Origin of the sequence: Vibrio harveyi (assembly GCF_030060435.1) — a bacterium.
Lineage (GTDB): Bacteria > Pseudomonadota > Gammaproteobacteria > Enterobacterales > Vibrionaceae > Vibrio > Vibrio harveyi.
This window is the reverse complement of sequence record NZ_CP125876.1, coordinates 1382193-2244175: the sequence shown is the minus strand read 5'-3', so window position 1 is coordinate 2244175 and position 861983 is coordinate 1382193. Positions and strand designations below refer to the sequence as shown.

Annotated in this window: 707 protein-coding genes, 10 tRNA genes, 6 pseudogenes and 1 riboswitch (1 of these 724 only partly in view); of the genes and pseudogenes, 338 read left to right on the top strand and 385 right to left on the bottom strand. The window is 44.4% G+C overall.

Translation table 11 applies throughout. The features are described 5' to 3' along the window. Positions 1 to 149: 149 nt before the first annotated feature. Both QMY49_RS26350 and QMY49_RS26345 read right to left on the bottom strand, forming a co-directional pair. Positions 150 to 1274, bottom strand: a complete 1125-nt coding sequence (locus QMY49_RS26350; protein ID WP_239210776.1) for a mandelate racemase/muconate lactonizing enzyme family protein — start codon at positions 1272 to 1274, stop codon at positions 150 to 152. Positions 1275 to 1284: 10 nt separating this feature from the next. Next, complete coding sequence (locus QMY49_RS26345) at positions 1285 to 2640, bottom strand: FAD-dependent oxidoreductase (RefSeq protein ID WP_009696263.1); 1356 nt, start codon at positions 2638 to 2640, stop codon at positions 1285 to 1287. A gap of 148 nt (positions 2641 to 2788) precedes the next feature. On the opposite strand from QMY49_RS26345, the gene QMY49_RS26340 reads away from it, so the two are divergent. Then, positions 2789 to 3442: a GntR family transcriptional regulator gene (locus QMY49_RS26340; RefSeq protein ID WP_005453503.1), complete on the top strand. Its 654-nt coding sequence runs from the start codon at positions 2789 to 2791 to the stop codon at positions 3440 to 3442. A gap of 170 nt (positions 3443 to 3612) precedes the next feature. Next, positions 3613 to 4068, top strand: a complete 456-nt coding sequence (locus QMY49_RS26335; RefSeq protein WP_283315476.1) for a prepilin-type N-terminal cleavage/methylation domain-containing protein — start codon at positions 3613 to 3615, stop codon at positions 4066 to 4068. Between the two features lie 84 nt (positions 4069 to 4152). On the opposite strand, the gene QMY49_RS26330 is transcribed toward QMY49_RS26335, so the two are convergent. Beyond that, positions 4153 to 4872 carry an SDR family oxidoreductase gene (locus QMY49_RS26330; protein ID WP_005453507.1) on the bottom strand — a complete coding sequence of 240 codons (720 nt, stop codon included), beginning with the start codon at positions 4870 to 4872 and terminating at the stop codon, positions 4153 to 4155. A 229-nt stretch (positions 4873 to 5101) separates the two neighbouring features. Continuing rightward, positions 5102 to 5407, bottom strand: coding sequence for an isoamylase early set domain-containing protein (locus QMY49_RS26325; protein WP_009696260.1), 306 nt, complete (start codon positions 5405 to 5407; stop codon positions 5102 to 5104). 193 nt (positions 5408 to 5600) lie between these two features. On the opposite strand from QMY49_RS26325, the gene QMY49_RS26320 reads away from it, so the two are divergent. Both QMY49_RS26320 and QMY49_RS26315 read left to right on the top strand, forming a co-directional pair. After that, the gene (locus QMY49_RS26320; protein ID WP_005453511.1) at positions 5601 to 5978 is read left to right on the top strand and encodes a hypothetical protein; all 378 of its coding nucleotides are present in this window, start codon (positions 5601 to 5603) and stop codon (positions 5976 to 5978) included. Between the two features lie 87 nt (positions 5979 to 6065). Beyond that, on the top strand, positions 6066 to 6665 hold the full coding sequence (locus QMY49_RS26315; protein WP_005453513.1) for a thiol:disulfide interchange protein DsbA/DsbL: 600 nt from the start codon (positions 6066 to 6068) through the stop codon (positions 6663 to 6665). Positions 6666 to 6720: 55 nt separating this feature from the next. On the opposite strand, the gene QMY49_RS26310 is transcribed toward QMY49_RS26315, so the two are convergent. The 10 genes from QMY49_RS26310 to QMY49_RS26265 all read right to left on the bottom strand — a co-directional run bounded on the left by QMY49_RS26310 (position 6721) and on the right by QMY49_RS26265 (position 14682). Then, on the bottom strand, positions 6721 to 6966 hold the full coding sequence (locus QMY49_RS26310) for a hypothetical protein (protein WP_005453516.1): 246 nt from the start codon (positions 6964 to 6966) through the stop codon (positions 6721 to 6723). Positions 6967 to 7119: 153 nt separating this feature from the next. After that, entirely contained in the window at positions 7120 to 7566 is a 447-nt protein-coding gene (locus QMY49_RS26305) for a DUF3429 domain-containing protein (protein WP_005453517.1), read from the bottom strand. 11 nt (positions 7567 to 7577) lie between these two features. Beyond that, a complete protein-coding gene (locus QMY49_RS26300) occupies positions 7578 to 8123 on the bottom strand; it encodes a glutathione peroxidase (protein ID WP_074051718.1) in 546 nt (181 codons plus the stop codon). A 109-nt stretch (positions 8124 to 8232) separates the two neighbouring features. Next, complete coding sequence (gene ribB, locus QMY49_RS26295) at positions 8233 to 8889, bottom strand: 3,4-dihydroxy-2-butanone-4-phosphate synthase (RefSeq protein WP_005453519.1); 657 nt, start codon at positions 8887 to 8889, stop codon at positions 8233 to 8235. 173 nt (positions 8890 to 9062) lie between these two features. Next, positions 9063 to 9203: riboswitch (FMN riboswitch) on the bottom strand. 122 nt (positions 9204 to 9325) lie between these two features. Continuing rightward, positions 9326 to 9943, bottom strand: coding sequence for a lipase family protein (locus QMY49_RS26290; protein ID WP_005453520.1), 618 nt, complete (start codon positions 9941 to 9943; stop codon positions 9326 to 9328). A 59-nt stretch (positions 9944 to 10002) separates the two neighbouring features. Beyond that, positions 10003 to 11859 carry an MFS transporter gene (locus tag QMY49_RS26285; protein ID WP_017188704.1) on the bottom strand — a complete coding sequence of 619 codons (1857 nt, stop codon included), beginning with the start codon at positions 11857 to 11859 and terminating at the stop codon, positions 10003 to 10005. Positions 11860 to 12042: 183 nt separating this feature from the next. Then, on the bottom strand, positions 12043 to 12402 hold the full coding sequence (locus QMY49_RS26280; RefSeq protein WP_009701806.1) for a hypothetical protein: 360 nt from the start codon (positions 12400 to 12402) through the stop codon (positions 12043 to 12045). Positions 12403 to 12412: 10 nt separating this feature from the next. Continuing rightward, positions 12413 to 13150 (bottom strand): helix-turn-helix domain-containing protein, encoded by a 738-nt coding sequence (locus QMY49_RS26275; RefSeq protein WP_029790062.1) that lies wholly within the window; start codon positions 13148 to 13150, stop codon positions 12413 to 12415. A gap of 1 nt (position 13151) precedes the next feature. After that, the gene (locus QMY49_RS26270) at positions 13152 to 13805 is read right to left on the bottom strand and encodes an HD domain-containing protein (RefSeq protein ID WP_074051716.1); all 654 of its coding nucleotides are present in this window, start codon (positions 13803 to 13805) and stop codon (positions 13152 to 13154) included. Between the two features lie 106 nt (positions 13806 to 13911). Next, complete coding sequence (locus tag QMY49_RS26265) at positions 13912 to 14682, bottom strand: YMGG-like glycine zipper-containing protein (RefSeq protein ID WP_283315463.1); 771 nt, start codon at positions 14680 to 14682, stop codon at positions 13912 to 13914. A gap of 542 nt (positions 14683 to 15224) precedes the next feature. On the opposite strand from QMY49_RS26265, the gene QMY49_RS26260 reads away from it, so the two are divergent. Beyond that, positions 15225 to 15407, top strand: coding sequence for a hypothetical protein (locus QMY49_RS26260; RefSeq protein WP_005453531.1), 183 nt, complete (start codon positions 15225 to 15227; stop codon positions 15405 to 15407). 50 nt (positions 15408 to 15457) lie between these two features. On the opposite strand, the gene QMY49_RS26255 is transcribed toward QMY49_RS26260, so the two are convergent. The 6 genes from QMY49_RS26255 to QMY49_RS26230 all read right to left on the bottom strand — a co-directional run bounded on the left by QMY49_RS26255 (position 15458) and on the right by QMY49_RS26230 (position 23191). After that, complete coding sequence (locus QMY49_RS26255; RefSeq protein WP_009696249.1) at positions 15458 to 16735, bottom strand: cytosine deaminase; 1278 nt, start codon at positions 16733 to 16735, stop codon at positions 15458 to 15460. Positions 16736 to 16744: 9 nt separating this feature from the next. Beyond that, a complete protein-coding gene (gene codB / locus QMY49_RS26250) occupies positions 16745 to 17983 on the bottom strand; it encodes a cytosine permease (RefSeq protein ID WP_038899256.1) in 1239 nt (412 codons plus the stop codon). Positions 17984 to 18796: 813 nt separating this feature from the next. Next, positions 18797 to 20143 (bottom strand): magnesium transporter, encoded by a 1347-nt coding sequence (locus QMY49_RS26245; RefSeq protein ID WP_009696247.1) that lies wholly within the window; start codon positions 20141 to 20143, stop codon positions 18797 to 18799. Between the two features lie 74 nt (positions 20144 to 20217). Beyond that, positions 20218 to 21540 (bottom strand): ABC1 kinase family protein, encoded by a 1323-nt coding sequence (locus tag QMY49_RS26240; protein WP_047515303.1) that lies wholly within the window; start codon positions 21538 to 21540, stop codon positions 20218 to 20220. A gap of 101 nt (positions 21541 to 21641) precedes the next feature. Then, a complete protein-coding gene (locus QMY49_RS26235; protein ID WP_283315455.1) occupies positions 21642 to 22865 on the bottom strand; it encodes an HlyD family secretion protein in 1224 nt (407 codons plus the stop codon). After that, positions 22865 to 23191, bottom strand: a complete 327-nt coding sequence (locus tag QMY49_RS26230) for an MFS transporter (RefSeq protein WP_005433326.1) — start codon at positions 23189 to 23191, stop codon at positions 22865 to 22867. Before QMY49_RS26230 ends, QMY49_RS26235 begins: the two co-directional genes overlap by 1 nt. Positions 23192 to 23298: 107 nt before the next feature. Between QMY49_RS26230 and QMY49_RS26225 the strand changes: the two genes are divergently transcribed. Further along, a complete protein-coding gene (locus QMY49_RS26225) occupies positions 23299 to 24300 on the top strand; it encodes an AraC family transcriptional regulator (RefSeq protein WP_017188710.1) in 1002 nt (333 codons plus the stop codon). Positions 24301 to 24376: 76 nt separating this feature from the next. On the opposite strand, the gene QMY49_RS26220 is transcribed toward QMY49_RS26225, so the two are convergent. Then, positions 24377 to 25066 (bottom strand): VV20781 family protein, encoded by a 690-nt coding sequence (locus tag QMY49_RS26220; RefSeq protein ID WP_049536526.1) that lies wholly within the window; start codon positions 25064 to 25066, stop codon positions 24377 to 24379. 12 nt (positions 25067 to 25078) lie between these two features. Next, a complete protein-coding gene (locus QMY49_RS26215; RefSeq protein ID WP_283315451.1) occupies positions 25079 to 26608 on the bottom strand; it encodes a hypothetical protein in 1530 nt (509 codons plus the stop codon). Between the two features lie 369 nt (positions 26609 to 26977). Here QMY49_RS26215 and QMY49_RS26210 point away from each other — a divergent pair, with 369 nt between their 5' ends. Next, positions 26978 to 27670, top strand: coding sequence for a response regulator transcription factor (locus QMY49_RS26210; protein WP_005453547.1), 693 nt, complete (start codon positions 26978 to 26980; stop codon positions 27668 to 27670). 3 nt (positions 27671 to 27673) lie between these two features. Next, positions 27674 to 28996: an ATP-binding protein gene (locus QMY49_RS26205; RefSeq protein ID WP_009696242.1), complete on the top strand. Its 1323-nt coding sequence runs from the start codon at positions 27674 to 27676 to the stop codon at positions 28994 to 28996. On the opposite strand, the gene QMY49_RS26200 is transcribed toward QMY49_RS26205, so the two are convergent. Further along, positions 28977 to 29633 carry a pyridoxamine 5'-phosphate oxidase family protein gene (locus QMY49_RS26200; RefSeq protein WP_050939318.1) on the bottom strand — a complete coding sequence of 219 codons (657 nt, stop codon included), beginning with the start codon at positions 29631 to 29633 and terminating at the stop codon, positions 28977 to 28979. The genes QMY49_RS26205 and QMY49_RS26200 overlap by 20 nt on opposite strands. Positions 29634 to 29733: 100 nt before the next feature. Between QMY49_RS26200 and pdxR the strand changes: the two genes are divergently transcribed. Next, the gene (gene pdxR / locus QMY49_RS26195; protein ID WP_283315448.1) at positions 29734 to 31167 is read left to right on the top strand and encodes a MocR-like pyridoxine biosynthesis transcription factor PdxR; all 1434 of its coding nucleotides are present in this window, start codon (positions 29734 to 29736) and stop codon (positions 31165 to 31167) included. Positions 31168 to 31172: 5 nt separating this feature from the next. On the opposite strand, the gene yjeH is transcribed toward pdxR, so the two are convergent. Further along, positions 31173 to 32441, bottom strand: coding sequence for an L-methionine/branched-chain amino acid transporter (yjeH, locus tag QMY49_RS26190; protein WP_069219177.1), 1269 nt, complete (start codon positions 32439 to 32441; stop codon positions 31173 to 31175). 175 nt (positions 32442 to 32616) lie between these two features. On the opposite strand from yjeH, the gene QMY49_RS26185 reads away from it, so the two are divergent. The 4 genes from QMY49_RS26185 to QMY49_RS26170 all read left to right on the top strand — a co-directional run bounded on the left by QMY49_RS26185 (position 32617) and on the right by QMY49_RS26170 (position 35073). Next, positions 32617 to 33072 (top strand): Lrp/AsnC family transcriptional regulator, encoded by a 456-nt coding sequence (locus QMY49_RS26185; protein WP_005453556.1) that lies wholly within the window; start codon positions 32617 to 32619, stop codon positions 33070 to 33072. Beyond that, positions 33069 to 33446: a nuclear transport factor 2 family protein gene (locus tag QMY49_RS26180; protein ID WP_038899265.1), complete on the top strand. Its 378-nt coding sequence runs from the start codon at positions 33069 to 33071 to the stop codon at positions 33444 to 33446. Before QMY49_RS26185 ends, QMY49_RS26180 begins: the two co-directional genes overlap by 4 nt. Continuing rightward, entirely contained in the window at positions 33436 to 34350 is a 915-nt protein-coding gene (locus tag QMY49_RS26175) for a LysR family transcriptional regulator (protein WP_199480123.1), read from the top strand. Before QMY49_RS26180 ends, QMY49_RS26175 begins: the two co-directional genes overlap by 11 nt. Positions 34351 to 34458: 108 nt before the next feature. Continuing rightward, the gene (locus QMY49_RS26170; RefSeq protein ID WP_005433441.1) at positions 34459 to 35073 is read left to right on the top strand and encodes a LysE family translocator; all 615 of its coding nucleotides are present in this window, start codon (positions 34459 to 34461) and stop codon (positions 35071 to 35073) included. 158 nt (positions 35074 to 35231) lie between these two features. On the opposite strand, the gene QMY49_RS26165 is transcribed toward QMY49_RS26170, so the two are convergent. Together QMY49_RS26165 and QMY49_RS26160 are read right to left on the bottom strand one after the other, a co-directional pair. Next, entirely contained in the window at positions 35232 to 35453 is a 222-nt protein-coding gene (locus QMY49_RS26165; RefSeq protein ID WP_005442428.1) for a hypothetical protein, read from the bottom strand. A gap of 435 nt (positions 35454 to 35888) precedes the next feature. Further along, complete coding sequence (locus tag QMY49_RS26160; RefSeq protein WP_005433296.1) at positions 35889 to 37322, bottom strand: glyceraldehyde-3-phosphate dehydrogenase; 1434 nt, start codon at positions 37320 to 37322, stop codon at positions 35889 to 35891. A gap of 631 nt (positions 37323 to 37953) precedes the next feature. Between QMY49_RS26160 and QMY49_RS26155 the strand changes: the two genes are divergently transcribed. Further along, positions 37954 to 40590 carry a hybrid sensor histidine kinase/response regulator gene (locus tag QMY49_RS26155; RefSeq protein ID WP_152164145.1) on the top strand — a complete coding sequence of 879 codons (2637 nt, stop codon included), beginning with the start codon at positions 37954 to 37956 and terminating at the stop codon, positions 40588 to 40590. A gap of 59 nt (positions 40591 to 40649) precedes the next feature. Continuing rightward, positions 40650 to 41639, top strand: coding sequence for a Gfo/Idh/MocA family protein (locus QMY49_RS26150; protein ID WP_199450538.1), 990 nt, complete (start codon positions 40650 to 40652; stop codon positions 41637 to 41639). A 141-nt stretch (positions 41640 to 41780) separates the two neighbouring features. On the opposite strand, the gene QMY49_RS26145 is transcribed toward QMY49_RS26150, so the two are convergent. After that, positions 41781 to 43118 carry an MATE family efflux transporter gene (locus QMY49_RS26145; protein WP_005453572.1) on the bottom strand — a complete coding sequence of 446 codons (1338 nt, stop codon included), beginning with the start codon at positions 43116 to 43118 and terminating at the stop codon, positions 41781 to 41783. Positions 43119 to 43241: 123 nt separating this feature from the next. Beyond that, on the bottom strand, positions 43242 to 43556 hold the full coding sequence (locus tag QMY49_RS26140) for a DUF496 family protein (protein WP_005453573.1): 315 nt from the start codon (positions 43554 to 43556) through the stop codon (positions 43242 to 43244). A 238-nt stretch (positions 43557 to 43794) separates the two neighbouring features. Here QMY49_RS26140 and QMY49_RS26135 point away from each other — a divergent pair, with 238 nt between their 5' ends. From QMY49_RS26135 to luxQ, 5 genes are all read left to right on the top strand, one after another. After that, positions 43795 to 43998, top strand: a complete 204-nt coding sequence (locus tag QMY49_RS26135; protein WP_009696233.1) for a hypothetical protein — start codon at positions 43795 to 43797, stop codon at positions 43996 to 43998. A 93-nt stretch (positions 43999 to 44091) separates the two neighbouring features. Next, positions 44092 to 44745, top strand: coding sequence for a YceH family protein (locus QMY49_RS26130; protein WP_283315437.1), 654 nt, complete (start codon positions 44092 to 44094; stop codon positions 44743 to 44745). Next, positions 44742 to 45068 carry a GIY-YIG nuclease family protein gene (locus QMY49_RS26125; RefSeq protein WP_050940986.1) on the top strand — a complete coding sequence of 109 codons (327 nt, stop codon included), beginning with the start codon at positions 44742 to 44744 and terminating at the stop codon, positions 45066 to 45068. Before QMY49_RS26130 ends, QMY49_RS26125 begins: the two co-directional genes overlap by 4 nt. 348 nt (positions 45069 to 45416) lie before the next feature. Beyond that, positions 45417 to 46514, top strand: coding sequence for an autoinducer 2-binding periplasmic protein LuxP (locus QMY49_RS26120; RefSeq protein WP_005453580.1), 1098 nt, complete (start codon positions 45417 to 45419; stop codon positions 46512 to 46514). After that, positions 46514 to 49093, top strand: a complete 2580-nt coding sequence (luxQ, locus tag QMY49_RS26115; RefSeq protein ID WP_283315430.1) for a quorum-sensing autoinducer 2 sensor kinase/phosphatase LuxQ — start codon at positions 46514 to 46516, stop codon at positions 49091 to 49093. Before QMY49_RS26120 ends, luxQ begins: the two co-directional genes overlap by 1 nt. 67 nt (positions 49094 to 49160) lie before the next feature. On the opposite strand, the gene QMY49_RS26110 is transcribed toward luxQ, so the two are convergent. Together QMY49_RS26110 and QMY49_RS26105 are read right to left on the bottom strand one after the other, a co-directional pair. Next, complete coding sequence (locus tag QMY49_RS26110; protein WP_283315428.1) at positions 49161 to 49823, bottom strand: PilZ domain-containing protein; 663 nt, start codon at positions 49821 to 49823, stop codon at positions 49161 to 49163. Between the two features lie 93 nt (positions 49824 to 49916). Next, on the bottom strand, positions 49917 to 50843 hold the full coding sequence (locus tag QMY49_RS26105) for a DMT family transporter (RefSeq protein WP_009696230.1): 927 nt from the start codon (positions 50841 to 50843) through the stop codon (positions 49917 to 49919). Positions 50844 to 50992: 149 nt separating this feature from the next. On the opposite strand from QMY49_RS26105, the gene QMY49_RS26100 reads away from it, so the two are divergent. Beyond that, complete coding sequence (locus QMY49_RS26100; protein ID WP_005453588.1) at positions 50993 to 51448, top strand: Lrp/AsnC family transcriptional regulator; 456 nt, start codon at positions 50993 to 50995, stop codon at positions 51446 to 51448. Between the two features lie 162 nt (positions 51449 to 51610). Continuing rightward, a complete protein-coding gene (locus QMY49_RS26095) occupies positions 51611 to 52216 on the top strand; it encodes a class I SAM-dependent methyltransferase (RefSeq protein WP_283315424.1) in 606 nt (201 codons plus the stop codon). A 56-nt stretch (positions 52217 to 52272) separates the two neighbouring features. On the opposite strand, the gene QMY49_RS27295 is transcribed toward QMY49_RS26095, so the two are convergent. Together QMY49_RS27295 and QMY49_RS26090 are read right to left on the bottom strand one after the other, a co-directional pair. Beyond that, a complete protein-coding gene (locus QMY49_RS27295; RefSeq protein WP_074051703.1) occupies positions 52273 to 52503 on the bottom strand; it encodes a hypothetical protein in 231 nt (76 codons plus the stop codon). Between the two features lie 176 nt (positions 52504 to 52679). Next, complete coding sequence (locus QMY49_RS26090) at positions 52680 to 53222, bottom strand: hypothetical protein (protein ID WP_017188730.1); 543 nt, start codon at positions 53220 to 53222, stop codon at positions 52680 to 52682. Between the two features lie 116 nt (positions 53223 to 53338). Here QMY49_RS26090 and QMY49_RS26085 point away from each other — a divergent pair, with 116 nt between their 5' ends. The 4 genes from QMY49_RS26085 to secF all read left to right on the top strand — a co-directional run bounded on the left by QMY49_RS26085 (position 53339) and on the right by secF (position 57541). Then, positions 53339 to 54007: an SH3 domain-containing protein gene (locus tag QMY49_RS26085; protein WP_283315419.1), complete on the top strand. Its 669-nt coding sequence runs from the start codon at positions 53339 to 53341 to the stop codon at positions 54005 to 54007. A gap of 144 nt (positions 54008 to 54151) precedes the next feature. Further along, positions 54152 to 54631: a hypothetical protein gene (locus QMY49_RS26080; RefSeq protein ID WP_005453597.1), complete on the top strand. Its 480-nt coding sequence runs from the start codon at positions 54152 to 54154 to the stop codon at positions 54629 to 54631. Positions 54632 to 54797: 166 nt separating this feature from the next. After that, a complete protein-coding gene (gene secD / locus QMY49_RS26075; RefSeq protein ID WP_283315414.1) occupies positions 54798 to 56636 on the top strand; it encodes a protein translocase subunit SecD in 1839 nt (612 codons plus the stop codon). 2 nt (positions 56637 to 56638) lie between these two features. Further along, on the top strand, positions 56639 to 57541 hold the full coding sequence (gene secF, locus QMY49_RS26070; protein WP_005453603.1) for a protein translocase subunit SecF: 903 nt from the start codon (positions 56639 to 56641) through the stop codon (positions 57539 to 57541). A 152-nt stretch (positions 57542 to 57693) separates the two neighbouring features. Here the strand turns inward: secF and QMY49_RS26065 are convergent, their stop codons facing one another. Both QMY49_RS26065 and QMY49_RS26060 read right to left on the bottom strand, forming a co-directional pair. Beyond that, on the bottom strand, positions 57694 to 57960 hold the full coding sequence (locus QMY49_RS26065; RefSeq protein WP_283315412.1) for a hypothetical protein: 267 nt from the start codon (positions 57958 to 57960) through the stop codon (positions 57694 to 57696). A 45-nt stretch (positions 57961 to 58005) separates the two neighbouring features. Further along, positions 58006 to 58626: a LysE family translocator gene (locus QMY49_RS26060; RefSeq protein WP_026138377.1), complete on the bottom strand. Its 621-nt coding sequence runs from the start codon at positions 58624 to 58626 to the stop codon at positions 58006 to 58008. A 754-nt stretch (positions 58627 to 59380) separates the two neighbouring features. Here QMY49_RS26060 and QMY49_RS26055 point away from each other — a divergent pair. The 4 genes from QMY49_RS26055 to phaC all read left to right on the top strand — a co-directional run bounded on the left by QMY49_RS26055 (position 59381) and on the right by phaC (position 63573). Beyond that, positions 59381 to 60121 (top strand): SDR family oxidoreductase, encoded by a 741-nt coding sequence (locus QMY49_RS26055; protein ID WP_283315408.1) that lies wholly within the window; start codon positions 59381 to 59383, stop codon positions 60119 to 60121. An 11-nt stretch (positions 60122 to 60132) separates the two neighbouring features. Continuing rightward, positions 60133 to 61341, top strand: a complete 1209-nt coding sequence (locus QMY49_RS26050) for an acetyl-CoA C-acetyltransferase (RefSeq protein WP_283315406.1) — start codon at positions 60133 to 60135, stop codon at positions 61339 to 61341. Positions 61342 to 61385: 44 nt separating this feature from the next. After that, positions 61386 to 61733, top strand: a complete 348-nt coding sequence (locus QMY49_RS26045; protein WP_005453608.1) for a phasin family protein — start codon at positions 61386 to 61388, stop codon at positions 61731 to 61733. Positions 61734 to 61797: 64 nt separating this feature from the next. Beyond that, positions 61798 to 63573, top strand: coding sequence for a class I poly(R)-hydroxyalkanoic acid synthase (gene phaC / locus QMY49_RS26040; RefSeq protein ID WP_283315405.1), 1776 nt, complete (start codon positions 61798 to 61800; stop codon positions 63571 to 63573). Positions 63574 to 63813: 240 nt separating this feature from the next. Here the strand turns inward: phaC and QMY49_RS26035 are convergent, their stop codons facing one another. From QMY49_RS26035 to napF, 6 genes are all read right to left on the bottom strand, one after another. Then, positions 63814 to 63948, bottom strand: coding sequence for a TIGR02808 family protein (locus QMY49_RS26035; RefSeq protein WP_005433365.1), 135 nt, complete (start codon positions 63946 to 63948; stop codon positions 63814 to 63816). Positions 63949 to 63963: 15 nt separating this feature from the next. Next, a complete protein-coding gene (locus tag QMY49_RS26030) occupies positions 63964 to 64542 on the bottom strand; it encodes a NapC/NirT family cytochrome c (protein WP_005453621.1) in 579 nt (192 codons plus the stop codon). A gap of 28 nt (positions 64543 to 64570) precedes the next feature. Next, complete coding sequence (locus tag QMY49_RS26025) at positions 64571 to 65026, bottom strand: nitrate reductase cytochrome c-type subunit (RefSeq protein ID WP_005453623.1); 456 nt, start codon at positions 65024 to 65026, stop codon at positions 64571 to 64573. Between the two features lie 76 nt (positions 65027 to 65102). Further along, a complete protein-coding gene (gene napA, locus QMY49_RS26020) occupies positions 65103 to 67592 on the bottom strand; it encodes a periplasmic nitrate reductase subunit alpha (RefSeq protein ID WP_005453626.1) in 2490 nt (829 codons plus the stop codon). Continuing rightward, positions 67589 to 67897 carry a chaperone NapD gene (locus QMY49_RS26015; protein WP_005453631.1) on the bottom strand — a complete coding sequence of 103 codons (309 nt, stop codon included), beginning with the start codon at positions 67895 to 67897 and terminating at the stop codon, positions 67589 to 67591. Before QMY49_RS26015 ends, napA begins: the two co-directional genes overlap by 4 nt. Positions 67898 to 67940: 43 nt before the next feature. Then, positions 67941 to 68426: a ferredoxin-type protein NapF gene (napF, locus tag QMY49_RS26010; RefSeq protein ID WP_009701993.1), complete on the bottom strand. Its 486-nt coding sequence runs from the start codon at positions 68424 to 68426 to the stop codon at positions 67941 to 67943. Positions 68427 to 68672: 246 nt separating this feature from the next. On the opposite strand from napF, the gene narQ reads away from it, so the two are divergent. After that, positions 68673 to 70409, top strand: a complete 1737-nt coding sequence (gene narQ / locus QMY49_RS26005) for a nitrate/nitrite two-component system sensor histidine kinase NarQ (protein ID WP_269992742.1) — start codon at positions 68673 to 68675, stop codon at positions 70407 to 70409. Next, positions 70396 to 71028, top strand: a complete 633-nt coding sequence (locus QMY49_RS26000; RefSeq protein ID WP_005453637.1) for a response regulator — start codon at positions 70396 to 70398, stop codon at positions 71026 to 71028. The genes narQ and QMY49_RS26000 overlap by 14 nt, the downstream gene beginning before the upstream one ends. Positions 71029 to 71090: 62 nt before the next feature. Here QMY49_RS26000 and QMY49_RS25995 read toward each other — a convergent pair whose 3' ends face one another. Further along, positions 71091 to 71264 carry a hypothetical protein gene (locus QMY49_RS25995; protein WP_005453640.1) on the bottom strand — a complete coding sequence of 58 codons (174 nt, stop codon included), beginning with the start codon at positions 71262 to 71264 and terminating at the stop codon, positions 71091 to 71093. Positions 71265 to 71528: 264 nt separating this feature from the next. On the opposite strand from QMY49_RS25995, the gene QMY49_RS25990 reads away from it, so the two are divergent. Next, complete coding sequence (locus QMY49_RS25990) at positions 71529 to 72389, top strand: DUF6279 family lipoprotein (protein WP_005453642.1); 861 nt, start codon at positions 71529 to 71531, stop codon at positions 72387 to 72389. Between the two features lie 192 nt (positions 72390 to 72581). Next, a complete protein-coding gene (gene pepT / locus QMY49_RS25985) occupies positions 72582 to 73811 on the top strand; it encodes a peptidase T (RefSeq protein ID WP_005453643.1) in 1230 nt (409 codons plus the stop codon). A 120-nt stretch (positions 73812 to 73931) separates the two neighbouring features. On the opposite strand, the gene QMY49_RS25980 is transcribed toward pepT, so the two are convergent. Then, entirely contained in the window at positions 73932 to 74390 is a 459-nt protein-coding gene (locus tag QMY49_RS25980; protein WP_005453645.1) for a dCMP deaminase family protein, read from the bottom strand. Positions 74391 to 74740: 350 nt separating this feature from the next. Here QMY49_RS25980 and vmeY point away from each other — a divergent pair, with 350 nt between their 5' ends. Together vmeY and vmeZ are read left to right on the top strand one after the other, a co-directional pair. Beyond that, positions 74741 to 75868 carry a multidrug efflux RND transporter periplasmic adaptor subunit VmeY gene (gene vmeY, locus QMY49_RS25975; protein ID WP_017188742.1) on the top strand — a complete coding sequence of 376 codons (1128 nt, stop codon included), beginning with the start codon at positions 74741 to 74743 and terminating at the stop codon, positions 75866 to 75868. Positions 75869 to 75876: 8 nt separating this feature from the next. Next, positions 75877 to 79029: a multidrug efflux RND transporter permease subunit VmeZ gene (gene vmeZ, locus QMY49_RS25970; RefSeq protein WP_283315398.1), complete on the top strand. Its 3153-nt coding sequence runs from the start codon at positions 75877 to 75879 to the stop codon at positions 79027 to 79029. Positions 79030 to 79121: 92 nt separating this feature from the next. Here vmeZ and QMY49_RS25965 read toward each other — a convergent pair whose 3' ends face one another. Beyond that, the gene (locus QMY49_RS25965) at positions 79122 to 80891 is read right to left on the bottom strand and encodes a methyl-accepting chemotaxis protein (RefSeq protein WP_005453653.1); all 1770 of its coding nucleotides are present in this window, start codon (positions 80889 to 80891) and stop codon (positions 79122 to 79124) included. 71 nt (positions 80892 to 80962) lie between these two features. Beyond that, on the bottom strand, positions 80963 to 81376 hold the full coding sequence (gene arfB, locus QMY49_RS25960; protein ID WP_017819300.1) for an alternative ribosome rescue aminoacyl-tRNA hydrolase ArfB: 414 nt from the start codon (positions 81374 to 81376) through the stop codon (positions 80963 to 80965). Between the two features lie 76 nt (positions 81377 to 81452). On the opposite strand from arfB, the gene QMY49_RS25955 reads away from it, so the two are divergent. From QMY49_RS25955 to QMY49_RS25930, 6 genes are all read left to right on the top strand, one after another. Continuing rightward, on the top strand, positions 81453 to 82055 hold the full coding sequence (locus QMY49_RS25955; RefSeq protein WP_033008004.1) for a beta-phosphoglucomutase family hydrolase: 603 nt from the start codon (positions 81453 to 81455) through the stop codon (positions 82053 to 82055). Between the two features lie 208 nt (positions 82056 to 82263). Beyond that, positions 82264 to 82899, top strand: coding sequence for a helix-turn-helix transcriptional regulator (locus tag QMY49_RS25950; protein WP_283315397.1), 636 nt, complete (start codon positions 82264 to 82266; stop codon positions 82897 to 82899). 170 nt (positions 82900 to 83069) lie between these two features. Then, on the top strand, positions 83070 to 83582 hold the full coding sequence (locus QMY49_RS25945; protein WP_005453662.1) for a hypothetical protein: 513 nt from the start codon (positions 83070 to 83072) through the stop codon (positions 83580 to 83582). Positions 83583 to 83632: 50 nt separating this feature from the next. Next, complete coding sequence (locus QMY49_RS25940) at positions 83633 to 84295, top strand: fimbrial biogenesis chaperone (RefSeq protein WP_020480898.1); 663 nt, start codon at positions 83633 to 83635, stop codon at positions 84293 to 84295. 46 nt (positions 84296 to 84341) lie between these two features. After that, positions 84342 to 86741 carry a fimbria/pilus outer membrane usher protein gene (locus QMY49_RS25935; protein WP_283315396.1) on the top strand — a complete coding sequence of 800 codons (2400 nt, stop codon included), beginning with the start codon at positions 84342 to 84344 and terminating at the stop codon, positions 86739 to 86741. A gap of 38 nt (positions 86742 to 86779) precedes the next feature. Then, a complete protein-coding gene (locus QMY49_RS25930; protein WP_009696211.1) occupies positions 86780 to 87670 on the top strand; it encodes a hypothetical protein in 891 nt (296 codons plus the stop codon). A 66-nt stretch (positions 87671 to 87736) separates the two neighbouring features. On the opposite strand, the gene bamJ is transcribed toward QMY49_RS25930, so the two are convergent. Next, positions 87737 to 88210 (bottom strand): BamJ family beta-barrel-assembly machinery protein, encoded by a 474-nt coding sequence (bamJ, locus tag QMY49_RS25925; protein WP_005453668.1) that lies wholly within the window; start codon positions 88208 to 88210, stop codon positions 87737 to 87739. A 14-nt stretch (positions 88211 to 88224) separates the two neighbouring features. Further along, a complete protein-coding gene (locus tag QMY49_RS25920) occupies positions 88225 to 88857 on the bottom strand; it encodes a thiol:disulfide interchange protein DsbA/DsbL (protein WP_283315394.1) in 633 nt (210 codons plus the stop codon). Between the two features lie 373 nt (positions 88858 to 89230). On the opposite strand from QMY49_RS25920, the gene QMY49_RS25915 reads away from it, so the two are divergent. Next, positions 89231 to 89854: an OmpA family protein gene (locus QMY49_RS25915; protein WP_017188748.1), complete on the top strand. Its 624-nt coding sequence runs from the start codon at positions 89231 to 89233 to the stop codon at positions 89852 to 89854. Between the two features lie 83 nt (positions 89855 to 89937). Here QMY49_RS25915 and QMY49_RS25910 read toward each other — a convergent pair whose 3' ends face one another. From QMY49_RS25910 to QMY49_RS25895, 4 genes are all read right to left on the bottom strand, one after another. Beyond that, the gene (locus QMY49_RS25910) at positions 89938 to 90297 is read right to left on the bottom strand and encodes a glutaredoxin family protein (RefSeq protein WP_017819296.1); all 360 of its coding nucleotides are present in this window, start codon (positions 90295 to 90297) and stop codon (positions 89938 to 89940) included. Positions 90298 to 90437: 140 nt separating this feature from the next. Beyond that, complete coding sequence (locus QMY49_RS25905; protein ID WP_283315390.1) at positions 90438 to 90980, bottom strand: hypothetical protein; 543 nt, start codon at positions 90978 to 90980, stop codon at positions 90438 to 90440. Beyond that, positions 90967 to 91512: a YaeQ family protein gene (locus QMY49_RS25900; RefSeq protein ID WP_258456428.1), complete on the bottom strand. Its 546-nt coding sequence runs from the start codon at positions 91510 to 91512 to the stop codon at positions 90967 to 90969. The genes QMY49_RS25905 and QMY49_RS25900 overlap by 14 nt, the downstream gene beginning before the upstream one ends. A 73-nt stretch (positions 91513 to 91585) precedes the next feature. Next, on the bottom strand, positions 91586 to 91795 hold the full coding sequence (locus tag QMY49_RS25895; protein ID WP_005433440.1) for a cold-shock protein: 210 nt from the start codon (positions 91793 to 91795) through the stop codon (positions 91586 to 91588). Positions 91796 to 92163: 368 nt separating this feature from the next. On the opposite strand from QMY49_RS25895, the gene QMY49_RS25890 reads away from it, so the two are divergent. Then, on the top strand, positions 92164 to 92430 hold the full coding sequence (locus tag QMY49_RS25890; RefSeq protein WP_005453679.1) for an alternative ribosome-rescue factor A: 267 nt from the start codon (positions 92164 to 92166) through the stop codon (positions 92428 to 92430). Here the strand turns inward: QMY49_RS25890 and QMY49_RS25885 are convergent. Further along, a complete protein-coding gene (locus QMY49_RS25885) occupies positions 92427 to 93590 on the bottom strand; it encodes a threonine/serine exporter family protein (RefSeq protein ID WP_050925397.1) in 1164 nt (387 codons plus the stop codon). The genes QMY49_RS25890 and QMY49_RS25885 overlap by 4 nt on opposite strands. 363 nt (positions 93591 to 93953) lie before the next feature. On the opposite strand from QMY49_RS25885, the gene QMY49_RS25880 reads away from it, so the two are divergent. The 7 genes from QMY49_RS25880 to QMY49_RS25850 all read left to right on the top strand — a co-directional run bounded on the left by QMY49_RS25880 (position 93954) and on the right by QMY49_RS25850 (position 101927). Continuing rightward, on the top strand, positions 93954 to 95396 hold the full coding sequence (locus QMY49_RS25880; protein WP_050936284.1) for a transporter substrate-binding domain-containing diguanylate cyclase: 1443 nt from the start codon (positions 93954 to 93956) through the stop codon (positions 95394 to 95396). Between the two features lie 117 nt (positions 95397 to 95513). Further along, positions 95514 to 96260: an outer membrane lipoprotein-sorting protein gene (locus QMY49_RS25875; RefSeq protein ID WP_069219191.1), complete on the top strand. Its 747-nt coding sequence runs from the start codon at positions 95514 to 95516 to the stop codon at positions 96258 to 96260. A 66-nt stretch (positions 96261 to 96326) separates the two neighbouring features. Next, positions 96327 to 97556 (top strand): ABC transporter permease, encoded by a 1230-nt coding sequence (locus tag QMY49_RS25870; RefSeq protein ID WP_283315382.1) that lies wholly within the window; start codon positions 96327 to 96329, stop codon positions 97554 to 97556. Beyond that, on the top strand, positions 97546 to 98781 hold the full coding sequence (locus QMY49_RS25865) for an ABC transporter permease (RefSeq protein ID WP_283315380.1): 1236 nt from the start codon (positions 97546 to 97548) through the stop codon (positions 98779 to 98781). Before QMY49_RS25870 ends, QMY49_RS25865 begins: the two co-directional genes overlap by 11 nt. Further along, positions 98781 to 99494 (top strand): ABC transporter ATP-binding protein, encoded by a 714-nt coding sequence (locus QMY49_RS25860; RefSeq protein WP_009704729.1) that lies wholly within the window; start codon positions 98781 to 98783, stop codon positions 99492 to 99494. The genes QMY49_RS25865 and QMY49_RS25860 overlap by 1 nt, the downstream gene beginning before the upstream one ends. Then, positions 99487 to 100746: a hypothetical protein gene (locus QMY49_RS25855; RefSeq protein WP_283315376.1), complete on the top strand. Its 1260-nt coding sequence runs from the start codon at positions 99487 to 99489 to the stop codon at positions 100744 to 100746. Before QMY49_RS25860 ends, QMY49_RS25855 begins: the two co-directional genes overlap by 8 nt. A gap of 290 nt (positions 100747 to 101036) precedes the next feature. Next, positions 101037 to 101927, top strand: a complete 891-nt coding sequence (locus tag QMY49_RS25850) for a sigma-70 family RNA polymerase sigma factor (RefSeq protein ID WP_283315375.1) — start codon at positions 101037 to 101039, stop codon at positions 101925 to 101927. Positions 101928 to 102153: 226 nt separating this feature from the next. Here the strand turns inward: QMY49_RS25850 and QMY49_RS25845 are convergent, their stop codons facing one another. The 7 genes from QMY49_RS25845 to QMY49_RS25815 all read right to left on the bottom strand — a co-directional run bounded on the left by QMY49_RS25845 (position 102154) and on the right by QMY49_RS25815 (position 111691). Further along, entirely contained in the window at positions 102154 to 102522 is a 369-nt protein-coding gene (locus QMY49_RS25845) for a hypothetical protein (protein WP_039839724.1), read from the bottom strand. Positions 102523 to 102630: 108 nt separating this feature from the next. Next, the gene (locus tag QMY49_RS25840; RefSeq protein WP_283315371.1) at positions 102631 to 104769 is read right to left on the bottom strand and encodes an ATP-binding cassette domain-containing protein; all 2139 of its coding nucleotides are present in this window, start codon (positions 104767 to 104769) and stop codon (positions 102631 to 102633) included. Further along, positions 104766 to 106352 carry an ATP-binding cassette domain-containing protein gene (locus QMY49_RS25835; protein WP_005453704.1) on the bottom strand — a complete coding sequence of 529 codons (1587 nt, stop codon included), beginning with the start codon at positions 106350 to 106352 and terminating at the stop codon, positions 104766 to 104768. Before QMY49_RS25835 ends, QMY49_RS25840 begins: the two co-directional genes overlap by 4 nt. Continuing rightward, positions 106342 to 107766, bottom strand: a complete 1425-nt coding sequence (locus QMY49_RS25830) for a TolC family protein (protein ID WP_017821589.1) — start codon at positions 107764 to 107766, stop codon at positions 106342 to 106344. Before QMY49_RS25830 ends, QMY49_RS25835 begins: the two co-directional genes overlap by 11 nt. Next, complete coding sequence (locus tag QMY49_RS25825; protein ID WP_283315367.1) at positions 107741 to 109972, bottom strand: ATP-binding response regulator; 2232 nt, start codon at positions 109970 to 109972, stop codon at positions 107741 to 107743. The genes QMY49_RS25830 and QMY49_RS25825 overlap by 26 nt, the downstream gene beginning before the upstream one ends. A 3-nt stretch (positions 109973 to 109975) precedes the next feature. Next, positions 109976 to 111325 carry an HlyD family type I secretion periplasmic adaptor subunit gene (locus QMY49_RS25820; RefSeq protein WP_038867460.1) on the bottom strand — a complete coding sequence of 450 codons (1350 nt, stop codon included), beginning with the start codon at positions 111323 to 111325 and terminating at the stop codon, positions 109976 to 109978. A 12-nt stretch (positions 111326 to 111337) separates the two neighbouring features. Next, the gene (locus QMY49_RS25815; RefSeq protein ID WP_017188869.1) at positions 111338 to 111691 is read right to left on the bottom strand and encodes a hypothetical protein; all 354 of its coding nucleotides are present in this window, start codon (positions 111689 to 111691) and stop codon (positions 111338 to 111340) included. Positions 111692 to 111891: 200 nt separating this feature from the next. Here QMY49_RS25815 and QMY49_RS25810 point away from each other — a divergent pair, with 200 nt between their 5' ends. The 4 genes from QMY49_RS25810 to QMY49_RS25795 all read left to right on the top strand — a co-directional run bounded on the left by QMY49_RS25810 (position 111892) and on the right by QMY49_RS25795 (position 132565). Continuing rightward, a complete protein-coding gene (locus QMY49_RS25810) occupies positions 111892 to 128862 on the top strand; it encodes a tandem-95 repeat protein (protein WP_283315362.1) in 16971 nt (5656 codons plus the stop codon). 447 nt (positions 128863 to 129309) lie between these two features. Further along, complete coding sequence (locus QMY49_RS25805; protein WP_047515489.1) at positions 129310 to 129663, top strand: hypothetical protein; 354 nt, start codon at positions 129310 to 129312, stop codon at positions 129661 to 129663. Between the two features lie 121 nt (positions 129664 to 129784). Next, positions 129785 to 131785 (top strand): HAMP domain-containing methyl-accepting chemotaxis protein, encoded by a 2001-nt coding sequence (locus QMY49_RS25800; RefSeq protein ID WP_283315359.1) that lies wholly within the window; start codon positions 129785 to 129787, stop codon positions 131783 to 131785. A gap of 300 nt (positions 131786 to 132085) precedes the next feature. Further along, on the top strand, positions 132086 to 132565 hold the full coding sequence (locus tag QMY49_RS25795; RefSeq protein ID WP_005388254.1) for a Dps family protein: 480 nt from the start codon (positions 132086 to 132088) through the stop codon (positions 132563 to 132565). A 106-nt stretch (positions 132566 to 132671) separates the two neighbouring features. On the opposite strand, the gene QMY49_RS25790 is transcribed toward QMY49_RS25795, so the two are convergent. Next, the gene (locus QMY49_RS25790) at positions 132672 to 133286 is read right to left on the bottom strand and encodes an HAD family hydrolase (protein ID WP_005388252.1); all 615 of its coding nucleotides are present in this window, start codon (positions 133284 to 133286) and stop codon (positions 132672 to 132674) included. A gap of 124 nt (positions 133287 to 133410) precedes the next feature. On the opposite strand from QMY49_RS25790, the gene QMY49_RS25785 reads away from it, so the two are divergent. Further along, positions 133411 to 134406, top strand: a complete 996-nt coding sequence (locus tag QMY49_RS25785) for a S66 family peptidase (RefSeq protein WP_283315355.1) — start codon at positions 133411 to 133413, stop codon at positions 134404 to 134406. Between the two features lie 28 nt (positions 134407 to 134434). Here QMY49_RS25785 and QMY49_RS25780 read toward each other — a convergent pair whose 3' ends face one another. From QMY49_RS25780 to QMY49_RS25765, 4 genes are all read right to left on the bottom strand, one after another. Then, entirely contained in the window at positions 134435 to 135511 is a 1077-nt protein-coding gene (locus QMY49_RS25780; protein ID WP_283315353.1) for a PQQ-dependent sugar dehydrogenase, read from the bottom strand. Positions 135512 to 135660: 149 nt separating this feature from the next. Continuing rightward, positions 135661 to 136809, bottom strand: coding sequence for an L-threonine dehydrogenase (yiaY, locus tag QMY49_RS25775; RefSeq protein WP_005442614.1), 1149 nt, complete (start codon positions 136807 to 136809; stop codon positions 135661 to 135663). A gap of 334 nt (positions 136810 to 137143) precedes the next feature. After that, positions 137144 to 137794 carry an isoprenoid biosynthesis glyoxalase ElbB gene (gene elbB, locus QMY49_RS25770; RefSeq protein ID WP_038897273.1) on the bottom strand — a complete coding sequence of 217 codons (651 nt, stop codon included), beginning with the start codon at positions 137792 to 137794 and terminating at the stop codon, positions 137144 to 137146. A 12-nt stretch (positions 137795 to 137806) separates the two neighbouring features. Continuing rightward, on the bottom strand, positions 137807 to 137953 hold the full coding sequence (locus tag QMY49_RS25765) for a hypothetical protein (RefSeq protein WP_005453721.1): 147 nt from the start codon (positions 137951 to 137953) through the stop codon (positions 137807 to 137809). 129 nt (positions 137954 to 138082) lie between these two features. Between QMY49_RS25765 and yddG the strand changes: the two genes are divergently transcribed. Next, positions 138083 to 138985: an aromatic amino acid DMT transporter YddG gene (gene yddG, locus QMY49_RS25760; protein ID WP_017819219.1), complete on the top strand. Its 903-nt coding sequence runs from the start codon at positions 138083 to 138085 to the stop codon at positions 138983 to 138985. A 121-nt stretch (positions 138986 to 139106) separates the two neighbouring features. Here yddG and QMY49_RS25755 read toward each other — a convergent pair whose 3' ends face one another. Beyond that, positions 139107 to 140000 (bottom strand): cation diffusion facilitator family transporter, encoded by an 894-nt coding sequence (locus tag QMY49_RS25755; RefSeq protein WP_005453725.1) that lies wholly within the window; start codon positions 139998 to 140000, stop codon positions 139107 to 139109. 175 nt (positions 140001 to 140175) lie between these two features. Beyond that, the gene (locus QMY49_RS25750) at positions 140176 to 141054 is read right to left on the bottom strand and encodes a LysR family transcriptional regulator (RefSeq protein ID WP_283315348.1); all 879 of its coding nucleotides are present in this window, start codon (positions 141052 to 141054) and stop codon (positions 140176 to 140178) included. Between the two features lie 49 nt (positions 141055 to 141103). Here QMY49_RS25750 and QMY49_RS25745 point away from each other — a divergent pair, with 49 nt between their 5' ends. After that, a complete protein-coding gene (locus QMY49_RS25745) occupies positions 141104 to 141802 on the top strand; it encodes a class I SAM-dependent DNA methyltransferase (RefSeq protein ID WP_005453728.1) in 699 nt (232 codons plus the stop codon). A 63-nt stretch (positions 141803 to 141865) separates the two neighbouring features. On the opposite strand, the gene QMY49_RS25740 is transcribed toward QMY49_RS25745, so the two are convergent. Then, the gene (locus QMY49_RS25740; RefSeq protein ID WP_283315347.1) at positions 141866 to 143836 is read right to left on the bottom strand and encodes an acetoacetate--CoA ligase; all 1971 of its coding nucleotides are present in this window, start codon (positions 143834 to 143836) and stop codon (positions 141866 to 141868) included. Between the two features lie 221 nt (positions 143837 to 144057). Here QMY49_RS25740 and phhA point away from each other — a divergent pair, with 221 nt between their 5' ends. Both phhA and QMY49_RS25730 read left to right on the top strand, forming a co-directional pair. Then, a complete protein-coding gene (gene phhA, locus QMY49_RS25735) occupies positions 144058 to 144852 on the top strand; it encodes a phenylalanine 4-monooxygenase (protein ID WP_283315345.1) in 795 nt (264 codons plus the stop codon). Further along, positions 144842 to 145180 (top strand): 4a-hydroxytetrahydrobiopterin dehydratase, encoded by a 339-nt coding sequence (locus QMY49_RS25730; protein WP_005433587.1) that lies wholly within the window; start codon positions 144842 to 144844, stop codon positions 145178 to 145180. The genes phhA and QMY49_RS25730 overlap by 11 nt, the downstream gene beginning before the upstream one ends. Positions 145181 to 145275: 95 nt before the next feature. Here QMY49_RS25730 and QMY49_RS25725 read toward each other — a convergent pair whose 3' ends face one another. Then, the gene (locus tag QMY49_RS25725) at positions 145276 to 147045 is read right to left on the bottom strand and encodes a choice-of-anchor I family protein (RefSeq protein WP_283315339.1); all 1770 of its coding nucleotides are present in this window, start codon (positions 147043 to 147045) and stop codon (positions 145276 to 145278) included. Between the two features lie 524 nt (positions 147046 to 147569). Between QMY49_RS25725 and QMY49_RS25720 the strand changes: the two genes are divergently transcribed. Beyond that, positions 147570 to 147914 carry a HopJ type III effector protein gene (locus QMY49_RS25720; RefSeq protein ID WP_009704711.1) on the top strand — a complete coding sequence of 115 codons (345 nt, stop codon included), beginning with the start codon at positions 147570 to 147572 and terminating at the stop codon, positions 147912 to 147914. 60 nt (positions 147915 to 147974) lie between these two features. Here the strand turns inward: QMY49_RS25720 and QMY49_RS25715 are convergent, their stop codons facing one another. Further along, positions 147975 to 148283, bottom strand: a complete 309-nt coding sequence (locus tag QMY49_RS25715) for a cysteine-rich CWC family protein (RefSeq protein ID WP_050903367.1) — start codon at positions 148281 to 148283, stop codon at positions 147975 to 147977. Between the two features lie 161 nt (positions 148284 to 148444). Here QMY49_RS25715 and QMY49_RS25710 point away from each other — a divergent pair, with 161 nt between their 5' ends. From QMY49_RS25710 to QMY49_RS25700, 3 genes are read left to right on the top strand one after another with little or no spacing between them, the layout of a single operon-like run. Then, positions 148445 to 149143, top strand: a complete 699-nt coding sequence (locus tag QMY49_RS25710) for a DUF3313 domain-containing protein (protein ID WP_009696086.1) — start codon at positions 148445 to 148447, stop codon at positions 149141 to 149143. A 3-nt stretch (positions 149144 to 149146) separates the two neighbouring features. Beyond that, positions 149147 to 149362 (top strand): DUF3820 family protein, encoded by a 216-nt coding sequence (locus QMY49_RS25705; RefSeq protein ID WP_283315332.1) that lies wholly within the window; start codon positions 149147 to 149149, stop codon positions 149360 to 149362. Between the two features lie 41 nt (positions 149363 to 149403). Beyond that, complete coding sequence (locus QMY49_RS25700; RefSeq protein WP_005453747.1) at positions 149404 to 149646, top strand: hypothetical protein; 243 nt, start codon at positions 149404 to 149406, stop codon at positions 149644 to 149646. Between the two features lie 122 nt (positions 149647 to 149768). Here the strand turns inward: QMY49_RS25700 and QMY49_RS25695 are convergent, their stop codons facing one another. After that, positions 149769 to 150017 (bottom strand): YgjV family protein, encoded by a 249-nt coding sequence (locus tag QMY49_RS25695; RefSeq protein ID WP_009696088.1) that lies wholly within the window; start codon positions 150015 to 150017, stop codon positions 149769 to 149771. 322 nt (positions 150018 to 150339) lie between these two features. Between QMY49_RS25695 and QMY49_RS25690 the strand changes: the two genes are divergently transcribed. Both QMY49_RS25690 and QMY49_RS25685 read left to right on the top strand, forming a co-directional pair. Continuing rightward, positions 150340 to 150603 carry a hypothetical protein gene (locus tag QMY49_RS25690; RefSeq protein ID WP_005453751.1) on the top strand — a complete coding sequence of 88 codons (264 nt, stop codon included), beginning with the start codon at positions 150340 to 150342 and terminating at the stop codon, positions 150601 to 150603. A 281-nt stretch (positions 150604 to 150884) separates the two neighbouring features. Continuing rightward, positions 150885 to 171662: a retention module-containing protein gene (locus tag QMY49_RS25685; RefSeq protein WP_283315326.1), complete on the top strand. Its 20778-nt coding sequence runs from the start codon at positions 150885 to 150887 to the stop codon at positions 171660 to 171662. A 126-nt stretch (positions 171663 to 171788) separates the two neighbouring features. On the opposite strand, the gene QMY49_RS25680 is transcribed toward QMY49_RS25685, so the two are convergent. The 3 genes from QMY49_RS25680 to yccS form a co-directional block, all read right to left on the bottom strand. Beyond that, positions 171789 to 172052 (bottom strand): hypothetical protein, encoded by a 264-nt coding sequence (locus QMY49_RS25680; protein WP_005447226.1) that lies wholly within the window; start codon positions 172050 to 172052, stop codon positions 171789 to 171791. A gap of 114 nt (positions 172053 to 172166) precedes the next feature. Next, on the bottom strand, positions 172167 to 172328 hold the full coding sequence (locus QMY49_RS25675) for a hypothetical protein (RefSeq protein WP_009697258.1): 162 nt from the start codon (positions 172326 to 172328) through the stop codon (positions 172167 to 172169). Between the two features lie 230 nt (positions 172329 to 172558). Next, a complete protein-coding gene (gene yccS, locus QMY49_RS25670; RefSeq protein ID WP_283315324.1) occupies positions 172559 to 174712 on the bottom strand; it encodes a YccS family putative transporter in 2154 nt (717 codons plus the stop codon). A gap of 292 nt (positions 174713 to 175004) precedes the next feature. Between yccS and helD the strand changes: the two genes are divergently transcribed. Continuing rightward, positions 175005 to 177074 carry a DNA helicase IV gene (gene helD / locus QMY49_RS25665; RefSeq protein ID WP_283315321.1) on the top strand — a complete coding sequence of 690 codons (2070 nt, stop codon included), beginning with the start codon at positions 175005 to 175007 and terminating at the stop codon, positions 177072 to 177074. Positions 177075 to 177175: 101 nt separating this feature from the next. Here the strand turns inward: helD and QMY49_RS25660 are convergent, their stop codons facing one another. After that, positions 177176 to 177631: a methylglyoxal synthase gene (locus QMY49_RS25660; protein WP_005447220.1), complete on the bottom strand. Its 456-nt coding sequence runs from the start codon at positions 177629 to 177631 to the stop codon at positions 177176 to 177178. 64 nt (positions 177632 to 177695) lie between these two features. Next, on the bottom strand, positions 177696 to 178745 hold the full coding sequence (gene torT / locus QMY49_RS25655; RefSeq protein WP_080654193.1) for a TMAO reductase system periplasmic protein TorT: 1050 nt from the start codon (positions 178743 to 178745) through the stop codon (positions 177696 to 177698). A 43-nt stretch (positions 178746 to 178788) separates the two neighbouring features. On the opposite strand from torT, the gene torS reads away from it, so the two are divergent. Then, positions 178789 to 181752 carry a TMAO reductase system sensor histidine kinase/response regulator TorS gene (gene torS, locus QMY49_RS25650; RefSeq protein ID WP_009697255.1) on the top strand — a complete coding sequence of 988 codons (2964 nt, stop codon included), beginning with the start codon at positions 178789 to 178791 and terminating at the stop codon, positions 181750 to 181752. 98 nt (positions 181753 to 181850) lie between these two features. On the opposite strand, the gene QMY49_RS25645 is transcribed toward torS, so the two are convergent. From QMY49_RS25645 to QMY49_RS25620, 6 genes are all read right to left on the bottom strand, one after another. Beyond that, positions 181851 to 182042 (bottom strand): hypothetical protein, encoded by a 192-nt coding sequence (locus QMY49_RS25645; protein WP_005447215.1) that lies wholly within the window; start codon positions 182040 to 182042, stop codon positions 181851 to 181853. A gap of 18 nt (positions 182043 to 182060) precedes the next feature. Beyond that, positions 182061 to 184418 (bottom strand): fatty acid cis/trans isomerase, encoded by a 2358-nt coding sequence (locus QMY49_RS25640; protein WP_074051612.1) that lies wholly within the window; start codon positions 184416 to 184418, stop codon positions 182061 to 182063. 131 nt (positions 184419 to 184549) lie between these two features. Beyond that, a complete protein-coding gene (locus QMY49_RS25635; RefSeq protein WP_017819209.1) occupies positions 184550 to 186475 on the bottom strand; it encodes a TonB-dependent receptor domain-containing protein in 1926 nt (641 codons plus the stop codon). Between the two features lie 108 nt (positions 186476 to 186583). Beyond that, positions 186584 to 187924 carry a sensor histidine kinase gene (locus QMY49_RS25630; RefSeq protein ID WP_009697252.1) on the bottom strand — a complete coding sequence of 447 codons (1341 nt, stop codon included), beginning with the start codon at positions 187922 to 187924 and terminating at the stop codon, positions 186584 to 186586. Continuing rightward, positions 187921 to 188679: a response regulator transcription factor gene (locus QMY49_RS25625; RefSeq protein WP_009697251.1), complete on the bottom strand. Its 759-nt coding sequence runs from the start codon at positions 188677 to 188679 to the stop codon at positions 187921 to 187923. The genes QMY49_RS25630 and QMY49_RS25625 overlap by 4 nt, the downstream gene beginning before the upstream one ends. A gap of 266 nt (positions 188680 to 188945) precedes the next feature. Next, positions 188946 to 190511 (bottom strand): arylsulfatase, encoded by a 1566-nt coding sequence (locus QMY49_RS25620; protein ID WP_005447193.1) that lies wholly within the window; start codon positions 190509 to 190511, stop codon positions 188946 to 188948. 346 nt (positions 190512 to 190857) lie between these two features. On the opposite strand from QMY49_RS25620, the gene QMY49_RS25615 reads away from it, so the two are divergent. Together QMY49_RS25615 and QMY49_RS25610 are read left to right on the top strand one after the other, a co-directional pair. Next, entirely contained in the window at positions 190858 to 192405 is a 1548-nt protein-coding gene (locus QMY49_RS25615) for an arylsulfatase (protein WP_005447192.1), read from the top strand. Between the two features lie 149 nt (positions 192406 to 192554). After that, positions 192555 to 194861, top strand: a complete 2307-nt coding sequence (locus QMY49_RS25610; RefSeq protein ID WP_283315314.1) for a multiheme c-type cytochrome — start codon at positions 192555 to 192557, stop codon at positions 194859 to 194861. Here QMY49_RS25610 and QMY49_RS25605 read toward each other — a convergent pair. Beyond that, positions 194848 to 195717 (bottom strand): LysR family transcriptional regulator, encoded by an 870-nt coding sequence (locus tag QMY49_RS25605; protein WP_283315312.1) that lies wholly within the window; start codon positions 195715 to 195717, stop codon positions 194848 to 194850. The genes QMY49_RS25610 and QMY49_RS25605 overlap by 14 nt on opposite strands. Before the next feature lie 127 nt (positions 195718 to 195844). On the opposite strand from QMY49_RS25605, the gene QMY49_RS25600 reads away from it, so the two are divergent. From QMY49_RS25600 to yegS, 20 genes are all read left to right on the top strand, one after another. After that, a complete protein-coding gene (locus tag QMY49_RS25600; RefSeq protein WP_283315310.1) occupies positions 195845 to 197362 on the top strand; it encodes an arylsulfatase in 1518 nt (505 codons plus the stop codon). A gap of 95 nt (positions 197363 to 197457) precedes the next feature. Next, complete coding sequence (locus tag QMY49_RS25595; RefSeq protein WP_005447188.1) at positions 197458 to 198774, top strand: anaerobic sulfatase maturase; 1317 nt, start codon at positions 197458 to 197460, stop codon at positions 198772 to 198774. Positions 198775 to 198839: 65 nt separating this feature from the next. Next, entirely contained in the window at positions 198840 to 199823 is a 984-nt protein-coding gene (locus QMY49_RS25590; protein WP_009697249.1) for an AAA family ATPase, read from the top strand. A 12-nt stretch (positions 199824 to 199835) separates the two neighbouring features. Then, on the top strand, positions 199836 to 200798 hold the full coding sequence (locus QMY49_RS25585) for a DUF58 domain-containing protein (RefSeq protein ID WP_283315306.1): 963 nt from the start codon (positions 199836 to 199838) through the stop codon (positions 200796 to 200798). After that, on the top strand, positions 200799 to 201350 hold the full coding sequence (locus tag QMY49_RS25580) for a DUF4381 domain-containing protein (protein WP_053049375.1): 552 nt from the start codon (positions 200799 to 200801) through the stop codon (positions 201348 to 201350). Then, positions 201343 to 202434: a vWA domain-containing protein gene (locus QMY49_RS25575; protein WP_283315302.1), complete on the top strand. Its 1092-nt coding sequence runs from the start codon at positions 201343 to 201345 to the stop codon at positions 202432 to 202434. Before QMY49_RS25580 ends, QMY49_RS25575 begins: the two co-directional genes overlap by 8 nt. After that, positions 202427 to 204175 carry a vWA domain-containing protein gene (locus tag QMY49_RS25570; RefSeq protein ID WP_283315301.1) on the top strand — a complete coding sequence of 583 codons (1749 nt, stop codon included), beginning with the start codon at positions 202427 to 202429 and terminating at the stop codon, positions 204173 to 204175. The genes QMY49_RS25575 and QMY49_RS25570 overlap by 8 nt, the downstream gene beginning before the upstream one ends. Beyond that, positions 204172 to 205479, top strand: coding sequence for a BatD family protein (locus QMY49_RS25565; protein ID WP_239911311.1), 1308 nt, complete (start codon positions 204172 to 204174; stop codon positions 205477 to 205479). The genes QMY49_RS25570 and QMY49_RS25565 overlap by 4 nt, the downstream gene beginning before the upstream one ends. A gap of 599 nt (positions 205480 to 206078) precedes the next feature. Further along, positions 206079 to 206477 (top strand): ATP synthase subunit I, encoded by a 399-nt coding sequence (locus QMY49_RS25560; RefSeq protein WP_005447171.1) that lies wholly within the window; start codon positions 206079 to 206081, stop codon positions 206475 to 206477. Further along, complete coding sequence (atpB, locus tag QMY49_RS25555) at positions 206478 to 207245, top strand: F0F1 ATP synthase subunit A (protein WP_005533315.1); 768 nt, start codon at positions 206478 to 206480, stop codon at positions 207243 to 207245. Between the two features lie 49 nt (positions 207246 to 207294). Further along, a complete protein-coding gene (atpE, locus tag QMY49_RS25550; protein ID WP_004727739.1) occupies positions 207295 to 207531 on the top strand; it encodes a F0F1 ATP synthase subunit C in 237 nt (78 codons plus the stop codon). A gap of 43 nt (positions 207532 to 207574) precedes the next feature. Beyond that, the gene (locus tag QMY49_RS25545) at positions 207575 to 208045 is read left to right on the top strand and encodes a F0F1 ATP synthase subunit B (protein WP_005431830.1); all 471 of its coding nucleotides are present in this window, start codon (positions 207575 to 207577) and stop codon (positions 208043 to 208045) included. A gap of 8 nt (positions 208046 to 208053) precedes the next feature. Then, the gene (locus QMY49_RS25540; RefSeq protein WP_005431763.1) at positions 208054 to 208596 is read left to right on the top strand and encodes a F0F1 ATP synthase subunit delta; all 543 of its coding nucleotides are present in this window, start codon (positions 208054 to 208056) and stop codon (positions 208594 to 208596) included. Positions 208597 to 208608: 12 nt separating this feature from the next. Beyond that, positions 208609 to 210147, top strand: a complete 1539-nt coding sequence (gene atpA / locus QMY49_RS25535) for a F0F1 ATP synthase subunit alpha (protein WP_009699258.1) — start codon at positions 208609 to 208611, stop codon at positions 210145 to 210147. A gap of 21 nt (positions 210148 to 210168) precedes the next feature. Next, complete coding sequence (atpG, locus tag QMY49_RS25530; RefSeq protein ID WP_005431811.1) at positions 210169 to 211029, top strand: F0F1 ATP synthase subunit gamma; 861 nt, start codon at positions 210169 to 210171, stop codon at positions 211027 to 211029. A 23-nt stretch (positions 211030 to 211052) separates the two neighbouring features. After that, positions 211053 to 212438, top strand: a complete 1386-nt coding sequence (gene atpD, locus QMY49_RS25525) for a F0F1 ATP synthase subunit beta (RefSeq protein ID WP_017188899.1) — start codon at positions 211053 to 211055, stop codon at positions 212436 to 212438. Positions 212439 to 212453: 15 nt separating this feature from the next. Beyond that, a complete protein-coding gene (locus QMY49_RS25520; RefSeq protein WP_005431788.1) occupies positions 212454 to 212891 on the top strand; it encodes a F0F1 ATP synthase subunit epsilon in 438 nt (145 codons plus the stop codon). 209 nt (positions 212892 to 213100) lie between these two features. Then, positions 213101 to 213526, top strand: a complete 426-nt coding sequence (locus tag QMY49_RS25515; RefSeq protein ID WP_009697242.1) for a bifunctional diaminohydroxyphosphoribosylaminopyrimidine deaminase/5-amino-6-(5-phosphoribosylamino)uracil reductase RibD — start codon at positions 213101 to 213103, stop codon at positions 213524 to 213526. A 139-nt stretch (positions 213527 to 213665) separates the two neighbouring features. After that, positions 213666 to 214571 (top strand): LysR family transcriptional regulator, encoded by a 906-nt coding sequence (locus tag QMY49_RS25510; RefSeq protein WP_017188901.1) that lies wholly within the window; start codon positions 213666 to 213668, stop codon positions 214569 to 214571. A 9-nt stretch (positions 214572 to 214580) separates the two neighbouring features. Further along, positions 214581 to 215483 carry a lipid kinase YegS gene (yegS, locus tag QMY49_RS25505; protein ID WP_017819197.1) on the top strand — a complete coding sequence of 301 codons (903 nt, stop codon included), beginning with the start codon at positions 214581 to 214583 and terminating at the stop codon, positions 215481 to 215483. Between the two features lie 73 nt (positions 215484 to 215556). Here yegS and QMY49_RS25500 read toward each other — a convergent pair whose 3' ends face one another. The 4 genes from QMY49_RS25500 to QMY49_RS25485 all read right to left on the bottom strand — a co-directional run bounded on the left by QMY49_RS25500 (position 215557) and on the right by QMY49_RS25485 (position 218632). Beyond that, on the bottom strand, positions 215557 to 215892 hold the full coding sequence (locus tag QMY49_RS25500; protein WP_005447161.1) for a YgiW/YdeI family stress tolerance OB fold protein: 336 nt from the start codon (positions 215890 to 215892) through the stop codon (positions 215557 to 215559). Positions 215893 to 215909: 17 nt separating this feature from the next. Beyond that, a complete protein-coding gene (locus QMY49_RS25495) occupies positions 215910 to 216557 on the bottom strand; it encodes an AcfA family outer membrane beta-barrel protein (protein ID WP_005447160.1) in 648 nt (215 codons plus the stop codon). 138 nt (positions 216558 to 216695) lie between these two features. Beyond that, the gene (locus QMY49_RS25490) at positions 216696 to 217676 is read right to left on the bottom strand and encodes an HAD family hydrolase (RefSeq protein ID WP_005447159.1); all 981 of its coding nucleotides are present in this window, start codon (positions 217674 to 217676) and stop codon (positions 216696 to 216698) included. Positions 217677 to 217843: 167 nt separating this feature from the next. Then, entirely contained in the window at positions 217844 to 218632 is a 789-nt protein-coding gene (locus tag QMY49_RS25485; protein ID WP_172581451.1) for a formylglycine-generating enzyme family protein, read from the bottom strand. A gap of 176 nt (positions 218633 to 218808) precedes the next feature. On the opposite strand from QMY49_RS25485, the gene QMY49_RS25480 reads away from it, so the two are divergent. After that, a complete protein-coding gene (locus tag QMY49_RS25480) occupies positions 218809 to 220131 on the top strand; it encodes an anaerobic sulfatase maturase (RefSeq protein WP_017819195.1) in 1323 nt (440 codons plus the stop codon). A gap of 10 nt (positions 220132 to 220141) precedes the next feature. Continuing rightward, on the top strand, positions 220142 to 221215 hold the full coding sequence (locus tag QMY49_RS25475; protein ID WP_038899135.1) for a tetratricopeptide repeat protein: 1074 nt from the start codon (positions 220142 to 220144) through the stop codon (positions 221213 to 221215). Between the two features lie 253 nt (positions 221216 to 221468). Here QMY49_RS25475 and QMY49_RS25470 read toward each other — a convergent pair whose 3' ends face one another. Continuing rightward, complete coding sequence (locus tag QMY49_RS25470) at positions 221469 to 223115, bottom strand: VRR-NUC domain-containing protein (protein WP_283315262.1); 1647 nt, start codon at positions 223113 to 223115, stop codon at positions 221469 to 221471. 95 nt (positions 223116 to 223210) lie between these two features. Then, complete coding sequence (locus QMY49_RS25465; RefSeq protein ID WP_005447152.1) at positions 223211 to 224443, bottom strand: L-lactate MFS transporter; 1233 nt, start codon at positions 224441 to 224443, stop codon at positions 223211 to 223213. A 576-nt stretch (positions 224444 to 225019) separates the two neighbouring features. On the opposite strand from QMY49_RS25465, the gene QMY49_RS25460 reads away from it, so the two are divergent. Next, a complete protein-coding gene (locus QMY49_RS25460; RefSeq protein WP_005447150.1) occupies positions 225020 to 225376 on the top strand; it encodes a hypothetical protein in 357 nt (118 codons plus the stop codon). Between the two features lie 65 nt (positions 225377 to 225441). On the opposite strand, the gene QMY49_RS25455 is transcribed toward QMY49_RS25460, so the two are convergent. The 4 genes from QMY49_RS25455 to QMY49_RS25440 form a co-directional block, all read right to left on the bottom strand. After that, positions 225442 to 227310 (bottom strand): M48 family metallopeptidase, encoded by a 1869-nt coding sequence (locus QMY49_RS25455; RefSeq protein WP_283315257.1) that lies wholly within the window; start codon positions 227308 to 227310, stop codon positions 225442 to 225444. After that, entirely contained in the window at positions 227310 to 227900 is a 591-nt protein-coding gene (locus QMY49_RS25450; RefSeq protein WP_005447146.1) for a LemA family protein, read from the bottom strand. Before QMY49_RS25450 ends, QMY49_RS25455 begins: the two co-directional genes overlap by 1 nt. Positions 227901 to 228125: 225 nt before the next feature. Continuing rightward, positions 228126 to 229493: an anaerobic C4-dicarboxylate transporter DcuC gene (gene dcuC, locus QMY49_RS25445; protein WP_005447145.1), complete on the bottom strand. Its 1368-nt coding sequence runs from the start codon at positions 229491 to 229493 to the stop codon at positions 228126 to 228128. 375 nt (positions 229494 to 229868) lie between these two features. Next, positions 229869 to 230993 carry an acyl-CoA desaturase gene (locus QMY49_RS25440; RefSeq protein ID WP_017188909.1) on the bottom strand — a complete coding sequence of 375 codons (1125 nt, stop codon included), beginning with the start codon at positions 230991 to 230993 and terminating at the stop codon, positions 229869 to 229871. A gap of 293 nt (positions 230994 to 231286) precedes the next feature. Between QMY49_RS25440 and QMY49_RS25435 the strand changes: the two genes are divergently transcribed. Beyond that, positions 231287 to 231835, top strand: a complete 549-nt coding sequence (locus tag QMY49_RS25435; protein ID WP_005447141.1) for a GNAT family N-acetyltransferase — start codon at positions 231287 to 231289, stop codon at positions 231833 to 231835. A gap of 74 nt (positions 231836 to 231909) precedes the next feature. Here the strand turns inward: QMY49_RS25435 and QMY49_RS25430 are convergent, their stop codons facing one another. Then, on the bottom strand, positions 231910 to 232527 hold the full coding sequence (locus tag QMY49_RS25430) for an HAD family hydrolase (protein ID WP_252045694.1): 618 nt from the start codon (positions 232525 to 232527) through the stop codon (positions 231910 to 231912). Between the two features lie 286 nt (positions 232528 to 232813). On the opposite strand from QMY49_RS25430, the gene QMY49_RS25425 reads away from it, so the two are divergent. Continuing rightward, on the top strand, positions 232814 to 234859 hold the full coding sequence (locus tag QMY49_RS25425) for a hybrid sensor histidine kinase/response regulator (RefSeq protein ID WP_017188911.1): 2046 nt from the start codon (positions 232814 to 232816) through the stop codon (positions 234857 to 234859). A gap of 133 nt (positions 234860 to 234992) precedes the next feature. Here QMY49_RS25425 and cqsA read toward each other — a convergent pair whose 3' ends face one another. The 3 genes from cqsA to QMY49_RS25410 all read right to left on the bottom strand — a co-directional run bounded on the left by cqsA (position 234993) and on the right by QMY49_RS25410 (position 238960). Continuing rightward, entirely contained in the window at positions 234993 to 236174 is a 1182-nt protein-coding gene (cqsA, locus tag QMY49_RS25420; RefSeq protein WP_026000191.1) for an alpha-hydroxyketone-type quorum-sensing autoinducer synthase, read from the bottom strand. 533 nt (positions 236175 to 236707) lie between these two features. Further along, a complete protein-coding gene (gene ylqF, locus QMY49_RS25415; protein ID WP_074051594.1) occupies positions 236708 to 237652 on the bottom strand; it encodes a ribosome biogenesis GTPase YlqF in 945 nt (314 codons plus the stop codon). A 321-nt stretch (positions 237653 to 237973) separates the two neighbouring features. Beyond that, positions 237974 to 238960: a peptidoglycan DD-metalloendopeptidase family protein gene (locus QMY49_RS25410; RefSeq protein ID WP_283315246.1), complete on the bottom strand. Its 987-nt coding sequence runs from the start codon at positions 238958 to 238960 to the stop codon at positions 237974 to 237976. Between the two features lie 291 nt (positions 238961 to 239251). On the opposite strand from QMY49_RS25410, the gene QMY49_RS25405 reads away from it, so the two are divergent. The 4 genes from QMY49_RS25405 to QMY49_RS25390 all read left to right on the top strand — a co-directional run bounded on the left by QMY49_RS25405 (position 239252) and on the right by QMY49_RS25390 (position 257616). Next, positions 239252 to 249217 (top strand): tandem large repeat, encoded by a 9966-nt coding sequence (locus QMY49_RS25405; RefSeq protein WP_283315243.1) that lies wholly within the window; start codon positions 239252 to 239254, stop codon positions 249215 to 249217. Between the two features lie 759 nt (positions 249218 to 249976). Then, the gene (locus QMY49_RS25400) at positions 249977 to 251695 is read left to right on the top strand and encodes a hypothetical protein (protein WP_283315242.1); all 1719 of its coding nucleotides are present in this window, start codon (positions 249977 to 249979) and stop codon (positions 251693 to 251695) included. A 1-nt stretch (position 251696) separates the two neighbouring features. Next, positions 251697 to 252932 (top strand): TolB family protein, encoded by a 1236-nt coding sequence (locus QMY49_RS25395; protein ID WP_069688171.1) that lies wholly within the window; start codon positions 251697 to 251699, stop codon positions 252930 to 252932. After that, positions 252925 to 257616 carry an OmpA family protein gene (locus QMY49_RS25390; protein WP_283315236.1) on the top strand — a complete coding sequence of 1564 codons (4692 nt, stop codon included), beginning with the start codon at positions 252925 to 252927 and terminating at the stop codon, positions 257614 to 257616. Before QMY49_RS25395 ends, QMY49_RS25390 begins: the two co-directional genes overlap by 8 nt. A 70-nt stretch (positions 257617 to 257686) precedes the next feature. On the opposite strand, the gene QMY49_RS25385 is transcribed toward QMY49_RS25390, so the two are convergent. Together QMY49_RS25385 and tssH (QMY49_RS25380) are read right to left on the bottom strand one after the other, a co-directional pair. Next, entirely contained in the window at positions 257687 to 259324 is a 1638-nt protein-coding gene (locus tag QMY49_RS25385; RefSeq protein ID WP_253649604.1) for a sigma-54-dependent Fis family transcriptional regulator, read from the bottom strand. Continuing rightward, complete coding sequence (tssH, locus tag QMY49_RS25380) at positions 259311 to 261989, bottom strand: type VI secretion system ATPase TssH (RefSeq protein WP_283315235.1); 2679 nt, start codon at positions 261987 to 261989, stop codon at positions 259311 to 259313. The genes QMY49_RS25385 and tssH (QMY49_RS25380) overlap by 14 nt, the downstream gene beginning before the upstream one ends. 454 nt (positions 261990 to 262443) lie before the next feature. On the opposite strand from tssH (QMY49_RS25380), the gene QMY49_RS25375 reads away from it, so the two are divergent. The 13 genes from QMY49_RS25375 (at position 262444) to tssG (QMY49_RS25315) (ending at position 277967) form a co-directional block, all read left to right on the top strand. Then, on the top strand, positions 262444 to 262962 hold the full coding sequence (locus QMY49_RS25375; protein WP_005449492.1) for an Hcp family type VI secretion system effector: 519 nt from the start codon (positions 262444 to 262446) through the stop codon (positions 262960 to 262962). A gap of 72 nt (positions 262963 to 263034) precedes the next feature. Next, positions 263035 to 265113: a type VI secretion system Vgr family protein gene (locus QMY49_RS25370; protein ID WP_283315233.1), complete on the top strand. Its 2079-nt coding sequence runs from the start codon at positions 263035 to 263037 to the stop codon at positions 265111 to 265113. Continuing rightward, positions 265113 to 265598, top strand: a complete 486-nt coding sequence (locus QMY49_RS25365) for a hypothetical protein (protein WP_009696466.1) — start codon at positions 265113 to 265115, stop codon at positions 265596 to 265598. Before QMY49_RS25370 ends, QMY49_RS25365 begins: the two co-directional genes overlap by 1 nt. A gap of 95 nt (positions 265599 to 265693) precedes the next feature. Further along, complete coding sequence (locus QMY49_RS25360; protein ID WP_283315231.1) at positions 265694 to 267013, top strand: hypothetical protein; 1320 nt, start codon at positions 265694 to 265696, stop codon at positions 267011 to 267013. Then, a complete protein-coding gene (locus tag QMY49_RS25355) occupies positions 266994 to 267986 on the top strand; it encodes a DUF2169 family type VI secretion system accessory protein (protein ID WP_047515599.1) in 993 nt (330 codons plus the stop codon). The genes QMY49_RS25360 and QMY49_RS25355 overlap by 20 nt, the downstream gene beginning before the upstream one ends. Further along, positions 267979 to 268923: a hypothetical protein gene (locus QMY49_RS25350; protein WP_050907840.1), complete on the top strand. Its 945-nt coding sequence runs from the start codon at positions 267979 to 267981 to the stop codon at positions 268921 to 268923. Before QMY49_RS25355 ends, QMY49_RS25350 begins: the two co-directional genes overlap by 8 nt. Before the next feature lie 223 nt (positions 268924 to 269146). Continuing rightward, positions 269147 to 271147, top strand: a complete 2001-nt coding sequence (locus tag QMY49_RS25345; protein WP_069218588.1) for a serine/threonine protein kinase — start codon at positions 269147 to 269149, stop codon at positions 271145 to 271147. After that, on the top strand, positions 271147 to 272724 hold the full coding sequence (tssA, locus tag QMY49_RS25340) for a type VI secretion system protein TssA (RefSeq protein ID WP_069218589.1): 1578 nt from the start codon (positions 271147 to 271149) through the stop codon (positions 272722 to 272724). Before QMY49_RS25345 ends, tssA (QMY49_RS25340) begins: the two co-directional genes overlap by 1 nt. Before the next feature lie 26 nt (positions 272725 to 272750). Further along, positions 272751 to 273257 carry a type VI secretion system contractile sheath small subunit gene (gene tssB, locus QMY49_RS25335; RefSeq protein ID WP_005449476.1) on the top strand — a complete coding sequence of 169 codons (507 nt, stop codon included), beginning with the start codon at positions 272751 to 272753 and terminating at the stop codon, positions 273255 to 273257. 8 nt (positions 273258 to 273265) lie between these two features. Next, the gene (gene tssC / locus QMY49_RS25330) at positions 273266 to 274741 is read left to right on the top strand and encodes a type VI secretion system contractile sheath large subunit (RefSeq protein WP_005449474.1); all 1476 of its coding nucleotides are present in this window, start codon (positions 273266 to 273268) and stop codon (positions 274739 to 274741) included. A gap of 61 nt (positions 274742 to 274802) precedes the next feature. Then, the gene (gene tssE / locus QMY49_RS25325) at positions 274803 to 275213 is read left to right on the top strand and encodes a type VI secretion system baseplate subunit TssE (protein ID WP_005449472.1); all 411 of its coding nucleotides are present in this window, start codon (positions 274803 to 274805) and stop codon (positions 275211 to 275213) included. A gap of 10 nt (positions 275214 to 275223) precedes the next feature. After that, on the top strand, positions 275224 to 276972 hold the full coding sequence (gene tssF / locus QMY49_RS25320) for a type VI secretion system baseplate subunit TssF (protein WP_283315218.1): 1749 nt from the start codon (positions 275224 to 275226) through the stop codon (positions 276970 to 276972). Beyond that, positions 276969 to 277967: a type VI secretion system baseplate subunit TssG gene (gene tssG / locus QMY49_RS25315; protein ID WP_050933118.1), complete on the top strand. Its 999-nt coding sequence runs from the start codon at positions 276969 to 276971 to the stop codon at positions 277965 to 277967. The genes tssF (QMY49_RS25320) and tssG (QMY49_RS25315) overlap by 4 nt, the downstream gene beginning before the upstream one ends. A 97-nt stretch (positions 277968 to 278064) precedes the next feature. On the opposite strand, the gene QMY49_RS25310 is transcribed toward tssG (QMY49_RS25315), so the two are convergent. From QMY49_RS25310 to QMY49_RS25300, 3 genes are read right to left on the bottom strand one after another with little or no spacing between them, the layout of a single operon-like run. Beyond that, positions 278065 to 278517 (bottom strand): Lrp/AsnC family transcriptional regulator, encoded by a 453-nt coding sequence (locus QMY49_RS25310; protein ID WP_005449466.1) that lies wholly within the window; start codon positions 278515 to 278517, stop codon positions 278065 to 278067. Positions 278518 to 278549: 32 nt separating this feature from the next. Then, positions 278550 to 281939, bottom strand: coding sequence for a type VI secretion system membrane subunit TssM (gene tssM, locus QMY49_RS25305; protein ID WP_283315213.1), 3390 nt, complete (start codon positions 281937 to 281939; stop codon positions 278550 to 278552). A 27-nt stretch (positions 281940 to 281966) separates the two neighbouring features. Next, positions 281967 to 283271 (bottom strand): type VI secretion system ImpA family N-terminal domain-containing protein, encoded by a 1305-nt coding sequence (locus tag QMY49_RS25300; protein WP_283315211.1) that lies wholly within the window; start codon positions 283269 to 283271, stop codon positions 281967 to 281969. 623 nt (positions 283272 to 283894) lie between these two features. Here QMY49_RS25300 and QMY49_RS25295 point away from each other — a divergent pair. The 13 genes from QMY49_RS25295 (at position 283895) to QMY49_RS25235 (ending at position 298395) form a co-directional block, all read left to right on the top strand. Further along, positions 283895 to 284494: a hypothetical protein gene (locus QMY49_RS25295; RefSeq protein ID WP_005449462.1), complete on the top strand. Its 600-nt coding sequence runs from the start codon at positions 283895 to 283897 to the stop codon at positions 284492 to 284494. A gap of 9 nt (positions 284495 to 284503) precedes the next feature. Then, a complete protein-coding gene (locus tag QMY49_RS25290) occupies positions 284504 to 286018 on the top strand; it encodes a type VI secretion system-associated FHA domain protein (protein WP_009696476.1) in 1515 nt (504 codons plus the stop codon). Further along, positions 286011 to 286511, top strand: a complete 501-nt coding sequence (gene tssJ, locus QMY49_RS25285; protein ID WP_005449460.1) for a type VI secretion system lipoprotein TssJ — start codon at positions 286011 to 286013, stop codon at positions 286509 to 286511. The genes QMY49_RS25290 and tssJ (QMY49_RS25285) overlap by 8 nt, the downstream gene beginning before the upstream one ends. An 11-nt stretch (positions 286512 to 286522) precedes the next feature. After that, positions 286523 to 287848, top strand: a complete 1326-nt coding sequence (gene tssK, locus QMY49_RS25280) for a type VI secretion system baseplate subunit TssK (RefSeq protein WP_283315207.1) — start codon at positions 286523 to 286525, stop codon at positions 287846 to 287848. Continuing rightward, positions 287845 to 288636 carry a type IVB secretion system protein IcmH/DotU gene (gene icmH / locus QMY49_RS25275; protein WP_025505396.1) on the top strand — a complete coding sequence of 264 codons (792 nt, stop codon included), beginning with the start codon at positions 287845 to 287847 and terminating at the stop codon, positions 288634 to 288636. Before tssK (QMY49_RS25280) ends, icmH begins: the two co-directional genes overlap by 4 nt. A gap of 149 nt (positions 288637 to 288785) precedes the next feature. After that, positions 288786 to 290303 (top strand): PAAR-like domain-containing protein, encoded by a 1518-nt coding sequence (locus tag QMY49_RS25270; RefSeq protein ID WP_283315205.1) that lies wholly within the window; start codon positions 288786 to 288788, stop codon positions 290301 to 290303. Positions 290304 to 290305: 2 nt separating this feature from the next. Further along, the gene (locus tag QMY49_RS25265; protein WP_100224515.1) at positions 290306 to 291052 is read left to right on the top strand and encodes an AHH domain-containing protein; all 747 of its coding nucleotides are present in this window, start codon (positions 290306 to 290308) and stop codon (positions 291050 to 291052) included. 7 nt (positions 291053 to 291059) lie between these two features. Further along, positions 291060 to 291626 (top strand): imm11 family protein, encoded by a 567-nt coding sequence (locus QMY49_RS25260; protein WP_005449454.1) that lies wholly within the window; start codon positions 291060 to 291062, stop codon positions 291624 to 291626. Between the two features lie 21 nt (positions 291627 to 291647). Beyond that, positions 291648 to 292136: a hypothetical protein gene (locus QMY49_RS25255; RefSeq protein ID WP_005449451.1), complete on the top strand. Its 489-nt coding sequence runs from the start codon at positions 291648 to 291650 to the stop codon at positions 292134 to 292136. A gap of 229 nt (positions 292137 to 292365) precedes the next feature. Then, complete coding sequence (locus QMY49_RS25250) at positions 292366 to 292866, top strand: imm11 family protein (protein WP_009696128.1); 501 nt, start codon at positions 292366 to 292368, stop codon at positions 292864 to 292866. Positions 292867 to 292875: 9 nt separating this feature from the next. After that, positions 292876 to 293367, top strand: a complete 492-nt coding sequence (locus QMY49_RS25245) for a hypothetical protein (RefSeq protein WP_283315196.1) — start codon at positions 292876 to 292878, stop codon at positions 293365 to 293367. A 199-nt stretch (positions 293368 to 293566) separates the two neighbouring features. Next, positions 293567 to 296881, top strand: coding sequence for a DUF5107 domain-containing protein (locus QMY49_RS25240; protein WP_283315195.1), 3315 nt, complete (start codon positions 293567 to 293569; stop codon positions 296879 to 296881). 86 nt (positions 296882 to 296967) lie between these two features. After that, positions 296968 to 298395: a sugar porter family MFS transporter gene (locus tag QMY49_RS25235; RefSeq protein ID WP_283315192.1), complete on the top strand. Its 1428-nt coding sequence runs from the start codon at positions 296968 to 296970 to the stop codon at positions 298393 to 298395. Between the two features lie 91 nt (positions 298396 to 298486). Here the strand turns inward: QMY49_RS25235 and QMY49_RS25230 are convergent, their stop codons facing one another. Next, complete coding sequence (locus tag QMY49_RS25230; RefSeq protein WP_045487629.1) at positions 298487 to 299707, bottom strand: ROK family transcriptional regulator; 1221 nt, start codon at positions 299705 to 299707, stop codon at positions 298487 to 298489. A 150-nt stretch (positions 299708 to 299857) separates the two neighbouring features. Between QMY49_RS25230 and QMY49_RS25225 the strand changes: the two genes are divergently transcribed. Continuing rightward, on the top strand, positions 299858 to 300730 hold the full coding sequence (locus QMY49_RS25225) for an aldose 1-epimerase (RefSeq protein ID WP_017819187.1): 873 nt from the start codon (positions 299858 to 299860) through the stop codon (positions 300728 to 300730). Between the two features lie 103 nt (positions 300731 to 300833). On the opposite strand, the gene QMY49_RS25220 is transcribed toward QMY49_RS25225, so the two are convergent. From QMY49_RS25220 to QMY49_RS25200, 5 genes are read right to left on the bottom strand one after another with little or no spacing between them, the layout of a single operon-like run. Next, positions 300834 to 302036 carry a type III PLP-dependent enzyme gene (locus QMY49_RS25220; protein WP_017819186.1) on the bottom strand — a complete coding sequence of 401 codons (1203 nt, stop codon included), beginning with the start codon at positions 302034 to 302036 and terminating at the stop codon, positions 300834 to 300836. Further along, positions 302029 to 303855, bottom strand: a complete 1827-nt coding sequence (locus QMY49_RS25215; protein ID WP_283315188.1) for an IucA/IucC family protein — start codon at positions 303853 to 303855, stop codon at positions 302029 to 302031. Before QMY49_RS25215 ends, QMY49_RS25220 begins: the two co-directional genes overlap by 8 nt. Further along, entirely contained in the window at positions 303827 to 305026 is a 1200-nt protein-coding gene (locus QMY49_RS25210; protein ID WP_283315185.1) for an MFS transporter, read from the bottom strand. The genes QMY49_RS25215 and QMY49_RS25210 overlap by 29 nt, the downstream gene beginning before the upstream one ends. 6 nt (positions 305027 to 305032) lie before the next feature. Then, entirely contained in the window at positions 305033 to 306844 is a 1812-nt protein-coding gene (locus tag QMY49_RS25205; protein ID WP_283315183.1) for an IucA/IucC family protein, read from the bottom strand. Then, positions 306841 to 308055, bottom strand: coding sequence for an ATP-grasp domain-containing protein (locus QMY49_RS25200; RefSeq protein ID WP_283315181.1), 1215 nt, complete (start codon positions 308053 to 308055; stop codon positions 306841 to 306843). The genes QMY49_RS25205 and QMY49_RS25200 overlap by 4 nt, the downstream gene beginning before the upstream one ends. 241 nt (positions 308056 to 308296) lie before the next feature. Here QMY49_RS25200 and QMY49_RS25195 point away from each other — a divergent pair, with 241 nt between their 5' ends. The 14 genes from QMY49_RS25195 (at position 308297) to QMY49_RS25130 (ending at position 329376) form a co-directional block, all read left to right on the top strand. After that, positions 308297 to 310333: a TonB-dependent receptor gene (locus QMY49_RS25195; protein ID WP_283315179.1), complete on the top strand. Its 2037-nt coding sequence runs from the start codon at positions 308297 to 308299 to the stop codon at positions 310331 to 310333. Between the two features lie 121 nt (positions 310334 to 310454). Next, on the top strand, positions 310455 to 312575 hold the full coding sequence (locus QMY49_RS25190; RefSeq protein ID WP_239212275.1) for a TonB-dependent receptor family protein: 2121 nt from the start codon (positions 310455 to 310457) through the stop codon (positions 312573 to 312575). 86 nt (positions 312576 to 312661) lie between these two features. Further along, positions 312662 to 313585, top strand: coding sequence for a Fe(3+) dicitrate ABC transporter substrate-binding protein (locus QMY49_RS25185; protein ID WP_283315175.1), 924 nt, complete (start codon positions 312662 to 312664; stop codon positions 313583 to 313585). 56 nt (positions 313586 to 313641) lie between these two features. Continuing rightward, a complete protein-coding gene (locus QMY49_RS25180; RefSeq protein ID WP_283316801.1) occupies positions 313642 to 314616 on the top strand; it encodes a FecCD family ABC transporter permease in 975 nt (324 codons plus the stop codon). After that, complete coding sequence (locus tag QMY49_RS25175; RefSeq protein WP_283315172.1) at positions 314616 to 315587, top strand: FecCD family ABC transporter permease; 972 nt, start codon at positions 314616 to 314618, stop codon at positions 315585 to 315587. The genes QMY49_RS25180 and QMY49_RS25175 overlap by 1 nt, the downstream gene beginning before the upstream one ends. Positions 315588 to 315589: 2 nt before the next feature. Continuing rightward, the gene (gene fecE, locus QMY49_RS25170; RefSeq protein WP_038898740.1) at positions 315590 to 316354 is read left to right on the top strand and encodes a Fe(3+) dicitrate ABC transporter ATP-binding protein FecE; all 765 of its coding nucleotides are present in this window, start codon (positions 315590 to 315592) and stop codon (positions 316352 to 316354) included. A 237-nt stretch (positions 316355 to 316591) separates the two neighbouring features. Continuing rightward, positions 316592 to 318748, top strand: a complete 2157-nt coding sequence (locus tag QMY49_RS25165) for a TonB-dependent receptor plug domain-containing protein (RefSeq protein WP_009696145.1) — start codon at positions 316592 to 316594, stop codon at positions 318746 to 318748. Further along, the gene (locus QMY49_RS25160; protein ID WP_017819176.1) at positions 318742 to 319281 is read left to right on the top strand and encodes a YfiR family protein; all 540 of its coding nucleotides are present in this window, start codon (positions 318742 to 318744) and stop codon (positions 319279 to 319281) included. Before QMY49_RS25165 ends, QMY49_RS25160 begins: the two co-directional genes overlap by 7 nt. Continuing rightward, positions 319278 to 321203, top strand: a complete 1926-nt coding sequence (locus tag QMY49_RS25155) for a diguanylate cyclase domain-containing protein (protein WP_283315168.1) — start codon at positions 319278 to 319280, stop codon at positions 321201 to 321203. The genes QMY49_RS25160 and QMY49_RS25155 overlap by 4 nt, the downstream gene beginning before the upstream one ends. Before the next feature lie 280 nt (positions 321204 to 321483). After that, entirely contained in the window at positions 321484 to 325140 is a 3657-nt protein-coding gene (locus QMY49_RS25150) for an ATP-binding protein (RefSeq protein ID WP_283315164.1), read from the top strand. Further along, positions 325133 to 326287: an EAL domain-containing response regulator gene (locus QMY49_RS25145; RefSeq protein WP_283315161.1), complete on the top strand. Its 1155-nt coding sequence runs from the start codon at positions 325133 to 325135 to the stop codon at positions 326285 to 326287. The genes QMY49_RS25150 and QMY49_RS25145 overlap by 8 nt, the downstream gene beginning before the upstream one ends. Before the next feature lie 4 nt (positions 326288 to 326291). Next, entirely contained in the window at positions 326292 to 326891 is a 600-nt protein-coding gene (locus QMY49_RS25140) for a response regulator transcription factor (RefSeq protein ID WP_005449405.1), read from the top strand. A gap of 11 nt (positions 326892 to 326902) precedes the next feature. Continuing rightward, positions 326903 to 328264 (top strand): GGDEF domain-containing protein, encoded by a 1362-nt coding sequence (locus QMY49_RS25135; protein ID WP_029789546.1) that lies wholly within the window; start codon positions 326903 to 326905, stop codon positions 328262 to 328264. Between the two features lie 224 nt (positions 328265 to 328488). Further along, positions 328489 to 329376: a LysR family transcriptional regulator gene (locus QMY49_RS25130; protein ID WP_005449401.1), complete on the top strand. Its 888-nt coding sequence runs from the start codon at positions 328489 to 328491 to the stop codon at positions 329374 to 329376. Here the strand turns inward: QMY49_RS25130 and QMY49_RS25125 are convergent. Further along, positions 329373 to 329981 carry a response regulator transcription factor gene (locus QMY49_RS25125; protein ID WP_281187428.1) on the bottom strand — a complete coding sequence of 203 codons (609 nt, stop codon included), beginning with the start codon at positions 329979 to 329981 and terminating at the stop codon, positions 329373 to 329375. The genes QMY49_RS25130 and QMY49_RS25125 overlap by 4 nt on opposite strands. A gap of 365 nt (positions 329982 to 330346) precedes the next feature. Between QMY49_RS25125 and QMY49_RS25120 the strand changes: the two genes are divergently transcribed. The 3 genes from QMY49_RS25120 (at position 330347) to QMY49_RS25110 (ending at position 334343) form a co-directional block, all read left to right on the top strand. Then, positions 330347 to 332266, top strand: a complete 1920-nt coding sequence (locus tag QMY49_RS25120) for a HAMP domain-containing methyl-accepting chemotaxis protein (protein ID WP_283315156.1) — start codon at positions 330347 to 330349, stop codon at positions 332264 to 332266. Between the two features lie 101 nt (positions 332267 to 332367). After that, on the top strand, positions 332368 to 333090 hold the full coding sequence (locus QMY49_RS25115) for a nitroreductase family protein (RefSeq protein ID WP_283315154.1): 723 nt from the start codon (positions 332368 to 332370) through the stop codon (positions 333088 to 333090). Positions 333091 to 333362: 272 nt separating this feature from the next. Then, entirely contained in the window at positions 333363 to 334343 is a 981-nt protein-coding gene (locus QMY49_RS25110) for a chemotaxis protein (RefSeq protein ID WP_005449396.1), read from the top strand. Between the two features lie 46 nt (positions 334344 to 334389). On the opposite strand, the gene QMY49_RS25105 is transcribed toward QMY49_RS25110, so the two are convergent. After that, complete coding sequence (locus QMY49_RS25105) at positions 334390 to 334923, bottom strand: prepilin-type N-terminal cleavage/methylation domain-containing protein (RefSeq protein ID WP_017819534.1); 534 nt, start codon at positions 334921 to 334923, stop codon at positions 334390 to 334392. Between the two features lie 355 nt (positions 334924 to 335278). On the opposite strand from QMY49_RS25105, the gene QMY49_RS25100 reads away from it, so the two are divergent. The 4 genes from QMY49_RS25100 (at position 335279) to QMY49_RS25085 (ending at position 338101) form a co-directional block, all read left to right on the top strand. Further along, the gene (locus QMY49_RS25100) at positions 335279 to 336001 is read left to right on the top strand and encodes a sulfite exporter TauE/SafE family protein (RefSeq protein WP_005449394.1); all 723 of its coding nucleotides are present in this window, start codon (positions 335279 to 335281) and stop codon (positions 335999 to 336001) included. Between the two features lie 82 nt (positions 336002 to 336083). After that, the gene (gene rarD / locus QMY49_RS25095) at positions 336084 to 336989 is read left to right on the top strand and encodes an EamA family transporter RarD (protein WP_005449393.1); all 906 of its coding nucleotides are present in this window, start codon (positions 336084 to 336086) and stop codon (positions 336987 to 336989) included. Positions 336990 to 337187: 198 nt separating this feature from the next. Continuing rightward, positions 337188 to 337574 carry an MAPEG family protein gene (locus QMY49_RS25090; protein ID WP_005449392.1) on the top strand — a complete coding sequence of 129 codons (387 nt, stop codon included), beginning with the start codon at positions 337188 to 337190 and terminating at the stop codon, positions 337572 to 337574. Further along, positions 337568 to 338101, top strand: coding sequence for a hypothetical protein (locus QMY49_RS25085; RefSeq protein WP_038898728.1), 534 nt, complete (start codon positions 337568 to 337570; stop codon positions 338099 to 338101). The genes QMY49_RS25090 and QMY49_RS25085 overlap by 7 nt, the downstream gene beginning before the upstream one ends. Positions 338102 to 338410: 309 nt before the next feature. On the opposite strand, the gene QMY49_RS25080 is transcribed toward QMY49_RS25085, so the two are convergent. From QMY49_RS25080 to QMY49_RS25060, 5 genes are all read right to left on the bottom strand, one after another. Further along, the gene (locus QMY49_RS25080; protein WP_283315150.1) at positions 338411 to 340567 is read right to left on the bottom strand and encodes a cytochrome c; all 2157 of its coding nucleotides are present in this window, start codon (positions 340565 to 340567) and stop codon (positions 338411 to 338413) included. Further along, complete coding sequence (locus QMY49_RS25075) at positions 340564 to 341175, bottom strand: cbb3-type cytochrome c oxidase subunit II (protein WP_274793045.1); 612 nt, start codon at positions 341173 to 341175, stop codon at positions 340564 to 340566. Before QMY49_RS25075 ends, QMY49_RS25080 begins: the two co-directional genes overlap by 4 nt. A 1-nt stretch (position 341176) precedes the next feature. Beyond that, positions 341177 to 342586: a cytochrome-c oxidase, cbb3-type subunit I gene (gene ccoN / locus QMY49_RS25070; protein WP_283315147.1), complete on the bottom strand. Its 1410-nt coding sequence runs from the start codon at positions 342584 to 342586 to the stop codon at positions 341177 to 341179. A gap of 15 nt (positions 342587 to 342601) precedes the next feature. Continuing rightward, positions 342602 to 342970: a c-type cytochrome gene (locus QMY49_RS25065; RefSeq protein WP_050936004.1), complete on the bottom strand. Its 369-nt coding sequence runs from the start codon at positions 342968 to 342970 to the stop codon at positions 342602 to 342604. A 468-nt stretch (positions 342971 to 343438) separates the two neighbouring features. Beyond that, positions 343439 to 343609 carry a hypothetical protein gene (locus tag QMY49_RS25060; protein ID WP_009696160.1) on the bottom strand — a complete coding sequence of 57 codons (171 nt, stop codon included), beginning with the start codon at positions 343607 to 343609 and terminating at the stop codon, positions 343439 to 343441. A gap of 343 nt (positions 343610 to 343952) precedes the next feature. Here QMY49_RS25060 and QMY49_RS25055 point away from each other — a divergent pair, with 343 nt between their 5' ends. The 3 genes and pseudogenes from QMY49_RS25055 to QMY49_RS27340 all read left to right on the top strand — a co-directional run. Next, complete coding sequence (locus QMY49_RS25055; RefSeq protein ID WP_017188965.1) at positions 343953 to 344843, top strand: DMT family transporter; 891 nt, start codon at positions 343953 to 343955, stop codon at positions 344841 to 344843. 141 nt (positions 344844 to 344984) lie between these two features. Continuing rightward, positions 344985 to 345443 (top strand): acyltransferase, encoded by a 459-nt coding sequence (locus QMY49_RS25050; protein ID WP_026000198.1) that lies wholly within the window; start codon positions 344985 to 344987, stop codon positions 345441 to 345443. Positions 345444 to 345984: 541 nt separating this feature from the next. Continuing rightward, positions 345985 to 346074, top strand: a pseudogene (locus QMY49_RS27340) (DUF2301 domain-containing membrane protein); the annotation flags it as partial. A 10-nt stretch (positions 346075 to 346084) separates the two neighbouring features. Here the strand turns inward: QMY49_RS27340 and QMY49_RS25045 are convergent. Both QMY49_RS25045 and QMY49_RS25040 read right to left on the bottom strand, forming a co-directional pair. Next, positions 346085 to 346564 carry a hypothetical protein gene (locus QMY49_RS25045; protein ID WP_005451582.1) on the bottom strand — a complete coding sequence of 160 codons (480 nt, stop codon included), beginning with the start codon at positions 346562 to 346564 and terminating at the stop codon, positions 346085 to 346087. After that, a complete protein-coding gene (locus QMY49_RS25040) occupies positions 346552 to 347379 on the bottom strand; it encodes a winged helix-turn-helix domain-containing protein (protein ID WP_101960310.1) in 828 nt (275 codons plus the stop codon). Before QMY49_RS25040 ends, QMY49_RS25045 begins: the two co-directional genes overlap by 13 nt. Positions 347380 to 347684: 305 nt before the next feature. Here QMY49_RS25040 and QMY49_RS25035 point away from each other — a divergent pair, with 305 nt between their 5' ends. Further along, positions 347685 to 348302, top strand: a complete 618-nt coding sequence (locus QMY49_RS25035) for a porin family protein (RefSeq protein ID WP_050939893.1) — start codon at positions 347685 to 347687, stop codon at positions 348300 to 348302. Between the two features lie 79 nt (positions 348303 to 348381). Here QMY49_RS25035 and QMY49_RS25030 read toward each other — a convergent pair whose 3' ends face one another. The 5 genes from QMY49_RS25030 to QMY49_RS25010 form a co-directional block, all read right to left on the bottom strand. Further along, entirely contained in the window at positions 348382 to 349278 is an 897-nt protein-coding gene (locus tag QMY49_RS25030; RefSeq protein WP_283315119.1) for a hydroxymethylglutaryl-CoA lyase, read from the bottom strand. Then, positions 349275 to 350120 (bottom strand): enoyl-CoA hydratase-related protein, encoded by an 846-nt coding sequence (locus QMY49_RS25025; protein WP_047515658.1) that lies wholly within the window; start codon positions 350118 to 350120, stop codon positions 349275 to 349277. The genes QMY49_RS25030 and QMY49_RS25025 overlap by 4 nt, the downstream gene beginning before the upstream one ends. Before the next feature lie 25 nt (positions 350121 to 350145). Beyond that, positions 350146 to 351750, bottom strand: a complete 1605-nt coding sequence (locus tag QMY49_RS25020) for a carboxyl transferase domain-containing protein (protein ID WP_283315115.1) — start codon at positions 351748 to 351750, stop codon at positions 350146 to 350148. Positions 351751 to 351771: 21 nt separating this feature from the next. Then, positions 351772 to 352941, bottom strand: a complete 1170-nt coding sequence (locus QMY49_RS25015) for an isovaleryl-CoA dehydrogenase (RefSeq protein WP_050939900.1) — start codon at positions 352939 to 352941, stop codon at positions 351772 to 351774. 115 nt (positions 352942 to 353056) lie between these two features. Then, positions 353057 to 353440, bottom strand: a complete 384-nt coding sequence (locus QMY49_RS25010; RefSeq protein WP_009704658.1) for a MerR family transcriptional regulator — start codon at positions 353438 to 353440, stop codon at positions 353057 to 353059. Positions 353441 to 353730: 290 nt separating this feature from the next. On the opposite strand from QMY49_RS25010, the gene QMY49_RS25005 reads away from it, so the two are divergent. The 14 genes from QMY49_RS25005 to QMY49_RS24940 all read left to right on the top strand — a co-directional run bounded on the left by QMY49_RS25005 (position 353731) and on the right by QMY49_RS24940 (position 368786). Continuing rightward, positions 353731 to 354942 (top strand): thiolase family protein, encoded by a 1212-nt coding sequence (locus QMY49_RS25005; RefSeq protein WP_283315109.1) that lies wholly within the window; start codon positions 353731 to 353733, stop codon positions 354940 to 354942. 36 nt (positions 354943 to 354978) lie between these two features. Next, positions 354979 to 356472 (top strand): CoA-acylating methylmalonate-semialdehyde dehydrogenase, encoded by a 1494-nt coding sequence (locus QMY49_RS25000; RefSeq protein WP_283315107.1) that lies wholly within the window; start codon positions 354979 to 354981, stop codon positions 356470 to 356472. Positions 356473 to 356489: 17 nt separating this feature from the next. Continuing rightward, positions 356490 to 357644: an acyl-CoA dehydrogenase family protein gene (locus QMY49_RS24995; RefSeq protein WP_283315105.1), complete on the top strand. Its 1155-nt coding sequence runs from the start codon at positions 356490 to 356492 to the stop codon at positions 357642 to 357644. A gap of 68 nt (positions 357645 to 357712) precedes the next feature. Next, positions 357713 to 358501, top strand: a complete 789-nt coding sequence (locus QMY49_RS24990) for an enoyl-CoA hydratase (protein ID WP_283315101.1) — start codon at positions 357713 to 357715, stop codon at positions 358499 to 358501. Positions 358502 to 358509: 8 nt separating this feature from the next. Continuing rightward, positions 358510 to 359634: an enoyl-CoA hydratase/isomerase family protein gene (locus QMY49_RS24985; protein WP_283315099.1), complete on the top strand. Its 1125-nt coding sequence runs from the start codon at positions 358510 to 358512 to the stop codon at positions 359632 to 359634. Between the two features lie 11 nt (positions 359635 to 359645). Next, on the top strand, positions 359646 to 360551 hold the full coding sequence (gene mmsB / locus QMY49_RS24980; RefSeq protein ID WP_283315097.1) for a 3-hydroxyisobutyrate dehydrogenase: 906 nt from the start codon (positions 359646 to 359648) through the stop codon (positions 360549 to 360551). Between the two features lie 59 nt (positions 360552 to 360610). Beyond that, positions 360611 to 361369, top strand: a complete 759-nt coding sequence (locus QMY49_RS24975) for an SDR family oxidoreductase (protein ID WP_283315095.1) — start codon at positions 360611 to 360613, stop codon at positions 361367 to 361369. Positions 361370 to 361998: 629 nt separating this feature from the next. Further along, complete coding sequence (cyoA, locus tag QMY49_RS24970) at positions 361999 to 362880, top strand: ubiquinol oxidase subunit II (protein ID WP_283315092.1); 882 nt, start codon at positions 361999 to 362001, stop codon at positions 362878 to 362880. 5 nt (positions 362881 to 362885) lie between these two features. Continuing rightward, on the top strand, positions 362886 to 364922 hold the full coding sequence (gene cyoB / locus QMY49_RS24965; protein ID WP_283315090.1) for a cytochrome o ubiquinol oxidase subunit I: 2037 nt from the start codon (positions 362886 to 362888) through the stop codon (positions 364920 to 364922). Continuing rightward, a complete protein-coding gene (gene cyoC / locus QMY49_RS24960) occupies positions 364912 to 365511 on the top strand; it encodes a cytochrome o ubiquinol oxidase subunit III (protein WP_283315088.1) in 600 nt (199 codons plus the stop codon). Before cyoB ends, cyoC begins: the two co-directional genes overlap by 11 nt. Continuing rightward, entirely contained in the window at positions 365511 to 365822 is a 312-nt protein-coding gene (cyoD, locus tag QMY49_RS24955; protein WP_283315086.1) for a cytochrome o ubiquinol oxidase subunit IV, read from the top strand. Before cyoC ends, cyoD begins: the two co-directional genes overlap by 1 nt. Positions 365823 to 365830: 8 nt before the next feature. Then, the gene (cyoE, locus tag QMY49_RS24950) at positions 365831 to 366703 is read left to right on the top strand and encodes a heme o synthase (protein WP_017819554.1); all 873 of its coding nucleotides are present in this window, start codon (positions 365831 to 365833) and stop codon (positions 366701 to 366703) included. Between the two features lie 264 nt (positions 366704 to 366967). Beyond that, positions 366968 to 368062: an NADH:flavin oxidoreductase gene (locus tag QMY49_RS24945; protein WP_283315083.1), complete on the top strand. Its 1095-nt coding sequence runs from the start codon at positions 366968 to 366970 to the stop codon at positions 368060 to 368062. A 184-nt stretch (positions 368063 to 368246) separates the two neighbouring features. Beyond that, complete coding sequence (locus QMY49_RS24940) at positions 368247 to 368786, top strand: phosphatase PAP2 family protein (protein WP_009701640.1); 540 nt, start codon at positions 368247 to 368249, stop codon at positions 368784 to 368786. A gap of 70 nt (positions 368787 to 368856) precedes the next feature. Here the strand turns inward: QMY49_RS24940 and QMY49_RS24935 are convergent, their stop codons facing one another. Further along, positions 368857 to 370221: an endonuclease/exonuclease/phosphatase family protein gene (locus tag QMY49_RS24935; protein ID WP_017188985.1), complete on the bottom strand. Its 1365-nt coding sequence runs from the start codon at positions 370219 to 370221 to the stop codon at positions 368857 to 368859. 350 nt (positions 370222 to 370571) lie between these two features. On the opposite strand from QMY49_RS24935, the gene QMY49_RS24930 reads away from it, so the two are divergent. After that, positions 370572 to 372680, top strand: a complete 2109-nt coding sequence (locus QMY49_RS24930) for a M4 family metallopeptidase (RefSeq protein ID WP_017188987.1) — start codon at positions 370572 to 370574, stop codon at positions 372678 to 372680. Between the two features lie 164 nt (positions 372681 to 372844). Next, positions 372845 to 373159 (top strand): DMT family transporter, encoded by a 315-nt coding sequence (locus tag QMY49_RS24925; RefSeq protein WP_283315080.1) that lies wholly within the window; start codon positions 372845 to 372847, stop codon positions 373157 to 373159. A gap of 85 nt (positions 373160 to 373244) precedes the next feature. Here QMY49_RS24925 and QMY49_RS24920 read toward each other — a convergent pair whose 3' ends face one another. Further along, a complete protein-coding gene (locus QMY49_RS24920; protein WP_005451620.1) occupies positions 373245 to 374144 on the bottom strand; it encodes a DMT family transporter in 900 nt (299 codons plus the stop codon). Between the two features lie 150 nt (positions 374145 to 374294). Here QMY49_RS24920 and QMY49_RS24915 point away from each other — a divergent pair, with 150 nt between their 5' ends. The 4 genes from QMY49_RS24915 (at position 374295) to QMY49_RS24900 (ending at position 377270) form a co-directional block, all read left to right on the top strand. Further along, positions 374295 to 374747, top strand: coding sequence for an NUDIX hydrolase (locus QMY49_RS24915; RefSeq protein WP_005451621.1), 453 nt, complete (start codon positions 374295 to 374297; stop codon positions 374745 to 374747). Positions 374748 to 374760: 13 nt separating this feature from the next. Continuing rightward, positions 374761 to 375315, top strand: a complete 555-nt coding sequence (locus QMY49_RS24910) for a GNAT family N-acetyltransferase (protein ID WP_239924711.1) — start codon at positions 374761 to 374763, stop codon at positions 375313 to 375315. A 3-nt stretch (positions 375316 to 375318) separates the two neighbouring features. Continuing rightward, positions 375319 to 375729: a GNAT family N-acetyltransferase gene (locus QMY49_RS24905; RefSeq protein ID WP_005451623.1), complete on the top strand. Its 411-nt coding sequence runs from the start codon at positions 375319 to 375321 to the stop codon at positions 375727 to 375729. Positions 375730 to 375857: 128 nt separating this feature from the next. Continuing rightward, positions 375858 to 377270, top strand: a complete 1413-nt coding sequence (locus QMY49_RS24900; RefSeq protein WP_283315074.1) for a coniferyl aldehyde dehydrogenase — start codon at positions 375858 to 375860, stop codon at positions 377268 to 377270. Between the two features lie 439 nt (positions 377271 to 377709). On the opposite strand, the gene QMY49_RS24895 is transcribed toward QMY49_RS24900, so the two are convergent. Next, entirely contained in the window at positions 377710 to 379470 is a 1761-nt protein-coding gene (locus QMY49_RS24895) for an ABC transporter ATP-binding protein/permease (protein WP_283315073.1), read from the bottom strand. 294 nt (positions 379471 to 379764) lie between these two features. On the opposite strand from QMY49_RS24895, the gene QMY49_RS24890 reads away from it, so the two are divergent. Next, on the top strand, positions 379765 to 380184 hold the full coding sequence (locus tag QMY49_RS24890) for a PaaI family thioesterase (protein ID WP_029789393.1): 420 nt from the start codon (positions 379765 to 379767) through the stop codon (positions 380182 to 380184). Between the two features lie 2 nt (positions 380185 to 380186). Here QMY49_RS24890 and QMY49_RS24885 read toward each other — a convergent pair whose 3' ends face one another. After that, positions 380187 to 380627, bottom strand: a complete 441-nt coding sequence (locus tag QMY49_RS24885; protein WP_009696756.1) for a YybH family protein — start codon at positions 380625 to 380627, stop codon at positions 380187 to 380189. A 187-nt stretch (positions 380628 to 380814) separates the two neighbouring features. Between QMY49_RS24885 and QMY49_RS24880 the strand changes: the two genes are divergently transcribed. After that, positions 380815 to 381153, top strand: a complete 339-nt coding sequence (locus QMY49_RS24880) for a winged helix-turn-helix transcriptional regulator (protein ID WP_005451632.1) — start codon at positions 380815 to 380817, stop codon at positions 381151 to 381153. Positions 381154 to 381304: 151 nt separating this feature from the next. Further along, entirely contained in the window at positions 381305 to 381535 is a 231-nt protein-coding gene (locus QMY49_RS24875) for a hypothetical protein (RefSeq protein ID WP_038898888.1), read from the top strand. Between the two features lie 84 nt (positions 381536 to 381619). On the opposite strand, the gene QMY49_RS24870 is transcribed toward QMY49_RS24875, so the two are convergent. Further along, on the bottom strand, positions 381620 to 382234 hold the full coding sequence (locus QMY49_RS24870) for a 3'-5' exonuclease (RefSeq protein ID WP_009696754.1): 615 nt from the start codon (positions 382232 to 382234) through the stop codon (positions 381620 to 381622). 175 nt (positions 382235 to 382409) lie between these two features. On the opposite strand from QMY49_RS24870, the gene QMY49_RS24865 reads away from it, so the two are divergent. From QMY49_RS24865 to QMY49_RS24850, 4 genes and pseudogenes are all read left to right on the top strand, one after another. Beyond that, positions 382410 to 382892: a tetratricopeptide repeat protein gene (locus tag QMY49_RS24865; protein ID WP_274879647.1), complete on the top strand. Its 483-nt coding sequence runs from the start codon at positions 382410 to 382412 to the stop codon at positions 382890 to 382892. A 149-nt stretch (positions 382893 to 383041) separates the two neighbouring features. Further along, a complete protein-coding gene (locus tag QMY49_RS24860; protein ID WP_005451639.1) occupies positions 383042 to 383296 on the top strand; it encodes a nicotinamide mononucleotide transporter in 255 nt (84 codons plus the stop codon). A gap of 59 nt (positions 383297 to 383355) precedes the next feature. Continuing rightward, positions 383356 to 383448 (top strand): annotated as a pseudogene (locus QMY49_RS24855) (ADP-ribose pyrophosphatase); the annotation flags it as partial. Between the two features lie 33 nt (positions 383449 to 383481). Next, the gene (locus QMY49_RS24850) at positions 383482 to 383961 is read left to right on the top strand and encodes a DUF6795 domain-containing protein (protein ID WP_283315062.1); all 480 of its coding nucleotides are present in this window, start codon (positions 383482 to 383484) and stop codon (positions 383959 to 383961) included. 118 nt (positions 383962 to 384079) lie between these two features. On the opposite strand, the gene QMY49_RS24845 is transcribed toward QMY49_RS24850, so the two are convergent. After that, positions 384080 to 385027: a hypothetical protein gene (locus QMY49_RS24845; RefSeq protein ID WP_283315060.1), complete on the bottom strand. Its 948-nt coding sequence runs from the start codon at positions 385025 to 385027 to the stop codon at positions 384080 to 384082. A 424-nt stretch (positions 385028 to 385451) separates the two neighbouring features. Between QMY49_RS24845 and QMY49_RS24840 the strand changes: the two genes are divergently transcribed. Continuing rightward, positions 385452 to 385712, top strand: coding sequence for a DUF5062 family protein (locus QMY49_RS24840; protein WP_025557554.1), 261 nt, complete (start codon positions 385452 to 385454; stop codon positions 385710 to 385712). A gap of 240 nt (positions 385713 to 385952) precedes the next feature. Beyond that, complete coding sequence (locus QMY49_RS24835) at positions 385953 to 386447, top strand: YcxB family protein (RefSeq protein WP_283315058.1); 495 nt, start codon at positions 385953 to 385955, stop codon at positions 386445 to 386447. A 255-nt stretch (positions 386448 to 386702) separates the two neighbouring features. Here QMY49_RS24835 and QMY49_RS24830 read toward each other — a convergent pair whose 3' ends face one another. Both QMY49_RS24830 and QMY49_RS27335 read right to left on the bottom strand, forming a co-directional pair. Continuing rightward, positions 386703 to 387272: a DUF6795 domain-containing protein gene (locus tag QMY49_RS24830; RefSeq protein WP_283315056.1), complete on the bottom strand. Its 570-nt coding sequence runs from the start codon at positions 387270 to 387272 to the stop codon at positions 386703 to 386705. A 198-nt stretch (positions 387273 to 387470) separates the two neighbouring features. Then, positions 387471 to 387590: pseudogene (locus QMY49_RS27335) on the bottom strand (IS5/IS1182 family transposase); the annotation flags it as partial. 37 nt (positions 387591 to 387627) lie between these two features. Here QMY49_RS27335 and QMY49_RS24825 point away from each other — a divergent pair. The 6 genes from QMY49_RS24825 to QMY49_RS24800 all read left to right on the top strand — a co-directional run bounded on the left by QMY49_RS24825 (position 387628) and on the right by QMY49_RS24800 (position 392581). Continuing rightward, complete coding sequence (locus tag QMY49_RS24825; RefSeq protein ID WP_283315054.1) at positions 387628 to 387888, top strand: hypothetical protein; 261 nt, start codon at positions 387628 to 387630, stop codon at positions 387886 to 387888. 1113 nt (positions 387889 to 389001) lie between these two features. After that, positions 389002 to 389412: a His-Xaa-Ser system protein HxsD gene (gene hxsD, locus QMY49_RS24820; RefSeq protein ID WP_053053169.1), complete on the top strand. Its 411-nt coding sequence runs from the start codon at positions 389002 to 389004 to the stop codon at positions 389410 to 389412. A gap of 2 nt (positions 389413 to 389414) precedes the next feature. After that, the gene (locus tag QMY49_RS24815; protein WP_025523441.1) at positions 389415 to 389648 is read left to right on the top strand and encodes a hypothetical protein; all 234 of its coding nucleotides are present in this window, start codon (positions 389415 to 389417) and stop codon (positions 389646 to 389648) included. Beyond that, complete coding sequence (gene hxsB, locus QMY49_RS24810) at positions 389641 to 391104, top strand: His-Xaa-Ser system radical SAM maturase HxsB (RefSeq protein WP_101960291.1); 1464 nt, start codon at positions 389641 to 389643, stop codon at positions 391102 to 391104. The genes QMY49_RS24815 and hxsB overlap by 8 nt, the downstream gene beginning before the upstream one ends. Before the next feature lie 2 nt (positions 391105 to 391106). Beyond that, entirely contained in the window at positions 391107 to 392264 is a 1158-nt protein-coding gene (hxsC, locus tag QMY49_RS24805) for a His-Xaa-Ser system radical SAM maturase HxsC (RefSeq protein ID WP_053053174.1), read from the top strand. Continuing rightward, positions 392264 to 392581 carry a hypothetical protein gene (locus QMY49_RS24800; RefSeq protein WP_192875312.1) on the top strand — a complete coding sequence of 106 codons (318 nt, stop codon included), beginning with the start codon at positions 392264 to 392266 and terminating at the stop codon, positions 392579 to 392581. Before hxsC ends, QMY49_RS24800 begins: the two co-directional genes overlap by 1 nt. 343 nt (positions 392582 to 392924) lie before the next feature. Here the strand turns inward: QMY49_RS24800 and QMY49_RS24795 are convergent, their stop codons facing one another. The 3 genes from QMY49_RS24795 to QMY49_RS24785 form a co-directional block, all read right to left on the bottom strand. Then, positions 392925 to 395408, bottom strand: a complete 2484-nt coding sequence (locus tag QMY49_RS24795; protein WP_283315048.1) for a phospholipase D-like domain-containing protein — start codon at positions 395406 to 395408, stop codon at positions 392925 to 392927. Then, on the bottom strand, positions 395405 to 397060 hold the full coding sequence (locus tag QMY49_RS24790) for a hypothetical protein (protein ID WP_042766511.1): 1656 nt from the start codon (positions 397058 to 397060) through the stop codon (positions 395405 to 395407). Before QMY49_RS24790 ends, QMY49_RS24795 begins: the two co-directional genes overlap by 4 nt. Before the next feature lie 73 nt (positions 397061 to 397133). After that, on the bottom strand, positions 397134 to 398000 hold the full coding sequence (locus QMY49_RS24785) for a BrxR family helix-turn-helix transcriptional regulator (protein ID WP_101960877.1): 867 nt from the start codon (positions 397998 to 398000) through the stop codon (positions 397134 to 397136). Positions 398001 to 398142: 142 nt separating this feature from the next. Between QMY49_RS24785 and QMY49_RS24780 the strand changes: the two genes are divergently transcribed. From QMY49_RS24780 to QMY49_RS24760, 5 genes are all read left to right on the top strand, one after another. After that, the gene (locus QMY49_RS24780; RefSeq protein ID WP_283315043.1) at positions 398143 to 398907 is read left to right on the top strand and encodes a Wadjet anti-phage system protein JetD domain-containing protein; all 765 of its coding nucleotides are present in this window, start codon (positions 398143 to 398145) and stop codon (positions 398905 to 398907) included. Positions 398908 to 398914: 7 nt separating this feature from the next. Then, the gene (locus QMY49_RS24775; protein ID WP_145994116.1) at positions 398915 to 401833 is read left to right on the top strand and encodes a sbcc family protein; all 2919 of its coding nucleotides are present in this window, start codon (positions 398915 to 398917) and stop codon (positions 401831 to 401833) included. Continuing rightward, positions 401826 to 403256, top strand: coding sequence for a hypothetical protein (locus QMY49_RS24770; RefSeq protein ID WP_101960874.1), 1431 nt, complete (start codon positions 401826 to 401828; stop codon positions 403254 to 403256). The genes QMY49_RS24775 and QMY49_RS24770 overlap by 8 nt, the downstream gene beginning before the upstream one ends. Next, entirely contained in the window at positions 403243 to 403839 is a 597-nt protein-coding gene (locus tag QMY49_RS24765; RefSeq protein WP_283315040.1) for a condensin complex protein MksE, read from the top strand. The genes QMY49_RS24770 and QMY49_RS24765 overlap by 14 nt, the downstream gene beginning before the upstream one ends. Before the next feature lie 90 nt (positions 403840 to 403929). Next, positions 403930 to 404337 (top strand): hypothetical protein, encoded by a 408-nt coding sequence (locus QMY49_RS24760; protein WP_283315039.1) that lies wholly within the window; start codon positions 403930 to 403932, stop codon positions 404335 to 404337. A 691-nt stretch (positions 404338 to 405028) separates the two neighbouring features. On the opposite strand, the gene QMY49_RS24755 is transcribed toward QMY49_RS24760, so the two are convergent. From QMY49_RS24755 to QMY49_RS24735, 5 genes are all read right to left on the bottom strand, one after another. Beyond that, a complete protein-coding gene (locus tag QMY49_RS24755) occupies positions 405029 to 406759 on the bottom strand; it encodes a hypothetical protein (protein ID WP_283315037.1) in 1731 nt (576 codons plus the stop codon). Positions 406760 to 406761: 2 nt separating this feature from the next. Beyond that, positions 406762 to 407883, bottom strand: a complete 1122-nt coding sequence (locus QMY49_RS24750; protein ID WP_283315035.1) for a dsDNA nuclease domain-containing protein — start codon at positions 407881 to 407883, stop codon at positions 406762 to 406764. A 482-nt stretch (positions 407884 to 408365) separates the two neighbouring features. Continuing rightward, positions 408366 to 411230 (bottom strand): aminomethyl-transferring glycine dehydrogenase, encoded by a 2865-nt coding sequence (gcvP, locus tag QMY49_RS24745; protein WP_283315033.1) that lies wholly within the window; start codon positions 411228 to 411230, stop codon positions 408366 to 408368. A gap of 129 nt (positions 411231 to 411359) precedes the next feature. Further along, positions 411360 to 411740 carry a glycine cleavage system protein GcvH gene (gene gcvH / locus QMY49_RS24740; protein WP_005451648.1) on the bottom strand — a complete coding sequence of 127 codons (381 nt, stop codon included), beginning with the start codon at positions 411738 to 411740 and terminating at the stop codon, positions 411360 to 411362. A gap of 51 nt (positions 411741 to 411791) precedes the next feature. After that, on the bottom strand, positions 411792 to 413087 hold the full coding sequence (locus tag QMY49_RS24735; RefSeq protein WP_283315031.1) for a serine hydroxymethyltransferase: 1296 nt from the start codon (positions 413085 to 413087) through the stop codon (positions 411792 to 411794). Positions 413088 to 413466: 379 nt separating this feature from the next. Here QMY49_RS24735 and QMY49_RS24730 point away from each other — a divergent pair, with 379 nt between their 5' ends. Continuing rightward, the gene (locus QMY49_RS24730; RefSeq protein ID WP_005431308.1) at positions 413467 to 414090 is read left to right on the top strand and encodes a helix-turn-helix domain-containing protein; all 624 of its coding nucleotides are present in this window, start codon (positions 413467 to 413469) and stop codon (positions 414088 to 414090) included. A gap of 260 nt (positions 414091 to 414350) precedes the next feature. Next, positions 414351 to 415469, top strand: a complete 1119-nt coding sequence (gene gcvT / locus QMY49_RS24725) for a glycine cleavage system aminomethyltransferase GcvT (RefSeq protein ID WP_009696728.1) — start codon at positions 414351 to 414353, stop codon at positions 415467 to 415469. A gap of 194 nt (positions 415470 to 415663) precedes the next feature. Here the strand turns inward: gcvT and QMY49_RS24720 are convergent, their stop codons facing one another. Continuing rightward, complete coding sequence (locus QMY49_RS24720; RefSeq protein ID WP_005451652.1) at positions 415664 to 416389, bottom strand: TetR/AcrR family transcriptional regulator; 726 nt, start codon at positions 416387 to 416389, stop codon at positions 415664 to 415666. Between the two features lie 163 nt (positions 416390 to 416552). Here QMY49_RS24720 and QMY49_RS24715 point away from each other — a divergent pair, with 163 nt between their 5' ends. From QMY49_RS24715 to QMY49_RS24700, 4 genes are all read left to right on the top strand, one after another. After that, entirely contained in the window at positions 416553 to 417626 is a 1074-nt protein-coding gene (locus tag QMY49_RS24715) for an efflux RND transporter periplasmic adaptor subunit (RefSeq protein WP_283315025.1), read from the top strand. After that, on the top strand, positions 417626 to 418687 hold the full coding sequence (locus QMY49_RS24710) for an efflux RND transporter periplasmic adaptor subunit (RefSeq protein ID WP_009702013.1): 1062 nt from the start codon (positions 417626 to 417628) through the stop codon (positions 418685 to 418687). The genes QMY49_RS24715 and QMY49_RS24710 overlap by 1 nt, the downstream gene beginning before the upstream one ends. Further along, positions 418687 to 421746: an efflux RND transporter permease subunit gene (locus QMY49_RS24705; RefSeq protein WP_283315023.1), complete on the top strand. Its 3060-nt coding sequence runs from the start codon at positions 418687 to 418689 to the stop codon at positions 421744 to 421746. The genes QMY49_RS24710 and QMY49_RS24705 overlap by 1 nt, the downstream gene beginning before the upstream one ends. 239 nt (positions 421747 to 421985) lie before the next feature. After that, positions 421986 to 422702, top strand: a complete 717-nt coding sequence (locus tag QMY49_RS24700) for a hypothetical protein (RefSeq protein ID WP_283315021.1) — start codon at positions 421986 to 421988, stop codon at positions 422700 to 422702. Positions 422703 to 422828: 126 nt separating this feature from the next. Here QMY49_RS24700 and QMY49_RS24695 read toward each other — a convergent pair whose 3' ends face one another. Next, complete coding sequence (locus QMY49_RS24695; RefSeq protein ID WP_283315018.1) at positions 422829 to 423392, bottom strand: porin family protein; 564 nt, start codon at positions 423390 to 423392, stop codon at positions 422829 to 422831. A gap of 307 nt (positions 423393 to 423699) precedes the next feature. Here QMY49_RS24695 and QMY49_RS24690 point away from each other — a divergent pair, with 307 nt between their 5' ends. Continuing rightward, positions 423700 to 424527, top strand: coding sequence for a winged helix-turn-helix domain-containing protein (locus QMY49_RS24690; RefSeq protein ID WP_283315016.1), 828 nt, complete (start codon positions 423700 to 423702; stop codon positions 424525 to 424527). After that, positions 424518 to 425012: a hypothetical protein gene (locus tag QMY49_RS24685; RefSeq protein WP_017189017.1), complete on the top strand. Its 495-nt coding sequence runs from the start codon at positions 424518 to 424520 to the stop codon at positions 425010 to 425012. Before QMY49_RS24690 ends, QMY49_RS24685 begins: the two co-directional genes overlap by 10 nt. 175 nt (positions 425013 to 425187) lie before the next feature. On the opposite strand, the gene fruA is transcribed toward QMY49_RS24685, so the two are convergent. From fruA to fruB, 3 genes are read right to left on the bottom strand one after another with little or no spacing between them, the layout of a single operon-like run. Further along, the gene (fruA, locus tag QMY49_RS24680; protein ID WP_017819581.1) at positions 425188 to 426921 is read right to left on the bottom strand and encodes a PTS fructose transporter subunit IIBC; all 1734 of its coding nucleotides are present in this window, start codon (positions 426919 to 426921) and stop codon (positions 425188 to 425190) included. A 19-nt stretch (positions 426922 to 426940) separates the two neighbouring features. Further along, positions 426941 to 427930 (bottom strand): 1-phosphofructokinase, encoded by a 990-nt coding sequence (pfkB, locus tag QMY49_RS24675; RefSeq protein WP_038898904.1) that lies wholly within the window; start codon positions 427928 to 427930, stop codon positions 426941 to 426943. Between the two features lie 11 nt (positions 427931 to 427941). Beyond that, positions 427942 to 429075: a fused PTS fructose transporter subunit IIA/HPr protein gene (gene fruB, locus QMY49_RS24670; RefSeq protein ID WP_283315014.1), complete on the bottom strand. Its 1134-nt coding sequence runs from the start codon at positions 429073 to 429075 to the stop codon at positions 427942 to 427944. Positions 429076 to 429493: 418 nt separating this feature from the next. Here fruB and cra point away from each other — a divergent pair, with 418 nt between their 5' ends. After that, a complete protein-coding gene (cra, locus tag QMY49_RS24665) occupies positions 429494 to 430489 on the top strand; it encodes a catabolite repressor/activator (RefSeq protein WP_005451680.1) in 996 nt (331 codons plus the stop codon). On the opposite strand, the gene QMY49_RS24660 is transcribed toward cra, so the two are convergent. Beyond that, positions 430479 to 431432: an endonuclease/exonuclease/phosphatase family protein gene (locus tag QMY49_RS24660; protein WP_283315012.1), complete on the bottom strand. Its 954-nt coding sequence runs from the start codon at positions 431430 to 431432 to the stop codon at positions 430479 to 430481. The genes cra and QMY49_RS24660 overlap by 11 nt on opposite strands. Before the next feature lie 126 nt (positions 431433 to 431558). On the opposite strand from QMY49_RS24660, the gene QMY49_RS24655 reads away from it, so the two are divergent. Continuing rightward, positions 431559 to 432095 carry an RNA-binding S4 domain-containing protein gene (locus QMY49_RS24655; protein WP_009696717.1) on the top strand — a complete coding sequence of 179 codons (537 nt, stop codon included), beginning with the start codon at positions 431559 to 431561 and terminating at the stop codon, positions 432093 to 432095. A gap of 115 nt (positions 432096 to 432210) precedes the next feature. Here QMY49_RS24655 and QMY49_RS24650 read toward each other — a convergent pair whose 3' ends face one another. The 7 genes from QMY49_RS24650 to QMY49_RS24620 all read right to left on the bottom strand — a co-directional run bounded on the left by QMY49_RS24650 (position 432211) and on the right by QMY49_RS24620 (position 438674). After that, entirely contained in the window at positions 432211 to 433029 is an 819-nt protein-coding gene (locus QMY49_RS24650) for an EAL domain-containing protein (protein ID WP_269986979.1), read from the bottom strand. Positions 433030 to 433122: 93 nt separating this feature from the next. Continuing rightward, complete coding sequence (locus QMY49_RS24645) at positions 433123 to 434043, bottom strand: amino acid ABC transporter permease (protein WP_017189021.1); 921 nt, start codon at positions 434041 to 434043, stop codon at positions 433123 to 433125. A gap of 78 nt (positions 434044 to 434121) precedes the next feature. After that, positions 434122 to 434940, bottom strand: coding sequence for a transporter substrate-binding domain-containing protein (locus QMY49_RS24640; protein ID WP_005451692.1), 819 nt, complete (start codon positions 434938 to 434940; stop codon positions 434122 to 434124). 9 nt (positions 434941 to 434949) lie between these two features. Further along, positions 434950 to 435747 (bottom strand): amino acid ABC transporter permease, encoded by a 798-nt coding sequence (locus QMY49_RS24635; protein ID WP_283315004.1) that lies wholly within the window; start codon positions 435745 to 435747, stop codon positions 434950 to 434952. Positions 435748 to 435750: 3 nt separating this feature from the next. Beyond that, positions 435751 to 436485, bottom strand: coding sequence for an amino acid ABC transporter ATP-binding protein (locus tag QMY49_RS24630; RefSeq protein WP_283315002.1), 735 nt, complete (start codon positions 436483 to 436485; stop codon positions 435751 to 435753). 135 nt (positions 436486 to 436620) lie between these two features. Then, a complete protein-coding gene (locus QMY49_RS24625; protein ID WP_005451697.1) occupies positions 436621 to 437259 on the bottom strand; it encodes a lysoplasmalogenase in 639 nt (212 codons plus the stop codon). A 266-nt stretch (positions 437260 to 437525) separates the two neighbouring features. Continuing rightward, complete coding sequence (locus QMY49_RS24620; RefSeq protein WP_005451698.1) at positions 437526 to 438674, bottom strand: iron-containing alcohol dehydrogenase; 1149 nt, start codon at positions 438672 to 438674, stop codon at positions 437526 to 437528. A 181-nt stretch (positions 438675 to 438855) separates the two neighbouring features. Between QMY49_RS24620 and QMY49_RS24615 the strand changes: the two genes are divergently transcribed. Then, positions 438856 to 439737, top strand: a complete 882-nt coding sequence (locus tag QMY49_RS24615; protein WP_005451701.1) for an AraC family transcriptional regulator — start codon at positions 438856 to 438858, stop codon at positions 439735 to 439737. A 277-nt stretch (positions 439738 to 440014) separates the two neighbouring features. Then, the gene (locus QMY49_RS24610) at positions 440015 to 443179 is read left to right on the top strand and encodes a chitinase C-terminal domain-containing protein (RefSeq protein ID WP_239212079.1); all 3165 of its coding nucleotides are present in this window, start codon (positions 440015 to 440017) and stop codon (positions 443177 to 443179) included. Positions 443180 to 443280: 101 nt separating this feature from the next. On the opposite strand, the gene glgC is transcribed toward QMY49_RS24610, so the two are convergent. The 4 genes from glgC to QMY49_RS24590 all read right to left on the bottom strand — a co-directional run bounded on the left by glgC (position 443281) and on the right by QMY49_RS24590 (position 448778). After that, complete coding sequence (glgC, locus tag QMY49_RS24605; protein ID WP_283314994.1) at positions 443281 to 444495, bottom strand: glucose-1-phosphate adenylyltransferase; 1215 nt, start codon at positions 444493 to 444495, stop codon at positions 443281 to 443283. Between the two features lie 388 nt (positions 444496 to 444883). Next, positions 444884 to 446632 carry a formate--tetrahydrofolate ligase gene (locus QMY49_RS24600; protein ID WP_283314992.1) on the bottom strand — a complete coding sequence of 583 codons (1749 nt, stop codon included), beginning with the start codon at positions 446630 to 446632 and terminating at the stop codon, positions 444884 to 444886. A gap of 237 nt (positions 446633 to 446869) precedes the next feature. Further along, positions 446870 to 448174: an inosine/guanosine kinase gene (locus QMY49_RS24595; protein WP_009700365.1), complete on the bottom strand. Its 1305-nt coding sequence runs from the start codon at positions 448172 to 448174 to the stop codon at positions 446870 to 446872. A gap of 130 nt (positions 448175 to 448304) precedes the next feature. Further along, entirely contained in the window at positions 448305 to 448778 is a 474-nt protein-coding gene (locus QMY49_RS24590) for a CreA family protein (RefSeq protein ID WP_005451711.1), read from the bottom strand. A 213-nt stretch (positions 448779 to 448991) separates the two neighbouring features. Here QMY49_RS24590 and QMY49_RS24585 point away from each other — a divergent pair, with 213 nt between their 5' ends. The 3 genes from QMY49_RS24585 (at position 448992) to QMY49_RS24575 (ending at position 452237) form a co-directional block, all read left to right on the top strand. Then, the gene (locus tag QMY49_RS24585) at positions 448992 to 449501 is read left to right on the top strand and encodes a hypothetical protein (protein WP_005451712.1); all 510 of its coding nucleotides are present in this window, start codon (positions 448992 to 448994) and stop codon (positions 449499 to 449501) included. A gap of 72 nt (positions 449502 to 449573) precedes the next feature. After that, positions 449574 to 451328, top strand: coding sequence for an HD domain-containing phosphohydrolase (locus QMY49_RS24580; RefSeq protein ID WP_283314987.1), 1755 nt, complete (start codon positions 449574 to 449576; stop codon positions 451326 to 451328). 240 nt (positions 451329 to 451568) lie between these two features. Beyond that, the gene (locus tag QMY49_RS24575) at positions 451569 to 452237 is read left to right on the top strand and encodes an HAD-IA family hydrolase (protein ID WP_026000203.1); all 669 of its coding nucleotides are present in this window, start codon (positions 451569 to 451571) and stop codon (positions 452235 to 452237) included. A 550-nt stretch (positions 452238 to 452787) separates the two neighbouring features. Here the strand turns inward: QMY49_RS24575 and QMY49_RS24565 are convergent. Then, positions 452788 to 454218 carry a methyl-accepting chemotaxis protein gene (locus QMY49_RS24565; RefSeq protein ID WP_009696704.1) on the bottom strand — a complete coding sequence of 477 codons (1431 nt, stop codon included), beginning with the start codon at positions 454216 to 454218 and terminating at the stop codon, positions 452788 to 452790. A 609-nt stretch (positions 454219 to 454827) separates the two neighbouring features. Here QMY49_RS24565 and QMY49_RS24560 point away from each other — a divergent pair. Together QMY49_RS24560 and QMY49_RS24555 are read left to right on the top strand one after the other, a co-directional pair. Further along, positions 454828 to 455424: an acyl carrier protein phosphodiesterase gene (locus tag QMY49_RS24560; RefSeq protein WP_009696702.1), complete on the top strand. Its 597-nt coding sequence runs from the start codon at positions 454828 to 454830 to the stop codon at positions 455422 to 455424. A 75-nt stretch (positions 455425 to 455499) separates the two neighbouring features. Continuing rightward, positions 455500 to 456753, top strand: a complete 1254-nt coding sequence (locus tag QMY49_RS24555; RefSeq protein ID WP_283314981.1) for a DEAD/DEAH box helicase — start codon at positions 455500 to 455502, stop codon at positions 456751 to 456753. Between the two features lie 30 nt (positions 456754 to 456783). On the opposite strand, the gene QMY49_RS24550 is transcribed toward QMY49_RS24555, so the two are convergent. Together QMY49_RS24550 and QMY49_RS24545 are read right to left on the bottom strand one after the other, a co-directional pair. Next, on the bottom strand, positions 456784 to 457572 hold the full coding sequence (locus tag QMY49_RS24550; protein WP_283314980.1) for an EAL domain-containing protein: 789 nt from the start codon (positions 457570 to 457572) through the stop codon (positions 456784 to 456786). Positions 457573 to 457769: 197 nt separating this feature from the next. Beyond that, positions 457770 to 458402, bottom strand: coding sequence for a hypothetical protein (locus tag QMY49_RS24545; protein ID WP_005451726.1), 633 nt, complete (start codon positions 458400 to 458402; stop codon positions 457770 to 457772). Positions 458403 to 458532: 130 nt separating this feature from the next. Between QMY49_RS24545 and QMY49_RS24540 the strand changes: the two genes are divergently transcribed. The 3 genes from QMY49_RS24540 to QMY49_RS24530 all read left to right on the top strand — a co-directional run bounded on the left by QMY49_RS24540 (position 458533) and on the right by QMY49_RS24530 (position 460055). Next, entirely contained in the window at positions 458533 to 458775 is a 243-nt protein-coding gene (locus tag QMY49_RS24540) for a DUF2164 domain-containing protein (protein WP_009696700.1), read from the top strand. Between the two features lie 174 nt (positions 458776 to 458949). Continuing rightward, complete coding sequence (locus tag QMY49_RS24535; RefSeq protein WP_017819592.1) at positions 458950 to 459489, top strand: cytochrome b; 540 nt, start codon at positions 458950 to 458952, stop codon at positions 459487 to 459489. Beyond that, on the top strand, positions 459486 to 460055 hold the full coding sequence (locus QMY49_RS24530) for a YceI family protein (protein WP_050922781.1): 570 nt from the start codon (positions 459486 to 459488) through the stop codon (positions 460053 to 460055). The genes QMY49_RS24535 and QMY49_RS24530 overlap by 4 nt, the downstream gene beginning before the upstream one ends. Before the next feature lie 104 nt (positions 460056 to 460159). Here QMY49_RS24530 and focA read toward each other — a convergent pair whose 3' ends face one another. Further along, positions 460160 to 461611 carry a formate transporter FocA gene (gene focA / locus QMY49_RS24525; RefSeq protein WP_005451736.1) on the bottom strand — a complete coding sequence of 484 codons (1452 nt, stop codon included), beginning with the start codon at positions 461609 to 461611 and terminating at the stop codon, positions 460160 to 460162. Positions 461612 to 461897: 286 nt separating this feature from the next. Between focA and QMY49_RS24520 the strand changes: the two genes are divergently transcribed. After that, positions 461898 to 462803: a LysR substrate-binding domain-containing protein gene (locus QMY49_RS24520; protein ID WP_005441888.1), complete on the top strand. Its 906-nt coding sequence runs from the start codon at positions 461898 to 461900 to the stop codon at positions 462801 to 462803. A 297-nt stretch (positions 462804 to 463100) separates the two neighbouring features. After that, positions 463101 to 463580 carry a DUF1097 domain-containing protein gene (locus QMY49_RS24515; protein ID WP_005451739.1) on the top strand — a complete coding sequence of 160 codons (480 nt, stop codon included), beginning with the start codon at positions 463101 to 463103 and terminating at the stop codon, positions 463578 to 463580. Positions 463581 to 463707: 127 nt separating this feature from the next. Here the strand turns inward: QMY49_RS24515 and QMY49_RS24510 are convergent, their stop codons facing one another. After that, complete coding sequence (locus QMY49_RS24510) at positions 463708 to 465342, bottom strand: DUF2813 domain-containing protein (protein ID WP_005451741.1); 1635 nt, start codon at positions 465340 to 465342, stop codon at positions 463708 to 463710. Between the two features lie 537 nt (positions 465343 to 465879). Between QMY49_RS24510 and QMY49_RS24505 the strand changes: the two genes are divergently transcribed. From QMY49_RS24505 to QMY49_RS24490, 4 genes are all read left to right on the top strand, one after another. Further along, a complete protein-coding gene (locus QMY49_RS24505) occupies positions 465880 to 467622 on the top strand; it encodes a bifunctional metallophosphatase/5'-nucleotidase (RefSeq protein WP_005451743.1) in 1743 nt (580 codons plus the stop codon). Between the two features lie 529 nt (positions 467623 to 468151). Continuing rightward, complete coding sequence (locus QMY49_RS24500) at positions 468152 to 469171, top strand: TerC family protein (RefSeq protein ID WP_017819595.1); 1020 nt, start codon at positions 468152 to 468154, stop codon at positions 469169 to 469171. Positions 469172 to 469450: 279 nt separating this feature from the next. After that, entirely contained in the window at positions 469451 to 469642 is a 192-nt protein-coding gene (locus tag QMY49_RS24495) for a hypothetical protein (protein WP_005451745.1), read from the top strand. Between the two features lie 137 nt (positions 469643 to 469779). After that, positions 469780 to 470478 carry a DUF1223 domain-containing protein gene (locus QMY49_RS24490; protein WP_283314965.1) on the top strand — a complete coding sequence of 233 codons (699 nt, stop codon included), beginning with the start codon at positions 469780 to 469782 and terminating at the stop codon, positions 470476 to 470478. A 5-nt stretch (positions 470479 to 470483) separates the two neighbouring features. On the opposite strand, the gene QMY49_RS24485 is transcribed toward QMY49_RS24490, so the two are convergent. From QMY49_RS24485 to QMY49_RS24465, 5 genes are all read right to left on the bottom strand, one after another. Further along, positions 470484 to 471401: a homocysteine S-methyltransferase family protein gene (locus tag QMY49_RS24485; protein ID WP_283314963.1), complete on the bottom strand. Its 918-nt coding sequence runs from the start codon at positions 471399 to 471401 to the stop codon at positions 470484 to 470486. Positions 471402 to 471583: 182 nt separating this feature from the next. Next, a complete protein-coding gene (locus QMY49_RS24480) occupies positions 471584 to 472141 on the bottom strand; it encodes a PhnA domain-containing protein (protein WP_005451748.1) in 558 nt (185 codons plus the stop codon). A 268-nt stretch (positions 472142 to 472409) separates the two neighbouring features. Beyond that, entirely contained in the window at positions 472410 to 472619 is a 210-nt protein-coding gene (locus QMY49_RS24475; protein ID WP_005451749.1) for a YgdI/YgdR family lipoprotein, read from the bottom strand. Positions 472620 to 472754: 135 nt separating this feature from the next. After that, the gene (locus QMY49_RS24470; RefSeq protein WP_009701341.1) at positions 472755 to 475199 is read right to left on the bottom strand and encodes a VolA/Pla-1 family phospholipase; all 2445 of its coding nucleotides are present in this window, start codon (positions 475197 to 475199) and stop codon (positions 472755 to 472757) included. 22 nt (positions 475200 to 475221) lie between these two features. Next, entirely contained in the window at positions 475222 to 476472 is a 1251-nt protein-coding gene (locus tag QMY49_RS24465; RefSeq protein WP_005451753.1) for an outer membrane protein transport protein, read from the bottom strand. A gap of 412 nt (positions 476473 to 476884) precedes the next feature. On the opposite strand from QMY49_RS24465, the gene QMY49_RS24460 reads away from it, so the two are divergent. Continuing rightward, complete coding sequence (locus tag QMY49_RS24460; RefSeq protein ID WP_050567825.1) at positions 476885 to 477913, top strand: site-2 protease family protein; 1029 nt, start codon at positions 476885 to 476887, stop codon at positions 477911 to 477913. A gap of 133 nt (positions 477914 to 478046) precedes the next feature. Here QMY49_RS24460 and QMY49_RS24455 read toward each other — a convergent pair whose 3' ends face one another. After that, positions 478047 to 478832, bottom strand: coding sequence for a M48 family metallopeptidase (locus QMY49_RS24455; protein WP_283314956.1), 786 nt, complete (start codon positions 478830 to 478832; stop codon positions 478047 to 478049). A 227-nt stretch (positions 478833 to 479059) separates the two neighbouring features. Here QMY49_RS24455 and QMY49_RS24450 point away from each other — a divergent pair, with 227 nt between their 5' ends. The 5 genes from QMY49_RS24450 (at position 479060) to cutA (ending at position 482107) form a co-directional block, all read left to right on the top strand. Continuing rightward, positions 479060 to 479494, top strand: coding sequence for a hotdog fold thioesterase (locus QMY49_RS24450; protein ID WP_009696691.1), 435 nt, complete (start codon positions 479060 to 479062; stop codon positions 479492 to 479494). Positions 479495 to 479510: 16 nt separating this feature from the next. Then, complete coding sequence (locus QMY49_RS24445) at positions 479511 to 479744, top strand: DUF3389 domain-containing protein (RefSeq protein ID WP_005451760.1); 234 nt, start codon at positions 479511 to 479513, stop codon at positions 479742 to 479744. A gap of 79 nt (positions 479745 to 479823) precedes the next feature. Continuing rightward, a complete protein-coding gene (locus QMY49_RS24440; RefSeq protein WP_045487832.1) occupies positions 479824 to 481530 on the top strand; it encodes an SgrR family transcriptional regulator in 1707 nt (568 codons plus the stop codon). Continuing rightward, entirely contained in the window at positions 481514 to 481765 is a 252-nt protein-coding gene (locus QMY49_RS24435) for a hypothetical protein (RefSeq protein WP_017189038.1), read from the top strand. Before QMY49_RS24440 ends, QMY49_RS24435 begins: the two co-directional genes overlap by 17 nt. A 9-nt stretch (positions 481766 to 481774) precedes the next feature. After that, positions 481775 to 482107: a divalent-cation tolerance protein CutA gene (gene cutA, locus QMY49_RS24430; RefSeq protein ID WP_017189039.1), complete on the top strand. Its 333-nt coding sequence runs from the start codon at positions 481775 to 481777 to the stop codon at positions 482105 to 482107. Here the strand turns inward: cutA and QMY49_RS24425 are convergent. Further along, a complete protein-coding gene (locus tag QMY49_RS24425; protein ID WP_283314951.1) occupies positions 482069 to 482665 on the bottom strand; it encodes a DUF2238 domain-containing protein in 597 nt (198 codons plus the stop codon). The genes cutA and QMY49_RS24425 overlap by 39 nt on opposite strands. Positions 482666 to 482887: 222 nt before the next feature. Here QMY49_RS24425 and QMY49_RS24420 point away from each other — a divergent pair, with 222 nt between their 5' ends. Together QMY49_RS24420 and QMY49_RS24415 are read left to right on the top strand one after the other, a co-directional pair. Next, positions 482888 to 483727 (top strand): isopenicillin N synthase family dioxygenase, encoded by an 840-nt coding sequence (locus QMY49_RS24420; protein ID WP_005451765.1) that lies wholly within the window; start codon positions 482888 to 482890, stop codon positions 483725 to 483727. 113 nt (positions 483728 to 483840) lie between these two features. Continuing rightward, positions 483841 to 484461: a DNA-J related domain-containing protein gene (locus QMY49_RS24415; RefSeq protein ID WP_283314949.1), complete on the top strand. Its 621-nt coding sequence runs from the start codon at positions 483841 to 483843 to the stop codon at positions 484459 to 484461. Positions 484462 to 484564: 103 nt separating this feature from the next. Here the strand turns inward: QMY49_RS24415 and QMY49_RS24410 are convergent, their stop codons facing one another. The 4 genes and pseudogenes from QMY49_RS24410 to tesA form a co-directional block, all read right to left on the bottom strand. Then, the gene (locus QMY49_RS24410; RefSeq protein WP_283314946.1) at positions 484565 to 486220 is read right to left on the bottom strand and encodes an ABC-ATPase domain-containing protein; all 1656 of its coding nucleotides are present in this window, start codon (positions 486218 to 486220) and stop codon (positions 484565 to 484567) included. Positions 486221 to 486292: 72 nt separating this feature from the next. Beyond that, positions 486293 to 488203 carry a bifunctional diguanylate cyclase/phosphodiesterase gene (locus QMY49_RS24405; protein WP_283314943.1) on the bottom strand — a complete coding sequence of 637 codons (1911 nt, stop codon included), beginning with the start codon at positions 488201 to 488203 and terminating at the stop codon, positions 486293 to 486295. A 218-nt stretch (positions 488204 to 488421) separates the two neighbouring features. Next, positions 488422 to 489610, bottom strand: a pseudogene (fabV, locus tag QMY49_RS24400) (enoyl-ACP reductase FabV). 83 nt (positions 489611 to 489693) lie between these two features. Further along, the gene (tesA, locus tag QMY49_RS24395) at positions 489694 to 490296 is read right to left on the bottom strand and encodes a multifunctional acyl-CoA thioesterase I/protease I/lysophospholipase L1 (RefSeq protein WP_005451772.1); all 603 of its coding nucleotides are present in this window, start codon (positions 490294 to 490296) and stop codon (positions 489694 to 489696) included. On the opposite strand from tesA, the gene QMY49_RS24390 reads away from it, so the two are divergent. From QMY49_RS24390 to QMY49_RS24380, 3 genes are all read left to right on the top strand, one after another. Further along, the gene (locus QMY49_RS24390) at positions 490295 to 490996 is read left to right on the top strand and encodes an ABC transporter ATP-binding protein (RefSeq protein ID WP_005451774.1); all 702 of its coding nucleotides are present in this window, start codon (positions 490295 to 490297) and stop codon (positions 490994 to 490996) included. The two genes, tesA and QMY49_RS24390, sit on opposite strands and share 2 nt — an antisense overlap. After that, a complete protein-coding gene (locus QMY49_RS24385) occupies positions 490987 to 493443 on the top strand; it encodes an ABC transporter permease (protein ID WP_283314940.1) in 2457 nt (818 codons plus the stop codon). The genes QMY49_RS24390 and QMY49_RS24385 overlap by 10 nt, the downstream gene beginning before the upstream one ends. Positions 493444 to 493797: 354 nt before the next feature. Continuing rightward, positions 493798 to 495231, top strand: coding sequence for an FAD-dependent oxidoreductase (locus QMY49_RS24380; RefSeq protein WP_283314939.1), 1434 nt, complete (start codon positions 493798 to 493800; stop codon positions 495229 to 495231). Positions 495232 to 495264: 33 nt separating this feature from the next. Here QMY49_RS24380 and QMY49_RS24375 read toward each other — a convergent pair whose 3' ends face one another. From QMY49_RS24375 to QMY49_RS24365, 3 genes are read right to left on the bottom strand one after another with little or no spacing between them, the layout of a single operon-like run. After that, positions 495265 to 496200, bottom strand: a complete 936-nt coding sequence (locus tag QMY49_RS24375; protein WP_283314937.1) for a 5-oxoprolinase subunit C family protein — start codon at positions 496198 to 496200, stop codon at positions 495265 to 495267. After that, a complete protein-coding gene (locus QMY49_RS24370) occupies positions 496197 to 496880 on the bottom strand; it encodes a 5-oxoprolinase subunit B family protein (protein ID WP_017819609.1) in 684 nt (227 codons plus the stop codon). The genes QMY49_RS24375 and QMY49_RS24370 overlap by 4 nt, the downstream gene beginning before the upstream one ends. Continuing rightward, positions 496880 to 497635 carry a 5-oxoprolinase subunit PxpA gene (locus tag QMY49_RS24365; protein WP_009696681.1) on the bottom strand — a complete coding sequence of 252 codons (756 nt, stop codon included), beginning with the start codon at positions 497633 to 497635 and terminating at the stop codon, positions 496880 to 496882. The genes QMY49_RS24370 and QMY49_RS24365 overlap by 1 nt, the downstream gene beginning before the upstream one ends. A 290-nt stretch (positions 497636 to 497925) precedes the next feature. Here QMY49_RS24365 and QMY49_RS24360 point away from each other — a divergent pair, with 290 nt between their 5' ends. Next, the gene (locus tag QMY49_RS24360) at positions 497926 to 499884 is read left to right on the top strand and encodes a diguanylate cyclase domain-containing protein (protein ID WP_017819611.1); all 1959 of its coding nucleotides are present in this window, start codon (positions 497926 to 497928) and stop codon (positions 499882 to 499884) included. A gap of 54 nt (positions 499885 to 499938) precedes the next feature. After that, positions 499939 to 500955 carry a UDP-glucose 4-epimerase GalE gene (gene galE / locus QMY49_RS24355; RefSeq protein WP_005451787.1) on the top strand — a complete coding sequence of 339 codons (1017 nt, stop codon included), beginning with the start codon at positions 499939 to 499941 and terminating at the stop codon, positions 500953 to 500955. Positions 500956 to 501433: 478 nt separating this feature from the next. Here the strand turns inward: galE and QMY49_RS24350 are convergent, their stop codons facing one another. Beyond that, the gene (locus tag QMY49_RS24350; protein WP_283314933.1) at positions 501434 to 503605 is read right to left on the bottom strand and encodes a TonB-dependent hemoglobin/transferrin/lactoferrin family receptor; all 2172 of its coding nucleotides are present in this window, start codon (positions 503603 to 503605) and stop codon (positions 501434 to 501436) included. A 236-nt stretch (positions 503606 to 503841) separates the two neighbouring features. Between QMY49_RS24350 and QMY49_RS24345 the strand changes: the two genes are divergently transcribed. Continuing rightward, positions 503842 to 504729: a LysR family transcriptional regulator gene (locus QMY49_RS24345; RefSeq protein ID WP_029789342.1), complete on the top strand. Its 888-nt coding sequence runs from the start codon at positions 503842 to 503844 to the stop codon at positions 504727 to 504729. A 52-nt stretch (positions 504730 to 504781) separates the two neighbouring features. Here QMY49_RS24345 and QMY49_RS24340 read toward each other — a convergent pair whose 3' ends face one another. Both QMY49_RS24340 and QMY49_RS24335 read right to left on the bottom strand, forming a co-directional pair. After that, positions 504782 to 506863 (bottom strand): TonB-dependent hemoglobin/transferrin/lactoferrin family receptor, encoded by a 2082-nt coding sequence (locus tag QMY49_RS24340; protein ID WP_283314929.1) that lies wholly within the window; start codon positions 506861 to 506863, stop codon positions 504782 to 504784. A 437-nt stretch (positions 506864 to 507300) separates the two neighbouring features. Then, positions 507301 to 509940, bottom strand: coding sequence for a bifunctional acetate--CoA ligase family protein/GNAT family N-acetyltransferase (locus QMY49_RS24335; protein ID WP_283314926.1), 2640 nt, complete (start codon positions 509938 to 509940; stop codon positions 507301 to 507303). A gap of 236 nt (positions 509941 to 510176) precedes the next feature. On the opposite strand from QMY49_RS24335, the gene QMY49_RS24330 reads away from it, so the two are divergent. From QMY49_RS24330 to QMY49_RS24305, 6 genes and pseudogenes are all read left to right on the top strand, one after another. Beyond that, complete coding sequence (locus tag QMY49_RS24330) at positions 510177 to 510746, top strand: SPOR domain-containing protein (protein ID WP_005451792.1); 570 nt, start codon at positions 510177 to 510179, stop codon at positions 510744 to 510746. Between the two features lie 149 nt (positions 510747 to 510895). Then, positions 510896 to 511885, top strand: a complete 990-nt coding sequence (locus QMY49_RS24325) for a D-alanine--D-alanine ligase (protein WP_283314923.1) — start codon at positions 510896 to 510898, stop codon at positions 511883 to 511885. Between the two features lie 128 nt (positions 511886 to 512013). Further along, positions 512014 to 512397 carry a DUF3319 domain-containing protein gene (locus QMY49_RS24320; RefSeq protein ID WP_005451794.1) on the top strand — a complete coding sequence of 128 codons (384 nt, stop codon included), beginning with the start codon at positions 512014 to 512016 and terminating at the stop codon, positions 512395 to 512397. A 4-nt stretch (positions 512398 to 512401) separates the two neighbouring features. Then, the gene (gene yciH / locus QMY49_RS24315) at positions 512402 to 512713 is read left to right on the top strand and encodes a stress response translation initiation inhibitor YciH (RefSeq protein WP_009696673.1); all 312 of its coding nucleotides are present in this window, start codon (positions 512402 to 512404) and stop codon (positions 512711 to 512713) included. A gap of 386 nt (positions 512714 to 513099) precedes the next feature. After that, positions 513100 to 513303 (top strand): annotated as a pseudogene (locus QMY49_RS24310) (helix-turn-helix domain-containing protein); the annotation flags it as partial. A gap of 18 nt (positions 513304 to 513321) precedes the next feature. Further along, positions 513322 to 513675, top strand: a pseudogene (locus QMY49_RS24305) (phage protein); the annotation flags it as partial. Here the strand turns inward: QMY49_RS24305 and QMY49_RS24300 are convergent. The 4 genes from QMY49_RS24300 to QMY49_RS24285 form a co-directional block, all read right to left on the bottom strand. After that, complete coding sequence (locus QMY49_RS24300; protein ID WP_256901556.1) at positions 513672 to 514094, bottom strand: hypothetical protein; 423 nt, start codon at positions 514092 to 514094, stop codon at positions 513672 to 513674. The pseudogene QMY49_RS24305 and the gene QMY49_RS24300 overlap by 4 nt on opposite strands. Positions 514095 to 514104: 10 nt before the next feature. After that, positions 514105 to 515016, bottom strand: coding sequence for an endonuclease/exonuclease/phosphatase family protein (locus tag QMY49_RS24295; protein ID WP_256901555.1), 912 nt, complete (start codon positions 515014 to 515016; stop codon positions 514105 to 514107). Positions 515017 to 515117: 101 nt separating this feature from the next. Continuing rightward, positions 515118 to 515258, bottom strand: a complete 141-nt coding sequence (locus tag QMY49_RS24290) for a hypothetical protein (RefSeq protein WP_256901554.1) — start codon at positions 515256 to 515258, stop codon at positions 515118 to 515120. A gap of 17 nt (positions 515259 to 515275) precedes the next feature. Beyond that, a complete protein-coding gene (locus QMY49_RS24285) occupies positions 515276 to 515767 on the bottom strand; it encodes a hypothetical protein (RefSeq protein WP_283314914.1) in 492 nt (163 codons plus the stop codon). Positions 515768 to 516202: 435 nt separating this feature from the next. Between QMY49_RS24285 and QMY49_RS24280 the strand changes: the two genes are divergently transcribed. Further along, a complete protein-coding gene (locus QMY49_RS24280; protein WP_005451803.1) occupies positions 516203 to 516517 on the top strand; it encodes a hypothetical protein in 315 nt (104 codons plus the stop codon). A 1031-nt stretch (positions 516518 to 517548) separates the two neighbouring features. Here the strand turns inward: QMY49_RS24280 and QMY49_RS24275 are convergent. From QMY49_RS24275 to QMY49_RS24235, 9 genes are all read right to left on the bottom strand, one after another. Continuing rightward, the gene (locus QMY49_RS24275) at positions 517549 to 517704 is read right to left on the bottom strand and encodes a YoaH family protein (RefSeq protein ID WP_005446846.1); all 156 of its coding nucleotides are present in this window, start codon (positions 517702 to 517704) and stop codon (positions 517549 to 517551) included. 42 nt (positions 517705 to 517746) lie between these two features. Continuing rightward, positions 517747 to 518874: a conjugal transfer protein TraF gene (locus tag QMY49_RS24270; RefSeq protein WP_005446848.1), complete on the bottom strand. Its 1128-nt coding sequence runs from the start codon at positions 518872 to 518874 to the stop codon at positions 517747 to 517749. 59 nt (positions 518875 to 518933) lie between these two features. Then, complete coding sequence (locus tag QMY49_RS24265) at positions 518934 to 519815, bottom strand: DUF2861 family protein (protein WP_005446850.1); 882 nt, start codon at positions 519813 to 519815, stop codon at positions 518934 to 518936. A gap of 8 nt (positions 519816 to 519823) precedes the next feature. Then, positions 519824 to 520486 carry a response regulator transcription factor VxrB gene (gene vxrB, locus QMY49_RS24260; RefSeq protein ID WP_005446851.1) on the bottom strand — a complete coding sequence of 221 codons (663 nt, stop codon included), beginning with the start codon at positions 520484 to 520486 and terminating at the stop codon, positions 519824 to 519826. Then, entirely contained in the window at positions 520461 to 521882 is a 1422-nt protein-coding gene (gene vxrA, locus QMY49_RS24255) for a sensor histidine kinase VxrA (protein WP_301182665.1), read from the bottom strand. Before vxrA ends, vxrB begins: the two co-directional genes overlap by 26 nt. Positions 521883 to 522070: 188 nt before the next feature. Continuing rightward, a complete protein-coding gene (pntB, locus tag QMY49_RS24250; RefSeq protein WP_005446861.1) occupies positions 522071 to 523465 on the bottom strand; it encodes a Re/Si-specific NAD(P)(+) transhydrogenase subunit beta in 1395 nt (464 codons plus the stop codon). A gap of 12 nt (positions 523466 to 523477) precedes the next feature. Further along, positions 523478 to 525034: a Re/Si-specific NAD(P)(+) transhydrogenase subunit alpha gene (locus QMY49_RS24245; RefSeq protein ID WP_009696668.1), complete on the bottom strand. Its 1557-nt coding sequence runs from the start codon at positions 525032 to 525034 to the stop codon at positions 523478 to 523480. 435 nt (positions 525035 to 525469) lie between these two features. Beyond that, on the bottom strand, positions 525470 to 525751 hold the full coding sequence (locus QMY49_RS24240) for an HlyU family transcriptional regulator (RefSeq protein ID WP_005446863.1): 282 nt from the start codon (positions 525749 to 525751) through the stop codon (positions 525470 to 525472). A gap of 59 nt (positions 525752 to 525810) precedes the next feature. Further along, complete coding sequence (locus QMY49_RS24235; RefSeq protein ID WP_005446871.1) at positions 525811 to 526179, bottom strand: late competence development ComFB family protein; 369 nt, start codon at positions 526177 to 526179, stop codon at positions 525811 to 525813. A 254-nt stretch (positions 526180 to 526433) separates the two neighbouring features. Here QMY49_RS24235 and QMY49_RS24230 point away from each other — a divergent pair, with 254 nt between their 5' ends. Beyond that, positions 526434 to 527678, top strand: coding sequence for a GGDEF domain-containing protein (locus QMY49_RS24230; protein WP_009696667.1), 1245 nt, complete (start codon positions 526434 to 526436; stop codon positions 527676 to 527678). A gap of 25 nt (positions 527679 to 527703) precedes the next feature. Here QMY49_RS24230 and QMY49_RS24225 read toward each other — a convergent pair whose 3' ends face one another. From QMY49_RS24225 to QMY49_RS24215, 3 genes are all read right to left on the bottom strand, one after another. Beyond that, on the bottom strand, positions 527704 to 528678 hold the full coding sequence (locus QMY49_RS24225) for a Solitary outer membrane autotransporter beta-barrel domain (protein WP_283314908.1): 975 nt from the start codon (positions 528676 to 528678) through the stop codon (positions 527704 to 527706). Between the two features lie 275 nt (positions 528679 to 528953). Then, on the bottom strand, positions 528954 to 529931 hold the full coding sequence (locus QMY49_RS24220; protein WP_283314906.1) for a Solitary outer membrane autotransporter beta-barrel domain: 978 nt from the start codon (positions 529929 to 529931) through the stop codon (positions 528954 to 528956). 14 nt (positions 529932 to 529945) lie between these two features. Further along, a complete protein-coding gene (locus QMY49_RS24215; RefSeq protein WP_283316799.1) occupies positions 529946 to 530905 on the bottom strand; it encodes a diguanylate cyclase in 960 nt (319 codons plus the stop codon). Positions 530906 to 531149: 244 nt separating this feature from the next. On the opposite strand from QMY49_RS24215, the gene QMY49_RS24210 reads away from it, so the two are divergent. After that, entirely contained in the window at positions 531150 to 531587 is a 438-nt protein-coding gene (locus tag QMY49_RS24210) for a DUF3069 domain-containing protein (RefSeq protein ID WP_005446880.1), read from the top strand. Between the two features lie 63 nt (positions 531588 to 531650). Here the strand turns inward: QMY49_RS24210 and modC are convergent, their stop codons facing one another. From modC to QMY49_RS24190, 4 genes are all read right to left on the bottom strand, one after another. Beyond that, positions 531651 to 532757 carry a molybdenum ABC transporter ATP-binding protein ModC gene (gene modC, locus QMY49_RS24205; protein WP_283314904.1) on the bottom strand — a complete coding sequence of 369 codons (1107 nt, stop codon included), beginning with the start codon at positions 532755 to 532757 and terminating at the stop codon, positions 531651 to 531653. Beyond that, a complete protein-coding gene (gene modB / locus QMY49_RS24200) occupies positions 532754 to 533443 on the bottom strand; it encodes a molybdate ABC transporter permease subunit (RefSeq protein WP_005446883.1) in 690 nt (229 codons plus the stop codon). The genes modC and modB overlap by 4 nt, the downstream gene beginning before the upstream one ends. Positions 533444 to 533455: 12 nt before the next feature. Then, the gene (gene modA / locus QMY49_RS24195) at positions 533456 to 534208 is read right to left on the bottom strand and encodes a molybdate ABC transporter substrate-binding protein (protein WP_283314900.1); all 753 of its coding nucleotides are present in this window, start codon (positions 534206 to 534208) and stop codon (positions 533456 to 533458) included. Between the two features lie 90 nt (positions 534209 to 534298). Then, entirely contained in the window at positions 534299 to 535750 is a 1452-nt protein-coding gene (locus tag QMY49_RS24190; protein ID WP_283314898.1) for a cobyric acid synthase, read from the bottom strand. Between the two features lie 164 nt (positions 535751 to 535914). Here QMY49_RS24190 and QMY49_RS24185 point away from each other — a divergent pair, with 164 nt between their 5' ends. Beyond that, positions 535915 to 536286: a YgiW/YdeI family stress tolerance OB fold protein gene (locus QMY49_RS24185; protein ID WP_005427087.1), complete on the top strand. Its 372-nt coding sequence runs from the start codon at positions 535915 to 535917 to the stop codon at positions 536284 to 536286. Positions 536287 to 536448: 162 nt separating this feature from the next. Continuing rightward, positions 536449 to 536985, top strand: coding sequence for a hypothetical protein (locus QMY49_RS24180; RefSeq protein WP_005446887.1), 537 nt, complete (start codon positions 536449 to 536451; stop codon positions 536983 to 536985). 107 nt (positions 536986 to 537092) lie between these two features. Here the strand turns inward: QMY49_RS24180 and QMY49_RS24175 are convergent, their stop codons facing one another. The 3 genes from QMY49_RS24175 to QMY49_RS24165 all read right to left on the bottom strand — a co-directional run bounded on the left by QMY49_RS24175 (position 537093) and on the right by QMY49_RS24165 (position 539983). Next, entirely contained in the window at positions 537093 to 537770 is a 678-nt protein-coding gene (locus QMY49_RS24175; protein ID WP_283314894.1) for a putative ATP-dependent zinc protease, read from the bottom strand. A gap of 12 nt (positions 537771 to 537782) precedes the next feature. Next, positions 537783 to 538970 carry an amino acid aminotransferase gene (locus QMY49_RS24170; protein ID WP_283314892.1) on the bottom strand — a complete coding sequence of 396 codons (1188 nt, stop codon included), beginning with the start codon at positions 538968 to 538970 and terminating at the stop codon, positions 537783 to 537785. Positions 538971 to 539125: 155 nt separating this feature from the next. Continuing rightward, positions 539126 to 539983: an AraC family transcriptional regulator gene (locus tag QMY49_RS24165; protein WP_009696622.1), complete on the bottom strand. Its 858-nt coding sequence runs from the start codon at positions 539981 to 539983 to the stop codon at positions 539126 to 539128. A 155-nt stretch (positions 539984 to 540138) separates the two neighbouring features. Here QMY49_RS24165 and QMY49_RS24160 point away from each other — a divergent pair, with 155 nt between their 5' ends. Then, on the top strand, positions 540139 to 541524 hold the full coding sequence (locus QMY49_RS24160; RefSeq protein ID WP_283314890.1) for an MATE family efflux transporter: 1386 nt from the start codon (positions 540139 to 540141) through the stop codon (positions 541522 to 541524). A 147-nt stretch (positions 541525 to 541671) separates the two neighbouring features. Here QMY49_RS24160 and nrdG read toward each other — a convergent pair whose 3' ends face one another. Together nrdG and nrdD are read right to left on the bottom strand one after the other, a co-directional pair. Continuing rightward, on the bottom strand, positions 541672 to 542142 hold the full coding sequence (gene nrdG, locus QMY49_RS24155; protein WP_283314888.1) for an anaerobic ribonucleoside-triphosphate reductase-activating protein: 471 nt from the start codon (positions 542140 to 542142) through the stop codon (positions 541672 to 541674). Between the two features lie 85 nt (positions 542143 to 542227). After that, the gene (gene nrdD / locus QMY49_RS24150) at positions 542228 to 544348 is read right to left on the bottom strand and encodes an anaerobic ribonucleoside-triphosphate reductase (protein ID WP_005427114.1); all 2121 of its coding nucleotides are present in this window, start codon (positions 544346 to 544348) and stop codon (positions 542228 to 542230) included. A 308-nt stretch (positions 544349 to 544656) separates the two neighbouring features. On the opposite strand from nrdD, the gene QMY49_RS24145 reads away from it, so the two are divergent. Further along, the gene (locus QMY49_RS24145) at positions 544657 to 545520 is read left to right on the top strand and encodes an endonuclease/exonuclease/phosphatase family protein (RefSeq protein ID WP_005446894.1); all 864 of its coding nucleotides are present in this window, start codon (positions 544657 to 544659) and stop codon (positions 545518 to 545520) included. On the opposite strand, the gene QMY49_RS24140 is transcribed toward QMY49_RS24145, so the two are convergent. From QMY49_RS24140 to QMY49_RS24130, 3 genes are read right to left on the bottom strand one after another with little or no spacing between them, the layout of a single operon-like run. Continuing rightward, positions 545517 to 545957 carry a YeeE/YedE family protein gene (locus QMY49_RS24140; RefSeq protein WP_187993042.1) on the bottom strand — a complete coding sequence of 147 codons (441 nt, stop codon included), beginning with the start codon at positions 545955 to 545957 and terminating at the stop codon, positions 545517 to 545519. The genes QMY49_RS24145 and QMY49_RS24140 overlap by 4 nt on opposite strands. Positions 545958 to 545971: 14 nt before the next feature. Next, positions 545972 to 546373 carry a YeeE/YedE family protein gene (locus QMY49_RS24135; RefSeq protein WP_045465622.1) on the bottom strand — a complete coding sequence of 134 codons (402 nt, stop codon included), beginning with the start codon at positions 546371 to 546373 and terminating at the stop codon, positions 545972 to 545974. 24 nt (positions 546374 to 546397) lie between these two features. Beyond that, the gene (locus tag QMY49_RS24130) at positions 546398 to 546691 is read right to left on the bottom strand and encodes an ArsR/SmtB family transcription factor (RefSeq protein WP_283314879.1); all 294 of its coding nucleotides are present in this window, start codon (positions 546689 to 546691) and stop codon (positions 546398 to 546400) included. 151 nt (positions 546692 to 546842) lie between these two features. Between QMY49_RS24130 and QMY49_RS24125 the strand changes: the two genes are divergently transcribed. Beyond that, positions 546843 to 548546 (top strand): FAD-dependent oxidoreductase, encoded by a 1704-nt coding sequence (locus QMY49_RS24125; RefSeq protein ID WP_283314878.1) that lies wholly within the window; start codon positions 546843 to 546845, stop codon positions 548544 to 548546. A 61-nt stretch (positions 548547 to 548607) separates the two neighbouring features. Here QMY49_RS24125 and QMY49_RS24120 read toward each other — a convergent pair whose 3' ends face one another. The 5 genes from QMY49_RS24120 to QMY49_RS24100 all read right to left on the bottom strand — a co-directional run bounded on the left by QMY49_RS24120 (position 548608) and on the right by QMY49_RS24100 (position 553598). Beyond that, positions 548608 to 548826 carry a DUF6500 family protein gene (locus QMY49_RS24120; RefSeq protein WP_017189071.1) on the bottom strand — a complete coding sequence of 73 codons (219 nt, stop codon included), beginning with the start codon at positions 548824 to 548826 and terminating at the stop codon, positions 548608 to 548610. Between the two features lie 100 nt (positions 548827 to 548926). After that, positions 548927 to 550153, bottom strand: coding sequence for a carbohydrate porin (locus QMY49_RS24115; protein WP_283314874.1), 1227 nt, complete (start codon positions 550151 to 550153; stop codon positions 548927 to 548929). A 111-nt stretch (positions 550154 to 550264) separates the two neighbouring features. After that, complete coding sequence (locus QMY49_RS24110) at positions 550265 to 550897, bottom strand: DUF3299 domain-containing protein (RefSeq protein ID WP_005446901.1); 633 nt, start codon at positions 550895 to 550897, stop codon at positions 550265 to 550267. A gap of 78 nt (positions 550898 to 550975) precedes the next feature. Next, positions 550976 to 552307 (bottom strand): metal-dependent hydrolase family protein, encoded by a 1332-nt coding sequence (locus QMY49_RS24105; RefSeq protein WP_005427103.1) that lies wholly within the window; start codon positions 552305 to 552307, stop codon positions 550976 to 550978. A gap of 277 nt (positions 552308 to 552584) precedes the next feature. Continuing rightward, positions 552585 to 553598 (bottom strand): helix-turn-helix transcriptional regulator, encoded by a 1014-nt coding sequence (locus tag QMY49_RS24100; RefSeq protein WP_283314870.1) that lies wholly within the window; start codon positions 553596 to 553598, stop codon positions 552585 to 552587. Positions 553599 to 554006: 408 nt separating this feature from the next. On the opposite strand from QMY49_RS24100, the gene uhpT reads away from it, so the two are divergent. The 5 genes from uhpT to manA all read left to right on the top strand — a co-directional run bounded on the left by uhpT (position 554007) and on the right by manA (position 560383). Further along, positions 554007 to 555404, top strand: a complete 1398-nt coding sequence (gene uhpT / locus QMY49_RS24095; protein ID WP_005446907.1) for a hexose-6-phosphate:phosphate antiporter UhpT — start codon at positions 554007 to 554009, stop codon at positions 555402 to 555404. Between the two features lie 183 nt (positions 555405 to 555587). Continuing rightward, the gene (uhpA, locus tag QMY49_RS24090; protein ID WP_050925518.1) at positions 555588 to 556196 is read left to right on the top strand and encodes a response regulator transcription factor UhpA; all 609 of its coding nucleotides are present in this window, start codon (positions 555588 to 555590) and stop codon (positions 556194 to 556196) included. After that, positions 556196 to 557695 (top strand): signal transduction histidine-protein kinase/phosphatase UhpB, encoded by a 1500-nt coding sequence (uhpB, locus tag QMY49_RS24085; RefSeq protein WP_283314865.1) that lies wholly within the window; start codon positions 556196 to 556198, stop codon positions 557693 to 557695. The genes uhpA and uhpB overlap by 1 nt, the downstream gene beginning before the upstream one ends. A gap of 5 nt (positions 557696 to 557700) precedes the next feature. Next, a complete protein-coding gene (gene uhpC, locus QMY49_RS24080; RefSeq protein ID WP_005435249.1) occupies positions 557701 to 559041 on the top strand; it encodes an MFS transporter in 1341 nt (446 codons plus the stop codon). A gap of 118 nt (positions 559042 to 559159) precedes the next feature. Next, positions 559160 to 560383, top strand: a complete 1224-nt coding sequence (manA, locus tag QMY49_RS24075) for a mannose-6-phosphate isomerase, class I (RefSeq protein ID WP_283314861.1) — start codon at positions 559160 to 559162, stop codon at positions 560381 to 560383. Positions 560384 to 560453: 70 nt separating this feature from the next. On the opposite strand, the gene QMY49_RS24070 is transcribed toward manA, so the two are convergent. From QMY49_RS24070 to QMY49_RS24055, 4 genes are read right to left on the bottom strand one after another with little or no spacing between them, the layout of a single operon-like run. Continuing rightward, the gene (locus QMY49_RS24070) at positions 560454 to 561110 is read right to left on the bottom strand and encodes a potassium channel family protein (protein WP_005446913.1); all 657 of its coding nucleotides are present in this window, start codon (positions 561108 to 561110) and stop codon (positions 560454 to 560456) included. Beyond that, positions 561107 to 562228 carry an AI-2E family transporter gene (locus QMY49_RS24065; RefSeq protein WP_050938032.1) on the bottom strand — a complete coding sequence of 374 codons (1122 nt, stop codon included), beginning with the start codon at positions 562226 to 562228 and terminating at the stop codon, positions 561107 to 561109. The genes QMY49_RS24070 and QMY49_RS24065 overlap by 4 nt, the downstream gene beginning before the upstream one ends. Before the next feature lie 29 nt (positions 562229 to 562257). After that, on the bottom strand, positions 562258 to 563271 hold the full coding sequence (locus QMY49_RS24060) for a DUF2955 domain-containing protein (protein WP_283314857.1): 1014 nt from the start codon (positions 563269 to 563271) through the stop codon (positions 562258 to 562260). Continuing rightward, on the bottom strand, positions 563261 to 564382 hold the full coding sequence (locus QMY49_RS24055) for an HlyD family secretion protein (RefSeq protein WP_017819644.1): 1122 nt from the start codon (positions 564380 to 564382) through the stop codon (positions 563261 to 563263). The genes QMY49_RS24060 and QMY49_RS24055 overlap by 11 nt, the downstream gene beginning before the upstream one ends. A gap of 160 nt (positions 564383 to 564542) precedes the next feature. Between QMY49_RS24055 and QMY49_RS24050 the strand changes: the two genes are divergently transcribed. The 4 genes from QMY49_RS24050 to QMY49_RS24035 all read left to right on the top strand — a co-directional run bounded on the left by QMY49_RS24050 (position 564543) and on the right by QMY49_RS24035 (position 571043). Beyond that, complete coding sequence (locus QMY49_RS24050) at positions 564543 to 565556, top strand: helix-turn-helix domain-containing protein (RefSeq protein WP_017189079.1); 1014 nt, start codon at positions 564543 to 564545, stop codon at positions 565554 to 565556. 540 nt (positions 565557 to 566096) lie between these two features. Beyond that, entirely contained in the window at positions 566097 to 567359 is a 1263-nt protein-coding gene (locus QMY49_RS24045) for a hydroxymethylglutaryl-CoA reductase (protein ID WP_005446918.1), read from the top strand. Between the two features lie 786 nt (positions 567360 to 568145). Beyond that, the gene (locus QMY49_RS24040) at positions 568146 to 569708 is read left to right on the top strand and encodes a DUF1800 domain-containing protein (protein ID WP_283314855.1); all 1563 of its coding nucleotides are present in this window, start codon (positions 568146 to 568148) and stop codon (positions 569706 to 569708) included. A gap of 9 nt (positions 569709 to 569717) precedes the next feature. Continuing rightward, positions 569718 to 571043 (top strand): DUF1501 domain-containing protein, encoded by a 1326-nt coding sequence (locus QMY49_RS24035; RefSeq protein ID WP_283314854.1) that lies wholly within the window; start codon positions 569718 to 569720, stop codon positions 571041 to 571043. 70 nt (positions 571044 to 571113) lie between these two features. Here QMY49_RS24035 and QMY49_RS24030 read toward each other — a convergent pair whose 3' ends face one another. Further along, entirely contained in the window at positions 571114 to 572211 is a 1098-nt protein-coding gene (locus tag QMY49_RS24030; RefSeq protein ID WP_017189083.1) for a ketoacyl-ACP synthase III, read from the bottom strand. Between the two features lie 165 nt (positions 572212 to 572376). Here QMY49_RS24030 and trxC point away from each other — a divergent pair, with 165 nt between their 5' ends. Together trxC and QMY49_RS24020 are read left to right on the top strand one after the other, a co-directional pair. Next, on the top strand, positions 572377 to 572811 hold the full coding sequence (gene trxC / locus QMY49_RS24025) for a thioredoxin TrxC (RefSeq protein ID WP_005446926.1): 435 nt from the start codon (positions 572377 to 572379) through the stop codon (positions 572809 to 572811). Positions 572812 to 572987: 176 nt separating this feature from the next. Then, on the top strand, positions 572988 to 574148 hold the full coding sequence (locus QMY49_RS24020) for an MFS transporter (RefSeq protein ID WP_005446927.1): 1161 nt from the start codon (positions 572988 to 572990) through the stop codon (positions 574146 to 574148). Positions 574149 to 574253: 105 nt separating this feature from the next. On the opposite strand, the gene QMY49_RS24015 is transcribed toward QMY49_RS24020, so the two are convergent. After that, the gene (locus QMY49_RS24015; RefSeq protein ID WP_283314852.1) at positions 574254 to 575150 is read right to left on the bottom strand and encodes a helix-turn-helix domain-containing protein; all 897 of its coding nucleotides are present in this window, start codon (positions 575148 to 575150) and stop codon (positions 574254 to 574256) included. A 52-nt stretch (positions 575151 to 575202) separates the two neighbouring features. Between QMY49_RS24015 and QMY49_RS24010 the strand changes: the two genes are divergently transcribed. Further along, positions 575203 to 576588, top strand: a complete 1386-nt coding sequence (locus QMY49_RS24010; RefSeq protein ID WP_283314849.1) for an MATE family efflux transporter — start codon at positions 575203 to 575205, stop codon at positions 576586 to 576588. Between the two features lie 7 nt (positions 576589 to 576595). Here the strand turns inward: QMY49_RS24010 and QMY49_RS24005 are convergent, their stop codons facing one another. Next, positions 576596 to 576994 (bottom strand): nitrous oxide-stimulated promoter family protein, encoded by a 399-nt coding sequence (locus tag QMY49_RS24005; RefSeq protein WP_005446930.1) that lies wholly within the window; start codon positions 576992 to 576994, stop codon positions 576596 to 576598. Positions 576995 to 577248: 254 nt separating this feature from the next. After that, a complete protein-coding gene (locus QMY49_RS24000) occupies positions 577249 to 577758 on the bottom strand; it encodes a GNAT family N-acetyltransferase (RefSeq protein WP_017819651.1) in 510 nt (169 codons plus the stop codon). Positions 577759 to 577830: 72 nt separating this feature from the next. Here QMY49_RS24000 and QMY49_RS23995 point away from each other — a divergent pair, with 72 nt between their 5' ends. Further along, positions 577831 to 578019 carry a DUF2986 domain-containing protein gene (locus QMY49_RS23995; RefSeq protein ID WP_005446933.1) on the top strand — a complete coding sequence of 63 codons (189 nt, stop codon included), beginning with the start codon at positions 577831 to 577833 and terminating at the stop codon, positions 578017 to 578019. A gap of 71 nt (positions 578020 to 578090) precedes the next feature. Here QMY49_RS23995 and QMY49_RS23990 read toward each other — a convergent pair whose 3' ends face one another. Further along, on the bottom strand, positions 578091 to 580262 hold the full coding sequence (locus QMY49_RS23990; RefSeq protein WP_283314844.1) for a TonB-dependent receptor: 2172 nt from the start codon (positions 580260 to 580262) through the stop codon (positions 578091 to 578093). Positions 580263 to 580350: 88 nt separating this feature from the next. After that, complete coding sequence (locus QMY49_RS23985; RefSeq protein ID WP_199450747.1) at positions 580351 to 581091, bottom strand: siderophore ferric iron reductase; 741 nt, start codon at positions 581089 to 581091, stop codon at positions 580351 to 580353. Positions 581092 to 581481: 390 nt separating this feature from the next. Here QMY49_RS23985 and QMY49_RS23980 point away from each other — a divergent pair, with 390 nt between their 5' ends. Continuing rightward, positions 581482 to 582813 carry an anaerobic C4-dicarboxylate transporter gene (locus tag QMY49_RS23980; RefSeq protein ID WP_005446939.1) on the top strand — a complete coding sequence of 444 codons (1332 nt, stop codon included), beginning with the start codon at positions 581482 to 581484 and terminating at the stop codon, positions 582811 to 582813. A 99-nt stretch (positions 582814 to 582912) separates the two neighbouring features. Here QMY49_RS23980 and QMY49_RS23975 read toward each other — a convergent pair whose 3' ends face one another. Next, positions 582913 to 583401: a LabA-like NYN domain-containing protein gene (locus QMY49_RS23975; RefSeq protein WP_199479509.1), complete on the bottom strand. Its 489-nt coding sequence runs from the start codon at positions 583399 to 583401 to the stop codon at positions 582913 to 582915. Between the two features lie 127 nt (positions 583402 to 583528). Here QMY49_RS23975 and QMY49_RS23970 point away from each other — a divergent pair, with 127 nt between their 5' ends. Further along, positions 583529 to 583969: a DUF4174 domain-containing protein gene (locus QMY49_RS23970; protein WP_009696657.1), complete on the top strand. Its 441-nt coding sequence runs from the start codon at positions 583529 to 583531 to the stop codon at positions 583967 to 583969. A gap of 21 nt (positions 583970 to 583990) precedes the next feature. Here the strand turns inward: QMY49_RS23970 and cobA (QMY49_RS23965) are convergent, their stop codons facing one another. The 10 genes from cobA (QMY49_RS23965) to QMY49_RS23920 all read right to left on the bottom strand — a co-directional run bounded on the left by cobA (QMY49_RS23965) (position 583991) and on the right by QMY49_RS23920 (position 592229). Then, positions 583991 to 584749, bottom strand: coding sequence for a uroporphyrinogen-III C-methyltransferase (cobA, locus tag QMY49_RS23965; RefSeq protein ID WP_029789298.1), 759 nt, complete (start codon positions 584747 to 584749; stop codon positions 583991 to 583993). A 297-nt stretch (positions 584750 to 585046) separates the two neighbouring features. After that, the gene (locus QMY49_RS23960) at positions 585047 to 585895 is read right to left on the bottom strand and encodes a formate/nitrite transporter family protein (RefSeq protein ID WP_005446948.1); all 849 of its coding nucleotides are present in this window, start codon (positions 585893 to 585895) and stop codon (positions 585047 to 585049) included. Between the two features lie 183 nt (positions 585896 to 586078). Then, on the bottom strand, positions 586079 to 586402 hold the full coding sequence (gene nirD / locus QMY49_RS23955) for a nitrite reductase small subunit NirD (RefSeq protein WP_005387969.1): 324 nt from the start codon (positions 586400 to 586402) through the stop codon (positions 586079 to 586081). A gap of 13 nt (positions 586403 to 586415) precedes the next feature. After that, entirely contained in the window at positions 586416 to 588980 is a 2565-nt protein-coding gene (gene nirB / locus QMY49_RS23950; protein ID WP_045487527.1) for a nitrite reductase large subunit NirB, read from the bottom strand. 352 nt (positions 588981 to 589332) lie between these two features. Beyond that, the gene (locus QMY49_RS23945) at positions 589333 to 590685 is read right to left on the bottom strand and encodes a sensor domain-containing diguanylate cyclase (RefSeq protein WP_283316796.1); all 1353 of its coding nucleotides are present in this window, start codon (positions 590683 to 590685) and stop codon (positions 589333 to 589335) included. A 126-nt stretch (positions 590686 to 590811) separates the two neighbouring features. Continuing rightward, on the bottom strand, positions 590812 to 591297 hold the full coding sequence (locus QMY49_RS23940) for a hypothetical protein (protein ID WP_009696661.1): 486 nt from the start codon (positions 591295 to 591297) through the stop codon (positions 590812 to 590814). 352 nt (positions 591298 to 591649) lie between these two features. After that, positions 591650 to 591723, bottom strand: a tRNA-Cys gene (locus tag QMY49_RS23935). A 167-nt stretch (positions 591724 to 591890) separates the two neighbouring features. After that, a tRNA-Cys gene (locus QMY49_RS23930) sits at positions 591891 to 591964 on the bottom strand. A gap of 5 nt (positions 591965 to 591969) precedes the next feature. Then, positions 591970 to 592045 (bottom strand) — tRNA-Gly (locus QMY49_RS23925). Between the two features lie 97 nt (positions 592046 to 592142). Continuing rightward, a tRNA-Leu gene (locus QMY49_RS23920) sits at positions 592143 to 592229 on the bottom strand. A gap of 495 nt (positions 592230 to 592724) precedes the next feature. Here QMY49_RS23920 and QMY49_RS23915 point away from each other — a divergent pair. The 3 genes from QMY49_RS23915 (at position 592725) to QMY49_RS23905 (ending at position 595879) form a co-directional block, all read left to right on the top strand. After that, complete coding sequence (locus QMY49_RS23915) at positions 592725 to 593771, top strand: hypothetical protein (protein ID WP_026138207.1); 1047 nt, start codon at positions 592725 to 592727, stop codon at positions 593769 to 593771. Positions 593772 to 593857: 86 nt separating this feature from the next. Then, positions 593858 to 594919 carry a hypothetical protein gene (locus tag QMY49_RS23910; protein ID WP_283314838.1) on the top strand — a complete coding sequence of 354 codons (1062 nt, stop codon included), beginning with the start codon at positions 593858 to 593860 and terminating at the stop codon, positions 594917 to 594919. A 171-nt stretch (positions 594920 to 595090) separates the two neighbouring features. Then, entirely contained in the window at positions 595091 to 595879 is a 789-nt protein-coding gene (locus tag QMY49_RS23905) for a lipase family protein (RefSeq protein ID WP_038899627.1), read from the top strand. Between the two features lie 82 nt (positions 595880 to 595961). Here QMY49_RS23905 and QMY49_RS23900 read toward each other — a convergent pair whose 3' ends face one another. From QMY49_RS23900 to QMY49_RS23880, 5 genes are all read right to left on the bottom strand, one after another. Then, positions 595962 to 596207, bottom strand: coding sequence for a hypothetical protein (locus tag QMY49_RS23900; RefSeq protein WP_005446964.1), 246 nt, complete (start codon positions 596205 to 596207; stop codon positions 595962 to 595964). A gap of 137 nt (positions 596208 to 596344) precedes the next feature. Further along, entirely contained in the window at positions 596345 to 597868 is a 1524-nt protein-coding gene (gene amyS, locus QMY49_RS23895) for an alpha-amylase (protein ID WP_005446966.1), read from the bottom strand. Between the two features lie 320 nt (positions 597869 to 598188). Further along, positions 598189 to 598262 (bottom strand) — tRNA-Cys (locus QMY49_RS23890). 5 nt (positions 598263 to 598267) lie between these two features. Next, a tRNA-Gly gene (locus QMY49_RS23885) sits at positions 598268 to 598343 on the bottom strand. 97 nt (positions 598344 to 598440) lie between these two features. Then, a tRNA-Leu gene (locus QMY49_RS23880) sits at positions 598441 to 598527 on the bottom strand. A 604-nt stretch (positions 598528 to 599131) separates the two neighbouring features. Here QMY49_RS23880 and QMY49_RS23875 point away from each other — a divergent pair. Further along, entirely contained in the window at positions 599132 to 601495 is a 2364-nt protein-coding gene (locus QMY49_RS23875; protein ID WP_283314834.1) for a DUF7507 domain-containing protein, read from the top strand. A gap of 83 nt (positions 601496 to 601578) precedes the next feature. Continuing rightward, entirely contained in the window at positions 601579 to 602361 is a 783-nt protein-coding gene (locus QMY49_RS23870; RefSeq protein WP_188014716.1) for a DsbA family protein, read from the top strand. Between the two features lie 81 nt (positions 602362 to 602442). On the opposite strand, the gene QMY49_RS23865 is transcribed toward QMY49_RS23870, so the two are convergent. From QMY49_RS23865 to QMY49_RS23840, 6 genes are all read right to left on the bottom strand, one after another. Beyond that, positions 602443 to 605199, bottom strand: coding sequence for an Ig-like domain-containing protein (locus QMY49_RS23865; protein WP_283314831.1), 2757 nt, complete (start codon positions 605197 to 605199; stop codon positions 602443 to 602445). Between the two features lie 981 nt (positions 605200 to 606180). After that, positions 606181 to 607887 carry a D-lactate dehydrogenase gene (gene dld / locus QMY49_RS23860; protein ID WP_283314830.1) on the bottom strand — a complete coding sequence of 569 codons (1707 nt, stop codon included), beginning with the start codon at positions 607885 to 607887 and terminating at the stop codon, positions 606181 to 606183. A 447-nt stretch (positions 607888 to 608334) separates the two neighbouring features. Then, on the bottom strand, positions 608335 to 609237 hold the full coding sequence (locus tag QMY49_RS23855) for a LysR family transcriptional regulator (protein ID WP_283314828.1): 903 nt from the start codon (positions 609235 to 609237) through the stop codon (positions 608335 to 608337). A 218-nt stretch (positions 609238 to 609455) separates the two neighbouring features. Next, positions 609456 to 609529: transfer RNA gene (locus QMY49_RS23850), tRNA-Cys, on the bottom strand. Positions 609530 to 609763: 234 nt separating this feature from the next. After that, entirely contained in the window at positions 609764 to 611218 is a 1455-nt protein-coding gene (gene viaA, locus QMY49_RS23845) for an ATPase RavA stimulator ViaA (RefSeq protein WP_005443815.1), read from the bottom strand. Positions 611219 to 611227: 9 nt separating this feature from the next. Then, on the bottom strand, positions 611228 to 612889 hold the full coding sequence (locus tag QMY49_RS23840) for an ATPase RavA domain-containing protein (protein ID WP_009696114.1): 1662 nt from the start codon (positions 612887 to 612889) through the stop codon (positions 611228 to 611230). A gap of 271 nt (positions 612890 to 613160) precedes the next feature. On the opposite strand from QMY49_RS23840, the gene QMY49_RS23835 reads away from it, so the two are divergent. The 5 genes from QMY49_RS23835 to QMY49_RS23815 all read left to right on the top strand — a co-directional run bounded on the left by QMY49_RS23835 (position 613161) and on the right by QMY49_RS23815 (position 618002). Beyond that, a complete protein-coding gene (locus QMY49_RS23835; protein ID WP_017818795.1) occupies positions 613161 to 613676 on the top strand; it encodes an NUDIX hydrolase in 516 nt (171 codons plus the stop codon). Between the two features lie 24 nt (positions 613677 to 613700). Beyond that, complete coding sequence (gene ltaE, locus QMY49_RS23830; protein WP_009696116.1) at positions 613701 to 614705, top strand: low-specificity L-threonine aldolase; 1005 nt, start codon at positions 613701 to 613703, stop codon at positions 614703 to 614705. A 78-nt stretch (positions 614706 to 614783) separates the two neighbouring features. Further along, the gene (locus QMY49_RS23825; protein WP_017190809.1) at positions 614784 to 615110 is read left to right on the top strand and encodes a c-type cytochrome; all 327 of its coding nucleotides are present in this window, start codon (positions 614784 to 614786) and stop codon (positions 615108 to 615110) included. A 218-nt stretch (positions 615111 to 615328) separates the two neighbouring features. Further along, positions 615329 to 616861, top strand: coding sequence for a putative basic amino acid antiporter YfcC (yfcC, locus tag QMY49_RS23820; RefSeq protein ID WP_171371512.1), 1533 nt, complete (start codon positions 615329 to 615331; stop codon positions 616859 to 616861). Positions 616862 to 617006: 145 nt separating this feature from the next. Beyond that, positions 617007 to 618002, top strand: a complete 996-nt coding sequence (locus tag QMY49_RS23815) for a succinylglutamate desuccinylase/aspartoacylase family protein (protein WP_283314822.1) — start codon at positions 617007 to 617009, stop codon at positions 618000 to 618002. Positions 618003 to 618113: 111 nt separating this feature from the next. On the opposite strand, the gene QMY49_RS23810 is transcribed toward QMY49_RS23815, so the two are convergent. Further along, positions 618114 to 619235 carry a multidrug effflux MFS transporter gene (locus QMY49_RS23810; RefSeq protein WP_283314820.1) on the bottom strand — a complete coding sequence of 374 codons (1122 nt, stop codon included), beginning with the start codon at positions 619233 to 619235 and terminating at the stop codon, positions 618114 to 618116. 128 nt (positions 619236 to 619363) lie between these two features. Here QMY49_RS23810 and QMY49_RS23805 point away from each other — a divergent pair, with 128 nt between their 5' ends. Then, complete coding sequence (locus tag QMY49_RS23805) at positions 619364 to 620143, top strand: AraC family transcriptional regulator (RefSeq protein ID WP_283314817.1); 780 nt, start codon at positions 619364 to 619366, stop codon at positions 620141 to 620143. A 17-nt stretch (positions 620144 to 620160) separates the two neighbouring features. On the opposite strand, the gene QMY49_RS23800 is transcribed toward QMY49_RS23805, so the two are convergent. The 7 genes from QMY49_RS23800 to QMY49_RS23770 all read right to left on the bottom strand — a co-directional run bounded on the left by QMY49_RS23800 (position 620161) and on the right by QMY49_RS23770 (position 625527). After that, entirely contained in the window at positions 620161 to 620682 is a 522-nt protein-coding gene (locus QMY49_RS23800) for a lipocalin family protein (protein WP_283314815.1), read from the bottom strand. Positions 620683 to 621004: 322 nt separating this feature from the next. Continuing rightward, positions 621005 to 621532: a histidine phosphatase family protein gene (locus tag QMY49_RS23795; protein ID WP_283314814.1), complete on the bottom strand. Its 528-nt coding sequence runs from the start codon at positions 621530 to 621532 to the stop codon at positions 621005 to 621007. Between the two features lie 27 nt (positions 621533 to 621559). After that, positions 621560 to 621988 (bottom strand): hypothetical protein, encoded by a 429-nt coding sequence (locus QMY49_RS23790; RefSeq protein ID WP_038899515.1) that lies wholly within the window; start codon positions 621986 to 621988, stop codon positions 621560 to 621562. Continuing rightward, positions 621975 to 622628 carry an amino-acid racemase gene (locus QMY49_RS23785; protein ID WP_038899514.1) on the bottom strand — a complete coding sequence of 218 codons (654 nt, stop codon included), beginning with the start codon at positions 622626 to 622628 and terminating at the stop codon, positions 621975 to 621977. The genes QMY49_RS23790 and QMY49_RS23785 overlap by 14 nt, the downstream gene beginning before the upstream one ends. A gap of 64 nt (positions 622629 to 622692) precedes the next feature. After that, on the bottom strand, positions 622693 to 622944 hold the full coding sequence (locus QMY49_RS23780; protein ID WP_050921127.1) for a hypothetical protein: 252 nt from the start codon (positions 622942 to 622944) through the stop codon (positions 622693 to 622695). A 170-nt stretch (positions 622945 to 623114) separates the two neighbouring features. Beyond that, positions 623115 to 623657 carry a P-loop NTPase family protein gene (locus QMY49_RS23775; RefSeq protein ID WP_005446996.1) on the bottom strand — a complete coding sequence of 181 codons (543 nt, stop codon included), beginning with the start codon at positions 623655 to 623657 and terminating at the stop codon, positions 623115 to 623117. Between the two features lie 184 nt (positions 623658 to 623841). Next, complete coding sequence (locus QMY49_RS23770; protein ID WP_283314807.1) at positions 623842 to 625527, bottom strand: immunoglobulin-like domain-containing protein; 1686 nt, start codon at positions 625525 to 625527, stop codon at positions 623842 to 623844. Positions 625528 to 625902: 375 nt separating this feature from the next. Here QMY49_RS23770 and QMY49_RS23765 point away from each other — a divergent pair, with 375 nt between their 5' ends. Next, on the top strand, positions 625903 to 626283 hold the full coding sequence (locus tag QMY49_RS23765; RefSeq protein WP_009699049.1) for a cystatin domain-containing protein: 381 nt from the start codon (positions 625903 to 625905) through the stop codon (positions 626281 to 626283). Between the two features lie 88 nt (positions 626284 to 626371). On the opposite strand, the gene QMY49_RS23760 is transcribed toward QMY49_RS23765, so the two are convergent. The 27 genes from QMY49_RS23760 to tagH all read right to left on the bottom strand — a co-directional run bounded on the left by QMY49_RS23760 (position 626372) and on the right by tagH (position 661423). Further along, the gene (locus QMY49_RS23760; protein WP_283314800.1) at positions 626372 to 629428 is read right to left on the bottom strand and encodes an AAA family ATPase; all 3057 of its coding nucleotides are present in this window, start codon (positions 629426 to 629428) and stop codon (positions 626372 to 626374) included. A gap of 9 nt (positions 629429 to 629437) precedes the next feature. Further along, the gene (locus QMY49_RS23755; RefSeq protein ID WP_283314797.1) at positions 629438 to 630577 is read right to left on the bottom strand and encodes an exonuclease SbcCD subunit D; all 1140 of its coding nucleotides are present in this window, start codon (positions 630575 to 630577) and stop codon (positions 629438 to 629440) included. 137 nt (positions 630578 to 630714) lie between these two features. After that, complete coding sequence (locus QMY49_RS23750) at positions 630715 to 630963, bottom strand: hypothetical protein (protein WP_005447016.1); 249 nt, start codon at positions 630961 to 630963, stop codon at positions 630715 to 630717. Between the two features lie 82 nt (positions 630964 to 631045). Beyond that, positions 631046 to 631420, bottom strand: a complete 375-nt coding sequence (locus QMY49_RS23745; RefSeq protein ID WP_283314795.1) for a hypothetical protein — start codon at positions 631418 to 631420, stop codon at positions 631046 to 631048. 103 nt (positions 631421 to 631523) lie between these two features. Next, positions 631524 to 632237: a GAD-like domain-containing protein gene (locus QMY49_RS23740; RefSeq protein WP_005447020.1), complete on the bottom strand. Its 714-nt coding sequence runs from the start codon at positions 632235 to 632237 to the stop codon at positions 631524 to 631526. Between the two features lie 224 nt (positions 632238 to 632461). After that, positions 632462 to 632818, bottom strand: coding sequence for a hypothetical protein (locus tag QMY49_RS23735; protein ID WP_005447021.1), 357 nt, complete (start codon positions 632816 to 632818; stop codon positions 632462 to 632464). 1 nt (position 632819) lies between these two features. Next, positions 632820 to 637058, bottom strand: a complete 4239-nt coding sequence (locus tag QMY49_RS23730; RefSeq protein WP_283314789.1) for an RHS repeat-associated core domain-containing protein — start codon at positions 637056 to 637058, stop codon at positions 632820 to 632822. Positions 637059 to 637067: 9 nt separating this feature from the next. Then, positions 637068 to 637883: an NAD/NADP transhydrogenase beta subunit gene (locus QMY49_RS23725; protein ID WP_223295750.1), complete on the bottom strand. Its 816-nt coding sequence runs from the start codon at positions 637881 to 637883 to the stop codon at positions 637068 to 637070. Between the two features lie 9 nt (positions 637884 to 637892). Then, positions 637893 to 638183, bottom strand: coding sequence for a PAAR domain-containing protein (locus tag QMY49_RS23720; RefSeq protein ID WP_005447025.1), 291 nt, complete (start codon positions 638181 to 638183; stop codon positions 637893 to 637895). Positions 638184 to 638194: 11 nt separating this feature from the next. Beyond that, positions 638195 to 640030: a type VI secretion system tip protein TssI/VgrG gene (tssI, locus tag QMY49_RS23715; RefSeq protein ID WP_005447027.1), complete on the bottom strand. Its 1836-nt coding sequence runs from the start codon at positions 640028 to 640030 to the stop codon at positions 638195 to 638197. Between the two features lie 50 nt (positions 640031 to 640080). Further along, positions 640081 to 640560 (bottom strand): Hcp family type VI secretion system effector, encoded by a 480-nt coding sequence (locus QMY49_RS23710; protein ID WP_005447029.1) that lies wholly within the window; start codon positions 640558 to 640560, stop codon positions 640081 to 640083. Positions 640561 to 640767: 207 nt separating this feature from the next. Continuing rightward, positions 640768 to 643323: a type VI secretion system ATPase TssH gene (tssH, locus tag QMY49_RS23705; RefSeq protein ID WP_172580947.1), complete on the bottom strand. Its 2556-nt coding sequence runs from the start codon at positions 643321 to 643323 to the stop codon at positions 640768 to 640770. A gap of 10 nt (positions 643324 to 643333) precedes the next feature. Continuing rightward, positions 643334 to 644299, bottom strand: a complete 966-nt coding sequence (gene tssG, locus QMY49_RS23700; protein ID WP_283314766.1) for a type VI secretion system baseplate subunit TssG — start codon at positions 644297 to 644299, stop codon at positions 643334 to 643336. After that, the gene (tssF, locus tag QMY49_RS23695) at positions 644296 to 646119 is read right to left on the bottom strand and encodes a type VI secretion system baseplate subunit TssF (RefSeq protein ID WP_005447034.1); all 1824 of its coding nucleotides are present in this window, start codon (positions 646117 to 646119) and stop codon (positions 644296 to 644298) included. Before tssF (QMY49_RS23695) ends, tssG (QMY49_RS23700) begins: the two co-directional genes overlap by 4 nt. Continuing rightward, positions 646116 to 646580 (bottom strand): type VI secretion system baseplate subunit TssE, encoded by a 465-nt coding sequence (gene tssE / locus QMY49_RS23690; protein WP_017818777.1) that lies wholly within the window; start codon positions 646578 to 646580, stop codon positions 646116 to 646118. The genes tssF (QMY49_RS23695) and tssE (QMY49_RS23690) overlap by 4 nt, the downstream gene beginning before the upstream one ends. Before the next feature lie 8 nt (positions 646581 to 646588). Beyond that, complete coding sequence (locus QMY49_RS23685) at positions 646589 to 647386, bottom strand: type VI secretion system accessory protein TagJ (protein ID WP_283314763.1); 798 nt, start codon at positions 647384 to 647386, stop codon at positions 646589 to 646591. Positions 647387 to 647395: 9 nt separating this feature from the next. Further along, on the bottom strand, positions 647396 to 648907 hold the full coding sequence (gene tssC / locus QMY49_RS23680; RefSeq protein ID WP_005447039.1) for a type VI secretion system contractile sheath large subunit: 1512 nt from the start codon (positions 648905 to 648907) through the stop codon (positions 647396 to 647398). A gap of 57 nt (positions 648908 to 648964) precedes the next feature. Then, positions 648965 to 650458 (bottom strand): type VI secretion system contractile sheath large subunit, encoded by a 1494-nt coding sequence (gene tssC / locus QMY49_RS23675; protein ID WP_005447040.1) that lies wholly within the window; start codon positions 650456 to 650458, stop codon positions 648965 to 648967. Between the two features lie 2 nt (positions 650459 to 650460). Continuing rightward, positions 650461 to 650988 carry a type VI secretion system contractile sheath small subunit gene (gene tssB, locus QMY49_RS23670; protein ID WP_009699036.1) on the bottom strand — a complete coding sequence of 176 codons (528 nt, stop codon included), beginning with the start codon at positions 650986 to 650988 and terminating at the stop codon, positions 650461 to 650463. A gap of 15 nt (positions 650989 to 651003) precedes the next feature. Continuing rightward, complete coding sequence (gene tssA, locus QMY49_RS23665; RefSeq protein WP_283314760.1) at positions 651004 to 652125, bottom strand: type VI secretion system protein TssA; 1122 nt, start codon at positions 652123 to 652125, stop codon at positions 651004 to 651006. Next, positions 652118 to 652912: a PP2C family protein-serine/threonine phosphatase gene (locus QMY49_RS23660; protein WP_017818775.1), complete on the bottom strand. Its 795-nt coding sequence runs from the start codon at positions 652910 to 652912 to the stop codon at positions 652118 to 652120. The genes tssA (QMY49_RS23665) and QMY49_RS23660 overlap by 8 nt, the downstream gene beginning before the upstream one ends. 10 nt (positions 652913 to 652922) lie before the next feature. Further along, on the bottom strand, positions 652923 to 653618 hold the full coding sequence (tagF, locus tag QMY49_RS23655) for a type VI secretion system-associated protein TagF (protein ID WP_017190833.1): 696 nt from the start codon (positions 653616 to 653618) through the stop codon (positions 652923 to 652925). Further along, positions 653600 to 657118: a type VI secretion system membrane subunit TssM gene (tssM, locus tag QMY49_RS23650; protein WP_283314756.1), complete on the bottom strand. Its 3519-nt coding sequence runs from the start codon at positions 657116 to 657118 to the stop codon at positions 653600 to 653602. Before tssM (QMY49_RS23650) ends, tagF begins: the two co-directional genes overlap by 19 nt. Before the next feature lie 14 nt (positions 657119 to 657132). Further along, positions 657133 to 658425, bottom strand: a complete 1293-nt coding sequence (tssL, locus tag QMY49_RS23645) for a type VI secretion system protein TssL, long form (RefSeq protein WP_017190835.1) — start codon at positions 658423 to 658425, stop codon at positions 657133 to 657135. A gap of 14 nt (positions 658426 to 658439) precedes the next feature. Next, complete coding sequence (gene tssK, locus QMY49_RS23640; protein WP_080628688.1) at positions 658440 to 659765, bottom strand: type VI secretion system baseplate subunit TssK; 1326 nt, start codon at positions 659763 to 659765, stop codon at positions 658440 to 658442. Positions 659766 to 659785: 20 nt separating this feature from the next. Then, a complete protein-coding gene (tssJ, locus tag QMY49_RS23635; RefSeq protein WP_047515905.1) occupies positions 659786 to 660241 on the bottom strand; it encodes a type VI secretion system lipoprotein TssJ in 456 nt (151 codons plus the stop codon). A 9-nt stretch (positions 660242 to 660250) separates the two neighbouring features. After that, positions 660251 to 661423, bottom strand: a complete 1173-nt coding sequence (tagH, locus tag QMY49_RS23630; protein ID WP_283314751.1) for a type VI secretion system-associated FHA domain protein TagH — start codon at positions 661421 to 661423, stop codon at positions 660251 to 660253. 318 nt (positions 661424 to 661741) lie between these two features. On the opposite strand from tagH, the gene QMY49_RS23625 reads away from it, so the two are divergent. From QMY49_RS23625 to QMY49_RS23610, 4 genes are all read left to right on the top strand, one after another. Next, the gene (locus QMY49_RS23625; protein WP_283316792.1) at positions 661742 to 663886 is read left to right on the top strand and encodes a serine/threonine-protein kinase; all 2145 of its coding nucleotides are present in this window, start codon (positions 661742 to 661744) and stop codon (positions 663884 to 663886) included. Between the two features lie 122 nt (positions 663887 to 664008). Next, positions 664009 to 665553: a response regulator gene (locus QMY49_RS23620; protein ID WP_283314748.1), complete on the top strand. Its 1545-nt coding sequence runs from the start codon at positions 664009 to 664011 to the stop codon at positions 665551 to 665553. Positions 665554 to 665556: 3 nt separating this feature from the next. After that, a complete protein-coding gene (locus QMY49_RS23615; protein ID WP_005447056.1) occupies positions 665557 to 665895 on the top strand; it encodes an Hpt domain-containing protein in 339 nt (112 codons plus the stop codon). Positions 665896 to 665935: 40 nt separating this feature from the next. Further along, on the top strand, positions 665936 to 666115 hold the full coding sequence (locus tag QMY49_RS23610; protein WP_005447058.1) for a hypothetical protein: 180 nt from the start codon (positions 665936 to 665938) through the stop codon (positions 666113 to 666115). Positions 666116 to 666255: 140 nt separating this feature from the next. Here QMY49_RS23610 and QMY49_RS23605 read toward each other — a convergent pair whose 3' ends face one another. Then, positions 666256 to 666633 (bottom strand): MazG nucleotide pyrophosphohydrolase domain-containing protein, encoded by a 378-nt coding sequence (locus tag QMY49_RS23605; protein WP_283314747.1) that lies wholly within the window; start codon positions 666631 to 666633, stop codon positions 666256 to 666258. Between the two features lie 290 nt (positions 666634 to 666923). Between QMY49_RS23605 and gloA the strand changes: the two genes are divergently transcribed. Together gloA and QMY49_RS23595 are read left to right on the top strand one after the other, a co-directional pair. After that, on the top strand, positions 666924 to 667310 hold the full coding sequence (gene gloA / locus QMY49_RS23600) for a lactoylglutathione lyase (protein WP_009699026.1): 387 nt from the start codon (positions 666924 to 666926) through the stop codon (positions 667308 to 667310). An 11-nt stretch (positions 667311 to 667321) separates the two neighbouring features. Continuing rightward, entirely contained in the window at positions 667322 to 668422 is a 1101-nt protein-coding gene (locus QMY49_RS23595; protein ID WP_283314746.1) for an alkene reductase, read from the top strand. Between the two features lie 148 nt (positions 668423 to 668570). On the opposite strand, the gene nifW is transcribed toward QMY49_RS23595, so the two are convergent. Further along, positions 668571 to 668846 (bottom strand): nitrogenase-stabilizing/protective NifW family protein, encoded by a 276-nt coding sequence (gene nifW, locus QMY49_RS23590; protein ID WP_005441361.1) that lies wholly within the window; start codon positions 668844 to 668846, stop codon positions 668571 to 668573. 255 nt (positions 668847 to 669101) lie between these two features. Here nifW and QMY49_RS23585 point away from each other — a divergent pair, with 255 nt between their 5' ends. After that, positions 669102 to 670949 carry an acyltransferase family protein gene (locus QMY49_RS23585; RefSeq protein WP_283316790.1) on the top strand — a complete coding sequence of 616 codons (1848 nt, stop codon included), beginning with the start codon at positions 669102 to 669104 and terminating at the stop codon, positions 670947 to 670949. Positions 670950 to 671000: 51 nt separating this feature from the next. Here QMY49_RS23585 and QMY49_RS23580 read toward each other — a convergent pair whose 3' ends face one another. From QMY49_RS23580 to QMY49_RS23570, 3 genes are all read right to left on the bottom strand, one after another. Then, entirely contained in the window at positions 671001 to 671471 is a 471-nt protein-coding gene (locus QMY49_RS23580) for an RES family NAD+ phosphorylase (RefSeq protein ID WP_005447071.1), read from the bottom strand. Between the two features lies 1 nt (position 671472). After that, complete coding sequence (gene parS / locus QMY49_RS23575; RefSeq protein WP_005426938.1) at positions 671473 to 671925, bottom strand: type II RES/Xre toxin-antitoxin system antitoxin; 453 nt, start codon at positions 671923 to 671925, stop codon at positions 671473 to 671475. A gap of 113 nt (positions 671926 to 672038) precedes the next feature. Then, positions 672039 to 673580, bottom strand: coding sequence for a glutamate synthase-related protein (locus QMY49_RS23570; RefSeq protein WP_283314737.1), 1542 nt, complete (start codon positions 673578 to 673580; stop codon positions 672039 to 672041). 129 nt (positions 673581 to 673709) lie between these two features. Between QMY49_RS23570 and QMY49_RS23565 the strand changes: the two genes are divergently transcribed. After that, positions 673710 to 674189 carry an aminoacyl-tRNA deacylase gene (locus QMY49_RS23565; protein WP_283314734.1) on the top strand — a complete coding sequence of 160 codons (480 nt, stop codon included), beginning with the start codon at positions 673710 to 673712 and terminating at the stop codon, positions 674187 to 674189. A gap of 87 nt (positions 674190 to 674276) precedes the next feature. On the opposite strand, the gene QMY49_RS23560 is transcribed toward QMY49_RS23565, so the two are convergent. Next, positions 674277 to 675254: a ribonuclease Z gene (locus QMY49_RS23560; protein ID WP_283314731.1), complete on the bottom strand. Its 978-nt coding sequence runs from the start codon at positions 675252 to 675254 to the stop codon at positions 674277 to 674279. A 469-nt stretch (positions 675255 to 675723) separates the two neighbouring features. Here QMY49_RS23560 and QMY49_RS23555 point away from each other — a divergent pair, with 469 nt between their 5' ends. Further along, positions 675724 to 677010 (top strand): outer membrane protein transport protein, encoded by a 1287-nt coding sequence (locus QMY49_RS23555; RefSeq protein WP_045458919.1) that lies wholly within the window; start codon positions 675724 to 675726, stop codon positions 677008 to 677010. Positions 677011 to 677055: 45 nt separating this feature from the next. Beyond that, positions 677056 to 679773 carry an SO2930 family diheme c-type cytochrome gene (locus tag QMY49_RS23550; RefSeq protein WP_283314728.1) on the top strand — a complete coding sequence of 906 codons (2718 nt, stop codon included), beginning with the start codon at positions 677056 to 677058 and terminating at the stop codon, positions 679771 to 679773. A 144-nt stretch (positions 679774 to 679917) separates the two neighbouring features. Here the strand turns inward: QMY49_RS23550 and QMY49_RS23545 are convergent, their stop codons facing one another. Beyond that, complete coding sequence (locus tag QMY49_RS23545) at positions 679918 to 680376, bottom strand: hypothetical protein (protein ID WP_009699017.1); 459 nt, start codon at positions 680374 to 680376, stop codon at positions 679918 to 679920. A gap of 110 nt (positions 680377 to 680486) precedes the next feature. Beyond that, positions 680487 to 680678 (bottom strand): hypothetical protein, encoded by a 192-nt coding sequence (locus QMY49_RS23540; RefSeq protein WP_005447081.1) that lies wholly within the window; start codon positions 680676 to 680678, stop codon positions 680487 to 680489. A 486-nt stretch (positions 680679 to 681164) separates the two neighbouring features. On the opposite strand from QMY49_RS23540, the gene QMY49_RS23535 reads away from it, so the two are divergent. Then, positions 681165 to 681557, top strand: coding sequence for a hypothetical protein (locus QMY49_RS23535; protein WP_009699015.1), 393 nt, complete (start codon positions 681165 to 681167; stop codon positions 681555 to 681557). On the opposite strand, the gene QMY49_RS23530 is transcribed toward QMY49_RS23535, so the two are convergent. Continuing rightward, complete coding sequence (locus QMY49_RS23530; RefSeq protein WP_283314721.1) at positions 681554 to 682558, bottom strand: metal-dependent hydrolase; 1005 nt, start codon at positions 682556 to 682558, stop codon at positions 681554 to 681556. The genes QMY49_RS23535 and QMY49_RS23530 overlap by 4 nt on opposite strands. A gap of 514 nt (positions 682559 to 683072) precedes the next feature. On the opposite strand from QMY49_RS23530, the gene QMY49_RS23525 reads away from it, so the two are divergent. Beyond that, positions 683073 to 683864: a CLCA_X family protein gene (locus tag QMY49_RS23525; RefSeq protein ID WP_009699013.1), complete on the top strand. Its 792-nt coding sequence runs from the start codon at positions 683073 to 683075 to the stop codon at positions 683862 to 683864. Positions 683865 to 683978: 114 nt separating this feature from the next. Beyond that, on the top strand, positions 683979 to 685310 hold the full coding sequence (locus QMY49_RS23520; protein ID WP_050934615.1) for an MFS transporter: 1332 nt from the start codon (positions 683979 to 683981) through the stop codon (positions 685308 to 685310). A 91-nt stretch (positions 685311 to 685401) separates the two neighbouring features. On the opposite strand, the gene QMY49_RS23515 is transcribed toward QMY49_RS23520, so the two are convergent. Further along, positions 685402 to 686706: a ferredoxin reductase family protein gene (locus tag QMY49_RS23515; RefSeq protein WP_230850129.1), complete on the bottom strand. Its 1305-nt coding sequence runs from the start codon at positions 686704 to 686706 to the stop codon at positions 685402 to 685404. 266 nt (positions 686707 to 686972) lie between these two features. Between QMY49_RS23515 and QMY49_RS23510 the strand changes: the two genes are divergently transcribed. Next, positions 686973 to 687305 carry a PepSY domain-containing protein gene (locus QMY49_RS23510; RefSeq protein ID WP_017818757.1) on the top strand — a complete coding sequence of 111 codons (333 nt, stop codon included), beginning with the start codon at positions 686973 to 686975 and terminating at the stop codon, positions 687303 to 687305. 138 nt (positions 687306 to 687443) lie between these two features. Here QMY49_RS23510 and QMY49_RS23505 read toward each other — a convergent pair whose 3' ends face one another. Then, complete coding sequence (locus tag QMY49_RS23505) at positions 687444 to 687920, bottom strand: YHS domain-containing (seleno)protein (RefSeq protein WP_009699010.1); 477 nt, start codon at positions 687918 to 687920, stop codon at positions 687444 to 687446. Positions 687921 to 688028: 108 nt separating this feature from the next. On the opposite strand from QMY49_RS23505, the gene QMY49_RS23500 reads away from it, so the two are divergent. Then, entirely contained in the window at positions 688029 to 688868 is an 840-nt protein-coding gene (locus tag QMY49_RS23500; RefSeq protein WP_283316788.1) for an AraC family transcriptional regulator, read from the top strand. Here QMY49_RS23500 and QMY49_RS23495 read toward each other — a convergent pair. The 4 genes from QMY49_RS23495 to QMY49_RS23480 form a co-directional block, all read right to left on the bottom strand. Next, on the bottom strand, positions 688855 to 689205 hold the full coding sequence (locus QMY49_RS23495; RefSeq protein ID WP_283314716.1) for a DUF3147 family protein: 351 nt from the start codon (positions 689203 to 689205) through the stop codon (positions 688855 to 688857). The two genes, QMY49_RS23500 and QMY49_RS23495, sit on opposite strands and share 14 nt — an antisense overlap. A gap of 141 nt (positions 689206 to 689346) precedes the next feature. After that, positions 689347 to 690672, bottom strand: coding sequence for a sensor domain-containing diguanylate cyclase (locus tag QMY49_RS23490; RefSeq protein WP_045487225.1), 1326 nt, complete (start codon positions 690670 to 690672; stop codon positions 689347 to 689349). Positions 690673 to 691114: 442 nt separating this feature from the next. Beyond that, positions 691115 to 691960: an enoyl-CoA hydratase/isomerase family protein gene (locus QMY49_RS23485; protein WP_005447102.1), complete on the bottom strand. Its 846-nt coding sequence runs from the start codon at positions 691958 to 691960 to the stop codon at positions 691115 to 691117. 290 nt (positions 691961 to 692250) lie between these two features. Then, positions 692251 to 693396, bottom strand: a complete 1146-nt coding sequence (locus tag QMY49_RS23480; protein WP_283314712.1) for an AI-2E family transporter — start codon at positions 693394 to 693396, stop codon at positions 692251 to 692253. 320 nt (positions 693397 to 693716) lie between these two features. Between QMY49_RS23480 and QMY49_RS23475 the strand changes: the two genes are divergently transcribed. Together QMY49_RS23475 and QMY49_RS23470 are read left to right on the top strand one after the other, a co-directional pair. Then, positions 693717 to 694262: a sugar O-acetyltransferase gene (locus tag QMY49_RS23475; protein WP_283314711.1), complete on the top strand. Its 546-nt coding sequence runs from the start codon at positions 693717 to 693719 to the stop codon at positions 694260 to 694262. A gap of 99 nt (positions 694263 to 694361) precedes the next feature. Continuing rightward, positions 694362 to 695885: an AGE family epimerase/isomerase gene (locus tag QMY49_RS23470; protein ID WP_283314710.1), complete on the top strand. Its 1524-nt coding sequence runs from the start codon at positions 694362 to 694364 to the stop codon at positions 695883 to 695885. Between the two features lie 70 nt (positions 695886 to 695955). Here the strand turns inward: QMY49_RS23470 and QMY49_RS23465 are convergent, their stop codons facing one another. Then, on the bottom strand, positions 695956 to 697515 hold the full coding sequence (locus tag QMY49_RS23465) for a methyl-accepting chemotaxis protein (protein ID WP_283314708.1): 1560 nt from the start codon (positions 697513 to 697515) through the stop codon (positions 695956 to 695958). Positions 697516 to 697943: 428 nt separating this feature from the next. Here QMY49_RS23465 and QMY49_RS23460 point away from each other — a divergent pair, with 428 nt between their 5' ends. Beyond that, on the top strand, positions 697944 to 698516 hold the full coding sequence (locus tag QMY49_RS23460; protein ID WP_005447112.1) for a YceI family protein: 573 nt from the start codon (positions 697944 to 697946) through the stop codon (positions 698514 to 698516). Between the two features lie 83 nt (positions 698517 to 698599). On the opposite strand, the gene QMY49_RS23455 is transcribed toward QMY49_RS23460, so the two are convergent. The 4 genes from QMY49_RS23455 to QMY49_RS23440 form a co-directional block, all read right to left on the bottom strand. Then, the gene (locus QMY49_RS23455) at positions 698600 to 699199 is read right to left on the bottom strand and encodes a cytochrome b (protein WP_283314704.1); all 600 of its coding nucleotides are present in this window, start codon (positions 699197 to 699199) and stop codon (positions 698600 to 698602) included. A 135-nt stretch (positions 699200 to 699334) separates the two neighbouring features. Beyond that, positions 699335 to 702223 (bottom strand): Ig-like domain-containing protein, encoded by a 2889-nt coding sequence (locus tag QMY49_RS23450; RefSeq protein WP_283314700.1) that lies wholly within the window; start codon positions 702221 to 702223, stop codon positions 699335 to 699337. A 766-nt stretch (positions 702224 to 702989) separates the two neighbouring features. Beyond that, on the bottom strand, positions 702990 to 704309 hold the full coding sequence (locus QMY49_RS23445) for a peptidoglycan DD-metalloendopeptidase family protein (protein ID WP_050902727.1): 1320 nt from the start codon (positions 704307 to 704309) through the stop codon (positions 702990 to 702992). A gap of 298 nt (positions 704310 to 704607) precedes the next feature. Further along, positions 704608 to 705498, bottom strand: coding sequence for a LysR family transcriptional regulator (locus tag QMY49_RS23440; protein WP_009696291.1), 891 nt, complete (start codon positions 705496 to 705498; stop codon positions 704608 to 704610). A 116-nt stretch (positions 705499 to 705614) separates the two neighbouring features. On the opposite strand from QMY49_RS23440, the gene QMY49_RS23435 reads away from it, so the two are divergent. After that, positions 705615 to 706040, top strand: a complete 426-nt coding sequence (locus QMY49_RS23435) for an ester cyclase (protein ID WP_047515949.1) — start codon at positions 705615 to 705617, stop codon at positions 706038 to 706040. Positions 706041 to 706115: 75 nt separating this feature from the next. Here QMY49_RS23435 and QMY49_RS23430 read toward each other — a convergent pair whose 3' ends face one another. The 4 genes from QMY49_RS23430 to QMY49_RS23415 all read right to left on the bottom strand — a co-directional run bounded on the left by QMY49_RS23430 (position 706116) and on the right by QMY49_RS23415 (position 709535). Further along, positions 706116 to 706676: a phosphohydrolase gene (locus tag QMY49_RS23430; protein ID WP_283314697.1), complete on the bottom strand. Its 561-nt coding sequence runs from the start codon at positions 706674 to 706676 to the stop codon at positions 706116 to 706118. A gap of 24 nt (positions 706677 to 706700) precedes the next feature. Further along, on the bottom strand, positions 706701 to 708383 hold the full coding sequence (locus QMY49_RS23425) for a SpoIIE family protein phosphatase (protein WP_283314695.1): 1683 nt from the start codon (positions 708381 to 708383) through the stop codon (positions 706701 to 706703). 21 nt (positions 708384 to 708404) lie between these two features. Continuing rightward, entirely contained in the window at positions 708405 to 708665 is a 261-nt protein-coding gene (locus QMY49_RS23420) for a hypothetical protein (protein WP_283314693.1), read from the bottom strand. A 255-nt stretch (positions 708666 to 708920) separates the two neighbouring features. After that, a complete protein-coding gene (locus QMY49_RS23415) occupies positions 708921 to 709535 on the bottom strand; it encodes a glutathione S-transferase (protein ID WP_283314691.1) in 615 nt (204 codons plus the stop codon). 284 nt (positions 709536 to 709819) lie between these two features. Between QMY49_RS23415 and QMY49_RS23410 the strand changes: the two genes are divergently transcribed. After that, positions 709820 to 710395 carry a TetR/AcrR family transcriptional regulator gene (locus QMY49_RS23410; protein ID WP_005375904.1) on the top strand — a complete coding sequence of 192 codons (576 nt, stop codon included), beginning with the start codon at positions 709820 to 709822 and terminating at the stop codon, positions 710393 to 710395. Position 710396: 1 nt separating this feature from the next. Next, on the top strand, positions 710397 to 710801 hold the full coding sequence (locus tag QMY49_RS23405; protein ID WP_122020673.1) for a PPC domain-containing DNA-binding protein: 405 nt from the start codon (positions 710397 to 710399) through the stop codon (positions 710799 to 710801). A gap of 98 nt (positions 710802 to 710899) precedes the next feature. Here the strand turns inward: QMY49_RS23405 and nirD (QMY49_RS23400) are convergent, their stop codons facing one another. The 11 genes from nirD (QMY49_RS23400) to QMY49_RS23350 all read right to left on the bottom strand — a co-directional run bounded on the left by nirD (QMY49_RS23400) (position 710900) and on the right by QMY49_RS23350 (position 724376). Further along, positions 710900 to 711235 carry a nitrite reductase small subunit NirD gene (nirD, locus tag QMY49_RS23400; protein ID WP_045487247.1) on the bottom strand — a complete coding sequence of 112 codons (336 nt, stop codon included), beginning with the start codon at positions 711233 to 711235 and terminating at the stop codon, positions 710900 to 710902. Then, positions 711236 to 713755, bottom strand: a complete 2520-nt coding sequence (gene nirB / locus QMY49_RS23395; protein WP_122020674.1) for a nitrite reductase large subunit NirB — start codon at positions 713753 to 713755, stop codon at positions 711236 to 711238. A gap of 10 nt (positions 713756 to 713765) precedes the next feature. After that, positions 713766 to 714602 carry an ABC transporter ATP-binding protein gene (locus QMY49_RS23390; protein ID WP_122020675.1) on the bottom strand — a complete coding sequence of 279 codons (837 nt, stop codon included), beginning with the start codon at positions 714600 to 714602 and terminating at the stop codon, positions 713766 to 713768. Positions 714603 to 714613: 11 nt separating this feature from the next. Then, a complete protein-coding gene (locus tag QMY49_RS23385; protein WP_283314683.1) occupies positions 714614 to 715579 on the bottom strand; it encodes an ABC transporter permease in 966 nt (321 codons plus the stop codon). A 72-nt stretch (positions 715580 to 715651) separates the two neighbouring features. After that, positions 715652 to 717016, bottom strand: a complete 1365-nt coding sequence (locus QMY49_RS23380) for a CmpA/NrtA family ABC transporter substrate-binding protein (protein WP_005387573.1) — start codon at positions 717014 to 717016, stop codon at positions 715652 to 715654. 265 nt (positions 717017 to 717281) lie between these two features. Next, positions 717282 to 717863, bottom strand: coding sequence for an ANTAR domain-containing response regulator (locus QMY49_RS23375; protein ID WP_283314681.1), 582 nt, complete (start codon positions 717861 to 717863; stop codon positions 717282 to 717284). A 73-nt stretch (positions 717864 to 717936) separates the two neighbouring features. Beyond that, complete coding sequence (locus QMY49_RS23370; protein WP_045487256.1) at positions 717937 to 718854, bottom strand: dienelactone hydrolase family protein; 918 nt, start codon at positions 718852 to 718854, stop codon at positions 717937 to 717939. A gap of 258 nt (positions 718855 to 719112) precedes the next feature. Beyond that, positions 719113 to 720066, bottom strand: a complete 954-nt coding sequence (locus QMY49_RS23365; protein WP_029790737.1) for a glycosyl transferase family protein — start codon at positions 720064 to 720066, stop codon at positions 719113 to 719115. After that, the gene (gene cobA, locus QMY49_RS23360; RefSeq protein WP_029790736.1) at positions 720063 to 720968 is read right to left on the bottom strand and encodes a uroporphyrinogen-III C-methyltransferase; all 906 of its coding nucleotides are present in this window, start codon (positions 720966 to 720968) and stop codon (positions 720063 to 720065) included. The genes QMY49_RS23365 and cobA (QMY49_RS23360) overlap by 4 nt, the downstream gene beginning before the upstream one ends. A gap of 20 nt (positions 720969 to 720988) precedes the next feature. Beyond that, on the bottom strand, positions 720989 to 723652 hold the full coding sequence (locus tag QMY49_RS23355) for a nitrate reductase (protein WP_283314675.1): 2664 nt from the start codon (positions 723650 to 723652) through the stop codon (positions 720989 to 720991). Positions 723653 to 723941: 289 nt separating this feature from the next. Continuing rightward, positions 723942 to 724376 carry a GNAT family N-acetyltransferase gene (locus QMY49_RS23350; RefSeq protein ID WP_050908390.1) on the bottom strand — a complete coding sequence of 145 codons (435 nt, stop codon included), beginning with the start codon at positions 724374 to 724376 and terminating at the stop codon, positions 723942 to 723944. Between the two features lie 454 nt (positions 724377 to 724830). Here QMY49_RS23350 and QMY49_RS23345 point away from each other — a divergent pair, with 454 nt between their 5' ends. The 6 genes from QMY49_RS23345 to QMY49_RS23320 all read left to right on the top strand — a co-directional run bounded on the left by QMY49_RS23345 (position 724831) and on the right by QMY49_RS23320 (position 733905). Beyond that, positions 724831 to 727047 (top strand): EAL domain-containing protein, encoded by a 2217-nt coding sequence (locus tag QMY49_RS23345; protein ID WP_283314672.1) that lies wholly within the window; start codon positions 724831 to 724833, stop codon positions 727045 to 727047. 220 nt (positions 727048 to 727267) lie between these two features. Continuing rightward, a complete protein-coding gene (locus tag QMY49_RS23340) occupies positions 727268 to 728524 on the top strand; it encodes an aromatic amino acid transport family protein (RefSeq protein WP_283314670.1) in 1257 nt (418 codons plus the stop codon). Between the two features lie 629 nt (positions 728525 to 729153). Then, on the top strand, positions 729154 to 731067 hold the full coding sequence (locus QMY49_RS23335) for a tetratricopeptide repeat-containing diguanylate cyclase (RefSeq protein ID WP_430381703.1): 1914 nt from the start codon (positions 729154 to 729156) through the stop codon (positions 731065 to 731067). A 9-nt stretch (positions 731068 to 731076) separates the two neighbouring features. Beyond that, positions 731077 to 731412 (top strand): hypothetical protein, encoded by a 336-nt coding sequence (locus QMY49_RS23330; protein ID WP_005450107.1) that lies wholly within the window; start codon positions 731077 to 731079, stop codon positions 731410 to 731412. A gap of 255 nt (positions 731413 to 731667) precedes the next feature. Next, complete coding sequence (locus QMY49_RS23325) at positions 731668 to 733446, top strand: S8 family peptidase (protein WP_283314667.1); 1779 nt, start codon at positions 731668 to 731670, stop codon at positions 733444 to 733446. 12 nt (positions 733447 to 733458) lie between these two features. Beyond that, positions 733459 to 733905, top strand: coding sequence for a hypothetical protein (locus tag QMY49_RS23320; protein WP_005450111.1), 447 nt, complete (start codon positions 733459 to 733461; stop codon positions 733903 to 733905). Between the two features lie 142 nt (positions 733906 to 734047). Here QMY49_RS23320 and QMY49_RS23315 read toward each other — a convergent pair whose 3' ends face one another. The 4 genes from QMY49_RS23315 to QMY49_RS23300 all read right to left on the bottom strand — a co-directional run bounded on the left by QMY49_RS23315 (position 734048) and on the right by QMY49_RS23300 (position 738470). Continuing rightward, entirely contained in the window at positions 734048 to 735337 is a 1290-nt protein-coding gene (locus QMY49_RS23315; RefSeq protein ID WP_283314665.1) for an alkaline phosphatase, read from the bottom strand. Between the two features lie 160 nt (positions 735338 to 735497). Next, positions 735498 to 736427, bottom strand: coding sequence for an SRPBCC family protein (locus QMY49_RS23310; protein ID WP_283314663.1), 930 nt, complete (start codon positions 736425 to 736427; stop codon positions 735498 to 735500). A 161-nt stretch (positions 736428 to 736588) separates the two neighbouring features. Next, positions 736589 to 737830, bottom strand: coding sequence for a sensor histidine kinase (locus QMY49_RS23305; protein WP_049537604.1), 1242 nt, complete (start codon positions 737828 to 737830; stop codon positions 736589 to 736591). Continuing rightward, positions 737802 to 738470 (bottom strand): response regulator transcription factor, encoded by a 669-nt coding sequence (locus QMY49_RS23300; protein WP_005450120.1) that lies wholly within the window; start codon positions 738468 to 738470, stop codon positions 737802 to 737804. Before QMY49_RS23300 ends, QMY49_RS23305 begins: the two co-directional genes overlap by 29 nt. 88 nt (positions 738471 to 738558) lie before the next feature. On the opposite strand from QMY49_RS23300, the gene QMY49_RS23295 reads away from it, so the two are divergent. From QMY49_RS23295 to QMY49_RS23285, 3 genes are all read left to right on the top strand, one after another. Next, positions 738559 to 739782, top strand: a complete 1224-nt coding sequence (locus QMY49_RS23295) for a DUF5666 domain-containing protein (protein ID WP_101960714.1) — start codon at positions 738559 to 738561, stop codon at positions 739780 to 739782. 124 nt (positions 739783 to 739906) lie between these two features. Next, a complete protein-coding gene (locus QMY49_RS23290; protein WP_017190880.1) occupies positions 739907 to 740242 on the top strand; it encodes a hypothetical protein in 336 nt (111 codons plus the stop codon). A 117-nt stretch (positions 740243 to 740359) separates the two neighbouring features. Further along, positions 740360 to 740656: a hypothetical protein gene (locus QMY49_RS23285; RefSeq protein ID WP_017190881.1), complete on the top strand. Its 297-nt coding sequence runs from the start codon at positions 740360 to 740362 to the stop codon at positions 740654 to 740656. A gap of 97 nt (positions 740657 to 740753) precedes the next feature. Here QMY49_RS23285 and QMY49_RS23280 read toward each other — a convergent pair whose 3' ends face one another. Continuing rightward, positions 740754 to 741794, bottom strand: a complete 1041-nt coding sequence (locus QMY49_RS23280) for a hypothetical protein (RefSeq protein WP_009696321.1) — start codon at positions 741792 to 741794, stop codon at positions 740754 to 740756. A gap of 375 nt (positions 741795 to 742169) precedes the next feature. Here QMY49_RS23280 and QMY49_RS23275 point away from each other — a divergent pair, with 375 nt between their 5' ends. Next, complete coding sequence (locus QMY49_RS23275; RefSeq protein ID WP_005450125.1) at positions 742170 to 742631, top strand: hypothetical protein; 462 nt, start codon at positions 742170 to 742172, stop codon at positions 742629 to 742631. Between the two features lie 85 nt (positions 742632 to 742716). Further along, complete coding sequence (locus QMY49_RS23270) at positions 742717 to 743193, top strand: copper chaperone PCu(A)C (protein WP_029790722.1); 477 nt, start codon at positions 742717 to 742719, stop codon at positions 743191 to 743193. Positions 743194 to 743327: 134 nt separating this feature from the next. On the opposite strand, the gene yegD is transcribed toward QMY49_RS23270, so the two are convergent. From yegD to QMY49_RS23255, 3 genes are all read right to left on the bottom strand, one after another. Beyond that, positions 743328 to 744680 carry a molecular chaperone gene (gene yegD, locus QMY49_RS23265; protein ID WP_283314655.1) on the bottom strand — a complete coding sequence of 451 codons (1353 nt, stop codon included), beginning with the start codon at positions 744678 to 744680 and terminating at the stop codon, positions 743328 to 743330. 87 nt (positions 744681 to 744767) lie between these two features. After that, a complete protein-coding gene (locus QMY49_RS23260) occupies positions 744768 to 745394 on the bottom strand; it encodes a hypothetical protein (protein WP_009696323.1) in 627 nt (208 codons plus the stop codon). Between the two features lie 236 nt (positions 745395 to 745630). Beyond that, the gene (locus QMY49_RS23255; RefSeq protein ID WP_005450131.1) at positions 745631 to 745951 is read right to left on the bottom strand and encodes a DOPA 4,5-dioxygenase family protein; all 321 of its coding nucleotides are present in this window, start codon (positions 745949 to 745951) and stop codon (positions 745631 to 745633) included. Between the two features lie 593 nt (positions 745952 to 746544). Here QMY49_RS23255 and pdhA point away from each other — a divergent pair. Genes pdhA through QMY49_RS23240 form a run of 3 tightly spaced genes read left to right on the top strand, consistent with a single transcriptional unit; the run spans position 746545 to position 749754 of the window. Further along, complete coding sequence (gene pdhA, locus QMY49_RS23250) at positions 746545 to 747639, top strand: pyruvate dehydrogenase (acetyl-transferring) E1 component subunit alpha (RefSeq protein ID WP_009696325.1); 1095 nt, start codon at positions 746545 to 746547, stop codon at positions 747637 to 747639. After that, complete coding sequence (locus QMY49_RS23245) at positions 747632 to 748615, top strand: alpha-ketoacid dehydrogenase subunit beta (RefSeq protein WP_009696326.1); 984 nt, start codon at positions 747632 to 747634, stop codon at positions 748613 to 748615. Before pdhA ends, QMY49_RS23245 begins: the two co-directional genes overlap by 8 nt. After that, positions 748612 to 749754, top strand: a complete 1143-nt coding sequence (locus tag QMY49_RS23240; protein ID WP_283314648.1) for a dihydrolipoamide acetyltransferase family protein — start codon at positions 748612 to 748614, stop codon at positions 749752 to 749754. The genes QMY49_RS23245 and QMY49_RS23240 overlap by 4 nt, the downstream gene beginning before the upstream one ends. Positions 749755 to 751715: 1961 nt before the next feature. Here the strand turns inward: QMY49_RS23240 and QMY49_RS23235 are convergent. Continuing rightward, complete coding sequence (locus QMY49_RS23235; RefSeq protein WP_283314646.1) at positions 751716 to 752681, bottom strand: electron transfer flavoprotein subunit alpha/FixB family protein; 966 nt, start codon at positions 752679 to 752681, stop codon at positions 751716 to 751718. 11 nt (positions 752682 to 752692) lie between these two features. Continuing rightward, entirely contained in the window at positions 752693 to 753442 is a 750-nt protein-coding gene (locus tag QMY49_RS23230) for an electron transfer flavoprotein subunit beta/FixA family protein (protein ID WP_283314645.1), read from the bottom strand. 278 nt (positions 753443 to 753720) lie between these two features. Between QMY49_RS23230 and QMY49_RS23225 the strand changes: the two genes are divergently transcribed. Together QMY49_RS23225 and QMY49_RS23220 are read left to right on the top strand one after the other, a co-directional pair. Continuing rightward, positions 753721 to 755382 carry an electron transfer flavoprotein-ubiquinone oxidoreductase gene (locus tag QMY49_RS23225; RefSeq protein WP_283314643.1) on the top strand — a complete coding sequence of 554 codons (1662 nt, stop codon included), beginning with the start codon at positions 753721 to 753723 and terminating at the stop codon, positions 755380 to 755382. Positions 755383 to 755527: 145 nt separating this feature from the next. Further along, entirely contained in the window at positions 755528 to 755695 is a 168-nt protein-coding gene (locus QMY49_RS23220; protein WP_283316819.1) for a hypothetical protein, read from the top strand. 52 nt (positions 755696 to 755747) lie between these two features. Here QMY49_RS23220 and QMY49_RS23215 read toward each other — a convergent pair whose 3' ends face one another. Further along, on the bottom strand, positions 755748 to 756719 hold the full coding sequence (locus QMY49_RS23215; RefSeq protein ID WP_283314642.1) for an FAD:protein FMN transferase: 972 nt from the start codon (positions 756717 to 756719) through the stop codon (positions 755748 to 755750). Positions 756720 to 756814: 95 nt separating this feature from the next. Beyond that, positions 756815 to 759829 carry a flavocytochrome c gene (locus QMY49_RS23210; RefSeq protein ID WP_283314640.1) on the bottom strand — a complete coding sequence of 1005 codons (3015 nt, stop codon included), beginning with the start codon at positions 759827 to 759829 and terminating at the stop codon, positions 756815 to 756817. 766 nt (positions 759830 to 760595) lie between these two features. Here QMY49_RS23210 and QMY49_RS23205 point away from each other — a divergent pair. After that, positions 760596 to 762359 (top strand): leucine-rich repeat domain-containing protein, encoded by a 1764-nt coding sequence (locus tag QMY49_RS23205; RefSeq protein WP_283314638.1) that lies wholly within the window; start codon positions 760596 to 760598, stop codon positions 762357 to 762359. A gap of 44 nt (positions 762360 to 762403) precedes the next feature. On the opposite strand, the gene QMY49_RS23200 is transcribed toward QMY49_RS23205, so the two are convergent. After that, on the bottom strand, positions 762404 to 763051 hold the full coding sequence (locus QMY49_RS23200) for a glutathione S-transferase family protein (RefSeq protein WP_047516023.1): 648 nt from the start codon (positions 763049 to 763051) through the stop codon (positions 762404 to 762406). A 118-nt stretch (positions 763052 to 763169) separates the two neighbouring features. On the opposite strand from QMY49_RS23200, the gene QMY49_RS23195 reads away from it, so the two are divergent. Next, on the top strand, positions 763170 to 764000 hold the full coding sequence (locus QMY49_RS23195) for a LysR family transcriptional regulator (protein WP_005450154.1): 831 nt from the start codon (positions 763170 to 763172) through the stop codon (positions 763998 to 764000). A 9-nt stretch (positions 764001 to 764009) separates the two neighbouring features. Here QMY49_RS23195 and QMY49_RS23190 read toward each other — a convergent pair whose 3' ends face one another. The 6 genes from QMY49_RS23190 to QMY49_RS23165 all read right to left on the bottom strand — a co-directional run bounded on the left by QMY49_RS23190 (position 764010) and on the right by QMY49_RS23165 (position 769783). Continuing rightward, the gene (locus QMY49_RS23190; RefSeq protein ID WP_074051398.1) at positions 764010 to 764582 is read right to left on the bottom strand and encodes a dioxygenase family protein; all 573 of its coding nucleotides are present in this window, start codon (positions 764580 to 764582) and stop codon (positions 764010 to 764012) included. A gap of 138 nt (positions 764583 to 764720) precedes the next feature. Next, on the bottom strand, positions 764721 to 765389 hold the full coding sequence (artM, locus tag QMY49_RS23185) for an arginine ABC transporter permease ArtM (RefSeq protein ID WP_009696340.1): 669 nt from the start codon (positions 765387 to 765389) through the stop codon (positions 764721 to 764723). Continuing rightward, positions 765386 to 766075, bottom strand: a complete 690-nt coding sequence (gene artQ / locus QMY49_RS23180; RefSeq protein WP_005388570.1) for an arginine ABC transporter permease ArtQ — start codon at positions 766073 to 766075, stop codon at positions 765386 to 765388. The genes artM and artQ overlap by 4 nt, the downstream gene beginning before the upstream one ends. Position 766076: 1 nt before the next feature. Further along, positions 766077 to 766808 carry an arginine ABC transporter substrate-binding protein gene (locus tag QMY49_RS23175; RefSeq protein WP_029790703.1) on the bottom strand — a complete coding sequence of 244 codons (732 nt, stop codon included), beginning with the start codon at positions 766806 to 766808 and terminating at the stop codon, positions 766077 to 766079. A gap of 88 nt (positions 766809 to 766896) precedes the next feature. Beyond that, positions 766897 to 767625, bottom strand: a complete 729-nt coding sequence (gene artP / locus QMY49_RS23170; protein ID WP_005450159.1) for an arginine ABC transporter ATP-binding protein ArtP — start codon at positions 767623 to 767625, stop codon at positions 766897 to 766899. 265 nt (positions 767626 to 767890) lie between these two features. Then, on the bottom strand, positions 767891 to 769783 hold the full coding sequence (locus QMY49_RS23165; protein WP_005450160.1) for a methyl-accepting chemotaxis protein: 1893 nt from the start codon (positions 769781 to 769783) through the stop codon (positions 767891 to 767893). A 628-nt stretch (positions 769784 to 770411) separates the two neighbouring features. On the opposite strand from QMY49_RS23165, the gene QMY49_RS23160 reads away from it, so the two are divergent. Then, positions 770412 to 772646 carry a hypothetical protein gene (locus QMY49_RS23160; RefSeq protein ID WP_283314624.1) on the top strand — a complete coding sequence of 745 codons (2235 nt, stop codon included), beginning with the start codon at positions 770412 to 770414 and terminating at the stop codon, positions 772644 to 772646. Positions 772647 to 772838: 192 nt separating this feature from the next. Beyond that, positions 772839 to 773636 (top strand): glycine betaine ABC transporter substrate-binding protein, encoded by a 798-nt coding sequence (locus QMY49_RS23155; protein WP_047516035.1) that lies wholly within the window; start codon positions 772839 to 772841, stop codon positions 773634 to 773636. 58 nt (positions 773637 to 773694) lie between these two features. On the opposite strand, the gene QMY49_RS23150 is transcribed toward QMY49_RS23155, so the two are convergent. The 7 genes from QMY49_RS23150 to QMY49_RS23120 all read right to left on the bottom strand — a co-directional run bounded on the left by QMY49_RS23150 (position 773695) and on the right by QMY49_RS23120 (position 781528). Next, positions 773695 to 774087 carry a nuclear transport factor 2 family protein gene (locus QMY49_RS23150; protein WP_283314622.1) on the bottom strand — a complete coding sequence of 131 codons (393 nt, stop codon included), beginning with the start codon at positions 774085 to 774087 and terminating at the stop codon, positions 773695 to 773697. A gap of 134 nt (positions 774088 to 774221) precedes the next feature. After that, a complete protein-coding gene (locus QMY49_RS23145; RefSeq protein WP_029790699.1) occupies positions 774222 to 774953 on the bottom strand; it encodes a DUF3726 domain-containing protein in 732 nt (243 codons plus the stop codon). Then, on the bottom strand, positions 774950 to 776689 hold the full coding sequence (locus tag QMY49_RS23140; protein WP_283314619.1) for a hypothetical protein: 1740 nt from the start codon (positions 776687 to 776689) through the stop codon (positions 774950 to 774952). The genes QMY49_RS23145 and QMY49_RS23140 overlap by 4 nt, the downstream gene beginning before the upstream one ends. Positions 776690 to 776801: 112 nt before the next feature. Continuing rightward, positions 776802 to 778370 carry a BCCT family transporter gene (locus QMY49_RS23135; RefSeq protein ID WP_430381706.1) on the bottom strand — a complete coding sequence of 523 codons (1569 nt, stop codon included), beginning with the start codon at positions 778368 to 778370 and terminating at the stop codon, positions 776802 to 776804. A gap of 150 nt (positions 778371 to 778520) precedes the next feature. After that, a complete protein-coding gene (locus QMY49_RS23130) occupies positions 778521 to 779507 on the bottom strand; it encodes a membrane dipeptidase (protein WP_283314615.1) in 987 nt (328 codons plus the stop codon). A gap of 67 nt (positions 779508 to 779574) precedes the next feature. Then, positions 779575 to 781035: an aldehyde dehydrogenase family protein gene (locus QMY49_RS23125; protein ID WP_283314613.1), complete on the bottom strand. Its 1461-nt coding sequence runs from the start codon at positions 781033 to 781035 to the stop codon at positions 779575 to 779577. A gap of 94 nt (positions 781036 to 781129) precedes the next feature. Next, positions 781130 to 781528 carry a RidA family protein gene (locus tag QMY49_RS23120; protein ID WP_029790694.1) on the bottom strand — a complete coding sequence of 133 codons (399 nt, stop codon included), beginning with the start codon at positions 781526 to 781528 and terminating at the stop codon, positions 781130 to 781132. Positions 781529 to 781683: 155 nt separating this feature from the next. Between QMY49_RS23120 and QMY49_RS23115 the strand changes: the two genes are divergently transcribed. After that, entirely contained in the window at positions 781684 to 782574 is an 891-nt protein-coding gene (locus QMY49_RS23115) for a LysR family transcriptional regulator (protein ID WP_005450182.1), read from the top strand. Positions 782575 to 782671: 97 nt separating this feature from the next. On the opposite strand, the gene QMY49_RS23110 is transcribed toward QMY49_RS23115, so the two are convergent. Continuing rightward, entirely contained in the window at positions 782672 to 783865 is a 1194-nt protein-coding gene (locus QMY49_RS23110; RefSeq protein ID WP_009696351.1) for an acetate/propionate family kinase, read from the bottom strand. A 363-nt stretch (positions 783866 to 784228) separates the two neighbouring features. On the opposite strand from QMY49_RS23110, the gene QMY49_RS23105 reads away from it, so the two are divergent. Next, positions 784229 to 785767, top strand: coding sequence for a putative bifunctional diguanylate cyclase/phosphodiesterase (locus tag QMY49_RS23105; RefSeq protein WP_017190904.1), 1539 nt, complete (start codon positions 784229 to 784231; stop codon positions 785765 to 785767). 50 nt (positions 785768 to 785817) lie between these two features. Here QMY49_RS23105 and QMY49_RS23100 read toward each other — a convergent pair whose 3' ends face one another. Continuing rightward, on the bottom strand, positions 785818 to 787749 hold the full coding sequence (locus QMY49_RS23100) for a DEAD/DEAH box helicase (RefSeq protein WP_009696353.1): 1932 nt from the start codon (positions 787747 to 787749) through the stop codon (positions 785818 to 785820). A 379-nt stretch (positions 787750 to 788128) separates the two neighbouring features. Here QMY49_RS23100 and rnb point away from each other — a divergent pair, with 379 nt between their 5' ends. Both rnb and QMY49_RS23090 read left to right on the top strand, forming a co-directional pair. Further along, positions 788129 to 790132, top strand: a complete 2004-nt coding sequence (rnb, locus tag QMY49_RS23095; protein ID WP_283314604.1) for an exoribonuclease II — start codon at positions 788129 to 788131, stop codon at positions 790130 to 790132. Between the two features lie 71 nt (positions 790133 to 790203). Then, the gene (locus QMY49_RS23090) at positions 790204 to 790998 is read left to right on the top strand and encodes an AraC family transcriptional regulator (RefSeq protein ID WP_005452179.1); all 795 of its coding nucleotides are present in this window, start codon (positions 790204 to 790206) and stop codon (positions 790996 to 790998) included. A gap of 38 nt (positions 790999 to 791036) precedes the next feature. Here QMY49_RS23090 and QMY49_RS23085 read toward each other — a convergent pair whose 3' ends face one another. Beyond that, positions 791037 to 791393 carry a DUF3024 domain-containing protein gene (locus tag QMY49_RS23085; protein WP_005452180.1) on the bottom strand — a complete coding sequence of 119 codons (357 nt, stop codon included), beginning with the start codon at positions 791391 to 791393 and terminating at the stop codon, positions 791037 to 791039. Between the two features lie 299 nt (positions 791394 to 791692). Here QMY49_RS23085 and QMY49_RS23080 point away from each other — a divergent pair, with 299 nt between their 5' ends. Continuing rightward, positions 791693 to 792520, top strand: a complete 828-nt coding sequence (locus QMY49_RS23080; protein ID WP_009696354.1) for a phosphate ABC transporter substrate-binding protein — start codon at positions 791693 to 791695, stop codon at positions 792518 to 792520. A gap of 64 nt (positions 792521 to 792584) precedes the next feature. On the opposite strand, the gene QMY49_RS23075 is transcribed toward QMY49_RS23080, so the two are convergent. Continuing rightward, a complete protein-coding gene (locus QMY49_RS23075; protein WP_005452183.1) occupies positions 792585 to 793265 on the bottom strand; it encodes a MaoC family dehydratase in 681 nt (226 codons plus the stop codon). A gap of 329 nt (positions 793266 to 793594) precedes the next feature. Between QMY49_RS23075 and QMY49_RS23070 the strand changes: the two genes are divergently transcribed. Further along, a tRNA-Ser gene (locus QMY49_RS23070) sits at positions 793595 to 793685 on the top strand. 290 nt (positions 793686 to 793975) lie between these two features. Here QMY49_RS23070 and QMY49_RS23065 read toward each other — a convergent pair. From QMY49_RS23065 to QMY49_RS23045, 5 genes are all read right to left on the bottom strand, one after another. Then, a complete protein-coding gene (locus tag QMY49_RS23065; RefSeq protein WP_283314601.1) occupies positions 793976 to 795160 on the bottom strand; it encodes a sensor histidine kinase in 1185 nt (394 codons plus the stop codon). Continuing rightward, positions 795157 to 795852, bottom strand: coding sequence for a response regulator transcription factor (locus tag QMY49_RS23060; RefSeq protein WP_009696026.1), 696 nt, complete (start codon positions 795850 to 795852; stop codon positions 795157 to 795159). The genes QMY49_RS23065 and QMY49_RS23060 overlap by 4 nt, the downstream gene beginning before the upstream one ends. 419 nt (positions 795853 to 796271) lie before the next feature. After that, positions 796272 to 796880 (bottom strand): thiol peroxidase, encoded by a 609-nt coding sequence (locus QMY49_RS23055; protein WP_283314599.1) that lies wholly within the window; start codon positions 796878 to 796880, stop codon positions 796272 to 796274. Between the two features lies 1 nt (position 796881). Next, a complete protein-coding gene (tpx, locus tag QMY49_RS23050; protein ID WP_005452211.1) occupies positions 796882 to 797379 on the bottom strand; it encodes a thiol peroxidase in 498 nt (165 codons plus the stop codon). A 111-nt stretch (positions 797380 to 797490) separates the two neighbouring features. Continuing rightward, complete coding sequence (locus tag QMY49_RS23045; protein ID WP_050937416.1) at positions 797491 to 798402, bottom strand: DMT family transporter; 912 nt, start codon at positions 798400 to 798402, stop codon at positions 797491 to 797493. 366 nt (positions 798403 to 798768) lie between these two features. Here QMY49_RS23045 and modF point away from each other — a divergent pair, with 366 nt between their 5' ends. Beyond that, positions 798769 to 800217 carry a molybdate ABC transporter ATP-binding protein ModF gene (gene modF / locus QMY49_RS23040; RefSeq protein ID WP_283314595.1) on the top strand — a complete coding sequence of 483 codons (1449 nt, stop codon included), beginning with the start codon at positions 798769 to 798771 and terminating at the stop codon, positions 800215 to 800217. 5 nt (positions 800218 to 800222) lie between these two features. On the opposite strand, the gene QMY49_RS23035 is transcribed toward modF, so the two are convergent. After that, on the bottom strand, positions 800223 to 801692 hold the full coding sequence (locus QMY49_RS23035; RefSeq protein ID WP_283316786.1) for an EAL domain-containing protein: 1470 nt from the start codon (positions 801690 to 801692) through the stop codon (positions 800223 to 800225). A gap of 449 nt (positions 801693 to 802141) precedes the next feature. Here QMY49_RS23035 and QMY49_RS23030 point away from each other — a divergent pair, with 449 nt between their 5' ends. The 3 genes from QMY49_RS23030 to QMY49_RS23020 all read left to right on the top strand — a co-directional run bounded on the left by QMY49_RS23030 (position 802142) and on the right by QMY49_RS23020 (position 807163). Next, positions 802142 to 802876, top strand: a complete 735-nt coding sequence (locus tag QMY49_RS23030) for an IclR family transcriptional regulator (protein WP_005452217.1) — start codon at positions 802142 to 802144, stop codon at positions 802874 to 802876. Positions 802877 to 802882: 6 nt separating this feature from the next. Further along, positions 802883 to 803722 (top strand): arginase, encoded by an 840-nt coding sequence (locus QMY49_RS23025; RefSeq protein ID WP_009696019.1) that lies wholly within the window; start codon positions 802883 to 802885, stop codon positions 803720 to 803722. Positions 803723 to 804046: 324 nt separating this feature from the next. Next, positions 804047 to 807163: a polymer-forming cytoskeletal protein gene (locus tag QMY49_RS23020; RefSeq protein WP_283314592.1), complete on the top strand. Its 3117-nt coding sequence runs from the start codon at positions 804047 to 804049 to the stop codon at positions 807161 to 807163. A gap of 99 nt (positions 807164 to 807262) precedes the next feature. Here QMY49_RS23020 and QMY49_RS23015 read toward each other — a convergent pair whose 3' ends face one another. The 5 genes from QMY49_RS23015 to pcp form a co-directional block, all read right to left on the bottom strand. After that, positions 807263 to 808555: a DEAD/DEAH box helicase gene (locus QMY49_RS23015; RefSeq protein ID WP_009696017.1), complete on the bottom strand. Its 1293-nt coding sequence runs from the start codon at positions 808553 to 808555 to the stop codon at positions 807263 to 807265. Between the two features lie 165 nt (positions 808556 to 808720). Next, positions 808721 to 810340: a sensor domain-containing diguanylate cyclase gene (locus QMY49_RS23010; protein WP_009696016.1), complete on the bottom strand. Its 1620-nt coding sequence runs from the start codon at positions 810338 to 810340 to the stop codon at positions 808721 to 808723. A gap of 164 nt (positions 810341 to 810504) precedes the next feature. Further along, positions 810505 to 811491 (bottom strand): CobW family GTP-binding protein, encoded by a 987-nt coding sequence (locus QMY49_RS23005; protein WP_009696015.1) that lies wholly within the window; start codon positions 811489 to 811491, stop codon positions 810505 to 810507. Between the two features lie 63 nt (positions 811492 to 811554). Further along, positions 811555 to 811818: a hypothetical protein gene (locus tag QMY49_RS23000; protein WP_005452225.1), complete on the bottom strand. Its 264-nt coding sequence runs from the start codon at positions 811816 to 811818 to the stop codon at positions 811555 to 811557. A gap of 166 nt (positions 811819 to 811984) precedes the next feature. Then, complete coding sequence (gene pcp / locus QMY49_RS22995; RefSeq protein WP_283314585.1) at positions 811985 to 812623, bottom strand: pyroglutamyl-peptidase I; 639 nt, start codon at positions 812621 to 812623, stop codon at positions 811985 to 811987. A gap of 307 nt (positions 812624 to 812930) precedes the next feature. On the opposite strand from pcp, the gene QMY49_RS22990 reads away from it, so the two are divergent. Further along, the gene (locus QMY49_RS22990; RefSeq protein WP_005452227.1) at positions 812931 to 813179 is read left to right on the top strand and encodes a hypothetical protein; all 249 of its coding nucleotides are present in this window, start codon (positions 812931 to 812933) and stop codon (positions 813177 to 813179) included. Between the two features lie 360 nt (positions 813180 to 813539). Here the strand turns inward: QMY49_RS22990 and QMY49_RS22985 are convergent, their stop codons facing one another. Then, a complete protein-coding gene (locus QMY49_RS22985; protein ID WP_017190701.1) occupies positions 813540 to 813821 on the bottom strand; it encodes a DUF2218 domain-containing protein in 282 nt (93 codons plus the stop codon). A gap of 372 nt (positions 813822 to 814193) precedes the next feature. Continuing rightward, a complete protein-coding gene (locus QMY49_RS22980) occupies positions 814194 to 816200 on the bottom strand; it encodes a TonB-dependent siderophore receptor (protein WP_283314582.1) in 2007 nt (668 codons plus the stop codon). Positions 816201 to 816316: 116 nt separating this feature from the next. On the opposite strand from QMY49_RS22980, the gene QMY49_RS22975 reads away from it, so the two are divergent. Both QMY49_RS22975 and cueR read left to right on the top strand, forming a co-directional pair. After that, positions 816317 to 817288, top strand: a complete 972-nt coding sequence (locus QMY49_RS22975) for a helix-turn-helix domain-containing protein (RefSeq protein WP_283314579.1) — start codon at positions 816317 to 816319, stop codon at positions 817286 to 817288. 95 nt (positions 817289 to 817383) lie between these two features. Further along, positions 817384 to 817770, top strand: a complete 387-nt coding sequence (gene cueR / locus QMY49_RS22970; protein WP_005437780.1) for a Cu(I)-responsive transcriptional regulator — start codon at positions 817384 to 817386, stop codon at positions 817768 to 817770. 87 nt (positions 817771 to 817857) lie between these two features. Here the strand turns inward: cueR and vctC are convergent, their stop codons facing one another. From vctC to QMY49_RS22950, 4 genes are read right to left on the bottom strand one after another with little or no spacing between them, the layout of a single operon-like run. Beyond that, positions 817858 to 818613, bottom strand: coding sequence for an iron chelate ABC transporter ATP-binding protein VctC (gene vctC, locus QMY49_RS22965; RefSeq protein ID WP_009696072.1), 756 nt, complete (start codon positions 818611 to 818613; stop codon positions 817858 to 817860). A gap of 2 nt (positions 818614 to 818615) precedes the next feature. Next, positions 818616 to 819566: an iron chelate uptake ABC transporter permease subunit VctG gene (gene vctG, locus QMY49_RS22960; RefSeq protein WP_283314575.1), complete on the bottom strand. Its 951-nt coding sequence runs from the start codon at positions 819564 to 819566 to the stop codon at positions 818616 to 818618. Further along, entirely contained in the window at positions 819559 to 820494 is a 936-nt protein-coding gene (gene vctD / locus QMY49_RS22955; protein WP_283314572.1) for an iron chelate uptake ABC transporter permease subunit VctD, read from the bottom strand. The genes vctG and vctD overlap by 8 nt, the downstream gene beginning before the upstream one ends. A gap of 21 nt (positions 820495 to 820515) precedes the next feature. After that, positions 820516 to 821424 (bottom strand): siderophore ABC transporter substrate-binding protein, encoded by a 909-nt coding sequence (locus QMY49_RS22950; protein ID WP_283314570.1) that lies wholly within the window; start codon positions 821422 to 821424, stop codon positions 820516 to 820518. A 300-nt stretch (positions 821425 to 821724) separates the two neighbouring features. Between QMY49_RS22950 and QMY49_RS22945 the strand changes: the two genes are divergently transcribed. Further along, a complete protein-coding gene (locus QMY49_RS22945; RefSeq protein WP_005452237.1) occupies positions 821725 to 821880 on the top strand; it encodes a DUF3012 domain-containing protein in 156 nt (51 codons plus the stop codon). Between the two features lie 84 nt (positions 821881 to 821964). Here QMY49_RS22945 and QMY49_RS22940 read toward each other — a convergent pair whose 3' ends face one another. From QMY49_RS22940 to rbsD, 10 genes are all read right to left on the bottom strand, one after another. After that, a complete protein-coding gene (locus QMY49_RS22940) occupies positions 821965 to 822645 on the bottom strand; it encodes a Crp/Fnr family transcriptional regulator (RefSeq protein WP_017190704.1) in 681 nt (226 codons plus the stop codon). 122 nt (positions 822646 to 822767) lie between these two features. Further along, on the bottom strand, positions 822768 to 823499 hold the full coding sequence (locus tag QMY49_RS22935) for a nucleoside phosphorylase (RefSeq protein ID WP_283314567.1): 732 nt from the start codon (positions 823497 to 823499) through the stop codon (positions 822768 to 822770). 4 nt (positions 823500 to 823503) lie between these two features. Further along, positions 823504 to 824241, bottom strand: coding sequence for a nicotinamide riboside transporter PnuC (pnuC, locus tag QMY49_RS22930; RefSeq protein WP_005452241.1), 738 nt, complete (start codon positions 824239 to 824241; stop codon positions 823504 to 823506). Between the two features lie 158 nt (positions 824242 to 824399). Then, a complete protein-coding gene (locus tag QMY49_RS22925) occupies positions 824400 to 824618 on the bottom strand; it encodes a hypothetical protein (protein ID WP_005452242.1) in 219 nt (72 codons plus the stop codon). Between the two features lie 226 nt (positions 824619 to 824844). Further along, positions 824845 to 825852 carry a substrate-binding domain-containing protein gene (locus QMY49_RS22920; RefSeq protein ID WP_005452243.1) on the bottom strand — a complete coding sequence of 336 codons (1008 nt, stop codon included), beginning with the start codon at positions 825850 to 825852 and terminating at the stop codon, positions 824845 to 824847. Positions 825853 to 825867: 15 nt separating this feature from the next. Further along, positions 825868 to 826785, bottom strand: a complete 918-nt coding sequence (gene rbsK / locus QMY49_RS22915) for a ribokinase (protein WP_005452244.1) — start codon at positions 826783 to 826785, stop codon at positions 825868 to 825870. Between the two features lie 204 nt (positions 826786 to 826989). Then, entirely contained in the window at positions 826990 to 827868 is an 879-nt protein-coding gene (gene rbsB, locus QMY49_RS22910; protein WP_283314563.1) for a ribose ABC transporter substrate-binding protein RbsB, read from the bottom strand. Between the two features lie 92 nt (positions 827869 to 827960). After that, complete coding sequence (gene rbsC / locus QMY49_RS22905; protein ID WP_005452248.1) at positions 827961 to 828944, bottom strand: ribose ABC transporter permease; 984 nt, start codon at positions 828942 to 828944, stop codon at positions 827961 to 827963. After that, positions 828941 to 830446, bottom strand: coding sequence for a ribose ABC transporter ATP-binding protein RbsA (gene rbsA / locus QMY49_RS22900; RefSeq protein ID WP_283314562.1), 1506 nt, complete (start codon positions 830444 to 830446; stop codon positions 828941 to 828943). The genes rbsC and rbsA overlap by 4 nt, the downstream gene beginning before the upstream one ends. A 24-nt stretch (positions 830447 to 830470) precedes the next feature. Next, the gene (gene rbsD, locus QMY49_RS22895) at positions 830471 to 830890 is read right to left on the bottom strand and encodes a D-ribose pyranase (protein WP_009696124.1); all 420 of its coding nucleotides are present in this window, start codon (positions 830888 to 830890) and stop codon (positions 830471 to 830473) included. A gap of 541 nt (positions 830891 to 831431) precedes the next feature. On the opposite strand from rbsD, the gene QMY49_RS22890 reads away from it, so the two are divergent. Beyond that, positions 831432 to 833768 (top strand): putative bifunctional diguanylate cyclase/phosphodiesterase, encoded by a 2337-nt coding sequence (locus QMY49_RS22890; RefSeq protein WP_005452254.1) that lies wholly within the window; start codon positions 831432 to 831434, stop codon positions 833766 to 833768. A 94-nt stretch (positions 833769 to 833862) separates the two neighbouring features. Here the strand turns inward: QMY49_RS22890 and QMY49_RS22885 are convergent, their stop codons facing one another. The 4 genes from QMY49_RS22885 to QMY49_RS22870 form a co-directional block, all read right to left on the bottom strand. After that, entirely contained in the window at positions 833863 to 834618 is a 756-nt protein-coding gene (locus QMY49_RS22885; RefSeq protein ID WP_005452257.1) for a 5'-methylthioadenosine/adenosylhomocysteine nucleosidase, read from the bottom strand. Between the two features lie 136 nt (positions 834619 to 834754). Next, positions 834755 to 834928 (bottom strand): hypothetical protein, encoded by a 174-nt coding sequence (locus tag QMY49_RS22880; RefSeq protein WP_283314560.1) that lies wholly within the window; start codon positions 834926 to 834928, stop codon positions 834755 to 834757. A 48-nt stretch (positions 834929 to 834976) separates the two neighbouring features. Next, positions 834977 to 835675: an aspartate/glutamate racemase family protein gene (locus QMY49_RS22875; protein ID WP_283314559.1), complete on the bottom strand. Its 699-nt coding sequence runs from the start codon at positions 835673 to 835675 to the stop codon at positions 834977 to 834979. Between the two features lie 466 nt (positions 835676 to 836141). Then, entirely contained in the window at positions 836142 to 836579 is a 438-nt protein-coding gene (locus QMY49_RS22870; protein WP_050935679.1) for an NUDIX hydrolase, read from the bottom strand. 574 nt (positions 836580 to 837153) lie between these two features. Between QMY49_RS22870 and QMY49_RS22865 the strand changes: the two genes are divergently transcribed. The 3 genes from QMY49_RS22865 to QMY49_RS22855 all read left to right on the top strand — a co-directional run bounded on the left by QMY49_RS22865 (position 837154) and on the right by QMY49_RS22855 (position 838825). Further along, positions 837154 to 837795 (top strand): murein L,D-transpeptidase catalytic domain family protein, encoded by a 642-nt coding sequence (locus QMY49_RS22865; protein WP_005452264.1) that lies wholly within the window; start codon positions 837154 to 837156, stop codon positions 837793 to 837795. A 210-nt stretch (positions 837796 to 838005) separates the two neighbouring features. Next, positions 838006 to 838413 (top strand): hypothetical protein, encoded by a 408-nt coding sequence (locus QMY49_RS22860; protein ID WP_346742802.1) that lies wholly within the window; start codon positions 838006 to 838008, stop codon positions 838411 to 838413. A 94-nt stretch (positions 838414 to 838507) separates the two neighbouring features. Further along, the gene (locus QMY49_RS22855) at positions 838508 to 838825 is read left to right on the top strand and encodes a hypothetical protein (protein WP_050910282.1); all 318 of its coding nucleotides are present in this window, start codon (positions 838508 to 838510) and stop codon (positions 838823 to 838825) included. An 85-nt stretch (positions 838826 to 838910) separates the two neighbouring features. On the opposite strand, the gene QMY49_RS22850 is transcribed toward QMY49_RS22855, so the two are convergent. From QMY49_RS22850 to QMY49_RS22840, 3 genes are all read right to left on the bottom strand, one after another. Beyond that, positions 838911 to 839588, bottom strand: coding sequence for a DedA family protein (locus QMY49_RS22850; RefSeq protein WP_005431873.1), 678 nt, complete (start codon positions 839586 to 839588; stop codon positions 838911 to 838913). Positions 839589 to 839638: 50 nt separating this feature from the next. Then, positions 839639 to 840046: a hypothetical protein gene (locus QMY49_RS22845; protein ID WP_047476029.1), complete on the bottom strand. Its 408-nt coding sequence runs from the start codon at positions 840044 to 840046 to the stop codon at positions 839639 to 839641. A 137-nt stretch (positions 840047 to 840183) separates the two neighbouring features. Then, the gene (locus tag QMY49_RS22840; protein ID WP_050939553.1) at positions 840184 to 840702 is read right to left on the bottom strand and encodes a DUF4136 domain-containing protein; all 519 of its coding nucleotides are present in this window, start codon (positions 840700 to 840702) and stop codon (positions 840184 to 840186) included. Positions 840703 to 841027: 325 nt separating this feature from the next. Here QMY49_RS22840 and QMY49_RS22835 point away from each other — a divergent pair. After that, a tRNA-Gly gene (locus tag QMY49_RS22835) sits at positions 841028 to 841102 on the top strand. 181 nt (positions 841103 to 841283) lie between these two features. Here the strand turns inward: QMY49_RS22835 and QMY49_RS22830 are convergent. The 6 genes from QMY49_RS22830 to QMY49_RS22805 form a co-directional block, all read right to left on the bottom strand. Next, entirely contained in the window at positions 841284 to 841691 is a 408-nt protein-coding gene (locus QMY49_RS22830) for a hypothetical protein (RefSeq protein ID WP_283314546.1), read from the bottom strand. 103 nt (positions 841692 to 841794) lie between these two features. Next, the gene (locus QMY49_RS22825) at positions 841795 to 842652 is read right to left on the bottom strand and encodes a sterol desaturase family protein (protein WP_005452272.1); all 858 of its coding nucleotides are present in this window, start codon (positions 842650 to 842652) and stop codon (positions 841795 to 841797) included. 9 nt (positions 842653 to 842661) lie between these two features. Continuing rightward, positions 842662 to 843672 (bottom strand): DUF2804 domain-containing protein, encoded by a 1011-nt coding sequence (locus tag QMY49_RS22820; protein ID WP_283314543.1) that lies wholly within the window; start codon positions 843670 to 843672, stop codon positions 842662 to 842664. A 495-nt stretch (positions 843673 to 844167) separates the two neighbouring features. Continuing rightward, positions 844168 to 844635: an OsmC family protein gene (locus QMY49_RS22815; RefSeq protein WP_005452274.1), complete on the bottom strand. Its 468-nt coding sequence runs from the start codon at positions 844633 to 844635 to the stop codon at positions 844168 to 844170. Between the two features lie 120 nt (positions 844636 to 844755). Further along, complete coding sequence (locus tag QMY49_RS22810; RefSeq protein WP_283314540.1) at positions 844756 to 847116, bottom strand: ATP-binding protein; 2361 nt, start codon at positions 847114 to 847116, stop codon at positions 844756 to 844758. Further along, on the bottom strand, positions 847109 to 848086 hold the full coding sequence (locus QMY49_RS22805) for a cytochrome-c peroxidase (RefSeq protein WP_049537732.1): 978 nt from the start codon (positions 848084 to 848086) through the stop codon (positions 847109 to 847111). Before QMY49_RS22805 ends, QMY49_RS22810 begins: the two co-directional genes overlap by 8 nt. A 259-nt stretch (positions 848087 to 848345) precedes the next feature. Between QMY49_RS22805 and QMY49_RS22800 the strand changes: the two genes are divergently transcribed. Genes QMY49_RS22800 through QMY49_RS22790 form a run of 3 tightly spaced genes read left to right on the top strand, consistent with a single transcriptional unit; the run spans position 848346 to position 854817 of the window. Next, positions 848346 to 851948 carry an ATP-binding protein gene (locus QMY49_RS22800; RefSeq protein WP_283314534.1) on the top strand — a complete coding sequence of 1201 codons (3603 nt, stop codon included), beginning with the start codon at positions 848346 to 848348 and terminating at the stop codon, positions 851946 to 851948. Continuing rightward, positions 851949 to 853091: an EAL domain-containing response regulator gene (locus QMY49_RS22795; protein ID WP_283314531.1), complete on the top strand. Its 1143-nt coding sequence runs from the start codon at positions 851949 to 851951 to the stop codon at positions 853089 to 853091. 58 nt (positions 853092 to 853149) lie between these two features. Continuing rightward, on the top strand, positions 853150 to 854817 hold the full coding sequence (locus QMY49_RS22790; protein ID WP_192811931.1) for a response regulator: 1668 nt from the start codon (positions 853150 to 853152) through the stop codon (positions 854815 to 854817). Between the two features lie 37 nt (positions 854818 to 854854). Here QMY49_RS22790 and QMY49_RS22785 read toward each other — a convergent pair whose 3' ends face one another. Then, positions 854855 to 855085: a hypothetical protein gene (locus tag QMY49_RS22785; RefSeq protein ID WP_005452285.1), complete on the bottom strand. Its 231-nt coding sequence runs from the start codon at positions 855083 to 855085 to the stop codon at positions 854855 to 854857. A gap of 399 nt (positions 855086 to 855484) precedes the next feature. On the opposite strand from QMY49_RS22785, the gene QMY49_RS22780 reads away from it, so the two are divergent. Next, positions 855485 to 856852, top strand: a complete 1368-nt coding sequence (locus tag QMY49_RS22780) for an NfeD family protein (protein ID WP_005452286.1) — start codon at positions 855485 to 855487, stop codon at positions 856850 to 856852. A gap of 9 nt (positions 856853 to 856861) precedes the next feature. Continuing rightward, a complete protein-coding gene (locus QMY49_RS22775) occupies positions 856862 to 857653 on the top strand; it encodes a slipin family protein (protein WP_017818670.1) in 792 nt (263 codons plus the stop codon). 88 nt (positions 857654 to 857741) lie between these two features. Here QMY49_RS22775 and QMY49_RS22770 read toward each other — a convergent pair whose 3' ends face one another. Next, entirely contained in the window at positions 857742 to 858146 is a 405-nt protein-coding gene (locus QMY49_RS22770; RefSeq protein WP_283314525.1) for a globin family protein, read from the bottom strand. A gap of 288 nt (positions 858147 to 858434) precedes the next feature. Between QMY49_RS22770 and QMY49_RS22765 the strand changes: the two genes are divergently transcribed. Next, positions 858435 to 859091 carry an NAD(P)H-dependent oxidoreductase gene (locus QMY49_RS22765; protein ID WP_005435698.1) on the top strand — a complete coding sequence of 219 codons (657 nt, stop codon included), beginning with the start codon at positions 858435 to 858437 and terminating at the stop codon, positions 859089 to 859091. Between the two features lie 164 nt (positions 859092 to 859255). Here QMY49_RS22765 and choV read toward each other — a convergent pair whose 3' ends face one another. The 3 genes from choV to QMY49_RS22750 form a co-directional block, all read right to left on the bottom strand. Further along, positions 859256 to 860440, bottom strand: a complete 1185-nt coding sequence (gene choV, locus QMY49_RS22760; protein ID WP_047513752.1) for a choline ABC transporter ATP-binding protein — start codon at positions 860438 to 860440, stop codon at positions 859256 to 859258. 1 nt (position 860441) lies between these two features. Then, positions 860442 to 861284, bottom strand: a complete 843-nt coding sequence (gene choW / locus QMY49_RS22755; protein ID WP_005425967.1) for a choline ABC transporter permease subunit — start codon at positions 861282 to 861284, stop codon at positions 860442 to 860444. 62 nt (positions 861285 to 861346) lie between these two features. Next, on the bottom strand, positions 861347 to 861983 hold the 3' portion of the coding sequence (locus tag QMY49_RS22750; protein ID WP_047513754.1) for a choline ABC transporter substrate-binding protein. 302 nt of this gene lie beyond the right edge of the window; only the last 637 of its 939 coding nucleotides appear in the window; the start codon falls outside the window, past its right edge; its stop codon occupies positions 861347 to 861349.

Sequence of the window (861983 nt, the reverse complement as noted above, 5' to 3'; positions counted from 1 at the left end):
ACGGCCTTGTTTATTGTCACTGACACTCAGGGTGTCTGCCTTTCTCCCGTTCCCATACGAGTAATTAGAAAGGCAGACAGTGTAGGGGTAGAGGGATGTCAGTCTTTTGCTGTCTCTGTATTAATTGTTTATGTCGTGAAGCATGCGGTTTATTCGAAAACGTACGATGCCACAGACATTTCTTTCACTTTGTCCCAATCCATTTCAACACCTAAGCCATTGCCTTTAGGAGCACGGACATAACCTTCTTTGTCGGTGCGGATAACGGTTTTCGACGCTAGCTCAAAGTCTTCGTAAGGGTAGAATTGTTCAAAGAATTTACAGTTGTTATGCGCAAGAGCGACGTGCAGGTTTGCGGCTTGCGTTAGCGTGTAACCCATTGATTGGATCTCTAGGTTCTTAGAGAAGCCCTCTGCAATGTGGAAGCATTTGTTTAGAGGTGTAATACCACCGCAAACCGTCGCGTCTTGGCGAATGTCAGACCACATCTCTTGTGATAATGCATAGGTCACTTCTTGCAGTGTTAACAAGCAGTTACCATGACTAGAAATCTCAAGGTCAGTGTTTTTAACTAGGCGTTTATAAGTGTTGTAGTCGTAATCAGAAACCGGTGCTTCTAACCATTCCCAGTGGTAGCGCTCTAGGCGTTTGGCCATTGCCATTGCTTGTTCTGGCGTGTAGAAGGTTGCCGTATCAAGCATGAATCGAATGCCTGTTTTGCCGTAACGAGCCTGAACTGCGTCAACAAGGGCAACGTCCTTTTCGTACACGCAGTAGCAGTGAAGCTTGATTGCTTTAAAGCCGTGTGCAATACAGTCGTCTAGGTACGGGAAGTACTCTTCTACGGTGTCGAACATTGGCGTCGATGCGTAAGACAACATTTTGTTTCGAGCGCCACCTAAAAGCATGTAAAGAGGCATGCCCGCTTTTTTGCCTTTGATGTCCCATGCTGCAATATCAATTGGCGCTTTAGCCGGCAGACCACCCCAAGTACAACGCGCCATTAACCAGTTGTAGAGCTCTTGAGTTGCCAATGGATTTTTACCCAGTAAACCTGGAACTATGGTGCGTTGAGATTCGATAATGCAGCGGTCAAAATCGTTCTCTGTGTAGCTGATTGTTGCGCCTAACCCCTCTGTACCATCGTTACAAATTAGACGGACGATGTTATTGGTGTATAACAAAGGTTCTTGGTTATCTGCCCATGGTACAGGTGCTGCATCGCGGTCTGCTACAGCGTAAAGTTCTACACGTTCAATTTTTAGATCGGTCATTTTTCAGTCCTTACAGGCGTGAGCCATTTTTAATCATGGTGGCGCGAATCTCCGCGACATTTAAGTCACGAATCGCCGTATTTGTATCAATCGCTTGTGCAGCAGCAACGCCAGCTGCATGACCAAGCTCAAAGCATTGCGCGGTGACGCGAGCAGAAGCAAGCGCTTCGTGTTCAGCGCTCAAGCATCGACCAGCAACAATGATGTTTTCACCAACCACTGGCACTAGCGTATGGAATGGGATGTCGTAGTAATCGTTAATTAGCCAGTGCAGTTTTGGTTTATCGCCGGAGTGCAATTCAATAGGCCAAGGGGTACGGCAAATACCGTCTTCACGCTTGCGACAGTTAACAACGTCTTCATTAGTTAGCGTTTCGATACCAACAATAGAGCGCGTTTGACGAATGCCGACTTCTACACCGGTGTCGACAACGAATGCCTGTTCACAACCTGGAACAAAGTTATTCAAGAAACGGGCGTACTCACGAACTTGGCGACGACCGAACACTTCGGCTTCTGTGAAATCTTCAGGATCAATGACGTTCAGCATGCGTCCATCTTGACCTGCAAGGCGTGTCGCATTAACCATCAGCTCATTCGCGCGTGTGGTCGGGAAAATCCAAATCTTATGACGTGGCAACTGGTATTCGCCGCTTTCGTTGGCTGCAAGAATATTTTCGGTGACTTTTGGAGGGCAGATCGTGTCGTTGCCGTAGTAGTCAAGATAAGTGTCCATATCGACACCGCCAAAACGGAAGAACATGGTTGGGTTTTGGATACGACCATTGTCGCCAAAGTAATAATCCATGCCCGCACGAGCTACCACAGCAGCATCACCAGAAGCATCGATGATCTGTTTACTTAAGATGATACTTTGCCCTGCGTTTGATTCGATGATCACGCCTTTAAATGTGTCACCTTCCATGATCACGCCAGTGACTGACGTATGGAATAGAGTTTTGACATTTGCTTGCTCTAGGAAATCATCAGCAACTTCACGCCACATCAAAGGATCGTGCGTCACTGTGTACGTTTTACCGTAACGCTGTGGAGCAGTGACACCACCTTTGTTTTCTAATGCTTGACGAAAACGTTCTGTAAAACCGAATACTACTTGTTCTGGCTGTGCATTTTCATCGTCCGATGCCATGTACATACCACAAATAGTGCCAGATAAGCCCGCGACGGCAGCACCACCACAAAAACCGTATTTCTCAATTAGCCAAGTGTTCTTACCTAGACGACCAGCCGTTTCAGCTGCGGCAACACCAGCAGGACCTCCGCCAATGACTAGCACTTCTACTTCAGCCAAAACAGGTAGGTCAGGAGTGTGTTCATAACGACGGATAATGTTCCAAGATTTCATTCTTACCTCACTAATAGATGACTGATGTTCATCTGATATATCAGTTGTATGTTTTTAATATATTCGTATTTCTTTTTTTGGTACAATGGCAAAACTTCTTATCGTGAGATTGCTCACTAAAAGATTGATCAATGGAATAGGAACGAGAATGACCGTAAATTCAGTCAATAAGACAGAAGTTGCATACAGCAAACTTGAAAAAATGATCATCTTCCGCGAATTAGAACCAGGGAGTATGGTCAGTGAAAAGCAGTTGGCAGAAGAGTTAGAGCTTGGGCGAACGCCAGTTCGAGAAGCGTTACAAAGATTGGCTTATGAATGTATGGTTGAGATCCACCCGCGACGTGGAATTCAAATCCCAGCAATCTCTGTCGAGAGCCAACTAAAGATCCTAGAAGTCCGTCGCGACATTGAAGCCTTATGTGTCAACTACGCTGCCTCGCGAGCAAGTGTTGAAGAGAAGCAGCAGATGTTAATGTTGGCTGAGCAGTTAGAAGCTTGTGCAGAAAACAAAGATGACCTGCTTTACGCGTCTTTACTTAAAGAAATCCATACCTTGCTCGTCAAAGCTGCATGTAATGAATATCTACAGTTAGCGATGGCACCACTACAAGGTTTATCCCGTCGCTTTTGGTTTGCATTTAAAAACCAAGACTCAGATTTGGTTGAAGCATCTTCTCTTCATGCTGCCGTTTTACGCGCTGTCAGCCATACTGATGCCGAGGAAGCGGTCACGGCATCACATCGCCTAAATGACTACCTAACTGATGTGGCTTATCGAACGATTAAGCCGAGGAAGTAAAGAAGGTTTCTTCTTCAGCGTTAGCCGATTGAGCCGAGCAAGCAACTGCTCGGCTTTTTTGTCTACGAAGTGCACGACCTCTTACAAACGCTTACGTGGCGACTGTGTGGTTATGAAATAATTTTCTTCATTACTTTGGTGGCTTGCTTGGATTTGTAGAGAGATAGATTATGAGGAGAAGCAAAGGGTTTACTTTGTTAGAGCTGGTTATTGTTGTCGTTGTATTGGCCCTCGTGTCTGTCACTTCTGCACCTCGAATTTTAGGTTTTTTTAGTGATGGACGCGTGGCAAAATTAAAAGAAATCGAAGCGGTGATGAAAACAGGCTCGGATATTGTGTTCTCTAAGGCCCTGACTCAAGGCCTTGAAAACCAGTGTTATACCTATATCGATGACATTTATACCTGTAATGGGTATCCCACTGCACACCGAGATAATGTTTTGCGGAGCTTTAATATCGATGCTGAGCAAGTTTACGTTACATACAAAGGCAGTGATGCCGCGGGTAGGGAAGCGTTTATTGGCTTTACGAAAGATAACGTGTGGCACAAGAAATGCTACGTTTATTACAAAGATGCTGTCTCCGGCGGTAGCGTTACGGTCGCCTCATTTACCGAAGATTGCTGATTACATGAAGAGCGTTGATTACATAAAGAGAAAAAGCGGCTTTGAAGCCGCTTTTTGAATTTTGTCGTCTTAAAATCGTATAGATTAAGGCTGTTGCTTAGTTGGTGCTAATGCAATTTCACGGATGCAAACGTTTTGTGGCTGCTGGTAAGCAAATACAACTGCACGTGCGATGTCATCAGCAGCAAGAACGCCGCCCATGTCCTCTTTCCATGCGCCGTAACCATCTTTGATTTCTTGCGATGTTGTGTGAGAAAGCAGTTCGGTTTCTACCGCACCAGGGGCAATTGTTGTTACACGAACATTCGATGCTGCGACTTCTTCACGAACGTTTTCAGAAATCGCGTGAACCGCAAATTTAGTACCACAGTAAGCTGCGTGATCAGGGAACGTTTTCTTGCCTGCGATTGAGCTGATGTTGATGATAGTACCGCTGTTACGTGATTTCATTGGTGCAAGCACAGACTGCATGCCGTTTAGCAGACCAAGTACGTTCACGTCGAACATGCGTTTCCATTCTGATGCATCTTGTGTGTCAATTTGACCAAGTAGCATCACACCTGCGTTGTTTACTAGTGCATCAGCTGGACCAAATTTCTCTTCCGCTTTCGCAATCGCAGCTTCAAATGAAGACTTGTCTGTTACGTCTACTTTCTCACATAGCGTGTTTGGCAGGTTTAGGGCTTCCAAACGTTCTACACGACGAGCAAGAAGAAGAAGTGGGTGACCTTCATCGCTTAGACGACGGGCAATTGCTTCACCGATACCAGAACTTGCACCTGTAATTACAATCAGTTTTTTCATCTTTTGTTTCCTTCATCTCTTTGTTTGAGAGTTGCTTTTGTATGAGAGCAGCTTTTAGTTAAGAACATCTATCTCGCTGCGATGTGGGTATATTAAGGAAATGGCTTTTGTTGATATATATCGCTTTAGGTAAAACACTGTTGTTGTATGGTAACAATTAATGGTAACTCGATGAAAAATTGGCGATAAAAAGGCGCACTGAGTACGCCTATCTTTTCTGTCTGTGTGATTAAGCTGGTTGCTCTTGAGTGCACACGACGCTGTTATCACTGCCAAAACCATTTGGTACGTAGGCATCCGCTTGTGGGTCGTTTTCCCACTCAGCTTCGTTAAATAGGTAACGGAACTGAATATTCTGTTCTTTCGGCAAGCGTGTTTTAAATTTAAACTGTCCACTTTTCTTCACGAGCTTCATTGGTTCTGGTTGCCAGTTGTTAAAGTCGCCTGCAATTTGAATCGACTCCCACTGGTTTTTGTCTAGCTCGAACGTGACTTCGACTTCGTCTTTTGTTTTAAAGAATCTCTTTTTAAGCATTAATCTTTCCTTGTTTGTACAAAAACTGATCTAACTATTACTCAGGTTTCATAAGGATTTCAAGTGTTATCGGCATTGCAGTCCGTATCGAGTGTCAGAATCCTCTGGTTTGTGAACGTGCTACTAAGTGATTGGCTTGTATGAAAAGAAGGATTCTGTATGATGAAGATTCACCATATTTTGAAGAAGTTGTATGCCGAGTTTTAACCGTACATTCCTGACGACAATGCTTTGTCTATTAGCCATGTTGCTAACGGGTGTCGTGTCGAGTGTGCGTGCAGCAACGGCACCAATTGAAGTGAGTTCAAACAAAGACCCTGTCGCTGAACTTCATCAAAAAATGGGTGTAGATAATAAGGATTGCATCGAGTCGCACCATAGTGATCACTTGATGGAAAAAGGGCAGCAAGCACATACCAGTTGCAGTTCTTCCTGTATCGTGAAAATTCCAACTAACCTTTTGCAAGATGATGTCATCTTGCTCCCGCATAGCCTCGCACTGATCGATAAATCACCCACACCGAAAGCAGTGACTGTGGTTTATAAACCTTACCGTCCTCCTATTGTTTGATCCTTTTATTGATCACAAACCAGCCCAGCTGGGCTTTTTAAAAACTCACTAATGAATACGGCACACGTGTGCCTGAAGGAATCAAACATGAAAAAGCTATTTGCTCTTTGTAGCACTCTATTACTGGCATTCACTGCTCACGCTGCGCAATTTGAAGCGGGTAAACATTACAAAGTGTTGGACGTAGAGAAGTCGAAGAAACCGACAGTAACCGAATTTTTCTCTTTCTATTGCCCACACTGTTACAAATTTGAATCAGTCATCGATAACCTAAAACCATCGCTACCAAAAGACGCGAGTTTTGAGAAAGTACATGTCGCATTTATGGGCGGCAATATGGCGGTGCCGATGGCGAAGTCATACGCGACAATGGTGTCTTTGGGCGTAGAGAAGACGATGGTACCGGCGATGTTTGCTCAAATTCACCAGAAACGTCAAGCACCTCAAAATGAAGCTGAATTGAAGCAAATCTTTGTGGACAATGGGGTAGATGGTAAGAAATTTGATGCGGCATACAACAGCTTTGCCGTAAACTCGATGCAAAAGGGTTTCGATAAGCAGTTTAAGCAAAGTACGTTGACTGGTGTTCCGGGGGTGGTTGTTAACAACAAGTACATCGTATTACCGAACGAAATCCGAAGCTACGATGAGTACAACAAGTTGGTAAACTACTTACTAACGCTTTAATTATAAAATGAAAAATGGCGACCAATGAGGTCGCCATTTTTTTGTTTTGTTCGCTTTAGCGTAGGACGGCTGTGCAAGCTGCTGTTGGCATATCGGTCATAAAGATCGCGTTTGGGTAAAACAAGCTCGCCATGGTGACGGCAACGTTACAAGGTTGGGCTATAGTGGTTTTCACCACGGTATTTAAAACCACGCCAGTGTTATTCACCGTATTGACCGCAGCTTGATGAGCTTGGTAAGACACGCAACCTGCTGTTGCGTTGATAACTGCAGTACTAAAAAGAAGTTTACGAAAAAACATATTCATATCCTTTGTGAATGCTTTTGAGTACTTATATGCTTGCCTGTTCATAATTGGAACAAAACAGTGTTCAAAATTGCTATAGGTTCACGAAATGAACATTGTTTTATATAACAACAGTAATTTTGTGATCTGGTAGGTGGACAGACCAGATTATGCAATTAAAACCAACCCATGCATGAGCACTACGCCTGTCGTGAGCTTGCCTCGCATCATCTGGTAACCTTTTGGCTCCGCCTCTTTTTCTATTTTCCGAATCAGCTTTTCCGCGTACCAAACGGCAATGTAACCAGCAGCCAATAACAGAGTTGCAATCAAATAGTGTTTGTTACCTTGTAGTAGCGCTCCCCAAGCGAGTAGTACAAATAAATTACTGAGCACCAATGCATTGCGACTCAAGCGGTGATAAAAATGATCAATAGCATTGCCCCAAAGTACCCCTGAGAGAAAACTCAAAATCACTGCACTGTAAGCGATAAAAAATTGTTCCCCAGACAAGTTAAACAAAGTTCTTTCCGTAACGATGAGAACCAAGCTGAACAGAAATGGCAACAGCCCCAAATAACCCAATTGCAACATCGTCGTACGTGTGGTTGTCATAGCTGCCTTCCTTACAGTTGCTGTTCAATCATGTTAGTAAGCGTAGTACTTGTTGGAGAGGTTGAGCTTGAGAAGGTCGCGACGACTTTGCCTTCTTTATTGATCAAGAATTTGTAGAAGTTCCATTTCGGTGTAACGCCCGCTTGGGTACTGATCTGGGTAAATACTGGATTTGCATCCTCACCTAGGACTGACGTTTTAGCCATCATAGGGAAGGTGACACCATAGTCGAGGTAACAGATTTTTGCGGTCTTCTCTTCGCTACCACGGTCTTGACGAAAGTCGTTACTAGGAAAGCCGACAACTGAAAAGTTTTGATCTTTGTACGTTTGGTGTAGCTGTTCCAGTTGCTCGAATTGGGGAGTGAAGCCGCATTGGCTCGCGGTGTTCACAACCAATAGTGTTTTGCCTTTAAAGGCATCACACAGGGCTATTTCTTCTGTTGAATTGAGAAGTCGTTGCTTACCTTGCAAGATATCTGGGCAACTCGATGCAAAAGTCAAAGAGCTGGTGGAGAGTAGTGTCGCGATAAGTGCGCTGCGAGTAATTCCTTTCATGATGTTGATTCCTTTTATTTTTACTAAGTATAACTACTAGAAAAGGAACCAAATCGATCAAAAAAGCCGCTGAGTTCAGCGGCTTTTTACTAGAGCAAATACGTGTTGATTACGCTAGCTTCAAATCAAATTGATTACGGTAAGCAACCATATCTTCGATGGTCAGTACTGGCATGTTGTGTAAACGACCAAACGCGACGATCTCTGGTGTTTTTGCCATAGTGCCATCTGGATTTGTCACCTCACATAACACGCCAGCAGGCTGCAAACCTGCCATTTGCATTAGATCGATAGTGCCTTCTGTGTGACCACGGCGAGTCATTACGCCACCAGGACGAGCGCGCAGCGGGAACACGTGACCAGGACGAGCCAAGTCGTCTGGTTTTGCATTTGGATTAGCAGCTGTTTTGATGGTCGTCACGCGGTCAGCGGCAGAAACGCCAGTTGTTACACCATGTTTTGCTTCAATAGAAACCGTGAAAGCCGTTTGGTTTGCGCTGTTGTTGTTTACAACCATTGGTGGCAGTTCCAACTTGTCTGCTTGAGCATCGGTCAGACACAGACAAACAATACCGCTGCATTCGCGGATCATAAGAGCCATTTGCTCATTGGTTAAGTGCTCTACGGAATAAATGATGTCGCCTTCGTTTTCACGATCTTCATCGTCGAGAAGAAGTACGCCACGACCTTCTTTAAGTGCGATAAGTGCGTTTTCAACGCGAGTAATTGGGTCGCCAAATTCGGCAAGTAGTGATGACTGATTCATGGTTAACTCCTAAATATCACCAGAATCAGGGCGGTATGAGGGATCGTCACACTTTATGCATGCGCTGAGCCGCCAACGGTAAGTTGGCACAAACCCACGCAATAAAAATGCGATCCAAAAAGAAGTGCACCAGTGTTCATCAACAAAGAACGTTGAGGAAAACGCTGATGTTTTCTTATTCTCTTTCATCCGGACTATAACCGTCGGCTCTGGCATCTCACCAGATCTGCTGACCTCGACGAATCGAGCGCTCGCGGGCTCACTCAAAAGAGTATACCGCCGGTGGGGAATTTCGCCCCGCCCTGAGAACATTGAATCCAACCAATATGGTCAGAAGTAAAAAACTCCGACACTCAAATGAGTGGTCGGAGTAGGGATAGTACTGCGAACGCCTTGGCTTGAAAAGTAGATTGCAACTACTTGATGGAAAAGTGCGCTATCGGCTGAAGTGATCAGTTTTGATAAAGTGATCAATCTGTGCAGGTACGTAGGTGTTGTATATAAGGCTGGTATGAGTTTGTTTGGTCTCAATATGGTCTTGCATGCCCTCTAAGCGTGTCTCATCGACAGTAACCGTACCGTCAGACATGGTGTTGTCTCTGTGCATTAGAATGGGTCTTGCACCAATTGCCATCGTGCCAGCGATGCTGCCAAGCTTTTGTGGGAAAGTCCAACTGTCCTCGTGCTTATTTAGACCATGGTATGGTGAGTTACCAAGAATCGCACCTAAACCTAAATCCTGAATGCGAGTCACGATGGAAGCGCCTTTCAGCGGTGAGCCAATTGCAACAACGTGAGAAACGAGGCTTGTCGATGGTTTTCTGCTCGCGAGGTATCGTTTAATCATCAAGCCACCTAGGCTATGACCCACTAACACATTAGCAGTCAACGGGTTAAGCGCTTTGTCGATGGAGTTAAATAGCGATTCTTCATTAATTGAAACCGTGTTGTAACTCAATACTTGGGTCTCGTAGCCCAGCTTTCTCAGCTTTTGGCTAAGAGGCTGCATGACCAGCCCATGCATATAAAGACCATGTAAGATGATGATTTTCATAATACCTCCTAGATTTATGATGTTGATTTTATCCTACTAAATTCTCCACAGGGCTACTGTCAGCGAATTAGCAAATCTTGCACTTCTTTTTGTAACAAATGGCGATCTAGTGTGGCTGGTTGCAATAACTCACCGATATTGACTTCGATACGAGACCAAAAGCGAGTAGGGCGTTTAGTTAACGCATGTCCATTTTTGTGACTGAAGAAAGATCCCCATAAGCCTTTTAACGCCATTGGAATCACGGGTACAGGTGTACGCTTTAAAATCTTCTCAACACCGGGTCTGAACTCGCCTAGTTCGCCATTTGAGGTCAAGCGACCTTCAGGGAAGATACAAACAACTTCATCGTTACTAAGAGCCTGCTCAATCTGTTCGAAAGCTTTTTTGTAAGTCTCTGCGCATTTGCGTGGAGAGCAAATTGGGATGACGCCAGCATGGCGGAAGACGTATTTAAGAACAGGCAGCTCGCTGATTGATTTGTCCATCACAAATCGCACTGGGCGGGTTGATGTGCCCATTAGAATCAAAGCATCTACATAGCTCACATGGTTTGCCACAATCAGGGCTGCACCTTGCTCTGGGATGTGCTGACGACCAGTTACGGATACTCGGTACAAACAGTGGCTTAGTAAGTAGCTAACAAAGCGCTGAGTAAACTCAGGTACTTGGCGGTAAACGTAGACAGCTACGATGAAGTTACCGACGGCCAAAATGGCAAACAGTTCAACGATAGAGAACTCTAAAACACTTAAGATCAAGATTGAAACAGCAGCAGAAGCGACCATAAATAGTGCATTCATTATGTTATTGGCTGCAATAGATTGAGCACATTCGCCTTCTTCAGAGCGTGATTGGATAAACGCATAAAGGGGAACAATAAACACACCGCCGCTCACACCAACCAAGAACAAATCGATCATCACTCGAATATGCGAAGACTGAGTAACAAAGTTATGTATATCGTAATACTGACTTGGAAAAGATTCGATTGCAGGCACCGCCCATAAAAGGTCTGCACTGAAAATTGTTAAGCCCAAAATACCAAATGGCAGAATGCCCAGTTCTACTTGATTGAAAGACAACTTCTCACATAGCCATGAACCCGTAGCGATACCAATTGAAAATAGAGCCAATAATAGAGAAACCACAGTGCTGTCTGCGAATAAGTGTTCGCGAGCAAAATTCGGAAATTGGGTCAGGTAAGTTGCGCCCATAAACCAGAACCAACTGATGGCTAGAATCGACATCCAAATACCGCGTTGTTTTTGTGCCAGTTTGAGCGTTTTCTTCAAACCAGTAATAGGCTCGAGCTTTACTTTGTCACTTTTCTTACTTGGCAGAGAAGGGATGTTAGCGCTGCTTAACAGACCAAGCAGAGATAGCGTAATCACAATGCAAGAGGCGATAATCATGCCGTTTGGAACTGCGAGCAATAGACCAGCGCTTAATGTACCAATCAGAATCGAAAGGAAAGTCCCCATCTCAACCCAAGCGTTACCTTTCACTAGTTCATTCGACTTTAGCGCTTGAGGAAGTAGAGCGTATTTCACTGGACCGAAATAAGCCGATTGAGTACCAGTCATGAAGAGGAGGACGAGCATCAGGATAGCACTCTGCGTCATAATGGCAGTCGCAGCGCAACTCATGATCACTAATTCAATAAGTTTTAAGCGGCGGATCAATTTTGCTTTGTCCATGTTGTCTGCAATCGCTCCTGCGTGGGCAGAAAACAGAAAAAAGGGAAGGATAAACAAGCCAGCTGCAAGGTTAACAAAAAGGTCAACCGACATTGGCAGTGAGTCAATTTGGCTGTACGTCACCATCAGTAAAAGAACATTTTTGTAGATATTGTCGTTCAGTGCACCAAGGCACTGAGTGACGAAATAAGGGAAGAATCGTTTAGTGAGAAACATGCTGGCTCCGTAAAGGCGAAATAGCGTTGAGATGGGAGCACTTTAAAGGCTTGGTTTTAGGAAGCCAGTGTGAAGAAAAGAGTTACGTTATGAGAAACCAAAAGTAACACTTAATGCTACTTTTGATTGCATAAATTCGTGATTTGATACGAACTGGTGCTTTTATGTATTACGCGTATGAATTTAGTGTCGGAACCAGACACTGAGCATTCTCAATGTGACAAATAGGATGAAGCCAGACAATCCTATAAAGCCCAAAGCAATGAGATAAAAAAACAGACGTACCATGCGAGCTTTCATTCGTTTGAAAAAGCCAAGGCTTGGCGTAAGCTCTGGAACATGCTGAAAGCTTGAGATCATCACCCAAGCGGCAAGAGCCCATAAAGCCGCTACACCACTCGGAATCAGGTAAGACTCTTTAACCATATTGGAAAGTTGCAGAAGCGTGGCAACGAACACAGCAAAACCACCAAATGCAATTAACACGAATAAAGGGAGAATAGGTCTTGTCTTGATAGATAGGCTTTTGAGTTTATCGAGCATCAGGTAGTCCCTATTTACGTTCCCAAGGCTTAAACAGCGGAAATGTCCAGCGACGCATGGCAATCACTAGAGAAGTACCGTGTTTCTCGTTCATGTCTAATGAGTCGTCGCTTTGGCAGATTTGGTAAAACTCATCAATGACCTTCTGTAGCTTCTGTTGCATCTTTTTGTTTGTTGGCAAGCTCATCAGCCCCGTCGCCATCACCAGTTTTTCATCTTCGGCGGAGAAATAGCTTTGGAAGAAGGCATCTTGAACTTGTTGTTGGAAGAAACGCTGAATAGGACCGCCAGTGTGCCAACGAAAAGTCGGGGAGATACGTAGACGAATCTTATTGCCTGGTAGCAAGTCAATGATATTGAGGCGGTCGAGTTGTGCGAGCTTTTGTATGAGCTCCAATTCATCAAAGGTGTATTGCTCGATGATTTGCTCGAAGCGATAACCATTAACCACACATACCGCAACAAGCAACAAGCCTTTATCGTCGACCAGCTGCTTTTCTTGTTCTAACGTGAGCGATTCCAGCCCTTTGTTACGTGCCGCTGATAGCTTAAACAATTCTGCCATTTCCAAACCAATTAGTTGACAGATTCGCTCCAACCGATCGAGGCTAATTTGACTGCCTTCTGCCAATAAGCGCTTTACGGAACCTTCGCTTAAGCCCAAGTGTTTTGCTACATCGACATAGTGTATACCGGACAACTTGAGCTGGCGTTTAAGCTCTTTAATTAGGTTGTGACTTTCCGACATATTAACCTTCTACTTCTTGGCGCAACTGTTCTAAGTAAGATTGCATAAACGCTTTACGCTTCACAGCTTCTTCATACGCCGCTTTGGTGTTCATCGTATCTACAATTTTAAACAGTTTGGTTTGGAAGTGATCGATGGTGAATCGTTTATCTTCCAGTTCTCGATGCTCTGCAAACATATCCTGTTCGTTATACAAGGTGGCATCAAATAGCGTGCTGACTTGAATACAGCGTGTAACGCCAATAGCGCCAAGCGCATCTAAGCGGTCTGCGTCTTGGACGACCTGAGCTTCCAAAGTATTCGGCGTAATATTGGCGCTAAAACTGTGCGATTCGATCGCGTGGGCAATGGCGTCATGGTATTGAGCAGGATAATCGATACTTTCAAGAAACGAAATGGCTTTGGTTGCCGCAATAGCGGAGCTTTGTTTACGGTTTGGGTGATCTTTGGGATAGGTGAAACAATCATGCAAATAGGCTGCGGGTAACACAACTGCTAACTCAGCGCCTTCTTTAAGTGCAAGTTGGCGAGCTGTCTTGACTACGCGGCGGACATGGCTGAGGTCGTGAGCCGCATCGGTTTGCATCTCTTGTTGCATAAATTGAAGGAACTGAAACTCAAATCGGTTGAGCTCTGATGTATTGAGTTGAGACATGGATTTCTTCTAAAAAATAAAGGCTTAGACAGAGTATGCCTAAGCCTTTATTAAATTGCCAAATGAGACGTTGTTATTGCGATGTTACGATGAATACGTTGTCGTTTTATTGTGTACGAGTGAAGCGGAACGTCTGCACTTTTTGCTCTGCTCCGTCGATGTATGCATAGCTATCGATGGTCCAAACGTTTGGACCTGCGAAACCTAGTTCCACACGTACATCACCGGTTGGAATTCCTTGATAGATAACGTCGTTAATGTTCATCGGATAAAAGTTGTAGCGATTGCTTTGCGCTTGTTGCTCGCCTGCAAATGCGACCGATACATCTTTTGCTTGATTAGTTAATGTCAATTGATAGCCAGCTTGTTGGTCGAACGTGAATGCGGCATTAAGGTCAACACCTTGCGAGTTGGTCACCTTAATATTTGCTTCTGTTGTTTTCGCCAGAGAACCGTGCGCTTGTAAGCCGTCTAAGTCTTTAAAATCGCGATTGTGGTTTTGGACGTTTACGTTCCAATCCCCAACAAAGTTATCGATTTCTTGCCATTGCTGAGGTGCGTTGGTGGTTGCTGTATTCTGACCGCCATTGATGCCACCAATCGCTTCGTTACGGCTATCATGGCGAATGTTTTCTCGATTGTTGTGAATATCTGCGCCAGCTCCTGCTACTCCGCCAGCAACACCACCTGCGACAGCGCCTTTCATTGCAAGCTCTGCGTCGCCAGTTAATGCGCCCATAGTAAGACCGAGAAGTGCGCCGCCAGCGGCTCCTTGTTTTGTTAATGCATTTGGATCGTCTTCTCCCGGAGTCACGCATCCTGCAAGTAGGGGAAGAGATAGCGCCGCGACCAATGTTGTTTTGTTGAAAATGTTCATGTGTTCACTCCGAGATGTTTGGTTCGGAGCTATTATTGAACGCTGTTTGATTGTGAATCCACTTATCTCGCTGATAACCGTCAGTTATCACATGTAAATAATTTTTATTAAAAAGCTCAAATCTTAACTGAGTAGCTCGATAAAAAAGAGATAAAGAAAAGGGTCAACATCGCTGTTGACCCTATATGGTTTTATTCTTTTATTTTATAAGCACTAATTTTGACGTTGTTAGTGGTAAATCTACTTTGGGCGATTTTTGGCTTTTTAATATAAAGCTCAAATAACTTGCTAACTTTAGTGCTTGTTCAACACGAGTGCAAATATTTATTACGTAAACTATCTATATTCTGAAATATAATTTGAAGTAATATCACAACAGATAACAATCTAAAATGGTGGAAATAGCGCAAGATCGCTTGTGCTGTCTCATGTTTGAGCCAAGCATAAACTGGATCGCCATTTTGTGATCTGGATCAATATTAATCCTCCTTCAGAGGGATAGCATTCACGCGAAATTGAGAATTATAAATTGAGCCTAAGCTATGCAGGATTTATATGAGCTAGAGCGTAAGTTGGTGGAATACGGCGCAGACATGAAAGGCTTAAAGGTTGTTCCTGCAATCATTGATCAAGATGGCAAGGTTGTTTATTTAGGGAATACACCCTCGTTGCTAAGAAATGTCATTAGTTGCCGTAGACAGCTAACGCAACGCGTAAAGAAATAAAAAAGGGTCTGATGCAAGTCAGACCCTTTTTTGTATGTGCAGATTAGAGATTAACGCTTGTACGTTACTTGCTCTTGTTGACCAAGGTGAATGTGCGTTGTTGCCGGTTGAGTTTCAGCAATGACTTTACCGTGGCGAACAGAGTAGCGAACAGGTACTTGGCGGCGCACTGCATCAAAACCATTTTCTGCAGGAAGGATAAGCAAGCTACCTGGCTTACCTGCTTCAATGCCGTGTTTGTCTTGAATGTTCAGTGTGCGTGCTGAATTGGTGCTGATCAGATCAAGTGAGTTGTTGATTTGGTCGTAACCCATTACCTGACATACGTGCAGACCCATGTGCAGAACTTGCAGCATGTTTGCAGTGCCTAGTGGGTACCAAGGATCAAAGACGTCATCGTGACCAAAACATACGTTGATGTTGGCGTTCAACATTTCTTTTACACGAGTCACACCACGGCGTTTCGGGTAATCATCGAAGCGACCTTGAAGGTGGATGTTCACCAATGGGTTTGCAACAAAGTTGATGCCAGACATGCGTAGCAGACGGAACAGGCGAGATGCGTAAGCACCGTTGTAAGAGCCCATCGCCGTTGTATGGCTTGCGGTTACCTTGTGACCCATGTTGAACTTGTGCGCTAGCGCTGCAAGTGTTTCAACAAAGCGTGATTGCTCGTCATCGATCTCATCACAGTGTACGTCGATCAAACGGTCGTATTTCTGTGCCAGTTCGAAAACGTAGTGCAGAGACTCGATGCCGTACTCACGAGTGAATTCAAAGTGAGGAATAGCACCAATAACGTCAGCACCCAACTGAACTGCCTCTTCTAGCAATTCTTTGCCGTTCGGATAAGACAGAATGCCTTCTTGTGGAAACGCAACGATTTGGATGTCTACCCATTCTTTCATTTCTTCGCGTACTTCTACCATTGCTTTTAGAGCAATTAGAGTAGGGTCAGAAACGTCAACGTGAGTACGAACGTGCTGTACACCGTTTGCAATTTGCCACTTAAGTGTTTGTTTCGCGCGTGATTTTACGTCTTCAATCGACAGCATTTCTTTGCGCTCAGCCCAACGCTCGATACCTTCGAAAAGTGTACCAGAGATGTTCCAGCTCGGCTCACCAGCGGTTTGCGTGGTGTCTAGGTGAATGTGCGGCTCACAGAATGGCGCGACAGCCATGCCGCCCTCCGCATCAAGAGTGTCACCTGTGTAATCTAGTTCTACATTATTGTCTTCAATACGCTTGAATTGACCATCCTCAATCAAAATTTGCTGGAGACCTTCCTGTCCCTTAAGCGTTGCGTTCTTGATCAATAGTGTTGTCATGATGGTTCCTTACGCTGGCTGCTGTGCCAGTGTCTTTTTATTAAGAATAGGATTTAGAATCAGGTAGCTGATTGTGCCGCCTAGTACCGCGTTCACAGGTACTACGCCCGGAAGGAAGTGACCTGCTGCAACGCCAATCGCTACCGCGATAATGCCAGCCCAGTTGACCGTTTGGAACTCTGCTGCTGCGAAATTTGTGTAACGTTTACGGTTCATGAAGAAGTCCGCAATAATGACGCCACCAATTGGTGGAATTGCAAGCGATAGGAAGGTTAACCAGCCTACAAAGTTATTGTACAGCCATAGTGCGCACAATGTACCTATTAAACCGTTTGCCATAGAGATGTATTTACTTGGCAAGCCTGTGATGTTGGAGAATCCTAGACCTGATGCGTAAAGCGCATTGTCATTGGTTGTCCAGATGTTTAAGCCAAGCACGATGATAGCTGGGATAAGAAGACCTTGCGCAATCATCACTTCTGAAATGTCTGATTGGCCGGTTACTGCGGCACCTGCGGCACCGAAGATGAACATCAATGAGTTACCGATGAAGAATGCCACCATTGTGACCATCACGGCACCTTTTGGCTTTTTGCCGAAACGTACGAAGTCTGCAGTTAGTGTCCCTGCACTGACAAATGAGCCAACGACCATTGCTAGCGCTACAGAGAAGTCGATAGGTTGCGCTGGTTGTACTTTTTGTAGCTCAGCTACACCACCAACGCTGTTTACCGCTTCGACTACTGAGTAACCACCAAGCAGAGCAATCGCTGGTACTGCAATCGCTGAAAGTACCATTAGTGCAGAGATACCGAAGTAAACCGTTGCAGTCATGAGTAGACCAGAAATGATAATGAGTGTGTTTGTGTCAATGCCTGTTGCTTTGTTTACTGGAATTGCAAACATAGCCACGCCAACACCAAACCAACCAACTTGTGTGCCGCCAAGAAGAGCGGAAGGGAGCCAAGAGCCTTTAGAGCCAAATGAGAAACGAGCAAGGAGGTGAGTAGAGAGACCAGTAGAAGCGCCGATGTAACCGAGGAAAGAAGTGTAGATGCCGAGGATTAGGTTACCAATAAGAACAGCGAGGAAGAAATCATCAAAAGAAAGTCCGGTACCGAGCGAACCGCCTGTCCACATACTTGCGGAGAAGAAAGTGAGTCCCAACATTACCATGGTTAATGATGCAACACCCTTTCTGGCAGTGTTAGGAACCGGTCCAAGACTGTAGTTATTGTCTGCAGCCATTTTTACCTCCGCAAAGAAAATTAAAACGAATTATAGATCCCAATTTCTGGGCAAACGGCGCGTATTATCGTGATGTAAATCTCATAGTCAATGAGTTTTTTGTCACTTAAGCGTTTGCTTTAAGGTTTTTATTTATTAATGCTTTTTAAAACATGGTGTTATGGTTTTTTGAAAAATCAAAAAAGTTTAGCTACAAGTGGGTTTTGTTTTCTGTAATGTGTAATGAAATCGGTGTCATTGGTGGTTCGTGGTTATGATGTCATATTTATGTGGTTTGTTTATAAAATTGCGATTTGATTGATTTTAGTGATGGTTGGCAAACGTTTTTATGAGCTTGCTGGTAACCGTTGTTTGTTATTTAATCGAAAGGCGATTTGTAAGCTTATTCTTTTGTAAGTTTGACTTGATGATTTGGGTTAAGTGGGTGTTTATAACAGATAACGTCGTAACTTTTACGTGTGTAATCGATTGTAAAGTTATTCAATAAGGTTGATTGCTGAGCGCGGGAGGGTAAATCGAAGAAGTTGGAGAAGGAATAGACAAAAAAATAGCCAACCGCAAAGAGTGCGATTGGCTTATATACTTGTGAACAAATTCAAGTTCACTAACAACGTCAGTTGGCTAGGTGACCCTCGGCTTAAGAAGGGTCACTTTAAATAATGCAGTTAGTGTGCCAACTTTAAAACCACCGAAAAAACACGGTTTCTGTGATATGAGTTGCCTAAATTTAGCTGTTTGTTGCAAATTGCAAATGCGGATTGCAATTTGTAATTATTATGCTAATGATGAATTAATTAACTAGAGTAATTCTTTTTATAACATTACTAGGCTTGCGGTACCTAAGAAGGCAAAGAAGCCAACGACATCCGTTACCGTGGTCAGAATCACTGAGCCCGCCAATGCTGGATCGAGTTTGAGCTTGTCTAAAACTATTGGGATAAGCACACCAAATAAGGCTGCAGTAACAATATTGACGATGATCGCCAGAGCAATGGTGCCGCCCAATACGGGAGATTGGAACCAAAGCCCTGCTAAACCACCGATGATCAGCGCCCACAGCAATGCATTAAGAGAGCCGATTCCCAATTCGTTTTTGAGTAATGCAAAACGGTTACCTGGAGTGATCTGGTTTAATGCCATAGCACGAACCATCAGGGTCAGTGTTTGGCTACCAGCGATACCACCCATTGAGGCTACTATTGGCATCAGCACAGCAAGGGCGACCACCTGTGCAATCACGTCTTCAAATAGACCAATGGTGACGGAGGCTAGAATTGCAGTGAGTAAATTTATACCCAACCAAACTCCACGCTTTTGCGAACTCTTTAAAACAGGGGCGAATAAGTCATCGCCTTCGTCCATACCGGTACCCGCCATCAAACGTGCTTCGTAGATTTCACGTTGAGTACTCAATGCAAATTGCCAATCCACTTCACCGATCAGGGTTTGATCCGCATCGGTAACCGGAAGTGCCGGAAGCGCACTGTGCTCAAGTGCTTCCACTGCTTCCGGAAGTTCCATTTTACTATCGAGTACGGTGACGGTCTCAATCGCTAAAGTTTTAAGGCGGACGTCAGCTTCACTACGCAAGATTTCATAGTAGTTTACCGCACCACGAAACTGTTTCTTACGGTTGATGAGATACACTTGCTGTGGTGTATCGTAGCTATAGCGCTCCATCAAGCGTCTTGCTTTACCAACGGTGATATTAAAAGGGAGGGTGATTATCTTACGCTCTGCCCAACGACCGAGTTGTTCGTCTTCGTATTCGTTCGCTTGATCATAAAGCTCAAGTTCATCTTTCTCGATAAGCTCTAGTGCTTCATTGATGAACTCTTCTGGCAGAGAGTCTGCCCATTCGATTAAAGATAAGTTATCTAGCTTGGCTAGCGTGAGCTTTAGCTCTATTTCCGATAATGCTTCGATGATAGAAAGACGCACTTCAGCACGCATTTCCGTTAGTACATCAATATGTAGCTCTAGTGGTAATGCACGCCACAAGCGCACACGATCATCGATAGGAAAGGCTTCGAGGATAAGCGCAACAGCACCGGGCTCGAGACCGCATTCGATAGAATCATTCAAAGCGGTGACTTGATCCGCTTCGTCTGCTTGGACAATTTGTTCGATTAGAGTGGAGAGGTCTTGAAACTTACTCACCGAGCACCCCGACAGTCAGATTATTCTTATAGGCAGCTGATCAAGGTACTCGAAAATAGCAGAAAAACAATAGCCTATTGGTTACTTATCTGTAGGTAAGGTGAGACCAATTGGCGAATGTTCACTTTTGCGCCAATACGGGCTGCCAGCAAGTACATTCCGCCGATCTTTCTATGTAGGAATAGGGCATCTGCTGGTGGCGTGTGCCAGTAGTCTTGCTCCATGCTTAGAATGGTGCCAGCTTCTCTAAGTTTCTGAGCTAAACCACTGGCTCTGAAGTCATAAGGCTCATCCACTAACATTGGCTCACATGCCATTTTTACCAAATCAAGAATCGCTTGGCGCTGCGTAGGCATGATGGTTGTGCTGAAGAAACCAATCTGTTCCAGTGCATCGTTCAAGCCTTGTTCGTCGTCGTTAACAACCGATGCAAAAGCTTGGCGATAACCAGTGCTGAATCGTTCGCTGTACTCGCGAGTCGCACCGAAATCTAACAAGCCGATTTGACGGGTGTTCTCTATGTACAAATAGTTGGCAAAGTTGGGATCGGTTTGCACCATCTTGAATTCGAACAGCTCTCGGAATAGCAATTCGAGCAGGCTGTGCATAACGAAGTCACGTGTATTTTGGTCATAGTGTTCAATTTGCTCAATCGGGCTGCCATCAATGAATTCCATAGCGAGAACGGATTCTGAACAACTTTCAGTGTGAATCTTTGGCACGACAAAATGAGGGTGATCCTTCAAAGCGTCATGATAACGAATGGCAAATTGCGCTTCTCGTGCGTAATCGGCTTCATCATGCAGTTGCTTTTTGGCTTCTTCCAGCAACCCTTTGTAATCAACAGACTCGGGAATCAACCCAACGACTTTGAGCAAAGTACCCACGTTGTCTACGTCGCTGTCGATGCTCTTTCTTATGCCAGGATATTGCACTTTGACTGCTAGGTTATCACCTCCGTCGCTGTAGGCTTGGTGTACTTGTCCGATTGAGGCACTGGCAATTGGCTTGAAGTTAAAGGACAGGAACTCGGCTTTCCAATTCGTCCCTAATGAACTTTCCATTACTCCATTTAGCTGTTTGGCTGGCATCGGGTCTGCGTTGGAGCGAAGGCGAGAGAGAATATCGGCGAGTTCAGGTTCTAAAACATCACCAGCATCCATTGAGAGCATTTGACCAAGCTTCATTGCAGCGCCACGCAAGTGAGCAAGTTGGTCTGTTAAACGCGCGATGTTTTGTGGCGTCAGCAACAGGTCTTTCGCTTTAGGTTTATTACCTTTGGCGATTTGTTTAGTGCCTTCTGCAATTACGTTGCCTGCGACACGGGTTGCAAGGGAAGCAAACTTGCTGAATCTTGAGATACGATGGGTAGGTAGGCTTCTTTCCTTTGCCGACATGAATCTTCTCCGCTTATGACTAACTATTTGTTATACGGGAAAAGTACGTGCTTGGATACAAATGAAAAGAAAACCGCCAGCAGAACTGGCGGTTTATGAGTTTAGATAGAGTAGAAGAAGTACAGTTGAGACTTCATTCGGATGATGATGCCACGAATCACATCCAAGAACGCTAGGAAACCGATCGGCTTCTCGCCGCTGACCCATGCTAAGCCAACCGAACCGACAGGGATATCGTAGCCTTCTGGCTCGTCAATCTTAAGGCGGACAAAGTGATGCTTATTCTGTAAGTTCTTGCCAGTTGTAGCGCGAACGGAATCATCCAAACCAAGTAGGTTGCCTTGTGACTCACCAGTCGCTTCAACAATGCCCTCTACGGTTGCAGAGAAGATCTTGCCAGGATAAACCGAAGAAGAGAATTCCGCAGGTTGACCTGGTTTGATGTTACGAATCGCTTGGTGATTGACGCGCATCAAAACGTACTTCTCGTTGGTGTACATATTGATACGCGGCATCATCGAAACACGTTGACCTTCACGCAAGATAAAGTTGGTCACAAAGCCATCTGCTGGTGCGTGAACTTTCGTACTGCTCAAATCCCATTGCGCTTTTGCAATTTGCTCCTCAGCTTGGCGCAATTCAGCCTGTTTGGTTTCAACTGCTAATTCTGCTTTATGAATTGCCAGTTTTGCTCGTGAGATATCAACTTGTTTCTTCTTAATTTGAGATTCAAGAGTTAACACGTTGTGGCGTGCCATATCAACGGCACTCGATTGTTTGTCGATGTCGCTTTCCGTGATGGTGTTTTGGACCACACGGTTTTGTTCAACGTAACGATCGAGCATCTTTTTCTGCAATTTGTAGTCAACTTTTGCCGCTTCTAATTGGCTCTTGGAGGTTTCTAGATCTTGTACCAGAGCTTGATGGTTTGCTTCTTCAATCTCGATATCACCTTGTGCTGTTGCCAGTGCTACTCGAGCCGAATCAACTGACACGTTTGCTTGGTTCAATGCGATCTCATACTGCGTTGGATCGAGTTCGTAAATGAGCTGACCTTTCTCAATCTGTTGATTTGGTTTGATGTAAATATGGTCAACTTTGCCTTTCACGTTGGTCGAATCTGGACGCAATTGGATGTGCGGTGATTGCACAACAGAGCCGCCAGATAAGTCCATAGGCGTGAAGTTAATGAGACCTACCCATACGAACATTAACCAACCTAAACCGCCAAGATAAGCGAACGATTTGGTTGCTTTGTTCCAAGGCATACCGACTAAACGGAGCAGGTAGATGAAGAGTGCCCATACCGCTAAACCTTCTAACATTATGCCTCCTCTTGTGGCTGTGTTTCTGTTTGCGGTTTACTTTTCCATGTATCACGCAGATTGATGATGGCTTTTTCCATATCAACGAATGCAAAGATTACGGCTAACACCCATACCCAGTGCCAGACAAATCCTATCCAGGTGAGGGCGGTGATAAGCCCTATCTGGTGATGGTCTTTGCTGTGTGCCTTATTGATTGGCAACTCATGGATTTTCCAAAAGCCGTAACATGCGCCAGCGACACTCGCGATTAAAACGACGGCAGCGACAACATGTAACGCTGTATCTGCGCCTGTTCCGACAAATGGGACACTCAGTAAACTCATTAAACACTCCTCTATCAAACTGTTGGCGTATTGTGATCTGGAATTGAAATAGGTGAGGGTTTGTGACAAATTCAATCACTAGGAGATTAAATTTGATGTGATTGGTTATGAAAACGGTTCGATTTATTCGCGCGATGGGTATTTTAAATATGCATAACCTCGCGTTATCTAAGTATAATTTGAGCTCTGAAGAGCTTGGGATCCCGTCGTCGGTGTTTCATAACCCAATGACATTGGTGCCTTTAAAGGCGGTCGCGGAATGGTATCGACGTGTTGAGCAACTCAGTAATGATCCTGATGTGGTGCTTAATTTGAGTCGTGGCATCGAATTGCAGAAACTCGGTCCTGTCGGTCGATGGTTATTTTCTGGTAACGATTTAGCCAGTACGATTCGACGTGTGAATTACGGAGTGAGTAACCTGCAATCGGGGGCTTTTTTTGCTGGCGAGCAGTCAGGGAAGATCATCAAGTGGACTTACCATAACCCCTTCGTTGAAACCTCAGTGAAAGTACATGACAGCATTCGCTGTGCGATTTTCATGATTAAGATTTTACGTGAATTTCTGGGACAAGATTACAAACCATTGCGCGTGATGATTTCTGGCTCTAGGAAAAACGGTGAGCTCTATAAAGAGTACTTTGGCTGTGAAGTAGAATGGAGCCAACCCAAGACCGAAATATGGATTAACGGCGATGACCGTCTCGCTTCTCGACAGATAATTCATCGCGAAGACAACCGTTTAGCAATGAGTTTTTCCGATTTGGATGATTTACTCAATATGCCCGATCCAGAAGATGAACTGAAAGTGATATATGAAGTGGTGCACTACAGCAGTCATTACGGATTACCAACGCTAGAGCGTGTCTCTGCGTTGTTAGGATTATCTGACCAGCAGTTTCAGCGCCGGCTTCATAAACTAGGTCTCAATTTCTCCACGGTATCGGGTTACGTATTGAGCAATGTTGCTGCGGGTTTGTTGAGTAAGCACGTCAGCATTGAAGATATAGCGGCGCGCCTCGGTTACACCAATGTGGCCAGCTTTAATCGTATGTTCAAAAAACATCGTGGTTTAACGCCTAAGCAATATGCGGCTCGATTGGAAAAATAGCCTTTGTAAGAACAAGTGTTGTTAGTAAACAAAAGCCGCTCGTTTTAGCGGCTTTGGTTTTTAGGGTATGAGACGTTTACTGCTCGGGACGCCAGCTCAGTGCACTTGCAACCGCACCTATAGCAACAACATCTTTTTGTTGCTCGCTAAGTTCTGGCAGCATCTGTACTGCGATTGTGCCGTTTGTTTGCACTGCCGCAATTTCTTGTGTGCCTTGTTTAAAGCTGTAACCCAATGGAATGTCTACCGCCATCATGGAATCAGGGCTAGTGTGTACGGTTTCCACATTGAAATGAGTGTCGCCAACGCGAACGGTGCCTGTTTCTTTCTTTTCTAAGCTGATATCAATCAGTGCCGATTTAGGCTCCATCGCAAACTCACCGACTTTTACACCGTCTTGGGTGATTTGGCATGTGTAAGGATCGTTTCCACCGAAATCGACGCCCATATAGTTAACTGACATGCCGCCGCCCGTGCAACTCAATAGCCAAGTTTTACCATTGTCGATGCGCGTGACTTCTGCACCCATCGCCCCGTCTTTAAACGATACGCGATTAAACCAGCTCGACTTTGAGGCGCTGCGTGAGTATTTTCCTTTGTACTTACCAGCAAAGTCGAAATAGCCATCAGCGCCAAATCCCCAGAAATCGCCATCGGTTTTGACCAACATTTCTGGTTGTGCTTTCACCGCATCGGATCGATCCATTACGGCGAGACCACCACAACCAACAAGGAACAAAGGGGCGAGCAAAGTAAGTTTCTTCATGTTTTTCATCATTTATCGCTTGGTTACATCTAGGATTTGATCGGTAAATTGAATGTTGTGTATATCGAATAATTCATCGGTACCAGTGCTAGGGCAGGTCACTGATACGTTCTTCGCAGTTAAAAGGGTACAGTCTGCGAATGCGTGCGGAACGATATAAGTGTTAACGCCACCTTCGCCGTAAATACGGTTGTTTTGCCCGTTGCCTTCAAATGTATTATTTTGATCATTCCCGATGACATCCATCGCTTGGTCGCCAATGATCTTCACGTTTATTAACCATTGGGATTTATAGGTGTATGCTTCAACTACACCGTTTTCATTTGGTGACATACGGAAGGTAGGAACCGTACCTGGTCGCGTGTTATCTGTGTAGACTTTGACGCCTTCAGAATCGATGTGTGCAGTGTATTGTAAGTGGCTGTGGAAGAGTTCACTAATCCACTCAACGGCTGGTGGATCTTGCGTGTGCATCGCTGAACGAGTTAGTGCTTGATAGCCATCTAAGCCATGCCCATTTGCTTTCGCTACGCCCATGTAGGCTTCAAAAGCGGCAGCAAAGTATTCGTGAGAATAAGATGTTCCCGTTTGTTTTACACGTTCAGGATCAAAGTCGTCAGACTCCCAATCTTGCCAATCACGCTGAGTCGGTTGCCAGACAGTTTGCTTACCTGCTTGAGCATCGTTGTAGATGTTTAGCGCGTGTGTTTGGATTTCATTTTGCAATGACGAAGTCGACGGGTTAGGTGCAATACCTTGCGCTTGGACCAAGTGTAAAATTTCTTCAAAAGCGGCATCTCGATCGGCGTGTTCTCCGAGATAGGCGCAGTAATCCGAAAAGTTGCTCATGTAATGACAGTCACCTTCGACTGTCAGCTCTCGATACATCAAAGATTGACTGTTTATCAGCCAATTTGGCGTGTCTTGGCTGCTAATTAATGTGGACGTGATGGAATCGATGAGAACATCCATATCGTCCTCACTCAATACCGTCATGCTAGCAACAAACTTTTCTAAAGAATCGGTATCAAAACTGTGTGTTAAACCAGAATCTAAAACCGCATTACTCAATTTGTTTTGGCGAATCAGTTCCCCAACAAAAACTTTAGTTAATAGCTCATTGCTTTGATCATCGTCTCTCGTCAGCATTAAAGTGGCATCGTGCTCAGCTAGTGTCTTAGCGATCTCAGATTTGTCGGCACCGAATTTAGACCCCGGTTGGTTTGTGAGTAAGTGCTGGATGATTTTGGCTGCGCGAAAAATTTTCTCATTATTTGCTCCATCATCGACCGCAATGATATGAAATGATTGGTCATCGTGGGCTGCTGGAACAGAAACTTTCAAGTAGTGGGTAAACCCCGCATCAGAAGCGACTTTTAACTTCGGTGGAAACTGTGAAGAGACGGCTGCTGGGATAGATACGGTGCTTGTGATTGGATTTGGTTGAGGTGTTGACGTATCCGAACTGAATTCATTGCTACCGAACGAAGATAGGCTGACCACACACAGCATTGCTAAAGGTGTTAATTGAGCGAATTTCATCTTTTTGTACTCACAAACTGAAGGTTCGCCGAGGAATGTAGGGGGATAGGAAATTTCTGTCTATATGCGCAAATATAGTCATAACCACTAAAAATGGTTAGTTGTAAGGTTATTAATTCGATAAAACTAAAATAATAACGGGTTTATATGTGATTATTGGTTTTATTTCCGAATTAAAGTTTTGATATTCATTTATAAAATAGAGGGTTGTTCTGTTTCCTGACTCCTACAATGATACGGCCGATTGTAAATGTATGGTTTGTAAGGCTTTGTAAGCCGTTCTGTGTAGGAAAAGTGTCGGCAGTGTGGGTTGCACCCTACAAAACGAACGATATACTTCTCCTGTTTTATAGATGGAGTGAATAGATCATGGTTGGCAATAAAATCTTGCTCGTAGAGGATGACTCTGAGATTGCTCGATTAACCAAAATGTACCTAGAGGCTGAGGGCTACCTAGTGACTGTGGTCGACAATGGTCTAAATGCACTAGATGCAATCAAAGATTTGAAGCCTGATTTGGTGTTGCTGGATCTGATGCTCCCGGGTAAAAATGGCGCAGAGATATGTCAGGAAGCACGCGAGTTTTTTCACGGGATCATTATTGTTCTGACTGCAACAGACGATGAAATGAGTGAAGTAAGCTTGTTTAAGTTTGGTGCTGATGATTACCTAACCAAGCCCATCAAAGGTAATATTCTCTTAGCACGGATTGAAGCCGCCTTGCGTCGCTATTGCCGTCAGGTCGATACGGTTGAAGAGACAGAATTGAGCCGATACGGTATTGAACTGTGTACGCGTCGCTCTAAAGCGTACTATCTAGAACAAGATATTGACCTGACGGATTCTGAGTTCGAAATCTTGGAACTTTTGATGCTCAATGTCGACAAACCTGTCTCCCGAGAGTCATGCTGCCGCTTAGCGAGAGGTATTGAGTACTGCATTACCGATCGATCAATTGATATGCGAATTTCATCGTTACGTAAAAAATTCGCCAAAGCGCACATCCACACCGCAACGATTAAAACAGTGCGTAATCGCGGTTACATGCTGACGGGCAAATAATCGATGTTCTCTGTGTTTTCCCGTCTCTATGTAGGGCTGGTGACAGGTCTTGCGTTAACGATTGGCTTGTTCCTTTTTATGGGGGGCGAGTATATGCGCAAAACAGAAGTCAGTGTTTTTCTCAACGATGGTGCTTACTTTGTTGATCAATACATTGAACAACGAGGTACGCCGGACTCTCTCTACAAAAAGTTAACGGCAAACGGAAAGCAAGATTTCTTCATCTTTGATTTAACGCTTGTCGACAATTGGGATGGCACACCACCTTGCTTGGACTGCGAGTTACTTTATCGAATGCAAGGTATTCCGGTTTATTTGATTGATGGAAGCATATACGCCGCAGTGTTTCCTTTGCCCAATACTACTCAGAGCTTAGTGTTTAAAGAAAAGAGTGATTTTTTCAGCCCGGATATTGATTGGGATGAGGACTCCGAAATCATCTTTATTTTGACGCTACTGCTCACGGTGATTTGTAGCCTCGGAGTTATGGTATACATCCCTGTACGAAGGTTGGATCGTCAGATTCGACAACTGACCAAGGCACAAGGATTATTTGGCTCAGGTGAGCTGAATACTCGTGTTAAGTTGGAACAATACTCTTCACCGGTTAAAGAGCTGGCGAGCGGCTTTAATGGTATGTCTGAAGAAATCGAAAGAAGAGTGCGTCAAACACACATTTTTACTCAAGCCATCCCTCATGAAGTTCGAACGCCACTTAGTCGAATCCAATTAGCCACTGATTTAGCAAGGCGTACTGAGGGTGAGATGCAAGCTGAACTGCATGATGACATTGAGCGTTACGTAGACGTCGTTACGGATCTGACATCCGACATCGTGATGCTTTCTCGACTTAGCCTTAAGAACCATTCGTTACAAGACTCTATCGAAACGATTGAGTTGCCTTTGTGGTGCAAGAGTCGCATGAATTATCGTGGGTTAGAACAAGCAAAGCTGACCGTTGAAAATGATCTCGATTACCAGTCTATCCATCTACAGCCAACGTTAGGGAACTTGGTTCTGGATAACTTACTGCAAAACGCAAAACGTTATGGGGAATTCAGCGTAGAGGTCACGATTCGTTCTGTAGAGCACTTTTGGATTGTTGATATTGAAGACGATGGTCCTGGCATTCCGGAAGAGAAACGTGAAGAAGTGTTTATCCCGTTCTCACGTTTAGATGGGAGCCGTAACGCCGACGTGAAAGGGTTTGGCTTGGGGTTAGCCATTGCAACCAGTGCAGCAAGGCAACTGGGTTGGGAGCTTTCTGTCGGCGAAAGCCATTTAGGTGGGGCGCGCTTTACGGTGCTTATTCCTGCCAACGATTAGGGTAAGCACTACGATAATCTGGTTCTAATATACCTTCATATAAATCGTCACAAGCTTGAAGCGGACCTACCACAGTTCGGTACGGCAAGACTCCCGCCCAAACGGGAAGAGCCATGTCTTCTGCATCGTCGTTGACGCCAAAGTTACTGACTTTGACCGATGCTTCCGCCAAGGAGATGCGCAGTAACATGGTCGCTTTGAGCTCTTTTTCGTTACTCAAACGCACTTCTTCGGTTCGACCTGGCGCAATTTGCTCAATAAAATGATTCAGAAGTCTGTCTTTCTCATTATTATCTTCTACGACTTCAAACTGCCCAAAGACGACGGCACTGCGATAATGTGCGCTATGATGAAAAGCACTTCGAGCTAACACCCAACCATCAAATAAAGTAAAGGTTAGGCACGTTTGTACTCCTTGTTTGAGCGAGCGTAATAGCCGGCTGTTGTTCGCGCCATGGATATAGACATAATTGTCGACACGCCAAGCCAACATAGGGATAACCACCGGACCCGTATCATTGGTTATTGCAATATGAGCGATCAAGCTTTCGTCTATTATGGCGTGTAGCTTATCGACATCCGTCACCGCCTTATGTGCGCCTTTCTTTATCTCGGTTCTATTGGTGCTGGATAACATTTTTTCTCCTTATTTACTCATATGGGTAAGCACTTGCTCCTCAATCTTTGATTGCAATGTAGCGCTTAACTGGTAGCTTAAAGAGAGCCAGTTTTAACTTATGGGTGGATCCAGTTTGTCTTTGATTGATATTGGTGACTTGTACTTAAAGCACAGTGATAGGACGCGTCAACAGGCGCTATTTTTCGCAATTCGCGAGAAAATTGTTCAAGGATTGTGGGCAAAAAACGGAAAGTTACCTTCAACACGAAAACTCTCACAAGGGCTTAATATCAGCCGGAATACGGTGATCGCAGCTTATGAGCAGTTGGTGGCGGAAGGTTATTTAATCAGCCAAAAAGGCTCGGGATTTTATGTCGCAGTGGAATTACCAGAGCAGTATCTGCCTGAGCCTAATTCAGAAAAGAAGGGCTTATCACCGAAAAGTAACTTTGATATCAACCGTGCATTTGCACCGGGTGTGCCTGATTTGGACGCATTTCCGATGGCTCAATGGCAAAAGTTACTCGCACGCCATATGTCTCGCACGTGCTTGTTGGGCAATCAAGATATTCAAGGAAGCTGGGCATTGCGTTGCGCTTTGGCTAACTACCTTGCATCAAGCCGCTCTGTGAGCTGTTCCCCTGAGCGGATAATTATTACCTCCGGGGCTCAGCAAGCGTTGTCGATTGCCACTATGGTTACTCTTAAGCCGGGTAGCAAAGTCTTGATGGAACAACCGGGCTACGCGCAAATGCGTAAGTTGATTCAATTCCAGCAATATCAATTTGAGCCACTCTATATTCGAGAGCAATTGGGTTTCGATGTGGAAGCGGTAACGGCCAGCAATGCAGACGCTTTATATGTCACGCCAAGTAACCAATATCCGATGGGCACAACGCTTAATACCGAACAAAGAGGGAAGATCATTAACTGGGCGGTGCAACAGTCACGTTGGATTATCGAAGATGATTACGACAGTGAGTTTCAGTTTGCCCATCGCCCATATACCAGCTTGCAAGGGCTTGCAGCCCAAATGGGACGTGATGATCGCGTTCTTTATGTAGGCTCTTTTAGTAAAGTCATGTTTAACGGGTTGCGGCTTGGGTATCTTGTTGTACCGGATGCTTTAGTTGAAGAATGCTTAGTGATTAAAGATGCGCTAAGCGGGGATTCTCCCTCTCATACTCAAGAGGCTTTGGCTGATTTCATCACTGAAGGAGGGTTACTCCGCCATATTCGTAAAATGCGTCGACTGTACAAAACCAAACATGAGCAATTGTGTATGGCGATAGAAAAACACTTTGGTGATAAAATTAAGGTGATCAGTCAAGCTGCCGGTCTTCATATCACGTTGAAGTGGCTACAAGGTATTGATGAGAACGAATGGACACAGCGAGCGAAGATTCGAGGTATCGTGCTGCGCCCGATGAGTTTTTATGAGCACCCAGAGTATAAAGTGCGAGATTGGCAAGGAGTGGTTCTTGGTTATGGCAATGTTGCGCTTGGTGAGATTGATGCTCTGGTTGAACAGATTTCTGAGCTGTTTGAATAAGAGTATCAGTCTTGCTCAATCACCCGTTTAGGGTTCTTTTTTCGCCCTTGCTTCCACGGTAAAGACAGCACGGCAAAAATAGTGATGGCGTAAAGCATAGACCAACCCAAACAAATGAACACTGCGGTGCACAATACCAAAGAAATTCCCGCGAGCGTCTTTCCCCAGCCTTGCAACAACTTATAAGCGGCAAGCATAGCGAGCAGGTAGACCAGAACAAAAATGCCATTCGCGAGCTTAAGGAAGAACTCCAAATCCAGTCCCGATAGCGAACCAATAACACAAGAAGCAAGCAAAATTGCACCAACGACTAGCGTTGCATTGGCAGGAACGCCCCGAACGGACACTCTCGCGATAGCACTGGTTGGCTTGTGTTCTCTTGCTTGCGCCCACACCATTCGAGCCAGACTTTGAGTGTAGAGGTTTACACTAGCGAAACATGCTGAGAAACCAATAATACTGATAAGCCATTTCGCATGATCACCAAATAGATGTGCGCTCAACCAAGGAATTGATGCGCTGTCGAACTCAGCACTGCCGTAAGCACCAAACTTCAATATCACGACAGAACATGCCCAATAGGTTGCACCCGCGACAAAGCAGCCAACGATGATCGCGATCGGGAAGTCTCGTTGCGGGTTCTTAAACTCTTCTCCCATGTGTGCAAAGGCTTCTATTCCGACAAAACACCAGAACATGACACCAAGCGCTGCAGCAACTGACCATGTCGAATCCGTCGTTATCTTAGGCATGCTTAAATCAACAGGTCCCACATCGCCTTTCCATAAAAATGCACCGACTAAAGCAAAAATGCTCAATGCGATGACCGTCTGGAGCCGCCCCGATGATTTAGTGCCAAGTAGATTAACGACCACTAACAGAGCCACTGTGAGAATTTGAGCGAAAAGGTGGTTACTAATGGACTCTGGTAACAGTTGTTGTAAAAAGCCGGCGGCAAGTGCGACAGCAGCAGGGACACCAACAGGAATAACACTAACAAATAACCACGCGACGCTGCTCTCTAGTTTGCTATTAAATGCTTTACGAACAAAATACGCCGTACCGCCAGCACTTGGATAGCGCTTGCCCAACTGAGCGAAAGTCAAAGCGATGGGACAAATAGCAATGAATAAAATAATCCAAGCCCAAAGTGAGAAGTGCCCTGCAATGCCAGCGGCAATCGCTGGAATCATAAATAGACCCGTGCCCATTAAGGTTGTCGATAGCTGACCAATTCCTGATATCAGCGTAATGTCTTTTTTGAGTTGTTCCATAACGACCTCGAACATCTAGGTAATGCAAGCCACAAGCATATCTAAATTCTGCATATCAAAATGATGTTGTCGACCGTCAAAATGACGGTTGTTTTACCGATAAACAGCAAATTGTCGGTTTTCAATAAGTTGTAATTGAGTAGAATGAAAAAATTAAGGAAAGCTTGGTGATGTTATGGACAAATTTGATCATCAGATCATAGAACTATTACGGCAGAATGCCCGTCTCTCTATTACTGAAATCTCAGAGCAAGTTAGCTTGTCACGTTCTGCTGTGACAGCTCGAATCAAAAAGCTTGAAAATGACCAAGTGATCCTTGGCTATCATGCCGATATTGCGACATCCAAAGAGTCGACGATTTGTGCGTATATGGCGCTGAAGTTTGATACATCAGCCTCTAGTCATCACTGTGATAACTACGCGAATGATCTGTACAAAATTGATGGTGTGAAATGGTGCCATGCAATCAGTGGTGAAACCGATATGATGCTGTTTGTCGAAGTTCCGAATATCGCTCGCCTCAACGAGATTCGAGACTATATCCAAAGCTATCCAGAGCTTCGTAACGTGATGACACATACCGTGTTAACGGAGTTTTTCAATACGACAGGGAGCAAGTTCGTTAAATGACCGAGAAAGACATCGTCCTCAACTTCTGGAAAGTAATGGCAAGCAATGACTTCTATGCAGCAGCGGAACTCCTTGCGCCTGATTGTGAAGTAGTTTGGCCACTGACGAAAGAAGTGATTCGTGGCAGAAAGAATTTTGCCCAATTGAACTCTGCTTATCCAGCAGAAGGTGAGTGGACCTTTACTATAGAGCGTATCGTAAGTGACGGTGAGCAAGTGGTCACTGACGTTATAGTAAGCGATGGCGTCCGCTCCGATCGAGCGATTACTTTTCACACCGTGCGAGATGGGTTGATTCGCAAACAAGTTGAATACTGGCCAGAAGAGTATGCCGCCGCAGATTGGCGCGCGAAATGGGTAGAACGTGCTGAATAACATCAATCTGAATCTGCTGCGTTCTTTGCATGTATTGCTTGAAGAGTGCCATGTGAGCAAAACTGCCGAGCGTTTGCATATCACCCAATCGGCGGTAAGCCGTCAGTTAGCGCAGTTACGTGAGTTGTGCGGCGATCCCTTATTGGTTCGGCAGGGGAACCAACTGATTCCAACGCCAAGAGCACTACTTCTAAAAGAGAAGTTGGACGACTTATTGGCTGAGTTCGATCATCTTCTCGATGACAAGCCTTTTGAACCCGCAGATTGGAAAGGGGAGCTAGTATTGGCATCGAGTGACTACGTCGCACAATACGTACTCCCTGACATTGCCTCGCACTTGAGTGGCTTTGCTCCTCGGTTGGATATGGCGTATCGATTGTGGCAACCAGACTTTCTAGATAAGCTTCATGAGACTGGTATTCATATCGCGTCTTCCATGTATCCAGAGAAGCCTCAAGGTGTGTCTAGTGTGAAGATTGGCGAAGACTCATCAGTCTGTTTGATGAAAGCCTCTCACCCTTTAGCAAAGCAAGATAGCATCAGCGTTGAAGATTTAATTTCTTACTCTCATATCAAAGTAACAGGCGGTGGAGATAAAGATTCTTACACCGATTTAGCGTTAAGAGAGCTAGGGCGTACACGTCATGTCACGTTCAAAGTGCCTTTCTTCTCTGCTGCTATCAATCGCCTAGTTTCTAGTGAACATCTGATGGTGGTTCCAGAGCATATTGCGGTCAATCTCGCAAAGCATTGGGACTTAGCCCATAAAGCACTACCTCTCGAAACGCCTATTCATCAGTATTGGTTAATGTGGCATCCAAAATACGATACGGATCCTGCACATAAATGGGTGCGCGAAGAGATTCGTTCGGTCATGCAGATTTCAGAGTATTCCATTCGATAATAAATGCATTGTTATCTTATGATTTAAAATCATGGCTAGTATGAAAAACTTTGATTTCTAATTATACCTATTCCATTGATAGATTAGCGTCAAAGAGGGGAGATTCTTATGACACTAACAGTTTGGCTATCACTTTTTACCGTGTGTTTACTAGGGGCGATGTCGCCAGGACCGAGTTTAGCGATTGTTGCTAAGCACTCGTTGGCTGGTGGTCGTGTGAATGGTTTGGCTACCGCATGGGCACACGCGTTTGGTATCGGTATTTATGCTTTCATTACCTTGATCGGTTTGGCCGTGGTACTTCAACAAAGCCCATTGTTATTTAAGACTATTAGTTTAGCTGGTGCAGCTTACTTGGCGTATCTTGGTTTCAATGCATTGCGTTCAAAGGGGGGCGTAGCGGCGAAGTTAGAATCCGGTGAAGAGACGACGGTTTTGCAATCGGCGCGAGAGGGTTTTCTGATTTCGATTCTAAGTCCGAAAATTGCACTGTTCTTTATTGCACTGTTCAGTCAATTTGTTGCGTTAGGTAATGACCTAAGTAACCAAATGATTATCGTCGCGACCCCATTTGTTGTTGATGGTTTGTGGTATACGTTCATCACATTGGTATTGTCTAACTCACGAGTTGTGGACCGTATTCGCTCAAAGGCAGTATTGATTGACCGACTGTCTGGCATCGTTTTAATGTTGCTGGCAGTGCGTGTGGTTGTGACGATTTAACCAAGTAGAATGCACTGCTCATGAAGTTAAAAGGCTACCGTAATGGTAGCCTTTTTCGTCGATGACCAATAAAAAAACATCCTAACTCTTAACGAGATAGGATGTCAGCAAAGAAGGTTGCTCAGGAACATAGGGGGAGTGTGGAACCTTCAGAAGCGTTAGCGACGAACTTCTTCAAACTCGCCTTCAATTGCGTCGGACTTACCCGTATTGAATTCATACTCTTCATGCATTTCTTGTTGCATTTGCTTCACGCGCTTTTCAATACGTTTACCAGTAATCAGGGCTGCGATGGTCAATGGAATCGCCATGATTAGGCTAAATACCAAAGTAAAAAAGCCAGTAATCAGTGCCAATGCAGTAACGATAATTCGATTCATAATCATGACCTCTCTTTCAATCTATGGGTTCATACTACGATTTTGAATATGAACGAAACATGAACATACCCAAATAACCTCAAAATTCTAGTTTCAGCAAGACAACTTGCCCTAGGGAGCGTGTTACTAACGCCATTTCTCTGATAAATCCCTCGGCAATAGTGAACTATTACGCAAGCGATTTATCTTTGAACTAGCGCTAGTAACAACGCTCTGAATTCTGAATATTGAGGTCATTTGGGTATCTAACGTTCAATTTCGCATCGATTTGTCTGAGGAATGTCAAAGTGTCTTAAAACGAAAAAACGCCTGAGGGTCATCAGGCGTATAAGCGGGGAAGTATATTAGTAATGCGCAAGGCGCTTATTATTTAAAACAAATGCTGGGGTGTTGCTCGTTACACATTGTGGTTAACGTTGTGGAGCAAGGTTCACCTTATCGAGGGAATGTTTGGTAACGAACACCCATCATTTGTTCCATACAGTGTACAACTTGACAGCTGTAACCAAATTCGTTGTCGTACCAGATGTACAGTACACAGCGCTTGTCTTGAGCGATGGTTGCTTGACCGTCGACCACACCTGCGTGGCGAGAGCCAACTAGATCGCTTGATACGATTTCTGTCGAATCTGTGTAATCGATTTGCGCAGAAAGCTCAGAGTTTAATGCCATTTCACGTAGGTATTCGTTCAGCGAATCACGGTCTACATCTTCACCCAAGTTAAGGTTTGCAACAGCCATTGATACGTTCGGAGTCGGTACACGAATTGCGTTGCCTGTAAGCTTACCTGCAAGTTCTGGAAGTGCTTTTGCTACCGCTTTCGCTGCGCCTGTTGACGTAAGAACCATGTTCAATGAAGCACTACGACCACGGCGATCGCCTGAGTGGAAGTTGTCGATTAGGTTTTGATCGTTGGTGTAAGAGTGAACGGTCTCAATGTGTCCGGAAAGCACACCGTACTTGTCGTTCAGGGCTTTAAGAACCGGAGTGATAGCGTTAGTCGTACAGCTCGCTGCGGAGATGATAGTGTCATCTTCTTGAATCACAGATTCATTCACACCAAATACGACGTTCTTGATGTCGCCTTTACCTGGTGCAGTAAGCAGTACTTTCTCTGCACCGTTACACGCTACGTGTTGGCTTAGACCTTCGGCATCACGCCAAACACCCGTGTTATCAACAACAAGTGCGTTGTTGATACCATAAACCGAGTAGTCCACATCACTTGGGCTGTTAGCGTAAATGATTTGAATGTAGTTACCGTTCACGATCAGCGCTTTACGCTCTTCGTCAATCACGATACTACCGTTGAATTGTCCATGAACAGAGTCACGACGTAGCAAGCTAGCACGTTTTTCTAGATCGCCTTTCTTTCCGCCACGCACAACAATTGCACGCAGACGAAGTGGGTAACCCGGACCACTCTTTTCAATCAACAGGCGAGTCAATAGGCGGCCGATACGACCGAAGCCATAGAGAACCACGTCACGAGCTGCTAGAGAAGAGTCGGCATCACGAGCACCTTGAAGTGCTGTGTGTAAAAAGTCGCTAAGTGCGGCAGTATCTTCGTGATCTTTCCAGTACATACCAGCAAGCTGACCAACATCAACACGACAAGACGAGATGCTCATTTCGCACAGCGCTTGGATGATTGGCATGGTTTGTTCAAGAGAAAGAGGGCTTCCGGTGTAACGTCTTGCAATACGGTGAGTTTTGAGAATGTCGATGGTTGTTGCGTTGATAAGTGTTTTACCAAACAGAACCACTTCGATTCCTTTTTGACGATATAACTTACCAATAAGAGGGGAAATAGATTCAGCAATCGTTTGGCTAGTTTGCCAGTCTTGGAGATATTTCTCTGGACTCATTGTTGTTTTGGACCTTTCACGTTTTGGGGGCTGACCTTACTTTCTGCTGTTACCTCAACGGTAGAGCGTGAAGTGAGGGTGTTTTGTAATTGGGTTGTAATAATTATGTGTGCGGATTGTACGGGTGGAGGTCTTATTCTGCTAGGAAAAATAAATCCAGTTAAAAGTGTGGGGTATGATTCATTTTTTGGCTTATTAATGTGACTAAAGCGGCGTTTTATAGGGATTGACTTTTCCTATCTATAAAACTTATTTCGCGACAATAAAGGTTCATCTCAAAGTGACTATATGTAACAAGGTGAACTTTCTTTTAAATAATGTGATATGGATAATCTTTAACACTTAAATGGTAAACGTTTTTCGCCATTTTAGGCGGTATCTTTAAGTTCGCCCATGGTATGAGTTGGTTTAACTAAATCTGTTTAAAAATGATGCAGCAAAATTTTGCAAGCAATCACATTTTTCCTTCTTATGACCTCAATGTATAGAAGGGTAATGAGTGTTGTTTTTAGCCGTTTGGGCAGTTCAGACCGATTAAGTTGCCGATAAAACACTTCATACAAGTTCATATTCAATCTATGAAAGTGGTCTAGTATTAATTCGAGAGCCTTTTCCTAACACGGGCAAACGGATGATAAAACTTTCTATAAAATTACGTTTAGCTCTACTCGCACTGTTACCCGCGGTGGTTATTTCTGTGTTTGCCGTTCACCAATTTGTCGTTAACTCTCAAAGAGTCGACCAACTCAATCAAACGGTCAGTAATATTCAAGGCTTGAAACTGATTTCCGAAGCGTCTCATTTTGTCTATGACATGGAGAAGGAGCGTCATCGATATGGAGAAGAGCAGCCTTTACCAATTGAAGTGAAAGTACAACGTGATAGAGCGCTTTCTATCTACGAGAAGTTTATACAGAACAGTTATACTGCCGAGTATTCTGATGACCTTAAGCGAGCGATGTTAGATTTGATCTCTGGTGACTTGAGAGACAGTGTGGATGCCGGAGATTGGTCGTTTCGCCTGTTGCAAGAAATGTCTCAATCACTGGTTCAACATAATCACTTGTTTGATAGTGATGAAGCGCATTGGATGCAAGATTTCATCGCTTATCTTGCTCAACTTTCTTACTGGACGCAAAAAGAAGCTTGGTTGACGTATCGGTTGGTGCTACAGCCTGATAGCCAACCGAATCAAAACATGTTCTTTCAAGCCATTGAGCGCCAACAGCAAAGTCTGGAAGGATTCTTAAAGTTAGGTGCATCAAATGAGCAGGTAGAAAAGCTCCTTAGTTTGTATACGTCTCCTCGTTATTTGTCGAGTATCGAAGCCCGAGGACGTTTATTGGCAGGAGAGATGTCCCAATCTGACTATGTGACTTATTTACGAGATCTTGACCACCGTGTTCAACGTTTGCAAGTCATGACCGCAGGTTTCACGCAACAGGTTGAAAGCGCATTATTGGTCCAAGTCAGTTCGCAAAAGCAGAGCATTACGCTCATGACCTCGGGCGTGATGGTCATCATCATCCTGTTATGTTGGTTAGGCTTTGGTACTTGGTATCGTGTGCATAGTAAATTGGACTCGATTATTCATTCGCTTAACACCTTAATCCATGAACATGTAAAAGGGGAGAAGGTGGTGGTTGATGGCAATGATGAGTTCACGATCTTTGCACAACAAGTTAATCGAATGATGGAGGAGCAAAACCGACAAACAGAAGAGATTTTGCAAACCAAAGAATCTGCTATTTCGGCAAACCGCGCAAAGTCGGTCTTTCTTGCAAGCATGTCTCATGAAATTCGAACCCCTTTGAACGGGATTATCGGGATGACAGAGATCCTGTCACAAAGCGAACTTTCAGATCATCAAAAAGAAGTTTTAACCGATATTGATACCTCGTCGCATACCTTGCTCACGTTACTTAATGACATCCTTGATCTATCTAAGATTGAATCAGGTCATTTACAGCTTTCTCTTATCGAAACAGATATTCGTGAAGTCGTGTACCAATCGATGATTTTGTTCCAGTCCAAAGCCACGTCCAAGCAATTAGAACTGAATATCAATTTAGATGAGCGTATTCCCGCGCGCATCAAGGTTGATGATCATCGAATCAAGCAAATCGTCATGAACTTGGTATCGAACGCGGTGAAGTTCACAGAGAAGGGCTGCATCAATGTGGATGTTGACTACCAAGAATCCACCACACAAAAGAGCGTATTTTTGACTTTTCGAGTATCCGACACCGGTGTAGGTATAGAAAAGGACAAGCTTGATTCCATCTTCGAGCCTTTTACTCAAGAAGACGAAGGTATATCACGCCAGTTTGGAGGGACAGGACTAGGCTTGGCCATTTGTCGTCAACTGGTGGCTATGATGGGCGGCAAGTTAGCCGCGACGTCTTCAAAAGGAGTGGGGACCAGTTTTGAGTTCTCAATTGAAGTGGAAGTGTTGCCGACCGTAGGTTGGCGCTCAGAAACCATTCGTAACGGTATTCTCATTGGAGATAACTACGCGTATGCCGATCAAATTATGAAAGAGTGTCGTTTAGCTGGTATTCAGCTTTCAGAGGTAAACAGCATTAAGGATTTACCGACTTCTACAAAGGGGCTGGAAGTGATCTTTTATTGTCATGATGGCAGAGTGGCGTTGGATTCTGTAATAGACGAGTTAGCGCGTACGGTTGATATTAGCCGAATCATTGTTTGCCAACATCATTTGATCTCTACCTACACCAATTCTGAGCGTATTCATTCTGTGCTGACTTTACCTTTTTTAGGTAACCGCTTTAGGCATGCCATTGATGAACTCGCACACATTGAACAAAATACTCAAAGTTACCATGTCACACATTCGGCAGTGGTTCATAATATCAACCAGTCACGTACACATCGTCGCATTTTGATTGCTGAAGATAACTTGATGAACCAAAAGATAGCCAGCTTTTTCTTAGATAAGGCGGGATACGATTATCTGATTGCCAGCAATGGGCAAGAGGCATTAGAAGCCATCACTAAGGGGGAGAAGTTTGATGCAATTCTTATGGATTGCATGATGCCAGTTATGGATGGTTTGACCGCAACAAAAGAAATTCGCCGCTGGGAGAAAGAAGTAGGAAGTGGGAAGATCACCATTATTGCTTTGACAGCGAGTGTGCTCGAAGAAGATATTCAAAACTGCTTTGCTGCGGGAATGGATGCTTACTTACCGAAACCTTACAAGTCGAATCAACTGTTTGAGTTGTTTAATGAACTAAAGCTTGCTTAAATCGTGTCTGCGAGCCGAACTCCTTACGGCTTCTAGAACGATAAAGAAAAGGAAGTAACATGTTCAAACTTGCTGTGATCGGGACGAACTGGATCTCTCAACAATTTGTTGAAGCTGCGCTCCAGACCAAAGAATTTTGTCTTCAAGCTGTGTATTCACGTGATGTTGAGAAAGCGTGCGAATTTGGCAAGTCTTACAATGCGCAATCTTATTACGATAGCTTAGAAGCATTAGGGGCTGATAACGATATCGATGCCGTTTACATAGCGAGTCCAAATTCACTGCATGCTCCTCAGGCAATGCAAATGCTTAAAGCGGGTAAGCACGTGATTTGCGAAAAGCCGATGGCTTCAAACTATCCTCTTGCTCAGGCGATGTTTAAGACCGCTGAAGAAAATAACGTCGTGTTGTTCGAAGCTTTCATGTCACCATACACGCCGAATTTTCAAGTGCTAAAAGACAGCCTACCAGCGATCGCCCCTCTTCGTCATGCCATGATCAGTTATTGTCAGTACTCTTCTCGATATCAGAAATATTTAAATGGCGAGAATCCAAATACATTTAATCCAGAATTTTCTAACGGTTCGATTATGGACATCGGTTACTACTGTGTTGGCTCCGCGATTGAGTTGTTTGGTGAGCCTAACAGCATAGAAGCAAGTGCTCACATTTTGCCTTCTGGCGTCGATGGTTGTGGCAGTGTGACGTTGGCGTATGACGGCTTTAACGTAAACCTATTACATTCCAAGGTAAGCGATTCGCTAATCCCAAGTGAATTCCAAGGTGAACGGGGCAGTGTGCTGGTAGATATGATTGCCACAGGACGTGGCGTTGAGCGCATTTTGCGAGGTGAGAGTAAACAAGTACTAACATTACCTCAAGAAGAGAACCACATGTTCTACGAAGCGCAAGCATTTGCTAAGCAACTCAAAGTTGGCTCGATTGATCCTCAAATGAAGCAGCGCTCACTTATCGTTGCTAAAGTGCTCACTGAGGTGAGAAGACAGACTGGTGTTGTGTTTCCCGCGGATAAAGTGGCGCTAGGCTAACGTCTTTCTTTACAAACGCTGCCTAAAGGGTTCGGCTAGGTGTTCCCATCTGAGTGAAACTTAACCGCAAAAGATCAACAGACCCTAGTGTATAAAAACCATAAAGCCCTCAATGCGAGGGCTTTCGTTTTTCTTGCTTATTTAAGCGGCAGCATGCGCTTCTGTGAGCTTACGAATCGTTTTTCTATAGGTTAAGTAAGCCGCGATACCAGCTAAGATATTACCCAAACACGCGCCAATAAGTAGCCCTTGAATCCCACCCAATTGCGCACCGACCCACAAACACGGAAGGAAGAACAAAAATAGGCGCAGTGCCGAAATGGTCAGAGCCGTGTAGGACTTACCAAGGGCGTTACAGATCGAAACCATCAACATACACACACCAAGCGAGCCCAAACTGATAGGTACAATCATCAAGTGCATTTCAAGTACATGGGTGACTTGCGCGTCGCTGGTCATCAATAATGCCAGTGGGTCTGCAGCGATAAACGTAATCACAGCAATCAGCAATTGGAAACCAAGTATGAACTTAACCGCAATCGAGATGAGAGACTGAATGTCGGTGTAGTTTTTCGCTCCTAGTAGACGACCAACCATCGGCGGCATTGACATCGTCAGTGCAAGTACAGAAACAATAGCAAAAAACTCATAACGAGAGCCTAACGCCCATGATGCTACCGCTGCGGTACCAAAGCCCGCCAATAGCTTCGTCGCCAGCATAGAAGAGAGTGGTGGTAATAATTGGCTGATCATAGCTGGTCCCATAATGTGACCGATGGAGCGAACGCTTTTCACAACATCCAACTCTTGCCATTGGAACGTCGCCCAGTGATTTTTTTGTACGCGAGGCGCCACAACCAAAATGCCAAACCCGAACGCGATTATGGTAGCGATAGCGGCACCGTTGATGCCTAAATCAAAGGTGAAAATGAATAGTGGATCGAGCACTAAGTTCACCACACTGGTGACCATCATCATGGTGCCTGGCAGCATAGTATTACCGTTAGAGCGACAAATACTGTAATAGAAGTACAGCACAGCACCCGTCCATGAGCTTAGCAACCACCATGGCCAATAGCTGTCGATAATTGGCATGACGGTTTCTGGTGCGCTTAATAAAGAGAGAATAGGATAACGCAATAACCAAATGATCAAACCAAGTACAGCTACGCCGACAGAGCCAATCATGAGGACTAACCCACCTAATTGTTTTGCGTAGTGGGTGTCGTTTGCTCCTAGTGCTTTCGATATCACTGCGGTAGTGGCAATACCCAAACCAACTTGAATGCCAATAACCACCATTTGTAATGGTAAAGTGAAGCCTTGTGCCGCAAGTGGTAAAACGCCCAGTTGCCCAATGAAGGCACTGTCGACAAGTTGGAAGCTCATCAATGACAATACGCCAAACAGCATTGGCCAGGTCATAGTGAAAAGTTGTTTTGCTAACGTTGGTTGCACGCTAGAAGAAGTAGAAGACATAGAGAAATTGGGTGTTTTGGGAACAAGAATTGGTGTTATTGTACACACTGGTTTTGTAAGTTACAAAAAGAAACCCCGAGCAAGTTATCCCTGCTCGGGGTTAAATTCTACAACTATTTGGGCTTATTTTTTGCCGCTAGTTTGTTTGTCTTCTTCAGTCAGTTCGCGAATACGACGGCTGATGTCACGACGTGCTTTAGAAATTTCTGCACTCTTGATGATGTGATCGTCAACGCGGTCTTCGTAGTCTGCTTTCATGTTCTTGATGATTGCAACGATTTCGTCGTGAGACATTTCTGGTTTGATGTAGTCTAGAAGGTTTTCTAGTAGGTCTACACGTTTACGGTTGTCACGAACTTTTTTCTCGTTATCAAGCAGCTCACGTTTTAGTTTGTTTTTACGACGAGCTTGGTTCACGATTTCAAATACGCTACTCATGGTTCCCTTTCCTAATTTGTGAATATCTGATTCGATTAAAGCACAACATCTCGTGGCATAACAGTCTTTAGATCAAACGTCATGCTGGGTTGGACATTTATCCATCAATTCTGATGTGGCATTAACAATCGAGTGCTAAAAGCGTGAATGTTGCTCACTTGAGTGAAGGGACTCGTTGTCATGGTGGAGCCTTCGCTATATCATCAACTTCATTCAATACAAAAATATGAAGCTCGAAATGAACTCTGGGACTATTGCGGAGCAAGTCGAAAGCCAAGAGGTCGATAACCAAGACGATTCTTTGGCTACCAAACTCAAAGCAGCGTATGTGGCTGCTAGAACGCAACTCGAAATCACTGAAGTCGAACTCAATCGTTCGAAGATAATGATGATTGACGAGAATGGAAAAATGACCAAAGTGTCGATTCTATCAGAGCATTAAGACCTAACCCGATTCGCAAAGGGTGTCAGGTCCATGCGCTATGCTTTAGCCTGATACCCAAATTCAAATGCAACAATAATAAGGAAATGCATTATGAAAGTTGAGCTAACGGCAATTGAAGCACGAGTAATTGGCTGCTTAATCGAAAAAGAAGTCACCACCCCCGACCAATACCCCCTAAGCCTTAACGCGCTGACGAACGCATGTAATCAAAAAAGCAACCGCGAACCTGTCATGTCATTGTCTGAAGCAGACGTACTAGACGCGGTTGATGCACTCATCGAGCGTCGTCTTGTCAGTGATGAAAGTGGTTTCAATAGCCGTGTCAGCAAATACCAACACCGATTCTGTAATACCGAGTTTGGCGACCTACAACTTACCGAGCAAGAGAAAGGCATCGTATGTTGCATGCTGCTTCGTGGTGCTCAAACCCCTGGCGAAATTCGCACGCGCACTAATCGCCTAGCAACATTTAATGATGTAAAGGAAGTTGAAAACGTTCTTGAGCACCTTGCAAGCGAAGAGAAAGGACCTCTTGTGGTTAAACTGCCTCGCGAGGCGGGCAAGCGTGAATCACGTTACATGCATCTATTTTGTGGTGAGGTAGACATCAGTGAGTTGTCTGTGGCAAGTGCGGCGCCATCATCAGCCGGTTCTGAGCGCATTAGCCAGTTAGAACAAGAAGTGGCAGAACTTCGTGCAGAGCTGACCGCATTAAAAGAACAGGTTGAATCTCTGCTTTCATGAGTGAGACTGCCGAGCAAAATTGGAGCGTCTATCTAATCCGTAATAACCGCAATGCGCTGTATTGTGGTGTAACGAATGATGTGGATCGACGCTTCAAACAGCATCAGAGCGGGAAAGGTGCAAAAGCACTGAAAGGGAAGGGCCCATTAACCTTGGAATGGTTCTCTTCTTTTGAAAGCAAAAGCGTCGCGATGAAAGCGGAATACTTTATCAAGCAACTGACTAAAGCTAAGAAAGAGCTCTTAGTCAGCGAAGATGCTGAAATTTGCGTCGATGAAAAACATGTTCTTGCATTTCAAACTCGAGTGAAGTGTTCCAATTAATCATTGATTTTCGCAAGTGACATTTTCGACCAATATTGAGCTGTACAACTTCTAATCAATTAAAATGTACAAATATGTGTTGCTAGTTCAATGTTGGGCAATTTGAATTAACACTATGCGTATTAGAGAGCAAACCGCCTTCAAATGGCGGTTTATTTTTGTCTATTATGGGTATCATTTCAGGCGACAGTAACACATAATACATTGATGCCCTGCTAGGCTTAATATCAAAAAATTTATATAGAAGCGGGCAATTTATGGATATCAGAATTATAGGGTAAAGGATGACTCGGCTAGGTAATAAAATAGAGCAGTTCCATGCTCCATAAAAAACTAAAAGAGCAACAGATGAAAAAAGCGTTACTATTTTCCCTGATTTCTATGGTCGGTTTCTCTCCTGTTTCACATGCAACGCAAGTGCTCAATGGCTACTGGGGTTATCAAGAGTTCTTGGATGAATTCCCGCAGCAGCGAAAACTCACTAATGCTTTAGCAGAAGCCGTTCGTGAACGTCCTGTACCATTCTCTAAAAACAAAAAGCGTCCGCTTAAAATATCCGTGGTTTATCCGGGGCAGCAAGTATCTGATTACTGGGTAAGAAACATTGCGGCATTTGAAAAGCGCTTGGACAAGCTAAATATCAACTATCAGATCAACCAAGTTTTCACACGCCCTAATGCGGATATTAAGCAGCAAAGCTTGTCGTTAATGGAAGCGCTGAAGAGCAAATCCGATTATTTGATTTTTACGTTAGATACAACCAGACACCGCAAATTTGTTGAACACGTTCTTGATTCAACAAACACCAAATTGATCTTACAAAATATCACGACACCAGTGCGTGAATGGGATAAACATCAACCGTTTTTATATGTCGGATTTGATCACGCGGAAGGCAGCCGTGAATTAGCGACAGAATTCGGAAAGTACTTTCCAAAGCACACCTATTACAGTGTGCTCTATTTCTCGGAAGGGTACATTAGTGATGTGAGAGGTGACACGTTTATTCATCAGGTTAACCGTGATAATAACTTTGAACTACAATCAGCGTACTACACTAAAGCAACAAAGCAGTCGGGATATGATGCTGCAAAAGCAAGTTTAGAAAAGCACCCAGATGTTGATTTTATTTATGCGTGCTCGACTGATGTTGCGTTAGGCGCTGTTGAGGCGTTAGCAGATTTAGGGCGAAGTGATGTTATGATCAACGGTTGGGGCGGTGGTTCAGCAGAGCTTGACGCTATTCAGAAAGGCGACTTAGATATCACTGTCATGCGTATGAATGATGATACTGGTATTGCCATGGCAGAAGCCATTAAGTGGGATTTGGAAGGAAAACCTGTCCCAACCGTATATTCCGGTGATTTTGAAATTGTTACCAAAGCTGATTCACCGGAAAGAATCGAAACGCTGAAGAAGCGTGCATTTAGATATTCAGATAATTGATGACAATAACTCGATCAAACATAAAGAAGCGTCGCTCACTGGCGACGCTCATAACAAAGATCATCATTCTTGTTCTTGCTCCGATCATTCTAGGGATTTTTATTCAGAGCTATTACTTCTCTAAACAGATCATTTGGCAAGAAGTCGACAGAACGAAGCAACAAACCTCTGCATTGATCCACAATATATTTGATAGTCACTTTGCGGCGATTCAAATACATCATGACAGCAACTCAAAAAGTGAAGTGATTCGTGACTTTTACACCAATCGCGACACTGATGCACTTAACTTTTTCTTTCTCAGTATCGATCAAAGTGACCCATCGCACACGCCAGAGTTTCGCTTTCTGACCGATCATAAGGGCATCATTTGGGATGATGGTAATGCACATTTCTATGGTGTGAATGATCTTATCCTCGACAGTTTGGCGAACCGCGTCACCTTTAGTAATAACTGGTATTACATTAATGTGATGACCTCTATTGGTTCTAGACATATGCTGACGCGTCGCGTGCCAGTGTTGGATCCTGCGACAGGTGAAGTGCTTGGCTTCTCTTTTAATGTTGTAGTGCTTGATAACAACTTCGCTTTGATGGAGAAGCTAAAAAGCGAAAGTAATGTCGACAATGTGGTCCTTGTGGCGAATAACGTCCCTTTAGCTAACTCCTTAATTGGTGACGAGCCATACAATGTTGCGGATATTTTGCAGCGCAAAGGTTCAGAAAGAAGGCTCGACAAACTTCTAGTGATTCAAACTCCAATAGAAGTGAATGCCGTGACGACAGAGTTATGCTTGCTTACTGTGCAGGATAACCAAAGCGTTGTTACGTTACAGATCCAACATATCCTAGCAATGTTGGCTTCTATCATCGGTATGATCATGATTGCGTTGCTCACTAAAGAATGGATCGAGAGTAAGGTAGCGGCGCAGTTGGAGTCTCTGATGTCCTACACTCGTTCCGCGCGTGAGGAAAAGGGCTTTGAGCGCTTTGATGGTTCGGATATCGAAGAGTTCGATCATATCGGCTCTACTCTTGAAAGTACTTTTGAGGAACTAGAGGCGCAGAAGAAGTCATTCCGAGACCTGTTTAACTTCGCGTTATCACCGATTATGGTGTGGTCTGAGGAAAGTGTTCTTATCCAAATGAACCCTGCAGCACGCAAAGAGCTCGTTATCGAAGATGACAATGAAACCATGCATCCTGTCTTCCAAGGCTTCAAAGATAAATTGACACCTCACCTAAAGATGGCAGCGCAAGGTGCGACGTTAACAGGCGTCAACGTTCCAATTGGGAATAAGATTTACCGTTGGAACCTATCACCAATTCGTGTCGACGGTGATATCAGTGGCATCATTGTGCAAGGGCAAGACATTACAACTCTGATTGAAGCGGAAAAGCAAAGTAATATCGCACGTAGAGAAGCAGAGAAGTCTGCACAAGCTAGAGCTGATTTCCTTGCGAAGATGAGTCATGAGATCCGTACTCCAATTAACGGCATCTTAGGTGTTGCGCAATTGCTTAAAGACACGGTAGAAACTCAAGAGCAGAAGAACCAAATTGATGTTCTGTGCCACAGTGGTGAGCACTTACTTGCCGTACTGAATGATATTTTGGATTTCTCCAAGATAGAGCAAGGTAAGTTTAATATTCAGAAGCACCCGTTCTCATTCTCCGATACGATTCGCACATTGGAAAATATCTATCGTCCAATCTGTACAAATAAAGGGGTTGAGCTGGTTATCGAAAACAAACTGGATCCGAATGTCGAAATCTTTACGGATCAAGTTCGGCTCAACCAAATTCTGTTTAACCTTGTTAGTAACTCCGCCAAGTTTACTCCGTCGGGCTCTATCCGGCTCCATGCCGAGCTTGAGCAATTTTATGGTGCAGAGAACAGTGTATTGGTTGTTGAAATTACTGATACGGGGATCGGGATTGAGTCGGACAAGTTAGACCAAATGTTCGAACCGTTTGTACAAGAAGAAGCAACAACAACACGAGAATACGGTGGCAGTGGTTTAGGCTTAACCATCGTTAAGAATCTTGTCGATATGTTGGAAGGCGATGTTCAGGTTCGTAGTAGTAAAGGGATGGGCACAACTTTCGTTGTGACATTGCCGGTAAAAGACCGTGAGCGTGTATTCCGACCGTTAGAAGTCAGTCAACGCGTTAAGCCTGAAGCTTTGTTTGATGAGAGTTTGAAAGTGTTGCTGGTGGAGGACAATCACACCAATGCCTTTATTCTTCAGGCGTTCTGCAAGAAGTACAAAATGCAGGTTGATTGGGCAAAAGATGGATTAGAAGCGATGGAGTTTCTCGCGGACAATACTTATGACCTTATCTTGATGGACAATCAATTACCGCATCTTGGTGGTATTGAAACAACTCATGAGATCCGTCAGAACTTGCGACTTGGTACGCCTATTTATGCCTGTACGGCTGATACAGCTAAAGAAACTAGTGATGCATTTATTGCGGCAGGGGCGAATTATGTCTTGCTCAAGCCAATCAAAGAAAACGCATTACATGAAGCGTTTGTCGATTTTAAGCAAAGATTTTTGCTAGAACGGACGTAATGCAGAAATAGCAAAGGGAGCATGATGCTCCCTTTTTAGTTCTTTACGGTTGAGAACCTTATGCAGCCTAAATCGTGCTGGCTGAAAAAGAATGCTCTAGTAACTCATTCTTCAATTCTTCGGACATATCAAGCGGTACCTCAAATTTCACGCCTATAATCCAACCTTTTGGTAGCTTCTTAATATTGGCAACTGAGCAGTGGTTTTCTTCGTCGATATAGCCACTTAAAGGGGATTCAATCGTAATTCGTTCACCGATTTCAAACTCGGGTTCAACCAACGTCGAAATTCCACAGCCAGAAAGAGAGAAGTCGACCAAACTGCCATCATATTTATTGCCAGTGTGGTCTATTGCACAGTCTAATTGCAATTTATAACGCTCATGCTCACGCACAGGCTTCGTCGCGAAGGTGGCAGGAATCCGTACAAACAATAACGGAGACGGTCGGACCAAGTTCATCAGCACACTGGTCTTAAAAGCAATCACATGCCCCAGATCCGTATCTGACACACCACGGATAACAACGTCCAGATTGGTGAGTTTTCTTAGCGCTTGCTCTTCTAATAACCGAGCGGGTATGTCGAGAATGATATAAGCGTTTTCTTTAAGCCCTAAATAAGTAGCAGCGTAAATGTACTTTTCTTCCTGACCGAACTCGAAATTTACCGAGATTCGCATCCCTGTTTTTAGGAATTTATGCAGTTCATCTTTTGTATGAGTTGAAGGCATAACATCTGACGTTTAATTTATTATCGCAACAGGTTATCAAAACGCTATTTTGGCTTTCAATAGGTGCCTGTAAAAAGTTATGCAATTTTATTGTTATCTGTGAACAGGTGGCTGATATTTCTGACTAGGGTCTTGTTTCATCAGGATATTACTCGCCACGATACTACCGCAAGTCACCAATATTAAAGCACACCATGTAAGGGTATCAGGCTGCTCATTAAACACTGGCATTGCGAGTAAGGTTGCCAATACTGGTGTGAGAGATCCGAATGCGGCGCTGGCTTCCGCTCCAATGGTTCTGATTGCGTAAAGAAAAGTGAAAGATGCTAATAGACCTGCTCCGATACCTTGTAATACGAGATGACCAACAAGCTCTTTCCATGGCCAATCAGTGATAGGTGTGATGGCTAAATAACTATCCAACCAACCGAAACCTACAGCGACAATCAGCAATGCAAACGAAATGACTGAAACAAACCCAGCGCAAACATAAGCACTTAAATTTGCAACGCGAGCACTGATGGTAAATACCGCCCACATTAAGCTGCCGACTAGAAACAGTAAGTGCCCTTTTAATTGTGCCCAGTTGTATTCTTCACCGAGATTGGACAGCAGGAACACCATAATCCCAAGTAAGACAGCAGACAAACCGACCATACGATGCTGGCTAAGAGGTTGCTGGTAACAAATGACCGCAATCGCAGAGACAAACAGAGGCAAAGTGCCAGGTATCAGAGCACTGCCATGGGCGACTGGGGCAAAGTGCATAGCGGTACCAGCAACGAGCAAGTAAGGGAGTCCGCTTCCTATGACGATACCGATAAGATATTTGTTCGGTACTGCGCGTACTTTATCCATGGATTTGAGGACGAAAGGAAGTAACACCAACGCCGGAATGAAAAAGCGAGTTAAGGCAATATCGGCAGGTTGAAGGGCTGAAATTGCGCCTCCACGTAGCGATAGAAAGAAACCAGACCAAAGAAAGAGCGTTGTGATGATTGCGGCGTATCCTAATGCCATAGGAGGTTCCGTTTATTTGTAAATAATGTGTTAATTATCGAATGAAAGTGACGCTCAATGGTGGCAAAATATGACTTAATACAGTTAGAACTTAGTGAATTTCGGCATGGAATTAAAAAATCATGGCGAAATCTGGCAAGGAAGGCAAGATGGATAAAATTGACCGACAGTTATTGGATTTGATCCAGCAAGACGCCACAATGACAACAAGCGAACTGGCAGATAGAGTGGGGCTTTCCGCTTCCCCTTGTGCGCGAAGAATTAAACGCTTGGAACAAGAAGGCGTGATCAGTGGTTACCGCGCAATGGTTTCTCGCGAACAAGCGGGAATTGCAATGACGGTATTCGTTGAAGTAAGCCTTAATAATCACCAAGCCAGTTCAATAGATGAATTTGAGCAAGCGGTAAGCGAAATGGAAGAAGTGATCTCCTGCCATGTTGTTTCTGGGGCGTACGATTATCTATTAGAAGTGGTGAGTAGAGATCTCACTGGCTATGAAGCTTTTACGCGAAAACTCCAGATCCTTGAAAACGTCAAAGATATTCATACGCACTTAGCGATTCGCCAAGTGAAAGGAAATGGTAACTTACCGATTTATACCTAAGTAACCTCGAGATGCTAGGTTCTTCGAGAACGATTTGTCTTGTAGACGCGGCGTTGTTTTCCTTGACCTCGAATCAATGACAATGCTCAGAATTCTGCATCTTGAAGTTACTGGGTATACTCATAAATACGGTTATTCACAAACCCAACAAACAAAGCAATCATGAAGTGGCTCGACAGATTACGCATCGCACATTATCACCGAAAAAGACACAAACAATTTGGCGAAGACAGAGCCAGGACGCTGGGGTGGCAAGACACTTTCAGCCAAGTCACACGCTTTGAAGCCTTATGTCGGGATTTAGACCTTAATGGCAAAAGTATTCTTGATATTGGTTGTGGATATGGAGATTTGTTGGCGTATATAGAACAAAAAGGCAATAGCCCCAGTCATTATATCGGCATTGATCAACAAAAGCGGTTTATCGTGGAATCTCGCAAGCGTCATTTCATTACTGATACGCAGTTTATCCGGGGCGATTTCTCTAACTTGATTTTGCCGAAAGCGCACTATGTATTTGCATCTGGCTCGCTCAATTACCAATCTGCCAACCCAAATCATACAATCGAGATGATTGAGAAAATGTATCAGACTGCGAGTATTGCTTGTGTGTTTAATCTGTTGGATGAGGCTAAGTTACCCAGCATGCGGATGTTAGAGTCTCACAACAAATATGGTGTACTGCGTTATTGCAAGCTGTTGAGTGAGAGAAGTTACTTAATTGAAGGTTATTCCGATCATGATTTTACTATCGTGATGCCAAAATAACCGACAATAAAAAACGGAGACAGTTTCCTGTCTCCGTTCGAATAGTCTTTTAAGCCTTATTGGTATTTGTATTTTGAGATCTCACAGTTACCTGTGTGTCTATCAACCCTAAAAGAGAAAGCAGCTGAATGGTATTCCCTCCCATCACTCCAAATTGTTTCTCCGAAGATTTTACATAGGTCCAAATCACTGATTGAACCGAACTCTTTAACATGCCTAACTACTGACAAAAACTTGGCTTTGGTAGCATTAGGACAATCCCTGTTACTTAATCGATTGATAACCATTGGTTTAGCATCATCTCCAGCCAAATGTGACTTTATATTAAATTTTGTTAATGGGTAAATTACCCAAAATCTGCTCGTAAGTAAAGCGTTATTGTGACGTACCTCTCTATAAATTGACCTGTTTGCCTATTAATTGCTCAATTTCAATAAGGGGAACAATCCCAATATGAACAGACTTAGTCAGATTCATTTTGCACGTATTTTAATGCGTTGGCTTCTTTATCGTACAGCTGCGCTAAACCAAGATATTGTGTTGCCAGTTGCGTATAATCTTTAGCGAGTTGAGAAGCGTTTGTTTGATACCATTCGGCGCTAATTTGGTTGGCTGTGGCATCAGAAATTTCACATTTACTTGCGAGTTTTTGCCATCCGTTTGCCATCCAATTTGACTCAATGCTGAGTTTCTCTAACTCTCGCGCTTTACTGGTGAGTTCTTCGCGATATTGAATCGACGCCTTAAGCTGACTTTGAAAAGCTCGTTGGTTAGTTTGTGCCTGCCACAACAAGGTAAGTTCACGTAGGGAGAAGGTCTGAGAGAGCAGTTGTCTTTGTTTGTGTTCAGTGAGAAGCGTATTGAATGTCTCAACGTATCTATTGTAATTGGACTCTAAACGGTTGAATTGGGTAAGATTGTCATTCCATGATGCGTGGTCACACTGAATGCTTGCGTAAGCAGGAAGTGGAAGCAGTAGCAATATCCATTTGAACTTATTCATCATTGTTTTCACACTAATTAGCTTTCTCGTTGATTAGTTTTTGCGTCCGTTATGCACTCTCTATCAGTATAGTTAGTGTAACGGTGCTTACTGCGTAAGGAATGAAAAAGGAACGGAATATGAAGAAAGCCTTGATCTTAATCGTTGTCTTGCTCTTGTTAGGGGGAGCTGGCGCAGGGTATTACTTCTTCTTTATGCAGCAAGACGCCCCTGTCGCTGAACAGGAAAAAGAGCCAGAGAAACCAGCCGAACCTGCAGAAAAACCCAAACCGATTATGGATCTTGAGGCGCCCGCACCTGAGGTCACCGAGTACTATGTGATTGAGCGCCGGATCGATGTCTACAATAAGCCAGATCATCAGGCGTTGATTATTGATGCGCTGTATAAAGGTGAGAAGGTATCGGTTTTGGAGAAATCTAATGGCTGGTTCCGCTTGACGGATTACATTGTGTATGAAGAGGGTGGGGAAGAGACCGCTGAGTGGGTAGACTCAAAAGGATTATCAGACTCAGAACCTGTCATCAAAGAGCAAGAGCGCTTGGAGATCCTTGATGGGTATTTGCAAAAATCAGACGATTTAAAAACGCATCTCGATATGTTTCGTAACAAAACGCAGCAACTGCTCGATGATGAGACTTGCGACCCAAGTGATTTTGAAGAATTAGGTGGGTGGGTGCGTTCTGTCACTTACAAAACCCGCAATGTTTACTTCATCTACTGCGGTGGCTTGGAACAAGAAAACAAAATCTATTTGGATGTCGATAAAGGTGAAATATTTTATCGATGAATACCGCTTAAGGCTTGCTGGCAACTGCGTTCCACGGTTGGAAACAGAGATTTATAACTTTTTAGTTGTTAAGTATAAGCAATAGGAATACTATCACCGAGCTGAGTTGAAGAACTCGGCTCGTTTTGTTTTAAGTGAGCTACCATGCCTTGGATTTATGTTAGAAAACTGTTTTTGCTGCTTCTTGCAATGGCTTTGTCGCCAATGCAGGCGTCGGCTGCACAAGCAGAACAGAAATCCTACTTACCTCACTTTTCTAAGTTGCAGCCATTTACGGCGAGCAACTCTGTATCGAACTCGCCAGTTGATTTCTCAGAACTCTCTGAGGAAAGCACCCAATCTCCAGTATCTGAAGGTCATGCTTTCCAAGATTCGTTTGCCATCTTTAATTCTCAACGTTGGACAACGCACCTTCGTGAGAACATTGACGATGAACACATTGATTTCATCGGCGATTTAAATGCCCCGTTTTATGCTGATGCTGGCTATGCCTATAGCCTTATGGATATCAGCTGGCGTCAAAGCCAATCGACATTTAATCACTTTGTTAGCGACCACCGCCTTTCTGGTTGGAAAGAAACCAATGCGATGTACGTCGCCCTCAATAGTCAGTTTTCTGCTTAAACACCATCACTCTGCACATTTTGTGCATTCTTAACACGGCAATTCTTCAACAGAGTAACTGAAGCTCTGGGCATTCCATACCTGTATGTTGTTCAGGTGAGCGTTTTGTCGTGTCTTGAATCTAACTAAATAAAACTTCACTGAGCAGTGAAGGGATGATGTTTACATGAAGAAAACACCAAAACCACAAAAGAACAGAAAAGTGCTGAATCACTATTCAGCATGGAAATATGTCGTTTTAATTACGACGGTTATTATCTTAACCCTTAGCGCCATCCCAACTTGGTTTGGTGAGCAGCCTTCTATTCAGGTGACGTTTGCTGACCAAAACAACAGTGCGATGTCACTGGTTCAGCTCGACCAGCTGTTAAAAACGCACCATATTCCAGCCTCTAAAATCATTGAAAAAGACGGTAAGACCACCATTGTTTTTGATGGTGAAGATGCGCAAAGTAAGGCTCGTGTATTGCTTAACGATCAGTTAGGCAAAGATGACAGCATCACGTTCTCATACGTGTCTGTTGCCCCAGAATGGTTAAACGAGATGGGGTTCAGCCCAATCAAGCTTGGTCTTGACCTTCGTGGCGGCGTTCAATTCCTATTGAATGTAGATGTAAATAAAGCGTTTGAAGAACAGCGCGACGCATTGGTTGATGAGATCAAAGCGAGCCTGCGTGAGCAACGTGTACGTGGCGTTCAAGTTCGTGCTGAAGCGCATAACCACATCGCAGTAAATAGTGAAAACGAAGCGGGCTTAAAAGCGGCGAGCCAATTCATTCGTCAAAACTACCCTGGTTGGACAATGACAAGCGCAGATCGTGGCTTTGAACTTCAACCAAGCGAACAAAACATCCAAGAATTCCAAACAACGACACTGCAACAAAACTTGAAGATCATGCGTGGTCGTATCGAAGAGCTTGGTATTACTGAAGCGTTGGTACAACGCCAAGGTAAAGAGAGCATTCGTATCGAGCTACCAGGTGTTCAAGACCCTGCACAAGCGAAAAACGTCATTGGCGCAACAGCAAGTCTTGCGTTCTACGAAGTGAAAGACGCAGGTCAAGCACGTAGCAGCCAAGACCTTGTCCTGAAAGACAACGATGGTCGTACAGTGATTCTTGCTAAGCGTCCAGTACTAACGGGTGAACATATTGTAAATGCGCGCGCGGGCGTTGATAAAATGGGCATGTCAGAAGTAAACATCTCTCTAGACCACGCTGGTGGTAAGAAGATGAGTGACTTCTCTGCAACGCATATCGGCAAGCCAATGGCGACAGTCTACCGTGAGTACAAAACTAACGAACGTGGTATGACAGAGCGTAGCGAGCGCGTTATTAGTGTTGCAACTATCCAGTCTCAATTGGGTAGCCAATTCCGTATTACTGGTGCGGGTAGCATGGATGAAGCACAGCAACTTGCCTTGCTTCTACGTGCGGGTTCATTGACCGCTCCGGTAACGATTGTTGAAGAACGCACAATCGGTGCTTCTCTAGGTGCAGAAAACATCCAAAACGGTTTCGCTGCTCTTGCTCTTGGTATGGGTCTAACACTGACATTTATGGCACTTTGGTACCGTCGTCTTGGTTGGGTTGCGAACGTGGCTTTGTGTGCAAACATGCTTTGCTTACTTGGTCTAATCGCACTACTTCCTGGTGCCGTGCTAACACTTCCTGGTATCGCAGGCTTGGTATTGACTGTCGGTATGGCGGTGGATACCAACGTAATTATTTTCGAACGTATTAAGGACAAGATGCGTGAAGGTCGTAGTTTTGCACAAGCTATCGACTTAGGCTTCGACAGCGCGTTCGCTACTATCCTTGATGCCAACATCACAACCATGATCACTGCCGTGATTCTATACGCGATTGGTAACGGTCCAATCCAAGGCTTTGCGCTGACGCTAGGTCTGGGTCTGATGACCAGTATGTTTACTGGCGTATTCGCTTCTCGTGCAATGATCAATTTAATTTGGGGCCGCGATGCCCGTCGTGATGTGAGGGTTTAATCATGGTCGAAATGCTAAAACAAAATATCCGTAAGATTCGTTACTTCACGACAGCTGTATCGGTTGTGTTGACGATTATTGCTCTGGTTGCTCTGGGTATGAAAGGGTTAAACCTAGGTCTCGATTTCACTGGTGGTATGGTTACTGAAGTGAAAGTCGATAAACAATTGACTAACCATGATTTGCTTAATGCGCTGCAACCAAAGCTTGGTGAATCAACATCTGTAACCCGTTCAGGCGAAGATGGTCGTTGGGTTATTCGTTACTCAGCACCGGCAGAAGGTCATACATTACCTAATGTTGCAGATGTACTTAAGCCTATTTCACATCAAGTAGATGTAGTAAGTAACAGCATCGTGGGTGCTCAAGTGGGTCAGGACCTGTTCGACCAAGGTGGCTTAGCATTATTAGTATCGGTACTGACGATTCTTGGTTACTTGTGTTTCCGCTTTGAATGGCGTCTGGCAAGTGGCTCTCTATTCGCGTTGGCGCACGATGTTATCTTAGTATTGGGCTTCTTTGCGATTACACAAATGGAGTTCAACCTGACGGTGTTTGCGGCGATTTTGGCGATTCTTGGCTACTCGCTCAATGACTCGATCATCATCGCTGACCGTATTCGTGAACTGCTTGTTGCGAAGCAAAATTGGAAAACAGAACAGATCAACGATGAAGCGGTATTGGCGACATTCTCACGTACTATGGTGACATCAGGTACTACTTTAATCACTGTTGGTGCGTTGTGGATTATGGGCGGTTCTGCATTGGCAGGTTTCTCTACCGCAATGTTCATTGGCGTACTGTCTGGTACGTGGTCATCAATCTCGATTGGTACGGTGCTTCCTGAATGGTTGAAGCTAGAACCAAAACACTACCTACCAGTAGAGATCGACACTGCACCATAATACTTGGTGTTTAAGGTAAAAGTGCTTGCGCCACTCTTCTGAGTGGCGCTTTTTTATCTGGGAAAAGGGAAAAGGGAAAAGGGAAAAGGGAAAAGGGAAAAGGGAAAAGGGAAAAGGGAAAAGGGAAAAGGGAAAAGAAATAGAATCGGACGCTACTTCACGCGCATTAGTCGATGCTTGACTGAACCTAAATCAAATTCGATGATCTGAGATCGCTTCATTGACTGGACTTTGGTGAGCATTGGTCCTTTATAGCCCTTCTTTTTCATCCATTGTAACGGTTCAGAAAAGCTGTCCTCATTGACCACGTAAGACTCACCTTTATGTTCGCCAGCATAGACGTTCACTACCCATACTCGGGCTTGAAAATCCAACACCTCACCAAAGGATTGTTTGAGCCTGCTTAAAATGTTCTTCATAACTTGTTTTTCGTCACTAGACCTGTTTCATCAATACTGCTTTTTCTAACTCATTAAGAGCCAAATACCCACTCCCATCATCAAAGTGCCAGCGATTCGGTTCATTAAGCGTACATTTTTGGATTGGCCTAGCAATCGCTTCAATCCTTTACCACCCGTTGCGTAAAGAGACATACAAATGAACTCGAACATCAAAATAATAGAAACAAGCACGATGAGCTGAGGAGCAAGAGCCGCAGTTTGATCAATAAAAGGCGGCAAAAGTGAAATCATGAACGCCCAGCCTTTCGGGTTTGCAATTGCGGTGACAAAGCCTTGCAAAACCAAATCCCAGTTACCGCTAGTAGGAACATCAATGCTATCAACATTAATGGCAAGTTTGCCTCGTGAGCGCCACATCTCAACCCCTAAATAAAGCAGATAACCGCCGCCAATCAATTTTAGTACGGTAAAGAGCCAAGGGTAAGTGAGCATGATGGCTGCGATACCGAGCACCGCAGAGATTGAAACTAAAGCAACACCAAACAGTTCGCCAATCATCATCCAAAGGGTGCGACGATATCCGATACTCATACCTAACGTTAAGGCAAGCGTCATACACATCCCAGGTGTAATGGATACAAAGAAAAAGGTAGGGATGAACATAGTTAACAAGGCGGTATTCATGAATATTGATGAGTGTGTAAGTAAATAAAGAAGTATCAAAGATAGTGCAAACTGGCATTCAATGCCATATCTAAAAACAGTGGAGGTTGGAGGTATAGGGTTAACATTCAACTGTTTAATAAAATTTAAATAACAATTAAATGTGTGCGACATATTAGTGCGCTGTTGCACCAAATAAAATCATTTATAAATTAATATGAGATAACTTAGTTGTAGAAATTAGTTGGTTTAATTACCAGTTATATTATTTTTTAATTGGTATTTATGTCATTTTGACCATGTTTTACTTAGATTAAATACATCAAAGTAGGATGTAAGCTAATGATATATTTAATAATTATTGGTTGAGCTTTGTTAACTATTGACTCGATAATTTAATTGCGATCTATTAGTTTCTAAATGAAAGATGATCTTAAACCATTTGCAAATGCAACATAGATAGAAATTCGTATAACTTACTGAATGCAAAGTGATTTACAAAATTAATAATCAAATTGTCTTTAGTATTTCTTCTTTTAAAACAGTGATTTATGCGCGCTTAACTTTTTTATAACATTTCATTCCGAATGAGATCTAAATCAATCTTATGCAAATGAATGAGTTTTTTATTTGAAATGTCATATTTCTAGGTTAACTTAAAATAAAAGGCAGCAGAGGAATTGTTGCCAAAAGAATAAATTAACACGTCAGTTGGCGAAACATTTCGTCAGTGTCTTAATTCGCTTTTTTAATGCCGTTAAGAATGGAGTCTTCAATGAAGAAAGTCGCTTTGATCACTGGATCAAAAGGCGGAATTGGTTCTGCTATTTCCTCTCAATTAGTAAATGATGGTTATCGAGTAATTGCTACTTATTTTACAGGTAATTATGAGTGTGCTTTGGAATGGTTTAATGAAAAAGGGTTTACCAAAGATCAGGTACGCTTATTTGAATTAGATGTGACAAACACCACGCAGTGTGCTGAAAAACTGGCACTTTTGCTTGAGGAAGAAGGGACTATAGATGTTGTCATCAACAATGCAGGTATCACACGTGATGGCGTGTTTAAAAAGATGACTGCACAAGCTTGGAATGACGTCATTAACACCAATCTAAATAGCTTGTTCAATGTGACTCAACCTTTGTTCGCGACTATGTGTGAAAAAGGTGGTTGTCGCATCATTAACATCTCTTCCGTTAATGGTTTGAAAGGACAGTTTGGACAAGCAAACTACTCAGCGGCTAAGGCTGGCATGATTGGTTTTTCAAAAGCTCTGGCATATGAAGGTGCTCGTTCTGGTGTGACTGTGAATGTTATCGCTCCGGGATACACCGGCACCCCAATGGTAGAGCAGATGAAACCTGAAGTGCTTGAATCTATCACCAACCAAATCCCAATGAAGCGTTTAGCAACGCCAGAAGAAATTGCAGCATCAGTAAGTTTCCTAGTGAGTGATGCCGGCGCATACATCACCGGTGAAACATTGTCGGTGAACGGCGGCCTATACATGAGCTAAGGAGTAGAGTGATGGAAAAAGTATTTATCGTTGCAGCAAAGCGTACGCCAATTGGTGCGTTTGGTGGAAGCTTAAAAAACACCTCAGCAGGAAATCTAGCTGCAGTAGCAATAAAAGGTGCGCTTGAGGCAGCTTCTTTGGCAGCAGATAAGGTCGATGAAGTTATTGTTGGTAACGTTGTTGCAGCCGGTCAAGGTATGGGTGTTGGACGCCAAGCTGCACTGTTTGCAGGTATCCCGGAGTCAGTCCCTGCATACGGCGTAAACATGGTATGCGGCAGTGGTATGAAAACCGTCATGGATGGCGTTTCGCATATTCGCAGCGGTGATGCAGAAGTCGTGGTGGCTGCCGGCGTTGAGGTCATGTCACAAATCCCATTCATCGTGCCTAGCAGTGTGCGAGATGGCAACAAAATGGGTCACATGGAGCTGAAAGATCTCCTTATCTCAGATGGCTTAACGGATGTTTACAACCAGTACCACATGGGAGTGACGGCTGAAAACGTTGCAAAAGAGGTAGGGTTGTCTCGCCAACAGCAAGACGAATACGCACTTTGGAGTCAGCAAAAAGCTGTCGCGGCTATCGAGGCAGGTAAATTCAAAGATGAAATTGTTCCTGTTGAAGTTAAGCAGCGTCGAGAAACGGTCGTGTTTGACACCGATGAATACCCGAAAGCCAATGCCACACTTGAAGGTTTGAGCAAGCTGCGCCCTGCGTTCGACCGAGAAGGTACAGTGACAGCAGGTAATGCATCGGGCATTAATGACGGTGCAAGTGCCATCATTTTGGCTTCAGAAACTGCAGTTCAAGCGCATGGTTTAACACCAATTGCCGAGGTAGTGAGCTACGCACAATCTGGTTTAGACCCTCAAATTATGGGGCTTGGTCCTGTTGAGTCAGTGAACAAGGCACTACAAAAAGCCGAGCTGAAAACCAGCGATATCGATGTTTATGAATTAAACGAAGCCTTTGCTGCTCAGGCATTAGGCGTGATTCATAAACTGGCTGAAACCAACCAAGTACCAGTAAGCTCGATTCAAGATAAAGCCAATTTTAATGGTGGTGCTATCGCATTGGGTCACCCACTTGGTGCATCAGGTAACCGAATTTTGGTTACGTTGGTTCATGAACTTCACAAACAAGACGGTCAGTACGGGGTTGCTTCACTTTGTGTGGGCGGCGGTATGGGCACGGCTGTGATTGTAAAAGCAGTTAAGTAGTTATTTAAACGGACATTTTTAATTCTTTCTCTAGGAGATAAACCATGTACACTGATTTCTTCAAAACTTTTAGCGATCAAACTGAAAAGAATCTAGAACCATACTTGAAGTTCAACAAGCTAGTAACAAAGAACGTAGAAGTGCTTACTGAGCTTCAACTGAACGCGATCCGTACTTACAGCGAAGTGGGTCTAAACCAAATGAAAGCAGCGTCAGAAATCAAAGACGTGACTTCTCTAACGGCTTTCAACAGCCAACAACTTACCGTTCTTACTAAACTTTCTCAGCAAATGATGGACGACAGCAACAAGCTGCAATCTATCGCAAAAGAGTTCAAAGAAGACGTTGAGAAAATGACTTCGGAAAACCTAAAGACTGTTACTCCAGCGTAATACGTCCGCTTGCGCCGCCCGCTTTTTGGGCGGCGTTGTTTTTTCCGAATATAGGAGTAAGACTATGTTTCAACACTTCTTTTCGGACTATCTTGTAAAGCTTCAGGAAACCAATCAACAGTGGTGGCATGATTTCGAAGTGAACAAGGCAGTCGTGAATTCTCCTTTGAACAAGGCCATGCAAGAAGTGAACTTTGAAGATACTGCTAAACTGTTCGAACAAGCGGCAAACCAACCCGCTGCAATTTTGAAGTTGCAAGCAGAGTGGTGGGAGCAGCAGCTTCAAATTTGGCAGAATGTGGCTCTAGCAGGTAATCAAACGCAACTTATCGAAGCAGAGAAGGGCGACAAGCGTTTCTCAAATGATGCTTGGCAGCAAGAGGCCATGTACAGCTTCATCAAGCAATCATATTTGTTGTTTAGTAAAACCTATCTAGACACGCTCGATTCCATCGAAGGTCTTGATGAGAAGACGAAAGAGCGTATTACCTTCTTCTCTCGTCAGGCTATCAACGCACTTTCTCCATCTAATTTCATCGCGACCAACCCAGAACTGCTTAAACTCACTCTTGAGCAAAATGGTGAAAACCTACTGACGGGTTTAGAGAAGTTAAAAGAAGATGTTGAGTCGAGTGCCGACATTCTCAAAGTACGCATGACCAACAACAATGCGTTTCGCGTTGGGGATGATGTAGCGATGACTGCGGGCGATGTTGTGTTCCAAAACGAATTGTTTGAGCTGATTCAGTACCGTCCCTTGACGGAAAAAGTGAATGCGACACCGCTATTAATCGTTCCACCGTTCATCAATAAGTACTACATCCTTGACCTAACGGCGAAAAACTCAATGGTTCGTTGGTTGTTAGAGCAAGGTCATAGCGTATTTATGATGTCTTGGCGCAATCCGGGTAAAGAACAAGCGCAGGTTGAGTTTGGGGACTACGTAACCGAAGGCGTAGCGAAAGCGGTTACTGCGATTGAGGATATTACTGGTCAAGAGCAAATTAACGCAGCTGGCTACTGTATCGGTGGTACGGTTCTCGCCAGCACCGTAGCTTACTATGCAGCGAAACGTATGAAGAAGCGTATTAAGTCTGCGACCTTCTTTACGACCTTATTGGACTTCTCTCAGCCGGGGGAGGTTGGGGCATACATCAATGACACAATCATCAGTGCTATAGAAACGCAAAACAACGCCAAGGGTTACATGGATGGTCGCTCGTTAAGCGTGACATTCAGTCTGCTGCGTGAAAACAGTTTGTACTGGAACTATTACGTCGATAATTACCTCAAAGGTAATAGCCCTGTTGATTTTGACCTACTGTATTGGAACAGTGACAGCACTAATGTGAGCGCCGCTTGCCATAATTTCTTACTGCGAGAACTCTATTTGGAGAATAAGCTGGTACAAGACAAGGGTGTAAAAATTGGCGGTGTTTGGATTGATCTCAACAAGATTAAGATCCCAAGTTATTTTGTATCGACCAAAGAAGACCATATTGCACTGTGGCAAGGAACGTATCGTGGTGCTCTGAATACAGGTGGTAATAAGACCTTTGTTTTAGGTGAGTCAGGGCATATTGCTGGTATCGTGAATCACCCAGCGAAAAACAAATATGGATATTGGTTGAACGACAATCTTGATGACTCGGCGGACGAATGGTTCAACAACGCGAATCATCAAGAAGGTTCTTGGTGGACGCATTGGCACCAATGGTTGATGCAGTTTAACCCGAAAGAGCAAGTTGAGCCTTTCCCAGTTGGTTCTGAGCAAAATCCGGTTATTGAAGATGCTCCTGGTCAGTATGTTCGACAAGTTCTGCCTATCAACGAGTCCTAGACTGCTCCTCGCAAGCAGTATTATTTGGCGATCTGAATGGTCGCCTTTTTTCTGTCTGAAGCTTTGCTTCGCAAGGAGCAAAGAATCATCACAACAAGCAAGTGTGAGAACCACCATAAGCCGTCAGAGAGTATTGGGTTTGGTGCTTTGGTTGGAAACGTAGAAAGAAAAAACGCCAAGCAAATGCTCGGCGTTTTCCGTCAACAAAATAGGCAAAAAAGTTGACTGGTTCGAGGTGAATTACACCTCTTTATCCTTACCTAGTGAGAGTAGCCATAGAGAGATTGCTGCTACTCCGACAAAGCCGGAAAGAATAATGACTGGCATTGCGCTGTATCCAAGGAAGTGCCAGATAAAGGATTCAAGATTACTCATTGTCTATGTTTCTCCTTATTGCCAGCCTTCAACACCGTGCATGTCAGGCAGTTTGTGTGCGATACCTTTATGACAGTCTACACAAGTTTTATCGCCTGAAGCCAGAGCGGTAGAGTGTTGAGCTGCCGCTCGTTTACCCTGCTGCGAGTAGTCCATGTAATCAAACTGGTGACAGTTACGACATTCAAGAGAATCATTCTTCTTCATACGCGCCCACTCACGTTCCGCTAAGTGTTCACGACGAGCTTGGAATTTCTCCGGCGTATCGATCGTCTTCGTTACGAAGTGAGCAAACAACTCTTTAGACGCTTGAACTTTACGAACGATCTTATCGGTCCATTCGTGTGGTACGTGACAATCAGAACAGATTGCACGAACACCAGAACGGTTCGAGTAGTGAATCGTTTCTTGAATTTCAGCGACGATAGGAGCGTGACAGCCAGAACAGAATTCTTCTGTATTGGTCGCTTCCATACCTGTGTTGAATGCGCCCCAAAACAGAAGACCACCAGCGAAGCCAAGGAATAAAACCACACCAGCGGCAGCTTTACTCGGGCTCGACAGTCTCTTCCAAAACGCTTTAAGTATTTTCATAAGTAACCTCTTAGTACTCGCGTTTCAATTACTGAAGCGAATCGACTGCCTTAAACTCGTTTTCCACTAATGGTTTAGCATCCGTTTGTGGAACGTGACATTGCAAACAGAAGTAACGACGTGGTGACATGTCTGCTAGTACCGCGTCTTCACGGTTAACGTAGTGCGTTACACTGATCTTGGTAGCGCCTGCGTCTTTAGCATTTTTCCAGCTGTGACATGCTAGACATTTGTTTGCGTTCAAAGACACTTCGTAGTTACGGATGCTATGAGGGATCAGTGGCGGCTGATATACAAAGCTGTCTGCAACGATCTGGTCTTTGGGAAAGTCTTTAAAATCATCTGCAGGGCGAGTGTCTTCAAGTTGCGCAGTGCCGCGTAGCGAGTCTAGACCGCCTGTGCCACCTGGATTGTCCAGTTCCGCTTGTGCAACGCCTGTCAATAAAGCACCTACAGATAAAAGTGCGATAAGGTATTTTTTCATCATTTCATCTCCGCCTTATGGCTTAAATTCTTTTTAGGCCGCCGAGTCGACGGCCTTTGCATTCGTTATTTGACGGTTAAGCAATTTTCGTGATTTTGACTGGACACTTCTTAAAGTCTGTCTGTTTTGACAGAGGGTCAGTCGCATCAAGAATCAGCTTGTTAATCAAAATACGGGCATCAAAGAACGGTACGAATACCAAGCCTTCAGGTGGACGGTTACGACCACGGGTTTCAACACGAACGCGTACTTCGCCACGTTTGTTTGCAATCAGAACTTCTTCACCGCGACGTACATTACGTTTTTTCGCATCCGCAGGGTGCATGTAAACCACAGCGTCTGGTACAGCTTTGTAAAGCTCTGGTACACGACGAGTCATAGTACCTGTGTGCCAGTGCTCAAGAACACGACCTGTACATAGCCATAGGTCGAACTCTTCATTTGGTACTTCTGGTGGCGCTTCGTAAGGCGCAGAAATGATCTTCGCTTTACCATCAGCATTACCGTAGAAGTCCCAACCTGAACCTGCTTTAGCGTATGGGTCAGAACCTTCTTTAAAGCGCCATTGTGTTTCTTTGCCATCAACAACCGGCCAACGTAGACCACGTACAGTGTGATAGACATCGTAAGGTGCTAAGTCGTGACCGTGACCGCGACCAAATGTTGCGTACTCTTCGAACAGACCTTTCTGAACGTAGTAGCCGAAGTGGTGCGAATCATCGTTTAGTTCACGAGCTTCTTCGATAGGGAACTGGTCAACTTGACCGTTCTTGAACAGCATGTCGTACATGGTTTTACCACGGTACTCTGGTGCTTTTGCAAGAAGCTCTTCTGGCCACACTTCTTCCATCTTGAAGCGTTTAGAGAATTCCATTACCTGCCAAAGGTCAGATTTTGCATCACCGATGGTCTCTACTTGTTGGTACCAAGCTTGTGTACGACGCTCTGCGTTACCGTAAGCGCCTTCTTTCTCGATCCACATTGCAGTAGGAAGGATAAGGTCAGCGGCTTGCGCTGTTGCTGTTGGGTATGGGTCAGACACAACAATGAAGTTTTCTGGATTACGGTAACCTGGAAGACGCTCTGTGTTGATGTTTGGACCAGCTTGCATGTTGTTGTTACATTGAACCCAATAACAGTTCAGAACGCCATCATGCAACATGCGGTCTTGCAGTACCGCGTGGAAACCTGGTTTCGGTGGGATGGTGCCTTCTGGCAGTTTCCAGATCTCTTCCGCGATTTTACGGTGTTTAGGGTTAGCAACCACCATGTCTGCAGGTAGACGGTGAGCAAACGTACCAACTTCACGAGCGGTACCACATGCTGATGGTTGACCCGTTAGTGAGAATGGACTGTTGCCCGGAGTAGCAATCTTACCGGTTAGTAGGTGGATGTTGTAAACCAAGTTGTTCATCCATACGCCACGAGTATGTTGGTTCATACCCATTGTCCATAGCGACATCACTTTCGTGTTTGGATCCGCGTACTGCTTAGCAAGCTCGATTAGTTTCTCTTTTTCTACGCCTGAGATTTCAGATGCTTTCTCTACGGTGTAAGGCGCGACAGTCTTCTTGTACTCTTCGAAAGAGATAGACGTCAGCTTGCCAGAGTTCGGGTTCTTAGCGGCTTTTTGTAGCGGGTCATCGTCACGGAGGCCGTAACCGATGTCAGTGTCAGTTTTGGTGAAGTTCGTGTGCTTGTTCACGAAGTCCCAGTTCACTGCATCGTTTTGAATGATGTAGTTTGCGATAAAGTTAGCAATCGCAAGGTCAGACTGAGGATTAAAAATGTAGCCGTGGTCTGCCAACTCAAATGAACGGTGGTAGTAAGTAGAAAGCACGTTCACTTTTACATGAGGGTGGCTTAGGCGACGGTCAGTAATACGTGTCCACAGAACTGGGTGCATTTCTGCCATGTTTGAACCCCAAAGAACGAATGAGTCAGCGTTCTCGAAGTCGTCGTAACAACCCATTGGTTCATCGATACCAAATGCACGCATGAAGCCTACTACTGCAGATGCCATACAGTGACGCGCGTTCGGATCGATATTGTTTGAACGGAAGCCTGCTTTCATCATTTTGGCTGCGGCATAACCTTCCATTACTGTCCACTGACCAGAACCGAACATACCGATGCTGGTTGGACCTTTCTTCTCTAGAGAAGCTTTCCATTTCTCAGCCATGATATCGAAAGCGGTGTCCCAAGATACAGGAGCGAAGTCACCGTCTTTGCTGTATTTGCCATCTTTCATACGTAGAAGAGGCTGAGTCAGACGGTCTTGACCGTACATGATCTTAGAAAGGAAGTAGCCTTTGATACAGTTCAGACCTTTGTTTACCGGCGCTTCAGGGTCACCTTGAGTCGCCACGACTTTGCCGTTTTGAGTACCAACAAGAACAGAACAGCCTGTACCACAGAAACGACAAGGTGCTTTGTCCCATGTGATTTTAGTTTGGTCAGAGCTTGCAATCAGATTGGTTGCAGAAGCTGGTAGTGTAATACCTGCGACAGCAGCAGCTGATGCAGCCGCGTTTGCTTTCACAAACGCACGTCTTGTCATTTTCATACTTCACCCTCGATTTGGGAATGTTGTGTTCCAGTGTCTTCTTCTTCCGTTTCTTCAAGCCCAGTTTCGATTTGGTGATAAACCAATACTGTGCTCAAGACATTCGGTAAATTATTAATCGCATCGATAGTGTCGGTGATGAAACCTTGATTCTCAGTTTCTAGCACCACCACGATTTTGCCTTCTGGGCTGTCACCGTAGATTTCTGCGTTTTCGTACGCTTCAATCTGGGTTTTAACTTCAGCCAAATGTTCAGGCAGAACATGGACTACCAGACTCGAAATGTGCACTTCGTTTAGTGACATACATCTCTCTCGTTTTATCGCCTATCGCGCCGACCACTAACGGCTAGGCTGTTATATTGCTCACATTGATGGATGAAGTAGGGCACACTGAAACACAGGCGCCGCAGCCGTTACACTCATCAAGGTCTAAATTTGGTTGTGCTACTTTGCCAAGTTCTAACTTGAACTTAATCGCCATCGGGTCGCACATGTCCCCACAGCTTCGGCATTCGACATTTTGTTTTGCTAAACAGCTATCGGTGATGCTCGCTTTTGCCTGCCAAGGTTGCTCCGCTTCTGCTAAAAATAGTGGCTCTGGGCAAGCCTCGGCGCATTGGTAACAAAATGTGCATTCATCAATAGAAAAATCGACTGCAGGAAAACCGCCGTCGCTTTTGGTTATAATTTTGGTTTCACATGCCTCGATGCATTTGCCACAGCGAGTGCAGTCATCCGTGAATTGAGTTGGCTTTGCTAACCAAGGAAGACGTACCGAATTATCCGGTTGCGCTTTGCGTGCAAAAAGTCTTCGTCTAGAAAGGTCTACCACTTAGTCACCTCAAAAATTGAAACCCAAACTAAGCATAGTCCACAATTTCATTAATAAACTGTCATTTAAGTACACGAAATTGTAGTTTTTGACATATATGTATAAATACCTCTTAGGAGGTAATTAGGATGCAATATTGTTTTGGATCAATAAATTCCGGCGCAGGTGATCACATATTGATAAAGTTGAAAGATAATGCGCGTTGTATAAAGACAAACGTGGTTATCAAACGAGCGGAGTTCAGAGTTGTTTAAAAATGTGAAAAAGTCAGTAACACGCACTATTGCGTCTGCCATGATGTTGATTTTACTCCTATCGGTGGCGACGACTGGCTTTGCTATATTCACTCTTGCATCAAGCCTTAATGATGCGGAGGCGGTCAACGTAGCGGGTTCGATGCGAATGCAGAGTTATCGTTTAGCCCATGATATTCAAAGTGAATCTGTTGACTATTCTTCACATATTGACTTATTTGAGCAGTCAATTTACTCCCATTCAATGCTGGCACTACAGCATTGGTCAGTACCAGAAGATATTACAAAAGACTACTATCGGTTGATTCTGCGCTGGCACGAGCTGAAATCGGTACTAAAGAGCCAAGATAGAGACAAATATCTGATCTTAGTGGCTGGTTTTGTTCAACAAATTGATGCTTTTGTATTTAAACTGCAGAACTACTCAGAACAAAAACTGATCAACTTAGCGTGGATTGGTGGCTTAGGGCTTGGCGGCATACTGTGTGTCAGCATGTTTGTCGTGCACTTTGTGAGACTAGAAGTTGTCAGACCTTTACGCGCTCTTGTGTTTGCAAGTGAACAAATTCAGAATCGTTCGTTTAATGTGTCACTCAATGTATCGAGTGACAACGAAATGGGCATTTTGACCCGAACTTTCAATAGGATGGCGAACGATCTTGGTAAGCTATATCGAGGGTTGGAGCAAGCTGTCGACGAGAAAACACGTAAGCTACAACATGCTAACCAATCGCTGAGAGTGTTGTATGATTCGTCGAAAGAGCTGACGGCGTCACGTATCCATCAGGAGAATTTCCAAGCGATTTTACAACATATTGCAAGTTTGGAAGGAATTCGTGCAGTTAAGCTCGAAATTGATCAAATTGGGGAACCAAATTGGATACTCTCTGAGGGGGAAGAGTGCCGTCACGAATGTGATAGGGAATGCCACACGAAGATATTAACGCTGGACGGTGTTCACCTTGGGTATTTGCATTGGAAAGCGGGTTTGCCGTGTCCTAATGAGTCTCTTATTGATAACTTTGTTCAAATTTTATCTCGTGCGGTATATTACAACCGAGCGCAGAGACAAGCCGAGCAGCTGCTTTTGATGGAAGAACGTGCCACCATCGCTCGTGAGTTACACGATTCACTAGCCCAAGCATTGTCTTATTTGAAGATCCAAGTATCGCTACTCAAACGAAGTGTGAAGAATATTCCTAATGACAAAGCGATAGAGCAGACAAATCAAGTCATTGCTGAACTCGATACTGGGCTGTCAGCAGCATATACCCAACTTCGTGAGCTTTTGACTACATTTCGCCTAACAATAAAAGAGGGCAGCTTTGGTCAAGCGCTTCAAGAAATGGTTTCGACGCTTGATGATCAAACTGCGGCGAAAATCTCGCTTGACAATGAGCTTTCTTCAACTGAATTAGATGCACACCAGCAGGTCCATCTACTACAGTTGATCAGAGAAGCGACAATAAATGCGATTAAACATGCGCAAGCGAACAATATTAAGATTCAATGTCTTGATTCTGATGGGAAAGTCACAGTGACTGTTACCGATGATGGTATAGGCTTTGAGCAGCAAGACGAAAAATTAAATCATTACGGTATGAGTATCATGCAAGAGCGAGCAGCCAGATTGCACGCTGAGTTGCAAATTGAAGCCGCAGCTAATAGCGGCTGTATCGTAAGACTAGAATTCCAACATAGTAAGGAAGTAAACATTGACAGTGTGTAAAGTAATGCTGGTGGATGATCACCCACTCATGAGACGTGGTATTCATCAGTTACTCAGTTTTGAGCCAGAATTTGAAGTCGTCGCAGAGGCAAGTAGCGGTGCGGATGCGGTTGCGAAAGCTCATGAACTTGAGCTGGATTTGGTACTTCTTGATCTGAATATGAAAGGCATGTCTGGTCTAGATACGCTAAAAGCTTTGCGTGCTGACGGTTGTGAAGCTCGCATTGTTATTCTCACCGTATCGGACAGTCCGGCAGACATCGAAGCTATCGTGCGTAGCGGCGCAGATGGTTACTTGTTAAAAGACACAGAGCCAGATGAATTGGTTGAACTGCTAAAACAAGCACACGAAGGGGACAAAGCCTACAGCCAAGCGGTAGCGAAATACCTAAATGAGCGTGAAGGTCAAGAAGACGTATTTGACTCATTGACTGACCGTGAAACGCAAATCCTCCAAGAGGTGGCGCGCGGTTTTCGCAACAAGCAGATTGCCGATCGCCTGTTTATCTCTGAATCGACCGTTAAAGTGCACATGAAGAGTTTGCTGAAAAAGTTGAAAGTACCTTCACGTACTGCAGCAACAGTGCTTTATCTAGAGCGGTTCGGCGAAATTAAGTAACACTTTAGACGCCCATTCTAGAAACGCCAAATAGAAAAAACCGCCCAAACAAGGGCGGTTTTTTATTGGTCTGGGCGAATGGAGTACAAATCACTATTGTGTTTGCCACACTCCAAATAGTAACGATGCGCCGCTTTCTTATCTTCCGCGACGACTCTCATACTGTGCATTTTCCCCTGTTCAAAGTAGCGAATTTCGTATTCTACACTCGTATCAAGTTGCTCAGCAGCAGCCATGCTACGCCTCCATAAACTATCCTGATGTTATTGAAGCAATTTATATGCCACTTTAAGGAACGCTATATCGTTCGAGTTTTGGCTAATAATTGCGCACTAACTCACTTTTTTGCGGATAGTTGTGATAAAAAAGTTAATTTCAAACTCTATATACTACTAGGGTGGCAATGTCACTTTGCCAGACTGACGTAAGTTTGCCGCAATAATAAGTGATTTAGATTGAGTATAGAACTTAATCAATGGAAAAGGGAATATGGATCGGTGATGAAATTAAAAAGTTTATCTAATAAAGCGGTTCGATATGGATGTATCTTGTTATCTATTTTGGCGCTTGCTGGTTGTGCAAAGAAGTTTTTATACAGCAATATTGATTGGGTAGTGATCGAATATTTAGATGACTATGTGTCTTTAGATGGTGAACAAGAAGCTCTGGTAGAGGAGCGAATCTTATTATTAGCCGATTGGCACAAGAAAGAAGAATTACCTTTATATATCGATCACTTAAAACAATTGGAGGCACTGAATAAAGACAGCATTACATTGGAAGCATTGCAAGCGAATCGAGACCAAATGCGTGAACACTATCAACGTCTTGTTTCGAAAGCCGCTCCAGATCTCTTCTCGTTAAGTATGCAGCTCGATAATCAACAAGAAGCAGAGTTTATTGATAGTGTAAGAGAACGTTATAAGGAGAGAGATGAAAAATATGTAGGAAAAACGGAACAAGAACTGAGAGAAGTTGTCTTAGAGAATACAGAGGAGTGGATGGAAGAATGGTTGGGGAAATTATCTAGCCAACAAAAAGCGCGAGCCAAACAGCTTTCTCAGCAAGTGATTATAAATAGTCCCTTATGGCGTGATTATCGATCTTCCATTATTCAAGAATTAGAATATCTTTTCGAAAATAAAACCAACAGCGTGGTTTACCAGCAGGTATTCATGCAGCTCTTATTTGAACCAGAAAGTTATTATAGTGATCAATTGACTAAGAATATTGATCAAAATATCGCACTAACGGATCAATTCACTCTAGATATAGCTCAATCCATGAGTGATAAACAATGGAAACACTTCCATGGCAAAATCCGAGAGTGGCGAGAACTTGCCGAAGACCTATTGAATTAAAACTCGATAAATCAAATTCTTAATGTGAGTGCTATAGGAGTGCGCCAGCACTTTTTAATGAAAAACTGATTCAAAGCAAATTCTTATCGCCTCATGAGCGTAACATGGTTTGTCGAACCATGTTGGATAGGATCCTCGCATACCAAGCATCCCTGTGCGTGGCATCCTTCGCCCAAAACAATGAGAATAATTATGAAACATTTAGTTGAAAGATTTCTTCGCTACGTCACGTTCGATACTCAATCTAATCCCCACGAATCAGCTTGCCCAAGCAGCAGCGGGCAACTGGTGTTTGCTCAGCAACTTAAAAAAGAGATGATTGAGCTTGGCTTAAGCAATGTGACGTTAAGTGACAACGGCTACTTGATGGCAAAACTGCCATCTAACGTTGATTACGATGTACCTGCTATTGGCTTTATCGCGCATATGGACACTGCACCAGATGCCTCTGGTAAAAATGTAAATCCTCAGTTTATTGAGGACTATCAGGGTGGCGATATTGCACTTGGTTTGGGCGATGAAGTGTTATCACCAGTCCAATACCCAGATTTGCACGATCTTCATGGCCACAACCTGATCACGACTGATGGTACGACACTACTTGGTGCTGACAACAAAGCCGGTATTGCAGAAATTCTTTCCGCGGTTGCGATGCTGATTGAAAACCCTCAAATCCCACACGGTGATATTTGCATTGGTTTTACACCAGATGAAGAAATTGGTCGTGGTGCGGACTTGTTTGATGTTGAAAAGTTTGGTGCGAAATGGGCGTACACTATCGATGGTGGTCCTCAAGGCGAGCTAGAATACGAAAACTTTAATGCAACCAGTGCGGATGTCATTTTCCATGGCGTGAGTGTTCACCCTGGTACAGCAAAAGGCAAATTGGTTAATGCGATGAACTTGGCGGCAAAATTCCAAGTGCAAATGCCAGAAGATCAGACGCCAGAAACCACAGAAGGCTACGAAGGATTCTTCCACCTTAAATCAGGTGAACTTGGTGTGGCTCGCAGTGAGCTAGGTTACATCATCCGTGACTTCGATCGTGAAGGTCTAGAAAGCCGTAAAGCCTTCATGCAGAAACTTGTCGATGATATGAACGCTGGGTTGAAGCATGGCTCTGTTGAGTTGAAGCTCACTGACAGCTACTACAACATGCGTGAAATGGTTGAACCATATCCGCACATTATCGATTTGGCGAAACAAGCGATGGAAGACTGTGATGTGGAACCTCTGATCAAACCAATTCGTGGCGGAACAGATGGCGCTCGTTTGTCATTCATGGGTTTACCGTGTCCAAACATCTTCACTGGCGGTTATAACTTCCACGGTATCCACGAGTTTATTTCAGTTGAGATGATGGAGAAATCGGTTCAAGTGATCGTTAAAATTGCTGAGCTAACGGCGAAGAAGCACGGTTAATATCATTTGCTGAGTAATCTCACCATTCAAGTAAACAAAAGCCCAGACACGTGTCTGGGCTTTTTAATTTTGCTCGAGTGAAATGAATTCTGTACGTTTATTAGCCATCCAAGAGGTGGTTTAACGAACGCTTTTTTCTTCGATTTCACTAATTGGTAGCCAGTTCACTTCGACTCCGGCTTGGTCGAACATATCTTGGCTTACCTGAATCTTATCACCCCAACGAGACAAGAAATCTTCAGACTGTTCCGGGCAACTCACGCGAGCGATACCTGTCTGAATGATCTTTGCCGCACAGTTTGGGCAAGGGAAGTGCGTTACCCAGATATCACATCCATCTAAGTCGCGCTTTGAAAACAAAATCGCATTCTCTTCTGCGTGCAGTGTTTTTAAGTATTTCAGTTCACGTTCATCCGTATCCACACTGTCAGAAACACCATGTGGGTAGCCGTTGAAGCCAACAGAAACAATGCGGTTTTGTTTTGTGATAACCGCACCTACCTGTGTCGATGGATCTTTACTCCAAGATGCCACCAGCTCAGCCATTTGGTAAAAACGTTTCTCCCATTTAGAAATCATACTCATCCTCTCGGTCGAAAGCTTTGAATTATCTGCATGATAACGCATTCTGTTTAAAAAAATAGTCAAAACATGTCTAGCGATCATGAAGATTCTATTTTCCTATGTAGACTTTGATTTCCAAGTGATGATGACGCCATATTCTCATTGCTTACTTCACATCAATTTTCAGCGTGATTCGTGTACATGATCGCAACAAATTTAGCCTGTTGATTACGATGTTTGCGAGTCGTTTCATCGGCTTACACTTTGATACACTTTCCCCGGTTTCTCTTGAAGTTTTCGGACAAAGCACCCTGTAAGGTTAGGGTATTGTCAAACGAATCCTGTTCTATAAAGACGGTATATACATGCAAAAGAAACCACTCGTCGCACTAATGGCGGCAACAGCTATCCTCGCGGGATGCGGAGAAGCAAACAATGCCCAGAAGGGGGCGCAAGCTCCTCTTGTTGTGACTCAAGATGTCACAATTATCGACTACCAACCGAGTAAGTCTTACATCGGTCGCATTGAAGCAGTAGAAGATACGAATATTACGGCACAAGTCTCCGGCTACCTTGAAGCTCGCCATTTTGACGAAGGTCAGATGGTAGAGAAAGGGCAGTTGTTGTACTCCATCGAGCCTTCTTCTTTTGAAGCGCAAGTGGCGAGTGCAAAAGCAGCGCTAGCTCAGGCAAAAGCGGCGCTTAAGAAAGCAGAGCTCGACCACCAACGTGGTAAAAACTTGTTGCCACGTGGCAGTATTTCCCAATCAGAGTTCGATGCGTTGACAGCGACGTTACTTGGCGCGCGAGCAGAGCTTGAAGCAGCAAACGCTCAGCTTAAGCTTGCGGAAGTAAACCTTTCTTACACTCAAATTCGTGCTCCATTTAGCGGTCGCATCAGTGACAGTAAAGTAAGTACTGGTGATCTGCTTTCCCCATCTTCTGGCATTTTGACGACATTAGTTAGCCTAGACCCAGTGCATACCTCATTCAGCGTGAGTGAACGTGAACGTTTAAACCTTGGTATGGACGGTATTAAAGGCGACGGTAGTGCAGAGTCGAGTGGCGTTGAGGTTCAGCTTGAACTGGAAAACGGAGAGTACTTCGAACATCTAGGTCAATTGGACTTTTTAGGTAATCGGATTAATACGCAAACCGGTACGATCGCGATGCGCGCAGTGGTACCAAACCCGGAGCAAAAACTACTTCCTGGCCAGCACATTAAAGTAAACCTTCGCGATAAGAATGCAAAAGGTGTCATCGTGATTCCTCGTCGTGCAGTGCAAACGGACCTAGAAGGTGACTTTGCCATGGTGATGGCAGAAGGCAATGTTGCGGAGCGCCGTAACGTTGAACTTGGTGCGCAAGTAGAGCAGGGTATCATCATCAAAGAAGGTTTGAACAAGGACGACACTGTGATTACACAAGGTCTACAACGTGTACGCAACGGTGTAGAAGTGCGTATTCAATCACCTGCTGAACAGAAACAGTAGGAGGCGTCATGTTAAGTCGTTTCTTTATTCAAAGACCGAAATTCGCACTGGTTATTTCGATCATCTTGACGTTGGCAGGTGCCATCTCATTAGCGATCTTGCCTGTTGCTGAATATCCTAAAATCAGTCCACCATCGGTGAGCGTGACAGCATTTTATACGGGTGCAAGTGCTGAGGTTGTGGAGCAGGCGATAGCCGACCCAATAGAAACCTCCGTGAACGGCGTTGAAAACATGATTTACATGTCTTCAAAGAGTGCTAACGATGGTTCTTACAGCCTAAACGTCACCTTCGATGTGGGTACTGATCCAGACATGGCGCAGGTTAACGTGCAAAACCGTGTATCGCAGATTGAGTCAAAACTGCCTCAAGAAGTACGCATGGTAGGCGTAACGGTGAAAAAGCGTTCTCCTGACTTGTTGATGGTTTTGAACTTCTACTCACCTGACGGTAAGTACGATGACAAGTTCCTTATCAACTACATCAACCTGAACGTAAAAGACCAACTTGCGCGTGTTAAGGGCATCAGTGAAGTTAACGTTATCGGTGGTGGTGAATACGCGATGCGTGTTTGGTTAGATCCAGAAAAAATGGCTAACCTGAACCTCACAACAACCGATGTGTACTCGGCGTTGGCGGAGCAGAACGTACAGGTAGCAGCAGGTCGTATTGGTGCTGCGCCATACAACAACCCTCAAGAAGTTCAGTTCAACTTGGTGACCAAAGGTCGTCTTGAGAGCGTGAGCGAGTTTGAGGATGTAGTACTTCGTGCAAACCCAGATGGTTCTACTGTATACCTAAAAGACGTTGCTCGCGTTGAGCTTGGTAAGAAGTTCTATGACGGTAACGGTAAGTTCCGTGGTCAAGATGCCTCTATCGTCGCGTTGTCACTGCAATCAGACGCAAACGCATTGGAAAGTGGGCAAGCGGTCATGGACTTGCTTGAGCGCTTAAGCACTAACTTCCCTGAAGGCATGGCTTACGAAACCAGTTATGACACAACCGTGTTCGTAGCTGAGTCGATCAAGGGTGTAGTGAAAACGCTGATTGAAGCGATCTTGTTGGTAATTGCAGTTACTTACCTGTTCCTTGGTAGTGCGCGCGCAACCTTAATTCCTGTTGTTGCGATTCCAGTATCCCTTATCGGCACATTCGCTATCATGCAGGCGACGGGTTTTACCATCAACACAGTAACCCTGTTCGGTTTGATCCTCGCCATCGGTATCGTGGTAGATGACGCGATTCTAGTTATCGAAAACGTCGATACCACTATGGCGAAAGACCCAACCATTTCACCACGCAAAGCCACTTTGCTGGCGATGAAAGAAGTAACGGGTCCAATCATTACCTCGACCTTGGTTCTATTGGCGGTATTCCTACCAGTAGCCATGCTTCCGGGGATTACCGGCATCATGTACCGTCAGTTCGCATTGACGATCTGTATCTCGGTAGTTATCTCGTCTATTAACGCATTAACGCTGTCTCCAGCACTATGTTCGTTGGTGTTGAAGCAGGGTGGTGGTAACACGGCAAACTGGTTCCAAGCGTTCAACCGCGGTCTAGAGCGCGTAACAGCGCGCTACGGTCAGATCGCTGGCTTCTTGGTCAAGAAGTCTATGTTGCTGATTGCTTTCTTCTTCGTCGCGGTTGCCGCAGTAACTTTCTTCGCGAAAACAACGTCTACGGCGTTTGTACCTCAAGAAGATAAAGGCATTTTGTTGGTGAACGTGCAACTTCCGGACTCTGCGTCTCTTTCCCGTACTGAGGAAGTGACTAATGAACTGATGAAGATGGTTGAGCAAGAACCGGGTGTTGATGGTGTGACGGTTGCGAATGGTTACTCATTCATGACGGGTGCCGCAGCATCAAACGGTGCGTCTCTGTTTATCAAACTGCATGATTGGGATACGCGTAACTCCCTTGACGGTGAACATGCTGCTAACGCAATTGCAAACCGCATCAACGTTCGTGCTGCGATGGAACTGCCGCAAGCGATAGTATTTGCGATGGGACCTCCTGCCGTTCCGGGTATGGGCGCAGCCTCAGGCTTTGAATTTGTACTTGAGGACACGTTAGGTCGTAGCCGTACTGATTTGTCGATGGTAATGGGTGAAATGATTCAGGCGGCCAACCAAGCTCCAGAAATCGCATATACCTTCAGTACCTTCCGTGCAAATGTACCGCATTACTATGTCGATATTGACCGTGAGAAAGCACAACAGTTAGGTATTCCACTGTCGTCAATCTTCCAAACATTGCAAGGTAACCTTGGTTCGCTATACGTGAACGACTTCACCATGTTCGGTAAGAACTTCCGTGTGACCATGCAAGCAGACAGCGAACACCGCAGCAGTATGGAAGATCTTGAGCGTTTCCACGTGCGTTCTTCAAGTGGCGATATGGTACCACTGAGTACATTAGTGAGCTACGAACAGGTGTTTGAGCCGGATGTTGCATGGCGTTATAACATGTACCGCAGTGCCATCATTCAAGGTCAACCCGCTCCGGGTTATTCAAGTGGTGACGCGATTGCAGCAATGGAACGTGTCGCGGCTGAAGTTCTGCCACAAGGTTACACTTACGAGTGGACGGGTATGGCGTATCAAGAAGTCTTGGCAGGTAACCAAGCGATTTACGCGTTCGCATTGGCATTGATCTTTATCTACTTGTTCATGGTGGCGCAGTACGAGAGTTGGAGTATTCCTTTAGCGATCATCCTAGTGGTGCCAGTGGCAACGTTGGGTTCCTTCCTCGCATTGAACTTAACCGGAACGCCACTTAACTTGTACGCTCAGATAGGTCTCGTCCTGCTCATAGCGCTCGCGGCAAAGAACGCAATCCTAATTGTGGAATTCGCCAAGCAAGAGCGTGAAGAAAAAGATGTGGATATCGACAGTGCTGCAGTACAAGGGGGTAAGCTTCGTTTCCGTGCTGTTAACATGACGTCTTGGTCGTTCATCTTGGGTATTTTCCCATTGATCTTCGCCGCTGGTGCGGGTCATGTGAGTCAGAACTCATTGGGTATTTCCCTAATTGGTGGTCTGCTGTGTGTGCTCCTAGCAGGTACTTTCCTGATTCCGGGCTTCTACGCTCTGGTACAGAGAAAACGTGAGAAGATCCACGGTGGTAATACCAAACTGGTTCCTTTAGATGATGAATAAGCACTAAGTAACTTTAAATAGAAAAGCCCGAAGCATGAGAGTGCTTCGGGCTTTTTGTTGGTACTCATTTAAACCGAGTAAGTGAACTTGGGCTACGCGCTGCGAGTTTTAAATTCCGCAACCGCTTCGTCCATGTCATGGGCTTGAGCAGAGACAGAGTCGACTTCATGCAGACACTCTTGTGCGGATTGCATGTTGTTTTCTGAAATCACGTTCAATTCAGTAATCGAGTCGCTCACCTGATTCATCACGATGCCTTGCTCTTCAATTGCTGATGCGATGCGTTCAGAGTTGCCTTGAATTGCATGCATGTCTGCAATGATTTGCTGAAGGCTTGAATCCAGCTTCTCCGATGCTTGTAGGGTTTGCTGCCCCTGATCGTTACATTGGTCGATATCAGATACGACCATCGACATTTGTGACTGAATGTCTGATACCACGCGAGTGATCTCTTCTGTCGATTGATGAGTTCGACTTGCGAGTGCGCGTACTTCATCCGCCACGACGGCAAAGCCACGACCTTGCTCGCCGGCACGTGCTGCTTCAATTGCTGCGTTTAGCGCGAGTAGGTTAGTTTGCTCTGCAATATCTTGGATGATGTTTACTGCACCGCCAATTTTCGCTACATGTTCGTTTAAAGAGCCAATTGATTGCTGACTGTTCGAGAGAATACCAGTTAATTGACCGACATTTGTTACTGTGGTTTCAACAACGGTACGACCTTGCTCCGCATTGTTTGCAGCTTGGTGAACGCCTTCTACTGCCACAGAAGTACTTTCAGAGATTTCACCAATCGTGGCGACCATTTGCTGAACTGCTGTTGCCATTGATGAGGTATGGTCTGCCTGAGTGTGGAACTGTTCCATCACACCTTCTAGTTCGCGATGCATGTTGTCAGTACTTGCTGATAGCTGTGCTGACTTCTCTTGTGTGCCGTGAATCAGGTGCTCAAGCTTATCCAACAGATCGTTTAAGTGGTGGCTGATGTCCGCCAGTTCATCTTTACCTGCCAACTCTGAACGTAAACCCATGTTATTACTTTCACTGATGTTCTTTATGGTCGCAAGCAGGCTACTAACGCGAGCATTGATTGAGCGTGAGATTTGCGAAATCAGAGCTAAGATAATAATAAATACTACCGCAGTGATAACTTGTTTCACCATGGTGTTTTGACTATCACGTTCGGTCGCTGCATTACTCAACGCAGATGAGAAGGTCTTAAATTGTTCTTCAACTGTGTGTGATAGGGCACGAGTGTCACCCAGTAGACCTTTGTTGTACGCGACTCCAATCGTCTGTTTCTGCGTCGCAAGTTGGCGCGCATTTTCGATTAATGAAGGAACATACAAACCTTGCAACAGGCCTTCGTCCATTTGTCCGGCTTTAACTCGTTGTGCGAACTTAGTCAGTGCCATTACTTGTTGGTGGTTTGCATTTTGCTCGGCTTCAGATAAAGCCTGTTCAAAGCTCGCTAATAGACCACTGTTTGCATCGAGACCATAGCGTTCGTAAGCAGCAACTAATTTTTGAAATCCTTTTTGGTAAGCCAGTAAATCTTGCTTGAATTGATGACTAGAAGGAAGTTCATAAAGGTTGAGAATGCCAGCCAATTCTTGTTCGATACCCAAAAATTTGTCGACGTTAGCATTGAATTTATCGAGGTATTTGATGTTGCTGCGTAACAAGAAGTCTTTTTCATTACGGCGCAGGTTAAGGAGACGAATTTCGAGATCGCCAACCAATTTGATTGCATGGTTGAGCTCTTGGCTTTGGTTAGCGAAGTGTGACGAGGTACCCAATAGGGTGACAATGCCAAGAATGGCAATTACTCCTAGGGAGTAGAGCTTGTGCCTAATAGTCATATAGTTTGTCCTGAAGAATTGACTAAGTTAAGAAACCCAAAGAGGCTTCCAATGGCTAGCTCTGACGTTTGTTAGTACAGCACTTTCTGGCGTTGCTGTTTTTTTGTCGCTTGCTTGGTTTTGCTATCAAGTCTGCGACGTTGTGAAGCGCGAGTTGGTTTCGTTTTAATACGCTTCTTTTCCTGTCGGCTGGCAGATTGTATCAACGCTTGTAATCGATTTAGTGCGTCTTCTTTGTTCTGCTCTTGCGTCCGAAACTGCTGAGCTTTAATGATGATCACCCCTTCTTTTGAAATCCTACTATCCGAAAGGGCGAGGAGTCGCTCTTTATAGAATTCCGGCAGTGTGGAATGACGTACATCAAAGCGCAGATGTATTGCGGACGATACCTTATTAACGTTCTGCCCACCATTTCCTTGAGCCCGGATAGGCAATAATTGGATTTCCCAATCTTGAATTGTGACGGAGTTCGAAATTTTGAGCATGATTACTAAATGCCAATAAGGAATGTGACGATGGCTGATAAATTACCATCAGAGATGTACAAATAGAAGAATTGACATGAACACAATAGATTTAAGCCCCTATAAAGGGTTAATTTTCGATATGGACGGCACCTTGATTGATACGATGCCAGCGCACTTAGCTGCATGGCAAGCGACAGCAGACCGTTTCGAGTTCCCTTTTAACCAAGAGTGGTTGCATAGTTTAGGGGGCATGCCAAGCTTCAAAATTGTTGGCGAAGTGAATCGTCAACACGGTTTATCTCTCGACCCAAAAGTTGTTTCTCGTTTCAAAATGGACACGTTTGCAGAAATGGAACAACACGGTGAAATTATTTCATGCACGAATACGGTTTTGGACCAACATCTTGGTAATAAGAAGATTGCTGTTGGAACAGGCAGTCAACGTGATAGCGCACTGCGTCTGTTAGCAAAAGCGGGCATTCTGAAGAAGTTAAATGCTGTCGTTACGGCAACGGATGTAGAAAATCACAAACCTTTCCCAGATACGTTTGTTATGGCAGCCGAACAGCTTGGTTTGTCTGCACAAGAGTGTGTGGTGTTTGAAGATACCGAGTTAGGAAAAAAAGCCGCTCATGCCGCAGGAATGGATTGTGTGATGGTCGAGGGTAATGAGCTAGTATTTTATCCAAAATCTTAACTTAATAAGTTAATTGTCATTTAAAAGACCACGATATTATCGTGGTCTTTTTGTATAACCTCAGTGAATTTATATAATTCTCATAATGAGAATATGAATGTTTATTGTGAAATTAATCAAATTATCAATCTAATTATAAAGTATTAATAATCTACACTCGCTATAGTTATTTATTCCTTTTACTAAATTATTTTTACAGGAAAGGATCATGATACGCTCTCAAAATGTTTATGTAATTTCTTCTGACTCAGATTGGTCAGGGTTAGTTATTGCTGGTTTATCTCATTCTTTTAAAAACTACACTTTTTACACTGAGAAAACTGTCAATAATATATGGAATTTAAAAAATACTGATATTGTTATTTATGATCGCCTTACTTTAGGTAATCCATCATTGCACTTAATCTCACCACTTTCGCGTGGCGGCGCTTGGTTGCTTGCCAATGCGAGTAAGCAAGACTTAGAGGGAGTTCAAGGGCTTATATCTCTGGGTTGGGGTGGGTTACTAGAGAATGACTTTACCTTAGAACTACTTCACAAATCCGTCCGAATGGTGGCTTCTGGTCAGTTATGGTTTAGTCGAGAAGCCATGTCTTCTTCATTAAAGAATATTGTGAGGGGACAAGTTCATAGTTCTTCATCTGCGGAAGTTCTAGGTGCTAAATACGAACTTTCTACTAAAGAACAGAAAGTATTTATGTATTTAGTTCAAGGTTATTCAAATAAAGAAATAGCAGGTCAACTGAGTGTAAGTTTAAGCACGGTAAAAACACATGTCTCCCATATATTATCTAAAACAGGAAAGCAAAGCCGTTCTCAGTTAGGATCTTTAATGGTTGAGTGATTTTTGATCTAGTTCAAATTAATTATTTGGTTGTCCTTTACTCATCCTTTAATGTGGTTCTTTTGGTCAGATGACCGATAGGAAAAAAGTTAATAAGGCGTACATTTAACTCGTCTACTTAATTCAACTTTTGGTCTATACCGCAGGAAAAAATGTAAAGGAGAACAATCATGAAACGTTTAGCAGGTTTTGCAGCAATGGCGTTGCTTGTATCGGCTGGTGCAGTTGCGAATCCATGGGTCGTTGGGTCTGACGAAGGTCGCGCAGACTTTTACGTTAAATTCAAAGGTGAAGTGCCTAAGCGTTGTGAAATGATGACTTACGGCAACTTGGATGTCATCAATTTCGACTTAACTAAGTCATCTGATACAAAAGAATTTGGCTTTAAGACGTGGTGCAACTCATACGGTACGAAAGGTATCGTCCAAGTTGACCCATTTGGTTTTACCAACAGCAATGAAGATGAAATTCCAATGGAGTACAGCTTCAATGGTGAAACTAAGCTAAAAGACAAAGGGATTGACACTACCGTTGCTCGTATCCATCAAGTGGTTGAAATTAGTAACAACCTAGACAAAACGATGACTGATGAGCACAAACTTTCAATTACCTCTAAACCTCAAGCTGGTGCGCGTTGGGGTGAATACAGCGGCGCGATGTATGTGACTCTATTCCACATGTAGGAAGGAATGTGCTGAGGGAGGTCCCGTCCATCCCTCAGCCATTATGTTGTATGAAAACACTTCGAATATTATTTCTCATCTTGATTTACATGCCAGCACAAGTGTTGGCTTTTGAGCTTTTCCCAATGGTGCAATTTCTTTCCGATTCAGGGAAAGAGACAACGGTATTTTTCAAGGTAACCAATACCTCTCTTGCACCTTTGCCTATTGAGGTGACTGGCGTTAAGCGATTAGTTGAATTCAACAACGAAGAGTCGCTTCTTGAAACCGATGACTTGATGATCTTTCCACCGCAAGTACTTATTCAGCCGGGGAAATCTCAGACCATTAAGGTGCAATACATTGGCGCACCCAAGGGTGTAGCAGAATCCTATCGTTTGATCGTGAGCCAATTGCCACTCAAAGCGGATGAAGTTGAGAAAGATGCCATACAAATGTTGTTCCGAATCGGAGCGCTTGTGTTTGTCTCTCCACAAGATGCGCAAGACCAATATTCCAGCGAAATCACTGTATCCAATGACAACAAGCCAAATCTGAAAATTAGCAATACAGGTTCAAGTGTTATTGAGTTAAACAAACACACTTACTCGGTTGATTGGCAAGGTCAAACGAAACGTTGGGATTGGGAGCAACTAGAGCCGGTTCTACCGATGCAATATCTCGTGCCAAACCAGAAAGTTCAGGTGAACGTCGAGTCACTTCTTGTGAACTAACGACACCCAGTTTTCATAACGTCGCTGACATACACGGAAGGTTACAATGTGGCGCGCATTCGTCGTATCGATCGCTGTCCTTATTTCTGGGGCTGTATGGGGAAGCTCTTACAGCCTCTCCTTACCCCTTGTGTATGAACAAAATCAGCTTGGCGAACTCCCTGTTGAAATAAACGGCATGGCTCTTGAGCGAGTGTCTGTCGATGCCCTCCAAGATTTGCTCGGAACGCGCGTGAGTCCGGAATGGTGGTCGCAGTTTTTTGGTTCAGAGCCGTCAACATTCGTTGATATCGAAACACTCGCTGAGCGAGGTATCGAGGTGACACTTAATACTGAATCCTTGTTTATTGACGTTCGGCTCTCGGCACAAATTCTTAGCGAACAAGACATTACTTTGTCGTCTGGCTATCCCGATTTTATTCCCTCTGAAAGTGGCTCGATAAACTGGTTAAACAGTTTTAGCTTCGCCTATAACAATTATTGGCAAGAGGATGTTGAGACTTGGGATTCGTCGCTGGATTGGTTGTCACAAGGCAATATCGGTGGTGCCAGTGGTGTGAATTTTCTTTTAGCCAATTATCTTGAAGCGGATAACGAAACCACAAAGTTTTCCCGAGGTGAGTGGATTGCTTTCTATGATGATCCAAACTTACCGATGCGTGCTTCCACAGGGGATGTTATCAGCGGTGAATCCGGACATATTTATGGCATGTCCTTGGGTGGTTTTTCTATTGAGAGTCGATACGCTGACTTACAACCGGATCGTGAGACAAGCCCAGAGAGTAGCCAACAACTTGTTCTGCTCGAATCCGCTGAAGTGGAAGTTTATGTCAACGGTGAACGAATTTCTGGTGGGCGATTGGAGCCGGGACGTTACAACCTCAAGAATCTGATTTTAGATAACGGTGCTAACGATATTACGGTTGTCGTCAACTATGTTTCTGGTAAGCAAGAAGTATTGCGCTTTACTCAATTTTACAACGCTAAGCTGTTGAAAAAAGGTCTGATTGATTACTCGTTTTCCGTTGGGCAGCCAATCATCTATGACAACCGTCAAGTAGAATACGAAGAGGAATGGGTAGCGACAGGTTACTTAGAATATGGTGTCACTGACTGGTTAACCGCAGGTGCAAACGGCTTATATGCTCAAGATGGTTCGATATTTGGGGCTCTGACTACTTTCAAAAGCGGTGTAGGGAATGTGACTGCTCGTTATTCGCTAAGCTCTGCAAGTTTGGGAGAAGACGGTTGGATAGCTTCCCTTGATTATGAAAACAGCATTTTTGGAAGTGGGGAAAGCCAATCTCCCAACCTACGTTTTGCGATTGAAAAATCGGATGATTTTCAAAACAAACCTTGGAAAAAATCCCAAGAAGGCAACTCATATACACAATATCTCGCAAATTACTTTTGGCAGATAAACAGTAAATTTGATCTGACATTAACAGGACGCCTGACTCAACTCCCTCCTGATGACGATGAGTTACGTGGTTCGGTCTTGCTAAATTGGCGACATGGTGGTTTTACGGTAGGGGTTGGCAGCGAATACGAAGAATCCGAGCGTTATAACGAACCGGATACACGTTTCTTGTTTACCTTTGAATACAATTGGTATTCGGATGAGCATGGAAATCGTATAGGCCTCTCTTACAACAGTGAGAATGAACGGAGCCGAGCGTATTTTAGTAATGAAGGTTTGAACTACGTTGGTGACTATGGTGTAAGAATCGAAGCTGAGCAGGACGAATTTCGTGATACCCAACGAGCTCAATTGAGTTACACCGCAAATCGTTTTAGAGCAGAATCTGAAGTAAGTCGTGATGTAGTGAGAAAAGAAGATACCGAGCAATACCAAGCTTCACTGCGCCTAGCGACTGCAGTTGGAATGGTTGACGGTGATTGGGGGTGGGGACGTGCGACTAGTGGCCCTTTTGTTGTGGCAGAAATGCACCCGACGTTGGGTGAAGCGACTGCGAACCTAGATGTAGACTCCCAAGGAAGACCAACCGCAATGGCGACAAAGCATCTTAATGGTCTTGTCTCGATCTCCCAACCTTATGCTCGCTATGCGATGGATTATAACGTGATGGATTCTCCTGTTGGTTATGACTGGGGAGATGGCAAACTTGAGCTAATGCCGGCGGCGGCAACCGGATATTTGTTGACGATAGGTTCCGATGCGTCATACACGGCGAGTGGTTATTTGAAGCGTTTTAACGGTGAACCTATCGAGTACCGACAAGGGCGTGTGTTGGTTGATGATGAACAAATTGAGTTTTTTACCAACAAGCAAGGACGATTCTTCATTCAAGGTCTACGTCCTGGCATATATACAGTTGAGCTTTATGGACTACAGATTAGCCCTGTCGTTATCTCGATTCCTGAGTCTGATACGAGCTTAATCGATTTAGGTGAAATCACAGTAATGCCGAACAATGACAAATAATTTAGCGCATTGTACTGGTAAAGGAAAAGGAGAATAGGATGAAAACAGTTAATCGCAGTGATGTCTTAACATTCGCAACCGTGCTATTTCTTACTGCTTTTGCTTCACCGTTGTTGGCGAATGATGCCAGCGAAGCGCAGTGTGGGGGGACATTTAGGGTAAGCATCAATGATACACCTTATAAACCTCACGTGACGCAACCTGATACCTTGTGGTTTCAAGGCAAAATAGAGTTAGATAGCCAACTAGTTAACTGTATGAGCGGCATTGTCATCAAGCCTTCAAATGGTTGGCAGCAGGTTGTTTCTGGCCCTCAAGGTAAGATCAATTCGACCGTCCTTAACACGCAAAGAAAAAGCCTAAATAGAACCCCTCAAGGAGACTTTTTACTACCAAGCCGTGGTAGTAAGCAGGTCGATTTTTGGGTGCAAGTGCCCGAAGGAAAAACCATGCAACCGGGCAATTATCGGGCAGATTTTGAATTTTCGTTACTTGGCAAGCAAGTTGAAGTTGGTGTGAGAAATGCAGGGCTCGACTACACGATAAAGCCATTCGTACGAGCACGCATAGAGGCAAATTCAAGTTCCAATGTGTCTGTTTCTGGGGCAAGAGTGACGGTGGATATGGGGAATTTAACAAAGCAAAACCGAAGGGATTTGGACATTGTCGTGGTGAGCAACGCTTCCGTAAAACTTGAGCTCGACTCGTTGAATCATGGGCACCTTGTCAATACTAGGAAACCGAGTCATAAAGTTCCGTACACCACATTTTTGCAAGGTCAGACTCTTGGGTTGGATAGTCCGGTGCTTTTAAATACTCACCGTGGGAACCAAACTCGCTTCAATATGGCTTTTGAAAATAAGGCCGTGCCAGGTGCTGCTGCAGGGTTATATGAAGATGAGATGACCATTAGTTTGATTGCCTACTGACTAACGTAAGTTGAGACGAATAAAAACGCCGCAATTGATGCGGCGTTTTTTTGTTCTTGCTGAGGATTATTGGATGTCCAATAGCTCCACATCAAAGATCAGTACACTTGCTGGTGGGATAGGGCCAGTACCGTTTTTACCGTAACCAAGTGTGCTTGGCACGAACAGGCGGATTTTCTCGCCCACAACCATGTATTGCAGACCTTCTTGCCAGCCTTTAATCACCTGATTTAGACCGAATGTGATCGGCTCACCACGTTCTACTGAACTATCGAAAACCGTACCATCGATAAGCGTGCCATGGTAGTGAACTTTCACTTTGCTAGTTGCAGTTGGATGAACGTCGCCCGTTCCTTTCTCAAGAACAAGGTATTGCAGACCACTCTCTGTGGTAATCACACCTTCTTTCTTGCTGTTTTCTAGCAGGAACTCTTGCCCTTTTGCAAAGTTTTCGTCTGCCGCTTTGTGGTTTGTCCAAGTACGGTAGATAAAGAATGCCGCTAGGACGAAAATAATAAGAGGAAACAGAAATTTAGACACAGTAGCTCCTTGTCTTATTTTGGTTGTTTTAGCAGGTAGTTGATAGTGTCAGCCATTGCTTCAACGGTCTCGTGGCCACCAGTGACTACTTGGTATTTACCATTTACGATGAAGGCAGGAACTGAGTTGAGTTGACCACGAGTCGTGATCTCTTCTGCTTTAGTAATATATTCAAACAGTTTCGTTTGTTGTGCGTCGTCTAGCTGGTAAGGGCTTACTAGGTTACGAGACTCAAAAGCTTTCTCTACCGCAGCTTGGCGCTCATCGGCAGTTGCATCTGCACCCATTTGAACGGCAGCAAACAGTTCTTCCATAAACGCTTTGTCCGGAGTGCCGTTAACTTGCATTGCCGCTGTATAGAAAATGATCGCGCTGATTTGCGCACTTTCGTTAAAGGTAACGTGCATCTTCTCAACTTTCTGTTCTGTCAACGATTCAATTTGAGGAACGAACTGCTCCATCGTACGACAATGACCACAGGTGAGAGAAAACGCTTCAGTTACTGGTGCTAAGTTGTATTCAGCAAGAGAAACTGGCAGAACTTCGTATTGCTTGCCTTGTTGTGGCTGACTGTTGCCGTTGTCACAAGCTGTTAGGGCAAAAACTGCGGCAAAAAGTGCAGCGCCTTTAGAAATGGTTTTGAACATGGGTAAGGCTCTAAATAGTAAAATTGGTGCTAGTTTATCGGTTAACGGTATCGACGAAAACCATTAATACGGCTTGTTACACTAAAGTGAGACAATCGAAGAAAGTTTAGACAAAACATGGCAATGACGTTGTGTTTAGTGCGCTCAGCTATTGAAAATTCGTGAAGTGAAACGCCATTAAGCGACAGTTTAGTTAACGAGATTTTCTTTGCTCTCTTATCTACCAAATAATGTTTGATAAAAATGAATGCCCAACTTAAATCGTTGGCATGAACTGTGCTTGTGTATTGAAGAAAATATGGTAATAGGCACTAAAGTTTGGGCGATTTAAGCCGACACAGTGAACAGGAATTCATTCTACGTTGGTAACGGTATGAAGCATTGGTTTTTAGTGGCATGCGGTCTATTAGCCGGGTGCACGAGTATTAATTCAGATATGGTTCCGGGCGGTAATATTCTCGATACTGCCCCGAGAACTAACTCAGAGCTAAGACATCCAGAGTGGGGTTACGCGAAATCTTACGTGTCAACTCCACGTTATGTTGCTCAGACTCCGAGTACAGCTGGAAAAAAGTCACAGGGCGTGACGTCACTGGAGATGTTTTTAAATAGACATCATATCGCCCATGAAACCATCAGTGGCGACCACCTTATGGTGCGTTTGAAAGAACAAGTGCATTTCCAAACGGGCTCTGCGAGATTATCATCGCAATCTCAAGACTGGATCCGCAATCTTGGACATTATCTTGCCGGGCGTACTGATGTTGATGTGGTGATAGACGGTCATACAGACAGTACAGGCGCAGAGAGTTTTAATGATTCGTTATCGGAAAAGCGTGCTCGTGAGGTAGAAAAGCAGCTACTTGCAACCAGCTTGCCTCGTCAAAGAGTGTTCTCTCGTGGCTTTGGCGAATATGTGCCGCAGTGCAGTAATACCACAGCAAGCGGTAAGGCATGTAATCGTCGAGTGGAACTGATGCTGATTGTCGATCAGTAAGCGCCCATATCATTGAATTGAGATAAAAGAAAAGAGGCACCGTATGGTGCCTCTTTTGCATCCGCCAATGTTCTTAGGGGGAACTAGGCAAATTCTTTTTCAATGTAAGCGACGATGTCTGAAGACTCGTAAAGCCATTGCGTCTCGCCATCTTTTTCAATACGCAGACAAGGTACTTTTACACGACCGCCACCTTGTTCAAGTGCTTCGCGATGTACTGGGTCGTTTTTCGCATCACGTAATTCAATGTTCACGGATTGACGTTTCATAGCACGTCGAACTTTTACGCAGAAAGGACAAGCTTCAAATTGGTACAGTGCGTAGTTTTTGGCTTTATCATCAACGCTTTTCTGTGCTTCTGCCGAACGTTTAACGCCACGGGGAGAGAATACTGCATTGAGAAGTAGAATGATTTTTCCCAAAATCCAACGGATAAACTTCATAATGATCCCTTGATGTTCAGTGGATGAGTGTCCTTGTATGTCATGCAACGAACTTACGTAACGAAGTCGTTGAGCGTAGAAAGCCGTTGCATGAAAGGGCGTAGTCTATCAGGTGTTTGGTTTTGACAAAACCATGTATTTTATGAGGAAAACAGACGTTTTACCCAACCAAATAGCCCGCTTGCTTTTACTGGGTTAGCTTCTTTACCAAGATAGAAACTCTGCATTAAATCGGTACGAAAAGCATCCAAATCCATGCGCTTAATCACTAACTCATGTTGCAGGATATTTTGCGTTTGTTCTGCATGGTCATGAGCAAGGCTAAAATCCATATTTAGATAGCCTTGGGTGTATAGCCATAAATGCGTCACCAGTACTAAGTCTTCGACCGACTGATTGGTGAACTTTTCCGCGTGCTCTTCACCAAGCGTGTCGTTCAACACTTGCTGCATGTGGTGAGTGGAGGTGGCATGTTGTTCATACAGGGCGCTGGCTTCGATGTGAGATTTAGTCAAAAGCCCAAGCATATGCAGCGCAGGGGCTGTGTCAGGCTTGTTTTCACATACTCTAATGAACAATGGGGCTTGTTCTTTTGTCCAACGTCGCCTTGCAGCCTTATGCTCATTAACGAAGGGAATGTTTTTGAACCCCATTTCTTGGATCAGTTCATTAAGAGGCGTCATTACTTTGCAATTCCTTCACCGTCACTTCGACGTGTTGTTCGTTAATATCAACGAAAATAGAGGTGCCGGTAATCATAACAGATAGGCTAGTGCCACGGTCAAGGTGTTGTGAAATCAAGTCGATAGCATCGTAGTCAAGGCTTGCCACATCCACTGGAAGCATGCCAAATTTGCCCGCCATCTTATCCCACCAAACGGAGGCTTTGGTGTTGTAGGTATAGACTTTTACTTTCTTAGCCAAACGGGTCGCTTTCTTGATGCGATCTGGTTCTGGTTCGCCAATCTCAACCCAGTGAGTGATAGATTGGTCGTCCTCTACACGCCACAAATCTGGTTCTTCTGTTGTAGATAGACCCTTAGTGAACTCAAGATCATCTTGTGCATTCAAGCAGTAGGCGAAAATACGAGCCAACATGCGCTGTGGCTTTTCTGAAGGGTGAAGGGCGATAGTAAGATTTTTTGAATCGTAGTAATCGTTGTTCATATCAGAGATTGCGATACGAAACTTGTAAATTGTTGGTTTTAGAGCCATAGGAAGTATCGATAAATGAAGGGCAAAAAAATAGCCAGCTAAAAGCTGGCTACCATATCAAAATCTTAAAGGATTAAACTAGAGTGATTTTCTCAGCTTGTGGACCTTTTTGACCTTGAGTGATTTCGAATTCTACTTTCTGACCTTCAACAAGCGTACGGAAGCCGTCACCTTGGATTGCAGAGAAGTGAGCGAAAACGTCAGGACCGTTTTCTTGTTGGATGAAACCGAAGCCTTTAGTTTCGTTGAACCACTTAACTGTACCAGTAGCTTTGTTAGACATGTCTATTTCCTAAATATCTAATTTTATGTAAATCTTCGCCTAATCGGCGCTTATAGCGTGGAAAAATAAATTGCTATTGCGTACCACAGGACGGGGGAGTTACGAGTAATCCAACGAAATGTGAAAACAAAGAACTTTCTTTCTAGCCGTGTTCGAGTCTAGGTTAATTACGGGTATAGTCAACATATATCGACCCATCAAGGGCAAATATTTGTATCTAGTCACTTTTTATACGGTGTATTTTTGATGAATTTTCAAATAAATGACGTTGTTGTGAAGTTTTTGGAGAATAAAATGAATTTTATTATACAAATTTGACTATTTTCCCTAATTATTGTCCAATCTGGTTCGACCATTAAGGAGGAAGTATGGTAAAGAACAAATCTAATCCTCAGCCAAATGAATTGAATCAAGATACCGAGTTTGGCAGAGGGGAAATCAAAGACAACGCACTTAAAGCTGTCGTCACTAGTCAACTGTTTAGAACGCGGGTTGTGAAAGCCAAAAAAGGCAAAGGCAGCTTCAATCGGAAAGCAAAACATAGAGGCAAAGAGCCCTATTCAAAGTTCTCACTAAAGTGGATTTTGAATAGGGCTTTTTTCTTATCTGAAGGTGATGGCGAGAGGGGGTTTTAGCGTTCTATTTTTGGAGAGTAAATTGAGTAAGCCGTGATTTGCCCCGCAACGATAGCAGAGAACATAAACAGCGCAGACAGACCAATACTTGGAATGGGTAAAATAGATTGTTCAAACACGGATTGGCTTGCGCTTACTAAGACGCGGCTACCCGGAACCAAAATGATGATGCCTTGAACAATGTAGATAGAGCCAGTCAGTTCCATCTTTTTCGCAATCCAAGTTCCGTACAATGTAATTAGAACTGTAGTTACCCAAGTCCCCACAACCCAGCCACTTTCGAAACCAAGATAAAAAGGTCCCCACATGCCCAGCATTGCAACGGGTAAGCCAAGCAGAATGTCGATAGGGCGAGCGTTAAAGATCACTCCAAGGCTGGCGGAGATTAAGAATAGCCCGCTAATGTGCATCCAAATCGGGATTTCATTGGTGTAGGCGATGGATTGCGCTTGTCCCCAAATGGCTTCACCGATATTGAGCCCCATGGTGATGCCAACAAACAACTTGATCAACGTAAGAGCGCATTGCCCCAATAAACTGGTCCCTGATACCAAATCATTAAATGCGAGACATTCAAGGGAGTTAGCGATGGAGAGGCCGGGTACAAATAAGACAATCGTTGCGATACATAGCGCCCAAACAGGGATCGGCAGTCCAGTGCTGGACAGGTACGCAACAATAATACCTGTGAACAAAGCCGCAATGAACTCAACTGCAATTGCACGTCTCGTTCGGCAAACTTGCTGGCATCCCCAGACCATAAAACCAAGAATAAAAGCAAAGCCGACCGCTTCTAAAGTACTGCCGACCAGCATCAAGTACGCGGGTGGAATGCCCATATTCGCCAATGCAATAACCCATGAAGGATATCCAGCAGGCTCTGGGACGGGTTCGCTACTCGGTTGGTTGATTCGAATGATGGTGTTAGCTAGCAAACTTAAGTTGATTGAAGCTGGTTTCAAGCGCTTGAGTACCACTGCATTGTTATCATCTGGAAATTGATAATTGATCGCGGTTGGCGTGGCTTGAATCATCACATCCACGCCATGTTTTTGCGCGTAGTGCTGAGTGTATTTCTCTACTTTGTATGGCGCACAGCCACTACGATGCAGCGTATCGCCAATTTCGACGATTTTGTTAATTCTATATTGAGAAGGCATGGCGAAAGCGAAAATTTCGAGTCACAAAAAAATTGCGCGTAAGTTAACAAAGTGATTCTTGTCGAGCGAATAATCATTAACTTTTTTGTGTGATTTTGTGGACTGTGTCAGGTGTTACTCATGTCGCTAAAAGGCTCAACCCAGAGAAACCCGGAGTTTCGAACTTTTATTCATATTAAATTCATAACAATTCGTGATGATTCTATAAAATAATCTAATGTAAAAGTGCCATTTTTCAGTGTAAAGGTACTAATTTAGATTCATATCAATAAGAGTTGCTACCTAAAGAAAGAACCTCTGCTATACCTTTAGTTCTATTTAAGTCTTAGATAGCCCTTTAGGGTAGGTTAGTGAGAAGTAGGTATGACCTTCATGCGTTATAGTACTAATGATTGGAAAAACACAATATTTGGCATGTTTCTGCTGCTTATTGTTGCGTTCCATTCCAGCGCAGTCTACGGGCACGAAACTAAGCAAGGTACCTTAGTTGTTGCTAATTCAAAAGCATGGAAACCCTTCTCATACCTTACGCCAGACGGCGAGCCGCAAGGCATCTTGATTGATTTCTGGCGCGAGTACTCCGTTCGAAATGATGTTCATGTGAAATTTCTTTTGCTTGACTGGGAAGAATCTTTACTAGCAGTAAAAGAGGGACGAGCAGATATCCATGCTGGATTGATATTTTCTGCAGAGCGCAGCCAGTATCTGAACTTTGGCACAGTGATAATGCCTATCGATACTCAACTTTATGTCAACAGTGACCTGTTAGGAATTGACGTGGAATCGGTGCTGAAAGGTGAGTCGGCAATGGAAGTTGGTTTGGTGAAAGGAGGATACGAAGAGACTTTCGTTCGTAAACACTACCCGAACGCGGCAATACGGTTGTTTTCGAATAATGATGCGTTGCTAAAAGCGGTTACGAATAAGCAAATTTTTCTGTTTGTCGCTGATACCCAGGTATCCAATTTCTACATGGCAACAACACCTGACTCGGTGACTTTCTTACCTGCATTGCATCTTTACAGCAAAGATTTAAGAATCGCGACGGGTGACGGCAGTGCAAAGTCGATTGAAGAGGTATCGAGGAATTTTGAGATAGTCATGGAGGCAAATAAGGACCGGATCCTCAGTCGTTGGATTCATGTTAAAACCGTCTATCCAGCGTATCTTGCTCCACTTGCTGTTTTTGCGCTGATTATTGCTGCCATGTTCCATATTTTTTCACTTAAGCGTACGGTTGCTTTGCGTACTCGGCAACTCACTATGGCGAATCAACAGCTTTTTGAGCTCACCCTGACTGACCCTCTCACTAAGCTTTATAATCGACGTCACTTGATAGAAAGGTTAGCGACGTTAAGTACAGTAAAAAGAAACCTGACCGTGATGGTGTTTGATATTGATGACTTTAAATCCATCAATGATCAATTTGGACATTTGGTTGGGGATCAAGCTATTGTTGCTGTCGCGAATACAGCAAGATCTGTCATCGATGAACGAATGACTTTAGCGCGCATTGGTGGTGAAGAGTTTGCCTTAGTAACGGCTTCGCTCTCTGCAGAGGAAGCAGAAGCTCTTGCTCGTACAATTTGCACCCAAGTAAATTGCGCACCAGTGACCTTAGATGGACAAACGATTAGCGTGAGTATCAGTTTAGGGTGCGCGTATTATCCAAAATTTGATGAACAACCAAGCCTGCAAGATGCTGATCAACTTATGTACCATGGCAAGGCAAATGGGAAGAATCGCGCTGTATTCCAAATCATCAACAGAAACAAAGTGGAACCATTACTTCGTAAAGCTCAGTAAAACTTTGAGCGTGCTCTCGCTGACCTTCATCCTCTCCTTGCTATACTGATTTGAACTCCCTGTTTTTATTGTTATTTATGACGCGAATAGTGTTGGATTTCAGTGTTGAGGACGGTTATGCGTACTGGTTTGTTATCTCTATTGTGTTGGTCCATTTCATTTACTGCTGTGGCTGAAAGTGCTTTTGATATCGTGCAAAAGTCAGATCAAGCAATGCGCGGCGATTCCAGTTATACCGAATCTACCATGGAGATCATCCGTCCTGATTGGACTCGGTCGATGACCATGAAGAGTTGGACCAAAGGGACGGATTTGTCTTTGGTGTTGGTCACGGCGCCAGCCAAAGATAAGGGCAGCGCCTCTCTAAAACGACAAAGAGAAATGTGGAATTGGGTGCCGAGTATTGAGCGCGTCATCAAAATTGCACCATCTATGTTAAGCCAATCGTGGATGGGCTCAGATTTTACCAACGATGATTTGATCAACCAGTCTTCTATCGTGGTCGATTATCAACATGAATTAAAAGGCGAGGATACGTTTGATGGCGACAAGGTTTGGGTGATAGACGCCGTTGCAAAGCCCGATGCTCCTGTGGTTTGGAGCAAAGTAACGTTGTGGATTTCCAAATCGACCTATCTGCAGCGCAAAGTAGAATTCTACGATGAGTTTGATGAGCGAGTGAACGTAATGACGACTTATGACGTGAAAGAGCTCGGCGGGAGAAAATTAGCGACCAGAATGGAAATGCAGCCGCTTGATAAGCCAGACAACAAAACCGTACTCATCACCCACCAAGCACAGTTTGATTTCGATATCGATGACAGTTTTTTCTCTCAGCAACAGATGAAATCGCTGCGCGACTAAGTTTGGGTAAATGAACGGCTAAAAGAAGAAACGGACAATCACACATCAACGGAAGGAAGTGGATCAATGCTTGTGAAACTGGCTTGGCGAAACCTCTGGCGACAAAAGCGCAGGACATTACTGACGGCGTCTGCGTTGGCATTGGTGCTGTTTCTTTCGCTTATTACGCGAGCGTTTCAAGAAGGCAGTTATACATCCAATATCAAAAATGCCGCCAAGTTTTATACGGGTCTGATTCAACTGCAAAACCCCGAGTTTGGTGACTCTTCCAGCATTGATGATGTCTTGCCGCAAACCAACACCTTCATTTCGGCGGCGAAAAACAATCCCAATATTGATGTGGTATTACCTCGAGTAGAATCTTTTGCTTTAGCTGCAAAAGACGAACGATCAAAAGGCGTGATGGTACTAGGCGTTGAGCCTGAAGCTGAAGATCAGTACTCCAATATCAGCGACAAATTGATTGAGGGAAGCTACATCCAATCAGGGCAAAAATCAGTGCTAGTTGGTGGTGGTTTGGCGAATTATTTGCAACTCAAGGTTGGCGATGAATTGGTGCTATATGGTGTCGGTTATCGAGGACAAACTGCGGCAGGTTTGTATCAAATCTCGGGCATTCTTCATTTTCCTTTGCAGCAACTTGATTCTCAGTTGGTGTACATGCCGCTCGATACCGCGCAAAACCTGTATTCATTGGATGATCAAGTCACCGCGTGGGTTTTAAATACTCAGAGTTTAAGAGACTTACCTGATACCGTTGAAAAGCTTAAAGCCGAGTATGGCAAAAATATCGCCGTGAAAGATTGGAAAGAGTTGTCGCCGGAAATGGCACAGCAAATCGCCTTGGATAAAGCGGGTGGCATTTTCTTGATTTATATTCTCTACGGCATTGTTGGTTTTGGCTTGTTCGCGACAATCTTAATGACGACATTAGAACGCCAACGTGAGTTCGCTGTCATGCTAGCAACCGGAATGTTGCGCTTCAAGCTCGTCCTTCTGCTTACGATAGAGTCTCTGTTTATGTCCGTCATTGGCATCATTATTGGGCTTATCGTGAGTGCTCCCGTATTGGGGTATTTCTATTTTAATCCAATCGAAATTACCGGCGATGCTGCCAAGCTCATGCGGGAAAGTGGTTTTGAACCTATTGTGCCCGTTTCTCTCGACCCACACTTACTGCTCAATCAAATCGCCGTCGTGCTGTTCATTCTTTTGTTGTGTTTGCTTTACCCAATGGTTCGTATGCTTCGAATGCCCATTGCGGTAGGGTTAAAAGGAGGTGCTCATGCTGGTTAAGTTGGCTTGGCGTAACTTGTGGCGCAACAAGTTGAGAACCTCAATCATGCTCGGAGCTATGGTATTTGGCTTGATGGGCGTGGTTGCCATGGTGGGATTTATGAATGGCTTGGTCGATAGCATGGTCAAGAACGCCATCTCTTGGCAAACCAGTCACTTTCAGATCCAGCAAAAGTCCTACTTGGTCAATCCTGAGCTAAAAGATGTGATTCCCGATGCGAATAAGATAGGCAAAGTGTTATCGGCTAATCGAGAAGTGAAAGCCATTTCTGAGCGATTTATAGCAGATGGCATGATAGCGTCGGCGCGCAGCACACGTGGTATTCGCATCAACGGCGTGAATATAGTGCAAGAGCAAAACATCACGCCACTCTCGAAACACATTGTTGACGGGGAATGGCTGAGCGAAGAAGGTAGAAATCCGATTTTAGTATCGAGCAAGATAGCTGAGCGATTAAAGCTGCGTGTCGGCTCCAAAGTGGTACTCACTTTGTCTGATGTCAATGGAGAAGTTGCAGGTGCGGCATTTCGTGTTCGAGGCATATTCAAAACACCATCGACAGGGTTTGATGACGGGAATGTCTACGTTCGAAAAAACGATCTTGAAAAGGTCGCGGGGCTGAGTGGCACACACGAAATCGCGATACTCCTTACTTCTAATAACGATACTGAGCTCAAGCAGCTACTGGCGTTCACTCACTCTATTTTTCCGCCGGAAAGTAAAGACTTGCTCAGTGTGAGACCTTGGCAGGAGATCCAACCTTTGCTCTCGACCATGATGAGCACGATGGATGTTTCCAACCAAGTAATGCTGGTGGTTTTTGTGCTGGCGATGACCCTTGGCATCATCAATATCATGCTGATGTCGGTGTTTGAACGCACACGAGAGTTCGGTGTGTTAATGGCTGTCGGCATGCAAAAACACAAGATACGCTTGTTGATTGTTTTTGAAACCTTGTTCCTCGGATTAAGCGGTTGTGCGCTTGGGTTGCTCGGGAGTGCAATTATGCTCAAGGTGCTGAGTATTACCGGATTGTCGCTGGCTGGTATGGCGGAAGGGCTAGGGGCTTATGGCGTGGATACCTTGCTTTATCCACGGGTATCAATAGCGGAATATCAAATGATCATTGTCGCGATTTTTGTTGCCAGCCTTATCGCAGCCCTATATCCCGCACGACAAATTTTGAAGCATCGACCTGTGGATGCCATGGCGGAGAAAAGCTAATGACCATCAAACTAGAAAACCTAACTAAGATTTACAACGCCGATGGTGATTACCCTGTTCACGCAGTGCAGTCGGTAGACTTAGAGATTAAGCAGGGTGAATTTGTTGCGATCATGGGACCATCCGGTTCGGGTAAAACGACGTTGCTGAACATGATTGGAGGTATTGATGCCCCAAGCTCTGGCAAAGTGGAAATCGACGGTTGCATGATTTCATCGATGTCAGAAAAAGAACTGATTGCCTATCGTCGCGATAATATAGGCTTCATCTTCCAAGATTACAGTTTGTTACCTGTATTAACCGCGCTTGAGAATGTGGAGTTCGTCATGCAGCTGCAAGGTAAAACCGAGCGAGAGTGCCGTGAACGTGCGACGTCCTTGCTTGAACAAGTAGGGTTGGCGGAACAAATGAATAAGGTGCCAGGCAAAATGTCCGGCGGGCAGCAACAGCGTGTTGCGGTTGCCCGTGCTTTAGCGCCAAAGCCTCGTTTTGTCATGGCGGACGAACCTACTGCCAATCTAGACGCCAAAAGCACCGCGGAGCTGCTCGACATTATGGAGCAACTTAGCGAACAAGAGGGAACGACGTTTATCTTCTCGACCCACGATCCGCGGGTGATAAAACGTGCACACCGCATTATCGTATTTGAAGATGGTCGTTTGGCGCGTGATTTCAGTAATATTGATAATCGTGCAGAGAGGTCGCATGCATAGAGCGGTTTCCTATTTGTCTGCGACTTGCACCAAAGCTCTCCATTTCTATACCGGCTTGCCCATAACAAAAGTAAATGTAGTGTTTATTAAGGCGTTAAGTCTTTCATTGCTTAGTCTTCAGGCTAGTTCTACCTTGTCTGCTGTTCCCGGATTAGAGCCTCAAAAGTCATGGGATTTGGATGGTTACATCAAATACATGGCAACCTACAGTATTCCTGATGGCACTGATAATACGTTCGATAACCTGATACACAATCGACTTAACTTTGAATACCGTTTTTCCTCTAGCTGGCGTGTGAATGTTGGGCTAAGAAATCGAGCTCTTTGGGGCGATTCTACCGATTTTCCTGGCTATGCCGACTTGGTCGCGTTGGATTCTGGTTACATGGATTTAAGCAAAAACTGGCATGAAGATGACGTGGTCATTAACAGTCAGCTTGATCGTCTATATCTCACTTGGCAGCAAGATGACTGGGGAGCGCAACTAGGGCGCTTTCGTATCAATTGGTCGATGAATACGATATGGAATCCAAACGATATCTATAATGCGTATTCGATTTACGATTTTGACTATGAAGAGCGGGCAGGCACGGATGCGGTCATGCTGAGCAGAAAATTAGGCTTTGCCGATGGGGTAGATTTGGTGTTTTCACCAGCTCGTCAGTCAGGACAAGACAGTGCCTCACTGCGTTATTTCGCCAATCAATCGGGATGGGATTATCAGTTTATTGCAGGACGAGCTCGGATGGATTACGTACTCGGCGTTGGTTTTGCAACGGATGTGTTTGATGCGGGTTTTCGTGGAGAGCTCACGTGGTTTGATCCCATTGATCCAGAATTTGAGGGTGAACCGACCAAAAAGACCACGGTTGCCAGTATTGAATCGGATTACAGCTTTGGCGGCAAACGCAGCTGGATTGGGCGTGCAGCGTGGTTATTTATCTCTGAACCTCAAGATGCATCAAGCGCATTGGCGTATTTGAATCTTCCTCTTGATGCAAAAACATTGAGCTTTACACGAAATACATGGTATGCCGATGTGAGCTTTGACTTAACGCCTCTAAACCGCGTCACGCTCTCAACCAGTTACTACGACGATCATTCCTATTTCCTTGGGATATCGAGTAACTACTCTCTCGCTAATGACTGGCAGTTGCTCACGGTGATCCAAAGCTTTAACGGTAGCAGTGGCAGCTTGTTTGGCGAAGTACCTGCGACTTTGTTGTTTGCTAATGTAAAGTACAGTTTTTAAACATATGTTTTAAAAGTGAATTTATTTAACTGTTAGTAAGTGAAACTGTTCTATCAAGTCTGATGTAAATACGATACTGAATGTTGCTCCATAAACCCCAACCCGCTCACGCTTTGACAGTTGAGTGCAGGGTTGATATGAAATTAAATGCAATTTCTTGGTAAAGCTAAAAAGCCTTGTCTACACTCAACGTAAAACGAATGTTATTCGTTGGGTGGCATATTAATTGAGCCACGGAGAAAAGTAGCCAAAGAGCTACGCCAGTAAAGTTGGCTGATAAGGACGGGGAAATGAACAACGAGTGTTTTGCTAGGTCCCGAGGTGTCACGGATGAGATGCCAATGAAAGAAACGTTTTCTGCAGGTAAAGATCCCTATGCACATTACCTAAAAGACATCGTGGGGATTGATTTACTCTCTCGAGAAGATGAACTGCATTATGCCAAACTCAATCGAGCGGGGGACAAAGAAGCGCGCGAGGTGATGATCGAATCTAATTTGCGCTTAGTGGTGAAGATTGCCAAAAGCTACTTAAAACGTACTGGCAACAATTTCACGCTGCTTGATTTGATTGAAGAAGGCAACATTGGCTTGATCAAAGCCATCGACAAGTATGATCCTGAGCCGGGTTATCGTTTTTCAACTTACGCAGTGTGGTGGATTCGCGAAAACATTGAAGCGGCATTAATGAACAACGGTCGCACGGTGCGTTTGCCTGCTCACGTTTGCAGAGAGATAAATAGCCTTGCGTCGAAAAAGCATGATGCGAGCAAAATCATGAGCAAAGACATTTCGATTTCAGAGTTGTCCCATTGTTCAGGTGTAAAGGTAGAGCGTGTTGATGAGTTAGTCGCGTTGAGTGGGTTTATCGATGTTTCAACAACTGTCGACCTTAATCACGCACCATTTGTGCTCGAACAGTGCGAAAGCGAATACACAACAGATCCACAGCAAGATTGCGAAGACCATTGCTTTACTCAAGCACTGGAACACGTCGTTAACACATTGCCTGTGAAGTTACAGCAAGTGCTGATTCATCGCTTCGGCTTATTTGAACACAACGTGAAAACATTAGCTGAAGTCGGGGACTTACTGAATGTCTCTAACGAACGCGTGAGACAAATGCAGAAAGAGGCGGTAGAGCGAATACAAAAACGTCTTCAGTTTGATGGATGGGTGTAATACCAATCGTAGCAAATAAGTGATCAATCTAGCTGGTTAAAACGCTCGATAACGTCGTTTAAAATTTTAATTGTAGAATCACTACTTATCGAAAATTTTCGCCTTGTTCTCAAGCGTTTTTCCTGCGCTAACTTTGATCACCTACTTTCTGTGATTGGTATAAACACCGATAAATAGCTTCTAAAAAGCCAGCGTCGTTGCTGGCTTTTTTCTATCTGTGTGTTGCTCAGTTGGTCTTTGCTTGTTCTTCGGCAAAAAGCAGTAACTCAAGTTGTGCTTTCGCGGAGGGTTCGAGTGTCCAGATGCTCAACATGCGGTTAAGGGCAGCTCGATACACTTTGCTCTTGAGTAAGAAAGCGAGGGTGCTCGTGTAGTTGTTCACCACTTGAGTTTGTGTTGCCACTAGCTCCGCTTTGTTTGCGATGTCGATTTGCTCGAGATTGAAATCAGGCAAAAATGCACACTCGTACCACACCTCGACAATCTCGCGGATTTCGAGTTCTTCTTCAGGCACATCAAAGTCCTGCAATGCGTGGTTTTCCGGTATCGCTGATAAATAAACCACATCCAATTTGTCAGCAACAAATGTATACATCTGAATCCTAAATACCTCTAAATCTCGGTCGAATCATCTCTCTGGTTTATATCTTTGTCAATTGTATCTGTCTGATTAAAGAGTTAATTGTGAATAAGCGCCACAGTATTAACTTAAGCTGTTTAAGTATTTGTCTGTTAAGCCAAAATATTTCAAGTTGCCGTCTGGCTCTAATACCAAGCTCATGTTCGAAGTGGCGATCAAACCCGGATCATTTGTAGAGAACACCACTGTTTTGTTTAGCAATTTATCGGTGAACAAGCGGTTGAAGTACTGGGCATTTTCTTGCTCAGCGCCATTAAATGGTTCATCAATGATGATCAGTGATTGCTCACAACTTCCAAGCCCCAGTGCGAGGCGCAATTTCTGTTGAATACCGTTGGGTAAATTCTTGCATTTATCTACGCTTAGCTGAGTGTTCAATCCTTCTGGCAACCACGCCTCGAGTTCGAAAAAGCTGACCATCTCTTGCATCTTTTCTGTAGGGATGAGTCCATTATGCAAGATGAAGTTGGTCTCCAGAGAGCCTTCAAAAATATGCAAATTAAACGGGATGTAGTTAATTGAGGTTCGGTAGCGATAGCTGTTGAACTGTTTGATGTTGTAGCCGTCTACCGACACTGCGCCTTGGTATCTATCTTCTAAACCCGCAAGGATGGAAATTAGCGTGGTTTTGCCGCAACCAGTCGGTCCACAAATCACCACTTTCGCCCCTGGGGCAATTTTAAACCCGAGATTGGTTAAGCCTGTTGCCGCGCCAATGTAGCGATGGCTTACACCGCTGCCGACAATGCTGCCTTGGAACAGGCGAATAGGGGGGCTTTTCTCTAACGTTAGCTTGTCGTCATTCATTGCCATAAGGTTGTTGATTTGCGCAGAGGACGCCTTAATGGATTGGAATTTGGATATGGAGTTGTAGATACCCATTATCGGACCTAACGCCTTCCAGACTAAAATTACGGTTGCAAGCATGGCACCAGCGTCAGACGTTCCATCCATTACACCAATAACCGCGGTCACGATACTTGCGGTACCTATCACCTGAATCAAACTGCCACCTGCGGCTTGAACCTTGCTGTTGGTGACGGCAACGTTTTCTGCATCGTTGGTGCTTTGCATGTGTGAAGCGCTGAAGCGAGATTGAATAACGCGTAGCAAAGGCAAGCCTTGGATGGTTTTGATGCCGCGAAGAATCTCATTCCATTGGTAAGAAACCATGGCGTTGGCGCGAGAGCTCTTCGACGTGGCTTGTGAGTAGATGTAACGAGAATAAACACAGAACACCAACATCAGAATCAAACCCGCCATGACGACCAATGCAGCGGTTCCTGACATGATGGCAATCGCGACAATGAACACGATAACAAAGGGCATGTCGAAGTAGCTCAAGGTTGATTCTGCCGTTACTAATCGGCGGAATGTGTCGATGTCTTTTAAACGTGCCAACTGAGAAGACACGCCGGCGGTGGATGTCATCGCATACGGGAGCCATAGCAGCTTGGATATAACCGCTTGAGAAATGTGTACCGCCAAATCCTTACCTGACGTGGCAATGATGTTGACTCGCATCTTCTTAAAAAAGTATTCCGAAAATCCAACAATCACGGCAAACAACGTGAGCCAATAGAGCGTGGCTTGAGAGCTAGACGTCAAGGCGAAGTTGTACACACTCATGATAAAGAAGGGTTGGAGCGCGCCCAAGATACTGATGACAAAGCTAAGAATAATCAAGCTTTTGAGTTCATTGTTGTAGCGATAAAACGCGTATTTAATCCAGTTACTGCGGTCTTGAGATTCAGGTGGCGGCTCTCGGAATAAGCGCGAGTATTCGCTGATCGAGACCAACAAGCACGGCTTCTTGCAGAGCGGGTATTCAATGGTGTTGTTATTGGTGTAATCAAACAGGATCAGTTTGCCGTCTTTAGTGCCCAAGAAAATCGCAGTGAGGTTTTCTATCTCGATAAAACAAGGATGAGGGTGTCCCTCGATGTGCTCCAACGTTTTTAATTTGGTGACGTCACAACGGTAACCAAGGCGTTCAATGGTGGCGATAAAACTGTCGCTGTCTTTTGGTTTAGGGATAAAAGCGTCGCTGAGGATAGAAGGTGTGCCTTCCCATTCAAGCGCAATGAGGGTGTAAGCTAAACCACGAATCAAAGGTGACTGATTGTATCGCTCGTCATAACTGCGAGCCTCAAAGTCCAACAAGCGCTGAGGGACATTATTAAAATCAACCAAAATACTCATTGGTCACCTCCGGTAAGTTTGACGCGTTTGAGGCGATGATTGAGTTTGTCCATCTTGTTGCTGACGATGATGAGGATTTTGTCGTTGGCGCGATAGGCGGTACTGGTCAAAACCAATCGAGCAAAGTCGTCATCATAAACACAGTCGATATCGTCGAAGATCAACACACGTTTGTTCGCGAGTAAGGCACGCACTAACAACAAGGCATAAGCGACTTGGCGCGAGAATGGGTTGCGTAAATGTCCTTTAAGCTCGGTATAAAAACCAGCGGGAAGGGCATCGATTTGTGCTTTGATGTTCATGGTCTCGCAAAGCGCAAATGCGGTGTTGTTTAAGCTCGGGCGGAAACAAGTCAAGTTGTCGATGATGGTGCCTTCAACGAACGAACTGGTTTTGTCGACCATGAGCACGCTATTGCGCCAGACGTTGTAATTGACGTCATCAAGCGGTGTCTCGTTGATTTGGATATCGAGCTTGCTGTCGGTGTTTTGCCGCGTAATGCAATTGGCGAGGTGGGTTTTGCCTGCGCCGCTTTTCCCCGTCAGCAAGTAAGCCTGACCACGTTCAAACTCGATGCGTTGTTTTTCCGAATACTTCACCGAGATGCGCTCGACTTCCGTCGTGTCGTTTTGTTGTTCTACAGATGCAGCAAGCTCAAGCAGTTCGGCGATACGTTGAATATGAAGTTTGTTCAACTCCCAGCGGCTCACCGTGCGCATCACTTGCTGGTATGGGGCGAAGTAACGGTTGGTAAGCATGATGATGGCAGCCATGATGCCTTGGCTAGACTGCATATTGATAACCGCTGTTGCCAAAACTACCACTACACAAGCGATGGAGAGCTGTTGTATAAGCGACAAGATAAGGCTGAAGTTTGATTCGATTTGCTCGTATTTGATGTTCTCAACTTCACGCTCTTCCACCATTTGTGTCATCAAGCTCTCAACGCGATATTCCATATTGCGTGCTTTGATATCGAGTGGGCTAGAGATGATCTCGATGATTTTTGAGGTGGTTAAGCCCTCGATGTCGGATTTGTTTTCTAGGCTGTTGATTTTTTGCTTGGAAAGACTGAGTGCGAACACTGCCAAAATGATGGAGGCGAGCAAGATGGTCACCCCAGCCCAGATGTTGATCAGACCGATAATCAGAATGGTCAGTATGCTGACTGCAAGGTTGATCAATGCCCGTACAGATTCTCCGCCAAAGAAGGATTTAATCTCTGGAATGGTGGCAATACGCTCTAGGTATTCACCGGGTTCTAGACGACGAAACTTCGATATCTCAGCCAAACAGATGGATTGAAACACCTTGTTGGTTAGGTTGGTTTCGAACTGCTTCATGATCACCGACGAGATCTTCTCTTCCTGATTCTTTAAGTGATAATCGAGGAAGATGGTGATCAAGATAATGGCAAACAGAAGAAACAGCGTGTCTTTGGCTTGGTTAGGTAAAACTCGGTCAAAGATAATCAGAATCGAAAAGGGCAGTACTAAACCAAACAGCGTCGAGATGACCGTTGAGAAAGTCAGGTAACACTTGTCAGCAAAGTTAATCTTTTGGGAAAAATGCTCAGTTTGCATTGCGACCTCCTTTCTTAATCGATGGTTTGGAGAGAAGGTGTTTTGGAACTAAGTCTTGATTGCTTCTGCCTTCGATATCGCTCATCAATTGCATGATGCTTTCGATGGATTGCACCGACAGCATGCCTTTGATTTGCTCAAGATTGATCGATTCAATGATGTAGTCATAACGCGCGCTCTCGTAATCACGTAGCGCACTAAACAGTTTACTTTCCGCTGCCAGTAAGTCGGTAATGGTTCGCGTACCAAGCTGGTAAGCGCGTTGAATGCCTTTGTAGGAAGCGTAGTTGGCACGGATGATGTTCTCGTAACTGCTAATAGCGCGGGAGAAGTCATTAATGTTGAGTACCGAGGTGTTGACGCTATTGCGCGTCGTGAACAATGAATCTTGGTACAGCAGTTCGGTTCGCTCGATGGCAGTTGATGATTTTTGATAACCGTAGTAATCCGAACCGCCGGAGAAAATCGGCACATTCAAGTTCAAGCCGACGCTGGTGGAGTTACTGTCCCCTGTTGCAGTGGGGTCGGTTCGGTCATAGTTGTTCGCATCATCGTAACGGTAACTGGCGGAGAGCGACACGGTCGGAACGAAGTTTGAACCGCTTTCTTTCAAGCCTCTTCGGCTTCGTTCGACGGTTTTCTTCGCAACCAATAAGTCGTTATTGAGCTTCAAAGCTTGTTCAAGAATCGCGCGTTGTTCGGATTCGCTGATTTCCGCTAAGGGCACGCTTTCGTAGATGTCCTGCGATGGGGTGACCGGGTATTGAACTTGAATCTCTAAACCGTTCAAAATCACACGTCGGTCTTTCTCTAAGGTTCTTAAGCGATTGGCAATGCCTTCTTTCTGGGCAATTACCTCATACAACTCGCTCGCCGCAGTGTTGCCAAGCTCCACGTTGCGACGCATTTGGCGTTCACGCGTTTCAGACGATTTAAGCTCGACTTTGGTGGCTTTGATTTGCGCGTTGTTTTTGAGGTACTCGAAATATTGCGTCGCGATTTCAGAAATGGTGCTCTGGATTTTGTTCTCGTGTTTGATTTCTTCAATGTTGAAATCAAGCTTCGCGGTGCCGTATTTGAAGATGTCGCCAAGGTTAAACACCGATTGGGATAAAGACACGCTGTAGCTGTTTGAGTTGTAGCTAGAACGCGTATCCGGTGTTCCCGTTAATATGGTCTCATTTTCATTCCATGTGGTATCAGCAGCACCGTTTAAAGAGGGCAGAAACTTAGAGCGGCTAATGTCGATGTTGTATTCGTTTTCCTCCACGCCTTTATCGCTAGCGCGCAGAGATAAATTGTTTTCCAAGCCGAGTTTGACCGCCTCAAGCAAGGTGGTCGCCATTGCCGAAGGAGCATTGCTCAATGTAAGCGCTGCCAATACGCAGCTAGTTAAGTTTCTGTACCGCCACATACTTGTTGATCACCTTGATGATTTCGTCGTTTTTATAAGGTTTGCTGATCACGTAATCCATTCCAGCTTCGATACAAGCTTGGTGTTCATTACTGCTGGTCAATGCTGTCGCACCTATGATGGTGCAGGGGTTTTGTCCGCTCTCTTGTTCGTATTGTCGAATGCGTTTGGTTGCTTCAATACCGCCCATGCCAGGCATGATGCAGTCCATAAAAATGATATCCGAGCGCTGATTCATGAAGTGCTGAACGGCGTCTGCGCCATCGCCAACGGTATCGGCTTCGTATTCTTGCTTGCTCAAAATACGTTTGAGTAGAATCTGTTGAACACGGTCATCCTCAACAATCAGGAATGAGCTGTTCTCCATCTGATCTTCAGAGGCTTCCGCTTCCATGATTGCTAACAGATTGGGGATGAACTCATACGGAATCGCAGGAGAGTTCAGAATCTTGTCGACAAAGGTATGGCTCTCTTGTGCTTGCTGAGTGCTAGTAACTGAAAGCAGCAATTTAGTATTCGGGTGATTGCGCAGTTGCGATTTCACCGTTTTGCTCAGTGAGGGCAGCTTGTTTGGCTCGAACGTGTCGGTCAGCATGATGGCATCGTATTCGCCAAAGGTTTTTGCAGCAGAGAAGAGCTCGTTCGGCGTGCGAATTGGTGTGATCTCTAATCCCAAGTTGACTAACATTTTGTTCATCACATCAATGCGCAGCTGAGAGTTGGCACACAGCAACAAACGTTTATTGTCGAATCGAGTTTTCTCGGTGTGGAAGCTTTTGGCTTTTAAATCGAGCTGAATTTGAAAACGTTCCTGATTGCCCGATTGATACCAATGTCTCTCGTAATAGCCATAATCTTTCAACACGCTTTTCGCCAAATCGTCTTTGGTTGCAGTGTGCTGTTTATGGTCGCTCCAGTGTAGGGTATTGAGCTTGGTAAACGGCACATCCAGCGTGGTTAAGAAGTTTAGATTGATGGTCAAGCGAGTGTTTTCAATGTCTGACGCTGCGCCCGATTCAATGGTGACAAACAGTTTTTTGTCGGCTTTGAGTTGGATGGCATTCGATAGCTGTAGGAACAACACCCAGAATAAGCTGGTGGATTGTCCTTCAACACGGTTTGGTAGGTTATCCGAGATAAAGCAGTCTAGCTCACCTTCATTTCGCTGTACTTTTGAACTGATGTGAATCATCAATTCAGACAGTACATTTAGCAGTGAAAACTCTTTCGATTTGCTCTCGGTCCCTTGTGAAATGAGTCGGTTGTAGTTCTCTGCCAATTCAGACAGGGTATTGGCAGCCGAGGTTATATCTTGCGCCATCAACACGCCGCTCTCATCGGTCTCTTGTACAAGATATTGCACGCCGCCGTTAATGGTGTTGGTGATTCCACGAATCTCGTAACCAATCAGAGCATAGAGCTGCTTGTAGAGATCGTTATTACGTTTTTGCTCTTCGAGTTTGCTGAAAATCAGTTTTAGGTGAGAGTAGATCTGACGCTGCTTCGGATTGATGCTCACTTCATTGAGCAACTCTTCCAACCTTTGTAAATCCAGTTGTTTGAGTTCTTGATAAAGCCCGTCAAATTCTTGATCAATGTCGCGCTCATTCGAACTGGATTTTCTCAGTTTAAGGATTGCCACCAAATTCGATAGAACGGCGATACCAACCAACACAACAACGACCATAAACAACCAAATGAAGAACTCGTTTTTCTCCATCATTAGGTCGCTCGCATGGTTGTTAAACATGGTGCGATAGTTGTCGTCCATTTGTAGGTAGTTATTGGTGAGCGAGAGATACAGTGCCAACACATCGTCACGTGTTTTTGAGCTGTCCGAGAAGCGATTGATCGCCAGTTCAAGCTGCGTATATTCGGTCGCGCCTACCAAGCTAAACTCGGTTTTGTTGAGTGACGCGAGAGACTTAAACTGGTCAATTTCGTTTTTCAGAACCTCAAAATCAAGCTCTGTTGTACTGCAATAACGCGCGGTTAAACAGCGTTGAAGCGTTTGGATATCGAGCTCGATGGTTTGGTTGAGTTGTTGAGCTTGAACCAACAGAGGCGCGTTTTGCACTTGTTCCACTGAATCCACTCTTTCCCAAGAAACATATAAATAGAAGGCGAGTGCAGCCAGCACCAAGCTGAAAGCAATGCTTAGGCGCATAACAGGAACGGAAATATTGTAAGAAGGTTTGCTATTCATCCATTACCTCTCATCGAACGCGTCTTCGATAGCCGACATAACTGGCTTCGCTGCGTATTCGATCACCCGACGTGACCCAGTTTTCACATCGGCGGTGAATTCCATGTAAGGGGACAGCTTGAATTGAGTGCCTCCGCGCTCTAAATAGTTTTGGCTGATTTGGATTTCAGCGAGGTAGAATTCAGCGTCCTCTTCCTCATAGGACGAACGGCTGATCGACGCGATTCGACCTTCCAAAAATCCGTATTTGGCAAAGTTGTAGGTGTCCATCTTCACTTTGACTGCCTGTCCGATTTCAACAAAGCCCATGTCTTTACGTGGAATCTTCGCTTCTCCATGAAGGGAGTTATTGATCGGCGCAATGTCCGCGATACTTTCCCCCGGCGGTATCACCGCAGAACGGAAGTTGAAGTGCACTTTATCCACCACACCATCAATAGGGGCGTAGACCACGAGGCGATCCACTTTGTCTGAGTGTTGAGGACGAAGAATGCGTTTTAACTTGAGATCTTTCTTCGCTTGAATGATTTGCGCTTGGTATTCGGAGTTGCGATTTTCCACCAAGTCTCGGTATTGCTTCTCTAGTTTGTCCAGTTGGAAACGTTCATTCATGACCGACTCATCGAGGTTTTCAATCTCACGTACCATGTTTGATTCTTGAACCTGCATATTCAGAACATCGACATAAGACGCCATTTCCTCTTTGTAGAGGGTGTTCTTGATATTGAGCTGCTTGCGAATCAAAGAAAGCTGATTCTCGGAGCTTTTGCGGCGCTTAAGCATAGAATCAATCAACGAGTTCTTATGATTGATGTCGTGGGTGATCAACTCTTCATTAGAGCGGTTTTTGGAAAACTCCTGCTGCCAGGTATTCATATTTACCTGAACCAATTCTGGGTATTTTTCGATGTAGGCAGAGAAATCGGGCTCTACCATATCGCGCAGGCTTTCATAACGGAGTTTATCTAACTCGAGCTGAATGATTTCTGTGTTCACCGTATCGAGTTGAGTGTTTCTATCCAAAGAGCGAATGCGCGCAATGGGTTGACCTTCGTAAACCACTTCGCCTTTGCGCACTAACATTTCTTCGAGAATACCGCCTTCAAGGTGTTGCACTTTTTCTACGTCAGATTCCAGCAATAGCTCACCGCGCACCGACACCACAATGTCGATACGAGCTTGAGACGCCACGGCGATCGCCACCATTGAAAGCAAAAAGATAACCAGCAATGTTTTGTGTACGCTGGTCATCGCGCTGGCTAGCACGATCGTATCGTCTGCAGTCACCTTCGAAGACTCGTTGTTGGACACGAGTGCTTTTCTGAGGTGGTGCTCGATCTGCTTGTTACTCATGATCCACCTCGGTTATTCATCATCAATGCTGTCATTGATAGAGTTCTCGATATCTAACAGCTGGCTTATTTGTTTGTTCACGTTGTTGAGCTCAGTTTTGATGTCCTCAATCAATTCATTAGGTGCGGGAAAGTGGTGCTTACTCAAATGTTCCAGCTTTGCCATTTTGGGTGGTAGATCATCATCACAAAGCAATACCAGAATGGTTTTCAGCTTTTTTGAGTAGCCGCTCAGTTCTTCAAAACGGTTTTGTTTATGCAGCATTTCGATGTTGATCGCCGCGCTGCTGAAATCCTTGTAAAAATCTCCCAATAGCAATTGCAGCCCTTTGTGGCTGTTGTCGACTGAGCGCAACAGATTCGTCATGTTTATCATTGTTCCACCGCCCTAATTGCTTTAATGACAATAACTAAGGATCTTTAAATTGCGTTTTCAAATTTTTTTTACCTCTTTCTGGTTAAACAACATGAGTATGAAAAAAGTTGGATAAAAAAGTTGGTTTTCCAGAATGGTGTCCTTTACTGCCTCTAAACACGATCAGTTAGCTAATGGCAACGGAGGCTGTAATGGCAGGTGACAACAACCAAAATAACCAAAACAAAGACCTAAATGACGCGGTAGAACAAACGGAAACCAATGACGCGGGTACGCCCTCCCAGCAGCAGAATCAGCAAAATCAACAGAATACGATTGCTTCGACCGTAGCGACGGGTGCTGAAAATACCGATGCAGCAGACGAAGCCAATCAGGCGATGGAAGACAACCCAAGTGGTGCCGGAGCAGAGGAAGAAGCCTCGGCGTCCGGTGGTGCGGTACAAGAAGACACGCCAGAGAGTAGCGGAGGGTCGGATGCCGCTCAATCGAACGTGGTAGACAGTGTGGCATCAGACGGTGGATCTGGTGAAGAAGCAGCGGGCAGCGGCGGTGCGGCTTCAGGTGCGGGTGCACAAGCTGTTGGTGGCGGTGATGCCTCTGGCTCTGAAGGCGGTTCGGACGCAGAAGGCAATGAAGCACAAGGACAAGCTGTGCAAACGTCGGCTGCGCCAAGTGCCTCTTCATCCGATTCTGAAGGTTCACAAGGTGGTGATAACCTAGATTCAGAAACCACAGAAGAAACCTTTGCGGTAGACGTTCAAGACACCAGTGAAGAGACCACGACGCAAGTAGAAGATGATTTCGACTCTGAAACCACGAGCGAAACGTTCCAAATTATAGTCGAAGGTGAAAACGATGCGCCAGAGGTAGAACAAGATCTGGCTTACATCATGGATGAAGACGGCACCATTACCTTCACGCAAGAACAATTACTCGAATACGCAAGTGATGTTGATGGCGACGACCTTGTTGCGTCTAACGTCCAAGTAGGTGCGAATGCATCGGTTCAAGACAATGGTGACGGCACGTTCACCGTGGTTCCGGACGCTGATTTCAATGGTGAACTCGACTTAACGTTTGATATCAGTGATGGTCAAGAAACCGTTTCAAGTTCTATCGATTTAACCGTTCGTCCAATCAATGACGCACCAGTACCTGAAGATAAAACCTTTGAGGTGGAAGAGGACGGAACTCTGATCTTCACCGATGCTGACCTGCTTGCTGGCGCAACGGATATTGAAGGCGATAACCTAACAGTTGAAGGTGTGAGCTATGAAGGTGGCGACGGCATCCTGACCGACAACGGCAATGGGACTTACACTTTTGCGCCAAATGAAAACTTCAATGGTGATGTGAACTTCAGCTTTGATGTGTCCGACGGCACGGATACGGTTTCTGCCAACATTGATGTAAGCGTTACGCCAGTCGATGACGCACCAGTAACTGGCAATCTTGCATACTCGGTGGATGAAGATGGCTCGATTCGTTTGAGCCAAGAGCAGTTGTTGTCGCAAGCTTCCGATGTGGAAGGTGATGCACTGACGGCGTCTAACCTTTCGGTAGATGGCAACGCGACGGTGACTCAAAATGACGATGGTAGTTTCACTATCACGCCAGACGCAGATTTCAATGGTGATATCGACATCAGCTTCGATATCTCAGATGGCACGAACACCGTTCAAGCAACCGCTGATCTAACCGTTAACCCAATCAACGATTTACCTGTTCCTCAAGACCAGCAGTTTAGCGTGGAAGAAGATGGCACGCTGATCTTTACGGACGCTGACCTGCTTGCTGGCGCAACGGATATTGAAGGCGATAACCTAACCGTTGAAGGTGTGAGTTACGATGGTGGCGACGGCATCCTGACTGACAACGGCAATGGGACTTACACTTTTGCGCCAAATGAAAACTTCAATGGTGATGTGAACTTCAGCTTTGATGTGTCCGATGGCACAGATACGGTTTCTGCCAACATTGATGTCAGTGTTACACCAGTCGATGACGCACCAGTGTCTGGCAATCTTGCTTACTCGGTGGACGAAGATGGCTCGATTCGTTTGAGCCAAGAACAGTTGTTGTCGCAAGCTTCCGATGTGGAAGGCGATGCACTGACGGCGTCTAACCTTTCGGTAGATGGCAACGCGACGGTGACTCAAAATGACGATGGTAGCTTCACCATCACGCCGGACGCAGATTTTAATGGTGATATCGACATCAGCTTCGATATCTCAGATGGCACGAACACCGTTCAAGCAACCGCTGACCTAACGGTCAACCCAATCAACGATCTGCCTGTTCCTCAAGACCAACAATTCAGTGTGGAGGAGGACGGCACGCTGCAATTTACTGATGCAGATCTGCTTGTTGGCGCGACCGACATTGAAGGCGATGACCTTTCTGTAACGGGAATCAGCTACGAAGGAACCGACGGCGTTCTAACTGACAATGGCGATGGCACGTATAGCTTTGCGCCAAATGAGAACTTCAACGGTGATGTGAACTTCAGCTTCGACGTATCTGATGGCACAGATACAGTTTCAGCGAATGTGGATGTGAGCGTTACGCCGGTGAACGATCCTCCGGTGGCTGGGTCAACGTCTTACACGGTTCACGAAGACAACTCTATTACCATTTCTGACGCGCAACTGTTGGCAAACTCTTCGGATTTAGAAGGGGATGTCTCGATAGATAGCGTGAGCTACTCTGGCAGCGATGGTGTGTTGCAAATCAATGGAGACGGTACGTACACCTTCTCTCCAAATGAAAACTTTAATGGTGAAGTGACGCTTGATGTTGTCGTCGCTGATGAAGAAGGCGCAACGGATGTCACCACTGCTGGCATTACAGTACTGGAAGTGAACGATCCACCAGTCGCAGGACCAACTTCTTACACCATTGATGAAGATTCTGTTCTGACCTTTAGTGAGTCGCAAGTGCTGCTGAATGCCTCTGATGTGGAAGGCGATGTAGAACTTGTTGGCATTAGCTATGATGGTCCGGATGGCATTTTCACCGTTAACGATGATGGCACGTGCAGCTTCGCGCCAAACGAGAACTTTAACGGACAAGTTCAACTTGATGTGACCATTCGAGATGAAGATGGAGCAGAAGTTGATACCATCATCAATGTGAATGTATTGCCAATCAATGATGCGCCAGTATCGGGTGATTTGGCTTATAGCGTTGATGAAGACGGTGCGATTACACTCAGCCAAGAGCAGCTTCTTTCTCAAGCGTCTGATATTGAGGGCGATGACCTGACTGCTAGCGATTTGACTGTAGATGGAAACGCAACCGTCACAGCGAACGATGATGGCAGCTTCACGATTACACCAGATGCGGACTTTAATGGTGACATTGATATCCAATTCAACATTACGGACGGCACAGACACAATCCAAGCAACGGCGGATCTAACGGTTAATCCAGTTAACGATCTTCCTGTCCCTCAAGACCAGCAGTTCAGTGTTGAAGAAGACGGCACGCTGCAGTTTACCGACGCAGACCTACTTGCTGGCGCGACCGACATTGATGGCGACAACTTAACGGTTGATGGCATTAGCTACACAGGCAGCGATGGTGTGCTGACTGACCATGGCGATGGTACTTACACCTTTGCACCAAATGAAAACTTCAACGGCGACGTCAGCTTTAGCTTTGGTGTTTCTGACGGCACTGAGACCGTACCTGCCAATGTGGATGTAAGCGTCACTCCAGTGAACGATCCTCCGGTTGCGGGTTCAACGTCTTACACGGTTGATGAAGATAATGCGATTACGATTTCCGACGAGCAGCTTCTGGCTAACTCTTCGGATGTGGAAGGTGCAGTGTCCATCGATAGCGTGACCTATTCAGGCACCGATGGCGTATTCCAAGACAACGGTGACGGCACTTACACCTTCATGCCGAATGAGAACTTCAGCGGTGATATCAGCCTTGATGTGATTGTGGCGGATGAGCAAGGTGCGATTGACGAAACAACCGCAGGCATTACGGTCATTGAAGTGAATGACCCTCCAGTTGCCGGTCCAACGTCTTACACGATTGATGAAGATTCAGTACTGACATTCAGTGAGTCACAAATTCTTGCCAACGCATCTGATATCGAGGGTGATGTAGAGCTTGTTGGCATCAGCTATGAAGGCTCGGATGGTATCTTTACCGTCAATGGCGATGGTACTTGCAGCTTTGCACCAAACGAGAACTTCAATGGTCAAGTTCAGTTGGATGTGACCATTCAAGATGAAAATGGGGCAACCGTTGATACGCACATCAATGTCGACGTATTGCCAATCAACGATCCACCAGTATCGGGTGATTTGGCTTACACCATCAACGAAGACAGCTCAATAACGCTGAGCCAAGAGCAATTGCTTGCCAAAGCGGGCGATATTGATAGCGAGAACCTTGAAGCCATCAATCTATCGACAGATGACAACGCGACGATTCAATACAACGATGATGGCAGTTACACCATCACACCGGATGAAAACTACAACGGCGATCTAGACCTGACCTTCGATATCATTGATAACGATGGCGGCTCGGTACAAGTTGGTCTGGATATTACGGTTAATCCTGTGAATGACTTGCCACAAGCGCAAGATCAACAGTTCACGGTAGAAGAAGATGGCACCTTGCTGTTCACGGATGCAGACCTATTGGAAGGCGCGTCGGATATTGACGGCGATGATCTGTCTATCGAAAACGTACTCTACACAGGTGCGGACGGTGTGCTTACCGATAATGGTGATGGCACTTATAGCTTCGCGCCGAATGAGAACTTCAACGGTGATGTTCAGTTCACATTCGATGTGTCTGACGGCACAGGCTCAACACCTGCATTCATTGATGTCAGCGTGACACCAGTGAACGATCCACCGGTGGCAGGTTCTACGTCTTACACGGTTCAAGAAGACGGTCAAATCACCATTAGTGACGAGCAGTTGTTAGCCAACTCTTCTGATGTGGAAGGCGATGTAGCCTTGGCGAATGTTAGCTACTCTGGTAACGACGGTAGCTTCGTGGACAATGGCGACGGCACATATACCTTCACGCCAAATGAGAACTTTGACGGTAACATTTCTCTCGACGTTACGGTTATCGACCAAGATGGTGCAACGGATACAACAACCGCAGGCATCGATGTTATCGCGGTGAACGACGCACCAGAAACGTCAGGTATTCAAGCTGAGGTGGATGAAGATAATGCCATCACCATCACGCAAGAACAATTGCTTGCGAATGCGACAGACATTGAAGGTGATGACCTTGTTGCCAGCAATCTACAAACCAATGACCCAGATGCGACGATCGTAGCCAACGATGATGGTTCTTTCACCATTACGCATACGGAAAACTTTAACGGTGAGTTGGACTTCACTTACAACATCAGCGATGGCGAAAATGATGTTCTGACCACGTTGGATCTGACCGTTAATCCTGTCAACGATGCGCCAGAAGCGGGCGACGAGATCTTTATTCAAGCGGAAGAAGATCAAACAGTGGGTGTTTCTCTGCGTGAAGAGCCTGCGTTACGTCTCGACCAAGCCCCTGAAAACGGCATCATTGAAGCGAATCTAAATGACGAATGGGTACAGCTAGAAGTCGGGCAGGAGGTGCCTGCAGACACGGAAGTGCGCTTCATTCCAAATGATGATGCATTGGCGAACGGTACGCATACGAGCCAAATTGGTACCTTTGATGACAACGCCAGCCTTGATGATTGGGGTACGGCTGTTGACCCTTACACACGTGAGTTTGTCGATGGCGATTTGAAAGTTACTGTTCAAAGTAATGATGACCCACTCGGTGCGTGGAATGGTAAAACACACATCGGTCACGGTATTGGCGATACTGACCGCCAAGGCTTGAGCGGTGATGAAAAACTGACTGTGACCGTTGAAGGTCAAGACATCAACGAAATCAGCTTCCACCTAGATGGTCTAGGCGGCTGGTTTATGGAAGAGTCTCGCCACTTTACCGAAGTCGAAATTCGCGCATTCAACTCTGATGGTGACTTGATCGACTCGATGACTTACCACAAAGAAGATCGTGGTAGCTATGAGACGGATTACACCCTAACGGTGAACGAGCCGGTGTCTTACTTTGAGTTAGGTACGATTCAAGGTAACGGTACATACGTGGTTCAAAACATGACGGTTTCGCAAACTTGTCATGATGAAGCGGTGTTCACATCTATTGGTGTGGATGGCACGGAAATCACTGAAACGGTAGAACTGAATATCCGTGAAGGTGACAGTGAAATCGAACTGACGGCTGATCTGCCAAATGTGACCATCGATACCGAAGGTTCTACGCAGTTTGCCTCTGTGGTAATCACAGAAGAGCAGCTTCTCGCACAAGCGAGTGATATCGATAGTGACGTCCTTGATATTCAAAACCTAGAGCTGGTGGGGGATAACGCGGAGCACGCTACGTTAACCGACAACGGCGATGGTACGTGGACAGTCACACCAGATGAGAACTTCTACGGTGAGATTGAGCTTGGCTACCAAGTTACGGATGGTGAACTCACGGACGACAACATCATCAACATCAACTTCGAAGCAGTAAACGATGCGCCAATCGTTTCTGGTCCGATTGTATTGTCGACTGATGAGGATTTGGGCATTACGTTTAGCGCGGACGATCTGCTTGCGAATGCAAGTGATGTGGAAGGCGATGCGCTGTCTATCTCTGATATCTCTTACAGCGGTGATAACGGTGAGCTTGTCGATAATGGCGACGGCACGTACACCTTTATGCCGAATGAAAACTTCAATGGTGAAGTCGATATCGATTACAAAGTCTTCGATGGCACCGATGAAGTCGATACTCATCTAGACCTGACCGTTATTCCGGTCAACGATGTGCCAGTTCCTGGTGCGCCGCTGCATACTCAAATGCTAGAAAACGGCACCATCATCATCGAAGCAAAAGACCTACTATCAGGTGCGACCGATGTGGATGGCGACATTCTGCATATCGAGAATCTACTGCTTGTTGACCAGTCACAAGGTACGTTGACAGACAACGGCGACAACACCTTTACCTTCGAGCCAACTTCGAACTTCTACGGTGAAGTGAACTTGACCTTCGACATCAGCGATGGTCAAGCAAGTGCACCAAGCACTGCGAAGATCGATGTTGAGATCGTCAACGAAGGTCCAGAGGTCAGCGGTCCGGTTGATGCGGTCGTCGATGAAGATGGCTCAATTACCATCACTCAAGAAGACTTGTTAGCGAACGCGACGGACGTGGATGGTGACAACCTTGAAGCGGTGAACCTGTCGACCAACGATCCTAATGCAACCATCGTTGAGAACGCTGATGGTAGCTTCACGATTACGCCGAGTGAAAACTTCTTTGGTGAAATCGAATTTACTTATGACGTAACTGACGCGATCGAAACCGTCGCCGCGGATCTAAACCTCACCGTTAACCCAGTGAACGACCTGCCAGATGTGCCTGATTTGTCCTTCACCACAGAAGATGGCGAAGCGATCACGATTACTGAAGCAGAGTTGCTGGCTCAAGCGACGGACATCGAAGGCGATGATTTATCTGTTGTGAACGTGACGAGTTTAAGCGACACGGTTCAAGTGACAGACAATGGCGATGGCACTTACACGTTAACGCCAGAGCAGGGCTTCTTTGGTAATGTTGACCTCACGTTTGATGTGAGTGATGGCACCGATGTGGTGGCGGCAAACATCGACTTGAAAGTTGAGTTCGTCAACGACGCACCAGAAGCAGCGCCAATCGTGGCAGACGTGGACGAGGATGGCTCTATCCTCGTGACACAAGAAATGCTGCTTGAAAATGCCAGCGACCAAGATGGTGATGACCTATACGCAACGGCACTAGAAACCAATGATCCTAACGCAACGATTGTAGACAACGGTGACGGTACCTACACCGTGACGCCATCTGAGAACTTTAATGGTGAAATTGCGTTTACCTATGAAGTGAACGACGGCGAACTAAGCACTTCAACTGATATGACACTGACGGTTAATCCCGTCAATGATATCCCAATTGTCGCACCAGCCATGTATAGCATCGAAGAAGATGGCAGTATCTTGTTTACAGAGGCGGACTTACTGAGTGGCGCAGTTGATGTTGAAGGCGATGACTTATCTGTTACTAGCATTAACTACTCGGGTGATGAAGGTACTGTAACGGACAACGGTGACGGTACATTTAGCTTCGTACCAGAAAAGCACTTCAGTGGTGACTTGCAGTTCAGCTTTACGGTTTCTGACGGTACTGATGAAGTTGAGCAAGACATTAATGTCCATATCGAAGCCGTGGCAGATGCGCCAGACCTAGTCATCACTGATGGCGATGGTCGAAACGTGGATGATCAAGCAATCTTGGTAGAGCCAGGCGGTATTGTTGAAGTGAACATCGCCGCAGCATTGGTTGACCAAGACTTGTCAGAAACACTGACTGTGACCGTGGATGGTGTTCCAGAAGGTTCTGTGATCAGCTACGACAACGAAGGGGTACTTAACGATCAAGACAACGGTATCACCAGTTTCAACGATACTGAAATCACGGTTACGTTTGAAGGTGAAACCGCGGGTTACCAAAACACAGCGGGTTACTACAAAGTCGATGAAGATGGCAACATCACTGGCGTTGAAGTGGTGTACGAAAACGCTTCTCAAGTTGGCGGCGGCGGTGACCTCGTACCGGGACAAGATCAGTTCAGCTTCCAAATTTCGGAAGGGGAAAGCTTCAACCTATTCTTGATCCCTAACGGTCATAACTTTAATGACTTCGCATCCATGCAAGATGGTCAGTACGAGTTCCGTGCAGCAGATGGTTCTCCTGCGAACATGGATACGGTTGACCCACAACTCGTGTTTGTTGGCGCTGATGGTTCTGAAACCGTGATTCAAAGCCAATTCGGTGATGCAGTCTTCCATGGTGGTTCAAGCTCAGAGCTCAACCAAGATGGTATTGAACATACCCGAACTACTGTGAACGAAGACGGTGAACTGGTTTACGGCTTTGAAGATCTCTACGGTGGCGGCGATGCCGATTACACCGACTTCAACTTCACCATTGATGTCGGTGAAGTGAACAGCCAGATCTACAGCGGTGAAGTAACAGTAGGTCCAGATGGTTCTGTAACGCTTCCAACCACAGCAATTGAACAAGAGCTACAGATTCAATTGCCAGAAGACTTTAACCAACAGCTAGAAATCAATGTAACGGCAACGGCAACAGAGCTATCAAATAATGATTCTGAAACCGTTTCTCAAACCATCTACGTCAATGCAACAGGTGCCCACATTGAACATGCGCCTGAAGCATTGCCTGTTTCAGCGATGGTTGAAGAAGATGGTTCAATCCTAATTACGCAAGAAGATTTGCTCGCTAATGCGCGTGACTTGGATGGAGACCAACTGACAGCGCTGAATCTGGCAACGGATGATGAAAACATCACCATCACAGACAATGGCGACGGTACTTACACCTTAACGCCAGATGCGGACTTTAATGGTGATATCACCTTTACGTTCGATGTGTCTGACGGCGATGATGTTGTCTCAACCAACCTTGAGTTATTGGTGTCACCAGTTAACGATGCGCCTGAACCACAAGATCAAGCGTTCACTGTTGGTGAAGATGGTGTGCTGACCTTTACTGATGCGGATCTGCTAACAGGCGCTACCGATATTGAAGGGGATGACCTATCTGTTGAGGGCGTCACTTACACAGGCGCAGACGGTGTTCTTACTGACAATGGTGATGGCACCTACAGCTTCGCACCAAACGAGAACTTCAATGGCGATGTGAACTTCACTTTCGATGTTTCCGATGGCACGGATACCGTGACGGCAAATATCGATGTAACAGTCACGCCAGAGAACGATCCACCGGTTGCAGGCAGCACGGCTTATACCGTTCATGAAGATAATTCGATCACCATCAGTGACGAACAGCTATTAGCGAACTCATCGGATATTGAAGGCGATGTGTTGATTGATAGCGTGAGCTACAGCGGTAACGATGGTGTGTTAGAAATCAATGGCGATGGTACTTACACCTTCTCACCAAACGAGAACTTCAGTGGCGAGGTGAGCCTAGATGTTGTCGTTGTCGATGAAAAAGGTGCAACGGACTCTACCACTGCTGGCATTACTGTGATTGAGGTAAATGACCCACCAATCGCAGGTCCTACTGCATACACTATCGATGAAGACCAAGTTCTAACCTTTAGTGAATCTCAAGTACTACTGAATGCTTCGGATGTTGAAGGGGATGTTGAGCTAGTAGGCATCAGCTACGACGGTCCAGATGGTATCTTCTCAGTAAACGGTGATGGAACTTGTAGTTTTGCACCGAATGAAAACTTCAACGGTCAAGTGCAGTTGGATGTAACCATTCGTGATGAAGACGGCGCTGAGGTCGATACTTACATCACAGTCGATGTCTTACCAATCAATGATGCACCTGTATCTGGTAACTTGGCGTACAGCGTCGACGAAGACAACTCAATCACACTGAGCCAAGAGCAGCTTCTTGCTCAAGCATCGGATGTAGAAGGTGACGCATTAACCGCATCTAATCTAGTGGTTGATGGCGATGCAACGGTTACGGCAAACGACGATGGTAGCTTCACTATCACGCCAGATGCGAACTTTAATGGCGACATTGATATCACGTTCGATATCAACGACGGCAGCGATACTATTGTTGCAACGGCGGACCTAACCGTTAACCCAGTTAATGACTTGCCGCAGCCAGAAGATCAAGCGTTCACCATTGGTGAAGATGGCGTGTTGACCTTCACTGATCAAGATCTGCTTGATGGCGCAACGGATATCGATGGTGATGACCTATCGGTAGAAGGTGTGAGCTACACTGGCGCAGATGGTGTCCTAACCGACAACGGTGACGGCACTTACAGCTTCGCGCCAAACGAGAATTTCAATGGCGACGTGAACTTCACCTTCGATGTTTCTGATGGCACGGATACTGTGACCGCGAATATCGATGTGACAGTCACTCCAGAGAACGATCCACCGGTGGCAGGCAACACCTCTTACACAGTGCATGAAGACAACTCGATCACCATTAGTGACGAGCAGTTACTGGCGAATTCATCAGACGTCGAAGGAGATGTCGCGGTTGATAGCGTTAGCTACAGTGGCACAGATGGTGTGTTCCAAGACAATGGTGACGGTACGTACACCTTCTCGCCAAACGAGAACTTCAATGGCGAAGTGAGCCTAGATGTTGTCGTGGTCGATGAAGACGGTGCGACGGATTCAACTACCGCAGGTATTACAGTACTTGAGGTGAACGATCCACCAATTGCAGGCGCGACTAGCTACTCAGTGAACGAAGACGAAGTCATCACCATTAGCTCTGAGCAATTATTGGCGAACGCTTCTGACGTTGAAGGTGAAGTTGCGATTGATAGCGTGAGCTACAGCGGCTCCGACGGTATCTTTACCGATAACGGTGACGGTACATTCAGCTTCGCTCCAAACGCCAACTTCGATGGCGATGTTAGCCTAGATGTTGTGGTTGTTGATGAAGACGGTGCAACTGCGGCAACTAACGCAAACATCGATGTATTGCCAATCAACGATGCGCCAGTATCAGGTGACTTGGCTTACAGCGTGGATGAAGATGGTTCTATCACTCTCAGCCAAGAGCAACTTCTTGCTCAAGCCGGCGACGTGGATGGCGACGACCTAACTGCATCCAACCTGACTGTTGACGGCAATGCGACCGTTGTTGCGAACGACGATGGCAGCTTCACTATCACACCGGATGCGGACCTCAATGGCGACATTGACCTGAGTTTCGACATTACGGACGGCGATGCGACCATTCAAGCCACTGCCGATCTGACCGTGAACCCAGTGAACGACTTACCAACGGTTGGTCAGCCACAGTTTGTTACGCAAGAAGACACCAGCTTCACCTTCACCGAAGAGCAACTGCTGCAAAATGCAGGTGATATCGATGGTGATAACCTAACGGTTGAAAACGTTGCCTCTGACAGCGGTACCTTGGTTGATAACGGTGACGGCACGTACACCTTTGCACCAAACGAAAACTTCGATGGCAACGTGAATGTGACGTTTGATGTCAACGATGGCACGGCAACGGTTCCTGCTGAAGCGAACATTGATGTTCAATCTGTGGTTGATATGCCAGAGCTGTCGATTGCTTCGGATTTGGTGATTGCCTCTGATAACTTCGAGTCTGGCTCGAACGGTTGGAACGCGAACACTGAGAGCTCTCAAGGCTTCGAAACGGGCGATATGCTGGGTCGTATTGGTGGCACTGGCGGTGATGAAGCGGTCAGCAAAACCTACGAGATCCCAAGCGATGTCAACGAAGTGAATATCTCGTTTAGCTTCTACGAAATCGATTCTTGGGATGGCGAGTCGTTCCAAATCTTTGTCGGCGGCGAACAGCTAACCACCTTGGAAAACTCAGCGTTCCGTACTCAAGATGGTACGACAACGCTTTACGACTCTAACGGTAATGAAGTGGGTGAAGTCGTCCATGGATCTTCACAGGGCGAAGGCTTTAGCTTCTGGAATGATCAGGCTCACCAAGTGAACTTAACCGTTCCGGTGGAAGACGGTCAGCTTCAGTTAGGCTTTGGTTCTACGTTAAACCAAAGTATTCCTGACGAGTCGTTCGGCATCGACAACATCGAAATCACGGTAGCGGACGCGGATTACCAAATCATTGGTACCGAAGATACACCAGTGCCGCTTGATATCGATGCTGCATTAACCGATACCGATGGTTCAGAAAACCTCTCTATCTTGATTGAAGATGTGCCAGAAGGCAGCGCACTATCAGCAGGTGTTGATAATGGCGACGGCACTTGGTCACTACAACCAGGCGAGCTAGAAGGACTAGAGTTTATCCCTTCTGCGGACTTCAACGGCGATGTGACGCTAACCGTGAATGCAACCTCTACGGATGTGGATACAGGTACAACGGCGACAGCGACGCAAGATGTGACGATTCATATCTCGCCAACTAATGATGCACCAGAAGTGACGGGTGATATCACTGCAGTCACTGCCGAAGACAACAGCATCACGCTAACTCAAGAGCAGTTACTTGAGCATGCCGTTGATATTGATGGTGATGACCTAAGTGCAATCAACCTGAGCACCAATGATGAAAATGCAACGGTCGAAATGAACGAGGATGGCAGTTTCACCATTACTCCGAGCGAGAACTTCTATGGTGACATTGAGTTTAGTTACGATGTCACGGATGGCGAAGAAGTGGTTGCGGCTGGTCTTGACCTAACCGTTACACCAGTCAATGACGCTCCAGAGCCACAAGATCAAGCGTTCACCGTGGGTGAGGACGGTATTCTTACCTTCACTGATGCGGACTTGTTAACAGGCGCGACGGATGTAGAAGGTGACAACCTAACAGTTGAAGGCGTGACTTACACAGGTGCAGACGGTGTCCTAACCGACAATGGTGATGGCTCATACAGCTTCGCACCGAATGAGAACTTCAATGGTGATGTGAACTTCACTTTCGATGTGTCAGACGGTACGGATACGACCTCTGCCAACATTGATGTGAGTGTGACGCCAGAGAACGATCCACCGGTGGCAGGCAGCACGTCTTACACAGTACATGAAGACAACTCGATCACCATCAGTGACGAGCAACTACTGGCTAATTCGTCGGATATTGAAGGCGACGTAGACATCAGTAGTGTGACTTACAGTGGCAACGATGGCGTCTTCCAAGACAATGGCGATGGTACGTACACCTTCTCTCCAAACGAGAACTTCAATGGCGAGGTCAGCCTAGACGTTGTAGTTGTCGATGAAGAGGGTGCGACAGACTCAACCACTGCGGGTATTACCGTTCTTGAGGTGAACGATCCACCAATCGCAGGTGCGACAAGTTACTCTGTCAATGAAGACGAAGTCATTATATTCACGGAAGAGCAACTGCTAGCGCAATCAAGTGACGTGGAAGGCGACGTGAGCCTAGAAAGCGTCTCTTACAGTGGTAGCGACGGCATTCTGACGGCGAATGACGATGGTACTTATAGCTTCGCGCCAAATGAAAACTTCAACGGTGGCGTAAGTCTAGACGTAGTAGTGGCTGATGAAGACGGTGCAACTGCGACAACCAACGCGAACATTGATGTATTGCCAGTCAACGATGCTCCTGTATCTGGCGACTTGGCTTACAGCGTCGATGAAGACGGTTCAATCACATTGAGTCAAGAGCAGTTACTGGCTCAAGCGGGTGACGTCGACAGCGATAATCTAGAAGCAGTGAACTTAACCGCGGTAGCCAATGCAACCGTTGTTGAGAACCAAGATGGTAGCTTTACGATTACGCCTGATGCGAACTTCAATGGCGATATCGACCTAAGCTTCGACTTGATTGATAACGATGGTGCGAGCGTGGAAGTGGGCGTTGACCTAACGGTGAACCCAATTAATGATGCGCCGCAATCAACGCCAGTGAACTTAGCTGGCACCGAAGATACCACCATTCTTATCACGCAGGACATGTTGCTTGCTAACGCGACAGACATCGACAACACCTACGACGAACTGTCTGCTGTCGACCTAGTGATTGATGAGCAATACGGTGACTTGCTAGACAACGGTGATGGCACTTGGTCATTCACTCCAACTGAGAACTTTAACGGCGATGTGCCAATGTCGTTCGGCGTCAGCGATGGTGATTTAGTGACGCCGGTTGAAGGCAATCTAAACATCGAAGCGGTTAACGATGCACCGGAAGCGCCAACCATCCAGATGCAAGGCGAAGAAGATGTGGTCATGGTGATTGACCCTGCTTACATCGCTGATCAAGTTACGGATCTTGATGGTGACGAAATCAGCGTAGAAAGCATCACGGTTCGTGCGCCTGCAAACGCGACATTAACCCAGCAACCAGATGGTATGTACCACTTGGTAACCACTCAAGACTTCAATGGTTTGGTGGAACTGGGCTACACCGCGACGGATGGTGAAGAAGTGGTTGAAGGCTCGTTGAATGTGGATGTCATTCCAGTCAACGATGCTCCATTCAATGTGGGTAATGCCTTTATGGCAACCGACGAGGATGGCGCATTCACCTTCGACGCTGGCGACCTGATGAACTTGTTCGGCGACATTGACACTGAAAACCTAGTCGTATCACGCATTATCACCGCAGAAGGTGAAGATGGTGGTGAGGTAACAGACAACGGTGACGGTACTTGGACGTTCACACCGACTGGCGATTTTGCAGGGGTTTCTGACTTGCAAGTTGTGGTAAGTGACGGTGAGTTTGAAACAGTACTTGATGTACCAGTGTTTGTTCGCCCTGTTGCGGATGGCGCGGTCATCACAACCGACCATGATGGTCCGTTAGTCTTCGGTGAGGACGAAACGGGTCACCTAGGCTTGAATGTTGGTCTGATCGACGATTCAGAAACACTGAGTAACCTAGTGATGACTGGTTTCCCTGTTGGCTTCGAAGTTACGGATGGTGTGAACACCATTACCATTACGGAACCGGGTCAATACATCGACTTGAACGAGTGGGATATTTCAGACCTGCAAATGACGCCTCCGGCTGACTTTAATGGCGAGTTCTTCGTAACCGTGACCGCAACAACGGTGGATTATGGTGACGAGCCAGAAGAGTTCGAAGATGGCATCGATTCAGGTGACTTCGAAACCCTAGCGGGTGAGCCCGTTATCCTAACCGCTGATGACCTAATCGGATTGGCAGAAAACGTAGACGCTGACGCGGGTGATGAAGTGAAATTTGTTCACCTAGCTGACCGCAGCCAAGGTGAGATTGTCGATAACGGTGATGGCACATGGACATTCAATCCAGCACCAGGCTTTACTGGTGAAGCGGATATCGCTTACGTGATTGATAAAGACGGTGTGCTTCATGATGAGCAAACGGGTGTGGTCGTGAAAGAAGACGCACCACAAGAGAATGCTTCTCCAGAAATCGACAGCATTTCTACCACAGAAATGGCAGCGGATGGCACCTTGTCGTTCACCAATGATGACATGCTGTCGACCTTGAGCGATGCAGAAGGCGACAGCTTGAGCATTGAGTCAGTGAGCCTAATGGAAGGTCAAGGTGTGATAGAGACCGATAACCAAGGTAACTACCAATTCACACCAGCAGAAGGCTACACCGGAGATGTTCAAGTTGGCTTCATTGCAACTGACGGTGAAAACCGCATTGAGAGCTTCTTTAATGTTGACATCCAAGGTGAAGGTGAAACCACTACCAGCGAAGGCTACGCACTGGCTGATGATGGTTCACTAACACTAACGGAAGCACAGTTGATTGATGAACTTGGCATTAGCCCTTCAGCAGAAGTGTTGGATGTCGCCGATGCAAACGATGCTGGTTTCTTCGCGAAATCAGGTGATGAAGAGTGGACATACTGGCCGAACGATGACTTCGATGGCAATTTGGCTATGGATGTTCAGGTCAACGACAACGGTGAAGTATCGACTCAGAATCTGAGCATCCAAGTTGCGGACGATTCAACGCAAAGTGACGAGCCACAAATCCAAACTGCTCAAGCATCATCAGAGCAGCAAGTCGGCGAAGCGCAACAGCCTGAAGAGCAAGCAGTAAACGGTGCAGACAGTGAAGAGGAGAGCGCAGCTGATGTGACTGCAGCACCAGGCGATACCATTTCTATCTCGGTTCCAGATGAGGTCAGTGGCAACGAATCGGTGGATTATGCAGAAATGTCCGGTCTACCTGATGGCGCATCGGTAAGCAACGCACTGGATAATGGCGATGGCAGCTTCACATTAAGTGGCAACCTGAACCAACCAGTATCGGTTGACCTACCAGAAGGTTACGAAGGTACGAGCGAAATCCAATTCCAAGGTTACGATGAATTGGGCAGCGCAGTAGAAGGTGCGAGTGGCACAGTTGAAGTTGAAGTCGATGATCAATACACCATGCAAGGTTCTGCTCAAGATCAGCAACCAGACATGGCGGGTATGGAATCTGGCGGCAGCGACTGGACAAGTGCGGGAGGTCAAGATCAAGGTGTTGACTTCACGGATGACTCTGGCAGCTTCGACTCGGATACTCAAACGGGTACTGACCAAGGCAACGATTTCGATCAAAGCTCAATGTAACCAGTCCTAGACTAGGGCAGTGTCATTGCTGCCCGAACCAAAGCCATGCAGGTTCTACTTTGCATGGCTTTTTTGTTGGTCTTCTTTCTATGAGCTGCAGAAAAAACTTGGAAATTGAAAAAAGTATTCTTAGCTAGTTTATACCCAAGTAACCTCGAGATGTTAGGTTCAGCGAGAATGGCTTGGTTTGTAGACGCGGCGGCGATTTAAAGGTCTAGTGGGTCTAAATCAAGAATCGACAACAAAGTATACAAACCAAGACAGCTCGCCCTTCGGGAGCGTGTCATTGACTCGCTTCTTTATTGAATCAATGGCTGTGTCAAACAACTTGGAAAGAGCTGACTATTACGCTGCGTTGTTTTCCTTGACCCCGAACCAATGACAACGCTCTGAATCCTGCATCTTGAAGTCACTTGGGTATAAGAGTCATTTACAAGGAGGAGCGACATGTACCGTTATGTTAGTTCGCCAAAAGCATCGAAGTACATAGTGCCACCACCACAGCATCGTGAGTTGTCGAGTATCGATGTGCCGGAGTCAGAACTAGAGATGCGTGAAATTCTGAACAATTGGTTTGCCGATGGATTGGCGCCCATCATTCAGAATGAAGATAATTACATTTCTGCTAATGAGCAACAGCGCTTTGAGCAGCTCAGCCGTACGGTGGGCGTGCTACTGCGTAATAAAGATTACTACTTCGCCACCAAGCGGATTCTCTCGTTGTGGGAGCAAGACTGCTTAGAAACCACTTACATTAATTATCTGATTTTACGTAGTGAGCGTATACCATACTTCGAATAAGTCCCATTTATCGGCTTAAAATAGTGGTTTACATGGTTTTCTTAGTAACTTTTGATACTTGTATTTAACATTTTTGTAAACATCGTTATATTTAAGGCTCATCGTTGTCAGGAGTTTATGGATGAACCTTACGATATCAGGGAAGTTGCAGCTCAGTTTTGTGCTGCTAGCCGTACTTTTTATGGCATCAGCGGTATTCACGTATCGCAACGTCACCACCGTAGAGCAATACGCCTCTTCGTTACTTAAATCTGATCTACCGACCGTCGACACCAGTCGCGGTATCCAACAGTCTGTTCAAGCATCGCTGTCTTCTATTCGAGCCTACATGTTGCTAGGTGGCGATGAAGAGGCGAGCACACGTCTGAGTGAGGACGTACGCAATATCATGGTATCTACAGACGAGTCGCTTCCAACGTTGCAGGCTTTGATCTCTGAACAGGATTTTCAAGCGATTCAAAGTCAGTGGGATGCGGTCAAAGTCTCTTTGAACAAGCTGATTGAACTTAGCCACAGTGACGAGAACTTACCCGCGCACAACCTATTTATTAACGAAGCGGCACCCATTGCAGAAGTGGCACTTGACCAGCTTCAAAGCTTAATCAATGAAGAGTCGGGAAATCCATTTGGTGGAGACAGAAAACGTCTGTTTAAAGTTTATGCCGACAGCTATACCTCGCTCGCCAATGCACTGTCTGCGCTGCGAGATTTCCTGTTGTACGGGCAGCAAGATCATTTGGACAAATACCATGACTTGATTAAGTACCACAATCAGTCTGTGGCGGAAATCGATAGCAAACTCGACAGGCTCACTGATAACGACCAATCATTGTGGTCACTGTTTAAAGAAATGCAGCAACTGTACTTTCCTCTAGCAGAGCAGGTGATTGCATTACGTCAGTCACCAGAATGGAACGAATCAAACTTGTTGATGGCGAACGAACTGTTGCCAGCAGCGGATGCACTAGACCAAAGCTTAGAAACGATCGTATTGGCTCAGCAAAGTCGTGCTGATCAAAGCGGACAGGGTATCAATCAGTCGATCAAGAACGTACTCACCACTATGTTGATTGCAGCGGCATTGGTTTTGTTTGCCGCAGTCGCTATTTCAAAATACATGGGCAACATCATTGGTCGCCGAGTGAAAAACTTATCGGAGCGAGCGAAGACGATCGCTTCAGGAGATGTTTCTCAGCCTCCGTTAACTGTTGTTGGGAAAGATGAATTGGCAGACCTTACCGATTCGATTAACCGCATGAACCAATCGTTAGCGAGCATCGTGGCAGGGGTGAGTGAAAAAGCGCACCAGGTGGATACCAGCATGGGGGCTTTGTTGGAATCGGCGCAAGTTACCTCATCGAATGTAGAACAGCAACAAACCAGCATTGTAGAAATGGGAAGCCAATTGGATGAAATCGCTTTAGCCGCGCGTAACACTCTAGATCAAGCCAATCAATCGGTGCAGAAGCTTTCTGATTCAAAAGGCGAGATTGAACAAGGTCGCGATGCTTTAGAGCAAAACAAAGTCACCATGGAAAGCTTGCATGGCAGCATTGAAACCGCGAGTACGCAAGTGACGCAGTTAAGCAAAGAGAGCGAAGCCATTGGTCGAGTGACGGAAGTGATTGAAGGCTTGGCAGAGCAAACTAACTTACTGGCATTGAATGCCGCGATAGAAGCGGCGCGTGCGGGCGACCAAGGACGAGGCTTTGCAGTCGTGGCAGACGAAGTACGCATGTTAGCGACGCGCACTACTCAATCGACGACAGAAATCAACGGTATCATCAATGCGATTCAACGCTCGACCCATTCGGTGGTTGAGGAGATTGAACACAGTCAATCACTTGCGGAGCAGGGCGCTGAGCACATTGAAAAAGCGGTAACTCGTTTGCTTGTCACGACCGAGCAAATTGGTTCTTTGAATGAACAAATGGCAGAACTTGCGGCAGCGGCAGAGCAGCAATCTCATGCGACCAATTCGATCACTGGATTGATGTCCGATATAAATCAATCAGTGGATGAGGTCTCGAATAACAGCCAACGTGCATCAGAGACATCATGGCAAGTAAAAGAGCAAGTTACCGAGCTGAATCAACAGATGGCAACTTTCAAAACGGCATAGATAAGGTTTAGGTCTGTTCATCTACTTTTGAACGTTAACCAAATAGTAAAAAAGCCCCAATTCTTTTGACACAAAAAGGGTTGGGGCTTTTTGTTGGATGATACGCCGATATTCGTCTACTTGCTCATTGGATTTGGCTATTTAAATCATAGCTAAAACCAAATTTTCTTCACCGAGTCGGAGTCGTAATATGACTTCATCGGCAGCAAATACTGCAAAAGAATTTTTAAACTTTATACCAATCCCAGTAAGAGAATCGTTCGTTACTACGATTGGTATCATCCTTCTAGGAGCAAGATTATGAACAAACAAGTAAGCCTAATTGGTCTAGACAGCGAACAATCAGCACAACTAGCTCAACAGTTAAATCAACTGCTAGCGCATTACCAAGTGTTGTACATGAACTCTCGCGGTTACCACTGGAACATCAAAGGTGCGCAATTCTTCGAACTGCACGTAAAATTTGAAGAGATTTACACTGATCTACAAACAAAAATCGATGAGCTTGCAGAGCGTATTCTAACTTTGGGTCATACGCCAGCGCACGCATTCAGCAACTACTTGGAAGCAAGTGAAATTAAAGAACATCAAAACGCGACTTCTGGTGAGGAGTGTGTACAAGGTCTGGTTCAAGGCTTTAGCGTTCTACTTCTAAAACAGCGTGAGATTCTACAAAACGCGGGTGAAGCAGATGACGAAGGTACAGCGGCATTGATGGGTGACTACATCCGTGAGCAAGAAAAATTAATGTGGATGCTTAACGCTTACCTACAAGGCTAAGCAGCGCATCACCCAAGCAATCCTTGGGAACGCATGAACAATCGGGAATAAGTCATAAGGGGCACGTTGGTGCCCCTTTTTTGTTTGCGTATTTTATATGTGTGCTTTATTTGCGTGGTAAGGATTCGAAACGGCTCAATAAATCACTGAGTTCATTAAGCGCCAACGAGGCTGAGTCATTGAAGGTTTCTTGATTACCATGATGCACAAGACAAGACGGCATCTGAGCGTTATACGCTGCCTGTAAGTCGTAAAGGTAATCACCGACATAAAGCACTTCATCCGGCATCAAACGCCACTCTTTCGCCAATACTTGCAGAGACAAAGGGTCTGGCTTGGGCGGGAAGCATTCACGAGTGATGACTCGTTCCACTGAGATTTGGTTGTGTTCTAGTTTGCGCTGCGTGGCGATTTGACAGTTGCGCGTCACGATAGCGGTTTTGATTTCATTTTGATGCAAGTGGGCGAGCAATTCATGGCAGCCAATCATTGGAGCAGACTGCTCAGCATCAGAAATCTCGTAATCAAATATCACGTTATGAGCGTGCTCTCGATGATGAGGGTGCTCAAGTGCGTCGACAAAATCCAATAGATCTTCACTCTGCGGACAACCTAGCTGTTGTCGCAATTCGCCGAAGTTCATATCAGAACTCACCAAGGTGTTGTCTAAATCAAACACCACGGCTTTAATTTTATCGAGCTGTAAAGGGAATGGAATCATAATGACCTCGTACAACTTAACCGAACTATCGTTTTAAAAAACAAAAGGTTATTGTTAAGTTTAGATTCTTCTGCTTAGATTGTACGAAAATAAATCAACCATGTATCACAAAACAAGGACGCGCATGATCATTCCTAAACCATTACAAAAAGGCGACACCATCGGCTTTTTCTCGCCATCCTCCCCAGCCACGGTATTTGCACCAGCGCGTTTTGAGCGTGCCAAAGCGTACGTGGAATCTCATGGTTACCAGCTAAAAGCAGGCAGCTTAATGGGCAAAACTGACCAATATCGCTCGGGTTCAATTCAAGAGCGAGTAGAAGAATTGAATGCGCTGATTCGTGATCCCGAAGTGCGCTGTATTATGTCGACCATTGGCGGTAACAACAGTAACTCATTGCTACCTTACATTGATTACGAGGCATTGAAGAAAGATCCCAAGATCATTGTTGGCTATTCGGATGTGACGGCTCTACTCTTGGGCATTTACGCACAAACTGACATCGTTACTTTCTATGGTCCAGCTTTGGTGGCATCTCTGGGTGAATTCCCGCCATTGGTGGACGAGACCTTCGCTTCGTTCGAATCGATAGTGAATACATTAGTCGGCTTGGATCATCAATACACAATGCCACTAGGGTGGACAGATGAATGGATAGAATGGGGCGAGCAAGACCGCGCAAAGCAAACCTTGCAAAACCAGTGGCACTTCAAAGGTGAAGGCAAGATCACCGGACGTTTGATTGGTGGCAACCTCAATACCATGACGGGTATTTGGGCAAGTAAGTTTATGCCGAGTATCGAACAAGGCGATATTTTGCTAGTGGAAGATTGTTTGCAGGGCATTGAAACGGTCGAACGCTCTTTTGCGCTGCTCAAGCTTTCTGGCGTGTTTGATAAAGTTGGTGCGATTGTGCTCGGCAAGCATGAAAAGTTCAACGATAAAGGCACAGGACGAGCACCTATAGACGTGTTATTAGAAGTACTTAACGGTCAACCACTGCCAATTTTGTATGACTTTGACAGCTGTCATACCCACCCAATGCTCACCGTTCCATTGGGCTCGACCATGACGCTCGATTTTGACAATGAAACGGTGGCAGTGAGTTTAAAGAGCTAGCTTTTTTTGACTCGTTCGTCAGAGAAAACTATTTCTCCTCAAGACGAAAGATTTTGCCGCTGTCGGTAGAAAAGTAGATATAACCATCGGGGCTGATGGTTATATCTCTTACTCGCTCACCAAGATTCTCCATCAATCTTTTTGATTCGGTGAGCTTGCCATTCTCAATAGAAACCACGTTGATGTGCGCCAGTTTCAATGCACCGGCGAGGATTTTTCCGTCCAACTCTGGGTATTTATCGCCACGGTACAAAATCATATTGCTGGGTGCGATAGAAGGGATGTATACCAACTTTGGATCTTCCATTCCCGGTAACGACTTAGCTTCACCAACGTCCAACGGTCCCCAATATTCTTTACCATGAGAGACTTTTGCCCAGCCGTAGTTCGCGCCTTTCTTGATTAGGTTAATTTCATCGCCGCCGCGTGGTCCATGTTCAATCGACCACAGCTGTTTTGTTGCTTCGTCGTAAAACATACCTTGTGGGTTGCGGTGCCCGTAACTCCATATCTCAGGACGAGCTTCGGAAGATTTGAATGGGTTGTCTTGTGGAACCGAACCATCAAGGTTAAGGCGCAGAATACTGCCAGCATGGGTTTGAGTGTCTTGCCCATTATCACGTTCGCCACGGTCACCGATTGAGAAGTAAACTTTGTCGTCAATAAATGAAATTCGACTGCCGTAGTGGCGACCTGTATCGGTGATGGCATCAGCAACAAAGAGATCTTTCCAACCCACAAGCTGATTGTTTTGCAATTGCGCCGTCGCTAACACCACCGTATTGCCTTTGCTCGTACGCTTGCTGTAGGTAAAGAAGAGTTGCGGTTTTTGCGTATCGGCATTCGGTGCGAGCGCGACATCCAATAAGCCAGCTTGCCCACTAGTGTTCACATCGGGGACGTTAAACAGCTTTTGAGGTTTGCCTGATGTGATATCCAGCAGCGAAACCGTACCGTTCTTTTCATTAACGATAACGCGTTGGCTATCTAAGAACTCGATCCCCCAAGGGATCTGAAATCCATTCGCCACTTCGTTAGCGCGGTATTCGGCTGCGTTGGCAGAAAAGGATAAACAAGCGAGTAGGGCAGCAGCAATCGTTCTCATGGTTCCTTCCAATATGAATCGTATTAATGCTTAAAAGCTAACACTAAAAGAGAACGTTTTGCAGAGCATGGATTGTATAAGAATGTAAAAAATCCCCGATACGAGACCGGGGATTGAATTAAGGCTAGAGAATTGTTTATGTAACGAGATTACATCGCTTCTTCGAAGATCTTAGAGATTTCTTCGTGAGTTGCTTGTTTAGGGTTAGTGAAACCACAAGCATCTTTCAGTGCGTTGTCTGCTAGTGTTGGGATGTCTTCTAGTTTCGCACCAAGCTCTTTAATACCTGCTGGGATACCCACATCTTTCGCTAGAGTAACGATAGCGTCGATTGCTGCCGCTGCACCTGCTTCAGCAGACATGCCTTCTACGTTTACGCCCATTGCTTTCGCTACATCACGTAGACGCTCAGGACATACTTGCGCGTTGTAGCGCTGTACGTGAGGTAGAAGAATCGCGTTACAAACACCGTGTGGAAGGTCGTAGAAACCACCTAGTTGGTGTGCCATTGCGTGTACGTAACCTAGAGACGCGTTGTTGAACGCCATACCCGCCATGAACTGTGCGTATGCCATTTGTTCACGAGCTTCTAGATCTTCACCGTTTTTCACTGCTGTGCGTAGGTACGCTTGGATAAGCTCAATCGCTTTGATTGCTACCGCATCAGTGATTGGTGTTGCTGCGATAGATACGTAAGCTTCAATCGCGTGAGTTAGGGCATCCATACCTGTTGCCGCAGTTAGCGAAGCCGGTTTAGCTAGCATTAGCTCTGGATCGTTTACAGAGATAAGCGGTGTTGTGTGCTTATCAACGATAGCCATCTTGATGTGACGTTCTTCGTCAGTGATGATGCAGAAACGCGTCATTTCAGATGCAGTACCCGCAGTCGTGTTGATTGCGATAAGTGGCATCATTGGTTTTGCAGATTGGTCTACGCCTTCGTAATCTGCGATTTTGCCGCCGTTAGAAGCAACAAGCGCGATACCTTTCGCACAGTCGTGTGGTGAACCGCCACCTAGAGAGATAACGAAGTCACATTCGTTATCTGTAAGAAGTGCCAAGCCGTCGTTAACGTTGCTGATAGTAGGGTTTGGTTGAGTGCCATCGAACACAACAGTTGCTACGTCGCGTTCTGTTAGTAGATCTTGAACCTGCTTTACTACACCGATTTGGTTAAGAATCTTATCCGTAACAATCAAACCTTTTTTAAAGCCTTGAGATTGGATGCTGTCTGCTGCGTCTTTCAGACAACCAGCGCCCATTAGGTTTACGGTAGGGATAAAAAATGCACTTGTCATATTGGATTGCTCCGTCGTTATTTTTAATAATCTTTCTTAATCTGTCATTTACTCTTGCATACCCCGTTCTTGATTTAGATTGATCTAGGACAAGTTTAACCCCTTAGGGGTATCTTGAGGGCTGAAAGTGTGATGACAGTCTTGTTGCACAGTGAGATGGTGCAACACCTACTTAACGTAGCTGAAATATCTCATTTATCACGCAAACGATTGGCAAAAATAACAAGATTCGTACAGTTTATCTCTCAATTCAACTAAAGTATAAAAAATCCCCATTAATATGTAGTCTATCAATGGGGATTCGTATGGTGTGTTTTAAGCAAACGTTTTCGGTTTAGGCGATTTTAACTAACTTATCTACTAGTTTTTCAATGCCTGATGCGGCTTGTGAGATATTCTCCGCTAACATATAAGCTGGTGTTGAAAGCACGTTGTGTTTTTCATCGAAATGGATTTCATCCACCTGACAATTGACGTGCTTACCCCCCATATGACCGAATGCTGCTGCAGTGGCTTCATCGTTACCAATGGTGCCTTTTACACCTTGATCGTAAATCATAGGAATAATAGTTGGTGCGATGCATAAATAACCTGCAGGTTTGCCTGCTTGAGCGAATGCACGACAGGCTTGGGCGACGTGAGTATTAATCGAACACTCTGCGCCTGAGACGGCGAAGTCGGTTAAGTTTTTCGCGGCACCAAATCCACCAGGAAGTAGTAGGGCATCGTATTCATCAACGTTAAGTTTGGCGACATCGTCAATATTTCCGCGTGCAATACGAGCTGATTCGATCAAGACGTTACGTGTTTCATCCATTTCGTCACCAGTTAGGTGATTGATGACGTGGAGTTGGTCAATGTTAGGTGCAAAGCAGTGCCAAGTTGCACCTGCTTTCTCGATGGCGTAGAGCGCCAATACGGCTTCGTGGATCTCAGAGCCGTCGTAAACGCCTGAACCACTTAAAATGACTGCGACTTTTTTCATGATTGGATTCCTTTACTCTGAACGTTCCTTAGATTGTTCTTCACTATCTAGACCATGCGTTTCCGAATGTGTTTCAACGTTTTCACTTTCGTCGTCTTCCTCATAGTAGCGCACAACAAACGGTGTCAGCATGACACTCGAAGGCAGAAAATGTTTCATATCGACTCCAACCGCTTAATAGAGTGGTTTTTATACCGATTTTGGAAAAAGAGTACGTTGAAGCGGATCATTTTTGAGTTAAGCTGCAGTTTCCTTTGGCATTCATGAGCAGTAGGTCACATAGATAACATGCAATCCTATCAGTTTCGTTTCACCCTTTATGGTTGTATCGCCATTCTCTCTTGGAGCTGTTTGCTAGGCATCGCAAGATTGGTGACAGAAAGTTTGGGACCCGTGGGTGGATCAGCCATGCTGTATTCTCTGAGCTCCATTTTTCTGTTGATTGTGGTTGGCATCCCAAAACTGTCGTATTTCTCACCCAAGTATTTAGTTCTGGGTGGAGCGATGTTTGTTTGCTACGAGATCTTCCTCGCGCTGGCATTGGGCTACTCCAATTCTCGTTCTCAGGCGATTGAAGTCTCGATCGTCAATTATCTATGGCCGGCACTAACCGTTTTGTTTGCGGTATTGGGCAGTAACAAAAAGCCGAACTGGTTACTGTACCCGGCAGTTATGTTGGCATTCATTGGTGTCGCGTGGACGGTCAGTGGTGATAGCGGTTTATCACCGACGCAGTTAGTGGCGAACATCAGTAGCAATCCGATTGTTTACTTCATGGCATTTGCAGGCGCAGTCATCTGGGCTGTGTATTGCAATCTGACTCAAAGACAACAATCGAAGCACAACGCGATTACTTTGTTTTTTATCGCGACAGCCATCTCTTTGTGGATCAAATACGCCTTTACTGATGAGCCGCCAATGGCATTCAGCTGGCAAGCGATGGGGTACTTAGTGGCTTCTGCAGCTTTAATGGCGGGTGGTTACGGATTGTGGAACATCGCGATTGTGGGCGGCAATATGGTGTTTCTCGCAACCTTGTCTTACTTTACGCCGATTTTTTCTGCTCTGTTTTCCTCTCTTATTCTAGGCGTCACTCTAAGCCACAGCTTCTGGCAAGGAGTCGTAATGGTAACGGTTGGTTCGCTGATGTGTTGGCTGGTCACCAAAGAGAAGCGCGAAGCGGCGGGATGAACGCTGGTATAGAAATATTTAGAGCACGCTTGAGTGTCTTTCAGGTTCAAATCAAAGCAAGAAAAAAGCTCCCGAGATTGGGAGCTTTTCTTTTGAGTTCTAATGATTGTTTGGTGGCGCTCTAATAAGCGACGTTCAATTGTAATTGAAGCTTGAATCTGTGCTTCGATAGTCGCTTAGTAAGCTGCTTACGAGTGTGTTCTAGCGTATCAAGCTCTAGCGTGTCGTCATCCACATGCACGTCCACATTTACTCGCAGTTCTTGACCAACTTTAGTTACGCCAGCCAGTTTCAATTGGTGCTCGGTCACTTTTTCAATCTCAAGAACGTCTTTACCAACGCTCTGACACAACTCTTTGCTTGGTGTCATCATTAACAGTTCGCGCAGGGCACCAACTAGCATATCAAATGGTACTTTAAGGAAGTAAAAGCCCATCAAGACCATCATCATAGGGTCTGCATAGACCGCGTAGTGTGCGTATGGTGTTAGCGATACTAGCCATGCAGCGATAAAACCAACCGTTACTGCCACGCTTAACAACGTATCCATTTGCCATTGTTTTTTCTCGGCTTCGATCAAACCTGATGAGAAACGACGACTTTTCTTCGCCATAAACCACCAAGCGTAACCACAACCAATCACGTTAACGACACCGAAGATGGTTGCGATGGAAGCGTCTACCTCACGACCGCCTGTCATCAACGCGGTTACCGCTGAAAATAATGAGAAAGAAACCACCACTAAAATAACAGCGGCTTTAATAGCGATAACGATAGGTTCAAGTACAGCTTTGCCGAAAGGAAAAATAGATTTTGATGGCTTGCTGATGTAGTAAGAAGCTGCCAGTGACAATAAAGTTAACAGCAGACTGACTAGAGAATAAACACCGTCAAAAACGATGACGATCGACCCAACAAGCAAGCCAAGTACCATCCCTCCAATTGCAAACCCAGATGCTAAAAGGGCTGAGAAGGTTAGGATACGGTTTTCGTTTTTGCTTGTCCTGTCACACATAAAAGATGCCTTAAATTATTACACCCTTACATTCTTCTCCTTAGGGCAAATTTAAGCAAATGAAAACTGTGTGACATTTAAACGATAAAATGTTGTTTTTGAATTATGCTTTTATTTTTCAATGATTTAACATTAAATTTTGCTGTCAATATAATTGACGCTCACTGCAATATGTTTAGAAGTCGAATAAATACTCGCTTAACTTATCGGCCAACCAACTCATTGCAGGGTGCTCTGTTTGTCCATTTGGTACGAACATACAGTAGTCTTCTTGCGTCAAACCATAGGTGTGTTTGATCACCGCAAGTTTCTGATGTCTCAAGTAATGTCGGATCAATGGCTCTGGTAATACGCCCCATGCATCTTCTTCTAAAATAGTGTTCAGCATGTAGTCAAAACTGGAGAAGCCAATGTATCGAGTAGAAAAGGGTTGTAGCTCGGGGTTGTCTTTCTCATTCAAATACACCATCAAAGCTTGCATCTGGTTACGCAAATCTTCATCGGTGACGCGACGCATTTTGCTGAGTTGGTGATCGAAGCTACAGACCGACATCATACGAATTTTACCAAGTGGATTGTAAACGATGTGTGGGTCATCCACGCGCTCGTAATCAACACCAAATGCAAAATCGACCTGTTGAGTACTGACCAAATTAGCTAAGTCACCACTGGAAGCGAGAATCAGGTTGAATGTGGTGGATGGGAAGCGATTGTTTAGAGTATGAGATAGCTCTTGCCACAGTTCGTCTGGCAGCGAGTCGTCACGTGCCACCCAGACCTCAGCGTTGAAGCCGTCAGAAACTTGAGCGCAGGTCTTTTTGATTCGTTGTGCGGTTACGAGCAGGTTTTCGCAGTCTTTGAAGATGGCTTTCCCCGCTTCCGAGAGCGTTAGTTGATTGCCTGTGCGAATGAATAGCTCGACGTCTAAGTCTTTCTCAAGCGCTTTAATTGCCATACTGAGTTTGGTGCGGTTGCAATCGAGTTGACGCGCAGCCTCCGATACGGAGCCATATTCGGCGATGGTACAAAAAGCTTCGACTTGAGTTAAGTTCATGATTAAAAAAGACCTAAACTAAAAAGATGAGAATCGATAACGTAGATGAATGAGCGTACTGACGCTTAGAAAGATTATCGAAAAAAACACGGATTCGCCAGATAAGTCTATGGTGTTTTGGCGTTTTTGCGGTAATCTATGGGGGTTACAAGAAGTGAACATGGAGGCCACGATGGCACAAGATTGGGACGGCTTAGCAAAGAATTGGGAATCTAACCCAGCAACAGATCAATTTGCTCAGTCGGTGTTTGCACAGTTACAACAGCTTACTCAGCTTGATGGCATTAAAGTATTGGATTTTGGATGTGGGACAGGGCAGTTAAGCCAACTATTGTCGCCATCCGCAAAAGAGATTGTGGCGCTGGATGCATCTGAAGCCATGATAGAAGAGCTTGATAAGAAAGAGTTAGAGAATGTAGAACCAGTTGTTGACGCATTGACGCGTGGTCTAGTTGCTCAGCACCCAGCATTCCGTGGTCAGTTTGACTTAGTCGTTGCTTCTTCAGTTCTGGCTTTTATCGAAGACTACGAAACGTCTCTAGAGATTGCTCACTCGTTACTTAACGCTGGTGGTCACTTCGTGCATTTTGATTGGATCGCAGATTCAGCAAAAGAAGGCTTCACGCTAGCGAAATCAGAAAACGCACTTATCAAAGCCGGCTTTACTGAGGTAGAAACGAAGAAGGTCTTCGAAATCACATCAGACGGTCACACAATGTCAGTATTAATGGGTGTAGGTCGCCGTTAATCTCCGACAAAGAACATAAGAAAAGCGAGCTGTTTAGCTCGCTTTTTTGTTTTCTTTGATTAGCTAGACAAACGTGAGTTGTCGAATTTCTTCTAAAACATCCGGGTTCGCAATCGCACCTAAGTTCTCAACTTCCTTACCATTTATGACTTGTTTGACTGCAAGTTCTACCAACTTTCCTGAGCGTGTTTTAGGAATGTCGCTGATGGCGAAAATTTGGCTTGGCACGTGCCTTGGCGAACAGGACGTTTTGAGGCGCGACTTAATCTCTGCTACTAACCTGTCATCTAAAGTGACGCCAGAAACGGTCTGAACAAACAGCCAAATTTGTTCGTTTCGCTTGATTTCTTTACCAACGGCAATGGAATCGACGATACCTTCAATGGCATTTACCTGCTGATAAATCTCCGCTGTGCCGATGCGCACACCGCCAGGATTCAATAATGCATCGCTACGACCGTAAAAAACAAACCCACCTTTGGCGCTGCGTTCGACATCGTCACCGTGATGCCAGATATCATCGAACTTGTCCCAATACGCGTTGTGGTAACGCTCGCCGGTATCATTCCAAAAGCCGATAGGGAAGTTAGGCATAGAGTTGGTGCAGACGAGCTCACCGCGCTGTCCATTCACGCTTTGACCCTGTGAGTCGAACACTTGAACATCAATCCCCAAGCCAGCGTACTGGCACTCACCACGATAAACAGGCGAGATAGGGTTGCCTAATACAAAGCAGCCACAGATGTCTGTTCCGCCTGAAATAGAAGCCAAGTGCAAATCTTGCTTGATTCGTTGATACACGTAGTCAAACTGCTCTGGATAAAGCACTGAGCCCGTAGAGCACAAGGTTCTCAAAGCTGGGAGTGAGTAATCTTTGATAGGTGACAATCCGGCTTTTTCTATCGCTTCTAGATACTTGGCGGCAGTACCAAAGAGACTTACTTCTGCTCGCTGGGCTAAATCCCATAATACGTGAGGTGCTGGGTAAACCGGGCTACCATCGAAAATCACCAAGCACGCGCCACTTGCTAGAGCAGATACGTGCCAGTTCCACATCATCCAACCACAAGTTGTGTAGTAAAAGACGCGGTCTTTAGGCTGAATATCTGAATGAAGTTGATGTTCTTTAAGATGATTAAGAATCGTACCGCCAACAGAATGCACGATGCACTTAGGCTTGCCCGTCGTGCCAGAGGAATAAAGCACAAACAGCGGACTATTGAATTCCACGCGAGTGTAATGCAACGGAGCTGGGGAATACTGATTAATGATGTTTTGCCAATCGTGAGTACAAACATCGCATTCGAACACATGCGGTTTGAGGTAACCGATCTGGCACACTTGTTTCAGTCCATCGAGATGATCCGCGATGTGGTGGTTCTTCTCCGACATATCGAAGGTTTTTCCATTAAAGGTATAACCATCGCAGGTAAAGAGAACCTTTGGCTTCACTTGCCCGAAGCGCTCAATAACGCTTTCTACGCCAAAATCAGGGGAGGTGGACGTCCAAGTCGCGCCTAAGCTGGTGGTGGCTAGCATTGCAATAACGGTTTGTGGCATATGTGGTAAATAGCCTGCAACCACATCACCTTGCTTGATGCCACATTCGACTAACCATTGCTGAACGCTCGAGACCTCATCACAAAGCTGTTTCCATGTGTAAATCTGTTTGTCACCGCGCTCGTTTTCAAACCAAATTGCCAGCTCATCCGCTTGTTGCTCTGCCAAACTGAGCAAGTTCTCTGCGTAGTTAACTTGAGCTTGAGGGAACCACACGGCATCTCGATTTTGCATTGGTGATTGCCAACGGCTTTCACCTTGCGCTTTAACGGTATCGCCTTGCGTGCCAATTAGGTCGCAAAACTGCCAAACCTCTTTCCAGAAATACTCATTATGCTCCAAAGACCATTGGTGCAAATCAGAGTAGTTTTTGAGCTCGAAACCCTGCCGATTAATGTGCTCGATAAACTGCGTGATATTGGCTTGCTCGATTCGATCTTCCGTCGGCTGCCAGACTTTGTTGCTCTCGCGCATAGCTCCCTCTATAACAAAGTTTTAACGTTTTTAGTCTGAGGTGAACCAGAAATAAAGTCAAACTCGTTGGAGAAACTGGCTCCTTATGTATATCAATGCGTTAGGTGTTAATGTAAAGAAAATGTTACACCTGAATTTTGAGTGGAAAATGGTCAGGGGATTGGAAGGACAAAAGAGTGTAGATAGGCTTAATGTAAAGGATTTGTTAACGGAGATGTGCAATGACTCAGTATCATTCAAAACCCGTCGATCAGGATGGAAGGGTAGAATGGAGCCATGAAGAAGATGCCATTTGGCGCGACTTGGTAACAAGACAAATGAGCGTGATTCAAGACCGTGCATGCAACGCGTATCTGCATGGACTCAAGTTACTCGATTTACCTCATGACCGCGTGCCACAACTGCCCGAAATTAATCGTGTTTTGATGGAAACAACGGGCTGGCAAGTGGAGCCAGTACCCGCGTTGATCGATTTTGATCGTTTCTTCAATTTGCTTGGCAATAAACGCTTCCCAGTCGCGACGTTTTTGAGAACGCGAGAAGAGTTTGATTACCTACAAGAGCCAGATTTCTTCCATGAGATTTTTGGTCATTGTGCCATGCTCACCAACCCTGATTTTGCCGCCTTTACCGAGCATTACGGACAGCTTGGACAAGCCGCGACACCAAAGCAGCGAGGGTACCTTGCGCGTCTATATTGGTTTACAGTCGAGTTCGGCTTGGTTCAAGAGGGTAACAAAACCAAGATCTACGGTGGCGGCATCCTTTCATCTCCGGGAGAAACCATCTATTCATTGGAAAGCGACATCGCGATTAGAGACGAGTTTGACCTGCAAACTGTGTTAAGAACCCCTTATCGCATCGATATCATGCAGCCGAAATACTACGTGATTGAAGATTTGTCGCAGCTTTTCCAAATTAGCCAATTGAATTTATTGAAACATGCCGATCTAGCGATTGAAGCCGGATTGCTTCCACCACTTTTTGAACCAAAGGAACCAGCTCATGTTGAATGAACAAAAATGCGAAGCTTGTAGTATCGATGCCATTGCACTTAGTAAAGAGGAACAACAGTCTCTGCTGCTGCAATTATCTGATTGGCAGATCATTGAGAGAGATGAGATTCCTCAGCTTGAGAAGGTCTACAAGTTTAAGAACTTCAAACAAGCGTGGGCGTTTAGCAACAAGATTGCCGAGCTTGCAGAAGATGAATTCCATCACCCATCTATCTTGCTGGAGTGGGGCAAAGTGACCATCACTTGGTGGAGTCATTCTATTAAAGGCTTGCATAAGAACGACTTTATCTGTGCTTCGAAGTGTGACGCATTGGCTATTGAAGAATAGAGCTGAGTGATTATGTTCACTCGTTATAAACAAAAAGCGCCCGAACTTAAGTTCGGGCGCTTTACTTTTAATTTTGTTCTCTTGAAGAGCGAGAATTAAAGCTCAATTCGAAACACAGACGTCGTGCCTGACACTTCATTGCCTACTGCGATAAAGTGTTGTCCCTTACGAGCAAAGTAGTTGATTGACTCTGGCGCCAAATCACCTGCTTTTGGATTGTAAGTGTCGTTCGCGCATTCGCCATCTTCCACTTCTGTACAAACTGGCTGGTTATAATCACGACGGTTTACGTAATGCAGGAACTGCGCTTGTTTCGGGTCTGTGGTGTCATAAATCATGATGCCGCCTTGACGCTCCAAGCCGATAAACGCGTAGTGACGACCATTGATTTGTGCTACTTCAATCGCTTCTGGCTCAATGCCTTTGTCGTCACTGCGGTCATCGCCGCTGTCATTGCTATCGTTGGTGCTGTTGAAGTTCTTACCTTCATTCATTAATGCGATGGTTGCGAAATCGTCACCACTATCGAAAACCAACTCACCGTTTTCATCCCAAATAGAGAACGAACGCGCGCCAAAGGCTTGAACATTGTCTTGCGCAGAAAGCGTTTGTTCTGGCTTAATCACTTTTAGACGCGCGAGTTGCTTGTTGTCTTTTAGCGCCTCTGCCAGCGGGTGATCTGCTGCGACTTTCAGCTTCTTACCGCGCACCTCATCAATATGGCTTAAACAGGTGCCTTGCTCAGAAGTATATTCATCTGTACCGAGGTAATCGTCTTCATCCCACTTAAAGCCTGCTTGGTCACATAGAGCTTGTGTTGTTTTGAAGCCATATTCACGACCGTCACCTTCGTTGGCAGAGAGGATGTAAGTTTTGCCACCTACCGAGTAGCTGTCGAGGGTATCTGGCATGTACAGACCAACCAGTTGAGGGTAGCTCTTAAAGTTGCCAATGATTTTGTCTTTGTTCGAAGCATCCAGTTTTGAGTCCGACCAAGATTTCTCGCCCAGACCCACAATCTTCTCTACCGATTTGCTTTCAGGGTTTACAATTGCCATCGCGTTGTTTTCTTGCAGCGCAACGTAGATTTTCCCGTTGTCAGCAAAGGTGAGGTATTCCGGTTCTAGATCTTGCGCCACTGTTGCATTTGGACCTGAGATTCGAACATCTGCAGGTAACTCAGACTTACGTGCACCATCAAACTCATTGAAACCAATCTGCGTGACTTCTACTTGTTTTACGCCTTGGCTCACGTCGATTAATGTGATGCTGCCTTCTGGATCGACACTGTAATCACCATTTGGCTCACCTTCGTTTGCTGTCGCAATGTATCTGCCATCTTTTGAGAAGCCAACCATGTCTGGCAATGCACCAGTAGGGAAGGTGGTGATAAGCGACAAATCATCCGAACGGTACAAGCCAACAATACCATTCGCCTGCTTATTACTGTTTTCAATCGCAACAGCGACTAAACCATTAAAGACAGCAACGCTGTTTGCCGCACCAATCTCAACGCCTGCCGCTTTGCCCGCGCTGTTGAGATCAATGAATGCGGTTTGCGTTGGTGCGCCGTTGTCATCCATAGAAAGTACATCGACACGCTTTGCTTGAGCGTTGACCACGTAAAGCTTGTCAGTACAAGCATCATATTGAACGATTTCTGCTGCCGACGTATCGAATGGTGCGTCAGCGATAGACGTTCCCATAAAGGTCAAACCTTGGATGGATGTCTCTCCACCAACAGGTGCTACCGATGCTTTACACTGAGCTGCAAACGAAGAGAGAGAATCGTCAGGTTGAGATGAACACGCGATGGCAAGTGAAGATAATGCCAATACGCCTATTGCCTTAAATGGGGTGGTCATGATATTTCCTTATTAAGCAGATACAATGTTGCTCAATGCACCTAAATTAGATATCTATTCATTCACTACAACAGTGAGGAATAGCGCATTGATTGAAGTGTTATGAGGGGCTGTTGATCTTTCGCGGTTAAATTTTGTTCGGATGGGGACGCCTAGTCAAAATCGTTTTAGGCGAGGCAAGGAGTGTGTCGCCTAGTCGTTCTAAGCAAATACTCCTTAACAAAGCATGAAACGATTTTGCGGGGGCGCCTAGCCCGAACCCTCCGGGCAGCGTTTGTTGGTCATTTCTACCGCGTTATCGACTTCTCATGTAGGCTAGCTACATAGCAAAGTCTCTGCCTTGTATAAATGTCCAACAATTCGCTGCAAAAATCAGCTCGAAAGGTCAACAGCCCCTAAATAAGGCTCTGAATATATTTATGATTTATGACTCTTATATTGGCTTTTGATGAAACAAATGTGTCAGTTTTAATCTGAACGTATGTCGAACACTTAAGATGAAAAGACACCAGGAACTAGAAATAATGGAACTTAAAGAATTTTTGGATGCGCTAGCGGCATCACCTGAGACAGTAGAATTTGAAACGACAATGGCAGCGATTGAGGCAAACTACGCTTTTACGCCAGCGGCTTTTGTGAATGGTGAAACGCACAATAATGCAGGTGAGAATAACGGCTCGTGCAAGATCTTCGCGTTTGGTCAATTGAATAACCTAAGCAAAGAAGCAACGTTGGCGTGTTTTGGTCGCTTCTACCGTGAAGACGTATTGGCACATCCAGAGAACAACGACCATCAAAACATTCGTAACTTTATGGTGACAGGTTGGGATGGTGTGAAGTTTGAATCCCAAGCGTTAGCGCAGAAATAGTTCGCAGAACTAACCTTCATTTCAATGATAGCCAGTCCGTTATGTCCTATATTCGATAGGCTAGGCGACTGGCTTTTTCTCCAAACATTTACGACACAAACAAAGCTGTCCCGCTTCTGGCTTTGGTAAATCTCTGGTCTCAATATCAAAGCACCAGCACGTCTCTTTCCCCGCAGCAATATCGCAGTGCGCGTTCGTGCCACACTCAGGGCAAGAGTGGGTTGAGTTATTTCCAACCAATTGCTCGATGATCGCGTCTCGTTGAGTATCAGACTTATCTTTCCACTGCACGATTTCTTCCATGGTTCGGTGACAGCCAGAACAGATTCCGCCGTTGTTTTTACAGGCTGCGCGGCAAGGTGACTTCATTATTTTTCTCGTTATGCTTTCCAGTAAGCGGCGTACTTTAACATGAAATTGTGCAACGGGAAGTTCAATACTTGATTCAACAAAATATCCATTGAGTGAATAAATACTGGTTAAATTTATATGGAATGATAAACTGTATATTCAAAGTTTAAGGAGTTGGTATGTTTAAGTCATTGGTTGAGCGCTTGTTTAAGGCGACGGTAGTTGTATCTCTGGGTTTCATCTTGAGTGGATGTGCTGGTGGCCCCGTCGTCAGTGCGACGAAATTCACCAGTTATAAAGATTTTCGTCCTGGTCCAGAGGGTGGGGTCGATCTCGTTTGGGCGAGAGCAGGCTTGCGCGATGCTACTCGTTTGAAAGAGAAAATGGATGAATACGACAGCGTTGTGATTGATCGAGTGATGGTTGTGGTTCAAGAATCTGAGCTGGATGATGAAGAAATCAATGAATTGACGACATACATGGTCGATCAGCTAAAAGCGCGCATCTCACCCGTCAAAAAGATTGTCGACCAACCCGGTGAAAAAACACTTCGCTTGAGCATTGCGGTAAGTAATGTGGAAACGCCGAATCCCGTTCTTGCTATCACCTCAAGCATTCTGCCGGTTGGTTTGGGGATTTCTACCATCTCAAAAATAACGACAGGTGAGCACACCAATGTAGGCTCAGCGACGGTGGAGTTACTGGTGAGCGATTCTGAGAGTGATGCGCCTTTGTTCGCGGCGATTGATCGTCAAGCAGGAAACAAAGACTTCTCAACCATGATTGACTCTTTAGACGATGCTAAAGACGCAATTAACTGGTGGGTCGATCGCTTGGGTGTTACTCTTAGCCAAGATTTATCCCAACAGACTCCGTAGTATATGTTAGAAAAAGAAAACCTTATTAAACTCGCTCGAATGCAAATGCCGTTTGGCAAATACGCTGGGCGTGTTCTTATTGATCTTCCAGAAGAATACCTACTCTGGCTTGATAAAAAAGGTTTTCCGGAAGGGGAGTTAGGCGAACTGCTAAAGCTCTGCCTCGCACTTAAAATTGAAGGCTTGGACAGTGTTGTTAAGCCTTTAAAGCGCATGTAACCTACCACAGAAACGCCCTATTTTTGATTTAAAGAATTACCATGAATTTTGATATTAATGCACTGAAACACCACCAACTGGTCGAAGATGGTCAACTAGAAGGGTGCTACCTTCATCAACCTGCAAAGGGCAGTCAGCAAGATGACAAAGCGGTTTTGGCAGAACGCCAAGCGTTGGAAAAGATGGGGTATAAGGTGATTCAGGTCCAAGCTAAAGGCGGAACCACAACGTTTGCTGAGGCAATGCAAGAGTTTGCGCAGAAGACGGGGCTCCAGCCCAAGTAATAAGCGAATGGAGCAGGGCTTTTTATGTCTGGCTTATTGGCTTCTTTGATACTTTTTCGCGATCTAGAACGCACAAAAAAGCCCGTAGCATCACGCTTACGGGCTTTCTTAATTCGTTTTAACTAGGCTTTTTCAGGCGCTAGGCTTTTTTTTTCCTGTTGCATTTTCGCAAGGAAGTACACGTTAACACATGCAATAAAGCCGTTTGTTAGTACTACTGGCCATGAATCAATCATCAAACCGTAAGCTGTGAAAAGCGCACAGCCGATAAAGTTAAGGATACGAAGCTTAACGATATCTTTCATAGTTAGTGAGATTGCAACCATGATTGAAGCCGCGTAGCCTAGAATCTCAACCATATTCATTTCCATTATTTGACCCTCTTAAATCTGCCGAATTCTGTCGGTACCACTTCTTCTCATCTTGAGATTAACGAGGAAGCTCCATGCCTCGAATGGTCTTGTTCGTTTTGATGGGTGAACTATAGCAATGGAAAAACCGTGATGAAAGCCTCAAATCAAGGTTAAGAGAAGGTTAGCGATTACGCAAACGTTTAGGAAAAAAATCATTGATAATTTTACTTATTATGTTGATTGATAATAACGATGTCACCAATAGATAAAACAAAGTTGAAGAAATAAGAATTATCGCATACTATTGCAAATGAGAATTATTTACAACTAAGTCGATATTATGCCAGTAGCCATCAGTTTCTTGTTTTCGTTTGCTCTAATGATGCGTACTAAACCTCATACATGGGGCGTGATTCTTCACGTTTTAACACATGTGTTGATGCTACTTCTTATCCCTTCTGACTATGTTGTCCAATACCTTATGGTGATGTTTTTCTCTTCTCCATTCCTTATTCGACTTGCAAAACGCTCCTCTTCTTATGACATCTTATTTGCCTTTTTACCGCTTCTTATCGGTACTGGCGGGATGATGTTTACCGCTTAAAATCTGCTGGTTTCTACTTTTTACAATTAAGGTCTAAGCTTTAATTAATAGGCTTATGTTTTCATATGGTTATGTAATGTATTGCCATGGTGACAAATGCCATTGTTGTGATGAAACACAGATAACATGTCTAAAGCGTATTGAATGTTCAAAATTTGATTGTTTATTGAGTTGATTGTTAGTTAAATCAGCATTGTGAGCTAATGCGCATCACATTTCGATAAACTAAAATAATTTATAAAGGTCTTTCGTAAAGACGTTAGGCAATGAGCGGGGGTCAGATGAGTACACAAACTGTGCCGCAGGAAGTAGTTGTTGATGCTGTCAAAGGTAGTGTTTACGCTTTAACCCCAGAAGGGAATGTTAGAGAAGTAAAAGTTGGGGATATTTTATTTCCTGATGAGGTGGTCATCACGGAAAATGGTGCTGCTCTGGAGGTTATTGCTGAGGGGGCACTTTATCTCGTTGATGAGAATTGTGTTGCTTGCATACCAACCTCAAGTCCTGAACAAGACTCTAGTGATGCGCTTGTCGTAGCGCCTGTTGATGGCAAGGTTAACGTTGACCCAACCGCAACTGGTGATGCTGAATTCGGTGAAGAAGATGTCGCTGCGATTCAACAAGCTATTTTAGAAGGCGCCGACCCAACGGCTATTCTTGAAGCTACTGCTGCTGGTCCAGGTGGTGGTGGCGGTGCGGGATCGGCAAATGCGGGTTTTGTCACCATTGAATACAATAACCCTGAAATTCTTGCTTCGACCTTTTTTGAAACCTCCGCTCCAACAACCGACACTGAAACTGATGAAGATTTGGATGGCATTAATGTCACCATCTTTGCTGATGGCGGTCAAACGCTGTCTTCTCAAGTAACAGAAGGCTCTATTTCTCTCTCTACTTACCCTCAAACTATTTCTTCAACTGTGGTGGTTGGCGCCGCTGATCTCGCACTTGATACAGACTCCTTTGTACCTGAGGCCGCATCTCTTGCATCTTTACTGGCAGAGTTAAACGCGGATATCACCTCCGGTGGTGTTGCCGTTTCATTTGTCTATGATGAAAACCAAAATGCGATCATCGGTACTCAAGGTAGTAACGAAGTTCTTCGTATTGAAATTGATGCAACGTCGTTAGGTTTAGATGCAGAACTTGAAGTCACCACGACAATTAGCCAAGGTATTGATCATTTACCTTCGATAGCGGATGGACAAGTCTCTATCGCTGGCGACCAAATTAGCATTGCATTTGATATTACGGGTGCAGATGTAGGTGGTAACAGTATTCTAGCTCCAGTGGATTTTACAACCACTGTGATTGATGGTGATAACCCAAGTTCGCAAGACATCGCGTTTGAAAATGTTGAGTCTTCTTCAACACCTATTACAGGGAGCTTTGTCGATATTGGCAGTGATCAGCTATCTTCTGTCTCTTTTAACCAAGAAGGCTTGAGCCAGTTTAATGGTTTGCTTAGTGACAACCAAGCAACAGAAGCAACACTATCCGATGACGGCAGCACCATTATTTTATCTATCGCCGGTTCTAACGAAACGGTTTTATCGATAAGTCTCAACACAGATGGTACGTATCAATTCGAGCAGTTCAAACCGCTAGAGCAGAGTAATGCCGACGATACCATTGTGCTTTCCCTGCCTACCACTATTGTTGATTTTGACCAGGACATCACTGCTAATACTTTCAGCCTGACCATTTCTGATGGCAACAATCCAGTTATCGAAAACGTGGCAGGGCTATCTTTAGACGAAGCGGGCGTAGATCAAGGCTCTCAAGAAGGGGCTGTGATTACCAGTGGTGCTGGATCTATTACGACTTCTGTTGGCAGTGACATTGTCGACCATTATGAATTAGAACCGAGCGAATTTAATAACTCTGGAGAGCTGCAATCTCAAGGGCAAGTTGTTCAACTGGAACAAACCTCCGAGAGCAATGGCGTTCGTACTTATGAAGGGTATATCGAACTGGGTGGCAATCGCATCACGGTCTTTGATGTGACGGTTGACTCTCCGGATCTTGGTGAATACCAGTTTAATCTATATGAACAGTTGGATCACACTGGTAGTAATAATGATTCTCTAACGTTTTCTTTGCCAGTCTATGCAGTGGACGCCGACGGAGACCGCTCATCTATTACCGCTGGCTCGAATACACCTGAAGCTGCTCAGATTGTCATTCAAGTCCAAGATGACACACCTACGATTGATGATGTAGTTGCCTTGTCAGTTGATGAAGATGATTTAGCGTCAATTGGTTCAGATGGCTCCGAACCAATTTCAGTTGGTGGTAACTTCACGACGACACAAGGCTCCGACCGAGTGGTGAGCTACCAGCTTGATGGATCTGCGACGCCAGTTGATGGTTTGAAATCACAAGGTGTCGACGTCGTTCTGAACGAGACTGCCAACCCTGATGGCAGCTTCACGTATGAAGCGACCGCTGGGACCAATGCGGTCTTTACGTTAACGGTCAACACCGATGGCAGTTATAACTTCACGCTACAAGGTCCAATTGACCACGCGCTAAACAGTGATGAATTGCTCCTCAATTTCCCAGTTATAGCGACAGATTTTGATGGCGATACCTCGACGGCAACGATTCCTGTCACGATTGTAGACGACAAGCCAACGATTACTGATGCCGATGCCATCTCTGTCGATGAAGATGATTTAGCAAGTATTGGCTCAGACCAAAGTAATCCGGTTTCTATCGATGGCAACTTCACGACGACGCAAGGCTCAGACCGAGTGGTGAGCTATCAGCTTGATGGCTCTGCAACGCCAGTTGATGGTTTGAAGTCACAAGGTGTCGACGTGACACTAGCGGAAACAGCAAACCCAGGTGGTAGTTTCACTTATGAAGCGACAGCGGGTGCAAATGCGGTCTTTACGCTGACGGTAAACACCGATGGTAGCTACAACTTCACGCTGCAAGGTCCAATCGACCATGCTCCGAACAGTGATGAGCTGATCCTCAATTTCCCAATCATTGCGACAGACTTCGATGGCGATACCTCTACAGCAACAATTCCGGTTACCATCGTAGATGATCAGCCGACCATTGCCGACGTCGTTGCGGTTTCTGTCGATGAAGATGACCTAGCGAGTATCGGCTCAGACCAAAGCAATCCAATTTCCATTGATGGCAATTTCACGACGACACAAGGTTCTGACCGAGTAGTAAGTTATCAATTAGATAGCGCTGCAACACCAGTTGATGGTTTGAAGTCGCAAGGTGTTGACGTCACTCTGAATGAAATAGTAAACCCAGATGGTAGCTTTACGTATAAAGCGACAGCAGGTGCTAACGCGGTATTCACGCTTACCGTTAATACCGATGGTAGCTACAACTTCACGCTGCAAGGTCCAATTGATCATGCTCCGAACAGTGATGAGCTGATCCTCAACTTCCCAATCGTTGCGACAGACTTTGACGGTGATAGTACAACGGCAACCATTCCAGTCACGATTGTGGATGACAAGCCGACGATTACTGATGTAGATGCTATCTCTGTCGATGAAGATGATTTAGCGAGTGCCGGTTCAGACCAAAGCAATCCAGTTTCAATTGATGGTGACTTCACGACAATACAAGGTTCCGACCGAGTAGTAAGTTATCAATTAGATAGTGCTGCAACGCCAGTCGATGGTTTGAAGTCGCAAGGAGTCGACGTCAGTCTAAACGAAACGGCTAATCCAGACGGTAGCTTCACTTATGAAGCGACAACTGGGGCAAATCCCGTATTCACTCTGACGGTGAACCCTGATGGCAGCTACAATTTTACGCTACAAGGTCCAATTGACCACGCGCCAAATAGCGATGAGTTGGTTCTCAATTTCCCAATTACGGCGACCGATTTTGATGGTGATACGTCAACCGTAAGCATTCCAGTGACTATCATCGATGATAAACCAATAATCACAGACGTAGATGCGATTTCTGTCGATGAAGATGACCTAGCAAGTATCGGCTCAGATGGCTCCGGACCAGTTTCAATTGATGGTAACTTCACGACGACACAAGGTTCCGACCGAGTGGTTAGCTACCAGCTTGATGGTTCTGCAACGCCAGTTGACGGTCTGAAATCGCAAGGTGTCGACGTGACATTGGTGGAAACTGCGAACCCAGATGGCAGCTTCACATACGAGGCGACAGCGGGTGCAAATGCAGTATTCACGCTTACCGTTAAAACCGATGGCAGTTATAACTTCACCCTGCAAGGTCCGATTGATCATGCTGCAAACAGCGATGAGTTGGTTCTCAATTTCCCAATTACGGCGACCGATTTTGATGGTGATACGTCAACGGTAAGCATCCCAGTCACGATTGTGGACGATAAGCCAACCATTACTGATGTTGAGGCGATCTCTGTTGACGAAGATGACCTAGCAAGTATCGGCTCAGGTGGCTCCGAACCAGTTTCAATTGATGGTAACTTCACGACGACACAAGGTTCCGACCGCGTGGTGAGCTACCAGCTTGATGGTTCTGCAACGCCAGTTGATGGTCTGAAATCGCAAGGTGTCGACGTCACGTTAGAGGAAACCGCGAATCCAGATGGTAGCTTCACTTATGAGGCTACAGCAGGTGCGAATGCGGTCTTTACGCTGACGGTGAACACCGATGGCAGCTATAACTTCACCCTGCAAGGTTCAATTGATCACGCGCCAAACGGTGATGAATTACTCCTTAACTTCCCAATCATTGCGACCGATTTTGATGGGGATACTTCTACCTTAAGCATCCCTGTCACGATTGTGGATGATAAGCCGACAATTACTGACGTTGATGCGCTTTCTGTTGACGAAGATGACTTAGTAAGTATTGGTTCAGATGGCTCCGAACCAGTTTCAATTGATGGTAACTTCACGACGACACAAGGTTCTGACCGAGTGGTGAGCTACCAGCTTGATGGTTCTGCCACGCCAGTTGATGGTCTGAAATCGCAAGGTATCGATGTAACATTGGCGGAAACTGCAAACCCAGATGGTAGCTTTACTTATGAGGCAACTGCGGGTGCAAATGCAGTATTCACGCTTACCGTTAATACCGATGGCAGCTATAACTTCACATTGCAAGGTCCGATTGACCATGCTGCAAACAGTGATGAGTTGACTCTCAATTTTCCAATTATTGCGACCGATTTTGACGGCGATACCTCGACAGCCACGATTCCAGTTAGCATCGTAGATGACGAGCCAACCATTACTGATGCCGATGCGATCTCTGTTGACGAAGATGATTTAGCCAGTATTGGTTCAGATGGCTCCGAGCCAGTTTCAATTGATGGTAACTTCACGACGACACAAGGTTCTGACCGCGTGGTGAGCTACCAGCTTGACGGTTCTGCAACACCTGTCGATGGTCTGAAATCGCAAGGTGTCGATGTAACATTGGCGGAAACCGCAAATCCAGATGATAGTTTCACTTATGAAGCGACAGCGGGTGCAAATGCGGTATTCACGCTTACCGTTAATACCGATGGTAGCTATAACTTTACCTTGCAGGGACCAATCGATCATGCGCCAAACAGCGATGAATTGATCCTCAACTTCCCAATCATTGCGACAGACTTTGACGGTGATAGTACAACGGCAACGATTCCTGTCACGATTGTAGACGACAAGCCAACCATTACTGACTTAGATGCGATTTCTGTTGATGAAGATGATTTAGCGACGATTGGTTCAGATGGCACAGACCCAGTTTCAATTGATGGCAACTTCACGACGACGCAAGGCTCTGACCGGGTGGTGAGCTACCAGTTAGACGGTTCTGCAACTCCTGTCGATGGTCTGAAATCGCAAGGTGTCGATGTCACATTGGCGGAAACCGCAAATCCAGACGGTAGTTTCACTTATGAAGCGACAGCAGGCACTAACGCGGTCTTTACGCTGACGGTAAACACTGACGGTAGCTACAACTTCACCCTGCAAGGTCCAATTGATCACGCTCCAAACAGTGACGAGTTGATCCTCAACTTTCCAATCATAGCGACAGACTTTGACGGTGATACAACAATCGCGACTATCCCAGTTACGATTGTGGACGACAAGCCGGTCATTACTGATGTCGATGCGATTTCTGTTGATGAAGATGATTTAGCGCCGATCGGTTCAGATGGCTCTGACCCGGTTTCAATTGACGGAAACTTCACTACCACACAGGGCTCAGACCGAGTAGTGGGCTACCAACTAGAAAGCTCTGCAACACCAGTTGATGGTTTGAAATCACAAGGTATCGACGTCGTTCTGAATGAAACTGCAAACCCAGATGGTAGCTTTACTTATGAGGCAACAGCGGGTGCTAACTCGGTGTTTACGTTAACGGTCAATACCGATGGCAGCTACAACTTTACGCTGCAAGGTCCGATCGACCATGCACCCAACAGTGATGAGTTGATCCTTAATTTCCCAATTACAGCAACAGATTTTGATGGGGATACGTCAACAGTCAGCATCCCAGTCACGATTGTTGATGATAAGCCAACCATTACTGATGTTGATGCGATTTCTGTCGATGAAGATGATTTAGCGAGTATTGGCTCGGACCAAAGCAATCCGGTTTCCATTAATGGTAACTTTACGACGACGCAAGGTTCAGACCGAGTAGTGAGTTACCAGTTAGATAGCTCTGCAACACCAGTTGATGGTTTGAAATCGCAAGGTGTCGACGTCGTTCTGAATGAAACGGCAAACCCAGATGGTAGCTTCACTTATGAAGCGACAGCAGGCGCTAATGCGGTCTTTACGTTAACGATCAACGCAGATGGCAGCTACAACTTTACGCTGCAAGGTCCGATCGACCATGCATCAAACAGTGATGAGTTGGTTCTTAACTTCCCAATTACAGCAACAGATTTTGATGGGGATACGTCAACAGTCAGCATCCCAGTTACCATCGTTGATGATAAGCCAACCATTACCGATGTTGACGCAATCAGCGTGGACGAGGACGATTTAGCGGCTATTGGCTCAGACCAAAGCAATCCGGTTTCCATTGATGGTAACTTTACGACGACACAAGGCTCTGACCGAGTGGTGAGCTACCAACTAGATAGCTCTGCAACACCAGTTGGTGGTTTGAAATCGCAAGGTGTCGACGTCGTTCTGAATGAAACGGCAAACCCAGATGGTAGCTTCACTTATGAAGCGACAGCAGGCGCAAATGCAGTCTTTACGCTGAAGGTCAACACCGATGGCAGCTACAATTTCACGCTGCAAGGCCCAATCGATCACGCTCCAAACAGCGATGAGTTGATCCTTAATTTCCCGATTATTGCGACCGATTTTGACGGCGATATAACAACGGCAACGATTCCTGTCACGATTGTGGACGACAAGCCGGTCATTACTGATGTCGATGCGATTTCTGTCGATGAAGACGATTTGGCGAGCGTTGGTTCGGATGGTTCAGATCCAATTTCAATCAATGGTAACTTTACGACGACGCAGGGCTCTGACCGAGTGGTGAGCTATCAGCTTGATGGCGCTGCAACGCCAGTCGATGGTTTGAAGTCGCAAGGAGTCGACGTCAGCCTAAACGAAACGGCTAACCCAGACGGTAGCTTCACTTATGAAGCGACAGCAGGGGCAAATCCCGTATTCACTCTGACGGTGAACCCAGATGGCAGCTACAATTTCACGTTACAAGGTCCGATTGACCATGCTGCAAACAGTGATGAGTTGATCCTCAATTTCCCAATTATCGCGACCGATTTTGATGGTGATAGCACAACGGCAACGATTCCGGTTACGATTGTTGACGACAAGCCAACGATTGCTGATGTAGACGCAATCAGCGTGGATGAGGACGATTTAGCGACTATCGGTTCAGACCAAAGTAATCCGGTTTCCATTGATGGTAACTTCACGACGACGCAAGGTTCAGATCGCGTGGTGAGTTACCAACTAGACAGCTCTGCAACACCAGTTGATGGTTTGAAATCACAAGGTGTCGACGTCGTTCTGAACGAGACTGCAAACCCTGATGGTAGCTTCACGTATGAAGCGACCGCTGGGAGCAATGCGGTCTTTACGTTAACGGTCAACACCGATGGCAGCTATAACTTCACGCTACAAGGCCCAATTGACCACGCGCCAAACAGTGATGAATTGATCCTCAATTTCCCAATCATCGCTACTGATTTTGACGGTGATAGCACAACGGCAACCATTCCAGTCACGATTGTGGATGATAAGCCAGCCATTACTGACGTTGACGCAATCAGCGTGGACGAGGACGATTTAGCGACTATCGGTTCAGACCAAAGCAATCCGGTTTCCATTGGTGGTAACTTTACGACGACGCAAGGTTCAGACCGAGTGGTGAGCTATCAGCTTGATGGCTCTGCAACGCCAGTTGATGGTTTGAGATCGCAAGGTGTCGACGTGACACTAGCGGAAACCGCAAACCCAGATGGCAGCTTTACGTATGAAGCGACAGCAGGGACCAGTGCGGTCTTTACGCTGACGGTAAACCCAGATGGTAGCTACAATTTTACGCTGCAAGGTCCAATCGACCATGCGCCAAACAGCGATGAGCTGATCCTTAACTTCCCAATCATTGCGACCGATTTTGATGGTGATACGTCAACGGTAAGTATTCCAGTCACCATCGTCGATGATAAGCCAACCATCACTGATGTTGATGCGATCAGTGTGGACGAGGACGATTTAGCGAGTATTGGCTCAGACCAAAGTAATCCGGTTTCTATTGATGGCAACTTTACGACGACGCAAGGCTCAGACCGAGTAGTGAGTTACCAACTAGACAGCTCTGCAACACCGGTTGATGGTCTGAAATCGCAAGGTGTCGACGTGACACTAGCGGAAACTGCAAACCCAGATGGTAGCTTTACCTATGAGGCGACAGCAGGCGCTAACGCGGTATTCACGCTTACCGTTAATACTGATGGCAGCTATAACTTTACGCTGCAAGGTCCAATCGACCATGCGCCAAACAGTGATGAGTTGCTCCTCAATTTCCCAATCATTACGACCGATTTTGATGGTGATACGTCAACGGTAAGTATCCCAGTCACCATCGTCGATGATAAGCCAATCATCACTGACGTAGATGCGATTTCGGTGGATGAAGACGATTTGGCGAGCATTGGCTCGGATGGTTCAGACCCAATTTCAATTGGTGGCAACTTCACGACGACGCAAGGCTCAGACGGTGTGGTGAGCTATCAGCTTGATGGCTCTGCAACACCAGTTGATGGTTTAAAATCGCAAGGTGTCGACGTGACACTAGCGGAAACTGCAAACCCAGATGGCAGCTTTACCTATGAAGCGACAGCTGGTGCTAACGCGGTATTCACGCTTACCGTTAATACCGACGGCAGCTATAACTTTACGCTGCAAGGTCCAATCGACCATGCACCAAACAGTGATGAGTTGCTCCTCAATTTCCCAATCATTGTGACCGATTTTGATGGTGATACGTCAACGGTAAGTATCCCAGTCACCATCGTCGATGATAAGCCAACCATCACTGACGTAGATGCGATTTCTGTCGATGAAGACGATTTGGCGAGTGTTGGTTCGGATGGTTCAGACCCAATTTCAATCAATGGTAACTTTACGACGACGCAAGGCTCAGATGGTGTGGTGAGCTATCAATTAGATGGTTCTGCAAACCCTGTCGCTGGACTGAAATCGCAAGGTGTCGACGTGACACTAGCGGAAACTGCAAACCCAGATGGTAGCTTTACGTATGAAGCGACAGCAGGCGCTAACGCGGTATTTACGCTTACCGTTAATGCTGACGGCAGCTATAACTTTACGTTGCAGGGACCGATTGACCATGCGCCAAACAGTGATGAGTTGATCCTCAATTTCCCAATCATTGCGACAGATTTTGATGGCGATACTTCGACAGCAACGATCCCTGTTACGATTTTGGATGACAAACCAACCATAACTGATGTAGATGCAATCAGTGTGGACGAAGATGACCTAGCGAGTATCGGTTCCGACCAAAGTAATCCGGTTTCCATTGATGGCAACTTTACGACGACTCAAGGCTCAGATGGTGTGGTGAGCTATCAATTAGATGGTTCTGCAACCCCTGTCGCTGGACTGAAATCGCAAGGTGTTGACGTTACTCTCAATGAAACCGCTAACCCTGATGGCAGCTTCACTTATGTGGCGACAGCTGGGGTGAATGCAGTATTTACGCTAACGGTTAATACTGATGGCAGCTATAACTTCACGTTGCAAGGTCCGATTGACCATGCGCCGAATAGTGATGAATTGATCCTCAATTTCCCAATCGTCGCTACGGATTTTGACGGCGATACTTCAACGGCAACCATTCCTGTTACGATTGTGGACGACAAGCCAACCGTTACTGATGTTGATGCACTCACTGTCGATGAAGATGACATCACAACCATTGGTTCTGACCAAAACGACGACGCCTTTATGTCAGGCATGTTCACGACCACAGAAGGTTCTGACGGCGTAGTGAAGTATCAATTAGATACGACGGCAGATCCGGTTGCAGGGCTGAAATCTCAAGGTAATGACGTAACACTTGCTGAGACCGCTAATCTTGATGGCAGTTATACCTATACAGCCACGGCTAATGGTAGTGCTGTATTTGAATTAGTTGTTAAGCCTGACGGTAGCTATACGTTCACCTTGCAAGGTCCACTTGACCATGCGACCAACAGTGATAGTTTGCAGATTGACTTCCCGATCATTGCGACCGACTTTGATGGTGATACATCATCTGAAACGCTTCCTGTCACGATTGTGGACGATAAACCGACACTTGGCGGTATTGTTGATACCAGCACGCAAACAGTGGATGAGGATGACATTCCAACGATAGGATCTGATGGTGCTCAATCGAATAGCATTACGGGTAACTTCATCGCGAATGATGGTTCTGACAGTATCGTTGAGTATGAAGTGTCCGATCTAAATTCTCCAGTTCAAGGTTTGCAGTCTGGAGGGCAAGACCTAGTGATGGTTGAAGTCTCTAATTCAGGCGGTGTTTCTGTTTATGAAGCGCGTATTGATGGGACTACGACACCAATTTTCCGCGTTACGCTTGATGCATCGGATGACAGCTATCAGTTTGATTTGCTTGGTGCGCTAGACCATCCTGATGCGGACGGAGAAAACCAGCTCGTCATCAATTTACCTATCCAAGCGACCGACTTTGATGGTGATGTTTCTAATACGCAATTGCTACCGATTACGGTTGTCGATGATGTTCCAATCATTGATGGCGTAGTGGCTAGCAGTGAGCAGATCGTGGATGAAGATGACTTGCCGGCAGGCACTGACGCGGCAAGTGCCGAAGATACTGTCATCACAGGCACGCTGGATATCAATGAAGGCGCAGACCAAGTCGCCTCTATCCAGCTTAGCGATTTGACCACGCCGGTTGCGTCATTAATGTCTGATGGTCAGCCTATCTCTCTTGTGTTGAGTTCAAGTCTCAATGGGGTCAATGTTTACCAAGGCATTGCTGGTAACCCAGCAGAGGTGGTATTTGAGCTGACGTTAGATGCGACAGATAACTCTTATGAGTTTGACCTACAAAAACCACTTGATCATCCAGATGGTAATCAGCAAAACACCATTGTTATTGACCTTCCTGTTACAGCGACAGACAACGATGGCGATACGTCACCAGTGTTTACGTTGCCGATTACGGTAGTGGATGATGTTCCAGTCGTTACGCAAATTGATAGCTTGCAAGTTGACGAAGATGACCTTCCTTTGGGTTCAGATTCGTCGAAAGAGCCTCTGACCGTATCCGGTGAGTTTGAAGTAACCAGTGCCGATGGTATTGATTCGTTTGTTTTGGATCTGAGCACGAATCCAGTTCCAAACCTGAAATCGGGTGGGGAGGATGTCACCATTTCACCGGATGCAAGCGCGTCAACGGCAGATGCACTTGTCTACATTGGTCAAACTGCGAGTGGAGCAACGGTCTTTACCTTAACACTCCACCAAGATGGTAAATACGACTTCGAACTGTCTGGTCAACTTGATCATGCGGTTAACTCAGACCAAATACTATTGAATCTTCCTGTTCAAATTACAGATGGCGATAACGATACAATTACAGCAACGTTGCCTGTTACCATTGTGGATGATAAGCCAACGATTGATGCCATTCGTCCTGGTAGCATCTTGTCAGTGGATGAAGATGACATCCCAAGTGAAGGCTCAGATACCACGCCTGAATCCAATGTTATTGGCGGTAACTTCGATGTTACTGACGGCGCTGACTCTATCGTGAGTTTCCAATTAGATAGCTTAACATCGCCTGTTTCAGGACTAAAATCAGGAGGTCAATCCCTTGAGTTGGTTGAATTCTCTAACGCTAACGGTGTCGTTGAGTATCGTGCTTACGTCCAAGGGACAACCGACACAGTATTTAAACTGACGCTTAATGGCTCTGCAGACAGTTATGAATTCGAGTTATTGGGGGCTTTGGACCATCCATCAGGCAGCGACCAAAACTCGCTAGTGATTAACTTCCCTGTCAATGCGACCGATTTTGATGGTGATGTCTCAAACAACATTACCTTACCGATCACCGTTGTGGATGATGTCCCGGCGATTATCAAAGTCGCGGACACAAGCGAACAAACAGTGGATGAAGATGACTTGCCAGGAGGCTCGGATACCACTAGTGGTGATTCTCGCGTACTTAATGGTGGTTTTGACGTTGTCGACGGTGCGGATGAGATTGTTAGTTATCAAATCTCAGATCTAGATGCGGTGGTATCTGGACTAACTTCGAACGGTTTAGATCTTGAGTTGAAGCCATTGCCTTCTGCCGGTGGTGTGACAGGTTATGAAGCCGTCATTGCGGGAACTTCAACGCAAATCTTCGCGCTGACACTCGATGCGAATAACGACAGTTATCAATTTGAGTTATTGGGTCCGCTCGATCATGCGGTGGTTCAAGGTGAGAACACGCTAACGATCGATATTCCAATCACGGTCACCGATTATGACGGTGATACGTCTGCTTCACTTAATCTACCGATCACCATAGTGGATGACATTCCAGAAATTAAATCGGCGGATGCGCTTGCCGTAGATGAAGACGACTTAGCCAATGGCTCTCAAGCAACGGGTAAAGATAGCTTAGAAGCAACTGGCAATTTTGATACGGTTGAAGGGGCAGATACGGTTGTTTCTTATCAGCTTGATCTGACTTCGAATCCTATTCCTGGTGTCACTTCGGGTGGGTTAGCGGTGACTCTGGTACAAACTGGGGTAAGCAATAATAACTACACCTATCAAGGACAAACGCCAAATGGCAGCTCCGTGTTCACCTTGGTACTCAATGCAGACGGCTCTTACAAGTTTACGCTTGAAGGTGTCCTTGACCATTCTGTGCAGGGTGAAGACACTTTAATCCTCGACCTGCCTGTCTTTGCTACAGACGTGGATGGAGATACTGCAGGCATTAATTTACCTGTAACCATAAACGATGACGTCCCAACGTTATATGACGCATCGATTTCACGTGTTGAAGGTCAAAGTGGACGCACGGTTCGCTTGTTTAGAGACCCAGTAGAAGGCGACGATGATCTTGGCGCCGATGGTGCGCAAATTACCTCTTTCTCAGCGGACAATTCCGGAATTTACTTCAAGCAGAATGGTGTTGACTCCAGCTCAGTTGACCTCAATGGTAGTAATCAAACCGTCTCAGTCCATAAAGTATTAGATGGTGTCGATGCCGAAATCGGTGTTTTGATTGTTCGCACTAATGGTCGTGTGACATTCCGCCCTAACGACGACTTAGATCATACCGAAACAGATTCTATTGATTTCACTGTCAACGTTGTTGCTACCGATGGTGATGGTGATACAAGTGGTGCAGATGTAGATATTTCGGTAAGAGATAGAAATGCTGAAATTAAAACGTCGACAGTAACCGCGTTTGAGGACCAAGGGCGCGGTGGCGTTGTCGCTGGTGTTGATTCAGCGAATACACAAGACAACCTGTCAACGTTAGATATCACTCCTGCAAAAGTGGACCTCGTTATTGATCTGCATGATATCGATCGTAATGAGAGTTTAGGCGATATCATTATTCGTGACGCGAACAGTTACGAAGGTACTTTCTTCTACCTAGATAGTGCTACTGGTAGCTATGTGGCGCTAACGACTAGCGGTAACAATGTTATTTTGGATGGTGCGAATGTCGAGCAGTCGTTCAACGGCGAACTTGTGTCACTCGATAATCTATATTTCGTTCCTGACCGCCATGCTTCAACAGATGCAGCAGGTGTTGACCCTCGTATTCGTATTGAAATCCTCAACAACGGCGTAAGAGATCACTTTGTTGATGGTCGTTTAGATATTGAGGTGGATGCTGTTGCGGATATTGCTACGTGGAAAGGGACCAGTGACTTTGCGTATATGGTTGATGAGGATGCTAACAACGTCTCATTAAACATTGAAGCTGAAACGCAAGATAACAGTAATCCGGAAGCAATAGCCTATGAGCTTGTATTTACTGAAGGTGGTGCTAGCGCAACACTTGTGTACTCAGATGGTTCCGCTATCCCAGAAGTGGGTGGTAAATATCTTGTTGACGCAAACCGAATTGGTGAAGTCCAGGTTGATCCTGCAGATAACTTCTCCGGTCAGATTAAAATCGATGTGACAGCGATTACGACGGAAGGGAATAACCCGCTTGCTGGTAAAGATACCGCTCGCTCTGTGACAGAAGAAATTGTGATTGACGTGAATCCGGTTGCTGATGCCGGTAGTTTTACTGTTAACCGCATTAATATTTTTGAGGACAATGCGAGAACGCAAGACACCGTAGACCCAGTGACAGATCATGATCCACTTCAACTCAGTGAAGTGATTAAGATGACGCCTTCTGCAGATATAGATGGCTCGGAAGAGCTGTTTGTGCGCATCGATAACTTCTCAATTGATGGTGTCACCTTAGTGTGGCTTGATAGCGGTAACCCAAGCCAAATCAACGTTGTTACTGACTCTGGTGGCAATGTTCTGTATTACGAAATTCCAGAATCGAATCTAGCGGATGTTGAGGTGCTTCCTCCAATTCACAGCAACGAAGACTTCACTTTCGATGTCGAAGGTATCGTGAAAGACAACGCATCACTTTCTTCTGGCGCCGCGCAGGACATCCGCTCATTAGGTACCCAGTCAGTGATCGTTTCAGTCAAAGGTGTTGCCGATATCCCGGACATTGAACTGAACGATAAAACTGGGGTTTGGAATGTTTTTGATGATGGTAACGTTCGTGGTATCGAAGCAACCATTGACGAAAATGGTCAAGTCGATCTTGCATTTAGCGTGGTTTCCGGAGAACTGAAGGATAACCCTGCAGACAGCTCAGAAACCATTACGGTTCTTCTGTCGAACATTCCAGACGGTGTTGAACTGTTTGATAGTGATGGCTCATCCATCGATTTGACGTTTGTTGGATACGACGGTGCTGGTGAACCGATTTACGAAGCGAACATTACGAACGCAAATGTGAATTCAGGAATTGTGATTCGACCTGAAACCTCATCTACGGAAAATATCACGATCACGGCGACCACTATCGTGACAGAAAACGATGGTCATACTCGCTCTGTGGCGGGTGAGATCCGCGTTAAAGTGGCACCAGTTATTGATGCTCAAGACAACTATGTGGTGAGCTCTGAAGGTAATGAAGATACTCGCATCAATATCGATTGGGAGCCAACTGCAACACAAAGTCCGGATGCGGACGAATTCTTTGCCGAACTAACCATCAGTGGCTTCCCGAATGGCAGCACCGTATATGTTGGTGGTGTTGCTCAAACGGTAACGGGTGGCAGCATCACGTTGACGCCGGGAACCAATGAGTCAGAGCAAGATTTCTCGGCGCGAATAACCCAAGACGGATACATTCAGGTGCAATTGGAGCAAGACTCTAGTTTAGACTTTGATTTGAGCACGCAAGTAACGGTGAAGGAAATTGATGCTGAGTACGTAGATTCGGGTAATCCGGGCGAGGGCATAGCATCAACGGTCATCAATGGTACGGTCAAGGTTCAAGTTAACCCAGTGGTTGAGCCAGAAGATTTAACTGGTCCAGTTTCAGGTCAAACACGTCTTCTTGTTGAAGGTACAGGCGGTGCTGTTACTGATACGGTACAGTCCGATACTCAGGGACGAATTGATTTCACTATTAATACTGCGGCTGGTGGTTCTGCTGATGCAAATATTATCAAGTATCAGGAGTTCGATAACTCTTCAGATGAAGTGGTCACCCAACTTGTGGTGCAGTTTAGTAATACTTCTCCAGAGATCTTGAATCAATTAGTTATTATTGGTGCTTCTAACGAAGGCGGTGGTCGTTGGACTATTACCGATGAAGAGAACTTCTCAATCATTGCGCCTGCTGGTTTAGATTTGACGCCAAACGACAACACGGATGACGGAGCAAACGGTGGAATCTCTTCGATTGGCCTTACCATCTATGCTCAAGTTAACGATTTAGGTGAGGATGCGTCAGAAGTCGACGCAACCGTCACGCGACAAACCGATATCACACTGGAGTTCCCAACTGATATCACGCCTCAAACTAGTGTAGCGGCTGATATAGAGCTTGATAACACGGTCCAAATTGATGGTAGTGAAGACAATGTCATTGATTTAGGTGTTCAGTTGGCATCGAAAGTCAGCACCCTAAATGGCGACACAGTAGAAGACGTGCTGACGTTAGTGATAGACCCAACATCTCCAAGTGTACCGCCAGGTCTTGTTATTGGTGGTACCGATGTCGACTTTGTTAATGGCAAATATGTGTTCCAAGCGACGGTTGATGCAAGTGGAAATATCACTGGTTTGGACGGTCTCACTCTACGTGTGGCAGAAGACTGGGCGGGAGACTTTACCCTACCAGTACTATTTGTAACGACTGACACGCAGTCCGGTGACGAAAACTCAACGCTTGAGTCACTTCCTGTTCAGATCCTACCCGTTGCAGACGTACCAGGGTCCTCTGTTGATCAACCTCTTGATAGCGACGTCACTCCGGATGTGACGGTCGACATCACTGGCACACTTGGTCTTGATGCTAACAAACAACCAGTTAATGACCTCAATAGCGATGTTCCAACGAACGATGGTGTTGGCTACGAAGATGGCTTGATTCAGTTGAATTTGAACGTTGATTTTGCTGACGACCGTAACAATCTTCAAGCAGGACAAGAAACGCTCACTAACGTGAAGCTTACGGTTGCCGATACAACACTGGGTGAGTTTGTTGATGCAAATGGCAATCCACTTGGTACAAGCATTGAGTTTAATGCTGCTGAGATTGCGGCAGGTGCACTTGATGAGGTGTTGTTTAAACCGAAAGAAAACTACCCTGTCGGTGGTGGTCAAAATACGGTTCAAATCAATATTGAAGGCGAGATCACCGATACTGCAGTTATTGACCAGACTACATTGGCAAACCCGGGTGATGATACGGACGTACGCAACTTCACCGACAGTGTGTCATTTGAAATCACTCCTGTTGTGGATGACATCACTATTAGCGGTGCCGATCCAACTCAGCCTATAGTGGTGACGGGCGATGAAGATACGTTGATTTCCTTAGCGCAATCAGGCTCTGGTGTGTCAGTGAGCCTGAATGACAATGATGGTTCGGAACAGTTTGTATCGCTGAAACTGACGGGTTTACCGACTGACTTTATCGTCACTTCAAATTCTCCTGATTACACCGTGAAGAACAATGGCGGCGGAGAGTGGAGTATTCAGTTGAAAGACTTGACGCAAACGTCAGTTGATCTCAGCGCTATTCAAATTCAACCGCCGAAAAACTTCAGTGGTGAAGCGGAGATCGGAATTACAGTCTTTACGCAGGAAGAATTACTTAAAGTTCCTACTGAACATACTGGTAATTTCAAAGTTGTGATTGACCCAATTGGTGATGATGTCGACGTTAACCCAGATACGCTTGTGTCAGGTAACGAAGGCGAAGACATCGATATCAACATAAATGCTCTAGTGGTCGACAATAAAGAGTCGATTGGTGATGGTGCAACGTATCAAGAAAATGACCCAGAAACACTTCGCGTCGAAATTTCAAACGTGCCAGATGGCGCAACCATTGCACTGGCAGATGGTACTCAGTTTGTGAATCAAGGCAGTGGTGTATTCGTCCTAGAAATCGATGCACAAGATTTGGATAAAGTGGTCTTCAATTCGGGTGATCGCAACGATAACTCTTGGAATAGTACGCTTGAGTTTAAAGTTCAAGCCGTGGATACCAGTCTAGATGGAAGCCAAAGCTTAGGCACTCCACAGCAATTTGATGTGAATGTTGAGGTTGAGGCGATTAACGACCGTCCTGAATTCGTTAATACCGTAGATGTTGAAACGCCGGAAGACACACCATTACTCCTTGATGGCTTTAGTGTTTCGGATGTTGATGCCGTTCTGGATGATCCGAGTGCCGAGTACGTATTGGATGTGACGGTCGATAGCGGTACGTTGGTTCTGGACCCTGCGCTTGTCACTACTTACAACTTAACCGTGCAAGGTGATGGCTCTGATACTCTTGAATTGAAAGGGACAGTGGCTGATCTCAACAATGCGATTGCCAATGGTTTGATAGAGTTCAACCCTGATTTGAACTTCTTTGGTGACGTTACCGTTGGCGTTACTGTCGATGACCAAGGTAACGAAGGTCTAGTGATCAGTGGCGTCGATGACACACTCAATACCAACAGCACTAGCTTTAATATCGAAGTGACTGAGGTCAATGATACACCAGAGACAACACCAGTTACCTTACCGGATATCGAAGAAGACAGTGGCGTATTCTCTATTTCTGAAGCAGACCTAATTGCGAACGCGACGGATATTGAAAACGACAACCTCACAGTAAGTAATGTGCAGGTGACGGATCCAAACGCTGGTAGCGTGAATTTTAACAATGTGACGGGAGAGTGGGAGTTCACGCCAGCGTCGGATTATAACGGTCCAGTCGAGCTCACCTACACGATAACAGATGATGGTACGACAGATGGCGCATTGGATCCTAAGTCGGTAAATGGCACCGCTTCATTTAATGTAACGGAAGTGAATGATGCACCAACCACATCACAAGTTGCGCTCTCTGACATAGCTGAAGACAGTGTGGCGGTCGAAATTACCCAAGCCGATCTGCTCGTTAACGCATCTGACATTGAAAACGACACCTTGACTGTAAGTAACGTGCAATTGGTTGATCCAAGTAGTGGCTCACTCACCTTTGATAGCATTGCGGGTACATGGTCTTTTACACCAGCGCCAGGTTACAACGGCACAGTAAATCTGACTTACGACATTACCGATGATGGTACAACCAATGGCACCTCTGACCCACAGACTGCGTCAGGAACTGCAACCTTTGAGGTGACGGAAGTCAATGATGCACCAGTGACTTCTGAAGTGACGCTGAGCAGCGCGGAAGAAGATGGCGGTGCCGTGACAATTACGGCGACAGAATTGTTAAGTAATGCCACGGATCCTGAATCGGACAACCTGACCATTAGTAACCTTGCTCTTGCTAATCCTACTGACGGTGTTTTAACTCAAGTGAGCGCAACGGAATGGACGTTTGAACCTGCTTCAAACTTCTTCGGAGATGTGAGTTTTACCTACGAAATCACCGATGATGGCACAACCAATGGTTCACCAGACCCAATGACGGTCGCTGGTACAGCAGTGATTAATGTTGAAGCTACCAATGATGCACCACAAATTATGGCAACATCGGTTACGGATACCATTAATGAAGCAGATGGGCAGAAAATCACAGGTATCAGTGTCAGTGATATCGATTTTACAGGTGCACAAGCGAACGAAATTATGACCGTAACACTCAGCTTGACCGAAGGCGATGTTCGTGTTGAGCCACCTGCGGGCAGTGGTGTCACTGTTGGAAATGGGATGGCGGGTGAAGTTATTCTTATGGGGACGCCTGACAATATTAATGCCGTTCTTGGGGCAACGGATGCTGCTGAAGGTGTATTTGTGGATGCAGGAGACGTTAACGCGGCTTCTATCTCGTTGTCTGTCAAAGTCGAAGATAATGGCGTCTACTTTGAGAATACAGCGGGCACAGCGCTGGAGGCAAACCAGGACTTTGCTATCAACGTGACACCGGTAGCTGACGCTCCGACATTAGGTATTGACCCTCAGTTTAACTACATTCGTCAAATTGCGGCGAGCCAAACGGCGAGTGCTCAAGGTTTAGCCATTGTCGGTATCATGGCGGCACTGACGGATATTGATGAAGTGCTATCTCTTGAATTAACCGGCGTACCCGCGAGTGCGAACGTGACCAGTGGTATTGCACCGTCAAACATTACGTTTGATGGCACAACATGGACGGTTCCAAGTGATGAGATTGATACACTGCAAATTGTCGCAACGGATACAAACAGCGGTATCGATGTGGGTAGTTACGATATCTCCGTAACGGCGCTATCAACCGAATCTAATGGCGATGAAGCGCAATCATCACCCGTTCAAATTAGTTTAGATGTTAGTAGCGATGGAGACGACATTGATCAATCGAGCGCATCGGATGACAGTTACCTCGCTGGTGGCGATACGGGCATTAGCCTAACTGGTGGTGACGGTGACGACCTGATCGTTGGTGGTGATGGTGATGACGTCCTTATCGGCGGTTTGGGTTCCGATATCCTCACTGGTGGTGATGGTAGTGATATCTTTAAATGGACAATCGATTCTGTAGATGAGGGGGCGATTGATACCATTACGGACTTCACCCTTAACGAAGACAGTATCGACCTACGCGAAGTAATTTCTGACCTAAGTAGCCCAATGATCGATATGGATGATTTGTTGAGTCATATCTCTGCAGACTACGATGCGTCAACAGAGGCTGTGTCATTGAACATCACGACCGATGCCAATGTTCATCAAACTATCGTGGTTGAACATCTAGGTGATTCAATTGATTTCAATGGGTTAACCTCTAATGAAATTGTTGAGTCATTGTTGAATAATAACGTTCTTGCCAATGGTTAAACGAGTGTAAAAGCAAAAGCGCGATAGCTCATAGAGTTATCGCGCTTTTTTGTGTTCAGTTTGTTGCTGTTCGACCGCTGACTGCTGGTAGATTACCGTTGCTCGCAGGTATTAATTAGGAGTGGCTTAAACGTGGATATCGAGTAAGCTGCCGATGACTTCGTTGTTTTTATCAACAACGGAAGCACCAATGCGATTGTAGGTTGAGGCTTGGGTGAGATTTACCAAGGGTTCGATTGGGTTAGAAGGTAAATCAGAAGCCTTATTGAACTCAAGTTCGTTGCCTTTTACTAAATCGACTTTATTGAAGGCGAGATCATTTTCTTTTATGAAGTCTTGCTGAATTTCATGCGCAGCACCTTCAGCCATCTTATGCGATAGCTGAATCATATTATATCCGGACTGTATTCCTGATACTGGCATGGTTACTCTCTCACTTTTTATGCTTTTGTTAGCATAGGAAGTGTTGATAATTCGTGCAAGTGCTTTATTTGAACTGTTTGATTACGCAAACAGTTTTGAAAGCATATCACGCTCTTCCGAAGAAAGAAGCGGACTCTCTTTTTTATTAAGGGATAGATTAATTTCACCTTGAAGTGACTTTAACTGAGAAGCCGTCAGTTCATTAATCTTCTTTCTTAATTCATAAAATTCTTGAGTAGTCATCGTGACCTCCCCACATTTCTTGGGTTTCTCCTTCATCAACCCACCTCAGCGACCCTCATGGTCACAATCAAACAGTGTTCTAATATGGTTAGATTAGATTTTGAGTGGTGATTTTTTGTCCGAGAAATGTCAGATGGTGTCAAATGACATGTAAGAATATTCTTATGAATAAGTCTGCTAATCATAAAGGAGTAGAATCATAACCTACTCCTCTGGAACAGTGTTCTTAATCAGTTTACGCGCACGGCAAACTTAGAAGCCAGTGAATGCAACTCGGGTAACATGCGATAGATTAGGTGAAGCTGTTGAAGCACCATTCGTGCAGAATGATCATCTTCATCACGCCACTCATTTAATCGTTGTTCCAAATTCGTGTCATCGATCGAGGACAAATCGCACTCTTCACAATGTTGATGCAGTTGTCGGTGCAGTACGTCTAGGTGCTGGTGAATACAACGGTGTGCATCCAGAACGAGTTGGTGAATTGACTCATCCTCAATTCTTGTACGGTGTGCGCCCAGTGCTGAAATGTAACTCAACATCGCGTGGTTTAGCGTAAGGAAGCGGAAACTCTCATCCACGGCTGTACGGTACTTACCCGGTTCCGCCAGCATAGTGCTGATGGCTGAAGATAGGTTGGCATCGGTATTGTGCGCCTGACGACGAGCAATTCGATAGCTCAAGTTATCTTTCTTACCAATTCGGTACTGACCGATGATCTGTCCAAGATATTGCTTGTTGGCGTCGATTGCATCCGACATGACTTTATGTAGACGTTTTGATTGCCAATCAGGCAGAATCACCATAACAGCACCAACCGCTAATACACAGCCAATCAAGGTATCTGCAAGGCGAGGGAGCACCACAGCGTAGCCTTCGCCCAATTGGTTAAATAGGAACAGCACGAGTAAGGTGATAAAGCCAGTCGCATAACCATAGTTGTTGATGCGAAACGCAAAGAACATCACGCCGGATATCACAATGAAGACCAACTGGCTTTCTTGGGAAGGAAAGAAGGTGAGCAGTGGTACGCCAATCAACAAGCCCGCTAACGTGCCAATCACGCGCGCAGTAAGCTTCTGTCTTGTCGCACTGTAGTTTGGTTGGCAGACAAACAACGTGGTCAGCAATATCCAGTATCCACGATCAATATCGAACGCTTGAATGATCCCATACCCTGCTGTAAGCGCAATCGACATGCGTAAGGCATGACGAAACAACATTGAATCCTTGTGCAAGTTAGCTGAAATGCGTTGCCACATTGCTTTAAGCGTGTGCGGATTGGTGTCATCCAGTACGTCTTCTTCCAATCGTTCAGCATCTGGGTTGTTGATGTTACTCAACTGCTTTTCTACGGTCGCAAGGTTATTGAACAAGTACGTTAACTGAGCCAATAAGCGCTTCCAGTGACTTTGTTGTTGTTCTTCTAAATAACCCAATGAGTTTTGTAATTCCGCTAATGCCAATATGGATTGATCAGTGTGCGTGTACTCGTTTCCCAACCGAATCGCATGAGCGATATCGCGGCAAGCTTGGGCTTGAGACTCAAGCAAATACTTAAAGCGGAATAAGACGTCAGAACGTTCGAATTCCGTCGCCAAATCTTGATAGCGATAATGGCTGGAACTCACGCGCTCGTGAATGTCTTGTGCGATAAAGTAGATATTGAGGAAGCGGTCACTCGGACCATCAATATGCCCGCGTTTGGAGCGGCTAAGCAGGGTTGCTTTACAAGTATTCAATGCATTTACGGTGGCTGCGTTTAATCTTGCTGCTTCAATCCGCATCGGCTGCGGGGTTAAGTTCGTTACTGGATGAAACAGCTTGGCTTTCGCATCAAGGTAATTGGCGATTTGCAGGAACACAGTTGCCAGACTTTGCTGAACAGGCTGCATTGGCCAAAACATCTGCCAAATCATCGACATAAAGTAATACCACGCAGCGCCCGTTAAAAGCAGCAATGGTTGGAACCAAATATTGGTACTCTCATGTGCCCCAAGCATGGTGTAGATGGCGATCAACAATGAGCCAAATGCAATGCTGGCGTACTTAGGTCCGATTGCTCCTAGCATGATGAAGCCGAACGTCGAGATAAACAGACCGATCGCAAATGCCCATGGCGTATCAAATAAGATCTCTATTGAGAAAGCAGCAACCGCAAAACAGATAAAGGTGAGAAAGAGGGCTTTTATCCTACCTGTAAAGCTGTCATCACTCTCTGCAAGTGCAGCGGCAATGACACCTAGAATCAGGGGCGTGATTAATGTGTTTTGCTGGAAGTACCATGCGGGGATCACGACGCCTAGTAAAGTGATCAGAATAAGAATGCTGTAGTTGAGAGTTTTGTTTGCCCAAAAGAGGCGGAATTTTAAAGCTGCTTGCACGATGCGCCTTTCGTTGCCGGTGGAAAACGAGAGAAGTTTAACAAACTCACTATAGCGCGTTTATGACCTAATTTAATAAAAATCGTCACTTGCTCAGGAAATCAACAGATTTGTCATTGACTTAACGAATCTACACGGATGAAAGAATATACCGCTGTTCACAAATTCAACAGTAATGTGAATTTTAATTAAGAATACAGGCAGAAGGCGATTTGTGCTTCATCCATCGCTACAATTTAGCGGTCTAAAATGATATAAAACGGGAACTTCTATATCAAAAGGCGCACCTTTCATGCAACTTACTGCCTCTAATAAAGCACAGTTTTTTATTCAAAATGAGTATTACCAAGTCGAAATAAAAGAAAACAGTGTTTTATTAAGCTCAGTGGGTAGTGAAGAACACATACCGTTTACGATTTGGAATGGCAAAGTTAGCGTGAAACGTGGTCTTCTCTGGAGCTCACTTCAGTTTTTTGCTCATGAGCAAGATGGCAAGCAACAAAGCTGGCTTGTGCAAGGTTTACCTTGGCCGCAATGTCGTAAGTTTGCGGTCGAAGCCGTGCGTCAGTATCAAGATTGGCATAACACCCAATGCCGTAAACTCGCGGAATATCTACCCAAGTGGGAAGATGAGCTGTATCAACTCAAACATCTTCCAGCCTACTTACCTCACTCAAAAGTGCAGTCTTGGGTGACTCAACTGAACGAAGAGCTCATTGAAATCAAAACCAGTTTGGCAGAAGCGAAAATGCGCATGCCTAAACGTATGGCGGAGATTGAACCATGGCTTGCACAAACCTCGCGGACGTTGAGTGAGCGTAACCATGAATGGTTAGAGAACGAACGCCCAAACTGGGAAGTGCTGTTTAGCCGAATTGAATCTTCGCCGCTTAACCTTTCTCAGCAGCATGCGGTGCTCCTTAACGATGACCATAACTTGGTACTAGCCGGAGCTGGTTCAGGTAAAACTAGTGTGCTGACAGCGCGTGTGGCGTACCTTCTACAAAGCCATCAAGCACAGGCAGAAGAGCTGCTGATGCTGGCCTTTGGTCGTGACGCTGCCAAAGAGATGAAAGAGCGATTGGTCGACAAAGTTGGCTTGGCGGCAGAAAGTGTTCGCGTTAATACATTCCATCAACTTGGTTTGCGCATCCTAAATCAAGTTGAGACTCAACCCGTGGAAATCAGCCCATTAGCGCTTGATGACAATCAGCGCTCAGCCTGGTGTATTGATTGGCTTAAGAAACATTGGATGACGCCAACAAACTTTAAGCGTTGGCAAAAGCATCTAGATAAATGGCCGATTGCGTACTTGAAAGGTGACGATGAGCTCGGCAGTCACTCGGAAAATCCTAAACTGATTGCTTGGTTAGATAACCAATTGTCTCAACTTGCATCGGTTGGTTTAACTAAGAAACAAGTACAAGAAAAGCTCGTTAATCACCAAGACTACACTCGTTTAAACAGTGAGTTGGCACTTTGCTGGCCGTGCTTTAGTGCGTGGCAAAAGATGCTCAAAGAAACCAATCAAGTGGACTTCCCAACCATGATCAGTCGTGCGACCGATTACGTTAAGAAAGGGAAATTCAGTTCACCTTGGCGTTTTATTATGGTGGATGAATACCAAGATATTTCTCCTGATCGCTTGGCGTTGATTGAGGCTCTATGTGAATCCACAGAGAAGCAAGCAGGTGCAACCTTGTTTGCTGTAGGTGATGACTGGCAAGCGATCTACCAATTTGCGGGCGCAGATGTGGATTTGACGACAGGATTCCAAGATAGATTCATTCATTCGACGGTGCATCACTTGGATACGACGTATCGCTTCAACAATCAAATTGGTGATGTAGCAAATACCTTTGTGCAAGAAAACCCATCGCAATTACCGAAGACACTAAACAGTCACAAACAACGTAAGCAGAAAAGCGTTCACACAGCACCAAGCAACCAAGTTGAGAAGATTCTTGACCAGCTTAACCAACAGGCGAAGAAAACCAAATCTGTGTTGTTGTTAGGACGTAATCATTACCACAAACCAGACTTATACGATGACTGGTTGAAGCGATTCCCGAACTTGGATATTCGCTTTATGACTTGTCACGCGAGTAAGGGTAGAGAAGCAGACTTTGTAATTATCCTATCAGTGGACGAAGGGCAATTCCCTGCGAAGAAAAAACAAGCTCATATTGATGGTGCGCTATGTGAGTCGAAAGACAAGTATCCATACGCAGAAGAACGTCGTTTATTCTATGTGGCAATTACGCGTGCGAAGGAAAAAGTGTGGATCACGCACACGGGAGCAGGGTCCTCATTTGTACAAGAGCTGGTAAATAGTGATTATCCCATCGTGACGTCAAGATAAGGTATACCTGTTATCTGATTACAACAAAGGCGATACTCAGTATCGCCTTTGTTGTACTTGTGATGAGTTTTATTTGTGACGAGTCGATCCGCTCAGAGGAATTAAGTGCGCTCTGCTATATATGCGTCGTAGTCTGGCACTTCAATATCAACTTCTTGGTCGATCAGTGGAGAGTTGAATAGGAACTTCGCTGTCGCGCGGTTCGTTGCTACAGGAATGTTCCAAACACTTGCAATACGTAGTAGTGCCTTTACATCTGGGTCATGTGGTACAGCATTTAGCGGATCCCAGAAGAACACAAGAACATCGATATTGCCTTCAGAAATCAGCGCACCAAGTTGCTGGTCGCCTCCCATTGGACCACTGATCATGCTCTTGATCGCTAAGCCCGTTTCTTTGCTTAGCATGTGACCCGTTGTGCCAGTTGCATACAAGAAATGGCTTTGTAGCTTTTCTTTGTTCTCTTTTACCCAACGAAGCAGTTCAGGTTTGCAATTATCGTGGGCAACCAATGCCACATGTTTGTGCGCAGGCATGGTACGAGTTGTTTTTTGCATCAAGTTATTTCCGTTTTTATGATTTTAAAGTCGTTACGGTTCAATAAAACACACTTTTTGCCTATCAATCAACAGCCTTAACGCTGAATGTCGGCCTATATTCTGACGGAGATAACGATTCTTCAATTGTATCGTCGTGAAGTGTCTTTGGCGTCAATGGTTTGATCTGTGGAGACGCATGTTTTTCATACGGTTGATGACGCAAATAGTGCGTCGCTTGAAGGACAGACAAACGGCCTTGTTCTACCATTTTATCGGTTGGAGCGAATAACACCTTATGACGCAATAGTCCACGATACACACCATGACTGAGATACACGGAAACCAAACCAATGTCCTTGGTTTTGTTTGCACTGCGTAGTTCACTGATCGCGGCTTCGATCGCAACGGCACTACCGACAATGTAGTCGATATCGCCCATATCAATAACACGCTGAACTAGGTTACGCTGTAACTCCTTGTCATTATCTGCCCAGTAAGAATCCACGATGTGAATATCGCTGTTCTTTATTGCTTCGTAGAAACCTGTGGTAACCGGTTTGGTACCACCACGCGTTCTTGGACCAAGCAGTAGGGCAATATTGGTTTTACCCGAGCCTTTAGGGTGCTTTTCTGCAAGGTATTTGCCGGCTTCATAGCCCATCCAATACCAGTCCACACCAACTACGCCTTTAAGCAGTTTGGCTTGCTCTGCATCAAGGTCGAGTTGATTTACGGTAGCAAATACAGGCGTATTACCAACCCAGTTTCTCAGGTTGTGCTCATAAGCTTGTGGATCAACGGTACCAAGGATAATGGCATCGGCACCCCATTGAGTACACAAAGCCAATTGTTGCTCTTGGCGCGTTTTATTGGGATAACCGCCTGCCTCAAGTACGCGCAGGTTAACACCCAGTTTTTCCGCTTCGGAAACCATTCCATAGTTTACTGATAGCCAGTATGAATCCTTTAAATGAGGGTAAATGGCACAGATTTTCTCTGCTGCAAAACTCGGCACTGAAGCGAAAAGTGTCATTGCTAGCGCAGATTGTTTGAAAATTGTGCGAAATGAACGCTGATTTATAACCATGAAATGAAGTTCGTTGGCATAGATTAAGTAAACACTGCAAAATATAACGTAATATGTCGCCGAACACGAATATTAAGGTCAGGAAAATATGTTGCTAGCTACCGCAAGCATCGGTCGTAAACTGTTATTGTCCTTCATTGCGATGGCAATGTTGGTGATGTTATCAGCATTAATCGGTGTATCAGGGTTTTCTCTGGTGGCAAAAACGGAAAGGAACGTGGTAGATGCTGCCATACCAGCAATGATTGAAGCTCGACAAGTGTCAGAGCTCAGTACCCGCATCATTTCATCGGTTCAAATGTTGTCCAATGCGCAAAACGAACAGGAGCGTAAAGAGGCGGGGCGCGTCTTATTTGATCAGCTTGAGTCCTTACTTACTCACATCAAAGAGCTGGGTGGAGAGTCTTTTGATTCACAATTGCTAGAGGCATTGGAAAATAACGTCCAGAACGTCATTAACAACCTGGCGGAGTTAGGTGTCACGGTAGAACGCAAGCTTTGGCTAGCGAAAGAGATCGATACGCGTGTAGAAGAAATGCGCTTATTGAGTGAAGAGTTGGAGCAACTTACGCGTACTCAAGTGCAAAACACCAGTACCATTGCCGTTGCGAACGTGACGCATATTTATGATTTGCTTGAATCCAACAAGAAAGATCAAGTGTATCAAGCGCTAGATGCGTTAGTGGAAGTCGACCTAGACCTGACCGAACGACTTCACGAGCTGCATTTACTCGCCTTCAAGATGCTCAACCAAATTGAAGAAGCGCGCACACTGACTAACGTAGACCGCATTCAACAGATCCAAACTGCGTTCGAAGACAACCTAAAAATCATGAAACGCCGAGTGTTAGCGGTAGAAGACCCAACGCGCTCAGAGCAAATGAGCCAACTTCTTACTGAACTGGGTAAACGTCAAGTTGTCTTCACCATTTTGCTTCAACAATATGAGAACAACGAGCAGTCTCAACAACTAATGCAAAAAACGCTTGAGCTTTTCTCTGAGTTAAACAGCACCGTAAACAAGCTGGTGGATGACTCTAACCAGACTACCCGTATTGCGGTTGAACAACTGACAAGTACCTTGAAATTTGCGCAGTGGTCGCTAACGGTCATTTCGATCATTGGTTTGATCATTGTTGTGCTTATTCTTTGGCGTGTGGTTTACGTGTCGGTCGTGAAGCGCTTGACAGAATACTCTTCGGCGCTGCTTTCTGTTGCGCAGGGCAACCTAGCGGTAGAGCTGGAAGTGAAAGGAAAAGATGAGCTGGCGCATATGGGGCAAGCCATCATTACTGCTCGTAATACGGCGCAAGCCCTCAAGGTGGTTGCTGAGGGCGAAGCGAAAGCCAAGCGTGAATTGGAAGAGCATAAAGAGCACCTCGAAGAGCTGGTTGAGCAACGAACTTCTCAGCTGAAACAAGCAAACCGCCGTTTGAATGAAGAGGTGTTGAACCACGCGAAAGCACGTAAGCAAGCAGAACAAGCCAGCCGAGCGAAGTCTGCCTTCCTTGCTACTATGAGTCATGAGATTCGTACGCCGATGAATGGCGTGCTTGGTACGGCACGTCTGCTGATTGATTCCGGCCTGAACCCAATCCAAAAGCGTTACGCAGAAATCATCAACCGCAGTGGTAAAACGTTGCTGGCGATTTTGAATGACGTTCTGGATTACTCGAAAATCGAAGCCGGACATTTGGAGATCCGCAGTTTAGGTTTCGACTTGCACCAAATGATTGAAGACACATTCCAGTTGATGAACGGCAAAGCGCAAGAGAAAAAACTGCTGTTCTCTTACCATATCGAAAGTGATGTAGGGCGCTACTGGAAAGGGGATGTTACGCGCATCAATCAAGTTCTAAATAACTTAGTGGGTAATGCGATTAAGTTCACCGAACAAGGTGAGATTGACATCTATGTCAGCTTAAACCCAGAAGATGAATCGCAAGTTCTGTTCGAAGTCTCGGATACCGGTATTGGCATTGCAAAGAAAGACCAAAAAACCTTATTCGATGCCTTTACACAAGCTGAAGGCGGTTTGAACCAAACTGGTGGTACCGGGTTAGGTCTTGCTATTAGCCGCCGTATTATTCAAGCAATGGGGGGTCGTTTGGATGTGGATTCGGACGAAGGACATGGCAGCCGTTTCTGGTTTTCCATTCCTTTAGAAGAGAGTGAGCCTGTAGAGACGGTTTCCATCGCGAGCGCTCGTTGTAAAGTGAAAGCGAAAGTTCTGCTAGTAGAAGACAATCCTGTAAACCGTGTTGTGGCGGAAGGTTTCTTAGAGAGCATGGGACACCAAGTTATCATGGCAGAAAATGGCTTAGAGGCGGAGCAGATCATTGACAAGCACGATTTCGACATTGCACTGGTCGATATCAACTTGCCAGATTGTAACGGTGCTGATTTAATCCACCGCCTTAAACGCATAGAGCGCAACAAACCAGCGGATAAAGCACTTGCACCTACGCCAATGGTGGCGGTTTCTGCTCATGTATTTGCTGAAGAAGTGGAAAGCTATTTGGCGGCGGGATTTGATGGCTACTTACCAAAACCTATGGAAAAAGAAGCTCTTGCTGCGCTCATCCAAGATATGTTGGATGGCAAACAGCTGCTGCTTCCTCAAAGCGGGGAATGCATCCCACATGATGAAATAACAACAACGACCGACAACAACGAATCGGCGGTCACAACAGACACGATAGCAGAGGAGCCAGCAATGGTTATCATCAACCCTAATGTGATTCAGTCAGACATGAAGATTTTGGGCAGAGAAAAGATGCTGCACATCATTGATTTGTTCAGACAAACCAGCGCTGATGTACTAAGCCAAATGGAAACGTCTTCAGAAAGCGGTGACAGCCGAGGCGTGAAAGATCTTGCCCACAAATTGAAAGGCAGCGCAGGCAGTTTAGGTCTGACGGCATTAATGAATACATGCCAATGTGTTGAAATTGCCGCTGAGCCATTGGAGGCGTACGCTACACACCAAGGTGCACTAAAAGAGCAAGTTGATGAGTCGATTCATGCCCTTGATAACCTGATGGCTGAATAAACGTCTATTTTGCTACCTGCTTGAGCCAGAAGGTAAATTCGAGCAAGTAGATCAATGCCGATAAACAAAAACCTCCGGTTTACGCCGGAGGTTTTTTTCTATTCGGTCAGATCATCTTCCCACTCAAACCGAGTGTCTAATGCATAAGGATCATCTTCGAACGGATGCTCCATTCTGCCACGCAAGTATTCGAGTTGGTGCTCAAGCATGTTGACCGTATCGTAATCCCCCTCTGAGCAAGCAACGTAAATCTGTTGCTCGAGAGCGGCAATGTTGTCTCGGATACTCATGAGAACCCCCTTAAATCATCATCGATTCTCAAAACGATTATAGTCAAGTAAACCAAATTCGATCGGTTGATTTGTACGATACCAATCGTGGATACGATCGCTAAACGGCCAGAACTTTTCTGAGCTTCGGCGAATCGCAAAATTATCCAGTAACTTAACGTAATCTGACTCGGATTTTAGAGCACTAAATTGATCGACAAATTCTTTTACCTGATTTTCGTTAATTGAGAAAAACGCAGCTGGGTAACTGCCAACAACACCTCGAACGATGGTCATATCATCATTTGCGAAGTCACGGTTACTTTCTTCATCAAACAAACTAGAAATATTGATATGCGCGTTATTATGCAGCAGGGTAAACAGCTCATCTTGACCGGAATTACTGCGCACCATCAGCATGGTGATTTGCGGCACAGTTTGGAGTCCCTCTCCACGAACTTGGTTGATGCTTGCCAACTGCTGCTCACTCTCCACCGTTAGTGCGGTATCTACAATGTCATAACGTGGTAACAGGATAGGTGAAACCTGCTTGCGCAAGATGTCGAGCAGTTCGGATTTCGGGTCGTCAGTATGGTACACAACGCTAGTCGGTTGGCTAAATGGTGCGACATTACGCTGCAAGAAGTCGCTTAGCTGACGCGGTTGATCTTGGTACCAACTTGAGTGCTCTTGATGACGCATATCGGCAGGCAATAGGGCAATGAAATTACTCTCCCCTTCAAGACGAAGGAAGTCCATGAACATACGAGTGATCAACTGATGACCAAAGTTGCCGTAAACATCAAACCCAGCAACGAGAAGGTAGTGAATTCGCTCAAGTAGGGCATAGTCCAGCACCCAAGCTGTTTTTGGTTGTTCTCCGACTAAACCCTGCACGACAGATGCACTGTCAAAGTGGCGGAATACCGTTAGCGCTGCATTCGGATTGGTGCCGTTACCATCCCAAATCACATCCGTAGAAAGATGCTCGCCGTTTTTGAACCATTTGTTGATGAAGTCTGATTTAGCCTCTAGGTAACGAGCTTGCTGGCGTGAGTACTTCACCCAGTTTGTTACTGGTACGGTATTGCTTTCTAACTCGCCCGGAAGCTTCAAATTGTCTGCTTGGGAACGATAAAACTCGTTCACCTCGGGAATATCCGCTTTGTCTGGATCGAGGAAGAACACCCAGAAACGGTCGTTAATTACATTCAATGCTAATTGACCGCGACACACCGGACCTTTGATGTAAGCCATAATGGTGTTTTGTGCATTATCCAGCATGAACTTGAAGCGAGATTTCACTGGTAGGTCAATGAATGCAGTCATCGGGTTAGCAGCGACTTCTGGCTCGTAGCTTGGCAGTTGTGCCACTTTGTAATCGGCATCAATGAACCACTTTTTCCAGTTATCAATGCGTTGTTTATTCAAGGCAAACGGCATGTGGGTCTTATCCACGATAGTGCCTTGCTCTGGAATAATACGGTAGTAAACGCGTTCCACTTTGGGGTCATCATATGGACGACGTGTGGTAATGCGTTTTACAGGCTCGCCGGGAGGCGTCGCAGAGCGAACTAATATAAAGAATCGAGGTTGTTCTCCATCTAATTCAGAGAAATATAGGTGAGATAAGAACAGATGTTCGTAAATGTAACGAGCAGCAAGTTGATTCTTACGAGAGCCCTTGTTGAGTAACGCTTCGTACTTGTCTACTTCTGTTTGTTGTTGCTCGGTTAACGGTACATGTGCGTTCATGATCGCGCCATTCTTTAACCAAAGCATCAATGTTTGATACTCCGCTGAAGTTAAGTTCGGCATACCAAAAGGCATTCCCCATGTTGGGTTGTCTTGCTCATATTGCGCGTATTCTTCAATGGTCGGACAGGTTTGTTCACGATCGATAGAAAAATCGAAGCCTTCTAGCTGAACTTGGTCGGGAAGAGGGTGACGTTCCTTTTGTTGCAGCATTCGTGCAATTAGACCTGCATCCATGTTAGCCGCCATGCTCTGCTCACGTTCGTTAAGCACAGGATGGAAGCCAGCGTCACGCCACTCCTGAGTGGTTTGTGCATCTTCAAATAGACGAGTTGGTGCAGCGGCAGTGAGGCGAGTGCCTTCATATACTAAAGCTTTGCTTGCTCCGCGGTCTATGCCTTCTACGGAAGAAAGTTTGAGCTGACAAGGGGCATCGTAGCAGGCATGGCAAACCACACAGCGATTATCAACAATAGGTTTGACGTCATGTTGAAAGAAATCCGCTTGTGGGGTATCAATCGTTGCGGTTCGCTCGCGAACTTGCTCAGGACCAAACAGTTTATCGTAGTTTAGTCCTGCATAGGTCGCACAACCCGCAAATAAAGTGGCAATAGACAGTGTAAAAATTAAACGTAAATTCATTGAGTTATTTTGAGTAAATTGAATTTGCGTTAATTAAAGCAAAATACGCCGCTAAATACCAAAAATCGGAGCAATTCGCCCCGATTTCTGAGTTGTTATCGTTAGGTCAATGGCAATGTACTCACTCGAACCTAGAACGCGTAAGTGACGTTAAATCGGAAGTCTCGACCAGGGCTCGCATACCCTTGTGCTACTGGGCTTCCGATGTATGCCATGTATGAGGCATGGTCGAAGTAGTACTTATCAAAGACGTTCTTCACCGATAGGGTTAAGGAAAGTTCTTCATCAGCTAATGGCATCCAGTATGCGTAAACGTCATGCACACCATAGCCTGGCTTTTCTGGATGGACGGTTGGATCCGCTACATCGGTCAAGCGTTCAACAAATCGTGCATTCCAACCAAACTCAAGGGTTTCCATTGGTTGGTAGATAAGATCAAGTACCCAAGTATCACCAATCGATGTTCCCAATGTGGAATCTTCATCAGAAAGCGGTGTGCCGTTTAGCTCTGGACGCGATTGGTTGTAACTCAATCGAGCTGATACGTCAGCAATTGCATAGCCTAAGTAAGCGGTAACACCTTGGTTATCCAAATCGCCCACGTTGGTGTAAACCGCGCCTTGGTTTGTTACCACGTCTTTGATTGTGCTATCGAAGAAGGTGACGCCAGCAAAGAAATCATCGTATTGGTAATTTGCCCCTAGCTCTAAGTTGCGTGCTTCTTCAGGTTTACGATTTGGGTCATTTTCGCGGTAATCGATAACAAACAGTTCTTTGATTTGTTGACCACGGAACGCTTCCGCATAACTAGCAAATAGGTTCAAGCCTTCCAACGCATTGTAATTAATACCTACGTTAGGGCTAAAACCGTTTGAGTCGAAGTCTTGGTCCTTGTTATCGGTTAACTCGTACCAATCGTAACGAGCACCAGCGGTTAGAATGATGGTTTCTGTTAACATCCAATCATCTTGGACAAACAGACCATAGACTGTGCCTTTTTCTTCATCATCCTTTTTACCATCGTAGTTGGTTTCAAATTCCGATTTGTCTTTCTTGTAATCCAAGCCATAGACCAAAGTGTGGTCAGTCAATTTACTCGTGTTGAATATCTTTATACCAGTAGTCTGGATCGAACCATCACTGGTGCCCCAGCGGGGGTGATCTTTATGAGCTAAGCGACTATCGGTGTAGTAGAGCGTGGTGTCTAAATTAAACAATTCGCTTGCTGCGTATTTGTGATTCAGAGTAAAAGTAGAACGATCGGTTTCTTGATCGAGAGGCGCATTTTTAAAGCTTGGCTGGAAGTGAGGGCGATTTAAACGTCGACCATCATCATTGCGGTAATCGTAACTGATAGATAAGTAATGTTCGTCATTCAACTGACCAGAAAGCTTTAGAAGCGCAATTTGTTGCTCTAACGCTGTGTAGGGTTGTTCCTGACCTTTACCGTCTTCGATGTTATCGCCGTCGACGTAACCAAATGAAGCCAGAAGACCAAGCTGATCAGCGACTTCTCCGTATAAACTTGCTGAAACCTTGTAACCCTCATTATTGGTGTAATAACCGCCTTTTAGCATCGCACCATAGGTTTCACCTGCGGCAAGGAGATCGTGTGCATCTTTAGTGGTGAACTTAATCGCGCCACCGAGTGCACCTGGTCCGTCTGTTGCACGACCTGTACCAGCACTCACATCAACTTGCTTGAGAAGTTCAGGTTCAATAGAGAGTCGACCTTGATGGTGGAATAGGTTACCGGATTGCTCCGCACCGTCGATAGATACATTCAACATGGTATCTTCCAGACCACGGACATAGACCTTTTGAGAAACGCCAGAAGAGCCACCGACGCTAACTTCTGCATCTTTACGGAAAATGTCGTTCAAGTCTTGCGCTTGGGATTTAGCGAGCTGATCGGAATCGATTGTGATATCGACGCCTTCAGGCGTGTGCCCAGTAACTTCGACAATTTCGATGTCATCCTTGGCGTATGTCGCTTGTGATGCAACCAAAAGCGCGATGGTAAGTGGGCTTAGCTTAAATACGGTTGAAGCAGACACCGTAACCTCCATTGTTAATGAGAATTATTATCGAGTGAGATTTTGGTGATTCTTCCACTCTGAGTAAACGACTTTTACAACTGTTACAATCCTTGCAGTGAGCTGGAGTTAGCGTCGTTTAGGTAATGAAATATCCATCGTCAATCCCTTTGGTTCTGCGTTGTAAGCGGTGATCTTGCCGCCTACTGCTTCGATGTGGCGCTTGGCGAGCGCAAGACCTACACCAAAGCCTTTTCGGGATGTGACTTGGTTATTTGCTTTAAAGAAGGGTTTGAAGATTTGTCGATACAGACTAGGGTCGATACCCGGACCTGAATCAGTAATCAAGATTTGATAATGATTGGATTTGGTGAGAACACGAATGTCTAAAGTTTCTTTTGTTTGTGTGTATCGCAGACCGTTACGAATGATGTTCTCCAAAGATTGGCTGAGTGCCATTTGGTTCGAGTCCTGTAGAGGAAGAGAATGATCTTGCAGCAATGAAACCTGTTTATCCGGGTATTCAAAACGCGCATCTTCTACGATGATTTCAATTAGCTCGGCGAGATCAAACGACTCGGTTCTTAAGTTTGGTTGCTCATTTTCAATCCACGCAAGGGTCAGTGTGTCTTCGGCGGTCGCTCGCATTTTTTGAGTATCGCTTTTGATTCGTTCTAGCATTTGCTCGCGTTCGATATTTTTATCTACGCAGTCAATTGCCATCTCAATTCGAGCGAGTGGGGTACGTATCTCATGTGACATGTCCGCAATAAGGTTGCGGTTGTGCTGAATCACATCTGACGTTCGTGCCGCCATTTTGTCGAAAGTACGAGCGACTTGGCTAATCTCGTCGTTGCCTAGTTTCATGGTATGCCCAATACGGGCAGAGTAATCGCCCTGACTGAAAGCTTGACTGGCACGATGAAACTGCTGCAAGGGGCGCATGACATAACGGTACAAATACACAGTCAGTGCTAGTAGAGAAAGAAAGGGAATCACAAAGCGAAACAACCAAAACGCGTGAGACATGTAGGTTCCCGGTCGCATTCGATCTGGTAGCAGAATCAAAAAGTGGTATCCGAATGGAGAGAGTGGGACTTCCATAATTGGGTTGTCTGGGAAATCGAGGTGAATCTTCCACTCTACACTTCGACCAATTCCATAACCTTGCCAAAAACGTTGGTTGAGCGGGTTCCCTCCTTTTACGTCAAGATGGGATTGCAACACGGTTGCCCAAGTTGATTCTTTGATAGCAAGCTCTTCCAGCCAAACATCAAGTCCGTGCCAATCTTGTTGGTCAATGAAGGTTTGTGCGGTATTGCCCCAATCTAAAATTTGTTGACGATGAGACTTCTTTAAATAGCTCATTTTCTCGTTAGAGAGGATGGCAGCACTATGAATCAGAGAGAAAAAGATCACCACTCCAAGGGATAAGACGATAAATAGCCGCCAAAACAGCATTTTTTTCATTTAAAAATGTATCCCTTGCCATGAACGGTTTGGATGCGGTCGTTAGACATTCCCTCTGCGATGAGGCGCTTGCGTACTCGGCTTAAGTGCATATCAAGAGCACGGTCGTATTGACTGAACTGACGCTCTAGAACGGTCTGATAAAGAAAGGGTTTACTTAACACTTCACCGCGATGTTCGATTAAAGTCCAAAGTAACTTGAACTGAATCGGTGTGAGTTGAACAGGTTCCATTTCTGGGCGGTGATGAAGCGTAACGGAATGCGTCTGCTTACTGAGAAGAAGCTCTCTATCACTGAGTTTTGTGGCAGAGTTAGGTTGTTGAATCAGTTGGGTTCGGCGCAGTATCGCTTCAACACGTAAGCTAACCTCGGTGAAGTTACAGGGTTTAGTAATGTAATCATCAGCACCACATTTAAGACCTTGAATCCGATATTCTTCCGCACCGTAAGCGGTGAGCATGACAACGGGGGTTTGCGACTGAGATCGAATCACATTAAGCACTTCAAATCCATCAAGGTTAGGTAGGTTCACATCTAAAATCACCAAGTCGAACGTTTGTTGATGAAATGCGCTTACTCCATCGTCACCACTGTACATAGAACTCACGCTGTAACCTTGCTCTTTGAGTAGTTCTGTGAGTTGAAGGTTGAGGTCGGGATCATCTTCAACTAACAAAATAGAAGGAGCAGTTGAGGGAGCACTAGAAGACCAGTTTTGATGAGAAGTGCTAGCGGCTGACGTTGGACTGAACATGTTGATGCATTACTCATTATTTGATAATGCGAACTATTATCAAAAATCAACTGGTGAAAATCAATGTGCTGAATGAGAAAGCTATCAGTTATTAGTAATAGAGCGTCAAAGTGCGACCTAATTAGAAGTTTCGTTATCTGAGTGGGAGGTGATGCGAACGTGTGATATAGGGCGGTCAATTAGTAAAGAACAAGCGACCAACGGATAAAAGTGAAAAAAGAAAACCCACCAAGGCTGGCGGGTTTTTTCGGTAGTAGCAAAAGAAACTATTTCATTTTCTTAACTTCTTGCTGAAGTTGTTCTAGCTGTTTCATTTTCCCTTGTAGACCAAGAGATTGGTAGCTAATTGATGCAGGGTTCATCATTTGACCTTGCTGCATTGGGTAATCCGGTAGTGTCTTGAAGAACTCACCTAGCACGTCTTGGATAGGTACGAACAACCACATGTTGTCAGCCATCCAGCGCAGGTACATACCAGACTCGTGAGGCGCTTTCTCGAATGGGTCAGCACGTAGGTGGATGATCTTCGGCCAGTTTGGTGCGAAGCGTACCGCGTCCGTAATGTTACCTTCTAGTGTTGCGAAATGCAGTTTCCAATCGTTCCAGCGAACTGCGTTTAGCTCACCGTTTGCTGTGAAGTACAGTAGTGATTCACGTGGACCTTTCTCTTCTTTACCTTGGAAGTAAGGCATGAAGTTGTAGCCATCAATATGTACGCGCCAGTCTTTGCCATTTGCTTTGTAGCCTTTAGCCAGTTTCTCTTTCACGTCAGGAACGCCTGCTGCTGCCATCAGTGTTGGTAACCAGTCTTGGTGCGCCATCATTTCGTTGATCTTAGTACCCGGTTCGATTACGCCAGGCCAACGAACGAGCTGAGGAACACGCATACCGCCTTCCCATGTCGTGCCTTTTTCACCGTGGAATGGTGTTGCACCGCCGTCAGGCCACGATACAGTCTCTGCACCGTTATCGGTTGAGTAGATAACGATGGTGTTGTCTGCGACGCCTAGCTCATCCAATTTGTCCAGTAGAATACCCACTTGATCATCATGCTCTAACATGCCGTCGGCGTAGATACTGATGCCTGATTTACCTTGGTATTTCTCTTGAAGGCGAGTCCATACGTGCATGCGTGTTGTGTTATGCCAGATGAAGAAAGGCTTGTCCGCTTTTACGGCTTTTTCCATGAACGCCAATGACGTTTCTAGGAATTCTTCATCGGCATGCTCCATACGCTTACGCGTCATAGGACCTGTGTCTTCGATCTTACCGTCAGCAAATGACTTGATTACACCGCGAGGGCCGTAGTTTTTACGGAATTCAGGGTCTTTCGGGTAGTAATATGTTTCTGGCTCTTCTTCAGCGTTTAGGTGGTAAAGGTTACCAAAGAACTCGTCGAAACCATGGTTAGTTGGCAAGTGTTGGTCTTGGTCACCCAAGTGGTTCTTACCGAACTGAGCCGTCATGTAGCCTTGCTCTTTTAGCAAGTCTGCAATGGTCGGTGCCCAATCAGGGATACCGTGAGTTGAGCCTGGCATACCAATTGTAAGCAAGCCAGTACGGAACGGTTCTTGACCTGTGATGAATGCTGCACGGCCTGCAGTACAAGATTGCTGACCGTAGTGATCAGTAAATAGTGCACCTTCGTTTGCGATACGGTCGATATTCGGGGTTTCGTAACCCATCATACCTTGGTTGTATGCACTGATGTTCCAGTAACCAACATCATCACCAAAAATCGCTAGGATATTCGGTTTGTCTGCCGCCACTGCTGCGCTTGAGGTTGCCAGTACGCCGAGACCGACAGCCAGCTTGCTCATTTGGTTAGCCATAAAAACTCCAAATTGGTTGAAAGTTGGAAGAGAAGCTTAGGGACCGCCTACGCTTCGTTGGCTATTAAGTTAATGATGCAATTGAAGAATGTCGCTTTATAGTGTTTATAACCATAAGTTATGCAGACGCGTAACTCTTTGTTTTCTTAGTTTAATATTCAAACCTTACCTTTTGTATGGAAAACTGAAGCGAGACTTGAGTCACGTTAATTCCCCTTTGGTTTAGAGCTTATAAGACCTTAGTTTTAACTTAATTTTAATTATGCTATTGGATTCGCATTAGTCTGTTTTGTGAGCTATAAGTTTGTGTGCAGGATGCACTTTTCTAATACAGACAGAGGTTTATATGACAGCGAATTATGGCGTTAAACGCCGATTAGCGATTCTTGCCGCTGCTTTTATCGGCGCGACAAGTAGCAGTATCGCAGCAGAAAAACCGAACATTCTGGTTATCTGGGGTGATGATATTGGTCAGTCGAATATCAGCGCCTATACGTTCGGCCTCATGGGCTACAAAACCCCAAACATCGATAGAATCGCAAAAGAAGGTATGATGTTCACCGACTACTATGGCGAACAATCATGTACCGCGGGTCGCTCCACCTTTATTACGGGTCAAACAGTGCTGCGAACCGGCTTGAGTAAAGTTGGTCTTCCGGGGGCTGACCTAGGCTTGCAAGCAGAAGATGCAACGATTGCAGAAATGCTTAAACCTTTAGGTTATATGACGGGGCAATTTGGTAAAAACCACTTAGGCGATAAAGACGAACATCTTCCAACCAATCATGGCTTCGACGAATTTTTTGGCAACCTTTATCACTTGAACGCCGAGGAAGAACCGGAAAATGTTGATTACCCGAAAGACCCAGAATTCCGTAAGAAATTTGGTCCTCGTGGTGTCATTAAATCCTTTGCTGATGGCAAAATTGAAGATACGGGGCCGCTCACTCGTAAGCGAATGGAAACCGTAGATGAAGAAACGCTAGATGCGGCACTTGATTTTATGGATCGGGCGGTGAAAGCCGACAAACCGTTCTTCGTTTGGTGGAATGCCACACGCATGCATTTCCGCACTCACGTCAAAGAAGACAACTTGGGCAAAACTGGCATCAGTTTTTATGCCGACGGCATGGTTGAGCACGATAACCATGTTGGTCAGCTATTGAAGAAAGTGGATGATCTTGGCATTCAAGATAACACCATCGTATTTTACTCCACTGATAACGGTCCACACATGAACTCTTGGCCAGATGCAGGTACAACGCCATTCCGTGGTGAGAAAAACACTAACTGGGAAGGCGCATTCCGCGTTCCCGCTATGGTTCGTTGGCCGGGTAAAATTGAGCCGGGAAGCGTGTCTAACGAGATCATGCATCATATGGACTGGATGCCAACATTCCTAGCGGCTGCAGGCGATGATCAAATCAAAGAGAAACTCCTGAAAGGCTATAAAGCAGGAGATAAGACGTTCAAAAACCATCTTGATGGTTACAACTTCCTGCCTTACCTAACTGGTAAAGAGGACAAAGGACCACGTGAAGAAATCTTCTACTTTACAGACGATGGTGATTTGAGCTCACTGCGTTTCCGCAACTGGAAGATTGTATTCCTAGAGCAGCGCGCGAAAGGTACGTTGCAAATTTGGGCTGAACCGTTTACACCGTTGCGTGTGCCTAAGATCTTCAATCTACGCATGGACCCATACGAAGTCGCAGATATTACGTCGAACACGTATTACGATTGGTTGATCGACCATGCGTATATGCTTGTTCCTGCACAGGCTTATGTGGGCAAGTTCTTAGAAACATTCCAAGAATTCCCTCCAAGGCAGAAAGCTGCGAGCTTCTCACTTGATCAGGTGATGGAGAAACTGCAAGAAAGTCACAATAAATAGATTGATTGCAACCAAATGTGGGGCTCTTCGGAGCCTCTTTTTTTGCGCCTCGTTTGAGTTTTTCTTAAAACCTATGTAATTGCTTGTCTAAAAAGAAAAAACACTTCTATCTTTGATCAGAGAATAAAAAGAATCACACAAGGACAGTTATGACTCAGTGGGCAAGTTGGAAGCAGACCTTAATTGGTCTTGCAGTGCTCGTCAGTTTTTCTCTGTTTGCGCAGGAAACACCGCAATCAACCGAATCATCAACGCTAACTTACGTAGGCAGTGAAGCTTGCGTAGATTGTCACCAAAAAGAAACCAAAGCGTGGCAAGGATCTCATCATGATATGGCGATGAGGCATGCTGATGCACAGTCCATATTGGGTGACTTTAACGAGCACACATTTACATTCGAAGGAAAGCCAAACCGTTTTTATCGAAAAGGGGACGAGTATTGGGTCAATATCCAAGGTCCAGACGGAGAGTGGCACGACTACAAAATTAGCTACACCTTTGCATGGGAACCGCTTCAACAATACATGGTGGAGTTTGAAGATGGACGAGTCCAGCTCATTCCTTTTGCATGGGATTCGAGAACCAAGCAACAAGGTGGTCAGCGCTGGTTTCACCTATATCCAGATACCACGCCAAAAGATGAATTCTACTGGACGAATACGGGGCAAAATTGGAACTTCATGTGTGCCGATTGCCACTCAACGAATCTAGAAAAGAACTACGACGCCAAAACCAATACGTATTCAACCACGTGGTCTGAGATTAATGTGGGTTGTGAAGCGTGCCATGGTCCTGCCAGCGAACATGTAGAGCTTGCCAAACAAGCGGAAAAATCTGGAAATACCATCGTCTCAGCGAATCACTATGGTTTTGACCGAGATTTAGGTCCGGCTGTAAAAGAATGGGTCTACGAAGAAGGGCGCAGTACGCTCCAGCCAAAAGAAATAGCGATGACGCACCAAGTTCAAACGTGCGCGCAGTGCCATAGTCGTCGTACGCAGCTCAACGAAACTGAAGATCACGTAAAAGGTTCGTTCCTAGATAAATATCGTCTTAGCTTAATCACACCAGAGCTCTATTATCACGATGGTCAAATCTATGACGAAGATTACGTCTACGGTTCATTTTTGCAATCTGCCATGGCAGAAAAAGGCGTTACTTGTACTAACTGCCATGATCCGCATACCGCAGAGTTGAAGATCCCAGAAGAAGCGGTTTGTGCTCAGTGCCATATTGCGTCTGACTACATGCCGGAAAATCACACTTTCCATGAGGCAAATACTGAGGCATCGCAATGCACAACTTGTCACATGCCAGAAACGACTTACATGCAAGTGGACCCGCGTCGTGATCACAGTTGGCATGTGCCGCGTCCAGATTTGAGTATGCATATTAATACGCCAAACGTCTGTACGTCTTGTCATGAAGACGAAACCAATCAGTGGGCAGATAAGAAAATAGGCGAATGGTTCCCGAATTCAAAATACCGAAATCAACAACACTTCGCGGTCGCATTTTACGCGGATTCTATTGGTCATCGTGGTGCGCCTGATGCATTAGCATATTCGGCTCAAGACGCATCGTTAAGCGATATTATTCGTGCGTCTGCTTTAGAACGTATGGGTGGCAATACCGGACAGAACACTTTGGTTTCATTAGCGAGGGCAGTAAAACATGAAAGCGATATGATCCGTTTGGGTGCCGTTGCTGGTTCTTCTGGTTATGAATTTAGCGATCGTTGGCAAATTCTCGAACCATTACTAACTGACCCAGTATTGTCCGTTCGTGCTGAAGCCGCGGCTGCTTTGGTTCGTCATTATCCAGAAATGAATCCGCTGCAACGCGACAAGATCAAACAGCCGTTGGAAGACTACATGGCAATCCAGCGTTTCAATGCGGATCGAGGTTTTGGACGAACCAACCTAGCAAATGTCTATCGAGATCTTGGAGAAACAGGTAAAGCCATTGCGTCTTATCAAAAAGCCATTGAAATAGAGCCTTACTTTGAAAACAGCTACGCCAACTTAGCGGATTTGTACCGTACACAAGGTAACGACAGAAAAGCACTAGAAACCTTGATGGCAGGGATTGAAGCGCAACCTAAATCGAGAGCTTTGCCTTACAGCGCTGGTTTGGCATGGCTTCGTGTTGGAGATGGCGTTAAGGCAAACCAATATTTGAAACAAGCGGCTGAAACGGCAGAACACAACCCGCAGTATTGGTATGTGTATGGCTTGGCATTAGAGAAGAGTGACATACTCGCGGCAAGCAAAGCATTGAGCACAGCCTACCAAGTGGGTGGAAATCCGCAGCATTTGTACGCCGAGTGTGAAGTGTTAGCGCGCAACTATAAACAAGGGGCCGTAGCTTTTGCTTTTGAACAATGTGTTAAGCAGCTTGCAGAAGTGGCTCCAGCGGAGGTTATTCAACGCTTGAGAGCCTCTATAAATCAATAGGTGCTGGATTGGTAGACTCCAACTGATGTTGAATTTGTTCTCTTAAGCGTTGATGGGCAGGGTTGTGCTCGTCGCGCTTATGGTAGACAAATTTATAAGGAATATGCTCTATTTCTATTGGACAATCAAGCACTTGTAATTTAAGTGCTTTACTCCATTTCATCGCAAACGAGCGTGACACGACACCGAGGCAATCACGTTGTGCTACATACATTGCCATACCTGCTAATGATGACGTCACGATCTCGACATTTCGCTCCTGAATCGGCTCTTTTGCCAACTGTTCAAAACCGGACGTGTTATTCCATTTTCCTGAAAACATGCAGTGATTCTCATGATAGAAGGCTTCTTTGCTGAGCGAACCTTGAATCCTAGGGTGGCTTTGGCGACAGATCACCATGGCGGGCTCGTCGTAAGCCGTTTCTATCACGAATGAGGAGTCCTTAGTGATGATAGTATCAATCACCAAGTCCATTTTCTGTTGGCGAATCTGTTCAAAAAGTAAGTATTTTTCCGGTGGAGATTCGTGGAATACCACGTTCTCAATTGGATTTAAGCTATGGAGCAAGGTTTCGGAGCAGCAAACTTGAAAAGAGGTACGTTCAGAAATGGCGTTGTCGACAATACTTACGGCTTGGCGAAACTGCGGCATCAATTGATAGGCAGTCGAGGTTGGTGCAATACCACGACCTTGTTTCACAAACAGCTGCTTGCCTACTACTTGCTCTAGTCGCTTTATTGAGGCGCTAACAGCAGGCTGTGTAACTCCTAAATGGTCTGCTGCTTTGGTGTATGACTGGTACTCAGCGACAACCAAAAAAGTCTGAATCAAGTTTAAGTCCATCTTCTTATCCATAAACTGAATTTATGTATTAACGTATCTGAACTCTATTTATCCGTCAAATTACAAGTTTTATCTTAATCAAATCTTGGCATCTGATTTCTCCCCAAGATTAGCAGCAACGGATTTATGGAGCTCTTTTATGGCAAACCACGATAAAAAACGCGGCAAGAAGTTGGTATTAAACGCTTGCACTCTTGCGATTGGAGCGGCATCAGCGACCGCTTATTCAGCAGAACAACCCAACATTCTCGTTATCTTTGGTGATGACGTCGGTTACTGGAACTTAAGTGCTTACAACGGCGGTATGCTGGCTTACAGCACTCCAAACATTGATAGTATTGCTAGAGATGGCGCTAAGTTTACGAACTTCTACGCTCAGCAAAGCTCAACCGCAGGTCGTTCGGCGTTCATTACGGGACAAATGCCAAAGCGTACTGGCTTGTCTAAAGTTGGTTTGCCGGGAGCGAAAGAGGGGATTTCTGAGAAAGATCCAACTATAGCGACATTGTTACGTGACCTTGGTTACGCAACGGGTCAATTTGGTAAAAACCATCTAGGTGACCGTGACGAACACTTGCCAACCAACCACGGTTTTGACGAGTTCTTTGGTAACCTTTACCACTTAAATGCAGAAGAAGAGCCGGAGAACGTAGACTACCCACAAGATCCTGAATTTAAGAAGAAGTTCGGTCCTCGTGGAGTGATCCATTCTTATGCGGATGGCAAGATTGAAGATACAGGTCCATTGACCCGCAAACGTATGGAAACAGTCGATGATGAGTTCTTAGATGAAGCAGAGAAGTTTATCGAGAAACAAGTCAAAGCTGACAAACCATTCTTTACGTGGTTTAACACCACGCGCATGCACAACTTCACGCACGTTCCTGATGAATACAAAGGCAAAACTGGCGCTGGCTTCTACGCCGATGGTGTGAAGCAACATGACGATCAGATTGGTCACTTGCTCAATAAGGTTAAAGAGCTTGGTGTCGACGACAACACCATCATTGTTTACACCACAGATAATGGTCCAATGATCAACTTATGGCCGGACGCAGGTATGACGCCATTCCGCAGCGAGAAAAACACGGGCTGGGAAGGCGGTTTCCGCGTTCCTGCATTGATCAAATGGCCAGGTCATATCCAAGCTGGCACAACGCTTAATGGCATTGTGTCTCTGGAAGATTTCCTACCAACCTTAGTAGCTGCGGCGGGCAATAGTAACGTCAAAGAGGAGCTACTCAAGGGTAAGAAAGTGGGCGGTATGAATTACAACGTCCACTTAGATGGCTACAATCAGCTGCCATATCTAACGGGGAAAACGGACAAGTCTGCTCGTAACGAGTTTGTCTACTGGAGCGACGACGGAGATTTGTTAGCTCTGCGCTACGGTAAGTACAAATATCACTTCATGATCCAAGAAAATGAAACGGGCTTGGATATCTGGAAGAAACCATTCACCAAACTCCGCGTACCACAAATTTATGATTTGAGTATCGACCCATTTGAGCGTGGCGATACTGGTATGGGTTACGACCGTTGGATGTACGAACGTTCGTTTTTGATGATGCCTGCCATCGAGAAAGTGAAAGAGGTCATGGATACTTTCAAAGAATACCCGCCGCGTATGGCTCCGGGTTCGTTTGTTCCGAAATAACGTTTTGTCCATAGGTCGATAGACCCTAGTTATTGTCCTTAAATACAGCGCCCAACTTGGGCGCTGACTTTCTTCTGCTTTCGAGATCGTTCTTTATGAAAAAACAAACTCACATTCATACCACTCAAATGGCATTAACTCCTCTCAAAACGGCATTTGCATCTAATAGTGATAAAGTCGAACGACGTTTTCACGTGATGGCGAAACCGGGCGGAGCAAAATGCAACATCGATTGTCAGTACTGTTTTTATCTGCACAAAGATGAATTACTCAATCAAGGCACTCAACCAAAAATGGATGATGCAACACTTGAGGCATTCATAAAGAGCTATATCGAAAGCCAAGACGGTGACGAGATTGTGTTTTCTTGGCAGGGTGGTGAGCCAACATTATTAGGTTTGGATTACTTTAAGAAGATTGTCGAACTGCAGAACAAATACGCTAAACATGGCGTTCGTATCGAAAACGACCTTCAAACCAATGGTCTTTTATTGAACGAGGCTTGGTGTCAGTTTTTGCATGACCATGGGTTTCTGGTTGGTCTATCGATAGATGGTCCTGAGTTTATCCACGATAAATACCGTAAAACCCGAAGTGGAAAGCCGACCTTTCAACGCGTCATGCAAGCCGTTGATTTGATGAAGCGTCATAATGTGTCATTCAACGCTTTGGTGACAGTAAACCGCTTTAACGCCAAATATCCGCTCGAAGTGTATCGCTTTCTTACTCAAGAACTCCGTGTCACTTATATCCAATTCACACCTTGTGTTGAACCTCGATCTTTCACTCAAACCGCTCCCCATTTCTGGAAAGAAAACATGTCTCCAAAACTTGGCAGCGAATTAGCAAAGCCGGGGCATTTGATGTCGGTCGTTACGGATTGGTCGGTCGATGCAGAAGAGTGGGGCGAGTTTCTGATTGCTGTATTTGAAGAATGGGTGAACAACGATCTTGGCAGAGTCTTGGTCAACCTTTTCGAAACCGCCGTCGCGCAAGTGATGGGGATGCCTTCGCAGTTATGTGTTAGCGCAGAGTTCTGCGGCAAAGGTCTAGCGATTGAACACAATGGGGATGTGTTTAGCTGTGATCATTACGTTTATCCGGAATATCAACTGGCAAACATTCATGACCGCTCTCTCAATGAAATTGCTATCTCAACTCGTCAATACAGCTTTGGCATGGCGAAAAAGTCTTCTTTGCCGCAATACTGCCTCGATTGCCCGTATTTGAAATATTGCTGGGGAGAATGCCCAAAAAATCGGCTACTTACCGCGCCGAATGGTGAGGCTGGTCTAAACTACTTGTGTCCAGGAATAAAAATGTTCTTTGACCATTCGCTGCCAATTTTGGTTGGTATATCTACGTTAATAAAGTCTTACAACTCAAGTGAATATAGCGAATATAACCTTTAGTTATTACTTTCAGTCTTATACTCAACTTTTAACGCTCAGGCTCCCGTAAACTCAATAGGTAGACTATGAACCACGCACAACAAGCCATTAATGAATTAATCGAACAAACTGAAAAAAGTGTCATTGGACAAAGCCATGTGGTTCAGGCTTTGGTGATAGGGTTACTGACCAATGGTCACGTACTTTTGGAGGGTTTACCGGGGACGGCAAAAACGCGCTCGGTGAAATCGCTTGCCAATCTACTTAATACCAGCTTTGGTCGTATTCAGTTTACCCCCGACTTGTTACCTTCAGACGTTACAGGTACCGAAGTGTACCAAGAACTAGATGGCAAGCCTCAACTCCACTTCCAACCAGGTCCAATCTTTAACAGCATCGTATTGGCGGACGAGGTAAACCGTGCGCCAGCAAAAGTACAAGCTGCACTGCTAGAAGCGATGGCAGAAGGTACGATTACAGTGGGTGATAAGACGCACGTCTTGCCAGAGTTGTTCATGGTGCTTGCGACGCAAAACCCAGTTGAACAAGAGGGCACTTACCCATTGCCAGAAGCGCAGATGGATCGCTTTATCATGAAAGTGACCGTCGACTATCCAGAAGATGAAGCTGAGCGTGACATTATTCGTTTAGTGCGCAGTGAAGAGCTGGGTTCAGAAACCAGTAGTGAATTAGTGACGCCAAAACACATTGAGCCAGAGCTTGTGATTGAAGCGCGACGTCAACTGCCAAACGTTGCGGTTTCCGATTTGGTTGAGAACTACATTGTGGCGCTTGTGATGGCGACACGTAAACCAGAGCGTTACGCCGATTCCCAGCTACAAAAATGGATCGAAATCGGCTCAAGCCCTCGCGCATCAATTTCGTTGGACAAATGTGCTCGTGCTTACGCGTGGCTACAAGGGCGTGACTATGTAACGCCTGATGACGTACGTGCGATGGTGCCATCGGTACTTGGACACCGATTCTCACTTTCTTACGATGCACTTGCCGATGGTGTTGATCACCAGCGAGTGGTGCAAGAGCTGCTTGATTGTGTAGAAATCGGATAAGCAGGAGGGACTATGGCAAAGCCAACGCTTGCTCCTCAATCCCAAGGGCTCGATCCTCGCTTGTATTGTGATTACGCTCGCTTAGTGCGTTTACAAGCACAGGCCGAATCCTTCAGCCTGCTGCCTCACTTAAAAGCGGGCAGTGTGCTTTCTGGGCGGCACAACTCATTATTCCGTGGGCGTGGTCTGAACTTCGAAGAGCTGCGTCACTACCAGCTAGGGGACGACATCCGAAACCTAGATTGGAAAGTCACCATGCGCACAGGCAAGCCCCATGTGCGCAGTTACACCGAAGAAAAAGACCGCAATGTGATTGTTTGCGTTGATCAGCGCAGTGCGATGTTTTTCGCCTCTACCGAGGTCATGAAATCCGTGGTCGCTGCTGAAGTCGCGGCTATGTGTGGTTGGCGAGTATTGAAAGACGGTGATCGAGTGGGATTTGTTATCGCTTCTGACTCCGCTCTATATCACAGCAAAGCCCAGCGTTCACAAAACGATCTGCTTGCACAACTGAAACAACTCTCTCAAGTCAACCAGCGCTTAAATGTGGACTCGATTGATGCAGATAACGTGACGTTCAGTAAATGGATAGAGCTCATCAAACGCATGAAACTAAAACAATCCACATTGATTTTTATTAGTGATTGGCGTGATTGCGAAGAGCACCACCTAGATCACCTTAAGCAGCTTCAACAGCACAACGATGTTCTCGCGGTGATGGTGAGCGACCCTTTAGAGCAGTCGCTTCCTCAAGATTTGGCAAAAGTGAAATGGGTGATTGGTGACGGTCGTTACCAGATCAACTTAGACAGCAAAGCCAAAGTCGACGCCGCCAGTGCCAGTTTGGTTGAGAAAGCGCAGTTAAAACGTCAATCACTGGCGCAACTAATGGCGATGAAAAAGCTGCCTCATATCGAAATCGATACATCAGGTGACCACATTACTCAATTCCAAAAACTCGTTGGAGGTCGATAAATGACAGACTTACACACGCCTCCAAGCACGTATATTCTGCGTGAGCTGCATGACGTTGCGGTGCCAGAAAGCGTAAGCTGGGTACCACAAACCATTGGTTGGAAGATCCTTGCCGTCATTGGTGCGATTGTACTTATGTATCTGGGTTACCGATTGCTGCACCATTGGTGGGATAACCGCTACCGTAAAGAAGCTATTGAAGCCATTTCTCGTTTGAATCCAGATGACGCGAGTATGCCCAAAGCCCTGTTCTCGATTTTGAAAATTGTATTGATTCATCTTGATAGCTCTCATGCTCGCTTGTTTGATACGGCGTTCCTGCGCAAGTTAGATGAGCTTAACCCTAAGCATAAAATGTTTGATGACGAAGTCTCGAAGCGATGGCTGCAAAGTATCGTTGACCCAAGTGTTGAACTGGAAAAAACAGAGTGTTTACAACTTCTTGAACGCGCCACTAAGTGGGTGAAAGAGCATGATGAGAACGCTCAAAATATTGAAAAGCGCACGCTTGCCTACAAAGCGCGTGTATTAAAAGGAGGTCGCCATGGGTGATCTTCTTGCTTCATGGCTGGGCATGAGCAGTTTTGAGTTTGAGCATCCGCTTTGGTTCATCATCTTGCCACTGCCTTTGGTGGTGTATTTCCTCGTTCCAGCTTACCGCACCAAACAAATGGCCATCAAAGTGCCGTTTTTTAATCAGCTTGTGGACGCCATTGGCGAAACGCCATCAGAAGGCGCAAGCCAACTGACTCCGAGCTGGTGGCAGCGTGCGACGCTGATTATTTCTTGGCTTTTGGTCGTGACCGCAATGGCAAAGCCGACAGTACTTGGTGAGCCACAGGTGCGTGAAAGCTTAGGGCGTGATGTCATGGTTGTGGTCGATTTGTCTGGCTCAATGGCAGAGCAAGACTTTACATCCCAAACCGGAGAAAAGATCACTCGCCTTGATGCCGCCAAAGAAGTGTTGAGCGACTTTGCTAAAACGCGCAAAGGCGACCGTTTAGGTCTGATCTTGTTTGGCGACGCAGCATTTGTGCAAACTCCGTTCACGCCTGATCAAAAAGTATGGTTAGAGCTGCTTAACCAAACGGATGTGGCGATGGCTGGGCAGAGTACCCACTTAGGTGATGCAATTGGTTTGGCGATTAAGGTGTTTGAGCAAAGTGAACAGTCACGCACCGACGTAGAAGAGAGCAAAGAGAAAGTCGCCATTGTTCTGACAGATGGTAATGATACCGGAAGCTTCGTTGAACCGATTGATGCGGCGAAAGTCGCGAAAGCCAAAGATGTACGTATCCACGTGATTGCAATGGGTGATCCACAAACCGTGGGTGAAACTACACTAGATATGAATACGATCAAACGTATTGCGAAAGAGTCCGGTGGTGAGGCGTTTGAAGCGCTCAACCGTGACGAACTTGCTAAAGCCTATGATGAGATTGGTAAGTTAGAACCACAGCTCTATGAGAGTACTACTTACCGTCCTAAGCAAAGTTTGCATCATTACTTAATGGCTTTGGTCGTTGCGATGTACTTGACCGCGTTCACGTTAGCGACATTTAAGCGTCGTCGACTATCAGTGACCAGTGGAGCTTCCACGCAAGCAGAAAACGGAAAAGGAGAGCGCCATGTTTGATTCTCCTTTCTCTAGCATGGGACTAGAACAGTTCTTCACACAGTTCCATTTCATTCGTCCAATGTGGCTATTGGCGTTCATCCCAATGTTTCTTTTGCTTTGGTTAAGGTGGCGAGAAGAAGCCAAACCTAGCTGGAAAGACATTCTTCCAGAACACTTACGTAAAGCCTTAACGATTGGTGACTATGGTTGGCGAAAGCAACTGCCGCTCAAGCTACTTATGGTGATAGTGGCGATTGCCATCGTCATCTGTGCCGGCCCTTCGTGGGAGCGCCAAGCTTCTCCATTTGGAGAGGATAAAGCCTCCATGTTGGTGGTGTTGGATAACAACGATTCGATGTTGCAAAAGGACCTTCCGCCAAGCCGTTTGGAGCGCTCTAAGCAAAAGATCCGCGACCTATTGGCAGCAAGAAAAGGAGGCAGTACTGGGCTAGTTGTGTATGCGGGGTCTGCTCATGTTGCGATGCCTGTGACGCAGGACAGTAAAGTATTCGAACCGTTTCTTGCTGCGATAACACCAGAAATCATGCCGGTTGAAGGTAAACTTGCTGAAACGGCGCTGCCTTTGATTGACCGACAATTACAAGACCAACCGGGTTCGACGGTTCTGTTGGTCACGGATGGGGTTAATCCTGCAACTATTACCGCTTACAAAAACTACTTCGCTGACAAGCCTTATCAATTGCTTATCTTGGCTGCGGGTAACTCAGACATTGTTTCTAACAACCCGGTCGATTTGGACTCGTTAAATAGCCTTGCCAGCGCGACTGGTGGACGCCTTGTGGAAATGACGGTAGACAATAGTGACATAGAGAAGCTGAATCGTTTTGTTGATCGAAACATGCAACTCAATGGTGAATCCTCAATGCCTTGGAAAGACATGGGTTATCAACTGTTGTTCCCAATTGCGCTCATCATGATGCTTTGGTTCCGCAAAGGGTGGTTAGTGCAATGGTGTGTTGTCGCGATGGTGTCAACGTCTTTGTTTATGACGCCAAAAGTCATGGCTGAAACGGTCTCGCTCAAAGCGGATAAGCCCGAAGTGGTGCAAGAGGTTACGGTCTGGGATAAAGCGTCTCAATGGTGGTGGGGTTTATGGCTCACGCCAAACCAACAAGGGCAGCGCCTGTTCAACAAAAACGAATACCTTGAGGCAGCAAAGCACTTTACGGATCCGTTGCGAAAAGGGACGGCTTATTACTACGCTGGCGAATACAAACTGGCTCATACGGCTTTCTTGGAGATGCAAAACGATCCATCAGATGCGGTAAAAGACTATGGCTTGTACAACGCTGCGAGTGCGTTGGCCCGTCAACGTGAGTACTTGGCAGCGCGTAATTTATTGCAAACACTGGCAGACAAAGACACCTTGAGCGATCAATTGCGACCAGACGTTGAACATAACCTAAAAGTCATCGGCGGCATTGTTGAAGAGATTAACCGCACCAGTGAAAGTCAAGCGGGGACAACAGATGGACCCGAAGAGTCATTTGAACTGGGTGACAACCCGCAAACGGCAGATGGGGCAGACGAAAAAACTGCTGCTGAATTAATGCTGAAAGAGAAACTCAATGCGAACGAAATCCTTGGCAGCCAAGAACTGGCGGATAAGTGGTTAAAACGCGTAGAGGCCGACCCTAAGTACTTCTTGCGCGCTAAATTCCAAATTCAACTGCGTAAACCCGTGAAAACGGAGCCGAAGCCACAACCGCAACAACAAGAAGAGGAGCAAGCACAATGATGAATGTATTCAAACTTGGCGCTGATTCTATTGTTGCGCGTCTAAGCACTATCTTGATGGTGTTTACTTTGTTTTTTACTGGTTTGGCGAACGCACAAGACATTCAAGACTTGCAGCGCAGCGATAATGTTGAATTGTTAGCATGGGTTGGTAAGCAGGGAGCAGGGGTAGATACGAAAGAAGCGCCTAAGTTCAGTGTGAATGAGCAGGTGATCTTGTACATCGAAGTCGCAACGCCTCGTTGGTTCACCGGTGGTACACGCATTGGCAGCGTAGAAATCCCTAACGTGATTGCAAAGCAGCGTAACCAATTAGCAACCAACTATACCGAGCGTAAAGGGGGGCAAACGTGGTCTCGTCAGCGTTGGGAAATAACCCTGTATCCGCAAGCCTCGGGACAATTTGTAATTCCACCGGTCGCCGTTGGTGTGCAAGTCTCTGCGCCTGATGGTTCGAAGGTCGCTGGCACGCTTTATACGCAGCCAATTAAGTTTGAAGCGTCTATGCCTTCTGGATTGCTCAGTGATGAGTCTGAATGGTTTACTGCGACTAAGGTGAGTGTGGATCAGAAATGGACAACGTCTAACGATGAGCTGAAAGTCGGCGATGCAATCACTCGCACCATTACGATCAATGCACAAGACAGTTTGTCAGTGTTGCTTCCAGACTTGTTATCCAATGATTCTACTGCCGGTTATCAAGCCTACCCTCAACCAAACCGCTTAGATGATAAGCAAACGCGTGGCGATTACCAATCGAGTCGCATCGAAGAAAGTGTGTATGTGATCCAACAGGGTGGTGAGTTCACCTTACCTGAGCACACTTTCCAATGGTGGAATAGCCAGAGTAAACAGCTGGAAACGGTGGTTATTGAGGGTAAGACCTTCAAAGCCAAGCATACATTCAAATCCTTTGTTCGAGCTTATTCTGGTTGGTTGATTGGCTGTGCAGTGACGCTATTTGTTCTCGTTATCGCCGTCTTGAGCATTCACCGTTATTATCGTTCTCGTCCCACGCCGCCATGGTTGGTGTTCAGACGAATGGTGAAAGCAAACCGATGGGGTGATGTTCGAGCAAGCTTGTATAAGCAGTTGAGAAGCAACACAGGTGGTCTTGAAATGAGTAAAGCCAGTAACTCTGATGTTTGGCAGAAGCGTTCACAGCGCCTACAAGAGGGGCAGGAGGATGTAAGCTTGATGAATGCTCTTTGGAAAGGGATACAAGCGTTGAAGCCAAAACGCTTCAAGTGGGTGATACCTAAAGCCTTGCCACAACTCGATAAGCAGGCAAGCAATAAGAAATAAAAACGAAAAGGACGCTAGTAAAGCGTCCTTTTTTATATCCTTTAATAAACGTCGTGTTGTTATTTTTGCGTGCTACAATGGGCGTGACTAAATAATATATTCTACATATATTTAATTCTTGTCACTTCGACGTTCTGCTTTTGATCTATTTTATATTTATATTAAACAGGTTTATTAATCAGCTATATATTGAAAATAGTATATTTAAGATTATATAACCAATAAATCACTTTAATTCCTTTCGTGATGGAGTGTCACTTCCATGTGACAAGCTTTTCGTCTTAACCCTGATAAAGACGGCTTATTCAATGTATATTTCATTTTTGATTTGTTCAAATAAAATAACACTTCAAAAATGGAATGATAATTTGCAAGTTTTTCGATTTAGATTATTAAAATTATCGGTGTATATTTCTGGGGAAACGGAAATACGGAGTGATTCCGTTTTGATTTTTAAATATGTGAATAATAATTATCAGATTAAATTTAATTCTGTGTATTAAATTTATCTTAATATAATTCGTCGTCACTAGGCAGCTTTATTTTGTGAAGTTTAATTATCAGAAGTTTTAATTCGATATTATTTTAAAGGGTGATTTATGGAAGCTAATATTCACGACGACCCAATATTGGTGGCAGGCAAGAGGATTCTGATTGCTCAAGCAGCTTTGGGTCTGGTATTCATCGCGTATGAGTACATGCGAAGCGGGACTCTAAGCGCTGAATCAGCAATCACTGGGGTACTGATTGCGATTCTTCCATCTCTGTTTGGCATGGTATTCGCGTCCATTAAATCTAGGGTGAAACCAGAAGAGAGTTTGCGTGACCTCATGCATCTGAGTCGAAATATCAAAGTCATTTACACCATAGTGATGTTTGTTTTGACGTTTCGATTTATGGCTCTTCGCAACATCGTGGTCCTGATAGGCTTTTGTGTGACGATGTTTGGTCACTTCTTAACGCCGCTGTTCAGAGACCGCTTCGAAAGGAAGGCATAAATGGAGACTGTCCAGTCCGCTCATGAATATATTGAGCACCACTTGACCTTTCTCACCGCCGGCGACGGTTGGTTTGGAATTAACCTTGATTCCATGATCATGGTCTGGTTGACGGGGCTCGTTTTCATCCTTTCATTCCGTTATGCGGTGACGAAAGGAACGAAAGGAGTACCAGGACGATTCCAGTGTTTGATCGAGATAATATTTGAGTTCGTCGATGACATCGTAAAAGAAATATTTCAAGCGAAGGACAAGTTAATTGGTCCTTTGGCACTGACAATATTTGTTTGGGTGTTATTAATGAATGCCGTGGATTTGTTACCGATTGATTTAATTCCTGCACTTACTCGTGCTGTAGGGGTTGAACACTTCCGTGACTTACCATCCGCTGACGTCAATATTACGATGTCGATGGCATTAGGCGTATTTATTTTGGTGTTAGGTTATACGTTTAAAAACAAAGGCGTGAAAGGTTTTATTAAAGAGTTAACTACTCAACCATTTTCACATCCGTTGTTATATCCAGTGAACTTAGTTCTTGAATTGGTGACGTTAATTTCTAAACCAATATCTTTAGGTCTTCGATTATTTGGCAATATGTATGCAGGTGAAATGATCTTCATTCTAATTGCATTAATGCCATGGTGGATGCAATGGGCACTAAGTGTTCCTTGGGCACTGTTCCACATTCTTATTGTTGTTCTTCAAGCATTTATTTTTATGGTACTGACCGTGGTTTATCTCGGCATGGCTGTTGAAGAGCATTAATTTCAAAAATCTTGTTTATTAATTAAAAAATTCAATTCTAGGAGTTGTTATGGATATCGTTAGCGCAGTTCTTTACGTGGCGGGTGCACTACTGATCGGTCTTGGTGCAGCGGGTGCCGCAGCAGGTATCGGTAACCTTGCAGGTAAATACCTTGAAGGTGTGGCTCGTCAACCTGATTTGACCCCAATGCTTCGTACTCAATTCTTCATCATGATGGGTCTTGTGGACGCGGTGCCAATGATCGGTGTTGGTATCGGTTTGTACATCATCTTCGCTGTAGCGTAATTCGAATTAATAATTTTCATAACGTTATAGAAGAGAGGGTGCTATGAACTTAAATGCCTCAATGTTTGGTCAGGCGATCTCCTTCGTGATTTTCGTTTGGCTGTGCATGAAATATGTCTGGCCACCACTTGTAAAACTGCTTGATGAGCGTCGTGCTGAAATTGCCCAAGGTCTTGAGCAAACAGAAAAAGCAGCACAAGAGTTAGAACTGGCAAAAGCGAACGGTGAAGCGCTGCTGACAGAAGCTCGCTCAAAAGCTCAAGCTATCATCAACCAAGGTAAGCAACGTCAAGAACAGATGGTTGCGGAAGCGGTTGATCTGGCAAATCAAGAGAAAGCGCGCATTGTCGCAGAAGGCAAAGCAGAAGTGGAAAGCGAACGCAGCAAAGTTCGCCAAGAGCTGAAAGATGAAATGGCGGATCTGGTGATTGAAAGTGCCAGCAAGCTGATTAATCGCAATCTGGATAGCTCGGCTAACCGCGACTTGGTGAACCGCTTCATCAACGAAATGTAGGAGGGCACATGTCCGAATTGACAGTGGTAGCTCAACCCTACGCAAAAGCGGCGTTTGATTACGCACGCGATGCAGAATGCTTGGACGATTGGCAACAAATGTTTGCGATTACCCAAGTGGTCTTGGAACAACCTAACACGCTTCTGGTCTTGAATGACCTTGATGAAGACGGTTCTGAACAACCATTGTTGGATCTGATTCTTCATGCTGGTGGTGAATGGTTGAATCAAAACTTCGAGAATTTTCTTCGCATTATGGAAGAGAACAAGCGTCTAAAAGCGCTCAGTGAAGTAAACGTTCAGTTCCAAGAGATGAAAGCGGATTACGAACGAACCATGACAGTAACAGTGCGTGTTTCAGAACCTCTGGATGAGGAACAGATGGCAAGGCTTAAACAAGCGTTAACCGAAAAGTACGGTAAAGCCATCACACTAGAAACACAACTGGATCCATCCCTTGTAGGTGGTGTGGTGATCACAGCAGGGCAGACCGTGTATGACGGCAGTGTCCTCACCAACCTAAGCCGATTGGCGACCAACCTACATGTGTAACGGGGTATAGAAATGCAATTAAATTCAAATGAAATCAGTGAATTAATCAGAGAGCGAATTGTTAACTTCAACCTCGAAAGTGAAGCGAGAAATGAAGGTACTATCGTCTCCGTTAGTGACGGCATCATCACAATTCACGGTCTTGCAGACGTTATGCAAGGCGAGATGCTAGAACTGCCAGATAACCGCTTTGCGTTGGCTCTGAACTTAGAGCGTCATTCAGTTGGTGCTGTTGTGATGGGCCCATATGCGGACTTGTCAGAAGGGATGAAAGTAAAAGGCACCGGTCGTATTCTCGAAGTGCCAGTTGGTAACGGTCTGCTAGGTCGTGTCGTGAACACGCTAGGTCAACCAATCGATGGTAAAGGCGCAGTGTCATTCGATCGTATGGACCCTGTAGAGGTCATTGCCCCTGGTGTTATCGACCGTAAATCTGTCGACCAACCAATCCAAACCGGTTACAAAGCGGTAGATTCCATGGTGCCAATTGGTCGTGGTCAACGTGAGTTGATCATCGGTGACCGTCAGACAGGTAAAACCGCGATGGCGATTGATGCCATCATCAACCAAAAAGAACTGGGCGTTAAATGTATTTACGTCGCAATTGGTCAAAAAGCATCGACGATTGCCAACGTGGTTCGCAAGCTAGAAGAACACGGTGCACTAGAAAACACTATTGTGGTGGTTGCGTCAGCATCAGAAGCGGCAGCGCTGCAATACCTAGCGCCATACGCAGGTTGTACCATGGGCGAATACTTCCGTGACCGTGGTGAAGATGCGTTGATCGTATACGATGATCTATCAAAACAAGCGGTGGCTTACCGTCAAATCTCGCTACTTCTAAAACGCCCACCAGGTCGTGAAGCCTTCCCGGGTGATGTTTTCTACCTCCACTCACGCCTTCTAGAACGTGCAGCACGTGTTAATGAAGAATACGTAGAGCGATTCACTAACGGTGAAGTGAAAGGCAAAACCGGTTCTCTAACCGCACTGCCAATCATCGAAACCCAAGCGGGTGACGTATCAGCATTCGTACCAACCAACGTAATCTCGATTACCGATGGTCAAATCTTCCTACAGACTCAGCTATTCAACTCAGGCTTACGTCCAGCGGTTGACCCAGGTATTTCGGTATCTCGTGTAGGTGGTGCAGCACAAACCAAAGTGATCAAGAAGCTGTCGGGGGGTATTCGTACCGCGTTGGCGCAATACCGTGAATTGGCAGCATTTGCTCAGTTCTCTTCTGACCTAGATGAAGCGACACGTCGTCAGCTTGACCACGGTGAGAAAGTAACGGAACTCATGAAGCAGAAGCAGTACGCACCAATGACCGTTGCTGAGCAAGCACTGGCGATCTTTGCAGCAGAGAAGGGTTATCTCACTGATGTGGCGTTAAACCAAATATCTCGCTTTGAAGATGAGTTGATGGCATTTGGTCGTACAAACGCGCAGCCGCTACTGGACAAGATCAACCAATCCGGTGATTACAACGACGAGATCGAGAGTGAGCTACACAGCTTGCTGAAAGAGTTCACTGCGCTGCAATCGTAGGACCACTAACAGGAGTCCGTTATGGCAAATACCAAAGAGATTCGCACCAAAATTGCTAGCGTGAGTAGCACGCAAAAGATTACGAGTGCGATGCAAATGGTCGCCGCCAGCAAAATGCGCAAAGTGCAGGAGAACATGCAGGCGTCCCGTCCTTACGCGGAGAACATGCGTAAGGTTATCGGTCACGTCTCGTCCGGTACGCTGGAGTACAGCCATCCTTTCCTTCAAGAACGCGAAGTGAAGCGAGTGGCTTACATCATCATCTCATCCGATCGAGGTTTGTGTGGTGGCCTGAACAGTAATTTGTTCAAAAAAGTATTGGCAGAAATGCAGGACTGGCAAGAGAAGGGCGTTGAAGTAGATACGACGCTTATTGGTTCGAAAGCAATCAGCTTTTTCCAGTCCCTCGGGAAAGTAATGGCACAGACTTCTGGGCTTGGTGATGCACCAAAACTGGAAGATATGTTGGGTGCGGTTAACGCCATGATGGAGCACTACTCCGAAGGCAAAATCGACCGCTTGTTCCTCGTTTACAACCAGTTTGTAAACACCATGGTGCAAAAACCAACGGTATTGCAGATGTTGCCGTTCCCTAAAGAAGACATTTCACGTGATAAAGAGGCTCGTTGGGATTACCTCTACGAGCAGTCTCCTCAAGACATTCTCAACCACCTGATTCAACGCTATGTGGAATCACTGGTTTATCAGGGGGTGGTTGAGAGTATCGCTTGTGAACAAGCCGCGCGGATGATGGCAATGTCTGCCGCGACGGATAACGCAGCGCAACTGATTGAAGACCTGCAACTGGTTTACAACAAAGCGCGTCAAGCGGCGATTACTCAAGAGTTGAGTGAAATTGTATCCGGCGCACAAGCGGTTTAGAGAGAGAATTTGAGGTTTAAATTATGAGTATTGGCAAAATCGTCAAAGTCATCGGTGCGGTGGTCGACGTCGAGTTCGAACAAGGCAAAGGTCCGAAAGTTTACGACGCACTGAAAATCAACGATGGTAGCAACGGCTCACTGATGTTGGAAGTTCAGCAGCAGTTGGGTGGCGGTGTGGTTCGCTGTATCGCAATGGGTTCTTCGGATGGTCTGAAACGTGGCCTAGAAGTGGAATCTACGGGCAACCCAATCACGGTACCTGTGGGTGAGGAAACCCTAGGTCGTATCATGAACGTGTTGGGTCACCCAATCGATGAATGTGGTCCAATCGGTGAGCAAGTGTCTTACGAAATCCACCGTGATGCACCAAGCTATGAAGAGCAATCTAACAGCACTGCGCTACTGGAAACGGGCGTTAAAGTTATCGACTTGATTTGTCCGTTCGCGAAGGGCGGTAAGATCGGTTTGTTCGGTGGTGCGGGTGTAGGTAAGACGGTAAACATGATGGAGCTTATCAATAACATTGCTAAAGCTCACTCAGGTTTGTCGGTATTTACCGGTGTAGGTGAACGTACTCGTGAGGGTAACGATTTCTACTACGAAATGAAGGAAGCGGGCGTTCTCGACAAAGTAGCCATGGTTTACGGTCAGATGAACGAGCCACCGGGTAACCGTCTACGTGTTGCGCTAACAGGCTTGACCATCGCAGAACGTTTCCGTGATGAAGGTCGTGACGTACTGCTATTCGTGGATAACATTTACCGTTACACATTGGCAGGTACTGAGGTATCGGCGTTGCTTGGTCGTATGCCATCTGCGGTAGGTTACCAACCAACACTGGCAGAAGAGATGGGTGTGCTGCAAGAGCGTATCACGTCGACTAAAAATGGTTCTATCACGTCTATCCAAGCGGTTTACGTACCAGCGGATGACTTGACTGACCCATCGCCAGCAACCACGTTTGCGCACTTGGATGCGACGGTCGTTCTGTCTCGTAACATCGCTGCTTTGGGTCTGTACCCAGCGATTGACCCATTGGATTCGACATCACGTCAGCTTGACCCTCAAGTGGTTGGTCAAGAGCACTACGATGTGGCGCGTAAAGTTCAGCAAACGCTGCAACGTTACAAAGAGCTAAAAGACATCATTGCCATCCTAGGTATGGATGAACTGTCTGAAGAAGATAAGCGCTTGGTATCTCGTGCTCGTAAAGTCGAACGTTTCCTAACTCAGCCTTACCACGTAGCTGAAGTGTTTACGGGCCAACCGGGTGTATTTGTTCCACTAAAAGACACCATTGCAGGCTTTAAAGCGCTGCTTGATGGTCAGTACGATGACATCCCAGAGCAGGCATTTATGTACTGCGGCAACATCGACGAAGTGCTTGAAAAAGCGAAAAAACTGTAAAGCGCGGGAGGCAATATGGCCATAGCGGTTTCACAAAATACGTTTCAACTGAATGTGGTAAGTGCGGAGGGCACTCTTTACTCAGGTCCGGCGCATGCTATCGCGGTAGCGGGTGCGGATGGTGAGTTAGGTATTCGTCCGGGTCACTCACCGCTTATCAGTAAAATCAAGCCGGGCGTTGCTCGTATTACTGGTGACTTGTCCAAGCCTGAAGAGATCCTGTATGTCTCTGGTGGTTTGGTCGAAGTCCAACCTGATGTGGTTACTGTATTAGCGGATACTGCGCTTCACGGTAAAGACATCGACAAAGCAAGGGCTGAAGAAGCTCGTAGAGCTGCGGAAGAAAACATTCGTGCTCATGTAGACGATATCAGCTTTGCACAGGCACACATGGAGTTGAACAAAGCATTGGCTCAGCTTCGTGCAGTTGAACTAACGATGAGAATTCGTTAGTCAACACTTCGGAATGCGGTCTGAAGGGTAACCAAACGGGGCAACTACGGTTTGCCTCGTTTTTTTATTTTTTATGGGGATTAGGTTTAGCAATGAGTCGTTTGTTGAGATAAGACGTATCAGTATTGCAAACACTTTTATATAGCGAGGAAAGCATGCTGGCGTTAGAATCCATCACCCAAATTCTGAATAACGAGTATCAAATTCAAATGAACCAACAATTTATGCTTCGTGCGTTGGAAGTATCACGCAACGCGCTGCCTGCCTGTCAGCCAAACCCGCCTGTCGGATGTGTGCTGGTCAAAAACGGTGAAATCGTATCAGAAGGGCACACACAAGCGATTGGTGGTAATCATGCAGAAGTGGAAGCCCTAAACGCATACAACGGAGACCTAAGTGACGTCACCGCGTACGTAACACTAGAACCATGTTCATTTGTTGGTCGCACGCCAGCTTGCGCTAAAACCTTAGTGACTTGTGGTATCAGAAAAGTAGTGGTTGCTATGCTTGATCCTGATCCTCGTAATGCCGGTCGCGGTATCGAAATCCTAAAAGAAGGTGGCGTTGAAGTAGAAGTTGGCTTATGCGGTGAAGAGGCGAGTGCATTCTTGACCCCTTACCTAGGAAAATCCTGAGTGATTTTCAGAATATTCTTCGTCAATGCGAGGTTAAAACTCGCGAAAACATGCATAGACGCTCAAATCTAGAGTTCTGAGTCGTTAACTATCATACTGTTAGCTAAAATAAGGTCATGTCCTGTTTTATGTTTGCAAAATGAAGAGCACCGACTTAAACCTTATCCCCATTTTCGTGGCGATTTATGAAGAGCAGAACCTGTCTAAGGCTGCTGCTCGTCTTGATATCAGCCAACCTGCGGTGAGCAAAGCACTCGCTCGTTTGCGTGACATTTATGATGAGCCACTGTTCCACCGCAGCACATCGGGTGTCGAGCCGACCAGTTTTGCTATGGATATTTATCCTGCGATGGTCGCTGCGCTGAAAAACTTTACTTCTACCTTATCCGCCTCGAGCAGTTTTGATCCTAAAGTATCCAATCGTATTTTTTCCATCGCCTGCGTCTCAGTTGCCAGTTATGAGTTAATGCCGCAGCTCCTGCGCCAAATCCGTAAAAACGCGCCGAGTGTCGGTTTGGAAGTGCATCCTTTGTTCACGGAAGATTACGAAAGCGATCTGCGTTTACAACGATATGATTTGATTATCGATATGCCACCGCGTGGTCGTACTGTCCTCAAAGTAGAGCCTGTGTTTTCCGAGCGTTTGATGGTGGTGTGCAGTGCCGAGCATCCACGAATTCATGACTCTTGTTCTGTAGAACAATTTTTGGCGGAAGAGCACGTCGTGGTTTCGCGTTGGCATGCGCGTAAAAGTTTGATGAATGAGGAAGATATTGCAGATCTAGCGCAAAGGAATATCGTGTATCGCGCATCTGGTGCAATGGAAATGCTGCCAGTCATTAATGGTAGTGAATATATCGGTATGCTGCCGTTGTCGACCATTCAACACTTTTCAAAAACGTATAATATTAAAGCCGTCCCGCTTCCTTTTAGTGACAAAATTCATGACCTTTGTGCAATCTGGCATTCTAGTCGTCACAATGAAAGTGCGCATCAATGGTTGAGAGCTCAACTCAAGCAAGCAGGGAAAGCAATCGAAGAGTAAAGGACCAGTATGAAGACAATACGAGCCATTCTAAACGGTAAGAAAGCTGGAACGCCTGAGCTTCGCAGTGAGATCATGCGAATGCGAGAACAAGGTGTGGATCTGCAAGTTCGGGTCACTTGGGAATCACAAGACATGACTCGTTTAGTGAGTGAAGCGGTCAATCAAGGAATGAAACGTATTGTTGTTGCTGGTGGCGATGGCACCGTTAACGAAGCGGTAACAGCTTTGAATCAGATTGAGGCGAACGTTCGTCCAGAATTGGCCATTATCCCAATGGGTACGGCGAATGACTTCGCGACTGCTACGAAAATCCCAATCATGATTCGAGAAGCCATCGAACTTGCCGTCAATGGTGACGCTGTTGCGGTAGACTGCGTTCAAGCTAATGATCGCTATTTTATTAATATTGCTGCAGCTGGCTTTGGAGCAGAAATTACCGCTGAAACACCAGTTGAACTGAAAAACTTTCTGGGTGGTGGTGCCTACACATTAACCGGTCTAGTGAAGGCGCTTGGTTTTAAACCTTATGATGGCTCCCTCACAATTGAGCAGGGCAGTTATCAAGGGGAGATCTTGGTTGGGGCGTTTTGTAATAGTCGCCTTGCGGGAGGAGGTCAAGAGCTTGCGCCAAATGCATTGATAGATGATGGCTTAATGGACATTACTTTGGTGCATCCATTCTTGCCCCATGAGCTACCTCAGGTCATTGATGAAATTCAAAATCCAACTGAGACTGGGCAGTTTGTTAAGCATACTCAGGCGAGTTGGTTGGAGATCGATTTCCCTAAAGCACTGCCTTTAAATCTTGATGGTGAGCCTTATCGTTCCCGTAAAATTCGATTTGATGTTAGATCTAAAAGTATTCGCTTGGTCCTTCCGCCCAATTGCCCATGCTTGAGCGTTTGTTAAGAGACGCACAAAAGCCACCCAATGCGGTGGCTTTGTACTTAACAAGAGTAAGGATCTCGTTTGAACGTGTGGCTTATAGCTTTTGAATCGTATCGACGTCGATTTGAGTCTTTGTCCATTCAGAGTCTACTTCACCACGAATGGCAACGCGATCTTGCGGTGATACGTCTTGACCCATCCAGTCTTCGTTATCGATCTCGACTTGAATCTCACCTGTGTTGTCTTTGAATAGGTAAGTCTCATTACCAAGTGCTTGAACGATGTTACCTGTCAACAGTACATAGCTATCATCAGATGCATTTTGCGCCGCTTTTACAGTGCTGATTGCTGCGGTTTCAGGACCGTTGAAGGCAGCCAATGCAGAGCCAGAAATTAGGGCTAATGTTGTCGTAATAATCAGTTTTTTCATGCTAATGGCTTCCTAAGTTAGAAGTAGTAAGTAGAGCCTACGTTGATTGATGCTGTGTTTGCGTAGCTATCAAGCTGGTATTTTGCGTTCGCGCCGATGGTCAATTGAGGGAAGATTTTGTACTCCGCACCGATAGATAGCATTGCACCGAGCTCATTATTTTTTTCAGAACGGTGGAACAAGGTGTTGTTCATTTCGACGTCGTCATTCATAACAAGCTCATGTTCTTCTGATTGGCTTGCTTTGGATTCGTACTGAGTGTAAGTCAAACCTGCTTTAACTTTTGTTGTCCACTTTTCGTTTAATGCATAGCTAAACACAGGCGCTAACGTAATTTGTTTGGCTTTGATTGAAGCGTCCCAATCCATTTCATGATGGTATTTTTGACCCTTGATATCGACAATTCCAAGATTTTTGGAACGACCATCATCAAGATCAAATTGGTTATAACCCAGTTCTACAGCCCAAGAATCATTGATAGAGTAGCCAATGAAGCCACCAAAAATACCGTCTTCCAATTCAGGATTCAGATTCACACCGTCAGCTTGAAAAGATGGTTCAAAATCGTGATCTGTGGTGCCGAACCCGTATTCCAAACCCACGTAAGGTGCTGCTGCAACTGAAAATGAGCTTGCTGCGAGAATCGTCAGGACTGTTTTTTTCATTATATATTTACCTCTTCGTTTCGATGGGAGGCATTTTGTGTGAAGAGTCGTGAAGTGTTCGTGAAGAAAAGACTAACGTTTGAAAATTAATAAAAAAACTCCTCACTAAGGAGGAGTTTGTCAGTTGCAAAGGTATGGTTAATACACCGTGCACCACTCATTTTTCATGTCAATGAGGTGCCAGTTATCACGCTGATTGGCTTCATCCATTGCTTTATCTAAATGACCCACACTGGACTTGCGGTCGTATTTCCACTCACGCTCTTCGTCGGTATGGTGAACGATCATCGCCATAGAGTTTGGTTGACTGGTTGCCCATTGCATCATCGCGTGGTCACCGTCTGAGTTACCAATCGCGAGAACGGGTTTCTTACCGATGATGTGCTGAATGTTCTCAACTTTACCGGCTTTGTCATCAATCGTGAGGATTTCACCTAACTTGGTCACGGTTGGCTTACCGTCGTTGTAGTCGTACTTGTATTTTAGCGCGCTGCCAATGATTTGCTCTTCGGGAATACCGTACACCTCTGGTGCCCAAACGCGCATAAAGTCCACACCGCCACCTGATACGATGTAAGTCTTAAAACCATGCTCTTGCAGGTAGGTGACCATTTCGCGCATTGGTTTGTATGTAAGTTCGGTATAAGCTTTGCCAAAGCGTGGATCTTTCGCGACTTTCAGCCAATCGGCGACTTTTTGCTGATATTCCTCTACCGTCATACCACTATGAGTGACCTTGACGATCTCAAGTAGTGCTTTTTCACCGCCTTTGAAGACGCCTTCAATATCGTCATTCAGTACAGATTTAAACGGTTCTTGTGTCTTCCATTCTGGATGGTCTTTTGCCATCAGTTTCACTTCGTCTAGCGCATACGCCAGTTGGAAGTAAAACGGTTTTTCTGACCATAACGTACCATCATTGTCGAACACCGCGATGCGGTCTTGTTCTGCAATGAAGGTTTTTTTCGAAGCATCAGTAGATTGATCAACATAGTTAACAATCGCAGATTTACTTGCGCCATCTTTCCAAGAAGGTAGTAAGTTTGGATCGCAATCTAAAGCCATCGCTGAGAATGATAAACCAGATAAGACTGCAAGGGCACAGATGTGTTTCTTCATATTATTATTTACCTAAGTTTGAATGTATTGTTTGTATACATTTGAGGTTAAATGAGAACAACGTAGATTTAGCCTCTTTCCCCTAACCATTTCCCTAACCAAGAGACGTCTTAATTGGTAAGAATGCGCAAAGGGGCAGTCACGTCGTTTCTCATGCGTAGTCGTGCTTAATCAGCATCTTTCGCAAGGCGAAGTCCCATGTCCGACATAATTATAGACTGGCTGGCGAAGTCTCGGCGGAAATTCTCTGATTCATCGGCATCATAGGCAAAACTGCCGCCTCGTACGGATTTGTGTGCTAAGCCTGCTTTTTCGTCTTTAGCGTTGTTTGGATTTTCGGTTGGACCAAAGCGGTAGAAGGTGTCGTCATAAGCATCAATAACAAATTCACCAACGTTGCCTGTCATGTCATAAAGACCGAGTTCATTGGGTTGCTTTTGACCAACGGGGTGAGCTTGGTTTTTAGAGTTGTCGGCATACCACGCCACATCAGCAATGTTGTTCGAGCCTGCGTAAGTGAAACCTTGGCTCTTGTTACCGCCTTTCGCGGCAAACTCCCATTCCGCTTCTGTCGGTAAGCGGTAGTTTTCACCGGTGAGTTCGTTCAACTTCTCGATGAAGTAATTTGCCTGCTGCCAACTCAAGTTATTAACCGGAATGTTTGCACCTTGGAAGTAACTCATTGAAGAACCCATGACAGATTCAAACAATTCTTGAGTGACCTCGAATTTGGAAATGTAGAAGCCGTCTACCTTTACTTCGCGTGCTGGGGTTTCTGCCTTCTTGGCGGAGTCGCTGTCCGATCCCATGACAAATGAACCGCCTTCAACCAACACCATGTCTTGATCAATGTTGAGCGCGATAGGGTGCGATGATTGAGTTGCACAACCACTCATTAATACGCTGAATGATAGAATGGAAAGTGCGGTTAACGATTTGCTTTTAAATGATTTCATCAATAGTTTCTCGCCAAAAAAGTCACGATAAATATTAGCAATAAACGCTATGAAAAAAGGTTATAAACGGTATAACAAGCCTCTTGTATTAATGGGATTTATGATTAGGTCATCAAGGTGAGAATGGCACGCTTATGAGCGTTCTCAGCTGCATTTCATAACGAAAAAGGTGACGTATGCACATTACTCAAGGTCCTCAGTTCAACGGTAAAGCCTCTAAGCGTTTACATGTCATGGCAAAACCTATTGGGGCGGCTTGTAACATTGATTGCACTTACTGCTATTACCTCAGCAAACAGGACTTACTTGAGTACAAAAAAGGCTGCACGCCTGTGATGGATGAAGAGACTCTAGAAACCTACATTCGTCAGTACATTGAAGGGCAGAACACGCCGGAAATCATCTTCTCTTGGCAGGGTGGTGAACCAACAATGTTGGGCTTGGATTACTTTAAAAAGATTGTTGAGTTTCAATCTAAGTACAAGCCTGAAGGCGTGGTCATTTCTAACGATCTACAAACCAATGGCACATTGCTCAACGACGATTGGTGTGCATTTCTGAAAGCAAATAACTTCTTGGTCGGTTTGAGTATCGACGGCCCAGAAATGATGCACAACGCTTACCGAACCAACCGCGCAGGTCGTGGTACCTTTAACCAAGTGATGAAGGCTGTTGAACTGCTGCACAAACACGAAGTGAAGTTCGCAACGCTGACTTGTGTAAACAATCTAACCAGCCGCAATCCTCTTGAGGTATACCGATTCCTGCGTGATGAAGTACGCTCACCGCAAATGCAGTTCATTCCCATCGTGGAACAAAAAACGTTCCGTACTACCGCACCTCAAACATGGCAGCCGCAAGAGCAACTGAAACAAGGCGACAAGCGTCTTATTCCTGGTCACAAAGACTCTGTAGTAGAGCCTTGGTGTGTGGCAGACGAGGCGTGGGGTAACTTCCTTATCGCGATTTTTGATGAGTGGATTCAACACGACATTGGCAAAGTGTTTGTGCAGTACTTTGAAGCGAGTGTAGAGACTTGGATGGGGCGCAAAAACCCACTTTGTACACTGGGCGAGATTTGTGGCAAAGGCTTGGCAATGGAACCAAACGGTGATGTTTTTGCTTGTGACCACTACGTTTATCCAGAGTACAAGATTGGCAACATCCACCACGAAAAATTAGACAAGTTGGCCTATGGTCCTGAGCAGCAAAAGTTTGGCTTTGCCAAGACTCGCTCGTTAACCAAGCAGTGCCAACAGTGTGATTACCAATTTGCTTGCTACGGTGAGTGTCCGAAAAACCGTTTCATCCGCACCAAAGACGGTGAACCCGGGTTGAACTACCTGTGTGCAGGTTGGAAAAAGTTCTTCTCTCATGCTGATAAGGCAATGGCATACATTCTTCGTGCAACGGGTAACCCTGTGGCACATGGCAAATACAGTGATTCAGTGCTACGCCAACAAGCGGCGAAGCGTCCTGTATTCGAAACCAAATTTTAAGGGGATTGATATGACATTCTCAAAAACACTGTTAGTTGTCGCTTTAGGTATCACCGCAAGCCAATCTGTCATTGCACAAGATGAAACCTTGCTCGCACCAGACCAAGTTTCATCAGCGAGCGTGACAAGCGCTCAAAAAGCAAACTCAGCGCAGATGTCGCCACAGCAAATGGTTGCGAAGCTGTCTTACCAAGCGCAGGACATCAAACAACCCGTTGAAAAGCGTATTGAAGCACTGCACGAGTTGGCGAATTACCCAAGTCAAAACGCGCTGGTAGCGGTTGCACGCAGCCTTCAAGACCAAGATCCTGCGGTTCGTGAAGCCGCGATTGTTGGAGCAGAGCCATATACGATTGAACATCGTTGGCGCATGATTGAGCCATTATTGAGTGACCAAGAAACCATGGTTCGCATTACTGCGGCGACCAACTTAGTGCGTGACTTTTCTAACGTGAGCAGCGAGCAGAAGCAAACGCTTGAAGCCCCGGTTGCTGAACTGATCAGCTATTTAGAGAACAAGCAAGATAACGGTTCCAAACTGTTATTGGCGGATGTCTATCGTTGGCATCATGAATGGGATAAAGCGGATAAAATCTATCAAGCTTTGGTGATCAATCAGCCGGAGAATCCACAAATCTGGTTAAGCTTGGCGGACAACTACCGAGCGCAGCAACGCGATGCCGATGCAGTAAAGACGCTGGATTCTGCAATTAAGCTTCATCCTGACAACGCATCTTTGCATTACTCGAAAGCGTTAACGCTTGTGCGTCTTGATGACAAGAAGAGCGCAGCTTTAGAGATTGAGAAAGCAGCCAACATGGCGAAAGATAACAGTTACTTCTGGTACCTCAATGGTGTATTGCAAGAAGAGTACAACCTAGACAAATCGGTGAAGTCTTTTGAGCAAGCGTATTTGATTTCTGGCGCGCCGGAGCAGCTTTATGCGGTTTGTGACATTTATGTTCGCTACGACAACCCGAAAACAGACGAGTGCTTGGGCGAACTAGAGAAAGTCGCACCAAGCTACGTGATTGATCAATTGAAAGAGAAGAAAGGGCAGAAGAACGCCAAAGTAAGTAACTAAGACCATTCTGGCTCTTTTCTAAGCTTGTGCTGTTATACCCAAGTAACCTCGAGATGCTAGGTTCAGCGAGAATGACTTGGTTTGTAGACGCGGCGGCGATTTAAAGATCTAGTCACTCTAAATCAAGAATCGACAACAAAGTATACAAGCCAAGACAGCTCGCCCTTCGGGAGCGTGTCATTGCCCCGATCTCTGCGTCAAATAACTTGGAAAGAGCTGGCTATTACGCGGCGTCGTTTTCCTTGACCTCGAATCAATGACAACGCTCTGAATCCTGCATCTTGAAGTTACTTGGGTATACATAACAGACTGAGAACGGTACATTGAGGCGATTGAACTCCTTGATCCAACGCCATTGGTTATCTTGGAGTTTATCGCCTGGACCTTTCACCTCTATCCATTCAAATTTCCCTTCTTTAAATGCAATCAAATCCGGCATGCCGTTTCGATAGAGTTTCAGATCACTTAACTGCACGTTAAACAGTTCGACCAACAGGTCATTAGGGATGTGTTCAAGTGCGAGGGATATCAGCTCTTCGTTCACGTATGCCCAACTGACGAAGGGATTACTGATCCCAACTTTATCTCGGTATGTATCAAACAACGCCTGCGTCTTCCCTTGTTGAACTTGCTCAAGCGCATTGTCGATAAGTTGCTTCCTTTTGTCGGCAAAATCGGCGTGATACAAATCCAATGGTCGATGTTGATAAGCGTTAATAAATGCCCCCTCTATTGGTGCAAAAATAGCATCCCACAAAGTTAAGCCTAACAAGCCGTTGAGTAGGGTATTCTCAGAATAGAAAACGGTCCAACCTAAACTTTCGAAATGTTCTTTGGTTGCCAGTTCAACACGTTGCCGTGATAGATCCAATTCGATGTGGTATTCGTTGCATTTAGGCTTGGTGGCTCTCGGGACTTTAAAGCCCTGTTTACGTTTAACGCGTTGTTCAAGCTTTTGTGCTACTTCAAACTCGGAGACATCAATAGGGTGAGTGAGCATTTTGGTGACAATGTCACAAAATAAATCGTTTTGTTCCAGCTTGTCGTAGATGCGAGCACGACGTTCTCGGCTTGGGGCGAGTGTGGTCGTCTCAAACAACGCAATTGCAATCTCAAGTTCGTTTATGCGCTCGTAATCACGCGCAATGTCGTTAATTATGTGCTCTCGTTTACGGTCGACGTAGCGATGTTCAACCCGTTCTGGCATCGCTTCGATAAGAACATCGAGATTCGCTTTTTGTTTTCTGTCGCATTGCCAATAAAGGTTGGAGAGCTGGCTGAGCTCAATAAGACGGTCGATTTGCTCTCTGCTCTCGAAAAATCGACGCGCTTTACTTAACTGGTATTGTTCGAATTGGTGTAAGCCTAAATCGTCAAGCACGAACTGGCTGAGGTCTTGATGGGTATTAGCAAAAAACAGCGTCAGCAAAACATCAATCATGTGTGCGGAGTTCAGCTTAATCACCGTGAAATCCAGAGCCTCAAATAGCTCGAAACGCTCTTCACTTAGGCATGCCACTAACGCCTCTTTCTTGAGGGATTTAAGATGCTCAGGATAGAGCGTGACGATCTCTGGCTTGGTCAGTAGATTCGCTGCTAATTCTTGCGTTGTTAGGTCAGGGGAGAGCGAGACAAAATCATGAGCTGCCAATTCATCCAAAGCAGACTGGATATTCTCGATTTCTTGATAGTTGAGTTTGTCGCTGCGAAACCAGCACCCTTTACGGCTGTATAGACGAACAAGAAGACACTGTGCGGGTTTGTTTAAGCTTTCAAACGCGGATAGCCATTGGTGCTCATCTGAGCAAAGTAAGTCGCTGTACCACTTGGTAGCGTGCTGTGTGAGCTTAAAGAAGTTATCGAGATAGTAATCTGGCGCGAGTTCGACGGTGTTTTCCATAACCAACTAACAATAAAAAAGGCTTAACCCATAGGTTAAGCCTTTTTCGAATCAATTTCTGCAGATCTACTAGATAAATAGAACTGGACTGGCAATTAAGCGTTTTTCAGTTGTGCTACTTTCGCTTCAGTCAGTGGCTTAGTGATGAACGCCAGTACGATACATACCGCCATCATTGCCGCTGAGATAGTGTAAGCAAGCGTGTAACCGTCACCGTTAGTCATTGAGAAACCAACAACAGCAGCACCGATTGCACCACCGATACCCCATGCTGTGTATAGCACGCCGTAGTTAGTACCGTAGTTCTTCAGACCGTAGAATTCAGCCGTTAGAGTAGGGAATACTGCTAGAAGCGTACCGTAGCCTACTGCTGCGATTGCTGTACCTATGATCAGCGTAAACTCAGTTTTGAACGTTGCGAACAGAACCATGTTGATGCCCTGTAGAACGAACGCTAGAAGAAGAGTACGAACGCCACCGATCTTGTCTGCAAGCATACCTGCTGCTACACGACCGCCTGAGTTAAATACCGCAAGGATAGACGCTAGGTAAACCGCGTTTGGCAGGTTCGCTTGAACGCTTGCAATAGTAGTGATGTTACCGATGATCATAAGACCAACAGAAGCTGCGAACGCGTACATGATCCATAGAGAGTAGAACTGTGGCGTTTTAAGCATTGCTTTCCAAGTTAGGTCGTCAGACTTCTTCACAACCTTAGGCGCTTGACCTTCTTTTACTTTAGGCTCTGCTGGCGTGTAATCCGCTGGTGGGTTGTTGATTGTTGCTGCTAGTGGAACAGCGATAGCAAGGATACCGACACCAAGAACTAGGAAGCTTGTTTGGATGCCCATGCTGTCGATCAGCGCAGAAGTCACAGGAGCTAGGTAGATAGCTGCTAGACCGAAACCTGCTGCGATGATGCCGTTAACCATACCTTTCTTAGATGCGTGGAACCACTTCATTGCTGAAGGAGAAAGACACGCGTAACCAAAACCGATACCTGCACCAGTGACCACACCGAAAGTGATGTTCAGCATTAGTGGTGAGTTAACAAAACCAGACGCGATCATGCCTAGACCTGTTAGAACAGTACCTAGGATAAGGATCAAACGTGGACCCATACGGTCTTGAAGAATACCTGCAACAAGAAGACAGATAGAGAAAGTAATAGTTGCAGTCGCGTAAGGTGCAGATGCTTCTGCTGCGCTCCAGCCTGACTCAGTCACTAGTGCTTTGTTGAATACACTCCAAGCATACAGGATGCCAAGACAAAGGTTGATACAGAATCCTGCTAGCAGGATGCGCATAGCTTTATCAATCTTGCTCATTTTTGTTCTCAGTAATACCTCTTGGCAGATAGCAAAGAGGAGTCGGTTTAAAGATAGGGTTTACTCAAAATAAGTTTGCATTTTTCAACGCATAACGTAATGAGCGCGGATTATAACCAATAAATGTGTGATTGGAATCTCTTTTTACCCCTATTACTAAAAATAATTCGAAGCATTAAAAATGGTTGTAATGAGAGCGTTTTATATATGAAGGAAATGTTGATCTAACGTAAAGAATCGTTGGTTTGGTAGTGAGATCCTAAGTGAAACAAGGTTTATAGCTAGAGCATGGGTATTTGGCTCACAGTTTAAGCAAAAAGTTTCAAAATATTTTAGTGTTAATGTTCTGTAACAAAAGTGGGCAAAATAGAGACTGTTTTCTGTAAGTGCAGGATCTAAAGGGTTTATAAATTAGAGAATGTTAACTGCTTGTAATAACTTGATTCAAGAGGAGGGAGTGAACATAAATTGAGCAAAAAATGTGCTTGTAATTGCTAAATAGATAAGCAAAATAGGGCGCAAAATGAGTTTTCATTAATGAAAGGATGCTTTTCTCTACTCGTAGTGAGGTGACTTATGAAATTGTTCCTATTACTTATGGCTTCTGTTTCTGCAGGTGTCGCATCAGCAGATCACATCCATTCATTCATGCTAGGTCTTTCTATTGCATCGCTTGCAGTAGGTAGCTGCTACTTCTTCGCATTCCGTAGTTCGCGTTTCCCACAGCTTGCTTTGTTCTTACTGATCTGTGGCATGTTATCTAAATTGACGATTACGGTAATTGGCGTAATGTGGGGTATGTCAGCCGAGCTGATTACATCTCCAATCGTGTTTGCTTTGTCTTACTTGTTCTTCTCATTAGCGGTAACCTACTTGTGGTTCAGCTATCGTCAAAGCATCACTAAGATTCCAGAGCGCTTTAAAGCTGCTTAATCAGCGTCACTTATAGCCGAATACAAAAACGCCAGCGATCATCGCTGGCGTTTTACTTTTTGCAGTTAAAGCGTCACGGTAAGCGGCGGTTCTGGAACTTCCAAGAAACACGCTATCACGCGGTACAATTCGCCTTCCGCGACGGTGATCTTACCATCAGACTCAATTGCTAAACGACACGCCTTAACGAACTGTCGCCGTTGAAGGGGTTTAAGTTGCAACAACAGCTCCAATGCAGCGCGACTTAAACGCCAGTTTTTGTTTGGCGCTTCCAATGTCGTTTCTGCAAATCCTAGCGAAGTGAGCGAAGCGTTGAATGCGCGTTGTGCGCCTTCTCGTTCTGAATGCGTGACCCACGCCAATTCACGTAGCAACCAGTGCACGCTTTCTTGGAGTTGCTTGAATGTCTTGTTTTGGCGAGTAGAGCCAAAAGGCGCAAGAAGCTGCTTTTCCAGCAAGTTAATGACGCACCATTCACCCAGTGAGTAGTGATTGTCCGTTTGAGACAACTCTCGCAACACTTGGCAAAGTCTGTTTTTCTGACCTTCACTCATTGATTTAAGTGCTGGGATGGCGAGCTCTAGCAGAGGAAGCCTTAAGTGCAGGGGCAAATCGTAATCCAGCCATGGTAACAGCTTTGCGTGCGAGACCATTGGAATATGACCTTTGATCATCTCACGTTGCACATCGCTGCCATCAAAGATCAGGAGCAATGCAATAAAGCGCGAACTGTAGGGTTCACGCGCAATGTCTACCAAGTCTTGGGGCAATTGGCTGATCAGTTGTTTTCCTGTGTCACTTAGTTCTGAGGAAGTTGGAGTGACACTTTGTGGTTCATGGTCTTGAGAGCCGAAATCGGCATCCGAAGCAAATCCGCTGACTTGTTCATGGGCAAACGTCGAAGCTTGGCTATGATTTCTGCGCGAAAAACTGCCGTCCCAGTTGGGTTCAATGCGACGGATTCGTTCTTCGAGAGGCGGGTGAGTAGCGAAGAAGCCGGTGAAGCCAGACAAACTGCTTTGTCCAAACATCATGTGGCTCATTTGGCTGCTCGCTTGCGCATCCAAGCTAGAGCCAGATGCGTGACCGCCAATCTTTTTTAACGCACCTGAAATACCTTGGTCATTACGAGTAAACTGAACTGCACTCGCGTCCGCCAAGAACTCACGTTGTCGTGAGATAGCTGCTTTGATCATTGAGCCAAATAAAGTACCAACCCAACCGAGCACCAAACACACAACCGCGATCAGCATGATGACAGCGAAGCCTTTATCGGAATCGGAAGAGCTTCTTGATGAACGACTAGTGTAGTGTGTATTGTCGAGAACCAAGTGACCCAAGTGCGCAATACAAGTAATGCCGAACAAGACGCCAATCAAGCGCGTGTTCATGCGCATGTCGCCATTCAATACGTGGCTGAACTCGTGGGCAATGACGCCTTGCAGTTCATCACGAGAAAAGCTGTCGAGCGCACCTTGCGTGACACCTATAACGGCATCATCAATGCTCATACCTGCAGCAAAAGCGTTAATGCCTCGCTCTTCTGGCATCACATAAACAGGAGGGACAGGAATGCCAGAAGCAATCGCCATCTCCTCTACCACATTAAGCAATTGGCGGTGTTTTGTGTCCGTTGTATTTGAGGAAATAAGCTTACCTCCAATACTTTCAGCGACGCCACGACCGCCATTGGAAGAAAGCTCAGATAGGCGGAACATAGAGCTGATTGCGACGACCAGTGCCACACCTGCAAAGCACAGTAAGGTGTAAGTAATCGCGGTGCGTTGATCAAACGGCTCGCCGGTTACTACGTAATAAATAGTAATGGACAGTACGCTGACCAAACTTGTGATGATTAATACTGCTAAGGAGAACAGAAACACCAAAAGCCCGGTACGCTGACGTGCGGTATCTTGATGGTCGAAAAAATCCATTAGAACTCAACCTTTGGCGCTTCTTGGATTGCTTCGCTGTCTGCAAACTCCAGCAACTTACCATCTTGGAAGCCAAACATATTGGCAAACAAGACTGGTGGGAAAGTCTGTTTGTAAGTGTTGTAGCTGGTAACAGCATCATTGAAAGCTTGGCGAGCAAAAGCGACTTTATTCTCCGTGCTGGTTAGTTCTTCTTGCAACTGAGTCATGGTTTCGTTGGCTTTCAGTTCTGGGTAAGCTTCAACGACGACGTTTAACTTACCTAGTGCATTTTGTAGCATGCCTTCTGCTTGTGCCAGTTGGCTAATTGCCGCATCGCTGTCTGGCGCGTCACTTGCTGCTTTCAAACCCGAAATTGCCTGGTTACGCGCTTGGATGACTCGCTCGAAGGTTTCTTTTTCGTGTTCCATGTAACCTTTCGCTGTGCTGACAAGATTTGGGATCAGGTCGTAACGACGTTTTAACTGAACCTCAATCTGAGCAAAGCTGTTTTTAAAGCGATTACGCAGCGTCACTAGTTTGTTGTAAATGCTGACCGCAAACACCGCGATAAGCAAAATGATGACGATGAAAACAATAAGTGAAGTCATAGTAAGTTCCATTTTGTGAATGTATTTGGACTTTATATAAGTAGTTGAGATATTAAGCAAATTAGACTTACTTATAATGTGCAATGTTTTGTAATTATGGGACGTATTGCGTATTCAGTACGAGGTGTCAAAGAGAGGAAAGGTGGTGACAAGGTCTGTGGAATAGAAATAAAAAAGCCCGACAAAACTGCCGAGCTTTTACGAACTAGTGATTGTGATTAGCGCTTACGCTGACATTGGTACAAGAACCATAGTACCGATGATCACAGTAATCAGACCCGCTAGAACTGGCACTGATGTGCGTTTTACTACCTCAAATGGGCTGATGTTTGCCATACCTGAAGTAGCAACGATTACACCAGATACTGGCGAGATAGTACGACCTAGGTTAGAAGCTTGTAGCATTGGGATGATTAGGAACGCAGGGTTCAAACCCATTTTCGCAGCCAGTGAAGGAGCAAGTTCAACGAACGCGTAGAATGGTGCGTTACCAGAACCCGTTGCAATTGCTGCCGCCACGGTTAGACCTGTTAGGATAAGCATTAGTGCGATACCGCCTGCGCCTGCGTTATCCGCTAGGTGAAGAAGGTTGTCGATCGCACCGATAGACATAAGACCTTGAGCAAACACACCAGCAGCAACCAAAAGCATTACTACACCCTTAAACGCATCCGCCATGCCTGTGTAGCACGAGTCTAGATCTTCAAGAGATTTCTTACCGTCGAATTTATTAACAACGTAATGAATAACCGCACCTAAGAAAATCGAGCCAACCACGATCGTGTAGATATCTAGGCTTAGACCAGGGATTGTGCGACCGTTGAATAGGAAAACACCGATGATAGGTAGGAAAGGTAGCGCAGCGTAGAATGCTGGAGCATCTGCTTTGATCTCAGATACGTCGATTCTTTCCATTGGTGTGTTGTCTTTCTTATCTAGGTATTTGTTCCAGAAGAAAGCGGCTGCCGCCATTACGATGATTGCACAGATAGAAACAGGAAGTACGGTTTGAACCGCAAATACGTCAAGCGCGAGACCAGATTTTTCTGCTGCGATAACCACGTCACCTGATGTTGGCGAAAGAATGATTGCCGCTGGTGAAGCACACACTGCCACTGCCGCTGGACGAGAAATACCCATTGCCGTCATCATAGGGAATAGGGTCGCCATTAATAGCACGCCCAGACCTGTTGCTGAACTCACTGCAAGAGACATCAAACATGCCACGATGTAAGCCGCTACCAAAAGGACGTATGGAGACTTGATAACAGAAAGCGGTTTAGAGAACTGTTTTACAACAACATTGTTTGCGCCGATATGTGTCATGTAAGACGCAAAACCACAAAGTAGCATGATTTGCATACCAAGACCGCCGCCACGGTATTGAAGCATGTATTTTACGTACTCTAGTGCGTCCGTCACCATATTACCCGTTGAGGTTACTTTTGATGGCAGTACGTCATGGCCAAGAATGCCAGTCATAAGAAGCAAACTAATACCTGCGGTTAATAACACGCCAGCAGCTTTGTAGCCTTTGACAATGAAATAACCCACAGCAATGGTCACTACCAAGCCAATTAAGAGCTCTAACATAGGGTTGTCTCCAGATATTATGAAAAAAAGAAAGAAACTGTTTCAGTTTATGTCTGGGAATTTACAGAATTCTTTCCTGTGGCACGAGACTAAATTAGAGCTAGCATGATCTAAAACAAATAATAGATTAATAAATAATTGCATTGGATTATATTGTTTAAATTACGTTTTTTAGGTGTTATGTACTAGTTTTCTGGATTTTAAAGAAACGAAAATATGAACATTCAATCGAATAAAAATCGTACTAAATGATTAAAAAGTGAGAAAAGCGATAGTTCGAGCTAGATCACGTTAAAGGGGCTTGGTTGAACAAAAAAGCTCCGAATTAACGGAGCTTTTGTTTTGACGTCTTTATATTGAAGCGCGAGTTACACGTTACGCGTAGCGACGCACTAAGAGATTCCAACTGCGTTGTTGACGTTCAAATTCTTCCTTAATTTGTTGGTATTTTAATTTGGAAACGGATCGCTCATACTTTTTCACTACTGTTGCAGTTTTCTCACCAAGCACTTCTTTGCGCGCTTCGTAGTACTCCTGCATGTGATGTACTAATGCGTCGAACTCCTTCTGAAGCTGATCACGAATCGACTGGCTGTTTGGCTTACTCTCTAGTTTTTCTTTGGCTTTCTTCAATAACTGCGTCGCGCGTGCTTTTTCTATGCGAAACGTTGACGTCGTACGAAGCTTCGTTGTTAACCCCAGCCAAGAACAAGATTTGATCAGCCATTTGGTTGGATCGTAGTGCCACCAGTAAACGCCATTACGGTAATCGTTCTCAAAGATGTGATGGAAGTTGTGGTAGCCCTCACCAAAGGTAAAGAATGCCAAAATGCCATTGTCACGAGCAGTGTTTTTATCGGTGAAGGTTTGTTTACCCCAAACGTGCGCTAATGAGTTGATAAAGAAAGTGGTGTGATGGCTCAAGAACAGACGAGCAGCACCGACAATTAGGAACATTCCCCAGATATCACCGTATAGAAGCCCAAGAGCCAGTGGGAAACCAATGTTCGTTGCGATAGCCAAAGGGACATAATATTTGTGCTGCCACACGACGATTTTATCTCGCTTCAAATCTCGACAATTAGTGTACTCATTCTCTTTTGATTTGTTGTAATCACGAAGCATCCAACCGATATGTGAATACCAGAACCCACGTTTTGCTGAGTATGGGTCTTTGTCGTTGTCGTCGACATGTTTGTGGTGAACACGATGATCGGATGACCAATGCATTGCACTGTTTTGAAGAGAGAAAGCACCACCGATGGCAAAGATGAATCGTAAAACTGGGTGAGCTTCGTAGGTTTTGTGACTCCAAAGGCGGTGATAGCCCGCTGTAATAGAGAGGTTGGTGAAACTAAAGGCAATAATGCCCCAGATCAGATGCTCCCAGCCTAAACCGAAGTGGTATGCATACCAAGGCAGTACAATAAAGGTGAGAATAAAACTGGCGGAAAATATCAATATATTCAACCAGATAAGTGGTGGTTTATTATGCTTCACAATGTGTCCCTAACTTTGAGCTAACAACTGTACGCCAGAATATCAGCGTACACGTGTAAGTCAAACTAAAGTTCGATGACTTTGTTTCGAGTTGTGACATTTCTATCGTTAAGCGAAAACTCGCAATAATTGGGTTTCGTTGGTGGGATATTTTGCTTTTAAACGAATAATGAGTAGTATTAATCAATGAGCTGTGGCTATAGATTTGTAAAATCTGCCAATAATATGCAGTTAATGAGGTGGAAAATGCCAAAGCTCGTTAGAGAAGCAATACAAGAACATAGGAATACGTAATGGAATTACGATTAGCGGAATATAAGGATTATGAACGCATCGCGCAGTTACACGCAGACAGTTGGAAGCGCCACTACCGTGGTGTGTTGAGTGATGGCTATTTGGATAGCGAAGCCATCGACGACAAACTGTTGATATGGCAAACGCGCTTAACCAATCCACCATTCAACCAACACATTGTTTTAGCCGAAGAGGGTGGTCTTCTTCTTGGTTTTGTTTGTGTGTTTGGTAATCATGATTTTGAACGTGGCAGCTTTATTGAAGCATTGCACGTAGATGACAGTTATCGCGGAAGAGGTATAGGCAAACAGCTACTTCTTGCGGTAGCGGAATGGCACCAGCAATACTTCAAGGACAGTGGTTTGTATCTTGAAGTCGTCTCTCAGAATGAACCTGCGGTTGAGTTTTATCAACATATTGGCGGGCAAGAGTGTCAGGAGCGAAACTGGAAAACTCCGGGCGGAAATGAAGTACTCGAAAAAGTGTTTCGTTGGTCTAACGCGCAATCACTAGTGAGTGGCATTGAAGAGAATGTTATTTACTCGTAACTCAGATTGAGTTTCCTTTAAACATACAAAGAGCAGCACGTCGCTGCTCTTTTTTGTCTGCATAGGGATACCACTTAGAAGGTGAGTCCTAGGGCTTTGAGTTCTTGTTCACATTGTTCAGCATTCTCAAATTGAATCGCAGAGATTCCAAGTTTTCGAGCGCCTTCTACGTTATAAGGCATATCATCAAGAAAAACCGTCTCAGCAGCGATAAGTTGATGAGTATCAAGCAAGCTCTGATAGATCTCAGGCTGAGGTTTTAGCAAACCAAGCTCGGCGGAAACCGTCGTTCCATCAAATAAAGGCCAAAACTCATAGGTTGTTTTTAAGTGTTCAACAATCTCAACAACATTATCGGTTAATGCATACACGGAATAACCAGCACTTTTGATGCGTGTGAGGAGTTCTACGCTGCCAAAGATCAGAAGTTGTGTTTGCTTAACATAGTAAAAGAATCGCTCACATTCGTTGAGAGACAGCTGTTTCTCTGATTGGTAACGCTCTTTCGCCTCAGCTTCTGTGATTAAGCCTTTGTTTAAATCTAACCATATATCGTTTGCGAATAATGCTTTAGCTTTTGCCTCAGCATCAACGTGGTTGCCCAATGTCAATCTGACGATTTCTAAAGGTGACCATCTCACCATGACGTTGCCGATATCAAATACGACATTCTTAATTGAGTTAGCTTGCATAGGTATCCTTGGGTTAATTTGATTAGGTACGTGTTCAAATTCCGGCAATATCTTAATTGCAATATGTTTATGTAAAAATTGTTGCGTATAATCCGGTTTTTCAAATACTTTTCGATGTTATTTGACTAATTATCACCTTTATGAATGTAACGGATTGAATTTAAAGCAGACCGTCATAAACTTTTGAACAACACCTCGCTGTTTATGTGCGATAACTAATATATAATTATAAGAAAACAATGTAATAGACAGTTAAACGTTAGGGCTGAGTTAATTAAGTAATAATATGGACGCGATTCGCAAAGTTTATCAGTACGCAGAGCCAAACCTTACCTTAGTAGGGTGGATGGGCTTTGTGGGCTTCCCAATTTATTACGTGGTATGGGAATTCATGTTCCCACAACCGTACGAAAACTTGCCACTGAGAATTCTCTGCTCTTTCTTGTTCTTTGGTATCATTTATCGTAACCGCTTACCATTCGAGTGGCGAAAGTATCTGCCGGCTTTTTATCAAGTCGCAATTACCCTTTGTTTACCTTGTTTCTTCTTCTATATGTTGTTGATGAACAACTGGTCAAATGTTTGGGTAATGTCGTTTATGTCGGCGATATTCCTTCATATTTTGTTGGTTCATATTACTTGGGTTATGTTTGCCCAGACCTTTGCTGGTATTGGTTTGGCGACGTTTTTCGCTTGGGTAGCTCAAGGCTTTCATATTGAGCTCACCATGGATTGGACGCATGTACCAATCTTCTTGTTCATTTATCTATTTGGTAACTTGTTCTACTTCCGAAACCAAGTGGAGCACGAAGCAAAAGTTTCCTTGGCTAAGTCTTTTGGTGCGGGCATCGCCCATGAAATGCGAAACCCACTCAGCGGCTTGTTGACTTCAATTGATGTGATTCAATCAGTGTTGCCCAACCCGAAAGAGGGAAGAAAAGCGCAATACGAGCTGAGTGACGAAGATGTGACCTTATTGCGTGAAGTCAGTGACGATGCAATGAAAATCATTCACTCAGGTAACGAGACCATTGATTTACTGCTAACTTCAATTGATGAAAACCGAGTGTCGCGTTCGACGTTCCAGAAACACTCGGCTCAATCTGTCGTTGAAAGTGCAATTGAAAGTTTTAGCTACAAACGAGCGACTGACCGTTTTGCCATTTCGTTGGATATGCGTAGTGAATTTGATTTCTTGGGCAGTGATACGCTGTTGAAGTACGTCATGTACAACTTGTTTAAGAATGCATTTCACCACCGAAGTTCGGAAGATTTTCATATCCACGTAACCATGTACAGTGACGATTTCAGCAATCAAATTGTGGTTACGGATAATGGTTCAGGCATCGCGCCTGATGTGTTACAAAGCATTTTCCAAGACTTCTACACTACAGGCAAATCGGGTAGTTACGGCTTAGGTTTGCCTTTCTGTAAAAAGGTGATGCGTTCATTTGGGGGGGACATTCGGTGTCAGTCAGAAGTGGGCGAGTGGTCGCAATTTACGATGACCTTCCCGGCTATTAACTCAAATGAAGTCAAAGAGATCAAAAGTGAGTTAACCAAGCTAAAAACCACACTCTTTGTGAGTGAGCAAAACATTCTAGTGTCTAAAATGACGGACATTGCTCGGTTTATGGGCTTTAGCCTTACGGTGTTAGACGTTGATGCTCTGCTCAAGAAGAAAGAATATGAATTTGAATACGATTTGATTTTTGTCGATATCGAAAGCCTAGACGCCCGAGGCAGTCATATGGACAAAGTGGAGTCACTATTTTCATTCACTGAAGCTCGTATTGTTTATCTGTTTGAGCACCACCCAATTCAGAGAGCCAGAAAGGCATCTTTTGCGCCGATTTGGGTGGAAACACAAGCGTGGTTACTCAACACAAAAGCAACCATTGATCGCTTGCTATATGACGCCAACTATGTGGTTCCTCAGGTATCAACGAAGCCGCTAGATGCAACGAACAAGCGAACGATTATGGTCGTTGATGATAACGAATCCTTGCGTAAGTTCACGGCAATGCTGCTTGAGAAGCAAGGGTTTGAAGTGATCCAAACCGAAGACGGTCAGCAAGCTATAAGCGCATTAGATACAAATGACATCGATCTCATCTTAATGGACATCGAAATGCCAGTGATGGATGGGGTAGAGACATCTCGTCGAATTCGAGCGTCAAACAAACCTTATGCTTCCGTGCCTATCATTGCGCATACGGGAGACAGTTCACCAGTGACTCTCGATAAAATTGGCTCATCTGGCATGTCAGATTTTATTGTCAAACCGGCAGATAAAAACAGACTGTTCGATAAGATAGCGAACTGGATTTAATTCCATCGCCTAACGTACTCATTGCCTACCATCATTATCGAAGAACGGAATGACGATAGAGCTCAGCATTGTGCTGAGCTCTTTGTTTTTCGGCAGCGACAAGCTTCCATTCAATTGTGCCGTTATCGATTCGTTATGCGAATTCTAGTTCTGGATGGTTAAATGCTTCCTGACAAGCGGTAAGTACGTGGTCCACATCGCGAGAAGTCATATCTGCATTGATTGAAAATCGGATGATGTTTTTGTTCTTACCTGTTGCTGGGCGACAGAATACTGCACCAAACACATTACGTTCTTCAAGAAAGTCACGTACACGTTCCGTATTTCTCTCGCTACCGCACTCCAAAGCGACAATTTGAGATTCACTACGGATATTAAAGCCAATTTGTTTTAATCCTGTTCTTAGCTCTTTAGCTCGGTTGAACAGTAAGGTTCGTTTATCGTCAGCCCCCTTAATCACCTCAAGCGTTTTTTCTAAGCGAATCACTTCTTGCGGCAATACCGTCGAGCTAAAAATCGCTGGATACGCGACAAATGGGAGTGTCTTAGCTAGCTTCTCAGGACCAAGAATAGCCCCCGCACGGTATGCGAATGTCTTAGCCAAACTTACCGTAATGAAATCAACTTGATCGGTTAACCCCAACGCTTTTACAAGACCCGCGCCATTTGGACCGTGAGTTCCAAGTGAGTGGGATTCATCGACGACCAATGCACAATCAAATTCACGTGCCATTTCGTAGATGTCGTGAAGTGGGGCGATAGTACCAATCGTGCTATAAACTGAATCGACAACAATCACACCGGAGCCATGACGTTGGATCTGTTTACGCAAGTGGTTCATATTGTTGTGCATAAATGCATGCGCGTGTGCTCCCGCTGCTCGAATGCCTTCCCATAACGACATATGCGCAAAAAAGTCGATATAGACGGGCGTATTTGGTGGGCAAATCGTTTGCAACAACCCGATGTTTGCCGCCCATCCTGATTGTGAGAGCAAGCAGCTTCCCATTCCCACGTAATCGGCGAGTTGGGTTTCAAATGCAGGCTTGGAAGTATCATCTTGCAGGAAGATTGCAGACATTACTACGTTGTCGTCATGCTCGGTAATTGCATCACGATGTGCCTTTTGAATCAGTTGGTTGTGGGATAACGATAAGTAGTCGTTGCTTTGCATGACCACCGCTCCGGATTGTGGTCGCTTACCCAAAACCAAGTGTTTCTGGTTCTCGTTTTGTTCGATCAAGTCTTGAATATAAAAGTCTAGGCGTTCCTCAACAAAAGAAGGAAGAGGTTTCGTTTTCAGTTTATCACTCATAATAATTTCTCTTAGTAATACGAAAAACGCCAGCGCTGACAGTTATATAGTTTTAACTGATATGAGAGATGTGTCATTGCCAATGTTGCATAAGTTTGCGTACGCTTGCAAACTCGGTATTTAAGGGTTGGGTGCGGTTTGGAATTCCTTACCTTTCGGGAGTCTAACTATGATGGAGCTTAGAAAATAACCGTTAAAATACATAGTAAATCACTATGAATTTGTTTGGTTTTTTCTACAAAAATTAACGAATAGATGTCAAATCACAACGCCATTTTGTGGCGTTTTAGAGTGGTTCGTTCCATTTAATGTGGTTAACGAGTCTGTGGATTTTCAAGCTGATAAAAAAGATATACCCACGTGACTTCGAGATGATGCCTTCAAGATGAGGATTTCAGAGTGTTGTCATGGATTTGAGAGCAAGTACAGCCATCAAGTGGAGTATCAAGCTCTTTTCAGATTGTTATAAACCTGGAAAATAGGCGAAAAAAAGCGCGTATAAAACGCGCTTTAAAACAGTGATTGAATAGGAACTATCGTTTGTTTCGTAGGTAACGCTTGCGACGTTCTTCTTTACGTTTTGCTTTCTCTTCTTCTTTACGAGCGGTTTCGATTTCTACTTCGATCAGCTCTTGAGTAATCATCTCTGGCAACTCAAGGGTGATTTGCCCTAAGGTGCCCTGACGAAGTTCGTGTAGAAGGATTTCAGATACCTTGTGTAGGTCAACACGACCACCCGCACGAAGTGCTCCACGACGACGACCAATTTCTTCCATGATTTCGATATCAGACTCTGGAAGCTCTTCGATTTGATAACGCTCTTTAAGCTTCTCTGGATAATGAGCAGCTAGGTATTCGACCGTGTAAAATGCCACTTCATCGTATTCCATTGCGGTATCTTTCACCGCACCTGTTGCTGCGAGTCGGAAACCACTGTGCGGGTTTTCAACTTTTGGCCACAAAATTCCTGGGGTATCTGAAAGTACGATGCCATTTTGTAGGTTAATACGCTGCTGACGACGAGTAACCGCTGGTTGGTTGCCTGTTACGGCAATCGTGCGACCTGCAAGAGTATTGATAATGGTCGATTTACCAACGTTTGGAATACCCATGATCATGGTACGAATGTTCTTACCAATTTCTTCACGGTGAGGCGCTAGCTTGCGGCAAAGCTCCATAATCTTATGTACTTCATTCGTCTCTGACGTAGTGATTGCCATTGCTTTTACGTTTTGCTCTTTCTCAAGGTGATCAATCCACACTTGAGTTAACTCCGGATCGGCAAGGTCACGTTTATTCAGTACCTTTACTACTGGTTTATCACCGCGAATTTGGGAGATCATCGGGTTTTCACTACTGAAAGGAATACGAGCATCCAGTACTTCGATGATCACATCCACTTGCGGGATTGCTTCTTCGATTTCTTTACGCGCTTTGTGCATGTGGCCAGGAAACCACTGGATAGAGTTGTTAACCATCTGAAAAATCGCCTTATTGTTTCATGGTTATGCTGGTGGGTTAATCAATTTACCTACATCACTAACGAGGATGTTAAGGGGAGCGGGGTATGTTTCCCCACTCAATACCACTACAGCGAGTCATGTGAGGATCTTAACACTTTATTGGATGGGCGGAAATGTTAGAGCAAGCTGACATTGCGATATTTAAGGGCTTGAGCGTTGCTTTGGCTTCGCTTTGGTTAGTTTCGAATCGAATATCAATGCCTCGGTAATGATGTGCCTTATCACGATAAAGAAAATGACATCCGGGTGATTCGAGCGTCAGACCAACAAGGTGAGTTATGAGGCATGTTTGTTTAATTCTCTGATCAGCTCTGCGCGTTCAGTCCTTGCTGCTAACATCATTTGCATGTTCACCAGAGGAGGGCGCGCTTTTCTGATGTATTGTGCGTAATCAACAGGAACGCCATCAACGATCAACTCTATGTGCAGGTGAGGTCCGGTTGTTCTGCCTGTGTTACCTGAGCGACCAATAGCTTGTCCTTTCGTTACGTGGTCACCTACGCGAACGTTGCTGCGTGATAAGTGCAAGTAGCGGGATATAGAGCCATTTGTGTGACGGATGTTTATATAGTTGCCTGCAAAACGATTGTAGCGTGATTTGATGACGACACCGTCTGCAATACTTTTTATCGGCGTTCCAATTGGGACTGCATAATCTGCCCCTAAATGAGGAACAATCAAACCGGTTACTGGATGTCTTCTCTTTAAATTAAAGCCGGAGCTAATTTTGTAAGCTTTCGCTAGTGGAAATGAATAATAAGGCTTTTGAATTATCTTATTTCCATATTCATCGTAAGCATTGTCTTTACCATCATTAATAATGAAAAAGTCTCTTTTACTACCTGAGTAGTAAAAAGAACTAATGTATCTTTCATTATAACTATTGGTTTTGATTTTTACTGAAAATCGGTCGCCTTTCTGTGCTGAACCAATAATGTTGAACTCATCTTCGATTAACCTGAACAAAGATTTGATCTCATGCGGGGATAATCCGGAATTAATTAAAGAGGCAACAAAGGAGTAATCAATAATGCCTGTGGTGATCTTGGTGCGTTGAAAGTGTGTTTCATAAGTCTGCTCGATACTATTACTATTTATCTTATTGTAAATTTCTGTTTTTGCTGTTGATTTTGTGGGAGTGGTCTGAAGTTCTGGGGTGAGAAAGTAATGAGTCAAAGATACGCCAGCAATGATAACGAATGCAATAAGAACAAGGGGGAAAGCAATGTGCTGAGTCTGCTGTCTTAATATTAAACTTGTCATTAAATCGAAATTATGCTTATAGGCGAAAAATTGAGGGGAGTATAATATTTAAAATAAAATCTTACACGCCGTTAAAGGCAATTCCTGTGTTTTTACTAATTAAATAACGATAGATGTGAAGTGGCGCTGCTAAAGAGATTGAAAACTGCCTATTTTCTTAGCGTTTATGTTTGATTTTATGGTTATTTTGTCACGTTGAGAAAATTCTAGACAATAATATAATCGCGGCAAAATATACTCTGCCAAATTACTATGATCACTAAAAATACGCTAAAACCAACGTTAGGTCTCATGGCTGCTTCACTATTATTGAGTGCATGTGGCGGTGGGGGTGGGGGTGACAGCACGCCGCCAGCTAGGAAGACAGGAAGTATCTCAGGAAACGTTTTTGACGCTCCCGTCAATGGTGCGAAGATCGAGGTGTTTGAATACAAGAACGGAAAAGTTGGCAGGTTGCTTGCCAACACGACTTCTAACGCCTTCGGTGATTACAAGCTTGAATTCGAATCTTCATCGATGCCTTTGTATGTAGTTGCGCAACAAGGAAGCTATACCGATCCGCTTACGAAAGAGATCGTGTCGTCAAGTGCAGGTAAGACTTTGCGCCTAGAAGGTGTCGTCAACTTTAGTGAAGGCAGCAACCAGACATTAATGCTGACGCCTTTAACTAATATTGTTTCTGGTTTGGCAAAGTACAAAATTGCAGAAGGGGCATCTGGGGCGGATGCTATTTCTAAAGCATTGAGTAGTATCAATGGTATGTATGGGTTCAATGTCAATGAAACCACACCGATTGACATAACTAAAGGCGGTCAGAGTAGCTTTGCTACACCCGGACATCAGTACGGTGCGTTGCTAACGGCTTATTCTTCTTACTCTTATGATTTGATAGAGAAATACGGTCAGTCTAAAGACAATATATATACCTCAATGCATCTTGCAGACATTCAATTCCGCGATGTTATTGCAGACGGTCTTTTAGATGGCTTAGAAATTAGTGACTCTACAGGTGCTGTTACTCCACTTACGTTCGGTCAGCAGAAAGTCACCAGTGACGTTTATACGCAAGATCTTTCGCAGCAAATTTTAATTGTGGTGAACGATCCCAAGCTCAATGTTTCTGGAACCGATGCTGATGATTACGTGGCGTTTAGCCAACAAGTCAATGATTTGGGGACTCATGGTCAGGCTGATGGCGTTATTCCGCCTCGCGACGAGACGGAAATTGACACAATTCCGCCAACTGTTACTCGCACAGATAGTGACGTTTTAGCTGGCACAGATAACGTCGATCTCAGAATCAACGACGATATTGGCGTTCAATCTATTTCTGCTTATGTTGAATACAAGCTAAACGGCATTTGGTCAGGAGAATTTAAATGTAGTGACCAGCAAACTTCCGGTAGTGAGTTCTGTTCGGTAGATGCTAGCGGCTTTGAAGTTGGTGTTCGTGAAACAAACATCAAAGTAAGCATTGATACCAATGCGATTGATGCTGTAGAGCGTGATTCGGATACTGGTCTTTCTAATGTATCGGATGCTCGTTTGGTCTTTTACACTGCAGACGTTTTAGGTAATGAACTTGTTCCTGGCAGTAACAAAGGTCACTACGTTAATTTTTATTGGGATAATGACGCGCCTGTTATTACGGTGAGTTCAGCGAGCGCGATCAACAAGCAGCTTCCCGAATATGTGTTAAAAGGGACTGTTAAAGAGGCATCTCAAGACATTAAATCGGTTAACGTCTCCTTCAAAAACGGTTTACCAGAAGAGCTCAGTTGTACTCCGGTTATCACTGAGTCAGGCAGTGCTTGTGAATTCACCAGTAAACCTTATTCGACAGAAGAATTCTTATCTACGACCACGTTTGATATTACGGCGAAGGACACAAAAGATAATGTCGGTAAGCTAACATTTACCGTCAGTCGCGATGACCAAGCTCCAGCTCAGATCGTTGCTTACCCTGAAGGGGCGTCGATGAACTACGTCAATGTAAACCTTGATGGGGAGCGATCGACATACGAGGGGGTTTACACACAAGATACTTATACTTCTGATAACGTGCAGTCGAGTCGTGACTACTTGAAGATCGACTATGTCTACGCAAGCTCAGGTTTGAAATCTCTTGATGGTGTCGACTTCGCAAACTTTAACGTTAACTTATTAAAAGAAAAGAAAATTCCTTATGTAAAGGTTCGAATTTCCGACGTGAGTTCAGACACTGTCTTGGGAACGAGTGCTGACAAACTGAAGCTAGTGGTCAAGTACTATGTAAGCCCAAACAATGATGGTCAATATGCCTTCCAAGAGAGAACACAAACAGTAGCCTCAACAGAAGACATTACCGCAAATATTCCTCACGAAACGATCATGGACAACAACGGTCGAGTCAGCGAAGTTATCTATTATGTTCCTTTCGTAAGAGAAATCCTTGGTGAAGGCTTTAAGAACGTTTCTGAAAACGCGAGCCAAAAGCTGGAAATCCAAACCATCGATGAATCTGAAAACGTGAGTGCTGCGCAAGTCGTTTACTTCAGAAGCAGTTTTGACTTGCCGACAATGACTGTCGTGACGCCTTTTATTGGTGCGCGAGTGCAATTAGAAGGGTTGAACCCCAATGGCGAATTCACATCTTTAGCTAGTTGTACCACCATCCAGCAACCTGAAAGTGATCAGACAACCGCGCTTGACGTCGCGGTGTGTGAAACCACAACTGATGTGGTGAATTACGAATTCATGCGCGTACGTTTAATCGGTGTAGAAGGGATGGATCCTCATTACTACCAATGGAAAGATGATGAGGGTAAAAAGGCAAGTGTAAACTTAAATAACGCCAATATAGGCGCATATTTTGAGCTTGATGGCTCAAACACTTATTACATCACTGAGCTTGCAACCTACCAAACGGGTTTGTTTGATTATCGTTGGAACCAAGTAGAAGCAGGAGATAAAACGTCAGAACGTGCATCGCAAATTCTTACTGATGTGAAATACGCTTTGTCGGGTACCAACAGTAACAACAGCTCATTCTTTGGCTTTGACCCGACCGTGACGGCTTATGCCACGAACGAGATGTTAGAGAAACCAATACCTAATGTTTTGACCAATGACTACTTACATCGATTCCTTGTTGAGGCCATCGATGGTTTGGCGCAAAACCTGCCGAGAAACAACTCTTCTGATTTTGCCTCTGCTATCTATGATGATCTTAGCTACGATGGTAAAGCAAATGGTCTTGGAGCTGGTGGTAACAAAATCAAACTAGATGATTATGAGTTCAGTTCTGACACTTACAGGAAAGACCTTGCTCAGTCGTATTACAACATCATGATGGGTAAGTATCAGATTCCTGATAATATTGCTCAGCTATATGCTGATGATATTTCACAGGCAAACCCAAAACTTGGCAGTGACAGTATTTTTGATAGTGAAGGTGGAAGTATTGATGTATATCCACCGGAGAAAACGTTGAAGATAGTAACTGGTCGCCAAACGATGGTTGGTAACAAACGTTATGTCGCGGGGGAAGTTGTTTCCCAAGTCGTTTTGGAAGACCCATCAGGTATTGTCGAAAAGGGCGATAATGCACCTAAATTCAAAAGTATGTGGTATGCGGGAAGCAATCCAAATACGGCTATTCCACTGGATCTAAACATAGAAGAGTCAGGCGAGAGTGGGAAGTTCAAAAAAGAGTACTTCTTTACGCTTAACTCAGAGTCATCAGACTTAAAGGATATTATTGAATTTGCACTGGAGATAAGTGCGTTTGATACCAAAGGCAATGGTTATTCTGAGTCCAACCCACATGTAGAACGCCTTTATGTAGATAACGATTATCCGAAGGCGAGCTATGAGCCTCCCAAAGACATCAATGATGAAGAAATCAAAGATGGTGTTTATCTAAGCGTTAAGAATAACATTCACGATCTGACTTTTATCTTAGATGATGTCGTTGGCGATAAGCTCGATAAGCGTAGTCTTTTACTTTACAAAAGTTCAGGCGAAAAATATCCAGTTTCGTATGAGCAGTTTTATAAGAATGAAACAAAACGATTTGTAGTACGACTATGCAGCCAGAAAGACTGTTCGGGTCAAGGAGTCACCATCAACCCAGGGGATGGTAACTGGTTCGCAGTCGCTAGCGCAGAAGATAACTTGGGCAATGTCGTATCTGATGCTGATAGCGGTGCGCCAAGGTTCCGCATCTACATCGATTCTGAAGCTCCAGTTGTTAATGATGCGAATATTGCTGAACGATTGGGTGGCAACAGTGTTTGGACACCGATCATTGATTGGGGCGAACTCAGTCAGGGAAGTAACGTAAAGATTGAGTTGAGCAAAGGTTCGGGTCAGACCCAGACATTAGAGGCGTGTGACCCTGTAGCAAGTAGTTGTGATGAACCGTACCTTATTGGCGAGCAGCCAGATATTAAAGTTCAGTTGGTTGCAAATGCCTTTAGTTATGATGCTACCAATGAATTCTACGTGACGGCGACAGATAAAGCGTATCCGAAAAATGAAAGTAGAAAAGGTACGTTTACCTTCAAAGTTGATAATGAAGGACCAACTATTTTACTTTCTACCCCTTGGGTTGAAGACGCTTTAACAAAGGAAAATGCAGTCGTTGGTCGTAATTTCAACGTGCTTTTTGATGGAGTGACAGATGATTCGAAAATCACGGAGGTCTCGTTATTCCAAGTTGGACAAGCAGATGCGCTGAAAACATTCAAACCCGCAGAACCAAGCCAAAAGTTTCCCATGCCACTTGTCGAGAGTGATACTGACAAAATTGATATGCCGGGTGAAGGGAACAGTGTCAGCCTTTACGTCAAAGCGAAAGATATTCATGGCTTTGAGAGTCAATCCAACACAAATAGCGTCATTTTTGACAATCAAGGTCCAGATTTTAACTTGGTTGGTCACGATGAAAGTAGCTATTACGTCAACGATTATGTGTTTGAGCTGAGAGCCGTTGACTTGGGCGCAAGCGGCAATGTTTCTGTTGAAGGTGTTGATAGAGAAAATCTAGAGTTCTGGATATTTGAGGATGCAGAGCCGCCTTTTGGTACGCAAGGTACGGACATAGTTAATGCCGAAACTCTAAAGGTTCCTTTAGGTGGTTTGAGTGATGGTGAGCATACTATTAGGATCAAAGGTCTTGATGTTCGTGGTAACTCTTCCCAAAAAGATTTCCGGTTTAATGTAAGTAACAAGGTTCCTCAACTGGATTTAAAAATCACTAACGTTGCGAACGGTGAAACAATAGATCGCGTCGTATATGACGAAGGTGACATCAAGCTGACGTTAAAAGTAACGGATGTGAGTGGTGTAAAGAACATTGTTTCTACTTATAAATACTCCGGTGAGAGCAAAGCTACGGACTTTCAGTTCGATGAAGTTGTGGGTGAAGAGGGTACGTGGACTGCTACCTTGAAAGAGTCTGAGTTAAAAGCTGATGGTAACTATGAACTCAGTATTAGTGTTTACAACAATGTCCAGCATAACAGCGACGATAATCCATTAGTCAGTAAGATAAACCACACGCTTAGTGTTCAGCGTAATGGTGTTGCTCTTGTTGTATTAAAACCAACTCAAGACTTTCAAAACTATGTCTCTAATGGTGTGCTGGATGTCACATTCACAACGCTAAGTGAAGTTAAAGCGCAGCAAATTCAGTGCTGGGTTCGTCAAGAGTACGATGGTAATGAAGCCCCTGATGAGAACGAAAAGCCAACTTCTGGCAAGAAGAATATATCTCCAGGACAAGAACCTAGTTGTACCGTTGACTCTGAAAGTACCTCATTGTCACCGGCAATATTGATTGTTCAAACTAAGGGGACGAATGGCGCGGTAGCGGTTCAGAAATTTGACTTTAAAATGATGGACTCAGATTCCCCAGTAGTCACTCAACCAGCTACTGATACTTATCAATTCTCTGGTGGTGAAGTAACCCACAACCCTGGTGATGACACGAAGTTTCTAGCGTTCGAGCTTATGTTTAAAGATGAATTATCAGGAGTGAACATCACCAATGAAGACAACTACCCTAAAATAATTCGGAAAGCGGGAGCGATTCCTTTTAGCGCAGAAAGTTGTGTATTAAATGCGGATGGTCAGGTTGTGTGTCGCTACAAGGAAAAGTACTCCGACATTATCCAAAAGACCGCAGTTACACATGATTACAAAGTAACAAACATTAAAGACAATGCAGGTAATTTAGCCCTAGATCATGAGTTTGAATTTTTGTTACCGACTGAAGATCCAATCGTTGAAATTATCAGCCCAAGTGAAGGCAACGTTCTAAATGGTAAAACTCTTGATGTAGAGTTTAGAGTGAAACTGAGTAAAAATTCAGAACTAGAAAACGTAGAAGTCACCTTTGGTGACGAGTCCTACAATCTCAAAACGGATGATAACTTTGAAAAGTTCAAGCCTTGTGGTGTTGATGGAGAATATCGTTGTTCTATTTTCCATAGTGACCAATTAGAAAGCTCTCTAGAAAACAAAGCACTGACTGTAAATGTGACTGCCACAGATGTTTGGGATAACCGTGGAAGTGCAGCAGTTAAAGACATTCGATTCGATAATACTGCCCCAATTATTGGGGATGTGATCACGGTTTCAGAGCAACCAAACGATAAGGTTAGGTTCACTTTTGATGAGATGAGAGATGAAGTCAGTGGACTCGCTACGGTTAAATACACAGTGCGTGTGCTCAACTTTGAAGAAGAAAAAACGGAGAATGTGACCTATTTCGAGTTGCCTAAAGATCAGATCGCAGGTCGTGATGAAATCAGAGTTGAGGTTATCGCGACTGATGCTGTCGAAAACTTTGAGTCCGCAACAAAAACTGTTTATTTAAAAGCGCCAACAGTAACACTTGCTTTTGATGGCATTGCTGGCTTGCAAGGAAACAAGCTAGCGTTTGTAGATGAGAATCAATCATTTACGATTACCTCTAAAGATAGTGAGCACGTCAAGGCTTCTAGCTACTCTGTAGATATGATTCCGAAGGTTGGGGATACGCTTAATTTCAAGGGAAATATAACGTCATCAACGGCGTCAGGCACTATGGTGTTTGATGCCGATGACCAGGCTGAGTACACGTACAAAGTCACTGTCATAGATTCCATAGGACGTTCGATTACAGACTTTGAGCTTTTCGATAAATCTTATGATGCCAAAGGTCTCGACTCTGTTGTTGACCATGAGATACCAGTTATCACGGGTGTTCGCGCTGATCAAGTTTCTATGACTCCGACAGGTGATAAATACAATTTGGATGTAACCGCTTATGTTTCAGATAAAAACTTAAGTTCAGTCACATCAACGGCTGATAATGGGGCAGGGGTAATTGTTGGTCCACAATCAATCACACAGCCTGCCAACGATAGCGACCCGTATGTAATGCACTACCTATTATCAAAAGGAGACTACACGATAAAAGTAGTGGCGTCGGACCTCGTCAATCATAAGGCTGAAGAAACGATAACGCCGACAGTGGAAGCTGCAAGTGTCCCTGAACTCACAATATCGAGCTCTGGGAGTGCTCCATTAGCTGGTGGTGTTGAAGTTCAGCTTACGTTTAAGTTTACGGAAGACGTCAAAAACTTTGAGTTCTCTGATGTAAAACTCGAAGCAAGTGATGGAAGTGATGTTGGAGAGCTGAAGCTTCTATCTTGGAACAAAACTGATGACAAAACATGGACTGTCAACTACTTAACTCCAGAAAGGGCGGATAAAGATATAACCATACGGGTCGATGATGGTAGCTATGAGAGCGTCAATACTATCCCCGGAATTGGGGATAGTTTGCTTCTAGGGGTTGAAGGTGTGTTGCCAACACTGACTAAGGTGACGTTTGACCCGATACATCAGGAAATCGGCAAATCTGTCAACATCCAGCTTGAGTTCGACAAAGAGTTGCAAGAAGCGACTGCATCACTAGGAAGTAATAACGTTACATCACTAGTGGTGACCGCAAATAAGAAGGTGTGGACAGGCACAGTTGAGGTTCCGAATGTACCGGAAGCTAGCGTTGGTCTTGTTGTCAGTCAATATAAAGACTTAGTGGGTAATGTGGGCGAAAACAATGCCTCAAACGCATTGCCAATAACGCCAACTTTAACAGTTGAGAATATCCGTGATGTCAATTCAACTGACGCTGCGACAGTAGCAGTCAATGGCGGGAGCACGCGCTTCGTAACTACCGACACATTAACCATCAAAGCGGTTGATACGGACGGTAAAGAAGTCACGAAAACCACCACTGCGAATCCTCTAGGTCAATGGAGCACATCCTTGGATGTCACGAGTCTAAAAGACGGCACCATTACCGTGACTGTTAATGGCACGAACGATTTGAAAGCCGTGGCGAAAGAGGTGTCTACAACGTTCACTTTGACGCAAACTAAACCAACGGTTGATGATAGCCAAACGACTATTTCACCGCAGTACGCTGCGGCGGGTGAGACCGTCACAGTGACAGCTACATTCGATAAAGAAGTGATGACTCCAACAGGTTCAACTCTAGGTACTGCGGCGATCAACTGGACGCCACAGGTTGGCACTCACACCCAATGGGAAGGTTTAGTTCAAGTGGCAGCAGTAGCCGATTCAGTGAAGAGCGTGTCGTTAACGCTTCAGGGTTTTGAGGATGCAACTGGCAATGCTGGTGAGCCGTTCACATCGAGTAAGGCGTTAGCTATGACACCAACTTTAACAGTTGAGAATATCCGTGATGTCAATTCAACTGACGCTGCGACAGTAGCAGTCAATGGCGGAAGCACGCGCTTCGTAACCACCGACACATTAACCATAAAAGCGGTTGATACGGACGGTAAAGAAGTCACGAAAACCACCAGTGCGAATGCTCTAGGTCAATGGAGCACATCCTTGGATGTGACGAGTCTAAAAGACGGTACCATTACCGTGACTGTTAATGGCACGAACGATTTGAAAGCTGTGGCGAAAGAGGTGTCTACAGCGTTCACTTTGACGCAAACCAAACCAACGGTTGATGATAGCCAAACGACTATTTCACCGCAGTACGCTGCGGCAGGTGAGACCGTCACAGTGACAGCTACATTCGATAAAGAAGTGACGACTCCAACAGGTTCAACTTTAGGTACTGCGGCGATCAACTGGACGCCACAGGTTGGCGCTCACACCCAATGGGAAGGTTTAGTTCAAGTGGCAGCGGTAGCCGATTCAGTGAAGAGCGTAGAGTTAACGCTGCAAGGCTTTGAGGATGCAACTGGCAATGCTGGTGAATCGTTTACTTCAAGCAAAGTGTTAGCTATCACGCCAACCTTAACGGTTGAGAATATCCGTGATGTCAATTCAACTGACGCTGCGACAGTAGCAGTCAGTGGCGGTAGCACGCGCTTCGTAACCACCGACACATTAACCATAAAAGCGGTTGATACGGACGGTAAAGAAGTCACGAAAACCATCACTGCGAATGCTCTAGGTCAATGGAATACATCCTTGGATGTCACGAGTCTAAAAGATGGCAGCATTACCGTGACTGTTAATGGCACGAACGATTTGAAAGCCGTGGCGAAAGAGGTGTCTACAACGTTCACTTTGACGCAAACCAAACCAACGGTTGATGATAGCCAAACGACTATTTCACCGCAGTACGCTGCGGCGGGTGAGACCGTCACAGTGACAGCTACATTCGATAAAGAAGTGATGACTCCAACAGGTTCAACTCTAGGTACTGCGGCGATCAACTGGACGCCACAGGTTGGCACTCACACCCAATGGGTAGGCTCTGTCCAAGTGGCAGCAGTAGCCGATTCAGTGAAGAGCGTGTCGTTAACGCTGCAAGGCTTTGAGGATGCAACTGGCAATGCTGGTGAATCGTTCACATCAAGCAAAGCGTTAGCTATCACGCCAACTATTATGCTCGAAACCATCAATGATGTATCAGGTGCGACAACGGTAACCGTCAATGGTACCAGTACTCGTTTTGAGGTAGATGACACAATCGAAATCAAAGCTGTTGATAGTGCTGGCGTAGAAGTAACAGGGAATACACTTGTGCTTGTCGGCGGAGCATGGACGATCGATTTAGACCTTTCAACCCTAAAAGATGGTGTCATTACTGTCTCCGCAAAAGGCACTAACGCGTTATCTGCGACAGCTGATGAGGAGAGCACAACATTCAATTACGACAGTACGACGGCTCTTGTTATTCCAACGTCTTGGGATAAACATCATGGTGATATCCCCTTGCTTAATGCAGCCTAATTGAAAGCGAGCTCTTAGCTCGCTTTTTTTACCTAGATTTAAGTGATCTAAATCAAACGATTCGCTTTTTATAATAATTTAACCGGATGATTCAATGGTCTTTCTACAAGGTGAATTATCTAGAATACCTATAAGTATTTTGTTTTTAGATGGTGTTGGTGTGATTGTGGTGGTCAATTTAGATATGTAATGGTGAATATGCCACGTTGAGAATATGTCGCAATATTATATAGTTACGGCTGATTGCTATACCCCAAGTATAGAGTTCTGCAAACGATAGGGTACAACCTATCACTTGTGTAATCGTATTGAAGTGACACCAACCTAGCATCACGTCAAAACGGTTATGCGTTTTTGTGGGTGTGATAAGCACTCACCTTTTTATTCACGCTTTCTCAGTAGTAATTAACCAACGTATTGTTACTGGGGAAGCTGCTCCCTTTAGAGCCTTGGCTTGCCGCTATATTTTGGTCTATTGAAATTGTTAACTTCTGCCCAAAAACGAAAAAAAAACCGATTTCTGAAAATATAACTTTTGAAAGGTTTGGGTGGTTATTGTGTCTTTATTGCTAGTGATAATTACCAATAAGCCTGTCTTTTTGTTGTTTTTAATGGTTTTAACTTTTTCGTCGTTTTCTCTATCTGATTGAATGTTATAAATTTAATTAGTAGCATTGAGCCACCAAATCGTACTTGTAAGCCTTATCAGCTTAAATGTCACCGCAACCATATTTACGATGTTGGTTGTGGAGAATCCAAATGCATTTAGTTTGCAAATTTATACCTAGCTCGAAGCTATCCTCCAACGAGCTATCTTATGTTCTTACGCCAGACGAGTGTATAGGGCAGCTTTCGCGTTTGCGAAATTCAGATGACATTCTTAGAAACCTCCCTAAAGAGTTTGCGCAAAAGATTTCTCTCTCTGCCAAGAAAACGACCAGCGGATTGTTAGCTGCGATCAGAATCGAATTGGGCAAAGGTAGCTGGGTTCCATTATCTTCCTTCGCTCGTAGGTCGCCATTAACGGATTCTCAGTTGCAAAGTTTCCCTAGGCTTAAAACACTCGTTGACTCTGTTTCTGCTTCGAATGAAAGCAAAGTTTTCAAAGCGGGTTATAAGCAGATTACTGATGATGTAGCTCTAGTCCGCAGTTACACGCATGTACCTTCTGAGCCAAGCCCAGAACAAAAAATCGTTGTCGAATTTGCAGGGCAGTGGGCTAGCAATGCAGCATGTTTGATGTTGGGTAAAACCGAAGCTCAAAAAGAAAAAGTGACTGTAGGCAAGGCCGATACCGAGAACAAACACCGCAGCCTCGCGACGTTTAAAGATCTCGATGCTGAAGGCAAAACGCTTTATATCAAAATCCCTTGTTCCGACCAGCCTCAGCCAATCTTGCTTAAACTCGCCGAAGACCTGCAACCCGTTGATAAAGAAACTCAGATGGATGAGTGGGATAACGTGTTGGTGCCTTTGGTTCCTGTTCATAAGAGTGATTCAGGGTATGTATCTATCGATCGCGGTTATATTTATGTCGTTTGGCAATCAGAAGTTTGGCGAGAAATCCAAGTTCAAAACGACGGACGCTTTTCTGATGTCGATCTATCACTCTACCAAAGCACTAAGTCCTCGCCTCAAAGATCAGTCGATATTAGCTTATATGACGAAGACTCCGAAGCATTTCTGTCAGGGGAAGCGTTTCAGTTGTACCAAGACGGTAAAAAAGTCTTTGAGGGTGTGTTGGACGAATATGCTTGCGCCCGTGTTTTTGGTCTTACTGCAGAAGAAGTTGAGGTAGTGGTTGCGGGTTGGCCCAACGAAGGCGAAACATACACAGAATTACTTCAAACCGAATTGAGTCCATTTAAGGCTGGAAGTAAAACAAAGAGAGAGCCTCTTGGTGTTCCTTTGCCTCATATTTGGCTTCCATACAAAATAAACGGTAGCGTACAAAGTGATGTTGCTCTCTTCTATTCTCGGACTCAACTCAATACTCAGCAACTCAATGAATTAAAGAGTGGGAATAATGAAAAAGCGGTTAAAGTTAACCTCAGTGATTATTCTTCCGCTCACAACTTTGATGCGAGCTCTGAACCTGTGATTTCGCTGCCGAATCTAGATACTCAAGCGCCAAGCAAATCAGATTACAATATCATCAGCCAAAACGAGCAAGGTGTTGCTGCCGCTGTTGTTAACTCACCAAGTGAAGGCATTGTAATCACATATAAAAGTAACCCTCAGTGCGATCAACCGGATGATTTTTTCCAACTGGCGTGTGTTGATGAAACATGGAGCCAAAAGATTTTTTTGCGCGAGGCTGAGTTTGTGGATGAGTATTGTAAAGAAGTCGTGTTTAGCGGTTGGTTACCAGAAGTTAAAAGGGTCAATCTCACTCGTCATTGCCGATCTCATAACTCAGATAAAACGGTCTTAATGTCAGTTATTTATCAAGACATTGAACTCACGGAACTATTATAAAATGAAACGAACAACGTTAAGTATCACGCTTCTTTCGACAGTTATGTTATTAAATGGCTGTGGTGAAGAAAGTAATCAAACTTCGAATACGGTAACAACACAATCCGTAGAAAAAGAACCTACTCAGAAGGCTTGTTACGATGTTGGTGAAACAACGTCACTCGATCGCAAAGATGTAACCGGACCACGCTGCCAATGGCAAAGTGAGCACAACTTTATTGTTTACTCTGAAGATCTGTCCAAGCCTGAATACCCAGGTACACTTCCCGTAAAACCAGGCTATGCTGTTCGCAGAGCAAAAGAGTGGCCTCGTGAAGACTTGTCTGATGCGAGCTCTTATGACAAACCTCGAATTCAGTTTTGGTGGAATAATGTCAGCTCACGAGACCCTCTCGTAAACGATTACGAAAATGGCTACAAAATTTGGAGCGTGAAAATTGATGGGACAGATTTACGTTTAGTTACGGATGATATGCCAAGTATGGCGTCACCTCAGACCTTTGTGACGAGCCGTTCCCCTAATAATCGTTATGTGGCATACGCATACAGTTATGGCGAGCCTCTGATAAAAGCGATCTTTGACTTAAAAACGCAACAGACCATTCAGTTGGGCAGTGCGCGCACCAAGCCATATTTAGTCTGGGCGGACGACTCTAGTTACATCTATTTCTCAGATGGTTTTAAGCGTTTTAAATACACACTAGCTACGGGAACCAAAGAAGAGGTAGATGTACCGTTGTCTGAAGATACGGTCATTGTAGATGGCAAGTTAATCAATGCCGCGGGCTTGGGGGTGGGAGTTTATGACGCCAAGACACTCAAACGCTTATACACGATTTTACCTGAAAAAGAGTTTGAAGACTCCGTCGATATTGAAAAGCGTATCTACCGCCAAATTGCCATCAGCCCTAATGGAAAATACGTGTGGGCAGTAAACTCGTACCGTAAAGTGTTGATCAACGTTGAAGAAAAAACGTGGCTTGCGTTTTCTAAGGAAGGCGATGAAAAGAACGTTTATGCTAAAGTGGGCAATATCAGTAACAACGGTAATGAAACGCAAAGAGGAGCAGCAATAATAACCATAAGACGTTATGGGCCAGATCTCCGTTATGAAATGAATGGAAATGGTGCTCAGTCATGGAAGGTGATTCAATCTGGTCAAAACACGATAACACCAGTGTTATATAATGCCGATGCTAATTATGGACGCTTTCTGGAGGTAGATAACGATGAGTAATAACTTTAAGTATTTACCAACAGATGTCTATTTGTTCGGTGTCGATTTTCCTAATATTGGGGATGCACAGAACCCTCAATATAGAGCGATTAATATCGAAAAAGATCTGACCTCATTAGAAGAGTTGAAAAATATCCGCCCTATGTCACGTCTTCCTATTGCCATAAATTTAGGTGAGGAAAGCGCTGCTCTTTGGGCGACAGACGATTTAGGCCGTTTACATGTACTCGGTGATTCAACGCAGAAAAACCCAAAAACCAACGTCAATCAGGTTTTGGCACTGCGTTCGCCCGTACATGAACTAACACAGAAGACGTATAAGCTGTCTTTTCCTGAATGGTCAATGCTTACAGAGTTGGCGATTGGTGCGCAGAGTAAGGCTCGCCCAATCAAAAAGGCGTGCGCAGACCTCGCTTCTATCTTAGAAAAGCTAAAGGGGTATGGCGGTGATCAAACGCTTAACTCGCTAGAAAAAAAAGTGGAATATGCTGTTACAGAAGTAAAGCGTTCACAGCTCGCACCAAAATATGAAGTAGGTACTCAAGCGCTAACTGATGAGCAAGTTACATATAACAAATGGTATGACTCTGTACCTGAAGATAAGCCCATTCGTGGTTTTATCGTGCCAACTTTTTCATTTCTCGCTGTAGCGTTTTCAACCGATGATTATGACCTCGCTATTGTTGATGTAAAGCGTTTCGACGAGACAACGAGTACACATAAAAGCTTACAAGAAGAGGACACTGTAACGCAGGCTAAACTTGATAAAATCAGCGGTTCGCATCGTCCAATCGCGTTGTTTCCGTTGGCGTCAGAGGATTTTACTGATGGCATGTACACCATTGAAGTGGTTTTCGACCGAGAGTTAGCAGGTAAAATTCCCGAATTTGCCCAGAATGCCACTAATGTAACCAAAGAGTATGATGAGTTTGGACTTATCTCCAGAGTCACCTACGAGCTACGAGAGTACATCACGCTTAGCCAAACGACACCGTTTGGTAAGATCGCGGTTGTTGCGGGCGACATGATCTCACTTGAAGAGTCTTTGATATACCAATTTCCTACGCAGTTTAAAGCTCTACAAGCCTTCCGAATGGGAGAGCTTGAAAAACTAGAGAATAGCGGAACGACTGCCAGTATGAGTGCTGCGCTGTGGGAGATTGGTACAAAAGTTACACCAAGTTTGGTTAATGCTGGCATTAATATTCATCAAAATCCCTCAAGTAAACACGACGTGATTGGAAGTTTAGCAAATACGTTTTGGGGGCAAGTAGACAAGGGCGCTTTACCCCCAGCCATGATTTCGGCATTGGAGTTTTCATTTGGGGTATCGGCGACTGCAGCAGCTTACCAAACTCTTCAAGATTTACGCCAAGCAGCATCGGAATCTGAGCGTGCAGCTCAAGTGGGCTTAAAAACGCTTCTCAAAGAGAAAGGGTTTGATAAAAGTAAGTTCTTTACCAAGGTTATTGAACCTGCGAGAAATGGTAATGCCCACGTTGTGGCGGGGAGTGCTGCTAGAACGTGGTTGACAGGTAACGGTAGTGTCAAAAGCTTTTTGTCGCCCTTTGCTGGTGCCGGGCTCAATGCAATTAACACCTTCTATGAGATAAAAGAGATCACTGACAAAAGCGAGCAATTACGCTTAGCAGAAGAGAAAGCTAAACTCAGGAAAAGTTATTTTGAGCAGGTATCACGTGATTATCTGAACTGGGTACCAGTCTGGAAAGAAAGTCTGAAGAGCGGGGAATTACTACTTAAGCAAATCATAGATAAGTTAGGCGACAATGTAACGTTTACTGACAGCATTCCGAATGACGTTGCTGAAGACAGTGCAATGTTTGTTAAAGACCATAAAGGTGCCGGTTTACGCTTGGTTTTTCCTTTTGATAACAATCAGGTTCAAGCCCCTCACTTGTCATATTTGGCTGCTGTTGATAAAGAATTATCCAAGATTCCAAATGCCGTTGTTGAAATCGAAGGGCATGCCTGTCAAAACGGTGATTCAGAATATAACCAAAACCTTTCGCAACAGCGAGCACAGCATGTTGCTGAGTTCTTTTCTTCAGTCAGTGACATTCGATTTTTTGGCGAACGTCGACCGATAGTCGAGGTACCAAACAACGAAATCAAACGCGAAAACGCTCAACTTAATATTAACCGACGTGTTGAGGTTCGAATCTACCTACAAGAGTTTGCTGCGAGAATTCCACCGAGTCGACTCGGCTTTAAGGCTATGGAGCAAGCGCGTTTAGCTCAGTTAAATGCGAACTTGGGAGAAGAAGCAATTGCAAAAGAGCTCAAGCTAGCTATCTTCGAGATGATCGTTGGTATGGCTTGCTATGTTCCGATAATAGGACAGGCAGCAAGAGGCTTTTTCGTTGTCAAAGAAGGCGGGAAAATGCTGATGAGTGGCGCCCAGTTGCTAGACTCTGCGCTCTTCGATTATTACTTGTCTTCCTACAACGAAGTTAGAAAAAGCATATCTGCGATTGAACAACTTAGCCATGAAACCACAGAGATTATTGATTCATTGGCTGAAATTAATACTCAATTGACCGAGATGTATTTTACGTCTTCAGAGGCGTTAGTCGAGCACCTAGGAAAAGCAACGGGTGCAAAGGAGTTGATTAAGCGCTATCAACGCCGTGCACTTGCTATTAATGGTTTGGTGCTTTTGATTCAAAGAGCTTGTGCTGAGGGCGAACAAGAGTTCACAAAGCAGTGGCAAGTATTAGCCATCGATGAATACATTCAGCGATATATCGAAACCGACGGCTGGATATTAAACACAGAGTTAAAAGAAAACTTGTGTAACTTGTGGCTCCAAGAACTCATGCGTCGTGAGGGACACAAGCAGTTAGTTGAAAGTTACGGTGAAGAAATCGCTGAACAAATCATCACTCGTAACAAAGCCAACTATATTGCTCCAAAAAGGAAAGACGTTTCTGGGGCGTTTAATGTCGCGTTTCCAGTGCAAGACAAGCTCTATAATCGTGATCAACAACGAGGCTTAGTGGAGTTTGCGACACAGTTTAATGTTGAGTCTAAAAAATTATCAGAAGAGGACCTAGGGTTCGTTAGGTTATTAGTCTCTGAGCCTCATGACAACTCTAAATGGGTCACCTTTGATGAGTGGGAGAAGGCACGATTAAAAGCAAATAAAAAGGTGCGATTATCGCCTTTCCACCGTTTGAAGTGGCAAATGGTGTTAGGCAAACAAAGTCTAAAACAGATGACGTCAAATGTGTTTCAGTGTGAGATGTCTTATCAGCGCACTGACGGTTTACTTAATACCAGTGGACCTAAGTTTAATTTGATGTTCAAACCGATGAAACTCGAGGAATTTAGTGTAGATCCCAAAGGTGAGTTGGCCGAATTTTTTGAGGCGGAAAAAGCAGATAGCAAAGTCCTTATTGGTTGTGAGTTTGAGCCGTATTTTTACTTTGGTGATGATGTCTTCTCTGGTGTGAAGCCTTTGATCGCCAAGCATGATTTAGTCGATTATAGCGGCTACTTATCTAAAGTTGCTCTCGGTCCGATTTTTGGGCAGGTGATAAAAATTGACTCCCAACAAGATGTACTCAAAGAATATGTAAACAGCGGTGGCTTCAAAAATATGACCTATGAGTTCACTCTCTCTGGAAGCAACTATAAGCTACCAGTACGAGTGGACAAGACAGTCGGACGATTTATTACGTCACCTAGACAGATTCCTGTAGGGGTTGATACAAACCATAACTATACACTCTCTGCTAAATCGGGCTTTTTGGCGAACGGAAATAGTGTGTCAGAGAAAGATTTGTTAACGCTAGATTTTGTCTTACATAGTAAAGTTCATAAAGGCCCGACAAAGCCTGTTATCGATGACATTAAGCACAGTGCGATTGCGGTCAACTACGGGAATAAACGACAGTTTATGAACGAGGACAGTATGTTCACTACGGCAGATGAGCTAAAAGGCTTTGATTGGACTTCGAAGAAGTCATTCGCTATGGAAGTTATGCTCATTGGTGGCAAGCACAGAAAAGAGTCGTATCAGGGCCAAAATCTTGAATGGCAGAGTGTTCCAGTTTCACTAAAGCTCTCAACCACTTTTGATAATGAAGCCGTATTTGGATCTGAAACTACCTCTGGTCCTGAGCATCTAAGTAACCTTACTTATATTGGGATACTAAAGAAGGACGGTTCTAAATGGATGCTAGATGACAGCGATGTGATTAACAAAAATATAAGCGCAGATTTTGTCTCTGAGGCTCTATCCAACATAGACATGGAAGAAGATTTCGGTGGTAAGGTCGTCTACGCGTCTCGATTCGAGTTCGCATTTAAAGCGCTGAACGGGCAAGAAATCAAGGGACTTCGACCATTTGGCCCCGTTGTTTCGACATCTGGTAGATTCCAAGAAGCAGTTCTAAAGGTGTCCTCTCTAACACAACGCAATACAGCGGAAAAGACGCCGTTCAAACTTGGAAGCTTTGAGATGTCGTTAGGCAGGCAGTACAAAAATGTAGATGAATTATCTTATTTTTCTGATTGTGAAGACCCAAGCTATAAAGTTGATAAAGATATGTACATCAACTGGGCAAAACTGAAACCAGACGAGCGTACAGAACGTTTGGTAACTTGGATTAGAGACCCATACTTGGCAACCATAATTGAAGCGTCGATTCTCAACAAATAAAAAAACCGCCTTCGGGCGGTTTTTCTTTTCTTATCAATGAAAACTGAAGTAGGAGTTCTCGCTTCTCCAATCAACCCGCTGCAGAAATATCGTATTTCTTCATCTTATGGTTGAGGGTACTCATTGGTAGAGCCAACTGTTCGGCGGCTTTCTTGGTGTGCCAGTTGCAGGCATTTAAGCAGTCGATGATCACTGTGCGCTCGTACTGACTGACCACTTCCTTAAGACCCATCAAGCCATCGTCAGAATCAGAACGCCTTGGTTCTTGAACTGGCTGTTCAGGTTGCTCGGTAACAGGGGAGACAGCATTAACTTCGAAGCTTGGCACATCTTCTAGTATTTGTTCACCAAACTCAATGTGAGTGATGGTTTCAAAATCTGACAGTAGCACTGAGCGTTCGATGATGTTTTTAAGCTCGCGCACGTTACCCGGGTATGGGTACGCAAGAAGCTGTTTACGGACGTTGGCACTTAAGCCTGGTGCCTGTGGTAAACCTAACGTGTTAGTCGTGTGCTGAACAAAATGTTCCGCAAGTGGAATAATGTCCGACTGACGTGCTCTCAGCGGTGGTAAGGTAATCGGGAATACATTCAAACGGTAGAACAAATCGGCACGGAATCGGCCATCTTTGATTTGCTGCATGAGATTACAGTGGGTGGCCGCGATTACGCGAACGTCTACCTCAATCTCTTTGCTAGCACCGATAGGGCGAACCTTACGCTCTTGTAGCACACGCAAAAGCTTTGCTTGCAGTAGCATTGGCATATCGCCGATCTCATCTAAGAAAAGCGTACCACCATTGGCTGCTTCAAACAGACCGACTTTGTCTTTATCTGCACCAGTGAATGAGCCTTTCTTATGACCGAAGAGTTCCGATTCTAATAATTGCTCTGGGATTGCGGCACAGTTCTGAACGATCAAAGGTTGCTCTGCTCGGTTAGAGTTTTCGTGAATGTATTTCGCGATCACTTCTTTACCAGCGCCCGTTTCACCACGCAATAACACATCGACAGGAAGGGATAACACCTTATCAAGTCGATTCAAGACATTGAGCATTTCTTCGCTCTCTGCAATAGGACCCTGATAGGTTTTTTGGGTACGCTTTTTGAGTTGAGTGTTCTCACGAAGCAGTGCTTGGTTATCGGCACTCAGGCTTTTGATCACTTGCCCATATTGCTCTAACCAAACCGCTTGGCGAATATTGCTTGCGGCCATGCGACAGAACTCGGTGAGTGCGGCTTCGTTGTCGATAACACTTAAGTCGAGCAAGACCAAGAGTCCAATGGTCTTACTTTCGCTATCAATCAAAGGCCAAGCCAGTAAATTCTCGCTCTTTAATCCAAGCGTCTGCTCAGTTAGATAAATGCTGTCACAGTCGTAGCCGTTGTACTTATACAACTCGTTAATCAACACCACCTCACCATTGCGAATGGCAAAGTTAAATGGGTCGTTCTCACTAGCGGAATCTATCTGCAATGCCTCCCAAGGGTGGGAAACAATCGTTTTATCGTTATGGTGAGCGGTACTTGGAATCAACGCCTGGCCAGTCTGATCCAAAACATAAATGATGCCGTGCTTTGCGAGGGTCATTTGTCTCGCAGCAGTCAACACGGCATCTAAGGTTTGGGTAAGCTGGCTGCGATCAGCCAAAGATTGACTGATCGCAAGTAGGGCGTTGCTAAGTTCGCTATGGTTAGCTGAACGCATAGGTTAGTGTTCCTTGCTCATCGACAGACACTTCGATTTGCGTATGTGAATCATCCTTGTCATGCACTAGTAGCTGAGTCGATAGCTGAGGCAGTAGTTGACGGTTGATGACCGCATCAATGTTACGCGCACCTGTTTCAGCAAGACGACAGTTACCAAGTACGAACTCAACCAAGTTATCTTCGTAGCTCAAAGACAACTTATGATGACTCTGTAGACGCTGAGAGACTTTGTTGAGTTTGTGGTGAATGATTTCTGTCATTGCTTCATCAGACAGCGGAACAAATGGCAGTACCGACATACGTGCCAATAGCGCTGGTTTGAAGTGTTGGTTCAACGTCGGGCGGATGGCTTCTGCGATGATGTTGGCATCGATGTCTTTTGATTGATGAACCAAAGATTCAATCTCATGCGTCGCAAGGTTGCTAGTCATGATGATTAGCGTGTTCTTGAAGTCGATAGTACGACCTTCACCGTCGTTCAGTGTACCTTTATCGAACACTTGGTAGAACAGGTTCAACACTTCTGGATCGGCTTTTTCAACTTCATCAAGCAGCACAACTGAGTATGGACGTTGACGAACGGCTTCTGTGAGCATGCCTCCTTCACCGTAGCCTACATAACCCGGAGGTGAACCGATTAGGCGAGATACCGTGTGCTTCTCTTGAAACTCAGACATGTTGATGGTCGTCATGAAGCGCTCACCACCAAACATTTGGTCGGCAATTGCACGAGCGGTTTCGGTTTTACCCACACCGCTTGGACCAACGAGCAGGAATACACCTGTCGGTGCGTCTGGGTTTCCTAGGCCGGCTTTTGCAGTTTGGATACCTTCAGACAGTGCATCGATAGCGTATTCTTGACCTTTGATGCTTTGCGTTAGGCTTTCTTTTAGCTTGAGAGTGGTTTCTGCTTCGTCTTGAAGCATCTTGCCCATTGGGATACCTGTCCAATCAGAGATAACGTGGCTTACTTCATCTGGTCCCACTTCAAAGTGAACCAAAGGGTTACCGCCACGAATCGCGTCTAGCTGTTCTTGGCAGGCTGAAATTGCAATGCGAACTGCTTCTTCATCCATTTCTGCGCATGGAGAAATGTCTTGCTCATGTTCTGATTCTTCATCAGTAATCTGCTGTTCTTCGTTGGTTTCAGCAGACACTAACTCATGTAAACGAGAACGTAGTGCAATCATTTCTTCGATTTGCTCTTTCTCTTTGTGCCATTGTGCTTCTTGTTCTGCTAATTCTTCTTTTGTTGCTTCCATTGCCAGTTTTAGGTCTGGAATATTAGCAAGACTGTGTTTATCGCCTGTTTGTTGTAGCGCATCTCGCTCAAGGGCTTCGAGCTCGCGCTGTTGTGCAGCAAGCTCTTGTTGAAGTGTTTCTACAGACGCAGGAATGGCATTTAGACTGATGTTCACACGCGCGCATGCTGTATCTAGAACGTCAATGGCTTTATCTGGCAGTTGGCGACCCGAAATGTAACGAGCTGAGAGCGCTGCAGCTGCGGTGATGGCATCATCGCGAACGTATACATTGTGTGATTTTTCGTAAGCAGGGCGCAAACCACGGATGATCAATGCCGCTTGTTCCGGAGAAGGCTCGTCGAGTTTCACAAGTTGGAAACGACGCGCAAGGGCAGGATCTTTCTCGAAGTACTTTTTGTATTCCGACCAGGTTGTTGCTGCGATTGTCTTGACTTCACCACGGGCTAGTGCAGGCTTTAGCAAGTTTGCAGCATCGCTGCCGCCTGCTTGGTTACCGCCACCAACAAGTGTGTGTGCTTCATCGATGAAAAGAATGATAGGGGTTGGCGAGTTTTTCACTTCATCCAATACAGCGTTTAGGCGTTTCTCGAATTCACCTTTTACGCTTGCCCCGGCTTGTAGAAGTCCCATATCCAAGCCATAAAGCTCGACACCTTTTAGGTTGTCAGGCACATCGCCTTGCACGATCTTAAGTGCTAGTCCTTCAACGACGGCTGTTTTACCAACGCCAGGCTCACCAACCGCAATAGGGTTGTTTTTGCGACGACGGGCAAGAATGTCCACAATTTGGCGGATCTCTTGGTCACGGCAGAATACTGGATCGATTTCGCCTTTGCGTGCTTTACCAGTGAAGTCGGTCGTGAACTTGCTCAGTGCTGAGCCATCTTCACGAGCTTGAGTGTTTTCTGACGTGGCGACTTGCGCTTCGATAGAGTGGCTCGTTAGCTCTGCAAAGTTGCGTTTTAGACTATCAGGATTTAGGGCTTCAAGGATAGAGGCGTAACCGTGTTGACCGTAACGTAGAGGGTTGCTAACAAGAGTAAGGAGCAGAGCACCGGAGCGGATTTGTGTTTCAGACAGATCTAAAGAAGAAACCAGCCAGCTTTCTTGTAACCATTCAATTAATAAAGCAGAAAAAACGGGTTTGCTGCCATTCCCTTTGGCGTTGGTATCGAGAGTAGATCGAACCGATTGTCTTAATAAGTTCTCTGAACAATCAAAATGACTTAATAAGACGTCAAAATCACTATTTGGCCTTTCTAATAGACTCAATAAATAGTGCTCAATTTGAACTTCGTTTGCTTTTTCAGAAACTGCAAGTGCAGCTGCGTCTTCTAGTGCAACTTTTGCTATCGGGTGTAGACGCTGAATTAATGAAGAAAGGTTTATATTTATCATGACCATTTAATTCTTTAGAGGAAAAGATGTAATGGCTATTATACTAAAAGTGACAATGTTCTTTTTTTATCAAGATATTTTAACTAGCGTTTATTGGTGATTTTAATGAGAGTATTAGTGGTAATATTTATCGTGGCGAATCATACTTTGTTATTTTGAATTAATTATTAGTGAATATAACTAAAAGGCTAGGTTTATTAACTTTATTGTCTTGTTGTTATATGGTTATTTCCACTTTTTATATTCGAAACAATTTATTATTATTTGAATCCAATTTTTTGGTTTTTCAACCAATAAATTGTACTTAACAAATAGGCAAATAATGGCTGATTTCTTGTAAGTTATTGTATTTTATTGTTTATTTTAGTTGGCATGGAGTTTGAATATACCAAGTAGTCGCGGTGATAAGCGATTTGGTGATTAAACAAAACAGATTTTAGAAAAGGAAATAGCGATGCCAACTCCAGCATATATGTCTATCAACGGTGAAACTCAAGGTCACATTACAAAAGATACTTACTCTGCGGACTCTGTAGGTAACACATGGCAAGAAGCTCACGTTGATGAGTTCCTAGTGCAAGAGCTTGATCACGTGCTAACTGTTCCACGTGACCCACAAAGCGGTCAGCCAACTGGTCAGCGTGTACACCGCCCACTTGTTGTAACTAAAGTTCAAGACCGTTCTTCTCCACTACTATTCAACGCACTAGTATCTGGTGAAAAACTTCCTGAATGTGTGATTCGTTTCTACCGCACTTCAGTTCAAGGTAAGCAAGAGCACTACTACTCAATCAAACTGATTGATGCGCTACTTGTAGATATCCAAACTCGTATGAACCACTGTCAAGACGCAGCAACCGCAGACCGTGTGACAGAAGAAGTACTTAAGTTCACTTACCGTGCAATTGAAGTGACTCACGAAAACTGTGGTACAGCGGGTAACGACGACTGGCGTGCTCCACGCGAAGCTTAATTGCTCTTTGCGTAAAGATTCAGGGCCAACAATTGTTGGCCCTAATCCGATTATTTGTATCAGGTAAAAGATATGGTGAATGACGTAGAATTTAAATTTGAAGTGCCTGGATGTGGGCATGAATTTCGAGTAGAAAGTTTTCAAGTGAATGAAGAGCTTTCGAAACCTTTTCACATCAGTCTCTCATTACTTTCACTTGATCCAGATATCTCTTTTGATGCGTTAATACGAAAAGCGGGCACATTAACCCTTTATGGACAAGGTGTTGGTGCTGCACGTGTATTTAACGGTGTCGTGAATGAAGTTCGCTATTTGGGGACTGGGCGCCGTTTCTCTCGATACCAATTGGTTTTGGTGCCGCAAGCTTGGTTTTTATCTCAGCGTCAAGATTGTCGAATTTTCCAGCAGAAGTCTGCGCAAGATATTATTACTGAAGTGCTGGATGATGGGGCAGTCACCGATTATCGCTTCGAGCTTTCAGGCATATATCCTCCCAAAGAATACGTTCTTCAATATCGTGAATCGGACTTGCATTTCGTTCAGCGCATGATGGCTGAGCACGGTATGTGGTACTACTTTGAGCATACTGATGCAAATCACACCATGGTAATAGTGGATAGTAATGATGCGATTGCACCTTTGGTGAGTTCGCCAATCAATGCTTCTTACATTGGACCGATTGTTTATCATGCTGATGGTGGTGGCGTTGCCGATCGTGAGCACATCTCCGATCTAGAGTTAGTTAACCGGGTGCGAACGGGTCAGGTTACGTACACGGATTATAACTATGAGCAACCAAAGATCCCGCAAGAGATGACGCATGCGGGCGATCTTGACCAAGACTTGAAGCAGTTTGATTACCCTGGTCGTTACGTGGACCCTGCGATGGGGCAGGTAAGAACGACGGAATGGATGTCTGAACATATTGTTGATAATCAACAGGTTGAAGCGAGCAGTGATGTGATGCGTTTAGCATCTGGTTACAGCTTTAATGTCAGTGAACATCCTCGCGCTGAAATCAACCGTGACTACCTCATGTTATCTGTCATGCACACAGGGCAAGATCCACAGGTGCATGAAGACGAAACGAGTGGTATGCCAACCACTTACTACAACCAGTTCTCTTGTATTCCACGCGATGTGGTATTTAGAGCGCCTAAATTGGCTGCACCTGTTGTTGATGGTCCACAAACCGCTGTTGTGGTTGGTCCTGCTGGTGAGGAGATCTACACCGATAAACTCGGACGAATTAAAGTTCAGTTCCATTGGGATCGCTATGGTGATAACGATGAGCACTCAAGCTGTTGGATTCGTGTAAGTCAATCGATGGCAGCGCCAACTTGGGGGGCTGTGTATTTGCCGCGTATTGGTCATGAAGTGGTCGTCACGTTCCTTGAGGGTGACCCAGATCGTCCGTTAGTGACTGGGGCTGTGTACAACGGTCTGCATTTCCCTCCTTATGCGCTACCTGAGAACAAAACGCGTACTACGTTCCGTACCCAAACACACAAGGGGACAGGCTACAACGAGCTGAGTTTTGAAGACGAAGCAAACCAAGAAGAAGTTTACATTCATGCTCAAAAAGATATGTCGACTAAAGTACTCAACAACCGTTACCGCGATATCGGTCAGGATGAGTTCTTAAAGGTAGCGCGTCATCAAACCAACGAAGTGCATGGTGACCACAAAGAAACCATTGATGGTCATAAGACTACGCAAGTAAACAGCACATTTACCGAGACCGTAGAGCAAGATGTAACCGTCACTTACAACGCCAACGAAACTCAGTATGTAAAGAATAACTCTGATTTAGAAATTGGCGATAACCGCACAACTAAGATCGGTAAAAACGACGATTTGGACGTGGGTGAAAACAGTAACCTGACGGTAGGGGCGTCTAAGAGTTCGGATATCGGTGCCGATGACAATCAAACCGTAGGCGGCAATTTAACGGTATCGGTCAAAGGTAACACATCATACAAAGCCGACGGTGCGACGCAAATCATCAGTGGTGACAAGATTGTGTTGAAAACAGGCGGCTCTTCATTAGTGATGAACAGTGATGGCTCAATCAAGCTGTCTGGCTCTTCAATCACCATTGAGGGCAGCGATAAAGTCGTCGTGAAGGGTGGTAACGTAGCGATTAACTAATGATGGAAAAACAACCACTTACTACAGAAACTATCACGAAACAGCAAGCCGATACTCCGGCTTGCTTTTCGCGCTTTGGAACCATAGTCGCCATCAACGAATCCACAGGCAGTGTTCGAGTTGATTTTGATGGAAATCCATTTAACCAGCCACTTACCGCAAGGTTAGGGCGTGGCTTTCGTCGTTCTGAGTTACAAATGGCCATCGATAACCAGTTGAGTTGTCGAATTGAATTCCTGAACGAAGACTTAAGCTTGCCATTCGTGACGGACATATTCTTTTCCATTTTGGATGATTCTGACGAATTTGTATTAAGAGCCAAAAAGATGGTGATTGAGACAGAACAGGAGCTGATCGTTAAAAGCGGAGAGACAGAAACTCGTTATAGCGGGCGCGATGGTCGTATCACCACAAAGGCTAAGTACGTCACCTCTCAAGCAGAAAAAGCACAAAAAATTCAAGGTGGAACGATAGCAATTAACTGAGCACAACGAGCTGATTGTTAATAACTAACCATTACTAACTAATTGCTACTAGTTGACTGCTATCGCGTTCTCGTACGCTAACAATGGATAAGTAGATGCGACAAAGAATCGGTGTCGAGCACCTAAAGGCACCTATAACCAATCAAGACGTTGAAGGTGCGTTGGCGAAAGCCGAACGTGCAGTGAGCGACCTTTCCCAACTGCCAGCAACATGGCTGACCTTTTGCAACGAAAAGCTTTCTATCGCCTCAGAGAGCCTCGGATTCTTAATTAGGCAAAGAGTCCAAATTCATAAACGTGGTTATCCAAGTCGTGAATTGGAGTATCTCAAGCTCATTGAGCGCCAAATTGCTGAGCTCAAGCAGGTTTACTTATCGTTTTATCGATTAGCACCGGGGTTGATTCATCAATTAAGAAACCAAGAGCCAGAAATCTATACCTGGATCATGCTTCAAGGAGAGTTAGGCTCAGAGCTTGATAACCTTTTGTGTGGTCTGAGTTTACTCGAAGAGCTAGACAGGCATACCGCTATGGTGATTGTTACGCAATCGCCAGTAGAGCATATCGATAGTGTGATGTCTGAACTTATCGAAGGTAAAGTGAAAGCCAGCGCGTATTATTTTGAGTGCCTACGTGTCCGCCAAGCATTGAGTGTTGCGTTGATTAAACGTTGGCACAAAGCGGAAATCATCCTTTCCAATATCGCTTTGCCATTACTGGCGTTGCAGGATGTGGAAGAGGGTATTGAATGGATCAACGACAATGCTAATGGTGAACAGTATCTGTTTGAACGTTTGATTACTAAACGCGACCGAGGCACTTGGTTCCGTCAGTATTTTGGTACTGAACGGAGTCAGTTGCCTTCTGATCAGATACTCACTTTTGCAAAATTATTGGAGCTTAGAGAGTTTGAAGTGTTTGATATTTCTTCTTCGTTAGCTCCTGTCGATTTTGCACTGAGTGGGGATCACAGGCTAGTACCTAGAATCATCGATCACTTGCAAAGTTTAGAAGAAGATGAAGGCGAAGTTTGGATTCAAGCATTGTATGTGGTCTACGGAAAACTTCTTCACCTGACTCCGCAAGACATTGGCGTTGAGCATGAGTGGGGAGAGATTATCGATTTGCTTAACGAGTGGGTGGAAGATGAAAAGTATGTCCAAAACCTACCCAGTCGTATGGGTTATGCATTGAGCTTCGAATCTACTTTAGCGGCGATGCAAGATGCCAATGTTGATGTCATGTTCCGCGATTGGCTATGGCGTCAAATCTGTATTCAATCAAGAGCTTATGTGCCATGGGATATGGCTATGCCGATCCATCAGCAAGACTGGAACTTTAACAATTTAAAAGCCGCACCTTCGGCGATCGAACGATTCAACTTAAGGAATAGCAATGCAGTTATGGGATATTGAAGCCAACCCAGAGCTATCACTTAAAGGGCGTTTTCAACGTGATGAAAACGGCGATGAAGTGTGGGTTGTTGTCGCTAAACGTACTTGGCAATTCGATGGAGTGGTTTGGCACGAATTAGGTGAAAGTGAAATCTTCGATGATCCCCAATATTTGGGCGAAGAAGGCTTCTCTGCGATGAAAGTTGACCACGAGTTTGCGTATACCAAAGACAACACAGATGTACTTGTTTACGGCAAAGCGCGCAGCTACGCGAAAAAGCCAGTGACATACCAAGAGTGCCGAGTTCTGATTGATGGTCATATCGATAAGACTCTCGCTATCCACGGAGAGCGCGTGTGGGTTGAACACGGGGGGAGTATCACACTCAGTAAACCGACGCCCTTTATAGAAAGAGATATTGATTACACCTGCGCGATCGGTGGTGACTTACGTAACCGAATTGGCGGTGGTGTCGCTGATTCCAATAAAGCGTTACTTGAGCAGAAAGTGCCCTCGGTTTTCTACCCGAGAGAAGAGTGGAGTGCTACTTCAAAAAACCTGCGAGTGGCGGGCTTTGGACCTATTCCCCCATTTTTTGAGTCTCGCCAAAAACTGGCTGGCACGTTTGATGAAGATTGGATTGAAAATCGCAAACCAATGCTACCGCTGGACTTCGATAGGCGCTTTTTTCAAAGCGCGCCCACCGACCAACAATGCAAAGGTTTTCTTCATGGAGGCGAGCGTTTAATGATGAGCGGCTTTTGTCATGATGACACGCTTTCATTTCGCATTCCTAAAGAGAAGTATCGTGCAACCGCCACTTTTAAAGACGGCAGCTACCAGGTCGATATGGCGATGTATACCTTGTTCGTTGATACTGAAAAGCAAGCCGTATCAATCACTTATACAGCCGCGTTTCCCTGTCAAGGCAAAGAACATTTGTTGGTCTCTACGTCTATCACCCTATTAGAAGAGGTAAGCGAGCATGCCTAATTCAACCGGTCGTTACGTGTTAGGCATGGAAGTCATGACGCCTACAGGAATGAACCTGGACGTTGCTACTAGCGTGGCTAAGGCGGACTTAGCTAGGTTTGATCAAATGGTCGGTAAAGACGGTATTGAACGATTTACGTTTGCCACAATCGAATACACGAAAGAGAGCGAATTATTTGGAAAAACCTGTGAGCTAACGGCTCACTTACTGGATTCCCTTTTGGTCCAACTACCTCGGTCCTTGAAGCCGATTCCGTTACTTATTTCTGTGCCAACGACAATTTCATTAGCGAAGATACAAGAGTGGCTCGGTGAAAGTGACTATTCTGACTTTCTTTCTGTGGTTGAAGCCGTGCATGCAAGCGGTCCTAGCTTCGTGCTACAGGCAATGAAGTCTATGGATAAATACGACGCCATGATGTGCATTAGCGTGGACTCTACGGTGAGTTCGATGCAAGAGCTTATTGACGATGCGATGGTAATGAGTACGAATAACCCATGGGGTGTTATTCCGAGTGAGGGGGGAGCGGGGTTAATTCTTTGCAGAAGAAATACTTTAGAAACATTGAAACTTAAGCCTCAAGCACAGCTTGGTTATATCGACACAGAATTGAATACCGCAGACCGAAGAGGCATGTTTAGACTTGTGCAGCGAGTGAGTAAAAAACTTGATTCGTTTGGTGAAGTTTATTCAGACATGACAAACCTGCGCGCGCATACGGAAGATTATGGTTTTGCTCTAGGTGCTAAAGCAGAACGCTTCATTGATCCAGAACAACCTAATCTTATCAATGAGTTATGGGGAACGATGGGCAGTTGTTCGTCACTTGCGCTGATTGCGTTTACAGTTAAGAATCATCACTTTAACCACCCGGCATCGTTATTAATGTTTGATTTTAATGGCGACAAAGGGATGCTTCAATTATTGGCATGCTAGTGTGATTCTTAAAGTAATATCCTTGAAGTCTTTTCAAGAACCTTTACTCGATAAAAACAACATAATTGATGTAGTGAAAGCGTAAGTTAATGAGTCTAATAACTTAGTAATTATCACTAAAGTAATAGGTTTACCGTTCGTTTTAAATACCAGCCTTGAAACAAGGATGTTTCAGCAAATATTATTTCGGCCTAATAATATTTGTTCGATAAAAGAGTGCAAAGTGTCAGATAAGCAGGGAGCAGCCAAAGGTTATATTGATCAATTGGTTGTTAAAGCCATTGAGAAAAAGAAACAGAACGAGCAAAGATTGGCGCAAAAAAATAAGCCAAAGCTTGAGTATGTACTTTTTTCACAATTTGATGTGCTAGACACAATGTTATCGAAAAATGGTAGGACGACCGTCTATCATCTCGCCAAAAAGGGTCAACCAGAAAAACAAATCTGCTGTAAAGTCGTCAATGAAGACGCCCCAGATATTGCCAATAAAATGTTGGTCAATGAAGCAAGCAGATTAGAGCTCTCTCAGCACCCAAGCGTCGCTGATTTTATTAAGATCGGTAACGAATTCGAACGCCCATATTTAATGTACGAGTGGATTCAAGGTGAATCACTGGCAGAGAAGATGGAACGCCATTCCTCTAAAGGTTTTCGCCACGACCACATTGCTTGGTTAGTGTATCAACTTGCGGGTGCGCTGGAGTTTATGCACACCCGAGGTATTTGCCATCTTGATATTAAGCCGTCAAATGTTCTTGTTAGTGAGGGCGACTACGTTAAGTTGATCGACTTTGGTGCCGCGCGCTACATCGGTGAAACCGAGTCTCATGCTGAAGCGAGTTTGAGTTATGCGTCACCCCTGTATCTCGAGACAGGTACGACAGAACCACAAGACGATGTTTATTCGCTCGCGCTATTAACTGGCCATCTATTTATTGGTTCGATCTTTGGTGATGCTTGGCACAAACAGTTAAAAGATCGCAAACGTCCGGCATTAATTCCAAACCATATTTGGAAACTGCTTAAGCAGGTGATTAATAACCCAAGAGGGCACGGCTACACGGCAATTTCCTTTGCCCAGCAACTTGCACGTATTGACACTCAATCTATTGATTCACAATCGAATGCACCTATTTTTAGCAGTTTACGCAATGCCGATTTATTATTGACACACTGTAAACCTCAAGATAAAGCGAGTTACGGTCGCTTTAAAGTGCTAGAAGCGAGTTTGGTATTGAGTGTGGTGGCAGTAACGGGTCACTACTTGTACCAGCAGAATCAGCCAGAGTGGAAAACGATCGTTAAGTCGCAGCCTATCTCGCAAACGGAAACACCACTGGTGAGCACCATCAAACCAGCGCAAACGGCTTCTTTTTTGGCTCAACCCCCTTGGGCGATTGAAACTGCACTTAACGATATGGAAAAAGACGTGATTTCGACTGCGCCTTATCGTGAAGCTTACCAAGTACAACAAATGAAACTGTCTAAGTTGTACAAAAAGAATCAGGCTCAATTGACGTCTTATCAAGCTTTGGCGGATGAGTTACCAAAAACGCTGGTGGATTTACGCAAAGAGCTGGTCACGCTGCGAGAAAAACTCGTTGATGATGGAGCATTATTCCCATACGCAGACAAAACCTTGACCAAAGTGATGGCTGGTTTGAATGTTGCTTCGATAGATTCAATGAAGATCTCTGCTGTTGCAGGAAGTAAAGACGAACAGATTGCGAACTTAATCCTCGATGGCGAAGCAAAGCTTGCAGACGAAGAAATGAAAGCTGCTTGGTTATTAAATCAATCTGAAGCTTATTTCTATAGCCAAGTCTTGCCAAACAAAGTGATGGAAAATATCAATGCGTCTATCGATTCACACGCAAAAGATCACTTTTATACCAAAGCCATTGAAGAGGCTAAAGCCGCTAAAGCTTACTTTGGTAGTACGCCAGAGCTCAACAAAAAGGTGACGGATCTCATTGTTGCTCGAAGCGAGTTCATTTTGTTTAGTACCGTCACTGAGCAATCCGTATTTGATAAGCAAAAGCTGCACGATTCACTATCCGACCTTGAGCGAAATGCCCCAAAGAAATTTGGCGAAATTACCGACCTGCTTGAGAGCATGGCTAGAGACTCCATTGATAAAAGTCATCAACTTTCTCGTCCTGCGCGTGGTGCAATCGCGGTTGAACGCGCTCTGAGAGACTACTTAGCAGAGGGGAGAAGTTAATGTCAGTCATTGAAATTGAACGCTTGCTCGCTCCCATCTCTGATTCCGCACCTGTAGGTGAGGATGCTCGCTACGAATTTTGCTATGAAATGATGGAATCCGAAGTAAAGAAATTCGGCTCATTGTTTGGTGAAACGGTAGATTGGAGCGTCGTAAAAACACATGCCACTGAAGTTCTAGAGCATCACAGCAAAGATTTAAAAGCAATTTGTTACCTCGTTCGCGCTCTAACAGAAGAGTTTGGACTGCAAGGCTTTGAACAAGGTCTGAAGCTGATTAGTGAGGCGTTAAATCGTTTTGGTGTTGAACTGTATCCGTCGCGAAAGCGAGGTCGAGATGGCGCAGTGGAGTGGCTGAACCATCAATTTAAGTTGGTGAGCAGCAAGTTGGCTGAAAGCCCTCAGTCTTGGGCATTAGTTTCAAGTTGTATTTCAACCATCGAAGATGTACAGCGTCAGTACGACGACGTTTATCAAGACTCGGAAGCGGACTTCTTCGAGATTCGTACGCAGTTAAATGTGTTGTCTCAACAAGTTGCTGTCGACAATCAGAGCGACGATGCAACAGCGACTCTAGAACAAGCGACACCAGCAGCACAGCCTGCCAAAGCCGAAGTGGTAGAAACGCCAGCGCAGAGTGATGTGCAAACTAAGGCATCTAACACGGTTTTGCAGACTTCTAAACCTGCACCAGTTAAGAAAGCCGTCACAAAAGAAGTCGATATCGATACGGACTTCTCGTCGCCAACCGCTTCGAAACGCACCTTGAAGAAAGTCGCGGAAGTGATGCTTCATGCCAACCCAAGTGATCCTCTGGCTTACCGAATTTATCGTCATCTAACGTGGGATGACATTGACGGTCTGCCTGATCATCAAAACAATCAAACGCCTTTGAGTTTGGCGGTATCGTCCGATCAACAAACGGAATACCGAGATAAAGCCAATCAAGAAAGCGATATCGACACCATCAAACGCTTGGAGCGCACATTAACTGATGCGCCGTTTTGGCTGACGGGTCACTACTTAGTGTCTTTGATGCTCAATAACTTGGGTTTTGATGACGCAGCAATTGCTGTGAAACAGGAAGTGAAGCGTTTTGTTGATTCGCTAGAGGGCATCGAGTACCTCACATTTAAGAATTCTTTGCCATTTGCAGATGAAGCTACCTTGAGCTGGTTATCGACTCAAGATGCAACTTCTTCGTCTTCTCAACCCGTTGTTCAAACGGTTGTGATTTCTGAAGAAGATTCGCTGCCGATGGAGGATATCACTCTAGAAAATCTAGGGGAATATGCCGCTGAACTTGCCCGCAAACTTGAGCTGGATAGCTCGGGACGTGGACAGTTCATGCTGTATTTACAATTGATAGCAGCTTACCAGTCTGTTGGATTATACCCGTTGTGTCTGCCTTATCTTGAGAAGGGTTGGGAAGTACAAAAAGCGTTTAATCTCGCGAGCTGGGAACCCCACTTATCGTCACAGTTAGAAGACCTGATTCGAAAAACACTCCATCAGTTATTCAGAAGTAAGGACCTTTTGCCTGAGAAGTATGAAGAGTGGAAAGCAATTTATGACTAATTAAAGAGTTAAATAAGGAACTAATTATGTCACGTGACGGCTCGGTGGCTCCTAAAGAGCGAATTAATATCCGTTATGTTCCAGCAACTGGTGATACGCAAGATGACGTAGAGCTGCCGCTGAGCATGATGGTTGTTGGTGATTTTACTGCACGTGCAGATGAGACGCCAATCGAAGAACGTACTCCAATTAATATCGATAAAGACAACTTTAACGAAGTGCTAGAAGGCATGTCTCCAAACGTTAAAGTTAACGTTGAAAACCGTCTTTCTGATGAAGAAGGTGGTCAAATCGGCGTTGATTTGACGTTCCAAAACATGAAGGACTTCTCTCCTGAAGCGATCGCGAAAAGCGTACCTGAACTAAACAGCCTGCTTGAGCTTCGCGAGGCCTTAGTTGCACTTAAAGGTCCACTAGGTAACGTTCCTGCGTTCCGTAAGAAGATCGCATCGGTTCTTCAAGATGAAGAAGCGAGAAAGAAACTGTTGGATGAACTAAGCATTGGCGATGACCAAGAAGCGAAAGAAGAGTAAGGGATATCATGTCTGCAGAAGCACAAGCGCCAGAACAAGAAGCAGCCTTAGTTGAATCAGGCTCACTTCTGGATAGCATTCTTAACGAAACTCGTTTAAAGCCAAGTGATGAAGGTTTTGACGTTGCGAAACGCGGCGTAGAAGCATTCATCAGTGAGCTACTAAGCAGCTCGAACACAGAGAAAGTAGATCAATCTTTAGTTGATTTGATGATCTCTGAAATCGACCAAAAATTGTCTAAGCAGGTTGATGCGATTCTTCACAGCGAAGAAGTTCAAGCGATTGAATCAACGTGGCGTGGTCTTAAGTACCTTGTTGACCACACCGACTTCCGTGAGAACATTCAAATTGAACTGATCTCAGCGAAGAAAGATGAAGTTCTTGATGACTTCGAAGACGCACCAGAAGTGGTGAAGTCTGGTCTTTACAAACAAATCTACACGCGTGAATACGGTCAATTCGGTGGTAAACCTGTTGGTGCGGTAATCTGTGACTACGACATGTCAGCGTCGTCGCCAGACATCAAACTGATGGAATACATGGCGAACGTAGGTGCAATGTCTCATGCTCCATTTATCACGTCAGCATCGGCTAAATTCTTCGGTTTAGACAGCTACGAAGAATTACCAAACCTAAAAGATCTTAAATCTGTATTCGAAGGGCCACAGTACGCGAAATGGCGTGGTCTGCGTGAGCACGAAGATGCGCGTTATCTAGGTCTATGTACGTCTCGCTTCATGCTACGTACGCCTTACTCTGTAGAAGATAACCCAATTAAGGCGTTTGACTACGATGAGCAAGTGACAGATAGCCACGACAACTACCTATGGGGTAACTCAGCGTACGCAATGGCGTCTAAGATCAGTGAATCTTTTGCTAAGTACCGTTGGTGTCCTAACATCATTGGTCCTCAAAGTGGTGGTGCAGTTCAAGACCTACCGGTTTACAACTTTGAAGCAATGGGTCAAATCGAAACCAAGATCCCAACCGAGATCCTTGTTTCTGACCGTCGTGAGTATGAGCTAGCAGAAGAGGGCTTTATTGCGCTAACCATGCGTAAAGGTTCTGATAATGCAGCATTCTTCTCTGCAAACTCAGTTCAAAAACCAAAAGTGTTTGCGAATACGCCAGAAGGCAAACAAGCAGAGATGAACTACAAGCTGGGAACTCAGCTTCCTTACATGTTCATCATCAACCGTCTAGCACACTACATCAAAGTGCTACAACGCGAGCAAATCGGTTCTTGGAAAGAGCGTTCTGACCTAGAAATCGAACTGAACAAGTGGATTCGTCAATACGTTTCTGACCAGGAGAACCCGCCAGCGGAAGTTCGTGGTCGTCGTCCACTGCGCGCTGCTAAGGTTGAAGTATCAGACGTAGAAGGGGACCCAGGCTGGTATAAAGTATCAATGTCTGTGCGCCCTCACTTTAAGTACATGGGCGCAAGCTTCGACTTGTCTCTGGTTGGTAAACTAGACCAATAGCCCTTTGCTTAAACCAACAAGCAGCCAGTGAAGACTGGCTGCTTTTTTCGTAGGACCGAACATGGAAAAAGGTTATCGTCTTTTAGAGCGGATCGAGCTAGGTGAACCAAAGAATTGCTACGAGAAAGTGATGTCTCACAAGCATTTGATCGAGTCCATTCATTCTCATCTTGCTGATTTGCTGAACACGCATTCTGGTAACGCGATGATAGACAGTGATTATGGGCTGCCAGATTTTAACGACGTGCTTTCCAACAATACGAACCTCGTTCGTCATATTCAAAAGAACATCACATCAACCATAGAACGCTTTGAGCCGAGGCTTCTGAATGTCGAGGTTCATTACCGTGAAGATCACCATAACCCACTACAACTCGGTTTTGGTATTCACGGCGAAGTTTCCCATAACGGCGGTAAAGTCCCAATGTCGATCGATGTCTACATGGGAACCGACGGTCAATTTAACGTTTAGTAGGTGCCACTTGAGTAACAGTAAATACTTTCAAGATGAACTCACGTATTTGCGTGAGTCGGGGAGTGAGTTTGCCAAATATTACCCGAAGTTAACTCACTTTCTCTCTGAAGGAACCTTCGATCCAGATGTCGAGCGACTGCTTGAAGGTTTTGCTTTTCTGACCGGGCGTATTCGAGAAAAGATAGACGATGAGCTACCAGAGTTAACACAATCGTTAATGACGTTGCTTTGGCCCCACTACATGCGCTCGATTCCGTCTTTGTGTATCAGTGAACTCAAACCACATACGGGCAGTGTTACTGAGAAAACCCTAGTAAAACGTGGCGCAGAGATGGCAAGCGAACAGGTGGAAGGTACTCAGTGCCTTTTCCGCACTTGTTACGATGTAAATCTATACCCAATCACGATTGCCAACATTGAACAAACCAACAGTCGCACCAGCTCGGCGATTGATGTCACGGTGTCAACCGAGCATGGACTTGAATTGTCCCGCATCGGTTTGGATACGTTGCGTCTACACCTGCATGGTGAGATTCATATCACTCGCACAGTGTTTTTATGGTTATTCCGTTATTTGGATTACGTTGAACTGGATGTCGGTGGCGGCTACAAACATCGTCTTGGTCCAGAATACGTTAAGCCAGTAGGGCATGAAGAAGATGAGGCGCTGCTGCCTTATAGCAAAAACTCATTTGCGGGTTATCGTTTGCTGCAAGAGTTCTTTTCTTTGCCAGATAAGTTTATGTTCTTCGATATTAAAGGACTCGAGTGGCTAAAAGGCATCCCACAGCGCAGTACGGTGAAAATCAAATTCCACTTTAAGCGCGCATTGCCATCAGAAGTCGTGCTTAAAGATAAACATTTAAGGCTGCATTGCACACCCGCCGTAAACTTGTTCCAAAAGGATGGGGACCCAATTCGTTTAGAGCACCGCCGGAATGAATACAAAGTTCGCCCGCAGAGCAGCACCCAAGAACACTATGAAGTGTATTCGATTGAGCAAGTAGAGAGCTGGAGTAAAGATGATCGCCGTCGCAAACCGCTTATCGAATTCGAGTCTTTTGAGCACCAAATCAACCAACGTGATAAACGAGAGTTCTACAAATCGAAGGTAGGCGAGCGAGTAAGCGGAAGGGGTTTAGAGCGCTATATCTCGTTCCATACTCACAATGGTGACATTGCGGATTTAGGTACCGAAACAGTATTGATGAAACTGCAATGCAGTAACGCGGACCTAGCCGAACGTCTGTCGGTCGGTGACATCACTTATGCAACCCATAAATCACCAACGTATGCGACGTTTAGAAACATCACAAAACCGACCCAATCGGTCAGCCCTCAGGTAAACGGCGAGCTTCAATGGCAGCTGATCGCCAATATGTCGCTCAACTATTTGTCTTTAGCGAATATCGATGTGTTGAAAGTTCTGCTCTCTACTTACGACTTTCATTCTCGTGTAGACAGGCAAGCACATCGCGCGTCGATTCATCGACTTGATGGCATTATTTCTTCAGAGATGAAACCAATCGACCGTGTGTTCAGAGGCGTTTCAGTACGTGGTAATCAATTTAAGTTGGTTACTAACTCTCAATTCTTCGTAAACGAAGGCGATATGTTTCTCATGGCAACGGTACTGAACGAGTTCATTCGTCTGTATTCGAGTGTAAACTCTTTTACCGAGCTGGAAGTGTTTGATGAAGCAACCGGGGAAGTTTACAACTGGGCAAGCCTCATTGGGCAGCAGACGATTCTATGATTAATACACTTTCTGATAAGTCGAATGAGTTTAGCTTCTACCAAGCGGTGTTGCTGCTTGAGAAGCATTACCAGCTTGACCCAAATTCTAACTTTATCGCAGTCGGTGAGAACAAATACTTTCATCAAGAACGTATCGAGTTCAGTGTGTCGTCAAACCTTTGCTTTCCAAAGAGCGATATGGAATTTATCACCCATATGGAAAGAAACGGGCAGCAGTATTCACGCGTAGAAACGAACTTTCTTGGATTGCATGGTTCTAGCTCACCACTGCCAGCTTCTTATACTGAGAAACTTGCAGGGCGAGACCCAGATGACAATCCGGTAAAAGACTTTTTTGATTTCTTCCATAATCGCTATACCAGTTTGCTGTATCGCGTATGGAAGAAATACCGTTACCATGTACAGTATCAAAGTGGTGCGAACGACGCTTTTTCCGGGCGTATACTGCATTTGGCTGGTCTATCCGGCGTAATGCAAGATTGCGACGTCGCTGAGTTAGATCGAGCGAAAATTCTCTCTTACGTGAACCAACTGTCCACACGCACACGTTCTCCTAAGTTGATTTCAGGTATAGTTTCACACTACTTTTCGTTACCTAGTGTCCGTATCGAAGAGTGGGTATATAGGCGTGTTGAAATTGCTGAAAGTCAGCGAAACAAACTAAACCGTTCCAATTGTGTGTTAGGTCAAAGCTTACATTTAGGGCAAAGCATTGCAGACTTAAACGGTAAGTTTAATTTGTGCATCGACAACATTGATTTTGAAACTTTTAAGCAGTTTTCTTACGATGGTGAGTTACATAAAACCTTAGTAGGTTTGATGCGTTTTATTTTGCGTGACCCGATGTCTTGGGATCTTAAGCTAACGGTTAACCTCGATACTATCCCTGAAAACCAACTGGGGAATGGGGAAGGGAACCAGTTAGGGCAAACATTTTGGCTTGGTAATCCGGGTGACAAAGACGCTAAGATTCGCCTGATTGGCAGCATCTAATGCTTAGCATATGATGGGGAAAACGCCAGTTACAATAAAGCCGCGAGTTGTTCGCGGCTTTTTCGTCTGTATAGAATATTTGGCGGGAACCAAAAACTTATCGGCTGATTGGTTGATGAAGAACAACCGTCGTGTCGAGCTTCTGAATACCGCTAAAAGATTCAATCTCATTACATAGATGGTGAATAGACTGAAGGTCTGGTGCTTCTATAAGCGCGATAATATCGAAGCTACCACCTACAACGCTTGTCAGTCGTACCTCTGGAATTTCTTTAAGGGCATTTGTTACGTCGTTTTTTTTGCCCTTTTCGCAAGAAATCAGCAGGTAGCTGGCAGCTTTGCGACCTTCATTTTCAACGCGGATTTGTGCAGTGTAGCCTTTTATAATCCCCGTTTTTTCCAATCTATTAATTCTTTCTGCAACAGCAGTACGAGACAAACCGATATTTCGAGATAGATTCGCAATCGACTCTCGCCCGTTAGATAACAGACTGGAAAGTATTTTACGATCTAACTTGTCTAAGCCTTGTAAAGTCATGTTTGAAATCATGTGTTCTGCCTATTCTGGTTTTTATATTGTTATTAAATCGACTCTGGGAGTGTAAAGTTATACAGCTCAGCTAGAGTGAATGGGTTTTTCTGTGTCAAAGGGGTGATACGAAGGCTCAAATCCCTTCCTGACACTTTTATGTCACTGACGAAGCTACCGTTATGAGTGTTTGTCAGGGTCGAATCACCTAGCAATCTGTATATCGCCCACTGACCACTCTTATTTAGAACGTGTTGTTTGCCTTCGTCTGTCACATCTTGGATCGTGATTCTTATATTGAAGTCACCGTTCTGCGGCGGCCACTCCATTTCACGAATTCGGCTCGGACCATGATAGTAGTTGATATCAGTGTCTGAAATTTTCAGACTGGCTCTGATAGCACTCGAATCAAGGTCTAGTACTTTCGCACTGAACGGGATGTAAACTCGGTTTGTACTCTTATTGATTAACGTATCGCGGATAACGTTGTAGTTGCGCAATTGCACCAATAGGGCAGGAGAAAGAGGCATGGTTTCGCCATCTACCTGTTTTGGTGTCCACAAGTTAGTATCGTAAAACGGTGCGAAGTTCTTCTGAATAAACGTGTCTAATAAACCACCTGATGCGAACAACAGCTCGAAGTCTTCAATTGAGATCTCTTCTGTCGCGTTCAGATCAAATGGGTATTTACCAAGCCCTAGCTCTTTAAACTTGGTGTAAATCTCGCTGTACCATTGGGTTTGAATGCCTTTTGCTGATTCTTTGATCATCACTGACCAGCTTTGCTGAACGACATCAAGTAACCAACTGCGCACTGGCTCTGGCGATTTCTGAGCAATCTGCTTAAGTTTAATCAATGGATCGGCTTCAGTGCTGTTCATTCGGTGCTGGGCTGCAGCAAGTGCGGCCATTTGCGGGTCTGGCGCATCAGCGATGTCTTTCATATAAGTACGAACACGGCTTAATGCTGCAATCGTTTCATCCCACGGAGTAGGGGAGTTAGGTGTTTCACTGACTTGAAGTTGGTTCAACAGGTGGAAGGCTTGTTCGACACGCTTCATTAACAAGTAGTCAGGCTTCACTGCTTCTTCTACTGCTTCTGATGCCGAATCTGCTGCTTCTGCCAGTTTCGGGTTTACTTTAGCAATCAATGCATTCTTCTCGCCGACAGGGGAGAACTGAGTGTTGGCGTAGACTTGCTTTAACACTGTGGTCATCGGCGAAGATGGACCTGAAATTAAGTCGATAGCATTGGTTAGATCACCGACATTGTTGTAATGGTGGACTTTCAGTTCACTCAGTGCATTACGCCAGTAGTTGATGTAGTCATCGGTGTACTTCTTACGGACTTGAGTTTTGAACGCTTCTTGTTCTTGTTTCGTAGGGATAACGTGGTTAGATAAACCAAGAACCCAGTTGTCACTGATCACTTGTTGTGACATCAAATCCACACGAGGGCGATAGAAGGTACTAAAGCCTGTTGAAGTGTAAACCTTATCGATGACCAAGCGGTTATCGTCGAGTGGTTCGTTGAAAACGTTATTGAATTCGAAGCCAACCGCGCGTTGAAGATCGAGCGTACCAAGGTCGATGGCATCTGCTTGGTTCAATATACCAGCATAAACAAGATCTACGTTAGAGTGAGCAAGCAATGAGCGTCGAGTAGCGCGAACAATGTCCATGTTGATGTCGACAGGGGCAAACTGGGTACGGAAATAAGCATCCAAGTAACGCATTGCCTGATTCACAACATCTGGTTTGTCACTCAAATCGTTTAATGTTTGTAGCGTCTGACGACGTAGGAATTGAATATCGCGCTTGGATGGATCATTCAGCATTAAGTAGCCTTTGAGTAAAGGCAGTGTCGCAGTAATGTCGTGCTGATTATGAGTCAGTTCCAGACGGTAGCCTTTCTCAACAACTGGCATGAGCTGTTGTGAGACTTCTTTGAGCAGTGCTTCGTAGGCCAGTCTTGTCGTTTGGTCCAAGCGGCTGATGTTCAAAGGTAGTACTTCTTCATCAAGCGCACGAGAACCTTCTAACCATGCGCTGTATGAAGGTTGAATTGCACGAGTCGCACTCACTAATAGCTGATTAAAGCTTGCTTCTTGTTCTACCTGCCCTTTGTCGTCAATGCCGAGCAGTTGGTTAATCACACGCAAGTTGCTATCTAGTGTTGTGACAAAGAAATAGCCGCCGCCAGCTATTAGAATAACTGATGCCAGCATAGCTAAATGGCTTTGGCGCTGAATCAAGCGCAGATACGTTTTGTTTTCTCCCGCAAAGTCGCTCTCCGGTAAGATCTGAGAATCAATCAAGAAACGAGAGAAGTAAGGGGTTTCTGTAAGTTGTGTGTGCTCAGAAGCAATGATCGGCAAATTGAAGTAATTGCTGCAGCTTTTCGCCAACAAGTTGTACTTACGACCGCCTTGCAAGCTAGAACAGAAGAAGATCTCACGAATATCGAGAGAGTAAACACCACTGTTTGCATCACAAAGGCGTTCAAGTACATAACTAATTTCTACTTGGCAAAGTTCAAATTGTTTTGGGAAAGCAAGAATGGCTTGTTTTTCGTCGATATCCGCTGAGTTTGCGGATGCGTCTAACGCATTCGTTTCCAGCACTTTCACTAAGTTACGGAATCCGTCACGATAGTACTCAGTGATTACGCCTTTCGCTTCTTTTAAAGGAATGGAAAGAAACTCTACTCGAGTCTTAAGAGAGCTGAAATGAACGTATTCTTTGAAACCATCTAGCTTATCAAGCTTAGACATCATCATGTAAACAGGCAGTGCTGAAGACGTTTTCTCGCTGATAGAGCTTAGTCTCTGCAACAGGGCAGTAATCGTGTAGTCTTTTTGTTCTGATTCTGAAACGATCATGAATTCAAAGTCTGTAAAGAATAGACATCCAGAAAATGGTTTTCTTGGACGATGACGAATAACTTCATCAACGAATGTATTCCACAGTGATGCGTCGCTACTGGATACCTCTTGAAATACGAGGCGTTGGTCTGGTTTGACATAAACGGCACTGTCAGACTCATACCATTCAAAGAAGTCATTTTTTGCCGTACGAGAACGGTCCATCGGTTTAATCGCACTGGAGTTAAACAAAAATTGGCGTCGTCCAGAACCTTTATTACCAATCATTAGATAAATTGGCTTTTTTCCAGCGTTAGAAAGAAGAGGGCGAATCACCATTGAAAGCGCCTCTTCTTCGGTTTCTAAACGTTGTGCTTTTGAGTTGTTCTTTTTCTTAAGCCACAGTGAAAACTGGAATATAAGATAAAAGGTAGCAATGACTCCTAGACCAATCCATAGATAAAGCTTATCTGCATCTTCGAGTAAGAATAAATATACTGCTGCAAATATTACAGCCAAGATTAAAGCCACTATGGTAGAAACCACGATCGGGTTTCTTAGTATTTTTTGTTTGAACATAAGCCTATAACTTCTTTACTTGTATTGTTATTTATTGTCGTTTGACGCAGTTTTTAACTGATTAATCTTATATAGGTAGGTGTTCAGTAAAAGGAGGGAGCGCTCAATTTCCTTTTGCTGCGCATTTTTTTCTGCAAACTCTATTCGACCCAGAAGGGGAAATAGCGAATTGCTATACTCATACGCCTTCTTAGAGTCTTTATCTGAATTCTGATTAGCGACATTAGCGAATACCGTCCTAGCATAGGTAAAGCGTTTGTATATGACATCGAATTCATTTTCGAAACGAGAACGTTGATCTAAAAAATTCTCACGAAGTTGTTGAGCTGAAGATGAGTCAGGGTAGATTTCCGTCAATTCATGAGTGAGCTCATCAATCGTATTTACTCTGCTTACTTTTACAGGATCGAGCGTCCAATCCGTCATCAACGTATCTAATCGTTCTATCGTTGCTGAACGTAAAGAGAGGGAGTGATCTTTGTTTTCAACGCTAAATGAGCCGACGATGTTCGTCAGCTCTGTCAAAGAGGCATGCTCAATCTCAACTTTTAGTGTCTGAAACTGATGTTGCTTATAAATAAAGTGAGAAGCCAAAGCCGCACCCAGTAGTCCAACCACGGAGAGCAGCACAACGCGGCTTGATTTGGATGTTTCAGGCTCTTGAGCTGGTGGTATATGTTTCGCATTGGTCTTCGGTGGTGGTGCGATATCAACTTTAATTCCAGTGACCGGTTTAGGCGGCTCTGGCTTAGTTTGCTTCGCTTCTAATGCCATGACTTCTTTGGCTTTCGCTTCCTTAATCTCTTCAATCCATTGATTCAAGATACGACGAATACGACCAAAAGATGGAGCCTTAATGCCATAGTGAATACGCAACTCTTCCTCTATGCGTAAACATAATTGATGTGCCGCTTCGATGAGAGGAAGTTCTTCTGGTAAAACTCGTTGTTTTTTGATTCGTTTCTCGGTGTATTCAACCATCCATTCGATGGCACTGATACGAGCATTAGCCTTTGCGTGTTCAGGGTAGGCGGTGTACCAATACACGACACACAAATCAAGCAACGAGTTCAAACCCTCAACTAAGCCTTTTAAGCCATCGTTGTGGGTGGCGGCTACAGTAAAGTAACAGCTACATCGAAAGTCTTTGCCTTGAGTGCTAAGAATCTTCTTTGACAGAGTCTGAACAGTCTTCCATGAGACTCTTCCGGTTACTTTATTTAAGTTATTTATTTGACGCTTTATTTCGTCAAAATCATCTAAGCCATTAGGATTTGATCCACTAGGGTTACTTTCATCGATCGGTCTTCGAGTGAAGTCGCTGAAAAACATATTTTTTTAATTCCAACTGATTATATGGAAGGCAGAAGTTGACCATTTAATTATAAATGCACTGCTATCATCTTTTTTTTGAGGGATTTTATAGGCAAAAGAAAGAATTTGAATCTTAAATAATATCTAAATCAATATAAATTAACTTAGTGTGACGTTCCTTCACAAAAAAAGTCGGTTATGTTGATTTGTTTGGTATTAGCTTTAGTGATGTATATTCCAATTGTTGAGACAAAAAATGAAATTAATGGATTTCCTAATATTAAGCGTAGTTATGAGAAAAGTTATTTTTTTGAATTAAGATCAAATTATTAAAATTAAGACAATGTCGGTCTCGAAAGTGTCTCAATATCGAAAACTAATCATTTGTTTAACATTTCTGAATCTAGATGATAGTGGGTTTTCTAATTAAGAGCGCGCTAATTTAGTTGTTTTGATTGTGACCACAATATCTGTACAAATAACCTTTGCCGATTTTATGAATATATCAGTAGTTATATTGCTTTTATTTATAGGTAATTTGCCTTATTTAATGGGGCTATTTTTAACCATATTGAAAAAGAAAAGAGACTTGATATCTTTCGTCCCTGAATATTATTACTAGGTTTTCCAAGAGGGATGAAATGCTAAAACCAAGTCAAGTTGGGCTAATCTCAGCCATGTGTTTGTTCTCTACTTTTGCTGTCGCGAAAGGTGAGCGGTATGGTGGCTCGGTCAGTATGCTTACGATTGAGAGCATTGACTATGACGAAGGTTCTAGCGGAGACGTAGATACGTTGCGGTATGGTCTTGTGCACACACGTCCGATCGACGAAAACAACAACCGCTGGCGCTGGTGGCTTGGTCTTAATTACCTTACAGAGGATGTTGACGCTCCTTCAAATGGGATTTACCAAGAGGTCACAAACTATGAGCTTCGTGTCGTTCCTCAATACGCACTGAGCTCTTGGAGTATCTTTACTCCATACGTTGGCGCCGGGCTTTCTCTTGGTTACTCGCAGTATTCGAATCGCTGGAAAGTAGACTCGGATGGCTTTCGTTACGAAAGTATTGATGACATCGACCAATTCGAACTTGGTGCAGTTGTTACTCTCGGCACTGCAATCAAACTGGGCAGTAACCCAGATGCACATATTCAGATTATTCCTCAAGCTTCCTACATTCTTCCGGTAGTCAATGACGGAGTTGGTGGGGTAGAGCTTTCTGTCTCTTTACTATTTTAAGGTTTAGCAATGCAAACACATCAGCTAGTCCTATTCATTTCAAAGTGTCCAGAGGAATACACGGGTGCCAAGCATATTGAAATGCCAGAAGGTGGCGGTTCAGTTGGTAGAGCGCCAAGCTGTACTCTCGCTTTGACAGATCACAACCGTTTTATTTCTGGTACACACTGCTTGGTCAGCGTATACGGAGACACTTTTTACATCAGTGATGTGTCTACAAATGGCACTATGGTCAACGGTAACAAGATCCTCAAGAACCAGCCGGTTTCGATTGTGGACGGTGATGTGATTTCTCTTGGTCAATACGAGATTGGTGTTTCATTGGAGCATGTTTCGGCTGCTCAAGACATTGCTGCGGATATTGCTCCAGAGCGTGTTTCCAATGACCCTCTTGTTAATCTTGGCGAGGCTGTGGTCGAGGAAGAGGAAAAAGTCGGTGCATTGGAAGATTTGTTCATGGAAACAAAACAAGACGATGTGGACAGTGATGACCCGATCGCTCACCTGAAGTTTTCGATGCAACGCGACGACGACCATCTTATTCGTGACGTCGAAAAGCCAGATGCTTCTCATTCCAAACCAATCGGAAATACACGACAAGTTGTTGATGATAGCTTTAGCATTCACTCAGAATTCGATATCCCTAATTTGATTCCAGAAGATTGGATGGCAGGTACAGAGACGAGCCAGGCATCAGTTGGACCAGAAATAGTGTCCGCTCAAAATCGCACAGTTATCCCAGAGGATTTTGCCAACTCCGAACCTCTTGCATCTCAAGCAGAGAGGGGGCGACCTGAAATCCATCAGTCTGGTTCGCAACCATTCGAGCAACGCGCTAATCCCTCAATTCAGCCGTCTCCACAAAGATCAGAGCCTGCCGGTCACAAGTGGGAAGAGGTAACACAAGCCTTTATTCCTTCGACACAATCGTCTCAACAAGAAGTGAAAACTACAGAAACGAAAGTGGGCTTTGTTAGCAATGAATCGTTGAACCCAGAGAAAGAAGGCGCTTCCTCTGACATTAGTAAAGCCTTCTACGAAGGTTTAGGGATCAGTAATCCAGATTTGATCAGCGACGAAGCCTTGCTGTTTAAGCAAATGGGAACGTGTCTTCGTCTGTGTATCGACAATTTGCAAAAAGACCTTCATGAGGTGGAATCACTTAAAGGTGAACAGGGATTAAGTGAAGCGGATTCGAATCTTGCGGAACTGATGTTGACGCTAAACAGCCAGAACCTTCTATCTCCTAACGAATTGGTAGAGCAAATGTTGGATGAGCTCAACGACCATCAAATTATTTTTAATAAGGCACTCAATGAGTTGCTGATCGAGCAGTCAGAGACGAATGACCCTGTCACGTTTGCAAGCGATGTGGCAAGTAAATCTATGTTCACCACTAAATCAAAGTTGTGGGGTGAATATGTGGAGTTTTACGCCAATAACCGTCGCCAGATGAATGAGATGTCATTGAAAGGTCTGATCAAGAAAAACTACACCAAAGCGATTAAGGGAAGTCATGCGTAGTATTGCGATGTTGCTCGGATGTGCTTTGCTATCCGGTTGTTCCATGTGGGACCAATTTAAAGAGTCAACGGGAATTACACCCGAAACGTCCTCAGTCGAATTAGTGATTGAGGCATCTTCTGTGCTTAATGTTCGTGAAGGTGGTCAATCCTCCCCAGTTATTTTGCGTGTTCATGAACTGACATCACCAGTGCTATTTCGCAGCTTAGATTTCTTCGCACTGTTTGAAAACGACAAAGCGTCGTTAGGCGATGAATACATCAAACGTTACGAATACCAAATGCAACCGGGTGACAAAATCCATGAATTTTTGGAGCTTGACCCTGCCACTCGCGCTGTCGGATTTTCGGTAGCGTTTCGCGATATTGATGGCTCTTCTTGGCGCAAAGTTGAAGTGATTGAAGAGAAGAGTGAGTACTACATCAAACTTAAGTTAGAAGGCAGTGAGTTAATTTCTGACAACACTCGCGGCATTGAACAAGTTTACTTTTAAGGAATAAAATCATGTCTTTATACAATCCAGTTGTTTGGCAAGATGGAATGTTCATGAAGCCGCAGCACTTTCAGCAACTCGATCGTTCGCAAAGTAAACTGTCGAGTATGTTGAGCGCTAATGCATCGCCTTTGCATTGGGGAATTAAGCGTTTAGATATTAACTCGCAACTGCTGGCGTTGGGTAAAATTGGTATTACTCGCGCTGAAGGCATTCTTCAAGACCGAACCCCTTTTGATCTGCCACTGCTCGCTGAACTGCCAGAAGTAAAAGACGTTGATCCTTCAATTGCCGATAAAGTGGTTTATCTTTGTTGTCCATTACCCTCTGAGCGTTCTGAACTATTCGGCACTAAGAAAGACGGTGCTCGTTATACGATGGAATCGCAAGAAGCAGTCGACGCTTGTTATGATTCGGAAGACATGGCAAACATCGTGGTCGGTAAGCTTAACTTTTGCTTGATGTATGACCATGAAGACAAGAGTGCGTACACATCTATTCCAATTCTAAAGATCTCAGAAGTGAAGCCAGATGGCAGTGTCATCTTAGATGATAGCTTTATTCCGACTTGTATTGATATTCATGCTTCAACTGTACTGAACAAGTTCGCAACCGAGTTTGCCTCTATGTTGAAACATCGCGCAGAGTCTATCGTTCAGCGTTTAGGTGTTGTTGACCAGCAAGGTGTATCTTCAGTTTCTGATTTTATGCTGCTTCAAGCTCTCAACCGATATGAACCATTGTTTTGGCATTTCGCCAGTGCAGAAGGTATTCACCCTGAGTCGTTTTATCGCATTCTTCTTCAAGCAGAAGGCGAGCTTTCAACCTTGTGTTCTGCATCTCGTCGACCAGTCGAGTTCACTAAGTACAACCATGGCGACTTAACCAGTTGTCTATCGCGTACGCTTGATAGCGCAAAAATGACATTGAGTGTGATGTCAGAGCAACGCGCAATCCCACTGACGTTGAAAGACCAAAACTACGGTATTAGAACTGCAGCGATTCCAGACAGTAAGATCATCGACACAACGACCTTTATCCTTGCGGTTAAAGCAGATGTTACTTTGGATGTTCTTCACACCCAGTTTGTTAGCCAAACGAAGATCGGTTCTATCGACAACATTCGTGACTTGATCAATCTGCAACTGCCAGGTATCGAGATAAAACCAATGCCAGTTGTGCCTCGTGCGTTGCCTTACCACGCTGGCTACACCTATTTCGAACTGGATAAGACAGGTGAAGAGTGGGCGGCACTGAAAAACACTGCTGCGATAGCGGTTCACGTAGCCGGCGACTTTGCTAACTTATCATTGCAACTATGGGCTGTTCGTCTATGAGTTACGCAGAAACCGACGTTACCGTAGTTTTATTCCAACCAGAGCCTGGCAAACCTATGGAGGTGATGCCAGCGCCGGACCTGTCTCGTAATATCGCGGTACAAGACTTAAACATCGAAAACATGGGCATCAACCCTTTGGTCGACCAGTTCTCATGGTTGATCGCCAGTTTATCTTGCATGTCTTCGATTCCTTGGCTTGATGACCCAATGCCGTTTCGTGAGCAAGTGGCTCGTGAGATAAGAAAAGGCGAGCGTAAGCTCAATGAAATGGAATTGGATCGCGCATCCATTTTGGTCATCCGCTACTGTTTGTGTGCCGCGATTGATGAATCGGTCTGCCGACAAGAGTGGGGCGCTAACAGTCATTGGAGCCAGAACAGTTTGCTATCCGAGTTTCACAATGAAACATCTGGCGGTGATAAGTTTTTCGTCATTCTCGAACGTTTAAAAGCCGACCCACGCAAATACCGTCACGTTATTGAATTTTTGTACTTACTGCTTCAACTCGGTTTTCAGGGAAAATACGGTCGTGAAGAACGCGGTAACGAAAAGCTCGCTGAAATTGGCAATACCATTTATCGCTTGGTACGAGACGAACGCTTGGCAGAGCAAGAGAAAGTCTCTCTCGTTAACCTTAAGGCCAAGTATCTTAAGAAGCCGTTAAAAAGGGTTGTCTCACCCAAGCTGATTTTAGGTATCAGCGCGATTACCTTCGCAATCATGTATGCAGCGACCTACATCGTCATCGATTTAAAATTCCAGCAACTGCTTGAAGTGTATCGATAAACAGGAGAACTCAAAATGAGATCTTCTGCCAGTTTTCAGCTTTATCGTGAGTATTACTAGCTTATTAGTGAAATTCACTAGGTATTTAGAGAGATTGCAATATGCGATCTCTTTTATTATTCAATCAACAAAATTCAAATGGATTGGTTATGGGCGTAACAGTTGGTGCAAATGGACTTTCGATAGTTCATAAAGGCTCAGGTGGTGAAGCGAATGCAACGCTCCCAGATGTTTGTTTAACGAAGGTCGGCAAGCCGATCGTTCCTATCCCTTATGGTAACAATGCTAAATCAGCAGACCTTGCTGGTGGCACAACGACTATCTCAATGGATGGCGGCAACAGTGTCGCAATTAAAGGCAGTACGTTCTCAAAAAGTACCGGTGATGCGGGCGGCGATAAAAAAGGCGTCGCATCCTGCACGATAGAAGCCGAAGCAAAATTCATCTCAGCCTCACCAACGGTTAAGTTTGAAGGTAAGGGCGTATGTCGCCTGTCCGACCAAATGACCATGAACAAAGCCAATACCATGTGTCTTGGTGGCGCACAAAACCCATCGGTTTCTGTTACGGAAGATCAGGAAGGGACTTACACGGTTGACTTATACCTCTCATACTCAGACGGTGAACCCGTTCAAGGCGCAACTTATACTTTAACCGACCAATCTGGCGCCGTATTTGAAGGTACATTGGATAACAGCGGTAAGGCTTCGGTCGGTGGCGTTGCTCCGGGTGAGTTTGCCATAGAGTACGGCGAGGACAGCCGAGACTTTATGCCGAATGTGCCAACTAAGACCAATCCGAACTTTAATCCGAGTGCGAACGCTCAACTGATCATTGAAGAAACAAAGAAAGGTGAAGTTGGCTTCTGGGAAAATGCTTGGACGCGAATGTCTGGTGCCGCCAGTTGGATTTGGGGCGTGATTCTTGGTGATTTCAACGATGATGCTTCCGTTGAGCAAATCATCGCCAATACAGCGCTGACGATGATCCCTGTTGTAGACCAAGCCGCTGACGTGCGCGATTTATCAGCGAACATTATGACTTTGTTGAGCGAAGAAGAGCGTGATAAGCCCGAAAACTGGTTAGCGCTTTCACTTACCCTTGTCGGCTGCGTTCCTACATTTGGTAGTGCGGTCAAAGGCACATGTAAAGTAGCACTAAAAGGCGGTAAAGGAACATCAAAAGATACTTTGCTAGCCGTTTTAAGAGGCATGGGTAAAGGCGATCCAGAAAAATTCTTGCGCACGTTAGATTGGATGGATTACGCCAAGCAAACCAGCCAAATTGTTAGTGATGTTTTAAAACCTTGTATTGAAGTGGCAACTGAGTTGGCTTCATACGCAAACAGAATGGGCGCAGACGAGCTTGGTGCGTATTTCTTGAAGTTAGCGGATGAGGTAAAAATCATCGACAAGATGGTACCCGACAAACTAAAAGAAGCGATGGGCGAGTTTGATGATCTTTTTGCTCGCATCTTAGGTAAGGGCGAGAAAACTTATCCAGCAAAAGTGAAACATAATACGGGTGAGTCTGCTCAGTCAGGAAAGAACTCTGCAAAGGCGAATGAGGAGAAAGGGACTAAAACAGTTCGTTGTAGAGTGTGTAAGCGGGCAATTGCCGATAAACGACATAAGAAAAAATGTGTCCTTCCAGGAAGGAAAAAATGAGTATGAGCAATAACGGTTTTTCTCGACATGTTTCTGGTGAAGCATTATTAAAGGCCAATCATATATTAGCTGAAAAATGTGATTGTCCTCTTACTGGACATCATCTGATTAGCTTTAATTTGTTCGAAAAGCTATCAACTCAGCGAACAGAACAGATGCGAAACAAAGAATACAGTTGGAACAGTTTAGACAATATAGTAATACTTCCCAGCAGTGACAAAGGTACTGCTAAAAAGGTTGCGTGCAAGTATCGTTTGCCTTGGCATTCTAGTGGTCATACGGGTAGAAATACAGTAAGTAAACTGAATCTTAAGAGTGATGAACAAGTGTACTCTAATTCAAAGCCTACCTCGATGTTAAATGGGGGGAATCCAATGAAGAGGGCTAGTATGCTGAACAGAGACAAAAATAAGATTAAAGCATATCCTTCTAAAGCCTATCATAAGTTTGTAAAGCAAGAATTGCTAGAGACGTTGGAAAAGCTACACTGTGAAATGCCACCTCCTGTATATCGAAAAGAACTGAATGATCTTTCGGAAAGAATTTGTGACATGATAAGTGAATTTACGATATTGCTTCACAATACAGGAGATGACTTTTCTCCAAAAGGAAATGGTTGTAGAAGCTCAGATTGTCAGCAAAGAACACACAAAAATACGACTTGGCCGGAGATAGAAGAAATATGGAGTGGACTTTTTTATAAGAAAGCCCTTAAGTTCAATTATCTAAAGGTTGCTAGTAAATTATAGGTTTAAGATGGAAATAGCATACATAAATGAGGACTTTAACGAGGGTGAATCATTATTTACTGCCGTTGATAGTCGGTCGTCTTTCTATGATGATAATGATTTCACTCCCACTTCTTGTATAAGTGAGATTGTGTGGAAAGATGATGATATCTATGAAATTGAAGCATTAGATTTAATCAGAGGTGGTGCTTTTAATGTCACTAAGCCTATTGCTGAACTAATTATGAGTTTCGACCCATACGGTGTTGAAGTTTATCCCGCAAAATTAACCTGTTCCGGAGACGGAGTGTTAACTGAGCGCTACATAATAGCAGTAGATAACTTAGTAGATGTCGTTGATTATGATAAAAGCATAAAAGTGACTGACGTAACTACCCGTTTTTACTTATCTGATGAAAAGATTAAGGAACTTCCGGATAGCAAGAGGCACGTTTTTAAACCTGTCGGAATGACAAAAACGTTCTTCTCAATCGAGTTGTTTGAAGCGCTTGTCCGTTTAGATGAGGAGGGTAAAATAAGTACTAGTATCGTTGCCTTTTCATTTGATACATCCGAAGAGACGCCCCGAGTCTAGTGTAAGTAGGTAAATAGAATAATGACTAACTACATAGTTTTATCTAAACAATCTTTGACTGACTTCCCATTCCAGCAAAGCCCTAAGCCAATAGTGCCAGTAGAGCCAGATTTGCTTTTGGAAATGACCTTTTCTCCAAAGCTATTTATCATCAGTGATATTGCGTCAAAAGTAGAGAAACTGGTCGTACATGGAGTAGAGTGGCTAGACGCTCGTGTCGATTGTTCTCCAAGCCAACCAACAGATGAACAAATTAAAGTTTACGAAGATTATCGTATGCCTTACATCCATCAAACTTATAAATTGACGGACAAAGAAAAACAATACGGCAAGTTAAACTGGCTAGACATTGAATCAACAGAGTTTGATTTTTCTAAACTAGACAATGTTCCTTTAGAAGAACGATTAATATTTAAGCTAGAAGAAGACTTTGGTTTAGTGTTTATTCACCAGAGTGTGATTGACCTTCTTAAAAAAGACGTTAAAGACGTTTGGGTAAGAGATGTATAGAAAGCGCTGAAAGGCGCTTTTTCATTTGTTACAAGATGGAGTCTAAAGGTAGGAAAATAAACCATTTTAATAGCTAAGATAATGCTCCCAGTACTATAGAAGTAAAAGCATTTTTCTATAGTAGTCGTCGCTGGAAAAATAAAGTAGGGTATATATGTATTTTGCATTGATCTCAGAAGATTACTACGCATCTAGTACTAATTTCACTCCCGTTGATAACAGAGAGTCAATGTACAGTACGAACATTTATCATCCTTCTTCATCTGAGAACCCTATCATCTGGCAAGATCTTGAAGGAGGCAGTATCAATTCTGTTGGACCCATTGTTGATTGTGGTGACCTTTCTGTCAGTGCCAATTTTGCTCAAATGCTGATGAGCTTTGACCCTTATGGTATAGAAGTTTACCCTTCACTTTTGAAAGCAGATAATGGAGTTACTGAGGGGCGATATTTAATTGCAGTCAACAATGTAATAGATGTACTCGATGAGGAAAAGTCGATCATAAAAACTTCACCAAGAAGTGGGAAAAAATTGGTGCATGTGCTTTATCTTTCTGAAGAAAAACTAAAGAGCATACCACTAAACAAACGGATCGCCTTTCGAGTAAAAGGTGCTGAAACAGTGATGTTTTTTTGTGAAGAGTTTTTTAATGAGGTTGGCTCTTTATCGGAATTTGATGTTTTAAGAAAAGCTAAAGTTAGTACTCTAGATAGAGCACCAAAGTTTTAAGGAATTACGATGAAAGAACAATATCATTTATTAACTAAACAAGACTTAGGTAACTTCCTATTCCAACAAAGCCCTAAACCAATAGTGCCTGTAGAGCCCGATTTGCTTTTGGAAATGACCTTTTCTCCAAAGCTATTTATCATAAGTGATATTGCGTCAAAAGTAGAGAAACTGGTCGTACACGGAGTAGAGTGGTTAGATGCTCGTGTCGATTGTTCTCCAAGCCAACCAACAGATGATCAAATTAAAGTTTATGAAGATTATCGTATGCCTTACATCCATCAAACTTATAAATTGACGGACAAAGAAAAACAATACGGTAAGTTGAACTGGTTAGACATTGAATCAACAGAGTTTGATTTCTCTAAATTAGAAAATATCCCCTTAGAAGAACGATTAATATTTAAGCTAGAAGAAGACTTTGGCTTAGTGTTTATTCACCAAAGTGTGATTGACCTTCTTAAAAAAGACGTTAAAGACGTTTGGGTAAGAGATGTATAGAAAGCGCCGAAAGGCCCTTTTTTAATACCTATGAATAAAAATACTATATACGTTGCTCTATAAAGCCAGTGTCTTAGTGTCACATTTATTACTAAACTTCGTTTAGTTAACCACGTGATTGCTTCATACATCCTTTTTGCTGTTCGCTTTTTATACTGCCTGTAAATCAATCACAACGACTTACAGGTAGTTTTAGATTATGAGTACGAATGCAAAAGCATGGGTAGAAGAGATTGTTTTACCGACTTACCCGACGGGCAAAGTTGACTCGAATCCGTTATTTTTGGAAAACCGTGTTTATCAAGGCTCTTCTGGCTCCGTATACCCTTACGGCGTGATCGACAGTATATCTGATCATCAAATAGAACAGACATATCAAGCGGTATATATCGAAAATGATTATATAAAAATCATGCTATTGCCTGAGCTTGGTGGGCGCATTCATCGTGCGTACGACAAGATGAAAAAGCGTGATTTTATTTACTACAACGAAGTCGTTAAGCCGGCTTTAGTTGGACTACTTGGTCCTTGGATTTCTGGTGGTATCGAGTTTAACTGGCCTCAACATCATCGTCCGACAACGTTCATGCCTACAGATTTTAAGATTGAAGAGCATGAAGATGGAGCCGTTACCGTTTGGATTGGTGAAGTTGAACATATGTACGGTTTGCAAGTAACCGCTGGCTTCAAGCTTTATCCGAACAAGGCGCTTGTCGAGATAACAGGCAAGGTATATAACGGCAACGATACTCCTCGACAGTTCCTATGGTGGTCTAACCCCGCGGTAAAAGGTGGTGATGATCATCAAAGTATCTTCCCACCAGATGTCACTGCGGTATATGACCATGGCAAACGAGATGTTTCGGATTTCCCAATAGCGACTGGGGAATATTACAAAGTCGACTATTCGCCGGGTACGGACATCTCGCGCTACAAGAATTTGCCGGTTCCTACTTCTTATATGGCAGATAAGTCCGCTTATGACTTTGTTGGCGCTTACAGTCATGATGAGAAAGGAGGGTTGTTGCATGTGGCTAATCACCATGTCTCTCCTGGCAAAAAGCAATGGACATGGGGAAACTGTGATTTTGGATTAGCCTGGGATCGCCAGTTGACCGACAGCAATGGACCTTACATCGAATTGATGACTGGGGTTTACACCGATAACCAACCGGATTTTACTTGGATTGATAGTCATGAAGAGAAAAAATTCACTCAACATTTCCTTCCATATAGCAATTTAGACAACGTTCATAATGCGAACACGGAAGTCGCGATTAAGTTGGAGCGAAGCGGGCGTTTCGTTGAATGGGCCGTTTACGCTATTTCTGAGATTGCCAACTACGAGGTGGTTATTTCGGACAAAGCGAGTGTACTTGCTAAACACCAACTGACAATGACTCCAGGTGATGTGGTTGAAGAATGCATAGAGCTTGCTGAGAGCACGCGCTTAACCATCACAATCTTGAATGAGGAGGGGAGAGTATGCCTTTCCTATCTAGAGCATATTGACGCTAGAGATGAACCAACGCCCGATCCTGCCTCCGCACCAGAAAAACCTGAAGATGTATCGAGCGTAGAAGAACTGTATTTCATTGGACAGCATTTACAGCAATATCACCATGCAACGAGTGATCCTGCGGACTACTACCAAGAAGCCCTCAAACGCGACCCAAATCATTATGCAACCAACGTCGCGATGGCTTCGCTTGCTTATGATCGCGCGGATTATCAAGGCACACTTAAATATTCTGATGCCGCTTTGGAGCGTGCTCACAAGCTCAACAAAAACCCTTTATGCGGCAGAGCAAGCTACCTTCGTGGCTGTGCAAATGAAAAACTGGGGCGTCTTGATTCTGCCTTTAGCGATGTATTTAAAGCAACGTGGAGTAGTAATTGTCGTGATACTGGCTTTTTCGCCGCTGCTCGCATTGCTACAAAGCAAGACCGTTTAAATGAAGCATTAGAATACGCGGAAAGAGCACTGGAACTGAATGGTACTCACTACCAAGCTGCAACATTGAAGGTGTTTTTGCTTAGTGCATTGAACCGACACGCAGAGGCTCTTCGTTTTATTGATGAACAAAGTGAGATGCAGCCTCTTGGTTATGGCATTTCATTCGAAAAGTATCAGTTAACTCGCTCTGATATTGACTTATCAGCGTTTAAGCAACTTATGAATCAAAGAGAAGCTAACACGATTCATCTTATTAACTTTTATCTTTCGATTGATGCAAAAGAGCGCGCTAAAGCGGTCTTAGCTCTGAACGAGAGCACAGGTTCAATGAGTTTGATTTATAAAGCGTATTTAGTCGATGAACCCGAACAGGCGGAAGCCTTATTAGATGTCGCTGCCGATCGATTTAACGACAATGTTTTATTTCCGAATACCTTAGCCGAAGTTGAAGTTTTAAGTGCTTTTTCAGGGCATTACTTTACCCAATATCTACTGGGTTGCTTCTTCTATGCGAAACGAAGCTATTCAAGAGCGGTATATCATTGGGAAACAGTACTAAGGCTCAACTCACACTATGCACCCGTACTTCGAAATCTATCTGTCCATGCCTATAACAAGCGTCGAGAGCTGGATAAAGCGATTTCTTTGATGGGGTTAGCATTCGAATTGTCTCCGAGCGATGCCCGAGTTCTCTATGAACTGGATTACTTGAAAAAAGCGGCGGGTGATACGCCATTAGAACGACTTGCTTTCTTGAAGGCAAATCTAGAAGTGGTCAATCAGCGAGATGACTTAACTGCAGAGCTGCTTAATTTGTATAACATCTGTGGTGAGCTCGAACTTGCACAGACATGCTTATCTACAAGGCAGTTCCACCCTTGGGAGGGGGGAGAAGGTAAGGTGACAGGGCAGTTCATCGTCAATAAGCTGAGATACGCATTGCAGTTTATGCAACAACGAAGCTTCAATAACGCGCTTGAGTTATTGAATGACGCTCTGACTTATCCAACAAATTTGGGTGAAGGTCGTCTCGTTGGTCAAACTGACAATGATATCCACTATTTCTTAGGGCGTTGCTACCAAGAGTTAGGCGAAAGAGAGTGTGCCAATCAGCACTTTGCTCTTGCAACTCAAGGTAAACAAGAGATTAACCAAAGCCGTTACTATAACGATCAACCCGCTGATTACTTGTTCTATCAAGCGGCTGCAATGCACCAATTGGGAGATACCGCACAAGCAGTATCACTGTTTGAGGATATGGTGTCTTGGGCGGACTCAGAATGGAATGCGCCTGTAGAGGTCGACTTTTTTGCTGTATCACTCCCAGCGTTAATTGTCTTTGATAGCAATTTAACAACAGAACATCAGCAACACTGTTTATTTGTAAAAGCAATGGGTCAATTTGGCTTAGCTTTGATAGATGAACGTCATGGATTTGAAGATTTTGAACTTACATTGCAGGCACTGTTAGGACAAGCGCCTGCTCATACAAAAGCGAATCTATTAAAAGAAATCGCACAACATCGCTATGCGTTTGGCTGTAACAGTCAAAATTAATGGATAGGTCACTCCGGGTGACCTATCACCTGGGGTGACTCTAAAACAATAACTTTAATAGATATGTACCTCTACAAGGATTTACTATGCGTAAAACAAGCGATCAACTCAATATGAGAAACATATGGCTCATCAGTCTGGTGGCCGCCTGTGGTGGATTATTATTTGGTTATGATTGGGTCGTAATCGGTGGTGCCAAACCATTCTATGAGGCTTATTTCAACATTACGAATGCGTCATTGTCTGGATGGGCAATGAGCTCAGCGTTAATCGGCTGTATGGTTGGGGCATTTATTGCCGGCACCGTGTCTGACAAATATGGGCGTAAACGTCCGTTAATTTTAGCGGCACTGTTATTTGTTATTTCTGCATGGGGAACGGCCGCTGCCGATAGTTTTAATGCGTTTGTGGTGTTCCGAATTATAGGTGGCGTTGGTATTGGCTTAGCGTCAGCATTGTCACCGATGTACATTGCTGAAATTGCACCTGCTGATAAACGAGGAAAATTTGTCGCGATAAACCAACTGACCATTGTTATTGGTGTACTTGCTGCTCAAATCATTAACTTATTGATTGCGGAGCCTGTTGCTTCCAATGCAGCGCAAGCGGATATTTTGCAATCATGGAATGGTCAAATGGGTTGGCGTTACATGTTTGGTGCCGAACTTGTGCCTGCATTTGCGTTTTTACTGCTCATGTTTGTTGTGCCTGAATCTCCACGTTGGTTAGTAAAAATGGGCATGGTAGACAAAGCGAAAGCTACATTACTGCGTATTGGTAGCGAAAGTTATGCGTCTCGCACTGTGCAAGAGATCGAAAGTACCTTGTCTGCAGAAACTCGTTCACTTCCGTTTAGTGCGTTGTTTAAGCCAGATGTGAAGCCAATTTTGGTGATCGGTGTTGTTCTTGCTGCTTTCCAGCAGTGGTGTGGTATCAACGTCATCTTTAACTATGCACAGGAAATCTTTGCCTCTGCAGGCTTTGATATCAACGATACCTTGAAGTCGATCGTTGCAACAGGATTGATCAATCTCGTGTTCACCATTTTGGCGATTCCTTTTGTTGATAAAATTGGTCGACGTAAGTTGATGATTATCGGGTCGGCTGGCTTGACGGTGATTTATGGTTTGATGTCAGCCGCATATGCCTATGGAATGCTTGGTTTGCCGGTATTGATGCTCGTCCTTATCGCGATTTCTATCTATGCTTTGACGTTGGCACCAGTGACTTGGGTTCTTCTTTCTGAAATGTTCCCGAATAAGGTTCGTGGCACCGCGATGTCGGTCAGCACGTTGGCACTTTGGGTCGCGTGTTTCGCACTCACTTATACGTTCCCACTGCTTAATGCGGGGTTAGGTGCTTCAGGTTCCTTCCTACTTTACGGTGTTATTTGTGCCTGTGGTTTTGTGTTCATTTACAAATGCGTTCCAGAAACGAAAGGGCGCTCTTTGGAAGAACTGGAAAAAATCCTTGTTACTCGTGAAGTTGCGGTAGGTAAAGAGGTGAACGCATAACTCACTCAGTGCTTTCTATTGAGTGAAAATAACAGAGTAAGCTTCAAGAAGGTCGCTATTAAGGTGACCTTCTTTGCGCTTAAATTGGGAGTTACGTATAGAGGTTATCTAACTCTTGCTCAACCCATAGGTAGCTCATCCCGACTATTCGCTCAATTTGCGTTAAATGCCCGAACGAGACTACGGTGAGATCTTGTTTACGAGCATTCTCGTCTTCGAATGGATTAATGAGTGTTTGTTGTGTGATTGTCTTTAACCAACATTCACCTAGAGCACAAGTGTTTCCATACAAGATGATTTTGTTGATGTTGAGTGTGATAAGAAAGTTATAGAGAGATTGTCCAAGAATTGTGGCTGCGTGCATTGCAACTTCCTGTGCAATTGGGTCGTCGTTTTGATACAGCTTAACAAAATCATCGAATACAAAGTCATCGATATGCACAAGCTTGGATGCGTTTTCCTGACGGGAAAGGTATTGCTTACAAAGCGCTGTGGAACTGGCTTCCGTCTCTAAGCAACCTTCTCGACCACAGCCACAAATGATGCCGTTATTCGCGACTTTAATGTGACCAATCTGCCCACTGCCAAACATCTTTCCCCGGTATATGTCATTGTGGATCAAGAAAGAAGAACCGATACCGTAATCAACGTTGAGTACGCAAAAATCTTCACCGTGATGCCCGTCTAACCACTTTTCAGCTAAGGCTAGCATGACGCAATCATTGTCGACTAGGACCTCAACGAGCAAGCGTTGTTCAAGAAGATATTTTAGCTCGATAGGTTGTGTCCAAGGAGCTTGCGGCATTCGCATGGAAGATCCTACATGAGTATCCACTTGCCCGTGTACGGCAATAGAGAGTCGATAACTGGTATTTGGCTTGGACTGACGGCAAGCAACAATAGCCGTCACGATATCCTCAATTAGTTCGTCAGGTGTTTGTGGGGTAATGGCTTGATCAATAAAGTCCGAAGAGGGCGTCATTTCATTATCGACCATTACCGCTTGGATACGGGTAGGAGAAACACTCATGCACACGGTGTAAGGGCGATCACTTGATACTTTGTACAAGCCGCCAAAGTTCCCCTTTGTTGCTTTGGATACACTGAAGTTTTCTACTCGACCTTGCTCAACTAAAGCATCAACAATCTTACTAATAGCAGGAATGCTAAGTTGCGTTTCACGAGCTAACTCTGATTTGGTCATGCCTTTGCTTTTATACAGCAATGCCATCACAAGGCGACAGTTGTAGTGTCGAACTTTTTGATTATTCAACCCCTTATGGGCGCCAGATTGAAATGGTTTGTTAGGCATTGTTCGAACATGGCTCTTGGATGATTTAATGTAGAAGGCGCTAACTAAATTCTGTTTAGTTATCTCTGTGACTTTGTTATCAGTTGTTGAATATCTAACTGCATAAAGTAGCTATAAACAAACATATCATAATGAAGTGAAGGTTTATCGATGGCTACTCACACTCTGAATAATGGCAAGTTGAAGTTGGTCGTGAATGAGGCTGGAGGGTGCGTTGATTCATTTCAGTATATTAACGGATTCACCTTTGATGTGTTGAGAGCCAGAGTCAATACTTCCAACGGCTTTGCCGGAGATTCAAGTATGTTTCCCATGCTGCCAATGGCGAATCGTATTCGCGGAAATCAATTTGTTTGGCGTGGGCATAAAGTCGTGCTGCCGGTTAGTCGTGCCATCGATGATATGTTTTTCTTGCATGGAAATGGATGGATTTCTGATTGGGGATTACTGACCAAAAACGCAGGTGATGACTTTTTGGAATTAGAGTTAACGTCAAGTATCGACGGCGTATGTGAATACCATGCCAAACAGTCTTATCAACTGTGTGATGACGCCCTTATTGTTACCATGGTTCTGACCAACCTTGGGGATGATGCTTTTCCTTTCGGGGCTGGCTTCCATCCATTTTTCTCAGTTCAGCAAGATACACTTGTAGAATTCCCGGCGACAGGTTTTTGGTTTGAAGATAAGCAGAATCTTCCTGATCGTTTCGTTAGGCACATACCTTCAGATTACAACTTCAATAGCGAAAAAACAGTGCCCGATTTATGGATCAATAATGGATATCAGATGAGCGATAGCGGAGTTATGGCGTCGCTAAGGCACAAAAATGGGGTGTCAGTATTAGTGTCGAGCCCTTGCCGTTACCTGCAAGTTTATAAGCCCTCGGGTGAAAGTAACTTCCTTTGCCTTGAGCCTCAAAGTCATTATGTTGATGCGCATAACTTTGGTTGTGAAAGCCTGAGCGTTTTATCGCCGCAAGAAAGTATGCAAATCAGTATGTGTATACGAGTTGTGACATGAACTTGATGAGAAATGTGCCATAAAAAATTGGTATGAAAGCCCCTAGCGATAGGGGCTTATTCTGTGGAACCATTTATTCTGCGGAACTATTTGATAGCGAGTGTTAGAAATAGTGGAATAGTGGAGGTTCGTGCATTAAGAAGTTTTGATGAGAGATGTTCCAAGCATAGGCGCCAGCAAGCGTGAACACGACATAATCTCCAATATCGAGGTGAGTAATGTTTTGATTTCTCGCAAGAACGTCTTTTGGCGTACAAAGTTGACCGACGAATGTCGCGTGTGAGTGCGTAATCGGCTGTGATATGACTTTGGGTTTATTACTCGCTAAAATCGCAAATGGATGATCGTGACTTTGTGCCGCAGGGGTGCGGAAGTGATGTGTACCACCACGCGCAATGACAAAGTTCTCGCCTAAGTTTTGCTTGATGTCTAACACTTCCATAACGTAATAGCCGCATGGTGCAGAGATGTAACGTCCGCATTCAAATCGCAGTTTCCAATCTTGAACTTGTTCTTTCGCGATCAAAAACTCTAACTTGTCGCAAAATTCAATCCAAGGGAAGTGCTGCTCATCATTTTGGTAGTTAATGCCCATGCCCCCGCCAAGGTTGATCATTACTTCATCCAGCTCAAATTGTGTTTGCCAAGCTTTAACGACTTGGAAGTAACGTTGCATTAATGCTAGGTGACGATCTACCTCGAGTTGATGAGACATTAAATGGAAGTGGAAACCTTTTAGGTGCACGTTTGGAAAATCACGCAGCAGAGTGAGTGCGTTACTTAACTCGCTTTCATCCAATCCAAAAGGCGTGGGTTTCCCACCCATGGCGAGTTTGCTTAAGGTGATATCGCCAATATCGATGTTCATTCGTAGAAAAATCGAGGCAGAACGGTTCAGCTTTTCTGTTAATGCACCAATGCGATGCAATTCAGTGAGGCTTTCGACATGAATTGCATCTACGTTGAGCTCAATCGCTTGCTTAAGTTCGCTTGGCATTTTGCCCGGACCGCCGAAGATCAAGGGCATATTGAGTTGTTGTTCGTGCAGATGAGCAAGCTCTCCGCCGGACGCAGCTTCGAAACCATCGACATAAGGCGCGAGTGTTTTCAAGATTGGCTCTGATGGGTTGGCTTTCGCGGCATAAAACAGCTCTACATTTTTGGGTAGAACGTGTTTCATCTGTTTAACGTGTTGCTCCAGCGCCTTTAGGTCATAAAGGTAGGCACATAGTGGCTGCATGTGTTGCTCTGCCAATTGCAAAACTTCTTGTTGGACGTGCAACGGAAGCTGTGAAGAATTAAGCATGATTGGCTCCTTGGTGATTCGCCCATGGCACAGGAACTTGGGTGTAGTTGGATTCTTTATCCGCTCTTTGCATTAAGCGCGTAGTAAAGTTGTTTTTGCTCGGGAAACTGCCGCCGTTTATCAAGGATTCAAGCTCAGGTCGTTTGCCATTGACGGATTGCCAGCGAACAATTGCGCTTTTAACCGAGTTCCAAAGCGTTTTCTCAAGCGTTTGGTCTCCTTCCGCAATAAAGAAAATGGCTTCACTGATGTTGTTGATGAAGGTACAGTAACCAATACGATTCCAACCTTGCTCCCGGCTGTAATAAACCGATTGGCGAGCGCGTTCAGAAAGCTGGTTCAATGACTCCGGTGACCAGAATTCTGGAAGCAATTTGGTGCCTTCTAGATCGCGTATCCACACGCAGCAGGGCATGCCTTTTTCAAACCCAATGAGTGTGTTTTGCAAATGAGGCTCAAATGCGACGCCATGTTTAAAGTAGTAGTTGAATACGCCGGGAATTAAGCAGTGTAAGTAGCGCTCAAACCATAAAGTCGCGATGTCGTGGTACGTTGTTTCTGATGCTTGTGCTTTGGTTTCTAATTGAGCAGCGATACAGCTGTCGCCATTGCGATCATAGGCAAATAGTGCTCCCGCTAACGTTGGTTCTAGTACATCAATTTCACACAAGGATAGGTTTTCTCGATATAGGATACCAAACGACTCTCGGGCTTTCGTCAGATCTTCTTTTTGCTCGGAATCAATCGATTCCAAGTTGATGGTGGTGGCAAAAGGTTCTGTCATCACTTTGAAAACCGGATTCTGTAACTGCTCACTTTCTTTTATCGGATGCAAAATCGAGCTCAGTTGCACCGCACTATCGAGTTCATACCATGCGTTTTTACGGACACAATTGGTCAAGCGGACGTTAATCGAGAACTTGGCGAACCATTCTGTTTCAGGGTGGTACATGGTACGCACCGATGATGTCGGCAGCATTTTTTCTCCGCCTAGCCCTAATGGCGTCATTTTGCCTTGTTCAATCGCTCGTTGAACTAATGGGTTTTGCAAGATCGTGTAGCTCTCCCATGGATGGCAAGGGTAGAGGGTGGCGTCTCCAGAGTGCGGCTTTTCTGGTGCCAATTGCTCAATCATCGACTTAGGAGTATGACGTTCATCCGAGCGAAGCACATCGAGCAATGTATTATCCACTTCAAACCAATATAGCGGGACGCTGGCTCCCACTTCTGGTGAGCATGCTAATAGATCATCCATACTCACGCCGGAACGGCTTTTTGGCGTTGGGTGGAAGGAGTGCCCCCAAAGCAATGATTGCTCTGAAGCGATAAAAGCATTGTGCTGTTGAGGTCTTGTGTTTGCGTTTAGAAATTGCTCCGTTACCAACAGGCTATTTTCCATTTGAGCCACAAGCTCGTTGTTGAATGGAATCGTTAACACTTGTTTTAGATAGTTCAGTAACAGTGTCAGTGTTTGGATTGCATCTAATTTATGCCATCCAGAGCCCGGCATTTTGCTCCAGGGCATATCAATCAGTTTGACTTTACCAAGCTGACTCACGTACTCAGCAGGCAACAACAAAACACCGTTTTGATGGGGAAGATGAATGCCCACGCGCTGTTGTTGTGAATAGTTACGCTTCAATGTTTGTGGTAAAGATGTTGAACGGTACTGCCATTCAACTTGCTTGTTAGGGATCGCGTATTCGCGTAGATAGCAGTTGACGACGCCCATTATTGTGTTGAGCTGAGCTTTTCTATTGTTGAGTTGTGCTTGGCTTTTCGCAAGCGTTTTACTTGGAGACAATGGCGTTTGTAACATGTTGATGCCCAAATTTTGAATGGATGATCAGTGCGATAAGAGTCAAAGCACTGACCAACGCAGAAAGGAGAAAAGGAACGTCGAGCGAATAGAAGCGGATAATAGAAGATGCGCTAAGACCTGCGGCAACTCCACCCCATTTAGACATTGCATCAAAGCGAGAAAACACTTTGCCGCATTGTTGCCTATTAAGTCGGGTTGCAAGCGCTTGATGTAAACCTTGGTAACAGCAAACCATGCCACAGCCAAACACGATGCGAGCTACGATCAGTAAGACTTCATGTTGAACGAGGTGCATGACGCAACTGAGGGAGAGTAAGGCAAAACCCAACCAAAGTGTACGTTGCTGCTGGTGGCGGTTGATCTTCTCTGAAAGTGCATGAATCTTGGTTGCAAAAACAAGATAAACACCATGCGGAAGCGCATACAGGAAGCCGATCCATGCCGGATTCACGTTGCCGTATTGCTCAACATAAGGCGAGAAGTACGGGAAGGTCACTACCATAGCGAAAGCAAAGCTAAACTGAGCGCCAAACACCCAATATAGAGCACGTAGCGAGCAGTCCGACATAACATCAGATTTGTCTACAAGAGCGTCCGATTGGGGGGAAGGCGTTTCGGTTTGATCGACGGGTAGGGTAAGCGTGATCGCAAATGCCACAAGTGGCAATACGGCTAACCACAGGTATGCATTCAGCGGGTTGGATTCCGATAACGTCCATCCTAGCCCAATGGGTGCCACTATCAGAGCCAAACGAGCAGATAGTTGGGTTTTATTGAGCGTTTTACTCAGCGCTTTCGTATCTTCTATTTGGCTTGAAAGGTAGCTATTAGACGCTGCCATTGTTCCGCCAAACGTTCCTTGAATAATGAGACCAAACACAAACATGGGTAGCGTTGTTGCTAAGCCACACAGCATAAACCCCGCGGCGAGACCAACTTGAGCGCGCAGTAGAGAACGGCGTCTGCCGTATTGGTCGGCAAACTGCCCCCAAAAACGAGCGGCCATAGCAGTGCAGAAGGTAGGGAGAATAAACAAAACACCTGCCCAGTCTGCATTTATGTGGGCTCCAAAAGTGGGTAACACCGTCGGTAAGAACAACGGCATGCCTAACGCAGCAAATGCAGCGATAAAATGGCAAAGCAGTACGCTGTAGATGAGTTTGGTCATGATTAATTAGCTCACGCTCTGTTTAATGGCAGTGAGATAAGCATGTTGAGCGTCTTCGCTGGTTAACAACAAGAAGTTGGGCGCGGATAACCCATAATATTTGTTGATATCGCTTGCACCTGATGCTTCTTTGGAAAGTAGGCTCCCTGAGCTCAACAAATATTTGGCGTACAAATCTGGGGAATCAAACAAGAGTTCGCGTGCCAATTTTGTTTCGTGACCTTGTGCGCCTAAGTAGTCGATATAATAAGCGAGGTTTCGTGCGACTACTGCGTACAAAGAGGCGCTTGAAGCAATCCCTTTCGCTGCCATTGCCTCTACAATCGCGGCAATATCCAGTTGTAGCGTAATCGTGGTAAACATCTGACCCAACGCGAGTTCATTATCGACCTTAATTCGTTGATCCAGTAGTTGATCGCACTGAACAGGGGAATGCTGTTCAAACGCTTTGAAACGATTTGGCCAGATACGAGCGGCGTCATTGTCCTTCATAGCTAACGTCATTTTGCCTTCTTTATTGAATGCAATGATGGCGTTTTGCTGATTGGATTCCAAAGCAATGCCATAACGCAACCAAAGAGTCAGATGCACTTTACATAACAGATCAACGTAGTCGGTAAACCAAGCCAATGTATCTTGCTGGTAGTATTGTTCAGCGAGATGCTCAAGGAACAAGCGACCATCAGGCATTGGGCTGGCAAGGGCTGCAACAGGCACTAATGCTTGGTCTTCGCAGTGGTGAACAGGGTATTCGCGCACAATGTAAGCGAACGTTTTATCATCGCCAACGTGCCCACCATGCTTTTCGTTACAGTGGAAAAGCGTGCCACTTAGCTCACTATCACTTTGCTCTAAATGCGTTAACAAACGCTCAAACCAATGACCGTCATACAGTGTCGATGGTTTAATAAGACGAATGTTCTTAGTTCCTAACGAACGCATAATAAGTGGCACTTTTATATGAACATTCGGTGTTTGGTTCACTACCACAGTGCGCACCGATAAGGTTGGTGTCACCTCGAGAAAAGCGAGTGGCGCTTCAATCACGCCTTCAGGTAGTGACTCTAAACTGCGTAAAGTCAACGGATGAGCAGGGAACAAGTCATGACTCAGTGAAAAGTCGGCAGGCAATCCAACTTGCTCCATTGTTGGCCAGCACTCAGGAGGCGCAGAGGTTAAGGTCACTAGTGATTTATCAATGGCTAACCAACGCAAAGTAAAACTCTTGGCAAACTCCGGTGCATATTGCGCTAAGTCATTATCACTCAGTCCAAATTTTGCTCGAGCTGTCGGATAGTATGGATGATCCAAATATGAAGCGATTTGGTCTGCTTGTAACAGTTTACGTTCCCAACCATTGAGTTCCGATATTGGCTGCATCAATGCTGCTGAGTTTTGCTCGAATGCTTTGTCACATAAGCCTTTATGCTTTTCCGCACATTCGAGTTCTTGTAGATATCCATCGAGTAACGAATGAGAGCTTTCGTGAGCACAAGCTTTTAATACTTCAATCCAATCGCGGTAATGTTGTTGTGATTCAACGGTTCCATTTTTCTCTACAAACCAGCAGGTTGGCGCATGGTGGTTAGTCACGCCGTAGACCCATCGCTGCATGTAATAAAAAGGCGTAACAGGTAAGTAAAGATTTAAATCTTGTGTTGAGAAGGCGAGCCAAGTTTGGTCTGCGCCATAAGCATTGATGTTCAATTTGTTGGGTAAAGCATTAATGAAAGCGCCTTGAGAAACTAAACCAAATAAATCTTCGCGTAGACACGTATCGATTAAACGCTGGGTGAGATATAAAACGTTGTCGTTCATGCCGTTACCTCTTCGACTGGCACAAGGTTGAAAGTGGCGAGAGCCTGTTTGAGTGAAGGCTGCAATGACTGTCCGGATGGTGAGCTAATGGAAATCCTGGCTAGGTAGTCTTTGTTTGAATAGCTTTGTTGGATGTGCTCTCCAGCGGGCTTAAGAACCTGTTGTTGCGTAACAATATCGCCTTCTTGATGAATGAAAGATGTTGATGTACCTGCTATGGTTCCGCTCGTGTCGGCGACAACATAGTGCACTTGAGCGCTACCTTGGATAGTGAAGTCCAGTTCAAGTTTGTCTCCAAGATGCAGTTTTAAAATGGTGCTAAACCACTGATGATGGCTCAGGTTATTAAGTAGAAACTCGCGTCCATCTCCGATACTGCGATAATTGACCTCCACCAAAACGGGACCGGAATCGGTGATAATAAATTCGCTATGGCACACGCCGAATCCGACACCAAAGATTTTCAACTGGCGGAGGCATTCGTTACGAAATTGGACGCTGTGAGTTCCATTCCAACACGCCGCCATCTCGATAAAGTGCGGTGGGGCAGACAGTTCGACATCAAACCCACCAACGGCGAGCAAGTTATCGCCATCTCCTAATGTTTCTATTGTGATAAGCGGGCCCTGCAAAAACTCTTCAACCAAGACAGGAGTGGTTGGGTGTTTTTGCCAGAACGCATCGCAATAATCCCCAAGTGCGGCATCGGTGTCGCAGCGTTGAACATCCAAACTTGCAACGCCTTCCTTTGGCTTTGCGACGACCGGGAAATTGAGTGTCTTGCGAGGCGATGAGTCACCTTGATGCAGCAAGATACTTGGTGTGCTTGGCAATGATTTGTCATTGAGGACTTGGCGAGTTAGGTGCTTGTTCTTAGCTTTTAACGTCACAGTCCAGTCTTTAGCGGGCAAGTTAAAGAATTGAGCACAGATAGCCGTTGAGGTTTGCAAGTGATCGCTGTTACTAAAAATAGCGCTAGGGTGTAATTCGTGCTCCGTGATGACCTCGATGAGTTCAAGTGGATTGAAAACATCACATTCTAGAATGTCATCGGGGGTGAACTGGTTATCTTCACTGGCCAACTTGAGATGGTTGAGCTTGTGGTCAGTGATCAACACGACGTGAAGACCCATCGCTTTTGCTGCAGGTACGAAGCCGTGGGTGACTGCATCATTAACGACATGACTCACGATGATCATCGTTGATTTCATGGGACTTTCCTAATTTTTCTAACGTTGTTACTGCGTGCTCACAGCCGGCTTTCAATGCGTCTCTTTCGCGGTATTTTAGGGAAAGGTTTTATTATTATTCTGATTTTATTGATTATTTTGTTATTTCCCCAGTTACATGGGACAAACAAATATAGATCATAATTTTTATATTGCAAACACAAATGATATTGGTTTACATTCGCACCTGTTGGCAATTTTATAAACTAACGGAATTAAAAAAATGGAAATGAAGTTGACCTTGTCCCCATTAGCATTAGCTATAGGTGGAACGTTAACTGCAGTGGCAGTCGTGCCGAGTGTATCGGCATCAGAAAACGTTGAAGCGAATGAAACCGTACAAGTTGTTGGTCATAGGTACGAAGGTTACGCCGAGCACATGCCACAGTCAGGCACCAAAACGGACGTTGAATGGTTAGACGTTCCGCAAGCGGTATCGGTTGTGACTAAGACTGAAATGCAAGATCGCGGAGCAGTGCGCTTAGTTGACGCGCTAGATGGTGTCGCTGGTGTGAACAATACCTTAGGCGAGGGTAGCCGAGATCAGTTTGTGATTCGTGGATTCGACGCCCTTAATGATATGTATCGTGATGGAATGAGAGATGACGGTACATTGCAGTCCTACCGTAGTCTGGCAAACATTGAACGTGTCGAGGTGGTAAAAGGACCTGCTGGTGCGCTGTATGGTAGAGGCTCGGCGGGTGGCATCATTAATTTGGTGACCAAACGTGCTAATGGTGACAATTTCACGAATGTGAATGGCAGTGTTGGCAGTAACAATCAATTTGTTGGTCAGATTGATAGTTCTATGGCATTTAGCGACAAGGTCAATGGTCGTATTAACTTAGAGTATCGCCAAGCAGACTCTTACGTAAACCATGTCGATTCTAATGATTTCTTTATTGCACCGACGATTCGCGTATTGCCTGCTGATGGGCATACCATTGATTTTGATGTTGAATATGCCCATCAAGAGCTGGTGCCTTACCGAGGTGTGCCATCAAAAAACGGCAAGCCAGTTGACGTTTCAGAAAGCACGTTCTTTGGTGGAACCAATGACTACCAAGAATCGGACAGCCTTCGTATTGCAGTTAATTATGAATGGCGTTTAAACGATGAATGGGCTTGGACAAACCGTGCTTCACACAACCGCATTGAACTGGAACAAAAGGGCACTCGTCAAGGTGCTGTTGTGGGTGATGAAGTTTCTCAAACGGTGAACAATTTTGGCTACGACCCTCGCACAACAACGACTCTGCAATCTGAGTTAGTTTGGGAGACAGAATCCAACCAAATGATGATTGGCGCAGACTATAACCAGATCAATATTGATTTGACTTTAGCCAGTGACAAGACGCTGCCTCCAAAAAATATTTACAACCCTACAGTAGGACCAACGCCAAACCCTGGCTTTAAACCTTTCCGTGATAACACGACCACAACAGCGGGCATCTACATTCAAGATGTTTACACGTTTGGTGATCTTTCTGTGATTGGTAACGTGCGTTATGACTCAATGGATCTTGAGCAGCAAAAAGCCGGGGCAGCGAAAGAAGATCTCGACGATAACAAAGTCAGCTACCGTGCTGGTTTGGTCTACCGAATTAACTATGACATGTCTGTGTATGCGAGTTTAGCGCGTTCATGGCAGTTACCTTACTCTGGTATTTACATCAATCCAAAACTGGCTGAATTTTTCCATACCGACCTGAAAGAAGTTGGCGCAAAAGCCTATCTATTAGACAACGCTCTAATGCTGAACGCTGCTGTGTTCCAAATCGACCAAGAACAACCGCAAACCAATATCGATGGTGATGTGATCAATAAGATTGAAGCTCGCCATCAGGGTATCGAATTGGAAGCGCGCGGTCAGATCACGCAGCAATGGGATATCTCAGTTGGTTATAGCTACCTTGATGCGGAAGACAAAGACACGGGTAAAAAACCAAATGACGTGTCTGACCATCTGTTCTCATTGTGGAGCACGTATCAGCTTGATGACAACTGGCGTTTAGGCGGTGGTGTTAAGTACGTAGGTGACCGCTACGCTGGTAACGATGAAGCGGTGGCACTTGGTGATTACACTACAGTGGATTTGATGGCTGCCTACACAACAGGCCGTCACAAAATCCAAGCAAACGCTTACAACGTGTTCGATGAGAAATATATCCTAGGTGCCACCAATGGCAAGTCTGGATTGAACCAGATTGGTTACGGTGCGCCAGCAGAATTCATGCTCAGCTATGGATACCGATTCTAATTATTTTCGAATTCTCGCTACTGGTTAGCGAGCTTTCTTACCTCGTTTTGAGGATTGTTAGCCCATAGGGTCAAAGCCGCTTTTTTCTCTTTGACCCTTACTTCTCTTAAAGGAGACCCCCATGCTTTACCAAAATATGGATGGTAACCCCCAAGCTAAGCTGCGTTTAAGTGTGCTTGCGACCGCGATTGCTTCTGTCACCTCCATGAATGCATTTGCTGCCTCTGAACCTCAAACCACTACGATGGAGACGGTTGTTGTCACTGCGAGTGTTATCGGCAATTCAGCAATAGAAGATGTAAAAGAATACCCAGGAGCACGTACGGTCCTGACGAGTGAGCAAATTGAAAAGACGGCCGCTCATTCAATCGATTCAGCGCTGCAAAGTGTACCTGGTATTAAGGTGCAAGATGAAACTGGCACCGGTGTACTGCCTAACATTTCGGTTCGAGGCTTAAAAGCAAGTCGCAGTGGTCATGCTCAGTTCTTGATGGATGGTGTCCCTCTTACGCTGGCGCCATATGGTCACACCGGACAATCCATTTTCCCAGCAACGTTATCCATGATTGATCGCATCGATATTGTACGTGGTGGTGCGGCTGTTCAATATGGTCCAAACAACGTGGGTGGCGTCATTAACTTGGTGACTAAACCGATTCCAAACACTTGGCAGACTGAAATAAGTAACCGCTTAACTGTGTTTGAAGGCGGCGATACGCCACTAAACGACTTCTATTTAAGAACGGGCGGGTGGTTAACGGATACGTTTGCAATTCAATTAGAAGGTAACTTTTTAAAAGGCGAAAGCTTCAGAGAACATTCTGATACAGACGTAAAAAACTTCCAAGTTAAAGCAAACTGGTTGTTGAGCGACACTCAAGAGTTGCAAGCATTCATTCAAAGGTATGATGCAGACACACAAATGCCCGGTGCCTTGTCGCCAGACGATTATAAAAAAGATCGCAACCAATCTAAGCGTCCTTACGATGAATATCAGGGGAAATCAACGCGTTGGAGTTTGAAATACATTCAAGACTTAAACATTGCGGACAGTGCAGAGCTGCAAGTTCAAGCCTTTGGTCACAACTCTGAGCGTTTCTTCCAGTGGGGCTTTAATGGCGCAGGTGGTCACTGGGCAGATCCAGCTTTGCCTTCAACTGATGTGCGTACTTCTCCACGAGAGTTCAAAGTATATGGAGTAGAACCTAAGCTCGCGATGCACTTTGGCGAAGGCAGTGCGGTGACGCAAAACTGGATCGTTGGTGCTCGCTATGTAAATGAAGACATCGACTACAAGCTGACTCAAACTCCAATTGCTGGCGGTGCGACGAAAGTACCTCGTGATTGGCATTTGGATACCGATGCGTTTGCTGGTTATATTAGCAATGAAGTAGGTCTGTTTAATGATGCGTTAAAAGTAACTCCGGGCATTCGCTACGAGTCTGTCGACATGACGTTTGATGACTTAGGAAAAGCACAGAGTACAGATAACAAAGTGACGGAATGGCTACCGGGTCTAACGGTCGCGTATAACCTGACTGAGCAATGGGTTGGTTATGCAAACGCTCAGAAATCGTTGCGCGCCCCTCAAATTGCATACATTCGAGGTTTAGGTAAAGAGGGCAGTGAGCTTGCGTGGAACTACGAGTTGGGTGCTCGTTATACACATGATTCAACCAGCTTTAACGCTGCTTTGTACCGCATTGACTTTAAAGACCAACTACAATGGCAAAGTGCAACCCAAACCTTTGAAAACATTGGTAAGACGCTTCACCAAGGTATTGAGCTATCGGCTCGTTACGTTCCTGAATCCGTACAAGCACTTAGCCTAGGTGCAAGCTACAACTACTTAGACGCAACGCTAGAAGAAGAGGGCGCAAATAAGGGCAATCAACTGCCTTATACGTCAAAACATCAGCTTAGCTGGGATGCTACCTACGCGTTCTCAAAAGTAGATACAACACTATCTGGCTACTACTTCAGTGACGCATATTCTGACAACGCAAATACAAGTGAAGAAGACGCGACGGGTGCGAAGGGTAAAGTACCGGCTTACATGGTTTGGAACTTCAACCTTGGTACTGATCTGTACAAGGATGACAAGGGTAAGCTACGTATGAATGTTGCTGTGAACAACTTGTTTGATGAGGACTACTATTTCCGAGGTATTGATACCAGCCCTGTTGGTCGATACCCGGCGCCGGGACGTTCTTACACCTTGGACCTGAATTACCAGTTCTAGCTCGTTATTGATTGATATTAACACAATTCAAAGTCGCCAATTTACGTTGGCGACTTTCACGATCTTAGTGTTGGGGATATAAAAACATGGAAAACGAATCTCGGTTTCTATCGATGAACTTACGGCTTGCTGCATTTCTCTTATTGTTCATAAGCGTTATGTCTTTTCCAAGTTCAGCAAAAACTCGTGTCGTAAAAGATGAACAAGGGACATTTAAATTAGAAAGCACACCTAAACGCGTTGTCGTTTTGGAGTTTTCTTTTGTGGATGCGTTAGCAGCAGTTGGTGTGTCACCCGTCGGTGTTGCAGATGACAACGATGCATCAAGAGTGATCACAGCAGTACGTGATTTAGTTCAGCCATGGCAATCTGTTGGTATGCGTTCTCAGCCGAGTTTAGAGGCTATCGCTGTGCTAAAACCGGATTTGATCATTGCGGATGCAGAGCGCCATCGCACGATCTATCAAGACCTCAATCGCATCGCACCCACGTTGCTGCTAAAAAGCCGTGGTGAAACGTATCATGAAAATCTAGAGTCTGCGCGTAAGATAGGAATCGCACTTAACAAGCAAAAAGCGATGAACAAGCGTATTCAATTGCATCAACAAACCATGGCTGAGTATAAGCGGCATTTTGCGCTTAAACAGACGGTACAGTTTGCGGTGGTGTCAGACAAAGGTATGTGGCTCCACAGCGCTAAATCCTATGCTGGTGGTGTTCTTAGCGAGCTAGGCATTACGAGCCCACTAGTGCAGGCTACGGAAAAAGCTTATCTGCCTGCGAGCTTTGAATTGCTATTAAAAACAAACCCGGATTGGTTGCTGATTGGTGCATACTCGCAACCAAACATCATTGATGAATGGAAAAAGAACCCGTTGTTCAAGTTGTTATCTTCAGCAAAAGCACAACATATTGTTGAAGTGTCACCGGAGCTTTGGTCTCTTAATCGAGGCATGCTAGCAGCAGAGAAAATGGCGCAGAACTTAGAACAGATTTTGGGTTCGTCATGAACAAAGCAACGATATTGAAAGAAAGCCCTCATCAGCTTCAAGTGCCATGGAAAGCGATGTTTGTTGTCGCTATTGTTTTGGCTTTGGTTCTGACAGGGTACGTAGCTTCAATGCTTGGTTGGTCAAACTTTTCACTCACACTCAATGATTTAGTGGGGTATTGGTTTTCATTTGATGAAACCAACATGAGCCATCAAATCCTTGCTACGTTACGTGCTCCGAGAGCGTTTGCTGGGTTAACAATTGGAGCTTGCCTCGCTGTTGCTGGCTTATTGATACAGGGTTTGACGCGCAACGCGTTGGCATCGCCCTCAATTTTAGGTATTAACGCTGGTGCAGCGTGTTTTATGGCGTTCGCTGCCATTGGCGTACCGATAGTCAGCGATATCAACCCAATTCTTAATGCTGTACTTGGCGCACTACTTAGTGGCGTTTCTGTAATGATGCTTGGTGGTTTTTTTTCTATTCGCTCGCATCCTCTGCGTTTGGTTTTAGCAGGTATAGCAGTTAGCGCTCTACTGCTTGGTCTTACCCGAGCGGCGCTTATTCTTGCGGATGACATGGCTTACAGTGTATTGCATTGGCTGACGGGGTCTTTAGCAAGTGTGGACGAGGAACAATGGAACCAACTGTGGCCGCCAGCATTGACTGGATTGGTTCTCGCAATGGGGTTGGCTCGCAATCTCAATTTACTGGCTCTTGGAGAAGAAGTCGCGGTTGGATTAGGTAGCAACATCCAGATGACTCGGCTCGTTACGGGCATCACTATTGTTTTATTGGCGGGAACGTGCGTTGCCATTGCGGGGCCTATTGGCTTTGTTGGTCTTCTTATTCCTCACTTAGTAAGACCAATAGTCGGTCATAACTATCATTTACTGATCCCATGCTCGGCACTGATTGGGGCGGCTCTGGTTGCTTGGTCTGATGCATTATCACGTGCCATCGCGTTTCCCACTGAAACACCGGTTGGCGTGCTTACTGCGTTGATTGGCACACCTTGTTTTATCCTTGTTGCGATGAGGAGGTCTTAATGCTTCATCAAACAAAACTGGCATTGTTGTTTGGGCTTGTTGCTTTGGCTGCTGTTGCGAGCTTATTAGTTGGAGCCGCTTCGCTTTCTGCTTCTCAAGTCATGACGCTCCTTGTTTCTTTTTCAAACGACGACTTTGTTATTCATCAATACCGCTTTCCTCGCACTTTACTCGCAATTGGCGTTGGAGCTGGGCTCGGGTTATCAGGATTATTAGTTCAAGGTGTGATTAGAAATCCGCTAGCTTCTCCGGACTTGATGGGAATTAGTGCAGGAGCGGGGTTAGCGGCAACGGCAAGTTTGGTATGGTTTCCTAATACCTCACTCAGTTGGCTACCTTTGATCGCAATGGCAGGAGGTCTATTTGCAGCAGGTTTCATTGCGATGCTGGCTTGGCGTTCAAAACCTACACCTGCAAGATTAGCGTTAATTGGTATCGCCGTTAGTGCTTTTCTCGCTAGTGGTATCGACTTCTTGTTGGTCACGCATCCCATTGAAATCAACACTGCAATGGTTTGGTTAACGGGTAGCCTTTGGGGGCGAAACTGGCAGCAAGTGCCTTTCATTTGGGGTGCGCTCTTATTGCTGATACCGATAGCGCTGTGGTTAGCGTGGAGATTAGATGTCATGGGGTTGGGTGAAGAAAGCGCAACTACTTTAGGGGCGAAGCCAACGCAGATCCAAGTGGTTGCTTTGTCAGCGGCGGTGCTTCTAGCCAGTATCAGTGTATCTGTTGCCGGCACGATTAGCTTCGTCGGACTATTAGCGCCACATTTGGCCCGTTTGTTGTTTGGGCATAACCATAAATTGTTGATTCCCGGATCTGCACTGGTTGGCGCATTACTGGTTACTTGTGCTGATGCCTTGGCTCGTGGGATTCAACCACCGATTGAATTACCTGCTGGAGTGCTTACGTCCGTTATCGGAGCGCCTTATTTTATTTTTCTTCTATATCGTTATCGAGGTTGGTAATCATGCTAAAGACGCAGAACCTTTCCGTCGCCTATGGCAAAAATACAATCATTCCGAATTTGTCAGTCTCAATACCAAAAGGGAAAATTACCGCGTTGATAGGACCAAACGGCTGCGGTAAATCGACGTTATTGAAGACATTAGTAAGGATTAACAAACCTTTATCTGGTGATGTCTTTTTTAATGAAAAAACGTTGTCGAGTTATGGAGATAAACGCCTAGCTCGCTCGTTATCACTGTTGCCCCAAATCTTAGTAAGCCCAGAAGGAATCACAGTAAGAAAACTGGTTGAGTACGGCCGTTCTCCCTATTTGTCCCATTGGGGAAGGTTAGGGAAGGATGATAAAACGATTGTGGAACAAGCAATGCATGATACAGGCGTATTCGAATTTGCCGATAAACCGGTTGAATCATTATCCGGCGGGCAACGTCAAAGAGCATGGATTGCTATGGTCATGGCACAAGATACAGAGGTCGTGATGTTAGATGAACCTACCACCTACCTTGATATGTCGCATCAAGTCGAGTTGATGAATTTGATGCAACAAATGAATGCCAATGGAAAAACCGTGGTGGTTGTCTTGCATGATCTTAACCAAGCATGCCGTTACTGCGACCATCTCATTGTCCTTGAACAAGGTCAACTTATTGCAGAGGGGTCACCGGATGAAGTGTTTACTGAGTCATTACTTGATGAGGTTTTTGACCTGAAAGCGAAAGTATTCCGTGACCCGATTTCTGATACTCCGATGTGTGTTGCTGTCTAATAGACGCAAGATAACTTGCCCTTCAACAGTGACCAATTATTGGTTGCTGTTGATTGAAAACTGCTACAAGTTTAATCGTTTCGATAAAAATTACTCAGCGTAAAATAAGGTGGTTTAAAATGAACCGATAGGGTGCTAATGGTACACTGTACTCATATAAATACATTGTCATTTAGCGTTTGAACCACTCCCCCCGCTAATTAGCTAACCAAGCGTTCAAACGTTGAGAAATACCTTATGCGTTTGTCGTTCAGCTTCGTTTTTGCTTCTTCATTTGGCGTTGTTACGCCTGTGTTTGCCAACTATGACCTCGATTCTCTGTTGGAGATGCCTTTGTGCTCTCTAGCGGAAACCAAAGTGGTCTCAGCTACTCGTACCTCTCAGTCTTTGGCGGATACGCCAGCGTCTGTTTATGTTATCACCGCTAAAGAGATCAAGCGCTCAGGAGCTCGCTCTGTCGCTGATGCGTTATCTTTGGCACCCGGTCTTCATGTCGCTAAATATTCTAACTATGATTGGGGCGTGACGGTTCGAGGCAATAACGAAACGCTCAACAATAAAATGTTGGTGATGGTCGATGGACGTAGCGTGTTCAACCCGATGTCGTCTGGTGTGGATTGGGATCTCATTCCAGTCAGTATGGACAGCATTGCTCAAATCGAGATTGTACTCGGTCCTGTTGGGACGGTTTGGGGGGGAAATGCCGTCACTGGGGTAATTAACGTTATTACAAAAGAAGCAGAGGGCTCACCAAAAGGGCAGCTAGCCGCCAGCTTCGGCAACTACGACTATCGTGAGTATCAACTTCATCATGCTGGTGCAGTTGGTGAGTATGCCAATTACAGTCTGTATGGTGAATTTGTAGACCATATGCCTTGGACCAGTGAAGAGGCTAGGGTACAACCGTTTCAACATTTCAATGTATATACCGAGCGTTTTGGTGGGCGTTTGGATTACCAGAAGCGTGAACACACCCTAAGTGTCCAAGCCGGCGGTATTCGTTCTCGTGAAGATTACAACTGGGGTAATTATCAGCCGCATATGATCATGCCGGGCTCTGAACCCATGCGTACCTACGAAACAGAAATGACGATGCAGGAGTATTTCGTCGGCGGTCATCATATTTTCGATCGTGCCAATGGTGATAGCTGGGAAAACGAAGTCTGGTTTACGTACAGTTCCAATGATAGCACTCATGCCAACGCGCAGTTTTTTCGAACCGACTTAGACTCTCACTATACCTTTTCCGATCTTTGGGGAACGGAGTTTACCATTGGTGGAAACATTCGCCTTATTGACGAAAAGTTCGGTACGTTTTCAAAGTATGATGAACTCACCATGCCATATTTGCGCGTGGCAGAAGATCCTGATTTCTTAAATCAATCTTATGGTCTATACGCAAACTGGAGTGTGCCACTGACGGACAGAACCAAATTAACCCTTGGTAGTCGATGGCAATATAACAACCTCACTCATGATATCGACCCACAACCCCAAGTCCGCTTGAGCTATGAGCTTGCCGATAACCAAAGGATTTGGGCTGGCTGGGGTAAAGCAATCGTAACCCCATCGCGTTTGGAGCTGAGTACCTACATGCGTGAAAATCAGTACATGCAACATGTGCTATTTAGCAATAACCAATATTACGATTATTACTACAGTGTGCTTCTCGAAGGAAATGAAGATTTAGATGTAGAGTCAGTCTCGACTTATGAAGTGGGCTATCGTCTTTGGGATGACAATGCATTGCAATTTAGCGTGGGAGGTTTCTATACCCGCCATGAGAATATTCGAGTTTATAAGACAGAATCTGCTACTCAGAACATCATCACGGGTGGTTCTTCTCCAGGTACGGTTGGCACCGTTGTGGAGCAATATACCTCCACGCTGGTTGATCCTATTTGGAGTGAAAGCTTTGGTGGTGAAGTTGCGGTCAAATGGCAGCCCCGAGATGATGTACAGATCAATGCTAACTACAGTTACAAACGCATTGTTGGTCATTGTGAAGGTGATATTTGTGGTACAAACAATGCGGTAAAACGCAGTATCGAAAACGAGCCAAATCATTTTGTGAACGCGCAAGTGATGTGGGATATCACAGCTCAATGGTGGGTGAGTGTCAGTGGGCAATATGTGTCTGAATCCAAGTTGCATAAAGACTACGAGTCTGCACTAAACCCAATCAACGTGGCGAACAAAGATTATAACTGGCCCGAAGTCGTGTCTTTTGATGCATCCATTAGCTGGCAGTATAACGACTGCCTGCCAGAGATCACTGCATCAGTTGAGAATTTAGGCGCTGACCAGAGCAAAGAGTTTCCAACTAACTACAGCTCTTTTGCTAATGGCACTCAATATTGGCTAACGCTAGATTGGAATTACGCCAAATGGTAAAACGAACAGAAAAGGTTGTCGTCGTTAAATGGCTGATAGCTTTTTGGGCGCTGCTTAGTGCAACATTTGCGTTTGCTCACTACGAAGATGCGGATTTAAAAGCCGTGTATTTGTATCGTTTTGCCCTGTTGGCGGATTGGGTGGCGACGGGCGAACCTGTTGCTCCTGTAGAATATTGCGTATCTGAAAATGACTCGGTCGCAGAGCACCTCCAACGGATCGTCGCACGCAAACCTCAATTGTCACGGTTTTATGATTTATCCAAAGGCGAGACGCCAAGTTCTTGCCATATTTTATATCTAACTCAGGCGGATAGTTCAAAAATAGCCACCAGACGAAAACAGTTTCCCCATTCACTCTTAATTGGTGACGGAGATAAGTTTATTAAAAAAGGCGGTATGGTGGCATTTGTGAAAGAGAACAACCGCATCCGGCCCATGATATCTCGCAGCCACATTGCTCCAACAAAAGTCCAACTACGCGCGCAATTGTTGAGTATTTCTATCTTAGCTGAAGATGAGGTGGCTCCATGATCCGTTCTCGCCTTGCTCGGCTGCCTTTGCGCCACAAAATGATGCTTCCAACATGGTTGATGATAACTTTGATCGTGATTGGTTTAGGCACCTTAGCCATACAATACTTGGTGATTGCGCAAGAGAGTGCTTTAGATCGCCGAATCAATATCCTTGGTCAAGGCGTGGCAAATACACTTCAAGCATCCCTGATGTTTGACGATGCGTATTCTGCAAAAGAGCAATTGATTAACTTAAGCTTTGACCCAGATATTATTTCTGCTGTGGTGATCAACCAACACGACCAAACCATCGCTTCTATTGAAGATTTACCAAAAGAGTGTGCTTGGCATGGTCGTGAATTGTTGTGCGCTAATCAAAGCGTAGTCATGCGCCACAATGATGTATTGTTAGGAGGGGAGAAGCTCGGTGCACTTGAGATTTGGGTTTCGCTTGAAAGCTTGCTAATTCATGAACGTAAAATGTGGTTATCCTTGGGTGTGATTGTCCTGTTACTCTCAATCTGTGCTTGGGCATTAGCCAAATTATTGCATTCATTAATTTCGCTTCCTTTGTTGTCTTTACATCGCTCAGTTGAACATATGGGGCGGGTCGGTGTTATTCGCAAAGCATTACCGGTTTATCATCAAGATGAAGTGGGGAAACTGACCGAGTGTTTTAACGAAATGACAATGAGCCTTGCTGAGCGAGAATCTCAAGTGGCTCAAGTATTGAAACGAGTTGAAGACAAAAACCGTTATATTCGAAGCGCGCTCGATGCGATGCAACGTTGCGTTCTTGTTGTATCGTCGAATGAGCAAGTAACCTATTTCAACCCAGTGGCAGAAAGCGAACTTCGTGGCATAGAAGTGAACTCCAATGCCCGCAATTTGTTGATGAACTACTTTGAGCCTCAGCTAAAAATCGAGCGCATTATGTTTGCTATTGACACGCATACTACGGTAGAAGGAATCGAGGTACGCAGTGTCGATAAAACTAAGCGCTACCTTATTTCTTGCAACCCGATGGATACTGAAAAGAGCAGTCTGATTCAGCTTCGAGATATCACGGAGCACGCGCTGTCAGAACAAAGACGCAAACTTTTGGATTTGATGTTTGACCAAAACCAAGACGCTATTTTAGTACTCGATCGTGCTTTGAATATTAAGACGCAGAACAACTCAGCGACGCAGTGGTTTGGTGAAGTGGATGCGCTTAAAACACTGGAATTGCTTTCTCCATTTGAAGCAACAAAAGCGATCAAGTTACGCTTATTAAAAACAGGACATTACAAAACGCATGTGGAGCTGAAAAACCAGCAAGGTCGGGTGATACCATGTGAGTTGAAAGTGCGAGTATTAAAAAGTGAAACGGGCAGAGCTGAAGCCTTTGTGGTTTCCTTTACTGATTTGACGATAGATATTGAACTCAAACGTCTCAATTATCAGGCAAACCATGATCCCCTGACCGGTCTTGCCAACCGTGCTAAAGCGGTTCGTCGACTCCAAGAGAAGCATGATGTTGGCGCATCACAACACATCTTATTTGTGGACTTGGATGGTTTTAAGGCCGTTAATGACCAATATGGACATGCAGTTGGAGACCAATTGTTGAAGGTCGTGGCGCAACGATTAATGAACTGTGTCGCACGACGCGATCTGGTTTCGCGCTTGGCAGGAGATGAGTTTTTGATTGGGGTCCGTGATGCGTCGAGCAGTGAGCCTATTGCTAGGAGGATCATCGAGAGCCTCGAAAAACCGTTTCTTCTGGGAGACGTGACGTGTGAAGTTTCTGCAAGCATAGGTATCAGTTATTGGTCTCGTGAAGACTCTGCGACGTTAGATGAAAAGATCAACGAAGCGGATGTTGCGATGTATTTAGCGAAAAAAGGGGGGAAAAACCGGTACCACAGCGGCGCTGAAACGGTTTGTTTACTTGATTGACGGAAAACCATGTCCTTGGGCATGGTTTTTATATTACGCAATTTGTTGAACATACGATAAACGTTGAGCTGTTTAGTTGTTGAACAGCACATTTCAGTTTAATGATGGGATATCCTACCCAAATATGTTGTAGTCCAAGGTGGATAATCTTGTCAGAATGTCCTGACTAAAATCAAAAAAATGCTTTTATAACAATGAAGTAAACACAATTCAAAAATTATCGAAGTTTGACATTTATGCTGTGCAAATTAGTCTGATCTCCCAAGTTGTGGAAGTCGTTATGTTCAGCATTTTAAGAAAAACCGTCATACTTTTTGTCGCATTTATCGGCACAACCTCTCCGTCATATTCCTTTGCTAGCGATGAGTCTAGTGAAACCGTGCTTGTCGGTGTGATAGCGCTACGCTCAGAAGATCCAGAAATCGGCAACAAAATTGGCACTTATTATGGGATCAACCTCGATTACCTGACTAACATCGCCAAAGTGCTCAATCTTGAACTTGAGTTACGTTCATACAATACGATTCCAGAACTGTTCGCTGATATTGAGAATGGCACAATAGACGGTGCTGTTGGTTTTAGTAAGTCGCCGGACAGAGAATCTCGCTTTATCTTCTCGGATGCTTTTTTCTCTAGCACCATCGCGGTTTGGTATCGTGAAGACAGCTATTACCAACGTGATCCGCGAGAACTCCAATGGGTTTGTGTTATCGGCACCGTTTACTGTGAATACCTCGAAGACATGGGGGCGACGAAAGTCCGCACAGTGGAAAGTCGCCTTAAAGCCTTTGAAGAAGTCAGAGGCGGTCGCGCAAACGCTTTGATCTCAAGTTACGTTGCTATCAACCAATATTTAGACGAGAACGACATTGTCAATGGTGCGGTTGATATTCCCAGTTGGCTGAATGAAGAAGAATCGAGATTTATAGCTTCCAAATCAAACCAAGCGCTTGTTGACCGTATTAACAAAATTTTAAGCTGGGAACGCAATGGTAAAAACATTCGCTCGGTTGCGTCTACGAACCCATATCATGTCAACGACAAACTGCTGGTGGAATACCGAAGAGATTTAGAAAACAAGCAAATCATTACCTACAGCAGCAGTGAAGAAGCGTTTCCTTTCTTATTTAGAAACCCTCACACCGATGAGTTGGACGGATTTCTGCCTGATTTTATCGATTTGATCCAGTCTCGCACTGGCTTGAAGTTCGAATATCAAAAGCCTAGCAGCAGCTTAAACAGTGGATTGACGGCGTTCAATGCCGACTTAGTTCCTGTGGCTTATGTAGAGAATCCACCCTTATCAGATTGGTTAGTCACCAAGCCGTTCATGCACAACAACTTTGTTGCAATAGAAGCATTGGACCCGAAAGAGCATCCCGCACACGACGCGCGATCTGGCATTCTAATGAGTTTAAAAAAACAAGGTTTGGTCAATCTCGACTCATGGAAGGAAGAGCGCTTTACTCGCTATGAAGACCTTAGGCAACTGTTGACTGATCTCAAACAGGGCAAGATTGAAGTTGCGTATATCCCTGATGACATCGTGCATAGCATGATCGCGCAGGACAACATTGATGGGTTGCTGATCAGTGAAAAAGATACGCTGACCTTGTCGATTGCTTTTGCGGTAGCGGACCATAACACCAAGCTAAAGAAAATACTCGACAGCATCATTGATACCATTGATGCAAAAGAGATAGAAAAGCTTAATAGAACTTACCGAAACTTCAATCTCGTCTACGGTTACGATGAAGAACATATCTTCACCATGATACTGATTGTTGTGGTTGTGTTTGTGATCCTCTTGGCGGTTGCGTATTTCGTGTTGGCGCACCTTAAACTCAAAGTCAATTTGGCAGAGCTAAACGCAACGAATGAGGAGAAAGAGAAGCAGTGGTTGATGGAGATTATTCAAGAAATCAACAGCATTGTTTTTATTCATGGCGAAGATAACCAAATTCAAATGAGCAATTGCTCTTTATATAAAAACCATCGTTGCAAAGGCTGCACGATTCAAAGTCGAAAAAGTGCCAAACCTTTGGTCGACAATGTGATCGAATTGCGTCAGGTGATTGCAGGTAAACGCATCGCAGATATAACAGCATCCAATGGCTGTAAGCTTGGTATTCAGCATGTTTACCGAGAACGTAAAGCCATTCTTTCTCCAAGTAGCAAAAAGAAATTTGTCCTGACCGTACTTCAAGATATCACTGAGCAAAAAGAGCGAGAGTTTGCGTTAATTGATGCGCAAGAAAAAGCGCAAACTGCGGTTCGTTCTCGAGAGAATTTCTTGGCAACCATGAGCCATGAGTTAAGAACACCACTTTCCGCTGCGCATGGTCTACTCGACTTGTTAGACCGTCAGACCAGCAGTGAGGGGAGTAAAGAGCTTATCACCCAAGCGATGCGCTCACTAAACCACTTGAACCTGCTGGTGGACGAAGTCCTTGATTATTCCAAGCTAGAAGCTGGTCAGCTGAAAGTGACGCCAGTAAAAACTCATGCTGTAAACACCTTGTGTGACGTGATTCGTAGCTTTGAACCAAAAGCGTCCAGTAAAGGGTTAGAGTATCGAGTGACCTTCAAACCCTTCTTAAATCCATGGTTGAAAGTGGACGCAGTGCGCTTAGTCCAAATCGCGACCAATCTACTCTCCAATGCCGTTAAGTTTACCAACGAAGGAGAAATCAGCGTCAGCATTGCCGTTCATGAAGGGCGATTGATCTTAAAAATCGCGGACACAGGTATCGGTATGACGGAAACGCAACTCGAAGGTATTTTGCAGCCGTTTGTTCAAGCAGATGACACCATTACGCGCAAGTACGGAGGAACAGGGCTTGGCTTGAGTATTGTCGACCGTCTCGTGGACTGTATGGGAGGGGAGTTATGTATTAATTCCCAGTTCGGTCTTGGCACCACGATGGTTGTGAAGTTGCCTATTACCTTCTGTGAACCAGAGCCTCAAGCGGCACTGTCTTATACATTTTCACCGATGTTGCCTGCCAATGTCCGTGATTGGTGCCTTGCGTGGGGGATGGCGTCGACAGATGTGAAGCCAAATTTGGTGGGGCAGTTTTCACCGCAAGGGAAATACCAAGGACTAAACCTTGATTGTGGTAGTAAAGGAAGCTGCGAGTTAACGCCGTCAGAAGCCAAGTATCCAGATACCTTACTGGCGTTGCTGCGTCAAGATTGCACCTTAAAGCCGACAGCTGAAACAGAAGACACGAATAGCAATCTTGATTGGAAGCACGGAACTGTTTTGGTCGCAGAAGATAACCCGATCAACCAAAGCGTGATCACGATGCAACTGCGAGAACTTGGCATTGAGCCTGTCATCGTAAGTAATGGTCTTGAAGCATGGCAATACGTGAATCGCGATCATCAGGTGGCGTTGGTTCTTACGGATTTTCACATGCCCGAAATGGACGGTTTTGAGTTGGTGAAGAAGCTCAAAGCAGCACCAGAGCTGGCTTCAATTCCTGTTATTGGTGTCACCGCGGAAGACTCTCGCTTAGCAAACGAACGGGCTAAACACATTGGCATCGATGACATTCTTTATAAACCTTATGACCTTGAAAAGTTAAGGTCAAAACTGCTGCCGTTCTTAGGGCAAGAGAAAATGGCACAGTGGCCAGAATGGATTGAGAAATTTAGAAAGCAAGACGCTAAGGAGATAGCCAACGTTTTTAAAAGATCAATGACGCACGATGTGGCAAACCTAAAAGCTGCGAAAAGCAAACAAGATAAAAAACGCATTATTCACGGTATAAAAGGCGCGCTTGGCGCCATTGGAGTAACCATTTTAGCGGAGTTATGCATTGAAGCAGAGAGGGCCAATGATGGTGAGTTTGAAGCTCATGTCACCGACCTTATTGAGCGCATAGAACAAGAAATCAACCTTGCAGAACATTGGATTAAAGCACATGAATAAAGATCTTAAAGCGATGGTGATTGATGACCATCCACTGCAAATCACTTTGCTAAAGCAAATGTTATCTCGGCATGGGGTTGACGTCTCGACATTCGATAATGTTGATAGCGCGATTCAGCACGTCAAAACATCGGACGTGGACATTATTTTTTGTGATTTGCAGATGCCGAATAAAGATGGTGTCGACATGATGATGATGCTCAACCAAATCGGCTACCAGGGAAAGGTTGTGTTAGTCAGCGCGATGGAACTGATGATTGTCGCCACCGTTAGAGCGATGTGCGAATCGTTCAGTTTCGAGGTTCTCGGTAAACTTCTGAAACCTTACGATGAAGAGCAAGTGGTCGCAATGCTCAACAAGTCGGGTGTTCAACCACCGAAATTCACTTCATTTCAGCAACAAGTTTGCGTGCAAGACCAAGAGTTTTTGTTTGCTTTGGCTGAGGGGCGAGTTAAAAACTACTACCAGCCACTAGCGGACGCAAACACGGGAGAGATCATAGGTTATGAAGCCTTAGCGCGTTGGTTTCATCCCATTTACGGCGTTTTAGCTCCTTACAACTTCCTTTCTATTGTGAAGCGCTGCCATTTATCTGCGGAGTTGTTTGATGCGGTGTTTAGTAATGCGTTATACGACATGAAGAACCGTGGGCTGAGGTTACATGTTTCACTGAATGTTGATCATGACAACTTAGAAGATCCGGAATTTGCGACTCGCTTTATCGAACGTTGCCGTGAGCATGGCATCAGTCCAGATCAGTTTACGATAGAAATTACTGAGCGAGACACGTTTGAGACCAACGCCGCACTTTACAAGAACCTACTTAAATTCCGAATGAGTGGAGTAACCGTCAGCATTGATGATTTTGGTACGGGATCATCATCGTTGGAAAAGCTCGCTCAACTGCCTTTTAACGAACTGAAAATAGACCGATCTTTCATTCAAGGTTTGGTCAATGACCCTAAAAAGAAAAACATAGTATTAGCCATCTGTGCACTCGCAAAAAGCTTAAACATTAGTGTTGTCGCAGAGGGGGTGGAAGACGAACCGACGCTAAACGCGATGCGCCAATACACGGTTGACGTATGTCAGGGCTATTACATCGATAAACCAATGCCATTAGAAGCAATAACGATACTGAAATAAAAGCATGATGAATAAACTGAACTATCTGATCTTTGATGATCACCCGCTGGTTTGCATTGCCATTAAATCTTTGGTCGAGAGCCTAGGCACTGCAAATGATGTTTTAACGGTAACCAATTCAAAAGACGCCTTAAAAATATTGAAAGAGCAACAAATTGGGCTGCTCATTTTGGATGTAAATCTCGCTGATTGCGATGGCTACGATTTCTACAAGCGCATTAAATCGCACGGTTTTGCAGGAAAAGTGATCTTCTTTTCTGCGGAGACGAGTCATATGTATAGCCAAATGGCATTTCGCTCTGGTGCTGATGGTTATGTATGTAAATCAGAAAACCACGAAATCTTAAAAGACGCGATTGAGGCTGTTTCCAAAGGTTATTCGTTTTTCAAATTCAAGCAGAGCGTTGAAGAGCATCGTAATGTACCAGCGTTATCCAGCCGTGAGAGTGCCGTGATGAAGTTATTGCTGCAAGGGAAAACCAATCGAGACATCGCGGATGTACTCTCGATCAGTGATAAGACGGTAAGTACCTACAAGCGTCGAGTTTTGGATAAGTACAATGTGAAGAACATCGTTGAACTCTCTAAAGTCCTCGGTACGTAATAGGAGAAAGAATGAACCTGAGAAACGTTTATTTGTCATTCTTCTTTGCTGTGCTTTTGTTTGTGACCTCAATGACCATGATTGGAGCCATGCTCATTTCTCATGAGGTGAAGCAATTTAAAATCTACACACAAGGCATTTCAAAAACCAAACAAAAAGTCATCATGCTAGGGCTCTTATTGGAGTCTGAGCTAGCGCGTTATGAAGGAACTTCGGCTAAGGAGATTACTGATGCGACCGAGTTCAGCTTTCAAGATGCGATTTACAAGCTTGATCCAAAGAGCGAGCTAGACTTTGTAGAAGCCGTCGCGCGTAAAGTGCTACATGAAGCTGAAGGTTATCTATCCAATGTCTACGAGCGGATTGATATCGTGCTTTATTTTCGTTCATACACAGGAAACAAGTTGATTCTTGAAAATGCTATTGATGGACTACAAGATTTGACGGAGCCTTTTGATATTGATTGGTGTAAAGAGACAAATTCTTGTTCGTTGGCGGCATGGAAAGATCAGTTGTCTGACCGTATTCTGATTTCTAAACCTTTTAAAACCACCTATTCGGATAGTCGAGCCTTTAGCATTATTAGCCCGGTCTACTTCAAAGGGGAGCTGGTTGGTGAATTTGGAGAGCAAATCTTTCTCGATTCGCTAAAGGCAGAAGGAAAGCAACTCAAAGTCGATATTAATAACGGAAATAAGCACATTGTGGTGTACTTTCCTCATTATCCTTGGCCTGAGTTTGCATACACTCAAACGTACGTAGCAGATAATAATAACCTGATTGTGTACAAATACCCGTTTAGCAAGATACTTATCGATTTTGGATGTTTGTTCTTTGTCTTTTTTGTTGTGATCTTTGCGTATTATTCAAAAGCGCAAGAGTCAAAAGAGAGCAAAATTCAACTGGCTAACGCAATCAGTGACGCAACGAAAGACGAGCTAACCGGGTTGTTTAATCGAAAAGTGTTCAAAGAGCAGGCTTTTAAGAACAAGATTAAGATGACACCGTTTACTGTGATTGCCATTGATGGCGATCGAGTTAAACGAATTAACGATAAATTTGGGCACCACGTTGGAGATGAAGTCATATCGATAATTGCTGACTCCATGAAAAAGGTCTTTCGGTCGACGGATTATCTTATTCGCACGGGAGGCGATGAGTTTATTGCGATATTACCCGATTGCAGTGAGAGCAAATCGTTAATTTTGGCGAAGAAACTACGCGCTGCAGTGAAAGAAAATCGCTTAAAAAGTATGGATGTAGAAGTGAGTGTCAGTACTGGTATTGCAATGAGCACTGAACATGAGACGCTGAACAACGTCATCATGCGCGCTGATGAGGACCTTTATGAATCTAAGCGTCACCGTAGTTAAGTAACCAAGTAACTAACTTAAGACAGTGTCTTAAACCTGAAAATTGCTTTAACTGACTTTAATGTCATTAAGCAACGGTATAAGAGTTTGATAAACTTGACCAAAACGTGACTTTGGTCTTCTATAGTAAAGCAGCCTTACTCATTAGGCTGCTTTCTGTGTATTTGGCTGAAGGTAAATAAAGAACTCAATTTTCATCTCTGACCCTATTTGGTAGCTGTGCTGTGAATAAAGATCTCGACCTAAACCTACTTAAAATACTGGTGCTACTGGAGCGTCATCGTCAATTGAAACCCGTTGCGAAAGCACTGGGCAAGAGCGAAGCCTCTATCAGCAAATACCTAACTCGCCTGCGTACTCAATTGGAAGATGAACTCTTTATCCGCCATGCACATCACTTTGAACCAACGGATTATCTAAAGCGTAAATTACCAGAAATTACTGATGCGCTAGGGCAGTTAGAATCTTGTCTAGTTCGCCGTGAGTTCGACCCACTCTCGTACGAGAAAAGCATCTCAATCTGCTTGCCTCAATCAGCACAACAGTCATTTGGTGATCTGCTTCTTATTGATTTAATGGAATTATTTCCTAATGCCTACATCAATGTAGAAAGCAGTACGGATAGCACAATAGACGATATCTTGGTTGATAAAGTAGATATGCAATTGCATTACTTTAACGAAGAGTATCCAAAAACCATCCATCAACAATTTATTGGTTATGCGCCAGCTGTCATCGTGGTACCCGAAGAGCTTGGGATCAACGATCTCGAAACCGCGTGTAAGCTCGATTTCATTTTGCTTGAGTTAGCAGGTTGGAAGGATAGGGAGCAGGTGACCAAGCGAGCGCTCGAACAAAGTGGGATTAATATAAACCGTGTTGCGACGATTGGTAATATCACGAGTCTACTCAAAGTCATAAGAAGCAAGGCTGCAGCGACAATATTACTTGAGTATCAAAAGCCAATTGAAGGCTATACCTTTATCCCTGTACCGGAGAGTTTTTACCCTCAAGGGCGACCAAAGGTCGTGATACAAATGAAGCAATCTCATCGCTACAACTCGATGCATCAGCTATTAACCGATGCTATCGCGAAGTACGTCATTTCTTAGCAGCACAAGCTGCCGCATTCACCTTGCGGAAGTGTATTAAGTAGCTCTACAACGGACTCGGCATGGTATTTCTTCAATATGCGAGTCTTATAAGTACTGATGGTCTTTGCACTTAATGACAACTGTTCAGAAATCTTCTTATTTGAATAGCCTTGAGCCAAATAATGGAAGACCATTGCTTCACGGTTCGATAGAGCAACGTTACCGCTTGATTGATTGTGCGTTGCTTTAAACATGGAATAACCACGCGTCACGCTAACAATCGCATCCATAATGGTCTCTTTCGATTCATTCTTATTTAAAAATCCATGCGCACCCATTTCAAACGCGGCTTTTGACAAGCTGCTGTAATCGCGAGAGGAAATAAATAAGATTCTTCCTTGATAACCGGTTGCCAGAATGTTCTTTGCCAAACGCATACCGTCTCTGTCACCTAAAACTACATCTAAAATAACCAAGTCAACAGGCTGGTTGCGAATGAGCTCCATAACTTCGGCACTGTCAGTTGATTCTACAACGTTCACAGTTTGGAAAGCGTTTTGAACAAGAGAAGCGAGCGCTTCGCTATATAACGGTTGGTCGTCGATAATAAGAACGTTATTCATATTTTGTGCCTCACCTTATATTTCAATTTACTTGCCGCTTCCATTCAGCACTCATTTAACGAGAAGGGATTGTAGGAAAAATCCTTGCTGTGTGGGTGAAAATGACAATTTCATTATTTGAAAAGGTGTGTCTCATTTTTTAGAAAGTGTCGCGTGGTAGATAATAGAATCAAAGAGATACGGCACGAAAGAATCACCGACCTCAGTTGAAGTACCAATCTTTCTTTGCCGTCAGAAAAGGCTTACACATTCGAATAAGTTTAATTATAACAACAAGATAGTGTTGTTTGTGTGTTGGGGCGAGTTTGCGACTTATCCGTTAGGTTTTTAGTATTTCCACTTGCTGTTGTTATGGAGTATGCGGAATGCTTAATAGAATTAAAAAAATAAAACATAAATTTTATCTGATCTTGAGTGCCGTTATTTTGGTGCTGTCTACAGTGTCTGCTGTTGGCTTTTTTACGACTAAACAGGTCAATTCAAATTTTATTCACTTTCAATCAATCGATGAGGCGGCTTTTGAAGCGACAGACGTTGAAGCAAATCTGTTGAAGGCTCGAATCAATGCATTGACGTATCGCACAAACCGCGACCCTCAATTTTTTAATCGAGCAATTGAAAGCTTGAAATTAGCGCAACAAGAGGCACAAAGGCAGGCTTTGAAGTCGACAGATAATGAGCGAAAGGGGCGCTTTGAAAAAGTCACCTCGCAACTCGAAAGTTATATAACAAACTTAACTGAAGTTTCGCAATTAATGCGAGAACGTGACGCTTCTGTTCTCGAACTGGTTTCTTTTCAAAAGCAGATTGAGGCAAAAATATCGCGACGACTGAGTGAGTCAGAAGTGCTTAGTAAGCAACGTTCGGAAGTTTCTCGCGCAGCTATGGTATTTAAAGCGTTGACGCAAGAAGCTACGGAGTATCTGTTAACCAATAACGAGCAAGATTACGAACAGTTTCAAGATCAGCTATCGCAATGGAAAAGTGATTTGTCCAAGTTAAGCTTCGCAAGCCAAGAACAACTCATTGAACTGACAGAAGGCTTTGCTCACTCGTTGTCTCAAGTTGCCAGCACGATTCGGACTCGAAACGATCGTTGGGAAGTACTTAAAGAGATTGGTTTTGATATTGCTGAACAACTGAATGGCATCAGAGTCGATGCCGTTAATGATCAAAATGCATTGAAAGATGAGATTCAACAATCCACTGAAGAGGCAATCATCAATGTGACGTTAGCTTTGTTGATTGGATTGCCAATCGTCACCTTCTTATCTCTGTATATTTCTCATGATATTACCGCGAATGTTCAGTTTGCTAAGCAGGTAGCTGAAAAGCTGAGTCGTGGTGAAATCAGGATGAGGCATGATCAGGTGAAAGGGAATGATGAAATCGCTGAAATGCTTGATGCGTTGCACCATATGGAAGCGCAGCTGTATAAAACGGTGTCAGGTGTGGTGTCTTGTAGTGACTTGCTTGCTTCGGCATCAGAAGAGTTGTCGGCAGTAAACGGAGAAATTCTGACGAATGCACAAGCCCAGCAATTAGAAACTGATCAAGTTGCCACCGCGGTGAACCAAATGACGGTAGCCATCACCGAAGTCGCCCAAAGTGCGAGTGGGGCATCACAAGAAGCTGCGTTGGCGACTAGTGTCTCTGAACAAGGGCAGACTGTCATGCAACGAGCCATGGAGCAGGTGGGCGGTTTAGCCACGCAAATGGGAACCATGAGCCAAGAGGTGGCTACCTTGTCCAATGGGACAGCAGAGGTTGCGGATATTACGGAAGTGATTCAAACCATTGCTGAACAGACAAACCTTCTGGCACTCAATGCAGCGATTGAGGCCGCGCGTGCTGGCGATCAAGGTCGTGGTTTTGCTGTTGTAGCAGATGAGGTGCGTCAACTGGCTCAAGAAACCCAGAAGGCGGTAGAAAAGATCGGTCATCGCATCAGTACGCTGCAACAGAATACGACTCAGGTGGTTGATTCCATTAATGCTGGGCAACGCATGCTAGAAGAAACGGTACAGCAATCAGCCTCAGCGAATGAAGCCTTTGTGAGTATTTCGGGGAATATTGAACAGACGAATGCGCTTAACACTCAAATCGCTACGGCGACGGAAGAACAAAGTGCTACGGCTGAAATGATCAATCAAAGCGTGGTATCGGTACGCGATCAAGTGGAGCAAACCGTTAATATGATTCAAGACTGCAATCAGGCAACAGATGAGCTAGCAAGAATGTCGGTTAACTTATCTGATCAAATTCGATTCTTTAAGCTGCAATAGAGAGGTGTAAGGAGCGAAATTTTACCTGATGGTGTATTTATACTTGCAGCTAAGCAATGAATCAGTAAAGATCGCGCTTTTACCTAAGTTTTGAGTCCGTTATGAGCCAATCTTCTTTTGAATCTATTGTTCATTCACGTCGTTCCGTTAGAAAGTACGATGCGAATGCTGAATTTAACCATGATGATGTAGCCAAGGCGCTCGCGTTGACCACGCTTAGCCCAAACAGCAGTAATATGCAGATGTGGGAATTTCATCGAGTGATTTCAGCGGAGAAGCGAGCGAAATTAGCCGACTTCTGCATGGGACAAAATGCGGCAAAAACGGCGAATGAGTTAGTCGTTTTTGTGGCGACTACTCATAACTGGGAAGAGCGCGCAAAGCGCAACGCAGAGACTGTGCGCCAAGCTTTTGAAGGCCGTGACGACGCTGCGGCCAAGCGCGCTCTAAAGTATTACGAAAAACTTATCCCAATGGTTTATAACAATGATGCATTTGGCATACGCGGAGTGGTACGCAAGTTATACAGCTGGTGGCTAGGTCGAAACAAACCGATGGTAAGAGAAGTCGCTAAAAGTGACGTACGTGTTTGTTTGCACAAGAGTGTTTCTTTGGCAGCGATGACTTTTATGTACGCGATGAGAGAAAAAGGCTATGACACTTGCCCAATGGAAGGCTTCGATTCAAAACGTGTAAAACAGTTGCTTAATCTAAGAGACAGTGATCAAATCACCATGGTCATCAGTTGTGGTATCAGAAGCGAAGAAGGGGTTTATGGAGAGCGTCATCGCGTAGATAACGAAGCGGTCATTAAAACTCACTGATTCTTTACTAATTATGGCTAAACTTTTTGTTTTCCCTGCCGTTAACTTAAGGAACCCAGCTGCAATATTGAATACTTGAATGTGTTTTGTACAAAAATGAGACAAATTTTAAGCATTTGATATAGAAGTGTGCAGTCAGCATCCTTTTGATTATTTACAAATTCTGTCTCAACGACTACAAAAGGACTCTTGGATTTTTTCGCCTGTGAAGTGATTCTCTGTGGCATTGCATCAAGCCTTTTTCTTGGTGCGTATTTTGGATAATTGTGTTTATGAGTAACGTAACCAGCACTATATTGACTGAGAGTGGTACCAATGAGCTTGAAATCATTGAGTTCCACCTAGAAAAACAGATGCCAGATGGCAGCACAAAAACATGTTATTACGGTATTAACGTCGCTAAAGTTCGCGAAGTGATTCGCGTACCAGAGACTACCGATTATCCGAACGCACAACCGCATATGATTGGCGTGTTCTCTTCCCGTGAAGTGTTAACTCCGTTGGTGGACCTTGCCGGTTGGCTTGGCGTTCCGACTCGTCGCGACTTAGAGCGTAAGTTTGTGATTGTGACGGATTTCAACAAGATGACGAATGGCTTCTTGATTGACAGCATTTCACGCATCCACCGTATCTCTTGGAATGACGTAGAATCACCGAGCCAGTTCTTAGAAGCAGGTGAACAAGATTGTGTGGTTGCTGTTGTTCGTAAAGATGGCAACCTGATCATGATCCTCGATTTCGAGAAAATCATTGCAGACATCAACCCAGAGCTGAGTATGGAAAAATACGACGTAACGGGTGATAAATCGGTTGACCTTAACCAGCGTATGGTTGGTAAGCGTAATGCGAAAACCGTTATGGTTGTGGACGATTCAGCGTTTATTCGCTCACTGATTCAAGATACTTTAGCATCAGCAGGCTATAACGTGATCACATGTAAAGACGGCGGCGAAGCTTACGAGAAGTTAATGAGTCTCATCGAAGTAGCGAAACAAGAACAACTGCCAGTACGTGAGCTGCTTGATGCTGTTGTTACCGACGTTGAAATGCCGCGTATGGATGGTATGCACTTGGTAAAACGACTACGTGAAACGGAAGCCTACAATGAAATGCCAATCGTGATGTTCTCTTCTCTAATGAGTGAAGATAACCGTGCGAAAGCACTATCACTAGGGGCAAATGACACGATTACTAAGCCAGAGATTGGTCGTATGGTCAATATGATGGATAAATACGTGTTTAACTTTGCATAAGCAGAAAACAAGATGACAAAAGGCTGCCGATTGGCAGCCTTTTTTGTTATTTAGGACAGGGTAAAATTTCTAGTTTATAACTTTTGTTTTTACTCATCGGTGGTCCATATAAAATGCCACATTGAGTAAGGCTTGCACGAGGGTCGTCTCTTGGAGCGATAACCATCTCTCGAGTAAAAGAACCGGCCTCGTGATGAAATGTCTTCCAGTCGGAATTGCTGCTCTCGTTTATTCCTTGAATCAGTAGACCAATAGTGTGGTCATCTGCATCTGGGTAACCATATAGGAAAGTGCATTGCATCGAGTCACTTGTCTTACAGCCATCAAATGGCAGGTTAGTTGCAGGGTAAGCTGTTTTTTTATTAGAGACGTAAGGTACGCTTTCTAGTCCCGCAGTTGCCATTTTTCCATACCCAATGGCAAGAGCTGATGCAATTGCACCTTTCATTCCTTCCAAACGCGCTTCGCGAGCATCATCTTGAATGTTTAAGAAGCGGGGTGCGGCAGTGACAGCAAGGATGCCAAGAATTACGATTACAACAACAAGCTCAATTAAAGTAAAACCTGATTTTCTTTTCATAAACCATCTTTAAGTTAGGTTGATACGATAGTCTAATATTTATTTGTTATTTAGTGCCTTAGACTGTGAAATTCTACGTGTGGTGAATTTTGATAGTGCATTCACTCTATAAAAGCCGCTGATTATAATGTCGATTTTGTGTTCTGGATAGAGGAGTATTGATAAATTAAACATTGCATCTTTGTACAAAATTCGAAGTTGCAGAAAGTGAGCCTCTAAAGTTCGGTTATTGAAATATTTTGATTGTGTTTTAGATAGGTTTGATGAATCCTACGCAGGGCGAGAGTAGGTGAATAATAGATAATTTATATTTAACTAACTCTCTAATAAATAGATAAAATATAAGAACGCATCGATGGAATTCGATTCTACTAATTTGCTTGCAATGGGGCTGATTTTCCTCGGCTCTTATGTACAAACGGCTATTGGCTTTGGCTTGGCTATTGTCGCGGCTCCACTACTTATTCTATGGGCTCCGGAATACGTTCCTGCTCCCATCTGTTTAGTTGCATTGTTTATTTCATTAATGAATGCGATGAAGCACCGCAGTAATGTTGAACTCGGTGGTTTGAAGATGGCGTTGATCGGTCGTATTCCCGGATCGTTAGCGGGTGGGGCGCTGTTGTTTTATGTTTCGACAGAAGCGTTAACGCTTTGGATTGGTTTTCTCGTGCTTTTTGCTGTGGCTGTGAGTGTCTTACCTTTTCGCATTGAGCCAACACCAGGACGCATGACGTTTGCAGGTTTCTTTTCGGGGCTCTTTGGTACAAGCTCCGCGATCGGTGGACCGCCAATGGCGTTACTACTTCAGCATCAAGAAGCGAACCAGTTACGTGGTAACCTTTCTGCTTTCTTTGTGTTTAGCTCTATTATCTCGTTGGTGGTTCAAATTCCGGTGGGATTCTTCAATCTTCATCATTTGATCATTACTTTGCCCTTACTGCCTGCAGCCGCATTCGGCTATTGGTTGGCAATAAAAACAACACAGTCCTTGCCTAAAGAAAAAGTGCGTTTCGGTGCGCTAGCGCTGTGTTTTATTAGTGGAATTACCGCGGTAATTCAAGGCCTAGCCTTATAGCGAGTATTGGTCCTTTTGTTTCGCTTTACAAACCAAATTTGCTCTATAGAATCGCGTCACTTTTTTATTTGTCGAGTCAGTTATGAACAACAATCGTTACGGCAATTTTATGGCTGCACTTTCCTTTGTTATCTGGGGATTGTTGCCTGTTTACTATCGCTTTCTGCCAAATGCATCAATGGATGAACTGTTGGCGCTGCGCATCATCGGCTCTGTACCTGTGGGGTTTCTATTAGTACTGGTGATCACGCATCACATGCCGAAATGGGCTGCTATCTGGAAAGATAAAAAGTCCCTTTGGTATACCTTTGTTGCAAGTAGCCTAATGTGTATTTCTTGGGTTGCATTCACTTGGGCGTTAACCAATAACCGTGTTATTGATGCGAGCTTAGGCTTCTTTATTGGACCTTTGGTTTCTGTTGCGCTGGGTGTTTTTGTCCTTGGTGATAAGCTGTCAAAAGGTCAGTTCATCGCCATTCTTTTAGCAACCATCGGTGTAGTTTATCAGGTTATCCAATATGGTCAGTTACCATTAGTGGCACTGACAATGGGCTTATTCTTTTCTCTTTATGGCTTATTTAAGAAAAAGATTAACTTTGATTGGAGTACAACACTCTTTATTGAAGCGGTGGTGCTTACCCCAATCGCATTGGCATATCTGATGTTTAAGCAATGGACGATCGGTGAGTTATCTTCAACCGTCGATATGACCACGTTCATGCTTTATTTAGGAAGTGCGCCAGTAACTATTCTCCCACTGATTTTTTATTCGATTGCGATCCGAATTACTAACCTGTCGACAGTAGGGTTGATGCAATACATTGAACCGAGTCTTCAATTTGTATTGGCCGTCGTGTTCTTTGGTGAACTATTCGATAGTGTAAAAGCGGTGACATTTGCTTTTATTTGGGTGGGTCTGCTGTTCACGATCTGCGAAGGTATCGCCAAGCTTTCTAAGCGTAAAAAGCTCGCTAACCACTCTCTTTGATGATTTCTTTCTTTAGATTTATAGGGCTAATTTATACCCAAGCAACTTCGGGATGCCCGGTTCAGGTAGAATGCCTTGGTTTGTAGACGCGGCGGCGATTTAAAGATCTAGTCACTCTAAATCAAGAATGTATGTATTTTATAAATATGTTTTTTATAGAATAATTAGCTCACAATAATATTTAAAGAAGGAAGTTTTATGGTTACCGCGCTTTACGCATCTATTCTCGCATTACTGCTCATCTGGCTCGCTTTTCAAGTCATCAAGCAACGCCGCAGCAACAAAATCGCTTACGCCGATGGTGGAGTTGAGGCGCTTCAAATCGCTCGCAGCGCACAAAGCAATGCAAGTGAATACGTTCCTATCACACTCATTTTAATGGCGTTATTAGAATACAACGGCGCTTCGCTACTGTGGATACACCTTGCTGGTATTGTATTTGTGATTGGGCGTGTGATTCACGCAAAGGGAATTCTCGGTGAGGATTTAAAAGGTCGAATTACAGGGATGAAGTTAACCTTCTTTACTATGATTGGTTTAGTAGCCCTTAACTTGATCTATTTACCTTACGGGAGCTTATGGTAAAAAAATCGACATACTTACCGCCTGCATGGCTATTGGTGTTTGTTGGACTGGTTCTTAATATTGCTGCGATTATCTTAACCAGTGTTGTGTTAGATAAACTCGGTAAAGAGATCAGTTTACTGGCTGAACAAAAAGCCGATAACCTCTATTCGATACAACTCGCTTGGAATAGTGTCGAAACATTGGAGCGAAAGCGGGAAGTATTGTTGTTGCATTTGCACCTTGCTCAGAGTGAACCTGTTTCAGAAGAAATGAACCAAGTGTTGAGAGGGCATTTGTCAGCATGGACAGGGCAGGAAGTAAGTCCAATCCAAATTGAACAGTTACCTAATCTGATGTCTGAGATCAATCAGGCGCAAAATAACTACCGTAATCGTATAGACAGCTATTACCTTGCCAACTTGGAAACCACGGAAGTGATGACAGGTTTGGAAGAAAAGATGGCTTGGTATAAAAGTATTGGTTTGTTTCTTCAAGTCTTCGGTTTGGCATTAATTTTAGCGCGAGATCTCGCCCGTAAGCCATAAATGAATTGAAGATTGTATTTGCATATTGCAAGGTCTTGTTCGCAATATGCAATAAGTGGAAAGTGGTTAGTGTGATTATTCGTTCAATTTGACTGCAAATGATTAAATAACAATCGGTTTTACTGCATCGAAAAGTTGGCATGTCTAATGCTTTAGTTTACATGACCCTTTTAAGCCGAGGGTCACCTAGCCAACTGACGTTGTTAGTGAACCAGATTGTTCACAGAAATATATAGCCAATCACCCAATTGTGATTGGCTTTTTTTATTCCTGTTAGCCAGGGAACACAGGTCCTGAAGTCTGCTGACCCTAGCGAATGTTGATAGTGTTGTCGCGCCTGTCGTACATGTCTGGGGTGGTGTGCAGACCGCCAGCATATCCAGCCGCTTCCAATGTTTCTCTCACTTCTCGCACATCTGCCGCCGTCACTTCCTGCTGTTGATCCCCGAGATGCCTACGTACAAAGGTAATGAGCTCGGCTAAACGTGCGTCAGAGAGGATATCCTCAAAACTTGCCATCGGCATGAAGTTACGCTCCGGATCAATATAGGTAGGCTGTAAGCCACGCACCGTTACCGCAATAGTATTGAATGGGTCACTGTGCATGATGATGCCATTGTTCAAGAGCGTTGGTGCAATAGGGGCTCGACCTTTACCATCGTTCCCATGACACGCGCCACACGTTTGTTTGTAAGTAGCATAGATCGGATCTTGATAGGCAGCTTCATCGAACCCTTTCGGCTCTAAAGGCACCGCATCGGCAGCAATGAAGTTGTTTACGTCACCGCTGAGTAGGTAATAGGACATGGACTCGATGTCTTCGCGCGTCATCAAACTCAAGCTGTTTTTGACCACGTCAGCCATCCCGGCAAAAGCGGTACCTTTGTCTGAATGACCTGTGTGCAAGAAGTCGGTCAGTGTCTTTTCATCCCAACCACCCACGTACAGCTCCGTAGACGTAATGTCAGGTGCGTTCCAGCCGTCTATCAGGTTACCTTGGAAGATGCGCTCAGGAATTAGCGCTTGAGCAATATTACGCGGCGTGTGGCACTCTGAGCAGTGTCCTAAGCCTGCCACCCAGTATTTGCCTTTCTGCCACTTCTCTACGTCATCCACCGTACCTTCAAGCTCTGAAGGTAGGCTGTAGTCGATGGGGTCGGTGTCCATAAAGACAATGTTCCAGCCAAGGAGACCAAGACGAATGTTCGATGGGAACATCATGTGGTTTTCATCGTTACGACGCGCCACGGCAGGAATAGACTGCATGTACTCCCACAAATCCGTCATATCTTGTTCAGTCAGATATTGATAAGAGGTGTAAGGCATAGCAGGGTAGAGATAACCGTGTTTGCCTTTACCTTTTACGAGTGCATCACGAAAGTCATCATAGTTATACTCACCAATACCTTCACTGGCATGAGGCGTGATGTTAGTGGAGTAGATGGTACCAAAAGGCGTAACAAACGGCAGACCGCCCGCAAAAGGTTCGCCACCTTCAGCACTGTGACAAGCCACGCAGTCCCCCGCGTGCGCGAGATATTCACCACGTTCGACAGATTGAGCGTTAAGTGCTGCGAGTTTTTGCTCTTCCTCTTCGCCGGCTTTGCGGATGTAGGCACCAATCGCAAGGACCTCGTTTTCGGAAAGCTGGTTTTCAAACGCTGGCATCAGATTATTCAAACCGTAATTGATGGTGTGTTGAATCTCTTCGATGCTGCCGCCATGAAGCCAAACGCTGTCTGACAAATCAGGCACACCGGTTTGTTGGTTTGCGATGGAGCCATCTCCATGGCATGAAGCGCAGTATTCCACAAACAGACGTTTACCAAGTTCAACTTTTACCTCTGGCACGTCACTGTGGCGTTGATTGAGAGAGGCAAGGTAATAGGCGACTTTATTTACTTCGTCTTTTCTCATTACCTCTACCCATCCCGGCATAGCACCGTTACGCCCTTTTGCGATGGAGTGAATAATGGCATCGTCATCTCCACCATACATCCATTCTTTATCGATAAGGTTAGGAAAGTGTTTTTGCCCTTGCGCGTTATCTCTATGACAAGCGGCGCAATGGGTTTGAAACAGCATGCGTCCAGTGCGTACGATGTCGGTATTTTGTGCAAGTACCGCCAAAGAGGTGTTTGTTACTTGGCTAAACTGCTGATCGAGTGTGGTCGAAGGTGAGCTGAGTTTGTCATTTCCTTGGTCATAATTCACCAATCCTTTCCATTCACCTAGCCCTGGATACAACACTAAATAGCCTGCAGAGAGTAAAAACGCGACAGCGTAACTTATAAACAGCAGCTTAGGTGGTGGGGCATCTTTTTCATCTATACCATCAAAAGAAGCAATGGTGTGGTCTTGATCTGCTTTGTGGTTGCTTCGCCAATACTTGACGATAACACTCACCATAAGGGCAAAAAATATTATGGTGCAGGCAACTGCCCACCAGTTCCAGAATGTGCTCATGGTGCCACCTCCTGTGCTGTGTCTTGACCAAGGCTTTGAAGGTAACGAATCAAAGCTTCACCCTTGGTTTTACCTCGAATTTGTAGACGTGCGTCTGATATCTCTTGGTCGGTATAGGGTACGCCTAATGTACGCAGTGTTTCCATCTTGTTGCCAATGGCATTACCAGACAGAGTTTGCTCAAACAACCAAGGGTAAGCAGGCATGATGGATGTTGGTACAACTTGGCGTGGATCGATAAGGTGCAATACATGCCATTGGTCCGAATATTTCCGGCCTAGGTTGGTTAAGTCTGGTCCAGTACGTTTAGACCCCCACAAGTTTGGGAACTCGTAAATATCATCAGCCTCTTGGTTAGCGCGACCATTGCGCTTGATTTCAGGTTCCAATGGGCGAACCATTTGTGTGTGGCACACATGGCAACCTTCGCTGATGTAGATATCGCGACCCGCAAGCTCAATTGCGGTTAGGGGCTTAGCTAAACTGCCTTTGGCGATGTCATCCGTGCGAAGAATATTCGGCACAACCCAAACTGCGAGTGAAAAAGAAGCTACAACCATCGTGGTGATGATTAAGATGATAACCGAGTGAGTAAAGTCTTTGCTCATCTTATGCCTCCTTTGCCACTAGTACGGATGGAGAACGCACGGTCTTATACAAGTTAAACGCCATCAGGAACAAGCCAAGTACAAAGAGTGCGCCACCAAAGAAACGTAAGAACAACCATGGCGCTTTAAAGTTCATGGCTTCAATAAAGCTGTAAACCAGTTCGCCATTCTCGTTTTGGGTTAGCCACATGTAGCCTTCGCCAATACCTGCCACCCAAAGTGCGATAGCGTAGATGGCGACACCGGCATGGGCGAGCCAGAAGTGCCACTTGATCAAACGCTGCGACCAAAGTTCGGTTTTGCTCCACAGACGCGGGATGAAGTAATAGAACACCGCAATGCCGGACATGCCCACCCAACCTAATGCGCCAGAGTGAACGTGCCCGATCACCCATTCGGTGTTATGCGCTAACATGTTGAACCAGCGAATCGCCAATAGAGGACCTTCAAATGTGGCCAAGCAGTAATAAAGAATTGCCGAGAAGAAGAACAGGCAAATGTAGTCAGACTTGAGCTTCTCTTTGTTTTGTAGAAGTGTCATCGCGCTGTTGAAAGCGCCTGCCCAAGAAGGAAGCCAAAGGATGAGAGACATGATGATGCCAATGTTTTGCACCCAAACAGGTACTGATGAATAAACCAAATGATGAGTACCTGCCCAAGTGTAAAAACCAACCAACCCCCAAAAGTGGATCACAGACAAACGGTAAGAGTAGATAGGGCGGTCAGCGGCTTTAGGTATGAAATAATAGTTCATACCAATCACACCGGCAGTCAGCAAAAAGCCCACCGCGTTGTGCCCCCACCACCATTGCACGATAGCGTCTTGCGCTCCGGCAAACACAGAATAGGACTTCATCAAAGAGACGGGCATGGCAAGGTTGTTCACGATGAAAATCATCGCAATAACAATGATAAAGGCGGCGAAGAACCAGTTCGCAACGAAGATATGGTCAACTTTCCGCTTCGCAATCGTGCCGAAAAACAGCACAGCGTAGAGCACCCAGACCAAGACGATCAGTACGTCGATTGGCCATTCTAATTCTGCATACTCCTTAGATGTCGTGTAGCCAGCCGGTAACGTAACGAGTGCTAAGAACAGCACCAATTGCCATCCCCAGAAAACCATCCAAGATAAACTTTGATTGAAGAGATTACAGCGTCCGGTGCGTTGAGCGATGTAGAGAGAAGTACCCATCAAAATGTTGACGACAAAACCGTATATCACGCCGGAAGTATGTAATGGTCTCAGGCGACCGAATTGGAAGTATTGAGAATCAAAGTTGAGCACGGGCCAATATAACTGCGCGGCAAGAATGACACCGATGATCATCCCTGCAATAGCCCACACTAACGATGCCAACACAAAATACTTCACAACTTGAGTGTTGTATTGAGTTGCTGCTTGTTCCATAAGAACGCTCCTCGTTTAAGGCTGCGGCTCGTTACCTAACTGTGAGTAGTAATGGGCGATGTCTTCGATATCTTGATCAGAAAGCGCATCAGCTTGCTGCTGCATTAATACCGCCAGACCACTTGTGCGCTCACGCGCTTTGTAATCCTTCAAAGACGAAATTAGATAGCTCTTTTTCTGACCGCGCAAATTCGGGTAGGCGTCGATAGTAGAAATTCCGTCGGTACCATGACACGTCATACATACTTTCGCCTTTTCCTTACCAACCTCAAATTGAGCATCGGTATTGGTGTCGGATGCGAAGGTGATCGGAGAGAAGCACATAGTGACGACGAGAGTCGTCTTCAGCACTGTGCTCATGCATTGTGTGTTCTTTAATCTCATCACTGATTCCCTAGTAATTTGAATGCGTTTTCACTAACTTGGGCGTTTTACAAACAGGTTCTTCGCTCTTATTCGTGAGGTGAATGAACGGGTTTGTTTTTTATTGTTGTAGGTTAAAGAGTAAGCAGGTACTGGCGATATCGCTATGTACAAGCCGATTTAGTTGTGGTTTTCATTACTAATACGCACCAACTCGATGGATTGGACAAAATCATTACCAATAAAACTAAAGTGAAAAGAGGTGCTTAGCTTTTGCCTTTTGAAAAATGGTGAGTTTTGTTTGATTTGAGTGGGCTCAGTATTGTTTTAAGAGGTGAAGGAAATTGAAAACCGCCCTGATTTATACCCACCAGACTTTTAGATCGCCGCCGCGTCTACAAACTAAGTTATTCTCGCTGAACCTAGCATCTCGAGGCTACTTGGGTATAAGCAAGAGCGGTTAGAGAATAGGAGATCTTTCAAAACACATTATCGACCGCGGTAGATCATCATATCGTAGATATGTGTGATGGATATTGGATCGGCTTCGATAGTACTCACGCGAAAAGAGGAGATAAGACTAAACAGCGAGCCGAGCGCAATTGGAGCAATGATAAGCAAGGCGATCAGAATGAAAAAGAGTACGGTTGAATGTCTCATAAAGCACCTCCTGACGTCTGTTTTGTTTCGTTGCTATTGTAACATTTTGCCCCGAATTTAGACTTAGGTTATTCCGTACTGTATTTGAGTTTTTACCTAAAGGATTCTTGTTATTCTGATGGTTTCAAATAACAAAATAATGACAGGGTTTCACAGTAATTTTCTCGATGATGAATTAGTCACAATGTATACTGTGAACGCTTCGCAAACGTTAACACTCCTCAGTCTAAGTACACATTTAGTCCAGCATTTGCGATGTAAATATAACTAGCAATCACGCATTAAAATCAATGATATATGAACCCCTAACGAATCCTTCGTAGGGTCTTTTTTGTGAGTAATTATGTTTAACTCAGAACGCAAAGCTGCATTCGTGCTCGTCGCTACTACGATGATCGCGGCATTAGGGTGGATCTTCTCTAAAGAAACCATTCAAGGTCTCCCTCCATTCGGATTTATCGGTCTGCGATTCACTATCGCTTCACTGTGTTTGTTGCCTCTGTGTATCAAACCGCTTCGTGCTGCCAATAAGAAAGATATTTTTGCCGCGGCAGGCGTTGGTGTGCTTTTGGGAGGCGCGCTGATGTGTTGGATCTACGCGATTTCAATTAGTGATACGTTAGGTGAGGGCGCATTCATCATGAGCCTATCAATGCTGTTCGTACCCATTGTCGCGTGGATTATGTTTCGTCAAAGACCTCAACGAATTTTTTGGGTGTCACTACCAATCGCGATTCTTGGCTTAGGGTGTTTGTCTTTAGCTGGTGGTTGGCAACAATCTAGCAGTCAACTTTGGTTCTTAGGCGCTGCTTTGATGCTCGCTCTGCACTTCAACGTAAACAGCAAGTATTCGCAAAAATTGCCTGTGTTGTTACTGACGTGTATCCAATTGTTTGTCACGGGTTTGATTGGTTTGTTGATTTCATCTTTGGTGGAAACGGTGCCAACTGAAGTATCGACGTCTATTTGGATTTGGTTTGCGCTGAGTACGCTTTTGGCAACCAGCTTGCGTTATGTGATGCAAACCATGGGACAAAAGTTTGTCCAAGCGGGTAACGCTGCACTGATTATGATCCTTGAACCTGTCTGGACAGTGATCTTGAGTGTGATTTGGTACGGCGAAGTGCTGACCTCCAATAAACTCGTTGGTTGTGCGCTTATCTTATTCTCTTTGGTGATCTACCGAACTGGCGGTAGACTCCGCTTTCCAAAATCTCGTTACCGTCTACAGTAGTGTAAACAACAATGCCAGCACTCATTTGTAACATATTTTGTTTTTAGATGGCATACGCAGAATCGTAAAGAAAACGACCTGAGAAATTTATCAATAAGAATTACGGTCTAGAATTAACTGGTGTTTCAACTGGGTCAGAATATGTTTATACATGAGTTAAGCGATGTTAAGAGCAATGCTATTGGAGAGGATACGAGAGTTTGGCAGTTTTCGATTATATTTGCGAATGCTGTTATAGGCTCCAACTGCAACATATGTGCTCATACTTTAATCGAGAATGATGTCGTTATAGGTGATGACGTAACGATAAAATCAGGTGTTTATGTTTGGGATGGCATCACTATTGAGGATGGGGCGTTTATTGGTCCTTCAGTGGTGTTTAGTAATGATAAATATCCACGTTCAAAAGTATATCCAGAGAAATTTATGAGGACACTGGTTCAACGAGGAGCATCAATAGGAGCCAATGCAACAATTTTACCAGGGATTACAATTGGAGAGCGTTCAATGGTTGGTGCTGGTGCCGTTGTTACAAAAGACGTTCCTTCAAAAGCTATAGTAATGGGAAACCCTGCTAAGGTAGTAGGTTACGTAGCGTAATCGCTATTAAATGTTAGATTTAACGGTGATTGCATGTGGTTGATCACCGCTCTAGATTTATACTGCTTCGGGATGTTTCTTTGATCAGTACGGCGACTCTTGATACCTCATTCTTTTTGATTCCTGTGTAGACCCAACTGTATACCCAAGTAAACTCGAGATTCTAGGTTCAGCGAGAATGACCTGGTTTGTAAACGCGGCGGTGATTTAGAAGTCTAGTGGGTCTAAATCAGGAGTCGCCAACAAAGTATACAAACCAAGACCCTTACTATTTGCAAAGAGTGCCCTTTGGAAGCGTGTCATTGACTCGCTTTTCTATTAAACCAATGGCTAAGTCAAACAACTTGGAAAGAGCTGGCTATTACGCTGCGTTGTTTTCCTTGCTTGTTTTCGGTAAATAGGGAATCAATGACAAAGCTCTGAATCCAGCGCCTTGAAGTCACTTGGGTATATTCATCAGCTGCCATAATTGGGCTGTTTTCACAAGAGGTCAATAGAGAATGTTAGGTATCTCGTTAAGAAGGTCCTTTTGCTTTTTGTGCATGGATTGGTCATCGGCTTCCTGCCTTTTGCTAAGTGGCGCATGCCGTTGCACTTTGATATCGGAATCAAAGCTAACTACGAGATTTAACCTCAAGCAATCAAACTTTATGGCAAGGAATGTTCACATCTTCACTCTCGTTGGCGTTGAAGAAGAAAAGACGTTCGTCTTGAATAAAGTAATTTAAATCAGACTCAAAACCGACCAAACTATCTTTATCTCTGATAAACAGGGGAGACTCTGTTGGTGTCAGATTCCAATCGACAGTGTTGAATTTTTGCTGAATTCGCTGACCGTCTACGTCATTTTTTGCTGTGAGTACAATTTCAAAAGGTTCTTTTAAACCAGACTTATGATTGAGCACGCCTGATTGATAATAAATCACGCTGGTATTCGAAGGAAAATAGATAGTTGTATACTCTTCGATGCTTTTATATTGACGATATGCTGCAGAGGTGAAACCTGCCTTTGCTTCAGAACAACGCCATCGAGTTCCGCTAAAATCGTACTCCTCAAATTGCCCGTAATAGACGGCAAATGCAGACGCAATGGCTGCGAATACAATCGTTAAAATTCGCATATAGCCTCCTTATTTACGTAAGAGTCAGCTATATATTGTCGAAGGTGCTCTCTCTGAACATTAAAGTAGCGATACACATGGTTTTTATTTCCGTTAGGTTTTTGAAACCAAATGGTTAAAGCCACCATATTTGGCTCATAGATCGAGGGGAAAAGGCGTATGTACACGTCCGCATTGCATTGTGATTGAGCTAGTTCATTGAGTATCTGGTTTAAATCACTGGCAGAAATAAACCCATGAGTTGCGTCATGCAAATAGAAATTGGTTTGACCAACGACTAGGTGTTTATAGTTATCCTTTTTTATGTAGTTTGGCTTCACAAAAAGTGGCTTAACACATAAAAGGGTGAATAAAGCGGTAAGAGCACTAATGACATACACCGTTGCAAGAAGAAAAGTACTGGCTTTCTTTTGCACACGAAGGGGGTGTTTTACTCTTTCATTCTCAATATTGCGAATGGCTTCTGAAGCAGGCTCTGCAATCTGAGATACTGGTTGTAGCAAGACTTCAATGGATTCGGCTTGAATAAAATAACCGACTTTACTGATGGTCTTGATTTCCGCGTTTTGTGCTTTCAAAGAAAGAAGATTACGACGCAGACCCGAAACCACGTTGGTTAGTGCTTGATCGGTCACGACCAATCCTTCCCAGCATGTCTCGAAAAGCTCTTCTCGGGATACGGGCTCATTTTTCTGCAAGAGCAGCATAAGAACCTCGTAAGGAAGAGGTCTGAGAACTATTGTATTTCCATTTTGATTACGTAACGTCCTTGTTGCACATTCTAAAGTTAAGTTTGAAAACTGAATCGATTTCATTGCTAAATTGGCTTTTTAGAAGGCAACTTCTATCTCGATAAACGAGATTAAAAAGTTAAGAGAACCTAATTTTATTTTGAAAGCGGCACAGTCTACCGAGATTAATTTATAAATCAAGCTGACAGTTTAAATGAAAATAAACCTTTAAAAATCATTGGTTTGATATTTTTGAACGTTTTTTAAGCCTCTCTTTTAATAGGGATATGTAAATATAAATGTAAAAACAATTTGATTTCCGTTTAGTTATTGATTGAGCTTGCTTTTAGAGTGTGCCGAAACAAACAACACGGTAAAGATAATTCAAAATGAAAAAGACTCTTCTTCTTACAGCACTCGTTTCTAGCTTTGCATCTGCTCACGATGTGAGTGGTTTTTACCTTGGTGCGGGTGTCGGAAGCACTGATTTCGATGATGCGGGATTCATGAATGATGTAAGTCACCAACTCGCTCTACAATCAGGAAGAAGCGTTCCGTTGACCTCAGATACAGACGGCTCTGCTTACAAATTGATTGCTGGCTACCAAATCAACCGCATTATTGCTATTGAAGCGCAATACACTAAATATGCGGATACTGATGTGAAAGTGCACAATATCTCAGCCCTAAAACTAAGCCACGATACGTTTACTGTCGCAGCAAATGTCGGTTACACATTCAACAATGGACTGCGTCCTTTTGCGACACTTGGTTTAGGTTCAATCAATTACGAAGTAAAAGAAAATATCACAGGCAAAAACTATAATCATAAAGATGATGGCGGCACGGTTCGCCTCGGTATTGGCTTGGAATATGCGCCAGTAATGCTAGGCGGTCTTGCATTCCGTGCAGGCTATGAAGTTGACCATTACACGCTAGAAACTCCGATTAAAGATTACGACCAGTCTATTGGCTCTTGGTATGTTGGTTCTACTTACAAGTTTTAACGCTTTTTTATCTAAAATTCATCGTACTTAGAAGATACAAAGCAGCCCTGTTAAGCAAGGCTGCTTTTTTGTTTTATGATTAACGTTGTTTTAATGCCATCGATACCTTCGAGGTAGGCTGGCGGTTTAACTCTTCACTGATCATCCATCCTGCTTTTGCGAGCAACTCCAAATCTACTCCGGTCTCGATTCCTAAGCCTTGGCAAAGGTAGAGCACATCTTCGGTAGCAACATTACCTGAAGCGCCATGAGCGTAAGGGCAACCACCAAGCCCAGCCACACTACTATCGATGGTATTGATGCCCATCGTTAAGGCTTGGTAGATATTCGCCAACGCTTGTCCCCATGTGTCGTGAAAATGCACCGCAAGCTTATTGGTTGGGACTTTTACTTGTACGGCTTCTAACATTTTAACGATGCGTATCGGCGTGCCTGTACCTATGGTGTCTCCAAGTGAAAGCTCATAGCAGCCTAATTCCATCAGCAGGTTAGCGACTCTTGCGACTTGCTCGGGCTTGGTTGGTCCGTCGTAAGGGCAGTCTGCAACGCAAGATAAGTAACCCCGAACGGGAATGTTATGCTTTGCTGCCAATTCCATTACTGGCTCAAAGCGGGTAAGGCTATCCGCAATCGAGCAATTGATGTTGTGTTGGCAAAAGCCCTCCGATGAGGAGGTGAAGATCGCGACTTGGTTAGCGCCAGCTTTCAATGCTTGTTCAAAACCTTGCACATTAGGCGTTAGGGCTGAGTAGATGACGTTGTGGCGGCGGGTGATTTTCTTCATAACATCGAGTGAGTCCGCCATTTGAGGTACCCATTTAGGCGAGACAAAAGAGCCTGCCTCAATATGGGTGAGTCCTGTATCCGAGAGCAGGTCGATTAAGCGGATCTTGGCTAGCGTGGTCACTGGTGATTCGTTCTGCAGACCGTCTCTCGCACCCACTTCGACAATATTTACCTTGTTTGGCAAATTCATTTCTTGCCCTTAGTTGGCTTGTTTATCCAACCCGGTTCTCGTTTCTCCAGAAAGGCTTGCAAGCCATCTTGTCCTTGCGGCGATACGCGAATGTCGGCGATAAGTTGGCTCGTGTACTGGATAAGCTGACCATCAATCGGATTTTGGTGGCATTGATGGCATAAGGCTTTGGCTTTTCGCATCGCATCTGGGCTATTGAGCAGCAAAGAATCAATCAAGCTTTCTACCACGGCTTCGATTTTATCCAGCTTATGAACCTCATGCACAATGCCAAACTTTTCAGCCTTAGCGGCGTTAATCACTTCGGCGCTGAGTATGTAACGACGAGCTTGTCGGTTGCCCATTGCTCGCATGACATAAGGAGAGATGGTTGCTGGAACCAGCCCCAGTTTGACTTCACTCAAGCAGAAGTTCGCATTCTCCGCTGCGATGGCGATATCACAGCAACAGATCAAGCCCAATGCACCACCAAAAGCCGAACCTTGCACAACAGCAATAGTAGGCTGAGGGAAAGCGTCCAATGTATGCATCAGGCGAGAAAGGTTCTGCGCGTCTTCTAGGTTTTGCTTTCTGGTGCTACTTGCCATGGATTTCATCCAATTCAAATCAGCCCCAGAGGAGAAATGTTTGCCGTTTCCTCGAAGCACCAAGCATCTAACATCGGTGCGCAGAGCGAGGTAGTCCAGCCTGTGGATCAGCAGATCAATCATGCAGGCATCAAACGCATTGTGCTTCTCTGTGCGATTGAGCGTAAGTGTTGCGACGCCGAATTCATCGACGTTCCAAAGTACTTCATCTTGTCGTTGGGTATTGGGGATGATACTCGGTTGATGATCCTGCATGTGACGTCCTTTCTTCTCTACATTGCTACATTCTAAATATGCCAAAGTTGCTGTCAGGAATTGGCGCATTGAGCGCGGCTTTTAAGGCTTGAGCCAATACTTGACGCGTTTCTTTCGGGTCGATAATGCCGTCATCCCATAAACGTGCGCTGGCGTAGTAGGGATGCCCCTGAGACTCATACAAGTCTACGATAGATTCTCGGAATGCACTTTCTTCTGGCTCTGGCCATTCTTCACCTTGGCGTTTCTTCACTTCTCGACGTACTTGAGTGAGCACGCCAGCGGCTTGTTCTCCGCCCATGACGGAGATTCGTGCGTTTGGCCACATCCACATCATGGTCGGGTCATAGGCACGACCGCACATGCCGTAGTTGCCTGCACCGTAAGAGCCGCCAATAATCACGGTGAACTTAGGCACATCCGCACACGCAACTGCCATCACCAGTTTCGCACCGTGTTTGGCAATGCCTTCTGCCTCAAGCTTTTTACCCACCATAAACCCAGTGATGTTTTGCAAAAAAAGTAGGGGAATTTTGCGTTTGGCACACAGTTCAATAAAGTGCGCGCCTTTCTGTGAGGACTCAGAAAACAAGATGCCGTTGTTCGCAACAATGCCAATCAGATCGCCGTGGATTCGAGCGAAACCGCACACTAAAGTCTTGCCATAAAGCGCTTTGAATTCATCGAAGTCTGAGTCATCGACCACACGAGCGATGATCTCTCGAACATCAAAAGACAAGCGCAGATTCGCATTGACGATGCCGTACATTTCTTCAGCGTCGTAACGTGGTGGTAAAACCGGTTTGTCGCTTTGAACTGGGAGTGATTGGTTGGTATTGGAGATGGCTTCGCGTGCCAGTTGCAATGCGTGTTGGTCGTTTTCTGCGTAGTAATCGGCAACGCCAGACTTACGACAATGCACGTCGGCTCCGCCTAGCTCTTCATCGGTGACAATTTCACCCGTCGCGGCTTTTACTAACGGTGGACCTGCCAAGAATATGGTGCCTTGCTCTTTGACCATGATGGAAACGTCTGCCATCGCAGGTACATAAGCGCCGCCTGCGGTACAAAGCCCCATCACAACCGCGACTTGAGGAATGCCTTGTGCCGACATTCTGGCTTGGTTGAAGAAGATCCGCCCAAAGTGTTCTTTATCTGGGAAGACTTCCGCTTGATGAGGGAGGTTCGCACCACCAGAGTCCACCAAATAGACGCAGGGTAATTGGCAACGTTGGGCGATCTCTTGTGCGCGCAGATGTTTTTTCACTGTGAGCGGGTAGTAGGTGCCGCCTTTAACTGAGGGATCATTGGCGATTACCATGCATTGAATGCCTTCAATGGTGCCGATGCCCGCGACGACACCTGCGCAAGGAATTGACTCTTCATAGACGTTCCACGCGGCGAATTGTCCGACTTCAAGAAACTCGCTGCCTTCATCCAAAAGGTGTATGACGCGTTCACGAACTGGCAGCTTTCCTTTTAGGCGTTGACGGTCGATGGCTTTCTGTCCGCCACCTTGTTTGATGGCTTTGATATTGGCTTTAAGGTTGTTCACCAACTCGGTCATGATCGCTTTATTCGACAAAAACAGCTCGTCGGTTGGCTTGGTTTTACTTTTAATGATTGCCATAGTGACTTCCTTGTCGGTGGGTTAGCGAGACTCTTCGAACAACTCTCGTCCAATTAACATGCGGCGAATTTCAGAAGTGCCAGCACCAATCTCATACAGTTTGGCGTCACGGAGTAAACGCCCGGTCGCGTATTCGTTGATGTAGCCATTGCCGCCTAACAGCTGAATAGCATCGAGCGACATTTGTGTGGCAAGCTCTGCGCTGTAAAGGATCACACCAGCGGCATCTTTACGCGTGCATTCACCTCGGTCACAGGCGGCTGCGACAGCATAAACATAAGCTTTGGCGGCGTTCATGCGTGAATACATGTCAGCAAGCTTTCCTTGCACGAGTTGGAATTCACCAATGGATTTGCCGAACTGTTTGCGGTCATGAACATACGGAACCACTTCGTCCATACAGGCTTGCATGATGCCAAGTGGACCGGCTGCTAATACCACGCGTTCGTAATCCAAGCCACTCATCAACACTTCGACACCGTGGTTTAGTTCTCCCAATACATTCTCTTTTGGTACGACGCAATCTTGGAACACTAATTCACAGGTGTTGGAGCCGCGCATGCCAAGTTTGTCGAGTTTTTGCGCATGGCTAAAGCCTTCAAACTCTCGCTCAATAATGAAAGCGGTGATACCACGAGAGCCGCCGTTGGGATCGGTTTTTGCGTAAACCACTAAGGTATCGGCGTCGGGACCATTGGTGATCCACATTTTGTTGCCGTTCATCAGAAAGTGGTCACCTTTGTCTTCAGCTCGTAGCTGCATACTAACTACGTCAGAACCTGAGTTCGGCTCACTCATGGCTAGTGCACCGACGTGAGAACCATCGATGAGTTTAGGTAGGTACTTTTCTCGTTGAGCAGGAGAGCCATTGCGAAAGATTTGGTTAACACAAAGGTTGGAATGCGCGCCGTAACTGAGCGCGACAGACGCCGAAGCTCGGCTGATCTCTTCCATCGCAACAACATGAGCAAGATAGCCCATGCCTGCACCGCCAAACTCTTCGTCGACGGTTACGCCGAGCAAACCCATTTCACCAAACTTGGACCACAAATGATTGGGGAATTGGTTGTCGCGGTCGATGTCTGCGGCGATAGGGGCGATATGCTCGGTGGCGAACGCATTGACGTGGTCTCGGAGCATATCGATGGTTTCACCAAGCCCAAAATTGAGTGGGGTGTAGCTGCTTTTCATAACATTTCCCTGTTGAAAGTACTGCGGTTATTAGTACGGATAAGGTTCGAGTTACACTGCTTGGGCTTGGAAACTATGGTTGTTCTTGTTTGTTTTAGTCGTTATAAGTTTTTAGTTATTGGCTGTTAGTTTTATTGTCGCTTAGTGCTTGTTTGCATCGCTCTTTGGCGGTTTCTAGCTCGTTCATTACAACGCTAATATCGTCCAGTTGCTGCTGTAAGTGCGCTTGTTTTTCATCAATAATGGTTAGCATTTTAAGTAGCTGACCATCGCTTTGTTGGGTATCGTAAAGCTCGAACAACTCTCGAATTTCCGCAAGCGAAAAACCCAATCGCTTTCCACGTAAAATCAGCTTGAGACGGATCTTATCTCTGCGTTGATATACGCGAATATTGCCTTTTCGTTCCGGCTCTATCAGCCCGACATCCTCATAAAAACGAATGCTTCGGGTCGTGATGTCGAACTCTTTGGCGAGGTCACTTATCTTGAATTTATCCACTTGGTTTTTCCCTCTAATGAATAGTTTTGGCTTCTTAAAATCCCTTCAAGCCTTGAACTAAACGGGCTAGCTAAAAGCATGAGAGTAAATTTGTGTTGTTATTAATGTGTTTCTTTACGTTAACGTAAATGTTAGTGCTATGCTTACGTAAACGTCAAGAAATCACAGTGCGAAAATTCATCGTTTTATGAGAGGCTGGAGTGACACCACATTCTGTGTGAAAGCTCCGTGGTAGCAGGTGTGAGGGATGAGTTCGTGAACTGTGAATTATCGTCAGAAGGGACGAGATCATGGGAAACGACATCTGGATTGTCAGTGCAAAGCGAACGCCAATCGGGCGCTTTCAAGGTCAGTTACAAGGTTATTCAGCGCCTCAATTAGGGGCATTTGCTATCAAAGCGGCAATGGATGCGAGTGGTGTTAGCGAAGTCGACGAAGTCTACATGGGCTGCGTATTACCTGCGGGGTGCGGACAAGCGCCAGCCAGACAAGCAGCACTAGGTGCAGATCTTCCGCTGACGACAGGCTGTACCACCATCAATAAAGTGTGTGGCTCTGGCATGAAAAGCGTCATGCTGGCTCACGACCTTATCAAAGCGGGCAGCATTCGCAGCGCCATTGCTGGTGGTATGGAAAGCATGACCAATGCGCCGTATCTGCTTAAAGAAGCACGCAATGGCATGCGAATGGGTCACCAATCTACCTATGACCACATGTTTCTCGACGGTCTTCAAGATGCGTATGAAGGGCACTTGATGGGAGTTTATGCGCAGCAAACGGCTGACCGTTCTGAGTTTACTCGTGAACAAATGGATGAATGGGCGATGCTATCCGCGACAAGAGCATTGGAAGCGCAAGATCAGCGTCTGTTTGACGATGAAATCTCGCCGATAGAAATCACGACTCGTCATAGCACTTCAACATTGGATTATGACGAGCATCCACGCTCCATCAAGCTCGACAAGATCCCTCAACTCAAACCTGCGTTCGATAAAAACGGCTCGGTGACGGCTGCAAACTCAAGTGCGATATCCGATGGTGCTGCAGCCTTGGTGTTAATGGACTCGCAGGTGGCACAGCATCAAGGTTTAACGCCATTAGCAATCATCAAGGGGCACTCGACCCACGCCAGAAAGCCCGCCGAATTTACCCTCGCGCCTGTCTTTGCAATAGAGCAGTTGTTATCTCAACTCGATTGGTCAGTAGACGAGGTCGATCTTTGGGAGATCAACGAAGCTTTCGCCGTTGTTACGCAAATCGCGGTACGCCAATTAGGCATCGATAGAGACAAAGTAAACATCAAAGGCGGAGCGTGTGCGCTTGGGCATCCAATTGGCGCAAGTGGAGCTCGCATTTTGGTGACCCTCATTCATAGCCTACGCCAACTGCAATCGCTTGGTGTAGATGGCGACAACAACAATAAAAAAGTGATGCGAGGTATTGCATCACTGTGTATCGGTGGTGGTGAAGCCACTGCTATTGGTATCGAGATACCGCTTTAATTCCAATTATCGAATAACGTAAAGAAGGACTAGATTATGACTCGCACGGTTCCCTTATTCATCGATGGTGAGTTTCGTGAATCTCAAGCAACGGATTGGGTAGAAGTGACAAACCCTGCCACCAATGACGTGATTGCACGCTTGCCGTGCGCAACGGATGAAGAGATGCATGCGGCAATTGAAAGTGCAAAAGCCACCTTTACCTGTTGGAAAGATGTCGCCGTGTCTGAGCGTGTGCGTTTAATGCTGCGCTACCAACATCTACTGAAAGAACATCATGATGAATTGGCGACGCTACTTTCTCACGAAACAGGCAAGATCTTTGCGGATGCAAAAGGGGATGTGTGGCGTGGTATCGAAGTGGTCGAGCAAGCTGCAAATATCGCTAGTAACATGATGGGAGAAACCGTCGAGAACGTTGCGACCGATATCGACAGCTATTCGCTGATTCAACCGCTTGGAGTGTGCTGCGGTATTACGCCGTTTAACTTCCCCGCCATGATCCCTTTGTGGATGTTCCCAATCGCGATTGCGAGCGGTAATACCTTTGTCCTTAAGCCCTCTGAGCAAGTGCCTCTAACGTCAATTCGCTTGGCTGAGCTGTTCGAAGAAGCTGGTGCACCAAAAGGTGTGCTGCAAATCGTGCACGGTCGTAAGGAGCAGGTCGACTTGCTGCTAAAGCATCCCGATATCCAAGCCGTTTCTTTCGTTGGTTCTGTTCCTGTAGCGCAATACATTTACACCACAGGCACACAGAACTTCAAACGTGTTCAAGCCTTTGCTGGCGCGAAAAACCACATGGTAGTAATGCCAGATGCGAACAAAAACCAAGTGGTGAACAACTTAGTTGGTTCTTCAGTTGGTGCGGCAGGGCAACGTTGTATGGCGATATCCGTAGCTGTGTTTGTAGGCAGTTCGAAAGAGTGGATTGCCGATTTAAAACAAGAAATGGCGAAAGTGCATCCTGGCGCTTGGGATGACGAGAATGCTGCGTATGGTCCTTTGATCAGCGCACAAGCAAAACAGCGTGTACTTGGTTTGATTGAAGAAGGCAAACAACAAGGGGCGGTGTGTGAACTTGATGGTAGCCAATGTGAAGTGGAAGGCTTCCCTGAAGGTAACTGGGTTGGTCCAACCTTATTCAGCGGCGTCACCACAGAGATGTCGGTTTACACCCAAGAAATCTTCGGACCTGTTTTGGTGTGTATTGAGGTCGACACGTTACAAGAAGCGATAGAGCTCGTGAATCGCAACCCATACGGCAACGGCACTTCCATCTTCACTGCCAATGGTGCGGCGGCGAGAAAGTATCAACATGAGATCCAAGTCGGACAGGTAGGTGTGAACGTACCGATTCCCGTGCCTTTGCCATTCTTCTCGTTTACGGGTTGGCGCGGCAGTTTTTACGGTGATTTGCATGCCTATGGCAAACAAGCGGCGCGCTTCTACACCGAGACCAAAACCGTGACGGCTCGTTGGTTTGATGACGATATCCCAACCGGTCCAAACCTGACCATTAACTTGCGCTAACGAAGTAAGGAGCTCATATGGATTTTGAACTCAACGAAGATCAACGTATGTTTGCCGACACCGCTCAGCAGTTTGCAGCAGAGCGTTTAGCGCCAATGGCAGCAGAGTGGGATGAGAAACAAATCTTCCCGAAAGACATTCTTCGAGAGGCAGGAGAACTTGGTTTCTTGAGCCTCTACACCCCAGAAGAACAAGGCGGTTTGGGCTTAAGCCGTTTAGATGCATCCATCATTTTCGAGCAGCTCTCTATGGGGTGCACATCGACCACCGCATTTATGACCATTCACAACATGGTGACTTGGATGGTTGCGAGCTTTGGGACCGATGAAGTGAAAGACGCGTTCTGCCCAAAACTTATTACGGGTGAATTTCTCGGATCTTATTGTTTAACCGAGCCAAACGCAGGCTCGGACGCGGCGTCTCTAACGACTTCTGCGACTAAGCAAGGTGATAACTACATACTTAACGGCGGCAAAACCTTTATCTCTGGCGCAGGCGATACTGACGTTTTAGTTGTGATGGCGAGAACCGGCGATGCGGGCGCGAAAGGTGTATCCGCGTTTGTTGTCCCCGCCAATGCAGACGGTGTTAGCTACGGACGTAAAGAGCCGAAAATGGGTTGGAACAGTCAGCCGACACGCGCGGTGACTTTTGATAGTGTTTCTATTCCTGCGTCACATTTGTTGGGTGAAGAAGGACAAGGGTTTGTGTTCGCTATGAAAGGTTTGGATGGCGGACGCATCAACATTGCTACCTGTTCGGTCGGTACGGCTCAGCAAGCGCTGAATCAAGCGGCGCAGTACATGCAAGAACGTAAACAGTTCGGCAAATCATTAGCTCAATTCCAAGCATTGCAATTCAAACTGGCAGATATGGCAACCGAGCTTGTCGCTGCTCGCCAACTGATGCGGTACGCCGCCAGCAAGTTAGACCGAGGTGACCCAGACGCCACGACTTATTGTGCCATGGCAAAACGCTTTGCAACCGATGTCGGCTTTCAAGTTTGTGACCAAGCGCTGCAACTTTACGGTGGCTATGGCTATATCAAAGAATACCCGATGGAGCGTTATTTCCGTGATGTTCGAGTACACCAAATTTTGGAAGGTACTAACGAGATCATGCGGTTGATCATCGCGCGTCGATTGCTCGCAGAAGAATCGTCATTGCTATAAATGCGCCGCCAAGCTCTGCTTTTATTCATAAAGCTCAGGTCATTTTCATCAAGAAAGGATTCAGAGATATGTCACTAACAGAACAACAAGCGATTCAACATACCATCAGCAATCATGTTGCGGTGGTGACCATGAACAACCCGCCCGCTAATACTTGGACGTCACAAAGCTTAACCGCATTGAAAGAGCTAGTGCTGGCGCTAAACGACAATAAAGACGTTTACGCTCTAGTGCTCACTGGGAATGGAGAGAAGTTTTTCTCTGCAGGTGCAGACCTCAAGTTGTTTGCCGATGGCGATAAAGCGGTTGCGTTAGAGATGGCGCATATCTTTGGTGAAGCCTTTGAAACGCTGTCTGCATTTCGAGGGGTTTCCATCGCAGCCATCAACGGCTATGCCATGGGAGGCGGATTAGAAGTCGCATTGGCGTGTGATATTCGTGTAGTGGAAGAGCAAGCCGTACTGGCACTGCCAGAGGCGAAAGTGGGCTTACTGCCTTGTGCTGGTGGTACGCAAAACCTAACCGCATTGGTCGGTGAAGGTTGGGCGAAACGCATCATATTGTGCGGTGAACAAGTCGGTGCAGCACAAGCGCGAGAACTTGGCTTAGCGGAAGAAGTGGTGGAAAAAGGTGGAGCGCTTAATAAAGCCATTGAGCTTGCAGAATCGGTTGCCAATCAATCGCCTTCTTCGGTAACCGCGTGCAAAGCGCTTATCCAAAACATGCGTTCAGCTCCACTCAAACATGGTCTGATTAAAGAACGAGAACTGTTTCTAAACTTATTCGATACCGAAGATCAAACCGAGGGAGTTCGTGCCTTCTTAGAAAAACGTAAACCCAACTGGAAGAATCAATAGGAGGTCGCATGACAGGGAAAGTAACCATTAGCGAAATAGATTGCTTAGACGGCGTGCACCGAATTGGTATCGCGACGTTAGACAACACGGCTTCTTTGAATGCGTTGACTTACGACATGTTGGCAGAGCTCAACGACCAACTTATCGAATGGCAAGATGACCCTGATTTGGTGTGTGTCATCCTCAATGGCGCGGGTGAAAAAGCGTTTTGTGCAGGGGGCGATGTACGAACCATGTACCACGTCATGCACGAAAAAAGCAAAGAAGAAACTGCCGAGTTCTGTTCTAACTACTTCTCGCTTGAGTACGAATGCGACTACATGATTCATACCTACCAAAAGCCAATCATTGGTTGGGGAGAGGGCATTGTGATGGGCGGCGGCATGGGCTTGTTTATGGGCACCAGCCATAGAGTCGTCACCCCTAAATCTCGTCTTGCGATGCCAGAGATCAATATCGGGCTTTATCCGGACGTGGGTGGCACTTGGTTCTTAAGCCAAATCGACCCAGAGGTAGGTTTGTTCCTTGGGTTAACTGGTGCAATGGTGAATTCAAGTGACGCTGTCACGATCGGATTGGCGGAATGGTTGCTGCTGGAAGAGCAATATCCAGCATTGCTTGAAGAGCTGAAACAAGTCGATTGGGGCTCTGCCGATGCCAAATCGCTTGTCAGTGCGTTACTTCAGTTGATGGAAGATCAAGTCATCGACAGTAAGCCGACAACTCAGATTTGCCCTTATCTCGACCAAATTAAAGAAGCCTGCAAAGGCTATGACTTAAATCAGATTGCCCAACGTATTCAAGCAATGGAAGGCGAGACTCAATGGCTTGAGAGCGCACAAAAATCGTTTGTTGCGGGCAGTCCGATCACCGCACATATCTGTTTTAGACAAGTCAAAGAGTACCACCGTTTGTCATTGGCAGATTGTTTCCGTCTAGAGCTAACCTTGTCAGTTCGCAGCGCATTACTCGGTGAGTTTGAAGAGGGCGTGCGCTCTCGATTAGTTGATAAAGACGGCAATCCAAAATGGATGTTTAACAGCGTCAGTGAAGTCGATGAGAGCGTCATCGATACCTTGTTCACTTCTCTTTGGTCAGAAGAGGAACATCCGCTTGCACAACTAGGAAAATAAGGAGAAACAACATGAGTACCATTGCATTTATTGGCTTGGGCAACATGGGCAGTCCAATGGCACAAAACCTATTGGCGTCAGGGTTTCACGTGCAAGTGTTCGATGTGGATGTGAACGCGGCGAGGCAACTCGAACCATTTGGCGCAGTGGTTGCCAGTACTTTAGAAGAAGCCGTAGATGGCGCAGGAACGGTCATCACCATGCTACCAGCGGGTGCACACGTGCGCGCGGTGTACTTAGGGGATTTACACGGTGGTGTCGGTCTACTCAACATTGTGCAGGACAACGCATTGCTGATTGACTGCTCGACCATTGATCCAGATTCTGCTCGCTTGGTGGCGAACGAAGCGCAAAACAAACGATTGTTGTTTGTCGACTCTCCCGTCTCCGGTGGTGTAGCAGGTGCAAAAGCAGCAACGCTGACCTTTATTGTTGGTGGCTCGGACGAAGCGTTTTCCAAAGCCAATGCGATCTTGCAATACATGGGCAAGAACGTGTTCCACGCTGGTAAAGCGGGCGACGGTCAGATGGCAAAAATCTGTAATAACCTCATGTTGGGTATCCTGATGTCGGGAACCTGCGAGGCACTCAATCTCGGCATTGATCACGGTCTCGACCCGAAAGTCTTATCCAATATCATGCTGCAAAGCTCTGGTCGAAATTGGGCATTGGAGCTCTATAACCCATGCCCCGGCGTGATGGACTCTGCACCAGCGAGCAATCAATACAATCCCGGTTTTATGAGCAAGTTGATGCTGAAAGATCTTGGCTTAGGATTGGATGCGGCGCTGCAAACCAACTCTTCTGTTCCTATGGGCTCTTTGGCTCGTAACCTTTATGCATTCCATAACGCAGCAGGTCATGCAGAACTCGACTTTTCAAGCTTGTTTGAATTCTATAAGAACCAGAAGAGCTAAAGGAGATATTTCCTATCAGGCGTTTAAGCATGGAAGTTATCCAGTAATGGAGTACAGATATGGATTTAAAAAACAGTGTCATTGCAATCACGGGTGCGGGGCAAGGGTTAGGGCAGATGATGGCGGTCAGCCTTGCTCAAGCGGGCGCGGATTTAGCATTGCTTGATGTTAACGAAACGGGACTGCTGAATACCCAAGAACAATGCCGGATGCTCAGTGCCAAAGCATTGATCTATCGACTTGATGTCACCAATGAATCTGAAGTGGAGGATACCTTTAACGAGATCCTTCAAGATTTTGCGCAGCTAAACGGCTTAGTTAATAACGCAGGCGTCTTGCGAGATGGATTGTTAGTCAAAGCCAAAGACGGCGAGATCACCAAGATGTCGCTTGAGCAGTTCAACCTAGTGATGAACGTCAACGTCACAGGCACCTTCTTGTGTGGTCGAGAAGCGGCAGTCAAAATGATCGAGAGTGGCTCGAAGGGCGCCATCATTAACATCTCTAGCGTGGCGAGAGCGGGCAATATTGGGCAAACCAATTACTCTGCCTCGAAAGCTGCCGTCGCAACCATGGCAACAACATGGGCAAGAGAACTCGCCAGATATGGCATTCGCTCTGCGGCTATTGCGCCCGGTGTCGTCAAAACGGCAATGGCAGATCAAATGAAACCAGAAGCCATAGACCGACTGCAAAAGATGATACCCGTCGGTAGGATGGGGGAGACGAGTGAGATTGCTCATGCTGTGAAATACATTCTTGAAAACGACTACTTCACAGGGCGAGTGCTCGAAGTGGATGGCGGAATGAGAATGTAGCATTGAGCTATTTGTTTCTAACAGCGAGCGCTAGTTAAGTAGCGCTCGTTTCGTTTTAGTGAGTTCATTCGATTAACAATTGAACCAAATATCACTCCTAAAAAGCACATGGTATTAATCTGGTAAATTGGATTGCCTGGATAATCATTTACTGCAGAAATGCCATGTAAATAGTATGTGAATTCATAACTATGATACTGGTCACGCTTTCCTTAATTCGCACTTTCTAATGTAGCTCACACTCTCGTGCCGAATACGCATCTGATTACTCTTCTCGTTTGCATTGCTTAAGTTACTGTAAAGAAAAGAATATGCGCTGTAGTACGTTAATGTTGTGCACCTGTTTTGCTATTCCTATATCAATATTAGCTTTCATAAATGGAACGTTAGTTTCCATCTGTGGCTAATGAGCTTTCCTTTTTCCCTCCGCATAATGCGCTCGAATGTAACAATGTATTTCAAAGTGTAACAATAAACTCACGTTGTGAGTGTGGTTTTAACTATCAAGCAACTTGATACCTCCCACCAAGAAGTCCATTGCTGCACAAGCTCAACACAAAAATATTCTAATGACCAAGACAACCAATCGCAGGGCTTGCTCTGTTGTTGGCTAACCATCGAGAAAGTTAATGGAAGCTTCAAGATACAAACGCATCTTAGCGAGGATAAGTTTGGCAGGAACCATTCTTATGCTTTCAGGGTGTAACTCTGCTCTACTTGATCCGAAAGGTAGTATTGGCGTTCAGGAAAAAGAACTGATCATTACAGCGCTTTTACTGATGCTGATTGTCGTGATCCCCGTGATTTTAATGACAATCTATTTTGCTTACCGCTACCGAGAGTCGAACACTGGCGAGGAATACGCTCCAGAGTGGGCGCACTCGACCAAGATTGAAGTGGTGGTGTGGACGATTCCAATCATCATCATCGCGATTCTGGCAACCATCACTTGGCGTTCTACTCACGAGTTAGAGCCATCCAAGCCCATCGCAAGTGACGTCAAACCCATCACCATTGAGGTGGTGTCACTCGACTGGAAATGGCTGTTCATCTACCCAGAAGAGAACATTGCGACAGTGAACTATGTGGCGTTTCCGAAAGATGTTCCGGTTCAGTTCAAACTGACCTCAGACAACATCATGAACGCGTTCTTTATCCCGCGTCTCGGTACTCAGATTTACGCGATGCCAGGCATGGTGACCAAGTTAAATCTGATTGCGAACCACACAGGGGATTACAAAGGCTTTGCTTCTAACTACAGCGGTAAGGGCTTCTCGCAGATGAAATTTACCGCAGCAGCAATGGAAGATCGCACTACATTCCTGAATTGGGTACAGCAAGTGAAAGCCAGCCCTGACCGAATCGAAGACTGGGATCAATTCCGTGCGCTTGCATCACCAACGGTGGCGGAGCCTGTGAAGATGTTCTCTAGTATTCCACCATTTTTGTTCACCGACGTCGTGACCCAGCATCCGGGTTCAATGAACTGTTTGCCGGAAAATCTAGGATAATCGCAATGTTTGGAAGATTAACACTTGAATCAATCCCTTATCACGAGCCGATTATCGTCGTCACTCTTGCGGTGATCGCGATTGTTGGTTTGGCTGTCGTTGCGGCGATAACCAAAGCGGGTAAGTGGCAATACTTATGGAATGAATGGTTTACTTCGGTAGACCACAAAAAACTAGGCTTTATGTACATCGCCGTGGCAATGGTGATGTTGATTCGTGGCTTTGCAGATGCGGTCATGATGCGTAGCCAACAACTGCTTTCTGCGGCAGGCGAGAGCGGTTATTTACCACCACATCACTACGATCAAATCTTTACTGCCCATGGCGTAATCATGATTTTCTTCGTGGCGATGCCGTTGGTGATTGGTTTGATGAACATCATCGTGCCGCTGCAAATTGGTGCGCGTGATGTGGCATTCCCTTACCTAAACAACCTAAGTTTCTGGTTGTTTATTGTGGGCGTGATCCTCACCAATATGTCACTTGGCTTGGGTGAGTTTGGTCGTACTGGTTGGTTGGCGTATCCGCCGCTGTCTGGTATTGAGGCAAGCCCCGGAGTTGGGGTGGATTATTGGATATGGGCGCTGCAAATATCCGGTGTCGGCACCACGCTGACGGGCGTGAACTTCTTTGCGACTATTTTGCGCATGCGTACGCCGTCTATGCCAATGATGAAGATGCCAGTGTTCACGTGGGCGTCCCTGTGTGCCAACATTCTAATCATCATTTCATTCCCAATCCTAACCGTAACCATCGCTCTACTGACGCTGGATCGCTACATCGGTACGCACTTCTTCACCAATGATCTTGGTGGAAACGTGATGATGTACGTCAACCTGATTTGGGCATGGGGTCATCCAGAAGTGTACATCCTGATCTTGCCTATTTTTGGTGTGTTCTCTGAGGTAACGGCAACCTTCTCACGCAAGAAGCTGTTTGGTTACACCTCACTAGTATGGGCGACCATCGTAATTACGATTTTGGCGTTCGTCGTTTGGCTGCATCACTTCTTCACCATGGGCTCAGGTGCAAATGTGAATGCATTCTTCGGCATCGCCACCATGATTATCTCTATCCCGACCGGGGTGAAGATCTTCAACTGGCTATTCACCATGTACAAAGGGCGAATCCGCTTTACCACGCCGATGATGTGGACGGTAGGCTTCCTGATTACCTTCTCTGTAGGTGGTATGACGGGCGTACTAATGGCGGTTCCGGGTGCGGACTTTGTTCTGCACAACTCTGTGTTCCTGATTGCGCACTTCCATAACGTAATCATTGGTGGTGTGGTATTTGGTTGTTTCGCGGCAATCACTTACTGGTTCCCGAAAGCGACAGGTTTCACCATGAATGAAACATGGGGCAAACGTGCATTCATTTGCTGGATTGTCGGTTTCCTAATGGCGTTCCTACCGCTTTATGCTCTGGGCTTTATGGGCATGACGCGTCGTCTAAGCCAAGACCTTAACCCGGAATACTTCCCACTGTTGGCGATTGCCGCAGCGGGTACGGCAGTGATTGCGCTTGGCGTGGTTTGTCAGTTCATCCAAATCTACGTGAGTGTTCGTGACCGCGAGCAAAACCGTGACTTAACGGGTGACCCATGGGGCGGTCGTACCTTTGAGTGGGCGACGTCTTCACCACCGCCGTTCTACAACTTTGCACACCTACCAAAAGGTGATGTGCTAGACGCGTTCTGGTACCAAAAGCAGAGTGGCGAATTCGATCCAACCAAAGAAGTGGAATACGAACGCATTCACATGCCGAAGAACACACCAACAGGTATCTATGTTTCTGCATGGGCATTGGTATTTGGCTTCGCGATGATTTGGTACATCTGGTGGCTAGCAGCAGCAAGCTTTGTTGGCATCATCGTTACGTGTATCCAACACAGCTACAACGACGACGTGGATTACTACGTTGAAGTAGAAGAAATCAAAGCGATTGAAGCGGAGCGTCGAGCTCAACTTGAAGAAGCGAAGAAAAACGAAGTGAAAGACAACGATAAGAAAGACGATCTGGAGGTGACTTATGCAAGCTAATGTTGCGGTTCACGACCACGATCATCACCATGATTCTGCAGGCATTAAGCTGTTTGGTTTCTGGATTTACCTAATGAGTGACTGTGTATTGTTTGCGACTTTGTTCGCGACTTACGCAGTACTAGAAAGCGGCTCTATTGCGGGTCCAACCGGTAAAGACATTTTCGAACTGCCTTTCGTGTTTGTAGAAACCATGTTGCTGCTGTTCAGTAGTATCACGTTTGGCTTCGGCATGATTGCGATGAAGCGTAAAGGCGTTGCAGGGTTAAAGCGTTGGTTAAAAGTGACCTTCTTACTTGGTGCTGGCTTTATCGGGATGGAAGTGTACGAGTTCCATCACCTGATTGTTGAAGGCTACGGTCCACAAGAAAGTGCGTTCCTTTCGGCGTTCTTTACTTTGGTTGGAACACACGGTCTGCACGTAACCTTTGGCTTGATCTGGCTAGCCGTATGCTACCACCAACTGTCCACCAAAGGCTTGAACGATAACATGTCGATGCGATTCCAGTGCTTGAGCTTATTCTGGCACTTCCTAGACATCGTTTGGATTTGTGTATTCACCATCGTTTACTTATTGGGGGTTATGTAATGGAACAACATCTAGATACAGGTGCCTCTGATTACGTAAAAGGCTTTATTGCATCTCTGATCCTGACCGTGATTCCTTTCTATTGTGTGTGGGCGCAAGTGCTGCCAGATCCTGCAACTTATGCCGTGTTATTTGGTTGTGCGATTGTGCAGATCTTTGTGCACTTTAAGTACTTCCTGCACATGGAAGTGAAAACGTCAGAAGGTCAGTGGAACGTGGTGTCACTGATGTTTACCGCCATTGTTGTGTTGATTCTGATCGCTGGCTCGATCTGGATCATTTACAACATGAACGTCAACATGAAGTTGTAGGCTAGGGTATGCTGAAAAGTTATTTGTCTATTACTAAACCGGGCATCATTTTCGGCAACCTGATTTCTGTTGCGGCGGGGTTCTTCCTCGCCGCAAAATCAGAACCCGCTAACTTTCTGTTGTTGCTGACAACGTTAGTTGGCGTGGGGCTTGTGATTGCATCAGGATGCGTGGTGAACAACATCTTCGACCGCGATATCGACCAAAAAATGAAGCGCACGCAAAATCGTGAATTGGTGATGGGAAACATCAACATCGATGCGGCGTTTGTCTACGCTTTGGTGTTGCTGTTGAATGGCACAGCGTTACTGTTTCAACTAGTGAATCCGCTCTCGGCTGTGGTTGTACTCTTGGGTTACGTGTTTTACGTCTTCTTCTACACCATGTGGTACAAGCGAAATTCGGTCTACGGCACTTTAGTCGGCAGCATTTCTGGCGCGGTTCCTCCGCTTGTGGGCTACCTTGCGGTGACGAACTACATCAGCTTAGAAGCGATTTTACTCTTCATTATGTTTTGTCTCTGGCAGATGCCACACTCTTACGCGATTGCTATGTTCCGTATGCAAGATTATCGCGATGCAGGCATTCCTGTTCTTCCCGTTAAAGAGGGCATTACCAAAGCCCATCAACATATGAAGGCGTACGTGGTTGCTTTTGGTGTGGTTGCTATTGGGTTGTTTATGCTGGGTGAAGCCGGCTACGAATATTTAGCGGTCTCGGCAGCAGTGTGCTTTATGTGGACGCGGGTGACATTCCAAAAAGTGAATTACAACAACTATATCCAATGGTCCAAAGTGGTGTTTAAGGTGTCGTTATTGGTCGTAATGAGCATCAGTGGCGTGCTTGGCTTAGAGTTGATTCCATTGCCGTTTATTCATTAAAGGAAAGTAAATCTGAGTTAACGATTGATGCCATCAGTAGTAGTGATGAGAACAAAACCAATGAATGCGGAATCGGTGATCTATCTCACCAAACCTTAATCCAGATTAAAGTTTTGCCGCAGTTTCGGCGGTAAGGTTCGCGTCGCTCATCGCACTGAACAGAAATTCAGAGAAGGAACAGCCATGCTTTGTGTATCGCTGTTCCTTTTTCGTTCCTACTCGGTAGTGATGCATCTAAAAAGACAGATTTTAAGAGGACTGGACTTGAGCATTTTGTTTTCAGAAGCCCGCATTGGCAACATGACAATAAAGAACCGCTTTGTACGAAGTGCAACGTGGGAAAATATGGCAACAGAAGACGGTCATATGACCGAGAAGCTGTACGACATTTATGAAGAACTTGCCAAAGGTGAAGTGGGTCTGATCGTTACTGGCTACGCGAATATCGTAGAAGAAGAGAAGCCGAACGCAGGCATGATGGGGATCTACAACGACTCTTTCATCGATGAATACAAAAAGCTGACGGATCTTGTCCACGAACATGACGCTAAGATTGTCATGCAGATCGCTTACGGCGGCACAAAAACAACATTCAACGTTGGCGAGCGTGTGATTTTTGCTCCAAGTGAAGTGCCAGAGCGCGGCACCAAAACGGAAGGCAAAGCGATGACTCAAGATGAGATTGACTACATCGTTAAAGCATTTGCGCTAGCGAGCAAGCGTGCGCAAGATTCTGGCTTTGATGGTGTAGAAATCCACGCGGCGCACACGTACTTGATCAACCAGTTCTTGAGCCCATATTACAATCGTCGCGAAGACCAATACGGCGGTAGCCTTGAGAACCGCATGCGTTTCCTTATGGAGATCTATGCCGAAACACGCAAGCTAGTTGGTGATGATTTCCCAATTCTGGTGAAACTGACAGCAACGGAATTCTTCGATGGCGGTTTGACGTTCGATGAAACGCGCATTGTTTGTAAGAAGCTAGAAGAAGTGGGCGTGGATGCGATCATTGTATCGGGTAACATTCACGGCAACGCAAGCACCATGGTAGGTGAATCGTTCGACGGTTACACGCTACAAGAAGAAGGCTACTTCCAAGAGTACGGTCAAGTGATCAGCCAAGATGTGAACGTACCTGTGATTACCGTAGGTGGTTTAAACGACTTCTGCGCAATTGAAGACTTGGCTGAAAATACCAAGATTCAATTCTTCGCGCTTTCTCGTCCGTTATTGGCAGAGCCACAATTGATAAAGCGCTGGAAAGACGGTAACCGCGCTGAAGTGGACTGCGAACGTTGCTCTAAGTGTCGCACCAAGCGTGGCAACTTCTGCGTGGTGTACAAGCGCAGAAAGTAAAACATCCGAAACGGGCAGTTTGTGTGTAACTGCCCGTTTTATGTCTCCGGTCACTCCCTTCAGTCCAGTCATTGATTCTCCTTTCACAAACAATTCACGCTTCAATTGTTACACTTTGCAGTCGAACAATCGCGAGAGCTGTGATAGTTTTCGCTCGCACTTTTAAATCTAATTGGTTGTATTAATGAAGAAAATTGTACGTTTGGTTGGCGTAGTCTCCACTCTTTGTGCCCAATCTACTTATGCCATGAGTGAGAAAGATTGGGACGTGTTGACCGATATTGGCGCGTATGGCTTGGTCGCAACGGCGGCGGCTGTTCCGGTATACAAAGGGGACTGGGATGGCTTTTGGCAAGCTGGCTTTAGTATTGGTGCTGCGTCTGGTGTTGGCTTAATTGGTAAAACCACCATTGATGCTGAGCGTCCAGATAAAAGCGGCAACGACAGTTTTCCTTCTAACCATACGGCTAATGCTTTTGCTTCGGCTACCACTCTTTATTTGCGTTATGGTTGGGAAGCAGGTTTACCTGCATACGGTGTTGCCACATTAGTCGGCTATGGCAGAGTAGAGGCGAAGAAACACTATTGGCGAGATGTGTTAGCTGGTGCTGCATTGGGCACATTGAGTGCTTACGTGTTTACAGATGCTTATGATGAGAATGTTCAACTCGTGCCTTGGGTGACAAGTGAAGATGTCGGTGTTTCAGTTACTTACCGCTGGTAATTTGAGACCCGATAAAAAAGCCTCGGCATAAACCGAGGCTTTGTGTTACTAAATTCTAAAACGTTCGTGATTAGAACTGAGCTTTAATCCAGATCATGCGGTGGTCAGAAGAAACATCCTTACCGCTCCCTTTCTCACCAATGCGAGGATCGTTAAATAGCTTACGACCTTCTTCATAAGATGCAGCCCAGTAAACGCCAGAATCCACAACGTTTAGGTTTGCTGATGGCATAGCGTAGTCAACACCTAGACCAAATGTTGAAGTAATGCGATTTGGAATTGGGTGAGTAGAACTGCCGTCCGCTGCGTGTTCTGCTGCGCCAAAGCTTGTTGGGTAAAGCTCGCCATTCATCACGTCTTGGTTAACTAATGGATCATTGTGGAATGCTTGCATGATCTCACTAAAGCCATCACCATCCAATGGATCAAGGTTTTGGTCGCCCATCATGACGAACTTCGCACCTTCTGCCAGACCGCCTTTCTTACCAGCATCATCGTAGAAGTAGTCTTTACCCTGTACGTAATGATGCCAGAACTCAACCTCTGCACCGTTTTGTACTTTGTTTTTACCTGTATCAAACACTGGTGGGGTCGGGTGTGACATAAGCAGGTGAACAACTTCATCGCCTTTTTCTGTCGGGATGATAATTGGTGCGTCTACGTGGTTTTTAGAAGACAGACGAATTTGCTCCCACTCTTCAGCAGTGTACCAATCGTCACCACAGCCCATGTCTTTAGGGAATTTGCTTGGGTCGTCGCATAGCGTGATGGTAGGGATCTTAGCGCCTTCCATATCTTTCCATTTAAACTCTTGGAAAGTACGTGTGTTGTCTGTGTCGATTTTGTATTTAGACATTAAGGCGAACGCGTATTGACCGTGGTAGTTACCAAAGCCCCAAGCGTCGCCAGGTAGTTTGCCTTTTACGCCATCGTTATCTAAGTCTAAGCCACTATTTAAGCCAGTATTTGTCGAGTAAGACTCCGCGTACGGGTACTCGATAGGCTCTAGGTCAGCTTTACCGCCAGCACCTTCAAGGCTTTGTGCGATAGAAAGGTAGTTTTTCTGGAAGCCCTCTAGCGCGGCTTTGTTTTCGCCAGTGCCATCGTTGTTGTATTCCGCCATCATCAGAACATCAGGACGGTTCTTCTGGATGATTGCTGCTACGTTACGGATCTGAATGACTTTCTCAGCCATTGCTTTGTCTTCCGCAGCAATTGATTTATCAAGGTACGCAGTAACGAGCTGAGTTTGTTTTGCTGGTTCAACTTGCATTTCTGCAACAAGAGCTTCGAAAGTATAGCGATCAAAAGAGAGGTTATAAGTGGCGATCTTTACTTCTTTAGGTTGAACATTCACATATTCAGTATCGTCATTGCATCCGGTAAGTAGGGTCGCACCGATGAGGAGAGCAAGAGGTGTTTTTATATATTTCATGGGTATGTCATACCTTATAATTGGATTCGCGCAAATACTAAAGTTATCAGTAGCTTTTGTAAGCGACATGAATCACACAAACGATTGCGAATTTGCATGCTTGTTCCGGTTTTGTGTGATTTGTGCAATAAATGCATCATTTTCAACACCAGAAGGTTATATTCAAACTGTTAAATATCTCTTGCTGATTGGTTTCATTTGCATGAAATCATTGGGTGGATTTATTGAAACCGCCGACTAGACTCTTTATTGATAACTATTTCAATAAGCGTCGAGTAAGTTTACTTATTCTTAGGCGTTGAACTCTGTCAGATTGGCGTTGCTTAGTTAGCAAGACAGGGGATCAAATAATGGAAACCGCGACACCTCACAGCTACAGAGTCATCACGACAGCTGTGCTTCTCTCTGCAATATACTTTTCATCTTTTTCTTTTGCAGCAAAGCCTGAAAGGTTAGAAAATAATCATGGTTATCTTGTATCTCTAGAGAAGCGTAATCAGTCTTCAACCCAAAATGTCGGTAAGGCTTTGGGGCTTCAAAAAGAGAACAGAGTAGAGAAAATTCAATCCAACCAAGGCAAAAATGGCAACCTACATACACGCTACCAGCAAACGTATAAAGGTATTCCGGTATGGGGGAAACAGATTGTTGTCCACCGAGATCAGAATGGCAAAATAAAGCGAATCAACGGGACATTGGTTAAAGATATTGCCGATGATATTTCTAATGTGTCGCCATCGCTTAAAGCGGGCGAAGCGAAAAGCAAAGTCCAAAAGCAATTTGTCATAGACGGCTATCAAATTGAAGACCAAAAGCAGGCGTTAACCATCTACGTCGATAACGACAATGTTGCGCACTTAGCTTACGAGGTTCGTTTTTTTGCTGACTCGGAAAGCGCACACAAGCCAACACGACCGACCTTTCTAGTCGACGCGCACACGGGTAAGGTTTTGCATCAGTATGAGGGATTAGCCCATGCTAGTGCTAATGGCCCTGGGGGGAACCTCAAAATCGGCGAGTACCAATACGGTGTGGATTATGAAGCGTTAAATGTTCAGCAATCTGGTAGCACATGTATTATGGATATCAATGGTGTGGTCAAAACGGTCAACTTAAATGGCCGCACATCGGGTAGCACACACACGTTTACTTGCCCAACCAACACTGTAAAAGAAATCAACGGTGCATACAGCCCTCTTAATGATGCTCATTATTTCGGTAAAGTTGTGTACGACATGTATTTAGATTGGTTGGGGATCGCGCCGCTGACTTTCCAGTTAGAGATGCGCGTCCACTACAGAAAACGCTACGAGAACGCCTTTTGGAATGGCTCCAGCATGACCTTTGGTGATGGCGATACCTATTTTTATCCGTTGGTGAGTTTGGATGTTTCCGCCCATGAGGTCAGCCATGGCTTTACGGAACAAAACTCGAACCTTATTTACTCTGAGCAATCGGGTGGTATCAACGAAGCGTTCTCAGATATTGCTGGTGAAGCCGCTGAGTTTTATTCACGAGGCAGCAATGATTGGAAAGTCGGTTACGACATCCGCAAATCAGCCAACGGCGCGCTGCGATACATGGACAATCCTCCTTTAGATGGACGTTCAATTGGTCATGCCTCCGATTATGTCAGCGGCATGGATGTGCACTATTCGAGCGGGGTGTTTAACAAGGCGTTTTATTTACTTGCAACTGAATATGGCTGGGGAACACAAAAATCGTTTGTGACTTTTGCTTATGCAAACCAGAACTATTGGACACCAGATGCGACTTATGACTCTGCGGCGGCTGGTGTATTGGCTGCTGCACAAGCGCTAGGTTATTCCGGTACGGACATTACTAACGCATTTGCACAAGTGGGCGTCTCTACAAACGGCGGGGTTGTTGAACCACCAGTGACCACTTGTGACATCACAGTATTGGTAAACGGTGTAAGTTCAACGGTTGACTCTGCTTCTACAGGTCAATGGCGTTGCTTCACCATCGACGTTCCAACTGGATCAACAGAATTAAATGTTGTGACCTCGGGCAGTGATGGCGATGCCGATTTATATGTGAAGCTAGGCAGCGCGCCTTCAGAAACCGATTATGATTGTCGTTCTTATAGTAGTAATAGTAACGAGAGCTGTACCTTAGCATCACCAAGTGCAGGTACGTGGCATATCGGTGTCTATGCTTATGCTACGTACAATAATCTCTCTGTGACGGCGACTTATGTTGAGGATGAAGCGCCACCACCACCTCCGCCAGAAACAGACATCACAACCAGCTCCACAAACAATGGTAAGACATGGACAGCTCGAATCTCTGGTTCTGGATTGCTTGGTGGTTCTTGGTCTCTTGGCGGTGTATGTAACTCAGATACTGAGTGTGCATTGAGTGGGATTCCGAAGAAAACGAGCTCCGTTAACTTTACCCTGAGTGACGGGCGAGTCTTTACAATACTGAAACCGTAAGTTTTTCTCTTGACTTTATTAGGCTCTGGCACCGTTCAGAGCCTTTTATTTTCTGTGTTTTTTGTATTTCGTCTTTTGGTTATAATGCGCGCTCACAAGAAGTGAGGACGACCTCACCGCTCTTATCACTATCGGGGACGACCCCAATCATTTGGAATCTCTCAATGGCTTGGGCAATTCTATTTCTCGCGGGGCTATGCGAAGTGGCATGGGCGGTCGGTCTTAAATACTCGGAAGGCTTTAGTAAGCTTGCGCCGTCTGCCTTTACGGTCGGGTTTATGGTGTTAAGCTTTTGGTTACTTGGTATTGCACTTAGAACATTACCTCTAGGCATTGCCTACGGTGTTTGGGTCGGAATAGGGGCTATAGGAACTGCGATTGCCAGCATCTATTTATTTAATGAACCAGTCACGTTAATCAAGCTCATCAGCTTGCTGCTCATTGTTGCCGGTATTGCTGGCTTAAAGTTCGCAGCTTAATTTAGTTGAGCTGTCAAAAGAAAAGCCAGAGTCTTGCTCTGGCTTTTGTTGTTTGAAACCAAGGGATTCCTTTATAAAGAGCTTATTATCGCTTCATAAATGGCAGTTTTAGGTGCTGTCCAAAGACATTAATCAAAGCGCCAGTCACGATGAGAGCTCCCCCCAGATATGTCCATGCCGCAGGCAGTTCTCCAAAGAAGACGATACCTAACACAACAGAAAAAATGATCTGTACATATGAGTAAGCCGATGCTTTACCAGCTTCTTGTGTTTGCATTGCCTTCGTTAACCCCAGTTGTCCTATCTGAGTAAACACACCAACCAAAACAAGCATCATTGTTAGATACAAATCCGGCATGACGAATTGATCGCCAATCAAAAGAATCGATGCAGGCAGCGCCACTAATGGGAAATAAAAGATGATGACAGAGCTGTCTTCTGTCTGGCTTAGCTTACGTACGATTACATACGCAATAGAGCTGCCAAATGCGCCTAAGATAGCAATCATCACACTGAACATTGGTAAGGCATGTTCGGCGTCTGGACCAGTTTCTGGTCGCACCATGACGTAGACCCCAAGTAAACAAAGGGCGATACAAATAAACGTCGAGAACTGGATACGTTCTTTAAGGAAGAAAACGGCGAGTAAGGCAGTAAATACAGGGTGGATATACTGGAAAATGGTCGCTTCAGCCAAGGGCAAAGTCGTAACGGAATAGTACACGCACATCAGAGCCATGGTTCCAACGGCACCGCGAGCAAAGAGCAAGGGCTTATTATTACCCCAAACGGATATACCTTTACGTTTTACATCGAGATAGCTGATCACTAACGAAACCAGCGCCCTAGCGGCTACGATTTCAAATACGGGAATGCCGTGTAAGCTAACGTGCTTGACCGTGGCAGACATCAGTGCAAAACCAAACGCGGACAGCACCATAAAGCGCACGCCAATGGGAATCATTGAGTTGAGTGAGTTAGGCATCTTACTGCTCGTTTATTGGGGGAGATCGCACTTTAGCACACTAAACTCACAAAAAGATCAGTGCGCTGGGATAAAGCCCGCGTTTCTTTTTGAACCGAGGTAGACTGTCTTGCTCAGAGTAAAAAACAACAATTTCTAAAGGAAAAGTGGATGATTCCTATTCAAGCAACGCATGTGTCCGGTGTGGTGATTTCTGAATTCGACGGCATAAAGAAAATGCTATTACTAGAACGAGTAAAAGGCGGTTACTGGTGTCATGTCGCTGGTGGTGTCGAAGAGGGGGAAACTGGCTGGCAAACGATCGTACGAGAGCTTAAGGAAGAAACACAGATTGAAGATGTAGAGCTTCATACTGCAGATTTTCTCGAACAGTTTTATGAAGCGCACAAGAATCGAATCATGGTTATTCCTTGTTTTGTATTATTCTGCAAACCAAATCAAACAGTAACGCTTAATCATGAACACACCGACTACCGTTGGTGCACGTTAGAAGAGGCAAAACAGCTCGTACCATTTGCCAATCAACATCACCTGTACGAGCATGTATGGAAACACTATGTTGAAAGCGAACTGACGCCATTCACTTTGATCAAGCAAAGTTAACTACGGAATCACTATGTACCAAGGCTATGAACAACATCAGGCACTACAAATTACTGAGCGTATTTCCATTGAGCCTTTGCTGACTAAACATGCTTCTACCTTGCTCTCTGTGGTTAATGAGAGTCGGGAGAGTTTATCTCAATATCTACCTTGGACAGACTGGGTCACTAACCGTAGAGAAGCGGTGGCGTATATTTCTCAACGGATTAATTCCAATGCTCTCGATGCTTATTGGTTTGCGATAAACCTAAATCAAGAGTTTGTCGGTGTGCTTGGTATCAAAGGCATCGAAACACAAAGCAAAGCAACCGAGATTGGATATTGGTTGGCGGAGAAAGGTCGGGGTCATCAAATAATTGATTTGGTCTTGATGAGTTTGGTGCCACTGATTCGAGAAAGAGGCAATGCCAAAGCGATCCAATTTCATTGCATGGAAGACAACATACCAAGCATCAAAATTGCAGAGCGCGCTGGTGCGACGCTAAAGGAATACATTGATCATGATTTTGAGATGCTCGACGCCAGTCAGCGTTTGGGCATTTATGAATTGCATTTGAGAGAGTCGTAACGCATGAACATCAGTATAGATAAAATCACTTGGCAAGATGCGATGCCAATTCGCCATCAAGTACTTTGGGCAAATAAACCCATCGAACATTGCAAAGTAGAGGGCGACGAGGAAGCGGAGCATTTTGGCGCATTCGTCGACAGCGTATTGGTGGGGGTGGCGTCGATATACCGAGATGACAATCAAGCTCGATTGCGCAAGTTTGCTATCTTGCCTGAGTATCAAGGGTTGGGTATTGGTTCATCCATGATTAGATATGTGTTAGAAAGTCTTAAGTTCTCACCTGTTGAATATTTCTGGTGCGATGCGAGAGAATCCGCACTGGCTTTTTACGAAAAATTTGGGATGAACGTTGAAGGCGAACGCTTCTACAAATCTGACGTCTCTTACTACAAGATGAAACTTGCGCTTTAACCGAAACAAATCTGAGTTTGAACTCTAACTTCCTTATTGCGTTAATAGTCAGGATGTTGCCCTTATGTTAACTTTAAATCATACATAAGTGCGACATTGCCCTAGATTGGGTGCACAAGGAGAAAATCATGAATGCGATCGTCGACGTCGAAGTTGGTCAACTGCTGCAACAAAAATTGGATAAGCTCAAAGCTGCATACAATGCCGAACCTTATCCGATCTTAGAGGTAAGAAAACAGAAGCTTAACCTTCTTAAGAAGACTATTTTGAATAACCAGCAAGCGCTGGTGGAAGCCTTAAGTGAGGACTTTGGTTACCGCTCTGAATTTGATACGGCAATGACGGATGTATTGCCGACGGTTGCTCAAATCACTTACACCTTAAAACGCCTTAATAAATGGTGTAAGCCAAGTCGCCGTCATTCTGGTTTGTTACTTGCCCCGTCTAAAGTCACCGTTGAATATCAACCTGTTGGTGTAGTGGGTATCATTTCTCCTTGGAACTTCCCTGTAATTCTGAGTCTCTCGCCATTAGTAACTGCGCTTGCGGCAGGCAACCGAGTTATGATGAAACTGAGTGAATTCACTCCTATGACCAACAAGGTGATTTCTGAGATTTGTCGAGCGTTGCCTGAAGATGTGGAGGTGGTTGAGGGCGAAGCCGAAGTGGCTCAAGCGTTCAGCAAATTACCGTTCGATCACTTGCTGTTTACTGGCTCTACTAATGTTGGTCGCGCGGTTGCTCGTGCTGCCGCGGAGAATTTAACCCCAATTACCTTGGAGCTCGGTGGTAAGTCTCCAGTTATCGTGGCAGACGATGCTAACTTGAACAAAGCAGTTGATGCGATTTTGTTCGGTAAATGCATCAATGCCGGACAAATTTGTGTTGCGCCAGATTATGCCTTTGTACCAGAGGGAAGGGTTAACGAGTTCGTCGCACTCTTCTTACAACGCTTTGAAGCGCTGTACCTCAAAGGTCAAGAAGAACAAGGTTTTACTCATATCATCAATCAGCGTCAGTACGACCGATTAAAGGCGGTATTGGAAGATGCCAAAGCCAAGGGCGCGGAGTTACATACCGTGCCTGAAACGAGAACAAAAGGTCGACGATTATATCCGCACTTAGTCACCAATGTTTCGGAAGAGATGACCATTATGCAGGAAGAGATCTTTGGTCCTCTTATGCCAATCAAGCCTTACCGTGATATCCAAGAGGTCATCAGCTACATCAACCAGAATCAACGCCCACTTGCGCTCTACATCATGTCAGAAGATAAGAGCATTATTGAGCGAATTACCCGTAACACTCACAGTGGCGGGGTCGGAGTGAACGACACGATTTTGCACGTTGGCGCGGAAGACGCACCATTTGGTGGTATTGGTGAATCTGGTATCGGTCACTACCATGGCGAGGAAGGGTTTAGAACCTTTAGTCACGCCAAAACCATCCTGAGTACACCAACGTGGCTACCTCGTGTAGGCATGTTGCTGGAACGTCGTGGCATGGCGATCAAAGCATTGCAAAAGTTCTTTATGCGTTAACGCTATTGATATTGGAACTTCAAGAAAAACGTTCTGCGGTAGAGCCGGAGGTCTATGACTGACTCATATTAGCTGCTGGGCAAACAAATAAGCGCACCTTAACATATCGTCGTGGTGCGCTTTTTCATATTTATACCCAAGTAACCTCGAGATGCTAGGTTCAGCGAGACTGACTTGGTTTGTAGACGCGGCGGCGATTTAAAGGTTTAGTGGGTCTAAATCAAGAATCGGCAACAAAGTATACAAGCCAAGGCAGCTCGCCCTTTGGGAGCGTGTCATTGACCCGATTGCTGCGTCAAACAACTTGGAAAGAGCTGGCTATTACACTGCGTTGTTTTCCTTGCTCTCGAATCAATGACAACGCTCTGAATCCTGCATCTTGAAGTCACTTGGTATAGTTTCTTTGTTTCGTTAACATCGCTAGCGTTAAACGCCGTCGCTATTCTAGATGTTTAAACTGCAACGCGACCAATCGTTGATACAGTTCACAGCTTTGCATCAGTGATTGATGATTACCGATATCAATCACTTCGCCACCGTCGAGTACTGCAATTTTATCTGCGTGCTGAATTGTCGATAAGCGGTGTGCGATGATCAACGTAGTGCGGTCTTTCATCAAGGCTTCAAGCGCTTGTTGAACATGATGTTCACTTTCACTGTCCAGTGCGCTGGTGGCTTCATCAAGCAGCAGAATTTTCGGATCTTTTAGAATTGCGCGAGCAATGGCAATTCGCTGTTTTTGACCGCCAGATAGCCTTACGCCACGCTCACCTAAAAAACTATGATAGCCGTCAGGTAGCTTTTCGATAAATTCATGAGCATGGGCTTTCTTTGCTGCTTCAATCACTTGTTCGTCTGTGGCTTCCGGATTACCGTAGCGAATATTGTGGAATACATCATGGCTAAACAATGCGGGTTGCTGTGGGACTAATGCCATTTGGCGGCGAAGATCGTTAGGATCGAACTGTCGAATATCTTCACTTCCAAACAATACATGTCCTTGCTGCGGGTCGTAAAATCGTTGTAGCAGCTCAAACAGCGTTGTTTTACCGGCACCAGAAGGACCAACCAAGGCTAACACTTTCCCTTGTTCTGCTTTGAGATTTAATCCTTTAATAGCTGGCTGATCGGGGCGAGAAGGGTAGTTGAAGTTCACTGAGTCAAACGTGACTTCAGCAGGCATGCGGTCGGTAATAGTAAGGTGATGGCTTGGTGCACTGATATCACTCTCAACTTGCAGGATCTCAATCAATCGTTCGGTTGCACCAGCGGCTCGTTGCAATTCTCCCATCACTTCAGAAATAGTGGCAGTAGAGGATGCAACCATGATGGCATAGAACACAAACGCAGCTAAATCACCAGCCGACATCTTGCCATGAATAACGTCACTGCCACCTACCCAAAGCATGCCTGCAATAGCGCTGAAAACAATCACAATAACGCCGGAGATCAAGATTGCGCGCTGTTTGACGCGTTGTCTGCCAACCTCGTAGGCTTTTTCTACTTCGACAGCAAACGCTGCGCGTTCATGCTGCTCTGAGCTAAAGCTTTGCACCGTTTTTATGTGTTCTATCGCTTCGCCAGCGTAGCTGCCCACATCCGCCATTGTGTCTTGGCTTTGACGCGATAAAGCACGAACGCGCCGACCATAAACTAATATCGGCACCAAGACAAAAGGCACAGACGCCAAAACTATCAAAGTGAGCTTAACGTTAGTAGCGAACAACATAATGATCGCACCAAAGCACATCAATGCACTGCGCATCGCCATGGAAAACGACGAACCAATAATGCTCTGAAGTAGAGTCGTATCAGTCGTGAGGCGAGACATAATGTCGCCGCTGCTGTTGGTCTCAAAATAGCTCGGATGCAGGGTAATCACATGATTAAACACCGTAAGGCGAATATCTGCGCTGACGCGTTCTCCAACCGAAGAAACCAGGTAGAAGCGGAAGAACGTTCCAACGGCAATACATAAAGTGACGGCAACAATAAACTGAATCGCGTTGGTTAGCTCTTGTAATGATTGCTGAGCAAAGCCTTGGTCAATCAAGATACGTACGCCATAACCGACGGACAACGTTAGGCTTGCTGTCGCAACAAGTGCGACTAGGGCAGCAGCGACACGCCATTTATAAGGCGAAATAAAGGTGTTGAGTTTAAGAAGAATGCCAAGGTTTTTATTATTTTTACTGCTCATGAGTAGCTCACAAAGCTTTATAGGTACTTGGCATAGTAAGCGACTTTTTGAGACGTGACCAGTGGCGCGTCTGATTCGAGTCATGGTTCATTAGTTAAAAAGAACACAGTCTCATGGAACCTAATTTCTCACTATTTGTTATTGGCATATGCTAATAATGAGGGCTACAGTTCATATCCCATTACCAATGAATAAGCGCCTCTCACCTTTGAATGTTGAGTTAGATGCATGATTCGTGAACGCTCTTATTAAAGCAGCTTAAGTTCAGAGACGTCTCAGATACAGAAGGATTTTATGTCACACCACAACCCCAAAAACCACCAGCAGTGTGCAGTGTGTTGCCAGCCATTTTTCAACGCCAACGATACTGTTCAGTTTTCCCAGATGCCGAATGGCGGCGTGCAGTGCGAAATCGTACCAACAGAGAAAGTTCAGGGATATCAAGGTGTCATGCAAGGCGGAGCAATCTGCGCTTTGCATGACACGGCTATGACCCACTGCCTTTTTGCTCAAGAGATATGTGCGATGACAGCAAAGCTCGAGGTTCGCTTTATCAAACCGGTTCCCCTTAATGCCATCATTCGCGTTGAGGCGCATTGCGTAAAGAGCAAACGAGGAATGTTTCTACTACAAAGCGAAATCTATGTGGGGGAACAATGTTACTCAAAAGCAGAAGCGAAGTTCATGCAGCATGTTGTCGACGCCGAATATTGACCTCAAAAGCCATTGGGATTATCGATAACATAAACCCAACCTCCATCTACATAATGCATGACTTCTAATGCCGTTCCTTGTATCGCGTTTTTTGTCTGAGTTGCACCTTGCGAAGTGTTCATTATTTCCCAATCTGAACGCACCATGGCAATGTCATCATTAATGTGGATGGAAACGCGCTTTGTATGCATGGTGACATCGCCTTTCATAAAACCTTCCAATACGCGTTTGATCGCTTCTTGCCCTTTGGCTTGATTGCCTTCTTTATCCAAAATAAATACCGCATCTTGATGGAAAAGTGTTCCTAATCCCTCCAAATCTTTATCCGCAAAGTATTGACCAAATAATGCGTGTAACTCTGATGGTGTTTGTGGCTTCGGATAGAGCGTCTCCGCATGTAAACCAAGTGAGACAAAAGAAATAAACAGAAAAATATATCGCATAACGTAATCCTCTAATTATTGGCTCAGGCAGCTTTCGTCCCTTTGCCTAATTGCCAATTCAAGATAGAACGGTTAGTTACGAATTAAAATTAGCTTCCCAAAAGTAACTAGTTACTCTCAGGTAACTAATGGTCTGAGGTGTAGTGTTTGATTACACTGGCGGTAAAAAACGGATTAGGGAAGGGCGATGTCGTCAAAAGTAAATCATCAAGTACAGCCTGTTGGCTATTGCAGCGTGGATAAATACTTAACATTGATATCGACTAAGTGGACCGCTCACATCGTTTGGTTGCTCGGGCAACAAGAAGAGATGCGATTCGGTCAAATTCGCAAGCAATTGGCGCTGGTTTCAAGCAAGGTGCTCACCGAACGCTTGAAGTTACTGTGCGAATATGGGTTTGTTTGGCGAAAACAAGAAGACACTATCCCTGTGACTGTGAATTATGGTTTAACCCCAAAAGGTAGAGAGTTTGCTAGTGTTGTCGACATCATAGTCCAAAAAGTTGATGACTGGGATGCCGAGTAGGTTACGTATTTAACCCCTTAGAACCCTTATGTAGAAACTAATAGATATGTTGATTGCATCTGATTGTGGAATGAGACTGAGAATTAACATATACCTGTATTACCGACCTTAAAAAAGAGTCACAATCATTACGGTTTTGACGGGTTGATTTATGAAATTTAATACATCTATTGACGATAATTTTGCTTCTTTCTACGACAGAGAGAACGACAACTATGTCTTTGTCGAAAGTACGGATAATGAAAACTTTGATGTAACAATAGGTACGGCAAGCGGCGCGACTTTGATAGGTACTGTATCTGCAAAAAATGATGAGGAGCTGAATGCTAAGCTCGAAGCTCTGTATCAAGGTTTTATGATGAAAAACGAGCGTGACTCTTAACGATTAGGTATTTCTAATCATAAACAACCATAGATTATTTACCTTTACTATGATGCTTGAGAACAAACATCATAGTCGCGAGATCTAAGCACGGTTTTTCGCGAGTAGCAGATCGACTTTCCCTTTCGCTGTTTTACTTACAGTTTGCATAAACTTAAAGCTTGGATTGTGAATGCCGGATTGCTCCAAGCCCTCGACCATTTCAATCCAGAGTTTTGCTGTCATCTGTGCATCGGCTAACGCTCGGTGAAAAACGCCGTCATTATCGATGTTTTTGAAGCGAACTAGTTCTCCGAGTTTATGAGAAGGAGCATCTTGAATTAAACGTCTTGCCACTAGCAATGAGCATGCAAACTCGCCTGAGTAACCACAGTTGATTCGTTCAAGCTCCGCATCGAGGAAGCGCTTATCAAAAGATGCGTTGTGGGCGATAAGGTTTTCACCGGCAATGAACTCGCTGAATGATGCCATCACTTCATCGCAGCTTGGTGCGGTGCGTAACATGTTATTGGTAATGCCAGTGTAACCCTCGATGAAAGAACTGACTCTAAAGCCTGGGTTCATCAGTTGCTGAAAACTATCGACAACCTCACCGTCGACTAATTTTACTGCACCGATTTCAATGGCGCGGTCACCCATATTCGGAGAGAGACCAGTGGTTTCAAAGTCGAGTACGACAACAGAGTTAGCTTGGGGCATGAAAGTTTTCCAACTGAACGATAAGGGGCAAGAGTATCAACGAAACGGATACAAAAAGAAAGGTTATGATGGGTAGACTGTGTGAGTTAGGTTATTTACTATTCTTGATTCATTCCAACAAAGACATTGCGATTGCGCGCTCTTTAAACGAGCGCTTTTAGCTTCGAGGGAAATTATGGAAACGATCATCAAACAAGCAATTGAGCTGCGAAAAGAAGCTAAGTATCAAGCGTCGAGAGCGTTACTTACAACACTACTAGACGATGAACATTTTGCCGCAAAAGCGCACTTACAAATCGCTTGGTCGTACGACAATGAAGGCAAAGAGCAAGAAGCAATCGGTCATTACTTGTCTGCACTTTCAGGAAGACTCTCTTCGGTAGAAAGATTTGATGCGTTGTTCGGCTTAGCGAGTACCTACCGAAGCCTTGGCGAGTATTCAGAGGCATTAAGCTATTTTGAACAAACGTTGGATGAATACCCTAATGCGATCGAAGTTCAGCCTTTTTATGCAATGTGCCTTTACAATGTGGGTCGACATAAAGAAGCCACATCATTGTTACTCGAACTCTTAGTGTCCACCACCAACAGCGATGCAATTAGAGAGTATCAGCGAGCCATTTCTTTGTATGCTCGAGATCTCGATAAAACTTGGTAGCTTTTGGTTTTAGTAATCATCAAGTATTCAAAAAAGATTCACTACGCGCGGCATTTACGCTGTGTTGTTTTTATCATTAAAGTGGTGTGTTAAAGCTTCATTAAGGCGCTTGCTCACCGCTTTAAAGTGTTACATCCATGGAGAGGATAATGGAATACTTTCAGTACTATGGGATCGACTGGGTTGCGATGGTACTTACGTTTCTTGCCATTTGGCAAATCGGAAACAAGAACAAAATTGGTTTCATCTTAATGATGTGTGGAAACACCAGTTGGGTTGCAGTCGGGTATCTCACAGGCAGCGTGGCAATGATAATCGCCAATATCATCTTCTTCTCTATGAACCTACGCGCTATCATCAAGTGGTCGAAGCCAGAGCAAAGAACTAACGGCGTTGAGGTGTAGTCGTTTACCAAAACTACACTGAGGTAGAGTGAAAAAGTAGCGCTTTTGAAGGATGTAATGTGAATAAAGAAGTAAGAGTTGGCGCTACGACCATTATCCTTCGTGACGGAAAAATAATGCTTGGTGAGAGAATTGGTTCTCATGGTGCAAACGCACAATAACAGTTGCATTTTTTGTTTTTTATTATGAGTTATAGTGACGTGTTTAGTTATTTTAAACCCTATAAGCTAGTAGTTAGCCCTCCTATATCAGGTACTGTTTTAAAATACGGGGAGCCAATTGACAATATCGAAGTGACCCTGCTTGCGGGTTTTAGTCAGTATTATGAAAGAACTACTATGACAGACAAAGACGGTAGGTTTCATTTTGAGCCAATCATTCACCGTCAATGGTTTAAGCCGCTGTCAATCAACACAAATTTAATTGGAATTCAGATCACTGCAAATATAAACAACAGTCAAATTTTAATGTGGTCTTCACATACTGGCTTGGATACCCATGATTATGTTATTGATAATTTGGAGAATCTAGAGTGCGATCTAGATGACTCTTCTTATGAATATCACTTTAAAAACCGAGTTGTACCAAACGGTCGCGAGCACTCGGTTTTTGGAATATGCCGCCTTCGAGGATATGACGAAAAAATACATCGAGAGGATTTATAACTCCCTTCTCTCCAAAGTTAACTTATCTGCCTCATCAATTGATTTCAAACAAGGAAGACCAGAAGCGCGGTCTTCCTTGATAGTCTTATACGAGGGTATCTTTGAGAAGGGTTTAGCGTTATCTATTTGTCATATTGTACTGAATAGTTTGGCTAAAGTTTGGCAGTGTGACCTCTAGCAGTGCCACATCTGGCAGAGTATCACCGTCGCTGTTCTGGTATTGATAGCGGTATGTGCTGACTGCATCGCCAGCGGTTTGTTTCATTGATTTGATTGGATGGAAGGCAAGACCAAAGAAATCTAAGTCTACCTTCCACTCTTTCACTGGATCCACATAGTAAACACCATAAACCAATGAACCATCATCCACATACTCCATTTCAAAGGTTTTGGTGCCTTTGCCGAACAACTTCTGAGTTGCTTTTTTGATTTCGCCATTCGGGTAGTATTGCAGCAAGAGGGTACTCTTTTCCTTTGGTGTCGAGAGCTTAACCTCACGGATTTTTCTTAACTTACCATTTTCATGGTAGGAGTAATGAAATTCGCGAACAGACATATCGTCGCCAGACTGCGGTACTTGGCGGCGTTGAAGAAGTTTGCCATCAGCACCATACGTATATTGAATTCGATATGTCGCGATAGGTGTACCGTTAAGATCGGCAGCCTCATCCTGAAAGACTTGCTTATTCTCAACATCAACTTGACCGAGTTCGTTATAGCTGTATTGAGAGATGAAGTTTTCTTTGGTGTGTCTAACGTAACTGTTGATTGAGCCGTGCTTCATTAGCGCACGTGCAGATTCCAAAAAGCCTGCATCGTTATAGGCGTAGTCAAATGTACTGTCTGCGTAGTCGCGCTGTGTTACTCGTCCTAGCTGATCGTATGAGTACGCGCCAGCTACAGTCAGCTGCCCTTGGTTAGACTTTGCTATTTGTGTTAAGCGAGATTGGTTTGCAGTGACCAGACCTTGGTCAATGTAATCTTCAAACACAGAATAGTGTTCGTAAGCCGTAGCGTTAAATGCAGCGAAAATTGCCAGACCGGCGAAGCTTCTTTTAATGTTCATAGTTAATAGCCTGTTATTTATGGTTTTTATTAATTTTTCAATCGGAATAGAGGTTAAACTCGACCGATGTAAGCGTCCTCAATTTCAGTATCGAGAAGCAAAGCTGAGCTTATCAGTAGGATTTTATAAAGTAAGCATAAATGTGATAATAATTATCATTTAAATTTATTTGTTTGAGATTGATTCAAAGAAAAAGCCAATGAAAAGGCTCAGAGGCCATAAAAAGAGGGGGCATTTTGAAACCAGAAGCAATGTGGTGAAGTGACCTACCTACATTGCTGTGTCGCCAATATCAGCATGCCTGGTCGTTGTTTAATCAGTTGCGTGGCAATGTTAGGGAATCTTACTAATATGCGAGCTTACTAACACGCCATACGTGACACTTAATGTATTCTTACTGGAAGCGAAGAAGAGGAATCTATCAATGTCAAAAAGCTCCAAGCTTCAGAATGAAGACAAACTGGTTAAGAAGGCACTAGAGATTGGCGGGAAGATGGCGAAGCTACAAGGTTTTGACCTTCCTCAGTCACCACAACCTCTAAGAGTAAAAGCGATTTATTTATTCTTGGTCGATGCAAAACAGATAACGCCACTGCCGGAAAGCAAGCTAGACGGCGCAAGCATCAAACACAGACTGGCAGTGTGGATACACAGTGCTTTGCCAGATAACGACCCTCTAAAGTAGAAAACTCAAGAAGTCGCATAGGTCATTGATTAACATAGACCATTAATTAACGGGGCGAGCCAAATGGTTCGCTTTGCTTGATCTTGGCAAGTGCACTAGGGTCTTCGAATGTTTCGTTATTATTGATTTACAAAACAGAATCAAAAGGACTAAAGATAAACCAAGAGAAGCGCTACAATGCACGCGTTGCGAGAGAGCAACCAAGTAGACTCATTCACAGAAACCTTAAAGTAACCATACATGTCTAAAGATTTCGAATTCACCACAGAATACACACTCGACAAACCATTCTTTGCTGAGTGTTATGACCAAACTAGCCAGCCAGTTAAGTTCCCACACGCATACCTGAAAGGGATCTTGTTTCTTATTTTTGGTGTGGTTTTATTGGAGTTTGAACTGCTACCTAACGGTTATGTGGGTTGGTTCTTTATCGTATTGAGTGTGATTGAAGCGTTCAGTGTGTACTGCAAGCGAACGTGGTGGCTGTGGCGTCAAACCATTAGTTCAAGCCGTGGCAACAAAGTGGTGTTTGAAGTTAACGCGGATGGCGTGCGCTACAAAAGCGGTAAAATCGATCGCAGCCTCGCTTGGAAAGAAATCGACCAACTCGAACAAACCGATTTGGGCTTTATCCTTCATATTGGTAAACAACGCCAATACATCAGCAAATCTTGCTTAAACGAAGAAGTCATCGCGTTTATGGTAGAACAGCACGCTGTATCGAAAGCGAGCTAACAAATTCTTACTTTCAAAAAAGGCGAGCCAGTGGGTTCGCCTTTTTTGATCTTAGGATTTGGTGTTCATGGGGTAACTCTGATACTGACTCAAAAACTGAATCACCACATTCGGCGCTACAGGAGGGGCATTTCACGAGCCTAGGAATCTCCCTAAGCGTACAGTGGGAATCAAACCCGCATCGTCAGCTTTGAAGGAGGCATAGTACGGTTTTTGGAAGAGAAATTGGTCATTAAATCTATTTAATATCAACTATTACGTGTCCTTGTTTAGTAATGTTTTTTCAGAAAATCCTTTCAAATCGCACCTACTAATAATTTCAAGATCGAGACCATTCTCAACAAATTTATTTTTAAAAAAATAATGATATTCGTCCGAATTAATCACACAACTTAAATCAAGAAGATTATCTGAAATAAATTCATAGGGTTTCACATCAGAAAATCGAGCTTCTAGTAAGTAGTGTTTTTTGCCATCTACAAAAATGTAAATGCCAATGTAGCTAGAGGACTCATGAAGGGCAGGTTCTTTAAACGTCTGATAGTGGTATGTGGGTTCGAAATGAAAATAACCCTTTTCTGACGTCATTGTCTCGGTGATATAACGGTTGTTAGAAAAAGCCGTGTGTAGATAAACTACCTCGCTAGTAAACGCTTTCCCGTCTAAGTATAATCTGCCAGTGATCTCTGAGTTAAGTGTGTATTGAAACTTTTTTGATTTGAAGAAATTAAACATATCTGCGTTACAACCTGTTGAGAGCAATAATATTGTGGCACTCATAAGGAAAACCAGTATTTTGACCATTCGCTTGCCAATCTCGTACATAGGTCAACTCATCCCCCCGCGTAGGCGATACTATGTCCTAATGATCTCAAGTGCTAGCCTAGGGCTGCCCCAGTTTTCAAATTAAGTCATGCTAAATCGTATATTTAGGCGCACTTTAAAAAATAATGTAAATAATATGTCCATTACTTTCATGGTTGGCTTTGCTGCGTAATTCGTTGTCGAAACTGAGCAGTCTTATTTAAATTGATACTCACCCAATACGGCAAGTTTTAGGCATACCAAGCCCATTTTCGCTTTAAAACTCACATCAACGTCTTTGGCTCGACGGCTGATACAACTGTAGTGTGGGCTGCGAAGTTCGTCTTCAAACTAAAGCCTCGCTTAAAATGAATTTATGGAATCACATAATTGGATACATGACTTATTGCTGTCTGACGACCACGATATCGAGAGTATTGATGTCTCTTACCTTGTTGGCGAAGGTAAATATGCCGCTGAGTTTGATGTTCGATGGCGCGGTGATTTTAAGGATGGTTCGTTTACTGACCTAACCGTAGCCCAACGCTGGGTAATGTACGAATCGGAACAGTTCGATCACCCAGTGATTGAGAACTACGTAGCGGTGGTGAAGAGCAATAACCTGACTAATGATTAGGGGAGGTAGGAACAAGTTGCCCTTGATTGGCATGGTTTTAACACTCTAAAAGTCACAGCCCCAGTCAGTTAACTCATATAGTACTAAGAAGGCGAACCATGTGGCTCGCCTTTTTCGAGCTTGAAGCTTGGTGGTTAGTGGATTACTCAAATTTAGATGCACAAGCCGAACCATTACACTCGGCGTTTCTGCTGAGTCATTCCAGCGAGCCTAGGCGAGACTAGGAATCTACTTACCGCGCGTTAGGTTCTAATAACAGAGCAAATTTGGGGGGAGTTATTGAAATGACGTCAAGCAAACATTTATCAAGAGCTGAATAGAAATTTTTATGCAATCAATTAAATATTGCTTTTGAAAGCTGAGTTCTTTATCTGTATGTTGTGCGGAATCTTGTGGCATACTATTGAGCAAACTCATTAGTGGGACTTATCCTAGTGAGCTATCCTTGTCCCACTATTCTCAAAGTACGAAAAAATGGGCGTCATTGTACGTCTCTTATTTCCAACGGACGAGTTGATGTTTACCTAGTAAATCGTTCTCAAATCGTTACCAACTTTCAATGCAACCTTGCTCAAGAGCCGCAAGTCGCTACTAAGCATCGTCTGATGAGCTGTGATGGCTGCTTTTGATAGCTCGCTTGGTTATTTAACGCAATAGGGCTAATGACTAACCCTTAGGAGTGTGGCTCAGGAGCAAAATCACGCCTTGATTTATTGTTTGATTTTTTTATAAAAATCAATGCATTAAATTTACATGGGTGCGAAGTGGGGATTTTAACACTAACGGTTGCAAATTGAGGTGATTAGTCTCTACGGTTAAATATGACCCACAACAAAAGGGAGCATAGTAGCATCGTTTTATATCAATCAATTTAATATTAGGGTGTTAATGATAGTTTTCGCGTTAATATTTACGGTTGGCTTTTTTATAGGTTGGATGACAAAGGAACCTAAGGTGGAGTTAGCTCAAAAGTGAACTCTAAATTGTAATCGCGCTGTAAGGGGTAATAAGCCTCTTTTCTTTCTAGGCGGTTATGCCAGCAGTTCTCTTATTAATTGTACACCTGTACTGGGTACATAATCCGACCGATTCTTAACATGTAAGACTTTATTAATGAATATTACAACTCTTCACAATGAGCTGGGTGTAGCTGGTCAAGTTACTTTTTCCAAAACCGCGTACCCAGTTGAAGCATTGCTAAAAGTAGCGTACGACTTCACCGGCGAATTCTACGTATATATTGGTGAAAACAGTGAGAACTATGAAGTGAACATCGCTTTTTCTGAGAACCGTAATCCATCTGCAGATGATGTGGTTGCCACGTGCGGTCGCTTCATGAATGAAGTGTGTGACCAAGCAGTTCGCCAGATCGTTCTCAAAGAAACTGGAGCTATTCGTGAAGCTATCGTATCCGCTGCGTTTGCTGAAGCAGCTAAGGGCATCGAGAACAAAATAACTCAAGTACCTGGCGTTAATGACAAGTACAAAGATGATCCGTTAAACATCTTGGCTCAGAAAGGTTAGTTATGAGTTTCACACTATCTTTGACAACTTGCGACATGTCAGCTATCAGCGACGCACGCAAAGCATTTAAAGAGCACACTAAGGTTGATGTGCAGAAAAACCAAGGTACTGTATCTCTTGATTTTCAAGTGAACCAAGAATACGGTCCTGAAGAGAAGCAACAAGTAATTGGTTCTTTTCTTAACTACGTTCTACAAGCTACGGCTATTAAAAAGTTAAGTATCGATCATGGCTAAGTTCTTACCATTATCCGAATTCACCGATGCGGAAAGTTACCGCTTGATGCCTTTCAAGCTATCACGCTTCTCGGAAAAAGAGCACCTTATCAGTAATGACTTTGGTGAATGGATGCTCCTAAGCAACGAAGCGGTACAAGCATTGGTTAACAACCAACTGGTCCCAACATCAAAGCTTTACCGCGAACTGAAATCGAAGCACTTCATTTACAGCGGTGACATAACGTTAGGTATGGAAATCTTGGCATCTAAGCTAAAGACCAAGAAAGACTTTATTGTCGGTTTCAGCAAACTTCACATCTTCTGTATGACATTACGTTGTAACCATAGCTGTTCTTACTGCCAGGTTAGCCGTAAGACAGAAAATGCGGACAAAGGTTGCTACGACATGAGCGATGAGGTTCTCGAACGCTCTATCGATATCATGCTACAGAGCCCATCTATGTCCGTCACTATGGAATTCCAAGGCGGTGAATCTCTACTAGCTTTGAACCAGGTTAAGAAAGCGGTACTACGTGCGAAAGACAAAAATGAGCACGTAGGTAAAGAAATCGTATTTGTTATCTGTACGAATCTTACGAACGTTACTCGCGAAGACCTTGAATTCTTCAAAGAGCATAACGTAGAAATATCTACTTCCCTTGATGGTCATGCTGCGCTACACAATCTGAACCGTCCTACGTCTGGCGGAAATAGCTACGAAAAAGTGACCCGTAGCTTTGATATGGTTCGTGAGATGTATGGTGAACTTCGCTTGTCTGCACTTATGACGACAACCAAAGAATCACTCAATTACCCGAAAGAGATTATTGACGAGTACGTTCGCCAAGGTTTACACCAAGTCTTTATCCGTGAACTTAACCCGTACGGTTTCGCGGAGAAAGCTGCGCGTAAGATCGGCTACACAACAGATGAATTCCTACAGTTCTACAAGAAAATGTTGGATTACATCATTGAAATAAATAAGAAAGGCATTCCTTTTGAAGAGTGTTTCGCTGGTCTAATTCTGCGCAAGCTTATGACACCTTGGAGCATTGGATTTGTTGATCTGCAGAGCCCAACAGGAACCGGCTTCAACGTAACGCTGTACAACTACAACGGTAAGGTTTACCCAAGCGATGAATCCCGCATGATGGCCGAAACTGGCGATGATACTTTCTGCTTAGGCAATGTCTTGACAGATACCTATGAGCAGTTGTTCTTTGGTGAGCCAATGCAACTAATCGCGTCAGCAGCTTTGAACGAAGCATTGCCGGCTTGTAGCGATTGTGCATACGCACCGTTTTGTGGTTCGGAGCCGGTTCGTCGCCTGCAGACTCAAGGTGATGTGGTTGGCCACCGTCCAACTGATTCATATTGCTACCGTAACAAAGCTATCATCCAGCACATTATTAACTTGTGGCTGAATGGTGATGCAGAAACAAAAGCAATCATGTTGCGTTGGATGCGAGGTTAATTGTGGAAAAGTTCAAAGTAGCGCTGAAGTCGGAGACTACTGGTATTCAGGGCGAACAACTAGGTTTAGCTGTATGCTCATGGTCTGACGAGTATCAGGGCAAAAACGTACTGTACTACTACAAAGGTGGTGAGCTAGATCAAACGATGTTGGAGAAGGCTTCCCTTATTGTTACCAAACAACCAGTAGGCGAAGTAAGCTTACCAGTGGTCAAGATTGATTACGATTACTTAGTAGAAGGGTCAGTACTACAGATCGCACCAAGTGGTAAAATCCGCGTGATGTTTAACCCAGAGTCGGGCAATAATGCGCTGTTCGTAACGGACGCGTGTAATAACTATTGTGTTATGTGTCCGCAACCACCTAAGCCAGTCTCAATTGAGCACTGTACTGATTACTTGTTAGAGATTATATCTCTGATTCGTGAATGCGATGCACCAGAATCACTTGGGATAACTGGCGGTGAACCGACGATGATTCGCGAAGGCTTGATTGAGGTGATTAACAAAGCATCAGAGAAATTTCCCGAAACAGTTATCCAACTGCTATCAAATGGCCGTTTCTTTGCTTACCGCGACTACACGAAAGAGCTGGGCGCTACGACTAAGAAATTGTTTGTAGGTATCCCGCTGTTCGGTGCAACTTCAGATATCCACGATTACATAGTTCAGGCCAAAGGCGCATTTGAGCAAACTATCAATGGTATTTATGAGTGTAAGCGGCAAGGCATCGAAGTAGAATTGCGCGTCGTTCTTCACAAACATACTGTAGAAGAGTTGGACCTATTAGTTGAGTTTATTCATCGCAACTTACCATTCGTGAATCACGTGGCCCTAATGGGGATGGAGAACATGGGTTTTGCGAAGATGAATTACAAAGATTTGTGGATCGATCCGGTTAAGTACAAAGCAAAGTTATCCCGTGCGGTTGGGATGCTCACTCTGTTTGGTATGAACGTGTCTGTCTTTAACTTGCCGTTTTGCCTTGTCGAACCATCAATTTGGAATCATTGTCGTCAAAGCATTAGTGACTTCAAAACTGCTTACCACCCATCTTGTGAATTGTGCAGTATGAAGTCGGAATGTTCCGGTTTCTTCTCATCAACAAACGAAAAATTCTTGTTAACCGATACAATTAATATCGTGCCAGTGGAGGCATAATGAAACTACCATCTCTGAAGAAAAGTGGTGATAAATCACCTATTCGTAAAATCAAAACTCTAGTTACCGGCGTTCTAGCAGCTACACTATCTTTCAGTGCAGTAGCAGCTCCAGCAAGTGCACCAATCAGTGACGCCAGTTCTATCCTATCTACTCTGCAAGTAGAAGGCCAAGCTCGCGTGATCAACCTAGCTCCAACTGAAGGTGAGAACCTCCTAGCGGCACATTACAGCCACCGTTCTCACTCTAGCCATAGCTCACACCGTTCACACAGTTCCCATAGCTCGCACAGCAGTCACTACTCATACGTGAACTAGATACTGCTCAAGTTCTAAAAGAATGCTAAGGAATAGTGGCTTAGCTGCCCATATAAAAAAGGCGAACCAATCGGTTCGCCTTTGTCTATTTAGATTCTACTGATCACAGATAACTAAGATGGAAACTTGCCAGCCGTCTAAATCAACGATCTGGAATACTCTTTAAAAATAACCAAGTTGGAAACTCTCTCTTCAATAGAATTCTCTCGTTTAGAGTGATTGTTCAGTTCGTAAAACCCGAACCGTACTTTGCGAACCGCGTTTTACGAACTGAACGTTTACGAGTGATTATTTCGCGAGTAATAGTTTTATTAGGTGCGGTTGTAGCTCTTAGATTTGCGTATCAAAATGCAATGTCTAATGATTTTCGGCTAAATATTAAGCTTGAACCTACAGTGGCAAGTTGTACTGATGGGCTGTTATTTCTTTTCTTGTCAACGAAACAGAATCCGTTAAAGCCACCGCATTTCGATTTAACTAATTGATATCCAGAATAAAGGGGCCTGTCTTCATAAAGTAAGAGCTCAGTTTCAGATATCGATCTGTATAACCATTCTAGAGCATTTGGAGAATCCTCTTCAAATAAGCTTTCCGCAGTTTTAAAAGCCTTTTCATCACCATCTAACCTTTGCATCAGAAATAGCATTTGAGCGTTTGCTTGGTGAATGATTTCGCATTCTTTTACGCTTTTTGATAGCCGTGGAGCATCGCTATAGCTTATGCCCAACTTAAAAAGTAACCACGAGACGTATGCTAACAACTGGGTGTATTCGTTGCTGTTGTATATATTTTCACTGTCATTGAGGATCTGAATTGGAGATTCTTTTTCATTAAAGAAACAGACAAAAGAGATCTCTCTAAGTTTTTTAAGGTGCTTCTCATCAACTATTGGTTTTGCTTTGTTGGCATTGTCTAGAGTCGGCTGTACCTTGATTTCATGTGAACCGACAATAAACTCGTGACGGCTAAGGTTATGAATTACAACGAAGGCCATTAGTAGAAAACTCATTTTATTGGCTTCATTATCCGAGTTCGAAACATATACTTTTTCAAGCTTATTAAGTAATTTCGTGAGCTTTTTATGTACATATTCTACTTGTTCAGGAGAAATACTTGGGCTTTCAGCGGTATCTTCATCATCAGTTCCGACAAGTTCTTCCTCATTGCGTCCTAAATGGTCTTCCCTATATAGAGAATTGCTGCCTGTCTGGATAGAAGGTATGGTGTGAAGAAACATATCTAAGATTAGGTTTAATCCATCCGACGATATGGCACGCCTTCCTGACTTGGTGCTGGCGTCGTTTTCTTGAACAATACTAACAATGAGCGAATCTCTCTCATCCGTATCATCATGAGTTTGTGGTATATATTTTTCAGATGCACCAACAGGACGGCGTAATTGAGGTGTTAGCTTCTCAATGCAGTTAAATAGAAGATCAAATTGAGGGTAATCAGTGCTTAATGATGAAACAGCCTGTCTTAACTGGCGTTCTTCAGAAGACTCGCATAGTTTTTCTAGCGAGGGGACGTTATGTGTGACGACAGTAGCGATTAACTCTTCATTACGGAGTAGATAGATCAGTCTCCCGCAGTCTAACAACTGCTCAGATATAATAATGGCCTGATTTTCCAGAGTATGTTCAATTTGGTAATAATCGCCAAACTCATCCTTGTAAAACGGCTGACAACCTCTTTGGCTATCCATAAGCTCGATTTCTAGAGACTGGTTAAGTTGTAGTTCAACAAATACCAACTCTATATGTGTAGTGTCTGTAGAGCCTTCGCTAAGCTCTTTACTATTTACTTCCAGTACTTCTTCTGACGCTTCCATATGCAAAAAGTTGGTCGAGACTATTGCCTCTTTTGCATCTCCATTTCGGAGGAGAAGCATTGCCTCAGCGTTAGTATTACTGCCAGTTTTAAGCCATGCATTGCTACTGAAATTAGCACTACCAGATATGAAGAATGTTTCTTGATTGGCGAGAAATACTAAAGCTTTTGCATGAGCGTATGTCGTGAACTTTGACATACCATCAGGTTGGATAGATTTTATATCCACAAATTTTACGGTGCCGCTATGAAGTATTGTGGTACTCAGGCAAACGCTTTTAGGCTGTATTGCAATAATGGGTTTAGCTACAGATAACTCAGAAAGAGAAGAAACGAATTGTCCCGAGTTGTCAAAGAACGCTGAAACGCCGTATGTTTTGTCAACTGTTTTTGGTAGGTGTGTTTGGAGATTTCTCCAAAGACATTCTTTATTGGAATAGGACGAAAATAGGAAGCTATTGCTACTAGGTAGCTTTGGCTTCTTTTTAATCCATGGAGCTAAAGCCTTGGCTTTACCCAACATCTCTCTAACTATCTGAGGCGAGCTTTGCCCATAATCATTGAGCCATACCTCAAACGCATGAAAAGCATCTTTAAAAATAGAAAGATCTTCTTCGTTAGATTTCTCATCGAACCTAATTACATTTGTAACTTCTAAGTTGCTGCCGAAACCAGATAGAGTCATGTTGTGGCTTCCAACTACAAGCAAGCCTTTCTTTTTACCAAGGAGCATATACACTTTGGGGTGAAATGCTTGGTTACATTTCATAGGTGCAATGCCGTATGCGTAGCCAGCAAACTTAGGTGGAAAATTCTGGATAGCCGCTTTTAACATGCGATTATCAACGAACAGTAAATGATTTGTCACACCAGCAATTTGCATTTTTCGAAGAAGGTACTCTTCATAGAATGCAAAGTTAATAGAGTAGCTTGTCATTAGGCATGAATCATAACCACCTTTCTTCAGCTCTTCTATGAGTGAAATAGGGCTGCTCATGAGCTCACCTTCAGAATGTCATAGCCCGCAGGTTCTACTAGAAAAGAGTTCTCTGTTATACGAACCATGCCAAGATCTGCCATAATTTGAATAACTTGCTTAAACCTTGGTGACGTAAAAACTGCTGGGGGTGGCTTTATTATTTCGATACCAAATTCACTGGGTAGGAAACGGAAGGTCATCTGTTGTTGGTTTCTTAGCTTTCTCATAGCAACAAGAAAGTGGTTCTCAAGTAAGCCATGGTGAGTTAATTGTATCAACGCTGACAGAGTAGATTGTTTATTCAATTGGGTATTTAAAGTTTCACAGATAGCTAGCAGATTGAGTGGGTATCTATCTAAAAAGCTCTTCTGGAGCTCTACACTGTTATACCCCGACTTATTCTGAGTGCGGGAAACCAGTGCTGCCAAGATCATTAAGCAATTTTTAGTTATGGATTCTAAATCGTTACTGCCATTCTTTGTAAGTTTCTCAACTCTGTGGGCAAGAGTCACTTCATGGTTGTTTTCATCCCATCGCTCATAGTTAGGTAACTGAACAGAAAGTTGAGACAAGGTTTGATCGAATTGTTGGTGATGATAATTTGATGTTACCTTGCTACCAGGCCCTTCTTGCCAGTACCACAAAGCTATTGACCGAGTGTCTTTGAAGTTCGGTCTGCGAGATTCAGTTGCTTTTAGAACACAGTAAAATATTCCCTGCATGGCAATAGAGGCTATCTCATTTCTAGCGTAATCTTGCCAGCTAGATTCAATGTTCCAAAGGTGCTCGTATTTACCTGAGTATTGAAGAGCATTTGTATAAGCAAGTTTTCGGAAGACCGCCACATCAAAACTTTGAGATGTGTCTGTTTTAGTAATATGCTCGGTGAGAGCAAGGATGTAAGCCATTGATTCAACGCGGTTGAGAGCTTGAAAGTCAGTTTCGTACTCTGTTTGATAAAGTGACGCGAAACCTTTGGTGAATAGGCTAATTAAAAGAGTTCGTTCTTCACTGTCGCATGATAGATTACATGGGCAGAATGACTTTAAATGAGTCAGAGTTTCGTAGGTAAACTCATCATTTTCAATAGTTTCCAAAAAAAGTGATGAGTTGACGTTTTGGTCAAATGCTTTGGCTAGTTTTAGTCCTACTTCTTCAATGAGCTTCCCGTTTTTAGGAGACTCGCCCGCTAGTATTTTTAGGTTGCAAAGTGTGCCAAAGTAATACTGTCCTAGGCCGCCAAAGGAGTTCTTAAAGTATCGAGAGGAATCAGGATTAGTATGGCTAAATTGTGATAGCTTGAATTTTTTCCCTGAGGTGATCTCTTCGAAGTGTTTCTGAAATGTATCCTTGCCTACAAGAGCTCCAGAGTGATTAACTGTACTGTTATCACTTGTTTCATGTGCCATAGCAGCAAGTGTGAATAGACAGTCTGCTCTTCGGAACATTTTTAAAAAAGTGTCACTATCTAACCACTTTTTCCTTTCGAAGGCATAAAACACCCATGCGTAGAACGAATAGTACCGAGCTCTATCGGTAACATTAGTTATCCCAGGAAGAAGTTTACCGTAGACTTCGATGCATGGAGCTTGCACTCCTAAATGGTCGAGGCCAGTAATCTGATTAATCGGCTTAACCCAGCCAGTATCTGAGGTAGCTTTCAAGCTCATTGTCCTACTCGTTAAGGATATACAAAACAAATATGTATAGCTGTCTATACGCTAATTTGGTGTTTAGTGATGGTCATCGGTTTCCTGATTTAAATCCAGGTACTAAAGCTCGAATAGAGTCAACATGCTCTAGCTCGTGTCTATTCATCAACTGCAAGTTGAAGGCATGCGGCGGCAACGAAGCATTAGGCGTGCAGTCTACGTGGAGGTCATTGAGCACGTAACCAGCTAACGCTTCGTTGGTTGTAATGTTTCGCACGTATTGACCCTCCATACCAAGATCAATAGCTAAGTCATTTCTATTTTCATGCTTAGAGTGCGGTGCAACACTTAGGACAACGTCACGGTTCCAAAGAGTATCGTCCTCTATAGTCTTGTCGTATGAGCTGTCAGTTAGCTGAGCCTTAAGAATTCGACTGATTCTAAAGCACAGGAATTTACGTCTTTTACTGTCCCAAGCACGGATGTGCCAAGCCCCAAGTCCTTTGAATAGAGAATGAGGCGTCAGGGTTCTAGTCTCGGTGCTGGTTGAGGAACTATACAGGACAGAAATACAGTGCTTATTCAGAATCGACCTTGTGACTTGAGAGACGATATCAATAGATAGTGAATCCAACACTGTCGCAAAGCTGCTTACACCATAAGTTGTTACTGGAATGGAGTTAAGCTCCTGACCCCATGCTATTAACCTCAGAGCTGCTTCTGGGTCATGCTCAAAAGCTGGGCTAAACGATGCTGACCTCATGTATGCTCGCAAGCTTTCGTTGAAAACCGTGTTGTCGGGAAAACGTTCTTTGTAAGCATTAAAAGAACGGCTTGCTGTAGCAACGGCAATATCACCATGCTGAATAAGGTCGGAGCGATTCACTTTCCCAAAGAAGCAGAGATAGAAATCAATAAGCCTTAGTCGTTTGGTTTGCGGAGATTCGACACAACGCATAATGATTACCCTTATCAAAATGAACTGTACTAATTTACTCTAACGAATCATTTGATTCCAGTGTAATATGACACTAGTTGATTCTAGCAATGTTGCTTGACGTGTTACTTATGGTATAAATTTCTGGCTGTTGAGGACTACAATGAACGTCAATGACTACTTATCCAAGATCGAAGAAGGCTTGCCGATAAACTTGAAGGGGTTTATTGAGAAGCTTAGTTTGAAAGACCCTGAACAGTGGATGTCCATCTATAAAGCAAAGCGTGTAAGCAAAGGACATGTGCTAAAGGTGTTAGATGAGGAACGTCACACCTCATTCTATACAAAGGATATTTCAAGTCGAACCGATGGCGCTAAGCAAGGCAAATCACACGCTATTAATACAAGTTTTTCTCATATCCTCTTACTTAACACGACTAGTTTTCCGAATACTCCATATGTGATTGTTTCATCAGAAGGTGGGGTGATTAGTTCTTTACCCAAGCTGAACGATCAAGCTGTGGTAATTGAGAACATAGAGAATTTTTATCGGTACATGTCTTTTATGGAAAGCATAGGACGTGAAGAGTTGATTGAGCACACTGACTTTTTGTTTGGTGCAGGGACACAAATCAATAATAGCCTAAATTTAAAGTTTCTTACGAACTACAAACGGATCTACGTAGCGGGAGACTTAGATCTAGGTGGTCTGAAGATTTTTAGAACACTAGCAATGAACGTGTCAGATTGCCATTGGCTTTCGCCAGTTGATTGGGGCAAGTTTGAAGCGTTTTTCAATTTGAAGCCCAAGTCTGTTTCTGAATGGCGACAAGCGATTTCTATTGCCAGTGAGTTAAACCTCGAACAAGAAAAACAATTGTTACATACACATAGAGCATTTTTGGAACAAGAAGCCCTACTACCATAAGGATAAGATGATGGAAGATTTTCGCATAAGTATTTCAAGATTGATTGTTGTCGACTCTGTGGGGGTGGCTATCGCAGAAATCGATCTTAGAAATGGTGGGATCATAATTGCGAAGGGGAATGTTGGTAAAACATCAATACTTAATGCGATTCGGTTGTTTCTACTGCCAGAGACAAACTTCAAGAAGAGCTTTCAAAAGTTTGGGTTCATGAATAACAAAGGTGAACCTTATACGGATGATGAGAGTTATGAGCATTATTTCCCAAGTAGATCGAGTTTCTTGATCTTAGAATGTGAGAATTTTCTTGGCGGCCCAATTCCACACTGTCAGATTCTGTATAGAGGTGAGTCTAAGTCTTACAAAAGGATGTTTACATCTCTTCCGTACCAGAACATAAAAGATCTCTTTTGGGATTCAAGTATTGGAGAAGATGGTATTGGAGGAGCAGTACAAAACCTATCTATCGATTATGTGAAGAAGGCATTAAAAGAAAGAGATCCTAAGTACTTTAAGACTATTGAGCGCCCTCAGGCAATCAAAGAAGCGCTGTATGCAAATGATTTACTTGATGTAAATGCTATGCGTTATTGCTTATTTCCATTGAGCAAGTTAGATGATGCCAGTATTAACTCCTTTAAAGCGTTAGTTAAGCTCCTGTTTGATATGAAGACTGGTTCCGATGCTGTTAGGCTGGCTATTGCCAACATCATTGAGTCTACTAAGAAAGAGCGTAAAGATGAATTAAGCCTTGATATCAATGAGTTTTTGAATAGAAACCAGATGCTTGGCGATAAGGAACTTCATCTACAGAAAGTAAAAAATCTAAAACCAAAATTTGAAGAACTTTCTATCTCGTACGCCACTTTAACAGACAACCAAAGTGCAGAAACTAAGTTGCTGCAATTTGATCGTGTGCTTAGAGGGGAGTTGGACTCTAAAGCTAAAGAACACAAGTTGCTTGAAGACCAGATACATTTGGCGCTTGAGCAGAACAAGAATAACCAAAAGTTTCACGATGACGCACAACGACACCTCAATGAGTTGAAGGGAGCCCTTAAACAGGAAAGTGCGAAATTGGAGAAACTACAACCTCAGCTAGATACAGCGAAAAGGATCATCGATGATTACTTTGGAAAGCCTATTTCTGAAATTGAAGAGATCCTTGCTGAAGAGCTTGATGAAGAGGTATCCAATCTCGACAACTTAAAAGATGCATCTAAAAGGAAGGTGCGTATTGATCAATTGAAGACGTTGATAGCAGATGAAAATAGGCACATCAGAATACTTAATCGAAGCTTAGAGTTAAAAGAATTTTTCTTATCAAAGCAATTAGAGAATGGCGACTATCAAATACTATCTTCGATAAATAGTATTATTTCCAAAGCTAACCCTGGTCGTAGGTTAACAGAAACAGAGTTAGATCGTTTTAAAGGATTTTTAGCTCTTTTTGAAAGAGATAATCAGCAATATCGTTTCTTTGATAGAACTCTAAATATTGCCAGTTTGATTGAAGAACATTCAACAGAAGAAGAGCTTGAGCAGAGAACTAAGAACTTAGCTGCTTTTGAGGATGAGTTGCATGAGTTAGATAAAATTGGCAACCAAAGCGATATCCTTACTCAAACTGAAATAGCTAGGTTACAGCGTAAACTAGAACGATATGACAGTGAACTTACCAAAGTTAAGAGCTATGAGTTCAACCTCCAAACCGCTAACTATGCCAATGAGGAAGTACGATCTTTAACTCAACAAGTTGAAGAAGCTGAAAACTCATTATCTAAAGCCCAAAATAGTCTAGACATATCTCAAAGGGAGCTAGCTGAATCAAAGGAGAGTTTAAGTAACTTCAACTCAAATTTAGAAAAACTTAAAGGCTTGAGCCAGAGAGTGAGTAATAGCCTAGCTCGACATCAACTTGTAGATTTTCCACTGGAGAAGCTAAGTGTTGAAAACGTTGAAGTGTCGGAACAGTTTTTTGAAAGTCTGGAAAATGCACTATTAGCAAAAGTGCGGGCGCGTAGTGGCGTTATATCCAATATACATTTTTTGGTTAAAGAAGGTGTCATCGACAATGATGACGACTTGTTTACCGCGACTCTTTCTGATGAACAAATTCGTCATACATATAAGCAGATTGAGTCAAAATTTGTACATGTGGATGAAGAGATAGCTAATCTGAAAAGGCAGTTTGTTGCCCTTAAGAGTGAGATTCATGGAATCATTACTGAACTTGAGAAAAACCGACAGCTAATTGATAGCTTTGAAGGGTTTATTAACACTGAGTTTAAGAAAGCGACCATAAATGATTTATCGGAAGTAAAAGCTAAAATCGGTGTTAATAGTCGATTCGAAGCACTATTGGCAGAGGTAGCACACATTGACTTATACGCCGATAGCCGACTTTCAAGTGAGTTTGTGGATCGACTCAAGACCTTTAGCAAAGAGTTTTTTGATGAAGGCACAGCATCCACTTTAACTATGGAAAAAATACTCACGGGAATCAACTACCATGTTAAAAAACAGGGCGCGAAGAGTCTTGAGACAAAATCTCAGTCCACTTCGACAGTGATGCTAATAAACATCAAACTAGTTGAAGTGTTACTAAAATCTGTCCAGCAATCGAGCTGTAAAGTATTTTTCCCATTAATTATAGATGAGGGAGCTTCTGTAGATCTCTCGCAATTTCAGTGGCTTTTGCCACAACTCAATGAGTCGGGTTTTAGAGTACTAAGTGCATCTACACATTCAGTATCTAGTGAGTTGATATTACTCTTTGGCTACTACTTCAAAATTGACTCGATGAAAACAAGTCTTCCTTATCATCCTGAGCGTCAGATTGCCTTTACTAGTGAACCTGAGTACATCATTAAACCAAGCGTAGCGAAGGAAGATCAGATGTGTATTTTTGGAGAGACTGATGAATAGCCAAGTTCTAGATACACTTCCGACATTTAAGTTAATGATGGAGTATAAAGCCATCATGCTTGAGTCGATAAGGTCAATGGATACATATGGTGAATCGTATGTACGTGAATACGATTTTAATGCAGCTGTATTTAAGTGTCTCAAAACGCTGGAAGGAGATACAACTCAGCAAAATGCTGTCAGAGTAGCTTTTTCAAAGGATAATCTGATTAATTCACATATTTTGTCTGATATTGATCATTTCGAAGGTGCTGGGAGGCTGTTTTTCGATAAAGCAGTACTGGACATTTTTAGACTGTTTGATAGAAGCTTAATCCAAGAACTTACCCATATAGAGTTAAACACAAGGCTTGTTGCATTAAGGGAGCTAACTGATAGGTTTGACAGTGGTAGCCTTGATTTTAACCCCCAAGACTTGGACTACAGGGAGGCATTGGGGGCGTTGTTTCGATCTCTGGCAGCCCTGCAAAGTCTAATTCGCAGAAACCTTACTCGGATGGAAGATGTGAATAAGGACTTGAGCGAACAGAGTGAGAAAGCCTTGAAGGCAACCAATCCTAATGTCGTGCAGGCATTACAAAAAGACAATATTGAACATATTTCAAACCTCTTGGTTAGACATATCCTACCTACTAGGGCTTTTCTGGATGAGAAAGTGGTACTTAGAGATGGGTTAAATTTATTGGCATGTCTTGAAAAGCTTAAAAGGTTGTTTGAAGTACATAGTTTAGACAGTGAAGCTTCAACCATGCTTCGATATGCAATTTCATTCAATGCTTATCATAAAGACATAAGTCGTATATCTACATCTATTGATCAGTTTTTAGCTCGTTCAAGGAAAAGGCTCACCCAGTTTAATGCAATCGAAAATGCATTTTCTGAGTTAGTGGAATATTTAAAAGAAACACAACAGGACTTAAGGCGTAAAAGAATCAGTTCAGACTTTGCTCTAACATCAGGTTTGTTTTGTGGCTTGATGAACCAGCCACGTCCAAAAGATCTCCGACTGAGTGATTCGCGGTCGTACTTTAACAACATAACCACGGACATCAACACGAAGCTTGAAGATTACGAACTAGTTAATCAGCTTGATTTATCTCTTTTACATAGCTCTAAAGATAATAGTTTAGACACGCGCTTGGAAAGAGTGAAACAGGTTAAGCAACTAATGTATTCGATGAGATTCGAGCATTGTGATGATTTAATAAAAGTAGTGAGCGATAGGTTAGAGGGCTTGTTGGACGATTACCAAATACTTGACCTTCTTGAAGCCCTAATGACTCTAAATTCAGTAGGCCAGTTAAACCTTCACAACCATCTTCCAAGAGTTACTAATATTTTTCATGAGATAACGGTAGGTGGGTATGTGTTTAAGTACAGAAAAATAAAATTGGAGGTACGAAAGACTTATGCATACGACTAATAACCTAATATCTAACACTTTCGACTATGCTGACCTCGAACTCAGTCAGCAAGTCTACTCCCAGTTCTCGTCTGGCAAAGTGATCACTAAGCGCATTTATGAAACATATACTCAGCAGTTTATTGAGAACCCTTTGTATACAGAGCTATATAAGCATTTGGATAGCCATTATAGCCTCCTTTACAAGCACATTGGGTTTGAGCTGGTTTTTAACTCTGGAGGCGAATTTTTTCACATTCGTAAAGATGATAGTTCAGAAGATGCGGACGAAAATGCTACTAAGGTACAAGCATTGCTTTTAGTGATAGCTAGGTTTTGGACTGATAAAAGTTTCGATCTAGATGATTTAGCCAATGAACATTTTGGCCTTAAAGCTAAACATATAGATGAGATCAAACGAAATGAGCAGTATGAGCGTATTCGAGGGGCACTAATGCCAAAAGATGACTGGGATGCATGCGTGCGCTTTCTCTTGAATCGTAACTTTATGTACCGATGCGGTGATGGGCATTATGTAGTGAGTTCTGCGGGCATGTTCTTTATTCAACACCACGTAAAAAAATACGAAGAATCGATCTGCTAATCTCTTACTTGTTCGCTAAACGAGAGTATTACCTAGTTCTTACAACAGAGCTTTTTGGTTAGTCCAGGTAAGCAAGACCATAGTCAACTCATGATGTACATTTGGGAAGGTCTCAAACTTAAACGGGATCATGGGGCGGAGTTTAACCATTTCATTCTGTGGAGCACTCACAGAGATTCAAAAGATCGGAAGCCTGTGCATCCAAATAAAAATGGCTTTTTTAGATATAATCCTAAGAACGCAGCTAAAGAAGTACAGGGTGATAGTGATGGAGAGAGTCTATCGCATCAGTTAGCAATAGAAGCACTAACGTCTTTAAGTACGATTCCTTTGAAGATCAGAAACCAAGACCTTCCGCTAAAGTTTGAGTACTTTGACAAGGATTATCAATCTACTCGGCTCCAATTTGGTAGCGACAAGTACTTCTATCCTGATGCTATTGGTTATCTGTCTAAAGACTCTCTGATGTACGATGAGTGGGGGGAAAGGTTGCGTTAGAAATTTTTGTCACTCACAGTTGCGAACCCGATAAGGTGAAGGCATTCGAATCCCACAATATTCCTATCTTGGAAGTAAAGATCTCCGATAGCATTAGGTTTCGCAAAGAATTGAACAAACAGCCTTTTACGCCAGAGGACTTAGAGGACTACTTTGAGAAACTACGCGCTAGATTTAGCCAACAAGTCTTTGAGGGCTACTTGGATGTGTGTAGAGACCGAGCTAAGAGTAGAGGCATAGATGTCTTTAATCTGAACTTTAATGAGTATGCATCCCCCCTAGTTGCTTTCGCAGCAGAAGAGAATCGAGAACTGGTTGCTACTTTGGAAGGTTGTAGACGCAAGACACTTGTCATCTTTGAAGGAGCTGACGCGCTGGCACCTTTGGAGTGTAATGAGACTTTCTGGCTGAGGTCGGCTATCGTCGCTGCGAATAATTCTCTGGTCGTTATAATGTCTTTTGAAACTAAAGAATCATATAAGAACTTGCTTTATCACAGGAGTTCTCCTTTTTGTATGTCAGCAATACCTCTACGGTATGGGCTATAGGCAAGAATGCGATAAAGAGCTCACGGTTTATGGTGTAATTGATACTAATTGCATCTGAATTTGGTGGAGATACTGGGTATCTAACTAGAGCAGCGCGAGCAGTAGGCTCGCGCTTGATGAGTTTGGTGATTAAGCTAAGTATTTCAACTTAAAATATCCATAGTTTCAATGATATACTGGTCGCATTCCCCTCGGTAGTCCGCAAGAAATGATCTTTGCTTAGTATTCTCTCCGATACAAATCAGGTTAGCGTTACCCTCAAAATGTTTTATGTTGTATGACTTAGCAGAATGTGCGTTACTTTTTGAGTCGGCTATTGAAAAAATGAACTGTTGATCTGATGGCGTATGACTTTTGATAAAATGAAGAATCTCATCCTTGCTTTCATCCTCGAAATCACCTTCAAATATGGCATCAAGTACGAACGGCAATACATGTACATACTCAGTTTTTTTAATCGTCTCTACAAAGGTGAAATTGTAAGCTAGAAGAGTCTTCAACAATTCAACGCCTTGTCTTGGAAATGCAGGTATGTCATAGAGTAAGTAGAACCTATCGTCTTCAAAAGGTTTCACGTGCAATTCAGACGTATACTTTTCAAAAGTAGATTTGAATGAATAACTTGCATTTCTTCTTTCTTTTTTAACGGCTTCATCGGTTTTGAATTTGCTTAGTTCTTCTTCAATAGACAGGATTCTTGATGTTATTTCACCAAGCTTACTATTGAGCTCTCCTGATACCTCTACGTTGACTTTATTTTTTAACCATGAGTCTAAGGTTACATCGTCAACCTTATACTCTAAGAGTTCATAATAATCCTGTTCAACCATCTGGCGTTTCTCGTCAATGTCATTGATTATTGAGTTCAATTTTCCTTGAGAATCTTTGAGTGCTTTGATGTTTTTGTTTAACTCTTTTATTTGCGTTTCAGTATCATTCTTGTCTTGGAGAAAATTATAAGTATCTTCTATTGAATGAGATAGTGTGTGCGAACACGTAGGGCACTTTTCAGCGGCCAGAATATTTGTCTTCAGGTTACGCCTAACCCTAAGCAGAGTTTTTCTACTTTCCTCTAGTAGTGTTATCTTGTTGCATATGGACAAGTATTCTTTTTCTAGCCTAATCAGCTCAGATTTATTCTCTTTATACGGCTCGATGTATTCGTTAGTTTTAGCTGTAAATGCTTCATCCTTCATTTTAGCTAATTTGAACTTCTTGTTGTTTTGCTCGATCTTGTGAAGAAGCCTAGATTCAGCTTCTAGTTCTTTCTTTTCCCGATCGAGGCGAGTTTTTTCAAGGCGGTCGTAATTATTTGTAATACCTAGAAAGTAGTCAAAAAAGTCGTTCTTAAAGTTCTTAACAAAGTCCAAACCTCGGAATGATTTGTGGCGATAAACCCAGCCAACGTCTTGTGCTATGTAGTAAGGCAAAAACATCGCTTCCAGCGATGCTGGTTTATATTCATTGTCATACTCTAGTTGTAGGGTAAAGCCCAATAGCTCAGACAAAAACACTTTCAGCTTAACATGTTCTCGCGAGTTATTACCGCCAATACCTATGAACTTAATTGGTGGTTGTTCGCCAACTTTAATAGAAACGATCTCATCATCTCGAACTATCGAAACATTGGTAGGCGCAGAGTTGTGAATAGTCAGATCTAGTCTAAAAATCACATTCTCTGTCAGTAAGTCGGCAAGTTTCCTTTTTTCATCATTGATTCCAAAGGTATAGTGCAGTGCCTGAATAAATGTGCTTTTACCAGATGTATTCTTACCATGAACAATATTAATTCCCTTAGAGAAGGTAGAATCAAAATATTTTTCTGCCTTGCTGCTATATGCAAAGAATTTGTTATATTCTACTGAAATTCCCATTTTTAATCGTCCATTTTATTAATAGATTCAAAGTAAGCTGCATACATGGTGGCTTTTAAAGTTTGCTCGTCCAAGTTGGAGTTATGATTTTGATTGAACAAATCTACTAGTTCTTCTATGCAGTCATCTTCACTGAATCCACTACACTTACGATAATTAGATTTTACAAATCTTAGGATCTTCTGATGTTCTGCTTCATCTTTGCTCTTAAATAGGTCAAATGCTAGGCTGAACTTCATTTCAAATGAGTCTCGTTCAAATGGTTTAACTCCTAGCTTTCGGCTAATGTCTCTACTATGGTCTCGCCAAAACTGGAATGCTTTTGATTTGGTGGTTATGATTTCGATAGCATTGTTGATATCTTGACTGTGTACTTGCTTTGACTTATCTGACAGCCGAGCCATACTCTGCTGGTTGTATGTTAATTCAACATCTTTGAACAGCCTAAAGATCGAATCCAGTGCAGCCTTAGAGTCACTTATTTTTCTATCAAAGATATCTTCGAGTTTGGTTCTTAACTGATTTTCTTGTTCTTTATTTGTTCGACTGAAATCGATGTACAAGAATTTTAAATTGTTTAGTTCTTCATACAAATTTTCACTGTTGTATGAATCATGCGTTGTAAGTTTTGTGGTTAGAGCATTTTGTATTACAGGATCTAATTCTGAGTAGATTACTTCTGAGTCTGCTTCACTTACGATTTGGCTATAGGTTTTAGTTGTCTGCTTTCCATCAGCGCCACATTTTACTTTCGTCGTTAATTTCATACTAGAGTTAGAAGAAAAGTAAAGGTCGTGACTATAGTTGCTGCACTTAGGGTGGGGGTCTGCTAATAGCGTTTTTCCTACCTTGAGTATTTTTACTATTATCTCGGTAAGTTCAGCATCAATAGACCAATTGCCAACGGACTTCTTTTTCGATTGATATGTCTCTACTTTGACAGCCTGGCCGTGATCGTCTAGATGACAGAATAATATATCTTCTAAATGTTCTAGGGATAGAAAGTACTTTGAGCCATCAAATTTACTATCGTAGTTGTCCAGTATTAAGAAAAGAGCCATATTCCGCTGTAAGGCGAAGCCCTGCTGTGCAGTAACACCTGCATTTACACTTTGATCGACCAACACCACTTCCTTGAATATAGTTTGTTCTAGTTACCAAGTAATAAATAGTAACGGATTCACTAATTACATGAAAAATATGCTTTTTAATAACCTAATTAGTGGATTCTTAACAACTGAGTTTGTTTTTTATACAACAGTAAAAGATTCCTAATATTATATCAGTTTCATATTTTATAGGCTATTGATAATGTTTGATTTCTGAGAGTCGGCGTTTCTTGGAAGGGAGGTCGATGAAGAGCCTTATGATATGATCTGAATCTAGTTAACTTTTTACAGAAACCGAGTACTACGAACCAGAAAAAAATTAAGTCATCTTGTGTGGACTGACATGATGATAGGTGACTGGGGATATGAGGCTTAGAATGAGAAAGGCGAACCAATTTGGTTCGCCTTTTGTTTTCAAGTTAGTTTCCAACTTAGTTATCGATTTCCAACTCGGTTATCACAGTTTTCAACTTAGTTATCTGTGATCACTACAAAAATTAATCTTCGTAGTTATCGATGCTTGGGCACGAGCAGATTAGGTTACGGTCACCGTATACGTTATCTACGCGGTTTACTGTTGGCCAGTACTTCCAAGATTTGGTTGCTTTAGAAGGGAAGCAGCCAAGCTCACGAGAGTAAGGGCGATCCCATTCATCTTTCGCTAGGTCAACTTGAGTGTGTGGCGCGTTAACAAGCGGGTTGTTATCTAGCGGCCATTCACCGTTCTTAACCTTTGTCATCTCTTCACGGATTGCGATCATCGCATCACAGAAGCGGTCTAGCTCTTCTAAGTCTTCCGATTCTGTTGGCTCAACCATTAGCGTGCCTGCTACAGGGAACGACATAGTTGGTGCATGGAAACCGTAGTCCATTAGACGCTTCGCGATGTCTTCTTCGCTGATACCTGTTTCTTCTTTCAGTGGACGAATGTCGATAATACATTCGTGCGCTACACGGCCGTTTGAGCCACGGTAAAGAACAGGGTAGTGAGGGCGCAATTGCTCCATCACGTAGTTCGCGTTCAGAATCGCTACTTTCGTTGCGTCTGTTAGGCCAGCTTCGCCCATCATTGCGATGTAAGCCCAAGAGATAGGCAGGATAGACGCGCTACCCATATCTGCTGCGGATACTGCGAAGTTTTCGCCGTCTGCACCGTTTTCAATGTGACCCGGTAGGAAAGGCGCTAAGTGCGATTTCACACCGATAGGACCCATACCCGGACCGCCACCACCGTGTGGGATACAGAAGGTTTTGTGTAGGTTTAGGTGAGAAACGTCTGAGCCAATAAAGCCCGGCGTTGTTAGACCAACCTGTGCGTTCATGTTTGCGCCGTCAAGGTAAACCTGACCGCCCGCTGTATGAACCATTTCACACACTTCTTTCACTTGTTCTTCGTATACGCCGTGCGTAGAAGGGTAAGTGATCATGATGCTTGATAGGTTGTCTTTGTGCTTCTCGATTTTCGCTGCTAGGTCAGTGACGTCGATGTTACCTTCTTCATCACACTTAACCACAACTACTTTCATTGACACCATAGACGCTGTTGCAGGGTTAGTACCGTGCGCAGAGCTTGGGATCAAACATACGTTGCGGTGACCCTCGCCACGGCTTTCGTGGTAGCGTTGAATCGCGATAAGACCTGCGTACTCACCTGATGCACCAGAGTTTGGTTGTAGTGAGAATGCGTCGTAGCCTGTGATTTCACATAGCTTCTCTTTAAGATCTTTTGCTAGTGCGGCGTAACCGGCTGCTTGTTCTGCTGGTGCGAACGGGTGGATCGAACCAAACTCAGGCCAAGTTACTGGAATCATCTCTGCTGCTGCGTTCAGCTTCATCGTACAGCTGCCCAGTGGGATCATGCCGTGCGTTAGCGAGAAATCTTTGTTCTCTAGCTGTTTTAGGTAACGCATCATCTGTGTTTCGCTGTGGTGCGTGTTAAACACTGGGTGCGTTAGGTATTCCGTTGTGCGGCGCAGTGCTTCTGGAATCGCTGCAAACTCGTTGCCAGCAATTTCAGTTGATAGTGCTGCGACTTCTTCTTTCACGCCGAATACTGCGAATAGGGCTTCTACGTCTGCCACGGTTGTGGTTTCGTCGAAGCTTACACCTAGCTGAGTACCCAACTTACGTAGGTTGATGTCTGCCGCTAGTGCTTTTGCGTATAGCTCTTCAGTTTGTGCACCAGTATTGATGGTGATGGTGTCGAAGAAGCTGTTGTGAGCAAGCTCGAAGCCGCCTTTAGTTAAACCAGCAGCTAGGATGGCTGTCATGTGGTGCGTACGACGAGCAATCGTGCGTAGACCTTCTGCGCCGTGGTAAACCGCGTAGAAAGACGCCATGTTCGCTAGTAGTGCTTGAGCGGTACAGATGTTTGATGTCGCTTTTTCACGACGGATGTGCTGCTCACGCGTTTGCATTGCCATGCGAAGAGCTTGGTTGCCGTTGGTATCGATAGAAACACCGATAACACGACCTGGCATAGTACGCTTGTGCTTGTCACGTGTTGCCATGAAGGCTGCGTGTGGACCACCGTAACCCATAGGAACGCCGAAACGTTGTGCCGAGCCGATTGCTACGTCTGCGCCCATTTCACCCGCAGGTTTCAGTAGGGCAGAAGCCAATAGGTCAGTCGCTACCGTTACCAGCGTTTTGTTTGCTTGCGCTTTTGCGATGATGTCCGTTAGGTCACGAACTTCACCCGTTGTGCCTGGGTATTGAACTAGCGCGCCGAATACGTCTTGCTCAGGTAGTGATTCTAGAGAACCAACGAGTACTTCAAAGCCGATGAATTTCGCACGAGTTTTTACCACTTCGATGGTTTGTGGGTGAACGTCGTCAGCAACGAAGAATACGTTACTCTTGCTCTTACCCGCACGCTTACAAAGTGTCATCGCTTCTGCCGCTGCCGTTGCTTCATCGAGCAGTGACGCGTTCGCGATTTCCATACCAGTAAGATCAATCACCATTTGTTGGTAGTTTAGAAGGGCTTCTAGACGACCTTGTGAGATTTCTGGTTGGTAAGGGGTGTAAGCGGTGTACCAGCCCGGGTTTTCCATCACGTTACGTAGAATTACGTTTGGCGTGAAGGTGTTGTAGTAACCCTGGCCAATGAATGTACGTTTAACTTGGTTCTGATCGGCGAACTTACGCATTGCTGCCAGCATGTCTGCTTCGCTTTTCGCTTCTGCCAAGCTCATTGGCTGCTCTAGGCGAATTTGCGCTGGTACGGTTTCGTCGATAAGCGCATCAAGGCTTACTGCGTTGATCGCTTCCAACATTTTTTGTTGGTCAGATTTATTTGGTCCATTGTGGCGAGCAACGAACTCATTCTGTGTGCTGAGGCTTTGAAGTAATTCAGTCATTGTCCTTTACCTACTCCTTGGTTCGGGTAACGGATTTACGCTACTGATAATCTAAATTATACGTCCGAACCTAGAAAAAAAGCTGTCCACTAATCGTTATGCTAGGGGACAGCTTTCGTCTCATCCTAATTACTCTTCTTCGATAGAGCTTAGGTATTCTTCCGCATCTTTTAAGTCATCCAACTCAGATGGGTTTGAAAGCTTCACTTTCACAATCCAACCACCTTCGTATGGTTCTTCGTTGATTAGCTCTGGGCTGTCTTCTAGCTCTTCGTTGATTTCAACTACTTCGCCAGTGATTGGTGAGTAGATGTCTGAAGCGGCTTTTACTGACTCAACCAAAGAAAAGCTTTCGCCCGCTTCGACTTCATCTTCCACGTCTGGTAGGTCAACGAAAACTACGTCACCTAGCATCTCTTGAGCGTGCTCTGAAATACCGATAGTTACTGTGCCGTCACCGTTGTCACGTACCCACTCGTGGCTATCTGTAAACTTCAGTGTTTTGTCCATTGCTTAATCTCCAAATAACTTGTCAGGATAGTTTCTGATTTAATAAATCTTTTATTGGTAAAGAGGGTAACGACTGCAAAGCTCTTTCACTTGCTTGCGTACGCGTTTTTCTACTTCTGCGTCACCTTCTGGGTTGTTCACCAAACCGTCCAGTACGTCACCAATCCAATTACCGATGAGTTTGAATTCTTCAGCGCCAAAGCCGCGGCTTGTACCCGCAGGCGTTCCTAAACGGATGCCCGATGTAATCATAGGCTTCTCTGTGTCGAATGGGATGCCATTTTTGTTACACGTGATACCTGCACGCTCTAGTGCTTCTTCTGCTTTGTTACCTTTCAAGCCTTTAGGGCGAAGGTCAACCAGCATTAGGTGTGTGTCAGTACCACCGGTTACGATGTCGCAACCGCGAGTTTGCAATACTTCCGCTAGAACTTTTGCGTTGTTGATCACTGAATCAATATAAGTTTTGAATTCAGGACCAAGCGCCTCACCGAACGCCACTGCTTTAGAAGCAATCACGTGCATCAGTGGGCCGCCTTGCAGACCTGGGAATACCGCTGAGTTGATTTTCTTAATGATGTCTTCGTGATTGGTCAGAATCATACCGCCACGTGGACCACGCAGTGTTTTGTGGGTTGTAGTCGTAACCACGTGTGCGTGAGGAAGAGGGCTAGGGTGCGCGCCTGTTGCGATAAGACCGGCGATGTGCGCCATGTCGACCATAAGAATCGCGTTTACTTCGTCTGCGATTTCACGGAATTTTGCGAAGTCGATAGTACGTGGAATAGCACTACCGCCCGCGATGATCACTTTAGGTTGGTGCTCAAGTGCTAGTTGGCGAACGTCTTCGTAGTTGATTTCTAGTGTTTCGCGGTCAACGCCATATTGAACTGCGTTAAACCACTTACCAGAAAGTGCAGGGCGTGCACCGTGTGTTAGGTGACCACCTGCGTCCAGAGACATACCAAGAATAGTGTCGCCAGGTTGAAGTAGTGCCAGTTTTACTGCGCCGTTTGCTTGTGCGCCTGAGTGTGGTTGAACGTTTGCGTATTCACAATTGAAAAGTTTTTTCGCGCGTTCGATAGCAATGGCTTCCACTGTATCTACGTGCTCACAACCACCATAGTAACGGCGACCTGGGTAACCTTCAGCGTATTTGTTTGTTAGGCATGTGCCTTGAGCTTGCATTACCGCTTTAGACACGATGTTCTCAGAAGCGATAAGTTCGATTTGTTCGTTTTGGCGAGCGAATTCTGCCTGAATTCCAGCAAAGACAGCGTCATCTGTCGCGGAGAGGTTGGTAGAGAAAAAGTTTTCCAAGCTGTGGTTAGGGTAACTCTTGTTCATGGTAGTTGACCTTCCAAATCTGAAAATGAACCCGCAGTAGAAATAGTTGTTTGATTGCGATGGTGGCTCATTTGTCCTCAAAACAGCTGAACTGCATAGCAGAACAGAGTGACTTTCGACCCGAATAAGTGGGTTAAAACTCCGTCGGATTGTGGTTTCTCTTGTCCAATCTCTTACGGAAATGTGCATCTCTACATCTAACAAGTTGGTAACATAGCGCTTGCGGAACGAACAATCAACCAAAAATTTCCTATAGGAAACGAGATTTCTGGTTTTGTTAACAAGAGCACGCTTTAATTAACTCGGTGGACTTTTATCCATTATAGGGTTCATGCACAATGCTAATAGGAAGGATTAAAGGATATTTACAGAGGGATTTATGGCAGAAAGTATTTACGATGAATACCCGTCAATGACGTTGGCGAAAGAGCAACAAGACCAAAATATTGAACCGCTTAAGCTCGGTCAGCGCATTAAAGATATCCGCTCTAAACTTGGTATCACTTTGGAAGAGGCGAGCCAACGTACTGGACTTGCGCGTTCTACGCTAAGTAAGATCGAGAATGAACAGATTTCTCCTACCTTCCAAGCGATGCAAAAGCTAGCTCACGGATTGCAGATCGATATGCCGCAACTATTTGAACCACCAAGGAAAAAGGTGGCAACAGGGCGTCGCGATGTGACCAAAAAGAAAGAGGGCAAACCGCACCCAACCCAAACTTACGAGCACGAGCTGCTGGCGACTCAACTTTCCAATAAGAAAATGATGCCTTTTAAGAGCCAAATCCGTGCTCGCAGTTTTGACGAATACAAAGACTGGGTTCGCCATGATGGGGAAGAGTTTTTACTCATCTTATCAGGTGAGGTTATGTTTTATTCTGAGTTCTATGAGCCCGTTGTATTAAGCGAAGGCGACAGTGTGTATTACGATGCGAACATGGGTCATATGTTGACCAGTGTGAGTGAGGAAGACGCGCACATTTTGTGGGTGACTGCCAAATAGTGATAAATAGTTGTAAATTTCCTATAGTGAAAGCAAACGATTGCTATCTGTTTTGAATGCGTTATGATGGCGCTCTGTTGATGATATCTCACTCAACAGAGCGCCTTTTTTGTGCGTTTTGTTGTGATTAAAATGTTAAAAGTCACACTTTTGAAAGTCGAGCGATGTCTTGTTCGTGCAAAATTGAATCAAGCGTGTTTATTATTGGAAACACATTGAATGCCGACAGCATTCTCGGGTCTATCTAAATGGAGACGAAAATGACTCAAGAACTTCTGAAAACACCACTGCATGCACTTCATGTTGAAGTAGGCGCAAAGATGGTCCCGTTCGCGGGTTACGACATGCCAGTTCAATACCCACTAGGCGTTAAGAAAGAACACTTACACACACGTGATGCAGCAGGTCTGTTCGATGTTTCTCACATGGGTCAACTTCGTTTGATTGGCGATGGTGCGGCAGCTTTCCTAGAGACGTTAGTTCCTGTTGATATCGTAGATCTAGGCGCAGGCAAGCAACGTTATGCGTTCTTCACTAATGAGCAGGGCGGTATCATGGATGACTTGATGGTCGCGAACCTTGGTGATCATCTGTTTGTGGTTGTGAACGCAGCATGTAAAGAGCAAGACATTGCACACCTTCAAGCGCATCTTCCTTCTGGCGTTGAGCTGGAAATCATCGATGATCGTGCACTGCTTGCGATTCAAGGTCCTAAAGCAGCAGAAGTACTAGCGCGTTTTGCTCCTGAAGTAGCAGAGATGCTGTTTATGGATGTTCGTAAAGTTGAACTACTCGGCGTTGAGTGCATTGTTTCTCGTAGTGGTTACACCGGCGAAGACGGTTACGAAATCTCGGTACCGGCTGACAAAGCAGAAGAGCTTGCTCGTAAGCTAACTGGCGAAGAGGAAGTCGAGTGGATCGGTCTTGGTGCTCGTGATTCACTTCGTCTTGAATGTGGTCTGTGTCTATACGGTCATGACTTAGATACAACGACGACTCCTGTTGAAGCAAGCCTACTATGGGGCATCCAAAAAGTACGCCGCGCAGATGGTGAGCGTGCGGGCGGTTTCCCTGGTGCAGACATCATTCTTAAGCAGATCGAAACAAAAGACGTTGCTCGTAAGCGTATTGGCTTGGTTGGTCAAACAAAAGCGCCTGTGCGTGAAGGTGCAGAACTGTACGATGCAGATGGCAACAAGATTGGTGTAGTAACCAGTGGTACAGCAGGTCCAAATGCTGGTAAGCCAGTTTCTATGGGTTACGTGCGCGCCGATCTTGCGGCTATCGGTACAGAGCTATTTGCAGAAGTACGCGGCAAGATGCTACCAATGACGGTAGAAAAAATGCCTTTCGTACCGCAACGCTACTACCGTGGTTAATTAAAGCTCGTCATTCCAGCGAGCCAAAGCGAGACTAGGAATCTACTTCCCACGCGCTGTATAGCTATAGTGTCGCGTTTAGGAATAAGCAACTATTAAGTAGGTTCCATTTCGTTTCCTCTTTGAAACGAAAAGCATAAGCAAAAATGCCGAGCAAATTGCTCGGCATTTTTACGTTATTCTGAAGGTGTTGATTACGCGCTTAATTCTTCAATCGGGCAACACATATCGATAACCACTTCACTCAATTTGTCTGGGTGAATCATGTCTTCTTTATTCACACTAAATTGGCTTGCCATGATGGTGTTGAACAATTCCCAGTGTCTGATCAGCATCTTGTCGCGGTTGTTTGCGTCTTCTGGCCATGTCTCTTGCATCATTGGAGCTAGGCTAATCGCGCCATGAGCAAATACCAGCATTTGCCATTTTGATTCCCACTGATCGATTTGGTATTCAGGGTATTCAACATTGTAGTCAGCAAAGAGGTCGGTAAAAATCGCTGCAAATTCGTCTTTCGATCTTAAGAAGTATTGCAGTAGCGCATCATCGCCTTGGCGAATCGCGTCAGCAATCATCTGCACTGGGTGAGGGTTAACCAGCGCGAACGCAAGCATTCTTACCATGAATAGGTAAATCTTCTGATTAGACGGGGTGTTTGCTGGCATTTCGTTAACCAGCTGCGCCATGTAACCCTGCATGAACTCGTCCATGGCATCACTTACGGCTTGCCAGATCTTCTCTTTGCTTCCGAAGTGGTGGCGAATCAAACTATGGGAGACACCAGCCTTTTCACTGATGTTTCGAAGCGAAACTCGTTCATAACCTAACTCACAGAACATATCTGCCGCGACTCTAAGAATCAGGCACTTAGTTTGCTCAGCGGCTTCAGCACTCCTACGGCCTTGCTTTCTCTCTGTCATAGTTCGAATTTTCCCGAATATTATTCAACGCGCTTATTTTTACCAGAAACCGGACGATTTGACTAATTATTTTATTATCCATGTGGAAAATATGTTGATCATTTTTTCATTATTCTTATACTGCACGGCTGTGTAGTAAATAAAAAGTCGATGGAGAAAGCCAGTGCGAAAACAATACCTAAAGCGCACATTTGTCGGAGCAGCGGTGGCATTGAGCCTCGCTACGATGCTGACAGGGTGTAACAAAGCCGTATCAGAACCGTCCGAGCCATTAATCAAACCTGTAAAATTACTTGCTGTTAATGATCTGACTGTTGCCGATTCCGATGCATTCCTTGCGCGAATAGATGCAACGTACAGAGCCCAACTTTCATTTCAGGTTGGTGGCGAAATTGAGAAGTTGATCGTCAGAATGGGCGAGGAAGTGAAGCAGGGCGATGTCCTTGCAACGCTAGACCCAAAAGATCTGCAATTGGCGCTTGATGCGTCGCAAGCACAATATTCGTTAGCGAAAACCCAATGGGAACGCTCGAAAAGCTTGTACAACAAGAAGCTGATCAGTACTGATAGCTATGACCAGCAAGAAACCCAGTACAAAGCCGCACTGGCAAACCTTGAGCAAGCAAAAACAGACTTAAGCTACACAGAGATTCATGCACCGTTAGATGGTGTGGTTTCTTACACCTACGTGAAGCCGTACCAAGTTGTCGCGGCGAAACAAGAAATTCTAAACCTTATCGACAATACCACGTTGGATGTGTCGTTCACTTTGCCCGTCACGTATGCAGAAGCGGTGTCACTGAACACATTAAAAGACGCGGAAATGTGGGTAACGATGGACAGCGAACCAAACAATCGCATTCAAGGCACATTCAAAGAGATTTCGACTCAGCCAAACGCAGACACTAACAGTTATGAGGCGATTGTGACCATTACTCGTCCGTCTGATCGTAACTTGCTGACGGGCATGACAGGTCAAGTTCATATCGCTAAGCAAAATGTTTCGGATGCTGTGATGCTGCCAAGCGCGGCGTGGGTAAGCAAAAGCGAAACTCAAGGCGAAGTTTGGGTGATGGACAGTGAAACACAACAGGTGAATAAAGTGACCTTGTCACTAAATGAAAACGGTGGTGTGGAGTCGGGTCTAGACAAGAACGATTATGTTGTCATCGCGGGTGTTGAGCGCCTAGTTGAAGGTCAAGTGGTGAAAGCTTGGGTCCGTGAGGAAGGTATTTAATGAAACGTTCACTATTTACAGTTTCTGCTGTTGCGCTTGCAGTGCTGACTGGTTGTAACAGCAACGAAGAAGCAGCTGTTGAACAACCTTTGTATGTGTCGACGGTCTCTGTCGATGTTCCAGTAAAGAGCCAGTTCCGTACCTTTAAGGGACAAGTGGTGCCTGCTGAACAAACTCCGATTGCGTTTCGTCGAGCCGGTGAGGTGCAACATGTGTTGGTGAAAGCTGGTGACACAGTCAAAGAAGGTCAGATGATCGCTAAGCTTGATGACAGTAAAGAGAAGCAAGCAGTCAATGATGCCGAGGCGCAATACACGCTTGCTATTCGTCAGCTTAAACGTGGAGAAGAGTTGCACAGCCGCCAAATGATTTCGAAAGCGGAGCTAGACGAACTAACGGCAAACAAGGAGCTGGCAGAAGCGAACTTCTATAACGCGACAAACCAGTTGAATTACACCCGTTTGTTTGCCCCGTTTGCAGGCAAAGTTTCTGACGTATTTAAAGAGCGTTTCGAGCGTGTTGCAATTGGTGAGCCGGTTCTAAACCTTTATCAAAGTGACAAAGTGTACGTTCGTATTGAGCTGTCAGATAACGTATTAGCAATGGTGAATCCAAACACTCAAAGCATGAGTTACCAACCTCAAGCAACGTTCTCTGGTGATGAAAAGCGGTATCAGTTGAACTACTTGGAGCACACCAGTGAGCCAAATGCGCAAACACAAACTTACCAAATGTACCTGACGATGCCTCAGCCTGAGCAAGAGATTTTGCCGGGTACAAGCGTAAGCGTGTCGGTTGATATGGTAGCGGCAGGCATTACGTCTATTGATGGCTACAACATCCCAATGACAGCGCTGCAAGCGGGCAGCCATGACGGTGAGTTTTTCGTTTGGAAATTAAATGGTGACGCGGTCACAAAAGTTGCCGTGACCATCAATCAAGTTAATGGTGAAGGTGCGATTGTGTCCTCGGGTGTTGCTCAAGGCGATGTATTAGTGAATTCCAGCTTACGCAAACTTCGTGAAGGTAAGCATGTGGACGTGGTGGAGAAAGTACAATAATGAGCATTGCTGAATACTCAATTAAGAACAAAGTCATCAGCTGGCTGTTTATCGTTATTCTTGCGATCGGCGGTGTAACGTCGTTCTTAGAACTTGGTCGATTAGAAGACCCGGCATTTACCATTAAGGATGCGATGGTGATTGCGACTTATCCGGGCGCGACCTCTAAAGAAGTGGAAGAAGAACTGACTTATCCGCTTGAAAAAGAGATCCGTAAGTTGCCTTATATCGATAAGATTACGTCAACGTCTTCGAGTGGTATGTCACAGATTATGGTGAGCATGAAGATGGACTACGGTCCTGATGAACTGCCGCAGATCTGGGATGAAATGCGTCGTAAGATCAACGATTTGCAACCAACTTTGCCGCAAGGTGTTCAATCTCTGCAAATCATTGATGACTTTGGCGACGTGTACGGCGTGATGTTAATGCTCACAGGTGATGACTACGATTACATCGAACTAAAGCGTTACGCGGACCAACTTACGCGTGAGCTTGAACTTATCGACGGTGTGGGCAAAGTGGACATTGCTGGTGATCAGCAAGAGATGCTTTTCGTTGAAATATCTCTTGATCGTTTAGCTGCGCTTAACCTCGACATGAACGTGATTTCTGGTTTGCTGAACCAACAGAACAATGTGGTTTCTGCTGGTGAAGTGATGGTGAACGGCGAGAGTCTAATTATTCGTCCTAGCGGCACATTAAACACCGTAGAAGCCTTGGAAAACCTGATTATTCACGGTCGTGATACAGGTAATCTGATCCGCCTAAAAGATGTTGCAACCATCAGCCGTGGTATTCAAGAAAAACCGGGCAATGTTCTATTGTTCAACGGTAAGAAAGCGATCAACATTGGTATCTCGTTTGCGTCAGGTGTGAACGTGGTAGAAGTGGGGCAACGTATTGAAGCGGAACTGGCAAGCCTTGAAACGATCAAGCCTGCTGGTATCGATATGAACTATTTCTACAACCAGTCACAAGAAGTGGATGACTCGGTAAAAGCGTTTGTTATTAGCTTGGCAGAAGCGGTTGCGATCGTAATTATTGTACTGTTGTTCACCATGGGGCTGCGTAGTGGTTTGATCATTGGTTTGGTTCTGCTGTTGACGGTATTCGGCACCTTCATATTAATGAACTACAACAATATCGAGCTGCACCGTATCTCGCTGGGGGCGCTTATCATTGCTCTCGGTATGCTAGTGGACAATGCCATTGTTGTTGTCGAAGGGATATTGGTTGGTCTTAAGAAGGGTCGTACTAAAGTTCAAGCGGCAACGGATATTGTAAAACAAACCCAGTGGCCATTACTTGGTGCTACCGTTATTGCGATCACTGCTTTCGCACCTATCGGTTTATCTCAAGACGCGACGGGTGAGTTCATGGGCTCGTTGTTCTGGCTATTGTGTTTCTCGCTATTTTTAAGCTGGATTACTGCAATTACGCTAACGCCGTTTCTAGCAGATCTTCTATTGAAAGAAGAAGACAAAGGCGCGGACGCTGAAGATGAAGACCCATACAAAGGCTGGTTGTTCGTTACATTTGGTGCGTCTTTGAAACTTGCACTTCGTTTTCGTTGGTTGACCGTTGCCGGCATGGTGGCGTTACTTGTGGGTGCGGTGGTTGCGTTTGGTAGTGTCAAGCAACAGTTCTTCCCACCTTCAAATACACCGATGTTCTACGTTGATATGTGGATGCCTGAAGGTACAGATATTCGTGAAACCATCAAGAAAGCTGAAGAAGTAGAAAGCTACATTCGTACGCAAGATGACATTGATTTTGTTTCTGCGTCGATTGGTCAAGGTTTGCAGCGTTTCGCTCTGACTTACCAGCCGGAAAAGAGTTACGAAGCTTACGCACAGTTCCAAGTTCGTACTACGGACCGTGACAACATGTTCAAGCTTCTGCACAAGCTAGACGACAATCTAGCGAAGACGTTTGATAAGCCAACGTTTCAGTTCAAGCTGATGGAGTTTGGTCCGTCGCCAGCTTCTAAGATTGAGGCACGTATTACTGGTCCAGATCCACAAGTGCTGCGTGAGCTAGCAGTACAAGTAGAAGACATTCTGCACACTGACCCAGGCGCTCGCAATATTCGTCATGATTGGCGTGAGCGTACTAAAGAGCTTGTACCGGTATTTAACGAATCAAAAGCGCGTCGCTTAGGTATTTCGAAGCAAGATCTTTCAAGTACGCTACAAATGGCGTTTGGCGGTAGCACACTAGGCTTCTTGCGCGATGGTACGCATATTCTGCCTATCATGACGCGTCTACCAGAAGCGGAGCGTGTTGACTTTGAATCGCTGCAAAACGTGAACATTTGGAGTCCATCGTTACAGACGTACATCCCAGTTGATCAAGTGATTGACGGTGTGAAATTGGATTGGGATGAGCCGTTGATTCAACGTCGTGACCGTAAACGTACTCTAACGGTACTGGCTGACCACGACGTATTGAGTGACGATACCGCGGCAAGCTTGTTTGCTCGTGTACAACCAAAAGTGATGGCGCTACACATTCCAGAGGGGTACGAAATTACTTGGGGTGGTGAATACGAGTCATCAAAAGATGCGCAAGAAGGGCTGTTTGGCTCATTGCCAATGGGTTACCTATTAATGTTCATCATTACGATGCTTCTGTTTAACTCATTAAAGAAACCACTGGTTATTTGGTTCACGGTGCCGTTGTCTATCATCGGTGTGGCGTTTGGTCTTCTGACGACAAACATGCCATTCAGCTTTACTGCTTTCCTTGGTTTGCTGAGCTTAAGCGGTATGATTCTGAAAAACGGTATCGTACTTCTAGACCAGATTAACCTTGAGCTTGAATCGGGCAAGGATCCTTACTTAGCCATTGTTGATAGTGCGATTAGCCGTGTTCGTCCAGTAAGTATGGCGGCACTGACAACGATTCTGGGTATGATTCCACTCGTGTTTGATGCCTTCTTCGGTTCAATGGCGATTACGATTATGGCAGGCCTTGGTTTTGCTACAGTGCTAACATTGATTGTCGTTCCAGTCATGTTTGCAATTCTGTTTAAGATCAAACCAACCACTGCATAAGGGACCAACCTGACTTCTGTCAGATTCCTGCCTAGCCCTGGGGATTTTCCTCAGGGCTTTTTTGATCTTGGCGTATAGGGACGAGAAATGAGTTTTGAGAAGAAAAAGAGTAGATAAAGGCGAAAAAGACAAAACGGGTGGTTTGGTGAACACTTAACGGATTTTTATGATTTTCTTGCAAGCGATTGATAAATGATGCGTATACTAACAAAACATCATGATTAAAAGAGCGAACGCAAATGATAAATCGTGGATTACACGGACTCTTCCTTCTAGGTTCACTAACGCTTATTGGCTGTTCTTCTACAGACAGTGTTTCTACAAATACCACAGCTTCTGAAGCACCTGTGGAAATCAAAAGTGTCGATGCGGCAACTATCGCGACTTGGATCGACCAAAGCATTTTGAATCCAGAAGGGCTTTCTCTAGAAAACGATAAAATTCGTTACCTAACAGGCTCTGCGGATTTAAATAGCGATGGAGTAGCGGAGCACTTTGTCTTGCTTCAAGATCGCTATTTCTGCGGCAGTGGCGGTTGTAGCGCATATATGTTCGACAACAACGGCAAGGTTCTTAACCGCATGTCAGTTACTAGAACGCCTGTTGTTTTGGCTGACAGTTACAGCAATGGTTGGCAAGACTTTATTGTGTGGAGCAACGGCGCTTATCGTCAAATGAGCTTCAATGGTAACACTTACCCAAGTAACCCGTCGTTAGAGCCAAAAATTGACCGTGATGCTAAGGTACAGACTGCGCTTGCTTATGTGATGGCAACTGAACTTTACCAGCAAGATGGTTATGACATTATGCCGGCAGAAGACCAAGAAATTTGGACGCCAGCCAATGTTTATCATTTTACGTTTAAGCATTACGGCGACCCACACAGTGTCTACCAAGCGACGGTAGACATGAACACGGGGGATGTCGATATTGAAGCGGTACCGATGCAGAAGTAGGTCGTACAAAAGTACATGATGAAAAAATAAGTATCGGTTAAACAGACCCGAACAAGAAAAGGGCGACAGCTATTAAAATTAGTGTCGCCCTTTGTGGTTTCTATGTGTTTGCTTTTTCTTTGATTATTAGAACTTGTACGTTGCGCCCGCATAGAAAGAGCCGATCTGGATGTCGGTATCTTTGCTCGAACGGGTTGAATCGACGTTGAAGTGGTCTATCTCATACGCCGCACGGAAAGTGATGTTGCTAAGCTGACGTGGTGTATATTCAAGACCAGCGCCGACGCGAAGTAATAACTCGTCTTCGTCAGGTCCTAACCCTTCCGGGATATCAACCGAGATATATCCCAAGCCTAATGTCGCAAATGGTCGCAAACCGTTGTCGAAGGTATAACCAATATTTGCCGCGACGGAGACACTGTTTACATCCAAATCTAACGGGGTGTGCTTAAGCTTAATATCACCATAATCTGTGTATTGTGCTTCAACACCAACGATACGATTGAACTGATACCCTCCGATAAGTTTAAAGGTTGTACCGTCACCATCGAGCTGTGTGAATGGGTCATCATCGCTATAGGTAGTATTACCGATACCACCTCCCAAATAAAAACCGGACACGTCTTTTGAGTCATTTGCTTGGGCTTGAATACTGCCTAGTGCTAGAAGAAGGATGACTGCTTTTTTCATTGTTATTTACCTCTGTATTACTGTCTGTCTTGTTGTGTTTAAAACAGTGTTCATTATCCGAGTGAGGCGATGAAAAAACTAAACTAAAAGTAAACAAAAACCAAATAATTTCAATCGGCTTAGACACTTACGAAATTGTGTGTTTTTTGTGTAATCAGTGGCTGTTCATCGTAATTTATTAATGATGCAATGCAGAGCTGCTGGGTGATTCAGTGCGATGGTGTGAATTGTGAACACTGAGAGATTTCTGATTTGATTTTGCAAACCTAACCTATAATTCAAGGAGTTGAGAAAATAGTGAGACTGTATGCATAGAATCTATTTCGCCAATTTAATCCTCGATCCGACGACAAGGAAATTGTCCAATTCACGAGGCAGTGATGTACCGTTAAGACCGCTCCCTTATCAAGTGTTGAACCTGTTGATTGAAAAGCAGGGGGTTCATGTCACTCGAGAGGAGTTATTTGAAACGTGTTGGGATGGTTCGGTAGTCACGGATCAAGCACTAACTAATGTCATCTCGGGCTTGAGAAAGAAGCTAGGGCAGTTGGATGCAAAAGGCGTAAAGATAAAAACCGTTAGCAAAATTGGCTATTTACTAGAAATTGATGACGACGCTAAACCCACTAAACAAAAAGTGCAGATCCCGGATTTAGAAACATTGGAACCAGAGTCCGCCGAAACGGTTAGAACTTCCGTTCAAAGACCAACTGAATCGCGAGGTAAGGCATTGAACTTGGCACCAATACTGAGCTTGCTACTTGTTTTAGCACTTGGATCAGTATTGTATTTTCGTCCTTTCGCGCCACATCCTGATTTCCTCAATAATTCTGAATATCACGACTTTTCCGTCTCTGAAACGGACTTTTATTTTTACGACCTCAAACATGATGAGCTTAATCTTTTGGCTTTGGCAACCAGTCTGAATGAGGATTCATTTCCTGTCTGTCCGGCAATTGTTTATTTACGCGTTTCCGAATCAGCTTATCAAGAAGGTGCCTACATTTTGCGTGCCTTTGCGTTTGCTAAAAATAGCAATAAGAACGTCAACTACATTAACTTCTCACTTGAGGTTGAATCGTTAAAAGAGACCATCTTGGAGAGCATGAGGAGGGCGGACGCAATATGCAAATAAACAAACTCGCCGTGCTTAATATCGGATTGACACTCGCTTTAGTTGGCGTTGTCGTACATCAAAAGTACTTTCAGTCGGATGAGATTACTGGGTCCCGCTGGGCTTGTGCGACCTATGAAGAGGACTTTATCACGAAAGGCTATCGACGATACGAGCACATCAAAGATCGCTCTGTAGTGGTGTTTAGCTCCGATAGGGATATGTATATCTTTCAAAAAGGTTCACTTCTGACTAAGACGGGTGAAAGTAAAGAATACGAAATGATTTTCAATGGGAAGTATAAGGTCGATGGACATGAGTTATCAGTGGATTATCAAAAGGTAAGCTGGAATCACCAACCGACAGAAAGTGAAGTGTTTATCCGCGACATGAACTCGTATGTTGGAACGAAAACGGACTTTATTTATAAAGTTGAAAATGACCGTTTGTTCTTTTTCAATCAAAGCGAAGCAGAGGAAAGTAACTTTGTTTGTTACCGCATTTAGTCATCCATTCGTTTTTTCATATTTAGTTATCTGACCACGCTTCTGTTCGTCTCTCTACAATAAAAAACACCTCCCAATGCCGAAGCAAAGGGAGGTGTCGAATGCCAAATCGAGGGAGGCATTGTTAATCGTTAATCAATCGTTGCCTAGGTGAGCACAAGCTGACCGTTGACGATTAAGCAGCGGCTTGTTGTTTCGCTTCTGCTTTGTTCTTTAGGAACGCGTAAGTGAAACCTGTTACCGCTGTACCTGCTGCGATTGCTACCAAGTACATCAATACCGGAGAAATTGCGTTAGGGATTAGCAGTACGAACAGACCACCGTGTGGTGCCATTAGTTTTGCACCGAACAGCATAGATAGTGCACCCGTTAGTGCGCCACCCGCCATACATGATGGGATTACACGCATTGGATCTTTCGCAGCGAATGGGATTGCACCTTCAGAGATAAAGCACAAACCAAGAACGAATGATGCTTTACCTGCTTCACGCTCGCTTTGTTCAAATTTGTTTTTCGCAATAAATGTCGCTAGACCCATACCAAGTGCTGGGACCATGCCTGCCGCCATGATTGCAGCCATAGGAGCGTAAGTTTGAGAAGCCAATAGACCTACACCGAATGCGTAAGCTGCTTTGTTTACTGGACCACCCAAGTCGAAACACATCATTGCGCCAAGGATAATACCTAGTAGTACAGCACTGTCAGAACCCATGTTGTTTAGGAAGTCTGTTAGACCGTTCATGATGCCTGATACCGGACCACCTACGATGTAAATCATAACTAGACCAGTGAACAAGGTTGCCACAAATGGGATGATCAGAATCGGTTTAAGTGCTTCCATCGATTGTGGAAGTTTCACTTTATCTGCAAGGAACTTCGCGGCATAACCAGCAATGAAACCCGCAGCGATACCACCAAGGAAACCAGCGCCAGTTGAGCTTGCAAGCATACCGCCGACAAGACCCGGAGCCAGACCTGGGCGGTCAGCAATTGAGAATGCGATGTAACCTGCAAGTACAGGAATCATCAGAGCAAAAGCGGAGCCGCCACCAATGTTCATCAGAGCAGCCGCTAATGTGCCTTCTTCTTTAAACGCTTCAATACCAAATACGAAGGATAGGGCGATGATCAAACCACCAGCAACAACCACAGGGAGCATGTGCGATACACCTGTCATTAGGTGTTTGTATGCGCCTTTCTTCTCTTCAGTCGCTGATGATGCGCTTGACGAGCCAGAATGTTGGTATACGGTTGCTTGTTCAAACGCTTTGTCCATCTCTTCTGCGGTTTTCTTCAGAGCTGGACCCGTTTTAGTGCGGTACATCTTCTTGCCGTTGAAGCGGTCTAGTGGCACTTCGATGTCGGCAGCGATGATTACCAAATCTGCGTCTGCGATTTCTTGGTCAGTGAGTTGGTTTTTCGCGCCTACTGAACCACGTGTCTCCACTTTGATTTGGTGACCGCGGCGTTTGCCTTCTTCTTCCAGTGCTTCCGCCGCCATGAAGGTATGCGCTACGCCTGTTGGACATGCCGTAATTGCAACGATTTTCTTCGTCGCTGATGCACTTTCAACTGGTGCCGCAACAGTTGTTGCTTGCGCTAAGGTTGCTGCGCTTTCTACTGCAGTTTGTAGGAAAGCAGATGCGTCTTTAGCTACGTCGCTGATATCTGATAAGTAGACTTTTTTACCTACGAAACGAGAAGTATCAACTGGAGTGTTAGCCGCAATTACGATCGCTTCTGCTTGTTCAATGTCAGCGTCTGTTAGTCGAGTTGGTTCAATCACGCTTGATTGGCATTCAATCTTCGCATTCCAACCTAACTTAGCGGCTGCTTGTTCTAGTAGACCTGCCGCAATGATGCTGTTCGCAACACCACTTGGACAAGCTGTAATGATGGCAATATTCATACTGATAACCTTCTGTTCCTTAGTTTTTGTCTAAGTTAGTATTAGGGTAAAGCTCGGTTACTTGTGTTTGGAGCTTGATGTTCTCCAGTTCTTCCTGACTGGTTAAGCCAACGCCAACTTGGCTAACTGCAAGAGCAGAAAGCGCGGTAGCGAAGCGGAGTAAGTCGTTTTTCGGCATCACTTGCATGTGACCCCAGCACAAGCCCGCCACAAGCGTATCGCCTGCACCAACTGTGCTTACAACATTCATTCTTGGTGGTTGTGCGCGTAGCCATTCACCTTGGTTAAGCCACATCACACCGTCAGCGCCCATTGACACAACAATGTTCTCAATGCCTTTATCGCTAAGTGTTTGCGCCGCGGTTTGGCATTGCTCTGGTGTGGCTAGATGTTCGCCAACAAAATCACTGAGTTCTTCATCGTTTGGCTTGATCAACCAAGGATGCGCTTCGATACCTGCACGTAATGCGGCTTTACTGCTATCAAAAAGCACTTTCTTACCTTGTTGGTGCAGCGCTTCAATCCACGTTGCACATTGCTCTGCGCTTACGCCGCCAGGTAGGCTGCCGGCAAGAACAAAGTAATCGTGTGTTTCTGCAAGGCGGAATAGGGTTTGTTCAAAGCGAGCGATTTCTTCTGGCGTGACTTGCACACCAGGGAAGTTGATATCGCTGACTTGACCATCTGCCTCAACCAGTTTTACGTTGATGCGCGTTGCGCCTTCGACTTCAACAAACTCGTTGTGAACCTTGATGTCGTCGAAAAGCTGGTGGAATAGTTCCGGATTGTCTTTGCCTAGAAAGCCAGTCACTGTCACGTCCGCACCTAAGTCACTCAGAACTTTGGCGACATTTACGCCTTTACCAGCAGCATGCAGGTTGCTCTTTTCTACTAGGCTGACCGATCCCACTTTTAGTGAATCCAGTGAACCCGTTAGGTCAAGGGCAGGGTTAAGCGTAATGGTCACGACTTTGTTTGTTGCTTTTGTCGATGAAATTGTTGCTGTCATGAATCCGTCCCTTAACCTTCACCAAGACCAGAAGCGATTGCTTTACCGATGGATTCGAGAGCTTGTGCTGCGTCTGGACCTTCAGCAGAGAATTGAAGCTGGTGACCGTGTTTTACACCAAGCGCAATAACTTTCATTAGGCTCTTTGCGTTTACTGGTTTAGCGTCGCCATCTAAGTTAGCAACACGGATGGTTGATTCGAATTTCTTCGCTTCCGCGACCAGCATTGCGCCCGGACGAGCGTGCAAACCGTGCGCGTTCTTAATCTTGAACACTGCAGTGTTGCCATCTTCAGATGCTTCGCTTGCTACTTCTTCGCCTTTGAATAACGCTAGAACTTGTTCTGCAGAAGCATCAAGTAACTTGTTGTGTTCGTTGTTAAACACAAGCTTTGAAATTGTGCTTAGGATCGATTGGTGCGCGTTATTGCAAGCAGCAAACGCAACTAGAGCACGAACTTTCTCGCCTGCAAACTCACAGTCATTCGCTGTTGATACAAAAGAAACACCAGTGCGAGTTACTTGCTTATCGCTACCGACTAGCCACAGACCTTGACCAAGGTGCGTCGGTGTTTTCGTCACAAGATCCGCAACGAATTCTGCACCAGCACAACCTGTATTCTTAAGTAGACCACCCGCAACCGCGCTCATTTGAACCATGTCGCTTGCAGGGAAGAGAAGTTGAATTAGAGAGGCATCGAAATCTGCTTCTAGCTGAACGTCACCATGAAGTAGGGCAATGATGTCATCTTCGCTTTTCGCATTGCGTAAGCGCTCTTCAACACCGTCTGCGCCCAATACTTTTGTTAGCTGCTTTAGGATGCCCAAGTGCTCATCTGATTTTGCCGCGATACCAATAGCGACGAAAACCTTATTGCCGTCACCCCATTCAACACCTTGTGGGAAGTGGTGAACCGCAACACCCGTGGTTTTAACCATTGAGCGTGTGTCTGTGGTGCCGTGAGGAATCGCGATGCCGTTACCCAAGAATGTTGAGTTTTGGTTTTCACGGTTTAGCATGCCCTCTACATAGCTTTGTTCTACCAGACCTTTGTCTGTCAGGCTTTGAGCGATGTTTTTAATCGCTTCAAACTTATCTGTAGCGGATTGAGATAGGGTAATGTCGTTCTTACTTAGCTTAAGCATGGTGCTTCTCCAGCCTTAAGGTATCTATTTCTAATTCATCTTGGCTACGCGGCTCGTTCTTCGATGCGTAACCTTGTTTATCTATTCTTTGCTGAACTGCTGTTCCTGTTAACCAGCGTTATTTGCTACGAAACTGCTTAGCTTTAACAATGAACTGAATCGATTCAGCAGTTGGTTAAATTTTTAAAACACTCAGCGAAACTGTTTTTAAAATCAAAACTTAATCATCAAGTGATTGATTGCCTCTAAAGCCTAGCAAAGCAAACCTCACTTGCTGTTTTTTGGTGATTCTCGTCAATTTTTAAGTTTTGCTGAATCCTTTCAGCTTTTATACTGAATCGGTTCAGCATATAATTCAACTTATCGAAGGATCGTTGATGTATTAATATGATCCTGCGCACAGAATAGGGCTTAGAATATGACACTGGATGAAATAGCGAAATTAGCTGGGGTTTCAAAGACGACAGCAAGCTATGTGATTAACGGGAAAGCGCAGAAGTACCGCATTAGCGAAAAGACTCAAAAGAAAGTCATGGCGGTGGTAGAGCAGCACAATTACAAACCGGATCACGCGGCTTCTTCTTTACGTGCGGGAAACTCGCGTTCGTTCGGTTTGATCATTCCAGACCTAGAGAACACCAGTTACGCACGTTTAGCAAAACTGATTGAGCAAAACTCTCGTAAAGCAGGTTACCAAATCCTGATTGGTTGCTCGGATGATAATCCGCAAACGGAAGAGAAAGTGGCTGAGGCATTGGTTAGCCGTCGTATTGACGCATTGTTTGTCGCAAGTAGCATGCCGGCTGCCAGTGAGTATTACTTAAAGCTGCAAAACTCGGGCACGCCAGTTATTGCACTTGACCGTCCAATGGATGATGAGCATTTTTGCTGTGTGATCAGTGAAGATTTTGACGCGGCATTTGAGTTGACTGAGTCGGTTTTGTCCTCTGAAATCAAATCGATTGGGCTTATTGGCGCTTTAGCAGAACTTCAAGTTTCTAAAGAGCGTGAATTGGGTTTTCGTTCTGCTTGTCAACAAGAAAGCAAAGATGTGCTGGTGGGATATGGTCAGCATTTCTCGCGAGAAGAAGGCAAGAAAGTGTTAGAAAGCTGGATTGCAAATGACGAATTACCTGATGCGTTAGTGACTATGTCATACACCTTACTCGAAGGGGTGTTAGACGTTATGTTAGAAAAGCCGGAGCTGATGGCGAAAGTGCGTTTAGCAACCTTTGGTGATAACCGCTTATTAGACTTTTTGCCAATCAAAATCAATTCGTTACCGCAGCAGTTTGAACTCATTGCCGACAGTGCGATGGAGTTGGCGCTTAATGCGTCTGCAAAACGCTACAAGGCTGGGGTTGAGTTGATTCCACGTAAGATTGTGAAACGCCACATCGACGCTAAAGCTTAATTTCTACCGTCAGCGCCACAAACGCGTGGTCGCTGGCGTTTTTATCTCGCTCAAAAGACGGGTTAATTAAGTGCGCATCCAGCACTTCATATCTCGTCACTTCCGCTATCGATATGTCTGCATGAGCATCGAATTCCTGCGATAGCAAGATGTAGTCCAACACATTTCCTTTTGCGAAGTGGTAATGCGTTGCTGGGCGTGGCTCCAGAGTAGGCGCTACTTGCAATTCCCATCCGTCATTTAGTTGCAAATCAGTGACGCTGTCACCGTAATGTTCAATCAAAACCTTGTTAACGCTTGTGGATGTGATGGCTTGGTTCATGTCTCCCATTAACACGGTGGGCATTGAGTCGCGTGCATACTGCTTTTGCATTGCGTCGCGTAGCATGGCTGCTTCCCAACCGCGTTGTTGTGTTGATAGCCAGCGCGCAATTGGTTTGCTTGCATCTGCAGGTGTCTCTGAATCAGCCGGTCTTTGTGATTTTAAATGCGTAACATAAATTGCAATATGCCCAATGATAGGGTGAACGATGATTGCTCGAATTGGTTTTCGGCTGAAAGGGGGTGCAGAGAAATCACCGAAGGCGTTGAGCGTTTCTTTATCGAAAGTGACGGCTTTATAACTTTCAATTGGGAAGCGGGACGCGATTGCCACTACAGGATGAGAGTAGATGTAGTCACCCTCAATATGCGGCGTATCGACACTGGCAAAGTACTGGTATCCCATTGTAGTAAAGAAGGCTTTGGTTTCTTCAATACTGAACACTTCTTGTAAGCCGATGACATCTGGGGCGAGTTGCTCGAGCTGTGATTTTGTCCAAGTGAGTTTGTCCTGCCAGTCGTCGAGGGAGTAAATGTTCTCAAAGTCATAATACGCGCCAGGTGGAGCAACAAAGTTGAACAGATTGGCGGTGGCAAAGGTAATGCAGTTCTTATTAGACAAAATATTGCTCGTTCAAGGAGTTATTGGGTGAGTATATACCCAATTGGACAAGTTGAGTGAAGATCACGTTTCTATTTGTACGCATTCCGTTTAAACTCCGTTCATCAAGAAAAATGAGTAACGAACATGACCCAAGATTACGAACACGAAGAGTATTTAGAAGGCGAAGAGATTGAGATCGAAGCGATCGGTATCGACGTCGACGCGCACCCAATTGAGCTGTACAAGCTTTTCAAAATCGCAAACTTGGTGAGTGGCGGTGGTGAAGCAAAACACATCATCGAAGAAGGTTATGTTGCGGTAAATGGTGAGCTAGAAACGCGCAAACGTCGCAAGATGTACGACGGCGATTTCTTCGAGTTCAACCAAGAATACTATGTCGTTGTGTGCGATGCGCCAGTAACTGAGCCAGAAACTGCGGAGCAAAAAGCAGAGAAGAAGGCGAAGAAGGACGCACAAAACGCGCGTAAAGAAAAATCTCGTTCGAATAAGAATGAGAAAAAAGCTAAAGGTCCTCAATCGACGGGTCGTAAAGCGGCGCACAAAGAGCGTAAGGCACAGAAAGAAGCATTGTCTCAATCTGCCAAGAAAGGTAAGAAAGAAGACAAGCCTCAAGTGAGTCGCGATCCAAAGAGTGGGCGTAACTCTATCGACTTCTTCTAAGTGATTTACCTATAACACGGATAATTTCACAAGCGCCGCTTCGGTTATTGACCAAGGCGGCGCTTTTGTATTTTGCGGTTGTGGATTTGACTGATAAGAATTTGGGGCTGATTGGTTAGTGTAAAACTTCGCTGTTTTGCGCGTGTTTGGTCCAGTGGTTAATCGAGTTTGGCTTAGCTAGGTAAAAGCCTTGGTAGTAATCAAGATTAAGCGCTTGCATAGCGGAGAGCTGCATGTTTTCCTCAACCCCTTCAATAACAACTTTCGCATTCATCTCTTCAGCCAGTTCAACTGCATTGGCAATCGCAAGCGTATCGCCAGAGCAGTAATCAAGAAGGTAAGAACGGTCTATCTTGATAATGTCGGGACAAAGTTGCTTAACGCGTGACATATCGGAATGGTGGGAACCAAAGTCATCAATGGCGAAAAGAAAGCCATTAGCTCGCATTAGTTGTACCGCTTGGATCAGTAATTCAGTATCACCACACGACTCTTCAACCACCTCAAAGACCACATCAGAAGGTTCCATACCTAGCTCATGCAACCGCTTATACAGCAAACCGTTATCTTTAAAACCCATGTCTTTGGTCAGTGTTAATAAGGTTTGCGGCATGACGTTTAGAAATAGTTTTATCGGCGAACCTGCGAAATGACGTGCAAAGTTTCGGATATGAATTGCCCGAGATAGAAACTCCATACAAAGTCGGAAGTAGGTATCTATGCTGGCATCGGTAAAGAAAAGATCTGGACGAATGTTGGCTCCGTCTGCGCCTCGAATGCGCAATAGGGCTTCCATACCGATCATGTTTTGGTGTTTATCGAAGATTGGTTGATAAACACTATGGAAAGTATATTGATTGAGCACGACGTAATATTCGCCAAGGCTGTCCTGCCTTATGTATTGCTCGTAATCGGACTGCTTCTTTAACTCCATGAAAAACGCCAAAAAAATAGCATGAGAGCGAATGTAACAGGATGGAATTCGGATTTGAAGCGCTAGGCTGTCTTAATTTTGAAGCCCTTTGAGTTAATTTGAAATAGATTCCGATTTTTTCTCGATGTATCTAAAAAACATTGATAGACCGAAACAAATCAGAAAGTAAACCAAGCCCACAATTAGCCAAATTTCAAAAATGTAACCGGAAGAGTTTGCCATCTCGGTACCAACAAAGGTCATTTCTTGAATCGAAATCAGTGAGACAATAGATGTGTCTTTGACTAAGGAGATAGTTTGGCCTGCCAATGCGGGCGTAATAGCTTTGAGCACTTGTGGGGCAATGATAAAGCGATATTTGACCCAACGAGATAAACCGAGAGAATCTGCGGCTTCCCACTGTCCTTTATCGACACTTTGTAAACCAGCACGAACCACCTCAGCAATGTAAGCGGAAGAGAGCAAGCCTACGCAGAGAACTCCTGACGCTAGGTTCTCCCACAAATTCGCCGGACCAAAGAAGAAGCTTTGTAGTGCATTGGGTTCGCCGCGATAGTTGCGAAGTAGATCTTCTAACCCAAGTAACGGGATTAATTGGTTTGAAATAAAAAAGTAGAAAATAAAGACGAATACCAATGGTGGAATATTTCTCACCAACTGAATAAACGCGTTGGCAGGTGTGCGAAACCAAGCCGATTCCGAGAAGCGGGCTAAGCCAAGTAGGGTGCCTAATATAAGTGCGAAGCTAATGCCCCATAAACTCAGGCGTAACGTTGAAATCAAGCCTTGAAAAAAATATGGCAGCCCACCATCAGCACGCGGAGTAAACAACAAATCAATGGCTTCTTTCCAATGCCAGATGTAGTTCACCCCTACGGTGGAGCGGTGGTAAAGCCAAACCCCAACTAACGCGCAGATGGCAAGCAACACCCAATCAAGTAGGTTAAAACGGTTTAAGAAAAAGCCTGACTTTGTTTTGGTTGGTGCAACACGAGTGGTGGTTTGTCCGCTCAAGGTTTGACTCCGATAGTAAAGAGAGGACCGACCCTTCATTCGAGTCGGTCTGTGTATTTGATGTATTAGTTTTTACGTTTATTGACCGTGTGCCACTTGGTCTTGCCAATCCAGTGTTGAGAACCAGTATTCGTAGCGCTCATCTAACCAACCGTCTTGGGTACGTGCTTCTATCCATTTGTTGAAGAAGGCTTTTTTGTCTTCTTCACCTAAGCGAACGGCAAAGGCTTCGTTACCTTTGGATAGACGCTCAGTAAATGGAATGAACAACTTATCCGCGTGTTTGATCGCTTCATGCTCAGGTTTAGGGCTCGATGCAATCACCGCATGTGCATTGCCGTTTAGTACTTCTTGGAATGCTTGCGCGTCATCATCAAATTGAAGGATTTTTGCTTTCGGGAATGTTTCACGCGCGACTTGAACGGTAAAAGCACCACGACGAGCTGCAATTTTCACTCGGCGAGAATCAAAGTCAGAAAACTCGCTAAAGCCTGCTGCCAGTTCTTTGTTCGCTGCAACTTGAACACCCGAGTGTGAGTAAGGTTCAGTGAACAGTACGCTCTTAGAACGTTCTGGAGTAATCGACATACCGCCAATGATAACGTCAAATTTCTTGGCTAGTAGAGCAGGGATGATACCGTCCCATGCTGTTGGTACGAACTCAACCTTCAGACCAGAATCTGCGGCTAGGCGTTTAGCGACATCAATTTCAAAGCCAATCAGTTCGCCTTGTTTATTTCGCATTGCCCAAGGTACGAATGTCGACATACCAACGCGAAGTGTGCCTCGTTCCTTGATTTGATCTACGTTTGGTGTTGCTGCTTGCTCATTGGCTAACGAAGGTAGAGCAATCGCAAGCCCCAATAATGCAGTAATGGTCGCTTTGAATAACTTCATGTTATCTCCTTATAATTTGCGCCAACTGGCTCCTAGTTTGTGTTCTAGCCAAGCGGATAAGCCAGAAAGTGATAATGTGAGAGCAAGGTAGATTGCTGCCACAGTAAACCAAATTTCAAATGGCATCGCCGTTTCCGATACGATGTTTCTTGCCTCGGTCGTTAAGTCGAATATTGCCATAACACTCACAATCGAAGAGTTTTTAATCAATGACACGACTTCGTTCGTCAATGGCGGCAGGGTGCGCTGAAGCACCTGCGGTAGGATCACGTCTTTGTATGCAAAGAAAGGTGATAAACCTAAGGTCTTCGCTGCTTCAAATTGACCTTTTGGAATGCTATTTAAGCCTGCTCGGAAGATCTCGGCCGTATATGCACCTTGGAAAAGCGACAACGCCAACACCGCAGTGCTGAATCGATCTAAACCAATGACTGGTCCAAACACAAAGTAGAGCAGGTAAATTTGTACCAACAACGGCGTATTACGAATCAGTTCCACATAAGCTGTGCCAATCGCGTTGCCTACTTTGGAATTGCTCAAACGAAATAAAGCGGTGATTAAACCAATGACCAAAGTGAAGAATAGACTAATGGCAGAGATTTTTAAGGTAACGATGAGACCATCGACCAATTCTGCTGGCCACCATTCACCATCTTCGTAGAAGGCAATGTAGTCGGGCACGCGCTCCCATTGCCATTGGTAGCCCATGGCTTGAGCTCCTGAATCGAGCACCCAAATAATCGCAATCAAAAGAATCGCGATTTGTAATATGGCTTGTAAGACCGGTTTAAGGATTCGAACAACCATAGGCTAGTAGCTCAGGATTTGATTTAAGAATGCTTGCGTACGTGGGTGTTGTGGTGTTTCAAATAGTGCAATGGGGGAGTTCATCTCGATGATTTCACCTTCGTCCATAAACACAACACGATTCGCTACTTTCTTTGCAAAGCCCATTTCATGCGTCACACAAATCATGGTCATGCCGCTCTGGGCAAGTTCTACCATGACATCTAACACTTCGTTGATCATCTCTGGATCAAGTGCTGATGTTGGTTCGTCAAATAAGAGAAGGTCCGGCTCCATACAAAGCGAACGGGCAATGGCAACACGTTGCTGCTGACCGCCTGATAGTTGAATCGGATATTTGTTCGCTTGCTCTTCAATGTTGACGCGCTTGAGGTAGTGCATCGCTCGCTCTTCTGCTTCTTGCTTCGACAGTTTTAATGTACGAATTGGCGCGAGAGTAAGGTTTTCTAAAACGGTCAGATGCGGGAATAGATGGAAGTGTTGAAACACCATGCCGACTTTACCCGGCTTATGGGTTTTGGCGTTAGCTGGGTGCTCAAAGACGTTGAGTTCACCTTCTTGGATAGATTCTAAGTGATTGATACAACGAATAAGAGTGGATTTACCTGAACCGGAAGGACCACAAACAACAACGATTTCACCGGTATGTACTGAAAAATTAATATCTTTAAGTGCGTGGTATTCTCCATACCACTTGTTTACGCCGCTGAATTCAACAACGATATTTTTTTCTTTCAAGGCTGCCAACTTTTAGAATAAATTTCTTTCTACAATAACAAGTTATTAACCGTATTGCACCTGTTTATAAGGGTTAAACTGTCCAACTGGTGAGCAAATAACTCATTACAAAACTACCTGATAATGTAGTCAATTTTAAAGAAAACGGATCACTATCGCGAAGACAGACATGGTGATCAGAAACTGAGCTGAATAGTAGGTTGTCATGACGACTTGACGTGAAAATATCGAAGTGCTGCCAAAGCGCTCAAAGGCAAGCACAACGCCAGACATAGTGAAGATGAAACTGCCAAGCACCGCGAAAGCTGACGATTGTGTTTTACCACTTGCGTAATACTCCATCGCCATCCATAGCATCGTCATCAAAACAAAGATGTAGCTAGCAACGGACCATTTTTCTTTACCCAAGTCGGGCTTAAAGAATGAGTAAGCGCAAAGTCCAGCGCCGAATACAGCAAATGGGAGCCAAGGGGTGAAGTGCCAGGCTGCCATATTAATGAAGCCCAAGGCGTAACTGATCTGTGCGAGACAAAACAGTTTGATCCCAAAAACAAACTTATCTTTTGGGTGCATCATGATTAAATCACCGATCAGAGACAACGAAAGTCCGGAGATTACCCACTTTGTGTAGGGAAGGTGACTGGCTGGAGACATGAGTAACATGCCAATCATAGCGATGAGTGGCAGTGGTTTGGTCAGAAAGAACAGCCACTTTGGACCAGTCTTAATGCTGATGATATGTATGAGCGCACAAGCAATGACAATCAGCCACATACGATTAACTCTTGAATAGACGACATTACGCTCAATGTTTGATGAGCAAGCTAAAAAGGACACTTCGAATAGTAAGCACTTGGTTTGTTTTTAGTCATTGGCTTACATAAACACATCGAACTATCGCCTATTTGTTATTTTTCTAGCAGAAAAGTTCAATATTTATTGCATTGTCAGTGTTCGGCTAAATTAACATAAAAAAACGGTATTGTGTCTACGAGGACACAATACCGTTAAAAAAGGCAGTATTTTGATAGATTGAGTCGTTAAGCGACTGCTAGGTCAAGAATCTGGCGGCTGCTTTCAAGATCGATTGCTTGGTTTTCACCAAGAACAGTCATGCCATGTTTGCTCAGTTGTGCGATCACTGAGTCAATTGCTGCTTCGCGGTCATCACCGTAACCTTCTAATTGTGTTGCTACACCTAGTTGGTGGTAGAAAGCTTCGATCGCTTGGATCGTGCGCTCTGCCAAATCATCACCATCAGACAAACCAAATACGTTGCGACCCATTTGCTCAAGCTTAGGACGCTTAAATTGCATTTGGTTGCGAAGTAGGGATGGTTGAATGATTGCAAGTGAACGAGCGTGGTCAACATGCCACAATGCTGTAAGTTCGTGACCGATCATATGCGTTGCCCAGTCTTGTGGAACACCACTACCAATTAGACCGTTGAGTGCTTGGTTTGCTGTCCACATCAGGTTTGCGCGCCATTGGTCGTTGTCACGTTCTTCAAACTGTTCGCCCAGAACTTTTAGGTTTTTCAGTAGTGCTTCTGCATAGCCGTCTTGAACCATTGCACCAGTAGGCAGTGTTAGGTACTGCTCACAAACGTGTACCCATGCATCTACGACACCGTTGATCAACTGACGCTCTGGGAGTGTTTTCATTACATCAGGATCAAGGACCGCAAATTTAGGCTGCACGGCAGGAGCAAGAAACGCCAATTTATCTTGAGTTTCCTTTTTGGTGATAACTGCGCCCATGTTTGATTCTGAGCCAGTAGCTGGAAGTGTCAAAATCGCGGCTAGTGGTGTCGCTTCTGTCACTTGATGTTTGCCAACCATGATGTCCCAGCCATCACCGTCGTATTTTGCCGATGCTGCAACGTACTTAGAACCATCGATAACCGAACCACCACCTACGGCAAGGATAAAATCAACATTTTGTTCTTTTACGATTGCAACGGCTTTATCTAGCGTTTCTTTGGTTGGGTTTGGCTCTACACCTGAGAACTCAAGCCACTCGCGCCCTTCTAGAGCTTGCGCGACTTGGTCGTAAACACCGTTCTTCTTAATTGAACCGCCACCATAAATGACAAGTACTTTTTGACCGGTAGGGATCGCGTTTGTAATTGCGGCGATTTGACCTTGTCCGAAGAAGATTTGAGTTGGGTTGACGTATGAAAAGTTCATTATTAGACCTCTTGCTTCCATTGTGAGGAGAGTGAATACATGCATATTAGTACGCGTCGACGCGCCTTAGTAGGTCGATTTCTGTAATTTTTTTGCCTATTTCTACAAATGTGTGTTCGTTGTGCTGGAACTGTAATCAGAACTCCAAGTATAGTGCGTGGAAAGTTATTGGAGTGACACAATGAAGACACTTGCTCAGATCATGCAACAGTACGCCACTAAATTTGATTTGGATAAATTAGAAGGCATTAAAGAAACCGCTATTGACGGCGTGTGGTTTTACCGCAGTAGCAAAGGCAACAACCGCCAACCTTTTGTTTATCAATCTGGAATCATTGTTCTCGGGCAGGGACACAAGAACATCCATATCGGTCAGACGCCAGTTCGCTATGGACCAGATGACTATTTGGTGGTTGGAGTTCCTATGCCTTTAGAATGTGAAGCCATTGCTGTCGATAATGAGCCGTTGCTCGGGATTTCAATTGATATCTCGCCTGCGATGCTGCAAAAGCTGGTAAAGAAACTGGAATCGCAACGCTATAGTAATGTATGTGAAGACGAGACCCGTTGTGGTTTGAAGTCAGTTCGAATGAATGAGCAGATGCTGGATGCGTGTAAACGTTTGATGACGGCTTTGTGCGATGATCTTGAAGTTGCAATGCTTGGCGACATGTTACTGGAAGAGATTGTCTATCGAACATTAGTGAGTGAGTCAGGGCATGTTTTGTTCGAATTAGCACATCAAGAAGGGTCATATGCGCGCGTGGCGAAAGCGCTTAACCGCGTTCATCAAGAGTACCATGAACAACTAAATGTTCAGACGCTAGCTGAAGAAGCGAACATGAGTGTTTCAGCGTTTCATCAAGCCTTTCGAAGCGTAACGCTTGAATCACCTCTGCAATACATCAAAAAGGTTCGCTTAAATAAAGCACGCGAATTAATTCAGTTAGAAGGAAGACGGGTAAACGATGCAGCACGTTTAGTTGGTTACAGTAGCCCATCACAGTTCAGTCGAGAGTACAAGCGCCACTTTAACGAAACTCCAAGATCAACAAAGGCTTAGTGATCTTTATTTCAAAATTACGACTTTTTTCGTCTTTTTTAATAAATTGCGATCGACATATTTATTTGAGTAATAAAATTAGTTATTGGTGCAAAATAAGATGTCTTTTGTTGCAACGTTTTAGTGGATTCTTGAGAGGTGTTGCTGAAAATTTATAAATATATAGTGTGAAACTCTGTAGTTGTACTTAAGTTATTTTACGTCGAAACAAAAGTAATAGTGCGCGGTAGTTAAGCGTATTTTGTATTGTATTAACAATAACTTAAGGAAGAGCAATATGCACCTTAGAAACGGGAAAGCAGTGAAGAGTGTATTTACACTCAGTACGTTAACTGCATCTTGTCTAATGGCTTTCAACACCTATGCGGCGGTTGATTGTGCCCCTCTAGAAGTTTGGGACTCGTCAAAGGTTTACAATGGCGGTGACCAAGTTCAACACGAAAACAACGCTTACAAAGCGCGTTATTGGACCCAAAACAACAACCCTGCGCAATCAGGTCAGTGGGGTGAATGGGAAAACCTAGGCGCATGTGGTGATACGGGACCTATCGATCCACCTGTGAATGAAGTACCGACGGTTACGTTAACATCACCTTCTGCGTCGGCTTCGATCACCGCCGGTGACGTGGTTAACTTAGCTGCGGATGCCTTAGATACTGACGGCACAATCAGTAAAGTTGAGTTCTTTGTTGATGGTGCGCTGGTTGGCACTGCAACAGCTGCGCCTTTCACGGCTTCATGGACGGCAACTGAAGGTGCTCACGAGTTCTCTACCAAAGCGTATGATGACAAAAATGCAGTGAGTGCGGTTAGTGCTGTCACTCTTAATGTAAATGCAGGTCAGCCAGGCAACGAAGCCCCAACCGTTGATGTTGCTCTATCTGCAACTTCTATCGAACTTGGTGGCTCAGTCACGGTAACTGCGAATGCTGCTGATGCAGATGGCACAGTCGCTAAAGTTGAATTCTTCGCTGCGGGTGCGTTGATCGGCACCGCAACAGCAGCACCTTATGCCGTTGACTTTATGCCTGCACAAGCGGGTAGTGTATCTGTTTACGCGAAAGCAACGGACGATGCTGGCGCAACAACAGATTCTTCACTTGTTTCATTGACCGTCAATGGCGGCGCAGTGACGTCGAACTGCCGTCCTGACGGTCTGTACCAAACAGCGGGTCTAGATGTTCCTTACTGTACTATTTACGACGAAGAAGGTCGTGAAAAAATGGGTGCCGATCACCCACGTCGTGTCATCGGTTACTTTACTAGCTGGCGTAGTGGTGATGACCCACAAGCCGCATATCTAGTTAAAGACATCCCTTGGGATCAACTAACTCACATCAACTACGCGTTCGTGAGCATCGGCTCTGACGGCAAAGTTAATGTTGGTGATGTGAATGATCCAACTAACCCTGCGACGGGCAAAACGTGGCCGGGTGTTGAAGTAGATCCAGCGCTAGGCTTTAAAGGTCATTTTGGTGCATTAGCGACTTACAAACAGAAACACGATGTTAAGACGTTGATTTCTATTGGTGGTTGGGCTGAAACGGGTGGTCACTTCGGTGCAGACGGTAACCGTGTTGCTGACGGTGGCTTCTATACGATGACGACTAACGCAGACGGTTCAATCAACCATGCGGGTATCGAGAAGTTTGCGACATCTGCTGTTGAAATGATGCGTACCTACAAGTTCGATGGTCTAGACATTGACTACGAGTACCCAACTTCTATGGCAGGAGCGGGTAATCCTTACGATAAAGACTTCATGGAACCACGTCGTCCATACTTGTGGGCGTCTTACCAAGAACTTATGAAAGTGCTTCGTGAAAAATTGGATGCAGCATCAGCACAAGATGGTCATCACTACATGCTAACGATTGCAGCGCCTTCTTCAGGTTACTTGCTACGTGGTATGGAAACCTTCGACGTTACTAAGTACCTAGATTACGTAAACATCATGTCTTACGACTTACACGGTGCTTGGAACGACCACGTTGGTCATAACGCGGCACTGTTCGATACAGGTAAAGACTCTGAGCTAGCACAGTGGAATGTATATGGCACTGCGGCTTACGGTGGTATCGGCTACTTGAACACGGATTGGGCATACCATTACTTCCGCGGTTCAATGCCGGCTGGTCGTATTAACATTGGTGTTCCTTACTATACTCGTGGTTGGCAAGGTGTGACAGGTGGTGAAAACGGCCTTTGGGGTCGTGCAGCATTACCAAACCAGTCTGAATGTGCGCCTGGTACAGGTGAAGGTGAGAAGAACAACTGTGGTCACGGTGCTCTAGGTATCGATAACATGTGGCACGATACTGACCCTAAAGGCAACGAAATGGGCGCAGGTTCTAACCCAATGTGGCACGCGAAGAACCTAGAGAAAGGCATTTGGGGTTCCTATGCTCAAGCGTATGGTCTAGATCCAGTTAACGACCCTTCAGACCAATTGGTTGGTACCTACACGCGTAACTATGATGATGTTGCGGTAGCTCCATGGCTATGGAACGCAGAGAAGAGCGTATTCCTTTCAACAGAAGATAAAGCGTCTGTTGAAGTGAAAGCGGACTACGTTATCGATAAAGAGATCGGCGGTATCATGTTCTGGGAGCTTGCGGGTGACTACAACTGTTACGTACTAGATGCGAACGGCAACCGTACAACGATAGATGCAACTGAACAAGCGTGTGCTGCAGGTAATGGTGAATACCACATGGGTAACACGATGACCAAGGCGATTTACGATAAGTTTAAGTCTGCAACGCCTTACGGAAACAAGATTGCGACAGGTCCGATTCCAACAGAAGCAGTAGACATCGCTGTTAGCGTTGGCGGCTTTAAAGTTGGTGACCAAAACTACCCAATCAATCCTAAGATCACGTTTACGAACAACACTGGTCAAGCGATTCCTGGTGGTACAGAATTCCAGTTTGATATTCCTGTATCAGCACCGGATAACGCGAAAGATCAATCTGGTGGTGGTCTAAGTGTGATTGCTTCTGGTCACACTCGTGCAAACAACATCGGTGGTCTAGATGGTGTTATGCATCGCGTATCTTTCTCTCTACCTGCATGGAAAGACCTACCAGCAGGCGGTACTTACGAGCTCGATATGGTTTACTACCTACCAATCTCTGGTCCTGCTAATTACACCGTAATTTCTGGCGGTAAAGAGTTTGCGTTTAAGTTTGAGCAACCAGATCTACCAATTGGTGACTTAAACTCTGGCACCGGTGGTGGTGGCGGTACTGAGCCTGGTACTTGTGACACTGCAGGGTTAGTTACTTACCCAGATCTGCCACAAACTGATTGGCAAGGTAACCCAAGCCACGCTAACCAAGGTGACAAAGTGATTCACAATGGTGTGGTATACCAAGCAAACTGGTGGACTGCATCAGAGCCGGGTAGTGATGGTAGCTGGTCAACAGTATGTAATATCTAATCCAATTTGAGTGGATGACAAAAGCGCGCGATTTACATCGCGCGCTTTTTTATTTGGTGAGCTTGGTTTTTCTCTATTGATGATTACAAGAGAGTAAAAAGCTAGAACTCGTAACCTTCCGGAATAACTACGATGCCTTTTTCAGAAACATGGAATCGCTTTGCGTCTTCAATTTTGTTTATTCCAATTTGAGTATGAGGGGGAATTCGAACGTGCTTGTCGATAATACAACTCACCAACTGACAGCCTTCTCCAACTTCGACATCATCAAAAATAATGCTATCTACGACAGTTGCACTATCATGAATGCGCACATTTGATGCTATCACTGAGTGCTGAACAGACCCTCCCGAATTGATAACGCCATTGGCGATGATTGAGTTTATAAAGATACCTTCATTACCAGTGGCTGATGAAACGGTTCTCGCTGGTGGAAATTGCGCTTCATAAGTGCGAATCGCCCAGTTAGGCTGATACAAATTCATTGGTGGTACGGGTTCTAAAAGGTCCATATTGGCTTCATAGAAAGAGTCAATCGTACCTACATCGCGCCAGTAGCAATCTTTGTCTACACGACCTTTACTGCCACAGAATTTATAAGCGTAAACGGATTGAGTATCGATGAGCTTTGGGATGATGTCTTTGCCAAAGTCATGGTTGGAATCGTCGAGTTTCGCATCTTGTTCAAGAGCGTCTTGTAGTACGTCCATATCAAAAATATAGATACCCATAGAAGCCAAGCTTTGAGTTGGATCATCTGGCAGAGTAGGTGGGTTTTCTGGTTTTTCGACGAAAGATTCGACCAAACCATTCTCTTTGATGCCCATGACCCCAAAGGCGGTTGCATCTTCAACAGGAACATCCATACAAGCGACCGTTAACTTCGCACCGTTTTCTTTATGCTCTTCGAGCATCGCTGCGTAATCCATGCGGTAGATATGGTCACCAGAAAGAACGACGACGTACTTTGCATCGTTTCGCGAAAGTAGCCACATATTGTGGTAGATCGCATCGGCTGTACCTTCGTACCATGCACCACCTTTGCGCATTTGAGGTGGAACTGCCGTTATGTACTCACCAAGTTCGGGATTAAAGATGGACCAACCATCTCGCAAGTGTTTCTGTAGTGAATGTGATTTGTATTGAGTGAGAACCAATATCTTGCGTAAACCAGAATGAAGACAGTTAGTTAGCGTGAAATCAATGATACGATACTTACCGCCAAAAGGAACCGCTGGCTTGGCTCTATCATCGGTGAGAGGGCTTAACCTTGACCCCATACCACCGGCTAAAATTACCGCGAGTGCATCTTGCATAATCTTCCCTTTCCCTTATCTTACGTGCCTCGAAAGCGCTCTAAAGCCTGAGGAGTTAGCCAACTGCTGATTGCTATTCGATGTGCACAGTGAGTGTCCTTTGTTTTTTTAGAAATCGTTTTGTTATATACCCTAGTACAAGATTCGAGCCATAGAATTTTATCAATGAAATCAATATATTTTGATAAATGAAGCGTTAACTTTGCACTACATTAGGGAGTGAGGAAATATGTCGTGCACTAAATTGGTGAGGTCGGAGTGGCCAAAGGTTGTCTATAACCCGATTTACAATGTAAAGCGGCGTTAAAACAATGAGGTAATGTGGGACGAGCAGAAATTAAAACAGGAGCTCAAAGGCTCCTGTCCATTGTAGAAAACAGCAGTGAGGTTATGACAGACCGATGATATTACCTTGATCATCAAGGTCTAAGTTCATAAATGCAGGTTTGTCTGGTAGCCCTGGCATGGTCATGACGTTTCCTGAAAGTGCGTATACAAAGCCTGCTCCGGCACACAAGCGAAGTTCGCGAATCGGAACGTTAAAGCCACTAGGTGCACCTTTAATTGCTGAATCTGTACTGAGCGACAACGGCGTTTTAGCAATGCACACAGCTAAACCGTCAAAGCCAAGCGTTTCAAAGTGCTTGAGCTGCTGTTTTGCTAGATCGCTCATCTCGATATTTGATGCACCATAACCAGCTTCACAGACCGCCATCAGCTTTTCTTTCAATGATTGCTCTTTCGTGTAAAGAGGGGTGAACTCCGATGGATTCTCGCATGCTTCAACAACATGCTTAGCAAGCTCAACGGCACCGTCACCGCCTTTTGCAAATGCGGTGCTGATGGCAACTTTTACTTCAGGATTAAAGCGTTCTATTAAAGACTCTAATTCAGACAGCTCTTCTACAGAATCTTGCGGAAATTGGTTGATCGCAACGACAGCAGGAATACCGTATTTATGAACATTATTGATGTGCCATTTCAGGTTTTCAAACCCTGCTTCTAATGCCGCTTGATCGGGGTTGAAAATCGAATCCGGAATAGCCATGCCCGGACGCAAATCGTAGTGACCGGAGTTTGCTTTTAGGCCGCGTAATGTCGCAACAATCACAACACAATCAGGAGCTCGACCAGCCGCCGCCGCTTTTATATTACAAGCTTTTTCGAACCCCATGTCTGAACCAAAACCTGCCTCAGTGACAACGTAACTAGATAGTTTAAGAGCAATTTCGTCTGCAATGATAGAGGAATTACCGTGAGCGATATTAGCAAATGGACCTGCATGAATAAGGGTTGGCACACCTTCTAGAGTCTGCATTAATGTTGGAGCTATTGTCTCTTTGAGTGTGACAGCCATTGCACCTGCGACTTGCAAGTCTTCTGTGGTAATCGGTTGTCCCTCGATATCGTATGCCACGACAATACGCCCAATACGCTGACGTAAGTCTTTAAGATCTTTTGCTAGGGCAAGGATAGCCATAAGCTCAGAGGCTGCGGAGATATCAAAACCTTCACTACGTTCAAAACCGTTAATGGTCTTGCCTTCTTCATTCAGACCAATCTTCACCATGCGTAGTGCACGGTCGTTGTGGTCCATTACACGTTTCCACGTGATTCGGTCAACATCGATTTTAAGTGCTTTTAGTCCAGTTCGTGTCTCGAACGCCGCGTAGCCTTCTCGTTGCTCGTGATAGAGACGAGCGTCAAGCGCGGCGGACGCAAGGTTATGCGCTGCGGTAACCGCGTGGATATCACCAGTGAGGTGCAGGTTCAATTCCTCCATTGGTGCAACTTGAGAGTAACCGCCGCCAGCAGCCCCACCTTTAACGCCAAATACTGGACCCATTGACGGTTGACGAATACATGCCATGACCGATTGATTGATTTTAGATAGCCCCTGAGATAAGCCGATTGTTGTAACGGTCTTACCTTCACCCAAAGGAGTAGGGGTAATCGCAGTGACCAACACTAACTTTCCGTCTTGATTTGTATTGAGGCGCTCAAGACATTGGGGATGAACTTTAGCTTTGTGTTTTCCGTGTGTATCAAATTCGTGCGGCAAAAGACCTGCATTTGCTGCGACAGTAGCGATAGAAGACAACGGTGTGTTTCGGCAAATTTCAATATCAGACTGCATGGATACTCCAAAAAAATGGCTAACACGTGGCGTTCAACATCAAGCAATCGAAAGACTGTATTGCTGTTGCGCAAACGTTTGCGCGAGAATAATACTGGTAAAATAAGAGGTGTAAAGCAGTTCGTGCGCCTTAGCGTGCTACATAATAACAAAAAACACTAAATACTGCGCTAGATCAAAACAAAAAGGTCACCAAACGGTGACCTTCGCATATTTTTTGCTCTAAGTGCTTGGTTCTTAGCGATCCCAGTAGGTTTCTTCTAGGCTATCTTCACGCTCTGGTAGAGCACGGGATAGGCGAGGAGAGTGTTGGGTTAGCACTTCGTAACTTACGCGGTTAGCATACTTACAAATTTGAGATAGCGAAGAGTAAGTCAGACAACGTACTTCGTGTTTTTCTGAGTTAGGAACTTCTTTCTGGTGGAAAGAGTTGGCAGCCATGTCGTGCAGAAGAGCAGATAGCGCGGCATCACCAGCACCGTTGGTATTCTTAATCTCAAGTGGTCCACCTAGGTAAGGACCGATATGAGAGTACACTTTCATCGGCTGTTTACAGTCTTCTTTGCGCATAGCACGGCTAAATTCGAACTTGTTGAACTCATCAATTGAGCCTTCAAGGATATCGTGCGTTGTTTCGCGTTTCACTTGTTCTTCGGTGTAACCTGCCATGTATAGACCATCAGGACCAGCAGTACACAAAACAAGGTCTACCCACTCGAGTGCTTTGTCTGCGGCAGCAAGTGGATCAGTTTCTCCAGTAAGCGCAGCGCCTTCTTCCTCGTTCATTGCAACAACAGATACGTTGTCTCGAATGTACTCTTGCCACCACTCAGCGTTGCCTTCGATCACGTATTTTGTACCCAGCGTTAGTACAACAGGGACGTCGTGCTTCTTAGCAAAGTCGATCGCTTTTTGAACGGCTTTTGGCATTGGGTCATCTTCTTTACCACGCATTAGGTAAGATGAAACGACAAGAGCAGAGGCTTTTTCAAACACCTCTTCAGGAATGCTGTCAGGAGCTAGTTGGTTCATGTGACCTTCGTTAATTGCGAAAGTACGTTCACCATCTTGAGAAATTAGGGTGTAGCAGCGACCAATAGGACCATCTACAGTTTGCAGGTGGTTAAGGTTCATGCGTGAAGAGGTGCGGCACAGGTAACGGTATGCGAAAGAACCGACTTGAATGTTCTTAGACATAACACCAAGTAGTACAGATTTGCTGTCTGCCAATACAGAGTAGTTGTGCAGAGTGTTACCGATAGTGTCGCCTGGGTATTGATGAGTAATCAGACCTTGCTCTACTAACTCTTCATATAGTGCGTCTGCTTTGCTCTCTTCAAGAACGAGAGAATGACCTTTGCTAAGGTTGTATTTTTCTAAAAACGCATCGTCTACGCGCGCTTCGATATCTACGATGGTTTGACCAACGCCGACAATCGTAGGGCGGTACAGCTTAGGCGCCTGTCGAATTTGGTTGACTAATGGATCTCGAGCGTGAGTTGGGAAGTAGTGTTTAGATTTACGCTGTCCAGGAAACTTCATGCTTGTTCTTGAGTGAGAAAAAAAGAGGCGGGATTGTATCACAAAATTTTGAAAATCGTTGTGTTTTATTACAAAGAAATTCGCCCGCTGAAAAATGCAGCGGGCTGGTGTTTTTAGCAGCGATTTGGGGTTAATTTGTAGGAGTTACAGTCGGTTCGACGTAAGCTTTCGTGCCCCATAATGGCACCGTTGACAAGCTATGTTTGAAGCTGCCTTCGGTCTCTTTCGTGGTGTATGATAAGTAAAGTAACGTTTGATTCTCTGGATCGTAGATTCGACGCACTTTCATCGTTTTAAAGAAGATACTTTTCGATTTTTTGAATACCACTTCCCCTGACTTGCTCTTGTCTATTTTTGCAATCATTTCTGGTGTGATATCACCGGTTTGACGACAAGAGATTGAGCTGTCACTCGGATCAGACAAACTTAGGTTCGCTTCAATAGAAGCAATATGACAAGTTACGCCAGTTACGACTTCATCTTGTAGGTGACCAATTTTAATGTCTTTCATTGTGAACATGCCTAGTGAGACGTCGCCCACTTCATTATCACTACACCCAGCCAAGACCGTTACCAAACCTAAAGCAAGCAAGCTTTTTTTCATTTTTCATCCCTTAAATAGGCTAATTTATTGATTCAATTTATCAGACGCACACGATTAAAACAAAATTTGGCGTTACCTCAGGAGTTTAGCTAGGTTTGTAAGAGGCTTCATGCTAATGTACCGCTCCAGAGCAGGTGAGCACTACATTTCTAATCAAAGTCCTGTCTTTTTTACGCTGTCCAAAATTGAACTAGCAGCGCTTAAGGTAAGAAAATGAACGAACAACAGTTAGAAAGCATTAAAAGAAAAAACGAGTGGCTGCATGATTTAGTAGAAGTTGAATTCCCTACTAAAGAAAGTTTGGAAGGTCGTGAAATTTACAATCGTATGCTTGAGCAGCAAACCTACGAGGTAAGTAGTAATACATTGCTCTTAGACAATGAGTCAAACTTATCGGTAGAAGACATATTCTTAGTTGATTTTCATCGACTTACCGTGATGTTTTCAATTCTTCAATCGCAGCGTTGGGCAGACAAGCACGAACAAGAAATGATTGTTGAGTTCCTTACCCAAATCATCCTTACACCAGAATTTGAGTTGTATGTCGGATTTAAAGAAGGGGAGCCGGTTGGTGCCGCGATTGTAAGTCAATATGAAGGCAACACCCTTATTTCTGATTTAGTGGTTTCTCAAAATTTAGATAAACGCCAGTTTGTCTGTGATTTAGGAAAAAAGCTGAACCACGATCAAAAGTTGAGTGAAACAATAGTCATTGAAAATTGATCGATATCGGTTCCCTGAAGGGAATCGATGTTTAGAATGTGCAAAATCTTCTTTTTCTCGGCTGGGTAAAACATGTTTAAGCGTTTGACGCGTTTATTGGGTCTTTTGTTGTGCCTAGGGACGGCCGCAGTCAATGCTGACAATACTGATTGGGAAATCGAACGAGTACTGGTGTTACACTCCTATGAGCCTTCATATCAATGGACCAGTGATATTCAAAAAGGCATAGAAGAGGGCTTCAAACAAACGAACAGCGAAGTAAAGCTGTCGATTGAATATCTGGATGCAAAGCGAGTGCATACCGATGGCTATTTTAGACGGATGGCCAATTACCTTAAGTTAAAATACAAAGACTATGAATTTGATGGTGTCATCATTTCTGACGATGCCGCATTGCAGTTTGCAAAGCGATACCTTGCGAATGATGAACGTTTTACCCCTCTCGTAGCGGTTGGAATAAATGACGCGGACGCCACGCTTGATACGTTGAGTTCTTCTGGTAGCGTACTTTATGAACAAGACCGAGTCGCCGAAAATATTCTGCTTATCAACCAGCTACGTCCTCAAATCAAGAACCTTTATTACTTAGCTGATCGTAGCATGACGTCTGAGCTTATTCATGAGCGTGTCGTTGCGGAAATGAAAAAGTTTCCTCAGATCAACCTAATCGAGCTACGTGATGAAACCCTTGATGACGCATCAAAGCAACTAGAGAACATAAGCCCAAATGATGCGGTTCTACTCACTCATTTTAATACAGAGGCAGAGCAAGGGCATTACCACTCTTATCAACAAGTGGCGCATGTTATTGGTGCAAAAAGCGCCGCTCCTGTTTTTGTTCTGTGGGAAATGTACCTCGAAGAACCGGGCATTTTAGGTGGTTTTGTCAACCGCTCTGAACAATACGGCTACGAGGCTGCTGAGTTGATGGCTGGGAAATTGGGGTTGTCCATGACCAAAGTGGATGATGAGTTGATATCCGAGGCCGTTCTCGATTTTACTGCTATCCAAAAATACGGAATCAGCCGTTACGATATTCCTGAAAGCGCACACATCATTAATGCGCCACCACCGGCGATTCAAGTAAACATCAAATTGCTCTTGTTTGCTTGTGCGCTGATTATTCTGTTGTTTCTGGTCATCGTCAGTCAGTTTATGACCATGCGCCAACGTAAAGTCATTGACCAAAAGAATCAAAAGATCGTAACGCTACAAAAGCGAACGTTGAGTGTTCAAAAGGAAATGATTCACATATTGGGCGAGGCGATTGAATGCCGATCTGGGGAAACTGGGCAGCACGTAAAGCGCGTCGCGAGACTATCTGCCACTCTGGCGGAATTTTATGGTCTTAGCCATCGCGAAGTGGAAATGATTGAAGTCATAAGTCCAATGCATGATGTGGGGAAAATCTCTGTACCTGAATCCATCCTAGATAAAAAAGGTAAGTTGGATGCAGATGAATGGGAGATCATGAAGCGTCACACTACGAAAGGCTTTGAGTTACTCAATAATCGTGAAGGTGAAATCACCAAACTTGCAGCCATCGTCGCACACGAACATCACGAGCGTTGGGATGGAACTGGGTATCCAAATGGCTTAAAAGGTGAAGATATCCACTTGTTTGCGCGCATTGTTGCGATTGCAGATGTCTTTGACGCTCTATTTACCGAGCGATGTTATAAACGCGCATGGACAACTGAAGAGGTCGTCGAGCTGTTCAGGCAAGAAAAGGGCAAACACTTCGACCCTGTCTTGACTCAGCTTCTGTTAAATAATTTGGATGATTTTATAGAAGTGCGTTATTTGTACCCAGATAACGAAGTTTAATGCTAATTACCACGCTAAATGAAGTTTCATCTTTCTTAATTTTGGGGCTTCATTCGGTGATCTTGCTTAAAAAAATGTTAATTGCTCTTTCTCATTTCTACGAAATGCCAAGTCTGTCGTTTAAACATTTCTAAACTTACCTATCATGAGTATACATATTTAGTACAAATAAATAAGTCAATAAGTTCAAACTTAATTGAACAGCAGAGTGTGTAATATTCGTTGGCGGGGGACTGGCGTATGGCTATTAACAATATTAAATGCGTCATATTCGATTGTGATGGGACCTTGGTAGACAGTGAACGTTTGTGCTGCCAAGCATTGGTGAATGTGTTTAGTCAGTATGGCGCTGAAATGAGCTTCGATGAGTGTGTCGAGCATTTTAAAGGCGGTAAGTTGGCAGACATTCTCCGTGATGCGAAAGAGTTGATGAGCGTAAATGCCTCTATTGATGTTCTTGAACCGCAATATAGAGAAGAGTTACAAAAGCTATTTGTGCGTCACTTGCAACCAATGGACGGGGCAAAACGGCTTATTCAGTTCTTAGATTCGCACAACATTGAATATTGTGTTGCTTCTAATGGTCCTAAAGACAAGATTGAGTATTCACTAGAGCTGACAGGGCTATTGGACGCATTTAAAGGCAAAGTATTTTCTGCATTTGATGCGAATAGTTGGAAGCCGGAACCGGATCTCATTATGTACAGCGCAATGAATATGGGCTTTCTCCCTAGTGATTGCTTGTACATTGACGATACGCCTAAAGGAGTGGAAGCTGGTTTAAATGCAGGCGTAAGAACCATTCAGCTTTATAACGGCGCACCGATTAATCTAGTAAACGATGAGCGCGTTATTCAAATTTCACACCTTGATGAACTAAAAGAGCAGCTCTTAGGCTGCTCGGTTTAGTGACAAACATTGCTTAAACTATGGATGTGTTTGAATTTAGTTTGTAATAACGGGGTTTGATGCAAGCATTGGATAGATGAAAAGTTTTTTGTATGGAATCCACAAGAAGCACATGTGAATTTCTCGCCATCTGATGAAATCATATATTCATCGCATTGGCATAGGGGACACTGAAGATCATCAGTGTCTTTTGTTTTGTTGTAATTATTCATATTGTTCACCAGCAGCAAATTTTATTGGCAATATCTAGAATAGCGGAACGTCTAACCTTTGAACATTCTTTCATCAAGTTCAGAGAATTATTTCGATTCACTTCAAAGTAAAGTGATTTGATATCCAGATAATGCTTGATTAGCAAAATTTGTATACTCAAGTGCATCCAGGTTACAAGTGCATCCAGGTTACATAGTACCTTGCGTTGTTTTCCTTGCTCTCGAATCAATGACAACGCTCTGAAGTCTGCATCTTGAAGTCACTTGGGTATAACAATAAAATCCACAACAAATAAAAAGGGCTCCTTACTCGGAGCCCTTTTTTGTCTTAATTTCGATTATGCTGTGCGGTAGCGTTTCAATACTTCACCAAGTGAGACAGACGCTTGCGTTAACGCAGCAACCCCACTTGTTGATTGTTCTGCTACTTCTCTGATCGTATTAGATTGAGAACGAATGTCTGACAGTTCAGATGCAATGTCGTTTGCTACTGCGCTTTGTTCTTCTGCAGAGGTTGAGATTTGAATACTCATATCCATCAGTGAACGTGCTGAGTCAGCAATTGCTGTTACATCACCGCCGATTTCATCAATCAGTTGGCTACTAGTTTGCGCTTGTTGAACGGTACGATCTGTAATAGAAGCAATGTTTTGGCTCTCGACCTGGAGCTTCTCGATCATAGCTTGAATTTCAACCGTTGCCTGTTGGGTACGACTTGCAAGTGTTCGAACCTCATCAGCAACCACAGCGAAGCCACGACCTTGTTCGCCAGCGCGAGCCGCTTCAATGGCTGCATTTAGTGCGAGTAGGTTGGTTTGCTCAGAGATCGCATTGATGGTGGTGATAACGTCGTTAATTTGCGTTGTGTTTTCGTTCAAGCTGCCAACAGAAGCTGACGCTTGCTCAATGTAGCTCGATAAAGTTTCAATTTCGGTGATAACACTCTGTACGCGGTTACGACTGTTCTCAATCTGTTGCGCATCTTGGTCTGATTGAAGCGTTGCTTGCTGAGAAACACTCGATACTTCTTTGGCTGATGCTGTCATTTCTTCCATTGCCGTCGCAACAGAATCTAATGTCTGGTATTGATGTGCGATTTGCGTTTCGCTTAGCTTCATATCTTGTTCGAAGGAAGCCGATGTTTCGCTTAGGGTATTTGCGTTATCTTTTACGCTGTTTACTAGCTCGGTCAGAGTATCCATTGACTTATCGAGCGCACAACCGATAGTGCCGAACTCATCGCGCCCTGGATGAAAACCTAATCGTGACGTTAAATCGCCGTCGCCAATCTTTTCAGTTGTTGTGTACAACACCCACAAAGCACCACCAATAAAGGTTGCTACCCAATAAGAGAATAGGGCGAACGGTACAGCCCAAAGTAAGCTTAGAAGGAACGTAGTTAAAGCCCCTGACTTCGCTTGTTGATATTGGCTAGATAAGTTTTCAGTGAGTTGAATAGCTTGACCTGATTTTAATGAAGAATAAACGGTCACCGTACCGTTTTCAAACTTCGCATCGTTGACCGAGCTTACGTTCACAACGCCATTGATGCTGCGTAGGCTATCTGGTTGTGATTCGACCACACCCGAAAGCCGAGCTTGCGCAGCAATGATCGACTGCTGCTCAAATTGTTGAATGTCATTGAAATAGCGGCTGCCTGCCACTGAAGTTAAAGTCACTAGGAACAGAAGGAAAATGACCCACATTTTGTCGTTGATAGACATTTTGATAAACAATCTGTCTATCGTTCTAAACTCAACTTCTCTCATTTATAGCTCCATTTGAGATGAAAACGGTGTTGAACAAACTTATAGTTATATCGAAACAAAATATGCGCGGCTTATCAGCAAAATATGTAACAAGTGGCTAATCGATTTCAAAATATGAGATCTGAAGCTACCTATAACGGTACATCATATCCATTAATGACAGAAAACTAATTAAAATCTGACAATTGCATGCATATGAAATGGTAGTGCTTTGGCGTTGGTGTCTGGTTTTTTGGGAATATTGACCGCAAACGTTTACTTATGATTTCTGTCATAGCTTTCCAAAACTTTACTTTTCGCTGTCATGAATGTGTCATATAAAGGCTATAAAAAGGAGTTGCTGTCATCGATAAAGAAGAAGTTATGGCAGTAGAATCGAAGCATGAATGCTTCAGGAGATGTAAAACAAAGGAGGTCACAATGAGCGACCAATACCAAAACGACGAATGCCTTGAGATGCTTGATGCACTCGAAATCGGTATTATCTTGTCGGACTACATTGGCTCAGAAGAAGAAGCCGAATAAGTACAATTAGTACTCTCACCGCGTCACTACAGACGTTATACTAAGTTCATGTAAGACGAGCCAAAAGGCCACTCACAGCGTCTAATGAACTTTCTAGCCCACCTGCATATTGCAGATCACTGTAATAGCCATTTAATGGGAAACTTGCTTGGAGATTTCGTAAAGGGAGATCCAAGCAAGCAATATCAAGCTGATATTTCCAATGGTATTAAACTCCATCGTTTTGTGGATCGTATCACCGATCACCACGCTATTGTCGAAGAATGCAAACCACACTTTACTGGCGTTGCACGACGCTTTGCACCTATCGCTCTTGATATGTTTTGGGACCACTGTTTAGCCAAGCATTGGTATTCATTTAGCGAGCAATCTTTAGATTCCTTTGTTCAATATGCTTATCTTCAAGTGAATGAACAAATATCAGAACAACTGCCTCCACGATTTTTGTTGTTACATAGTCGTATGTGGAGTGGTGGTTGGTTGCAGTCTTATCAATACTTAGAAAACATCGAATTTGCCCTTCATCGGATGTCGCAAAGAACGCCGCGTATGGCAGACCTCACGACGACGTTTGAGGTTCTGGATAATGAATATGAACAATTGGAAGGGAAGTTTGCTGCGCTGTATCGAGATGTGTTGAGTCAATCTGCTGAGTATCATCAACAGCTAATTAATTCATAACGCATTGACTGCTAAAGGTAGTATGCCCAAATGCGCTCTGGTAAACTCTGCGCTCCAAAAATTAAGAGGTTTATCATGTCCGTTAATTTCGCTGATCTTGGCATTGACCAACCGTTGGTTGAGACCCTAGGTGGTTTGAATATTGTTACGCCGACTCCTGTTCAAGAAAAATCGATTCCACACGTGCTGGAAGGTAAAGATCTGCTTGCCGCTGCACAAACTGGTACAGGTAAGACTGCGGCATTTGGCTTGCCAATCATCCAGACTGTTCAGCAACAGAAACGTAATGGCACGCCGCAAGCACTGATTCTCGTGCCGACTCGAGAACTGGCTCAGCAAGTGATGGACAACCTCACGCAATACTCAGCAAATACTGATCTTAAAATAGTGTGTGTTTACGGTGGCACTAGTATTGGCGTACAAAAGAAAAAGCTTGAAGAGGGCGCAGACATCCTTATCGCAACACCGGGGCGCCTACTTGACCATTTGTTTAATGGCAACGTAAACATTTCTAAAACAGGCATCCTTGTTTTGGATGAAGCGGATCGTATGTTGGATATGGGTTTTTGGCCTGATCTGCAACGTATCCTTCGTCGTTTACCACAAACGAAACAGACCATGCTTTTCTCAGCGACGTTTGAGAAGCGCATTAAAACCATTGCTTACAAATTGATGGATTCTCCGGTCGAGGTGGAAGTATCACCAGCAAATACGACGGCAGAAACAGTGAAACAAATGGTTTACCCAGTCGATAAGAAGCGTAAACGCGAACTGCTAGCGTACTTAATTGGTTCACGTAACTGGCAGCAGGTATTGGTATTCACCAAGACTAAGCAAGGCAGTGACGAATTGGCTAAAGAGCTTAAACTGGATGGCATTAAAGCGGTCTCTATCAATGGAGATAAATCTCAAGGTGCTCGTCAACGTGCGCTTGACGAGTTCAAAGAAGGTAAAGTACGTGCGTTAATTGCAACTGATGTTGCCGCTCGCGGTTTAGATATTCAACAACTTGAGCAAGTCGTTAACTTCGATATGCCATTTAAGGCGGAAGACTACGTTCACCGTATTGGTCGTACGGGACGTGCGGGTAAATCTGGTCTTGCGGTTTCTTTGATGAGTCGTGATGAAGAGTATCTATTGCACGCCATTGAAAACCTGCTTGACCAACGCTTACCGCAAGAGTGGTTAGAAGGCTTTGAACCAAGCTTAATAGAAGAAATTGAACCTGAGCGTAATAGTGGTGGTCGTCGCAAGAGTCGTTCTGCTGAAAAACGTAAGATGAAGGCAAAACTGGCAATCCATAAAAACCGCGGAAAAAACCGAAAATAAAAAGGTGATTGCGATTATCAATAACCTTGATTACGCAGTCTTTGCTTCTTGGTACGCTTCAAGCGTTTGAGGCATCGCTAATAAGTAGCCTTGATACATATCGAAACCGAGTTTTTTCATTAAGTTAAGTTGATGCTCGGTTTCAATTCCTTCAATAACGGTTTTTGAGTTCACATCTCTCGCTAGCGAGAGTGCTTCCATCAAACACGAAAAGTCGCCATTTTCGTACCTCAATAGCAACGATCGATCTATTTTTATGATGTTCGGTTTTACGCATCTAACGCGCTCAATCGTTGAGGCATCAATTCCGTAATCATCAATGGCAAGCATATAGCCATTATCACTGAGCTCTTTCGTAGCTTTGTAGAGGAAGTTTTCATCACTTGCATAAAGTTCAACTAACTCCATGACGATTTGCTTTCGGCGCAAGCCGGCTTCGACGATGGATTGATTTAGCAAATTACTATAAGACATGTCTTTTGCCAGCATCTCTGCTGCTTTTGGTAAGACATTTAAGAACAGCTTTTTATTGCTAAACTTGGACTGACCGAAATTGCTGATGTGAATGAGTCGACTTAAGCGCTCAACATTGATTTGATCTTCACTGGGGATGCTCGTTGAGTGAAAGAATTGGTCTGGTCTAATCATGAGCCCATCTTGATTGCTGATACGTACCAGCGCCTCAAGACCGATGATAGAAAGATCTTTCTGATAGATGGGTTGAAATACGCTTCTCAACGTCAGTTGCTTATATTGTGCGACGTATTGCCCATCTAATTGTTTTGAAATGCAGCCCAGTAGCTGCGAGATACTCATCATTATTGTTTGTAACCTAGACCAAGACACTTTCACTGATGCCTAACTGATTGTTGTGCATCTAGTTTTACTTCAGTAAGTCGAATCTAATTGTGCTGAAGGGGTCAAGGCAAGAGAGTTAGCTCGTATTGAATGGAAATATCGATCAGCCTCAAACAAATAGATGAATAGGCTGATAATCTACCTGTTGCAATTTGATGTTACCACTGTAAAACCGCGTACAGTTGAAGGTACTTTCTGACCAGTTGTTGCTTGTTTGAGCGGCGCAAAGGATGTCCAAATTTAATGTAGCAAGGGCTGATACCAAAGCGCGTATCCAGGGAATGGGTAAGCTGTGACTCGCTGGTAAACAATGTGATGCCTTGCTCGGTATATTCATTAATTGGCTCAGGTAGCTCACCCATCCACCAATGTAATAACTCTCGACTGGTTTTACTACGGCTGATCCAATGATCGCTCACCAAAAATAGTAAGTCATTCGGCTGCAATGCATAGCCGTACTCACTTTGCCATTCAGTGATAGAAGAAAGTAGGTTTTCGCGGCATGAATTGCCTGCACTGACCATATGATGGCTTAATACCCAGACCGTACCAATTTCAGATGAGATGCGATAATGGTGAGGTAAATCTGGGGCATCAAGTACTTCAATTGGTTTGATGATACTACTGTAACCAAAGTGACGAAATGTGTGCTCCATACGTCGTGCAAATGCAAGACCGAGATGGTGTTCACTCATACCTTGGTTATGTACCGCAGGATAATGCTTCTCACACAGTTTGAGACAATCGTCCTGAAAATCATTGACACTTTGAATGACTAAGTCGAGTAGCAAAGAATATCCCTTAACGGTTAACAATATGAACGGCGAAAGGTTAGCATAGTCCTTTTAGGATAGACTAATTTAGATAGGCAACTTCTTGATCTAAACATCAAAATTGAGAATAGAGTTCCGTAGGTAAAATATGATCAAACTAGAAAGAGCACAAAAAGAAACATTGGCGACAGCCATTCAAGATTACATGCAGGACGAACTGAGTCTTGAAATCGGGCAATTTGACAGCGAATTTTTGATTGATTTCATCACAGAAAAACTCGCACCGATCTATTACAACAAAGGGATTGAAGATGCAAAAACAGTAATTGAACGGCGTATGTTAGAAATGAGCGATGAACTGTATGAAATAGAACAAGAAGTTCAGATCTAAGTTTACGTTTTACAAACGATTTTAAGTTCCTTCAAATTTTTCGAACAAGATGTTTTAACAAGCAATATTGGTTAGATGTAAAGGATGGTAAATAATCTGTTTCATACAAGGTAAATAAGTTAATGTTGTGTTTCTTGCTCAACATCAACTTAGGAACATATCTAGGAACGTGAGATGGAAACACTGGTAAAGAACTACAACCTACCTGCACGATTTATGCATTGGTTATCAGCACTTTGCATCATCGGTTTGTTTGCTGTGGGTTTGTGGATGGTCGACCTTAGCTACTACAGCGAATGGTATCGTACGGCGCCACATTATCACCGCTCTGTGGGCATTCTATTGGCAATACTTACTTTGGCTCGCATCGTGTGGAAACATGTGACGGCGTCACCAAAAGTAGAAGGTAAACCTTATGAAGTGGCTGCAGCAAAGGCGGCACATGGTGTGATGTATTTATTGCTCATCACTATCTTTATTTCAGGTTACCTCATCTCAACATCTGATGGTCGCGGTATCGAAGTCTTTAATTGGTTTACGGTACCAGGCGCAGGGGAGTTATTTCCCGGTCAATCAGATATTGCGGGTGAAATTCACTTCTATGCAGCTTGGGCTGTAATCCTAATGGCTGGTATGCATGCCGCTGCTGCACTAAAACATCACTTTATCGATAAAGACAACACATTAAGAAAAATGTTAGGAGCTTCAAAATGAAAAAGTCACTTTTCGCTACAGGACTAGCAATCGCTATGGCACTACCGTTTGGTGCTAACGCTGCAGATTACGTTATCGATACGAAAGGCGCTCACGCATCTATTAACTTTAAAGTAAGCCACTTAGGTTACAGTTTCATCAAAGGTCGTTTTAATACATTTTCTGGTGACTTTTCTTTTGATGAAAACAACATTGCTGATTCGAAAGTAAACGTAGTGGTTGATACCACTAGCCTTGATTCAAACCATGCAGAGCGTGACAAACATATTCGTAGCGGTGATTTCATCGATGCAGGTAAATACGGCGAAGCGACGTTTAAGAGTACAAAAGTTGTAGACAAAGGCAACGGTAAGCTAGATGTAACAGGTGACCTCACTCTTCACGGTGTCACTAAGCCAATCACAATCGAAGCAGAATTTGTTGGCGCGGGTAACGACCCATGGGGTGGTGAGCGTGCGGGCTTCATTGGTCAAACCCGTCTTGAGCTTGCTGATTTCGAAATCCCTGTAATGGGCTCATCGAGCTACGTTGATATGGAATTGCACATCGAAGGTATTAAGAAGTAATTTCTTGCTCTTGTGTGTATAAATAAAGAAAGCGCTCTAAATAGAGCGCTTTTTTATTGGTGCCAACTTTTGTTGTTAGTTGTTAGTTGCTGGTTGTAATAGTTTTATGCTGTTTCTAGAACGTTATCTTCAACTAGGTTTAGACGCTCGCCATATACCGGACGAAGAGCTTTAAGAACTTCACTACGTGTCACCACGCCAACCATCAGACCGTTTTCTAGTACAGGCAGCACTTGAGGCTTGCTTACTTTGATACTTTTCGCGCGTTCTTCTAAAGAAAGAGAAGTAAAGCGAGTCGCCATGCCCATGCTCGTCGTTGGGTAAAGTTGTTCTTTATCGATACATAAGAACTCAACAACGTCGACTAAGCGGTCATTTGCATCAATTGCTACTACGTCACGGCTCATCAAATCGACAACTTTTTGTTCTTGAGCTGGGATGTAATCTTGGCACCATAATTCAACCATTACGTCGTGTGCTGAGAAGAAACCAACCAAACGGTTTTCAATGTCAACAACAGGTGCACTGATTAGATTGTTGTCCAACAGGGTATCTAGTGCAGTTGATACTGGCATTTCTACGCTCAGAGTAACTGGGCTCGGGTTCATGATCTCTTTTACAATCGATGCGTTTTTCATAGTGCGTTCCTTAACTGACGTGAGTGTTGTAGTGTTTGTAATTGATGCAACTTTTGCTGCTTTAAGTTCTGGTCGACGGTAAATGCACCAGTTAGCTAAACCAACCAATACTGCACCACCAACGATATTGCCTAGAGTCACTGGAATTAGGTTTGCAGTGATGAAGTGACCGACATTCAAATCTGCATATTGAGAAGCTGGTACACCAACCGCAGTCCAGAAAGATTCCGGTGCGAAGTTTGCGATAACGATACCTAGCGGTACCATGAACATGTTTGCCACACAGTGCTCAAAACCACTGCTAACGAACATCGCTACTGGCATGATGGTCATTGCTGCTTTTGTCATAGCGTTTGCCGAGCTGAATGTCAGCCAGATTGCAAGACAAACCAATAAGTTACATAAAATGCCTAATGCAAAAGCTTGTACCAATGTATGGTGTAGTTTGTGCTGTGCGATGTTGAGTGCGTTTAAGCCCCATTGACCTGCATCCATTTGGTACAAGCCCGCCGCACTTACCAATGCAAGTAAAAACATTGCACCGATGAAGTTACCTACATAAACCTTGCCCCAAATCGACAACATTTTGCCGAATGAGATTTGTTTGTTTGCCCATGAGATGCTCGAAAGCACTGAGCTGGTAAACAACTCACCACCGCAAATGACGATGAGTATCAAACCCATACTGAATGCTAAACCACCAGCAAGACGGCTAAGACCCCAACCTGCATCCGCACTACCTGTTGTCACTGTGATGTAGAACAAGAATGCTAAACCGATGAATGCGCCTGCCATAATTGCCAAACCCAGTGTCATGCCGCTGGTTTTGTTTGCTTTACTAAGTGCAAACTTCTCAGCTTCAGCCATCATTTCTTTTGGAGAGAAATACTGGATATTTTGAGAGCTGGTCACCGCCATAATGACTCCTTAGTCTGTGGTTCCATATGAACTCCTTGGTTAATGAAATCGAGACGTTTTCTGTACTCGAAAGAGAAGGTGTTATTGTTTTTTGTTGCGGTGTTCCCGAACCGCATATCCAGATTAAGCAGGTCAGGGCTACAGGTAAAATTGATAATATTTAGAATCCTCATCAAATTATTTGATAAGTTCTTAAAGGCAGGTAAAATGAACCTCATTGCGTATCGACGCATGTATTTTTGGGTTGCGAGAGTATGGGGAATACTCGCCAATTAGGGAGGACACTTTGCGCTACTCACTTAAGCAATTAGCGGTTTTTGACGCTGTTGCAGATACCGGCAGTGTAAGCCAGGCCGCGGATAAACTGGCTCTGACACAATCGGCGACGAGCATGTCGCTTGCTCAGTTGGAAAAAATGCTTGGTAGACCTTTATTTGAAAGGCAAGGCAAACAAATGGCTTTAACACATTGGGGGATGTGGTTAAGACCAAAAGCAAAGCGTTTACTGCAAGACGCGCTACAAATTGAAATGGGTTTTTACGAGCAACACTTGTTGAGTGGACACATTCGATTAGGCGCGAGTCAAACACCTGCAGAACACCTAGTTCCTGACCTTATCAGTATCATTGATAATGATTTTCCAGAGATGCGTATCTCCTTAGGCGTACAGAGTACTCAGGCCGTCATCGATGGTGTCTTGGATTACAAATACGATCTGGGCGTGATTGAAGGTCGCTGTGACGATAACCGTTTACACCAAGAGATTTGGTGTCGAGACCATCTTACTGTAGTCGCAGCGTCCCACCATCCATTTGCGCGTAACTCATCAGTGAGTTTAGCTCAACTTGAACAAGCTAAATGGGTGTTGCGAGAACATGGTTCTGGTACTCGCAAGATTTTTGATAGTTCGATTCACCATCTTATTGAAGATTTGGACGTGTGGCGTGAATACGAACACGTTCCAGTTCTAAGAAGCTTGGTATCCAATGGTCAGTATTTGACGTGCCTGCCTTATCTTGATGTAGAACGTTACATTGAAGCTGGTGATTTGGTTGCGCTGAACGTACCTGATCTGAAGATGGATCGAACATTATCGTTTATATGGCGTGCTGATATGGCGGAAAACCCATTGGTTGACTGCATCAAACGTGAAGGCTTACGCATGATGAAAGGCAAACCTTCAGTGCTTTAAGCGATATTCGAAACAAAATGATCGCATCTTAGTAAAGGCTCTGCATTGTGCAGGGCCTTTTTTGTCATCTATTGCTTATTTCGCCCAATTTATTGTGATTTTGTTATTTTCGAAATCTGTTGATTTATCGGTTGCGTCAAATTTAACGTGTAAAACATGCAACGTTATGGGATGTTAATGCGATCTTGATCACCGAAGTCAATGAGGGATGTGCCTAGTATTGACTGCCTGATTTCAATGTATGAAGGCAGTTTTCGAACCAAGTGGTACGAAACTAGTCAAGCGGGTAAGAATACCATGACCACACTTTTAGCAATTTCAATTACAACTGGCATTCTCTCTGGCGTATGGGGCTGGATCGCTATCTCCCTTGGTCTGTTGTCTTGGGCAGGCTTTCTTGGCTGTACAAGTTACTTTGCATCCCCGACAAGTGGCTTAAAAGGGCTAGCAGAAAGTTTGATCACCAATATGACAGGCGTATTTTGGGCGTTGGTAATCATTTACGGTTCAACTTACGTAGGTGTAGAGATTATCGGTTATGTAATTACTGCTGTAGTCGCGTTCTTTATGTGTATTCAAGCGAAACAAGCTTGGCTAGCGTACATCCCTGGCACTTTCATTGGCTCATGCGCCACTTTTGCTGCAGACGGCAATTGGCAACTTGTAGTGCCATCGCTGATTTTAGGTGGCGTGTTTGGCTACTTAATGAAAGCAACAGGACTTTGGTTACATGCGAAATCAGCCGCTACTTCTTCGCTCGCTGAGCAAGTACAGTAGTGAACCCCCGATCTTATTTGTATCCGCTGTGTGTTGAGACTTATCCCGCTCAATACAGTTAATCAAAATTACTGATTCTTGATACAAGCACACCAGGTTGGTGTGCTTTTTTTTATTTATACACTTGTTAGGTGTTTCCGTTTGCCATGGTAACGACACGTTTCAACGTCCAGCGCAGTAGCACAGGGATGCAATCTACACCTCGTTCCTCACAATGAGCGACAATCGCTAAGGCGAGATCGGGTTTTGCTTGTTTCTTCAGAACGCGATTTACGACTTTCTTTGCTGGGATTGGGTGCTCATGAGGAACTTTGATAATGTCCTTAAAGAAAAGTTCGAAACCATTGTTATAGAGGAAATGCTCGATGTCTCTGTCAGGTAATTCCGTTAAGCGATGGCGTTCTTGGTCGTTATCCAAATGTGCCCTTACTGTATGAGCGTATTTCTTACCCGCAGGATCTCCGTCAGTGACGACGTGCCAATCTATCCCAAATTCTTTGGCGACTTTGATCAGAGACTTCAACCCAGACTGGGCAAATTCAACAATTTGTACGCCTTCTGCCGCTAAGTCATACCCGCATTGACGTGCCAGTTCGTTAAATAACCAAACTTCTGTTTCACCCTCAACCAATAGCCAGCAACGAGCAAATAGGGCACCAGCACGATGAAAACGAATGTGGAAGCCAATCCGACGGAGTTGGTCGACACTAAAGCGGTTTGTGTTGAGTGACTTTGCAATGGTTCGATCTGACAAACGAACTAATCGACGAATAGATGCCAACGGTACAGAGCCGAGTAAACGGGCACTGTTTGTGGTGAGAATCTTCTGCATCGGAAGCAGTTGCAACAAGCTCCAAGCGCGGGATAGATGAGTAGGATGTAAACGACCTTCTGGATCTTCAATGATCAAGATGGGACGTGCACAACGTCTTAAGTCTGTCGGGCCTTTGGCTTGTAGGTACGCGTTTAACAATCCCATAAGTAGTAAGCGAGTTTGCTTGTTATTCGTCTCTTTCAAAAACTGCGATAACCCTTTTTCAGCAGAAGGGCTGGCATAGAACAGACCGTCTCGCGGTTTTCTCGGGTGACCTTTCTTCACGCTTCGGAATGCAAAATAGTGCTCGACTAACGTGTGCATTGAATCAAGACTGCTGCGAACTTCACCTTTGTTCACATGACCAGGCATAGCAAACAAGCGACGGCAGGTATTATTAATGCGTTTTTCTATACGAGCATTTTTGTTGTCACCATTAATGTGATTGGGTTCGGGGAAACGGCGTGAGTCGCGTAATCGGATTACTGGGTGAAGGGTCATCAGTTCAATTGCGAGTTTCTCTGCATGATGCAGTTGCTTCGCTTCGCCATCACAGTCCAAGAATGCGTACTTGGTTGTGATGTGGTGACCATCTCTACTGGCACTTAAACGGTAATAAATGACGTGTTCGTTGTCTTCGTTGATGCACCATGTAGGTTTAATGCGACGATAACGTCCAGCATTCACTTCTTGTTTATCTTGAGATTTAAAACAGAGTACGATTTGAAGATGCTGTGTTTGTGGGTGCGAGATGGAATAGTCGACGTGGAAGTCCGTCATTTCAAATTGATAGAGAGAGCCATCTGCAGGTAAGGCGAGAGACAGGGCGTCGAGTAGGGAGGATTTACCCCAAGTGTTCTCACCGATTAAGGTCGTCAGTTCGTCAAAAGAGAGTGAAAGGCGTTTAATGCCTCTAAACCCAGAGATTTCGATGCGTTCTAGTCTCATCTCACTCCTCCTTGCAATTATTTGAATTATCGAGAGTTCTTTTGCTCCTCATAAGCATATATGAAATTGATCATGGCAAGTTAAGCTCAGTTCACAAATTTAAGAGCATTCATCCTATGAATAGAGACCGTTTAGGCGTAAAGTCACTTTCAAACTTGTACGCAAGATGAATCTTGATCACGTAAAAATGAAATGACAATTTCTCTGTTTCATAAAATTCATGATTCTGTCATGATTCAGTTCTAATAATGATGTCCAAGTAACCTCGAGATGCTTAGTTCAGCGAGAATGACTTGGTTTGTAGACTAGGCAACGATTTGAAAACCTAGTGACCCTAAGTTAAAAAGCGTTAACAACGTATACAAACCAAGTCAACTCGCCCGAAGGGAGCGTGTCACTGATTCAATTTCTTTGTCAAACAATTGGGAAATAGATGACTATTACGCTGCATCGTTGTCCTTGAACTTAAATCAGTGACATCGCTCTGAATACTGCGTCTTGAGGTCACTTGGGCATTTCGGAATGAAAAGAGAGAAGATGACAATGAATAAAAATCATAAGCCAGTCAGAATCAAACTGGCACACATCAATGACACTCATTCCTACTTTGAGCCAACGTCATTACAGCTAAAACTCAATATTGATAACGAACGCACACTAGAGCCTTACGTGAGCGCTGGTGGGTTTTCACGTATCGCAACACGCGTAGAACAGCTTCGTGATGATGCCCAACGTCAAGGTCAAGGCATGTTGTTTTTACACGCTGGCGACTGTTTTCAGGGCACTCTGTACTTCTCGTTATTCAAAGGCAAAGCAAACGCCGACCTATTAAACGCGCTTAACATCGATGCGATGGCTCTGGGCAATCATGAACTTGATATGGGTAATGAACCGGTTGCTTTGTTTTGTCAGCGTACCAACTTCCCGTTGCTTGCAGGTAACTGGGACTTATCCAATGAATTGCCAACTAAAGATCACCGCATGGGCGATTGCGATAACGTATTGAGCTTCGACACTGAGACTCAAAGCGCGCAATATCTGGTGAAAGAATTTCACGGAGAGAAAGTTGCCATCTTTGGTTTGTCTATCGACAAGATGAGCGATATTGCCAACCCAGATGCCGACACACCATTTATCTCTGCAATAGAAACAGCAAAACATACTGTTGAAAACATCCACCAAGCGGGTATTAAAAACATCATCCTTTTGAGCCACTTAGGTTATGAAGGGGATCTCGAGCTTGCAGCTCAAGTGGATGGCATTGGCATCATAGTCGGTGGTCACAGTCATAGGTTACAAGGTAACTTTACCGCTATTGGCTTAGGCGAAGATGACCCATATGGCGTCAAGGTAAACGATACTTATGTCGTTCAAGCTGGTTATCACGCATTAACCATGGGGCATTGTGTTCTTGAATTTGATGAAAATGGCACCGCGACCATGTTAAGTGGTCAAAATGAATTGCTACTCGGAAGACGCATTTTCTGGGATTCGACACTAAATGAGCAGCTTGATCAAGGTGTGTTTGAAGAAGCGTGTGACTTTATTCATGGTCAACCAAACGTAGTTGTTTGTAAAAAGCACCCAGAGACACAAGCGATCTTAAATGATAAGTACATCCCAAGAGTGCGTAAGCTTCAGTCCCAAGTAATTGCAAATGTGGCAGAGAAGAAGCGCCATGTACGTATTCCTGACGAATTTGGCGGAAGCGAACTTGCTCCAGCAGTAGCGCATTCATTCTTGTATGCGCTTAACAAGCGTGGGCACAAGGTTCAATTTGCCATTCATAATGCGGGAGGTGTGCGTACTTCTCTCAATCCGGGAAATATTACCGTGGCAGACGTTGCCGGACGATTGTTGCCATTTGCCGTTCCTATCGGTTTTTATGACGTACAAGGCAAAGTTGTTCGTTTAGCATTGGAAGGCGCGATCAATAATGCACTTAACAATGGTGTTGAAGGCACTGGTTCTGGTAGCTACCCATACACACATAATTTGAACTTTGAATATCAAGCCGATGCGCCAAAAGGACAACGCATTAAAAACCTAGAAATTTTTGATGGTAAGCGTTGGTGTGAGATGGAAGATGAGCTTTGGTACCGTGGTACTTCGTCTGCTTATACTATGAAAGGTAAAGAAGGTTATGAAGCGTTGCTGGATATGAAAGGTGAAGGCTTTGTCAGTAATCTTTCCATGGCAGATTGCTTTGTTGAACTACTAACGGACGAACCAAACTGTTTGAACCAAAGTCACAAACTTTACTCGCAGAAGAATCAATAACCGTTATTGGTATCTTTTTTGCTCACTCCCTAATGCACATGCGATGAAGAGGGAAGAGAGTATGTGGAAAAAAGATTGGGCTGACGCAGCGGTTGTCGTTGCTTGGGTCGCAGTTTGGTCAACACTGGTTTACTTTGTACCGCTAACTGGTTTTTAAAGATCGACTATTCAACAAATGAGGGGCGCATAAGTGCTCCTTTTTTGTATCTGAACCGGCTTGAATTCATGATGTTGATAAACATTATTCACAAAATACTTTGTTTTTATCGATAACGATTTTTTGTTGGAGATCGACGCAAGCAGGGGTATGATGGCGGCGTTTGGGGAGTAGTTAGCGCAAGTTTATTTATCGTCATCTCGTTAAGCATCAGCTTATCCGGTAAATAAAGGTGTCACTTGATTCATCACGTGATCACTTCAACGAGACCAACGCATTCATTGGCTAGCAGACACATGGGTAATGTGACTGCTGGTTTGTATTGTTTGCGGAAGGTCAGCCCGAATAATGTCCTTCCGCGTGGGAGGAAGCATGTCTCTTATCGAAAATACCACCCAATTATCCCAGTCTGTTCCACTACAAGAATCACTGACAATGTACGGTGCATTCGGTCTATTTACTTTGGTTTTAGTCGCCCTCGATATCTATCAGACTCGTGGCGGCGTAATTACCATGAAAAAAGCAATTGGTTGGAGCGTATTCTGGTTCTTATTAGCGTTTGTCTTTGCAGGCTCTATCTATTTCTTTTGGGATTATTACGCGCCTCATAGCGTTTATACACACGAAAAAGCGACCATATCATTCTTAACTGGTTACTTGCTTGAGAAATCGTTAAGTGTCGATAACTTGTTTGTGTTCGCAATCATCTTTGCGCAATACAAGGTGCCAGAGCATTTGCGTCCACGCGCTCTATTGTGGGGTGTGATTGGTGCGTTAGTTCTACGTGCAATCATGATCGCAGTAGGTGCTCAATTACTTGCTCAATACCATTGGGTGCTTTACCTATTCGCAGCATTCCTAATTTGGACGGGTATTAAACTGGCGCGAGATAAAGGCGAAGAAGAAGAGGTGAACCCATACCCTGAGCAGTTCATTCGTAAATTCTTACCAGTGACAGAAGAGTATCAAGGTAACCACTTGATCTTGAAACAAGCAGGTAAGTGGGTTGCAACGCCAATGCTGATCGTTGTTGGTGTGATTGCAGTGATGGACGTGATGTTCGCACTGGATTCGATCCCTGCAATCTTTGCAGTAACGCGTGAACCATTCTTGGTATTAGCGGCTAACGTGTTTGCTCTGCTTGGCTTACGTTCTCTGTACTTTGTACTGCAAGCAATGTTGGACAAGTTTGTGTACCTAAAACCAGCGTTATCAGTGATCATGATGTTCATTGGTGTGAAGATGCTACTGGTTGGCACGCAATACGAAATTCCAACGGTTTGGTCATTAACTTTCCTAGTAACAGTGATGACGACAGCGGTTATTGCTTCTATCTATAAGAACAAAGAAACCAATAGTTCTAGCGTTAAAATTACTAATCAAAACTCTTAATGATTTTGTAAATTCAAAATCCTTTGAAAGATTATTTGGTTAATTAATTGTTGCAAATAGACTTGGGTTTACCAGCGTAAATCCAAGTTATTCAACTAAAGATGCGCTTTGCTGAATAGATATTCAGCTGCTTGGGGTTTGTATTCTTAAGGGTTGTAACGGAATTGTTTTATAAGAAAAACTAATCTGAATAACCAAATTTTGTCATTTTTTGCTCAGAGAAAAAATGACTAATATACGACCAACAAAACAATTTACTGCTTTTAAAGAGAGGCAATCATGGCACAAGCAATGCAAATGACAAATGTAGCTTTACCAACCTCTATGGATAAGAAGACCTACGCGGTTAACTTCAAAGGATTGATTGCTCACTTACTGGATATTCTTTTCGTAGACAACTCTGCACCCCGCAGTTACTACGCAGAAGACCTATCTGCACACATTCAGAAAGACATCGGTATGTACCGTTAATCTGAATGGAAAGCGAATTCGAAATGCCGGCTTAATCGCCGGCATTTTTGTATCTGAAATTGCTACACCTAAGACCGCATTGAAAGCTATCTCTTGCTCGTACGGTCATAGTCAGTATCAAAGAAAAGGAGCTGCCTATGATTAACGCGATTACACTTGCTGCTATTACCAGTCTTTCTGCATCACAAAGTTGGGTTCATGAAGGACAGCCCGCACAAGTGATAGAGCTATTTACTTCAGAAGGCTGTTCAAGTTGCCCACCTGCAGACAAATACCTTTCTACGTTTCAATCCAACCCTGATTTGTGGGAAAAGTACATTCCTGTCGCATACCACGTTGATTATTGGGACTATCTTGGTTGGAAAGACAAATTTGCAAAGTCTGAATTCTCTCAGCTGCAACGTTTGTATCGCGCTTATGGCGCGGTAGGGAGTGTCTATACTCCAGCATTTGTCGTTGATAGTGAAGAATGGCGCGGCTTTTTTAATTGGCGCAAGCGCGTATTACCCAGCAACGACAACGTAAAAGCCCAATCATTGACACTAAAGCGCTCTGGCAACCAATTCTCTTTACGGTTTGAAGAGAAAGGCTCGTATGATGCAACGATTGTGTTTCTCTCAAGTAATGAAACCACACCAGTTAAGCGCGGTGAAAACCGAGGGAAAGTACTAGAGCATGATTTCGTTGCATTGGAGAAACAACAAGGTCGCTCAAAGAGTGGAGAGTGGACGTTTAAGCTCAGTCAGCCCATCAACAACATTGATGCTGTTGCGGCGTGGGTGACTGAGCCAGGGACTTTTAATCGTGTGCAGACTGTCGCGGGTGAGATTCGATAAATGAACTAAAGGGATGCCTTCCAATCCGAAAGCGCTTTGATGTGTTCTGGTCCAATACCGCAGCACCCACCTATAATGGTTGCCCCGCACCGATGCCATTTTTGTGCAAAAGTTAAGTACTCTTTTGGTGAGAGTTCTCGCATCGCTTGTAATGCGCTGTTGGCTTCGTGATTAGATTTGATTGCGGTGAAGTTGTTCGCGTAAACCCCAATTTCAATATCTAGCTTGTGTTGGTCTAAAACTGCTTTGGTATCACTGACCGCTTTTGCCATTACTTCAGGTACCGAGCAGTTAAAGTAAACGCTGATGGTATTGGTGTTGTCTGCACTTTGTGCAATATGCTCAATGGCTTGGATAACGGTTTCCCCAGAGCGCAACAACGCGGTTTCCACTGAGTCATCACTTAAAGAAAAGGCATACACAGTAGGTTTGATGCTGCTTGTGAAGACTCTTTGTAAACACTTTAGCTCCTCTAAACTGCATATGGTCTCCGCTAGCCAAAGGTCTACATAATCTTCTTGAGCTTCAAACAAAGTCTTGAAAATGATTTCACCTAATTTGGGTTCGAACAGATCTGGTCGATAACTCCCAAACGCTGGTGGAATACAACCAGCTACTAGAACGCGTTCCGGTGACTTATCTGCACATTCACGAGCAATTTGGGCTGCAAAGCGTGCTAGTTCACTACCTTGTTGTTCGTAAAGTTCTTGTCCCAGATGGAATGGTACACAAGCGTAGCTGTTGGCAATGATGATATCTGCGCCAGCGTGGATAAAGTTGTTATGCGCTTGGTAAACGAATTCTGGCGATTCAATCAGAGCTTGTGCGCTCCAAAGTGGTTGAGAGAATGGGGCTCCCATGCGTTTCAGCTCTCTTCCCATACCGCCATCAAGGATGGTTAACTTTTTCATACTACAGTCCATCTTAATTCTTCCTTGTTGAACCTTAAATGAAAATGGCTATGAACGAAAGTGACGAGCGGAAAAGGATAGGTCGTGTAGGTGGGTAGATTAGTAGTGAGCTAGATAAGACAAAAGGTGCGGACTGCAGAAACGAAAACGGGGTTCCAACTGGAACCCCGTTCAATTCGAAAGTAATGTTGGGATTACTTCTTACGGCAGTACTCAGCGATCACGTACATTGACTGACCACCGTTTGCCTTACCTGAAACAAGTTTAGGATCATCACCAAGGCTGATACCGCGAATAACAGTACCTTGTTTGATTACTTGGTTTGTACCTTTAACTGGTAGGTCTTTGATTACTGTTACATCGTCACCTTTCTTAAGTTCAGTGCCGTTGCAGTCAACAGTTTTATCGTCAGCAGACATACCTTTCATTGCCCAGTTCATTTGCTCTTCTTCCATGTACATCATGTCAAGAGCATCTTGAGCCCAGCTTTCTGTGTTTAGGCGAGTAAGTTGGCGCCATGCAGTTACTTGTACTGCAGGAACCTGACTCCACATGCTGTCGTTCAAGCAGCGCCAGTGGTTAATGTCTTTAGGGTCTTCGATCTCACCATGACACTTATCACAAACCATGATAGCAGTATCAACCGTTACGTTGCCGTGTGGTGGCACAGCGTAAGCAGTTAGTTGAGTTTCAGAAGAACACAGTTCACATTTTGACTCGCAGCGAGCAAGCAGAGTAGCTTCGATAGACATAAGGACTCACCTTAGTAATGTTTTTTGGTGGCGGTATTATCCACTTTATCCTGAGAAATAAAAGGGTGTTAGAGAATTAAAGGCGAGATTTTACAATATTCCAACCTGAAAGGAGTGAAGATGTAAAATATTGGCTAAACAAATAATATCTAGAATATAAATAAGGGTGTTGATTGTTTTGAATGATGAATCAGTTGCATTGATGAATGTTATCGATGGTAGGGAGATTGATTGAAAATGCCCCCTGACTTGACAGGAGGCAAAGGATCTAACGTTCGATAATTTGTACGATTTGGTCTTGTGAGATACTCATTTCTTTGCCATCCACGTCTTCATACTCGTACATGCCAGTATCTTCATTGAGATCTGGTTTGCCATACGAGGTGATGATTTTCCCTTCATTCGTTGACATAAGATATTGGCTGCTGCCGCAAGCGGCAAGAAGTAGTGCAGTGGCAATCACGGTCAATACGCGCATAGAGTTTTCCTTTTCAAACAAGTGAGTTAGACAAAGACATCGTTTTAACTATAGCAGAGGAAACTATGAGTGGGTCTGAAAGGCATAGAAACAAAAAAGCCCAGTAGAAACTGGGCTTTGAGGGGATGTACAAGATTATTTTAGTACTGTCGCATTACTTACTTTGCTTAATGCATCATCCACTACAAAATCAGCATTCTCAGCCTGCATTTCTGCGTGGTGAGGAAGGTCTGCCAACGTACCTGCCGGAGAGGCAAACGTGCTGTGTGATGCCGTTGCGTTAAATTGGACAAAGCTTGCTGTTGCATTCACAGCAGTGTCTGAGCTGTTAACCGTTTTCAAGCCTAGCTTCTTCGCAAGTGGCTCGGTACCTGCAAATGGCGCATTAGGTACGTTGTTTGGAACGGTTGCATCACCATCTACTTCTGTCATGAAGAATGGTGTTGATAACGAACCAGTCTTCATAAGGTCAGCAGCATTTGTGAACGGGTCAACGGTATCAAGCGTTGTTTGCGCGGCATAGATAAAGCTAGAGAAACCAGCATTTAATTGAGCCAGAGCTTCAGGGCTTGCGCCTTTCTCAAACGTTTCGTAACACACTTTATCGCTAAGTTCTGCACAAGATGCATCTGCATAACTCGCATAGTCTGCGGAAGCCGCGTACGCTAGGTTATGTTTGATTTGCGGACCAAAGTTGGAAGAGCCAAGCAGTAAGTTACCGATTTGACCACCAGAGTTTTGGATAGATGCACTACTGAAGTTGTACAACGCATCTGCTGATACTGAGCCCAGAGAGTTGTTTGCCGCTGCAACGGCTGACGTACCAACGATGCCTCCTAATGAGTGACCAAGCATCTTAACTTTTGAGCCAGTTGCTGGGTTAAACCCTTTAAGTGGGCTATTCGCAAGAAGACCCGCTTGAGCAGAAACCACAAGACTTGCGCGAAGACCTAATACGTCAAGGACACTTTGGCGAAGGTTATCACGCGCTACTGCCAAGTTAGACAAGTTCAAATATGCTAACACGTTTGAATTTGCAGAACGTTGGTCATCCAAGCTACGAGTGCCATGAATTGGTAAGTCGATAGCGATCACCGCTACGCCAGCTTTAACCATGTTAAAGGCAAAAGCGTAAGCATTTTCTTTTGCTGAAGTAATACCATGTTGATAAATCACAACGTTGGTCGGCGTGCCAGTTTCTGGAGTGAACAACAGGAACTCGACATCTTCTAGAGACTTAACCGCTGGCACTGGTGAGTATCGAGTGATCACTCGGTCACTATCCAGTGGAGTGCCGTCAGATAGTTTTAGATTAGCGCCAACAAGTTTTAGCTGCTCTGTAGGATCAGTAGCGAGCTTGCTCACATCAACAGGGTCATTTGCAAATTCACCACTAGACAACTGCTGAATTATGCCTGCTTGTTCATCTTTGTTTGATAAAGCGGCTTGCAGTTTCACAAGGCTTGGCATTGCTGAAACCATTGGCTGCATGTTCCAGTCAGCACCTTTCTCTAGATAGTAAGGTAGTCTCACCACACCTTGAGTTACGTTGACTGAAACACCGGCATTCGTGTAAAGCCCTTTTATTGCGGTCTTTGTTGAGTCTAAGTCACTGATGTATTTGTTGAAGTCTTCATCTGCGTCTAACGCAGTAATGAAGTCTTGAGTCGCACCCAATGACATCGTGTATGCAGTCGCAAGGTCGACCGAACCTGGGTTAGTGTCATTCTTGTAAACCGTGTTGAGCGTGTTTGCTCCGGTAGCAAAACCGGTTGCGGTTACGCCTTTCACTGCTGCAAGTGTGTCACCTACCGACTGTGTGCTAAACCATGATGAGTAGATGATGTCTGAAGGTACAACGTTTAGTAAGCCAGATTGAGTAGCAAGACCAAAGATTCCTTCAACCGCCGTTGTTGCAGCTTGTAGAGAAGCAAGATCACCAGATTCGTATACGACTTCTTTCGATTTTGCCGTCGCGTAACTACCGGATGTACCGATTGCGTCACCATTTACATCTTTTACTGCTTGAGTCACTGCAAAAATGTATTCGCTTGATTCATCGAATGAGTCTGCGAATTGGATGTAAAGACTCTTACCACTTGATACGACTTGGAAGTCTGCATCAGCAGTTGCGCCATCTTGGATCTTTAAAACTTTTTCGATTGGGTTTGTCTTACCATCCCAATCAGTGATGCGTTGATTTAGCTTAATAACGCTAATACCCGACGTTACTAAACCATCAGCGAAGCCTGCACCGTTGAAATTCAGAACGATTGGCATTGATGTTGACCAACCATCCATGGTGTTCATGGCGGCGCGAGGGTTGGTTAGCGCATCATCACCACCAGTCGGCAGACCGAGCGTGCCATCTGTTTTATCCATTAGCAAGTAAGAAGGCGCTGGTACATCAGCATTCGAACCTTGAACCGTGAAACTAACCGACGTGTTACGGTCAAGTAGTGCCTGAACCGCAGGTTCAAACGTTGCGGTATCTGAAGTGCCTGAGCTAGAAGTGTCGTCACCACAACCTGCAAGTAGGATTGCAGAACAAAGCAGTGATAATTTAAACGTATGTTTCATTGGTTTACTCCGTTAATCCTGATTATTTGAAGGTGTAGTTCATCTGTACAGCACTGATGTAAGCCGTACCTTCTGAATCAAATGTGATCTCTTGATCTGCTGCGTTTGTTTCAGTGAACGAGCCAGACTTACTCTTAACAAAGGCAAAACCAGCATCGAAGCTTAAGTTTTCTTGCATTACATAAGTCACCCCTGCGCTGTACCAGAAACGGTCGCTATCAGGAATACTCAACGTCGCTTTACCCGCTTGTTCGTCAAATGCGATACCAGCGCGTAATGTCCATTGATTGTTCAGAGTATATGTACCACCGAAAGAGTAGCGGTTATTGTCTTCGTATTTCTCAGGTTTAAAGAAACATTGACCAGCGGTGCCGTCGTTACATTGTGGGCTCGTCGCTTTTAGTTCTTTAAATGTGCTCCAATCTGTTTGCTGCCAACCGTAGTGGATAGCCCACTTGTCGTTTAGCTGGTGGAATGCTGAGAGTTCGATGATAGAAGGAAGCGAAATTTGTAGTCGACCATCGACTTTTGGTGCTGTTGCGATGCCAGAGTCATAGCTACTGAACTCACCATTGTCGAAGTCTAAATCCACTTTAGAGCGATAGCCGAAACCAAAGCGGTTATTTTCGTTGTACTCATATAGCGCACCGATGTTCCAGCCCCAGGCAAACGTATCGCCTTCCATACCAATTAGGTTGTCAGACTTTTTACTACCAGGACCAAATAGGGGAGCTAGGGCACCTTTATGACGAGTCAATTCCGCTTGCGCGTAGACAAGGTTAATACCACCACCAACACTGAATTGTTCATTGATGCGGTAAGCAATGTTTGGGTTGATATTTACAGACAGCAAAGAAGTATCGCCTGCCATATCACCGGCAGAGATATCATTCGGGTAGTCAGTGGCAACACCGTAGGTTGTGAACATACCAAGACCCCAAGCCCATTGATCGTTAATAGGGCTAATGTAGTAGCCAGCAGGAACGATTTGCAGCGGAGCTACGTCTTTTGCATGTTCTTTATGGTAAGTGTCGTAGACGTTAACTTCAGGATCGACGATGGATAGCGCACCTGAAAACTGAGCTTCTTTAAAAAGTGTCATCGCAGCCGGGTTACGCGCTAAAACGCTTGCGTTATCCGCAACCGCGCCTTCACCTGAAAATGCTCTACCAAGACCAGATGCCGAGTGTTCAGCAACCTGAAAGCCCGCAGATTGGGCATTACACGCAAACAATATTGAAATTGTAAGCAGAGAGCAGTGCTTCTTGTTCATCCTTGACCCTCCTAGGGTGTCATTATGTTAGACCGAAGTCTTTGTATTTGTTGTATGCCTTTTACACCAGTTGCTGTCGGTTAGAATTACAACTGCAATGTAAATATAATGTTAATTGTATGTTTATTATCTTGTCAAAGATTAGACGTATATTGCGTTTTAAATTTGATGCATAGGTCAAACAGCAATTAATAAGGTCATGTATTATGGTGATATTTTTATAGCAAATGGTACGACCAGACTTGTTTTGTAAATCTTATGGTTAATCGCTAACCAAACACCTGTTGTTAACATGCTTTGCGTTCTATTCCATTACAGGCATAATTCCCACTTTGTGTTTATCGCATTGGAAATCTCGTTGGAATTACTACACATCGAATTTTTGGGGAAATCGCTTAGGCTGGAAGGTTCTATGGCGGGTTGGCAACAACTGTTTTGGGATAACACTCTGGTATCACAAATTGATGCTAGTGATGATGATTCCGGCAAGACGCAACATCAATTCAAACTTTCTTCTGGAGAGCAGGTATTGAACTGCCAACTGAGCTGTGAGTTAAATTGGCAACCTTTTGACTTCAAATATCAAGCTACGGTTAATGAGGCTCTTGTGGCTGAAGGAACTCGCAATGAAAAGGATATTGAGCAACAAGTTCCAGTTGAGCCGCCACCAACAGAAAAGCGCTTTAGCATCATTGGTCTTGTGTCGCTGGGAATGAAAGCGCTTAAGAGTGCGAAAGTGATTAAGGTTGCGTTAGCGTCTGCGAGTTTAGCTGCCTACTCATGGTTGTTCTCGATAGAGTTTGCGCTTGCGCTCGTTGCATGCCTGGTCTTCCACGAATACGGGCACATCCGTGCAATGAAATACTTCGGTATGAAAACGAAGGGGATATATCTCATTCCTTTTTTGGGCGGGTTGGCGCTAAGCGATGAAAAGATCAATACACGCTGGCAAGACGTTGTTATCTCGATCATGGGACCTTTCTTTGGATTGGTGTTGAGTATTGTATTTACAATTTTGTACTGGGTGACGGGAGAGATGATCTTTGCCGGCCTTGCGGTATTTAACGCCTTGTTAAACCTCTTTAACCTATTGCCGATTTTACCTCTAGACGGTGGACATGTACTGAAGAGTATTACTTTCTCCATGAACTCATGGATTGGTCTAGCCGGTAGCGTCGCGACTGCAGCATTGGGTATCTATATTAGCTACGCATTCGGTTTAACGTTGTTGGGATTCTTGCTCATCATGGGGATGTTGGAAGTTGTGGTGGAGTGGCGCACAAGACACCATAGTCATTTGTTGCCTTTAACTCGATATGGGCAGCTTTTCTCTTTCGCTTGGTATCTAGTGTCCATTGGAGGCTTCATTGCTATCATTTGGTATTTTGCGGGTCTTGGCGACAGCCTGTTAAGCCTGCCACTGCAAATCCTTGGTACGTAAAGGGCTAATGCGAATTAAATAAAAAGAAAGCTCCCAATGGAGCTTTCTTTTTGACTTCTATTTGCTCGTTTAACTCGTTTGAGAAAGCGAGCTAGAGAGTAGTAGGTTGCTTACACTAGATTGGCTAAGCAATTTAACCACATTTCGGTGCTTTTACGTTTGAAGCAGGCAGCGTTTTAATCGTCGCCTGCAAATCACGAATACGCGTGCTGTGTGATGGGTGAGTAGAGAAAAATTCTGGCGGTTGGGCGCCACCAGCTGCGCTCATATTTTTCCAAAGATCGACGCCTTGATTTGGATCGAAACCTGCTTTCGCCATGTACCCTAAACCCACGATATCTGCTTCGGACTCTTGCGTACGACCGTAAGGTAAAATTACCCCATATTGCACGCCAACACCAAGCGCTGCCATTGTCATTTGTTGGTATTGTTTATATTCAGATGCACCAATTGCTACATTGGCTAGAGACAATCCAGCATTTGCTAATTGGCTTTGAGACAGACGCTCATTACTGTGGTCAGCAAGTACGTGTGCAACCTCGTGACCAATTACGGTCGCTAGCTGATCTTGGTTCTTCGCCACTTTCAATAAGCCCGTGTATACACCAATCTTCCCTCCAGGAAGGGCGAAGGCGTTGACTTGGTCACTATCAAAAACCACCACTTCCCAATCTTTAAAGCCCGGCTGAGGAGGGATAGTGTCTGTGATTTGCTTCGCCACGCATTGAACATAAGCGTTGGTCTTTTTGTCTTTGCTAATCGGTATTTCTTTCTTCATTTGCTCGAAAGATTTGGCACCGAGAGAAGACATCTCTTGGTCGGAAAACATCAAGATTTGGTTTCGACCTGTCGGTGAAGCGCTACATGCTGTTAAGCCAGCAACGGTCATAAGAATTGAGGCTTTAATCCATGTTCTCATAATGGGGTCCATAAGTATTTTTTCTGTTTTGTACCAATAGTATAACGCTTAGTAAAGAAACTTTAAGCCATTCTCGCTTAACGACGTATCTCTAGGTTATTTGGGAATACATAAATCACATTATGCGATGCGTTGCGCCTTGAAGTAACGATGCATTCAGGTCTATGCTAGACGCACTTTTAAAGACTGAGCACCAGTGCAATACTGGATGAGATAAGAGCGAACAAATGAGTATCTGGAAAAAGCCAATCGACTTGGACATTCTTAACGCCACATCAAAAAACACCATGATGGAGCATCTGCAAATCGTTTACACCGATTTTACTGATGATTCGTTATCAGCAACCATGCCTGTTTGCAGTTTTACACATCAGCCACTGGGTATGCTTCATGGTGGTGCGTCTGTCGTCTTGGCAGAGACTTTAGGCTCGCTCGCTGCAAACTTTTGTGTTGGAGAAGGCAGTTATTGCGTTGGATTAGATATTAATGCTAACCACGTCCGTGCAATGCGCAGCGGCTATGTCATTGGCACTGCAAAGCCCGTTCATCTCGGCGTCTCAACTCAGGTGTGGCAAATCGACATCGCTGATGAACGAGGTCGATTAGTTTGCGCCAGCCGACTGACGATCGCCGTGAAACACCAAAAAGAAAAGTCACATTAACGAGTACAAGACGAACATGGTTATTGAATTTTCTCTTGGTAAAATCATCGCAACGCAGCGAGAAGTCGTTATTAAACTCAATGGTAGCGGCATGGTTACAATGCAAGCACAAGTCGATGCGATTCAGTTACTTGGTCGTGGTGCAAACGTTGTTTTGGCACATGGTGCAGAAACAAAATGGTCGATCAAACTCGATGATGAAGATCAATTACGCCAATTAGCGCAAGAAATTGGTATCGACATTCAATAATTTGCATGTCTAGGTTTGCACTTTTTGCAAAAAATGAGGAAACTTAGTTTATCGTTATGAAAACTAAAATTTCCTCTTTATGAGTAGCCCTCGTTTACGTGTTCAATTCGAAACACTGTTTGAAAAATTCTCTGGTAATAACACGGAAGTTCAACTCGAAGATATTACCGATGCACTTTTCTGTACTCGCCGAAACGCTCGAATCGTCCTCAATAAATTAGAGGAAGAAGGGTGGATTGAATGGCATCCTGCCGCTGGTCGAGGAAAGCTTTCTACACTCATTTTTAAACGTAATCGCAGTGATGTTAGCGAGAACCTCGCACGCCGTTATCTAGATGAAGGTAAAATTGGTCAAGCATTGGAGGCGCTAGATAATGACGCCGCCAAGCTTACCCAAGTTATTCAAGGTTATCTTGGTCTCCAACATCGTCAAGGTGAGCAAGTTGTGCGTTTGCCGTACTACCGACCACTTGCGATGTTAAACCCTCAAAAGCCGATGCGCCGTTCTGAGCAGCATATCGCACGTCAGGTATTCAGTGGATTAACTAGACTGGATGATAATGAACACCTCCAACCGGATTTGGCGCATTATTGGGAAGCGCTTTCAGACACTCATTGGCGTTTCTATTTACGTCGAGGTGTTCGTTTTCATAACGGTGAACTACTGACCACCGACTGTGTCATTGAGAGTATTAGTGCGTTAAGCGAGTTGAATCTTTTCTCTCATATCGAAAATGTAATGTCGCCAGAGCCTTGGACGGTGGATATTCATCTTGTTCGTCCAGATAAATACTTACCACTTGCTCTGAGTGAATCCCAAGCAAAAGTACTCTTACCGAGCACGCTGCGTTCGGAAGAATTCGATAGAAAGCCAGTAGGGACTGGACCATTCCAAGTTAAAGTAAATGACGACAAGCGCTTAATTTTGACTGCGTTTGATGGCTACTTTGGGTTACGTCCTCTGTTAGACCAAGTAGAGGTGTGGGTGATCGATGAAGCCTATTCGTCAATGGTTTACCCAAGTTTGACCAAACCCCAAATGGATAAACAAGCCTCTACTGACGAGGTTGAGCTGGATCCCGGTTGCACCTTCTTACTACTGAATAAAAATACAGGTGTTGCAAAAGATCCACGTTGGGCTGAGTTTCTTAGTCAAACATTAAACAGTTACCAGGTGTATGCTCATGTACCTCAAGACAAAATCATAGAGCTGGGTGTGTTACAAGCCTTTGGCTTAAAGCCGGGCTGGATCGATCTGAGACCAAGTGTTGCGGGTGAAGTACCTCAGAAAGAGAAAGTTATTTGTGTCGCTTACCAAAAGAAGCACCCAATGTTTCCTGTTATTGCTAAAGCGATCAAAACCTTGCTAAAGCCACATGGTGTTGAGGTTGAGTTCATCCGTTATGACACGCAACCACCGTCACCAGAAGAAGTGGATATTTGGATCAAAGCAATGGGGATCGCCACCAACCGTAACGATGCGCTCGCAGGATGGTTGTTAGATTACAGTGACATTGACAAATTCAGTGCTGGATATGATTTCTCTGGTTGGGCAGGGCTGGTGGATCAATGGCGTGCTGGTCAACACAGCGATTTCCCAGCTCGTGAGTTAGGTAGGCAACTTGTGAAGAGCTGCCAAGTGATCCCTATGTTCCATTGTTGGCTAGGCGTAAACAAAGACCATAGTGGTGCGCTACAAAACGCCAAATGTAATGCACTAGGGTGGTTCGATTTCAGCAACGTATGGGTAAAACCAAAAATAGAGAAAGATGGCGAAACCGAATAAGAAGCAACCGACTAAAACCGTCGAGATATATTGCGCCAAATGTAAAGCGCAGCTGTTCAAGTACCGCAAGGGCGGCAAAGGTGCCCTCGTTAAATGTTTTAAGGAACGTATTGTTGAAGACTTTACCAGCACGCCTTGCATTTGCCCTGGTTGTGAACAAGAGTTTGCAAGAGACACCTTAGTAAGAGGAACGCCTGCCTACAAGATGATTGGTGGTAAGGTTACGATGAAGTAAGAGTAAGTTATGAGCGAACAACACGAATACTGTATGGTCTTGAGTACTTCTGGTACAGAGAAGAACCGGGACGAAATCATCAAAGGGCTACTGGAAGGGCAGTTAGCCGCTTGCATTCAGACGATGGCAATAGAGAGTCATTATGTGTGGAAAGGTGAAGTCTGCAGCGACAATGAATGGTTGTTGATCATCAAGACACGCAAAGATCTCTATGCATTAGTAGAAGATAAAATAAAAGACCTGCACGAGTATGAGGTCGCTCAAATCGTACAGGTCCCAATTGTCGAAGGTTTTAACCCGTATTTAGAATGGCTTCGCCAGTCGACGCTGAGTTGTCAGTAAAAGTAACGACACAATTGCTCCCATGGTGTCGCACAACATGTCTTTCTGGGCATCCCATATATCACCCTGTGAACCCAGAAAGGCAATACCCTCTTCACCACCAGCTATTGCCGCATACCACCATTCAATGATTTCGTAACCAGCTGCGAGTGACATAATCGCAAACAACGCAAACCAAGATGCAAATCCGGAACTGATCCTTTTCTTGTTAATTAGATATTCAGCAATAGGATAGGCATACAAGCCGATAGAAAAGTGAGCGACGCGGTCAAAGTTATTACGCTCAGAGCCAATTAAGTTATTAAACCAATCAAATGGGACTTCTGCGAAGGTATATTTTGCGCCGATCGTATGAAGGCATAACCAAATAAACATCAGTACATAGGCTGTGTTACTAAACTGATAGCGAATAGACAGTGCCCAAATGGCAATAAGAATACCTATAGCTGGTACGATTTCCGCGAACCAAACTGCGCGTGAACTTGGCTCGAGAGCAGAATATAGAAAAACGATGGCGTAGAAAATGGTCAAACCCAACAGGGTAGAAGTGCTTTTCATACAGAAATTGATCCTTCAATTAAATACTGACTCTATGATTACACTTAATTGAACGGTGTGCAATTAATAAATTTAACAAGGAGATGATTACTTTTTATGTTGATATATTGCCAAACTGCTCAACAATAAAACGTTTGCGCGTAAACATTTCATTAAAGTTTGATTTACAACATACCCATCCATAGAATTCACCGTTCAGTCTAATAAAAAAGAAGTAAAGTCATGAAACTGGAAACTGTCGATTATCTTGCTGACGATGCTGCTCAACAGTTCGTCACCTCACTGCGCGAAACGGGTTTTGGTGTTCTTAAGAACCATCCAATTCCTCAAGAGCTGGTCGAATCTATTTACAAAAACTGGTACGAGTTTTTCTGCTCAGAGCAAAAGAACGATTTCCACTTCAATGTTGAAACACAAGACGGATATTTTCCACCATCAGTTTCTGAAGTTGCGAAAGGTCATTCAGTCAAAGACATCAAAGAGTACTTTCACGTGTACCCTTGGGGTCAGATGCCAGAACAGCTAAGAGAAGAGATTCTAGAGTACTACGAGCGCGCTAATGCATTCGCTCAAGAACTGCTTGGTTGGGTAGAAGAATACGCACCAAAAGACGTTCAAGAGAAATTCTCAATTGCGCTGTCAGAGATGATTAACAACAGCGATAAAACGCTACTTCGTGTTCTTCACTATCCACCAATGACGGGTGAAGAAGAGCCTGGCGCAATTCGTGCTGCCGCGCACGAAGACATTAACTTACTAACGGTTCTGCCAGCAGCAAACGAACCTGGTCTGCAAGTAATGAGCAAAGAAGGTGACTGGTTAGATGTGCCATGTGACTTCGGTAACTTGATCATTAACATCGGTGATATGCTGCAAGAGGCGTCTGGTGGCTACTTCCCGTCAACAACGCACCGCGTGATTAACCCAACCGGCGGTCGCCAAGAAAAGTCACGTATTTCGCTTCCGCTTTTCTTGCACCCGAAACCAGATACGGTACTTTCAGAGCGTTACACTGCGCACAGCTACCTGATGGAACGTTTAAGAGAATTAGGCGTTATTTAAGTTAACGAGATCTTGCTTCAAAAGGCTGATGGTTTATGACTGTCAGCCTTTTTGTGTTTATGGTACAAATTGACTAGCTTTATATAACAGGTACTTAAACGGTTAGGGGATACATGGACGAACAACTCAATGTTTGCCAAAACAGTCAGCAATACATGGAAAACCCATTATTGTGGCCCATTTTAGACATCCTCAGAAAGCAGCCTTCAAATTGGAAGGTGCATACTTTAGCTCATGAGCTCAGCCAAAAGGGCTACATACAACAGTTAGATGAATCTCCGGATAAAGATCTTTTCAAGCGAAATTTCTTATTAATGAACGCGCTCTATCAATTGCAAGAAACGCTTTATCCCGATGGTTGGTTGCAAGTCGAAGCAATGAATATTGTGCTTATGTCCTCCATAGAAGCCTCTCGCCACAGCGTTGATACCAATGATCCTCTAAGAGAGTATTACCTTGATTGGAAGAACTACGAAGCGGACGAAGGCGAGGTGCGCCGACTACTTAATGATTTCTGGAGTCGATATCAACGTTACATCGGGGGAAATGTCTCTGATGACGTAGACCGAAGTAAAGCACTACATTTGTTTGAGCTAGATGCAGACGCAACCCGCACTGAGATTCGCCGACAATGGCGTAAGCTGGCATTACGTTGGCACCCAGACCGAGAGAACGGTAATGCAGATAGGTTTAGAGTGCTATGCAATGCTTGGAACGTACTTCGAAACGGATAATGAATTCATTTTAAGTTACATTGTCACGTGTTGGGCGTTGTGATTCATACAAGATTAAAAAGGCAGCGTTTATCGCTGCCTTTTGTTAGCTGTTCGTTGGGTATTAACGAGAAGGTTTGAACTGAGACATACGCATACGGTTCAGCGCTGCCATTACGTCCAATGTACGAGGTTTCGCTAAGTCGCCTTGTTTAGGCAAGGTCGCGTACCATTCACCAGTAAGCATGTCTTCGATTTCTTTTGCAGGGTGGTTACACCAACCCGGAAGTTGAGCAATTTGGAACCACAACCAACCAATCGTGTTTACTTCATCCGCTGACTCAAGTTGCTCAAGCGCACTTAGATCTGCGAATTCTTTACCGAAGCGAAGAGAATCTTTGCCTTTTGCATTCACACGGAACTTGCCGTCTGTCAGGATGTTCATTAGCGCTACACGGTTTAACGCACGAGGGCGGAATGTTTGCAAGCTTTCTTCTGACTCGTTGTGGCGCTGAGTCGGATGCTGTGCAATAACTTGCTTCGCTTTTTCTGTTACATCAACTGCTTGGTAATCGTGCATTTGGATAACGGTATCTGCAACGTCTAGGTAGTCACCTGAGCCACCCATAACGATGATGGTCGAGATTTCAAGCTCATCACGCAATTGTCCGATGCGATCTACCAAAGGCGTGATAGGCTCGTCGCCTTTGGCAACCAATGCCTGCATACGTTCATCACGAATCATAAAGTTAGTTGCTGACGTATCTTCATCAATAAGCAGTGAGCTAGCGCCGGCCTCGATAGATTCTTGCAACCAAGCAGCCTGAGAGGTTGAACCAGAAGCGTCTTGCGTAGAGAAATCTGCCGTATCTTTACCCATTGGTAAATGGTTGATGTAGTTAGATAAATTCAAGTGATGAACGCAGCGACCATCTTCTGCACGAATCTTCATCGCGTTCGCATCAGTGACGATGTATTCGCGACCATCACCAGGGATGTGATCGTAAATAGAGCGTTCAATTGCATTTAGCAACGTTGATTTACCATGGAAGCCACCACCAACAATCAATGTGATGCCTTTTGGAATACCCAAACCTGTTACGTAACCTTTGTTTGGCGCATGCAAAGTTACTTGAAGTGACTCTGGCGCTTTAAATTCAACCGCGTCTTTCATCGGCAAGTCACAGTTACCTGCAATACGCGGAAGGATGCTGCCATTCGCCACAAAAGCGACTAGATTGTTTGCTTCAAGTTGCTCGCGCAGAGACGCTTGGTCTTCAACCACTTTACAGTGCTCAATCAATGCGTCTTTGTTCAGCTCGCGCTCTAATGTTGCGCGACGAATAAACTTCGGCAAGTAGAAAGTCAGAATGTTATTCGCTTTTTTGCCAAGAACAGAGCGACCTTCGGCAGGCAGGTTAACACGGAAGCGAAGCTCAATACCTTCTTCAGTGAAAAGTACTGCCGTATTGTCCAAAACGGTTTGACCGCTAAGTGAGATAGCTACGGTATTCTCTTGCTTTGCAAACTCATCAAAGCTACGCGCAATGAAGTCACGAGCTGCACGCTGGAATGCTGGAGATTCATCTTTTAGCCATTCGAGACCGGTCAAAGACCACGCGCGAGTTGCACGTAGGCGAGAAGCAGATGCGTACGGGTCACCTTGTACGTAGTCGATGTACAAGTCGAAATCACCGAAGTCGTATTGACCTTTGATTTGTTGGTATGCGCGGTAGTTCTGCTTTTCGATTTTCTTAAGCGTGGCAGTCAACTGATCCATGAAGATAATGGCCTTTTTATTGGAAGCGGGCGGCGATTATAGAAACCACCGCCAACAGAGTAAAGGAAATGCTTAGGAAGAATAGGTGTATTGACCACCTAATAGGTTTTGATTAAACAAACTTTGTTCGAATTCATTACAAGGCATTGGCTTACCATACAAAAAACCTTGTCCGATATCGCAGCCTTCACCAATTAGAAACTGCTCTTGTTGGCTGGATTCAATACCTTCAATGACAACTTGGAGATCAAGCTTTTTAGCAATATGGATAATGGAACAAATAATGGCTCTGTCATCGTCAGATTTTTCCATCTGCTGAACAAAGCTTTTATCAATTTTAATCGCGTCAAAAGGGTATTTCTTCAGGTAACTGAAAGAGGCATAGCCCGTCCCGAAATCATCTAGTGACAGTGTAACACCAAGCTTGTGTAGTGTATTCAACGTGTTACGTGCAACGACTTCATCTGCGATTAAAGCGCTCTCAGTCACTTCTAGCTCAAGGAAGTGTGCTGGTAGATGGAAGGTTTCAAGTAGATGTTCTATCTGTTCGGCAAAGTTAACGTTTTGCAATTGTATAGGCGAAACATTAACGGCAATTTTGAAGTTATCCACTAACTCAGACCATTGCTTGGCTTTGTCTATGGCTGTGCGTAAAACGAATGAACCCACCTCAAAGATCAAGCCGTTTTGCTCTGCCATATGAATTAGCGCTTCATTTGAGACATCACCTAAGACAGGATGACGCCAACGTAACAGCGCTTCTGCACCTATCCATTTGTGTGTGTGGGGAAGCACCTTAGGTTGGAAGTACAACATCAGGTCATCATTACGAACTGCCTGTAGAAGGTAGCTTTCTAGTTGATTGTGGTTGTTGAGATCTTGCGTATGACTTTCGCAGAAATAATTGTATGACTCGCCAGACTCTTTGCACAACAACATTGCATAGCAAGCATTTTGCAGCAGTTGCTTGGCATGGCTGTTTCGATGAGCTTGGACGACACCAATGTAAGAATGAAGATGCACTTCATTGTCATCGATATAAAAATTGCCAACGCTCACATGAGTAATTTCGTCGAGTAAATGTTGGACTTTCGGCTCGATATCTTCGCCTGAAACAATGAGCACAAGATCGTTGGAGCTTGGTCGCCCTGTGACAAAATAACTGGATTCACTGTGACCAAGACGAAAGCGAAACTCCTTCAATACTTCGTCGAAAGCTTCGAATCCGTATTTGGTTTGGATGCTACGGGCGTTACTGAATCCAATGTTAATCACGACCAAAGATTGCTCGTCATGGTTGATGGACTCAATGACTTCGTCTAGTTGTTCTTCTAAAGCAGCGCGGTTAAGAAAACCAGTGCCTTGGTCATGAGTTTGCTGATAGTTGACTTGTTTCTCGGCAGCTTTGCGTCTGTCGATCTCTTTCGTCAATGAATAACTGAGTTGCGCAAGGTCGGTAGTGCGCGTTTCGACTCTGTTTTTTAATTCGCTATTTAGCCTTACTAATTTGTGTTGCTGGAATACAACCGCAAGTTGCGCCTCGATAGATTCTTTGAAAGAACTTAATAACTCACGGTAGGTGTCGCTGTATTGGTTCTCTTTAGTATCTAGCATACAGATGGTACCGAAGGTTTCACCGTTCGGCCAGTACAAAGGCAGCCCACAATAGGAGATCATACCAAGTTTGATATCCGGGTTGTCTCTCCATTCCTGGTCTTTGAGTGCATTCGAGACCAGGAGTTCGCGCTTGTGTTGAATGACATGTTCACAATACAGACCATGTCCAAGGGCTTCTTTGTCACCCACTTTATAGGGGTTATTTTCCGTTTCGCTAGAGGTATTGACTTCGATATGCTCTGGATGCACACGCATGATAAGCGTAGTGGGAACATCCGCAATGCGGGCTAACAAGTTGACGATGTTTTGCCAACTTCTCCGCATCGAATCGGGGATCTCATAATCCAAGGTTTGCAATGTGCCCATAAAGGTAATCCTTTCCCGTAAGTTCACGTCCTGTGAATGAAAGTCGTTGTAATTTTTATGTGAGCTTATTCTTGTTGTTGAGTAGTTATTTAACCATTCGTTTAGTTTAAGTATAGGGGTGGCAGAACCCGAAACAAAAAAAAGTCCTGAAAACCTTTCAGGACTTTGAAATACTTGGCACTATCTCAGTAGTGAGACGCTAGAATCCAAGTGCAAGCTTATGGATTGAGCGCCTTGAGTGCTTTCATCGATATATCTTGAGAGTAATCGACGCCTTCAAAGTTGAAGCCATTTAGCTTCATAAATTCGTCTTTGAATCCAGCATAGTCACCCACTTGTTTGAAGTTATCTGCGTTCATTTGTGAAAGAAGTTCACTGACTTCTTTCTGAACTTGAGGATCTAACTCCAGATCATCGATTCGAATCAAACGTTCACCATCGACAGGTACTTTTTCTTGGTCGTACAACTTCGTCGTGAACAGACGTTGCACAACGCTCGTGGGTGCCTTTTTCCTTCATCACACGATACAGAGCGAGTAGGTAAGGACTGAGAGCAGGAATAAACACACTCGCTTTTGTGACAAGCGCTTTACACACGGTCGCGTAAGCGCCACCACCAAAGTTTGCCATCTTTATGTTCAATGCATGACTGGTTTGGTGTAAATCTACTTTTGCACGACCTAGCGTGCCATCAAGATAAATTGGGTGTGTGACTTCGGGTCCCATGTAAGAGAAGGCGATCGTTTTGCAGCCTTTTGCCACCGATTCAGAGTTGATCAGCGTATCGATCCAGCTTTCCCAATCTTCTCCGCCCATCACCTTAATTGTTGCTTCAGCTTCCTCCTCTGATGCTGGAGCAAGAGTGGAGTCTATCCACTGATCGTTTTCCAGCATAATCGATGCACCAGTGACAGATTCACCAATAGGTTTGATGACACTGCGCCAAAACTCGTCAGATTCTGCCTTCGGACGAACACCAGTCGCCAAGCTGTAAATGACTAAATCTACTTCACCTTCAAAGTGAGTTTCGATAGCTTCGATTACTTGGTTGCGCACAGAATCAGAAAAAGCATCGCCCACGATGTTTACTGCTGTTCGACCGTGATGAGTCGCTTCTTCTTTAAAGTAAATGTTGTTGTACCAACCAGCACTACCAACGCCCTTATCAGATGGTCCACGCTCGAATGAAACGCCGATCGTGTCGGCCTCAGCGCCGCCAAAGGTGAGGGCGATGCGAGCAGCCAATCCGAAGCCGGAAGACGCACCGATGATCAAAACCCGTTTGGGACCATGTTGGATCTGCGGAGCTTGTTTTACGTAATTAATTTGCTCTTTGATGGAAGCGCGGCACCCATACGGATGTGCCGATCGAGCTACAACACCTTGAATTAACGGTTCTATTTGCATTGTTATTATCTAACCTTGGTGAATAAGATGCCGAGTAGAGTAACGTAAAGTTTGGTAAAACTTATTGAGCTAGACCATCAAAATTAGAGATGTTTAACCAATTCTTGCGCAACGAAGTCTGCGATAAAAGGCTGAGCTTCTGGTTTTGGGTGCAGACCATCATCCATCATCCATTCAGGTTTAATGATGACGTGCTCTAAGAAGAAGGGCATCAGAGCCACTTTTTGGTGTTCAGCAAGCTTAGGGTAAATATCGTAGAACATATCGCTATAGCGCTTACCGTAGTTTGGTGGCACACGGATTTGCATCATCACAACATCCGCACCAGAATCTTTGATCATGGTAATCATTTTCGATAAGTTCGACGTAATAAGTTTAGGTGGGAATCCACGAAGACCATCGTTGGCACCGAGTTCAATAAGCACAACGTCAGGAGTGTGCTGTTCAAGGAGAGCTGGCAAACGCGCAAGACCGTTACCTGTGGTGTCCCCTGAGATACTGCCATTTACAACTTTTACATCTTGACCATGTTCTAGTAACGCATCAGGAAGTAAGCTAGGCCAACTCTCTTCGATTGGCATTTGATAGCCAGCGCTTAGGCTGTCACCCAAAACAAGCAACTTTTCGTTCGCCTGCGCAGAAACGGAAAGACAGAAAAAAAGAACTAAGGAAAGTATACGAATCATGCAAACACCTGTACTTAAAGCACCTATTGTTCAAGCTAATTTAGTTTCTAAACAAGTCTCTACTAATCAAGAACATTTAACAATCCTTAAAAATGTAAATGTCGACATTAGAAAGGGCGAGAAGATTGCCATTGTTGGTACCTCTGGCGCGGGAAAGTCTACATTGATGACACTGCTCGCTGGATTAGATACACCAACCTCAGGCGAAATCACCTTATTAGGGCATGAGCTTTCAAAGTTAGACGATGAAGCTCGTGCAAAAATTCGTGCGGACTCGTTGGGCTTCGTATTTCAAAGCTTTCTTCTAATTCCAAGTTTGAGCGCATTACGAAATGTCACGTTACCTTGTCTTCTACGTGGTGAAGCTGAAGATGATGCAAGAGCAAAAGCATTGCTGACAGCGGTTGGGCTGGAAAAGCGTCTCGACCACTTACCAAGTCAATTGTCGGGGGGAGAACAACAGCGTGTCGCTCTTGCACGGGCATTTATGACTCAGCCAGAACTGCTGTTTGCCGATGAACCAACGGGAAACCTCGACCATCAAACCGCCGAAAGAGTTATCGAGCTTCTGTTTGATTTGAATGAACAGCATGGCACAACGTTAATACTGGTTACTCACGACAGTCATTTAGCCAGTCGTTGTGACCGTGTATATCGAATGGAAGCAGGCGAGTTGCAGGAGGAGGTGATATGTCCGTGATCTCTTCAAGTGAGCAAGACTCAACTCAGATGCCTAAGCAGGCTAAACAATCGCCAAACAAAAGCTTAGTACGTTGGAGTCTCGGTGAAATCCGTCAAGGAAACCTATGGCCGATCAGTGTTGCCTTGATTCTCGTGATTGCCAGTATTTTTGCGCTCTCGGCTCTGGCAGAAAGAATGGAGCAGGTGATCGTTAAGCAAGGTAAAGATGCGTTAACAGCTGATGCTGTTTTTGTGTCTGCTAATCCTATACCAAATACTTTGTTGGCTGCTACCGACGAGATGCCACGCTCTACCATGACACGATTCGCTACCATGGCATTCAGTGATACTGGCATGCAGCTTATCTCTGTTCGTGCCGTTGATGAGCAGTACCCTCTGATGGGGGAATTAGTCTTGGACAATAACTCAGCCGGCCACGTCAAAGAAAACCAGCTATGGCTTGATGAACGCATCATGGCGCAGCTTGATGTTAAAAAGGGTGACGCTGTCACTATTGGTGATGCGGACTTTATCGTTTCAGGTGCAGTTTTGATGGAACCAGGTTTGAGCTTTAACCCATTCCAACAAATGCCTTCAGCCTATATTCATCAAAGCGATGTTGAAAAAACAGGGGCAATCCAGTTGGGGAGCCGTGTTCAATATCGTTTGTTTTTAAAAGGCGACGATGCAACATTAACGCAACTGCAAGACAGTACTGAATTGTCACCAAGTGATCGCTGGAGAACGCAAGATACTGCAAGTCGAAGTAACGAAGTCTTCGAACGAACAACTCAATACCTGTCTTTGACGGTTGCTATTGTTATCATCATGGCGGCAACGACGTTGGTTTTGACTTGCCAAAGCTACGTGAACAGCCGGACGCAAACCATCGCAATGTTGAAAAGCTTGGGGGCGAGTCGCCGCTGGATTGAAAAGTGGCTTTTGATTCAAGTCACCATTTTGCTGCTTAGTGCCAGTATTGTTGGTCTGCTACTAGGTAGTGGTTTGGAGTATTTGTTGCGAATTCCCCTCAGGGATTTGTTGCCTAATCCACTGCCTGGTTACGGTGTCACTCCGGTCTTGATTTCAGTTGTATCAGCGGTTCTTATTACTGTTCCAGCGCTTGGGATTCCCTTACTCGGGTTAATCAAAACACCTGCTCTAGAAGTTCTTCAACAAGGTTCTGGCAAACGCTCTTGGAAACGCATGTGGCTTATCTTAGTGCCAGTCGTGCCTTTGCTTATCCTTTATGCAAACAACACTCTGGTTTGGATTGTACTTGCGGGCATTGCGATGTTATTTGTCGTGCTTGCGGCAACGAGCGTTGCGCTTACTAAGTTATTTGCTCGAGTTTCTACTCGACCAGCAATGAAACTTGCACTCAGTCGAATCAATCGCACACCAGTCACCAGTGGTTTGCAGTTTGGCGCTTTATCGCTTTCTCTGATGTTACTTTCGATAATTTGGTTAGTACGTAGCGATATTCTTGCTGATTGGTCGAGAACACTTCCTGCGGACGCACCTAACGTATTTGCTTTGAATATCGCTGATTACGAACTAGACAGTTATCTAGAAACATTGGACAAAAACAACGTGACGCGGTCACGAGCCTTCCCAATCATTCGTGGTCGATTAGCAGAAATTAATGATGTAAGCGTTAAAGAGATTAAATCAGAGGGGCAAGGCTCAGATGCCGTGAGTCGTGAACTTAACCTCACTTGGGGGGAGACACTTCCTGAGTACAACGATGTCATATCTGGTGAGTGGAAAAACAAAGCCAGTGTATCGGTAGAAGCACAGGTTGCAGATGAACTGGGTATCGAACTTGGTGACAAATTGCGGTTTGTCATTAACAGCCAAAACTTCGATGCCACTGTTGATAGCATTCGACATGTTGAGTGGCGTGATATGAAGCCTAACTTCTATTTCATCTTTTCGTCTGACGTGATGGCAAGCTTACCAGGCTCTTATTTGATCAGTTATCGTATCGACGATGATAACAATGCATTGTTGACGTCGATGTCGCGTGCACATCCGACGGTCTCCGTACTCGATATTCGAACCATGGGTGACAAAATCCAAACACTTATCCAACAGATTGTATCGGCAATCACCATATTGGCATTGCTTGGTGTAGTGGCTGGTCTTTTGCTGATATTTACATTGCTTCGTTTGAGTTTGTCTCAACGCCAGCAGGAAATTCGACTCTATCGAACATTGGGGTCAAGTAAGAAGCGTATCAACACTACGCTATGGGCTGAATACGGCATTATGGCAATGGTGGCGAGTGGCGTTGCAGTGTTTGCAGCAGAGGTCTGTGTCGCTGCTGTGATGAAATATGGCTTTGAGCTTAATGCGCAGATCCACCCTGAATTGTGGATAGCTTTACCTTTCGCGACGTTTGTTGTTCTTGCTTTAGTGGTAATGAGCCTTTTGAAAAGATTGTTAACGCCAGTAAACACTTAATTAGCCTCCGTTTAACTACCGCGGATGCACTCCATGACAGTTTTATTTTAGTTATCCACAAAAACGGTGGATAACTTTTGGGATAACTGAGTCGTTAGTAAAGTGGGGTGTTTCCGCAGGCTTTATGCCATGGGTGTTAGCGTAAAAATATTATTCACACAGGGTCAAAAACACGCTTTCCTAACAACCTCGTCAAGCACTTTTTTCGGAAATTTTTTGCTCTCAAAAGTAACTTTTGACGTATACCGTTAACAAACGCAAACCCATGAACTTTTTGTGATTTTAATCATACTCAAACCCGAGTAGAATCGACACTAAGTAAAGATTTCTCCTTATAAAATTTTCAGTGAAGCAATGAAGTCTGAGTTTCCAAATCGTAAAGATAAACACATCGCTATCGTTGGTGGTGGCGTAGCAGGTTCAACTGCTGCGATTCACTTTGCCGAGTTAGGTTTTAAAGTGTCCGTAATCGAAAAAGGGGTATCGTTGGTGAATGGTCCCCCAATATGCCATTTGCATGCCGGCGGCAACCTGTATCGAGAGATTTCTGAACAACAATGTTTAGATCTTCTAACCCAGTCTATTGAGACGATTCGCTTGTATCCCCATTCACTGAATATTCGTCCGACAATTATTGCTGTTCCGTATTCAGACGGTGGTGATCCAGAAACTTTGTTACCACGACTGGAAGTGATTAAACGTGCTTACCAAACGCTGGTTGCCCAAGACGCTCGAAACCAAGTTCTAGGTGAACCTGATGAGTACTACAAACTCTACTCGAAGGAAGCGTTACTACAACTTGCGAGCCAAGCTCAACCAGAACAGCCTCAAAGCATTGATGAATGGTGCATCCCATTTGCTCAGCATGCCGATCTAGATGAGCTTAAATACCCGGTTGTGGCGGTTCAAGAGTATGGTTGGAGCGTATTCCGTCTTGCTGCAATCGCGAACATGACTTTAGAGCAGATGCCAAGCGTCGATGTAATTACACAAGCGGAATTGGTGGAGTCTCATTGGAATGGTTCTGCTTGGACTTTGGCTTATACAAAAGATGGCTCTGAACATGCGTTGAACTGCGACTTCTTAGTGAATGCGTGCGGTTTTGAAACCGGAGTCGTGGACGACAAGGTAGGTGTCCGGCGTGAACGTCTTGTTGAGTTTAAGGCAGCATACGTCACTCGTTGGAACGAATGTACTCAACAATGGCCAGAGGTTATTTTCCATGGTCCTCGTGGTACTGATAAGGGCATGGCTCAATTAACACCTTATGGCGATGGTTATTTTCAACTACATGGGATGACCAAAGGTATTACGTTGTTTGACGATGGTTTAGTCGAAAGTTCACAGGCTTCTGCGCAGCCAGAACTACCGACAAGTTTGTTATCGAAAATACGACATGGTTGGCGTCAAGAGATACTTGATGAGCGTACCGACAATGCGATAGCACACATGGCGCAGTTCATTCCAGACTATCATACGGCAGTAAGAGGTGGTAAGGCGTTATTTGGTGCTCAGCAGATCCCAGGGACAGATCCAGTACTGCGAGCCGCGGACGTCACGTTTGAAGAAAATAACTACGCGCGTATCGAAGTGGTTAAAGCGTCGTCTACATTACTCGCTGCGCAGAAAATGGCGCAATATTGGTTTGATATTGAACCTAGCGATAACGTCGAGCAGCAGCATCCTGTGACTGTCCATTGGACTGATCAAGAAGTAGAGGATTGTGCGATCAAACTGACCTATGAGCGTGGTTATCCGCAAGCATTAGCAGAGCGCTACGGTATGTAACATCCGCGCTTGATACTAAACTACAAGAAGGGCTCAATAACCAAAAAATTGAGCCCACTGACACCATACATCTTGTAGACCTTGTCTATCTCCTCGTATAAAGCTCACGGATTGTCCCGGTTTTGCCTGAGCCAAGCGCGGCAAATCAATCCTAGCGACGCAGCCAAACTTAGGATACCCCCCAATAGTCTGATGATCATTTAACAAAATGATTGGTTTCCCGTCGTTTGGTATTTGGATAGACCCAAGCGCAATACCCTCAGATAAAATGCCATCGTAAGGAGGAGTGATAGTTTCACCTTCTAGGCGATAACCCATGCGATTCGAGTTTGGCGATATTTCAAATATCGTGGAATAGAAACGGTCGATCGTTTCTTGAGAGAAGTCGTTGTATTGATAACCCTCAATAACGCGAAGCTTGATAGGAAGGTTATAATCAGGTTTAAAACGAAAAGTCATTTGCTTGGGCTTTCGGCTAGGGAGTGCGTGTGGGTTGAAACTTAAGATGTCTCCAGCTTTCAATGCCAAGCCATTTTGTTCGATGCCTCCTAAGGATTCTCTTAATACTGTTGATGAACTCCCTAAATGTTTCTCGACATTAAAACCGCCTTTCACGGCTAAGTAAGCTCGAAGACCATTGCGTGGCATTCCAAACTTAAGTGTTTGTCCTTTTTTTAACGAAAAGTCAGACCAATTGGTGAGTGCTATTCCGTCAATAGAAGCGTTTAAATCGCCCCCACAAATAGAAAGGTGACAGTCTTCTAGTGCTTTGAAGCTGGCATTCCCAAGCGTAATTTCAATGACTGAGCAATTTACAGGATTCTTTAATAGATGATTTGCCCAACTGTAAGCGTAATCATCAACCGGACCGCCTTGCGTAATACCAATATGAGCGAGCCCAAAACGACCGAAATCTTGAATCAATGAGAGTGGACCTGGTTTCTCTACGATTAAACCTGAAAAGCTCATAATTTGCCCCCTAAATTGATGTATTCCTGTCTTGTGATTGAACCAAAAGTGACCTTGTCACCAACTTCAAAAGGAATAAATGGAGGCGTATCAGTGAACAACGAGATGGGTGTTCGACCTATGATGTTCCAGCCTCCAGGGCTATCTGAAGGGTAGACAGCGGTTTTACTGTCCGCTATCGCGACGCTGCCGGCTGGAACGTGAGTGCGGGGGGTATTGTGTCGTGGCATGTGTAATGCCTTTGGTAAGTCTGAAAGAAACGCGAACCCTGGCGCAAAGCCGATTGCTGATACCGTGTAAACCGTTTTGGTATGCAGCTCGATCAATTCAGCCAACGGCAAACCAGCATCGTTGAATCGTTCTAAATCGAGCGCGGTCTCTTCTGAGTAGTAAACCGGAATGGAAATGTAGTTAGGTTGCTTATTATCCATCGAGCGGACATCAAAACGAGTAACGAGTTGGTTCAATTCTTTGAGGATGATGGATTCGTTAATTCTAAAGGGCAGGTAATCGATCAAAATAGTTCGGTATGACGGAACAACATTCATGATAATGAGGTTAAGTTTATCGGCAATCTGATGTGCTAACTCACCAATGTGTTCGACGGTCACCGCTTCATGAAAGCGAATCAGAATACTGCATTCAGAGATAGGAGAGATTGAAAACTGCCCTTGATTCATTAATTTCCTCCGGTGTAGAGACTTTGGCGAATCTTTTTAATCAATGCGATGGATTCGTCATTATCTCCGTGGACACAAATTGTGTCAGCTTCTAACAAAATATATTGACCCGATGCCGTTTTGACTCTTCCTGATTCAGCAAGCATTTTGACTTGTTCTAATATAGCGTGTTCGCTGTTTAAGACCGCATTAGGTTGTGTTCTGGGGGTTAGCATTCCATCATCTTGATACAGACGGTCCGCAAAGGCTTCAAATAACAGAGGTACATCAAAATCATCTGCTATTTCGAGATACTTTTCATTTTCTTGAGAGGCGAGGATCATTAGTGGAACTTTAAAAAGTGCCGCTGCTTTCACTACGGCGAGAAAAACGCCATCGCTTTGCATCATATCGTTATAAAGCGCACCATGGGGTTTGATATATCCTATGTCGGTATACTGCGCTTTGCACAAAGCTTGTAACGCGCCAACTTGATAAATCACCATGTTGGTAATTTCATCATTGGTCATTTTTAAGCTCCGACGACCAAAGCCTTGTAGGTCGGGATAACCAGGATGAGCACCAATTTCAACGTCGTGTTGGTTAGCGAGAGTAATCGTATCGTGCATGACATTAGGATCAGATGCGTGAAATCCACAAGCGATGTTCGCCATGTCAATGTGAGGCATTACACTCTCATCGGCACCCATTTTCCACGCGCCAAAGCTTTCGCCCATGTCGCAATTCAGTGTCAGTTGCTGGTTATTCAATGTCATACGTTTATAAAAGTCCAAAGTATGCTTTAAAAATGCAGGAAATTACGTTTAAGTTCAGTGACTAACTTCATTCTTCAAGAAGAAGATTATCAAATGAAATGGTGAAAAGATCGTCGTGTTCTTTGAAATGATCCGAAATTTTAAGAAAATCATGACTAATCAGTCTAATAATTGAGATTTACGGCTTCATTTCAAGATTTGTCGTGTTAGTCTTGGCTCTTCTTTTTTGTGTGATAGTTTGCATAGCAATCCTTTCGTTATTTTGATTGCTTTCTGCGACAGGAATATATATGTCATTACGAGCAAAGCTAATATGGCCGATTCTCGCTTTCATCACGGTCATCTTTGTTACATCTCAAAGTTACACGTCATATAACACTTATCAGTCCGCCAAACATGAATTGGTCGAACAGACCAAAGTTCTGATCAATGATGCTTCTCACTCAATTAAAGATGCGCTTGCAACAAAGAACAAGCCAAAAGCGCAAACCATTTTGGCTGATCTGCTTAAGAAGCCAAACGTATCACGCGTAAAGCTTTACGACAAAGACAATAATCCATTTGCTGTATTTGCTTTGGATGGCTTTGCTGCACCTTCGCCGACAGTTAAAGAGCGAAGTCGTCTGCATGAAGTAGGATACGCACTATCTGCACACTTTCTGTACGTTTTTGAGCCTATTATTCACGAAGGACAAGTCATCGGATCGATTAGGGTGACGTTGTCACGAATTCCATTGTTCGAAGTACGAGATGCATTGCTACAAGACGGTGGGCTGTTCTTAGTCATTCTTTTAGCTGGTGGAGTTATGTTCTACTTTGGGGTTGAACGACGAGTTCTTCGTCCCATAGAGGAAGTCAATCGAGCGTTGCAAGATTTAGCTAACGGGCATCACCTTAGTGGAAGGATTCACCATAAATCAAAAGACGAGGTCGGTGCATTGGTCGCTTCTTTCAACTTTATGGTTGAAAAACAGCAGCGACTTGAAAAGCAGCGCAAACATAGCTTGGAAGTGCTAGAGCGCCGTAAGGTGTTCGCCGAAGAAGTGATTGATTCTATTCAGGATTCGTTAATAGTCACGGACAACTTAGGGAGAGTGATTCATTGTAATACTGCTACGCAACGTATTTTTGAACATACTTACCAAGGGATAGAAACGGCAAACATTTGCGATCTAATCCAGACCAAGACGCCAAACGAGCTTGGACAAATACTAAGCCGAGGGCTTGAATGTGATGATATCCACCTGGAAAGTGGTGAAGGGAAGCAACAGCTAAGTTTAACCAGCCGACGCTTAGCGAAAAACGGCTATATGCTTTTCGTAATTCAGGACATCACAGAGATTGAAGAAGCAATGAATCGCCAAAGAGTAGCGGGTCGTGTATTTGAAAGCAGTCAAGATGGCTTAGTGGTGTTGAACCACCAAGGTATTATTACCATGGTTAATCCAGCAGTGACGAAGCTCGTCGGTGTAGAAGCTGACCAATTAGTGGGTAAGCCGTTCATCAAATCAATTCGCTGGAGAAAGCTACAAGCTATGATGCCGAGCATTCAAGAATCTATTGAAAACTATGGTATGTGGCAAGGAGAAGTGATTGAGAAGAACCATCTAGGTCAACTCGTTCCAATGTTTGCAAAGGTTAATTGCATTAACAAGAGCGATGACCAAAACACTTATGACATGGTCATCATTCTAACCGACCTATCAAGTGCAAAAGAGATGGAGCGTTTGGAGTATCTTGCTCATCACGACGCCTTAACCGGGTTGGCAAATCGTTCTAAGTTCCACCTAGAGCTAGAAGAATTGGTACAAAGATCAGGCTATTTGCGCGACGAATTCGCGGTACTTTACTTGGATTTAGATGGCTTTAAGAATATCAATGACACTTATGGTCATGATGCAGGTGACGAAGTGCTCAAACAAGTGGCAGACCGGATGGCTGCGGCAACTCGACATAGCGATTTGATTGCTCGTTTATCGGGAGATGAATTTGTCATGTTGGTCAACCCAGCAAATCAGAAGGTCGTAACAAGGATTGCAGAACAGTTACTTGAAACGGTTTGTTCTCCAATTGAATACCGAGGCTCCCTGCTCAAAGTTGGCGTGAGCATTGGTGTGAAACTGGTTGGCGTTAACGAGCGTGACGCAACGCGTATTCTTAAGAGTGCCGATACAGCAATGTACCAAGCTAAGAAAGCAGGTAAAGGTCAAGCAATTTTAATGGGTTGCGAATCCCCAGAGACTGTTTAACTGTGGGCTAAAAACCTTTAGACTAGCCCGATTCGCGTCAGAAGGATATATAACATGAAAGTACTTGTTACGGGTGGTATGGGCTACATTGGCAGCCACACTTGTATTCAAATGATCGAAGCTGGTATGACGCCAGTGATCCTTGATAACCTATACAACAGCAAACCTACAGTGCTTGAGCGCATTGAAAAGGTTTGTGGTGCAAGACCTGAGTTTATTGAAGCGGACATCCGCGACAAAGCCGCGCTTGTTGAAGCAATGAGAGCGCACAACATTGAAGCTGTTATTCACTTCGCCGGTTTAAAAGCAGTGGGCGAGTCGGTAGAAAAACCGCTTGAGTACTACGATAACAACGTTAACGGTACGCTAGTGCTTGTTGATGCTATGCGTGAAGCAGGAGTTAAATCCATCGTATTTAGTTCTTCAGCGACAGTATATGGTGATCCTGCATCTGTGCCTATCACTGAAGACTTCCCAACTAGCGCAACTAACCCTTACGGCCGTAGTAAGTTAATGGTTGAAGAGTGTCTAACAGACTTCCAAAAAGCGAACCCAGATTGGAGTATTACGCTTCTCCGCTACTTCAACCCTGTTGGTTCTCATCCAACGGGTGAGCTAGGTGAAGATCCTCAAGGCATCCCAAACAACCTAATGCCTTTTGTCTCGCAAGTCGCAGTAGGTCGTCGTGAGTTTTTATCTGTGTTTGGTAGTGACTACCCAACAAAAGACGGTACTGGTGTGCGTGACTACATCCATGTAATGGACCTATCTGATGGTCATGTCGCCGCTCTTGAAAAAGTTGGCAATAAAGCTGGCCTGCATATTTACAACCTTGGTACCGGTAATGGTTATAGCGTTCTTGAAATGGTTAAAGCATTTGAAAACGCATCAGGCAAAGAAGTGCCGTTTAAGTTAGTTGATCGCCGCCCTGGTGATATCGCGGAATGTTGGGCTGACCCTTCAAAAGCTGCAAACGAACTTGGTTGGAAGGCTGAGCGCACGTTAGAAGAAATGACAGGTGATACTTGGCGTTGGCAGTCAAATAACCCTCAAGGTTACCCTGACGCTTAAAAAATCAAGTTTTACATATTAATAACAAAAAGGCGCACTTCTGCGCCTTTTTTGATCTAAATCGGAAAAATTCGTAAATTACTGGTTAAAAGGTAGCTTAGATAAATAGAACTGCTAAACTATGTCCGACTCTTAATTTAGGTCGTAAATTTTCTTAAGACTATCGGGGTAGTTCATGGAACTTGGTCTAATCATCGCTTTCATCGTGGCAGCAGCAATCATGGTGAAAAAAGAGATGGCAAAGCAGTAAGTTTTCATTTTTCATTCTTTTCTTAACATTTTTGAAATGAAAACGCGTAAAAAAGTCAGCATATTGCTGGCTTTTTTGTTTTTGTAGCGCAAGTTCTTCGTTTATGACTCATTTATCAATCATTTTCGCAATGTCGCTGCAGATAGTTAGCTTTGTTTGAAAGTGGAAAAACAAAAAAGCACCCAACTAAGCGGGTGCTTTACGAACAGTTTTATAAATTGATGTCACTTAGAACTGGTAATCTACAGAAATTGCCCAGTTACGACCCGGTAAGCTATGGAAGTCTTTGTTGTCCGTACTTTCGAGACCGCGAACATCTTGGTATGTCCAGTATTTCTTATCAAATGCATTGAGCAAGCCTGCTGTCAGCGTTAGGTCTTTGATAGGCATGTAATATGCGGTTAAGTCCATTACACCGTAACCTGCCGAATCAATTTGGTCATCACTAGACCAGTCGTCTTTCTTAGCTGCAAGCTTAAGAGACGCAAGACCGCCAAAATGATGCTCGACGTTGTCGTAACCTAAACCAAGTACAGAAGACAAAGGAGCGACACTATCTAGTGCTTTACCTGTTGTTTTATCTTCACCATCTAGGTATGTCACAGATACTTTCGTGTACATACCTTTAGGGGCGTCAAAAGCTTCATCTAGCAAAAGTGTAGAACTAAATTCAACACCAGAAATGTCGACTTCATCTCGGTTTACGATAGTGAAGCGGTCTTTGTTTGGATCGATTTTTGGTAGTTCTTCTGAGTCGATAAAGTCTTTGTACTGAGTGATAAAGCCTGTAAGTTCAAACTGCGCAAAGTTGTTTTGACCACGGAAGCCAATTTCGTAAGAAAGGCTTTTCTCAGCTTCTAAATCTGGGTTAGGAACGAATTCAGCACCAGTGTCGTATTCATAGTAAAGCTGCTCAACTGTAGGTGCCTTAAAGCCCTGACTGATTTGGGCAAAAGTACTTAGTTTGTCGTTAAGGTGGTAAACCGCGCCCAGTTTCCCAGTAAATGCGTCATTACTGTTCTTACCTCGTTCGGTAGTAAAGCCTGCGTCAGATGTTGGATCCGCTTCAAATGAATCGTAACGGATGCCCGCATTTAGTACTAATGTATCGTTAAGTAAGAATGCATTGTCTTGAAGGAAAATACCCCATTCGGTGACGGTGGCATCAGGGATTGTCGTTGAGCCAGGTTTACTAGTGCCATTGTCGTGGTAAATATCCACATTCGTTAGACTAAAATCTGTCACCACAGAATTTAGACCGTAGGTCAGTTCGTGAATTGCATTTCCGGTTGTGATTACCTTGTCGAACTGAGCATCAAACTGAAGTGACTCGTCTTCAGCTTGACGTAGGCGAGTGCGATCCCCGTTATAGCCAATGTAACCTAAATGGTCAGTGACATTAGCGAAGTTAGAGTTTTCGCTCTCTGTGACCTGATAATTAAGGTCTAATTTCATTGAGTCGAAAGCTGCATTTGCTTTAGTGAGTTCGTAGTTTACGCCATAACGCGTACGTGTCATTTCATCACTAGCTTTTGCGTTAGCATAAGTAACGCCAGGTCTTGGACCAAAATTAAGTGTGTAGTTGCCACGACGATCGTTTTCATCGTAGTTGTAGTTATAGCGCTCGAAGACAAAGCCAAGTTTGTTGACATCGTTAATGTTGTAATAAGCTTTTGCCAAAATGTTATTTAGATCTTTGTCTGCTGGGTTCTCAAGACCGCGTGCAGAACCATCAATGTCGGAACCATCACCGTAGGTTTCAAGCTCGCTGCCGGTAGAGTAAGTTCCCATCAATAGTGTTTCAAACTTGCCACGGCGCATTGCCCAAGTTAACGTGTTCTTGAATTGTTCGTCTGCAGAGAAGTAGCTCGATTTAATGCCAAAACGAGTCTCGTCACCGTCAGTTTTTAGAACGTCTGAAGGATCTTTTGTTTTAAGAACAACAACGCCACCCATTGCATCAGAGCCATATAGGGTAGAGGATGGACCCTTGTTAATCTCTATACTGGTCAGTGTGTCGAGTTCAATCGCGTTCGGATAAATTGCTTGAACCGCACCGCCACCTGGATTGAAAGGAGTAGCTTGCTGAACGCCATCAATCACAACTTTCACGCGGTCGCCTTCCATGCCGCGAATGTTAAAGCCCGAAATGCCAAAACGACCGGAAGTCGTTGCTTCCACTCCAGGGGTATATTGAACGGCATCATAAAGGTTCTTTGAAAGTGTGCGGTCAATATCTTTTGACGATACGGTCTCAACTGAAGCTGAAACATCATTAACGTTTTGTTCGGTACGAGTTGCAGAGACGACAACTTCATTGAAAGTTGAGCTTTCTTCTGCGTATGCGCCTTGTGATAGGGCAATGAGAATAGAGGCTGACAAAATTGATTTTTTATACATTGGCTTCAATACCTTAAATCCATAATAGGCAATAACAACGTGCGGTATCTTAGTTTATACAAATGGTAATTACTATCATTACTATTGTCATTTAGTGTTATTTTTGTCAATGGAAATTTGTGCTATGCGCAACCTAGTCTTTATTTATCAATCTGTTATATTGTTTAAAGTCATTTTCTAGTATAAATTTTTAAATACCACTACTGTGATTTAAATCACGCAAATAGGGAGCTATAGTGCAGAGCCCAATCACTTTAGAAGCACTTCATATCTTGGATGCTATTGATAGAAGAGGAAGTTTTGCTGCTGCTGCGAACGAATTAGATCGCGCGCCTTCTTCGCTTAGCTATCAAATTCAGAAACTGGAACAAGATCTCGATATCATCATTTTCGATCGTTCAGGTCACAAAGCACATTTCACAGAAGCCGGGAAGTTAATTCTTGAGCGTGGTAGGGCAATTCTGCAAGCTAGTGAGAAGCTTGTTAATGATGCAACGCTCCTGGCCAATGGCTGGGAACTTGATATTACGGTGGCTTTTGATGGAATTATTCCTATTTCAAATTTCTTCCCAATGGTAGATGCGCTATCTAACGTGAGTAGTACAAGGGTGAGGTTACAAGAAGAGATTCTTGCGGGAAGTTGGGAGTCGCTAAATACCGGAAGGGCAGACTTATTGATATGTCCGGCTCTCGATACACTTCCGCAAGATGTTAAGGCCGAAAAAATTGGTAAAATGAGTATGGTTTGGGTCGCCGCTTCTGATCATTATGTGCATAAACGAAGTGGGGATTTTGATGACAATGCCCGAGAAAAATATCGCGTTATTGCGATTGCTGATACGGCAAGAGAGCAGCCAGCGCTATCAATCAATGTAATGCAAAAACAGCCAAGACTCACAGTGACCAATTTCCCTGCCAAAGTTGAAGCACTAACTTCCGGGTTAGGTATTGGGACGCTACCAAGTCAAATCGCGGAACCTTTAATAGAGAGTGGCGTTCTTAAACGCATTGAAGGTACGGAAGAACAGCCAATTGATATTATTTTAGCGTGGCGCAGAAATACGATGGGCGAAGCCAAATCTTGGTGCGTACAATACCTTAAGAAAAATTGGCGTCTCAAATAAAAAAATCCCAGCATATGATGCTGGGATTTTTCGTTAAGAAGTGTGTTGATAACTAAAATTCGTACTTCGCTGTAATAGCCCAGTTACGGCCAGCTTGTGTTAGATCTTTATTCTCAGTTTTCATTCCGCTTACATCATTCCAACTGTAGTATTCTTCGTCTGCCACATTAAATACTCCCGCTCGCAGGGTGAGATCTTTAATTGGCTTGTAGTATGCAGTTACGTCAACAACGGTTGCTGAAGAAATTGGTAGGATGTCATCACCATTGATATCACTGCTGTCTTTCGACGCAGTGTAGTTAACCGTTAGTGAAGAACCCCAGTTTTGTTCAGAGTCGTAGTTGAAGCCAGCAACTAGATTCCATGGGTTAACACTGTTTAATGGATCGTTGTTTCCGTCTTCACCTTCAGTATAGGCTGCAGCAACTCGAGAACTAAAGCCTTTTACTGGCATGAATTTATCCCAAGACAGTTGGTTGGAAAATTCAATACCTTTGATTGTTGCTTTACCAATGTTCACGGATTGGTAAACCGCAGGGTCGATACCTGGAATGAAGCTGCCTGAAACTTGTTGTCGCTCGATAAAGTTATCGTAGTCACTGTAGAATACCGCGACTTCACTGCTTGAAATATCGTTGTTGTGGCGCCAGCCAAACTCGTAAGAAATGCTTTCTTCTGCTTTCAAGTCTGGGTTTGGTTTGTTTATGTAACCGTGCATCGGGTTACCAAACGAGTAATACAGCTCTTGAAAATCAGGTGCGCGGAAACCTTGGCTTATCTGGGCAAACAAACGGTGTTGTCCGTTTAGTTTGTAGATCGTGCCTAAACGAGCAGTAAACGCGGAGTCAGAGAACTTTTTGTATTCGTTATCAGGGTTACCACTTGGGTTGTCGCTAGCGTTGCCTGGATCGGTTTCGAATGAGTCGTAACGAACACCAGGAGTAATGATGAAGTTGCCGACGGTAATCTCGTCTTGTAGGAAGACTCCGTAACGACGTTCACTTGCCGAAGGGATGTAGAAGATCTCTTTATCCGTCCCAGCGCTATTGAACTCTTTGTTTATGTTCTTAATGTCTTTATCTAAGTAAGACGCACCATAAACAATGTAATGTTCAGTGTTACCAAGCGTTAGGTACTTATCTAACTGCATGTCGAACTGGAAGCCTTCATCGCTGTAGGTGTAATCTTTGCGTTGATTGTTCAAGCCTTTGACACGATGTGTTATGCCAGTTTCGTCTTTACTTAAGTAATCTAGTTGCCACGTTAATGTGTCAGCAATTGATGCTTGAGCATCCCAAATATGCTTAATACCGACTTGATATTGTTCAGTTGTATCTTCGCTTCGTCCATCCGTGTAGCCATCATATGATTGAATGCCATCACCTTCATTGCGAATGTAGTTACCGCTAAATTCAAGTCTATGTGCTTCGTTTAACTGATATTGTAATTTCACTAAAAGGTTATTGGCAGAGGTATCGGCATCCGCTAAATCACCAAAGTTATCAAGCTCGCTACCATCACGGCGAGTGTAAGCAACTAAAGACTCAAGGTCCCCGGTTTTGTTTGCAAGAGCTACCGATTCGCTGAATGTATTGTCTTCTGAAGAGTAGTTAAATTTCGCATGACCACCAAAATCACGACCCTTTAAGAAGTCCGAAGGGTCTTTCGTTTCGAAAGCTACAATGCCACCAATTGCGTCAGAACCATGCAAAGATGATGCTGCACCTTTTACGATTTCCACTGCTTTAACAAGATCGGTGTCAACTTCAACACGAGAAGAGTTAATAAAGTTATTGCCTGAATCGAACTGGTTACCTTGAGCAACACCATCAACTAGAACTTTAATTCGGTTGCCTTCGATACCACGAATGTTGATACCTTGAACACCTTGTCGGGCATTCGTCTCGACGGTAACTCCTGGCGTGTATTTAAATAGATCATCAAGACCGGTAATCATGCCATCTTCGATGTCTTGGTCTGTGACGACTGCAACTGACGCAGCAGTATCCTCGATTTGGCTATTTGTACGTGTCGCAGTAACAACGACTTCGTTAAAAGTTGAGTGTTCTTCTGCTTGTGCACCGTGAGCTAGAGCTAATAAAATTGATGCTGACAGAATTGATTTTTTATACATTGGTTCTAACACCTTATATCCATGATAGGCAATAACAACGGGCGATATATTATTTCACGCAAATGATAATTACTATCATTATTGTTATCACTAAGGTGGTGGTTAGGTATGTAAGAGAAATGACCTTTTTGTATTTAGTACATAAAATTCAACAAGATAGCTTTTTATGACATAAGCTCGACGATAAGTTCTATAAAATTAGCAAATGAGATGTCGGTCACGTAAATTGCAGTTTGATGAAAAAGTAGGTATGCGCCAGTGTGATTTATTGGTGTTTACGTATTGTTGTAGTGTATGGGCTGTGGCGGTAGTTATGCATGATTTGCGATTGGTTTATTATTTTATGAAATGTTTACTCAGGTTACCCAACAAAGTCTGAAGTTAGGAGAATAGGTAGGGCTGAAAACTTACAGCCCAAATCTTTGCTTTATCAGATATCATTTTCGTTTGAGTGGTAACACCATATCTGCAGTGCCATCTGCAAATTGTACGTCCAACTCAAATCCTAAACTTTGTGCGAGTGACAGCATGCCTCGATTGGTTGGCATTGTCATTCCGGAAATCTGCTTGGTGCCTTTTGCTTGGCAGTAACTAATGATTTTTTGCATCAGTACTTTGCCCAGACCTTTACCCTTTAAATCTGATCGGACCAAAATCGCAAACTCTGCATCACTATTATCCGGTGTTATCAGAGCACGAGATACACCAATAATGGAAGGTCCATTATCATCAAAGGCAACAGCAACAAATGCCATTTCACGGTCGTAATCAATTTGGGTTAAATTTGCGAGTGCCTCATGATTGAACTCCCCAACATCGGAGAAAAACCGATTGTAGAGATCTTCTTTAGATACGCTATTTATAAATTGAGCGTGAATTGGCTCATCCTCAGGAAGAATTGGGCGCAACAGAATAGGTTGCCCGTCACGTAATGTCACCGTCTCAACAAACTCTGCGGGGAAAGGACGAATAGCTAAGCGTTCCTGCGCATCTCCATGGTACTTTTTGAGTGTCACGTCTGCGTCGATTATGGTTAATTCACTACCTGATACCAATACTGGATGTATATCCAGGCTTTCTATTTCTGGTAGTTCAACCGCCATTTGAGATATGCGAACCAGAAACTTTGACAGTTCGTTCACATCAATCGCGTCTTTATGCTTTTGCAAGCGAACTTTCCCTGATTTCAACGCAATTACCACTAAATAACGAGCTAGGTTCATATTCAGTGGTGGCAATGCCGCAACCGCATCTTGAGTGATGTTCCAATCTGAGCCTCCTTGTCCGAGCAAAATCACTGGACCGAATACTTTATCAACCGCGATGCTAATTCTGAGCTCCTCAGCGCTACCTAGTTTCGCCATTCCTTGGACCAACAACCCTTGTAGGTTCGCCGCTGGATAGCTCAGCTTTGCGGTGTCGAGAATGGCTTGCGCGGCGCTAGATACCTCTTGGCTATTACGCAAATTGAGTGCAACACCATGTACATCAGACTTATGAGGAATATCGGGAGAGCGAAGCTTTACCGCGACCGGGTAGCCAATATTTTCCGCCATATGGACCGCTTCAGTAACTTCAGAAGCGATCCAAGTCGGAAGAATATTAAAGCCAAACTGTTCAAACAAAGGGCTGGTTTGATGCGTATCCAGCATTACTGTTTGTTTGTCCAGTAATTGTTCGTTTACCCATTCACGAGCTGAACTCACGCTACCGGAGTGTAAAGGTTCAGCGGTTGTTGGAGTTTCCATCAATTGTTTTTGATTTCGTCGGTATTCGACCAAATGCATGTAAGCAACGACAGCACTTTCAGGTGTTCTATAAGTTGGAATGCCCGCACGTGTAAAGGCTAGCCGAGCCTCTCTCGATGTCTGCTCACCAGACCAATTGGTTAATATATTGAAATGCTTATGTCGGGGATGAGCTTGAATTGCTTCAATCACAGCGTTCGCGGTTTCTAATGAATCCGACACCGCTGAAGGGCTATGCATTATTAAGATGGCATCAGCGCAGTCTCCGTTCATCAGCGCGTTTATGGTATCGACATAACGTTTCTTTGTTGCATCTCCTGCAAGATCAATAGGGTTAACACCACGCCAACTAACAGGCAATGCGGACTTTAGTTGTTCGACAGACTCTTCATTTAACGTTGCGAGCTTGCCGCCTCTTTCAAATAGAGTATCGACTGCCATGATTGCAGGACCGCCGCCATTGGTTACGATAGCCAGGCGTTCGCCTCGAAGCGGAACCGAATGTGTCAACGTTTCTACTGCCGCAAATAACTCGTGCGTATTACCCACACGCAGCATACCCGTTCTTCTTATCGCAGAATCGTAGATAACATCCAATGAATCAGTGTTGCCATCGCTAAATGGGCGAGCTTGTGATGACCTACCAGCTTTGAGAACCAAGATACGACGGTTTCGTGACGCTGCACGTGCTGCTGACATAAAGCGTCGAGCATCTTTAATTGAATCAACATAAAGAAGAATGGCTTCGGTCTTTGCATCCATGCTTAAATAATCAAGCAGTTCTGCAAAGTCGATGTCTTGCCCTTGACCGATTGAGATAAAAGAAGAAAAACCAATATTCTTGTCGTTTGCCCAATCAAGAACCGTGGTACACACTGCAGCGGATTGAGAGATGAACGCAATTTTACCCGGTTGCGCTGCCACGGGAGAAAAGGAGCAGTTGAAGTTATGCCAAGGAAGAACTATCCCGAGGCTATTTGGCCCTAAGACTCTTATGTTTAGATCAGAGAAATCGATACTTTCAACGTCATCTGAAATGACGATGGCAAACTCCGTGCCGCGCTGATCTAATTCAACAAGCAGTTGTTTATTGCGTGACACATTGGTACAAAGAATGGCGATATCTGGGGTATAGGGCAGGGAGGCGACGTTAGGGTATGCGATAACACCAGATACAGACTTATATTTCGGTGTCACGGGCATGATTGCACCACCGAACCCGCTTTGAAGAAGATTCCGCATTACTATTTGTCCTGCGCGTAACTCTTTTTGAGAGGCGCCGATTACCGCAACAGAATTAGGTTTGAAGAGTTTTTGTAATTTATTCATTCTTTCTCCTTGGCCTCTTACGCCTAGAACGGTTGGTCACTCCTCATACAATCATAAACGAATAAGCATCTCTTTAAATATGGACAAAGCAGACATTGGCTCAAAAGTGAGCCAAGCGTACAGAGTTTGTGTCACTCATCACATGAAAATCACAGTTTATTGTGTTTGGTGCTTGATAAAATGACCTGCTATCGGCATGATTTATCGTAATATTTATTTAGAGCGTTTGTTACTCCATGAAAAAAATCGCAATCATCGGCTTATCAGTACTGCTTTCTGCTTGTGCTTCGGAAACTTACATCACAGATGTAACCTCAGAAAGCTACCGTGAGGACTACCAAACTCCTTCAGTTTCAAAACCTATTATGTCGTCTGAAAGCGCTGTAGTAGAGAAAGACGTAGAACCAACAGTTGTTAAAATGACTGCGAAGCCTGAAGAGAAAAAGGTAGTTAAGTTGACACCGAAAGAGCAGGTAAAACCAGTTAAGATCGTACCGCCAAGCAAGAAACAAGCGGGTATCCAGCGTTTTGGTTATACCATTCAAGTTGTCGCGGTTGGAAGCCAAGCTAAAGTGGATCAGTTCGCTCGCCAGCTTCCTCAAAATGGTCAGCCAATTTGGGAAAACTACAAAGTAGTGAACGGTACTAAGTGGTTCTCGGTACTTTACGGTGACTACGCAACAAGTGCAGAAGCAAAGCAGGCAATTTCTTCTCTGCCTGGTCATTTTCAACAGCTTAAGCCATTTGTGAAGAGTATCGATGCCATTAAGAACTCGGCATATCCTACGCTTAATAAGCTAAATTAATTTACGAAGAGAAGGGAGCGAAATGCTCCCTTCTTTTTTGGTCAAATCCTATTCGAACAGCATTCCTCACAGTAAAATAACTGTACGTTACTACTCAAAGGTTTATCATACTGAATAGTATCTTTTGGAGATCACGGAAAGATTGATTCATGATTAAAAATATCCTTTTACTATGCGGTGGCGGCTCTTCTGAGCACGAAATTTCACTGTTATCTGCTAATTTTGTTGAGCAGCAGCTAAACCTCATCGAAAACGTGAACGTTACGCGTGTAGAAATTAAAAATGAAGGTTGGGTGACTAACCAAGGTGAGTTGGTTTACTTAGATCTCAACACCAAAAAATTGTGTTCTGACAACTTAAGCTTAGAAGTCGATTTCATTGTCCCTTGTATCCATGGTTTTCCTGGCGAAACCGGTGATATCCAGTCTATGTTCGAAATCGCAGGCATTCCATATTTAGGTTGTGGACCAGAAGCAAGCAGTAACAGCTTCAACAAAATTACTTCGAAACTATGGTACGACGCGATTGGCATCCCAAATACACCTTACTTATTCTTGACTCGTAACGACGAGCAAGCTCATGCGCAAGCATTACAAGCGTTTGATAAATGGGGTAAAGTTTTTGTCAAAGCTGCACGACAAGGTTCATCTGTTGGCTGTTACAGCGTCACTGAAAAGAATGGTGTAATTCAAGCCGTTAACGATGCATTTGGCTACTCTGAGCAAGTTTTAGTTGAAAAGTCTGTGAAGCCGCGTGAGCTAGAAGTCGCAGCGTACGAAATGAATGGTCAACTGTTCATTACTAAGCCCGGAGAGGTCATTGCTCCAGATGGCGCGTTTTATTCTTATGATGAGAAGTACAGCAGTTCAAGCCACTCTTTGACAGAGGTTGAAGCAAAGAACTTAACAGCAGAACAAGTTAAAGCGATTCAAGCTGCTTCTGAAACCGTCTTTAAACAGATGAATCTGCGTCACTTATCTCGCATCGACTTCTTCTTAACAGAAGATGATGAGATTTATCTGAATGAAGTCAACACCTTCCCAGGTATGACTCCAATCTCTATGTTCCCTAAAATGCTGCAGAACAACGGTCACAAGTTCCACGAGTTTTTAGCAGATTGTATTAATACTGCAATCTAAATAACGTTACCGTCGTTTGTTTTGTGGTAGAAATAGGCATAACTGAGCGATATAACAACATTAATGTTTGATTATTGCTCAGTTGTAATTATGATTGTAAAAAAGCACTAAATAGATGGCTCAGTGGTATGGCAATTTCAAATTATAGAGGTTTTAACCTGCAATCAGGCGGACCTGATGGTAGCGTTTGGAAGGTAAAAATCAAAAACCACGTTTTACAAGGCAGTTTGACGGCGGTAAAAAAGAGCATAGATTGGTGGTGCGACACCGCGTCTATTATTGATCCAAAAGAGTTTGCAACTTTAGGTCAACGCGCACAAAGCACTAACAGTCCACAAACTGAAATATTTAACGGCTACACGATAAAGAACGACACTGGCGAGCCAAACGCTTGGTATTGTATGTTCAATGGCAAACTGATCAAAGGCGGCAAAGCTGCGATTCAGCGCCATATCGAAGCGTATTTAGTTGCAAAACAGAAAGCGCTACAAGCTCAACAACAAAAGAAATAAGAATATGACACTCGTATATTCAACAGAAACTGGTCGAATCAAACCTGAAGAAGAGAAGATCGAACGTCCTAAAGGTGATGGTATTGTTCGCATTCAACGCCAAACTAAAGGTCGTAAAGGCAAAGGCGTTTGTATCGTAACTGGTTTAGATTTGGATGACGCGCCATTAAAACTACTGGCAGCTGAACTGAAAAAAGTTTGCGGCTGTGGTGGCTCAGTGAAAGATGGAAGCATTGAAATTCAAGGAGATGCGCGTGATAAGATTAAAGCGCACCTTGAAAAGAAAGGCATGACAGTCAAGTTAGCCGGCGGTTAATAGTATAAAAGAAGCCCTATGAGGGCTTCTTTTTTTTTAATATCCAGGGATGCAATCTCAGTAGATAATCAATATTGAATACTGACTAGAACTCATACTTTTCTAAAAATCAAAGAGTGTGCTAATAGCAGAGCAAGCAATCGCAGATTGATAGAACCATATTAGCTATTTTATGGTAAATCGCGGTTATGTTTAATGACACTCATAAAAAGCCTCATATTTTAAAATCTGAGAGGGATAGGAGCCCAAACGAAGAAAGAATTGGCGTACGTTGATATTCTATTTAACATAACACATATAATGCGCATCAAGGGTGTAAGCCCAAAGCGATAATGTCCTAATATTTCCAAGTGAATCTGTCCTATGTTTGCTTGGAGGTATTTAGGATGTTAGTTACGATGAACGATCATGAATTGCAACGTTTCTCCATTATCCAAGATGTGTTAAACAATAAGTTAAAGCGCCGAGATGCCACATCCATTCTTGGAATAAGCTACCGACACTTGTCTCGCATACTTAAAGCTTTTAAGGAACTTGGCGTTGAATCCCTAGCTCATGGCAACCGCGGTAGACCTTCGAGCAATCGCATCAGCGATGACACCAAACTCCACGTAACCAAACCAACCGTTGTTCGTTGGCTTGATGGCACTATGCCTGTTAATCCAATGGCAGAAAAACTTCTACTCATCAAATCACTTGGCTACTTGCCCAATGATATTCGTTGGTCTGGTTTTCGTGTTTGTGAGCAACGAGCGATTATCATCACGCCGTCTGGTCGTGAGTTTAGCCCTAAAGAGTTGGAAAGTTTTGTGTTCTGGCGTGACGGACATCGCCAGCTAGTTGAGAGATTTGGGCATATAGACCAACCTAAGGTCTATCCTGCTAAAGAAAACGTTTTGCCGTTTAAAGGCGGCCGTCGAATGAAAACCGCCGAATGGATACCTAGTAAGAAAAGAAGTTAACGCTCTTTTAGTTCGTCGAGTCTAATGTGTGTTTGAGGGTTTTCTAACACAGCACCAATAGAAGCTACCATGTCTATTTGATTCTCAACCCCATAGACGTGCTGACCATCTATGATGGTGAATGGAAATCCGTCTTCATTTTGCTTTATTTTGAATAACTCAACATGCACATCGCCTGAACGCACTTCAACGATATGATATCCAGTCGCATCTTTTCCGCCGAAAGGACTCAGATAAAGTAAACTAGCCGATGAGCTATGAAACTCTTTGACAAAATTTACGTTAATATCGACGCCTAAAAATGCAGATAATTCTTTCTCCAAAGAACGCCACACAAGTTGTATTTCGGCTTTTGCTATATTAACTTTTTGAGCAGCTTGGCTACCTACATTAAGGTTCCGAGTAAAATTTAAGCCCATTAATGACTCCTTAAGGTCTTGTTATCTCGCAAATAATTGGCAAGTGATCGATAAAACACAACTTGCTGCAATAGTCCGCAAATAAGCTATCGTCGTAAATTACATGTGTTCTAGGTTCATTCAAGTGCCAATAGCCTTCTTTTAAGAAGTTTCCTGAGAATACCATTTGGTCGTACGAATGCCACATAGTTCCTGCAAATTGTTTGAATCTATGAGTTCCTGACCTATATGATTTGGTTTCTTCACTATGTGAGTATAGATGCTCGGAAACCATTGTTCGCCAAAACGGGTTGTAAAAAAAATCGGTTGGGTATTTCTGCACTGCATCTAAGCAGCGGGTGGCGTTCAAATGAGTAGTGAGAGAGTCATCATATGGGTTGTCGTTAAAATCTCCCATAACTACCACGTAATCGTCGTTTCTAATGTACTCTTGAGAAGATTCAAACACTAACCTTGCAGAAGCCTCCCTTTTCTCTTTACCTTCCGAACGTAACCTACTTGCCCAATGGCATAGGTAGACATAGATTGGCTTTTTATCATGAATGCTATCTACTCTTATTAGTTGTCCTGCTTTTACTGTATTCCCAGTAATAATTTTGGATAAATCGTGTTGGAACTCAACGCCAAGCTTTGCTGTGTTGTAGATTACAGCAACGTCATACCGTGTGCGTTGAATTTTATTCGTCAAATCTAACACTCTGTAATGAGGGAAAATATCCCTTAATCGCCTGGTGATATGTAGTACGTCATCGCTAGATAGTTCGCACAAGGCGATTAGGTCACATGACTTCCTCAAGATTAATTCTACTATGTGAGTTGTCAGCTTTTCGTATTGAGCGTCATCAACCGTGGATGATTTGCTTTTGACTGCTGGGGATAGACCTGTATTCCACCAACAGAATCGTAAATGATATATCAGCACGATGCTAAACTCATAAAAATAAAGTGGAATTTACCGCAATGCCAACGGGTTTTGCAACAAAATGCCGCGCCTTTCATACGAAAAGTGCGGCTATCCGTAACTTAGTTGCCTTTAGTTTGCTCTCTCGGTTCTTGATTGTTTCTAACCCAATCAACACCAACACCTTGTCTTTGCCCCGTGCTTCCACCGCCAGTTTGGTTTGGAGAGCTTGGCGCACTCGTTTGCTTTTCGTTTTGAGACATAAATGATCCTTGTTTTTTTAAGATAGTTTTGTGATTAAAATTAAAAACAACGTAGGTAAAAAAGTTACACCTGCCCGATAAATGTATCGATATGCGGCTTCTATGAGTTTTTCTTTTTTTCGCATTGCAATTCGATGTAGCTCTATGATTTCGGCATATATTTCTATGATATCGGAATCCAAACCTTCATCACTGCGTGTCAAAAATAAAGTTGCTTCTTTGGTGAGCCTTAATGCAGGAACATCTGTCACTTTTATTGCTCGAACTAAATAAAACCATGAGGAAACCAGACATGCAGATAGTAAAAAAAGCATAAAAACTATTACACACTGCATAGGACTTTCTGGCGGGAAGAAATCTTTAAAAAACGATGAGACTACAGTGATCAAAAGACCAAACATAATTGATACAAAGCTTAAAAACTTTGTTGCTTTAGAATCTAGAGATTCAAATCTTTTGAACTCGTAGGTTAAGCTAAATTTTGCATATTCATGGGCAACTTCGCGCACTTAATTACTTATCCGCATACCTGACTTAATAAAAGCATTGTATGCGTAACCTTTCTTAAAAAGAAGAGTTATTTAAGACGCTACTTTTGTAGTTGAGAAAGCCGAACCCCATCGCTAAGGTTCGGCTTTTTGTAGGCTTCTTGATTTTGGTGGACTTCGATGGAAACAAGCTTAGAAGCCTGTCTAGGTAGTTCAACCTGCCAAATGTATTGGCTCCCTGCCCGTTGTTGGAATCCTCTTTGACTCTGAGCGAAAAGACTAAGCAACCAATTGAAGCTAACTCCCTACCCATCTAACGCTCTGTTAACAAAGGTACATTTAGAATTACTGCTCCTTACTATTCCTTACATACATCAATAAGTCTCTCCTATATATTCTTTCGCTACTCTAAATAAAACAATATAAATAAGACAAGACAGGTAGGAGAACCATCGTATGGTTATTTTCACAGCGGATTCGCTAGCATTGATGCTGGATTTATTAAAACAGGCAGATTTCAAAACGAACCATTTCTATTTTAACAATGGTCATCAGCAAGATCAGGTTGTCGGGTTAGACATCCAATATGAGGACTTTGAATGCAATGGCTCTTTTCAGCGCTTAGAGACCCGTTATCGCTTAAAGCTAACCAATGGTGAACGAGTTGAATTTTGGTTCAACCGTGGTCAAATGAAGATCAACACGATTAAAGCATCACAACCAATGACTGACATTGGTACCCCAACTCAAATTTCGCAATACAACTTCTAATTTTCTCTCTGCTTCATGCAAAAAAGCCGAACCCCATCGCCAAGGGTTCGGCTTTTTAATAGGCTTCTCACTGATCATTGGTACGTAAAACTTAACTTTCTTGAAGCCTGTCTAGGTCAATAGACATGACAAAGGTAGCGAGTCGATTGCCAGTATGTAAATCATCATTAGTGTAGGTCTGAAGCTCGTCGCAAGGTTTAAGTTTTTGGCTTAATGTTTGTACATGATGCTTAGACGGGTAATACATTCCTTTCTCGAAATAATCTAATTCAAACTTCTTAGTCTCATCTCTTCCTGATTCCGTTTTCACTGTTCCGTATGACCATTTAGAGATGGTCGTAACCGACTATGGCTATTTGGACGAGAACGTGAATCTACACTTGGCTCTGTTCCAGTCTTTCGTTGTGACGCGGTAACTACTTAGTAAAACGCTTACCCCTCCATAGACACGCATAGATGTAACTTGAAGATCATTTACATCGATTCTACTGCTTTAGATTTTATTTCTTCATACCCCTAATCCGATTGTTTTTTGATGTCGCCTTATTTTAAGGCGGGAATTTGTGTCTCGATCAAATTTTGTTCGCAAGCGCTTACTGTTCTCTAATCGCCCGGTATTCAAAAGTTAAGTTCTGAAAATTTGTTGTGACGCTGTCTCTTTTAGATTTTCACAGCATAAATCACTACCCAAATTATTCGCAAAAAATCGGTCTGTAATTAAATTACACAATGGTTGCTTGACATTGTTCGTTATGGAGATTTATTCTTTCGCAACTCATTGAAATATAAACTATTTACTTTGTTTTTGTGTAATTGCCATACATTCGCCCCAACCTGGGTGTGTGATGGTTAATATAAATTAGTAAAATTTTACTAATTCACTACTCTAGTGGTAACGGTTGTTTTACACTTGCTTTTGGTGACGTGGTCACGTCGAATTTTAATTGATTGGCGGGGCTATTGCTGCGGGAGGATTTGATTTTCGATAGATACAAAAAAGCAGGGTCATTGCCCTGCTCTTAGGAATTTTCTTAGCTTTGTTGCTTTGCTGCGTATTCGGCTCGAATCTGCTCTGCAACAATCTTGATTGCTTCTGCTGTGCTCGTCCCTTTCGTCATCAATTCTTGGATGCGCTCAACAGCTTGTTGTTGTTCTTCGTGGGATAGAGGTGGTAAATCGTCAAACATAAAAAAGCTCCTCATTGTGAGGAGCTGACTATAACGATTCGCTTAGTAGGTCGCAAGGAAATTAATTGAAGCCCCCATTGCGTCTTCGTTAGTGTACTGTGCGGCGATATCTACTTCGATTAGATTTAACGGTGACAGTCCGATACCTGCAGTAATTGTGCCTTCGTCATCCGAACGCGCTAGGTTTTTCATGTAACCGCCACGCAGAGCTAGTTGACGCAGTACATCGATTTCGAAACCGGCACGAATCATTTGAGTGTTGTCATCGAACGTAGAGAACTTTTTCTCTTCATTCAAATCGTAGTCAACGCTGAAGCTAAAGTAGTCCGCTACGTAGCCTGCACCCACAGTGTAAAGCGGACGCATGCTGTACTCATATGAATTGATGTTGTAATTATTTCCGCCCTGAGTGAACGTAAACGCTTTTGTTTTTACATCACGACCAATCAAGTTTTTAGCTGAAATACCTAATCGGTAAGGACCGAAGAACCACAATGCACCGGCATCTAGGTTAAACATGGTTTCTGCGGTTTCATTTTCGCGAAGATCTTTGGTATCGAAAGACGCAAAACTTGTAGCGTATGAGTAAGTGTATATACGCTGCAGTTTTGGAGTGATACCAAAGGACAAGTGTTGATTCATGAAGTTAGCGTATTTCGCTAAAGAGATCCCCGCCTCTGCTACACCGATTGAAACGCCTCGAACATAGTTTTTGTCGATGTCCGTAACGTCGTTAACTTCCGGTTGAACAAAGGATTCTGTGTAGAGCTTTCCGTAAGCGGTCGCAGATAGGAATTTGTTAGGGATACCAACAGCAACAACACCACCGATATCGAAATCCATTTTTTGACCGTTGATGCCGTTAAGACCTTTTGCGATCTCTGCTGGATCTGTAAGTTTGCCAATTCTTTCGATTTCATCAATCAGACCGTTTTGGTCGTTATAATTGATACCAAAACTTGGCACGATCATGCCTGCATCATCGTTACGACGATAGATTGCGGTCAGTGCTGGGTTAAAGAATGGCGCGGTTAGGTAAGAGGCAGATACAGTGCCCACTCCACCCATCGCATCACTGCGTGCTTCAATTGCGTAAGTTGCAGCAGAAGCAGCGCCGGAGAACAGCGCTGCAGTCATGGTGGTGGCTAAAATTTTGAATTGTGTCTTCATACTACACTTGTGTTTTCGTTCTTCCTGAACTTATATCGGCACAAATGTAATTTCTTTAGCTATTCTTCGAGAGAAACATCATAGGTTCGGCTAATAGTTTGAGCTTGCTCAACAATAATGTCACCTTGCCAACGACGACTGTTGATACTTACAGCTAAAACATAGCGATCATTTGGTATTCCCTCTAACTCTAATGAGTTTGGATAGTTCGACTCATACGTTTTTTTCCACACTTGTTCATACTGGCCTTCAACGTAATCGTAAAGTCCGACTTCAAGTTGTGGTAGAGGACAATGTGGGTTGCGTAGCGCGCTCTTTTCTACTTTCCAATTTTCTTTGGAGGTCCAACGAACATATTGTGAAGAATTTGAATCACCTAATATGACCCAAGTTCTGTAAGTGCGTTTGTCTTTTGTCGTCACAGATAGGTGGTATAAGCCAGCGTCTAGTTTACCCGTAAGGTTATAGCGCTTGAGGAAGTTACGTTCGTTGGCTAATTCCGTCCCTTGTTGTGGCTCTTCGTAGTTAAAAGAACTATCCGCCGAGATTGAGCTATCAACCCAACGACGAAAAGAAATGTCATCGATGTCGGTTGTTGCACGTAGCTTAACGACTAAGCGATAGGTATCACGCCCGGGGCTTTGTATGGTTTGACGGATAACGTTAATCCCGCTTATCCACTCCGGTAGAGTCACTCCCGTTAAAGATTTTCCACAGTCTTTTGATAGTGATTGAGCAAGCAAGTCATTAAGGTGTGGTCTTAGTTCTTTATTAGGTTCACTTTGCCAAAGTTCGACAAGAGAGTTGAACATGCCACCGAGGTCATCTTCTAAAAGATGTTGGTGTGCTTGTGTCAGCGGTGTGTTGGATTGAAACCAGTCCGTTGCATGGACTGGTTTCACTAACAGTAATGATAGAACTACAGGAAGTAGTGTTTTCATTCTTGTTCTTACGCTTTCATCTTGTAACCAACGCCGCGAAGCGTTTCGATTTCAAGACCTGGTAACTTCTGGCGAAGCTGCAGTACGTGTGTGTCTACAGTACGTGTGGTTGGGAAATGGTTGTAACCCCATACATGGTCAAGTAGCTCATCACGAGTAAAGACACGACCTAGGTTTGATGCTAAGAACAATAACAAGTCAAACTCGGTACGAGTCAAAGTGATCATCTCCCCTTTGAAAACGACTTCGCGTGTTGCACGGTCGATTTCTAGATCTTTAGTCATGACTTTATCGGCATTACCTTGTTCTGCTGAATCTGGTGCACGCAACTGTGCACGAATACGTGCAAATAGCTCCGCTTCAGCAAACGGTTTTGTTAAGTAATCGTTCGCGCCAGAGTCAAGACCCGCAACTTTATCTTTAACTGTCACCAGTGCAGTCAGCAGAATAACTGGGACATCTTTAATTTTTTTCCATTCAGGAAGTGATTGTACCGAATCACCATCAGGCAGTTGGCGATCGAGAATGACTAAGTCAGCCTTTTTCCATTGTGGCTCAACGTCTGAAATACGCTCCACATGTAAACACTCATATCCTGCTTGTTCCAGGCTTACTAACAGGCCGTCAGCCAAGTTTTTATCGTCCTCAACGAGAAGCAGTGTCTGTTTCACAAGGTATCTCCAATATAAAGGTTGTAGGTGGTCCCATTAGGGACATTTTTCCGCCCATGCGGCCTACCATTGATTCAACTATTGTTAATCCAAGCCCTAGTCCGCTCTTACTAACAAACGGTTTTCTTAGGTTTGCCCAATCTTTTGCAGTCAAGCTGCCGGCATCTATGACTTGGATAATGATTTTTTCTGCACTGGTTTCAACACGAAGTTCTACCGGTGCTTCGCCATACTTCAATGCGTTACGCAGCAAGTTATCGATACAGGTCCCGAGCCAATACACGTTAACTTTAGCAGCTACATCTTCATTAATTTTGAAAAGTACAGCGTTATCAAATTCTTCTTCAATCTTATATTCTAGCCATTCTGCAACGGATGGAACCCAGTCTGTTGCAAGCATTTGGTTATCAGATTGCAAATAATCTTTACTTGCTTCTGCTAACTGGCGTAATCGGCGCGTATCTTCACACAATCGACGGAATTCATCGTAGACACTTTCCGGAAGGTGTTCAAACTCTCGACGAAACCCTTCTACAGTTAGCGACAATGATGCGATCGGCGTTCTCAGTTCGTGCGTTAAAATTTGCAGAACCAACATACGGCTGCGCATTTCTTCACGCTTGCTATTCCAACGATATACCGCCCAACCGATCACCAACAAAATGTTGGCGATGACGAGGATGATCATACTGATCCGCAACACTTGCGAGTGATCTTCCACATCCCAACAAATGTTGCCACGTTTTACGAAGCAGCTTCGGCTTTCTGATGCTAAACCGTAAGACAGACCGGCGTTTGCAACGTTCTCCTGCCATACGTTTTTAGCGAATACAAAATAATGGTCGCCACGGCGAAGCCACAGTTCTTTGCCTTCAATGAACATACTTGCGCCAGCGATGAGTGCATTAATTGCATCGTCATCCATGTTTTGCAGGCTAGAAAGCAGTTCATCCCCTTCATCATTACTTCTCTCTTTGATATGCATGTACTGAGCAAGTTTGTTACGTAGCTCAGGATACTTTTCCGCATAACGCGCTGCGTATGTACCACCACCTGGGTGGATCAGACCGCTTCGAGAAAACCAACGTGGTGTAAGTTGCGTCCCTTTACATATGGCACGCGTAAACACCAAAGGTTCAGTAATTAAAGGGCTTAACGGTAATTTTCCGCGACATGTGTTCGCCAAACGGTACAACTGCTGGATGTCTTTCAGCGGGTAATCTGCGGTTTGTGGCAGCATTGAATCCGGAGAAAGCAACTTAGTTGGGTAGTTAGATTGCAGTATGCGTATATCATACGATTTAAGAGCCACTTCATAATTAAATAGCTCTGTAAATGTATCTATTCGTTCTGGTAATGAATCTGCAAATGCGGGTGCCGAAAAAAGTGGCAGCATTAGAGCAGAACGGAGCAAAAACTGTTTAATCAAACTGTTACCGTTACTTGTTATATTAGCCAGAACTATACATCAATAAACAAGCAAATGACATTAGACGGCTTAAGGATTTGCAGTACTATAACATTGAAAGAGCACAAAAAAAGGCCAGCGAATGCTGACCTTGATTAGTTTTAAAGCAACTTATTTTAAAGTGCTTTGAAAATCGCCTCGACACTTTCTTTCGCATCACCGAATAGCATTGAGGTGTTTTCTTTAAAGAACAATGGGTTCTGAACACCTGCATAGCCAGTATTCATTGAACGCTTGAATACGACTACGTTTTGCGCGTTCCAAACTTCCAATACAGGCATACCTGCAATTGGGCTATTTGGATCTTCTAGTGCTGCTGGGTTAACTGTATCGTTCGCGCCGATAACAAGAACCGTATCTGTTTCTGGGAAGTCATCGTTGATCTCGTCCATTTCTAGCACGATATCGTAAGGAACTTTAGCTTCCGCTAGCAGTACGTTCATGTGGCCAGGTAGGCGACCCGCTACTGGGTGAATACCAAAGCGAACTTCGATTCCTTGAGCGCGTAGGGTTTCAGTAATCTCGTGAACAGGGTATTGCGCTTGAGCTACTGCCATACCGTATCCCGGAGTGATGATCACTGATTTTGAGTTCTTCAGCATTTCTGCAACTTCTTCAGCAGACGTTTCACGATGCTCGCCCTGCTCTTCATCACTGGAAATCACAACTTCTTGACCAAAGCCGCCTGCAATTACACTCACGAATGAGCGGTTCATTGCTTTACACATGATGTAAGACAGGATGGCGCCTGAAGAACCAACCAGTGCACCAGTCACGATCAGAAGATCGTTTGCTAGCATGAAACCAGCCGCTGCTGCTGCCCAACCTGAGTATGAGTTCAGCATTGAAACGACTACTGGCATATCTGCACCACCGATTGATGCAACCAAATGGTAGCCGAATGCAAACGCTATCAGCGTCATGATGATCAATGCGAACATGCTGCCGTCGGCTTTTACGAAGTAAATCATAAGAAGCGTAGAAACGACGATCGCCGCAAGGTTCATTTTGTGCTTGTGAGGCAAGTTAAGTGGCGATGATGAGATGATGCCACGCAGTTTACCAAACGCTACGATAGAACCGGTAAAGGTCACTGCACCGATGAATACACCAAGGAATACTTCAACAAGGTGAATCACATGTTCAGCGTGCATACCGGCAAGGTCAGTTGAAACTGGTGCTGGTGGCTCTAAGTAGCTGTTAAAGCCAACAAGTACTGCTGCCATACCTACAAAGCTGTGTAGAATCGCAACCAGTTCTGGCATTTCAGTCATTTCTACTTTCTTCGCGTAGTGGATACCGATACCACCACCGATCACCATTGCAATAATGATCCACGCAAAACCTTCCGCATTTGGGCTGAAGATCGTCGCGATAAGCGCGATCGCCATACCCGCAATACCGTAGTAGTTACCGTTTCTTGCCGATTCTTGTTTAGAAAGTCCCGCGAGACTCAAGATGAAAAATAGCGCAGCAATGATGTATGCCGCTTGTACTAATCCTGCAGACATTGGTTACTCCTATTATTTATCTTTGCGGAACATTTCAAGCATACGTTTGGTCACGGTAAAGCCACCAAAGATGTTAATGCTTGCAATGAGAACAGCAATGAATGATAGGAAGGTAACAACGCCATTACCCTGACCGATTTGTAGCAGTGCACCTACTACGATAATGCCCGAAATCGCGTTCGTTACAGACATTAGAGGAGTATGCAGAGCATGTGTTACGTTCCACACTACGTAGTAACCTACCACACACGCCAACACAAACACGGTGAAGTGAGACAGGAAAGCTGCTGGAGCGACAGACGCTACCCACGCAAACGCACCAACGCCTACTGCCAGTGCACCAAACTTCTTAACCGGAGACGTTGGTTCTTCAACTTTAGGTTGTGGCTTAACAGGTTCTTGTGGTTTAGCTTGTGGCTGCGCAGACACCTGAATCGGTGGCGCAGGCCAAGTAACCTCGCCTTCTTTCACTACAGTGACACCGCGAAGAACAACATCTTCAAAATCAATGTTGATGTTGCCATCTTTCTCTTTGCACAGCAGCTTTAGAAGGTTTACAAGGTTGGTGGCGTATAGCTGAGAAGATTGCGTTGGCAGTCGACCTACCATATCGGTGTAACCAACGATTTTCACGCCGTTAGCCGTTGTGATGACTTGATCTTTTACAGTGTATTCACAGTTACCGCCGTTTGCTGCTGCAAGGTCAACGATAACGCTACCGGCTTTCATACTATCCACCATCTCTTTGGTGATTAGCGTCGGAGCCGGTCTACCTGGAATTAGTGCGGTGGTGATGATGATATCAACGTCTTTAGCTTGCTCTGCGTACAGCTCAGCCGCTTTTTTGTTGAACTCATCTGACATTTCTTTCGCGTAGCCGTCGCCTGAGCCCGAGTCTTCTTTGAAGTCTACAGTCAGGAACTCTGCACCCATCGATTCAACTTGCTCTTTTACTTCAGGACGAACGTCAAAAGAACGAACGATAGCACCAAGACTACCAGCAGCGCCGATCGCCGCAAGACCCGCAACACCGGCACCTGCAACCAACACTTTCGCTGGTGGAACTTTACCTGCTGCCGTAATTTGACCAGTAAAGAATCGACCAAACTCATGTGCAGCTTCAACCACGGCACGATAGCCGGCAATATTCGCCATAGAAGAAAGTGCGTCTAATGCTTGCGCACGAGAGATACGAGGAACGGCGTCCATTGCCAGAACGTTAATGTTCTTGCTAGAAAGTTGTTCCATTAACTCTGCATTTTGAGCAGGCCAGATGAAGCTTACTAGTGTTGCGCCATCTTGTAGTAATGCGATTTCGTCGATGCCTTTCTCTTCATCCACGAGCGGCGCATTGACTTTAAGGATTAAGCCTGATGTCCATACTTCTTCACTAGATACAATTTTCGCCCCTGCGGCTTCATAAGCTGCATCGTCGAAACTGGCTAGCACCCCCGCTTGAGATTCGATAGCGACATCGAACCCCAACTTAATTAACTGCTCAACCGACTTTGGTGATGCAGCTACTCGCGATTCACCTGCGAGTATTTCTCTAGGTACACCGATTTGCAAAACGCATACTCCTTGTATACATATCAATAATTAGTCCCAAAACAGAGCGTAGCTCTACTCTAATTCTTTTTTATTTCTATCTGTTTACGACGCAAGATAAATGCAAACGAATGATGGTGTTTGGGGTCACCCACTTGCATAGTCACATCTTGACTAACAGCCCTGTTATTATTCTGTTTTTATCTAACGTCAATCGTGACTTCAAGTGTTTTGTAATAAAAATACTAAATTTCATTACATATAACGCCACGGAATGAATAATTCTCCACTTCGCGCTGAAAAATAACAACGATTAGCATGACTAAGCAGAGGTCTAACCAGACACACTCTAACTGCTTATTTAACAGATATTTAAGCCTAAAAAAGAAAGAGAGCCATCAGCATATACACTAATGGCTCTCTTTAAGATGATTCGTATCAAGTTGCAGTGAATTCTTAATCGAAGATCTTTTCACCCATTTGGTCAATAAACATCTGCGATTTTTTGAGCATCAGTTCATTGGCGTCTTGCTCTGAACCCAATAAATCAGAACGGATAAAACGATGTGACTTCACTTCGCCATCAAAGTCTTTTTCGATACGTCCAGCAATACGGTACTGACCGCCTTCTGAAAGGCTTTCTTGATAGATTAGGTACCCTTTGTACTCAACTGGTTCAACCGTTTTTACTTCAGCAGCTTTTTCACTGCCACCGAACAAGCGTGAAAAGAATCCCACGGTTCCTCCTTGGGGATGCCCACTATCTGTACCTTCTCTTAGATACTAATGAACATCGATTATTTTATGTTGACGTTGAGGATCGGTTTTTCGAACCAATCCAGTTCTTTGTCTTCATCATAACTGGTATGGGACAAAATTACAGGCACATCATTGTTACGATTTTTGCGTCTGTCTTCTAGGATCATTGCCGCTGCATTTTGGACTGCGATATCAACACTTTGCTTAAACTGAGCCAGCTTTCGCTCAGGAAGTGCAGAAAGAAAATCGATGTCGTGTCGAATATAAACCGGTTTTAACTGTATGAGCGCGAGGCAGGCAATATCGGCGAGCTGCTCATTGTCAAACTCATCGATATACTGCTCTGAAGCAAGCACCTGTCCTACCAAAGTTTCCATGTAATTGTGTACGTCTGAACTGATCTGCATCGATTTTCTCCTTTGTTCAACACTTTGAAAGTATAGCACCCACAAGTTACATGCAACTTGTTGATTGCTCTTAATTTAATCAACCTCTCTCTTTTTGTAAGCATTGACTGTAAAATGCTTGGAAATTTCCTAAATACACGTATTCTTGTTAGTTTTGAAAGCATGTGAATTTATACTGTTCACACACGGTATTAATTGAATGCTTAATGTAACTCATTAGATATATTCAACTATTTGAAGGTAATTTGTAGTAGATGGCTTCATCTTTAATGACCTCCCCAGGCTTTAGGTTTCTATTCCCAATTTTGTTATTGGGTATGGTCAGCGTGGGTATGGATAGCATTATTCAGATGACTCAGTCGAACTGGGGAATCGCTGCAAACTTGCCGTATATTTTGCTCGGCTGTGCACTACTAATGTGTTACTCGTTCAAGCAAGGTCGCGAGTCCATGGTGTGTATCGCTATGCTCCTCGCTTATTTTGTGATTCAGCACCGCTTACAGGTACCACTTCAAACTGGCACAGCTCTTTTAGAGCTTACCATCCTCGCAAGTTTGCTTCCTGTGTCTTTCTTAGCTGTTTTTCTCTTCAATAAAGAAGGCTTCGATTCACGAGCAACCCTAACGTACATGTTGATGTTGATCCTGTTTGTGTTTTGGTCTTACGTAACATTGACGTATTACGTCGAAGGCGGCTTTGAACAGTGGACTAATGGTATCTTGTTTATCGTACCGAGTATCTCCAAGCTTCCTTTGGTCTTGGTGCTTTACTGCATTGGCATTGTTTGTTTTCTTGGAATCCTGGTGCTTAAGAAGAACAAGATCATCCATGCAATGACCTATTCTGCAATGGTTCTGGCATCAGCAACGTTTATTTTCTTCGATGTTCAATACATATCTAGCACCATGTTCACGCTAACTGGATTGTTGATCATCATCTACTCAACATCAGCAAGTCATCAACTAGCATTTACTGACAGCCTGACGCTCATCCCAAGCCGCCGCGCATTAGATTTAGACTTAAAACATATGGGGCGAAAGTTCACCATTGCGATGCTCGATGTGGATCATTTTAAGAAATTCAATGACACCTATGGGCATGATACTGGTGATGATGTATTGAAGATGGTGGCTTCTCGCCTAATGAAAACCCAGGGCGGCGCCAAGGTATACCGCTTTGGTGGAGAAGAGTTCACGATCGTTTTCAAAGGCAAGTACACCGAAGATTGCGAAACGCATGTGGAAGAAGTTCGCGAACTGATTGCACAATATGAAATGATTCTACGTGATCAAGACAACCGTCCTGAAGATAACAAACAAGGTCGTAAAAAACGTGGTAATACCGATCCGAAGAAGAAAACCGTGTCAGTAACGGCAAGTTTTGGTGTGGCAGACAGCCGCAGTGCTCGCAATCCTGCTGATGTTATTAAGTTAGCGGATGACGCCTTGTACAAGGCGAAAAAAGCAGGCAGAAACTGCGTTAGGTTCTGCCACGCTTAATCCGTATTACATCAATGTACGGACATTATGCTTGGTTGAAGAAAAGCACCAAGCTTCCCCCCTTGAATGCACTACCATAGTTCAGGCTCATCCCCACACCGATGTTAACGACAAACGGAATTTTGACTGGAGGAGTCATCAACCAGCCCATACTTGCTTCGTAGTAGTGGTCTGTGTTTAACGGCTTTTTCGTGTCTCCACCAATGTCTACACGATTAAAACTGGTATAAAACGATTGGACCATATTTTGCCAAATAGCCAACCGATGGAAGACTTTCACGCCATTGACCCAGTACCAACCTTCGGGATTAATAGCATCATCTCCCTTCCCTAGATTGATGCCAAAACCATTGAAATAGTGCGGTGAGGACCAAAAGTACCACTGTCCAAAATGACCGTAAGGGCTGTATTTTACAGTCGCGTTAAGTTCACCAACCATAGCTACAGAGCTCGTGTTGACATAAACGCCATCAATCTGGTCTCTATAGTCTTCTAATGTATCACTCCGGTACGCATAATTATTTTGGTAATACATGACGTGTGTACCTGCCGCCGCGCTTAACGTTACATTTCGGTTGAGATACGCTTCCTGTTCGACTTCTAAGTAGCCACCAAAAGTCAACTCATCCATTTCGTCGGGTGTACTCGACTCAAATGCGGATATTTTTTGTTGAGCAGACAGTAAATACCCCCTTCCATTTACCTTAGTTTGATAAGGAGAATAACGATAATGGTTAACGGGAACACTGAATGGCAAAGACATCACAGAGACTTTTTTTCGTAAATCGACGGATTCACTGTCACCCAACAATTCATCATCAAGGTTAAGGAACTCATTAGGGTCGAAGTTTGAAAATCCAAACGTGAAAACGTCACTGTCAGAAAGCACAATGCTGGATGCAAAGTTATAATCGAACTCTTTTTGAAGTTGTTTTTGAACCGTACCGGAATAAGAAGAAGTAGAGGCGAAAACCATCGCCAGACAAGCCAACTTACGCATAACTCTTATGTGTTTGCTATCGCCGTTCCATGACTTGGTTTATGTGCTTATGTTCCTATTAAGCAAAATGGGGCGCGATTTTGGCTTGGAGAAGAAATAAATGCAAATGTTTTCTTTATGCCTAGGAGCGGTTGCGTTTTCAAGCGGTTTTATGCTGGTTTATTAAGCAGTATTTGTTTGGAAGGCTAAACGACACAGTCCTTGCCTCGCCTAAAATAATTTTGACTAGGCGTCCCTCATCCGAACAAAATTCAACCGCGAGAGATACACTGACTCTACTCTTGATTAAAGAACAAAACCAAACTGCCACCTTTGAGTGCGCTGCCGTAGTTGATCGTCAGACCTAGTCCGACATTGTCAATCCAATCGGATTTGAATGGCGGTGTCATCAACCAGCCGACGCTTGCTTCATAATAGTGTGAAGTATTCATCGGTTTACTGGTATCACCACCTACGTCTACTCGATTGAAGCTTGTATAAACAGACTGAACCGTGCGACCTACCTTAGTAAAATCATAGAAAAGCTTTACGCCATTGACCCAGTACCAGCCCTCAGGGTTACCCACATCGCCATTATTACCTTCGCCCCAGCCTGCACCGTAAAAATAATGCGGCGAAGACCAAACGTACCATTTCCCCCACTTTTCATTTTCTAAGTATTTGAGCTCAGCATTAACTTCACCAACCAATGCCCACGCATCGGTATTGAGGTAAATGCCTTCTAGATAGGGCTTCAAGTTATCGAGAGCATCGCTACGGTAATCATAGTCGTTGCGATAATACATAAAATGGGCACCTGCTGCGGTACTTAGCGTGAGGTGTTCAGAGAGAGTGTCTTGACGTTGGAGTTCATTGTACGCGCCAAGAATCAATTCTTTGTTTCGGTCAGGTCTTTTATCATCGTTTACCGTGACATCTTGATCAATACTGAGTGCGTACAACCTGCCTTTTAAGTTGTATCGAGCCTTCGTTTGTTCTTTGTCAGTCAGTGAAAGGTGATAAGGTAGCGTCGAAATTGCGACCTGTTTTCTCAAATCAATCGAATCTTGGGTACCAATATCCTCATTGTCGATATTTAGGTATTTGTTTGGGTCAAAATCGTGAAATCCTAACGTAAACACATCACTATCGGATAAGACGATGCCAATTGCGAAATTACGCTCAAACTCTTTTTGTAAGGTTTGCTGTACTTGCGCTGAATTTGCAAAAGTAATAGTCGAAATAAGTGACAGTGTCACCAGTGTGTATCTCATTCTATCGTATTGATTTAACTTGCATTTACTACAGTATAAGTATTGCGACCTAGCGACTTTGATGTGTAAAGTGCTCTATCTGCAGTCGCATATAATTCAGCGACATTATCCTTACCTGTTGGCTGAAATGCAAACACACCCTGTGACACTGTCACTCTATTTGCAACGCTAGAGTATGCATGTGGGTAATCTAAGAAGTACATCGCTTCTTGGATTCGCTCCGCCTCTCTTTCTGCGGTCTGGGCGTCTGTACTATTCAGTAAAATGACAAACTCTTCACCGCCGTAACGACCTACATATTCTCCTGAACGGCAGAATGTCGCTTTGAGTTGGTTTGCGATTGCTTGTAAGCATCGATCCCCTTCTATATGACCGTAGTTGTCATTAAATGGCTTAAAGAAGTCTACATCGAGAAGAATTAACGCCATCGGTATATGATGGCGACCATGCCACGCGATCATGGTTTCAAGTTTATGATCGATATAGCGTCGATTATACAGCTTTGTTAAACCATCTTCGTTCGCCTGTTGCTGCAGACGCGAATTCATTTCTTCAAGTTGCGCGGTTGCTTGCTTCAATTCACGACGCATGTGGGCAATACGCTGCATTGCCATTAGTTTAGAATTGAGCACCAATTTGTCGACCGGCTTTATCAAATAGTCATCACCGCCCGCCTCTATCGCTTTCGCGATCATTTCTGGCTCTTCATGGCTACTTAAGAAGATAATAGGAATCCAATCCGGGAAGGTTTCTCTGATATGAAGCGATACTTCGAAGCCATTCATGTCGGGCATCGCAATGTCGAGCAATACGAGCTCTGGGTCGAAGCTTTCATAGGTATTGAGTGCTTCCAGCCCGCTTCCAACGGCTTTAACTATATGACCTTGTTGTTTTAATCGGATAGCCAACTGCATTCGGTCTAGTTGAACATCATCAACTAACAGAATGCGCATCGATGTCCCTGTCGGTTGCATAGCGCGTTCCATTCTTTTATCAGTCTTTATTAAACATATATCATACTCACAGACTTGTTGCATTACGCGACAAATTTAGTGCTATATTTTTTTGTTGAACGGTCACGTAATCAAATAGTTCTTATGGTAGCTATTTGATGCATTTGGTATTAATATTCCCGCCTTTTGTAACGAGAGCCACTGTAATCTGGTTACACTATGCACTAAAAGTAATGTGCGCACTTATGTACTAACAGGACTTACCATGTCAGAAGCAACTAACAACGAAAGTAAAAAAATCGATCTAGAAACTATTTCTCCAGAACTGCGCAAAGTTATCGAGTTTGACGAAGTTCCTGAGCAAATGTTCGAGATGGTTACCTCTATCCATGAAGTGTCTGAAGAAGCTGTTCGTGCATCTTGGGATGAAATGCCAGCGAGTGCACAAAACATTCTGGACAACTTCGAGCAATTCCACGCTCTAGTATCTGTTGGTCAAGCTTTTGCTGGCCTAAATGTAATGGAAGAATTCCCGACACTAAATCTGCCAGAAAACATGACAGATGAAGACAAAGAAGACTACCGTGCTCAACTGCTAGACAATGTTCTACACAACTGCGTGAAAGACATGGTTAAGCAACTTAAGAAAGCACGTCGCGATCCTCTTCTTAAACGTGAATTCAAAGAAGTATTCGTGAAGTAATTACGAAACTCTTCAAAATAAAGGCCGCATCTGCGGCCTTTTGTGTATTTGAGGTTCTGGTAATCAGTGATGAGCTAACGCAATATCTCGTTGTGTAACACTTACGCCTTTTATCTGAGCGTAGACGGCATCGCCGACTTTTAGGTTCAAATCGTCCAATGCCCATGGCGTAATCGTTGCCCACAAATGGCACTCTTCATCTAGTTTGAGCGAAACGGTAATACTTTGCTTGTCTTCACCTGTATTCAGCTCTTCTATGGAAGCGACTGTTGCTGCCAATACGTTACGAATAGAGGTGCCAACAGGTTTCTCTAATGCAATAGAAACATCGTTCGCACGCACTTGAAGACGAATTGGCGTATCAGGTTCACCATCCACCTTTTGAACCCACAAACAAGCACATGGCGCGAGTTTTACACACGTCAATGCGTACTTATCATGATGCGTTGCGATCTTTCCTTCAAACAAACTACTGTGGTCTGAAAACGACTGCCAAGGGCGCATGGCATGAGATGCCCACACATCTTCTAACTTGCCAGACGTCATGATTCGACCCTTGTCTAGAATCGACAGGTGCTGCGCTAAACGTAAGATTTCTTGCAAGCTATGCGTAACGTATACGATTGGAATATTGACTTGCTCAGACAGCTCTTCCAAAAATGGCATTACTTCACGCTTACGCGGCATATCTAGAGACGCCAAAGGTTCATCCATCAAAAGTAGATTAGGCTTGGAAAGAAGCGCTCTTGCAATAGCGACACGTTGCTTTTCACCACCGGATAAAGAGATTGGAAAGCGTTTCAGTAGCGGCTTAATAGCGAGCAGTTCTGTCACCTTATCAAAATAATCTTCGTCTTTTTCGACGACACCGTAGAGTAAATTGCCTTTCACGGAGTAATGCGGGAATAAACGCGAGTCTTGGAAGACATAACCGATTCTGCGTTTATGCGTGGGTAAATCAATGCCTACATCGCTATCGAAAAGAACATGTTCCCCAATGGACACTTTGCCTTGTTGGGGTGTGACCAATCCGCTAATCACATTGATTAACGTTGTTTTTCCTGCTCCTGAGCGACCAAATAAGGCACTTATTCCGTTACCCGGTAACGTCAGATCAATGTCAAAGTCAGTTTCGCCAAGTAATTGTTTAAATTGAATTTTGATACTCATCGCTTAGCTCCCAGACGTGAAGCCGCTTTACGATTTAACCATTCAGAGATCATTAAGGTCGACAGTGCTAAAGCAATGGAAATAACGCACAAACGAGCAGCTTCTATCTCTGCTCCTGGCGTTTCTATGAAGTTGTACATCGCCAAAGGAATGGTTTGGGTTTCGCCTGGTATGTTAGAAACAAAGCTGATTGTGGCACCAAATTCACCAAGGCTACGGGCAAAAGACAACATCGTTCCGGTAATAATTCCAGGAATGGTTAAAGGCAATGTGATCGTAAAAAACACCTTCAAAGGTGATGCGCCTAACGTCGATGCGGCATGTTCAAGTTTCGGGTCAACATTATCTAAACTCAGACGGACGGAACGCACCATCAAAGGTAGAGCTACAACAACACAAGCAACCACCGCTCCCTTCCAGTTGAAGCTGAATACCAAACCAAAATGTTCATATAGCCAATTCCCCAAAAAGCCTTGACGACCAAGCGAGATCAGCAATAGATAACCAATTACCACTGGCGGTAAAACCAATGGCAGATGGATCAAGCTGTCTAGAATAGACTTCCCGATAAACTCTTTTCGTGAAAGTAACCAAGCAAGAGCAATTCCCAAAGGAATCAACCATAGGACAGCATATGCTCCAACTTTAAGGCTCAGTATTAAGGCTTGGTATTCAAGTTCTGTCACTCTGTGCCCTTTTTATTGAAAACCGTATTGTGCAAACACTTTTTTAGCATCGTCCGATTTCAAATATTCGAAGAATTGCTCGGATTGCGTAGAGTCTTTAACAATCGCTGCTGGGTAAATGATGTCCGCGTGAGTGTCATTTGCAAACTCGCCCACCACTTTTACTTTATCTGTTAAAAGTGCGTCCGTCTTATACACCACACCCAATGGGGCTTCGCCACGTTCAACAAGCGCTAAAGCTAAACGAACGTTCTTTGCAGGTGCAATTTGGCGTTCTAGTTTCTTCCAAACACCAAGGTTGGTGAGCGATTCTTTCGCGTACATACCAGCAGGAACAGATACAGGGTTACCTAAAGCGAGACGATTACCTTCTAATGCTTGGTTCCATGCATTTGCATCTGAAAAATCAAAAGGCTCGATTGTTGAGGCTTTTGGTGCAATCAAAACTAGGCTATTTCGCACTAAATTAGTGACACTGTCATTTTTCACTGCTTTTGATTTTACTAAGTAATCCATCCACTTAGTGTTTGCCGAGATAAAAATATCTGCAGGTGCGCCGTTTAAAATCTGGCGAGCGATAGACGAAGAACCCCCATAAACAGGCGTGACCGTTAGGTCATACTTTGTCTCGAATTGTTGTGCAATATCGTTGACCGCGTTGGTCATTGACGAAGCTGCGTAAACTTTTAATTCAGTTGCTGCGTTTGCTGCTGATGAAACGCTCAATATTGCCACTAGGCAAGCATGTATTTTCCATGCTTTCATAAAAACACTCCGGTTCTAGGCAGGCAGAAGTTGAAACTGTGGAGCTATCTGTCCACTTTTATTTGTGCTTCAAACAGTTAAAAACTGGTTTTATTTGAACAGAAAGTCAAGATTCATATGTTGTTCTATCGCATCCGCAATGCGATTAATGCCCTGTTCTTTTAACTCTTCAAAGTCTTGTTGTTTGATTTGAGTGCCGTTTACCCACTCTGAAACCAAGCTCAACACGTCTGCCTCATCGAAGAACCCGTGTAGGTAAGTTCCCATAATTTGGCCACATTCACTCAGCGATCCTTCTGCCTCCCCTGAATTTAACTTGAGAGGTTGAGCGCTCTTAACTTCAGTTCGACCAACGTGAATCTCATAGCCTTTCACGTCTGCTGTCTTACCGTTTAGGCAAAGCTGCGCTTGTGTATGCGTTAACTGTTTACTGTCGGTTAGAGTTGTAGTGATGTCTAACAAACCAAGACCTTCACTACGACCAGGCTGCCCCTCTACGCCATTTGGGTCGTCAATTACGTTGCCAAGCATCTGGTAACCACCACAAATGCCAATGACTTTGCCACCCAGACGGATGTGACGTTGAATGTCTTTATCCCAGCCTTGGCTACGTAGATAATCCAAATCGTCTCGAACTGACTTAGTACCCGGCAAGATCACGAGGTCGGCTTTGTCGATCTTTTCGCCCTTGCCAACGTAGCGAAGGTTAATGTCTGGATTAAGACGCAACACATCAAAATCGGTGTGATTACTAATGCGGGTTAATACTGGTACCACAACATTGAGTTTCACTTGTGAAGACAGCTCTTGCTGTGCCGTAATGGCATCTTCTGCTTCGAGGTTTAGCCCGTGAAGATACGGCAATACACCCAGTACAGGCTTGCCCGTTCTCTCTTCTAACCAATCCAGACCAGATTCAAGCAAGCTGATGTCGCCACGGAAGCGATTAACCACAAAGCCTTTGACGCGAGCTTGTTCAGATTTGGATAGTAACGCTAGCGTCCCATACAGATGGGCAAACACACCACCACGGTCGATATCCGCGATAATAATAACGGGTACGTCGGCTTCTTCTGCAAAGCCCATGTTGGCGATGTCATTTTCTCTTAAGTTAATCTCTGCCGGACTGCCTGCTCCTTCAATCATGACGGATTGGTATTCATCCACCAGTTTTGAAAATGAGTCCAATACGGTTCCCATTGCCACTTTTTTGTAATCATGAAATCCGACAGCATCCATGTTCGACAAAGCTTTACCTTGTAAGATGATCTGTGCACCTGTATCGCTGTTCGGTTTGATTAGCACTGGGTTCATGTGAACGGTTGGTTCGACATTACACGCTTGCGCTTGCACTGCTTGAGCACGCCCAATCTCCCCACCATCTTTGGTTACTGCACTATTTAAGGCCATGTTCTGCGGCTTGAATGGGGCAACCTTTATCCCTCTACGGGCTAGTACACGGCATAAACCTGCCACAAGGACGCTTTTTCCGGCATCAGAAGTCGTGCCTTGTACCATTAATGAAGGGATTGGTGATTTCATGAACGTTTAATAAGAGAAAAAAGAAGGTGAACAATCATAACGTTATCTCAGTATCGGACTCAAGAAAATGAATCGAATATGAATGTTCGAATCAGTAATGGTTCAAATACGGTTTGTTTTAATAGCACCATCAAAAACGAACACCTATATAGAGAAACCAAATTATGAAAAATACTGTAATCGCTACTATCGCTGCACTTGCTATCGCTCCTACTGTTGCAATGGCTAAAGACCACAACCACGGTCAATCAAGCATCCAATTTAATGGACCTGTAACGGTAGAAAAGGTGGATGCGTTGATCAAAGACTCAAGCATGTTTACGGAGAAAGACGTTGTCGTAGAAGGCAATCTACTACGTCAAACTCGTGCTGACCAATTTATCTTCAGCGATGGCTCTGGCGAAATCATGGTTGAATTGGATGATGATATTCGACTAACAACTCCTATTGACCAAACCACAAAAGTACGTCTATTCGGTGAGTTTGAAGGCGGAAGCAAACCGGAAATCGAAGTCGAACATTTAGTTGTGATGTAGTTCTGCCCGTTCAACGCCAATTTGGGCAATAAAACATTGATCATGCGCACTTTGTCCTAGTGCATAGGGTGACGGGAAACACCTATAATGATATTTTGTAAATCTTGGTTTGCATTTTGCAGACCTTTTTTTCGTTCGTATTATTTTTTGCCGGAGACACCCATGCTAGGTAAAGCTCTAAAGGTAGCAACCTTTGGTTTGTGCGCTGTTTTGCCACTTGCCGCACACGCTAACAATTTCAATTACAACATGATGGAATTCCGCATGGGTACAAGCCCAGGCACGTTTGGCGGCGAAGTCACAACATACTTTACAGAAAACACGCATTTTATTGGACGCGCAGACAGTGAGTTCAGTGGTGACTGGGACATCGCCGGTGGTATTGGCTTTAATGGTCCGGCAGGTCAGTTTGCTGATATCTATGGTCAAATGCTGGTTCACAACATTAAAAAAGACAGTGGTGATCTTGTCGGTGACGAATGGAAGACCGAAGTTAACATCGGTACTCGCGTTTGGTTTATGCAGAACATCGAATTGCACGGTCGAATTGGCCAATTAATCGATAATGATGATTCAAAAACGATTTACAACCTTGGCGCAAGGTTCCATTCGACTCAACAGTTATCTTTAGGTGCTGATTTGAAAGATAACGGTACTTACGGTCAACAACTTGTGTTGTCAGCGCGTTTCGCTTACTAACTTCTACAGGTTAACCAAGCGAACTAAAACTCGGTTAACTGATTGAAAAAATTAAAAAAGCCTCTCAGTTGAGAGGCTTTTTTTTGTTTCAGTTTCCAAACGATGAACTACTTACCGCTTGGTTTGTTTTGAACGTATTTTTTTGATACATCCACAACAGCGACATCTCGGAAAAAGCTACGTCCTAAGAGCATCGGAAACTTCATATGTCCACGCTCTGTTAGAGTAAACTCGGTTTGCTCTTTTAGGTCGCCTACCTGGATGTAAGCAACAACAACTGGACGTTTATCAACACCTTCCGAAGAAGACTGACGTATCTTTGCCCAACGCTCTACTGGAAGTTTAAATTCTTTACTTGCTTTACCATTGATATCGATTTTGAACTGAACCCAATCTTTACCATCACGCTCGAACGGAACCACTTCGGTTGCGCTGATAGAAGACGTTGTTGCTCCTGTATCAATGCGAGCTTTAAATGTGCGGTCAATCGCTGGTACGTAAACCCATTCTTCTGCACCAAGGACCAGCATGCCATCAGGCGTTTTTTGAACCTTAGCTGGCTTTTCTGGTTTTGGCTCCGGCTTTTTCTCAGGTTTTGTTTCCGGTTTTTGCTCCGGTTTCACCTCAGGTTTTGGCTCGATTTCAGGTTTTACGTCCGGCTTCTCTACCGGTTGCTCCACAACTGGCGTTTCTGGCTCAGCAGGCTCAGTGGTTGTCGGTGTAGATGTACAAGCAATAAGACCGCCGCTCATCATTAGCGGCAGAATCAGTTTCCAGTTCTTCATTAACTCTCCCAATTAACGTTGAGATACTTTTTGGATCGCGTCAGCAACGTAAGGAATATGAGTTTCGGTCAAACCAGCGATGTTAATACGACCATCACCGACACCATAAATGCCATAATCTTCACGCAGTTGCGCCATTTGGTTTTCACTAAAGCCTAGCACAGTAAACATGCCTTTGTGGCTCTCGATGAAATCAAATTGATCTGTATTATGGTTGTTTCTCAATTCGTTACACAAAGTTTGACGAAGATTCAGCAAGCGTTGCTGCATTTCGTTCAATTCTTGTTTCCAAACTGAAGTAAGGTTGGCATCTTGAAGAATGGTTTTCACCAATGCTGCACCGTGATCTGGCGGCATAGTGTAAGTTGAACGTGCTAACGTCAGAAGCTTACCTTTTGCATTCGCCACGTCTTGCGTGTTTTTACCGATCACAATCGCAGCACCAGTACGTTCGCGGTAAAGGCCAAAGTTCTTCGAACATGAAGTCGTGATCAGCATTTCTTCAACGTTGTCAGCCATAAAACGAAGACCTTTTGCGTCTTCTTCTAGACCGTCACCAAAACCTTGGTAAGCAATATCTACAAACGGAGTAAAACCGTTCTTTTGCGAAAGCTCTGTAATCGCTTGCCATGCAGAAAAATCAATATCTGCACCCGTTGGGTTGTGGCAACAGCCATGCAGAAGCACGACGTCAGAAGGACCTGCTTTAGATAGGTCTTCTAGCATTTTCGCCGTATCAACTTGTTTCGTTTCTGGTGAGAAGTAATGGTAGAACTTCACCTTAAGTCCAGCCGCTTCCATCACTGGCTTGTGGTTTACGTAGCTTGGGTTTGAAATCCAAACCGTCGTATCTGGTTGTGCAACCTTCATTAGGTCACCCAGCATACGCAACGCACCGCTTGCACCGGGCGTTTGAATCGCTGCCACACGATCTGTTGCTGACGTACCCGTCAGAAGTAGATCGATCATGCTTTGGTTGAATTCTTCACAGCCTGCAAGCCCAACGTAGGATTTGGTCTTTTGGTTTCCGACAACCACTTCTTGTGCCATTTGAATGGCTTTCATGATTGGCGTTTCACCAGTGCTGTTTTTGTACACGCCAATACCAAGGTCAACCTTGTTTGGACGTTCATCGCCGCGGTATGCGACGGAAAGAGATAAAATAGGATCTAATACGGGAGTTGGTAGATTAGAAAACATGAAAGTCATAACCCTTTGAAATTCAAGTATCGAACCTCACGGTAACACTTTCGTTAACAATGGCGAAATGATTTTTTACTCATTTCGCCAATTAGAGTACAAAATTCTGGTGCCTAGGTAATTTTATGAACTCAATCGGTCATAAAAAGAACGATTCACTCATTGAAGTTTGAATCTAGCTTACCGTTTTTCCTAAATTCGCGCGGAGTCATGTTGGACCAAGCTTTAAATCGTGTACTGAAGTTTGCGCCTGTTGGGTACCCTACTATTTCACCGATGTGCTGAATTGACCACTCTGTTGAGCGCAACAAACGCGCGGCATATTCCATTCTCATACGAGTTAAGTGTGCCATTGGGCTTCGCCCAAACTGTTGCTGGGTCAAACGATGCAAGTGGGGTTCAGAACATGGGTACAGGGCTGCAAGTTGTTCTACCGTCCATTCTTTATGGAGTTGTCTCTGAACCAAATCGAATACGCGGCGCAACTTTAACTGGTTGCGTGATATGGAATCTGAGTGCGGCATATTCAGCATGAGCTCTAACTGGGCAACACTGTGTGCACCGACTTCACCGCCGTAATCGATAGGTAGATTGATACTTCGCAATAGAGTCTGAATACAGAAATACATCACTTCTGGCGCTGGTGTAAGTTGATACTCAATCTCATCATTCACCATCGACCATTCTTTGTCTTGTGAGAGAAACACCCATGCGATTTGCCACGTTTCGTCTTCCATTCCAAAGCCATTTTCAATACCTGCTGGCACGATCACCAACGATCCGGGCTCCAGTTCATAACGACAGGCTCCGCTCTCTAACCAGCCTTTGCCACGAACCGTGTACAACAACATGTGTTTCTTCTGGTTTTTGCGATAAACGGAAAAGAACTCTCGACAAGTAGCAATTCCACATTGGACGATGCCTCTTTCTTCAAGAGCAAGCACGCGAGTGTGGTCGATGAACTCTTGATAGGTCTTTTCTGAAATGGTGTAACGTTCTTGCTTCTCTTCCATGATTCGATGGCTCACAAATGCACTCACGGCAAACGTGTTCTATCAAACCACCGATAAACACTGGATAGTTTGACAAAACTTTTGGATGTCTTCGAAAAATACACCGCCAAATCATACGGATAAACTACTCGCATTGTTCTTAGAGGAGAAATGCGATGCTCTTAACACGTCAATACATAGACAAAGCATTTTGGAAAAAACTGATTGCGATCGGCGTTCCTGTATCGCTCCAATCCATGCTGTTTTCACTGCTCGGCGCGGTGGACATTTTTATGGTGAGTCAGTTAGGTGAATCAGCAACAGCGGCGGTTGGCGTTGGTAACCGAATCTTTTTCTTTAATCTCGCCGTGGTGTTTGGATTGTGTGGTGCAGTAACGGTTTTAGCCTCTCAATACTATGGCTCTGGAAACCTCTCTGGCATACGCAGAACGCTCGCCCAATCTTGGTTTATTTCGCTAGTGGTGACTCTGCCATTCATCTGGCTCTATATGGTTTATGACAAAGAGATCGTCTCTTTTATGGCGGACGATCCTGAGTATGTTGGTTATGCGAGAGAATACTTAGTCGTCACAGGTTTGAGTTTGATAGGCACAGCAGTTGTTGTTCCTATTGAATCAGTGTTGAGGTCCGTCGGTGAGGCAAAGATGCCAACTTACGTCAGTATTGCCGCTATCGTTGTGAATGTCTTCCTCAATGCCGTTTTGATCTTTGGCTTGCTAGGATTTCCACAATGGGGAGTATTTGGGGCTGCAGTCGGTACTTTTATCTCACGCTTTTTCCAAACTGCGGTGCTGGTTTATTTCTTTTGTCGCCGATATTCACATCTGCTTCCTACTCGCTCAGATTGGCTTGAAGGCACAGTAAAGAAGTACCGAAACAAATATTTCAAAGTTTCTATGCCAATGCTGATCCACGATGCGTTGTGGACTGGCGGTTTGATTGTCTACAGCATCATTTATGGTCAGTTGGGCGTAACAGAACTGGCGATTATCTCGTTCCTATCACCAATTGAAGGCGTATTGATTTCAACCTTTATGGGATTTGCTGTCGCAGCCTCTGTACTTCTGGGTAATGACATTGGTGCTCAAGAATATGACCGTGTAGAGAAAACCGCTTGGTGGTATGTATTAACGAGCGCAGTGTTGGCAACCATTTTGTTCTTTGCCGTATGGATTTGTTCACCTTTGATTTTGAATTTGTTAGAGATGAGCCCGCTCACAGACAAACAAATGGCGTTAAATGTATGTTTGGTACTCGCATTAGGCATGATACTGCGAGTGTTTAATATGGTTGGTATCGGAGGCGTATTAAAGAGCGGCGCTGATATTCGCTATAGCATCTTCATTGACACGTTTGGTCAATGGGCGATTGGTATTCCACTTACCTACTACACTGGGATGGTGTTAGGTTTACCACTGCATTGGGTGTTGATGTCCCTACTGGTCGAAGAATTAGTAAAAGGCATTCTAACGACTCACCGAATTCAGTCTAAGCGATGGATTAATAACATGGTTGATGATGACACTAGTGTGACAGCGTAACTGCATCGTTATGCTATAGTTGTTGAGTTGAGCTCAAAACAGAACGACTTCATCAATCAAAGCTTAAAAAGAACTCACACCAAAAGGGCACATTCGAAATATCCGAATGTGCCCTTTTTATGTTTGGCTTTTCTTGAGTTGGAACGCTTAAAGCTCAGTAAATCGATGGATAATTTGATTCGAGCTGCCTCGCCATTCTAGGTTGAGGTCTCGTTTATCTTGCTCGTATTTGCCATCGATTAATGTGTCGATGTATTGCGTCACTTCGCGCTGCTCATCGTCTAGCTCTTCAAGCGTGTAACCTGTCCAAACCCAAATATCTTTGCCTGGGCACTCTTCTCTTACGCGTTTTACAAGCTTAAGAATATGCGGCACGTTCGCTGGATGCAAAGGATCACCACCAGACAGAGATAAACCACGACGTTTGATGCGCGTGTCGTTTAGGTCTGCAATGATTTTGTCTTCTGCTTCTTGCGTGAAAAACACACCAGAATCCAAGCGTTGCGTCGACTGGTTATAACAGCCACGGCACTGGTGTACACAGCCCGACACAAACAGCGTGCAGCGTGTACCTGGTCCGTTAACAACGTCAATTGGATAGTATTGGTGGTAGTTCATAATCGTGCCTTGTTTTGCTGGCTAGAAAAGAAAATCAACCCACGACAGGTTGATTTTCATTATTGGGTTCGAGCTTAAGTAAACCTTACAGGTGCTTAACTCGACGCTTCACTTCTTCTTGCTTACCGAAGTTAAACGGACGCGCATCTGGGCTGCCTAGGTAGCCACAAACACGGCGTGTCACTGACACTTTGGTTGAATCGTGGTTGCCACAGCTTGGGCAAGTGAAGCCTTTACTTGTACAGTCAAACTCACCGTTGTAGCCACACTCGTAACACTCATCAATTGGCGTGTTTGTACCGTAGTAAGGTACGCGGGTGTAACTGTAGTCCCATACGTTTTCTAGTGCTTCAACGTTACGTTGCATGTTCGGGAACTCGCCGTAACAGATAAAGCCGCCGCTTGAGATTTCTGGGTAAGGCATCTCAAAGTCGATCTTGTCGTATGGGTTCACCTTCTTCTCAACATCTAGGTGGAAGCTGTTGGTGTAGTAACCTTTGTCTGTTACGCCTTCAATTACACCGAACTCTTTCGCGTCGATGCGGCAGAAACGGCTACATAGGTTTTCACTTGGCGTTGCGTATAGGCTGAAACCGTAACCAGTATCTTCTGCCCAACCGTTTACTGTGTCTTTCAGGTGCTTGATGATTGCTACTGCTTTTTCACGTAGAACAGCGTCATCATAAACGTGCGCTTCTGTACCGAATAGCGCGTTAATTGTCTCGTGTACACCGATGTAACCAAGAGAAATAGACGCACGACCGTTCTTGAAGATATCTGCGATTGAGTCGTCTGCTTTCAGGCGAACACCACACGCACCTTCCATGTAAAGGATCGGAGCAACACGTGCTTTCACGTTTTCTAGACGAGAGATACGTGTTTCTAGTGCTTTACGAGCAAGACGTAAGCGATCGTTTAGAAGCTCGTAGAATTTCTCTTCACTGCCGTTTGCACGGATAGCGATACGAGGAAGGTTCAAGCTCACTACGCCTAGGTTGTTACGACCTTCGTGAATCAGCTCGCCGTTTTCTTCGTAAGTACCAAGGAAGCTACGACAGCCCATAGGTGTTTTGAATGAACCCGTTACTTCCACTACTTTGTCGTAGTTAAGAATGTCTGGGTACATACGCTTAGACGCACACTCAAGCGCAAGTTGCTTGATGTCGTAGTTTGGATCTTCTGATTTGTGGTTCAAGCCATCTTTGATGCCGAATACCAGTTTAGGGAATACCGCTGTTTTACGGTTCTTACCTAGACCTGCAATACGGTTCTTCAGAATAGACTTCTGGATAAGGCGTGATGCCCAGCTTGTTCCAAGACCAAAACCGAACGTAACGAATGGTGTTTGACCGTTCGCTGTGTGTAGCGTGTTTACTTCGTATTCTAGAGATTGGAACGCGTCGTAACACTCTTTCTCTGTGCGCGCTTTTGCGAACTCTTCTGGCTCAGCAATGTTCCACTCTTTTGCGATCTCTAGATGTTTTTCGTAGCTTGTGATTACGTACGGTTCTAGAACTTCATCAATACGGTTGATGGTTGTGCCGCCGTAAATGTGGCTCGCTACTTGAGCAATGATCTGTGCCGTTACTGCTGTTGCAGTCGAGATTGATTTAGGAGTATCAATCTCAGCGTTACCCATTTTAAAGCCGTGCGTTAGCATGCCTTTAAGATCGATAAGCATACAGTTAAACATTGGGAAGAACGGAGCGTAATCCAAATCGTGGTAGTGAATGTCACCCACTTCGTGTGCTTGAACCACATCGCGAGGAAGGATGTGTGTCTTCGCGTAGTGTTTCGCAACGATACCAGCCAACAAGTCACGTTGAGTAGGAATCACTTTGCCGTCTTTGTTCGCGTTCTCGTTGATTAGGTCTAGGTTACTTTCTTCAATCAGACCTTCGATTTCGCGAGTTAGCGCGCTTTGCTTCTCACGAGCGATGTCGCGATCGTGGCGGTATTCAATGTAAGAACGTGCTAGGGCTTTGTAAGGACCTTGCATGAGTTCATTTTCGACTAAGTCTTGAATCTCATGGATGTGAACTTCATCGTGATCCTGAAGCTGTAACTCAACTGCCAGAGCAACATTTAGTGCATAAATGGCGACATCTTTGTCTTTGTTTTCCGCTGCAGCTTCTACTGCTGCTTGTATACGATCCCTGTTGAACGGAGCTCTTGAGCCGTCACGCTTGATTACGATTGGTTTCACTTTTTCTCCTTACCCCAGCATACTCACAGAGTTATCCACAAATACACTATATGGGGTTATTTTTTATTCTGCTGACACAATATATTGTGGCGTATTTAACGAGAAGCACCAATTGAAAACATTGATTTTGATCAATAAAAAATGGGTAGCGAACAAGAACAAATCGATCTTATTGGCGTTGATCTCACTTGCGAAGAAAACTGTGAAAATTGCAAAATTGGAGCGAAATCCACTTGCTTTTTTTCGAGGTCTTATAGGATAAAGGATGGAAAGGAATGCGCTAAATTATAGGAGTGCGATAGACCAAAATGCGATCACTTTTTGTTACGGTAATATTACTTTTTAGTTCTCTTTCATTTGCTCAAAATTCCGTCAAATTAACCAGCTGGAATATTGAATGGCTATCTATAGATGGTGGAAAAGTGTCTAGAACACCACAAGATTTTGAAAAACTGACCCACTATGTGGATAAAACACAAGTCGATATTCTCGCTTTTCAAGAAGTCGAAAGTGTCGCCGCAATCCAAAAAGCCGTTGGCAATGATTTCACTATTTATCTGTCCGATCGTTCAAACGCCTCCAACCGACACCTTCAGTTCAATGACACCAATCAATACACCGGTTTTGCGGTACGTAATGGTATGAGCGTGTTGGACAAACCAGACTTTTCTATCACACGAGGCAACAGCAAGCTCCGCTTCGCCAGCTACCTTGTCTTGAATCCAAACCAAGACAACGAGACTCACCTACTCTCTGTGCATCTAAAAGCGGGATGCAGTGGTGCGTATCGCAATAATCGCGATTGTAAGATCGTGAAACAACAAGGACAGGCACTAGCCAAATGGATAAAAGCGCGCGAGGACAACAAACAACAATATGTGGTGCTTGGCGACTTTAACCACAATTTGGGTTATCGAGGAGATTGGTTATGGGACGTGCTATCGGACAGTACCAATGCAAAGCTAGTGACCAAAAATACCAAAGCGGAATGTAAAGTGCGTTCTAATCGTAATCCGAATAAAACCCACCAATTCCGCTCTGTGATCGATCACATCATAGTAAGTGGTGATTTAAAGGCGTCGTCAGGTGTTCAAACCGTTTTTAAAACACAAGATGTGCTCGACTATAAGCTGAGTGATCATTGCCCGGTATCTACGACGCTCTCTTTTTAGCCACGAACCACTCTTTTAGCGGTGAATGACCCAACCAACATTGCCGCTATAAAGAGCAGAACTTGTACGTTGCCAGTAAAAAGGCTGGCAACCGCAGGACCAGGACACACACCCAATAAGCCCCAACCAATACCAAACAGTGCTGCACCACCAACTAGCTTTTTGTCTATCGTTTTAGAAGTCGGACAGACAATCTCATCACCAAACACAGATTTGCTTCTTGGCTTTATTAATAACAGATAAGCAGGAATGAACACCGCAAGTGCTCCGCCCATAACGAAGGCTAAGCTTGGGTCCCATGAACCGGTAATATCGAGAAAGCCGATCACTTTTGCCGGGTCTGCCATACCGGAAATGACCATACCAATGCCGAAGAGCACACCAGAAAATGCAACGATGGAAATTTGCTTAATACTTTTCATTACGTCAGTTTTCATAACGACACTATTCCTCACGATACTAGCAAGACGGTTAACATGGCTGTTGCCATAAAAGTACACGTCGCGACAACAGAACGGACAGAGAAGCGCCCCATTCCGCAAATACCATGACCACTTGTACAACCATTACCAATACGTGTACCGACTCCGACAAGCAAACCAGCAACGACAACCAAACCAAGAGAACCGCTGTACTCAGTTGGTACGTGTCCGCCAAGGGCATAAACAGCAAACACACCGCCTAATGCCATCGCAATTAAGAACACAATTCGCCAAACGCGATCTGTATTCTCAACAGCGCCATTTAAGATCCCGCTAATTCCCGCCGTCTTACCAGTGAAAAGCATCAATATCACCGCTGATGCGCCAACCATGACGCCGCCCAAAAGCGACATCCAAGGAACTTCAAACATAACAACCTCGATATAAAGTTTGAATTATTGCTTACAGAAAACTTGGTTAAACGCTTCGATCAGCGAAGCGACTCTTCCATCAGAAATCGAATAAAACACCTGCTGAGACACCTTTCGAGCTTTGATGATGTCGTGTTTTCTCAATACGGTGAGGTGTTGTGAAAAGGCTGATTGGCTTAATGTTGAGCCTTCAAACAGTTCACCGACTCCTTTTTCGCCTTCAATCAGCTTGCACATCACGATTAAGCGTTCCGGATGAGCCATAATTTTAAGTAGCTCACTCGCTTCAGTCGCGCTTTGTAGCATACTGTCGCCCATTCTTATGCCCCTTCATCAATACGTTAAGTTTTATTAGATATTACTAATTAATATTATTAAGTCAATGCTAATATAGTTAAATTAACATTAGACATAGCTAATTTGTTTAAGTAAGGTGTAGGCGTTTTCGATCATTCAGTAGGAGAAATCCATGAGCAAAATCGTGATTATTGGTGGTGTTGCTGGCGGTGCATCTGCAGCAGCTCGCGCTCGTCGTCTTAGTGAAGACGCAGAAATCATTATGTTTGAACGCGGTCCATTTGTGTCATTTGCAAACTGTGGCTTGCCGTACCACATTGGTGGCGATATCCAAGAACGCAGCAAACTGCTTCTTCAAACGCCTGAAAGCTTTTTAGCGCGTTTCAATGTTGATGTTCGTGTGATGAACGAAGTGGTTTCAATTAACCGCCAAGATAAAACGGTTACGGTTAAGAACCTACTTGATGGCTCTGAATACCAAGAGAGCTACGACTTTCTTCTACTTAGCCCTGGTGCAGGTCCAGTTGTGCCGCCTATTCCGGGTATTGATAACCCATTGACGCATTCGCTGCGTAATATCCCAGATATGGATCGCATCATTAAGACGATCGAAACCAACAAAGTGGAATACGCTACGGTCGTTGGTGGTGGTTTCATCGGTTTGGAAATGATGGAAGCCTTCCACCAGCTTGGCGTAAAAACCACATTGGTTGAAATGGCGGATCAAGTGATGACGTCCGTTGACCGAGAAATGGCCGGTTTTGCTCATGCAGAAATCCGAGAGAAAGGCGTCGACCTGCGCTTAGGCGTTGCTCTATCTTCTGTTGAATTTGTGGCGAACCAATCTGTCGCTAACATAGAAGCGGGTGAAGATGACACACACCAACACCTTCAAGGAAAACTGACGCTGTCTCTAAACAATGGTGACCAGCTTGATACCGATATCCTGATCATGGCAATTGGTGTACGCCCTGAAACAAAACTCGCGCAAGAAGCCGGTCTTCAAATTGGTGCACTAGGCGGTATTTACACCAACGAGTACATGCAGACCAGCGATCCTTCTATCTATGCCGTTGGTGATGCGGTTGAAGAGAAAGACTTTGTCACTGGCGAACAAACCCTTGTTCCGTTGGCGGGACCAGCAAACCGTCAAGGTCGTATGGCAGCAGACAACATGCTTGGTCGCCAAGAAACTTACCAAGGTACGCAAGGCACGGCGATCTGCAAGATCTTTGATTTAGCCGTCGCTTCTACTGGTAAAAACGAGAAACAGCTAAAACGTGACAACATCACTTATGAAAAAGTGTATGTCCACACAGCCAGCCACGCGAGTTACTACCCTGGCGCAGAAACTGTGTCGTTCAAAATGCTGTTTGATCCAGCAACCGGAAAGATTTTAGGTGCGCAAGCAGTAGGTAAAGACGGCGTTGACAAACGCATTGACGTAATGGCAGTTGCTCAGCGTGCTGGTATGACAGTAGAACAACTACAACACCTTGAACTCACTTACGCGCCACCGTATGGTTCAGCGAAAGATGTGATTAACCAAGCGGCTTTCGTTGCGAATAACATCATTAAAGGTGACGCAACAGCGATTCATTTTGATGAAATCGACAACCTCTCAGAGGACCAAGTTCTGCTCGATGTTCGTAATCCGGGAGAATTGGAATCTGTCGGCTTCATTGATGGCGCAATCAATATTCCTGTCGACCAACTTCGCCAACGTATGAATGAACTGCCGAAAGACAAAGAGATCGTGATTTACTGTCAGGTCGGCTTGCGCGGTAACGTCGCTTATCGTCAACTGGTCAATTCAGGATTTAAAGCACGTAACCTACTTGGTGGTTACCGTACCTATAAGTTCGCAAGAGCTTAATCTCTGATTATAAATATCTAAGTTTAGGGCTGAAAAAAAGGGGCACATTATGTGCCCCTTTCTACATTTCAGATTCGACTAATTGAATAATCTTGGTCGCTTTTTCGAAGTGATCGAGTTGATGAATTTGAATCCACCAAGTCGCCGCTTCCATCAATAACTCAGGATTGTCATTCTTATTAGCGAAAAAGGCATAAAAGGACACGCCAACATTGTCGCCTTTCTGCTCTATTTTCTTCTTACACACCTGAATGATTTTGTCTCTTAACGCGATGTTCATTGCCTTTCCCTTTCTCTTTGCGACAGCAAAATTAGCCCAAAAAATAGAATAACTGTATTTATATACAGTTATTCTTAGTAAGGCAAATAAACATAATCATCTAGATGAATATTCTCGCACGAAGACCTAATACCCAAGTGCTGCTTTTGTTCGAAAATGCTGGGTCTTTGATGTATTGAATATCCGGTGTGATTTGGATGTAGTCGTTCAACTGCATGTTGTAGTAAAGCTCGGCAGTGAACTGTTCAGAGTCATCCACACCATAAGCGTGTTCTAGGTTATCGTTAACATGGCTCCAGTTAATGGCTAAGCCTAGGTTGTTGGTTGGTTTACCTAAACCAAAGTAACCAATTCCCACCGTTAGGGAGCGATCATAAAGTGCCACATCGCCTTCCGAGAAGCCACCACGAACAAATGGCATTAATTGCTCTGTAGCAAAGTAGCTTGCTGAAAAGTTAATACCCTGCCCGCTGTCCTTATTCGTCAGGTTATGTTGCGTGTCGCCATCCAAATGCCAAGCGGTTAAATGAACGTTGTCGGTATAGATTTGGTCTTGTGACGCCGTCCAACCCAGTTCGAACGTTGTAAACAGCTTATGATCGTTGAATAAGGTGTCGAAGCCATCAAATGGTTCATCTGAAAGCCCTTTACCATCGACCACACCTGCAACCATATAGAAGTTATCAGTCAGCATGTGGCCGACAGCTAAGCCGAGAATCCCATCATCCGGTAGACCAATGGAACCACCACCAGTACTGAATGCAAGGTTACTGAATCCGGTCCACGGACTGGCTAAAGCGTATGTATCAACATAGTCAGTGGTATCTAAGAAACCCACCATGAACGAGGTTTTGCCACCATTGAGCTTTTGTTTCCAATATAGGTTAGTTAGGCGAGCACCTTGATCACTGTACGCTGGACCAATCATACCTGCATAACCTAACCCATTGCCGATGAAGCTAAACTCTTTTGGTGACAAATCACTATAAGCATGGCGGTGTTCGACTTTCCAAACCAATCCGCCCGTATTTCCAGACTCAAGACCAACCAGATTCCAGCTACCATAAAAACGAGCAACACCAGCACTTGCGGTATCTTCACCGCCACTTTGCGGGTCTGACGCCGTTAAGCCAAGCGCTTGGTAATCCAAACCAAACGTTAAGTTATGATCTTCCGCTAGTGACTCTCGCCAAGTGCGTTTTTCACGAGCATTTTCAGCAATGGTATTGTCAACCGTATCAGGGCTACCAAAGTTCGCCGCGTTAATCGATGACGCCATTACAAGTGAAAGAGCGATAAAACTAAGCTTTGGAACAGTTACTTTCATGTCTGGTTTCTCATTAAATTGATTTCTAGAAAAAGAGTTTAATGATTCAGCGTATTGAAAATTGCCATTAAGCGACAGCTCACTGCTTTTTGTATTTTCGGTGGTGTACTCTTATCGATAAGGTCGAATTGAAACCTCGTCCATCTGGTAGATGGTTTCTACGTTCGAAGCTCCGTCAGAGTATGAAACATCCGCCTTAGTCTTTTTCACATGCAGATCCCCTTTCACCCAAATTGGCTCGTAAAGAGAAGTCAGTTTCAAACCTTTCGGATAATCGACCAAAACAATCTGGTTTGCAGGTGGCGGTGGCGTATGGATGCAAGCGCCCATAGTTGGAACAAGGAAAAATTTTGTGACAACGTCATTGTTAAATTCTACCGGCGTTACAAAGCCAGGAATTTCATAAGTATCTTCAGTAAGTGTTGTGTTTGGCATTGATGCCAACATACGACGATGCTGAGTAATCTCTTCGCGCTTTTTGAACAACCATTCAATGTCTAAGTCGTCAGCCTTTAAGCTGTCTTCTAATTCCTTCATGGTTTGTTTCTGTTGCTCATTAAGATTTTGAGCATCACGGTATCTTGCAAGAGAACCAAGTTCAAAAAGTTGTTGGTCTGTGAGTTTTACAAATGGGTCTTCAATCTGAGGGACATCCACTGGCAACAATTGCTCCCAGCTTAATTGATCGGCGGATACATTTGATGAAGCCAGCAAAACTAAGCCAGCCAATAGGTACTTCTTCATACGTTCCCTTGAATAGTTCTTTGTCTTTTAGAGAAAAATTTGGGGACAATAGCGCCCCCAAATAGTCGAAAGAGTTTACTACAAGGTATTCTTGTGGATCTTGCCGTCTTTCATAATTACTTTGAATTTATCTTGGTAATCGTTAAGAATTGTGATGTCCTGCAGAGGATTCCCATCCACCAGCACTACATCAGCGTAAGCGCCCGGCTCTACAACGCCGAGTTTTCCGTATTTATATGGATTCATGCCGCCCGACCAGCTTAGTACTTCTGCGGCATTCGATGTGCCCATCTTCATGATCTCATATGGTGTAAATCCGACTTTCTCCATCCAAACCATGTTATCTGCTTGGCGCGTATTGTATGCAGGGCCAAACATATCGCCACCAGTAACAATCAACAGGTCATATTTACGCGCCCATTCAAACATTTGCTTCGCGCCTTCGTTTACTTTGGTCGCTTTGGCTTTTTGATCCGGGCTGAAGAAGGTGATCTTTTCAGGTTCAGCAAAGGCTTCAAGAGACATCACAGCTTGTGCAGAAAGTGCCACACCCTTTTCTTTCATTCGCTTAATGGTTTCTTCGGAAATTAAGAAGTTATGCTCAATCACTTTTACGCCAGCATCAATGGCACGGTTAACCGAACGATCATGATAAGCATGCGCCATAACGTAGGTACCGTAATCTTCTGCTACGCCAACAATCGCTTCCATCTCTTGTTTAGAGAATTGCGTCATGTGAATTGGATCGAACTCACTCGCAACACCACCGCCGGCCATTATTTTAATCTGCGTCGCGCCCGAACGTAAGTTCTGACGTGCAGCACGACGAGCTTCTGTCTCGCCATCGACGATATAGCCAAAGCCGTGGCGTTCAAGATCGTCAACGCGTCCTGGAACATCGTTAAAGCTACCGGTATCCGCGTGACCACCAGTTTGGCTCAAGAAGCCCCCCGCAGGAAACAATCGCGGTCCCTCAAGCAAACCATTGTTGATGGCTTTTGCGATACCAAGAATATTACAGCCTGCATCACGAGCCGTCGTAAAGCCTTGGTCGAGATACTGCATCATGGAAACATGAGCACGAGCCCCCATCGCCATTTGATCATAACCATCTCTACCAACCAACATACCTTCTTGAATACACATGTGGGAATGCATGTCGATTAAGCCAGGAATCATGGTTAAGCCTTCGCCATTAATTGTCGTTGTTTGCTTATCAGCTTTAATTGGTTTCGGTGAGATTTCCTTAATCATGTTATCCACGACTAAGACATTTTGGTTTTGAAGTAGCTTTTCATCGGTGCCATTGAAAACATCAACGTTAGTAAACAGTGTCGATGCTGCATTCGCGTTTAAGGCAAATGCACAAGATAGCGCAACAAAAGAAAGGTTCTTCTTAGAAATTGTCATTATTACACCTACGTTTTTTGGATAGTTGGGGTCCATTTCCTATAACTTCCCTGTCAGAACAGCGGTGTTATGAGGGCATCTATTTCTGTGATCACCAAAAACGACTGATCAGGCAAAAAACATATGAAACAGACGGCTTACGTTAAAAACATAGAAGTCATCATGACGACTTTCAAGGCGGTTTAATTGCCTTTACACGACAACATGCGGATATTGTGAAAGAAATGCGAGTTGAGACAAAAACCTCCGATTATTCAGAGGCTTTATGTGTTACGTTTCATTTGACGGAGGGGCACAACAAAGACTGACGATACGCTTTAGGCGTGAGATTCATCATTCGCTTAAACGCGCGGGTGAAGTGAGCAGAATCTGAATAGCCTGTTTTGAGTGCAATGTGCGTAATACTGAGGTCTCGGTCCGCTAACAGTTCCAGCGTTTGTTTAAGTACTAACCCTTCGATCACTTCTCGATAAGTTGTGTTCTCGCTCGCCAGCCGTCTTTGAATGGTTCGAGCATTCATATCAATCAGTTCACCAGCAAACTGGATAGAGATCTTTCCCATCGAGAGATAAGGCGTCAGCGCCCTTGCTAATGCATCACTAAACTTATCATTCTCACCACGAAAACTCGTGTTTGGCGCCGTTTGAGATGGCATGAAAGCAATCGGCTGGTTAATCCATTCGTTCGGAATCGAAATAGCAGTAACCGGTCTTCCAGTAAAGAACTGGGCGCTTTTCATCCCAGGCAATAGATTGAATGGCTCGGCTTCTATGTCTTGAATCCCGACCTCCGCCAATCGCCACTGTGAACCCACAAGCTTTTTGAGTAGTTCATTCATAAACATGGCGGAGAACATTTCCGCGTAACGAAACCATTCTCTGTTTGCGTCTTGTTTTTCTCTGACGAGCCACCATTTACCGCCACGCGATACGACCGAAAGACTGACATTATCTGAGATCTGTTTTAGCAGTTGGGAGACTTCTTCTAATGCCGCTTTAAGTGAGTGCGTTTGGGTAATTTGATTGGCAAACCTAGGAACGTAGATATCGTGACAAAGCGTCCAAGTAAGCAAGGCAAACTTCTCGGGCGATGCTCTTTCACCTAAGGTTTGAAATACCGACTTTAATGCACTTTCTGGCACAAACGCATTAGAGGATTGGCTGGATAAGATATCCTGTGGCATACGTGCGGTTTCAAGTAATGAATGAATATCACCATCAAGCTCATTGAGCATCGTGGCAAACAGCTTTACTTCTTCCGAGTGGACCAAAGGAATATCTGTATTGGGCATGAAAGCTATCATCTTAAAATACCAAGGATTATTTTAGTTTAAGCACAAACTTCCGGGCTGTCATTAGTCACAATCCAAGTGCAATTTGATAATGAGAGACGACTCACTCTGAACAGAAGAGCCAACGCACATTGGCATTCAACATAGATCATTGCCTGTTCAAGAACTTGCCAATTCACGCCACAGATACGTTCTATTCACTTTTAAAGCACTATTTAAAGCGCTATTTATACTTCTATGAATGTGATGATTTTCACGCTTTCTTAATCAGCAATCGTTTTCTAGGAATTTTTCCTAGTCGATCTAAGCCCTCCTCTCATGTAGTTAAAAAGAGGACTCTCTACAATCGCCAGCAGTTAAAAGAAAGCGAGCACGCAAGTGCATCACACTAATACAAGAGAGTTCACGATGTTAAAATTCCTTGAACAAGTCCGGAAGCCTACCCTAGACCTTCCAGTCGAAGCGCGTAGAAAAATGTGGTTCAAACCATTTATCCAATCTTACCTAGTGGTATTTATTGGCTATTTGACGATGTACCTGATCCGTAAAAACTTCAACGTCGCACAAAACGACATGATTTCTACTTACGGTTTGTCGATGACAGATCTAGGTTTGATTGGTCTCGGTTTCTCGATTACTTACGGTATCGGTAAGACCGTGGTTTCCTACTATGCCGATGGTAAAAACACCAAGCAGTTCCTTCCTTTCATGCTTATCCTTTCTGGTCTGGCAATGCTTGGTTTCAGTTTCAGCATGGGCGGTGGCAGCGCGAGCTTGTTCTTGATGGTAGCGTTCTACGCACTAAGTGGTTTCTTCCAAAGTACTGGTGGTCCTTCTAGTTACTCGACCATCACTAAGTGGACACCGCGTAACAAACGAGGTTCTTACCTAGGTCTTTGGAACATGTCTCACAACGTAGGTGGTGCGGGTGCTGCAGGTGTGGCTCTGTTTGGTGCAAACTACTTGTTCGACGGTCACGTGATCGGCATGTTCGTGTTCCCTTCTATCATTGCGATCATCGTTGGTTTCATCGGTATGCGCTATGGTAACGACTCTCCGGAAGCCTACGGTCTAGGTAAAGTAGAAGAGCTATTTGATGAAGCAGTCAGCGAAGAAGACGAAGCGGCTGAAGGCAATCAAATGACTAAGAAAGAGATCTTTGTTGAATACGTTCTGAAAAACAAAGTGATCTGGCTACTTTGCTTCGCAAACATCTTCCTTTACATCGTGCGTATCGGTATCGACCAATGGTCAACGGTTTACGCATACCAAGAACTTGGTCTATCAAAAGAAGCAGCAATCTCTGGCTTCACCCTATTCGAAGTGGGTGCGTTAGTCGGCACATTGATGTGGGGTTACTTATCTGACCTTGCGAATGGTCGCCGTGCGCTAGTGGCTTGTGTTTCTTTGGGTTTGATCATCGTATCACTTGAGTTCTACCAACACGCAACCAGTGAGTTCATGTACCTAGCGTCACTATTTGTTCTTGGCTTCCTTGTGTTTGGTCCTCAACTACTTATCGGTGTTGCTGCGGTTGGCTTTGTTCCTAAAAAAGCAATCAGTGTGGCAGATGGCGTAAAAGGCACATTCGCTTACCTAATTGGTGACAGCTTCGCGAAGTTGGGTCTAGGTATGATTGCAGACGGTACACCAATCTTTGGTCTAACGGGGTGGAAAGGCACGTTCGCTGCCCTAGATACCTCAGCAATGATTTGTATTGTTTTGCTTGCTTTCGTTGCTATTGCAGAAGAGAAAAAGATTCGTCAAAACAAGAAGAAGCTTGAACTCGCAGAAAACCAAGCTTAATCAAACAGCGCGCTTTGCTAGTCAAAGCGCGCTAGATCATTAAATAAACTTGGTCAATTTAGTATCATAGTAGGTTTTTATTGAGCTCTCTATATCAAAGGTGCCAAAGGATTGTCTCCTATCTAGCGCCGATTGGTATTGAGCTCATTTTCGTTTGTGTATTGCTGAAGTTTGGTATTTAAGATGATTAACGTAGCGCTTGTTGATGACCATGTCATCGTTCGTTCTGGATTTGCTCAGTTGTTGAGCCTTGAGACAGACATGAATGTTGTAGGTGAATTTAGCTCGGTAGCAGAAGCTCGAGTGGGATTACCTGCGTGCAAGCCAAATGTAGTTATCCTAGATATCTCGATGGCAGACGAAAGTGGGCTTACCCTACTCTCCGAAATCCCTTCAGGCATTGCTTGTGTCATGCTTAGCGTGCACGACTCTCCCGCAATGGTTGAAAAGTCACTTAAACTCGGCGCAAAAGGTTACCTAAGTAAACGTTGTAGTCCTGACGAGTTGATTCAAGCCGTACGAACCAGTGCTTTGGGCGGTTGTTATTTAACGCCTGATATTGCGTTGAAGCTCGCGACACCAAGTGACAAAGCGGCAACGCTGACTCAACTGACTCGCCGAGAAAACGAAGTGTGCCAATTATTGGCTCGTGGTTTAGATGTGAAATCAATCGCCACTGAGCTTGGCTTAAGCCATAAAACCGTTCACGTTCACCGTGCAAACGCCATGGATAAGCTTGGCGTAAAGAACAACGTTGAACTCGCCAAACTGTTCTCGCAAGAGTCGTTTTAATGCGTAGCTACACCATCACCTCCATTTGCGGTTTATTCATGACAGGATGCTCGTGGTTCTGTCTGTGGGTGATCGCTTATTACTTTGTGAACGATGCGGAGCTCGCGATCTTGTTGTTCCCTTTTGCGTTGCGTTTGGGACTAACACTGCATACGCGTACAAAGTATTGGGCAACGATTTATCTCGCCGAATGGGGATTGACCGTTGCTCTTGCTCTACTTCTTGAACAGCCGCAATGGCTAATGGTGTTGGTTGCCAGCTTCCTGAGCATGCCGGTTGTTTACCTTGCTAAGCGTTATTACAAAGGCGATCAGAACCAGCATTTAGCGGTTATGGCGGTCGTGTTACTCGTGACGTCTTGCATTAACGTACTTGCGGTTGGTTATCACGTTCAATCTGTCTACATGGCATGGTTGGCGAGCATTGCGGGCGGTTTGTTGGTTCTGCCAATGTGTTACTTGCTTTGGAACTACCTTTTCCAAAGCCCTTGGTCACCGCTGACCTCGAATTTGTTAGCCAACGAAGTTCAGTTCAAAGTTCGTCATATTCTGCTTTATAGTGTGTTGTTGATTGCCAGCATTTTGGTTCAAACCAGCCTGCCGGATGAGTTAAAACGCTTCGCGCCTTTCTGCATGGCAATCCCAATCATTGTGCTTGCGCTACGCTACGGCTGGCAAGGTGCCTTACTTGCGACCATGTTAAATAGTATTGCGCTGATTGCTGCGCGCAGTGGTGTTTCGAATCTGGAAATCACTGACCTTCTGTTGTCCCTTTCGGCACAAACCTTAACGGGCATCATGCTCGGTTTAGCGGTGCAGAAACAAAAAGATCTTAACCAAAAACTTCGTGGCGAATTGTCGAGAAACCAAACCTTGTCCCGACAACTCGTTCAAGCGGAAGAGTCGGTGCGTCGTGACGTGGCGAGGGAACTGCACGATGAGATTGGTCAGAACATCACGGCTATTCGTACCCAAGCGAGCATCATTAAGCGCGTTGATAACGCAGAAATGAACACACGTTGTGCCGACATGATCGAAAACCTCTCACTTAATGTTTATGACACCACCAAACATCTGCTGAGCAAACTTCGCCCGAAGATGCTCGATGATTTGGATTTGAAAGACTCTGTTCACCAGTTAACCCGTGAAATGGAGTTCGACAATCATGGCACTCGCGTTGTACTTGATTGGCAAGGTGACTATGAGTCTTTGGGCGACACTCTAAAAGTAACCCTATTCCGTTTATGCCAAGAAGCGTTAAACAACGCAGCTAAATACGCGAATGCGACGTCTATCGTAATCGAGCTGTCAATTGACGAGAACATTTCGTTAAACATCGCTGACAACGGCATTGGTTTCAAAACCGAAGACTGCATGAAAGGCATGGGCGTTCGCGGCATGCAAGAACGTGTGCAAGCGCTCGGCGGCAAAATGTATATCTACTCTTTGAACGATCATGTGGATGGCACACAAATCGCCATCACATTACCTAAGGTGTAACGAGCATGTTTGGATTATTTCAGTCTCCGAGCTACAACCAAGCTCCCCTTAGCAAAGACCAGGTAGATGAACGTTATCGTTATTGGCGTCTGCACATCATGCTGGGTATGTATCTTGGTTATGCAGGCTTTTACTTCACTCGTAAAACCTTCAACTACGCTGCACCCGCGATGATTGCTGATTTAGGTTTAGATAAAGCTGATATCGGTATGATTGGTACGCTTTTCTACATCACCTATGGTTTATCGAAGTTTATCTCGGGCACCATTTCTGACCGTTCTAACCCTCGCTTTTTCATGGGTGTCGGTTTAATCGCGACGGGCCTTATCAATATCGCGTTTGGCTTCTCTAGCTCTTTGGTTGCACTCGCTGCTCTTTGGGTGATGAACGCTTGGTTCCAAGGTTGGGGCTGGCCTTCGTGCTCTAAGTTACTTACGACTTGGTATTCGCGCTCAGAACGTGGTTTCTTGTGGGCAATTTGGAACACCGCCCATAACGTAGGCGGCGCTTTAATTCCCCTACTCGTTGGATTTCTTACATTCCATTACAGCTGGCGAGAAGGCTTTATCGTACCGGGCGTTATCGGCGTCATTCTTGGTGTCATTGTTTGTTGGCGCTTACGCGATAAACCGACCACTCAAGGACTGCCAACGGTTGGTCAATGGCGTGATGACAAGTTAGAACTGGCGCAAGAAAATCACGGGCAAGGTCTGAGTTATAAAGAAATCCTCAAACAATACGTGTTCAACAACAAGTACATTTGGTTGCTCGCATTCAGCTATGTACTGGTTTACATCGTGCGCACCGCCATCAATGACTGGGGGAATTTGTACCTGACAGAACAACACCACTACAGTCTAATCAATGCCAACGCAGCATTGTCGATGTTTGAAATCGGTGGCTTTGTTGGTTCTCTAGTAGCTGGTTGGGGATCGGATAAACTGTTCGGTGGTAACCGAGGTCCAATGAACCTCTTGTTTGCTGCAGGCATATTCCTATCTGTCGCAGCGTTGTGGTTGATGCCATTAACTAACTTTGCGTTCCAAGCTGCGGGGTTATTCTCAATTGGCTTCTTCGTATTTGGTCCACAAATGTTGATTGGAATGGCAGCAGCGGAATGTTCACACAAAGATTCCGCTGGTGCTGCAACGGGCTTTGTTGGTTTGTTTGCCTACATGGGTGCCGCACTTTCTGGCTACCCATTAGCATTGATTCTTGAAGAATACAGCTGGACTGGATTCTTTATCACCATCTCGGTATGCGCAGCCGTTATTGGCTTGCTGTTGTTACCGTTCTTACAGGCTCAACCTTCAAGAAAGCCGCTCGCTCCCAAACTTAGGTTGTAGACACCTGATTGTAGAAGCGACTTCTACACCTCTTAGGGTGAGTTAACCGCTCACCCGCCCAATCTCCACTATTTTTTGCTTCCGATTCAGTTCGGAGGGTTTTCTACGGGTAAAATTCATGAATTCGAATACTATTTCATCAAAATGCTTCTTCAAAATGGACAATAAGATCCAAAACTACGACTGGGGAAGCCGCACGGCTATCCACGATTTATTTGGCTTTGCTAACGAAGCTCAACAACCTCAAGCCGAGGTTTGGATGGGTACGCATCCGAATGGTTGCTCTATCGTTAAACAAGGAAGTACTGCCGCTTCGAGTACAATGGTTTCATTATCAGAATTGATCAAACAAGATCCGTCAGCGTTTCTATCGCAAAGCACGGCAGACGCCTTTGGTGACCTACCTTTCCTATTCAAGATTCTTGCAGCAGATAAAGCCTTGTCAATTCAAGTGCACCCAAACAAGCAAGATGCTGAGATCGGTTATGCAAAAGAACAAGAGTTAGCTGTACCGCTGAGTGCATTCAATCGGAATTATAAAGATGCCAACCACAAGCCAGAACTGGTTTACGCCCTAACGGAATATCAAGCAATGAACGGCTTTCGTCCGTTTGATGAAATCATCGCTGAGTTCCGCCTGTGTGACATTCCTGAAATCAACGGCTACCTAGAACAGTTTGAGCTCAATCCCAACCAAGATGGGTTGTGTCAGTTCTTCGTAGAGATTCTTTCCATGGAAGAAGCACGCAAGGTTAACGTAGTGGATCACTTATTATGTTACGCAGCAGCCAACCAAGTACGCCCTGTGTGCGAATTGATTTTAGACCTTGCTGCTCAGTACCCGAATGACGTGGGTTTGTTTGCCCCTTTACTGCTGAATGTTATTACGCTTAAACCCGGTGAAGCCATGTTCTTAAGCGCAAGAACACCTCATGCTTACATTAAAGGCACCGGTCTGGAAATCATGGCGAACTCAGACAACGTACTTCGCGCTGGTTTAACACCAAAACACATGGATGTGGAAGAACTGGTTAAGTGTACCGACTTTATTCCAAAACCGATGAACACGCTGCTAACCAAAGCAGAAATCAAAGGGTGTGAGCATTGCTTCCCTGTTCCTGTACAAGACTTCAAATTCTCTGTGTTCCAAGAGCCAAAAGATCAACAAGTTGAGATGAGCAGTGCGGAAATCTTAATGCCGATCGATGCAGACGTAACGCTTCTTGCAAAAAGCGGCGAAACATTAGTGCTTGGTAAAGGGCAATCGGCTTTCATTCCTGCTTATGTGGGTAGCTATACAATCCGTTGTGAAGGTCGCGTTGCTCGTGCATTTAATGGCTAAGTTCATTTCCTCTTAAAATAAGAATGGCGGAGACTTTTCACCTCCGCCATTCAAACCATTCATTTGTTTGCTAACTCTGTGCTTGAGCCAAACGAATACTTACCAGACTTGCCACCATGATGGCTAAGTAAAAGCTCCCGACTATCGCTTCAAAGAAAACGAAGAACTGAGCCACTGGAACCGTTGGTGAAATGTCACCATAGCCCACTGTCGTTAATGTGATAAAGCTAAAGTACAAAGCATTAAACAAGTTCGACAGCCAAGGTTTTGCTTCTAATCCAGTGAAAGAGCTTGGGAAAAACTCCAACACCAACAAGTAAATCACCGCCCACGCAAGCCCTAGTAGCAGATAGATACAAATCGAACCGATGATGTGGTTTGTCGTGACCGACTTGGTTAACACCACCTGCTTTAGCGCCGAGTATATATGTGAAAACAAGAAAACCAGTAATGCACCTAGCGTCAAAATGGACAGATCTAAATGCTCTAAAAACGACATACCATAGGAGATGACGGCAACAATCAGTAGCACGCCATACCATGTACGATTGGATTTGTTCTTCTTGTTGATGCCTGCAATCGAAGCGCCTAGCGTCACCACCAAAAGGGCGAGAACAAATTCCTGCCCATCTGGATAAAACTGATGCATCACGGCACAGCCGAAAAACAACGCAATGAGTGCAAAGAACAAAAAGTAAAAGTTATCTTCCCTGGTCATCGGTTTCATGATGCCACCTCTGCTTTGTCTTCCTCCTTCGCTTTTTGGTCCATGCTCAGTGCTTTGTTTGCTTCAGTGTCATCTTCATCTAACCAGTTCACCATCAACTGGTAAGTCAGACTCAGTACCACAGCACCAACAAACAGACCTACGATACCAGACATTGCCATACCACCCAGTGCACCCAGCAGTGTCACAAGCATCGGTGTGTCAGAACCACGGCTTAGAAGTACTGGTTTCAGTACCGCATCACTCGCGCTCACCAAAATACACCAAACTAAGAAGATGCCAGCAACCAGTGTTGATTCGACGCTAAACACGTAAATAATCGCAGGAATCAATGCCAGAATCGGAGGCAACTGAACAATCGCAATCAGAATCACAGCAACCATCCAAAGCGCAGCAGCAGGAACGCCAACTGCGACCATACCAACACCCGCCATGACAGATTGAATCAGTGCAACGCCAATCACACCTTGAACGACACTGCGAACGGTCGATTTTGAAAGATCAATCAACGCTTCGCCTTTCTTGTTGGTAAGGCGGTCTGCTAGCTTGGTAAAACCTTTTTGGCAAACTTCAGCATTGCTCATGAACGCACCTGCAATCATGGTCGAAATGATGAACTGGATGAAACCACCACTTACCGAGCCAACAATAGATGCTGCTTGAGAAAGGAAGCCTTTCACTTGCTCGCCATACTTAACCAAGAAGCCTTCCATGTTGGTCGATGCATAGTTAATCGCAACGAACATTTTGTCGCCCACGACAGGGATCTCTTTTAAGCTTTCTTGTGGCTTAGGTACAACTAAGGTGCCATCCTGTAACCCAGTGACGACCTCAGTGCCACTGGTATATAGACCAGATGAGAGCGCGATAAGTGGGATTAAAAGTAACAGCACACCGATAGTACTGAGGAGCGCACTCGCCTTACCTTTTGAAATGCCTAAGCGATTGTGAAGGGACATCATGACTGGGTAGAGCGCGATGGCAATAATGCCGCCCCACACAACCAACATAATGAATGGACTGAGGATAGAGAAACACCACCAGATCAGTAACGCTACGGCTCCGATCTTGATAGCGGCGTCTATCGCCTGTTTAGAGAAATCATTTGAAGCTTTCATAGCGTTACCTTTTCACTGTCTGTTAAGTGTTATGTTTGCAAAAACTTCCATTGTCGGGTTTCCAAAAAGAGTGATGCGAGGATCATGTACGTCCCGACCAACACCAATTGGAAGATTCGGATAAATGTATTGCTGTCGATATCTCCGGAGCTCATTAGCGTGCTGCCGATCAAGACAAGCAAGGTACTGAACGCCGTAACGAATATCGGTGCCTTCTCTGGCACGGTGTAAATCTTCTTCCCTATCAATACCGCCAATAACGCAATAAAGGCGGTGTAAAAGAATATGCTTGGCACAATGGCGAGAATCGAGAAAGCCAAGATGGCAAGTATCCCGCCGATACCGTTACTGATGATTAAGAAGGCGCTTAATTTGACTGACTTCTCTGACGTAATCATCAAAGACAGCAACGCGACAAACATCATGGTGAGCAACGCTTCTGAAATCTGAAAGACAAAGAAGAAGCACACCACAGGAAACGAAATCAACATGGCTCGAAATGAAGCATGCCAACGTTGCTCCTTACCAATCGGTGGAGCCGCATAACCAGCGAACTCACTGTCTGGCTCTGGTAGATAAATATGAACCAGGGCAAAAATCGCCACCGATACCGCACCGGAAATTGCCAAGCCACTCGCGAGCACAACAGAAATTGCTGGGTTATTTATTGCCATAAACGGCAACATCAACACCGCAATCAACAAAATGGTCGCGAACAGATTCCATTTGGGGTCAGTAAACAAGTAGTAACCCCATGCCATCATCAAACCGACGGCAATCAGTAGAACAATTGGGTACTGAGTAATGCCTCCTGAAAGAAGCAACCCCAACCCCATGGTGGCAATCAATGCCAGCAGCAACTCGTAAATCGTTTCTCTATGAAGGTTTGGCTTATCGACCAAGAACTTCGCGGTAAATACCGGCGCGACAAACGCCAGTTGCCAATTAATCCAAGCAGCGAGAAACACCGCCAGACCTACACCAATGGTAAAGCGCAGAATCCGGCGTTGAGTTGCGTTATCAATGCTCAGATTATCGGACATAAGACAGTACGCTCAGTAGACGAATCCAAAGTTTGCCAAGGGTGTTGAACACGAAGTTGTCACCGCTGTAAACAATCACGTCTGCTTGACCGCCAACACGTAGCATTCCCGTTACCTCTTCACGATCAAACTCGATAGCGATCGGTAGCATTTGCGTTTGGCGTAACCAGCCTGTTTGTTGGTTGGCTTGCGCCAGCTTACCCGCTTGTTGGTTTTGTCCCCAATCGACACCCCAGTCGATGCTGCTCACTTTACCTTTGATGACTTTGCCGGGAACAAAATCGAGGGCGATTTCTACTTCGTCACCAATGCTAACGTTGCCTAAGCTGTTTTCACGGAAGTACGCTTCAATCCAAATGTCTTCTGTCGACACAAACGTCATGATTGGCTGACCGGCTGAAGCGTAGAAGCCTTCGGTCAAACTGAAGTTCGAAACACCACCTTGAGTTGGCGCACGAATCACAGTACGTTCTAAGTTCAGTTGAGCTTGCTCAAGTGCCAGCAATGCTGCTTTGACTTGGCTGTTTTCTTCACCTTCTGCGCCAAGTTGTTGCTTCGCTTTTTCAAGATCCGCTTCTGCATTTACTACGTTTGCTCTCGCCGTTGCCAATGATGCTCTCGCTTTGTCCGCGTCTGATTTCGACACAACACCTTTCTCTGCCATGGCAAGAACACGGTTGGCTTGCGCTTCAGTGTTTTGGCGTTCAACAATCGCAGACGTTAATCTTGCTTGAGCCGAAGCGATTGACGCGGTTTGTGCACCAACGTTCTGCCCAGCAATTTCAAGATTCTCTTCAGCTTGCTTTACCGCGATCTCGTAATCAGATTTATCGAGAACGACGAGCTCATCACCTTCTTCAACAAGTTGGTTCGGACGAACATTAATATTGAGGACATTGCCAGAAACCTGGGGCTTTATTGGCACGATATAACCTTTAACACGCGCATTGTCGGTCACTGGAATGATGCGATCTGACACAATGCTGAAGCCGAGCATGACAACAATAAATAAAAGCAGATAGTTGGTGACCGTCTTTACTTTATCTTTTTTATTCGTCTCTTTGTTTTCCGCCACTTCCGTTGGCTGTTTCTCGTTTTCGTTCTCGGACATGTTATCCCCTTGCCATTGAATAGATTGAACATTTTAAGAATATACCGTCCTGTCCAACCTGCCATTAATTGAAGAATAAATAGCGAGCTATATCAAAAACCGTGCGTTATGCGCTAAGATTGGTTGAAGGTCACTTGGGCATACACGGAGTATTCGCTTGATGCCAAATCAAACATTTCATCTACCCGTTATTCAGACTAACTATGCTCGTATTCTGGTCGAGGTCTTTGCCGACTATGGCTTGGACAAACACAAATTGCTCAGTGATGCCGGTTTGCCTGCGGACTTATTCCAGACCGAGAGTGACTACATCCCATCTGAATCGATAAAGCGTTTGATTCATTTAACTTCTTCTCAACTCGGCATTACAAAATTTACCGATTTATTAGTGTTGGTCTTCCGCCGCCGCGTTATACCTAATGTCCTGCATCAGTTTGTGTCGTTTCAAACCATCGGTGAATCAATGCAACACATTGATGAGATATTCAGTTTAGACTCCCCCGGCAGTAATGTTTGTTTCGAAACCCATCATGGTCACGCTTGGTTCTGTCGTTTCTCTGAACAAAAAGACACACAAATTGCGGACTGGTCTGAAGCATTTGCTGTCATTTACATAACGGAACTCATCAGCATTTTGACCAAAACCACTTGGTATCCAAGCAAGGTTCGCCTACAAGGAAGCAACAGTGACATCGTAAAAAGTGTTGTACCTAGCCAATGCCAGATATTCGTAGGTCAAGAGAAGACTGGTGTTTACATTCCCGATGACATTCTTAACGTACCCATTCAAATATCAGACTCACAGTTAGGCACTGAACCAAGTCAGATTCAGTGGCATACGAGTTTTACCGATAGCGTGTTTGAACTCCTGCGCCCTTATGTGCGAGAGCGTAATTTGTCGATAGAAGAAGCGGCTCAATTGCTGAGCTATTCTGTTCGAACCTTTCAAAGAAAGTTAAAGAATGAAGGGACTTCTTTTCGACATATTAAGGAGTCATTGATGTTCTCTGTTTCTTGCGAATTGATGGAAGAAGGACACTCTCTCACTTATATATCCAATCAACTTGGCTACACCAGTATTTCGCACTTTTCGCGCGCCTTTAAAAGAGTGTCCGGGTTATCTCCTAAAGTGTATAAACAGTCTATTGCGCTGAACGCATCCAGCACTTCGTGACGTTATACTGCTCAGTCCATTTGAGGCTTGGTACTTGGTAATTGCTTGAGCTTGGCTTGCATCAGTGTTGCGAGGTCTATCTCATCACACAGCACTTCTACGTCCTGAACTCGAAAGTAAACAATCATACGTTACCCTCAATTGAAAACGTGGGGCTATTATGCCGTGGCGCAAACCAAGTTATTTACCATTTTACGCCACTCAAACACATTTCAATCCAATCATTTGAAGTCTCAAATTAGAGTAATTCATCCACTTTGCACAATCTTTACAATAGGAAGAATTTACCGACTTGCCCGTTTCTTACCTTCCTACGTCGACGTTATGCATGCTTTATAATGCCGTATTTTCAATGCGTTATATTAATACCCCATCGTATTCCTTATTTGTTATCTGATCGAAATCAAGCAATCTTCCGCTCAAGCCGCGCATTGTTCAATTTGAAGCTGAGCAGCCTTTTGTTGCAAAACGTATACACGGGATTGTAATCACGTTTTGTATCACTACAATTCCAAACCAAATGAATAAAGAAACGTTTGTATGCCGAAATTAAATTTAGACAGCGCAAGGAAAAGCTCTGCACTTTCTGAGAATGGAACCTGCGAAAAAGTACAATCGGCATTAGAACCGAAATACCACAAGCCAGGAAAGAAACTTTGCCTCAGTGCAGGTCTGACGGAGAAGCACATTCAACGCCGTTGGAACGTGCTGGAATCGATGACAGACAAAGATCTTCTCTTAGATCCTTTCACGCAATCGCATTACCACCAATACGCCAACAACATTGAGCACTTTATTGGCACGGTAAACGTTCCTGTTGGTGTTGCAGGTCCTTTGCGTATTAACGGTCTGTACGCAAGCGACGACTATTTAGTACCACTTGCAACAACGGAGGCTGCATTGGTGGCGTCTTACAACCGCGGAGCCAACTTAATTACTGCTGCTGGTGGTGCGAGTACCCTTTTGATCAGCGAAGGTGTGAGCCGTACTCCCGTGTTTGGTTTCCAATCACTTGCAGAAGCAGCGCAGTTCGTCAGTTGGGTAGTGACTCAATACGATATCTTCCGTAAAGAAGCGGAATCAACCACTACGCACGGCAAACTCAAAGACATCAACGTTAACATTGAGGGCAATCATGTTTACCTCGTGTTTGAATACGTGACGGGCGACGCGTCTGGTCAGAACATGGTGACCATCGCGACGCACAAAGTATTCCATTACATTCTTGAACACAGTCCAGTCACTCCGCTTGATGCTTACCTAGATGGCAACTTGTCTGGTGATAAAAAAGCCAACGCACACACGTTGCGTTCAGTCCGCGGTAAAAAAGTATCCGCTGAGGTTACAATCCCTGCGGCATTGGTTGAAAAATACCTGCACACGACACCAGATGCCATGGTGAAATTTGGCAAGATGAATACGGTCGGTGGATTACTAAGCGGCACTATCGGTATTAATGCGCACTATGCCAATGCCCTCACCGCTTTGTACATCGCATGCGGACAAGACGCGGCTTGCGTTGCAGAATCAGCAGTTGGTATTACTCGAATGGATGTGGATTCTAACGGCAATCTATATGCCTCCGTAACTTTACCAAACATCATGGTTGGAACTGTTGGCGGCGGTACTGGCTTACCAACTCAGAAAGCGTGTTTGGATATACTTGGCTTGCATGGAAATGGCAAAGCAAAAGCGTTGGCAGAAGTGGCAGCTGGTCTGTGTTTAGCGGGGGAGCTTTCTATTGTTGGTGCTTTCTGTGCCGATCATTTCTCCCGCGCGCACCATAAGCTAGCAAGAAAATAGTCTCACGAGATCCAATAAAACCACTCTTTTTTAGGCTCTGTTAACCTTTCGAACTGATTTTTGTAGCGAATTGTTGGTTACTTTTACAAGGCAAAGACTTTGCTGTGTAGCTAGCCTACACGAGAAGTTGAGAACGCAATACAAATGACCAACAAACGCTGCCCGAAGGGTTCGGTTAGTCGCTCCCGGCGAAAGTCGTTTTATGCTTTGTTTAGGAATATTTGCTTAGAATGACTAGGCGTTCCAATCCGAACAAAATTTAACCACGAAAGAGCAACAGATCCTCATCGTAGAGTGGTTTCTATTATTAAACCCAAGAAACTACGGTTGCAGCGCACCACTGTATAAATACACAGAACACATAAAACCCTCACCTTTCGTGAACGGTTTAACTCGTCACGCTTGATGGTTTCATTTCTTATTCAAAATTTCTTTAAAAGCTCATAAAACCACAACTAAGTCTTATATCAATTTGCACTTTTCGGTCAAACCTGACTCAAACGTTCTCGTTCTCAAAGTATGAATTCAAAAAAGTTTCATGTTTTATTTGAGATGGCTCACATCACATTGCTCACCGATTATTCAGTCACTTATTATTTTTTCTCTTTAAAAATTAACCTTCAGCAAGACTATTTTCTGCAATTAACAACTTTGATAGTGATTTTTACCGTCTATAATCCGTTCTGCAGCTGCTTGATTTAACTGAATTTATTAATTAGCTCATTAAGAGCTTCATTACTCCCGTTAAATGGATTTAAGTCGTTCCTTTGGGTAAGAGAGTTAACGATGAAACGTCAGAAGCAAAATGAAATTTCTTGTTGGGTATTGGGCTTTGTTGCCATGCTGCTGTTCTTTGTGGGACCAGTGTCGGCTGACGAAGACGACCCTGACCAAGCGACCGCACGATTTTTATATCAAACGACATTTGGTCCAACTCCTGCTTTGATAGACCAGATAAACCAAACCAGTTATGACACGTGGATTACAGAACAAATACTTCTCCCACCCACCTATCACAGTGATCTTTACTTCACTCCTTTCAGCAAAGGAGCTCAAGCAAATAGAGAAAACGCTTGGTATCAAATTGTTTTAACCTCCGAAGATCAACTGCGTCAGAGAATGGCGTTTGCATTAAGTCAGATTCTGGTGGTCTCAAAAAATGGCGGTTTCTTATCGAGCAAGCCAACCGGACTAGTCAGCTATTACGACTTACTCGTTGAGAATGCGTTTGGCAACTATAAGGATTTGTTGCTCAAAGCGGCTAAACACCCTGCAATGGGAAATTACCTATCTATGATGGGGAGTACGAAAGAAAACCCAACAACCGGCGCACTACCTGACGAAAATTTTGCTCGCGAACTGATGCAGCTCTTCACTATTGGGTTATATCAACTCAACCTCGATGGCAGTGTTAAGTTTAATCATGACACCGGGCAACCCCTTGCTACCTATTCACAAAACGATATTCAAGAACTCGCTCGAGCTCTAACTGGCTGGAATAAGCCGGATGTCGACTTTGTGTTACCAATGCGAGTGGTAAACAGCCTTCATGATACCAACGAGAAAGTCGTGCTTGGGTCCACTATCCCTGCTGGTTTAAATGCAGAAGAAGAGCTCGAACTTGTCATTGATATCTTAATGGCTCATGACAACATCGCCCCTTTTGTTTCTAAATTGCTCATTCAGCGATTTGTCACCTCAAACCCAACGCCAGAGTACATTGCTCGCGTTGCTAGTACGTTCAATAACAATGGCAAGGGCGTGAAAGGCGATTTGCGCGCGGTAATTAAAGCAATTCTTCTCGACGACGAAGCTCGAGGATTGACATCGAACCAACCAATTAAAGTTAAAGAGCCAATCTTGGTCATCACTAATTTCCATCGCGCTGCTGGTTTTACTCTGACAGCGGCACGTTACGACAACGCAGTATCCTTGATGAATATCGCGAATCAAGGACCATTGCGCTCTCCATCCGTGTTCAACTTCTACTCTCCTGATTATCAGCCGTCAAAAGACTTTGTCTTTAATGGTTTAGTTGCACCGGAATATGAACTGTTTGATTGGTCGGTATACACCGAACTGGTGAACTTCATGCTTTATAGCGTGCGCAAAGGTTCCGAATCGACTTACACGCTCAATATGGATGAACTTTATCAACTCCTCGATGACCATAACGCTTTGGTTGATCGTGTCGACATGCGTTTCTTTGCCGGAACCGCTTCACCAGAGCTAAAACAACTCATGATTGAGGTGCTCGATAATTACCAAACCAGTTACGTACCGAAAACCAAACTTGCTTTAGTGATTTTCACAGCAATTTCGGGCAGCGAATTCTACATTCAAGATTAGGAGCGGATTATGAAACTCTCACGACGCAACTTTATGAAAGGTACCGCTTCTTTGGGTGCTTTTGCTTCTGTCGGCTTATCAGGCTACGCACTCGCAACACCGAGCAATGACTTCCGTGCTTTGATCTGTGTTTATATGGATGGCGGTAACGATGCAATCAATACCTTCTTGCCACTCTCCGACTTTCATTATGATCAATATGCCAGCGTGCGCGGTAAGTTATCGGTCGCAAAAAATACCGTCATTCCGATTGGCTTAAACGCCAGAGATAATCGAGGAAATGACGTGCCTTTGGGGATGCACCCTAAGTTGGCTCGATTAGCGGAGGTCTTTGAAAATGGCGATGCGACGGTCGTCCTGAACAGTGGCGTACTTGAACAGCCAATGTCAAAGCAGATGATCGAGTCTGGCGAAGTGCCCTTACCGGATCAACTCTTTTCTCACAACTCGCAGACCAAAACTCTGATGCGTGGCGGTATGGATACGTTTTCAAACCTTGGTTGGGCAGGACGTATGCTCGACATAATGGGACGAACGTCTGAGATTACTCCACTCTACAGTGTTCATGGTGACTCCTTATGGTTGCGCTCACTTGAACATAGGCAAACAGTTTTGAAAAAGGACCGCGCCGTCCAGTTGAGTGCGATTGGAAACCCGCTTTACAAAGAAGTGTACGATCAGTTGTTAGCCACTTCTCCCGATAATCCATTCAGCGGACATTTTAATCTCATGGTGGATGAATCAATGACCATGAGTGGTGTGTTAGCTGAGCAACTGCATAACGTCGACAATGCGCCACTTTTTACCTCTACAACGCTAGGGAAACAGATGCAGACGGTTTACAAGCTTATCGCAAGCCAGAGCCAATTAAACCAACAACGACAAGTGTTCTTTGTTAAACATACCGGTTACGACGTTCATGATTCACAGCTTTCAAAACATCCTGCATTGCTAGAAGACTTGGCGACTAACCTGTTCGCTATGTATCGCGCTATTGATACACTTGGAATTCGTGACAATGTCACTACATTTACCATGTCTGACTTTGGGCGACGCATGACAAATAATGGCAATGGTACCGACCATGGCTGGGGTGGACATCAATTTGTGATGGGAGGCGCGGTAAATGGTTCTCAACCAATTGGAACTTGGCCCGAATTGATACTAGGTGGTGAAGATGATTACTCTAAAGGGCGTTTGATTCCAAGAATCGGCACTGATCAAGTAGGTGCAACCTTAGCTCAATGGATGGGCATTACTGATGGGACAGCAATGGATTACGTGTTCCCAAATATACGCAACTTCCCTTCCTCTAACCTTGGCTTTATGTCATAGCTGCTGCAATCCAGTACGCAAAAAAAGGGAGCATTATGCTCCCTTTCATTTATTGAGTTTGATATCTCATTTAAGCGTCTTCGCTGCGTGGTCGTTCATTACATAGCTTGATTGCACGCTCTAGAAGTTCTAATGCGGTCTTATCGCTTTCTGGTAATGCCGCTTCACTTTCGCCAATTGGCGTTACGCGGTCACCCCATTTCAACACAGCAGCGCCCCATGTCAAACCAGCGCCAAATGCAGCCAATAACATGTTATCACCCGGCTTCACGCGACCTTGCTCAAGAGCTTCACACAATGCGATTGGCACTGTTGCTGCTGATGTGTTGCCGTAGTTTTGAATATTCACGAACGCTTTTTCTTGTGGGATACCAGAAAGGTCACACAGCGTTTGGATGATACGTATGTTCGCTTGGTGCGGGATTACCACGTCGATTTGATCTGTAGTTAACTCTGAAGCTTTCAGAACCGTTTTCGCAGCCAACCCCATGCCTTTAACTGCACGTTTAAATATCTCTTGACCAACAAAGTTGAAATCCCAATAACCGTTGTCTTCAGCGAAGCGGTCCATGCATGTACCAAACTTAGGAACAGAGAGAATGTCTCGCCCTTTTGCATCACAACCAATTTGTGATTGCAGAAGACCCGTTTCTTGCTCCGTACGTGTCAGAACGACTGCACCAGCGCCATCACCGAACAATACTGCCGTATCACGCATTGCCCAGTCGATGTAGAAAGAAAGACGTTCCGCACCAATGATGATCGCATTACGGTAGTTGCCCGACTGGATCAAACGCGTACCAGTTTCAAGACCGTAGACAAAACCCGTACACGCCGCGTTTAAATCGAACGCGGCAGCAGACCGAATACCAAGGTTTTGTTGCACCTTAGAGGCAATGTTTGGAATAAGAGAATCAGGAGAGCATGTCGCAACAATGATAAGGTCGATGTCACTCGCTTCCACGCCAGCACGAGCCATCGCATGTTGCGCAGCTACCGTTGCCATGTCCGACGTATTTACGTGGCTAATGCGACGGTTTTCAATACCAGTACGGGTGCGAATCCATTCATCTGAAGTTTCAAGGAAAGTGCTAAGGTCGTCGTTAGAGAGCGAAGCTGGTGGAAGGCATTTTCCCCAGCCAGTAATTTCAGCGTAGTAATTTGTCATCGCAGACCTATTCATTGTTGTATTTTAATGAAATTTCTTAGAACCTGTTCGGGTCCAAATACAAACCTGTCATATCGTATTTCGGCAGGCTAAAAAATAAGTATACAAATTATGAAGCAGACTGGTAAGTCATGTTTTCATCAAGTTGTCATAAAGGAAGAAGTCATGTCATCGTTTAAAACTCGTTGCCCGTCTTGTGGCGGTTTAAATCGTGTCCCTAATGAGCGAGTTGCAGAAGCTGCAAGTTGCGGTAAATGTAAGAACGCTTTATTTGATGGTGCGCCTGTAGAAGGCACCATCGATAACTTCTCAGCACTACTAGAGAGTGACACTCCAGTTGTGGTTGATTTCTGGGCACCATGGTGCAATCCATGTGTTGGTTTTGCTCCTGTTTTCTCGGATGTCGCACAAGAACAGACCGGAAACGCTCGTTTTGTCAAGATTGATACTGAGGCTCAACAACAATTGGCGGCTCAATTCGGTATTCGTAGTATCCCTACCATCATGGTTTTTAAGAATGGACAACGCGTTGACATGATCAACGGAGCATTACCAAAAACTCAATTCGATCAGTGGCTAAATCAAGCACTTAACAAATAAACCCCGTCGCCAGCATCGCTCTCGGGCTGGCGTTTTTATGCAGCATTTCCTCATAGAATTTCGATAAATAACTTTTGTCGAAACGACTCAAATATATCGTTTTACTTGCCTATTAATTAGCCTCATATTCGCGCCAAATAACCCCTGATTTTTACTTAACTTATAGGCGCAAAACATTGGAAAACACAGCCATTCCTGCAGCATCACCACGAGTCACAGTTCCTGTCGTAGCACTGTCTCTTTATGCAGTGGCATCAGGCTATTTGATGAGCTTGATCCCTCTTATGCTTGGTGAATACAACATCTCTGCTGATTACGCGAGTTGGTTGGCGAGTGTGTTCTATGGCGGTCTATTGTTTGGCGCCATGTTCTTTGAGCGAATCGTTCGCAGCGTTGGGCACCGTAAAGCGTTTGTCGGTAGCTTGGCAGCCTTTTCTCTGACAATCATCGTTTTGCCGATTATTCCTAATGGTATGGTATGGCTATTTGCACGCTTTATTGCGGGCATCGCAGTAGCGGGCGTATTCGTCATCGTAGAATCATGGCTAATGTCTGGCGATGAATCCTCACGCGCAAAACGTTTGAGTCTATACATGCTTTCTTTGTACGGCGGTTCTGCGCTTGGTCAATTTGGCATTGGCATTCTTGGCGTAAGTGGTGGCGTCCCTTTTGTTGCCATCACGACACTGATCTTGATGGCGATGCTAGTGCTACTATTCATCGACTGTGAACAACCAAACAGCCATGAGTCTACTGCACTGTCGTTCAAACAGATTTCAAAACTAAGCCACGCAGCAATCATTGGTTGTGTTGTTTCTGGTCTTACTCTGGGAGCTATTTACGGTCTGATGCCAGTAGAGCTCGCAAACCGTAAAATCAGCCACCAAGACATTGGTACTTTGATGGCGTTAGTGATTCTGGGCGGTATGTTGGTTCAACCTATGGTGACAACCTTAAACAAGTACATGGCACGTACTGTACTAATGGCGTTCTTCTGCATCCTTGGCATTTTCTCTATCGGACTGACTTTCATTTCTTCGTCAGCGGTGGTGTTGGCAGTGGCGTTGTTCCTATTAGGCATGGCGACATTCGCTCTATACCCAATAGCGATTAACCTAGGTTGTGAAGGCTTAGACGAGCGTTTCATCGTGTCTGCAACGCAAGTCATGTTGTTTAGCTACAGCGTGGGGTCAGTAGCAGGTCCAGTGGTTGCTGATAAATTTATGGGTCAAATGCACGGTTTGTTGGGCTACTTATTTGCAGCATTACTTGCAACTTGCATTTACATGCTAATCGCAGCAACTAAATCCAAGCACCAAATGGCGGCAGGTTTGTAATTTTTAACCTGTCCCAACCAGACAAAAGAAACGAGGGTTCATGCCCTCGTTTTTTGTTTCTGAAATACTCTACTCTTTAAATCATTGGGGAATTAAAGCGGCTCATTAGTTTTGATTCTCCAATAATTTCTTGCGATAACGTGTTGGCGAACTGCCGTAGAACTTTTTAAATCGGTGCGTGAAGTTGTAAGGATCACGATAACCCAATCGGTTTGCTATCATGACAACCGACCAAGCTGGATACTGTAATAAGTCCGCCGCTTTGTGCATGCGAAGCTCAATTAACTTGCTCCTCGGACTCATGTTGAATAATTGTTTGGACAGTCGGTTAAACTGCTCTTCACTTATAAAACATCGCTTTGCCATCTCGGCGACCGTCCAAGGTAGGTGCAGTTGCCCTTCCACTTCATTAAATAATGTTTGAACGCGAGAAAGCGAGCTACTGATAGGCGTTTCGACGCTTTTGACTAAACGTTGTACTTCGCTGATCAATAACTGACGAAAACCAGTACGACCGCCTATCTCATTGTAGAGCAAGGTCATTAACGCCCAAATTTGCTCTGAACCTTGGAAAGGCATGACCGTCTGACCAAGATCCGACAGATGCCGCCAAGAACCTGCATTCTGAGGTAGTAGCCAAACCATTTTCCAATGATCTTTGTCAGGATTCATTTCAAACCGAAAGCACGTATCGACAGGCAAAATGGTCAGCGTATAAGGTTCTATCTCTTTGACAGAATTGGGGGTTATCAGAACGCCACCACCTTCAACCGTAAACAACAAAGTATGCACACCAACTTTGTTTCTTTCGACATGATAACCATCACGTAACTCAGCCAAGCCTGCCATAAAAATGTCTGCACGATGCCACTCAGGAATCTCTGTCAAAGTGAGGAAGCGTTCCTTACATGCAGGAGCCAAGTACACGTCATCTTGCCATTCCGTTTTGGTTGCAAATTGCCCAATGACGGATTTGCACAGCTTTTGTGGTTTTTCACACATGTATTTCCTTTCCTATACGCTTTATATTCCTCTCAAAATTTGAGGAATGACTATGGCAAACAACATTGGTATCAAAAATAGTGCTTACCCTTTATATAACGGGCTACTTAAGCAGATTGTCCGTTTGGGTTTTCCTGTCGCTATCCAGAGTGCTTTGGTAGCAATACTTGCCTTAGCCGATGTTCTCATGGTTAGCGATTTTGGTAAAGAAGCAACCGCAGCTGTGGGAATTGCATCAAAATGGCATTTTGTCGCCATTATGATCATGGCAGGTTTAGCATCTGCAAATGGCACACTTGTTGCGCAATATTGGGGACGAGACGATGCCGTAAGTGCAAAAACCGTCACTGGTATTGCGATTCGTTTTGGTCTAAAGGTGCTTATTCCTGTCACTCTAGTTATCACAGTTGGCAGCGAAGTGATCATGCGCCTACAAACCAGCGATATTCAAGTCATTGACCTTGGTTCTACCTACCTTTGGTATGCGTTCCCTGTGTTGCTACTGACTCACATCATTATTGTATTAGAAGCCAGCATGCGCTCTTCTGGTGACACCGTCACTCCGCTATTAATGGGAGCAATGACTATTGTGCTCAATATCGCTCTGAACTTTTGGCTCATTAAAGGCGGGCTAGGTATACCTGCAATGGGTGTTGCAGGTGCGGCATTAGCGACGACGATTTCTCGCTTATTCCAAGTGCTAGCCATGATTGGCTATATGCGTTGGCGTAAACATTGGTTATTGGAAGTAAAAGAAGGGGCTGAACGCCCGTCTTTGTGGCTCTCTTATCGCCGTTTGGCATTACCAATGACCTTAGGCGCGCTACTTTGGGCCATTGGTACGATGGTGTATCAAATGATTTTTGGTCACATGGGCACGACAGAACTCGCGGTGTTTAGCATGTTAGGTCCATTTGAATCTCTGTGTTACTCCATCTTTTTTGGAATCTCTGTTGCGTGTTCAGTGATGATTGGACAGTCGTTAGGGCGTGATGCCTTTGAGCAAGCTCAGCACATGGCAAGCTTCTTCATTAAAGCGGTGTTTGTGTTTGGTATTTCGATTGGTGCATTACTGCTACTAAATCGAGAGTTAATCATTGCAGCATTGAACCTAGATAACCCAGAACTTTACCCACTCGCGGCACCCGCAGTCGTGATTTTATGTAGCGCGATTTGGCTCCGCATGCTCAACATGATCATCATAAACGGCATTATTCGAGCGGGTGGCGATAACGTCTTTTGTTTACGCATGGACTTTATCGCGATGTGGATGACTGGATTGCCTTTGTGCGCCGTCGCCGCGTTCGTCTTAGACTGGGAGTTTAAATACGTTTACGCACTAATGATCGCAGAAGAAGTAGTGAAATTGGCACTGTGTTATCGTCGATACACGCAAAAGTATTGGATCAAGAATCTCACCGTTGTTACGACTTCTTAGTACGTTTTTAACTAGGCTTCTTGGCTTCGCGTTCTGCACTCATTCGTTTGTGGCGATTCGACACATTTGCAGCTGGTTTATTTGGAACCTCACGCTTCTCATGCACCAAGTGCCGAATCGCTAAGATCGGATGCTTGAGTAACATTCTCGGTCCTGAATAACGCATCACTAAACGCATTTGCTCTTTAGGCTCCGGTTTATAGCAATGTATTGGGCATTTATTGCAAGTCGGCTTGTCTTCTCCGTAAGGACAACGATCAAGCCGAACTTCCGCATATTCTAACAATTCGCGACATTCCGCGCATAGCTCACCTTTTGTGCCATGGTGGTCTTTACAGTAAACCTCGACCATCGCCTTGACGGTTTTAAATTCAGTGGCGAGTTTACCTAACAAAATGTCGCTCATTTTTTTCCTCTAACTAAAACAGATTCATACCCAAGTGACTTCAAGATGCAGGATTCAGAGCCCTATCATTGATTCGAGAGCAAAGAAAACTACGCCGTGTAATAGCAAGCTCTTTCCAAGTTGTTTGACGTAGCCATTTGTTTGACTAAAAAACCAAGTCATTCACGCTGAACCTAGTATCTCAGGTTACTTGGTATAACCCAGAGACCTTAACAATAAGGCTTTAACTAAAAGGACATTAGTTACTTATCTGGTTACAACTCCTTCGTATAGAGCTGTAAAGTTCGACCATTATCGTAAGTCTGCTCAACGCGTTCAAACTGAAAACCCAATTTTTCTAGCAAACTTATACTGCGAATATTGTCATTATTGGTGATAGCGACCAAGTTTTCTATATTCATTTCCTCACGAGCAAAATCCACGACGACACTTGCGGCTTCTTTCGCGTAACCTTTGCCATAAGCGCTAGGCAGATAACCGTAACCAATATCAAACGCTGTTAATGTATCGCGTTTAACCAAACCACAAATGCCAACTGGCTGTTTATCATGGTTGGTTTCAACCACCAGCAAACTGACACCCTTAAGTTCCTGCATTCTTAACATGTTATCTTGGATGTAACGCTTGGCTTCTTCTAGGGTTCGAATTTGTTTGTCACCGACGAAACGATAAAAGTCTGGCTGGTTGTAGAGTTCTAAAATAAACGGCGCATCTTCTACACTGACAAGACGCAGTGTGAGGCGCTTGGTAGTAAGTGTTTTCATAGGGAATCCATTAGGGTTGTAACTTGGCGGAAAAATCACTATCCTGCCCCGCTAAATTAAAGGACCAACACCATGAACCGCAAGAAGAAAATTAATTCGATTTTAAAAGCGAAGCAGAAAAAACAAAATGCAAAGCTTCATAAGAGCAATAAGCCTCGCTACATCTCAAAAGCAGAACGCGCGAAGATGGAAGCGGAACAGCAAGCTAATGAGCAAACTTCACAAGCCACTGAAGAAACTCAAGCAACAGACGAAGCATAAAAGAAAAGCCGCATAACGCGGCTTTTTTTATCCAAATTTAACGTGCTTATTTGTATCTCAGATACGGACTTTTAGTACTCAAGGCTGTAGTTAAGCGTGAACGTACGACCTCTTCCCTTATAGTCATAAGCAGCAGACTCATAGTGAGTTGCGTATAGGATTTGCGCACGTTGTCCCCACACCGTGGTGTAATCCTCGTTAAACAGGTTTTGGATTCCGAATCCTAATTGACCAACAGGCAGTATCACGCTGCCTAGCAAATCAAATGTTGTGTATCCATCTAACTTGTTGTTCGCATCATCTTCGTAATCGAACATAGTTTGGCTTTGTAGACGCACAGAGTAATCGTTTTGGTACCATGCTGCCCAAGCGTTCGCTTTAGATGTACTTGCCTTACCAGCACTCAAATCTTCCCATTTACCATTGGTCTTCAGTTCAGATACGACATAATGACCGGAAGCACCAACAAGAATATCGCTGGTTATCCAGTAGTTAATGTTTGCTTCCGCACCATACACACGTTGTTCGTCATCCACACTGGTAATCAGCAAAGTTTTACGGTCGTATTTGATTGAGTTATCTGACAACGAGTAATAACCCGCTGCTTGAAGAGACAACGCTTCCTTATCTAAACGGTAACCAATTTCGTAACTGTCCGTTTTAATGCCTGACAATTTAGAATCAGATACATTGATGCTGTCCTTTAGTGCGTAATGACCATTTGCATCTACTGCATCGTAACTGCCCTGACCATAGTATTTCGCTGGGTCCGCCAGTTGGAAACCTTGGGAGAAGTTAGCCCAAACTTGCGACTCATCATTCAACCGATAGATAGTGCCAAGGTTGAATAGGTTAACTGAGTAATCTGTACTGCCACCTGGTACTGAATCAGCCGACGTTCCCGCTCCTGCAGCAATCTTCTTCTGCACACTATAAGCGACAAAGTCATCAACTTTGTTATCCATGTATTGATGACGATAACCTGCTTGTACAGACCAATCCGAAGTAATTTGGTAGTCCCCTTGAATAAACAATGCGTAAGAGGACACGTCTACGCCAGGGTAACGACCAACTTGCGCATACGTCTTGTTTATCAAGTTTCCAGAATTATTAGCAATCGTCGAATCGAAGAGTGCTTGGTTACTGTCGAAACGATCAAGATAAGCATCAATACCATAGATAAGATTAAAATCGTTCCAATTCTTCGCTAACGCCAGACGCCCTGCAAAAACCTCTGTTTCTTGCTGAGAAGCACTTTGGAAATATGGTGTGAAAGTTTGGTCTTCACTTCGATAGGACAACTCACCAATCAATTGATGACCTAATACAGACTCATGGCTGTAACTTGCACTAAGAAGAACACGTTCTGTGCCGTGTTGGCGGTCAGATTCAAATCCTTTACGTACATCGACGAAATCGCGCCCCACAATGTACAGACCATAAGGCGAGTCTTGTTGACTATCATAGTATTGCGCAACTAGGCTAAGTTGGCTTTCATCTGACGTTTGAATCTCCGCAGAGCCCATCACATCAAGCGTTGAATTGTACTGCAGTGAACCTTGTGAGATGTCCGGCGTGACAATGTCACCATTACCATCATAGAAACCCTGAGTTTCGCCGTACACCACCGAACCACGCGCACTTACTTTGTCGTTTCCACCAGAGACAGATTGGGCAACCTTATAATCAAAATCGTCACCACCATTAAAACCGGTCGTACCGCTCACGTAAGATTCAAATGTAAGTTCATCTGACGTCGCTTTCTTTGTGACAATATTTATCACACCTCCCGTTGCGCCGGCACCGTATATCGATGTCGCACCGGATAACACCTCAATACGTTCAATATTGAATGGGTCAATCGCGTCGAGTTGACGACTGATTGGGCGTGAGGATTGTAATGACACCCCATCGATCATAACCAACATTGCACGCCCACGGAGGTTCTGCGCGTAGTTAGTTCGACCACCCGTACCAACGTCTAATGACGGAATCGTTGCCGATAAGATGTCACCAAGGTTTTTTCCTGCTCGGTATTGTTGAGCGATCTGCTCTTGATCAACGAACCAAACCGTACCCGGAATGTCTGAAATGGACTTAGGCATAACACTGCCAACCACCACTACTTGTTCATCCGCATTACTTTGTTCGCTTATGTTAGATTTTTCTGCAAGCGCTTGAATTGCATAGCCACTGCTCATCGCAAGCATGATGAGATTTAAAGAAAACTTCCTTTTTATCATTGTCTTTATCTTTTTATAAATTACAGAGTCGACAATAATACTCATTCTCAATCATAGATCGAGCACTGTTACATATGTTATACGTTTGTTACCTTGCGACACTTCGAGATTTGACGAGTTGCTTATTTTCCTCTGTTCGAGGGCAATCTTCGCACAGTTTTCGCCCTTCACATTTGTAGACTAAACAGCAGCTTTTTCGGACTAATTTCAAAGGACGCTCGTCTGAAAAAGCGTACAGGGATGATGTATTTTCAGAACTTAACCCAAGCGCTTCCAACCACAACTTTGCATGCTGGTGAATGAGCTCGTCACTAAATTGAGGAAAATGTTGCTGGAGTCGGATCAAGCATGCCATCACACCATCAGACATCAATTGATGAGTAAAGCCCGGGCGTATGCGAGTCCAATCACTCATTTGAATCTGATAGAAGTCATAAAGTGCACGTATTTGCTTACCAGCTTCGACAATCAGTTCTTCAATTTCACCATGAATATGCTGTTCATCAGCAAAGCGGTAACCCGTGACAAACCCTTGCTGCACGTATTGCCCCATCCCCCGTAGATTTGGCAAAGTGTGAAATCCATAGATCGAAATGAATGCCACATACATAGGCTGCCAACAAAGCAGGTCCCATGTTCGAGTTAGCCAATAGGCTTTACCCGCTTCGGGATGCGCTTGAGAAAGCGATTGGTAGAGTGATTGTACAATTGGATTGATGTCGTTATCGATATGGATTGCACTAGCACCAATCTCACCAATACTGCCGTGTAAGAATGGCGTGACTTCCTTTGAGTAATGGAAGAGTTGCGGAAAAAACTGCTCAGACATTGTTGTGTTTACGTACGTTTTTGTTTGAACGCAGTTATACGCAAGCCAAGCACTCAATGCAAATAATTATCAGTAATGTTTACACTGTATCACTTTGACGTGCTACAGAGCATTAAAATCAATAAAAAGCCGCAAATAAACGGCAGGAAAACAAACCATTATACCGCGAAGATGCACCAAAATGGTTCGGTTTAACGTCAGAACTAGTGGATAAAAACATTCCAACAACACCAGTTCAAAGGCAGCGTAACACTTTGGCTCCGTAGCGTGAGTTATTCCCAATTATTAGACATTACTATTTCCTATGAAATGGAATGTGAACAAGGCTAAGTATTTTTTTCTTGAATATAGAAACAATAAAACTCCCTGTTTCTAATAAGGAAATTAAACATGTTGTATCTTGAGTTTCTATTTTTGCTCGTGATGCTGTATATCGGTTCACGGTATGGCGGCATTGGTCTTGGTGTTGTTTCAGGTATTGGTTTGGTCATTGAGGTTTTCATCTTCAAGATGCCACCAACCTCCCCACCCGTCACTGTAATGCTGATCATCCTTGCGGTGGTTACTTGTGCTTCCATTCTTGAAGCCGCTGGCGGTTTGAAATACATGTTGCAGGTAGCCGAGCGCGTACTGCGTAAGAACCCTAAGCGCGTTACCCTCATTGCACCGTTCGTCACTTACTTTATGACCTTTCTACTTGGTACTGGTCACGCGGTATACTCCATCATGCCAATCATTGGCGACGTTGCGTTGAAAAACGGCATTCGCCCTGAGCGTCCGATGGCTGCGGCATCCGTTGCTTCTCAAATCGCAATCACGGCATCACCAATTTCAGCCGCTGTGGTTTACTACCTAGCACAGCTGTCTGACATTCAACACGAAATCACCTTGCTATCGATTCTTCTCGTAACAGTACCAGCAACCTTGTTTGGTACGCTGTTGATGTCGCTATACAGCTTGAAACGCGGTAAAGAGCTTGAAGATGACGAAGAGTACCAAGAGCGTCTAAAAGATCCGGTTTGGCGTGAGAAAATCTTAAACACAACGGCAACTTCTTTGGACGAAGTGCTTCCAGCGAGCGCACGCAACTCTGTTTTGCTGTTCATTCTGTCGATTCTTGTGATCGTCGTTATTGCGATGTGGCCGGAAGTGCGAACCATCGTCGATGGCGCGAAGCCAATCAGCATGGCGGTGGTTATTCAGATGATGATGCTCTGCTTCGGCGGTATTATTTTGCTTGCGACCAAAACCGACCCACGTGACGTGCCAAACGGCGTTGTTTTTAAATCCGGTATGGTGGCAGCGATTGCTATCTTCGGTATTGCATGGATGTCAGATACCTACTTCCAATACGCGATGCCTCAATTCAAGTCCGGCATTGTTGAAATGGTAACCAACTATCCTTGGACATTCGCACTCGCGCTATTCATCGTATCAGTAGTAGTGAACTCTCAAGCAGCAACAGCGCGTATGATGTTACCTGTTGGTCTCGGACTAGGCTTGGACCCTGCACTGCTTATCGGCTTAATGCCAGCGGTTTACGGCTACTTCTTTATCCCTAACTACCCTTCTGATATCGCGACAGTAAACTTCGATACTTCAGGTACGACTAAGATTGGCAAGTGGTACTTCAACCACTCATTCATGTCTGTGGGTTTAATTGGTGTGATTGGTGCTTGTTGCTTGGGTTACGTGCTAGGACAAATGATCATTCCTTCGTAACTAACCAACTTATAGTTTGGGGCGAGTCATTGTACGTTAACGTACAGCCTGAAGTGACTCGCCCTTTCTTTATTCTCAAAGCTATACAGCGAGAAGAAGTTAAAGAAGAAAGTCGTCATCGACAGCAACAAAATGGTCCGCGCAATCAATCAAGGTTTGGGAAGTTAACTTTGGTACGCCATACACTGTGACTTTCTTGTTAAAGCGTTGCTGAATGCGTTCCACCAACAAACTAAAATCGCCATCGCCAGATACCAGAACCACTTCATCCACTTCCGGCGCAATCTCAATCGCATCTAGTGTAATACCTACATCCCAGTCGCCTTTCGAGCTCCCGTCACGACGTTGAATATAAGGTTTAAGCATCACCTCAAACCCAACACCACGCAAAATATGGTGGAACTGACGCTGTTTTTGGTCATTGCTCGCAATGGCATAGGCACGCGCACTCACCACTTCTTTTCCTTGTGTCGCGACATACCAAAACTGGTTGTAATCAAAATTGTTGCGGTACGCTTCACGACAGGTGTAATACACGTTCTGTACGTCGACTAAGATTGCGATCTTTTGTTTGCTTTCAGAGTTCATCTATTTAATACGCTTTATTTGTTTGCCGCATACCCTATGCCACTTTGGACCAAAGCACAATGAGCTAATTCCACTAAACTTACCGTATAACGTGATAAACGAAGTCTCGCGTTTCAAGGAGAGAGCCATGAACAAGTCGACGTTAGCCCTTTTGCTTGCATGCCTCATATCAGGCAATGCGTTTGGTTATCCAGCACACTCACAGTACTGGCCACATCGCAGTGTCCTATACTTTGCCCCTGCGAATGACGACCACGTAAAACAGTTTTTGCTCGAAGCTTTGATGAATGAATGTGAATTGGAAGACCGCGATGTGATCACTTTAGTGATTGCAGAGGACGGTTTTACTGAACCTTCATGGTTAAAAGAAGAGTTCGATTTGAAAATGCTGGCTGCTCTCTACGAAGTCAAAGCAGGTCAACACACTGCGATTCTTTTGGGTAAAGACGGAGAAGAGAAACACCGCTGGGGTGCGAAGACTGATTGGCAGTTCATCAACGATTTGATCGATGAAATGCCAATGCGAAAAAGAGAGATGCAACAGAAACGCAGTCCTTGCGCGATCTAATGCTTAAGACTAAGTCTTCAGTTATTTTCCAAACCAATCCAATTTGCTGTGCAATTGCGTCACGCTGCCAACCACAATCAACGCAGGGCTCACTGCTTGTTCTGCCATATTAGATAGCTCGTTCAGATTACCTTGGAATACGCGCTGCTCTGTACGTGTGCCGTTTTCAATGATCGCGCATGGCATCTCTGGGTCTAATCCATGTGTGATAAGCTTATCCATGATATGACCGCTTTGTTTCAACCCCATATAGAACACAAGCGTGTTGTTTGACTGCGCTAGCGAGTGCCATTCAATCTCACGACCATCTTTTTGTACGTGGCCAGTAATGAACTGAACGCTTTGCGCGTGGTCACGATGCGTTAATGGAATACCTGCGTAAGCCGTTGCACCCGCAGCAGCTGTGATACCCGGAACCACTTCGTATTTGATGCCGAATTCTGCTAGCTCTTCTAGCTCTTCACCACCACGACCAAAGATAAATGAATCGCCGCCTTTTAGACGTACAACGCGTTTACCTTCTTGCGCTTTTTGCACCAAGATTTGGTTGATTTGATCTTGAGGCACGCAGTGAAAGTCCAACTTTTTACCTACGTAGATCATCTCTGCTGATGCGTGAGCCAATTCTAGAATGTCTTTCGACACCAATCGGTCATACACCACAACTTCGGCTGCTTGAATGGCTTTTAAGCCCTTTACTGTCAGTAAATCTGGGTCACCCGGACCTGCACCAACAAGAGAAACAAAGCCGCTGTTTAAAGATGAGTTAACAGTTGTCATATCAACGCCTATCGAAAAATTTAGATATAAAGAGAGACTCTTGGCAAAGAAACGCTTTTTATAGCCAAATAGCTTATTAGTATATGGGAACGAGGTTCCCTGCTCTGGAGTCCTTCATCTAAGGAATGACAGGCTTTTCGCTTTGCTTGTTATCGCATTAGATGAGCAGTATTTGTTGAACTGCTCCTATATGAGTCATTCCCGAAAGCGACGAAGGAGCGTAGTCGGGAATCTCTCAGTTCAAGTCCAAAGAGAGTCCCGACTTGTTCATTACCTAATATTGGTAATAAACCTCAATTACTTAGCCATTGCAGGCTGCGCTTTTACTTCTTCTTCAGCATTGATAGAAGGCGCAGTTTTAGCGTGAGTTAGGTACAGTGGAATACAAGTCATCACTAGACCACCAACGATGTTACCTAGGATGGTTGGGATAAGGTTGAAGTTCAACCAAGTCGCAATACCGAAATCAGCACCTAGAATCATACCTAGTGGGAATAGGAACATGTTTACCACTGTGTGCTCAAATACTAGTGCGAAGAAGATGAAGATTGGGAACCACATCATTGCTACGCGACCAGACACTGAACGTGCAGTCATGTTGCCGATAACGCCAAGACACACCATTAGGTTACAGAAGATGCCGCGTACGAAACACGTGATCCATCCGTCCATGCCCATATTTTCGAAACCAAGACTACGTGCTGTAGAAACAGCGACGAATTTCTTCGCTACTGCGTTCAATTCTAGAGAGAAGTTACCTGTTAGAGAGATAGCCACTAGGTAAGCAACGATTAGAGAACCGATTAGGTTACCCAAACCAACCAAACCCCAACAACGGAAGATACGACCCCAAGTGATACCAGGACGGTTTGCAAATTTAGCTAGAGGAGCTAGACCAAAAACACCTGTTACTAGGTCGTAACCCATCACACTTAGAATCACGAAACCAACTGGGAAGACAAGCGCACCCACAACGCCCACGCCCGTTTGTACGATAGTCGTAATAGCCACAACCACCGCTAGCGACAGGATGATACCCGCCATTGTACCGCGGAGTAGCAAATCGCGAGTACTGGTGTTGGTTTTCGCTTCACCCACGTTGATCATGGTTTGAACGAATTCTGCAGGCTTAAAATCAGTAGACATGAATGTGTCCTTATTCAAAAAGTGAAAGTTAAAAAATTAAAGATTGAATAGAGAAAGGCTTCCCGTTAACTCAGTAACATCTCGCTTCCCTGTCCCCCGCAGATGACTCTGGAAAGCCTTTACCTATTAAATCTAGATTTCGGTTCATTCCCTCCCCCTTAGAGGAGGGAATGGAAACCACGCTTATGCAGAAATCTCTACTTCGCCGTTGGTTACGCGCGTTTTGTACGCTTTCACGCTAAAACGCTCGTCTTCCATGCACGCACCTGTAGTCAGGTTAAAGCGCTGCTTTTTAAGTGGGCTTGCCACCCATAGCTCGCCTTGATGCTCACAGATCAAACCGCGAGAAAGCACGTTTGATTGGAAGAACGGATCTGTGTTGCTGATCGCCAGCACTTCTTCTGCTTGTGTTGGGCGGAATACCGCAACTTGCTGACCATCAACCAGTGCACAAACACCCGTGCCCGGTACGATGTCGCTGATTTGGCAAATCTTTTCAAATGACATAATCAACCTTCCCTTATGCTTCAGTGATCGCTACGTGTAGGATGTCGCCTTTCGCTTCAGGGTGTTTTTCCGTGAAGGTTGCTGGGCGGTGCTGTTCACGCTCTTGTACAAACACGACGTTTTCATCGCGCTTGTCAGAGTTGATGAAGTGCGCGAAACGAGTCAGTTGTGATTCGTCGTTGATAGTCGCAGTCCACTCACACTCGTATTCGTCGACAAGCTTCGCTACGTCTGCTTCTAGTTGCGCGTTGATGCCAAGTTTGTCTTCAACAATCACTTCGCGTAGGTAGTCAACGCCACCTTCCATGTTTTCCATCCAAACTGATGTGCGTTGTAGTGGCGCAGCAGTACGGATGTAGAACATCATGAAGCGGTCGATGTACTTGATTAACGTTTCTTTATCTAGATCACTTGCAAGTAGGTCTGCGTGACGAGGTTTCATGCCGCCGTTACCGCATACGTACATGTTCCAGCCTGCATCAGTCGCGATGATGCCAAGGTCTTTACCTTGTGCTTCCGCACACTCACGAGTACAGCCAGAAACACCGAACTTCATCTTATGAGGTGTACGAATGCCTTTGTAACGGTTCTCGATGTAGGAACCTAGACCAACAGAATCTTGAACACCGTAACGACACCACGTTGAGCCAACACATGTCTTCGCCATACGAAGTGCTTTTGCGTACGCTTGACCTGTTTCGAAACCAGCGTCGATAAGCTTGCGCCAGATCTCTGGAAGATCGTCTTTTTGAGCACCAAACAGACCAATACGTTGAGCACCAGTGACTTTGGTGTACAGGTTGTATTCAGCAGCAACGTTCGCTAGCGCACCCAGTGCTTGAGGCGTTACTTCACCACCCGCCATACGTGGGATCACAGAGTAAGTACCGTCTTTTTGGATGTTACCTAGGAAGTTATCGTTCGTGTCGTGCAGCTTAACCAGTTGTGGCTTAAGAATGTGCTCACCCCAGCAAGAAGCCAAGATAGAACCAGCCAATGGTTTACAAACTTCACAGCCGTAACCTTTACCGTATTTTTCTAGAAGCTCATCAAACGTTTTGATCTCTTCAATGCGGATTAAGTGGAATAATTCTTGGCGTGAGTATGCAAAGTGCTCACACACGTCGTTCTTCACTTCGATACCAGATTTAGCAAGCTCAGCATTTAGAACAGAAGTGACTAGAGGAATACAACCACCACAGCCTGTACCTGCGCCAGTCACGGCTTTGATGTCGCCCAATGTGTGGTGACCATCAGCAACCGCTTGTGCGATCTTGCCTTTGGTTACGTCGAAACAAGAACAGATTACTGCGCTTTCCGGTAGAGCGTCTGCACCTAATGCTGGTTTCTCAGCGCCTGCGTGTGCAGGAAGGATCAACGCATCCGGGTGTTCTGGTAGGTCGATTTCATTCAACATAAGTTGAAGCAGGTCGCCGTAGTCAGAGGTGTCACCGACCATAACCGCGCCAAGTAGTTTCTTGTTGTCTTCAGAAACGATAAGACGTTTGTAAACTTCTTGCTCTTCGTTTTGGTAAACGTAACTCTTACAGCCTTCGGTACGACCGTTTGCGTCACCGATTGAACCTACTTTTACACCAAGAAGTTTCAGCTTCGCAGACATGTCAGCGCCTTCGAATTTGCTTTCTGTGTTACCTAGTAGATGATCAACGGCAACTGTCGCCATCTTGTAGCCAGGAGCAACAAGACCGTAGAACATTTCATTCCAAGACGCACACTCACCGATGGCGTAGATGTTCTCATCAGAAGTCTGACAATGGTCGTTGATAGCAACACCGCCACGAGGTGCCACTTCTAGCTCCATTTGGCGTGCTAGTTTATCTTGTGGACGAATACCTGCGGAGAATACGATGAAGTCTGTTTCTAGCTCTGAACCGTCAGCAAAACGCATAACGTTGCGTGCATTTGTGCCTTCTGCCGCGATCTCAAGCGTGTTTTTGCTAGTGTGAACGTTCACGCCCATGCGCTCGATCTTTTGACGAAGTTGGTTACCACCAGCTAGATCAAGTTGCTCAGCCATTAGCTTTGGTGCGAACTCAACAACGTGCGTTTCTACACCTAGTGCTTTCAATGCGCCTGCTGCTTCAAGACCTAGCAGACCACCACCGACAACAACACCTGATTTGCTCTTCTTCGCACACGCTTCGATCGCTTTAAGATCTTCGATAGTGCGGTAAACAAAACAGTCTTTGCTTTCGTGACCTTTGATAGGTGGAACAAATGGGAATGAGCCAGTAGCAAGAATCAGCTTGTCGTATTGAACTTCACGACCAGTGCTTGAGTAAACAATGCGGTTTTCACGGTTGATGTTAATCGCACGCTCACCGATCAACATGTTAATGCCGTGTTTCTCGTAGAAGCCTTCTTTCACTAAAGAAAGTTCATCTGCAGTATGGTGAGAAAAGTAAGAGGAAAGGTGCACACGGTCGTATGCGACACGAGGTTCTTCACAGAAAACCGTAATGTCCATATTAGACATATCAGCTTTCTCGACTAAGTCTTCGATATAACGGTGGCCTACCATACCGTTACCGATGACTACTAGCTTCAACTTGCTCATTGTACTTCCTAAGGGTTAGGTTCTTATAACTGAGCGCATTGTTAAATGTGAAAGAAAATTAATACATGATGTAAATCAATTACGGAATCAAACTACCCTAAAGGGGTAGATAGGTTAAAACCCTCGATTTAAAAGGGTCTAACGGTAAATTTGCTACATCTTTGTGTAGTAATTCATCACCGAGAAGATAAACTCTTAACATTTCTTCATAAATGAAATGAATCTATTTGGCTGGTACGTGTTGAAAACGGTTTAGCAGTATTGAATTTGTTTGAAAAAATTCAACATTTTATGATGCGATAGAACTAGCTCAGAGTAAGCCCTACTCTTTTACACCATTAGGCTGTGCTGATTATATTTCAATTGGTTTGTCCATAATCACAACGTTGCGTCCTTTATCTTTGGCTAGGTATAAGTTTTTATCCGCAACCTCAAAGGCTTGTTCGAGTGCTTTCTCGCATGCATCCACACTCGGATAAGGCGTTATTTTTGTCAGAGGCACCGCCCCTACTGAAATGGTCACAACTTGTGATGGAAGATTTTTGGCATGTGGAATGGCTAAAGCCTCTACGGCTTGTCTTAAATGTTCTACTTTTGCTTGAAGCACATCTAAGGTATTCCCGTAAACAAGCAAGGCAAACTCCTCGCCGCCTAATCGAAACGAAGGTTGGTCTTTACCTAAAAACGAGCGAAAGAGTTCAGCAACATCACATAACGCGTTATCCCCTTCGATATGTCCGTATGTGTCATTAAACTTTTTAAAGTTATCGATATCGCACAAAACGAAGCAGGCATAACTCATATTACCTACCGTTTGCTGAACAAACAGTGGTGCAGTACGTTTATACAAGTAACGCGACCCTAATCCCGTCAAGGCATCGGTATCAGTTTGTTGACGAAGAACGCGCAACTGGTTTTTGATTTTCGTAATCAAGCTGGAATATGAACGAGCTAAGTCACCAATTTCATCCGAACGCTGAATTTCAGGAATATACGATTGGTCGATCTTTTCAATGTCTTTTTTCATCGACATTGAAAGACGCTTGAGTGGGCTAACAATCCACATGGTGACCATGTATATCATCACCATAGAGATTAACGAAGCGATTAACGCCTCATTAAACAGTTCTTTAATTAGCGTCGTTTTGATAGTGTCGAGTTTACTTGCATCTAATACCGCCCAAATGTAGCCACCGTTTACGTTTCTTAAAGGAAGACAAACATGAAGCACCGATAGATTGGCATCGTAGTAGAAGTCGGTTTGTCGAAGATAATCTTTTGTCCATGGCAGATTGGTATCTTGATTGAGCCCCTTGCTGATTTGTAGTGCCTCTAAATCAACCTTTGCTTTGTTGATAAGGTATTGGAGCTTATTACGCTTAATTTCATCTGTGTCAGGCGTCGCCGCCAAGATATGCTCAAGGTTCCCCTTTTGCGCTTGGAGCGCCCTTACCTCCTGATCGCTGACATCAATTCGCCACACTTGATTGGATTGTGCCAAATATCGAACTGCCACTTTTTGTTCTTTATAATCTGACGTGCCGGAGACCTCAACAAACAGTAGACCATCGATGGCTCTGAAGTTCTCTTTGGTCGAAGGCATCATCAAGTTTGCGTAATTACGGCCCGCTATAGAACCAGAGAGAAACGTCATTTGTGAAGACAGGTGCGTTTTCGCCATAATCACTGCATGTTCGATACGCATATCCCATTCACTTTGGAAGCGCGTATAGGACAACCCAGAAATAATGGAAATCACTAAAACCAGATGCGATAAAAAAAGCATCTGGTTTATCGTCAACCAACCGAAAACTCGATTACTCACTTTGGACTACTGCTTATCTTTGTACACATCCAAAACGGGCTCTGCGCAAGTACCGTTTATACAGATGTCCTGATAAGTAGTATGGCAACTTTGACAAAACGAAGGCGCCAATGAAGGATGTGAATGGCTGATGTCTTTTCCTTTTCGGTCATAGCTGCCATAAATTGCCATACCTCCAATATGTTCTGTCACCCACACGATACCTTCTACTTCTGAAATCGCCACCGCCGTCGGTCCATCTGTATACGGACCGTGAGTTTTGTATTGCTCTATTTTGTTCGGATTCACTCGGATAGTAAGTGGTGACCCCTGACCATTGTTGATCCAGCTGTAGGCTCTTACGGATTCTTGAATAAATAGTGAAGTATCTGGCGGCAGGACAGTATCTGCAGGTAGGTTTTGTGACTCTTTAACAACGGGCCAATCTTGCCACCCTTCTGGGTAACTTGCCATTGACGCTGCAAAAGCAGTATAAGATGCAGTGCTCATCATCAAGACTACGATTTGCCTGCTCAATTGTCTTAACACGTGTGTTTCTCCATAAACCGAATACGCTCTTCCTGAGCAAAAAGACTAACACTTTCATATATTAACAAGTGTTAATATATGATGTTATCAATTAGCCCTTAGTAATGCACATAGTTTATAGACAACAACGTTCTGTTAATACAGTTGAATGATCAAATTGGGATCGTTGAGCAGTTATGCCCAGTCGAAAATCAGGGTGAAATAGAATTAAGAGTTAGATGTAAAGGTTATTGATACTTTTATCGAAGAATCACAACGAACAGGCGAATTCTCACGACCGATTGGTCAGAGGTCTGAATTGAAACAAGAAAGAGAATGGAGGCGCCTCCCGGAGTCGAACCGAGGTCCACGGATTTGCAATCCGCTGCATAGCCACTCTGCCAAGGCGCCATAGTGTTTCGTTTTGAAACTTTGAAAGGTTCGTAAGAGCGTTTGCTCTTTCGATTATCACCACGTTACTAAACCGAGATAGAGTCGTTTATCTTCAACGCCTTCGTTTTAATAAGCAGCAATTATACAGTAAACATTCAATAGATATGTAATGGTACTTTATTGAATGGAGGCGCCTCCCGGAATCGAACCGAGGTCCACGGATTTGCAATCCGCTGCATAGCCACTCTGCCAAGGCGCCTCAACTGGAGCGACACACGAGGTTCGAACTCGTGACCTCAACCTTGGCAAGGTTGCGCTCTACCAACTGAGCTAGTGTCGCATAATTTGAGATGGTGCCCCGAGCCGGAATTGATGGTCCGACACTCGGCCGGTCAACTCGACGGCGGGATATTAAATTCACCCACTCAATTTTCGGATGGTGCCCCGGGCCGGACTTGAACCGGCACAACGCGAACGTCGAGGGATTTTAAATCCCTTGTGTCTACCAATTCCACCACCAGGGCAACGCAATCAATGCGATGGTAACACCACCTGCTCTAACGACCTGCGCCGTGAGAACGAGGCGTACTTTAACGGATTAAGATTTTAGGTCAACAACAAATTTTATCTTTTTTATTCATGCGGTTAAAAAGCAGACTCAGGCGAATACTCCGCACCCAATTCGACCATTCCATGTACACATCCATCACTCTTACATGATGTTTTTTCTCAACGTACTCTCCATGAATGCCCTTCAACGAATAATGGTCCCCGAGACGAAAGGATAAAATAATGAATTTATCAACAATTTTATAAACCACTTAGGCAAATGCTCTCATTTATAGCAAAAAAAATCTTCATTCTTGTACCTCGCTAACATTTCACTGATCCGATGTGTTGTTAGTATTTATTCATGGCGCTAATCATACCATTGAGCAAAAGTGGTTTTGATGTTTGTTTTTTGCTTATTAAACGTTGCTATTACTAGCAAGTCTAAACATTCAAAGGTTAATAACATCATGAATAAAATGACAAAAGTTGCCTCACTCGCAGTGGCGATGGCATTTTCCGGAGTTTCCAACGCTGCCATTGGGGATTACAAAGTAGTCCTCATTCACGGTTTCCAACCTGATCAATTGCAAACTCAACCTTCGCGAACGCAAGTTGAAACAGAAGGAGCGGATTATTGGAAAGATTATTGGATGCAATACGCCGATGCGCGGATTGACTGGCCTTCGCAAGAGCGCGTCGAAGGTAAAATTACCAGTGATTACGTTTGGCCGAAGCTTCAAGAGTTGTCGAGAAATGGGACATGCCAGCCGGGTTGTATCTTAGTGACCCACTCTACCGGTGATCTTGTCGCAAGGTATCTCCTTGATAACCAAGAGAACTGGCTAACTAACGCAGGGCTTACTCCCCTCAACGTCGTTGCCACCTTCGACTTCGCAGGTGCCGGTGGTGGCTCAGAGCTGGGTGATATCGTCATCAATATTACGGAAGGTGGCGGCTGGACAAACAGTGCCATGCGCTACGCTATTTCGCTCTGGCTTGGTGATACTCCGAACAAAAACAACACTGGAGTGTTAAACGACCTTAAAGTCTCAAATGCTCGCCAAATAGCGATGCTGCCTGATCACCGAATTCCTCGCATTCGTTTTGTCGGCAATGGCAGTGATTATTTTAAAGCAACAGCAAGTTTCTTACCGGGCAAAGACGATGGCGTTGTAGCCGCGCACTCATCCTGTGGTTCTTCTAGCTCCGGCAGTTTCGACAGTTGTTCGACTCACTTAGCGATGGACGGTAAAGTATCTTCACAAAGTAAAGGCGTAACAAGCTTGATGCCTAACCATTACCCTTTCATCATGGGAAATGGCTACAGCCACAGCGAAGTGATTGGCTCAAAGCACAAAGGGAAAGTGACGTCTAGCAACACTTCTGTTGCACTCGCGGACGGTCACTCAGTCAAAGTCGATAGCTATCAACAAAATGGATGGTTCGGCAGTAAGTACATTTATGTTCAAGGTTCCCAACAAGATACAATGTCTGAGATTGCTGCAGGATTATAACTAAGTTCAGTTTAAATCCGTATAGGAGCCAAGCAATACATCGTTTGGCTCTGTTTACCCACAGTGGATGATTCAAGAGATTGAATATGAACAACAAAAAACTTATTGCCCTTGTTGCGTTCGTAACGTTCGGTGCTGTCACACTCTTTATTTTGAAATCCCCCTCCGACGAACCTGAAACGTCGACTCAAACTGCAATATCCCAAGAGCTCATGCCACATAAGCAAGCTTCTTCTATCGTTAAGCCAAGCCAAGTAACAACAGAGCCAGCCAACGTAGAGTATGACGATTCTCCGCTGATAGAGGATATTACTTCTTCGCAAGATCTCGAGTTAATCGCAGTGCGTCACGAGCAAGTTTTACAATACCCCTCATATTCCCAGCCCATCCTTGGAGAGAATAGTCCTTATTTAGATTGGAACCATTTTGAGGAAGTGCCCGTTCCCGTATTAGATGGAAAAGACACAGCGACACTTAGTTTAACCAAGTATCGCCACTTCTTCCCAGACGATATCGAAGTCAATTTGAAATCCTCTAGCAATATAGTGACAGCGTCACTAGATGTCGAAGATATTGAGCAGCAAAAGACACTCGCGACTTTTACGATGGAAAAAACCGGCTGGCGTATATCCCCAAAATCTGATTGGCCAGAAGAGTTAAGGCTAGTTGCGCATATCACTTTTGAGCAAGGCGAAGACGTCATTACTACTGATTTACGTCTCTTTCATTCTGTCGCAAGTATTGTCAATGTAGGCAGCGGCACGCCAAAAAATACTGATATGATCATTCCTATTACGTTACAAATTGATAAAGCTGGTATCTATCGAGTAAGGGGGAACCTGTATCAATCGAACGGCTCTGCGATTGCGTCATTGGTGCACAAGCAGCGTTTATCGGAAGGAGAGCAAACCATTGAGCTTAAGGCTTTCCATAAAGTCCTTTTAAAAGGCAAAACGGATTATGAACTGCGTGACATCATGATAGAACGCATGTCTGGTTTTCCGGGAGAAAAAGCGCAATACGGTCAAAGCGAAAGCGAAGTATATCCAATCGGCGCGTTTGATTCCGGTCTTCTCTCTGATGAGCCTTATGAGATGAGTGATAAAGAAAAACAACAACTTGAGTTTCTTCATCAAGCATCAAACTAACTTTGTCCGCACTTTATGTGTCCGTACTCAAGCGCTAAGCTCGCTTGAGTACAAACAAAGAACCTTCACTTCACTTATCAAATTTCACCCTGAATTTAGTCCTGCTCATTTCATCGGTTTTTCATATTTCATGTCTAGAGTTTTAAATTGACAAAGACTAAGAAGAAAAACGTGAAGCCATTAAAACGATACCAATACGAACGCTACGCCGTGCTGTGTAATCTCGCCTACCCCAGAGTCTTTAAACAGACACGCTATGGGTTTGACCCTAATGGGCAGCGGATCATTAAAAACGAATTTGGCAAAACCATGATCCGTGTTTTATGGAGTAAAAAACGTACTGAGGTCGTTGTGGTTATTAAAGGCTCGCACAGTATTACCGATTGGTTGCTGAACTTTGCCATGTGGACTCGTAGCTGCAAGCGATTAGGACTTAACTATCGCATCCATGCAGGTTTCTACCATTTGTTGTTTCAAGAAAGCCAACCTTCTCGAAATGAAGATCGTCTTGGTTTGAGTGTGATTGAACGACTAGAAGCCACCATTGTACCTCTGATTCTACAGGGGAAGCGCATCACCATTACTGGACATTCGTCGGGCGGCGCAATTGGCAGCGTGTTTGCCGACTATATCGAACGTAAGTACCCAAAAAGCATCAAACGAGTGGTGACATTTGGTCAACCAGCGATTGGTGATTGGACATTCAAGAAACGCTATCGTTTAAGCCACAAAACCTATCGAATCTGTTGCGACATCGATATTGTTACTTTTATGCCTCCGGTACCTTTTCTTTATTGGCATGTAGGTAAAATGTTGTGGCTTTATAATGGAAGAATTTATGAGAACACGCCAACGTTAATGCGCCTTGGGCGTTCTTTGGTAAGTTGGTTGATCCGCCCTTTTTCCTATCACTTAATGAGCAAGTACATTCGCAACAAAGACTTCTTTGATGAGCGTTAATCCATTACTTCGCTTTCTTGTGATTCAGCGACAGATACAAAAAGAGCCAGTATTAAACTGGCTCTTTGTTCTTGGTTCAGAATTACAAAGACGCAATTTCTTTATCAAGTTGGTATTTGTTGTCAGTAACGATGCGCTCTAATACTTCGACGCGCTGTTTCAGGTCGTCTATTTGTTTGTTAAGACCATCTCGCTCTTCTTGATTCATCAGTTTACGCTCAGAGATTTCGAGCGCTTTTACTTCCTTGCGATGATTAAGAATCAACTTAACGATACCACCACCGAATATTGCACCGAATATAATCGCAATAGTTGCAACTTCCTGCATAGATTCCTTTCCTTAATCTGCCTACTGATAATGCTCAACAATAAAGTTACGCATTTGTATCATGAATATCAAATAAGACATTGATTAAATGCATGCTATTTTCGAAATTGGTCACACCTGCAACTCTGCACTCGAGATTATTTAACGCCAACCCAAACAGAAACCGATCCACCGTTCACTGGGAATTCCGCCCATCCACTAGCGTTAGTCCATACTTCTTCGGTACGAATACCTAGTTTATCGACATAACGTGTGCTCGGTGAACCTGTGTACATCCACTTTGTTCCGCCAGGACCATCACTCATGATAACCGCCATAGAGTTCGGGTGTTCCGCATCCCCTTCTCGTGTCCAACCAATCACATCCCAGTGGTCAAGGTAAGAATGTTGTTTACCATAAGCATAATCTTTACGTGCTTTCACCAATTGCTCAATGTAAGGCACTTTCACCATGTTGATGTCGTGCCCTTTATCGCTGTATTGCGCACCGTAGTAATCTGCGTAGAAGACTGACGGATAACCTTCCTCACGAAGCAAAATGAATGCGTACGCAAGAGGCTTGAACCACCAATCCACCGGAGACTCTAAGGCCTGTAGTGGTTGCGTATCATGGTTCTCAACCAGTGTTACTGCTTTCACTGGGTTGTCTTTCATCAAGGTGCCATCCATGATTCGGCGCATATCGAAGTTGCCACCAGAGCGTGAAGCGTTATAGAAGTTCATATGTAACGGAGCATCAAACAATGACATGCTGCCAGAAGTCTTAGTGATAAAGTTGTGCAGATTGTTCACGTCGTAGTTCCAGTACTCACCAACGGTAAAGAGCTCTTTACCCGTTTTCTTACGCAAGTAATCGATCCACTCTTGTAGGTACTGATATTTGATGTGTTTAACCGCATCCATTCGGAAGCCATCAACACCCGTCATGTTTAAGTACCATTCACCCCAATCTTTCAGCTCTTGCTTCACTTCTGGGTGATCCATGTCTAAGTCTGCGTACATGAGGTAGTCATAGTTGCCTTTTTCAGAACTGACTTCCCAATCCCATGCTTTACCATCACCTTTGAATTTAAAGATCGCTTTCTCTTTACCTGCGTCATCCCAATCGACGCCATCAAAGTGATACCACGTCCAATGGAAGTCTGAGTATTTATCGTTACGTCCTGGGAAGCTAAATTCAACCCATGCTTCAATCCATTTATCGCCAAGTTCAATATTGCGGTTATTCCAATCCACACGCTTGGTATCGACCCACGACTTGCCATCTGCACCGCCACGATGGTTGAACACTACGTCACCATAAATTTGGATATTGTTTTTGTGTGCTGCTTTGATGGCATTTAGATATTGGTCTTTGGTGCCGTACTTAGTTCGTACCGATCCTTTTTGATCAAACTCCCCTAAGTCATACATATCGTAAACACCGTAACCAACGTCGTTGCTACCACCTGCGCCTTTATATGCTGGTGGCAACCACAGCGCTGTAAAACCGTTGTCGGATAGTGCTGGCGCATTGTTTTCAACTTGTGTCCAGAGTGCGCCGTCATTTGGCACATACCAATGGAAATACTGCATCATAGTTCCATTTTGTGCCGCCAATACCGGCGAACTCAGCAGCAAAGTTAAAGGTAAAAGTGTGGGTTTAAGGTTGAATGTTTTCATTATTTTTCTCTCACGTTTTAGAACGAAGTTCGAACTTAGAGAGCCAACATGACGACTAGAAGAGATCCAACTAACCGTCTGTTGTACAACAAAAAGTTCGGACTACAATCGTGAAGAAATTATCACCAATCACCCTCTACAATTATTGAGTTGTGTAACATTTATAAAACCAATAACTAATTGAGCGCAATTATTGAATCACGATCAAATAATCAGGGAGGAGATAACCAAAAAGCGTAGCGAAATTGAGACTTAAGCGATTAATTATCATGCTTTAAAACGAAAAAAAGCCCGTCATGATGACGAGCTTTCGAAAATAATGGAGGCGCCTCCCGGAGTCGAACCGAGGTCCACGGATTTGCAATCCGCTGCATAGCCACTCTGCCAAGGCGCCTCAACTGGAGCGACACACGAGGTTCGAACTCGTGACCTCAACCTTGGCAAGGTTGCGCTCTACCAACTGAGCTAGTGTCGCATAATTTGAGATGGTGACCCGAGCTGGAATTGATGGTCCGACACTCGGCCGGTCAACTCGACGGCGGGATATTAAATTCACCCACTCAATTTTCGGATGGTGCCCCGGGCCGGACTTGAACCGGCACAACGCGAACGTCGAGGGATTTTAAATCCCTTGTGTCTACCAATTCCACCACCAGGGCAACGCAATCAATGCGATGGTAACACCACCTGTTCTAACGACCTTCGCCGTGAGAACGAGGCGTACTTTAACGGATTAAGATTTTAGGTCAACAAAAATTCTTATAATTATCAACCAAATGAACAATAATCACCCTTTTTGACTGAATCGCAATCGTTAAGTTCAATAATCACCCATTAATATTGAGCTAACCGTACCACCTCACAGTGTCAACCAACCTGTTAACCATTGCTTCACAACCAAACGACCACACTAACCGCTATCTATCAGATAAACATCAGCTTTTATCCTTCTGCCTTTGTCGCCCCCATCCGCAGGTGAACACTGTGTACACCTCTTAACAGTTATTTTTGAATGCGCATTCATTAGTTAATTCATATTTTCAATGACTTAAGGTTTGGTTCATTTCTTGCTCTTAAGTGGGCAACCAACGCACAGTCTTTTGGGTGAATAATGCTAGCGTCACCTTAGAAGCTCGTTTGGTCAAGGAATGAGGGTTCTGCTCTTAAGTCGCTGATTAAGTGTCAGTCATACCGTAGACACTATGGTGTGTTCAGCCGCTCATATAACCCTCTTGTTCAAACTTTCGAATAAAAAGAAGGTCAATGATGGAACGATTAATACACAACCGATTAAACAAGGTAATGAGTGTCATCCTTGTCAGTTCGGCAGCATTGTATGGCGTAACGAGTCATTCTCCTGCTCAAGCGGAAGCCTATAACCTCTCACCAACAGAAAAACTCTGTATGGCAGACGCTTATTTGCAAGAGCCGGGAAACTCATTACCAAGAGATGCTTTAAACTGTACCGCTAATGACGTCGAGATCACGCAAGTGATTCCCGTCGATCCGAATGCAGAATGTAACCTTGGAGATACCTTCTCTTTCCAAGCTGACGTTACCGTGCGAACCAACGCAAACGAACGATACGACACCACCTTTTATCTTCCTTTAACTGAAGCCAGCCCTCAGGTCGTTCAAGGTAATTTTAGAAACTGTAGCATGATCCTACCCGTGCCAGGAGGAAGTGGTGAGACTGCTGATGCTCAATTGGATGGCGACGCATGTGGTGACATCACTAAAGCTTTAGGTCCAGACGAATACACACTGCTTAACGAAACCATTACCATGCTCTGTTCAGATAACGACGGCGACAACCGAGCCGACTTTACCTATTGTGCAGCATGGGATAATCAAGAACGAGATAACTGTACGATCGATGAAGATCCGTATGCTGGTCAGATCCCAAACACCAAATCTAAATGTAACTGTGACACCTTTAATATTGATGTGTTCATCAAGCCATCACCACCAGATATCGTAAAATCTGAAGGTGCGCCTAGCTCTCACCCAGAAGCAGGCGGCGAGTTTACCTTTAATCTAAGCTTCACTAACCCTAACGCCCAAACATCGTTATTCATTAGTGCATTAACCGATGAAATCGACATCAACGGCGATGGAACTTATGACGTTAGCTTCGATCTTTGGGGTGCGACCTCAAGCCCTGCAATGGCTGACGGTGTTTACCTTACATCGACTAACTGTCCAGTCGGAACACCTCTGTATGAAGTGGCTCCTAGCGCAACCTACAGTTGTGAGTTCAAAGTCTTTGTCGTAGATAGTGACCTTCCGGATATACCAAATCCTGAGCTCTATAAAGACATTGTCAAAGTAACGTTGCTAGACAAAAACGGCGATCCTGTGGTTAACGGCGATACTTGTCCAATTGGGGTTGGCAACGCGGCACTTGGTGATCGTTGTAGTGTCGAACGACAAGTACAGATTACCAATGTCCCACCAGCGATTAGCGTTGTTAAGTCAGCTGATAAAAATGAAGTACTTGAGCCTGGAGAAAATGTCACATTTACGTTCGAAGTGACTAACGACTCCGGTACATTTGATTCTCCTATCGAACTCGTGAGCTTAGTCGACACCATCTATGGTGATCTAAGCGCAATTGGGGCTGAGAGTGACTGTCTTGATAACCCTGTAACGATAGCATTTGGTGCAACATACAGCTGTACCCTAAGTGTCTATGTTGCTGGCGATGCAGGTGATAGTTTCACAAATACAGTAACAGCAATTGCGAGAGACAACGAGAATGATACCGCGACAGACATGGATTCTCACACTATTTTGGTATTGGATGTACCTTCTATGATCACTCTAGAAAAAACAGCCAATCCGACATCAGTGTTTGAAACGGGTGATAACCCAACCTTGTTCAGAGATGTTGATTACACCTTCTACTTCACGGTCAAAGACACTATAGATGACGTCTCAACATCCGATACTGTGGTCTTCTCTAGCCTAAATGACGACCGTTTCGGATCACTCACAGACGAGTGTATGGTAGACATGAAAAATGGCGGCGCTATAACGCCAACCGGGTTAAACGGGTTTGAGTTAGACCCAGGCGAAACAGCAAGCTGTACCATCACATTACAAGTCCAAGGTAACGCCGGTGATAGCCACGTTAACGTTGCTACTATTAATGGTACTGACGAGGACGGTCTTGGTGTAAGCGCAATGGATGATGCAACAGTAACGTTTGATCCACTTGCTCCAGATACGGATATTGCCTTCGCACTTAGTGGTTTGATCATTATTCAACTTACCAACGCGTCTGAAGTGGACAATGTCACGTTAACTGGTTTGACTCTGCGTGGCGTTGATATTATCGACGGTAATGGCAATGCCAATTTTACCATCTTTAATACTCAAGGCGGCACCCACAGTGGTATGACATATCCACCTTGTAATATCGGACAAGAGCTCGGTTACAGCGGTTCTGGCAACAACGTTTACACCTGTGCGTTTACTGTAGAACTTCGACCTGGTCTGGAAAATACCGACCCTATTACCTTCCAAGCGCAAGGTGTACTTGACGGTATTGTAGCAACGGTTGAAGACGATGATGGTGATGCGTTAACCAACTTCGTATCTATCGAAGTCAACACTGTCGAGTAACCAACACATAGAACTTCACGTTCTTAACATTAAAGGGGCAGCGTCATTGCCCCTTTTCTCAGTCCATACAAGGGGATATCACTATGTTGAAGTATGGAAAAAGCATTTACGCTATGCTGCTGTCGGTTCCGCTGGTCGTTGGTTGCCAACCAGCCAATGATGAGAAAGTTAAATCCGAATTAGCGGCATTAAGACAAGAAGTAAAAGACTTAAAAGCACAGGTTGAAAGCATTAACTCAGACATTGAGTTAGCTAAAGAAAATGCAGCCAAAGCAGCCAAACCAAAATTCAGGACTTTACCCGATCAAAAAGACTTTGATGGCAATGGAACCATTCCGTCTATGGGTGATGACAACGCGACAATCGCGATCATCGAGTTTTCTGACTACCAATGCCCTTACTGCAAACGCTTCACCGACAACACATTCGCAAAGATTAAAGAAAACTATGTCGACTCAGGAAAGGTTAAGTACTTAACAAGAGACTTTCCACTTGGGTTTCATCCACAAGCTAAAGGTGCCGCAATTGCTGCCAATTGTAGCTTTAAGCAAGGTGAGTATTGGCCAATGCGACACGCTTTGTTTTCAAATATGCGCAACTTAAATACCGCTTTGTACCAAAAAACCGCAAGTGACTTAAAGCTGGATATCGACAAGTTCTCTGCATGCCTTGAAGATCCTCAAATGGCAAAAAATGTAGAAAACGACATTGCCCTTGCATCCACTCTTGGTATTCGTGGTACACCAAGTTTTGTTGTCGGACGTATTGAAGAGGGTCAATTAGTCGGCGCACAACTGGTTGTTGGTGCACAAGATTATCGCGTGTTCGCCGCACTGTTTGACGATCTTCTTAAAGCGCCTAAATAGCCGTTTCACTTAGCGCTAATATAAACCCAAAGAGGCAATAACTTTCGCTATTGCCTCCTCTATCGCGCAGCTCAACAAACTCTATTTACTGTTTCCTTTTCCCTTATTACCACCGCCCTCACTCGTGCTGCTTAACTGGATGGAAACCATTGCGGTCGCTGTATTTTGACCATCAGATATGGTGTAGCTAAAGCTATCGCTCCCTTTAAAATTCTTCGCCGGTGAATACACTAAGCGCCCAGAACTGTTTAAACTGACTGATCCCTTAGAGCCTTGAGTAAAGCCAACGACTTGCAGTTTATCTCCATCAGGATCACTGTCATTTGCAAGCGCATCAATCTCAGTCACCTCTTTTGCCGTCAACACAACTGAGTCGTCGTTAGCAATGGGAGATAAGTTTGCGATCACTAGGATGCGATATTCGACAACGCCATTAGCCACGCCTTCACCGCTTTCCGTTGATAACGCATGAACTTGAATCGAATACTCACCCTCGGTTGCATTCTCTGCAGAAGTAACCATCACCTCAACATTCGCCTTCTGCCCAGACTCAAGCGATAGTTGGCGAGTCGAGCTACTCCACCCACTTGGAACATCTGCAGAGATTGTGTACGACACAGAGTCGCATTCAGGACCATTCTGGCTCGTCAACGTCGCGGAATACACCAAGGTGTCACCGGCATTGCCCTCTTGAGTCAAAGAAGAAAAGGTCAACAATGGAGGGCTTAGCTCACAAGTAGGCGCCAAGTCAGCTACTTTATAAACACTGCTCGCTCGTGCATTATAACTAGCGTCTCGTGTATTGGTTGCTATCGCGTCAATGCTGTAACTTCCTGCTTCGGCCGAAACGTCAGAAGTAACACTCAAACTAATAGATGTCGTTTCACCCGAAGCTAGTGAAGCAACGCTGTTAGTCGTAACCCACCCTTCAGGCACATTGGCATTGATTTGAAAATTTGCTGGCTCACACGCTTGACTATCATTATTGGTAATCGTTGCGGTGTAGTTAGCTATTTCTCCCGGTTCGAACTCCGCCGCTGAGTTTGCAACGAGCGTTAACGTTGGATTAGCCATCTCACACGTCTGAACGCTTGGTTCAATTTGATAAACCGCTGGAATACTGGTGGCCAATGCTAAATCACTGCTATTTTCCGCCTTCAGCAGAATGTCGTAACTGCCTTCTTGTGCTGAATCACTCGACGTTACGCTAATTTCTACCGCTTTCGTCTCACCAGAAGCCAGTGTCAAAGATGCATGCGTCGATGACCAACCAGATGGCACATTTGCGCTCACATTAAATGACGTTGTCGAGCAAGCCTTCGTATCGTTGTTCGTCACGTTCAACTTATAAGAGGCTGAAGAACCAGCAACACCACTCACCACTTGACTGGATGCAAGATCAATTGAAGGGCTTGCCTGTACGCATAATTCATTATCAAAGGTCACATGTATGCTAGCTGCATTGGCATTTGTCCACTCTGTCGTAATGGTAACGCCTGCTTGAACATCAGTATACGTTTGGCCGACAAGCAGAGCGGATTCATCAAGATCTCTCAGACCACTATTTGGAATCATATCTAGCATCAAGTTACTTTGTGGGTCATCTTCTGTCGCTAAGTGGAAAATTACCCCATCCGTAATGCCCGATTTGCCTTCAACAAAGCTATCAAACCCAATCGCTTGGCGATACTCAAGGTAATACCACAATGGTTTACCTGTTACTTCATCTGTGCCACGTCTAATTTTCAATCCTTTGGCACCACCACTATGCGGTGTTTCAACAGGTTCAAGTAAATACCTGCCGTCAGCCTCAACAGAAACAACGTTTCCTGAGTTTGTACTGATCCAGCCTAAGAGCTCCTTGCTAAAGGCATTAAAATGACCAGTGATGCCCGACATACCCATGATATCAAGCGCATCACCATATTCTGCCGATGCACATCGATCACCAATAATGTCAGAACCACAATCGAGATCTTTGGCGTGATGTAAGCCAAAGTTGTGTCCAAGTTCATGCCCTACAGTGCGCAGAGTTAAAGAGCCATTCACATAAGCTTTTGATGGATTACCGCCAACGGTTCCTTTGCCTGTCCATCCGCATGCTGAGTTTTCAGGAAACACGTAAACAATTCGAGCATAATTACCAAAGTTAATGCCATTGTCTCGGGCAACATCTTCAGCGGTAGTGTGAATTGTCCAAGTGTCGCACGTAGCATTCATTGGCAAAGTATAGTAACCAGCGACATCGCCCGTTAACCATACTTGGTTATCAGAGTTTTCTTTATAAAAGTCATTAACTTGGCCGAACACAAGCTCTCGTGTTTCTTCGACTGACCATGGTGTCTGCGTGTTATCTAGAAAGTTCAATAACATCACCAAAGTAAGCTGTTCACCAAATGAACTCGCAGTCACTTGTGTCAAGCCAGTCCCGTCTATAGAAGTCGTGTTACTACCATCAGCCAAAACCAATACATTAGATGGGTCCTGATTCAATGCCAACACATCTAATTTTTTACCCGTTTGCTTGATGTTGATCCCGCTAACGCGTACGTTGTTGCCATCTCGCAACCCCTTAGCGACCGCGTGATTGGGAAATTTGACTTCGATTCGCGTGTTTCCAGAATTCAAGATGTAACGAAGACGACTGGAGTGCGTTTTCTCATCATCTTCATAAAACACTTCCAAAACGCCTTCTAACTGCTGCTCTTGCTCAACAAAGCCTTGAAGCTCTGATGGAATAATCTTGCGTTGCTTGTTGTTAAAAGCGACTCTTGTTGCAAGGTCTGAGTCGATGTCAGCCAATTGTGCAATAGTTTCCTGTCTCGACTTGAGCAACATTAATGCTTCTGAAAAATAACGTAATTTAGCTTCGCCATCATTATTCTTGTAATTATCAATCGCGACCAATAGCTCTGAGTTCTTCTGCTGTATTTTTCTTTTAAAACTTCTTTTATCAACAGAAATTTTCTCTTTTGATTCATGTACATCAAAATGTGTATGGTAGTGTTGGTGAGTATTTTTATTAGTTACATCATTTACATATACAGCCAAGGTGTTTGACGAAAATATAGCAAGGGATATAACAGCAAGTTTTAGAACGAATCTTTTATTTAAATTAACACCATTAACTGGTAAATAATTATTAAAATTAAACATAATTATATTTTAGATTTATATCTTATTATGGATAGAGAACAACAACGTCTTATGACTTATGATTCAAGTCAAAACAGGTTACTGATTTGCTTGCATTTCTACTACAGAAAGCCGTTCGACCAAGTACGACATTGCTAAAATCAATGAGCAATAATACCCTCACCTATTTTTACAGAATTCAAATCTACATAGAGTGACGCACATTACTATAACTTCACATGGCGTATCTATGCGCATATAAAGAAATAGAACTGTATTAGGCATTAAATTTAAAGTACAAGTAACCCAAGGTTAATCTGAGTTATATTTAACCTGAACTTTAATTTTGGAGGACGCTGTAAGTAACTAATGCAACGATGCGGATATAAAATCCTTATAATTATTAATTCAATTTCATAATTATTACTTCCTTTAAATATCTCTCGAAGGAAATATTACCAAACAGAACGATTAAAAACCAAACAATTCATAACTCAACCTAATAGTTTTTAAAATGCATTTTTAAATCATAATGATAGAAGGCAACACAATACTGTCTTATTAATTCGATAGACTGGATTTCATGTGATCTACCTCTAAACAGACGTTCTCTGTAGGATTACAAGGTAAAAAACAAAAAGAGCCGCATATGTCAGCGACTCTTGGAATCAAAACTCTTACCTTCTAAGCACAACAGTTACAATTGCGCTTATAGCGGTCCATTTTACCTATGCCTGGGTTAAAGGTGTTGGTCGGGTCAAGTTGATGATAGAACTTTTGTAGCGAGTTTTCTGCTTCATATAAGTGACCTACGTTGTGTTCTGCTGGGTATTTCGCGCCACGACTATTTAGGTGCTCCAGCATCAGTTTCTTCATCAGCTTGGTGTCTGTACCCTTCTTAAAGATGTAGTCTTGGTGGAACACATAACACATGAAATGCCCATAATAGAGAGACTTAACGAGGTTCTTACTTACTTCCTCAGGTAATGTTTCTAACCATTCTTCATCGTTACGACGTAACGCAATGTCGAGAGCAACAATGTCTTCCACTTCCTTGCGGTGAATGGTTTCGTAACGAATTGCTGCACCTGCCGCTGCAAAACGGTGTAGATACGCTTTCTTACCCTCTTCTGGTGTACATTCGAAGAAGTCACTATCGTGCTCAGTTGCCCAAACCTCTTTGAGGTATTTCTGCGCTTCGGCAATACCGCCGTCACTCATTTTAAGTACAAGATGGTGCTCGTACTTATCACGGTATTCCAACATGCGCTTAGGAAGGTGCTGTGGGAATAGCTTGCTTGCGTAGTAGAGAATAGTATCTGGCAGGTATTTACTGACTAACGGTACACGCTCTAAGAAGTTTTCAACCTTAGCTTTTAGCGAGAACATCTTAGGCAGATTGTCCGTGCCTAATAAATCGATAGAAAGGAACACGTCTTTACCGTATTTTTCCGCCATGTTGAAGATGTCACGGTGAAGGTACTCCCCCATCTCTGGCAAGTTTTCGAATTGAGTAAGGAAGTCTTTTCTCAGCTTGGTCAATTTCTCTGGATCGTTAGTGCCTAAATAGAACACCTGCTCTTTCTCTGGGATTGGATAGCTGTCAACACGAACCGCAAACACGCCCAGTTTGCCCGCACAACCGCTCGCCTCGTACAGACGACGTTCGTCGGCATTAAAGCGCGATGGGATATCAGAAGTCACATCACGAACACGTTCGTCGTATTCTTTATCCGACGCCATGCGTTCATCATGAATCACTTTATCTGGGTCGAAATTACCATCTTGGATGTTCTGTAAGATCTCGTCAGGCGTCGAGCCTAATCCTTCAATACCAAGGTGGTTAACAAGATTGAGCTTACCGTCTTTGTCCACCTGAGCGAATATGGCTAATTCTGTGTAAGCAGGACCACGTTTAACCAAAGCGCCACCAGAGTTGTTCGCAATACCACCTACAACTGTTGCTCCAAGAGAAGAAGAACCAATCACCGAATGCGGCGCGCGATTAACTGCTCGCAACTCTTTTTCTAACGAATGCAGACTCGCCCCCGGAAGACAAACGGCTTGCTTACCCCCGTCTAACAGATAGATTTGCTTCATCTTGGTGATATTAACCACCACCACATCGCGGTCGTAATCACTACCACTTGGCGCTGAGCCTTCGGTCAGACCCGTCTTAGCCGCCTGCATGATGATGATGCAATTATTGTCCACACATTGTTGGATGACCTTCCACTGCTCTAGCAAAGTGTTAGGAAAAACCACCGCCAACGCCGTGCCGCTTCCTGAGCGAAAACCACTGCGGTAATACTTGGTTTTGATTTGATCGGTAAGGACATTTTCTTCCCCGACAATGGTGACAAACGCGTCGATGAGCTGCTTCTGTTTCATATCCGTATCTCTAGTTATTATGCCCAGCCAATATAAGTAGTCCGAATCTGAACGTCCATGCCACCAAAGTCCGATAACGACGCTCAGATCAAGTTAACTACATTAATTACCCATACATTCAATTACTTAAAATTCTTAGAACTGTAAAATCAACAAAGAAACTTATCGTTTCCAAAAAGAAACAATAGCAAAGTACATTGTTAACAAATGTGCACGATATCGAAGAACAAGAAAGTTAAAAGGGATGACAAGGCTTTGTATTCCTGACCTTGTCAGAATATTGAGTCAGAGCAAAGCCACAACATGTGAATACCATGACGTTATAGCAGCGTTATATGGCTGTGACATTGCCGATCAGTGAAGAAAATAGTTAGAGTGGAGAGTTTAAAATTTAGAGCAAATCCCTTCAATCAAAGGAGAATCACTCCTTTGAGAAAAGTTGAGCCACTAGAATTGATGGCTACGACTTTGAAAGCACTGATAGAGATGCTCGATAAAGATCTTAATCTTTTCTGGTTGCTGACGAGTGTATGGGTACACGGCATAAATACCCAAGCACTTAGCCGTTTCGTCTTTAAACAACTGAATCAGTTTGCCTTGCTGTAAGTCTTCATAAACCAGCACCCGAGGCACATAAATAATACCTTGCCCTAGTAAAGCGACGTTACGTAGCGCAGATGAGTTATTGGTACATAGATTCCCATCCACCTTAACCTGATACACCTCATCATCACGCTTGAAAACCCACTCACGTGCACCTGTCTCTTGATAGGCGTAAACCAAACAGTTGTGCTTAGTGAGATCGTCCGGCGTTTTTGGTTTACCATGTTTGGCAACGTACTTGGGCGATGCACACACAATCCAGTTTGCATCAACAAGCTTGCGTGCGATTAGGCTTGAGTCTGGTAAAACCCCAGTGCGAATAGCAAGGTCAAAACCTTCGTTGATGATGTCAGCAAACCGGTTGTCCAGTTCCATATCAATGTTGATATCAGGGTAAGCTTGGTTGAATTCAGAAATAACCGTAGGAAGGATAAGTTCACCAGAGATGGTCGGAACGGTAATCTTGATGTTGCCGGATAGGCTCTTACCTAAACCAACAATGGATTCTTCTGCAGTTGCGACGGCTTGGTAAACGCTACGCGCATGTTCGAAGAAGGATTGCCCTGCTTCTGTCAGTTTTAGCGTGCGAGTGGTTCGATAAAGCAGTTGAACGCCTATCTCCTGCTCTAATTTGGCAATACGCTTACTGACGACCGACTTAGTAAGTTCCATTTGTCTTGCTGCGGCGCTGAATGAACCTTGCTCAATCAAATGATAGAAAATAATGTAGTCGTCGGTATTTCTCATGTGTCTTCACTGCTTCCTTGTTGAAGAACATATTGTAAAGGGCTTTAAAGCTAAATGCTGGCTGAGAAGTCACACTTGAGAAGCGCATCTTTCTGTATGCAAACACTCAACGAGTGCTTGTTCAGCTTGCCAAGCATCAGATACAAAAAAACCAGCTTTCGCTGGTCTATTGGTGATGCTTTCGCATCTGGATATCGCCATTGCCATACCCAAAAATATGGAGGCGCCTCCCGGAGTCGAACCGAGGTCCACGGATTTGCAATCCGCTGCATAGCCACTCTGCCAAGGCGCCAAATTGTTTACGCTTAAAGGCTCTGCCCCGTTGCGTTGGTTGCTACTTTACGGATTCAGGAAATATAGTCAAACAAAAATCCAAAATTTCTGTTTGTTTGCTTTGTTTTAAACCAATCCGATGTTAATTCGACCTAAACCGTCCAGATTTATTCGTTTTGGTTAAAGCAAATCAAAATAGATAGGCAAAAGAAAAGCGGCAACCAGTGCCGCTTTTGTATCTCTATTCTCGCGATTAACCGTTGGCAACGCGTTTAAACAAGCGTCCCACTACGTTTGGATGGTAAGACCAAGTGTGGTCAAACATCGACATTAACGCTGGGTTGCCGTACTTCGACAAGCTAATGGCATGGAAGCGGTTCTTCTTCGCTTTTAGCGCATCGACTTTTGCAAGTAATTCATCTTGCTGTTTTGGCGCAATGAAGTCTGAAATAACAACCATGTCGGCGTTCTTGTATTTGTCGCTGTTCATCAAATCGATGGATTTAATCAACGTTGGCTCCAAATCTGTACCACCATGGAAGCTGTAAGTTAAAAAGTCGGCAGCTTCACGTAAGCCATCCTGACGCGTTAACTCGTAAGTAATGTGCTCAGTGGAGAAGATAATCACATAACAGTCACGTTGTTCAGCCAGAGCGATTTGCATCAGTGCGTACGCCATAGCTTTGGCACATTGCTCTGGGAAGCCACTCATCGAGCCTGACGCATCAACACAAACGATAAACGGTCCTTTTTCAACGTCCACCGCTTTATGATCTGGTTTGTGCGCTTTTACCTTACGCAGTGTGCGAGACTTACCTTGCGTACGGTAATTCATCAAACGTTTATCAACCAGATGCTTGTAGAACACGACTTCCAGCTCTGGATACGCCAAGAACATGGTTTCATTTGGTAGCAGTTTGTTGAGGTCGTCACTTTCATGAATACCGACGATATCGTCTGTCGCTTCGTCACTCTTTTCCTCAACCATTTGCAGCTCTTCTGCTGGTGCGCGATTGAGGTCAGGATCGTTTACTTGCCCCGCCATGCGACCAAGCTGTTCTGCGATTTCTTGTAAGCCTTTGTGCTTTTTAAGGAACTCTGCGTGGCGCTTCATCACGGTTAGGTCAGTTTTACTCAACTTAGCTGACGCCATATCCCATAAGCGCCCTACGCTTTCTTCATCACCGGACTCCGTCACTTTATCCATGTTACGCATGGTTTCCATACGTTGATAAAGATCGTTAAGGACTTTTTCTTTGTTCTCTTCAAGCTCAGAGACTTGTGCTTGTTTGATTGCTTCTGCAAGGCTTTGATACCACTGGTCACAGAAGTAATGAGGGAACATTGGGTTATTCACGCCCTTGTTCTTCTCCATCATGCGACGCGCTTGCATGTAAAACGCCGAGTGCCATTCAAGCTTCTTGATCACGTCATCAATGCGCTCAAAGAACTCGTTCTCATCCCAATAAATCACTTCTTGGTAGAGCGCGAGCTCCTGTTGAAAACGTTCTGTCTCACAGACTTTCGTCATGCGCTTTTTCACGTTGCCACGCCATTTAAGCAGATGGTTTTTCACTGAGGATTTCATGCCTCGGTTTTCTGCCATCATCATGACTTGTGAACGCGCCATTAAGTCGTTAACCGCACTATCAATGATGCCTGAATCTGCCACCATGAGCGCTAAGTTGAGTCCGTCTGCACCTAACATGTCGTCTCCTTAAGAGAAAAACTGATGTAAGTTTTTGAAGCGTTGAATGATCTTCTCGCTTTCACCTTGGATAGACTCAAGTCTCTGGCTCACCTGTTGCAGACTCGACTCCATTAGACGTGGTAACTCTGGATCCACGAAACTGTGCGGCAATGCGCCGTGGAAGTTGGCTTTAACCTTACGCATATGATGTTCAGCTTCACTCAATTGGCTGACTGCTTTTTCGCTTTCTGCCAACCATTTTTGGTAAAGCTCAACATCTAAACCTTGTTGGGTGACCAAGCTCACCAACACGCCTCGGTTAGCAATGTCACGGATCACTAGGTTGTTGGCAGCATCGACATCAAAACGCAGACGACACATATTGGTGTTTTGGTTCACGTAGCCATACACATCGCCATGACCTTCTTTGATCACTCGGTCAAGCTCGTCTTTTGGCACGTATACCCAGCGACTGTCGCCCTTCTCTGATTCAGAAACCGACATGTTGCTTTGCAGAATAACCAGTTTAACCAGATTCACCGCCGCGCCTACTTTGTAAGTTTTCGCTTTGGATGTATCGAAGCTCATGGTTTCTTTACGAAGCAGACCGGTTGCCGCTTCAGCGTTTAGCGTCATGCGATACTTGTCTTCAAGCTCATGCTGTACATCAACCAAAGATTCACGACAGTATTCGATCTCTTGCTCTGCTTCTTGCTGGTCAAAGGCATGTTTAAGTGCGAACTCTTGAATCACACCGCGAACGACATCGCGTGATTCAGGGCTGTTCCATAAACAATCTTGAAGTAGCAGAAGGTCAAGCGGATTGATCTCGTCACGCCCATTAAAGAACGCACTTGCTTTAAGCAGCTTGACCGCTTTCTTCCAACGGCGGTCAGACACGTACATGTCTGTTAATGATGCGTCGCCAAACTCAGACTCGACTTTGGTTTCCAACATCGTTTTTAGTTGGAATAGTTTTTCGAATGCGTTGTCAGTTAGAGTGAGCTTGTCGAGCTGTTGCTGCCAGCGGTGGTATTCTTCGTCTGTGATCGCCAAGCCCTCTGGAACTTGCGCTTCTTGAGACGTACCCACTGTCAGCATTGATTTGAAGTTTTGTTTATCCTGAATGCGGTTTACAAACACGCGTACCAACATACGGTCGTAAAGTGCGTCTAAGCCGCTGTCTTCATCTGGCAGCTCGTTTGATGCAGAAACCAAAAGACGCATCGGTACACGTTCGATATCGCTACCGTTTTTAAATGTCTTTTCGTTCACAACGGTCAACAGCGTGTTCAGAATGGCAGGACCTGCTTTCCAAATCTCATCAAGGAAAACGACTTGCGCCGTTGGTAAGTAGCCTTGAGTAAGACGGACATAACGACCGTTGTCTTTTAGCTCTTGAATGCTCAATGGACCAAACACTTCTTCAGGTGTTGAGAAGCGCGTCATGAGGTATTCAAAATAACTGCTATTATCAAAAGCTTGGATAAGTCGTTTTGCGATTAAGCTTTTTGCGATCCCTGGAGGACCAAGAAGGAAGACGCTTTCGCCGGCAAGAGCGGCAAGAAGACAAAGTTTGATGGTGTGTTCGCGTTCGTAAACGCCATCAGTTAACGCTTTCGCTAGCTTGTTGATACGCTCTGAAAGAAGCGCCTTTTCTGCATTAGATGCGAAAGATGGTTGAATCATAGAAGCTCCGGCTGTTGAACTGAGGCTGTATATATAATTTTATACATTTGTTATCACTTTGTTACAAGTGTATTTTTTAGTGAACCTCGTTTATACCAGATGCTCTTCGCGCGCGTGCGCGAGCAACCATAGTTTTCATTTATGAGACATAACTCACTGAATGTGTTGGTTTCGCAAGAGTATGAAACCATTTTCTTCTTTTGTTTCCGGTGGTTTGTGGTTAATGTGCAAAACACGTCAATGCGCGGTTACAGCTAGGATCCACAACTGCATGAGCAATACAATTCATAAATGGAAGCAGATTTCTCTGGTCGAAGAGGAAGTTAAACTACCAACTGGTCGGATGATCACACATACCACTATCCAACACCCCGGTGCTGCCGTTATCTTACCTATTACTTCAGATGGCAACATCGTTCTTGTTAATCAATTCCGTCCCTCTCTTAACAAATGGCTGCTTGAATTGCCTGCAGGGACACGTGAAGGCGATGAAGATCCTTTGCACTGTGCTCAAAGAGAGCTGGAAGAAGAAACAGGATACAGCGCCGAAAAGTTCACATCGCTTGGTCAAGTTACCCCTCTTGCTGGTTTCTGTGATGAAATCCAGTACTTGTTTGTTGCCGAACAACTGAACAAAACCAATCGATACGAGTGTGACGACGACGAAGTTATTGAAGTAGTGACATTGTCACGAGAAGAACTCGAACAACAAATTATTCAAGGCATTATTACGGATGCCAAAACTATCGCTTGCCTAAGCAAAGCTCGTCTTTGCGGTTATATTTAGGTCTTTTCGACCGAGGAGAGAATTATGGACTTTCGATCAGATACCGTTACGCAACCTACACAAGCAATGCGTGAAGCAATGTTTACCGCTCCTGTCGGCGATGATGTGTACGGTGATGACCCAACCGTTAACGAGTTAGAGCAATTTGCGGCTGAGCTTGCGGGCTTTGAAGCGGCAATGTTCACGACCTCTGGTACACAAGCAAACTTACTTGGCTTAATGGCGCATTGTGAGCGTGGTGACGAATACCTATGTGGTCAGCAAGCGCATAACTACAAGTATGAAGCTGGCGGCGCGGCGGTACTGGGTTCTATTCAACCTCAACCGATTGAGAACAACCCAGACGGTACTTTGCCATTCGATAAGCTAGAAGCTGCTATCAAGCCAGATGACGCGCACTTTGCACGTACTCGCCTACTTAGTTTAGAGAACACCATCAACGGTAAAGTGATTCCTCTTTCTTACCTTGCAGAGGCTCGTGAGTTCGTAAACAAACATAACTTGCAGATGCACCTAGATGGCGCTCGCGTATTTAACGCAGCTGTTGCGCTTGATGTTCCTGTGAAAGAGATTGGTCAGTACTTTGATTCAATGACTATCTGTTTATCTAAAGGTTTGGCAGCCCCTGTTGGTTCGCTACTGCTTGGTAGCAAAGAGTACATTGCAAAAGCCCGCCGTCTAAGAAAAATGGTCGGCGGTGGTATGCGCCAAGCGGGTATTCTTGCTGCAGCCGGTAAACTAGCCCTTACCGAGCAAGTAGAACAGCTAAAACAAGACCACATCAACGCAAAAACCTTGGCGGAAGGTTTAGCGGAATTGCCTGGTTTCTCTGTTAATCCAGAATTTGTTCAAACCAACATCGTTTTTGCCAAGCTTGATCCACAAGTGGATATCGCTGGCATTGCAGAAAAGATGAAGGAGCAAGGCATCACGATTACTCCAGGAAACCCAATCCGCTTCGTGACGCACAAAGATATTTCGGCACAAGACATCGATACCTTCCTATCTAGCCTTAAATCTCTGCTTTAACTTGATTTTGATCATTGAGCTTCCCCTAAGGGGAAGCTTTATTCTATGCGCTTTCAAGAACTACAATGAGTGCATTTCATGCTTAGATACGTGCTTCTAACGTCTCTTCTTCTCTCTTCCTCTGTTGTGGCGAAACCTTTTGGTGACGTTGATAAAGGCAAACTTAAATCACCAAGCTGTGTTTACTGTCATGGTTCGAACGGCATGACAACAAACGACGCTTACCCTAACCTAGCCGGTCAGAATGCTCAGTACCTATATGATTCTATGAAAGCCTATCAAGATGGGCTTCGCTTAGGTCCTTTGGCAGAAATGATGGCAGCCCAGTTACGCATGCTGAATGATGAAGATTTGCGCGATGTTGCCGCGTTTTATTCAGAACAAACACCTCATGCAGAAAAGTGAATAATTATGGGACTTGTGAATCACCACAAGTCCTAACTCCGTTTTCATTCGCACAACATCTAACCAAAACAATTAACCATTAAATCATTGATAAGCAACTCAACCCTCTTCAGATCAAATTATTGATGAATTTATAGTTCATCAACTCAGTTAATATTGACTTTTTATTCTATTTTATCGATATTTCATGCTTTCTATAATTCGACGTGAAATAGGTTATGTCTCACACACACGCTCAGCCATCGGAATCGGCGGCAACCCCTAAATCATGGCAGATGCCTGATACCCTCATTTTGATCTTCATTGTTGGTATTCTTGCTGCGATTCTTACCTACTTAATCCCTGCTGGTCATTTTGATAGCCAACAGGTGACCTACATGGTCGACGGTGCAGAAAAAACTCGCACAGTTATCGATCCATCTTCTTTCTCTTATGCAACCGACGAAAACGGTGAATTGGTTTACAACAAGGTTGGACTGTTCGCTTCAGGCGGTGGCATTGGTCTAATGAACTTCCCATTCGAAGGTCTGGTTTCAGGCTCTAAATGGGGCAGCGCGATTGGCGTTATCATGTTCATGCTGGTTATCGGTGGTGCATTTGGTGTGGTAATGCGCACAGGCACAATCGACAACGGTATCTTACGCCTTATCGACAAGACCAAAGGTAACGAAGCGCTATTCATTCCAGTTCTGTTTTTGCTGTTCTCTTTGGGCGGCGCAGTATTTGGTATGGGTGAAGAAGCCGTTGCATTTGCGATTATCATTGCGCCACTAATGGTTCGTCTTGGCTACGATGGCATCACTACAGTAATGGTGACCTACGTTGCGACTCAGATTGGTTTTGCAACGTCTTGGATGAACCCATTCTCGGTAGCGATCGCGCAAGGTATTGCTGGTATTCCGGTTCTGTCTGGTATGACTGTACGTATGGGGCTGTGGGCTGGCTTTACACTTATCGGTATTGCTTTCACTATGATTTACGCAGCGCGTATCAAAGCAAACCCTGAGCTTTCTTACAGCCGTCGCACTGACAAATACTTCCGTCAGCAAGAGCTAGGTGACCACGAATCTCGTTGGAACCTAGGTGACACCCTAGTTATCCTTACGGTTATCGCAACTACCGTATGGGTTGTTTGGGGCGTAGTGGCTAACGCATGGTACATTCCAGAAATCGCGTCTCAATTCTTCACAATGGGCTTTGTCGTTGCGATCATCGGTACGATCTTCCGTCTAAACGGCATGACTCTAAACTGTGCGGCTGACGCATTTAAAGAGGGTGCAGCAATCATGCTTGCCCCTGCTCTATTGGTTGGTTGTGCTAAAGGTGTATTGCTTATCCTAGGTGGCGGTACTACTGATGAAGCAAGTGTACTGAACTCGATCCTGAACAGCGCTGGTGGCGTAATCAGCGGTCTTCCTGACGTTGCAGCGGCTTGGTTGATGTATGTTTTCCAATCTATTTTCAACTTCTTCGTGACTTCAGGTTCTGGTCAAGCAGCGCTGACAATGCCTCTCTTGTCTCCTCTTGCAGACATCGCTGGCGTTACACGTCAGGTAGCCGTTCTAGCATTCCAACTTGGTGACGGTTTCACTAACGTTATCGTTCCAACTTCGGCATCTCTAATGGCAACACTGGGTGTATGTCGTATCGACTGGGGTGACTGGGCGAAATTCTGCTGGCGCTTTATGCTATTACTCTTTACCCTATCGAGCATTGTCGTCGTCGCAGCTCACGTGATGGGTTTTGCGTAAACTGATTACCAATATCCCCAAGCAACTTAAACGCGAAAGCGGAGTTTGGGTATAAAGAATAAGGCGAGACAAGTTCTCGCCTTTTTTAATTCAAGCCGTATGGCAAACAAGCATCGAAGTAAGATGTTTTGGAGTGACAACTTTAATGGCAACACAATTTCTGGATGACGTAATTCAAGGTCATCAAGTCATTCAATCTCTTGACGTAAAAGACTTGCCTGCAGGCGAGCACAAGTTTTGGTTCCGTATCGCAACCAACGCCCTATCTCAATGGCAACATTTGCCTGTGTTGGTTTTCAAAGGCGAAAAACCGGGTAAGAAAATCATGATCACAGCGGGTGTTCATGGTGATGAATACAACGGTGTTTTAGCGGCGCAAAAGACCGCTCGTGAACTGATTGGTAAAGACATCGCAGGTACTGTAACTGTCGTTCCGACCATCAACCTAACGGGTATGCTGAACCACAGCCGTGACTTCTTCTCTGCGGATCCAGATGCATCTCCTGCAAACTTAAACCGTTTCTTCCCTGGTGATGCAAACGGCAACGAAGCAAACCGCTTCCTATTTGCTTTGTGGAATAACCTTCTTAAACCGAACGCAGAACTGGCGATTGATTTGCACACTCAAACCACTGGTGCTGCTTACCCGCTGTACGTGTTTGCCGATTTCCGTATCGAGCAATCTCTGGAAATGGCTCGCCTCATTAACCCAGATGCGATTCTTAACGATCCGGGTGACGCAGGTGTACTTGAAACCGTCTGGAACAACAGCGGCATTCCAAGCATCACCATTGAAGTGGGTATGGGTCGTTACACAGAACAGGACCTGATTGACCGTACCGTGACTGGCATCTTCAATATCCTCGCTCGCCATGACGTAGTGACTGGCGAAGTTACAGAGATCACGCCTTGCCTAGAAGGTAAAGACATCATCAGCATTCGCGCTGAATTAGGTGGTTTTGTACTACCACAAGTGAAGATGATGGATAAGGTAGAACAAGGTCAATTGGTTGCAATTCAATACGACAGCTTTGGTGACGAGATTCAGCGTTACACAGCGCCAACAGAAGGCACGGTACTGAGCCACAACATTGAATCGATCCGAGCGCCAGGTTCTTTGGTTGTTCGACTGATTAAGTAATACCTTTGAGTTTAATAGTTCGTAATTTCAATCTGTTAGATTCCAACTAATGACACAAAGCCCTGCCTAACTTGCAGGGCTTTTCTTTGTTGGTCTCTTCAACAGCTTCAGCTAAGCTTTGCGTGACAATGTCACCAATAAAACCAAAGCTGCACACGACATAAGTACAAATCCAAGGTTTTGAATCATTCCAGCTAAACCTAGACCCGAACCAATCATCAAGTAGTACATTAATCCTAGTAATGCTCCTGCACTGCCCGCTTGTTGCTTGTAATCAACCAAAGCGGTGCTCAGTACATTTGGAATGGCGATACCAAATGCCATCACAATGAACAACATTGGCGCCAAGAACCAAATCGATGTTTGCAGCATAAACACACCGAAGCCTCCGATGATCAAAAATGCTGATGCAATCCAAAGCAAATGCGTTTGTGAGCGACCTTTTGCTAGCAATGACTTGTTCATCAAACTGCCGATTAAGGTACCCACGCCTAATATCACACCGCTGTATCCGAACTGTTCAGAACTCAGTCCGAGCTGCTCAAAAGTGAATGCGCCTAATTGGTAGTATGCGAATAAAGCAATGTTGTAGAGCGCAACCAACAACGCAGATTGCCAGATTTGAGCATCTTTCAACATTCGTCCAAGTAATGAACCGATGTTTAGCGGCTGCTTTTGAGTTTGTGTTTCAGGTAGATTAACCGCGTTGTAGCACAGCAAAACAAGCGCCAAAATAAACAACGTAAAGAACACAACCTGATAGCCACCGAGTGCTGTTAACTGACCACCGAGCAACATGCCAATCACAGGGCTAATGGAAATACCCATGCCCATAACACTGAATACTTTGCTTAGCTCATCGCCTGAAAAGCTGTCTCTTAGCATGGTTTGTGTCACGACCGACCCAACCGCAATACCAAAAGCACTGAACGCGCGAGCTATCATCATCACATCAAAGCTTTCTGTTTGCATAGCGACCAAAGCAGATACGCCGTAAACCAGCAACCCTGCCAACATGGTCGGGCGTCTGCCCCACTTATCTGCCAAGATTCCCCAAATCACCACGCCAATAGCAAACGCGGAAAAATAGATAGATAGGGTTTGCGCCGCTTGCGAATACGTCACAGCAAATGACTGAGCAATATTACCTAGCGCTGGGCTGTATATGGTCTCCACAATTTGCGGAAACATCAGCATCACCACCATCAACCCAATAGAAGGTTTCGTTTTCATTTTTACCTCTCTGTCCCACTCCTACAGATGTTTAAGTGGGTAACGAACTTAACTTGGCGTGCAGTATAGAAGGCGTTATGCTTTACCCATTAACAACATTAAAACCAAAAACATCAAGATTCGGACGAATGGCAATTATTGAAGACAATACTCGATTTGATGCGGACGCAATTGCCGCGAGTGTAGTTGGTATCGCAGCGGATGTCGGCAAACATGATTCCGGTATGCACGAACACAAGAAAGGACAATTGCTTTATGCGCCACAAGGCTGCATGACGTTCGCACTCGATAACTCTATTTGCACCTTACCACCAACCAAAGCGGTGTGGATTCCGCCGCATACTTCTCACAGAGCTGTCATGACCAACGTTGTAGCTTACCGTTCACTCTATTTCGATTGCAGCAAATACAGCAGCCCGAAAAATATCGTGATGATTGAGGTGAATGATCTTTTAAAAGCACTGATCGACAAAATGGCATTGTGGGAATGGGATATTGAAGAAACGAAAACCCAAGCGACGAGCACTTTGTTTTGGGAAGAGTTTTACCAAGCGAAGCAGTTTGAATTCTCTTTACCCTTGCCTTCTGATCGACGTTTAACAGGGTTTCGTAAGGCAATGACCAAGAGTGATTTTATAGCACCAGAGTTAAACCAACTGTCACAAACCGTTGGCGCGAGCAGCAAAACCATCACGCGCCTATTTAAGGCTGAGACTGGCATGTCTTATCAAGATTGGCGTCAACAATGGCGGCTACTTAAGGCTATTGAGCTATTATGCGAAGAAAGACAAGTCAGTGATGTTGCCCATTGTTTGGAGTTCTCATCAGATAGCGCATTTATTGCGTTCTTTAAGAAACAAACCGGACAGACACCACTGAGTTTTATGAAGCACAGATCGTTGTTATAAGGCGATCATTTCGCGTGTTATTTGGTTTGGTCTACGAGAATTAGCTCGTCCAACGCAAAGCCTTTCTCTTTTGCTACTTGTTTGAAACGCTCGACCGTTGCTTTATCGACAGTTGGCGTGCGTGACAGTAGCCATAGGTAGTCGTGATTGAAACCAGAGATAAATGCGTAGTCGTAGTTCTCACCTAGTTCAAATACGATGTAAGACGAATAAAACGGACCGAAGAAAGACACTTTTAAATGCCCTGTGTTTTCACCATCAACGAAATACGCTTTGCCGTCAGCTTGCGTCCATTCTTTATCTTCTTCTGAATAACCTCGGTTGATAACTGTTACACCACCATCCTCACGAAGCTCGTATTCAGCCGTCACATTCGATAAACCACGCTCAAAAGAGTGATCAAGACGCGCAATTTCATACCACTTACCTAGATATTGTTGAAGTTCAAAGTTGTTGACGGGCTCCACGCCGTCCGGTTTAGACGTACAGCCAAACAACGTTGCAAGAGACAAAAGTAAAAGTGTTTTAAGAGATTTCATACAGCAACCTGAAATTAAACTAGGGTCTGTTGACCTTTTGCGGTTAAATTTTGTTCGAGATAAAAGCGTTTTAATCGCGGCGAGAGGTTTGTAGCCTAGTTATTCTAAGCAAAATCCTCTCAACAAAGAGCAAAACGCTTTTAGCCGAACCCTTCGGGCAGCGTTTGTGGCTCCTTTCTACTGCGTTATCGGCTTATCAGGTAGGGCAACTACATTTCAAAGCCTCTGCCTTGTATAAAGAACCCACAAACTGCTGCAAAAATCAGCTCAAAAGGTCAACAGACCCTAATGCCTGATTTTACTATAGAAGATAAGAAATCGATCAAAAACGAATGATCCTAAATTCTCCACAGGACAGTCCTACGTCTTGGAAACCTTGTAGTGCTTCAAACACATTAAAGTGGCTCACGACAACAACCTTTCGATATTGGCGGTAACGATCCAGCACCAACTCAGCCCGTGCTTTTAACTCATCAACATGTTCGTAGCGATTATCGGTCATTGGAATACCCGCTTTTAACAGCTCTCGGTATTCGAGCCAGCGTCGGTCTCTCTCATTCAAGGTAATGTAGCCGCCTTCTTTGTCCGCACGCCACTCTCTCAAGTCATGCTCAACAAACAAAGGCAAATCGCGATGACGATTGAGAATTTCTGCAGTTTGAAGGGCTCTTGTATAAGGAGAGCTGATGATGATTTCAGCATCATTGAAGACTGGATGATTGAGCTTTTCTTGCAGCACGGGCAAATGCTCTCGACAAAGCGGCGCATAGTCCTTCTCAAGCTGAGTCATCTGCCGCTCATCCGCTAACGTAAAATCTGGCACGCCATGCCTTACAAATACAATGTCCATATTAAGGTGCTCGTCCTTGTTAAATTGCTATTGAGAAATTGGAGTCAGTTTTAGATAGGAGTGCACTTCTCCATTTTTGTATTCAATCGCCGAGTGGATGGAAGGTTCACGGTTTCCCACAACAGAAAGTTCATAAGTGTTTTCACCTTTGTAGATCGTGATATGAAGTACGCCAGCCTCTAGCTCCCAATGCCCTTTGGTATGAAGGCGTCCAAACAAGGTGTATTCATCAAGTGAACCATCTGCATGCAAATGTACCTCTGTGATGTAGCCACCCGTGCAGCTCTTGATCCAGCAACGATCACTGACTTCTTCGAGACGTATTTCTCTTTTGCTTGCCTTCCATTTTGAGAAACGTTCGGACTCTGCAAACGATGCTTCGATATCGGAATGTTCTTTGATGGGCGCACCTTCAAGCTCGCGTAAGCAAAGCTGAATCCAACTAGTTATTTGCATGGAATGTCCTTAAGGTTTCAATTGCCCTTTTTACACCTAAACGTGGGCTGCTTAATACTGGAATGTCGACATCAACTAATGATGCAGCACCTGACATCGAAGCTTGTGCCAATACGATTACGTCATAATCACGAGCCTTTTGCTCTATTACCGCTTTAATCTTATCGTAATAGCCTTGGTTATCTTGGTCGAGAAAGCGTTCCCAAGCCCCTTCAACCACAAACGTATCTAACTGACGGATACAATTGCCCTCACTTGTCTCAAGTAACGCCAAGCTAGGTTCAATGGTTGTCGATAATGCCGCGAGTAACAACACTCGCTCATGAGTTACAGCTTGGTCACCCATCGCGCGGTCGATACGCTGAACATTGGTTCCCTGCTCCGTAAGTGATTCAGCAAAGCGACCAATTGAGGAGCAGGTACAAACCACCAAGTTTGCTTGTTCAGAAAGCTCGCGTACTTTGCCTTGTACGGATTGTTCCACCTTAGATTCGTCCTCTCCAGCAACCAGACGCTCTAACAAGCCAGCATCGGCAAAGTGTGCGACTTTTAAATCAGGTGCGAGCTCTGTCATCAGTTCGGAGAAAGGTGGAATGTGTACGGGTGAAGTATGAAGAAAATATAGGTCGTATGGCTTCATGCTAAGTTGTCGATTTTTAGTTCAATTTCGACAACTTAGCACAAGGCGATGGGAATTAATGCGATCAGAGTTCCTGTTGTGCTTCCCAAAGACCAAGAAAGTACTTGCCGTAAACCACTTCGGTTTGTAGATGCATAATCAGTAAAAATGCAATTAAAGCTAATATAAAGCGATTGAAATAACGACTGACTTTGGTACGGATTTTTATATCGAATACACCGATATGGATACCAACATAGGCAAAGGGGTAAACCAACAAAACAGCGAGTAACCAACCTAAGTAGCCGGATATCGCCATTTCCTCGTAACCGATCATAATACCTCCACAATGAATACGACGGGAACGTTATTAGGGTCCGTTAATCTCTTGAGCTGATTTTTGCAGCGAAAGGTCAACAGACCCTAGTATTCATCATCTAACGGAGGCGGAATGTCAGGATTTACACAGCTGCGAGCCGTTGCCAAAAAGTCACTTAAATAAGTTACTTATCTATTTATAAAATCTTGAGAACCAAGAAAATCTTGTGCCATTTTTGGTGAAGTGATGTGGATGAACTCGATAGGCGAACCTTTTAAGTCATCTTTCAATTTTAAATAACGCTTCCGATTCTTTCGGTAATTCTTAACCGACCACCAAATAATCGAGTCTGTACTCAAAAACGCTTTTCTAAAGCTTTCTCTATTGCCAGTTCCTTCCCAAAACTCTTCTTGAGTCCATGCCCTTTTAATAGCACGAGTTATGGAACGATAAGTGGTGATAGAACGTGAATAATCGAGCCAGATGATGGTATCGACTCTTTGCCATTTGTATGGTTGTGTTCGGCTGTAATTCCCGTCGAGTACCCAAGCGTCTTGTTGAGTTACGTCCACGACTTTATCGAAGAACGTCTCATCATCGAGTTCTTTCCAATCGGGAAGCCAGAACAACCTGTCCATTTCTATGTACGTGACACCTAATTTCATTGCGAGTTGCTTTGAAAACGTCGATTTACCGCTTGCACTGCTGCCTACTACATTGATCCTTTTCATTAAATCCTCCTAGGTGACCGTACCAAATTGACAAAGAGCGACGCATTCCAACTATAGGTAAGTCTGGAAAATGCGGAGGCGGGATATTAATGATTACGCTTTAAAGTTCTAGTGTAGGTTCAATAAGATGTGAAGTTACGCGCATAAAAAAGCCTCCAGTGAAGGAGGCTTGCAAATGAACTAATTACAACTTATCCCATGCGTCTGACCAATAAACGGTTTCACCTGGCGCATAAGAAGGATTTGAACACCACCCCGTGTATGGCCATGGTTTACATTGATACAAGTTGCCATCTGAACCTGTGACAATGTCACCTGCTTCATACGCTTTTCCAGATTCATACGGAGGGTAACTGCTGCCATCAGAAACAATCACAGAGCGTTGAGCTGTCGTAGTTTGATTAGCACTGTCCGTTACGCGGTAAACCAAGTTGTAGACGCCTAGAACGTTCACATCTACACGGCCCTCTACACGAACTTGATCAGTCAAATCACCGTCTTCTGCATCCGTGGCTTTTACACCTGCCATTGGGTCAAATGCATCACCAAGCTGTATGGTCGTATCCGTTACACCTTCAAACTCAGGCACTAGGCTGTAAACAACAACCGTTCTGCTTTGCTTGGTTTCATTGTTGTCGCTGTCTTTTACACTGTAAACCAAAACATAAGTGCCAACGGTGTTCACATCAACTGAACCTTCGACAGTAATGCTGTTAGTTAGGTCTCCATCTTCTTTATCAGATGCGGTAACACCTGCATACGGATCAAATGCACTACCGTGATGCACTCGAACATCGTTGATGCCGCTAAGCACCGGCTCGCCTTCACTTGGCGGTGGTGGAGTCTGACCGTGGATAAACGGACCGTAATCCTTCACAAATTTTTCACCGTACGCCTGACCATTCTTGTTGGTGCCCATATCCCAGTTAACTGACCATGTCATTACGCCACGAAGTGCCTGCCCTTGCGCTTTAAGTTGGTCAAACGCGTCGTAAAGATCTTGAGGATCTTGTACAAAGCCCGTTGCTGCTGCATCAATGTTAGATGGAATACCAAACACCAATTTGTCATGCGGAATTTTATGGAAACCACGTGTACCGTTCGATAGAGAGTCTGAAATGTAGTAAATGAATTCTTGTTTTAGCGCATCATTGTTTTGTGCAATCCAACCCACACCTTCAACCCAAATACCATCACCACCTTGGTTGTAAAATTGAGGGTTGATCCAATCATAGTACCCTTCTAATCCAGTAATATAAGGAACGTATTTGCCACCTTCTGTTAAGTATGGAAACTCAGGCGCCATCGTAATTAGGAAGTTTTTGCCCTGCTGTTGATAGTGTTCTTTTACAAGGCGAAGTGCAGCTGGGATTACTGTTTGGTTGTCTGACGCGGTTACTGCAGATTGCTCTAAATCGATATCCAGACCATCAAAGCCGAACTTATCAGTAAGGCGGATGATCTCTTGTGCGAATGCTTGCTCATCGCCAGTTTTCAGCTCGACGTGCGCATCTGCACCACCAAGCGCAATAAGAACGGCGCGTCCTTGTTGGTTTAGTGCGCTAATTTGATCAATAAATTGTTGTTCTGAAAGACCAATATTTGGATCGAGCTTAAAGGTTGGAATGCGGCCTTCGCTGGTATTGAACACCTTCATGAAAGAGACGTTAACCACATTGTACATTGGGTCAACTTCATCCAGCGTCACACACGGCGCATTACCGCCCTTGTAACCAGCCCCATCGCACCAGTTATGCCAATAACCGACTACAACACCGCCATCTGGATTCACCATTTCATTAGCGGATGCTACGTTTGAAAGACCACTCAAACCCAATGCTACTGCTAGATATAGCGCTTTTTGCTTCATCGTGTTACCTCTCATCCATTTTGCTTCATCACAACAATCATTCAGCACTTTATATTAGTGCCTAATGAATTTTTATTGGATTATATGGCTGTATTGCGAAAACAGATACACGTGCAAAGTTATGTTTTCCAAGTCTATTTTATAATTGTGATCTTAATTCACGACGCGAAATGAATAGGAAATTAGCGTTCGCTCTTATGCGTGACTTACTAGCAAAATTAGGCAAAAAGTTAACCAAAATCTATTTTTTGGAGCTCGCTCGCAACGATTTAATCAGGATTTAACCCTGTTCATATAAAAAGTTTGCACAACGTAGACATTGGGCTGGAACGCCAACTTATATAATGCGGGCTTACATAAATAGAGGTTATTTTTATGAAATTAAAAACAGTGTCAGCTTGCGCAATCTTGGTTTTGCTTGTCGGATGTCAGCAAAAAACTCAAGATGAAGCGACACAGTCAACAACCTCGGCAGATGTATGTAATACACAAGGAAATATGCCAGGTGGGTGGAACGAATTCGATGCTACCCCAGACGCTCAAAAGGCAATGGCCTTTGTCCTAAACAAAATGGAAACTCTCGCTTCGTTTAAACAGATCTTGTCCGTTCATGCACAAATTGTGAGTGGTGTGAACTACGCGATAGAGTTTGAATTGAATGACGGATCAGTTTGGAACACGGTTGTTTATCGCAACCTTGATGGTGAATATGCGATTACGCAATCACCGAAAGAAGGTCGCTTCTGCGAACAATAAATGCTTCGAAACTGAGAACCAAAAAGCCCCGCTATTTTACACCGTAATTTAGTGGGGCTTTTTGTTTATTCATATTTTCCAGTACTGATTAAGAATCAAATGCCATCTGAGACTTCACAGAAACTGTAGAACCAAGTCGCGACGGTTCGACATCAATGCGTTGCGCCATTTGCTCTTTCAGCTCGGATACGTGAGAAATCACGCCAATCATGCGACCCGTTTGTTGTAAATCGACCAAGGTTTGAATCGCAAGATCCAAAGATTCCGGATCTAAGCTGCCAAAACCTTCATCAATAAACAGCGTATCCAAGCGAATACCGCCACTGTAAGACTGCACAACATCAGATAGACCGAGCGCTAATGCCAACGCTGCCATGAAAGATTCACCACCTGATAACGTCGCAACATCACGCGTTTTACCTGTGTAGCTGTCCTCTACTACCAAATCCAAGCCTCGTCCTGCCGCACCTTTAAAGCCTTCAGTTTTACGAGCCAAGATATAACGACCTTTACTCATCAGACTTAAACGCTGTGACGCTTGAATCAATACATCGTCTAATAACACACCAAGGACAAATCGGTGCAGACTGATGCGGCTACCCGTTTTACCGCTTGCAACGTCATACAAGGTGCCAAACACTTTATATTCGTCTTCTAACTTAATGTTCTTGTCATGTAACGTCGCGATGTCATTACGGACTTTCTCTAGACGTTCAAACAAAGAGCGCGTGCTATCAAGCTGATTACGCGCTTCAACGTAACTTTGCTGAACGCTGTTTAACTTAACGTTAAGATTTTCTAAATCTGGCAACGCCAAGTCTTTCAATGTTGAACTTAAATCTGCCAATGTTTGTTCTAGCTTGATTTGAGTTTGTTTGAACGCATCAATTTCTTGCTGCCAAACCTGCATCTCGGCTTCATCCACTTTACATGCTAGAAATTGCGCTTCGTCCTCGAATGCACTAGCCTGCAACGCTTGCTCCCAATCAGCTTTTGCTGTGCTAAAACGATCGAGTGCTTCATTCAACCACTGTTGATTGGTTGTCAGTTGGCTTTCAATATTGGTCTTCGCCAGCACGGCTTGTTGCAAATGATTTTGTGCATTTTCTAAAGCGGAATTTAACTCCGCAATCTGTTTTTGAATCGCAACAATGTCTTGCTCAAGAACTTCAAGAGATGAGTACTTGGCATCTAACGAAGCAGACAGTTTAGCCAGTTGCTCTCGGTTCACTTTTATCGTCGATTCATTGGCTGCCATCTGGTTTTGCAGATCATTGATCTTACCTTCCCCAGTAACACAACGCTGGTTTAGCTCATTGACGCTTTGTTCCAGCTGAACCAAGTTAATCGATGACAATTGCTGTAAACGTTCACTGAGCTGCTGCATAGACGCTTGTAACGCGCTTAAATCCATTGATGCGGTTTGGCCAAGCTCAACGGATAGTTGCTCAATCTGCTGCTTGTATTGTCCGACTGCGATATTGTGCTGCTCCAATTGATTGCTTAATTGGTTAAGCGCAACTTGCCCTTCTCGCTCCGTATTTCGAGCACGCTGAACTTGCTCTTTTGTTACCTCTTCACCAACAAATTGAGCGGGTTGAGGGTGTTCTACACTACCGCACACCGGACACATTTCACCGGCTTGTAAGCGCTGAGCCAATACAGCAGCTTGAGCATTGTGCCAGCTCAATTCAAGAGTGTCTGCTGAGCGTTGAAGTTCTACGTATCGCGCTTTTGCTTGGTCAACCGAAGCTTGTTTGCTAGGCGTCAATGCATCCAGTTTCGCTAGCTCTTGGTTTAAGCCAGTTAGCTTCTGTAGGTCTTGCATCAAACGCTGTTGCTGTTTTATCTCTGCCTCTACGGTGCCAATACTTGCAACATCGACTCGAGCTTGATCCAGTGACTTCTGACCTTGTTGCGCCTCTAGCGTTAACTTCTCTTTCAGAGCGATATATTTTTTAAGCGTTGCCTCAAACTCAGATTTTTGCGTCAAACCTGCATTAATGGCTTTCTCTAGCTCTGACTTTTCAACCAACTTTCCTTTCATACCTTCAAGTTGGTATTGCTGCTCTGTCAGTTTTGGCAATTGTGCGGCTTGTTCTTTCGCGGTTTGCAATGCGCCTTCTTTGGATTTTACCGCGTCATTTGCCACAGTAAGATCTTGAGATAGCTTAGCTACTTTTTGCTCAAGTTCTTGCGTTTGCTTGGAGGCGCTTTGTAACGTGACATAAGGCAACTCAACCTTGCTTGCCTTCTTCGCATTGTCTAACTGCAATTGACGTGATGAGACAGCATCGCTCTGTTCCAAATGTTGCTTCAATGCAATTTCGGCTTGCTCGCGCTTTTTAAACTCATTGCTCAGCGCTTCTGCTTTTTGCAGTTCAGTTTTTAGAGCATTTAATTGCGCCAGAGATTCTTGCTCTTGCTTTTGTACAGATTCAAATTGAACAGATAAGGCTTCGCGCTGCTCTGTCAACTCCGCTTCAGAAGAAACACCAGCCACCTGCAGTGCGCCTCGAATTTGGTTATCAAACTCGTCTTTGGCTTTGCTAATGGCACTCGCTTTGTCTTTCAGTGCATATTCAATCTTCTTGTATATATCCGTTTGGAATAGCTGACCAAAGATCTCTTCCCGCTCTTTGGATGTCGCAAGTAACAACTCTCGAAACTTACCTTGTGGCAACACCATCACTTGGCGGAACTGAGTTTCGTTCAAACCAATAATATTGGTCACTTCTGTCTTTACTTGCGTTGTTTTGCTAGTGATGAGCTTTTCTTCGTCCGTAATCTCATACAAAGCTGCGGTATGCTTACGCACCGTCATGCCCTCACCACGCGCTTTTGGCGCTTCTTGTTCTGGTGAGCGAATCACTCGATAAGACTTACCGTGCAACGAGAACTCTAGTGTCACTTCAGTCAGCAACGTTGGTGCTGCCATATCGCAACGCATTTGAATACCTTGGCGCTCATTACCCGTCGTTTCACCATATAGAGCAAAACAAATCGCATCGAGGATCGAGGTTTTACCCGAACCAGTAGGACCGTTGATAAGAAACAGAGGGTTAGTTCCCAGCTTGTCGAATTCAATCGTTTCTGTTTGAGCAAACGGACCAAAAGCCTGCATTGTCAGTTTAATGGGTTTCATGTTTGGTCCTTACTGAGCTTGCTGAGAAAGTTGTTTGATGATGTCACTGATCGCTTGATCTTGTTCTTGCGATAATTGGCTGTCTTGCGCTTCCGAAAAGAAGTCTCGGAACATATCTATCTCACTTCTCGCCAATTTCGCTTGCGCCATTTCTTGCTCGACACCAATTAACATGCCCGGTTTTTCTAGGTGCAAAACATTCGGGTAAACAGTACGTAGCTTTTCCATTGGGTTTAAGATCGCGTGCTTATCCATCAAACGTACCAACAAGTAGTCTTCGTTTTTCGGATCGGTTTTGCCCTGCTCTATCACTTGTTCAAGTTCACCTTCAACGATTCGCATCTCATGAGGTGCAGTAAGGTTAAAGTGCTCTGCCGAGACAAACCCGTTTTGGTCAATTTCCACCAGCGTGAAACCTTTCTTCTGATTTTGTTCACCAAAACTGTATTTCATCAATGAGCCAGAATAACGAATGTATTCTTCGCCTTTTTTCTGTGGCTGATGCAAATGCCCCAACGCCACATAGTCAAAGTTGAGGAAATGCTCGTGACTGACGCGGTCGGAACCGCCAATCGAAAGTGGACGCTCAGATTCAGACTCAATGGCACCATCGACAAAGCAGTGGCTGACCAACACGTTGCGTTGCTCTGGTTGGAACTGTTCAGCGATTTTCTCAGCAAGTAGCTTGTGCGCTTGGTCGTGGGTCGAAACGGGTTCTTGGTAGGTAAAACGGACTTGCTCAGGGTCGTTATAAGGCATGCCATAAAAAGCAACTTGCCCTGCGCTTTCGGTTTCAATAACAACAGGGGTAAGCATGTCTTCGAAATTACTGATAATGTGAAGACCCGCATTTTTCATCTGTTCTGAACCAAAACCCAAGCGCTCAGCACCATCATGGTTGCCAGAAATCAGAATCATCGGCGTATTTAGCTCACCACAGATTCGCTTCACTACTTTGTTAAGTAGCTCAATCGCAATGGTTGGTGGGACAGAACGGTCATAAATATCACCAGCAACAACAACCGCATCAACAGGGTTGTTTTCAATGTAATGGATTAACTGGTCAAGAACCGCTTGCTGATCGTCAAGTAAAGAGACGTTATGAAACTGTCGACCGAGGTGCCAATCTGAGGTATGGATAAACTTCATTCGAATTCACTTTCTGCCATCTACATGGCGTTATCTTATTATCCCCCTAGGATATCGTGAGTTCGTAAGCTTTTCATGTGGTTTGTGGCGTATGCTGAAGTTAAAGTATAAACGAGCTAATTGTGCGTTCTTCAAATCTACCAACCATAAGCATCTGAGATTTGGCGATATAGTTCCTCATACGCATCTTCTTCATTTTGACATTCAGTTACAGACGTAATTCTTCCTTGACTGTTGTATACAACTTGCCAAGAATCATCTCGATTGACCACACACAAACACTCACCATTTTTCAGTCCATCTAGGCTATAGGATTGATGAGGTACTTTTTTCAATTTATCAGCATTCATAACAAAGCGAACTAGTGTCGAGTTTTCATTATTCATTTGCGTTTATATCCTTTGCCTAATTTATTTACACAAACCCGATCATTATTCGGGAGCAAAGAACATGCCCTAAGAACTCGGTTTACCTATCTAAAAATTCTACGTCCAACCGCTCGACACAGAGACAAATAAACTGACCATCCAAATATGCATAATCAGACTCTAAAAAACCATCACAAATCTTAAGTCCAGCGTCTATGGTCCCACCGCTTAGTCTACCTAATAGCTTATAAGCATAGGTACTATCGACCCTTGTCATACTAGTTTCGTCTGCACTTTCCTGCTCTGTTAATTCAAAGTCCAACATTTCAAATGCAACGGGATATTCTTGCCCAATATACAATTCATAGGGGCACACCCCGACAAAACAGGTTAATTCGACACCATTAACTTCAAGCGTAACTTCTTCTTCAATATCTGGGTTTAAGCTAAGAACTCTTGCCTTGTGTGTGATCACTATTCAGCCAAACTGATTGTTTAAAAGATATCTATCTAGATCGATACTGGGTAAACAAAAGAGCCCACAAAGCGTGAGCTTGAGTTTTGCTATGCAGGACGGGTTAATCTCTGTGACTTTTAAGGACATTGCCGACCATTGACGCCATATCGATAATTTCGGCTCCCCCTAAATCCGCCATAACCTGTAAAAATACATGTAGATCTTCTTTGGTCATAGCATCTGCGGACTTCTTGCCCCCCATAAATAGGTAAGGGGTAAACACCATCACTTCTTCTTTACCCACTGGACCATGTTTTTTAATCGCAGACGGAAAGAGAGGTTTTGAACTAACTTCTACGTCTATATATTCTTTATCTTGAAAACCGAAAAAGCTTTGAATTGCAATATTAGCATCGCCTTTAGAAATGTCTTTTGCGTGTCCTTGATTTGTCATTATCCAATTTAAGTGTGTCGCTATATCGAGTGACGCACCTGTTCGCTCTCCCCACAAATAGAGTTGACCATAGGCGCTTCGAGCGATCACATGGTAGTTGTCATAGTGTGCGAACTCTGTATCGTCGAGAAAAGATTCAAGCACATCTTCAAATTCTGCGGGATTGGTGATCCAGAATAGACCATCGTTAAAGCCAGAGAAACCGACCATTTGCCAGTATTTAAGTAGCTGATCTGGAAGTATGCCTCGATATGCTTCAACTTGTTGGTCAGTCGCCTGAATATGTTCGGTCGGCTCGCCAAACTCTTCTATAAACATTTCAAAATATTCGTCATTCAACTTATTTAATTCCACGTAATGGGCAGCGATCCAGCGAAACATTCATTTGGGTATCTGGTCCTAAAGTTTCGAATGCACGTTGCGCTTGCTCATCCGTCTGAGATAAGCGCGATTTTGTGCGCCACTGAGATCCCCGCCGGATATCGTGAGTTCGTAAGTTTTTCATGTGGTTTGTTTTGGACGCAACTTTAAGAATACAAATTATTTCCCCGAAAGAAGTGGTATCCTGATTATCAAAATTTTCGCCCAGACACTGCTCGATTCAATTACACTCCCTTCCTAATTTCTTCTTTAAGCTGAACTAATGAGTTTACGTTAGCTAACTCCAGATGAAATGAGTAATCCATGTCAACCACTTGGAGAGGTATCATGAGCAGAGTTTTCAATTGAAGAACAAAATCTAGACTATTATCATCAATTCCATCGACAGTTATTGTTTCGAGGTCATCACTCAATCGAACAATGTAACTCTCATTATTTACAGCGTACTCTGCCTCAAAAACAGAGCCAATAAAATTTCCTTCTTTGTCATTTCTAACACCTACTATCTTTCTAATTTGTTGAACAACGGTATCTTTATCAAATTGTTCATTTTCACCAATAAACAGTAATAGTTTACTCATATCATCCCCCTCCTGACTCTTTGATTGATGTCCTAACAACCTTAACATGCCCTGGTATTTTATATTTTTCGATTAGTGACTGAAAATAAGGCTTTGCTAGAGGCTCATTAATTCTCACCTCCAACTTGTTAAACGGAACCTCAGAATCCTTTAAAACAGCTTTCAATCGTTCAAATTCATGTGCTTGCTCCTTGCGAATTTTTTCACGCAAAAATGGCGGAATCTTAGAGTCTTCAATAAAAGGACTTCTGCTCTTTTTATCAACAAACTTTGCTTCAAGAATTACAGTTCCTTCATAGCCATCAATGTCTATTGATGTCCCCCCTCCAAAGACTCGATAGTTCCGAGGCCCAGTCTGTTCTATTTCAAACAGATTGGCAGGTCGGTTTGAAGGCGTGACTTTACTATAAAGCCGTGACACATAATCGTCTATATGCGTACTTACATTATCCGCGATATTATTGCCATGACCTTCAATTTTGTCGAGCTCACTGACATACTTAGTCGCCATAGCCCCTTGCCCGACAACAGGAACCATTGCAGAAAGTGACATTCCCGCGTTAACAAAGTCACCAGTTACTCCATACAAAAAAGTATTAACTGCGTCAGGAATAATTCCGACTCCGGGCAGCATACCCGCGGCATCGAGTGCCATATGAACATCGTTAATACTTAAAGCTGAATGATGCGGGGACGAATACGCATGTAGCTTGTAACTAGGTGAAGCTTGAGTAATTGTAGCTTGATAATTCCCCGAGCCCATTGCGTAGTACACCGACTTCTCAGGCGAATTATCGTTGCGCCCCGCTAGAACTGTATGCGACTCCTCTTTTGCACATAAACCCAAAGGATCAACCCACGAGACAGGGTTTGGTGCGAATTGATAGTGGTTAGTTCCACCAAGCAGCCCTAGGGGATCGGGTTGGATAAATCGACCTATTTGAGGATCATAATAGCGTGCTAAATTGTAATGCAGACCAGTCTCAATATCGAAGTACTGCCCCTGTAAGCGAAGGTTGTTTTTAACCGTCTCGATTTCAACGTGAGCAAATCCAAAGGTATCGTATGTTGCTTGCCAAACTACCTGCCCTTTAGAGTCCACCAAACGTTCTGGGGTTCCGATTTGATTACATTGGAAAAAATAACACTTGCCGTTTTCAATAAGAGCAAGCGGAACTACGCTGTTTGGTTGATATAGATACCACCGATAACCCGAACGCGAATACTCGCCGACTAGATGACTTCCTTGCCAAATAAACTCGGTGGTTCCATTTTCGCTGATTTGCTTCGTTCTGCGTCCTAGTGCATCATATTCAAATTGACACAACCGCCCTTCAGTCTCGACACTGATTAACTGTCCTTTTGCATCATAAGCACAATGCTGTTCCCACCCATTGCCTTGAGTGCGGATTCTATTGCCTAGCTCATCGTAGTCGTACCTTACGCCGTTATATTCAACCAGCCGATCATAGTCTAGCTGTGCACTTTCATCATTAAAATTACCAAAACTGTCAAAGGAATATGACTTTTCTAAAGTCTGTGTTTTTACTCTTTCTAATTGCCCAAGTTCATCATAACGGTAATGCAACGCCCCCTTTTCACTATCAACGATAAGAGACAATAAATGCTGCGCGTTGTAATGATACTTACGCTCGAAACCAGTCCATATTTGGCGCTTCAAGCGACCTATTCCATCGAACTCTCTTAGCTCTTTTCCCGCGCTATAAGTGATTATCGATAAACGTTGTAATTCATCGTATTCAAACTTAATTGAATCTTCTCTCTCAGAGCCGTTTGAATGAATCGTTAATCCACATACCGTGCCAAATTGGTCATGCTCATATAGCACCTCTGTTCCATCGTCATAGTGTTGAGAACGAAGTAAACCGTTATCTTGGTATTGATTGACGAAAGAAAAGCGTCCCTGCTCCTCACTCACCAATTTCGTGCCAGAATACGTATATGAAATATTAGAGAAACGGTTGTGCGCGCGAGTTAATTTACCACCTAGAGTATGTTGGTAATGGTTCTCTACACTTCGATTTTTGCCACTGGCTTTAACTTTTGCAACCTGTCCAAGCTCGTCATATTGAAACGAGATCAGAATAGAGCAATGTGATATTTGACTTAACCTTTCAGCTCGGTCATAGGTGTAATTGGTCTTAATTCGATCGAAGTTAATTGTCTGGCTTATATGACCGTCAGGTGTGTACTCAAACTCATATTTGCAGCCATCCGAGCGCTCAATGCTCGTCAGGTTTCTTTCCGAATCATAAGAAAAAGAAAAAGCACTCTGATCTTGTTTCACTATCGCTGTTGGCTGGGCTAGATGCCCCCAAACAATATCTATAGAACCTCGTGGCGTGCAGATCTGTTTAACTCGACCAAAATCATCATATTCGTAACGATGCTCTCGAAATGTTTGATCTTTTTTACTTTGAAAATATAAACGGGTAAGTAAGTTGTTTTCGTGTCGCTCAAAACCAGCAATCAAATCATGGGGATAAGAGATACCATTGATACGTTCATATTCGTCATAGCTATAACGAACCAAACACTGGTTTACTTTCTTTGCTAGCAGCTGGTTTGCCTCACTCCACCACCATTGAGTACGAGTTCCAACATCGCTGTTCTGCTCTACTTGTCGACCGTGTTTATCAAACAACGAATGTTCTTTTAGCCCGTTTTTGTATTGATGCATGACCAACTGACCTAAAGCATTAAACTCTCTTATCTCAACTTCACCGTCAGGAAAACAATGCTTTATACATTGACCAAATTCATTGTATTCAAAATCTTCGATCGCCCCTGAAGAATGCACTTTTTGCTTCATCAAGCCAAACTCATCGTAGAAGTGGAAAGTGTAGCTTTTATCCGGATTAGTCGTGCACGCTAACCTCCCCATAGAATCGTGCTCATATGCCATAAGTCTGGATTCAGGGCTTATGCATTCAAGCAATTTTCCATTTTCATCATGCTTATATTGCCATCGGTTTCCTAACGAGTCCCAGTAAGTTGACTCGTATAACCCGATATCAAACCGATAGTCATAGACGCCTTCATCCCCCCAATTTCGAACACATTTTGCATCTTTTCCTTCACCCAACCATTCAAAATAATGAGAAAAGCCAGTCGCTCGCGTTCGCTTAACCAGTAGGTTCGAGTCGTTGTATTGATACTTTTCTATGAGACCGTTTTCGTTCTTGGCACAGATTAAGCGACTACCTGCATCGTAATCATATTTTGCTAACACGTGGTTTGTTTTGGGGGTTCTGATTTCTACAAGCAATCCATGTTCGTCGTACTGAAGTTCAAGTTTTGGTTTCTGGTTGACACTGACTCCAACCACTCTGTGATTGCGAGAGTATTCAAGGTTCACGGTTTTCATGTGACCCAGACGAACTTCACGTGCGACCCACAACTCGTCTTTCAAATAAAACTTAATTTGAACTTCGTTTCTCAATGACACGAGTCGATAACCATTTTTGTGGAACAGGCAGCTTGCACCAGAATAAGCTTGATAACTAATTCCGCCGATCTCCACACTAGGAAATTGAATCGTATCTCCTACTTCATCCATAAAAAGCCAACCTACCACGTTAGACTTTTCATCTAATACATCCATTAGCTCGTATTGAAATATATGCCTCCAGCCAAAGCCTAAAGATGTACTCGTATCACAGAGAGAAGAGCGATACGTACGTAACCACGTCAAATGAAAAGGTAATCTAACATCCACTAAAGATAAATGTTCTTCACCTGTCACCATCGACACGGGATCGCCAGCTTTAACATGACGTTTACTGCTTTCATCTTGAGGAGAGAGACTTACAGAACTGCTCGCATTAACACGTTCAGAACGCGACAATACCCTCGCACCTTTTGACACCTTTAGAGCGACAGGTTGTGGAATATTCGTTGGTGGATAGAATGTTTTAGGGAGTAACTTAGGCAGTTCTGATGCAAACAAAACACGATCATATAACCCTTTAGCGAGTAGCTGGTCGAGCTCTTCTATGCCTTTATCTTCATACTCATGAGCAAATGACACTTCTTTACTCGTCCAAGAGGCGATTTCTCTTAGGTCATCCAATGATGCAAAATGAAATTGCTCAATAAAAACCGCTGCACAGTTTTCGGTGCCAAATTCTTTTTCAATACCAACATTTAAACGTTGATGAGAAAAGCAAAATACGGCACCACTTAACGCTTTAAGTTTGACAATCCGTTGTAAGTTCATCTCTTCAAGTTACTCATTAACCCAGCGATACAAAACGCCTACGGCATATCCATACCGTTCAACGTCAATTTGCAATCCGCAATAATTTAATATGTTTCTATTTGCTTGCTGCTGGTAAACACAGAGCGCTTTTAATAAACCATTACAAGGACCTAAGGGACCCGTGACCGAATCTATTAGCTGATAGGAAGTATCCGCTGTTATCCAAGGAGATAAGAACTGAATAGACTCCAGCCATACTGGCTCTTCTCCTTCTATAGACAGAGCGAGTTCGTCTAGAAGATGAGTACAAACAAGCCCCAGTTGTTTGGTGATATTTGATGTCGCCGTATCAGTCCCTTCAAAGTCCAAATCAACAGCAACCTTGTAAGGACGTAGTCCTCTATGCCCCATGGAACAACGCGCCATAACTAACGAATCAAGACCATATCCAGAATCGATTGCGTTTATAGCGACGACCCACACTGAGTTATTTTTTTTGACCAAGCGTTCAATACTGTTAAGAGCCATCAAAAAAGAGGCATTACCATATGGATAAAGGGCAATTTTATCCGCCTCGACTTTGCTAAATATCGACAAAAACGAAGCGATAACTCTTCGCAGAATGTTCTTATCGGTGATATTAGGCAGCAACAAGAAAACATGACCTGAAATATCCCGCTTGCTCAGATAGTTAGAATAAGAATCAAGCGTATCAATAATAGAGAGAGAGTCGATCTCTTCAAAGTTCGATACAGAGAATTCTGACGGCTTTAACGTATGATTAGTGAGCTGCGATATTGAAAATTCTTGGTCTCCCAACAAACACAAGCTTGGCTGAAACATAAGCCCCATCTATCCACCAATGACTACCGTTGGGTTGCCGACTAAAATTTTACCGCCGTGAGATGTCGAATCCCCTAGCCGTGCTGCCGGTTTCCCGTTGATTTTCACGCTAGAAGACCCCGAAGAGATACTATCTGGTGGGCCAACGCAAATTAGCTTATCGCCTTTTCGTGCTGCAGGAAGACCTGTGATTTTTACGTTTGGAGACCCCATTATGACAGGTCCTCCGACGTGAGGAATTTTCCCTGTCTTTTTGGGACATATGTGAAAGCTACCTATTATTGCTGCTGGTTTTCCCATTTCTTCGCGCCTTAATTAAGAGAAATTTGCCCGGCTTTTAGTGCGATGGCAGAGCCATTAATCGAGATCTTATTGCCCTTAATATTGATCTCGCCAGAACTCGACATTTGAATCGACGCCCCACCAACCTTAATTTCAATACTTTTTCCTGCATTAATTGATAATGCCTTACCAACATCTAAAGATTGATTCTCACCTACTTTAAGGTCGGCACTTTTACCCACTTCTTGGCGCAATTCATTGGTGACTTTTTCTTTTTTATTGTTCTCTATAGAAATATCTGCACAGTCTTCGACTACCATTTGAAACAGCTTTTCTGCGTGTAAGTAGACATGCTCATCACCAGGCTTGTCTTCAAACCGAAGCTCGTTGAAGTTATTTCCCTCTTTCTGTACAGAGCGAGATTTGTAACCACTTTGAGAAGCTTGGTCCGGTAATTTGTATGGTGTCTCTTGAGTTCCATTGTAAAGAGAGCCGGTAACTATAGGCTGATCCGGGTCGCCATTAACAAAATCGACAATGACCTCTTGACCAACTCTTGGGTGGAAAATACTACCCCAGCCATTACCCGCGCTCGCGTGCGCAACGCGAATCCAGCATGAGCTGTTAGCATCATATTTACCTTGTCTATCCCAATGAAACTGAACTTTAATTCGTCCATGCTTATCAAGGTAAATCTCACCATCCTCATTTCCAGTAACAATCGCGGTTTGAAGACCTCTAACTTGAGGTCTTCGAATATGAGTTTTTGGACGAAGCATGGTTTTTGAACCGACGCAGTGGAAAGACATTTTAAAACCTTGAGCTGACGTCCCACCTTGCCCGGTTTGATTGAGCACTGATGCAGACATGGAAATCGAAGAAAGGACAAACTCTTTACCTACACGGCTTACATCTTCATGTTTTTTAAATTTAAATAATTTACCAACAGTAAAGGTTCTGCAACTTGCTTCACCACTACATTGATAAGCATCTTGTTGTAACGATTCAATTGCATGCTTATTGCGTAAGGAAAAATCATCTTTAGTCTCAGTTTCCGCGAGATACTCATAGTGCTCACTAACTGGTACCGAAAAATACTCACTCTTTCCATTCGCTTGGTGCATCGGATGAGACAAAGGCTTAAGCATATCAAAGCCTGCTTTACATGTTTTTTTAGTCGTCAGTGTTTGGGTCTCATTCCATGAACTAATGTGGCTTACTTCACTCGTACCTGTTGAATGATTAACAAAGAACTCTTCCCCTGACTCGTAGTAATCAGCGTCATCAAAAAATTCAATAACATGGGAAGATTCTGTATGCGAAAAGCAATAAGCAACTCCCTCTTCAGACAGTAACCGCTCTATAAATGCCAGATCAGTTTCGTCATATTGAACTTTATACGCATACTTGGGGTAACTTCTTAGAGTTTTAAAACTGAACTCAACATCATGTTCTGATAGAATCAATGAAATTATTTCTTCTATGCTTTTATTTTGAAAAATACGGCAGTTAGTGCGGTAATCAGAAAATCGAATTTTAGGCTCGATATACAAATCTATGTTTTTGTAATTCTCACCATGCTCAACTGTAGTAACCCTTGAACCAGTTAATCTGGCTCTAGATACAACCCCATGAAAATAACGAGGTTTAGCGCTAACAGATGGATGATTATCCATCGTGATCAAGACCTCTTTTCCAATGATGTTATTCAATTCCTCATGTTGGTCGTTAAAATAAGCATGAGCATACAATGAAAAAAGTTGGGATGCAGTCTCTTTATATTCAAAGGAATTAAGAATTAACGTATCACTCCCAAATGGTGAAGAAATTCGTATAAAGTTATTTTTCTGAGATGCTTTTTTCATTAGATACTTCTTTATAAAATAGCGGGAAGAAACCTCTTCCCGCAATACAATTACATTTGCTGACCTTTAACACCGCTGTAGCCATATACTAATGGCGCAGATGTGTTGTTCTTATCGTCAGTAGGTGTAACTGTCATCATCATTTCAGTGTAAGAAATAGTGATTGTTTCAATTGGACGATCGTCCTGGATTGACACAGAGTAGTTTGAAATCATTGCATCGGTAAGTTCGATTTTCATGATCTCTTCTACCTTTTCACCTTGCTTGGTGATGTGGAATACCGCTGGTTTACCTTTACCAATGGTAGCTTCTTTAAATAGGTCCGGTGATGAACGGTCTTGAAGCTTAGTGATCGTCAAATCGTATAGACGTGTTGCACTTGCTTCGCGGTCCATCGCTGTACCAGTGTACGATGAAATTTCACGACCAACACTCCAATCTACAGATAGTAGAGTAATTAGATCCTTGTACTGTTCGGCTGTTGCCTCACCTTTAATATCTGCATATTTAAGATACGTGTTAGACTGCATGCTAATCTCCTATAGCATTATTAATGACATATTACATAGTAATTTTATATTTTAATCATCAATTAAAACTAATGATTAATGTATCAAAAACCAATTTTTAAATACGATATTTTATATCTTGTATTTAGATTTAACATAAGCGTTATTTTAAATGTAAAATGCTTATTACGAAGCAACTCTCATATTAATTTCATTTTGAAATAATTGTTATAAAAGTGAGACAGTTAAAGAATTAACTTCACCCTCGACCTTAATCTCTTTAAAATTCTTACCTTTAAGAATCGCCGTAAGGATTTCATGCGATATTTTAGGCAACAGTGTATTTTCAATGGTTGTTTGTATGACCCTTGCTCCACTTCCTGATTCATTACTACTAGCAACAATATTATTTATTAATTGATCACTCACTATCAGCTCTGAGGAATAGTTTTTTCTAATTCTATCTGAGATTTTTTTTACTTTTAGGTGAGTAATATTTTTTAATACTGTTTCGTCTAGTGGTAAGTAAGGTAGGACATTTACACGTCCCAAGAAAGCAGGTTTAAAGTCCGCAATTAAATCATCTCTCAACGCATTTTTTAGGGCGCCAACATCTGGAGCTAAGTCAGGGTCTTCAAACAATGACATTGTTGTATCTGTACCAGTATTTGCCGTCATAATGATAATGGTATTTTTGAAGTCAATGTCTCTACCTTCACCATCTTTGATCATTCCCTTATCAAACACTTGATAAAAGATATCTTGGACACCTGGGTGCGCTTTTTCCATTTCATCTAAAAGAATGACGCTGTATGGCTTCCTTCTCACCGCCTCCGTCAACACACCACCTTCACCATAACCGACATAGCCAGGAGGAGAGCCTAATAGTAATGAGACTTTATGTTCCTCTTTAAACTCTGACATGTTGATCGTGGTAACGTTTTCTTCACTACCATACACCTTTTCCGCTATTGCTAATGCGGATTCAGTTTTACCGACTCCGCTTGGTCCAATAAGCAGAAACACCCCGTTTGGCTTCGATTCATCTGTAAGTTGGGCACTTGCCGTTTTAATCACTTCCGACATGGTTTCAAGAGCATGATTTTGCCCTACAACTCGTTTAATTAAACTCTCTTTTAAGTTCAATACTGCCTTAATCTCGTCATCTTGCAGCTTACCTAGCGGAATACCAGTCCAATCAGAGATTACTTCGGCGATCAATGCATCCCCTACATGAGAGAACACCAAAGGCTGAGCATTCGTACCGAGTTGTTCTTCAATCTCGATCAATTTTTGTTTGTCAGAATCTGACGGAGATAGGAGGATTTTATTACGTAAGGCTTTTGCATCTTCAACCCAAAGTTGTTCTTGTTGCCATTGCGCCTCAAGAGTAAGTACTGAGTGAGAGAGCTGGTCAATCTCGATTCGAATATTCTCTATCACATCACTATGGTCGCGACCAAATTGAGACTCTTTAATCAGTTGTTCTAATTCTGCTTGTTTTAGCTGCATTGCCTTTTTCTTGTTATCCAATACACCGGGTATTGAAGATTGACTTAAGGCTACGCGTGAACACGCTGTATCTAATACAGACACCGCTTTGTCAGGAAGTTGTCGACCATTGATGTATCGAGAAGACAGTTGAACAGCGGCTTCTAATGCTTGGCTGGTAATATATACGCCATGATGGTTCGACATCACATTCAATAAACCGCGAAGCATATCCACTGCAACTTCCGGAGTGGGTTCATCTACTTTGACCACTTGGAAACGCCTAGTCAGCGCTGCATCTTTTTCAAAGTACTTTTTGTACTCAGCCCAAGTTGTTGCAGCAATAGTTCTTAACTCACCTCTTGCGAGTGCTGGCTTTAAAATATTAGCAGCGTCACCTTGCCCCGCCTGACCACCTCCGCCAATCAGACCATGAGCTTCATCGATAAAAAGAATAATCGGTGTATCAGATTGATTAACTTCTTTTATGACGTTTTTTAGGCGGTTTTCAAACTCACCTTTCATTCCTGCTCCGGCTTGTAGTAAAGCCATATCTAACGACTTAATTGCAACACCTTGCAATGCTGGAGGGACGTCACCTTCGACAATTTTTAGGGCTAACCCTTCTACTACAGCCGTTTTACCAACTCCCGCCTCCCCTGTGAGAATTGGGTTGTTTTGGCGTCTTCGCAGCAATATATCTACCATGAGTCGAATTTCGTTATCACGCCCAACAACTGGGTCAAGCTTTCCTGCTTTAGCTTGTGCTGTAAGATCAACAGTAAATTGATCCAAGGCAGTGCTAGTTTGTTTTGCTGCAGAAGTTGCTACCTGCTGCGATTCATTGAATGCAGGCAATGTCGTCACTTCAATTTTATTTAATTCAGGACAAGGTTGATTTATCGCATTCGCTAAGGAATCATCCGATAGATAAGCACTTAATAGATGGATACAGTTGAGTTCATGTGCGTCAAACTCTATTGTTGCTATCATCACTGCATTTTGCATCACAGTAACAGTGTGGGTTGCAAGTCCCGGCACCGATTCACAACCCGTTTTGTATTTTTCCAATTGCGACAATAACTGTGTTTCAACCAGTTTCGGGTTTACATTAAACTTCTTAAATACTTCAACATAAATCTCTGCGGGATGCTGGAGTATGGATAACAACCAGTGGGTCATCTCTATACTATGATGAGTACGAGAACTCGCCATTGCAGCCGCTTGTTCAAGCGTTTCTTTAGCGACAGGAGACAACCTTTCGACCAACGCTGAAAGTGATAGTAAAGCCATTGTGATTCCTTTAAATGGTGATAGTTATTTCGCGATCTTCAGTTCGCTTATGTTTAGATAAAACCGTACCAATCCCTAGTTGACCATGTCGTTTAGTAATGCACACCTTGGACAAATACTTATGACGTGTAGTGAGCTTCCACTTAATGGACTTATGTTTGCCTACATACTCATGGACCAAAGACTTAACTGTGTTTATGTATGGGTTATTGGGCAGTAGCTGACTGACTTGCTCTGTACTCGTTGGTATTAGTTCGATCATCACTGCTGCATTTATGTTCCACGCCTTTGCGCCTATAGATGCGCCTCTACCGACTTGAGCAAATTGTCCTTCCGGCGTCGACTTTCCACCTAATCTCGTCTGTTCTTCCTTTGATAAACGTAACCATTGCCCTTGAAGCTCGTGTAACCTAACGTCACACCCTGTTAGGTCTTCAATAATGGTTTTTAGTGCGCCTTTACTTCTGTTTCTCGATGCAAATAAGCCGGCGTAGTGATTAATTAGGTGGTCAGAGTGACCTGAAACAGCTTCTAGACTGTTTATGAGAGGGGAACGAGCCCCTTTAGAATGTTCATGTGCCTGAACTGATATCTGACTCAACTGCCAACTACGGTAATACAACGAAAGTAAACGGTGATTGAAAATATCGTAGAAATCCACCATCGCTCCGTCGCCTTCTTTTTGACGACTAATCGCAAGTTCACTGTAATGATGGGGTAACACGCCCTGTTCCCCTGTCAGACCAATTAAGTTTGTTTCTAGTATCAGCCTATCGTTGCCAGAGCGATGAACATTGGAAAGTTGTGCGTTTTCATAGCCTAGCGTTGAGTTTACTTTTAGATCTACCTTTTCATTTTTAGGTAATGAATCGCTCCCTAGTTGAGCTCCACCTTTAAGTAATCCCAATTCAATGAGGTGAATCGCTTCAAACAATGGTCGCTTTTTCAATTGTTGAAAAAAATCCACCTCATTCATAACAATACCTTTTCACCAAGCATTGCAGGCCATCGATGAAATACTTTGTCCGTAGATTTCGTCTTTACCTCTAACTGTGTAAAAATATTTACCTCAGCAAATTGCGCAAAATACACTGAAAGTACGCATCCTAAGAAAAAGGTTTGCTCTTTAGATAGCATTTGATCAGAAACGGTAAGCACCAGTTTTACCCCATGAGCAAAACCAACTCTTCCCTGTTCATTAACCCTTCCTGTGGTTTGTTGATATTCTAATTTTACTAAGGCGTCGATAAGTGCTTTGGTCTCAGCTGTACCCGCAAATGCATAGAGTTTAAGTCGTTGTTTTAACGTTGCTAGACCTGTCTCATCAGTGAAGTGGGAAAGCGTTAATAATTTGGTTAGTTGCCAGCGACTGCCTTCATCCATATCAGGTCTGATTGTTTCAGTCATTGAAACCAAACATTTTACTTGCTGAAAATTGTCACTTACTTTTGGTAGCAATACGTTTGGCAAACCGCCACCAAAAGGCAATTTTTGGGGCATGTTTCTATTACAACACTCTGCCTTAACTGAAAGTAACCAACTGTCATGGCTATCGAATTCAAACTGTTGATGTTTTTTATTAACAAAAGAAATATAGATATCCCTACCTGGTTCATCAAATCCCCCTGCCCAGTTCTTATCTTCTCGCCTCATTACCCAAAACAAATCACTTTTGTTCATATAATGGTTATGCTCGCCAGCGAAGTAACTGGGTAAATTCTTATAAGACTTGTTCCAGTTATTCAAAGTAACATCCGTGATCGCAACTACTTCACTGCAATCAGCACTTTGATGCCCAGGAGACATCTGATACTCATACTCTGAAGCTTCTAACCGTGTTGGCTCCATCGTGCTTTCGTACAAGTTAATGATTGGAACACACCCTAAAAGCACACTTTCTTCATCTACTTGTTTTGGTAACCAGTCATCGTCGATATCAAAGTAAAAACTAATATCGAGCTCGCCTTCTACCTCTAATCTTTCAAGTGCGAGATCCTGCAGCTCAAAAAACATAAACTTTTCAGGAAAATGTAAATACTCCACTAACATCCTCGCGGATGAAAAGCTTCGCTTACTATAGGGAACGACTTTGTGAGAATCATGAAATCCCACTGCGTGTAAGTGGCGTGGTGTTAATGACGCAATTTCTTTGCCGTTTGCTGAAAGCGATATGCCTATCAGACTTTTGAACAGAAGTTGATATAGCCTTTGCGTGAGTTGAGTTTGACCATTCAGATAAAAGCGCAGCGTCTCAACCCCCATGTCAGCAAATGTCGCCCCACTCTCATTTGAATTGAGCCTCAACTTAAGCATCGAGTGCGCATTTGTTTCCCAACGAGAACCTATCGATGCCAAAGGGGCATTATCAAAGCTTCCTTGTGAAACGTCACAAGGGTAAATCTGTGTGTCATAACATGTTTTAAATTCGCACTCATCAAAACCGGGTGCACTGATCTTTACTTTTTCTCCAGCAGGTATATCAAAGGGTGATGACGTTGACCCATTACACTTCATTCTGATGATCGACATCGAGGGTATTGGAGCATGAAAGTCTGGGTGTAGTTGCCCCATTAAAGACTCAGTAAACTGCGGATAACTGTTATCCAAACTCTGGCGAATTCGCGCCGTCATGAACGCGCAACCTTCTAACAGCCTCTCTACATGAGGGTCATCTACTTGTTCTTCGTTAATACCCAAACGCGCAGCAATCTTTGGGTATTGCTCGCCAAACTCCTGCCCTTTGTGGCGCAAATATGCCAACTCGCGGTTATAGTACTTCAAGAACTCTTCGCTCATTTTGCTCTACTCAATTTCATGCCTAAATTTACGGGTTCAACTTCGGTATTAAACGTCACGTCGCGCTCACTATTTCCTATAAGGCACGTTGCATTTATCTGTAACCTTAAAGTGCGATCTACCGCACTCTTTTCCTGCAGTATATTGACAACCGGCGACGATAAACGCGGTTCAAATTCACGAATGGCAGCTCTTACAATGCCGCAGAGCTGCCCTTGTCCTTGCTGGCTACTGAATGGCATTGAAGAGAAATCAGGCAGACCATAATTTAAGATTGATTTATTCGCTTCTTTTAACTCAAACGGGACTTCTCTCCACCCAATCCGACTGTTCAACATCGACTCTAAATCTCTCAATAAATTGTCTATCAGCAACTGTTGAGTGAGTGGAAAGTCTTTATCTTCTCGGGATTGAGGATCATTATCGATTAGCTTATCAAGTAAGGATGCTGCCAGTGCCATCTAAACCTCTATGCAAGCTCTGCGATTTCTGACAATTGGTTTAGCTCAAAAATAGGTACTGCTTTGTCCCCAACCAACCAACACTTTTGTCCTGAACCTACGAACAACTCGCTAGCGCCAAGTTGTATCCAATCCGTTTCTTTGGCAAGCTTTTGGGCGTCTGTAGATGAGTCTATGTATGTGAGTGGCATGTGCCCCTCTCCTTCACCTAAACCCTCAATATCAAACTCCACAGGTCGCCAAACATTTTCAAGTAATGAGCTTGGATCCTTCACTTCTAAATATTTAATATTTTTAATTGGGACAAGAAAGTAGTTTCCCGCAGTAGAAAACAGCTCGACATAACCAGACAAACGGTCGTCGATATCCCTTACCTCATCGGTCATACTTCCATTTTGAGAAAAGCGTTTAGTGGTTCTTCCTTTTTCAAGCTGATGCGCCAACTCATAACCACTTTCATAGTCTTTATTTTTGATGGCAAGATTCAACTCGATGATCAACTCGTTAACCTTTGAATCACCTTCAACAAACTGCGCAGTTGCTGCCCCCTCACTAAAGTCTTTACGGGCTTGCGCCGCTTTTACAAGATGACGCAATTGACTCGCACCTGCCAAATATTCCGGAAATAGCTTGATCGATTGAATCAGTTGATCGTCCGCTCGCTCCAAATCACCGTTAATACAAAGCAGCTCAATGAACGAACTTCGCAAGCTTGCATCTTTCGGGGCAGACTTTATCTCTTCAATTAATAGAGTAATAGCTTGCTGCAATTGACCTTCAGATAAGGCTTTTTTCCATGTTGTCATCGTGTTCCCTTACACCACCTGCTCCGGTGATAACTCCGTAATTAATTTGACCGCCGAAACCATTTGATCGAGTTGAAAATGAGGTCTTAAATGCACTACTGAAAAGTAATGCCCTGGCGAATCGCGTTTTTCTTTAACTGTTATTTTTGCTTCGTTGAGTGGATACTTTGCTCTGAGTTCATCAGAAGCTTCATCAGAAGCAGTTGTATATTGGTGAAGCCATTGCTGAAAATCCCGCTGGATTGAATCAGAATCTTGATACCCACCAACCTTGTCTCTTCCCATTACCTTTATGTAATGTGCGATTCGAGATACACATAATGTATATTGCAGCATCGAAGTCAGCTTGGCGTTCATCGTTATGTTCTGGTCTTCAAATAACTTCGGCTTATGGATAGACACACTGGATATCATGCCGACTAAATCGGTTTCTGCGACAGGTGACATCGTAATGAAACCGCAATCGGATATCTCTTTCTCTTTACGCTCTGATACCTTCAGATTTAAAGGGCTCCTATCTCGTGTGTTTTTACTCATAAGCTGAACAGAACTTCTTGTTGGAGCTAGAATGGCTCCTTGGGTGTAATCCCCTTGCTTCACACCTCTCATGTGAGTAAACCAACCATGTTCTTGATAGGTTCTAATTGCGATGGCGGCGAAACAAAAAGCGGCGCTACCCCACAACAACTCTTGTTCTGATTCAACAATCGTCTCCTCGAACTCAAACGCCTCTATCCGAGAACCATCTTTGATATAAGGCTGCCTAAAAAGAACATTAGGCGCTGCAATACCTATAAACTTTGTGTCTTCTGATTCTCTCAAGCGTTGCCACTTCCCATACTCAACTTGATCAAATTGAGAAGTAATGTCTGTGGTAGATGACAACTCCGAAAAACGATCAACCCCAAATACACTTGGTTGCGCAGACATGACAAAAGGACTAAACGCAGCTGCTGCTGTCTGGGCAATCTTACCCAATACCGACAAATCCCGATCAAAGTAGTTTTGGTTAGGGTCATGTCGAAGCTCATAATCACCAACTATCAGTCCAAATGGCTCACCTCCAGCCATGCCGTATTCATTTTGGTAAAGCAGTTTAAACAAAGCTGACTGGTCGAATTCGATTGCTTTTAAAGCATCTTTACTGACTTCTTCCCATGTCGACGATAAAAGCTTTATTTTTACCAATTCACCAGATTGACCGTCTGTTTGTTCACACAGATACTTAACCCCCACCCAAGATCGCTCCAACTGCTGATATCTCGGGTGATGAATGATTTCATTTAGTTGTTTCTGTAACAATTGATCTATTTGATTGATGGTCATAATCAAACTGCGACGAAATTCAGCAACACTTCTGCTTTTGGTACCTTCTAACCAAATTTTTGCCGAGTGTATTGAATCTTCTGTTTCGACAAACCGAGTAATCCAGTAACTATTAAGTTCCGCACACCCAAGCGGACTAAACTCATGCTTTAGCTCGCTTGGGTCTAAGAAATTCAACGCTGTATCGTTAGTCATTTTTACACACCACAGGAGGGAAAGTGTGGTTGACCCATAAAGCCAACCACAATTCACTTAACCACCCGATTGAGGGATTTTTGCAACTAAGCGTAATGAAGTCGTAAGCTCTTCCATCTGTAACCAAGGCTTCAACCATGCTACTGCATTGTAAGAGCCTGGCGCGCCTGGAATCTCCTTAACCTGCACGCGAGCATCAGCCAATGGGTATTTCGCGCGGATTTCCTGACCGCCTCCTTCAGATGCGTTCACATAACTTAAGATCCAACGGTTCAACCATGATTCAACATCTTCTGCTTCCATGAAGCTACCGATCTTATCGCGAGCCATCACTTTCAAATAATGGGCAAAACGCGATGTCGCCATCATGTAAGGTAAGCGTGCGGAAATTGCAGCATTCGCTGTCGCATCCGGAGAGTCATGATTTGCTGGTTTCTGACAGGTTTGCGCACCAAAAAACACGGCATAGTTTGTGTTTTTGTAATGACATAATGGTAAGAAACCAAGTTTACCTAACTCCGCTTCTCTGCGGTCAGTAATACCGATTTCTGTTGGGCATTTCATATCAGGATCGCCATCATCACTCATGAAGAAGTGCGTTGGTAGATTGTCTACACGACCACCACCTTCTGCACCTCGAATCGCTGTACAGAAGCCATACTTTGAAAAAGCATCTGTGAGCTTCGCACCTAGTACATACGAAGAGTTCATCCAACAGTAGTCGTTGTGTTCTGCATTAGTCGCAATGCCGGAAACAGCGTCAACATCAAACTCCTCAAACCCAAACTCTTCAACTGGAGAAGTCGCTTGACCATAAGGCAAACGTGCTAGCACTTTCGGCATGGTTAGGCTTACAAAACGCGAGTCAGCACTTTCGCGGAAGGAACGCCATTGTGCGTATTCCAATGACTCGAATACCTTATCCAAATCGCGAGGTTTAGATAATTCCGTCCATTCATCAAAGCCAAACAAAGCCGGTGAAGCCGCCGAAAGAAACGGCGAGAAACCAGAAGCAGCAACGTTAGACATCAGGCGCAATGATTCGATATCTTCCGGATGGTTTGTAAACTCATAGTCACCGATAAGCGCACCATAAGGCTCACCACCAGCACTACCGAATTCAGACTCATACACCTTCTTAAAGATTTGGCTCTGATCAAACTCAACCGCTTTGCTTAAATCCTTATGAAGCTCTTTTTTCGTCATGCTGATCATGCGAATTTTCAATGCTGAACTTGTTTCCGAGTTCATCACTAAGTAATTTAAGCCTCTCCAAGAGCCCTCAAGTTTTTGTAGTTCTGGGTGATGCATGACTTCAGACAATTGTTCCGAAATCTGTTGGTCAAGAAGCGTGATTGCTTCACGGAACGTCACCGTTAGGTTCTTATTCCAGGAAACGGTACCTTTCATTGCTTCTTCTGTTAATGTCTTGATCAACTCTTCGGCACGAGAAGCTTCTGTTTGCTTTGTTGCACCAATCGCCTGCTCTAGGAATGATGACGTTTGTTGCTCTACCGTTGGATCAAGTTGTTTGTCAATTTGAGTCGTCATTACTATGCTCCCTCTGGATTATCTACAGAGCTTGACTCGCCCAGGTTTAACTCTCCAGCCAACTTTGTCAGGTTTTCCGTGTTGTTTAATACATCCTCTAGAATATTTTCTAACTCTTCTGAGCGGTCGACCTTCGTCATCAAGTCACGAAGTTTATTTCGGGTTTCCATCAGTTGGCGTAAAGGATCAACTTGATTAACAATCGCTGCGGGCTCGAAGTCCTGCATAGATTTAAAGCTTAAATCCACTTCAAATTGCGAGTCATCTTTCGCCAATTTGTTTGCGACTTTAAACTTCACTGATGGACTCATTTTTTTCAAAACATCATCAAAGTTGTCTCGATCAATCTGAATGAAACGTCGGTCTTTCAAAGGCTTTAACGCTTCGGTATTTTGTCCAGCGAAGTCGCCCATTACACCAACCACAAAAGGAAGCTCTTTTTTAAGCGTTGTTCCTTCGGTTTCAACATCATAGGTAATGTGAACACGAGGCTTCCTTACTCGTGACAGTTTCGAGTGAATACTCGTCATACCGTTCTCCCTTCCTTAATTTTCATTTTGTTCTGCTATGCCAACTAAACGGAAATAGCTTCTCTTTGCATCTCCGTCGGAGATCAATTCCGCCAGTAATTCCGGCAGAGGCATTCCACACCAACGAATAATCTGTTCGATGGAGTAAGAAACTGGTGAATGAGGCTCACTTTCTCTAAAGAAGTCTGCCACCTTTTGTAACTGTTCAATCGCTTGCTCGCGTGATTGCATATTTGTTATTAGCAATTCGCTGTTGTTAGCTGACTGGCTTGTGACCGTATTCGGCTCGTTAGATTCCATATCAGCCTCTTCAATCACCTCTTTCGGTGCCTGAAAGCGGTCACCAAGCAAATGCTTTAATGCCGAGTGTATTGAATCAATTTTTTTTGAGATGTAAGAACTTGGGGTAACGTCTCCAACAGCATCATCAAGCTTTTGACTAAATTGGTTAAATGCCCTTATGCCGAACTCAAGATCAGTGATCAAAGTCCTGTAAAACTCATCAGAGGTGGATTTAACGGTATCGCTGATTTTCGACAGTTCCACAGCACCTTGCTCGACTTTGTAACGTCGTTTATCTTCATCAAGTCGCTCTAATTCAATGGCTTGTTGGTATTCCCAAAATGCGTAAGCTTGCTCTACCCCCATATCCGTAAGCGGAATCGAAGCCAGTGGAAAAATTAAGGTACCTTCACTTTCGATACCGTTTAATCCAATGATTGCAGAAATACGAGTCTCGATTCCGTCTTCATCAGGCATGGGATGCAGCTGTTCCCAGAAATGATCAATAAAGTGTGATGCTATCTCGTATCCGATCCCCATTCCGCGAAAGCCATAAATACGTGTCAGCGCCTCAATCAGCCAAGCGACAAGCTCCAAATCCTTTGACTGAGAAGTCAGAACTTCTGGAACTTCATCAATGAAAACACGCCAAAGGTTGGTGTGGCTGAGTATGCTTTCTTCTTCAATAATGGCGTTACGCTCTGTATTGCGCGCAGCCATCCTGTGGTCTTTTAATCTGTAATAAGCAGATTGAGGAGATACGTCCTCACGAGGGTCCACGCCCGTTGGTTGATCAGCAGAGACAGGTTGTAGTACTGGTTCTAACCACTCGAACGCTTTGATTAGGTCATCCACGCACTTTACTCCTCAAGAAAACAGGAATGGTCGCGTCATCTTGCTGATTTTCAGCTATTTCATTTTGATCACAGCATACTTTGACCAACGCACATGTGACGTTGTCACTAGCACCTCGAACTAACGCAGAGTGCATCAAGGCTAACCCTGCTTGATTGACTGAATCAGCATAGAGCGTGTTGTGTATCTCGTCATTGGTCAGTTCTTTAGAGAGCCCGTCGCTACACAACAGAAATTGATCACCGTTCGAGAGCTGACCGGAGATTTGGTCTATCGTTACTATTTCATCGACACCTATCGCACGAGTTATGACGTTAGCTAATGGGTGTGATTCGGCATCCTCAATCGCTAATAACCCTTGTTCGACCAGATCCATAACTTGGCTGTGATCTCTTGTTTTTTGCGTGAAGCTCCCTTCTCTCAGTTGGTATATACGGCTATCCCCAACCCACAAACAATGAAAATACCCGTCCTGCATAAATAACAGTACAAGTGTTGTCCCCATCGTTTTACCTTCTAAATGCTCTTTTGCGTAATCAAAGATCTCTTTGTTTGCTTGCTGAATAACACCTCTCAACTCATCAATGTGGGTTGTCTTATTGTCTTTTGCATAGCGGGCAATCTTATCGACCAACATCTGACTGGCGATGTCTCCTGCACAATGACCACCCATACCATCTGCTACGACCCACAAACCAAGTTCGGACATATCAAGTAATGCATCTTCGTTATATGGACGGACCTTTCCTGGATGAGTCCTCGAAAAAGTAAAGTAATTCCAATTCATTCGCTGATACCTACCAGTTCCACTCTTGCCAGTTTCCATCTAACATTGCCGCATATTGACCTATTGAAGGCAGTCCCGACGTAATCAGCATACAGGGCGATATAGTTGCCGACCCTTCAGTCCACCAAAAACAAGGTTTTTTGTATTCCTTACCTAATATCTGATTTAAAAGACCATTCGCAGATAACTGTGGGGTGTTCTCATAAATGGTTGAAAGTTTGCTTTTGTAATGTACTAACGGTACTTCTGCCGTAGGAACATCATCTAAAACTGTCTTATCCGAGTCAGTGAGTCTTCGAGCCCATGCATCAAATACAAAGTCGTCATTGAGTACAGCGACGGCAAGATCTTGACTATTTTGAGTCCACTGACTCTGTTCCCAATAATCCACAGCACTCCCTTCGACTGGTCTCACAACGGTGAAAAAGAAGTAGCGTCCCGCAGAGTCAACACTCGGTATGACACTCCCAATGTAAGTTGCGTCTTCCATGTAGGAGATATCCAGTGCAAAGTGCCAAATTGGAGCCGTGAGAAAGTATTGATGCCATCCTTCGCCCAATTGTTCTCGGCTAACAGCTATTATTGCTTGCTGCCAATCATGCCATCGTTCAGTAAACTCTTGAGAAAGCCCATTTTTAACAAAATCCCCTTTCGCAGGCATTTTTCCAATGTAGCCCCAACAGGGTGTTATAGCGTTTGAGGACATCGAAAACTCTCCATCTCGTTAGACCAAAACGGGTTGATCGCACTTGAAGGGATGAGTTCCAGTTGAACTTTGTTTCCTTTCAAATCGATCATAACGATGTTGTCATTTCGCGACTCCGGACGCGCTTTTAGCGATTGATCAAGTAATTTGAAAATACCCCACTCACCTTCGTAGGTATGTGCAATCTCGCGTTTTGATTCTGGTGGAGTAAAGACGATTCGAGTTTGGTCTTGCCCTGCGGGCCAGCTTAATGACTTCGCGCGAGCAGGACCGTGCTTATAGACTAAATCTTGCCCACCCAGCTCCAGTACAAAACGAGTAATATGCTGATCTAAATAAACAGGTTTCATTCCAAATTCGACGCGCAAAGAATTGTCCGGCTCAAAGAAAGTTTGTCTTATCCGTTTGGCTTTCTGGAATACTGCGAGTGTTTCTGGACGAACACCAATTTCTTTTTCAAGCTTCCAACGTCGAGTTGAAGTGTCTACAAATGGTTCTAAATACTCCTTAAAGAAGGCATCCATGGTTCCGCCGTAACCGAAAAACCGCTTAAAATCTTTGAGGCGAACTTCCTTCGAGGCATTAGGAACAAATGGATAGCGACCAGCAATTGAGCTTCGATATGGTTTAACCACCTTTGTTAACCATAATTGATTCAAGTGATCTTTAGACCCATTCTCTGCAAACTTAACTGACTCTTGAGACAGTTCTCCTAACCATTGATTAAATGGCTTTGGTAACAACTCCCTTGCACGTTCAAACGACGCAGCAACATCTTGGGTAACTGTTCCATCGAGAATGCTCTTGTATGCAATTTTTTGATTGTTACCCGAACTTGATAAATCAGACAGGTAAGAGCGCAAATTGACCATTGCTGTCTGAATATCTTCAAAATCTTGTTCATCCAAACGTAAGATTTCAGTAAAGTGAGATTCGACTTCTTTACCTGGCAAGGAAACATTAAAGCTATTCTCTTCAGGTAAATACATATCTAACTTGTCAGCGGTATTGGAAAACTTCACTTTAGCAACCTTCCCTGCCACCTCTGACGCCGCTTTTTGGTTCTCTGACAAGACAACTTTGGTCAAACCAACCTCTTTTTGAATCGCACGCAATAATGATTCAATTGGTCTCTCAACCCCCGACAACACTCTTGCTTGAGTAGAGGCTAGATCAAGGGTTGGCGCTTGCTTAAGCTGAATGTCTTCAATTAAGTTTTTCCACTCATTCACATAATCTTGGTAGTAACGTGCTTGTACACTCTGGATTGCACTTGCTTGGTCAATTTCATACGCTTTTAAATCGTCTCCATATACCCAGTTCTCTTCCATTAACCCTTTCACAGTGCGGTTAATTTGAATTTGGAAAATGCTGTGAAACCCGTTATACGTGTAAAAACCGGAGATCCCTTGAGACAGTGGTTTACCGCTCATTCGCTCAAATTGTTCTAACCCTTTTGGTCCCAGAACGTCTGTTAATCTGAATGACGGCACATGACTTTTTGAAAATTGTAACTTCATGCGTTGGTAAGCACGCTCAGGCAAAGACATTTGAGTTAACACTTCTCGAGCACTCTCTACAGCTGAGTCATTAAATGAGAAGCCTCTTTCGTTGCTTTCCAGAAGGTTATTAGTGTGCGTCATTAGACGGTCTCTTAGTGATTCATTAAGAGCGCCTGGATAATGTCTTTCAAAATAAAAGCCAAACCACGCTAATACTTCTTCTTGTTGATACTTTTCTGGGTTAAACAACATTAGGTAAGTTTTAAGCGTTTCGTATAGATACTGACGATGCTCTTGGTTTCCTTCCATTTCTGAAATCAGGCTATCAAGCACCAGAGGAGCGAAGTGTTTGGTTAGAGCAGACGTGTAGGCGTTATTTGCCGCTTGAGAGACTTTGTCGCCCTGATACAAACCAAACTTCTTTATTGCATCCAAATTTCCGTAGTCGCTTTGCTTTCCCAAAGGTAAAGTCATGATTCGGTCGAGTGTTTCTATCGCGCTGATAATGTCTGATTCAAAATCTAAACTATCTGCACCGATCATTGCTTTTATATGATCCGTCTCTTTGTTGGTTTGGGTGATAAGTGTCGAGTTCCATTGATAACTCATAAACCACGTTCCAATCGCTCCGCATAACGCGACCGCACAGCCGATGTAAACGCCTCGATGGAGCCAACTGGATTGCTTTTGATAATGACGATTGACTGTCCCAAGCAGTTGCTCTTTGAAGATGACTTGATCAAACAAGCTTCTAACGAAATAGCTGTGAGATCCGTGGTGCTGAGCAGATAAACCTAACTTCCCTAGCCCTAGCCCGCTGCTCGATTCGTTCATTAGCCGGCTAACAGGGATACCGTCTTGAACCGAGCTAACCATAAACACGCCTCGAATAAGGGTGGGCTCTTCAAAGCTGTTCTGAGCAAATATTTCTGTAAGGAATTCATCTAGGTTTGCTTGAAGCACTCGAAGTTGCTTTGGAAATTCAAAGATCATCGCGCGCTTATCAAGATCATCCTCTGTTTCCAGAATGCGCAGCATTCGGGCGTCCAATCGCTCAAGTAGATGATGAAACTCTTTATTGAAAAGAGAAACGACACCGCGCTCATCTTCGCAATCTTTTGGGAACATAAAACCGAATAGCTCTTCACGCTCTTCTTTGCTCAGATCCGCGAAAAACTCATTAAACCCCGCCACCAGATCCATTTTTGTAAGAAGAACGTAAATTGGAAACTGCATACCCAGTTGGTTTTTTAGTTCCTGTAAACGAGACTTTATCGCCCTTGCATGCAGGCTCCTTTCCGTGCGTGTTTGCGACATAATGCTAGCTAAGCTGATTGTCACAATTGCGCCGTTAATTGGTCTCTGTGTTCGATATTTTTTTAACAGCCCAAGAAATCCATGCCATGCCTTAGCATCAACTTTTTCTTGGCTATCTTGTGTCGTATAACGACCAGCGGTATCAACAAGAACCGCTTTGTTTGCAAACCACCAATCACAATGGCGTGTTCCCCCAACACCTGCAACAGAGTCCGAACCTAATGAATCCGCTAACGGAAACTCCAACCCAGATTGCTTAAGAACTGTCGTTTTACCTGTACCAGGAGGACCAATCAGTACATACCAAGGTAATTCGTATAAGCTACGTTTACCTTTATGTGTTTTAGTAACCACTTTGATTGCCTGCTCTATTCTGTCTTGCAGCACATTAATTTCTGAGGCAGCTTCTTTATCAGATTGCGAATCCACCTCTAACAGGCTTTGAATTGTTTCGTCTTCTTTTACTTTTTGCTTATGTTGCTTTGTAAGATTGAACACACCCCAAACGAAAACTAATACCAGGATGCTAACCAAACGCTGAAAGTCAGTTTTTAAGGGCTCATATCCCGCAACAGTGATGAGGGGACCTACGACCCAAATAAAAATTGAGCACGCAGCAACACCGACTAAACCGATAAACCAACGTTGAGTAAATATTCTGCCTACTTCTCGGATACTCATTTATCTCACTTTCCTTAGTTTGCAACCATAAGGTCAATTTCGATTCGGCGGTTAAGCGCACGATTTTCATCAGTAGAGTTTTCAGCAAGGGGTCTTGCATCACCAAGCCCTTCAGGAAGGACTCTTCCTTCCAGTGCACTGTTCGCAATCAACTGTTCAGACATCGCCGTTGCACGAGCAAGGGAAAGATGCCAATTGGACGGATATTTACTGGTAAAAATAGGGTTATCGTCAGTATGTCCAGTGACCAAAATCTTCCCTTCGGTTGTTTCTAAAGTGCGAGACAACTTAGATATAACAGGTTGGATATATTCAACGACTTCCGCACTACCTGACTCAAACAAGTCTTGAGCTTTGAGAGAAATCCGAACTCTGTCGGATAGAGCCTCAACAGTCACCAGTTCTTTATTTATCTCGGTTGCTAGATACATAGAAACGCGTTCAGCAACTTTTATTACTTGAGAATCGGACGTAGGAGCCATCTCTGTTTGATTAGGTGAGATGAGATTAATTAAACTGGCAAAGGTTTGATTTGAAGCCTTGTTAAGGTCATAGCTGAAGAACATAAAGATACAGACCAATATTGCCAATGTGACAGAGCAAACCACCCATAAAGGCGCACGTTCCGCCACTTGCGAACCATTTAACAAACGGCTTTCAATATTGTCGCTTAAGCGTTGCTGTAACCCTCGACCGTTTGACTTTAAAACGCTAACAACTTGCTTTCTCAAACGACGGTGTGTTTCCAGACCATTTTTTTCTAATCGATATTGCCCTACGAAACCTAAAGACATACACACATACATGAGTTCCAAGAGATCAAGCTGAGTCTCAGGGAATGACATGCATGTTTCTAAATGCTGAAAAAACGCCTCCCCACCTTGACTGCTAGAATAGAAAGAGGTCAGCAACGAGTCGTGACTCCATGTCGATTGGCTACCCCAATTTGTATTCAAAACTGCTTCATCGATTGCGCAGCATAAGCAGTAACGAGCGGTATCTATTGTTTCCAGATTTATGTTTTGTTGACGTAGTCGGTTTTCGTAGTCTCTTAACTTTTGTGCCAACGTTTCTTTTAAAAACAAGACGTCAGAGTGACTCGCTGTTGCTCGAATCTGTCCAATAATAGAAAGTATGCCATTAGCTTCAGCTAAAATCGGGTTGCTGCCAAATGCGACCACTGAGTCATTGTTGACCACTTCAGGATTCTTTGAGATCACAACTGTACTATCGGCAGATTTTGGTACTGAGATATTAGCGTTTGTTGGTCTTCCACCTGGTGTTGGCTTTATTATTGTCTGTTCCATAATGACGTAACCTGTTATTGGTTAATGCTCCATAGCTCTATGTCTGAATTCGGGAATTGACCAGATAGCTGAAGAGCAATACCGCCACTCTCTTGGAGACGAACCCAGAATGGTCCTTTCTTAATCACTTCAAAATACACATACCCCGTTTGATAAGGGATCTGTCGAGGAACAACATTGAGTGGTGCAACGTTAATACCGTTGATTTGATTATTTATAAGATCTCTAATTTGTTCTGCTGGTCCCAACTTGAGTTGAGCTGGTACCAAACGTCTAATCTCATCAGTACTTGTATCTGCTTTTACTGCCAAAACAAACTGGCTTGATTCAAGAAGTCGCTTATCAGGTAACGGTGTCACTCGAATACCAAGTTGTCGAACCTCCAAAGGAAGTTTATTAGCCGTCTGATCTAGAACAACACTCAGGTATTGGCTTAACACCTGATTAAGCTCTGAAATCGTAGAGGTCAGATTTGAGTGTTCATAATCAATAAGCAAAGGAGCGCGCTTATTTTTACTCGAAAAAGTCGACAACTCACCAACATATCCTCGTAATAGCGTGACAAACTCTAAAGGGTGAACTTGTTCTAACTGCCCCAGATGTCTAAGAATCGTTTCGTAGCGATTGAGCATTTGAAGCATGATGAAATCGACAGCTGAAGCAGATGCCGCTTTGCCTTGCACTAAACGTTGAGAAACCACATCAGCACGGATTTTTGTCATTCCCGTTACATTTTTTAGGCAAGCCAACATTGCTTGATCTTTAAGCACATTGAGGTGTGGCGGCGTATACTCTTCATCAAGAAGAATTGCGCCTTCCGCAGTGACTTCTTTAATTTTAAGAATCGGTAACTCAACAAAACCTGACAAGTTGTCATTGCTTACTTTAAGCGCAACATTCAACGACGCCACTTGAATGCGCTCTTCATCCTGACCAGTTTGCACGTCTATAACGTCTAGATCGTTTAACACATATCTGCTAACAACACCTTCACTAACATCCGCAATCGTTTTTTCTTTAAGGCTCGATGAAGCAACGACCACTTTAACTAATGTGTTTTGAGTTCCCTTTTCAACCAGTAATGGCGGAAGAACTTCATTAACGTTCTGCAATTCAAGAAGAGTCATATCAGGAAGAATCGCTTCGAGTTTCTCGATTTCTACCACGCCTTCTTTCAAACTGTTCGGGTTTATACGAACTTGATACACGCCCCAATTATAAGGCTGTTGAAAACGGTTCAATCCCTTAAACTCATGCTCAATTGCACGCTCGCTTTGCTGGAAATGTTGAGGACGTAAAAACATCCCCTCACACCATGCTGTGTGGGAGTAATCTGCCATTGTTTAGTCGCCAAGTGAGGTTATTTAACGAATATAGAAAGGTCGTCTAGGTGAATTTGGTAAGTGTTGTAACCGGTCTGGTCTACCTTAATCACCTGCCTCCAATTGGAGTTTTCGATGTCACGAAATGCCGCGACTAAACCTAAATACTGAGTTTTTGGTGACATGCTTGCGTGATAAATATCTTCCTGACCAGGCGTTAAAGAAATTTCATATTTGTTCACTAGATCAGGACCTAAAACCGTGTCATAGCTTTCGTACAGCGAAAAGAAATCCTGACTTTCAAAGACGGTTGAAGATGTCAATTCAAACACATAGATCACAACAGGCGACGGTCTGCCATTTGAATCTGGGTTGATATTATGTTTGGCGGTGAGCGCTAAATCAGCATAGGGATCAACTACTAGGTTTGCCGCTGAACAACCAACTAAAGCTGCCGTAATAAATAGAAGTAAAGTCTTCATTATTGTTTTCATCATCATTCCTTAATTTTTACTTCTCAGTGCATTTTCATAATGCTTTGCAAAATCTTCCAAATAAAAAGGTGATTCCTTATTTATAATTTCATCCGTTAATTGATAATGAATACCTTCAAATCTCTTCCAGCTTTGAGCATATTTTCTTGCTGGAATTATTTTATTGAAGAAACTATCACTTGACATTGCATCGGAGTAAATACTTGATGGCTCAACTAACGACATAACACTTGAAACGGTACCTTCGACACCTTTCATCAACGCTTTTTCATGGTTTTCTATATCAACAAATGCTTCTTTAATTGCTATGTCTGCTCGCATAAAACTAGCAGTGTTTCGGTTGTATAAATTATGAATAGCATCTTCTAAATTAGCGGAAAACTTTAATGGATTATTTTCTGACTTTCGAAAAGCGGTATGGTTTAAACGATTATTTTGTTTAAACTCAGCTCGATTATGTAATGTTTCCATTAAGCCCAGTAGCATCAAAGAAAACGATTGGCCTAGTTGCTCGAACCACTGTTCGCTATTTTCGTCTGGAACCATATTTGGGTTGATACCCAGACCTCTGACGAAGGCTTGTTGGTTTTTGCTTTCATTTTTTACCAAAGGCTTCTGAGCGCTAATCGGGGTAGACGCATGAGGGGATACTTCTTCAACACTCGGCTCTTGTGCTTCTAAAAAGTCATCCATCAGACCAATATCAAGCTGAAACTCAGAAGGTGCACTGTCTCTTAACAGATCCGCTGCGTTCAAGCCAAACTCATCATGAGTTAAATTTCGGTCTACATCACCAACAGCTAACTCATTGATAGTATTGTGTACTATATTGCTATCATCGATAATTCTTTCTTCTAAACTTACTTGAATTTGATAATCGCCGAGGGCCACGACATCGCCATGGTTGAGTGCCAATTCATTTCCTTGACCAACCGGCGTCACGGCATTATTTACAAAGGTACCATTCGTCGATAAGTCTTTAATCAAGTACTTTTCACCAAATTTGATCAGTTCACCATGCTTACTTGATATGACTCTTTCAGGGTCAGGCAATGTCCAATCACACTGTTCAGAGCGCCCAAAACTGACCTTGTCATGTTCACCTGTCGCATCAAAAACGAACTCAGTGTCAATCTCTGGAGTGAACTTATGAAAACTTGTAATGGTTAAAACCAACGTCATGTAAACCTCGCCAAAGGAACTGCTTAATATATAAATTTAGTTCTTAATAGTTAGGCGACCACTTATTAACACTAAGATTAATAATGCCTAATCAAATAATAATTGTATTTCACGAACGGAATAATGAATTAATTTCTCAGCAAAGCAATCTAGGATTATTACGCAGAACAAAATATACAACGAGGTTCAAATTTTTGACGCTTAACTTTTCATTCGTCAAAAAACCGATGTTAGCTTAACCGAGAAATCTTCATTTAATCATTTTTCATTAGCAGATGAGTTATATATTCACACCATCATTTTATATGGAGCCTCGTGATGGACGACAAAAATAAAGACAGTTCTATAAATAAAGAATGCAGTGGCGATAAAACCAAAATTGTAAAGACTCAAAAAAGAGAAAATACAAATGACAATAAGGGCAATATAAACAATGAAGGCTCTGCCCTAAATAATAATGAAACAAATACAAAAGTGTCTCAGAACCTAAACACAATTCCACCAGCAAATAAATTAGTGCGTAATATTGATAATGATGATAAGCAAACTCGATCTGATTCATTGCTCGGGGAGACGGTAAAAAACCGTTATGAAATTGAATCTTTGATCGGCCATGGTGGTTTATGTGACGTCTTTTTGGCGAAAGACAAAATTCTTGAATCTTCTGGAGCAGATGTCCCCTATGTCGCATTAAAGGTACTACAAAAAGAGTATGCGTCTCAGCCAGAAACCGCCCGCATGCTGATTCGTGAAGCACAACAAACTCAGAAGCTTAGTCACCCCAACATCATCCGAGTCTACGATTTTGGAGTAGACGGAGAAATCTATTTCCTCGTGATGGAATATGTTGATGGGGAAACATTAGAAGGACTTATTCAACGCTCTAGACCGGACGGGTTAAAGTACAACGCCACCCTTTCAATTCTGAACCAAACGTTAGATGCATTATCGTATGCACATTCACTTGGTGTGGTCCATGCAGACTTAAAGCCCGCAAACATCATTCTCACTTCGGAAGGTAAAGTGAAGTTGCTGGACTTTGGCGTCTCTAAAACGCACCAACTGAAGCATGACCAATATGCAGCAAAACGAAAATCACAAGACACTGACACGCTGGGTTATACACCGAATTATGCCTCACTTGATATCTTATCGGGCAAAGAACCGAAACAAAGTGACGATCTGTTTGCGTTTTTCTGCATTACTTTCGAGTTGCTGAGCTGCAAACACCCATATGGACGAACCCCAGTCAACGAAGCGCTTAAAAAAAGCGTTAAAGTAAGCAAGCCATCTCACTTTCCATTTTCAAAGTGGCGCATCTTCTCTAAAGCTTTTGCTACTGGTGTCGTCCCTTCTCAGCTCAGCGCTACTGATATCAAGCACCTGTTAAATAAGAACCGTTGGTCACTTTATTCAGGTATAGCCGCCAGTCTTGCCTTAATGGGTTTGTTAGGTACGTTCTATCAACAACAGCAAAATACCATTAACCAACTCAACCTTACTCTCATAGAAAAAGATCAAGCCATCGAATCTGCAGAGCAACTGTTAAATACGCTTCCGGAGCAAACCAAAGCGTTAATTGACAACAAACAAGGGATACACCCAGTGATTGCTGCTGGTTTCCTACGTTTGTATAAACCGCATATCCTTGGAGAATTTGAAGCAAAGATCGATGACGTACTTAACTCTGATGTAACGACTTATCCAAACTACAAACAGATTGAATCCATCTTACAGCAAGCAAAAATCTATTACCCAGACTCCCATAAAATCGAAGTTTTGGCATTGGATATTCAATCAAGCAAACACTCTACTCTGCTTTCTATTGCGAGACAGATAAACAGCCACTTAGAAAAATCCTTGTACACCCAGCAAGACGAGGCTAAATCTATTTACGATCTCAAAAAGGAACTCCATGAAATACATAAAGAGTACCCTTTCACTCCTAGCTCGTTGGCAAGCGAAGTCTTTGGTCAACACCTCAATGAAGCGCTAAAAATACGCGATGCAGCAGCTTTAGTCACACTCATCAAAGTTGGAAACTCCTTTTTTGCTGAGTCTGAAGAACATCAGCAAAATTTGGCGATTAGCAATACGATGAAAGATGCGGTATTGGAAATGAAACTTTACGAGACCGCAAAAGAGAGCTCAACGCCGTTGCCTTTCCCTGCTGATGCTGCACGATTGTTGTATCAGGAAGAGTTTGAAGGACTGCACTACCGACTCAACCAAGCTCGCACAACGGTTAACCTAGATAAGCTCGTCAAAGATATTGATGCATTTTCTGAAAATTTCCCGCCGGGTTTCCAAGATATTAATGATCTACGATTCCAAACCGCCGATAAGTACCTACAGTTTTCTGACATTCTTTTAAACAAGCGGAAGTCTAAAAGTGCGAGGCGTGCGATGAAGAAGGCAAACGAGCTGTTAAAACGCGTCGAAACGGAAGCTGAACAGAGTTAATGACTACAAAAGTTGATGAGGGGCATATCGCCCCTTATTTTAACGTAAAAGCGCTTGCCTTTATGCAAACTGATGACTAATTTTATTTTAGAGTGTGCTAATCCGTATAAATAGGTAGAAGTTTGACCACAGGGAAGATCGAAGTCGATAACATCAGCATTTTAGTCATTGATGACTGTTCAACCTCTTCAACGTTGATCAAGCATCAACTCGTCTCGCTGGGAGCCAAAATATCCAACATTACCTGCGTTAACAATGCGCAGCAGGCGTTGAGTGCTACTAAGACTCGCTTTTACTCGTTCATCATTATGGATTATCACCTGTCTTCTAAGTTGACCGGGCTTGATCTAATTAACCTGATGAGTCGAGCGAAATTGATATCAGACACAACAGCCGTGCTTATGATATCTGGTGACGCTACGCAAGAAACCGTGCTCACTGCGCTTTCTGGCCGTGTTAGACATCTACTTACTAAGCCGCTTCAGACAAAAGCACTACAAACTAAAATGCTCACTGCTTTACAAGAGCAGCATCACCTTGCTGAAGTAAAACAATACCTTAGCAAAGTTTCAGTGCTTTCTCTCAATGACGTTGCGCAACTGCATAAGAAATACGCGGCCAGTGTTTGTGTTGAATCACTCTTAATTGATACTTTGATTGAAGCGAAACAGTTTGAGGTACTAGAGAACTTCCTTCCTTTTTGCAACGACAAAGAGCACGCGAGTCGAATTTGTGCTGAAGCATTCCTACTTCACCAAAAAGGTAAGATCCGTGAAGCTGTTGAAGTCCTTGCAAATTACGTCACACACAATCCGCTTTGCTTAAGGGCTATCGATAATCTTGTCGGGCTTTATGAAACCTTAGGGCAACACAATAACGCCTCTATACTTGCAAACCGAGCCTTTGAGCTCACCCCTAGTAGCAGTGCAAGACTGATTACTGTATCTAGGGTTCTGTCAAAACTCGCTCAGTTCGAGCGACTGTACGACGTTGGTTACCTTTACGCATCCAATGTTTCATCCACGGATACTCAGTGGCTCGCTGCGATGAATACTTATGTCGACTTGATTAGTGAACATTTTAAAACGCTCACTAATGCAAATGACAAAAAGAAAGTACTCCTAAAGCTCAATGAATTTTGTTTGCTCGCTGAGAAACAGCTTAATCGTAACCAACAAGTTGATTTAGCCGCTTTTAAGCAGATGATGCAATGTAAGCTTCTTTTACTAGAATCACGTCCGGAGTACGCCCACAGAAAGCTAATGCACTCACTTAGCTACTACTACGCAACGCCGAACAAAGCACCTTTACTGCTATTAAAACAAGCTATTCCTTTGATGGACTTTTTCGGCGAGTTTGCTATCAAGCGTTGCTTGTTAACCTTACTTGCAGCGAAGTCAGGAACCGCTTTAAAACTCAGCGAACAAAAGAACTCCGATGAAGAGACGTTAGGCAAAAGATACCCTTTCTCAGTCGAGATGCGCCTCAAGCGGCTATCGGATAACAACATTGAAGCGACAGACATCATTTTGGATGAGAGCATTGAATTCCTTTCTCAGCGTCCACTACCACCAAATTGGTCTAACTGGCTCAAAGATTATCTTTCGGGATCGTATTCGACCCAGTTACCAATACCTTTTAACTTACAAGCCACACAGTGGAGATGAATAATGATCAATTTCGAAGTGTTGAATACCTACATGGACAACGATGTCGACATTATCTTTGCTGTTTTCTCAACTTACATGGAAGACTACGAAGATGGATTAGAAAGAATCAACCAACTCAACGCAGAGCAGAACTGGGGGGACTTATTCTTATTATCACACAGCTTAAAAGGCATCCTTTCTAGCTTTGGAGAAGAGTCAGCTGTAACCGCATTGAGCAACATTGAGGAGCACACAAGAGACAATATCGCACCGGATAGCGGGGATCTAGCTATAGTTAATAAAGAGCTGGTGACGATAAACCAGCAAATAACAGATTACTTATCTAACATGGATCAGTAACAACACTATAAAAAATATACGTTAATTGGAATGCTAGGCTATGAATAACACGAATTTTAAAGAGTTGATAGATTCACTTAAGGATCTGACTCCAACTCAAAAAAAATACTTAATAAGTCAAACTCAACTCTCTTTGGACGAAAGCGAACTTCTTAAAAACAAGGACTTACTTACACCCGAAGAGCTTGAGCTTTTGCTTGCAGTGACAAACGCGAAGTGAAAGCGAGACGTTAGAAGCTAACCTACTCATTAGTTTACTTTAATGCTCTAGTTCACTTTGATTTCTAACTAGGGGTAAGCGAGCCTTACCCCTAGTTTTTATCAAATAGACACCCATCTTGAGGTTACTTGGGTATAGGCTTAATTTTCATTCATCTTGCCTTGGTATTCTTGCTGTAACTTTTCCTTTTGATCTACTTTTACTTCCGCCCAGCTTCCGTTGTTTTCAATCGCTGTCACCCGAGCTTGGTATTTCTCTACTGCTCGATTTAAAACAGAATAAGGGTCAATGCCCTGCTCTTTTTCTAACGCCATCAGGATATTTAAGTAGTTCCACAACACATCGCCAAGTTCATCTTCTAGATAACACAGACGCTCTTTAGCGATCTCTTCGCTGACTTCTTCAAGCTCTTTGTGTAGCGCATCAAAATACGTTTCTGAACCTCTATACCAAGTGTTGTTCTTGTCGTATTCAGCTTTGCGCTGAGCAATGTCAAACAAGGCTTTAAAGCTCTCCATTGCTTTCTCCTCTTTACACCAAGATTTGTGCTTTCAATTAGATAGTCACTCACTCTAAGTAATTTAAATTCAAAAAGAAAGCATCCGTTATTCACCTCATTTTTTTCAGTATCATCACAAACAAAGTGAACTTAATGCCTCTCATTAATAACAATATGTTATGCAATCAATAACCAATGATAATTTCATGTTTTCAAGGTTAGCCATTATCTTAATCCCAATGACGTTGTTTGTTGGGGCACGGTTGTTGTTCGAATAACACCTAACAAGCCGAGATAAGAAGGTTAAATATGAAATTTCTTCACACTATGATCCGCGTTGCTGATCTAGATAAGTCCATTGAGTTTTACACCAAAGTTCTTGGCATGAGCGAGCTTGATCGCTTCGAAAACACGGAATACCGCTACACGCTCGTATTTGTGGGCAACGCAGACCAACCAGACAGCGCGACGATTGAGCTGACTTACAACTGGGACACAGACAGTTATGACCTAGGTAATGCGTTCGGTCACATGGCATTAGGTTGTGAAGATATTTACGCTGCATGCGACAAAATCAAAGCACTTGGTGGCAATGTCGCTCGTGAACCCGGCCCAATGAAAGGCGGTGAAACTCACATCGCATTCATCAAAGATCCTGACGGCTACCAAATCGAATTGATTCAAACAAGCAAATAACGAGGTTAGTCATGAAAGATACATTGTTTCAACCTGTACAACTTGGTTCTCTAACGCTTCAGAACCGTATCGTTATGCCGCCAATGACTCGCTCTCGTGCAAGCCAACCTGGTAACGTCGCAAACGACATGATGGCTGAGTACTATGCACAGCGCGCATCTGCGGGTTTGATTGTTGCAGAAGGCACACAGATTTCACCTATGGGTCAAGGTTACGCTTGGACACCGGGTATTTACAGCCAAGAACAAATCGCAGGTTGGAAAAAAGTCACTGACGCTGTACATGCAAAAGGCGGCGCGATCTTCGCTCAGCTTTGGCACGTAGGCCGTGTAACCCACCCTGACAACATCGGTGGTGAGCAACCAATTTCTTCTTCTGCACTAAAAGCAGAAAACGTGAAAGTGTTTATCGATAACGGCACGGATGAACCTGGTTTTGTTGACGTGGTAGAACCACGTGAGATGACGAAAGAAGACATCAAAGTGGTTATCGAAGAGTACCGTCAAGCGGCATTGAATGCGATTGAAGCGGGCTTTGATGGCATCGAACTACACGCAGCAAACGGCTACCTTGTAAACCAGTTCATCGATTCTGAAGCAAACAACCGTACAGATGAATACGGTGGTTCAGTTGAAAACCGTCTACGTTTCTTGGGTGAAGTGGTTGAAGCGATGACTCAAGCGATTGGTGCTGAGCGCGTTGGTGTTCGTCTTGCTCCGTTTACGTCACTAAATGGTACTGTAGATAAAACACCAGTAGAAACTTACACAACTGCTGCGACACTGCTTGATAAGCTAAACGTTGTTTACATGCACATTGCAGAAGTAGACTGGGATGACGCACCAGATACGCCTGCTGAGTTCAAAACAGCCGTTCGTGAAGCTTACAAAGGCACCATCATTTATGCTGGTCGCTACAACACAGAGAAAGCGGCTGAAGCTCTAGAAAGTGGCTTGGCAGATATGGTTGGCTTTGGTCGTCCGTTCATCGCGAACCCTGACCTACCGAACCGAATCAAGAACGATTACCCGCTAGCGGCTCACGATCCTGCGACGCTGTTTGGTGGTAACGAAAAAGGTCTGTTGGATTACCCAACTTACCAAGCAAACTAAATTGTTTCGCTTGCCTAGTTCAGCCGACTTATTTGAATAGGCAAGTTGAATAGACAAAAACCCCGCAGATGCGTTTGAGTGCATCTGCGGGGTTTCTTTTTAGCGTCCGGTGTTGTCTGACATTATGGTTTTGGCATTAGAGTTTTCTCTAACGACGCTGGCAAGAAGTGCAACCACGACAAGCTGAGCGTGTAGTTTTATCCAGTAAACTGCGTTGCACCTTACAGTATGCGTTCTTTAATGCACGGCGAGCCGCAAACCAATCTTCAGGCTTAGTCAGAATCAAATAGCCATTGAAGCGCTTCACTAACTCCACTCTGTGTTTATCAATAAAGCGGCTGTCAAAACCAATATCGAAGTAATCCAAAGCTTCTTCGATACAAGTAAAGCTGGCAATCTTGGCTTGAATATCGTTTTGGCTCATAGCCTCGTTTCTGAGTTTGTTCACTTGGCTTTCAGTATAAAAACTTCCGTTCAACCGTTCTTTGATTTACATCCGTAGCACGTCATTTTGCTAGAAAGCGCCGAGTTTTAAATTTTCAAAATGAAAATCAATATAAGAAGTCACCCTGCAAAACTCTTCTCATCTTCAGAGTGGTTTTTAACTCACTGATTTTATGAGCCTAATTTTTGGTGCACATTTTGCGTTAGTGAGTTTGTTGACTAGGGAGAGATGATGATGACTTACCGAGCAGAAATAGATGGATTAAGAGCGATTGCGGTCCTATTGGTGATCTTTTTCCATGCAGACATTGAAGCGTTCGCTGGTGGCTTTATTGGCGTAGACGTGTTCTTCGTGATCAGTGGCTATTTAATTACCACAATTGTGATAAACGATTTGGATAAGAACCAATTCAGCCTTGCTGATTTCTACGAGCGCCGTATTCGTAGAATTCTGCCCTTACTGCTGTTGGTTATTGCCGTGTGTTACCTGCTCTCTTGGTGGTTGTTCCTTCCCCACGCACACAAAGAGGTGGGCGAGTTTTCTGTGTCTTCCATTCTGTCCGCTTCTAATGTTTTGCTTTACCTCAAAGGGCACAATTATTTTGGGCTGGAAGAACAAGCCAATCCGCTCTTTCATACTTGGAGCTTGGGCGTAGAAGAACAATACTACATTGTCATCCCACTTCTGCTTATGCTTCTGGCACGTGGCAAGCTCATGTCTTACCTCACCTTCTTCATTGCGGTGTTTGCACTAAGCCTGATGACTATTTGGTACGCCAGTGGCGATCCTGATTTCGCCTTTTACATGATTTTCTCTCGTGCGTGGGAACTGGCGGCGGGTTCTCTGATTGCCCTAGTGATGCGCAAAACCGTCATCAAACCCAACAACACCTTAGCCATGATTGGTTTAACGCTAGTTCTCGCTTCTGCTTTGTTGTTTGATAAATCAAAAGATGGCGCTGGGCTCATGCTGTTAATCCCTGTGATTGGCACCGCGCTTATTATCTTGTTCTCATCCAAAGACAACACGCTGGGTAAAGCTCTAAGCCTCAAATCAGTGGTTTTTGTTGGGTTGATCAGCTATAGCCTTTATTTGTGGCACATTCCGTTGCTGGTTTTTTATCGCTACGTACTTACTGCCGGACAAGAGTTCAGCCTCGCGTTTTATCTTGTCGCTCTATTTGCCTTTTCTTACTTAACTTGGCGCTTTGTTGAAAAACCTTTCCGTAGCCGCAAGAAAATCGGCATGAGCACACTTGCTGCTTCACTTGTGTTAATCACCCTGCCGTTGCTTGCTTTTGGTGTCGTCGGTCATAAAAATGGAGGCTTTCCCGACCGTAGTGCGTTTTTCGAAGCGATGCGCGTAAACAATGGCTACGGCATTGCATGTAACGGTAATACAACCATCAACGATATTTGTTCTTCATCTTCAGAGCCTACTGTCGCAGTATTGGGTAACAGCCACAGCATGGTCTTTGTTCAGCAACTCTCGAATGACACGCCAACGGGAGTTGTCCAGCTTACGCAAGATTCTTGTGCGGTGGGTTATGTCGACATGATTGCAGGAGTCAAAAATCTATCGTGTCGAAGCTTCTTCACCGATGCAGTAGAAACCATTCAGAATACGCCTTCAATTCGACGCGTGGTGATTTCTTCTAACTTCAATAAAGAGCTCTCTAAGCAAGATTACCAAGCGTCGCTCACCCATCTATTGAACGAGTTAGAAGACAGAGAGATCGTTGTCTTTGGTCCAACACCTTCTGCACCGCATGCTATTGGCGAATGCTTATGGAAAGCGCAATTGTTTGGTGATAACACCGGCAATGAATGTGACTTTGCACCGAAGCAGTCACACCCGCATCATGTAGCAACGCTGGCAGCGTACTTTGACCAATTTGAACATGTGGAGTTTGTCGACCTTACTAACTACATCTGCCAACAGGGTAAATGCGCAATGAAAGTGGGCAGCAACAATGCCATGTACACCGATGCAAGTCACCTCTCTTACAAAGGCGCAGAAATTGTATTGAGTAGCTATCAGAAGGAGTTGAGTGACAATCAACAACTCACTGCTCAGCATTAACCCAATGACAAAAGAAAGAAAGCTCAGCGCTAATCCAAACGCTGAGCTTTTTTATTTGAAGATTCTTGGGTCGAAAGCAAAATCAAGCTTCTCTGCTTTCTTCAGGATGTCTTTCATCTTGGGATGGTTTGGATTGACGACGTAGTTGTTGTCACGAGGCGAAATCGTTGAAGGCACTTGCAGTGCAGCAAACTCAGGATGTGGATCGTTGAGAAACTGGTCGCCAATGTATTGTGTGGATTCACTAGCAGGAATGGAGCGCCAAGTGACCGGTAAGTCTTCTTCATCCAGTGCGGCAATTAAGTATTCCGGCATCTCGATACGATACAAATCGTAAAGCTTGGTGATAGCAGGATCGTTGTTTACATGCACGAAAACTTCTAACGAGCAAAGAGATTCGGATTGAGAAAAGTACAGTGCTTCGGTTCCTTTCGAGTTCCATCGCCCACCGTATAGCTTGGCACCGATTGGGCTAAATGGAGACTCAGAGAACTTCTTTTGAGTCAGTCGATAGAGCTTCATATTACGAGAATACCCCGTGCTCTAGTCGTCCAATCAAATCTTTGACGATTTCAAAATCAACCGTGGTAGAAACCATGTCTAATGGGCGCTTGCCACCCAAACCGTAAACATTCTCTCGCATCCAACCTAGTGCGCGTTCTTCATCATCAAACAGTTCTGTTGCTAGCTTAAGTAGCATCGCTAAACGATAGATGGCATCACTCTCTTGCGTGTTGAAGCGCTCTTCGTTTTTGAGTCGACGTTTGATGGTGCTCACCGGGATCAATGTAACGTGTTGGAATTCGCTTTGAGAAAGCTTCACACGCTCGACGATATTACGGTATACCTTTGGCTCAAAGCCTTTATGAACCGCATCGGTACGACCGGTTTCGGCATCTTCAATGCCCAGCATAAACCAGAAGTTTGCCTTATGAGGCAGCTTCGGTTTAAAGCTTTTTAATGTTGCCGTTGCCATACTGAGCTCCTATAGACCAAATGGTCTTAATATTATGGTCCATATGAGCTCAATTATCAATCGTGCAAATTGCAGCCACGGTAAAACAGGCACGAATCAGAGCAAGAGAAACGTTAAGGCTTGTCTACGCCTGCGTATTTCACCCCAGAAAGCAACGCCATATCGCGATTCCAAGTGGCGAGGTCGTGTTGATTAAACTTGCTGAGATCATCGTGTCCACACGCTCTTGCCATCACTTGCATCAACTCAACCGAGGCTTCAAAGAAGTTCTTCAATTGAACCGAGGCTTTATCCACATTCAACCGCTGTCTTAAGTCAGCTTTTTGTGTCGCAATGCCTGCTGGACAATTGTTTGTATTGCACATTCTCGCGGCTACACAACCTATCGACTGCATCGCACTGTTAGAAATCGCAACGCCATCTGCACCGAGCGCCATCGCTTTTACAAAGTCCATTGGAACACGCAGTCCACCCGTGACAATTAGCGTGACACTGTCACTCACACCTTGTGCATCCAGGTAGCGTCTTGCTCTAGCAAGAGCAGGAATGGTTGGCACGCTGATGTGATCACGGAACATAGCAGGCGCTGCCCCCGTGCCTCCTCCACGACCATCCAAAATGATGTAGTCCGCACTGGCATCAAGTGCGAACTGAATATCTTCTTCGATATGATTTGCACTGAGCTTAAATCCAATTGGGATACCACCTGTTACTTCACGCACCCGATCTGCAAACTTTTTAAAATCTTCTGCGGTATGCAGATCTTTAAACGTCGGTGGTGAAATCGCAGATTGCCCTTCGGGAATACCACGCACTTGCGATATTTTGCCCACATTTTTATTGGCTGGTAGATGACCACCAGTCCCTGTTTTTGCTCCCTGCCCACCTTTAAAGTGGAAAGCTTGAACATTGAGCAACTTAGATTCGTCGTAACCAAATTGTGCACTCGCCAGTTCATAGAAATAGCGCGAGTTTGCCGCTTGTTCTTCTGGCAGCATACCACCTTCTCCGGAGCAAATTCCGGTTCCGGCTAACTCCGCACCTTTCGCGAGTGAGATTTTGGCTTCTTCTGATAACGCGCCAAAACTCATGTCAGAGACAAACAAAGGAATTTTTAGTACCAGCGGCTTCTTCGCTTTTGGACCAATCACCAATTCGGTTTTGACCGGCACATCCTCCATCAGAGGTTTGGTTGCCATTTGTGCGACCATCATTTGCAGTTCATCCCAATGTGGCAATTGGTCTCTCGGCACTCCCATCGCCGTCATCGGTCCATGATGCCCTAACTTTGATAGCCCTTCTCTTGCCAATTGGTGAATAAACTCAACTGTGGGTTCTTCTTGCGTCGCCACAGCAATCGGGATCTCGTTATTTCCTGCTTGGATACCCGGACCTTCCTGTCCTACTTGCTCAGAGGTAAACTGCTTATGCGTCCCATCGCAGAAAGGCGCATTTGCGGTGTGCTTACACTGACACAGGTACGCATCTTCATCCTTTTCAGCGACAAAGCTCATGGGTTTAAAATCGGTTCCGGCATGGGAGCCATCACAATAAGGTTGGTTCTTAGATCGCCCGCATCGACAAAAGTAATATTCTTGCCCTTGCACAAGCTCAACTTTGATGGGTTTGTTATCCGCTATTACTGGTTTGCTCATTTTGCTTCCCTTTTTCAATGCCATACTCTGTGGTTGGCTTTCAGTAAGCGTAGAACAGCTCAAGTAAAGCGTCAGGGGAATAGAGATTTACCTATACTTTATGTGGGTCTCAACACTTTGGAGGCTAACATGACCATGTCAACCCGGCTCGACCACTATTTGACTGAGTACCATATTCACTTTCAAACCGTGAATCACAGTCATAGTAATAGTTCGCTGCAAAGCGGTGTTGCAGCGGGTATCCCTCTCAATAACTTGGCAAAAGGCGTGATTTTGGAAGATCACCAAGGTCGTCATATGATGGCTGTCTTGCCTGCAAATAATAAAATCAGCTTGTCTCGATTGAATGACGAGCTCAACGCCTCTTTCCATTTAATCAAAGAAAGAGAAGTCTATCGTTTGTTTACCGATTGCGATAACGGTGCGATACCTCCAGTGGGTAGCGCGTATCACATGGCAACCATTTGCGATGAAATGCTCGCCAATTTAGAGCATGTATATTTGGAAGCAGGCGATCACGAAACCTTGATTAAGTTAGATAAAGAAGCATTCCGTGAACTGATGGGAGAAAGTCGTTTTCTACGCTTTAGTAGTCAGGTATTTCATTAGTCTTAAGCTGCAATGAATGCAGTGCCTAGAACAAGTTGGCTCTTGTTGTGACAATTTCATTTTGAATTGCTTTCGCGACAAGAGCCTTTATTCGTTCGTATCTTTAGCGTCTTTAACCTCCTCAACCAAACCCGCTCTGTCAATTCGATAATGCGCGAGATCGTGAGCAAGAAAGAGATGACCAGAGTAAGCGGTTTGAGCTTCTTGTCGAATCTGCTCGATCGACACTTCCGCTTCAGGGCTGAATTGATAGCGAGGACTAAAGTGAGTGAGAATCAAGTTCAGGACTTGTTTTGCCTGCGCATAACTGGCGACTTGTGAGGAATAAGCGTGACCAACTTCTCCTGCTCGCTCTTTCATCGCTTCTGAGTACGTTGATTCGTGTACCAACAGGTGCGCACCTTCAATTAGACTATCGAGCGTTTCTGGTTTGTCGTTATCACCACAAATAATCACTTTTCTCGGTGGATGTGCAAGCTTAGTAAACGCCTTACTCATTAAGGTTTGACCTCGGTACTCCACATCATTACCACGGACAAGTTCTCCCCAGATAGGTCCCCTCGGAATGTTCGATTGCTCAAGCTTATCAATGTCTGGATACATTCGAATAGTTGACTCTTCAAAACAGTAAGCAAAGCTAGGAACGCGATGTGAAAGTGCAGTTGCGGTAATCGTAAACTGACCAATTTCAATCGAATCAAACTGCTCTACTTCAATGAAGTGAAGTTCAAATGGCAGATAGAGTTTGGTGAACGCTTGAGTCGCTTCAAACCACTGTTTAATCCCCTCTGGGGCAATGATCGTCAGAGGATCTTTACGGTTATTCATACCTGCACTGGCGAGTAAGCCCGGTAAACCATAACAATGGTCGCCATGAATATGGGTAATACAAATAACTCGTAAATAATTAAGTGATAACGGAGTGTATAGCAATTGGTGCTGAGTCGCCTCTCCGCAGTCAATCAGAAACCACCCTTTTCCCTTGCTCTCCAGCAAAGCAGTCGCAGAAACATTACGGGATTTAGTTGGAACCCCAGAAGACGTTCCTAAGAAATACAGCTCCATATGACTTCCCATCCCTTAAGTAAAAGCTCTAATTACTCATAAAGTTTAGCATTCGATCCAGTGATAAATTGTATGATTCTCACCGATTAGAGCACTAAGCCTCAAATACCAATTAAACACCTGTTTAAAACATTTGTACCAAAACGCATTTATTACCATTCGCTATTCTATAACACTTAAGCCACACTTTTTCAGTGGACATCAAACAGCATAGGGCTTTTTCGTGAAACATCCACGATGTATAAATCGAGCTTAACTATAACATTTACAGATATTTATACCAAAAACTACAAACCATTAGTTATATGAGATGGTAATAACAAATCCTGAAATTCAATGTTACAACTATGTTAATTGTTTTTTATGCTTGAGCTGAGTATTTAATGAATAACCTACTCACCCCCTGTATAGGTTATTAGGCACTTTTATTTAAAACGCATCCTAAAAACACATGGAGTTTCAGAGTGATATGAAGACAAGGAATGCAAAACTCGCGCTTGCAATAGCTATAGCGCTCAGCTCCCCTAAATTATACGCAGCTGGGTTTCAATTATCCGAACATTCTGCCGCAGGTCTAGGGCGTGCCAATGCAGGCGAAGCCGCCATAGCAGACGGCGCATCGGTGGTTGCCCATAACCCTGCTGCCATTGCAATGTTCGATTCTTACCAATTGTCCGTAGGTGCTGCTTACATCATGCCAGAGGTTCGCGTAACCGGTAACGGACCTTCAGAATCCTTCAATAATCAGCTAACCAACAATGACGTCGTTGACAATGTGGTTGTGCCATCATTTTATATCGCTGCCCCAATCAATGACTCGTGGTCCTGGGGGCTTGGCATCTTCACTGACTTTGGGTTGGCAACCGAATACCCTGATGACTATTTAGCCGGACCGATTGGTGGGGAAACCAGTTTAGAAACCATTAATTTTAACCCTACCATCGCCTACCGAATCAACGACGAGTTCAGTGTCGGTGCTGGCGCTAGCATTGTTTATGGTAAAGCCAAGCTCACGCGTACGTTGGGTATTCTTGCCGATGCGATTAATGCTGATACGGGCGCAAATTTTGCACGCACCGACGTGGCAAAATCACTCGATGGTGATGGCTGGGGTTACGGTTTTAACCTCGGCGCACTTTGGGAGGTCAACGAGAAGCACCGTTTCGGATTAAGCTATCGCTCTAAAGTGGATGTGGATTTCGAAGGCGATTATTACTCAGACATCCCAAGTGCGATTTCGATGCCGGGTCAAACCGTGACAGGTGACCTAACCCTAAACCTGCCGAGCATTACTGAGTTCTCTGGTTTCCATCAGATTACCGATCCACTGGCTATTCACTACAGTGTGATGATGACGGGTTGGGATGTGTTTGAGGAAATCCGCGCCACCGTAGATGGACAAGAAGTTCTGCAAAAGGATGAGAACTTCGAGAATTCCTTCAAATATGCGTTTGGGGCAACTTACCAACTCAACCCATCCTTCACACTGCGTGCTGGTATTGCTTACGACGAAACGCCTAACGTTAATGATAAGAGCATCAGCTTGCCAGATTCCGACCGAATCAATTACAGCTTTGGTGCCACCTATGCCTTCAATCAAAACAGCCGAATCGACTTTGGATTCACCTTTATTGATGCCGAAGAAGTCACGTTCACTGAACCGCTTGAGCCTCACGCTCTACCGGGCGTGGATATCGCCTATCGCTCCGAAGGTGATGCCTACATATACGGAATCCAATACAACCACTCTTTCTAATTATTCCTGACTGAGTCAATAACACTAATTACAGGGAAGCAAATCATGCACGGAATAAACAAAACGGTTGTCGCTGCACTCATCAGTTCCAGTCTTTTGATGGGTTGTAACAGTGACGATTATGACGAACCGCAAACCTCTAGCGGTTATGAATTATCTGAATACGGTACACCAGAATTATGTGGCAACGGTCAGGAATGGGCGAGCGCGGAACAAGTCACCGCGATTGAAAACCTGGTCGAACTTGCCGAAGACAACAGCGTTGTAACACTGCCCGCTGGTTGTTTCAAAATGAATAACCAATTGACGGTCGATTCGAAGAATAACCTCGTGTTACGTGGTGCTGGTATCGACCAAACCTACCTCGACTTCAGTGGCGTGGATGGCAAAGATGGTATTGCCATCAGTGGTGGTTCGAACATCACCGTATCCGATCTCCAAATTGCGGAAGCTTCTAAAAACGGTCTTAAAGCAGACGGGGTTGAAGGCATCATTATTCGTGATGTCGCGGCGGTTTGGCTCGAAGTGCCTCGTGCACGTGACGAAGATGGCAACCTACGCGGTACTTACGGCATCTATCCAGTAAAATCTCAAAACGTCTTGATTGAAGATACATGGAGTTACGGCAGTGCCGATGCAGGTATCTATGTGGGTCAAACCATCGGTGCGGTTATCCGTGACAACGTAGCGGAAAAGAACATCGCCGGTATCGAGATTGAAAACAGTTCGAATGTGGATGTCTACAACAACTTAGCGCTCGGAAACACGGGCGGTGTGCTGCTGTTTGACCTACCGGGCGCCACCACTATTGGTCGCTTAATTGATGATGTACGCATCTTTGATAACGTCATTCGTGACAACAACTTAGAGAACTACGTTGATACTACCTGTCAAAATGGGCTTGGCGGCTGTGGCGTGGTAGGCATCGTCCCTCCTGGTACTGGCGTCGTCATTCTGTCCGGACGTAATAGTGAGTTCTTCAACAACACGATTACTAACCACGACTCAATGGCACTTGCTATGACGAGTTACTTGTTGGTGAACGGCGATCCCAACGCTTACAGCCCACTCAATGGGACATCTGAAGGCAATGCCGTTATGCAGGGCTGGAACCCTGTTCCGACCAACATGTATTTCCACGATAACACCATTACCAACACGGGCGCCAATCCAAATGGTTCTCTGATTGAGGATATGATTTTAGCGTACACATTGAATCATCAAGCCTTCCCTGCTCTGTTTTATGATGGCGCGGGTGAGTCACTGATTCGTTCACAGATGTTTGCACCATTGCGTGATGCGCTCAACGGTATGACAGGAACAACCAACTGGAATTACCTTACCGAGTTTACCGATGCAGACAGCAACTGTTTAGTGAACAATGGCGCAAGTGTCGGTGTATTGGTTGATAACATGGACCCAACCGCAATTGGTCGTTATGCGGAAAACCCAGCCAATGCAGATTTCTTATACGAGAAAGAGCAAACAACGCTACTTACCGCTGGTTGTGATTCTAAGACGCCATTAGACATCAATACCGTCACAATTAATGGCGTGGTGTATGGCTACAATCAAACCGAAGACGGAGCGACGGATCCTGATAATCCAGATACACCAAACGGTATCGTCGGCAACGCAAGCTGCGCCCTAGATGACGTGACGGGTATTAACTGGGATGCGATTACACGTGAAAGCGCGACATACGGTGAAAACTGTGTGAGCTTGTCGCAATACAACCTGTTTGAAGACGCGAACGATCCAACACAAAACCTCAATTTAGCGGCATCTGCGAAAGGTACTTTGTATGAGATGAACGTTGAACTCTTTACTGACTATGCACGCAAATACCGCTTTGTTGTGATGCCGAACGAAGCCTCTGCAAGCTATCGTGAGCAAGAGGTGTTCGACTTCCCAGTCGGTACCGTGTTGGTTAAAACCTTTGCGCTACCTTCGAGTACTGAGAATGCTCGTGGTGAAAATGAAGAGCTCATTGAGACTCGCCTATTGATTCGTCGTGACAGCGGTTGGATTGCCTTGCCTTACGTATGGAATGAAGACAAAACCGACGCTTACCTGACTGCCGTATCGGTACCCTTTGTGCGCAGCGTAGAACATAACGGCGAAACGCTTAATTTCACTTATGAAGTACCAAGCCGAAATGAGTGTACCTTGTGTCACAAAGTAGAATCTGATGTCTCCGATCCTACTGGTAACACACAGCCAAAAGGTTTCTCTCCTATTGGTCCTAAAGCTCGTAACCTAAACAGTGTTCAAGATGTCTCTGATGGCTCGCCAGTCAACCAACTTGTACATTGGGAAACGCTGGGGCTATTTACAGAAGCTTTACCAGATACACCAGAGAACTTACCTAAGACCCCTGTCTTTGATACCGAAGCGGGAGCAAGTAATCTAACGGATACTGAGCTACTGGATTACGCCAAAGCGTACCTTGATGTGAACTGTGCGCACTGCCATCGCACCGAAGGTAAAGCGGCGAGTAATCCATTCAAGTTTGAATACTGGCGTGAAGGGATCAGTGAAATGGGTATTTGCGCTCGTGGTATCACCTTCCACAAAGGTCCATCTCCGTATGTGATTGTACCGGGTGATCCAGAAAACTCTGTGCTGCACTACCGCATCAATGTCGACAACGGAAATATGATGCCAGAACTAGGCAGACACGTTGTTCACGATGAAGGTGTTCAGTTAATTGCCGATTGGATTAACTCGATTGATACCACAGGCTGGAGCTGTGTAGAGTAATAATATCAATGGCTACCAAGTGTTTAAGTAACCATTAACTTACTTCAACTAGCCGTATTAAAGGCAAACGAAATAGAAGAGCATATGAAAAGTCTCCAGCTATGCCGGAGACTTTTTGCGGTTTTATGCTTAATCCAAATTGATTTAGTCTTGTGGATTCTCTTTCGCGTTGATTTCTGCGTAGGTGTGAAGAAGCTCAGTTAGCGTTTTCACCCATGCAAAAACATCGTTTGGTGTATTTTCTAATAGCTTTTCAACTTGCGCGCAGTGCGTTTCAAGTGTGATCGCTTCTTCTAAACGGAATGAAATCGCGTAGAAATGCCACAGCACAAGCCGAGTCATTCGCTCACTGTTCTGCTTCGCATTATCGGATTCATCAAATGCTTGCTGAATTTCGCTTAGCGCGATTGCAGTCATACGTAACATTGCATCTAGACGCGCCGATAACATACGGTCTTCGCTGTCTACTTCTTCTTGATCAAAGGTAAACAGCTCGTTCATCACATCTTCTGGCACCATTTTACTGATCATGCGAGCACTGAACTCTTCCAGTTCATGGCGAGGCATAGTCACAAGACAATCGAACGTGTAATCACGAAGCATAAAATCACTCTATATCAGTTATAACTTTTAGAGTGCGCATTCTAAGGGCTGTGATTTCAATTGCCAGTGTTTCTTTTGTTGGATGTCCAACGAATCTTGTTCACGTCGCCTTAGTCGGTAGATTTGCTCTTCTTAAAATACTGGAACACTTTCCAAACAGCGAACGCTGCCACGCCAACGATCAATGCAGAGCGAAGGAGAATGGGCGCATCGTGTTCGAGTTGGGTTGCGTGAGGGACAATGCTTGCAAACAACCTACTGGCAAAAAGCAGCCCCATCACCAACATAATAACCTTGTTCATACGCGCTACCTTTCAAAGTCGAGTCCCACGCACCAAACGCAGTTATCGAGTTGTTTGCTAAATAAGAGCCTTAGCCCTGAGTGAACTTAAAAGAATGCGCGCCATGATTGTCGTCGTCAACACCACCGGGGTCTGAAAGTCGGTAAGCTAATATTGCATATTTGAGGAAGCGCCAAGTGATGCCAATCAATTACTCTCTGGCTGCCAACCTTAACCCCCGAAGAACACATTCTGTCCCTTATTTGACCATAAATCGTAGTTTTTCATAACTTTGGAGAACTAGGAGCTTTGAATGTACCCGTGCAACCTCGCTTTTAACTTTGGGTAAGGGCTTTATAGAGATCACGAATTTTCATTTGAAATTCCATCACTTTCAAAAAGAGGAACTTGCCTCCATCAAAGTTCACCGCATTTAGTACGGCTTCCTGTGTTTACAATATTTATGAAATCAACAGCTTTCAAACGTAACACTCAGGAGGCTCACCTATGAACAACGAGGCAAAACAACTTTTTCACCATCTGTGTCATCAATACGACGAGCTGTCTCAAGACTTAGCTACTCGCCCTTTTCCTGAGCTATCGGAAACCATCCGTCACCCACTCGGTTATTGCTTTGTTCGTTGCTCTATCGGCAGTCAACGTTTTTCAATAGTGTCGATCAAGTTTGATCCTTCGGTACGAGGTCAAGGTGTGCTAACGGCTTTTATCAACTACATCAAAAGCAATCCACATCAATACCAAGGCGTTGAAGTTGCAATCATCGAAAACCAAAATTTAGCGAAAAGGTTGCTGTCTCTTGGGTGGGAATACAAATCCTTGTTTAGCAAACTTTTCTTCTCCAAAAAGCCCACGCTCGTTAAAGACTTTCAATGCGCCTAGTCGTCGCCTTTTAGCATATCGATAAATGCTCGTCTTGATTCAGCAGACATATCACGATGTGTCGTGTATGCCACATGAGCATTTTCCTTAGCAGCTTTCGTAAGCTCAATGCTCCACAAGGCATTTATCTGGTTTGGCACTAGTGAGTAACGTACGTCAATGATACGCCGTTCATTGTTGGGATCTCGTACGACAAAGCCATCAGAAAACCATCGGAATCGCTCAATATCTGCGGCTTGCTGTGATGTACGGCTTAACCAAGGAAAATCTTTGCTGACATCTAATTTAGTCACAGATTCACCAGTATAGATTTTTATGTACGTCCCTACTCTTATGGCGTCCACATAGTAGTTACCATCAGCTTCGTAGATGACTTTCCAAACCAGAGTGTTTGCGAACGTGGGTTTAGCTTCTAATCGCAACGGCACATGTTGTCTTGCTTTAGCCACCTTCCATCCAGCCTCTTCTGCTCTTTCTCTTTGAATCACTCCGAAGGAGAGATAAGCGAGTGCCCAAATTAAAGCGATTCGCCCGTACCAAGGGTTACGTTTCCAGAACGCAAACAGAACACCAATTAAAATTGGAAGCGTAAAGAGAGGATCGATAACAGAAACCGTATTCCACGAATAACGAGCATTGGTTAGCGGCCAGAACAGTTGAGTGCCGTAACTGGTGCACGCATCCAGTAAACCATGTGTCGCGTAACCAAGTGCGCAATACCACCAGCTTTGTTTGAACGCTAACCCAAACCTTTTGCCGAGCATTGGGTATAAAGCCAATGCACAGAGCAAACTACCAATAGGAATGAACACCAATGAATGGGTGAATTGTCGGTGGTATTCAAGAAACAACAGCGGGTCGCTCGAAGACTGAATCAGAATGTCTAAATCTGGCGCCATGCCCGCAAACATTCCAAGCACACCTGCCGCCACTAAATGCTGTTTTTTACTTGCCGACTGAGACAAAGATGCCCCAACGAGTCCTTGAGTTAACGGGTCCATCGGCTATGTTCTTTATTTTGTCTAAAAACCAGAAAGGTTGGCTGCATAAAATATCCGTATTTAGTGAACTCGAGAAAGGAACGACATAGCGCATCAAAGTGATTGAATCTCTGAGTTATTTGCACAAGAGCACTACCTTTAGTGTAGAAGGAGTCAGTTACTTCCGCCTCTATTACGCTATACCCAAGTAACCTCGAGATGCTAGGTTCAGCGAGACTGACTTGGTTTGTAGACGCGGCGGCGATTTAAAGGTTTAGTGGGTCTAAATCAAGAATCGGCAACAAAGTATACAAGCCAAGGCAGCTCGCCCTTTGGGAGCGTGTCATTGACCCGATTGCTGCGTCAAACAACTTGGAAAGAGCTGGCTATTACACTGCGTTGTTTTCCTTGCTCTCGAATCAATGACAACACTCTGAATCCTGCATCTTGAAGTCACTTGGGTATATAATCTGACACCTTACCTTTTGAGTATAAGTTTGAGGAAACTCAATCAACGCCAATTCCGAGGAATGCCTTGCAATTAACCAGCTTTAAATACAAAACGCGAAAAGGTCCTGACTATCGTCATGGGGAGCAAGTGTCGTTCATCGATATTAAAGAGACCTTTGGCATTGGTGGTATCCGGATTGGCAAATGGGTTAATACGGAGGAAAAAGATCTCGCTGCAAACTTGATCTTTGATTCTTTGGCTGACTTAGCTTATCTCTTAGCGTTGCCACCTTCCGCCATAGGGCTAAGAGGCAATTTGAACCTCGCCTTCGGTACAGGTGGAAGTAAAGGTGTTCAAGCGCATTATGCACCGAATCAACGCGAACTTGCTTTAGCTAAGAATGCAGGTGCTGGTGCACTTGCTCATGAGTTCTGGCATGCGTTCGACCATTACATCGCAGAAAAAGCGTTTGATATTGGTGATAGATCAGGTCCACAACGTAAGACGATATTTGCCAGTGATTGCTGGCTGCATAACGCAGAGCATTTCCCTCACCCATTAAACGAGCGACTGCTTAAGATTTTCGATACAACTTTGCTCAGTGCCGACGGACAAGATAAGCACGATTACGTGACTCGAAGCGTTAAAGCGGATAAAGCAATGGGCGCTAGTTACTTTTCTCAACCTACGGAGATGATGGCAAGAGCATTTGAAGCCGTCGTCGAATCTTGCTCGGGCATCGAAAACTCTTATTTGGTTTCCGGCACAACTAAGGCGGACGCCATTATCGTCTATCCAGACATTGCTCATCGCCAAGTCATTCACCAGGCACTGCAAGCTTATTTCAGACCGCTTGGTGAGGCATTGAGCCGATAGCAAAGAATAGCGACTATGCGCCACGAGATATCATGATTTCCCAGTACAGACCTTTACCACAGAACTAAAAAAGGTTTATACATAAACTTATATTATTCAAAGTGCTGATATTTCATGACGCTAAAACAAATTCTGCAAATCCGTAATGTCCGCTGCTTCTTAATGTTCCGAAGCAGCTACTTTGCGCGATTCTACTATCCAGTGTTCACTCTACTCTATTTAGATTACGGCTTAACACTGTCTCAATTTGCGATGCTCAACGTGGTTTGGGCTGCAACCATCGTGCTAGCTGAAGTCCCTTCCGGTGCATTTGCCGACACATTAGGACGCAAACGACTAGTGGTGCTATCTTCGATAGTTATGTTCATCGAAATTGCAATGATCGCCTTTGTCCCTACAGGAAATCCCACTTTTGTTTTCATTGTATTTTTGATTAACCGAGTGTTGAGTGGCTTAGCTATGGCATTGGCAAGCGGCGCAGATGAAGCGCTGGCTTACGACACGCTAAAAGAGCAAGGCAAAGAAGATTTGTGGCCACGAGTGCTGCAAATCCAACTTCGACTGTCTTCGAGTATCGGTATAGTCGTCACCCTTTTGGGTGCAGCCATGTACGACGTCAACTTTATGGCAAGCGTTTATCATTTCTTAGGATTCGCAGAGCCAGAGTCTACACAAGACATCATGAGAATCCCCGTCTATGCGACCTTGTTTGTAGCAATGATTGCTATCTACTCGGCATTCAGCATGAGAGAAGCGAAAAAAGTCATCCCGAGCAACAGCAGTAAGTTAGCGTCCACGATGGAGAGTATGAAGCTGACCTTCAACACAGCAAAATGGGTATTGTCGACGCCTTATGTATTGTTCATTCTTCTCTACTACAGCTTGTTTGAGCATACATCACGTATGTTTTTAACCATGAATAGCCAGTACTACCGTGCCATTGATATTCCGATTATTTACTTTGGTTTTATTGGTGCAGGCATCAGTGTGTTGCAGATTCTGTTGGCAGGACAAAGTCGTCGTTTAGCAGAAAGCATGGCTCCGAAAACGTTCATTGCAATAATGGGGTTTGCGAGTATGGCGACGTATTATTGGATTAGCCTTGGATGGTCTATTTACGGCGTCATTCCGGCGTTGATCCTTATCTTCATCATTATGACGATGAACATTTTCATTAGTTATCATCTCAACAAGAAAACGGAATCTCACAACCGAGCGACGGTACTTAGCTTTAAAGGTTTAATGTTTAACCTAGGCTACGGCTCAATTGGTATTCTTTATGCCTATTACTACAAGTTAATCTCGCAAAACTATACGCAAGAACAGATCGCACAGCACATCGATTTCATCGCTTCGCTATCTTCATTCTTTTATTACTTTACGTTCTTGTTTATCGCCATCAGCGTATTTTTCTACTTTAAAGATAAGAAGCAGACCATTTTCTAACCGCAGATATTGGCGATTCAACCCCATCTAAAGATACCAAATAAGGCGAACCAAACGGTTCGCCTTTGTGTAAACAGATAGCGATTTCTAACTACCTCAATTCAAACAACTCTCGATGAAATGACTTCGCCGGTAAACCTAACCTTACAAATGCTTTCTCAAGTGTCTTGCCTAATTCTGATGGTCCGCAGTACCACACACTGCAATGTCTAGTACCTTCTACACACTCTGTGACTTCTGCATTTCTGAATCGACCTTGTACACTTGTGTTCTTCGTATATAGCGTAACACCAGCCTTCTTTGCTCTTTGTTTTAGCTCGTCCAAAAGTGGCTTATCTTCTTCTCGATAGCTGTAAAACAAGTACACCGTTTTGCTTGCACCAACTGTCTCTATCGCAGTTAAAAATGGCGCAATACCAATGCCTGCGGCAAACCAAACTTGTCGTTCTGCATTATCTTGAAAATTGAACCGTCCATACGGTCCTTCAATACGCGCAGCTTGTCCAACCTTTAAAGAACCTTTCAACGCAGAGGTGTAATCGCCATTCGCTTTGATCATGAGCCTTACTTCACCATTTTGATGGTAAGCGGAAGCTAAACTAAAAGGGTGTGGGCGCTCGTTATCACCAAAATCGACAAAGGCAAATTGACCTGGTTGATAAACAAACTCCGCTGAATCAACTTTGAGCATGACTTCAATGCCATTACTGATCGGCTTGATACTTTGTACTTTGGCATCATGGCATTTCTTCTTACCATTCAAATTAAAGATGGTCATGAAGCACCCTACCGTTGCTAACCCACTCACACATAAGAGAATGGCTCCAGAAAGGGTTAGCCATAGACTCGCCTCAAAAAACATCACCATGTGTAAAACTAAAAACAAGTATAAATACGGAAGCACTTTGTGGGTGAGTTGGAAGATGTTGTGCTTAAACTTTTTAATCCATGCGATCAGAACAAACGCAGCGGAAAGGTAAAAGCCATACTCACCAATAAGCTGAGCAGGGTCGCCCATTGCATCTATTAGTTTCCAAAACGGGAAAGTCTCATCCTTTGGTTCGACAAAACCAAAATCCATAGCGAAATCATCACTTAAAAATGCGCCCCAATGAAACAACGCCGAAAACACGGCAGAAATACCAAGGTACTTATGCAATCGATATTGTTTATCTAACCCTCCTAACCAGCGCTCTAAAGGCCAATGTTTAACAGATAAAATCACGCACAACGACATAAGCAACATTGACACAATGCCACTGTAGTTAACCAAATAAGTGCGCACCTGCCAAAATAGGGGCCATTCAAGAGTTGGAGTTCCAATTTGCAACACAGCATAAGGGACAAGTAACGTAATGAGTACAGCACCAAAATTGAGCATCAAATTTCTATTCATACAACGAGTTCAATCCAATCATGACTTTAATCGTCACTAAGCTATCAATAGAAGTGTGAAAAACTTGTATAGCTCGAACCCTCCAGACCATCAGGGATGGGTTGAACGCTAAAGTTCGTTAACGCAGCGATAGGCGCAGTACGACAATTCTATCGGGACGAGCTTGTTCAATGCCGTATTCACATTTCTTTTACACCGTCACCTACACTATGGAGACGACAATAAAAGACCTCTCTCAGATGAAATTAGCGCTTAAGGAGAACTCAATGAAAAAACTCATATTATGTATCGCCCTAACCGCTTTTGGTGTGTTAAGCCTGCCAAGTTATGCTGCCGCCGATGCAGAAATCATCAGTCAAGAAGATGCCATTAAAGCAGCGCTAGGGGCGTTAGATGTTGAGGTGCTAGGCATTCGTCACGATGAACCTGATACCCAGTGGGATGTGTTTATTAAACGTGGAGATAAAGCGTACGAAGTCGAGGTTGATGCTCTCACAGGTAAGATTGTTGCGGCGGAAGAGGAAAGTCTAGCCGAAGTTCAAGCAGAACTTTCTGGCGATCTTTCACATGAAGGCGTGATTGGCGATGTCGATAAATAACGAGTGAGTTAAGGGCAATATAAACCGCTCCTATTAATCTCACTTTGTGTATTCCACCCTTCTAATAGCCCATCGAAAAAAGGCGAACCAAATGATTCGCCTTAGGCGGACAGTAGGAAAGGAATTTATCGAAGACAGTTACAGCTTATCAGCGTCAACGACTTTTATGGTTGTCCAATTAGAGTTGGCATCTTGGATGAAGCCTTGTGTATCTTCCAACCAGCGCTTTTGCACCGATTTATCAAGATTCAGATATAGTTTGCCGTCTTCAATTTTCCACGCTTGAGGGTCAGTTTCGAACTTTTTACCCATCGCTACACCAAATGCACAGTAACCACCGTATTGTGGTGCGTAAGCTTGTGGATCCGTTTTGAATTGATCACGGTTTGCCGCATTAGCAAAGTGGTAGATAGCATTGTTGTAAGTGGCTGAATATTCAGGCTTGCCTTGCACTGCGCCATTATCTGTAAAGTACGCAACTGGGTCATATCCCTTGATCGCAAGATCATTAGCATCAACGCTCATGCCTACATCCGCAGCCATTAATGAAAAACTGGTTCCGAGTAAAGCGGTCATTAAAGTGAGTTTTCGACCAGTTGATTTAATGCGTGACATAGTAAGCTCCTTGTCTGTTTGTTTACCTTGTGTGAATAAATTAGCGGACTCTTCCGGTCTAAAGAGGGACTAATGACCAAAAAAATACGCAAATCGTTCGGAGGTAAAATGGACTTGTTATCACAGCTGATGGAACACTTCTCAATACGGACTGGTGTTTTCCATTCCGGGCATTTGTGTGGCATTTCTTCATTTCAATCAGATCACCACAACAGAGGCCACCTTCATGTACTTAATGCGGGTGATTTAATCTTGACGCCTGCAGGAGAAAATCCAAAACGGCTCACACAACCTTGCGTTATTTATCTGCCGAATAATACCCCTCATCGATTGGAAGGAGGTGAAGACAGTAAATTGGTGTGTGCAAACGTGGATTATAGAGGTGGTCAGATAAATCCTTTGTTGTCCGTATTACCAGACGTGATAGTCATCCCCTTTGAAGCTGCGCCAAACTTAACACCGGTATTAGATATGTTGTCTCAAGAAGCCAGCAAGAACTCCGTAGGACAGGAGTTTTTGATGGACAAGCTAAGCGACACTCTGATGGCTTTGATCTTCCGTCACTTAATTCAAGAGCAGAAAATCGAGCACGGTCTATTTGCTGCCCTTTCCCACCCTCGCCTTGCCAATGTCATTACTGAAGTGCATCAATTACCACCTCGTCACTTTCATATCAATGAAATGGCGTCCATCGCTGCGATGTCTCGGACTCAATTTATCGAGACCTTTAAACAAGTGGTTGGTGAAACTCCGGGGGATTATGTACAAAAGTGGCGAGTATCGGTCGCGCAATCGATGTTATTGCAAAATAAGCCGTTGAATTGGGTCTCTGATGAAGTCGGCTACAGTAGCTATTCTGGCTTTTCTCGTGCTTTCCAAAATATATCTGGTATGTCACCTCGCCAATGGATACAGAGCCAGAAGGAAGACGAGCTTAAAGCAAGTTGATACCAAATTGTTTCGCGATCAAATTCGTTATCGCAAAACAAATTACGGATACAACACAGCTAATAAGCAAGGTAATCCAAAAGGTATACTTGCTCAGTAGATAAGGGAAAAGAAGAAACATTGGCAGTGTTGGTACAACAAACCAAAAGGTATAAAACGCGTGGTTAGACAACTTCTCTGTGCCTTGACCTTCAATATACATCCATACCAACGCCAATATGGTCACGGTTGGTAAGGCTGCTACCAAGGCACCAAGTTTGTCACTTCTTTTCGCCACTTCAGAAATTAATACGACGATTGCCGCCGTGGTTAAGTACTTGGTCACTATCCATAGCATTGTATTGCACCTTCAATTCACTTCGCTCCGCTCTTAAAGTTAAACAAAAACAAGGCTTTGTTTACAAGCTGATAACCTAATATCTGTGAGTCTTCTCAGACATCAAGTAAAGCTATAGGCATACTATTTGAGACTTCATTCTTAACGAGTCCAACACACTTGATTTCGCCCTGAGTTTTTCGCTTTGTATAACGCTCGGTCCGCTTCTCTTAATGCGTCTTTTAGAGAGTCTGTGCCGTCAAAATAGGCGACCCCAATACTTACCGTGATATCAATGTACATATCATTGATAAACACGGGCGTATTCGCCACTGTTTTCCTTACTCGCTCGCAGTATAGGTATGCTTGTCGAGCGTTAGTGTTTGGCATCAACAACATAAATTCCTCACCACCAGTGCGAGAAAGAGTGAAATCATGGCTCGTGTTTGCTTCGCATAGCTTAGAGAACTGAGCTAATACGATGTCCCCCACCTCATGACCATAAGTATCATTAATGCTCTTAAAAAAATCGATATCAAACACAGCAATTGAGCCTGCCGTATTCTCTTTTCTTAACACCTCAAACTTGGTCTCAAGACCACGACGGTTTAGGAGTCCAGTTAAGTAATCGGTATGCGCTTCATTTTGCAGGCTATCTCGCTGCATTTCTGAATGACGAAACTTGTTGAAGTACCTCACCGGTGTTGTCACCAATATTAGTAGCGTCAACAAAGTGGCAAAAATAACCACTCGTGGGATCAAGCCACTGTCCTCTGGCGATATTGAGATTTGCCAATTGGTGTTAAAAATCGTCACGACGCCAGTATGAATGTCACAATCAATCTCACCTTTAGAGCTGATCACTTTGTCATAATAGTTGCTGTTATCAGGATCATAGCCAACAACAGAGTAATGATTCACGTGGTTTTGGTTTAATACTTGCTCTAGTTTGCTAACGATTGATTCTAAATAGATAACGGAAGAAGAAAAACCGATGAAATTCGCATCGTCTGAGATACCTTTTCTGAGGATGAATGCTTGCTTACCATTTTGAACTAAGGTGACGGGACCTATAATCGTGTTTTTCTTGCAGTTTACAGACTGGTTTGCCCCAAGTTTTCGTGTTTGGTCTTCAAGAACGTTGTGACCAATTGCCGCTTTATGCTCGTCGTAGGGATAAGCATATTGCACGACCCCTTTTGGAAGGTATAACAAGGCATCCACATTGGTATAAGTGGATAAAAGCTTACGACTAAGTTTATTAAACTCTGCTGATGACATGTCATGGTTCTTAGAAAGCACCACAACTTCTTTCAATACTTCAGCCGTAATCAATGCGTCATTAAAGATGACTTTCATCTCTTTATTGATAGCACTGATAACTTGTTCAGATTCTTTTTCGTTATTGATGGCGGTTAGTTTTGTGGCGAGTAATTCCGTTAGCAATAATACCGAAATTAAAAATACTACTTTGATGCCCCAACTCATTACAACTGTCCTAGATTAACCCACTCTCCCTATCCCTAATTCAACAACTAAAATCCGTTTAGCTTTCATTCACTGCAATTCTGATCAAGATTTGAACTTGATGCATTTAAGAAGCGGCGATTATACGCATAATTGTATACTGTTCGATGATCAAAAGGTGTCGTTACGGATAAATATTTTTATCAATCAACAGTAAATTTCTATCGATCGATTTGATTGATCGACACAATCGATTCTATTAATTAAAAATATTGACCGACACGGCAAAAACTTAATGCCTAAACTGATGAATTTTCAAACAAATCTAGCCATTTTCTAGAATTGTCACTGATAATCGTCTGGTTTACATGAGCGACAGCAAGCAGAGCCAAATTTACTCGTCAATTGAAGGCGAGCCAAAAACTCGCCTTTAATCTTATATCAACAATCAAGCTATGAATGATCAGTTAATGTCTTGCACCTTCATAACCAGTTCTTCCCAGTTTCTTTGGTTTTCGATATCGTGCTCTAAACCTTGGTCATCGGCAATTTGGAAACGCTTAACCGCTGGCGTTTTGCTGGTTGCTTGGTAAAGCCAGTAAGCTTCGGCTTTCAACGCTTCATCGATTGGCTTATCGATTGACTCGTACACCATTTGCTTACATGCATTAATAGATTCAGCTGGGAACTTAGAAATTCGCTGCGCTAACTCATCAACATAAGGACCAATCTCATCAGGCTCCAACGCTTTGTTTATGGTGCCGTACGCTTCTGCTTCGTCCGCATCGAAGTCGCGAGCACTCAAGATGATTTCTAGAGCACGTCCTAAACCAACCTGGCGTGCCATCCGAGATGCGCCACCACCGCACGGTAAGATGCCCATGCCAACTTCCATCTGCATAAATTTGTATTTACCGCGTGCGGCAAAGCGCATATCACATGCCAATGCAAATTCATGACCACCACCACGGGCAAATCCCTCCAACTTAGCAATCGTTGCTTGTGGTAGCTTGCTGATCCTTTCTAACACTGATTGAAGGTCAAGCAATTTCGCTTCTTCACGTGAAACCGCTTCTGTCGACATTTCTTTCAGCAATTCGGTGTCGTAATGACAAACCCAAATTTCTGGATTAGCAGATTGGAATACAACCACTTTCACGTTACGGTCACGTTCCAGACGTAGCGCTAAACCGTTCAAATCCGTCAACATTTCCTGCCCTTGTACGTTTACCGTTCCAAAATCAAACGTAACATAAAGAACTGCTTCTTCTTGTTTTGCAGTAAATGTTTTGTAGCCTTCGTAAGCCATATCCATTTCCTTTTTCCAATAAAAACATAACGTTGCGATTTACTTAAGCAACGCAATTAACGTTACGCCTCTGAAAAACATCAAACAATGATTTATAAATTGAAACAGTATTTACGAAAACTAAAAGGTTGTTTGTCCGTTTACGACTAATCGTTAAGTTTCCAGCGCTGATTATTTGCATTCACAAGCAACTAGAACAGCGACCTTCTAGTTGCTCGAATGACTATCAACAAGCGCACTTCACATGGGCTTGTGCGATCCCACGGTCTAACTGCCTATTCATAACTAACTTAATCCTTGGACTCTTTAGCTTCTGTTTTCTCTTCCTGAAACTCTTCACTCTCTACGACATCAACAACGTCCTGAGTTTCCGTATCGACCCACTTCATAAACACCTGATAACCAGCAGCTAAGAATGCAGCGCCAATAAACATACCCAGTATACCGCCGGACATCATGCCGCCAACGGCACCAATAAGGACAATAGGCATCGGGACTTCTAACCCTCGCCCGAGAATCAATGGTTTTAAGAAGTTATCAATCAAGCTAGCGGCGATCAGTAAGATGGTAAAGATCACGTTATGAACCGTTCCGCTGTCCCCCGCCCACAATAAACCAACGGCGACTAAAGCAATAATAGTGACCGGAAGTTGAACGATAGCGAAGACTAGTGCGATAAGTGTAAACAAGGCTGCGGCAGGTACGCCGGATAATGCAACGACACCGCCAAATGCCATTGCTGTTAAGAAAGCAATACCAATGATGCCCACGGCGACTTGCCTGATAGTTGCAGTGGTAAGTTGGTGCAAATCCGGACCTCTTACTTCATCGGTAAAACTAATGAAGATCTTACGTATCGACCTAGCCGCAGGTTGTGCCCAAGCAAGCATGATCCCCGCAATAATAATCGCACCAATCAGCATAAACACACTTTTCGCCGCACCTGTCGCACTGTCAACAAACCAACTAAAGAACCCTTTAATTTGTGGCTGACGCTTTTCAATAAAAGTTGGTAGATCGTCCGCTGCTTCATACCAAACCGCATGAACTTTTTCACCGACCAACGACCAGGTTTTCACACTGTCTGCTGGCTTGGTGATTACCAAAGTGCCATCTCGGTAAGACTCAAACGCACCTAAGGTTTTAGAAGCAAAAGAGTTGCCCACCATTGCTGTTGGCGTGCCGAGAATCAGCACACCAATAATCGCGATCAATGTTGCCGAGCGCGCGGAGCTTAATCCGAGTTTTCTTTCAATAACAAGTTTGACTGGATAAAGCGCAATAGCAAGGACTAACGCCCAGAGCAAAATAGGTAAAAAAGGTAAGAATGCCCACCAGCACACAATAACGATAAGCGTCGTGATTGAGAATCGTATCAAAGATGTGGTGAACGCTTTCGCCAGTATTTTCTCAAGATTTTCATTTGAATTATTCACTGTTTATCCCTTTGGTTTCACGTCATATCCCCATCATCTGATGATGGATAACGTGTCAATTTGTCCAAGCACAGTCATTGTCCACGCGTTACACAAGTGGATGTTTTAGAGCCCCACTCTGCAACGCAAAGCTCACATATAAAACCTAGTACAACCTCCCGTACATTCAACGGTTTAATGTTGAGTTGTTTATGAAGTCGATGTTAAGAAGCGTTATTAAGTGACCATATTCTGATTTTGCGGTTCTCTATTTCCACTTGTATAACGCGCGCTTTATATTGCTCACTTTGTTGCACTATTTAAGCAGTAAGGGCAAAAAGATGTCAGCACTCGAACTTATGCGTTCAGGAAAGGTTTATAACTGTCTGGACGAAGAACTTCAGCTCATGCGGGAGCGCACATGTGAGCGCATTTTCAACTTCAACCATGAACCCAATGCAGCAAAGCGTCATGCACTTCTCGTTGAAATAGGCGTCAATCTTGGTGATGGTGCTTGTATCCAAGCCCCGTTGCAATTGACGTATGGATGCAACCTTTCAGTTGGCTCGCACACTTACATTAATTGGGACGCCATCATCATAGACAACGGGCAGGTAACTATCGGCGCGAACGTGATGATTGGTCCACGAGTTCAAATCTATACCGCAGCACATGCTTTAGAGACAGAGCAACGCCTCGCTGGTGATGAAACTGCAAAACCTGTAACGATAAGAGATAAAGTCTGGATTGGTGGCGGTGCGATCATTATGCCGGGCGTGACGATTGGAGAAGAAGCCGTGATTGGGGCTGGATCGGTCGTAACGAAAGATGTTGCTCCGGGAGACCGCGTTGCTGGTAACCCTGCTCGTTCTATCAAAAAAGAATGACAAGCTTGTCAGCAGAAGGAATAGAAAACCGGAGAGATTCAACGGTTTGTAGAGGTCACCAACCGATATACTCTTTCTTTTCTTTCAAGGACTTGCTTTATGCCTTTTTCGACAAAGTCGTTAATAATAGCGTTCTCTCTCGCCACCAGTTCGGTGTCACTGGCGGCGACAATTGAAAGCTCAGTTTCACACGAAACAGTTTCCCAAGACGCGATTGCAAATAATGCGGCGTCAACGACCTTTCCATCTACTCAGACATGGCTAAACCACGTCACAACTGGCTTAGCCCCTTACTGGATGGATGAGAAAGCTTACGGAGAACCTGTTGGAAACTTCCCCACTTTCCGCTGCAACGATGGTCGCAAACTGGATACAGCTAATGTCTGCAATGAGTTAGATCGAGGCTGGATTACTCCCTATTTTGGTCGTGAATATACGCGAATGAAATCACGCCAAACCTACGCCTATGGGGTTCTTTTCCACCTGACTGGAGACACTCAAGCCCTTGAGTTAGCTAAACAAGGGGCATATTACTTAATCAATGAATTGCAAGACAAAGAGCATGGCGGCTTTATTTCGTTCACACAAAACAAACAAGCTGGTTTAAAGTGGACACAGAGAACTTCACAAGACCAAGCTTACGCACTCGTTGGACTTGCAATGTATTACTACTTAACGGGCGATCCTCAAGTAGAAAAAGTGCTTATTGATCAGCAAAAATTTATCTTTGATAACTACAGACTCAACGATGAAGTAGGACTTGCTTGGGTTTTACAAGATGGTGATGAGCAAAGTGCAAAACAGCATGAGTTGGTTGCACAATTAGACCAAATTAACGGCTATATGCTTTTGGTTGCTCCCCTATTACCAGAACCACACCGAACGACATGGCTCAGTGATCTAACTTGGTTAACAGATACATTAGTTGAACATTATCACTCAGATAAAGAGCAGCGCTTCTACGGCGCCATTCATCACAAAGCCGTCATGCAGCCAAACGCTAAACATAACGATTTCGGTCACACCATTAAAGCGTATTGGATGACTTACCTTGTCGCAGAACAAATAAACAATGCCGATTGGAAACAGTTTGCGAAACAAGGCATGAGAACGACATTAGAGCGAGCGCAATATCAACAACAGTTTGAACCAGTTAGCGCTTTATTCTCTGCCGAATTACAAAGCAAATGGGCGAATCAATCCATCCCTGCTTGGCAAAGCCGCCCTTACTCTAACGGCAGCTCTTCTTGGGAATGGGCGGAGCTTGACCAATCAGCAATGACACTTGCCATTTTGGATAACGAGGTTGGGCATGTACTGCCATACACCACACGTACTTTTATGGATGCATGGGTTGATCATCAATATGGGGGCGTCGGTCTCGATCCAAAATCAACCAAAGCGTTTCATTGGGGCAATGGTTATCATCAATTCGAGCACGCATTGATTGGCACCTTAACGTCTGGTGCACTAAACCAGCAGCCAGTGACTTTGTATTACGCAAATTCGAGCAAAGCGCAATCCGATTTCATGCCTTATTATTTCCAGGGCAAATTGGATAACTTCAAGCGAACGGCGCAAGGCGAAATTCAAGCAGTGACCTTTAGTAACATCACCCCATAACCACTCTTTGTGTGCGTATCAGCAAACAAAAAGGCGACTCGATGGTCGCCTTTTGCATGCTTGTTGTGGGTTAGATTTTGAACGAGCCGACGTAATGATCAAGCGTTTGTGAGAGCTCGGCCAGTTGTTGACTCGATTGCTCTAATTGCTCACTTGCATTTAGACCGAGCTTCACTGAGTTGCTCACCGTATCCATGTTCATGTTGATCTCGTTAGCTACCGTCGATTGCTGTTCTGTTGCCGTTGCAACCTGAGTATTAATATCTAGAATGGTCATTACCTGTTTAGAAATTGCTTCTAGTGCTTGTCGCGCCAGTTCCGTCTCCGCAGTTCCTTCTTCGATAAGAGCTTTACTGTTCCCCATTGAACTCACGGCATTTTGCGCTTCGTCTTGCAAGCGTTTGATCATCAGGTCAATCTCATCGGTTGACTGCGCGGTTTTCGTCGCAAGGTTACGCACCTCGTCAGCTACCACAGCAAAACCACGACCTGCGTCACCAGCACGAGCAGCCTCAATTGCAGCATTAAGTGCCAACAAGTTGGTCTGTTCTGAGATACCTCGAATCACCTCAAGGATTGAACCGATCGATTGAGTATTATCTGCCAAACTTACGATGATGCTGGACGTGCTGTTCATCTCGGTTTCAAGGTTTGTGATTGCCGTAGTGGTCTTTTGCAGCGTCTTGTAGCCTTCTTGCGTTTCATCCGTTGCAGTACTTGCCGCACTCGCTGCACCTGCTGCGTTCGATGCAATTTCGTTAACCGTCGCAATCATTTCATTCATTGACGTCACCACCAGCATGGTTTGCTCGTTTTGCTCCTGCCCACGAATCAACGCCTGTTGAGATTGCTCACGTAAGGCAGTTGCAGAGCCATTCAATGCAACACCAGTGTTCACCACTTGCGAAATAATGCCATGAACCTTTTCGACAAAGACATTAAATGCTGATGAAATCTGAGCCACTTCATCATTACCTTTTGTTGGCAAACGAACAGTCAGATCGCCTTCCCCTTGGGAAATATCATGCAGTGCATTTTTCAATACAGATAACGGCTGCATTAAGTGGCTTAGCAGAAGTGAAAGTAGTAGCACGCAGAGTACAAATATCACGATCATTGAACCAAGTTGGTAACTAATAATACCGTTCGTCGCTTGGCTCACTTCCGTAATTGGAATACCGATATCGAACGTGCCGTAGAGCTGGCCATTCACGTAGATTGGAGCCATGATATCGAACACCCACACTTGCTGCACATCCGCGTACCACTTCGAGTATTGCTGCACACCTTTGGTTGCACCCGCCACTGTATAGTCATCTTCGTACTTCTTGTTTAGCTTTTGTTTATCACTGTGTGCAACAGCCGAAACATTACTATCGATTACAATGGCATAACTTACATCTGAGCGTTGCTTTAACTGGTCAACTAACGCTTGGAGATCTTGGACCGGATGGTTTGAGTTCTCTAAAATGTAACTTGCATTCTCAGCTAAGAACTCAGCCTGAACCTGAGATTTGTGCAAGATGATGTCATCGATTTTCTGACTGGAGATAAAGTAGGTAGACGCCATACTCGCCATTACAGCAATGCCAAACATGGCACAAACGGCTAATAGGATGATTCTTTTCATTATGGTTGTCTCAACGCAAGCGATTAATTTCTATCAACGGGGTTAATTAAGCCGATGACTTGGCATTACTCTCTTTGCCAACCCATTCTCCCGCGACACTGGTTTTAACTATTCAGTTACGTTATCCGCATCAAATGCAACAACTTTAATAAAATGAACCGTTTTTATATCAGTATCACACTTTTATAGAATAACCATGTAAGCCGTGTAGATTTACCAACACCTAAATAAGCCATTGCTAATTAGCAAGTTTCTGACAAATAATACGCTCTCATAATCATTCAAATTGATATTCGAACATCATTAATGCACAGTTAATCACATCGAAAAAATCACCAAAATTAATCGATTTAATTCCTTATTAACTTTTATAAATCCGGACTAGTATCAAGGGGAACAACCGTTCAACGTATATAAGGCTAATAATAATGAAAAAGACTTTATCCACCCTAAGCATTGCGCTGGCGCTGTTTTCTAGTGCTTCATTTGCTGCTGACAACTACACATTAGATTCAAACTTTTCTTCAGTAAGCTTTGCTACCATCAAGAACCAGTTTGTTGTCGAGCCAGCGACCATCAATACTCTTTCCGGCACGTTAGACAGCAATGGCAAATTTGATGTTGCTATCGATCTAAATAGCATTGAGACAGGTATCCCTATTCGTAACACCCGTCTTAATGAAATCTTCTTTGAATCTGCGAAACACGCACCAGTAAAAGTGACAGGAAAAGTTGATTGGGCTTCTCTGGGTGAAGGCTCACACAAGGTAAAAGTACCTGCTGAAGTAACGCTGTTTGGTAAGACAAAATCCGTTGAGTTTCCGGTTGTTATCCTAAACGCTGGCGATACGGTAATGGTGAGCTCAAGTGCACCTGTGATTATTGGCGCTGCTGACTTTGGTATTCCTAGTAAGAACTTAACTGACCTCGCGGCAACAGTTGGCGGGATTAAGATTTCTGATCGAGTTCCACTCACTTTGAATCTAACCTTTAAAAAATAGTTAGATTAAGTGGACACAAAGGCTTGGAGGCTCACCAAGCCTTTTTTCTTTCTACACGCCTTCAACCAACCGCACTGTGCGGCTTACGACGACTGACTTTGCTTAGTCACATTAAATGCCATACTCCGCAATACGTCGTTCTTATTCACAAAATGATGTTTCAACGCTGCTAACGCATGTAGCAACACCAAGCTTGCGAGTGTGGCACAGCCAAAACGATGAACCATAAAAAAGAACGCATTCACTTCGGCATTAGAAATTGGGTTTGGAATGGTAAACAACCAAAAGAATGGATACTCATGTTTAAGCATCAGAAAACCACTAACAAACACTACAAACATCACCAAATAGATAGCGCCATGCGTGAGTTTAGCGATGCTTTTCTGGGTATGAGAAACCGATTTTGGTAACTCTGGGGCTTTACGAAAGAATGACCACCCCCAACGTACAATCAATAACACGGAGGCGATGGTTGCAAACGACATATTGAGCGTAGATAGAACATGGAACACCTGCAGCATATCCATAACGAATAACATGCCGTAGCCTGCAAGCGTTGCATAAATGATAATCACCGCCATAGCCCAATGTAGCCATTTACTGAACGCATCGTAGTGTTGAGTGGGGGTATTTTGGACGCACGGAATCGCTTTCTGGTGCTGACCAGAATCTAATCTCGACATATTGTCACCACTGAATTAGTTTGAGATTTACATGGGAATACGACGAGAGAAGGCTTTCCCATGATGAAGATTGAAGAAATAACGGAAGGCATTGAGCCTTCCGTCGTTCAAGTAGATTACAAGATGAGGTAGGTACTACTTACTTACATTGATCATGTCGTTAAAGTAGTCAACTTGTTCTGCCATACTCAAACCTTGGTTGTTTGAACCCAACGTCCACATGAAGAAACCACCATAACCGTTATCTTTCTGCCATTTAGCACGGTCTAGGTTGTTCTGACGCGTTTCAACAAAGTTACCACCTGGTGCCCACTGACTGTTGATCGTGTTACCTAAAACAATCTTCGACTTGTCTCCAATATATTCAGCATAGTTCGCCATCGCGACATCGTATAGGAAGTTTCGACCAGCGTCGTATGTCATGACGTTGAAGAAATCAAAGTCATTTTTAGTCGCTTTGAGTAGATCAATGACTTCACCATGATGCGATGAGCGACCAGATGGCTCAACATAAGAACAGTTTTCGAATACGTTTGCATTCATACACTCGACAGGGTCGGCACCTACGTGATAAGTAGTCAGGGACAGCACTTTGGTGTTGCCGACTTTCTCACGGATCAGTTTGATCAATGCCGTTAAGTCTTGGTTCTCTTTGTCTGTGATTCGAGCTGCTTTTTCGAAGTCGAAATCCAACCCATCAATATGCACATAACCAGCTAACTGATACTTGCTGTAATCACAGCTGCCATCTGGTTTTGATGCAAGACACTCACCTTCCATCTCTTCAGGTTTCAGGTTCTTCTTGTACACAGGGAATGGCGTGTGGACCAATTCAACCAATCCAGTCGCGACCGCTTCACGGCTTTGTGGGGTGCTGATCGCCGACCAAATACTTTCGTAAGTTTGCCCCCCGAACGCTACCATCATCGTGACGTTTTCATTGTCATGCTTAAGCGTTGACCAAGCGAGGTACTGCGTTGGCATCCAATCTGGGTTGTAATCCGGCGGTGTGAGCATGCCGTCAGAGATCGTGATATTACCGCTTGAATCCCACTTACCAAATGACAATAGGTAACCGTCTCCTTCTGAGTTGAACAACTGCTCGTAGTCATTTAGACCCCAAGATGTTAGGTAACTGATAGAACGATCTGGGTTATCAACTAAACCGCCACCGCCCGTGCTTTCTTTAACTGTAATGTTAGATGTCGCTGAGGTTTGCTCTTGGCTTGCTGTGTTTACCGCTTTTGCCGTGATTGCATAAGCCCCCTTCTGCGCACCTAGCCATTCATACTCGTATGGCGCTTCGGTATCTTTGAACAGTTCATTACCATTGGCGATAAAGCTTACAGAAGTAATATCACCTTCGTAGCTCTTTGCATCCGCTTTGATAGAAATCGCACGACCTTCGAAGTAGCTAGAACCATCGACAGGAGATGAAAGCGAAACCACCAAGTCCTTGTCAGTGATAGCCAAAGAAATTGGCGCAGCTTCTGCACTCGCACCTTGATCATCGTATGCAATAACCGTCAATGTGTATTGACCTTCAACTTGAGCAGGAACCGTGATGGTATAAGTATCGCCCTGTGAAGGTGTGCCTGAGGTTGCTACCACTTGTCCATTCAACTGAACGTCAACGCGAGCAACTTCGGTATCATCCGTTGCATCAACTACCACATCGAATGCTTGGTTTGGTGCGATTTTTTGTCCATCTTGAGGGGACTGAACCTTAACAACTGGCACAGGGTTCGGATCACATTGCCCTACTTCATTCCATGCGTCTTTCCACGCATCAGGATAATCAGGGTGGCCGGTGCCCGGTGTCCAAACCGGATTACCACACCAACCCGCGACGGTACATGAGTAAATATTGCCAATATTCGTGACTTCATCGCCTACTTTGTATGGCACACCATCTTCGTACTGAGGAATATCGCCACAACTTGTGCCCGTGTCTGTGACCGTAATGGTTAGGCTCTTGCGTGAAGTATGCTGCTCATCATCCTGAGCTTCAGCGCGAAGCGTTGTTGACCCCGCAGTGTGTGCCGTCCAATCACATGAGAAATCTTGAGTCGCTTTCGCGTCTAACTGACATACTTCAGTATCGTTGGCGAAGAATTTGACGGTTGTTAAATCATCATCTGCATCAGAGACATTGGCCGAGATTGTAATGGTGTCACCTTTTTGGTGAGAAGAGCCAGCGTCTGGTGAGATAAACTCAATCACAGGTGGATTTGGTGCAGTAGATTCCGATTCAACCGTTACTTGAACCGTTTGTTCTGTCAGTTTCTTTCCACTCTCATCGAATGCCATGACCGCAATAGATGCTGCGCCAATAGTGTCAGGGAGCCAAGCCTGTTGATACTCTGTCGTGCCTTCTACAACAGGTTGCTCTCCCAACTTGATGTTGTTTACCCAGAACTCTAGTTTGGTTGCACCTTCACCCGCAATATCCGTGATGATGTCTACATTTGTGCCAGTATAAACCACTGAGTTTTGTGCAGGAGCCAAAATATCGAGCGAGAACTCAGGTGGAGGAACGACTTCACCATCCACTTTCACTACCACTGAATTTTCAAACGCATTCAGATCCGTCAACTCTCCACCGAAAGAAATCGTCAGTGCCGCAGATTCTCCAGAAGCAAGCTCGCTATCTACCCAAGATCCTTGCGGAAACTTCAGCGAGACAGAGTTCAGTACACCGTTAGATTGTGTCGTATGAGAGATTTCCCATGACGGATACGAAAGGTGATTTGACGCCCAACCGATGTCATTGATTGCAACAGGCAATACGAACTCAATGACAGCTTCACGCATGTCTGCCATTTCAGAACCTGTGTTCTTGATATCCAGCTTATAAGTGCTCCAGTATTCACTTTCTGATTGAGCAACCGCATCAGTACTAAACTCCGCAGCCATGGCTTGTGAAATAGGATTCAGTAATAAACCGGAGCAAAGCATTGTAAGCCCTAGTGTGCGATAACCAATGGAGTTTGTCTGCGTAGCACTGCTCTTTCTTAGATACATAATAAAGTCCTTAGTCTTATATTAATTATTTAGGTACTGCACAAAGACCTGCAATTAATGTTTCATTTGTGTTTTGCAAGCACACTTAATTTATAAATAAAAATAACCAAGGCAAAAATTCATTATTATTTCTGGGATAAATATCAAAATTTATTTCTCTATAACTATTTATTGTTCAATTTATAAACCAATAAGTTATAAATGAAACATCAAAATAAAAGAAAAAGAATAAACTTAATTAGATTATATTAATTTAATCAAAAGCTAGCACTAGATACCGGTTATCACACACTAGAAAAACAACAAAAAAATAGAATAAAAACCTTTAACAACAAAAAGATAGCATCATCACCCTTTCTTAAACCACTTTGCTCGCACCAAAAAACAATGAACTAAAAATCAGCGATTTAAAATCAACAATGTAGATAAATTATCCACCCATTGATTGGAATTATAAATTAAACCAAACAATAATGATTTAAAATAAATACACTTGGTAAAATAGGAAATAATAGTAAGCAAAGACAATGGAACTTTATGGAATAAATATCACATATTTATATTGCGTAAAATGAGTTATGCTCCTATAAAAATAGAGTATAAATTCTATTTTTACTGTCATTTAAATGCAATAATTAACCGACTCATCCCATAGGCTTATTCTTCTGATATGCTTTATTTTTCATCTATTTTAAGAACCTAATACCTAGTTCGCTAAAAACAAAAAAGGCAAGCGAAAATGCTTGCCTTGATGCTGCTATACCCACTAAGAGGATTGTTTGTTCTGCATTGTTTGCGCACTACTGGCACTTTGCTCACGAGCAACCAAATCATCAAATTCAGAGACTCTTGCTAAAAAAGCTGGCTTGTCTTTAGTAGAAATGGAACTCGCTAATGGTAAATCCGCTTTCATAGCATCCACTGCACGATTACGTACCAACACTTCGAAATGAAGGTGTGGTCCAGTTAATCGTCCTGTCGCTCCCGACAATGCAATCTTCTGCCCACGCTTAACATGGTCGCCCTTTTTGACGAGAAAACGGCTTAGATGCAAATAACGCGTTTTATAGACACTATTGTGCTCTATCACTAAGTATTTACCCGCATAAGGATGGTTACGAACCGCTATCACCTTGCCATCGCCAGTTGAGTAAACCGGGGAACCAACTGGTGTTGCGAAGTCCGTACCGTTATGCGGAGAGATTCGTCCCGTAACAGGGTGTTTTCGGTAAGGGTTGAATGGAGAGGTAATACGACGGAACTGTTTGTCGATCGGATAACGGTTAAATGCTTGTTCAAGGCTGTTACCTGCTCTGTCATAAAAACGACCGTCCTCCGCTAAGAATGCTTCAACGTCTTTAGCTCGCATTTTGATCGCGATGCCCTGCACTTCTGCATTACCAGTAAAGTGATCATCAAGATATTGTCGATTCACCAATACATGAAAGCTATCACCAGCACGAAGCTCACGAGCAAAATTTACTTTGTCACGTAATACGCGAGTGATGTTAGCAATCTGCGTTGTGGTCAATCCTTGCTTATGCGCAGAAGAAGAAAAACTGCCATTGATCGTGCCTGAGTACATTTCTTCACGCCACTCTCCCGGCTCCTCAATAAAGTCATAAGCAAACGTGCCATCGTCGTTTTGCGTATAGACCGCGCGTTCGACAAGGCTTTCATGGAAAATCACTTGTTTTAGGGTCTTAGTATCTCTATCTACCACGAGCTCAAGGTGGTCGCCTGGTTTGATGGTATCGAGCTTCAGTGACGTTAAGTCAGCTTCAAGAAGCTTTTGAGTGGTGTCGTATGATACCCCCCATGAGGAAAAGATCGTGCTGAGCGTGTCACCAACTTTAACGAAGTAGTGAATACGCGCGATGTTGTCATGCTTTTTGACTTCACGTTCGGGGTTTTGAGGTGTTTCATTTGTTTGAGTCTCGTTTTTTTGAGCGCTCTTTAGTTCTGAATAAGGCGTGACCTTAATGGTGATTTCTTCTGGTTTCGTTTCTGCTTGATAGGTGAGATAAGCTGCAAGAGAGAATGCGGTAGCAGCGACAGCAATTAAGGAATAACGAACAAACTTCATAGTACTAGGGTTAACTGAGAATAGTAATTGTTATGTTATAACATCATACAGACACAATTTAAACGTTACGTATTTGAGAACTTTGTTTCTAAGCTTTGCTATTCTCACTAAACGTCTATTTTGCTTAGATAAACCTTACAACAAAAAAGGGAAAATTATCTTACCCTTCCCTATGATTACCAAATCGTTTTGAAGTTCCATCCTCTTTGATGAATTGAAAAGTAAACAAACTAAACGCTCATACCTGATTTCAGCACCGATAAACATAGAGCAACGGATACTCAGAAATGAGCTGACGTTAAGGTACAAAGTACGCTTTTAGCTCTTCGATAAAGACTTTGACCTTTCTCGGTGTGTTAGAGCGTGCTCGGTAAAGCGCATAGACCGTTCTTGTTGGTAATTGGTAGTCTTTCAGTACTTCTATCAATTCGCCCTTACACAACTCATCTTCCGCCAATGCTCTTGGAAGCATCGCAACTCCATAGTTTTGTTTTAGCGCCGTTTTCACTGCCTGTACGCTGTTAACGGAAAGAGATGGTGACACCTGCACATCCAGCTCTTTTCCCGCTTTGTTAAATCGCCACACCTTATAATTCTTTAAATTTGGGTCTTCGATAATTCGATGAGAATGCAGATCTCTCGGTTGCAAAAGTGAAGAAGAGGCTTCTAAGTATTGCGGCGAGGCACATATGATATTCCTGTTTTCAGTGATCTTTGTTGCGATCAAATCTGAATCTTGCCTAACCAAACGACCAGATCGAATTGCTACGTCATACCCTTGTGAGGAGATATCATCTAAACCATCATCAAGCAGCAAATTCACTCTTAGCTCCGGATATTTATCACTGAAACCGCAAATAAACGGCATGAGCAAGATTTCTGTCAAACCATTTGGCGCGAGAACATTCAAGGTGCCAGAGATTTCATTACTATCAAACCTCATCGTGTCATTCAGCGCTTCAAGTTGCAAAATCAGAACATGTGCTTCTTGATAATACTGATGACCAGCGTCCGTAAGAGACAGCGCCTTGGTTGAGCGATTCATTAATCGCGTTCCAAGATACGTTTCTAGATCTCTAACATTGCGACTCACGAGAGATTTAGACACTTCTAGTTTCTTAGATGCGCCCGTAAAACTGCCTTCCTCTACGGTGCAAATAAACGATTTAATTAGCGTGATTAAGTTCATCAAAACATTCATTGTTTACTATTTGTTGACAGACTATCGACCTTATCTGATCTATTCAAGCTTCATTTTTTGATTAAAAATCCCAGCAATTCAACAAACAAAGAGAAGATAAATAAATGGAAAGTAAACAAGTCCAAACCATAAGAAATTACTTTAAGATTTGTGTTGACGGTAAGGCAACAGAACGTGTGGGGGAATTTTTCGCTGAAGATGCTCTTATTCACCGCCCTGATTGTGGAAAAACCTTAAAAGGGTTAGTCGAATTTGAAGCCAAGTTGAAATCTTGCGTAACTGAACGTTATGAGAGCCTTGAGACAAGCTTTCAACGCATTGTAGAAGCAGAAGATCAAGTGGTTGTCGCCCTGACTCACAAAGCCAAAAATGCAAATACGTGGATGGAGTTCGATGTATCAGGTAAAGACGTTACATGGACAAGCCTCACCTACTTTCGCTTTAACCAAGAAGGTAAAGTGATTGAAGAAATCGTAGAGCGCAACGAGTTAAGCATGGCAACTCAACTTGGGTTAACGATCACACAATAACCAATGCTGTTACGTAAATGTGAGGGCTCACAAATGGAGTCCTCTTTTTACATTCGATCTATAAGATTATTCAGGCTACCACTTCACGATACCCAGCGTGACTTTAACACCGCCGACTAACGTCGAACCACCATAGTCTTTTGCTAGGCGCAGCAAAGTGTCATGAAAACCTAAGTTTGGAAAGGCCGCCTCAACTTCTGCGATGGTTTCTTTACTCAACCCTTTACGAACACTGCCTTTGGTCGCATCAATCCAGTCAGCTTTGCGGCATGCTTCAATGACTTTTTGGTGCGGACCTTTGTACGGAGAAATCTTATGGTGCCAATGAATCGCACCGCGCAAAGCATTAGGATCTAAACCCCATTCAAAGTGTTCATTGTCAGCTAACGCTGCAGCCTCTGATGGCTCCAAATAAGCCAGCTCATGATCGGTCCACAGTCCGATATCGTGGTACACAAAAGCCGTTTCAACGAGCGGTTCATACCGTTCATCGTTACCTAGAAAATGCATCGCATAGGTGATTGTCCGATATACATGATTTCGATAACCGGGATAATCGTCACCGATCTGCTCTTTGTATTTAGCAAACAACAATTCGACGCGTGGTCGATCTCGTTTGATTTCTATTTGCGACATGTTTGATTTCCACGGATAAAGTCTTTAAAGGATTATAGACTTTGTCTTTTCTTCGGGAGTTATCACCACCGTAAAACAATTGCGCTCCCCTTGATGTGATACGGAAAACGCGTTTGTCATTTGGGCTATGAGCATCAAGCCTCGTCCTGAAGGCATCCAACTCTCTTCATCGAATAGATTTGGCGTCTCAATTTGCTTTGAGGTGTAACTTTGAAAGGTTTCATCAGAAATGCGATTGCCATAATCAAATACACGCACTTCTATGTTGTGCTGCTCACCTTGTGTTAGTTCGCATTCTAACTCAACCGTTTTTCCGCTTTGTTCTTGATAGGCATGGATAAAAGCATTGTTCATCAACTCAACCACGCACAACTCTAGAGTTTGCGCGACATGAGAAGAAACCGAATGTTGTTGAAGGAACTCAACCAATTCGAGACTCGCTTGGCGTGAAACTTCTAAAGACGCTTGATAGGATTTCTGGAATACCGAACTTGTCGACTTAACGGCTTGCGATTGTGCACAGCCCAACCATTGCACTTTCAACAAGCTCACATCATCGTCGATTTCTGGTTTTCCTTGCCAGTGTTGCACTTGCTCCAAAACGGCATTGGTCTGTGCCTTTTCTGGCATCGCTTTACTCTCTTCGATGTTGGATAGCAGCCGGTCAATGCCGTAAAGCTCCTCGCCTTGCTTGGCTTCCAATAAGCCATCGGAGAAAAACCAAAGCGCGTCATTAGGCTTAAGTTGGATACTTCCACCTTGGTACATCATCGGCTCCAATGCCCCGACGATGAAGTTGTTGTCACCAACGAGTTCCAAGCAATTGTGTTCCATCTGTTGCCAAACAAATTTAGGGTGCCCTGCTGTGCAATAATTCAGTTCACCAGTTTCGGTGTTCAACACGGCGTATTCGATAGTGAAGTAAAGCTTGCTGTTTTGCGTTTGCTGGTAACGTCGATTAAGCCTTTCAATCACAGCAGCAGGCTCACTGATGCGGTATTCGTTGTCGCTCCAGTCTAACGTTATCGACTCCGATTTGTTACGTTGTGACAAAGTTTGTTGAATCGAGAATGCCATCAACGCCGAAGAAATACCGTGCCCGGAAACATCGAAGACATAAAACGCAACGTGGGACTCATCAAGCTCGACATAGCCCAACATATCCCCACCGATCTTGGTACAAGGGACATAAGTGAAGCTAAATTGTGCCGTGTGAATTTGTTCTTCCACGGGCAACAGTTGCCCCATTAACTCTCCGGCAGAATCCAAATCCTGCTGAATGGTTTGATACGCTAAATCGAGCTCTTGGTTTTTTGTCGTGAGCGTATTGTGCAGTTCTAAGGTACGAAAACCCGCTCGGATGCGCGCTTGTAGTTCCTCTACAGATGTCTTTTTGTCGACAAAGTCATCGGCGCCTGCATCCATGCCTTTGATGATGGATTCTTGATCGTTACGGGAAGAGAGAAGCACAAAGAAGATATAACGGGAAAACGCCGACGATTTAAGCTCACGGCAAAGCTCAATACCACTGATGCCCGGCATCATCAAATCACTGAGGACAAACTGAATGTCAGTTCGGTGAGTCAGCACTTCTAACGCAGACTCACCATCTTCAACGGCAATGACTTCGTACCCTTGCTTTTGCAATGCACTGGTCATGTAGAGCAGGACCGTTTTGCTGTCGTCGACCAACAATATGGACTTCATACCTCTCCTTGCCTGTTTGTTCTATTGCAGCACGCTACTCATGGATTGCGCATCTCTGAAACGGCTGTAATCTTCCGCTAAAAGTTGATGTTGATAACGAGTGTAAGACAACGCCTCATTAGAGATGACGATTTGGTTTTCTTTTTCCACCAGTTGCCCGCGCAGCAATTCAATTTGTTGATGTTGTTGAGTGTGGTTTTGATACATGGCAACTAATCCACACACAGACGCTACGAGCAGCGTACACAACACGCCATTGATGGTTTTACTTCGAACACGCATAACCTCTCCTTGTCGCTTGGTGTCCTTCATTACTTGGTGAAGTCCAATAATGATTGGGACGTCTACAAACTAAGAACTCAAGGTTCCAAAACGCCGTGAGAGCCAATTGATGTTGTTTCATTAACAGAGTTAATTATAGGAGAAAGGCAGAAAAAGAAGAGAAAACCTGAACAAATTGAAGATCTTTGCGCTTTAAAACGACAAAAAACAGCAAGTCTACAAAAGCCTTGCTGCTTAGAAAAATCACGCTAGAAGTTAGCCTTGAAACGCTTCACGCACCGATACTTGTTCAAACCAACGCGCAATATTTGGGTAGGTTTCGAACACTTCAATACTCAAGCCATTTACGGTAAAACCAACAAAAATGTAGCCGGTAATGTCTACGATGGTGAAGTTGTCCGTGGCGATGTGCTCGCTTTCTGATAGGCGCTTGTCAAGAATTGGTAGGAATTCTAATACGCGGGATTTCGACTCGTCACCCCACGCAGCCACACAGTTTTCACGGTCTTGGTAAATTGCTGTGATATTGCGAAACGCCTGAAAAGCCGTGTACAAACCTTGGAATTCGACAACGCGATGCCACATTTCCACCTGAGCACGTTCAAGCTGGTTAGCACCAAACAGCGCCAGATCATTTTCAAACGCTTCATCTAGGTAGCGACAAATCGCCACACTTTCACAGATCGTCGTACCATCATCCAGTTCGAGCAGAGGCACTTTACCGTTCACGCTTTTCGATTTAAACGGTTCAGATAGGTTATCGCCCTCACGAACGTTCAGCGCAATTCGCTCAACCTCGCCACCGATTTCCTTTAGAAAAATGCTAACTCGCTTACAACTTGGAGTCATTGCGGTTTCATAGAGCTTCATTTCACATCCTTTTATCTTTTTCTAACCGATTGGTTAGGATATACTGTAGCCAGTTTATAAACGATCAGTCAAGAACTTCACTATCAAAAATTTTCAAACAGTTGTGGGTCTGTTTGCTGAGCGAGATTTTTGATGCCGTTTGTGAGTTCACATGAATTTGGAGGCTGATACCCAAGCATAGATGGGTATTCATCATATTGGTTCAGTTCGAACGCTAGAGGTTCTCTGTACCATCCCTCCAAAGCAATTTAATTACCCGATAAGCAGACCCAGGCAGGTAATTTATGGCAAGAAAAGCCAACTTCGACCGAGATGAAAAGCTTCTCGTGGCTATGGATGTGTTTTGGCGCAAGGGCTTTGCGAACACGTCTATCTCGGATCTCACCGACGAGTTGAACATCAACCGCTTCAGTCTTTACAACACCTATGGTGACAAGCAACAGCTCTACTACGAAGCGCTCGATACTTACTTAAAAAAGGTCTCGCTACCGTCACTCAATGATTTGGAAAAAGACGACGCGTCTTTACCTGAGTTGGAATCGTTCCTTAAATCTTTTGCTGAGCTGCAACGCAAACGCAACTGTGGGTGCTTTATTCAAAATGCGTTGATTGAGCACGCTGGTGAAGACGATGACGTACTGCGCAAAGGGCATTTTTTGTTCGACCATCTTATCGACATCATTGCGGATGCGCTGACCAATGCGCAAAAAGAAACCTTAGTGCCGAAAACGCTCAAACCAGAAGAGCTCGCTCGTTTTGTTCTCAACAACATGCAAGGTATGCGCGTACTTGGCAAAGCCAAACGTTATGCCGACTTGGATACCGCGCTTTCCTGCTTGCTGGTTTTGATTAGGAAGTGACATGTCGATTGAAGTGATAGCAGTACGTCTTACCAAAGGCATGGACTTAAAGCTGAGCCTAGCGAAATTGGTCGAGCAGCATGGTATCAAAGCAGGCTCGATTGCCTCATGCGTTGGCTGTGTCTCTGACCTCAACCTTCGTTTGGCAAGTGCAGAGAGTACGTTAACCAAACAAGAGCCATTTGAAATCGTCTCTGTGATGGGAACACTAACGCCTGAGCATCAGCACGTTCATATCTCAGTGTCTGATCGTGAAGGACAAGTCTGGGGTGGGCATTTGCTGGAAGGCACAGTGATTGATACCACCGCAGAGTTGATCATCCATTCTTACTCAGAGCTTGAGTTCACTAGAGCTATGGACGACTCGACCGGCTATACCGAACTACAAGTAAACCCTTCTAAATAATTAAAAGCTCCAGAGCCATACTGTGCCATCTCTGGAGCTTTATTCGCTTGCCTCTTACGCTAAGAATTTACTCATATCGAGCAAGCTAATTTCGAGGATCATTCTTCGACTATATGACAAACCTGATTATCGTCGACCGTTACTTGCCACGTTTTTAGACAGTGCGCATCGTCTTCCAAACACTGCCCGCTCTTTAAACTGAAATGCTGTTTGTACAGTGGTGATGCAACACACATCTCACCATCAATATCACCGACAATCCCTCGACTCATTACATAAGCCTTACCTATTGGGTCCCAGTCCTGAACAGCGTAAACACCGCTATCTGGAATGTAGAACAACGCCACATGCTCGCCTTCAATCAACACCGTGGCACCGATGAACGGCATTAAGTCATCAAGCTGACACAATTTCACTTTGGTTAAAGCTGCCATTTACACCTCCTGTTTCACGGGAATACGCTGACCGCGCACACGTTGGTACGGCAAGACTTTGCTGCCCGACGTACTGTTCAAGAAAGGACGGAAGCGTTGCAGTTTTTGAGGATTATCCAACGTACTCTTCCACTCACATTGATAGGTCTCTACGACGCGCGCCATTTGTTCATCCAAAGAATCACATAGGTTGAGAGAGTCATCCAAAATCACTTGTTTAAGGTAATCTAAGCCCCCTTCCATGTTCTCCATCCACACCGACGTACGCTGCAAGCGATCTGCGGTGCTGACGTAGAACATCAATACTCGGTCGATCATGGTGATCAACTCTGATTTAGATAAGTCGGATGCAAACAAATCAGCGTGTCGTGGTCTCATGCCACCATTACCACAAACGTATAGATTCCAGCCGTTTTCAGTAGCGATCACCCCAATGTCTTTACTTTGCGCTTCTGCACACTCGCGAGTACAGCCCGATACGGCAAACTTAAGCTTATGGGGCGCTCGCAATCCTTTGTAACGGTTCTCTAGCTCAACAGCTAATCCGACTGAGTCATCAACACCATAGCGACACCAAGTAGAACCCACACAAGATTTCACGGTGCGCACCGACTTGCCGTAGGCGTGCCCTGTTTCAAAACCAGCATCAATTAAGGTTTGCCAGATTTCAGGAAGCTGTTCTAACTGCGCACCAAATAAATCCACGCGCTGACCGCCAGTGATCTTGGTGTACAGATCGTATTGCTGAGCGACTTCACCTAGCACGATGAGTTTGTCTGGTGTGATTTCGCCGCCCGGAACACGAGGCACAATCGAGTAAGAGCCGTCTTTTTGCAGGTTTGCCATAAAGGCATCATTAGAATCTTGCAGAGATTGATGTTGAGGCTCCATGATGTGTTCATTCCACAAAGAAGCAAACACAGATGCTGCTGTCGGCTTACAGATATCACACCCATGCCCTTTGCCATGCAGTGCAATTAAGGTGTCGAAGTCTTTGATTTGTTCCACTTGGCAAATATGGAACATCTCTTGGCGACTTAACTCAAAGTGCTCACAAAGGTGGTTGTTAACCTCTACTCCCATGGCTGCCAATTGAGTATCCAATACCGACTTCACCATATTGCTACAGCCACCACAGCCAGTACCGGCTTTGGTGTTCGCTTTAAGGTCCGTCAGGTTGGTGGTGCCAGCTTGAATCTCGGCAACTAAGTCGCCTTTTGTGACGTTGTGACAAGAACAGATGATGGCGCTGTCTGGCATCTCTCCGTCCAGCATTCCGGTATCAAATAGCAGGTTCGCCGCGTGGTCTGGCAGGACCGTTTTGTTCAAATAACACTGTAAGAGCGCATCGTAGTCGCTATTGTCACCGACGAGAATCGCACCAAGTAATTGGGTGCCGCTCGCATCAACCACCAGCTTTTTGTAGATGCCTGCGACCGCATCTTGCAACACCATTTCTTGAGCGCCTTCGGTTTGCATTTGTGCATCGCCGATAGACGCCACATCCACCCCAAGTAGTTTGAGTTTGGTGCTCATGTCTGCACCTTTAAAACCTTCGCTCGGCATACCAGTCAAGACATCGGCGGTGGTTCTCGCCATGGTGTAACCGGGTGCGACTAAACCGAATATCTTCTGCTCCCAAAGGGCACATTCGCCAATCGCGTATATGTTTTCATCGCTGGTTTGGCATTGGTTATTGATCACAATGCCGCCTCGCTCGCCTACTTCTAGCGCTGCCAGCCTTGCCAACTCATCTTGAGGGCGAATCCCTGCGGAAAAGACAATCACATCCACTTCGAGAGGATCTTTGTCTTTAAACACCATACGATGCTTAGCCGTTTCACCATCGCAGATTCGCTCCGTACCCGTTGAGGTGTGAACGGTTAACCCTAGCGCTTCAATCTTCTCTTTTAGCACTAAGCCAGCACCATCGTCTAACTGCACGGGCATCAGGCGAGGAGCAAATTCAATAACGTGAGTTTCTAACCCCAATAGTTTAAGTGCGTTTGCCGCTTCTAAACCCAACAAGCCGCCGCCAATCACTGCGCCCGTTCTTGCACCTTCACATGCCTTCTTGATTTGTGAAAGGTCATCAAGCGTACGGTAGACAAACACGTTGTCGCGGTCTTTACCTTCAATTGGCGGCACAAATGGGTACGAGCCGGTCGCGAGCACGAGTTGGTCGTAACCCAGCACATCTTCACCATCAAGTAGAATACGCTTTTGCTCTCTGTCGATGCCTGTTACTTGGCTGCCAAGTACGAGTTGGATGCCATGCATGTCATACCATTCTTGGTTACTCAGCATCAAATCATCATGAGATTTACCCGCAAACAAAGAGGACAACTGTACACGGTCATACGCGATAAAACGCTCTGCACCAATCACGGTAATTCTGTGCTCCATATGCGCGTTTTTCTGCACTAACTGCTCGACGAGATGCTGCCCGACCATACCGTTACCTACCACAACGATGTGGCTCAATGCGTTTTTTACTGGAATCGTTAAAGGACTGTTCATCGCTGCCTCCTTATGCCGTTTGCGCTGCGGTTTTAGGTTTGTCTTCTTTCGAAGCAGGAATCTCGACTTTGGATTGCTTCTCGTAAAGGAACTTCAGCACCGCTTGTCGACACTTCTGATACTGCGCATCATCCGCCAGTGCGACACGCTCACGAGGGCGAGGTAGATTCACTTCTAACACTTCACCAATGGTTGCTGCCGGTCCATTAGTCATCATCACGATTTTGTCGGATAGCAGCACCGCTTCATCCACGTCATGGGTAATCATGATGACGGTATTGTTTAGCTCGGCTTGAATCTTCATCAGTGCATCCTGTAAGTGCGCACGTGTTAACGCATCCAACGCACCAAATGGTTCATCCATCAATAAAACCTTTGGTTGAAGTGCCAGTGCTCTCGCGATGCCGACTCGCTGCTTCATACCGCCCGAGATTTCATCCGGCTTTTTGTGCGCAGCATGCTGCATTTGAATCAACTCCAAGTAGTGATTCACTTGTTCCTGAATCCACGCTTTGCCCTTTTTGCTGGCAATTTGTTTTACAGCTAGCTCAACATTTTGATATACGGTGAGCCAAGGCAACAATGAATGGTTTTGGAACACCACTGCGCGGTCAGGTCCCGGTCCAGCTACTTCTCGTCCATCGACGATCACGCCGCCGTCTGTTGGCATGTGCAGCCCTGCGACTAAGTTCAATACCGTTGATTTACCACAGCCAGAGTGACCAATTAGGGATACAAACTCGCCTTTATTGATTTGTAAATCGACGTTCTTAAGCGCGATGAACTCGCCATCTGGCGTTGGGAATCGCATCCCTAAACGCGTTAGATCTAATAATGCTTTTTCCATGATCTTTTCCCTTATCTCAACGCTTGTTGTTTATTCCAAGACAGCCACTTTTGAAGTTGCAACATGCCTCTATCGAGCATCAATCCAATAAAGCCGATTGTGATGACGGCGACCATAATACGGCCCAATGATGCCGAGCTGCCGTTTTGGAATTCATCCCAAACGAACTTGCCTAACCCTGGGTTCTGAGCGAGCATTTCTGCCGCAATCAATACCATCCAAGCGATACCTAAAGAGAGGCGTAAACCGGTAAAGATCATTGGAATGGCAGAAGGTAAAACGATGGTGCGAATGTGCTGCCACCACGAAAGTTGGAGCACTTTACTCACGTTGATTAAGTCTTTATCAACGCTCGTTACACCCACTGCGGTATTAATCAGCGTCGGCCACAAGCTACAAAGCGCCACGGTGATCAGAGAGTTAATGAACGACTTAGCAAACATCGGGTCATCACTCACATAAGTGGCACTCACCACCATAGTAACGATAGGCAGCCATGCCAAAGGTGATACAGGCTTGAGCAATTGAATGATTGGGTTGAACGCTTGATACAACCCTTGATTAAGACCAAGCAAGATGCCAAGGGGAATCGCGATGACCGTCGCCAGCAAATAGCCCGCAGTCACAGTCACTAAGCTTGTTATGATTTGGTCGAAGAACGTCGGTTTACCTGTGTAGGGACGAATCTTCACTTCCGCGTCTGGATTCTTGGCTAACTTCGCAGCATTGCGCTTTTCCTGACGCTCGATAAACGCTTGTTCCTTTTCTCGCTCTTGCCAATGGTCATCGACAAGATTGCTGAACTGCTGAAAAGTTTGCACAGGTCCCGGTAGCGTACCTAATGAAGTTTGCACTTCTCTCGCTGCTAAGTGCCACATTGCCAAAAAGATCAGCAAGCCAATGACGGGCAAAAGCACCAACCGACTTCGGTTCACTACCTGCTTAGCAGGAAACAGGGAAATGACATTACTAGACATACTCACTCCTAAGAAATTTACATCCTTGTTGCCACAAGCGAATCCCCTCGCCTGTGGCGTTTATCGTTATGGTTAAACCTTGTCTTTTCCTTTAAGCCCGATAGAGAACTTCTCTAGATATTTATTTGGCTCGCGACCGTCATAAACGATGTTGTCGATAAAGTGTGTTTGTGGCGCACGAAAGCCATCTTCAGCACTGAAATCTGGGAAGTCTTTTTTGCTCAACACACCATCTTCAATTAGCGCTTGAGCCGCTTGTTGGTAAATGTCCGGACGGTAAACCTCTTTTGCGACATCCATGTACCAATCATCGGATTTCTCGCTTGAGATCTGTCCCCAGCGACGCATTTGGGTCAGATACCAAATCGCATCGCTGTAATACGGATAAGTGGCGTTATGACGGAAGAACACGTTGAAGTCTGGCACGTCTCGTTTGTCGCCTTTCTCGTATTCAAATGTGCCGGTCATTGAGTTGGCGATAACTTCGGCATCGGCTCCGACGTACTCGCTTTTTGATAGCATCTTCACTGCTTCTTGGCGGTTGGCATTGTCGTTTTCATCCAGCCAATGTGCCGCTCGAATCAAGGCTTTCACTACGCGAATGTGTGTGTTTGGATATTTCTCAGCCCAAGCTTTGGAAACACCAAATACTTTCTCTGGGTTGTTCTTCCAGATCTCGTAGTCGGTCACGACTGGCGTACCAATGCCTTTGAATACGGCTTGTTGGTTCCATGGTTCGCCTACGCAGTACCCTTTGATCGTGCCCGCTTCCATTGTGGCTGGCATTTGTGGTGGCGGTGTAACACTCAAAAGAACATCAGCATCCAACTGACCACTGTTGTCACCGGATTCTGGTGCATAAAAACCTGGATGAATCCCCCCTGCCGCTAACCAGTATCGCAACTCATAGTTGTGCGTCGATACAGGGAACACCATCCCCATGTTGAACGGTTTGCCTTTATCCAGATAGCTGTCGACCACAGGCTTCAGTGCATCCGCTTTGATTGGGTGAACTGGCTTGCCATCTGGTTGCTTTGGAATGTATTGCTTCATCTGCTCCCAAGTATCATTGGAAACCGTGATTGCGTTGCCGTTCAAATCCATACTGAACGCGGTAATCACTTCTGCTTTTGTGCCGACACCAATCGTCGCGCCCAATGGCTGACCAGCAAGCATGTGCGCGCCCGCAAGCTCACCATCGATGACTCGGTCTAAAAGCACCTTCCAGTTTGCTTGCGCTTCTAAAGTGACGTACAAGCCTTCGTCTTCAAAAAAGCCTTTCTCATAAGCAACCGCCAGCGGTGCCATATCGGTTAACTTAATAAAACCAAACTTCAGGTCTTCAATTTCTGGTTCACCCAACTCTGCCTTTACGCTGACCGTGGTGAATACCGATAACGAAATTGCTGACACTTTCAGCATCGAACTCCATTTCATTGGTTTGCTCCCATAAAAAAAGCGCCACTACTCCGAAGAGCAGTAGCGCCGTTGCTAAGTCTACAATTACCGCCGTTGATAATTGAGATAAGCGATTCAACAATAAACCCAATTCTACTAATCCAATTACTGTGCCAACTTATTTTTCACAGTAAATACAATGAATTAGTATATCTTGCCGTTTGTTATTCCCTGTTATTGCTTGCTGATAGTGCAACACGCACCACGTTAGAAAACGCACCCTAACCCCAAAGTGGTAGAACAACTAATCAAGCACCTCCAAAGTAGTTATCAAATTCTTGGCAACTTGTGCGAGCGTTTGGCTCGATTGCATGGCTGAATTTCTAAGTGCTTTATAAGCCTGTTCTTCATCAACGCTGTGCATCTTCATCAGCAGACCTTTGGCTTTTTCCACCAGTTTGCGCTCTTCGATCTTATGGGTCAGCGATTCAATTTCCGATTGCATACTTTCGAATTTCGCTCTCACTAATGTCGCATGTTCAATCCAAGGTTGAAGTGCAAACTCACTATCATGTGGCATGAGAACATAGTCCATTTTTTCTGATAACCGATTGATATCATGGGATGATAATTGCTTTAAGACGATAAGAAGTGGTGCCGATTTTCTGCGGCAGAAATCGACGATCAAACGCAGTTCCGCGGTTGGCTGCTGCCATCCAACCACAACGCTTGCCGACGGTTCTCGTTGCATTAACGTTTCTAGTTGTGCCAATTGGCAGCCGATGATGTTGTCGTAATCTTTGCTCAATAAGCCGGACAACCGAGCCTGCCCTTGGAGGCTATCACAGCATACTATGATGGGTGTTTTTGACGTTGATTGAGTCATGCACATTCCTTGTTTATATCTCACTCACTAAGAGAGACATAACAAGGAATGTGCCAACTAAAGTAGAAGCCTTTTAACTAGAGGCGAGATGTTCTTTGAAGAAGCCGAGTGTACGTTCCCAAGCGAGCGCCGCTTCTTCTGGTGCGTAGCGTGCCGTTGAGTCGTTATGGAACCCATGGTTTACGTTTTCATACATTAACGCTTGATACTGTGCGTCGGTTGCAATCAATTGCTGTTCATAAGCAGGCCATGTGTCGTTAACACGCTTATCGAGCCCTGCAAAGTGAATCATCAACGGTCCTTTGACTTGCTTTTGGATCTCTTGCGCCGCAGGTGTTCCATAGAAAGGCACACCTGCATCAAGCTCTTCTGGCATTACCGCTGCAAGCATATTGACGATGTATCCACCGAAGCAAAACCCGACCGCGCCCAATTTACCGTTGCCACCCTCGTATTGTTTGAGGAAGTTAGCGGCTGCAATAAAGTCTTGTTCGATCTTGGCTCTGTCCATCTCTTTCTGCATGGCGCGACCCTCATCATCATTCCCCGGGTAGCCACCAAGTGGGTATAGCGCATCTGGAGCAAAAGCAATAAAACCGTCTTTGGCGAGTCGTCTTGCGACATCTTTGATATAAGGGTTCAATCCGCGATTTTCATGAATCACCAACACGGTCGGAGATTTTAAGGTCTTCTTCTGTGGCATCACCAAATAACCACGCCCTTCTCCATGCCCATTTGGAGATGGAAAGGTTTCGTAAGTTGCTTTGATGTCAGGATCGTTAAACGAAACTTGTTCTGCGAGTGCGTAATTCGGGGTTAGCGCATCGACCAGTGCCGTCATGCTAAAACCCAGCACTGCGAGCCCACCGAGTCGATTGAGGAACTCGCGGCGTGAGATCTTTCCGTGTGCGTATTCATCGTACCAATCGAAGGCTTCTTGCGGGATAGGATGAGAAGCCTTTTTAGTGGGAGTGGTATGCTTTAGAACCATTATCCATGTCCTCTGTGTCTTACCATATGGGAATTTCTAATTCTCAAAAGCGAAGCAAAGAATGAGCGCAATTGAGGTCAAAACTGCAGTTTCACCTCTCTGATACGGAACAAGGTGGTGAAACACATCACTGGTGAGCTAGGATCTTTAACCTTCTTCAAACAATAGATAATGGATTCAGATTCAACAACTTTGCGTTGTTTGTTTTGAGTGGATTTGTCTAAAACCAATACTTTGGTTTAGCCAATCAACTCAAAATTACTCGTAATGACAGTACGTCTGCCAATAACTAAAGGCACGTTCAAAGGCTTTTTCTCGATCATGCATTTGTGCAAACAAGACCACTGTCATCGTAGCGAGAACCGTATTTGCCATTTGGTTCATGTCATCTTCTGACGTCCCAAATGGGCAGTTCACAGGCATTGGCACCTCAGATAGCATTTGCTCCGTCCAGTAATGCGATGTCACACCGCTTGTTTGGCTTAACCACACTGTTTGGCTTACTTTCGGGTTGTATTCTGACTCACCCGATTGTCCTTTGAATGACACAACGGCATGAGCGGTTTGACCAATCTCGTATTCGACTTCAGCATGAAGTTGTTGGAATCCCGGATGGAAGCTACCACGAATACCAACCGTCGCCTGCCCCGGATTCAGTGCTCGAACCACGGTATTAATCGGCGTTCTAAGCCCATAGCGATTCTTCCAACCGATCATGGTTTCTGCTTGAGCCGCAAACGCACTCAGCGGCAGATACACAATGTTTTGTGTTTCTAACACACGCTTTGCGTCTTCTGCTGATTCCGCTTTCGTAATAGCAAATTTGTCGAGGTAATCTTCTGAGTGTAAACGTCCAGATTGACGATCGTGATAGCCGTGCATCAGCACTTTATGACCATTATCGGCAAGGATCTTCGCTGCCAACAGGTGCCAAGGTTGACCTGCCGCTTCACGTTTACCTGCATAACATGGCCAGTCGATGTCTGCACCAATAGCAGGCATGCGGGATTGGAATGCTTTCACAAAGCCAGCGATTTCTTGTTGAGTCTCGTTCTGTACACGGATCAGCATCAATAACATCGCCATCTGATCGTCGTCGCACTCACCGTTTAGGTATTCATCCATAACTCGAAACGCTTGGTCAAAGCTCAGTGGTTTTCTGCCACGCTCGCCACGACCGACTGTTCTGATACATTCCAAAATGCTGCTCATATTCCCTCGTATTCCGTCACTGACTGTACGGTTTCTATTAGTTGTTCGCGCAGTTTGACAACTTCTCCCATCACAATCAATGCTGGGCTCACGCCTTTAAGTGTAATCGATAAATCATTGAGCTGATTGAGTTGTGTAGCGTGCACTTGTTGTTGAGGGCTGCAACCATGAGTGATTATCGCGACTGGGAAATCTTCTCTCAAACCAGAGCCTATTAAACCCGTTTGTATTTGCGTTGCTTTTTCTAACCCCATATAGAAAACTAACGTTTGTCCGCTTTGCATCAGTTGGCTCCACGCTTCAAATGCGCCTGTTAACACTTGCCCTGTAACAAAGGTAACGCTGCGAGCAACGCCACGATGAGTCAGCGGAATCAAGCTGTTTGCTGAACATCCAATCGCAGCAGTAATACCGGGGATGACTTCGTACGCGATTGAGTGTTTGACGAGCGCTAACGCCTCTTCGCCTCCACGACCAAATACAAAAGGATCTCCCCCTTTTAAGCGTACAACTCGCTTTCCTTGCTGAGCGAGCGATACCATCAAATCACAGATTTCTTCCTGACCAATACTTGGTTGTCCGCATCGTTTGCCCACGTAAATCCAATCGGCTTGTGGCGAAGCCAACTCCAAAATATCTTTGTTAACCAAACGGTCGTACAGCAGCACCTCTGCCGACATAATCGCTTTCACTGCCTTCACCGTTAATAAGTCAGGATCGTGCGGCCCTGCTCCAACAATCGAGACAAAACCTTTGTGGTTCGCATCTAGATCTACTGAATGGTCTTCTAAAAGTTGGTTCAGTTTGCTTGCTTGGTCATGCTTAGAAAAGCGAGACGAACGTTCTTGTTTCTGACTCGCTTGTCCTTTCTTAAACCAAGACTTTTGATAAGGCGCTTCCATGTGCTTATCCTCTTTGTGACTTACTTTATTTGAATAGCCAGACTTTGCTGGTTCGCTTGCTGCTTGCCCTTTTGATGCTGATGGCTGTCGACCATTTGTTTGATTTGAGAGACGCACGAGCCACAGTTAGTACCGCATTTGAGTTTGTTTTGAAGTTGGGTCACTGACGTGCAGTCTTGTTTCTCCATCGCGTCATGTATTTGTTTATCGGTGACGCGGAAACAACTACAGACCAGTTTGGCACTGCTCTGCGATTGAGTGATGGTAAGCAGTTGCGATAGCTCCATAGGTTTGCCAATCAAGCCGGTAAAGTTGGTGTAGTCGGTTTGAATTGGTTCACTAGACACCACTAAAACAGAGCGAATGATACGAACGTCTCCAACAAGGTCGTAATCCACCGCTAGCCAACCCTGGGCAATATCTATCGTAATCCTGCGGCTCTTTTCCGTTCGACAAAAACTCTGCTTCTTTGGTCGCTTATCGTGTGCAAAGCGCCAAATGCCCAAATTGCTTTCTGCTTGAAACGCGCTGTAGAGAAATTTACCGGAATCAAACTGTGTACCGATGAACATACCGTAGGTTTTTACCGCCGTATCTTGCACTTCAACATAAGATGACTTAAACGCAGGTTGCCCAGAAATAGGGTCTTTTGCGCTGTTTACTATTGCGTTAACACCGCTTTCACCGCCATATCGTCCCGCCCAGTGCATTGACATAAACAGCTCTTGAAAACCTAAACCTTCATCAATGGCAACTTTGGCATAAATACTGGTGTTTGAAGTGGGCTGGAACAGCTTGGTGAGTTGTCCTGCTTTTAAGCGACTTTGAGTAGCAGAGAGTGTGTTCATGTACACGGTTGGTTCTAATTCAGAGGCGGCAAGGTGTGCGATATGCCCTGTGCGCGTCATGGTATGCCATTGATCGCGTTGTCTGCCCGTATTTAGCCACCAGTCTTTTGTTCTCTCTAAGCGTTGAGGCAATTCGCTGGTCACGACAAAACGCGCTTTTCCATCTGGGTGTGAATAGACGCCATCAGAAAAAGGGCGTACTCCTCCCCATTGAGTAGGCTTCCAAGCTTCGTATTCTTGCTCGGTTAAGTTCGCGTGTTGAGAAAGATCTAGCTTCAATGGCGAATCTGCATTCATGCCTGTCATCGCCGCATACTCCCTGAATACCGCATGTTCTGAGGTAAATGCAAAACCATTCTTGGTCTTCTTTAGTTCACACAAAGCTTGCCCAACTTGGTTTATCGCCCACCAATCCGATTTTGCTTCACCGGGAGGTGTTTGAAACTGACGCTGCCTTGAAAGTCGACGCTCAGAGTTGGTCACCATGCCTTGCTTTTCCCCCCACCCAGCGGCGGGCAACAACAGGTTCGCGTAATGCGCTACATCCGAATCCGCTGTGATATCTGAAACAATCACAAATGGACAAATCTCTAGCGCACGTTTTACCAATTGGTTATCTGGTAAAGAGACAACGGGATTGGTTGCCATGATCCAAAGAACTTTAATCTCACCACGTTCTACCGCCTCAAACAGCTCGACGGCTTTTAATCCGGGCTGAGTGGCAATCTCTGGTGAATCCCAAAACGCCTGCACTTGCTTGATAGAGTCTGCGTCAAAAGCGCGATGAACCGCTAATTGATTTGCCAATCCACCGACTTCTCGTCCGCCCATCGCATTCGGCTGACCTGTAATAGAAAACGGTCCGCAACCAGCTTTCCCAATCTTACCTGTCGCCAAATGTGCATTAATAATGGCATTGCCTTTATCGACACCATTTTCAGCTTGGTTAACCCCTTGGCAAAACAGCGTGATTGCGGTTGGGCTTTGTGCGAACCATTGGAAGAATGTCGTGAGTTTTTCTTCTGATATACCAATGGAAGACGAGAGATTAGTGACATCGTAACGCAAATCAGAAACTTCTTCTGCAAGCGCCTCAAACCCGTCGGTATAGGAGTTTATGTATTGAGAATCAATGTATTGCTGCTCAATAAGAAACTTAAGCAGCCCATTGAAGAGTGACACATCACCATCGTTTTTAATCGGTAGATGCAAATCCGCTTGCTGCGCGGTGACCGTTTCACGAGGGTCAATCACCACCAATTTTAAATTTTGATTCTTCTCTCTCGCTTGTTGGATTCGGCGGAACAACACAGGATGTGTCCATGCGGTATTGGCACCGCATATGATCAATAGTTCGGTATTATTAATGTCATCGTAATTGACGGGAACGACATCTTCACCAAATGCTCGTACATGAGCCGCAACCGCCGAAGACATACACAAACGCGAGTTAGTATCAATATTCGCGCTGCCGACGTAACCTTTCATCAATTTGTTGGCGATATAGTAGTCCTCTGTCAGCAACTGACCAGAAACGTACATTGCGACCGAATCAGGTCCAAACTCCGCCTTTGCTTGGTGGATCTTTTCTGCAATCAGATCTGTCGCCTGCTGCCACTGTACTTCCTTACCCTGAGGTCGCTCCTGACTTACAAATTTCGGATACAACAACCGTGACGGCATATTTAAACTTTCTGCCAATGCCACACCCTTTACGCACAATGAACCCGCATTCGCCGGATGACACGCATCCCCAACAATTCCTTTAGCATTAACCTCAACACCACATCCAACACCACAATAGGGACAAGTGGTTTTCTTGCATCCTTGCGACATTAAGCCCCCTGATTTTTGCTTCCAATGGCGAGCTACAAGCGAAAAAAAACCTCTCCCGAAACGAGAGAGGCTGCATTGCCTATAAAAGCTCAAAAAAGTAATACCCTATCCGCTTAACCGCCTGCTAAGGGAAAGCGGCGCATCGAGTTAACGATGAACACAATCTAATTTGCAATCCCAATGCCAACTATTAATACCATTCATTTTCAATAACTTATAAAGATCCGTTTTCTCTTTATATTTGGTTGTGCACTGATTAGGTGCGGATTTGTTTCACAGAAGTGCAGCACTAGCGAGCGAGTTGCATCACCAAGCGCGATTCTTGATCGCCAAAATAGTTATCCTCTTCCGCGACCACAACAAAGCCAAGCGATGAGTACAGTTTGAAGGCAGGTATATTGTCAGGATCAACGGTTAGCTTCACTACTGAGCCTGTTTCAACTTTACTTAGCACCTTATCCACTAGCAAACGCGCAACCCCCTTGCCTCTGTGTGTCGCATCTACCGCTAATGACAGAATCCATTGCGTATTTTGTTCATCACTTGTCGCCATCAGCACATAACCAGCTATTTGTCCTTCTTCTTTGGCTACCAACAAACCTTGAGACCAACAATCAAATGCTTGTCGAAAGAAAAATTGAGGGTAAGCGTGATGACCAAATAACTTGTGCTCCAGTGTATATAGAGCTGCTAAATCATTTTTATCTGCTGAGGTGATCTGCATTGGCAATGTTTCCTTATAAAACTCTCCGAGTGAATATAGTTGCAAAGTGCGATAAAACCTAACGATTTCATGCAGTTCACATTGATATACCCAAGTGACTTCAAGATGCAGGGTTCAGAGCGTTGTCATCAAGTTGGGTGACGCAGAAATCAACTCAATGACATGCTCCCGAAGGGCGAGTCTCCTTGGGTATACTTCTTTTTGCTTTGGTCAGACCAATTCTTGATGATGAGAGCCAGTTTTAACTAATGGAACGTCATACCAGTTTTTATTTGATTGTTGGTCGTTTTTTGTTGAATAATCGCCGCTCTTATATACAAAAATAATAATAACGAGACGAAAGCAGTCGTCCTTATTGAGCAATCAGGCTCATTAGCAAGCGAGTCATTACGAAAATGTACCGCTAGCGTTTACGTCAGCGCTTCAATTAAGTTGTCATAATTAGAGTTGAATAATGTCGATGTCTGGATTCGAGCAAATCAACCCTTTGCTCGATTATAAAAATAAAAAGTGGTGGCAGTTTTTAGGCATTCAAACCCTAATTTTTTGCGCGATACAAGTCAGTTATAGCCTGTCTAATTTCTATGTTATCTCGCAAGATCGTGTCCATGTACTCTCTTTCACAGCCGCTTTTGTCGTTGCTGTGACCTTAAGATACAGTTGGCGAGTATTGCCGACCATTGTCGCGAGCCTGCTATTTTACTATACCGTCTTCTCCCAGCGTCCTTGGGAGATGGCGCTATTATTTGCCTTCTTTTTGCCCACCCTGCCATTACTATTTTGCCAACTTTATCGCGCTGCATTGAAGCGTGTACTGGCTTACAACTTCACACTAAAGTTAGGTTACTTCGCCATTTTAATCGGCATTCTTTACCCAATAGCGAACACTGCACTTTTGCTTATGATCAATGCTCTTCTTGGAGGAACGCCAGATTTTTCTTTTGAGTTTATCGCCTATTCGGTTTTGAGTGCGATTTTAACGCAAATGGTACTGACCCCTTTATTAAGCCTAGGACTGAGCTACGTGTTAGATGGCGATAATGCGCCCTATTTAAAGCTCGACCGCGCCATGATGGACGCCCATTCCAGTCCTTTGCATTTCAGATTATGGCTGATGATTTGTGCGCTTTTCCTTGTGGCGGCTATATCAACGACTAACCCACTAACACTCAACACCTTGAGTTTGATTTTGCTTTGTCTGGTAGGCATGGCGTTAGGCAAGTTTGGCTTGGTACGACCAATGTTGGTAGGCGCCGCCACTTTATTGATTTGTATCGAAAGCATCATAAAACGATTCAACGCGGATATTCTCTCTAGAGAGCAAGTTTACGCCATGCTTTTGGTGTTGTTTGTTCTCACCATGCTTACGTTTATGCTTGGCGCTCACACGATTAAAAACTACGTCACCACACGCAATGCCATTCGTAAAGAGCGTATCGACAGCTTCACGGGGTTGTACAATCTCGCGCAACTTAAAGACGATGTCGCAAAGCACACGAATGCTACTTTGATTTACATAGACCTTGAGCCTACGTTGTCGAAGCTAAGTGGTCTAGGTCATCATGGTAGAGCGCAATTAATGAAACAGCTCAGTCAATATCTCGCATCAAATACTGAGCACTTGCAGCGCGCCTACCTGCCTCCTTTTGCGAGTGGTTTACTCTGCATCGCGCCCCGCTTACCAAACATGGAAAAAGAGCTCGATACTCTGATTAGCCTACTAGATAGCTTCTATTTTTACTTCGACGACAAAGCTATTAGTCTCGTAAAACGAACGATTCAGTGCGCTTCAATCTTTGGCAATAGTAACCTTGATCCACTTATCTCTAAACTGTGTGAGCAACAAGCTCATCAGCAAAGCTGTGTGAGTTGGGTAACCCACAACCACCAGCAATCTAACACACTCAATCAACTCAGCTTTATCCAACAGTGCTTTCGTGAGAATCAGTTTGAGCTCTATTGTCAGCCGTATCGCGCCCTGACGCTAACACCTCAAGCCGCGCATTTCGAAATCCTTCTGAGGTTAAAGCCAGACTCAGGTGAGCTCATGTCACCTGCTGAGTTCTTCCCGTTGATCAATGAGTTTGGACTCGAATTAGAATTAGATCAGTGGGTTATTCAACACACGTTCAGCGCACTAAAGGCGCAAGTGGAAGATTGGAATCTTGTTGGACGCTGTGCCATCAACTTGACCGCTAAGGCACTCAATTATGAAGGGATGGCGGAAGACATACAGGCAGAAGCTAGGTTGCATCATATACCAATGGATAAACTGTGCTTTGAGATAACCGAGTCGGATGCGCTGCGCAATGAACCCATCGCTATTCACAATCTCGACCTTCTTCGCGCATCGGGGTCGACCATCGCATTGGACGACTTTGGTACCGGATACGCCAGTTTTGACTATTTACGTCGCCTCCCACTGGATGTGCTCAAAGTTGATGGCTCTTTTGTAAAAAATATCGTTGATAGTGAAAACGACCGAATTATCGTTCAAGCCATCAGCCAAGTTGCCACCAGCATGAAATTAGTAACCGTTGCCGAATTTGTGGAGTCACAAGCACATATTGACACCCTAGAGTCGCTAAATATTCAGTTTGCTCAAGGGTTTGGTGTTGCTAAGCCACTTCCCTTACATGACTACCTTACAAAGTTATCGAACAAAGCTTAACCACAACATCTAAAACCAAAAAATCGTTAAATTTCACGATATAGTTTCAGTTTTAATATGTAAAACTGAAACTATATATCGCTTTTTGCAAATTTTCATGGTTCGATAATTTACACCACTGCCTTTTCACCAGCATGATTCACCACTCCACCAATGTGATAACAATCACTAAAACATATAACATCCGCGCGATTATTATTTTTATAAAGGCGAGTTTTAAGTGAAAGAATCTCGAGAAACGTTAAATTTTAGTGAATTAAACACAACAAATAATTGGACAAAACATGATACTCACTGGGTATTAAGCTTGTTTGGTACTGCCGTGGGTGCAGGCATTCTATTTCTTCCTATTAACCTAGGCATCGGTGGTTTCTGGCCCTTAGTTGTTATGGCGATCCTCGCTTATCCAATGACTTACTTAGCGCACCGAGGTCTTGCTCGCTTTGTGCTGTCATCCAAAATCAAAAATGCAGACTTTACAGATGTTGTAGAAGAGCACTTCGGAGCGAAAGCTGGTCGTTCGATTTCGCTGCTGTATTTTCTTTCTATCTTCCCGATTCTACTTATCTATGGCGTAGGTATTACCAACACCGTTGACAGCTTTATGGTCAACCAAGCGGGTATGGAGCCACTGCCACGTGCCCTACTATCTGGCGTATTAGTATTCAGTTTGATTGCTATCATGATGGCGGGTGAAAAAGTGATGCTACGTGCGTTCGCTATCATGGTTTACCCGTTGGTTGCGATTCTGGCGTTTCTTTCATTTTATCTAATGCCAAACTGGAGCATGCCAGTGATGGATGCACCAGAAATGTCATCTTTCGCAAGCACAATGTGGCTGGCGATTCCAGTCGTCATCTTCTCATTTAGCCACGCTGCGGCGATCTCAAGTTTTGCGAACGTACAACGCCGACACTATGAAGAAGGTGCCAATGTAAAATCAGAGCTGATCTTGCGCCGCACAAGCATTATGCTGATCGCATTTGTGCTGCTTTTTGTCTTCTCATGTGTACTTGCTCTTTCCCCGGAGCAACTGGCAGAAGCAAAAGCACAAAACGTGTCGGTATTGTCTTACTTAGCTAACGCAACAGAAAACCCATTCATTGCAACTTTGGGGCCTCTTGTCGCCTTCGTTGCCATTACTTCTTCATTCCTTGGCCACTTCCTTGGCGCGCGCGAAAGCCTAAATGGTTTGATCACTAAGCATTCTGATATGCCAAAACGACGTGTTGATCACATCAGTGTTGTCGTACTGTTTGTGTCTATTTGGATTGCTGCAATCATGAACCCAAGCATACTAGGCATGATGGAAGCTCTATCAGGTCCAGTCATTGCCATGATCTTATTTATTATGCCGATGTTAGCGGTATATAAAGTGAAAGGGCTGCAGAAGTATCGTGGGAAAGCATCTACATACTTTGTACTAATAACAGGTATTGTTGCAGTAAGTGCGTTGGTTTTTAGCTTGTTGAGTTAAGAAAAGAGATTTAGGCGAGATTTTCAGGGGAATACCTTATTTTTTATTAAGGTAATTCCCTGAATTTTGCTATGGTTTTCTTATCAGTGATGATTCGTTACTGTCTCATTGAATGAGAGTGAAAACACCTGCGATCATCAGTACTGAAGCAATACAAGTACGACCGATAATACCGAAGCGAGAAGGTTGAATCATTTCGTTGTGCATAGGCAATCTCCTTTTTGATGGGAACAGCCAGTTTTTCATGGCTTAATAACACTATGTCTAAAAACGCCTTTTTCCACAAGACATAGCAATATTAAATATTTATGACAACGAGATGAAATTTTAGAGATCAAACGTTTTTTTAAGGAAGACCCCTCTCTTTGTTTTCTAACTCACTCTCCTCTTTTAAGCTTCTAACAACTTCAGTTCGTTTGTATCTGGTTAGGGTTCATCAGCCGACGCTCTCCTTTCTCCAAAGTCCTTCGTTTTTTAAATTCCCGTAATGTCAACCCTCTACAAACATTGATATGATAAAGGCTTTACAAGCATAGATAGACTGCCTAAATCTATGGGTAATCACTCAGAATAAGTGATAGACTTCACATGTGTTTCAATTATAAGAGTCAGCTCTTATCACCAAACTAATGCTTTTCCCGCTTAAAACGTTACGAACTATTTTTCCGATTGTCCTAAGTACACTTTGTCTGTCTTCTAGCTTTGCCTCTGAACAACCAAACAAAGAGAGTTACCTAAGGCACCATATCGCTAAAGACGATTATCCGATGCTTGAGTTCTACTTTGACTCCATCGGCAAACCGCGATCAATTAAATCCAGTGAACTTTCACTACCTAAAGACGCCTCACCAGAATCCCAAGCTCTGTATTATTTTGCTCGTATTTATCTTGAGCGTTATGAAGGTGTTCCTCTACCTAAAGTCCCAAACCTAGTCGAATTCGGTACCATTCATAATTTGCAGTGGGTTATTGCCGAGGCAAAACTGAATCAAGCAGTAGAATTGGTGGAGGCCGATGAAGTCTGGCAAGGTGAACTTCTTCTTCATGACGTTATTAATATCTCTCGAAAAATTGGCTATAACTCCCTTCAGGGACGCGCCTACCGTTGGTTGGGAAATGCCGAAGTTCAACGCTCTCAGGTCCAAACAAGTCTAAAGCACTATCTAACTGCTTATGACTTGTTGGAAAATTCAGAGTTCGAAATTCAAATCGCGATGACGCTCAACAACATTGCCTCTCTGTATATGGAATTATCAGATTGGGATCGTGCAAAGACTTATCTAGACCAAGCATTAAAAGGCTATTTAAACAGCCAAGAGAAGTACGACAATAGCCTTTTCTTAGCCATTATGTACGCAAACTTGAGTGTCATTAACTTTGGGATGGAAAAGTACGAGGAATCTGAGCGTTACTTCGAAGAAGCAGCCAAACTATCAATGGCGACAGGGTCAGTTAGAATTAAGCATAACTCGGTATCTAACCTATCCCAGCTACTCAGCACGCTTGGGAAAATGGAAGAATCCTATCAGTTGGCGCAAGCTTGTTTAGATTTACCCAATCCACAAAACCTAAAAGGCATGAAAGCAGCATGCTATGAAGCATTTTCAGAAGCTTATCTTCAAGATGGTAAGTTCGAGCAAGCGATAAAGAGTGCAAATCTCGCCCTAGAAGGGTTAAGTGAAACAGCAAGTGCAGAGACCAAACAAAAAATGGATCTGTATTTAGTTCTTATCCGAGCAAACCAACAGCTTAAGCATTTCGAAGAAGCATTCAACGCATTAGAGCTTCTACGCAATCTAGAAAAGAGCTTTGAAAATCATATTCATGGCGACGAGATGATTAATATCAAACTCGATTTGGAAGCAAAACTGGCACAAAAAGAACTGACTCTTTTAGAGGCTAAGAATGCTTTGCAAGCTTCTGAACTTGAGTCGCAGCGTTATCGCGAAATCTTCTACTTCTTTGTTGTCGCCGTCATTGGTTTTTGGTTGTTCCGTTATATCAGGCAGATGAACCGAATCAATGAAGTACTTGCACAAGAGAACACAACGGACCCATTAACTAAGGTACACAATCGCCGCTTCTTACCGAACTGGCTCGATAATATGGCGCGCAGAAGCCCAAGTCGTCGATTTGCTCTCGCGATCATCGATATTGATTACTTTAAAGTGTTCAACGACCAATATGGTCATGATTTGGGCGACAAAATGTTGATGCATGTGGCACGAATACTCGATGAAGCCACACGTTCTGGCGACTTGCTGGTTCGCTGGGGCGGTGAAGAGTTTGTGCTTCTCTTCGAAATTAGCCATGCCGACGACTGTGCAAAAACATTGGACCGTTTGAGACTTGCGGTTGAAAACAACAACCTAGAGGTTGACTCTGACTCCATGGGCGCGACAATCTCTCTTGGCGCGGTTAATGAATTAAGCGCGCAAACCATCAAACAAGAGTGGGATAAGTGGTTTTTCGCTGCTGACCAAGCTCTGTATGATGCAAAGCAAGCTGGTCGTAACCAGTACAAGATTCACTCGACGTCATAGAGCAGAACAATGAAGAAAACATGGATTTTTGCTGCGATTGCGCCTTTGTTTTTAGCAGCATGCAGCAATCAACAAGCTGCACAACTTGGGATGAGAAGCAGCAGCGTCAACGTATACGCTCAACAGATGAGTAACATGCAGTTGTGTGAGACCTTGTATTACAATCGCGCTTCAAACCAAACACGTGTTGCGATTGGTGCTGAGTTCAACCGTCGAGGTTTGAACAAGCGTTGGTGTGACCAACAATATAAGCAACTCTACATTGAGAAAGTGGTTGACGGTCTGTTGTCTCGTAAAGAGAAAGCCCCTACAGAACCTGAGGCAACCATACAACCTGCCATATAAATCCCCCCATTCCATAAAAAGCAGGAAATTACACTAATATTCCTGCTTTTCAAACACGCTATATTTTCACCAAATATCTAGAATCTTACGTACCTTCAAGTGGTTAACACTAAGATACTGTCGTGCGTCGAAAAACAAAAGTAAATAAGATGTAAACAGTTTTCGTCTCCATTTTTAACCGCTAGCTTTGTTTAGACCTGTTTAAAGGAGTACCGAACAGGAAGAAAAATTCCAAACAAAGACATGAGGTCACAAATGGAAACACGCATTAATCGCCTATTCGCTGCGATGCTAGCAGTAGGCATTTCACCTGCCGTCTCGGCATACGATCCGCTCTATTCTGAGCAATGGCACCTAAACAACACCGGACAAACTGCGTTTGCAGCGAACCCTGCTGTTGCCGGTAACGACCTAAACACAACACTCACTCAAGCAATGGGCATTGCTGGTGTTGGCGTTAAGGTTGCGGTCATTGATTCAGGCGTACAGATCGATCACCCAGATCTTGCAGGTAACGTAGTCACAGGTAGCCGAAACTTCATCGAAGACTCTCCTTTCCCATCTGATTATCCGGTAGACGCAAATGGTCACGGTACCGCGGTTGCCGGTCTGATCAGTGCCGTTGGTAACAATGGCGAAGGGGTTCGCGGTGTCGCTTCTCGCTCTTCTCTAATGGGCTTTAACTGGCTCGCAAACCAAACTCTTGAAGGTTGGTTGATTTCTCACGGTGCAGATGCGTCAACAAGCGATGTTCGTGTATTCAACCAAAGCTACGGCTTTAGTCCTCTTTCCCCAATTACTTTCGATGAAAACGATCCACAGTTCAAATTGGAAGTGGATGTGATGAAAGGCGTCAGCGAGAATAACGCTTGGGGTCGCGGAGCCGTGTTCGTAAAATCAGCAGGTAACGGCTATCGTTACTTCAATACGGGTCGATTCTTTGTATTACCGGGTGACTTCTTTGCTGGCGGTGGCAACAAAGGGCTACCTATGCACAACGCAGTGCAGTCTTATGACAACTCAAATTACTACAACTTAGTAACCAGCGCTTTGCGTGCTGACGGTACCCGCGCAAGTTACTCTTCAGTGGGTTCAAACGTTTGGGTTGCAGCGCCTGCTGGTGAATACGGTCAAGATTTCCCAGCAATGGTCACCACCGACTTGATGGGTTGTGAACAAGGTCAAAACACCAGTGCTGATCTTGGTATTAACGGTCTCCATGGTGGTACAGAGCAAGATCCAAACTGTAACTACACCAGCACAATGAATGGCACCTCATCTGCAGCGCCAAACACTTCAGGTGCCATTGCTGCCATCATGTCAACTAACCACGCACTGACTGCTCGTGACGTTCGTGCGTTACTTGCAGAAACAGCAAGTGTAACAGACGAAGATCACCCAGGAGTGCCACTTGAGTTCGTTAATAATCAAGGCGAAGTTGTTAGCTATGAAGCGATTTCTCCATGGCAGACGAACGCAGCTGGCGTTAATTTCCATACGTTCTATGGCTTTGGTGCTGTAAACCTAGACGAAGCAATGAAACGTGCACGCATGACAAACAATGTTCTGCCAGCACAAATCATTACGCCTTGGGCAAGCAACTCGACAGAAGTCAGTGTTCCAGACGCAAGTCTAGCGGGCGGCTCATCAGCTATCGCTGTTACTGATGACATTACGGTTGAATCGGTTCAAGTGAAGCTAACACTGGACCATTCACGTCTACCAGATTTAGCAATCGAGCTGATCTCTCCATCAGGCACTCGCTCTGTTCTACAAACGCCTCGCAACGGTCTGGTTGGACAATCACTGGATCCAAGCATTGCGGGTTACGAGAACCAATTGATGCTTTCGAACCACTTCTATGGTGAAAACGCGAAAGGTGAATGGACGCTACGCGCTATCGATACTAATGGTGATGAAGTGTTCTCATTCATTGCATATTTCAATTCTTCAGCTATCTATGATGTACCGATGGCGAACAATGCTAAGCCAGGCGTTATCAAGAACTGGTCTATGCGTATCTTTGGTCACTAAGGAGTCATTCACATGAAATTTATGACATTTTCGATTTTGGCTCTATCAACGTTGGCAACTGCCGTACAAGCAGAGCAACAATTAGCGGAGCAACCAACACCAGACTTGTTCATCGCGTCTGATGCAGTAGAAATTAACGGTCAAGATTACCGTAAACTGTCTGTCGACAACCTTTCAGAAGCCGCTGAATTGCATGCAGGTGACGAGGTGTTTAAGAATGCATTTAGCAATGTATCAAAAGCAACCGGCCTTATCTTTGTCACGGTAAAAAATCCAGCAGACGCTAAAGCAGTAGCAAAAGAACTCAAACTTGAAGTTGTTTTCGCTCAGGGCGAGTCAGCGGTATTCAAAGCCTCTGAAGGACAAGACCTTTTGGGCATCAGTGACTATCTGAATGCTGACAGTCGCGTAAAAGCGTCTAAAATTGAATTAAACAGCGGTAAATACCGTGCACAATAATTCTCTAGCAAGAGAAGTTGGCTTTTAATCAAAAATACCTCAGCAATCGCTGAGGTATTTTTTTAAGAAATGAAGAAGCACGTAAAACTATCAACTTTACCACAACTTCGCTCCCAAGAAGCTATCAATCGACACCCATCCATTATTGAATAAAGTTGATTAGTTTCTTAGCGATATCCGTATTGTTTTGCGAACCAATAAACTGCTCAGAGCGTTTACCATAAGCGAAGACCTGAACATCGACTGCGGTATGTCCTTTCGTCGTCCAGCCGGTATAACTCTTCTTATTGATAATATCCTTCACTTCTTTGTAAAGCGCTTTAGCTGGCTCTTCACTCAACTTTGCGTATGCCAGTTGTCGGCTTTGATCTTTAGTTAATGCCCAATCTACGGACTCATTCCACGTCGCGATCATATCGTGAGATTTGGCCAAAGACATCGCCAACGGCCACGCTGTAGTATGAACGCCCTTAATCGCTTCTGTATCCCATAAATACTGACCATTAGCGCCGAGGGTTAACCCCCCCGTGGAGTGGTCCGCCGTAACGACTAAAAGCGTATCTGGGTGAGCATCAACATAAGCTTTTGCCAGTTCAATTGATTTTGCAAAGTCATCCATTTCTGCCATCGCACATGCAATGTCGTTCGCATGAGCACACCAGTCTATTTGACTGCCTTCAATCATGACGAAAAAGCCGTTATCTTGGCGTTGAAGTAAGGACAACGCCTTGTTGGTCATCACTTGCAATCGAGTTGGGTTTTCATCCAATGCGAACGGAAATGCTTTATCTGCAAACAAGCCAAGAGCAGGCAAGGTTTGCAACGCCGGAAGTTGTTTGAAGTCCGTAATATACTGATACCCTTGTTCTTTAAACTCTTCAACTAAGTTACGGTCATCTCGTTCGAAATAACGGACACCACCTCCGAGTAACAAGTCGACTGGCAGTTGATCATCCACTTTATTGTCGACGTAATCATTGGCGATTTCATCATAGTTTCGGCGTGATTCGTTATGTGCGGCAAAACTCGCTGGGGTAGCGTGATTGATCTGCGAGGTTGCGACAAGCCCCGTCGTCATACCCTGCTCTTTTGCCATCTCTAACATTGTCTTAATTGGCTTCTTCTCAGCATCAACCGCAATCGCACCATTGTAGCTTTTGACCCCTGTGCTCAATGCCGTTGCACTCGCAGCGCTGTCAGTGACATAAGTAGCATCGTCTGGATAGGTTTTCGCCATACCGACTAAAATTGAGTCAAATACTGTTGGTTCTATTTCTTCTGTACTTGGATCATCGTGGTAGTAACGATATGCAGTCGTAAAAGCAGGTCCCATGCCATCACCAATCATGTAGATGATGTTTTTAGGGGCTTCATCCGCATAAGAAGTAGACGCGAATAAGCAGGCAGTAATTAGGGAATATTTAAGTTTCATATCTCATCCATGACATAATGCGATGGTGCTATTTATCCAAGTAACTGAGAGGTACTTGAGCATCGCACTCATCAACTTGGTTATCGTTCTAATTGATTAATCAATATTATCATGCAGTTGGATTGAAACATGGTGTTTCTTCATACTTTTACAACGCACATCATTTCTTGAAGACAATTACCTCGGTCAACAAATCTGCTTTCTCTGTCTCATTGGGGTTGTTCATATAGCGTTCGATCCCTAACGGCTTGGTTTTCACTTTAATGCCATTTTGTCGCGTTAGGTTCATCACCAATGACCACGCGTTACCTAAGAACCAGTATTCGCCCTTATGTTCAACGACATAAGTATCACTGGCGGGGATAGTTCCAGCAACAAACTCGCCAGTCGCCACGACTCCTGCTTGTACTGGTAAGCACGTGATAAACTCAAAATAACCACGCTTCATGTCCATCGAAAGGTAGTAGCAAAACAACTCTCCAGTAACGGGGAGGTTTTCTTTTTCTGCCATTTCAAACAAGCGTTCGACATGTTGCTGCATAACAGGACCAATCTCTGAAATAGTTCCTGCCCCAGCCAAGCCAATGTAGCTGACTTCGTTTTGTTTCCGGGAACCGAGGTCTTTAAGTTGAGATAAGACTTGCCCGGTTTCCAACTGGCTTTTTAGCATACGTAAACCGCGGTCATAATCCATTTCAATCATGGACTTAAACATCCCCTTAAGGAAGAATAAAAACCAAGGTACACGGGATTGCATCATCCATTCTACTGCACACCCCTTCTGTGACGGCGTCACAACCAATGTCACTTTCGCCTGACTTTTAAATGGTCGAAAGAAGTGTAACTCCATATCAAGGCGATGCTCTTGTGTACTTTCCAGTACCACTGCCCCTGTACCTATACGTTTACCATTCCATTGATATCCTGAGCCAACTTTTCCTTGTTCTTCGCTGTACGTAAGTTCGCAATCCGGTTCCAAAATTATCCATGGTGACCATTCGGGCCAATGGGTAAAATCTTTCAGATAATCGATGATTTCACTTTGCGTCTTTTCGATTTCGATACTTCGGCTGACCTGATAAGAGAGCATAACCATTCCTTGGGTTTCATTTTTACTCTTATGAGTCTAATTCAAATCGAGATTTTTTCTTGTTTCACTGGCAGTTAGGAACAAAAAAGCCAGAGTCGAGGATCTGGCTTTACAACTAACCGTTTATGAGTGTGTTACCGGAATTTAATGATCTGATGACTTTACGATCGAAAATCAACCGTAGCGGTAAACCTTACGCCATCATCATCCAGTTCAAATGGCCAACTCATGCGCTCACAAATACGTTCGACAATAACTAAGCCACAACCATAACCTGCATTGTAGGTTTCATTACCATCGTGTCGATTAACAATCGTAAGTTGCGTGCCTATCAACACGATTTCAATATCGCCAATACTGTAGCTAAACGCGTTTTTGATCAGGTTATTAATTACAATCGTCACAAAACTCTCTGGGGCATGAACGAACCCACTCTCATTTTCGCTCAGGTTGTATTCTGCTCCCTGTTTAGCAAATAGAGGTGCAAGCTCAGCTAACTGCTGTTTTAAGCATGTGGTTAACGCATGATCGGCATAGTGTTGCGGCTCTACCTTCTCTTTACCCAATAGTAAGAAGGCTTCCGTTAACACTCTCATTTCCTCACAAGCCGATTGCATACGTGTGATAGCTTTGTGAGCAATGGGCGGTTGATCCGGTACGCGAGCCAAAATGTCTGTTGAGCCTTTAATAACCATAATGGGCGTGCGCAGTTCGTGAGAAGCAAAGCGACTAAACTCTTGCTCACGACGAAAATACCCTGCGATTTCATTTTTACTATCTAACAGAGTCTGTTCAATATGACGAGTCTCGCTGAATTTGGTATCCACATCGAAACCCGGTTGGTCAGGTGGCATTCGCCCTATTTTGTCTTCAATCTTGGCAAGTGGACGCGACAAAATGCGCACCATATAGACACCGTAGCCAACCATGATCAAAGAAAACAATCCACCTAAAAAGAATGTGAATTGGTGCAGCGAGCTTTCGTATTCATCCAAGTAGTCATCCGAGTCATCTTGAAAGACAATGTACATCAAGCCTTTACCAGACGGGTGATCAAACACGACAAAATGCTTATCCTCCTCGCCTAAAAGGTATTCATAGAAACCGGGAAACTTGAAAGACAACAGCCACTCTGGTGTTGGTGCTTCACTCCAATAAGAATCAAATTCTAGAACGTTAGGAAGCGGCGCATCCCACCCCATGTTTTGGAAGTTCTCTTGGTACAGCTCTACCTCTGTATCCAACCAGTGGTGTAAGCTCAGTACTTCGAGTTTGTTCTCCGCTACATAAATTAACGACCAAAATAAGGTAAACATCGCAAAGGTCATTAAACCAAATCCCCAGCGGATCTTGCGATAAATACTTGGGTATTCTTTATGCTTTGAGTCGGTAACCTTGTCCATGAATCGTCTCTAGTCTGGAATCATCAAAACCCTTGTCGAGCGCCGTTCTTAAACCATAGATATGGCTTCTCAATGCATCGCTGCCTGGAGGCTCATCACCCCATACATTATCAATTACTTCGGTACGAGACACCGCTGCAGGCGCGCGCTTTAAAAGCAGCTTTAGAATTTTAGTTTGAATGCGGCTGAGTTTGATGTGTTTACCATTGCGAGTCACTTCATCGGTTCTCACATCTAAGCTTATGTCTGCAAACTTTAACGTGCCAATATCTTGCCTTGGACCTCGATTGGCTAATGCATGTACTCTCAAGCTAAGTTCTTGCATGGCAAATGGCTTCATCAAATAGTCATCACCACCAGCATTGAATGCCGCGACTTTATCATCGAGAGTATCTTTGGCAGTCAAGAACAAAATTGGGGTACCACAAAGTTGCTCACGACGGAGTTTCTCGACTGTACTGATGCCATCAAGTTTTGGCATCATGATGTCCATAATGATGACATCATAATGATTTTCTTGAATTAAATTTAGCGCAGCCTCTCCATGGTAAGCGCAATCTATCGTCATTCCTTCGAGCTCTAGATAATCCGCAATAGTTTCTGAAACATTGTGATTATCATCGACAATTAATATTTTCATAGGCTCACGTTTCTTCACGAACACTTCACGATAAGCGCCATAAGATACAACCAAATTCATAAATAAGCTTTCAAAATAGGTCGATATCATGAAAAAATTAGCGCTTGTAGCGGCAGTGGGTTTGGCATTATCAGGTTGTGGTGGGTCTGGAGGTAGCGATAACTCTACAACTCAACCTGTAGCGAAACCAAGTGCGGCTATCGGTACCGTAGAGTCTGTAAGTAGTGAAAACAGTTCAATCACAGTAAATGGCTACACTTACCGCGTATCAGAAGTTATGTATGGTGGTAAACAAACCAACCTTGCTTCTGTGAAGCCTAACATGATGGTTCAAGTTGGTTCTGGTCAGGAAAAATCGTCTAGTGCACCCGTCGTTGTAACACTAGAACCAACCATGACTGGTCACATTAAGATCATCGACAAAAACGCGGGCAAGTTCACCATCAATGGTTTTGAACTTGTCTATCCAGAACTCATTAACTCAGATATTGACAGTGGTGACTGGGTAATGGTGTCGTCTCTACCTGCGGCGAACAACCAATACAAAGTACTTTCAGTCGTAAAATTTGAAACCAGCTTGTCTGATCAAGATGAAGTTGAAGGTCGAATTTCAAGCATTGACCTTAATAAGAAAGAATTCAAACTTGGTGCAAATGTGACTGTCGCTTATGACCGCATTGCGGATCTACAAGTGGGTCAATGGGTGGAAGCAGAAGGCTCTTTCAATGGCAACGTTTTTCATGCCTCGTTAGTTGAAGTTGAAAGCTACAACCAACTACAAGGAGAAAATGATGTTGAAGGCATCGTCACTTGGGTAAACCAAGACCAGAGCGCCTTCGAGCTTAACTACCGCGGAACATTTATCATTGATGGTAAAACTTGCTTCCAAAATGATGATGACGCACCTTGTAACCCAGCGTTGATCGCCAATCTAGCCGTCGGCTCTGAAGTTGAAGTGACTTCTGTCATGGGAACATTGAACACCCCGGTTGCAACTCATGTCGAGTTTGAAAAGCCAGACTGGGCAGATGATAACGAAGAAGATTGGAACGTTAATGAGTTCGAATGTTCTGGCTGGGTAGCAAACCACAAAATTAATGGCGTGGACACCGCAACTTTCGACATCGATCATTGTTGGAATGATTTAAACCAAACTATCGATAACTCTAGCGTGGTCGTAAATAGCAAAACAATGTTTGAAGATGGTCTGTCATTTTCAAACATCGCAAATAAACATGTAGAAGTGGAAGGTACTATCATCAACAACACAAATGTTGCACTTGAGATTGAGCCTTGGGAATCTGACGACTAAGTCGAAATAAGTACAACAAACACAACTAAGAAGCACCGCCTTTGTGGTGCTTCTTCCCTCTCTCGTATCGTCTTTTCTTTTCAATTTTTACAACAGATACGTATGACCAAATGAGGGATTAATAATGCGTAAAATGACACTACCTCTAATTATGCTTTTCGGTGCTTGTATTTCAGCAAGCAGTTTCGCGGCAACAAACAACGATAATACATCAGAGCGATTAGAGTCTTTTGAGTGCACAGGCTTAGTAAACAGTTACGACGCAAACTCCCGAACTTTCGTGCTTGCTTGCCAAAACGATCATGGACCAGAATTCCAAACCAAAACGGTTGTGATTGATACCAATACTCAGCTTAATGGCGTACAAGAAGCGAACTTAGACGGTGCGACTATTGAAGTTGATGGTGTAGTTGTAAACGATCAAAATATCGCAAGAGAAATCGAGGTCGCGAACGACTAAGGCTCCGAAATTACAACAGAAACTCACAAGTGTCGCGTCTGCGGCACTTTTCTTTTCCTGCAAACTCATATCACTCAGTTACACTTAATCCATGTTGACATGAAGACGGTAACTGTAATGAGCAAACGTAACCTTGCCCTACTTCTCCTCCTATTTGGCACAACCTCTGCGGATGCTGGCGTATTGGACCCAGACTGTGACGCAGAAAAAGCAGCCAAAGCAACAGCGACTAAAGCGGTAGTGGGAGTCGGTGGTCGATGCACACCAAAAGAAGCCTTAAAAGACAGCACGGTAGAAGCCGGTAAAGACGCGCTACCCGAGGAAGGACTTGCAGGTAAGGCCGTCGACGCTGCAATGCCAGAGAAAGAGAAGAAACCTATTAAAAACACAACCAAGAAGATCATCACTGATTAATCGTCAGCCTGAAGTGAGTCGATTGGTGAAATATGGGTTTAGAGTAAATGAAAAGAGCGTCCATCTGGACGCTCCTTTGTTTTTTCGTTCACAATGCTTAAGCCACTTCGGTCTGACCAATCCAGTGGTAATGGTGGTTGGCTTTCTTACCGACTAAACCAAGTTTAGCTAGTTCTTCAAACACTTTGTCGACCTCTTCTGCCGAAAGTCTGAACTGCTTCGCCACCGCTTTTTTGGTGCAAGTAATTTGGTGACCTTTTAACGCGTCACTCACCTGCTCTAATAACGTTTTTGGCTCTTCTGGTTCAAGCTCTTGTTGCGCTTCAGGCTCGGCTTCCTCTTTGATATGAGGCAAGTATCCCGCTGGCTCTGGGTCAATATCTCGAACGTTTGCGAGCGTTATCCCGTCGTTACGACGGAAGAAATGGCGGAAGCGATTCTCTTCACCAATCAAACCCACAAAGAAAGCTGCAAAGAAATCCAACAAGATAGATAAGAACACCACCAAGCCCAACTGCGCTTGAGAAGAGGTCGTTCCAAATGCTTTCGCTAAGCTGTCGATCAAACCAATCACCGAACCTTGCGCCACTGGCGGTAAGCTATCACGCTCTGTTGCTAAACGTTGTTGCTCTTCACGTAGCTTCTTGTTCTGCTCTTGAATGCGCGTTACGCCAGTTGCGATACGCTCCATCTCGATGTACTTTTGCGCCGCCATGTTGTTCAGTTCAATCTGCTTATCGATTGACGCAATCTGACGGTTGTAGGCTTCCACTTTCGCTTGTTCTACAGAGATATGACTTTGGGCGCTGTTGGTCGCACTGTTGATGCCACCGATACTGCCGCCGATAGAAATAGCGGCAAGCACCAAATAGAAAACTAACGCCGTTAGGGCTCCGGTGTAGTTTCTGTGTGCACGACGCTCACCGTATTCATACCAAGCGTAAAACTTGCCCGCTTCAAAGATGATTGCCAGACCGCCGAATAGCGCCTGCATCATTGGGTTTTCGTCAATCGACAAAAACAGTAAAAGAGAAAAAATAGTCGATGCTAAAATCGCAGCGCCAGTAAACGCGTACACGCTCACCATAGCAAATCGACCTTTAGGATATCGATATCCGATCTGTTGTTCGTATTTCATTGGAGAAATTTCTTAAGATTCCGCAGCCCTTATGTGACGGGCGCTTCAAGCAACTACAAAGGTGCGGAGAATACCGTATCCTTTATTAAATTACTGTCATAATTCCGTTAATGGAAAACAAGTGAGGAATAGATAATCAGTTTGAATTGAATCAGTTCGATTCTAGCACATAAAATCACCAACAAAATTCCTAAAATTCAGCCTACCAATGGATTTAGAAGGCTACTGGATAACGACATTTGCGATTTCGGTTCTCAGAACAAATAACCACAAAACAAATAAAACACACTCACATCACCGTTTTATAAACTTATAGTTACAAATTATTGTTCGTTTGTTAGTATCGCCGCGTTAAAAATCTCACTACCGAGTCGCATGGATATACTCAGAATACAGCAAGGAAAACAGACACTAAGCGCTATCACGATCATTATCGCTGTGCTGTTTCAGCTGTACCTAACGTCGACTGCGGCACTGAACCCTACGCAAATCCACAGCGAAAACTGGCTAAACCAAGTTCAAGATGAAAAGGTGTTGCTGTGTACCGCTGATGGCTTTAAATGGGTGGATATTAACGAACTGATTGAAGCCAACGCACTGCCCAATTCTGAATTTGTTCAAGACCTTAATCTGCATGATGGATTTCAATTTGAGTGTCCGTTATTGCAAGCAGCGCAATTCTTTATTTCTATCGCGCTAGGACTTTACCTTGCTACGCTTTCTTGGCTAAGGCGCACTAAGAACACGCTCATACATTACCAATTCGCGATTTGTGGCAAACAAGTCTATAAACACGTCGCACCAAAACAATCACCGCCTTGTGCTTTCCTCGCCTAATGCTCTGCATGTGGCACACGAAAACAACTATTAAGCCGATCGAACTTTCGAATCGGAGAAGCCAAATTTCATAAGGAAAACACTAATGCTTAAAACAATCAAAACCACAGCTATCGCTCTTGTCGCTTTACTGGCAAGTCCACTCAGCCTTGCTCACGAATACGAAGCAGGCAAGATTCACATCGATCATCCTTGGAGCCGTGAAGCGCCACCAAATGCGCCAGTAATTGGCGGTTTCTTCCAGCTAAGTAACCTAGGTGACGTCGACGACGCACTGATTGCGGCTTCGACACCGATTGCTGACCGTGTGGAAATTCATACTCACACGAAAGAAGACGGCATGATGAAGATGATTAAGATTGATGAAGTCGTGGTAGAGCCTCAGCAGAAAGTGGAATTCAAGCCAGGCAGCTTCCATCTCATGATCTTCAACCCAACCCAAACGCTAAAAGAAGGCGACCGTTTCCCTGTAACTTTGACGTTCAAAAAAGCAGGTAAAGTGGAAGTCGAAATGGCGGTTGAGAAGAAAGACCACATGGAAAAGCACACGCACCATCACTAATCGCTTGAACGAAAAGAGCCCGCTACTTCAGCGGGCTCTTTTGCTTTTGGTACCTATGATTCTAGCCGTGTGCACCTTTGGTTGTACTGATGTGCACTTTAGAGATTCCCTACTCGTTCGTTCCTCGCTCAGTCTTACTGAAAGCAAACCTCTGCCCAGCGCGCTAGACCAGCAGTGACCGAACCAAAGTAGTTGCCACTCACCACTGGAATGTTTGGCAATACTGTCTGCACTGCATCACGCAAAATAGGTGAACGTGCCGAACCACCAGTCATAAAGATCGCATCCGGTTTCAAGCCCGCTTGCTCTACCGCTTCAGTAACCAAAGCCGTCATCTTATTCTTCGGTGATTCAATCGCTTCAATCATCTCATCACGTTGAACATCGACTTCAATCAACTCAGACAACAAGTTAATGCCCGCACGGTAAGACGCTTGGTCAGACAACGCCACCTTAGCTTCTTCTGCACGACGCACGATGTTGTAGCCCAGCGACTCGTGGTAAACCTCTAACAAACGAGCCAGCTTCTCAGGCTCTTGCGCTTGCTTGTGCAGCAGTTTCAACGCCGATAAGTTTTCACGTGAGTAGAAATCGCTCTGCGCTTCCACATTGTTGATCGCAATTGGGTTCCAGAACTGCGTGGTTGGCATCATGATGCCCGATTCCATCTTGCTCTCCATACCGAATGGGAACATCAGTTGTTTGAACGCCAAGGCGATATCCAAATCGTTACCACCAATACGCTGACCACTGTGCGCCAGCAGACTTGCGGTACGGTCGGCTTTACCTCGCCAAGATGGTCCCATCTGAATCAAAGAACAGTCTGTCGTACCACCACCGATATCAACCACCAGAATGGTTTTATCTTCGGTTAGCGTTGCTTCGTATTCCAGACCTGCGGCTACCGGTTCAAATTGGAATTCGATATTCTGAAAACCAGCGCGTTTTGCTGCTCTTAAAAGAATGCCTTCAGCTTGAATGTTCGCCGTCTCACCACCCCGACCGTGGAAGTTGATCGGACGACCAATCACTGCATCAGTAATAATTTGCTGCGCACTGTTCTCTGCTTGCGATTTGATGTTGTCCATCATGGCGCAAACTAGATCTTCAAAGAAGCTCAGTTGAACATCACGCAGACCAGAAGCACCGAGGAAAGACTTCGGAGACTTCACGTAATAGATATCGCGAGGATCTTCCAAGTAGCGATTCAATGCCGCTTGACCAAACGCCATGTCTTCTGGCTCAAGTTCAATGCTTTCTTCACGATTAAGATTGATCGCGCGACGCAAAACCTGCTCACCAACCTGATCGAAAGGTTTGATGTTGCGATGGCGGAACAAGTGTTCAGACACCGACTCACGCGTCGGTGCAGCAAGGGTGGAAGGAATGTAAGGGCTATTCCCTTCAAGGTTTAAAAGTTGCGGTTCACCTTGTTCCATTTTCGCCACCGAACAGTTCGCGGTGCCGTAGTCAAAGCCGATATACATAAGTCCTCCCACTGACGAAAAAAAGGTCGGCAATCCTACCTCAACCTCAGTGGAATTACTACCGCAACTCAATGAAATAAGTGGCGCTTACTCTTTCTCGGCAGGTTCTTTCTTCATTGATGGCAACACAACCGCAAGCAACAAAGCCAACAACAGAAATACCGGAGTGAGCGTAAGCCCATGCCAAATCGAGTATCCGTCGTGGAACAACCAGAAAATGCCGACAGTCAACAAGTACGCAAAGTAACTACAGAACACCAAACTGATCGCAACGAAGCGCGTACGATTGATGATTAAGATTCGCACCAAATACTGGCTCATGATCCCCGCGCAGTGTACCGCCATTTGCCAATTAATGATGAAACACGCCAGTGCGACGAACCCCGATATTACCAAGGCATCGTGCGTGTTGAGAATGAAGTAGCTGCCAAAGCGACTGATGATGACGGAGTAATCGCCCTCGTAAACTATAGACCAGGAAATGGCGTTTGCCGCAGCGACAAAATTGGCAAAATACGCGATGGCATAAAAGGTAGTTTGAGAGCTAAATGGCTGAAAGACTTCGGAGCAATAGCCCTGCCATTCTTTTTGATTTGACGTTGGTCCGACCCAGTTACGTTTTTTGTTCGGTACTCGCTCTGCAAACGCAGGACCGTTACGAAACAACAACCAGAAAATATACAGCGCAAGTGCTACTAAGAGTATTGTAAGCATACCCTTTCCCCTCCAGAAATGTCCTTTTCCACTGCCAATGGCGTTGGGGTCGTAAACTGCACTTCCCTGTTTTTGTGCTTAATCTTGTTTTAATGCATTGTTAAACATCATGAATGTACTCAAAACGGCAGTGACGACTTTATCACTACCGTTATTAAGGTTTAGCACACGATGGACGGAATTGCTGAATCTGGATAGACCAAATAGGAGGGAAAGAAACGGTCTACCCAAACGAATTATGCTTCGAGCTTTTCTTCAAACACGCCAAGCTCACGACCTAACCAAATCGCACGCTCGGTATGATCACGCAGCTCGTTGTCACTGACTGGATGAATCAGAACCGAAAAACCGCCACGAATGGTATCAAGCCATGCGATGAACTCATCACTTATCGATTCAACATGCAGCTCAAACATTGGCATCTTATGTGGACCAACCAACTTGCACACTAAAGGGAAAACGCGCAAAACATCTTGGCGTTCTTGACGAATGATCTCATTCAAGGCTTGAGCTTTATCCTGCTGCTGAAGCGGGAAGTAAACATGAATGTGGTACATAACTTCTCCATGCGTATCACTGACTTTCATTAGTCGCCACACTACCTGCATTCAACTATCGAGGGAAGCGACAAATTCAAATCTATCGTCAAAGCGTGACGGAGAGATTAACGTGTTACTGGATCTGCGCGAATATGGTTGATAAATCACTCAACCTGTCGAATTTTACAGCATAATTTTATTACAAATTTCCTGTCAAACTCAGTGATTCCCTTCAACTTCGAAAACGTACAATTCAAAAAAGCAGTGTTTTATCCTAGAAAAGTACGGTGTAAGCGAAACTTTACTGTGGGTAACAACTCAAATTAAAGCACAATTTAACAATTTGTTTACACTTACTGTATCTGGTTATACCAAGATTCATCACTGGATTAGGCGGTGTAAACAGCAGTAATAAATGACGCCTTGTGTTTTACCAGAACACACTTTTGTTAGAGAGACGAGCACCAAAAGCGTCGATAACTATCAAAAAAACTGCAATCCTAGGTATGACCTTTTGCGCTGATATCAAAGCCTGAGTACCCATACAGGCTGAGATCGAAACAATGAGCAGCTGCAGTCCAAAAGACCCGCAGCGTCAAAAGGAGCTTGAGATGAACGTTCAGGCATTACCCATGCATCGGTTTATCGACCATGATGGGAACCTCGTCAGCCAACTACCCAACTGGGCTGATCTCGAAATATTGGTCGGGTTTTATCAAGACATGATATTAACTCGCACTTACGATAACAAAGCCGTTGCCTTGCAGCGCACTGGTAAACTAGGCACCTACCCATCACACCTTGGCTCGGAAGCCGTTGGGATAGCGGTAGGCCGAGCACTAAAAGCCAGTGATGTGTTTGTTCCTTATTACCGCGATATGCCCGCCATGTGGTGTCGTGGTATAGGAATGGAAAAGAACCTGCAATACTGGGGAGGCGATGAACGCGGCAGCGACTTCGCTCCCGAAGGCAGCCCTTTTCCTAGCAAAGATCTGCCCTTCTGTGTCCCAATCGCAACCCAGTGTACCCATGCCGTTGGTGTTGCGGCAGCGCTGAAAATCCAAGGCAATCACGATGCGGCTTTGGTGATGTGCGGCGATGGCGGCACTTCCAAAGGCGACTTCCTTGAATCCATTAACTGTGCGGGCGCATGGAACATCCCATTAGTCTTTGTGGTGAACAACAACCAATGGGCGATCTCCGTACCACGCAGTTTGCAATGTGCCGCGGAATTTCTCTCAGAAAAAGCCAAAGGTGCTGGCATTCCTGGTATTACGGTGGATGGCAACGACGTCGTTGCGGTGTTTGATGCAACAATGACCGCCCTTGAACGAGCCAGAAAAGGCAAAGGCGCGACGTTAATCGAAGCCGTAAGTTACCGCCTGAGCGATCACACCACCGCCGACGACGCGACCCGGTATCGTAACGAGGATGAAGTTCAAACGGCTTGGCAATATGAACCCGTTCGTCGACTTAAAGCTTTTCTCACCAATCAAGGCGTTTGGAGTAACGAGAAAGAGCAAGAGTGGCAAGCCCACTGTAAAGAACAAGTTGAACTCGCCGTTGAACGTTATCTCAACATGCCGAATCAAGCGCCTGAAACGGGCTTCGATTTCCTTTATGAATCCCTACCCCAAGAGCTTCATGCGCAAAGGGATGAGCTAATCAACAAAGCAATGCGAATGCAGGGAGGGAAACATGGCTGAACTCACGTTAGTTGAAGCAGTGAACCTCGCACTGCACCATGAAATGGAACACGATCCGAATGTCATCGTCCTTGGCGAAGACGTGGGTGACAATGGCGGTGTATTCCGCGCCACTGTTGGACTCAAACAAAAATACGGTCTTAAGCGTGTTATCGACACACCTTTAGCTGAAGCGCTTATTGGCGGTGTCACTGTCGGCATGGCTACGCAAGGTTTACGACCTGTAGCAGAGTTTCAATTCCAAGGCTTTGTCTTCCCTGCATTGGAACATTTGATGTGTCACGCGGCACGAATGCGTAACCGTACTCGTGGTCGACTCACCTGCCCTGCAGTGTTCCGCGCGCCCTTTGGTGGCGGTATTCACGCACCAGAACACCACTCCGAAAGTGTCGAAGCATTGTTTGCTCACACCGCAGGTTTTAAGGTTGTGATTCCTTCATCACCGCAACGCGCTTATGGTTTGCTCCTGGCAGCCATTCGTAGCAACGATCCGGTAATGTTCTTTGAGCCAAAACGTATCTATCGCACAGTGAAATCTGAAGTGGTGGATAATGGCGAAGCGCTACCTCTCGACACATGCTTTACCCTTCGCAAAGGTCGCGACATTACGTTAGTGACTTGGGGAGCGTGTGTTGTCGAATCACTGCAAGCGGCTCAAACGCTGTCCAATCAAGGTATCGAAGTTGAGGTGATTGATTTAGCCAGCATCAAACCCATTGATACCGCGACCATCTTCCGTTCCCTTGAGAAAACTGGACGCCTCTTGGTGGTACATGAAGCCAGCAAAACCTGTGGTGTCGGCTCAGAACTGCTAGCCAGAACCGCAGAACATGCCATGTGCCTACTCAAAGCGCCACCAAAACGCGTCACGGGCATGGATACCATCATGCCGTACTACCGCAACGAAGATTATTACATGATTCAGGAAGAAGACATTGTGCTCGCCGCACGCGAACTCGTGGAGGATTGGAAATGAAGACGTTTAACTTACCCGATCTCGGCGAAGGTCTCGCTGAGTCAGAAATTGTGAAATGGCATATTAGTGTCGGTGATATGGTCAAGCTCGATCAAGTGGTGCTTACTGTCGAAACCGCAAAAGCGACCGTGGACGTCCCTGCGCCTTATGGCGGTCGTATCGTGAGTCGTCATGGCAAAGAAGGCGATGTAATCAACATTGGCGCTCTACTTCTGGAAATCGATGAAACGGGAGCAGAACAAACCGTCTCAGAGCAGAAACAAACTGCCGATGCAGCAACCGTGGTCGGTAATGTCTCCCAACATGCACACAGCGTGAATGTGGACGACTTCTGGATTGGTGGCGAACACAATCCATCGCCTGATAACCTCATCACAGCCCTACCTTCTGCTCGCTTATTAGCGAAGAAACTGGGTGTTGATTTGGAGTTAGTTAAAGGCAGCGGTCCGGATGGTTTGATCGTCGATGCCGATATCTACGATGAAGCAGGCAAACAACGTCCAGGTACAGAAGTACTCAAAGGCGCACGCCGAACCATGGTATCGACCATGGCGGAATCCCACCATAATGTCGCAGCGGTCACCATTACCGAAGAAGCCGTGTTGGAAGGCTGGAAGCAAGGTGAAGACATCAGTATTCGTCTTGTCCAAGCCATTGTGCATGCGTGTCAGGAAGAGCCTGCCATGAATGCATGGTTTGATGCTGAGACCATGACGCGTTGTGTCCACAGCACGGTGAACATCGGTATCGCAGTAGACAGCCGACACGGCTTGTACGTGCCTGTTCTGCGACACGCTGACGAGTACGAGCCACAAGAGGTACGTCGTTGGTTGGACCAAACCGTACAAGGCATACGCGAACGTAAGATTGGTCGTGAGCAGTTGCAACACGCCACCATTACGCTCTCAAACTTTGGCGCAATTGCAGGCATTTACGCAACGCCAGTGGTCACGCCGCCACAAGTCGCGATTGTCGGTGCAGGTCGAATCATTGAGAAGGTTGTAATTCGAGACGGGCAAGCTGTAGCAGTGAAAGCCATGCCGTTGTCGATTACGTTTGACCACCGTGCATGTACCGGCGGCGAAGCGGCAAGGTTCACAAAAGTACTGGCAGAACACTTGAGAAAACCAAGTGTTTAAACAGCTTTTGCCATGAATAACAAAAGGGCTTCCGATTGGAAGCCCTTTGTTTTGAGGGTGAATTTAAAGAGAGATTCCCTACTCGCTCATTCTTCACTCTAGGGAATGACGCGATTTGGATTGCACTCAACAAAAAACGTCGTAATAGCCTGATACTTCGAAGGAAATTCTAACGCGTCATTCCAGCAAGCCCCAGCGCGACTAGGAATCTAATGACAACGAAAGCTGAAGCACCTTTATAGCAATAAACTAACCGCGCACTTTGACAATAGATTCTGAATCACGCTCGTTCCTCGCTGTTCAGAATGACGACTTAAAACAGTGAGCAAGAAGGGATTTCCTACTCGCTCATTCTTCACTCTAGGGAATGACGCGATTTGGATTGCACTCAACAAAAAACGCCGTAATAGCCTGATACTTAGAAGGAAACTCTAGCGCGTCATTCCAGCAAACCTAAGCGCGACTCGGAATCTAAGAACAACGAACACCGAGGGTCTTTCGTAGCACGAACCCACAGCGCACTTTGATAGCAGATTCTGAATCACGCTCGTTCCTCGCTGTTCAAAATGACGACTTAAAGTAGTGAGCAAGAAGAGATTCCCTTCCCGTTCATTCTTCATTCTAAGGAATGACGCTGTTTTGTCTGCACTCAGCAAAAAGCGCCTTAAAAACCTGATTCTTCTTAGGAAACTCTAGCGCGTCATTCCAGCAAACCTAAGCGCGACTAGGAATCTAAGAACAACGAACACCGAGGGTCTTTCGTAGCAATGAACTCACAGCGCACTTTGATAGCAGATTCTGAATCACACTCGTTCCTCGCTGTTCAGAATGACGACTTAAAGTAGCGAGCAAAAAAAAGATTCCCTACTCGCTCATTCTTCGCTCTAGGGAATGACGCTGTTTGGTTTGCACTCAACAAGAATCGCCTCAAAAATCTGATTTTCATAAGGAAACTCTAGCGCGTCATTCCAGCAAGCCTAGGCGCGACTCGGAATCTAAGAACAACGAACACCGAGGGTCTTTCGTAGCAAGAACCCACAGCGCACTTTGATAGCAGATACTGAATCACGCTCGTTCCTCGCTGTTCAGAATGACGACTTAAAGTAGCGAGCAAGAAGGGATTCCCTACTCGCTCATTCTTCACTCTAGGGAATGACGCGATTTGGACTGTCCTCAACAAAAAACGCCGTAATAACCTGATTCCTCTTAGGAAACTCTAGCGCGTCATTCCAGCAAGCCTAGGCGCGACTAGGAATCTAATGACAACGAAAGCTGAAGCACCTTTATAGCAATAAACTAACCGCGTACTTTGACAATAGATTCTGAATCACACTCGTTCCTCGCTGTTCAGAATGACGACTTAAAGTAGCGAGCAAGAAGGGATTCCCTACTCGCTCATTCTTCGCTCTAGGGAATGACGCGATTTGGACTGTCCTCAACAAAAAACGCCGTAATAACCTGATTCCTCTTAGGAAACTCTAGCGCGTCATTCCAGCAAGCCTAGGCGCGACTAGGAATCTAATGACAACGAAAGCTGAAGCACCTTTATAGCAATAAACTAACCGCGTACTTTGACAATAGATTCTGAATCACGCTCGTTCCTCGCTGTTCAGAATGACGACTTAAAGTAGTGAACAAGAAGAGATTCCCTACTCGTTCATTCTTCACTTTAGGGAATGACGCTGTTTGGTTTGCACTCTGCAAAAATCGCCTCAAAAATCTGATTTTCATAAGGAAACTCTAGCACGTCATTCCAGCAAGCCTAGGCGCGACTAGGAATCTAATGACAACGAAAGCTGAAGCTCCTTTATAGCAATAAACTAACCGCGCACTTTGACAATAGATTCTGAATCACACTCGTTCCTCGCTGTTCAGAATGACGACTTAAAGTAGCGAGCAAGAAGAGATTCCCTACTCGCTCATTCTTCGCTCTAGGGAACGGCGCCCGACAAATACCGGACTTAAACCTTCTCCAATAATTCCGGCATAATCTCAAACAAATCACCAACCAAACCATAGTCTGCAACTTGGAAGATTGGTGCTTCAGGATCACTGTTGATCGCCACAATCACCTTAGAGTCCTTCATCCCTGCCAAATGTTGAATTGCACCGGAAATACCCACGGCAATGTACAGTTGAGGCGCGACAATCTTACCCGTTTGCCCTACTTGCAAATCGTTAGAGACAAAGCCTGCATCTACCGCAGCGCGTGATGCACCAATTGCTCCACCAAGCTTATCAGCAAGTTGTTCCACCAGCGCGAAATTCTCTTTGCTGCCTAACCCTCGACCACCAGAGACCACGACGTTTGCCGCCGGTAGTTCTGGTCTTTCGCTTTCCGCTTTTTGCTGTGAAACAAACTCACTGTGCTCTGCCTTAATGACCGTTTCTAACGTCACGACATTCTCGACTACTGGTGAATCAGACATAGCAATAGCGTCAAAGGCTGAACTTCGAATCGTCATCACTTTGGTAGCATCGTCCGAACGAACTCTGGCTAACGCATTACCGGCATAGATGGGGCGAACAACCGTATCGAGCGATTCAATTGCAATCACATCTGACAGTTGCCCAACATCCAGTAGGGCTGCAACACGAGGCATCAAGTTCTTACCGAAAGTACTCGCAGGAGCAAGAATATGCGAATAATCCCTACTAACTTCAGTAATCAAGGTAGACAGGTTTTCTGCCAATGCATGTTGATATTCGACAGCATCAATCGCAATGATCTGTGAGATGCCCTCTGCACACTTCAACTCATTCAATACTGAGCCGCATTGATGTCCGACTAACAAGGCGGTGACAGGTAAAGAGGCACCGTCTTGTTCAATTTGAGAAGCTGCACTCAACGCACGTAATGTATCTGCTGAAAGTGATTGGTTGTCGTGCTCCACAACGACCAAGGTTGCTAACGGTTTGTTTTCCATGGTTATGCCTCCTAAATCACTTTCGCTTCATTTTTGAGCTTGTTGACTAACTCGCTCACACTGCCAACCATCTCACCGGCTTTACGGGCAGGCGGCGTCATGACTTCCAGCACTTGCTGAGAGCGTTCAACACTCACACCAAAGAAGTCTGGCGTCATTACCGATAGCGGCTTCTTCTTCGCTTTCATGATATTTGGTAGCGAGGCGTAACGCGGTTCATTCAAACGTAAATCCGTACTGATGATCGCAGGCATATCCAGTTTGAGCGTTTCTAATCCGCCGTCGATTTCTCTAGTAACCAGAACCGTTTCCCCTTCTACTTTCACTTCCGATGCAAATGTCCCCTGCGGACGATTCGTCAGTGCCGCCAACATTTGCGCGACTTGGTTGTTATCCGTATCGATTGACTGTTTACCCAGCAGCACCAATTGAGCCTGCTCTTGCTCCATCACAGCTTTGAGTAACTTCGCGACCGCAAGCGGTTCTGGTGACTGTTCAACATCAATATGAATCGCACGATCCGCACCTAATGCGAGCGCTGAGCGCAATTGTTCCTGACAACTGGTGTCACCAATCGACACCACCAACACCTCCTCTGCTACCCCAGTTTCTTTAAGGCGTACTGCCTCTTCCACCGCGATTTCACAGAATGGGTTCATCGTCATCTTCACGTTGTTGGTTTCCACGCCGGAACCATCAGATTTGACTCTTACTTTAACGTAAGGGTCAATTACACGTTTAATCGCAACCAGTACTTTCACATTCCCTCCTAGCAGATCGCAAAGCGATACGCGTCCTAGCAATTGGGTCATGCGTGACAAAGATTTGTGTTAAAGCTCTTGCTTTTCATCACCTTGCTAACAAAAAATGCATTGTGACATTGTCACTCAAAATCTTTATCACGCCCTATGACGTTACCATTTGAGCTTAGTTTAGTTTACGTTTACGTCAACTGGACTATAGTTCTTTATACGAGCACTGCGTAATAGAAGAAGCACCTGAAACACAAAGAAAGGTTTCGCATAAAGGAAGCAAGAAGATGGAAAGAGAATGCATGGAATTTGATGTGGTGATTGTTGGCGCCGGACCTGCAGGTTTGAGTGCAGCATGCCGCTTAGCGCAACTCAACCAAGAACGTGAGGGTGAGCCGCTGTCTATTTGTGTGGTAGAAAAAGGCTCAGAAGTTGGCGCACATATCTTATCTGGCGCGGTATTCGAAACGCGTGCATTAGACGAACTCTTTCCTGATTGGCAAAACATGGGCGCACCGCTTTCCGCCGCGGTAAAAAACGATGCCTTCTTGTACCTAACCACAGACCTGAATCACATTCGTGTTCCCCACTTTCTTACTCCCAACCCGATGCACAATGGCGAAAACAACTACGTCATTAGCTTGGCGAACTTGTGTCGTTGGTTAGCAGAACAAGCAGAATCGCTTGGCGTTGAGGTCTATCCCGGTTTCGCTGCATCCACGATTAACTACGATGCATTTGGCGCTGTTACAGGGGTAAACACCAGCGACATGGGCTTGGACAAGAACGGAGAAGCCAAACCCAACTTTGAAGCCGGTATTGAGCTAAAAGCCAAATACACCGTATTCGCCGAGGGGTGCCGAGGTCATCTAGGAAAAGAACTCATTCAACGATTTGGTTTAGACGATGATAAACAACCGCAACATTATGCACTCGGGCTTAAAGAGATTTGGGAGTTACCTGCCGATGTCAAAGATCAATCAGGCAGCGTGATTCATTCTGCAGGGTATCCACTGAGTGAATCCAACACCACGGGCGGCAGTTTTCTCTATCACATGGAGAACAACCAAATCGCTGTCGGGCTGATTGTCGACCTGAATTACAGCAATCCTTACTTGAGTCCGTTTGACGAATTTCAACGCTTTAAGCACCACCCAGCTATCGAACAACATCTGAAAGGCGCCCAACGCATTGCTTATGGCGCAAGAGCCATTGCGAAAGGTGGACTATCTTCTCTGCCGAAACAGCAATTCCCCGGCGGTCTATTGATTGGCTGTGATGCAGGTACTTTGAACGTCGCCAAAATCAAAGGCAGCCATACTGCGATGAAATCCGGTTTATTAGCCGCAGAAGCCATTGCGGAAGCATTCACACAATCCAATTCGGAACCGGATTACCAAACCAAGTTTGAAGATTCATGGCTGTATGAAGAACTTAGTGACACACGCAACTTTGGTGCGAACATTCACAAATTCGGCAGCGTACTCGGCGGAGCACTTTCCACCTTCGAACACAATCTATGGCAGCCTCTGGTTAAGAAACCAATACCGTGGACGATCACTGATCCTTCGCACGATCATGAACAGCTGAAACCAATTGATGAGTGCCTACCTATTCAATACTCGAAACCAGATGGTGTAATCAGCTTCGATAAACCTTCATCGGTATTTTTGTCTGGTACACAACACGAAGAAAATCAGCCTTGCCACTTACAACTCGCCTATCCTCATATTCCGATTCAAGTCCATTTGAAGAAGTTTGATGAGCCGAGCCAACGTTACTGCCCTGCTGGCGTCTATGAAGTGGTAGAAGTAGAAGGCGAGCGAATGTTCCAAATCAATGCCGCAAACTGTGTGCATTGCAAAACCTGTGACATCAAAGATCCTTCGCAAAACATCACATGGAAAGCACCAGAAGGTGGCGGCGGACCGAGCTATCAAAACATGTAGATACGTTAGTATGTTGACAGTCTAATGAATGGATAAACAATCCAACTGCTGTTTTTATGTAGAAAAATTTGCCTTCGATACGAAGAAATCCACCAGCGAATTTCAATTACGGATATAATGCCGCCCTTGTTCCAACTGATGAATCATGACAATGCGAAAATACTACGTAACTGAAGGTGACACGGCGTCTAAGAAAGAGAAAATTGCCTACCCAAAACTGGCACTATGTGACCAATGTGTGGGTAGCTATGTTGTGATCAGTGAAGGCGAACGCACGTACGAAGAGTGCGCTAAATGCGGTGCGGACGATTAACGCTAACGCGATAATTTAATGATACGAGGCAGGTTTGAATCTCTGCCTCACCTTACTCTTCCAGAACTGACTCTTCGCGCAATAAAATACAGCCTTTATAATCCATCAGCCCCTGTGTGACGTGCACTTCACCTTGTTTTGAAACAACCACTGCCTCGATACCATGTTGCTGATTTAGGTACGATATCGATTCTTCTACGCTTGGTAAAAAGCCGGCGGTACTCCAAATTTCACCATCGACAGACAGCCTAGAGATGATCGTCAAACTGGCGATATCGGTTGAAATAGGCATCCCCGTCTTGGCATCCAACAAGTGATGATAACGCTGCCCGTTGGATTCAAAAAATCGCTCATTGATACCCGATGTCACCATCGACATGCCTTGTAAAGGTACGACGCGAACGACGTCACCACGCTCTGATAATGGGTTCTGAATGCCCACATTCCATGCTTTGTTGCTGTTATCTGGCGAATGACCGATGGTCAGTACGTTCCCCCCCAAACTGATAAAACCGCTTTGCACGCCTGCTTCAACCAGTTTGTTCTTTACCTGATCGGCGAAGTAACCTTTAGCAATCGCACCCAAGTCTATCTCCATCCCCTTTTGACTTAAGAACACCGAGCGGTCATCTTCGTTCAAAATGATCTTGATCGGATCGACCAACGATACCTTGTCTGTAATCACATCATGAGACGGCACTTTGGCATCCTTAAAACCAATTCGCCAAGCTTTTACAAGCGGACCAACTGCAACGTTAAACGGGTTTCTTGTATCTTCACTGTGCTGTTTAGCAAGCTTAATCAGGTCAAATAGATCCTGCGCTACCACCACCGGTGTAATACCCGCATTTTGGTTGACGCACATCAGCTCAGAGTCTGGTTGATTGACCGTAAATCGCTCTGTGTAATCGGCGAGTTGGTCGTAAGCTTCTCTTATCAATTGCTCACCGTTCGAGTGATACACCACCACATCGATAAAGGTGCCCATCATCTGAAATCTGGCGCTGTATTTATTGGTGCTCATCGATTTCTCCAAACACTAAATACGGAAAAAGAGGGAAGCATCACTCCCCTCTTATTGATTACTTATCTTGCTCTGTTTCACTCTTGAATGAGTGCTTAAACAAGTTCAGATGCACTCTCACCAGCGATACGACCATAAGTGAAGATATCGATCAGCGCGTTACCACCGAGGCGGTTGCCCGCGTGGATGCCACCCGTTACTTCGCCTGCTGCGTACAGACCTTGAATAACTTCGCCGTCTTTACCAATCACGCGCGCCTTAGTATCAATCTTCAAGCCACCCATTGTATGGTGAACTGAAGGCTGACGTGGTGTCGCGTAGAACGGTGCTTTTTCCACTTTCAAACCGAACGCACTCTTATGAAATTCAGGATCCTGTCCCGCATCCACACAGGCGTTGTATTGTGCGATGGTGTTAGTTAGCTCTTGCGTCGGAACGCCAATTTTCTCTGCCAACGCTTCTAGCGTGTCAGCTTGAATAATGATGCCTTCTTTGATTTCGCGTTCGATGGTTTCATCTGATGTATTCGCTGCGGTTTGACGAATGTTCTCGTCCGCAATCATGTAGATCAGACCACCGTTGTCGAAGAACGCCTCAGAAAGCACGTCACGGCTACCACACTCATCAACAAAGCGCTTACCTTGCTTGTTCACGAACACAAAGTTCTCTGGTGGCACAATCAGACCGGTTAGCAACGCACCTGATTTAGGGTCACCAACTGGCATTAATTGCACAAAGCCCATACCAACTAATTCTGCGCCTGCTTTCTCACCAATTTCGATGCCGTCACCAACCAATGCTGGTGAGTTTGTGGTCTTGATGTCGTCCGCGATTTCTTTCCAGTATGTGTTGTACTTTTTGATCATCTGAGTGTTTGCGCCGAAGCCACCAGAAGCCAACACCACACCATGATTCACGTGAAGGATAAGCTCTGTACCGTCCGCTTGAACCGCTTTGATACCGACCACTTTGCCGTTATCAACCATCAAATCCGTTGCACGTGTGTCAGTAATAATGCGACCGTTTTGTTCTTGGATGCGTTTTGATAGTTTGTCGACAAACTCTACGCCTTTTGGACGTTTAGGTTTGTGTGCACGACGCCACAAGGCACCAACTGGGATCTCAACAACGCTACGGTCAAAATCAATGCCCTTTTCACTCAGCCAATCAATGGATTCCATAGAACGAGTTGTTAGGGTTTCAACCAAATCGTATTGACCGTAAATCGATTCACCGTTCAGGTCGGTACGTTTACCACCAAGGTAGGTTTGAATGCGGTGTAATTCGACAGAATCAAACAAGTACTGCTTGCCGTTCTCAAGGTCTGTAAAGTAGCCATCCAGTTGCGCTTTAAGTACTTTGAAATCTTCAAGGTACTCACCCGCAAACTCGGATTCCGCTGTTTTCGCTAGCAGCATCAAGGTTTCTTTTTCGCCAGGAAGTGCTGGGAAATCACCTTGCCACTTTGGTTCTGCCGCGTTCACCCAACCGCCAGTACGCACCGTGTTACCACCGATTGCAGGGAACTTCTCAAGCAAAATAACCGATTTGCCTTTGTCTAGTGCCGTCAAGGTTGCACTTAAGCCAGCACCGCCGCCACCAACAACCACGATATCCACGGTTTCTTCGATGGTTTTCGATGACCATGCAACCGCTTCTTTGGCTTTGCAGCGCAGTGCTTCTGAGTTACCGCCCGCCAGATCAACCGCGTTCGATACGCCGTCCAGTACTGCTTGGCTGCTGACTGTCGCACCTGAAATCACGTCGATGTTCAGTGTTTGACCATCAAGAATTTGTTGAGGAATACGTTCAAACGCTGGGTTTGCGATGCCGTCCGATTCTTTGGAAGAGTCCACCACAATGTCGAGGATTTTATCTTCAGAGAAAGTTACCGTAACCGGCAAGTCACCATTGTGACCGCGACCATACGCCGTGTATTCACCTGAGTTAAATTTGATTGGAACGTTCTGCAGCTCTTTGATGCGTTGGTGCTTCAATGCTTCGGCTGCGCTGTCCACAATCATGTAATCCATGATTTCCCAAAGTGGTGTTGGGATTTGCAGCGCTTCTTGTTGTGCGATATCCGCGAACTCAGCACAAGTTTCATCGTTAAGCGCTTTGTTTGCCCAAGTCGGTTCAACCAAATAACCTTTACCGACACTGACCATGTCGTAACCTTGCTCTAGTGCATTTTCTGCATCTTTGCGTTGAGCAATACCACCAACACCAATCACTGGTACTTTCGCAACACTTTCAGATTGAAGCTTACGGTATTTGTCGATTAGCGGCTCTTGATCCTCAGGTGTGACGATAGAATTGCGTAACCAGCTACCCATTGAGAAATGGAAGTAATCCAAGCCGTGAGTCGCAAGCTTGTCTAGTAGGAACATGGTGTCATCAAAGCGGATGCCCGGCTGTTCAATCTCCTCTGGAGAGAAGCGGTAACCGATGATGAAATCAGATTTGTTATGTTGCTCAGCCACTTGCTTGGTTTTTGCAAGTACAGCCAGTGGGAAAGAAGTACGTCTTTCAATGTTACCACCCCATTTGTCGTTACGACGGTTTGAGTGTGGTGAGAAAAATTGCTGAATCAGGTATGTGTTTGCGCCGTGAATTTCAACGCCATCGAAGCCAGCAAGAATTGCACGGTTTACGGCATCACCAAAGCGCTCGATCATCTCTTCGATTTGCTCTTTGGTCATCTCAAGTGGTGTTTCAGCATTGTCACGTAGCGCAGCGACAGGGCTTGCAGAAATCGGTTGGTGTCCGCCATTGAACTCAGGATTTGCCATACGACCCGCATGGTAGATCTGCAGAATAGCTTTAGAGCCTTTGGCTTTAATCGCATCGGCAAGCTTTGTTAAACCTGCGATTTTGCTGTCGGTATCAATACCAAGCGCACCCGGGAAAGCACGACCGTAATTTTCTACAAACGCACTCTCGACAATGATCGCCCCTGCATCACCGGAACGAGCTGCATAGTAGTTGATCATCTCTTGCGTTACGCCGCCATCAAAGAATGCAGACTGAATCGTCATCGGTGCCATCACGATACGATTATGCAGCTTGACCCCTGATTGAAATACAATTTCATCGACTAACTGAGCCATAAATAGTTTCCTTTAACAGATTAATTCTCATATCAAAGGCACCTCCAGTTCGACCAACGCACCACAAGTGTTTTTGATATGAAAACCAACGCCCTCATTCGATAACCACAAAAATATTATTGATTTGACCGTATGAGTAAAATGAATACTTTGCATTTTAGCTATGATTGAAGCGCATTAATTAAAGGCTAAGTGGTTTGATTTGAATGGTAAAAAAAGGCAGGAGATGAAGTGCGACGCCTTAATGTTTAGTTAGGCGTTAAGCCTTTTCTGAACTGGAATATAACGAGTAATTTAAGTGCTAACTTACGAAGAAAAGGTAAAAGTGAATTGGGTAACTAGACGAGTACTCAGCGACTCAACAAGCCTGCGAGGTACGGATATTATCGCCGTTATCTGTACTCCGTATTTTTATGTTTCAAGTCTTTATGACTCATCTCTAAGAGTCACATAACCGACTTTCATCACGGTCAGATAATTTTACAAAAAACAGATATTGCCTGTCACCCATTGCACAATTCATCGCTACTTTATTTGCTTTCGAAATGCCCCCTCCCACCGACGTTACCTTCATCACCATTCGAAAAATTTAGATGAAAAAGCTAATAGTTCCGGTAGTTTACCTACAGTTTTATTTTGAGAGATTGCGTAAACTGCTGCAGAACTATTCATTGTTGCTCTATTCATTGTCGAAACAGCATTCACTAACGGCAAGGCAATTGAGCGCCTAAAACTAAAAAGAAAATACTTCGAAAAGGATTAATATATGAAGGCGTCAGTGGTAAACCTAATCTGGTTATCCGGTAAAATGGTGATGGCAACAAGTAGTTTGGCGTTATCCGGTTTTGCTTATGGTTCCACTCCAGAAACCATTGGTGACATTCAGTTCGTCGACCTAAACTTTGCTGATTGCTTTTCCGGCTACGAAGCGTCTTCGCCAAACATTTTGACCGAACTCGACTGCTCCAACAATAACATTAGCTCTGTGGAAGAAATTAAATTTTTCCCTGCACTAGAACACTTGATTCTTCTAAATAACAATATTAGAAGCGTCGATACTACACATAATCCAAAGCTCAAACGCCTGATCTTGGCGAACAACCAATTGAGAGATATCGACCTATCTCATAACCCAGAGCTTGAAACTCTGACTATTTCAGAAAACAACCTGACACAGCTCAACATCAATAAGAACTTGAAGCTGAAAAGTCTCTACGCCTACAAAATGCCTATTGCAGAAATAGACATACGCCATCTATCACGGTTGCGTGACCTTGGATTCAGTGCCCATAAACTGACAGAACTTAACGTTAGCCAAAACTCCGAACTAAAGACGCTCTTTCTTGGAAGTGGCAGCCTAACTACGATCGACTTAAGCCATAACCCAAAGCTTTCGCACCTATCTCTTCAATCAAACCAATTGCAAGAGATTGATTTATCGAAAAACGCGAATCTTAAGCACCTTAACGTGCGCAATAATAAGCTCACCAGTTTGGACTTAAGCCAACAGACACAGTTGCAAGAAGTTAAAGCAGACTACAACCAGTTAGCCGAATTCCAATTGGGTAAAAACCCTAACTTAACATCACTCGAGCTAAACAATAATAAATTGACCAAACTGGATCTGACTCAACAACTGGCCTTGAAGAAGTTCATAGCATTCAACAACCCACTTTATGATATTACATTGGCTAAAGGTCATGAGTTTGTTCTGTTTTCAGTCGAGGGTTCACCTTATGCCGCTGCTCTAACGACGACCTCTCAAGCAAGCGAAGAGAAAAACATCTCAGACCTACTATCTCCTCGTGTCAGCATTATTGAAGGTGGTGTAATAACGCAAGAGGGAAAAGAGTACACCGTGACTCCAACACAAATGGTGATGCCAAAACTCGGCCAATACATTGGCTTTCGATACTCGGTTACGTTGCCCAAGAATGCACAGGGTGAAATAGAGCCTAGCCTTGCAAAAACCAACAAATTCCCAATTACCGTCCGGATGACGCATCCAAAGATTGTCGATCCTAAAACGGGCAAAGGGTTCACCGAATCCACTTGGCCTGACACCATGTTTAAGCATGATCGTAACCTCGCGATGTGGTATTTCGGCGATAAAAGCGAGCTGGTGTCCGGTCGTTGGAAACTCGAGATACTTTACCGCGATAGCGTGGTAGCAAAAAAAGCCTTCCAGCTAGTCAATATGGATGATCCTAAAGAACTCACTTCAATCAAGGAAGCACTGGTCATGCAAAACTTATTCAGTAAAGGTTCTCGTTATGTTTGCAAAGAAACCGCCTTTCAGCACTGTTTTGGGTTCGATAGTACTAGTAAATGTGAACAAGCTCTTGAGCCTTACACCAAGAGCTGCCAGGCAGTAATGGCACGAGAAATCAAAAAACAAAAGGGCAAGTTTGACAGTAAAGACGCTTTGAAAAATGCTTTTCTCTTTTATACAGGGTGTTTAATGGGGAGCTATGCAGAAGAAAATCATTTCGAGCGAACAGAAGTACTGCAATGTATGAAAGGTAAATAAGTTATTTTTAATAGAGCCTCACATCAAGTGAGGCTCTAGTGCCGTTAAACTTCTACCCCTGCTTCATCTTCTTCTACGATATCCGTTTCTTGGCTCGCCTCTTCCAACCATTGCTGTAAAGATTCACTTGCTAGCACCTTCTGTTGGTAAGCTTTGGCACCTTTCGATAACTCGATGCCATAAGTTTGGAAACGCAATGCCACAGGTGCATACATAGCATCTGCAATCGACCATTCTCCAAATAACCAGCCGTTCGGATGCAGCTTGGCTTGTTCTGCCCAAATAGCGTCAATGCGAGCAATATCTTTACGTGCACCTTCAGTTAAATCGACTTTTCTGCGCGCGCGGATATTCATTGGGAGTTCGTTTCTTAAATCAAAGAAACCCGAATGCATTTCTGAAGCGATGGCGCGTGCTTTAGCCCGTACTGCGGAGTTGCTTGGCCATGCTCTACCTTGCAAGTATTGCTCGTTTACGTATTCCAAAATCGCTAATGAATCCCACACTGTTGCATCGCCATCCATCAAGACCGGTACTTTCGCCGTTGGTGTAATATCTTCCAAGGTCTTATAAAAATCTTCCGTGAATAACTTGAGCTTGGTGACTTCCACATCCAGTTTGAATTGAGAAAAGATCAGCCATGCGCGAAGTGACCAGCTTGAGTAGTTTTGGTTAGCAATAAACAGTTTCATGACGCCTCCATGCGGTTCGTGTTTTGATTACCCATTCACAATATCTGATTGTATTTAAGGGGACTAACGGATAGTTTTGATAGAACACTTCAACAAAAACGATGGATGAGTTTTAGATATGGATATCGATGCGTTGCGCAGCTTTCTTGCTTTTGTAGAAACGGGAAGTTTCACTCGTGCTGCCAAGCAGATCAATCGCACCCAATCAGCGTTTAGTGCACAAATGCGTAAGTTGGAAGACGAGCTCAGTGTCAGCTTATTTGAAAAAGAAGGTCGCAATCTTGTCTTAAGTGAAGCGGGATTGGCACTACGCTCTCATGCAGAGCAACTAGTCAGCTTGCATAATCAAGCGCTGAAACAGGTGAAACGCTATGAAAATAAGCGTCCTCTTCGCTTAGGTTGTCCAGAAGATTACAACGACAATATCCTGCCTAAAGTCATTCGTGTATTACAACAATCTGAACCCACGTGTTCGATTCAAGTCTTCAGTGAGCCCAGCATCACCTTGAGAGAAAAGCTGGATGAAGGAAAGCTAGACGCCGCTATTGTGACTAGAGCACCGGACAGTGAAGAAGGTTATTGGCTAGCAAGCGACAAAGGCGTGTGGATTGCTCACCCTGATTTTAGCATCGAGACCGCCCAACCTCTCCCTCTTGCCCTTTTCCAAACCGACTGCAAATACCATGCGGCTGCGGTAGACGGATTAACCAAACGTGGTATCCCTTATCAACTACTGGCGTGTTGCAATACAGCATCGGCACAAAGAGCGATTGTACGTTCAGGCATGGCTATCGGTGCTATGGGCAGTATTAGCGTTAGCGATGATCTCGAGATCTTAAACGATATGCCATCGCTGCCTTCCGTGGATATAGTACTGGTCACGGGTGTTGAGCCTCATCCAATACTGGACAAAGAATGCTTGGCGCAATTGGTTGAGTTAATGGCTTAATCGGATTAGCTAGCCAATCACAAAGTTAAATTCGCTCGTTAACCGCCCGTCGATTCGTATAGTTTCAAACTGCAGATAATCACGGGCTTTGCCTCCCCACCATTCATCGCCAGTATTGCCTTTCAAGTACAACTGAGTGGTCAGAAGTTCTTGATTATCTCGCCACAACTTAACGTGAATGTGCGGTGGGCGAGAAGCATAAGGTACAGGGTATAAGGTCTGAAACAAGTAGCGACCATCCGATTGAGTTTCGACTGCGCCAAAGCCAGCAAAGTGAGCATCAAACTTATCGTTATTTGGTTGCTTAGGATGATCGTAAATCCCCTGCCCATCGCATTGCCAGATTTCTACTTTGATGCCTGAGGCAGGGTTTCCCGATGTATCTAATACTCTGCCTTGCAACACGATAGGTTCACCGACCAAGCCTTCTGATTGCAGAATCAAGTTTTGACGAAGAGGAATATCCACTACTGGATAAAATGGTCCTTCTGTTTGTGCTGGCGTCGACCGCATTGGTGTTTTCGCTTTTAAAGAGGGGGCGAACAACAATGTCCACAGTGCTAAAAAGTGTCTTCTTTCCATGATGCCACCAATGCTATTGGGTTGAATTAAGTTTGGTGGAACTTGAGGAATTTGCCATGACAAATATAAAAAATGCCCCTGCAAGAGAGTCATTCGCAGAGGCACTGTGGAACTAAACGATGAGTGTTGATTGAAGGATTATGCGGCTTCGAACGCCAATGCTTTCTTCTCTACCTGACGGAAAATGAGAGTTAGCACACCATTTACCGTTAAATAAAATGCGCCTGCAATACCAAATACCGTCAACGTATCGTAGGTTTGTGCGTTAATGCGCTGCGCATAACCCATCAGATCCATGATCGTAATCGTGCTTGCTAGTGACGTACCTTTGAAGACCAAAATCACTTCGTTCGAGTAAGCCGGAACAGCACGGCGAATAGCGTATGGCAGAAGCACTTTCAGTGTTGCGGTTTTGTTCATGCCTAATGCACGACACGCTTGCCATTGACCGGAAGGAATCGCGTTAAACGCTCCTTTGAACAACTGAGTGCTGTATGCAGCGGTATTGAGTGCTAGTGCTAACATCGCACAAAACCAAGGTTGGCTTAACCATGTCCAGAATACGCTTTCTCTTACGACATCAAACTGACCCGGACCGTAGTACACCAAGAAGATCTGCACCAATAAAGGCGTACCAGTAAACAAGGTGATGATGCCACGACTTAACCAATGCAAACCCGGAGTACGTAAGATCAGAGTCAGCGTCATCATCAAAGCTAAGAGACAGCCCACCACCAAAGAAGCGGCAGTCAATTGAAGGCTAGTGCCTAAGCCATCCAGCATTTGCCAAACATGTTGTTCGTTCATGCGGTAGCCTCCTGTCCCATACTCATGCCTTGAATTGAGAACTTCTTATCAATCAGTTTTACGGCACGTTGCGTAATCAAAGTAATGCCTAAGTAAATCGCCGCAGCAGTTGCGTACCATGTAAAGGCTTCATGCGTCGCTGCAGATGTTAGCTGTGCTTGCTTCAATAAATCCGTTACGCCAATCAGTGATACAAGCGCGGTATCTTTCAGCAAAACCAACCATTGGTTAGTTAAACCTGGTAGCGCGTGTCTTACCGCTTGTGGCAAAACAATGCGAACAAAAGCGTGTGCTTGACTGATGCCGAGTGCACTTGCTGCCTCTCTTTGCCCTCTTCCAACGGCTTTCAATGCGCCACGTAGAGTTTGAGAAGCATAAGAAGCGAAGATTAACGACAACGCCACCACGCCAGACAAGAACGGGCTAACCTCTATAAAGTCGCCGGTGATTAAAAACAGAACCTGCGTCGAACCAAAATAGATGAACAACACGACAAGGATTTCTGGCAAGCCACGTACAATCGTCACAAACGCCGTCATTGGCCATTTAACGAAAACACGGCGAGACATTTCACCACTGGCGAATACCACTGCCAGAATCAAACCGACTAAAAGGCTTGTGAAGGCTAGCTGGACAGTCATCCAACTAGCTTGAACAAGCGATAAAGAGTAACCCGTTAGTGCCATATTACTTACCGAAGTACTTGTTGTAGATTACGTCGTATTCGCCGTTCGCTTTCACTGTTTTCAGTGCTGTGTTCAGCTTGTTCACTAGCTCGTCGTTACCTTTGTTTACTGCGATACCGAAACCGTTACCGAAGTATTTAGGGTTAGTGACGTGCTCACCCACGTAAGCTAGGTTGTCTTCTTTCTTGAACCATTCTGCTACGACTGCTGTGTCACCAAATACAGAATCAATACGACCATTTTTCATATCGATGAACGCGTCTTGGTAGCTTGAGTAAGGAACCGCGGTTACGCCCGGCATTTGCTCAATCAGGTAGCTTTGGTGTGTTGAACCGTTTTGAACACCAACACGCTTACCTTCTAGTGCTTTTTGATCAGCCACTTTTTCTTTGATAGAAACAAACGCTGCTGAGTTGTCGTAGTAAGGGTCAGAAAAGTTTACTTGTTCCAAACGTGCATCAGTAATATCCATTGCAGAGATAGCCGCATCATAACGCTTGAATTTTAATGCAGGGATCAGGCTGTCAAAAGACTGGTTGTGGAAGGTACATTTTGCTTCCATTTCTTTACATAGTGCGTTCGCCAGATCCACATCAAAACCTTGGATTTGGTTGTTTTCATCCATGTATTCGAACGGTGCGTAAGTCGCTTCCATCGCAAATTTGATCTCTTCTTGTGCTGCTGCGTTCGCTGAGAAAAGGCCGATTAGTGAAGCTAGTAGAATCTTTTTCATTGCAATACTCCGTGTGTACTTAGTGGGCTGACACTCGCAATGACAGCCGAGCTTATCTGTTAAATAGACTGAACTTTAAAAACGTAATTTAGTGATTTAGGTAATCGGCAAACTGAGTGGTTTGCGGATTAACAAATGCGTCATGCGTGCCGTGCTCTACGATGTGCCCTTTTTCTAGGTATAGAACATGGCTAGCGATTTTCTTGGCGAAATCTACCTCATGGGTCACAACAACTTGTGTAATTCCCGTTTCGCTTAAATCATTAATGATCTTGACCACTTGATTCGTAATTTCAGGGTCAAGCGCTGCGGTAGGCTCATCAAAAAGTAAGACTTCTGGTTTCATCATCAGCGCACGGGCTATCGCCACACGTTGTTGCTGACCACCAGAAAGTTGCATCGGCCATGCATCCGCTTTGTCTGCCAAATGCAGCGTTGCGAGAATTTGCATTGCCTGCTTCTTCGCTTCTTCTTTATCCATGCCAGAGACTTTGACCGGAGCCTCAATCAGGTTCTCCATCACTGTCATGTGTGGCCATAGATTGTACTGTTGGAAAACCATGCCCACTTTACGACGAAGCGCTAAACCTTGTTTCTCTTTGATTTCAGTTGAAAAGTCGAATGCGTCATCAGCGATGTTTAATTGCCCGTTATCCGCGCCTTCAAGAAGGTTAAGAACACGTAGTAGAGAGCTCTTCCCTGCACCACTTGGACCGAGTAACACCAGCGTTTCACCGCTTTCACAATTAAAACTGACATCGTGTAAAACTTGGGTATCGCCGTAAGATTTATTGATACTTTTAACTTGAATACTCATGCTGCCATACTGCATTAATTGTCATCTGGGAGTTATACTAGCAAGAAAGGAATTTTATGCAATAAAAATGTATAAAAATTTAGATTGTTAATTTTTTGTATAATAAACAACCAACATAGCAGAGTATATGACTGGTGCAATGAGTTTAGGTTTTAACGAGATTTGTTGAAAAACCTAATGGAAAGGAAGTCAATGAAAGGCAATAAAAAGAGAGGCATGCGCCTCTCTTTCGTTGGTGTTAAGTCTTAATCTTGAACGATATAACTTAGTTCAACTTAAACATGCTGACACTATCACGAAGCTTATTCGACATCGCAATCAAGGCTTCTGATGTATCCACATTGTCTTGAACATCTACCGTCGTATCACGTGCAAGATCATTCACGTTAATCACGCTTTCGTTGATCTCATGCGCCACCTGAGATTGCTCTTCAGCCGCAGTGGCAATTTGGTGGTTCATATCTTGGATTCGCTGGATTTCATGGCGAATCTGGTCTAGAGATAACGTCGCCTCTTCTGCCTTATCAAGCGTGCGTTTTGCACTGTCCGAGTTATCTTGCATCAGCAATACCGACTTGTTCGCTTGCTCTTGCAGAACTTCAATCATCGATTGGATCTCATTGGTGCTTTGTTGCGTTTTCGTCGCAAGAGAGCGAACTTCATCCGCTACTACAGCAAAACCGCGACCATGCTCACCAGCACGTGCAGCTTCAATAGCAGCATTCAGTGCAAGCAGGTTCGTTTGATCAGCAATGCCACGAATCACATCCAGAATACCACCGACATTTTCCGTTTCTGTATGAACGTTACGTATCACCTGTTGGACCTGGTTGATGTCGTTTACAAGCGTCGTAATATCAGAGTTCATTTGAGCAACAACCGTCAAACCTTGCTCTGAGCTGTTATTTGCATCGCTTGATGAGCTTGATGCCTCAACCGCACTCTGGGCAACCTCGGCCACCGTTGCTGTCATCTCGTTCATTGCGGTTGCAACTTGCTCAAGTTGCATCATTTGAGATTTAGATGAGCCATCCACTTTGATAGATGAACGCTCCAGTTTGCTCGACGCTTCAATAAGCTCTTCCGAAGACAAATTGATGTCGGTGATCATAGTCTTCAACTTATCTGCCATTAACAGTGTTGAACGATACACACCAATGTCACTGCCTTTTGCAGCTGGAATATCAGTCAGATCACCATTCGCAATCTTGTCGACTAGACGTTCAATCTCTTTCGGCTCACCACCAATTGGGTTGTATAACAACTTTTGAATTAACAATGACGCACCTAGCGTGCCAATAATAATGAACACGAGACCAGAAACTAAGTTGGTGATCACTGCTTCACGAGACGTCGCTTTAATGTCTTCCCAGCTCGCGAAAGCCCAAACGGTCCAACCAAGCGCTTTCGAACGTTCAGATACAACGTAAAACTCACCACGGTCTGGAACCGTGTAAGAGTGTGAGCTAGATGCATCACTCGCGTACTGCTTGTATGAAGGTCGTAACTCAAACAAATCTTCGCCGACAAGCTGCTCTTCATACGCCGCCATCAAGTAACCATCTTCACGAGCAACAAAAACATTGCTGTCTTCCGCCAACCCATTAATAAAGCGAGTCAAATCGTTCATCAGCAGACTCAAACCAACAATCGCCACGACCTCACCGTTTCGTTTTACCGGAATAACGAGAGAAATAGACATCTGTCCCGTGCTCGCTTTAAACGGCTTAGTTACGACTTGGTCCTGCCCAGACATCGCCTTTACATACCACTCCCTTTGCAGCTTTTTAGCATTAAAAGTTGGATGCAGACCTTTTGAATCTGAATCGTAAAGAGTTCCGTCAGGAAGCGCGATAAAGTAGTTGGAAACCCCTAGGCTCTTTGTACCTTGAACCAACATCTCCACCATACGGTTATCAATAGATGCAGTTTGGTTATTGACTTCAATGGCAGACGCTGTCGCTTCTAAGCTCGTAAAGTAAGTTTGGATCTTTTGTTCAACAGCTGACGTTATTAAATGTGTACTGGTAGAAAGGTTAGTTTGGTAAGAGTTTGTGGAAGAAGAGTTAATTTGGTTGTAACTCAACACTGAAATAATAGTTACGATCGTAATTATTAAAATACCTATTGATGCTAAAAGTTTATTCTTTGCATTCATGCGACATTTATCCAAAAGGGTCAAATGTTTACTTATTGTAAACAAGCGATTAAATAAAATACTTATATTTTTTCTATCTGACTTTTATAAGTGTATATAGACAAAAAAAGTTAGTTTCATATGCACTTTCAATATAAGAAAGTGGCAATGAACTGAATAAACAAAAGGCGGCTAGCCGTGTGAGGACTATCTAGCACAACTTCGGATTTATACGCTCTATATGCCAAAACTGAAAGAACCCCAGCGAGGCGAACTATATTGCCACTCTATTTTACCTTTATGAGTTTATTTTGATAATCATTTTGATGAATAACTCAACAAAGATCACTTTTAAAATATAAAATCTGATGCTTATTTTAGCTCTTCATGAAATACCATCGTAAATACGTAAATTTTCATTTTGAAAAGAACTAGAAATATCGAAACTTTTATTCTTCAAGTTTCATTTTTGAGACAGTAAATATTAGTTTTATAAATTACTGAATAGCGACAACTATTGATTCGATATAAAAGTGATAAACCAAAAGACGCACTCACCCTTCCTTGAATTGGTCATACCTATCGCTAATACTTCTTCTTAATTTGATTCGCAATTTGAGTAATCAAAATTTTTGATTGGGACAACTCAATGATGAAGCCAATGCATTTTATGCTCTCAGCTTTGGGCGCTCTGAGCTTACTTTCTGCGCCTATGACATGGGCAGCGACAGCGATCATTCTACCAGGGTTACATGAACAAGGCGTTGATATGCAAGATACCCCAATCTCAGCCGCTGCTGCTATTGAATGGGAGCTAGAGAATGCCGATGTTGTTTTTGGAACGTATCCAAACAAAGCCGATAACGAGCGCGTCAAAGCCATTGGCTACATGTACAGCCAAAAACTTGAACTCAATACAGGTTGGGTAGAAAACGATATTCGCAACGAGGCAGAGCTGAATGGGATTGATTACGAGGATTACTTTCTCCATTTTGCCGAAGACACCATCATCGCCGAGGTAGACAAAACTCATGGCGAAAATACCCTGCTTAATCGAAAACCGATGATCGTTGGCTATACCGCTAGAGCCGACCACGCCGGTTTTTGGCTATATCAATCACCGCCATGGGACGCTGACGTATTCGGTCAAGCTCATAATGGCGGGGCGCTCTATGTTTATCACTCAGAAAAGTTCGACCGCTTAGCTTTTAAGTTCACCCAATTTGCTCAAGGCGGCAGCTTCACCATTGAATACCCTTCTTCTGTCGATTCGTTCGGTCAGGTAACAGAATGGACAAACTTCGATATTAAGAAAGACAAAACCGAGAGCATGACCAAAAACCAGACTGTAAACTGGTCTGTTCCTTCAGATTGGGTTCGTGCCACAACGCACGATGGCAGTGGACAAACCTATGGCGGCGGTCAGTACTTTGGTTCGACCTTCTTGCGAGATGGTGGTCGCTTGTATGTCGCGAGAGTGACTTGGCATGATGACAATATTGAGAATCGCCCTCACCTAAAAGAAGTGAAGCTCAAGAACAGTTTTCCAACCGTTAAGTTGACGAATGCACCAACGGCAACACCTGACGGAAAAACGATTCAACGTTGGCGCAAAATTCGTGGCTTTGATAAATCTGCGGATCTTAACCAAGACAGTTATCTCTCTTGGAATGAATATAAAAACCGCTCAAACAAAAATGCGACCGCTCGTTTCCGTTGGGAGTCTCGAGTCATTCCATTTGGGCGAATGTGGAACCAAACCTCCTCGTGGGCATTAACCAATCTCGGCAATCCCAACTTTGCCAACGCAGTTCACCACTATTACCAAGCAGAATGGGCGAAACAAGGCTTAAACGGTGCATACAATGACGATACAAACAAACTGCTTGGTGCAAATCAGTTCTACATCTATTCCGGTGGTATGGTAGATGAACTTGGTTTGGTTGCAGGAAGCCAAGCCGCTGATGATGCGTACAAAGCTCAGTTTTCGGCATTCTTAAACAAACTGGCAACGCTGGATCCGGATGCGCTAATTGGTCTCAACATAGGCACGGCAAACTTATATGGTCGCAATGGACAGAGTCATTTAGTTAAAGCAGGTTCCCTGTACTTACGGGAGCACTATCTATTCCCTTCTACTGGCTTTAGTGGCTATGCAGGTTTGGCTAAATTCTGGGATAACGCCGCTCTCGCCAAAGTAGGTCAGAAAGTGATTTACCAAGCAACAACACGTTATGGTCGAGTTCAGTACTTCGGTAACACTGAAGACAATTGGAAGCAGGATCAATACTCTGCACTAGCAGCGTTCTACTTAAATCACCACTCGGGATACAGCTATTTTAATCAATGGAACAGCGGTTATCTGTACGGCAGCAACAACACCACTGTCGACAACTTCTGGAAAGCCGGAGTACCCAAAAACATCGCTTATCAACCAAGTGCATTACTTGCCGCTGATCTAGGCGAACCAGTAAATCAAATCCCAGAAGGCTTTACAGCAATACCTTTGATGATGTCCACCAGCACTCCTTCAGCCGCTGATTACACCGTGGTTGGTGACTCTTCCATGAATGAAGTGGTGCACGCAGATCTGCCCGATGGTCTTGCTCACGTCCTACCGACATATACCTATTTTGCCTTTCGCTCAGAGGAGTCCGTAGTTTCTGATGGTCCAATTGAGATGGTGTTAGCAAGAGAATTTAGCAAAGGGCGCGTGTTATATCGCACTGATTTTTTTGGCAAAAGCGCGGACTATTTTACTGCGCCCAAAATCACCATCACGCTAGACAAACCAATGCGACCTGTCGACAAGGATGGCAATGTTGGAGACTATGTTTCCGACATTCATATTGGTGGATACGAAGGACTGTTCTTACTGTATTGATCCGCGACTTAAGCCCCCTTTCCCGCAACCTTGCTCAACATCCTTCATGTAATTATCGCACTTGATTATCAAATCATTTTTGACAGTGACTCAAAGCGTTCGCTATTTATCCCTTCCTATCTTGAGCCTACTATCACTTCGAAAACACAGTGCACGACTCAACTTCGCACGAATAAAAATAAGGAATTCAGTATGACTCAAACTAACACGTCAAAAGCTATAAAACTCGGTGTCACTAACCTCTCATTTCATCGTGTCACTGCTTCTCTTGTCAGCCATATACTCAATGATATGGGTTTTAAGGTCGAGCGTATTTATTCACCCCATGAAGAGAACTTCTCAAAGCTCAAATCTGGTGAAATCGACATGCTTTCTTCGGCTTGGTTACCATCAAGTCACGGCATTTACAAAGCATCGGTAGAAGAAGTACAACCCCTACTGGAGCTCGGCTTACACTACGAACCTTACGCACTTTGGGGTGTACCAGATTACGTTCCAGAAGCACTCGTATCAGAAGTGAGCGACCTGACTAAACCTGAAGTTGTAGCGAAAATGAAATCCGATATTCAAGGCATCAACCCTGGCGCAGGCATTACGCGCTTTTCGATCAAGATGATGGACGAATACGCACTAACCCAAGCAGGCTACCATTTCCACACAGGGACGGAAGAAGATTGCTTTACCGCATTTGAACAAGCGGTGAAAGAGAAACGATGGGTTGTTGTGCCACTTTGGAAACCTCAATTTCTTCACTATAAATACGCAATTAGAGAGCTCACCGAACCGAAAGGTTTGTTAGGCATTATTGATAAAGCCGTTTTACTACTGCGTAAGGACAAATCAGATAAATTTACTCAAGACGAGTTAAACCAACTGGACACGCTCCGTTTCTCAAACGATATCATTGCGGAATTGGATTACAAAATCAGTCGTGAAGGGCGAGATTTAGACACGGTGACACGTGAGTGGTTGGATAACCAAGCGCAATAGACTTAAATACAATCTCAGAGCCTTGCCGTGCTTAACGCGTATGGCAAGGCTCGGTGCGCTAGTACATGGTATTCCCGTTTGCTGTCTCTTTCGGTATTTCCTGCAACGCATCCCAATGCTCGACAATCTTACCGTTTAGATCAAAGCGGAAGAAATCCATCGTTACATATTCCACATCATCAGGCCACGTCTGATGAGTATGCAGTGCCACCAAATTCCCCTCTGCAACTGCGCGAACAAACGTAATATCTTTGTTGGGATACTCTTCCTGCATTCGCTCGAAATAAGCGATAAATGGCTCGGTACCGTTACCCACTAACGGATTGTGCTGAATGTAATCATCCCCCACGTACAGGTCGACCGCTTTTCTCGGTTCTCCTCGATATGCCATCTCATAGAAGGCAATGGCATTGCGCTTATTCTCTTCTATATCGATTTGCATGGTGCTCATCTGATTCTCCTTCGTCATGCAAACAACCTGTCATTAGCGTAGTTGAGAATCATAATCCTGCTTTATTCTTAAACGAAAAGAGGCAGCATTCAGCTACCTCTCTGTCTATTCCCAATGATGCCGTTTTGGTTGCGCTACACTAACTCGCCCGCGCCTTGTACCGAGCGTTCACTGTTCTCAACAAGGAAGACTGTGGCTGTTTGTTTAAGAGCTTCCCATTCTGCGTCTTCAACAAAGATACCCTCTTCCCACGACGTTTTCTGTGCACGATTCAGTTCATCTCCATCAATATGAATTGCGTAACCTTGTGAACTTGCTTCGATATCAAAATCCGTTACGGCAAGCTCTATCGTCATACTGTGATAATCGGTACTGTTGTCTTCAATCTGATCAGAAAAGAATACCTCTGGTGCAACCCGCCCGCGGTTTAACACATACAAGGTTCGCTTTGGACTAGTGCCATTAACCCACTGAGCACGGCACGCAATGCCTTTGGCAGAGAGTCTCACTAGCTCACTAAATGCTAACCAGCGATTGTGGCATTGCTTCAGTGTGATAGTAACGCTCTTGCTGCTGACCATTTTCTCAAGCGCAAAATCCAACACCGCAGGTAAATGACAGGCGATACTGCCATTGTGTAACTCGACTTCGATATGAGAGTCGGTGTTACTCGTAATGCTAACCGCACAATCTGAATCTAAGTTGAGAAACAGGCTGGCGTTGTTAAAGTGACGCACCCCGTGCAAGCCCACCATTTGCAGATCCGCAACCATATTGGCAATCACATCAGCTTCACCGCAATGACGGCGCATACCAAGAAAAGCTTTGTTTACTGCTGCTACCAGCTCGTTATGCGAGACGATCATAATGCAAAACCTCCAGTGATTTTTTGATTGTCGCTTTGCGCGATTTCTTCATGCTCTGGCATGGTTGGGAAAATCCACGTATCGCTGAAACGCGGGTCCTGAATCTCATCAAGCAATGGCGCGCCTTGGAAAAAGGTCACGCGCACCCATCGGTCTGAACGCGGATCAAACTTAGTCGCACCAAAGATTGCTAACTTACAGCGTAGTAGATGCATCGGCAGTGCGTCTTCACGTAGTACATTCATCTGGATATCGCCCATTTCTCGATTGCCGAGCGTCCATACACGACGAGTGATTGCACGATACTGCGGATGCTGCAGTAAGAACTCCGCCAACGATCTTTCTGGGTGGCACGTTTGCAGCGCATGGTAGAGGCGGTTTACTTGTCGCCCTATATCGAGTGGCAACTCACGTTCTTCACCGATTTCTTCCCCACGAATGCCTAGTCTCGGTTCCTCTTTGTCTTGTGAGCGATACCAGAACCAATAGTTGTTCTCTGGTAACGTGTAGTCGGCATCGATTGACCAACGGTATTTGCTCTCTAGTATTTGCGAAACATCTTGAACGCTTTTTCCACCAGGAATAGAGAGTGACTCATCGGTGTTCATTTGGTTTTCAAATTCATCAACCAAAGATGGGTAAAGCTCGATCAAACATGAAGTTAGGATTTCTTGGGCTTCCAAACTCATGGTTGTGGTTTGTTTGATCAAGCTTGCCCAATTTGAGTGCTCTGCCATCAAAGCATTTAAGTTAATTTGTAGCGCTTGGAGATCCGCAATCGCTTGATGATTAAGCTGATCTTGATGTTCATTGATTGTTATCACTTGCTCTAAGTGTCGCTGTGCTTTTTTAAGCAGGGCTTTTAACGGCAGCTCTAACTCGGTAGATTCACATGGCATGGCAAGCACATTGGCAATAGCACGCTCACGTGATGTCATCCATTGGTCGACAATACATGGATGGTTGATTAAATATGGCGCCATACCCAAACCAGTTGCATTCCCCACACCAAGATAGCGCTGCAGGCCTTTGTGAAGTGCAACTGCATTATCTCCGCCTTTTTTCGCAGCAAGGTAATGAACCCAATCTAAACTGAATTCACGCAGCATATAAACGGCACACATTTGTGCACTGAACGATTGGTTGAAGTCAGGGTTGTTCTCCAGCAGTTTAAAATCGGCAATACCAAATTTACCGTTACCATAAACGGCGGTGGTTCTTAGGATGTAACCCACTTCTGCCAGTTCCGAAGGCTCTGGCTGCTCACCTTTAGAAAGCGCATTCACAATGTGTTCAAACACACGAACACTCTTATTCGCACGAGCAAGAACAAGCACGTTGTTTGGATTGCGCCCCGCTTCTTGCAAAGGCACATTGGCTCGAAGTTGCTCTAGCAACTCAACATTAACTTCACCTTTGACCAGCGCAAAGGTTACGTCCCATTTTTCAGCAATGACTCGGTCATTACGCTCTTCATCAGCAATTTCATCGCAAAATACAACCAAGTGATAAACGTGTTCCGGCGTCGCTAATTTGTAAATTACATGACCAAAACCGCGTGGACACAATTGCCACTCATGTTTGTTCACTCGCCATTCCTGACTCGCCATTTTTCGGATCAAGCTTCGCACAAAGCTGATTCGATTTTGGTGCATAGCCCCTAGCCTGTCTGGCGCCATCACAATTGCAGCGTTGCGAAGTGTTGCTTCAGTGTAAGTAGAACGATGTGCATCCATTTTGCTCACCACCTATTTTTTATTGTAAGAATAAGGGCTTGTGCAGGTGTGGGGAGGATTCACCCACACAAGCGCCACGTTATTGGGTTTGATCTTTTTGTTATAACCGTTGTTATAGCCCTTGCTCTTTCGCCATCTTCATAGCGATCTGCGGTGCATTCCAAAGTGACGGTAACAGAATTAATGACACTGGAACGGCTGTAATCACGATGAAGGATTGCAGGGCTGATATACCACCAGAGCCAAGTGAGATGAGAATCAACGCGGTGATACCCATAGCCACGCCCCAGAAAGTACGAATAATCGCATTTGGTTCTGTCTCACCACTGATCACAACACTGATGGTGTACGTCATTGAGTCACCAGTAGTAACGATGAAGATCGTGGTCAAAATCAAGAACAAGATTGAAACAAGTAGCGGCATTGGCAGTTGTTGAGTCACTGCGAGTAACGCGCCCGGTAAATTGAAGCCTTCAAATGCTGCACTCACACTGCCTGGGTTCGCAATTTCAAACGCTAAGCCAGAGCCACCAACAATGGTGAACCAAAAACATGTAGTAAGCGGAGCAACAATGCTGATCGTCGAGATAATTTGACGAATACTGCGACCACGAGAGATACGTGCAATGAAGATCGCCATCATCGGTCCATAGCCCAAGAACCAGCCCCAGAAGAATACTGTCCACCAGCTCAACCAACCTTCATCAACACGGTAAGTTGCCATTGGGATAAAGTTATCCAGCATGGTACCTACGCCTTGAATATAACCATTGAAGATAAAATCTGTTGGACCAAATAGAAGGATATAAACCATCAACACTAACGCGAGAATCACGTTGTAGCGGCTCAGCATTTGCATGCCGCGGTTTAAGCCACTTAAAGCTGATACGGTGTACAACACAATCGCAAATAAGATGATGATCAACTGTGTGGTAAAGCCATCCGGGATATCAAACAATGCATTTAACGCGTAGCTAACCTGTAAACCTAGGAACCCAATCGGTCCAATGGTTCCTGCCGCTACGGCGATGATGCAACATGCGTCAATCAGCGCACCCGTTTGACCTTTTAGCGCTCGCTCACCCAGCACTGGATAAAGCAAGATACGAGGTTTTAACGGCAGTCCTTTATCGTAGTGTAAATGCATGACCACGATAGACGTTAAGCTGCCAACAATAGCCCACGCGAGAAAACCCCAGTGCATAAACGACTGTGACAACGCATTAATGGCACCTTGCTGAGGATTGTCTTGCGGACCATACAAAGGTGGAGGACTCACGTAGTGCGCGATAGGCTCTGCCGCCGCCCAAAATACGCCGCCGCCAGCTAAAAGCGTACAGAAGATGATTGCCATCCAACGAAAACCATCCATTTCAGGCTTCGTTGTTCCGCCTAAAATCACCTTGCCTGTTCGCCCTGCAGCCAAGCCAAGACCAATAAGAAAAGTGAGAAGAAGCAGTATCTGCCAGTACGGACCGAAGACTTTTACTGACCACGCAAATCCCGTATTAACTAACGTTGATAGCAACTCTCCATCGTAAAGCGCGATAGCGACGAACAAGGCAATAAAGCCACCGCTATACCAAAGTGCCGGGTTACTTAACCCTAACTTATCCGGTGAATTTTCCGTTGCTGAAGTGTCGTTGTGTTTTGCTTGTTGCTTCTTTGATGACACGCTCATCGTTGAAGCTTTCATGCTATTGGTTAGATCAGACATACTCTGACTCCAGAAGTTTATTGCAGCTGCCATAACGGCTACAAAAAGTGACTTTAACACTCGCCTTGTTATTATTTTTTGAGCGAGCTATTCCATGTTTATTTGGGTTACGACCTAGCTCGCCTCCAGCCCTTCTTTAAGGAAGTTAAACCAGTTCTCACCCAGGATTTTTCCTGCCTCGGATTCACTGAATCCATGACGCATTAAGCCGTTGTAAATGTTCACCATCCCTTTACTGCCACTAAACCAAGGCAAAGCATCAGGCCACCCCGCATTACTAGCGGAGCCTTCACCATAGTCCATTGCTTTGGACCAACGACCGTTGCGCATCCACTCAAGCACTTGCTGTGGTTGGTTTAAACAAAGATCACTGCCGATGCCTAAGTGATCCACACCGAACTGATCGGCAGTTTTCGCGACCATTTGGCAGAAATCTTCTAGCGTGCATTGGCTTCCGTTTGGAAGATGGAATGGGTAAAGACTAAAGCCAATCAAGCCGCCACGTTCGGTGAGCGCTTTAATGACGTTGTTCGATTTGTTGCGCAGAGCATCATGAGCAAACGTTGGGTTCGCGTGACTAATACAAATGGGACGTGAAGAAAGGTCAATCGCTTCCAACGTTGAGCGCTCTGCACTGTGGGACATATCGATGATCATCCCGACACGGTTCATCTCTTCGATGGCTTGTTTACCAAAACGCGTGACACCAGAGTCGTTCTGCTCATAGCATCCTGTCGCCAGCAAGCTTTGGTTGTTATAGGTCAACTGCATAATCAGCAAACCTTGACGGCGCATGACTTCTATTAAGCCGATTTCATCGTCAATTGGAGAGCAATTCTGTGCACCAAAAAAGACGCCAACCTTTCCCTCAGCTTTTGCTTTCTCGACGTCAGCCATCGAGTAAATAGGCATAATCAGGTCTGTATTTTGTTCGAATCTCAGGTTCCATTCGGCAAAGCGAGTTAAGGTTTCTCGTGCATTTTCATGATAAACAATCGTCGCATGCACAGCCGTAATACCGCTCGCCTTCAGCGTTTGGAAGTATTCTCGATCCCAATTGCAGTACTGCAATCCATCAATCACAATCCGTTGTTGGTACATAACCACTCCTTAAACGTTAATAAGCCTTTAAGGTTGGGCAGCGGAATGCTCGGCTGCCCTATTTCACTTAGTAAGGACGTTGATAAGCGGTTTTCACCACGGTGTAGAATTCTTTTGCGTATTGACCTTGCTCGCGTGGACCAAAGCTCGACTCTTTACGACCACCAAACGGCACGTGATAATCCGTTCCTGCGGTTGGTAGGTTGACCATGACACAACCAGTTTGAGCTTGTTGTTTGAAGATGGCGCTATTACGGAGGCTTTGCGTGATGATGCCGCCCGTCAACCCAAAGCGAGTATCGTTTGCTACAGCAATGGCTTCGTCCAAGTCAGAAACTCGAATCACGCTTGCCATTGGCGCAAACACTTCTTCTTGGTTCACTTCCCAACTGTTTTGCGTATTGAGGAAAAGAGTTGGCGACATGTAGAAACCGTCATGCTCTAAGTTCAAGCGCTCGCCACCGAACGCTAACTCCGCACCACTTTGACGTGCTTTCTCAATCCATTCAAAGTTGGCATTCAATTGGTTTCCATCCACAACAGGTCCCATGAAAACGCCTTCTTCTAAAGCGTGACCGACTTTAAGCTCGCTCATTCGTTTGATCAGTGCTTCCACGTAGGCATCGTGAATGCCATCCATGACGACCAGACGAGAAGACGCGGTACACTTCTGGCCTGCGCCAGAGAAAGAGCCTGCAATGGTCGCTTCAACGGCAATTTGAATGTCTGCATCATCAGCAACCACAAGTGCGTTCTTACTGCCCATCTCTAACTGGCAGCGAACAAAATTCGGTGCCGTTGCTGCCGCTACTTTGCGTCCGGTATCAACAGAGCCAGTAAAGCTCACACCATTTACGCCTTTCGAGTTGATAAGCGTGTTACCCACTTGCGAGCCACTACCCAACACAAGGTTGAACGTGCCTGCTGGTAAGCCTTGACGATGGATAATCTCCGTCAGTGCAACCGCACTAGCAGGCGTTAGGTTAGCGGGCTTCCACACGACGCTATTACCAAAAGCAAGTGCAGGCGCGATTTTCCATGCAGCCGTAGCGGTTGGGAAGTTCCAAGGAGAGATAATGGCGATAACGCCGACGGCTTCACGAGTGACCTCAACGGAAACGCCTGGACGGACAGAAGCTGCGTTATCGCCAATTTGACGCAGCACTTCCGCCGCGAAATATTGGAAGAATTGACCAGCACGGTAGATTTCACCGCGACCTTCAGCAAAAGGTTTACCTTCTTCACGTGAAAGCAGCGTGCCAAGCTCATCACAACGAGCAATCAGCTCATCACCAATGGCCTGCAAAACCGCTTGTTTGCGCTCAATCGGCGTTTTTTCCCACTCTGGCTGCGCAACTTTGGCAGCTTGAATGGCTTGCTCTACTTGACCTTCACTCGCCTGAGCAAAATCGCCCAAGTTCTCACTGATGTCTGAAGGGTTAATGTTCGCAACCGTATTAGTACCAGATTGCCATTCGCCTGCAATGTAGAGAGATTTCTCTGCTTGAACATTATTAATAGAAGTCATTGCTCTGTCCTTATTCTTCCTGACGTCTGGTGATCGCCACCAGCTCACTGATCTCACTAACAAAGCCCGGTGATGAGGCTTTGATTATTATTCTTTACTCTGGCTGACTCGCTGATGCGTACACCACAAACTCCACCAGCATCTCTTCACGCGCTAGTCCTGCCACAACCATAGCGGCACGATTAGGGTAAGGTGCGTCAAAATACTCAGCGTAGACTTGGTTAACCGTTTTTAAGTACTCACGATCCGTCACATAAATCAGCACTTGCAGAACAGAATCTAAAGACTCCCCTGCACACTCCAGCGTGTGAACGAGATTATTAAAGGTTTGACGAGTTTGCGCTTCGATACCGCCTTCCACGACAGCTCCGGTATCATCAATCGGGATTTGCGCGGTGTATAAAGTACCATTGTTAATAATTGCCCATTCCAGCGGCGCTTTAGAGGCAAACAATGCGGTTTTGACTGGGTATTTTTTCGTAGAAGTATTCACGTGCCTTTCAACCTTTGTAACAACCTTGTTTCAAGATAGTTAAATACTGCACATTGACAGGCGATAAATCGAACGGTAAATTTTTTACATTTGATAAGAAAAATCTATCACCTTATTAAAACTAAGGTAAATAAAGGGATTGCAGAGGTTTCGCCGTGAGTATCAAGCTTCAACAATTAAAGCATTTTGTGATGGTGGTCGAGGAAGGTGGTTTTCGAGCCGCTTCACATAGAGCAAATCGCTCTCAAGCAGCACTGTCGACATCCATAAAAGAACTAGAAAAGATACTTGGTCAGAGCCTATTTGAATCTGGAAATAAATCCAAACTCACACCTTTCGGCGAGATCTGCCTGCCTAAGATCATTCAGTTTCTCAACATCTATAACGCACTGGATAATGACTTGAAAGCCGCCGCCGCAGGGCAGCAAGGGCGGGTACGCATCGCCAGCGTTCCTTCTGTTGCTGCCAAGCTGATTCCCAGTGTGCTCGGCGCATTCTGTGAACGATACCCGAATGTAGAAGTCAGCCTAATTGATGATAACGCCGCTGGCGTCGAAGCGCGTTTGTTATCAGGCGAAGTGGATTTAGCGTTGGGTAACCCATCACACTTGGACGAAGGCGGTATCGAGTTTACTCCGTTAATCTCTGATCCCATTGGTGTAGTGTGTTTGAAGGATAACCCTATTGCTCAGCATCCAGAAGGAATCGAGTGGCAAACGCTGTTGGAACAACCTTTTATTCGAAACGGGACTTGTACCCTACTCGATCCCACTCCTGCACGCGCGCTAAGTGAACAAGCTTTGTATTCCGTGGAGAACATTACGTCTTTGTTCTCAGTCCTTGAGCTCGGTATTGGTGTCACCACCTTGCCAAAGTTAGCTTTCCCAACCAATGAAACTCGATTAGTTTGGATTCCGCTTATTGATCCACCTTTGAAAAGGCAGGTGGGAATCTTTACCTTAACGGACCGAACAATATCGCCTCAAGCTAAAGCTTTCCATGAGCTGTGCATTCAATACTTAAACTACCAAGGGAATGAGGAGTAACAATATCGATAAAATCGTTACTCGCCTCTCTCCAAGACGAAAAAAGCCCTTTCCAACCGGAAAGGGCTTTGACTTAGTTCCCAAAATTTTTGCTGTTTTACAGCAGTTCCACCGATTGTTGAGCGATAACCCACTCTTCATTGGTAGGAATAACTAGCGCTTTCGCACCAAGTAACTCAGATGTAGCAACAACACCTGCGTTACCAAATCGTGCATCTTCATTACCTTTCACATCTTCAACAAAACCTAGAAGTTTTAGGTTGTTTAGGATTTCGCGACGAATTGGCATAGAGTTTTCGCCAATACCGCCAGTGAAGATGATGCCGTCGAATGAATCAAGAGCAGCAAGGTAAGACGCGATGTATTTAGACACACGGTATGTGAATACTTGGAATGCTAGAGCAGCGCCTTCGTGACCTTCTTCCATCGCTTCCAAAATACCGCGAGCATCGCTTGTTAGACCAGAAACACCTAAGAAGCCAGAAGCTTTGTTCAATGAGTTGAACACTTTCTCTTGAGACCAACCTTTCTTCAGTAGGTACTCAATGATGCCTGGGTCAAGGTCACCACAACGTGTACCCATCATTAGACCAGACAGTGGCGTGAAACCCATAGACGTATCTACAGATTCGCCGTTGTTGATTGCACAAACAGAAGCACCGTTACCAAGGTGAACAGAGATGAAGCTCGATTCTTCAACCGGCTTGTTAATCATCTTCGCAGCTTCGCGACTTACAAAGTAGTGGCTAGTACCGTGGAAGCCGTAACGACGGATGCCGAAGTCTGAGTAAAGCTCTTTCGCAATTGCACCAGTGTAAGCTTTTGCAGGCATTGTTTGGTGGAAAGCAGTATCAAACACAGCAAACTGAGGTAGCTCAGGGAATGCCGCCATTGAAGCACGCATACCAATCGCATGAGCAAGGTTATGTAGAGGAGCCAAATCACTTAGCGCTTCTACGTCTGCAATAACAGACTCATCTAAACGGACCGTTTTGGTAAACTTCTCACCGCCGTGAACCACTCGGTGACCAACAGCAACAACATCTTCAATTAATTTGTACTCTTTTACTAACTCAACTAGTTTTGCTACTGCAAGTTGATGGTGATTCTCATCGCCTTGAATAGCGTACTCAAATTTCTCACCGTTGAATTTCCAGCTCATACGAGCGTCTGATAGACCAAAGCATTCGCCCAGACCACTTAGCACAGCATCGCCAGATTGAGAGTCGATTACTGCAAATTTTAGTGATGAGCTACCAGAGTTGATCACCAGTACAAACGAATTAGACATGAAATAGTTTCCTGTTGTGGAGCAGAGGTTGTAATTGCGCTTCCGCGCTGCGTACTTCTTGTTTGTGCTTTCTATTATTCAATAATTTTTTAATCTTTCAACTATCTTTTAGCATTACTTAATTAGTTGAACATTTTTTGTTGATCTACGACAAGTTTGAATTTTATTTGAAGACTAAAAAATATGTGTTGTTACAACAAATGTATGAATACTCATATTTGTACAAAACCTAAAGTATGAGCTACGTTGTTTATTGGGGAATGAAAATTAACAAACCTATCAATAGGTCAGAATGATAACGTGCCTACTTTTGCCTTTGTATTGGTCATCATAGGTCTCATGTTACTCTGCTGGGGATGGCAGATGACAAGAAATATTTGCTCGAAAACAGACGTTCCTGGTTGGATAGTTCTGTTGATTTTGATCACCGGGTTCATATTTGCTTATGCGGCTTTTCTTAACGAAATCATCCATAAACCTGCCGCTTCTTTACTCGAAACGGGAGTCGCTCTACTGTTGCTTGGCGGCAGCATATTCATCGTTTTGATGATTAAATGGAGCAATGATTCGATTTTAGAACTTCACGAAATCGCTGAACGCGAGAAGCACAATGCTGTTCATGATTCATTAACTGGTCTGCCCAATCGCAAATACTGCTTAGAATCGATAGACAACCGAGTTCAACAAGGAATCCCCTTCTCTGTCATCTTATTTGATGTCGTTAACTTCAAACAAATTAACGACGCCATGGGACACTTCTGCGGTGATCAACTATTGATTCAAATCGGTCAAAGGTTACAAGAAGAACTGGCAGGAGAAGACCGCCTCTTTCGTGTAGGCGGTGACGAATTTGTGATCCTCACTTCATGTGCTTGTGATCACACTGGCACTGCATTGATAGAAAAGTTAGACCATGCGATGGCTCAACGCTTCCATCTTGATGAGTTTCAAGTGTCATCACGTGTTGTATTCGGCTTAAGCACTTATCCGAGCGATGCAGAATCAAACGATCTTCTCATCAAATTTGCGGATATCGCCATGTATCACGCAAAACGCAATGGGCAATTGATGGCGTTCTACAATGAAGACATGAACGTTGGCGCGAAGTACCAGCTCGAAATCTCCTCACGCATCCAGTGTGCATTAGACAAAGAAGAGTTCCAGCTCTACTACCAGCCATTAATTGATGCGCGCTCTAACCTTGCTGTGGGCTTTGAAGCCGTCATCCGCTGGCGCGATAGTAATGGAAAAAATATATCCCCAAATGATTTTATTCCTATTGCCGAAAGAAGTAATCAAGTGCATAGCATCACCATGTGGGTGCTCAACCAAGTTGAAAAAGATTTGCACACTATGAGCGAACAAGGAATAAACCTACCTGTACACGTTAACTTATCGGCTAAGGATCTCTCTTCTAACCGCTTGTTTTCTAGACTAGATAAGATGCTGTCAGACAATCCGCACTTCGCCGATATGATCAGTCTTGAAATCACAGAGACCATGGCTATTGACAGAGTTCGGGAACTCAACCCTCTCATTCACCAAATCAAAGGACTGGGTATAAAAATCAGCTTGGATGATTTTGGTACAGGCTACTCTTCCTTGTCTTTACTGCGCGACTTGCCTGTCGATCAAATTAAGATTGACCGCTCTTTCCTTTGTACAGCAAGTAAGACTGAAGGCACTCGTTCGATTGTGGAGAACACCATTGCGCTCGCACACGGTCTTGGGTATTCAGTGGTTGCAGAGGGAGTCCAAGACATGGATACGCTTCACTTCTTACGTAGTCGAGGCTGTGACATCATCCAAGGCTACTTATTCTGCCCTGCACTACCGTTAAACGAAGTGATAAGTTGGGTAAACACCCATGACGAAGAGCAAAGCCGCATTCGACGCGCATAAAAAAACCGAGCACTTAGCTCGGTTTTTAAATTTATCTAGTGATTAAGCAATTATGCTTCTTGTGAGCGACGACCACGGCCGTGACCACGTTCACCACGGTGTGCACCACGGTGGTCACCACCACGGTTACGATCGAAACGACGTTCGCCACCTTCACGGTTACCATCGCGGTTGCCGTCACGGTTACCACGGAAGCCACCTTCGCGACGACCGCCTTCACGACGACCACCTTCGCGGTTGCCGTCACGGTTGCCACGGTAACCGCCGCCATCACGACGACCGCCATCGCGACGACCACCGTCACGGCGACCACCACGAGACTCACGGAAGTCATCGAAGTCACATACTACAGCACCAACATCTTGTTGACGGATACGTAGCTTGCTTAGCTTGTTCGCAGCATCTGAAGTCATTGCTTTAGGTAGCTGAACGAATGTATGACCTTGTGCTAGCTTGATTGCACCGATAGAGCCTTTACCTAGACCTAGTTCGTTTGCAAGAGCACCAACGATGTCTTTAACTTGAACGCCTTGCTCGCGACCAACTTGAAGCTGGTAAGTATCCCAGTCTTGGTTGTTGAAGTTGCGACCACCGTCACGACCACCTTCACGGCGCTCTTTACGACGTTGCTTGTCACGCTCAATCGCTTCAATCATTGGGTCTTCGCCAATGTAGAATAGCGGGCGTTTACCTTGCTGACGCTTAAGAAGCATTGCAGCAAGCATTGTTGGGTCGATTTCTAGAGAAGTTTGTAGCTTCTCAACAAGCTCTGCGAACTTGTCTAGAGCTTTGTGCTCTTTCTCTGCTTCCAGTTCAGCCGCTAGCTTGTTTAGACGAGCTTCTGCAACTTGGTCACGTAGAGGAAGTTGGATTTCTTCCATAGATGACTTAGTTACGCGCTCGATAGTGCGAAGCATACGAATTTGGTTAGTGCGAACTAGAAGGATCGCTTTACCTTTACGTCCAGCACGACCAGTACGACCGATGCGGTGGATGTAAGACTCAACATCGAATGGGATGTCGTAGTTAAATACGTGAGTAATACGTGGAACATCAAGACCACGTGCAACAACGTCAGTTGCAACTAGGATATCGATAACACCTTGTTTGATGTGATCAACAGTACGTTCACGTAGAGACTGAGGAATATCACCGTGTAGTGCAGCAGCTTTAAAGCCACGTGCAGATAGCCAATCAGCTAGACGCTCAGTGTCTTGACGAGTACGTACGAATACGATTGACGCGTCAGTTTCTTCAGTTTCAAGAAGACGAGACATAGCTTCATCTTTCTCTACACCCTTCACAACCCAGAACTGTTGTTGAACTTTGTCTACAGTGTGGTTTTTACCAGCAACGTCGATAGTTACAGGATCACGTAGGAAACGCTCAACAATGTTTTTAAGCATTGGAGGCATAGTTGCAGAGAAAAGAACGCGCTGTGCAGATTCCGGAGCGTGCTCCATGATTGCAGTTACGTCGTCCACGAAACCCATGTTTAGCATTTCGTCCGCTTCATCAAGTACGAAAGTGCTAACTTCGTCTAGATGCAGACGTTCACGGTTGATAAGGTCTTGTACACGACCAGGAGTACCAACTACTACGTGTGCACCGTTTTTAAGTGCACGCATTTGATCTACGATAGATGCACCACCGTAGATTTCTAAAACTTTAAGACCCTTGATGTTTTTACCAAGGTTCTTCATCTCAGCCGCAACCTGAATCGCTAGCTCACGTGTTGGAGCAAGTACGATTGCTTGTGGTTTACGTTGGTCAAGATCAAGCTTGTTTAGAAGAGGCAGAGAGAATGCTGCCGTTTTACCTGTACCCGTCTGTGCTTTACCCAGCGCGTCAGCACCTTCCAACAGGTGTGGGATTGCCGCAGCCTGAATTGGAGTTGGTGACACGAAACCCATTCCGTCTAGAGCAGAAAGGATAGAATCATTCAGAGATAAATCGCTGAATTGAATAACAGAATCTTGCATTGGGATCCTACTTAATTAAACAAAAAAACAGTCCCATATGCTCTTCCAATTCGATACTGATCCATCCAATTACTAAATCCGTTCAGACAGGAGCTAGTACAGTACACAACCGCGATAAGCCATTAGGGACGACTAAGGGAGGCGGATTATTCCTTAAATGCATAAAAAAAGCTAGAAAAAATTGAATTACATCACAATTTATTCTCACTAATGGTATTATTCGCATAAATTTCCACCTCTCCCCCCATTCTCCGGAGAGAAAAGCACCAACAAGCTGTTCAATTCATCAATAATTCACAGCGAATTTCTGTGCTTTAGGTAGTAATAATCGTGCGCAATGATTATAGTGTGCCCAATTCCAACGGTAAGTTAAGAAAAGATGTTTCAAGATAACCCGCTATTAGCTCAGCTTAAGCAGCAAATCCAAGAAAACCTGCCTAAAAAAGAAGGCTCAATCAAAGCAACCGATAAAGGCTTTGGCTTCCTGGAAGTGGACAGTAAAACCAGCTTCTTCATCCCACCTGCGTATATGAAAAAGTGCATGCACGGCGACAAAGTCGTTGCCATCATCCGCACTGAAAACGAACGTGAAGTCGCAGAACCACAAGAACTGCTAGAACAAGCCGTAACTCGCTTTATTGGTCGAGTAAAAATGTTCAAAGGCAAGCTAAACGTAGCTCCTGATCACCCACAGCTTAAAAAGCTTTCTCTTAAAGCAAAACTAAAGAAAGGTCTAAAACCTGATGAATTTGCTGAAGGTGACTGGGTTGTCGCGCATCTTATTCGTCACCCACTTAAAGGTGATAACACTTTCTTCGTAGAAATTTCGGAGAAGATAACCGATTCAAATGACAAGATCGCGCCTTGGTGGGTAACGCTTGCTCAGAATGATCTACCAAACTCTGAGCCAGCAGGCATCGAGAACTGGGAACTGAAAGACGACGCCGATCTAGAACGCGTAGACATGACGCATGTTCCTTTCGTAACTATCGATGGTGAATCAACCAAAGATATGGATGATGCACTTTACGCGAAGAAAACAGAATCTGGTGATTTCGAACTGACTATCGCAATCGCAGACCCAACAGCGTACATCACACCTGAAGATGATATGGATAAAGTGGCGCGTGAACGTGGCTACACTATCTACTTACCAGGTCGTAACATCCCAATGCTACCTCGTGATCTAGCGGACAACCTATGTTCTCTAATTGAAGGGGAAATCCGCCCTGCTATCTGCTGCACAGTGACAGTAAATAAAGAAGGCGTGATTGGTGATGACATCAACTTCTTTGCAGCGAACATTAAATCACACGCTCGCCTAGCTTACGATCACGTATCAGACTGGTTAGAAAACGGCAGTTCAGACGTATGGCAACCGTCGGAAGAGATCGCGACTATCGTACGCGACCTATTCGACTTCTCTCGCGCTCGTGCTGAATGGCGTGAAAAGAATGCCGTGGTATTCCCAGATCGCCCTGACTACCGCTTCGAACTAAGCGAAGACAACGACGTTGTTGCAATCCATGCTGACATGCGTCGCAGCGCAAACCGCCTAGTTGAAGAATCTATGATCACAGCAAACATCTGTGCGGGTCGTACGCTACGTGAAAAGTTCGAAACTGGTGTATTCAATACGCATGCAGGCTTCAAAACAGAGAAGATTGAAGAAGTGGTTGAACTGGTAAACCCAGAAGGCGCATTAGAGTTCACTGCTGAATCTATCGCAACACTAGAAGGCTTCGCAGCGCTTCGCCGTTGGTTGGGTGAGCAAGAGACTTCTTACCTAGATAACCGTATCCGTAAGTTCCAAACGTACAGCGAAGTGGGCAATCAACCTCTTCCTCACTACGCAATGGGTCTTGATATCTACGCAACTTGGACTTCACCAATTCGTAAATACGGTGACATGATCAACCACCGCATGCTGAAAGCCGTGATTTTGAACAAAGAACCGGTTCAAAAGCCAGACGATGAAGTGGGCGAAGAGCTAGCTCTACACCGTAAACACCACAAAATTGCCGAGCGAAACGTGTCTGATTGGCTATACGCACGCACTCTTGCAGACGAGCCGAACAAGCAAACGTGTTTCACAGGTGAGATTTTCGATATTAATCGTGCCGGAGCACGTGTTCGACTTCTCGAAAATGGCGCAGCAGCCTTTATTCCTGGTAGCTTGATTCTTGATAATAAAGAAAGAATTGAGTGTAACGGCGACAACGGTACCATTTCTATCGATAAAGAAGTGGTATACAAGTTAGGTGATACATTGGAAATCGTTCTAGCAGACGTGAACCAAGAGAACCGCAGCATCGTTGCAAAGCCGACCCAGGTATTCGCTGATAAACCAGCGCCACAAACAGAAGAAACTGTGAGTGAATAATACCGATTGAAGTTTAAAGGCGCTCAATGGAGCGCCTTTTTTATATGTCATGCAAAAAGATAAGAACGAATATGCCGAACATTGAGATCATTCGCTTTAATCACTTCACTGCCCGCAAAAGTGAACGCTACACCGCCACTCACAATGGCTTATATGTTGTTGAAGAAGGCTCACTCATCATTAACCAACCAAGTGGTGAGCAAATTGAATTAAATGCAGGAGACTTCACTCTATATAATTCTGCAGACCTACGCAGCGCTGAAGCTAAGCCCGGAGTGTTTAAAGCACTCGCGCTTGTGTTTGATATTGGCTTGTTTAGCGAGTTTAAATCTACGCATCCAGGCGTACAGTCAGAGACAGAAGAGCGTCGCTTCTACCCTTTCTCTTCAGAAAGCCAATCATCAATTGTAAAGCTTAAAGACACGTTAATTCAGTTAGCAGACAATAAAGCGCCACAATACGCCCAAGGTCATATTGCGCTTTCCTTGTTATCACTGATGGTTGAAGTACAGCCGGACATCTTATCGATCATTGATGACGCAAGCAGTCTCACTGCCTCTCAGAAGGCAATTAAGTACATTGAAAAGAACATCGAGAAAGACATCACGTTGGAAGCGCTAGCAACACACATGAGCATGTCTATCGCGACATTGAAACGCAGACTAGCAGCAGAAAACCTTTCGTTCTCGCACATTTTGAAGGTGAAACGCATCAACCACGCAGCAACACAACTGCGAGTGTCACAAAAGTCGATTACTCAAATTGCATTTGAATCCGGCTTTAAGAGCGCCGCACACTTTAGTACTGCGTTTAAATCGATTTATAGCATTACACCAAAAGAATTTCGTAGCCAAATCGCAAAGTAACGCTTGGTACGTTACGCATTAGCAGATAAAGAAATCTGTTAATCCCAGAAACACGCTTGAGGATCGCTTTCTAATTCGGCGAGAAGCACCTCAAGCGTTTCACTACTTGGTAGCTTTTCATAAGGCACCCACATCAACTCCTCTCCACGATATGTAGGCACATAGAAACACCAAAGTTGAGTGTTGGCATCAAATAGAATTTTAGCGATGGGAGACGTGTATTCACTGTGTTGTGAATCAAGTAAGAAGTGTGCGTGATAAAGCTCTACACCGTTCTCTATGGGCTCGTATAAACACTTCCCTATCGCTTCTACTGGCAAATTGACATTACGCCTAGCGCAGAGCGTTTGAACCAACTTGTGCAAGCGACTGGTCGCCATTTGAGACACGGACATGAGCGTACTCCTGATATGTTGTTCTTAGTATATACCCAAGTGCCTGAGAGAGGCAGAAATCACCATCGGGGCATGCGCCCGCTCAAACCTAGAATAACACCCCATCTGATGCCGAAAAGCTAACTGTGTCACCTCTTTCGTTTCAAATCAGTAAAATCCACTCATCCTACATTACTGATAGTTATCAACTTAAAGTGAGTGCAATCGATCTTTCGCTATGGATATCAACGACCATTCACAAAAGTGTAACCTGAACGAAATATGATGAGCGCTGCTTTATACCGTATTTGGAGTTAAATATGTTACGTCTTTCTGTGGCGACCTTACTAGCCATGGCTTTGTCTCTTCCTTCTGCTATGGCAAAAGAAGTCAACATTTCAGGTTCTACCTCTGTGGCACGCGTAATGGATGTACTGGCTGAAGAATATAATAAAACGCACCCTGACGATTACATTGCAGTACAGGGCATTGGATCAAGCGCTGGTATCACTATGGTGAACAAGGGCGTGGTTGAAATTGGAATGAGCTCACGTTATCTAACAGAAAGCGAGAAAGGCGAAGATCTCAACGTATTCCCTATCGCTTATGATGGTCTTGCTGTTGTCGTTAACCGCACTAACTCTGTAACTAACCTTTCGGAACAACAACTGTTTAATATCTACAAAGGTAAAATCGACAACTGGAAACAGGTGGGTGGCTTAGACCAACCTATCGCCGTTGTAACGCGTGAAGCCTCTTCTGGCTCTCGTTACAGCTTTGAAAGCTTGCTAGGTCTCACTAAGATCATCAACGACCGTTTGGTATCAGACATCAATCCGAACAACTTGGTGGTAAACAGCAACAGTATGGTAAAAACCATTGTGAACCATAACCCACACGCTATTGGTTTTATCTCGGTAGGCTCGGTTGATCGCTCTGTAAAAGCCATTCAGTTTGAAGGTACAGACCCAACCGCAACTAACATCGCTAACCACAGCTACAAACTCGCTCGTCCATTCTTAGTTTTGTACAAAGTGGATGGTTTAGATAAAGCAGGTAAAGACTTCGTGAAGTTCCTGAAATCGGAGCAAGGTCAAAAAGCGATTGCAGATTACGGCTACACCCCAGTAAAAAGCTTTAATCAATAAAACGCAGACACAAAAAAAGAGAGCCAATTTCGGCTCTCTTTTTCGTTTGAATCTTTGAATTCGATTAGAAGTGCAATTGAATCACTGAAACAACTACAGCACCAGGTCGACGTACGCCTTCAATTTCTACTTTGATTTCACGCTCAATCTCAAGACCTTTCTTAATTGGCGTAATTTTAGTTAGCGTACTTGATGCACGTACGTTGTTGCCCGCTTTTACTGGGTAAGGGAAACGTACTTGGTTCAAACCTAGGTTCACCACTAGTTTTGCTGTTGGGAACATTGGTTTTTCTGGATCCACAGAATCTGTCAACTTAGGCAACAGCGCTAGCGTTAGGAAGCCATGTGCAATCGTTGTTTTGAATGGAGATTCAGAAGCCGCACGCTCTGGATCTGTATGAATCCATTGCATATCTTCGGTTACAGAACCAAATTGATTAATGCGCTCTTGAGATACGTGAACCCAATCACCTACATGGATCACTTCACCCACCTTCTCGCTTAGCTCATTAAATAGAACTTGCGCTTCAGGCTTTAGCACGATTGGCTCAGGTTGAGGAATCACCTCTTCGTTCACCGCTGGTTGCTGGTGATCGCGAACTTTAGAAAATAGGAAGCTGCTTTGTGCTCGACCTAAGAAGTCACTCCAGTAATCGCGTAGCGTTGGAGACATCCAATTCATAAACTCTGATTGGTGAGCAGAAATCGCACCAACTTTGTCTTTAAATAGATTCGTGACTTTCATAAAAACCCTTAGATAAATTCAGCACAACTGGCTATACCAGTTAATTTTGAATTAGTTCACAATATGTTGCAAACACTTTCGGGCGAACACATGTTTACTCAAAGTCATTTTATTCTTACTTTTCATTAAGATAGCAATAAAACACTATTTTATTAAGTAACCACAACATAAAGTAAATACTCTACAAAATACTGTAACAAGCGCCCTTTTGAGCATTCCATCAGACTTCATCCGTCTATAGGTGTGACCACAAAACAAGCAAACAGTTCTTTTTCATTAAAACAATGCTTTACAACGTTTATGCCTCCCCCTATTATACGTCCCGCAACGGAGAGATGGCTGAGTGGTTGAAAGCACCGGTCTTGAAAACCGGCATACGTTAATAGCGTATCTAGGGTTCAAATCCCTATCTCTCCGCCATATTTAGAAAGCTCGTTGAGAAATCAACGAGCTTTCGTCGTTTTAGCATTTGGAAAATTACGGGATTTCTATATCCCTAGTCGTGTGCGCCCCCAGCACTCCGCCACATTCCAGTAAAAAGCCCGCTAAGAGATTAGCGGGCTTTTTCGTATTTCAGTGATTTAAAGGGATTAAACTAAATCCCTCCTTGAATGCAAACCCAAACTAGGCGTCCCCGAACTCCGTCACATTTGCCGTGTGACAGCTAGGGAAGAGATTCGAGACTCCCTGCGATTCAGCGATTCAGCGATTCAGCGATTCATGATCAGTATGACTTGCCCACCTGCGTTGGTGTTAGAGAGTAGAACTCGCCCATTTAGGTAATTCGCTAGCTCGTAAATAAGTAACATACCAATACCAAAACCATCTTTGGGTGAAACGTCGTTAACCTTGCCACTATTGAAAGCCTCAATCGTGGCTGGTTCAAAACCATCGCCATCATCACTGATCTTTACAACGTCAACGTTTGGATAAGCCATAAATACAACTTCGATTTCAGAATGACTGTAACGACTCGCGTTCGAGAGAATGTTGAGTAACAATACTTTAAGTACCCTCTTGTCGGTAAATACAAGTTGCTGTGTGTTCGCACGTTTGATTTGTCGCTCACTCCCCTGAGCCTCTAACGCAAGATCTAAAATAGCTTGAAAACTGATGAACTCTCGTTGTAAAGGGACTTCTTTGTTCAAGATTTTAAGGAGATGTAAGCTCGATTCACACAGAGTATTTAGGCTGTTTACCTGAGCCCCTAAACGATTCACCAAGAAGGTATTGTCCACACCTCCCTCTTCCATCATGTCGCTCGTAAGTTGAATAGCAGAAAGTGGAGTTCGTATATCATGAGGCAGAGCAGCAAAGATCATTTTTTGCCTTGTCATCAACGAGTCGATAGCTTGTGCCATCTGATGTTGATTATTGATAAGTGTTTTGATCGCCTCCGGACCAACGACATCGGTTCTTGCCTTAAAGTCACCTTTGGCATAACGACTCGATAGATACTGGAGAGACTGAATGCCATTCGTCCATGTTCTCAGTGAAACAACCAGTACCAGTAAAGTGCATAGAATCTGAATCAAGTCTTCAGCCAATTCGACCCACATCAGCTTTTTGATGATGGGATCATTCTGATAAGCGGTACTATTAAAGGTCGCTCGAATATGGCGATCTTGATATTTTCTCGTCAGCGAGTATTCATCTTCATCTACGCGTTGTAGCTCACCAGTCGCGACATCACATTGAAACAACCAAATCGCATCTTTCTGTTCTTCCAAGGGAGGGCGAGACTCAAAACCATTCAGAACCAACTCCACACGATGAAAGTTAAACGCCTCTTCTAATGCATTTTTGTAATCTTGAATAAACAATTTAGACAGACCAGCACTGACTGCATACCCCAACAGCAGTGATGCAAAGATTTGTAGGATAAAAGTTTTCATCTTACAACAACCGGATAGTTCAAATAGAAACCTTTCGTGCGGCGGTTTTTAACCAAGTCTATATCTGGAAGAAACGACGCTAGCTTTTTGCGGATAGAAGAAATTCGCATGTAGACCGAACGATCTTCACAGTGATAAGAAAAGCCATGAATTTGTTCAAATAATTCATGTACTGGAATCGGTCGGCTCTCTTTAGACAGAATTTCTAACAGCTCAAACTCTGAAGGCGTTAAAGGAATCTTTACCTGCTCGTAGAGCAAACATGTCGCCTTTCTTTCAAGTATAAAAGGGCGTTCATCGATACTTGGCACCTCGTGAGAATAGTGCCTCGCTAGTGTGATTTGTCTTTTGATTCGCTCTCGCAAAGCATTAGTGCGTATGGGTTTGGTAATGTAATCATTCGCCCCTAGTGCTAAAGCATTGGTTTCTGTGATTTCATTGTCATTGGCAGTCATCATAATTACTGGGTAGTGATGCCCCTGCTCTCTCAACGACTTGAGTACGCAAAGCCCCGACGTATGAGGGAGTTGAATATCGAGTAACACTAGCTCAGGATTTAATTCCACAATGTGTTCTACGGCATTCTCACCAGACGTAAGGCAACTGACCTCATAGCCCTCTACAGTAGAAAGAAAGTAACACAGCATGTCTCTCAACTGCTGATCATCTTCTACGATAATGACGTTTGGCATGGAATGGTTCTCCAAATTTATCGTTCGGTTAAAACTCAAAAGTCATGACTTAAAGTATATATACCTACGTGACTTCAAGATGAGGATTCAGAGTATTGGCTTGGATACTTTATTGCCGATTCTTGATTTAGGCTCACTAAACCTTTGAATCACTGCCGCGTCTACAAACCAAGTCATTCTCGCTGAACCTAGCATCTCAAGGTAGCTTGGGTATAAGCCATATTTGTTACTTGTATTGACTAACAGCGGTTGCCGCGCAGTGTATAGAGGTGAGGTTTCACTTTCTTTAAGCGAATGTAAGCACACGACGAAAAAGCACTCGATATTGAGAGAAGATGCTGAATTAACAGAAAAATTAATTTGAGAGTTTTAAAGAAACTTGGCATTCCTTTGCCAAGTAACCAACAGAAGAGTAAAAACTAGATGTGTTGTTTCGCGATGTTGATCGCTGCTTCTAGATCTGGAATGGTCGTTAGTTCAGGAACGCGTTGTACGAATAATATTTTATTGTCTTTATCCGTGACTACAATGCTTCGGGTTAGCAAACCTAGCTCTTCAATTTGAGAGCCTGTTTTTAAACCAAACTCATGCTCAGCCGCGTCTGAAAGGTAAGTAGCATTCTTAAGAGAATGGGCTTTGATAAAGCGTTGCTGAGCAAAAGGCGTATCTGCACTCACTGCATAAAACTCAATACCCTGAAGCTCACTTTGGTGCGCAGAGATGTATTTTGACAACTCTATTGCTTGTTGAACGCAAACTGGTGTATCGACAGAAGCAAGCACGCTATAAATCTTAACTTTGTCAGATTTAGCACTGGTATCGTATGAATTCAGTTCTGATGTCAGTAAAGTAGCAGAAGGCATATATTGCCCAACTTTTACTGACTCACCAATCAGGTTGAATGTGTTCTCTTTCTCGAGTGTGACAATCTCGCCTGCCCCCAACTTTGCGTGGTCAGTGCTTGTCATAAATTGAGCCAACGCGGAACCAGAAGCTAAAGCGGTAAGTAATAATGTAGCCAATTTCATCCTAGTACCCCAAAGCCTTCATCACTGCGTCGTAGTTTGGTTCCTCAGTGATTTCTTTAACCAATTCGCTATAAAGTACGACTCCCGACTCATCAATGACGACAACCGCACGAGATGCCAAGCCTTTAAGGGCACCTTCGCTAATGTTCACGCCGTAGCTCTGAGTGAACGAAGGGGAGCGGAAGAAAGAAGCAGTTTGCGCAATATCGATGCCTTCTGCACCACAAAAACGCCCTGTTGCAAAAGGTAAATCCGCTGAGATGTTAAGAATCTCAATTTCCTTTTTCGCTAGCTTCTGGTTAAAAGTACGAACACTAGTCGCACATACTGGTGTATCAATACTCGGGAAAATATTGAGTACAACTTTTTTACCGCTTAAGCTTTCTAACGGAAAATCGTTAAGTTCTGCTGAGCATAAAGTAAAGCTAGGCGCTTTCTGACCGACTTGCGGGAAAGAGCCTGTGATACAAACTGGATTTCCTTGAAAAGTTACCGACATGATTTCCTCTTTACGTATTTAATAATTTTAATTATGTGAGCGATATTTTTATCGCGGAGAAATAATACTCTCGTTCAAAACAAATCAAACTAAGCAAATGTAAGTGATAGACTAACTATTAGATTGAATCTGTGCGTTTAGGGCACGACCCTTTAATTCCAACTTGGTTAATAGAACACCAATGAGCAATGGAATTAACATGAATAAAGAATGGTCCGATATTACTTTACCGGTCATATGAGCGTTGATAGAAAGGGCTACTAAAGGAAATATTAGAAAACACAGTGAAGCGACGAAAGGAGAAGATACTTTACCTAGTTTAAAGTAAGCCACAATACCACCGACACTTGCAAACACGCCAAGGTAGGCAACAGCCAACATAGATTGGGTAGAAAACACCAAGGTATTTGGCTTTTCAAACAGGAATGAGCTGATTAAAAGCAGCAGCGCAGCAATAAAACTTGGTGTTGCGTTGTAGGTAATGACTTGGATATCAGCACAATACTTTTGCACCACCACATACATCACTGCATGAATCAGTACCGCAGTGATCAGCGCAACGGAACCAAGAATGATTGTCTCTCCTCCGATAGCAAGTTCATTCGACAAAATCACACACAAACTCACAACTGCTGCAAATACACCAAATATCTGATGCGCTGCTAAGCGAAGCCCAAGAAATATCATTGATGTCATCATGACCGCAATAGGCATGTTGGCAAAGATAATAGAAGCTAATCCAGAGGAGATAAACATCTCACCCGCAATCATTAAGGTAAATGGGATAGCAAAATAAAAAATAGAGACCACAATAACCCAGTGCTCTTTACCTCTTGGAAATAACAATGGTTGGTTTAATAGCCTTGCCAAAAAAATTAGAATGGGGCAAGCAATAAGAAAGCGCATTCCCGTCGCAAATAAAGGAGGAATTGTCGATACGGCTACTTCCATAGCAAACCAGGTCGTACCCCAAATTATGCAAACCGAAAAAAACAATAATATTGTTAATTTGTTTTTGAACATCTTGAAACTCGTTATATAAACTTGAAAAGAAATTTTCGTCACTAAATATCGCCGCCTATCTAGGAGAACTTAGGTAACGTTTATCAGAACTGTCAGGTTTAAGGAGCACATTAGCGTCCACGTTGGCTTCCAAGTTCCGAATGAGGGTCACCATAGTGATAACATTTTTAACATTCAATCCGGTGTGTGTAAGTGCGGGTAAGGAATTGTCAGACTCAATACTCAACAAGACTAATAATACGCATCTACTTTTGAGGTCACATTTCCCCCAATAAACGGGCTTGTCTCGTAGCAAAACATTGGCATTAGAAAGAGTAAGCTTGGTATAACAAACAAAACGACAATAAAACATGGAAGAAAGACACAATGCCGATTCAATTTCATCAGCTTACTGCAAAGGAAAACACTTCTACTCTCTCTATCGACGATTGGCAGATTGACGCCGGACAATCTTGGGGAATTTTTAGCTCTGAAGGCGATATTGGCTCAATGCTTGGCGACCTACTGTGCGGAGAAATCAAGTCAGAAACTGGCGAATTGAAGCTCGAAGGTTACCATATCGCACAGGTATCTCTTTCTGAACAGCAAAGGTTGTTGGAGTTAGAGATCGAAAAAGACGATACAGACTTTCTTGATCGTATTGACCAAGGTAGTTCAGTTTATCGATTGATTTTTGAGATCAGCCAAGATGACAACTTAACTCGAGCACTCATTGAAGACCTCGACCTATCTCATTTAACCGAAAGCGGATTTCGAGTGCTTTCAACGGGTGAAACACGACGCGTAATGCTTGCTAGAGCGCTTGCAGCAAAGCCTGACTTGGTGTTGTTAGATAACCCATTCACTGGTTTAGACATCGCGCACCGTGCTTCACTAGCGGCTTATCTTCAAACATTGTCTCAATCAGTACAAATGCTGATTACCTTCTCCCGTGAATCTGACATGCCTGACTGGATAGAATGCATTGCGCTGTTCAGCGGTGGCAAACTTGACAGCACCATGGACAAACAAAGTTGGGATCAGCACCCTATCATCGCGCAAATAAAATCCCAGTCCGAGAAGCAAAGCGAAGAGATGATGACGTTGATTCGCCAACACCAGCATTCAACGCACTTCGATAACCCAATCTTCGAGCTAAAAAACGGTAAGGTGGAATACACCGAAAAGACCATTTTTACTGACTTAAACTGGCGTATAGATAAAGGTCAGCATTGGCAAGTAAAGGGACCGAACGGCTGCGGTAAAAGCACGTTGTTAGGGCTGATATTTGGCGACCATCCGCAATGCTATAGCAACGATATCCATATCTTTGGTAAGAAGCGTGGCACCGGAGAAACTATTTGGGAAATCAAACAACACATTGGCATGGTTTCTTCGGCATTACATCTTCAGTACCGAGTCAACTGCAGTGCCTTGGAGGTGATTCTGTCCGGCTTCTATGACTCAATTGGTCTTTATTCACAACCAAGTAAAAAAGAAATCAGCATAGCCAAAGAATGGCTAACGATTCTCCACATGGCGCAGTATGAGAAAACGTCGTTTAAACAATTGGAATACGGACAACAACGCTTACTTTTGATTGCTAGAGCGATTGTAAAACAGCCTACCCTGCTGATTTTGGACGAACCCTACCAAGGTCTGGACTACTTAGGACGAGTGCTAGTAAAGAACACCTTAGAGCTGATCGCCAAAGAGCACCTAAGCCAACTTCTCTACGTTTCCCATTATCAAGAAGATGGCTTAGACAGCATTCAGAATTATCTCGAGTTTAAGTTTGATCAAACGGCTCAATGTTACAAAGGGTACATCGAATAAGACGCCTATTTCGCGTTGCCGACCACTTCTGCGTAAGGAAGCGGTTTGGCATACAAGTACCCTTGATGAAGGGTTACGCCCAGCGATCTTAAGTGGGCAGCTTGTTCCTCTGTTTCTACCCCTTCAGCAATAAGATCTACGTTCAGATCACCCGCAAGCCTGACGATAGCGTTGAGCACTGTCGAGTTCACGCTCTCGATTCCAATAGTATCAATAAAACACTTATCTATTTTTAAATAGTCTACCTTCATATGCTGAAGGACTGCTAAGGCTGTCTGACCAGTACCAAAATCATCTATCAGGACTGGTATACCATGCACTCGCAGCGCAGCAATGTGTTTTCTCGCACTGTCATCAATCAACTGCCTTTCAGTGATTTCTATACTCAATTCGACATTGTTTGTTTTGAGCTTGCGATGAATATTCTCGATCTTTCTTATTACCTGAGAACCAACGAGGTATCTAGGAGGCACATTCACTCCCAAATGAATTGGCGTTTCAAACTTAACTTTAGAGAAATCGTTCGACACTTTTTCGAGAACGTAATCGGTCAGCGATTCGACTAACCCATTGCTTTCTGCCGCAGGAATGAACTCATCGGGTGATATAAAGCCTCTTAATTTGTGAGGCCAACGAATCAACGCTTCATAACCAAATGCATGCCCTGTTGTCGCGTCATATTGTGGTTGGTAATAAAGCAAAAGATCTTGGCGTTTTAGTGCCTTTCTTAGTTCGGAAACCAGACTACGTTGTGGGTCAACAAAACGATGAATAACGACAATGAGTAAGTAGAACACCAACAAAATAGGTACCGCAGAGATTGCGTAGGAAAGCAGTTTTTGATCGACATAGATATCACTCGCCTCTATCAGTGCGTCGTAATTAAACTCGTTTGAATGGGCTAATGACACCGCATTCTGTCCGTGCTTTGAAGCGTTTTTAGGTGCCGACGCTCCGCCAACAAACATCGCAGACCGCTTCAGACGTACATCGTTACGATAACCAACAGTGACGCCAAAATAATCGCGATCAACGACAGTAATCGCTTTATATTCCGGACGCTTTTCACTTTTGGTGATCAGAAAAAGAACCTGTTCTTCGTAACCTTTAAGATGACCGAAAGACAATTGCCCGTTGCTATAAATATGCGTGTAATCGGTCAAAGGTCGAGACATCGCACCTTGTTTTGACGAGCACACTATTTGATCCCCCTTCACAATGAGCATTTCATCAATGTCACGTTCGAACATCAGGTTCTGTTGCAGGGCTTCACAACGCTCAGGGTTAATCAGTGCCGTCCTATTTTCGGTCTTGATCTGAGAGAGGATCTCGTCCGCCACTTGGACATTTTTATCCAATATATGATCGAGGTTTCTCTGAATGCTTTGGTTTGCTAAATAAAACACCTCTGCAACAATCAATGGCAGCGGGAGCATGTAGATAACGGCTTTTTTCAAAAGCTCTTTATTTATCATCAAAAAGATGCCTTTTTTCAATCAGAATTAGTAATATCAAACGATTACTCTTCATTTATCAGCAAGTTAGAAACAACGTTTCATTCACTCCACTGAAAGCAATTCCACTGATTGAGTATGGTTAACAAGACTCAAAGTGGCAAATATAACAATAACTTATTGATATATGGCTCATTTGCGAGACAGAGGTTATCAGGTTTCTTTACTCAGGTACGATGCGTGAAGAGGAATTCACATAAAATTTGCGTTTGGTTGGTCACTCAAAATCTGGTTGGCTTTCGCTATCTCTAAAGAACAGTAACCATCAAACGAGGGCTGCCAATTTACCTCTAAAATATTAATATGCTATTTTCTCACTGTATGAGAATATCCACTTCTAATTATTTTCCTTTTCTCAGCAACTAAGAATTATAGTTGTTGCATACTCATTATCACGTTACAACACACTCATGACGACAAACAAAGCCAACGCTAACCAAGTCAACGAAAAGGCGCTGCAATTGCTAATGCAAGTCGCAGTTAGTCCATTCCCAGTCTCTGCGAAAACACTCAGTGAACAACTGAATGTGCCTTTAAGCAGTCTTTATAGACACTTAAAGCTCCTCAAAGAGTGGAACTTGATAGAGGAAAGCGTGCACGACAAAACATTTGTGGTTGGTCCTGCCGCCTTGCTGTTAATGCACAGCTATGAGACCGCTCAACACGGTTTGGACATGGTAGAAACCATCCTTGCTCGTTTGGTTCAGCAAACCGGCGAAATGGCAGCTTATATGGTGCCATCTGGTTATCGTGCGCTTTGTGTCAGACAAAAAGAGAGTATGCAGGCGCTTCGATGCAGCTACGTCCAGGGTCAAAGTCAACCATTGCTTCGTGGCGCCTCATCTAAGGTGATGCTGGCTTTCATGCCTCAAAGTCGTTGTGAAAAGATCTTACGCCACTTTGGTCAAGATCATCGTCTCAACGAGTGGGAACAGGAACTCAGCACCATTCGTAAGAACGGATACGCTGTCAGTACATCAGAAATCGATCCTGGTGTCTCTGGCATCAGTGCACCAGTCATGAAAGGAAGTAAATTGATTGGCGCCGTCTCGGTTATGGCTCCGGCTCACCGAGTCGAAAAGGATAAGCAGCGTATCATTTTGCATGTGTTGCAGGCAGCGAGGGCGTTGCCGCCAGAAAGGTAATTCATCATGTTGAGCTTTTTCAAACGTTACAAATTTCATCGAGCTGACAAGCCAATTCATCACTACCCTTTTTCATTTATGACGGTATGTGAGCATTTAGCCCCGATGAGCCGCGGAACGTTTGAATTAGCTGATCAAAGCTTAGAAAATGCCAGCGATTGGCTATATCAGCAACATGATCAAGGCTCAGCAGCCAACCTTGGGCACTTTTCCCATCATCAAATCGAGACTGGTGATTTTCAAGAAGCACTGAGCTTATCTCTTTCTCGTCATTCCGTTCCCGTTGTGTTGTCCAATTGCACAGAAGCAGTGCTATCTATGCTGCCCGTTGTCGTTTGTGATGATGACGAAGTGGGCATTATTCACATTGGTCATAAAATGAATTTAAATCCAACACTTGAGCCTCGTGTTGGGTCTGCGTTCCATTTTGCGTTATCCCGTTACCAAAACGTGCGATTGTTCTTTGCAGGCTCTAGTGAGCAAGATACCAAACAAGAAGTATGGGAATATGCAGAAGACCAAGGCTGTGACTGGGTAACCGACCGAGAGTTCTGCTTTCGTCACCGCAACCATCTAAAACAACAAATGGGTAACTACTTAGATCACTGCAATCAAGTGATTGTCTCGATTGATTTGGCATCACTATTAACCAAAAACAGCCTTGATGGAACACCAGCTCTCGATATTCAAATGGTGTTACGCACCATTCGTTTGTGCTTGGTATCTGGCAAAGTAAAAGCCATTCAGTTAGTCGGCGATCGAGATAGACTTGTATACTCAAAACAAACCAAAGCGATCCTTGAAGAGCTGTACCAAATGGCACCTTTAATTGATCACGCAGCCTAATATCTTTGCCTACTGAAACTGAGAGCCAATGACCATTCGTTGGCTCTGCTGCACTTCGTACAAAAATCACCCTTTCTTATTATTTTTTAACAATTTATTACGTCAAAAGTGCGACACAGTTCAGCTCCACATCTTGAACTAAGATCACATTCAAGTTTTAATACTCATCATATGAACTTGGAACAACATACGAAATAAAAAATAACCACAGTTCAATAAGTAAGCGTTAAATAAAAAATAGTACAAGTCGTTGAATCATTCTCTGTGAGTCCATTGCTCACTCTCGCTTGGTGCCATTAAGTTCCACTAAATTTAGGACACTTGATGATGCGCTTTATTAGCATTTTAAGTACAGCATTACTCTTACCCGCGATGGCTGAGGCAAAAGTTTATGATCTTGCCGATATTCCAACGTTGAACGAAATTTGTGCGGGTGATGGATTCACAGTGCAAGGAAACCTCTACACCTGCTCTAGTTCCATTAGCATCCCTGAAGGTGCTCACATCACCAACTCAAAACCCACCCCTCAAACTGCAACGATCGTTGCTTACGGCAATGTTGAGCTCAAAGGGAAAAACAATATTGGCTCTGAAGCAACGCCCATTAATATCAAGACCGAAGGTGGGGACTTTGAGATCATCGTCGAAAATACTGGAGAACCAAGCAAGATAGTCGGTAATTTAACCTCGCATGGTCTGCTTTCTATCAAAGACACGATTGTTTTTGGTCATGTCAAAAGTGCCGGTGGCAGTATTTTAATCAAAGGACGATCCAACTTTGTGTTTGGCGACATTTATGCTCTTCGAAAAGTAGAACTTGAACAAACTCAGGTAGATGGTGACGTCTATGCCGGTTCTTCGAGCTCGAACATGTTAGACACATCTCTATTGGCGAAAGACAGCGTGGTCAATGGCAATCTGAAGAGCGTCGGCAATATCAAGCTAGTTCAAGCAAAAGTCTGCGGAGATTTAAACTCAGAAGGTCAACACATCTTTTCAGAAGGCGGTCGGAGCCAAATTGTTGGCAATACGAGTGCATTTGCAACAGTCGACTTTAAGAATATCGATATCTTTGGTACCAACAACCTAACCAATAGCGTTAAAGGTAACAAAGTCACCATCGATGCCATAAGTAACGTTTACGCACCTAAATTAGCAATAAACTCATTTCAAAAAGCCACGCTGCAAGATACCTCAATATGTGGCTTTGTTTACTCTGCAGTTGCGATTGATACGGTTCCTGCAAACTACTGCGGCTTTGACGATGCAGATTGTACATACAGCAACCAAGTATCAAAGTTGTGTCCGATACCAGAAGAGATACCAATCTGCGATATTACACCACCAACTGATGACGATTATGACCTTATCGTCTCACCGACAGATGATATGGCATTAATGTGCGGTGACGATTTACCGGTTTTTACCGTAAAAACAACAAACAAAGGGGAAGCTGCGAGTGCAAAAGTTGTCGCTGCGCTATCTGATCCAAAATTGTTTTCGCTGCAAATGGTCGAAGGCAAAACCGAAGTTGACGAAAACACCTTTATTTCAAACGATGAAGGAACACTGATCATTAAGGTCATCCCGAAAGACATAGACTCAATCGCACTGGATGCAAGCTATAGCCTAACCTTCTCTCTGCTCGACGACACTAACAAAACTCAAGACGTAAAGTTCATGTTTACGCCTTTCATGTTTGAAGCTTACTCGGTCATGTCTGGGGAGTCTCTGGATGATATCAAAGTCATTGCGGGTAAGGAGAAAGATGTACACATGAGATTGCTCGCGTGTACCTCTGGAGATCAACCCGTTATCGCTTCCAATTACAATGGGTCACCCACAGTTAATCCAACAATTACACAACCTAAAAGTGGCAAGTTCGGTGATTTTAAGCTTTTAAACGACTTTAAGAATGGTGAATCAGAAGAGTCGAAGTTGAAAACCTATGAATCAGGGCAATTTAGAGTCGAATTATCGGATAGTTTTCAATGCGCTGATTATAAAGACTGTCCAAGTAGTGGCTCAGTCCCAGTCACAGGGCATTTCAACGTTAGTTCTCGTCCTTGGACTTTGGCTATCTGTGACGGCTCTACCCCACTTGCCTCAGGTACATCAGAAAGTGGAGAGGGTTTCATCGCGGCGGGAGACTACTTTTCTCTTTCAGTAAAACCCATCGTTTGGCAAAACAAAGCGCTGCATACGGATGAAGTAAATACCTCGAATTACTGTAACGCCAGAGTAACGAGTAACTTTATGATGGAGGATGCTCCTGCGGCCAGCATCGTCCTTACCAGTTCACAGCAAACACCAAAGGCAACTGCCGAGCAGACTCATACCTTACTGCGCAGTTCAAATACCCTAAAACTGAGCCATACCGAGAGTGAAAACTCACGCTATTACTTCTCTCAGCTAGTTTGGGACGAAGTCGGCAGCTTAAAAATTAAAGCGCAGCTCGATACTACCTATCTGGGAATGACAGTGAACACAGGCTACCGAAATATCGGTCGCTTCTATGCCAAATACTTCGAGGCAAAAGATGCAGAATGGCAATACCCTGAGAAGCAAGACTTCATCTATATGAACCAGCCATTTGAGCAAGTTACCTATGATGTTGTGGCCCTTAACGCCAAGGAGAAAAACATCGAAAACTACGTACATTTTAATCCCGCTTTGCGCGAGAGTTTTTACCTTGGGGAACTCAGTGACTATACGAACCGATTTATTCCACCAGCAGCAAACAGCGCGGTATGGAACCTAGAGGCAGGAGCAAGCGTTGGAACTTTCACTATTGTTAAACCAGCAAACCATGCGACTTGCGAGAACAGTCCTTGCTGGAAGAAAGATGAAACCGATGGACGCTATCCAGACGGACCATTCAACAAAGTAAAAGACAATACAACAACCAAGACAAAAATAGGTTTGGCTTTCATCAAGCCAGTCGACGAAATTCACTTCATTGACGACACTCATATTCTGAAAGAGCAGCCAGATATTCGCTTTGGTAGACTCAACTTTAAAGATGTCGGGGGCAACCAAGGCATGACCATAAAAGTCCCACTGGATGTCGAAGTTTGGCACAACGGACGCTTTGTTACCCACTTTGACGACAGCGCGACCACGACAAATGGACAGCATCATTCACGCACGCCAATTTGGTCCAACTCTGCTCCTGACAACACTAAGTTATCTGGTGAAGGCACCATGCTGGCAGGCAGAACCTACGATATCGTAGCCAGCCAAGTCGATTCCGCACGAGAGCAAGTTCGATTCCACTTAGACTTAAGCGACAAGGGAAACAACTTACCTTGGCTTAAATACAATTGGGATAAGAAGAGCAAAGCCGAAGACAACCCACCCACTGTGGTCACCTTCGGGATTCATAGAGGGAATGACCGCATTATCTACCGCGGAGAACCGAACTTCATTGGTATGAATTAAACCGTTTGTATTTCCCCAGATCACCGAGGTGATGGTTAGGTATCGTAAGTATAAACACAAACGCCCCTCGTCATGAGGGGCGTTTTTTATATTCTGAAGTTAGTTAGAAGAGCGACGTGCTTTCAAACGTTTTACCATTGCTAGGCGACGTTCAGCTGAACCTTGGTCTGTTGCCGATTGGTTCGGGTTGTTACGACGACCTTGGCGGTTCTTGAAAGCTGGTTTTGAGTTTAGCTTCTCAATGTACGTTTCACGTTGTTTTGGTTCGTAACCTGCAAGTTCGATACGGCGAATACGCTGTTGAATAAGGTTTTCAACCTGTACTACCGTTAGCTCTTCTTCGCGGTTAACAAACGAAACGGCGTGACCTTGCTTACCAGCACGACCTGTACGACCGATGCGATGAACGTAATCTTCCGCTAGAAATGGCATATCGTAGTTCACAACGTGTGGTAGATCTTCAATATCCAAACCACGCGCTGCAACATCCGTTGCGACCATTACACGAGCTTTGCCCGTTTTGAATTCTTCTAGCGCACGACGACGAGCACTTTGCGCACGGTCACCATGACAAACAACCGCTTTAATGCCATCAAGCTTAAGCTCTTTTACTACATCGTTCGCTGTTTCTTTGTAGTTCACGAACACCAATACTTGCTTCCAGTTTTTACGACCAATTAACTCAGAAAGCAGTTCTGTTTTACGTTCTTGATCCACTGGGTAAAGGACGTGCGCAACCGTCTGTGCAGTCGTGTTCGCACGCTCTACTTCGATACGTTTTGGCTTGCGCAGAATGTCTCTCGCCAATAGGTTTAGCTGGCTAGACGTCGTTGCTGAGAACATCATGATTTGTGGGTCAGTATCCACATCCAGCATGATCTTACGTACCGCATGGATAAAGCCCATGTCCAAGATACGGTCTGCTTCATCAAACACAAGAAACTCGATGTTCGCCACTGACACATTACCTTGTTCAATGTGCTCTTCAAGACGACCTGGCGTCGCCACTAGAATGTCAACACCGCGCTCTAATGCAGAAATTTGAGAAGACATCTTGCGACCACCAAAGATTGCAGCAACCGATAGCTCAGTATACTTAGTGTACGCTTTGATGTTATCTGCGATTTGCTCTGCTAGCTCGCGAGTTGGAGCCATGATAAGCGCACGTGCCGTTTTACGAGATGCACTACGACCAGATTCCAACAACTGTTGAATCATAGGTAGCGAGAACGCGGCAGTTTTGCCCGTACCCGTCTGTGCAGTGGCAAAAATATCATGACCTTTACGAGCCATTGGAATCGCCTTCTGTTGAATTGGCGTTAACTTCTCATAACCGCATTCTGCCAGTGCTTTTACCACTTCTGGCGCAAAACCTTGAGATGAAAATGACATTGAGCGTATTCCTTAAACAAATCACTAAATAGCTTTAAAAATTTTAGCGGTGCACTATACCCGAATTCGAGTGATTTATCTCACTTTTCTCATGCGTTCACGTAAAAACTCATGGAATCACGCGAGTTTCGATTCGGTACTCTTTATTTTATGCCCAACTTTCGTTTACTGAATGAAGAAATAACGATTTTTCCCCGATTTCTTCGCTTCGTACATCGCCATATCGGCTTGGTGCATGAGGTCATCAAACGTGCATTCCGGCTCGCAGGAATAGCAGCCACCTATTGAACTGGTCACTTGATGGAACTTGCCTTCTACCACTTCGATTGGGTCTTGGATTAAATGAATAAGAGACGCCGCGTAATGCTCAGGATTTTCCATATGTTCGGTATTGCTCAAAAGGATGGCGAACTCATCGCCACCTAAGCGAGCGAGCAACGCTCTAGAACCGAATACGCGACGCATTACCGATGCAATGTGAACCAGTGTTTTGTCCCCTGCAGCATGCCCATATTCATCATTAATGAACTTAAAGCCATCCAAATCGAGATAGATCAAACACGCCTTTTTGCCCTCTTTAAAACAACGCGCTAAGGTTAGCGTCGCTTGTTCTTGAAACGCAGCGCGGTTCACTAATCCTGTTAAGCTATCGTGGTGTGCAAGGTAATGAATGCGTTGATTATCGGAGAAAGCACGTAGCTGGAATCGAGCGATAAAATACGCCAGAGCGACAGCCAAAACCATACCCACTTGCATTAACCATTGACGTTCGTAAATGCCACTACTGATCTCTTTGCGTTTCGCAAAATCAACATAAGACACCAACTTCCATGCTGTTGAGCTGTTTTCGCTCACATGGTAATTCTGGAAACAATAGGGGTTAATTCTGTCCACAGCGCCAACAGACTCTATGGTCATGATGCCATGTTCAGTCTCAATCTGACCGGATTGCGTTTGCTTGATTTGAGCAGCTAATTCAGGGTAAGCATTGTAGACGGTCTCTTGTTGCCTATCGGAATACATAAACGCAAATTCTGCGTCTCGGTTTTGCTTGTTAAAAAGGAAATAGCCGTCTTTATTCAAAAGCATGTAGTTAGTACCCATGTCGAGATTGAACAACGCCATACCTTCCATCAAGTACTTGGCTAAGTAGTTAACCACCACGATCCCTCGCTTGTTTCCCTGCTTATCAAATACTGGCGTCGCCAAGCGGATCATTGGTTTGAGAGGAACTTCGATCTGTCCATGTTCTATATTTAGGTCCAGAGGAGAGACATAGATTTTACGGCATCCAAGTTTAAGGGCTTTTGAAAAATAGTAGCGTTTCGCTTTATTCTGTAATTCTTTCTTAGGTACGACTTCAGAATGACCACCATTAAAGTTGATTCGGATAACTTCATTACCCTGCATATCAAGATAGCGGAGCTGGTCATACACTTCTTTACGTTGACTCACAGCCTCTAGAATCGAATTCAAGCGAGACAATTCAGCACGTTGCGCTTGTTCAGAAGGAAGCTCAAGGGTTTCGTAAACTCGTCTCGCTGCCATGATATCCGCCAACAGAGCCGTCTCTCTCACTACAGACCCCATCACCCACTCAATGTACTGTTTCTTGCCTTTTAATAGCGCTTGTTGCTGCACACGAATATTGCTTTTAGCCGCTTCTTCAGATGCTGATTTGTCGTAATGAATGATGGCGCCAAATACGGCAACTAACAAAAAGAAAATCGCGACAAAGCGTAAACAAAAGAACTTCAGTTCCGAGAGGGTAAAGGTAGGATTCAAGAGATCTCCGGTTTCTTATAGCGCGAGAAAACCGGCGATTATAGTGATACGCGTCGCATATATATAGAGCAACGGCGATAATAAATTTCTATCGTCTCAATAACAAGATTCTATCGAAAAAGACCCAAGTCGATACTCAGGTCTTAATTTTGAGCACTTAACGCTCAGTTATCGATGCCACAAAGCTTAAGTAGAATCGCTTCGAGCTGGTCCCATGGCATTAGTTGTGAGTCGATCACCTCAAGACGAGATTCGAAACCTTCTAGGCTCATTTGGTTTACCGACACCACGCCATTTGCCACGTTAAACGCGAAACAACCTTGGTCTGTGTTAACAACCGCTTTAACACGTTCTGCTGTCAGATCCGATAACATGGAGAACAGTTGATCAAAATTAAAGTGGTATTCGGCACCAAACAACCAACCACAGCTGTAATAGCCCTGTCCTTTGTTTTCTTTACGGATGAACGCTTCGCCAGGAGGCAACTGAAATTGTGGCTCTTGATGCGCGTGATCATGATGATGAGCTTCGATATGAGAAGAAGCACTACCGTGCACGCGTTCAATATCCAACACTTCAATAGGAAGATCACCATCATGAATCAGTTTGCTGAACACTTTTGAAGGCGATTGGTCCGTTACCCAATCGTTGAAAACATCAATGTCATGGCTGGTACACAGATCAACTTTGCTGCCAATAACCACATCCGCGCTATCTAGCTGATCGACGAAGTTCTTATTTGATAGATACTTCTCAACGCTGAGGTTACGAGGGTCCACCAGTGCGATGGTTGCTTTTAAATCAACATACGGCAGGTACTGATCAGAAGTCAGCGTTGCAATGACTTGCTTTGGATGCCCCAAGCCCGTTGGTTCAATAAGAAGACGATCAGGTTTTTGACGTAACAATGCCGTAATACCAACAGACATCGGCACACCAGCCGTACAACACATACAGCCACCAGGAACTTCTTTGATCATTGCACCCTGGTCAGTCATCATCGCGCCATCGATACCAATCTCGCCGAACTCATTCACTAACACTGCCCAGTTTTCATTTTCTGGTTTGTTTTTCAATAAGTTCAGAATAGTCGTGGTTTTACCGACGCCAAGAAATCCCGTCAGTATGTTGGTAGGTACTCGATTTGACATGCTTTTCTCCGACAAGCTTGTGCTTTAATGCTTAGCCAAAGTATACGGAGAATGTGACATGCTTCAACGCTTTTTATCTCGGGAGTTTAAGCCCTGATGAAGCGCTTTTGCTTTAGTTTGCTGTGATCGTTCGTAATAACCAAACGCATCTGCATTGCCTACGCCAGATAGATGCATGCTGGTATGAATGACACAAGTAAAGAACGCCACAATGGCAACGAGTATAGGAAGCAGTCCGAGAGTGTTTTCGAATTTTAGGGCCGCAATAGCCAAAGCGAAAACAACCGCAGAGGAAAGCGCAATGATCTTACTTCTATTGCTTTTCATGATAGTTCGCCTTTTTTATTGAAACGAGAGAGCAAAATGAATGAGTTAAACTCTTTCATCTGTCACCTCAATGCTACTCCTTTCATAGCCCACAAAATTTGAGCAACTTAACAGATACAAGAACACCAAGCGATGCGCCTAATGGCAGAGGCTCGGTGATGTCTCATCAGCAAATCTGCCCTGCGGTCACGGCGATATCTGATTCATTATCTATGGCTACCTGAGCCAATCGCGCCAACCCTTCAACAATGACGTCCAGTGACATCGTAGGCTGGTTGCCCGAGCTATCTTGCTCTGGCAAAAGTGGGATATGCACAAAACCATGACGTACCGATTTATCGCGTAAATAATGTTGAACACCATAAAAGAGATGATTACATACGAAGGTCCCTGCCGTGTTTGAGACTTGGCATGGAATGTTTTCTTGTTGCAGTGCTCTTGTTATCGCCTTAATCGGTAACGTCGTAAAGTAAGCATCCGGACCACCAGGGATCACTGGTTCATCTATCGGTTGATGACCACCATTATCCGGAATACGAAAGTCATCCACATTAATTGCAACGCGCTCAGGAGTAATCGCAGTACGTCCTGCCGCTTGACCAACTGTGATAACAATATCGGGCTGATGCAGTTCTATTGATTCTATCACTGCTTCAATGGATTCATATCGAGTAACAGGCACTTGGCACATTACCACTTCACCCCCATCGAGTTTTCTACCGTTTAAGCGCTTTACGGTCTCTAAGGCAGGGTTGATAGATTCCCCACCAAAGGGTTCAAAACCAGTAATCAAAACTTTCTTCATAGTGGCGGGTCTCATAGTAGTGGTCTTAACGAATTGTTGATGATGAATTTACAACAGCTTAGCTTTAGAACGTGAAGCATTATTACATCGCTTTTCCCACCCACCAAAGATTACGCTGCGCTTCGGATTGAAAATCTGAGATCCACCCTGATTTCACCATTGCTTGCTTGAATTCAAACCACGCGCATGCCCCTGCTCCTCGTCTCTTGAGCCATTTGGTTAGTACAAATCCTTTCTTGGTTTCTGTCCGTAACTTAGGTAGAGTACGCGACCATTGAGTATCTACAATTCGAAGAGATTGAATACGATGAACATTGATAATCAAGTTATCGAAACACTAGAAGAGCTTGAAGCCTTCTTACACCTTATTGAAAGTGGCGCACTGGGTCTTGAGGGCGTAACCGGTGTGGCACTTGCGACAACGAACACAGATGGTCGTCCATTTGTGGCAGTATTGGGTGACAAACACCAATTGATCCTTGGTCGTTGGGTTTCTCAGCACGTTTACGATAACGGTAAAGACATCGTTCGTAACGGTCCACAGCGCAAACACTAATCGAATGTTTTTACCTCTAATCTTAGAGGGTTCTAAAACAGTAAAGCTCGCTTAAACAGCGAGCTTTTTTATGTCTACTGTCAGAGGTTTAAGGTAATTCCTACAAGCCCTGTTTGGTTTCTAAGCTATTGTTCAAAAATAAAAAATAAGCTTGCCACCAACGACTTAACTCGTGACATTTCGCTGACAAAACTGCGAAAGAAACTCCTAGAATTTATCTCGGAAGCGATTCTAATGTTCGTTTCCGGACACCATCGCAGAGCAGTGTTCCTAGTTGCTCTGTTTGCCTCGTTTAGTCCGCTTGACAGCCTTGGACTAAGCGGGGCTTTTTTCTGGCATCAACGAAAAGATAACGGCTAATTAGCGAACCCAAGTGAGCTCGATTGTTTCTCTTCGTGAGAACATCTCGATATGAGAAGCCACAACAGCCTTCACTTTTACCAACAATTCTTCAGATTCCGCTTCACAGATAACCAAGAGGCCCTCCCCTTCCAACCTAAATTCCGTGCTTCCGACAGGAAACGTCACTAAGCCCTTTTCGTCATTCCAAGTCGCAGGTACCTTGCGAGCAAAATGGCGGCATAAGGTGACGAGGTATTTACTCGCATGCTCGCTTTCGATTTTCGTCGTTTCTTTGATCATTGGTTTACACTTCCCTTCATAAACAAATCTCTCTCGCTAGGCTGTACCTTTCGAGCACTCCAGAATAAAAAATGGCTCTCTGATGAGAGCCAAATAGCTAAGGTTGTTATACCCAAGTGACTTCAAGATGCAGGATTCAGAGCGCTGTCATTGATTCGAGAGTAAGGAAAACAACGCAGTGTAATCTAGCTCTTTCCAAGTTGTTTGACGCAGCAATCGGGTCAATGACACGCTCCCAAAGGGCGAGCTGCCTTGGCTTGTATACTTTGTTGCCGATTCTTGATTTAGAATGACTAGATCTTTAAATCGCCGCCGCGTCTACAAACCAAGTCATTCTCGCTGAACCTAGCATCTCGAGGTTACTTGGGTATATTAGAATTGATAAGTCGCCGATAACTTATAGTTACGTCCTGGCTCGTAATCATCCAAAGTAATACCTCGGGCCGTCCCCGAACGAGATGCATGAGACGTATATAGCTCGTCAAAGACGTTATCGATACCAAACGTTACCGATAGACCATCGATGTCAGAAGGCACCCATTGTGCGTACAAGTTATGTACATCGTAGCTGTCTTTCTTAGGTTGACCATCAAACACATTGTCTTCTTCAAGAACAAACATTGAGTTCCAACCGAAGATGGTTTCTAGCGAATCAGATTGGTAATCCAACGTCAGCGAGATGCTGTCACCCATATCAATACTGCGACCATTGCCGCCCGCGACAGGACCACCAGTATCTTTGTTCTCTGTATCTGATTTAGAGTATGACAGTTTGCTACCGAAGCTTTCATAACCATAAAAGGCACTTGCTTCGAAGCCCTTGATTTCCACATCACCCAAATTGTAAATAAGATAAGTTTTCGTAGTACGTTGGTACTCTTCAGCAATGTAGTTATCAATATCAGTTTGGAAGAAGGTTAAATTTGCACCAAATGAATGCGCATCCATGGTTTTGTCAAAGCGCACGCCACCTTGTGTGTTTTGCCCCGTTTCTGGTTTCAAACCATTTTGTAGGTAAGCCACATCTTGGTAAGCGATAAAGGTTTCCATTAATTCTGGACCTTTAAAGAGTGAACGAGAGCTTGCAAATAGCGTCCAGTCTTGTGTTATTGCCCACTCTGCTGCCAGTGCCCATGTCACTTCATCGTAATCGTTGTTACCTGTTTCTGCTTTGCGCTGGTAATCGTCAAAACGCAGACCCGCTGTGATGGAGAGAGCATCAGAAATGAAGAATTGGTCTTCAACGAATAACGCTGTAGAGACCGCGGATTCATCCATGAACTTACTGCTGCCGTAGTAACTCTCCGAAGTCTTATCCATGTAATCAAGACCGTACGTCGCACGATGATCAAAATCACCCAATGTCAGCAGTGATTGGAATTTTGCACTCAAACCAAAGTTCTGGTTTTTCGCCGTGTTTTTCGACAAACGATTTGCCGGCCAACGCGGTGCCATTACGGATTCATCACGAACAATTTCAGTCTCGGTGTTGTAAAGTGTTACGTCACCTTGGTGTTGATCGCCGCGCAATTCATAACTAAGAGTGACCGTGTCACGATCATAATCAGTCGGAATCAGTAAGTTGTTGGATAGGCCATTGTTCGCGCCACCAGACATATCAGGTCGTGGGTTGTAATCACCACTGTCACGATACATGTCATAAGAAATTTCAATGCGATGGATATCACCAAATTCGTACCCTAGTTTCCCTAGGATATTGTAAACGTCACCTTCCGAGCCAAAGGTTTTATTTCCGTCACCATCTTTAAAGTCATCACGCGTCACATAGTGACCGTAGACCATAGCGTCCACGCTTTCAGACAACAGCCCATAAAGCGTTAAAGAGCCCTGTTGGTTATCATTAGACGCATAACCACCGTAAACACGCGCACCAAAGTTTTCATCGTAACGCAGCAGATCACGTGCATCTTTGGTTTCAAAGTACACCGCCCCACCAAGACCACTTTGAGTTACCGAGTTATTACCCACTTGGATATCCGCTGATTTCAAAATGTCCGGGTTAAGCGTAAGGTTACCAATATGGTGGAACATGTTGGCGTGCTGAGAGGCTCCGTCCAAACGGATATCAAGGTCGGTTTCACCAAGACCGCGAATCGTAATGCGTTGGTTGACAGAGTGCGTACCACCCACATCAACGCCCGGAATATCACGGAGTAAATCCGACATGTGATCGGCTTGCTTGAGCGACATATCGTCAGCAAACATTGATTCGGTGTTGCTGGATACTTTCGTCCCCCACACAACTACCTCTTCGAAGTGAGAGTCTTGATCTTGAGCTAAAGCTGGATGGGCAAGCGCCATCCCCACTGCTAGGCATAGGCTTGAGAGCTTAATTGGTGAGCGAACAGGGCTTTCCATAAACGTCTTCCTAAATATAAATGATAATAATTCTCACGCATGATAGGATCTCAATTCATAAATACAAAGACGAATCACTTATGCAAAATCGCATAGGTGTTATGAGGAAACGTCAAATGGCGGCAGAGACCAAAAAAAGAACTAAAATTGCCAAAGTAGCTCTGACCAAAAAGCTTGAGCAGACGGAAAAACAAATAATTGTTACACAAGGTCAAAGCAGCCAAACTCAGCTTGCTGAAGGGAAATTTCTCTCCTACCAATACAACGACCAAATCTTTGTCCATGGCGGACGATGCATCGAATTAGTCGATTCCAATATAGTCTCTACTGCCCATTCAGCCCTACTGATTACTATCCTTCTTGAGGGAAAGCTATCTTTTGGCTATGACGATCTTCAATTCGACTTTGACGCTAACAAAGCACCACAAGGTGTGGTTGTTAACCTAGCAAAACCCGCTAACTTCCGCCGCTCACTGATTCAAAATAACAGAATGAATAAGATCAACATTCTTATTAAACCACCTTGGTTAGAATCGAGAATGGCGAGAAATTGTGGACACAAGCGCTTCATTGAAACTCACCAAGCTTTTTACACACTGGAGCTTAATGAGACGTTAATTGAGCTTGCACGATCTCTCACTCAACGTGAATCTCCGACAAATATGAAAGATCGTATAGAGGTCGAAAGCTTGATTTACCAAGTGCTTTCCCACTCAATCGGGCAAATGCCTGACGATTACTGCGCGGTATGTGAAAAACAGCATCGCTCCGCTGACACTCGCTTAGAAAATGTGGTCAGTTACATAGAAACACATCTCGATGAAGATTTAACCTTAGAACGTCTAGCAGAAGAGTTTTCAATGAGCGTTTCAAACCTCCAACGACGTTTCAAACAGGCTTTTAACATGACTATTAATGGTTACATCCGCCATCGCCGCTTAGAGATCGCTCGCCAGCATTTGGAACGCGGATTAGTGACTATCACAGAAGCGGCATACGAAGCGGGCTATCATCATCCATCAAACTTTACCAACGCCTTCAAGAAAGTATTTGGTGTTCCCCCACATGAAGTCGTCAACAACCATTGAGTATATCCATATAAATTTGCTCTCAAAGCTATTTGGGAAGACAAACACTTGGCGTTATACTCGCGAGAAAGGTTATCTGAAATACAGAGGTCATCATGAATATTGGTGCAGTTGCGAAACTAACGGGGTTGTCTTCTAAATCGATTCGTATGTATGAAGACAAAGGCATCATTTCATCACCAGCTCGTAGCGATTCAGGTTATCGCGAATATTCTGACAAACACATCCAAGAGCTCAACCTTGTTTCCCGGGCAAAAAATGCGGGATTCTCACTGCAAGAATGCAAAGAATTTGTGCAACTGGCGCATAATCCAAATCGCAAAAGTAGCGAAGTGAAAGCGCGTACGATGGATAAACTTCATGAAGTGGAGCAAAAAATCGCTCACTTGTTGGAAATTAAAAAGCAATTAGAAGGTTGGGTTTCATCTTGTCCGGGCGATGCCGAGAGCCGATGTCCAATCATTGATGAGCTCACCAAGTAAGCTCATCAACATTTCTATTGCGGTTTACAGGGCTATTGTTCTAGTAAGGTACTGTTTTAACGTAATTCTGTTTTAGTAAATATCGTTTTAATGGTAAGTACACATACGCTTGCCATTAAGCTCAATGATATTAAAAGGTGTCTCGTAGATATCTTCTAACGTGGACGCCTGAATTACCTCATCTACCTTGCCACTGGCAACCACTTTACCCTTCTTCAGAGCAAGGATCTCATCGGAATAACAAGCTGCAAAATTAATATCGTGGATCACCACCACCATAGCTTTATTCATATCATGCGCAAGACGTTGAACGACTCTCATGATTTGAAGCGAATGCTTGATATCAAGGTTATTCAATGGTTCATCGAGGAAAACATAATCCGTATCTTGGGCTATCACCATCGCAATAAACGCCAACTGTCGTTGACCACCACTCAATTCATCTAAGAACTTATCTTGAATTTCTTTCAGATCTAAGTAGTCGATTGCTTGGTCGATAATCGCATGGTCATCTTTGGACAAGTTGCCTTTTGAATAAGGGAATCGCCCAAACGATACCAATTCTTTTACGGTAAAACGCATCGTAATCGTGTTAGCTTGACGTAATACCGCCAACTTTTTCGCAAGTTCTTTGGTGTCCCAATCTGCAATCTCTTTGCAGTCGATCATGACACTACCACCATCTCGCTCGGTCAATCGTGACGCCATGGACAGCAAGGTACTCTTTCCTGCTCCGTTTGGACCAATAATCGATGTCACCTTCCCTTTCTCAAATTGGGTATCCGCGCCATCAACCACTTTGTTGGAACCAAATGCTTTGGTTAATTTATCTATAACTATCATGTTTATACGACTTTGTTTTTCAGCAGTAGATACAAGAAGTAGATACCACCAATAAAGTTAATCACTACGCTCAGCGTCGTTTCAAATGAAAAGACGTTTTCTATAATCCATTGCCCCGACAATAAGGCACAAATTGCCATCAAAGAGCAACCTATTAACAAGGTACGATGCTGGTAAGAGCGGAACATTTCACGGCTCAAGTTTGTCACCAATAAGCCAAAGAACATGATTGGTCCGACTAAAGCCGTCGAAATAGCAATGAGAACCGCAGAGAGAATAAAGACATTGCGCGTCACTTTAGGGACATCAACCCCAAGACTCTTAGCATTGTCTTGGTCTAGCCAAAAAACATCTAAAGTACGATGCATGCGATACAACAACCAGCAAGCGATAAGCAATATTGGTGAACTGAGATACGCCAAGTTCACCTTCACATTATTGAAACTCGCGTACAGTTTAGATTGCACAAACGCAAAAGTATTTGGGTCCATAAGAAGGGAGAAGAACACCGCAATGTTGTTAAACAACTGCCCAAAGATCAGCCCAACCAATAGCAAAGTGATGAGATTGCGCCCGCCTTTTGAAAAATAAAACCCAAACAGCAATAGCGAAAATCCCACCATGACCAGCACAGCAATCGAGAAGTTGATGTAGACATTCAGAACGAGAGCGCTTAAACCACCAAACAACAAAACAATCAGCACTTGCGTTAACACATACAACGCATCAAACCCCATGATGCTTGGAGTAAGAATCCGGTTGTGGGTAATGGTTTGGAACACCAACGAAGATTGAGCAATCGCAATACCCGCCAATACCATAGCTAACACTTTAGGCACACGTCGCGACAAAAAGTACTGGTAGTTATCTGCTGTTAAGCCAATACCAATAAACAAAAAAGCAAAAAGCAGCGCGACGGCTGCCAATAAGAACAGTTTCTTGGAATCACGCACTTTGCTTACCTCGCAACAACATCGCGATAAACACCACTCCGCCCAAGATGCTGATCACGATTGAAATCGGCATTTCATGAGGGAAGATGATCAATCGGCTAACCAAGTCACAAGCTAAAACAAGTATTGCCCCGTACATAGCGGTAAGCGGGATATTGCGTTTGAGATTATCACCGTAGAAGTAGCTGACTAAGTTTGGCACGATAAGCCCAAGAAATGGCAGTTGACCTACGATCATCACCACACTGGCTGACATTACCGACACCAAAAGTACGCCTAACGTCACCACTTGCTGATAGTTCAGCCCAAGGTTTACTGCAAAGTCTTTACCAATGCCAACCGCAGAAATGCGTGCCGCAAATAGGTAACTTAAAAGAGCGACGGGAACAGCAATATAAAGCAGCTCAAAATCACCACGCAAAATGTTTGCAAAGTTTGCCACGCTCCATGCTGACAGGCTTTGTAGTGCATCGTATTTGTAGGCAATGAAAGTAGTAACAGCGTCAACAACGTTACCAAAGATGATGCCCACGAGTGGCACAAACACGACGCTTTTGAATTGAATACGTTGAACGAACTGGACGAACATCAAGGTACCCAGGATAGAGACAGCAAAGACAAGCCAAAGCTGTTCGCCATTACCAAAAAACACCACACTCATTACGTAACCGAGCATGGCGCATTCAATGGTGCCTGTCGTCGAAGGCGCGGCGAATCGGTTTTGGCTAATTTGCTGCATCACTAATCCAGCGATGCTCAAGCCTGCTCCGGCAAGAAGAATGGCAAATAAACGCGGAATTCGGCTAGTAAAGAAAAGTTCTAGTGCTTTTGCATCGCCCGAAAACAACTGTTGGGGTGTCATATTTGCCACCCCAACAAACAACGATGCGACGCTTAGAACAATAAGAACAAGCAATAACTTTTTCAAAGTTAACCTCAGCTAGCTTTTTTACAGATCGATCGTGTGTTTGATTTCACTCACCATCTTTTCCGTTGCGGTTACGCCAGACATTGCTAAGTACCAAGCATCAACATCTAGGAAGGTAATTTTCTTGTTCTTGTATGCCGAAGTTGCTTTAACTAAATCGTTATCCAACGCTTTAGTGAGGTCATTGTCGGACTTTGAGTGAAGTGAGTTTCTATCAATGACCAGAATATTTTTCGGGTTAGCTTCGCGGATAAACTCGTAAGAGATGACATCACCGTGCGTTCCTGTTTTGAGGTTCTTCACTGTTTCAGTAAAACCAAAATCTGTGTAAATCGCGCCAAAACGAGACTTCGCACCGAATGCACTGATGTTGTCACCAATACTTAGAATCGTAAGCGCATCATTATTATGAGCTTGGTTATAGTCATGAATTGCTTTGAATTGAGCGTCTAACTTTGTAATTTTTTGCTCGACCTTATCCTCGATATTGAAGATTTTGCCAATATTTCGCCATTGTGCTTTGGTCCCTTGCCAGTAATCTTCATTCTCGCCTGAAGCAAATACTACCGTTGGGGCAATTTCACTTAACTCATCGTATTTTGACGAACCGCGAGGACCAACCAAAATCAAATCTGGTTTTTGCATGTAGATGCTTTCGAAGTCTGGTTCGAACAGACTACCTGCCGATTTGTAATGAGCTTTACTGTACTTAGATAAGTACTTTGGAAGATGGGAGGCGTTCGATACTGCTACAGGGTCAATACCAAAACTATCGAGTGTATCAAGTGGACCAAAGCCAATCACAACCACACGTTTTGGCGATTGTTCGACTTCTGTCGTTCCCATGTAGTGATCGATTTTGACGGTTGCAGCAAAAGCAGGTGAGATTGTTAGCAGCGAAACAAGAGCCGCACTGACGAGTTTTTCCATTATTCCAAGCCTTAAATGAGATCCATTATCATGCGCATTCGCAATATATCGTTACTCAATCAGGCATTCAACCGATTCTTTAATAACTTTATACCCAAGTAACCTCGAGATGCTAGGTTCAGCGAGAATGACTTGGTTTGTAGACGCGGCGGCGATTTAAAGGTTTAGTGGGTCTAACAACGAATTACACCTCACCAATATCGAATTTGAGACGGTAAGCGCAAAGTTATCAAATTAATATTTATCACTTTAATGAATGTTTATACTTCTTTTAAATGACTCACTAAAAAGGACTAGATAATGAAGAAGTTAGCATTGGTTTTATTTGTAGCAGCACAGCTAATGGCATGTACGGAAGTTGGCAGTGAAGCGTGGTGTAACGATATGAAAGAGAAACCAAAAGGCGATTGGACTGCTAACGAAGCTTCTGATTTTGCTAAGCACTGTGTTTTCTAATTCAGAAATAAGCGCTTATCGCTCTTAGTAAAAAGTGCTCATGATGACCCACAACATTGTATTTCGGAATTCTAACGTTGTGGGTTATTCGTAAGCATCAAGAAATTCTTTTAGTGCCGCTTCATCGACAATCTCAAGCCCCTGCTCGCCTTTTCTGATCAAACCTTTGTCCATCAGATCTTTTACCGCTCGACGATAAACGCGTCCTGACGTGCCAAATCTTTCAGCTTCTTGGTTTACTTTGTCAAACCCACCCAACAAGGTGTTGGTCTGCTTTTGTACTAGCAAATCATAAGCAATGTTGTAAGTAATTGGGTGCAACAAGCGATTGGTATAGATGTCCATTGAATCTTGATAATCCTCCGCCAAAGCAGAAGCAAAGAAAAACATCATGTCAGGTTGCTGATGCAATGCCTCAGTCAGTTTTTGGATGCAGATAATATCCACTTGCATATGTTCATCGGCGACGACGTTCCACTGACAAGGCGTTTGCGTGAAGTACTCCATTTCACCATAGATATGATAATCGCAATTGGCTTCACCTAATTGAAAACGACGACCGTTGACAGCAATAATACTCATTGAAACTCGACCGACTGGCACAACATACAGATATTGAAGCTGCTCACCTTGGCGAAGGATCTCTTCACCAGAGTCAAAGTATCGACTGCCGATTTGGCATTGATAGATTAAGTCACGAAACTCGGCACTTTTCTGTTCTAGAAAGCTTTTGAAACGTCCGGTTGAGTAAGGGCTGATTTTCACGTGAGTTTCTCTTTAATGACAACAATCTCAAATAGATTGTACTCGCTAGAATCGTTTGATGACAGCCAATAAAAAAGCGACACCAAAGTGCCGCTTTAAAAATTAACTAAGCTGTGATCCAGTTAACTCTGCGCAATTAAGGCTTCAAGAGCAGCGTAAGACGCTAAACGCTCCCCTTCCATCATCACTTGCGCTTCGTCTACGTATTGTCCTACGCCTTCTTTCACATCCTGCTGATACATAACCACATTGTTCAAGATAGAAGCAACGTTTAGACCACGCAAGCGACCGACGGTAAACAGAGCCGAGGTTTCCATATCCGCGCCGAGAATACCTTTCTTGTTCCAGTATTCACAAATCGCTTCTTCGTCGTCGGTGTAGAAGCTGTCATGGGAGCGAACCACTCCTAAATGATAGTGCGCCTCTTTTTCGGCTAAATAGTTGTCCAGCGCTTTCAGTAACGAAAAGCTTGCGTAAGCCGGATACGAAGTTCGAACGTACGCTTTCGAACCACCTTCGTCTCTTACGGCGCCTTCAGCCACTATCAACTCACCGAGTTGAATGCCTGATTGCATCGCACCAGCCGATCCCACACGAATCACGTCTGTCACACCACACTGTTTTAGCTCTTCCACCGCAATGATCATCGAAGGAGCGCCTATGCCTGTACTGCATACTGAGATTTGCTTACCTTGGTATGTGCCAGTGAACACTCTATATTCACGGTTTTCAGAGACCAATTCTGCGTTATCAAACAACGCGGCAATACGGTTTGCTCGATCTGGCTCACCACAGACGATCACTCGCGATGCTATCTGGGTGTTGTCTACGCCAATATGAGGTTGTTTCATCATTGGCTTAACCTTGCGCTGTCGCTTGAGTTAGGGTCTTGTCACCATTGCGTTTCGCACTACGTGCCCATTCTCTTGTGCCGTTTGCGGCGATGAACATTAGAATCGCGTATTGAACCGACATTGCGTACACGCCTTGTGTTGCGTAAATACCAACGCTGATGATGTTGATTACGACCCAAAGAATCCAGTTCTCAACGTACTTACGTGTCATTAAGATTTGCGCCACGATAGACAGAACGGTCATAGTTGCATCCCAGAATGGGAAAGCATCTGGCTCCAACACAGGTTCAGACAAACCTGCACCGAACACATTTAACGTATCAACGGCAATGTTAGCCAACGCAAAAAAGAATGGGTCGATATAGATGGTTAACAGCGCAATCGCAACAATGCTTACTGAACCTGTCGCGATGAGCTTCTGCTTGCTTAACCAGCGCACCTCTAGTGTCTCACCTTGTGCATTTGGTCTTGTCCACGCATACCAACCATAAATGTTGGCGCAGAAGAAGAACAATTGAAGCAGAAGCAATCCGTAAAGCTGAATCTGGAAAAAGATAACGGCGAAAAGTGTTACGTTCAGCAAACCGAACAAGTAGTTAATGGTTTTTTCTTGGCTCGCAAACCAAATACAAAGCAGACCGAAAACCGTACCAAAAGCTTCGATCCAACTCATCGCATAGCCACCACCAATAGGAATATTAACAAGGGTGTTATTGATGTCTAACAGGGCAAATAGGTCCATGAAGATGTCCTTTATTATTGTGCTTGGGATGTGCTCATCTTATTGCCTCGCAGCAAACAAAAAGGAGGACATTTGTCCTCCCTTCGATGTACCCGATCATAAATCAGATCAATACTTGCTTTAAAGTGCCTGAAGCACACTTATTCCTTCGCCACTATTTAGGATTCATGTCCTAAGTAACGCTTCTTGAAAGATGATGCCGCAGCAAATAGTGCTGTAGCTATGAACGTAAATGCGATACCCAATAAGTAAATGAATTCTTCATTGGCAAGCAACTCATAAACACTCAAAGAAAACACGAATAAGACTAAGAGAATATTGATACGGTGAAACCACGGTCTCTTAACTGAATGCAGTGCGTATCTCTTGACGAACATAAAAATTTTCCATTTGCTACAATAATTTATAAATCTATTTATAGACCCTTTTAATAATAAGCTTTTTGGAATATTTCTACACGAAATCTTTTACTTTACGCGCAAAAAATCACATTTTGTTGGGCTTATTGTTCAAAAGGCGTGGGGTTGCTTCCTAAATCCTTATAAAAAGCACCTTCAATAAAAGTATAGGTCTATAACTTATTGAGAATGAATAAATTTTGAGCTAAGAGAGACGCTTCACACTTTTACGTTCAATCAGTGTCGGCTCTAATTGCACAACCTGAGCTTCGTCAGACTTATCATCCAATTTACGCAACAATGTCTCTACAGCAGCTTGTCCAAGACGGTACTTAGGCTGATGAATAGTGGTGAGGGATGGCGACATAAACTTAGCGATGTGGATATCGTCATAACCAATGATAGAAAGCTGCTCAGGTACTTGAATACCCAACTCATTTGCCGCGTTAATTGCGCCCATGGCCATCATGTCGTTGGAAACAAAAATAGAACTTGGTAACGGACCACGTTCCGCCATTTTTTTGAAGGCTTGATAACCACCTTCGCATTCAAAGTCCGATTCAACAATCCAGTTGGCGTTGAACTCAAGCTCTGCTTCGATCATCGCGCGTTTGTAGCCTTCGTAACGCATTTGCGCTTGATGCTTAATTAATGGTCCAGTGATACAACCAATCTCTTTGTGACCACAATCAATAAGGTATTTAGCGGCCAAGTAACCACCACGAAGTGAGTTATCTTGGATCTTATCGCTTGTGAACAGCATTGGTCCCCAATCCATCACTACAACTGGAATATCAGGGTAACGTTCGAATACATCAATGCGCTCCCCTTCTAACGATGAACACATTAGAATCAGACCATCAACTCGCTTTTGTAGCAACGTATTGATGGAATCACGCATGCGTTCGTTATCGCCTTCAGTGTTACACAGGATCAGGCTATAGCCTTTATGGTAGCAACTGCGCTCAACACCTTTTACGACTTCACCGAAAAATGGGTTGGTTGAGGTAGTCACCAGCATACCAATGGTTTTGGTGCGATTGACTTTGAGGCTACGCGCCAAAGCTGAAGGCGCGTAGTAATTGAGCTCTTTGGCAGCGTTGTTGACTCGTTCCGAAATCTCTTCGCTGACAAAGCGAGTTTTGTTAATAACATGGCTCACAGTTGAGGTGGAAACCCCTGCCAGTTTTGCGATGTCTTTCATCGTTGCCATGTTATTACTCCTTAATTAGTTTTTAACCAGAAACTCCTCAACCTCTTTTCGGGTTGGAATGGAGGTTTGCGCGCCAAAGCGAGTTACTGAGATCGCTGCTGCTGCGTGGGCAAACTTAATCGCTGATTCTAAAGGTAAGTCTTCCAATAAACCAGTGACTAATGCCCCATTAAACGTATCGCCCGCCGCTGTGGTATCTGTTGCTTCTACGCGGAAACCAGGAATGATTTCACCGCGACCGTTTTGACTCAACCACACCCCTTTCGCACCGAGCGTGATCATGACGATTTCAATGCCTTTCGAATGCAGGATGTTTGCCGCTTCTTGTGCGCTGTCATCGTCCGTTACCGTCACACCTGTTAGTACTTCCGCTTCCGTTTCATTTGGTGTGATGACATCAATGCAAGACAGTAACTCATCAGACAATTCACGCGCTGGCGCTGGGTTCAGAATGACGTTGGTTTTGGCATCTTTCGCGATTCGCGCAGCTTTCTCGATGCCGCACATTGGCGTTTCTAGTTGCATCAACAAGTAATCAGCCTGACGAATGCGCTCTAGATCTGGCTCAATCGCCTCTGCAGTCAGCTTGGCGTTGGCTTCTGCGGAGATACAAATGCTGTTCTCGCCGCTGTCCGCAACTTGAATCATGGCAATGCCCGTTGGGCAGTTCGGCTGCATTTTCACGCCAGCAATGTCGATACCATCCATTTTGAAGTTCTCACGAATGTTGATGCCGAATGAATCATCACCCACACACGCAATAAAACCGATGTCTGCGTTTAATCGAGCTGCCGCAACAGCTTGGTTGGCACCCTTGCCACCTGGGATAACTTGATAGTTGCGACCATGCAGCGTCTCGCCTGGACGAGGGAAAGAAGGCACTTGAAGAACATGGTCAGCGTTTACACTACCTAACACCACTAACTTATTCATACGGTTATCCTCGGTTCTGAATGAACCCTTTATATTTGAACAGGAGTAATAGGTTTACGCTCTTTGAAAAAACGTAAGCGTATTACGATTCAAATAGATTCAGTTTTCTAACGTACCATTTTTGTTGTTTGGAATGACCCAACACATTCATTGGGTCATTCCATTATCTTCAACAAAGAAGAATCACTGAGTTGGGAGTTAAACTTACTTAGTCACGACTTTAAGCGGAACAGGAATGTACTCCTCAACCTTCTCACCTTTCAATACTTTGTCGGCCGTTTCTACACCCAAAGCACCAATAAGATCTGGCTGCTGCGCGATAGTTGCTGCTAGCTTGCCACGGTTAACTGCTGCAATGCCGTCGTCAGTGCCGTCGAAGCCAACGATGAGTACATCTTTACCAGACGCTTGAACTGCGCGAAGCGCACCCAGTGCCATCTCATCGTTCTGAGCAAATACTGCTTGAACGTCAGGGTTCGCTGCAAGCAAGTTTTCCATTACGTTCAGACCTTTAGTACGGTCAAAATCAGCAGGTTGGCTTGCTAGTAGCTCCATGTTGCTGCCCTTCACTGCTGTCATGAAGCCTTCACCACGCTCACGCGCTGCAGACGTACCGGCAATACCTTCTAGCTGGATAACTTTCGCTTTCTCACCTACTTTTTCCATGATGTAGTGACCAGCCATTTCGCCACCAACTACGTTGTCAGAAGCGATGTGGCTCACTACGTCACCACGGCTTGCACCACGGTCTAGTGTCAACACAGGGATCTTAGAACGGTTCGCCATACGAATTGCGTTTGACACAGCGTCTGAATCTGTTGGGTTAATCAGAATCGCTTTTACGCCACGAATCGTTAGGTCTTCGATGTTTGACAGTTCTTTACTCGGGTCATTTTGCGAGTCCAGTACAACCAAGTCGTATCCCAGTTCTTTCGCTTTCGCTTCTGCACCGTCTTTCATCGTTACGAAGAACGGGTTATTCAATGTAGAAACTACAATCGCCATTGTATCTTGAGCGTGCGCCGCTACCGATACGGTTGAAGAAAGAAGTGCAGCAGAGATAAGAGTTGCGAGTTTTTTCATCGTTCTAGTCCTTTGTGTAGGGTGAGCCAGCACACGTCCTCTGGCTCGGTTTGTATTCAGGATGTAATGGAGCTCTTTATTTTAAATATCAATTACTTGTTTTTGTTGTCTACCAGTACTGCTAGCAAGATAACCACTGCTTTCGCAATCATTTGGTAGTAAGAAGAAACATCGAGTAGGTTCAGCGCGTTGTTTAGGAAGCCGATGATTAGAGCACCAATCAATGTTCCCATTATGCGACCTTTACCACCCATCAAGCTGGTGCCGCCAAGAACAACCGCTGCGATAGCGTCTAGCTCGTAGCCCATACCCGCTGTTGGTTGTGCCGAAGACAGACGAGACGTCACGATAATGCCAGCAAGCGCTGCCAACATACCGCAGATGGCGTATACACCAATTTTCACACGGTCAACGTTGATACCAGAAAGGCGCGTTGCTGATTCGTTGCCACCAAGTGCGTACACGTAGCGACCAAAACGAGTGTGGTTCAGTAGGTACCAAGCTGCCGCAAAGACAATCACCATCAACCAAACTGGAACCGGGATACCAAGTGCGTAACCTGTGCCAAACCATGCAAATGCATCTGCTGTGTCAGTAAAGCCCGTAGAGATAGGACGACCGTCGGTGTAAACCATGGTTACGCCGCGTAGTAACGTCATGGTAACCAGTGTTGCGATAAAGGCTTGAACCTTACCTTTGGCAATGATGATACCGCTGATCGCCCCCAAAGCTGCACCAGCGAACAATGCAGTCGGAACTGCGATAAGCACAGGCACTTCTAATGCAATCATGCTCGCGGCAAACGCACCACATAGTGCGAGTACAGAACCTACGCTTAGGTCGATGCCTGCGGTCAGGATAACCAACGTCATACCTACCGCGATGATTGCGTTAACTGAGGTTTGACGAAGGATATTAAGAATGTTGTCTACCGTAAAAAAGTTCGGGTTCAAAAATGACACGACAACAATCAAAAATAACAGTGCAATCAGTGACTTTTGTTCAATCAGCCACTCTTTAGTGAACAGCTTCTTGCTGCCCGTTTCGTTTGGTTTGCTCATGGTATTAGTACTCATGCTGCTTCCTCATTGATCTTCTTGCCTACGGCACAAGCGAGTAGTGTTTCTTGGTCGGCGTCTTTCGCATCAAATTCGCCCGTGATTCGACCTTCGTGCATCACCATGATGCGGTCACTCATGCCTAGCACTTCAGGCATCTCAGAAGAAACCAAGATGATGCTCATGCCATCGGCTTTAAATTTGTTGATTAGCTGGTAGATTTCTTTCTTCGCACCCACGTCGACGCCGCGAGTTGGCTCATCCAGAATCAGAACTTTGGGTTTGGTCATCAGCCCTTTTGCGATTGCCACTTTCTGCTGGTTACCACCAGACAGGTTGCCAATGATTTGGTCTCGGGTTGGCGTTTTGATGTTGAACAGTTTGATGAAGTCTTCTACCGCCACGACTTCTTCGCCATGTTGGATTTGGAAGCCTTTGGTAAGTTTATCCAATGCACACAGAGACATGTTCTCCTTCACGGATAAGCCAAGCACTAAGCCATCGCCTTTACGGTCTTCAGAGATGTAAGCAATACCATTCGCCAAGCCATCTTGTGGGCTAACCGGGTTAATGGTCTTATTGTCTAAGTTGATGACGCCACGCTCACTTGGTAGCGCGCCGTAAATCACCTTCATCAACTCTGTACGCCCCGCGCCCATCAAGCCTGACACACCAAGGATTTCACCACGTTGAAGCGTGAAGCTAATGTCATGAACACCCGAGCCCGTCAAACCAATCACTTCAAGACAAACATCACCATGCGTCACTTCGATACGCGGGTATTGCTCTTCCAACTTACGACCAACCATCATTTCGATGAGTCCATCTTCGTTGGTGTCTTTAACTTGGCATTCGCCAATGAACTTGCCGTCACGTAACACAGTAATGTCATCACAGATTTCGAAGATTTCTTTCAGACGGTGTGAGATGTAAACGATGCCGCAACCTTGGTCGCGAAGTTCGTTAATCACTTTAAACAGCGATTCCGTCTCTTTGTCGGTCAACGCATCCGTTGGTTCATCCATGATGATGACTTTGGATTCGAAAGACAGCGCTTTGGCAATCTCCACCATTTGCTGCTCACCAAGACTTAAATCACCAAGCAATGTTTTTGAAGAGTGCTTTACGTTAAGGCGTTGAAGCAACTTATCTGCTTCTTCGTACATTCTGCTCCACTGAATACGTCCCATCGTGCCGGTAAATTCACGACCTAAATAGATGTTTTCAGCAATCGTCAGCTCAGGGATCAAGTTCAATTCTTGGTGAATGATACTGATGCCCGCTTCTTGAGAATCACGCGGACCTTTAAACGCCGCTGGCTGACCTTGATATTTGATGCTTCCTGCATCCATGTGGTAGATGCCTGTAAGCACTTTCATCAAGGTCGACTTACCTGCCCCGTTCTCGCCCATCAGCGCCATCACTCGACCCGGGTATACATTAAGGCTGGCTTTATCCAACGCCTTAACACCCGGGAAGGCTTTCTCAATGTCGCTTAGTTGTAGAATGGCTTGAGTCATAATTTGTCCTCAATTAGTTGTGGCTTAAAACACCACGCCAGCTTGGAAAATCACGTTCGCATACGGTGTGCACTCGCCTGTTCTAACAACAGCGCGACTCTGTTCTGTACGAACTTTAAAATCTTCATGCGATACATAGTTAATCGCGATTTGCTTACCTGTTTGCTCACTCTCTTTGGTTAGTTCAGAGATCAGCGCATCGTGGTGAACTGGGCTAACTGTTGCGAATTCTTCAGCAATGATGACCCCTTCAATTTGGGACTCAGACAGAATCACGCGAACGGTATCAAGGAAACCAGGTACGCCATGAGTCAACGCTAAGTCAATACGTTGTACATGATCAGGAATTGGCAAGCCCGCGTCACAAATGGTGATTTCGTCGGTATGACCCAGCGTCGCCACCAAGTAAGAAATTTCTGAGTTAATTAGGGTACTTTTTTTCATCTCATCGACCTTTCGGTTACACGTTCATACAACTGTGAGTGTCTCTCTTGGACTAATTTCTATATTGACAAAACACTCATCGAAACGTTTCGATGCAATAATAGAACGCCAAGGAGAATTGACCAGTCGCAGATCGATAAGGTGTGAGAATGATCCGTAATTGAGTGCTAACTGATTAAGAAAAAGATATTGAGGTCACACTTCGCCATCGAAACGTTTCGATGACATCTATTGAACGGGAGAGAGACTTCCATTCAATCGGTATTAATCTGAATTCATAAGTCGGACGAATGAGTTGAAGACCTTTTCGCTGGAATAAATCTGTTCAATTTATGAGACGGTGACACCTGTGAACATGAAAAAACCTCACACAGCATCACAAATATCGGAAACCTGACTGACTTTCGAAAAACACACACTTACAATTTCCTCGAATACAAGGAAAGTATCATCATCCGTTCGATACCTCAGGTAGGCACCAATAGGTAATACTCTCAGGTTAGAAGCGTTTGTAGGGACACAAACGGAAAGTAAGAAATACATGAAATTAAGCAACAGAGTCGTTTTGCTTGTCGCCCCTGTCATTCTAATTAGCGCACTGGTGTCGAGTTACATCATCTATAGCATTCAAAAAGTCACGCTAATCAAAAGGGAAGACAGCTATATCCAGCTGCAAATGGAAAAGCTCGCTGGACAGTTTCGCCAAGCCAACATTTTTCTCAACAGTTATGCCTATACCTTGGGTAAAAGCGAGGTACTGCAAGATTATTTTGTAAATCATGATAACCGCTATCGTGAGAGGCAACTGTTCAAACGTTTAGATGAAACCATAGAGGTGCTCAGCCACGGGTACCGAGGGGATGCCAACATGGCGATCCTCGATGGTAGACAAGACCTTCTCTACTACACCGAAAATCAATATTACGAATCAAATGGTCGAGTGGACCCTAAGATCCTTGAGTATGTCGACAAAAGCTATAAAGCCAATGGGGATGTCAGCCATACCGGTTTTATTTACAACAGCAGCGGGCAAAGCATTCTATTGCAATATGAGTTGTTTGATAAACGTACCGGAGAACCCCCGTTAAGCTTTGACCCACAAAACGTTTTCTTTGTTATCGTGTCTGTGTCACTCGAAGCGTTCAATGACATCAAACATGAGATCGAATTTGATACGCACAGCGTGATTACCTTTTCTGACAAGCCGATTATCTTAGATATTCCCCTCGCCCAGACGATTGAACTTCTACCCCATTTCTATGCCATTTTATCGCCAGCAGAATATCTGATGTGGAATAAGGTCGATAAGGTCTGGCTAGAACTGGCATTGTCGTTTGGCATTGCCTCGTTTTGTACCATCACATTAATTGTCTTGGTGCTGTATCGTTACGTACTTAGCCCGGTATCCCACTTAGACAAACAGCTTAGAGAAATTGAGTCCAACAAGCGTGCTAACATTGAAAAACTAGACACTGATGACGAGATTGGCCGCCTTTCTTCTCGCTTCTTTGATATGTATGAAGAGCTGAACAACGTCTACCACAAGACCAAGCGTTTGGCAGAAACCGACCACTTAACTCAACTTGCTAATCGTCATCGCTTCCATGAACTTGCAAGCCGTGAACTAGCGGATCCTTCAGATCAGCTTTGGGTAATTTATATTGACCTAGATAACTTCAAATACGTCAACGACAAATACGGTCACGAACTGGGCGATAAGTTGCTGCAAGTCTTCTCCAGACACATCAAAAATGCGTGTCAGAAGTTCACTCAACAATACAATAGCCCATGTTTCGGTGCGCGTTTGTCCGGTGATGAGTTCGCAATCTTACTCAGTTCTAATCAAGAGAATAGCGACATACCCGATCTGTTTGCCGCGGAGTTGCTAAAGCCAATTAACAACTTAACTCAGTCAGCGAAAAACTCATTTCCAGTAACAGCCAGCGTGGGTATCGCTCAATACCCAACAGACGGTGGTGATATCGCCAAGCTCTTATCGAGTGCAGACGCAGCAATGTACCAAGCTAAGCGTGCTGGTAAAAACCAATACGCTTACTATTCTGCAGCACTCAATATCGAGGCTCAACGTCGTAGCCAAATTGAACGCGCATTGCGCAAAGCTAACGTTGAAGAAGAGTTTCATCTTGTTTTCCAACCATACATGAACAGTAATGCCAACGAGATAGAAGGCTTGGAAGTCCTATTACGTTGGGAAGCTGAAGGGATCGGTTCAGTACCACCAAAAGAGTTCATTCCTATTGCTGAACAAACCGGTTTGTTCGAAAAGATTGACCGCTGGGTATTCGCGAATGCCATGGCGGAATACCACCAGCTCAAAAATATCTTTGGGAAAGACATTATTTTGTCCATCAACTTATCGTCTGCAGAACTGAACTCACTGTCTATGGCGGAATTCATCCATGATAAGGCATCACAAAATGGTGTTCCTGCGCATTGTATTGAGCTAGAAATTACCGAAACTTTTGCGTCTGATAAACAAGGTACAGCCCTACTCGATGAGCTATCGAAACTAGGTTATAAACTGGCAATAGACGACTTTGGTTCTGGTTATACTTCTTTGACGCAATTAGTGCAGTACCCGGTACAGAAAATCAAATTTGACCGAGAGTTTTTGTTAACCCTGATGAACACCGATAATGGGCATGTCATCAAACCAATTATAGAACTGTGTCATGCACAGAATAAGACCGTTACGGCTGAGGGCATTGAGCATAACGTGATGCACGAGTGGCTTTCTTCTTACCGCTGCGACTTTATGCAGGGCTATTTGTTTGGCAAGCCAATGAACAAAGAGCAACTCGATCATTGGTGGAAATCTGCAAACGATCAGCCGTTCAAAAGTACGCACATCGCTTAGTGGGTGAAGCGAATCTTCAAGAAAAAAGCAGCATTCTAAGTGCTGCTTTTTCGTCTTATTACGGCTTGCAAAAGTTTGCCGAACCTATTTTCAATTACATGCGTTTCAGCATATTCAGAGTAATGTTTGCAGAATTGTCTGCAGTTGCCTTCTTCAGGTCTGAGTAAACAACATCTGCTGAGCCATCCGCTTTATCAGAGATCGTGCGAATCACTACGTAAGGTACATTGAAAGCGTCTGCGACTTGACCTAGCGCTGCGCCTTCCATTTCTACCGCCATCGCGTTGTATTCTTGGTAAATGCCGGTTACCTTCACTTTGCTCGCAATGAATTGGTCACCTGATGCGATAATGCCTCGATAAACACTCTCTTTCCCAAGTGTGTCAACGGCGGCATCGAATGCATACTTTTGCAGTGTTTTATCGGCGTAGAAGTAACGCTCTTCATAATCAGGCAGCAAGCCTTTCGGCATGTTAAATGCGGTTAGGTCCACATCGTGTTGCACCAAACGCGTAGAGACGACTACGTCTAGCGGATCCAATTTCGGATCACTTGCGCCCGCAATACCTGTGAAAATAAGTTGGTCAACACCGAAAGATTCAATCAGAAGGGTTGTCGTCATCGCTGCATTGACTTTACCAACACCCGATTGAGTCACAACGACCGTTTTTCCCTCTAACTCACCCATATAAAAGCGATGGCTACCGATTTTCTTTACTTGTTGATTTTGGATTTTTGGCAATAGCGCTTCAACTTCAACATCCATCGCACCAACGATACCGATGGTAGAACCTGCAACGGAAGGAAGTGAGTACGCAGCAAGCATGAGAGCAAGAGATTTCTTCAACATGGGAGTCCTGAAATGTAATACGTGTCACCAAAGTGTGACGCGACGCAGATTATACAACACATCCCAAATCGAGCAATCGTTTGCATTGGTCAATGCATACTGATTGGCTAAGAAATTCTCAATTAATGAGAAAGACTTAGCCATTTTTGGTTTTCATTGAAGAAGCGACACGCTCTTTTGCGCTAACGGTTGGCATAAAATAGTCACACGCTGGACGTTTTGCATCAGTGGGATGCCCCCATGCACCGCAAATATCTGCGCTACCGTTTTGACGAGTAAACTGGCGGCATTGCCCGCATCGATAGTTCATCACTCTTCCTTGAGTTCGTTGATCTGATTAAGCCTGTTAAGCGAAGTCTCACTTTGAGTCGAGGGCTTTTTCTACCGCTGCTTTCGCGTGGATTTCAGTTGTGTCATAAAGCTTGACGTCAGCGTGCTGAGGTTCAACTAACATCGCGATTTCAGTACAACCCAGAATGACTGCTTCAGCCCCCTGTTCCAAGAGTTTCTCAATAATCGTGAGGTAGTGTTGGCGCGAATCATTACGCACTTCGCCTTTACACAATTCGTTGTAGATAACGTCATGAACAATCGTCTGGTCATCTGAACTGGGTACGACGACATCAACACCAAATTTATCGATAAGTCGCTGCTTATAGAAGTCTTGTTCCATGGTAAAACGCGTACCAAGTAAGCCAACCTTCTTAATGCCATCCATCACCAGCTGCTCTGCGGTCGCATCGGCAATATGAACAAGCGGTACATTAACAGCCTGCTGAATTTGGTCTGCGACTTTGTGCATCGTGTTTGTACAAATCAAAATAAAATCTGCACCGCCCGCTTCCACTGATTTTGCTGCCTGCGCGAGAATGATTGCAGTATCATCCCAACGGCCTTGGTGTTGCAGCGTTTCAATTTCGGCGAAATCGACGCTGTACAAGCAAACTTTACCTGAATGCAAACCACCTAAGCGCGCTTTCACTTCTCGGTTAATAATTTGGTAATAGTTTGCGGTAGACTCCCATGACATGCCACCAATCAGACCTATCGTTTTCATTTTCTTCCTTGTATATTTAGCTTTTGTTCAACTTTTACAGAAACTAGCATAACTTACTGAGAGAAAAGTTTATTTTTGATCAATGTTTTATACCCAAGTAACCTCGAGATGCTAGGTTCAGCGAGAATGACTTGGTTTGTAGACGCGGCGACGATTTAAAGATCTAGTCACTCTAAATCAAGAATCGGCAACAAAGTATACAAGCCAAGACCCTTACTATTTGCAAAGAGTGCCCTTTGGGAGCGTGTCTTTGACTCGCTTTTTTAGTCAAACAAATGGCTGCGTCAAACAACTTGGAAAGAGCTGGCTATTACACGGTGTTGTTTTCTTTGAACTCGAATCAATGACAATGCTCTGAATCCTGCATCTTGAAGTCACTTGGGTATACAATTCATTTAAACTATTTATCAGAAAAACTTTATTTCAAATGTACTCGTCATTTAATCATTAATTAAAAATATTATGATTATCCACAAACATTATTTATTGAGAAGTCATCATTAAATACCGATTTTAATACATGCTTTAATCTTTGATATTCACTTAAAGCTATGCGATCCACTTCTGTAGCAACAGGCGCATTTATTATTGGATACCAATTGACAGATTCTGCTTCTAGGCTCTGAATATCTCCCACCCAATCAGTGACTACATAATAATGAAGCAATTGAAGTTCGGTGGTTGGGTGATATAAAGAACACAAATACCCGCACCTTTGCGGTCTGATGTTTAGTTCCTCGTCTAATTCTCTCAGCAATGTCATGGACTGACTTTCGCCTTGTTCCATGTGCCCACCGGGTATCGCGATCATACCTGGGTCAGAGTCCTTGTCCTTCGATCTTGTTTCTAATAACACTTCATCATCCTTAACTAGGATAAATGAGACACACTCATGAACTTCCATCTTCAATGCCTTCTGCTAACAGTTTTATAGCACGCTAACATAAAAAGTTTGGATGATGTGAATGGTGAACACGAATAACTTAACGATATACAACAATCTAGCTGGCCGTTTGGTTGAATATGCCCCGCAACCCATAGTAGCTATCAATACATTCACCTTTATTCAGTCATGATTTGTTACGACTAGGATCACAGTCTAAAAACTTTTCTCCGAATGACCAGTTAGAAATAAGTTCATTGAATTCAAACAATATTTTTATTAAAAGTATAATTAAACGATGTTTTATTGAGTATCCATCTCAGTAAATATTGGTAAACACAGTTTTATTAATTAGCCAAATCGGCTAGTATTTGTTCTGAAGATTTTTAAAGTCATCAATTAACCTCTCAATATTGATTAAATTCAGTAAGTTAGTTGGATAGTCTTTACCAAATACTAAAAATATTTGAGTAATAGGCGTCGCTACGCATAATAAGCAACATTGGGAATAGAGTTAAATTGATGAGCATGCTGTATTAACGACTGCACGAAGCAATCGCTAAATTTGTTGCACCAAGAGTTTTATTTAGTACAAATGAAAAAGCTATTTTTATTATTGATATGGACATCGCTGGCAGTTTCTCCTTTTGCCTTTGCTCATCATTCAGGCAAAGCGACAGAAACGAAAGCCACTAAACAACTTGTTGAAAAGACATATAAAGAAGCCAAGTTGGAAGGCGTCATTGACTTCAGTTTATTCAATGATGCGTTCTTAGCTTATAAGAAAACCTCAGACCGCAAAAAGCCACTTTTGACCATCATCGATTACAGTAAACCATCTACTGAAAAACGCTTTTATGTGGTCGATTTGGACAAGAAGAAGCTCATTTTTAACACTTATGTCTCTCACGGCGTAAACAGCGGCAAGAAGACTGCAACGAAGTTCTCTAATGTTGTGAACTCTCGTAAGACTTCCCTGGGAACATTTTTAACCGATACCACATACTATGGTTCTAACGGTTATTCACTTCGCTTGGATGGACTGACATCAGGGGTGAACGATAAAGCACGAGAACGTTACATCGTGGTTCATGGTGCGGACTACGCGAACCCTTCTTTTATTAAGAAGAATGGTTATCTTGGTCGCAGTTGGGGTTGCCCCGCTCTGCCACAGAAGCTATCACGAGAAATCATCGACACTATTAAAGGTGGCAGTGTTATCTATGCTAGCGCTTAAGGTTTCTTGACCTAATGTTGAAAAGGGAGCGGATACGCTCCCTTTTTTAATGCGACAAAAAACTGTTCATCCTTTCAGCAAGTCGTTAGTATACGCAAGCGCCACCTTCAGGCAGCAAACGAATATCGATTCCATAGTGTTTTAGGGTTAGTTTTGGTTCACGTATTTCGCCTTTTGCTTTTGTTATCACTCACCCTGTTTTCAGGGCAAATACTTGCAACGCAAAATCAGCAATTCTCAGTAGCCCATTACTCATATTCAGAAAAGCTCGATAAGCTAACCCAACACGATTATCACTCAATAAAAGCGCCTTATCGTGCTTGGAATAGTCGTGACTCTTGGAGTCCAGACGGCTACTTTCGACACCTAAAACGTGATTTACTTGGTTTACTCCATTGTCGCCGCACATCCGCTAACGATGGTGAGTTGCCCCTAAATATTACGCCCGACTATCACCTATTGGTCGCGTTCTTATCTCCATCATTATTGGATATTGCGCTCAAAGCGACGCCTTTACCCGATACTGCCGATGTACTCACACAGACTCGCTCGTACCATCTCGCAGGATGGAAGCAAGCTAATTTACTGTACGTATTTACACACAGTCGCGACACTTAGTTCGCACATTGACTGTACTGACACAATATGGAAACCGTCAGTACCAGCCATGGATGATCTCATCTGAAGACTGAATTAACTCGAGATCCTGATTATGAAAAAAATCGCGACTATTGCCACTTTGGCGCTTATCACTTTATTCACAACAACAGTGCAAGCAGCAAAACCAGAAGAAATGAGCAACAGCGCTCTGATGGAGTGTGCCAATGCATCTAACACCCGAACTGCGGTTCCTGAGCACCGCGCAATGTTTCGTCATTACTTGATGGCAGAACGTGGTTACACATTCAGCCAGCTATCTTCGGCAGAGACCGAATTCAAAGCAAAAGGCATGGATGAGACCAAGATGGAACAGTTCTACAAAGCTGAGTGTAAGGAAGTAGGCGAATACCTTTACAAGAATGGCTACTGATTCACGCTCATTTCAACTTACGTAGAGAACGAAAAAGGCGCGATCATCGCGCCTTTTTTGCTTTTCGAGCTTCAGGTTTATACGACTATGGCAATTGCGGCGTAGTTTTCGATTTACCCCAAGCCTTACGCACCTTCACCAATACAAAGCTCATAATGGCAATGGTCAGTGTGATCACCGGTGCAGCCATCAATCCCATGGTCACAATCTTGTTAAGCTTCTCTGGCAGTAGAGGCAATAATAAGCCTAAACCACACAGCAGCAGCGTCCATAGAATTGCACTCAACCATGCGAAGTAATGGAACTTACTCACGCGATTAACGCGCAAGCCCATCATTAAAGGCAGCAAAGAGCGAACAACAGGAATAAAACGCGCGCAGAACAATGCAATCAAACCATGCTTACCAAGTAACATGTCAACTTGCTCCAAGCGTTTTGCTGGCACTGCATTTACCCACCCCTGCACCTTTGGTAAGCGGTTTAACCATTTACCTTGTAGGTAAGCAGCCCAGCTGCCCATTGCCGCACTCACCACGATCACCAACATGATCATCACTGGGTCTAGTACGCCCACCGCTGCTAAAGTGCCAGAAAGCACAACAACACTGTCACAAGGGAAAGGTGCCGCGGGAATAAAACCACTCTCGAGAAAAATAAGCGCACCCACTACAAAGTAGATAAGCCCTGCACTACCTGGTGCCATCAATGCAGTAAAGTCTTGGTGCCACAAAGCAAACAGCACCTGCGTAATTGAATCAAACATAACAAACTCCTAAACATCACAATCAAATTTCGAAAATTAATGAATAGGAATTACCGCGCATGAATAAAGCGATAGATCAGGTTGGACTCTTGCCCTGCCCCCAGCCGATATTTGGAGTGCGAATAAAAAATTTGAATGACAGGCAACGCTACGTCAGTAAACTCGCGTTTGTTGAAATCCTGCACGTCATTTAACCAACGTGCAGGCAGCACATCGAAATCGTCCGATTCTGGCGATGTATTGGAATGGTTAACGCGGAGTGCGTTGCGGCTGAATAAACTCGCAGCGACTTTACGTGAAGGAGAAAACGGTGCTTTCTCTAGATGTGCCTCACCATCGATCAATGAAGAGGTGTAACTGACGGCGTAGGAGATTTTTGGTGACGGTGAAGCCTGACTCAATCCAAAAGCCATCAGCGTAACAAAGAGTCCTAATACACAGACTAAGTAAGCACGCACAGAATTCACCTAAACCACAACGATACGCTGTTGTAACTCCGTGCGTGCAAATTTGCAATTCAAATTCTTAATCGATAATAAAAAGAGCGTTTTGCAAATGATTGTTGGCGCGATTAGACGATGATTTAACCTTCAATTTACTCTTTACCATACGGGTAGTTTTCAAACATTTTCGCGACTTCTTCCGAGATCAACTCTTCGCGCTTTTCAGTACTCATTGACTCGGTGAGCTTACGGCTAGAAACCCCCTTCCACACCACTTGATTGGCTTTAGTATCGACAAGCTCAACGACCAATTTGCCGTACTTCTTCTCTTTGTAACGCTCAGGACTGGACGTCACCACACCAAAACTGTTCCAACCGTAACCGACACTAAAACTTGAACCAGAAGATACGATCTCCGATTCTTTGATAATATCGTGGTGCACATACAGATCACCGCCGCTTTTCACGCGCGACATTCCTTTTGATTCCAGTTGAGCTGCTAACCCTTGCTCAATGCGACGAGCATCCAAACTGGTTGGGGTATCTGATTGTTCACCAAAATCAAACGTCTTGTAGGATGAGAAATCCGCTTGCTTGTCAACATCAGTGGTTACCGTGGTACAAGCAACCACCGAGATAGCAAACAATGTTGCCAATAAACCTTTCCACATACTCTTTCTCCTCTCTCTATCGCGCCGGTCTCTCGGCAAGTTGTGGTATTCAATCTTACGAACCTGAGAAAATATTGAATCATTTCAACATTTAGTCTTGACCATGAATGCCAAGTGTTCAAATTCAAGACGTAATAGAGACTAAGAACAGAGTAAAACACTGGTTGAGAAAGAGAGTGAAATCGTATTCAGAGCGACATATCGCCAACAGTGCTGTGCGCTTTTTGAACGAATCGGTATTTATTTACTCACTAAGCAACTTATTGAGCAAAAAAGACTTTTCTTTTGCACTCAATCTGGCATATTGAATGAGTCCTATCGATGCGCGGGCATCGTATAATGGCTATTACCTCAGCCTTCCAAGCTGATGATGCGGGTTCGATTCCCGCTGCCCGCTCCAAGCTTTCCCTAAGCTAACTTTTTATCAGTTCCCTAAAATACCCTTTAAACTCGTACTTCATTGCTATCATGCTGTGGCTGTAATCGATCTCTGTATTTGCTACCTCTAACTGCAGGCATAAAAAAGCCCCTGCAGAGTGCAGGGGCGCGTCTTCGTTATTGTGTTCCCCATATCTTTGGGGTTAATCCAACTGAAGTGTCGTGAACGTGTCGTTTTTCAGCCCGCCACCAGCGCGTTTCTTCATGGTGACCTCAACCGATCGCTTCCCTTCATTGATGCGATAACGTATGGCTTGAGCGAGATATTTATCATTTCGCTTCAAGTCCCTAGCATCAATCTTTAACGTACGATTCTGACGATTCACCGTGCAGCGGTAATCCCAATCGTTTTTGCCATTTTTCAAAGCCAGCAAAATACGTTGACCCGATGTTCCCGCTGATTTAATCCCACGAGGCTGCTTATCAATAGCCAGTGCCAACCCTGCTTTACACAACTGCTCTGCACTAAAAGCAGGTGCTGCGTATGCGTACCCAGAGCTGAGCATAGCGGCGGTCATCGTTACAATTGAGAAAACTCGATTAAATGTCATCGTCCGTTCCTTAAAACTTACAAAACACCGTACGCATTAAAACAACATCACCGAACACTGTCAAGCATTAATGGTATGGCGTTTAGTTAATCATTCAGAACAGTTACTCAATTGTATCGGACGGTGGAGCAAACAAGCACCGCCAGCGCTGACGCCAAGACAAATTGGGACGGGTCACCTCTTTGAACATGTCTTTCCATTCTGCAAACGTCACGGTAATAGGATTAAAGCTGTTAACGGGCTTTGAGATGCCATAACGGACAGTTTCTACTTCAGGCTCGAACGTCCCGAACATGCGATCCCAGATAATCAATACACCAGCGTAATTTTTATCAATGTATTGACGATTCACACCATGATGAACTCGGTGATGGGATGGTGTATTGAAGACCCACTCCAAAGGGCCAAGGGAACGAATCGACTGAGTATGAACAAAGAATTGCAGACCCAGATTAAGTAACACAACAAACACCACCCATTTAGGATCAAATCCAATAATGACCAGTGGCAACCAGAATAACCACATACCCGCTAGTGGGTACATTAGGCTTTGGCGAAATGCGGTACTGAAGTTCATACGCTCTGAACTGTGGTGCACCACATGCGCTGCCCACATCCAACGGATACGATGGCTTGCTCGGTGGAACCAATAATAGAAGAAATCTTGCAAGACCATGAGTAACAGGAAGGTAGAAACCGTCATCTCGATATCAAACAAGCGCCAACCAAACCACCACAAATACAGTTTAGCGATCAGCAGTCCTGTTAAGATATCTGTCGCTTGATGAAGCCCAGCCAATACAAAGTTACACACGACTTCTGGCAAGTAATATCGCGCACTCTCAGGTAATCGACCACCACGTTGCCCAAACCAATATTCTGCCGCAATACAAAGAAAGAATATTGGCGCGAGCAACATCAACAATAAATCAGGATGTTCCGTAATCTGTGACCATTCCATAGTCCGTTCCTACCATTTCGCGTAATGATCTTCGGTGAGTCCCACCACCTCATCGAGTTCATGTTTAATGCCATTGTCATCAGTCAAATAACCAGAAAAGTAACCTACAAACTGACGAAAGTTACTCTTCAAAAACCAAAAGTTCTTTTTCTCTGAGCGTTGATTTTTAGGCTTGAAGATCAAGTCGATGCGCTTGTCTTGTGAGGTAATTCGCCATGACGCTTCTTGATGCATGCGAGAAAACTCGAACTGTACGGGGGGCATCAAGTGGCGTTCTCCATCAATCCAAATGACGTTTTCACAATACCCAGTTTCATTCACACCAGCCGCAAGGTTCAGTCCTATCCGTTTGCCTTCCCTTTGGTGATTGATGCTCGCCCATCGCCAACTGGTCTCTCTGCGCATGTAACCAGCAGAGAAATCATACCCAGCGACTGCATTGGTGAGATCTTGTGGCTGCCCTTTCACACTCATTTGACCTTGTATAGCGAGCGCGTTGTGTTTTTGAGTGTAGGTCCAGCCCGAATATGCTGTTGGCGTGCAGAGCATCAAAGGCAAACTTTCTGGCTCAGGCGTTAACCTTAAGTCAGCTTGAATAAGGTCTGTTGAAAGCTGTATATGCCAGAGTCCATTTTCAATGTTGAACTGGATGGTGTCACTAGCGAGATAGGCTTGGCTGTTCCAACTAGAAGGTTGTGTTTGATAGCCCATATTGAGCGGCTTTAGCCACTGCTGCTCAACAAGTTCATGAGTTTCGATATCAAACACATAGCAAAAGCCAGACGCCAAATAGCGAATATCAGCAATCGCAACACCAATGATGTGTTTCTCTGTCACGATCGAGACGAACTGGAACTGCTTATAGTCGAATCGCTTTCGCCAACTCGATGCAGGCTGGTCCATCTCATTAAGATACTGAAACGCATCCAACTGAAGCGATTCGGGAATCGATGCTAAATGACCAAATTGAGGTAATCCATTCGCTTGAATAAAGGGATTCAAAGGCGTTTGCACATCCATGCTCGCTATTAATCAATGATACACCATTCGATATTAACATTAATTTAACAACAAACAGTTTGCGCCACTGCACAACATTGATTCACATACCGACTTAAAATGAACCAAAATGTGAAACCAGTCACCCATATTCAAACTATTAAACGGTTAATTAGAGCTTTATACCCAAGTAACCTCGAGATGCTAGGTTCAGCGAGACTGACTTGGTTTGTAGACGCGGCGGCGATTTAAAGGTTTAGTGGGTCTAAATCAAGAATCGGCAACAAAGTATACAAGCCAAGGCAGCTCGCCCTTTGGGAGCGTGTCATTGACCCGATTGCTGCGTCAAACAACTTGGAAAGAGCTGGCTATTACACTGCGTTGTTTTCCTTGCTCTCGAATCAATGACAACACTCTGAATCCTGCATCTTGAAGTCACTTGGGTATAACTTAGGTTACACAACAAGCAAGATTATGAGAGCTTCACCTCACTAACGCTTTTAATGGCTCATTCTCCTAATCCAATAACTCTGTCACGACGTCGGTCTTTACAGAGTTAGCGATAAAGCAGTTTTCATGTGCCATATGATGCATTTTTTCTAACTGTTCACGTGTCGGCTGTTTGTCTCCTGAAAAGACAATGTTTGGTCTAAGTGTCACTTTTGAAACCCACTCTTTACCATTTTCTCCCGTTGTAAGTTCGCCCACCGCTTCATCTACGTAGGAGTCGATCACATAACGGCGTTTAGCAGCAATAGAGAGAAAGACCAGCATATGACAGCTTGAAAGTGCCGCAATAAACGCTTCTTCTGGGTCCACATTCTCAGCTACAGATAAAGGCAATGGAACAACATGAGGAGATGGCGAAGCAGGAACACAAAGCCCACCATCAAACTGCCAAACGTGCGCTCGGCTGTATTGATTATCACTGAAAATTTCGTCGGTTTGACGTTGCCATTTAATCACTGCGGTATGTTGACTCATTGCAATTCCCTGCCCTGTCGTTGCGCACTCCAAAAGGAGATGATTTCAAAAGAGAGCTAAGTAGACCACAACCTAGGGCTTACTCCCACTCACAAGGCAGAAAATGCGGGTATAGAGCGATCAAATCACTTGGTTTGAATCTGTTTGTTGCTTTCGGCAACGATCAATCAAGCGCTGCCCTTGATGAATATTAACTTGCAGTCGGTTGATCAACTTTTGCAGTTGTTCAATATCAGGAATCTGCTTGTTCTTAACTTGAGTTTCGATTTCTAGCGCCTGATTCGCCAGTGTGTCTAACCCAAGATTCAACGCCATCCCTTTGGTGGTGTGCAAGGTGCTGTAAAGTGACAATAAGTCTTCTGCCATGAAATACTCAATCAACTCATCAACCGATTTTTCGAAATCATTCACTATGCTTTCAAGCAGATCTAACAGTGCATCAGGCTCCTCTTTGAGCATTTCTACCGTCTCAGAATGAGTCAGCTCTTCTTCTGTCAGTCTCAGCCTCTCAATTGGTTCACGATGTAACTCAACCACGTTTTCAGCTTGATCCGATACGTCATTTTGCACTGGTAAACGAGAGGCAAACTGCTTGAGCGCATCAGCAAAGCTCTCTCGCTGCAATGGTTTGGTCAGTACATGGTCAGCACCCGCGTCGATAAAGTTATCGTGCGCTTCTCTAAACACATCGGCGGTGTAAGCAAACAATAAGGTCTTCACACCAATCTTCTCTCGGATAAATCGCGTCGCCTCAACCCCATTCATCTCCGGCATGTGATTGTCCATCAGTATCAAGTCATATTGGTTCTCTTGCGCTTTCTTAGTCGCAATCAAACCATTCTCAGCAATCTCGACCGTATGCCCTAACTTTTCGCAGAAACCTTTCGCCACAATCGCTTTCACACGGTTGTCTTCGGCAAGGAGAATGTGCAGATTGCGTTTATTCTCCTGCTGTTGCTCAGCTTTGGTGTTTGGCATTGCCGGCTGTTCTTTCTCTACCCAAGGGATAGGAAGATCCACTAAAAACTGAGTCCCAATGCTCTCAACACTCTTGAGCTTAATCTCTCCACTCATCAATTCAGTGAGCTTTTTGACAATCGCGAGACCAAGCCCTGTACCTCCAAACTTACGCGTGGTAGAGGTATCAGCCTGTTCGAACGAGTTAAAAATGCGACCTTGTTTATCTTCCGGAATACCAATACCAGTGTCGTTCACCGAGAGGAGAAGACGTTTTCTCTGTTCACCAAGCTCAGCGCGGATCAATACATGCCCATCCCCCGTAAACTTCACGGCATTGCCTGCGAGATTGAACAAGATCTGTCGAATACGCGCGCAGTCACCGTTAAACTCAATGTTTTCTGGCACTTCGTTCTCGACGTAAAGCTGAATGTTTTTCTCTTCGATTAAAGGCTGAATCGCACTACAAACTGGGGTTAGCACTTGAGGTAAATTGAATGGTGCGGCTTCTAGTTCCAACTTGTTCTCTTCAACTTTAGAAAAGTCCAAAATGTCATTGAGAATCGTCATGAGGTGTTGACCAGAGTCCAAGATCACTTTTACATGCTCTTTGGTTGTCTTTTCTTGAGTTTCGCTGGCGATGATTTGCGAAATGCCCAATACACCATTCATTGGCGTTCTTAACTCATGGCTCATGGTTGCTAAGAATTGTGACTTGGCTTTTGCCGCACGTTCCGCCTTTTCTGTCGCTTCAGTTAATTCGTCATTGAGATGTTTGAGCTTATTCACACGATGTTGAGTTTGCAGCACAAATACGGTTACCAATAAGATGATGGACAAAAGAACAAACACCCATGTGAGTCGAGCTTCACGCTGTGCGATCTCAAGTAACTGGTGTTCAGAATACTCAACAAACTCAAAATAATGGCTTTCTAAAATCTTGTTAGTAAGCAACTCTATCTTTCGCTCACTTTGGCGCAGTCGATTCAAGAACAATGAGATGTTTTGACTTTGAGGATTATCGCCTTGTAATGCGGCATTGGTTAGAAAGTTAAAATAGTGCTTCTCTAACCAAGAGTCATCATTTTGCGCCGCAAACTGACGTTGATAAATATTGTGTAGAGTGAGTGACTCGTACTGGTTTGCAACTTGAACACCAATTAACATGTCCAGGGTTTGCGTCGCATCGCGAACCTTACCATCAAATTGAGCTACGATATTTTTTACACGATTTTTCGTAGGCGTAAATTCAAACCAAATTGACTGTTTGAAAACCGTACATAGATTCTCGGCGGCAAGTTCAAGCTCAACCAAACTTTCGGTAATTTCGTACGTTTTTCTCTCTTCCATTGAATAGCGATTGACGACTCTGTCTCGGGCTTCTATCAAATGGTGACCAATTTCAGAAAGCGATGCGTGCAACCCTTGAGTATTTTTTGAATTCACATGGCTCATGCACGCTAACACCGCCATTACGGCAATAACGACGAATAAGGCGGCGTTCACTAAACGGAATTTATTCATTTTCAAACACCTCCAAAATTGCAGGTCTTGGGGCGCTCAAGGTCTTAAGGAAGGCTTCGATATCTGCCACGTTATCGTCGCTCATCGTTACACCCAATTGAGTCTGCGACATGATTTGTATGGCATCCGATAACTTATCAATTTGCCCATTGTGAAAGTAAGGGCTGGTTTGTCCTACATTCCGTAAGCTTGCCACTCGAAAGTAGAACTTGTCTTCTCCATCAGAGGTTCTTAAATGCCGTCCTGTGTCGAGGTTGTCATCAGGTACTTGAAAATAACCAAACCGTTGAATCATCGCTCCGCCAATATTTCGTCCTTGATGACATTGAACACAACCCACTTGCTGAAAAGTCTCCCAGCCTCGTATTGCCTGTTCATTCATGGCATCCGTCTCACCAAGCAAATAAGCATCAAATGGAGAACTTGGCGTCTGGAGCCCTTTAACAAACTCCACAATTGCACGCTTAATGTTGTTCACATCAATACTTCGGTTATCCGCTTGCTTAAAAAGCACCTGATATGACGGGTTGGTCTGAACATATTTTTCTATCTCTTCCCAATTAGAGTCCATCTCCAATGGGTTTTGAACTGGACCATCGATCTGAGCCATCAGCGAGTTTGCTGTACCATCCCATAGAAATCGATAATTTAAGGCGGCATTAAAAACGGAGATTGAATTGCGAGTGCCAACGCCATGCACCCCAGTAGAAACAGGCGTCAATTCTGCACCATTCGTCGAGAGATCATGGCAAGTCTCACAACTGATCGTGCCATTAGATGAAAGCTTTGGGTCTCGGAACAAGTGCCAACCAACTCGAGCTAGATCCATGTCGATCGTAGGTTTGCCATCAATTGGTTGCACCAACTGAAAATTCACTTCGTCATCATGCGTAGTACCAGCAATAGCGAAAGCGCAAAAACCTATCATCAAACATCCACATAACCCTTTTGTGGTAAGCCTTTTGTTCATAGTTCTGGGTATCCTTACCTAACTTCTTAATATGAACTTAGTTGCTTTTGACTTTTTTTCCATTACTGCCCGTATGGATATTGAGCACCCTCCCATAACTTATTGATTAATCGTGCGCAAGTTTGCACAAATCCCCCTCTTTAATATCAAGCGGAACTTGTCGACAGGACAAACATCCTTGATTGGCGGAAAGTGGCGAAAAGCTATACGATTCCGCCCCCTTTTTTGGATTCCGTCCTTGGCTGGAAATTTGAACCTAGTGAAACTTTTCGCTTTCATCACCGCATTACTTACTACTCTTTCATTCAACGCCTTTGCTCAAGACTTTCTGAGCTTTGAAGAGAGAGAGTTTCTAAACAACAAAGAATCACTAAAAGTCGGTGTTCTCGAAGGTGACTGGCTACCCTATTGGGGAGACCTAGCATCAAAAGAAGGCATCAACATCGAATACGCGGAATCTATGTTGCACGACTTGCATGTTGGTGCTGAGTACGTGCCATATAAAAGCCTCAACACTTTATTTGATGGCTTGGAAAGCGGCGAAATCGACTTAACCGTCGGCTTTGTTGCGACTCAAAAACGTGCGCAACGCTTTCTGTATTCTCAACCTATTTTCAATACGCTAAGACTGATATGGCTTCGAGATGACAGCCTCGCAGACAAACCTCTTGATGAGCTGAAATGGGTTTGTGTTAAAGATTCCAGCGCGTGCGACCAAGTTCACGCTCTGGGGTTCAAACACGTTCATGCTGTTAAGAACAACTTAATGATGACAGCATCACTCAACAGTGGCGCTGCTGATGCTGCTGTCGTGGGTCTCTCTACACTGAGTTCTTACGGCTTTAAAAATCCGAATGGTGAACTTGTTGGTAAGGTGGTTTACAACCGATCTCTTAAACCGGGAGAGGTCACGGTGTTTACTGGCAAGAACTCACCAAAGCTGATGAGCATCATCGACAAGTACATTAAACACTCGAAAGAGTCTAAACATAGTCGTTTACACATTGAAGCCAACATCAACATTCTTCACAACGAGTTGATGTTGGATATTTTGAAGCAGCAACAAGGGCACAAAACAGTTCGTTATACGATTCAAGATAACGTATACCCATTGTCTTACCTCGACCGAGAAACAGGTGAGCTAAAAGGCTATGTCCATGACTTATTAAAGCTTATGGAACAAAAGAGCATGATCAAATTCGAATACGTGCCAACAAATGGGCGTGATGTCGATTTGATGCTTCAAGAAAAGATGGTCGATTTACTGCCTGCAAGAAACATCAACCTAACAGATAAAAAGCGCTTTATTACCACTCGCACACTTGGGTTCCTTCAATATGGTTTTATTGAGTCACTCAACGAACGAGCGAAGAAATCCGTCGCGATTCTGGATCGTTCAGGGAACTTCTACCCTCATTTTCTCGAGCATCCAGAATATGAGTTTGCTGCGGTCTATAGAGAGTTTGACTGTTTGATGAAAGCGTTTGAAGACGGTGACATTTCTCACGCATTCGTCAACCAAAGCCTGATTGACAATCATTACTACGGTGGTCAAGGGGTGAAGTTTAAGCCAGCGACACCACCCAACGATATGCAGTTGAAAATCAAATTGGGTATGGAGTTAAGAAAAGACTCGGAGTTTCTGCGCAGAGTACTAAACACGGTACTTAAGATCACGACCGACGCTGAACTAAAACAGTTAATGGATCGCCACAATAAAGTAACGGTTCAATACGGTGTCGACAAAGAAACCGTCGTCATTTGGGCGTTGGGCGGCGTCTGCCTTTTGTTGGTTGCAGTACTGATTTACATCGTTAGAACCGGACATCTGACTCGAACCATCAAACGCAAAGAATACGAAACTCAGATTCGCCAAAAACAAAACAAGTGGTTGTCGTCCGTACTGGATCAACTGCCCAATAAAATTCTGATATCGGATGACAATAACAAGCAGATTCTGGCAAACAAGCCGTTTATTAACATGCTTTCGCGCTGCAATGTCGATAAGAGCATTCCAGATGATGAACGAGAGCAAGTGCTCAAGTTGACCCGAGAGTGCGTAAACACAGATTCAGAAAGCTCAGAAACGTCTTTATGCTCTTTGGGAGACAAACACTACCGCGTTCGTAAGCAGACCCTACTCCACCCGGAAGAAGGGGCTCAATATTGCATGACGGTATTTGATGACATCAGTGAACTTAAACAGAAAGAAACCGCACTGAAAGCATCCAACTTAAAGGCAATGCAAGCGATCGAGGCTCGCGAGCATTTTCTAGCCGTGGTTAGTCACGAACTCCGCACCCCAATCGCTGCAATGTTGGGCTTAATGGAGTTGTTAGAACAAGATTTAGAACGTTCAGAAAGCAAAGAGCTGCTGAAAAGCGCAATGCAATCTGCAGAGCGATTACAGCTGCACGTCAATGACATTCTAGATTTTTCGAAGATTGATGCGAACCAGCTTCAGTTGGATGTTCATGCAGGCAATGTTTATCAAGAGCTTGGTTCAACACTAAGAAGCTTTGAGAAAGCCATAGAGCAAAAATCGTTAACGTTTGAGTTGAACTGGACTCCGACGCCGCATGCGTTGGTGGTTCTTGATTGGTTGCGAGTCAACCAGATCATCAATAACTTATTGAGCAATGCCGTTAAGTTCACCGAACACGGTAAAGTCATTGTGAGCGTCCATGTCAGCAAAAATCAGCTTGAATTTAGTGTACAAGACACCGGGTGCGGCATGAGCACGGCGCAATTGGCTGCTCTTTTCCAACCTTTTGTCCAAGGGGATAAAAGTATCAGTCGCCGCTTTGGGGGAACTGGGCTTGGTATGTCTATCGTCAAAAGCTTGGTCGACATCATGGAGGGCAGCATTAAGGTTGAAAGCCAAAAAGAGCAAGGCACAACCATCAAGGTGCAACTTCCGATGACCAGTCAACCGCTTGATTTGACTGCTTTGGTTCCGGTTTATACTGAAAGCAAACAAGTCCAGCGTTGGCTGAATACATGGCAAGTCACGCTAGATGAATTTGAGAGCAAGCATCATGTTGTCGAGGTAGATCCGCATTACTCTAATGTGTATCCCGATTTGATTTTGCAGAAATTGAACTGTAATACGACCACGCAAAGCCCTTTGGAACTAACAGAAGCGTATCATTGGGATGGTCGCGTATTGGTCGTCGATGATGATGCTATCAATCGACTGCTATTTAAGCGTCAGTTTGAAAAACTGGGGGTTAATTGCCAGCTTGCAGCCAGTGGCATCGAAGCCATTGAGGTGTTAGAACAAGCGCAAAGCGACAATACGATCACCTCTTTTAGTTTGGTGATTACTGACTGCCACATGCCTGATATGGACGGCTACCAACTGACTAAGGCACTCAAAGCAGATAGTAAGTTTGCCTCTATTCCCGTTGTAGCGTGTACCGCAGAAAACTCACGTAATGTGATTGAAAAAGCGGAACACAATGGCATGGAAACAGTACTGTTTAAGCCATACAACTTGGGCGATCTACAAGCCTTATGCGAGCAATACTTATCGAGAGCGTTTAACAGTGAGCGCCAAGAAGACTGGCTTGAAGACTACAGCTACGAAGAAAAGCTCGAAATGGCACAGGTGATTTGTGAGGCTTTGAGCAACGATATTGCGTTGATTCAGTCTGGAGAAGAAAGCCTCAAGTCCATCGCGCACCGCATCAAAGGATCAGCCGCCGCCCTCAACTTAGTCCAGCTTGGATATGTGGCAATGCAATGTGAGTCTTCAGTAGGCAGTGAGCAAGAAACTCAGGCTCGCACCGCGCTTATTAACGAATTAGAAACCATAGTCAGTACCACACAACAGTGGCTGGAAATGAGTGAGAGCAATTAATTGAATATTTTGATTGTTGAAGACGATCGATTACAAGCAACTAATCTTAAGATTTTGCTCAATCGTCTGTTTGAGGGCACGATTACTATCGTCCATCGAGGTGCTGAAGTCGCGACCATTTGCGAGACTCAGCCTGTCGATCTGATGTTCTGCGATATTGATTTGCCAGACATTAACGGGGTGAACCTGCTGTCCAACCTGGCAGAAAGCGCTCGCCCTAAAGGTGTCGTGATTTTAAGTGCAATGAGCCAAGATGTGGTCGAAATCACCTACAACATGTGTTTGTCTGCGGGTTATGGCTTTGTTCGAGCGTTAACTAAGCCGATCTCTCATCAGCAGTTGAATCAGATCTTTAATGAGTTCAAACAATACACATTGGAAGAACAAGTGGTGTCCTTGCCCATTTTGATAGGTAGGGATGAAATTAGCACTGCTTTTGAGCAAGGTTGGTTTCTCAACTATTACCAACCTCAATACTCCGCGAAAGATAACCGCCTGATCGGCGTCGAAGCATTAGTGCGTTGTCGACATCCACAACACGGCATTATTGCACCTGCACAGTTTATTACTGAGGTTCAGGCTCGTAACGAGTTAGATAAGCTGTTCTGGATTGTATTAGAGAACGCGCTGCAAGACATGTCTCAACTGAAGGTAAATATCAATTTATCGGTAAACATGAATCAAAAGACACTCAAGCAACCTATGAGTGCTCGCTTGTTTGCGTTGTGCGATCAATACCAAATCGCACCTGAACGCATCACGCTTGAACTCACCGAGGATGAAGTATACGACTGCAGCGTCACGTCCTTGGCGAATCTCGCTAACTTACGTTTAACAGGCGTTGGCTTAGCGATTGACGATTTTGGTACGGGTTACTCATCACTCAGCCAACTGGCAACACTGCCATACACCGAGTTGAAAATTGACCGCCAGTTCATCAAAGATGCGTTGACGAACTTCAAAAGCCAGCAGATCACCATATCGAGCCTACATCTAGCTAAGTCTTTGGGGCTTAAGTCAGTGGCAGAGGGTGTGGAAGACACTGAAACGTTAAGTTATTTGCGCGAACTTGGTGTGGAACTGTACCAAGGATTTGTTCGCTGTCGCCCTATTCCCTTTGAGCAGTTGGAAGCTTTGATCTAATTCTAGCCAGTGGCTGTTCATTCGCGGTCACATGGTTCATATGATGAGTCTCTTTGAAATGAATACCAAATCTTTCTCACAGTACAATGTGTTAATCGTCGACGATGCACCTATCGTGGTACTGACATTACGTAACATGCTGACCAAGCTTGGCTTTTCTGACAAACGCATCTTCACCGCTCGCTTAGCCAAGGGGGCGGTTTCCATTGCTCACCAAGAGCGTATCGATCTGATCATTTGTGACTATAACTTCGGTCGAGGTATGAATGGCAAGCAGCTGTTTGAAGAACTAAAACACCTCAAATTACTCAACCATGACACGGTGTTTATTCTAGTGACCGGTGAAAGCTCTGCGACCATCGTACGCGCTATTATCGAGCTAAAACCAGACGAGTACTTACTCAAGCCTTTTAATTCCATTACGCTGCGAGAACGCATCTCAGCAGCGGTGAAACGCAAGAACGTGTTGCAGGCTATCTATCAAGCAGAACTCAACAACGACTCTCACGCCGGTTTAGAAGCATGTGAAGAGCTGATGCCTTTTCATCCCGAGTATTTTTTCATCATTGAGAAGTTCCGCGCTGATTTCTTAACGCGCCTAAAGTTGCATCACGAAGCCAAAATCGTCTACGAACAAGTTATCGAGCGCAAAGACGTTAACTGGGCAAAAATCGGCTTGGCGAACACATTGGTTTCTCTGGGGGAAAACGACGAAGCACAACGCCTAGTGCGTACTCTGCTAGAAGAGTCTCCGAACAACGTAGAAGTACGTGAATGTGCCGCGAACTTCAATATGCTGAACCGCGAAGTGCCGCTAGCTATCAAACACTTGGAGCTAGCAAACAGCTTGGTTGAAGGAAATTCAGAACGTGAACTGGTGATTGTAAACTTATGCCTTGCAGAGCACGATTACCACTCAGCATTGCAGCACTATCATGCGTACATGGATATCAACAAAGATACCTATCGCAACAACACCTTCTCTAAGCTAAATTTGATCCGCAATTTGCTTTACTGCGTGCGAAAATTAGAAGGTCGTGAGGATTTGCTGGCTCAGGCGAAAAACTTGTTTAAGTCGATCACAAGCGGACCTGAAAACAAAGCAATTAAGGACGAATTGGATTTAATTGCCGCGCACATTGCGATTGAGGAAAACCAGTACGTTGCAGCGTTTAAAGTGCTCAGTGATTTGTATCGCCGTAAGCCTTTCGCTCACTTTTATGCACAATTTCACCTCGCTTGGTTATTGCATGAGATGAACTTCGAATCTGAGTTTTCTCAAGCCATCACTTGGTGTTTTGAAAACCTACAAACCGACTCAAGCGATACCATTCTATCGAGTAAAATTGCCCTCGGTCGCTCTTTAGAAACCGACAACGCGGAGCGCCAAGCTTGGATGCAGGAGCAATACAAGAAGATTCGTGCTGCTGAGCAAGATTACCAAGCCTTGATCGATGCCTTAATTGAGCTTCAAGCACGTTGCCCGTTGCTGAGAACGGTGTGTATTAACATCATCAAAGTGCTAACGCGTGCTTTCCCGAGCAACAAATCGTCATTGGAAGTCGAACTGCTAATTAAGCGCTGCGACAACATTGTGAAACAATTGGTTTCTAGTGAAGAGCTTGAGAAAAGCGGCTACGACAAGTTTCTTTTTCTGGCTCAAGATCGATGTCAACAGATGTCTGTGGTGAACACCCCACCTACGCAACCAGAACTGGCAAACTAGGTAGCAAAAAGGGGCACGATGCCCCTTTCATTTCGGATTACAGGTTGAAGAAACGATTAATCCAAGTCACCTCACCGAACGCAATCAAATCGTAGATAGTGAAGAACACTGCACAGATAACGGCAAGCTTCACCAATCGAATCGCAATTAACATCATAACTTCCCACTTACCTTCTTGTTTGAGTGTCGTTGATTCCTCGCAGTTTACTGGTTTTCTTACGATCCACAACGCATGAAAACCCAGATTACGTGAGAAAGTGTGTATCACAGCCTAAGCACCTCCCCCTTGTACATTTGCTTATACATTTGGAGGCAACGGATAAATCCATTCTCTTGTCCACGCGTATCTATACCCAAGTAACCTCGAGATGCTAGGTTCAGCGAGACTGACTTGGTTTGTAGACGCGGCGGCGATTTAAAGGTTTAGTGGGTCTAAATCAAGAATCGACAACAAAGTATACAAGCCAAGGCAGCTCGCCCTTTGGGAGCGTGCCATTGACCCGATTGCTGCGTCAAACAACTTGGAAAGAGCTAGCTATTACACCGCGTTATTTTCCTTGCTCTCGAATCAATGACAACGCTCTGAATCCTGCATCTTGAAGTCACTTGGGTATATACTTTAAATAGCGTTTTCAATAAGTCCCAGTGGTAACACAAGGAGGGCTGTATGAAACAGATACGATTGTGGCTTCTTCCCCTGCTCTTGTTTGCCAGCCAAGCGCTAGCGAGCACCGTTTGGGTATTGCCTGTCAAAGGCGCGATTGGTCCTGCCCTGAGTGATTATCTGTCGCGAGAAATTGAAGAGGCTCAGCAAAACGGCGTTGACCTCATCATCCTAAAAATGGACACACCGGGCGGGCTTGATAGCTCAATGAGAGACATCATTCACGCCATCACTACATCCACTGTCCCTATCGCGACTTGGGTCGGTCCTTCAGGCTCTAGGGCAGCCAGCGCAGGCACCTACATTCTGCTCGCTAGTCATGTCGCCGCCATGGCAGAAGCCACCAATCTAGGCTCAGCTACGCCCGTTTCTCTAGGAGGTGCACCGCAACAGCCTTCTAGTGCCGACGACAAAGACAATGACGAATCGAATGATGAATCATCAGGCAAAAACTCCGACGAAGTACCTGCCAAAACCGCAATGGAAAAGAAAGTCATCAATGACGCCAGAGCATATATCAAAGGCTTGGCTCGCTTGCATGGCAGAAACGCAGAGTGGGCAGAGAAAGCCGTCAGCGAAGCTGCAAACATAGACGCTTCAGAAGCGTTAGAGTTAAACGTTATTGATTACATCGCTAATTCACCCGAAGACTTGGTCACTACCATCAATGGCACAGAGGTCAAAGTAAACGGCAAACCGTATAAGCTGGTGTTAGATAACCCAACGTGGGTGGAACGCGTCCCAGACTGGCGTGCAGAAATGTTGGCGGTGATCACCAACCCCAACGTAGCTTATATCCTGATGCTGATTGGTATTTACGGACTGTTATTAGAGTTCTACAACCCTGGTATCGGCTTACCAGGCGTGCTCGGTGGGATATGCTTGTTACTCGCCATGTATGCCCTACAAATGATGCCAGTGAATTACGTTGGTTTAGGGTTACTGCTGCTCGGTATTGCTCTGATGATTGCCGAAGCCTTTAACCCGAGCTTTGGCATACTCGGCTTAGGTGGTGTCGTTGCGTTTGTTCTCGGCTCGATCTTCCTAATGGACAGCGACATCCCCGGCTTCCAAATCGCTCTGCCATTGATCATTGGTATCGCTATTTTCTCTGTTGGGTTAATCGTGATTACCGTTGGCTTGCTGCTTAAAATTCGCAGCAAAAAAGCCACTACTGGACTAGAAACCTACCCGGGCAAGCTCGCAGTTGTGAGCGATGATTTTGTAGATGGAACGGGGCTTGTCCAGCTGGATGGTGCTTTGTGGCAAGCCAAAGCTGACGCACAGCTCAAACAAGGAGACCACGTCACCGTGGTGACCATAAAAGGGTTGACCCTAACCGTGAAACCCAGTGACCGCCCTAAGGAATAGGAGGCGCTTATGATGCTCTACACTGTTGCCGTTATCATTGTTTTATTGGTTGCACTGGCAACGCAAATGTTCAAGGTGCTGCGTGAGTACGAGCGTGGCGTGGTGTTCTTCCTCGGTCGCTTCCAAGAAGTGAAAGGACCGGGTTTGATCATCTTAATTCCTTTCATTCAACAAATGGTTCGTGTCGACTTACGTACCATTGTTTTGGATGTTCCGACTCAAGATTTGATCACCCGTGACAACGTATCGGTCCGAGTCAATGCCGTGGTTTACTTCCGAGTTGTTGACCCACAAATGGCGATCAATAACATCGAAAGCTACAGCGATGCCACCAGCCAGTTAGCACAGACAACGTTGCGCTCGGTACTTGGTCAGCATGAACTTGATGAGTTGCTTTCTGAACGTGAACGCCTCAACAAAGATCTGCAATCCATACTCGACCAACAGACCGACGATTGGGGTATCAAGATCGCAACGGTTGAAGTGAAACATGTCGATCTTAACGACAGCATGGTGCGCGCCCTCGCCCGCCAAGCCGAAGCAGAGCGTAACCGCCGTGCGAAGATCATCCACGCAACCGGTGAATTAGAAGCTTCCAACAAGCTAAAAGAAGCGGCAGAAATGCTTAACGAAGCACCCAATGCGTTGCAACTTCGATACATGCAGACGCTCACTGAAATCACCACAGACAAGACATCGACCATCATCTTCCCGATGCCGATTAATCTCGTCGAAGCGGTCTCTGATATCGCCAAAGCAGTGAAAAAGAATCAGGGAGAGTTGGAACAAGGGAAAGAGTAAGCCTATTAGTCACTGAAGTGAGCAGTAGGAGAAGAAAAGAGGGAGTAGCGGTGTTCTACTCCCTTTACGAATTCACCATTGGTTGAACTCAAGCATCGATGCACTCTTTCTTCATAATTGCCAATCCAGTTTCAAAGCAGTGACGCCACGCATACTCGACCCTTTCATCAAAGTCAGGATCACATTGGGCGACGGTTTCTAACAGGCTTTCAAACCAGACATCGATATCTTCAGGGGCGACGCCAATATTGTTATGCCCGTGCTTGTGCCCGTATTTCCGCATCATGTCACGAGCGTCTGTTGAGGTGTCTGCCATCATCACAAACACGATAGACCCTTTAAGCATCCGGATTTGCTTCTTCATATCTACGCCATCGAACTTCTGTCTGAAGTTTTCGCCTTTCGACCAAAAGTTCTCATAGAACAAATCAAAGAAGTCCTCATGGGTAACACAGCGTTCATAGCTGTCGTTAAAAACTTCGATTACGTTCATCCCCTAGCCTCCAACCAACTTATCTATTTTCATTATGAATGTAATTTGATAATCCTACCAAGCTCGTTGGGACGGTTTTGTGGTTTCTGAACGTCGGCATACGAAGAATGCCAACCTGCCCTTCAGCCGTTCAAATTCGATTTTCAATAAAAAATAGAAAGTGATTTAAACGAAACACGTATTATCAATTCGATAAAAGTCGATATTATGGACTCACTTTCGAGGTACGCATGGTTGTCGATGCTAAGCGCATCCTCATTTGTCTAATAATATTAAGAGGATATAAACGTGTCTCATCAAATCATTACAGACCTAAACAACCGTTACACAGCTAAAAAATACGACGAAGAGAAACGCATCTCTCAAGAAGATATGGCAATCATCAAAGAAGCAATCCGCCTATCTGCGTCTTCTATCAACTCTCAGCCTTGGAAATTCATCGTAATTGAGAGCGACGAAGCGAAACAGCGTTTCCATGACACGTTTGCTAACATGCACCAGTTCAACCAACCGCACGCTAAAGCAGCATCTCACACTATTCTGCTAGCGTACGATCCAAAATTCACTAAAGAGAAATTCGCGAAGCGTGTTGATGCTGAAGTGACTTCTGGTCACCTACCAGCAGACATGTACGACATGTTCATGGGTGCTTACGCATTTGCTGAAGCAAACACAGATGAGAACGGCTACAACGGCGGCTGGACGAAAGCGCAAGTTTACATCGCGCTTGGTAACCTACTGCACACACTAGCGCGTCTAGGTATCGACTCTACTCCAATGGAAGGTGTTGACCCAACACTGATCGGCGAAGAGTTCAAAGCAGAACTAGACGGTCACGTATGTGAAGTTGCACTAGCAATCGGTTACCACAAAGACGGCGAAGACTACAACCACGGTCTACCAAAAGCGCGTCTAAACATGGATGACGTAATCACTACTCTTTAACGAGTATCGTGTCCTAGCTCCTTGGTTCCTAGCCTAGAGCTTAGCTATCTAAATCATTGTTCAAATTGAAAGAGCCGTACTTCTTAGTTTCTCAGTCTAAGAGTACGGCTCTTTTTTTGTTTTGCCGAGGGAGGAATCAACAAACGTTTTGATATAAGAGACAGCTACGCCACTTGCTTGGATTTAAAGTTGCCAAGCAGTGCGTCATACAACTCGTTGTCACTCAGTACGCCCACTAACTTGTTCTCTTCTACTAGCAATATCGGCTGGTTGCTGCGTTGCTTCAGTTCAATCGCCTCACGCATGCTGATGTCTGGGTTAGCTTGAACAACTGTGCTTTCGCCGATGTCGTCGAGTGTGGTTGAACCGCTTTCCCAATTCACCAATGACTTATCGGAATCCACCAGCGTAACACCTTTCGGTTCTTGCTCGACCCATATCTGCTTATCTGCACATACCAATACGCGGTCATTCTGCTGCTTAAGCTCAGTGCTGGATTGCATCAGTGAACGACCTTTCAAGACATTGAGCGGATTAGTGTGAGCCACAAAGTCCGCCACATAGTCGTTTTCTGGCGCAAGGATGATTTGCTCAGGCTTGCCGTGTTGAATCAGTTTGCCCGATTCCATAATGGCAATGTTGTTACCGATTTTCAGCGCTTCATCTAAGTCATGGCTCACAAACAAAATCGTCTTGTTGAGCTTCTCTTGCAGTTGAATCAATTCATCTTGAAGCTGAGCACGAATCAGTGGATCGAGCGCAGAAAACGGTTCATCCATTAGTAGGATGTCGGTATCCATAGCAAAGGCGCGAGCCAATCCAACACGCTGCTGCATACCACCAGAGAGCTCATGCGGGAACTTGCTCTCCCACTCGCTTAGCCCAACCATTTCTAATTGTTCACGCGCTTTTTTACGACGTTCCGCCTTACCAATGCCCTGCATCTCAAGACCAAACGCCACGTTATCCAATACCGTTAACCACGGCATAAGCGCAAACTTTTGGAACACCATCGACACACGGTGAGTACGCAGGTTACGTAGAGTCTGTTCGTCACAGTTGGCAAGCTCCACCATGTCTTCGCCATCTTTGATTTTGAGTGAGCCACGAGAGATCTCATTCAAGCCATTAACGGCACGAAGCAAACTGGATTTACCCGAACCGGAAAGCCCCATCAATACACAGATCTCACCTTGTTTGACGCTCATTGAGACCTTATCAACACCAACCACTTGTCCGGTCTCATCAATGATCTCTTGACGAGACTTGCCTTGGTCTAATAGCGCCAATGCTTGCTCTTGCTGCTGACCAAACACAACGTCGAGGTTTTCAATCGTAATTGCATCCATGTTATGCCTCCTTTTGGTTTGGTGCTTTGCACAAGCGGTCGAGAATAATCGCGACTAACACAATCGCTAAACCCGCTTCAAAGCCTTGAGAAATGTTCACGGTGTTCAATGCTCGTACGACTGGTTTACCCAGACCATCGGCACCGACTAGCGCAGCAATCACCACCATAGAAAGTGACAACATAATGCACTGAGTAACACCCGCCATGATGCTTGGCAATGCTGCTGGAAGTTCGACTTTGAACAGCAATTTCATGCGGCTTGCACCAAACGCTTTACCCGCTTCAATCAGCTCTTCTGGCACTTTGGTGATACCAAGGTAAGTCAGACGAATCGGCGCGGCGATGGCAAAGATAATGGTGGAAATCAGCCCCGGAACAATGCCTAAACCAAACAGAACCAGTGTTGGGATCAGATACACAAACGTTGGTACGGTCTGCATTAAATCGAGTATCGGGCGTAATAAGGTATACAACCACGGGCGATGCGCCGCCATGATGCCAAGCGGTACGCCAATTAATACGGAAATCGTTGTCGCAGCGAAGACGAGAACAAAGGTTTCCAGCATTTCTTGCCAGTAGCCGAGGTTAAGGATAGTCAGCAGCGCCAATACGATAAACACGACTAGAGGAATGCTGCGGTGTAGGAACCACGCAATCGCTGCGGTCATGATAATAGGTGCTGCCGGAGGCATCCATTTGAATATATCCACCACGAATAGAATGATGGTTTCAAGAAAAATAGAGATAGCATCAAAGAAACCCGACGCGTTCATGGTTAACCAATCCACGCCCGTTTCCATCCATTCGCCCAACGGAAGTTTGTTGTCCGTAATAAAATTCACAATAAAACCTTTGTGTTAATAGGCGGGCATCGCTGCCCACCTTTTCCTAAAGAGAGGAATGATTAAGCGTTTGTTTTTAGATAAGAAGTAATCGCTTGTTTTGCGTCTTTGCCATCTAACGTCTTCACGCCTTCTAGCCACGCTTCAAATTGTTGTGGGTTAGCATTCAACCACTCTTGTGCTGCTTTCGCTGGCTTCTGTTTTTGGTTCAGAATCGCTTCCATCAACTGGTTTTCCATCTCTAGGCTGAACTCTAGATTCTTAAGCAGTTGACCCACGTTTTGACACTCAGATAGGTAGTCTTGGCGTACGTTAGTGTAAACATTTGCACCGCCGTAGTTAGGACCAAAGAAGTCGTCACCGCCAGATAGGTATTCCATCTCAACATTGCTGTTCATTGGGTGTGGTGCCCAACCTAGGTAAACGATCCATTGGTTACGACGCACAGCACGAGACACCTGAGACACCATGCCCGCTTCGCTTGATTCCACGAGGCTGAAGTCTTTCAAGCCGAATGCATCGGTGTCGATCATATCTTGGATAAGACGGTTGCCATCGTTACCCGGCTCAATGCCGTAGATGCGGTCTTTGAATTTGTCGGCATGTTTTGCCAAGTCAGCAAAGCTTTTCACGCCTGCGTCATATACGTACTTTGGCACGGCTAGTGTGTATTTTGCGCCTTCTAGGTTTGCACGAACG

What these genes read in the sequence shown, in the direction of transcription:
- QMY49_RS22870 (WP_050935679.1), bottom strand. Translation starts at nt 836,579, where the DNA reads ATGGAAGTTCATGAGTGTGTCTCATTTATCCTAGTTAAGGATGATGAA.
- QMY49_RS25825 (WP_283315367.1), bottom strand. Translation starts at nt 109,972, where the DNA reads ATGAATAGCAAACCTTCTTACAATATTTCCGTTCCTGTTATGCGCCTA.
- QMY49_RS24030 (WP_017189083.1), bottom strand. Translation starts at nt 572,211, where the DNA reads ATGACAAATTACTACGCTGAAATTACTGGCTGGGGAAAATGCCTTCCA.
- vmeY (WP_017188742.1), top strand. Translation starts at nt 74,741, where the DNA reads ATGCAAAAGAAACCACTCGTCGCACTAATGGCGGCAACAGCTATCCTC.
- QMY49_RS25200 (WP_283315181.1), bottom strand. Translation starts at nt 308,055, where the DNA reads ATGAAATCAACGATGATCATCGTGAGTCATGTCGTTAATGATGCAGTC.
- QMY49_RS25490 (WP_005447159.1), bottom strand. Translation starts at nt 217,676, where the DNA reads ATGAAGAAACACATCTGTGCCCTTGCAGTCTTATCTGGTTTATCATTC.
- QMY49_RS25180 (WP_283316801.1), top strand. Translation starts at nt 313,642, where the DNA reads ATGTTTGTTGTCGCTATTGTTTTGGCTTTGGTTCTGACAGGGTACGTA.
- QMY49_RS24270 (WP_005446848.1), bottom strand. Translation starts at nt 518,874, where the DNA reads ATGAAGACACAATTCAAAATTTTAGCCACCACCATGACTGCAGCGCTG.
- QMY49_RS23425 (WP_283314695.1), bottom strand. Translation starts at nt 708,383, where the DNA reads ATGAAGTCCATATTGTTGGTCGACGACAGCAAAACGGTCCTGCTCTAC.
- QMY49_RS24900 (WP_283315074.1), top strand. Translation starts at nt 375,858, where the DNA reads ATGAATGCGATCGTCGACGTCGAAGTTGGTCAACTGCTGCAACAAAAA.
- QMY49_RS25465 (WP_005447152.1), bottom strand. Translation starts at nt 224,443, where the DNA reads ATGAGCAAGATTGATAAAGCTATGCGCATCCTGCTAGCAGGATTCTGT.
- yiaY (WP_005442614.1), bottom strand. Translation starts at nt 136,809, where the DNA reads ATGACAAGTGCATTTTTTATCCCTACCGTAAACCTAATGGGCGCTGGT.
- QMY49_RS24815 (WP_025523441.1), top strand. Translation starts at nt 389,415, where the DNA reads ATGAGTTTCACACTATCTTTGACAACTTGCGACATGTCAGCTATCAGC.
- QMY49_RS23585 (WP_283316790.1), top strand. Translation starts at nt 669,102, where the DNA reads ATGACTTACCGAGCAGAAATAGATGGATTAAGAGCGATTGCGGTCCTA.
- QMY49_RS25205 (WP_283315183.1), bottom strand. Translation starts at nt 306,844, where the DNA reads ATGAACGACAACGTTTTATATCTCACCCAGCGTTTAATCGATACGTGT.
- QMY49_RS25805 (WP_047515489.1), top strand. Translation starts at nt 129,310, where the DNA reads ATGTACCGTTATGTTAGTTCGCCAAAAGCATCGAAGTACATAGTGCCA.
- pdhA (WP_009696325.1), top strand. Translation starts at nt 746,545, where the DNA reads ATGAACGTTCAGGCATTACCCATGCATCGGTTTATCGACCATGATGGG.
- QMY49_RS24550 (WP_283314980.1), bottom strand. Translation starts at nt 457,572, where the DNA reads ATGATGAGTATCTCGCAGCTACTGGGCTGCATTTCAAAACAATTAGAT.
- QMY49_RS26305 (WP_005453517.1), bottom strand. Translation starts at nt 7,566, where the DNA reads ATGACAACCACACGTACGACGATGTTGCAATTGGGTTATTTGGGGCTG.
- QMY49_RS23550 (WP_283314728.1), top strand. Translation starts at nt 677,056, where the DNA reads ATGCACGGAATAAACAAAACGGTTGTCGCTGCACTCATCAGTTCCAGT.
- tssK (WP_080628688.1), bottom strand. Translation starts at nt 659,765, where the DNA reads ATGGCAGATTACTCCCACACAGCATGGTGTGAGGGGATGTTTTTACGT.
- QMY49_RS24445 (WP_005451760.1), top strand. Translation starts at nt 479,511, where the DNA reads ATGGTTATTGAATTTTCTCTTGGTAAAATCATCGCAACGCAGCGAGAA.
- QMY49_RS23515 (WP_230850129.1), bottom strand. Translation starts at nt 686,706, where the DNA reads ATGAATAGAAATTTGATGCTCAATTTTGGTGCTGTACTCATTACGTTA.
- torS (WP_009697255.1), top strand. Translation starts at nt 178,789, where the DNA reads ATGTTGCTAGCTACCGCAAGCATCGGTCGTAAACTGTTATTGTCCTTC.
- pnuC (WP_005452241.1), bottom strand. Translation starts at nt 824,241, where the DNA reads ATGGACCTATTTGCCCTGTTAGACATCAATAACACCCTTGTTAATATT.
- uhpC (WP_005435249.1), top strand. Translation starts at nt 557,701, where the DNA reads ATGTTTGGATTATTTCAGTCTCCGAGCTACAACCAAGCTCCCCTTAGC.
- QMY49_RS25620 (WP_005447193.1), bottom strand. Translation starts at nt 190,511, where the DNA reads ATGGCTAACCAAATGAGCAAGCTGGCTGTCGGTCTCGGCGTACTGGCA.
- QMY49_RS24105 (WP_005427103.1), bottom strand. Translation starts at nt 552,307, where the DNA reads ATGACAATTTCTAAGAAGAACCTTTCTTTTGTTGCGCTATCTTGTGCA.
- QMY49_RS23475 (WP_283314711.1), top strand. Translation starts at nt 693,717, where the DNA reads ATGTCAGCACTCGAACTTATGCGTTCAGGAAAGGTTTATAACTGTCTG.
- QMY49_RS25425 (WP_017188911.1), top strand. Translation starts at nt 232,814, where the DNA reads ATGGACGCGATTCGCAAAGTTTATCAGTACGCAGAGCCAAACCTTACC.
- QMY49_RS23030 (WP_005452217.1), top strand. Translation starts at nt 802,142, where the DNA reads ATGACGACAAACAAAGCCAACGCTAACCAAGTCAACGAAAAGGCGCTG.
- viaA (WP_005443815.1), bottom strand. Translation starts at nt 611,218, where the DNA reads ATGTTAGGTGCAGACGGACTCAACTTAGCGCTCATGGTGGCAGATTCA.
- helD (WP_283315321.1), top strand. Translation starts at nt 175,005, where the DNA reads ATGCAACTTACTGCCTCTAATAAAGCACAGTTTTTTATTCAAAATGAG.
- QMY49_RS25790 (WP_005388252.1), bottom strand. Translation starts at nt 133,286, where the DNA reads ATGATTCCATTCCCTTTACAGCTCGATAAAATTAAAGCCGTGGTGTTT.
- QMY49_RS23465 (WP_283314708.1), bottom strand. Translation starts at nt 697,515, where the DNA reads ATGAAAAGAATCATCCTATTAGCCGTTTGTGCCATGTTTGGCATTGCT.
- QMY49_RS24895 (WP_283315073.1), bottom strand. Translation starts at nt 379,470, where the DNA reads ATGAGCAGTAAAAATAATAAAAACCTTGGCATTCTTCTTAAACTCAAC.
- QMY49_RS26045 (WP_005453608.1), top strand. Translation starts at nt 61,386, where the DNA reads ATGTACACTGATTTCTTCAAAACTTTTAGCGATCAAACTGAAAAGAAT.
- QMY49_RS23815 (WP_283314822.1), top strand. Translation starts at nt 617,007, where the DNA reads ATGGCAACACAATTTCTGGATGACGTAATTCAAGGTCATCAAGTCATT.
- amyS (WP_005446966.1), bottom strand. Translation starts at nt 597,868, where the DNA reads ATGAAAACATTCAACCTTAAACCCACACTTTTACCTTTAACTTTGCTG.
- QMY49_RS25610 (WP_283315314.1), top strand. Translation starts at nt 192,555, where the DNA reads ATGACTCAGTGGGCAAGTTGGAAGCAGACCTTAATTGGTCTTGCAGTG.
- QMY49_RS23365 (WP_029790737.1), bottom strand. Translation starts at nt 720,066, where the DNA reads ATGAGCAGCATTTTGGAATGTATCAGAACAGTCGGTCGTGGCGAGCGT.
- cyoA (WP_283315092.1), top strand. Translation starts at nt 361,999, where the DNA reads ATGGAAGCTTCAAGATACAAACGCATCTTAGCGAGGATAAGTTTGGCA.
- QMY49_RS23520 (WP_050934615.1), top strand. Translation starts at nt 683,979, where the DNA reads ATGACGCTAAAACAAATTCTGCAAATCCGTAATGTCCGCTGCTTCTTA.
- QMY49_RS24405 (WP_283314943.1), bottom strand. Translation starts at nt 488,203, where the DNA reads ATGGGCACATTGCAAACCTTGGATTATGAGATCCCCGATTCGATGCGG.
- QMY49_RS24650 (WP_269986979.1), bottom strand. Translation starts at nt 433,029, where the DNA reads ATGGAGTTAAAGAAGCAGTCCGATTACGAGCAATACATAAGGCAGGAC.
- QMY49_RS24800 (WP_192875312.1), top strand. Translation starts at nt 392,264, where the DNA reads ATGAAACTACCATCTCTGAAGAAAAGTGGTGATAAATCACCTATTCGT.
- QMY49_RS25050 (WP_026000198.1), top strand. Translation starts at nt 344,985, where the DNA reads ATGTTTATACATGAGTTAAGCGATGTTAAGAGCAATGCTATTGGAGAG.
- QMY49_RS23125 (WP_283314613.1), bottom strand. Translation starts at nt 781,035, where the DNA reads ATGACTTCTATTAATAATGTTCAAGCAGAGAAATCTCTCTACATTGCA.
- QMY49_RS25695 (WP_009696088.1), bottom strand. Translation starts at nt 150,017, where the DNA reads ATGGAAATGAATATGGTTGAGATTCTAGGCTACGCGGCTTCAATCATG.
- QMY49_RS22805 (WP_049537732.1), bottom strand. Translation starts at nt 848,086, where the DNA reads ATGAACAAAAGGCTTACCACAAAAGGGTTATGTGGATGTTTGATGATA.
- QMY49_RS27295 (WP_074051703.1), bottom strand. Translation starts at nt 52,503, where the DNA reads ATGGTTATCAATCGATTAAGTAACAGGGATTGTCCTAATGCTACCAAA.
- QMY49_RS22890 (WP_005452254.1), top strand. Translation starts at nt 831,432, where the DNA reads ATGAAATTAAGCAACAGAGTCGTTTTGCTTGTCGCCCCTGTCATTCTA.
- artQ (WP_005388570.1), bottom strand. Translation starts at nt 766,075, where the DNA reads ATGGCACTAACGGGTTACTCTTTATCGCTTGTTCAAGCTAGTTGGATG.
- QMY49_RS22875 (WP_283314559.1), bottom strand. Translation starts at nt 835,675, where the DNA reads ATGAAAACGATAGGTCTGATTGGTGGCATGTCATGGGAGTCTACCGCA.
- QMY49_RS25230 (WP_045487629.1), bottom strand. Translation starts at nt 299,707, where the DNA reads ATGCCTAACAAACCATTTCAATCTGGCGCCCATAAGGGGTTGAATAAT.
- tagH (WP_283314751.1), bottom strand. Translation starts at nt 661,423, where the DNA reads ATGACGTTGGTTTTAACCATTACAAGTTTTCATAAGTTCACTCCAGAG.
- cutA (WP_017189039.1), top strand. Translation starts at nt 481,775, where the DNA reads ATGAGCGAACAACACGAATACTGTATGGTCTTGAGTACTTCTGGTACA.
- QMY49_RS24915 (WP_005451621.1), top strand. Translation starts at nt 374,295, where the DNA reads ATGATTCCTATTCAAGCAACGCATGTGTCCGGTGTGGTGATTTCTGAA.
- QMY49_RS24560 (WP_009696702.1), top strand. Translation starts at nt 454,828, where the DNA reads ATGAACTTTCTAGCCCACCTGCATATTGCAGATCACTGTAATAGCCAT.
- parS (WP_005426938.1), bottom strand. Translation starts at nt 671,925, where the DNA reads ATGGCAACGGCAACATTAAAAAGCTTTAAACCGAAGCTGCCTCATAAG.
- codB (WP_038899256.1), bottom strand. Translation starts at nt 17,983, where the DNA reads ATGGCTGCAGACAATAACTACAGTCTTGGACCGGTTCCTAACACTGCC.
- QMY49_RS24920 (WP_005451620.1), bottom strand. Translation starts at nt 374,144, where the DNA reads ATGCCTAACTCACTCAACTCAATGATTCCCATTGGCGTGCGCTTTATG.
- QMY49_RS23450 (WP_283314700.1), bottom strand. Translation starts at nt 702,223, where the DNA reads ATGTATCTAAGAAAGAGCAGTGCTACGCAGACAAACTCCATTGGTTAT.
- QMY49_RS25565 (WP_239911311.1), top strand. Translation starts at nt 204,172, where the DNA reads ATGATGAATGTATTCAAACTTGGCGCTGATTCTATTGTTGCGCGTCTA.
- QMY49_RS25755 (WP_005453725.1), bottom strand. Translation starts at nt 140,000, where the DNA reads ATGTGTGACAGGACAAGCAAAAACGAAAACCGTATCCTAACCTTCTCA.
- QMY49_RS25185 (WP_283315175.1), top strand. Translation starts at nt 312,662, where the DNA reads ATGGAAAACGAATCTCGGTTTCTATCGATGAACTTACGGCTTGCTGCA.
- galE (WP_005451787.1), top strand. Translation starts at nt 499,939, where the DNA reads ATGAAAGTACTTGTTACGGGTGGTATGGGCTACATTGGCAGCCACACT.
- QMY49_RS25835 (WP_005453704.1), bottom strand. Translation starts at nt 106,352, where the DNA reads ATGCAAACTGAGCATTTTTCCCAAAAGATTAACTTTGCTGACAAGTGT.
- QMY49_RS23530 (WP_283314721.1), bottom strand. Translation starts at nt 682,558, where the DNA reads ATGGACCCGTTAACTCAAGGACTCGTTGGGGCATCTTTGTCTCAGTCG.
- QMY49_RS23315 (WP_283314665.1), bottom strand. Translation starts at nt 735,337, where the DNA reads ATGAAACTTAAATATTCCCTAATTACTGCCTGCTTATTCGCGTCTACT.
- atpD (WP_017188899.1), top strand. Translation starts at nt 211,053, where the DNA reads ATGAGTATTGGCAAAATCGTCAAAGTCATCGGTGCGGTGGTCGACGTC.
- QMY49_RS23570 (WP_283314737.1), bottom strand. Translation starts at nt 673,580, where the DNA reads ATGAGCAAACCAGTAATAGCGGATAACAAACCCATCAAAGTTGAGCTT.
- QMY49_RS23390 (WP_122020675.1), bottom strand. Translation starts at nt 714,602, where the DNA reads ATGGAAAAAGCATTATTAGATCTAACGCGTTTAGGGATGCGATTCCCA.
- cqsA (WP_026000191.1), bottom strand. Translation starts at nt 236,174, where the DNA reads ATGAGTGATAAACTGAAAACGAAACCTCTTCCTTCTTTTGTTGAGGAA.
- QMY49_RS25520 (WP_005431788.1), top strand. Translation starts at nt 212,454, where the DNA reads ATGGCCATAGCGGTTTCACAAAATACGTTTCAACTGAATGTGGTAAGT.
- QMY49_RS25270 (WP_283315205.1), top strand. Translation starts at nt 288,786, where the DNA reads ATGGGCGTAACAGTTGGTGCAAATGGACTTTCGATAGTTCATAAAGGC.
- QMY49_RS24780 (WP_283315043.1), top strand. Translation starts at nt 398,143, where the DNA reads ATGAACGTCAATGACTACTTATCCAAGATCGAAGAAGGCTTGCCGATA.
- QMY49_RS24325 (WP_283314923.1), top strand. Translation starts at nt 510,896, where the DNA reads ATGATTAAAAATATCCTTTTACTATGCGGTGGCGGCTCTTCTGAGCAC.
- QMY49_RS22885 (WP_005452257.1), bottom strand. Translation starts at nt 834,618, where the DNA reads ATGTTGAAGAAATCTCTTGCTCTCATGCTTGCTGCGTACTCACTTCCT.
- QMY49_RS25455 (WP_283315257.1), bottom strand. Translation starts at nt 227,310, where the DNA reads ATGGATTTTTTCGACCATCAAGATACCGCACGTCAGCGTACCGGGCTT.
- QMY49_RS23075 (WP_005452183.1), bottom strand. Translation starts at nt 793,265, where the DNA reads ATGAAAGTCACGAATCTATTTAAAGACAAAGTTGGTGCGATTTCTGCT.
- QMY49_RS24450 (WP_009696691.1), top strand. Translation starts at nt 479,060, where the DNA reads ATGAGTATCTGGAAAAAGCCAATCGACTTGGACATTCTTAACGCCACA.
- QMY49_RS23910 (WP_283314838.1), top strand. Translation starts at nt 593,858, where the DNA reads ATGAACAACAAAAAACTTATTGCCCTTGTTGCGTTCGTAACGTTCGGT.
- QMY49_RS24410 (WP_283314946.1), bottom strand. Translation starts at nt 486,220, where the DNA reads ATGGATCAGTTGACTGCCACGCTTAAGAAAATCGAAAAGCAGAACTAC.
- QMY49_RS23580 (WP_005447071.1), bottom strand. Translation starts at nt 671,471, where the DNA reads ATGAAGCTCTATCGACTGACTCAAAAGAAGTTCTCTGAGTCTCCATTT.
- QMY49_RS25910 (WP_017819296.1), bottom strand. Translation starts at nt 90,297, where the DNA reads ATGAAGTTTATCCGTTGGATTTTGGGAAAAATCATTCTACTTCTCAAT.
- QMY49_RS25055 (WP_017188965.1), top strand. Translation starts at nt 343,953, where the DNA reads ATGTTTAACTCAGAACGCAAAGCTGCATTCGTGCTCGTCGCTACTACG.
- artM (WP_009696340.1), bottom strand. Translation starts at nt 765,389, where the DNA reads ATGAACGAACAACATGTTTGGCAAATGCTGGATGGCTTAGGCACTAGC.
- QMY49_RS22980 (WP_283314582.1), bottom strand. Translation starts at nt 816,200, where the DNA reads ATGGAAAGCCCTGTTCGCTCACCAATTAAGCTCTCAAGCCTATGCCTA.
- nirD (WP_045487247.1), bottom strand. Translation starts at nt 711,235, where the DNA reads ATGGCAGCTTTAACCAAAGTGAAATTGTGTCAGCTTGATGACTTAATG.
- QMY49_RS25940 (WP_020480898.1), top strand. Translation starts at nt 83,633, where the DNA reads ATGAAAACACTTCGAATATTATTTCTCATCTTGATTTACATGCCAGCA.
- QMY49_RS24100 (WP_283314870.1), bottom strand. Translation starts at nt 553,598, where the DNA reads ATGCCCAATACAGATATTCCTTTGGTCCACTCGGAAGAAGTAAAGCTG.
- QMY49_RS25575 (WP_283315302.1), top strand. Translation starts at nt 201,343, where the DNA reads ATGGGTGATCTTCTTGCTTCATGGCTGGGCATGAGCAGTTTTGAGTTT.
- QMY49_RS23875 (WP_283314834.1), top strand. Translation starts at nt 599,132, where the DNA reads ATGATGGAACGATTAATACACAACCGATTAAACAAGGTAATGAGTGTC.
- pntB (WP_005446861.1), bottom strand. Translation starts at nt 523,465, where the DNA reads ATGTCTGCAGGATTAGTACAAGCGGCATACATCATTGCTGCGCTATTT.
- QMY49_RS24615 (WP_005451701.1), top strand. Translation starts at nt 438,856, where the DNA reads ATGAAGACACTTGCTCAGATCATGCAACAGTACGCCACTAAATTTGAT.
- rnb (WP_283314604.1), top strand. Translation starts at nt 788,129, where the DNA reads ATGTTTCAAGATAACCCGCTATTAGCTCAGCTTAAGCAGCAAATCCAA.
- ltaE (WP_009696116.1), top strand. Translation starts at nt 613,701, where the DNA reads ATGGACTTTCGATCAGATACCGTTACGCAACCTACACAAGCAATGCGT.
- QMY49_RS25605 (WP_283315312.1), bottom strand. Translation starts at nt 195,717, where the DNA reads ATGGATAAGAAGATGGACTTAAACTTGATTCAGACTTTTTTGGTTGTC.
- tssE (WP_017818777.1), bottom strand. Translation starts at nt 646,580, where the DNA reads ATGGCACTGGCAGCATCCTTACTTGATAAGCTAATCGATAATGATCCT.
- QMY49_RS22865 (WP_005452264.1), top strand. Translation starts at nt 837,154, where the DNA reads ATGAAAAAGCTATTTTTATTATTGATATGGACATCGCTGGCAGTTTCT.
- QMY49_RS25690 (WP_005453751.1), top strand. Translation starts at nt 150,340, where the DNA reads ATGCCAGTAGCCATCAGTTTCTTGTTTTCGTTTGCTCTAATGATGCGT.
- QMY49_RS26050 (WP_283315406.1), top strand. Translation starts at nt 60,133, where the DNA reads ATGGAAAAAGTATTTATCGTTGCAGCAAAGCGTACGCCAATTGGTGCG.
- QMY49_RS26350 (WP_239210776.1), bottom strand. Translation starts at nt 1,274, where the DNA reads ATGACCGATCTAAAAATTGAACGTGTAGAACTTTACGCTGTAGCAGAC.
- QMY49_RS23540 (WP_005447081.1), bottom strand. Translation starts at nt 680,678, where the DNA reads ATGAACAAGGTTATTATGTTGGTGATGGGGCTGCTTTTTGCCAGTAGG.
- QMY49_RS22810 (WP_283314540.1), bottom strand. Translation starts at nt 847,116, where the DNA reads ATGAATAAATTCCGTTTAGTGAACGCCGCCTTATTCGTCGTTATTGCC.
- QMY49_RS25545 (WP_005431830.1), top strand. Translation starts at nt 207,575, where the DNA reads ATGAACTTAAATGCCTCAATGTTTGGTCAGGCGATCTCCTTCGTGATT.
- tssK (WP_283315207.1), top strand. Translation starts at nt 286,523, where the DNA reads ATGTCTTTATACAATCCAGTTGTTTGGCAAGATGGAATGTTCATGAAG.
- QMY49_RS25215 (WP_283315188.1), bottom strand. Translation starts at nt 303,855, where the DNA reads ATGTTACAAACGCCATTGTCTCCAAGTAAAACGCTTGCGAAAAGCCAA.
- QMY49_RS23405 (WP_122020673.1), top strand. Translation starts at nt 710,397, where the DNA reads ATGTCGATTGAAGTGATAGCAGTACGTCTTACCAAAGGCATGGACTTA.
- QMY49_RS22975 (WP_283314579.1), top strand. Translation starts at nt 816,317, where the DNA reads ATGGCGGCAGAGACCAAAAAAAGAACTAAAATTGCCAAAGTAGCTCTG.
- QMY49_RS24180 (WP_005446887.1), top strand. Translation starts at nt 536,449, where the DNA reads ATGCTAGGTAAAGCTCTAAAGGTAGCAACCTTTGGTTTGTGCGCTGTT.
- atpG (WP_005431811.1), top strand. Translation starts at nt 210,169, where the DNA reads ATGGCAAATACCAAAGAGATTCGCACCAAAATTGCTAGCGTGAGTAGC.
- QMY49_RS23345 (WP_283314672.1), top strand. Translation starts at nt 724,831, where the DNA reads ATGTCGATGTCTGGATTCGAGCAAATCAACCCTTTGCTCGATTATAAA.
- QMY49_RS23755 (WP_283314797.1), bottom strand. Translation starts at nt 630,577, where the DNA reads ATGAAGTTTATCCATACCTCAGATTGGCACCTCGGTCGACAGTTTCAT.
- QMY49_RS25715 (WP_050903367.1), bottom strand. Translation starts at nt 148,283, where the DNA reads ATGAAGTCACCTTGCCGCGCAGCCTGTAAAAACAACGGCGGAATCTGT.
- mmsB (WP_283315097.1), top strand. Translation starts at nt 359,646, where the DNA reads ATGAGTACCATTGCATTTATTGGCTTGGGCAACATGGGCAGTCCAATG.
- QMY49_RS25685 (WP_283315326.1), top strand. Translation starts at nt 150,885, where the DNA reads ATGAGTACACAAACTGTGCCGCAGGAAGTAGTTGTTGATGCTGTCAAA.
- QMY49_RS24925 (WP_283315080.1), top strand. Translation starts at nt 372,845, where the DNA reads ATGGCTTGGGCAATTCTATTTCTCGCGGGGCTATGCGAAGTGGCATGG.
- QMY49_RS25875 (WP_069219191.1), top strand. Translation starts at nt 95,514, where the DNA reads ATGCGTACTGGTTTGTTATCTCTATTGTGTTGGTCCATTTCATTTACT.
- pfkB (WP_038898904.1), bottom strand. Translation starts at nt 427,930, where the DNA reads ATGACAGCAACAATTTCATCGACAAAAGCAACAAACAAAGTCGTGACC.
- QMY49_RS23945 (WP_283316796.1), bottom strand. Translation starts at nt 590,685, where the DNA reads ATGCGTATCGAACATGCAGTGATTATGGCGAAAACGCACCTGTCTTCA.
- QMY49_RS26080 (WP_005453597.1), top strand. Translation starts at nt 54,152, where the DNA reads ATGCCTTGGATTTATGTTAGAAAACTGTTTTTGCTGCTTCTTGCAATG.
- QMY49_RS24580 (WP_283314987.1), top strand. Translation starts at nt 449,574, where the DNA reads ATGTTTAAGCGTTTGACGCGTTTATTGGGTCTTTTGTTGTGCCTAGGG.
- QMY49_RS23470 (WP_283314710.1), top strand. Translation starts at nt 694,362, where the DNA reads ATGCCTTTTTCGACAAAGTCGTTAATAATAGCGTTCTCTCTCGCCACC.
- gloA (WP_009699026.1), top strand. Translation starts at nt 666,924, where the DNA reads ATGAAATTTCTTCACACTATGATCCGCGTTGCTGATCTAGATAAGTCC.
- QMY49_RS22770 (WP_283314525.1), bottom strand. Translation starts at nt 858,146, where the DNA reads ATGAACGTAATCGAAGTTTTTAACGACAGCTATGAACGCTGTGTTACC.
- QMY49_RS24595 (WP_009700365.1), bottom strand. Translation starts at nt 448,174, where the DNA reads ATGAAGTTTCCTGGACAGCGTAAATCTAAACACTACTTCCCAACTCAC.
- QMY49_RS22950 (WP_283314570.1), bottom strand. Translation starts at nt 821,424, where the DNA reads ATGGAAAAACTCGTCAGTGCGGCTCTTGTTTCGCTGCTAACAATCTCA.
- QMY49_RS26205 (WP_009696242.1), top strand. Translation starts at nt 27,674, where the DNA reads ATGTTCTCTGTGTTTTCCCGTCTCTATGTAGGGCTGGTGACAGGTCTT.
- QMY49_RS23900 (WP_005446964.1), bottom strand. Translation starts at nt 596,207, where the DNA reads ATGCAGGAAGTTGCAACTATTGCGATTATATTCGGTGCAATATTCGGT.
- QMY49_RS24365 (WP_009696681.1), bottom strand. Translation starts at nt 497,635, where the DNA reads ATGACATTGAATAACCAGCAACTGACACTGAATTGCGACATGGGCGAA.
- QMY49_RS25485 (WP_172581451.1), bottom strand. Translation starts at nt 218,632, where the DNA reads ATGAAATCATTTAAAAGCAAATCGTTAACCGCACTTTCCATTCTATCA.
- QMY49_RS22945 (WP_005452237.1), top strand. Translation starts at nt 821,725, where the DNA reads ATGAAGAAGTTAGCATTGGTTTTATTTGTAGCAGCACAGCTAATGGCA.
- QMY49_RS22815 (WP_005452274.1), bottom strand. Translation starts at nt 844,635, where the DNA reads ATGAGTCAACATACCGCAGTGATTAAATGGCAACGTCAAACCGACGAA.
- QMY49_RS25815 (WP_017188869.1), bottom strand. Translation starts at nt 111,691, where the DNA reads ATGACGAATCTGTTGCGCTCAGTCGACAACAGCCACAAAGGGCTGCAA.
- QMY49_RS25675 (WP_009697258.1), bottom strand. Translation starts at nt 172,328, where the DNA reads ATGACTACTCAAGAATTTTATGAATTAAGAAAGAAGATTAATGAACTG.
- QMY49_RS26235 (WP_283315455.1), bottom strand. Translation starts at nt 22,865, where the DNA reads ATGTTAGAAGGTTTAGCGGTATGGGCACTCTTCATCTACCTGCTCCGT.
- QMY49_RS25895 (WP_005433440.1), bottom strand. Translation starts at nt 91,795, where the DNA reads ATGTCTAACAAAGCTACTGGTACAGTTAAGTGGTTCAACGAAACTAAA.
- QMY49_RS23350 (WP_050908390.1), bottom strand. Translation starts at nt 724,376, where the DNA reads ATGCAGATCACCTCAGCAGATAAAAATGATTTAGCAGCTCTATATACA.
- QMY49_RS25930 (WP_009696211.1), top strand. Translation starts at nt 86,780, where the DNA reads ATGAAAACAGTTAATCGCAGTGATGTCTTAACATTCGCAACCGTGCTA.
- QMY49_RS23985 (WP_199450747.1), bottom strand. Translation starts at nt 581,091, where the DNA reads ATGTCTGAGCAGTTTTTTCCGCAACTCTTCCATTACTCAAAGGAAGTC.
- QMY49_RS23215 (WP_283314642.1), bottom strand. Translation starts at nt 756,719, where the DNA reads ATGAGCACCAATAAATACAGCGCCAGATTTCAGATGATGGGCACCTTT.
- QMY49_RS25725 (WP_283315339.1), bottom strand. Translation starts at nt 147,045, where the DNA reads ATGACCACCCCATTTAAGGCAATAGGCGTATTGGCATTATCTTCACTT.
- QMY49_RS24935 (WP_017188985.1), bottom strand. Translation starts at nt 370,221, where the DNA reads ATGAAATATATAAAAACACCTCTTGCTCTCCTCATCGGTGCGACCCTA.
- QMY49_RS24540 (WP_009696700.1), top strand. Translation starts at nt 458,533, where the DNA reads ATGATCAAACTAGAAAGAGCACAAAAAGAAACATTGGCGACAGCCATT.
- QMY49_RS25410 (WP_283315246.1), bottom strand. Translation starts at nt 238,960, where the DNA reads ATGACAAGTTTAATATTAAGACAGCAGACTCAGCACATTGCTTTCCCC.
- QMY49_RS23970 (WP_009696657.1), top strand. Translation starts at nt 583,529, where the DNA reads ATGAACAAGTCGACGTTAGCCCTTTTGCTTGCATGCCTCATATCAGGC.
- tpx (WP_005452211.1), bottom strand. Translation starts at nt 797,379, where the DNA reads ATGTCGGTAACTTTTCAAGGAAATCCAGTTTGTATCACAGGCTCTTTC.
- QMY49_RS24435 (WP_017189038.1), top strand. Translation starts at nt 481,514, where the DNA reads ATGGCGAAACCGAATAAGAAGCAACCGACTAAAACCGTCGAGATATAT.
- QMY49_RS22825 (WP_005452272.1), bottom strand. Translation starts at nt 842,652, where the DNA reads ATGGAATGGTCACAGATTACGGAACATCCTGATTTATTGTTGATGTTG.
- QMY49_RS23455 (WP_283314704.1), bottom strand. Translation starts at nt 699,199, where the DNA reads ATGTCGAGATTAGATTCTGGTCAGCACCAGAAAGCGATTCCGTGCGTC.
- QMY49_RS26325 (WP_009696260.1), bottom strand. Translation starts at nt 5,407, where the DNA reads ATGCTTAAAAAGAGATTCTTTAAAACAAAAGACGAAGTCGAAGTCACG.
- QMY49_RS23535 (WP_009699015.1), top strand. Translation starts at nt 681,165, where the DNA reads ATGAACAACGAGGCAAAACAACTTTTTCACCATCTGTGTCATCAATAC.
- QMY49_RS24860 (WP_005451639.1), top strand. Translation starts at nt 383,042, where the DNA reads ATGGAATACTTTCAGTACTATGGGATCGACTGGGTTGCGATGGTACTT.
- QMY49_RS25030 (WP_283315119.1), bottom strand. Translation starts at nt 349,278, where the DNA reads ATGAATTTGCCAAACAAGGTAAATATTGTCGAAGTGGGTGCGAGAGAC.
- QMY49_RS23795 (WP_283314814.1), bottom strand. Translation starts at nt 621,532, where the DNA reads ATGGACATTGTATTTGTAAGGCATGGCGTGCCAGATTTTACGTTAGCG.
- QMY49_RS24160 (WP_283314890.1), top strand. Translation starts at nt 540,139, where the DNA reads ATGCTCTTAACACGTCAATACATAGACAAAGCATTTTGGAAAAAACTG.
- QMY49_RS23335 (WP_430381703.1), top strand. Translation starts at nt 729,154, where the DNA reads ATGCTTTTCCCGCTTAAAACGTTACGAACTATTTTTCCGATTGTCCTA.
- dcuC (WP_005447145.1), bottom strand. Translation starts at nt 229,493, where the DNA reads ATGTTAGAGCTCTTAATTGGCTTGGTAGTGACCATTGCTGTGGGTTAT.
- QMY49_RS24565 (WP_009696704.1), bottom strand. Translation starts at nt 454,218, where the DNA reads ATGAGAGAAGTTGAGTTTAGAACGATAGACAGATTGTTTATCAAAATG.
- QMY49_RS23960 (WP_005446948.1), bottom strand. Translation starts at nt 585,895, where the DNA reads ATGTCTACTGATTTTAAGCCTGCAGAATTCGTTCAAACCATGATCAAC.
- QMY49_RS22935 (WP_283314567.1), bottom strand. Translation starts at nt 823,499, where the DNA reads ATGATGAAACAACCTCATATTGGCGTAGACAACACCCAGATAGCATCG.
- QMY49_RS23110 (WP_009696351.1), bottom strand. Translation starts at nt 783,865, where the DNA reads ATGTCTAATTCGTTTGTACTGGTGATCAACTCTGGTAGCTCATCACTA.
- QMY49_RS25360 (WP_283315231.1), top strand. Translation starts at nt 265,694, where the DNA reads ATGCGACAAAGAATCGGTGTCGAGCACCTAAAGGCACCTATAACCAAT.
- QMY49_RS23300 (WP_005450120.1), bottom strand. Translation starts at nt 738,470, where the DNA reads ATGAAAATATTAATTGTCGATGATAATCACAATGTTTCAGAAACTATT.
- cra (WP_005451680.1), top strand. Translation starts at nt 429,494, where the DNA reads ATGACACTGGATGAAATAGCGAAATTAGCTGGGGTTTCAAAGACGACA.
- QMY49_RS25375 (WP_005449492.1), top strand. Translation starts at nt 262,444, where the DNA reads ATGCCAACTCCAGCATATATGTCTATCAACGGTGAAACTCAAGGTCAC.
- QMY49_RS23285 (WP_017190881.1), top strand. Translation starts at nt 740,360, where the DNA reads ATGAGCAAACGTAACCTTGCCCTACTTCTCCTCCTATTTGGCACAACC.
- QMY49_RS23430 (WP_283314697.1), bottom strand. Translation starts at nt 706,676, where the DNA reads ATGTCGCAAATAGAAATCAAACGAGATCGACCACGCGTCGAATTGTTG.
- QMY49_RS25450 (WP_005447146.1), bottom strand. Translation starts at nt 227,900, where the DNA reads ATGACTTCACTTATTGTTTTCATCGTCATCATTTTGCTTATCGCGGTG.
- QMY49_RS25025 (WP_047515658.1), bottom strand. Translation starts at nt 350,120, where the DNA reads ATGCAGGATCATCAACCGAGTATCATCCCCAATACCCAACGACAAGAT.
- cyoC (WP_283315088.1), top strand. Translation starts at nt 364,912, where the DNA reads ATGCAAGCTAATGTTGCGGTTCACGACCACGATCATCACCATGATTCT.
- QMY49_RS24495 (WP_005451745.1), top strand. Translation starts at nt 469,451, where the DNA reads ATGGCACAAGCAATGCAAATGACAAATGTAGCTTTACCAACCTCTATG.
- tssI (WP_005447027.1), bottom strand. Translation starts at nt 640,030, where the DNA reads ATGAAAAAAGCATCTCAGAAAAATAACTTTATACGAATTTCTTCACCA.
- QMY49_RS25125 (WP_281187428.1), bottom strand. Translation starts at nt 329,981, where the DNA reads ATGAATAACGTTCTTATTATCGACGACCAACCGTTATATAGCGAAGCG.
- QMY49_RS25075 (WP_274793045.1), bottom strand. Translation starts at nt 341,175, where the DNA reads ATGAGCAAAGACTTTACTCACTCGGTTATCATCTTAATCATCACCACG.
- yciH (WP_009696673.1), top strand. Translation starts at nt 512,402, where the DNA reads ATGACACTCGTATATTCAACAGAAACTGGTCGAATCAAACCTGAAGAA.
- choV (WP_047513752.1), bottom strand. Translation starts at nt 860,440, where the DNA reads ATGGATGCAATTACGATTGAAAACCTCGACGTTGTGTTTGGTCAGCAG.
- QMY49_RS25840 (WP_283315371.1), bottom strand. Translation starts at nt 104,769, where the DNA reads ATGAGTATTTTGGTTGATTTTAATAATGTCCCTCAGCGCTTGTTGGAC.
- rbsK (WP_005452244.1), bottom strand. Translation starts at nt 826,785, where the DNA reads ATGAATAAGTTAGTGGTGTTAGGTAGTGTAAACGCTGACCATGTTCTT.
- QMY49_RS23660 (WP_017818775.1), bottom strand. Translation starts at nt 652,912, where the DNA reads ATGAATTGGAATTACTTTACTTTTTCGAGGACTCATCCAGGAAAGGTC.
- QMY49_RS26105 (WP_009696230.1), bottom strand. Translation starts at nt 50,843, where the DNA reads ATGGCATTAGGATACGCCGCAATCATCACAACGCTCTTTCTTTGGTCT.
- QMY49_RS25640 (WP_074051612.1), bottom strand. Translation starts at nt 184,418, where the DNA reads ATGAATTTACGTTTAATTTTTACACTGTCTATTGCCACTTTATTTGCG.
- QMY49_RS26200 (WP_050939318.1), bottom strand. Translation starts at nt 29,633, where the DNA reads ATGTTATCCAGCACCAATAGAACCGAGATAAAGAAAGGCGCACATAAG.
- QMY49_RS24640 (WP_005451692.1), bottom strand. Translation starts at nt 434,940, where the DNA reads ATGAAGTTATTCAAAGCGACCATTACTGCATTATTGGGGCTTGCGATT.
- fruA (WP_017819581.1), bottom strand. Translation starts at nt 426,921, where the DNA reads ATGAATATTGCCATCATTACAGCTTGTCCAAGTGGTGTTGCGAACAGC.
- QMY49_RS24385 (WP_283314940.1), top strand. Translation starts at nt 490,987, where the DNA reads ATGTCCGTGATCTCTTCAAGTGAGCAAGACTCAACTCAGATGCCTAAG.
- QMY49_RS25160 (WP_017819176.1), top strand. Translation starts at nt 318,742, where the DNA reads ATGGTAAAACGAACAGAAAAGGTTGTCGTCGTTAAATGGCTGATAGCT.
- QMY49_RS25065 (WP_050936004.1), bottom strand. Translation starts at nt 342,970, where the DNA reads ATGAGATTAAAGAACACACAATGCATGAGCACAGTGCTGAAGACGACT.
- QMY49_RS24845 (WP_283315060.1), bottom strand. Translation starts at nt 385,027, where the DNA reads ATGAACATTAAAAGAAGCTTCGCCGGTCTGGCAATTTTCGCTGCATTT.
- cyoD (WP_283315086.1), top strand. Translation starts at nt 365,511, where the DNA reads ATGGAACAACATCTAGATACAGGTGCCTCTGATTACGTAAAAGGCTTT.
- QMY49_RS24825 (WP_283315054.1), top strand. Translation starts at nt 387,628, where the DNA reads ATGGAATCACATAATTGGATACATGACTTATTGCTGTCTGACGACCAC.
- QMY49_RS26210 (WP_005453547.1), top strand. Translation starts at nt 26,978, where the DNA reads ATGGTTGGCAATAAAATCTTGCTCGTAGAGGATGACTCTGAGATTGCT.
- QMY49_RS25080 (WP_283315150.1), bottom strand. Translation starts at nt 340,567, where the DNA reads ATGAGCACATTCTGGAACTGGTGGGCAGTTGCCTGCACCATAATATTT.
- tssB (WP_009699036.1), bottom strand. Translation starts at nt 650,988, where the DNA reads ATGACGAGTATTCACTCGAAACTGTCACGAGTAAGGAAGCCTCGTGTT.
- QMY49_RS24875 (WP_038898888.1), top strand. Translation starts at nt 381,305, where the DNA reads ATGAAATTTAATACATCTATTGACGATAATTTTGCTTCTTTCTACGAC.
- tssC (WP_005447039.1), bottom strand. Translation starts at nt 648,907, where the DNA reads ATGACTAACGATACAGCGTTGAATTTCTTAGACCCAAGCGAGCTAAAG.
- dld (WP_283314830.1), bottom strand. Translation starts at nt 607,887, where the DNA reads ATGAAACAGAAGCAGCTCATCGACGCGTTTGTCACCATTGTCGGGGAA.
- QMY49_RS24620 (WP_005451698.1), bottom strand. Translation starts at nt 438,674, where the DNA reads ATGAACTTTTCATACGTCAACCCAACTCAAATCTTCTTCGGACAAGGT.
- atpA (WP_009699258.1), top strand. Translation starts at nt 208,609, where the DNA reads ATGCAATTAAATTCAAATGAAATCAGTGAATTAATCAGAGAGCGAATT.
- cueR (WP_005437780.1), top strand. Translation starts at nt 817,384, where the DNA reads ATGAATATTGGTGCAGTTGCGAAACTAACGGGGTTGTCTTCTAAATCG.
- QMY49_RS25515 (WP_009697242.1), top strand. Translation starts at nt 213,101, where the DNA reads ATGAACCAACAATTTATGCTTCGTGCGTTGGAAGTATCACGCAACGCG.
- tssJ (WP_047515905.1), bottom strand. Translation starts at nt 660,241, where the DNA reads ATGAAAACAATAATGAAGACTTTACTTCTATTTATTACGGCAGCTTTA.
- QMY49_RS25600 (WP_283315310.1), top strand. Translation starts at nt 195,845, where the DNA reads ATGGCAAACCACGATAAAAAACGCGGCAAGAAGTTGGTATTAAACGCT.
- QMY49_RS24005 (WP_005446930.1), bottom strand. Translation starts at nt 576,994, where the DNA reads ATGAGCGACATTTTGTTAGGTAAACTCGCCACTGAATTTAAAACCGTC.
- tssJ (WP_005449460.1), top strand. Translation starts at nt 286,011, where the DNA reads ATGCGTAGTATTGCGATGTTGCTCGGATGTGCTTTGCTATCCGGTTGT.
- QMY49_RS24320 (WP_005451794.1), top strand. Translation starts at nt 512,014, where the DNA reads ATGGCAATTTCAAATTATAGAGGTTTTAACCTGCAATCAGGCGGACCT.
- QMY49_RS24940 (WP_009701640.1), top strand. Translation starts at nt 368,247, where the DNA reads ATGAAGAAAATTGTACGTTTGGTTGGCGTAGTCTCCACTCTTTGTGCC.
- QMY49_RS24785 (WP_101960877.1), bottom strand. Translation starts at nt 398,000, where the DNA reads ATGCGTTGTGTCGAATCTCCGCAAACCAAACGACTAAGGCTTATTGAT.
- QMY49_RS23410 (WP_005375904.1), top strand. Translation starts at nt 709,820, where the DNA reads ATGGCAAGAAAAGCCAACTTCGACCGAGATGAAAAGCTTCTCGTGGCT.
- QMY49_RS23155 (WP_047516035.1), top strand. Translation starts at nt 772,839, where the DNA reads ATGACTCAAACTAACACGTCAAAAGCTATAAAACTCGGTGTCACTAAC.
- QMY49_RS23275 (WP_005450125.1), top strand. Translation starts at nt 742,170, where the DNA reads ATGGATATACTCAGAATACAGCAAGGAAAACAGACACTAAGCGCTATC.
- arfB (WP_017819300.1), bottom strand. Translation starts at nt 81,376, where the DNA reads ATGCTCAAAATTTCGAACTCCGTCACAATTCAAGATTGGGAAATCCAA.
- QMY49_RS25140 (WP_005449405.1), top strand. Translation starts at nt 326,292, where the DNA reads ATGATGAATAAACTGAACTATCTGATCTTTGATGATCACCCGCTGGTT.
- QMY49_RS25645 (WP_005447215.1), bottom strand. Translation starts at nt 182,042, where the DNA reads ATGAGTATCCGAGACAACATTGCCGCTCTCGAGCAACAGATTTACGTT.
- QMY49_RS23245 (WP_009696326.1), top strand. Translation starts at nt 747,632, where the DNA reads ATGGCTGAACTCACGTTAGTTGAAGCAGTGAACCTCGCACTGCACCAT.
- QMY49_RS23165 (WP_005450160.1), bottom strand. Translation starts at nt 769,783, where the DNA reads ATGAATGCAAAGAATAAACTTTTAGCATCAATAGGTATTTTAATAATT.
- ylqF (WP_074051594.1), bottom strand. Translation starts at nt 237,652, where the DNA reads ATGGTTAACAACTCTATCCAGTGGTTTCCTGGCCACATGCACAAAGCG.
- QMY49_RS23045 (WP_050937416.1), bottom strand. Translation starts at nt 798,402, where the DNA reads ATGTTCAAAAACAAATTAACAATATTATTGTTTTTTTCGGTTTGCATA.
- QMY49_RS25015 (WP_050939900.1), bottom strand. Translation starts at nt 352,941, where the DNA reads ATGAAAAGCAGCTACACCCCACTCAATTTTGGGCTTGGTGAAACCATC.
- QMY49_RS26230 (WP_005433326.1), bottom strand. Translation starts at nt 23,191, where the DNA reads ATGAGTTTACTGAGTGTCCCATTTGTCGGAACAGGCGCAGATACAGCG.
- QMY49_RS24655 (WP_009696717.1), top strand. Translation starts at nt 431,559, where the DNA reads ATGACCCAAGATTACGAACACGAAGAGTATTTAGAAGGCGAAGAGATT.
- QMY49_RS22790 (WP_192811931.1), top strand. Translation starts at nt 853,150, where the DNA reads ATGAATACCAAATCTTTCTCACAGTACAATGTGTTAATCGTCGACGAT.
- QMY49_RS24500 (WP_017819595.1), top strand. Translation starts at nt 468,152, where the DNA reads ATGTCTCTTATCGAAAATACCACCCAATTATCCCAGTCTGTTCCACTA.
- QMY49_RS24340 (WP_283314929.1), bottom strand. Translation starts at nt 506,863, where the DNA reads ATGTATAAAAAATCAATTCTGTCAGCATCAATTTTATTAGCTCTAGCT.
- tssA (WP_069218589.1), top strand. Translation starts at nt 271,147, where the DNA reads ATGTCAGTCATTGAAATTGAACGCTTGCTCGCTCCCATCTCTGATTCC.
- QMY49_RS23440 (WP_009696291.1), bottom strand. Translation starts at nt 705,498, where the DNA reads ATGAACTTAATCACGCTAATTAAATCGTTTATTTGCACCGTAGAGGAA.
- QMY49_RS24135 (WP_045465622.1), bottom strand. Translation starts at nt 546,373, where the DNA reads ATGTTTGAAGTTCCTTGGATGTCGCTTTTGGGCGGCGTCATGGTTGGC.
- QMY49_RS24635 (WP_283315004.1), bottom strand. Translation starts at nt 435,747, where the DNA reads ATGGTTGTTCGAATCCTTAAACCGGTCTTACAAGCCATATTACAAATC.
- QMY49_RS26085 (WP_283315419.1), top strand. Translation starts at nt 53,339, where the DNA reads ATGAAGAAAGCCTTGATCTTAATCGTTGTCTTGCTCTTGTTAGGGGGA.
- QMY49_RS23855 (WP_283314828.1), bottom strand. Translation starts at nt 609,237, where the DNA reads ATGAGAAATACCGACGACTACATTATTTTCTATCATTTGATTGAGCAA.
- QMY49_RS26310 (WP_005453516.1), bottom strand. Translation starts at nt 6,966, where the DNA reads ATGTTTTTTCGTAAACTTCTTTTTAGTACTGCAGTTATCAACGCAACA.
- phhA (WP_283315345.1), top strand. Translation starts at nt 144,058, where the DNA reads ATGACTCAGTATCATTCAAAACCCGTCGATCAGGATGGAAGGGTAGAA.
- QMY49_RS23380 (WP_005387573.1), bottom strand. Translation starts at nt 717,016, where the DNA reads ATGAAATGGAGTTCGATGCTGAAAGTGTCAGCAATTTCGTTATCGGTA.
- QMY49_RS25045 (WP_005451582.1), bottom strand. Translation starts at nt 346,564, where the DNA reads ATGCGAATTTTAACGATTGTATTCGCAGCCATTGCGTCTGCATTTGCC.
- QMY49_RS25830 (WP_017821589.1), bottom strand. Translation starts at nt 107,766, where the DNA reads ATGTGGCGGTACAGAAACTTAACTAGCTGCGTATTGGCAGCGCTTACA.
- QMY49_RS25150 (WP_283315164.1), top strand. Translation starts at nt 321,484, where the DNA reads ATGTTCAGCATTTTAAGAAAAACCGTCATACTTTTTGTCGCATTTATC.
- QMY49_RS23500 (WP_283316788.1), top strand. Translation starts at nt 688,029, where the DNA reads ATGGACTTGTTATCACAGCTGATGGAACACTTCTCAATACGGACTGGT.
- QMY49_RS26240 (WP_047515303.1), bottom strand. Translation starts at nt 21,540, where the DNA reads ATGTCGGCAAAGGAAAGAAGCCTACCTACCCATCGTATCTCAAGATTC.
- QMY49_RS24130 (WP_283314879.1), bottom strand. Translation starts at nt 546,691, where the DNA reads ATGGGCGACAGTATGCTACAAAGCGCGACTGAAGCGAGTGAGCTACTT.
- QMY49_RS23750 (WP_005447016.1), bottom strand. Translation starts at nt 630,963, where the DNA reads ATGAATAATGAAAACTCGACACTAGTTCGCTTTGTTATGAATGCTGAT.
- QMY49_RS25100 (WP_005449394.1), top strand. Translation starts at nt 335,279, where the DNA reads ATGGAATTCGATTCTACTAATTTGCTTGCAATGGGGCTGATTTTCCTC.
- QMY49_RS25660 (WP_005447220.1), bottom strand. Translation starts at nt 177,631, where the DNA reads ATGCAAAAAACAACTCGTACCATGCCTGCGCACAAACATGTGGCATTG.
- QMY49_RS24125 (WP_283314878.1), top strand. Translation starts at nt 546,843, where the DNA reads ATGAGCAAAATCGTGATTATTGGTGGTGTTGCTGGCGGTGCATCTGCA.
- QMY49_RS25435 (WP_005447141.1), top strand. Translation starts at nt 231,287, where the DNA reads ATGGAATTACGATTAGCGGAATATAAGGATTATGAACGCATCGCGCAG.
- hxsD (WP_053053169.1), top strand. Translation starts at nt 389,002, where the DNA reads ATGAATATTACAACTCTTCACAATGAGCTGGGTGTAGCTGGTCAAGTT.
- QMY49_RS25920 (WP_283315394.1), bottom strand. Translation starts at nt 88,857, where the DNA reads ATGTTCAAAACCATTTCTAAAGGCGCTGCACTTTTTGCCGCAGTTTTT.
- QMY49_RS23460 (WP_005447112.1), top strand. Translation starts at nt 697,944, where the DNA reads ATGAAAAAGACTTTATCCACCCTAAGCATTGCGCTGGCGCTGTTTTCT.
- QMY49_RS25260 (WP_005449454.1), top strand. Translation starts at nt 291,060, where the DNA reads ATGGAAATAGCATACATAAATGAGGACTTTAACGAGGGTGAATCATTA.
- QMY49_RS25155 (WP_283315168.1), top strand. Translation starts at nt 319,278, where the DNA reads ATGATCCGTTCTCGCCTTGCTCGGCTGCCTTTGCGCCACAAAATGATG.
- QMY49_RS26320 (WP_005453511.1), top strand. Translation starts at nt 5,601, where the DNA reads ATGCCGAGTTTTAACCGTACATTCCTGACGACAATGCTTTGTCTATTA.
- QMY49_RS24000 (WP_017819651.1), bottom strand. Translation starts at nt 577,758, where the DNA reads ATGAAAACACTTACTACCAAGCGCCTCACACTGCGTCTTGTCAGTGTA.
- QMY49_RS25310 (WP_005449466.1), bottom strand. Translation starts at nt 278,517, where the DNA reads ATGATTTCAAACATGACTTTACAAGGCTTAGACAAGTTAGATCGTAAA.
- QMY49_RS24165 (WP_009696622.1), bottom strand. Translation starts at nt 539,983, where the DNA reads ATGGAAGAGAAGCAAGAACGTTACACCATTTCAGAAAAGACCTATCAA.
- QMY49_RS23780 (WP_050921127.1), bottom strand. Translation starts at nt 622,944, where the DNA reads ATGATCGGTTACGAGGAAATGGCGATATCCGGCTACTTAGGTTGGTTA.
- QMY49_RS24840 (WP_025557554.1), top strand. Translation starts at nt 385,452, where the DNA reads ATGTCAAAAAGCTCCAAGCTTCAGAATGAAGACAAACTGGTTAAGAAG.
- QMY49_RS24265 (WP_005446850.1), bottom strand. Translation starts at nt 519,815, where the DNA reads ATGAAAACACTACTTCCTGTAGTTCTATCATTACTGTTAGTGAAACCA.
- gcvP (WP_283315033.1), bottom strand. Translation starts at nt 411,230, where the DNA reads ATGACTGAATTACTTCAAAGCCTCAGCACACAGAATGAGTTCGTTGCT.
- QMY49_RS25980 (WP_005453645.1), bottom strand. Translation starts at nt 74,390, where the DNA reads ATGATTTCTAAATGGGAGAAACGTTTTTACCAAATGGCTGAGCTGGTG.
- QMY49_RS24035 (WP_283314854.1), top strand. Translation starts at nt 569,718, where the DNA reads ATGAAACTCTCACGACGCAACTTTATGAAAGGTACCGCTTCTTTGGGT.
- yddG (WP_017819219.1), top strand. Translation starts at nt 138,083, where the DNA reads ATGCAATCCTATCAGTTTCGTTTCACCCTTTATGGTTGTATCGCCATT.
- tssC (WP_005447040.1), bottom strand. Translation starts at nt 650,458, where the DNA reads ATGACGACTCAAATTGACAAACAACTTGATCCAACGGTAGAGCAACAA.
- QMY49_RS26090 (WP_017188730.1), bottom strand. Translation starts at nt 53,222, where the DNA reads ATGATGAATAAGTTCAAATGGATATTGCTACTGCTTCCACTTCCTGCT.
- QMY49_RS25385 (WP_253649604.1), bottom strand. Translation starts at nt 259,324, where the DNA reads ATGCGTTCAGCTAACCATAGCGAACTTAGCAACGCCCTACTTGCGATC.
- QMY49_RS23990 (WP_283314844.1), bottom strand. Translation starts at nt 580,262, where the DNA reads ATGATAAAAAGGAAGTTTTCTTTAAATCTCATCATGCTTGCGATGAGC.
- QMY49_RS26150 (WP_199450538.1), top strand. Translation starts at nt 40,650, where the DNA reads ATGTTCAAACTTGCTGTGATCGGGACGAACTGGATCTCTCAACAATTT.
- QMY49_RS26255 (WP_009696249.1), bottom strand. Translation starts at nt 16,735, where the DNA reads ATGACAACACTATTGATCAAGAACGCAACGCTTAAGGGACAGGAAGGT.
- rbsD (WP_009696124.1), bottom strand. Translation starts at nt 830,890, where the DNA reads ATGAAAAAAAGTACCCTAATTAACTCAGAAATTTCTTACTTGGTGGCG.
- QMY49_RS24470 (WP_009701341.1), bottom strand. Translation starts at nt 475,199, where the DNA reads ATGAAACATACGTTTAAATTATCACTGCTTTGTTCTGCAATCCTACTT.
- QMY49_RS26100 (WP_005453588.1), top strand. Translation starts at nt 50,993, where the DNA reads ATGGATAAAATTGACCGACAGTTATTGGATTTGATCCAGCAAGACGCC.
- QMY49_RS25040 (WP_101960310.1), bottom strand. Translation starts at nt 347,379, where the DNA reads ATGAAATCGATTCAGTTTTCAAACTTAACTTTAGAATGTGCAACAAGG.
- QMY49_RS23810 (WP_283314820.1), bottom strand. Translation starts at nt 619,235, where the DNA reads ATGAAAACGAAACCTTCTATTGGGTTGATGGTGGTGATGCTGATGTTT.
- QMY49_RS25905 (WP_283315390.1), bottom strand. Translation starts at nt 90,980, where the DNA reads ATGACGCCTCTTAATGAACTGATCCAAGAAATGGGGTTCAAAAACATT.
- tssH (WP_283315235.1), bottom strand. Translation starts at nt 261,989, where the DNA reads ATGATAAATATAAACCTTTCTTCATTAATTCAGCGTCTACACCCGATA.
- QMY49_RS26140 (WP_005453573.1), bottom strand. Translation starts at nt 43,556, where the DNA reads ATGAGTAGCGTATTTGAAATCGTGAACCAAGCTCGTCGTAAAAACAAA.
- tesA (WP_005451772.1), bottom strand. Translation starts at nt 490,296, where the DNA reads ATGATTCGTATACTTTCCTTAGTTCTTTTTTTCTGTCTTTCCGTTTCT.
- manA (WP_283314861.1), top strand. Translation starts at nt 559,160, where the DNA reads ATGAATTCGAATACTATTTCATCAAAATGCTTCTTCAAAATGGACAAT.
- QMY49_RS24575 (WP_026000203.1), top strand. Translation starts at nt 451,569, where the DNA reads ATGGCTATTAACAATATTAAATGCGTCATATTCGATTGTGATGGGACC.
- QMY49_RS23800 (WP_283314815.1), bottom strand. Translation starts at nt 620,682, where the DNA reads ATGAAATCTCTTAAAACACTTTTACTTTTGTCTCTTGCAACGTTGTTT.
- QMY49_RS24110 (WP_005446901.1), bottom strand. Translation starts at nt 550,897, where the DNA reads ATGAAGAAGTACCTATTGGCTGGCTTAGTTTTGCTGGCTTCATCAAAT.
- QMY49_RS23175 (WP_029790703.1), bottom strand. Translation starts at nt 766,808, where the DNA reads ATGAAAAAGATTCTACTAGCTTCACTAATCGGCCTTTTCTCAGCGAAC.
- QMY49_RS25060 (WP_009696160.1), bottom strand. Translation starts at nt 343,609, where the DNA reads ATGAGACATTCAACCGTACTCTTTTTCATTCTGATCGCCTTGCTTATC.
- QMY49_RS24115 (WP_283314874.1), bottom strand. Translation starts at nt 550,153, where the DNA reads ATGAAAGTAACTGTTCCAAAGCTTAGTTTTATCGCTCTTTCACTTGTA.
- QMY49_RS23770 (WP_283314807.1), bottom strand. Translation starts at nt 625,527, where the DNA reads ATGAAGCAAAAAGCGCTATATCTAGCAGTAGCATTGGGTTTGAGTGGT.
- QMY49_RS24850 (WP_283315062.1), top strand. Translation starts at nt 383,482, where the DNA reads ATGAGTTATAGTGACGTGTTTAGTTATTTTAAACCCTATAAGCTAGTA.
- QMY49_RS23090 (WP_005452179.1), top strand. Translation starts at nt 790,204, where the DNA reads ATGCCGAACATTGAGATCATTCGCTTTAATCACTTCACTGCCCGCAAA.
- QMY49_RS23100 (WP_009696353.1), bottom strand. Translation starts at nt 787,749, where the DNA reads ATGCAAGATTCTGTTATTCAATTCAGCGATTTATCTCTGAATGATTCT.
- QMY49_RS25885 (WP_050925397.1), bottom strand. Translation starts at nt 93,590, where the DNA reads ATGCCTTCTCAATATAGAATTAACAAAATCGTCGAAATTGGCGATACG.
- QMY49_RS25355 (WP_047515599.1), top strand. Translation starts at nt 266,994, where the DNA reads ATGCAGTTATGGGATATTGAAGCCAACCCAGAGCTATCACTTAAAGGG.
- QMY49_RS26130 (WP_283315437.1), top strand. Translation starts at nt 44,092, where the DNA reads ATGAAAGTTGAGCTAACGGCAATTGAAGCACGAGTAATTGGCTGCTTA.
- QMY49_RS24755 (WP_283315037.1), bottom strand. Translation starts at nt 406,759, where the DNA reads ATGGGAATTTCAGTAGAATATAACAAATTCTTTGCATATAGCAGCAAG.
- QMY49_RS24510 (WP_005451741.1), bottom strand. Translation starts at nt 465,342, where the DNA reads ATGAGACTAGAACGCATCGAAATCTCTGGGTTTAGAGGCATTAAACGC.
- nirD (WP_005387969.1), bottom strand. Translation starts at nt 586,402, where the DNA reads ATGTCATTTGAAAAGATTTGCCAAATCAGCGACATCGTACCGGGCACG.
- QMY49_RS23420 (WP_283314693.1), bottom strand. Translation starts at nt 708,665, where the DNA reads ATGCGTGTTCGAAGTAAAACCATCAATGGCGTGTTGTGTACGCTGCTC.
- QMY49_RS25900 (WP_258456428.1), bottom strand. Translation starts at nt 91,512, where the DNA reads ATGGCTCTAAAACCAACAATTTACAAGTTTCGTATCGCAATCTCTGAT.
- QMY49_RS26180 (WP_038899265.1), top strand. Translation starts at nt 33,069, where the DNA reads ATGACCGAGAAAGACATCGTCCTCAACTTCTGGAAAGTAATGGCAAGC.
- QMY49_RS23280 (WP_009696321.1), bottom strand. Translation starts at nt 741,794, where the DNA reads ATGAAATACGAACAACAGATCGGATATCGATATCCTAAAGGTCGATTT.
- QMY49_RS25540 (WP_005431763.1), top strand. Translation starts at nt 208,054, where the DNA reads ATGTCCGAATTGACAGTGGTAGCTCAACCCTACGCAAAAGCGGCGTTT.
- QMY49_RS24695 (WP_283315018.1), bottom strand. Translation starts at nt 423,392, where the DNA reads ATGAAAAAAGCAGTCATCCTTCTTCTAGCACTAGGCAGTATTCAAGCC.
- QMY49_RS23200 (WP_047516023.1), bottom strand. Translation starts at nt 763,051, where the DNA reads ATGAAACTGTTTATTGCTAACCAAAACTACTCAAGCTGGTCACTTCGC.
- QMY49_RS23225 (WP_283314643.1), top strand. Translation starts at nt 753,721, where the DNA reads ATGGAAAGAGAATGCATGGAATTTGATGTGGTGATTGTTGGCGCCGGA.
- QMY49_RS24530 (WP_050922781.1), top strand. Translation starts at nt 459,486, where the DNA reads ATGAAAAAGTCACTTTTCGCTACAGGACTAGCAATCGCTATGGCACTA.
- QMY49_RS26330 (WP_005453507.1), bottom strand. Translation starts at nt 4,872, where the DNA reads ATGAAAAAACTGATTGTAATTACAGGTGCAAGTTCTGGTATCGGTGAA.
- QMY49_RS24045 (WP_005446918.1), top strand. Translation starts at nt 566,097, where the DNA reads ATGCCGAAATTAAATTTAGACAGCGCAAGGAAAAGCTCTGCACTTTCT.
- QMY49_RS23190 (WP_074051398.1), bottom strand. Translation starts at nt 764,582, where the DNA reads ATGGAAAGAAGACACTTTTTAGCACTGTGGACATTGTTGTTCGCCCCC.
- QMY49_RS26335 (WP_283315476.1), top strand. Translation starts at nt 3,613, where the DNA reads ATGAGGAGAAGCAAAGGGTTTACTTTGTTAGAGCTGGTTATTGTTGTC.
- napA (WP_005453626.1), bottom strand. Translation starts at nt 67,592, where the DNA reads ATGAAAATGACAAGACGTGCGTTTGTGAAAGCAAACGCGGCTGCATCA.
- QMY49_RS25935 (WP_283315396.1), top strand. Translation starts at nt 84,342, where the DNA reads ATGTGGCGCGCATTCGTCGTATCGATCGCTGTCCTTATTTCTGGGGCT.
- QMY49_RS23610 (WP_005447058.1), top strand. Translation starts at nt 665,936, where the DNA reads ATGAATAACACGAATTTTAAAGAGTTGATAGATTCACTTAAGGATCTG.
- QMY49_RS25020 (WP_283315115.1), bottom strand. Translation starts at nt 351,750, where the DNA reads ATGGCAATCATTAAAAGTAAAACCAAGCCAACCGACGAGCTGTTTTTG.
- QMY49_RS23735 (WP_005447021.1), bottom strand. Translation starts at nt 632,818, where the DNA reads ATGAGTAAACTATTACTGTTTATTGGTGAAAATGAACAATTTGATAAA.
- vxrA (WP_301182665.1), bottom strand. Translation starts at nt 521,882, where the DNA reads ATGCTGCCACTTTTTTCGGCACCCGCATTTGCAGATTCATTACCAGAA.
- QMY49_RS24865 (WP_274879647.1), top strand. Translation starts at nt 382,410, where the DNA reads ATGGAAACGATCATCAAACAAGCAATTGAGCTGCGAAAAGAAGCTAAG.
- QMY49_RS25845 (WP_039839724.1), bottom strand. Translation starts at nt 102,522, where the DNA reads ATGTATACATTTGTTGCTGACAAATTGGATGTGGTTTATTTATCAGCG.
- QMY49_RS23555 (WP_045458919.1), top strand. Translation starts at nt 675,724, where the DNA reads ATGAAGACAAGGAATGCAAAACTCGCGCTTGCAATAGCTATAGCGCTC.
- tssG (WP_050933118.1), top strand. Translation starts at nt 276,969, where the DNA reads ATGATTAATACACTTTCTGATAAGTCGAATGAGTTTAGCTTCTACCAA.
- QMY49_RS24685 (WP_017189017.1), top strand. Translation starts at nt 424,518, where the DNA reads ATGCAAATAAACAAACTCGCCGTGCTTAATATCGGATTGACACTCGCT.
- QMY49_RS23545 (WP_009699017.1), bottom strand. Translation starts at nt 680,376, where the DNA reads ATGCTTCGTGATTACACGTTCGATTGTCTTGTGACTATGCCTCGCCAT.
- QMY49_RS25560 (WP_005447171.1), top strand. Translation starts at nt 206,079, where the DNA reads ATGGAAGCTAATATTCACGACGACCCAATATTGGTGGCAGGCAAGAGG.
- pdxR (WP_283315448.1), top strand. Translation starts at nt 29,734, where the DNA reads ATGGGTGGATCCAGTTTGTCTTTGATTGATATTGGTGACTTGTACTTA.
- QMY49_RS24465 (WP_005451753.1), bottom strand. Translation starts at nt 476,472, where the DNA reads ATGAACAAGAAGCACTGCTCTCTGCTTACAATTTCAATATTGTTTGCG.
- QMY49_RS23210 (WP_283314640.1), bottom strand. Translation starts at nt 759,829, where the DNA reads ATGGCTCAGTTAGTCGATGAAATTGTATTTCAATCAGGGGTCAAGCTG.
- QMY49_RS24230 (WP_009696667.1), top strand. Translation starts at nt 526,434, where the DNA reads ATGGCTTCATCTTTAATGACCTCCCCAGGCTTTAGGTTTCTATTCCCA.
- QMY49_RS23710 (WP_005447029.1), bottom strand. Translation starts at nt 640,560, where the DNA reads ATGCAGTCTAACACGTATCTTAAATATGCAGATATTAAAGGTGAGGCA.
- QMY49_RS26120 (WP_005453580.1), top strand. Translation starts at nt 45,417, where the DNA reads ATGAAAAAAGCGTTACTATTTTCCCTGATTTCTATGGTCGGTTTCTCT.
- QMY49_RS23730 (WP_283314789.1), bottom strand. Translation starts at nt 637,058, where the DNA reads ATGAACTTACAACGGATTGTCAAACTTAAAGCGTTAAGTGGTGCCGTA.
- QMY49_RS26015 (WP_005453631.1), bottom strand. Translation starts at nt 67,897, where the DNA reads ATGTCACTAAACGAAGTGCACATTTCGAGTCTGGTAGTCCATGTTCTG.
- QMY49_RS24360 (WP_017819611.1), top strand. Translation starts at nt 497,926, where the DNA reads ATGTCATTACGAGCAAAGCTAATATGGCCGATTCTCGCTTTCATCACG.
- QMY49_RS23060 (WP_009696026.1), bottom strand. Translation starts at nt 795,852, where the DNA reads ATGCCAAACGTCATTATCGTAGAAGATGATCAGCAGTTGAGAGACATG.
- QMY49_RS23205 (WP_283314638.1), top strand. Translation starts at nt 760,596, where the DNA reads ATGAAGGCGTCAGTGGTAAACCTAATCTGGTTATCCGGTAAAATGGTG.
- QMY49_RS23000 (WP_005452225.1), bottom strand. Translation starts at nt 811,818, where the DNA reads ATGAAAAGCAATAGAAGTAAGATCATTGCGCTTTCCTCTGCGGTTGTT.
- QMY49_RS24535 (WP_017819592.1), top strand. Translation starts at nt 458,950, where the DNA reads ATGGAAACACTGGTAAAGAACTACAACCTACCTGCACGATTTATGCAT.
- QMY49_RS25850 (WP_283315375.1), top strand. Translation starts at nt 101,037, where the DNA reads ATGAACAACGAGTGTTTTGCTAGGTCCCGAGGTGTCACGGATGAGATG.
- QMY49_RS24515 (WP_005451739.1), top strand. Translation starts at nt 463,101, where the DNA reads ATGACCACACTTTTAGCAATTTCAATTACAACTGGCATTCTCTCTGGC.
- QMY49_RS24215 (WP_283316799.1), bottom strand. Translation starts at nt 530,905, where the DNA reads ATGCAACCGACAGGGACATCGATGCGCATTCTGTTAGTTGATGATGTT.
- QMY49_RS23975 (WP_199479509.1), bottom strand. Translation starts at nt 583,401, where the DNA reads ATGAACTCTGAAAGCAAACAAAAGATCGCAATCTTAGTCGACGTACAG.
- QMY49_RS23290 (WP_017190880.1), top strand. Translation starts at nt 739,907, where the DNA reads ATGCGTAAAATGACACTACCTCTAATTATGCTTTTCGGTGCTTGTATT.
- QMY49_RS24590 (WP_005451711.1), bottom strand. Translation starts at nt 448,778, where the DNA reads ATGAAAAAAAGCTTGCTTGCTTTAGGTTTGGTAACGGTCTTGGCTGGG.
- QMY49_RS24140 (WP_187993042.1), bottom strand. Translation starts at nt 545,957, where the DNA reads ATGAAAACTGACGTAATGAAAAGTATTAAGCAAATTTCCATCGTTGCA.
- QMY49_RS25475 (WP_038899135.1), top strand. Translation starts at nt 220,142, where the DNA reads ATGACATTCTCAAAAACACTGTTAGTTGTCGCTTTAGGTATCACCGCA.
- QMY49_RS24235 (WP_005446871.1), bottom strand. Translation starts at nt 526,179, where the DNA reads ATGCAGATCAGTTCAGACGTACACAATTACATGGAAACTTTGGTAGGA.
- QMY49_RS25765 (WP_005453721.1), bottom strand. Translation starts at nt 137,953, where the DNA reads ATGAAACATTTTCTGCCTTCGAGTGTCATGCTGACACCGTTTGTTGTG.
- QMY49_RS25405 (WP_283315243.1), top strand. Translation starts at nt 239,252, where the DNA reads ATGGCTGCTTCACTATTATTGAGTGCATGTGGCGGTGGGGGTGGGGGT.
- QMY49_RS24220 (WP_283314906.1), bottom strand. Translation starts at nt 529,931, where the DNA reads ATGAGATACACACTGGTGACACTGTCACTTATTTCGACTATTACTTTT.
- QMY49_RS25210 (WP_283315185.1), bottom strand. Translation starts at nt 305,026, where the DNA reads ATGACCAAACTCATCTACAGCGTACTGCTTTGCCATTTTATCGCTGCA.
- QMY49_RS26095 (WP_283315424.1), top strand. Translation starts at nt 51,611, where the DNA reads ATGAAGTGGCTCGACAGATTACGCATCGCACATTATCACCGAAAAAGA.
- QMY49_RS23995 (WP_005446933.1), top strand. Translation starts at nt 577,831, where the DNA reads ATGAACCGCAAGAAGAAAATTAATTCGATTTTAAAAGCGAAGCAGAAA.
- QMY49_RS23865 (WP_283314831.1), bottom strand. Translation starts at nt 605,199, where the DNA reads ATGTTGCTCAAGTCGAGACAGGAAACTATTGCACAATTGGCTGACATC.
- phaC (WP_283315405.1), top strand. Translation starts at nt 61,798, where the DNA reads ATGTTTCAACACTTCTTTTCGGACTATCTTGTAAAGCTTCAGGAAACC.
- QMY49_RS22880 (WP_283314560.1), bottom strand. Translation starts at nt 834,928, where the DNA reads ATGAACTATCGATGCGGGCAATGCCGCCAGTTTACTCGTCAAAACGGT.
- QMY49_RS23310 (WP_283314663.1), bottom strand. Translation starts at nt 736,427, where the DNA reads ATGCTCTCTTATCAGGTCAGCCGAAGTATCGAAATCGAAAAGACGCAA.
- QMY49_RS24585 (WP_005451712.1), top strand. Translation starts at nt 448,992, where the DNA reads ATGAACGAACAACAGTTAGAAAGCATTAAAAGAAAAAACGAGTGGCTG.
- QMY49_RS23765 (WP_009699049.1), top strand. Translation starts at nt 625,903, where the DNA reads ATGAAATTAAAAACAGTGTCAGCTTGCGCAATCTTGGTTTTGCTTGTC.
- QMY49_RS26170 (WP_005433441.1), top strand. Translation starts at nt 34,459, where the DNA reads ATGACACTAACAGTTTGGCTATCACTTTTTACCGTGTGTTTACTAGGG.
- QMY49_RS25995 (WP_005453640.1), bottom strand. Translation starts at nt 71,264, where the DNA reads ATGGCTGCTGCTGAGCAACTTGATACGAGTGTAGAATACGAAATTCGC.
- QMY49_RS25290 (WP_009696476.1), top strand. Translation starts at nt 284,504, where the DNA reads ATGCAAACACATCAGCTAGTCCTATTCATTTCAAAGTGTCCAGAGGAA.
- QMY49_RS24290 (WP_256901554.1), bottom strand. Translation starts at nt 515,258, where the DNA reads ATGTCTCAAAACGAAAAGCAAACGAGTGCGCCAAGCTCTCCAAACCAA.
- QMY49_RS25950 (WP_283315397.1), top strand. Translation starts at nt 82,264, where the DNA reads ATGATACGCTCTCAAAATGTTTATGTAATTTCTTCTGACTCAGATTGG.
- QMY49_RS24425 (WP_283314951.1), bottom strand. Translation starts at nt 482,665, where the DNA reads ATGAAAAGCACTTCTACCCTGTTGGGTTTGACCATTTTCTACGCCATC.
- QMY49_RS23020 (WP_283314592.1), top strand. Translation starts at nt 804,047, where the DNA reads ATGATGCGCTTTATTAGCATTTTAAGTACAGCATTACTCTTACCCGCG.
- QMY49_RS26315 (WP_005453513.1), top strand. Translation starts at nt 6,066, where the DNA reads ATGAAAAAGCTATTTGCTCTTTGTAGCACTCTATTACTGGCATTCACT.
- QMY49_RS25395 (WP_069688171.1), top strand. Translation starts at nt 251,697, where the DNA reads ATGAAACGAACAACGTTAAGTATCACGCTTCTTTCGACAGTTATGTTA.
- tssH (WP_172580947.1), bottom strand. Translation starts at nt 643,323, where the DNA reads ATGGCTTTACTATCACTTTCAGCGTTGGTCGAAAGGTTGTCTCCTGTC.
- QMY49_RS23915 (WP_026138207.1), top strand. Translation starts at nt 592,725, where the DNA reads ATGAATAAAATGACAAAAGTTGCCTCACTCGCAGTGGCGATGGCATTT.
- tssE (WP_005449472.1), top strand. Translation starts at nt 274,803, where the DNA reads ATGGAAAAAGGTTATCGTCTTTTAGAGCGGATCGAGCTAGGTGAACCA.
- QMY49_RS25085 (WP_038898728.1), top strand. Translation starts at nt 337,568, where the DNA reads ATGGTAAAAAAATCGACATACTTACCGCCTGCATGGCTATTGGTGTTT.
- QMY49_RS25005 (WP_283315109.1), top strand. Translation starts at nt 353,731, where the DNA reads ATGGGAAACGACATCTGGATTGTCAGTGCAAAGCGAACGCCAATCGGG.
- gcvH (WP_005451648.1), bottom strand. Translation starts at nt 411,740, where the DNA reads ATGGACAAAACACTGAAGTTTACAGATAGCCACGAGTGGGTACGTGAC.
- QMY49_RS23065 (WP_283314601.1), bottom strand. Translation starts at nt 795,160, where the DNA reads ATGAAAACTTTTATCCTACAAATCTTTGCATCACTGCTGTTGGGGTAT.
- QMY49_RS25680 (WP_005447226.1), bottom strand. Translation starts at nt 172,052, where the DNA reads ATGATTCAGCTATCGCATAAGATGGCTGAAGGTGCTGCGCATGAAATT.
- modF (WP_283314595.1), top strand. Translation starts at nt 798,769, where the DNA reads ATGCCGATTCAATTTCATCAGCTTACTGCAAAGGAAAACACTTCTACT.
- QMY49_RS25500 (WP_005447161.1), bottom strand. Translation starts at nt 215,892, where the DNA reads ATGAAAAAACTGATTATTACGACAACATTAGCCCTAATTTCTGGCTCT.
- QMY49_RS24880 (WP_005451632.1), top strand. Translation starts at nt 380,815, where the DNA reads ATGTCGTCAAAAGTAAATCATCAAGTACAGCCTGTTGGCTATTGCAGC.
- QMY49_RS23605 (WP_283314747.1), bottom strand. Translation starts at nt 666,633, where the DNA reads ATGGAGAGCTTTAAAGCCTTGTTTGACATTGCTCAGCGCAAAGCTGAA.
- QMY49_RS25390 (WP_283315236.1), top strand. Translation starts at nt 252,925, where the DNA reads ATGAGTAATAACTTTAAGTATTTACCAACAGATGTCTATTTGTTCGGT.
- QMY49_RS23625 (WP_283316792.1), top strand. Translation starts at nt 661,742, where the DNA reads ATGGACGACAAAAATAAAGACAGTTCTATAAATAAAGAATGCAGTGGC.
- vmeZ (WP_283315398.1), top strand. Translation starts at nt 75,877, where the DNA reads ATGTTAAGTCGTTTCTTTATTCAAAGACCGAAATTCGCACTGGTTATT.
- QMY49_RS26035 (WP_005433365.1), bottom strand. Translation starts at nt 63,948, where the DNA reads ATGAGTAATCTTGAATCCTTTATCTGGCACTTCCTTGGATACAGCGCA.
- QMY49_RS25870 (WP_283315382.1), top strand. Translation starts at nt 96,327, where the DNA reads ATGCTTGTGAAACTGGCTTGGCGAAACCTCTGGCGACAAAAGCGCAGG.
- rbsA (WP_283314562.1), bottom strand. Translation starts at nt 830,446, where the DNA reads ATGACTCAAGCCATTCTACAACTAAGCGACATTGAGAAAGCCTTCCCG.
- cyoB (WP_283315090.1), top strand. Translation starts at nt 362,886, where the DNA reads ATGTTTGGAAGATTAACACTTGAATCAATCCCTTATCACGAGCCGATT.
- QMY49_RS25820 (WP_038867460.1), bottom strand. Translation starts at nt 111,325, where the DNA reads ATGAGTAACAAGCAGATCGAGCACCACCTCAGAAAAGCACTCGTGTCC.
- QMY49_RS24770 (WP_101960874.1), top strand. Translation starts at nt 401,826, where the DNA reads ATGAATAGCCAAGTTCTAGATACACTTCCGACATTTAAGTTAATGATG.
- QMY49_RS24985 (WP_283315099.1), top strand. Translation starts at nt 358,510, where the DNA reads ATGACAGGGAAAGTAACCATTAGCGAAATAGATTGCTTAGACGGCGTG.
- QMY49_RS23150 (WP_283314622.1), bottom strand. Translation starts at nt 774,087, where the DNA reads ATGAGCACCATGCAAATCGATATAGAAGAGAATAAGCGCAATGCCATT.
- QMY49_RS25580 (WP_053049375.1), top strand. Translation starts at nt 200,799, where the DNA reads ATGACAGACTTACACACGCCTCCAAGCACGTATATTCTGCGTGAGCTG.
- QMY49_RS23840 (WP_009696114.1), bottom strand. Translation starts at nt 612,889, where the DNA reads ATGATTCAACCATCTTTCGCATCTAATGCAGAAAAGGCGCTTCTTTCA.
- QMY49_RS22925 (WP_005452242.1), bottom strand. Translation starts at nt 824,618, where the DNA reads ATGTTCGTCAAGAGATACGCACTGCATTCAGTTAAGAGACCGTGGTTT.
- QMY49_RS23255 (WP_005450131.1), bottom strand. Translation starts at nt 745,951, where the DNA reads ATGTACCACATTCATGTTTACTTCCCGCTTCAGCAGCAGGATAAAGCT.
- QMY49_RS26270 (WP_074051716.1), bottom strand. Translation starts at nt 13,805, where the DNA reads ATGTCTCAACTCAATACATCAGAGCTCAACCGATTTGAGTTTCAGTTC.
- QMY49_RS24120 (WP_017189071.1), bottom strand. Translation starts at nt 548,826, where the DNA reads ATGAACATCGCGTTAAGAGACAAAATCATTCAGGTGTGTAAGAAGAAA.
- QMY49_RS25700 (WP_005453747.1), top strand. Translation starts at nt 149,404, where the DNA reads ATGAATTTTGATATTAATGCACTGAAACACCACCAACTGGTCGAAGAT.
- QMY49_RS23490 (WP_045487225.1), bottom strand. Translation starts at nt 690,672, where the DNA reads ATGAGTTGGGGCATCAAAGTAGTATTTTTAATTTCGGTATTATTGCTA.
- QMY49_RS24440 (WP_045487832.1), top strand. Translation starts at nt 479,824, where the DNA reads ATGAGTAGCCCTCGTTTACGTGTTCAATTCGAAACACTGTTTGAAAAA.
- QMY49_RS25745 (WP_005453728.1), top strand. Translation starts at nt 141,104, where the DNA reads ATGAGCGTACTGACGCTTAGAAAGATTATCGAAAAAAACACGGATTCG.
- tssG (WP_283314766.1), bottom strand. Translation starts at nt 644,299, where the DNA reads ATGAATGAGGTGGATTTTTTTCAACAATTGAAAAAGCGACCATTGTTT.
- QMY49_RS23565 (WP_283314734.1), top strand. Translation starts at nt 673,710, where the DNA reads ATGACCATGTCAACCCGGCTCGACCACTATTTGACTGAGTACCATATT.
- QMY49_RS24485 (WP_283314963.1), bottom strand. Translation starts at nt 471,401, where the DNA reads ATGGACTGTAGTATGAAAAAGTTAACCATCCTTGATGGCGGTATGGGA.
- QMY49_RS23560 (WP_283314731.1), bottom strand. Translation starts at nt 675,254, where the DNA reads ATGGAGCTGTATTTCTTAGGAACGTCTTCTGGGGTTCCAACTAAATCC.
- QMY49_RS24010 (WP_283314849.1), top strand. Translation starts at nt 575,203, where the DNA reads ATGGCAAACAACATTGGTATCAAAAATAGTGCTTACCCTTTATATAAC.
- QMY49_RS23510 (WP_017818757.1), top strand. Translation starts at nt 686,973, where the DNA reads ATGAAAAAACTCATATTATGTATCGCCCTAACCGCTTTTGGTGTGTTA.
- QMY49_RS26030 (WP_005453621.1), bottom strand. Translation starts at nt 64,542, where the DNA reads ATGAAAATACTTAAAGCGTTTTGGAAGAGACTGTCGAGCCCGAGTAAA.
- QMY49_RS24375 (WP_283314937.1), bottom strand. Translation starts at nt 496,200, where the DNA reads ATGAGCTTTTCAGGTTTAATCGTAGAGAAACCAGGTCCACTCTCATTG.
- QMY49_RS25955 (WP_033008004.1), top strand. Translation starts at nt 81,453, where the DNA reads ATGAACACAATAGATTTAAGCCCCTATAAAGGGTTAATTTTCGATATG.
- QMY49_RS23370 (WP_045487256.1), bottom strand. Translation starts at nt 718,854, where the DNA reads ATGGTTCTAAAGCATACCACTCCCACTAAAAAGGCTTCTCATCCTATC.
- fruB (WP_283315014.1), bottom strand. Translation starts at nt 429,075, where the DNA reads ATGCTTAAGCTAAGTAAGAACGACATTACCCTATCTCAATCCGCTACA.
- QMY49_RS25220 (WP_017819186.1), bottom strand. Translation starts at nt 302,036, where the DNA reads ATGCTTAATTCTTCACAGCTTCCGTTGCACGTCCAACAAGAAGTTTTG.
- QMY49_RS24475 (WP_005451749.1), bottom strand. Translation starts at nt 472,619, where the DNA reads ATGCGCGTATTGACCGTGATTGCCACTGCACTACTTCTTGCCGCTTGC.
- QMY49_RS24390 (WP_005451774.1), top strand. Translation starts at nt 490,295, where the DNA reads ATGCAAACACCTGTACTTAAAGCACCTATTGTTCAAGCTAATTTAGTT.
- vctC (WP_009696072.1), bottom strand. Translation starts at nt 818,613, where the DNA reads ATGATAGTTATAGATAAATTAACCAAAGCATTTGGTTCCAACAAAGTG.
- QMY49_RS25720 (WP_009704711.1), top strand. Translation starts at nt 147,570, where the DNA reads ATGGAACTTAAAGAATTTTTGGATGCGCTAGCGGCATCACCTGAGACA.
- QMY49_RS26285 (WP_017188704.1), bottom strand. Translation starts at nt 11,859, where the DNA reads ATGTTTCTCACTAAACGATTCTTCCCTTATTTCGTCACTCAGTGCCTT.
- QMY49_RS26160 (WP_005433296.1), bottom strand. Translation starts at nt 37,322, where the DNA reads ATGAGTCCAGAGAAATATCTCCAAGACTGGCAAACTAGCCAAACGATT.
- nirB (WP_122020674.1), bottom strand. Translation starts at nt 713,755, where the DNA reads ATGAACAGTCCTTTAACGATTCCAGTAAAAAACGCATTGAGCCACATC.
- QMY49_RS25785 (WP_283315355.1), top strand. Translation starts at nt 133,411, where the DNA reads ATGATCATTCCTAAACCATTACAAAAAGGCGACACCATCGGCTTTTTC.
- QMY49_RS25145 (WP_283315161.1), top strand. Translation starts at nt 325,133, where the DNA reads ATGAATAAAGATCTTAAAGCGATGGTGATTGATGACCATCCACTGCAA.
- QMY49_RS23130 (WP_283314615.1), bottom strand. Translation starts at nt 779,507, where the DNA reads ATGTACCAACAACGGATTGTGATTGATGGATTGCAGTACTGCAATTGG.
- QMY49_RS23785 (WP_038899514.1), bottom strand. Translation starts at nt 622,628, where the DNA reads ATGAAGCCATACGACCTATATTTTCTTCATACTTCACCCGTACACATT.
- tssM (WP_283315213.1), bottom strand. Translation starts at nt 281,939, where the DNA reads ATGTTCAAACAAAAAATACTAAGAAACCCGATCGTGGTTTCTACCATA.
- QMY49_RS26345 (WP_009696263.1), bottom strand. Translation starts at nt 2,640, where the DNA reads ATGAAATCTTGGAACATTATCCGTCGTTATGAACACACTCCTGACCTA.
- QMY49_RS25810 (WP_283315362.1), top strand. Translation starts at nt 111,892, where the DNA reads ATGGCAGGTGACAACAACCAAAATAACCAAAACAAAGACCTAAATGAC.
- QMY49_RS24070 (WP_005446913.1), bottom strand. Translation starts at nt 561,110, where the DNA reads ATGAAACCGATGACCAGGGAAGATAACTTTTACTTTTTGTTCTTTGCA.
- QMY49_RS23445 (WP_050902727.1), bottom strand. Translation starts at nt 704,309, where the DNA reads ATGAAGTTTGTTCGTTATTCCTTAATTGCTGTCGCTGCTACCGCATTC.
- QMY49_RS24415 (WP_283314949.1), top strand. Translation starts at nt 483,841, where the DNA reads ATGGACGAACAACTCAATGTTTGCCAAAACAGTCAGCAATACATGGAA.
- nifW (WP_005441361.1), bottom strand. Translation starts at nt 668,846, where the DNA reads ATGAGCCAAAACGATATTCAAGCCAAGATTGCCAGCTTTACTTGTATC.
- QMY49_RS25250 (WP_009696128.1), top strand. Translation starts at nt 292,366, where the DNA reads ATGTACAGTACGAACATTTATCATCCTTCTTCATCTGAGAACCCTATC.
- QMY49_RS24760 (WP_283315039.1), top strand. Translation starts at nt 403,930, where the DNA reads ATGATGTACATTTGGGAAGGTCTCAAACTTAAACGGGATCATGGGGCG.
- cyoE (WP_017819554.1), top strand. Translation starts at nt 365,831, where the DNA reads ATGCTGAAAAGTTATTTGTCTATTACTAAACCGGGCATCATTTTCGGC.
- QMY49_RS23825 (WP_017190809.1), top strand. Translation starts at nt 614,784, where the DNA reads ATGCTTAGATACGTGCTTCTAACGTCTCTTCTTCTCTCTTCCTCTGTT.
- secF (WP_005453603.1), top strand. Translation starts at nt 56,639, where the DNA reads ATGGTCGAAATGCTAAAACAAAATATCCGTAAGATTCGTTACTTCACG.
- elbB (WP_038897273.1), bottom strand. Translation starts at nt 137,794, where the DNA reads ATGAAAAAAGTCGCAGTCATTTTAAGTGGTTCAGGCGTTTACGACGGC.
- cobA (WP_029790736.1), bottom strand. Translation starts at nt 720,968, where the DNA reads ATGGAAGCGCCTTATCAAAAGTCTTGGTTTAAGAAAGGACAAGCGAGT.
- QMY49_RS24190 (WP_283314898.1), bottom strand. Translation starts at nt 535,750, where the DNA reads ATGAAATCACCAATCCCTTCATTAATGGTACAAGGCACGACTTCTGAT.
- luxQ (WP_283315430.1), top strand. Translation starts at nt 46,514, where the DNA reads ATGACAATAACTCGATCAAACATAAAGAAGCGTCGCTCACTGGCGACG.
- QMY49_RS23055 (WP_283314599.1), bottom strand. Translation starts at nt 796,880, where the DNA reads ATGAAATTGGCTACATTATTACTTACCGCTTTAGCTTCTGGTTCCGCG.
- QMY49_RS22990 (WP_005452227.1), top strand. Translation starts at nt 812,931, where the DNA reads ATGAACATTGATAATCAAGTTATCGAAACACTAGAAGAGCTTGAAGCC.
- QMY49_RS25800 (WP_283315359.1), top strand. Translation starts at nt 129,785, where the DNA reads ATGAACCTTACGATATCAGGGAAGTTGCAGCTCAGTTTTGTGCTGCTA.
- QMY49_RS24175 (WP_283314894.1), bottom strand. Translation starts at nt 537,770, where the DNA reads ATGAAGAACTGGAAACTGATTCTGCCGCTAATGATGAGCGGCGGTCTT.
- QMY49_RS24910 (WP_239924711.1), top strand. Translation starts at nt 374,761, where the DNA reads ATGTACCAAGGCTATGAACAACATCAGGCACTACAAATTACTGAGCGT.
- tssM (WP_283314756.1), bottom strand. Translation starts at nt 657,118, where the DNA reads ATGAGTATCCGAGAAGTAGGCAGAATATTTACTCAACGTTGGTTTATC.
- QMY49_RS24280 (WP_005451803.1), top strand. Translation starts at nt 516,203, where the DNA reads ATGGTTATTTTCACAGCGGATTCGCTAGCATTGATGCTGGATTTATTA.
- QMY49_RS24990 (WP_283315101.1), top strand. Translation starts at nt 357,713, where the DNA reads ATGTCACTAACAGAACAACAAGCGATTCAACATACCATCAGCAATCAT.
- QMY49_RS25240 (WP_283315195.1), top strand. Translation starts at nt 293,567, where the DNA reads ATGAGTACGAATGCAAAAGCATGGGTAGAAGAGATTGTTTTACCGACT.
- QMY49_RS23145 (WP_029790699.1), bottom strand. Translation starts at nt 774,953, where the DNA reads ATGATCGTCTCGCATAACGAGCTGGTAGCAGCAGTAAACAAAGCTTTT.
- QMY49_RS23760 (WP_283314800.1), bottom strand. Translation starts at nt 629,428, where the DNA reads ATGAAACCCATTAAACTGACAATGCAGGCTTTTGGTCCGTTTGCTCAA.
- QMY49_RS23595 (WP_283314746.1), top strand. Translation starts at nt 667,322, where the DNA reads ATGAAAGATACATTGTTTCAACCTGTACAACTTGGTTCTCTAACGCTT.
- QMY49_RS25135 (WP_029789546.1), top strand. Translation starts at nt 326,903, where the DNA reads ATGAACCTGAGAAACGTTTATTTGTCATTCTTCTTTGCTGTGCTTTTG.
- rbsC (WP_005452248.1), bottom strand. Translation starts at nt 828,944, where the DNA reads ATGAGTACTAATACCATGAGCAAACCAAACGAAACGGGCAGCAAGAAG.
- QMY49_RS24505 (WP_005451743.1), top strand. Translation starts at nt 465,880, where the DNA reads ATGACAATGAATAAAAATCATAAGCCAGTCAGAATCAAACTGGCACAC.
- atpE (WP_004727739.1), top strand. Translation starts at nt 207,295, where the DNA reads ATGGATATCGTTAGCGCAGTTCTTTACGTGGCGGGTGCACTACTGATC.
- glgC (WP_283314994.1), bottom strand. Translation starts at nt 444,495, where the DNA reads ATGCAAGATGCACTCGCGGTAATTTTAGCCGGTGGTATGGGGTCAAGG.
- QMY49_RS23375 (WP_283314681.1), bottom strand. Translation starts at nt 717,863, where the DNA reads ATGACTCAATCAACGTCAAAAACACCCATCATAGTATGCTGTGATAGC.
- pepT (WP_005453643.1), top strand. Translation starts at nt 72,582, where the DNA reads ATGAAACATTTAGTTGAAAGATTTCTTCGCTACGTCACGTTCGATACT.
- QMY49_RS25295 (WP_005449462.1), top strand. Translation starts at nt 283,895, where the DNA reads ATGCTAAAACCAAGTCAAGTTGGGCTAATCTCAGCCATGTGTTTGTTC.
- QMY49_RS24790 (WP_042766511.1), bottom strand. Translation starts at nt 397,060, where the DNA reads ATGAGCTTGAAAGCTACCTCAGATACTGGCTGGGTTAAGCCGATTAAT.
- QMY49_RS25570 (WP_283315301.1), top strand. Translation starts at nt 202,427, where the DNA reads ATGTTTGATTCTCCTTTCTCTAGCATGGGACTAGAACAGTTCTTCACA.
- QMY49_RS26275 (WP_029790062.1), bottom strand. Translation starts at nt 13,150, where the DNA reads ATGTCGGAAAGTCACAACCTAATTAAAGAGCTTAAACGCCAGCTCAAG.
- QMY49_RS25880 (WP_050936284.1), top strand. Translation starts at nt 93,954, where the DNA reads ATGACCTTCATGCGTTATAGTACTAATGATTGGAAAAACACAATATTT.
- QMY49_RS25365 (WP_009696466.1), top strand. Translation starts at nt 265,113, where the DNA reads ATGATGGAAAAACAACCACTTACTACAGAAACTATCACGAAACAGCAA.
- QMY49_RS23195 (WP_005450154.1), top strand. Translation starts at nt 763,170, where the DNA reads ATGGATATCGATGCGTTGCGCAGCTTTCTTGCTTTTGTAGAAACGGGA.
- QMY49_RS25710 (WP_009696086.1), top strand. Translation starts at nt 148,445, where the DNA reads ATGTTTAAGTCATTGGTTGAGCGCTTGTTTAAGGCGACGGTAGTTGTA.
- QMY49_RS23015 (WP_009696017.1), bottom strand. Translation starts at nt 808,555, where the DNA reads ATGTCATTTTCATCTCAAGGTTTTGCGCCAGAAGTGGTAAAAGCACTG.
- QMY49_RS23805 (WP_283314817.1), top strand. Translation starts at nt 619,364, where the DNA reads ATGGCAATTATTGAAGACAATACTCGATTTGATGCGGACGCAATTGCC.
- QMY49_RS26300 (WP_074051718.1), bottom strand. Translation starts at nt 8,123, where the DNA reads ATGAAAGGAATTACTCGCAGCGCACTTATCGCGACACTACTCTCCACC.
- QMY49_RS26060 (WP_026138377.1), bottom strand. Translation starts at nt 58,626, where the DNA reads ATGAATACCGCCTTGTTAACTATGTTCATCCCTACCTTTTTCTTTGTA.
- QMY49_RS26265 (WP_283315463.1), bottom strand. Translation starts at nt 14,682, where the DNA reads ATGAACATTTTCAACAAAACAACATTGGTCGCGGCGCTATCTCTTCCC.
- QMY49_RS23790 (WP_038899515.1), bottom strand. Translation starts at nt 621,988, where the DNA reads ATGCAAATAACTAGTTGGATTCAGCTTTGCTTACGCGAGCTTGAAGGT.
- QMY49_RS25245 (WP_283315196.1), top strand. Translation starts at nt 292,876, where the DNA reads ATGAAAGAACAATATCATTTATTAACTAAACAAGACTTAGGTAACTTC.
- QMY49_RS23220 (WP_283316819.1), top strand. Translation starts at nt 755,528, where the DNA reads ATGACAATGCGAAAATACTACGTAACTGAAGGTGACACGGCGTCTAAG.
- QMY49_RS25510 (WP_017188901.1), top strand. Translation starts at nt 213,666, where the DNA reads ATGAAGAGCACCGACTTAAACCTTATCCCCATTTTCGTGGCGATTTAT.
- QMY49_RS23355 (WP_283314675.1), bottom strand. Translation starts at nt 723,652, where the DNA reads ATGTCGCAAGGATGCAAGAAAACCACTTGTCCCTATTGTGGTGTTGGA.
- QMY49_RS23105 (WP_017190904.1), top strand. Translation starts at nt 784,229, where the DNA reads ATGACAAGAAATATTTGCTCGAAAACAGACGTTCCTGGTTGGATAGTT.
- QMY49_RS24975 (WP_283315095.1), top strand. Translation starts at nt 360,611, where the DNA reads ATGGATTTAAAAAACAGTGTCATTGCAATCACGGGTGCGGGGCAAGGG.
- QMY49_RS26280 (WP_009701806.1), bottom strand. Translation starts at nt 12,402, where the DNA reads ATGCTCGATAAACTCAAAAGCCTATCTATCAAGACAAGACCTATTCTC.
- QMY49_RS24735 (WP_283315031.1), bottom strand. Translation starts at nt 413,087, where the DNA reads ATGAACAAGAGTTACCCTAACCACAGCTTGGAAAACTTTTTCTCTACC.
- tssB (WP_005449476.1), top strand. Translation starts at nt 272,751, where the DNA reads ATGTCACGTGACGGCTCGGTGGCTCCTAAAGAGCGAATTAATATCCGT.
- QMY49_RS25915 (WP_017188748.1), top strand. Translation starts at nt 89,231, where the DNA reads ATGAAGCATTGGTTTTTAGTGGCATGCGGTCTATTAGCCGGGTGCACG.
- tssF (WP_005447034.1), bottom strand. Translation starts at nt 646,119, where the DNA reads ATGAGCGAAGAGTTCTTGAAGTACTATAACCGCGAGTTGGCATATTTG.
- QMY49_RS24185 (WP_005427087.1), top strand. Translation starts at nt 535,915, where the DNA reads ATGAAAAATACTGTAATCGCTACTATCGCTGCACTTGCTATCGCTCCT.
- QMY49_RS24480 (WP_005451748.1), bottom strand. Translation starts at nt 472,141, where the DNA reads ATGTCTATCGAAGCTACTCTGCTTGCTCGCTGCGAGTCAAAATGTGAA.
- QMY49_RS25225 (WP_017819187.1), top strand. Translation starts at nt 299,858, where the DNA reads ATGGCTACTCACACTCTGAATAATGGCAAGTTGAAGTTGGTCGTGAAT.
- QMY49_RS26290 (WP_005453520.1), bottom strand. Translation starts at nt 9,943, where the DNA reads ATGAAAATCATCATCTTACATGGTCTTTATATGCATGGGCTGGTCATG.
- QMY49_RS24060 (WP_283314857.1), bottom strand. Translation starts at nt 563,271, where the DNA reads ATGTCCGATAATCTGAGCATTGATAACGCAACTCAACGCCGGATTCTG.
- tagF (WP_017190833.1), bottom strand. Translation starts at nt 653,618, where the DNA reads ATGTCCTCAAACGCTATAACACCCTGTTGGGGCTACATTGGAAAAATG.
- QMY49_RS25470 (WP_283315262.1), bottom strand. Translation starts at nt 223,115, where the DNA reads ATGGAAAACACCGTCGAACTCGCGCCAGATTACTATCTCGATAACTTC.
- QMY49_RS23870 (WP_188014716.1), top strand. Translation starts at nt 601,579, where the DNA reads ATGTTGAAGTATGGAAAAAGCATTTACGCTATGCTGCTGTCGGTTCCG.
- QMY49_RS26215 (WP_283315451.1), bottom strand. Translation starts at nt 26,608, where the DNA reads ATGAAATTCGCTCAATTAACACCTTTAGCAATGCTGTGTGTGGTCAGC.
- QMY49_RS24145 (WP_005446894.1), top strand. Translation starts at nt 544,657, where the DNA reads ATGCGATCACTTTTTGTTACGGTAATATTACTTTTTAGTTCTCTTTCA.
- QMY49_RS23435 (WP_047515949.1), top strand. Translation starts at nt 705,615, where the DNA reads ATGGAAAGTAAACAAGTCCAAACCATAAGAAATTACTTTAAGATTTGT.
- icmH (WP_025505396.1), top strand. Translation starts at nt 287,845, where the DNA reads ATGAGTTACGCAGAAACCGACGTTACCGTAGTTTTATTCCAACCAGAG.
- QMY49_RS25595 (WP_005447188.1), top strand. Translation starts at nt 197,458, where the DNA reads ATGAAAAAACAAACTCACATTCATACCACTCAAATGGCATTAACTCCT.
- QMY49_RS25865 (WP_283315380.1), top strand. Translation starts at nt 97,546, where the DNA reads ATGCTGGTTAAGTTGGCTTGGCGTAACTTGTGGCGCAACAAGTTGAGA.
- QMY49_RS22985 (WP_017190701.1), bottom strand. Translation starts at nt 813,821, where the DNA reads ATGATCAAAGAAACGACGAAAATCGAAAGCGAGCATGCGAGTAAATAC.
- QMY49_RS26135 (WP_009696233.1), top strand. Translation starts at nt 43,795, where the DNA reads ATGAACTCTGGGACTATTGCGGAGCAAGTCGAAAGCCAAGAGGTCGAT.
- QMY49_RS23005 (WP_009696015.1), bottom strand. Translation starts at nt 811,491, where the DNA reads ATGTCAAATCGAGTACCTACCAACATACTGACGGGATTTCTTGGCGTC.
- QMY49_RS25495 (WP_005447160.1), bottom strand. Translation starts at nt 216,557, where the DNA reads ATGAAAAAAACAGTCCTGACGATTCTCGCAGCAAGCTCATTTTCAGTT.
- QMY49_RS25855 (WP_283315376.1), top strand. Translation starts at nt 99,487, where the DNA reads ATGCATAGAGCGGTTTCCTATTTGTCTGCGACTTGCACCAAAGCTCTC.
- QMY49_RS22840 (WP_050939553.1), bottom strand. Translation starts at nt 840,702, where the DNA reads ATGTGGAAAGGTTTATTGGCAACATTGTTTGCTATCTCGGTGGTTGCT.
- QMY49_RS25105 (WP_017819534.1), bottom strand. Translation starts at nt 334,923, where the DNA reads ATGAAAAGAAAATCAGGTTTTACTTTAATTGAGCTTGTTGTTGTAATC.
- hxsB (WP_101960291.1), top strand. Translation starts at nt 389,641, where the DNA reads ATGGCTAAGTTCTTACCATTATCCGAATTCACCGATGCGGAAAGTTAC.
- QMY49_RS24690 (WP_283315016.1), top strand. Translation starts at nt 423,700, where the DNA reads ATGCATAGAATCTATTTCGCCAATTTAATCCTCGATCCGACGACAAGG.
- QMY49_RS23140 (WP_283314619.1), bottom strand. Translation starts at nt 776,689, where the DNA reads ATGGATGCACATCGTTCTACTTACACTGAAGCAACACTTCGCAACGCT.
- tssL (WP_017190835.1), bottom strand. Translation starts at nt 658,425, where the DNA reads ATGGAACAGACAATAATAAAGCCAACACCAGGTGGAAGACCAACAAAC.
- cobA (WP_029789298.1), bottom strand. Translation starts at nt 584,749, where the DNA reads ATGACAACTGTTAACTCATCTTTAAACAGCGGCTTTGTTTCTCTTGTT.
- QMY49_RS24830 (WP_283315056.1), bottom strand. Translation starts at nt 387,272, where the DNA reads ATGTACGAGATTGGCAAGCGAATGGTCAAAATACTGGTTTTCCTTATG.
- QMY49_RS23235 (WP_283314646.1), bottom strand. Translation starts at nt 752,681, where the DNA reads ATGGAAAACAAACCGTTAGCAACCTTGGTCGTTGTGGAGCACGACAAC.
- QMY49_RS25370 (WP_283315233.1), top strand. Translation starts at nt 263,035, where the DNA reads ATGGTGAATGACGTAGAATTTAAATTTGAAGTGCCTGGATGTGGGCAT.
- QMY49_RS26110 (WP_283315428.1), bottom strand. Translation starts at nt 49,823, where the DNA reads ATGCCTTCAACTCATACAAAAGATGAACTGCATAAATTCCTAAAAACA.
- QMY49_RS23980 (WP_005446939.1), top strand. Translation starts at nt 581,482, where the DNA reads ATGTTGTATCTTGAGTTTCTATTTTTGCTCGTGATGCTGTATATCGGT.
- yegD (WP_283314655.1), bottom strand. Translation starts at nt 744,680, where the DNA reads ATGTATATCGGCTTTGACTACGGCACCGCGAACTGTTCGGTGGCGAAA.
- QMY49_RS25350 (WP_050907840.1), top strand. Translation starts at nt 267,979, where the DNA reads ATGCCTAATTCAACCGGTCGTTACGTGTTAGGCATGGAAGTCATGACG.
- QMY49_RS23415 (WP_283314691.1), bottom strand. Translation starts at nt 709,535, where the DNA reads ATGAAGCTCTATGAAACCGCAATGACTCCAAGTTGTAAGCGAGTTAGC.
- QMY49_RS24720 (WP_005451652.1), bottom strand. Translation starts at nt 416,389, where the DNA reads ATGACAGAGAGAAAGCAAGGCCGTAGGAGTGCTGAAGCCGCTGAGCAA.
- rbsB (WP_283314563.1), bottom strand. Translation starts at nt 827,868, where the DNA reads ATGAAAAAACTCGCAACTCTTATCTCTGCTGCACTTCTTTCTTCAACC.
- QMY49_RS26155 (WP_152164145.1), top strand. Translation starts at nt 37,954, where the DNA reads ATGATAAAACTTTCTATAAAATTACGTTTAGCTCTACTCGCACTGTTA.
- QMY49_RS25860 (WP_009704729.1), top strand. Translation starts at nt 98,781, where the DNA reads ATGACCATCAAACTAGAAAACCTAACTAAGATTTACAACGCCGATGGT.
- QMY49_RS22780 (WP_005452286.1), top strand. Translation starts at nt 855,485, where the DNA reads ATGAAACAGATACGATTGTGGCTTCTTCCCCTGCTCTTGTTTGCCAGC.
- QMY49_RS24835 (WP_283315058.1), top strand. Translation starts at nt 385,953, where the DNA reads ATGTCTAAAGATTTCGAATTCACCACAGAATACACACTCGACAAACCA.
- QMY49_RS24380 (WP_283314939.1), top strand. Translation starts at nt 493,798, where the DNA reads ATGAAGTCTGAGTTTCCAAATCGTAAAGATAAACACATCGCTATCGTT.
- QMY49_RS23615 (WP_005447056.1), top strand. Translation starts at nt 665,557, where the DNA reads ATGATCAATTTCGAAGTGTTGAATACCTACATGGACAACGATGTCGAC.
- QMY49_RS25190 (WP_239212275.1), top strand. Translation starts at nt 310,455, where the DNA reads ATGCTTTACCAAAATATGGATGGTAACCCCCAAGCTAAGCTGCGTTTA.
- ccoN (WP_283315147.1), bottom strand. Translation starts at nt 342,586, where the DNA reads ATGGAACAAGCAGCAACTCAATACAACACTCAAGTTGTGAAGTATTTT.
- QMY49_RS25750 (WP_283315348.1), bottom strand. Translation starts at nt 141,054, where the DNA reads ATGAACTTAACTCAAGTCGAAGCTTTTTGTACCATCGCCGAATATGGC.
- yfcC (WP_171371512.1), top strand. Translation starts at nt 615,329, where the DNA reads ATGTCTCACACACACGCTCAGCCATCGGAATCGGCGGCAACCCCTAAA.
- QMY49_RS26220 (WP_049536526.1), bottom strand. Translation starts at nt 25,066, where the DNA reads ATGAAGAAACTTACTTTGCTCGCCCCTTTGTTCCTTGTTGGTTGTGGT.
- QMY49_RS26185 (WP_005453556.1), top strand. Translation starts at nt 32,617, where the DNA reads ATGGACAAATTTGATCATCAGATCATAGAACTATTACGGCAGAATGCC.
- secD (WP_283315414.1), top strand. Translation starts at nt 54,798, where the DNA reads ATGAAGAAAACACCAAAACCACAAAAGAACAGAAAAGTGCTGAATCAC.
- QMY49_RS24420 (WP_005451765.1), top strand. Translation starts at nt 482,888, where the DNA reads ATGAAACTGGAAACTGTCGATTATCTTGCTGACGATGCTGCTCAACAG.
- QMY49_RS25235 (WP_283315192.1), top strand. Translation starts at nt 296,968, where the DNA reads ATGCGTAAAACAAGCGATCAACTCAATATGAGAAACATATGGCTCATC.
- uhpB (WP_283314865.1), top strand. Translation starts at nt 556,196, where the DNA reads ATGCGTAGCTACACCATCACCTCCATTTGCGGTTTATTCATGACAGGA.
- ribB (WP_005453519.1), bottom strand. Translation starts at nt 8,889, where the DNA reads ATGAATCAGTCATCACTACTTGCCGAATTTGGCGACCCAATTACTCGC.
- gcvT (WP_009696728.1), top strand. Translation starts at nt 414,351, where the DNA reads ATGACTCAAGAACTTCTGAAAACACCACTGCATGCACTTCATGTTGAA.
- QMY49_RS24460 (WP_050567825.1), top strand. Translation starts at nt 476,885, where the DNA reads ATGGCGGGTTGGCAACAACTGTTTTGGGATAACACTCTGGTATCACAA.
- QMY49_RS25730 (WP_005433587.1), top strand. Translation starts at nt 144,842, where the DNA reads ATGTTGAATGAACAAAAATGCGAAGCTTGTAGTATCGATGCCATTGCA.
- nirB (WP_045487527.1), bottom strand. Translation starts at nt 588,980, where the DNA reads ATGAGCAAGTTGAAGCTAGTAGTCATCGGTAACGGTATGGTAGGCCAC.
- QMY49_RS24905 (WP_005451623.1), top strand. Translation starts at nt 375,319, where the DNA reads ATGAACATCAGTATAGATAAAATCACTTGGCAAGATGCGATGCCAATT.
- QMY49_RS25400 (WP_283315242.1), top strand. Translation starts at nt 249,977, where the DNA reads ATGCATTTAGTTTGCAAATTTATACCTAGCTCGAAGCTATCCTCCAAC.
- QMY49_RS25090 (WP_005449392.1), top strand. Translation starts at nt 337,188, where the DNA reads ATGGTTACCGCGCTTTACGCATCTATTCTCGCATTACTGCTCATCTGG.
- QMY49_RS24705 (WP_283315023.1), top strand. Translation starts at nt 418,687, where the DNA reads ATGAGCATTGCTGAATACTCAATTAAGAACAAAGTCATCAGCTGGCTG.
- trxC (WP_005446926.1), top strand. Translation starts at nt 572,377, where the DNA reads ATGTCATCGTTTAAAACTCGTTGCCCGTCTTGTGGCGGTTTAAATCGT.
- QMY49_RS25740 (WP_283315347.1), bottom strand. Translation starts at nt 143,836, where the DNA reads ATGCGCGAGAGCAACAAAGTCTGGCAGCCGACGGAAGATCGAATCGAG.
- QMY49_RS24065 (WP_050938032.1), bottom strand. Translation starts at nt 562,228, where the DNA reads ATGAAAGCTTCAAATGATTTCTCTAAACAGGCGATAGACGCCGCTATC.
- QMY49_RS23270 (WP_029790722.1), top strand. Translation starts at nt 742,717, where the DNA reads ATGCTTAAAACAATCAAAACCACAGCTATCGCTCTTGTCGCTTTACTG.
- QMY49_RS25460 (WP_005447150.1), top strand. Translation starts at nt 225,020, where the DNA reads ATGAAATTGTTCCTATTACTTATGGCTTCTGTTTCTGCAGGTGTCGCA.
- QMY49_RS25430 (WP_252045694.1), bottom strand. Translation starts at nt 232,527, where the DNA reads ATGCAAGCTAACTCAATTAAGAATGTCGTATTTGATATCGGCAACGTC.
- QMY49_RS24795 (WP_283315048.1), bottom strand. Translation starts at nt 395,408, where the DNA reads ATGAGCAGCCCTATTTCACTCATAGAAGAGCTGAAGAAAGGTGGTTAT.
- QMY49_RS24555 (WP_283314981.1), top strand. Translation starts at nt 455,500, where the DNA reads ATGTCCGTTAATTTCGCTGATCTTGGCATTGACCAACCGTTGGTTGAG.
- QMY49_RS25890 (WP_005453679.1), top strand. Translation starts at nt 92,164, where the DNA reads ATGGTAAAGAACAAATCTAATCCTCAGCCAAATGAATTGAATCAAGAT.
- QMY49_RS25965 (WP_005453653.1), bottom strand. Translation starts at nt 80,891, where the DNA reads ATGACTATTAGGCACAAGCTCTACTCCCTAGGAGTAATTGCCATTCTT.
- QMY49_RS24600 (WP_283314992.1), bottom strand. Translation starts at nt 446,632, where the DNA reads ATGCAGTCTGATATTGAAATTTGCCGAAACACACCGTTGTCTTCTATC.
- QMY49_RS25625 (WP_009697251.1), bottom strand. Translation starts at nt 188,679, where the DNA reads ATGTTCAGTCCAACGTCAGCCGCTAGCACTTCTCATCAAAACTGGTCT.
- QMY49_RS23320 (WP_005450111.1), top strand. Translation starts at nt 733,459, where the DNA reads ATGAAATTTATGACATTTTCGATTTTGGCTCTATCAACGTTGGCAACT.
- QMY49_RS23725 (WP_223295750.1), bottom strand. Translation starts at nt 637,883, where the DNA reads ATGTTTCAGCCAAGCTTGTGTTTGTTGGGAGACCAAGAATTTTCAATA.
- QMY49_RS23160 (WP_283314624.1), top strand. Translation starts at nt 770,412, where the DNA reads ATGATGAAGCCAATGCATTTTATGCTCTCAGCTTTGGGCGCTCTGAGC.
- QMY49_RS24490 (WP_283314965.1), top strand. Translation starts at nt 469,780, where the DNA reads ATGATTAACGCGATTACACTTGCTGCTATTACCAGTCTTTCTGCATCA.
- artP (WP_005450159.1), bottom strand. Translation starts at nt 767,625, where the DNA reads ATGAGTATTCAAGTTAAAAGTATCAATAAATCTTACGGCGATACCCAA.
- QMY49_RS25990 (WP_005453642.1), top strand. Translation starts at nt 71,529, where the DNA reads ATGAAATTAAAAAGTTTATCTAATAAAGCGGTTCGATATGGATGTATC.
- modC (WP_283314904.1), bottom strand. Translation starts at nt 532,757, where the DNA reads ATGAGTATCAAAATTCAATTTAAACAATTACTTGGCGAAACTGACTTT.
- QMY49_RS23685 (WP_283314763.1), bottom strand. Translation starts at nt 647,386, where the DNA reads ATGACAACATGGAAAAAAGCCTTATCTGAAGGTCAATTGCAGCAAGCT.
- QMY49_RS24275 (WP_005446846.1), bottom strand. Translation starts at nt 517,704, where the DNA reads ATGTTTGACGATTTACCACCTCTATCCCACGAAGAACAACAACAAGCT.
- QMY49_RS24055 (WP_017819644.1), bottom strand. Translation starts at nt 564,382, where the DNA reads ATGTCCGAGAACGAAAACGAGAAACAGCCAACGGAAGTGGCGGAAAAC.
- QMY49_RS23295 (WP_101960714.1), top strand. Translation starts at nt 738,559, where the DNA reads ATGAAAAAATTAGCGCTTGTAGCGGCAGTGGGTTTGGCATTATCAGGT.
- QMY49_RS25585 (WP_283315306.1), top strand. Translation starts at nt 199,836, where the DNA reads ATGGCAAAGCCAACGCTTGCTCCTCAATCCCAAGGGCTCGATCCTCGC.
- QMY49_RS25265 (WP_100224515.1), top strand. Translation starts at nt 290,306, where the DNA reads ATGAGCAATAACGGTTTTTCTCGACATGTTTCTGGTGAAGCATTATTA.
- QMY49_RS23485 (WP_005447102.1), bottom strand. Translation starts at nt 691,960, where the DNA reads ATGGCTTACGAAGGCTACAAAACATTTACTGCAAAACAAGAAGAAGCA.
- QMY49_RS26260 (WP_005453531.1), top strand. Translation starts at nt 15,225, where the DNA reads ATGCAGGATTTATATGAGCTAGAGCGTAAGTTGGTGGAATACGGCGCA.
- QMY49_RS24370 (WP_017819609.1), bottom strand. Translation starts at nt 496,880, where the DNA reads ATGAATCAAGGGCAGTTTTCAATCTCTCCTATCTCTGAATGCAGTATT.
- QMY49_RS22775 (WP_017818670.1), top strand. Translation starts at nt 856,862, where the DNA reads ATGATGCTCTACACTGTTGCCGTTATCATTGTTTTATTGGTTGCACTG.
- QMY49_RS23080 (WP_009696354.1), top strand. Translation starts at nt 791,693, where the DNA reads ATGTTACGTCTTTCTGTGGCGACCTTACTAGCCATGGCTTTGTCTCTT.
- QMY49_RS23385 (WP_283314683.1), bottom strand. Translation starts at nt 715,579, where the DNA reads ATGTCTAGTAATGTCATTTCCCTGTTTCCTGCTAAGCAGGTAGTGAAC.
- QMY49_RS25630 (WP_009697252.1), bottom strand. Translation starts at nt 187,924, where the DNA reads ATGAAAAAAATGCTGTTTTGGCGGCTATTTATCGTCTTATCCCTTGGA.
- QMY49_RS24335 (WP_283314926.1), bottom strand. Translation starts at nt 509,940, where the DNA reads ATGAATAAATTACAAAAACTCTTCAAACCTAATTCTGTTGCGGTAATC.
- QMY49_RS25590 (WP_009697249.1), top strand. Translation starts at nt 198,840, where the DNA reads ATGAACCACGCACAACAAGCCATTAATGAATTAATCGAACAAACTGAA.
- atpB (WP_005533315.1), top strand. Translation starts at nt 206,478, where the DNA reads ATGGAGACTGTCCAGTCCGCTCATGAATATATTGAGCACCACTTGACC.
- uhpT (WP_005446907.1), top strand. Translation starts at nt 554,007, where the DNA reads ATGTTAAAATTCCTTGAACAAGTCCGGAAGCCTACCCTAGACCTTCCA.
- QMY49_RS24885 (WP_009696756.1), bottom strand. Translation starts at nt 380,627, where the DNA reads ATGCGATATATTTTTCTGTTTATTTCTTTTGTCTCACTTGGTTTACAT.
- QMY49_RS25615 (WP_005447192.1), top strand. Translation starts at nt 190,858, where the DNA reads ATGACAGCGAATTATGGCGTTAAACGCCGATTAGCGATTCTTGCCGCT.
- QMY49_RS24170 (WP_283314892.1), bottom strand. Translation starts at nt 538,970, where the DNA reads ATGTTTTCTAATCTACCAACTCCCGTATTAGATCCTATTTTATCTCTT.
- QMY49_RS22820 (WP_283314543.1), bottom strand. Translation starts at nt 843,672, where the DNA reads ATGGATGTGCAAACGCCTTTGAATCCCTTTATTCAAGCGAATGGATTA.
- QMY49_RS25480 (WP_017819195.1), top strand. Translation starts at nt 218,809, where the DNA reads ATGCACATTACTCAAGGTCCTCAGTTCAACGGTAAAGCCTCTAAGCGT.
- QMY49_RS22850 (WP_005431873.1), bottom strand. Translation starts at nt 839,588, where the DNA reads ATGTTTGATTCAATTACGCAGGTGCTGTTTGCTTTGTGGCACCAAGAC.
- QMY49_RS23720 (WP_005447025.1), bottom strand. Translation starts at nt 638,183, where the DNA reads ATGGGAAAACCAGCAGCAATAATAGGTAGCTTTCACATATGTCCCAAA.
- QMY49_RS23740 (WP_005447020.1), bottom strand. Translation starts at nt 632,237, where the DNA reads ATGTTTCGCTGGATCGCTGCCCATTACGTGGAATTAAATAAGTTGAAT.
- QMY49_RS26225 (WP_017188710.1), top strand. Translation starts at nt 23,299, where the DNA reads ATGAAAACGGTTCGATTTATTCGCGCGATGGGTATTTTAAATATGCAT.
- QMY49_RS25795 (WP_005388254.1), top strand. Translation starts at nt 132,086, where the DNA reads ATGAACAAACAAGTAAGCCTAATTGGTCTAGACAGCGAACAATCAGCA.
- QMY49_RS22855 (WP_050910282.1), top strand. Translation starts at nt 838,508, where the DNA reads ATGAAAAAAATCGCGACTATTGCCACTTTGGCGCTTATCACTTTATTC.
- QMY49_RS24710 (WP_009702013.1), top strand. Translation starts at nt 417,626, where the DNA reads ATGAAACGTTCACTATTTACAGTTTCTGCTGTTGCGCTTGCAGTGCTG.
- QMY49_RS23330 (WP_005450107.1), top strand. Translation starts at nt 731,077, where the DNA reads ATGAAGAAAACATGGATTTTTGCTGCGATTGCGCCTTTGTTTTTAGCA.
- QMY49_RS26125 (WP_050940986.1), top strand. Translation starts at nt 44,742, where the DNA reads ATGAGTGAGACTGCCGAGCAAAATTGGAGCGTCTATCTAATCCGTAAT.
- pcp (WP_283314585.1), bottom strand. Translation starts at nt 812,623, where the DNA reads ATGAAGAAAGTTTTGATTACTGGTTTTGAACCCTTTGGTGGGGAATCT.
- QMY49_RS25175 (WP_283315172.1), top strand. Translation starts at nt 314,616, where the DNA reads ATGCTTCATCAAACAAAACTGGCATTGTTGTTTGGGCTTGTTGCTTTG.
- fecE (WP_038898740.1), top strand. Translation starts at nt 315,590, where the DNA reads ATGCTAAAGACGCAGAACCTTTCCGTCGCCTATGGCAAAAATACAATC.
- QMY49_RS25035 (WP_050939893.1), top strand. Translation starts at nt 347,685, where the DNA reads ATGAAAAAGACTCTTCTTCTTACAGCACTCGTTTCTAGCTTTGCATCT.
- QMY49_RS25110 (WP_005449396.1), top strand. Translation starts at nt 333,363, where the DNA reads ATGAGTAACGTAACCAGCACTATATTGACTGAGAGTGGTACCAATGAG.
- QMY49_RS26065 (WP_283315412.1), bottom strand. Translation starts at nt 57,960, where the DNA reads ATGAAGAACATTTTAAGCAGGCTCAAACAATCCTTTGGTGAGGTGTTG.
- QMY49_RS23505 (WP_009699010.1), bottom strand. Translation starts at nt 687,920, where the DNA reads ATGTCACGCATTAAATCAACTGGTCGAAAACTCACTTTAATGACCGCT.
- QMY49_RS23260 (WP_009696323.1), bottom strand. Translation starts at nt 745,394, where the DNA reads ATGCTTACAATACTCTTAGTAGCACTTGCGCTGTATATTTTCTGGTTG.
- QMY49_RS26025 (WP_005453623.1), bottom strand. Translation starts at nt 65,026, where the DNA reads ATGAAAAAATACCTTATCGCACTTTTATCTGTAGGTGCTTTATTGACA.
- QMY49_RS23775 (WP_005446996.1), bottom strand. Translation starts at nt 623,657, where the DNA reads ATGAAAAGGATCAATGTAGTAGGCAGCAGTGCAAGCGGTAAATCGACG.
- QMY49_RS22920 (WP_005452243.1), bottom strand. Translation starts at nt 825,852, where the DNA reads ATGGCAACGATGAAAGACATCGCAAAACTGGCAGGGGTTTCCACCTCA.
- QMY49_RS24775 (WP_145994116.1), top strand. Translation starts at nt 398,915, where the DNA reads ATGATGGAAGATTTTCGCATAAGTATTTCAAGATTGATTGTTGTCGAC.
- uhpA (WP_050925518.1), top strand. Translation starts at nt 555,588, where the DNA reads ATGATTAACGTAGCGCTTGTTGATGACCATGTCATCGTTCGTTCTGGA.
- QMY49_RS24930 (WP_017188987.1), top strand. Translation starts at nt 370,572, where the DNA reads ATGGAAACCGCGACACCTCACAGCTACAGAGTCATCACGACAGCTGTG.
- QMY49_RS23135 (WP_430381706.1), bottom strand. Translation starts at nt 778,370, where the DNA reads ATGAGCGTGTCATCAAAGAAGCAACAAGCAAAACACAACGACACTTCA.
- QMY49_RS22830 (WP_283314546.1), bottom strand. Translation starts at nt 841,691, where the DNA reads ATGACATTTAATCGAGTTTTCTCAATTGTAACGATGACCGCCGCTATG.
- QMY49_RS25195 (WP_283315179.1), top strand. Translation starts at nt 308,297, where the DNA reads ATGGAAATGAAGTTGACCTTGTCCCCATTAGCATTAGCTATAGGTGGA.
- QMY49_RS25115 (WP_283315154.1), top strand. Translation starts at nt 332,368, where the DNA reads ATGAGCCAATCTTCTTTTGAATCTATTGTTCATTCACGTCGTTCCGTT.
- QMY49_RS26340 (WP_005453503.1), top strand. Translation starts at nt 2,789, where the DNA reads ATGACCGTAAATTCAGTCAATAAGACAGAAGTTGCATACAGCAAACTT.
- QMY49_RS26055 (WP_283315408.1), top strand. Translation starts at nt 59,381, where the DNA reads ATGAAGAAAGTCGCTTTGATCACTGGATCAAAAGGCGGAATTGGTTCT.
- QMY49_RS24625 (WP_005451697.1), bottom strand. Translation starts at nt 437,259, where the DNA reads ATGTGGCTGATTGTCATTGCTTGTGCGCTCATACATATCATCAGCATT.
- QMY49_RS25945 (WP_005453662.1), top strand. Translation starts at nt 83,070, where the DNA reads ATGAAACGTTTAGCAGGTTTTGCAGCAATGGCGTTGCTTGTATCGGCT.
- QMY49_RS24995 (WP_283315105.1), top strand. Translation starts at nt 356,490, where the DNA reads ATGGATTTTGAACTCAACGAAGATCAACGTATGTTTGCCGACACCGCT.
- QMY49_RS24455 (WP_283314956.1), bottom strand. Translation starts at nt 478,832, where the DNA reads ATGAGAACATGGATTAAAGCCTCAATTCTTATGACCGTTGCTGGCTTA.
- QMY49_RS24040 (WP_283314855.1), top strand. Translation starts at nt 568,146, where the DNA reads ATGAAACGTCAGAAGCAAAATGAAATTTCTTGTTGGGTATTGGGCTTT.
- modA (WP_283314900.1), bottom strand. Translation starts at nt 534,208, where the DNA reads ATGAAAGCATGGAAAATACATGCTTGCCTAGTGGCAATATTGAGCGTT.
- QMY49_RS25255 (WP_005449451.1), top strand. Translation starts at nt 291,648, where the DNA reads ATGACTAACTACATAGTTTTATCTAAACAATCTTTGACTGACTTCCCA.
- QMY49_RS25780 (WP_283315353.1), bottom strand. Translation starts at nt 135,511, where the DNA reads ATGAGAACGATTGCTGCTGCCCTACTCGCTTGTTTATCCTTTTCTGCC.
- rarD (WP_005449393.1), top strand. Translation starts at nt 336,084, where the DNA reads ATGAACAACAATCGTTACGGCAATTTTATGGCTGCACTTTCCTTTGTT.
- QMY49_RS24300 (WP_256901556.1), bottom strand. Translation starts at nt 514,094, where the DNA reads ATGGGCTTAAATTTTACTCGGAACCTTAATGTAGGTAGCCAAGCTGCT.
- QMY49_RS24890 (WP_029789393.1), top strand. Translation starts at nt 379,765, where the DNA reads ATGTCACACCACAACCCCAAAAACCACCAGCAGTGTGCAGTGTGTTGC.
- QMY49_RS26165 (WP_005442428.1), bottom strand. Translation starts at nt 35,453, where the DNA reads ATGAATCGAATTATCGTTACTGCATTGGCACTGATTACTGGCTTTTTT.
- QMY49_RS24225 (WP_283314908.1), bottom strand. Translation starts at nt 528,678, where the DNA reads ATGCGTAAGTTGGCTTGTCTGGCGATGGTTTTCGCCTCTACTTCTTCT.
- yegS (WP_017819197.1), top strand. Translation starts at nt 214,581, where the DNA reads ATGAAGACAATACGAGCCATTCTAAACGGTAAGAAAGCTGGAACGCCT.
- QMY49_RS23240 (WP_283314648.1), top strand. Translation starts at nt 748,612, where the DNA reads ATGAAGACGTTTAACTTACCCGATCTCGGCGAAGGTCTCGCTGAGTCA.
- tssC (WP_005449474.1), top strand. Translation starts at nt 273,266, where the DNA reads ATGTCTGCAGAAGCACAAGCGCCAGAACAAGAAGCAGCCTTAGTTGAA.
- QMY49_RS25120 (WP_283315156.1), top strand. Translation starts at nt 330,347, where the DNA reads ATGCTTAATAGAATTAAAAAAATAAAACATAAATTTTATCTGATCTTG.
- QMY49_RS24610 (WP_239212079.1), top strand. Translation starts at nt 440,015, where the DNA reads ATGCACCTTAGAAACGGGAAAGCAGTGAAGAGTGTATTTACACTCAGT.
- yjeH (WP_069219177.1), bottom strand. Translation starts at nt 32,441, where the DNA reads ATGGAACAACTCAAAAAAGACATTACGCTGATATCAGGAATTGGTCAG.
- QMY49_RS24700 (WP_283315021.1), top strand. Translation starts at nt 421,986, where the DNA reads ATGATAAATCGTGGATTACACGGACTCTTCCTTCTAGGTTCACTAACG.
- QMY49_RS24765 (WP_283315040.1), top strand. Translation starts at nt 403,243, where the DNA reads ATGCATACGACTAATAACCTAATATCTAACACTTTCGACTATGCTGAC.
- QMY49_RS23495 (WP_283314716.1), bottom strand. Translation starts at nt 689,205, where the DNA reads ATGCTATGGATAGTGACCAAGTACTTAACCACGGCGGCAATCGTCGTA.
- QMY49_RS24870 (WP_009696754.1), bottom strand. Translation starts at nt 382,234, where the DNA reads ATGCCCCAAGCTAACTCTGTTGTCGTACTCGACTTTGAAACCACTGGT.
- QMY49_RS23325 (WP_283314667.1), top strand. Translation starts at nt 731,668, where the DNA reads ATGGAAACACGCATTAATCGCCTATTCGCTGCGATGCTAGCAGTAGGC.
- QMY49_RS23035 (WP_283316786.1), bottom strand. Translation starts at nt 801,692, where the DNA reads ATGATAAATAAAGAGCTTTTGAAAAAAGCCGTTATCTACATGCTCCCG.
- QMY49_RS23085 (WP_005452180.1), bottom strand. Translation starts at nt 791,393, where the DNA reads ATGTCCGTGTCTCAAATGGCGACCAGTCGCTTGCACAAGTTGGTTCAA.
- QMY49_RS24730 (WP_005431308.1), top strand. Translation starts at nt 413,467, where the DNA reads ATGGCAGAAAGTATTTACGATGAATACCCGTCAATGACGTTGGCGAAA.
- QMY49_RS26145 (WP_005453572.1), bottom strand. Translation starts at nt 43,118, where the DNA reads ATGTCTTCTACTTCTTCTAGCGTGCAACCAACGTTAGCAAAACAACTT.
- QMY49_RS25165 (WP_009696145.1), top strand. Translation starts at nt 316,592, where the DNA reads ATGCGTTTGTCGTTCAGCTTCGTTTTTGCTTCTTCATTTGGCGTTGTT.
- QMY49_RS23305 (WP_049537604.1), bottom strand. Translation starts at nt 737,830, where the DNA reads ATGGACAAGGTTACCGACTCAAAGCATAAAGAATACCCAAGTATTTAT.
- QMY49_RS24350 (WP_283314933.1), bottom strand. Translation starts at nt 503,605, where the DNA reads ATGTATAAAAAATCAATTTTGTCAGCCTCTATTCTCATTGCCCTATCA.
- QMY49_RS24050 (WP_017189079.1), top strand. Translation starts at nt 564,543, where the DNA reads ATGCCAAATCAAACATTTCATCTACCCGTTATTCAGACTAACTATGCT.
- nrdG (WP_283314888.1), bottom strand. Translation starts at nt 542,142, where the DNA reads ATGAACTACCACCAATACTATCCAATTGACGTTGTTAACGGACCAGGT.
- focA (WP_005451736.1), bottom strand. Translation starts at nt 461,611, where the DNA reads ATGGCGGTGACCAGCTCTCAAAATATCCAGTATTTCTCTCCAAAAGAA.
- QMY49_RS24015 (WP_283314852.1), bottom strand. Translation starts at nt 575,150, where the DNA reads ATGTGTGAAAAACCACAAAAGCTGTGCAAATCCGTCATTGGGCAATTT.
- QMY49_RS25000 (WP_283315107.1), top strand. Translation starts at nt 354,979, where the DNA reads ATGACTCGCACGGTTCCCTTATTCATCGATGGTGAGTTTCGTGAATCT.
- QMY49_RS23940 (WP_009696661.1), bottom strand. Translation starts at nt 591,297, where the DNA reads ATGATGAGCACTGCATCTTATACTGCTTTTGCAGCGTCAATGGCAAGT.
- QMY49_RS25300 (WP_283315211.1), bottom strand. Translation starts at nt 283,271, where the DNA reads ATGTTTTTCAGCGACTTCACTCGAAGACCGATCGATGAAAGTAACCCT.
- QMY49_RS24210 (WP_005446880.1), top strand. Translation starts at nt 531,150, where the DNA reads ATGTCAGAAGCAACTAACAACGAAAGTAAAAAAATCGATCTAGAAACT.
- QMY49_RS24330 (WP_005451792.1), top strand. Translation starts at nt 510,177, where the DNA reads ATGAAAAAAATCGCAATCATCGGCTTATCAGTACTGCTTTCTGCTTGT.
- QMY49_RS23025 (WP_009696019.1), top strand. Translation starts at nt 802,883, where the DNA reads ATGTTGAGCTTTTTCAAACGTTACAAATTTCATCGAGCTGACAAGCCA.
- QMY49_RS23835 (WP_017818795.1), top strand. Translation starts at nt 613,161, where the DNA reads ATGAGCAATACAATTCATAAATGGAAGCAGATTTCTCTGGTCGAAGAG.
- QMY49_RS25705 (WP_283315332.1), top strand. Translation starts at nt 149,147, where the DNA reads ATGTTAGAAAAAGAAAACCTTATTAAACTCGCTCGAATGCAAATGCCG.